Below are 916899 nucleotides of genomic sequence, written 5' to 3'. Positions count from 1 at the left end.
CGCAACATAACTTTTATCTGGCATTCGTCGCGTTTGCGGCGGCGTTCTCGCTCGCGGTGTTTCCTGCGTTGGGCGTCTATCAGTCGTGGCGCGGACGTTCAAAGCGCGTTCTGGTGGGGCAGGTGGCGCTCGGCTGGCTGGTCGTTCAGGCCTGCGCACTTGCATTGATGTTTTCGCTGCACCGCATCGACTTCGTATCGCGACTCTGGTTCGCCTACTGGACAGGGATCGCAGGCGGCGCGATGATCGCGGGCCGCATGGTGACTCACGTGCTGCTCGGGCGTGTGCGCAATGCGGGGCTCAACTTGCAGAAGGTCGCCATTGCAGCATGCGGCGACCATTGCGACGAGATCTTGCGCAAAATGGAGAAGCAGCCCGCAGCGGGCTTTCGCGCCAGCGCCGTCTACAACCTGCGCCCCGGCAAGAAGACCACCAGTGCCGTGCCGATGTTCGACCAGCGCGCGGCCTTTGCCAGGTACGTGCGCGAACAGCAGGTGGACGAAGTGTGGCTCGCGCTGCCCTTGTCGGAAGAGCGTGCGATTCTCGAGCTGGTCGACGAGTTTCGCAACGACCTGATCAATGTGCGCTTCATGCCGGATGTGCGAGCGCTCGCTCTCTTCGATGGAAGCGTGACCGAGCTGCTTGGTTTTCCCACCATCAATCTGGCTGCGTCGCCTTTGCCGCCCAATGCAATGGTGAAAAAGGAGCTGTTCGACCGCGTTTTTGCACTGGTTGCATTGATTGCCGTGTCGCCCATTCTTCTCGCGTGTGCGATTGCGGTGAAACTGAGTTCGCCCGGGCCTGTGTTCTTCAAGCAATGCCGGAAGGGTGCGGATGGACGCGTCTTCATGATTTACAAGTTCCGCAGCATGCGCCTGCACGAGCAGAAGCAGGGCGTGCTGGAACAGGCGACGCGCGGCGATCCACGCATCACGCCTGTCGGACGCTTCCTGCGGCGCACGAGCCTCGACGAATTGCCGCAGTTCTTCAACGTGCTGCGCGGCGATATGTCGGTGGTGGGTCCGCGACCGCACGCCCTCGAACATGACGACCTGTATCAGGGCATCGTGTCGGGCTATATTCACCGCTACCGGATCAAGCCCGGTATCACCGGCTGGGCGCAGATCAACGGTTTCCGCGGCGAGACCGATCGCATCGAGAAGATGGAAGGCCGTGTAGCCCACGATCTGTACTACCTGAGAAACTGGTCATTTGCGCTGGACGTCAAGATCATTTGCGCGACCATATTCAAGGGACTGCATCATCCCAACGCTTACTGATCCATTCGTCGGGTGGCGGCATGGATCATGCAGTACATGAGTGGCGTACGTGAATCGGCTCGCTGGGCGGACTATGAGACTAAACGACGTTGAAAGAGTAGTCAGGCGTTCAATGAAGAAGGTGGGGCGATACGCGTTCCACCAGGTTCATGGCGCGCAGGCGAAACAGGTTCTGCGCTTACTGCAGAAGAAATATGGACCGCCCGATCCGGCCAACCTCAAGCTCGCCGATACGTACGCGCGCGACGTATTCGGTGACGTCGTTTACGCGCCCTGGCTGCGCGTTTATGCCGCCTTTAGCGGGACCTTCAAGGAAGGCTGGATTCCCGACAACTATTACGGCGGCGTAGTCGTGCCCAGCATGAAAGGCGGCTACGGGCGCATCTCGAACCTGAAGCCGATGTCCCGCGTGATCTTCGGCGGTGACGCGTTTCCCGACATCGCTTACTTCGCGAATGGTCTTTTCTTTACGGATCGCAATGTGGTGGTGCCGGAGCAGGAGCTCGAGCATGTGGTCTTCCGCGAGAGCGACAAAGTCGTCTTCAAACTGGACGGCTCGGCGCAAGGTAAGGGCATTCATTTTTTCGACCGTCAATCGTTCGACTGCGGTCTGATCAAATCGCTCGGCAACGGTGTCATTCAGAAGTTCATCGTTCAGCATCCGCTTCTCAGCGCGTTTGCGCCCAACTCCGTTGCCACCCTGCGCTTGACGACGGCGGTGGACGATCTCGGTCGTACGTCGCTTCGCGCGGCATTTCTGAGGCTCGGCAGAGCGCGTCATACGCACATTAGCGTGGATGACGAGGTGTGCGTGCCCGTTGACCTCGTTACAGGAGAACTGGCGCAACAAGGCTTGCTGACGGACTGGGGCGCGACGCGGGAGCACCCCGATTCGAAGATCGGATTCGCCGGTCTCACGATGCCCGCATTCCGCGATTGCGTCGATACGGTGCTGCTGCTTCATCGGAAGGTGCCCTTTGCGCGCTGCATCGGGTGGGACGTGACGGTGGACAGTGATGGTAAGGTGCAGGTAATGGAATGGAACGGCGAGCACAACGATGTAAAGTTCAGTGAGGCAACTCAGGGCCCCTGCTTTTCTGACCTGAAGTGGGAACTGCTGAACGCCGGTCCCTTATGACAGAACCCGGCAAGGAACATCGCGTGAGCGAACAATTGTGGTGCGTCCATATTGAAGGACCCGACGATTTCATCGCGGCAGCTTCAAGAGAGGCGGCGGAGCGGGAAGCGGCGGCTATCAATGCCTATGTCGAGCGCTCCGGAGAAGGTCGTCGCGATGCGCCGGTGCGCGCGGTTGCCATGGAGTGGCCGTTCGCGCCGGAGGCTCATGCGCGCGCGTTGGAAACCGACTGGGACGATCTGCAGCGTATGCCGCATCGCAAGCAACAGGCCGCTTCGTCGCAGAACATATTGACCCATATTGCTCGACGCGTGAAAGAACTTATCGAAGTGGCGCGTGGCACCTGACGGAGCGGCCGTCGGCGACGCGCCGACTGGCCGCGCCGCCGTGGTCTAACCTAGTGCAGGTCGGTCCGCGGGCTTGACGAAACGACATTACCCGAACTGTCCACGATCACCACAGGTTCGCTCGGCGGGGCCGGCGGCTGTTCGATGGCAAGCGGGCTCGTGACGTTGCTGCGGCCATTTGATCCCATGCCTATTGACACCGCGCTATCCAGCAACGAAAAGAGTGTGGACAGGTAGCTTTGCAGGCTGTCCTGTACGACGCCCGCGAGTTCATTGTGCGTGTCGACGGCAATGTCCTCGACGTGTGCCCAGTAAGCACAGGCCTTTTTGATCGCCGCGGGAACTTGCTGGAACTGCAAATCGACTATCTGATCCATCGACTCCGATAACAGCGTCGCATCGACAAGCGCCCGTTGTTCGATCAATGAAGTCTTGACGGCCTGTACGTTCAATTCGACAACTTTTTCAAAGCCGGCAACGGCTTTAGCGGCGAACTCGTAAGCCGCAATTGCATTGCTTTCAGGGCGAACGTTGGGCTGATTCAGGACAATGGCATTCATGAAGGACTCCGTATTCATGCGAGTGGAAGGAAATGCGCGACAACAGGCAGTGTTTTAGCAACGGCTATTCCTCCCGCCAGGCAGATTGCATAAACGCGTGGAGTTAAGCTCGCACGGCGTGTGCGGCCGAAAAGCGCTACTGGCTCGCGCCGGCGGGTGCATCGCTTGCTGCTGTAGCCGGTGCCGATACCGCCGGCCCGCTTTGCGCGGCGCCGCTTACGGCGGTTGCCCCGCTCGTCTGATCCGACGACGCAGATCCAGAGCGGTTGCAGCCCGTCAGGGTGGTGGTGAGCAGAACCGCGCTAATCGCGGTGCAAAGGAATGGTTTCATAGTGGTGCAATGCGTCCATTTAAGCGGCACAGGGCGCGCCGTATCGCATGAACCGGGCAATGGTTATGCCGCCCGTAGCGCGCTCTTATTGCCGTATGGCGCGGCGGGGAATTCGCGGCTCTCCTTATTGAGCATGAACGGACCCATTGTCATGACTGAACTCGACCTCTCCAACATCTACCGAAGTTACATTGCCTGCCTGAACCACCAGGACTGGGACAAGTTGCCGCAATTTGTGCATGACGACGTCTACTATAACGACCGGCGAATCGGCTGTTCAGGATATCGCGCCATGCTGGAGAAGGATTTCCGCGAGATTCCTGATCTTCATTTCGACATCGAGCTCCTGATTGCCGATCCCGCGTATGTGGCGGCCCGCTTGCGTTTTAATTGCACCCCGAGGGGCATGTTTCTCGGCCTCGGTGTCAACGGCAGGAAAGTGACTTTCACTGAAAACGTTTTCTACGAATTTCGCGGCGAGAGAATCGGACAGGTATGGTCGGTTATCGATAAAGCGGCTATTGAAGCGCAATTGTAGGTACCGGGCAAAGCTCGCGCTCCGTCACGGAGTACTGTCGGCCCGGGTCTGTGTCATGCCGCTGCCGAGTGCCTGGAATAACGCAGCGGTGTCCGCAAAACGGTTCGCCTGCGCGCGAGTTCGATCGATAGAACTCTGCAGGCACTGACGTTCGGCATCCAGAAGAGCGAACTGACTGATGCCGCCTGCCGCATATTGATGGCTCGCGATGTCGAGGCTTGCCTGTGCTTCCTCCGCGGCGTCGGCGCGCGCCTGCAATTCCCGCGCGTCGTTTTGCAACGCGGTGAGCGCGTCGGCCACCTGTTGCAACGCCTGAAGTACGACGTGCCGATAGTTGTCGAATGCGCCTTCATAGGCCGCCTCTGCCGCGCGTTTTTTCGCATGCAATTCGCCGCCGTGAAGGAGGGGCTGTGTCAGGTTGAGGCCGATATTCCACACGTTCAGGCCATTCACAATGTCGCCGATTCGTGTGCGCTCCGAGCCCATTCCGGCCGACAATGTAAATTGCGGATAGAGGTTGGCGGTTGCGACGCCGACATTCGCGCTTGCCTGATGCAGCAACGCCTCAGCCGCCATGATGTCAGGCCTCGTCCGGGCTAATGTGGATGGTAACGTGACGGGAATCTCCAGGGGCAAGTGCAGCGCATCGAAAGTGAGTTCGTCGAAATCCGCTTGTGACGGCGCTCTGCCGAGCAGAATGGCCAACTCGTGATCCGCGGCTGCAAGCTGTGTAGCGAGCGGCGGCAGTGATGCGCGCGTCTGAGCAAACAGTGTGCGCTGGCCGCGCACGTCGAGTTGCGAAACGCCGCCAGCGGCGAGACGCGCTTCCATGATCGACAGTTGATGGGCCTGTGCATCCGCAAGGCGCCGCGTCAGGGCAATCTGCTGCTGCAACGATGCGCGCCGCACGACGGTGGCTACGATATTACCCGCTATGCTCAATCGCCCGGCCTCCAGCTCATACGACGCGTAAGCGGCCTGTGCCATGGCTGACTCGAGTGCACGACGATTGCCGCCGAAGATATCAAACACATACGACACGCTGACCGATGCGTTGAATAGCGAAAACGGCCCGGGAGTCTCCACATGCGGAATACCGAACGCGGCAGGATCCACCTTCTGCCTCGCGCCGGAAAACGGTGCGTCGATGTTCGGGAATTGCGTCGTTCCGGAAAGCGCGGTGTAGTTTTCGCGCGCCTCACGCAGCCTCGCGCGCGCCTCGCCGAGTGTCGGGTTGTGGCGCAAGCCTTCATCCACGAGACGGTTCAACGCGTCGGATCCGAACTCACGCCACCACATCGGTATGGGACGCAAAGCCGTCGCAAACCTTTGAGCGGCGCCCGCGGGGCCGTTGGACGTGGCCGTATGTTCGGGCAGGGCATCTTGTGTATAGCGTTGCGTGTCCGGCGCGGCCGGTGTATGAAAGTCCGGGCCTGCTGCGCAGCCGCTCAAGACGATCGCGCACACAACAAGGAACGTTTTCATACGTTTCTTCCTAGTCGAGTGTGCGCCGGTAAAAGCGCAGTGCAACCGCCATGACGATCGCAGTGAAAAGTGCCATGGGCCATACCGACGGCCATAGGTCCGTCCATCCGTCTCCCTTGAGCAGGATGCCGCGAATGAGACGATTGAAGTAGGTTAACGGCAACAGATTGCCGATGAATTGCGCCCATTGCGGCATGCCGGCGAACGGGAACATGAAACCGGATAGCAGGATATTCGGCAGAAAGTAAAACACAGTCAGTTGCATGGCCTGCAACTGGTTCTGTGCAAGCGAGGACAAGGTAATGCCCACGGTGAGATTGGCGGCAATGAAGAGCAGTGCGGCCAGGTAAATCGCCACTGTGCTCCCGACAAAGGGCACATGAAACACGAAGCGCGTCGCGAGCAGAATGATCGATGCCTGAATCAGGCCAATGGCCACATAAGGCACGATCTTGCCTGTCATGACCTCGATGGGCAGAACCGGCGTTGCGAGCAGATTTTCCATCGTGCCGCGTTCGCGTTCGCGTGTAACGGCGAGACCCGTCATCATGACGAGCGTCATGGTGAGAATAACGCCCATGAGGCCCGGAACCACGTTGTACTGCGTGATCCCTTCCGGGTTGTACAGGTTGTGAACCTGCACGCTGAAGGCGCTTTGCCCGCCATTCAGGTGCGCGAGCGGGCCGGTCATGTCCTTGTCGGCGACTGGCTGGACGAGATTGGTTAGAGCAGCAACGGCCGTGTGCGTTGCAGTGGGGTCGGTTGCATCGGCCTCGACAAGCAGCGCAGGGCGTTCGCCGCGCAGCAGTTTCCTTGAGAAATCGACAGGGACGTTCAGCACGAACTGCACGCGGCCTTGGGCGAGCGCACGGCGCCCCGCTTCTTCGTTGGGCAGCGTTTCGACAATGTCGAAATACGCCGAGTTCGTCATTGCCGCGATAAAGCTGCGCGAAAACTCGCTTTGATCGTGAACGATGACAGCCGTCGGCAGATGCTTCGGGTCGGTGTTGATGGCGAAACCGAATAGCGCGAGCTGAACGATGGGCACACCCACAATCATCGCGAAAGTGACGCGGTCGCGTCGAAGCTGAAGGAACTCCTTGAGTACTACGCTCCACCAGCGCGTCAACGAAAAGGCGGTGACTGCGCTCACGATCGCGCTCCGACATTGTCTCGCGAATGACTCATCAGATAGATGAACACGTCTTCGAGTCCTGTTTCTATTGGTTGCAGGCGCAGCTGCGTGCCGGCGGTGGCCTGCCTCAGCGCGCGCTCCAACGCTGCATGGTCGCGGCCGCTCGCATGCAGCGCGGAGCCGAACACGACGGTCTGATCGACACCCGGCATGGCGCGTAGTTTCTCCGACAATTCGCTGAGATGTTCACCCTGGATCGACCATGTGGCGAGGTCCTGCGAGTCGATCACTTCTTTCGACGTGCCTTGTGCGAGCAGTTTTCCGTATGCGATATAGGCGAGCTTGTGACAGCGTTCGGCTTCATCCATGTAATGCGTACTCACTAGTACGGAGATGCCGCGCGCCGCGAGGCGATGCAGTTCCTCCCAGAAATCGCGGCGCGCTGTCGGGTCGACGCCCGCGGTTGGTTCGTCGAGCAGCAGCAGTTTCGGTTCGTGCAGCATGCATGCAGCAAGCGCCAGACGCTGCTTCCAGCCTCCGGAGAGCGACCCCGTAAGCTGGCTGGCGCGGCTTTGCAGCCCGAGTGCTTCGAGCGATTTGTCGACGACCTCGCGACGGTTGCGCATCTGGTAAATGCGCGCGACGAAGTCGAGATTCTCCCGAATGGTCAGATCTTCCCAATACGAGAAGCGCTGCGTCATATAGCCGACATTGCGCTTGATCTCTGTACTCTCGCGGCGGATGTCGTAACCAAGGCATGTGCCCGTGCCGGAATCTGGCGTGAGCAGTCCGCACATGAGACGGATGGAGGTAGTCTTGCCGCTGCCGTTCGGGCCGAGAAAGCCGAAGATTTCGCCGCGCGCGACCTGCAACGACACGTCGTTGACGACATGCTTGTCGCCGAAATGCTTGTTCAGCCCGTGCACGTCGATCACATACTCGGGCGCAGTGGTATTCATTTGAGCACCACCGCAACCGGCTGGCCCGGATGTAGTTTCGTTGCGTCCGCAACGGAGGTATGCGCTTCGATCAGGTACACAAGCTTTGCTCGACTCTCGTTGCTATAGATGACCGGCGGCGTGTACTCGGCTTTATTCGACACGTAAGTGATTTTGGCGGGCAAATCCGCTGCGCATCCGTCGCAATGTATCGACACTGCGCGGCCCGGCGCGAGTGCGCCGACCAGCGTCTCCGGCACAAAGAAGCGCACCTTGATGTTCTGCGGCGGCAACATCTGCACGACAGGACTGCCGGCCGGCACCCATTCGCCGCTGCGATAGAGCGTGTCGTAGACGAGCCCGTCGGCGGGCGCGTTCACTCGTTTCTGATCCAGCTTCCACTGAGCCTGCGCGACGACGGCTTCGGCCGCGGCGGCCTGGGCCCGCTGCGCGCCGATCTGCTGCGAGCGTCCGGGCAAGCGCGCCACTTCCAACTGACTCGTGAGTTCGCGCACTTGCGCGGAGCGGGCGTCCGCGTTCGCGCGCGAATCGTCGAGCTGCGCTTTCGAAATGCCGCCCGCGCTGTACTGCGCCTCGTCGCGCGTGAGTTGCAGCGCCGCCTTGCGTGCGTTCGCCACAGCCTCCGCCAGTTGCGCGCGGTTGACGTTGACCTCCGGCACGCGCTTGCCGGTCTGCATGTCGGCCAATTGCGAACGCGCAGCCGCGAGTTGCTGCTGCGCCTCTTGCAATGCGGCGGTTTCGTCGACGGAATCGAGCGCGAAGAGTGGCGTGCCGGCATTGACGTTTTCGCCGCGAGCAACTTGCAACTGGGTGAGTTTGCCCGCGAGGGAAGACCCCAAATACACGTATTCGCCTTCCACATAGCCCTGGTATGCGTTCTCCTCGCGATGCGCGCATCCTGCGAGCAGCGCGCCGATGATCCACAGCCATACTGGCCGCCTTGCCCAGTTGATGGAGTACTTCATTGCTTGTCTTCCACCCGGATGAAGTACAATGAAATATATGTGAATTCAAATTCGAATTCAAACTATTTTTTGAGCGTGTATACCCCATGCCGACGAAACGCGCGAGCACCCCTGCAAGAATGACGGACCGGGCCAAGGAGGCAAAAGCCGCGAGAACATCCGCAGCGGCGGCGCGCACGGAACAGGCGAAGCCACACAAACAGGCGAAAGAGCGCCGGCAAACCGAAGCCCAGAGAGCTGTCAAGCGCGCGAGCCGGCCCGACGGCGCGGCAACTCGCCAGCATCTGCTCGACATCGCAGGCCAGGTATTCGCGGCGCGCGGTTTCGCCGACGCCACCAGCAAGGAAATCTGCGAGCGCGCGGGCACGCCAATGGCCTCGGTGAACTATCATTTCGGCAGTCGCGAGGCGCTGTACGAAGCGGCGCTCGTGGAAGCGCACCGTCAGGTCGTGAGCCTCGACGAATTGTCGGCGCTGACAGAAGCGCCGGGCGATCCACGGGACAAATTGCGGGCGGTCATCTCGCGATTCGTCGGGCTTTCGGCCGGCTCAGGCGCGCCGTGGGGATTCATGCTGATGCTGCGCGAAGTGCTGTCGCCGTCGCCGGCCATGCCTGCGCTCATCGAAAAGGCGGTGCGGCCAAAGGCCACTGTCTTGCTCGGCCTGATCGGGGAAGTACTGCAGTTGGATCCGCACGAGCCGGCCGTGCAGCGGGCGTTGATGTTCAGCGTGCTTCCCTGCATCGCGTTGATGATTGCGCCGCGGCAGGTGCAGGCAGCCTTGCTGCCTGCCGTTGGAAAAGACAAGAATGCGCTGGTGGAAGACTTTACGCGCTTCGTGATGGCAGGACTCGATGCACTTGCCGCCGCACATAGAGCACTTAAATAACTCTACTGCTCGAATGCGATTTTGCGCCTGCGTAGCTCGCGCATGCCGCTGTTCAGGTGCGCACGTGCGCTTTCCTTGTCGCCGGCGCGCATCTGTTCATAGGTACGTTGCGCGACTTCGTGCGGCACCGCCTTGAGTGGGCAATTGCTATTCATGGCCTTGAGCTGGACTTCCGCCGCGCGCTCCAGGTAGTACAGGTCGTCCCAGGCTTCGGCAATGCTCTCGCCTGCGACCAGCACGCCGTGATTCTTGAGGAAAACGATATCCGCGTCGCCGATTGTCTGCGCAATGCGGTCGCCTTCCGAGTCGTCCAGTGCGAGGCCGTTGTAGTTTTCGTCGACGGCTGTGCGGCCGTAGAACTTCAGCGCCGTTTGCCCAAGCCACAGCAGCGGCGGACCCTCGAGCAGGCACAACGCCGTCGCATTTGGCATGTGTGTGTGAAAAGCGGCTTTCACGCGGGGTTTCAGCCGATGCAAACGCGCGTGAATATAAAACGCCGTTGCTTCGGGCTTGCCCTCACCGGCCACGACATGTCCGTCGAAATCGCAAATCAGAAGTCGCGATGCCGTGATCTCCGAGAACGCATAACCATACGGATTCACGAAAAAAAGATTGTCGTGTCCGGGGACGACCGCGGAAAAGTGATTGCAGATTCCTTCTTCGAAACCGTATTGCGCCGCAAGTTGAAAGCAGGCGGCGAGTTCAACGCGCGCCTCGCTGACGGCGTCGGATTCGAGTCGCAAGGTCGACGATGATTTCGCCGAGCCAATGGAAGAAAGCGTGTGCGCCATAATGGATGTTCCTGAAAGTTACCAGCCGAGCGTAGCAAAAAGCAGAGGCACCTGATCGAGCGTAGAAAGCGTTGCATCCGGCGTGTAATCGGGCAACAGCGTGCGGCCCGTTCCCCGATCGATCCATATGCAGCGAAAGCCCACGTCGCGCGCGGCCGCATGATCGAGGTGCGGACTCGCGCAAATATGCACGACTTCATCGCGCGTCACACCCAGTTGCGCGTGTGCGTAATCGAATAACCTTCGGTCGGGTTTGTATGCGCCCGCCTGCTGCGCGGTAATCACGCGGTCGATCAAGCCGCCCAATTGTGCGACGTTGCCCGCAATGATGTCGTCGTCGGTATTCGACACGATGCACAGCCGATACTCATCTTGCTTGAGTCGGCGCAATGTGTCGACCACTTCCGGAAACGGCGGCATGGCTGAAACGCGATCCGTCAACGTGCGTACATCCTCTTGATTGCTCTCCAACCCGAGTTCGGCGAGCGCAAGACGCAGACCGGCGCCTGCCACTTCGCGAAACGACCGATGCGGCGCGGTCTGCTCCAGTGCATGTTCATGCCGGTCATAAACCTCGATGAGTTTCGCAGAATCGACGTGGTGACCGATCTTTGTCTGCAGAATCTCGCGTACCGCCGCCTGCAGACCCTCGTCCCACTGGATCAACGTGCCGTAGCAGTCGAACGTGAGCCAGCGTGGGCGTGCAGTGTTGTGCAATGACATTGAATGGACTCCTGGAGTGAAGTGTTCTGCGAATAGCGTCCAGATTAGGCGGATTGACAGTTATTGGAAAATTAAATTAACCTCTTAACGTCAGTTGCATCGCAAATAACGAAGCGAGCCTCTCATGCTTGATCTCGATCTCCTGAACACGCTGATTTGCGTTGTCGACGAGGGCAGCTTCACGCGTGCCGGCGAGCGCGTGCATCGCACGCAATCCACTGTGAGCCAGCAGGTGCGGCGGCTAGAGGAGCTGGTTGGCCGCACTTTGCTGATGCGTGATCGCACCGGCAATCAGGTGACGCCCACCGAGCACGGCGAACTGCTCGCGCAATACGCGCGACGTCTGCTTGCGCTCGCGCAGGAAGCGCAGGACGCGCTGACAAGCGACGTAGCAGTCACGCCGCTTCGCATAGGCGTGCCGGAAGATTTCGACGCGCGCCGCATGTCGGCAATGCTGTCGGGTTTCGTGAAAACCAGGCCTGGCGTGCGGCTCGAAACGGTGGCCGGCATGAGTGCAGACCTGCAGCGCAGGTTGTCCAGTGGTGAAATAGAAATTGCACTGATCAAGCGGGAGCCGGGCAGCGGCGAGTGCCTCGCATCGTGGCCCGAGTCGCTAGTCTGGGTGCAAGGGGCGAATGCAGCAGCGCCGGAGCCGTCTTCCGACGAACCCGTTCCTCTGGCGCTCTTTCCGCAAGGCTGCGTCTACCGGCAACGTGCGATTCGCGGGCTCGACAAGGCCCATCGGCGTTGGCGCGTCGCATTCGGAAGTCACAGCCTGACGGGTATCCAGGCGGCGGTTTCTTCGGGCCTCGGCATTTCCGTTCTGCCCACCACAGCAGTACTTCCCGAGCACCGCGTCTGCAGCGGCTTTCCGCCTTTGCCGCCGACAGAGCTCGCGCTCGTCAGCTCCGGCGGCGTGCTGAATGTACATCAACGCGCACTGGTCGATTTCCTTCTCGCGGAAATGAGTGCATAGAGCGGCCGGCAAAACGACGAGCCGGCCGCTATGCGTTGTCGCCTACGACAGGTGATGCACTTCCTGCAATCCGAATACCGGCGTCGGGATACCCTCCATGCGCGCCTTCAGTTGCAAAGACAGATACTGTGAGTAATGTCGCGACTGGTGCAGGTTGCCGCCATGAAACCACAGCGCCTCCTGTCGCGTGGGCTTCCACATGTTGCGCTGTTCGCCTTCCCACGGCCCCGGGTCTTTTGTCGTATTCGAGCCGAGGCCCCACACTTTGCCGACCTTGTCCGCCACCTCGCGCGAGATGAGGTCCGCCGCCCAGCCGTTCATCGATCCGTAACCCGTTGCGTACACAACGAGATCTGCTTCGAGTTCGCTGCCGTCGCTAAGCAGGACGGAATGCTCCTTCAGTTCGACCACGTCGACGCCGCTTTTCAGCTTGATCTTGCCGTCGGCGACGAGCTCTGACGCGCCCACGTCGATGTAATAGCCCGAGCCGCGGCGCAGATATTTCATGAAGAGGCCGGAGTCGTCATCGCCGAAATCGAGCATAAAGCCGCTTTTTTCAAGGCGCGCATAGAACTCGGCGTCGCGCTCGCGAATCGCATTGAAGACCGGAATCTGGAACTGATGAAGAATCGCATACGGAATGGATGCGAAGGTCAAATCCGCCCTGGCGGTTGTCATGCCCGCGGCCACCGCGCGCTCCGAATACAGGTCGCCGAGTGCGAGGTCCATGAGCGAGTCTGACTTCACAATGTGCGTGGACGAGCGCTGCACCATCGTCACGTCGACACCCGCTTCCCACAGCGCCGCGCAAATATCATGAGCCGAATTGTTCGCGCCGATCACGACGACCTTCTTGCCCTGATACGCGTCCGGCCCGGGGTGCTGCGACGAATGATGCTGCTCGCCCTTGAACACATCCATGCCCTTGAACGTCGGCATATTCGGTTTGCCGGACATGCCGGTCGCGAGCACGAGTTGCTTCGGCCGCAAGGTGATGGGCTGTCCGGCTCGCTCCACTTCGACGATCCATTCGCCGTTCGCTTCGTCGTAGCGCGCCGATTTGCACACGGTCGAGCCCCAGTAGTTCAGTTCCATGACCTTCGTGTACATCTCGAGCCAGTCGCCGATCTTGTCCTTCGGCGTGAAGACCGGCCAGTTGTCCGGGAAGGGCAGATAAGGCATATGGTCGTACCAGACCGGATCGTGCAGGCAAAGCGTCTTGTAGCGCTTGCGCCATGCATCGCCGGGCCTTTCGTTCTTATCCACGATGATGGTGGGCACGCCGAGCTGCCGCAACCGCGCACCGAGTCCAATGCCGCCCTGACCGCCGCCGACGATCAGGCAATACGGTTGCTCCGACACGCCGAGCGCGTCGAGCTCGGCCTCGCGCCGCTCTTTCCAGCTCGTGCGGTCGCGACGCGCACCGTGTTCGGCGCCCATCGGCCGGCGAAATCCTTTGGGCTCCTCATGACCCTTGAGCTCGGCCATTGTGGTGAGGAGTGTCCAGATCCGGCCTTCCTTCAGACGGATAAAGCCGTTGCCGCGCGCGACGCCCGTTTCGAACGTGATCCAGCCTTGCGTTACGCCGTCCGTTTCCGTCGCGGGTTCGCCATCGGCGAGCCGAAGCTTCGACGGTTTGATCGCGCCCAACTGCGCGTCCAGCATCGCGGCGATCTGCTCGCGACCTTCGAGCGTCTTGATGTTCCAGGTGAACGCGACGAGGTCGCGCCAATAGCACTCGGGTTGAAACAGGTCGACGGCAGCCTGCGTGTCGCCGCGTTTCAACGCGGCTTCGAGGCTTTCCAGCACATTGGATATGGCGTGATTTGCGGTGTTGGCAGACATGGTTGCTCCTCCATACGGAACGGATAGTTAAACTTCGGTGGGAATGCGGGTTCTGTGCCCGCTCAAGGAATCGCTACGGTGCCGCTAGCATTTGTGCGGCGGCAGGATGCGCAGCTTCGCGATGCGTCGGTACAAGGTCGCGCGCGATACGCCGAGCGCTTGCGCGGCCACGTCGGTACGCCACTTTGCATTGTTCATCGCGTCGACGATGCGGCTGCGCTCGAGCGCGTCGCTCTCTGACATGACCGGCGTATCGTGCGGCACGGTGTTGCCGCTCGTGGCGCTTCGCTCGTCCGGGGTGGCGCTGGTGCGTCTCGAGATGCGCGCGGCCGACGGTGGACGCACCCGCGCATAGAGCGGCGAGCCGGTTTCATTCACCCTCAGTGACACAAGACCGCGGCTCGACTTCGCCTCGAACAGGCGCTCGGGCTCCACGTCGAAAAGCTCCGACACGTGACGGGGCAACGCATGCAGGGCCGGCAGACATTCGCGCGCCCGCCGGTTCGCAGCAACCACATGACCGCATGCGTCTATGGCGATCAGAATTTCCGGCTGCGCTTCCACGTAATGCCGGTTGCGATGCGCGAGCAGTACCCAGCAATCGGCGGCGGCATTCAGGAAGTAAGCGTCTTCGATCAGCAGCGCACTTTGCCGCACGATGTGATTGACGAGCCGCTGGCTTTCGCGATCGTCGGGAGAGCGCACGGCGGACGCATCCAGCACGCCGAGCAGCTCGCCGTGCAAACCGAAAATAGGCGACGCGCTGCACGTGAGCGTGGTGAAGGCCGCGCGAAAATGATCGCTTCTATGCACGGTGATCGGCTGTCCGTCGAGCAGCACGGTCGCGACGCCGCAAGTTCCTTCCTCGCTTTCCGACCAGCACGAGCCGAGATACAGTCCCGCGCGCTTGAAGTCGTGGCGGCGATCCTTGTCGACGCGGTAGTCGATCGTCACGCCCTGTGCATCGGTCAGCATCACACAGTAGTCCGCTTCGCGCACCATCTCATGCAGGCGCGACAGACATTGCCCCGAGGCGCGCAGAAACGATTCCTCGCGATGCTGCACGTCGCGCAGTTCCGGCACCGTGAGGATGCGCGGGCCGGCGGTTGCGCTAGGATCGAGGTGATATTGCTCGAGCGAACGCCTATACGACGACGCGAGCCGCTTGCCGTCTGCGCCGGGACGCTGCGTCCGTCCTTCGATGACGTTGCATATACGATCGATATGTCTCGTGGACGGAACGTAGGGCATGATGAGCCTCCGGGCGAAACCCGCGCAAATTCAGCATGAATTCAGCGTGGATCAGGGTGTTGGAGACATTCTGCACTACGCTGCAGCGGGTGTCTCCGAAGCCTTGAACGCACGGTTCGTTTTTAGCATGCGCGAATCGGGAGATCACACTGCAGTGCACCATCGTTGCCGGTGAGAATTTTTTCTCAAGGGCGCGAGCGTGCTGCCTTGACGGGCATTGCCTGCGCGAAGAGGGTCCTTTTCCCTTGAAGGCCTTACTGCGCAGCACATGGGAGGGGCGCTTGACGAGGCGCGAGGCGATGGGCGCGCGCCACGGCGTCGAGCGCGCGGATGCCACCGGCAATATCCGCCGACATCTGTTGAAGCGCTTTCCGGTGCCCGGCCACGAGCGCGTCGTTGCCCGCGCCGACCGATTCGCTCACGACACTGCGGCAAGTCAGCGCCGCATCCCCGGACAATGCGCGCACGCTCCACACCGCGTCGATCAGCGCGTGCGAGCCCGGCCACGATTCGAAACGCTGCACGCTCACGTGGACGCGATATATCGGCACACCCGCGGGGCGCGGAGAACGCGAGACGTCGAGTGTATCGAGCCGCTCTGCGAGTTCCTGCGAGAGCGCCAGACGGATTTCGTCGGCGGGCAACGAAGCCCAGCGGGTCTGCTCCAGTACATTGACGCGATTCGCGTCGGCCTGCACGACAAACGCGGTTCGCGCGACTTGCGCGGGCACGTCGACGGCGGCGACGTCGATCATCAACATCGGCGGCGCAGTGCTGCGGGTATGACTGGGCGGCACACCGCCGACCAGCGTATAAAAGCCGCTCGGCGGCGACGAACATGCGCTGAGCAGGGCCAATCCGCTCAACCCGGCCCACGCCGCGAACACGGCGAGTGCAGCGAGCGAATTGCGCAACCGGGGCGTTTTCCCGTCATTTGCATGGGCGCTCATGGTTTGTCTCCTGTTTTGCCGCGCAGGAGCGATTCTGGATGACGCTCCAGATAATCGGCCAACGCATTGAGCGACTGGAGCGTGCGCGTCAGTTCCTGCAACGCCTGATGCATGTCGGACTGCATCGGCGAGTCCTGCCTGAGCGTCGCCTCAGCGGAACTGAAAGTCTGCTTTGCCGCTGCAAGCGTGTCGCGCGCCTGCGGCATCACTTCCGTGCTCAACTGTGCAAAGAGCTTGTCGGCGTTCTTGAGCGAATTGTTCAGGTTGTTGCCGAGCTGGTCGAACGGAATGCGATCCAGCTTCTTCGCGATGTCGGCAATCTGCGTTTGCAATGCGTCGAGCGAATTGTCAATGGTCGGCAGTTCGAGCGGATCGCGGGCGGGGTCGAAGCTGACGGGCGCGGCCTTCGGGAAAATGTCGAGCGCGACATACAACTGGCCCGTGAGCAGGTTGCCGGTGCGCAACTGCCCGCGCAGGCCGCGCTCCACGAGATGCCGCAGCAGTTGCTGGTTTTCGGCCGTCCCGCGTTCGGGAACCGGCGTGCCGTGAGCACGCCGCCTCAGGCGATCGGGATACAGTTCCAGCGTGACGGGCATCGTGAAGCTGTGCGTCCCCGGATCGTAGTCGACGCCGATATCCGTCACCTGGCCGAGCACAATGCCGCGAAAATCCACCGCGGCACCGACCGACAAGCCGCGCAGCGACTGATTGAAATTCATCACCGCACGCACGGGCGTGCCGTCCGGCGCGCGCATCGCATCGGCTTCGTCGGACGCGAGGCGGAAGCTCGTGTGGTCCGCTGCCTGCGGTCCCGGCGCCTGGCCAGGCGGCGCGCGGAACGAGAGACCGCCAATCAGGATCGACGTGACGGATTGCGTATTGACGACGAAGCCGTTGGAATCGAGCCGCACGTTCACGCCGCTTGCATGCCACCAGCGCGAATTGGTGCCGACGTACTGATCGTACGGCGCGGCCACGAACACCTGCATCGTGACGCCTTTACCGTCCTTGTCGAGAGAAAGTCCGTACACCTGACCAACCTGCATGCGTCGGTAAAAGATGGGGGAGCCGATGTCGATAGAGCCGAGCGACTCCCCATGCAGCGTGAAGCGACGGCCCTTCTGGTCGCCGGTGACGGGCGGGGGCGCTTCGAGACCGACAAACGCGTGCTGGGCGTCTTCCGAGCGGCCGGCGTCCACGCTGATATAAGCCCCCGAAAGCAGCGTGCCGATTCCGCTGACGCCGCTTGCGCCGATTCGCGGACGTACCACCCAGAAGCGCGTGTCCTTCACCGCGAAGTCGTCGGCCTGCTTGCTCAATTGCACCGCCACCTCCACGTGCGAATGATCTTTTGAGAGCGTGATCGCTTTGACCGAGCCGACCACGACGTCCTTGTACTTGACCTGGGTCTTGCCCGGTTCGAGGCCTTCGGCATTGTTGAAACTGATCGTAATCACCGGGCCGCGTTCGGTGATCGACTTGACGACAAGTGCAACGCCGATCAGCGCCGCGATCAGCGGCACGACCCAGACGAGGGAGGGGAGCCAGTTGCGGCGCGGCTCGACGTCTGGATCTGGGGCATCCGGCATGGGGGAGTCTTCTCGCTTATTCATGGGGTAGCTCGGTAGCGGGGCTGGACGTGGGCGGGCTTGCGCCTTCGACGTTGTCCCAGATCAGTCGCGGGTCGAATTGCATGGAAGCCAGCATAGTCAGGATGACTACACAACCGAAGGCGAGCGCTCCGGGGCCGGCGGTGATGACCGCAAGCGACTCGAAACGCACCACGGCGACGGTCAGCGTAATCACGAACACGTCGAGCATCGACCAGCGGCCGATGCGCTCGACCATCCGGTACAGCTTTACGCGCTCCATGGGACGCCATGTCGAACGACGCTGCGCGGTAACGGCCAATAACGCGAGGACGCTCAGCTTGAGCATCGGCACAAGAATGCTCGCGACGAATACGACAATGGCGAGCGGCCACGACCCGGAGGTCCAGAAATAGATGACGCCGCTGATGATCGTGTCGTCTTCCGAACCGACCAGCGACGACGTATGCATGACCGGCAGCAGATTGGCCGGTACATACAGAATGGCAGCCGAGATCAACAGGGCCCAGGTACGCGACAGACTGGCGGGATGGCGGGCGTGCAGGCGGGCGCCGCAACGCGTGCAGGACTGCGCGCCGCCGCCGGCCGCGCGCGGTGCGACGCGCGAGCAGGCGTGACAGACGAGCAGCCCGGCGTGGGAGGCGGTCAGTGTCTTCATTGCGCAGGACGCTGGTTGTGCCATGGACCGCGCGGCGCGACAGTCTGCCGCGAGCTGCTGCGGATGCCGCCAGGAGGTGCGGCGCGACGCGTGTGAATTTCATCGGCGAGGTCCCAGAGTGTGCGGGGATCGAACATCACGACGAGCACCAGAAACAGCGTGAGCGCACCGAATGCGAACAGCGCCACGCCGGGCACGACGTGCGCGAGGCTCACCATCTTCACGATGGTAACGAGCACGCCGAGCATGAACACTTCGATCATGCCCCACGGCCGCACGAACCGGATCGCGCGCAAGATGCGATTGAAGGCTGGTGGTACATAGCCCTGACGAACCGCGACCAGCACGTACAGCAGCGCCGCGAGTTCGGTCAGTGGAAACAGCACGGTCGAACAGAACACCATTGCGGCGACGAGTTGCATGTCCTGATTCCACAGCGTGACGAGCGCGCCCAGGAGGCTCGTACGCGAGGTGATGCCGCCGGTTTCCAGTTCGAGGAGAGGCGAGCCCAAGGCGATGACAAACGTGAACAATGATGCAAGCGTAAGGGCGCATATGCCGTCGAGCGGGCGCGCCATGCCGCGATACAGGACCGCGCCGCAGCGCCGGCAATACGCGCACGACTTGCCGCGCAGCCGCGGCTTGCGGAACAGCGCGTCGCACTCGTGGCAGGCAATCAGGTTGTCGTGATTCATAGGAACGTCGGCATCAGGTTCGGCGATGGCTGCGGCGCACTGCCTCCATCGCCGCGCGTTGCATCACTCGCGCTCATTCATGGTTCGACGGCCTGCCACGAACGATCCGGATCGAACGCTCTGAGTGCAGCGGCTCTTCGCGATGATTCGTAGCCGAGGTTCTTTTGATAAACCTGGCCGTCCTGATTAACGATGAAACTCATCACACCGGTCTTGCCGTATTCGGCGGGCCAGGCAACGAGGCCATAGCCTTTCGCCAGCTTGCCGTTTTCCAGGTAATCCAGCGGCCCGCCTTTCGCGTGCGGACCCTGTGCGGTCAGAATACGGAAGTGATAGCCGTGGTAGCCCTGTTTGCTGACTGAACCGATTTTGGGCATCGCGGCTGCGAGCGGGCCGAGCGGGCTTTGCGCTTCGCCGGACGCGGTGGGCCAGTAGAGTCCGTCGCGTTTGCCGGGCGTGCTGATGAGGCGCTGCGCGAAGTGGCCGGCCAACGCGCGATAGTCCCGTTGCGCATCGAGGTAAGCAAGCGAGGTCTGGATCGCCGCGTGCTCGTTGCGGCCGATTCGCCGTGTGAGAATTTCGTCGCTGCCTGCGGCGGGATCGAAGCGCCAGCCGTCTGCTGCCTGCACGAGCGGAATGGGCAGCGTCCAGCCGCTCGTGCCGACCGACAGATGCTTGCTCGGGCGGCCGTGCAGCGGCGCGGCGTCGTCGATGATCCGATGGCCGGCGGCCCATGCGCCCAGGAACTCGTAGATGTCTTCCTCGCCGACGTCCTTCGACGGAATGAAGCGGTTGTAGTACTTGCCGAGCACCTGTTGCATCGCCGCTTGGTCGTTGGTGGCGAGCGCGTCGACGAATGCGGCGACGGCGGCGTCCGGCGTCGGGTAGACGGCCTGAGCGTGCGCCGGTGCAGTGCAGGCAAGGAGTGCCGAAAGCGCAACCGTAGTGCGGGCGAGGTGACGCGACAAAGGCAAAGCAGTGACTTTCGCGACGCTAGCGCGAATCGATTGAATGCGGTTCATGAGCGGCTCCTGGATGTCGTTCAACGTTGGCGGCCCAGATGGCGCTGGCCGCCGCCGCTCGCGCCGAGGCCGCCATGTGGCTGTGCAGCGGCTGGGCCGAGCGCGTTGCGTGGCTGCGCGCCGCCCGTGTCGAGACCGCCGCGCTCCTGCGCCCCACTGGTGCCGAAACGCCCGCGCTCCTGAGCGCCGCCTGCGCCCGAGCTTCCGCGCTCCTGTCCGCCGCCTGCGCCGAAGCCATTGCGCGCGCTACCTTGCGCCTCGCGGCTCGCCTGCCCGCGCTGAATGTCCTGCCGCGCGGCTGCGCCGTTGCCGGCGCCGCGCAGGGCGTTGTCGCGATTCAGGTTTTGCGCGCTCGCCCGAACGTTTCCTCCGTTCGTACCGCCGTGCTGAATGCTTTGCAGGCGCTCGCTGGCGTTGCCGCCCAGATTCTGGCCGGTGCGGCTCTGCAACGCCTGCTGTGCCTGCGCACGAGAGGCCGAGACGTCACGCCCGCGGTACGTGTCGCGCTGCGCACTGCCCAGATTGGCGGACGCGTTGCGGTTGAACGTCGTGTCGCGGTTCCATCGTGCCGTGTTGCTGTTCACGTCGAGGCGCCGGTTCACGTTGATGTTGTTGTACCGGTTCACATTGATGTTGACGCTGTGGTTGTTCCAGTTGACGTCGCTCCACAGCGCGCTCGTGATGGCCACGCCCACGCCGAACGCGAGGCCGGCGGCGAGTCCGCTCGCGGCCGCATAGCCCGGAGGCGGCGGCACATAGACCGGCGGATAGGCGGGGTAGGGCCACGTTCCGTAGACCACCGTCGGGTTATACGTGGGCACATAGACGACCTGCGGGTTGGCCGGCACGATCTGGATGGTGCTCTCTTCGACGATGACCTTTTGTTGCTCGCTCGTCTTCAGATTGCCGGTTTGCTGCGCCTGTCTGCGCAAACGCTGGACCGAGTCCATCACGTCGTTCGGCTGCGCGAGAAACGCATTGCCGAGTTGCGCGACCCAGTCGGGCTTGGACGCCATGGTGGCGAGCACCTGCGGAAACGCCACCAGCGACTGCACGCTCGGGTCCCACGATTCGCCCGCGACCGCTCTCACCGCGTCGTCGCCTTTCGTGTTCGGGTGGGCGCGGGACCACGCCGCGGCGGCTGCGATGTCCTGCGGAAAGGTTGAGGCCATCAGCACCTGCGCGAGCAGCGCGTCGGGATAGAGCGCGATAGGCGCGCTTAACGAATCCAGCTGCTGATTGGAAATCCTGGCGGCGGTCTGTGCCTGAGCCGCGGGACTCGCGGCATCGAGCACGGCCGGCAAGCCGGCCAGCACGGCAAGCGCAATAAGCGTTGCCTTCTGGTTTGCGCCTGAGCGTTTCACGATGAAATCTCCGTGTGTCGAAGTTGCATGTCTCGTTGGGGGGAGGGCGAGCGCAAACCGTGGTTGCGCGCCCGCATGAGCGTGGTGCGTGGCCCGTGGGCCGCGGCATGATAAACATCGGACTACGAAATGATGCGTATCCGAACGGAATATCGGGAGGCGCTGCGTCGGGCTTTTATTGCGAACCTCTATCCCCTTCAATGGCGAGATTATTAGCTCTTTTTCATGCGGAATTGCAATGCCTGAATAGAACAAATTCGGGTTGAAGTCGGTGAAAAGATCACCTAAGACAACGTTCCAAAAAATGACTTTAGGGCGATCAAATAGTGTTTTGAAAAAACGTATGTATGCCTAATCATCGTCTTGCTTTTGGCCATGAGCTTTCCTATCTTCAATGCGAGAGGGGCTTGGTGACCCGCATCGTAGCGCAGGAATCGATGTCCGCGGTGTTAAGTAAAGCTGTTCGCGTTTAGCTGTATGGGGCTCCGTTGCGGCAGACCTGTTAAGTAAGATGCATGGCGTATCGGCTGCGCAGGCAGCGCTTGGGTGGCGCTTAGATAGCGCTTAGATAGCGCTTAGGCAGCAATATCCAAAAGATCAGCGTTACTGAATAAAGGCATCAAATGAAGCGATTCGCCGCAGTGGTCCTGGCAAGCGCGAGCGTGCTTGCTTACGCTCAAAAACCGGCAACCTATCCCGCGCATGGACAAAGCCAACAGCAGCAACTGTCGGATGACGGTGCGTGTTACGCCTGGGCGAAGCAGAGCACCGGCATCGATCCGGCTGTCGTCGCGCAGACGCCCGCGCCACCACCGGGCCCGACCGGCGCACGCGTCAGAGGCGCGGCGCGCGGGGCGGCGGCCGGCGCGATCGTCGGCGACGTGAGCGGCAATGACGCGGGTCACGGCGCCGCGGTGGGAGCGGCCGCGGGCGCGCTCGCCGGCGGGGCGCGCAGCCGTCAACAGCACGCGGCACAGGCGCAGGCTGCCGAGGCTTCGCAGCAATCGGCGATGAACACCTATTGGCGTGCGTACGGCGCTTGCATGCAAGGCAAGGGCTACACGGTCCAATAGCACGCGCTATGAAGGCAGTGACGCGGCAGAGGCCGCAAACGTCGAGCAGCGGCGAGGCGATCGGAGCCAGTCAGTCGGCGCGATGCTCGAGCAACGTGAGTCACTGTGCCACGGAGGCAAGCAGCGACACCGGCACGCCGTGACAGCTTTCTGTCGCGACCACGGTGACGCCTGAGTTGCCGCCGGGCTTCACGCCGGTCTCATACGAAGAGAATTGCCTGTCGACGCGCACGAGGTTCAGCGGCCACGAGGCCCGCGAGAGCCGTTCATGTGCGATCGAGCCGACCCACAGCGGCATGGCGGACGTGCCGTTGTCGACTGCATAGCCGCTCGGCCAGAAGCGCAGCACGTCGCGCTGGTTGCGCGTGCCGCCCGGCCGCATGAAAACGAGCGACGAAGGCACGCCGTTGTTCAGCTTAGGCAACACGGGCAATGCAGTAGCGGGCACATCCGGCGAGGCGAGCGAGAGCAGGCTATGCGCGGACAGATCGGTGCCCTCCAGCCATCCCTCGTCGCGCAGTTGGCGGCGCAGCGATTCGCCGTCAGAGACCCATTGCAGCGTGAGCGGCTCCTTGCGATCCCCGCCCATGTCCGAGCGATAGCAGGGCAGTTGCTTCCACACCGAATGGGTCCACTGTTGCTGCGTGACGTGCGCGAGCGGCAACGCAGCGGCGGCGCCGGGCGGAGCGGCCATCATCCCGAGACCGGATTGCACGCCCACGCTCGCGAGCACGACCCCCAGCATGATGGCCGGCATCCAGCGGCGCGCGGGCGGCGGCTCGGGGTGCCGCACGATTGCACTGAGCGCGACAATGGCGACCCACATATAGGCGAGCGCCGCGCCGCCGATCGCGTCCGACAGCCAGTAACCGCCGAAGTACACGCCCGCGAGCGCAACGAGGATCACGACGAGGGTCGTCGCCGTGACGACGAAGACCCCTTCGAGCATGCCGACCCGCCTCGCGAGCAGAAAGGCGAGGAAGCCGTACACGATGACGGCGGCCGCCACGTGATTGCTCGGAAACACGTAGGCCTGCGTCATCAGCCCGTTGGGCGCTGCGCGCTGCATCGCCAGTTGCAGGGCGAAGATCAGCATCTGCGAAAAGACCACGGCCGCGAGCCAGTAGCCGATGGTGCGCCAGCGCCGCTCCCACGTCATCCACAGCGTGACCGCGACGATCAGCGCGGCGAGCGTGCCGGTGCTGCCGAGCGTCGCGAGGCCGGCGAGCACGGCGTCGCCCCACGGCGTACGCACCGATTGCATGAAGCGATAGACGGACTGGTCGACGTGCGTGATGGGATCGCCCGTGATCACGTCTTCGAGAATCCCGAAAAAGAGTGCGCCGCACGCGAGCACGATCAGCGAGGCGACGAGGATGCTCGTCGCGTCCGGTGCTTCGGGGTCGAGCAGCCTGCGCGCGGCACGGCCAAGCGGCCCCGGGTGGCGGCACGCCCAGCTGCCGAGATGACGGCCGGCCGCATTCGACCACGCGTGGGCGTGCGAAAGCAGGAGTGCCGCTGCTCGATAGCTGAGCCAGATGCTCGCCACGAGCAACGCGAGAATCACAACGAGCCTGAACGACACCGCGCCGGCGAGCAGCACCGACGCGCCGAACACGACGCCCGGCAGGATATGGGCCGGCGCCCACAGCAGCGCGGACAGCACGTTCATCGCGTAAAAGCGCACGGGCGGCATGCCGAGCATGCCGGCGACGACCGGCACGATCGCGCGCAAGGGCCCGACGAAACGCGCGAGCACCACGCTCTTCGCGCCATGCTTGCGGAAAAACCGGTAACCGGCGTCGAGGACTTCGGGATGACGGGAGAACGGCCAGAGCCTGACGATCCGGCTCTTGTAGCGGCTGCCGAGCCAGAAGCTCAAGCCGTCGCCGGCGACGGCGCCCGCTATCGCCCACGCGAGCACCCAGCCGAGGCCGAGCGAGCCGGTGCCGGTGAGCGCGCCCGCGAGGAACATCGCGGTACTGCCGGGAATGAACGTGCCGATGACGGCAACCGCCTCGAGAAAGGCCGCGAGAAACACGACCGTGAGCATCCATTCCGGATGGCCGGCCAGTAGATGCAGGAGGTGGACGTACGCTTGCTCCATCGTGCGCGATCAGCCGTTTGGGCGCCGTTTTTGGCGTGACGACCGATCATAACGCGCACGCAGCAGTTCTATGGCTCGCTCAGTCTCATTTCTCGCGCGCCGGTGGTAGCCCGGTTCATACGCCGGTTCATACGCCGGGTCGCGCGAGAGCCGTCAAACGGTCAGGAAGCCGTGAGCGTGTCGCCCGAGACGTGCACGCGTTCGCCGATCTGCACGGGCGGCTGCGTCTGATAGTCGAAGTTGCGGTAGCTGCCGTCCTGCATGCGCACCTGAACCTGGTAGGTGGTCTGCTTGCGTACCGCGTGTTCGATGCCGTTGCCTGCCAGCCCGCCGCCCACCGCACCCGCGATGGTAGTCAGAATCTTGCCGCGTCCGCCGCCGATCTGGTTGCCGACCAGGCCGCCGGCAACCGCGCCGCCGAGCGCGCCGAGACCGGTTGTCGGCTCGGGCGACTGCACCGTGTTGATGGCGACCACTTCGCCGCTATACGGGTCCGCCGGGACCGGCCGCGCCGCGGCGGGTTCGTTGGCCGTCTGGTAGCCGTCATTGCCGGCATATCGCGGCGCTGCCGTGCCGCCGCTATGCGTGCGATGAACCGGCGGCCTGACAGGCGCTGCGTGCGGGACCGGCTGTTGTGCCGTTTGCGCGATGGCCGGCTGCGGCGCCTGCGTCGCACTGAGCGCCCCGCTTGCGGTTTGGGCGGCCACTGTCGACGGTGCGGGCGACGGTTCGGTCACCGCATGCGAACTGGGCAACAAGCCGGTCATGGCGGCGATCCCCGTCGCGCTTGCGAGGATGACGGCGACGGCCGCGCCGGCGATCAACGGATGGATACGGCTGCGCGGGGAAGTGCTGGTTGTGACGTTCGTGTTCATGGCGGACTCCGCGGGTAGATGCCTGCAATAACGCTCGCGGGAAGCGTCCGGTGCACGCTCCGCCCGCGCGCGTTTGTAAGCATTTGTACGACCTGCCACGGTGGCAAGCCGCGCGAGCGCCGAGGCGGACAGAACCTGTTACGAGCGTGAACGAAGCCCGCGCCGGCTCGTCATACCGGGTGAGCAGCGCGTTATCTGACGGAGTGGAGCAATGAATATCGCAACTGGCCGTTTTGCGGCGGCGGTCATGATCACGGCGTGTCTGTCCGGCGCGAGCGGACTGGCGTGCGCGCAGACAGGCGGCAACCGCGCGGGCAATGGCGGCTTGAGCGCGGCGCCTTCGAGTGGAAACGCGGCGGGCGGCGCGGGCGCGATCGGCTCGACGCTCAGCCCCACGCCGGGGCTTGCGACGCCTGGCGGCGCGCTGGGCAGCGGCCCGGCCGGCGGCACGGGCGCGGGCACGGGCCTCGGGCTCGGCGCAAGCCGCGTGCCCAACAGCATGCGCGCGAACGGCACGAGCCTGAACCAGAACCCCGACCCGCGAGTGCCCAACCTGAGCGGCAGATCCGCGGTGCCGCGCTAGGCAGACGTGCGTGCGCCGCGGGTCGGGTCGGGCCGGCCGCGGTCTGTCGCCTGAACCCGGCTCGGCGGCTTAAAATAGTTGTTCCATCCACCGGTTCATTCGACGACAGGAAGCGCGCATGGCATACGGCGAGCACAACTACAAGGTTTCCGTGCAGTGGACAGGCAATCGCGGCAGCGGCACCTCCGGCTATCGCGACTACGGCCGCGATCATGTGATCGCTTCGGGAAGCAAGCCGGCCATTCCCGGCTCGTCCGACGCCGCATTTCTCGGCGACGCGAGCCGGTGGAACCCGGAAGACCTGCTCGTCGCCTCGGCGTCGGCCTGTCACAAGCTGTGGTATCTGCACCTCTGCTCGGACGCGGGCATCGTCGTGGTGGATTATCGCGACGACGCCGAAGGAACCATGCTCGACAGCCCGCAGCAGGGCCGCTTCTCGCAGATCGTGCTGCGCCCGCGCGTGGTCCTTCAGGCCGGTGCCGACGTGGAATTGGCGCGGCAGCTGCATCACACGGCGCACGAGAAGTGCTACATCGCAAACTCGGTCAATTTTCCGATTCTGTGCGAGCCGGTGATCGAAACGCACGCCAGCTGAACGGCTGGCGGCAACGCGTGCGATAAGCGGGGCGCCGGCGCCGCCTTCAGCGATTGCCGTCGAGCAGCTCGCCCAGCAGTTCGTCGAACGCGGCCTGGGCGTCTTCGAGTTCCTGCAGCGCGGCGTCGAAGGTCTGCAGCGCGAATTGCGAGGGCTTGCCGCTGCCGGCCGGCGGGAACTGCGACTGCAACGACGCAAAGGCGCTTTTCACCCGCTGCGTCGCGGTCAGGACGCGCTCCATGGCGGCCGTTTCTTCTGCGCGCGCTTTTTCGTGATCGATGTTGTCCATGGGAACTCCGTGTTCGTCGATGCGGCTCGCGCCGCGTGAAATGGCGTGACTATGCCACGTTCGCGCTCACAACAGCGGCAAGCCGCCGTCGGCCTTCACTTCGCGCAACGATAACGCCGACTCCACCGACGTCACGCCCGGCAGGCTGCGCATCTGGTCGCGCATGAACGTGCCGTAGTCGTCGAGGTCGCGCGCCACCACTTGCAGGATATAGTCCGCGCTGCCCGACACGTTATGACACGCGATGATGCGCGGGATGGCCTGCACCTCGCGCTCGAAGCGGTTGGCGAGATCCTTGTCGTGCACGGCAAAGCGCACAAGCACGAAAGCGACCACGCCGAAGCCGAGCGCCGGGCGCGCGAGCACGGCGCGGTACTGGCCGATGTAGCCGTCGTTTTCGAGGCGCTTCAGGCGCCGCGCGCAAGGCGTTTCGCTCAGGCCGACGAGTTCGGCGAGCTTCGCATTGGACATGCGGCCGTCTTTCTGAAGCGCGGCGAGAATCGCGCGGTCGATCTTGTCGAGGTCGGTTGACATGGGCGGGCGCTTTGGGTGTCGTGGCGAAAATCGGTCGAAAACGCCGCGATATTAGCGCATTCCTCCATTGCTGATTTCATGAGATCCGAAATTCGCCAACAAACCCTCCGCCGACAATAGCAACATAGAGCCCTGAACACGGAGGCTCACATGATTTCCGCACACTTGCTCGCTGTCTATATTGCCGCGCTGCTGGTCGTCTACGCGATGCCCGGCCCGGACATGGCGCTGATCCTGCAAACGAGTATCGGGCGCGGCGTGCGCAGCGGCTTCGCGGCCGCGTGCGGGCTCGGCGTGGCGCGCGCGATCCACGTGACGCTGTCGGCTTGCGGCGCGGCCGCGCTGCTTCGCAACGCGCCCTGGCTCTACGACGTCGTGCGTTACGGCGGCGCGGTTTATCTCGCGTGGGTCGGCATTCAGATTTTCCGCTCGCCGGTGTTCGCGCTGCCCGACGCCGGCGCAAAGCGCGCTGGGTCGGCCGATGAAGCCGGCTCGACCGGGCACGCTTTCGGCGCGAGCGTGCGCCAGTTGCGGGCTGCGTTCGTCAAAGGCTTGTTGACCAATCTGCTGAACCCGAAGGCGCTGCTGTTCTGCTCCGTGCTGTTGCCGCAGTTCCTGCGGCCGGAGGCGGGACCGGTCTCGTTGCAGATGATCGAGCTCGGTTCGGTGCTGCTTGCCGTCGGCATGTGCTTCGACTTGGCCTATGCGGTCGGCGCCGCGCGCATCGCGCAATGGGTGCGCGCGCATCCGCTTGCGCAGACGCTGCAGCGCTGGACTTTCTCCGCGGCGCTGATCGGCTTTGCAGTGCGGCTGTCGCTCGATTGAGGGCGTGGCCGGGCTGGCCGTGCCGGTAGCATGGGGCGGCGCTATCGGTTCAGCTTGCGCTCGCGGCGCGAGCGGTCGTCGATAATTTTTTTGCGGTGCTTGTCTTTCATCTTCTTCCAGCTTTTGCATTCGTCGCGCGTGCGCAGGCAGCCGATGCAGTAGCCGGTTTCGCTGTCGAATTTGCAGATGTCGATGCAGGGCGATGCAGTGCTCATGTCGGGCTAAGAGGTCGTGAATGGGTGACACGTGCGGCGACTGTCGCACAGCCTCGACTCGTGCGCCAGGTGATTGTGTTAATAAAGGCGATAGCGCGCCGGCCTGCGCGCGCACCGTCGCGCGCGGCCACACCAGGAACACCCATGACTTATCGCTGATGAAAACTCTGCTGCTTTACGCGATTACCGCCGTTGCCGAAATTCTCGGCTGCTATTTGCCGTGGCGCTGGCTGAAGGAGGGCGGCCCGCTCTGGCTGCTACTGCCGGGCGCGCTCAGCCTCGCGCTCTTTGCCTGGCTGCTCACGCTGCACGGCACCGCCGCCGGCCGCGTGTATGCGGCGTACGGCGGCGTGTATGTGGCGGTGGCGATTGCGTGGCTGTGGTGCGTCGACAAGGTGCGCCCGACGCTCTGGGACGCAGCCGGCGTCGCGGTGACGCTGGCCGGCATGGCAATCATCGCCTTCCAGCCGCGCGTGTGACGGCTGCGCTTACTTGAGCCCGCCGAGATAGTCGAGCTTGCCGAGTTCCACCCCGTTATGGCGCAAGATGTCGTACGCCGTGGTCACGTGGAAGAAGAAGTTCGGCAGCACGAAACCGAGCAGATACGACTGGCCCGTGAACTCGATCGGGCCGGTGCGCATTTTCAGTGTGATCGCGCGTTCCTCGGATCCGTCGATCTGCTGCGGGCTGAATTCCTTCAGATAGTCGATCGTCTTTTGAAGGCGGGCATGCAACTCGTCGAAAGTCTGCTCGACGTCTTCGTATTTGGGCGCTTCCACGCCCGCCAGACGCGCGGCGCAGCCCTTGGCGGTATCGCTCGCGATATACACCTGGCGCACGAGCGGCAACATGTCCGGCGCGAGGCGGGCGTTCGTGAAGACCGACGGTTCGATCTGCTTCGCGGCGGCGTGCGCCTGAGCCTTCCCGAGGATGGCTTGCAGATTGGCGAGGCCGCGGATCAGCACGGGCAGTGATGCTTGATACATCGAAATTGACATGGGGTTCCTCGGATTCTTCGATCGTGCGCGCACGACGCGCGCGAGGCAATGTAACGGCGCAATGGCCGCTGCAGCATCATAGCGGAGCGCTGCGGACCGTGCATGAGACGGCCGCCGCGTTAGCCATCCGGCCGACTGCCGCGCATGCCGGAACTGTGGTCGAATGCATGGGTCCGAAGGTTTGCGCAGTCGTGCGCGCAGCACCTTGTAATAGCTGTCGTCGGTCAGCGAGTGGATGGGGCGCCCGCGCCGCTCCGCGTCGCAGCCGGCGCCGTCATGCCAGGAGGAGAACCGATACATGGCCACCAAGCACCCGCTGCCCGGAAGCGAGCGAACGGTAGAACAAGGTTCGAAACTGATCGGAGCCTGCGATCCCGCGGAGAAGATCGAGGTTTTCGTCATGCTGCGCCGCCAGCAGCAGGCGCAGTTCGACGCGCTCATGAGCCGCATCGAAGCCGGCGACCCCAACGTGCAACCGCTGTCGCGCGAGGCATTGGCCAAAGACTATGGCGCCGCCCCCGGCGACATCGCCAAAGTCAAGGCATTTGCCGCCGCGCATGGACTGACGGTGGTGCGTGAGGACGCAGCCGCGCGCTCGGTGCTGCTGTCCGGCACCGTCGCGCAATTCCAGAGCGCGTTCGAAGTCAGGCTCGACAAATATGAGCACCATACGGCCGGGGAATTCCGCGGCCGTACCGGCGCGGTCAACGTGCCGGACGATCTGCATGGTGTTGTCGAGGCGGTGCTCGGGCTCGACAACCGCCCTCAGGCGCGGCCGCACTTTCGCATCCGGCCGCCGTTTAGCGCCGCCAGAACGCACCAGGCTTCGTTCACGCCGCTGGAACTGGCCTCGCTCTACCAGTTTCCGCAAGGCGACGGCGACGGGCAGTGCGTCGGCATTATCGAGCTGGGCGGCGGCTACGATCCGGCGGATCTCAAATCCTATTTCGCGAGCCTCGGCGTGCCCGCGCCCATGGTGAAGTCCGTGAGCGTCGATCAGGCGCGCAACGAACCGACCGGCGATCCCAACGGGCCCGACGGCGAGGTCACGCTCGACATCGAGATTGTCGGCGCAATCGTGCCGGGCGCCACGATTGCGGTGTATTTCGCGCCGAACAGCGATGCCGGTTTTATCGACGCGGTCAGCCGCGCGGTGCACGATACGGTCAACAAACCGTCGGTGATTTCCATCAGTTGGGGCGGTCCGGAGTCGGTCTGGACGAGCCAGTCGCTGGCGGCGTTCAACAGCGTGCTGCAAAGCGCGGCGGCGCTCGGTGTGACGGTGTGCGCGGCGTCGGGCGACAGCGGGTCGAGCGACGGCGCCGGCGGCGGCAATCACGTGGATTTCCCGGCGTCGAGTCCCTATGTGCTCGCGTGCGGCGGCACGAGCCTGAGCGCGTCGGGCAGCGCGATCACGCATGAGGTGGTCTGGAACGACGGCCCGCAAGGCGGCGCGGGCGGCGGTGGCGTCAGCGCCGCGTTTGCACTGCCCGCGTGGCAGGATGGGCTCTCGGTGGTGTCGTCGGCGGGCGGCAAAAAGCCGCTCGCGAAACGCGGCGTGCCGGATGTCGCCGGCGACGCTTCGCCGCTCACGGGCTACACGGTGCTCGTTGCGGGCACGCAAACGGTGGTGGGCGGCACGAGCGCCGTCGCGCCGCTGTGGGCCGGGTTGATCGCCCGCATCAACGCGGCCCGAGGCGCGAGCGCGGGCTTCGTGAACCCGAAGCTGTACAAGGCGGCGGGCGCGTGCAACGACATCACGCAGGGCAACAACGGCAGTTTCGCGGCATCCGCGGGCTGGGATGCCTGCACGGGACTCGGCAGTCCCAATGGTCAGAAGGTGGCCGCCGCACTATAGTCGGCAGGAGGGTCGGCAAGGAGGTCGGCAACCAGCTCGGCAACCAGTTCGGCAACCCCTTGCAGTACCGGCACAAGACGTGAACGTACCCATGGAGCGATCATGACAGGCACAGAGCCAGCGTCCGTTAGTCCGCAGTCGCCGCACAATTCAGAAGCTTCCGCGAAACCCGCCACGCCTCACGGCAAGCGCAAGGCGGCCGATCAACCTTTCTTCGATCCGGTCGCCTACGGTAACGGGCCGGACGATTCCGTGACCGCGACCGACGAGAGCGCGGCGATCACGCATCACTCGGTCACGATAGGCGGCAAGAAGATCGATTACACCGCGACGGTCGGCCATCTGGTGATCGTCGACCCGAGCAGTTCTGAGCCGGCGGCGCGCATGTTCTACGTCGCCTTCACGCAGGACAACCAGAAAGAGGAAACCCGGCCGCTCACGTTCTTCTATAACGGCGGGCCGGGTTCTTCGGCGGTGTTCGTGCTGCTCGGCTCGTTCGGGCCGCGCCGCATCAAGACGTCGATGCCGAACTTCACGCCGCCCGCGCCCTACACGATCGAGGACAATCCGGACAGCCTGCTCGACCGGAGCGACCTGATTTTCATCAATCCGGTCGGCACCGGCTATTCGGCGGCGATCGCGCCGAAGAAGAACCGCGACTTCTGGGGCGTCGATCAGGACGCCGATTCCATTGCGCAGTTCATCAAGCGTTTTCTGACGAAGAACAACCGCTGGAATTCGCCCAAGTATCTGTTCGGCGAGTCGTACGGCACGGCGCGCAGCTGCGTCGTCGCATACCGGCTGCACGAAGGCGGCGTCGACCTGAACGGCATCACGCTGCAGTCGTCGATTCTCGACTATACGCAGGCTGGCAATCCCGTCGGCGCATTGCCCACGGCCGCCGCCGACGCGTGGTATCACAAGAAGCTCGGTGTCGCGCCCCGGCCGACGGATCTCGGCGCGTTCGTCGAAGAAGTCGCCCAGTTCGCGCGCACGGACTATCTTGCGGCGCTGCGCAAATTTCCAACCACGGATTCGGCGACGGTCGAAAAGCTCTCGGAATACACCGGCATCGACAAGACGACCTTGCTCGCGTGGAGCCTCGACATTGCGTCGTACGACAGCCGAGGCAACTCGCTCTTTCTGACCACGCTGCTGAAGTCGCAAGGTCTCGTGCTCGGCGCGTATGACGGCCGCGTCACCGCCATCGGCACCGGCATTGCCGGCAAGATCGACCCGAACTCGGGCGGCAACGATCCGACCATGACCGCGGTGTCGGGCGTCTACACGACCATGTGGAACGTCTACCTGAACGAGCAGTTGAAGTACACGTCGAACTCCGCCTTCACGGACCTCAACGATCAGGCGTTCCAGTTCTGGGACTTCAGCCACATCGACCCGACAGGCGCCCAGAAGGGCGTCGACGACAAGGGCAACGTGATCCTTTACACGGCCGGCGACCTGGCCGCGGTCATGGCGCTCAATCCCGATCTGAAGGTGCTGTCGGCAAACGGCTTTTACGATTTCGTCACGCCGTTCTATCAGACCGTGCTCGATTTGCAGCAGATGCCGCTGCTCAGTCAGCAGGTTCGGCAGAATCTGTCGGCGCGCTTTTATCCGTCGGGCCACATGGTTTATCTGGACGGCGCGTCGCGCACGGCGCTGAAGGCCGACCTTGCGAACATGTACGACTCGGCGGTGGCCAACACCGAAGCGCTTGGCCGGATTCGGGCGCTTCAGGCGCGGGTCGCGCATTAGCGGCGCATTAGCGGCGCATTAGCGGGCAGGGCAGGTGTCCACGGCGGCAGCGGGGCGCCGTGGAGTTCGTGGAAAGCCCGTTAAGACGCACGCCGAAGCTGCGCTTAACGGGCTTTTTTTACGCATGCCTCGTGGATATGTTTTAATTGTCTTGCGAATTGAACTACTGCGCGCCTCGAGAGGCGCGCCGACGAATGAACGCAGGCATTGCAGACAGGCGTCGCACCGGCTGTTCCGGCGACCACAGCGGCAGTATCTTTCGACCCTATTCACCGGCGGTGAGGCTGCGGCGCGCGCATGTTTCGCTTCTGCTGGGTTTGAGCGCGCTCGCGGCGTTGCACGTCGGCCCGGCGCACGCACAGCACGCGGGCATGCTCGACGAGCGCGTGACCCAGCAATCGATCCGCGAGACGATATGCCGGCCGGGCTATGCGAGCGCGGTGGCGCCGCCGTTCGATGAACTCATGGCGCATAAGGACCGGATGCTCGCGGAGCGCGGCATCGACGCCGACGACGGCGCGGACTTCGCGCTCGATCGGCGCGTGCCGGTGGTGCTTGGCGGTTCGCCGGATGCGCCGTCCAACCTCGGCCTTTTGCCTTGGGCGGGGCGCCAGGGCGAGCGGCGCAAGGCGCGCGCGGCGGTCATGCTCAAGCGCTGCGTCTGCGAAGGCAAGCTGAGTCTCGCTGAAGCGCAGGCGGCGATCGTCGGCGACTGGTCTGTGGTCTATTCAGGATTCAGCCAGGCGTCCTGCGACATCAGCCGGCTGGACGTCGCGACCGGTGCGGAGAACCGGCGTCGAACGGAGCGCAGTACGTCTCCGTAAGGTCGCGGCGCGGCTGTGAATGTGCTGTCCCGAGCCGTGAGCCGACTGGCTCCCGCGCTCCCGCGCTCTCGCGCTCCAGCAACGCGCGTCCGCGTTCAATTACCGACCCCACTCATTCCCCGGAGAATTACCATGTCCCAATCATCTCTTGCCGCCGCGACTCTGGCGGCGCTGACGTTGGCGGGCGCAGCCGGCAGCGTGCCCGTCTTCGCCGCCGAGTCCGCCCATTGCGGCACGGCCGACGCGCTGCGGATCCGCGGCGACGTGCCCGCCGCCATCAGCTTTGACGTGTATCGCCAGTTGCGTCCGCTCAATGCACAACGCATCGCGCTTTTCCAGTCCGCGGGCGAAGTGAAACACCTGCCGGACGGACTCGCGGTGTGCGAAGTCGCTGACGACGGGGTGGACGATCCCTCCGCGGTCCTGGTCGAATTGCCGCAGGGCAAGAACGCGTGGTGGGTCAGCGCGGCCAATGTGCAGAACGCCGACTGACGCTCGCCCGCTGTGTTCGGTTTTTCCATCGACGGCATGAGTGCAACGAACGGCGGCGCGCCGCGAGGCCCGCTTCTTGCGACCGGACTCCGCGTGTAACGAGTCGGCGGCGCCGCAGCGCTCAGGCAGCATCGGCCGGCAGGGAGCCTCGCTGACGAACGGACATCGCATGGTTCGGGTACAGTGCAGTGATCCTCGTCGAATGCATGTTTGCCCTTCTGACGCCGCGTCGCATCGCATGTACGATTGGCGGTGACTATCCTCGCGCAGGGCGCTGGCGGGCCCACCGAAATACGGAGATTCCGAATGATTGCTTTCTACCTGTCATTGGCCGCGCTCGGCGCGGCGGGCGCCGCATTCATCCGCGAACTGGCGGCCGCACGGGCTAAAGAGCGCGCGGCATTGCGCCCCGCGCGCGTGCGCGCCGACAGGCGCGGCAGCCGCCGAGGGTAGGCCGCATGAACCTGATCGTGCGCAACATCGCCCCGTCGTGCAGTGAGCAGGAAGTGCGCGAATTCCTTATGCGCGAGCTCGGGCATTACGCGCGCAACGTCGAAGTGATCGACGCCGGCAAGCCCGGCGCCTACGCCACTGTGGAACTGGACGCGCAAGTGCCGTATGTCGGCGAAGTCATCGCGCGGCAGATTCACGGCAAGCATCTGGGCGGCGTGGCGCTGGAGGCAAGCGCCGATCTGTTCACCGACGACCCGCCGCCGGCTCACTAGGCGCCGCTATCGGGGGGCCGAGGGCGGGGGCCCGGAGCTCAGCAGCCGAGGTCCGACGCCCAAACCCCAAGCCCAACGCCCAAGCCCAACGCGCCTCATTCCCCCGCTGCCGGCTGCGGCCAGTCGAACGGCGTGTACGGCAGCGCCCGTTTATGCCGCGTCGCATGGTAGAAACGCAAGATGATAGTGCGCGCCTCGTCGCTGACCGGCTTGCCTTCGAGAAAGTCGTCGATCGTCTCGTATGGAACGCCGTAGGCCTCTTCGTCCGGTCGTTGCGGACGCAACGCTTCGAGGTCCGCTGTCGGCACCTTGTGCGCGAGCGCGTCGGACGCGCCCAGCGCCTTCGCGACCGCGCGCACGCGGCGCTTGTTGAGTCCAGCGAGCGGCAGCACGTCGGCGCCGCCGTCGCCGAACTTTGTAAAAAAGCCCATCAGCGATTCGGCGGCGTGGTCCGTGCCGATCACGACGCCCGCGCGCGTGCTGGCCACGGCGTACTGCGCGATCATTCTTTGCCGCGCCTTGATATTGCCGTGCACGAAGTCTTCCTGCGCGTCGTCGGCGAACGGCAGGCCGCTTTGGTGCAGCGACGCGAGCATGGCGTCGGCGGCCGGCTTGATGTCGATGGTCAGCGTCTCGTCCGCGCGAATGAAGGCGAGCGCCTGCTGCGCGTCCGCCTCGTCTTTCTGCGCGCCGTGCGGCAGGCGTATCGCGATGAAGCGGGCATCGTAGCGTTCGCCGCGCAGACGCTCGACGGCCAGTTGGGCGAGCCGCCCGGCCGTCGTCGAATCCACCCCGCCGCTGATGCCGAGCACATAGCTCTTCAGGCCATTGCCACGCAGGTAGTTCGCGAGAAAAGACACTCGACGCTCGATCTCCGAGTGGGCGTCGAACCCGGTGGTGAGGTGCATTTCCGCTGCGATGTCTGCCTGAAGCGCGGTCGGATCGGTCTGCTTCATGGTGCTGTTGCTCCTTGCATCGTGGATGCAGTATCTGACAAGGTCTGCCCCCACCTGAGCACGTAGCGGACCCGCCTGAGCGCAATCGACAGATCGCCATGCGCTGCGTAACATCTCCGGTTCCGAGCGCCGCATCGACCTGCGAGCAGCCCATAATAATCACATCAGTGCGAACCCGCGATGAACGACTTCGAGCGGCCTCGCCCGCCTGTATTGAACCGCCCGGCTTTCACACGAGTCGCGCGGCGAATGAGCTTTCTCATGCAATGCGCATTGAGACGGCCGCGCCATCCTTGCACTGGCGTGGACGCGTTGCGCCTCCTCGCGCGCGAACCGGCTTCAGCGCTCGCGCGTTTCCTTTGCTTCGCTGCGCTCGTTGTGCCGGCTTGCGCGAGTCTCGCCCTCACTTCCCCCGCGGCGGCGAGCGGGGCGGCTTCTTCCGGCGCTGCGCCGTCCGTGGGGTTGTCCGGCAGGCTCCCGGTCGCCGCACCGGACGCGGCCGGCGTCGTGGACCCGCGCCGCGCGCTGGCGCTGCACGATGTGTTCGTGCGGCAGGTCACCCGCCGGCTCAACGTGCCGGCCGGCGAGCAGCGCGCGTACGCCGACCGTCTCCAGGCGGCGTTGCGCGAGCACGCGCTCGGCCAGCTGTCGGGTGAATACGTCGTAATGGTCGACCGCAACGCCAACGTGCAGGCGCTCTTCATCTACTTTCGCGCGACGCCCGCCGACGCGTGGCGGATGATCGGCGCGTCGCCCGTGTCCACCGGCCGGCCCGGCGAGTTCGATCATTTCGTGACGCCGCTCGGCGTCTTCGAACATACGCCCGCCAACATGGATTTCCGCTCCGAAGGCACGGAGAACGAAAACCATATCCGCGGCTACGGCAAGCGCGACATGCGCATCTTCGATCTCGGCTGGGCGCAGGCCGAGCGCGGCTGGGGCAAGGGCGGCGTGTCGCAGATGCGCTTCCAGATGCACGCCACCGATCCCGAGCGCCTCGAGCCGCTGCTCGGCGTGCGTCATTCGAAAGGCTGCGTACGGATTCCCGCGTCGCTGAACACGTTTCTGGATCACTACGGCATTCTCGACGCGGAATATGCGGCGCTCGTCGATTCAGGCAGATCGCTGTGGGTGTTGAAGAGCGATCGGGAAATCGTGCCGTGGGCAGGCCGCTACATCGTCGTGGTGGACTCGGCGCGCGGCACTCGCCCCGCGTGGGCGCCGGCGCCGGGTGCGAAGGCGCATGCGAAGGTGCCGGCGGGGACCGACACGGCGGACTGATCGACGGACTGCCTGGCGCACTGCGCGACGGACTGCACACGCCGCCGCATTGCGTCAGCCGGTCAGCGCATCAGCAACACCGTGCCCGCGCCGACCATTCCGCCGCAGAGCACGCATGCCCACAACAGCGCGCGCGTGCGTCGATATTCGCGGCCGAGTTCGGCAAGCAGTTGCGCGTTCTGCCCCGGCGTGCGCGCGCGATCGTGCTCGTGTTGCAAGTAGCGCACCGCCAGTTGCGGCACCCGCGGCAGCATGTGCGCAAGATGCGGCAGCTCGCGCGAAATGCGCTTGAACCAGCCGCGATGATCGATGTCGCGCCGCGCGATATCCGCGAGGACGCGCCGCGCAATATTCCATGTGTCGACACCCGGATGGAGCGCGCGCGCCAGCATCTCCGCCTGCTCGAAGGAGCGCTGCGCGGTGGCGAGGCTGCTCGCCACCGCGCCGTCGAAGGGGTGCACCGCGTACAGCAGATGGTGGAACAGCGAGCCCGCCGAGCGGTCTCGCGGGGCCGCCGCGAAGTGCGCTTCGGCACGCGTGCGCAATTCCGCTTCGAGCAGCTCGGCGCGGGTGTCGTGCGGCACGTGCCCGGCGTCTTTATGCAATTGCGCGAGGCGGCCGTAGTCCTGCTCGAACAGCGCGGTCGCGCCGTGCACGAAGAACTCGCGCTCGCCGGTCGACAGGCTCGACATGATGGAAAACTCGGCCAGCACGAGACGCCCGAGGGAATCCGGCTCGATGCTCACGCGTACGCGCCGCGCGTCGAGCGTGGCATGGAAGAAGCCGTGCTCGAAGGCCTGTTCGGTCACCACTTCGACGATATGCGCGGCGAGCGGCGCCAGTTTCACGTGATGTGCACGCAGGCCGCTCAGGTCGCTCGCCGGCAAGGTGGTGATGCGCTGCACGGTCAGCGCGTGGTTCGTGCACAGGTCCCAGATCACGTCCGGCACGACGAGGCGCGAGTCACCTTCGAAATGGTGGCCGGTCTGACTCAGGTTGGCCGCTTCGGCGCGCAGATCGAAGCGGCGCAGGAGGTCGTCGGTAAAGGTTTGGGCGAGCGAGCGCAGCCGCAGGCGGCGCGCCGTGCCCGACAGCTTTTCGAGCCAGCGCGCGACCCAGCGCAATAGCGCGAGTTCGTCGCCGATCTGCTGCAGCTGGCCGGCGCGCAGCAGCTTGATCGCCACCTCGCGATGACCGTTGATCGGCGCGATGAGCCGCGCAAAATGCGTCTGTTCGGCGAAACCGCTTTGCACAGGGACCGGGTCCACCGCGCTGAACAGCGTGGCGAGCGGGCGGCCGAACGCGCGCGCCAACGCTTCCTCGGACTCGCGCGGCGGCAGCGGCGCTTCGAGGTGATCGATTGCGTCGATGGCATCGTGCAACGTCGCGTTCGCCAGTTCCGGATGCTCGACGAGCGTGGTCGCGAAGCGGCCGGCCAGCGGTCCGAGCGCCGGCAGCAGGCCGTGCACGCTGCGCGCGCTGTCCGCCGACGCGTGCACGCGGCCGACCAGTTCGATCATCCAGTGGAGCTTGCGCTCGGGCGGCGCGGCGAGCCAGATCAGGCGCGCGCCGTAGCGTAGCGCATGGTAAAGCAGCAGTAAGCGGCGAAACAGTGGCGGCATCGTTTTTCGGTAGGCGGCAAAGCGGCGCGCGCGAGAGTGCCGCGCCGCGGGCCAGGATGCTCAGATTATCAGGGATGCGCGTCGGCCGCGGTGGTGTGGCTCGCGTCTTCATCGCCGTCATCGCGGGTGTGACCCGCTTTTCCGGGTCGGCGGAGATTGGCCAGCCTGCCGTCAGGAACGCGCGTTGCGCGACAACAGGCTTTGGAGAGACCAAATGGAAAACTACGCAGGCAAGTCCCACGACGAGCGCGTCGCCGCGCGTAAGGGCAAGCCCGTCGCCGCGCAGGAGCAACCAGGCGGCGAGATGGCCGTGCCGGGCACCATGCCCGATGAAAGCCATAGCTGCGGCGAATTGTCGGAGGCGGGAAAACGCGCGTGGAGGCAAGGCAATACGATTGGCGGCAAACCGGAAGAGTGAATGAGGCGGCTGCCGCAAGGGCGCCGGCCGGTGACGAATGCCCCGGCGGCTCTCGCGGCAAGCATGGGAATCTCGCGTGAATTATGCGAGGCGGTAGACCTTTGCAACCGTCCCGCGGAACAGTGCTTCGCGTTCTCCCGGGCTTGCTTGGGCGGTCAGGCGCTTGAATGCATTCCAGCCGTTGCTGAAAGGATAGGAGCCCTTATCGACAGGAAAGTTGCTTTCAAACATGCAGCGCTCGGCGCCGAAGGTTTCGATGCAAGTGTGCATCCAGGGTTTCCACGCTTGTGCCAACTGCTCCGATGACGGCGGCAAATCGCCCTTTTCGAAATGGAATCCGTTGATCCGCATGCCGAGGCCGCCGACCTTCACGTAGACATTCGGCAACTGCGCAAGCTCGCGCATGGACTGCGACCAGCTGTCGAACACCTCCTTGCGCCGGTCCTCGTAACTCGCAATCCGCACAATGCCGCCGCAATGGTTGATGATGACAGGCGTGTCGGGGTAAGCCTTGGCAAGATCGAACAGTTCGGGGAGCTGAGGAAAAAAGAGCCACGCATCGTAGGAAAGGCCTAGCGGCCCGAGCTGCGCGACGCCTGCGCGGTAGTTGCGATCCAGGAGCAGCCCGCGCGGCGCGGCCGAAAGCGGGTTGACGAGAGTCGGGTCCGCGTCCCACGTGACGAGATGCCGGACGCCGCGAAAGCGGCCGTCCGCGGCCTCGAGATGCGCTTCGAGCACCTCGCGCACTGCCGCGCCGCGACGCATGTCCGCGTAGCCGACAATGCCTTGCGCGACACGCGGCTTGCCCGTCTGCGACGAGGCCGTCGCGCGCGTGACATACGCAGTCTCACCCACGGGCCGCAACTCGTCGGGCCCCGACTGCCGGTAATGAGTGAGCGCCTGCATGTACACGGACGCCGTGATGTTATGCCCCGATTGTGCATCGGCGAGGTATTCGTCGAGCAAGTAGGTCCAGCCCGGGCGGTCGTAAAAGTGATGATGTGCGTCGATGATCGGCATCTGCGGTTCGAGAGCCGCTTCCGTGCCGGATGCGAGCCAGTCGGAGCGAATGGGCAGATAGTTGCTGGTCGGCTTCATGGCGCGCGTCTCTTCCTTTGCGAATGCCTGTGTAGCGGCGAGGGTCGGCATGGCGAGTGTTGCGGCCGCGGCGCGAACGATCCGTCTGCGCATCGGCGAGCGAAGCGGGGTGCTCATCGTTCACCTCGATTGAAAAAATACAGGGAAAGCGTAAGTAACGTGGTGATGCCGAGCACCACGGCAAGACCGAACATGCCGGCGGTGAAGGTGCCGAAGCTGTCCTTCAGGTAGCCGACGAGGTACGGTCCCGCAAATCCGCCCAGCGCGCCGATGGAGTTGATGACCGCGAGACCGCCGGCGGCCGCCTCGCCGGACAGGAAGCGGGCGGGCAGCGTGTAGAAGATGGTCCGCCCGGCGATGGTGCCGATCAGCGCGAGCGTGATGCCGACCATGGCCGGCAAGAGCTGATGGAAGTAGGTCGACACGGCGAGCGCGAGCGCGCCGATGAAAAGGCCCGCCGCGAGGTTCGCAATGTGGCCGCCGCGGCTGTCCACACGCTTGGCCCACCACAGCAACGCAATGGTCGCAAAGAAGTAGGGCACGGCGGAAATCCAGCCGGTCTGCGTGACGCTCATGCCGTGCGCCTTGAGCATCTGGGGAAGCCAGATGCCGATGCCGTACGAGCCCATCGTGAAGCCAAACGAAATCATGGCGAGCACGTAGACGCGGGCGTCTTTCAGCGCGGCGCGAAAGTCCTTCTTTTTCTGCGCCGATGAGCCTTCGCGGTCGAAGGCAGTTTGTAGTGCGAAGCGTTCGTCGGTGGACAGCCATTGCGCATCGGCGGGTTTATCCGCGAGGAGCTTCAACACCAGATAACCGAGCAGACATGCCGGAAGGCCTTCGACAATGAACATCCACTTCCAGCCGGCGAGCCCGAGTACGCCGTCCATGTGCAGCAGCCATGACGAGAGCGGACCGCCGACGAGCGACGAGAGCGGCGTGGAGACCGTGAACCACGCGAGCACCCGTGTCCGGTAACTCGGCGGAAACCATACCGCGAGAAAGAAGATCACGCCGGGAAAGAAGCCCGCCTCGCCGATCCCGAGCAGTAGCCGGATCGCGTAGAAGCTGGTCGGCCCCACGGCGAGCGCCGTAGCGGCGGCCATCAAACCCCACGTGATCATGATGCGGGCGAGCCAGCGGCGCGCGCCGAAGCGATACAGCGCGAGATTGCTCGGCACTTCGCACAGACAATACCCGGCGAACATGATTCCGGCGCCCCAGCCGAACTGCGTCGCGCTCAGGCCGAGATCGCGGTTCATGGTGAGCGCCGCAAAGCCGACGCTCGTGCGGTCCAGATAGTTGAAGAAGTACGCGAGGGCGAGAAGCGGAATGAAGCGCCACGCGGCTTTTCTGACTGCCTGCTGTTCGAGCGTGGCAGATATCTCTACCGTCATACCGGAAGAAGAGAGGGAGGTCATTGTCGTCTCCAGACAATTGGCTGGCGAGTCGGCCGCATGGCAGCCGCTCTGCCGCATTTTTTGAAGGCCGTTGCGCTCAGGCGCTGGCAAGCTCGTTGGCCGAGGGGCCCGACGGGTCGCCCACCGGCGGTGCCTGGCAGCGGACGACACCTGCATCGACGAGCTGTTTCGTTTCGTTCTCCGAATAGCCGAGTTGGCGCAGCAGCGAGTGCGTGTCCTGACCGAGTGCCGGCGGCGCGGCGCGCAGCCGCAGGCGCTCGCCGCCGAGCGTGAGCGGCAGCAGCGCCGTTCGTGTCTCCACGGCTTGACCGGCGCCGCTGGCGTCCGGCGGCAACGTGACGTTAGCGAGGCCGCCGGTAGCAAGCAGATGCGGATCGTCGAACAGCTCCTGCGGCTTCGTGATAGGCGCATACGGCAGTCCGATGCGCTCGAATACCGCGCTGATTTCCGCAGCGGTGAATGCTTCCATGTGCCGGCGCAAAATCGGCAGAAGCCATTCCCTTGCCTCGACACGCTGGTTGTTCGTCGCGATCCGCTCGTCGGACTTCAGTTCGGTGAGGCCGAATGCATCGCAGAAGAGCGCCCATTGCGTGTCGGAGACGACAGCCAGAAAAATCTGCTCGCCGTTCTTCACGGAGAACACGTCGTATACCGCCCAGGCGGAGACGCGGCTCGGCATCGGCGCGGCGGCCTGGCCCGTGACCGCGTATTGCATCATGTGCTGGGCCACGAGGAACACATTGTTCTCGAAGAGCGCGCTCTGCACCTCCTGCCCCTTGCCCGTGCGCTCGCGTTGCGCGAGCGCGGCCATCGCACCGATTGCGCCGAACATGCCGCCCATGATGTCGTTGACGCTCGTGCCTGCGCGCAGCGGCCGTCCCTCGGGGCCCGTCATGTAGGCGAGACCGCCCATCATCTGCACGACTTCGTCGAGCGCGGTCCGGTGATCGTAGGGACCCGGCAAAAAGCCTTTATGCGAGACGTAGATGAGCCGCGGGTTGAGCGTCGACAGTGCCGCGTAGCCGAGGCCGAGCTTCTCCATCGTGCCGCTCTTGAAGTTCTCGCTGAAGATGTCGGCGTGTCCGACGAGCTTGTGCACGATCTCGAGCCCGCGCGGATCTTTTACGTCGACGGCGATACTTTTCTTGTTGCGGTTGAAGGTGCCGAAAAAGCCCGCGCCCGAACCGCGCAGCGCGCGCGTGCTGTCGCCCGTCATCGGCTCGACCTTGATGACTTCCGCGCCGAGATCCGCCAGCACCATGCCGCAGGTCGGGCCCATCACCATGTGGGTCATCTCGATCACACGCACGCCGCTGTAGGGCAGTGGCTGATTGGCGTCGGTCCCGCTCATTGTGCGACTCCCAGCAGGCATCCTTCCGGCTGCGGCGCGCTCGGCGCGCGGCCGTCCGCATAGCGGAATCCCTTGGGCAGTCCTGCGTCCTGCACGTGGCCGTACAAGGCCTCGCCGGGTAGCGCTTCGGCGAGAATGGCCCGCGCGGCGACCAGCGCGTCGATGTCGATGCCGGTGTCGTAGCCCATTGATTCGAGCACGAACGTGAGGTCTTCCGTCACGATGTTGCCGGTTGCGCCCGGTGCATAGGGGCAGCCGCCGAGACCTGCCTGGCTCGCGTCGATTGTCGTGACGCCTGCATCCAGTGCGGCGACGACGTTCGCAAGACCCTGGCCGCGCGTATTGTGAAAGTGGGCGCCGCCTGCCTTGTCGCCGAGTTCGGCTCGCAGTCGCCTGAACAATGTGCGCACCTGAGCGGGATCCGCGTAGCCGCTGGTATCCGACAAGCCCACTTCGTCCACGCCGCATTCGGCCATCGCGGTGCACATGCGCAGGGTCTGATCGCCGCTGACTGCGCCGGCAATCGTGCAACCGAACGCAACCGATACGCCGGCCTCGATTTGCACGTAAGGAAAGCGCGCGTTGCGCAGCGCGACGATCTCGCGCACTTCGTCGATCATCTGCTCCGTTGTCTTGCGGATGTTGGCCATGGAGTGCTCGTTCGTCACCGAGACCGGCAGGGTTACCTTGTGCACGCCCGCTTCGAATGCGCTTTGCGATCCGCGCAGATTCGGCGCCAGCACCGCCACGTGCAGACCGGGAATGGCCAGTGCATGCGCGACGACTTCGCGAATGTCGGCCATTTGCGGCAGCAATCGGGCGGGCACGAAGGAGCCGACCTCGATTTCCCTCAGGCCGGCGGCCGCGAGCGCGGAAATCCAGCGAAGTTTGGCGTCCGTCGGCATGACGGTTTTGATGCTCTGCAGGCCGTCGCGCGGACCGACTTCGCTGACGAGAATCTGGGGTGCTGACATGAGTGGCGGCTCCAATGCATGTTCTACGTGGAAGAACATCGTTCTGTTAAACAGAACTATATGGCCAGGTAAGCCATGAGAAAACCGGGGTAAACCCGTTTTTGGTCGATGATTGTGTGCAACTTGCGTTCTGTACCGCAGAACGATAGAGTGTCTGCTTCAGGCGACGGACAGATAGAAGCGTGGCTCACGACATAGAGACATCGACGGGTACGGACCCGTCAACAGCGGACGAAGGCTCGAGCGGCGTTGCAGTGCTGGATCGCGCCTTCGCCATCCTCAATGCATTCGGACCCGGGGATAACCGGCTCTCGCTTGCAGAGCTTTCGCGCCGCACGAACTTGTACAAGAGCACGCTGTTGCGGCTCCTCGGCGCGCTGGAGCATGGCGGATTCATTCGCCGGCTGGACGACGGGCAATATGCCATCGGCCCGCAGCCGCTGCGCCTTGCGGCGCTTTATCAACGCTCGTTCGAAGTCGGGCCCGTGATCGAGCCGATTCTTCAGCGGCTGAGCCGCGAGCTTGGCGAGACGGCGTCGCTTTATGTGAGGCAGGGCGATCAGCGGCTCGTGCTGTTTCGGGTGGAACCGGCGCGGGCCGTGCGTGTGTCCATTCGCATCGGCGAGGAGTTTCCGATTAACAAGGGCGCGTCGGGCAAAGTGCTGCTCGCGTTCAGCGATGTCGACGACCCGCGCGGCCACACTATCCGCGAGCGGCTGTGGGCGGTGTCGCATGGCGAGCGCGATCCCGAGACGGCGTCTGTCTCGGTGCCTGTTTTCGGCGCGACGGGGCAGCTGATCGGCGCGCTCGCCTTGTCCGGACCGAAAGCGCGCTTCGACATGGCGTCGGCCTTTACCGCGGCGTTGACGGCGCTGCTCGACGCCGCGAAACAGGCAACCGTTGCGCTCGGCGGCGAAGGGGCGCGCTTTGACGCGAGTATTGCGATGATGAAGCGGGAGGGGTTTACAGATGCGCAGTAGCGGGGTGTAGCGCAAGGCGATCGGGAAAGACGCTGACTACTTCTGCCTTCGCGTGCGAACGCGCGAATTTCCGGCCCGGCGCAAGCCGGGCTTTTTCGTGTAACGGCGCGGCGCGTTGCAGCCGCGAGAGCCCTGCGCAAAGGTGCGCTAGCGCACAGACGACGGTATCCCTGCTTGTTGAAGTGAGATCGTTTCATTGCGCTCGCGCCGTCTCGCTTCTGGACTCGCGGGCAAGATCGGACGCGAACGCATTTCTCCACCCACCATCGGGGAGGTGCCGCATGAAGTCATTGACCGTTGCCGCTCTCGCGCTGGCGTTCGCCGGATGCGCCGCCGAGCAGGGGGCATCGAACAACGCGTCGTTGCCGGCCGGTTCCAGTTGCAAAGCGACCACGAACGAAGAGATCGCCGCATTGTTCGATAGATGGAATCAGTCCCTGCAAACCGGCGATCCTCACAAGGTCGTTGCCAATTATGCGGAGCGGTCCATTCTTCTTGCTACCGTCTCCAACCAGCCTCGCCTGACGGTGGCCGAGAAAGAGGACTACTTCCATCATTTCCTGCAAGATCGCCCGTCGGGAAAGATCGATTTCCGCTTTATCGAACTCGGATGCAACTCGGCCGTGGACGCCGGGCTTTACACCTTCACGTTCGCGAGAAGCGGGGCCGTGGTCAAGGCCCGCTATACGTACACTTATCGCTGGGATGGGAGACAGTGGCTGATTACGAGCCATCACTCATCGGCCATGCCTGAAAAAGAGTGACGCAGGCAGGCGCGCTCGCTCCATGACGTGTTCCCTTAGGGAGATGCAAATGGCGGCTTTGGCCAGATAGCCGGATGCCGCCTCCTGGAACGGGGCTTGCGCGACGATGGTCTGCGCTTCGCGGCGGCGCAACGCAGCGCCACGGGCCGCCTTGGCGCCCGTCGCAGTGCGCTGCATCGACCAGCGCGCGAGCCGGCTTCCCGCAGCCGGGTGGCATGCCGTTAGCTGCGCATGAGGCCGGTGCATGACGAGTCAGGAGCACGTCGCATGAAACTGTTCAACCGTTCGCCCAAGGCGCATTCCGTCACTAACGCAGGGTTCTATCTGTCGCCCTTCGAGCAGTTCCTCAATCAATACAAGGCAGCGCATCCGGACGTCGACAGGGAACAGATGGCGGGCAGGGCACTGCTGTGGGACAAGATTCCGATGACGACTCAGACGACCGACGAGCCGTACGGAAAGAACCGTCTCGCTCAGCCGGGTTACGTTTACTACAGCGACGTCGACTAGCCGCTGTTGCCATTTTTGCGCGTAAGAATCGCCATTCCCGGAGTGGCGCGTCGGAGAGCCGGCCGCAGGGCATGCCTCGGGGAGGCCGGACGGTCTTTCGTGCGCCCGCCAACTGACGCGCACGGGTGCCGCCGGCCTGACTGCGGGATGTGAGGCGTAAAATAGGCCCTCGAAGTGCATTTTTCCACCTCACACCGGAACAGCCTGATATGAGTCAGATGGACAACAGACAGGACGCGACGCGCGAAACCGAGGAGCAGTTCCGGATCCTCGTTCAGGGCGTGACTGACTACGCAATTTTCATGCTGTCGCCCGCAGGTGTCGTGACGAGCTGGAACGTCGGCGCGGAGCGGATCAAAGGGTATCGGCAGTCGGAGATCGTCGGCGAACATTTCTCGCGTTTTTATACCGATGAGGACAAGGCGGCCGGCGCACCGGCTTTGATACTTGCCACGGCGGCCAGAGAGGGCCGCGCCGAACGCGAAGGATGGCGGGTTCGCAAGGACGGTAGCCGCTTCTGGGCGCATGTCGTGGTGGATGCGATTCGCGACGAAGCCGGTGCCCTCGTCGGGTTCGCGAAGGTGACGCGCGACATCACCGAGCGCAAGGAAGCGGCGGCCGCCCTCGAAAAGGCCAACGCCGCGTTGTTCCAGGCGCAGAAAATGGAGGCGATCGGGCGCTTGACGGGCGGTGTCGCGCACGACTTCAACAACCTGCTGGCGGTGATCTCCAACGGTCTGGAGGTGCTTGCGATCCAGTCGCGCACGGCGATCGACAAGAAGATGATCGAAGGCATGCGGCGGGCTATCGACCGCGGCGCGTCGCTCACCCAGCAACTGCTTTCGTTCGCGCGTCAGCAGCCCTTGCAGGCGCAGGTGTACGAGCTCAATGCACTGATACGCGAATTTGCGCCGATGCTCTCGCGTGCAGGTAACCGCAGCACGCATGTCGAGCTGGCCCTGCAGCCCGGCGAGGCTTTCGCTCTCGTCGACGCGGCGCGTTTCGAGGCCGCGCTGCTCAATCTCGTTGTCAACGCAGTCGACGCCATGCCGACCGGCGGCGTTGTTACGATCGCCACCGAGACGGTCCAATCGGATCTGCACATGGCGCCGGCGCTGCCGGTTGGGCGCTACGTGCGCATCTCGGTGTCGGATACCGGTTCAGGCATGTCCAGCGAGGTGCTGGCGCAGGCGTTCGAGCCGTTTTTCACCACCAAGCAGCCGGGCAAGGGCACCGGGCTCGGGCTAAGCCAGGTGTATGGCTTCATTACCCAGTCGGGCGGCGACGTGCACCTCTCCAGCCAGCCTGGCAAGGGTACAAAGGTCGATCTATACCTGCCGCTTGCGCAACCCGCGGCCGCGGTCAGTGTGCCCCTTGTTGCAAGGCATGAGACGGTGCTGCTTGTCGATGACGAACCGGACGTGCTCGGCGTCGCGTCGGAACTGCTGATGAGCATCGGCTACGAGGTGGTGCCCGCGAGCAGTGCGTCGGAGGCGGCCGAGATTCTCAAGGAGCGCAGAGACATCGGCGTCGTCTTTACCGACATCACCATGGCGCACGGCATCAGCGGGCTCGAACTGGCGCGCCTCATTCGCTCGCAGTATCCGGCAATCAGGGTCGTGCTGACGTCGGGCTATTCGGCGGCTCCGTTGCGCGACGAAAAAAGCGGCCTCGGCGATCTGATCTTCGTGCAGAAGCCCTATCGACTCGCCGACCTTGCGAAGGCGCTGCGCGCCTGAGCCGCGGTCATGCACGCCGGCAGGCTGTCGGCGTGCATGGCCTCTTCACACATCGATTGACTCGTGCCCCAGCATTGCTTGTTCCCGGACGCGCGCTCAGCCGGTATTACGCAGTTTGCGTAATCCGCCGGCAAGCCGTGACTGTGCTGGCTTTCACACGCGCCGACGCGTTTTTGATGCACGCCAGGATTTGTACTCGCTGCAATTCGCGCGAGGGTTCCCTATAAATAGAACAACGACGAACTCCATGAAGTCGACCGCATGGCGACGCGCGAGCGCCTTGAGACGCTCGGCGCGACCACGTGCGCGAAAAAACTTTTCACAGTGCAAGGCATAAGGGAGGTGCGCTGTGTCCAAGCTCATTCAATCGACCCGCTCGAGGCGGTGTCGCGTCTGCTTTTATCTTGCGCTGACCATGGCAGGTCTGGCGGGTTCTTCTTTTGCCTACGCGGCTGCGATCGCCGCTGCGCCGACATCCGCTGCCGCGGGTCCGCCAGCCTCGGCGGTGCCGTCGGCGTCCGTCGTCGCACCGGCGAAAGCAAAGCGCGCTGCGGCGGCAAGCATGGCCGCGCCGCTCGACTTTCCGCAGATCGTCGAGCGCTATGGGCCGGCCGTCGTGAATATTCGTGCGACCGTGCCGGTGGACGCATCCGCGAACGCAGCGCCCGCGTCGGCTGTTGCCTCGGACGCGATCGGCGGCGACGATCCGATCGCAGCGTTCTTCAAGGACGCCGTGCCGCAATCGCAAGATAGAGAAGGCACGGGCTTGCGCGCGATGTCCGGCGTCGGATCGGGCTTTATCGTCAGCTCGAACGGTCTGATCGTGACCACCGCGCATGTCGTTGGTCAATCGGACGATGTGACGGTGCGGCTCACCGATCGGCGCGAGTTCAAGGCAAAAATACTTGCCGTCGATGCGCAAAGCGACATTGCGCTGCTGCAGATCGACGCGACGAAACTGCCCACCGTCAAGCTCGGCGATTCCACGCGCGTGCGCGTCGGCGAACAGGTGCTGACCATCGGTTCGCCGGACAACTACCAGAACACGGTCACGGCGGGTCTGGTCAGCGCGACGTCGCGAACCCTTGCTGATGGCAGCACGTTTCCGTTCTTCCAGACGGACGTGTCGCTGAACCCGGACAATTCCGGTGGCCCCGTGTTCAACCGCGCAGGCGAGGTGGTCGGCATCGACGTGCAGGTGTACGCCGACAGTGATCGCCTGCAGAGCCTGACGTTCGCCATCCCGATCAATTTGGCGGATAAGCTGCGTTCGCAGTTGCAGAGCGGGCAGGGCCAGCAGGCTCAGCAACAGCAACAGAACGCACAAGATCTCGCGCACAGCAATCTGGGCATCCGGGTGCAGGACGTCGATGCGAATCTGGCCGGCGCCTTCGGTTTGCCGCGCGTGGCGGGCGCGCTCGTCACCTCGGTGGATCCGGGCAGTCCGGCCGCGGCGAGCAATCTGAAAACGGGTGACGTGATCGTCCAGTTCGCGGATAAACCGGTCGACCGCGCAGCTGATCTGAGCGCGGCGGACGCGGCGTCGCAGAGCCGAAAGAGCGTGCCGCTCAAGCTGATTCGCGATCGCAAGCCGATGACGCTGATGGTGGCTGCCGGGCCGGATACGCAGCTGGTGAACGCAGGCACGGGCGGGGTTGCCGGCTCCCGCTCCGACGCCGGCTCGCGCCAGCGCCACGCGCTTGATCGTCTCGGTCTCGCCATGCATCCTTTGACCGATGAAGAGCGGCGCAGCATGGACCTGCCTCAAGGTCTGATGGTCGACGACGCGTCCGGCACAGCGGCCGCTGCCGGTATCAAGCCCGGCGACGTCGTGCTGTCGTTAAACGGCACGCTCGTCGCGTCGCAGGACGAACTCGCGTCGCTCGCGGCAAACGCGGGCAAGAAAGCGGCGTTGCTGGTGCAGCGCAATCACGCGCGAAGCTTCGTGACGGTCGATCTGAGGTGATCCGGCGGCCGGCCCGGTTGCTACGCTGCAGCCGCCGGTCCGCCTGCTAACGAGCGATGCGACGGGTAGCACAATTGCGCTGCGTGGCGCAGCAGTACGCGACCCGGTCTACATCGTCGGAATGACGCTCGGCAGCTCCAGGTGACTTTCCACGCGCTTGACGCCCGGCACGCTCTCCGCGGCGATACGGATCGCGCGCTGCTCTTCCTCCGACTCGATCACGCCCCACAGATGCGCCACGCCGTCCTTGACGAGCACGCTGTGCTTCGTCAATCCCCAGCGTTGCCCATGCATTTCGAGGACGATTGCATCGCGCAAGCTCGCGTCGTCGTGCGAAGCGGTATCCGCCATGGGCGGCACGCTGGCAAGCGCACGGATCAGGTTGGAGCGGCTCACGATTCCGACGAGCCTGCCGTCTTTCAGCACCGGCACGCGCTTGAGATGGCGGCGCTCCATGAGGTCCGCGATCTGGTCGAGCGGCATGTCGTCTGCAATCGTGATGACCTGAGTGCACATGACGTCGCCCACGTTATGCCCGTGCTCTTTCACATATCGTGCAGCCTGCTCGCGTGGCGACGAAAGCAGGAATTCGAGCCACCATCGGCGCTTGCCGTGGCGAGTGCCGTTTTCGACACGATGCAGGAGATCGCCCTGGCTCACGATGCCGACTACTTTACCGTTGGCGTCGACGACCGGCATGCCGCTGATATGGTTGTCCACGAATAGCCGTGCCGCGTCATAAATGGTCATGTCCGGTGTGGCGGTGACGACGGCCGTCGTCATGATGTCGAGTGCACGCATGGTCGGTCCTCCAGCAGATTCGCGACGGGTCCTCATCTGTTGCACCTGTCGCACCATTTCCGGCACACGCACCGGCTTTCAGGCGCTGGTGCTGAGGCGCATTGAGCTTCAAGTGGCCGATACCGCGGCTTGCATCTACCCATTCCACGCGATGCACGCGAAGCGGTATGTGTGTGGTCAACGCAAACAGTTCGCCAGTGATCTGGAATGCTAAGAATCGCACGGGGTTCGACATGCAACTCGAACACCGAACTGCCGCTATCGGTTACGGATACTATGTGCTGCCTGTGATGTAAGCAAATGCAACGCTGTTGGCAGCGCACGCGCCTAACAGTGACCTGTCGTCGTCGTGACCGCCGACAGCAGATCGTCGGCATGCACCATTAGCTCGCGAACCCGGCACAGCGTCGGATACTGGTTCAGCAGAGCCCGCCATTTGGGCGATTCCAGCAGTTGCTGCCAGACCGGCTCGAGGTCGCTGGAATCGGCGTGGTGCTCGGCGGCTAGCGCGTTGGCGAACACGAGACTGGCTTCTGCCGACAACAGTTGCATGCGGCCAGCGGCACTGAGCAGACGCGGCGTCGCTTCCGCGGGCGTGGCGCAGCAATAGAGGACGGTTCCCGCAAGACGCGCTTCGTCGGTTCGCAGGGCGCGCAGCGAAGCGCCGTGCAAACTCACCGTGCCTTGCTGCGTGCGAAACGGATAGACGGTGTCTGCTTCGGCGTGAGCGAGCAGTTCGAGGCCGCGCAAAAGACGCGGAAAGTCAGTTGAGGCCGCGTCCACGGAGGCTTTTGCCTCTACCAGCAGGCAGACGTCCCACGCGTTTTCTTTGGCCGTGTTGGCACGCCTGAGCAGCACCGCGTCCCACTCGGTTTTGGCGCGCTCGTGACTCGCAGGCAGCGCGGCGGGAACGCGCATCGAGTTGACGACACGATACGATGCAAGCGCGCCCTCGGCTTCATTCAGTCGCTGCGCGAGTCGCTCGAGCGCCTCGGCGGCTAACGCTTCGACGTCGGCGCCGCGCTGTTTCGATGCAACGCCGTGAGCGAGTGCCGCAGCGCTTTTGGGACGAGGACCATGCCGGTCCCACAGCGACTGATACTCGCGCACACGCGCATCGGACGCGAGCGTCTCGAGACGCAGCAAACGCGCCAGCTCCGGACTGTTGAGTAATTGCCTCACGGTGTGATCGAAGGGAAGGGGGCTCGTGGATTGCGCCACGGAAAGACGCTGCAGCACGGCATAAAAGTCGCACCACGCTTCTGAGGCCGCGCTCGCATGCAGTAGGGCCAACGCCTCACGTTGCGGCCCCGGCGGCATGCGTTGCTGTTTCGCCGGATGAGCGACGGCATTCACAGCGGCATGAATCGCCCGGCGGTCCCGCTGGGCATGTGCGGACAGCGACGCATACTCGCGCACCTCGGCCGCGCGATGGCGATACGCCATGGCCTGGAACACAGGGTCGCCTGATTCTTTGCGCATCGCTTCGCGGATCAGCTGCGCGAGCGCTGCAACGAACATTCCCTTTAGCGTCGGCTCGGGTGCTTCGCCGCGAGCCACCGCTTCGCGGGCCCGCTCGATGACGACCGCGAGCACTGTCGACGAACTGGCTCCGGGCGCCGGCGGAAATGCGCCGGCATCGGCTGGCAGGCGATAGCGCCGGGCGACGCGCTTCAGCGTTTCATCGAGCAGGGCGAGCACGCGTTGCCCTCATGCCTGCGGCGGTTGACCGTTGGAGGCGCTGAGGCCTCCGTCGACGGGAAGATTCACGCCGGTCACGAAACGCGCGTCCTCGCTCGCGAGAAACGCGATGACCGCTGCAATGTCGTCGGGCTCGGCTGCGCGGCCGAGCGGAATGCGCTCACGAAATTTGGCCATGAGTTTCTCGTCGCTCAACATGTCTTGCGTCAGGTCGGTCGCCGTGAGGCTCGGGCAGACCGCGTTGACACGCACGCCGTCGCGGCCGTGGTCCAGGGCCAGCGCGCGCGTGAAATTGGTGACCGCGCCCTTGGCCGCGTTGTAGAAGCTCATGCCCCAATCGCCGCCCAGTCCGGACACCGACGAAACATTCACAATAGAGCCGCGCGTCTGGATCAAATGGCGAATGGCCGCACGGCTGCAATAGAAAACGCCGTCGAGGTCGGTCGACATGATCGCACGCCAGTCGTCGAGCGAGGCTTCGTCGATGCGGCCCGTCGGCGCAATGCCGGCGTTATTCACGAGTACATCGAGATGGCCGAAACGCGCGAGCGTCGCGTCCATCAGTTGCCCGGCCGCCTCGTAACTGGAGACGTCGCAAGGATGGACGAGCGTGCGCTCGCCGTCCAGATCGCGCGCGACCCGCTCGAGCTTCTCGCGAGTGCGCCCAGCCAGCACGACAGACGCGCCTTCTGCCGCGAAGCGACGCGCCGTGCCTTCGCCGATACCGGAGCCGGCGCCTGTGACGACGACTACTTTCGAGTGAAACCGGTTGCTGAGATTGGAGTCTTTCATGATGAATAGCCGATAGTGATTTGAACCTGTCCGCGCCGCAAGTCCCGTTCCCGGCGAGTGCGTGGCGCGGCACGATCAGCGGCGCTATGATGAAACAGGCTTTGCGTCGACACAAGGATTCGCGGCGGGATTCACGGCAAAACTCATGGCAAGACTCACCCAGAACTTACGATGAGCAAGCGCATCGCAGATCTTTTCAGGCACCTGACGGCTGGCGTTTATGTGGTCGGCGTGGCGGACGGCGAGCGCCGTAATGCATTTACCGCCAGTTCGATCATGCAGGTTTCGTTCTCGCCGTTGCTCGTGGCGATCACGATCGGCCCGGAGCACGAGTCGTACAAGCTCCTGCGGAACGGTCGCGTGTTCGCCATCAATGTGTTGCGAGCGGACCAACAGCCGCTTGCGAAGCACTTCGGCACGCAGTCGGGGCGCAGCGTCGACAAACTCGCGACCGTACCGTGGCGAGCCGGCAGGACCGGGGCGCCATTACTGCTCGATGCGCTCGCTCATTTCGAATGCGAGGCGGTGAACGACTTCGAGGCGGGAGACCACCGCCTGGTGACTGGCCGGGTCGTGGATGGGGCGATAACGGACGCCCGAGGCGAGCCGCTGATCTACGCGCAAACCGGCAATCTCGACATGAGCGCCGAACTGTATCCGGGCAACTTCGGCTAGCTGAGCTTTTGCGCCGCGCGGGCTTGCGGCCCGGTCAGGTTTCACCTCGCGGGCTGGACGGGATCCAGTCCCGTCTTTTCGAGCACAGCCGACGCCGCCGGCGTTTTCAGGTAAGAAATGAGCGCCGCCGCACCTGCCGGTTCTTTTGCGTTGGCAGCCAGCGCGGCGGAAACGATGCTTGTCTTCTGCACTGCTTCGGGAAGCGGTCCGACGTACTCGATTCCATCAATGGCGCGCAGTTCGCTGATCTGCTGCAATCCGAGTTCGGCGTCGCCTCGCTTGAGCGCCGTGCCGACGAGTTCTTTCCCCTTGATCTGAACGCTTCGAGCTTTCATTTGATCGGCAATGCCAAGCTTTTCGAACAACGTTTCGGTGATATAGGTGCCGCTCGCGCCTTCGGAGAAGGCGACTGATCGGGCGGCGAGCAATGTATCGCGCAGTTTGTCGACGCTACTGACGTCCGGCTTGGGCATACCGGCCTGCACCGCGACGCCGATGCGGGAAGCAACAATGTCCACGCGTGTGTCCGGGACAAACTTTCCCTTCCTGATCTGCTCGTCCAGTGCAGGGCGGATCATGAGGCAGACGTCCATGGCTTCGCCGCTCCTGATGCGCATGGGCAACGCGTCGGGGGACGTGCCGTAGGAGGGGCCCCACGATATGATGAGGTGATTCCCCGTCTGTTGTTCATAAGCGGGTGCAAGTTCCCGGAACGCTGCCGATAGCGCCCCCGTTGCCAGCACATGAACGTCGGCGGCATACACTGCGCCTGACAGCGAGCTGATGAACGCGGTGCACAGCACTGCACGTCGGAAGTTTGCCTGGTTGATGATCATCGGAATACCCTTTGTTAGCAGTTCCAGCGTTTTTCACTGTCTATGGCGAACAAGAATCGACAAGCGGACCAACGGGCGGACCAACATGCGAATCACGAGCCCGAATCACGTGCTTCTTCGTCCAACCGGTCGCTTGCGCGCGGGCTGGAATTGCTGCGCGCCTTCGGTCCCGGTGCGACGCTGCTCGGCAACGGCGATCTCGCGGAACGCACCGGCCTGCCGAAGGCGACGGTGAGCCGTCTCGCGCAAACGCTCGTCAAGGCCGGTTATCTGGAGCATGACGCGGCGCGCAGGGCGTATCGGCTGGGGTTGCCGGTGCTCAGCCTCGCCCAGGCGCTGCGCAGCGGATCGACCATACTCAATGCGGCAGGGCCGCTGATACGCGATGCGGCTCAAACGAGGCACATCAATGTCGGCATTGCGGGCGCCGACCGCGAGGAAATGGTCTACCTGGAGTCGATTCGCTATAACCAGCGAGCCTCGTTACGCACGATTGTTTCGGGGCAACGCGTGCCGATGGAACTGACGTCGCTGGGTCGCGCGTATCTCGCGATGCAACCGGAGGCCGAGTTCGCCCGTCTCATGCATGCATTCAAGCGTCGCGGACGCAGCGGCTGGGAGCGCCTCGCAAAAGACATCGCCGAGGCCGCGAATGACGTGCATCGATACGGCTATTGCGTCGCTAGCTGGCAGCCCGAAGTGATCGCCCTCGCAACGCCGCTCGACATTCCCGGACACCGGCTGCTCGTCCTTAACTTCAGCGTCCGCACGGCGGCTCCGAAAGACAGCGTCGCGCGGGAACTGGCACCGGCCCTGTTGCAATTGCGCGATGAGATCAAAGCTGCCTGCGAGCGCCTCGAAGGATGAGGTCCTCGCGCGCCGGTTTCATTCGCGGCGTTCGCTGATTGCGCGAGCCGGAATGCCCAGCACCACCGCCAGACCGCCGAGAATGGAAACGACCGCAACCGCGTAGAGGCCCAAAGCGCTGCTGCCGAAATGGGTCGATGCATAGCCGATCACCGAGGGCGCGGAGATCCCGCCGAACTGGCCGAGGCTGCTGATGAGGCCGATGCCGCTTGCCGCGGCGGTGCTCGACAGATACGCGGGCGGAATCGTCCAGAACAGTGACAGCATGCCGAGGTAGCCCGCCGTCGCAACGCAAAGCAGCGCGACAAGGACGCCAGGATGATTCGCCGCGCTCGGCAGCAGCGCGACGCCGAGCGCGGCCATCAATGCGCTCGCCATGAAATGCCAGCGCCTCTCCAGCATGCGATCCGAATTGCGGCCAAGCAGATACATCGCGATGGCGCCGACCACATACGGGATGGCGGAAAGCAGCCCGATATACCAGTAGTTCGATACGCCGCTTTTCTGAATGACGCTCGGCGCCCAGATATGCACGACGATGCTCGCCCACGGCACGCTGAAATACGCAAACGTGAGGAAATAGAACCTGGGCTCCTTCAACGCGGCCCAGATCGAACCCTGCGCGCGGGCCGCCTTGGCTTGTGCGTCGCGGCTGAGTTCAGCAAGAAGCAGTGCCTTCTCGTCGCCCGTGAGCCAGGTGGCCTGCTCCGGGCGGTCCGTCAGATAGACATAGGCGAAGATACCGGCGATGACTGACGGAAGCCCTTCAATAATGAAGAGCCACTGCCAGCCGTTGTAGCCGAAGAGACCCGACATGCTGTTGAGAATCCATCCCGATACGGGGCCGCTCACGATGCCCGATACGCAGATGGCCGTCATGAAGATCGACGTGACGCGCGCGCGGCGCGCGGCAGGAAACCAGTAGGTGAAGTACAGAATCACGCCGGGGAAGAATCCCGCTTCCGCCGCACCGAGCAACACGCGAGCGATGTAGAACTGCGTCGGTGTCTGCACGAACGCGGTGCCGGCCGACACGATGCCCCACAGTGCCATGATCCGCATGAGGGTTTTTCGCACGCCGACCCGAGCGAGCCACAGGTTGCTCGGCACCTCGAACAGCATGTAACCGACGTAGAAGAGTCCCACGCCGAGACCAAACGCGGCGTCGGACAGACCGATGTCGCGCGAAAACTGCAGATGCGCGAAGCCGATGTTGGCGCGATCCAGATACGCGAAGACGTAACAGATAAAGAGGAAAGGCAGCAGCCGCGACGTGACTTTGCGGTAAACGGCCTCTGTCTGCGGCTGCGCGACGGTGCTGACGTCGACGGGAGTGGAGCGGGCTGCGTGCATCATGTCTCCGGACTGGTATGGGCCGCAGGATCGTCAATGGCAAGTGTCCTGCGTCGGAACTCATTATCGGCACTCGTCGCCCGATGACAATCTGGCAATTCCATTGTGTGGAACTGGCCGCCCGCTACCCGGGTTATCAACGCGTTCCACACAGTGGAATTGGAGAGGTGCCGTGCGCGGCCTGTGCCGCTAAGCTGCATGGGCAGATCGACGTTATCGGTCGAATCCAGTTCAATCATCGAGACACGCATGAGCACATCCACCATTCAAGTGACTATAGAGTCGCGGATCGCCACGATCGCGCTGAACCGCCCTGAAAAGCGTAACGCCATCACCAACGAAATGCGGGCCGAGCTGATCGTGGCGCTAGAGACCGTGTCGCGCGAGCGCGCCGTGCGCGCCGTCGTGCTGACCGGGAACGGCAAGGGCTTCTGCGCGGGCGGGGACATCAGCGGCATGGCGCAACGCATGGAGGCGCCGGCTGGCGAGGTGGCGTTCAACGGCTGGTCCCGCCAGCAGCTCGTGCATCACACCGTCAATCTGCTTTATTCGATGCCCAAACCGACCATCGCGGCCGTCAACGGTGCAGCGGCGGGTCTTGGCGCGGATATGGCGCTCTCGTGCGATTTTGTCCTCGCGTCGCAGGAAGCGAGCTTTACGTGGAGCTACATCAAACGCGGGCTGATTCCCGACGGCGGCGGCATGTACTTCCTGCCGCGACGCGTCGGTCTCGCGCGCGCGAAGGAATTGATTTTCAGCGGGCGCAAGGTCGAAGCAAAAGAGGCGCTGGAAATCGGTATCGCAGATCGCCTGAGCGAACCCGGTTCGTTGATTGCTGACGCCCAAGCCTGGGCCCGCGAATTGAGCCATGGTTCGGCCACTGCGCTCGCGCTCGGCAAGAGCATCCTTAATCAGAGCTACGAACTATCTGCGCACCAGGTGTTTGCGCAAGGCAGCCAGGCACAGGCCGTCTGCTATACCAGCAGCGAACATCGCGAGTCGGTGCTCGCGTTTTTGAACGCGACCCGCTGAGCGAAGGAGATCGACATGGACGCAATTTCAAAACTGATGCGGCCCGCGAGCGTAGCGGTAGTCGGCGCATCGGCGGACACCGCCAAGACTTCGGGCCGACCCGTCGCCTATCTGAGAAAGCACGGTTTCAAAGGCGACATCTATCCGGTCAATCCGCGTTATGACTCGATCGACGGCTTGCGCTGCTATCCCGATGTCGCATCGGTGCCGCGCGCGCCCGATGTCGGCATCGTGCTGCTCGGCGCAGAACGCGCGCACCTTGCGGTGCGGGAGCTGGCGAGCCGCGGGACGAGCGCGGCCATCGTGCTCGCGAGCGGTTACGCGGAAACGGGCGACGAGGGTGCGAAGCGTCAGGCGCGATTGCTCGAGGCCGCGGGTTCCATGCGTCTGCTCGGCCCGAATACGATCGGGCTCGTCAACCTCACCGATCGCATCACGCTGTCGGCAAGCGGGGCGTTGGAAACCGACACGTTCGCCGTCGGCGGGATCGGCGTGGTGTCGCAAAGCGGCGGGATTCTCGGTGCGCTGTTGTCGCGCGCGGCAGCACGCGGCATCGGCTTGTCGAAGCTCGTGTCGACGAGCAATGAAGCCGATCTCGACATGGCGGACTTTGTCGACTATCTGGTCGACGATGATTCCACCTCGGTTATCGCGCTCTACCTGGAAGGGCTGCGTCACCCGGAGCGATTCCGGCGCGCGACTTTGCGCGCGGCGGCAGCGGGTAAGCCGGTCGTCGTCTTCAAGATCGGGCGCTCGGAATCGGGCGCACGTTCGGCGGTCTCGCATACGGGCGCGCTGGCCGGCTCCGACCGCATGTATGACGCGCTGTTCAACCAGGTCGGCGTGATTCGCGCGCAGACGTTTTCCGATCTGCTCGATGTTCCGCAGGCGCTCGCGACGCGTCGCAGACTCGGCGGGCGACGGGTGGCGATTCTGACCTCGACCGGCGGCGCGGGCACGCTCGTCGCGGATAGCCTCGGCATGGCGAGCTTCGAGACGCCGCCGCCCGACGAAGCGACTGCTGCAAAGCTGCGCGCGTTGCAAACGGGCGACCACGCGGTGCTCGACCGCAATCCCATCGACGTGACGCTTGCGGGTCTGCAGCCCGCGCTGTTGCGCGGGGCAATCGCGACGCTGCTCGACAGCCCGTGTTACGACGCAGTTGCCGTCATCGTCGGTTCGTCGGGGCTCGCGATGCCGGACCTGATGGCCGGCGCGATCCGCGATTCGCTGCCCGGAAGCGACAAACCCGTGATGGCCTTTGTGAGCCCCCACGCGCCGCAGATCACACGCTTGCTGAACGAGCAGGGCGTGCCGGCGTTCCAGTCGCCCGAAAGCGTGACGAGCGCACTCGCTGCGATGAAGCAGCACGCCGCATTCAGGCAGCGTGGAGCGAGTTCGGCCAAACAGAACGCTGAAGCAGCCGTAGAGGTCAACGACATTCCTTCAGGATCGCTAAACGAAGCGCAGGCCAAGGCGCTCTTTGCGCGCTTCGGCGTGACCGGGGTACGCGAGCAAGTCGTCACCAATGCGGCCGAAGCCGAACGCGCCGCTCGCGAGCTGGGCGGCAAGGTCGTTCTCAAACTGCTGTCGAACACGATTACCCATAAGAGCGATGTCGGCGGCGTGGCCGTTGGACTGTCCGCTGAAAGCATTGGCGCGCGCCTGAATCGCATGCGCGACGACGTGGAGACCGTGACCGGCCTACCCGCGAATGCGTTCCTCGTTCAGGAAATGGTGGCCGGTGGTACCGAGCTGATTCTGGGGCTTCACCGGGACCCGTTGGGCACGGCGTTGCTGCTCGGCATGGGCGGCGTCGCGGCTGAACTGTTCAAGGACACGACGATGCGGCTGCTCTCAGCCGATGCGCCCTTGTCGCGCGACGACGCGCTCGAAATGACCCGTGAACTGAAGACGTGGCCGCTGCTGAAAGGGTATCGTGGGCGGCCGCGCGCGGATGTGGACGCGCTCGCCAACGCAATCGTCGCTTTTGCGCGAATGGCGACGCAGCTTGGCGAGCGTATTGTCGAAGCGGAAATCAATCCGATCTTCGTGCTCCCCGCGGGTCAGGGCGTACGGGCGGCTGATGGTGTGGCTGTGCTTGCATAGGAGCGTCAGCCGGAATGAGGCACATGCCCGCTCGCCTGTCTTGCTGATGGCCGGAGCGGGCATGAATGTCGCGCTAAACGATCCTCTCCAACGCCTTGGCCAGCCTCGCCACCGCGCCGTCGATGTCATGCAGTTTGTCGAGGCCGAAAAGGCCGATGCGGAAAGTTTTGAAGTCATCAGGTTCGTCGCATTCGAGCGGAACGCCAGGCGCAATCTGCAAGCCGGCATCGGCGAACTTCTTGCCGGTTCGTATGCCGTCGTCGTCCGTGTAGCTGACCACGACGCCGGGAGCCTGGAAACCTTCGGCCGCCACGCTTCTGAAGCCTTTTCCGGTCAACAGCGAGCGAACGCGCTCGCCGAGTTCGAGCTGCTCCAGTCTCACTTTGTCGAAGCCATATGCTTCGGTTTCCTTAATGACGTCGCGCAATGTCGCGAGGCTGTCCGTGGGCATCGTGGCGTGGTAGGCAAAGCCGCCGTTCTCGTAGGCTTCCACGATCTGCAGCCATTTGCGAAGGTCGCAGGCGAAACTGGTGCTGGTCGTTGCGTCGATTCTTTCACGGGCGAGCGGGCTCAGCATGACCAGCGCGCAGCAGGGCGACGCACTCCAACCCTTTTGCGGCGCACTGATCAGGACATCGACGCCGGTGGCCTGCATGTCGACCCACACCGTGCCGGAGGCGATGCAATCCAGCACGAACATGCCGCCGACGGCATGCACCGCGTCGGCTACCGCGCGCAAGTAGGCGTCGGGCAGCATCATCCCGGATGCCGTTTCGACATGCGGCGCAAAAACCAGATCCGGCTTGTTTTCCCTGATCGCGGCGACCACTTCTTCGATCGGCGCCGGTGCATACGCGGCCTGCCTTCCTGGTTCGACCGGGCGCGCCTTCAACACAATGGCTTCCGACGGAATGCCGCCCATGTCGAAAATCTGCGACCAGCGGAAGCTGAACCAGCCATTGCGGATCACGAGACACTTTCTGCCCGTCGCAAACTGACGGGCAACGGCTTCCATGCCGAAAGTGCCGCTGCCCGGCACGATAACGGCCGACTTCGCGTTGTAGACGGTTTTCAGTGCGCCGGAAATATCGCGTACGACTCCTTGAAAGAGTTGCGACATATGGTTGATCGAACGGTCGGTGTACACGACCGAATATTCGAGGAGTCCCTCGCGGTCGACATCAGGAAGTAAGCCTGGCACATCTGCCTCCGGAAATGGACGAATGTGGGAATCGAAAAGAGATTCTACCGAAAGGCGTCTGCCACCGCAGCGAATGCAGGGAGTTGTCCCGGCAGGCGCCGCCATGTCCGGTTCAGTGCTGAGCACTCCCAGGTTACATGTTGAAGCGCCGTCAGGCGCCGGGCGTTACGCGCGAGTTTGATGTGAGTTGGGGCGAGCGATAAAACCAGTCGACAGCCACAATGGTCCATGGCGGCGGTTTGACGCCGAACGTGAGCGGCTCACCCGGCCTCCGGGCGAACCGGCTCTCGCTCACGGACAGATCGAGCTGAGCGGTATGCGAGCAGCCGGTGAACCGGCTTCAGCGCCTCGCGATCGACGCTCCCAGCATCGCAGCAGGCGAGCGGGCGCGGCATGATAGGGCGGGTCTCCGTGCGGCGCTATCGGCTGACGGGGCGGGCGCTGCGCGGCGCCGACGCGAGGGCGTCGTCCAGTGCGTCGAGTCTCGCCATGAGGACGGCCGCACGGGCCGCGACCGGCGTCGCCGTGCCGGCCTGCGCCAACAGCGACTCCACGCGGCGTCGCCAGTATTCCGCGTGGAAAACGGCTTGCGAAGAGGGCGGGGACTCCCGCTCCAGCAATCGTTCGAGCTGTCCGATCATCGAGCTGATGTGGGCAAGCTCGTGCTCACTGCGGTTGACGGTGACCATGGGTGGGCTCGACGGATCCGATTCGAGGGTTGCAGGGCGGTCGTGCACGAGATCGGACAAAGTCCATTGGCGGATCGAATTGGCTGCGATCCCGCGACTCGGTCCGTTTGTGTAGTGCAGCATAGGCGCGGTCGCCGGCAAACGATTGATCACAGTCAAACGCGCGCGCAACGAATCTTCATAACCACACCGAGTGCAGGGTCTCGGCCGGAGGCTGGCGCTTGATATGCATCAACCATCATCGAGACGGCGCGCCCAGAATGCGCACATCGGCAGGCGTACGCCGATCGTCGTGCCGCGAGCCATTTTCACGAGGACAAAGCCATGAAGCCGGATAGCCAACTGAAGCAGGAAGTCGAGGACGAACTGACGAACAGTCCGGCTGTCGACGCAAACGGAATTGGCGTTGCAGTGGTCGACGGCATCGTCACGCTCACGGGGCATGTTCGAAACTACGCGGCGAAGGTCGCGGCCGAAAAGTGCGCGCTTCGAATCGAGGGTGTCGACGCGGTGGTGATCGGCATCGACGTCAAACTGCCGGCCACGGAACAGCGTACGGACGAAGACGTCGCCTTGAGCGTGCGCGCGGTGCTCGAATGGATCGCCGGGCTGGAAGACAGCGGCATCCGGATCAAGGTGGAGAAGGGCTGGGTGACACTGAGCGGCGAGGTCGAAGACGGCTACCGTAGTCGTATCGCCGAGAAAAACATCGTGCACATGCGCGGCGTGACGGGCGTGACCAACAACATCAGGATCCGGGGTTCGGCGTCCACAGTCGACATTGAATGCAATATCCGCAAGGCGATTCAGCGCCACACGGATCGCGAACTGAAACATGTCGGCGTGGAAGTGGAAGACGGCCGGGTGATTCTGTCGGGCAGGGTCAGTTCGCCCATCGAGCGTGCCATCGTGAAGGGCGCGGCGCGCTCCACCGCCGGCGTTAAAGCGGTGGTGGACCGCCTCGTGGTGCGCTGACAGCGGGCGCGGTTGACGGGCGGCGTGTGCAGGTGATTCACTTAATTAAATGAACGACGGCGCCTCCTCAGCCAAACGACAACGGCAAGTAAGAAAACTCCTACCGCTTCACCCTGCCGACTACAAGCGATTCAAGCGTCGCTGATTTAAATCGCAAGACGTGTCCTCAATAATGAATTCAACGAACGGCCGAAACACATTCGGGCGCCGTCAAAGACAGACCGAGGAGCACGAGATGAACGGCAACAGCATGTCCCTCAGAGCGCTTGTCGACAAATGGCTTGCGCCGACGCGGTCAATTCCGGCTCATGTCACGCAGACCGGACGCTTCGGCAGCAATGGCGTGCGCTATGTCTGTCTGGAAGGCCAGGTGTCGGCGCGGCCCTTGAGCATTGTCTTTTTCAGGCACGGCAGCGGCGCGTGGGACGTGTTCCCGCCGCTGCCGCCGTTGGCTGCCATGGGTACACGGCTCTTCGCAGCCTGATTTGGCGGCCTGACTTCGCGGCCTGACTTCGCGGCCTGATTCGCGCCGCTTACGCGCCGCTTACGCGTCGGCCATGCTGGTTGCGTCGCATTTACCGTTGACACAGGTCAAGCCGGCGAGCACACCCGCATTGAAGATATCGCGGAGGTGGGCAGGGTAGCGCCCGAGGCCTCGATCTGAATGAGCTCGCGTCGCGCACGCCGGGGTTCGTGGGCGCCGATCTGGCCAATGTCGTCAACGAGGCCGCGCTGCACGCAGCGGAGGCCGACAAGGCAGCGGCGTGGCGGCGTTCGGCTACACCCAGCAGGTGCCGCCGCTATGTGTTGCGGCATGGCGAACTGCTTGACCGGCTGGATGCGCTGCTCGGCGGCCGCGTGGCGGAAGAGCTCATATTCGGCGATGTATCGACGGGCGCGGAGAACGATCTCGAGCGCGCCATCGCCATGGCACGCCATAGGGTGACGCGTTATAGCAGGAGCGAGCGCGAAGTACTCGACCACGAGATGCTGCAGCAGGCAATAGAAGGAAAGGCACACCAATCCGCGCGGGAGACGGTAGCTGGCTGAGCAGCGGACTCACTGAAAGCCCGGTTGGCCCATTTGCTCCGGCTTCTGCGGGACCCGGCGTAGCAGGTCGGTGTGGAACCCCATCGCGGCGAGCCGGGCCAGCACGTCCCGGTAGGCGCCTTCGTCCATTTGAGGATCGCGCGCCAGCACCCAGACCATATTGCCATCGGCCATGCAGCGGACCGTGTAGCGATATTCCGGGTCAACGTAGGCAGTGATCACGACGATTTCGAAAGGCCAGATAAGTCCCACGCGCCACTTCGTGTTGCCGGTCCCGGGAATGACTTTCGCGACGAAGCGGCTTCCCGTGACGGGCTGACCGAAATCGTGCCGTCGGCCCAGATATCGGTCGTCGATCTTGCCGTCGGCCAGCAGCGTAAATTCGTCGTAATTGCCGACGTAGTCGTGCTCGCTCAGAAACGGTGTGTCCGCGATCACGTACCAGCGTCCCATGTAACGCGTGAGATCGAGCGGCGGACCGGCGGTGCATGCCGTTGGCGGCGGGATCGCGGGACTCTGCGCACAGCCCGCAACGCACAGGATGCAGGCGGCGATGCACGCTATCGACTTGTACATGGCGATGTCCGATTTGACGGTGTCGCATTCAGATCGGCGTGAGCCGTGCCCAGCGACGACGGGCACAGCCGACTGTGCTGCCGCGGCGTTTCCTGGCAGGCGAAACCATTGTAATGTGCCGCGCAGGTAAAGCAGCACTGCCAGCCGTTCGCCGTCTCTTATCGGCAGAGGAAATTGAAGCATGTATCGCGCGCCTTCACCGCTATTGACCTCGATCAAGCGCAGACCGCGGCGTGAATTCGACGACGTGCGGCTAGCCACTATTCTGACTGACAGACACACGTGTGGCGGACGCTGTACGAAGCATGCCGGCACGTGAGCCTGCGAGCTTTTCTGCTGTCATTCGATCAGGTGGACTTCATGAAGATTTATTTCCCCAATGAAAGCCCCGAGTATTGCGCGCGCGATCTCGTCGTTGCGTTTCCTGCTGAAGCAGACGGTGTGCCGGTGCAGTGCGCCATTACCGCGGAGGCGCTGGAGGACCACTTCGGCGCGGCCTCGCTGCGCGAGGAGGACTTGCTCGCCGCCTTTGAATCGAATCGGCGCCACATCCAGCAAGCGGCAACCAATCTGCTCGAGGAAATCGGGCCAAAGCCCGTGCTCATGCACAGCGGATACTTCCGCTTCTGCGACTAGCCGCTCGGAAAAAAGCCGTCAGCTGTCCTATGCGATGGCTGCGGGCGAGACCGGGCGGCGTTGACGAAGTCGAGCACAGGTGCCCAGAACGCCGGCGAGTCGAAGTGCGCGAGCGGCACGGCGGTGTCTAACACGAAGGTTCGCGACATTTCGTCGGCTGTGAGCGGGTCGGAATTCGCGAGCTGCAGCTGCAAGGTGGCGCTATCAGCGTCGGACGCATCGGCCGGGCCCCTTTGCGCGCATCGATCCGTTCTCGCAGCACCCGCTTTTCCGCGCGAAAATCGAGCAGTGCGGCAGGTACGCTAAGACGCCTCGCGAGCCCGAAAAATGCATCGCGATGACGACGCTCGAGAAAGGTGGCGTCGACAATCACGCTATAGCCGGTTTGAAGCACGTCCGACGCGAGGCCAAGAAGGCGCGCGTAGATCGCATGTCGCGCTTCCTGCGTGTAAGGTAGGGAGACGTTCCCGTCCAGGGCGCGGACAGTCCGTGGCGGGCGCTTGCGTTCGGTATCGCTCGACACGCGCACGGCGCCGCATAAATCCGCCAATGCGCGGCTCGCGACGGACTTGCCCGAACCCGAGTAGCCGTGGCAAAGCAGCAGGACGGGATCCGGCCTTTGCGCCACGGCCCGCGCAAAGTCGATGTACCGCGTGGCGCCGCGCGTGGCCGAGGCGCGTTCATCCTGCGGAGCGCTGTTTGCTTTGAGACACACGACCCAGGCGCGCACGAGTGCGCGATACACGCTATACAAGGGCATGAGCGAGAGCGCGTCGTAGTCCCCCGAGGTTTCGAGCCAGCGGTTCAGTAGCCGGCTGGCGAGGCGGTCTCCGCCGTGCGCCCGCAGGTCCATCGCGAGGAACGCAATGTCGTTGGCGACGTCGATCCAGCGCAAGGCGTCATCGAAGTCGATGCAGTCGAACATCGCTATCCTGCCGCGCCAGCGCACCAGATTGTCGAGGTGCAGATCGCCATGGCACGCGCGCACGAATCCTTCGGCACGGCGCCTGTCGATATCGGCCTCGTGCTTCGCGAGTTGCTGCGCGCACCAGGCCGACACTTCATGCAACGCAGGATGGCTGAAGTTTGCCAGCAGCGAGCCGGTCACGGCTTCAATCTGCTGACGGAGCAGCGCGGCGCTGCCGTATGCAGTCCTCGGCACACGCCGCGGCGCCTGCCCGTGGTAGCAGGCGAGCCGCCCGGCCGCGCGCTCGACGTCCCGAAACGAGAGCTTGCCTTGTTCAGCGAGCCTGGAAAAAAGCATTGCTTCGTTAAAGCGACGCATTCTCACGACGTGTTCGAACGGGGCACCCGGGCCTCCCAGCGCGACTTTCCTGCCAAGGCGCACGACAGGCAGCACGCCGAGGTACAGGCCTCGTGCCAGCGACCTGTTCAGGCGCACCTGCGCTTCGCAACACCGCAGACGAGTATTTGCTGCGGTGAAATCCGCGAATCCGGGCGCCACCGGTTTGATGACCTTGTACGCGAAGCGACCCGCGAGGTAGACCACCGATATGTGGGTTTCGATCCTGACGACTCTGCCTGCCGGATGTCGATAAGTGCAGGGTCTGCGCATGGCCTCGTCGAGTCCATGCAGTGATCGTTGCGCTGCACGCATACGGTTTGCGCGATGCTGGATGCCGTTGCCGGCCTGCTGCGCCTTTCGTATGCGCTTGCGCCTTGTCGACTGAATGGCCACGCCTGCTCCCGCGCTGTCGTCGTGCCTATTTGAACCAGTGGTTGCGGAGGTGGTCTCGACTTCCAGCCGGCTGTTGCGCTGTCGGCGACCTTGTAGCCCGCCGACGCTAATCGGCCAGTGAGTTCATTGTCGTTGCCAGCTCACCTACCGTCTGCGCGAGAATCGGCAATTCGTCCTCGTTCAGTCTGAGCGCATCGCTCAGCAGCCTGTGGTTGATCCAGCCCCGCACGACGCATCCGAGTCCGGCCGAAGCGCAGTACAACGACACATTTTGTGCCATTGCACCGGCTGCGACCGCGGAAAACGTGTCGCGCTGTGCCTTGGGCATGTCGAGCACGCGTGACGTGTTGACGACGTACACGAGGTCGAGCGGCGCGGCTCCGACAAAGTCCTGATATCCCGTCAGATTGCGCGCGTCGCTTGCGTGTTTGAGAACGAGCCGATGCTGGGATGCATCGTACCGATACACTCCGTTGGACAGCACCGCATAGACGTCGACTTCATTGAATGCATGCGCAGACGGGGCAGTACGGCCTCCTGTTGCGGGACGATTGACGCCGTCGGCGGCCCACAGCAATGCGCCGAGGGTCGCAGCCTTCAGCGGTGCGTCGGAGAACTCGCGCGTGCTGAGGCGTAGCGCCAGCGCTTTCATGAGCGGTAAGCCACTGGCCATATCCGGCCGGGGCAGTTCGATGACGGCAGGCGTCTCGCCTTGCGCCCTCGCGGGCGCGCGCTGCGGCGCGGGTTCGTAGGAGAGCAGCAATTGCACATCGGTCATGATCGACTCCATTCAACGAAACGGCCATACATGCACACGCGGATCGGCGCATCTGTTTTACGGTAGCAGCGCCGGGCCGGCGCTGCTTGACGCGCGTCAACCATGAAGATGCGGCGAGGATGCCGCGAGAGATTCGATCGCGCACTCCTTCGTAACGGGTACGCAAGTGACGCACGTTGCTTGCGTTTCACGCTGCCGGTGCCACCGCGCCACGGTGGCCCAGATCTCCGGGGCCGTTTCGCAGAAGCTGAAGAGCGCCATGTCTTCCGGGGCGATCATTCCTTCGCTGATCAGAAAATCGAAATCGATGGCCCGCCGCCAGAACGATTCGCCGACGAGAACAACGGGTAGCGGCCGGATCTTGCTGGTCTGCAGCAGCGTGAGCACCTCAAAGAGCTCGTCGCAGGTGCCAAAGCCGCCCGGAAAGAAGACAGCGGCTTGCGCACGCTCCAACAAGTGAAGTTTGCGGATGGCGAAGTAATGGAACCGGAAACAAAGTTCTGGTGTGAGATACGGATTGGGCTGCTGTTCGCGGGGCAACGCGATGTTCAGGCCAATACTGGGCGCCCCGACGCCATGCGCCCCGCGGTTTGCTGCTTCCATAATGCCGGGCCCACCCCCGGTGACAGTAGCGAGGGACGACAGCGCTGCGCTGCAGCGAGCGCGACCGACTATACGCCCCAGCTCGCGCGCGATGCTGTAATAGCGGCTTCTCGCGAGCACTTGCTTCGCTGACCGCAGGGCGCGTTGGTGCGCCGGATTCTCAGGTGCGCTTTCGCAGATGCGTTGTGCGTTGCGCATCAGTCGACGCGCCGCCGCAGGCGCAACAATCCGCGTGCTGCCGTACACGACGATCGTGTGCGCTATACCATGGCGTTGCAATGTCTGTTCGGTCTTCCAATAGTCCAGTTGCAGCCGAACGCCGCACATTTCCGGGCGCCGCAGAAAGTCGGGATCTTCGTCAGCCTGCAGATAGGTCGGACTCTCGATAAGGCGGCGCACGCGTTCGGCCCGTGCGCCGCACGCCCTGTCGGCATGCCATGTCGAGGCCGGCACCGGTTCGGGCAATAGGAGCGTTGCCTCGCGCGGTGACTGCGGTTCGTCCGGGGCATGACGGGCCGGCGCGTTTGCATTTGCATTTGCACTTGCATTCGCCGAAGTGCGACTGAGTTTGTCGATGAGTGTCATTGAAAGGCCTTCGGGTGGCGCGAGGATCGGATCGTCTGTCCATTTAAGCCATCGTGCAGGTTAACCGGCTTGATCTGCATCAACGCCGCCGTGGCGGGATGCAGAAGCCACCGTGACAGAAGGGCGCTTGGGCGACGAACTGCATGTGCTGCCGGCCGCTAATGCATCACGGCACACGCGGAAGTGGCTCGCGGGGGGGCGTCGCCTTCCGCAGAATGCAACCTGCTCAGCAGTCAAAAGTCCAATGAGAAAGTGAGGTTCGTCCGGAGGCAAGAATGAGCACACAATCGGCGCGGCGAACGATCGCAATCAGTTTGCTCGCCGCAATAGTTTTATCTCCACTAGCTGGGTGCGACGCCTTGAGCGGGCCGCCGGCGCCGGAATGGCCGGGCCCTCACGCGCCCTATCCTTTTCCCGACAGCGTTCCCCACCGAACGCAGTAGTTCCGCGCCCGCTTTGCGGCTTCGGCATCGAATTGCGCGGTCGGCGGGGGTTTTATGCGGCAGCTAGAGTGCAATGATTGCGTCCACGGTTGGGTTGGCGGTCTGCTCCCCCAGCATTTCCTTCAGATCGCGCTCGATAATGCTGCACAACGTTGAAATGGGAACGTCGTTTGCGCCGCCTTCAAACGGATTCTCCGTGCTTTCCCCAACCTGCTCGAGCGACGTGTACATCCACGACACCGCGACACTGCATGGCACTACTAGCCATATCATGTTGCCTTGCATGAAGCCCGTCATGCCATCGTTGAGCTTGTCAAATTCATGAAGCAGTCCGAATGGAAATAGCAGGCAGAAGAACTTCACAAATAACGAGCTGACCGTTGCGTATTGACGTGGATAGGGGAAATTCTTGAAACCTTCTGCTCTTGACTGCAGCGCTATGAAGTCGCCGAGCGCCTTTTGAAGCTCCATGTAGAAGTTGGAGTCCAGACACCCCGTAGTGTGAAGCATCCTGAGTGAAGTGCCTTACAGGTTCAATATATGTGTTGGGACTGAAGGGGACGAGATCGCTTGCGCTGCTTCCGAAGGGGGCAAGTAATCCGGCAGCAATTCATCAATTTCTCTTTCCCACTCCGGCACGCGGTAAAACCGCAGATATTCCGCGTTGAAACGCTTGCCGGCACCTTCCCAGATACGCGGTCGACGTAGCTCATTCCGCAGGGCGGTCAGCCACGCAAGATGCCGATACACCAGTTTTCGCGAGAGTTGTTTGTCTTCGACGAGATCGCGGGTGATTTGTCCCCATCGGCGACTTTTGCCCAGAATGTCAACCCATATGTCGAGGGCTTCTGTTGCCCTGTTGTACGTTTGGACATTTTTGAAGCCGACAATAAACGACGATGCAGCTCCAAGCAGAACAACGATAGTCAGGAGTACCGATAAACAGGTAAAAGCAAAGAGCTTGTACAGCACGACCGGTACACAACCCCAGATCAGAAGCCAGTAGATTTGCCGGCGAGTCCAAACCAGAAACTCCGTTACCTTATACGATTTTCCAAGATGCATATGTGTGTCTCAGGCAAACTCAGGTGAGTAACAAATGAGCGTGGACGTCTGGCGCGCGGTCCCAGCCGCTGGGACTAATGGCTGAGCGTGCGCAAACATCGCGTGCAGGACGGTGCCCGGATCGGCCGACAAGGCATTCGGCCTCGACAAGGCGAATCTCGCCTGAACCGGCCCGTTAGCCTTTCGTCTTCAACCTTCGTCCCGCACGTGCGGGGCGGGTCTTTTGGATGACACACCATGTTTCGACTGAAGAACACCGTCATGGCAATGTTCGTCGCTACGGGCGCGCTTATGGGCGCGGCCCGGGCGGTGGCGACGATCAGAGGCCAGCGGGTCAGGCAACGAAACGACACTGCGAAGCCGGTGTGCGCGTGTCCATGTTTCGGCCGCGGTTGAGGTGATCGTCGATTTCCGCGGCGCAGCCGAGCATGCGCGGATAGAGAAAGATCGTGAAAGCCGAGGTTTCGAGGTCCGCTTCGCTGAACTCCCCGCGTTTGAGCGGCTGCCACAGCATCTTCAGCAGCAACGTGGCGATCACGGCATCGACATTGACGCAGTAGACGGTACGCGACACGCCCGCGTCGAATAAGGCCTGCACCAGCGCGCGGTAGTACGCGTGAAACGCGTTGTATTCGCCGCGCGCCTCATAAAGCCCCGCGATGAAGACCTCGCGCGGATCGTGATTGACCGGCTTGTCCTTGAAGACCGGATGGTTCACGCCCGGCAACTTGGCAATGTCGAGGCTGCCCGCATGCTTCTGACGGGCCTTGTACTGTGCATAGCGTTCGACGGAGCGCCGCGCGAGCGCTTCGAGATCGACGCCGTGTTGCGCGTTGGCAGGATCGTCGAGGCCGCTGTCGCGAAACGCCTCGTTGAGAAACGCAATACCTTCATAGCCGTTGCCGCCGTGCGTATAGCCGGTGTGTGTGAGAAAGCCTGTCAGCGCCTTATTCAATTGCACGCGTTCGGGCGATTCGGGGCCGTCGGCGGACACCGCGCCCTTCGAGCCCTGCGCCGAGATCGCGCCGGGCCCGTTCGTGAGCAGCAAGCCGGTTAGCGTTCGGAACGCGAACAGGTCGTCATCGGATGGATTCACGCCGAGCAGCGCTGCGAATGCCACTTCCGTCAACGAGCGCTCGCCGAGCAGTGCCTCGTTGGAAAACGCGCAGAAGCTGTCGGGCTGGTGGCGCGACGCGTCCGCCGAGGCGCCGATCAGCGTGCCGAAGAGCTTCGTCCACCAGGGCAGGTTCTCCGCCGTCAGACGCGAGATGCGCTTGCGCATGAGCGGGCCCCAGGCAAGCGTTGTCGTAATCGCGGCGAGCACGGCGTCCGCGCGTGGATGTCCCGGGCCGTTCGCGAGCCATCGCACGAACGCTGAACTCACATTGCGTGCGGCCAGCCCCGCGAGCATGGCTTCGGCCGCCGGATCGGGATGGTCAGAGAAGAGCGCCGCGCTGCCCTCGGTGTCTATCGCGTCGACGTCGAAATCGCGATCGAACGCGTCCGCGAGTTTCGCTGCCGCGAAGCGGTCAATCATCAGCCTCGCTGCCTCGCGCGCCGCGCGCTGGCGGTTCGGTCCGACGATCGCCGCTGCGGCGGCGAGCACCGCGTTAGGTGCGTTACCCGCTTCTCGTGCGGCTTGCGCCGCTGCCAGTTCAGGTGTGCCGTACAGGTTTACTGCCGCGCCGACCGCGACATCGATCAGCTTTTCGTCGTTTGCGCCGCCGAACTCGTGTAACAGTGCGAGGCACACGTTCGCTTCGAACGAATGCGTCGCCGCTTCGAGCATCGATACGCCGTGCAGGCTGCTGACCTGCGTCTTTGCATCCATCTGCGAGGCACCCGAGGCGTCTTTCATCGGCTGCCGGGGCGGCATCGCCCCAATCTGGTCATTCACCCGCGCGACCTGTTCGTCATACGGGGCTACCGCTTTCACGACTGCAAGCGCGAGATCGGCGGGCAGATCGAGCCCCTGATCCGAGCCGAACCACGGCTTGAGCGCGAGGCTACCTTCAGGCTCGAAGTCAGGCATCGTTGCATTCGCGCGCATTACCGCCGTGAGGGCGGCAGGGATATGGGCGATGTTCGTCACCACCGCGCCCTTCGCCGAGCAGCATGGATCGTCGGGCGTGAAGAGCCGTTCAACGCCAAACTTCTCCTTGAACCAGCGTTCCTTCGCGAGCGCATCGTCGGCGCCACCCGCCATCGCGCCCGCATGTCCGACTGCGCGCGTGAGACGGCTTTTCCACCGGCCCACCACGCAGGCGACCACGGGCTTGTTGAAGTGCGCGTCGGCCTCGTAGTACCCGCCGGGCTCGCAGTACAGCACGGCGGCCTTGCTGCGCGCGTCGTTGGCAAGGGCAAACGCGAATTCTGGCGCGGCATAGTGGATGTAGACATCCTTCCCGCTGGAAATGACGGTCGATGTGCCCCAGCCACTCATGCGCAGGTACTGGGCGATCGTGGTGCTGAAGCCGCCGGAGTTGGAGAAGATCGCGATCGATCCTTGCCGCAGTGTGGCGCCCGGATCGTCACCGCCCAGCGCACCGCCGATCCGCACGCGCTGCCAGGAGTCCGCGACGCCCAGCCCGTTCGCGCCGAAGATGTCGATGCCCGCCTGCTGTCCCATCGCGCGGATCTCACGCGCGTCGTGCACGGCAATCTTCTCCGTAATGATGAAGATCTTGCGCAGATCCGGATTCACGCGGATCAGCTCGGCCACGCCGTCGCGCGCGGCCGAGGGCGGCAGATACACGACGCCGCAGTTGAACCGGTGACCGGCTTCCAGACCCTCTCGGACATTGTTGAAGACTGGAATGTCGCCTGCGGGCGTCGCGAGCACCTGTCCGCCTTTGCCGGGCGCCGTGCCGAACACCACATTCGCGCCCGAGAAGGCGTGACTCACCGGCGTCACATCGGATGACTCGCCGCCGAGGATATTGAGCACGCAGACGCGATCTTCGCGTGTGGCGATATCTGCCAGCGACTGGATCCCGACGAAGTATTTGAAGTGGCTGTTGCCTTGCTTGTTCATGTCGATCTCCTCAGGCCGATGCCATTTGCGATTGAGCGTCGCGCGCGCCAATGCGCGCCGCGACCTGCGAGCGTCCGCCTGCCTGCATCCATGCATCGGCCTTGCGTGCGTACTGGATGACTTCGCTGATGTCCGAATCGAAACCGAAGAGGCGGTAAGGCAGGCCGAGCGAATCGCAGGTGTCGCGCAGCGCGGACATGCCGCGCACAAGGTTCGGGCCGCCGCGTCCGAGCACGACGTAGAGCGGCGTCGGACCATGCGCGCTGAAGTGCTCGCGCAGCGCGTCGGCCATCGCGCGCAAGGTCTCGTAGATGTCGGTGTTGTTCGACTTGCCGCCGATGATGAAGAGTACGTTCGACTGCTTGAGCCAGTGCCGGAAGCAGATGCGTGCCACTTCCTTCATCTTCTCGTACGGCGGATTGCCGCCGAAGTCCGACGATATGATGGCCGCGTCGCCCAGCATTTCCGTGACGAGCGAGTTCGCGCCGCCGCCGAAGGTGGGCGCTAGGATGGTTCCCTTATCGTTGATCACGTACACATCGCTTTGTCCCTGGTGCGTGCGAAGCTGATTGATCTCCTGCTCGAAATCCGAGTAGTCAGCGGCGAAGAGATGGGGCGGGAGGCCGAGCCGCGAGAAACGCGGATCGTCGCGATCGAAACCGCACTTGAAGTCGCAGGCGACGGGCGTCAGACGCCCCTTTTTATCTTCGCGCATGCGGATCGGATTCAGTTCGAGCGTCGTCATGCCGAAGTCATGAAAGAGCTCCCAGAGCTTCGGTAATTGCTGCACGAGCGGCGAGATGATTTCGCGCGGCGCGCCGATCTCGCTCAGCGCATTCGCGACGACGAACGCCTTCAGTCCCGTCAGCGCATCGAACGGCACCATCGCGACGTACTTTGGATCGACCTCCTCGATGTCCATTCCACCCATATGCGACAGCGTCATGGTCGGAGCGCGAAAGCGCGTGGAATCGGTAATCGAAAAGTAGACTTCGTGCTTGGCGGGCACGCCTGCTTCGAACGTCACGCCGTTTGCCTTGGCCCTGATATGCCCCACGACGTGCTCGGCAAAGTAAAGCCGTTCCTTTTCGGCGAGCGCCGTCTTGAGATCCGTGGCGCGGCCCAGCAGACCCGCTTTGCCCTTTTTGCCGACACCGCCTTTGAACACCGGCTTGATGAATATCTGACCGTGTCGGTCGATGAGCGACTTGATCTCTTCCTCGCTGGCGCCCGGGCCCAGCACTTCGCTGGACGGAAAGCCGACAAATTGCAGCAGGCGTGCGCCGTGCAACATTCCGGTGATCTGCATGTGAAGTGTCTCCTGAATTTAAAAAGAAATGACGAATGAAGCAGGTGCCAGGTATTCGTTCAGCTTGCTGCGGCGGGCGTGAGTTGCTCCGCTGCCGTGGACGCGCTCGAAGCGGCGGCAGGATTCACATAGCGAGGTGGGTCAGGCGAGATGCGCGTCGGCGCGGTAGACGGCGGCCTTGATCGAGGCCTGCACCAGGATGCGGCGAAGCGCTGGTCCGCGCTTCGCGCCCGTCTCCGATGCGTTCTCAGTCGATGCGTGTTATGAACGTCTTGAGAATCGATATTTGCTCAAGAGGCCCGAAACGATAAGTGCAATTTTTCGAAGCATTGATGTCCAACCGTTAATAATGCCGGATCGAAGGGGCGCCACGCCGCGAACACATCGGCGCCGCGAGCGCTTGCGGCAGCGGACGCAGGAGTGACCTTCAGGTGAGCGATGCCGACCGCCTGGCTGTGCGGCCCCGGCGATACAGCGCGAGGGTCGCGCCAAGCCCGCATGCGGCGGCGAAACTCAGCCAGTAGCCAGGCGCGGCTTTGTCACCCGTAATCTGGATAAGATAGGTTGAAACGGCCGGCGTGAAGCCGCCAAAAACGGCGGTTGCGAGACTGAACGCGAGCGAGAATCCAGCCACGCGGACCTCGGCGGGCATGACTTCAGTGAGCGCTGCGACCATCGCGCCGTTGTACATGCCGAAGAAAAACGAGAGCCACAGCAGCACGACCAGCATGCGGCCGAAAACTCGGCGCCGATGGCAGCCAGGAGAGCGCCGGATACGAGGTGCAGATGGCGAGCACGGTGATGGCAATGAGAATCGGCTTGCGCCCGATGCGGTCCGGGAGCGCGCCTCCGATCGGTAACCAGACCAAGTTCGACAGGCCCACGAAGAAACTGCAGGCCAGCATTGCTCGGCGCGCGCCAGCGCCGCGGCGTGAAAGCGCTGGGGATCACCCGCGTTGAACGCAGCATCGTCCGGCAACTTTGGTTCCATGAAATTTGCTGGTCTAGGGATGGATGGTTTCGCCGCGACTCAACATGGCGATGAACTCCTCGATCTTGCGGATCCGTGTTGTCGGCTTTTTTGCATTCTGTATCCGAAACAGGATGGCGTAGCGGTTTCGCCCGTTCAGCGTCGCAAAGAAGGCGCTGGCCTTGGGATTGGCATCCAGTGCGGCCTGAAGGTCCTCCGGCACGACCGAATTGCTGGCCGACGCATACGCTGCCTCCCAGCGGCCATCCTTTTTCGCTTTCTCGATTTCCCGCATGCCCGGGGGAAGCATTCTGCCTGCTGCGATCAGCGCTTCGGCACGATCTTTGTTGAGCCTTGACCAGATGCTTTTTGCGGATCGTCGCGTGAAGCGTTGCAACCAGTATGCTTCACTTTCAGTCCGTTTTTGACCGTCGATCCAGCCATGACAGAGTGCGCTTTCCAGCGCCTGTTCGTAAGTCAACGTTGGCTGCACGGCGCCCTTCCTGGCCAGGCGCAGCCATATCCCGCGCGACGTACTTCCGTTTTCCGTCAACCACTTTTCCCATTCATTCTGATCAAGGAATGTCAGGCGAGGCTCAGTCATGAGCGGATCCGAATGGGTGCATCCAGGCAGCAAAGTTTTTTTGTTCACTGGATTCTCGCGGACTAGCGATTCGCGTGGACTTGAAGTATCAGACTCATCGACAACCTCTCGTGTATTCATCGGAGTCACCTGTCCGCAGGCGATCACCGAGTTATCGGTTGCCTCGATAACATAGAAGATCAGGCGTTGATACAGAGTCGTGCCGCCGGTAACGGGCAAGGACGACACGCCTGCATCTACCGGAGTAAGTCCTTCCGGAAGCCAGGCAAGCACGATACTCGTGATGCAGCTACCGTCATCCCCGGGTGGAGGTCACCCGGTGTGTCGCCGGATCAATTGGCGCAGCGACACCGCGTGCAACAGGATCGACGCTGGTACCACGAACGCGGGAGTCAGCACGTCCGGATAAGCGCTGGCACCGATGCTCGGCATGCTCGGAACCATCACCTGCAATGGTCCGGGTGAAGTGATTATCCCCAAAGTAATCGCGACGGCGAAGTCGGCGAGGCCGAACAGGTTCCAGACGATCGCTACCTTCCGCCCTTGAGCCGCACCGCTCGCCACGGCGATCGCCGCTGGCACGGCGAACACGCCGGTCAACACATCGCCGATTCCCGCCGGCAACGCGAACACGCCTGGCAGCAAGCCGTGCAGCCACGCAGCGAGCGCCCAACTGCCGAATACGCGGTAGAGCTGAAGAGCGACAAGCCAACTTGCCGGCATTGCATCCAGCATCGACCCGACACGCTTTGACAACAGCAGCAGCGGTGCGCCGATCATCACCGGCAGGAAGATCGCAAACGGCAAGATCGGCAATGGCGAAGCATCCGCACGGAAAGCGCCGTTGATCGCCGCGCTCCAGGCAACAGCGAACCAGAGCGTGTCTGGGACCATGATCGCCAGCCATGTCGTACGGCGTTGGCCGGGCGTCAAATCGATGCTTTCGAGGCCGAGCCACAAACCAACCGCGATCAACGCATGGGCCGTCAACTGGTGAGCCGTGGTCGGAACGCCGCTCGCCGGGATTGCCGGCTGCCAATAGATCAACGCGATCCACAGCGCCACGAACAGGATGACCCAAAGCAGACTGCGCCGTGCGTGACCACGGAGGACGATATCGACGGGGACGGTGGTCATCAGCGGTGCTCCAGGTGATTTGCAGCCTTCGGAGATGCGTTCTCGAACACCGCTGTCAATACGCCGAGCCGGCCTTCCATTAGATTTCGGCCCAGGTTCTTCGTGAGCTCGGCGAAGTCCGGCCCAATCACCACGCCGAGATGGGGCGAGGGCGGTGGCCCTGACGCACGCAACTGGGCGAACCAGGCCTTTGCGGTCTCGCTGTCGTCCTGCAATGACAGCGTGCGGAACCCGGCGTGTTCGATCGCCGCGCGCGTTGCCTCGACCGTGAGGAGAAAACTCGTCGTGGGCGTGCGCGCCCAGGGAACGGGATAGAGCGGTTCGCCGCCGTTTGCGACGACGTCGAACGTCGCGAACCTGCCGCCCGGCCTCAGCACGCGCTGGATCTCCCGGTAAAGCCGTGTGCGCTCGGCGATGTTCATCGCGACGTGCTGCATGAATACGGCGTCGAAATGGTCGTCGGCAAACGGAATATCGAGCGCGCTGGCAGCACGGAACGACACCTGTTCGCTCTGCCCGGTGCGCCGGGTAAGATAGCGTGCGGCATCCACGAACGGCTCGCTGATGTCGATACCCGTCACCCGGCAGCCATAGGTTGCAGCGAGAAAACGGGCCGGCCCGCCAACGCCTGACCCGACGTCCAGCACGGACATTGCAGAGGTGATGCCAGCCGATCCGGCAAGCTCGGCAGTCGCAGCAAGCCCACGGGTGTGAAACTGGTCGAGACCCGCGAGTTGCAACGGTGTGAGCGGCTGATCCTCCGGTCCGAACGCCGTGAGCGCACTCTTCAGCCGCTCGGTCAGTCCCGTCGCGCGATAGTGATCGCGCACGCCATCAAGTGCATCGTTCATTGCAAGATTCCTCCAGGGTTCTGGCAGATTGTCGAGAGCTTGTGAGCGGGCATTGCCACTACTTTCCGCTCACGGACATAGGTGTACCATCGTCTATCGCGAGCGACTATTCATCACAATGTTGACGGGTCATGAAGCAGATCTTCACAGTCAGGCAGGGCGCGCTCGATGGCGTCGAGGCGTTCCTGTGCGTTGCCCGGCATCGCAGTTTTCGCAGGGCGGCCGCGGAACTCGGCGTGACGCCGTCGGCGATCAGCCAGGCGGTGCGTGTGCTGGAAGAGCGCATCGGCGCGGCGCTATTCATACGGACCACGCGTAGCGTAGGCCTGACCGAAGCTGGCCAACAATTTCTTTCGCGCGCAAAGCCTGCCTTCGAGGAGCTCGTCGCCGCCAGCGACGCTGCACGCGATCTCGGCCAACGGCCCCGCGGACTGTTGCGTCTTTCAGTGCCGCGTGCGGTGGTGCCACTCCTGCTTGATCCCCTGATTGCATCGTTCCACGAGGCTTATCCCGAGGTCGAAGTGGAGATCGCCGCAAGCAACCAGCTTATCGATCTCGCGAGCGAAGGGTTCGACGCCGGTATCCGGCTGGGTCAGTTCGTCGAAGCGGACATGGTCGCGCTGCCGTTGACGTCACCGCTGCGTTTAGTCGTCGTTGGGAGTCCGGCTTACTTCAGGGGGCGCAGCCGACCGGAGCGCACGGACGATCTCCGGCAGCATGCCTGTTTGCGATGGCGCAAATCCAGCGGTGCGCTCGCGCCATGGTCCTTCAACAATGACGGCAACGCAGTCGAGATCGCCGTAAGCGGCCCTTTCATCGCCCACGATTTTCCCACCATGCTGGGTGCGGCAATGGAAGGTATAGGCCTTGCACAGTTACCCGAGCCGATGGTCGCCGAAGGGCTGCAAAGCGGAAAACTGATAGAAGTGCTAAAGCCGTTAGCGCCGGTGATACCGGGCGTGTTTCTGTACTATCCAAGCCGCCGGCAACTGATGCCGAAGCTGCGCGCGTTCATCGATCATGCGAAAAGCCGTGAGGCGGTTCACGGCAAAGTCCCGCATACCAAATGACGGTTGGAACCATCACGTGGCAGGGCAAACAGATAAGCCCGGGGCTCATCAACGTTCCATCATCTTCCTGCGCCACGGTGCGTGGCAAAAGTGAGGATTGAAACTGCGGGTTCCATGGGTGACACAGAGCATCTACTGCGCGGACCGGGGAAATTGCTCGAAGAAGCCCTCGCTGACGTAGGCGAAATATATGGTTGGAGAACTGGCGTTCGTTGTCATCCCTGGCTGATTAGATTGAGTCAGACCGGGATCGATACCGCTGGACGCCGCCCAGGCGGTAAGGTCATCTGCGAGATCGTCAGCTTCCTCGCGTGGCACACGCAATTTAATTGGCCGCATCATCCCTCGCACCACGGCATTTCTAGAATGTATCTGTCGCTCGCCGGAAATCAAAACATCCATAGAAACCGTCGCTCATGCCGGAGCGCCCGACTCGTGACTCGGGCGGGGTGCGCGCTGCCGACGACTGCCGAACCGCCTGAACGTCATCCGGGATGCGCACGATCGCGCTAGCCCAAGGTCGGGCCCTGTGCATAAATGAATCGATCGGTCGCGCGCGCCTGATGATCAGCAGCCGCTTATAAGGGAGACGTCGAGACTTGTGTGATAGACACCGGCGAGAAGGCGTCAGTCCCGACCGAGTCGTCGGTCGAACCGACGTTGAGCTGCGCGAAGGCCCCCGAGCGCACGGAATGCGCGATGCTCGTGGCAAGCCACCGACGAGCCACGCGATCTGCAGTTCAGACAGTACTACTCGCTGAACAGGTCGGTCCCGAAGTGCAGACGACTAGAAGCCGTTTTCCTCCTATCAAACCCGGAGTTCCAGTCGGCGCTGCACGAGCTTTTCCGCACGCCCAGCCAGCGGCACCCGATGGTCCGTCGCAGACGCACGGTTCGTGTTCCTGGTTTTTGCTTTTGGGATAGTCCACCATAAGCCATCCGGCTCTTTGGACAGTTCCTTGCCTTCCATCACCACGATTTCACCGCCGCGCAGCCAGTCCATAGGGACATAATCAGTAGGTCGCAGATCGTTGCCGGAAGCTTCGGTAACCACGGAATGAGCAGGGCGAGTTCCCCTTCACTAAGTACGCGTTTGAGGTTTTCTAACTTTCCACCGCGTTTTCGCCCAACACTCCTCAATTTGCCACGCATCACCTGGCGCCACCCATTTGGTGTGTCTTCTGGAATGCGGCCAGCGTCTAGAGCATAGTCCCATGCCGCGCCAAGCTCTGAGCGCAGAATTGCCGCGTTCCGAGGTGCGTGACGCTGACTATCGAGCAGGTCGAAGGCCTGTTTCCGGGTGATGGAAGCGGCTGGCATGCAGGCAATCGGAGCGACCTTGCTGATGATGCGCCGGCGCGACTGGGCCGCTCCGACAGAATCCCGATGCCGTTCGATGTGCCTGTGAGGAAATCTTCGCAGAGTTCCTTCACCGTGTATGATTCCGGCGTCAAAGCCACTACAGGGCGGTTTGATGCCCTTCGAGTGAGCGCAGGGTCTTCGCCAGAGTCACGGCGCGCTCGGATCTCTTGCCATTTTGCAATCGCAGATGCGTAGGACATTGCCGGCCATTCTCCTGGCTTCTGCTGACGCATCCGGCCATCGACGGGTGATTTGAATCGGTAAGTCCAGCTGCGCCGCGATGCGGTCGCTTCCAGACGAAGACCTAGGAAAGAATCGAAGCTCATGTGCGTGCCGGGCTTGAGCTGTTTGCAGTCTTGGCATCGAATCGCGTGTCGGCGTAGGTTTTTTTGGAATGAGAGAAAAGCCTGCGTCAGACTTCGAAGTTAGCAACTTGTAGACGAGTGTAGATGCGGCTCTTGGCGTCGGCCGTAAGCGCTGTCAGCGTTGGCAGACGGGCTTCCGATGCAGAAGTGCCCCGAGCGACGCGACTCTCGCGCAATGATGAAGGAAACGTCCCGAATGCTCGCAGAACAACGTCACCAATACATTCTGGCGCAGGTCGCCAAGACCGGCGCGCTCTCGGTCGCCGAACTGGTGCGCGAACTGAACGTGTCGCGCGAGACCATCCGCCGTGACCTGAACGCGCTGGCCGGACGCGGTCTGCTTGTCACGACGCACGGCGGCGCACTGTCGAGCGACCGTCGCGAACCCGACCTCGACACCCGCGAAGCGGCGAATGCCGGCGCGAAACGCGCGATCGGCGAACGCGCGGCCGAGTTCGTGCCGGACGGCGCGTCGCTGATCGTCGACTCCGGCAGCACCACGCAGGCCGTCGCGCGCGCCTTGCTGGATCGCCACCGCCTGTCCGTCTACACGAACGACTGGCGCATTGCGCTGCTGCTCGGCCGGCGCAACGACAACCGCGTCACGCTGCTGGGCGGCGAGCTGTCCGACATCGAGGACGCCACCTTCGGCCTCGACACGGTGCAGCAGCTCACGCAGTACCACGCGGACTTCGCGTTCATCGGCGCGGGCGGCATCTCGCCCGACGGCTACCTCACCGACTACAGCCGCATGGCCGCCGAGGTGCGCAGCCGCATGATCGCCGCCGCCGATACGGTCGTGATCGTGGCCGATCATTCCAAGTTCGGCCGCGTCACGCCGGTGCGCATCAACGGCATCGAGTCGGCGCGTTATCTCGTGACCGAACTCGCGCCCGAGCGCTCGCTCGCCAAGGCGATTACGGCGCACGGCCCCGAAATCGTCATCGCCTGAACCGGGCGCGTAAGCAGTGGAGCAGGCGGACCGGCGCCGCATTCACCGTGGCGCCGCGCCTGTCTGACGATCCGACGGTTCGACGATCCGACGATTTGACGGCTCCACGCGTGCGCAGACTCGCGCTCCATGCGCTCCCTTCGCGACTAGCCGCCAGGCGCCGACGGCAACGTCCGAATTCCCCTGCAAGTTCTTCTGGCGCTCGGCTGAGACTTGGCTATTATTGGCGAATTGTGTCGTTTTTTGGAATTCGACAGAATAGTCATGGCGTTGTCATCGAAACCTGAGATTCTTGCCCTGCCGCGACGGGCGGGGCTGGCGGCGAGAATATCGTAGGCAGCCGTAAGCCGCACGGGGCGCCACGCAGCCGGGTTGTCGGCAATCTGCAATCTGTAGCCGCGCCGGCGTCCGCTGCGGGCAATATGCAAGAAAGAAGTAGACAGCACACGCAACAGTACGCGAGAAACAGCAAGCAGCAGATCAAGCGCAAGCGGCGCGCAACCCACGCCGGTCAATCACAACAGGTATCGGGTTTTCCCGACCGTCTGGTTTTATTGCCTTTCGGAGAAGCGACATGACAAAGACAAATTCCCCTCAGGCCACGGGCCTCGCACGCAAGCTGTTGCCGGCGCTCGTCGCCGCCGCGGTATTCGGCGGCGCGGCCATACAGGCTCATGCGGCCGACGCCGTGGTGCTGTACACCGCCGACGGCCTCGAAAATCTCTACAAGGACGTGCTGCCGGCCTTCGAAAAGAAGGAAGGCGTCAAGGTCAACATCGTGACCGCGGGCAGTGGCGAAGTGGTGAACCGCGCCACCATCGAGAAAGATCAGCCCAAGGCCGACGTGATCGTGACGCTGCCGCCGTTCATCCAGCAAGCGGATCAGAGCGGCCTGCTGCAGGCTTATCAAAGCGCGAACTACAAGAACGTTCCCGCCATCGCCAAGGCGCCCAACGGCGCATGGGCGACCTTCGTGAACAACTATTTCTCGTTCGCGATCAACCCGGAAGTCACCAAGAACCAGCCGAAGACCTTTGCCGATCTGCTGCATCCGGATTACAGCGGCAAGATCGCCTACTCGAATCCGGCGACGGCCGGCGACGGCATGGCGGTGATCATTCTGACGTCGTCGCTGATGGGCGAGGACAAGGCGTTCGACTATCTGAAGAAGCTCGAGCAGAGCGCCAAGTTCCACACCAAGGGCACGGGCTACCTCGACGTGCTGCTCTCGCGCAACGAGATCGCCTTCGCAAACGGCGACTTGCAGATGGATCTCGACGACGCGGCGAACGGCGGCCTGTCGCTCAAGCCGGTGTTCCTCGCTGCGGCGCCGGGCGGCCAGCCGACTACGTTCCAGTTGCCCTACGCGATCGGCCTCATCAAGAACGGCCCGAATCAGGCGCAAGGCAAGAAGCTGATCGACTATCTGATGTCGACGGACGTGCAGTCGAAGGTGCCTGACATCTTCGGCATTCCGGGCCGCAGCGACGTACCGCTCGCCGGCAAGAACGGTGAGGCGGTCAAGCAGGCCATCTCCGGCGTGAAGCTGATCCCGGTGGACTGGAACCAGGTCATGGCGAAGAAAGCCGACTGGACCGCACGCTGGAAGAACGACGTGATCGGTTCGTCCGGCAAGCAGACTGAAGTCGTCAAGCCGAAGTAAGCCGCGCTTCGCGGTCCAGTGAAAACGCGCAGCGCCGTCGTGAGCCGTTCGGAACCGGCGGCGCTGCGCGAGCCTCAATTTTGTTGGAGGATGAATCCGGTGAATACGGCCAGTCTTGCTCATCCCGCTCCGCTCGGCGCCGCGCCTGACGCGCTCGACGCCGCGCGTGCCGGCGCACCCGGCGGCGTGCAGATCGACCACCTGACCGTGCGCTTCGGCTCGCGCACCGTGCTCGACGATCTCTCGTTGACGATCCAGCGCGGCGAGCTGCTCACCGTGCTCGGCCGCAGCGGCTGCGGCAAGACCACGCTGCTGCGCTTCATTGCCGGTTTCATCGAGGCCGACGGGCTGTCGGGCACGTTGACGGTCGCCGGCCACGATCTCACGCATGTGCCGCCGCATAAGCGCAATCTCGGCCTGCTGTTTCAGAGCTATGCGCTGTTTCCGCATCTGTCGGTGTTCGAAAACGTCGCGTTCGGCTTGCGCGCGCGGCGCATTCCGTCGAAAGACATTGCGCGGCGCGTCACCGACGCACTGAAGCTCGTGCAACTCGGCGACGCCGGGCACGTGATGCCCGCGCAGCTTTCGGGCGGCATGCAGCAGCGCGTCGCTCTCGCGCGCGCGCTCGTGATCGAGCCGGACGTGTTGCTGCTCGACGAGCCGCTCTCCGCGCTCGACGCCAACCTGCGCGCGTCAGTGCGTTCCGAACTCAAGGCGCTGCACGAACGGCTGCCGAACCTGACCATCGTCTGCGTGACGCACGATCAGGACGACGCGCTCGTGCTGTCGGACCGCACGCTGCTCATGCGCGACGGCCGCATCGCGCAGCTCGGCACGCCGCAACAGCTATACGACACGCCGAGCGACGCGTTTGTCGCGCGCTACCTCGGCGCGGCTAACCTGCTGCCGCCGCCGGTCGCCTTCAGCATGGACGACGCGCGCTATAACGAGCGCGAGCGCGTTGCGTGCCTGCGGCCCGAAGCGCTGCGCATCGTGCCGCTCGGAGAAGGGCAGTTGCATGGTGCGATTGCTTCGGTGGAATGGTATGGCGCCGTGTTGTCGGTGTCCGTCGTGCTGGACGCGATGCCGAACGAACCGGTGCTCGTCACCCTGCAGCGCGGCCAAGGCATGATGCCCGAGAAAGGCGCGCGCGTTTCCCTGCGTTACGAGGCTGACGATGTCGTCCTTATCCAGCCCTGAGGCGTCGGCGTCGCTGACCGCGTCCGCCGCCGCCGATGCGCGCCGCAGTGCGAGCGCCGCCTCGCATGAGGCCGCGGTGAAGCGCCGCCGGCGCGCAGCGCAGTGGCATCTGCTGTTCATCGCGGTGTTCGTGCTCGGGCCGCTTGTCATCTATCCGCTCGTGCGGCTCGTGGCGCTCAGTCTGAGCGGACCGCATGGCATCGGTCTGCAGGCTTATGCGGCGTTCTTCGGCAATCCGGAGACGCGCGGCGTGATCGGCACGACGCTGTGGATTCTGTTCGCGAGCGCGGGACTCGCGTCGCTGCTCGGCGTCGCCCTTGCCTCGTTGCTATTCTTCAAGCCGTTTCCCGGCGCGCGCATGGTCACGCGCTTTCTCGAGCTGTTCGTCGCGTTTCCCTCGTTTCTGGTCGCGTTTACGCTGATTTTTCTGTACGGCTCGCAAGGCTCGGTCAGCATCGGTTTGCAGCGGCTTTTTCATCTTCAGGCACCGCCGCTCGATTTCCTGTTCGGCGTAGGCGGCGTGATTCTCGCGGAAGTCGTGTTCTATGCGCCGTTCGTCGTGCGGCCGACGCTGGCGTCCTTTGCCACGCTCGACATGCGTCTGATCGAAGCCGCCCGCAGTCTCGGCGCAAGCGGCTCGATGGTCGCGTTCAAGGTGATCCTGCCGCTTGCCTGGCCGGGCATCGCCGCGGGCACGATCCTGTGCTTTCTGTTGACGCTGAACGAATTCGGCATTCTGCTCGTGCTCGGCAGCGCGCATCTGATCACGCTGCCGGTCGCCATCTACAGCTCGGCCACCGTGGACCTCGATTTGCCGACGGCCGCCGCCGGCGCGGTCGTCATGCTGATCATGTCGTTGTCGCTGTACGCGCTGTACCGCCAGGTCAACCGTCGCAAGGTGAAAGGAGCCGGCCATGGCCGATGAACTCAACCCGACCGTGCTGCCGGTCATGCACATGAAGGCGCGGCCGGTGCGCCGCAGTCTTGTCGTGCGGATGCTCGGCGGACTGTTTCTCGGCTTCGCCGCGCTGCTGTGCTTCTGGCTTTTCGTGTTGCCGGTGATCGTGGTCGCGCTGTCGAGCGTTGCGGCTCACTGGTCGGGCACGATCCTGCCCGACGGCTTCAGCACGCGCTGGTTCGAGCGGCTCGCGTCCAGCGACTTCGACGCGCTGACGACGAGCCTCGAAATCGGCATGGGCGTTGCGGTCCTCGGCACCGTGCTCGGGCTGTGGCTCGCGCTTGCGCTCGAAGGACGCGACCGGCGCGGCCTCGGCGCTTTCGTCGACACCATTGCGATGATGCCCAACGGCGTGCCGAGCGTCGTGCTCGGATTGGCGGTGCTGATCGCGTATCACAAGCGGCCGCTGGATCTGTCGAGTTCCGCGGCGATCGTCGTGTTCGTGCAGCTCGCGCTGGTGCTGCCGTTCTGCTACCGGTGCGCGGCCGCCGCGCTGCGCCCCGAGCTCACCGTGCTGCGCGAAGCGGCCGCGAGCCTCGGCGCGCCTCCGTCGATGGTCCTGCGCCGCGTCGTGCTGCCGCAACTCGTGCCCGCGATCCGCGCGAGTCTCGCGCTGGGTTTTGCGTTGTCGCTCGGTGAGCTGGGCGCGACGCTCACCGTTTATCCGCCCGGTTTTGCGACGGTGCCGATCGTCGTCGTCGGTCAGGTGGAGCGCGGCTACTACCTGCCTGCGTCCGCGCTTTCGCTGATTCTGCTGCTGGTTTCGCTTGCTGCGCTGCTCGTGATCGCGGCGCGCGTGCCGCGTCGCCGGACCGACTGAGCCTGCACCTCCGTTTTTCCCGCCCGCGCGCGCCGGCAACGAGGCGCCTCACCTAAACGTCTTTTTTGATGTGGCGAAAGTTGTCAAAATGACCGAATATATGCAAACTGCTTCTGTCGATCCGATCGACGTCGTGCGCAGGCATTCGCTGACGGCGCTGGTTCGCGACGAGATTGAAAGACACATCGTCGAAGGCGCGCTGGCGCCGGGCGACAAGCTGAACGAGGTGGAGTGGGCAGCGCGCCTGCATGTATCGCGCGGACCGGTGCGCGAAGCGTTTCGCGCGCTGGAACAGGCGGGGCTCGTGCGCACCGAGAAGAATCGCGGCGTGTTCGTGCGGACGGTGTCGCTCGCGGAAGCCGACGAGATTTACGCGGTGCGCGCGGTGCTGGAGGAGGCGGCGTGCCGGATGCTGGCCGGGCGCATCGACGCGCGCCAACTGGCGGTGCTGCGCGATTGGCTCGATGTGATGCGCGCGGCGTTCGATGCGCACGATCCCGACGCGTACGCGCGTGCCAACGTCGCGTTTCACGACGCGATCGTGGCGGCGGCCGGCAACCGGAAACTGTATGAGACGTATCGAAGGCTGGTGAGCGAACTGAGTCTCTTCCGGCGCGCGGCCCTCGTCGTGCATGCCGATGCGATGGAGCGCTCGCTTGCCGAGCATCGCGCCATTCTCACGGCGCTGGCCTCGCGCGACGCGGGCCACGCCGCGGCGCTGATGCAGGCGCACGTGCACGGCGGCCTGCAGCGCGCGCGGGCTGCGTGCAAGGAGGGAGAGCAGAAAGAACAGGGCGGGGCGGCGGAGCAGTGGAGTGCCGCGCCGAGCGCGCCGGCATCTGACGAATGAAGCGAAAACGTTGTCTTGATCGATTGACTCGAATGAGCGTGCGCGGCACGCAGGGACGGGAACGATGGCAAGCGCAGGGGGAAATCCAGGTGCGAATGAGATCGCGTCGGGACGCATGATCGAGGTCAACGGCCGCCGCTACAGGCTGCCCACGCAGCCGACAGTGGTGGTGTGCGTCGACGGCTGCGAGTTCGCTTACCTGGAAGCCGCGGTCGCGGCGGGCGTCGCGCCCTTCATCGGCAGCATGCTCAAGGGCGGGGCGGCCTTCAAGGGCGATTGCGTGATCCCCTCGTTCACCAATCCGAACAATCTGTCGATCGTGTGCGGCGTGCCGCCTTCGGTGCACGGCATCTGCGGCAATTACTTCTGGGATCCCGAGGCGAACGGCGGCGCGGGCGCGGAGGTGATGATGAACAATCCCGCCTATCTGCGCGCCGGCACCTTGCTGGCCGCCGCAAGCGAGGCGGGCGCCGCCGTGGCTGTCGTCACCGCGAAAGACAAGTTGCGCAGCCTGTTGGGCTGGCAGCTGAACGGCATCTGCTTTTCCGCGGAGAAAGCGGATAAGGCGACGCGCGAGGAAAACGGTATCGACGACGTGCTCGATCTGGTCGGCCTGCCGCTGCCCGACGTCTACAGCGCGGGGCTTTCCGAGTTCGTGTTCGCGGCGGGCGTGCGGCTCGCGCAAACGCGCAAGCTCGACCTGATGTATCTGTCCACCACCGATTACATCCAGCACAAATGGGCGCCGGGCACGGAAGGCGCGAACGCGTTCTACGCGATGATGGACGTCTATCTGGCGCAGCTCGACGCGCTCGGCTGGGTGATCGGCCTGACCGCCGATCACGGCATGAATGCGAAGCACGATCCGCAAACCGGCGAGCCGAACGTGATCTATCTGCAGGATGTGCTCGACGAATGGCTCGGCACCCGCGAGGCGCGCGTGATTCTGCCGATAACGGACCCGTATGTGGTGCATCACGGCGCGCTGGGTTCGTTCGCGACCGTCTATTTGCCGCGCGAGGTGAGTGCCGCGCAGGTGATCGAGCGGATTCGCGGCCTCGCCGGAGTCGAGCTCGCGCTCGATAACCGCGCTGCGTGCGAGCGCTTCGAGCTGCCGAACGACCGCGTCGGCGATATCGTCGTGATCAGCACCAAGCACGTGGTGCTCGGCACACGTCGCGACGAGCACGATCTGTCCGGCTTGACCGTGCCGTTGCGCTCGCATGGCGGCTTGTCGGAACAGGAGGTGCCGCTGCTTTTCAATCGGCGTGTCGAGGGCTTGCCAACCGCGGACAGCGGTAAACGGCTGCGCAACTTCGATATCTTCGACGTCGCCCTGAACCGCGTGTCGGCATCATGAACACGACGCTGCGTGACCATCCGGCCTTCCGGGCCGAAGCGCTGCGGCTCAAGGGCGAGCGCGCGGCGCGGGCGCGTTCGTTCGACGTCTTCGATCCGTACACGGGCACGCGTGTGGGCACGGCCGCGCTCGCAAGCGTCGACGATGTGCGCGCCGCGTTCGAGTACGCTGCGGCTTATCAGCCGAAGCTCACGCGCTATGAGCGCTCGCAGATTCTCGAGCGCGCGGCGGCTTTGCTGCGCGAGAGAGCCGAAGAGGCGTCGGATCTGATTTCCCTCGAATCGGGCTTGTCGAAGCAGGACTCGCGCTATGAAATAGGCCGCGTGGCCGACGTGTTGAAGTTCGCCGCGATTGAGGCGCTGCGTGACGACGGGCAGAGTTTCGCCTGCGATCTGACGCCGCACGGCAAGCGGCGGCGGGTGTTTTCTCAGCGCGAGCCGCTTGCCGGCGTGATCGTCGCGATCACGCCGTTCAACCATCCGATGAACCAGGTTGCGCATAAGGTGGCGCCTGCCATTGCGACAAATAATCGCGTGTTGGTGAAGCCGTCGGAAAAGGTGCCGCTGTCGGCGCTCTATCTCGCCGATATTCTGTACGAAGCCGGCTTGCCCGCGCCGATGCTCCAGGTGCTGACCGGCGACCCGCGCGAGATCGCCGATGAGCTGATCACGCATCCATTGGCCGAACTCGTCACGTTTACGGGCGGTGTCGCGATCGGCAAATACATCGCTGCGAAAGCGGCATACCGGCGCGTCGTGCTCGAGCTGGGCGGCAACGATCCGCTGATCGTGCTCGACGACGCCGACCTCGAGCGCGCGGCGACGCTCGCCGTGCAAGGGTCCTATAAGAACTCCGGGCAGCGCTGCACGGCCGTCAAGCGGATGCTCGTGCAGAAGCGCGTCGCGGCGGACTTCGCCGATCTGGTGGTGGAGAAAACGCGGGCCTGGCGCTTCGGCGATCCATTCGATGAAGCGAATCAGATGGGCACTGTCATCGATGTGGCGGCGGCGCAGCTCTTCGAATCACGTGTGAACGAGGCGATTGCGGGCGGCGCGCGTTTGCTGGCCGGCAACCGGCGTAATGGCGCGTTGTACTCGCCCACTGTGCTCGACCGCGTCGAGCCGTGCATGACCGTGGTGCGCGAGGAAACCTTTGGGCCGGTGTCGCCGATCATCAGCTTCGACACGCTCGACGACGCGATCCGGATCAGCAACGGTACGCAGTTCGGATTGTCGTCGGGGGTGTGCACGAACCGGCAGGATGCGATCACGCGCTTCATCAACGAACTGCGGGTGGGCACGGTCAACGTGTGGGAAGTGCCTGGCTACCGGATCGAGCTGACGCCGTTCGGCGGCATCAAGGACTCGGGGCTCGGCTATAAGGAAGGCGTGCAGGAAGCGATGAAGAGCTTCACCAACCTGAAGACTTTTTCATTACCGTGGGAGTAACAGCGTGGCATTGAGTGTGAGCGACATCCGTTCGCTGTTCGAGCAATTTGGGCACATCGCTTATAGCGGCGAACCGGTCACGCAGCTTCAGCATGCGTTGCAAAGCGGTGCGCTAGCGGAAGAAGCAGGTGCGGACGAGGCGCTCGTCGTCGCCGCGTTTTTGCATGACCTCGGACATCTGCTCAATCTGCAAGGCGAGACGCCGACCGAGCGGGGCATCGACGATCTGCATCAATACTTTGCCTTGCCGTTTTTGAGGCCCGTGCTGCCGGACGCGGTGCTGGAGCCGATTCGGCTGCACGTGGACGCGAAACGCTGCCTGTGCGCCATCGACGGGACGTATTTTGGCCAGCTTTCTGCCGACTCGGTACGGAGCCTCGAACTGCAAGGCGGGATCTTCAGCTGCGAGGAAGCGGACGCGTTTCTGCAGAAGCCGTACGCACAGGACGCGCTGCGTCTGCGTAAGTGGGACGACCGCGCAAAAGAAGAAAATCGCGCGACGCCGGATCTTGACCACTACCTTGGTGTGGTCGAGCGCGTCATGCGCAAGAGCGCGGCGGCCTGACTCGAACTGCTGCAGTTCCGGTTGCTCTGCCGGTTGTAATTTGCGCTATTTTCTGCGCGATTTCCCTATGTCGAAATAACGCTTGCAACCCGCCGCCGGGCTCGCTAGAATCTCGCTCTTTCGTGCTCCGGACGCCGGGGCACGGGAAGCGGGAAAGCCAGCAGTGGCAAGGCTTCCGGCGGTGGCAGCAGGTTCAGTCAGTAACAAAAACCTGTTGACGGCGCGACGGAAGTTCTTCATAATCTCGCTTCTCTGCTGCTGATGCAGCGACGCAGAACGAAGCAGTGCCGCGGTGGTAAAAATCAGGCGCTGCGAAGTGTGCGAACCGATCTTTAAAAACTAACAGCCGATAAGTGTGGGCGCTTGATGCGACGACGCTACGCCGGACTCTTCGGGGTCTGGCGGAAAAGCGAAAGTATCAAGTCTCACACAGTAATGAAAGGAAGGTTGCCTGACTCTTCTGTGGAGGAGTGAGGTTAATCATTCGTCAGTACGTTGAGTGAGCGACCGGGTTCGAGAGAGCCCGAAAACAGTAACAGGTTTGAACTGAAGAGTTTGATCCTGGCTCAGATTGAACGCTGGCGGCATGCCTTACACATGCAAGTCGGACGGCAGCGCGGGCTTCGGCCTGGCGGCGAGTGGCGAACGGGTGAGTAATACATCGGAACGTGTCCTGTAGTGGGGGATAGCCCGGCGAAAGCCGGATTAATACCGCATACGCTCTGCGGAGGAAAGCGGGGGATCCTTCGGGACCTCGCGCTACAGGGGCGGCCGATGGCAGATTAGCTAGTTGGTGGGGTAAAGGCCTACCAAGGCGACGATCTGTAGCTGGTCTGAGAGGACGACCAGCCACACTGGGACTGAGACACGGCCCAGACTCCTACGGGAGGCAGCAGTGGGGAATTTTGGACAATGGGGGCAACCCTGATCCAGCAATGCCGCGTGTGTGAAGAAGGCCTTCGGGTTGTAAAGCACTTTTGTCCGGAAAGAAAACGCCGTGGCTAATACCCGTGGCGGATGACGGTACCGGAAGAATAAGCACCGGCTAACTACGTGCCAGCAGCCGCGGTAATACGTAGGGTGCAAGCGTTAATCGGAATTACTGGGCGTAAAGCGTGCGCAGGCGGTTCGCTAAGACAGATGTGAAATCCCCGGGCTTAACCTGGGAACTGCATTTGTGACTGGCGGGCTAGAGTATGGCAGAGGGGGGTAGAATTCCACGTGTAGCAGTGAAATGCGTAGAGATGTGGAGGAATACCGATGGCGAAGGCAGCCCCTGGGCCAATACTGACGCTCATGCACGAAAGCGTGGGGAGCAAACAGGATTAGATACCCTGGTAGTCCACGCCCTAAACGATGTCAACTGGTTGTCGGGCCTTCATTGGCTTGGTAACGTAGCTAACGCGTGAAGTTGACCGCCTGGGGAGTACGGTCGCAAGATTAAAACTCAAAGGAATTGACGGGGACCCGCACAAGCGGTGGATGATGTGGATTAATTCGATGCAACGCGAAAAACCTTACCTACCCTTGACATGGATGGAATCCCGCTGAGAGGTGGGAGTGCCCGAAAGGGAGCCATCACACAGGTGCTGCATGGCTGTCGTCAGCTCGTGTCGTGAGATGTTGGGTTAAGTCCCGCAACGAGCGCAACCCTTGTCCCTAGTTGCTACGCAAGAGCACTCCAGGGAGACTGCCGGTGACAAACCGGAGGAAGGTGGGGATGACGTCAAGTCCTCATGGCCCTTATGGGTAGGGCTTCACACGTCATACAATGGTCGGAACAGAGGGTCGCCAAGCCGCGAGGTGGAGCCAATCCCAGAAAACCGATCGTAGTCCGGATCGCACTCTGCAACTCGAGTGCGTGAAGCTGGAATCGCTAGTAATCGCGGATCAGCATGCCGCGGTGAATACGTTCCCGGGTCTTGTACACACCGCCCGTCACACCATGGGAGTGGGTTTTACCAGAAGTGGCTAGTCTAACCGCAAGGAGGACGGTCACCACGGTAGGATTCATGACTGGGGTGAAGTCGTAACAAGGTAGCCGTATCGGAAGGTGCGGCTGGATCACCTCCTTTCCAGAGCTTGACGCGTCAGGGTGTTGAGCGCTCACGCTTATCGGCTGTAAGTAAAGAAACGCAGACAGACGCAGGGGTCTGTAGCTCAGTCGGTTAGAGCACCGTCTTGATAAGGCGGGGGTCGATGGTTCGAATCCATCCAGACCCACCAGCTGTCTTGTGTGGTGGCTGACCGGGGTGCTGCACCGAGGTGCGCACTGAAGTACTCACTGAAGTGCCCTGTATCTGTGTGACCCGCGGGGGATTAGCTCAGCTGGGAGAGCACCTGCTTTGCAAGCAGGGGGTCGTCGGTTCGATCCCGTCATCCTCCACCAATTCCCAATGCCTAGTGTTCAGTGCGAGCTGAGCGTTATGCATTGGCAATTGAGCCAGTCAGCGTGATGCACGATCCAGTCGTGATATCGGCTGAACGTTCTTTAACAATCAGGAAGAAGTAGTAAAGAGATTCACGAAAGGCACTTAGAGATGGGTGCGCGAGTAGGTGAATCAGGGTTGTGATTGTATCGATGTATTTTAAAGGTGATCGAAAGATCGCTTTGGAATACGGCGCAACACGAATACTCAACCTGTAGCGAGTGGGTCCTGTCGTGGCAGCACGATGAGACATACCCGTTATAGGGTCAAGCGAACAAGTGCATGTGGTGGATGCCTTGGCGATCACAGGCGATGAAGGACGCGGTAGCCTGCGAAAAGCTACGGGGAGCTGGCAAACGAGCTTTGATCCGTAGATGTCCGAATGGGGAAACCCACTCCGAATGGAGTATCCATGACTGAATCCATAGGTCATGTGAGGCGAACGCGGTGAACTGAAACATCTAAGTAACCGCAGGAAAAGAAATCAACCGAGATTCCCAAAGTAGTGGCGAGCGAAATGGGACCAGCCTGTACTCTTTATTCTCATTGTTAGCCGAACGCTCTGGAAAGTGCGGCCATAGCAGGTGATAGCCCTGTAGGCGAAAACAGCGAGGAAGAACTAGGTGTACGACAAGTAGGGCGGGACACGTGAAATCCTGTCTGAAGATGGGGGGACCATCCTCCAAGGCTAAATACTCGTGATCGACCGATAGTGAACCAGTACCGTGAGGGAAAGGCGAAAAGAACCCCGGGAGGGGAGTGAAACAGATCCTGAAACCGCATGCATACAAACAGTCGGAGCCTTCGCAAGGGGGTGACGGCGTACCTTTTGTATAATGGGTCAGCGACTTACATTCAGTGGCAAGCTTAACCGATTAGGGCAGGCGTAGCGAAAGCGAGTCCGAACAGGGCGTTCAGTCGCTGGGTGTAGACCCGAAACCAGGTGATCTATCCATGGCCAGGATGAAGGTGCGGTAACACGTACTGGAGGTCCGAACCCACTAACGTTGAAAAGTTAGGGGATGAGCTGTGGATAGGGGTGAAAGGCTAAACAAACCTGGAAATAGCTGGTTCTCTCCGAAAACTATTTAGGTAGTGCCTCGTGTATCACCTTCGGGGGTAGAGCACTGTCATGGTTGTGGGGTCCATTGCGGATTACTACGCCATAGCAAACTCCGAATACCGAAGAGTGCAATCACGGGAGACAGACATCGGGTGCTAACGTCCGGTGTCAAGAGGGAAACAACCCAGACCGCCAGCTAAGGTCCCCAAATATGGCTAAGTGGGAAACGAAGTGGGAAGGCTAAAACAGTCAGGAGGTTGGCTTAGAAGCAGCCATCCTTTAAAGAAAGCGTAATAGCTCACTGATCGAGTCGTCCTGCGCGGAAGATGTAACGGGGCTAAGCCATATACCGAAGCTGCGGATGCACATTTATGTGCATGGTAGGAGAGCGTTCCGTAAGCCTGCGAAGGTGCACTGGAAAGTGTGCTGGAGGTATCGGAAGTGCGAATGCTGACATGAGTAGCGATAAAGGGGGTGAAAGGCCCCCTCGCCGTAAGCCCAAGGTTTCCTACGCAACGTTCATCGGCGTAGGGTGAGTCGGCCCCTAAGGCGAGGCAGAAATGCGTAGCTGATGGGAAGCAGGTTAATATTCCTGCACCATTGTTGAATGCGATGGGGGGACGGATCGCGGAAGGTTGTCCGGGTGTTGGAAGTCCCGGTCCTTGCATTGGAGAAGGCGCTTTGGCAAATCCGGGCGCGGAATTCAAGGGTGCGAGGCCAGTGATCTAGGTCACGAAGCAATCGGAAGTGGTTCCAGGAAAAGCCTCTAAGCTTCAGTTCAACAAGACCGTACCGCAAACCGACACAGGTGGGCGAGATGAGTATTCTAAGGCGCTTGAGAGAACTCGGGAGAAGGAACTCGGCAAATTGGTACCGTAACTTCGGGATAAGGTACGCCCCTGTAGCTTGACTCGCCTGCGCGAGAAGGGTGAAGGGGTTGCAATAAACTGGTGGCTGCGACTGTTTAATAAAAACACAGCACTCTGCAAACACGAAAGTGGACGTATAGGGTGTGACGCCTGCCCGGTGCCGGAAGATTAAATGATGGGGTGCAAGCTCCTGATTGAAGTCCCGGTAAAACGGCGGCCGTAACTATAACGGTCCTAAGGTAGCGAAATTCCTTGTCGGGTAAGTTCCGACCTGCACGAATGGCGTAACGATGGCCACACTGTCTCCTCCCGAGACTCAGCGAAGTTGAAGTGTTTGTGATGATGCAATCTCCCCGCGGCTAGACGGAAAGACCCCATGAACCTTTACTGTAGCTTTGCATTGGACTTTGAACCGGTCTGTGTAGGATAGGTGGGAGGCTGTGAAGCGTGGACGCCAGTCTGCGTGGAGCCATCCTTGAAATACCACCCTGATCTGTTTGAGGTTCTAACCTTGGTCCGTAATCCGGATCGGGGACAGTGCATGGTAGGCAGTTTGACTGGGGCGGTCTCCTCCCAAAGTGTAACGGAGGAGTACGAAGGTACGCTAGGTACGGTCGGAAATCGTGCTGATAGTGCAATGGCATAAGCGTGCTTAACTGCGAGACCGACAAGTCGAGCAGGTGCGAAAGCAGGTCATAGTGATCCGGTGGTTCTGTATGGAAGGGCCATCGCTCAACGGATAAAAGGTACTCTGGGGATAACAGGCTGATACCGCCCAAGAGTTCATATCGACGGCGGTGTTTGGCACCTCGATGTCGGCTCATCTCATCCTGGGGCTGTAGCCGGTCCCAAGGGTATGGCTGTTCGCCATTTAAAGAGGTACGTGAGCTGGGTTTAAAACGTCGTGAGACAGTTTGGTCCCTATCTGCCGTGGGCGCTGGATATTTGAAGGGGGCTGCTCCTAGTACGAGAGGACCGGAGTGGACGAACCTCTGGTGTACCGGTTGTCACGCCAGTGGCATCGCCGGGTAGCTATGTTCGGAAGAGATAACCGCTGAAAGCATCTAAGCGGGAAACTCGCCTTAAGATGAGATATCCCCGGGGCTTCGAGCCCCTTGAAGGGTCGTTCAAGACCAGGACGTTGATAGGTCAGGTGTGTAAGCGCAGTAATGCGTTCAGCTAACTGATACTAATTGCCCGTAAGGCTTGATCCTATAACAGGTGTGTGTCGGCAGCCGTGAGTGCTTCAGCACTTATGGATGCCCCACCCTGCGCCACGCGCAGGGTCTTATGCAGACCACACACGGTTGAGATCCATGTTGTGCCCGATACAGCACAACCCCGCATCGCCTGGTGAGCATCACCAGAAACTACTTCTTCCAGATTGGCTGTATTGCCCCACCGGCAGTACGGCAACCCGTCAAAGCCTGATGACCATAGCGAGTCGGTCCCACCCCTTCCCATCCCGAACAGGACCGTGAAACGACTCCACGCCGATGATAGTGCGGATTACCCGTGTGAAAGTAGGTAATCGTCAGGCTCCCCACCACCGTCAGAAACCCCACCCCAAAAAGGTGGGGTTTCTGCGTTTACGGACCGCGGGTACAGCGGCACCGAAACGATTGGCCCCGTCGTGCTGACGGCAGCCGGATGGCGAACGTTCTTAAGTCACTACCGCTCAGTTCTTGCGGCCCATTGGCTAGTAGATCCGGGCAGCGCTTCGAGGCAGCACTTCATTTGGCGTATCGGTTCGGCCGGTCTTCGCGAACAATACCTGTCGCACGCGACCTCCCTTGGCAGACCCAGCCAGGAGTCTCCCATATCTTCGCCTCGAAAAATGCCCGCCAGGACACATCACACAGACGTTTATCGCAGCGCACGCCTTCTCGCATAGGTAGCTGGGTACACCGTATGTTGAGCGACGGGAGCGACGGTGCAAGAGAGACGCGGCCCGCGCTCCCTGGCAATAACGCGATTCCCGGCAGTATCTTGCCGCTGCCTTCAAGCACGCTCGCGGACGTACAACATGCGTCAGCACGACGTCGGCTCGAAGGCCGTGCGCAATACCGGAAGATCGCCAAATGTATGCAATGCTCTCGCGATTTGCGACGAGCGTCGACCAGGTGTGAGGAAGCAGGGCTGGGCCGATGTTTGGGCTTAAGCCTTACAATCAGCATTCCTAACTGAAGAGGTTGGAAAGAAAGGGCAACGTTCGTTCACATCGCGGTAACAGATTTTCCGCCGATCCCGCGCGGTTGCGCAGGATCGCATGCCACGTGGCGGCATAGCAAATCGATGCGCAAGTTAGTGACGCGTAAAGCGGGCATCAACGACATTGCCGCTGATGCCTGAGCACACTAGTGCGTGCTTAGCCACCGCGTCGGACCAGCCGGATAATAAACAGCAGGATGACCGCGCCAATGACCGCGGTGATGATCGAGCTGATCCAGCCGCTGCCTAACGAAATATGCAGCACGCGCGCGAGCCAGCCGCCAATGAACGCGCCGACAATACCGACAATGATGTCGACGATAAGGCCGAAACCGCCGCCCTTGACGAGCACCCCGGCCAGCCAGCCCGCGATGGCGCCAATGACAAGCCACGCAATGATGCCGTGTTCCATAATCGAAGCTCCATGGTTGAGTGTGAACAATGCACGGTGACAGAGCTTAGTCGAACGTCCGTCGTCAGTCCATATTCAGGATGCGGAATTAACATTGTCTGAATCTGCTGCAGGGCAGGTGTAGACACGCCCGTGTAAGGTTTAGAGAAAATTCGACGCGCAGCGTAGACCGATCGATGAAGTAATACGTACTCCAAATATTGACGGCGGCCATCACTAAAAAGACACTGGTTGCACTTTCCGGATCTGAGTGCGCAATGGCAATGGCTTTGTGCCACGGCGCACACAATCCCGGTTCGCATCACGGTGCCCGCTCAGGGCCGTCCACGTCAGGAAGGAATGTATGAAAGCAAAAGTTCTGGGCATGGTTGCCGGCGCGTTGGTCGCTGCCGCTCCGTTCTGGTCGTTCGCCGCGGGGCTTCCCGCGCCCTTTGAAGGAAGCAGCACGTTGCAGGCCGAAGGAGTCGTGAAGTCTGTGGACCGTGCCAAGCATTCGGTAACCGTGCGCGACGCGCAAGGCAGCGAAGCATCATTCGAGATGGCGGATACGCGAGATCTTGAGAGGATTACGCAAGGCGGAAAGGTCCATATCCGCATGATGCGCAATGCCGTGATCAGCGTTACCCGCGCAGCGGATGGGCAAGGCTCGAGTGCTGCCGTCGTTGCACCGATCGCGCAGACGAACCCTGAGCAGAACGTAAGCGCGCAAGTGCAGGCAATCGATCACGCTTCCGGTGTCATGGCATTGAAAGGGGCGAACGGCTCTGTGTTTCACATTCAAGGCCGCGATCCGGCGAAGCTCGCCAACGTGACGCCGGGGATGCAGGTTCTGGTGGCGTTTGCGCCGAAATTCAATGTTGCCGTGGCGCCCGCGCAATGACCCGCACATTTACGTCGCGGCTCGCGTGCAAGTGATTCTAGAGCACAAAAAACGCAGAGGTTCTCAAGCGCGATGGTTTGCGTCACCGGGTTTTCGGCTCAATCCGGCTCCCCGGGCACAAGACGCAATCGTGTGATTTCGGATGGTGCCCCAAGCCGTTTCGGTGGTCCCCAATAGCCGGTGCCGCGGCTCGTATAGACCCACAGTCCATTGAGACGCGCCAGGCCCGCAGTAAACGGTTGCTGAAACCGCACGAAGAAATTCCACGGGAAGAACTGACCGCCGTGTGTATGACCTGAGAGTTGCAGTGTGAAGCCGGCTTCAGCGGCGGCTTCGGCGGATCGTGGCTGGTGCGCGAGCAGCACCTTGATCAGCACATCGCCGGGTGCCCCCGCAATCGCGGCCATTGGGTCGCTGCTATGTAGCGGATCGTGATGACCGGCCGAATAGTCCGTCACGCCGGCAATCACGGCGCGCGCTCCGTCGTGCTGGACGACCACGTGCTCGTTTAGCAGCACATTGAGTCCGAGGCGGCGGAATTCGTCGATCCACGCATCGGCTCCCGCGTAGTACTCGTGGTTGCCTGTAACGAGAAACGCGCCGTGGCGCGCACAGAGCCGCGACAACGGTTGCGTGTGATGGGTCAGCTGTGGGACGCTGCCGTCTACCACATCGCCTGTTACGGCAATGAGGTCGGGCTTCAGCCGATTCACGGCGTCGACGATCGCGTCGACATAGCGACGCTTGATGGTAGGGCCCACGTGAATGTCGCTGATCTGAACGATCGTAAAGCCGTCGAGCGCGGCAGGCAAGTCGTCGATCGGCACCTCGATTGTCACGACTCGCGCGCGGCGGCGGGCGTTGAAGAGGCCGATGAGTGTCGACAGTGTTGCGAGCAGTGGCACGGCTGCGGCCGTGCCGGTCCGCCAATGCGTGAGAGCGATCATGCCGGGCGAGATCGCGTCGAGGGTCATCAGCGAAGCAAGCGCGAGGTCGCGCACAAAGGTCAGGACCAGCAGCGAGGAGAAGAAGCCCATCGCCAGCAAGCCGATCCACGCGAGCCGGTCGCCTAACGGCTGCCGTTTGATGGTGCGCGCGAGCATGCCGAGCGGGATGAGAAAGACGGATAGTACGAGCCACAATCCCGACAGCCAGCGCACGGTGACGCTAACCGGCATGTCGGGAATCAGGCGGAAGCCGACGTAGATGTGCAGCAGGATGCCGATAACAATCAGGCGTACGAGAAACGATGAGCGGCGCATAGGAAAAGTCAGGGCGGATGAAGGCCGGCATGATACGAGCGAAATGCGAGCGTAATGCGAGCGTAATGCCGGCGGCGGCCAGTCGCCGCAGCAATGCGGTTAACGGCCGGACCATTCTACCGGCATGCGCAGCGGCGTGCCGACGCTGCAGGAATCCCGGTCCGCAAGCGGCGCGGCCCGCACGTCGTGCTGCGTCACGGCGACGATGAGGCAAGCATGGCAATCAGTGTCAACTAACGTGCTCTGGAGCGTGCAATATCCAAAGCCTCCGGGCAACCCAATTAAATGGGCTTTGAATTACGGATATACGTGGACTATGCTGAAAGTGAGCTGACCGCACAAAGCGTCGCTGCAACGCCTACTGACGCGGCGGCGGATCAGCTCCAGTTGTCGTATTCGCCTGCAGTGGGCGAGGCAGGAGGCGATCATGAAGCTGCTCGGACCAGGTCATCGTTTTCACCACGGCGACTCTGCGCACCGCGCACATCACGTGGGGTACGAGGGTAGCCACGTGATGCTGCCTCTCGTCGGCATATCGCTGATGGCGCTTGGTCTGTATCTGGCCGTGCGCAATATCGATTTCTCAGAGCTTGGGAAAAGCGCGCTGTTCGACGTCGTCATGCTTTGCGTGGCGCTGGGGATAGCAGGGCTTTTCGGCGTCGTCGGCGCATGGCTTCGCTCAAACGGCGACGACACGCAAGAAAGCTTCTGCTTTGTCGGCGCAGTCATCGGCGTGGTGGTGTTCTACGTCGCAATCTTCAGTTGAAGCCCCGCTTTACTCTATCCGGGCGGCTTCGTCGAAGATGAGGCGCGGGCTGCGGGAATGTAGCTTGGACGCATCGCCATAGCCAAGATTGACCAGAAAGTTCGACCGGATAGTCGTGCCGGCAAAAAACGCCTGATCGACCTTGTCGGCGTCGAAGCCCGACATCGGGCCCGCGTCGAGGCCGAGGGCCCGAGCTGCGAGGATCAGATAGCCGCCTTGCAGCGTGGAGTTGCGAAACGCCGTGTCGGCAATCGCCTTGTCGTTACCGGCGAACCAGCTGCGGGCGTCGGCGTGCGGAAAGAGCTTCGGCAGGTACTCATAGAATGCCATATCCATCGCGACAATCACTGTCACGGGTGCCGCCATCGTTTTGTCGACATTGCCCGCTGACAACGCCGGCCGCAGCCGCTCCTTGGCGGCCGCGGTTTTCACAAAGACAAAACGTCCCGGACTTGAATTGGCCGAGGTGGGGCCGAGCAGCGTCAACTCGACAAGTTGCTCGAGCACCGCGGCATCGACGGGTTTCGGCTGCCAGGCACTGTGGGTGCGCGCATGACGAAACAGTTCGTCGAGTGCGCGGTCTGAAAGGGGCATGATAATTGTCCGGCCAAGTTTAAAAAGGGGACAGGGCGGTGGTGCTGATTTTCAGGGACATGAAACTCTCCAACGGACGCATTCCCCAAGCACTGACAAAGCGCAAATAAGTCCCCCACCTCGGGGAGCGCGAAGAAAGCCAACGAAAACCATAAGCCGCTTCAGCAACCCGCCGCCCGACCCCGCCATAATAGTCAACGTACCAGCCAGGCCCGCGCAGCGCTTCTCCCAAAGCAAACTTATGACCGATCTCTTCGATGACGTTCCGGCGCCCGACGTCGACTGGTATCCCGACTGGCTGCCGCCGGAAAAGGCCGATCAGCTGCTTGTCCGAGTCATCGGGGAAGTCGAATGGCGGCAGGACACCATGGGCACGCCCGGCGGCCGCGTCGCGCTGCCGCGGCTGACGGCATGGCAGGGCGATCCCGACGCAGTGTATGTCTATTCCGGCATCCGCAATTTGCCGCGCCCGTGGACGCCAGCCGTCCTCGAACTCAAGGCCGCTGCCGAGGCCGCATGCGATACGCGGTTCAACAGCGTCCTGCTCAATCGCTACCGTAGCGGCGCGGACAGCATGGGATGGCATGCCGACCGCGAGCCGGAGCTTGGGCCCGAACCGGTGATTGCGTCCGTGAGCCTCGGCGCAGCGCGCGTCTTTGACTTGCGGCACAACAGGACCGGCGCGCTCCAGTCCTTTTCGCTCAAAGGCGGCAGTCTGCTGGTGATGAAAGGCAAAACGCAGGCGGAGTGGCGGCACCGGGTGCCGAAAGAACCGCGCGTGAGCGGGGAGCGCATCAACCTTACGTTCCGCTTTGTCACGCCCCGGCAGCAGAGCGGCCGCGCATCGGGCCGATGACCGCCAACCGTCTCTGGCTTCGCCGGCTGCAGGCGCTTGTTGTAGTAAGCGCATAAAAACCCGCGTGAACCGGGTTTGCGACTCGGCCGCGCCTCCGAGGTCAACCGTAAACCGGCCGAAAGCACTCCCAGCACGTGGAAAGTTCACAACAACAGCGCCCATCCCGCGTCCTATATCAAAATTGATATTGGCGACGCGAATCATATGATTGGACTGTTAACGCCCCGCACACTACGCTACATCACGATCCATACATCGCGATGGCCGCAAGGCCGGCGTATCCGGTGGATCGCCTACACAACAACGATCAGGAGACAGTCATGGCGAAGACACGACGCGCCGCATGTCGTGCGTTGCGCGCGCTCGCGATGTGCGCGGGTTTCGGTGCGCTGACGCTGGCAACGCCCGGCGCACACGCAGAGGACAAACAGATCACGCTGGGCTTCGCGCAGGTCGGCGCGGAAAGCGCCTGGCGAACCGCCAACACAGAGTCGGTAAAGTCCGCTGCCGCCGACGCCAAGATCAAGCTCAAGTTCTCAGACGCGCAGCAAAAGCAGGAAAACCAGATCAAGGCGATCCGTTCTTATATCGCGCAAAAGGTCGATGTGATCGCCTTCTCGCCAGTCGTCGAATCCGGCTGGGAACCCGTGCTGCGCGAGGCGAAGGCCGCGAAGATTCCGGTGATCCTGACCGACCGCAATATCGACGTCAAAGATACCTCGCTCTACGTGACGATGATCGGCTCCGACTTCCTGGAGGAGGGCCGCCGCGGTGGCAAGTGGCTCGCCGACCACTACAAGGACGCTCAAGGCCCTATCAACATCGCCGAATTGCAGGGAACGGTCGGTTCCGCGCCTGCCAACGACCGGCACGCTGGCCTGATCGAAGTGATCAAGAGCGATCCGAAGTTCAAGATCATCGCGTCGCAAAGCGGCGACTTCACGTTGGCCGGCGGCAAGCAGGTCATGGAAGCGTTTATCAAGAGCTACGGCAACAAAATCAATGTGGTTTATGCGCATAACGACGACATGGCGCTCGGTGCGATCCAGGCCATGGAAGAGGCGGGCATGCATCCGGGCAAGGACGTCGTTGTCGTTTCGTTCGACGCCACCAAGGGCGGCTTCCAGGCGATGGCCGCGGGCAAGATGAACGTCGATGTGGAGTGCAGTCCGCTGCTCGGACCGCAACTCATGTCGGCAGTCAAAGACGTCGTGGCCGGCAAGCCGTTGCCGAAGCGCATCCTCACGGAAGAGACCGTGTTCCCGATGAGCGTCGCAGCACAGACATTGCCGACGCGTAAGTACTAAACACAGTTAATTAGTCATCCTTATAAGTTAATCTGCCTGCTGGATCGAATGGCGCAGCACGAGGCGCAAACAGGCGAAGCAGCGGGTGCAGTTTCTCCAGCGGTGCCTGACCGTCCGATTGCTTGGGCAGCGGACGGTCTCTTTTCACACGGATGCTGGAGCTTGCCGAACCCGGGCCTGTAGGCACCCCCGGCACGAAAGCACCACGACATCAACGCACCGCCGCTCGAGCGAGGTCTATGACGTATCCCGCTTCCGAATCCCATCCGCCGGCCGCGAACTCGATTGCATCCGCTGCCGCCGCCACTTCCGACGACGGCAACGCACGCGAGCCAATCCTCGCCACGACCGGCATCAGCAAGACATTTCCCGGCGTCAAGGCGCTGCAGGGTGTCGATTTCCGACTCTTTCCCGGCGAAGTTCATACCCTGATGGGCCAGAACGGCGCCGGCAAATCGACCCTGATCAATGTGCTTACGGGCGTGCTCGCGCCCGATTCCGGCACGATCCGCCTCGCGAGCGAGATCGTGGCGTTCGCATCGCCGCAGGAAGCCGAGGCGGCGGGCGTGCGCACGCTTTACCAGGAAGTGAACCTCTGTCCGAACCTCTCGGTCGCCGAAAACATCTTCGCGGGCCGGCAGCCGCGGCGCTTCGGCGCGATCGACTGGCCCGACATCAAACGCCGCGCGCAAGCCGCGCTCGCGCGCCTCGATATCGCGCTCGACGTCACGCGCTCGCTCGACGCGTATCCGATCGCAGTCCAGCAGATGGTGGCGATCGCACGAGCGCTTTCCGTCGATGCACGCGTGCTGATTCTCGACGAGCCCACGTCGAGCCTCGACGACAGCGAAGTCGCGCAACTCTTCAAAATACTTCGGCATCTTAAGCAATCGGGCATTGCGATTCTGTTCGTCACCCACTTTATCGAGCAGACGTATGCCATTTCTGACCGGATCACGGTCATGCGCAATGGCGAGCGCGAAGGCGAATACCTCGCGCGAGACCTGCCTGCCGATCTGCTGGTCTCGAAGATGGTCGGTCACGAGCGCATGAGCGAGCGGCTGCGCGAAGCCGCTCATGAAGCATCCGATGCCGGCGAAGAAGCGCAAAGCGAAAACACGGCGCCCGCGTTTATCGAACTGCGCGGTGTCGGCAAGCGCGGCACGCTGCAGCCAATCGATCTCGACGTGCAGCGCGGTCAGATACTTGGACTCGCGGGCCTCCTTGGCTCGGGGCGCACCGAAACCGCACGGCTGCTGTTCGGCGCCGACCGGGCGGACAGCGGCACGATGCTCGTCGACGGCAAGCCCGTGCGGCTGCGCTCGCCGCACGACGCGGTGCGCCACGGCATTGCCTACTGCGCCGAGGATCGCAAGAAAGAGGGCATCGTCGCCGATCTGTCGATTCGCGAGAACATCCTGCTGGCGCTGCAGGCAAGGCGTGGCTGGTGGCGCAAGATCAGCCGGCAGCGCGCGCGCGAACTGGCCGATGTGTGGATCGAGCGGCTCGGCATCAAGGCCTCCGATGCAGAGCAGCCTATTGGCCTGCTCTCAGGCGGCAATCAGCAAAAGGCGCTGCTCGCGCGCTGGCTGGCGACAGATCCCAAACTGCTGATTCTCGACGAGCCCACGCGCGGCATCGACGTCGCAGCGAAGTTCGACATCATGGATCGCCTGCTCGCGTTGTGCGCGAACGGGCTCAGCATTCTGTTCATTTCCTCGGAGATCAGCGAAGTGCTGCGCGTGAGTCATCGCGTGGCCGTGCTGCGCGACCGCCGCAAGATCGCTGAGGTCAAAGGCACGGCATCGAATGAAGACAATATCTATCGACTCATCGCGGGGAGCGGCGAATGAAGCTATCGAACTGGCTCGCGCGTGACGGCGTCGAGCGTCCGCTAATCTGGCCATGCGTGACGTTGGCCCTGCTGTGCGCGCTGAATCTGTGGGTCAATCCGCATTTCCTGTCGCTGCGCATGCTCGACGGCCATCTGTTCGGCGCGCCGATCGACGTGCTGAACCGTGCGGCGCCGCTCGTGCTCGTCGCCACGGGCATGACTCTCGTCATCGCGACGCGCGGCATCGACATTTCTGTCGGCGCAGTGGTTGCAATCGCCGGCGCGGCGGCGGCCACGATCCTCGCCACGCAGTCGGTGGCGAGCGGCAGCCTGATCGCAGAGGCGCTGCTGGCCGCGTTGATCGTCGGTGTGCTGAGCGGCATGTGGAACGGCCTGCTGGTCTCGTTTGTCGGCATGCAGCCGATCATTGCCACCCTGATTCTGATGGTCGCGGGCCGCGGCATCGCGCAACTGCTGACGGCAGGGCAAATCATTCCGATCGGCGCGCCCGGCTATCTGTTCGTCGGCGGCGGATACTGGCTCGGCGTACCGTGCTCGGTATGGATCGCGACGCTTGCGGTGCTGGCCACGGCCGCGCTCGTCGAAGGAACGGCGCTGGGGCTCTTCATTCGAGCCATCGGCGTCAATCCGGTTGCGACTCGCCTCGTCGGCTTGCGCTCGAAAGCACTGGTTTTTGCGGTGTACGGCTTCTCGGGACTGACCGCGGCGATGGCCGGCATTCTCATCAGCTCGAACGTGCGTAGCGCGGACGGCAACAACGCGGGCTTGTTATTGGAGCTCGACGCGATTCTCGCCGTGACGCTCGGCGGAACATCGCTCCTCGGCGGCCGCTTCAGTCTGGCAGGAACGGTGCTCGGCGCGCTCATCATCCAGACGCTCACCTATACGACGTATTCCATCGGCGTGCCGCCCGAAGCGACGCTGGTCGTGAAAGCAGCGGTGGTGCTGGCGGTCAGTGTCATCCAGTCGCCTGCGGCAAGAGCGCTGGCAGTTTCGTTCGGTATGCATATCATCAGGCAACGCGGGGTGGCGCGATGAGACGGCTTTTTTCCGCGTGCGCGCATATTGTCGACCCGCGCACGTTACCCATTGCTGTGACGATCCTGCTGTTCTGCGCGCTGTTCGGCTTTGGCTCCGTCATGTACACCGGCTTTTTCTCATGGCAGGTGCTGCTCGATCTGCTCGTCGACAATGCGTTCCTGCTGATTGTGGCAATCGGCATGACGTTCGTGATCGTGTCGGGCGGCATCGATCTGTCGGTGGGCTCTATCGTTGCACTCACAACCATCGTCGAAGCGGTGTTGTCCGAGCGCCTGCATATGCCGGTATGGATCATCCTGCCGATCGTTCTGCTGATGGGCACCGTGTTCGGCGCCGTGCAAGGCGCGCTGATCCACTTCTTCCGGCTGCAGGCATTCATCGTGACGCTCGCCGGCATGTTTTTCGCGCGCGGCCTGTGCTTCCTGATCACGACGCAATCCATCACCATCACCGATCCGACCTTTCGCGCCATCTCGGCATTCCGGCTCGATATCGGCGTCGGCTCCGTCACCGCGAATGTGCTGATCGCGTTCGTTGCGCTGGTGCTCGCCATTTACATCGCGCACTTCACGCGCTTTGGCCGCAATGTCTACGCGGTGGGCGGCAATGCCCGCTCGGCGTTGCTGATGGGTCTCCCGGTCGCGCATACGCGCATCGGTGTGTATGCACTGAGCGGCTTTTGCTCTGCGCTCGGCGGTGCCGTTTTCACCTTCTACGTGCTGTCCGGTTATGGTCTGCAAGGGCAGGGCATGGAGCTCGACGCCATTGCCGCGACGGTGATCGGCGGGACGCTCCTGACGGGCGGCGTCGGTTATGTGATCGGGTCGTTGTTCGGCGTCGGCATTCTCGGCACGATCCAGACGCTGATCACGTTCGACGGCACGCTGAGCTCGTGGTGGACCCGCATTGTGATCGGCGCGCTGCTGTGCGCTTTCTGTTTGCTGCAGCGGCTGATCGAACGGCATGCGAAGTCGGTGAGGCGTCCCGGCGGCACAGGCGCTGTGGTGACTTCGGGACGCGAGCGCGCGCATGGCGAGCCTTCAACAGCATCCGATTCGCACGTAATAGGCCGCGCCCCCGGACAAGCGTGACCAGCACTTCCCAACGGCGGCCCGAACGCACTGTGCGGGCCGCTTTCCCTGGCGGAGGGGGCTTTACTGATCGAGCGCCCGGCCTCGCGTCTCCGGCAGCGTAAGCGCCGCGAGAATCACGATCCCGTATGCCGCCGCCGCGAAGGCGCCGATCGCGTGGCCGAGCGTCATGGTTTGCGACACATAGCCGATGAGGAACGGAAACGTTGCGCCGATGGCCCGCCCGAAGTTGTAGCAGAAGCCCTGGCCCGATCCGCGGATACGCGTGGGAAACAGTTCGGTCAGAAACGCTCCCATGCCGGAAAATATGCCGGACGCGCAAAAGCCTAGCGGGAAACCGAGCACGAGCATCGACACGTTGTCCAACGGAAGCTGCGTGTAGACGGAGGCAATCGCGCATGAAGCCAGAGCGAACGCGATGAATGCGCGCTTGCGTCCAATACGGTCGCTCACATACGCGCCCGTCAGATAGCCGCAATACGATCCGACGATCACCACGCCCAGGTAGCTTCCGGTGCCGATCACGCTCAGGTGGCGTTCGGTCTTCAGATACGTCGGCAGCCAGGTGGTCACTGCGTAGTAGCCGCCTTGCACGCCGGTCGCGAGAATCGACGCGCGCAACGTGGTCCAGACGATGTCGCGGCGGAAAATATCGAATAGAGAAGGGCGCGTCTGCGCCGTCTCTTGCGCTTCTTTTTGCCGACGATGCACCTCGGGCTCGTCAACGAAACGTCGAATCCAGATCACGAACGGCGCAGGCGCGATGCCGATTGCAAACAGCACGCGCCACGCATAGTCGGCGGGGACGAGCGAAAACACGGCCATGAAGAGCAGCGTCGATACGCCCCAGCCGATCGCCCACCCGGCCTGCACGAGCCCGACCGCCTTGCCGCGGTCGCGGGCGCGAATCACTTCGCCGATAAGCACGGCCCCTGCCGTCCATTCGCCGCCGAAGCCGAGTCCCATCAAGCCGCGCGCCCACAGCAGTTGCGAGAAGTTCTGCGCGAGTGCGCAGGCGAGCGTGAATATTGCGAACCAGAGAATCGTGATCTGCAAGGTCTTCACCCGGCCGACGCGATCCGACAGCACGCCCGCCGCCCAGCCGCCCACCGCAGAACTCAATAGCGTAACCGTGCCGATCAGCCCCGCGTCGCCACGCGTGATGCCCCACGTCGCGATCAGCGTCGGAATCACGAAGCTCAGGAATTGCGTGTCCATTGCGTCGAGCACGTACCCGATCTTGCAACTCCAGAACGCGCGCTTCTCGGCAGCGGAGATCTGCCGATACCATGCGAAGGGGCCTTTCCCTGCGTCGGGTGTGCCGTAGCGTTCGGCGTCCGCGGTCAATTGCGCTTCGGTTTCCATGCTTGAGCTCCGGTCTTGTGATGAGGCGCGTCCTGGCGCGCGACCTGTATGAAATGGCGCCGCGTTAGATCACGGCGAGCGTGGTGTTCGGAATGTCGGTGACGAGCATGTGCCCCGGCTTGTGTGCAATCGCGAACGGCAGACGCGCGCTTTCTATCGCCGTTTGCGGTGTGACGCCGCACGCCCAGAACACGGGTAGTTCATCGCTGTGCACTGTCACCGCATCGCCGAAATCAGGCCGCGAGAGATCGCGAATGCCGATGAGCGCAGGATCGCCGATATGCACCGGTGCGCCGTGCACGGCGGGAAAGCGGCTCGTGATCTGAATTGCACGGATCGCGTCGGCAGCCTTCATCGGCCGCATCGAGACGACGCGGTTTCCGCCGAACACGCCGGCGCGCACGTTGGGCTCGCGCGTCCGGTACATCGGCACATTGAGCTGCTGTTCGATGTGACGCAGGCCGATGCCTTCGCGGCGCAGCATCTCCTCGAATGAAAATGAGCAGCCGATCGCGAACACCACGAGATCTTCACGCCACAGTTCGTTGAGGCTGCGCACTTCCTTCGTTCGTTCGCCATGGCGATACACGTAAAACGCCGGCACATCGTTGCGAATGTCGAGATCCGCGCCGAGCGAGGGCACGCGCCAGTCGCCCGGTTCACCAACGCCGAGCAGCGGGCAGGCCTTCGGGTTGAGCGTGCAGAAACGCAGGAAATCATCAGCATATTGCTGCGGAAGAATGGCGAGATTGGCTTGCGCATAATCGCCGCAATAGCCCGCGGTCGGGCCCGACAAGCGGCCGCTGCGGATCTGCTGACGGAACTCGGATGGCGTGTAGGACATGAACGACTCGATTGACGTTGACGGAGACCGAACGGTGATGCGTTTGCAGGTTAGTAACGTCAAAAATATCCATCCAGCGAGTTTTTCTTGCGTTTTGTTAAATTAAAATTAACGCGCAGGCAGTCCTTTTTCTGACGGCAATCCCGCGCCGTCCGCTCATTGCGAGACCTGATGCAATGAATACCCGCTTTGTAGAAACGTTTCTTACGCTGGCGAGACTCGGCAGTTTTCGCGCGACGGCGGCTGCGATGCACGCCACCCCCGCCGCGATCTCGCTGCGTATCAAGACCCTTGAATCGGAGCTAGGCGTCGAACTGATCGAGCGCGATGCGCCCGAATTCCGGCTCACAGCAAATGGCGAGCGGCTGCTCGCGCACGCGCGCACCGTCGTGCAAGCTACGCGCTCGCTGCAACTTGCCGCTCAGGACGAGACGCAACTCGCGACGCGGCTGCGCCTCGGCGTGATCGAAACGGTCGTGCATAGCTGGCTGCCCGACTACATTCGCATGCTGAACCTTGAGTACCACCGCATCGTGGTGGATCTGACTGTCGATTCGAGTGCGGTGCTCGGGCCGCGTTTGCGCGCGGGCGAACTCGACCTCGTGATTCAGGTGGAAGAAGCGGAGGAGCAGGAGACGTCGATGGTGTCGACGTTGCTCGCCAGTTATCCGGTGCGCTGGATCGCGCGCAGCGACCTCATTCCCGCCAGTCGCGCAAAACATGTCGGTGTGCTGCTGAGCAAACCCGTGCTCACGTTCGGACGCGGCACCGCGCCGCAACTCGCGGTCGAGGCCATCGTGCAGACGCTTGCGCGACGCGCTGGCGTGCCCCTCGCCGACACGCAGGTCACGTGCATGCCGTCAGTCGCCGTCATCGTCAAACTGTTGCGCGACGGTTATGGCATTGCTGCCGTGCCCGCGCTTTTTGTCGAGCCGTATCTGACGAGCGGGGAGTTGGGGCATTTGCAGGTGCGACCGCTGCCGCCTGCCATCAACGTGGCGATGTATTACCGCGACGACGCTGATGTCGGGGTGCTTGCGGCGGCGCGCGTCGCGCGCAACGCATGCGAGCAGTATGCGCGAGCGATGGGGCGACAGTTGATCGCGAAGCGCTAGAAAAGCCGGTACAGAAAGCGCGCCTCGGCTATTCGCTATGAAGGCGCCGCTGCACCGTCGCCGTGAGGCGTTCGAACGCGAGCGTGCTCGCGGCGAGCGCGACCATCTCCGGATAGTGCTCGCGGGCGATGTCGGTGAGCACCTGGCCTGGCGGCGCTTCGATCGCGACGCGCACGCCCATTTCCTGCATCACGGTGAGCGCGTCGAACCAACGCACGGTGTAGCGCATGTTGGTCGCGAGGTCGTCGCGAATCGCATCGGCGGTATACAGCGGCCGGCCGCCGCGATTGCCGATATACACGCCGCGTGGCGCACGAAACGGAATCGAGCGCGCGTAGACGGTGAGCTCATCGCTCGCGTGCGCGAGCAGTTCGCAATGCGAAGGAACGCTGACCGCGAGGCGCGTCGCCTTGCGTGCACCGGCGGCGAGTGCTCGGCCGATAAAACTGTCGAGCGCCGCGTCTGCGCCCGCTACCACGATCTGGCGCGGCGCGTTGACATTGCCGATATACACGGGCGGTTCGCCTTCCTCGATACGCCGCGCGGCCAGCGTGGCGACCTCGTGCTCCGTCAGGCCGGAGACCGCCGCAAGCCCGTAGCCCGATGGATACGCGCCCTCCATTAGTTCGGCGCGGCGGCGAACCATCTTCAGCGCATCGTCGAAGGCGAGGGCGCCGCAGCTTACCGCTGCCGGGTACGCGCCTACCGACAAACCGGCGCTCATGTCCGGCGCGAGTCCTTCCTCCGCCAGCGCACGGGCGATGGCTACGCCTGCAATCGTCAGACCGCATTGCACGGCAATCGTCGAGCGCAATGCATCGGCGGTGTCGAGTGCGAGCGCATCCGTGCCGAGCACTTGCGACGCCTCGTCCAACGTGGCCCGCACGGCGGAATGCGTCGGCAGGCTATGCAGAAAGCCTTCGGTTTGAGCGCCCTGGCCGGGAAAGAGCAACGCGAGCATCAGCTAGCCGTGCGATGAGCGGCGGACCAGGGGTCCGCAAGCAGTCGTGGGCCGCTTGCATGACGCGCCATCACGCGTGTCTTGCCTGACGCCCACTCGGCGAGCGCAACGCCGCCTGCCGGCGTTTCCAGCTGCGCGTCGATGCGAATGCCGGTCTCGCTGGCAAGCGCTTGTAGATGGTTCAGCAGGTCCACAGCGCAGTCACGCGATAACTGTTTGGGGGTCCGAATCAATAGATCGAGGTCACTCGATGGCGTCACGGCGGCTGTTCGCGTGGCCAGCTCGAACCCCGCGCTGCCGGTGGGGCCCCATACCACCGTGTTCAGTATGCTGCCTGCGTCGCGCTGCAACGCGGCGAGCGCAGCGAAGGCGGGCAACGCCGCGCGCCCGGCAGGCGGTGCGCGGCACACCAGCGCTTCCGGCGAAACGACTTCCGCAACATCCGTCGATGCCGCCCATGTGCCGTACCGTTGTGAGCGCCCCGTGCCGCGCACACCGATTGCGACGATGCCCTCGGCGACGAGCGCACGCCGAACGACGGCATAGGGCGCGCGCTCGAACGCATCGCGAACCCACGCCGGTTCGCCGTCGAATGCAGCGAGGCGCCGCAGCCGCAGCAAATCATGCGCGCGCCAGCGTTGTTCGCAGGACACGGCCAGCTCGCTTGCAAACGGCGGTGCGGCGCAAACCGGCATCACACGGCATCCCATTGTTCGGCGAGACGCCGCCGCACTTCGATGGACGCCGCGCGGTTCTTCTGCGCGGCCGCCGATTGGAGCCGGCGCGCGAGCTTGCGGCTGCCCTCACGCGCACTCGCGATCTGCTCGCACAACACTTGCTGCACGCGCGCGATTTGCGTCGCGTCCGGTGCGTCGGCGTCGATCCCTTCGATCAGTTGGTCGAGCAGCCCGAGCTTCGCAAACGAGGTCATCGAGTAAGACATGGGCACGATGGTCTCGCCGAGCGCGTCGAGCGCCTCGACCGTGCGGCGCGTGACGCGCGCGGCGGCTTCCTTGCCCATCGCGTGCACCATCGTGCCTGGCGCATCGAGCGCGACGATGCGGTTGGCCTGATAGCCGTGCGCGAGGAACGCACCGGACATCGCGGGGCCGACAATGAACGCGATGACCGGATGTCCCGCGTCGCGCGCCGACGCATAGGCGTCGACCGCCGCGGCGCACGCGAGATGAATGCCGAGCATTTCCTCGCGATAACCGTAGGCCTGGCTCTTCACATCGACAATGGCGACGATCGGACGACGTGTGGCGCTTCCCGCATCGTCGACAATCGCCTCGCGCACGGCACGCGCGAGCTGCCAGCCCTGCTCGAGCCCGACCACGTTGTCGGTCGCGCGCGGAAAGCGGTTGCCGGGATCGGGCACGACCGTGATGAAGCGTGCGCGCTCACCGCCGAGCGGCGCGTCGGCGCTCCAAACGGGGGCCGCGCTGCGGGATTCGCCCGCGAGCGCATGAAACCAGCGCGCGCCGCGGCTCAGTGGGATGTCGCTCATGCGTGCTCCTTACGCGGCTGAGAGTGGGCAGCTTGCGCCGAATAGACTTCGCGCATGCTCTCGGGCGTGACGTTTGCCGGATCGATCCGCGCGAGCCGCTGCAAAAACGTGTCGACCTGTTCGCTGCGATGCGCGGGCGGCACACCTTGCGCGAATGCGGCGTGCACGGCGGCGCGCACCGCTTCCGCGTCGTCGTCCACGAGCCGGTCCGCAAGCGAGCTCGCCACGCGCTGTTCGCCGCCGATCAGCTGCCATACGCGGCGCCGGTCGCTGGCGTCCAGTTCGTCGATGCCCGCTTCCTGCTCGATCACCTCCGGCCCGTTCATGCCGAGCCGGCCCTGCTTCGTCACAACAAGGTAGGAACAGAGCGCGGCCGCCAGCGACATGCCGCCGAAGCAGCCGACCATGCCTGCGATCACACCGACCACCGGCACGTGTCGACGCAGCGCGACGATGGCCGCCTGAATCTCCGCGATCACCGCGAGACCCAGGTTGGCTTCCTGGAGCCGCACGCCGCCGGTTTCGAACAGCACGACGGGGCGCACGATCTTGCCGCGCTCGCAATCGCGCAAGGCCATTTCCAGCGCGGCGGCGATCTTGCTGCCTGACACTTCGCCGATGCTGCCGCCCTGGAACGCCGATTCGATGGCCGCGACCACGGCGGGTTCTCCGGCGATCGTGCCGCGCGCGATCACACAGCCGTCGTCCGCCTGGCACACCACGCCTTGCAACGGAAGCCACGGCGACTCGATCCGGTCGAACGGTCCGAGCAATTCGCGGAAAGTGCCCGCGTCCAGCAGCGAGCGGGCGCGCTCGCGCGCCGGCAACTCGATGAAGCTCTCGCGCAGCAGCGGCGCGGCGTGCGGTGTGGCGAGCGTGCTCATGCGTCGTCTCCCTGCTCGGCGGCTTCGACTGCTTCGGCGAGCCGCAACGCGACGACGCCAGGCGTCGCGCCGAAGTCGTTGATCTCGATCTGTGCGGCGCCGTCGTAGCGCGTAAAAAAGCGGTCCAGCACGCTTTTCCAGATGTGGCTGTAGCCGTCCACGCTCGTGCGCACCACCACATGTGCCGTCAACGCGTTCGCACTGCCGGCGGGCGAAAGCAGCACTTCCAGATCGCCCGATCCCACCACGCCGACGTGCGCGCGGGTCGTGACGGCGCGTTGCGCCGGATAGTCGAAGGTCAGATGTTCCATGTGGCTGAACTCCCGCCGGCGCCGCGACGCGCCAGCATGTCGAGGAAAAGGGTGGCGGCGAGCAGATCGGCTGCGCCGCCGGGCGATGCGTTGAGTGACAACAGTTCGTGCTCGAGCGCGGCAAGCGCGGCTTGGCCCGCTCGAGACGAACTGCCGCCGGCCTGCAGCACGCGCCGCGCGCCGTGCTGACCGGCCTGCAAGCCGGCCAGACCCGCGCGATGCAGCAGGCAGGTGTCGTCGAGCGAGGTCATGATCGCGAGCAGGGCGTCGACGCGCGCGGCGTCTTCGGCAATGCCGCGCGCGCGCGCCGCGAGCAATGCGGGCAAGCCGGTTGCAATCACATGCGGGAAACCTTCTTGCGCTTCGCGGCGCGCACCGCCCACGTGATAGCGCTGCCGCACGCGTTCGCCGTGACTGTGGGTGACCGCGGCAAAGCGGTCCGGGAAGCAGGCAATGTGCGCGGCGCGCCGGCAGATCGACGCGGCGTCGAGTTGCAGCGCGGTCTCGGCCAAGGACGCACCCGCGACCAGCAGTCCGACGATCCAGATGGCGCCGCGGTGCGCGTTGCTGCCACCCGTCGCGCGCAGCATCTCCTGTTCGCCGGCGCGGCCGATCTGCGCGAGCTCGGTACGCAACAGCGCCGACGGTTCGCCGCGTCGGCGGGCCGTGCGCGCGAGGGTAGCGAAGGTCGGCTCGAGCGAACGCGCGGAACGCCGCATGATCGACAGATCCAGATCGCGATGCGCGCCGCTGCCGCGCTGGTCGACGAGCGCGGGCTTGGGCGTGAGCTCCGCTTCCTCGATCAGCGCGGTGATTGCGTAGCCGGCAAGCTCCGCGTCGGTCGGCAGAGGGTGCGGGCGGGGTGCGATGCAAGCGGGCGCGAACGCGGCTGGGTCGTCTGCCGCGCACGCCGCTTCATCGCGCTCCAGCAGGGCGGCGGCGTTCATCACCAGCTCCTGAAGCGCGCCGGCGGCGCATACAGACCGCCTGACCACGTGACCAGATCGTCGATGCTGCGTGCCGCGAGCAGCGAACGCTTCGCTTCGCCGCGTCGAATGCCGAGATCTTCCGGATACGCGACGATGCCGCGTCGGCGCAGCTCCGCCGTCTTCTCGGGCTTCGCGCGCAGCCCGATCGGCGTGACGCCGGCCACGGCCGCAATCGCCGCGCGCCGCTCGTCGACGCCCTCGGCCTTGTGCAGATGCGCGATGCCTTCCTCCGTCACGACGTGACTCACGTCGTCGCCGTAGATCATGACGGGCGCAACCGGCATCCCGCTTTTGGCGCCGACCGCGACCGCGTCGAGTTCGTCGACGAAAGTCGGCTCGCCGCCTTTCTTGTACGTCTCCGCCAGTTGCACGACCAGCTTCTGGCCGCGCGACACCGGCCCCTGGTCTTTCAGCAGCTTGAGCCACGCCTCGCTCGAATGACGCCGGCCGCGCGGATCGTGTCCCATGTTCGGCGCGCCGCCGAAGCCGGCGAGGCGGCCGCGCGTCACCGTCGACGAATTCGCGTCCGCGTCGATCTGCAGCGTCGAGCCGATGAAAAGATCGACGCCATATTGCCCGGCCAGTTGGCACAGCACGCGGTTCGAGCGCAGCGTGCCGTCGTTGCCGGTGAAGAACACGTCGGGGCGCGCCTCGATATACGCCTCCATGCCGACTTCGCTGCCGAAGCAATGGATGCTGTCGACCCAGCCGGATTCGATCGCCGGAATCATCGTGGGATGCGGATTGAGCGTCCAGTTCCGGCAGATCTTGCCTTTGAGACCGAGCGACTCGCCGTAGGTGGGCAGCAGCAATTCGATCGCCGCCGTGTCGAAGCCGATGCCGTGGTTCAGCGAGCTCACGCCATACGGCTCGTAAATGCCGCGTATCACCATCATCGCGGTCAGCACCTGCAGGTCGCCGATATGGCGCGGATCGCGTGTGAACAGCGGCTCGACGGCAAAGGGCCGGTCGGCCTGCACGACAACGTCGACCCACGAGCCGGGAATGTCGACGCGCGGCAATTCGTCGACGATTTCGTTGACCTGCACGATCACGATGCCATGACGGAACGCGGCCGCCTCGGCGATGGTCGGCGTGTCTTCGGTATTCGGACCGGTGTAGAGATTGCCGTGGCGGTCGGCTTTTTCCGCGCAGAGCAGCGCGACGTGCGGCGTCAGGTCCACGAACATGCGCGCGTACAGCTCGACATAGGTATAAATCGCGCCGATCTCCAGTAGCCCGTCTTCGAGCAGTTGCGCAACGCGCAGGCTCTGCGGCCCGGCAAACGCAAAGTCCACCTTGTGCGCGATGCCGCGCTCGAACAGCGTCAGATGTTCAGGACGACTGATGCTCGAGATGAGCAGATGCACGCCATGCAGCTTTTGCGGATCGGCCTTGGCGAGCGAGCGCGACAGGAAATCGGCCTGCTTCTGGTTGTCGCCTTCGAGCGCGACGCGGTCGCCGGGCCGGATCAGCGTTTCGAGCGCATCGACGATGCGCGCCGACGGCAGCACGCCGTCTTCGAGCCATGGAGCGATGGCTGCGAGGCGGCGTATTTTTTCGTCGCGGCGCGTGGTCCACGAACGTGCGGCGGATGTTTCGGCGGGTGCGTTCATCGGCTCAATCAACTCCCGGTGGTGGTGCGCGGGGGGCGGCCGCGCGGCTTGGGTCGGTTCGCGAGCGCAGCTTCCGCCTGCGCGCGTTCGGTCAGAAAACGGTGCAGCAGCTTGCCCGTGCCGAGCAGATGCCCGGCGACGAGCGACTGAGCGGCCGGCACGTCGCCGCGTCGCACGGCGTCGAGCAGTTCGGTGTGCTCATTATCGGACTCGCCCTTGTACGAAGGCAGGCCGAACTTCAGGCGCAGGTAACGTTCGCCGCGGCGATGCAACACGCGAATCAGGTCTTCGAGCTGGGGACGCGCGGCCGGTGCATACAGGCTCATGTGAAACGCGGCATTGCGCGCGACGTACAGCGACGGGTCGGGTTCGCGCTCGGCGGCCTCGCAGAGCACCGCGCATTCGCGCAGCGTGGCAGGCGTGTGTCTGGGAATGGCGAGGCCGATGGCAAGGCTCTCGAGCGCCGAACGAATCTCATAGATCTCGCGCGCTTCATCCGCCGATAAAGGCGCCACCGTCGCGCCCTTGTGCACGGCGACTTTTGCCCAGCCTTCGGTTTCCAGGAGGCGCAGCGCCTCGCGCACCGGAATCGCGCTGACCGAGAAATGGCGCGCGATCGCGTCCTGGCGCAGCGGCGCGCCGGGCGCGAGCGTGCCGTCGATGATCGCCTCGCGCAACGCCTCGGCGATGACGCGCGATGTGCTTTCTCGCGGCGCCGCAGCGGGCAGGAGCGGGGCGCACGAAGGCGTACCGACGGCGGACGGGTGGGACGTGGCATCGTTCATGGTTAGAATATTATATATGAAACGACGCGATTTATACGCGGGCAAACCCGAAAAGCGCGGGCACTTCGTGAAGGGGACAGTGCGCGACCGCGAGCTATCGCCCAGCCCAGCCCAGCCCAGCCCGCGCGCGGCTTACTCGGCGTGGCGTCGCGCGCGCCCGCGCGGCATCAGCAGCGAAAGAAGCGGCCAGCCGAGATTGACGCCGAGGCTCGCCGTCACGATCAGCGCCATACCGGCCAGTTGCGGCAGTGAAAGCGCGCGACCGTACACGATGGCATCCACGGCAATGGCGGTGAGCGGGTAGACGAACAGCAGCACCGCAATGACGGGCGTGGTCAGCTTCGGCAACGCCCCGTAGATGAGCACATACGAAAGCCCGGTGTGCAGCACGCCCATGCCGACAATCCAGAACCACTGCATCGGCTCGATATGCGCGGTGCTGAAGGGCGCAACCAGCGGCGCGATGAACGGCAGGCAGATCACGCCGACCGCGCATTGCATGAGCGTGAGCAGATGCGGGCGTAAATCGCCGAGTCCCTTGGCGATCAAAGTGACGCTCGCGTAGAGCACCGAGCCGGCGAGGGCTTCGCCGACGCCGATCAGATAGCTCGTGTGGCCCTGCAGATTGGCTGTAGCGGCCACGCCCGAGGCGAGCACGAGCCCGACGAAGGCCGTCGCAATCCAGCCGAGCCGGTCCGCGCCGAGCCGCTCGTTGAAAAGAGCTGCGCCCATCAGCACGACCCAGAACGGCTGCACATGAAATACCACGGTCGCCACCGCGATGCTCGTGCGGTGGATGGCATCGAAAAAACCAACCCATTGCGTGACCATCAGCACGCCGGAGACGAGCGCAAGCGCGAGCGTGCGTCGCGTGAAATGCGCCCGCGTGAAGAAGCCTTTCCATGCGCAATACGCAGCGAGCGACAGGAAGCCGAAAAGACAGCGGAAAAACACGAGCGTCAACGCGCCGAGCCGCGCTTCCTCGACGAACATGCCGAGCGTACCCATTAGCAGCCCGCCGGCCGCCAGTGTGATGGCGCCTTGTTGACGTTGCGTGAGGGACATGCCGGGCGTCTCCTTGAGTGAGTGGGCGAAGAACTGCACCCAGTATTGCGCCGGTTGCCGTGCGTGCACAAACGAATTAAATTTAGAAATTCCATAAGCGGAATTGATGAATCATGCACCCCGAATTCGACGTGGATTTGCTGCGCACTTTCGTTGCGGTCGTGGACACGGGCAGCTTCACGAAGGCATCGGCGACCGTGCATCGCTCGCAGGCGGCCGTCAGCATGCAGATCAAACGGCTCGAAAGCATGCTCGGCACCACGCTCTTCGCGCGCACTACGCGCAATCTCTCGCTGACGCGGCCGGGCAACACGCTGCTCGAATACGCGAGGCGCGTGCTCGCATTGCATGAAGAGGCGTGGTCGGCGATCGTGCGGCCCGAGGTCACGGGGCGAGTGGTGCTCGGCGCTCCGGACGACTATGTGTCGTCGCTCCTGTCACCGGTGTTGCGGCGCTTTTCGAATCTCTATCCTCACGTGGAAATCGAAATCGTCTGTGCGCAAAGCACGTCGCTCGCGCCCATGCTCGCGGACAACAAGATCGATCTCGCGTTTGTCACGCGCGACCGCAAGATGCGCGGCGAATTCGTGCGGAGCGAGCCGATGGTCTGGGTGGGCGCTTCTGTCGATACGCCGGTGCTCGCGGCGTCGCCGTTGCCGGTCGGCTTGTACGAGCCCGGTTGCGTGGCGCGTCAGCATACGCTCGCCGCGCTCGACGGCGCGCGCATTCGCTATCGCGCGGCGTTCAGCAGCGCGAGCCTGATGGGCCTCGTGGCCACGGTGGATGCCGGGTTGTCGGTGGTTGCGCTCACGCGTTGCAGCGTGCCGTCGCGGCTGGCCATTCTCGGCGAGGCGCAGGGTTTGCCGGCCATCGAGCCGCTCGAAATCGTGGTGGCGCGCAGCGCGAAGTCGGACCGGCCCACCTGCGATTACCTGGCTGCCCAGATGGTCCAGGACCTATCGGTGCGGGCCCAGCCGCGCGGATCCGTGGCGGCGGCTTCTTGACGGCTCGCGCCGCTCGCGCGTGCGGTGGCGGCGCGAGCGGCATCAGAACGCGATATTCGTTCTTAGGCCGACCACGAACGTGTTGCGCAGCGGCTTCGTCGGATCGTTGGGATTTTGGCCGGCGCCCGCATTGAACGTGTATTGCGCGTCGGCTTGCAGCATCCACCAGGGAGCGATCTGATACTGGTACGTCGCCTCGAGCGCCGTTTCACTGGTGCGAACGCCGTACGGGCCGCCGCTCATTGCCAGGTTGTCCTGATCGATTCCGCGCGTGTGGCTGCCGACCTTGATATAGCTCAGCGCAAGACCGGCGCTGTCATTGTCGCGGCCGGCGAACGGCGCTTTCAGCACGACGCCGAGGTTGGCCGCGAGGCTCACCAGGTTGCGGTCGCCGGGCGCGCCCATCACGCGCGCGAATACGCCGAGGCTGCGTGCCTCGCCGGGGTTCGGGCGCCAGATCATCTGGTCGGCCACCGCGTAGAAGCTGTAGTCGCCGCGATGGTTCGCCGCCACGCCCGTAGAAGCGGGGCTCGCGAGCGACACACCGTTCCCGTCGTAGCGCGGATCTGCGAAGCGGCCGTTGTTGTACCAGACGCCGATCTTGTACGTGCCCGGCAGGCCAACCCGGGCCGGCCCTTGCGTCGCGCCTTCACCGCTGTCGACAGGTTGATTGATTGCATACTGCAGCTCGCCGATGAAAAGCGTGCCGTTATGCAGATTGAAGTTGGTGCCGCTGCGGTTGTTCGGATTGTTGCCGAGCGGATCGCCGTCGAACACGCCCGCGAGTGCCGTCAACGAAGGCGTGATCTGTCCGCGCACGCGCACGCCGAGCGCCGACAGCGGATACGCGGGGCCGCCCGACGGCATGTCGTACGAAGGCAGCGCGGGCCAGCCGAACATCGTGTTGAGGAAAAGCGCGGAGTAGGTGCTGGAGATGAACTCCTGATCGATACTCTGCTGACCGATCTTCACGTCGATGCGTTTGTTCAGGAACGACTGCTGATACCACAGCTCCCAAAGACGCGTCGCGTCGTCCGCTTCGATCCCGCTTGCGGTGTTCAACGTGCCCAGTTTGTCGCTGCTGAGATTGCGCCCATGAATCTGCAGGGCGCTGACGTTGAATTGGCCGCCCGGCAAGCCGAATGCCTTGTCCGTATCCAGTTGCACCGTCGCGGTGGTCAGGCCGTCGTATGCGACGCCGCGCGCAAGGCCGCCGCGCAGGCTGCCAAGCAGCTCGCTCGTTTCGGTCAGCGCGAATGTCACGCCATACTGGCCGAGCCATGGACGCAAACCGCCCATGTCGCCGAACAGCTGCTCGCGGCCCCACAAGCCCGCTTCACTCGCCGATGTCTTGTTCGCATCGACTTCGTTCGCCGGCTTGCCGTCGGCCGCGGAATCGGCGCCGGTCTGCGCCATGGCTGCGCCGCACAGCGAAGCCCATGCGAGCGCGGTATATAGCGCCGCGCGGCGCAGCGACAGCAGGCGCGCGTGCCGGGCGGTCCTGCCGCTCAGCGACGTGAGGCCGCGACCGGCAGGCAACGGCGCGACGCGTCGAATGGATCGGACGAGCTTCATGAAAAGCCTTTCAAGTTGTTATCGACTGCCCGGGCATTTCGCGCCGCTAAATGGCTGTTTAACGGGCGGCCAAGCGGATAGGCGGGGATGGGTTCGCGAGGAACTGCGGAATGCGCGTGATCGTACCCACGCGGCTTGTGGGCGTCAACGGAAGTTGACCAAGACCGCGCCCATCGCGTTGCAAGCTCACAAATTCGCGTTTTTGCGCGAACGCCTGGCGATACGGCTTGTCGAAATCGCACGAGTTTTAGCAGCCCCTTACAAGGAGTCACATCATGAAAAAGCGCGCCCTCCTCATTTCGTTGCTGGCCAGTGCCGGCACTGTTGCAGGGCTTTTTGCAAGCGGCGCCGCGAACGCACAGCTGAATCTCAAGCAGTTCGGCATTGGCGGCGGCGATAGTGCGGCAGAGGCGAGCGGCGCGGCGTCGCCCGGCGGACTGTCGCAACTGCTGCAAACCTACGTGGGCGCAAATCAGCAGGTGCTGAGCGGACAGTCGACGCTTGCCTCGGCGATGGGTCTGAGCAGCGCCGCCGGCCAGGCGCAGCAGGCGGCCGGCCTGCTCGCCGGTGGCGGCACGCCTTCCGTGAGTCAGTTGACACAGGTAGGCAGCACGCAGCAGTCGCTGTCGCAAACGTTGACGCAGGCCTTTGCGAGCCGCGCGGGCGGCGCCGCGCAAACGCCGGTGAACAGGCAGGCGTTCAGCGAGGGCCTCTCGTCGCTCGCCAAGGGAGTGAGCCAGTATTCGAGCATGCAGTCGGGGCTCGGCAGTATCGGGCAGATGAATCCTTCGTCGCTGCTGCAGGCCGGCATGAATCCGCAGACCATGCAAAGCGCGTCGTATATCGCGCAGTCGGCGCCGGGGCAGTTGCAGTCGCTCATGTCCACACTCAGTTCCGCGGTACAGTTTGCATCGAGCCACGGTATCAGCGTGCCGTCTATTGCGAAGTCGGCACTGGGCGGCGCACAGTAACGCAGTACCGTAGTAACGTAGTAAGACGGCGAAATTCATAACAATGGACCATTCCGATGTCACATACGTTAAATCTGGACAACTACTTCAGGCGCATTGGCTACACGGGACCGCGCGCGCCGACGCTCGAGGTGCTGCAGACCATTCATCGCCTGCACCCACGCGCCATTCCGTTTGAAAACCTGAGCCCGCTCGCGCGCCGGGCCGTGAAGCTCGACCTCGAATCCGTCGAAACAAAACTCGTCGACGATCGTCGCGGCGGCTACTGCTTCGAGCACAACACGCTGCTCGCCCACGTGCTCATGGAACTGGGCTTCCAGGTCACGCCGCTGCTCGGCCGCGTGCTGTGGGGCCGCGATCATAGCGCCGTCACGCCCCGCACGCACCTGGCCTTGCGTATTGATCTGGATAACGAAGCATGGATCGCCGACGTGGGTTTCGGCAGCGTCACGCTGACCTCGCCGCTGCGCCTGTCTCCCGGTCTTGCGCAACGCACGGATCTCGGCACTTTCCGGCTCGCGGACGCCTCGCACAACGCGGTTTACCTGGAAGTGCAGGGACGCGATGAAAGGTGGTCGCCTGTCTATCGTCTCGACTTGCAGCCGGTCGAATGGATCGATAACGAAACCTCGAACTGGTACACGTCCACGTCGCCGGATGTGATTTTCGCCAGCAATCTGATCGTGTGCCGCGTGTTGGCCGAGGCGCGGCTCACACTGCTCAACGACCAGTTGAGCGAACGCGCGGCGAATGGCAGCCTGCTTCGCGAAGCGCGCCTCGCCAACGCGGAGGAGCTAGCGGCCTGTCTGCGCGATCGCTTCGGTCTGGATACCGGCGACATCGACGTTGCGGAGATATTCAACCGCGTGCGCAGTCAGGCGGATCCGGCCTGACCTGCAACGGCCATGGTCGCGCGCCTCGTCGTGCAAACGGTGCTGTGGCTCGCGAGCATGGGCGTGCTGCTGTTCGGCGCGGCCGGCACGCTCGCGTGGCCGGCCGCCTGGTGGTATCTCATCGAGCTCGGCGCGCTGAGCCTGTGGACCGGCCTGTGGCTCGCGCGGCGCGATCCCGGCTTGCTCGCCGAGCGTCTCGCGCCGTTCGTGCAGAAGCAGCAAAGCCGTTGGGACCGGTTCTTCATGGCGGCCGTGGCATGCGTGTGGTGCGGCTGGCTCGTCGTCATGGGGCTCGATGCGATGCGCTTTCGCGCTTCCGCACCGCTGCCGGTGGCCCTCGTAAGCCTCGGCTCGCTTTGCGTGCTGGTGTCTATCGTCATGTGCCGCTTCGTGTTTGCGGCTAATAGCTATGCGGCACCGGTCGTCAAGATTCAGGCGAGCCGCGGCCATAAGGTGATCGACAGCGGTCCTTACGCCTACGTGCGTCATCCGATGTATTCGGCGGCGCTGCTGTTCTTCGTCGGGACGCCTTTGCTGCTGGGTTCGCGGTGGGGCCTCGCGTTCGTTCCGGCCATGGCCCTCGGGCTCGGCTGGCGCGCGGTGCGCGAAGAGCGGCTGCTCGCCGAACAGCTCGACGGCTATACCGGTTACATGGCGCGTGTGCGCTATCGCTTCATTCCTCTCATCTGGTAGACGCGCCGGGACGCCTGCACCCGGGCGGCGCATGCGTGAACCTGTCTAGACAAAATGCACCGTGCCGAAGCATCGCGGCGGCGTACGCCGCGCTTCGCCAGCGTTCGGAAACCACCCTGAAAGCCTTGTCCCTCCGCGATCTCTAGGGGCTTACCCGATGATTGGCGCAATTTTGCACGAATCCGCTTGCGACGGCTTTTTGACTCATGCAGACTTGTCTATACAAATTAAGCGGCGGTTAAACATTCGGCTCGACGGTTTCCTCAATCAAGGAGTTTCGACGTGAAAGTGAAACGCACCACGGCAGCAAAAGCATTGATCGGCGCCATGCTGGGCGCGGCGGCAATCCTCGCAGCGCCGGCGCAAGCCAAGGAATGGAAGACGGTGACCATCGCGCTGGAAGGCGGCTATGCACCGTGGAACCTGACCGTGCCCGGCGGCAAGCTCGGCGGCTTTGAACCCGAACTGGTCGCGAATCTGTGCGAGCGCATCAAGCTGCAATGCAATCTGGTCGCGCAAGACTGGGACGGCATGATCCCGGGGCTGCAAGCCGGCAAGTTCGACGTGCTGATGGACGCCATCTCGATCACGCCGGAGCGCGAGAAGATCATCGCGTTCTCGAAGCCGTATGCCGCCACGCCGGCCACGTTTGCCGTCGCCGACGCGAAAGTGCTGCCGAAAGCCGCACCCGGCGCCGCCGTCGTCAAGCTCTCCGGCGACCCGAAAGCCGATCAGCCGACTGTCGACGCGCTGCGCAAGCAGCTGAAGGGCAAGACCATCGGCATTCAGTCCGGCACCGTCTATACGAAGTTCATCAACGACGGCTTCAAGGACATCGCCACCATCCGCGTCTACAAGACTTCGCCGGAGCGCGACCTCGATCTGGCGAACGGCCGCATCGACGCGTCGTTCGACGACGTGACGTACTACGCAGCGAACGTCGACAAGAAGGAAACCTCGTCGATCATCATGGCCGGTCCGAAGATCGGTGGCCCGATCTGGGGCCCGGGCGAAGGCCTCGCATTCCGCAAACAGGACGCCGATCTGAAGGCGAAATTCGACACCGCGATCAGCGCGGCGCTCGCCGACGGCACCGTCAAGAAGCTGTCCGCCAAGTGGTTCAAGACCGACGTCACGCCCTGATTTTCGCGGCGTTGGAGTCACGCTGCACGTGCGGACGCGAGCTTGCGCGTGCAGCTGTTTCATCGGCCGTCATGAATGAGAGGTAGGCAATGGCTCTGATACAGATGCTCGGCTTCGGGCCGGAAGGCTGGGGCGGCGTGTTGCTGCTCGCGGCGTTGATCACCGTCGCGCTCACGCTCGCCGCGCTCGCGGTCGGCGCGGTGTTCGGCGCGCTGGTCGCGGCGGCCAAACTGTCGCGCCTGCGCGCGTTGCGGGTGGTCGGCGACATCTACACGACGGTGTTTCGCGGCGTGCCCGAACTGCTCGTCATCTACCTGTTCTACTTCGGCGGCTCGACACTCGTCACCACGGTCGGCCAGTGGTTCGGCGCCGAGGGCTTTGTCGGTGTGCCGCCGTTCGTCATCGGGGCGCTCGCCGTGGGCATGATTTCCGGCGCGTATCAGGCCGAGGTGTATCGCTCGGCGGTGCTCGCGGTGTCGCGCGGCGAACTGGAAGCGGCCCGTTCCATCGGCATGCCGACCCTCACGATGGCGCGCCGCATCCTGATTCCGCAAGTGCTGCGCTTCGCGTTGCCGGGCATCGGCAATGTCTGGCAGCTGAGCCTGAAAGATTCCGCGCTGATCTCGGTCACGGGTCTGGCGGAGTTGCTGCGCACGAGCCAGGTGGCGGCGGGCTCCACGCATCAATACTTTACGTTCTTCGTGGTGGGCGGCGCGCTGTATCTGCTGATGACGAGCATCTCGAACCGGGTCTTCAACCACGCCGAGGCGCGCGTGGGCCGGTCTTTCAAGCGCAACTTCGCGCGCAACTGACGGCGACGGCATCATGAATTTCGACTTCGACTTTCTGCTCGACACGGTGAAGCAACTGCTCGCCGCCGTGCCGACCACGCTTGGGCTTTTCTTCTGCTCGCTGATTCTCGGCGGACTGTTGTCGCTCGTCATCGTCACGATGCGGGTGTCGCCGCACTGGCTGCCGAATCGCTTCGCACGCGCTTATATCCTCGTGTTTCGCGGCTCGCCGCTGCTGATCCAGATGTTCCTCGTGTACTACGGCATGGGCCAGTTCGGCGTGATTCGCGAGAGCTTCCTCTGGCCGGTGCTGCGCGAACCGTACCTGTGCGCGGTGTTGTCGCTTGCGCTGTGCACGGCCGGCTACACCGCGGAAATCATTCGCGGCGGTTTGATGGCCGTGCCTGTCGGGCAGATCGAGGCAGGCTATTCGATCGGCCTCTCGGGCTTCGCGCTGCTGCGCCGCGTGATCGGCCCCATTGCGCTGCGCCAGTGCTTGCCGGCGTATTCGACGGAAGCGGTGCTGCTCGTCAAATCCACCGCGCTCGCGAGTCTCGTCACCGTGTGGGAAGTGACCGGCGTCGCGCAGCAGATCATTCAGCAAACCTATCGCACGACGGAGGTGTTCATCTGCGCCGCGCTGATCTATCTGTTCCTGAACTTCGTGATCGTGCGCGCGCTCGGCCTGCTGGAGACGCGCCTGTCGCGGCATCTGCGCGCGGCGCCGCGGCCGGCCGCGCCAAGCCGCCCGGTGTCCGCCACCACTGAAGCACGCCGTGCCGCGCCCTGAGCGCCGGCCATTCCGGATGAACCTGGAGAATTCCATGAACGCTACGGCACCCGTTGCACTGTCGGTCAAGAACATTCACAAATCGTTCGGCGATCATCACGTGCTCAAAGGCATTTCGCTCGATGCGCATCAAGGCGACGTGATTTCGATTCTCGGCGCGAGCGGCTCGGGGAAGAGCACCTTTCTGCGCTGCCTGAATCTGCTCGAAACGCCCGACGACGGTTCCGTCGCGCTCGCCGGCGAAGAACTGAAAATGAAGCGCCGCAGCGACGGCAAGCTGCAACCGAGCGACCGCCGCCAGGTGGACCGCGTGCGCTCGCAACTCGGCATGGTGTTTCAGAACTTCAATCTCTGGTCGCATATGACCGTGCTCGAAAATCTGATCGAAGGGCCGATGCGCGTGCTCAAGCGTAGCCGCGCGGAGTCCGTGGAAGAAGCCGAGGCGCTGCTCGCCAAAGTCGGTCTCGCGGAAAAACGCGGCCACTATCCGGCGCATCTGTCGGGCGGCCAGCAGCAGCGCGTGGCGATTGCCCGTGCGCTCGCCATGCATCCCAAGGTCATGCTGTTCGACGAACCGACTTCCGCGCTCGATCCCGAACTGGTCGGCGAGGTCTTGCGCGTGATGCGCTCGCTTGCCGAGGAAGGCCGCACGATGCTGGTGGTGACGCATGAAATGGGTTTCGCGCGTCACGTATCGAATCGCGTGATGTTCCTGCATCAGGGGCAGGTGGAGGCGGACGGCTCGCCCGACGAGGTATTCGTCGAGTGCAAGTCGGAGCGCTTCCGGCAATTCGTGTCGAGTCATCACGACCGCACGACGAACTGAGCGGCGCCTTTTCCCGCACAGCGTTTAACACCCCTAATCGTGTAGAGCACCATCATGGCCGTGATCCGTTCCGATCGTCCTCTCGACTGGGCACAGGTGGCGGCGGTCGCCGCTGGCGAGCCGCTCGAGCTTTCCGCCGACGCCCGCGCGCGCATCGCGGCGGCGCGTGTGCTCGTCGAACAGATCGTCGAGCGCGGCATTCGCGCGTATGGCGTGAATACCGGCGTGGGCGCGTTGTGCGATGTGATCGTGTCGCCGGCCGAGCAGCGCACGCTTTCGCGCAACATTCTGATGAGTCACGCGGTCGGCGTGGGTGCGCCGCTCGGCGTCGCGGAGACGCGCGCGATCATGGCCGCGGCGGTCAACAATTTTGCGCATGGTCACTCGGGCGTTCGTCTCGACGTCGCGGATCAGCTCGTCGCCTTGCTCAATGCCGACTGTCTGCCGGAAGTGCCGGCGTTCGGTTCGGTCGGTTATCTGAGCCATATGGCGCATATCGCGCTCGTGTGCATCGGCGAGGGCTATGTGCGCTTTCGCGGCGAACGGCTGAAGGGCCGCGACGCCTTGCGACTGCTCGGCCGCGAGCCGCTCGTGCTGGAGGCGAAAGAGGGCTTGAGCCTCATCAACGGAACGCCGTGCGTGACGGGCCTCGCGGCGCTGGCGCTCGCGCGTGCGGTGCGCCTCTTCGACTGGACCGACGTGGTCGCGGCCATGAGCTTCGAGAATCTGCGCGGCCAGCTTGCCGCATTCGACGCGGACTCGCTTGCCTTGCGCGTTTCGCCGGGGCTCAACCTGGTGGGCGAGCGCATGCGCTCGGCGCTCGCCGACAGCGGCATTCTTGCCGCGGTGGTCGGCCAGCGCACGCAAGATCCGCTTTCCATGCGCACCATCCCTCATGTGCACGGCGCTGCGCGCGACGTGCTCGCCGCCACCGCCGACGTGGTCAATCGCGAGCTCGCATCGATTACCGACAATCCGATCGTCGCCGGCACGCCCGAGGAGCCGCGCGTGTATTCGCAGGCGCATGCGGTGGGCGCGTCCATTGCGCTGGCGATGGACAGCCTCGCCACCGCCATCGCGCAGGTCGCCGCGATGGCCGAGCGCAGGCTCGACCGTCTCGTCAATCCGCTGGTGAGCGGCTTGCCCGCGTTTCTCGCGGAACCGGGCGGCACCTGCTCCGGCTTCATGATCGCGCAATACACGGCGGCTTCGCTCGTTGCGCAGAACCGGCGTCTCGCATTGCCCGCGAGTCTCGACGGCGGCATCACGTCCGGCTTGCAGGAAGACCATTTGTGTCACGCGACGCCCGCCGCGCTCAAGGCGCTGGAGATCGTCGACAACGCGGGACGCATCGTGGCGATCGAGCTGCTGGCCGCGGCGCAAGCGTACGATCTGCAAGCCACCGATGCGCCGCGCGCGCCGCATACGCATGCCTTGTGGCAACGCGTCCGCCAGAAAGTGCCGACCTATCGCGACGACCGTCCTCTCGCCGAGGACATGAGTGTCGCGTTCGGCATGATCGCGGGCGAGGCGCCGCCGCCGCTGCCTACTACGGGTAAGATGGGGCCGCCTGACGTCATTCCCCATGCTGCTCCTGACGCCACGACGAACAGCGGCGCAGAGTTCGTTGCGGGCGCATCCATCGCCGGCGTGAGCGCTGCCGAGGCGTTCCCGGCAGCGGCGAACAGCGCAAATAGTACGATCAGCGCGGCGCACGCGGCTTGATTCGAATGGAGCCGGTGCGCGGACTATCCGTCGGCGAGCCGGGACTTCAGCGGGTGGACGAGCGGCACGACGGCTACGACACCCAACCCACCCACGAGGTCGGAGTGAACACAATTACAGAGACTCACGAAGAGGGGCACAACCCGGCGCAGCCAGATGGCGAGCACAGCGCGGGCGCGACTCGGCGCGCCGCCTGCAAGGAGGCGCCCGCGAAAGCCATGCCCGCGTACGAGCAGATCAAGCGCTACGTGATCCGCCGCATCAGCGAAGGCGACTGGAAGCCGGGCGGGCTGATTCCCTCTGAAGCCGAACTGGTGAAAGAATTTGGCGTCGCGCGCATGACGGTGTCGCGCGCGCTGCGCGAGCTGACTGCCGAACGCGTGCTCACGCGCGTGCAAGGTTCAGGAACATTCGTCGCGCCGCAGCGCTACGAATCGACGGTGCTGGAAATCCGCAATATCGCCGACGAAATTGCCGCGCGCGGCCATCGTCATTCGGCGCGCGTGTTGATGCTCGAACCGAGCGACGATCCGCGCGCACTCGAAGCGCTCGGCCTCCCGAGCGGCCCGGCGTTTCATTCGTGCATTGTCCACAGCGAGGAGGGCGAGCCGATCCAGTACGAGGATCGCTACGTCAATCCGAAGGTGTTTCCCGACTATCTACAACAGGACTTCACGGTCGAAACGCCGAATCACTACATGGTTCGCCTCGCGCCGATTCAGCGCGCGGAATTCCGCATCTATGCGCAAAAGCCGGACGCGTACGTGCGGCGTCATCTGTTGATGGAGATCGGCGAGCCGTGTCTGTTGCTCTGGCGTCGCACGTGGGTGGGCGCCGATGTCGCGACGTCGGTGCAGTTGTGGCATCCGGCGTCGCGTTTTCATCTGGCGGGCAATGTCTAGCGGGCCGGCGGGGCGGCGGTCTCGCTGTTCGCTACGCGGCGTCAGCCCTGCCGTTGCGACAGATCCGGCGAAAAGCGGCAACCTAGCCGGTAACGCGAACCGGGATGCACAAACCGCGCGAACGTCACCGCAATGCCGCTCGTCCACGTGCGGCGCACGAGCGTGAGGCACGGTTCGTCCGCGCGAATGTCGAGCAGCTCGGCTTCGGCCTGAGAGGGCAGGTGTGCGTCGACAATATGTTCGACGTCGTGCGCGGGCACTGTTTCATACAGATATTCCGACGGCCGGATCGCCGAGAAATCCTGCCGCAGGAACTCGGGCGCGACGGCCGGATTCACGTAGCGATCCTCCAGCTGCACCGGCAAGCCGTTTTCGCGGTGCACGCAAATCACATGAAAGACCGAGGCGCCGGGCGCAAGCCCTAACGCATTCGACACCACGGCGGACGCGGTCTCGCGCTGCAGCAGCACGGTGCGGTAGCTGTATTCGTGGCCGCGCGAACGGATTTCGTCGCCGATATGCGCGATCATCAGAAGCGTGGATTGCGGCCTTGCCTGCGCGACGAAGGTGCCGACGCCCGATACTCGCGTGACAAGCCCTTCGTGTGAGAGCTCGCGCAGCGCGCGGTTCACCGTCATGCGCGACACGCCGAGCGTGGCGACCAGATCGAGTTCGGAAGGCAGGCGATCGCCCGCCTGACGCGCGCCGGATTCGATGATGCCGCGAATGTGATCCTTGACCTGCTCGTAGCGCGCAGCCGGCGCCTGCGCCACGGCGCGCACGCTTTTAGCCGCGGCGGCTCGCGGCCTTTGGCCGGCAGGGTGGCTTTTGCTGCGAAGCATGGCGGACATCGGCGGCCCCTTTTCACGGTTCGTGCGGAGTGCGAAGCGTAAGGCGCGCTCAGGGCGCCTCGTCGTCGGGGCCGCGCGCCCAGAAAGCATTGCGGTCGAAGTAGTTCTGCAGGAACTGCCGCAAGCGCGGCTGCCCAGCGTCGTGAAAGACTTCGCGCGGTTTGCCTTGCACGGCAATGCGTCCTTCGTCGATGAATACGACCTTGTCGGCCACCTGCGCGGCAAAACCCATTTCGTGCGTGACGACGGCCATGGTCATGCCGTCGCGCGCGAGTTGCTTCATCACTTGCAGTACTTCGCCGACGAGCTCGGGATCGAGCGCGGACGTCGGTTCGTCGAACAACATGATGTGCGGCTCCATGGCGAGCGCGCGCGCAATCGCCACGCGCTGCTGCTGGCCGCCCGAGAGGTTCGCCGGATACGCGTCGCCCTTATGCGACAGGCCCACGGTTTCCAGCATCGCGTTGGCACGGCGGCGCGCTTCGTCGTGCGAAAGATGCCGCACGCGCAGCAGCGCTTCCATCACGTTGCCCAGCGCCGTCATGTGCGGCCACAGGTTGAATTGCTGAAACACCATGCCGACGTTGCGCCGCACCCGGTTGATGTCCGCCTGCGACGCCCGCACGCGGCGGCCGTTGCGCTCGCTGTAGCCGAGCAGTTCGCCTTCGATGCGCACGTCGCCGTGATCGTAGGTTTCGAGCGCGGCGAGGCAGCGCAGCAAGGTGCTCTTGCCCGAGCCCGAAGGGCCGATGATGCACACGACCTCGGAGCGCGCAATCTGCAGATCGACGCCGCGCAGCACCTCCACATCGCCGAAACGCTTGCGCAGATCGCGGACCTCGATCAACGGCGCGCCGCCCTCGCCGTCGGCAACGGTGGACGCGGAAGAGGGCATGTCGGCAATGGCATTCATGATGTGGTCCGATTCCTTTAAGCCATGAAACGGGCGATGCGCGCTTCGGCCCACATGCCCGCGCGCGAAGTGAGTTCGACGAGCGCGAGATAGCACACGCACAGCATCAGCAGCGTTTCGACGAAAGCGAAGGTCGCCGAGCCGATGCCGGTCAGCACGAAGGTCAGCTCAGGCACGGTGACGATCGAGAGCACCGCGGTCTCCTTGCTCAACACGATGATCAGATTCGTGAGCGCGGGCACGATCAGCACGAGCATTTGCGGCATCTGAATGCGCAGCACCGCTTGCATGCGCGTCAGGCCGAGGCACGACGCCGCTTCCAGATGACCGGGCGGCACCGACTGAAATCCCGAGCGAAAAGCTTCCGCGAAATAGGCGCTGCCATACAGGCCGAGTCCGAGCACGCCGGCTGTCATCGGCTCGAGTGTGAGGCCGACCGACGGACCGCCGTAGTAAAGCAGGAAGAGCTGCACGAGAAACGGCGTGCCGCGAAAGAGCTCGATATAGAAGCGCAACAGGCCGCGCACCCAGCGTCCGCAAAAAAGCTGCAGCACGGCAATGACGAAGCCGATCAGCATGCCGATGGCGACACCCGCGGCCCAGGTGCCGAGCGTTGTCGCGAGCCCGGCTGCAATCGGCTGAAGATTGTGCGTGATGACGGTGGGGTCGAACTGTTGCATCGCGGGGCTCCGGTCGATCAGGCGCGCTTCAGGCGTGCTTCAGGCGGTATTCGGCGGCATGCGCGATCAGCGCGAGCGCGCCGCAGATCACGAAGTAGATCAGGCCGGCGGCGAGATACGCTTCGAGCGGTCGATACGTGCTGGCTGCAATGTTCTGCGCAGTGCGCGTCAACTCCGCGACGCCCACCACCGAAATCAGCGACGAAGCCTTGATCAGCAACACCATTTCATTGACGAGCGACGGCAACGTCAGGCGAAACGCCTGCGGCACGAGAATGCGCCGCAGCGTGTCGAACGGCGAGAGGCCCAGCATGCGCGCGGCTTCGATATGACCCGGCGGAATGCTGAGAAAACCGCCGCGCAGAATTTCGGCGATATACGACGCGGAGCACAAGGACACCGCGCTGACCGCCGCGACAAGCGGAGAGACGTTGATGCCCGCAAACGGCAGCAGGTAGTACACGAGCAGCAGTTGCACGAGCATCGGCACGCCGCGAAAGAAGAACACATACGCGCCGCCGAACCGGCGCGCCGCGCGATTGCCCGACAGCCGTGCAGCACACACGCCTACCGCGACGAAGAAGCCGATAAAAAGGCCGGTCAGCGACACGCCGATCGTGGCGAGCGCCGCGTGCAACAGCAGCGGCATGCCCTGCAGGAAGACGGTCGTGCTGAACATGAGCGTCGCCCTCGCTGATGTGCTGTCAGAAGCGTCAATAAGGGCTCGACGTGGCGGTCGAGCGCGTCAATAGTTCGGCGTGGGCAGGGTGGTGGGCGCGTCCATCGCGACGCCGAACCATTTCTTCTGCAACGCGGCGAGGCGCCCGTCGTTGTGCATCTTCACGAGCGCCGCATTGAAGGCGTCGGCGAGCGGCTTGCTGTCCGCGTCCTTGCGCATGCAGTACGCGAAGTAGACCTTGGCGCCGAACGGCGGCTGCACCACAGCAAAGGTTTCGGGCCGCTGCTTGACCACATAGGCGATGTTGGTCATCGAGTTCGCAACGGCGGCGATGCGGCCGGCGGCGAGGTCGGCGTATGCCTGATTGTTGTCGACGTATTCGCGGATTTCAGGCGGCTTCGGCAAGGTGGCCACATACGCCTTCAGCTGGTCGAGCTGCGCGGAGCCCTTGCCTGCGCCCACGGTCTTGCCCGCAATGTCCGACGATTGCTTGAGCGACGAGTCGTTCGCGCGTTTAAGGAGCGCGTCTGTCGCGTCCGCGATGGGCAGCGTATACGTGTAGCGCTCCATGCGCGCCTTCGTGACGGTAAGCGGACCGCCCACCATATCGAACTTGCCTGCTTCGAGCCCCGGCAGCACGCTCGGCCACGGCAGGTCGATGAAGCGCACCTTCACGCCGAGTTCCTTGCCGACTTCGGCGAACAGATCCTTGTTGAAGCCCGCCTGCTGGCCGTTTTCAAGGAAGTCGAAAGGCGCGAACTGCATTTCCGTGCCGACCACCAGTTCGCCGGCCTTCTTCACTTTGGCGAGCTGGTCTTCCGCATGGGCGCCGACACTTGCGGCGCACAACGCCAGCATGACCAAACGACACTTCCAGCCTGCAAGGATGCTCATGAGATTCTCCAGTTGGCAAAGCGAGGTCGCACACGTGAAGCGCGGGCGGCAAAGCGGCGGCTCGGCGCGAGTCATGCGAGGCAGTATATACCGCAGATCTGCCGCGAAATAAATAAACGCACGAGTAGAGAAAAGCCCTTACATTCGTGCGTCGCATGTTCACTTGCGAGTGCGCTTTTGGCGGTATATACCACTGCAATGACCTGGCGCTCCCGCCCACCCGTCGGACTCTCTTACGGAGTATTGCGATGCCTGTGACCCGTATCCCGCTCATCGACTTTGCCGGCGTCCGCGCGGGCGATCCACAGGCGCTGCACGACGTGGCACGGCAGATTCGCGAGGCGTGCACGACCATCGGGTTTTTCTACATCGTCAATCATGGCGTGCCGCAGTCAATCCTCGACGCCGCCGCGCAAGCCGCGCGGACATTCTTCGCGTTTCCGGTGGAAACCAAGCGCCGCGCGGCGGTCAATCACCGGCATCGCGGTTTCAATGCACTTGGCGACGCCACCATGTATCAGGCCAAACGGCCCGATTACAAGGAGTTTTTCAGCATCGGACTCGAATTGCCGGAGGACGATCCGGACGTGCTCGCCGGGCAAGCGCTGCGCGGGCCGAATAACTGGCCGGATTTCATGCCGCAGCTGCGTCCCGCGTTGTACGGCTACTATGAAGCAGTGGGTGCATGCGGCGCCGATCTGCTGCGCGCGGTCGCGGTGAGTCTCGGGGTCGACGAGCATTTTTTCGCGTCGCGTTATACGAAGCGGATGCAGCGAACGCAAATGGTCTACTATCCGCCGCAACCGCCCCAGTCCCACGAGGATCAGTTCGGCGTCGCGCCGCATACCGATTACGGCTGCATCACGTTGCTGTGGCAGGATCAGATGGGCGGTTTGCAGGTGCGCGAAATCGCCAACGATACATGGGTCGATGCGCCGCCCGTGGAGGGCAGTTTCGTCGTGAACGTCGGCGACCTGCTCGCGCGCTGGACCAACGACCGCTTTCGCTCGACGCTGCATCGCGTGATCAATGCGTCAGGGCGCGAGCGCTATTCGATTGCGACGTTCTACGATCCGACCTATGGCGCCATGGTCGACCCGCGCGATCTCGGCGCGAGTGCTGACAGCGTGAAGTATGAGCCGGTGGCGGCCGGCGACTATATTCTTGGGCGCATCAACGATTCGATGGGTTATCGAAAGAAGCACACCGCGCAAACCACCTGAACCCAGCAAGGAAGATCGGATGACGCTCCACAACGACGCGACCGCACAACCCTGTACGGCGCCGCTATCGGCCACGCTCGACGCGCTGCGCGATGCTCTCGGCGACAATGCCGTGCGCGTCGGCGAGCAGATCGGCGAACGCGCGATGACCGACTGGACGCGCCACGCGCCCACGCGCCCCGCAGCCGTGCTGCTGCCGCGCACGACGGACGAAGTCGCGCGTGCGCTCGCCATTTGCCACGCGGCCTATCAGCCGGTGGTGCCGCAAGGCGGCATGACGGGACTCGCAGGCGGCGCGATTGCGCGCGCCACGGACATCGCGTTGTCACTGGAACGCTTGAGCGGTGTCGAGGAAATCGACTCCGCTTCGGCCACGCTCACGGTGCGCGCCGGCACCACGTTACAAACCGCGCAGGAAGCCGCTGCAGAAGCCGGCTTCGAACTCGCGCTCGACCTGGGCGCGCGCGGCTCGTGCCAGATCGGCGGCAATCTCGCGACCAATGCAGGCGGCAATCGGGTGATCCAGTCGGGCACCGCGCGCGACCAGGTGCTCGGGCTCGAAGTCGTGCTCGCCAATGGCGAGGTGCTGAGCTCGCTCGGCAAGATGGTGAAGAACAACACCGGCTACGACCTGAAGCACTGGTTCATCGGTTCGGAAGGCACGCTTGGCGTCATCACGCGCGCGGTGTTGCGGCTTCATCCGCAGCGCGCCGCGCGTCATACGGCGCTTGTCGCGCTCGACGGCTACGATGCCGCAGTGAGCCTGCTGCGGCGTTTGTCGACGCGCTTCGGCAACGACATCGGCGCATTCGAAATCATGTGGCCGGACTTCTACGATTTCGGCGTGAAGCTGACGGGTGCGCGCTCGCCGTTCGACGGCGCGCATTCGCTTTACGCGCTGATCGAACACGCGAGCTTCGATGCGAGCGACAGCGGCGAACGCTTTGCCGCGGCGCTCACCGACGCGCTCGACGAAGGCGCGATGCGCGACGCGGTGATCGCGCAATCGGTGGCGGACGCACGCGCGTTATGGGCGATCCGCGAATGCACGGCCGAGTTTCCGGTGCGACTGGATCCGATCAACTTCGACGTGAGTCTGCCGATTGGCGCGATCGGTGCTTTCGTCGAGCGTTGCCGCGCGGCGCTCGATGCGCGCTGGCCCGGCAACGAATCGTATTTCTTCGGTCATATCGGCGATTCGAATCTGCATGTCACCGTGGATGGCCACTCGATTCCCGGCGTCGATCATCATGCGGTGTACGCGTTCGTCTATGACATGCTCGGGCCGTTGCACGGGTCCGTGTCGGCGGAACATGGCATTGGTTTGCTCAAGCGCGAATTCCTGCCGATCTCGCGCTCGTCCGCCGAACTGGCCGCGATGGCCGCCATCAGGCATGCGCTCGATCCGCGCGGCATCCTCAACCCGGGCAAGCTCTTCTGAAGAGCGCGAGTTCAATGCGCGTTCAGATAGCGCGCGATAGTCGGATAGACATCGACCGCCGCATTCTTGCCGAAGATGCAGTCGATATGTCCATAACCGGGAATCAGATAGCGCTCGTAAGGTTGCTCGGGAAAGGCGTCGACGAGCATTTGATAGGTGAGCGCGGTGCTCTTCGGCACATAGGTTTCGTTGCGGTCGCCGTGAATGAAGCCAATGGGAATGCGCATGCCGGCAAGGCCTTTCATGCCGCGCGCTCCGCGCAGATAGACATCGTTTCCGTCGGCGTCGACGACGTTGCCCGCACGCACCATCGCGGCCAGATGCCTGAACACGCCGACGTCATGCACACCGAGCAGTTCCTGCAGGTTCGAATGCAGCGTTTCGCTCACCTGAGCATGCTCGTAGAGCAGCCCGTACATGAACGTCGCGCGATGACAGATCGGATTGCCGCAGCCCTCGTCGTGGTCGACAGGGTAGAGCCGCAGCGCCTCGTCGAAGAGATTGTGCGGCCACTTTTCGTCCTGCGTGTAAGCGTTGAGGTCGGTCACGCCGAGGTGCTGCATGATGTCGGGAATGTGCAGGCCCGCCTTGATCCGGCCGAGCGTGGGCGGCACCGGATGCACGGCGACCTGCGAGATCACCGCCGAGCGCACGCCTTCGAGTCCCGCCATCAACGACATGCTCAACGCGAGGCCGCCCATGCAATGGCCGAGCGCCTGGATAGCGGCGGCGCCGGTCACTTCGCGAATCTTCGCGACGGCCGCGGGAATGTCCTCGAGCGCGACTTTATCGACGTTGGTCGGTACCAGCACGCTAGGCATTTCGATGCTCACGCGCAGATCGACGAGCCAGACGTCATAGCCCGCGGCGCACAGATATTCGACAAGGTTGGTGTCGATCAGGTCGGTCGAATAGATGCGGCTCGACACGCCCGAGCCGTGAATCAGCAGCACGGGGCGTGCGTTCTTGCGCGCAGGATCGACATAGCGCGTAAGCCGCAAACGCGTGCCGTCGGGCGTGTCGAAGAAGAACACCTGCGGCGCCGGTGCACGCAAGGCTCGCTTCAGGCGCGGCTTGGCGTCGGGATCGTAGTACTGCAAAGGCGCGGCGATGCCGCCGTACTCGCTGAACAGCACGCCCGCAAAGAACTTGCCGAATTTGAGCGTCCATTCGAGACGCGTTGCCAGATCCGGCGCATTCGTGACTTCCAGCGTGCGCTGCTGCTTCAGGAAATTTTCCGGCGTGATGATCAGCGTCGCACTGCCGAGCGGCGCCGCGTCGGCGTGTGGCGTGTCGAAAACGCGCGCATAAAGCGTATTGGTTTGCTCCCACAGTTCGAGCGGCGACGTGCGCGTGATGATCTTCTGACCGCTCAGATAGTAGGTTTTCCCTTCCGCTGAGTTGAGCGTCATCCGGTAGTTCATGTTGCGCTCGTCGACATCCTGAGGGTCGGCCACGAACAGATTGAAGGTGCCGTCGGCGATCGTCATCGGCTGCGCGGAGAGGGCGGGGCAGGTGAGTGTGCCGGCAGTCCGCGCCAGATGGTTCGGATCACTGAGCATATCGGCGAGGTCGTCGGACTCGACGGTCAGCGTGAACGCCATCGGGCTTGCCGCGTCCTTGCTTGCGCCGGTCGGCGTGTAATGCCCGACCATTGTTTCGGTGAAGCGCAAGCCGATTTTTTGCGCGGGCGGCGCGGCGGCGGTGCCCTTCGAGTCGTAGTCGATCGTCCAGCCTCGCGACGCGGCGAGCAGCGCGCAATTGCGCTCGGCGAGGGCCGAGATCGTCCACAGCGGATTGACGCCGAGCGACATCGGCATGACCGCGCCGTCCATCACGTACAGGCCGTCGTGCACAGCCGTGCCGGCCATGCCGCTGAAAACGCGGCCCATATGATCAACCACGCCGTGTTCGGCGTCTTCGCCCATCGGGCAGCCGCCGAGCGGATGCACGGTCACGGTGCGGTTGCCGAAGATGTCGTTGGAAATGGGATCGCGCAGGTATTTGCCGCCGAGCGGCACCGTCGCATTCTTCAGCGTCTCTTCAACCGTTTCGTAGATCGGCTGCTTGCCGGCGTTCTCCCATGCGATGCGTGGCCGTCCTTTGTCGTTGACGCTGATCTGACCGCTTTCGTCGTCGTGCGCCATCACGAGGTAGCTTTGCGTGTGATTGAGCGCGCCGCGGTACGGACCGTGCAGGAAGCTTTCGACGACGCGGGCGTCGTAGGCGAGCTGCCGGTCCGCCGTGCGCGGTCCCGACACGTCCACGCCGGCGAGCGGCGCAGCGGCGCCCAGCATGCCCACGAGCGCGGCGCCGACCGGCCCGGCGAGCGACCCTTCTTCGATCACGAAGCCGTCTTTGACGTCGGCGGTATTGCGATGATCGATCAGCCCCGTGATGGTCGGCCCCACCGGCGGGATATCGCCCTCCACATGCGCGCCCCAGCCGACGCCGTTGATGGTGTCCTCGGTGTTGTACGCGAACGCGAGCACGTCGCCGTTGCCGGTGAAGCGCTGGCCGAGCATGCCCGACACGCTCAGGCCTTCATTGCGCGAACGCAGCAGCAAGGCGGTCGAGCCGATCGTCCCCGCGGATACGATCACGATGTCCGCGCTCACGAACAGGTCCGGCGCGTCGTAGCTCTCGCGGCCAAGGCGCACGAGCTGATAGCCGACTTGCCACGTTTGGGTAGCGGCATTGCGCGTCACCGAATGCACCGCGGCGCCCGTGAAAATCTGCGCGCCGTGCACAACGGCGTCGGGCAGATAGTTCATGTGCGTCGAATTCTTTGCGTCGTAGTTGCAGCCCGAGTTGCAGTCGCCGCATCCGGTGCAGGCTTTCTGCGCGACGCCGGCCGCGTTCGTGCGATCCTCGAAAGTGACGGTGATGGGCGGCGTGCTGAAGCGCTCCGCCATGCCGAGCGCCTCGGCGGATTGTGCGAGCGCGAGCAGCTTGGGCAATTCGCGGAATCGGGCCGGGACGGGCGAGGGTTGCAACATGTCCCATGCGCGCTGATAACCGGTGTCGCGTCCGGCCTCGTCCGCACGTAGCGCAGCGGGCCAGCGCGCGTCGTCCCACAGGCGCGGATCCAGCTTCAACGCGACGTTCGCGTTGATCAGCGAAGTGCCGCCGAGGCCGCAGCCGACCACCGCGTTGACGTCGTCGTTCACATGCACTTCGAGCAGCGCGAGCGGCGAGCCGATCTGCGCGGCGGGCGTGTTGTACTGGATCTGCTCGGCGCCCTGAAACGGGGTGCGCGGGTATTCGCCCGCCATGAACTCGCGCCCGCGCTCCAGCACGCAGACGCTGCGGCCCGCGCGGGCCATGCGGCTCGCCGCAATGGCGCCGCCATAACCGGAACCGATCACGACCACTTCATAGTGCGATTTCATCGCCGTCACGGCGCTCGATAAGCGGTTCATACGCGACCACCTCGTCAGGAATCGATGCAGGGAAGGGACCGGGCGTCGGAAGTAAGACGGCGCGCTGCCGCGGCTTTTTTATCCTAGCCGGTGGGCGGGAACAAAAAAAGGCGCGTCGACAGAATGCGCTGCCGCGTTGAGCGGCTTTTCGCGCTTTTATCGCTGGGCAGGGTCGTTTTGCGCGTTCTTACGCGGCCGCTTCATTCATTTCGCTATCGGTCGACTCGGCGGCGAGCAGATTCAGCGCGAGCAGAATGGCGCTGCGATTGTCGATGTCGATGTCGATGCCGAGCACGTCCGTGAGCCAGCGGCCGATCTTGGTATTGGAAAAATCCTCGGCGGTGGCCGTCTTTTTCATGGTGACGCCGAGTTTGACGGCGCGATAGTGATACGAGGGCACCCGATGCTGAGCCGCAACCGCCGACAGTCCGCCTTTGCCTTCCGAGCACCAGCCGAGACTGCCGGCCAGCACGATGCGTTCGGGCTCGTCGAGATTTTCGATAAATGCGCGCGCCGCGCGCCGCACCCGCTGTTCGTCGAGTCCGTATTGCAGCAGCACGCTTTGCACGGGGTCTTCCAATGCCTGGGCATGCAGATCGATTTCCTGCGCCATGCCGTCGGTTTCCATCGACACGTTGCGTTGATGCCCGGCGCTGCGCAGGCAGTCGATCAGATAACGGCGAAAGTACGCGCACAGTGCGTAGCCATTGGACGGCGCGCTGTCGGCGCATGCATGCGTTTCCGTGTGGCCGGGGGCGAGCCGCAGCACCTTGGAATAAATGAACTGCGCGACCAGTTCTTCCTTGTCTTCGCCGAGCGCCTGCAATTCGAGCGGATGGTAAGTGCGCAAGGCCCGTCTGACGAGTTCGACCATCGACACCATTTCGTCGGCCGACAGCTGCGTGCGGCGGCGCCACAGATCGGGCAGGATCGCGTCGTCGAGATTGCGGACGAACTCGTGGCTCGGAACTGCGCCCATGAAAGCCTCCATTCGGGTAAGGCGACGGTAGCGTGGGAAGCGCGGCGAGCCGGACTGCTGGCGAAGAGTGGAAGCTGAAGACGTGGTGGCCGCGCTGTTCGTGAAGGCAGTATGTTCGCGGGCGTGGGCTTCGCCTATATGGATTAAGTGTTAGCTGATGGGTAAACTGCCGGGTAAACCATCCGGCATAAGGCCTGTCATTCGTCTGATGAGAACGGCGGCTGCCGCGCGCGGCCGCATTGCAATAAAACCGTGCAAGCTCTTGCGCACTACGCCGGGCCGCGCTTTGCGCGAGCGCCCGGGTCCCGCGCCCCATCACCGAATTTGCCGTGCCCGACAAGGAGACCGCGCGATGCGGGCTGACCCGATCCAGCATGCAATCGACGAAGACCTGGTGCGCGTGCTGTACGCACAAGACCCGATCGCGTTCTTTTCGCACTGGTTTTCGATTGCGGTGCTGGTGGCCATTTACTGGCCCGCCATTCCGTCGCCGCCGCTCTTCATTGCCTGCTTCGGCTTCTATGCCGCCGCCAATTGCGCGGGTCTCGCGCTATGGATCTGCAACCGGCGCTATCCGCATCTGCTGTCGCCGCGCGGCTGGATCAATCTGCACGCGCTGCGCGGCGTGCTGCTGTACAGCGCGCCCGGCCTCGCGATCTGGTTTGCGTTCCAGAGCCCGCAAAGCGATTTGCCGCTGCTGCATACGGTGATGCTCGTCACGCTCGCAGCGGGCGTGTTCATGTCGAATGGCTTCGACCTCCTGAATTTCGCCACGGCGATTCCCTTTCTGCTGTTTCCGTCGATCGTGCTGCATTTCGGTGTACATACGTTCGACCGCACGATTCTTGCCATTGTGCTGGCATTCTTTTTCTGCGCGATCAACGTCTACGCGCTCAGCTACCGCAAGCTGTTCCAGCAGGTCGTGCAGGCGCGCGTCGATCAGCAGTACCTCGCGGAATCGCTCGCGGTCCAAAAGCATGTCGCGGAAGAGGCGAGTCTCGCGAAAACGCGCTTTTTTGCGGCGGCAAGCCATGATTTGCGCCAGCCGTTGCATGCGATCGGCCTCCTGGCCGCCTCGCTCAACGAGCCGGCCGCCACACCCGCGCAGCATGCGAAAACGGCCGAACACATCGTCTATAACGTCGAGGCGTTGAATCAGCTCTTCAACCAGGTGCTCGATCTCGCGCGGCTCGAAAGCGGCGTCACGCAGGTGATCCGTTTGGATTTCCGGCTCTCGGAGCTGTTCGAGCGCGTCGGCAGCCAGTATCGTCCGCAGGCGGCGGCGAAGGGGCTGGCGCTGCGCATCGCCCCGACGTCGATGGTGGTGCACGACGATCCCGTGCTGCTCGAGCGCGTGCTGAGCAATCTACTGTCGAACGCGGTGCGCTATACGGAGGAAGGCGCGATCTGGCTCGGCTTCCGGCGCGCCGGACGAAGCACGGGCGGCTATATCGAGGTGCGCGATTCGGGCATCGGCATACCGCCTGAGGAGCACGAGCGTATTTTCGAAGAGTTCTATCAGGTCGCGAACCCGCAGCGCGATGCGCGCCAGGGGCACGGCCTCGGCCTGCCGACGGTGAAGCGCCTCGTCGGCCTGCTCGGCGGCGAACTGCAGTTGCGCTCGGCGCCCGGGCGAGGCTCCGTGTTCCGCTTTCCGGTGCGGGCCGGCGAGGCGAGCGGCGTCGTCGCGAGCCTGAACGAAACGGTGGCGGGCGCTCCGGTGGCGCAAGGGCGGCGCGTGCTGTGCATCGACGACGAACCGTCGATTCTCGAAGGTCTGTCGAGCCTGCTCGGCCGCTGGGGCTGCACGGTGCGCGGCGCGCGCGACGAAACCGCCGCGCTGGCTGCGCTCGACGACGGTTTCCTGCCCGACGCCGTGCTCTGCGATTACCAGCTGGCCAATCACCGCACCGGCGCGCAGGCGCTGACGGCGGTGCGCAACAAGCTCGCGCGCTCCGGCCACGAGGGCGTCGTGACGCTGCTGATTACGGGCGATATGGCGTCGGCGGAACTGGCGGCGCTCGCGTTGCAAGGCATTCCGGTGCTGCACAAGCCGGTCACCGCGGCGCGCTTGCGGCGCACGCTCGACATGCTGTGGCAGCAGGCCGAGCGGGACAAGACACGGGTGGCTTCGGCGCCCGAAAGCTCCGTCGCCCAGATGGCGGACGCAGCCGGCGCAGCAGGCCGCATGGAAAAAGACGCTTCCCGCGACGTGGCCGGCGCGCCGTCTTTCGCGGCGCAACGGGAAGCGCGGCATGGCCAGGAAAGCGCGTCGCAACGGGAGGCGTAGGCGCGGGTGCGGGGTTAGGCGGTGGCCTTTCCGCCCAGGCAGCACCGCAGCCTGCGCAAGAGGCAGCGCAAGAGGCAGCGCAAGACGCAGCACCCCAGGCAGTCAACTGCACATTGCCCAGCCGCTAAAGCGTTTTACCTGCTTCGAGCCAGCCGTTGACTACCGCGATGGCCGTCGACCGGTTGTGCACGCCGAGCGCCCGAAAAATCACGGACAGATGCACCTTGACCGTGCCCTCGGCCACGCCGAGTTCGCGCGCGATCATTTTGTTGGTCCAGCCGCGATGCACGAGCCGCATGATGTCCTGCTGACGCGGCGACAGGTTTTCCAGCAGATGCTGCTGATGCGGCTGCAACGCCTGCAGCTGCGCGACGGGTTCGGCGAGCGTGACGGTGCCGGCGCCTGCGCTGCCTGTCGCGGCCTGCTGGGGCGAGCCGGCGCCGGTCTGCCCGGCGCCGGCGTCGGCGGATTGGGCCTCGCGCGAGCCCAGCAGGCTCAACGCTTCCATCGGCACATAGGCTCCGCCCGACAGCACGAGTTCGATCGCCTTCAGCATCACGCTGGCGGGCTGGCGCTTCGGCACGAAGCCGAGGGCGCCCGCCGCCAGCACCGCCCGCATCTCGTCCGGCGACTCCTCGGCGGACAGGACGACCACCGGCAGCGCGGGATTGGCCTTCAGCAGTATTTCCAGCGACGACGCGCCGCTCATGCCCGGCATATGCAGATCGACGATCGCGAGATCGTGATCGGCGTCGGGCCGCGCGGCCGCGGCCAGGGTTTCCCAGCTGTCGGCTTCGTCGAATTGGGCGTCGGCGTCGAGGCCGCGGAGCATGCCCTTGACGCCTTGCCGGATCAGTTCATGGTCGTCCGCCACAAGAAACTTCATGATGTCTCCACGAGTCGAGCTTGCGTGTTGTGGACTACCGCCGTTGCCAGGCCCCGTTGTGCTTCTATTGTCGTGAATCGCATCATTGCCGGCTACCCCGTGATCTTAAGCCGATCGGTTGGCGCGGCGGGCCTTGCGGCTGCCGCGCCGGTCATTCTCTGCTTGTGGCATCGCCGGCGCCACGTTTTTTGTCTGTCGTGTGAAGAGTGGTCTCTCTCGCGCATCGTTCCGGCTTGCTACGTAGACGAGCCGCGCGCGCCGTTTTTCAAGCGGGCGCGGGGCTGCCGCGAAAGGTTATGCCGGGCGGATCGAAACGCCCCTGATCTGTGCCTGCGCGTCCACGCGCTGGCCGCCGAGCCGCTATTTCACCGCAAAGAGCGTCGCATTCATCAGAAGCTTGAACGCGTAACCGAGCGACATCGCCGAGCCCACGCCGAAGCACCACAGCGCGACGAACCAGAGCCAGCCCGGCAGCTTGCGCGCGGACTTAGTGATAGTGATGTTGGTCGCCATGGCGCACCTTTCCGCGAAATACCCAGTAACCCATCGTCGTATAGGCGATGATAATCGGCAAAATCACCGCCGCGCCGACCAGCGTGAAGGTCTGGCTCGCGCGCGGCGCCGCTGCTTCCCACAGCGTGACGCTTGACGGAATCGCATACGGCCACAGGCTCACCAGCAAGCCGGCATATCCGAGCAGCACCAGCAGGAGCGCGAGCGCGAACGGCGTGTTGTGATGCCGCTCGCGCACCGCGCGGCGCATGAAGAACGCGCAGCCCGCCACGAGGAACGGCACGGGCAGCAGCCGGTAGAACAGGCCGTCGTCGAACCAGCGTTGCGCGATGTTCGCGTCCTGCAGCGGCGTCCACAGGCTCACCGTCGCGATGAAGCCGAGCAGCACGACCGTCAGCGGCCACACCACGCGATGCAGACGGCGCTGCAGGTCGCCTTCGGTCTTCGCCACGAGCCAGCAGCAGCCGAGCAATGCATAGGTCACCACCAGCCCGAGGCCCGAGAGCAGGCTGAACGGCGTGAGCCAGCCGAAGGCGTCGCCGGCATAGGCACCGTCGATCACCGGAATGCCTTGCAGAAAGGCGCCGAGCGCGACACCCTGGAAGAACGCGGCGCCCGCCGAGCCGCCGATGAACGCGAGGTCCCACAAGTGCTTGGTGCGATTGGCCTTCGCGCGAATCTCGAACGACACGCCGCGAAAGATCAGGCAGACCAGCATGAAAATGAGCGGCAGATAAAGCGCGGAGAGCACCGTCGAATACACCATCGGGAACACGGCGAAGAGCGCGGCGCCGCCCAGCACGAGCCAGGTTTCGTTGCCGTCCCAGACGGGCGCGACGGTGTTCATCATCAGGTCGCGTTCCTTCTCGTCCGGAAAAAACGGAAAGACGATGCCGATGCCGAGGTCGAAGCCGTCCAGCACGACATACATGAAAAGGCCTAGCGCGATGATCGCGGCCCAGACTACGGTGACGTCCATGGTGATACCTGGCTAAGAGAGAGGGCTGGGTTAGGCGGCGTCGATCATCTGATCGGCGGCGGAGAAGGGGCGGCGCGCGGTCTGATCCGGCGTAGGGGCCGGCGCGCCGTGCGGCGTCTGTCCGGGCAGCGCCGGACCCGAGCGCATCAGCTTGAGCATGTAATAGATGCCCGTGCCGAACACGAGGAAGTACACGACCACAAAGGCCATCAGCGAAATGCCGACCTGTTGCGCGGTGAGCGGCGACACGGCTTGCGACGTGCGCATCACGCCGTACACGACCCACGGCTGGCGGCCGGCTTCCGTGGTGACCCAGCCGGCCAGCAGCGAGACGAAGCCGCTCGGGCCCATGGCGAGGGCAAAGCGCTGGAACCCCTTCGATTCGAACAGGCGGCCGCGGCGGCGCAGCAGCCACGCGGCGACCGACATGGCGATCATCAGCACGCCGAGGCCGGCCATGATGCGAAAGCTCCAGAACACCACCGTGGAATTCGGCCGGTCTTGCGGCGGGAACTCCTTCAGGCCGCGAATCTCGCCGTCCCAGCTATGCGTGAGGATCAAGCTGCCCAGGTGCGGAATCGACACCGTGTAGCGCGTGGTTTCCGCCTGCATGTCGGGAATGCCGAAGAGGTTCAGCGCCGTGCCGCCTTTCTCGGTGTCCCACAGACCTTCGATGGCCGCGATCTTAGCCGGCTGATATTGGCGCGTGTTCAAACCATGCTGATCGCCGACGAACGCCTGGATCGGCGTGAGAATCAGCAGCAGCCAGAGCGCCATCGAGAACATTTTCTTGACGGCCGGATCGCGCCGTCCGCGCAGCAGATGCCACGCGCCCACCGCCGCCACGACGAGCGCCGCAACGATAAACGCCGCGAGCGCCATATGCGCGAGCCGGTACGGGAACGACGGGTTGAAGATGATCTTGAACCAGTCGAGCGGCACGACCTGGCCGTTCACGACTTCGAAGCCTTGCGGTGTCTGCATCCAGCTATTCGACGCGAGAATCCAGAAAGTGGAGATGAGCGTGCCGGTCGCGACCATCAGCGTCGCGCCGAAGTGCGCGCGCGGGCTCACGCGCTGCCAGCCGAACAGCATGATGCCGAGGAAGCCGGCCTCCAGAAAGAACGCGGTCATGACCTCGTACATCAGCAAAGGTCCGGTGACGGGCCCGGCGAAGCTCGAGAAGCCCGACCAGTTGGTGCCGAACTGATAGCTCATCACGACGCCGGAGACGACGCCCATGCCGAACGCGACGGCGAAAATCTTCGACCAGAACAGGCACAGGTCCTTGTAGTACGCCTTGCCGGTTTTGAGCCAGCGCCATTCGAGCACGGCGATGAAGCTCGCGAGGCCGATGCTCAGCGCGGGAAAAACAATGTGAAAGGAGACGGTGAACGCAAACTGGATGCGGGCGAGGTCGAATGCCGATATTGCGGAGTTCATGATCGTGAAGGCGTGATGCCGCTCGTTGCGGACTACGCGCGTCGACCGGTGTCGGTGCGCACTGCGTTTCGCAGATGGCCGAAGATTAGGGGAAGACGGACGTTTATGCTGCGCCGCGACGTGCGTCAAAAAACCGCGTTGTTTTGCGCTGATTCGGGATTTTTGCGCCGCAAATGGCTGATCTATATCAGCTTTTGCTTATTGCGTGAGATAGCGCGATGGCGGCCCGGAAGGCGGCAAGTGCGGCAATCGACCGCGTCGCAGCAAAGCTTGGGAGACGCTGGTCGAGGCGGGCGACCGGGCTTGTGCAGGGCGATTCGCGCAGTCGCTGCGAGCCGAGCGCCGCGCTGACTCGGGAGGCAGAGCTTGATGCTTGTAGTTATATGACATCGCATAAATATCGAGGCCATCAGCCGCAGGATTCAGGCAGAGGCCAGTTGAAACGCGGAACCCGACTCCGGGTAAATGCCTGGTTGAAATCCGTTTGCGCATAGTCGATAGTACGTTATCGTACAACTAACGCTTTATCGCGAACCTCTCGGTCTGCCGCGACAAGTGTCGACCTCGCCCGGAAGCCGGTGCAGTAAAGGAACCCCTATGAAAAAGATCGCCCTCAGTGGCGCCGGCGGCCAGCTCGGCTCGGTCGTGCGCGCCGCGTTCATTGCGCGCGGCACGCCGCTGCGCTCGGCGGCCGGCTCGAAGCCGCTCACGCCGCTCGTCGATGGCGAGGACGTCATGCACGGCGACCTGCGCGATCCGGCGGTCGTCGACCGGCTGCTCGACGGCGTCGACGTGCTGATCCACTTCGCCGGCACCAGCGTGGAGCGCCCGCTGCCCGAGATCATCGAAAACAATTTGCGCGGTCTCGTCGAGGTGTACGAGGGCGCGCGGCGGCACGGCGTCAAGCGCATCGTGTTCGCGAGTTCGAATCATGCCATCGGCATGTATCCGGTGACCGAGCGTCTGAGCCTCGACTGCGAACTGCGTCCGGACGGCTTTTACGGCCTCAGCAAGGTGTGGGGCGAAGCGCTCGCGCGCATGTACTGGGACAAGCACGGCATCGAGAGCGTGTGCGTGCGCATCGGCAGTTGCCTCGAACGTCCGACCGAACCGCGCCATCTGAGCACCTGGTTCGGCCATGCCGATCTGATGCATTTCCTCGACCGCTGCATCGAAGCCGAAGAGCTCGGTTTCATCACCGTGTGGGGCGTGTCGGCCAATACGCGCAGCTGGTGGGACAACAGCGGCGCCGCGCGCCTCGGCTATCAGCCGAAGCAGAACGCCGAAGACTACGCCGGGGAAATTCTGGCCCGCCCCAATCCGCTCGATGCGTTGGGCCAGCGCTTCCAGGGCGGCGGCTTTGTCGGCATCGACTATTCGCGTGAAGAAGGCGGCGTGCGCAGCGGCGTGGGCAGCGGCGCGGGCACGCAGCCGGTCTGAAGACAGTTCAAAGCATTACCAGGAGACGTAGCATGAAGATCAAGGGCATCCGCTGGTGGATGGTCAGTCTGGTTGCCGCCGGGCTCATCATCAATTATCTGGCGCGCAATACGCTGTCGGTGGCCGCACCGACGTTGATGAAGGACCTCCACATCACCACCGAGCAATACGCTCACGTGGTAGTCGCGTGGCAGCTCTGCTATGCATTCATGCAGCCGGTCGCGGGCTTTCTGCTCGATACGGTCGGCACCAAGATCGGTTTTGCCGCCTTCGCGCTGGCGTGGTCGCTCGCGTGCGCGGCCGCGGCCTGGTCGACGGGCTGGCGCAGCCTCGCGTTCTTTCGCGGCCTGCTCGGGATTGCCGAGGCGGCCGGCATTCCGGCCGGCGTGAAGGCGACGAGCGAGTGGTTTCCGGCCAAAGAACGTTCGGTCGCGATCGGCTGGTTCAACATCGGGTCGTCGATCGGCGCATTGCTCGCGCCGCCGCTCGTGGTGTGGGCGCTGTTGCACGGGCAGTGGCAGCTGGCTTTCGTGATCGTCGGGGTGGCGGGCATTGTGTGGAGCGTCGTGTGGATGGTGCTGTACAAGCATCCGCGCAACCAGAAAATGCTCGGCGATGCGGAACGCGACTACATTCTGAGCGGCCAGGAAGCGAAGCACAGCGACGACGGCGCGCCGAGGCGCAACTGGTTCGCCATGCTGAAGAGCCGCGACTTCTGGGCGATCGGCATTCCGCGCATTTTGTCGGAGCCGGCATGGCAGACCTTCAACGCGTGGATTCCGCTCTACATGATGACCGAGCGTCACATGAACCTGAAGGAAATCGCGCTCTATGCGTGGATGCCGTTTCTCGCCGCGGATATCGGCTGCGTGCTCGGCGGCTATCTGAGCCCGCTGTTCCACAAGTACGCGAAGGTGTCGCTCTTCACGTCGCGCAAGATGGTGTTCGTGGTCGGCGCGCTGTGCATGATCGGACCGGCGTGCGTGGGCCTCGTCGCGAGTCCCTACGTGGCGGTGGCGCTCTTGTGCGTGGGCGGTTTTGCGCACCAGACGCTGTCGGGCGCGCTGTACGCGATCACGTCGGACATGTTCGGCAAGAACGAAGTCGCGACCGCGACGGGGATGGGCGGCATGGCCGGTTATCTTGGCGCCGCGGCGTTCACTGCGCTCTTCGGCGTGCTCGTGACGCAGGTCGGCTACAGCCCGCTTTTCGTGCTGCTCGCGGTGTTCGACGTCATCGCGGCCGGCGTGGTGTGCCTGCTCGCGAAGAGCGCGGACAAGGCCGCACAGCCGCGCTGGTCGCAGGCCAATGGCACGGTCGCCGCGAAGTAGCAGAGGATCATAAGCGACGACGACCCTTGCATTGCGCCGACATGATCGGGCGCGATGGTCAGCGAAAGCGGCGCCTGCAGGCGCCGCTTTCGTCATGGATCGTTTTTCTGAGCGGGCAAGCGTCGACGTAACGCTACGCCCAGCCGCCCACGCCAAACCCGCATACCCTCATACGCTGTGGGATAATTGCGTGCTTTGCCCGCGGCGCGGCTCAAAAGGTTGTTCGCACGGGCGCTCGAGGGGCCGTCACTCCCTTGGCCCGCTTTTTTCAAGCGATATTCATTCAACAACCACGATGCCCGCATACCGTTCCAAAACCTCCACCGCCGGCCGCAACATGGCAGGGGCGCGCTCGCTGTGGCGCGCCACCGGCATGAAAGACGAAGATTTCTCGAAGCCGATCATCGCGGTGGTCAATTCGTTCACCCAGTTCGTGCCCGGCCACGTGCACCTGAAAGACCTCGGCCAGCTCGTCGCGCGCGAGATCGAGGCTGCCGGCGGCGTCGCCAAGGAATTCAACACCATTGCCGTCGACGACGGCATCGCCATGGGCCACGACGGCATGCTCTATTCGCTGCCGAGCCGCGACATCATCGCGGACTCCGTGGAATACATGGTCAACGCGCACTGTGCCGACGCGATGGTGTGCATCTCGAACTGCGACAAGATCACCCCCGGCATGCTGATGGCCGCAATGCGCCTGAACATCCCCGTGATCTTCGTGTCGGGCGGCCCGATGGAAGCAGGCAAGACGCGCCTCGCGAATCCGAAAACCGGCACCATCGAGTTCAAGAAGCTCGACCTGGTGGACGCCATGGTGATTGCCGCCGACAAGGCCTATTCCGACGCGGACGTTGCCGAAGTCGAGCGTTCCGCGTGCCCGACGTGCGGCTCGTGCTCGGGCATGTTCACGGCCAATTCGATGAACTGCCTCACCGAGGCGCTCGGCCTTTCGTTGCCGGGCAACGGCACGGTGGTCGCCACGCACGCGGACCGCGAGCAGCTTTTCAAGCGCGCCGGTCGCCGCATTGTCGAACTGGCCCGCGAGTACTACGAGCAGGAAAAAGCGAGCGTGCTGCCGCGCGCAGTCGGCTTCAAGGCGTTCGAAAACGCCATGACGCTCGACATCGCGATGGGCGGCTCCACCAACACGATTCTTCACTTGCTGGCCATCGCGCAGGAAGCCGGGATCGACTTCACGATGGCCGACATCGACCGGCTGTCGCGCGTCGTGCCGCAGCTGTGCAAGGTGGCGCCCAATACGAACAAGTATCACATCGAAGACGTGCATCGCGCGGGCGGCATCATGGCGATCCTCGGCGAGCTGGATCGCGCGGGCAAGCTGCACACCGACGTGCCGACGGTCCACGCGCCCACGCTGAAAGACGCGCTGGATCAGTGGGACATCGTCCGCACTGAGGACGAAGCCGTCCGCACCTTCTACATGGCGGGTCCCGCCGGCATTCCGACGCAGGTGGCGTTCAGCCAGAACACGCGCTGGCCGAGCCTCGACCTCGACCGTGCGGAAGGCTGCATCCGCTCGTACGAGCATGCGTTCTCCAAGGAAGGCGGCCTTGCAGTGCTGACGGGCAACATCGCGCTCGACGGCTGCGTGGTGAAAACCGCCGGTGTCGACGAGAGCATTCTGGTGTTCGAGGGCACGGCGCATGTGACCGAGTCGCAGGACGAAGCAGTCGAGAACATCCTTGCGGGCAAGGTGAAGGCGGGCGACGTCGTGATCGTGCGTTACGAAGGTCCGAAGGGCGGGCCGGGCATGCAGGAAATGCTTTACCCGACGAGCTACATCAAGTCACAGGGGCTCGGCAAAGCCTGCGCGCTGCTGACGGACGGCCGCTTCTCCGGCGGCACGTCGGGCCTGTCTATCGGCCACTGCTCGCCGGAAGCGGCGGCGGGCGGCGCGATCGGCCTCGTGCGCGACGGCGACAAGATTCGCATCGACATTCCGAACCGCACGATCAACGTGCTGGTGTCGGACGCCGAGCTTGCAAGCCGCCGCGAAGAGCAGAACGCGAAGGGCTGGAAGCCGGCCAAGCCGCGTCCGCGCCAGGTGTCGGCGGCGCTCAAGGCTTATGCGAAACTGGTGATGTCGGCCGACAAGGGCGCGGTGCGCGATCTGTCGTTGCTCGACGATTGATGCTTGCGCAGGGCTTCGTGCTCTGGTTGTCAAAAAAACCGCTCCCAGGAGCGGTTTTTTTGTCGCAGCGCTAGCCGCGACTGTCATCTGAAAACGCGGCGGGGCGCACCCCCGCCGCGTTTCACGTTTACCGCAGATCCACCACGTTCGTGTTGTATGTCGTCGAGCCGATCACCACGTTCTTCAACGTAATGCCGTTGACGTTGTACGCGTAGATCGGCCCGGGCGTGGCCGGTCCGGCGCACACCGCCGTGCCCAGATTGCAGTTCGAGATGGTGACGCCGGTGATGGGCGGAATCGTCGGCGCGGGCGTCGGCCCGTTGTAGTCGAATGCGACGGGGCCTTGCGCGACGATCGCCTGGAAGCACGACCCGGTGACGCCGTTGAGCGTCACGTTGCTCGCCTGCACGTTCGAGATGTTGACGTTCTGCACGACCGCGGGCCGCGTTCTGATCGCGTCGTTGGCCGGCTGGTAGTCGCAGTCGAACGTAATCAGGCCGCCCTGGGCCGCGGACGGATTGGCCGCCGCTGCGCTCACCACGCCCAGCGGCACGGTGCTGTTGATCGGGCTGCCGGCGAGCAGCGCGCTGCCGTAGCCGCCGCCCTTCAGCGCGACGCCGTTCGGCAGCGTGACCTTGTCGACGTAGAAGTTCTTCACGAAGCCGCCGCGATTCATGTTCGTCTTGATGCGGATCGCGATGTTCAGCGGATTGGTCGCCCAGTTCTGATTCAGCATCTGCAGATTGCGCGCGTAGATGTTCTGCACGCCGCCGCCCATTTCGCTGCCGAGCGTGATGCCGCCGTGGCCGCTGTTCATCGTGCAGTTCTGGATGACGTGGTTTTGCGCGGGGCCGTATTGCGTATCCAGGTCCTTGCCCGATTTGATTGCGATGCAGTCGTCGCCGGTGTTGAAGGTCACGCCGTCGCACAGCACGTTGTCGCACGCGTCGGGGTCGAAGCCGTCGTTATTCGGACCGATGCTGTTGGTCGTCACGCCGCGAATCACCACATTCTTGCAGTCGGTCGGATGGTGCTGCCAGAAAGGCGTGTTGTTCGTGCAGTAGTTTTCCATCAGCACATTCGTGCAGCCGATGAACTCGACCATGCATGGGCGCAGATAGTGCCCCATGCCGAAAACGCGCTTCGCGACCGGCACGCCGGCCTCGGAAAGCGCCGGCAAGTAGTTCTGATCCTCCTGCCAGGGTGTCGTCGGGCTCGTCAGCTGGGCGTAGAGCGCGTCGGAAATGCCCGGCGCGGCGGTCCGAAGATCCACGTTGTTCGGGTTCTTGTAGACCTGCGAGGGCGCCGACGAACTCACGCAACCGTAGGCGCCGTTGGATCCCTTGAAGGTCCACCAGCACGTCGCCGTATTGCCCGAGCCGGAGAAGGGCGTCATAGCCTGACCATTGAGCACCGACGTGGCGTCTTCGCCGGTCAGCGCAATGTTGCTCTGGTTGCGCGCGTAGACGGGCGAGCCGAAGTTCAGGCAATCGTTGGCCTGCCAGCGGGTATAGAACAGGTTGCCGTTCGCGCCGCAATTCACCGGGCCGTCTTTGGCGTAGTCAGCCGGATTGGGGCTGAAATAGATCGTGCAATTGGCGCTGAGGTGAAAGTTGACGTTGCTCAGGAGTACGATCGGACCCGCGCAATACCAGTTGCCCGATGGCACTACGACGCGGCCGCCGCCCGCCGCGTTGCAAGCCTGAATTGCCGCGAGAAACGCGGGCCGGGAGTCGAAGGAAGAGGCCGCATGAGTCTGATTCGAACCAGGACTCGCCGGGGACGAAGCGCCTGTATACGGATTCGTCGCCGCGACCACGGCGCACGGTTGCGCGCCGTATTGCGTGACCACGAAGTCGCGCGACGGGAACATGGACTGCGTGATGCCGGCGAGCGACGCGATGATCTGCGTCGCGGCGCCGTAGCTGCCCCAGATCGGATCTTCCGGCGTGAGGCCCGAACTGCCGGAGCCGCCGCAGCCGGACAAGCCGCCGAGCAGCGTCGCGCCGGCGGAGGTTCCGGCGAACACCATGAAGGCCCTGCGTCCGGGTGAATGAGGCTCGGCATGAGCCGCGTGGTTCGAAGCTGCCCGTTTGCTGCTGTTCTTATAGTGAGTTGCCACGAATGTCTCCTTGCCCTTCAGGGCGTTGTCAATAATCGTCGATGCAGGAAAGCGCCGTGTTCATTGCACTCGCTTTCATTTAATTCAGTCATCCTTAATAAGTGAAAGAAACGAAGGGCGTTTGTCGGCTCGCCCCCGCTATGTGTCTGGTATAGCGCCCATTAACGTATGACGCGCCGCTTTGCCCGTTCGTCGAAGCGAACAGGCGAAGCGGCGCGAGCCGGGCGCGTGGCGAATCAGGCCGTTTGCTGACCGATTTCGTGATTGGCCAGTACTTCGAGCGCACGCACCATCGCGGAGTGATCCCACGCCTTGCCGCCGTGCGCGACGCAGGCATTGAAAAGTGCCTGGCAGGTGGCCGTATTGGGCAGCGAAACCCCGAGCGCCTGCGCCGTCGAAAGCGCCAGATTCAAATCCTTCTGATGCAGCTCGATGCGAAAGCCCGGGTCGAACGTGCGCTTCGTCATGCGTTCGCCGTGCACTTCGAGGATGCGCGAGGACGCGAAGCCGCCCATCAGCGCTTCGCGCACGCGAGCGGGATCCACGCCCGCTTTCGATGCAAGCAGCAGCGCCTCGCCGACGGCCTCGATCGTGGCGGCCACGATCACCTGATTGGCGACCTTGCACACCTGTCCCGCGCCCACCGCGCCGATCAGCGTGACGTTTTTGCCCATCATGTCGAAGAGCGGCTTCACGCTGTCGAAGGTGGCCTGCTCGCCGCCGACCATGATGGTGAGCGACCCTGCCTTCGCGCCCACTTCGCCGCCCGACACCGGCGCATCCAGATAATCGGCGCCGGTCTCGCGCACGCGCGCCGCGAAATCGCGCGTGGCCATCGGCGAAATCGAGCTCATGTCGACGACGGTCTGGCCCGCATGCAACGCGCTGGCGAGTCCGTTTTCGCCGAACAGCACGCGTTCGACGTCCGGCGTATCCGGCACCATGATGAAGATCACGTCGGCCTCTGCGGCGACGGCCGCGGGGCTGTCGCAAGCCTGCGCGCCGGCCTGGGCGAGCTCAGCGGGGACGCCGCTGCGCGTGAACGCGGCCAGCTTCACGCCGTTCTTCAAAAGGTTCGCGGCCATGGGCTTGCCCATGATGCCGAGTCCGATAAAGCCTGCTTTTTGCATGGAATGCTCCGAAGATGTCATGGCGGCCCCGCTCGGGCCCGCGCGATGCGCGGGTCAGCTCCGATCCGCCGGTTTCTTGATGAAGTGTTGATGAACCGCCTGCGCCGCGTTCCGCAAAAGCCCGAGATCGGCGCATACGGCGATAACGCGACAGCCCATCGCGAGATAACGTTCGGCGTCGGCTTGCACCGGTGCAAGAATGCCGCTCGGCTTGCCTGCGGCCTGCGCACGTTCGAACACATGCGCGATGGCCTGCTGGACGTCCGGATGCGCGGCGTTGCCGAGATGCCCATAAGCCGCCGCGAGGTCGGACGGGCCGACGAAAACGGCATCGACGCCGTCGACGGCGAGAATCGCGTCGATCGACTCCACGGCTTGGCGGCTTTCTATCTGCACGATGACGCAGACGTTGTCGTTGGCCATGTCAAAATAGTCGGGTACCGTCGCGTAGCGATTGCCGCGGTGGCCCACCGACACGCCGCGGACGCCCTGCGGCGGATAGCGCGTGGCGGCGACCGCGCGCGCCGCGTCGTCGGCGTTATCGACGAAGGGCACGAGGAAATTTGCAAAGCCGCTGTCCAGCAGCCGTTTGATGACCACGCTGTCGTTGGCCGGCGGGCGCACCACCGGCGCGCTTCGGCTATCCTTGAGCGCCATCAGTTGCGGGATCAGTGTGAGGACGTCGTTGGGCGCATGCTCGGCGTCGAGCAGCATCCAGTCAAAGCCGATCACGCCGAGCAGTTCCGTGACGATCGGACTCGCGAGCGAGGCCCAGCAGCCGACCAGCGTTTCGCCGCTGCGTACCGCGTGGCGGAAGCTGTTGGGAAAAGACTGATAAGGCGGGCAGGGCGCGGCTGGCATGAACGTATTCCTCGAACGCGTGAGATCGGGTTGAGTTCCGACGAGGGCTGAACCGCATGTTATAGGTCGTCGTATATCTCAATGCAGAGTAGCATCCGATCAGCGAGTTGTAACGGTCACGTTAACCCGGATTCCCGGCGCCGGGGGCCGGCTTGCGGTTGCGCGAGCCCACCGCCGTGTTGTAGGATGACTTATATCTAGTACTTTTCAAACAAGGAAAGAGACATGTCCCATTCCAGCGAAGTCACCGGCCAGATCACCGGCGAAATGCTGATCGGCCGCAAGGCCGTACGCGGCGCCGAAGCAGCGCTGCACGCGTTCAATCCGACCACCGGTACGAATATCGCCGAGCCGGTGTTCGGCAGCGGCACGGCGAGCGACGTCAACGCGGCGTGTGAACTGGCGCACAAGGCTTTCGATCCCTACCGGCAACTGCCGCTCGCCGTGCGCGCCGAGTTCCTCGAGCGTATCGCCGACGGCATCACCGCGCTGGGCGACGCGCTGATCGAGCGCGCGCAGCAGGAATCCGGCTTGCCGAAGGCGCGCCTCGAAGGCGAGCGCGGCCGCACGACCGGCCAGCTCAAGCTGTTCGCGCAAGTGGTGCGTTCGGGCCAGTGGCTCGCCGCCACGCTGGATTCGCCGCTGCCGGAGCGTAAGCCACTGCCGCGTTCGGACCTGCGCATGCAGAAGATTCCGCTCGGCCCGGTCGCCGTGTTCGGCGCGAGCAACTTCCCGCTGGCGTTCTCGGTGGCGGGCGGCGACACGGCTGCGGCGCTCGCCGCCGGCTGCCCGGTGGTCGTGAAGGCGCACCGCGCGCACCTCGGCACGTCGGAGATGGTCGGTCGCGTGATCCAACGCGTCGCCGAGGAGATGGATCTGCCCGAGGGCGTGTTCTCGCTGATCGTCGGCGCGGGCAATTCGGTCGGCGAGGCGCTCGTCGCGCATCCGGCAATCAAGGCGGTCGGCTTCACCGGCTCGCGCGCGGGCGGTCTGTCGCTGATGCGCGTGGCGGCGGCGCGCCCTGAGCCGATTCCGGTTTACGCGGAAATGAGCAGCATCAATCCGGTGTTTCTGCTGTCGAACGCGCTGGCACAGCGCACGGAGAGCATTGCGCGCGGTTTCGTGGATTCGCTCGTGCTCGGCGCCGGCCAGTTCTGCACGAACCCGGGTCTCGCGATCGCCGTCGACAGCGACGCGCTCAAGAATTTCGTCGCGACGGCGTCCGAGGCGCTCGCGGCCAAGCCCGCGCAAACCATGCTGACCTCGGGCATCCACGCGGCGTACACGGAAGGCGAGGGCAAGCTGGCCGCGACCGCCGGCGTCGAAACGGTCGCGCGCGGCGCCGGGGCGACCGGTCCGAACCAGGCGTGCGCGGCATTGTTCGTCACCGACGCGCGCACCTTCCTCGCCACGCCGGCGCTGGAGGACGAGGTGTTCGGCCCGGCCTCCACCATCGTGCGTTGCAAGGACGAAGCCGAGTTGCTGCAGGTTGCCGAGCACTTCGCCGGTCAATTGACCGCGACCATCCAGATGGACAGCGCCGATCTGCCCGCCGCGCAAAAGCTCGTGCCGATTCTGGAGCGCAAGGCAGGGCGGCTGCTCGTCAACGGTTTCCCGACCGGCGTCGAAGTCTGCCACGCGATGGTTCACGGCGGCCCGTTCCCGGCAACGTCCGACAGCCGCGCGACCTCGGTCGGCACGACCGCAATCGAGCGCTTCCTGCGTCCGGTCTGCTATCAGGATTTCCCGGCGGATCTGCTGCCGCAGGCGCTGGCCGACGCGAATCCGCTGAACCTGTGGCGTCGTCGGGATGGTGAGATCACGCGCAGCTAAGTGCGTATGACGTTTCGCATGGAATGAAAATGGCCGGGGAGGTGAACTCCCCGGCCATTTTCTTTTGCCTGGTTCTTTTGCCGGTGCGCCTGCGAGCGCGCCGCTGAAAACCGGCGGATGGCTCAGCTATTCGCCTCGGACGTTTCGTTCGCGCGGCGCAGCCGCTCGCGGCTGTTCGACAGATGCATGCGCATGGCCGCGCGTGCGCCGTCGGCGTCGTGCCGGCTGATCGCTTCGAGAATGCTCTCGTGTTCGAGGTTGACGAGCGACAGATACGCGTCCGGCTCGGCACGCGCAATGCCGGCGGAATCCAGACGGTTGCGCGGAATCAGCGCGCTGCCCATTTGTGTGAGGATGTCGACGAAATAGCGGTTGCCCGTGGCGCGCGCCACCGAGATATGGAACTGCAGGTCCGCCTCGACGCTGTCGAGCCCGTTGTGACGCGTGGCTTCGATTCCGTCGAGCGCGGCGCGCATGCGCGCGAGGTCTTCCGGCTTGGCGCGCTGCGCGGCGAGACCCGCGCATTCGGTTTCGAGGCTGATGCGCAGTTCGAGGATGGACAGCACGTCGCGCAGCGTGGTGGCGGGCACCATGTCGATGCCGAGCTTTTCGCGCTGCGGTTCGAGCACGAAGCTGCCAATGCCGTGCCGCGTCTCGATGATCTTGCCTGCCTGCAGGCGCGAAATGGCCTCGCGGATCACCGTCCGGCTCACGCTCAGCGTGACCATGAGTTGCGATTCGGTCGGCAGCTTGTCGCCCGGCTTCAGCGCGTTGGACGCGATCTGCTCGGTGACGTAGTTGACGACGAGCTCGGCGAGATTACGAGCGCGTCGTGGCGGTGCCGCGGATGCCAGTGGTGTAGCCATCGAAAACGCCCCTGAATCAGATAGTTGCAGATGCTTCCTGCGGTCCATTATACCGTCGTCTGACGACTGATTATAGAAAGGCTGGATCATTTTGAGCGCAGGGCAGAGGCGCGCGGCGGCGGAGCGCCGGGCCGCGCTCGTCGTACGTGTCGGGGCAAGCCGCCATCACCGCCGCCATCGCCGCCGTCATCACCGCGGGCGCAGCTCCACGCGCCTGATGTCCTTCACGATCACGAGATAGCTGAACACCGTGAGCAGCGCATTGGCGCCGACGAACACCAGCGCGCCGTTGAACGAGCCGCTCTGCGCAACGAGATACCCGATCACGATCGGCGTGACGATGCCGGCCACGTTGCCGAACATGTTGAAGATGCCGCCGGACAGGCCCAAGGCTTCCTTCGGCGACGTGTCGGCGACCACCGCCCAGCCGAGCGCGCCGATACCCTTGCCGAAGAACGCGAGCGACATCAGCGCGACGACGATCCAGTCGGTGGACACATAGTTGCAGCCGATGATCGACACCGACAGCAGCATGCCGCCGACAATCGGTACCTTGCGCGCGACGGTCAGCGAATGGCCGCGCCGGATCAGCGCGTCCGACAGAATGCCGCCGAGCACGCCGCCCGAAAATCCGCAGATGGCGGGCAAGGACGCGACGAGGCCCGCCTGCAGGATCGTCATGTGGCGCGCCTGCACCAGGTAGATCGGAAACCACGTCAGGAAGAAGTAGGTGAGCACGTTGATGCAGTACTGCGCCAGATAGACGCCGACCAGCATCCGGTTGGTGAGCAGCTGACGCACGAGCGACCAGCCGCCGGCCTTTTCGACATCGACGGCAGCGGCTTTAGAATCGGCCTTCTGGTGACCGTTGACGACGCCGCCGCCCTGTTCGATGTACTCCAGTTCGGCCGCCGACACCCCCGGATGGTCCGCGGGGTGCTTCATCACCTTGAGCCAGGTGAGGGCGAGCAGCAGGCCGGCCACGCCCATCACGACATAGACCGTGTGCCAGCCGAACGCGTGGGTAAGCCAGGCCATCAGCGGCGTGAAGACGACAGCCGCGAAATACTGAGCGGAGTTGAAGATCGCGGACGCGGTGCCGCGCTCCCTGGTCGGAAACCAGCTCGCCACGACCTTCGCGTTCGCGGGAAACGCCGGCGATTCCGCCGCGCCCATCGCGAAACGCAACACGAACAGACCCGTCACCGCGGCGGCCGCGCTGCCCAACAGGCCAATGGAGCCTTGCAGCAACGTGAAAAGCGACCAGAAGAAGATGCTTGCCGCGTACACGCGCCGTGCGCCGAAACGGTCGAGCAGCCAGCCGGCCGGCAATTGCGAGAGCACGTAAGCCCAACTGAACGCGGAGAAGATGTAGCCCATGCGGATCGCGTCGAAGCCGAACTCCGTGCGCATGGCCGATCCGGTGACCGACAGCGTCGCGCGATCCGCGTAATTGAAGGTGGTGATCACAAAGATCAGTAGCAGGATCGCGTAGCGGACTTTGGTGCGCTTCGCGACATTCGCGGAACTCGCCGTGCGGCTCATTTCCATGGTTATCTCCTCAATGCTTATCCAGGGGAGCGGGCTCCCGGCCTTATGGGTCGGCCTCGGTCGCAGGTGCGAAAAACGCCCGGCGACGTTGTCGTCTCCGGGCGCTCCTTGCGCTGCCGTCCACCGGCGCTCATCCGGCGTTCATCCGGCGCTCATGGGCGGCGGTGGTTTGCCTCGCCGGCCGGCAGTCGCGCTGCCGGCGAGGCGCGCTGCGTTACTGCGGCCCGAGCGTCTTGATAAGCGCGTCGAGCTGCGCCATTTCGTCGTCGGTCAGATCGGTCAGCGGCGCGCGGACCGGGCCGGCGCTATGGCCGACCAGCTTCGCGCCCGCCTTGACGATGCTCACCGCGTAGCCGGCGCGGCGGTTGCGGATTTTCAGGTACGGCAGGAAAAATTCGTCGATCAGCTTGCCGACTGTCGCGTGGTCGTCCGCCGCGATCGCCCGGTAGAAGTCCATCGCGGTTTTCGGAATGAAGTTGAACACCGCCGACGAGTACACCGGCACGCCCAGCGCCTTGTAGGCCGCGGCGTAGACTTCCGCGGTGGGCAGGCCGCCGAGGTACGAGAAGCGGTCGCCGAGACGGCGGCGGATCGTCACCATGTTTTCGATCTCGCCCACGCCGTCCTTGAAACCGATCAGGTTCGGGCAGCGCTCGGCGAGGCCTTCCAGCATGTCGGCGTTCAACTTCGAATTCGCGCGGTTGTAAATGATGACGCCCATGTTCGGCACGGCCTTGCAGACTTCTTCGGCGTGCGCGGCGATGCCTTCCTGGCAGGCTTCCGTCAGATAATGCGGCATCAGCAGAATGCCGTTCGCGCCGTGGCGCTCGGCTTCTTTCGCATACTCGATGGCGACGCGCGTCGGGCCGCCCGCGCCGGCCAGAATCGGCACCTTGCCCTTGCAGACTTCGGTGGCGGTGCGCACGACGTTCGAATAGTCGTTGTGCGTGAGCGAGAAGAATTCGCCCGTGCCGCCGGCCACGAACAGCGCCGAAGCGCCGTACGGCGCGAGCCATTCGAGGCGCTCGGCGTAAGTGTCGGCGCGGAATTCGCCCCGTTCGTCGAAGTCGGTCACGGGGAAGGAGAGAAGGCCTTCCGAAACGATCTGCTTGAGTTCCTGCGGTGTCGTCATGGTGTATGTATCCGGGCGTCGGTAGGGTTGTATCAATAGAAATGAAGATTTCTTATACGTCATCGTACAACAACACTTTGGCTAACTCAACGAACATTTCGCGGCATAATGGAGCGATTAGGGTAAATACGGAACATCTGGGCCAACGTGCATGTTGTAGGATGACGTATGAATAGCTGGCGCAGAAGGCGTTAATCGCCATAAGGATCGATGCAATGGAACTTTCACCGCTCTACATTCGCGTGCACCCCCATGACAATGTCGCGATCGTCGTGAACGACGGCGGGCTGGGGGAGGGCGCGGTTTTCCCCGACGGACTCGTGCTGCGCGAGCGCGTGCCGCAGGGGCACAAGGTCGCGCTTGCCGATCTGGCCGAGGGCGACGAGGTCATCCGCTATAACGTGGTGATCGGCTATGCGCTGAAGGCGCTGCCCAAAGGAAGCTGGGTCAACGAGCACGTGATCCGCATGCCGAGCCCGCCGGGGCTCGAGGACCTGCCCATCGCGACCATCAAGGCGCCGGAGATGCCGCCGCTCGAAGGCTACACGTTCGAGGGCTACCGCAACGCGGACGGCTCGGTCGGCTCGCGCAACATTCTGGCGATCACCACCACGGTGCAGTGCGTGGCGGACGTGGTTCAGCACGCGGTCGCGCGCATCAAGTCCGAGCTTTTGCCGAAGTACCCGAATGTCGACGACGTGGTGAGCCTCGGCCACACCTACGGCTGCGGCGTCGCGATCGACGCGCCCGACGCAATGGTGCCGATTCGCACGGTGCGCAACATCGCGCTGAATCCGAACTTCGGCGGCGAGGTGATGATGGTGAGCCTTGGTTGCGAGAAGCTGCAGCCGGAGCGCCTGATGCCGCCCGGCACGATTCCGATCGCGGCCGCGCAGAACCCGAGCGAAATCGCAGACATCGGCGATCTCGGCGCCGACGAGAACGGCGACGTGGTCGTCCTGCAGGACGAGTCGCACGTCGGCTTCCAGTCGATGATCGAGTCGATCATGAGGACGGCTGAAGGTCACCTGAAGCGGCTCAACAACCGGCGCCGCGAGACGTGTTCGGCGGCGGATCTGGTGGTGGGTGTGCAGTGCGGCGGCAGCGACGCGTTCTCGGGCCTCACCGCGAATCCGGCGGTGGGTTTCGCGACCGATCTGCTCGTGCGCGCGGGCGCCACAGTGATGTTCTCCGAAGTCACCGAAGTGCGCGACGGCGTCGATCAGCTGACCGCGCGCGCGGCGAATGCGGACGTCGCGCAGGCGATCATCCGCGAGATGCAGTGGTACGACGATTATCTGAAGCGCGGCGGCGCGGACCGCAGCGCGAACACGACGCCGGGCAACAAGAAGGGCGGCTTGTCGAATATCGTCGAAAAGGCGATGGGCTCGATCATCAAGTCCGGCAACTCGCCGATTTCCGGCGTGCTGTCGCCGGGCGAGAAAGCGCGGCAAAAAGGTTTGATCTACGCGGCGACGCCGGCGAGCGACTTTATCTGCGGCACGCTGCAGCTTGCGGCGGGTATCAACCTGCACGTCTTCACGACCGGCCGCGGCACGCCGTACAGCCTCGCCGAAGTGCCGGTCATCAAGGTGGCCACGCGCTCGGACCTGGCGCGCCGCTGGCACGACCTGATGGATATCAACGCGGGCACCATTGCCACGGGCAACGCGACCATCGAGGACGTGGGCTGGGAACTGTTCCGCTATATGCTCGACGTCGCGAGCGGCCGCAAGAAGACCTGCGCGGAAAAGCTCAAGCTGCATAATGCGCTGGCGCTGTTCAACCCGGCGCCGGTGACCTGATTGCCGCACCTGCGAGCCGCGCATGTCGCGGCTCGTTTCACGTGATGGCTTCACGGTTGTATCGCCCCATACCGCTTCATAGAGCTGGCCATTCATAAACAGACACACATGACAGATACCAATCTGCACCGTACCTCCACCCCCAAACCCTTTCGACGCCTGCTGCTCACTGGAGCCGCCGGCAATCTGGGCAGGCAACTGCGCGGCCCGCTTGCCGCGTGGGCCGACGTCGTGCGTGTGACGGACATCGCGCCGCTCGGCGAGGTGGCCGCGCACGAAGAAGCGTCGATCGTCGATCTCGCGGACGAAGCCGCCGTGCTCGCGCTGCTCGAAGGCGTGGACGCGGTGATCCACCTGGGCGGCATTTCCGTCGAAGCGCCTTTCGCTGACCTGCTCGAGGCGAACATTCGCGGCCTGTACAACCTGTATTCGGCCGCGCAGAAGCAGGGTGTGAAGCGCGTCGTGTACGCGAGCTCGAATCACGCGGTGGGTTTTCATCCGGTGACGGAAGTGCTCGATACCGACGCGCCGCTGCGCCCCGACAGTCTCTACGGCGTGACGAAGTGTTTCGGCGAATCGCTGTCGCGCTATTACTTCGACCGCTTCGGGCTCGAGACGGTGTGTCTGCGGATCGGCTCGTCGTTCGAGCAGCCGAAGAACCCGCGCATGCTGGTCACGTATCTCAGCTATCGCGACTTCATCGAACTCGTGCGCTGTTCGCTGTTCACCAATCGGGTGGGCCATGCAATCGTGTACGGCGTGTCGGATAACCGCACGAAGTGGGTCGACAACACGAAGGCGGCGTTCCTCGGCTTTCGCCCGCAGGACAGTTCCGTCCAGTTCGAGCATCTCTTTCCCGTGAGCGCGCCGACCGCCGATCTCGACGATCCGACCCAGCGCTTCCAGGGCGGCCCGTTCGTGCTGGCTGGTCCGATGGAGCCGAAGCGGTGAGCGCCGCGGGCAATCCGCGCGTGGAGCGTGTCGAGCGCGTGCTGGCGGCGGGCGAGGCGCCGGCTGGCGTCGGCGAGAGTCCGGTCTGGCGGGTGGCGGAACAGGCACTTTACTGGGTCGACATTCCGGCGCACAAGATCGTGCGGCTACGGCTCGAGACGGGCGAGCGCTCCGAATGGCTGTTGCCCGAGAAAGTTGCGTGCATCGCGTTCGATCGTCACGGCACCGTGCTTGCCGGTTGCGAAAGCGGTCTCTTTGCAGTGACGCTCGGCGAAGATTCTGCCCACCTGTCGCCTCGGGCCGCGCAGCCCGGCGAGCCTGTCAAAGTCACCGGACGCAAGCTCGCGGCGCCGGTCTTTCCGTTTCCCGACATGCGTTTCAATGACGGCCGCTGCGACCGGCAAGGACGCTTCTGGGCCGGCACGATGGTGCAGGACATGGCCGCCGCGAACGCGGCCGGCGCGCTGTACCGGTTCGACGGGGACGGCGTGCTGTCGGCGCCGGTCGTCGACGGACTCATCACGCAGAATGGCCTCGGCTGGTCGCCAGACGGCACGACCATGTATCTGTCCGACTCGCACCCGCTGCGCAAGCAGATCTGGGCGTTCGACTACGACGTCGAAACCGGCGAGCCGCGCAACCGGCGTGTGTTCGCCGATCTGAACCACTATGTGGGCCGGCCCGACGGCGCGGCGGTGGATGCCGACGGCTGCTACTGGATTTGCGCGAACGACGCAGGCGCGCTGTTGCGCTTCACGCCGCAAGGCAAGCTCGACCGGCAGATTGCCGTGCCGGCCATCAAGCCGGCCATGTGCGCTTTCGGCGGACGCGATCTGGATACGCTCTTCGTCACGTCGATCCGGCCGGCGGCCGGCGCAAGCGAACATGACGGGCATGTCTTCGCGGTGCGTCCGGGCGTCACCGGCTTGCCGGAACCGGAGTTTGCCGGCCAGCTGTGAGCAGCCGACGGCTCGGAGTTGAGCGCCGGCGCGTGAAAACGCGACCGGCGCTGTTTATTTTCTCGCTCACTTCTCAAGTTCAATAATTCGTCACTCGTCATACAACAATGTGGCGCGCTTACCACGGTTTGGCATCCGTTGACGAAAAATCGGCGTTGCTACACCGGCGCTTCACAACTGTGCGCTATCTCCGTGCCGGCCCGGAGCCTCAAAGCGGGCGGGCGATTGCAGTCGTCCTCGCCGAGCACTTCTTTCCTCGGGTAAATACCGTCTGTACAACTCAAACTGCGTTTTATATGCTTCGTATGTCGTCGTACAACGTATAAGCGCAAACAGATTGCTTTCTGCTCATTGTCGAGAGTGCAAGGCAAGTTGGGATGGCAGCGCATTGTGTCGTACGGGGCCGCTTGGCGAATGCACCCGTGCGCGCCCGAGCTTGCCGACGCAGTAGAAGTAAAAGAAGTCGAGTTGTCTGACAGGAGTGCTGATCTTTGTGCCGGGGACGTTGCACGGACAGCACGGCAAAGCGTTCGCCCACCCTCAGGAGACCGCGAGCGCCGCGCCGGGAGACGCAGCAAAACCATGTCACATCTGAAGCCAGTCGTCCGCCAGCGGCCGTCCGTCACGGCAGCTCGCCGGCGGCTGCCTATGAGCGGCTGTTGCCAGCGGCTTTGCATTGATGGGATGTCTATTTTTAAGGAATGTCACGATGAACAAGAAGTTTGCCTCTTCCCGTGTTTCGTTGATCGTCGCCGCGTCCGTGCTGGCGTTCGGCGCCATGTCGGCGCAAGCGCGCGTGTTCCGCGTGTCCGACGTGCACGGCGACACGTACCCGACGAACATGGCCGTCAAGTACATGGGCGAGCAGATCAGCAAGGCAACCGGCGGCAAGGATTCGGTGAAGGTGTTCGGCAACAGCGCACTCGGTTCGGAGAACGACACGATCGATCAGGTGCGCATCGGCGCATTGGACATGGCGCGCGCTAACGGCGCCGCCTTCAACGAGATCGTTCCCGAATCGATGATCCCGTCGCTGCCGTTCCTGTTCCGTGACGTCGACCATTTCCGCAAGGTCATGTACGGTCCCGAAGGCCAGAAGATTCTCGACGCGTTCAAGGCGAAGGGCATGATCGCGCTGACTTTCTACGAAAGCGGTGCGCGTTCCATCTACACGAAAAAGCCGATCCGCACGCCGGCCGACATGAAAGGCCTGAAAGTGCGCGTGCAGCCGTCGGACCTGATGGTCGACGAAATCAAGGCGATGGGCGGCACGCCCACGCCGATGCCGTTCGCGGAAGTCTATACGGGCCTGAAGACGGGTCTGGTCGACGCGGCCGAAAACAATCTGCCGTCGTACGAAGAAACCAAGCACTTCGAAGTGGCGCCGGTTTATTCGGAGACCCAACATTCGATGACGCCGGAGGTGCTCGTCTTCTCGAAGAAGATCTGGGACACGCTCTCGCCGCAGGAGCAGGAGATCATCAAAAAGGCCGCGGCCGACTCCGTGCCTTACTACCAGAAGCTCTGGACCGCGCGCGAAAACGACGCCGGCAAGACCGTGACGAAGGGCGGTGCGCAGATCGTCGCCGCGGGGCAGATCGATCGCGCAGCGTTCGTGAAGGCGATGCAGCCGGTGTGGGCCAAGTATGAAAAGACGCCGCAAATGAAGCAGCTCGTCGACGAAATCCAGGCAATCAAGTAACGCTCATAGGGTGGTTCGCGCAGCGGGACGTCACGCAGCAGCGCTGCGGACGGTCCCGCTGCGTGCCGCTCGTCATCGCAGCGTTTGCGTCACATCAGTCGCTCGCGGCGGACCGTAGCACGACTAACTTATTGCAGCAGTCCGTCGCAGGCAAGAATGGGGTCAAGAGATTCATGAAACGCCCAAACGATTTTCTCTTTCGCGCGCTCGCCGTGATCGCGTCGATCAGCCTTGCGGCGCTGAGCGCGCTGGTGATCTACGGCGTCGTCATGCGCTATGTGTTTAGCGACGCTCCCGATTTCGTCGAGCCGATCGCACTTTTGCTCGTCATCGTGATCGCGATGTTCGGCGCCGCGCTCAAGGTTCGCGAAGGCGGCCATATCGGCCTCGATTCGCTCGTGAAGAACCTGCCGGAAAAGGGGCAACTGGTCGCGCACACCTTCCAGCATTTGTGCCTGATCGCGCTCGCCGTGGCGATTTTCTTCGGCTCTTTGCAAATGGCGGAGACCACCCAGCATGACCGGATTCCGATTCTCGGCTTGCCCGAGGCGCTTCGTTATCTGATCCCGGTCATTGCCAGCGTCTGCATTGCGTCGTTCTCAATCGAGAACCTGCTGGCGCTTTTCGCAAAGAAACACAAGTAGAACAATCATGGAACTTGCCCTCCTTTCTATTAGCTTCCTCGTTTTTCTGGTGCTCGGCGTTCCGGTTTCGTTCGCGCTGGGCCTTTCGTGCGTGCTCACGTACCTGTACGAAGGGCTGCCCGCTGCCACGGCGATGCAGTCGATGGTCTCGGGGATGAACGCGTTCTCGTTCCTCGCGGTGCCGTTCTTCATCTTCTCCGGCGAACTCATGCTTCACGGCGGTATTGCCGACCGGATTCTGCGTTTCGCGCAAGCCACTGTCGGCCATTTCCGCGGCGGGCTCGGCATGGCCAACGTGGTCGCGTGCACGTTGTTCGGCGGCGTCTCGGGTTCGCCCACGGCGGACACGTCGGCCATGGGCGGCGTCGTCATTCCGCTGATGAAGCGCGAGGGCTACAGCGCCGCCTACGCGGTCAACGTGACCACGCACTCGTCGCTCGCGGGCGCACTGATGCCCACGTCGACCAACATGATCATCTACGCGTTCGCCGCGCAAGGCATCACGGGCACGCTGAACGGTGTGCCGATGAGCGGCGTGTCGATCGGCGATCTGCTGTTCTCGGGGCTGTTGCCGGTGTTGTGGGTGATGGGCTTCGTGCTGATCGCGGCTTACTGGCAAGCGGTGCGCTACGGCTATCCGCGCCGTCCCGACGGTTCCACCGGACTGCAACGGTTCCCGGGCTGGATGGCGGTTGTCCGCACGTTCCTCGGCGCGTTGCCGGGTCTGATGGTCATCGCAATCATTCTGGTCTGCGTGGCCAAGGGTATTGCGACGGCGACGGAAGCCGCCGCTATCGCAGTCGCTTATTCGCTCGTGCTGACGGTCGTTGTGTATCGCTCCATGACGCTCAAGAAGCTCTCGTTCGCTTTGTCCAAGGCCGCGAAGACCACGGGCGTGGTGCTGCTGCTGATCGGCGTGTCGAACATGCTGCGCTTCCAGATGGCGTATCTGGAGATTCCGGATGCGATCGAGCACATGCTCGACGGCGCGACCAGCATCCCCTGGCTGATGCTGCTGTACATCAACGTGATCCAGATTTTCCTCGGCACCTTCGTCGACATGGCGGCGCACATCCTGATCACCACGCCGCTGTTCCTGCCGATGGCGATGCATAGCGGCGTCGGCCCCGTGCAGTTCGGCATCATGATCCTGCTGAACTGCGCGTTGGGCCTCGTGCATCCGCCGATCGGCTCGGTGCAATTCATCGGATGCGCAATTGGCAATGTGTCGATTGGGGAAACTACCAAGGTGGCGTGGCCGTACTACCTCGCTATCTTCAGCGCCATCAACATTGTGACGTACGTCCCGATGTTCTCCACGTGGTTGCCGAGCCTGATAAACGGACACCCGGTCTTCTGACCTGAACCCCGCGATTAACCGGTTACGAAGTGCAAATAAAGCCGGTAGTCAAGAACAATTTTTTTGAAGAGGAGCATCAATGAAAAAGGCACTAGCAACCTCGGCTCTCGGCCTCGTCGCCCTGAGCGCGCACGCTCAGAGCAACGTCACGCTGTACGGTATCGTCGATACGGGTATCGGCTACCAAAGCAGCTCGGCCGCGCTCGGCTCGAACTCGGGCGGCCGCTCGGTAGTGAAAATGAACAACGGCATCTGGGCGGGCAGCCGCTTCGGCCTGAAGGGCGGCGAGGATCTTGGCGGCGGTACGAAGGCCATTTTCCAGCTGGAACAGGGCTTTAACAGCGCCACGGGTGCTCAGGGCGTGAGCGGCCTCGCATTCAACCGCCAGGCATGGGTGGGCGTGACGAACCCCACGTACGGTACGCTGACGGCCGGCCGCCAGTACACGTCGTACTACACGCTGCTGTCGCCGTACAGCCCGACCACGTGGCTGACGGGCGCTTACGGTGCGCATCCGGGCGATATCGACTCGCTGGACACGCTGTATCGCGTCAACAACTCGCTGGTGTACACGTCGCCGAACATGCACGGCCTGACGGTGAGCGGTTCGTATGCGCTGGGCGGCGTGGCCGGCCGGCTCAACGCGGGCTCCACCTGGAGCGCGGCAGTCCAGTACCTGAACGGCCCGTTCGGTATCGCGGCCGGCTTCCAGCGCATCAACAACTCCACGCTGGGCGGCGGCGCCTGGGGCGCGGATTCCACGGCATCGAACAACGGTTCGGAGCCGGGCGTGTCGGGTATCAACAACGGCTACCGCACGGCGCAGGCGCAGCAGCGCGTGGCGGTCACGGGCGGCTATGCGTTCAGCTCGCAACTGGATGTGTCGTTCTCGTACTCGAACGTGCAATACATTCCGGGCGTGGGCTCGGCGTTCCGCCACGAAGCGATCTTCAACACGGCTGGCGCAGTGGTGCACTTCAAGCCGATCAGCGCGCTGGATCTGGCGGCTGGCTATAGCTACACGCGTGCCACGGAATCGAACGGCATTTCGAGTGCGGCTCGTTATCATCAGTTCAACCTGTCGCAGTACTACAGCCTCTCCAAGCGCACCGGTCTGTACGCGCTGGAAGCGTATCAGCGTGCAAGCGGCCAGACGATCGGCAACAACGGCGTGAGCATCATCAACGCAACGGCCGATATCGGCGACGGTCAGAACAGCGCACCGTCCTCGTCGCGTAGCCAGTTTGCTGCAGGCGTGGGCATCATCCACCGCTTCTGATCGGTCTGAGTAGGGGCGGCGTGTTGTTGCGCCGCCACAGTGACGCGTTTTTTAATGTGCCACTGGGCATGACCAGGCTGCGCGCGCAATGCGCGCAGCGTTTAATTCACTTCCCGCTGTCGGACCACAAGCGTCCTCCCGTTGCCCAATTTTCGCGCTTCACGTCGGTGAGAATGATGTCCACCGAATTCGGCTCCACGCCGAGCGACTCGCAGGTCGCTTTCGTGATGGCTTCCACAAATTGGCGTTTCTGCTCCAGCGAGCGGCCTTCAAACAGTTCGATATGAAACGTGGGCATGGTTGGGCTCCGTTTGAGAAAGTGAGCGGCGCGGCTTGCCGCGATCGTCCGGTCGACAGTCAGTTCCGGTAGCTGGGATCGAGCCGATCGAGCTTGCGCAGCAGCGCCGGCCATTCCAGGGCTCCTTCGAGTGCGCCGCCATCGTAGAGCTGCTCGGCCGTGCGCGCGGCGACCGCGTCGTCGGGCACGAGGAGCGGTGCGCCGCAGGCCTGCGCCTGCAATTGGATCTCGCATGCTTTCAGCAAGGTCGCCATCAGCACATAGGCTTCGGCAACCGTGCGGCCGACCGTCAGCGTGCCATGATTGCGCAGCAGCATGGCCGGCTTGTCCGCGAGATGCTCGACGAGGCGCGCGCTCTCGGCCGGCGTAAAAGCGAGGCCTTCATAGTCGTGGTAGGCGAGCTGGCGATAAAAACGCAGCGCGTGTTGCGACGCGGGCAGCAAGCCCTCAGGCTGCGCGGACACGGCCACGCCCGCCGAATTGTGCAGATGCATCACGCAGAAAGCGTCGGCGCGTGCCGCATGCACGGCCGCGTGGATCGCAAAACCGGTCACGTTGACCGCATGTTCGTTCGCGCCGACGCTGTTGCCGTCGATGTCGATCTTCACCAGATTCGACGCGCTGACTTCATCGAACGCGAGGCCGAACGGATTGATCAGAAAGTGGCCCGGCTCGTCCGGCACACTCGCGGAGATATGCGTGTAGATAAGATCGTCCCAGCCGTTGAGCGCGACGAGGCGATAGGCAGCGGCGAGATCGACGCGGGTCTGCTGTTCCGCCTCCGAGCGCGGGCCGGACTGCGCAACGTGGCCCTTGGGGATATGAGTGAACGACATACGGTTCTCCTGATGATGCGCAATGAGCGGTGCGTCAGCTCGTCATGCGCTGCCTCAGCCATTGCGCGCCCCACGTGGCGGCGACAAACGGTGCGCTCAGCGCGGGCAAGCCGAGGTAGGCCGCGCCCGCTTGCCCTATCGCCGACAGCGTCACGCCGCCGAGCATCCACGCCGCGCCGTAGTCGGCGAGCGCCAGCGCGGTCAGCGCGCCGTTGAATCCTAGCAGGCCTGCGTCAAACGAGCTTGCCGGCGCGCCCAGCAGCAGATGCTCGCCGCTCGTGAGGGCGGCGCCCGTCAGCGCGTAAAGCGCGTGACGGGGCGATGCCGCCGCAATGCCGATCAATACGAGCGCGCCCGCCGGGACGCCCGAGGCAAAGCCGGTTTGCGCGAGACCCGCAAGCGTGCCGCTGAGAAATTCTGCAACGCCGAATGTATGCGCCGCTGGCGCGCGTAGAGGCGCGTTTGCAATAGGCGCGTTTGCAATGAGCGGCAGCCACAGCCAGGTGACCAATAGACAGGGGCTCGAGAAATAGCTCAAGCCGCGTGCGCGCAACCATTGCGTCCACGGTGCGAGAAGCCATGCCGTGCCTGTTGCGGCGAGAATGGCGATGGCGGTGGCCGTCGCGGTATCGGCGATGAAGCTGAACGCGGCGAGTCCGGCCAGCGCGCCGTTAAAGCCATGCAGGCCCGCGCGCAGATCGTCGTCGGGATAGCCGGCCAGCACGGCGCTCACGTTGGCCGCCACCGCGCCGGTCAGCGCCGCGCACGCGAGACGCGGATCCCACAGCAGCCAGCCGGCGATGACGCATGCGCCCGTGAACGCGTTCGCTTGCAGCACGATTTGACCGACGCTGCGCAGCAGCGTGCGCAAGGCGGCAGAGTGTGCTTCGGTCGCGGCGGCGTGCATGAGTTCGAGAGAGAGGAGCGTGCGGCGACGCACAGACTTGAAACGCGAGCATAGGCCAATGCGGCCGCTGTGTGCATGCTGCGCTTTGATAGTGGCTATTTGTGATGACGGCGCGCGAACGCCGGCCTCCAATGCGGATATCCGAGCATCCACGAATGCCGCGGCTTCGCGCTACGATGTGAACGCGGCGCGTGCCGCGGCTTTCATCCTAAGGAGACGATCCGATGCGTGAACTACGGTGGGCATCGCAAGAAGGCGACGGTATCGAACATCTGGCGTTCGAAGCGCGCGAGGATGGCTTTCAGGTGGAGAGCGTCGTGGTCGGCCAGCGCTACGGCAGGTCCTACGGACTGCACTACGAAGTGCGCTGCGACACGCAATGGCGCACACGTTACGCGCGGCTGAAGATCGTCGGCGCAGGCGAGCTGGAGCTGCACGGCGACGGCGACGGTCATTGGCGCGATGGTCACGGCCTCATGCTGAGCGCTATCGAGGGATGCATCGACATCGATATTGCGGCCACGCCGTTCACCAACACGCTGCCGATTCGCCGGCTGCAGCTTGCGCAAGGCGAGCGCCGACCTTTGCAGGTTGCCTATATTTCGACGCCGGATCTGCAGGTCACGCGCGTCGAGCAGGCCTATTCCTGCGTCGAGCTTGGCCGGGAATATCGCTACGAAGGCATTTTCCGCAACTTCACGGCGAATATGAAAGTGGATGAAGATGGGCTCGTGATCGACTATCCAACCTTGTTTACCCGTCTGCCGCGCGAGCGTTGAGCGGCGGGGTGGCCGAGCCGATCGCGCGGGTGGAGCCGCCCGGTCCGTCCAGGTGCTGGGCCACAAAGCGCGCGACATGCGCGGCGATAAGTTCTGGTTCGCGCAGCACGGCCCAATGACCGGCGTCGATTTCGATGCGTTCATAGGGGCCGAGCCAGATTTCCTGTCCTAGCGACAACTCGGGGCCGACGTAGCGGTCGCGCAGCGGCACGATAAATTGCACCGGCGCGTGGGCGCGGCGCGCCTGTGGATGCAATAGCTTGTCGAGGAAATTGGCGCGGTAAAGATTGAGACCATTGAGCGCATTGCGCAGTTGCGCGGGGTCGCGCGGCGCCTGTACGTGCTCCGTTACGCGCAGCCAGTGCGGCCACAGTCGCGCACCGCCAACACGCCACGCCAGCTCCGGGAGCCACGGCAGATGGAAAAAGAAAATGTACCAGGACCTGAGCGTTTGACGAATCCGCGCTCCGCGCGGTTGTTTCGTCATCCTATCTTTGTTGGCGGCGCTGCCCGCGCGGCGTGAGCCCAGTGACGCGCGATCGAGAGCATGATCGAGACAAGGCCCCGAAATCGACGTATACGACGCAATCCGGCCTTTGAACTGCGGGTCGGTGACGGCCTGCCAGCTTTGAATCGAGCCCCAGTCGTGACCGACCAGATGAAAAGGCTTGCCGCCGCAGGTTGCATCCACAACGGCTGAAAGATCGGCGGCAAGTCGTTGAAGACGGTAGCCGCTGCGCGCCGCGGGCGCATCCGAGGCACCGGCGCCGCGCACGTCGTAGCTGATAACACGGTGGCCGCCGTCGAGTTGCGCGCGTAGCGGTTCCCATACGGCGGCCGAGTCGGGATAGCCGTGCACCAGCACGACCGGCGGCGCGTCGCGCGGACCGCTCACGTAGACGGCGAGCCGCACGTCGCCGGCATCGACCGATAACGTCTCGCGTATCACACCGCCGCCCGCACGCCGCGCCGTGCGGCCCGGCGTATGTCCGGCGCCCGGGCGTTGGCTGCGTCGACTGCCGCGACGAGACCGTCGATGCGCGCGAGTTGCGCGCGATTGTCGTGGTCCCACGGATGAAAGCCCGGCCGGAAAAAGCTCAGCCATTCACCGGCGATGCGCGGAAATACGCCATGACGGGGGCCATAAAGGTACTTGATCACGCGCCACATGCCGCGCAGATGACCGCCGCGTTTGCGATCCGCGATCATCAGACGCACGTGGTAGTCGAACACGATGAGCCAGAAGGTGAGGGTCGTGGCGAGCATGATGCCCGTGCGCAGCAGATAGCGTCCGAGGCCGGGCTGGAGCACGGTGTTCCAGACATCGTAGGACACGGCCTTGTGCTCGGTCTCTTCGAGCGCGTGCCATGTCCACATTTGCGCATAGCCTTCAACGGATCCTTCGATACGCGTGGCGTCTTCTAGCAACAGGCCGGCCAGCATCGCCGTGTAGTGTTCGAGACACACGGTGACGGCCAACTGCCAGGAATGCGGCAGCACCTTGCGGCCGAAATTGAGAATCGCCCACAGCCGCTTGTCGAGTTTATGCGCGGGCAAGCCGGCCTGTTGCAGGAGGTCGTTGTACTCGACGTGCTCGCGCGTATGCATGGCTTCCTGGCCGATAAAGCCGAGCACCTGATTCTTCAGCACGGGGTCGTCGATCCGGTCGCGATAGTTGCGCACGCTGTCCATGAAAAAGCGCTCGCCGGCCGGAAACAGCAGCGAAAGCGCGTTGAAGAAGTGTGTCACATGCGAGCCTTGCGCGTGCCAGTCGCAGACGCGCTGCTGTGGAAGATTGAAGCGTAAGTCGCGGCGAACGGGCATCATGGCCTGATTCCCTCCGGTTCGTGTGAAGTGCGGCGGGCCGTTATGGCTCCCGCCGGTTTTCGAGTGTTGCGTTTCATCATGCGCGTCTGTCCGCCAATTGCGCTGCGCGCTGCGCGCGTTTTTCCGCCATGCGCTTCATGCGCCGCGTTTGCAGCACGACGAGCGCCTGATAGGCGGCGGGCAGCGTACGCGCGAGCCAATCCGCAGCCCGCGCATCGCGGCCGATCAGCACGCGCCGCCTGTTGCGGCGCACGCCGTCGAGAATCACCCGCGCCGCTTCGTCGGCGGTGGTGATGAAGAACTTTTCGAAGTCGTCCTTGCCTTGCTGTTCGTTTTCCAGCATGAAACCGACCATGTTCGGCGCAATCCGGCTCGACTGCGCGATGCTCGTGCGGATGCCGCCGGGGTGCACGCAGGTTGCCGACACGCCGCACCGCATCAGGTCGAGCTCCTGACGCAACGCCTCGGTGAAGCCGCGCACCGCGAACTTCGTCGCGTTGTAGCCGCTCATGCCGGGCTGCGCAAAAAGACCGAAGACGCTCGACGTATTGACGATGTGACCTTCGCCCGACGCCTTCAAATAAGGCAGAAACGCCTTGGTGCCGTGCACGACGCCCCAGAAGTTGATGCCGACAATCCATTCGAGATCTGCGTAGTCCATGCCTTCGATGGTGCTCGACAGCGCCACGCCCGCGTTATTGAACACAAGGTTGACGCGCCGATGCTGCCTGACCGTTTCAGCCGCCCACGCAAACATCGCGTCACGGTCCGACACGTCGAACACGGCGGTGGTGATGAGAAGCGGCGCGCCCACGATATGCGGCGCGGCGGCCTCGGCGAGCCGGGCGGTCTCCTCGAGGCTCGTTGCATTGCGGTCTGCGAGTGCGAGGTGGCAACCTTCGCGCGCAAGCCGGATCGCGAGCGCGCGCCCCATGCCCGAGCCTGCGCCCGTGATTGCGGATACCTTGTCGGTGAAATGCTTCATTGGCTTGATCTCCTGTCCTCTCTGAAGGTGCCTTGTCGTTATGTTCGGTTTTAGCGGGCTTCCGCTTCCGCCGACGCCGCGTTCGCATGCGCGTGCGCGCTGGACGGCGCAGCGGCATGCGCGTTCACTGGCTGGGGCGCGGGCGAATAGGCGAAGTAATCGTCCATGCTGAATGTGCGGGTGGCCTGGCGAAACCTGTAGGCGAAGCCGGGCCATAGCGTGGTGTTCTTGCCGGTTCGCGGATCGAGATACCAGCTCTTGCAGCCGCCCGTGGACCAGATGGCGCGGGCGAGTTTCTGCTGGATCTGTTCGTTGTACGCACGCTCCACGTGCGGGCGAACTTCGATTGCCTCGGCGCGTTCGCTTTGCATCGTCTTGAGCGCGCGCAGAATGTATTCGACCTGCGACTCGATCATGAAGACCATCGAGTTGTGGCCAAGTCCCGTGTTCGGGCCAACGATCATGAAAAAGTTCGGATAACCAGGCAAGGTGGTGCCGAGGTACGCGTGCGCGCCGTCGCGCCAGGTATCGACAATGTCGACGCCGCCGCGCCCGCGCACCACGCCTCGCGCAAACGGATCCGCAACCTGAAAACCTGTGCCGAAGATCAGGCAGTCGGCAGGATGACGTACGCCGTCGCTCGTGATGACCGCGTCTTCTTCGATACGTTCGATTGCGCTCGTCGTCACCGACACATTGGCGCGCGACAACGCGGGAAAATAGTCGTTCGAGATCAGAACGCGCTTGCAGCCCATCGTGTAGTCCGGCGTCAGCTTCGCGCGCAATTGCGGGTCGCGCACCTGGCGGCGCAAGTGCCGCTCTGCGACCTTCTGCGCGGTCTTCATCAGCGAGGGGTGAATCGCAAAGCCGAAGGCACGCGATTCGAGCATGCAGTAGAGCGCCGAGCGCATGACTTTCTGCGTGAACGGGAGGTGTCTGAAGAGCCATTGTTCGACGGGCCGCACGGCGCGGTCGGCCTTCGGCATGATCCATGGCGGCGTGCGCTGGAATAGATCGAGATGCGCAACCCGCGGCGCAATTTGCGGCACGAACTGGATCGCGCTCGCGCCGGTGCCGATCACGGCCACACGCTTGCCTTCGAGCGGATACGCGTGGTCCCAGTGCTGTGAATGAAACGCCCGGCCCTTGAACGTGTCGATGCCGGGAATGTCCGGAAGCGCCGCGCGCGAGAGGCCGCCCATCGCCGAAATCAGCACGCGCGCCGACCACTGTTGCCCATTGGCGAAACTCAAGTGCCAGCGGTGACGCGTGTCGTCGTAGACGGCACTCGTGAGTTCATGACCGAACCGCAGATGACGCTCCACGCCGAAGCGCCGCGCGCAGTCCTCGAGGTAGGCCCGAATTTCCGGTTGGCGCGCGAACATGCGCGTCCAGCGTGGATTCGGCGCAAACGAAAACGAGTAGACGTGCGATTGCACGTCGCAGGCGCAGCCCGGATAGTGGTTGTCGCGCCACGTGCCGCCGACGGAGTGCGCTTTTTCCGCAACGACGAAGTCGGTCAGACCGGCTTGCCGCAAGCGAATCGCCATGCCAAGGCCGGCGAAACCCGTCCCGATAATGGCGATGTCGGTCGCGAAGGTTACGGGCGCGTGGTCCGCCGCGGCCTGGTCGGGGATGCGTGCGTTCATCTGGCGTCTCCTTTGTTACCTTCTTAACTGTTACATTGTCCGATGTAACAATAGGAGCTGCAAACGAGCGACGCAAGCGGGCGTCTAGACGTCCGACTCTAGGTTGCAGTCAGGCTGGATGGGCGTGGAATCGCGAAACAGCGCGCCGAAGGGCGCATGCGTTCACTGCTTCGGCGGTTTTTTTGGGCCGGCAGTGGGGTTGCCCGGCGGGTTTCCAGCGGATTCGCCGAGTTTTTTCGCCATGATTGCCGCGACGCGATCGCCGAGGTAATCGCCGGAGGCTTCCTCCAGCGCCCGGTTCATTTCGCTTTCGACGAGCACCATCGCGAGCGGACGCACGCGCCAGATTGCGTCGACGAGCGCGGGCACGTCGGCGGGCGGCGGAAGCGCGTCGGGGTCGTAGCGGTCCAGCTGACGCACCACCAGATCCACGAGCGCCTTGGCGACCGCGCTGAAATGCGGCCGCGCGGTGCCGACGGCGTCGAGCAGATCGGCGAGCGCAATGCCCTCGCGCGCAAGCGTGGCGCCCGCAGCGAGCGCGGTGGGACTGCCCGATACGAACGACAGACCGTCGCGCTCCAGCAAGCCGAGGTCGACCGCCTTGGCGAGCGCAGCCGGCGTTGCCTTGTCGCCGAACATCTGCAGCAGCTCGATGAGCGAATATTTCCGCGGATGCTCGCGCGACCAGCGTCCGCCGATCGCGGTTTCAAGGCCGAGAATCGAGCGAAGATCGTGTCCTTCGTCGACCGCCTTGATGAGGTCCTGAATGTTCGCGAGCGTGTAGCCGCGCGCGAGCAGATGATTGATCAGTTTCAGACGCGACACGTGCGTGTCGTCGTACACGCCGACACGGCCGCGTTTTTCGGGCGGCGCGAGAAGGCCGCGGTCCTGATACGCGCGCACGTTGCGCACGGTCGTGTCGCTCACGCGCGCGAGTTCGTCGACGGTGTATTCGTTGCGCGGCGCGACGCCCGTGGGCATGTCTGCGGACAGACGCGCGGCGTCGGGCGAGGGTGTGGGCGAGTCGGGAGGCGGCGTGTTAGGCATGCCCGCGATTTTACCGCGCGACTTCGGCGTGCGGCCAGCGCAGACAACCAGCAGGGCGCCGTTCATGCGCTCCGTTATGGTTCCTGGTGTTCCTGGTCCGGCGCCGTCGCAGCGCCCACGCCCAGCGTTCTTTGCATGAGGGTCGTGTCCAGCCAGCGGCCGTGTTTGAAACCGACCGCCTTCAGCGTGCCGGTAAGCTCGAAACCCAGCTGCGTATGCAGCGACAGCGAGCCGCCGCTGCCGCCGTCCGCGATGACGGCGACCATCTGGCGCCACGGCCCGGCTTCGCATCGTTCGATCAGCGCCTGCAGCAGCACGCGGCCGAGCCCTCGTCCACGGTAGGCGTCGCTCACGTAGATCGAATCTTCGATGGTATGGCGGTACGCGGCACGCGGGCGGTAGGGCGTCGCGTAGCAATAGCCCGCGACTTCGCCGTCGATCTCGGCGACCATGTACGGCAGTCCGTAGCTGCGCACCGATGCGAGCCGCGTGCGCAGATCGTCGACGGAAGGCGGCACCTCTTCGAATGACGCGACGCCCGTCAGCACATGGTGCGCGTAAATGGCCTGGATGGCGGGCAGATCGGCTTCGGTGGCGTCGCGGATCAGTGGGGCGCCCGTAGGGGCGGCGGGCGCGGCAGAGGCGGTGCGGGTTGTGCTCATAACGTAGTCCAGGAGCGGCGTCTTGCCGCTGTGATGTCGGTTCTTCTGACGATACGTTTTACTATGCCCGCGCCGCGCGCGAATTTGAAGCCGGTCAAAAACCTCGTGACGAAGTCGCCGCGCCTCTCAGGCAGCACGCCGGGCGGGTGCCGCTTTCGAGAAGCGCCGCGCGCCCGCGACGCACGCCACCACCGCGACGGTGACCGCAATCATCGAAGGCGGCACTTCTTCGTGCAGCAGCAGCCCCGCGAGCAGCAGTCCAAAAAACGGCTGCAGCAATTGCAGCTGGCCGACCCCTGCGATGCCGCCAAGCGCGAGTCCGCGATACCAGAACACGAAGCCGATCAGCATGCTGAACAGCGACACGTAGGCGAGGCCCCAGAACGCCGCATGGCTGATGCCATCGAACGAGGCGGGCCGGGTCCACCAGGCGAGCGGGAGCATGACCGGGAGCGACAGCACGAGCGCCCACGAAATCACCTGCCAGCCGCCGAGATGCCGCGAGAGGCGCGCGCCTTCCGCATAACCGAGCCCGCACGCGAGAATCGCCGCGAGCATCAGCGCGTCGCCTACGGGGGACGCGGCGATGCCGTGCCGCATCGCAAAGGCGACCACCGCGGCGCTGCCGAGCGCCGAGAACAGCCAGAACGCCGCTTGCGGCCGCTCGCCGCCGCGCAGCACGCCGAAGATGGCGGTCGCAAGCGGCAGCAGCCCGACGAAGACGATCGCGTGCGCCGAGCTGACGTGGCGCAGCGCAAGCGCCGTCAGCAGCGGAAAACCCACCACCACGCCGAGCGCCACCACGACGAGCGGAACGACGTCGCGGCGCGCGGGCCGCGCCTCGCGGAACACGAGCAGCAGCGCGAGACCGAGCGTGCCCGCGATGGTCGCGCGCGCGACGGTCAGGAACACGGGATCGAGCCCTTGCACCGCAATGCGGGTGGCCGGCAGCGATCCGCTGAAAATCAACACCCCGATGAGGCCGCTCAGCCAGCCGTTTGTCGTCTTGTCCATGGCGAAGTTCATGCGCATTGAAATGAAGCCTGTAGCATCCGCTGCCGCTCAAGAAAGGTTAAGCTACGGATCAGTACAATTCATGCAAACTGTACCGACGAAGGAGCAGTACAGATGGCCGACACTGCACAGAATCCGGCGATGGACAAACCACAAGGTACGCGAGTCGGCATCGTCATGGACAATCTGCGCGAGCGCATTGCCAGCCGCTCGCTAATGCCTGGCGCACGCGTACCGTCGATCCGCGTGATGACCGACGCGCTCGGCGTATCCAAGTCGACAGTGGTGGAAGCGTATGACCGGCTCGTTGCCGAAGGCGTGATCGTCGCGCGGCGCGGCTCGGGGTTTTTCGTGTCGGGCCATGCGCCGCCGCTCGCGCTTGCCGACCTCGGGCCGCGTCTCGATCGCGAGGTGGATCCGCTGTGGCTCACCCGCCAGTCGTTGCAGTCCGGCGCCAAGGTGCTGAAGCCGGGCTGCGGCTGGATGCCCGCGTCGTGGTTGCCCGAGGACGGCGTGCGCCGCGCGCTGCGAGCGGTCGCGCGCGATCCGCAGTCGCCGCTCGCCGATTACGCGAATCCGTACGGTTTGCCCGCGCTGCGTCAACAGTTGGCCTGGCGGCTCGCGCAGCACGGCGTGGACGCGCCGCCCGAGCAGATCGTGCTGACCGACGGCGGCACGCACGCGCTCGACCTCGTCTGCCGTTTTCTGCTCGAGCCGGGCGACACGGTGCTGATCGACGACCCGTGCTATTTCAACTTCCAGGCGCTGCTGCGGGCGCATCGCGCGCGCATCGTCGGCGTGCCTTATACGCCCTCCGGTCCGGACCTGGCGGCCTTCGAGCGAGCGCTCGTCACGCACCGGCCGCGGCTTTATGTGACCAATTCCGCGATCCACAACCCGACGGGCGCGATGCTTGCCCCCGCGGTCGCGCATCGGCTGCTCAAGCTGGCGGGCGAACACGACCTGATGGTCGTGGAGGACGACATCTTCGCCGATTTCGAAGACGAAGCCGCGCCACGCCTTGCCGCCTTCGACGGCCTCGCTCGCGTCGTGTCGATCGGCAGTTTTTCCAAAACGCTGTCGGCGGCCGCGCGTTGCGGCTATATCGCCGCGCGCGCCGAGTGGATCGAGCCGCTGATCGACCTCAAGCTCGCGACCTCGTTCGGCAACGGGCAACTCACGGCGAGCGTCGTGCATCGGTTGCTGGTGGACGGTACTTACCGGCGCCATCTGGAGTCGATGCGCGCGAAGCTCGCGGATGCGATGGGCGAAACCATGCGCCGCTTAGGCTACGCGGGCCTGGACGTCTGGACGAGGCCGCGTGCCGGGATGTTCGTGTGGGCGCGCCTGCCCGATTCGCTCGATGCCGCCGACATCGCTCGCCATGCGTTAGGTGCGAATGTGGTGTTCGCGCCGGGCAATGTATTCAGCGTGTCGCAGTCCGCCACCGGCTATTTGCGCTTCAATGTGTCGCAATGCAATCGGCCGAAAGTGTATGAGGCCCTGCAGCGGGCCATGGAAGCGCCGCCGCGCGCGGAGCGCGAGCGGGCGTAAGCGGGTGAGCGGGCATGAATTGGCGCCATCAGGCGTGACCGGGTGAACCGGACTTGCATGGCGCCGGGCCTGCGAACGGGAATGCGCCTCCGCCTGCGTCTCCGTTCTGCGTCTGCATTCACAAGAGGCGTCGCTGTCCCGATTCACTTGCACAGCAGAAGCAGGCGCTCCTGATTCGTGCAACTCGCGCGCGGTTTTTGCGCGACCTGCGCTGCGCCGTTGGCGCTCGCGCTCCGGTTCGCGAGGCACGCGCGTAAATGCTTCTCGACCGGCGGGTAATATTTCCAGCCGCGCACGAGTGTCGGCAGTTCCAGCTTCACCTGCTTCCACTTCGGATGCCCGTGTTCCTGCAGATTGTCGAAGTTCGCGCACAGCGAGTCGGCGAAATGATTCAGGTTGCCGACGGTATCGCGCAGACCGTAATCGTACGTGACGAGGAAGGCTTTCACCGTCAACGTGGGCACGTCTTCTTTCAGCCAGTTCGGGTAGCTCGTCGCGCGGATGGTCGCCGGAAAATAGGTTTGCTTCGCGCGCACGGTTTCCGGCGCGCTCGCATCGGCTCTCAGCAGGCGGAGCTGCTGCAGCAGTTCCGGGTTCATGTCGTTGAAGAGTTTGGCCGGTTGGCCCACGACGATGATCGCCACATCCACCTTCTTCACGATCAACGCTGCTAGCGCGTCCTCATTGCTCAGATGCTGGACGTTCTGCTCAGGAATCGGCTGGCCGAACATCAGTCGATAAAGCGTCGTTGCCGACTGCGCGGTGCCGCTGCCGAGCAGGCCCACGCTAATCGTTTTGTCCTTGATGTCGCCCAGCGTTTTCAGCGGCGAATCCGCGCGCACCACGACGTTTATCTCCTCGTCGTAGAGCGGCATGATGAGGCGCAGCGGACGAATCGCGGTGCCCGCATCAGGGTTGCCGGAGTTGGCCATGTCGATGTACGCCTGATAAACGTCGGACTGCACGAGCGCGAGCTTCACACCGGGCTCGTAGCGCATGCGCTGCACGTTTTCGGCGGAGCCCTTGGACGCCACCACGGCCAGATCGATGCCCGCCGGCTGCGCCACCCATTTCGACAGATCCTGGCCGATCTGGATATAGGTGCCCCGTTCCGGGCCGGTCACGATCTTGTAATGCGCGGGTTCGGCACTGAGCAGCGAAGACGCCAGAAGCAGCGTGGCTCCAAGCCATCCCGTCAAGAATTTCTTCAGCATGGTTTGCACCTGTTTAGTCAGGGTGGCGCGGTCCGGATTGATTCTATCGATTCGGTATCCGAACTATTGATGGGCAACCTGCCGGGTGGCTTTTGTGCTCGTCGTTGACTGCGGGTTGAGCGGTGCCCAGCCGGTCTCGCGAATCACGCGTTCGAGGATCGTTTTCGCCGGATCGCTGCCGGTGTCGAGCGCGAGCGCTTCGTCCGCGTGCTCGCGCGCGCATGGCCACGATTGCTGATCGGCGCACATTTGTGCAGCCAGCAACGCGGCGTCGCGGCGCGCGGCCACCGGCTTCAGTCTGGCGGCAAGCGTCTCTGCTTCATTGCTGTCCGGTTGCAGCGCTTGCGCGGCGGCAAGAGCGGCCTGCGCCGCGCTGAGGTCGTTGACGCCGAAGGCGGCGCGCGCCGCCTGCAAGGCTTGCGCGGCATCGCGGAACTGCGGCGTGGCGGGTCTGGCGGGCGCGACCGCTATCGGCACGGTCGCCGATATGGCCTGCGTCGTGTTTCGCACACTGCCGGCGCCGACGGATTTACCGGGCACGCCCGCTAGCTGCGAGTCGGCTGCCTGATCCGGCGAATATCGGGCGATGGTGCCCGTCGCCGTTCTAGCGTCTTGCGCGGTTTCGGCGGCCTGCTCGCCGTTGCCGTAGCGGACGTCGCGACTCTCGTTGAGTAGCGCATAACCGACATAGGCCAGGCCCGCGGCGACAACAGCCGCGCTTGCGATCAGCACGTGCCGCACGCGCAGACCGACACGATGAGCGAGTTCGTCCGTGTCGGTGAGAGGCAGCAGCGACGTGTCCTGCGCGACGAGCGGCGAAGGCGACGTCTGCAGCGCGCCTGCGGGAGCGAGATTCAATCCTGCATGCAGCGCGCCGCCGGGAAAGTCGGGCTCGCTGAAAGCCGGCGCGGTAAAGCTGTCGTGCAACGTCGACATGTTGAGCGTGCTCGCGCGGCTCTCGTGTAGCGCGGTGCGCGCGGGCGCTTCGTCGTCGAGCGGATGATAGGCGCCGCAATACGGGCAGTGTTCGAGTTGCCGGTACAACGCGCCGCCACATCGTTTGCACGGTGTCGGAAAATGATGACCAGCCAGGGTCTGAGTGGACATGCTATGGCTCCACCTGTGGAAAACAATGCCGTTACGGCATGCTCCCGATCGCGTTTGAAGCGGTGTGGGCATCCGCGGAAAGCACGATCTACATGCGCCAGAGAGTCCGGGCAGGCAAGCGAACCTTGCAAGCCGTCGTTTTCAATATGTGGCGTTTCGAGACGCGCGTCAATGGACGATCGACCCTATGTAATGTGCGCTACCGCACATTACCAGGTAGGACGAATCATCGTGCATGTGAGGAAGACGAACGCGTGCCGGTTTTTTTATGCTAGGGCGCGCCGCGCGAAGGTGGATTTGAGGCGCGTGCAATCGGTGTTTGCATGGAGCACCCGAAGACGAAGCACAACGCAATCAACGCGGGCTCAATGGATGATTCTCGAGAAACCACGAGAGTGCGAATGCAAGCAGCACGAGGCAAGCCGCGGACAGATACACCGGTTGCAACGCGCGCGCGAAGGCCGGCCCGTAATCGGCGCGCAATGCGTCGGGCAACTGGCTGATTGCTGCTCGTCCAAAGCATTGGTCCTAAGAAAGCGGAATCAAGCCTGATCAATGCCGGCATCTGCGCCGCGCTCCGACATCGCGTCGCGTCGATGCGCGGCACATAACGTGCTACCCATGGGGTGAATGCGAACGCCGCGCAACGGGGCCGCGGGCGTCGCGGAAAAAATCTGTGCGGACAAGACGCAAAGAAGCTGCGGCGACGAGCCACGTGCAAGGCATCGCGCGCGTCGCTGTGGCGAACCGGGTGTCGGCACCGGTTGCCGTGGAAGATGGCCACCGGAGCCGTTTTTTCATTGGCGTGCAATTTTGGCGCGTTATGGTGCGCGCGTTGCGGGCGCGGTTGTTTACAATCGTGCGCTTTCCTGCAACTCGGCACATGAAATCGAGTCGGAACCATGAACAGCAACATCGCGGCCGCGCAAACCGGCGGCAAGCAGCACCTACAGCAAAATCAACACAAGCAGCAGGGCGATACGTTGGCCGAACCTGACGGCCTAACCGGATTTTTAGAGCAACAACAGAAGATGAACGGAGCATTGAGGCTCGATCGGGCCACGATCGTGCTCGTAGAAGACGACCCGGACAGCCGGGAATCGCTGACCCTGTTGCTGGAAGCGGAAGGGGCAAACGTCGTTGCGGTGGCGGACGCCGAAGAGGGCGTCGAAGCGGCCGTCCGGCTGCTGCCCGACGCGGTGGTATGCGACCTCGAGCTGCCCGCCATGGACGGCTTTTACCTGATCCAGCGGCTGCGCGATCACGAGATTCGCGGCGATCACGCGCCTTCGGTGGCGGTAGCCCTGACGGGCCATACCGACGACGCTTACCGTCTACGAAGTATCGGCGAGGGTTTCCAGCATTTCATGACGAAACCGGCCCTGCCTGAAGATCTGGTGAATTTGCTGCACGACGCTATCGGCGCACGCGCGGCGCGATAAGCGCGCCGGCGTTAAGGGCGCCGCCGCCAGGGTTAAGGGCGCCGCCACGCGGTTGCAGCAAACCGCCGTTATTTAGCGGCGACGGGCGCCGTTGCTCCCGCTTTCGCCGCGACCGGCGCTGCTTCTGCGGCCTGACACGCGGAACACAATCCCTTCAGTTCGATTTCGTCGCTGGCGACGCGGTAGCCGGCGTCTTCGATCTGCGCGATCAGCGCCTGGCGCAATTTCGGCTGATGCAGTTCGGTCACGTTGCCGCATTGCTGGCAGACCACGAGGATGCCGTGCTGGCACTGCGTCAGGTCGTGGCAGACCGTGAACGCGTTGATCGACTCGATCCGATGCACGAGTCCCGCCGAGAGCAGAAAGTCCAGCGCGCGATAAACCGTGGGGGGCGCGGAGCCCGGGTGAATCTGGCGCATTTCGTCGAGCAGCGAATACGCTTTGGTGGCGCGCCCTGAATTCAGCAGCAATTCCAGCACCTTGCGGCGGATCGGCGTGAGTTTCTCGCCGCGTTCGCGGCAATATTCTTCCGCGAGGGCGAGCGCGGCTTGCGGCGACTCGCCATGCGTGTGCCCCGGCGCGTGGGCGTGGGCATGCGCGTGGGCGTCCACGGAGGCGGCGGCTCGGTCCGCTTTCGCGGAAATGGCGGAATGTGCGGCGTTCGCGGCGGGCTTGGCGTTCTTCATGGAGCGATTATAAAGGCCAACGCTCGGTTGCTGCCCGCGGCCACCAGCGGCCCGGATGGCAGCAGCGCACGCCCGGCCACCGCTCGTGCGCAGGCGGTGTGCGCGGGGTGGCGGGTTCCGGCGCCGTTTATCGCCGCGTGGACGGGGCAGTCCATGATCACGTCAACGGAAAGTCGAGGTACTTCTTGAAACCCGAACGCGTCGCGATGCGCGAATACCAGCGCTCCAGACTCGGCAACGGCGGACGCTCGATGCCGTCTACGCCGAACCAGCGTTTCGCGTACGCGCCGATCACGATGTCGGCCAGCGTGAACTTGTCGCTCTCGAGAAAAAAGCGCCCTTGCAAATGCGTGTCGAGCAGGCGCCACAGCGCGGTGACCGTGCGGACGTCTTCGGCGAGTCTGGCCGCGTCGCGCTGTTGCGGCGGCGTGCGCACGAGCGTCCAGAACACCGGCCGTTCCGCGGGCTGCAGCGTGGAGAGCGACCAGTCGAGCCAGCGGTCGACGCTCGCGCGCAGTTTCGGCTCGGCGGGATAGAGCGGGCTGCCCGCGCCGTACTGCAGCGCCAGATAGCGCAGGACCGAGTTCGATTCCCACAGCACGAAGTCGTCGTCGACCAGCGTCGGAATCTTGCCGGTCGGGTTCATCGCGAGATAGGCGGGTTCGTCGTTGCGGCCGAACTGCAGGCCCGCGTCGATGCGTTCGTAAGGCAGCACCAGTTCGTCGCAGCACCACAAGACTTTTTGCACGTTGACTGAGTTCGTGCGTCCCCAGATCGTAATCATCCGGTCAATCCTTTTTGTCGACAATTGGCAAGCCGCGCCCCGCGCGGCGTTCAACCAGTAACGATACACGATGCGCCTGCGTTTGCCTGCCCGCGGCGACCCGCGTTGCGTACAATGAGCGCACCGAAATACGACGAGGCACCGCATGGCCCGCATTGTCCCCGACGACTGGAAGAGCCTCGCCGCCACCGGCGCGGCGGCGCGCGAACGCGAGACCCTTGCGCTGCTCGAGAAGGCGCTTCCTGATAGCTACACCGTCTATCACGGCGTGCACTGGACACGGCTGAATCAGAACTTCTCCGTATTCGGCGAGGCCGACTTCGTGATTGTCAGCCCGGCCGGGCGGGTCATGATCGTCGAACAGAAAACAGGCTTTCTGCGCGAAACGCCAAAAGGCCTCGTGAAGGTCTATCTGCAGACCGAGCGCAACGTGGCGATCGCGCTCGCGCACACCATCGAGGGTCTGCACCGGCGGTTTACCGCGGCGTTCGGCGCAGGCACGTATTTCATCGAAGCATTGCTGTACTGCCCGGACCACATCGTGAAGGACGCGGCAATTGCCGGTGTGGACCCCGCGCGCATCGTCGACGCGACTCGGCGCGACCGGCTCGCCGCGGTGATTCGCGAAGCGTTGCCCGCCGACGAGCCGCGTCTTGCCTGCGCGTCGAAAATCCATCACTTTCTGGCCGATGAGCTCGCGCTCACGCCCGATGCGAGCGCGCTCGTCGGCCAGGCCGGCACGCTCGTCACGCGGCTCGCGGGGGGCCTCGCAACATGGGCGCGGCGGCTCGAATTTTCGCCGTTCCGCCTGCGCGTGATCGGCACGGCCGGCTCGGGTAAGACGCAGCTCGCCGTGCAGGTCATGAAAGACGCGGTCGCGCGCGGCGAGCGTCCGTTGTATGTGTGCTTCAACCGGCCGCTCGCCGATCACATCGCGCGTGTTGCGCCGCCCGAGGCGAAGGTCGCGAACTATCATCAGCTGTGCGACTGGATTGCGCGCGATGCGGGCCGTCAGCCCGATTTCCAGTCGGGCCAGGTGTTCGATCAGCTGGAGGCGATGTTCGCGCACACGCCGATCGACGCGCGCTGGCAATTCGACGTGCTGATCGTCGACGAAGGGCAGGACTTCCAGGAGCCGTGGGTCGCGGCGCTCGAACGCCTGCTGCGTCCCGGCGGCGCGTGGTGGTGGCTCGAGGATCCGCTGCAGAATCTGTATATGCGCGAGCCGGTTGCGCTGCCGGGCTGGACGACGCTGAAAGAAACCACCAACTACCGCAGCCCGCGCGACATTCTCGATTACGTGCGCGAGGTGGTCGGCGCTTCGGTGCCGAGCGCGGCGGCGCTCGCCTCCGGCAGTCCGTTCGACGGCTCGGACATATCGCTTTCCGTCTACAACGAAGCGAACGCCGCCGAGACCGCCACGGAGGCAACCAAACGCGCCATCACGCAGGCGCTTTCGCTCGGGTTTCGCAAGCAGGACATCGCGGTGCTGTCGTTTCGCGGCCGCGAGGGCTCCGCGATGACCGCGCAGGATCATCTCGGTCCGCACCGGCTGCGCAGCTTCACCGGCAAGTACGATTTATTTGGCAATCCGGAATATCGGGAAGGCGACGTGCTATTCGAATCCATCTACCGTTTCAAGGGTCAGGCGGCGCCGTGCGTGATTCTGACCGAGGTCGATTTCGACGCCTTCGACGAGCGTATTGCGCGCAAGCTGTTCGTCGGCGCGACGCGTGCGACGATGAAGCTGATCATCGTCGCCTCGCAACGCGCCGCGCGTCATCTGCATCTGCGCGACGCGAAGGACAGCCGGGAAACCGCCGAGGCGCGCGAAGCCTGACGCGAGCGGCAGGCGCGCACCTACCGTCACGCCCACGCGCGCGCGCCGACCAGCAGGCCCGTGCGCGTGCGGGCATCCCACCAGATCACGCGCAAGAGCGGTGCTTGCTGCGCGATCAGCAAAGCCTGCACCGGATCGCTTTCCACGAAGTGCGTGACACCGCCCGCGAGCGCCGCGGACGCCTTGTGCGCGGCGGCGCCGGCCGGACTTTCGTCGTGCGTGCCGGGCGCGCGCATCACCAGTTGCATATGGCCGAAGCCGTGCCGTTCGAGCCAGGTCTCGGTGCGCGCGCGGTCCAGTTCCGGCCGCCCGGTGATGATCGTGCGAACCCGCTGCAGATCGATGCCCGGCAGCACCTCGAAGGGCAGCAGCGCGTCGCGTTCGGCCAGCGCGGCGGCGAGATCTTCGTCGTAGCGCGCGAGCGGCACGTCGGGCAGCAGAATGCCGTCGAGATCGATCGCATACGTCGCGTAGTGGTGATCGTCCGCCATCGCCGGTGCTTCGCCGGCTTCCACGCGCGCCCAGTCGTCGCGGTAACGCTGTGTGTACGCCTGGCGCTCCCACGGAAAAAGCGCGAAGTAGCCGCGCGCGTCGATGGCGTAATCGGGCTGCGTGCGGCTCAGATCGTCGACGGCGCCGGTCAGCGTCTTCACGACAAGGCCGTGCTGCTGAAGAAACGCAATGCAATCGACGAGCGTGAAACCGCGCCCCGCAATGTCCTCGCAGAGCAGCACTTTGGAGCCGGCGGGCGGAATCGGCAGCGTCGAGTCCCAGGCCACCTTGCGGGCCGCGCGGTCGTAGCGCAGAAAGGCGACCGGCGCACCGGCCGAATGGGAAACCATCAGCGCGAGCGGCGCACCGCCGCGCAGAATGCCGATCGCCATCGCAAAATCTTCGGCGAGCAAGGCGGGTTGCAGCGATTCGATCCAGTGATCGAGCTGCTCATAGGTAAGGGGCAAAACCGGCTTGTTCATAACACTTGTTGAGTCGCGTAACGCGTGGGGAAGGCCGCCGTTCGGCGGCAAGACACGCCTGCGCACGCCGCGGCGGCAGACTGTCGTTTTTTCCTGCAAAGAATTTTGACGATATTATGCATGCCGTTCGGCAATCGCGCGTCGGGGTGATGCGCGTGACGGCAAGCCGAGGCGCTGGCTCGAAAAGGCAGCGGCGCCGCAAAAAAAACAGACCACGGAAAAAGACGCAATGAATAAAGTGACGGCAACAGTGCAACGCGGACCGGGCGCGCCTGCGAGCGCGCGCTGGTTAATCGGGCTCATCTTCGCGCTCGCCGCCTGGAGCGTGCACGCGCAGACGGATTCGACCGCGTTGTCGCTCGACCTGATGGGCAAGATCGGCAAGACCAACGACGCGGCGCACCGTGCCTACCGCTTCGACGAGGCGCAGTTGCTGGCGCTGCCCGCTCATTCGATCACCACCGCGACCACCTGGACACCGCGCTCGACCTTCACAGGACCGCTGCTCGCGGATATTCTGAAGACGGTCGGCGCGTATGGCACCCAGGTCGAGATCCATACGCTCGACGACTACACGTACACCATCCCCGTATCGGACTGCGACCGCTATGGCGTCGTGGTGGCGTACAGCATGAACGGCAGGCGTCTGAAGGTCAGCGACTTCGGCCCTCTGTTTCTTATCTATCCGCGCGATGCGTTCCCCGATGAACTCGCGGGCGCCTCGGGCGATTCGAAATTCGTATGGCAGATCAAGGCACTCATCGTCAAATAGCGCGCCGCCCGTGGCGCCGGTTTTTTTATGTGCTGATCTGGCTCACGGCGCTCGCCGCGCCCGCCGGCGCGATCGGTTATCTGCTCTACGCGAACCTGCTGAATCCGCAGACGACCGAGTCGCTGACGGGCTCGTACGACGGCTTCTACTGGGACGCGGCACAGCTGCAGATCGCCTACGCGCGGTTCGAGAACCAGTTGCTGCTCTATCAGGCGGGCGTCGACGACGATTACCAGCGGCTTACGTTGCGCTACCAGTTGCTGCAGTCGAAGCTGCACGTCATGGAAGGCTCGACACGCCGGCTCACCACGCAAGTCGCGCTCGTGCAACGGCAACTGGATGAAATTCACGCGCTCGACCGCATGCTGACCGCCCTCGCTCCGGACGTCGCGGCGCTGCCGCAAGACCGGGCCGGTGTGAACGGGATCGTCGCGCAATTGCGCCAGCACTGGAACGAAGTCAACGACCTCGCGCTCAGCCGCCGTTTCGCCGATGTCGCCGACCGCGAGGCGATGAACCGCGATTTCATCGACAAGCGCCGCATGCTGTTTGCCGGCGGCCTGGTCCTGCTGCTGCTGTCCGCGGCCGCGACGCTGCTGCTGGTGGTCAACGGCCGGCGCCGCACGCGTCTCATGCACCAGCAGCACGCGGCGCTCGAAGCCGAGCACCAGGCGAGCCGCGCGGCGCGCGAGGCGAGTCTTGCGAAGGATGCGTTCCTCGGCATGATCAGTCACGAGCTGCGCACGCCGTTGCATGCAATCGTCTCGTCGATCGAACTGCTGGGCTTCAACTATCACTCGGAAGCCGACCGCAAGGTGATCCAGCGGCTCGAAACCGCGGCGCGCCATCTGGAAGCCCAGATGAAGGATCTGACCGATTACGCGCGGCTCGGCGCCGGCAAGCTCGAACTGCGTCACGAGCACTTCGAGCCGCGCGAGCTGCTCGCGTCGATCGTCGACGAACATGCGATGTCCGCCGCCGCGCGCGGTCTGAAGCTGGAGAGCGAGGCGAGCGGCGTGAGCGGACTCGTTGACTCCGATCCGCATCGCATTCGCCAGATCGTGAATAACCTCGTCACCAACGCGATCCGCTATACGGAGACCGGCACGATTCGCGTGAAGCTGATGCAGCGGCCGGCGCTTCTGAGCTTCGTGGTGAGCGACACCGGGCCCGGCGTGCCGCAAGCGCAGATTCCGCTGATCTTCCAGGAGTTCACCCAGCTGGACGGCTCGCGGACGCGCCGCTTCGAGGGCGCGGGCATGGGCCTCACGATCGTGCAGGGGCTCGTGCGGCTCTTCGGCGGCACGGTGGAAGTGGCGAGCGTGGTGGGCGAGGGCACGACTTTCACGGTGACGATTCCCGTCACGCCGGTTGCGCCCGCCCCTTCGCGCGACGCTGAGGCGCAGGCCGAGCTGGGCGGCGAGCGGCCGAGCGTACTGATCGTCGACGATAACCGGCTGATTCGCGAGTCGCTCAGCGAAATGGTCGCGCACATGGGCTACGACGCGCACGCCGCCGCCAACGCCGACGACGCGCTCTCGTGGCTCGACGCACGCCGCTGCGATGTGGTGCTGCTGGATCTGCACATGCCGGAGCGCGACGGCTACGCGTTTCTCGCGGACCTCGCCGCGCGTGGCGAGCCGGTATCGGGCGTGCCGGTGATCGTGGTCAGCGCGTATGCGCCGGAAGCCGGCGCGAAGAAGGAAGGGGAGAGCCGCGACGGGGCGGCCGCGCAGCCGTTTTTCGATGCGTTATTAAAGCCGGTACATTACGGTGACCTGCGCAACGCGTTGCAGCGTGCGCTGGCTTCGCGGCGCGTCGTCTGAGACGGCGCCGGCAAGCCCAGCACGGATTCAGGACAGATTCAGGACAGATTCAGGGCCGATTCAGCCGCTTCGACAGATCGGCCACCAGAATCGCCATCCGCGCGGGCTTTTCATAGCAGGCGACGTCGTAATTGCGGATCACCTGGCTGATCTCCGACTCGCTCGCCTTGCCGGTCAGCAATTCGCCGGTCAAAACGAAAATCGGCGCGTCCGGATTTTCCGACGCGCGCACCGCGCGAATCGCAGCCGCCGAGGTTTGCGCGCCGAACAGCCAGTCGATCACGATGCCGTCGAACACCTGCGTTTGCAGTTGCTCGGCAAAGGCCGCGAGTCCGTAGATGGCGACGGCGGCAAAGCCGCTGCGCTCCAGATAGTCGCGCAGATTGTCGGCGCTCGCCTGATCGTCGTCCACCACAGCGATGGTCGGCTTGTCCGTTTCCGCGCGGCGCGGATAGATCTCGATCTTGTGGACTTCGTAGGCGCTCTGATAGAGCGCGCCGTCGTGCCGCGCGACGCGCCACTGGCCGAGCTTCGAGTAGGCGACGAATTCCGGGCGGCTGCCCGGTTCGAGCGCCGCGCCCACCCAGGCGGTGCACGGCAGCTCGATTGCGCCGATGCAGAACACGGCCTCCTGCGCGATTGCGCCGACCATGCCGGGATCCAGCGACTGCGCGCCGAAGAGCTGCGCGGCGGGCTCGCCGTACACCTCCGCGACCTTCTTGATTTGCGACAGGGTCCAGGGGCTGTTGCCCCGGAGCTTGCGGTGGCCCTGCGAAAAACTGAGGTCGAGGATGCGGCAAAGTTCTGTGGTTTGCTGTCGCTTGCCGATTCCATGCCGGCTCATCAACTCGCGCACGCGCTCGGCGACGGCGATGGAGTCCGGTGAGTGTGTTTCGTTGCTCATACTGCGTGAGAATCCGCCGTTCTTAAAGGGCTGTGGGGGCGATACGGCAGGCGTAACGCGGCCATGCATCATGGACACAGCGCGACGCAGGCACGCGGGGGACAGCAAATGTACCGTAAAAACGTCGCCATCAGGCGTTTTGTGCAGGTGCCGCTGCACGCGCTCAAGTCCACGTACTGTGATGCATCTGGCATAGCCCCATTTTACCGGCGAAAACGGGCCACATCCACCGAACGGCATGCCTGCGCGGCGCGACCGGGCCGCGGTGTCATGCGGGGCGGGCATTGCGGACAGCGGTCCCGCCTGCGAAGATGATGCACACACTTAAAACCTGTTCGCCCGATGACGACGACTTATCCGCTGCACGCCGGCTTCACTTCGCCCGACCAACCGTTTCCGCGATACGCCGACGTGGTGATCGCCGGCGCGGGCATCATGGGTTGCGCGGCGGCTTACTATCTGGCGCGGCGCGGGCTCACGGTGGTCGTGCTCGATAAATCGCGGATTGCGGGCCAGCAGTCGTCGCGCGCGTGGGGTTTCGTGCGCCAGCAGGGCCGCGAGTCGGCGGAAGTGCCGCTCATGATGGCGAGCATTCCGCTGTGGGCAACGCTTGAGCGCGAACTGGACTTCGATCTGGAATGGCGCCAGGGCGGTTGCCTTTACGTTGCGACCGGGGAGGAGGACTGGGCGTCGTTCCAGCAATGGATGGACGTGGCGCGCCAGCACGGGCTCGACACCCGAACGCTCGACCGCAAGCAGATCGATTCGGTGGTGATGGGCATGCAAGGCCCGGCGCTCGGCGGCCTCTACACGCCGAGCGACGGTCAGGCCGAGCCGCGCCGCGCGGCTGCCGCTTTTGCTGCCCGGGCGGCGCAAGCCGGCGCGCTTTTTTTCGAAGGCTGCGGGGTGCTCGGCGTGGAGCGGGCGGCGGGCGCCGTCGCCGGAGTGGTGACCGAGCGCGGCACGGTGCGCACGTCGCGTTTTATTTGCGCGGCGGGCGCAAGCAGCTGGCGCCTCCTGAAGACTTTGGGTCTCGAACTGCCGCAGCAGGCGGTGCGCGGCACATGCATGCGCACGAATCCGCTGCCGCCGGTGACCGCGTCCACCTTCTGGGGGCATGGGCTCGGCGTGCGGCAACGCGCGAACGGCGCGATCAATCTCGCCGACGACATGCAGGTCGACGTCGACATGACACTCGGGCATTTTCGTGCGCTCAAATGGTTCCTGCCCGAGCTCTGGAGTCAGCGCGAGAAGTTCAGCTTTCATCTGAACGGCGCCTGTCTGCGCGATGTGCGGGACCGTCTGCCGGGCGTCGTGCCGGCGGCCGAGCGGCTGCTGCATCCGCGCGACCCGCATCCGCAACCGAATCCGCGCCACGCGCCGCGCGCCCTCGCAAAACTGCGCGCGCTCTTTCCCGCGCTGAAGGACGCGCAGGTGGTGGAGTCCTGGGCCGGTCTGATCGACGTGCTGCCCGACGGCATTCCCGTCATCGACGCGCCGCCGCAGGTCGGCGGGCTCACTATCGCGACGGGCTTTTGCGGCCATGGTTTCGCGATGGGACCGATCGTCGGCAAGCTGCTGGCGGAGATCAACGACGGCGGCAAGCCCTCGCTCGATCTGTCCGCGTTCCGCTTGCAGCGTTTTTTCGACGGCACGATGCAGCGGCCTCGCAGCATGCTGTGAGCGCGGCCGCTCAGCTTCATTTTCCGCCTCTTCCTGGATCGCCTTTGCATGAATGAACCGACCTTGCGCCACGCCGGCGTTCCGTACTACACGCAGTGGGGCAGTCCCGAATGGGTTCGCCCGATTGTCGAGCGGGACGCCGACCCCTGCGACGATCCCGGCTGGCAAAGGAGCGGCTTCTCCGACCGCGAGCGCTACCGTTTCTGGGCCAAACGCCTGTGCGGGCTGACCTGCCTCGAGTCGGCGCTCGACTACTGGCGTATCGAACACCCGCCGCGCGCCGCGCTGCTGGACGAAGCGTTGCGGCACGGCGTGTACCGGCTGAGGGACGACGGCGGCGTCGACGGCCTGATCTATCGGCCGTTTGCACAATGGGTGCGGGAGGCGTTCGGCGTGCGCGTCGACGTGCTGCCGCAGGCGTCGCTGGAGGAAATGGCCGGGCGTCTCGATGCACGCACGCTTGCCATCGTTTCCGTCAGCCCGGAGATCCGCTATCCCGACGAGCCGAACCAGCGGCAGGGCGGACATCTCGTCCTGCTGCACGGGCGCGATGCCGGCGGCGTGTGGTTTCACAATCCGTCGGGCATCGAGCCGCACCAGGCCGACGTCTATCTGCCTTTCGCGACGATGACGCGTTTCTATGCCGGCCGCGGCATGACGCTCAGCCGCGTGGAGGGCTGAGCGTGGTTTGTGCCGCGCTGGACCGCCGCGCGTGAAGGCGGCGGCGCGGCAAGCCGGCAACGCGGCAACGCGGCCGGTGCGGCCAGTGCGGCCAGTGCGGGCGGCGTCTGATCGGGCGCGTTTTCTGCTGGGTCGTCCGTACCGACATCAGCGATACAGGACCCCGACATGAATAAGAAGCACGCCCTGCTCGCCGCGAGCCTTTTCGCGCTTACCGCTGTCACCGCGGCTCATGGGGCGACCCGTGACCAGCAGGCCAAGGCCTGCCGCGGCGACGCCATGCACTTTTGCGCTGCCGATATTCCCAACAAGGCGAAGATCACCGCCTGCATGAAGCAGCACGTCGACGAACTCAGTCCGCCATGCCGCGCGATGTTCAAGGGCGGCAAAACATCCGGGGACAGCGGCGCGAAGCAGGACGCCGCGCAGTGAGCGGGTCGATGGGAGGCGCGCCGGGCATCGGCGCGAGCATCGGCGGGCTGGTGAGACGCATGCGCGGCGGTGGAGGGAGGTAGAAGCGTCGTAGAATCGGCGGTTTCGACTGCGACCACACCGATTTGTCCATGACCCGTCCGATCACGCAGATTTTCGACGCCGACGCGACCGCGCGGCTCACACCCTACGCGGCGCTCGTCGACTCGCTCAAGCGCACGAGCCTCGACTACGCCCAGCGGCGCATCGCGAGTCCGGAGCGGCTCGGCGTGCCGCTGAACGCCGGCGGCATTCTGCTGTCGATGCCGGCGGCCGCGCCCGACCTCGCGATCCACAAGCTCGTCAACGTGTGCCCGGGCAACGGCGCGCGCGGTTTGCCGACGATCCACGGTCAGGTCATGGCGCTCGACGCCGACACCGGCGAGACGCTCTTCATCCTCGACGGCCCGACGGTGACGGGACGCCGAACCGCGGCCATGTCGATGCTCGGCGTAAGCACCTTTGGCGCCGCGGCGCCACGCGAGTTCCTGCTGATCGGCACCGGCACGCAGGCGCTCAATCATCTCGAAGCGATCGGCGAACTCTATCCGCAAGCACGCGTGTGGGTGAAGGGCAGTGCGCCGGCGCGCGCCGAGGCGTTTTGCGCCGCGCATCAGGACAAGGCGTTCGAGCTGCGGCCGCTTGCCGAGCCGCACGCAGCGCTGCCTGAATCGATCGAGGTTGTCATTGCGCTCACCACGAGCCGCCAGCCTGTCTACGACGAAGCGGCGCGCGCGGGGCGCCTCGTGATCGGCGTCGGTGCGTTCACGCCGGACATGGTGGAGATCGGCGCGCGGACGCTCGCGGGCAGCGCGCTTTTTGTCGACGACGAGGCCGGTGCCCGGCACGAAGCCGGCGATTTCATTCAGGCAGGCGTCGATTGGACCGGCGTGCGCGGCATCGCCTCGGTGCTCGACACCGCGGCGCCTGCGCCGCACACGCCGGTGGTATTCAAGAGCGTCGGCTGCGCGGCGTGGGATCTGGCGGCCTGCCGCGTCGCGCGCGAGGCGCTTGCGCGCAGTTGAGGCACAGCGCACTGGCAGCCCGCTTCTTGTGCCTCGCGACGGAAAAACGCCTTTAAAATAGCGGCTTGCCGGACGGTTTGGCATATTGCGCCAAGCTGCGGCACATGTTGCCGTGCAAACAATCCCAAAACGTTGCACCATAGGCGTTTGCCGGAAAAACCGCCGATGCCCGCCCTGAAGGCGGCGCCTGCGCTTTTTCCGCATTGGACCGGGGCCCACGGGCGGTCCCTGGCCGCAGGGCCCTTCGGCGCCTGACGACACCTTCCTTCTCACGACGCTGCGACCGCGCTATGACGACTCAACACGCTTCTGCGACTCCCGAGCTTCCGCTCGACATGATCATCTTCGGCGGCACCGGCGACCTGTCGTTTCGCAAGCTGCTTCCCGCGCTGTATATGGCGCATCTGCACTGCAACCTGCCGCCCGAAACACGCATTCTCACCATCGGGCGGAAGCCGTGGTCGCGCGAGGAATACATCGCCGAATTCATGGAGCAGAAGGCCAAGCCCTTCATCGAAAAGAAGGCGTTCGACGCGGCCGCGTGGGACAAATTTCTCGCGCTGTTCGAATATGTGCGCATGGACGTCGATTCGGCCGAAGACTATCAGCGGCTGAAGGAAGCCTCGCGGGACGGCGTGCGCCGCGCGTTCTATCTGGCGACGTCGCCGGATCTGTTCACGAACATTTGCGACAACCTCTCGGCGGCGGGGCTCGTGGACGAGCTGTCGCGCGTCGTGCTCGAAAAGCCGCTCGGCCATGACCTCGCGTCCGCCAAGGAGATCAACACGGCGGTCGGCAAGCATTTCAGCGAGGCGCAGATCTACCGGATCGACCACTATCTCGGCAAGGAAACTGTGCAGAACCTGATGGTGCTGCGCTTCGGCAATCCGATTTTCGGGCCGCTGTGGCAGGCGCCGTATATCAAGCGCGTGCAGATCACGGTCGCCGAAACGGTCGGCGTGGGCAGCCGTGCAGGCTTCTACGACAAGACCGGCGCGCTGCGCGACATGGTGCAGAACCACCTGCTGCAACTGCTGTGCATCGTCGCGATGGAGCCGCCGGTGTCGCTCGACCCCGACGCGGTCCGCGACGAAAAGCTCAAAGTGCTGCGCTCGTTGCGGCCCATGACGCCCGAGGACATCGCGCGCGACACGGTGCGCGGCCAGTACACGGCAGGCGCGGTGGACGGCGAGGCGGTGAAGGGCTATCTGGAGGAAGAGAATGTGCCGGCCGGCAGCCGTGCGGAGACGTTCGTCGCGTTGCGCGCGCATATCAACAACTGGCGCTGGGCCAACGTGCCGTTTTTCCTGCGCACCGGCAAGCGTATGCAGAAGAAGGTGTCGGAGATCGTCATCGAATTCTCCGATTTGCCGTTCTCCATCATTCCGAGCGGCGGGCGCAACTACGGCAACCGTCTCGTGATCCAGTTGCAGCCGGAAGAATCGATCCAGCTTCAGATGCTGGCGAAGGAGCCTGGCAGCGGCATGCACATGCTGCCGGTGAATCTGAACCTCGACTTGCAGCAGGCGTTCACCGAGCGTCGTGCGGAAGCGTATGAACGTTTGCTGATCGACGTGATTCGCGGACGCCTCACGCACTTCATGCGCCGCGACGAACTCGAGGCCGCGTGGGCCTGGGCCGAGCCGATCCTCGACGGCTGGGCGAAGTCGGGCGAGCGGCCGCGCAACTATACGGCGGGTACCTTCGGGCCGGCGGCGTCGACTGCGTTGATGGCGCGGGAAAATGCCGTGTGGGCAGAGGAGTCGCAATAAGCGGTGCTTGCCGGTGGTGTCCGCCGTCCAATGAAAAACGGCCCGCGTATTGAACGCGGGCCGTTTTTTTTTGCGGGCGGCGTCTCGCGCTAAGGCAGCGAGATCGTCAGCGTGGCCGATTGCGGCCCGAGCTTGACCACCTGCGAATAGGGCGCGAGCGTGCGCAGCGTCTGATCGCGCAGATACGTGTTCAAGCCGAGATAGGCGAGCAGGCCGACGAGCGCGAACACCGCGCCGATCGACCACAACGGCACTTCGCGCTTCAGACGGTGCGCGACCTGATCGGGCAGCGGCCAATGCGGCGCGAACGGTGCGCGCTTGCCCTTCATATGCGCGATTTCGTCGCCGATGCGCGCGGTCAGATACGCGAGCTTCTCCGGCCCTTCCAGCAGATACTTGCCCTGGAAGCCGAGCAGCAGGCACATATGAAACACCTCGAGCGATTGCAGGCGCGCGGCGCCTTGCGCGCGGCATTCCTCGAGATACTGGAAGAACTTCTCACCCGCGAGCTGCTCGCCGAACAGCACCAGTTGCAGCGGGCGGCGCTCCCACTCGGTGCGAATCCTGAAGCTGGAGGACAACACCGATTCGTCGATCGCCGCGCAAAACGCAAACTTGGACGCATACACGTCTTCCGCCGATGCGTTGAGCTTTTTCGCGCCGCGTTCGAAGTCGCCGAGAAACTGCTGGATGCGCTGACTGAATTCATGCGCATCGCCCGGTTCGCGGCCGTTCTTCAGCAAAAAGAGCATGAAGAAGCCGTCGTACAACAGGTCGAGCAGCGAGCGAACCTGATAGCTCGGTTCGGCCGCCGGCGCGGGTGTCGCGGCAGGCGTGCTGCCGCCGAAAAGTGAAGGCGCGTAGCTCATGAGGTGACCGCGATCAGTTCAAGTTGAAGATCGTTGATGCCCGAGGGCGCGTAGATCATGGCCGACTGCGCTTGCAGCATGCGCTCGTACAGCCCGCCGCGCGGCTCGCAGGAGAAATAACAGGCGCCGGGCCGCACCGGAATCGCGGGCGGCACTTGCGGCGTGTACACGAGCCGCACGCCCGGCATGGCCGAGAGCACGAGCTTGTCGACATCGTCCGGGGCGCCCACCTTGAAGCGCGCGGGCACGGCTTCCACGAGCTCGGCAGTGGGCATGTCCGCGGACACGGCAATGTAGAACAGGGTCTTGTCGTCGATCTTGCCCGAATCGAGCCGGCCTGCATGAAACGACGGGCGCACTTCTTCCAGCGCGATGGCAAAGTAGCGCGTGGAGATCACCGTTTCGAGCAGATCGCGCAGGATCGTGTCGAGGCGCGCGAAGCCGGGCCCCGGATCGTCGTGGCGATAAGCCGGCAGATCGGAGAGCGCATAGCCCTTCGAGAACGTCATCAACTGGCCGGCAAGGCGCAACAATTCCTGAAAGAGGCGCTCTGGATGCAGCGCCGAATGCTGATACAGATGCGCAAGCGAGGCGAACGCCGCGCTTGCCGTATGCAGCAGCCAGAACGACGCGATGTCGCCGGAACGGAACTCGATAATGTTCTTGGTCGGCTCGCGGTGAAAGCCGTACAGCGCGTTGACTTTCGCCTGCAATGCGTCGATCAGCTGGCGCAGCCGCTGATGCAGCACCGGCGATGCCTCGATCGCGAGACAGGGCGGCACGAAGCTGTCGTCGATTTCAAAGCCCGAGGTGGCCGTGCGGCGCACGCGCACGAGCGGCACCGAGAGCAGTTGATCGCGCGGCTCGCTGTGCGCGATCAGCTTGACGCTCGTCTTGAGAAAGGTGATGTCGGCTTCGGCGGCGTCCGTGAAATGGTCTGCCACCGGCGTCTCTTCGCTCACGTAACGCGCGACGAAGCCCGCGTTGCTGTCCTGCGAATAGTTGGCGCCAGTCTCGCGCAGCGGATGCAGCGCAAGATAAAACGTGAATTCGTTGATGCCGTCCGGCAGCGTGTCGAGCGCGATGGGCGGCGGCAGGTCGTCCGCCTGCGGCGCGGAGTAGAGCGCGCCGTCGGGAAACACCAGCGACAGTTCGCTCACGCGCAGCACGTTGCTGCCGAGCGCGTCGCGGTCGAAGCGCGCGGAGCGCACGCCCCAGTTGTACGGCTGGATGGCCTGAATCGACTCGAAGAGGCGCGCCTCATGGTAGGCGTCCTGACGCTGAAAATGCTGCGGCCGCAGAAACAGGCCTTCTCCCCAGAGCACTTTTGCGGAATAACTCATCTCAAACCTGTTATATGGGTTCAGCGTGCGGCGCGCCCGCAATAACCCGATTCGGGCGTCGCATAGTTAATTCTCTGAAAATGTTAAATCGCCTTGTCACTGTACTTTTTAACCGCAACTCACCGAAGAAAGCATATTGAGCGGCTGCGCGGGCAACCCCTGTTCCGGCGGGATCACCGTGCCGTTGGTCACGGTCATTGCACAGTTATGCAGGCCGACCATTATGCCGGATTTCTCCGACTTCGCCGGGTCGAAGGCGAATTTCCAACGCTGCATGGCCGGATCGCGGAATAGCGCGACGATACCGAATGCCTGCGCTTCTCGCGACACCTTTTCGGTAACAATGTAACGCTGGCCCGGAATTAGCGTCACTTCGCGCACGCCGAGCAGATCGCCGCCCAGTGTGATCTTTTCCTTTGTGGCGTCGGTAAATGCGTCGAATGGCGCCTGCTGGAAGGAGGTGGGGTCTTTCAGCACGTAAAGCCGCACGACCAGTGCCAATGGCCGTTTGTCATTCGCGGCATTCAGATTCGGCGCCGCATATAACGTGAGTGGGACATTGCGCGGCGGTTTCTGCGCGTCCGGCACATCGGGCTTGCCGAGGCCGCTTGCCTGCAAAGCCGCGTTGGCCGCGGCTCCGAGCACGGTCACGCCCGCGGCGCAACCGCCGAGAAGGGCGCATGCGGCGGCCTCTATAATCAATAACGATGCATGGCGAACAAGACGCGAATTCATATACCTCGACCGGCTGGCCGCCGTCCCCCGTCTAAACATCCATTAACAAAATGCTTCCGGACAGATTTTGGCAACGAATGCCGCGTTCTGCCGCTTTCTGCCATTCGCTGGCGCTTTATGCAACACGCATGTAATGCTGGTGTGAGCAGGCTTTCTGCGCAGCGAGTGGAAATTTTTTCCGGCGTCTCAGCCTGGACTATTGCGCCAGGAAACAATTTCTGCATGTCCAGTTTAAAGAACCATGCGGATTTTTTTCGTGCAATGCTTCTTCACATGAAAGTTGAATTATCGAAAATTGGCCTGTACTATACCCGCGCACTTGAAGCAAAGCAAAACTCCGGTTTCTCCCTCGAATTAAAAAATCGCACGTCGGTGAAAAACGATGAATGACCGTCTGTTAGTAAAACTATCTGGGGTAGTGTTGGCTTGCGGCGTGATCGCCGGTTGCGCGACACAGGGCAACAATGCGGCAACCACACCGGAGGCTTTTAATAAGCAACTCGCGGACGCCGATACGGTCGCTAAAGGCGGAGATCAGGACCGCGCCATCGCGCTTTATCAGCAGCTTTCAAAATCCGATCCGACGCGCGAAGAGCCGTGGTCGCGCATTGCGCAGATCCAGTTTGCGCAGGGCCACTACGGCCAGGCTATCGTCGCGGCGCAAGAAGCGCTGCAGCGCGATCAGACCGACCGTCAGGCAAAGAGCGTGCTGGCTGTTGCCGGTCTGCGCGTCGCCACCCAATCGCTCGGCGAGTTGCGCCAGGACGCGTCGCTCGCGGGCGACGCCAAATCGGACGCGCAGGCGCTGGCGAAGCAGTTGCGCGACACGCTCGGCGAGGCCACGCTGTTTCCGCCCGATCCCAACGACAAGCCGGCTCCGAAGAAGAAGCGCGTGATTCGCCGCGTCACGAAGAGCAAGGCCGGGGAAACGCCGGAGGCGAGCACGAGCGCCGCGGCGCCGGCCGCCACGCCGGCTGCTCCGGCGGCGCCCGCGCCCGCTGCGCCGGCAGCGCCCGCCAAGGCCGCGCAAAGCGGCGGCGCGTCCGATCCGTTCAGCGCGCTGCGCTGATCTTCACGCCTCACATCAGCATTCGGGAGCCGACGATGGCGAAGAAAGAAAGCATACAAAAACGCTTGCAGAAAGTGCGGCCGCCCCGCGTGCAGCTCACCTATGAGGTGGAGCGCGGCGATGCGATCGAAGTGAAGGAGTTGCCGTTCGTCGTCGGCGTGGTCGCCGATCTGGCGGGGCAGTCGGAAGTCGAACAGCCGAAGCTGCGCGATCGCAAGTTCGTCAACATCGACCGCGACAATTTCGACGACGTCATGAAGGCGATCGAGCCGCGCGCTGCTTTTCAGGTGGACAACCGTCTGAGCGAAGCCGGCGGCAAATTCGCAGTCGATCTGCGTTTCAAGTCGATGGCCGATTTCAATCCGGACGAAGTGGTCGAGCAAATCGAGCCGCTGCGGCGCCTGCTCGAAGCGCGCTCGAAGCTTGCCGACCTGCGCAACAAGCTGGCCGGCAACGACAAGCTCGAAGACCTGCTCTCCGAAGTGCTCAACAACACGCAGCAGCTGCAGACGCTGGCGAAAGACCACGGCGGCGCGCCGGATCACGACAAGCAAGGCGAATAAGTACGGGGTGTGAGATGAATCAGCAAACGGCAGCAGCTCAACTCGCCACTGCGCAAAGCGGCGCCGAATCCACGCTGCTCGACGAGATCGTCGAGAAAAGCCGCGTGGCGAAGTCGGATTCCGAACACGCGCGCGCGAAAGACCTGATCGGCGAACTCGTGCGCGAGGTGCTCGACGGCACGGTGGTCGTCTCCGACAATCTGTCGGCCACCATCGACGCGCGCGTTGCCGAACTCGACCGCCTCATTTCGGCGCAGTTGAGTGCGGTGATGCACGCGCCCGAGTTTCAGCGCATGGAAAGCACGTGGCGCGGGCTCGACTATCTGTGCAAGGAGAGCAACACCGGCGCCACGGTCAAGATCAAGGCGCTGCATGCGCCCAAGCGCGATCTGGTGCGCGACTTCAAGACCGCGATTGAATTCGACCAGAGCGCGCTCTTCAAGAAGATCTACGAAGAAGAGTTCGGCACGTTCGGCGGCTCGCCGTTCGGCGCGATCATCGGCGACTTCGAGGTCACGCGCCAGCCCGAAGACGTGTACTTCATCGAACAGATGTCGCACGTCGCAGCGGCCGCGCATGCGCCGTTTATCGCGTCGGCGTCGCCTGAATTGCTGGGCCTTGAAACGTTTGCCGATCTCGGCAAGCCGCGCGACCTCGGCAAAGTATTCGATACGGTTGAATACGCCAAGTGGAAGTCGTTTCGCGACTCGGAAGACTCGCGCTACGTCGGCCTCACGTTGCCGCGTTTTCTCGGCCGCCTGCCGTTCAATCCGAAAGACGGCGCCACGGCGGAAGGCTTCAACTTCGTCGAGGACGTGGACGGCACCGACCACAGCAAGTACCTGTGGTGTAACGCGGCATGGGCGTTCGCCGCGCGTCTCACGGCCGCATTCGACGACTTCGGCTGGTGCGCCGCGATTCGCGGCGTGGAAGGCGGCGGTCTGGTGGAAGATCTGCCCACCCACACGTTCAAGACCGACGACGGCGAAATCGCGCTGAAATGCCCGACCGAAATCGCGATTACGGACCGCCGCGAAAAAGAGTTGAGCGACCTCGGTTTCATTCCGCTCGTGCACTGCAAGAACTCCGACTACGCCGCGTTCTTCGCCGCGCAATCGGTGCAAAAGCCCAAGAAATACAGCACCGACAGCGCCAATGCCAACGCGGTTCTGTCCGCACAATTGCAGTACATCTTCTCGGTATCGCGCGTTGCGCATTACCTGAAGGCGATGATGCGCGACAAGATCGGCAGCTTCGCGTCGGCGCAAAACGTGGAAGTGTTCCTGAATCGCTGGATCTCGCAGTACGTGCTGCTGGACGACAACGCCACACAGGAACAGAAGGCGCAGTTCCCGCTGCGCGAAGCATCGATTCAGGTGTCGGAGATTCCTGGTAAGCCCGGCGCCTATCGTTCCGTCGCGTTTTTGCGCCCGCATTTCCAGCTCGACGAACTGTCCATCTCGTTGCGGCTCGTCGCCGATCTGCCGAAGCCGGCCAATTCATAAACCAGATTCAGAAAGCCCGGGCCGGCCGCCCGGGCTAGCTGCTAAAACCACCTCTTTGGGGAGTCGATGAGTTATGAAGGACATCTATTTAAAATTCGGCAATCCGGCGATCAAAGGCGAGTCCGCCGATAAGGATCACGCTGGCTGGATCGAAATCGATTCGTGGAGCCACGCGATCACGCAACCGCGTTCGGCGACGGCATCCACCGCGGGCGGCCACACGTCCGAGCGTTGCGAACACGCCGACATGGTGTTCACGAAAGACATCGACGTGGTGAGCCCGCTGATTTATCAGCACGCCTCGGGCGGCACGACGTTCGACGAAGTCACGATCGACTTCATGCGTTCGGACGGTGAAGGCAATCGCATCAAGTACCTGGAAGTGAAGCTCAAATACGTGATCATCTCGAGCGTCACGCCGAGCGTCGTGGGCGAAGGTTTGCCGAGCGAGCAATTCTCGCTGAAGTACGCTGCCGTGCAGTGGAAGTACACGCAGCAGAAGATCGGCGGCAATCAGGGCGGCAATGCGCAGGGCGCGTGGAGCCTGACGAAGAACGACAAGACCTACGCGGTGTAATGCAGGTGCGCACGCCGTGGCGCCATGCCTGAAAGGGCCACAGCGCGCGGCGCGCGTTGCATGAACCGCTTCTTCGGACGCTGATGAAACGCTTCGAACCCAGCTTTCTCGACAAGCTGTTCGACGACGAACCGCATTTGCCGGCTTCCCCGGCGATGCGGCAATTGTCGTTGGACGAATTGAAAAGCACGGTCGCGCGCGACGTCGAGGCAATATTGAATACGCGCATTGCGCTGACCGAGCACGAGCTGGCTGCTTTGCCCGAGTGTCAGCGCTCCGTGCTCACTTATGGTCTGAACGACTTCGCGGGTCTGAGTCTCGCGAGTCACTATGACCGCACGTTCATCTGTAAATCGATTCAGCAGGCCATTGCACGGCATGAGCCGCGCTTGCAGCAGGTATCGGTCACACTCGAACTGAACGAACAATCGACCAATGCGCTTTACTTCGCCATTCAGGCGCTGCTGGTCGTTCATCCGGCAGAAGAACCGGTGAGTTTCGACGCAATGTTGCAGCCTTCCACATTGCAATACTCGGTGACGCGCGCACGCGCGAAACTGTAAGTACTGTTTTTTGTTTAATACGCCCGGCTTCAATACCGCCTGACTGTTGCCGTGACGCGCAACGGCGCGAAGAAGTCGAGCGCTGAAGGTTCGGGTGCGGGGATAGATAGATGGAAGAATTGCTGCCGTATTACGAGCGCGAACTGTCGTTTCTACGGCGCTATTCGCGCGATTTCGCCGAGCGCTACCCGAAGATCGCGGCGCGTCTTGCCATGTCCGGCGAGCACTGCGAAGATCCGCACGTCGAGCGGATGATCGAGTCGTTCGCATTGCTCGGCGCGCGCATCAACAAGAAGCTCGACGACGACTACCCCGAATTCACAGAAGCGCTGCTGGAAGTGCTGTACCCGCACTATCTGCGGCCCTTTCCCTCCTGTTCTATCGCGCAGTTGGGCACTTCCGCGGCGCTGAGCCATCTGACGGAACCGGTTGTCATCGAGCGCGGCACCGAACTGAAGTCGCGGCCCATTCGCGGTGTGCAGTGCCGTTTCCGCACCGCGTACGACGTCACGCTCGCACCGATGCGCATTTCCGAGGCGAAGTACACGTCGGTGGCCATGGCGCCGAGCGCGACGGTATTGCCGGGCAATGCCACCGCAATCCTGTCCATCACCTTTGAATCGACCGCTGCGCAACTCGACCTGTCCGCATTGAAAGTCAGCACATTGCGCGCGCATCTGCATGGCGAGCAGTCGTTTATCGCAGCGCTGGCGGACTGCCTGTTCGTCAATGCAATGGCGACCTATGTGGAAGCGGACCGGCGCGGCGTGTGGACGCCATTGCGCACGCCGCCTCTCGCGCAAGCGGGTTTTGATGAACATGACGCACTGATCGACTATCCGGCGAAATCGCATCCGGCTTACCGGCTTCTCACCGAGTACTTTGCCTTCCCGGACAAATTCAATTTCGCCGACTTTGACCTCGCGGCCATGACGCGAACCGCGGGCCGCTGCCAGCGCCTCACGCTGCATGTGGTGCTGAAAGAAGTGCGCAGCGATTCGCATGTGGCGCGCCTTCTCGACGCGTTGTCCGCGCACCACTTCCGGCTCTTCTGCACGCCGGTCGTCAACCTGTTCGAGCAGCACGGCGAGCCCATTCGCGTGAACCATCAGGCCGTCTCTTACCCGGTGGTGGCCGAAGCGCGCCGCGCTTTCGCATACGAGGTTTATTCCATCGATTCGGTCAAGCTCGTGAGGCAACAGGCGCATCAGGAGTCCGTGACTGAGTTCCGGCCGTTCTATTCGCTGCATCATGGAGAAGCGGCGCGCGCCGGACACTACTGGTTCGCGCGGCGCAACGATTGGGTTGCGCAAAAAAGCCCCGGCTACGAGACGGAGATTTCGATTGTCGACATCGACTTCGAACCGGCCGCACCGCAAACCGATACGTTGAGCCTCGATCTCACCTGCACCAATCGCGATTTGCCCGCGGGGCTCGCGGTGGGTCTGGAAGGCGGCGATCTGTTTCTGGAAGGCGGATCGCTGACCGGCAGCATCGCCATGCTGCGCCGGCCGACGCCGAGCGTGCGTTTCGAACGGGGACGCGCGGCGCACTGGCGGCTCATTTCACATCTTGCGCTGAATCACGTGTCTCTGGCGAACAGCGGTCTTTCCGCGTTGAAGGAAATGCTGGTGCTCTACGATCTGCGGCGCACGGCGGTATCGGCGCGGCATATCGACGGGCTTGTCGGAATCGAGCAGCGTGCGGCCGTGCAATGGCTTCCCGGCAAACCGTTCGCGACTTTCGTGCGCGGCATAGAAATTCGCCTGACTATCGACGAAGAACATTTTGTCGGCACGAGTCTCGCGTCGTTCGTGCGAGTGATCGATACATTTTTCGGGCTGTACGTGCATCTGAACAGCTTTGTGCAACTGGTCGTCGTGTCGAAACGCACGGGCGAGGAGATCTTGCGATGCAAACCGCGCAGCGGCGAATCGATCCTGGCGTAGTCGAGCAGCTTCTCGACGAGCCGCATCGCTTTGAGTTTTTTCAGGCGGTGCGCGTGCTCGAGAAGTGGTTCGCACAGCAAGCGCCGTCGGCCACCGGCAGGTCCGGTGACATCGTCGCGCAGCGCATTGCCTTTCGGAATTCGCTGTCCATGTCGTTTCCGCCGAGCGAAATTCACGGCGCGCAATCTTTCGACGACAACGGCGCCGCGCTAAAGGAAAAGCCGCAGCGCACGGAGGCGCTCGAAAACGGCTCGCTCGACAGAGTGGACATTACGCCGGCGTTTTTCGGTTTGCTCGGCGGGCAGGGCGCGTTGCCGCTGCATTACACCGAGCAGATCATCGCGCGCGAACAGATCAAGCGCGACCGCGCCGCGCGCGAGTTCTTCGATGTCTTTTCGAATCGGGCCACTGCGCTCTTCTATGCGGCGTGGAAAAAGTACCGCTTGCCGTTCCACTACGAACTGGATCGCGACGAACGCTATTTGCCATTGCTGCTTGCGCTTGCCGGCGTATCCGACAGCGACACCCGCAGCAGCCTGCAAAGCGGAGACGGTGCGCTGTTCGACGAAGCGATTGCAGGCTATGCACTGCCCGCGAGACACCGGCCCGTTTCCGCGGCCTACTTGCAACGCACGCTGTCGGACTACTTCAAGGTACCGGTGCGCGTCGAGCAGTTCGTTGGCAAATGGTATGACGTACCGCGCGATCAATTGACCGTACTCGGCAGTGTCAACGCGATACTCGGCGCAACGGCGCTGGCGGGCGAGCGCGTGTGGCAGCGCGACATGCGGGCACGGCTCGTCGTCGGCCCGCTCGACAAGGCGGATTACGAGGCCTTTCTGCCGGGCGCCGATCGCGCCGTGGCACTCGAACGCATGCTGACCCTGCTGGCCGGCGTCACGCTCGAATATGAAGTCTTGCTAGTGCTGCGACGCGAGGCGGTGGGGCCGACGCTGCTGAGTCAAGGCGCGCGCCTTGGCTGGGACGCTTTCCTCTCGACGCGCGACGCCGAGCGCGACCGCGCCGATGCCCGCTACGAACTGCACGTGATTCACTGACCATAACGATAGAACCTGACCGGATCGCACGACATGAGCACGTCCCTCAACACCCTCATCGCCAAACTCAATCCGACCTGCCGTCAGGCAGCGTTGCTGGCGGCGAACAACTGTCTCGCGCGCGGTCACTACGAGGTCGACCTCGAGCATCTGCTGCTGGCGTTGCTCGACGAACCGGCAAGCGATGTTGCGCTCGCGCTACGTGCAAGCAGAATCGATTCCCATGCGCTGCGCGCAGATATAGAACGCGAATTGCAGCGCGTGAAAAGCGGCAATACGCGCACGCCGGTGTTCTCGAAACATCTGATCGACCTGCTCGAACAGGCGTGGCTGATTGCATCGCTCGATTCACAGATCGGGCGCATCCGTTCCGGCCATTTGCTGCTTGCATTGCTGAGCGCGCCAGATCTCGCGCAGCTCGCCGAGCGCATGTCGCCGCTTTTGCGCGATGTACGCGTGACCGATCTGAAGCACAAATTCGACGAGGTGACGGCGGGCTCGCGAGAGGCCGAGCGCGGTCATGACGTCCAACGCGCAGAAGAAGGCGCGGACAATCCGGAAGTGTCGGCTTCGGCGCCGGGCGCGCCGTCGCCCACCCCCGCGCTCGATACCTACACCAGCAACCTCACGCAGCGCGCGCGCGAAGGCAAGATCGATCCGGTGATCGGTCGCGAAGGCGAGATTCGGCAGACTATCGACATCCTGATGCGCCGCCGCCAGAACAATCCGATCATGACGGGCGAGGCCGGTGTCGGCAAGACGGCGGTGGTCGAAGGTCTCGCGCTGCGCATTGCGGCAGACGACGTGCCCGCGCCGCTCAAAGGTGTGGCACTGCACGTGCTCGACATGGGCCTCTTGCAAGCTGGCGCGAGTGTGAAGGGCGAGTTCGAGAATCGCCTGAAAAATGTGATCGACGAGGTGAAGAAGAGCCCGCATCCGATCATTCTGTTTATCGACGAAGCGCATACGATAATCGGCGCCGGCGGTCAGGCAGGGCAAAACGATGCGGCAAACCTGCTGAAGCCCGCGCTCGCACGCGGCGAACTGCGAACGATTGCGGCAACGACGTGGAGCGAGTACAAGAAGTACTTCGAAAAAGACGCCGCACTCGCGCGCCGTTTCCAGGTCGTGAAGATCGAAGAGCCGAGCGAGACGCTCGCGGCGGCCATGCTGCGCGGTATGACGTCGCTGATGGAAAAGCACTTCAATGTGCGCGTGCTCGACGACGCCATCACAGAAGCCGTGCGCTTGTCGCATCGCTACATTAGCGGCCGGCAACTGCCGGACAAGGCGATCAGCGTGCTCGACACCGCATGTGCAAAAGTGGCGCTCGCGCATAGTTCGACACCGGCGGCAATCGACGATACAAAAAAGCGCCTCGAGCGCATCGACGCGGAAATTGCCGCACTCGAGCGAGAAGCGGCGAGCGGCGCGCAACACGAGGAACGGCTCGCGCAATTGCGCGAACTGCGCGAAGAAGACCTGAAGCATCTTGCCGACGACGAGGCACGCTACGACAAGGAACGTGCGCTCGTCACGGAGATCGTGGCGCTGCGCGCCGACATCGACGCAGCGCGCGTGAGCAGCGCCGACGCCGACGAGGCGCACAAAGCACAGCAGGCGCGCGAAACCCTCGCGCTGCGCGTGGCGGAACTGCATGCGCTGCAGGGCGCAGAGCCCATGGTCCCGCTGCAGGTGGATGGGCACGTGGTGGCTGAAATTGTTGCGTCGTGGACGGGCATTCCGCTCGGCCGCATGGTCAAGGACGAAATTCAGACCGTGTTGAATCTGCAGCCGCTGCTTGCCGCGCGGGTGATCGGCCAGGACCATGCGCTCGAAGCTGTCGCGCAGCGGGTGCGTACGGCCAGTGCCAATCTGGAAGATCCGAATAAACCGCGCGGCGTGTTCATGTTCGTCGGACCTTCGGGCGTCGGCAAGACCGAAACGGCTCTCGCGCTCGCCGACGTGCTATACGGCGGCGAGCGCAAGATGGTCACCATCAACATGAGCGAGTACCAGGAAGCGCACAGCGTCTCGGGTCTCAAAGGTTCGCCGCCCGGCTACGTCGGCTATGGCGAGGGCGGAGTCTTGACCGAGGCAGTGCGCCGCAACCCGTACTCGGTGGTGCTGCTCGACGAAGTCGAAAAAGCGCATCCCGATGTACTCGAAATGTTTTTCCAGGTGTTCGACAAAGGCACGATGGACGACGCCGAAGGCCGTGAAATCGACTTTCGCAATACGCTCATCATTCTCACGTCGAATGTCGGTTCGCAAGCGGTCATGCAGGCTTGTCTGAACAAGAGCGCCGAGGAGTTGCCCGATGCCGACGCACTTGCCGAAACGTTGCGTCCGCAACTATACAAAGCGTTTAAACCGGCATTTCTCGGCCGCATGAAAGTGGTGCCGTACTACCCGATTTCCGACGACGTGCTCGCCGAGATCATCGAATTGAAGCTGCAGAGAATTCGCCGCCGTATCGAATCGAATCACAAGGCCGTGTTCGAGTGGGACGAGTCGCTCGTCGATGCGGTGCTGGCGCGGTGCACTGAAGTGGACTCCGGCGCGCGCAACGTCGACCATATTCTGAACGGTACGCTGTTGCCCGAAGTCGCGCAGCACGTGCTGGGACGGATCGCGAACGGCGCGGCAATCGAGCGCATTTCGGTGCGCGCGACCGAAGCCGGCGACTTCGACTATGCCGTTGTATAAGCGGTCTTATGAATGCAAATTGATAGCTCCATGCCATGCCGATCAACTTGAACACGCTGCTTGCTCCCATTACAGAAGCTGCGCCCTGCGGCGAAGATCTGCTCTTTTCCGCCGATTTCGATGCGATCCAGCACGCGCGGCGTTTTGAAGACCCGTCGCTGGATCAAGGCGAATGGGTCACCGACATCAAGGAAGCCGACTGGCCTTTCGTGGTGGAGCGCTCCAGTGCGTTGCTGCAGACGCAGACCAAAGACTTGCGCCTCGCGGTCTGGCTCACGGAAGCACTCGCCATCGAGGAGGGCATAACTGGCCTCACACAGGGATACGCGCTGCTGACCGGGTTGTGCGAAAAGTATTGGGATGCAGTCCATCCGCTGCCGGAGGGCGACGATACCGAGTACCGCCTTGGCAATGTGGCGTGGCTCGTGGGACGAACCGGCGATCTGCTGCGCGCGATGCCGCTGACGTCGTCGCAAGGAAACGTGTACAGCACAATTGACTGGGACGTCGCCGCGCACGTGGCGCAAGCCGTGAAGCGCGATCCGGATCATGCCGACGACATCGCTCGCGGCAAGCCTTCTATTGAGCAGATCGACGCGTCAAAGCGCGCCACGCCCCCCGCGTTTTATTCGACATTGCTGGCCGAGCTGAAGGCTTTCGAAGCGGCGATGCTCGCGCTGGAACAGGAGTTGGACCGCCGCGCTGCCGACTCCGCGCCGAGCTTCCGTCAAGCCAGGGACGCGTATGAAAGCGTGTTCCGTCTTGCCGAACGCTTTGCGCGCGAGCTGGGCGTGAATACCCAGGCGCAGCAGGCACCCGCCCATGGCGCGAGTGCCGCGACGTCCCATGAACACGAACGTGCGGAGCCCACGTTCAAGACCTCTCTTCAACGCGAGGAGCCTGTGTTGACCACTACGCCGACCACCGCTATCGCAGGAATCCAGAGTCGCGCGCACGCGGTCGCGCAGTTGCGTGCCGTGGCGCGGTTCTTTCGCAGCACAGAGCCCCACAATCCGGCTGCATACTTCGCCGACAAAGCTGCGGAGGCCGCCGACATGCCGCTGCACCAGTGGCTCTCGACGGTGGTGAAAGACGACGGGTCGCTCGCGCATATACGTGAGCTGCTGGGTGTGAAGCCCGAAGAAAACAGCTAGATGCCCGCGTTGAAATGGAAAAAAGCCTGGCTGCGGTCGATTGACCGAGTCAGGCTTTTTTCATGTGTGCCGAGCCCGCGAGCAGGCTGTCAATATAGTTAGGACCCCGCGCGAAACTCAATACGCCGGTTGCGCGCGCGTCCATCCGCCGTATCGTTCGACGCGATCGGCTGGTCGGGGCCGACGCCCGTCGTGCTCATCTGCTGCGGCGGAATGCCCTTGGCGACGAGGTAACCCTTCACGGCATCGGCGCGTGCCTGGCTCAGCGCGATATTCGACGCGCGGTTGCCCGAGTTGTCCGTGTGACCGATGATCGCGACGGTCTTTGTCGTCATCTTCTGCATGGCCGCCGCCATCTGGTCGAGAATCGCGCGGCCTTGCGGCGTGAGCGTCGCGCTGCCGGTTTCGAATTCAATCGTGCGATTGGCGAGCGTCTGGTCGAGCAGGCCCTGCTCAGAGGCACTCACGCGCAAGCCGTTCTTGATCGTATAAGTCGGATTCAGTGCATTCGCCATGTCGCTCGCGAGTTGCTGGCGTTGCGACTCGTTGCGCACTTCGCCCTTCACGTCGATCTGCGTGCCGTCTATTTTCAACTGACCCTTGCTGATCTGCTTGAGTTGCGGGCCGATCAGCTTTTGCACATTTGTGGACCAGTTCGGCGGCGTCGCGACGTCGGCGACCTCGATCTGATCGACCACGTTAGCGGCGCCATACGTGTCGCGCAAACGCGCGAGCACAGCGGCTTTGGTGGCTTCGTCGGGCACTTTGCCGCCGACCACCACCTGGCCCGGCGTCGCGTTAGCGGGCGGCGGCGACGCCGTCACCGCGCCGGTGCCGGCGCCCGTCGTGCCGCTCGCGAGGCCCGCGGTGTTGAGCGCAGGCGCACTGGACGAAGCGGAGGGCAGCGCCGTCGTGCGAATCGACATGCCGCTGTTGTCGACCGGCGTGACGCGAGCCGGTCCGTCGTTGTCGGCGCGAGCGAGCGGGCTGACCAGGCCCATAACGAGCGGGCCCACGAGCAGACTCACGAGCAGCGCGCCTGAACGAGTGCGTGATGTGATCATCGCGTTACGCTCCCGTGAAGGCTTCGCGGAACGTGTCGATGCTGACGCGCAAGGACAGTTGCGGTTGGTCGAGATAGCTGACGAGCTTGCTGATGCCATGATCGTTCTGTGCGTGTTCGTCGATCCACTCGGGGTCGTCGATGTCGATGTTGTGTGCTGCATAGGCTTGCGGATCGACCACGCTGTGCAGCGTTTTCGCCGATGCACCGTTAAAGCCGATGATGAGCCGCTCGCGCTCCGCGATCGTGCCGATGAAAATGGCCAGTTCGAAATCCGCCTGCGCGACGAACGGCGCAATCAGTTCGAGCCAGAAAGCCGCGACGAGGCTGCGATAGAACGGGTCGTTGGGCAGGGGGAGCGTGAGCCCGCGTTCGAGATGCGACGAGCCGCTCTGCATGACCGGACGCAGCAGCGAACCCAGCGCGAGCATCGCGCCGCGCAGGCGCACCGGATGCCCGCTTGCAAGCAGCATTTGTTCGAGCCCGGCGAGCGTCTGGTGTTCGACGAAATCGTTGAAGGTGCCGTCATGCGGATTGCCCGGCCCTCCGCCGATTTCGATCGGTACCTGCGTTTCGCCGAGCGCCTGCAAGGCACCGGCCGGCTCGCTCGTGCCGAGCAGGGGCTTCATTTGTGCCGACACACGCGACCACAAACGCGCGAACGCGAGGGGACTGTGCGCGAGAAACGTGAGCGGCTTCTCGACCTCGAGCGCGGTGGCGGCAAGAAACGGGAAGCGTCGCGACGACTGGTCGTGACTTGCAACCATATGGCCAGCAATCGCGAGCTTGCTGCGCGAGCCGAGAAACGCGAAGTGCATGGGTTTCGCGTTTTCGTAGACGATCTTCCAGCGTGGATCGTCGGTGAGCAGCTCCATTGCTTCGGCGATCCAGCGGTCGAGCGTGGCGAGCAGCTGCGGGTTATGCGGGCTCTTTACAAAGTCGCCGCGCGAGGGAATCTTGCCGAAGTACGCGATCTGCGCCTGCACGGTCTGCGTCATTGCGCACCTCCTGTGTTCGAAACCGCGGCCGCGGCCGGCCGCGCCGCCGGCGCCGCCGACGCGACGGGCGCCGCACTACTGGCTGTGTTCGTGGCAGCGACGGAATTGGCCGCCGCACTTACGTCTGCCACCGAAGAAGGCAGACGCAGCCCGCGCAGGCTTTGCTGCTGCGGCGCGTCGCTGCTGCCGCCCGAGGCTTGCGACGTGCTGATGATGCGCATGCTGACCGCCACCGTCACGTTGCCTTGCGTCCACGACAGATCGAAGGTGCCGTCCGGGCGACGCTTGCGCTGCGCCGAATTGATCAGCTTCTCGAGACCGTAGCGGCCCGGTTCGTTGACGAGTTGCAAGGTGCGTCCGTCGAAGGTCGTAGCCGACAGCGTGGCGCCGGGCGACCCCGACGGATTCGGCCACACGAAGTTGGTCCATTGCGGCGGCGTGTTGCGGTAACGCATCTGCTGGCCGTCGATGGCGAGCGTGTACTCGGTCGTGCCGCTGCTCGGCTGCGGCTGGATCTGGAACACGGTCTGCGGTTCCGCCGAGCTCTGGCCTGCCGACGCGCCCGCCGCACCGCCCGCAAGCGGCGCGACCCAGCGCGCGAACCCATTCGTGAAGTCCGGCGTGAGCGCGAGGCCCATGTCGCCCCATGTGCGCGCTGTCAGCGTGTCGCCGCGGCGCACCGCGAGCGGCCCGAGCGTGGTGCCGACGAACTTCGCAATCGAGCCGTCCGGGCCGAACACCTGTGCGATTTCACCGGCACCGGCTTCCACCTTCGCGTCGCCGGCAAACGGATATTTGCTGGCGAGCGAGTTCTGGAATGTTTGGTACACCTGTGCGTTCCACACCTTGTTGACTTCGACGCTGGCAGGCTGGATCACCACGGCATAAGCGGCCATCAAAGGGCGCACGAGCAGCGGACGCAGCGCTTTACGCTGCGAATCGGTGAGACCCGTCAACATCTGCTCATCGACATACTTGAGCGAATCCGCGAGTTCGGAGCCGCTGCCGTCGAGCGTCTGCTGCATGAGCTGACGCGCGCCCGGTCCCGGATCGCCCTGGTTCTTGATGACGTTAAAGCGCGTGCGGACCTTGGACAACGTGTCCATATAGCCCTTGAGCATCGAGCCGTTGTCGCCCGTCTGAACAATACGCCCCAGCGCGGAGAATTCCTGTCCGATGGGACCCATCGGCATTTCCACCGGATTGCCGTTGATGTCGATGTTTGCGTTCAGCTGGCCGGTCGGCGCGCGGGAGAACCATTGCTTGAACCAGCTCGTCACGCCGCTTTGCGCGCGTTTCAGGCTCGCGTTGAAGAGCGACGGGTTGTCCCACGAAGTCTGGTCATACGCGGTTTCGAGTACTTTGCGGATCGGCGAATCCTGCGGGTCGCCGAGACGGTTCATCGCGTCCACAGCCTGCCCGAAGCTGCCGAAGCTCTGCACCGCGATGCCTTGCATGAACTTCTGCCAGTGCATTGCATACTCGGTCTTGTACATCGTGACCAGTGCTTTCTGGATCTGCTCGGGGCTGCCTTCGAGCGTCAGGTCGTCATGCGCGGAGGTGTTGAGCACCCAGTCTTTCGCCTGCAATTCCTTCGTCGCCGCCTCGCGAATCGCGGGCTGCACATACTGGAACCACGCTTCCCGCGTAAATGTGCCGGGAATCGCGTAGCTGCCCGCCACGAGCGTCGTATTGTTCTCGCCGACGATGCGCGCGATGGTCATCGGCGCGAAGCGGGTGGAGGCGCGCGCCTTGATCTCCTCATAGACGCGCTGACGCGCCGGCATGCCGCGCACTACGCGACGCAGGTTCTCGCGAGTCTGATCGACGAGGCCGAGGTTCTGGTCGATCATCGGCCAGTCGTCGTCGGAGACGCGGGACAGGTAGAAGGTGATCATGCGCTCGGCGCTGCGGATCATTTCGTCGCGAGGCATGTTGCCGCGATTCGTTTCGAGCCAGCCGCGCCAGAAACGCGCCACCTGGTCGGTCAGGTGAGCCGTTTCCACGTGACGCTTGTCGCTGAGCATCAGGTACGTCTTGAGCGCGTTGTATGCGTCTTCCACATTGGTCGGCGACGCGTCGCTGTAGAGGCCGCCCTGGCCGTTCGCCGTCATGGCGCTATGCGTCGAGACGGGAATCGCGGCGGCGTCCGGTGTGCGATTGAGCGGCGCGAGCTGATCCGGATGCGCGTTGACGTCCTTGAGGAACGACGCGAGGTTCTGCGAAACCGGATCCAGCAGAATCTGGCGCACGCCGTTGTAGTACTCGGTCAGAAGACGCTGTTCGAGACGATCGCCCTGATACAGGCCGAGCGAAACAGCGAGCGGCTTGTCGCGGCGGAACTGTTCGAGCTGATCGATACGGTCTTCGAGCACGTCCATTGCCTGCAGTCGCGATTGCAGGTCGTTGCGGTTCTGCTGCAAACGCACCACGTTGTCGAGATCGGCCTTGACGTTCTCCGCGAGTTGCTGATTGTTGACGGTCGACCATGTCCAGCCGCCGAGCGCCAGCGCGAGCACGGCGACGAAGCCGAAAAACGTTGCGTAGCGCATGCGCGTCTTTGCGGGGCTCGCGAATTGCCTGACCGTTTGCCGGTCCGCGAAAATGACCTTGGAAAAGAGGTCGCGCAGGAAGAACCCGTTCTTTGAGAACGCGCTGTGCGGCTTCGGCATGCTTTCGGCGCTCAGGCCGAAGCGGTTCGCGATGCGCGTGGCCGCGGCGCTGCTGGTTTCGCCTTCCTGCAAGGCGCTCGTGAAATAGAAGCCGCGGAAGATCGGCTTGTACTGGAACGGGTTTGTTTCAAACAGCGTGGCGAGAAAGGCGCGAAGCGCGGGCTTGATCGTGGAGAATTCGAGCGGGAAGCTCAGTTGGCCCGGCGAGAGCTTGTTGCCGCGGTTGATCGACATCTGCGCGACGCTGATTTCTTTCAGGCCGTCATAGAGTTCTTCGAAGTGTTCGTCGAAAAGGCCGACCACGTCGCGCTTTTCATCCGGCTCGTAGGGCAGGGTGGCACCCCACACGCGGTCGTATTCGTGACGGTCGCTGCCGCTGAAGAATTCGGTGAAGCCTGTGATCAGGTCGGCCTTGGTGAACATCACGTAGACCGGCGCGAACACCTCCAGCTTTTCGGTCAATTCCTGCACGCGCTGGCGCAGGTTCTTCGCAAGATTGATCGCGAATTCAGGCTTGCTGCTGGTGAGCTCCGCAATGCTCGCGGTCACGATGATGCCGTTGATCGGCGCTTTGGGCCTGAACTTCTTGAGCAGGCCGAGAAAGCCGAGCCATTCGGTACGGTCTTCCTCATGCACGGAGTAGCGTCCTGCCGTGTCGAGCAGAATGCCCTCTGTCGTGAAGAACCAGTCGCAATTGCGCGTGCCGCCAATGCCGTGGATCACCGCGTTGTTCTTGTCGGCGAACGGGAATTGCAAACCCGAGTTCAGCACGGCGCTGCTTTTACCCGCCGCGGGATTGCCGATCACGATGTACCACGGCAGTTCATACAAGGCCGAGCCGCCCGACAGCTGGCCGATCTTTGAAGTCTTGATGGTTTTGACCGCGTCGACGAGGCGCGTGCGCAGCACGTCGAGTTCCGCCTGGCGCGCCGGCGTGGGCGCCGGGCCCGCGTCGGCACTCTGCTTTTCCGCCTGCTGCTCGAGCATTTCGCCGAGTTTATCGTTCGCGCGACGCGCGCGCAGGCGGCGCGCCACCCATACGAGCAGCCATAGCGCGACGAGCGCAGCGAGCGCGATGGCCGGCCACATCAGGTCGATCTGCAGTGTATCGGCGCCGACGAAGAGGACCGCAGCGAGCGCGAGCAGGCCGATGATCGAGAGCGTGCGTGGATGGGTCAACACGTTGAGAAAGCGTCGCATAAGCCGTTCAGATCTTGGTGATATATGTTGTGGCGCGTGCTGTGGCAAACGGCATCACGAGAGGGGCGGCGTTTGAAAATGGCGTGAAAGAAAACGAAAGCCGATTCATGCGGAGGACGAAAGCGGCTGAATTGTTAAATCCGCAATCGACGGCATCATGAATAGCGGCGGGGCGTATGCGACTGCGTATGCCGGATTGCGGTTCATATTGCCGCTTTTTGCCAGAAATATTGATTGAACGCCCCATTTTCCAACCTCTTGTGCCGCTTCGCCTTAATGACCCCGCCCGAGGACGAAGCCGGGTTTGTGATATTCAACGTGCCCGAGATCCATCATTTTCCAGCGGCCGCCCCATGTCAGACCGACTTGCTCGGCTGTTTGTCCATATAACTGATAGCCTCGCATGGCCCAGGGATCTTTTTCTGAAATGACGAGCTTGCCGTCGCGCAGAAACGCATTGTCCGCCGCAAGACCGTATTGGTGATAGCTTTGAAACGCAGCGGCATTGGTCACATTGCTCCCAATTTGCGCGAGCCGGTTTTGCCGCTCCGGACTGCGATAACCTTCCAGCAGGGCCATTTCGTAGCCGTACTGCTCATGCATGATTTTGTAGACGAGCAATAAACGCGTTCGGAAATCGGCGTCGAGCAAATTCCAGTCGCGGCTTGCGTCCTTCAGCGCCGGCCGGATCTGCTCCACCTCCCGCGTGGCGAACACCTCCGGCGGCAGCGGCGGCGGGGGCACGAGCTGTTCGCCGTTCAATAAAGCAGCGATTTTTTCGTCCGGTACCCGCGCGGTGTCGTCAAATTGAAATAACTGACGGCCGCGTAATCCCAATGCCACCAATGGCGGCGTCGCAAGAATACCTGTGGTGGTAAAAATCAGCAAGCGCCGACGCGCCAGTAATTTTTTCACGTCAACCACGGTGGATTGCGAAATTCTTGCCGAGCGGGCTAATTGGCTGCGGGCGCGAGATGCACTGCTCGATGCGCGGCGCATAACACGCTCGTGAATCGTCTGCGCGGCGCCTAATAAGGAAGCACGCACTGCCGGCAAAAGCAGCATTGCCGCGATGAGGACCGCGACGGCGAAATAGGCAAGAAGTACTACGGCAATCAATGGCTACCCCGGAAATTGGAAACAATTGTATTTTGTAATGCTTGCTCTTAGAATCAGGCCTGCTCGGAGAGGAGCCGGAGCGGTATTATCACGGCGAAATAATCCAGGATTCAATGAGACAGTGAATGAGTGCGCCGGAAAATTCAAATTCCAAAGCCCCGCCAAGCCTGTTATCCGATAAGGCTAAAGGCGCCGACGGCAATGGTTCGCGAATTCTTGCGAATCTGGAAGGCTGCGTCGCGCCGCCTGCCGAAAAAACACGCCGGTCCAGAACGCCGCTTGCGCTTGGCGCCTTGCTCGTGATTGCGGCGGGCGGTTGGGGCGCGTGGCATATGCAGCAGCGCGAGCAGAACGAAACGCTGGCTGCGGCGGCATCGGCGAGCGCCGTGAACATCGCGAAGGCGGCCGCGCCGGCATCGGCCGTGAGCGACGCGGTGCAGGTTGCCGCGAATGCGCGGGCAGCAGCGCCTGCCTCGTCACAAGCCGCGACCATCATCGCCGACGACAGCGACAGCAAAGCTGCCGCCACCTCCGCGTCGGCAGCGGCGGGCGCGACGGAAAGCCGCTTGTCGCGCGCGCTCGCTGCCGGCGCGGAGCCGACGAGTGCCTCCGCGCCGGTTGCTTCGATTGCTGCAGCCGCTTCAGCCGGCGCGTCGGGTTCAGCGGCGCAGCCGGCCACGTCAACGCCGAAGCACGACAACCGTTCGGCGATCGCGAGCACGAGCAGACACGAAGCTACGACGCGCGGCAAGAAGGAAAGCGCCACGGCCAGTGCAGGCGCTCATCGGTCCACCACGACGACTGCCGTCGCTCAATCGAAGAAGTCGAAGCCAGACACGTCGTCGAAAGATGATTCGGACGCCGATCTATTGGCCGCGCTCGTTGCACGCACCAAACCGGCCGATACGAAAACGGGCGGCAGCAATGCCACGACTAAGGTGGCGAGCGCCGCGCCCGGCAACGCGAAGCTCGCCGAGCGCGTGAAAGAGTGCGGCCAGCGAGGCTTTTTCGAGGACCAGTTGTGCCGCTGGCGCGTGTGCGACGGCCATTGGGGCAAAGACCCGGCTTGCCCGGGCTCCACGCCGCAAGCGCGTCAACCCTGATTGATTCGCCGCATAGGCGGCGTACCGGACTGAAGGACTGCGAAGCTCGTGTCGTTTGCGAGCTTCATTGACCCTTCGGTTTGATTTCGCTGCCTTTCCGTCTATGATGAACCTCCCGAGTCGCACACCGATGCGATAGAACAGGAGACATCAATGAAGCGGTTTCTCGTGGCATTGAAGTATGTAGCAAGCGTCGTGACTGCTCTCGCGATTGCGGCGTGCGGCGGCAGCAATCTGAATCCTCCCAATCCCCCGAAAGTCATTATCGACAGCGACTACAACACGCTGAGCGACGACGGTCAGCTCGGCGTCATGGCGGCGCAATTGCAGGCGCAAGGATCGTTGAAGGTACTCGGCATTACCGTGGTATCCGGCAATCAGTGGTTGAAACAGGGCGTGGCGGATGCGTTGAAATCCGTGGAGCGGCTCGGCGTCGAGAAGCAGATCGGCATCTATGCAGGCGCCAACTATGCACTGTCGCACGATTTCGCCACCATTCAGGCGGAAATGGCGCAATTCCCCGGCGGCGACGGTTATCTCGGCGCGTGGGGAAGGCCCGAGCCAAAGTCGGACAGCGACCTCGTCGCGCCGCCCGACGGCTTCGCGACTCACACCAAAGTGCAGAGCAAAAGCGCGGTGGATTTCATCGTCGATTCAGTGAAGCAGAATCCCGGCGAAGTCACGATTCTTGCTATCGGACCATTGACCAACATCGCGCTCGCCACACGCCAGCATCCTGAGATCGTGCCGTTGATCAAGCAGATCATTTATATGGGCGGCGCGATCGACGTGCCGGGCAATACCACGCCGACGGCGGAATTCAACTGGTGGTTCGATCCTGAAGCGGCGAAAGAGGTGTTGCGCCTGCCGATCAAACAGGTGGTCGTTCCGCTCGATGTCACCGACACCGTGAAGATGGATAAGGCGCTTTACGATCGTGTCGCGCACGACCCGACCAAACAGACCATCATTACCCAGTTGTTCAAGACGCTGAACGGTTATGGCTTCGACGGCAAGAACGGCTTCGAGACGAACCCGAACTACACGACGAACATCTGGGACACATTGACGCTCGGCTATCTCATGCACCCTTCATTTGCGACGCAGACAGTGGACGAGTGGGTGGACGTGGACACGAGCTTCGGCGCCAATGATGGGAAAGCTACCGGCTATCCGAGTTCTCCGCCGGCCGGTGTGCAGAAGATGACGATCATCAAGCGCTTCGACAACCAGAGCTTCTTCAATTTCTATGTGGACTTGCTGACGCGACCGGTGCCGCTGCCAGGCTGACGCGTCGATACTGCTGCGAGCCTGCATTGCACGCGCTTCATGCGGGATGCAGGCCTCGCAACAACTGGCGCACGCGCGACAGGTCCTGATCGACGTGCTCGGCCTTTTCGAACAACTCCGCGAGCCAGTCGACAAGGGCACGCACGCGCGGTGACACGTGCCGATTCTTCAGATACGCGACGGAGACCGGCATCGGCACCGGCTTCCATTGCGGCAATACTTCGCGCAATTCTCCCGAGTCCAGGTACGGCTGCGCGGCAATCCGCGCCGGTTGAATCAGCCCGTGGCCCCGCAGACCGCAGGTGAGATAAGCCTGCTCGTCGCTGACCTTGATGAACCCATTCACCTTGACGCTTCGCGCCTCGCCGTCCACTTCGAAATCGAAAGCGACCTCGCGGCCGTTGTGCGGCGACATGCAATTGACGGCGACATGTCCGCGCAAATCGTCGAGACTCGTGGGCGTGCCGTAGCGCGCGAGGTAAGCGGGGCTCGCGCAGGTCACGTGTTCGAGCGTGCCGAGGTGCCGCGCCACCAGATTCGAGTCGGGCAGTTCCCCGAGCTGAATGCTGCAGTCGATGGCTTCTGAAATCAGATCGACGGTGCGATTGCTGACGCCGATGGCGAGGTCGAGGTTCGGGTAGCGCGTATGGAAATCGTCGAGGGCGGGCAGGACGATTGCGCTTGCCACCGCGCCGGGCATTTCGATGCGCAGGCGGCCCGTGAGGTTGTCGGTGGCGTGACGGATGCTCGCTTCCATCTCGTCGATGTCGGCGAGGATCTGCGCGCACCGTTCATAGTAGGCCGCGCCTTCCGGCGTGACGCTGATACGCCGGGTGGTGCGGGCGAGGAGCTGCGTGCCGAGCAGGGCTTCCAGGTTCTGGACGATAGTGGTCGCCGTCGCACGCGGAATATTCAGGGATTCCGCCGCGCGGGTGAAGCTGTTGGTGTCCACTATTCGGAGAAAGATGCGCATTGCTGTTATTCGGTCTAGCATTTGGGCTTCTCTTTTCTGTTGTGGTTTTTTTGTCTGTGGTTTGGGTTTTTTTAAACCCCTTGGCCTTTCCTTGTGTTCGTGTCGGTTTATTGGTGTTGCCCCTGTGCGGGGCGGCACCTACTTTCTTTGCATGCCGCAAAGAAAGTAGGCAAAGAAAGCGGCTCACACCGCCAGCTCATAAGTGGGTCCCCTGGCTTGGAGGGGGCAGTGGTGCATCTGGAATCGGTGTTCCCGCACATTCTGCGTTGGTGACAAGGCAGTCATTCCTCCCGCCTCGCACTGCGTGCTCGCCGGAACGGTTCACTTAAACCCACCCGCTCTCTGTGAAACCCACCCGCTCTCTGTGCGCGCGGAGTGCTCCGGAAACCCAATGGAAGAGAGACGGTTTCACCGGAGGGCGGCGTTGAGAACGACCGCCACGGCGCGCGCAGCGCCGCCGGAGGAATGACTGCCTTGTCACGAGCGCGCAATGTGCGAGGGAATAGATTCCAGATGCACCACTGCCCCCTCCAAGCGAGGGACCCACTTATGAGCTGGCGGTGTGAGCCGCTTTCTTTGCTTACTTTCTTTGCGGCGGCAAAGAAAGTAGGTGCCGCCCCGCACAGGGGCAACACCAATAGACCGACACGAACACAAGGAAAGGCCAAGGGGGTTCAAAAAGAACCCCTAGCCGAAGCCGAAAAAAACCTGATTCACTTCCGCAAGGAATCCATATCAACCACAAACCGATACTTCACATCGCTCCTCAACATCCGTTCATACGCCTCATTGATCTTCTGCATCGGAATGATTTCGATGTCCGAAGTAATGCCATGCTCGCCGCAGAAATCCAGCATCTCCTGCGTCTCGGCAATACCGCCGATCAGCGAACCGGCCAGCCGGCGGCGCTTGAAAATCAGGCTGAACACTTGCGGCGACGGATGATCGTGCTCCGGCGCGCCCACCAGCGTCATCGTTCCATCGCGCTTCAGCAGGTTTATGAACGGGTTCAGGTCGTGCTGCGCAGCCACCGTATTCAAAATCAGATCGAAGCTGTTGGCGTGGGCTTCCATCTCTTCGGGATGCTTCGAAATGACCACTTCGTGTGCGCCGAGGCGCTTCGCATCCTCGATCTTCGACGCCGACGTCGTGAACAGCACCACATGCGCGCCCATTGCGCGCGCCAGCTTCACGCCCATGTGGCCGAGGCCGCCGAGGCCGACAATGCCGACCTTCTTGCCTGGACCCGCGCCCCACGTGCGCAGCGGCGAATACGTCGTGATGCCGGCGCACAGCAACGGCGCGACGCCGGCCGGATCGAGGTTCTGCGGCACGCGCAGCGTGAATTCTTCGTCGACCACGAGCTGCGTCGAATAACCGCCGTAGGTAATTTGTCCGTCTACGCGGTCCACGCCGTTATAGGTGCCGACAAAGCCGTTCTCGCAGTACTGTTCGAGGCCTTCCGCGCAGCTCGCACAGGTGCGGCACGAATCGACGAGGCAGCCCACGCCGACGAGGTCGCCTACCTTGTACTTCGATACTTGCGGACCGACCGCGGTCACGCGGCCGACAATCTCGTGACCCGGCACCACCGGATAGACCGTGTTCTTCCATTCGTTGCGGGCCTGATGCAGGTCCGAGTGGCAGACGCCGCAAAACAGCACTTCCATCTGCACATCATGCGCGCGCAATTCGCGGCGCTGGATTTCGAACGGGGCGAGCGGCGCGCTCGCGTCGGTCGCAGCATAGGCATACGTCGTGCTCATGGGGGGCTCCAGCAAAGAAGGTGATGTTGAAAGAGGCCGGCGACGGGCAACGCGCGTCGCGCGTGCGGCCAGATTGCCGTTGCAAGGGATCGCAGCGCCGGGCCGCCGCGCCGGATCAAAGCGCAAGGCGCACGGCGCAACGCCGGCCACAACGGCGAACTCATCGAAGATGAACTGCCGACCCGCAGCCACGAAGCGCGGCGAAGGTCATGCGGCAGGGTTCCCATGGTAGAAGCCCGCGGCGAACCCGTGAATACCTGAATGTCTTGAAGATTTGCCTAAAACTCCTGGCACACAGCGCGGCAGGCAGTTTGGTGCTAAATTTCGAGCATTATTCTCTTAGCCGTCACTATATCGTCATGTCACCGCATTCGCCTCAATCTTCCTCGTTTTCTGCTCCGAGTGCGGACGCACACGCCGCGCAGCAGCGCCTGATCGAAGTCTTCGACATGCTCGCGCCCAAACAGGGCATGACGCGTTCGAGCCTGGAAGGTGTCAATCTGATGCGCGCGAACACGCCGATGCCGCGCATGCCGGTCATGTACGAACCGAGCATTGTGATCGTGTGTCAGGGGCGCAAGCGCGGCTATCTCGGCGACCAGGTCTTCCAGTACGACGCTCAGCAGTACCTGGTGTTGTCCGTGCCGCTGCCGTTCGAGTGCGAGACCGAGGCGAGTCCGGGAGAGCCGTTTCTCGGCATCTCCATTCGAGTGGATCTGACCATGGTCGCCGAACTGCTCATGGCGCTCAACGAAACACAGGGCACCGCGCGCAACGAACCGCTCGGCATTTACTCCACGCCGCTCGATCCGGCTTTGAGCAGCGCCGTGCAGCGCCTGCTGGATGCCCTCATGTCGCCGCTCGACGCGCGCATTCTCGCGCCCGGCATCGTGCGCGAAATCTGCTATCGCGTGCTGACGGGCGAGCAGGGTGACGCGATTCGCGCGGCGCTCACGCATCAGAATCATTTCGGGCGCATTGCGAAGGCGCTGCGCCGCATTCATGCCGATTATCACGGTGCGCTCGACGTCGATACGCTCGCCGCGGAAGCCGGCATGAGCCTCGCGGTTTTTCACGCGCAATTCAAGGCCGTGACCGCGACTTCGCCGATGCAATACGTGAAGACCACGCGTTTGCATCACGCGCGTTTGCTGATGGTGCAGGACGGCTTGAACGCGGGCGCGGCAGCGGCGCGAGTGGGGTATGAAAGCGCGTCGCAGTTCAGCCGCGAATTCAAGCGTCTTTTCGGCCTGAGTCCCGTGGATGAAGTCAAGCGCATGCGCGCCATCTACGACTCGCCGCCGCCGCGCGTCGTGAAGCCTGCCGCGCGCTACGTGACGGCGGTATAGCACAAGGCGCGGCGCGCAAGTTCGCGCCGCGCCCTGAGCTCGCTAATTGCCGCTCGCTTTCGCGTCCGCCTGATGGGCGTAGTGCGAGCGCTTTTCCTCGTACATCAGCAGATCCGCGCGCTGCACGCCCGCTTCGAGACGGTCGCCGCGTTGACAGGTCGCCATGCCCATCGAAAAGCTGAGCGGCGAGCCGGGATAGAACTGATTGTTCATGTCGACGAGTTGGCAGATCGCATCGATCATCGCTGCGCCGCCGCGCTCGTCGGTGTTCGGCATGAGAATCGCGAATTCGTCGCCGCCGATGCGCGCGGCCTGAAACGGCGGCTCCATGGCTTTCGCGAGCACTTCGCCGGCGCGGCGCAGCAGTGCGTCGCCGGCCGCATGGCCGAGTTGATCGTTCACGCGTTTCAGGCCGTTCAGATCGGCCATGATGATCGTGACGGGCCACGGTCCTTTGCGCTCGAGCCGGTTGAGTTCGTCGACATAGAACGAGCGGTTGCGCAATTTCGTCAGCACGTCATGCTTGCCGAGGAATTCGAGGTACGCCTCGGCCTTCTTGCGCGCGGTGATGTCGGTGAGCGCGACCAGCACCAGGTCCCAGTTCGCTTCATGCCCCGGCAGCACGGAAAACTGCAGATGCACGTGCACCTCGTCGCCGTCGAGCGAATAGTTCAGTACTTCGCGTTGCTGGAACAGCTTGCCGTCCCATAGATCGAGCAACTGCTCACGAAAGTGCGGACGCATGTCGTCGCGGAACACCTCCGGCAGACGCGCGAGCAAGGTCTTTTTGTCCGGAGCGGCGAACATCTCGATCGTGTGCTGGTTCACGTCGAGCACATGAATCTCCTGCATGCAGCGCTCGACGAACTCCGGATGCACGTCGGTGAACACGCGAAAATCGCTGATGCCCGCCGCGCGCGCCTGATCCAGCAGTTGCTTGACCGCGCTGAAATCTTCCACCCACAGCGAGACCGGGGAATGTTCGAAAAGACCGCGCGCGTATTGCTCCGCGAGCGTCACGCGATGCCGCGCGCCCTCCAGTTCGGTGATGTCCTCCACCGACACGAGCACACGGTCCCAGCGTTCTTCATGACCGGGCAGCACCGAGCCCTTCAGCAGCACGTCGAGTCGCCGTCCGCCGAGCGTGTAGTTCACTGTCTGGCTCGTGAAGTGCAATTGCCCGGCCCACAGCTGACAGAGTTCCTCGAGATGAGTCTTCAGCATATCGTCGCGGAATACGGCCGCGAGGTTGCCGTTGAGCGTGTCGAAATCGGCGGCCTCGAATTGCGTCAGCGTCTTCTGATTGACCTTGACGACGCGAATGCTATGCGCGCATTGCGCGACCCGTTCGGGCACCGCCTTGAAATACGCGCGCAGGTCGGTCACGCCCTCGGTTCGCCATGCCTCGAACAGATCGCGCACGCCGCTGAAATCTTCCACCCACAGCGAGACGGGCGCGAGATCGAACATTTTCGAATCGTCGGTGGCGGGTTTCGGTGCGCCAGGCAGAATATCCAGCATGAGATTCTCGTCGCGAAAAGTCCGGCTATTCTACGACCGCTTCGCGTCGATCTAAAAACAGGCGTTGATGTGCGATGCTCGCACCGGATCTCGCCGGGCGCGCGTTTTTCTGGCTTGCTACACTCGGTTTCGCTCGTCGCGCCCCAGAGCTGCCCTGTGCGTTACTGACAAATGACCGACATGAAGCCTTCGTTACTGATCCTGATTCCCCTCGACGACATGAGCCGCGCTCGCATCGAGGCCGAGTTCGATGTCGTCTACGCACCGGATCCGGCGCAACAGGCCGCGGCCATCGCCACGCACGGTCAGGCGATCCGCGCGGTGCTGACGAACGGTACACGAGGGCTCGCGGCGGCGGAGATCGACGGCCTGCCGCAGCTCGAATTGGTCAGTGCGCTCGGCGCGGGCTATGAAAACCTCGCCGTCGACCACGCGCGCTCGCGCGGCATCGCCCTCGCCAACGGAGCGGGCACCAACGACCACTGCGTCGCCGATCACGCGTTCGCGCTGTTGCTGTCCATCGTGCGCGACGTCCCGCAGCTTGACCTCGCGACGCGCGCGGGCGTGTGGCGCGACGCGTTGCCGATGCGCCCGGGCGTCTGCGGCAAGCGGCTTGGCATTGTGGGACTCGGCAACATCGGCGAGAAGATCGCGCGACGCGGCGCGGGCTTCGACATGGAGATCGGCTACCACAACCGTCAGCCGCGAGCGGGCGCGACGTCGCGCTATTTCGACAGCGCGCTCGCGCTCGCGCAGTGGAGCGACTTCCTCGTGATCGCAACGCCAGGCGGTGCGGGCACCTATCACCTGATCGATGCGCAGGTGCTGCAGGCGCTCGGCCCGGCCGGTTTCGTCGTCAATGTTTCCCGCGGCAGCGTGGTCGATACCGCCGCGCTTGCCGCGGCGCTCATGGCGGGCACCATTGCGGGCGCTGCACTCGACGTCTACGAAGGCGAGCCGCAGCCGCCCGCGGCGCTGCTGGACCTGACGAACGTCGTGTTGACGCCGCACGTCGGCGGCAGATCGCCGGAAGCGATCGCGGCGTCGGTCGAGAACTTCTTGCGCAACGCAAAATGCCATTTCGCCGGTGAACCCCTGCTCACGCCGGTCTGACCGACGCGAGCCGTCCGTTCCCGTTCTCCCCCAGGTCTCTGGCGCGTCCGCTTGGTCAGCACTTGCGAGAAGTGCAATAGCATGGCGATAGATCGATAATGATTGCCCCGCGCCACAGCCAAACCAAATAGTAAGATGAAACGGAGAGATGCGCTCATTGCATACTCGCTAGGCGCTTTGCTGGGCCCGACTCGCCTCGCTCGCGCAGCGGCACGCAGCCCTCGCGTGGTTTTCCTCAATCCCGGCGAGGCCGTCGAGCACGGCACCGGCCAGCATTGGCAACTGGTGTCGCAGTTCATGGGCATTGCCGCGCGGTCTTTCGACATGCAACTGGAGGTGCTGTATGCGGAGCGCGATCATCTGCTGATGCAGCGCCAGGCGGAGGAGGTCGCGCGCCGCGCCGACGCGCCGGATTACGTCGTCATCGTCAACGAAAAAATGGCCGCGCAGCCGATGCTTATGGCGCTCGCGCGCTCGTCGGCGAAGGTCATGGTGATTCATAACGACGTGACGGCGCGGCAGCGCCGCGAGATCGGCGACGAGCGGCAGCGCATCCCGAACTGGATCGGCACCGTCACCGCCAACGCCACGCGCGGCGGCTATCGGTTGATGAGCTATTTGTGCCAGCGGCTCGCCGGCGCGCCGCCGCGCGTCATCGGCATTACCGGCGATCCGAACACGCCGGTTTCGCAAGAGCGCGCCTCGGGCGTCGAGGCCTACCTGGCGGGCGCGCGCGGTGCGCGCACCTATCAGCTGGTTTTCAGCGACTGGAGTTACGCGGACAGCGAGCAGAAGGCGCGCGTGCTGCTGGCTCGCTACCCGGACACCAATCTCGTGTGGGCGGCAAACGACTCGATGGCACTCGGCGCGCTGAACGCCGTCAAGGCGCGTGGCGCGCCGGTGCTGGTGGGCGGCATGGGCGCGTTGCGCGGTGCGCTGCGCAGCGTCGCCGAGGGCGGCCTTGCCGCCATGGTCGGCGGCGACTACTTCATCGGCGCCTGGGCAATGGTGCTGCTCTACGACTACCATCGCGGCATGGATTTCGCCGCGTCGGGAGGCGCCCGCCAGACGCTGGACTTTCTGAGCGTGGTTCATCAGGGCAACGTCGATCGCTTTAGCCAGGCCGTGTTCGATCACGGCGACAGGCTCGATTTCACGGTCTTCTCGAAGGCGTTGCATCCCGAGCCGGGCCGCTACGACTTCAGTCTCGCGCGGCTTGTCGGCCCATTCGCCGGAGCCGTGTGATGCGTCCATTTGCACTTCCGCGTGTGCGCTCGCTGAATCTGCACGCGAAGCTCATGCTTGCGCTCGCGGTGCTCGTCGCGGTGGTCGCCGGCACGTCCGCCTACTTTCTGATCGAGCATCAACGCGAGCAGAAATTCTCCGAGCTCGAAGAGCGCGCCGCGCGCATCTCCGATCTGTTCAGCCGCTCGCTTGCCTTGCCGCTGTGGAATGTGGACCGCGGCGCGATCAGTGCCCAGCTTGCCGCGCTTGCGCCGAATCCCGAAGTCGTGCGGTTCACGGTCACTGCAGTCGGCTATGGGGTCGTGGCCGAGGTCAAGGGCGCGCGTCGTGCCGATCCGGCCCACGACGTGGTGCGCGTGCGCGCCATCGAGTATCAGCCGCCCGGCGATGCGCCGCGCGAAAAGCTCGGCGAGGTGCGCGTCGAGCTTTCAACGGCATTGGCCACACAGGCCATGCGCGACGCACGCGGCGCGATTCTCGCGACGATCGCCGCCGTGGTCGCCACGCTCTACGCAGCGACGCTGGTGCTGCTGAACGGCATGGTGCGCAGCCCGATCAACCGGCTGGAGGAAATGGTCGACCGCATCGCGGCCGGCAATCTGGACGTGCGCTGCGCCGTCGAATCCGACGACGAGCTCGGCCGGCTCGCCGCGCGCGTGAATGCAATGGCGGACCGCCTGCGCGAATCGACGGCGCGCCTTTATGAAAGCGAGCAGAAGTATCGCAGCATCGTCGAAAACGCCCTGGAAGGTATCTTCCGCCTGCATCGCAACGGCTGGCTCGAAGAGGCCAATCCGGCGATGGCGCGCCTGCTCGGCTACGACAGCGCGCGGACGCTGGTGGCCGCGGGAACGCGCGAGCCCGACAAGCGGCCGTTTACGCGGCAGCAGGTGGAGGGGCTCTTCGAGCGTCTGGACGGCAGCGGCGAAATCGCCGAACTCGAGCTTCCGCTCGCGCGCGCCGACGGCACGGTGATCTGGGTGCAGTTGAGCGCGCGCGGCGTCGCGGATTCGAGGGGCGCGATCGTTCGGCTCGACGGCTTCTTCGCCGACGTCACGGCGCGCAGGCAGGCGCTCGACCATTTGCGCCGTCATCGCGACGAACTGCAGGCGGAAGTGGCCGAGCGCAAGCGCACCGAGCAGGAACTGCGCGCGTCGCGCGAGGAACTGCGGGAACTGTCGTGGCACCTCGAAGTGATTCGGGAGGAGGAGAGAAAGCGCATCGCGCTCGAGGTGCACGATGAACTCGGCCAGCTTCTGACCGCGCTCAAGATCGATATCTCCTTGCTGCAGATGAGGCTCGCCGGCAATCCGGAGGCCCAGGGCAAGACCGACGCGATGCGCGAACTCATCGAAAGGACCATGTGGATGGTGCGCAACGTCGCCAATCATCTGCGCCCGGCTGCGTTGAATTTCGGCCTTGTTTCCGCGCTCGAATGGCTCGCGCAGGACTTCAACGCGCGCTACTACATTCAGTGCACGGTCGTGACGCACGGCGACGAGCCGGTGCTCGAGGACGCGCGCGCCACCGCCATTTTCCGTATCGCGCAGGAGTCGCTCACCAATGTGGCGCGGCACGCGCGGGCGTCGCATGTCGTGTTGACGCTGCGTTCGGGCGAAGGCTTCATTGATCTGGAGATCCGCGACGACGGCTGCGGCTTCGACCGGGACGCGGTGTCCGCGCGGCAACGCGGCTCGTACGGCCTGCTCGGCATGGCCGAGCGCGCCCGCCTGATCGGCGGAGCGCTCACCATTACGAGCAGTACGAGCACCGGCACGGTGGTCGCACTGCGGATTCCCCTGCCGGACGACGTGCAGGCCCCGGTCGGCTAACTCAGCCGCATGCGCCGACTTCGCCGCACGCGGTGCAGAAGTCGCAGCCGTCCTTGCGAATCACGGCGTTGGCGCCGCACGACCCGCATTTGCGCCCGAGCATCGTATGCAGCCCCGGCATCATGCCGGGCTGGGTCAATTCGGGCGTATCGGCGCCGGCGGGATGCGGGCGCATGCCGAAGTCCGCGGACAGCGCCGTTTCGCCTTTCATCTGGCCGCGCGGCAGGCGGGCGAGCAGACGCGACGGAACCTGATTGCCCTCGGCGTCGAGAAAGCCGCGGCGATGCAAGATCTGCTGGATGGCAAAGGCGAGCGCGGCCACTTCGGAGTCGTGCCAGCGCGGCGTGCGGTGACCGTCCAGACGCTGCACTTCGCCGAGCCGCACCTGCCCGCGGTCCCACGACACCTTGCGCATGTCCTGCAGATTACGCGCGACAAAACCGCCGCGCGCGGCGAGCGACAGCGAGCGCATGGTCGCCGTGATCCATTGCTGCGATTCGTCGCGCTGACCGGTCGGAATGAAGAACTCGATAGGCCGCTCGATTGTCACGTCCTCACCGCCGAGGCGTCCGGTCACCTCGATGAACGACACCGCCACATAGAGCGACTTCTTGCCGGCCTGCGTCAGGTACTCGACCTTTTCGATGATCGCCGGCAACTCGCCTTTGGGCCGATGGTCGATTGCGATTCGCAGCGGATCGAGGTCGCTTTCGGCGAGCGTGTCGTCGGCTTGCGCCGCGCTCACGCTCAGCACAGCGCCGAGAGTTTCGTTCGGGCGATAGGTGGCGAGACCCTTGAGGCCGCTTTTCCACGCATCGAAATAGAGGCTTTCGAAGGCTTCGAACGGATAGTCGGCGGGCACATTGACGGTCTTCGAGATCGACGTGTCCACGTAAGGCTGCACCGCGGCCATCATGTCCAGATGATCGCGCGCGGACATCTCGAGCGCGCTGACGAAATAGTCCGGCAGCCGGCGCACGTCGCCGCCCAGCTCGCGATACAGCCGGTACGCGTAGTCTTCCACGTCGAACGATTCGCGGCCGCCGTCGGCCATCACCTTCATGCGCGTGTAGGTCCACGAGAAGGCCGGCTCGATGCCGTTCGACGCATTGTCCGCAAACGCGAGGCTCACGGTGCCGGTCGGCGCGATAGACAGCAGATGGCTGTTGCGGATGCCGTCGCGGCGAATCGCCTCCTTGATGTCCTCGGGCAGGCGCGACGCGAACGTGCCGGCTTCGAGGTAGCGCGCGGCATCGAATAGCGGAAACGCGCCGCGTTCCTTCGCCAGTTCCACCGACGCGCGATACGCCTCGTCGCGCATCAGCCGCGCAATCCGCACGGCGAAGTCGCGGCCTTCCTGCGAGTTGTAGCGCAGGCCGAGCATGACGAGCGTGTCGCCAAGGCCCGTAAAGCCCACGCCGATGCGGCGCTTGGCGCGCGATTCGTCGTATTGCTGCGGCAGCGGCCACAGCGTGACGTCGAGCACGTTGTCGAGAAAACGCACCTGCGTGCGCGTGCGTTGGGCGAGGCCGTCCCAATCGAATGACGGCTTGCCGCCTTTCATTTGCGCGAACGGGTCGAGCACGAAACGCGTCAGGTTGAGCGGCCCGAGATTGCAGCAGCCGTAGGCGGGCAACGGCTGTTCGCCGCAGGGATTGGTTGCGCGAATGGTTTCGACGGCGCGCAGGTTGTTGTCCTCGTTCATCCGCGAGATGAAGACGATGCCCGGCTCAGCCACGTCGTAAGTCGAGCGCATGATGCGCTCCCAGATCTCGCGCGCGGGCCGCTCGCTGTAGACCCACATGCCGTCCTCGCGCTGCCTCACGTCGCCGGCCGCGCGCAGCGCCGGCGACGGCTCGGCGCGGTGCACGAGTTGCCACGGCTCGTCTTCCTCGACGGCGCGCATGAACTCGTCGGTCACGCCCACCGACACGTTGAAGTTATTCCAGCGTCCCTTCGAATGCTTGGCCTCGATGAACTCGAGCAGATCCGGATGATTGCAGTCGAGCACGGCCATCTGCGCGCCGCGCCGCGAGCCAGCGCTTTCCACCGTGCGGCAGGAGGCATCGAACACATCCATATAACTGCACGGCCCGGACGCCGACGAACTGGTGGTACGAACGCGCGCGCCCTTCGGCCGGATCGCCGAAAAGTTGTAGCCGACGCCGCCGCCGCGCCGCATGGTTTCCGCCGCTTGCAGAAGCGCGACGTAGATGCCGGGCAGGCCTTGTTCGTCGACGCCCTGAATGGCGTCGCCGACCGGCTGTACGAAACAGTTGATGAGCGTGGCCGCGATGCCGGTGCCCGCAGCGCTCATGATGCGGCCCGCGCCCAGTGCGCCGTGCCGCAGATTGTCGACGAAGAGCGCTTCCACCGACTCGCGCAGCGCCGCCGGTTCCGCCTCGGCGACGCCGCGCGCGACGCGCCGGAAGACGTCGTCCGCGGATTGCTCGTCGCCTTTCGCGTATTTCTCGAGCAGGACGTCGGTGGAAAACTGTTGGGGAGCGACTAGCGGAGCGGGGGGTGCGCTGGCCGCGCGAGTGTCCGGCCGGGCCGACGGATGCGGCGTGTCTTCTGCCATGGTGTGCCCTCAAACGGCGCCGTGCCGTGCACGGCGCGATGGGTGGAGATGCGCGTCACTTTACGGCCCGGCGTCGGGCCGGCACGATGACGTGACGCAAGCAGGTCCACCTTAGCGCACGTGGCGAAGGGCCGCAATCGGGGCAGGTTGGTGCGGCTACGGCCTTGGGAACGGTGTCATCAGGGCAAACACAAGCAGGCGTGAGCATGCGTAGCGGCGCAGACCTCAGACTTCCGCAGGCAGCGCGCCGAGGATTTCCGCGCAGATCATCGCCGACGCATTGGCGGGCGCCGGCCGCTCGGCCGGCTTGAACACGGCGTCCCCGCGGCGGATCTTGCGCCGCGACACCGCGCAGGTTCCCGACGTGTGCGCCGATCTGCGCCGCCACCGCTGTTCGCCGTAATGACATCGTCCGGGCTCGACCCAGCGGATCACCAGCGTCGTGTCGGAGCGCTCGAGAATCTCGATGCGTACGCCGTTGGTACCGTCAAGGGGGATGGACTCCAGGGTCATCATCGTCGGCTCCGTATTTGTGGGTGTGCCGAATTTAGTCCCGCGCGCGCTGGAGAGCCATTGTGCGCACGTTGAAACACTGTTCCCCAATTAGCAACAATCAGACTTGACTTTCGACTGCGCTTGAACTGGCGGGCCTCGCCGAAGGGCACGCCGCGCGAAAATGAGATAAGAGCGCTTTTTGCAACGCAGTGTTGTAGCGGGTGAGACAGCCAAAAGCCGCCGACAGGGCCCTAGCCGCGCTTCCTTTAAGATGTGAGGGTCATCATGATGCGAGCGCGTCCAGTTTAGCGGGTTTGCTTTTTGCGAGTTGGCTCGCGCACATACCGGCATCCCAACACGAGTACACATGAATTCACGTCCGCCCGCTGCCCAGCCCGAATCGACGCGTCAGCCGCATTCCTCGCATCCTACGCAGTCCCTCCTGACGCCGGAGCGCGTCAAGAAGCAGAAGGCCGCTTCGCTGGCGCTTTACATCGGGCTCGTGCTGCTCGCGCTGTGGGTCGTGCGCGACTTTCTGCCGGTGGTCGGCTGGGCCGGCGTGCTGGCGATTGCGCTCTGGCCGCTCCTGCGCAGGGTGGAAGGCAGCCGCTGGCTGACCGGGCGCACCACGCTGATTGCCGTCGTGCTGACCCTTGCCATCGCGTTGCTGGTCGTGCTGCCGGTGGGGATTGGCATTGCCCAGGCGTTGCGCGAAGCCCATGACCTCTCGGACTGGTTCAAAGCCGCGCAGGAGACCGGCATTGCGATGCCGGACTTCATCCACCGTTTGCCGTTCGGCGCGCACGAGGCCGAGGCGTGGTGGCAGGCGTATCTCGCTGCGCCCTTGCGCGATTCGGCGGCGATGAAGGGCTTGCACAGCACCACGGTCGTCACGCTGGGCCGGCACTTCGGCGCGCGCGCCGTGCATGCCGTGACGGTGTTCGCGTTCATGCTCGTCACGCTGTTCGTGATCTTTCAGGCCGGGCCGCGGCTGTCGGGCGCGCTGGCCCGAGGTTTGCAGCGCGGCTTCGGAGAAGACGGCGCGCAACTCGTCGAGCGGATGGCGATCGCCGTGCGCGGCACAGTGTCGGGACTCGTGGTGGTCGGACTTGGCGAGGGCGCGCTGCTCGGCGTCGCCTATTTCGTCACCGGCTTGCCGCACGTCGCGCTGCTCGCGCTCATCACCGCCATTGCCGCGATGCTGCCGTTTTGCGCGCCGATTACCTTTGGCCTCGCCGCGCTCTGGCTGTTTTCGCAAGGCTCGGTGGCCGGCGCGATCGGTCTGCTGGTGTTCGGTTCGGTCGTGGTGTTCGTCGCCGAGCATTTCGTGCGGCCCGTGCTGATCGGCAGTTCCACGCGGCTGCCTTTTCTGCTGGTGCTGTTCGGCATTCTGGGCGGCGCGGAGACTTTCGGGCTGCTCGGCCTTTTTATCGGCCCCGCGCTGATGACGGTCTTGATGGTGCTGTGGACCGACCTCGTCCAATAGCTGCATGCGCGCAGTGCTGAGCTCGCGCGCCGCTTAAGGCCGCTGATTCGACGGATGGTCCTGCGCCGGCAGCCGCGCGCAGCCGAGCGTGTATTTCAGCGCGCCCGGCAGCAGCGCGCTCCAGACATCCCACGTGTGGCCGCCGTCGATAATGCGCAGCGCCGCGGGATTGCCCGCCATCCGCAATTGCGTGTAAAGCAGTGACGCGTCGGCCTGGATCGCGAGGTCGTCGTCGCCGGCCGCGATGAAGATGGGCACGCGATACGGCCGGCTCATATAGCGCTCCCACTGCGCCGGGTAGTTCAGCTCGTGCCAGATGCGCGGATCGAACTGACGCTCGCCGAACACGCCCACGCGGCGCGCGGCCGAACCGCGCGGCGGCTCGTTTACGTAGATGGCCGGGCTCAGCAGCAGCGCGCCGCAAAAGCGCTCCGGCTGCGTCATCACATAACGCAATGCGCCGAAGCCGCCCATCGACACGCCGCCGATCATGCGCCCGGCGCGCTGCGTCGACACCGCGTAGTGGGTTTCGATCTCGGGCAGCAGGTCGTCGAAAAACGCCGTTTCCATCTTTTCCTTGCGGTCGACGTACCAGTCGGTGCCGCCTTGGGGCATCACGACCGCGAGCGGCGGAATGTCGCGATGTTCGATCAGCGCGTCGACGGTGCTTTGCAGATGGCCGTGGCTGATCCAGTCGTTCGCGTCGCCGTTGTTGCCGTGCAGGAGATAGAGCACGGGAATGCGCGCGGCGTCAGGACGATAGCCCGTCGGCAGATAAACCGTGTAGGACCAATCGCGCCCGAGCGCGGGCGAATGGAAGCTGCGACTCGTCACCGTGCTGGCGAACGACGAAGCGCCGCAAGCCGCCGACAGAACAGCCAGCGTGAAGTGTAGGAATAGACGCATGTGAAGTAAGGAGCAGCCACGCCGGAGGACGCGCGGCCGTCATGCTATCAGCATCCCAAGTGGGTTTGACCACGGCGGAGCGCAAAGGCTCACGGCCACGTCCGAAGCCGCGCGCCCACCATGCGCGTGACGAGGCGCTTTGCCGGCTCCTGCGCACGCGCGACGGCGAGGAGCGCCGTGACTGCGCAGGCGTCGGCGAGCAAACCGAGCGGATAGTTCAGATAGCCGTCGGTGGCGGCATACAGCAGCGAGTCCACGACGAGCGAGATCACCGCGCCGGCGATAAAGCACAGCAAGCCCTTGCGCCCGATCAGACCGATGAGCGGCAGGGACTGCGCGAGCTTGCGTGCCCAGCCGAGCTCGATCAGATTGGCGACGAGCCACGCAATGGCGAGGAAATTGACCGCGCGCAAGTAGGAGAGATTCTGTTTGAAGCTCGGATCGAGCGGCTCGCGTTCGATAAAGAGCTTGTAGTAAGCCGCCACGGCCACCACGGCGCATGCCGCAAGCGTCGCGAGCCAGCCGAAGCGGTGTTCGCTCACGCGCTGATACGCAGGCTGGCAGCGCGCGAGCGCGCCGAGCACGAACAGCAGTTGCCACGCGAACGGGTTGAAGTCCCAGTGCATGTCCGGCGCGGCCGGCAGATACGCGTTGATGGCCGGCGCGCCGGCCCACAGCGCGACGCTGCCCGCGAGCAGCAGCCAGGGTTTGCTGCGCGCGAGCGGCAGGATCATCGGCACCAGCAGCGCGAAGAATGCATACATCGGCAGCACGGAGGCGAGATAAGGCTGGCGGCGCAGCAGCAGGATGTCGCGCAGTGCGGCGACCGGCGCGTCCATCAGGTCGTCGAGGTCGGTGATGGCGAGATTCGGCGCCTCGATGCTGAATGCATTGAGGACCGCGCTCACGAGCAGCATCAGACCGGCGGTCACGAGGAATGCGCGATAGATTTCCAGCGAGCGCCGCAGGAAGCGGTTGCGCGCGATGGTTTCGCTGCGCCGCTCCGCGAGCGCCGCGTAGGCCGTGGCGGTGGCGAAGCCGCCGAGGAACACGAACACCTCCGCCGCGTCGCACAGCGCGTACGCGTGCAGCGTGACGCGCGACAGGATGCTTCCGCCGATGTGGTCCACCACGATGATCAGCAGAACGAGGCCACGAAAAAAGTCGAGCTCGATTAAACGCGATTGCGACGGTTGCATTGTTTTTATGCCAAAAGCAAGCCCCGTGCGACGGCGCGCTCTTTCAGCGCGTCGGGCGTCTCACAAGGCTTTGGAATAGTGGATGGATGCTGCGGCTGCGGCCCGCATTGGGCGCTGGCATGCCGCTTTCACCGGCTCGGGCAGGAAGGCTTGCCCGGTGCAGTAAAAATGACTCCGGCGGCACGGCGGAGTTCCGCTTCTCATGCCGCGAAAGTCAGCGATTATATTTCTTTCTGTGACAAGTCTGTTTTCAGTCGCACACTCGCAGACGCCGCCCCGTGGGAACACAAGCGGAATAGGCGTTTAAGGACAGTGGAGATTTCGCAACGTTTTGACATATCCACGCGGTCCCCAATGGACGGACGCGTTGCGGCGTGTGAGGATTTCCGTCAAGCGCGTCGGGTTTTCAGAAGCGCGCTGTCGTAGAGTCAAGAAGAAGGCGTCAGATCGAGTTAGGCCCATTGCTCGAGTGCAGGGGGATCGTCATGAACAAGCAAGTGTTCGCGCTGGCTGTTTCTGTCGCTGTGTTCGCCGTCTCCGGCGCCCCGGCCTCGGCGCAGACGAGCGTCACGCTGTACGGCGTGCTCGACGAAGGCATCAACTACACCAATAACGCGGGCCGCGGACATGTCTACGAGCTGGCGAGCGGTGACGCGCAAGGCAGCCGCTGGGGACTCAAGGGCGCCGAGGAACTGGGCGGCGGCCTGAAGGCAATTTTCCAGCTCGAAAACGGTTTCGACGTGAGTTCGGGGCGTCTCAATCAGGGCGGCCGGATGTTCGGGCGTCAGGCGTTTGTCGGCTTGAGCGCGGAGCGCTACGGCGTATTGACCTTCGGGCGGCAATACGATTCAGTGGTCGATTATCTCGCGCAAAGCACGGCGAATGGGAATTGGGCCGGTGCGCTGTTCTCCCATCCGTATGACAACGACAATACGGATAATTCGTTTCGGCTCGATAACACCGTTAAATACACGAGCCCCTCGATTAGCGGATTTCAATTCGGCGGGACATACAGTTTTAGCAACGACACGAATTTCGGCAATAACCGCGCCTATAGCGTAGGCGGGCAGTATGCGTATGGCGGCCTGCTCGTCAGTGCCGCCTATTTGCAGGCGAATAATCCGGGTAATGGCGCAAACGGCGCGATTACAGCTAACGACGCGAGCTTTGTCGCGGCCCGTATGCGCGTATTCGGCGGCGGCATTACCTATAGTTTCGGGCCGGCCACGGCGGGCTTCGTGTACAGCAACTCGAACTATCTGAATCCGACCGGCAACGGTTATCTCGGCACCACGCCGCTCGTGCCGCCCGGCGTGTTGTTGAACTCGTTGAAATATCAGAACTTCGAGCTGAACGGCAAGTATCAGATTTCGCCGATGCTGTTCGTCGGCGCGCAATATGTGTACACCATCGAAAATTACGATGCGTCGGGCGGCGGCGTCAAACCGAAGATTCACTCGTTCGGATTGATGGCGGATTACAACCTGTCCAAACGGACCGACGTCTACATCCAGGGCGAATATCAGCAGGTGACAGGCGACTCGACGTATTCGATACTCGATGAAGCGTTTATACCCGGCACGCAGTCGCCGTCATCGACATCGAAGCAGGTGGTGGTGCGCGCCGCGATCCGGCATAAGTTCTGACGCGGCGCGCCGTTGGCCGCATGAATAAAGCCAGGCTGAAGGTCAAGCGGTCAGAAGGTTTTGAACCAGAATACCGACCATCACGCCAGCGGGAATGCCGAACGTCCTGCCGCGTAGCGTGGCGCTCAGGTCTTCGTCCAGAACGAAGCTGCTGCGGCGCTCGCGCCAGACCGTTTTATATAGAAGCGGCCTCGCGTCGGCGATAAAGAGCGAAATGACCACCGTCGCAAAAACCTGCTGGAGCGCGTGCAGCTTCGCCATGACGGGCAAGAATTCGCCGCTGACGCAAAACAGCACCATGATCGCGGTGGCGACCACGGCGCCAAAGAAAAAACCGCCCATGAAGCGGTTGGCTGATGTAAGAGAATCCACGTGAGCCTCGACTTCTTCATCGCCCGGATGCGGGTTGATGAAGCAAAACATGCTGAAGAGAAAGTGTTCCGTTGAGCTGCCCGGCGGGGCCGCGCCGGGTCGGACGTGGCGCGCGGCCGGTCAATCTCGGCAGAGGCCCAAGAATATTTTCTTTGCGTGCTTCGACCTATCGTCCGTTTCCTAAAGAGGCTTCGGAAAAATCCTAAAGCGTGAGGGCGGCGCCTTGCGCCTGCACTGAACTCCCGAGGAAGCAGCGGCTCAAACCGGTCGCTCAGCACTTTCCACGCTGGGCGTTCCCATCGCCGTACATGAGCCTGGCTTCTTTCACGGAGATTTCATGAGTAATCGCGCGACGCAGATCCTTCCTCATCATCGCTATGTCCATTCGCTCGGTGCGCCGCTTGCGTGCGTGCAAGGCACGATCACCAAGGTGTTCGCGAGCCCGGACAACCACCACGGCGCAAACCATCAGCACCTGATCGTCCGGATCGACAAGGTTTTGAAGCTGGAAGGCGGCACGCAAAACCTCGTCGGCACGGACGTATTCGTTGCCGTCCGATTCGGCGACAACGAAGGACTCGCCGAGGAGATTCCGGGCCTGCAAGCCGGCCAGCCGATCGAGGTGCAGGGCGAATACATTCCCGAAGCGAGCGCCTATCCCACCAGCGATAACGCCAACCCCGTCCTGCCGGTGCTGCACTTTACCCATCATCCCGTGGGCTATGTGCGATATGCCGGGCAGTACTACAGCTAGCGCTCGCTAGCCCGGCGCGCCGCATCGCGTTTTTCGAACCGCCGGTTCAAGCGTTGGTTCAAGCGCCGGTTCAAGTTTTGGCGTCGGCGTGCCGTTAAGCAGATGGCGCTGATGGCCCGGCCCGTGGGGCCGGTGCTTTGGCACAGGGTTGTGCGCGCAACCGGCGAGCAAGGCTGTGCGTAAAGTTTGTATCAGACTGTGTGGCGCGCCGCGTTTTTTGTGAAACCCACTTTACAATCCGGCTGGAAATTTAAGCGCAATCGGGCCGCGTCGGCGGAAAAAACGGCTGCCTCAGGCGCCTGAATCCGCCGCCACGCGAACCGCGCTCGCCGCTTCGCTCACGCGAAGAAGGCGAGCGCGTCGGCGAATTCGCATGGCGAAGCGGCCAGGCAGCAGGCAGCATGGCGGCGTCCGGGCCGCCTATAGGACAAGCAGGAGTCGAACATGATGGGAAAGCGTTTCGACAGGGCAATGGCGATGAGCGTCGCCGGCGCCTGGCTCGCGCTTGCGATGAGCGGTTGCGCCAACGTCGCGCAACAGGGGGAGCAGACCGGCGCGGCTGCAGCGTCGGGCGCAACAGTGGCGGGCGCCGGCGGCCTGCAAGCCACGGGCGCAATGTCCGCGTCGGCGAATCAGCCGAACCCCGGCGGCGCGGTTCAGGCTGTGCCGGTAAGGAAAGCCCCGCCGCTCGTCTATCGCGTGAAGCGCGGCGACACGCTCGCGCGCATCGCGCAGCATCATCATTGCAGCGTCAAGCAGTTGCAGGCGTGGAACGGCCTGAAAGCGTCCTCGCGTTTGAGGAACGGCCAGGTGTTGCGCGTCGCATCGCCGGAAACCGTGCAGGCGGTCAATGCGGCAGCGGCTGCCGCCAAAGCGGCCGCTGCGGCGTCGGGCGCGCCGGGCTCGCAGGGGGTGGCGGCCCCGGCTTCGACCGCGCCCAGTTCTGCCGAAGCGCGCGAGGTCGCGCAACAAACGCTGCGCCGTGCAAACGGTCTGTCGCTCGCCTGGCCCGCGGGCGGCCGGGTCGTCGAAGCATTCCAGCCGGGCGAGACGCGCGGCATCGAGATCGGCGGCAAGCCGGGCGACCCGGTTCGTGCGGCCGCCGACGGCAAGGTCATGTACGCCGGCACGGGCTTGAACAGCTACGGCAGTCTCATCATCGTGCAGCACAACAAGGACTTTCTGACCGCGTATTCGCATAACCGCAAGCTGCTCGTCAAAACCGGCGAAATCGTCCGGCAAGGGCAGCAGATTGCGGAGATGGGCGACGAAAACAACTCGCGCGTGTCGGTCGGCTTCGAGTTGCGCCGCGACGGCAAACCGGTCGACCCGATGCCGTATCTGCCGCAAGGACGCGGCTAGGAGCATGCGGCCGGGGCGGTTTCAGTCGAGCCACCTCAGCGCCGCCGCGACAATCGCCTCGGGCGCGTCTTCCTGCATCAGATGACCCGCGCGCGGCACAGCCTGAAAACGCGCCTCCGGAATCAGCCGGGCGAGACGCGTGCCGCGCTCGAGCGGAATCCACTGATCCTCTTCGCCCCACAGAATCTGCGTGGGACAGCGCAGCTGCGCATAGCGCGGTTCGACCTCGTCGGTATAACGTTGGTCCATTTGCGCGATCTGCCGGTAAAACGCGGCCTGTCCCGTTGCGCCGAGCCATGGCGTGACGTAGGGCGCGAGTTCCCCGGCGGTGATGTCGCGCGCAATGGCACCGCGCACATAGGCCTTCACCACGGCCTCGTGGATGTAAGGCGGCAAGCCCGCAAATGCATCGCCGTGGCGGCGCACATGCTGCACGAACGGCGAGCCCCAAGGCGCCAGCGCGACCGGGTCGATCAGCGTGAGACTACGATAGTCGCAACCGTCGATAAGATGCGCGCGCAACGACGTCGCGCCGCCGAAGTCATGCGCGATGACATCCGGGCTCTTCAATTGCCAATGCTCAAGCAGCTCGGCAAGCAGGACGTTCTGCACGCCGAGCGACACGTCCTGGCCGTCGCCCATCTGCGACTGGCCATAGCCGAGCAGATCGTAGTCATGCACCGTGCGAATCTGCGCGAGATGCGGCGCAATGCGATGCCACACATAGGACGAGAACGGCGTGCCATGCACGAGGACGAGCGGCGGTCCGGTTCCCGTCACATTGAAGCGCACGGTTTGATCGCGGAACGTGTAGGTTTCGGGAAGCGGCCAGTCGGTCATGGCAATGAGCGGCGGTGACGAGGTCCCTTTACCTTAGCAGGGCTTGCGCGCGCCTGCATGACGGTTTCGCGTGGTGCGTCCGGGCCGTCGCGCGCGCAATGAAAGGCGATGGCGGCATGCGACGGCGCGCGTCCCGCAAAAGCTCACCTTTGATTTGCTCAGCAAAACCAGGCAATTCGCGCGATCGGACGATTCGGCGCGCGCAGTGCGCTGGGCTCGCGCACCTGTTGCACCGATCATCTTTACAAATCCAGCATGAATCGCCGTCAAACACGGCGATTTCGGAACAGCATGGTCGGAAAAGCCTGGTAATCCTCTGTAAATCGATACAGACCGCGACTTACTCAGCGTGCTCCTTAACGGTGAGGAAATCCGGGAGCCGCGGCCTGCGTCGGCTTACCTGGTCTGTACGCCGCGCAGCACCTGCGATACCTGTCCATGCAGATGCAGAATGCCCGGATCGGCCTGCAACAGCGGCAGATAACGAGGCAGAAAGCTGTTGTTCGGCTGATCGGCGGAAAAGAGGCCGGTGACCGCTTCCGCTGCGGCAAGCCGATCGGCGGCATCGGCTTCCTTGTCGTCGAGTATTTCGTCGACGTTTGCGATGACCGTCGACAGCGGCGTGAGCCAGCGAAACCCCGAACCGTTGATCAGCACCTGCAGAAACGCCGCGGGCGTAACCGGGCCGAATTCTTTTTCATACGCCGCGCGCTCGTGATCGAGGATCGCCTTATGCAGCGCGAGCAGCGGCTTGCGGATGTCCGAGAGGAACTGGGTGCATTGCGGGTCGTTCATGATGCGTCTCCTTCGGATGTCGGTGCGGGATGTCAGTGCGGTCGGGTCCATGCTAGCAAAAATGCTCGCCGTGAGCCGCCCTGGGTGCCTCTCGCAACAGGGTGTGCACGCTGCAGGCGAATTTTTCGATGCACGGCTACAATCGCCGGACCCCACAGCACAGTCGCGCAATGCCTGAGGCGCACGAGGGCGGCGGCATTTTTGCCGAGCCGCGCATCGGCATCGCGTATTAGTCCGGACACTTGAATAAACGCGGCACGTCCTTGCGTTTTGCTCGGTGAGCCGGTCTAAACAGGCTGATAAAGATAACCCCACAAGGAACCGCTCATGACAACGTTCAACATCAACGGCGAGAACCACACTGTCGACGCACCGCCTGACATGCCTCTGTTGTGGGTCTTGCGCGATCTCGTCGGCTTGACGGGAACGAAGTTCGGTTGCGGTATTGCGCAATGCGGCGCATGCACGGTGCATCTGGACGGCGTCGCGGTACGTTCGTGCGTGCTGCCGGCGGCCGCTGTCGGCGACAAGAAGATCACCACGATCGAAGCAGTCGCCAACACGCCGGCCGGCCAGAAAGTGCAGCAGGCATGGCGTCAACTGGACGTCGTGCAATGCGGCTACTGCCAGTCGGGCCAGGTGATGTCGGCGGCCTCGCTGATTGCAAGCAACCCCAATCCCAGCGACGCGGACATCGACGCCGCCATGGCCGGCAACATCTGCCGCTGCGGCACCTACAACCGCATCCGCGCGGCGATCAAACACGCGGCAAAGGGAGTCTGACATGTCGCAAGGATTGCTCGATGCACACAAGGGCGCGAAGCGCCCGCAAGCCGATGCAAACGAAACGCGCGGCCTGTCGCGTCGCACGTTTCTCAAGTTCGGCGTGAGCGTGGGCGCCGCGGCGGGCGGCGGCCTGCTGCTCGGCTTCAGCTTGCCCGCGATCAGCCAGGATCAGAAAGCCGGCAAGTCGGTGATCGGCGGCGACGCGAACGAGGCGCCTCAGAATGGCGTCTTCGCGCCGAACGCATTCATCCAGATCGACACGGCGGGCAAGGTCACGCTCGTCGTTCCGAAGGTCGAAATGGGGCAGGGCGTCTATACGTCGATTCCGATGCTGATTGCAGAAGAACTCGAGGTACCGCTCGACACCGTCACGCTCGACCACGCGCCGCCGGACGAAAAGCTCTTCACCGACCCGCTGCTCGGCGGCCAGCTCACCGGCGGTTCGACGTCGATCCGCTATGCATGGGAACCGATGCGCCGCGCCGGCGCGACGGCGCGCACGCTGCTCGTGGCCGCAGCCGCGCAGCAGTGGCAGGTGGATGCCGCGAGTTGCCATGCGCAAAACGGCCAGGTCATTCATGCGGCGAGCAATCGCAGCATCGGCTATGGGCAGCTGGTGGAGGCGGCCGCGAAGCTGCCCGCGCCGCAGAACGTGCCGCTCAAGGACCCGAAAGATTTCAGGATCGTCGGCACGGCAGTCAAGCGCCTCGATTCGCCGGAGAAAGTGGACGGCACGGCCCAGTTCGGGCTCGACGTGCGCGTGCCCGACATGGTCTATGCGGCCATCGCGAACTGCCCGGTTTTCGGCGGCACGCTCGCGAGCGTCGACGATACGCACGCGAAGAAGATTCCCGGCGTGCGTCAGGTTGTGAAGATCGACAACGCGGTCGCGGTAATCGGCGACCACACGTGGGCCGCCAAACGCGGGCTGCAGGCGCTCGAGATCAAGTGGAACGAAGGGGCCGGCGCGAAGCTCTCGATGAAGCAGATCGTCGACGACCTCGCCCACGCGTCCGAGCGCAACGGCGCGGTCGCGCGCAAGGACGGCGACGTGGTGCAAGGCTTTGCCAACGCCAAAACGCGCGTCGATGCGATTTATCAGCAGCCGTTTCTCGCGCACGCCACGATGGAGCCGATCAACTGCACCGTGCACGTGCGCGCGGACAGCTGCGAAGTCTGGCTCGGCACGCAGGTGCCCACGCGCGTGCGCGACGCCGCAATGGCCGTGACCGGCTTGCCCGCCGACAAGATCGTCGTGCATAACCATCTGATCGGCGGCGGCTTTGGGCGGCGGCTCGAATTCGACATGGTCACGCAGGCGGTCAAGATCGGCAAGCAGGTGTCGACGCCCGTCAAAGTGCTGTGGACGCGCGAAGAAGACATCCAGCACGACATGTACCGCCCTTACTATTACGACAAAATCTCCGCCGGGCTCGACGCGAACGGCAAGCCGCTCGCGTGGCAGCACCGCATTGTGGGCTCGTCGATCCTCGCGCGTTTCGCGCCGCCCGCATTCAAGAACGGGCTCGATCCCGACGCGGTCGAGGTCGCCTCCGACCTGCCATACGACCTGCCGAACCAGCTGGTCGACTACGTGCGCCAGGAACCGCATGCGATTCCCACCGCGTTCTGGCGCGGTGTCGGCCCCACGCGCAGCACCTTCGTGGTGGAGAGTTTTATCGACGAACTCGCGGCCGAGGCCAAGGTCGATCCGGTCAAGTACCGGCGCGATCTGCTCGGCAAGACGCCGCGCGCGCTGAACGTGCTCAACACGGCGGCGCAGGCCGCCAATTGGGGCAGCGCCGTGCCGAAGGGCCAGGGGCGCGGCGTGTCGGTCATGCATGCGTTCGGCAGCTACTTTGCGATCATCGTCGACGTGGCGGTGGATCAGGGCGAGGTGGCGGTCAAGCGCGTGGTGTGTGCGGTCGATTGCGGGATGGTCGTGAATCCGAACACGGTCGAGGCGCAGGTGCAGGGCGGCATCATTTTCGGCATCACAGGCGCGCTCTACAGCGAGATCACGATCAAGGACGGCCGCGTGCAGCAGAACAATTTCACCGACTACCGGATGCTGCGCATCGACCAGACGCCGCCTATCGACGTGCATATCGTGAAGAGCAGCGAGGCGCCGGGCGGCATCGGCGAACCGGGCACGGCGGCGCTCGCGCCGGCGCTGACCAACGCGATCTTCGCGGCCACCGGCAAGCGGCTGCGGCACTTGCCGGTCGGCAGCCAGTTGCAAACCGCTTAACGGGAGCCCGCCATGAAAAGCACACTGAAGGGTCTCGGCGCGGCGCTGGGCATCGCGTTGCCTTTGCTGCTGCAGGCAACGGCGGCGGTCGCGGCGGCATCCGCGGCCGATCCGGCGCTCGTGCAGCGCGGCGCCTACCTCGCGAAAGCGGGCGACTGCGCGGCCTGTCACACGGCGCCTCAAGGCAAGCCGTTTGCGGGCGGCCTGCCGATGACCACGCCGATGGGTCGGATCTACACGACCAACATCACGCCGGACGCGCAGACCGGCATCGGCGCCTACACGGAGGCGGACTTTGCGCGCGCCATGCGCGAAGGCGTCGCGAAAGACGGGCACAACCTGTATCCGGCCATGCCGTATCCGTCGTATGCGAAGGTCAACGACGACGACATGAAAGCGCTCTACGCGTTCTTCATGAGCGGCGTGGCGCCCGTGCAGCAGGCCAACCGGGAGTCCGACATCAAATGGCCGCTCAATATGCGCTGGCCGTTGAAGTTCTGGAACATGGTGTTCCTCGAGAAGGGCGTGTATCAGAACAAGCCGGGCAAAGACGTCGCGTGGAACCGCGGCGCCTATCTGATCCAGGGGCTCGGCCACTGCGGCTCGTGTCATACGCCGCGCGGCGTTGCGTTTGAGGAGAAAGCACTCGACGAGAGCGGCAGCGCGTTTCTCACCGGCAGCCTGCTCGACGGCTGGTTCGCGACGAACCTGACCGGCGAGCATAACGTCGGCTTGGGACGCTGGAACGATCAGGACGTGCAGGCGTTCCTGAAGACGGGCGCGAATCGTCACGCGTCCGCGTTCGGCTCGATGACGAGCGTGATCAACAACAGCACCCAGGCGCTCACCGATGCCGACATCGCGGCCATGACGACGTATCTGAAATCGCTGCCGCCGGCGGGCGGCAATGGCGCGCCGCCATACAACTACGATCCGCAGGCGACGAAGGTGTCGCTCAACCGTCCCGCGAACGATGCGGGCGCGCGCGTCTACACGGCGTATTGCATGCATTGCCACGGCGTGGACGGACGCGGCTTCGCGCCGATGCTCGCGCCGTTGGCCGGCAATCCGAACGTGCTGGAGAAGGACGCGTCGTCGCTCATCAACGTGACGCTGAACGGCACCGAGGACCTCGTGATCGGCGGCATTCCCGCGCCGTATCCGATGCCGAAGTACGCGCCGGTATTGAACGACCAGCAGATCGCCGATGTGCTGACCTTCGTGCGCGCCGGCTGGAACAACGGTGCGCCGGCGGTCACCGCAGCCGATGTCGCGAAGCTGCGCAAGTCGACCGAGGCGGCCCGCTAGCAGTCGCTGACCGCGCCGCAACGGCGCAATGCCGTAAAAAAAGCGTCAACCGTCTTTCGGCGGTTGACGCTTTTTCATTCCGTGCGGCGCGAGCGCAGGTTCATGCCGATGCCGATGCCGCTAGCGATGCTGGCCCACCTTGTTGCGCTTTTCCAGCACGCGCGCATACCACGTCAGCGGGAAGCACATCGCGAAGTAGATCATCGCGACCATGCCGTAGATCGGAAACGGGCGGAACGCCGCGTTGGTGATCATGGTGCCGGTCTTGGTCAACTCCGTGAAGCCGATGATCGACGCGAGCGCCGTGCTCTTGACCACCTGCACGAGGAAGCCGACTGTCGGCGCGACGGCGATTTTCAGCGCCTGCGGCCAGACGATGTAGCGCAACTGCTGACTGAACGTCATGCCGAGACTCGCGCCCGCCGCCCATTGACCGCGCGGCACCGCTTCCACGCAGCCGCGCCAGATGTCGACCAGATAGGCGCTCGTGTAGAGCGTCAGCGTGACCGTTGCGGCGACCCACGGCGACACGTCCACGCCCACCAGCGGCAAACCGAAAAACGCCAGAAAGAGTTGCATCAGGAGCGGCGTGCCCTGAAACACTTCCACATACAGCACGACGATGCGGCGCAGCCACGCGACGGGCGATACGCGCATGGCGAGCAGGAGCAGGCCCACCACGCCGCCGCCGACGAAGGCGATCAGCGACAGCAGCACCGTCCAGCGCGCGGCCAGCAGCAGATTGCGAGCGATGTCCCACAGGGTGAATTCGACCATGATCAACGCTCCGTCGGCAGGGCGCCGGCGCCGCGCCACATGAGGCGGGCGCGCCAGCCGCGCGGCGCGCTGTCGGTGCCGCGCGCGGCGCGGCCCGCGAACAGGCCGCGTCCGAAGCGGTTGAGGATTTGCCGCAGCGCGATGGAGAGCAGCAGATACGTCGCGGTGATGATCACGTAACTCTCGAACGAGCGGAAGTTGCGCGACTGGATGAAGTTGGCCGCATACGTGAGATCCGGCACCGAGATTTGCGATACGACCGCCGAGCCGAGCATCACGATCAGCACCTGGCTCAGAAGCGCGGGAAACACGTTGGCAAGCGCCTGCGGCAGCACGATGTAGCGAAATACCTGCCGCCCGTGCAGGCCGAGCGCCTGCGCGGCCTGAACCTGGCCGCGCGAAATCGAGTCGATGCCGGCGCGCACGATTTCGATCGCGTAGGCGCCGAGATTGACCGTCATCGCCAGAATCGCGGCCTGTATTTCGTCGATATGAATGCCGAGGCTCGGCAGGCCGAAGAACACGAAAAAGAGCTGCACGATGAACGGCGTATTGCGGATCAGTTCCACATAGCTCGCCACAACCCAGCGTGCCCACTTGGGTCCGGCCACCGCGACGCTCGCGCCGGCAATACCGACGAGACCGCCGAGCAGGGTCGAGACGGCAGTGAGCGCCAGTGTGACGGCGACGCCGCGCGCGAGCATGCCCGCATAGAGGCCGAAGCCGCTGAAATCGAACGCATAGGTCATGACGTGGCGCTCATCGTGAGTTCAAACTCCGTACTGAAAATTCAGAGATCGGCCGGCAGCGGCGCGCGCAGCCATTTCTGCGAGATCGCGTTCATGGTGCCGTCGCTGCGTGCGCGGGCGATGGTTTCGTCGATTTTTTGCTTCAGACGCGGCTCGTTCTTGTTCAAACCGACGTGATCCGGCGAGCTGAAGAGCGAAAACTTCTGCTCGGGATCGTTTGCGGGATGACGCGCGAGAATCGTGGCGCCGACGTCGTTGCCGACTACCATCAACTGTACCTGACCAGAAATAAATGCCGAAATTGCGCCGTTCGGATCGTCGAAACGTTTGATGTTGGCGGTGGGCGGCGCGATTTTGCTCACGCTCAGGTCTTCCAGCGTGCCGCGCGCGACCGAAATCGACTTGCCGGCGAGGTCGGCGGCGTTTTTCACGGTGAGCGCTTTCGGGCCGAATACGGCGAGGTAGTAGGGCGCGTAGGGCTGCGAGAAGTCGATCACCTTCTCCCGTTCCGGCGTCTGGCCGACCGACAGGAGCATGTCCGCCTTGTGATCGGCGAGGTAGGCCATGCGATTGTCGCCCGTCACCTGCACGAGTTCGACCTTCGCGTTGAGCGCCTTGCCGATCAGGTTGGCGACGTCGATGTCATAGCCCATCGGCTTCATGTCCGGACCGATGGAACCGAACGGCGGATAGTCCATGAACACGCCGATGCGCACCGTGCCGGTTTTGGCGATGTTATCCAGCGCGTCGGCATGGGCGGCGGGCGAGAACGCGCTAAGCGCGCCGGCGGCGGTGAAGGCGAGCGCCGCGGCGAGCGTGGCGAACGCGCGGCGCGCGGTCGATTGAACGGGCTTCTTCTGGTTCATGGTGGGTCCTCTGTCGAAAGTGTTGAAACGTGTGGTGTTGGCGTTGGAATGAGTGGGCGTCATTGCAGTGTGCGCGCCGCGATCAGCTTGCACGCGTGCGGCGGCAATTCCGCGAAAACCGGCATGCCGAGCGTGAGGCCCGGCGTTTCGCGCGGCGTGGTCGCGGCCGTCAGGGTAAAGCCCTCGCAGTCGATCGTCGCTTCCAGCGAGGCGCCCACGTCGCGGATGAATGTCACCATGCCGGCCACGCGGTTGGGACCGGCCGCGTCGGGGGCCGCTTTGACGCAGACGTCCTCCGGGCGGATCAGCAGACGGATGTCGCCCGGCGATGGCGGCACGCGCGCCGCCTGCGAGACTGCAATGCGCGCGCCGCCCGGCAGGCTCACGGCGCCCGCGCCGTCGTAAGTGACCGGCAGGATATTGCCGAGCCCGATGAAGTCGGCGACGAACTCGCTCACCGGATCGCGATAGATGTCGAGCGGCTTGCCGACTTGCGCGATGCGGCCTTTTTCCATCACGACGATTTCATCGGCCATTGTCATCGCCTCGCGCTGGTCGTGCGTGACCATGATCGTGGTGATGCCGAGCCGCTGTTGCAGCAGGCGGATTTCCACCTGCATCGCCTCGCGCAGCTTGGCGTCGAGCGCCGAGAGCGGTTCGTCGAGCAGCAGCAATCTGGGTTGCGACGCAATCGCGCGCGCAATCGCCACGCGTTGCCGCTGGCCGCCGGAGAGCTGCGTGACCGGGCGGCTCGCCATATGCGGCAACTGGATCATCTCCAGCAGTTCGGCGATGCGGCGCGCCTGTTCCCGCTGCGGCGTCTTGCGCAACTTCAACGGATAGGCGACGTTTTGCGCGACTGTCATATGCGGAAACAGCGCGAGCGACTGGAACACCATGCCGAAGTCGCGCCGATTGGCCGGCACGCGCGTGATGTCGCGGCCCGCGAACTCGATACGCCCGGACGTGGGCGTCTCGAGGCCGGCGATCATCCGCAGCAAGGTGGTCTTGCCGCAGCCGGACGGGCCGAGAAAGCACACGAGCTTGCCGTCGGGCGCGCTCAGATCGACGCTGTCGACGGCATGCGCCGCGCCGAAGCGCCGCGTCACGGCGTGCAAGGTCAAATGGGTCATGAGAGGCTCCTGCGGAAAGCTTCGGTTGGCGCTGCGGTCAAAGGGCGACACCTTCGTCGCCGATCAGCTTTTCGAGCAGCCAGATCAGCGCGAAATCGATCGCGACGATAAACACCGCGAAGCAGAACACGGTCGGGTCGAGCGACGACACCGTGCGGCTGTAGAGCCAGACCGGCAACGTCATCGTGTCGATGCTGTAGAGGAAGAACGTCACCGTGAATTCGTTGAACGACACGATGAACGCGAACAGCATGCCGGCGAGAATGCCCGGCCGCATGAGCGGCAGAATCACGTCGACGAGCGCGCGGCCGGGACTCGCGCCCATCACGCAGGCCGCCTCCTCGAACTCCGGGCCGATTGACGCGACCGACGCCGCGCAGTTCTTTACCGTGAAGGGCAAGGCCAGGATCACATGCGCGATGACGAGGCGGAACACGCCCAGATCGACGGGCAGCACGTTGAACACCAGCAGCAGCGACAGGCCGAGCATCACGAGCGGATAGACGAGCGGCAAGGCGACCAGCTGCTCGACCGCGGGCTTGCCGCGAAAACGGTAGCGGCTGAGCGCGTAGGCCGCGGGCACGGAGACGAGCGTCGCGATCAGCATGGTCGAAAGCGCGACGACGAGGCTCGTGGAGAGTGCGGCGCCCATCGAAAGCGACTGCGTCGCATCCGGCGAAACGAAGCTTTGCCATGCCGCGCGATACCAGTGCAGGCTGTACGCGTGCGGTGGAAATTCCAGTGTGTCGGCCGCGCTGAACGACATCACGATCATCGTGAGAATCGGCAGGGCGGCGAGCAACAGCACGATCCCGGCGACGAGCGCAGTGAGCTTGCCGAGCTGCCCGGGCATGACATGCGGCAGACGCGCGGGACGCGGCGAGCCGGGGGAGCGCGGCGCGGGCTCGAGGCGCGCGGTGTGAAGCGGCGTGCTCATGCGTGGGGCTCCTCGGCAAGACGCTGGGTGCGGCGCACGAGTCGTTGCGAAAGCGCCATCACGGTGAGCGTCGCGATCATCAGCACGACGCCGGAGGCCGACGCCGCCGGCCAGTTCAGCAAAGGCGCGACCTGATCGTGGACCAGCACGGCGAGCATCGGCACGCGGCGTCCGCCGAGCAGCAGCGGGACGGCGAACGCACTCGCGTTGTAGGCGAACACGAGCAGCGCGCCGGACACGAGACCCGGCAGCGCGAGCGGCAGCAGGATATGACGCAACGTCTGCCAGCGCGTCGCACCGAGCGTCGCGGCGGCTTCTTCATACGACGTGGAGACGGCGCGCATCGCGCTTGCGAGCGGCAGCACCGCGAGCGGAAATGCGGTCTGGATCAGCCCGAGCAGCACGCCGTTTTCGCGATACAGCCACATCAACGGACGATGCAGCAGGCCGCTCGCGAAGAGCGCGTGATTGAGCAGGCCGGCCGGTCCCAGGATGATCAGCCAGCCATAGCCTTGCAGCAGCAGATTGACGAGGAGCGGCAGCAGCACGCCCGCGAGCAGGAGCCGCCGCGCGAGACGCGAGCGCGTGCGCGCCATGGCGAGCGCGACCGGAATGGCCAGCACCAGCGCGCAGAGCATGCTCTGGAAGGCGAGCTTCAGCGTGAGCCAGAGCGACTTCATGAAGTAGCCGTCGAGCAGGTCGGCATAGTTGCGCAGCGTGAAGCCGTGCCATTCGCTGCCTTGCGTGCCGAAGCTCATGCGCAGCACGACGAGCGCCGCCGCGCCGAGCACCGCGAGAAACAGCAGGATCGGCGCGAGCAGCAGCCAGGGACGCAGCGTCTGCGCAAGGCTCGCGGCGGGGATGTCGGCGGCGGCCTCGGAGCGCGGGTGCAGCGCGGGGTCCGTGGCCCGGTCCGCGGCCGGGCCCGCCGAGGCCCGCCGCGAGAAGCGCGCGAGCATCATCGTCATGCCGAGAAGATTTCGGTGTAGCGCTTGATCCACGCCGGCTGCACCGCGGCGAGCGCCTTGTCGTCATGCAGCACGGCTTTTTCCGCAATTTGCTGCGGGCTCGGCACAAATGCACGGCTTTCGGCCGGGATCATTGCTTTCGAGTTGACTGGACCGTTGAGCACGTCGGCGGCCATGCGGCCCTGCACGCCGGCATCGAGCGAATGGTTGATGAACGCGTGAATCAGATCGAGGTCGCCGGGATGCGACTTCGGAATCACCGTGAACATCAGCTGGGTGGCGAAGCCTTCTTTCATGCCGTAGGTCACGGCCATCTTGTACTCGGGCTTGCGGATCTGCTCGGGGAAGAATGCCGGCGAATAGATGCCGCCGATGTCGAGCGAGCCGGTACGGAAGAGGTCGGCCACCTGGTTCGGATTTTCGCCGAGCGTCATGACGTGCTCTTTCAGCTGCATCAGCTTTTTGAAGCCCGGCTCGATGTTCTGCTGCGAGCCGCCGTTCATCTTTGCGGCGATGATCGCGAGATCGACGGCTTCGGCCCATTCGGGCGGCGGCAGGAACACGCGGCCGGAATATTTCGGATCCCACAGCGCTTCGTAGGAGGCGGGCGCGCTCTTGACCGTCGACGTGTTGTAGACGAGCCCGTCCGACCACAGCAGATAGCCGATGCCGAAGCCGTTCGCGCCGGTGCGGTACTGCGGCGCGACTTCCTTCAGATTCGGCAGCTTGTCGAGGTCCGGTTTCAGCAGCAGGCCGGCGTCGCCGAGGCCGGCTGCGCCGACGCCCGCGAGCGTGATGACATCGTAGGTAGGACGATCGCCCGCGGCCTTGACTTTTGCGACCATGCCGGACGTGCCGTCGGCGCGATCCGCGATCACCTTGGCGCCGGTCTTCGCGGTGAAGGTGGCGGCGATGTTGCGCAGGGCCGCGGCGCCGGTGTCGTCGGACCATGTCAGAAGACGCAAGGTCTTGCCGCTGAAATTCTGCTGCTGCGCGCGCAGATTGACGAACGGCATGGGCAACGTGGAAGCGGCGAGCGCGGCGCCGATCGTCTTGATGGCTTGCCTTCTGCCCCGTTTGATTGCTTGCATGGCGGACTCCCGTGTTGAACGCCTGTTGCCGGTGGATGAGCGCGCGCGACGGCCCCGGCGCATTCCAGTGAGACGCTGAGGGAATGCGGACGATGCGGGTCATGCGTCGCGTGTGATGCACTCTAGGTTTGCCAAAATCCCTCAACAAACGAAATATGCGCATGGGCGGCATGACGTAAGCTCATGCGCGGTCCGCCCGGCGATGCTGTCCGGCCGCGCGTGCACGCGCGCAGAAGGCCGCTGTGCTGGCGCATTCGGGTTAACGTCCATATTCCGCGCGGCGGCGGATTGGCGCGGAGGCATGAGTAAAGCTCGGTTCCGGTGCACCTTGCGAAGAATGCGCCCCCTGATGGTGCGCGGCGCGGGCCGCCGGCCAATCGCGGCGTGGATTGCATGAGCGGCGCACATGCGGCGAGGGTTCGCCGCGACTGGCTCCGCCCTGTGTGGATCGCGTATCCTGTGGGCAGACAGGCGCTGCAGGCGCAAAGCGCCGGTCAGCTGCTCCCATGAATTTTTCTTATCCGGACACTTCAATGCGACGTCTTCCGCCGCTCAACGCTTTGCAGATTTTCGAAACAGTCGCGCGCCATCGCAGCTTCACGCGCGCCGCCGACCATCTGTGCCTCACGCAAGGCGCGGTGAGCCGGCAGATCATCGCGCTCGAGGATTACTACAAGTTCCCGCTCTTCAAGCGGCACGCGAAAGGGCTCACGCTGACTGCCGAGGGCGAGATGCTGCTGCCCGCGGTGAAGGAAAGCTTCGCGCGCATCGAGGACATTTCGCTGCGGCTCACGCGGCAGCGCACGGACCTCGCGTTGAAGGTGCCGACCTGCGTGATGCGCTGGATGCTGCCGAAGATCATGCGCTTTCAGACCGAGTATCCCGATCTGCATGTGCAGATCACTACGACATGGCAGCACGACGTCGATTTCCAGCTCGAACCGTTCGACGCGGCCATCATTTACGGCTCGTCGCCGGGCGCGGACGTGCAGTCGGTGCCGCTTTTCGAGGAGCGTCTCACGCCCGTGTGCGCGCCTGATCTGTTGAAGGACAAGCCGCTCGCCGGGCTCGGCGATCTCGCGCGTCATACGCTGCTGCATCCGACGCGCGATCATCGCGACTGGAAAATGTGGCTCGCCAAGGTGGCCGAATCAGACCCGGCCCATGCGCGCGCGATCGACGCCGAACACGGCCCGAGCTTCGACACGCTCGACATGGCGACCAACGCGGCGTTGCAGGGCTTCGGCGTGGCCATCAGCGATCTCGCCTTGATCGATGAAGACGTGGCCGCGCGGCGTCTCGTGCGGCCTTTCGATACGGTGCTGAAGACCGGCTGGCGCTACTACTTCGTCTATCCGGACTCGGTTGCCCATCAGCAGAAACTCAACCTGTTTCGCGACTGGATCGCCGCGCATTGGGAAGAGTAGGCGCGCAAAAGCGCGCGACGCGTGCAATCCGTCAGGGCGCGAACGACAGGAACAGGTAGGCGGCGAACAACGACAGGTGCACGGCGCCCTGGAGGATGGTCGTGCGTCCGGTGCTGAGCGTCAGCGTGCCGACCAGCAGCGTGAGCAACAGGAGGACCGTTTCCTTGCCGTCGATGCCGAGCACGAGTGGCTGGCCCGTCGACAGAAACACGGCCGCGACGGTCGGAATGGTCAGGCCGATGCTGGCGAGCGCCGAGCCGAGCGCGAGGTTCAGGCTGTTCTGCAAGCGGTCCGCGCGCGCTGCGCGGACCGCGGCGAGGCCTTCCGGCAGCAGCACCAGCGCGGCGATCACGATGCCGACCACCGCGGGCGGCGCGCCCGCGTTTTCAACCGCTGTCTCGACGACCGGCGACAACAGCTTGGCGAGCAGCACCACGGCGACGAGACACATCAGCAGGAGGCCGCCGCTCGCGAGCGCGAGCCCGGCGCGAGGCGGCGCGGCATGCACGTCTTCGTCGGGCACGCCGGCGAGAAAGTAGTCGCGATGTCTGACCGTCTGCACGAACACGAACACGCCGTACAGCACCAGCGACGACACGCCCGCGAACGCGAGTTGCGACGGCGCGAGCATGGGGCCGGCGCTCGTCGTCGTGTAGTTCGGCATGACGAGCGTCAGCACCGAGAGGGACGCCAGCACGGCGAGCGCCGCCGCTGCGCCGCGGATCTGAAAATCCTGCTCGCGATGGCGGATGCCGCCCACCAGCAGGCACAGTCCCACGATCCCATTGCAGACGATTATGACGGCGGCGAACACCGTGTCGCGCGCGAGGCCGGCTTTCTCAGGACCGGAAGTCAGCATGACCGAAACGATCAACGCCACTTCGATGACGGTGACCGCGATCGCGAGCACCAGCGTGCCGAACGGTTCGCCGACGCGGTGCGCGACGACTTCGGCGTGATGCACGGCCGCGAACACCGCCGAGCACAGCGCGACGCCCACCAGTGCGAGCAGCAGGCCGTTGCCCGGCAACGCGTAGGCTGCGCCGAGCACGATCCACGCGATAAACGGCACGGCCAGAGTCCAGCGGGGCAAGACGGTCGCGCGCGTGGTCATCGGCTTCCTTGGTTTTTGCTTGTTCTTGATGGGGTGAAGAGGGGCGGGTTGGGGCTTGCGGCCTTGCGGTTGCCGTTTGCGCTGAGGCTCGCGGCTCGTGACTGACGGCTCACGCTCACCGCTCAAAAAACGACAACCGTCTTATCCAACGCTCTTTACGTCTCGCGGATGCCGGCGCCCGCCGACCGAACGCTGTGCCTCCGCTTCCCGTCGGGCCGGCGCGCTCGTCACTGCCCGTTATTGCCCGACCGGACGAACCGTCAACGCATTCTTGACCGACGTCACGCCTGCTACGCCTTGTGCCGCTTGCGTCGCCAGGTCGATTTGCGACTGATCGGGCACCGTGCCTGCCAGCGTTACCGCGCCGCCGCGTGCGCGCACGCTGATGTTGGCGACGGAGACGCCCTTGGTCTTGGCGAGCGCGCTGCGGACCTTGCGGCCCAGCGCACGGTTGGCCGCCTTGGCCTGCTTGCCGGTCGCCGCGGACGATGCCGCCGCTGCCGGTGCGGCCGCCGCGTCGCTGCTTTGCGCGGATGCGTTGAGCGAAGCCAGGACGATCAGCGCGCCGCCGACCATCTTCATTGCCGTGGATGCTTTCATGCTTGTTTCTCCTTGTCGTGAATAGGCTTGTCCCCTGGCGGGGACCGTCTGCTTGCACTGCGGGTACAGCGGAAAGGAATGCGAAGGACTGTGCTGCGGATCTTGCGAATGCTTCAGACTGACAGGCTCAGCGAGGCTGCTGGCGCGGGCCGAAGCCCACGCGCCCGGCCAGGGCTTCCTGCGGGCCGGAAGGACACGATACTCCTGTTGGTTCCAGAATGAGGTCGCCGGTGCCAGGAAATGAGGCGTCGGTACAACGGTCGCCCATCGCGCTCGATGTCCTGGCGCAGCGCCCGGCGCCCCCGAAATCGCGGAAGGGCGTGGCGTTTGCTGATAATGCATGCACCGAGGCATCACTCCGGGCACAGCGGACACGGACTGGGGTCAAACCGAAGCACAACCGAAGCACAAACCGACACATCGACAAAGGCTCAACGCATGCGCAAACCGCTGCTTCCCATCATCCCGCTGTCGCGTGACGATTTGCCCGTCGGCGCGACGGAGCTCGCGCGTTTCATGATCGGCAAATACCTCGTTCACGATGCACCGGAGGGGCGCATGAGCGGCCGGATCGTCGAGACGGAGGCCTATCCGATCGGCGATTCGACGAGCCACGCGTTCATTGGACGCCGCCATTACAACGGCTCGCTGTTTCTTGCGCCGGGCCATGCATACGTGAGGCTGACCTACGGAGTTTCGTACATGCTCAATATGTCGGCGGAAGAAGCGGATGTGGGCGCCGGTGTGCTGATTCGCGCGGTGGAGCCGCTCGAAGGCCTGCCGCTCATGGAGGCGCGGCGCCCCGGCGTGCCGCTGCGCGACCTGGCGCGCGGGCCCGGTCGCCTGACTACGGCGCTCGGCATCGGTCCTTCGTTCGACGGCTGGGATCTGTGCGCGGGCCGCGATCTGTGGGTCGGCGTGATAGAGAAGGGCGAGGGGCCGATCGGCGTTACCACGCGCATCGGCTTGTCACGCGAGATGCATCGACCGTTGCGCTTTTTCGAGCCCGGCAGCGCGTTCGTGAGCGGACCGCGCAAGCTGCTTATCGCGCCTCACGCCGACTTGGGCGAGGGCGCGCCGATCTGACCGCCGCGCCGTCCGGCGGCGACAGGATCGGCAAATATGAGCGGCCATTTCATGAGTTCGCCCAGCGCCCGGCTGTCTTTCTGCCCAACTATTACGTTTGCCATGCCCCTTGCATCGGCGCGCCGGCAATTTCGTCGCACTTTTTCAGTTGGGGCAATTATGTATCTCACAAATAGGGGTTTTCCCTTGGTGGGCCGGTGACTAGACTGGAATCACTCGCTTCCACATGGTGTGGCAAGCGCGGCAAATAAAACCAAGTCTGGAGGTAATAATCATGAAATCGCTTATCAAGGCAGTCGCTATTGCAGCCGTTCTCGCCGCTCCGGTCGCGTCTTTCGCGCAATCGAGCCAGCAGCCTGTCACGCGCGCCGAAGTGCGCAACGAGCTGATCCAGTTGGAACGAGCCGGCTATAACCCCGCCGTGAGCAACGACCCGTACTATCCGGCCGACATTCAGGCCGCCGAACGTCGCGTGCAGGCGGAGAACCCGGCCGTCGCGCAAACGCAGCAGCCGGTTGCCGATACGAGTGGCTACGGCGGCGCGACGAGCGGTTCGTCGCAATCGGGCGCCGTGCGTGAGCCGATGACCGGTCCGAAGTCGGTGTACTTCGGCAACTAAGCAGCAGATAAGCCGCAGATAGGCGGCAAATATGCGGCAAATAAGGGCGGGCGAGCCGAATCGTGAGCCAGCGCGCCGTGCATGAGCGGCGCGCGGCTACATGGAGAGAGTGCGGCGGACTTCAGCGTCGCCGCATCTCGTGCGCGGTCGCACGTTCGCCCTTGCGCGAGCAAGTGTCAGAGAGCAGATCCCGGCAGGCCCGGCATTCCGAGAGCCCACTGCAACAAGGGGCCGTCCAGAATTCGAGGAACCTCCGCTGCCGCAAGGTAGCTTGGCCCAACCGCTCAGCGATTGGGCTTTTTTTGCGGCCGATGCCGCCACGACACGCGTCAAGAGACGCACCGGGACGCGCGCGCGGACGAGCGAGCGGGACCGGTCAGGGACGCTCGCCGTGAATGTAGAACTCGAGTTGCTGAATGGTGAATTGCTGTTCGGCGATGATGTTCTTCACCAGGTCGCCAATCGACACCATGCCGACGAGCCTGTCGTTCTCGATCACCGGCAAGTGGCGCATGCGCCGCTCCGTCATGAGCGCCATGCAGTCGTCGGTGGTCTGGTCGGGGCGCACGAAGCGCACCGCTTTGCTCATGATCTCGCGCACCGGTGTGGCCTTCGACGAGCGGTCCATCAGCACGACCTTGCGCGCATAGTCGCGCTCCGTGACGATTCCCGCGATGGTGTCGCCATCCGTTACCACGAGGGCGCCGATGCCCTTGTCGGCCATCAGCTTGATTGCTTCGTACACGGAGTCGTCGGCTCCGATGGTGAAAACGGTGGTGTGGTTCGGTTTCGTTTTAAGAAGCTGTGCAACGGTTGTCATGGAGCGGCTCCGTTTCGCAGTGCAGCGCGCCGGCGCGGCGGGCTGTCAGGGACAGGCGATTCCAGTATAGGCGCGACGCGCCAGCGAGTGTGTCCGGGAATACCTGGAGCGCGCAAAGCCCGCAATTCATGTAGCGCAGCGCATGTATTGCGACGTTTGCGTCGACCTCTTTCGCGCTTTCGTGGTGCATGATCCGTGCGCCATGCATGGGCATCCGGGTGCGGTACGCCGATTAGCGGTAAACTCCTGTCCGTACCTAATCCCCGGTTTCATCGGGTTCATGTCCAGCACCACTGTCTAACGCCATGCTCACGTCTCACGATCCGTCGCCTGCGGCAGACGGCGCAATCACAGGCGAATGCGTCGTTCTCGACGCCACCGCCACGCTTCCCACGCGCTACGGCACGTTCACCTCTTACGTGTTTCGCGTGGTCGAAAGCGGCGCCGAACACCTTGCCCTGGTAATGGGCGACGTCGCCGACAAGTCCTCGGTGTTGACACGTTTGCACTCCGAATGCCTGACGGGCGACGTGCTCGGCTCTTACCGCTGCGACTGCGGCGAACAGCTCGACCTCGCGCTGCGCTACATCGCCGCGGAAGGCTGTGGCGTGCTGCTCTATCTGCGCGGGCACGAAGGCCGCGGCATCGGTCTGTCGAACAAGATCCGCGCGTATGCGCTGCAGGAGCAGGGGCGCGATACGGTGGAGGCCAACCTCGACCTCGGTCTACCGGACGACTCGCGCGAGTACGACTCGGCCGCGGGCATTTTGCGCACGCTGAAAGTCACGTCGGTCCGATTGATGAGCAACAATCCCGACAAGTTCGACACGCTCTCGAAGCACGGCATTCCGGTGTGCGAGCGGGTGGCGCTCGCCATTCCGATGCGCGAGGAAAACGAGCGGTATATCCGCACCAAGCAGGTTAAGTTTGGGCATTACTTTGATGAGAATGAATAGCACGGATATGGCATTTCTCCGCTGACTTCCAGAACGAGCCAAAACAGTCCGCAAAAGCCCCGGAAAATCCGGAATTATGCGAATCAGATAATCCGTAAGGAGTTGACGACCTTCCACTGCCGCGTCGATGTTGTAATGAAAAAGTAAGTAAAAAATATTCAAAAACTTACTAAAGTTTTCTCACGTTGGGCCGACATTCGTAATGCGGGCGCATGGGTCAATAGAACCCACTCCGCACAAGAATCAACAAGAACCAAACGAGAGAGTCTGTCCGACGGGGTTGCATGGAAGGCCGGTATTATTTACGGCTCCCGATATATGGGAGCCGGCGCGCGATGGTTCGCGCTACGCATTTCCTTTTCCTACTGTTTGCTGCTGCACCGCTGATGGCGAGTGCGGCAGGTATTGTCGTCGACGGCGGAACTGCGACGACGGTTTCGACTGCCACAAATGGCCACCAAACCGTTAATATCGCTCCGGCATTTGCGGGCGTTTCCAGCAATACCTACACGAGTTTCAGTGTCGATGCAGCCGGCGCTTCGCTGAACAACGTCGGTATTAATGCCCGAACGATTGTCAATCAGGTCACCAGCACCAATCCCAGCATTATCAGTGGGCGTATCGACGTACTCGGATCTCGCGCCAATGTGATATTGGCCAATCCCAACGGCATTACGGTGAATGGCGGTTCATTCATCAATACGGGCCGCGTGGCGCTGACCACCGGACATGTCAGTTTCAAGGACACGGTGCCGGTGGCCGGACTTCCCGAACGCGACATCGTGCTGGATACGAGCACGGGCACTATCGTCGTCGGTCCGCAGGGCTTGTCGGGTGCATTGATCGGCCTCGACCTGATCGCGAAGAATCTGCAGATCAACGGGCCGCTTGCCAACACCTTCACGTCGCAAACGGCCGCGATACGGGCGGTCGCGGGCAACAGCCATGTCACGCTGAATACAGCCGTCTCGCCGACCGACAACGGCAACGACTGGCTCACGCTGAGCGCCCCGACGACGCCCGCCACCGCGAACTCCTTCGCCATCGACATCACGGCAGCCGGCAGCCTGACGAGCGGCCGCGTCCAGCTGATCGTTACCGACAAAGGCCCGGGCGTACGCAGCGCCGGACCGATGAATGCGACGCTGGGCGACTTCACGCTGTCCTCTAACGGTTCGGTGCAGTTTTCGAATACCACGCTTACCGCGCAGAACAATCTCGATCTGCAGGTTCAGGACGGCATTGCGCTGACCGACACGAAGCTCAAGACGAACAACGGTTCGGCCACACTTGCCGCGAGCGGCGCCGTGTCGCTGACGGGCAGCAGTCTGCTTGCCGCGACGGGTATCAATATCAGTGGTGCGGGGATCGCCCTGACGCAGGACGCCGCGGCGCAGTCCGTCGTGGCGTCGACCAACAGCGGCGTCGTGCTCACGAGCACCGGCGACATCACGAACTTCGGCTCGCTCATCCAGGGCCAGCAGACCAACACGCTCGACAGCGCATCGCTCGGCGCCGTGACGTTGAACGCGACGGGCAACATCTGGAACCACTCGACCGCGGACAGCAAGCTCGCGGTGCTGTTCGGCGCGGCCGGGGACGTGTCGGTCACGGCGGGCGGCTCCGTGACCAACCAGAACGCCCGCATCCTCTCCAATAAGGCCCTGACGATCACCGCCGGCGGCGACGTCAACAATATCGTCGATCATTCCAGCGGTACGAACGGTGGCGCGCCGGTCGGCTACTCGGACCGTAGCTGGCGGCTGTTGTTCGTCGAGCATCGCGAAAGCGGCTTCGACGTCGATTACGGCGCAATTGCCGATCCCCTGAAGCTTTCCTACATCACGGCCGACGACGGCAAGCTTGCCATTTCAGGCGCGAACGTGACGAACCTGGGCGGCTCGAAGGGTTCCGTTGCGGCGGCGGATGCCGTGACGGCGACGGCGCGCAACGACGTGTCGGTCGTATCGACCGGAAAGATCGCGAGCGGTACGACGGTTGACCGCGGGCAACGGTTTCTATAACGCGAGTCAGGTGCTTTCGGGCGGCGCACTCTATGTGTCGGCGCCGAACGTGACGAACGCGGCGAGTGGGCCGGCCCCCGCGAAAACCGGACACGAGGTAACGCTTAAACTTTGAGGTAGTCTTACGCCTATGTTTAAGCCCAGCTCTAACGTGGAACCGATTGAAGTTCTGACCCAGCCCGAACAGCGCCGCCGGCGCTCTGTCGAGGAGAAGCTCGCGATAGTGCGCGAGACCTTCGAGCCCGGAGCAAGCGTTTCCGGAGTTGCCCGTCGTCATCAGGTGAATGCAAACCAGGTGTTCGCCTGGCGCAAGCTCTATCAGGACGGAAGCCTGTCAGCAGTCAGTGCCGGCGAGCAGGTGGTGCCGGCGTCCGACCTGGCCGAAGCGATGAAGCAGATTCGTGAACTCCAGCGACTGCTGGGCAAGAAGACGATGGAAGTGGAAATCCTCCGCGAAGCAGTGGAGTACGGCCGGGCAAAAAAATTGATTGCGCGCTCACCATTGCTGCCGGGGGACGACCGATGAAGACGGTCTGCGAAGTCCTGGGTGTGTCGCGCTCGAATCTCGCGGTGAAATCAAAGCGCGACGCTGAATGGGTCGACAGGCGCAAGACGCCCGCCCGTGACGACATGCCGCTCGTCGCGGAGCTCCAGGAGTTGGTCGCTGATTTGCCAACTTACGGCTACCGGCGCACCTGGGCCCTGCTACGGCGAAACCGGGACGCACAGGGGCAGCCTCGCGTTAATGCAAAACGGGTTTATCGGGTCATGCATACCCACGGTCTGCTGCTCGAACGCCGCCCGCGCCATGCCCAGTCAACGCGCCGACACGACGGCAGGGTCGCGGTGGACCGGAGCAATGCGCGCTGGTGCTCGGACGGCTTCGAATTCCGTTGTGATGACGGCTCGCCGCTGCGCGTCATCTTTGCACTCGACTGCTGCGACCGGGAAGCCATGAGCTGGGCTGCGACCACTGGAGGCTATACCGGAGACATGGTGCGTGATGTGATGCTTCAGGCTGTAGAAAACCGTTTCGATGGTGCGCTGAAAGCCGACAACGAAATCGAATGGCTCAGCGACAACGGTTCCTGCTACATTGCCGAGGACACGCTGACGTTCTCGAAAAAAGTGGGCCTGAAACCCATCACGACGCCGGTCAGAAGTCCGCAGAGCAACGGCATGGCCGAGAGCTTCGTCAAAACGATGAAGAGAGACTACGTCTCGTGGATGCCCAAGCCGGACGCGAGAACCGCGTTGCAGAACCTGGCCATCGCGTTTGACCACTACAACGAGTCGCATCCGCACAGCGCCCTGAAATACTGCTCACCGCGCGAGTTTCGCCAGCGACCAAATTCACCAACCTAAGCGCGACCGCATGTCCGGTCATGCGGGGGCAAGTCCAGCGAGTGCGTCACTGGCTTCAACGACTACCACGACGATCAACGCCACGAACTTCACCAACGCGGGTCTGGTGAACGGCTCGACAACCAATGTCACGGTGGCGGGCGGGCTGAACAACAGCGGCGGATCGTTGATGGCGGTGAACAGCCTGAACATCAACACCGGATCGCTGAACAATCAGAACGGAATTATTTTTGCGGGCAATCCCAATGCGCCCGGTGGACCGACGACCGGCGACGTCTCACTGACGATCAACGGCGGCAACGGCTCCTTTTATAACCCGGGCGGCCAGTTGCTCGCACAGCGCAACATGGGCATTAGCGCGATGAACATGGCGTTTGATCCGTCGCAGGGGACAATCAGCCAGGGCGGGCAGCTTTCTATTACCGCCGCGTCGATCAGTAACACCGGTACCTGGAACTATGGTGGGCAGGGCGTGACGCTGACGGGCGTCTACGGCATCAATAACTACGGGACGATGACGGGGACCGCGCCGCTGACGCTGTCGACTAACGGTACGTTCACGAATTTTGGGCAGGTGACGGGCGGCGACGTGACGTTCAACGGGACGCTCAATAACGTTGCTGGGGCGGTGATGCATGCGGCAGACTCGCTGACGCTCAACGGCAACGTAACCAACCGGGGAACAGTCGAGAGCGCAGGTAACCTGGCGTTCAACGGAGGCGGCAACTACGACAATCAGTACGGGTTGACGCAGGCCAATGGCAGCATCGCGCTGAACACCGGTGGCACCGTGTACAACACGGTTGGCAAGATCACAGCAGGCGGCAACATCAGCATCACGGCCGGTGCTGTGATCAACGATGCACTTCAGGGTCCGACTCAAACCTACACAGAGCAGGTCAGCGCTTCAGCTGACCCTAATCTTTTGAACGGCATTGTCGTGGGCACGGTGACTGGCTGGGGCTGCACGCTCAGCCAGGGCGACTGCTATCTGGGCTCGTCCACGGCAACGGCGACAATCGCTACCCTCAAGCCAGATCTCACGAATGGGTATGTCGACGTGCGGAGCGGCGGCAGCACGTGCTATGGAGATGCAAGCGCCTGCCAATACGTTGAGGTCGGGAACACACTCAGTGGAGAACATCAGTATGTGTCCTTGCCGGGTATCGACCGGACCGTCACTGCGCCGGGGGCGGTATCTCCCGGCGTGATCGCGGCGGGTGGAACCGTCAACATCGTTGCAGGCACGTTGTCGAACGCGGGCAGCACAATCTCCGCGGGGCTGGACGTTAATCTTAACTTGCAATCGCTTAATAATGCGCCTATCGGCAACGCGACAGCAACCATTGTCGATACCGTCAATAAGGCCCAGCTGGATGCCTTTATGGCGCAAATGTATGCGATCGGGCTCGTCGGCATTTACGGTACGGTTCATGTTGCCATATCCGGCACGGTGGTGCCGGAGTCGACAGTGACGTTCGATTCTACGGCGAGCGTGCCTCCGAGTTCAATCAGTACGAACACCTCGTTCGGGTCACAAGGTCAGATTGTTGCCGGCCGGAACATGACTTTGTCGGGTGGGAATCTGGTTAACGGCGGCTTGCTTTATGCAGGCAATAACTTCAACGCCAGCGCCGCGCAGTCCTTCACGAATCAGGGGCAATACAACTCAGTCTCGACGACGCAGCCTGGCAATGCGATGCGCGGAGGCAATCCGGACTCGACGACATTCTCCTATGCTCAGCAAAGCGCAACAGTTTTTGCGGGCAATGACCTCGTTATCGCCGCAGGGCAGATTAGCAACACCTACGGTAGCCTGCTCGCGGGCCATAACATCGTCATAGGTGGCGTGGGAACCACAGCGACTTCGACAACGCCGGCGCAAACCCTGAATAACACGTCGGGCAACATTGTCGCGGGCAACGATATTGCGCTCAATGTTTCGGGCGCTATTACCAATACTCTACCGCCGCCCGTAACCCTTCACCAGAACTACGGTGCAACGGAGCAGTACAACGGCTGCATGACAGCCGGTGGATATAAGGAAAGCTACTGCGAAGGTTATGTCGACCAGCAATCGGGCAACTCGTCTGTGATCAGTGCTGGCAACAACTTGCAGATCAATGCGGGTAGCTTGACGAATATCGGCAGTCTGATTGCTGCAGGCACCACCGCTACGATCAACGTCGCTGGCCCGGTCGTAAACGAGGCTCAGACGCTGAACGCCTACTGGCATTCGCACTGGGTTCAGGAGACAGGTGATTTCAGCCCCGATAAGCGTCACGACGTGTGGGCCTGCGGTTCAGTGGCCCAATGTACGGCGCTTTACGGGAATGCCTACACGAGCGCTGGCGGCACGATCGATCCGCCGACCCCAGTGGGCAACATCGCCGCGACGATCCAGGCGCCGAATCTGTCGATCACCTCGACTGGAGAAATTCGGAACGTTGGCAATGTGATCGGTACGTATGTCTCTTTGACAGGGCAGAAGCTCATTAACGGCATCACTACGGCAAATACCTATACGCCGCGGGTCAATGCCCCGTCGCAAGTCATATCGTTGAGCCTAGTAAATTTGCCTGGGCTGCATCTGTCGACGCCGCGGTCCGTCGGTGGAGCGCTACCCACGCCCGTAGCAGGCAAGGCGTCATACGTTACCGGTACGCTGGATGGCTCGGCGCTCGGGGTAGTGGGTCCGCAAGCGCTGCTAAAAAACCTGCCGTCGAGCCTGCAGCCATCCTCGACGTTGTTCTACTACGACCCGCAGGCAGAAGACCTCATGCTCCAGCAGGCGGCGCTGCAGCAGACGGGGCAGGCCAGCTTTGTCAACGGGCTCTCTTACGACAGCATACGTAACCTGTCGGTTACTGACCAGGAAAAGGCGATCCTCTATCAGAACGCCATCGACTACGCGAAGCAGAACGATCTTCAACTCGGCAATGCGTTGTCGCAAGCGCAGATCAATGCGCTTTCCGAACCAATGTTGTGGTATGTCCAGCAGTCTGTGCCCGATCCAAGTTGCCTCTCGACCGGCGTAGTCGCTTGCCCGACTATTAGCGCGCTCATGCCGCAGGTCTACCTGCCGCCGAACTGGAGTGCGATGTCTGCCGGCGGCAACATCACCGGCCAAAACGTTTCACTTGATTTCAACGAGGGCGGGCAGGGAAGCATTCTTAACACAGGAAACATTGCCGCTTCGAATACGCTGACTGTCAATACCGGCACGCTGACCAACCAGGCGAATCAGGTAAACGTAGGAGATGTCTGGCAGTACATCGCGGCTACCGGCTACCTCAAGACGAGTGGCACGGAGGTTCAACCGGGCGGGTTCATGAGCGCGGCTGACATGAATCTGAACGTGCAGACGCTCAACCAGATTGGTGGAGCGTTGCAACTGCTGGGTAGCGACACAACGGTCAATGAGACGGGTACGGAGCAGTTGCTAGCCAGTTTGCAGCAACAACTCGGGACCAATTTCACGCAGACGACGGTTACCGACCACCTCGATACGAGCTTCACCGCGATGGGCGGGTTTGGGGCGGCGGAGATCGTCGGAATGGCCTTCGCTGTCGTCGTGTCGATCATGACGGCCGGCGCAGCGAGTGCGGCCATCGGGGCGACCCTTGGCACGACGGCCGGTAGCACGTTTGCGGCGGGAACTGCGACTGCCACTGCCGGACTCGGCAATATCGCGGTGTCAGCTGCGCTTGCGGGGTTCACGTCGAGCGTCGCTTCGCAACTGACGATGACCGGTAGCCTCAATTGGGGCAGTGCATTTGAGGCTGCCGCCGTGGCAGGCGTTACGGCGGGTTTGACGAATGGCATTACGTACAGTTCGGACAATGGAATTGGCTTTACGACCGGACCGCTTACGATCGGGGGCGCGACGAACTCGCTTGCCAGCCTCGCGGGGGTTAATCCATTGGCCGGAACCGGTGTGAGCCAGGCGAGCGCCTCAACGGCGACGACGCTCGGAACGCGTGCTCTTGCGATGCTGGGGGAGGCCGGGATTTCCGCTGGCGTGAGTGCAGCGATAGAGGGGGGCAGCCTGCTTGGCGCATTCCAGAACTCGCTGATTCAGGAGATGGCAGCGTCGGGCGCCTATGCTATCGGCGATGGCACGAGCCCTCTTTCAATCGAGAACATACTGGAACATGCGGTGCTGGGGTGTGCTGCCAGTTCGCTAAGTGGCACCGGATGTACGGGTGGCGCCATTGGAGCGGCGACTAGTGCAATGTTGTCGCCGCTTGCGATCATCGCTATGAGTCCGACAGGGGCGCCACTCACCGATGGCCAGGCGGCGGTCGTGACCGCACTGTCCATACTGACGGGCGGTGTTGCCGCTGGTCTCGCAGGCGGCGATGCGCAAGCGGGAGCGACGTGGGCCGAAAACGAAGCGACTAATAATTCCGAAAAACATACGGCTGACATCCTCAAGGCTTGTCTGCAGAGTTCGTTCTGCAGCGCAATGTTGCCCGCGCCGGCGAAGATCGCTGCAATCGGCTATGTCGCTAGTGCAACGGGCAGTTCGAAGGACGATTCCGGGAGCAACCTTCCGCAGCTACCGGATAGCCCAGGCAACAACGATGATGACCTAAGCGGCGGCTCGCAGGGACAACACGTCAGCGGCTTTGCCTTGGCCGGGATGCCTATTCCGGTCTGCGTACCCTACGCTGGTTGTACGTTTGTAATGGTGCCGGTACCGACGTCGGGTTCCTTGCCGAACATTGGTGCCATCTTTTCTACCGGTAATGGAAGCGATAGTGGGACCAGCGGCGATTCAACCAATAGTGCGAATAATGACGCGACGAAAGGAGGTGTGAACAGCGCCCCAAGCAACGTAAGCGGAGCGGATAGCGCCGCGAATGCGGCTAACAGTGTTCGGTTGAACAACCAACTGGCTGCAGAGGAGATCGCGAACGGTCATGCATTCGACAAGCACGTAATCGACCAGAATGAGTTTGGTGGCTCGATCACGACGCAACAGCAGTTCGCTAACCAGATTGAAAATATACTGAACAACCCTTCGGCGACGAAGCAGCTGAGCAACGGACGTTCTGCATATTGGGACGACGCTTCCGGTATGGTTGTCATCCGGAACCCCAACGCGGCTGACGGTGGAACGGCGTTTAAGCCGACGAATGGGAAGTCCTATTTCAATAACTTGAGGTAACTATGAAGCTCAACAGGATCGCCGATGACGCCGAGATAGAGGTTAGTCACGAGGAGTTGCTGGTGCTCAACGCGGCTCTTAACGAGGTTTGCAATGGCATTGATATGTTCGAGTTCGAAACACGGATCGGTGCTCCGCGAGCCAAAGCGGAGCGTTTGATGGCGGAGATCCAAGCGGCGCTTGATCAGTTCGAGAAGAGATAGAGGGGACGGATAGCCTGCTAGGAGGCCCGAGGACGAAGCCTGCTTCGGTTTCTTGATCGAGGCAAAAATTGGTCCGGAAAACGCGAAGGGTGCCGACCTGTTCCAGATCATGGTATGCATCCCTGACTGGATCAAGGCCAACTACGCGGATAAGAAGGCTGTATGGAGACGCCATATGCTAATCGTGTTTGAGTACGACTTGGCGGAGATCAAGTCGGCTATAAACGGATATGTGGAGAAATGCACGGCCGACGATTGGCATGGTTTGGCGTTGAAGCTCAGTCGAATTGGAGGCTGGGAGTTTGAGGACTATCAGCCTTGAACTGGCAGCTTCGATTTTGATGCACAAACCCGGCCGCGCGGCGGGTTTGTGCTTGGTGGCGTCGGCGAGCACGACGGCGCTGCTACCGATTTGCTCGATTCGTCGGCAGTCGCGTGCCCGACGAGCGGCCGCTAGAAAAGTTTCTTCGCAACTTCGCGAACTACGTCCTCATCGAGGTGCATTTGGCGGATTCTGGCGATCGCGCGCCGCAGCCACGCAACGAGCCGGCGCCGGGCGCCGATAAATCGCCCGAAGTCCATACGGAATGCGGCCTTGCCACGCGTTACAGAATGTACCGTGTAGTGTGCAGCGCCGGTCACGGGGCAGCGATCATGAAATCGACGTGCTCGGCGTCATACGGGAGCTCGATTGCGCCGTCGGCGTTGCGGTCGAGCACACCCACATGGAGCACGCGTGCACGTCGTGCTGTACGGTTGTGTCATCGCGGCTGAGCCGCAGTGCGATCTGACGGATGGACAGCGTGTCTGCGCCCGTCATGGTCCTGATGATGTTTCAGCGCGCTGGCGTGAGAATCGGGAACAGCCGCTCCAGCGAATCAAATCTGATGTGTTCGCCCTGCGCTTCGCGTTCATCGCGACGACAATGTGTGCGTTCAAGCGTCGCGGGAGCCGAGGCGGAGGGTGACGATCTTCATGATGTTGCTCCGTCGGGCGTGGGGCACGTGTCAACTGTCATTCAACCATGGTTCAACCGGGTTCGTCGCGATTCAACCCTGTCCGACTCGCCGAAAAGATCATCCAGAGAAACGGACAGGGCGCGGGCGATTGCAGGCAGGAGCGAAACCGGCAGGCGTGGCGACGGACGCATACGACTGGCAGGTCTGTCGCGTGAATTCGACGGTGCTCCCGAGGGCCGCCAAGGTAGTGGAATCGGCTTCGAAACGACGCGTCATGTCGGTTTTAAAATCCTGCTCGTTGCTCTTGGGATCCAGTGGCGGTTTGTTCCCCCCAGGTGACGCAAGAACGATCCGATCGGCGCCCAAACGGTCCCCAAGTAATCGAGCCCCGCCGTCAGAAGACATAACGACAGGCAGAATTTCAAGCGATATGCCTCGCTGCCGTCGAAGGACTTTCGCCTGAGTACACCGGCTCCGCGGCCGAGCCGAAAGACACGTCGACTCGATGGCAGCTCTACCTCCCGACCAGCTGCTGCCGGCGCACGGACTCCAACCGCGGTTCACAGTCGATTCGGTGCTTTCGCGGTTGGACCGGACTCGTGAATGTTTATTCGATGTCTGCCATCGCCCGCAGGAAGATGCATGCTGCGCGCATGTCGGCAGACGTCGAACAAGCCCGATGAAGCACACCGCGCACTCCGTTCGCCGACCATCAGGCAACTGCCTGACATCATGAAGCACCCACCAACCCGACCCCGCTTCATGGCATCGCGCCTGATCCGCGTCACCGCCTTACCTGATCGGCAAAACGCTGGGAGCGATACGGGTCCAACAGGTTCACCGTCACGCCGTCAAGCAGTTCGGTTGTGATGAACTGCGACAGTCCGGCTGCAAGGCTGATGCCTGCGTTCGTTGTAACGGAAAGCACGCCGGGCAGTTCTTCTGAGCGGCTCACGACAGGCAGTCCGTCAGCGGGAATCACGCGACGCGTTTCGGTGACTTTCTCGACAACGGCGTCCTTCAAGCCCGGCAGCACTCGCGCGGCGACACGTACAAGCTCCTCCGGGTCGGGCGTGCTTGGGTCGCCAACGGGCGAACCGGAGAAGTGCTTGGCGATGACTACACGACCGTCGACGCGCTGGATCGCGTGAACATGGGCGCCAAGAATCACCGAGTCGAAGATCCGCGGCAACGGTGCCAGATGGACGACGCTCCCCGTGCTGTGGATGAGCGGTGCCTTAAGCCCCGTGCCTTCGACGAGTTCCGGGTTCGCGATGCCGCCCGCGAAGATGAGAAAATCGGCCGCGCGCGAGCCACTTCTGCTCTTGATCTCGTAACCGCCCGCCGTCTTCACGAAGCCTTGGTACGCATCGTGTGCCGAGTACTGCGCCCCGTGGGCGACCGCCGCGTCGAGCATCATTGACGTCAGTTGCACGGGCGACATCATCCCTTCATCGGGCGTGTAGAAAATGTCCGTCTCCGCTCCCGGTTCAAACCCCGGCTCGATCTCGCGCGCCTCGGCCGCGGTGACGCGGTACGTCGGGCTGCCCCAGCGCAGGCGCCGGTCCAGTTCCGCCGCGAGTTCCCGTGCCTCCTCGGTGCCGGGCTCGGCGCTTTGTAAGCAGCCTGACCAGCGAATCGGCAGACCGTCGATTTCGCTTTGCAGGTAACGCCAGCGCAGGTGCGACAGCCGATGCAGATTGAAGTAATGCTGCGCGCCAGCTTCACCGAGCGAGTCCGCATTGCGGAACTTCGTCTGGTTGGTTATCCACGCGAATGACCCAGACGTGGCGCCTTTCGCGACTTCGTTCTTGTCGAGCACGGTGACGCGCGCGCCGCGCTTCGCAAAATCATAAGCGAGCGTAGTGCCGATGATGCCTGCGCCGATGATGACGACTTGAGGTGCCGAATTCATAGAGTGCCTTTTTGCATGGATGCAGGAAGTGTTGCCAAGGTGAAATTATGGAGTCCGAATTGATTCGGCTGACCGGTGTCGGCGATGGCTCCGCCGTCCTTGCCGCTCAGCTGCGAGCTTCTCTTTGCTGTAGAGTGTGTTCGCCCGCGCTCGCATCCAGGCTGGGAGCGTTCGCCGCGCCGAGCGACACGTTACGGGTCTCGGGAGCCATGCGAACGGATACGAGCAGGCCAATCAGGCTGATGCTACCTGCGATCAGCAGACCCGTCGCACTTCCAAAATGGACGAGTACGGTAGGAAGGAGGAACGTTCCTGCCGCGGCGCCAATGCGGCTTGCAGACATCGCGAGTCCCATACCGGTTGCACGGAGATCAGTTGGGAAAATCTCATTCGGGTAGATGAATTGCAGCCCGGAACCGGCAGCTTCGGCCACCGTGAAGAGAATGAACAAACCGATCGCAACCATGGCAATGCCCGACATCGGCGTCGCGAGAAGAAAGAGCGCGAGGGTTGCCAGAACGAAAGAGGCCAGACAAAGCGTGCGCCGACCGACGCGGTTGACGACGACCATGCCGATCGCAGTTCCGACGATCGCAAACGAAATGATCACGAGCGAGCCGGCGAGTGGCTGAGTGACGCCGAGCGACTTCAGCAGCATCGGTTGAAACGTCTTGATTGCGAACGAAGGTGCAATCTGACACATCCAGAAGATCGAGCAGAACACCAGCATGCGCCCATAGCCTCGCGAAAGAAGTTCGCGGATCTTGGACAACCCGAGGCCACGCCCGGAGGTGCTGACGCGGGTTTCGGCAACGAGCGCATCAAAGTCAACCTGCGGCCCAAGATGCTGCGCCACGATGTCACGAGCCGCCTCTACACGTCCTGCGGAAATCAGCCAGCGCGGCGACTCGGGAATGTTAAGGCGCAGCAACAGGAAAATTGCCGAAGGGATGGCGGCGCTCGCAAGAATGTAGCGCCATACACCGCTTTCGCTACCGCTCACGATCAAACCCGTTGCAAGGCTCAAGGTGTATCCGACCCAGAGCAAAAGCACGAGGCTCGCGAGCACCGGCCCGCGAAGCTTCCGAGGCAGGAATTCAGCGGCGAGCGCGGTCGCGATGGGATAGTCCGCGCCCAGCGCAACCCCCATGACGAAACGAAGGATAAAGAGCGTCGCCACGTCGTGCACGAACAGGTGCGCGATCGAGCAGATAACGAATACAGCGAGATTAAGCACATACATCTTCTGGCGGCCGAAGCGGTCTGTCATCGGTCCGAAAACGAGGCCGCCGACGAACATGCCGATGAGGCTCGACGCGCCGACGAGACCGATCTGGAGCGCGCTCAGTGCGAGGTCCCTGGCAATGAACGGCAATGCCACAACGATGATCCCGAGCAGGTAGCCGTCGCAGAACGGCCCGCCTGCCGCTACGACGGCAATCCGCTTATGAAAGCGGCTCGTAGGTAAATCTTCGATGCCGACGAGTGCCTTTGCCATATGTGCCTCCAGATGTTACCGAATCAGATGACGGGATTTGTTTTTCTATTCGACTAGGCTAAGGTTGGGCACAATATCGGTCAATGTCGGATTTTATTCACCAAATATCGAAGGAATCGATATGTTGTTCAGCGAGGAGATCAACACGTTCCTGGCGGTGGTTCGCTCCGGAAGTTTGCTGCAGGCGGCCGAGATCGTCTCCACGACGCAATCGACCGTCTCGTACCGGATCCAGTCCCTCGAGCGCCGCATAGGACATCCGCTGTTGCGGCGCTCGAGGGGAGCGCGCGGCATCTCGCTGACCGCTGAAGGTGAGCGTTTTCTCGACATTGCCGAGCGCTGGAAAATGCTCGAAATCGAGGCCGAGCAACTTCAGGCCAATCAGGTGCGGCACCTTGCTGTCGGTGCGGTGGACGCCGTTGCGATCAACGTTCTTCCGCCGTTTGTCTCCGCGCTCTGCGACGAGACACCGCCCGTCCGGTTACACATGGAAAGCTCGCGCTATTTCCAGCTCGCCAACCGCGTGGCTTCCGGTCATCTGGACGTCGCCTTCACACTGACGCCATCCGAACACGTCGATCTTGTTTCAAGAAAGATCCGGGACTACGCGATGCTCGTGGTCTATGCCGGCTCGGATACGGCCCCGTTGCCCGAAGCGCTCGACATGACGGATCTCGATCCATCCAGAGAAATTCATCTGCCGTGGTCGCCGCAGTTTGATTTATGGCGCGGTCGGCGTGGGTTTTCGCGACATGTAAATTGGGTCGAGAAAGCACACATGCTGGCGCCGATGCTGAGAAACGGGGCCTGGGCCATTGTTCCCGCTTTTTTAACGATGCCGTTGGCGAGGGACACCGGATGCACGATCCATCGGATCGCTTTAAATCCGCCCGATCCGCTTTCTCTTTTTATGATTTTGCGCAAACAGAGCAGCGATGCCACCGAACGACAGCAGCAACTCATCGAGATGGCTCTCGCCGCCCTCAAATGAAGTGAGCAGGGTTAATTCGATTCTGTCAGAGCGGCGTGCGTATAGAGCGGCCGGCGGAATTTCGCGAGGTCCGGCGTGCGTGTCGCGCGCACCGTGGCGGGCCGGTCGCGCAGCAGCAACGGCATAAGGCGGCGGTTCGCCGTCCGCGCCGCCCACTCGCAGTATGCGGGGCTCCCGAGCACCCAGCCGTTGAACCTCGATTCCAGCAGACTGTCGATGTCGCGATCGGCGGCAATTCGCTCGCCGAGATCGCGATAAGCCTGATGGCGCTCGGGCGGCGTGTCGCCAAGCGCCCGGTAAAGCGGATGGTCCTTGATAAAGCTGTCCGCGCGCTGGCCCGTGTGATGCCCATAGCTCGACCACGCGTAGTTCTTCGCGTCGGTCACGAGACCGCTGCGCGCCGGCGCCTGTTCGATCCCAACGCTCGCCAGCAGCAGGTAACGCTCGGGCTCGATCACCGTTGCGCGGTAGCCGCCGCGCCATACTGTGCCGCGTCGTCCGTGGCGGCGGTTGAAGGTCTCGGCATAGCGTCGGCAAACCGCCTGCATCGCCATCGACACGCTTGATTCGTACGACGGCGTGACAAGCAACTGCACCGCGCCGGGCATGAGAGCCCAGGCGTGGACCGCCAGATCGGCGACGCGCGCGGCGTCTGCGAGGCAGGCGAGAAAATACCGGTAGTCCCCTTCGTCGAGGAATGCGGGCTCGACGAGCCCCTGCAAGATTATGTGTTGCGGTTGGTCAGGGACGTAGTGCCGTGCAAGCCGTGTCATTCTGTGTTTGACCGGAAATTCGATTGGAGAAAGCAGTTCGACAGATACCGACCGCGTGCCGGTACGTGACTGGTATGGAGGAATTCTATGAGTCGCGGCGTTGGGCGCGCGCGGCGAACAGCGCTTGTGTTTGGCCTCTTTTCGCAGGTTTGCGTCCGGTCCTGCAGCCTTGGGGCGGCAATGTCGGCTTGGCCGAGTCGACGTCATTCGTCGTTGCACGCCGGCTAGCTATTGTCAGACGTATGTCAGTGAACATTCGCCAGATCCTTTGCTCGGTGCTATGTGAGGCGCTGGCGACAGCCCATTGTAATGCTAGCGACTCTGAAGCTTCATCGCCCGCTTTTAAGGTCTTACCGTCGTAACCAACGGTAAGGAGACGGGTAATGGCCGCTTTTCGCTTTTCACATTTATGTAATAAGGAATGCTTACGTATTTCCACTGCGGCTGTCGCAGCAGCGGCTGCGCTGGCATTGTCCAGCTGGCCCGCTGGCGTGATCGCTGCGGGCGACGATCACAATGGCGAAACGCGAACGCCGATCAGGCATGTCATCGTGATAGTGGGCGAGAATCGAACCTTCGATCACGTTTTCGGCACATACCAGCCGGCGCACGGTCAGTCGGTGTGGAACCTGCTTTCGCAGGGCATCGTCAATGCAGATGGCTCACCGGGTCCGAACTTCAAGAAAGCGCAACAGTACGAGGCGCAGTTGACTGGACCTGGAAGGTTCTCGATGGCGCCGTCGAACAAGGCCCCGTATGGGACGCTGCCGGCTCCGAACACCGGTGGATCGCCTACCGCCGCCAGCGACGCAAGTCCACCGCCATTCGCGAGTCACGATGCGGCTGTTCAGGTCGAGGGCGGCGCGCTCGAAGCATCCGATATCGACCAGCTGTTGAGCGGCGCATCCGGCCTGCCGAAAGATGTAAAGGACTCGCGCGTGGCAAACTACAACGCCTTGCTGAACGGCCCGTTTTTGCTTCAACCACCGCTTTACGACGCGTACATGGGCGGCCCTGTGCATCGCTTCTATCAGGCATGGCAGCAGTCGGACTGCGATGTCGGACATGCGAGCCGGGAAAATCCGAGCGGCTGTCTGGGCGACCTGTTCGCGTGGGTTGAAACCACCATCGGCGCCGGCAGCAACGGCAAGCCGCAGCCCACGCCGTTCAACGACCAGACGACCGGTGAGGGTTCCAATGCGCTCGGATTTTATAACGTGAACAACGGAGACATGCCGTACTTCGCGCAGTTGGCGCGGCAATACTCGATGAGCGACAACTACCATCAACCGGTCATGGGCGGCACAGGCGCGAACAGCATCATGATCGGCGCCGCCGATGCCTATTTCTACACGGACGGTAACGGCCACGCGGCAACGCCGCCATCGGATCAGATCGAAAACCCCAATCCGTTGCCCGGCACGAACAACTGGTACACGCAGGACGGGTATTCAGGCGGCAGTTACAGCGATTGCTCCGATGCGAGCCAGCCTGGCGTCGGTCCTATCCGTCGTTACCTCCAGTCACTCTCCTATCACCCGAAGCCGAACTGCGCGCCAAAACACTACTACCTGCTGAACAACTATAACCCCGGCTACAACGGCGACGGTACGGTGCTCGACAGGGCGAAATCTCCTTACACGATTCCTCCGTCGCCCGTGCGGACAATCGGCGACAGCCTTCTCGAGCGCAACATCCCCTGGAAATATTACGGCGAAGGATGGCGCAGTTTCATCAAGGATCCGTCGACAAGCGTCTATTGCAACATCTGCAATCCATTCCTTTACGAGACGTCGATCATGACGAATCAACAGGTCCGCGATACGCATCTCGCGGATCTGCCTGATCTCTATTCGGACATGCAGGCCGGGACCCTGCCGGCGGTATCTTTCGTGAAGCCCGGCGGGCTGCTCGATGGACATCCGACGTCGTCGAAGTTCGGGCTCTATGAGGCGTTCGTGAAGAAGATCGTGGATGCGGTCAAGAGCGATCCCAAGTTGTGGGCCACGACAGCGATCCTCATCACCACCGACGAAGGCGGTGGCTACTACGATTCAGGCTACATCCAGCCCGTCGACTTTTTCGGCGACGGTTCACGCATCCCGATGATCGCCGTTTCGAAGTATTCCGTTGGAGGACGCGTTTCACACGGCTACGCCGACCACGCGTCGGTGGTCAAATTCATCGAACGGAACTGGGGACTGCCGCCGATTACGGAACGCAGTCGCGACAATCTGCCAAACCCTGTCCAGCGCAGCGATAACCCGTATGTGCCGGTCAACTCGCCCGCCATAGGCGATCTGTTCGATCTTTTCGACTTCCACCGCGATTCCGACGATCACGCTCATTCCGACGGACATCACGGCGGAGAGGAAAGCAGCGGCAACGGCGGCAAGGGTTGGTGGCCGTTCTGACCGAAGCTTGCGTGCCCGCTCGTAAGCTGTGACGACGATAGGCACGGCCGCGCATGCCGGCGGCCGTCGTCCATCCTTGACCCGCTAACGGCAGATCGCTAACGGCAGATCATGGTGCGCGGTAGCCCGGCACCGCTCAAGCGTCGTTGACGATCGCATCGAATCGCTCGCGAAACGCCGGCTGCCGGCTCGCCAGAGGACCGGCCTCAACCCACAGGCGAAAATCTTCGTCGCTTCTTAGATAATGATTCAGTACTCCAATGACGGCGCGCAGGTTATAAGGCAGGCCGATTCGATGCCGACGCAACGATTCGATCAGCAAGTCGGTCTTGTCGGTGAAGTTCGAATAGAACGCGCCGCGTGCATAGCCTGCCGCTTCGGCAATCTCTTCGAGGCCTGTCGTAACGTACCCCCGCGCGACGAACAGCTCGTGTGCGGCCTCGAGCAGCCGTTCACGCGTCTGGAGCCGTCGCTCTTCATGGGTGAGCCGTTTGCATTTCATTGGATCAAGCGGTTTCCGTCTGTCGGCTGTGCATGAAACATGTCGAGCCCGATTGCGTGGCCGGAGCGAAGTGCCGACTCGGTGCGTAGTCATGTCTGAGGCGGCGTTCAGGGCTGACGACTTTGTCGAGCCCGACGTTTGAATCTATACTGGCGTTCTGATCCAGATTGGAATCGCCATGCCGAAGACTACAAATCGCCCGGCGCCGAAGCGCGCCGCTCCGCAGGCGAGCGCCGCTCCGGAGGCGCCAGCCGAGGCGCGCGAGCCGCGCGGTGCCCGCCGCAAGAGGGAGACGCGCGCCCGCCTGCTGGACGCAGCACTCAAACTCATGGCTGAAAAAGGCATGGAAGGCGTCGCGATCAATGAAATCACGGAGGCGGCCGATGTCGGGTTCGGCTCGTTCTACAACCATTTCGAATCTAAAGAAGCGATCTACGCCACGCTCGTCGAGTCCGTGTTCGAGGAATTTGCCGACTGGCTCGACCGCCTCACCCTCGGTTTGTCGGACCCGGCCGAAGTCATTGCCGTCTCCGTGCGTTATACGTTGATGCGAGCACATCGCGAGCCGCTCTGGGGCCAATTCCTGGTGAGAGAAGGGTTCTCCTCGCGCATGCTCGATCGAGGTCTCGGCAAACGTTTGTTGCGCGATGTGCAAAAAGGCATCGTTGCGAAGCGTTTCGCCGTGGCCGATCCATTCGTCGCATTCCTCTCCGTGGGCGGCACCGTGCTTGCGTCCGTCACAGCCCAGCTCGGACTCGCCTCGCCGGATGCGCCGAACGCCGACGCGTTGACGGAGCTCGGTTTCAGCGGTGAACACCTCGCCGAGCGCGTCGCGGCCGCTCTTTTGCAAAGCTTGGGTCTCAAACGAGCGGAAGCCGAAAAAGTTGCGGCACGTCCGTTGCCGCTCGTGGAACCTGCCGTCGAAGCCGACTGACCGTCTTGACGGCGTACCGCTTCGCCGACCGTTGGCAACGCGGGTCAGTAAGCCTGCTTCTCTCATTGCATTTGTCCCATTCGCCACCTCGTCGCGAATTTCTCAGGCCGCGCAGACGCGGCGGCTTGCGAAAAAGCGCGTCGCATTCGTGACAGGCGATCAATTCTCGATATTCCATCGTCACTCCCGCGATGCCGATTTGGCTGGCTCTTGCGGCAATTCGCCCATCGCCTGGAAGAGCGCGGCCGTATCGCCGAGCCGCTGGCTCTGTGCGCGAACCGCGTCGAGCCGTGCGGTCAGAAACTGCTGCTCGCTGGCTTGAGCCGCCGATATCGGCAGGGACCCGAGCCGGTAGCGCGACGTCGTTTCGTCGAACAGTTGCTGCGCGGCGCGAGCCTCGCTTTCGGTCGAGGCGAGTGTCTGAGCGTCGTTGTCGAGCGCGGCGAGCGAGTCGGCGACGTTCCCGAACGCGGACAGCACCGTCGATTTGTAATGCAGCACTGCTGCCTCATAAGCCTCCTTCGTGGCGCGTCGATGCGCGAGCAGGGCGCCGCCATGGAAGATCGGTTGCGAAACGCTCGCGCCGATCGCCCAGATACCGCCGGCGCCGGAGAGCAGGGCCGGCCAGCCGAAACCGGCGCGGCCCATCGAGGCCGTCAGCGACAGGTTAGGGAAAAGCTGCGCCGTGGCCTCGCCGACATCGGCGGCGGCCGCTTGCACCGCGGCTTCGGCGGCCTGAATATCCGGGCGCGAGCGAAGCAGCTGCGCCGGCACGGCGACAGGTACATGCTCGGGCAGCGAAAGGCTGTCGAGATCGGGGACGGCGGGCGTTGCGTCGGGCGTTCGCCCCAACAGCACGGCCAGCGCGTGCACGGTGCTGGCGCGCTGCTGACGCAATGGCGGAAGCAGCGCGGCGAGCGCGGCAGCCTGCCGTGCCGATCCGAGTGCCTGGGCATGCGAGACCGAGCCGAGCGCTTGACGCTGCGCGTCGTCGCGCGCCGTATCGCCTGCGAGCGTCACGAGGTGTTCGGTGAGCGCGATCTGACGATCGAGCGCCGCGGCACGGATGGCGGTGCCGACGATGTTCGCGGCCAGCGCGCGGCGCGCCGCTTCGAGCTCATACGCCTGTACGTCGACGCGCGCGGCGCTGGCCTTGTTGCCGTAGCGAACGGCGCCGAACAGATCGAAGTTGTACTGCGCCTGCAACTGACCGGCGAAGACGTTATAGCGCTCAGTGTTTGGACCGATGCCGGGGACGACGGGCGAGCGCGTTCGCTCCGCCTCGGCGCCGGCATCGACAGACGGCAGGGTGGACGCGCCGATCTGCGCCCGGAGTTCCTGCTGGGCGGCATTGAGCGACCTTTGCGTGGCGGCGAGCGTCGGATTGTTGCGCAAGCCTTCTTCGACGAGGGCATCGAGCGCATCGGAGCGGTAAAGCGTCCACCATTGCGGCGCGGCCGTTGCGCCGGCATCGAAATGTTGCGCGGTTCCTCCAGCCGCAACGGTCTGCAGCGATTGAGGCTGCGCCCCGTAATGCGCGGGCGACGGCATCGCGGGCGGCGCGCCGCTCGGGCCCAACGTACAGGCGCTGGTTGCGAGTGCCGCGAATACGGCGATAACGGATGTCTTAACGGCAAATTGCATGATCAGATCTCCGCGTGCTCGACGATGGTGTGTTGCGCACCGCGCTCGTCGCGCCGAACACGGAAGGAAGTCGCATAAAGGGCTGGCAGGAAGAACAGCGTGAGCACCGTGGCGATCGTGATGCCGCCCATGAGCGAGCTCGCCATCGGGCCGAAAAAGCCCGAGCGAAGCAACGGAATCAAGGCCAGCACGGCGGCTGCGGCCGTGAGCATGATCGGACGGAAGCGTCTGACGGTCGCGCCGACGATCGCATCGAAACGGGGCTGACCGGATGCGATGTCCTGCTCGATCTGATCGACGAGGATCACCGAGTTGCGCATGATGATGCCGAACATCGCGATGACACCGAGCATGGCGACGAAACCGAACGGTTCGCCGAGCAGCAGCAGCGCCGCGACGACGCCGATCAAACCGAGCGGCACGGTCAGCACGACGATGAACGTGCGCGAAAAGCTTTGTAGCTGGATCATCAGCAGGGTGAGCACCGCGATGATGAGGATCGGCATTTGCGCATTGATCGAAGTCTGGCCCTTCATGCTTTCCTCGACGGAGCCGCCCACTACGATGCGATAGCCGATCGGCAATTGCGCGCGAAGCTGGCTCAATTCGCGGTCCACGTCGCGCGTGACGTCGATGCCTTGTGCGTTGCCTCGCACGTCGGCCTGTACGGTGATGGTGGGTTGACGATCGCGTTCCCAGATCACACCGTAGTCGAGCGCCGTGCGCACGTTGCCAAGCGTGCCGAGCGGCACGGGGCCTTGGGGCGTCGGCACGGCCAGGCTCGTGAGCTGCGAGGGATCGACACGCTCGCTTTTCGGCGCGCGCAGATCGACGTTGACCAGTTTGTCGTGCTCGCGATACTGCGTCACCGTATAGCCGGAGAGCGTCATGGCGAGAAAGTTCGACACGTCCTGCGAGGTCACGCCGAGTTGGCGCGCGCGGTTCTGGTCGATCTGGAACGACAGGGAGCGCTCCTCGGGCTCGTCCCAGTCGAACTGCACGTTGCGCGTGCGCGCATCGGCACGTACCTTGTCGGCCACCTTTCGTGCGATCTCATGCACGGTCGCGAGGTTGTCGCCGCTCACGCGGAACTGAATCGGATAGCCGACCGGAGGCCCGTTTTCGAGTCGTGCCACACGGGTTCGCACACCGGGGAATTGCTTTTCGAGCGATGCGTCGAGCCATTTGAGGAGCTTTTCGCGTTCTTCGACGTCTTTGGCCGTCACGACGAACTGCGCGAAGTTCGGCTGCTGCAACTGCTGGTCGAGCGGCAGATAGAAGCGGGGCGCGCCGGTGCCAACAAAGTCGACCACGCGCTCGATCTCGGGGCGTCCGCGAAGTGTCTGTTCGAGGCGTTGCGCTTCACGCAACGTCGCTGCGAACGATGCGCCTTCCGGCAAACGCATATCGACAAGCAACTCGGGGCGCTCGGAGTTCGGGAAGAACTGCTTGGGCACGCGAGTGAAGGCCGCCATTGCGACGGCGAACGCGATAGCCGTCACGCCCAGCACCAACCAGCGGTGCTCGATACACCAGGAGACCCAACCGGCCATGCGGCGATAGAAGCCCGTGTTGTAAATATCCTCGTCGTGACCGTGGGCTCCCTGAGCGCCGTGCTCGCCTGCCTTGCGCTCGGGGAGCATGTGGTAGCCGAGCAGCGGAACCAGCACCACGGCGGCGAACCACGAAACGATGAGCGCGATCGCGGACACCTCGAAGATCGAGCGCGTGTACTCGCCGGTGCTCGACTTCGCCAGTGCGATCGGCAGGAAGCCCGCTACGGTGACGAGCGTACCCGTGAGCATCGGGAAGGCCGTGCTCGTATAGGCGAACGCTGCCGAGCGCATGCGGCTCCAGCCTTGCTCGAGTTTCACGGCCATCATCTCAACCGCGATGATGGCGTCGTCCACGAGCAGGCCCAACGCGAGCACGAGCGTGCCGAGCGAGACCTTGTTCAGGCCGATACCGAACAGATACATGCACAGCGACGTGACGGCGAGCACGATCGGGATGGTGATCACGACGACCATGCCCGTGCGCAGGCCGAGCGAGACGAGACTGACCACGAGCACGATGGCGACGGCCTCGGCCACTGCCTCGACGAAATCGTCGACCGAGTGCTTGACGGTATCGGGCATGCTCGAGATCTGGACAAGCTTGAGCCCTGCGGGCAGGCGCGCCTGCAGTTCGGCGCGTTCGCTGTCGAGCGCCTTGCCGAGCCGGATCACGTCGCCGCCGGTTTGCATCGTGATGCCGATTCCGAGCACCGCGTGTCCGTTAGTACGCATCTGCGTGACGGGCGGATCGTCATAGCCGCGGCGGATCTTCGCGATGTCGCCGAGCCGGAACGTGCGGCGGTTGACCGATATCAGCATGTCTTCGAACGCCCGCACGTCCTTGAACGCGCCGCTCGTACGCACGAACACACGGTCATCAGGCGTGTTGAATGTGCCGACCGGCGCCACGGCGTTCTGCGCGTCGATGGCATGCGCCAGTTCAGCGGGCGTGATCGCGAGCTTCGTCAACTGCGTGTTCGAAATCTCGATGAAGATGTGCTGATCGGGATCGCCGAAGTAGTCGACCTTCGCCACGCCGGGCACGCGCAGCAGCACGGTGCGCAACTGGTCGGCGTAGTCGTGCAGTTGCGCGGGCGAAAACCCGTCGCCTTCAAGGGCGTAGATGTTTGTATAAACGTCGCCGAACTCATCGTTGAAAAAGGGGCCCACGATGCCTTGCGGCAGCGTTGCGCGGATGTCGCCCACTTTCTTGCGGACCTGATACCAGGTTTCGGGCACGTCCTTGACGGGCGCCGAGTCCTTCATCGCGAAGAAGATCATCGACTCGCCGGGCCGCGAATAGCTCTTGATGTTGTCCACATACGGTGCGGCCTGAAGCTGGCGCGCGATGCGGTCCGTGACTTGCTCCTGCACTTCACGCGCGTTCGCGCCCGGCCAGTTGGTCCGAATAACCATGGTTCGGAACGTGAACGGCGGATCTTCGGATTGAGACAGATGCGTATACGCGATGACGCCGAAGAGCGTCATCAGGCCGATCAGGTAAATGACGAGCTGCTGATGACGCAGCGCCCACTCTGAGAGATTGAAGCCGCTTTTGCCTTGGCTTTCGGCGTTCTGAGCGGTGGCGAGCGTGACGTCGCCGGATTTTTCGTGGTCGACGATGCTCATGATGCAAAGTCCTCGGGATGCAGCGGGGCGATCGCTTGCACGTGCTCGCCGGCGCTCACGGTATGGACGCCTTGCACGACGACGCGTTCGCCGTCGTGCAGGCCCGCAACGACGTCAATGGTTCGCTCGCCGTAGTTCGTGACGGAAACGGGGCGCAGAACGAGCTTGTCGGTGCCGGGCTGCACGACCCAAACGGCGGGCTTGCCGCCATCGTGAAAGAGCGCCGTGGCCGGCAGCTGGAACGGGATGAAGCCGTCGTTCGCACGCGCAATATCGAACTGCACCTGAGCCGTCATGCCGAGGCGCACCTCGAGGCTCGGCGCAACGAGCGTCAGCTTCACGCGCCAGGTGCGGCTTAGCGGATCGGCGCTCGGGGCGACCTCGCGCACGCGCGCTTCGAATGTCTTGCCGGGCAGAGCCGGCAGCGTGACCTTTGCGATCTGGCCGACGCCCAGCGAATTCAGTGCGCTCTCGGGGGCGTCGCACGCGACATCGACATCGCCGCTCCAGTCGAGGTGATAGACCGCCTGCCCTTGTTCGACGTTCTGACCCGTATCGGCATCTTCCGACTTGACCACGCCGTCGTGGTCCGCCACCAGGGTGGTATAGCGCAAGTGGTCTTCGGCCAGCGCCATTTGAGCGAGCGCCGAATCGCGCTGGGCAAGCGCCGTTGCATAGGCGTTCTGCGTTTGCTCCCACTGCGCGGGCGCAATCAGGTTGGCCTGCGCCTGCGCTTGGTCCCGAACGAGCTGCTGCTTCTGGTACGCGAGCTGATGCTCGGCGGCATCGAGTTGTGCGCGTGCGTTCACTGCGTTGTTCCGCAGATCGGCGGGATCGAGCAGGGCGAGCACTTGCCCGGCTTTGACCGTATCGCCCAGATGGACGCGCCGCTCGGCGATTTTGCCGCCGACGCGGAATGAAAGCGCTGTCGAGTAACGCGCTTCGACCTGGGCCGGCAGCGACGTGGCGTTCGCCGTGTTGTCGGCGTGCACCGCCAGCGCCACCACGGGCTTGGCTTCCGGGGCGGCGGGTTCGTGCGTATGACATGCCGCGAGCAGGACGGCGCCGCAAACGGCGAGACAAAGGCCTGCCCGACGGGGCAGCGCGGAGGAAGAGGACGGGCGCGAGGACGACCGCGTGTCAGGACCGGGGAGTTTCACGATGTTTCCAAACGAGAGCTGGGCAAGATGAAAGGAAGACCGTTCGCAGGTCAGGGTTTTCACTGACGAGCATCGATCGTTGGTGACATTAGAGTCGAAAATGATAAGATTGTCGATTATGACTAACGAATCTCAATCGATGAAAGATGGAAAAGAGGCAGGGGTGCAGGTGACGCCCGGCAGCGCCGCGTCGGAACGGTCTTCTCAAGCGGCCGCCACGACCGGGGTCGCGGCGGCGGCCGTGGCCGTCATGGGCGACGGGCGCGGGGGCGAGCCCAAACCGCGGGAGCCACGCGGTGCTCGGCGTAAGCGCGAGACTCGCACCCGCCTGCTCGAGGCGGCGCTCGCTCTCGTGGCGACGAAAGGCGTCGAGCACGTGACCATCAACGAAATCACGGAAGCCGCCGACGTCGGGTTCGGTTCGTTCTACAACCACTTCGATTCGAAGGAGGCTTTGCATGCCGCGCTTTTCGACTGGGTGTTCGAGGACTTCGGCGAACAGCTCGATGCGCTGGTGCGCGGGCTATCGGACCCGGCGGAGGTGGTGGCAGTGGGCGTGCGGCATACGCTGATGCGCGCTCGGCGTGAGCCGGTATGGGGCTACTTTTTGATTCGGGAGGGTTTTTCGGAGCGCGCGCTGCAAGATGGCATGGGTCGACGGTTGAAGCGCGACAGCGAGGCCGGGATAGCGGCCGGGAGATTTGCCGTGACCGATCCCTTCATATGTCATGTGTCGGTAAGCGGTATCGTCCTTGCGGCGATCGCCGCGGAATTGAGCCATGCCGTCAATGGTCACGTGGAAGTGGAACGGCATGGCGCGCCGGAGCCCGGGGACGATGGTTTCGCCGAGCGCGCCGCGGTGGTCGTATTGCAGGTGCTGGGCCTGAATCGCGAAGAGGCGGAATGTGTGGCTCGCGGGCCGCTGCCGGCTGCGGCGCGTGGGGCGGATTAGCGGGGCTCGCTGACGGTATCCCCCACCTGGTTCGTGGCTCCTGCTACAGGCCGGGCGGGCGGCGCGGTGATGCGTCGTCCTGCCGGTCCGCATAAAGCGCGCTGGCCAGATAGCGTCGACGCACCTCGCGCAACGCGGTCACGAGAATCGCGCTGACTGGAAGCGCGAGCAATACCCCAAAGAAGCCAAACATCTCGCCGAACGCCAGCAACGCAAAGATCACCGCGAGCGGATGCAGACCGATGCGTTCCCCGATGAGCCTAGGCGTAAGAAACGCCGTCTCGAGCACTTGCCCGACCGCATAGATCAACGCCACCACACCGAACCCATACCAGTCGCCGAATTGGAGCAACGCGGCGAGCATCGCGAGTACGAGCCCCGTGGCGAAGCCGACGTAAGGGATGAAGACCGCAAGCCCGGTAAACAGACCGACGGGCAACGCAACGCCCAACCCGGCGAGGCCCAGCGCGATCGGATAGAAGGTTGCGAGCACAACCATGACGAGCAACTGGCCACGCAGATATTGCGACAGCATCTGGTCCATCTCAGTCACGAGTGCACGCGTTTTGCCAAGCCACGGCCGCGGCACGAGACTTTCGATCCGCGCGAAGACCTTGCGCCTGTCGTAGAGCAGGTAGTACAGCACGAGCGGTACCACGACGACATTGCCCACCGCGGTGACCAATGCACTGCCGCCCGTGCGCACATAGCGCCAGGCTGCGACTTCGATCGATTGCCCGCCGCCTGCGAGCCGGCTCGTCAGTACGTTACGCAAGCTCGTCAAATCGAAGGACCTATCGAGGCCGACCAGCCCGAGCTTCGGCTGCAGCCAGGTATTGATCCTTGCCGTGAATCCAGGAATTTGCGAAGCAAGCGCCGGCAGCTCCTTTTGAATCACCGCGAACACGAGCAGGCCAAGCGACACAATGACCGACGCAAACAACAGCATCATGGCGAGCGCCGCAAGCGTGCGCGGAATCCGCCGACGGACCAGCCATTCAACGCCGGGCTGGAGCATGTACGCGATCAGGCCGCCCAGCAGGAACGGCGTGAGCACAGGACGCAGGATCCACATCAGAAGGCCGGCCCCGACTGCAAGGGCGCCCCAGAGCATTGCCTGCCGCGGATAGGGGTTGAGTCGTGCACGCTCATGCTGCGGCCCGCGCACTGCGGGGGAATTCGTCGACATCTTCGGGCTCGTGCTGGGCTGCCGGGACTGTTGCTTCGGATAAGTGCGCGGCGACCGTCCGGCTCCGCGTCGACGCAAGAGGCGATATATAACACATAAATGATTATGCAATCAAATATGAGCATTCCGTCGAATTGAACGTATGCACGCATCCGCGGACCGAGCCGACTCCAGTGGATGCCGCCGCGCGTGTGCGAGCACGATTTCACTAGTTGACAAAAATATCAGCAATGACTTTAATATCATCAACAAGCCGAACGATAGATCGGACAAGCCACCATACAGACGAAAGGAGCCAAGCGTGGAGACAAGCGCGCATGTGGGCATTGCCGGGTTGAGTACGACTCAACCCGCACGTCATTCGAACCCCACGACGAAAGCGTCGGCGTTGTCGTATCTGATCTTCGACCGGCCCGACCTCGAACAAGCCGAGCGATTTCTCAATGACTTCGGATTGCAGACGGTGTTGCGAAACGAAGCCAGGTTGTTTTTGCGCGGTACCGGCCCGGCGCCGTTCTGTTATGTCGTCTGCCACGCGCCGAAGGCGCAATTCGCCGGCTTCGGATTGCAGGTCGACGGCGAATCGGACCTGCATGCACTGACGCGGCTGCCCGGCGCCACGGAGGTGGAGCGGTCGGACTGGCCGGGCGGCGGATATCGTGTGACGTTGACCGACCCGTCGGGCTTTCGCGTCGATGCGGTCTGGGGCGCACGCGACGTCGAACCGCTGCCGCACCGGAACGCGCTGCCGTTCAATTCCGTGGACGCCGTGGTCCGCATTAACGACACGCAGCGCCCGCCGGCGAACCCACCCGATGTCATCAAGCTAGGGCATGTCGTGCTCGAGTTGGCCGACTTCCAGAAGACGTGCGCGTGGTACACGCAGCACTTCGGCTTTATCCCGAGCGATGTGCAGACGCTACCCGACGGCTCACCGGCCGTCGCCTTCATGCGATTGGACCTGGGCGGGCGGCCGGCCGACCATCACACGCTCGCGTTGGCGCAAGGTTTCGTTCCAAAGTACAGCCATAGCGCTTTCGAATTGATCGATGCGGATGCGGTCGGCATGGGGCAACGCGTCCTGCGCGAGAAAGGTTGGACGCACGCATGGGGAATCGGACGCCATATTCTCGGCAGCCAGATATTCGACTACTGGCAAGACCCCTGGGGCGACAAGCACGAACACTACTGCGACGGCGATCTCTTTACGTCGGACGTCCCCACGGGCGTGCATGCGGTCAGCCGTGAAGCGATGGCGCAATGGGGACCGGCCATGCCGCGCAGCTTCACCAAGCCCGAGCTCTCGCCGTCGAGCCTGGCCGCTCTCATTCGCAACCTCCGACGCAGTCCGGATCTGACGGTGAGCAAGCTGCTGACGCTCGCCAAAATCTTCGCGTGATATCTCCGCATTTCCAAACGATAGAGACTAAGCCATGTCACTGCATGTTTTGCATTACCGCCATGAAGGTCACGCGCGTTGGGGCGTGGTACGAAACGGCGCTATCACGCCGATTCCCGGCGAATTCGCCACGACGGCGGAATTTATCGCTGCGAATCCGGTGGAGCGTCTGATTGAACTCGACGGCCCGACAATTCCCGAGTCGGCCGTGCAATGGCTCCCGCCGGTCTCGGCAAACCAGCAGTTCATCTGCCAGGGTGCGAACTATCGCCAGCACATGATCGAATCCGGCATGGACCCGGATGCGAAGAAATTCAACATGCTCTTCACGAAGGCGACGAGTTGCATCGTTCCCGCCGATTCGCCCCTTGTGAAGCCCTCGAACGTGAGGTTCCTCGATTACGAAATCGAACTCGGTCTCGTGCTCAAGAAGAACATTACGTCGCGCCGTACGATCGCCGAAGGCGATCTCAGCGAGTACATCGCGGGTGCCGTCATCGTCAACGATTACTCTGCGCGCGATATTCAGATTCCGCAGATGCAGTTTTACAAGGGCAAGAGCTTTCGCACATTCGGTCCTGTTGGGCCCTACCTGTGCCTGCTCGAACGGAGCGACATGGCCAAGCTTGGTCAGCTCGAACTGACGCTCACCGTCAACGGGGCTATCCGGCAGCAGGATTCGACCGCGAATCTCGTCTACGGTCCCGCCGAAACGCTGACGGAGATCTCCGGCGTCCATGACCTTTTCGTCGGGGACCTGCTTTCCACCGGCACGCCCTCGGGCTGTGCGCTGTCGGTGCCTTCGCCGATGAAGCAGCGCCTCGCGGCGGCCCTGTCCGAGGAAGCCAAATGGAAAATGTTCATGGATATCCAGGCAGCGAGGCCGCAGTATCTGCGCGCCGGCGACGTGGTCGAATCGCGCATCGCGAGCCGCGACGGATCCATCGATCTTGGCGTTCAACGCAACGAAGTGGTGGATGAAGCGTCATGATCGCCCAAGGGATCGTGAGCCGAGAGGACGTCCTTGCGCTAGAGGCGCAAGGGGTGCCGGAGGATCTGCCTGTCAGCACCTACGAAATGATCTGCCGTGGTGCTGCGATCGATCCGTCCGCGCCAGCGCTTTCGTTTTTTATGACCGCCGACGTTTATCGCAACGCCGAATGTTGGACCTATGGCGAACTGGTTCGTGACATCACCCGAACGGCGAACGCCTTCACCCGGCTCGGCGTCACGTCGCAATCCGTGATCGCGTACGTGTTGCCCAACTTGCCGGAGACGCATTTCGTCATCTGGGGTGGACAGGCAGCGGGCATTACGTGCGCAATCAATCCACTGCTCGAAGGCGAGGCAATAGCCGATCTGCTCAATGCAGCCGGGGCCGAAGTGCTCGTCACACTGGCGCCGTTTCCGCAAACGGATATCTGGCAGAAAGTTCACGCGATCCTTGATCGGCTGCCGGCGCTCAAGCATCTCGTATTGGTCAATCTGGCCGACCGGATGCCCGGTCCAATGAGGTCCGCCGCACGCATGCTCGCCCGCAGCGAAGTGAGCCGATTGCACGGCGAGGTCGGCCTGCGCGCGGCGGTCCCCGCCGGAATCGAATTGCACGATTTCACGAGGGCGATGGAACGGGAATCCGGTACGAGCCTGCTCGGCAACCGGCGCTTCCAGCGGGACGATCTATCGTCGTTTTTCAGTACGGGCGGGACGACAGGGCGCCCAAAGATCGCGATGCGCCGGCATGGAAATGAAGTCGCCAATGCATGGAGTACCTCGCGATTCTTCGGCGAAAGTATGGGACCGGGCAAAACGATCTTTTGCGGCCTGCCGCTGTTTCATGTCAATGCGGTCATGGCGACCGGGCTCCTGCCGTTTTCCCAAGGCGCGCATGTCGTGCTCGGAACGCCGCAGGGCTATCGTGGCGAGGGCGTCGTCAAGCGCTTCTGGCAAATCATCGAGCGACACCGCATCAACTTTTTCAGCGGTGTCCCGACGCTTTACGCTTCGCTGCTCGACGTTCCCATCGACGGGTGCGATATCAGCTCGCTCGAATATGGCCTGTGCGGCGCTGCGCCCATGCCTGTCGAAGTCTTCCGCCGATTTCAGGAGCGCACGGGCATCCGCATTCTCGAAGCGTACGGGCTGACCGAGGGAACATGCGTGAGCAGCGTGAACCCTCCGCTTGGCGAGCGCCGCGTCGGATCGATCGGCCTTCGGATTCCGGGGCAAGCGATGAAGGCCGTGATGCTGGATGCGCAGGGCCGATATTCGCGCGACTGCGAGACTGATGAGACGGGCTTGCTGGTCATTTCAGGTCCCAACGTCTTCGCGGGATACGCAGAGCCGGAGCACAACGAAGGCATCTGGGTCGAACTCGGCGACGGCGAGCGCTGGTTCAACACCGGCGACCTGGGGCGGCGCGACGCTGACGGCTATTTCTGGCTTACCGGCCGCAAGAAGGACTTGATCATACGGGGCGGCCACAATATCGATCCCGCCACGATCGAGGAGCCGTTGCATCGCCACCCGGCGGTACAGGTTGCCGCGGCAATCGGCCGTCCAGATGCCCGCGCGGGGGAGTTGCCGATCGCCTACGTGCAACTCAAACCCGGCGCGACGGCAACCGAAAGCGATCTGGCGGAATTCATGCGCTGCGAGATCGGCGAACGGGCGGCACTGCCGAAGGGCATCCGGATCATCGAGACGATGCCGCTGACCGGAGTCGGCAAGATCTTCAAGCCTGAGTTAAAGCGCCGGGAGACGGTGGACGCACTGCTTTCGGCGCTTGCCGAAGCCGGAATTGAAGGGGCGCTCGTGCATGCCGTCCAGGATCCGGCGCGTGGGACGGTTTTGCACGTCGAGCTTCGCAGCCGCGAAATGGAGGCGCAGGCGGCATCTGTGCTCGGCCGGTTTCCCTTCATGTTCTCGATTCTGGTGGAACAGGCAGTTGCGGAAGAGGCGTCGCAAGACCGTAAAGGGATGGGTTCCTCAATGCTTCCGCAGGCGTCTTCCCGCGTGAACGGAAGCAGTTGATGGCGGACGTCGCTCGATGCGCGTCGGGCGGGCCGTTTGCGAAGACGAGCGAATAGCGGACATCGTACGGCAGTTTCATATCGCGAGTCATCCGCTTTGCGACGCAGTGAATCAATTAGGATGACTTAAAAAAATAGAATCGATTCGACGACTATTTGAAGTATCGAAAAGGAGGAGACATGACGTATCACAAGTTGGGCCGCCGCACGCTCGGCATCGCCTTTTGCATGGGATCGGCTGCCTTGAGCCAATACGCAATGGCCCAGTCTGCCGGCAGCATGACCGTCTCGGCAGGTTGGCTGCATGTCGCGCCGCAAGGCAACGCAACGCCCTTGACCGTGGAAAGCGTAGGCGGAGTGCCGGTCAACCGGGAAGTGGCCGGCAGCGGTGCACACGCGACGTCGACCGATACGGTGGGATTTACCACGGAGTACTACATTACTGACAACGTCGGAGCGGCCATGCTTTTTGGCCTGCCGCTGAAGGTGGATCTGGTCGGCGACGGGTCACTGGGGAAGTATGGCAACCTGGGATCGACCAGACCGATGCCGCCCGCTCTGGTTTTTCGATATCACTTGTTTTCTGGCGCGACGAAGTTCCGCCCGTTCGTCGGATTAGGGGTGAATTACACGTGGTTCACTCAGGTCCGGCCGACCAACAGCCAGTTCATTACCGATAGCTTCGGTCCGGGCGGTTCGGTGCGCGCGACGCTCAGCTCGTCATGGAACCCCGTGTTCGAGGTCGGAGCGAGCTATTCCATCAGCGAGCACTGGTCGATAGGCGCTACGCTCGATTACATCCCGGTGAAGGCCAGGCTCACGTTGTACGGACAGACTGCCGCGGGAACGCAGATTGTTTCAAAGTCGACCCTGCGACTCCATCCGCTTAGCGCGTTCCTGAACGTTGCCTACACGTTTTAATGCATGATGGATCGAACGATGAAACGTCAGGCTCTCAAGACCATTTTGTTCGCGTTGCCCAAGGTCCTTGACCTGACGGCACGCCGTTTCCCGATGTATCGCGCTCGTCTCAAGGAGAGAAATCTCATTGCATGGATTGGATTGATGGACGAAAGCATCGGCCGGGTCATCGAGTTCAGGAATGGCCGTATCCGATCGCACGCTGCGAGGCGCGCACGTTCCGACGTGCGCATGGCCTTCAAGGATGTCGCCACGGCCTTGAAATTTCTCTCACCCAACCCCGACCAGGGAGAAATCATCCACGCCGCCAAGAATTTCAAGGTGGTCACCGAGGGCGAGGATGAGCTTCTCGTCTGGCTCATGCAAACACTGGCCATGATGCAGACCGTCGGCCTGCCGATGGGCACGCCCATGCCAGACGGTACTCGCCGGTACACGACCTGCACCAACGGCGGGCCGCTGTACGTGTACGTCAAAAACGGCCGTATCGTTCGCGTCACTCCCATCGAATTTGATGATCGCGATGCGGCTAGCTGGGTGATCGAGGCACGCGGCCGGCGCTTTTCGCCACCGCGACGCGCCTTGGTGGCCCCCCATGCGTTGACGCTCAAGTCGCTCGTCTACTCCGACAAGCGCATTCTCCATCCGATGAAGCGGGTCGATTTCGACCCAGACGGTGAACGCAATCCTCAGAACCGCGGCAAGTCGGGCTATGTGCGTATCAGCTGGGACGAGGCGCTCGATATCGTCGCCAAGGAGATCAATCGACAAAAGCGCGTTCACGGTCCGGGCTCTATTACGTTCCCGATGTCGTCGCACCATCAGTGGGGCAACGTAGGCTACTACTTGAGCGCATTGACGCGATTTGCGAACCTGATCGGCTTTACCCGCGTGGCCGCCAATCCGGACAGCTGGGAGGGATGGTATTGGGGCGCCATGCATCACTTCGGCAACTCCATGCGCATTGGCGTGCCAGCCGGCTATGGCGGCGTGGAGGACGCCCTCAAGGAAGCGGAGATGATCGTCTTCTGGTCGTGTGATCCGGAGAGCACCAATGGTGCCTACGCGGGCTTCGAGGGCACGCCGCGCCGCTTGTGGGCCAAGGAGCTTGGGCTGCAATTCGTGCATATCGATCCGCACTGCAATCCCACGGCCCAGTTGCTCGGTGGCCGCTGGATTCCGATCCGCCCGCAAACGGACGCGGCGTTGGCCACAGCGGTCATGTACGTGTGGGCCGTGGAGGGCCTGTACGACGCCGAGTATGTCGCTACCCGAACGACCGGCTTCGAGCAGTGGCGCGCGTATTTGCTGGGCGAAACAGACGGCATTCCCAAAACGCCGGAATGGCAGGAAGCGGAAACAGGCGTGCCCGCCAAGGACGCTCGCGCTTTGGCTCGCCTGTGGGGGAACAGAAAGGTCCATCTGGCCGTCGGGATGACGGGCGCGGGATTTGGCGGCGCCGGCCGGGGCGCCACCGGCGCGCAATGGGCGCGCTGCATGGTCATGATGATGGCCATGCAGGGCTGGGGCAAACCGGGCGTCAACTTCGGCTGCCTTGAAGTAGGTGCGCCTCACGATCTGCATTTCTACTTTCCAGGCTACGCGGACGGCGGCATTTCAGGCGACCTCGCGTGGACGGGCAACGCGGTGAACAACTATCAACGCATGCCCCACATCTTGACCTTGAACCCGGTCAAGCAAATGGTGCCGCGGCAGCAGTTGCCGGACGCCATCATCGACGGCCATGCCACGGGTTATCTGTGGGATGGGATGTCGCAGGAAGCGCAGTTTGCGCCGTTCAGCTATCCCATGCCCGGTTATTCGCCGATCCATATGATTTATCGCTACGGCGGGTCGGCGCTGAGCACCGTGACAAATTCCGGCCGCTGGACGGAGGCTTACCGGCACCCGAGCATCGAATTCGTCGTCAATCAGTCCATCTGGATGGAAGGCGAGGCGCAGTTCGCCGACGTGATCTTGCCGGCATGTACGGCATTGGAGCGCTGGGACATCGGCGAGTGGTCGAATTCCGGCGGCTACGCGCACCACGGTTTCGGCACCGTCAACCATCGCGTACTGACGATGCAGCATAAGTGCATCGAGCCTTTAGGCGAATCGCGTTCCGACTACGATATTTTCACTGCGATCCTGACGCGGCTAGGTTTGGGCGGCGTATTCACAGAAGGATGTAGCGAACTGAATTGGGTCAAGCGGGTGTTCGACTCGTCCGATCTGTCAGATCACGTGTCGTGGCGCGAGTTTTGCCGAAAGGGCTATTACGTCGTGCCGCCCGAGAAGCCCGAACTTCGTCATCCCGTGGACATGCGTTGGTTCGCGCAGGGCCGCCGAAAGGACTTGCACGAACCCCATCCGTTGCCGTCCCAGTTCGCCGAAAAGTTTGGTGAGGGCTTACAGACGCCAAGCGGAAAATTCGAGTTCGTGCCGGAGTTGCTCGAGCGGCACACCGCGAACAACCCGGAAAGGCCGCCGCTCAATCGATACATTCCGTCCTGGGAGGGTTTGCGTTCCGAGCTCGCGCAACGCTACCCGTTGCAGTTAATCGCGACGCACAGCCGCTACAGTTTCCATACCCACTGCGACGGCAAGCATTCGGCGGTCAATAGTATTGACGACCATCGCGCGCTGATCGGCGGCCACCGCTTCTGGTTGTTGAGGCTGAGCCCGGCAGACGCCGCCGCTCGCGGCATTGCCCATCGGGACCTCGTCAAGGTGCATAACGATCGCGGCGCCGTGATCTGCGCCGCCGACGTTTCGCCGCTGGTGCGCGCAGGAGTGGTCAAGTCCTACGAGGCGAGCGCTGAATTCGAGCTTGTCGAGATTGATGGCGAGCAGGTTGAAATCGGCGGTTGCATGAACATGCTCACACCTGATCGGCCGCAGACCGCCGGCACGAGCAGCATGAGCCCGAATTCCTGCCTCGTGCAGGTGGAAAAGTGGCGCAGCGCCGACGCGTTTTTGCTCGGTCGCGCAGCGTGAGGACTCCAGAATGAAAAAGTGGAACCTGATTGTCCGTGTTGGACGTTGCGAAAACTGTCAGAACTGCGTTATTGCGTCCCGCGACGAGCATGTAGGCAACGACTTCCCAGGTTACGCCGCACCGGCAACCATCGGCGCCGAGAGCCCGATCCGAATCCTGCGGCGCGTGCAGGGCGGCTCGCATATGATCGAGACCACCTACCTTCCGGTGATGTGCAATCACTGCGACGACGCACCGTGCATGAAAGTGGGCGGTAGCGCCATTCGCAAGCGCGCCGACGGCATTGTCATCATCGATCCGGATAAAGCGCGGGGTCGAAAGGATATCGTGAAGGCTTGCCCGTATAACGCGATCGTCTGGAACGACGAACTGCAATTGCCGCAGATCTGGATATTCGATGCTCATCTGCTCGATCAGGGTTGGCGGCACCCGCGTTGTCAACAGTCGTGCCCGACGGAGGTATTCGAAGCAGTGCAGCTCGATGACGAATCGATGAGCGAAAGGGCGCGAAGCGAGGGGCTCAGGGTGCTGCGGCCCAACCTGGGTACGAAACCACGCGTGTGGTACAGCAGGCTCGAGCTTTGGGATACCTGTTTTATTGGAGGAAGCGTGAGTGCGCAGGTGGGCGATGTAGTCGAATGCGTCCCAGGTGCGAAAGCGGCACTGTATGCAGGCGATCGCATAGTGGCCGAAACTGTCTCCGACGTGTTCGGCGATTTCCGCTTCAGCGGCCTGGAAAAGAACAGCGGGGTCTACCGAGTCGAAGTCCGTCATGCATACGGAGAGGCATCGCGCCAGTGTGAGCTCGGGGAGAGCGTGCATCTTGGCGAGCTTGTGGTGGCGGCTCCGGATTTGGCGAGCGTGTGCTCGTGAGTTCGTCGGGCCTGGCAGCGCTCGCTTTGCGGCCGGCCCGCTTCTGCAACCAATGGGTGGGCGCTCACCCACACCTTCAGTGTACGGTGAGCGGTTTGCGCGCAAGCTCCTCGGGACGACTGGCGGGCCATTGCGAGCGGATTCTCGCCACCACCACGTCAGGCAGCCGGACGTAGTCCAGCGCGTCGACTGTTTGTCCGCCATGCGCAAATGCCCATTCGAAGAATTTCAGTGTGGCTTCGTTGCGGCCCGCCGCGTCACGCGCGGCATGAATGAGCACGTAGGTCGCGCCCATGACGGGCCACGCATCCTGACCTCGCGGGTGGGTGAGCGACTGATAGAGCGAACCGGACCAGTCGGCACTGCTTGCCGCAGCCTTGAATGTCGCGACGCCCGGTTGTATCGGGGAACCCTCTGCATTGGCGATGGCCGCATACGTCAAGCGATTCTGCTTCGTAAAATCCCATGCGACGTAACCTATAGCGCCCGGCAGGTAGCCGACGTATGTTGCGACGCCTTCATTGCCCTTTCCACCGATTCCCAGAGGCCAGCGGACCGTGGTGCCCTCACCGATCCTCCGGTTCCATTCGGGACTCACCTGTGCCAGATAGTGCGTCCAGATCAGCGTCGTGCCTGAGCCGTCCTGACGGCGCACGACGGCAATGGGCGTGTCGGGCATCCTGATGTTCGGATTCAGCCGCGCGATTGCAGGATCGTCCCAGTAGCGAATCTTGCCGAGAAAGATCTCCGCGAGCACCTGTCCTGAAAGCGTGAGCTTGCCGGCCGCAATGCCCGGAAGATTGACGACGGGAACCACGCCGCCGATCGCTGTTGGAAACTGCCTCAATCCGTTAGCCGAGAGCTGCTCGTCGGTCAGCGGCGCGTCGGAGCCTGCGAAATCGACCTCGTTGGCAAGCATCTGCCTCATGCCATCCGTAGAGCCTGTAGCGTGATAGACCACTTTGCTTCCGCCCGACGCCCGATAGTCGGTGGCCCATCGGATATAGAGGGGCGCGGCGAACGTGCTGCCGGCCCCGGTAATGTCGGCGGAGTACGCGGCTGTTGCACATGAAACGCAAAGCACGTCAGCCATGAGGGTGCGCCATGCTCTCACGAGGGCCTCCGGTGGGGTCTGATTATCGGACAGCAGTGGGCAAACGTCGGCAGTGCCAATCGTTTTGGCGAATGCAAATCGTCACCGCGATTGCGGCAGCAGTTGAATCTCTACGCGCGGGTCTGCCGTTTGCTCCGCCATGCCGCATGACGCCAATTACACGACGCTCGCACGGCGAATTCCAATTGAATCGTGCTATCAATGCGCGGAATTCGCGAACCGCGAAGCGACAGGCAGCGACTGTAAACTTCGCCGCGCATCGACCGCAACACCGTGCATATCAAGCGACCGATGCAATGCGGTGCGCCCGTCAGGTCTTGTTTGCGAGGCAACTCAGGACTTCGCGGGGCGGCCTGTTTTTACCTGCTCGACGGCCGAGACTGCGGCCAGCAACCGCTTCTGCGCTGCCGACTCCAGCATCAGCAGGCCCGCGCGCAGCAACTCGCTTTTTTTGACAGAGACACCTGCTGCCAGGCACTTCTGTTTGAGCGCCGCGATTTTCTCGTAGTCCGACTTGGGCATCGTGAAGCTGTCGCGTACAACTTTTTCCTTTTTCGGGCGTCTGGATTTCGCACTTTCCGCAGCCTTGATGGGCTCTGCCTCAACTTTGACCCGTGCCGCTTTGGTCCCGGCCGCAGCCTTCAACGCCTTGTTTGCCGCCACTTTTTCCTTGGGCGAATCCGCGTTCGGTCCTGCGAGCTGCGGTTCGTCTGCGGTGCCGTGCGCGCGTTCATCCGCCTTGGGAAAATGAAATGCCTTGCTGTCTGCTTTTTTTGTGGTTGCCCGGGACATTGCCGATCTCGTTGTTGTATACGGTATAAACAGTATATACCGTTTTTTGCGAACGCAGATGGCGGACGCCTGCGGGATCTGCGGCACGCTCCTTCCGACGGCAGCTCAATGCAAAAAACTCCGGGCGCATCCGGCTTGCATGAGTAGTTTGAAAAGCGCTCCACGGCATCCTTCACGAAGCGCTTTGCATTTCATGCCCGCAAAGGCCTTAACCCCGCGCGCACTTCATGCGCGAAGATCATCGGTTGTTCCCACGCAGCGAAGTGCCCGCCCGTTTCGGGCTTGTTGAAGTAGATGAGATCGTGATAGGCCTTTTCCGTCCAGCTCCTCGGCGCCTGGTAATTTTCCCCCGGAAACGCGCTGACAGCCGCAGGCACATTCACGTCGGCCGCGAGAAAGAAGTTCGCGTGCGATTCCCAGTAGAAGCGAGCGGCCGAGATACCTGTATTGGTGAGCCAATAGAGCGTAATGTCGTCGAGTACGTCGTCGCGCGTTAGCGCGCCTGAGGAATGACCGTTGACGGGATGGCCGAGCACGGCCGCGCTCAACGCCGCAGCGGGCTGGCCATAGCCGTCTCCGTGATCGAGCAGCCAGGACGCCAGCGCAACCGGCGAGTCAGCGAGTCCATACAGCGTCTGGGGGCGTGTGCCCATTTCGGTAGCGTAGCCGCGCTTCTTCTTGAAGTTGGCGCTCAACTGTTCATAGGCGTGTCGCTCCTCGTCCGATAATCCGGCAGGCATCGCGTTGCCAGCGGTCAGCGACTTCAGGATTTCTGCGGGAACGGAGGCCGGGAAGTTCACGTGGATGCCCATCAGTTCCGGCGGCGCCTGCCTGGCCATGATGTTCGTCACGATGCCGCCAAGGTCGCCGCCCTGCGATGCAAAGCGCTCATAGCCCAGCCGTTTCATCAACGTGACCCACGCGCGCGCAGTGCGCTCCGGACCCCAGCCGGTTGTAGCGGGCCTTGCGGAAAAACCATACCCAGGCAGTGACGGAATCACGAGGTGAAAGGCATCCGAAGCCGTCGCGCCATACGCGACAGGATTGACGAGCGGATCGATGATCTTGAACTGTTCGATCACCGAGCCCGGCCAGCCGTGCGTCACGATCAACGGCATCGCGTTGTCATGCCTGGAACGGACATGGATGAAATGGATATCGAGTCCGTCGATCTCCGTAACGAACTGTGGATACGAATTCAGCCGCGCCTCGACTTTGCGCCAGTCGTAGCCCGTCGCCCAGTGTTGCGCGAGTCCCTGAAGGGTGGCGAGCTGAATGCCCTGCGATTCGTCGGGCACCGTCTCACGATCGGGCCAGCGCGTCGCCTTGATGCGGCGCCGCATCTCCGTGAGCTGCGACTCGGGAACATGAACGCGAAACGGCCGAAGCGCGGTCTTGTCCCCCGTCGCGGGGCCAGTGACGATGCCGGTCGCCGGACTTGTGTCTGCGAAGGCGAGGCGGCTTAGCGAGCCTGCGGCGAGCGCCGCGGCGGCCGCGCCGACGAAGTGCCGGCGCGAAGAGGATTCGGGCGTGTCGTTTAACATGGAATCAGTCCTGCCTTGATCAGCGTGTTGCGTTGCGTGGTAACTCGGCGGCGTGCGGGGCACGATAAGTCCGCTTTTGTGCGGCGCAGCCTTTCTGCCTGCGATGGAGGCATTTCAGCGGATAAACGTATCGCGCTTATGTCCGAAAGCAGCTTGCGCGTAAGCATGCGTATCCGTGTCTGTTGCAGATACGTTGCGATACAAAAGTAGGGTAAAGGCGGGAACGAGCAAGGAGGAGGGCAGCGAGGAGGACGTGGCGCAATCTGGCACGGCTCAGCCGCGGTGACTGCCTGCGTCGCCTTGCGCATCGGGTACTACGGCGCGCGAAAATCGCATTTGATATTCACTGGGGGACAGTCCGGTCTTGCGCTTGAACAATTGCCGGAATGTGCTGATGTCGCCATAACCGACACGTTGGCTGACCGCCTCGAGCGCAATCGGCCGCGTTTCCAGTAAGCGTTTCGCGACTTCGATGCGCAGATTCTGCAGATACGTCAACGGTGCTAGCCCGACTGCTTCCTTGAAACGGCGGTTGAGCGTGCGTTCGCTGACAGCGAGCGAGGCCGCCAGATCGCCCAGTCGGAATCCCTGCTGCAACGTAGCCTCCATCTGCTGCTGGGCTCGCGCGACGAGCGTATCGGTATGGCCATGTTCGCCGAGAAGCGTTGCGAAGGAAGCCTGCGAAGTCCGGTTCATGTCGATCAATAGCGCCTTCGCGGTCAACGTGGCAAGTTCTCCGCCGGCGAATGTTTCGACGAGCTGCACCGCGAGATTCAGATACGACGTCACGGACCCCCCGGAGATGATGCCTTCCTGTGCGAGCAGCAGTTCCTGTGCACGGACTTCAACCCGCGGATAGCGCCGCGCGAAGTCCGCCGCGCGCGCCCAGTGCGTGGTTGCGGCGCGGCCATCCAGCAGCCCCGCCTCGGCGAGCAGGTAATTGGCCGTGCAGTACGCTGCCAGCACGGCGCCAGATTTCCGTTGACGCCTCAGTGCTGAAGACAGTTCATCGAGCTGCTCCCGGCGCCCGATGAACTCGTCGATGTTCGAGAAGAACGGTGCCGTCAGGAGAACGGCATCTGCGCGTTTGCGCGGGTCGATCTTGCCGTCGACTTCAATGATCTGCCCTGCCGCAGCTTTGACGGGATGCCCGTCGAGGGACTCCACACGCCATACGAATAACGGTGTCGAGTTGGCGCCCGGCGGCGCCTTCCGCGCGTGGAACTGATTGGCCGCGCTAAACACGTCGACAGGTCCGGCGACCCCGGAGGCGAGGATTCCGTCGTACACCCAGATTCGGACGATGGCTATTGTGTGTCTGAAATTCCACCAATAATGGCGATCCTGCCACTTTAATCCGCGCAAGTAAACCCCGATCATGAGCGCATCCCATCAACCGGAAGCAGGAGCAGCACGATGCCGACGATTGATGCCCTGTCGCGTGAAGCGCCTTGGAAGTCCATGGCCGAAGCATGCTTCATGGAGAACCTGACTGCCATCCTCAGTGATGGCATAACCGGAGCGCACACAATGAAGTTCAACGACACACACCCTGTGATGACACCCGCCGATAGTCCGCCGCTGTGGCTGGCGAGTCTGAGTGAAACCGCGACGCTCGAGGCCACCGTTCTTAAGCGTCCGATCGAGGGACGAGCCGATATTCTTTCCGTGATCAAACACGCAGTCTCGCTGTACGAATTCCAGCAGCACAGCTACAAGGGCATGATTGGCGACGGTTTGTATATGGAGTCGTATCGCTCGCAGATCGAAGGCGTGCCGATCGAGACGGTTGTTCTCGCGCATAGGGATGAGCGGGGCGCGACCGATTCCGTGGTCATTAATCACCGCCCGCTGAACGCGGTGCTGCTGTTTTCAAAACTGATGTGGGAGCGAGTCGACGAGCGCTTTCGCGATTGTTATCTGACGGGACCGGAAATAGCGGCGCTGGACAAGGTTCAGCCCGTGTCCCCGACCAAATGATGAAACACTTCCTTAATCTGGCTACGGCCTCTGTGCTGGCTGCTTCATCAGGAACCGCCATGGCGAATACAACTGCGATGCCAACTACGCCAACCACGAAGATATTGGCGATTGGCACTTTTCCACCGGGCACCGACATGCAGCTTGTGCAACGCATTCTTCCGTCGGAAGTTCGCGAAACGGCGCAGCTATACCTGGAGGGCAAGATCGATCAGTGGTACTCACTGCAAGACAGGGCGGGCGTAGCGTTTATCGTGAACGTTCCCGACGTGAATCAGGCGCATGAAATGCTTGAAGCACTTCCTTTGGGTCAAGCGCACCTGATGACGTTTTCGCTGTTCCCACTCGGCCCGCTGAAGCCCTTGAGCAAGCTTTTGAGTCCGTCCGACGGTCAATAAATGGCGGCCGGTAGAAAAGCCGCGCCAGGCGGAATCAGGCACTAGCGCACCGCTTTTGCCGCTTCGTGTGATCCAGAAACAGGTGCAACCCAATTAACGCAATTTCGTGTCCAGCGAGAGTTACCATCATGTTCCGACTTTTGACGAAAGCTTCAGTCTTTCCCCCGCTTGCTGTAGGCATGTCCGCATGCAGCATTATGCCGACGTCATCCGCGTCCGCGCCCAAGGTTGAAGTGGGCGAGGTGCGGGTCAATCCTGACATCAAACTGCGCCGTATGGTTTATCGGCCTTCGGATCCAAAGGGTGCGGTACTGTTCCTGCACGGCTTCCCGGAGACGATCTATGCGTGGAAGCCGATTGCCGAAGCCCTGTCCAGCGATTACGAAGTGCATGCGTTCGACTGGCCGGGTTACGGACAGTCCTCACGTCCAGGCACCGACCGCTTCGCCTACGCGCCGAAGGATTATGCACACGTGCTGGAAGACTATATCCGCACATCTCACCTCGACAGCTCGAACCTGGTGATCTATGCGACCGATATCGGTGCCTTACCGGCGCTGCTGGCAGCATTGAAGCAACCCAGTATTGCGAGGGAGATCGTTGTTGGCGACTTTGCTCCTTTCAATCGTCCTCAGTACATGTACGAAAGTCTCCAGGGGCTGAAGTCGAAACCTTCATCTGATGCAGTACGCGCCGCGATGAATAGCAACCGTGACGAAATTCTGGCGAACACGTTTTTCCGCGGGATGCCGGTGGGGGAGCACTATGAGTTGTCTCAGGAGTTCAGGGACGATATGGCGAAAGGGTGGGACGGTGAGATCACTTCGGCAGACGCGTTCTTCCACTACTACTCCCACTTCACTCGCGATCAGGACTACTTCGAAACCAATATGGAGAAACTGAAGGTCCCCGTGAAGGTGGTGTGGGGCGAACGTGATATTTATATCCAGAAGGAAATGGGCGTTGAATACGCGAACCGGACCGGCGCGAAGCTGTCGATTCTCCCCAAACTCGGGCATTTTCCGCACCTGCAGGCGCCCGAACAGACGGTGGACGAAGTTCGGAACGCGTTTGGCGCGGGCGGTAAGCGTATGAGTGAATAGGGCTAGTGCGCCGTGCAAACGGCGGTTTCGGCGGAAGCATGGTGGACAGGCCCGTCGTGCTACGGTCCGAGCGGATCATGAAACTCGCTCGGTTAAACTCAAGGAACGCGTGCCGCAGCGCGACGAGGTGAGCGGTCAATCGCCTGTTTAGCCGTGCAGCTCGAACACGCTGTCGATCTCCACCGGAATGCCCATGGGCAGCGTATGCACGCCGATCGCGCTGCGGGCCGGCAACAGGTCCGCGCCGAACAGATCCAGCAGTACGTCGCTCGCGCCGTTTGCAACCTTCGGGTGCTGAGTGAATGAGGCCGCAGCTCGCACGTAAACGGTCAACCGTGCACAGCGCCTGATGCGGTCGAGCCCGCACCGTTCGTGCAGGCAAGCCAGGATCATGAGCATGGTCAGCCTTGCGCAATGCTGAGCGCGCTCGATGCTCATCTCTTCGCCCACAATGCCTGTCACAGGCACGCCGTTTTCGAAAGGTCCTAGCCCGGAGACATGCGCCTCGTTGCCTATGATCGATACGGTGCGATACGAACCGAGCGGCGCGATGGGTGGGGGCAGAACCAGTCCGAGTGTCGCGAGACGGACGCTGGTCGTTTCGATCATGGAGCCTCCGTAGAAAAAGCAGCGTTGATAAGGCAAGCATGCCGTGCTTTACCGGCGCAGGGGCGCATGTCCTCTGGCCCGAGCAAGGTACCAGCAAAATGCAGGCTGTGCGTGGCTATTGCGACCGGGTCTCGCGCAGCAGCCCGAGGCGCACGAGGCTTTGAGCCGTCGCAACAATGGCCTCCTCGCGGGGGCGCGGCGACCAGCCGAGCAGGCTCATGGCTTTCTGGCCGGTGGCGTTGAGATTGCGGCCGAGCAGCGGCAGCGACCCCCGCAGCGCGGGATCCCTGAGTGCGCCGAGGCGCACGAGCCAGTTCGGCAGCACCCGCGTGGAGACACGGCGCCCGGCAGGCCCCATGCGCGCCTTGAGAAGCAGGGCGACATCGGCCAGCCACATGCTTTCGCCTGCAATGGCAATAAAGCGCTCGCCGCTGGCGGCTTCGTGGGTCATGGCTCGTACATGCAGATCGGCGAGATCGCGTACGTCGACGAAACCCGAATTGATCCGCGGATTGCCCAACTGGCCGTCCAGCATGCCCCGGATCAGGCGGATGGAGTGCGAATAGTCGGCGCCGAGGACAGGCCCGACAACCGTCACCGGGTTGATGACAGACAGTTGCAAGCCGCGTCCTTCTCGCGCGACGAAGTCCCAGGCCGCACGCTCCGACAAGGTCTTCGACTTCTGATATGGCCAGACATTCTGGCTTGTCAGGTCACTCCAGTCCGTCTCGTTGAAGGGCCGCTTCATGGGTGCGTGTCCGGCGCAGATCGCACCGAAAGCGGAGGTGAGCACCACGCGCTGCACGCGCGCGTCGCGTGCGGCGCGCAGCACGCGCAGATTGCCTTGCACGGCGGGCCTGATCCAGTCGTCTTCGCTCGTCTGCTGTCCCGTGGGCGTCGGCGACGCGCCATGCATGACGTATGCGCAGCCGGCAGTCGCTTCGTGCCAGCCTTCGTCGGAGCCGAGATCGGCCGCGACGAATGACAAGCGATCTCCGGGCTCGGCACCGCCTGTCTTCAGTTGTGCACGCACTTGCGCCTCGCGCGTGAGCGAGCGGACGGTGGTTCGTACCCGATAGCCGAGATTCAGCAGGGCGAGAATACAGTGCTGAGCGATGAATCCCGTGCCTCCGGTAACAAGAACGGTTATGTCTTTGCTAGTGCGGTTCATATCTGGATGTCCGAAACGAAGAACCGCAAGGTTAAGACCCGACCTGCGGGTTGTTAATGCTCTATAGTGCGAGTTACTTGCGTGACAGTACGATCATGAGTGGCGATCCCTTCTCCGACATCCTCAGATTCACAAAAGCCAGATCATTGGCGACAGGCGGTTTTTCAGCCGGCGGCAACTGGGCCATTCGTTTTCCAGCACCGGACAAGATCAAATTCTTTGCCGTAGTGAAAGGCGCCTGCTGGGTTGTGATCGACGGCGAAGACCCGATCCGTTTTGCAAACGGGGACGTCGGTCTGCTGACAGCAAAACGGTCTTTTGTGCTCGCAAGCGATCCACGTGTTGTGCCCGTCGACGCCATGGCGTTGTTCTCGGGCGCTGGCCGCAGCGCGGTCACAGTGGGCAACGGCGAAGACTTCGCGCAGATTGGAGGGCACGTTCTGCTGGATCCGGCAAGCGGCGGCCTGCTCTCAGACGTCCTGCCGCCATGGATCCACGTACCGGCTGCATCGCCGCACGCGGAAAACTTCCGCTGGCTGTTGCAGCAACTGGTGGAAGAGCGCGCGGCCGATCTGCCTGGCGCGCAACTCGCGTCGGCCCAACTCGCGCAGCTACTCTTCATTCAGATACTGCGCGCTCACCTGAAAACGTCCACGCCCATGACGGGATGGCTGCGTGCGTTAGGCAACCCACGCATTGCGCCCGCGCTGCGCCTCATGCACGGCGATCCCGCACGCTCATGGCATCTGGACGAGCTTGCCGCCGCGTGCGCGATGTCACGGACCACGTTCGCTTCTCACTTCAGGGCGAGCGTCGGTGTCGCGCCGTTGACCTATCTGGGACAGTGGCGCATGCGTCTTGCACAGCGCAGGTTGCGCGACGAGAACATCGCGGTCGCCGTGCTTGCCGAGTCGCTCGGGTACTCGTCTGAAAGCGCATTCAGTCACGCATTCAAGCGCATGTCGGGGCATGCGCCCACGGCATATCGTTTTATCGCGCGGGCCGCTTCAGAAGAAGGCGACAGCGAATCCCGCGGCGTTCGCACGAACGAAGCGGCTACCGGTTAGAGCCTGCTGCCGTATCCACCGGAACCTCGGTGAAATGTTCGAGCGACTCGGCATTCGCGTAGAGGCGCTCCAGCAGATCGCGCAGAAAGTCGATTTCCACCTGACTGAAGCAGTTAAGTGCTGTGACTTCGAAATGCTTCGCGAGCGGCACGATTTTGCGCGTCAGCTTCGCGCCTTCGGCGGTGAGCGATAGCTGCACGGCGCGTCCATCCGACGAACTTTTCTCGCGCAACACCAGACCCTGCGCAATGAGACGATCCACGATCCGCGACAACGCCGACATGTCGACGCAGGCACGCTCGACGAGCTCCGACAGGCGCTGATGCGGGCGGTGTCCAAGCGACGCGCATACGCGCCATTCGCTGAGCGACAGGCCATAGTCGCGCAGCACCTTTGAAAACGAACCGCCCATGCGACTGCCCGCACGCGCAACCAGGTACGGAATAGCGCGTTCCAGATCGTGCTCGATGAGCGGCGCATTCGGCTTCTTCATGTTCGTGCCATGACGTAATAGTTGAAGTGGCAAGTATATACGATCGTCCTTACGCCGGTTAGCGCTAAAACATGGCCAGTTTTCACGCCGAAAACGCATAGTAAGGCAAGAGACTCCGCGGGTAATCCCTTATTCATAGTTGAAAAATCAAATATATACTGAGCTGCAATTTAGATGATTTTTCAAGTAAATTTAATCGGGACCATGCTATGAAAGACAAGATCGCGCTGGAAGAACACTTCGCCATCGACCAGACCATCGGCGATTCACAGGTCTATGCTCGTGCGGAGGTGTGGACCACGCTGCGCGCGAATCTGCTCGATTTCGAACAGCAGCGCCTCGAGCAGATGGAGGAGTGGGGCACCGCGTACTCGATCCTGTCGCTGAATTCCCCCGCGGTGCAGGCCATTCCAGAGGCTGGCCGCGCCAACGATGTCGCACGCCGCGCCAACGACGTGCTCGCGGAACAGATCAATCGTCATCCGAAGCGCTTCGGCGGCTTCGCCGCATTGCCGATGCAGGACCCCGAGCTCGCCGCACGCGAACTGGAGCGCTGTGTGAACGAACTGGGCTTCCACGGCTTTCTGGTCAATGGTTTTTCGCAGGTTGGCGACGCGGACACCGTCGTCTATTACGACGATCCGCGCTTTGAAGAATTCTGGGCGCGCGCCGCTGCATTGAACAAGCCGTTCTACATGCATCCGCGCGATCCTTTGCTGACGCACGCGAAGGTGTTCGACGGCGCACACTGGCTGACCGGCCCCACCTGGGCGTTCGCGGCGGAAACCAGCATGCACGCGCTGCGCCTGCTGTCGAGCGGGCTCTTCGACCGTCATCCGGAGCTGCAGATGATCCTCGGCCATTTCGGCGAGGGCATTCCGTTCAACGTCTGGCGCATCGACCACATCCTGCGCAAAGGACGCCGCGGTATGCCGTGCGAACGTGACATCGGCGATTATCTGCGCGAGAACGTGTACATCACGACAAGCGGCAACTTCCGCACGCCGACCCTGCTTTCGACGATGCTCGAAGTCGGCAGCGACCGCATCATGTACTCGGTCGACTATCCGTTCGAAAAGCACGAGGACGCGGCGCGCTGGTTCGATCGCTGCGAGATCAGCGAGAACGACCGGCGCAAGATCGGCCGGGACAACGCGCGCCGTCTGTTCGGTCTTGCATGAGCACGCGCGCGCACAAGCCGGACGTGATCGACGTCGCGGCCACCATCGACGCGCAGCCGGTCGGTGCGTTCCAGAAGCGGCTCATGGTGCTGATCGCGCTGTGCGTGGTGATCGACGGATTCGACGTGCAGTCGATGGGCTTCGTCGCGCCCGCGTTGATTTCGTCGTGGCACGTGTCGCGCGCAGCAATGGGGCCCGTGTTCGGCGCGAGTCTCGTCGGCATGCTGATCGGCGCGCTGACGATGGGGCCGCTCGCCGATCGCGTCGGCCGCCGGCCGGTGCTGCTCGGCTGCACGGCATTCGTCGGTGCGATGATGATCGCCACTGCCTTCGCGGGGGCGCTCGCGCATCTGCTCGCGCTGCGTTTCGTCACCGGTTGCGGTCTCGGCGGCATCATGGGCAACGCCGTTGCGCTCGTGAGCGAGTACAGCCCGGCGCGCAAGCGCGCCACGCTGACCATGTGGGTGTCGTGCGGCTTTACGCTCGGCGCGGCGTTCGGCGGCGTCGTGTCGGCCTTATTGATTCCGCTTGCCGGCTGGCGCGCGGTGTTTGCACTGGGCGGGGTCGTGCCGCTGCTGATCGCCGCGGCCATGGCGGTCGCGCTGCCCGAGTCGATGCAGTTCCTGATTGCCCGTGGCGCGCAGGCCGAGCGTATCGGCGCGCTGTTGCAACGCGTCGCGCCTGCCGCACGCGTCGCGCTGCACACGCGCTTTGTCGCGCCCATGCGCACACATGAGGGCAGCTCCGTTGCCGCGTTATTCGCCGAGGGTCGCGCCCGCGTCACGCTGCTCGCGTGGGGCGTGAATTTCATGAACCTGCTGAACCTGTTTTTTCTTGCGAACTGGCTGCCGACTATCGCGACCGATTTCGGCTACGGCGTTGCCGATGCGGCCATCATCGGCACGACGCTGCAGGTCGGCGGCATGATCGGCACGCTGGCCATGGGGCCGCTGATCGACCGTTGGGGCTTTTTTCGCGTGCTCGTACCGGCTTATCTGATCGCGACCGTCGCTATCCTGTCCATCAGTCACGTCGCCGCCGTCTCGCTCGCGATGCTGCTGGCGATCGTCGCCGCAAGCGGTTTCGCGATCGTCGGCGGACAGCCCGCGAACAACGCGCTTTCGGCGGCGCTCTATCCGGTGACGCTGCGCGCAACCGGGGTCGGCTGGAGTCTCGGCATCGGCCGTGCCGGGTCGATTGTCGGACCGATCGTGGCGGGCGCGCTGATGCAACTGCACTGGAGCGCGCAGCAGCTGTTCTGCGCGGCGGCCATTCCAGCGCTCCTGTCTGCCCTGATGTTGTACGCCATGTCGCGCGAGCGCTGCTTCACGCCGACGCGCAAGCCTTCGACGGAAGCAGCCTGAGCGCGGATCCACCGCTCGTCTCGCCGTCGTGTTTCTTTCCTTCCCCTGGAGTATTCCGATGACGATTTCGCTGCTGGTCAACCGGCAACGGCACAGCGTGCCCGCGTCGCCTGACACGCCGCTGCTTTATGTGCTGCGCAACGACCTCGCGCTGAACGGCGCAAAGTTCGGCTGCGGACAGGCGCAATGCGGCGCGTGCACGGTGATGCTCGGCAAGACGCCGGTCCGCTCATGCGTATTTCCAGTCGGCGCGTTACACGGCCAGCCGGTCACGACCGTCGAAGGGCTCGGCTCGCCCGAGCATGTGCACCCGTTGCAGCAGGCCTTTATCGACGAGCAGGCGGCGCAGTGCGGCTACTGTTCGAGCGGCATGCTGATGGCTGCGAAGGCGTTGCTCGACGCGAACCCGCACGCAGACGAGGCGGCCGTGCGCAGCGCGCTGGCGGGCCAGAAGTGTCGTTGCGGCGCACACAACCGGATCGTGCGCGCCGTGCTGCGTGCCGCGGAGGCGATGCGTTCATGAAAACCAAGGCAATGCGATTCCCGGGCTTTTCGGCGTCGCGCCGCCGCTTCGGTCAGCAGGCGGGCGCGTTGGTGGCGCTGTTCTCGCTCGCGCCGTTTGCTTCGCGTGCGCAAACGCCTCTGCCGAGCGTGCAGAAGGTGCCCCAGCCGGTCAGCTTTCGCGAGAACCCGCGGCTCGACGGCTGGATTCGCGTAGACGAACGAGGGCACGTGACCGTCTTCACGGGCAAGGCCGAACTCGGACAGGGCATTCTGACCGCGCTGACGCAAATCGCCGCAGAACATATGGACGTCGACTTGTCGAGCGTATCGATCGTTTCCGCCGACACGTCGCGAGGCCCGAACGAGGGCTACACCTACGGCAGTCAGTCTGTCGAACAAAGCGGCGCCGCGTTGCAGGCAGCGAGCGCGCAGGCGCGCGCGGTGCTCGTCGGCACTGCCGCGCGGCAACTGGGCGTTCCCGCGGAGGGGCTCACCGTGCGCGCCGGGGTGATCTACGCGCCCGATGGCCGCACCGTACGCTACGGCGATCTCGTGCGCGGCGAAAGATCGCTGCTCGCGCGCGCCGTGACAGCCGATGCGCCCGTCAAGCGTCCCGCCGACTACCGGTTGATCGGCCATTCCATTGCGCGCATCGATCTGCCGGCAAAGTTCACAGGCGGGGCGGCGTTCGTGCAGGACATGCGCTTGCCCGGCATGCTGTTCGGCCGCGTGGTGCGGCCGCCTCGCGCGGGAGCGAATCTGATCGATGTCGATCTCGAGCGCGCGCGGTCCATGCCGGGCGTCGTCGCAGTGGTCCGCGACGGCGATTTTCTCGCGCTCGCCGCCGAGCGGGAAGAGCAGGCCATTGCCGCGCGAGCGGTGCTCGCGAACGCCGCCCGCTGGAGCGACGCGCACGCCGATCTTCCCGATGTCGACGCATTGCCGGCCGCGTTGCGCAGCTGGCGCAGCGAAGACACCGTTGCAGCGGCAACCGGTCAGGACGTGCCCGTGCCCCCGGATGTTCGCTGGATAGAGGCGGATTATTCGCGGCCTTATCTGTCGCAGGCGTCGATCGGCCCTTCGTGTGCGCTCGCCTGGCTCAACGGCGCGCACATGACCGTGTGGTCGCATACGCAGGGCGCGTACCCGCTGCGCGGCGATCTTGCGGCGGTGCTCGGCATGGCTGTCGACGCTGTCGATGTGGTACATGTGCCCGGTTCAGGTTGCTATGGCCACAACGGCGCAGACGACGTGGCACTGGACGCGGCGTTGCTCGCCCGTGCGGTTGCGGGCCGGCCCGTCAAGCTGCAGTGGATGCGCGACGACGAATTCGCGTGGGCGCCGATCAGCCCGGCCATGTCCATGCGCGTCCGGGCCGCGCTGACGCCCGAGGGCCGCATCGCCGACTGGCAGTACGACGTCTGGAGCAACACGCACGCGGCGCGTCCGGGGCAGCCCGGCGGCATCAATCTGCTCGCGGCATGGCATCTGCGAAAGCCGTTCACGCCGTCGCCGTTCCTGCGCATTCCGCAACCGTACGGTAACGGCGATCGCAACGCGGTGTCGGTCTATGCATTGCCGCGGCAGCACGTGGTCAACCATCTGCTGCTCGATTCGCCTATCCGCACGAGTTCGCTGCGCACGCTCGGCGCGTTCGGCAACATCTTCGCGATCGAATCGTTCATGGACGAACTTGCAAAGGCCGCGAACGCCGACCCGGCCGCGTTCCGCCGAGCGCATCTGAGCGATCCGCGGGCGCTCGCCGTGCTCGATGCGGCGCTTGCAAAGGCGAACTGGCGCGCGGACGAAAAGTTGCCGCCGGGGCGTGGAAGGGGTCTCGCGTATTCGCGCTACAAAAGCGTTCAGGCCTATGCGGCGGTAGTCGTTGACGTGGACGTGGAGCGCGAGAGCGGCACGGTGAAGATCACGCGTGTCACGATTGCGGCGGACCTCGGTCGCGTGATCAACCCCGACGGCGCGAAAAACCAGATTGAGGGTGGTGCGCTTCAGGCGCTCAGCTGGTCGCTCAAGGAGCGCGTGAGTTTCGACCGGCGTGAGATCACGACACGCGGCTGGGCCGACTATCCGATCTTTACGTTCGAGGACGTGCCGCCCGTCGACATTGTGTTGATCGACAGGCCGGAGATGCCCTCGCTAGGTGCGGGCGAGTTCTCGGTGGGCCCGGCCGCCGCGGCGCTCGCCAATGCGGTCGCGGCGGCGACAGGCGGCCGCGTGCGCGATCTGCCGATGACGCCGCAGCGCGTCAAGGCGGCGTTCATTGCGGCCTGAATGCGACAGCCTCGCACGAAGGCGCGGCTCATCGCCGATGGCCACGGTGCGTTTGATCGTGATTCGCCGGGTTTAAAAGCGAAGAGCCCGCTGCCGGATCAACCGGCAGCGGGCTCGGCAATCCATCAGATCGAGCGCGACACGAGGCGGCACGCGCGCATGGGTTCGATCACTCGCGCGCCTGCTTGCGCGAGCGCGGCTCGATCAGCAGCAGAAAACCGCCGACCATTGCAATGTTCTTGAAGAAGTTGTTCAGTTGCGGATTGAACTGCGTGGGATCGGCGTCCCAGAAACGATGCGCGACGAACGCGGTCATCAACGTATAAATCGCGAGGATCGCCGCGATCTCGCGCAAGCGCCAGCCGACGATGAGCGCCAGCGACCCGCCGATTTCGAGCAATATCACGGCCGGCACAATCGCTTCGGCCATCGGCAGGCCCAGTTTCGCGAAATAGCCGACCGTTGCCGGCCAGGTGAGCAGCTTGCGGATGCCGGAAATCAGGAACAGCGCCGCCATCAGCGTGCAGGCAATGCGCAGTCTGGCGGGTTGCGCAGCAAGTGGAGTCATCGTGTAGGTATCCTTATTGATGAGAAGTAAAGTGTCAGGAAAGCGCGGGCGGCGCACCGTCGAACGCACGTTGCAGCAGCGCGCGAATGGGCGCACGTTCGATCGCGCGCGGATTCCAGTACGCGTTCTGGCAAGCGAGATCGGCCGCACGGTCGAGATCGGCTTCGCGCATGCCGAGCGCAGCAAGCGACACCGGCGCGCCGAGTTCGCGCGCGAGCGCGTGGATGCCGGCGGGCGCGTCGTCGCAGCTGAGCGCGTCGGCGATACGCGTCATCGCATGCGGCGCGGCGCTCGCGTTGTATGCCAGTGCGTGTGCGAGCATGACGGTGTGCGTGGGCGCATGCGGCAGATCAAAACTGCCGCCGAGCGTATGGCAGAGCTTGTGATGCAGCGCCATGCCGACCGAGCCCAGCACCGCCCCGCACAGCCATGCGCCGTACAACGCAGCGCCGCGCGCCTCGGGGTTCGAGGGCTCACGTGCGATCGTCGGCAGACCGCGGGCAAGCGCGGCGATGCCTTCGTGCGCGAAGAGGCTCGTCACCGGATTCGCGTCGCGTGCATACAGCCCTTCGGCGGCATGCGCGATGGCGTTGATGCCGCTCGTGACGGACAGGGCAGCAGGCAGCGTCAGTGTCAGCTCGGGGTCGTAGATAACGGTTCTGGGCAGCACGCGCATGTCGGTGCCAGTGCGCTTGACGCCGTCTTCAGTGAGTCCGTAAATGGGCGTCATTTCGCTGCCCGCGTAAGTGGTCGGCACTGCGATTACCGGCAGCCCGCTCGTCAGCGCAATGGCTTTCGCAAGGCCGATTGCGGAGCCGCCGCCCGCCGCAATCAGGCAATCGGCGCGCAGTTGCGCGGCAAGCTCCTGCGCCTCGCGGGCGAGCGCGGCGGGCACGTGCATCGCGGCGCGATCGAAGAGACCCGCGCTCGTGTCCCCGAGCGCGGTGGCGAGCGATTCGCCCAGCGCGCGCTGCTCCGCGCCGCAGATGACGAGCGCCCGCCCGGCGCCGAGCAAACGCACTTCGTCGCCGATGGCCGCGCGCTTGCCCGCGCCGAATACGACACGCGCGGCGCGGCCCGTGTAGACGAATTCACTGGTGTACATGACGGGAGTCCTCGATTGCGTAGTCGACCTGGTAACGTGCGACGCGAATGTCGCCGAGCGCCGCCTTCATGCGCAGATGCGCGGGGTGCGTCGCGTAGCCCTCCAGCGCGCTCTGCGATGCGAAATCGGCCACGAGCACCGCATCGCACGCGTACTCGACGCCGCTCGTATCGAGGCCGAGCTCGATGGACAGCATGCCGGGAATCTCGCCGCGCATGGCTTCTACCGACGTCTTGACGAGCCGGCGTGCGGCGTCGCGCTCGGCGGGCGAGTCGCCGCGCAGCTTCCACATCACGACGTGGCGGATCATGCGGCGTCTCCGCGCGGGTTCAGCACGAAGCGGTACGCGAGCGTATAGAACGGTTCGTCCATGCGCGTGCCGTCGGGCGCCACACCGGCTTCGTGCCGGTCCCAGTCGACGACCAGCGACGAGCGCACGCCGAACACCGCGTCGGAGTCGAGGTAGCGATCGCCGTTGCGGAACACATGGGTGATCAGCGGTTCGTAGCCGTCGGCCTGGATCCAGAAGTGCAGATGCGCGGGCCGCCACGGATGCCGCCCGAGCGCCTCGAGCATTCTGCCCACGGGGCCGTCGTGCGGGATCGGATAGGCCTCGGCGAGGATCGAGCGGAAATGGAACGTGCCGTCGGCTGCAGTGTGCAGACGGCCGCGCGCCTGGGGCTCGATGCGGCCTTCCGTGTCTGCCTCGTGCTGGACGTCGTAAAAGCCGTCTTCATCGGACTGCCACACGTCGAGTTGCGCGCCGCCCACCGCCTCGCCGTTCATGCCGACCACGCAGCCGCTGACGAAGCAGGGCGCGCCGGCCGCGCCGTTCGCAATGTCGTCGCCGAGCGCGTATTCGGGAGCGTCGGGCACGAAGAACGGGCCGAGGACGGTGGCTTCGGTGCACGCAGCCGGCTTGCGGTGATTCTGGGTCGTCACGAGCATGGACAGCCCCAGCGTGTCGGACAGCAGCACGAATTCCTGCCGGCGATCGTCGGTGATATGACCGACCTCGGTGAGGAAACGGACTGCGCGGAACCACTCGTCCTCGGTGAGCTTCACGTCGCGCGCGAATGCATGCAGGTGCTGCACGAGGCTCGTCATGACGGTGCGCAGGCGCTCGTCGCTGCAGTGCGACATGGACGCAAGCACGGCCTGGGTGATGGTGTCTTCGTTGATGTTGCGCATCGGTCTCCTCCGCAAATGTCCCGGTACTGTAATCGTGCCGCGCGTGGAAAAATATGATCGTCGCGGAAAACATTCTTCCGCCTGGTGGAAGAAACGGCGGTCGAATTCGAGGGTCAATCATGGATCGCTTTACACAAATGGAATTCTTCGTGTTGACGGCCGACCTCGGCAGCCTCACGCGCGCGGCCGAGCGCCTCGGCCTTTCCAACGCGGCGGCGAGCCGCATGCTGAGCGCGCTCGAAGACCGGCTCGGCGTGCGGCTCGTGGAGCGCACCACGCGGCGGCTGTGGCTCACGGATGCCGGCCGCGAGTATCACCGCCGGTGCAGCGCGCTGATTGCCGAGGCAGCCGAGGCCGATGCCGCCGCTGGCGAACTGAGCGCCCGGCCACGCGGCGTGTTGCGGGTTACGTGCTCGGTGTCGTTTGCATTGCTGCATATCGCGCCGTGGCTGCCGCGGTTTCGCGAGCGCAATCCGGAATTGCGCGTGCATATCGAAGCGGCCAACCGCTATCCGAACTTTATCGAGGCGGGCATCGACGTCGCGGTGCGCACGCGCGAGCACGAAAGCGATTCGGGAATCATGGTGCAGAAGCTTGCGCAGACGCGCCGCGTGTTCGCGGCGTCGCCTGCGTATCTGGCGCGTCGCGGTTGGCCCGACACGCCCGAAGCGCTGGCGTCGCACGATCTTCTCGTCTACGCACTCGCGGCCGATCCGTATCTGCTGCACCTGCGCAAGGGTGACGAAGTGCGCGAGGTACGCATCGCGCCGGTGCTCGAATCGAACGAAGGGCAGGTGATTTGCGCGGCGGCTCGCGCAGGCATGGGTATTCTGATCCAGCCGCTTTATATCGTCCGCGACGACATCGTGGCAGGGCGGCTCGTGCCGGTGCTCGAGGACTGGCAGTTGCCGCCGCTCATCATCAACCTCGCGTATCAGAGCCGGCGGCATCAGCCGGCCAAGATACGCGTATTCGCCGAGGCGCTGCGCGAACATATGAAGTCCTCCGACCTGCAGACTTCATGGAACGTGCGCGGCGGCTAAGGGCCACGTTCTCGCGTGGCGGATGACGCTTCGTCACTCGCGGCTCGGATGTTGGTGCACGAAAGCGAGCAAGGTCTGGCGAAAGTGCGAAGCCGCCGGGTTCTCCAGGTCATGGCGGGTGACGAGGTGCAGCGGTGCGTGAAAGGCACGGTCGCCCGCCACGCGGCAGTAGCGCACGCTTTCCTGGTGGTAGCGATGCATCGACGCGGGAACGAGCGAGATGCCGCCGCCCGCTGCCACGAGATTGATGGCCGTGACCATGCGCGGCACTTCCTCCACCACATGCGGCTCGAACCCCTTTGACCGGCAGGCGCGAATAAAGTCCGCATACATGCCGGGCGCGCCGGGCCGGCGCACGAAGATGAACGACTCGTCGGCAAGTTTTTCGAGCGCGACTGCGCGGCTGCTGATAAGCCGATGTCCGACGGGCAGTACCAGCAACATCCTTTCTTCCGCGAGTAACTCGAACCGCAGACCCTCGGGCGCATGAACGGGTTTTCGCAGGATCGCCGCGTCAGCACGGTCCTCCACCATCATTTCGATGATGTCGGCGGCGTTGACCTCCGTCATCTCGATCGCCACCTCCGGGTATAACTCGCGGAAATTGCGGATCGCGGTCGGCGTGAGAGGATGAAATGCAGCGGAACTCGTGAGCGCCACGCGCACGGTGCCGATGTGCCCTTGCGCCACGCGGCGCGCCTGAATGACCGCATTGTCCAGTTCGAACAGCACTGAGCGGGCGCGCGCCGCGAACGTTTCACCCGGCGCGGTCAATACGACGCCGCGCGGTTGCCGCACGAACAGCGCGAAGCCGAGTTCCTGTTCGAGCTCCTGAATCTGCTGCGAGAGCGGCGGTTGCTGAATGTGCAGCCGGCTGGCGGCGCGGGTGAACTGGCCTTCTTCGGCGACTGCCAGGAAGTAGCGCAAATGTCTCAGTTCCATGGGTAGCCTGCTATATGTGCTGGATATGGCAACCGCGCCTCACATGTATTTTACATTGGTGAGTTCCCGCACGTACTCTCTGTTCGCAGGCAGCCGAAAACAAGGAGACACATGCAAACCGTTCTGCAAGCCGTCACACCCGCGGTCGGCGCGCCGGCGCTAAGCCGATCACAGATGCGCCGCGCGGTGCTTGCTTCAGTGATCGGCAATGGCCTCGAGTGGTTCGACTTTCTGATCTACGGGTATTTCGCCAAGGTCATCGCGCAGGTGTTCTTTCCCGTGGGCAACAGCTTCGTGTCGATCACGCTGACGCTCGCCACCTTTGCCATCGGCTTTCTCGTGCGGCCGCTCGGCGGCGTGGTGATCGGCGCGTGCGCGGACCGTTACGGGCGGCGCAAGACCCTGTCGCTGCTGATTCTTTTGATGGCGCTGAGCACGCTGATGATGGGCCTGACACCCGGCTATGCCACGATCGGGGTTGCGGCGCCGCTCATCGTGATTGTCGGGCGCATTCTGCAAGGGCTCTCGGTGGGCGGAGAATTTGCGACCGCCGCGGCGATGCTGACGGAGTATGCGCCGCCTCGGCGCAAGATGTTCTTCGGCAGTTTTCAGATGACCTCGCAGGCCGTCGCGCTCCTGCTCTCGTCGCTCTGCTCGTTTGTCCTTACCACGCGGCTCACGCACGAATCGCTCGTGTCGTGGGGCTGGCGCGTGCCGTTCCTGCTCGGCGCGCTCGTCGGCCCGGTGGGTTTCTACATCCGGCACAAAGTCGGCGAATCGCCCGAGTTTCTTCAGTTGCGCGAGCGGCTCGGCCATGCACCGCGCCAGTCGCTTCGCACCTTCGTCCGTGAACGCGGCGATGCGGCGCTCTGCGCGATGGGCGTCATCATCGTTGGGGCCGCAACGAACTACCTGTGGCATTCGTACATGCCGCTTTATGTCGAGCACCAGCTGCATTTGCCGCTGAAAAATGCGCTGTTCGGCACAGCCATATCCGGCCTGATCGGTATTGTCGGCTATCCGCTGGCGGGACGCCTCGCCGACCGTTTCGGCGCATATCGACTGTTTTTTCCCGTCACGATAGGGTGGATAGGTGCCGCTTACCCACTCTTTGCCTGGGTGCTCGCGGCACCGTCCGCGGAACGTGTGTTTGCTGCGCAGATGGTCGCGACTGTCGTGCTGAGCCTGATGTCCGGCGCGCATCCCGGCATGCTCACCCAACTCTTTCCCACCGCGACGCGCTCGACGGGCGTTGCGCTGTCGTACAACGTGGCGGTGACGCTGTTCGGCGGTCTTGCACCGCTCACGGTTTCGACGCTGATCGACGTCACCGGCTCGCGGTTGGTCCCGGCGTGGTATCTGATCTGTGCAGGCGTGGTTTCGCTGCTGCTGGTTGGACTGACGGCCTCGGGGCGGCGCCTCTACCGCAAGCCCGATCTCTGGCTGGCCGACGGTCAATGAGCGCCGCAATGAATCTCGTGACGGATAGCGACGCACGGCCGCGCAACGAAGTGCCCGTGCAGGTGGTCGCCGGGGAACGGTTGGTCGTAAGCAAGGCGGGCGGCGAGGCGGCCGTGCCGCTTTTCAGGGGCGGCAGCGCGCGGCCTGCCGAAGCGACGCAAGTGGTGGTGATGCTGCACGGCAGACTCCGCGATGCCGATGCCTATCTTCGATCCACGGAGCGTGCGCTGGCGTCGTCGAGTGTGGATGCGGACAGCGTGATCCTCGCCGTACCGCAGTTTCTCGCGACGGCCGACGTCGAGCACCATGCGTTGCCGGGCGGCTATCTGCACTGGGAGTGGACCTCCTGGATGGGTGGCCTCGATGCCCTGGGTCCGTTGCCGCTTAGCTCGTTCGACGTACTGGATGCACTGATCGAACATTTCGTGCGCGACGGCGGTTACCCGAACGTGCGGGAGATCGTCATTGCGGGGCATTCCGGCGGCGCGCAGGTCGCGCATCGGCACGCAATACTGAGCGACGTCGCCGTGCGTTGCAGGGCGGCCGGTGTGAACGTGCGTTATGTCATTGCGAATCCGTCGTCGTATGTGTACTTCGACGCGTGGCGACCGTACTGTGCAAATGGATCGAGCGCAGACGCTCGCGCTGCCTGCGCCGGCTTCAACGCATGGAAGTACGGCACGCAAGGGCTGCCGCGCTATGCAGAGGTTCTCGATGCGCAACGGCTCGAACACCGTTATGTGGATCGCGATGTGACCTATCTGCTCGGCACGCACGACAACGATCCCGCGCATCCGGCTCTCGACCGCTCATGCGAGGCGATGCTGCAGGGCCCGCATCGACTCGCAAGAGGCCGCGCCTATTACGCCTATTTGCGTAGGCGGCATCCGCAACTGCGTCATCAACTCTACGAAGTAGCGGGCGCGGCGCACAGCGGTGACGCGATGTTCGTGTCGCAGCCAGGTGTCGAGGCGTTGTTCGGCACGGCCGCGCGGCTGGTCGATACCGGCGTCGTGCACGAGGGCCGCGCGCTCGAATAGCAGCACGGCCGCTTGCAAACAGCAGCAACACAGCAGCAACACAGCAGCAACACAGCAGCAACACAACAGCAACACAACAGCAACACAACAGCAACACAACAGCCAACGGTATTCGGGAGACGACGATGATCAGAAGATCGCTCGGGTGGGCGCTCGCCTTCACCTTATGCACCAGCGGATGCGGCGGCAATGGGCCGCACAGCGACAGTCCAGCCGTCTCGACGCCCGCGCCCACGGCGGCTGCCCAGTGCGCAGCGTTGCGCGGGCTGTCGATCCCAGCGTCTTCGATTGCCGAACCGACCAGCGGCGCCACCATTACGAGCGCGACGCTTGTCGAAGCGAGCGGCGAATACTGCCAGGTGAACGGCGCCATCGCACCGGTCGACCCCGCTGCGCCATCCATCAAGTTCCAGGTCAACCTGGCGACTCAATGGAATCACAAGGCGCTGCATTATGGCGGCGGCGGTTTCGACGGCACGCTGATCACCGGTGTCGAGCCGCTCGACATGGCGCCGACCGGCACGCCCACGCCGCTCGCACAAGGCTATGCGAGCTTCGGCGACGACTCGGGGCATCAAAGCTCGAGCATTACGGATGGCAAATTCGCCGCGAACGACGAGTCGCTTGCCAACTACGGCGGGTTGAGCCTCAAGAAGACGCACGATGTCGCCATGGCGCTCATCAAAATGCGCTATGGGAGTCCGCCCGACAAGGTCTATTTCTTCGGCAGTTCGACGGGCGGACGCGATGGTCTCAGCGAAGCACAGCGCTGGCCGCAGGACTACGACGGCATTGTGGTGAACCGTCCCGCGCTCAACTATACGGGGCTACGTCTGAGCAATGTCGTGCTGGGCCGGGCGCTGTATCTGAATGGCGGTGCCGGGTGGCTGGACGTGGCGAAAACGGTGTTGCTGCAAAACGCGGTCATGACCGCGTGCGATCCGCTCGACGGGGTCGCAGACGGGGTGATCTCAAACGTGGCTGCGTGCAAGGCGCAATCGGCCGCAGTGCTTGCCTCGGTGCGTTGCGCGAGCGGCGCGGACTCCGGCGATACCTGCCTGTCGGACGCGCAGATCGCCACGGTGCAGACTATTGCGGCGCCGCTGCAATTGCCGTATCCGCTTGCGAACGGCGTGACGCGTTACGCCGGCTACAACATTCTGGCCGGTTCTGTTTTTGCAGGGCCTGATACGACCCGCGATCTCGGCCAGTCTGCCGTGCCTGCCAATCCGGCGGGCAAGAAGGACGCGAACCAATGGGTGACGGGTGATCAATGGGTGAAGTACTTTGTCACGCGCGTGCCGGCCTTTGATTCGTTGACCTTCGACCCGCTGAATCCCGGGGCGTATCAGTCGCGGCTGCAAGCTGTGTCCGCGCTCACCGACGCGACGAACACGGACCTGAGCGCCTATATCGCGAAAGGCGGCAAGCTCATCATGACGCACGGGCTTGCAGACGAGATCGTCAGCACGGATTCGAGCACGGACTACTACAACGGCCTCGTGGGGCGCTTCGGACAGAGCACGGTGGACGGATTTGTGCGCTTCTATCTGATGCCAGGCGTCGGCCATGGCACGGGCCCGTTTCATCCGGCCGTCGATTCGCTTTCGGCGCTGGATCAATGGGTGGAGACCGGCAAGGCGCCCGAGACCCTGCGGATGAGCGATCTGAATGCCGCAACGCTCGGCAGAACGCGTCCGCTGTGCCGTTATCCGCTATGGCCGAAGCACATCGGCGGAGATGTCAACGCGGCCGCGAGCTTTCAGTGTGCCGGCTCCTAGTGCCGCAACTCCCTCATGCCGTGCTTCAGTGCGCGCGCAACGCATCGACGATATTCATGCGGGCCGCGCGCATTGCAGGCAGAAAGCCGCCGACGAGACCCATCATCATCGAAAATGCGAGCGCCTTTGCGCCGATAGCCGGCGTGAGGATAAAGCGGAAGGACAGGTCCGCGAAGGTCTGGAAGTTGGTGGTCGAAAACGACGCGAACTGCATGAACGCCGCGCAGCCCAGCCCCGCCAGTCCGCCGACGAACCCGAGCAGCATCGCTTCGACGAGAAACGCAGCGAGCACATTGGCGCGGCTGAAACCGAGCGCACGCAACGTGCCGATCTCCGCGACCCGGTTGGCCACGGACGCGTACATCGTGATCATCGCGCCGATCATCGCCGCGATCGAAAAGATGATCGACAGCGTGAAGCCGAGAATGTTGATGAACGTCGAGAGCGCCTTCGACTGGTCGCTATAGAACGTCTGTTCGCGCTTGGCTTCGTCAGCGAGGCGCGGATCGACGTCGAGGTCGGACCTGAAGCCGTTGAACTGGTCCGATTGCGCGAGCCGCACCACCATCGATGAATAACTCGTGCGGCGAAACGACTGCATCAACTGGTCGACATCGCCCCAGATTTCCGAATCGAAGCCGCTGCCGCCCGCATCGAAAGTGCCGACCACGGTCCAGTCGCGCTGCGCGAAGCGCAAGTGCTCGCCTGGCTGCGTGCCGCTGAAGCCCTTGGCGATACTGCTGCCGACGACAATTTCGGACGCCCCTGGATTGAACATCCGCCCCGACGCGAGCCTGACTTGCGGCCGCAAGCTCATGCCCGCGGGCGAGACCCCGCGAATCACCACATTCGACGGCTTGCCCGAGGAGCGCTTCGTGAGCGAGATCAGCACGACGGATTCCTTTGACGTCATGCGCCGCCCGTCGTCGCCGATCGCCACGTCCGGGTGCATTTCGATCACGTTCGCCTGGTTGCGATCAATCGCACTTTGCACCTCCGTTTCCGCACCCTTGCGGATCACCACGACGTTGTCCTCTTCCCCGGTGGACACGAGCGTTTTCTTGAGGCCCGCATCGAGCATCAGCACGGTCGCGAACACGAACACGACGAGCGCGAGGCCGCCGGCCGTGAGCGCGGTGGTCAGCCGGCGCGTCCACAGGTTACGCGCGATGTAGGAGAGCGGGATCGCCATGTCAGCCCCTAGCCGATAGCCCGCAGGCCTTCGACGATCTTCACGCGCGCTGCCTGTAGCGCCGGAATGATCGCGGCCGCGAGCCCGACGACGAGTGCGCATGCCGCCTGCAACAGCATCGTTTCACGCGACACATGGAACACGGGGAACACGCCGCCTGTCGCCTGCTTGAAGAAGCTGGCCGCGGGCGGCGTGGCGAGTATGCCGAGACCGCCGCCCACCACGCAGATGGTCAACGACTCGCCGAACATCAGCAGCGCGAGAAATGCCGGGCCGAAACCGAGTGCCTTGAGCGTCGCGTATTCAACGGTGCGCTCGCGTGCGCTCATGGCCATTGCATTGGCCATCACCGCCATGATGATGACGATGACCACATACGACACCAGCTGGATCGCCGCGATGATCTGATTCGACATCGCCACGAAGCCGAGCTGGAACGCCTGCTCGGTTTCGGTGAGCGTCTCGGCGAGCGAGTTCCTGAATACGTTGTCGACGTTGCGCGAGATCGCGGCGGCTTCGTCCGGGCTCGCGATGCCCAGCACATAGACCCCGACCTGATCCGCTTTGCGGCCGGGCGTCTTGCGTAGTGTTTCGTTCAGGTAATCCCAATGGAAAATCAGTTGGCGCGTAATGGTCGATTCGTCGCGACCGTCGAGAAAGCCGCGCACGACGAACTCCCACGTGCCCGGATAGATCGTGCCCTTGATCGGAATGACGTCGCCGATCTTGAAGCCGAACTGGCTCGCGAGCTGCCTGCCGATCAGACAGCCCTTGCGGTCGCGCTCGTAGTCGTTGCGCTGCTGCGCGGGCAAGATGAATTCCGGGTACAGGTCGAGGTAATTGTCCGACACCGCAAACTGCGCGAAAAAGTTCTTCGGCTCGCGATACACGCCGCCGAACCAGTTGGAGCGTGCGACGATCGTCACGCCTTCCACGCCGCGTATGCGGTTCTCATAGCTCAAGGGCAGCGGAAAGACGAGTGAGATCGCATTGCGCGTGACGAGCCGCGCGTTCGATGCGGCAGCGGCGCCCGCGTACCATGCGTCGACCACGGTATGCAGCAGGCCGTACGCGAGTACTGCGATCAGGAGTCCGAACACAGTCAGCAGCGTGCGCAGTTTGTGCCGCAGCGCGTTCCGGGTGATCAGCTTGAGCAGGTACATACGGATCGGCCCTGGCGTGCCTCAGCGAGCGGTTCCATCGATCAGTTCCCCCTTTTCCAGATGCACAATGGCGTTTGCCGCCCGCGCCGCATGCGCGTCGTGGGTCACCATGACGATGGTCTTGCCGAGTTCGCGGTTAAGCCGCTGCATCATGGCCAGCACCTCCTCGGCGGACGTGCGGTCGAGGTCGCCCGTCGGTTCGTCGGCGACGATCAGCGTCGGGTCGCTGATCAGCGCGCGAGCGATTGCGACGCGTTGCTGCTGTCCGCCGGAAAGCTCGGACGGGTAATGTTGTGCCCGATCCGACAGATTGACCATGTCGAGCACGAGGCTCACGCGCTCGCGCCGCTCCTTGCGCGACAGGCGCGTGAGAATCAACGGCAATTCGATGTTCTCGAATGCGCTCAGCACGGGCATCAGGTTGTAGAACTGGAAGATAAAGCCGACGTGGGCCGCGCGCCATTGCGCGAGCGCCGACTCCGGCAGCCGCGTGATGTCGAGTCCGCCGACGCGCAGTTGCCCGCCGTCCGGCCGGTCGATGCCCGCGATCAGATTGAGCAGCGTGCTCTTGCCGGACCCCGACGGCCCCATCAGCGCGATGAAGTCGCCTTCGCTGATCGAAAGCGTGATGTCGGAAAGAACGGGCACCGTCTGAGCGCCGCGCCGGTAAGATTTGACGAGGTGCCGGATTTCGACGAGCGGCGCGGTATCGCTCACGCGCTTCACATTGTCCACGGTGTTCACACTATTTCTTCACCACGGTGACTTTGATGCCGTCCTTGATGTGCTCGTTCGGCGCGCGTACGAGCACATCGCCGGGACGCACGCCGCTGACGGCCACCAGGTCGCCGAGCGCCACGCCGGCTGTGACGGGCACTTCGCGCACGGTATCGTCCTTGATCAGGAAGGCGACCTTGCGGCCGTCGCGCTCGGCGATCGCCGCCGGTTGCACCGCGACCACCGGCTGCCTGTCTTTAGGCGAAACGGGTTTCGTCAGAAACGCAATCTTCGCGCTCATGTCGGGCAGCACGCGATTATCGCGATCGACAAAGCGCACCTTGACGAGCACGGTGGCTTTCGAACGGTCCACGGTCGGCACAATGCGCGACACGCGGCCGGCCAGTCTGAGCTCGGGCAGCGCGTCGAGCTGCAATTCGCAAGGCTCGTCCACGGTGATCTTGCCGATGTTCGATTCCGCAACATCGGCTTCGACTTCGAGCGTTTCCATGTCGGCAATCGTCACGACGGCGCCCTTGCTGTCGGATGCCTGCGAGAACGGCGTGATGTTGTCGCCGACGTTCGCATGCTTCTCGATCACCACGCCGTCGAACGGCGCGCGAATCACGGTTTGATCGACGGCCACCTGAGCCGCCTGCGCATTGGCCTCTGCCGACACGATAGCCGCCCGGCTGTTGTCGATGGACGCCCGCGCTTTGTCGTAGCGGGCGAGATCGGCGTCGTACTGGGCGGCGGGCACGGCGCCGCTCGGCGCGAGTATGGCGGAGCGGCGCAGGCTGATTTGCGCGTTCTTCAATTCGGCCCTTTGCAGCGCGAGATTGGCCTGCGCCACCTTGATTTGCGCCTTCGCCTGCGCGAGCTGGGCCTTCACGTCGGCGCTTTCGAGTCGGGCAATCACTTCGTCTTTCTTCACGTGCGTGCCCTCCAGCACGCCGAGCCACTCGAGGCGTCCTTGCGCTTTCGACGCCACCGCGGCCTTGCGCTGCGGCACGACGTAGCCGGTCGCGTTTAGCAGCGTATAGGTTTGAGACGGGTAAGCGGACACCACAGTGGTGGTTTCGACGGCTTGCGGACCGGCCAGCTTGAGGGCCGCAGCCGCCACGCCGACGATAAGCAGCGCGACGATCCCGTAAGCGACCCAGTTTCGCCCACGTCTTGCAGCCATGGCCGGCCGGTCGATTTTCAGCCTCTTCAGATCATGATCAGCCAATTTATTATGTCTCCGCCCGTCGGCGTTTGGGGTTTGCGGACGCCGCGCAAAAAAGGATCACGATCTCGCGACGCCAGCGGGTTGTCCTGTAGACGGGCCACAGTATAGCGCCGCGCCTGGCCGCCGCCGGCCTCGAGCGGACCGGCCGCCTGCGCCCGCGCAGACGGCGTGTTTCCGGGGTTGATCCATTGATGCTCTACCGCCGTGCTGGCACAAGAGGAGCGTAGACTGGACGAGGACGTTGACGGCTCATTGGCACTGGCAGTTCTCTCGACTGCCCGGGGAGACGTGTATGAAAAGCACCCAGTACCTGGACCAGAACGCGATAACCTGGCGCCAGCTCATATCGGCGAGTCTTGTCATTCTTGGCTGTGCCGCCTGCAGCGGCGGTTCGGGCGGCACCTCATCGAGCAGCAATGCCAGCGGCGGCGCCGGCAGCAGTTCCGGTAATGGCAATACGGGCGGCACCACGGCGCCGGCTGGAACTGGCTCCGGCGCACCGTCCACTGTCGGCGATGTCCTGACTTATCACAACGATCCCGCGCGCACCGGACAGTACCTGGCGGAAACAACGCTGACTCCCGCCAACGTCAACCCGACGGAATTTGGCAAGGTCGCCTTTCTCGCGGCAGATGGCAAAGTCGACGCGCAGCCGCTTTACGCCGGCAACGTGCCGGTGAGCGGCGCCGCACACAACGTCGTCTATGTGGTTACCGAGCACGCGAGCGTTTATGCATTCGACGCGGATACCCACGTGCAACTGTGGCACCGCTCGCTGCTGGGCTCAGGCGAGACAACGAGCGACGATCGTCATTGCGGTCAAATCACCCCGGAAATCGGCATCACGTCCACGCCGGTGATCGACCGCACACGGGGCACTGCGGGCATCTTGTACGCTGTCGCCATGAGCAAGGACGCGGGCGGTGGCATTCACCAGCGCCTGCATGCGTTAGATCTCAGTACAGGGGCAGAGATGCTCGGCGGCCCGACAGAGATTGCCGCGACGTATCCGGGCACAGGCGCGAACAGCAGTAACGGGGTCACGGTGTTCGACCCGCAACAATATGCGGAGCGTGAGGCGCTGACGCTCGTGAACGGCAACGTGTACCTCGCATGGACGTCGCACTGCGACCAGGGCACGTACGGCGGTTGGGTGATGGCCTATAGCGCGGATACGCTTTCGCAGACCGGCGCGTTGAATCTCACGCCCAACGGGACCGAGGGGTCGGTCTGGATGAGCGGCGCGGGCATGGCGTCCGATGGTGCGTTCCTCTACCTGCTCGACGCCAACGGCACGTTCGACACAACGCTGACCGCGCAGGGTTTTCCGGCGGGCGGCGACTATGGAAACGCGTTCCTCAAACTGTCGACGTCACCCACGCTCGCCGTGGCCGACTATTTCGCGACTTTCGACACGGTCGCGCAGTCGTCGGCGGACGCCGATCTCGGGTCCGGAGGCGCGTTGGTCCTGCCGGATCTCGTCGATGCGAACGGCACCGCCCGGCATCTTGCCGTGGGTGCCGGCAAGGATTCGAAGATCTACGTCGTGAATCGCGATGCGATGGGCAAGTTCAACCCGAGCGCGAATCTGATCTGGCAGGAGATTGATGGACAACTGTCAGGCGGCGTTTTCGGCATGCCTGCGTACTACAACAAGGTCGTGTATTTCGGTTCCGTCGGCGACAATCTGAAGGCGTTCCCGGAGACCTCGGCGCTGCTGGCAACGACGCCCACGTCACACAGCGCCGGCACGTTTCCGTACCCGGGCACGACGCCGAGCATTTCAGCCAACGGCGCCGCCAATGCGATCGTATGGGCCGCCGAGAACGGTGCCGTTGGTGCTTTGCACGCGTTCAACGCGAGCGATCTCGGGCAGGAACTCTATAACAGCAATCAGTCCGGTACGAGGGACACCTTCGGCGCGGGAAACAAGTTCATTACACCGATGATCGCGCACGGGCATGTGTACGTGGGTACGACCAACGGCGTGGCGGTGTTCGGATTGTTGAAGTAAGGCCGCCGCCATTGTCCGGCGGGGTGCACCATGCTGTTCCAGAAGTGTTTCCTCGATGACATGCGTGAGAACATGACGGAATCGATGGCGGTTCTCTGATCGGTATCGGCCACGCGACCCACTCCCCGCTAAAACAGACCAAAATCGTCATTGCTGTCCGGAATCGCGCCAACCAGATCGCGAAGCGCGCGCCACCCCAGCAGTCCCGCCACGGCCAGCGCGGCCGCGAGCAAGCGGCTCAGGTTCGCGCGCCTCTGCCTTGCTTCGTAGCGCAGCACACAGGTCGACATCGTCATTCTCCCTTTCTTCACGCGCTGACCGTTGCGCCGCCGCCCGGCACGATTGCCGCTAGTGCCTGCGCGAGCGTCGTCGGACCCGTGCGTCGCTCGCTGACGCCGGCCTGCACGTCGATGCGGCCGGCGTTATGTGCGTCGTAAAGATCGACGATGAGCCGCGCATGTCCTTCGCCGAGACCGGCCGCTTCGAGCATTGCGGGCCACTGTTCGCGCGGCACGGCGTGCGCCGTGATCTCCTGACCCACGAGTTCGCCGATAGTACGCGCGACGTCGATCACGCTCACCCGTGCCTCGCTTTCGATGCTGACCACACGCGGCGAGCGCTGCGGCGGCTTGTCGTCCAGCAGCAATTGCACGGCGAGCGCGCCGACGTCTGGAGCGGCCACGGTAGGGAAGCGCTTCTGAAGCGGATGATGCAGGCTCGGCAGCACGCCTTTGGCCAACGCGACGGGCAGCACGCGCGCCCAGTTGTGCATATGCTCGGCGGCACGCAGGAACGTGAGCCGCGTGTCGAGGGTAGTGAGCCGCGTCTCCAGATAGTGGAATAGCGTGGTGATGCCGGTGCCGCTCGCATGCTCGGCGCCGTAATCGGACAGCGCGAGCACATGGGGCGGCGGATTCGCGCGCAACGCGTCGACGCTCGCGTCGATCATGCGGCGCATCGTCGTCGCGGGGTCGTCGTCATGGCGCGGCACGGGGCACAGCATCTGCACCGCGGAGGCGCCCTCGAGTGCGCGCGCCACCGCCGCGCGATCATGCAGATCGGCGATCGCCACCTCGCAGCCAATCTGCGCGAGCGGCGCGGCCTGGGCGGCGCTGCGAACCACGGCACGCACGTCGCGGCCGGCGCGCCGCAAGGCGGATGCGCTGACGCGGCCGACATTGCCGCCTGCTCCAAAAATCACGAACACGTGAGACTCCTGATTGGATCGTCGTGGTCCGATCATAAGGACACGTGCCGGGGAAAGCGCGCACAAGAAGATGTCGACGAGCAGATTCGGATGATGGCTTCTCCGTTGGGACCGCTATCCGGACGACGTCGAGGCGCGACGTGGGTGCCGGCGGGGCCGCGCCGAGCAGAACCCCGCAAAACGCGGCACAATGCGCGCAGACCGACCGCCATCCGCGAGGCCAACGATGAACGCCGCCATACCTGCCGTCACCCCGATCCGTACGCAGACGCCCCCCGCGCACAGCGGCTCGCGCATCGCGCTGCGCTCCAGCAAAACGCTCGGCTGGCACGGTTTCGGCGCGGAGCTGGTCAATGTGTCGGCGGGATTGCACCGGATACCCGCGTTCACGCATCACCGCGTAGGCGTGCATGTGGGCCGCCCCGTCAGAGCGCGCTGTTTTTGCAACGAGAAGCCGCATTCGCGCATTCAGGCGCACGGCGACGCGGATGTGATCCCCGCAGGACTCGACGGCCAATGGAGCGACGAATCCGCGTGCACGATTTTCACCGTATGGATCGGCGAGGAGTTCGCGCGCACGACGGTGGAGCAGCTGGCATTAAAGACCGCCGATGCCCAGATCCGCCCGCAATTCCAGATGCGCGATCCGCGCTTCCAGCACCTTGCATGGGCATTGCGTGCCGAGCTGGAGGCGGACGACGCATCCGATCCGCTGTACGCCGAAAGCCTGTGCACGGCCATGGTGGTGCGTCTGATCGGCGGCGCGCCGTCGCTCGACGACAAGCGGCGCACGCTCGCTCCGCGAACCGCGGCACGCGTGACCGAGTTTATCGAGGCGCATCTGGACCGGAGGCTCACGCTGAGCGAACTCGCCGCGCTTGCCGACCTGAGCGTGCCGCATTTCAAGGTGCTGTTTCGCGCGACGCTCGGCGTGCCGGTGCATCAGTACGTGGTGCAGCGGCGCGTCGAACGGGCGCGCGCCCTGTTGCTGCAAGGCCGGCTTTCCGCAAGCCAGGTCGCGCTCGAAGCCGGCTTCGCGCATCAGAGCCACATGGCGCACTGGATGGGGCGGCTCCTCGGCGTAACGCCGCGCGAACTCGTAAAGTCGGGCGCGCGCTGACGTCGCGGTTTGTCGTCGCGGCTTCACCGTCGCGGCTTCACCGTCGATTGAGTCAGCCCGGCGGCGCGGCGCCCGTCAATTGCGAGTACACGTCATGCGAGAGCTGCAATAACTGCTTGCGGTCGATACCGCCTGACACCGCATAGCCGAAATCGCCGTCGACCCAGTAGAACACGTTGACGGGTCCGTCCTCATACAGCTTGAACGCAGTGGTATTCGCACTCACCTGGCGACGCGAGATGCACAGTGTCACCCGCTCGCCGCTCGGTCCGCGATACATGAATTGCGCTGTCTGGCCATCCGGACCGGGCAGCAGGCGTCCGCCGGAGAGCATGAAGCCGTCCTTTGCCAGCATTGGTGGATGCACGTTGGTGCCGAGGCGGTTGGCGAGCCACTGTACGAAATCGTGCTCGTGGTCGGCGCTCATGTCGGTGGGCCGGTCGACGGTCGGCATGTACACCACATGCGCGACGGCAGCCTGACGCGCGAAGAGCTCGGAGCTGTCCGCGCTGACCGGCCGCGTGCCCGACGAACCCGTCGCCGGCGCCAACGCGTCCTGGCCCATATGCGTGCCGAAACCGATGCCGATGCCCATCACCAGCGCCGCCGCCATGCCCGCGAATTGCGGCCAGTTGGCGGCAATGCGTGAACGGCGCGGCGCGGCGGGCTGCAGCCGCTTCGGCACCGGTTCGTTCAGTACGCGGTCGTAGCGCTCATGGAACATGCTGTTCAGCGAAAAATAATCGCTGATACGGGAAGCCAGCTCGGGATTCTGTTCGAGCGCGCGCTCCACGTCGGCGCGCCGTTCGTCGGACAGCGTGCCGTCCACGTAAGCGTGCAGCTCTTCTTCAGTGATCGGCGTATGTTGGTCGCTCATCGCACCACCTGTAATTTCGCACCGGGCTGGCTGCCCGCCATCAATGCCCGAAGCCGCTCGCGCCCGCGGGAGAGGCGCGACATGACGGTGCCGATGGGCACGTTCAGCGCGAGCGCGACGTCCGCGTAGCTCATTTCCTCGAGGCCGACGAGCAGCACCACTTCGCGCTGTTCGAGGGGCAGACGCTGCAGCGCGTAGTCGAGGTCGCGCATTTCCAGCGAGCGCGCCTGTTGCGGCGCCACGGCGAACTCGCTTTCGTGGACGCTTTCGTCGTCGACGGCCACGTGGATCGCGCGGGAGGACGCCTTGCGCGCCTGATTGGCGAAGACGTTGTGCATGATCGTGAACAGCCACGCACGCAGATCGGTGCCGGGCTCGAACATGCCGGTGCGGCCGAGCGCACGCTCGAGCGTGTCCTGCACCAGATCGTCCGCGAGGTCGCGATTGTTGATCAGCGCCCGCGCGTAGCGCCGCAAACGCGGCACATGTTCCATTAACTCGTCACGAACATCCATTCTTCATCCCGGTCATGGGGCCTCTCGTGAGCAGGGAACGGCTGCGCCGCGTCGGGGCGTCGCCTGTTCTGATAGGGCTAACACGCTTGCGCGGAATCTATTCCGGCGAATGCGGCGGGTCACCGCATTCGCGCAGGATCGCGTGAGCGTCATTGCATCGTCATGACGTCGGCGGCGCGCATCAGGCCGTGGGTGCGCGCATTGCCGGCGACCACGAAGCGCTGCCGCTGTGCGGTCCAGGTCAGAAGACGCACGTCGCCGATGCGCCGCGCGGACCATTGCGGCTGCGCAGGCGCGAGGAGGGCGAGCGTCGACAGCACGACCACCGGCTGGTTGTCGCCGTTCAGGTAGATGAATTCAGTGGCGCGCTGCAAGACGCCGAGCGACAGCACGCGCTCGTCGACGAGCCGCAGTCCGATCGCCTCCAGATCAGGCGCGGACGGCGCGCTGCGGGTCGGCGACGAAGCGGGAAACGGCGCGGCGGCGGTTTCGGCCAGCACCATCACGGCGGCATTGTTGAGCGCCTGCTGCGTGACCTGGGTGGCCGCGAGCCAGCCGCCCGCCGCCATACACGCGATGACGACCGCAAGCAGCGCCCCGGCTGTCTTGCGCAAGCGCGGCCTCGCGAGAGCCGTGCGGCCGCGGCTGCCAACCTCGCGCCGGCCCTTGAAAGCCTTCGGTGCCGGTTCGCCGGCGCTCGGGAAGGAGCGCTGGATCTGCTCGTTCAGCTTGCCGTAAAAGGCCACGCGACGGGCTTCCGCCGGATCGCGGAGCAGGTAGTCGCGCAGGAACGCGGCGCGCGCGGGCGACAAGCTGCCGTCGGCGTAGGCCTGGATGTCGGCTTCGGAAAGCGGCGCGTCGGCGGGGGCGTCGGTCGGTTTCATGATGAAAAGTCTCCGGCTGGAATCCGGCTGTTCAGGTGCAAACACGCTTGCGCGCCAGTTTATTCCACTCGCGCGCGCGGTCGTTGGGAGGTTTTTGATTGTGCGATCGATGCGTTGCGAAAGGCGAGCAAGCCGCGCGGCAAGGCGCTTTATTCCGCGGCGCAGAAATGTTTTTGATGAGCGGCTTGCACAGGAATAAAAGCCGGTGACGCGCGGTTCTCCCTGATGCAAACCCGCACACAACTCGCTGGAGTTCATCATGAAGAAGATCGTTTTTGCTGCCTTGTCCGTCGTCGTTCTGGCCGCGTCGTCGAGTGTCTTTGCGCAAGGAAAAACTCGCGCTCAGGTCTACCAGGAATTGATCGAGGCCCAGCAGAACGGGCTCGATTACGTGACCGACGCATCGTATCCGGATGTCAGCCCGGTGTTCGCGCATCAGGTGGAGCAGCACAAGGAGGCGCTCGCCGCCGAAGCGGCCGCGCACCGCATGGCGAGCGAAAGCGCGCGGACCGGCACGATGAATTGACGCTGTTTGAAGTCTGGCCGACCTGCGTGCCGCGCGCGCGGCCGGCGCGGCGAGCGAACGGCCCGCGCGGGAGGCGCTGCGTCAGGCGGTGCATCAGGCGCTGTGTCACACGCTCTATCAGGCACGCACGCGCTCCGAGCGCGGGTCGTACGGTGCCTTCAGGTGAAGCGTAGCCGGCAGCCGTTCGCCGGCTACGTCGATCGCATAGGCGCCGCTCGTCAGATAGGCGGCGTCCGCTGGGCCATCCGGATTGTTCACGTAGCCCATTGCGACCGGACAGCCGAGCGTGTGGCCGAATGCCGCCGAACTGACGAAGCCAACCGGTTTGCCGTCGCGCAGAATCGCCTCGCCGCCCCAGAGCATGTGGCGCGCTGCGCCGTCCGCGGTCAGCACGACCATGCGGCGGCGCAGCGGCTCATCGCGTCGTTTCAGCAGCGCCTCGCGGCCGCGAAACGGAATGTTCCTGTCGAGCTTGCACGCGAACGCGAGGCCTGCTTCGAACGGATTCGTGTCGGGCGTGAGCTCGCGTCCCCATGCGCGGTAGCCTTTTTCGATGCGCAGAGAGTCGATCGCGTAGTAGCCGGCATTGACGAGACCGAACGCTTTTCCTGCCTCGCGCAAGGTTTCGTAGACGCCGATCGCGAATTCGACGGGCACGTACAGCTCCCAGCCGAGTTCGCCGACGTAGGTGAGCCGCGTGGCGCGCACCGTCGCGTAGCCGATGTCGACCTCGCGGCTCTGGCCGAACGCGAACGCCTCGTTGCGCCAGTCGGCTTTCGACACGCTTTGCAGCAGTTCGCGCGAGCGCGGGCCCATCACGGCGAGCACCGCATATTGGCTCGTCACGTCGATGAGCACGCAGTGTTTGTCGCGCGGAATCGCTTTCTCGATCATGTCGAAGTCGCGCGTGGTTTGCGCCGTACCCGTGACGAGCAGGTATTGGTCCGCGGCAATGCGCGTCAGCGTGAAATCCGATTCGTAATTGCCGCGTTCGTTGAGCATGCCCGTATAGACGGCGGTGCCGGGCGGCACGTCGACGTCGTTCGCCACGAGCCCTTGCAGCACGGCTTGCGCGTCCCGGCCTTTGACGAGCAATTTGGAGAACGACGTCATGTCGAAAAGCGCCACGCCTTCGCGGCACGCCCGGTGTTCTGCGCCGCTGGCCGGCAGCCAGGCGGGCTGGCCGAACGTGTAGTCGAGGCGTGCTTCGTCGCGCGTCGGCGCAAAAAAGTTGGCGCGTTCCCAGCCCATTTTGCTGCCGAAGCACGCGCCGTCCTCGTGCAGCAACGCGTACAGCGGAGAGCGGCGCAACGGCCGGGCGCTGTCGAGTTCCCGATTGGGCCATGGCATCGCGTAGTGCAAACCGAGTGTCTCCTTCACGCGATCGTGCAGCCACGCGTCGTTGCCGTTAAAGCGCGCAAAACGGCGAATGTCGACCGGCCAGAGATCCATGGTCGGTTCGCCCGCGACGATCCACTCGGCGAGCGCCATGCCGGCGCCGCCGGCGGACGCGATACCCATCGAGTTGAAACCCGCGCCGACGAAAAAGCGCCTTAATTCAGGCGCTTCGCCGAGTATGAAGTTGTTGTCGGGCGTGAACGATTCAGGCCCGTTGTAGAACTGCCGGACTTGCGCCGTCTCCAGCGCGGGCACGCGTTGCAGCGCGTGGGTCATGAGGATTTCGAACTGATCCCAGTCGTCGGGCAGCAGCTGAAACTCGAAGTTCGCGGGAATGCCGGTCATGCCCCACGGTTTCGCGTCCGGCTCGAAACCGCCCATGACGAGTCCGCCCACTTCTTCCTTGAAATAGATGAAGCCGTCCGGGTCGCGCATGACCGGCAAGTCGGGATGCACGCCGGCAATGCGTTCGGTGACGATGTAGTAATGCTCGGCCGAGTGCAGCGGCACCGTCACGCCGCACAGACGGCCCACCGCTTTGGCCCATTGTCCGGCGCAATTCACGACGATCTCCGCGCAAACGGAGCCTTCCTCGCCGTTCTTGTTGCGCCACGCGACGCCGCTTGCTTCACGCGAGCCGTGGGCGTCGCGCGTATGGACCGCCGTCACGCGCGTGTTGTCGACGATCCGCGCGCCGCGCATGCGGGCGCCTCGAGCGAGCGCTTGCGTGAGATCGGTAGGATTGGCCTTGCCGTCGCCCGGCAGCCAGACGGCGCCGAGCAGGTCGTCGGTGCGCATGACGGGCCACAATTCGCCCGCTTCGCGTGCGCCGATCACGTCGCAGGCCACGCCGTACGCCCGCGCGACGGCGGCGGTGCGTCTGAGTTGCGTCATGCGTGCCGGGGTGCGGGCAACCGAGAGCGAGCCGCATGGCTTCCAGCCGGTGGCGAGTCCCGTTTCCGCTTCGAGTTCGGCGTAGAGCGCCGTCGAATAGCGGATCAGCTTCGTCATGCTTTCCTGCGCGCGCAATTGGCCGACGAGGCCGGCCGCGTGCCACGTCGTTCCGCACGATAACCGGCCTTGTTCGAGCAGGAGCACGTCGGTCCAGCCGAGCTTGGTCAGATGATAGGCGACGGAGCAGCCGATAATGCCGCCGCCGATGATCACAACGCGGGCATGCGAAGGAAATGGTGTGGACATGTGTGGAATGCATGGCGTTAATACAGGAACAATGCCTCAATTTCCCACGAAACACAACAAGAAGCTTGGACGCATGTGGGCGAAAACGTGGAATTGTGTGGAAATTCACTGCGCCGGTGCGGTGTTTTGCTAGACTCAGCGCATTCTTCCTATCAGCCGATTCCATGTTCTCGACTCAACGCCAGGCCGAAATTCTGCGGCTCGTCCGCGAGCAGCGCACCTGCACGATCACCGGCCTTGCCGCGCGCTTCGAGGTGTCCGACGAAACTATCCGTCGCACGATCAAGCCGTTGATCGAACAGGGCCACCTGCTCAAGGTCCACGGCGGCATCATGCTGCCCGAACGCCTCGACGAGCCGCCGTTCGAGCGGCGCATGGCCGCGGGCCTCGCGGGCAAGCGCGCAATCGGCGCGCGCCTCGCCGAGGTGGTGAGCGACGGCGATTCGCTGATTCTCGACGGCGGCAGCACCTGTGTGCATATCGCGCGGGCGCTCGCCGCGCGCTCGCGGCTCACCGTCGTGACCAACTCGCTCGAAGTGGCCCGCCTGCTGGCGCCGCGCAACGGCAACCGCGTGTTCATTGCGGGCGGCGAGGTCCGTGCCGACGACGCCGCCGCAGTCGGCGACAGCGTGCAGGCCTTTTTGCGCCAGTTCCATGTGCGCCACGCGATTGTTTCCGTGACGGCCGTCGACATGCACGGCCATTTCATGGATGCGCTTCCCGCCGACGTCGCGTTTTCGCTGGCGGCGTTCGCGCAAGCCGAGCGCCGCGTGGTCGCCGCGGACCACGCGAAATTCGGGCATAGCGCGCTCTTGCACGCGTTCGGCGCGGACGGCGTCGATTTGCTTGTGACCGACGAAGCCCCGGCGCCCGCACTCTCGCAGGTGTTGGCGGCTGCGGGCGTCGAGGTGCTGGTGGGGGCGCCTCGGCAACCGGCTTGACGCCCGGCTGCGCACCGACCGGCGACCGCGCGGCGGGCAAGCGTTGCCGGACCACCGGACCGCCGGACCGCGCGGCGGCCAAACCGCCGGTAACAACCCCCCGCAACACCAACCACCCCCAACACCAACCACCGCCCCAACTCACCCGCCACCGCGCGAGCGCCACCCCGCACAGCCTATTCCCGCCAACGCGTAAAATGGCCGGTTATCACTGGCAAGCGCGGCTTCGGCCACACGTTGCGGTGGACAGTGCGCCGTCCACCGGCCGATCTGATCGTCGCTTGTCTTCACCGGCCTGAAGAGGGATGCACGCGGATGTCGTCAGTTTTCTTTGATCGGGAACGGATTGCCGACTGGCTCGGGGACCACACCGTGGCCAAGGCGCGCGCGGTCGGCCCGGTCAGCAACGTGCAGTGGCAGGGCGCCACACTGACAGGCGACGTCCAGGGCAGCCAGCCGCAGCCGTACAGGACGCGCGTGCGCTTTCGGACGGACGGCGGCGCCCCTTGGGCGCAGAGCGACTGCAGCTGTCCTGTCGGTCGCAATTGCAAGCATGTGGCCGCGCTGCTGCTCGCCGAACTCGAATATCACGACGAGATGGACCACATCATCCGCGTGGACGAAAGCGAGCGCGACGATACCGCGTCCATGGCGGCCAACGAGGCCGTGACGGACAGCTTTGGCCGGCAGCAGGGCGTGCGTCCCGAGCTCGTCAGCTGGCTGGAGCGCTTTCGTGCCCGCGCCGAAGCCGCAGACGCCGCCGCCCGCAAGCCAGACGGCGCGCGCACCGAAACCCTCGTTTACCGGCTCAACTGGTCGGAATTCCACATGCGGCATGAGGTTGTGCTGTACCGCGCGCGCTGCGACACGGAGGGCAGAATCGTCGAAGTCGGCGAGACGTGGGGCAATGTGGAGTCGGCGCTGCTCAAGCAGCCCAGGTTCGTATCCGACGAAGATCTGTCCATTCTGCGCGGCCTGTGGCTTGGGCGTTCGCGCGAAGACTTCGGGCAATTCATTTTGCGCGGGACGAGCGGCGCCGAGACGCTGCAAAAGCTGATCGCCACCGGGCGCCTGTTCTTCGACTTCAGGATCGCGCCCGGTCATGACGCACCCACGCCGCTCGCACGCGCGGCCGACCGGCCCGGGCGCATCGAATGGGAACCGCTCGCGGACGAGCGGCTGCGTCCCGTTTTGTGCACCGAGCCGCGCGCGAGCATGGTGCTGCCCACGGAGCCGGTCTGGTATGTGGACGGAGCAGCCCGGGAGGCGGGCGTCGTGCGCTCCTCGCTGCCGTTCCAGCAATTGCCCGATTACCTCGCCATGCCGCCTATCTCGCTCGCCGAAGCGCCGCTTGTCGCGTCGGTGCTGCGCGAGGTCGCGCCGGAGCTGCCCTTGCCGCCCACCCACGACGCGTCCGCGATTCGCGTGATCGACGTGGAACCCGTGCCGGTGCTCACGCTGAACAGCCACGCGCTGCCCTCGGCCGGGAACGCCGCCAGGGCCAGCAAGGGCCACGCAGTGGAACTGGCCGGCGTGAGCTTCGACTACGACGGCGTCAGCATCAACGTGGACAGCAGTGTGACGCTCGTGCCGATGCCAGGCGGCGACGTGATGCATATCCGCCGCCGCTACGAAGTCGAGAAAAAGCGCCTGCTCGAATTGCGCAAGACCGGCTTGCAGAAAGTGCCCACGAGCCGCGTGTTCGCGTCGCGTCTGCTGCCGGAAACCATGCTCGGCTTGCCGGATGCCGACGCGTGGTCCGCGTTCGTCAACGAGGCCGTGCCGGAGCTCGTCGCGAAAGGCTGGCGTGTGACGATGGCGCCGGAGTTCCGCTACAACATCATCGAGATCGATGCGATCGACGGCACCGCGCATCAGGCGGGCGACGGCTGGTTCGATCTGGAAATGGGCATCCGCATCGGCGAGCGCACGGTGCGGCTCGAACCGCTGCTCGCCGATCTGTTTCGCCGCGACCGGCGCTGGCTGGGCGGCGCGCTCGAAGCGATTTCCGACGACGAGCCCATCGAGCTGAAAACCGATGAAAACAAGCGCCTGAGGCTGCGCGCGGACCGCCTGAAGCCCGTGGTGCGCGTGCTGGTCGACCTGTTCGACTCGCTCGGCGGGACGCTCGCCGACGGCACGCCGCTGCGTGTGCCGTCCGTCGACGCAGGGCGGCTACAGGCGCTGAACGACACGGGGCGCTGGCAATTTCGCGGCGACGATTCGATTCGCCGGCTTGCCGAGCGCCTGCAAGCCGGTCCAGGCTTGCGCGAGGTGCCGGTGCCGTCCGCGCTGCGCGCGCAATTGCGCGCTTATCAGCAGCAGGGCCTGAACTGGATGCAGTATTTGCGCGAGCAGGGTCTTGCCGGCGTGCTCGCCGACGACATGGGCCTCGGCAAGACCGTGCAGACGCTCGCGCACATTCTTGCCGAGAAGGAAGCGGGGCGGCTCGACCAACCCGCGCTGATCGTCGTGCCCACCACGCTCGTGCACAACTGGCGCGAAGAAGCGCGGCGTTTTGCGCCCGAATTGAAAGTGCTGGTGCTGAACGGCCCGCAGCGCAAGGATCGTTTCGAGCAGATCGGCGAACACGAACTGATTCTGACCACGTACGCCTTGCTATGGCGCGATCAGAAGGTGCTCGCCGAGCACCAATACCACCTGCTGATTCTCGACGAAGCGCAATACGTCAAGAACGCCACGACGAAGGCCGCGCAGGCAATTCGCGGTTTGGCCGCACGCCACCGTTTGTGTCTGACCGGCACGCCGCTCGAAAATCACCTCGGCGAACTCTGGTCGCAATTCGATTTCCTGCTGCCGGGCTTTCTCGGCAGTCAGAAGGACTTCACGCGCCGTTGGCGCAATCCGATCGAAAAGAACAACGACGGCGTGCGCCGCTCGCTGCTCGCGCGCCGCATCCGGCCGTTCATGCTGCGGCGTCGCAAGGACGAGGTCGCGAAGGAGCTGCCGGCGAAGACGACGATTGTGTGCTCCGTCGATCTGGAAGGCGCGCAGCGCGATCTGTATGAAACCGTGCGCACGGCGATGCAGGAGAAAGTGCGTGCGGCGGTGAGCGCGCAGGGCCTCGCGCGCAGTCACATCATCGTGCTCGATGCGCTGCTGAAGTTGCGGCAAGTGTGTTGTGATCCGCGTCTCGTGCGGAAGCTGCATGGAGCCGAACACAGCGCCGCAGACAGCGCCGGCGAGGGCGCGGATGTGAGCGCCGGAGAGACCGCGAAAACGCACGAAAACTCGAGCGATGCGCCTCTGCGATCCTCCGATAAAGCGGAGAGGGGCGCGCGAACCACGCGTTCGGCCAAGCTCGATCTGCTGCTCTCGATGCTGCCCGAACTGATAGAAGAAGGGCGCCGCGTGCTGCTCTTTTCGCAGTTCACCGGCATGTTGGCGCTGATCGCAGAAGCGCTCGATGAAGCCGCGATTCCGTACGTCATTCTGACCGGCGACACGGCGGACCGCATCACGCCGGTCGAGCGCTTCCAGCAGGGCAAGGTGCCCCTGTTCCTGATCAGCCTGAAAGCAGGCGGCGTGGGCCTGAATCTGACCGCGGCCGATACCGTGATTCATTACGACCCGTGGTGGAATCCCGCCGCCGAAAATCAGGCTACCGACCGCGCGCATCGGCTCGGCCAGGACAAGCCCGTATTCGTCTACAAGCTGATCGCGGCGGGCAGCATCGAGGAAAAGATCGTGGAATTGCAGGAGCAGAAGGCCGGCCTTGCCGACAGCATTCTTTCCGAAGACGCCGCCGGCGCCGCCAAATTTTCCGACGACGACATCGACGCACTATTTGCGCCGATGCCCGAGCTCGAAGGCGGAAAGTGACGCGCGCCGGCCTCGCGAACACGCATGGCGATGGCAAAGCGCGCGTCTTCACGGTACTCAAATCTCACCACATCTGACTTGCCATTGTTCAAAGGCGTCACAAATCGTCAAGGATTGCTGAGTTTCGCTTGATGCCGTCAACGGTTTCTTTGCGCACTCGTTGAACACGCGACCATTAACCGGTCGTTCAACGCATACGTTAAGGAAATTACCGTCATGAAGAAGCAAGTTCTCGCCGCCGCCGTCGCCGGCCTGTTTTCGATCGCCGCGTTCGCGCAGGCCTCCGCGCCCGTAGTTGCCTCCGCTTCGCAAGCCATCGCGATCCACGCCGCTCCGGTTGCCGTTGCCGCCAGCTCGGCTGCAGCGAACGAGGCCAAGCCGGCGGCCACGCACCATCACGCGAAAAAGCAGCACAAGCACGCGCGTAAGCATGCGCACAAGCATGCAGCGGCCGCTCATGGCGAAGAGGGCGCTGCGCCCGTCGCCGACGAGGCAGCACCCGCCAAGCCGTAAATTCCGCGCTCGCGTCGCGAGCCAGCGAAGAGGCGGGTCGATGCAAAACATCGACCCGCTTGCGCCATACCGGTCCGCGCCCGCGTGATAGCGGCGCGCGGCGGACCGCACCCGCCCATGGAAAAAAGCACGAGCGCCGCATGTTGCTCGTCGAGATAAAAATTTATCCAGAGTCCTAATGAAAATCTGTTTGTCCCGATGCGCCGGGCGGCTCTTCCCGATGCTGCTCGCGTTGTCGTTGGCTCCGCTGTGCGCCTGCTCGCTGTTGGCGCAGAGCGCGCCATTGCGTGACGCCCCGGCCAGCACGGCGCCGGATCCTATCGCAGCCTGGGCGGCCGGGCGTGCGCTGTCAGCACAGGGCGAAGCTCCAGTGGCCGCGGGGTTCTATCGCGTGAATCCGGGCGACACGCTGACGGCGATTGCGCGGGAGTTCGGCCACGAGGCTTCCGCGATTGCGCAGTGGAACCGTCTTTCCGCCGATGGCGCGTTGCGCGCCGGACAGATCGTGCGCGTCGGGCCGCCCCCGGCCAGTTCGGGCGACCAGGCTGAGGCGAATGCGCACACGGCTTCAGGTTCGGATAAACGCGCAGGCAAAAGTGCGGACAAAAGCGCAGAGAGAAGCGCGGATGCGGCGTCAGCGAACACTGCCGATGCCAAAGCCCGGTTGATGTGGCCGGTCGGCGGCACGGTGAAACAGGCCTTCGTGGCCGGCAAGACCAAAGGCATCACGCTCGCCGCGCAGCCCGGCGAGCAGGTGAAAGCAGCGGCGAGCGGCAGAGTCGTCTATGCAGGCGGCGGCATCACGGCTTATGGCCGGCTCGTCGTCATCAAGCACGACGCGCACTTGCTGAGCGCTTATGGCAACAACCGCACGCTGCTCGTCAAGGAAGGCATGCCCGTCAAAAAAGGGCAGGCGATTGCCGAAGCTCCCGCGGACGCCGCCGGCGATGCCTTCATACGCTTCGAAGTGCGCGAGGACGGCAAGGCCGTCGATCCGCTCATCTATCTTCCCAGGCGCCATTAAGACGGCGCCTCGCTCCCCGAACTGAAACCGACGCGATGCGCTGTGCTGCCCGTGCAGCCCGGCGCGCGCGATGACGCTTATGAATTTTCATTTTTGCCGCGTTTCAAGCAGCCATCTTTCAGCGACGCTTGCGTCGGTAGGTATGGCGCTCGCGCTTGCCGGCTGCGCACAATCCGGTGTCGATGCAGCCTTGCCAGGCGCCGGGCCCACAGCGGTGCAGATGCGACGAGGCGCGCCACTCTCCGCCTCGCAGTACGGCGACGGCGCGAACGCAGACGCCGTGGCGGCGCCGCTTGCATCGGCCGCCGAGCCGCGCAATGACATACCGTCCGCGATCGATGATGCAACAGTCGCTGCGGCTTGTGCCTGCGGGAAGGGTTTTCAGCAAACCGGCTTCGCTTCGTGGTATGGCAGGATGTTCCAGGGACGCCGCACCGCGAGCGGCGAACGCTACGACATGCATGCATTGACGGCAGCGCACCGCACCTTGCCGTTAGGCGCCTGTGTGCGTGTGACGTCGCTGGTCCGCACACGTTCTGTCGTCGTGCGTATCAACGACAGAGGGCCATTCGTGCGCGGACGGATCATCGACCTCTCGTACGCCGCCGCGGAGGCACTCGGCGTTCGCCGGGCCGGCAGCGCGCAGGTCAGGCTGGAGCACGTCGCGCCCGTGCGCGGCGCGGATGGCGTGCGCCGCTGTATGGATCTGCCGACCTGACATTGCGCTTTAACAGCCAATGCGCGGCGGTTTCACCCGGCTTACGCGCGAATAACGAGCGCCTGCGGTTTTCACCGCGTGCTGCGGCGGGACTGTAACAAATCGTCGCGTGTGTAAAGGGCGCCGCTTTTGAAGCCTTTAGTCATAACTTTTTCGCGCCTCACGGAGCGCTGCTCCGGAGTGGCCGGGCGCTAAGGGCTGCGTAATAACTACCGCCCGAGCGACCGCCCGCGTCGTTACAAAAGCAGTTCTTTCATCTTGAGGAAGATTTTCGTAGCAGTTATTTTTTCTCCACTCGTGTGGGCAGCCCCCGCGAGCGTGTGGTGTTTTTTGAAGCGGCGTCGTCCCACGCGGGCACGACGCCGTTCTTTTATGTGGGAACGCGAGGAGCGCGGGCACGCTGCTCAGGCCGCCCCGGTTCGGCGGCTGGCCCCAGCGTGCGGCGCCGTGCCCGGCTGCTCGATTCGCCGATACGCGGCCTCGGAGAGGCCCCACGCAAACCCGATCAGCGCCGCGGCCACGACGCTCAGATAGCGCCCGCCAATGGACTGCAGCACCGCGCCGCCGAGCAGCCCCGAGCACGCGAGCCCGATATACGTGGCCGTATTGTTGAGCGCGAGCAGCAACGGCGCGACGTGCGGCGACAATTGCACGAGTCGGTGCTGCTGCGGAACGATGAGGCCCCAGCCGCAGATTCCCCAAACCGTCAGTGCAAGCGCGGCGCTCAACGTCTGCCCGGAAGTCCACGGCAGCGCGCAGAAGTTGACGGCGGCCACGCACAGCATCGCGTTGATGATGTGGCGACTGCGGAACTTGTCGACGAGCCGTCCGGCCCACAGGTTGCCTCCCGTCGCCGCCACGCCCCACAACAGGAACATGCCGGCCAGAATGCGCTCGTCGCCGTGCGTCACATGATTCAACACGACGCCTGCATACGTGTAGACCATCAGAAAGCCGCCGAAGGCGAACAGCGAGGTGAGCAGCGTGAGCGCAATGCGCATGTCGCGTACCGGCGCAAGCCGCTCCCGCAAGCGGATCGATTGCGGTTGCGCGACCGACGGCAGCATCGTCCACACACCGATCATTGCCACCAGTCCGAGCAGCGTGACGAACCAGAGCGTCGTTCTCCAACTGCCGAATCCACCGATAAACGTGCCGATGGGCGAACCGAGCGCCGTGGCGCCCGTCAGGCCGGCCGTCACCGTGGCCAGCGCGCGGCCGCGTCGCTCGGGTGTCGCGAGCGCCGAGGCGACACCCAATGCCGTGGGCGAAAAGAGGGCCGCGCCAAAGCCCGCGAGCGCCCGGGCGAAGAGAACCCAGTGGAGGCCGGTTGCCATCGCGCTGATCGCATTGCCGATCACGAAAATGCTCAGCGCGGCGACGAGCAACAGCTTGCGCGGCCATGTGCCGGCGACGGCCGCCATGACCGGCGCGGCCACCGCGTAGGTCAACGCATAAAACGTCACCATGAGGCCGGCCGCGCTGACGGAAGTGTGCAGCGAAGCCGCCACGCCCGGCAGAATGCCGGCGACCACGAAATTGTCGGTGCCCATGGCAAACATGCCCAGCGCGAGTATCAGTAATCGACGGTCCATGAGGTTGTCTACCCAGCGAATTGACTCCAATGCAAGGCGGCAGCCGTGCGCAAGCCGCCTCGCTCCTGCCGGCGCCGGCTTGCCGACGCGACTCATGGCCAAGCATAGCGTTCGTTGACTGCGTCTCAAATGTCGTATATACCTGCAATTCAGGACATGGCTGGAGTCGCGCATGCACAGCATTGGTTTTGTCGTCTTTCCCCATTTCTATTTGATGGGCTTCGCGGCAGTCACCGCCTTCGAGATGGCCAACGGCGTGCTGGAGGAGCCGGCGTACGAAGTGACGATCCTCTCGGAGAACGGCGGGCTGGTGATGTCGTCGGCGGGCATTCGCGTTGAGACGCAACCGTTCGGCGACGCCATTTTCGATACGGTGATGTTCGGCTCGGGCGTCGACATCGACCTGCGCTCGCCGGCATTGACGGACTTCGTCAGGCGCTCGCTCGACACCTCGCGGCGGATCGCGGCGCCTTGCACGGGCGCGTTCGTGCTCGCCGAAGCGGGCGCGCTCGACGGCCGGCGCGCCACGACGCATTGGCGCTTCGCCAACGATCTGCAGCGCCGTTTCCCGAAGATCGCCGTCGAGGAAGACCAGATTTTTATCGTCGACGGGCCGATCTGGACGTCCGCGGGCATGACGGCCACCATCGACATGGCGCTGGCGATGATCGAGAAAGACCACGGCCAGGACGTGTCGCGCACGGTGGCGCGCAAGCTCGTGGTTTATCACCGGCGCGCGGGCGGGCAGTCGCAGTTTTCGACCTTGCTCGACCTCGACCCGAAGTCCGACCGGATCCAGAAAGCGATCGACCACGCGAACGCCAATCTGCGCAACGCGTTGACCGTGGAGGAACTCGCCGACGTCGCCGGCTTGAGCCCGCGTCAGTTCAGCCGGGCGTTCAGCGCCGAGACGGGGCAGTCCCCCGCGAAAGCCGTCGAGCACCTGCGCGTCGAAGCGGCGAGGCTGATGCTGGAGCAAGGGCGTCTGTCGCTGGATGTGATTGCAGACCAGGTGGGGTTGAACGATCGCGAGCGGATGAGACGCGCGTTCCTGCGCACCATCGGGCAGCCGCCCCAGGCAGTGCGGCGCTTGAGTCGCGAAACGCGCGGCGCGCTGGGGCAACCGTCCGGCCTAGTCGCGGACGACGGCAATCCCGTATGCCCGGCGCGAGGACGGGCCGGCGAGCGGCGTCTGCGATAGGGAAAATATCCGTATTGCAGCTAATTTGATTTTAGCCGTATAGCAGCTAAAATGAAGATAGCCGAATAACGGATATTTCTATGACTTCCGCTCCCTTCAGTCAGCCGCTGTTCACCGCAACGCAGCTCAGTCAGTTGCTGGTTGCGTCGCGCAAGCGGCGCAAGCTCACCCAGGCGGAGCTCGCGCAGCGCGTCGGCTTGAGTCAGAACCGCATATCCTATCTGGAAAGAAATCCCGAGGATCTCAGCTTCCGGCAATTGCTCAGCTGGTGCGCGGCCATCGGCCTCGAGCTGCGTCTCGGCGAGCGGGGCGGCGTCGAATCCACCAGCGTTTCGGAGTGGTGAGCGTGGGCCGCCGCTCGCATAGCCAGACGCTTTCCCTTTGGGCCAACGGCGATTTCGTCGGGCGTTGGACCATCCATGCCAATGGCGAATCCGAGCTGCAGTACGACAGCGCCTGGTGTCGATCGCCACGTGGGCGGCCGATCTCGCTGTCGCTGCCGTTCAATCTGCACAACGAGCCGCTCAGGGGAGATCGCGTCTCTCACTACTTCGACGGCCTTCTGCCGGACAATGAGGCAATTCGAAGGCGAGTGGCGGCGCGGTTCAAGACCGGCTCCATCGAAGCGTTCGATCTGCTTTCCGCCATCGGCCGCGACTGCGTGGGCGCGCTTCAACTGTTGCCGGACGACGCGGTACCGCAGGGCATCGACAAGGTGGAGGGTGTGGTTGTCGACGAAGAGGCCATTGAGCGGCACCTGCTCGAAGTGGTCAGTCCCGAGCGCTTTGCCGCGGCGAGAGACCCCGACGACGACTTCCGCATCTCGCTGGCGGGCGCCCAGGAAAAGGACGCATTCCTGTGGTGGGATGGCCAGTGGATGAAGCCGCGCGGCGCGACACCCACCACGCACATCTTCAAGCTGCCTATCGGCATGGTGGGCGGCCGCAAGGCCGACTTCACGACCTCCGTCGACAACGAATGGCTGTGCATGCGGCTTCTGAAGGCCTACGGGCTGCCCACGGCCGACGTGCGCATCGCGACGTTCGGCTCGCAGCGAGTGCTTGTCGTCGAGCGTTTCGACCGGGTCCTCTCACGCAGTGGAAAGCACCTGTTCCGGCTCATCCAGGAGGATTTCTGTCAGGCAACCGGCACCTCGCCCCTCGTCAAGTACGAGAACGAGGGCGGCCCCGGCCTTGCGACGCTGTTCACGCTGTTGCAGCAGTCGCAGCAGGCGGACGAGGACATGCGCACGCTCATGGCCTCGCAGATCATTTTCTGGATGATGCGAGCGCCGGACGGTCACGCAAAAAACTTCAGTCTCCAGTTGCTGGCCGGCGACGGCGGACGCTTCAGGCTGACGCCCATCTATGACGTGATGTCGGCCTACCCGGTGATCGGCGGCGGGCCGAGCCAGTGGGCGGAGCAGGAAATCAAACTGGCGATGGCCCTGCTCGGCAAGAACAGGCACTATCAGATGCACAAGATCGAGCGGCGCCATTTCAACAGCACGGCGAGGAAGGTCGGCTATGGCGAGAACGCCGAGCCGCTGCTTCAGGAGATTATTGCCCGCACGCCCGGGGTCGTCGAACAGGTTAGCGCCGAACTTCCGCAGGGCTTCTCGGAGCAGGTGGCCGACAAAGTGCTGGGCGGGATGCTCGAGGCGGCGCGCGCGCTGGAACGCATGCCCGCAACCTGACAGGTCGAACAAGCGATAATATGGCATTCCATCGGCCGGCGCTGCTCCCTCGGGCGCCGGCCGGAGTCGAGCCCATCTCCTCTTTGCCGCCTATGTCAGACCTTCGCATCGACCGCAACGCCAAAACGCTGCGTGAGCTCACGCTTGAAAAACTGCGCGGCGCCATCGTGCAAGGGTACTTTCGACCCGGCGCGCGGCTTGTCGAGCGTACGCTGTGCGACGAACTGGGCGTGAGCCGCACGGTGGTGCGCGAGGTGCTGCGGCATCTGGAAACGGAAGGGCTGGTCGAGATCGTCGCCCGGCAAGGCCCGATCGTCGCGCGGCTCGATCCCGACCAGGTGGCGGAAACCTATGAATTGCGCGGCCTGCTCGAAGCCAATGCCGCGCGGGCTTGCGCGGACCAGTCGTCGCCGGAACTCGTCGCGCGGCTGCGCGGGCTGCGCAAGGTCATCGAAGACGCGTTCGAGAAAAATGACCTGCCGCGCGTGCTCGAATACACCGAGCTTTTCTACGATGCCATGTTCGAGGGCGCGCACAAGCACGTCTCGCTCAGCGTCGTCAAAACGTTGAATGCGCGCATCAATCGGCTGCGCGCGCTGACCATCGCGACGCCGGGGCGCGGCGACGAGTCGAATCAGGAGATGAACGCGCTGCTCGACGCGATCGAGCGGCGCGACGGCGACGCCGCCGCGGCGGCATCGGCTGCGCACATCAAGCGGGCCGGCGAGCTTGCAATGAGCGCGCTCACACAGCAAGCGGAGCCGGCCGTGGGCGAGTGACGCGAAGTTAAAGCGAATGAAGTGAAGGCCGCCGGTCTCCCGGCGGCCTTTTTTATTTGACCGCCTGCCGCATACCGCATACCGCAACCTCACCCAAGGCTGCAGCCGACGCCGTCGCCCGCCTCCCGCGAGTGCTTGCCGGGATCGTGCCTGAACGCCCATGCTTCATCTCATGGTATTCCATAATACTGATTAGCTTGGTGTCGGCCATAAGATGGCATACCATAATCTCAACGATCCGCATCACACAGGACATCCCGGGCTGCGGCCCCCCGTCAGGAGAACGATATGAAGCTGGAAGTGCGCAAGCTGGTCACCTATGTCGAAGACACTTTCATCGAGGGCGGCCGCGCGGCTGTGCGACCGCTCAAGCTGTTCGGGGCGGCGGCGGTGCTGCGCAATCCGTGGGCAGGGCGCGGTTTCGTCGAGGACCTGAAGCCGGAAATTCACGGGCTCGCACCGCAACTGGGCGAAATGTTGACGGCGGAAATGCTCCGCGTCGCGGGTTCCGGCGAGGCGATTGAAGGCTACGGCAAGGCTGCGATTGTCGGCACCTCCGGCGAGATCGAGCACGCGTCGGCGCTGATCCATACGCTGCGCTTCGGCAATCACTACCGCAAGGCCGTCGGCGCAAAGAGCTACCTGAGCTTCACGAATCTGCGCGGCGGTCCGAACTGCCCGATCTCCATTCCGCTGATGCACAAGCACGACGAAGGCATGCGCTCGCACTATCTGACGGTGCAGTTTTCGATCGTCGATGCACCGGCGCCGGACGAGCTCGTCATCGCGCTCGGTGCTTCGATCGGCGGCCGTCCGCATCATCGGATCGGCGACCGCTATCAGGACCTCAAGGAGCTCGAGTCCAATGAAGCCTGAGTTCGCGCCCGAGCGAGCCGCGTCGCGCGGCGCGGCCGGCGGCACCAGCTACAGCGTGTACGCGCCGCGCTCGCCGGATGCGCTCGCCACGGTCGTGCTGATCCACGGGGTGGGCATGAACCGGAGCGTGTGGGCGCCGCAGATCGACGCGCTGGCGGCAAGCTACCAGGTTCTCGTCTACGACATGCTCGGGCACGGCGAGAGCGCGCTGCCGAGCGCCACGCCGACGCTCGCGGAATACGCCGCGCAGCTAAAGGCGCTGCTCGATGCCATGGGAATCGGGCGCGCGCATGTGGTCGGGCATTCCATGGGCGCACTCGTCGCACTCGAATTCGCGCTGGCGCATCCACAACGCACGCTGAGCGTCGCGGCGCTCAACGCGGTTTATGACCGCACGCCCGCACAACGTGAAGCGGTGATGTCCCGCGCGGCCTCGCTCGGCGAAACGCCACCGGAAGCGGGCGTGGACGCCACGCTCTCGCGCTGGTTCGGCGACCCGGTTCCCGGGCACCTGACGCAGGCGGCGCAAGCGGTGCGCGCGCTGCTGCTTTCCGTCGATCCGCTCGGCTACGCGCGCACGTACCGCCTGTTCGCCACTTCGGACGATGCGCATGTCGGCCGGCTTGCCAATCTGGCCGTGCCCGCGCTCTTCCTGACAGGCGAGTGCGATCCGAATTCGAGCCCGGCGATGTCGCGCGCGATGGCCACGGCGGCGCCCCACGGCCGCGCGGAAATTCTCCCGAACGCGCGCCATATGATGAACCTGACTGACCCCGCGCGCGTGAACGAACGGCTGCTCGCGTTCCTCGCCGAAGCAAACGCCGCACGCCATGCCCACGCATCGATCATTGGAGCAAGCCATGAATGAGCCGGCCACCCACCAGGCTTTCGACGCCGCCGAATTCCGCCGCGCGCTGGGCGCATTCGTGACGGGCGTGACCGTCGTCACGACGATTCAGGCCGACGGCTCGCCACGCGGCTTTACCGCCAACTCGTTCACCTCGGTATCGCTCGATCCGCCGCTGATTCTGGTGTGCATTGCCAGGACCGCGTCGAGCTATGCCGTGTTCTCCGGGACGAGCCACTTCGCCGTCAGCGTGCTGGCGGAAGATCAGCAAGCCGTGTCGGGCGTGTTCGCCTCCAAAGCCGCCGACAAGTTCGCGCAGGTCGCCTGGGAAACGCGCAACACGGGCGCGCCGGTGATGAAGGGCGCCGCGGCGAGCTTCGACTGCGCGACGCACGAGGTGGTCGACGCGGGCGACCACATCATTCTGATCGGACGCGTGCTCGATTTCGTTCACACGAGCGCGTCGCCGCTCGGCTACTGCCGCGGCGCCTACGTGAACTTCAGCCTTTCGCAGGATGCGCTCGCCGCAGCGGGTTCGCGCGCGCAAGTCGGCGCGATCCTCGAACATCGCGACGGACTCGTGCTGCTCGAAACGCCGCAGGGGCTGAAGCTGCCGACGGGCATCAAGCTCGAGCCCGCGAGCGACGCCGCGAGCCTGCGCGGCCTGCTCACGAAGCTCGGTCTCGACGTGCATCTGGACTTCATTTTTGCCGTGTTCGAATCGGGCAATGCGCAGGCAAGCGGCCAGCTCGCGAGCGTGCAGATCTACTACCGCGGCCGCGTCATCGACAACGGTTCGGCGTGGATGGACAGCGCGATCCGCATCGTGCCGCTTGCGCAAATTCCGTGGGATCAACTGCACGACGAAGCCGTGCGTTCGATGCTGCAACGTTACGTACGCGAACGCAGTGAAGACGCGTTCGGCATTTATGTCGGCGATACGGAAGCCGGCAAGGTCCAGACGCTCGCGCTCGCGCACTGACATCGCCGCTCACGAGCATGGTCCGCTTCGCCAACGAATCCGCTGCCCGCGATTGCACGCCTACGCGCCGCCCGCAGCACCCACGGTAAAGGAATCATCATGAAGTTCTCGTTGTTCCTGCATATGGAGCGCTACGACGACACCACGTCGCATCGCGAACTCTTCGACCAGATGACCGAACTCGTGCAGCTCGCCGAGCGCGGCGGTTTCGAAACCGCGTGGATTGGCGAACATCACGCGATGGAATTCACGATTGCGCCAAATCCGTTCGTCAATCTCGCGTATCTCGCGGCGAAGACGGAGCGCATCCGTCTCGGCACCGGAACGGTGATAGCCCCGTTCTGGCATCCGATCGCATTGGCCGGCGAAGCGGGCATGGTCGACGTCGCGAGCAACGGCCGGCTCGATCTGGGCATTGCGCGCGGCGCCTATTCGTTCGAATACGAGCGGCTTGTGCCTGGACTCGACGCGATGACAGCCGGCGCGCGGATGCGCGAACTCGTCCCCGCGTTGCGCCAGCTTTTCAAGGGCGACTACGCGCATCAGGGGGAATTCTGGTCCTGGCCGACAAGCACGCCGGTGCCGCGTCCGGTTCAGCAGCCGCATCCGCCGCTGTGGCTTGCTGCTCGCGATCCGAATTCGCACGCGTTCGCCATTGCGAACGGCTGCAACGTGCAGGTGACGTCGCTCGCGCAGGGCGACGCCGAAGTGGTGAGCCTCATGGAGCGCTTTAATGCCGCCTGCGCCGCCAATCCGGACGTGCCGCGCCCGCAGGTGATGATGCTGATGCACACGTTCGTCGGCGCGAACGCCGCCGAAGTGGACGCGGCCGTCGAAGACCTCGCGCAGTTTTACCGCTACTTCAGCAAGTGGTTCAAGAACGAGCGCCCGATCGAGCAAGGCTTTATCGAACCGATTACGGATGCCGACATCGACATGTTCCCGCAGTATTCGTCCGAAGCCATCCGTAAGAACCTCGTGATCGGCGAACCGAGGCAGGTGATCGCGCGCCTGAAGGGTTATGAGGAACTCGGCTACGACCAGTACAGCTTCTGGCTCGACAGCCATATGAGCTTCGAGCGCAAGCGCAAGTCGCTGGAACTCTTTATCTCCGACGTGATGCCCGCATTCGGCGCGCACTGACACCGACGCCGATACCTGTTCAATATCCCGGAGTGGCTGACATGGTTGAGCGGTTCCAGCAATACATCGACGGTGCGTTCGAAGATGCGCGCGAGTCTTTCGACAGCGTCGATCCATCGACGGGCGAGGTGTGGGCGCGCATGCCTGCTGCGAGCGAGCATGACGTCGACCGAGCGGTTCAGGCCGCGCATCGCGCGCTCACCGACCCGGCGTGGGCGAATCTCACGGCGAGCGCGCGCGGCAAGCTGCTTTACACACTCGCGGATCTCGTCGCGCAGCATGCGCCGCGTCTGGCCGAACTCGAAACGCGGGATACCGGCAAGATCATTCGCGAGACGAAGAGCCAAATCGGCTATGTCGCCGAGTACTACCGCTACTACGCGGGCGTCGCCGACAAGATTCAGGGCGCGTGGCTGCCGGTCGACAAGCCCGACATGGAAGTGACGCTGCGGCGGGAACCGGTTGGTGTCGTCGCCGGGATCGTGCCGTGGAATTCGCAGCTTTTTCTGTCGGCCGTGAAGATTGGCCCGGCGCTCGCCGCGGGTTGCACGATCGTGCTGAAGGCTTCCGAAGACGGCCCCGCGCCGTTGCTCGAATTCGCGCGGCTGGTGCACGAGGCGGGCTTTCCCAGAGGCGTCGTGAATATCGTCACGGGCTTCGGCAACGACTGCGGGCGCACGCTGACGAGTCATCCGCTCGTGTCGCGGATTGCCTTTACGGGCGGTCCCGAAACCGCGCGCCACGTGGTGCGCAATTCGGCGGCGAATCTCGCGGCCATGTCGCTCGAGCTGGGCGGCAAATCGCCGGTACTTGTCTTCGAGGACGCTGATCTGGAAAGCGCGTGCAATGCCGTGATCGCCGGCATTTTCGCGGCGACCGGGCAGAGTTGCGTCGCCGGTTCGCGGCTCGTCGTCCAGCGCGGCATTCATGACGCGCTGATTGAGCGGCTCGTCGCGAAAGCGCAGGCGATCCGCATCGGCAATCCGCAGGATGCGGCCACCGAAATGGGGCCGCTCGCGACGCGCCGGCAACTGGAGCACATCGAAAACGTGCTGCGTGCGAGCGTCGCAGCCGGCGGCCGGATAGTGACGGGCGGCAGGCGGGCCGACGGTTTTGCGCGTGGCAACTACTTCCTGCCGACTATCGTCGATTGTCCGGACTCGCGGGTGCCAAGCGTGTCGGAAGAGCTGTTCGGTCCAGTGCTGAGCGTCGTCACGTTCGATACCGAAGCCGACGCCATTGCGCTTGCGAACGATACGCGCTATGGCCTCGCCTCCGGCGTGTTCACCCGCGATCTCACGCGCGCGCACCGTCTCACGCGCGCGTTGCGGGCCGGCATCGTGTGGATCAACACCTATCGCGCTGTGTCACCCATTGTGCCGTTCGGCGGCTACGGTCTGTCCGGGCTCGGCCGCGAAGGCGGCCTCGAAGCGGTGCTGGAGTACACGCGCACCAAATCCGTGTGGATCCGCACATCGGACGAACCGATCGCCGATCCGTTTGTGATGCGCTGAGCGCCGGCATCCGCCCAAACCGACACCTGGAGCCCGCATGTACTACGAAATCCGCACCTACCGCATCAAGACCGGCGCCGTGCCGAGCTATCTGAAGCTCGTGGAGGAAGAGGGCATCGAACTGCAGAAGCGCTATCTCGGCGAACTGGTCGGCTATTTCTTTTCGGACATCGGCCCGTTGAACCAGATCGTGCATATCTGGGCTTATCCGAGCCTCGACGAGCGCGAGCGACGCCGCGCGGCGCTCGCGGAAGACCGCGCGTGGCAGGCGTTCGCGCCGAAGATCCAGGCGCTGATGGAAGAAATGGAAAACAAGATCATGAAGCCGGCGCGCTTTTCGCCGCTTGCCTGACGCATCAGAAGCTCAAAGCCGGCATTCGACCGGCCGCCGTATGCGTTCCCCGATACGCACCCTATCCATGGAGACAGACATGAAGACCCGAAGCACCCTTATCGCGTCGCTGCTCGCATTGTGCACGGCGGCGCCCGCGCTTGCCGCGGACCCGATCGTGTTCACGAGCTGGGGCGGCACGACGCAGTCGTCGCAGCAGAAGAACTGGGCACAGCCTTTCACGCAGGCCACCGGCATCAACGTGCTGATGGACGGCCCGACCGACTACGGCAAGCTGAAGGCGATGGTCGACAGCGGCAATGTGAACTGGGACGTCGTCGACGTGGAAGGCGACTTCGCGTATGCCGCGCAGCAGGCCGGTCTCATCGAGCCGATCGATTATTCGGTCGTGAAGAAGGACGAGCTCGACCCGCGCTTTGCGACGCCGGCGGCGGTGGGCAGCTTTTACTACTCGTTCGTGCTCGGCTACAACAAGGCGAAGTACGTGGGCGCGCAGCCGCAAAGCTGGGCCGATCTGTTCGATACCAGGAAATTCCCCGGCAAGCGCACGCTCTATAAATGGTCCGCGCCCGGCGTGCTGGAAATCGCGCTGCTCGCCGACGGCGTGCAGCCGAACAAGCTGTATCCGCTGGATCTCGACCGTGCGTTCAAGAAGCTCGACACGATCAAAGGCGACATAGTCTGGTGGAGCGGCGGGGCGCAATCGCAGCAACTGCTCGCGTCGGGCGAAGCGCCTATCGGCATGTTCTGGAACGGCCGTCTGCATGCGCTCGAACAGACCGGCGTGCCGGTCGGCATTTCATGGAACCAGAATCTGACCGCCGCCGACATGCTGGTCATTCCGAAGGGCGCGAAGCATAAGGCCGAGGCGATGAAGTATCTGGCTGCCGCGACGAGCGCCCAGGCGCAGGCGAAGTTCGCCACGGACACGGGCTACGCGCCCGTCAACCTGAAGTCCGCCGCGCTGATGTCGCCCGCGGTCGCAAAGACGCTGCCCGATCAGTACAAGTCCTCGCAGATCAATCTCGACATGAAGTACTGGGCCGAGAACCGCGACGCCATCGCGAAGCGCTGGTACGCGTGGCAGTCGAAGTAAGCGTGCGGCGCGCCGCACCGTCACTGGAGTGGATGGGGAAACACCATGCCTGATGTTCTGAGTACCGTCGTGCATCCGTCTGCCGCAGTTCCGCGCCGGCGGCGCGACTGGCGCAGCATGCGCCTCCTGATGCCGGCGCTCCTGCTGCTCGTCGTGTTCTTCCTGCTGCCGGTGCTGTCGCTGCTGCTGCGCAGCGTGCTGGAGCCGACGCCGGGCCTCCAGAACTACACGCAGCTGCTCGGCTCGACCACGTATTTGCGCGTGTTCGGCAATACGTTTCTGGTGGCGTCGGTAGTGACGGTCGCGACCTTGCTGATCGGCTTTCCGACCGCCTGGCTGCTGGCCATCGCGCCGCGCAAGCTGAGCACCGTGCTGTTCGCGATCCTGCTGCTGTCGATGTGGACCAATCTGCTCGCACGCACCTTCGCCTGGATGGTGCTGCTGCAGCAGACCGGGCCGATCAACCGTCTGCTGATGGCGCTCGGCGTGATCAGCGAGCCGCTCACGCTCGTCAACAATCTGATCGGCGTGACGATCGGCATGACCTACATCATGCTGCCGTTCCTCGTGATGCCGCTGCATGCGACTTTGCGCGGCATCGATCCGTCGACGCTGCGTGCCGCCGCCGTCTGCGGCGCGAGCCGCTGGCAGGCGTTCTGGCGCATTCTCGTGCCGCTCGCCATGCCGGGCATCGCGGCCGGCGGGCTGATGGTGTTCGTGATGGCGCTCGGTTATTTCGTCACGCCCGCGCTGCTGGGCGGCGCTTCATACATGATGCTCGCGGAACTCATCGCGCAGCTCGTCCAGCAATTGCTCAATTGGGGCCTGGCGGGGGCCGCGGCGTTCGTGCTGCTGGTCGTCACGCTCGCGTTGTATGCATTGCAATTGCGGTTTGCGGGCGGAGCGCGCGCGACCGCGGGAGGGAAATCATGAAACAGCCACCGTACCCCCTACGTTCGCTGCTCCTCAAAGGGGCGTCAGTCCCCCTTGGGGCGGCCCGACGGGAGATTTGACATGCTCCTCGACTTCGATCGCCTCGGCGCCATGCGCTGGGTGTTGCTTGCCGTCGGCGCTGCCGTCGCGCTGTTCCTGCTTCTGCCGATTCTGTTCATCGTCGCGCTGTCGTTCGGCGATTCGCAGTGGCTGATCTTTCCGCCGCCGGGCTGGACGCTGGAGTGGTACCGCCAGCTTTTCACCGACGCCGGCTGGATCGACTCGCTGCTGACGAGCGCGAAGCTCGGCGCAATCGTCACCGTGCTGTCGGTGCTGATCGGCTTTCTCGCGTCGCTCGCGCTCGTGCGCGGCAGGTTCCGCGGACGCGAGGCGGCGCGCGCATTCTTCATCACGCCGATGGTGCTGCCGGTCGTGGTGCTCGCGGTCGCGCTGTATGCGTTCTTTCTGCGCATCGGTCTGAACGGCACCATGACGGGCTTCGTGATCGGCCATCTGATCATTGCGTTGCCGTTCTCGATCATCTCGATCAGCAATTCGCTCGCGAGCTTCGACACGGCGCTCGAGGATGCGGCGCTCGTCTGCGGTGCGTCGCCGCTTCAGGTGAAGCTGCGCGTGACCTTGCCGGCAATCCGGCTCGGCCTGTTCGCGGCGGCGATCTTCTCGTTCCTCGCATCGTGGGACGAGGTCGTCGTGTCGATCTTCATGGCGAGCCCGACGCTGCAGACTCTGCCCGTGCGCATCTGGGCGACCTTGCGGCAGGACCTGACGCCCGTGGTCGCGGCAGCGTCCTCGCTGCTCGTCGGCCTGACCACCGTATTGATGCTCGCGGGCGCCGTGCTGCGCCGCGCGCGCTAACACACGCTATTCGAGGTAACGAGCCATGACTTCCGCATTCCTGCAAATCCAGCGCCTGCGCAAGACTTACGACGACGTCGTCGCCATCGATCATGTATCGCTCGACGTCCGCAAGGGCGAGTTCATGACCTTCCTCGGGCCGTCCGGTTCGGGCAAGAGCACGACGCTTTATATCGTCGCGGGCTTTCAGGAGCCGAGCGAAGGGCGCGTGCTGCTCGACGGCAAGCCGCTGCTTGCCGTTGCTCCGAACAAACGCAACATCGGCATGGTGTTCCAGCGCTACACACTGTTTCCGCATTTGACGGTCGGCGAAAACGTGGCGTTTCCGTTGCGCGTGCGGCGCCGTCCGGAAGCCGAGGTGAAGGCCAAGGTCGAACAGATGCTCAAGCTCGTGCATCTGTCCGAATGCCGCGATCGGATGCCCGCGCAGCTATCGGGCGGGCAGCAGCAGCGCGTCGCGATTGCGCGTGCGCTCGCCTACGATCCGCCGGTGCTGCTGATGGACGAGCCGTTGTCGGCACTCGACAAGAAACTGCGCGAAGAGATCCAGCTCGAATTGCGCCGCATCCATCAGGAGACGGGCGTCACGATTCTCTATGTGACGCACGACCAGGAAGAGGCGCTGCGTCTGTCGGACCGCATCGCCGTGTTCAACAACGGGCGAATCGAACAGGTCGGCACGGGCGAGCAGCTCTATGCGAATCCCGCGTCGCGCTTCGTGGCGAGCTTCATCGGCAATTCGAACTTCTTGCCGGTGCGCGTGACGGCGCACAGCAACGGCCGCATGAACGGCGTGTTCCCGAACGGCCACGAGGTGGCGACGGGCACTTTCCATCCGGCGCTGAGCGCGGGCGACGACGGCACGCTGATGATCCGTCCGGAGCAGATGCGCATCCACGCGCTGCGCGATGCACGCCACGCGGCCGGGCTGCCCGTGACGGTGCGCGACATCACCTATCTCGGCGACGCCATGCACTACGCGGTCGCGACGCCCTGGCAACAGGAGATTTCGATTCGCATGCCGGCGGGGCATCGTCATGACAGCGGGCTCGCGGTCGGCACCGAGGCGCTCGTCGATTGGGACGCGCGCGACGTGCGGCTCTTCGCTCAGGCCTAAGCCCGCAATGAACGACGCGCTGCCCTCGCTGAAGGTCGAACGCCGCACTACGACGTTGCGGGAACTCGTGCTCGAAAAAATGCGCACGGCGATTCTGGATGCGCATTTTCGCCCGGGCGAGCGGCTTGTCGAGCGATCGCTCTGCGAGGAACTGGGCGTGAGCCGTACCGTCGTGCGCGAAGTGCTGCGGCATCTGGAGACCGAGGGGCTCGTCGACTCGATACCGAACCAGGGACCGATTGTCGCGACACTCGACGCAGCCACCGCGGCCGAGATATACGAAATTCGCGCGCTGCTCGAAGGCGAGGCCGCGATGGCTTGCGCGCAATACGCCGATGAGAACACAGTCGCCGATCTGACTGAGTGCCTGCGCAAGATAGAAGACGCGTTCGATGCGGAAAATCATCAGGCCGTGCGGGAGTCGACCACTGCGTTCTACGAACGGATGTTCGGCGCGGGGAAAAAGCGCGTGGCGTGGGAAATAGTGCAGTCGTTGACTGCGCGGATCAATCGTCTGCGGGCCTTGACGATTGCTTCCGACGACCGGGGCCGGCAAGCGGTCCACGAGATGAACCAGATACTCGGCGCGATCCGCGCGGGCGATCGGTGCGGCGCGCGGGACGCAGCGATCGCGCACGTCGCACGCGTCGCGGAAATTGCGCGCGACCTGCTCGACGCGGGGCGCGAGAGCGCGGGTGCGCGCGAGCCCAGCCTGGCACTCACGGGCGGCATCGCGAAGCGTTAAGACTGCCGACGGGAAACCGGTGACGCCTGCCCGGTGGCTTGCGCGCAGATGCTGCCGCGAACGACAAAAACCACACGCCGCCGCGCGCAACGCTATGGCTGGCGCCTCGCATACCTCCATGCGTTTCGCACAACGGCTGCACAGCGCCCAGTCCAACCCCTTGTTTTTCAATCCATTTCGACGCCATGAACGTGGCACGTCGGCGCGCGCCATGCCGCGCCAGACCGATTTGACAAAGCTTAAACGATTTATTTTGAGACAGTTCCTATACTGACTCACGAAATGTCAAATCGCTGTTTCCGAATGCCGGCCGCGGTTTGGAAAACAACGGCGGCGGGGCCAGCACACCGCGCGAGAGAGACCCTCTCATTCAATAACGAGCCCGAATGGGCAGACATACCAGGCGGCAGAACCTGGAAGACGTGCGAATACCGACCGATGGGCAAAGCCGCAAGGCGCGCAAGGGCAGGGGAGCCGGTATAAGCGGAATGCAGGCGGCATGAAAGCGGCAGACAAAGAATCGCAAAGAATCCCAAAGTCATCGCCGGGCCGCCTGCGAGCCGTTTAATGGCGTGGAGAAAAAAACAGCCGTTTTTTCGATTATGATGACCGGCGGTTTGATAATCGCCGCTCCTGAATCAAAAAATGCGCGCAAATTTTGAGATGGAGTGGTCACGGGGTTATACGGGGCGCGAGGCGAAAGACCATTAGTCGAAAGAAGTCGAAGAAAACTTCGAACTGAAGATGAGTGGAAGGCCGGATGCCGGTGCCAGCGAGCACCGGCATCCCGGCCAGTCCGCCGGATGGCTGGCAGCGGATCACGGCTGCGGGGCGCCGGTCCGCCGGTTAGAAACGATAAGTCGCGTTGCGGGGTTTTATGAGAATTGCTGTCCTGGATGACGATTCGGCGCAGGCCGATCTTGTTTGCCAAACGCTGTCGGCGGCCGGCCATGTCTGTCACGCATACGGAGAAGGCCGCGAACTGGTGCGGCAATTGCGGCGCCAGACCTTCGATCTGCTGGTGCTCGACTGGAACGTGCCCGATATGTCGGGCGAAGAAGTCCTGCGCTGGGTACGAGAAAGTCTGTCAGAACGCTTGCCCGTGTTGTTCATGACGAGCCGCGGCCATGAAAGCGACATCACGTCGATTCTGAATACCGGCGCCGACGACTACGTCGTCAAACCGGTTTCCGCAGCGGTGCTGCTGGCGCGCGTCGGTTCGCTGCTGCGGCGCGCCTATCATCTGAAGCCGCCGGCGGCGCGGGAAGTCTTCGGCGAGTTCGAATTCGATCTGCATGCGAAGCATGTGGTGGTGCGCGGCACGAAAGTGGCGCTCACGCAGAAAGAGTTCGAGCTCGCGCTGCTGCTGTTCCAGCATCTGAGCCGGCCGTTGTCGCGCGCGCATATTCTCGACGTCATCTGGAAGCAGGCGACCGACATCCCGTCGCGCACCATGGACACGCACGTCTCCATGCTGCGCAGCAAGCTCGGCCTGCGTCCCGAGCACGGCTACCGTCTGACGCCGATTTACGGCTACGGCTACCGGCTGGAGCGCCTCGAGCGGCTCGAATCCGCCAGCGAGGCGCCGGCCGTGGCGGGGCGTCCCGAAGCGGGGCAGGCGTGACGTTTTCCGTCGCTGGCGCTTCGGCAGAGCAGGGCAGGAGAGGTTCGGCGAGCCGCCGCGCGGGCGCATCGCTGACGGTAGCCGGCCTGCTCGCCATCGCCTGCTTCGCGCCGGGCTCCGCCCACGCGCAGTCTTCGCCTGTGCCGAAGCCGCGCGTGAAAGCCGCGCCGCCCGCCTACGTGACCTATGTGACGCGTGAAGGCGACACGCTCTACGAGGTTGCGAGCCGCTATCTGAGCGACAGCCGCGACTGGGCCGCGCTGAGCCGCCTGAACCGCGTGCCCGCGCCGCGCCGCATGCATGCCGGCGTGGCGCTGCGTCTGCCGGCCGACAAACTCAGGCAGGACCCGGAGACGGCACGCGTGATCGCAACGAGCGGCCCGGCCGACCATGCGTTCGGCAAGAGCCCTTATGTGCCGCTTGCGGCCGGCGCGATGCTCGGCGAAGGCGATCGCCTTCGCACCGGAGCCAACGGCTTCCTCACGCTGGAGCTGTCCGACGGCTCGCATGTGACGCTGACCGAAGACAGCATGCTCGACATCGGCAGGCTGCGGCGTACCACGCTGACGGGCGCGGGCGACCGGCAACTCGAATTGCAGCGCGGCCGGGTCGAAAGCGAAGTCACGCATGCGACGAAGCCGGACGACCGCTTCCAGATCCGCTCGCCGTCGGTGGTGGCGGGCGTGCGCGGCACGCATTTTCGCGTCGGTTACGACGGCGACGCGCAAACCACGGCGGTCGAGGTGCTGGACGGCGCAGTCGGCGTCGATCCCGCCGCCGCGCTTTCGCGCGCCCCCGCGCCCGGTGCGCCGCTGCAGGCGTCGGCGCAATTGCTGGCGGCGCGCTTTGGCAGCATCACGCGAGCCGGCAGCGCGCCGGGCGATGCCGTCGAACTGCTCGCCGCCCCCGCGCTCGCACAGCCGGCCCGCGTGCAGGACGGCAAGACGGTCGTCTTCGATGTGATCCCCGCCGAGGCGGGCGGCGGCGCCGGGACGCGAGCGAGGCCAGCAGGCTATCGCGTGCAGATTTCGCGCGACGCCGACCAGCTCGACCTGATCCGCGACCTGCGCGTGAGCGCGCCGCACGCCGATTTCGGCGATCTTCGCGACGGCACGTATTTCGTGCGCATCGCGGCCATCGACGCAAACGGGCTCGAAGGCTTGCCGCAGGTGTATGGCTTCGAGCGCCGTCAGTTCGGTCTCGCGGCATCGGCGGCGCCGCGTGCCGGCAGCCACGACTACGAGTTCCGCTGGTTCGTGAGCCGCGCGCCGGCGTCGGGGGAAACGCGCTTTCGCTTCGTCATGGCGACGACGGCCGATCTGCGTCATCCGCTCGTGGACCGCGCGGACCTGACGGGCGGTCAGCTGGTGGTGAGCGATCTGCCGCCGGGCGTCTATTACTGGACCATCGTCGCCGAGCAGTTCGACAACGGCCGTTTGTACGAAACGAGCAGCGCCGTCCGCTCCTTTACGCTCGCGCGCTGACGCTGATAGATTCACGGGGCCGCATCCAGTCCGCTGTCGAACGCTTACGCCCACACGCCCCACCGACCCTACGCGCACGCCTTGTCGAACCCATCTACGCGCCTGAGCCTTGACCCGCGCGCCCGTCTTGGACGGCGCGCCGGCCGGCGTTTCCTGATCGAATGGGTGGCCATTGGGTGCCTCGGTGTCATCGTCATCCTGCTCGGCTCGCTCGGGCGAATGAGCGCGAGCGTCGATCATCTCGTGTATGACCACTTGCTGGGCTGGCGTGCGCAGCCGGTGCTGCCTGACATCGTCGTGCTCGAAATCGACAATGAAAGCATCGCGCAGCTGGGCCGCTGGCCCTGGCCGCGCAGCGTCCACGCGAGTCTGCTCGAGCAGCTCGCGAAGGCGAAGCCGGCCGCCGTCGTCTACGACGTGCTGTTTACAGAACCCAATGCCGACGATGCCGGACTGGCGCACGCCATCGCCCTGAGCCCGACGTATCTGCCCGTGCTGCTCACCAGCGCCGGGCGCGGCGCGCGGCATGCCGTCGTGGAGCCGGTCGCGCCGCTCGCGCACGCGGCGGCGGGTCTCGGCCATATCAATCTCGAAGTGGACAGCGACGGTATCGTGCGCAGCGTCGCGCAATTCGAGGGCGACGCCGACGCGCGCTGGCCGCAACTGATGGTCACGGTCGCGCGTGCGGCGCAGCGGGGCGTGCTTGCCCTGAACCCGCCGCTGACGAGCCGCGCGGGCGCGGCGAGCGGCGACAGCGCCGCCGCCCGCAACGATGCGGGCAACGAGGCGGGCAACGACGCGGAGAGCGACGGCCGTTTCCTGATTCCATTCAGCCGCAACGCGCAGAGCTATACGAAGCTCAGCTTTGCGAGCGTGCTGGCAGGCGAAGTCCCGCTGGAGAAGCTGCGCGGGCGCATCGTCGTGATCGGCGTGACGGCGTCCGGTCTCTACGACCGGTTTGCGACGCCGGTGTCCGGCGAGTTGGGACCGCTGCCGGGCGTCTATATTCACGCGAACGTGCTCGATACGCTGCTGACCGGCCGTCAGGTCCTGCCGGCTGCGCGAGGGTTGCTGTTCGCCGTCTCGATGGTGCCGCTTGCGGCGCTGCTGGCCGGCTTCCTCGTGCTGTCGCCGCGCCGCTCGTTGCTGCTGACGGGCGCGCTCTGCGCCATTGCCATGGCCGGCAGCGCGCTCTTGCTGTACGGCGCGCGGCTGTGGCTGTCGCCGGTGCCGGCGATCCTCGGCGTAGTCGTCGTCTATCCGATCTGGAACTGGCGCCGGCTCGAAATGACGATGGCCTATCTGCGCAAGGAGCTGCAGCGGCTCGCCAACGAACCGCATTTGCTGCCGCAGACGCCGCAGCGCCGCCGCGAATTCGGCGGCGACGTGCTGGAGCAGCACATGGCGCTGATGGCGCAGGCCGCGCAACGCGTGCAGGACATGAAACGCTTCGTGTGGGACAGCCTGAACAGCGTGCCGGAGCCGATTCTCGTGAGCGATGTGCGCGGCGTCGTGCTGATCGCGAATCATGCCGCGAAGGCGCACTTCACGCGGCTTGGCGCGCCCATGCCCGAAGGACGTCCGATGCAGGCGGTGCTCGGCGGCCTCACGCTAGTGAAGGCGATCGACAGCGGCGCGGCCTCCGACGCGGACAACACGCTGTTCGCGCGCGCTCACTGGCCGGCGCTGCTCGATCCGACACGCCGCGAATTCGCCGCGCTGATGGCGCAGGGCGTCGAAGTGCGCGACGCCAACGAGCGCGATCATCTGCTGCGGTACGCCAACTGCACGAACGCGCAGGGCGAAACGACCGGCTGGATCGCCGGTCTCGTCGACGTGTCCGCGCTGCATGCGGCCGAGCGGCAGCGCGAAGACGCGCTGCGGCTGCTGTCGCACGACATGCGCTCGCCGCAAGCGTCGATTCTCGCGCTGGTCGAGATGGAACGTGCCCGCGACACGCCCGCGCTCGCGCACGGCGTGCTCGAGCGCATCGAACGTTATGCGCAACGCGCGCTGACGCTCGCCGACGACTTCGTGCAGCTTGCGCGCGCCGAATCGCAAACCTATCTGCTCGAGCCCGTGAATCTCGCCGAGTTGATGATCGACGCAAGCGACGAAGTCTGGCCGCAGGCGCATGCGAAGCGCATCGCGCTGGACACCGCAACGGACAGCCGCGACGGCGGTGACGACGAAGGCGGCGACGGTCACTGGATCTGCGCGGACCGCTCGCTGATGACGCGCGCGCTCGTCAACATTCTGAACAACGCGGTCAAGTACAGCCCGCCGGATACGCGCATCGCCTGCGAGCTGTCGTTGGTTACGCCCATAGGCGCCGCCGCGGCGCGCGGGGCAGCAAGACGCATAGCGTGCACGATTCGCGACGAAGGCTATGGCATTCCGCAAGAGCAGCAGGCGGACCTCTTCGAGCGCTTCAGGCGATTTCACGAAACCGAGCGGCCCGAAGTGGGCGGAGCCGGCCTCGGCATGGCCTTCGTGAAGACCGTCGTGACCCGCCATGGCGGCGAAGTGGAAGTGGTCAGCGCACCGGGCCGCGGCACGGCGGTCACGATCTACCTGCCGGTACTCGACGAGGAAGCGTCGGGCCAGCCCGCGAGCCCTCTTCATGACGCATGAGCACGCAATCTATCGAAGCGAGGAATGAACAGTGAAAGCGGTCAGAGAGGTTAAATCGGTGAAGGCGATTCTGATCTGTGCGGCGCTTGCGGCGGCGACTCTCACTGGCTGCACGGGTCTTCACGCCGACGTGCATACCGCCACGCCCGCGACCGCGTTGCCGGGCGAGCGGACGTATGCCTTCGCGCGCATGCCGACGCAAGGCGCGAGCAGCGACCATGCGCAATTCGAAACCGCACTGCGCGACGAACTGGCGAAACAGGGCTTCGCGGATACGGCCGGCCGTCCCGCGCATTACGTGCTCTCGGTCGGATACGAAACGCGCCTCGCGAAGATCGGCGTGGGGCGCAGCGACTGCGCGGCAGGCGATTGCGGCCGGCAGAGCGGTGCGCCGTTCTCGCCGTTCGGCGCACGCGCCTATCGGCATACGCTGACGCTGCGTTTTTTCGAGCGCGCGAGCGGACGCGAAGTCTACCAGGTCAGCGCGGCGAGCACGGACCGCGATCCCGATCCACTGCAGGCGGCGCCCGCGCTCATCAAAAGCGCGCTGGCGCAGTTTCCCTTCCAGGTGCCCGCCGACTGGCGCGTCAAGCTGCGTATGGACGAAGCGCGCGGCGTCCCTGACGTGGTCTCAGTCCAGCCGCTCGACAGATAGCGCCGCTGCGGCGCTCAGGTGTCCTGCGGCCAGCGGTTCTCGAACACGCAATCGGCGAGCGGCATGCGCTCGGCCCAGCGTTCGGTTTGCAGCATCGGCTCGCTATAGAACTCGTCGACATGGCCAAGGCACAATATGGCCACGGGCCGCGCGCCTTCCGGCATATGCAGGAGCCGGCGTACCGCATCCACGTCGAAGAGCGACACCCAGCCCATGCCGAGGCCTTCGGCGCGCGCCGCGAGCCACATGTTCTGGATCGCGCAGGCCACTGACGCGAGGTCCATCTCCGGCAACGTGCGGCGGCCGAAAATGTGCCGCTCGCGGCCGTCCATCAGCGCCATCACGAGCAGCTCGCCGCATTCCCGCATGCCTTCGACCTTCAGCTTCATGAACGCTTCGCGGCGTTGGCCGAGCGCGTCGGCGGTGGCAAGCCGTTCGCTTTCGACAGTGGCATGCAGCGCCGCGCGCAACGCGGGATCGGTGATGCGCGCAATCCGCCATGGCTGCATGAAGCCGACACTCGGCGCGTGATGCGCGGCATTCAGAAGCCGCTGCAAGACGGCGGCATCGACGGGGTCGCGCACGAAGTGGCGCATGTCGCGGCGTTCGTAGATGGCGCGATAGACCGCGTCGCGGTCCGCGTCGTTAAAAGGCTTCGCCATTGAAGAGGGCGGCCGCGAAGGCCGGGTTGGAGGGCCAGTAAGCATGCATGTAGGTCGCGACAATCGGACCGACGCGGTAGAGCGCCTCGCCGGGTGCCGTATCTTCAGGCCGCGTGGCCGAGCGTAGCGGCGCGAGATCGGTGCTGACCTTCGAGTAATGAAACGTATGGCCGGTCATGACGCCATGCAGTCCGTCGATCTGCTGCATGCCGAGCGCGGTGAAGCGCGTTTGCATTGTCGCGTGGCCGGGCAGCAGGCCGAGCATCGGCGTGCTGACGCCTTGTGTGTCGGTGAGCCGGTCGAGCAGATACAGCATGCCGCCGCATTCGGCGACGAGCGGTTTGCCGGCCGCCGCATGCGCGCGAACGGCCGCCGCGCTGTTGGCGTTTGCGGCAAGCGCCGCGGCGTGCAGTTCGGGGTAGCCGCCGGGCAGGTAGAGCGCGTCGACGTCGGCTGGCAATGCCTCGTCGGCGAGCGGCGAGAAGTAGTGCACGCGTGCGCCGAGCGCTTCGAGCAGCGCGATGTTGGCGGGATAGATAAACGAAAACGCGGCGTCGCGCGCAATGGCGATGCATTTGCCCTGCAGAAGGCGAGGCAGCGCCGGCGGCGTGGGCGCGCCGAATTCGACGGCGGGCGGCAAATCGGCCAGCGCAGTGTTGGCGAGGGCATCGGCGGCGCGCTCCAGACGCGCATCCAGATCGTCGATTTCCTCAGCCTGATGCAGGCCAAGGTGGCGGTCGGGCAACTCGATCTCGCTCGCGGCGGCAATGTATCCGCACCAGCGCATGCCGGGCGGCAACGCTTCTTCCAGCATCTGCGCATGACGGGCCGAGCCAACCCGGTTGGCGAGCACGCCATGAAACGGCACCTGCGGTCTGAAGCGCGCGAGCCCAAAAGCCACGGCGCCGAAAGTCTGCGCCATCGCCTTTGCGGAAATCACGGCGAGTACCGGCACGCCGAAGGCGCTTGCGAGATCCGCGCTGCTCGGCGTGCCGTCGAACAGACCCATGACGCCTTCGATCAGGATCAGGTCGGCATCCGCCGCCGCTTCCGCGAGTAGCTGGCGGCAGGCGTCGTGGCCGACCATCCACAGATCGAGCGACAGCACGGGCGCGCCGCTCGCCCGCGCGAGAATCATCGGATCGAGGAAGTCCGGTCCGGTCTTGAAGACCCGCACCCGCCGCCCGAGCCGCCGATGGTAGCGCGCAAGCCCCGCCGTGATCGTCGTCTTGCCTTGGCCGGACGCGGGCGCGCTGATGAAAAGCGCGGGGCAGGCGGCCACGTTCAGAACTCCACGCCGCGCTGCGCCTTCACGCCTTGCTCGCGATACGGGTGCTTGACGATGCGCATTTCGGTGACGAGGTCAGCCGCTTCGACGAGCGCGTCGGGCGCGTGACGGCCTGTAACGACCACATGCAGCATCGGCGGACGTGCGTTAATGACAGAGAGCACCTCGTCGAGCGGCAGATACTCGTACTTGAGGACAGTGTTCAGCTCGTCGAGGATCACCATCTGATAGTCGCCGCTCTCGATCATCCGTCGCGCTTCGTTCCAGCCCTTGCGCGCGGTCGCCATGTCGGCCTCGCGGTTCTGCGTGTTCCAGGTGTAGCCGTCGCCCATCGTCACGAAGTCACAATTGGCGATCGCGCCGAGAAAGTCGCGCTCCGACGTATGCAGCGCACCTTTGATGAACTGCACCACGCCAAGGCGCATGCCGTGGCCGAGCACGCGCACGGCCATGCCGAAGGCGGCGGTCGTCTTGCCCTTGCCCGTGCCGGTGTTGACGATCAGGAGACCCTTTTCGACGGTGGCCGCGGCCTGCTTCTTTTCGTGGCCTTCGCGCCGGCGTTCGGTCATGCGCTGATGCGATTCGGGATCGGTTTTCATGGAAGGTCCTGTTGAGTAGAGGTCGCGCTGTCTGCTGGCGCGGGTTCGGTCGATGCGATCGCCACGGTCACACCCGCGTGAACGCATTTGCGAGCGACGAGGCGGGGAATGCCGGCGGCGCAACGGGCCTTGGCGTGAAGCGACGCGCCAAGCAACGCACACGGTTCGCAGACGCCGTCTACGCCGAGATGCTCGCGGCTCGCCGCCGAGGGCTCGGCCAGATGCACCGCGGCAATCTGCTCGCGCGTAAACAGTTTCAGCGGCAAGGCGTGGCGCGCGCAGAAGGCGAGCAAGCCGGATTCTTGCGCTTTGGTTTCGATCGACGCGACGGTCGCAATATGTTCGAATGCCTGCGAGCCGAGCGCCGCGCGCACAGCCGCTTCGATTTCTTCCGCCGATGTATGCCGGCGGCAGCCGATGCCTACGCTCAGCGTTTTCATTTCGCGTCCGGCGAGGCGGCGGTTTCCGGCGCATCGGGTGCATCGGGCGCATCCGGTGCATCCGGTGCATCCGCCGCGGCGGCACGCGCAAGCGCGAGCGACGCCACGCCGCCGATCACCACGATGGCGGGCGAGCCGAGTCCCGCGCGCGCGACCGCAGCGGCGAATTCACCGAGGGTGGCAAGCGCATGCCGTTGCTCAGGCCGCGTCGCCGATTCGATCGCCGCGCACGGCGTGGCGGCAGACATGCCTGCCGCCAGCAACGCGCCGACGATGGCATTGAGCCGCCGCATGCCCATATAGATCACGAGTGTCATGCGTGTCGCGACGAGCGCGGCCCAATCCGGCTCGCTCGTGCCCGCGCCGTGGCCGGTCACGAACACCACGCCTTGCGCATGATCGCGGTGCGTAACCGGAATGCCGATTGCCGCAGGCGCCGCGATTCCCGCTGTAATGCCGCTGACAATTTCCACTTCGATGCCCGCCGCATGCAGCGCCTGCTGCTCCTCGCCGCCCCTGCCAAACACGAACGGATCGCCGCCCTTCAGGCGCGCGACGCTGCGCCCGGCATTCAGGTGCGCGAGCATCTGCGCGACGATGCCTTCCTGCGGCGTGGACGGGTGACCGCCGCGCTTGCCGACATGCACGATGCAGGCATCGGCGCGCGCGAATTGCAGTACGTCGGGGTTCACCAGGTCGTCGACGAGAATCACGTCGGCTTGCGCAAGGGCGCGCGTTGCCTTCAGCGTCATCAGCTCGACGTCGCCGGGGCCCGCGCCGATCAACCATGCGCGCTTCATCGCGGCTTGTGAACCGTGCGCTGCAGCGAGGGCTGAAAGGGCACGCGTGCGACCGACGCGCACGCCATTGTGCGGCGTAAAAACCGGCGCCATTCAGTGGAAGTGGAGATCGAAGTCATTGAAAGCTGTGCATTCGTGCACGAAGGCAAACGCCGGTTGCGAGCCGTTCGCGAGATCGTGCTTGAGCGCCTTCACATCCGTCCCTCGCGGATTCCGGCGGCCGGCGGCGTGACGTCGAAAACGCACGGCCGCCTCCGCGTCTGGCCGGTATCCGGGCTGGCGGCCGCACGCGTTTTGCCTTCCCGCCCGCATTCGTGTGAATGTCGCGGACAGTGGCAGTGAAAACGCATGCGCGGCGCAAAAAACGCCGCAGGCCGCTTACCGTTGCGGGGACAGCACAGATTGAGCGCGCGACGCGCTGCCTGTTTCCCGTTTAACTGCACATGCGAACGCATGTGCGGGCACCAAACGCGCGCATACGATAGCACACGGCACATGCTTCGGATAAGGGCGCCGGGCTTGCGTTTCCTTGACTGCGTGAGGCGCCGGGCCTACACTCGCACGCACTTCTGGTGCTCGTGTGCGCGCTCGTGCGTACACAGTTAAACGGGAAACAGGGCGCCCGCCTCGCATGGATCGGGTCAACCTGTGCTGCCCCCGCAACGGTAAGCGAAATGCGTCGCCATGCTGGTTTGCATGGCGCGCGGAGCCGGCTTCGATGTCCCCGCGCAAGGCCGCGTGGGCATATCACCACTGGGCGAGAAATCACTCGTCCGGGAAGGGGAAGCGGCGCTTTCGCCAGCCCGGATACCGGCCGGAACACGAAGGGCGAACGTCGCGGGGATGCGGCGCTGCGCTCAGCCCTCATACCCGTTTTCTGCGTTTTTCCTGTTATAGCGAAGGCCGCCGTTCGTCCCCGCGCCTGGCAATGCCGTGTTGTGTGCGGCAGTGAGCGAACACGCCGGCCCGCAGCTGCAACTCTCCAGGATGGATCTCACGATGCAAACCCAGATGCGCAAGATTCCTGTCACCATCGTCACGGGCTTTCTCGGCAGCGGCAAGACCACGCTGCTGCGGCACATTCTTCAGCACGCGGGCGGCAAGCGGATCGCGGTGATCGTCAACGAATTCGGCGAACTCGGCATCGACGGTGAGATCCTGAAGGGCTGCGGGATCGGCTGCGACGAAAATGGCGTCGAGACTGAAGGTCAATTGTATGAACTGGCGAACGGGTGCCTGTGCTGCACGGTGCAGGAAGAGTTCTTTCCGGTGATGGAAAAGCTCGTCGAGCGTCGCGAGCAGATCGACCATGTGCTGATCGAAACGTCGGGCCTCGCGTTGCCGAAGCCTCTTGTGCAGGCGTTCAACTGGCCGCAGATCAAAAGCAGCTTCACCGTGGACGCGGTGATTACGGTCGTGGACGGCCCGGCTGCCGCAAGCGGTCAGTTCGCCGACAATCCGCTCGCCGTGGACGCGCAACGCAAGGCCGATCCTAACCTCGACCATGAGTCGCCGCTGCACGAATTGTTCGAGGATCAGTTGTCCGCAGCGGATCTCGTGATTCTCAACAAAACCGATCTGCTCGATGAAACACGTCAAAACGCAGTCGAAGCGCTGATCCGCGAGGACATTCCGCCGCAAGTGAAAATCGTGCGCGCGCACATGGGGCAACTCGATCTGCACACGCTGTTCGGACTCGAGGCGGCATCGGAAGAAACGATCCACTTGCGCCACGATCATCACGGCTCGGCGGAGGACGCCGATCATCACCACGACGAATTCGATTCAGTCATCGTGCGGGCGAGCGCGCCGTCGCGCGAGGCGGTGATAGCGGCGTTGCAAGGGCTCGTCGAAAACAACACGATTTATCGCGTCAAGGGATTCGCCGCATTGCCGGGCGCGCCCATGCGCCTCGTCATTCAAGGCGTGGGGCGCCGCTTCGACAGCTATTTCGACCGACGCTGGCAGGCAGGCGAGGGCGGCGAGAGCCGCTTCGTGCTGATAGGCGAGGATCTCGATCAGGCCGCGCTGCAACGCGCATTCGATGCCGCGCTCGGCGCGAGCGTGGCCGGCCTCGCTGTGCAACAGGCGTAGACGTCCATGCATCTGCTGCGCACCACGCCGGGCGGTTTCGTCGACGATACGCAAGGCGTGATCCGGATCGACCAGCGGCCCGCGGACATCGTCGTGCTGAGTTCGGCGGATACCACGCTGTCGCTGCTCGCGAGCGTGTTTCCCCGTCTCGGCGAGGGGTTTCCGAGCGTGCGCCTCGCGAATGTCACGTATCTGCGGCAACCGGCGTCGGTGGACTTCTATGTCGAGGACGTGTTGCAGCATGCACGGGTGGTCGTGGTCGATCACCTCGGCGGCGAGGCGTATTGGCCCTACGGCATTGAGCAGGTGGTCGCGCTGGCGGAGCGCAAACAGCAGACACTGGCGATGTTCTCGGGCGATCTGCAGGAAGATCCGAACCTGCTTGCGCGCAGTACCGCGGACACGGATCTCTGCCACCAGTTGTGGCGCTATCTGCGTGAAGGCGGTCCGCACAATGCAGAGGCGTTTCTGCGCTGCATCGCGTATCGGACGCTCGGCTGGGGGCGTGAACCTGCGCCGCCGCGCGCGCTGCCGGCCGCATCGCTTTATCATCCGGCATGCGATACGCCTACTATCGCCGACTGGCAGGTGCGCTGGCGGCACGACGCGCCCGTCGCTGCAATTCTGTTTTACAAGGCGCACTTGCAGGCGGCCAACACGGCCGTGTTCGACGCGCTGATCGAGGCGCTCGAGTCCGAAGGTGTGAATCCGTTGCCGCTTGCCATCACGTCGCTGAAAGATGCGATGAGCCGCGAAGTCGTGCAATCGTTGTGCGCGCAACATAACGCGGCGCTGGTGCTCAATACGACTGCATTCGCGGCCTCGGCAATCGACGACCCGGAGCCGCCCGCGCTCGCAGGCGATGCGCCTGTGCTCCAGGTGATTCTGAGCGGCGGTAATCGCGATGACTGGCAGAAGGATAACCAGGGCCTCAATTCGCGCGATATCGCCATGCATATCGCACTGCCGGAAGTGGACGGCCGCATCATCACGCGGGCCATCAGTTTCAAGGGACTCGCCTATCGCTGTCCACATACGGAAGTCGACGTGGTGCGCTATCAGCCGGATTTCGAGCGCGTGCGTTTTCTCGCTGAATTGAGCCGCCGCTGGTGCCGGCTGCGCTCGCTCGATAACGCGGACAAGAAACTTGCGCTGATTCTCGCGAACTATCCGATGAGCGAGGGGCGCATCGGCAATGGTGTGGGGCTCGACACGCCGGCGTCAGTGGTCGGCATTCTGTCGATGCTACGCGACGAGGGGTATCGCGTCGCGCAAGTGCCGGACAGCGGCGACGCGTTGCTGAAAAAACTGACCGAAGGCGTGACAAACGACCCTGTTGTGCGCGATCTGCGGCCCGCATTGCAAAGTCTCGCGCTTCATGACTACCTCGCGTATTTCAACGCGCTGCCAGCGCCGGTGCGTGACGCGCTGAATGCGCGGTGGGGCGCGCCGGAAAGGGACCCGGCCGTGCGGCGCGGCCGTTTCATGATTGCGGGTTGGCGCTGCGGCCACGTGTTCGTCGGGATTCAGCCGTCGCGTTCGCGCGAGCAGGGTGATTACGCGAGCTATCACGATGCCGAGCTGGTGCCACCGCATGCGTACCTGGCGTTCTATTTCTGGCTGCGGCACCAGTTCGGCATCGACGCGCTCGTGCATGTCGGCAAGCATGGCAACCTGGAATGGCTACCGGGCAAGAGCGTCGCGTTGAGCGAGTCGTGCTGGCCCGATCTGATTCTCGGGCCGATGCCGCATCTCTATCCGTTCATCGTCAACGATCCGGGCGAAGGTAGCCAGGCCAAGCGCCGCGCGCAGGCGGTCATCGTCGATCACCTGATGCCGCCGCTCACGCGCGCGGAAAGTTATGGACCGTTGCAGGATCTCGAACGCCAGGTCGACGAATACTATGAAGCGCTGATGGTTGACCCGCGCCGCTCGAAGCTCTTGCGGCGTACCATTCTCGCGACGATCGTCGAACATCGGCTGCACGAAGAATTGAGTCTCTCCGAGCCGAAGGGCGAGGACGATGAAGATAGGCTGCTCACGCGCGTCGATGCCTGGCTGTGCGAATTGAAAGAGGCGCAGATCCGCGACGGTCTGCACACGTTCGGCCAATCGCCGCAAGGCGTGCAACGCCGCGATACCTTGCTCGCGCTAGGGCGCTTTCCCGTCGGCCACGGGCAAGGCGGCAACGCGGGCCTGATCGATGCATTGGCGCGCGATCTGCAGATCGATCATTTCTTCGATCCGTTGTCGGTCGATTGGTCCGCCGCATGGACGGGCCCGCGTCCCGAGATTCTGCAACGCGTGAGCGATGCGCCCTGGCGCCATGGCGGCGATACGCGCGAGCGTCTGGAGCTGCTAGCCGCGCAGTTGCTGTCTGCCGTGTGCGGCGAGCCGGACGACACTTCAAATGCCTGCGCGCAGGATAGGCTGCCGCAAGCCGAACGCGTGATCGAGCGCCTGCGTGAGGACGTGTTGCCCCGGCTCGACGCGTGCGGCACGCAGGAAATGATGCAGCTCAGGCGCGGCCTCGAAGGCCGTTTCGTGCCACCCGGGCCGAGCGGTTCGCCGTCGCGCGGCCGGCCCGACGTGTTGCCGACGGGCCGCAATTTTTATTCGGTCGACACGCGCGCGATTCCGACACAAGCGGCATGGTCGCTCGGTTTGAAGTCGGCTCAGCAATTGATCGAACGGCATGTGCAGGAACACGGCGATTATCCGCGCGCCATCGGTCTTTCCGTGTGGGGCACCGCGACCATGCGCACGGGCGGCGACGATATCGCGCAGGCGCTCGCGTTGCTTGGGGTGCGGCCAAAGTGGGCACCGGGCAGCCATCGCGTGACGGACTTCGAGATCATGCCGATCGAGGCATTCGATCGTCCGCGCATCGACGTCACGTTGCGCGTGTCCGGCTTCTTTCGCGACGCGTTTGCGAACGTCATGCATCTATTCGACGCCGCAGTGCAAGCCGTCGCCGAACTCGATGAACCTGCAGAGGTCAATCCGATCCGCGCGCGTGTCATGCGCGAACGCGACGCGTTGATCGCGCGCGGTATGGATGCCGCCGAGGCCCGCAAGCGCGCCGGATGGCGCGTCTTCAGCGCGCGGCCAGGCGCATACGGCGCCGGCTTGCAGGACATGATCGACTCGCAGCATTGGCAGACGGACGCGGATCTCGCGAATGCCTATCAGGCGTGGGGCGGTTATGCCTACACGCAAAAAAGCGCGGGCGAAGAGGCGCGTCAGGCGTTCGGCGCGCGTCTCGCCGCCATGGACGTCGTCTTGCAGAATCAGGACAACCGCGAGCACGATCTGCTCGATTCCAACGACTACTACCAGTTTCAGGGCGGGATGGTCGCGGCCGTGCGGCATCTCGCGGGCAACCAGCCGAGTGTCTATCACGCGGATCACAGCAACCCCACCGCGCCGCGGGTTCGTACGCTTCACGAGGAAATCGCGCGCGTAGTGCGCTCGCGCGTAGTGAACCCCAAATGGATCGACGGGGTGAAGCGGCATGGTTACAAAGGCGCCGCTGAAATCGCGGCCACCGTCGATTATCTTTACGGCTATGACGCAACTGCACGCGTGGTCGCCGATCATCAATATGCGCTCGTCGCCGATGCTTATGTGAACGATCCGCACACGCGCGAATTCCTGCAGCAGCATAACCCCCATGCGCTGCATTCCATTTGCGAGCGGCTGCTGGAGGCGATGCAGCGCGGGTTGTGGCAGTCGCCAGGCGACTATCGCACGCAGGTCGAGCAGCATCTGCTCGCGAGCGAACAGCAGATTGAAGGGATGCAACCATGAATGCCGTCACGGAAAGTGCTCATCAAGGCTCGGCGCAAAAACCCGCTTTTCCGTTTGCCGCGTTGATCGGACAAAGCGCGTTGCAGCAGGCGTTGCTGCTCGCGGCGATCGATCCGGGAATCGGCGGCGTGCTGGTGAGCGGGCCGCGCGGAACGGCGAAATCAACGGCGGCGCGTGCGCTTGCCGAGTTGCTTCCGCACGGGCAGCTCGTGAACCTGCCGCTTGGCGCAAGCGAGGATCGCCTGATCGGCACGCTCGATATCGAAACCGTGCTGCGCGACGGCTCCGTGCGCTTCTCGCCCGGGCTGCTTGCGAAAGCGCATCGCGGCGTGCTGTATGTGGACGAAGTCAACCTGCTGCCCGATGCGCTCGTCGATGCCTTGCTCGATGCGGCGGCGAGCGGTGTGAACACCGTTGAGCGCGATGGCGTATCGCATACTCACGAGGCGAGCTTCGTGCTGATCGGTACGATGAATCCGGAAGAGGGCGAGTTGCGGCCGCAATTGATCGACCGTTTCGGCTTGATGGTGGAGTTGCAGAACTGCTTCGAACCGCGCGTGCGCGAGCAGATCGTGAAAGCGCGGCTCGCATTCGAGCTCGATCCTGCCGGCTTTCGCGCTGGTTATGCGCAGCAACAGGCGCAGTACCTCGAGCGGATTCGTGCGGCCCGTGAGGCGCTGCCGCGACTTTCCTTCGACGACGCACTGCACGCGCACGTGAGCGCGTTGTGTATCGACGCCGCCGTGGACGGCTTGCGCGCCGACCTCGTGATGCTTCGCGCGGCACGTGCTCTGGCCGCGTGGGATCTTGCGGACGCGGTCACGACGCAGCATGTCGATAGCGTTGTGGAGGCGGTGCTTGTGCACAGGCGGCGCGCGCGGGGCGCGACCCCTGGCAGCAGCGAGGCGGGGCAACGCGTTTCGTCGGCGGATTCCGCTGAGCCCGGACCATTGCAGCAAGATAGCGAGGGCGGTGACAGCGATTGGGGTTATTTGCCTGCGCAGCCGGTTGGGACCACACACGTCAAAGGCGTCGTACCGCTTCCACTAAAAAAACGCTGAGCCATCGGAAGGGCGCCGCCGCTGACTCGCTTAGCGGTTTTCGATGGCGGCAACGGGCGGATGCGTCCTCGCGCTCGCGCGGCGATGCACGAGCGCCGATGCATGGCGATGTCGGCCGACGGATTGCATGGCCGCAGACGCTCATCGCCATGGGCCGACAAAGGCGGGCCGCGTTGAGTGCAAACGATCTGCGTTTCGTGCGCGAGATGCCACGCAAAGGCGTGCTGCATTGCTTCGTGCTGGACTGTTCCGGCTCCATGCTGGGCGGAGCGCGGCTCGCACTCGCCAAGGGGTTGTTGATTGCGCTGTTCGACCGTGTGAGCGCGATGCGTGCGGACGCAGCACTGATCTGTTTCGGCGGAGCGGGAGCGGACGTGCGTTTCGGGCCCGCGGTACCGCGCTGGTGGAATGAGCGATGGCTCGATCCGATTGGTGGCGGCGGCGGTACGCCGTTTGCAGCCGGCGTTCGATGCGCGACGCAATTGCTCGAGCGCAACGCACGGCGCAGGCCCGCGCAGCAGCGCTGGCTGTGGATATTGACCGACGGCCGCACGGCGGATGAGGCGGCGCGCCCCGTCCACGCGGATGAAGTCGTATTCGTCGACTTTGAAGAGGGCACGATACGGCTTGGCCGCTGCGAGAGAATGGCTCACGCCTGGAGCGCGCGCCGCTTCACGCCAGAAGAACTGATCGGTTGACCGGCGTCCGCTTCTCTACTCGCCGGTTTCGCGACTATCTGAAATCGTGCGACCACTGGGAGACGGGAGAACTTGAATTGCGTCTGTCGTGGACAAAGGTCTTCAATGCGCGCCGACAATCGGGTATCTGAATTAAATCGGATGACCAACTAATTTACCGGCGATTGCAGGGTGACTGGTGGCCGGGTCTTTTCCCCGTCTTCTCCCTTTTTCGAAAATAATTGCAGAGAAGGGGTTGACGCAGGGCAGGGGGCATCGCATAATTCGCCTCCCGTTTGACGACGGACGCGAAGAAAGCAGAGCTTCTTGGCGAATGATCTTTAAAAACTAACAGCCGATAAGTGTGGGCGCTTGATGCGACGACGCTACGCCGGACTCTTCTGGGTCTGGCGGAAAAGCGAAAGTATCAAGTCTCACACAGTAATGAAAGGAAGGTTGCCTGACTCTTCTGTGGAGGAGTGAGGTTAATCATTCGTCAGTACGTTGAGTGAGCGACCGGGTTCGAGAGAGCCCGAAAACAGTAACAGGTTTGAACTGAAGAGTTTGATCCTGGCTCAGATTGAACGCTGGCGGCATGCCTTACACATGCAAGTCGGACGGCAGCGCGGGCTTCGGCCTGGCGGCGAGTGGCGAACGGGTGAGTAATACATCGGAACGTGTCCTGTAGTGGGAGATAGCCCGGCGAAAGCCGGATTAATACCGCATACGCTCTGCGGAGGAAAGCGGGGGATCCTTCGGGACCTCGCGCTACAGGGGCGGCCGATGGCAGATTAGCTAGTTGGTGGGGTAAAGGCCTACCAAGGCGACGATCTGTAGCTGGTCTGAGAGGACGACCAGCCACACTGGGACTGAGACACGGCCCAGACTCCTACGGGAGGCAGCAGTGGGGAATTTTGGACAATGGGGGCAACCCTGATCCAGCAATGCCGCGTGTGTGAAGAAGGCCTTCGGGTTGTAAAGCACTTTTGTCCGGAAAGAAAACGCCGTGGCTAATACCCGTGGCGGATGACGGTACCGGAAGAATAAGCACCGGCTAACTACGTGCCAGCAGCCGCGGTAATACGTAGGGTGCAAGCGTTAATCGGAATTACTGGGCGTAAAGCGTGCGCAGGCGGTTCGCTAAGACAGATGTGAAATCCCCGGGCTTAACCTGGGAACTGCATTTGTGACTGGCGGGCTAGAGTATGGCAGAGGGGGGTAGAATTCCACGTGTAGCAGTGAAATGCGTAGAGATGTGGAGGAATACCGATGGCGAAGGCAGCCCCTGGGCCAATACTGACGCTCATGCACGAAAGCGTGGGGAGCAAACAGGATTAGATACCCTGGTAGTCCACGCCCTAAACGATGTCAACTGGTTGTCGGGCCTTCATTGGCTTGGTAACGTAGCTAACGCGTGAAGTTGACCGCCTGGGGAGTACGGTCGCAAGATTAAAACTCAAAGGAATTGACGGGGACCCGCACAAGCGGTGGATGATGTGGATTAATTCGATGCAACGCGAAAAACCTTACCTACCCTTGACATGGATGGAATCCCGCTGAGAGGTGGGAGTGCCCGAAAGGGAGCCATCACACAGGTGCTGCATGGCTGTCGTCAGCTCGTGTCGTGAGATGTTGGGTTAAGTCCCGCAACGAGCGCAACCCTTGTCCCTAGTTGCTACGCAAGAGCACTCCAGGGAGACTGCCGGTGACAAACCGGAGGAAGGTGGGGATGACGTCAAGTCCTCATGGCCCTTATGGGTAGGGCTTCACACGTCATACAATGGTCGGAACAGAGGGTCGCCAAGCCGCGAGGTGGAGCCAATCCCAGAAAACCGATCGTAGTCCGGATCGCACTCTGCAACTCGAGTGCGTGAAGCTGGAATCGCTAGTAATCGCGGATCAGCATGCCGCGGTGAATACGTTCCCGGGTCTTGTACACACCGCCCGTCACACCATGGGAGTGGGTTTTACCAGAAGTGGCTAGTCTAACCGCAAGGAGGACGGTCACCACGGTAGGATTCATGACTGGGGTGAAGTCGTAACAAGGTAGCCGTATCGGAAGGTGCGGCTGGATCACCTCCTTTCCAGAGCTTGACGCGTCAGGGTGTTGAGCGCTCACGCTTATCGGCTGTAAGTAAAGAAACGCAGACAGACGCAGGGGTCTGTAGCTCAGTCGGTTAGAGCACCGTCTTGATAAGGCGGGGGTCGATGGTTCGAATCCATCCAGACCCACCAGCTGTCTTGTGTGGTGGCTGACCGGGGTGCTTACTGAGGTCCCCTGTATCTGTGTGACCCGCGGGGGGATTAGCTCAGCTGGGAGAGCACCTGCTTTGCAAGCAGGGGGTCGTCGGTTCGATCCCGTCATCCTCCACCAATTCCCAATGCCTAGTGTTCAGTGCGAGCTGAGCGTTATGCATTGGCAATTGAGCCAGTCAGCGTGATGCACGATCCAGTCGTGATATCGGCTGAACGTTCTTTAACAATCAGGAAGAAGTAGTAAAGAGATTCACGAAAGGCACTTAGAGATGGGTGCGCGAGTAGGTGAATCAGGGTTGTGATTGTATCGATGTATTTTAAAGGTGATCGAAAGATCGCTTTGGAATACGGCGCAACACGAATACTCAACCTGTAGCGAGTGGGTCCTGTCGTGTCCAGCACGATGAGACATACCCGTTATAGGGTCAAGCGAACAAGTGCATGTGGTGGATGCCTTGGCGATCACAGGCGATGAAGGACGCGGTAGCCTGCGAAAAGCTACGGGGAGCTGGCAAACGAGCTTTGATCCGTAGATGTCCGAATGGGGAAACCCACTCCGAATGGAGTATCCATGACTGAATCCATAGGTCATGTGAGGCGAACGCGGTGAACTGAAACATCTAAGTAACCGCAGGAAAAGAAATCAACCGAGATTCCCAGAGTAGTGGCGAGCGAAATGGGAGCAGCCTGCATTCTTTATCTGAACTGTTAGCTGAACGCTCTGGAAAGTGCGGCCATAGCGGGTGATAGCCCCGTAAGCGAAAACAGATTGGAAGAACTAGGTATGCGAGAAGTAGGGCGGGACACGTGAAATCCTGTCTGAAGATGGGGGGACCATCCTCCAAGGCTAAATACTCGTGATCGACCGATAGTGAACCAGTACCGTGAGGGAAAGGCGAAAAGAACCCCGGGAGGGAGTGAAACAGATCCTGAAACCGCATGCATACAAACAGTCGGAGCCTTCGCAAGGGGGTGACGGCGTACCTTTTGTATAATGGGTCAGCGACTTACATTCAGTGGCAAGCTTAACCGATTAGGGCAGGCGTAGCGAAAGCGAGTCCGAACAGGGCGTTCAGTCGCTGGGTGTAGACCCGAAACCAGGTGATCTATCCATGGCCAGGATGAAGGTGCGGTAACACGTACTGGAGGTCCGAACCCACTAACGTTGAAAAGTTAGGGGATGAGCTGTGGATAGGGGTGAAAGGCTAAACAAACCTGGAAATAGCTGGTTCTCTCCGAAAACTATTTAGGTAGTGCCTCGTGTATCACCTTCGGGGGTAGAGCACTGTCATGGTTGTGGGGTCCATTGCGGATTACTACGCCATAGCAAACTCCGAATACCGAAGAGTGCAATCACGGGAGACAGACATCGGGTGCTAACGTCCGGTGTCAAGAGGGAAACAACCCAGACCGCCAGCTAAGGTCCCCAAATATGGCTAAGTGGGAAACGAAGTGGGAAGGCTAAAACAGTCAGGAGGTTGGCTTAGAAGCAGCCATCCTTTAAAGAAAGCGTAATAGCTCACTGATCGAGTCGTCCTGCGCGGAAGATGTAACGGGGCTAAGCCATATACCGAAGCTGCGGATGCATATTTATATGCATGGTAGGAGAGCGTTCCGTAAGCCTGCGAAGGTGCACTGGAAAGTGTGCTGGAGGTATCGGAAGTGCGAATGCTGACATGAGTAGCGATAAAGGGGGTGAAAGGCCCCCTCGCCGTAAGCCCAAGGTTTCCTACGCAACGTTCATCGGCGTAGGGTGAGTCGGCCCCTAAGGCGAGGCAGAAATGCGTAGCTGATGGGAAGCAGGTTAATATTCCTGCACCATTGTTGAATGCGATGGGGGGACGGATCGCGGAAGGTTGTCCGGGTGTTGGAAGTCCCGGTCCTTGCATTGGAGAAGGCGCTTTGGCAAATCCGGGCGCGGAATTCAAGGGTGCGAGGCCAGTGATCTAGGTCACGAAGCAATCGGAAGTGGTTCCGGGAAAAGCCTCTAAGCTTCAGTTCAACAAGACCGTACCGCAAACCGACACAGGTGGGCGAGATGAGTATTCTAAGGCGCTTGAGAGAACTCGGGAGAAGGAACTCGGCAAATTGGTACCGTAACTTCGGGATAAGGTACGCCCCTGTAGCTTGACTCGCCTGCGCGAGAAGGGTGAAGGGGTTGCAATAAACTGGTGGCTGCGACTGTTTAATAAAAACACAGCACTCTGCAAACACGAAAGTGGACGTATAGGGTGTGACGCCTGCCCGGTGCCGGAAGATTAAATGATGGGGTGCAAGCTCCTGATTGAAGTCCCGGTAAACGGCGGCCGTAACTATAACGGTCCTAAGGTAGCGAAATTCCTTGTCGGGTAAGTTCCGACCTGCACGAATGGCGTAACGATGGCCACACTGTCTCCTCCCGAGACTCAGCGAAGTTGAAGTGTTTGTGATGATGCAATCTCCCCGCGGCTAGACGGAAAGACCCCATGAACCTTTACTGTAGCTTTGCATTGGACTTTGAACCGGTCTGTGTAGGATAGGTGGGAGGCTGTGAAGCGTGGACGCCAGTCTGCGTGGAGCCATCCTTGAAATACCACCCTGATCTGTTTGAGGTTCTAACCTTGGTCCGTAATCCGGATCGGGGACAGTGCATGGTAGGCAGTTTGACTGGGGCGGTCTCCTCCCAAAGTGTAACGGAGGAGTACGAAGGTACGCTAGGTACGGTCGGAAATCGTGCTGATAGTGCAATGGCATAAGCGTGCTTAACTGCGAGACCGACAAGTCGAGCAGGTGCGAAAGCAGGTCATAGTGATCCGGTGGTTCTGTATGGAAGGGCCATCGCTCAACGGATAAAAGGTACTCTGGGGATAACAGGCTGATACCGCCCAAGAGTTCATATCGACGGCGGTGTTTGGCACCTCGATGTCGGCTCATCTCATCCTGGGGCTGTAGCCGGTCCCAAGGGTATGGCTGTTCGCCATTTAAAGAGGTACGTGAGCTGGGTTTAAAACGTCGTGAGACAGTTTGGTCCCTATCTCGCCGTGGGCGCTGGATATTTGAAGGGGGCTGCTCCTAGTACGAGAGGACCGGAGTGGACGAACCTCTGGTGTACCGGTTGTCACGCCAGTGGCATCGCCGGGTAGCTATGTTCGGAAGAGATAACCGCTGAAAGCATCTAAGCGGGAAACTCGCCTTAAGATGAGATATCCCCGGGGCTTCGAGCCCCTTGAAGGGTCGTTCAAGACCAGGACGTTGATAGGTCAGGTGTGTAAGCGCAGTAATGCGTTCAGCTAACTGATACTAATTGCCCGTAAGGCTTGATCCTATAACAGGTGTGTGTCGGCAGCCGTGAGTGCTTCAGCACTTATGGATGCCCCACCCTGCGCCACGCGCAGGGTCTTATGCAGACCACACACGGTTGAGATCCATGTTGTGCCCGATACAGCACAACCCCGCATCGCCTGGTGAGCATCACCAGAAACTACTTCTTCCAGATTGGCTGTATTGCCCCACCGGCAGTACGGCAACCCGTCAAAGCCTGATGACCATAGCGAGTCGGTCCCACCCCTTCCCATCCCGAACAGGACCGTGAAACGACTCCACGCCGATGATAGTGCGGATTACCCGTGTGAAAGTAGGTAATCGTCAGGCTCCCCACCACCGTCAGAAACCCCACCCCGCAAAGGTGGGGTTTCTGCGTTTACGGACCGCGGGTACAGCGGCACCGAAACGGCTGGCGCCCGAAGCGTCGGGCGCTGCACGCCCGATCGCCACATCGCTCATCCCGCTCAGCGTTCACCGCTCACCGCTCACCGCCAGTACGCAGCGCGCGCATACCCCGTCAGTTCCAGATACGCGCGCCCGACCTCGGCGCCCGCGCGGCTCACCCGTGCCGCGCCTTCCCAGTACACCGCCCCCGTCGACTGACGCGAGTCGAGCTCCTGATCGTCCATGAGCGGATCGAGCTGCCAGGTCAGCGGGCCGGCCCTGACCGTCATCGCGACGGGATACGCGGTGTTCGTGCGCGGTGAGCGCCACGTGCGCCGCGGTGTGAACTCGACGTCACTCGGCCCGAAGGCGGTGACGCGTCCGTTAGGATCCCGCAATGCTGCGTGCGCCCACATTGCACGGCCGTCGCGGCTACGCACCTTGAAGGCCATTAAAGCCGAACCGTCGAACAGATTAGCGCCCAGCCAGTCCCATCCCACAGCGTCCGCGTCGAGCAAGGTACTCGACCATTCATGATCCAGCCACGCACTGCCCGTCACTGCAGTGATGCGTTGCGATGTTCCGCTTCCCTCAGCGGGCCGTACCACGCTACCCGATACGCGTAGTTGCGGCTCGCTGTAGTAGTAGCTCGCCTGTTCCGGCCGAGGGCCTTTGCGGGAGTAACCGCGCTCGCCCTGAATAAACGGCGCTTGCGTGGGCGCCAGCGTGAGATGCAAGGCAAAATCGCCGGCATCGACGGTGACGTCGTAGCGGCCATCGGCGGCACGGACCATTTTCCATGCGTCCAGTTTCACATCGGTGTTAGCCGGCTTCGCGTAGGCAAGTCCGAACCCTTCCCGGCTAATCCGCTGATCGTGTATGAGATGACCGATTGCAGGATCGCTCAGCGCGGCATGCGCAATGATCAATTGCGAAGGCGCGAAAGCACTTGGATCCGCGGCATCGTGGCCCGTTGCAGAGCGAAAAAACGTGATCTGGAAACCGAGCGGCCGACCGTCCGGCGTCGCGAGCCAGCCAGTCGCGTACCACCATTCGGTGCGAAAGCGGGCATGAGCGCCGGTATCCAGCGGCAACACAATCGGATGGTCTTTCGTCACTGCGGAAAAATCCCGCGGTGTACCCGCCGCAGGTGAGATGGCAAGCGCAGTAGCCAACAGCCCAGCAGAAATCCGCAGACATACGCGGTGAAACCGCGCAATGACGACGGCAATGCGAACCGCCACGCGTCGCATTGGCACGAGAACACATGTCGACAAGCGCAACCCCGCTCGCATCACCAGTCCTCCTTGACCGCGCGCACAGCATCGACGGAAACGGCGCCACGCCCGGCGACCACGGCCGTCGTGCAGGACGACGCCAGCATCACCGCCGCAACGGTACTGAGAATAGCCCACGGAACGTGCAGCGACATGGTCCAATGAAACGACTGAGGATTAACGACGAATACAAGAATCAGACTGATTGCGAACCCGAGGACGAAGCCCACCGTAATGCCGCACGCTGTGAGCATGCCGCCTTCGAGTGCGCGAATCGCGAGGATTTGCGAGCGCGTCACACCGACGTGCCGCAGCATCCCGAACTCGCGAGCCCGTGCGAGCGTCTGCGCGGAAAATGTCGCCGCCACGCCGAACAAGCCGATAACAATCGCGACCGCTTCCAGAAGATAAGTCACCGCGAAGCTCCGGTCGAAGATCACGAGCGTGCGCGCGCGAATGTCGCCCGGCTGCGAAATCTCCAGTGCCGCGCTAAAGGGCAGTGCACGGAGCCCCGCAATCACGCGTTCCACGCTCACGTCTCGGGCGACGCTCACAGCGACATCGGTCGCGCTCATGTCGGCGGTGAGGCGGCGATAGTCGGCGAGCCGCATCTGGACCGCACCGCTTTGCCGCACATAGTCACGCCATACGCCGGCGACGACGAACACTTGCCCGCGTACGCCAAGCGGCAGTCGCACCCGCTGTCCGAGCGCATAGCCGTATAAATCGACCATTGCTTCGGACACCCAAACAGCCACCTCGCCGTCATGCAATTCCCGAGGGGGCAGCAACGGCCCGGTCATTTGCAGATTCGCACCAGGATCGGCCGCATCGATCTCGCGGGCAAGTAGCGCGATGTCGGGACGCGCCGGGTCGAGCGTGATGTGCGAGATGCGCGCGAATGCCGCCTTTGCGATGCCCGGCACGGCGGCAAGCCGGCGCTGCTGATCGAGGCTCAGGCCGCCGGTGTCGCCGTTTTGCGCGACGCGCACATACACATCGGCCGATAGCAGATGAACCAGCCAGTCCTCGACAGAGACACGGAAGCTCGCCACCATGATCGCCATCGCCACGATCAGCGCGAAACTCGACAGCACGCCGCCCATTGCAATCGACGCGTGACCCGGGGCATTCGCGAGACGCGCGAGCGCGAGCGTAGCCACCGCGCCGCTGCGCACTCGCGCTGCACGGGCACGGCTTGCAACACCGAATACGACTGCGGTGATGCGCGGCATCAGCGCAATTCCGCCGATCAGCAGCAGTGCAACGGCGGCGTAACCGGCAATGGGCGCGTCGAACAATGGCGGTGCTTGCGTCAGGACTGCGCCGCTCACAAGGCATAGCAACGCAGGCCACGGCGTTGCGAGCCGCGCGAGCGCGCCTTCTGCGGCGCCCGCCTTGAGCGCCGCCGCCGGTCGCGCGCGCGCCGCTTCGAGCGCTGGCGCGAGGCTGCCGAGCACAGCCACGGCGACGCCGAGCGCGAGAAACACGGCGCTTGCGAGCGGCTCAAAGTGGACTTGAGGTTGCACGCCCGGAAAATAGCCACCGCCGAGATCGCTGCCGAAGAAGTGCAAGGCGCCTGCTGCGAGCGCGTAACCCAACGCGAGACCGCCAAGCGAACCGAGTAAGCCGAGCAGCGCGCCCTCCAGCAGAATCTGTCGCAACAGCCGGCCGCGTGTGAGTCCCAGCACGCGCAGCATCGCGAATTGCGCGCGGCGCCGCACCACGCTCAGCGCCTGCGTCGAAAATACGAGGAACGCCCCGGTGAAAAGCGCCACCAGCGCGAGCACGTCCATATTGATTCGATAGGCACGCGAGAGCCTGTCAGTGCGGCTGTCGACATCGCGCGCTTCGGCGATCACCCATTGATCGCCCAGTTGATTCTGCAAATCGCGCCTGAAGCGCTCACGGTCGACGCCGCGTTGAAGTTGCAGGTCCACGCGCGAAAGCTTGCCCGCCATGCCGAACTTCCATTGAACAGCGGCGATATCCATGATCCCGAGTCGTTGACCCGGCCGCGTTCTCGCGATGCCGCCGGCCACGCGCAGCTGCACGACAGACGTGCCGTTGCGCAGCGTGAGCTCATCGCCCGCTTTGGCGCCTAGCCATTGCTGTGCGGCGGTGGAAAGAAAAATCGTGTCGGACGCGAGCGCGTCGAAGGGCCGCTCGGGTGACGGCACGCCGGTCAGGTCTGGCGCAATGCGGCTCGCCCGGAATACGTCGATGCCGAGCACCGGCAAAGTGGCGTTATGGTCAGTCACGCTGACGTCCAGCGCGAGAACCGGACTCGCAATCGCGACGCCTGCGGTTGTGGCGAGGCGAGGGTAAACCGACTCGTCGACGAAAGCTCGAACGCCGCGTACTTGCAGATCCGCCTGGCCGGAGAGGCTGCGCGCGGCGGCGGAAAATTCGTTGAAGGCCGCGCTGTTGATCAGTTGCACCGCATAGCCGAGCGCCACGCCTAGCGCGATCGTTGCGAGCGCAACGATCGCGCGGCCGCGTTGACTGCGCCATTCGGCGCCAAGCAGCCAGCGCGTCAGCGTCCGATGCCCGTGCGTGCGCGCTGGACGGCGCCGGTCAGCGGGCGTCATCGGTTGATCGGGTAGGCGGCTGTATGCGGTCTTGCGCGCGTGAAAACACCGGCGTTTTCAATGTGGGCGCAGGATGCAAGCCGCCTCCGCTGAGAATGAGCACGCGGTCGGCAACGGCCGCAGCGGCCTCGGAGTGGGTGACCATCATCGTGGCCGCACCGGTCGCCTTGCTTTGGGCGCGAAACAGCGTGAGCACGCCATGCGCGGTATCGGGGTCGAGGTTGCCCGTCGGTTCGTCGGCGAGAATCAAGGCGGGGCGATGCACGAGGGCACGCGCGATGGCAACGCGTTGCAGTTCGCCGCCCGACAGTTGCCGCGGGAAATCGTCGCCGCGGCCTTCGAGTCCCACGGACGCGAGCATCTCGCGCGCGGCGGCAACCGGCAATTCATTGAGGAGCAAAGGCAACGCGACATTCTGCGCAAGCGTCAGATGAGGCAGCACGTGAAAGGCCTGAAACACGAAGCCGAGCTTATGCCGGCGCAAACGCGTTGCGGCATTGTCGTCCAGACGCGAGACCGCAGCGCCGCCAATCATCACTTCTCCGCTGTCCGCACGGTCGAGACCGGCAATCAGATTGAGCAGCGTCGATTTGCCGACGCCGGAGTCGCCCATGATCGCCACGAATTCTCCGGGCGCGAGCGCGAAGTCGAGATCCGCCAGCACGATGCGGCCGGCGCCGTATGCCTTGCTGAGTCCGCGGCACTCGAGCGCGGGAACGACACCTTCGTCAAGAAACGGCATGCAGGGTCCGCAAGATGTGGCCGAAGGACCGCGTTTCACTTCTCTGAAGCGCGCCGCTTTCGGCCCGTTGAGCGCTGAGTATATTCGGCTTCTGTAAGGTGCGTGGGGGCACCGGCCCGCTGCGCGAGCGGCCGCTCCCGGCGCGCGGTTGCTGGGAGCGGGACCGACAATGGGCTCTTCGCCGCCGGCAAAAATATTTCTGACCGATTCAGGGAAAGGGCGCCGGCGGCCGCGCAACAAGACCCCACAAAGCCGTATCCGCGACCCAGCCGCATGCCGAGCATGCGAATGCGGGACAAACCCGGACAGATCTTCTCCCGAATCATGGGCAAAAGACGGCTTTTTGCTGCAATTGCACGGTACCGCAGCGGGCGGTTCACTCATTGTGCGGATGCACATTTTTATTTATCCCGCAAGGGGCAGAGTTCGCCAACGCGCATTGACCAGCCCTTTCGCGCAATGCTGCGATGCAAAATTATTCTTATCTTGGTACTCTCCCACCCTTGCCGTTCGACTGCGGGTAAACGTGAACTCCGGCAATCGCACGTTCACCTTCCCGCCCCATTTAAAGCCTACATGTTCGTTTCAATGCTTTCTAAATAGAAAGCATTGAAGCGGCGTTTTGTACCTCAAAGCTCCCGACAGCGCCTATGCCATTGCCTCTTCTCAGTCTTCTCATCTGGATCCCAATCGTCGCCGGCCTCGTGGTATTGCGCGCCGGCTCGGACACCTCACGCGGTCGGACGCGATGGCTCGCCTTGATCGGCGCGATCGCGGGCTTCGTGCCGGTCGTTCCGCTCGTGGCGAATTTCCGCAACGACGTGACGTCGATGCAGTTCGTCGAAAACATCAGGTGGTCGCCGACGTTCGACATTGCGTGGCACGTGGGCGTCGACGGCATTTCGCTCTGGCTTGTCGCGCTGACCGCGCTGACGACGATCATCATCGTGATCGCTTCGTGGGAGTCGATCACCGGGCGAACCGCGCAGTACTTTGGCGCGTTTCTAATGTTGTCGGGTTTCATGCAAGGCGTCTTCACTTCGCTCGACGGCATGCTGTTCTTCGTCTCGTTCGAGGCCACGTTGATTCCGCTTTACCTGCTGATAGGCACATGGGGGCAATCCAACCGTTCCTACGCCGCGGTGAAGTTCTTCTTCGTATCGTTTCTCGGCTCGCTGATGATGCTGATGTCGATGCTGTATCTCTACAGCCAGACGCATAGCTTCGACCTTGCGTTGTGGCGCGAAACGCGACTCGGCACCATGCCGCAAGTTTTGATCTTTCTCGGCTTTCTCGCGGCATTTGGCGTGAAAGTGCCGATGTGGCCGCTGCATACGTGGTTGCCCGACGTACACCTCGACGGCCCCACTGGTGCGGCAGTGATGATCGGCATGCTGAAGCTCGGCGGCTACGGCCTGCTGCGCTTCGCATTGCCGATCGCACCGCAGGCAAGCCACTTTTTTGCACCGATGATGATCACGCTCTCGCTCGTCGCCGTCGTCTACGCGAGCCTGCTCGCGCTCGTGCAGACCGACATGCGCCGCCTGCTTGCCTACTCGACGGTGGCGCACATGGGGCTCGTCACGCTGGGGCTTTTCGTTTTCAACCGTATCGGCCAGGCCGGAGCGGTTGTGCAGATGCTGTCGTATGGTGTCGTGTCGGGCGCCATGCTGTTGTGCACGGGCATGCTCTACGATCGCACGAAGACCGCAGCTATTGACGGGTACGGTGGCGTGGCGAACACCATGCCGCGTTTCGCCGCATTCGTGATGTTGTTCTCGATGGCCAATATCGGTCTGCCCGGCACCTCGGGTTTTGTCGGCGAGTTCATGGTGTTGATGGGCACGGTCCGCTTCAACTTCTGGATCGGCGCGATAGCGGCCTCGACGCTGATTCTGAGCGCAGCCTATACGTTGTGGATGTATAAGCGCGTGGTTTTCGGCGCGATCGCAAATGCGCGAGTCGCCGCATTGAAGGACCTCGGCAAGCGCGAGCTCGTGCTGCTGGGCGCGATGGCGTTGCTCGTGCTCGCAATCGGAGTCGATCCCAAGCCTTTTACCGATGCGATCGATCCGTCCGTGGGTACGCTGCTCGCGCAATCGGAGCGTTCCACCCGTCCTGCGGAGTCGGCGCCCGTCGAGGGCAGTCAGCATCTGCAAGCGGCGGCGCCCGCAGCGGCTACTGCGACTGCGCACACGCCGGGGTGAGGGCGGTCTGCCAACGTGATGCTGCTTCGCGCCCGGTGAAAGCGCGCGCATAATGGCCGCGCATGCCCAACGCCGCGCGAAGCGCGCTTTTCAAGCAGTCACGCAAAGGAGAGCCTATGAGTCAGCAAAAGCCTGTCGAGTACGCTGCAGCGTCGCAGGAAGTGAAAGCAGTCTACGACGACATCAAGGAGACGCGCCAGGTCGACGACGTCAACAACTTCTGGAAGTACATCGCGCAGCATCCGCCGACTCTCGCCCGCACGTGGGACAGCCTGAAGGAAGTCATGGCGCCGGGCGCACTCGATCCGCTGGTGAAAGAGTTGCTGTACGTTGCCGTGAGTGTGACGAACAACTGCGGCTATTGCGTCGCGAGCCACACGGCCGCCGCTCGCCGTGCAGGCATGACCGACGACATGTTCGGCGAGCTGCTTGCCATAGTTGGCATGGCTAACGAAACCAACCGCCTCGCGGTAGGCTATCGGGTCCCGATCGACGCAGCGTTCGAATAGCCCGGTCTCAAGCCGCGCGCCGCCAGGCGGACAACACACGGGGCAGGTCCTCCATGTCCCTGAACACCTGAACCACGCCGACCGCACGCAATGCGTCGGCGCTGCTGTGCCCCAGTTCGTTCGGACAATAGCCGAACACCGTCGCGCCCGCGGCGACCCCGGCCTTCGCGCCCGTCACCGTGTCTTCCACAACGGCACAGCGAGCCGGTTCGACTTTCAGCGCCGCTGCCGCCGCCAGATACACATCCGGAAACGGCTTGCTGTGCGGCATTTCGTGGCCGCTAAAGATGCGCCCTTCGAAGCACTCCAGAATGCCCGCCTTGTTCAGCTGCAATTCCACCTTGATGCGGTCTGCGCCGGATGCGACAGCAATGCGCCCATTCAAGCCGTCGTGAAGCGAGCGTACCGCGGTAGCGGCACCCGGAATGGCGGTCAATTCTTTGTCGAGCGCAGCATTGCGGCGCTCACGGAATTGCATCAACCAGTCGGCCGTAATCGCAACGCCCGTGCGTGCTTCGATCAACGGTGCTTCGTCTCTCACCGCCTTGCCGACGAAAATCCGCATGGTTTCCTCAACGCTCAATTGCCAGCCCAGCTCGCCGAGCATCTCGGTGAGCACGCGGTTGGTAATCGGTTCTGAGTCGACGAGTACGCCGTCGCAGTCGAAGAGTACGGCGTCGAAGGGAAAATCGGCCATCGGGCAGGGTACGGAAAGAGTCGCGGAACCGGCAAGGATACCTCAAGGGACCGCGGCAGTCCCGGCAAGCTGCGCCCATCGACGCATTCGGCGATCAAGAATTAAGGGCACGCATATGACGACCGCTGCCGATTGGCGATCCAATCGCGTAACCGTTTCAGACGCTGCGGTGGCGGCGCCCCCGCGGGGGATAGCTCGCACAGGCCGCGCGGCACGACGAATGCTGCTTCAGGCGAACGTACTTCGCAGAGCGCGCGGCCTTGAGGCCGGCGCGCCGCGACCCGTCACCTATCGAGGACTTTGCCATGACAGTGAAGCTCAAACCGATCGCCCAGCAGGTCGTCGTCATTACCGGTGCAACGAGCGGCATTGGTCTTGCGACCGCACGCCTCGCTGCGAGCAGAGGCGCGCGCCTGATGCTGATTGCGCGCGACGAGGAGGCGCTCGCAACACTCGCCACGCAACTGCGGGACCAGGGCGCGCTCGTCGAATATGCCGTCGCCGACGTGGGCAATGCCGCGCAGCTGCAGGCGGCGGCGGATCAGGCCATCGCACGTTTCGGCGGATTCGACACGTGGGTCAACAACGCGGGCACGTCGATCTTCGGACGTTGCCCGGATGTGCCCATCGACGAGCAGAAGGCGTTGTTCGAGACGAACTTCTGGGGTGTCGTGCAAGGGTCGATGATTGCGCTTGCGCATCTCAAGCAGCAGGGCGGTGCGCTCATCAATCTCGGCAGCGAGTTGTCCGATATCGCCTTGCCGTTGCAGGCCGCTTACGTCGCGTCGAAGCATGCCGTGAAGGGTTATACCGACGCGTTGCGCATGGAATTGATCGAAGAGCGCGCGCCGGTCTCAGTCACCTTGATCAAACCGTCGGGCATTCATACGCAGTTCGTCGAGCACGCGCGCAATCACCTCGACGTGCAGCCCAAGCTGCCGCCGCCGGTCTATGCACCGGACATTGTCGCGAAGGCGATCCTGCATGCGGCGAGCACGCCAGTTCGCGATCTCTATGTGGGCGGTGCATCGGCAGCCATGGTGACGTTCGCGCGTCGGGCGCCGAGTCTTTATGACCGCGTGATGAGCCGCTTCGGCATATCTTCGCAACGCACGAATGAACCGCCGCGCACCCCATCCGGCAATCATGGCGCCGATGGCGCATTGCGCGAGCGTTCGGTGCAGAAGCGCCGTGTGCTGGAGTCCAGTCTCTACACGCAGGCGTCGATGCATCCGCGGCAGACTGCGTTGCTCGCTGCCGGCGCCGCGGCGGTGTGGATGCTCGCGCGCTACGTGAAGTCGTCGCATGCGGGGCGCGTGTGAGCGGCGTGCCGCGTTCTGCGGTTCATATAGCGGGAAAAGGGTGCCCCGCGCATGCACAAAAGCAGTGCTGACACACCGCTGATGCAGCCGCGGCGCAACCCTTCGTGGTCCGATGCAATCCGGCAGCAGGTCCGCTAACCTGGCGAGCTGCTTAGCCTCCTCCGCCGTTGGGCGTTGCCACGGTCAGCTTGTTGGATACCGATTTCACGCCGGCTACGCTCTTCGCCGCGTCCTCGGCCTGAGGAATCTGCGCGGCGTCAGGCACTGTTCCTGTCAACGTGACTGCGCCGCCGCGAGCCCGAACATATACGTTCGACACGTCGAAGCCTTGAGTCTTCGAGAGCGCTTTACGCACGTCGAGACCGAGCTTGCGGTCCGCTTTTTTCACCGTTTTTGTGCGCGAAGTCGTGGACGCGGTCGTGCCGGAGTCTGTCGCGTCGCTCGATTGCGCATAAGCACTCGACACCGTCGCGAGACACAATGCAATGCCGAGCGCCTTCAAAAGATTGACTGTTTTCACGTTTCTCCATCCTTGAAAAGTTAATGTCGTTCGTTGCATGCAAGAAACCTCACGCCTGCCCGGCGCGCTTAAACAATAGTCCAGCACGCGCGCTCATGCTGGAAAAACTGGCTCTCGCGAGCACTCATCCGCTTGAGCGCAAGCCGATCCGTTCAGGCCTGCTAATTGCACCGGCCGGGTCGCCGTGCATGAGCGTCAATCGGTCTGCATAAACGGTCTTTGCGGGCATGCAGCCGTACGCGATTCGCGGTTTGGCATTAAGCTCTGAGCGCGAGCCGTGCGTGGCATCGCGCGGTATCCGCTGCAGTGAACGATGCGTTGCGAACAACCTGAATGCGATTGCCAACTTAAGAGGAGTCAGCCATGAAGCGCATTGCCATGAAACAGATCATGCTCGGCCTTGTAGCAGCGGCGCTGCTAGCGGGAGGCGTGCCACTAGCAGCCGCACAAACCACGACCGACACTGACGCGCAAACTGCTCAACCCGGCGCGACGGGCACCGCCAAGCCGACCAAAGCCGAACGCAAAGCGGCACGCAAGCAGGCTCGGGCGAAAAAGAACGCGGAGTTGAAGAAGCTCGAAGATGCCGGCTATCAGCCCTCGCGCAACGACCCTAACTATCCGAACGACCTTCAGAAGGCGCAGAAGAAGGCTGGCATCGGCACGGGCGCGAGCCAGTAGGATTAACCCGTAATCGTCGGAGCCGTGCCGCGCGAGAGTCGTGCTGCACGGCGCAAACTGATCCCCGCATACAAGCGCCGCTATGATCCGTTCACGCGCGGTGGATGGCGCCGCCGTTTTGTCCGAGTTATGGCGCAGCCCAATAACCACGTGGCTTTGCACACCGTGCGCAACCGGACAGATGCCGGTCGCGGCAACCGGACAGCCGACTTGCCGATGCGTTGTTGCAGCGCGGAACGCCACCCCTCATATTCCCACGCCCTTTTTGCGGCGTGAAACCCTTCATTTGCCTTGGAACGACATCGCCGTAAGCCGCACGCCATATCGCCGAAACCCTTGCCCAGCAAGGATCCGAGCGGGACGCAACAGTGCGCGTGCGACATGGGTGTCGTATTTCCACATGTGGTTGTCGCAAATAGTCGGCTAGGCGTACTTTTTTCTGGCAACTATGTATGCACAGCGCGGACGGCGTCCGCCACGCAGCTTTGCATAAGATCGGAGCAGGTGCTTTGCTCGAACTCAGGTCGACAGCGTTGCATGGGACCGGAGTAAGTGCTTCGCACTAACTCCGGTCGACAAAGGAGAGCATTTCAATGAATTCCCCCAAGGTCGTGGTTGAAGGGCTGTGCAAGGTGTTCGGCACTAACCCGAAACAGGCGCTCGGCATGCTCGCAGGAGGCGCTACGAAAGAAGAGGTATTCGCGCGCACCGGCCAGATCGTCGGCGTTCACAACGTTTCCTTCGAAGTCAAGGAAGGCGAGATCTTCGTGCTGATGGGCCTCTCCGGCTCGGGCAAGTCGACACTGATTCGCCTCATCAACCGGCTGGTGGAACCGTCGGCAGGCAAGGTGCTGATCGACGGGCGCGACGTGGCCAGCGTGCCGCGCTCCGAATTGACGGCGCTGCGTCGCAAGGACATGAGCATGGTGTTCCAGTCCTTCGCGCTGATGCCGCAACGCACGGTGCTGTCCAACGCGGCCTTCGGGCTCGAGGTGGCGGGCGTGGGCCGCAAGGAGCGCGAGGCGCGCGCGATGACCGTGCTCGAGCAGGTCGGCCTCGCGCCCTTCGCGCAAAAGCTTCCCGCGCAGCTGTCGGGCGGCATGCAGCAGCGCGTGGGCCTCGCACGGGCGCTGGCGGTCAACCCCTCGCTGATGATCATGGACGAAGCGTTTTCCGCGCTCGATCCGCTCAAGCGCAAGGAAATGCAGAACGTGTTGCTGGATCTGCAACGCGAGCAGCAGCGCACCATCCTGTTCGTGTCTCACGATCTCGAAGAGGCCATGCGCATCGGTACACGCATCGCGATCATGGAAGGCGGCAAGGTGGTGCAGATCGGCACCCCGCAGGAGATCATCACCAACCCCGCCGACGATTACGTCCGCGCGTTCTTCGAAGGCATCGATACAAGCCGCTATCTGACGGCGGGCGATCTGATGCAGACCGATGCGGTGCCGCTCATGCATTCGCACTCGCCGCAGATCGACGCCTCCAGCGTGGCGGCGACGCTGAACGGCAGCGCCGAATACGCGTTCGTGCTCGACGGCGAGCGCAAGTTTCGCGGCTTCGTGTGCCGCGACGAAGCAGGCAATGCGTCGCCGAAACTGAATTACGTCGAGTGCATCCGACGTACCACGCCGCTAGACGATGTGGTCCAACGCGTGGTCGCGAGCCGCGCTCCCTTGCCGGTCGTCGAAGCGGACGGCTCCTACTGTGGTTCGGTCAACAAGACGAACGTGCTGCACGTTCTCACGCGCCATCGAGGTTCCCATGTCTGAAATCATTCCACTTGGCGCCTGGGTCGATCACGGCGTTCACTATCTTCTGGACCACGACGCAAAGACTTTCGATTCCATCGGCAAGATGATCGAGAGTTTCGCGGCTGTCGTCGAGCACAGTCTGCAAGCGGTGCCGATGTGGGCGCTGATGGCATTTTTCGTCGGCATCGGCTTGTGGCGGGTGGGTTGGCGGTTCGCGCTTTTCACCTTGCTCGCCATGTTGCTCATCTACGGCACAGGCTTCTGGGATCAGATGGTGATCACGCTCGGCCTCACGCTCTCGTCCACCTTCATCAGCCTCGTGCTCGGCGTGCCGCTCGGCATCTGGACCGCGAAGAGCCGCACCGTCGAAATGATGGTGCGCCCGGTGCTCGATCTGATGCAGACCATGCCTGCATTCGTCTATCTGATTCCGGCCGCCATGTTGTTCGGTCTTGGCCGCGTGCCCGGCATTCTGTCCACTGTGATCTTCGCGATGCCCCCTGCTGTGCGTCTCACGTCGCTCGGCATCAAGCATGTGAACCGCGAAATTGTCGAAGCAGGGCAGGCGTTCGGCTGCACGCCGTGGCAACTACTGTACAAGGTGCAGTTTCCGAACGCACTGCCGTCGATCATGACCGGTGTCAACCAGACCATCATGATGGCCTTGTCGATGGTGATCATCGCGTCGATGGTGGGCGCAGGCGGTCTCGGCAACGACGTGCTCGCCAGCATTCAGCGCCTCGACATCGGGCTCGGCTTCGAGAGCGGATTGTCGGTGGTGATGCTCGCGATCATTCTGGACCGCATCACCGAGAGTTTTGGCCGCTCGCCGGGCATGGCACGTGCGCCGCTGTTCTCGGGGTTGCGCAATCTCATGAAGGTGCGCCGCGCGCCGGCGGCGCAGCACAGCTGAGCCGCCCATGAAGCGCGACGCGATCACCCAGCTCGAGGCGCCATCCGATTCGCCGCTTTCACGGCTCGCGCACGTCGGCTTCCTGACGTTGCCGAACTTTTCGATGATCGCGTTCACGAGCGCGGTCGAGGTGCTGCGCATGGCCAACTACGTGGGCCGCGCGGAGCACTACACGTGGTCCGTCATCACGCCTGACGGCGAGCCGGCGCGAGCGAGCAACGGCATCACGGTGAAGCCCACCGTGACGCTCGCGCAAGCCGGCATGCCGGACGTGCTGATCGTCTGCGCCGGCTGGCACGTGCGCGATTACGTGGACGACACGGTGATCGCACTGCTGCGCGAAGTCGCGGCTCAGGGCATACCGCTTGGCGGCATCTGCACCGGACCCTACGCGCTCCTCGCCGCAGGCTTGCTCGACGGCTATCGCTGCACGGTGCATTGGGAAGACATGTCGCCGCTGCACAAGAGCTATCCGCATGTGCGTTTCGCCGACGAACTCTTTGTGATCGACCGCGATCGCATGACCTGCACGGGCGGCACCGCGCCGCTCGATCTGATGCTGAATCTGGTCGGTATGCGTCTCGGCCATGCGGTGGCCGCGCAGGTGTCCGAGCAGTTCATCGTGGAGAGGATTCGCGGTTCGACGGACTACCAGCACATTCCCGTCGATGCACGCGTCGGCTTCACACGCGCCGAGCTGATCGAAGTCGTGCGGCTGATGGAGGCGAACATCGAAGAGCCGCTCTCGCTCGACGAACTCGCGCGGCTCGTGCATCTCTCTCAGCGGCATTTGCAGCGTATGTTCAAGATGTTCCTGAGCGTGTCGCCGACGCACTATTACCTGACGCTGCGTCTGCGGCGCGCACGTGAACTGCTGCGCAACACCGATGCCTCGATTGCACGCGTCACGGCGGTCTGCGGATTTCATTCGCCGTGCCATTTCAGCAAGGCATATCGCGCGCAGTTCGGTCATGCGCCGAGCGTCGAGCGGCGGCTGTCGGCATAACAATACCCGTCACGTATCAACCACCCTGAGACCCTGAGGAACCGCCATGAAACGTTTGTGGGCTGCGTCGTTGTGCGCGCTGTCTGTATCGTCCGTCACTTCCGTTGTAGCCGCCGAACCCGCGGCCTGCCGCGACGTCCGCTTTGCCGACGTCGGCTGGTCCGACATTGCAGCCACGACCGGGCTTGCGTCGACGGTGCTCGAGGGACTTGGCTACAAGCCGACCAAGACGATTGCATCGGTGCCGATCACCTTCGCCGGTGTGAAGAGCAAGCAGATCGACGTATTCCTCGGCTACTGGTCGCCGACCATGGACCCGATGATCGACCCGTTCAAAAAGGCGGGCCAGGTGAGTGTGCTGCCGACACCGAACCTGACGGGCGCGAAATACACGCTGGCGGTGCCCGATTACGCGTACCAGGCAGGCATCAAGTCGTTCGCCGACATCGCGAAGAACTACGACAAGCTTGGCGGCAAGATCTATGGCATCGAGCCGGGTAACGACGGCAATGCGCTCATCAAGAAGATGATCGACACGAACCAGTATGGACTGGGCAAGTTCAAGCTCGTGGAGTCGAGCGAGGCCGGCATGCTGGTCGAGGTGAACCGCGCGATCCGCGACAAGAAACCGATCGTGTTCCTCGGCTGGGAGCCGCATCCGATGAACGTGCAGATGAAGATCGACTACCTGTCCGGCGGCGACGACGTCTTCGGTCCGAACTACGGCGAAGCAAAAGTGATGACGGTTACGCCGACCGATTATTCGACGCGCTGCCCGAACGTCGCGAAACTGGTGTCGAATCTGCACTTCACGACGGATATCGAGAACCACGTGATGCTGCCGATCATGAACAAGGTCGATCCGAACAAGGCCGCGCGCGAGTGGCTGAAGGCGAACCCCGCGGTACTCGACCAGTGGCTCGCGGGCGTCAAGACGTTCGACGGCAAGGATGGTTTGCCGGCTGTGAAGGCGTATGTGGCAGGAAAGTGATGGATGAGTTTTCGCGCCGCGCGCTGCGGCGCGAAGCTCCTGCAGCGGAATGCAATTCACGGGTCAACTGCAGATTCGACCCATGAATAAAGGGCTCAAATCAAAGGCCGCGATTAAAGCCCTTGGATCAGGGCATCAAATCGCCTGAGCCCGCCCCGGAAACGTCTCGTCATAATCCGCACCGGATTCTGCTTCAGCTGCCGTGCCGCGCTGCTCGCGGTACATCATCGGCGGCAGGCCGAATTGTTTGCGAAATTCGCGGCCCAGATGCGACGCATCGGAAAAGCCGCAGCTCGACGCAATATCGGCCACGGTCTTGTCCGAACTCGTCAGCAACCACGCGGCGGTGCGCAAGCGCACCTGCTTCGCGTAAGCCTGCGGCGCCTTGCCGGTTTCAGCCTTGAAAAGCCGCTCCAGCTGACGCGGCGACAGATCGAGCTTGCGCGCCAGTTCCTCGAGCGAGAGGGAACGTCCCACGTGCTGTTCCATCAGCAGGATCGCGCGCTTGACCTTGGGATGCGTGGCGGGTGCGAGCCCTGGCGGATGAGGCTGCGGCGCGTTGCCTTTCTGCATGTCGTCGACGAGCAGAATGCGCAGCGCTTTCTGCACGGTCGCGGTTTCGAAGTGGCGCAGCAGGATGGCCGCGGCCACGTCGATCGACGCCCGGCCGCCGGAACACGTAATGCGCCGCCGGTCGATTACGAAGAGCCGGTCGGCTACCAGCGACTCTTCATTCACCGCCGGAAAACGCTCGATGAAATCCCAGTAGTGAAACCAGCTCACGCAGATGCGATAACCGTCCAGCACGCCCGCGCGCATGAGCGAAAAGACGCCCGTGCACATGCCGACGAGTGTCGCATCCGTCGCCGCAGCGCGCCGGATAAACGCGAGCGTCGCGTCGCTCGCAGCCGGTCCCGAATGCAGCAACCCGCCCACTACGACCACGTAATCGAACGGCTCGGCGGTGTCGAAGGTTTCCCAAGGCGTGATCTGAATGCCGCAGCTCGCGCGCACCGGAGCAAGGGTTTCCCCTATGACGCTCCATGAGCAGCGCACCGGTTTGCTGAAATCGCCTTCGTCCGCGGACAGACGCAGCAGGTCGACGAAACCTGAGAACGCCGTCAGCGTGAAGTTCGGCAGAAGAATGATGCCGAAGCGGATGCGCTGCTTGGGCGCACCGTCGATGGATTGAAGGGGAAGCGATTCAGCGGAGTTCATGCAATGCAGCCGGAGCGAGAAAGGGGTTAAGCCAAGCATAGCACCGGGTCCCGGCGCGGCATGCATCGTAATGCCCGCGGCCCGGCCCGGCAACCGGAACTGCCGCCGCCAACGCAGTACCTGTCGAAAATACGTCAGAAGCTTTCGCAAATGCGCCGCCGCGCTTGGCGCGCCCGGCGTCTGGCGCCACTATCCCACTGCCATGCCGTTTTTATTCTATCGATTCAATTTGACGTGCGGTGCAATAGGGCCTGTTCCAAGGTAAATCCCGCCACCCCAAGTATTGCAACGCACAAGGCACGCCATGAACGTCAGCGTCTTCGATCTCTTCAAGATCGGTATCGGTCCTTCAAGCTCGCACACGGTCGGGCCGATGATCGCTGCTTGCCGTTTTGCGTCGCATATCGAAGATGCCAATCTGCTCGCCTTCGTGCGCCGCGTGAAGGTCGAACTGTTCGGCTCGCTGGGCGCGACCGGCAAGGGCCACGGCACCGACAAGGCGGTATTGCTCGGACTCGAAGGCAATCTGCCCGAACTGATCGACCCCGACGTGATCGAGCCGCGCCTTGCCGCGATTCGCGAGACGAAGCAGCTTGCGCTCCTCGGTAAGCACACGGTCAAATTCGACGAGCGCGAGCACCTCGGCTTCTTCCGCAAGCTGATGCCGGGCGCGCCGGGCTCGAGCATCGTGCATCCGAACGGCATGCGCTTTCAGGCTTTCGACGAAAACGGGCAACTGCTCGTCGAAAAAGAGTATTACTCGATTGGTGGCGGCTTCGTGGTGAATCGCGAGGGCGACCGCGTGAACGGCGTGCGCGCCGGCGCCGAAGTGCCGTACCCGTTTCGCACCGGCGACGATCTGATGCGCGTGTGCCGGGAGAGCGGCCTGTCCATCGCACAGGTCACGCTGGAAAACGAATGCGCCGCGCGGCCCGAAAGCGAAGTGCGAGAAGGACTGCTCGCCATCTGGCGCACGATGGCGGCTTGCGTCGAACGCGGCTGCAAGGTGCGCGGCGAACTGCCCGGCCCGATGCATGTGAAGCGCCGCGCCGCCGACCTCTCTGCGCAGTTGCGTTCGCGCTCGGAAGAGTCGCTGCGCGATCCGCTTTCCATGCTCGACTGGGTCAATCTCTACGCGATGGCGGTCAACGAGGAAAACGCTGCAGGCGGCCGCGTCGTCACCGCACCCACCAACGGCGCGGCCGGCGTGATTCCCGCCGTGCTGCACTACTACGTGAAGTTCATGCACGCGTCGAACGACGAAGGCATTGTCAACTTCCTGCTGACGGCGGCGGCGATCGGCATCATCTATAAAGAAACCGCCTCGATTTCAGGCGCCGAAGTCGGCTGCCAGGGCGAAGTCGGCGTGGCCTGCTCGATGGCTGCCGCAGCGCTCGCGGCCGTCATGGGCGGCACGCCCACGCAGGTTGAAAACGCCGCTGAAATCGGCATGGAGCACAACCTCGGCATGACCTGCGATCCCGTTGGCGGACTCGTGCAGATTCCCTGCATCGAGCGCAATGCAATGGGCGCGATCAAGGCGATCAACGCAGCCCGTATGGCGATGAAGGGCGACGGCCAGCACTACGTGTCGCTCGATAACGTCATCAAGACGATGCGCGAAACCGGCGCGGACATGAAGACGAAATATAAGGAAACGTCGCGCGGCGGACTCGCCGTGAACGTCATCGAATGTTGAACCCCGCTTTGCATATTTCATGAAGCACCTGGCAGCAAGCACCGACAGTACCCACAAGGATCAATGATGAGCCGCTATTCGATATTCAGCCTGTTGCGCAACGGGATGTCGTATCACGAGAACTGGGAGCGACAGTGGAAGAGTCCCGAGCCCAAACGCGAGTACGACGTGGTGATCGTGGGCGGCGGCGGGCACGGTCTCGCCACGGCCTATTACCTCGCGAAGGAACACGGCGTGCGCAATGTCGCCGTGCTCGAGAAGGGCTGGATCGGCGGCGGCAATACGGCGCGCAATACGACCATCGTGCGCTCGAATTATCTGTGGGACGAATCGGCTGCACTCTATGAAAAGGCCATGAAGTTGTGGGAAGGCCTCTCGCAGGACCTGAACTATAACGTGATGTTCAGCCAGCGCGGCGTGATGAATCTCGCGCACACGCTGCAGGACGTGCGCGACACGGAGCGCCGTGTGAATGCGAACCGGCTCAACGGCGTCGATGCGGAGTTCCTCACGCCGGCACAGATCAAGGAACTCGAGCCGACCATCAATCTGAACAGCCGCTATCCGGTGCTCGGTGCATCGATCCAGCGGCGCGGGGGCGTCGCGCGTCACGACGCGGTGGCGTGGGGCTTCGCGCGCGGCGCGGACCAGGCCGGCGTCGACATTGTGCAGAACTGCCAGGTAACGGGCATTCGCCGCAACGGCAGCCAGGTGACGGGCGTCGATACGACGAAGGGTTTCATCAAGGCGAAGAAGGTCGCCATCGTCGCGGCGGGCAACACGTCCACGCTCGCCGATATGGCCGGCGTGCGCCTGCCGTTGGAAAGCCACCCGCTGCAGGCACTCGTGTCTGAGCCGATCAAGCCGGTGGTCAATACCGTCGTGATGTCGAACGCGGTGCATGCGTATATCAGCCAGTCCGACAAGGGCGATCTGGTGATCGGCGCGGGCGTCGACCAGTACACGGGTTTCGGTCAGCGCGGCAGCTTCCAGATTATCGAAGGCACCCTCGAAGCCATTGTCGAAATGTTCCCGGTGTTCTCGCGCGTGCGCATGAACCGTCAGTGGGGCGGCATTGTCGACGTGTCGCCGGACGCCTGCCCGATCATCAGCAAAACCGATGTGAAGGGCCTCTACTTCAATTGCGGCTGGGGCACGGGCGGTTTCAAGGCGACGCCGGGTTCGGGTTGGGCCTACGCGTACACCATCGCCAGGGACGAGCCGCACGAACTGAATGCACCGTTCTCGCTGGACCGCTTTTATACCGGCCATCTCATCGACGAACACGGCGCTGCCGCCGTCGCCCACTAACGCACTAGAGCCAGAGAGACCTAATCATGCTGCTGATCGAATGCCCCTGGTGCGGGCCACGCGCCGAAACCGAATTTTCCTGCGGCGGCGAAGCGGACATCATGCGCCCGCTCGACTCCGAAAAACTCACCGACAAGGAATGGGGCGACTACCTGTTCATGCGCAAGAATCCGCGCGGCGTGCATCGTGAGCAATGGATGCATACGCAAGGTTGCCGCCGCTGGTTCAAGGCGCAGCGCGACACGGTGAGCTACGAGATCCAGGGTTACGAGACGTTCGACCGTCCGCTGCTCAAGATGGATAGCAACGAGGGCAAGGCACAAGAGGGCAAGACGCAATGAGCCAGAAAGACCGACTCCCGAATGGCGGGCGCATCAACCGCGCATTGCCGCTCACGTTTACATTCAACGGCCGCCAGTATCAGGGCTATCAGGGCGACACGCTCGCCTCCGCGCTGCTCGCGAACGGGCTGCGTTTCGTCGCGCGCAGCTGGAAATATCACCGGCCGCGCGGCATCGTGACCGCAGGCGTGGAAGAGCCGAATGCCGTTGTGCAGCTCGAAACGGGCGCGTATACCGTGCCGAACGCGCGCGCCACCGAAGTCGAGCTGTATCAGGGGCTTGTGGCGAACAGCGTGAATGCGAAGCCGAGCATCGAGAAGGATCGCATGGCGGTCAATCAGAAGATTGCGCGCTTCATTCCCGCGGGCTTCTACTACAAGACGTTCATGTGGCCGCGCAAGTTCTGGCCGAAATACGAGGAAGTCATCCGCGACGCGGCGGGCCTCGGCAAGGCGCCCGAACAACTCGACGCCGATCGCTACGACAAGTGCTTCGCGCATTGCGACGTGCTGGTGGTCGGCGGCGGACCGACGGGTCTCGCGGCCGCGCATGCGGCGGCGCTCTCCGGCGCGCGCGTCACGCTCGTCGACGATCAGCCCGAACTGGGCGGCTCGCTGCTGTCGTGCCGCGCCGAGATCGACGGCAAGCCGGCTTTGCAATGGGTACACAAGATCGAAGACGAACTGCGGCAAATGCCCGACGTGAAGATCCTGTCGCGCAGCACTGCGTTCGGCTATCAGGATCACAACCTCGTCACGGTGACGCAGCGTCTCACCGACCATCTGCCTGTGTCGCAACGCAAGGGCACGCGCGAACTGATGTGGAAAATCCGCGCCAAACGCGTGATTCTCGCGACCGGTGCGCATGAGCGGCCGATCGTCTTCGGCAACAACGATCTGCCCGGCGTGATGCTCGCGTCGGCCGTGTCGACGTATCTGCATCGCTATGCGGTGCTGCCGGGCCGCGACGCCGTCGTCTTCACGAATAACGACGACGGTTACCAATGTGCGCTCGACCTGAAGGCGGCCGGGGCGCAAGTGACGGTGATCGACCCGCGCGCGGGCGAATCGAAGGGCACGCTGCCCGCGCTCGCACGCCGCTATGGCGTCAAGGTGATCAGCGGGGCGGTCATCACCGCGGCGCACGGTAAATTGCGCGTGGCATCCGTGGATGTGGCGTCGTATGCGAATGGTCAGGTGGGCGCCAGGCAAAGCGAATTGACCTGCGACCTCGTCGCGATGTCCGGCGGCTGGAGCCCCGTGCTGCATCTGTTCGCGCAATCGGGCGGCAAGGCGCACTGGCATGATCAGAAGGCCTGTTTCGTGCCGGGCAAGGCGATGCAGGCAGAGACGAGCGTGGGCGCCTGCAACGGCGATTTCACGCTGGGGCAGGGCATCCGCTTCGCGGTCGATGCAGGCGTCGAAGCGGCGCGTGCCGCGGGTTACATCGTCAAGCGGCCGAATGCGGTGCAGGTGGCCGAGATCAGCGAAGCGAAGATGCAGCCGCTGTGGCTCGTCGGCGGCCGCGAACTCGCCACGCGCGGGGCGAAGCAGTTCGTGGACTTCCAGAACGACGTCTCCGCCGCGGACATTTTCCTTGCCGCGCGCGAAGGTTTCGAGTCGGTGGAACACGTGAAGCGTTATACCGCGATGGGCTTCGGCACCGATCAGGGCAAGCTCGGCAACATCAACGGCATGGCGATTCTCGCGCAGGCGCTCGGCAAGACGATTCCCGAAACCGGCACGACGACGTTCCGCCCGAACTACACGCCTGTGACCTTCGGCACGTTCGCAGGACGCGAGCTTGGCGAGTTTCTCGATCCGGTGCGCAAGACCGCGGTGCACGAATGGCACGTGGAAAACGGCGCGGAATTCGAGGACGTCGGCAACTGGAAGCGTCCGTGGTACTTCCCGAAGAAAGGCGAAGACCTGCATGCGGCCGTCGCGCGCGAATCGCTCGCAGTGCGTACGAGCGTCGGCATTCTGGACGCCTCGACACTCGGCAAGATCGACATTCAGGGGCCCGATTCGGCGAAGCTGCTCAACTGGGTCTATACGAATCCGTGGAGCAAGCTCGAAGTCGGCAAGTGCCGCTACGGCCTGATGCTCGACGAAAACGGCATGATCTTCGACGACGGCGTGACGGTGCGCCTCGGCGAACAGCACTACATGATGACGACCACCACCGGCGGCGCCGCGCGCGTGCTGACGTGGCTCGAGCGCTGGCTGCAGACGGAGTGGCCGGACATGCGGGTGCGTCTCGCATCGGTCACGGACCACTGGGCGACGTTCGCCGTGGTCGGCCCGAACAGCCGCAAGGTGCTGCAGAAAGTCTGTCATGACATCGACTTCGCAAACGCGGCGTTTCCGTTCATGAGCTACCGCGAAGGCACGGTAGCGGGCGCGGCCTCGCGTGTGATGCGTATCAGCTTCTCGGGCGAACTCGCCTATGAAGTGAACGTGCCGGCGAACGTCGGACGCGCGGTGTGGGAAGCGTTGATGGCCGCGGGCGCGGAATACGACATCACGCCCTACGGCACCGAAACGATGCACGTGTTGCGGGCGGAGAAGGGCTATATCATCGTCGGCCAGGATACCGACGGTTCCATGACGCCTTACGACCTCGGCATGGGCGGGCTCGTCGCGAAGTCGAAAGACTTCCTCGGCAAGCGTTCGCTCACGCGCTCGGACACCGCAAAGGCAGGTCGCAAGCAACTGGTCGGACTGCTCGCGGACGACCCGACCTTCGTGATACCGGAAGGCTCGCAAATCGTTGCGGGTCCGTTCCAGGGCGACACCGCGCCGATGCTCGGCCACGTCACGTCGAGCTACTTCAGCCCGATCCTGAAGCGCTCCATCGCGATGGCGGTCGTGAAGGGCGGACTCGACAAGATCGGCGAAACGGTCACGATCCCGCTTTCCAGCGGCAAACAGATAGCAGCGAAGATCACCAGCTCGGTGTTCTACGACAGCGAAGGAGCGCGTCAACATGTGGAATGAAACCAAAGCGGCGGCCTCGGTCGTGGATCGCGCCGTCGGCAAGCAAACCGGCGTATGGCAGGAGTCACCGCTCGTCGGTGCGGATGCGCTGCTGAAGAAGCATCAGGCGGCGGCAACCTCCGCGTTCAGGTTGGGCGAGCGGCCTTTCCTCGAACTCGTCAATGTGCGCGGCGATACGCGCGACGCCGCGTTCGTGCAGGCAGTGCAGCAGGTGCTCGGCTGCAAGCCGCCGGAAAAGCCCAACACCGTCGCGCGCGGCAACGGCTACGACATGCTGTGGCTCGGTCCCGACGAGTGGCTCGTTCGCTCGGCAACGGCGCACGATGCGGCTCGCACGGCGCCGTTGCAAGCCGCACTCGGCGCTGCGTTTGCAGGGGTTTTCGCTTCGGCGGTGGATATCGGCAGCGGCTATACGGTGCTCGAAGTCAGCGGCTCGCGCACGCGTGAAGTGCTGTCGCGCGGCTGCCCGCTCGACCTTCATCCGAAGCTGTTCGGCGAAGGGCAGTGCGCGCAGAGCCACTATTTCAAGGCATCCATCACGCTCGTGCCCACGGGCGCCGACAGTTTCGACATCGTCGTGCGCCGCAGCTTCGCGGACTACTTCGTGAAGATCATGCTCGATGCAGCCGAGCCGCTGATGTCGTGAGACAGCGAGCGGTGTTCCCCTGCACCGCTCGCGGCTTTTGCGCCGCGCGACCCTCATGACGTCCACCCGTGTCGTTACCGCGCGCCTCACCGAGCGCGCGTGTCAGCAGCGCGACGCCGATGCCGCGCTCGCGCTGCTCGATCAGAGCATGCTGCTGCGGCACCGGCGCATCGCGCTGATCCGCTATCTGCACGCGCAGCAGCTCGGCGCGCCGTTGCAGGAGCGGCATCATCAATATGTGCAGAAGATTGCCGCGCGCTTGAGTGCGGAGGCGCTCGCGCGCATTGCGGGCGCCGCGCGGGCGCGCTTGCGTCGATAGCCCGTGCCCTTCACGCCGGCACGAACGACGCGCTCGTTCCATCCGGATGGCGTATTCCTTCTATGTGGCAGCTTTATGTCGGCGTCTACTTAATGAGCCGATCGGCATATCACTTGCGGCCACCGCCGCATCTTTCAGGGGATGCCATGCCTACCGCTTCTCAGCCTCGCGCCAGTGCAGCCGCGCGACTCGAGCGTCTGCCGTTCTCGGGTTATCACCGGACCATCTTCATCATCATTGCCATTGCGTTTTTCTTCGATTCCGTCGATCTCGGCACGATGACCTTCGTGCTGGGCTCGATCAAGACCGAGTTCGGTCTTTCCACTGCAACAGCCGGGCTTGTCGCGAGTGCGAGCTTCTTCGGCATGGTGGGGGGCGCAGCGGTAGCGGGCCTGCTGGCGGATCGGTTCGGACGTCGCCCGGTTTTTCAGTGGAGCATGGTGCTGTGGGGCGTCGCGTCGTATCTATGCTCGACCGCGCACAGCGTGGAAGCGCTGATTTTCTATCGCGTGCTGCTGGGCTTCGGCATGGGCATGGAGTTTCCGATTGCGCAGACACTGCTGTCGGAATTCGTTCCCGCCTCTTCACGCGGGCGTCTGATCGCACTGATGGACGGCTTCTGGCCGCTCGGTTTCATTACGGCGGGCGTAGTGTCGTACTTCGTACTGCCGAGCTTCGGCTGGCGCACCGAGTTCGCGTTGCTCGCCATTCCGGCCGTATTCGTGCTGATCGTGCGGCGCGTCGTGCCGGAATCGCCGCGTTGGCTCGAACATCGCGGACGCCTCGGTGAGGTCGACACCATTCTCGCCGAAGTTGAAGCGAAGGTGATGAAGGCCGCGCGGCTGACTCACTTGCGCGCGCCTGTCATGCTCGCCGAACCGGTCGCGGCCAAGGGCGCCGGCGCGTTTCGCGAGATCTGGAGCGCGGCGTACCGTCGCCGCACGATCATGGTGTGGACGCTGTGGTTCTTCGCGCTGCTCGGGTTTTACGGACTGACTTCGTGGCTCGGCGCATTGATGCAGCAGGCGGGCTTTGCGGTGACGAAATCGGTGCTGTATACGGTGCTGATTTCTCTCGGCGGTATTCCGGGCTTTATCTGCGCAGCGTGGCTGGTCGAACGCTGGGGACGTAAGCCGACCTGCGTGGCGTCGCTGGCGGGCAGCGCTGTGATGGTCTATGTGTACGGACAAACCGCGCTGCATGCGCAAACGCCCACGTTGCTGATCTGCGCAGGGCTCGCGATGCAGTTCTTCCTGTTTGCGATGTGGGCGGTGCTATACACCTACACGCCCGAACTGTACGGAACGGGTGCGCGCGCAACGGGTTCCGGCTTTGCGTCGGCGATCGGACGCGTGGGTTCGCTGATCGGACCGTATGTGGTAGGCGTCGTGTTGCCGATGTTCGGACAAGGCGGCGTATTTTCGCTCGGCGCCATGTGCTTCGTGATTGCGGCTGCGGCTGTCTGGATTCTCGGCATCGAAACGCGCGGGCTCGCTCTCGAGACGCTCGTATCCGAGGCGGTCGAGAGCGACGCACAAGGCGCGCTGCGCCCGGCGCGCGAATGACGATTCCGAGGCGTGCGGCAGCGTTCCGTTCGGCGCTGTTGCGCGCAATGCGAATCCGCTACGAGGAGCTACTGCCGCTACTGACCGCCGGCAACGAGAGCCGACATGATGCGGTACGCTGCGCTCACGCGGTCCTCAATCGGCAAGTTCTTGTTGGCAAGCAGTACGACGCCCACACGTTTGCCAGGAATAAAGGCCACATAGGCGCCGAAGGCGTTCGTCGAGCCAGTCTTGTTGATCCATACGTTCTGCTGCGGCGGCAGCGGCGGCTCGATTGCCGTGGCAGGTGTCGGCGTGATAGCCATGGAGGGTGCATTGCCCTCGTGCAAGGTGCTCAATGTCACGGGGTACGGGTACTGCTCCCAGATGAGGTCTTGCGTCAGCGCGCCGGCCTTGTAATAGCCCGTGTGCGTGGCCGTGATGGCATGCTGAAGCTGGCTGTCCACGCCGATCAGGTTCATGTTCGCCTGAACGAAGCGGACCATGTCGGCCGCGGTGGTTCTCACGCCATAGGCTTCGTCGGCGAGAACGCCACCTTTCATGCGGATCGGCGCGCCGTCTTTCGTATAGCCTTGCGCGTAGTCGGACATGTTTGCCGCGGGAACGTGGATGTAGCTGCTCGTCATGCCGAGCGCCGGAAACATGCGCTGCTCGATCAACGATGCAAAGTCCTGGCCCATGCTCTTGGCCGTAATCAAACCGAGTGTGCCGATGCCGGGGTTCGCATACGTGCGATAAGTGCCGGGCGCATACGTAGGCTTCCATGCCAGGAAGTACTGCAGCAGCTGGCCGTTGTCGTGAATGCTGTCCGGTACCTGGAGCGGAAGACCGCCGGGCGTGTGCGTGCCGAGGCTCAGCAGGCTCACCTTGCCGAACGCGCTGCCTCGCAACGAGGGCAGATAGTGTTGCGTGTTATCGCTGAGATTCAACTGGCCATTCAACTGGGCATAAGCGGCGAGCGTGGCCGTGAAGGTCTTGCTGATCGAGCCGATTTCGAACAGCGTGCGCTGCGTGACCGGCTTGCGCGTTTCCGCAGACGCGACGCCATAGTCGAACACATACGTCTTGCCGTTGGCGATCACACCGACCGCCATGCCAGGCACGTGGTGTCTTTCCATGAGCGGCTCTATTGCCGGGTCCACCACGGATTTCATGGCGGCTGTCGCATCGTTCGCGGCGTCGTCTGCCGCCCGGCTTACGGGCGCGATCACACTGAGCGCAACGACGGCACTCGCCATCAGGCTCATCGCTTTTAGCTTCATTCGAGCGTTTTCCTTCCGCGGTTATCGACGGATATGCTGACGCAGCACTATCCGCGCTTCGAGCAGCGCTGACAATCGAGGATAACTTTCGGGAAGGACAAGAAAAATTGATGGGCGGGGAGAATTCCCCGCCCGATCGGAAGCCCAGGCGCAAGCCCGGGCGCGAGGTTTAAACAGTCGCCCGTTCCCGCTTCCTTGAAGGCGCGCCATGCGCCACGAAATAAGGCGTTTCGACACGCGCCAGCGGCGCGCGTTGGCGAATCCGGTCGGCGATTTTTTCGGCCAGCATGATGGTCGGCGCGTTCAGGTTGCCGGTGGTGATACGCGGCATGATGGACGCGTCGACCACGCGCAGTCCCTGCATGCCGTGCACGCGCCCTTCGTTGTCGACCACGGCCATGTCGTCGTAGCCCATCTTGCACGAGCACGAGGGATGAAACGCCGTCTCCGCGCGCGCCCGTACGAAAGTGTCGAGTTGTGCATCGGTGGTCAGTTCGGCGCCAGGATTGAGCTCGCGTCCACGGTAACGGTCGAGCGCCGGCTGCCGCATGATCTCGCGCGTGATGCGAATGCCGTCGCGGAACTCGCGCCAGTCGAGCGGATCGGCCATGTAGTTAAAAAGGATGCTCGGATGCGCCGCCGGATCGCGCGACGTGAGCTTCACGCGGCCGCGGCTCGGCGAGCGCATGGAACCGACATGCGCCTGGAAGCCATGCATTTTGATTGCATTGGAACCGTTGTAGTTGATCGCGACCGGCAGAAAGTGGTACTGGATGTTGGGCCACAAATCGTCGTCGCGTGTGCGAATAAAGCCGCCCGCCTCGAACTGATTGCTTGCGCCGATGCCCGTGCCGTTCAGCATCCATTCGAGTCCGATGGCCGGCTGATTCCACCACTGCAGTGCAGGGTAGAGGGAGACAGGCTCCTTGCATTCGTACTGGATGTACATCTCGAGGTGATCCTGCAGGTTTTCGCCGACGCCCGGCAGATCGTGCACCAGCGGAATGTCCAGCTCGCGCAACCATGTCGAGCGGCCCACGCCCGAGCGTTGTAGCAATTGCGGCGAGGCAATTGCGCCGCTGCACACCAGCACTTCGCGGCGCGCATGGGCGTTGACGGTGGCGCCGCCATGCAGATACGCGACGCCCACCGCGCGTTTGCCCGAGAACAGCACGCGATCGCTCAGCGCATGTGTGACGATGGTGAGGTTCGCACGCCCCTTGGCGCGATCCAGATAGCCCCGCGCGGTGCTGGCGCGCCGGCCGTTGGCCGTCACCGTGCGATCCATCGGGCCGAAGCCTTCCTGCTGATAGCCGTTCAGGTCGTCGGTGCGTGGAAAGCCGGCCTGCACGCCGGCCTCGACCATCGCGGCGAATAGGGGATTATTGCCGGGTTTGCTCGTGGTCACGTGCACGGGACCATCGCCGCCGTGATAGGCGTTGGGGCCCACGTCGCGCGTTTCGGCCTTGCGGAAGTACGGCAGGCAGTCCAGATAGGTCCAGTTTTCGAGGCCTTGGCGCTCGGCCCAGCCGTCGTAATCGAGCGCATTGCCGCGGATATAGCACATGCCGTTGATCAGTGACGAGCCGCCCAGCCCCTTGCCACGGCCGCATTCCATGCGGCGGTTGTTCATATGCGGCTCGGGGTCTGTCTCATAGGCCCAGTTGTAGCGGCGCCCTTGCAACGGGTAGGCGAGCGCCGCAGGCATCTGCGTGCGGAAATCGAAGCGGTAATCGGGGCCGCCCGCTTCGAGCAGCAGCACGGTGACGTCGGCATCTTCAGTGAGACGCGATGCCAGCACGTTGCCCGCCGAACCGGCGCCGACGATGATGTAGTCGTATTCGTTCGAACTCATGGCAGCGCTCCTCAGAATACCGGTTGATAGGCACCGAGCTCGACCTGCACGGACTTGATGCGTGTGTAGTGCTCGAGGGTGGTGATGCCGTTTTCGCGACCCACACCGGATTGCTTGTACCCGCCCACCGGCATTTCCGCGGGCGACTCGCCCCATGTGTTGATCCAGCAAATGCCTGCTTCGAGCCTGTGAATCACGCGATGCGCGCGCGACAGATTCTCGGTGACGACGCCTGCAGCAAGGCCATATGCCGTGCGATTCGCGCGCGCAATGACTTCCTCTTCATCGTCGAATACGAGGATGCTCATGACCGGCCCGAAGATCTCCTCGCGCACGATGCGCATGTCGTCGCGGCAGCCGGTGAACACGGTGGGCTCGACATATTGACCGCGCGCGAAGTGGCCTTCGCTCATACGCTTGCCGCCAGCGATCAGACGCGCGCCTTCCTGCATGCCGCTTTCGATGTAGCCGAGCACCTTTTGCAATTGCGCGGCGCTCACGAGCGGGCCGAAGTTGGTCGCGGCGTCGCTCGGCGCGCCCACGCGAATGCGCTTCACGCGTTCCAGCACCAATGCCTCGAAACGCTCGAGCACACTGCGCTGCACGAACACGCGCGTGCCGTTCGTGCAGACCTGACCCGAGCTGAAGAAGTTGGCGCTCATCGCGATGTCGGCGGCACGTTCGAGACTCGCGTCGTCGAACACGACGAGCGGCGACTTGCCGCCCAGTTCCATCGTCACTTCTTTGAGGGACGACGCGCCCGCCATGGACATCACCTTCTTGCCCGTTTCCACGCCGCCCGTGAACGAAATCTTTTCGATGTCCGGATGTCCGGCCAGCAGCGCGCCAACGCGCCCGTCACCTTGCACGACGTTGAAGACGCCAGCCGGCACGCCGGCTTGGCTATAGATCTCCGCGAGTTTTAACGCAGTGAGCGGCGTGACTTCGCTCGGCTTGAAGATCATCGCGTTGCCCGCGGCCAGCGCGGGCGCCGACTTCCAGCACGCGATCTGAATCGGATAATTCCACGCGCCGATGCCCGCGCATACGCCGAGCGGTTCGCGCCGCGTGTACACGAACGACGACGGCCGCAGCGGAATCTGCTGGCCTTCTATCGCGGTGGCGAGTCCTGCGTAATACTCGATCACGTCCGCGCCAGTGACGATGTCCACCGCCAGCGTTTCGGCAATCGGCTTGCCGGTGTCGCGCGTTTCGAGCGCGGCGAGTTCGTCGTTGCGCTCGCGCAGAATCTCGACCGCGCGGCGCAGGATTCGCGAGCGTTGCATCGCCGTCAGCGCGGCCCATTCGCGCTGACCGTCGCGCGCGGATTGCACCGCGCGATCGACGTCCGCGGCACTGGCCTGCTGCACGGCGGCGAGGGTTTCGCCGGTCGCGGGGTCGACGGTGTCGAAGGTTTCACCGCTGGTCGCGTCGACATAAGCGCCGCCGATATAGAGACGTTGCGTTGCGAAAACGGCCATCACTTGCTCCTTGGTAAAAATATCGCCCCGCGTTGCGTGTTGTCTCGTCAGCACGTTGCCCGCTCAGTCGCGCGCCGCCAGGACCAGGTCGATGTATTCGTTTGCCACGCGTAGCGCCGCTCTCGTGTCGAACGGCTCGCCCGATAGCGCACCGCGCAGCCACAGTCCGTCGATCAACGCCGCGAGACCGCTGGCCGCGCGCCGGGCGGCCGCGCGCGGCAGCGCTTTCGAAAAGTCCGCGCACAGATTGGAGTTCAGACGGCGCGTGTTGACGTACTGCAGCCGCCGCAGCTGCGGTTTGTGCATGCTCTCCGACCAGAACGCGAGCCACGTCTTCATGACGGCCGCGCTCGTTTGTTCCGCATCGAAATTGGCCGCGACCACCGCGCGCAGTTTCGAACGCGGGTCAGGTTTGGCTGCGCGCCGCCGGCGCGAGGTGGCCTGCCACAAGTCGCGCAACACGTGTCGCATGGTGGCTTCGAGCAGGCCGTCCTTGTCGCCGAAATAGTGGCTGACAATGCCGGTGGAAATGCTGGCGCGCTGCGCCACCGACGCGAGCGTAGCCCCGGCGAGGCCGGTCTGGTCAATGGTGAGCAGCGTTGCGTCGATCAGCTGCGCGCGGCGGATTTCGCGCATTCCGAGCTTGGGCATGGTGTTGATGTGAAGATTGGACGACTCGCTTCGATCGATGCATGGTAGTTTTTTTATATTGAACGGTCAATCAATAAAAAACGTCGAAGAACGGACATGTCGGTTCCAGCCAAACCCGTGTCGCGTTCGGTGCAGGTGATTCGCCGCCCTGGGCGCTACGCTCGTTGAACGGCGTGCGGCGCACAGGCCGCGCACCGCTCACAAGACATGGAGACATTCAATGAGCAGCAATCGCGGCGTCGTCTATCTGGGGCAGGGCAAAGTGGAAGTGCAATCGATCGACTATCCGAAGATGGTCGACCCACGTGGCCGCGCAATCGGCCACGGTGTGATTCTGAAAGTAGTGAGCACGAATATTTGCGGCTCGGACCAGCACATGGTGCGCGGTCGCACGACCGCCGAGGTCGGCCTCGTGCTCGGCCACGAAATCACCGGCGAAGTGATCGAGGTAGGCCGCGACGTGGAGACGCTCAGCATCGGCGACCTTGTCTCGGTGCCGTTCAACGTGGCGTGCGGACGCTGCCCGACCTGCAAGTCGCAGCACACGGGCGTATGCCTGAACGTGAACCCGTCGCGCGCGGGCGGCGCTTATGGCTACGTGGACATGGGCGGCTGGATCGGCGGCCAGGCCGAGTATGTGATGGTGCCGTATGCCGACTTCAATCTGCTGAAGTTTCCCGACCGCGAGCAGGCGATGGCGAAAATTCGCGATCTCACGTGTTTGTCCGACATTCTGCCGACCGGTTATCACGGCGCGGTAATGGCGGGCGTCAAGCCGGGTTCGACGGTGTACATCGCGGGTGCGGGACCGGTCGGCATGGCCGCGGCGGCGTCGGCGCGCCTGTTGGGTGCGGCGTGCACGATCGTCGGCGACATGAACGAGGCACGCCTCGCGCATGCTCGCAAGATGGGCTTCGAGACCGTCGATCTTTCGAAAGATGCGACGCTGGGTGAGCAGATCGAGCAGATTCTCGGCAAGCCGGAGGTGGATTGCGCGGTGGACTGCGTGGGCTTCGAGGCGCACGGCCACGGCAGCAGCGGCTCGCATGAGGAAGCGCCGGCAACGGTGCTCAACTCGCTGATGGAAATCACGCGTGCTGCGGGCGCGATCGGCATCCCCGGCCTCTATGTGACCGACGATCCGGGCGCCGTGGACGCCGCCGCGCGCAAGGGCAGCCTGAGCATCCGCTTCGGTCTCGGCTGGGCAAAGTCGCACTCGTTCCATACGGGCCAGACGCCGGTCATGAAGTACAACCACAACCTGATGCAGGCAATCTTGTGGGACCGTTTGCCGATTGCGGACATCGTGAACGTGACGGTGGTGTCGCTCGATCAGGCGCCGGACGGCTATCGCCAGTTCGACGGCGGCGCGCCGCGCAAATTCGTCATCGATCCGCACGGTCTGCTGAAGGCGGCGTGAGCCCGGCGGCGAGTTGCCGAATCCAATGAGAAACGCGTTGAACGGACGCCCGTTCAACGCGTTTTTATTTGCTGGCGGCGAAAACGCTTTCGGCGCTGCGTGCTTTTGGGGCCGGCGCTTTCAGGCCGCCATCACCGGCGCTGAAGACAGCGAGGGCGCCTGCTTGCGGCGTTCGCGTGTGGGCGCGGTGCCGAATGCATCGCGATAGCTCTTTGAAAAGTGGCAGGCCGACTGGAAGCCGCACGCCATCGTGATGTTCATGATCGACATGTCGGTCTGCAGCAGCAGTTCGCGCGCGCGCCGCAAACGCAGCGTCAGATAGTAGTGCGTCGGCGTCATGCCGAGATGCTCGCGAAAGAGGCGTTGCAACTGCCGTTGCGACATGCCGGCAAGCCGCGCCAGTTCCTCGCGCGACAGTGGTTCTTCGATGTTGTTCTCCATCAGCGAAATCACTTCGAAGAGCGACTTGTTGGCCGAGCCGAGTCGCGCGACGAGCGGCATCTTCTGCTGCGCGCTGGTGTCGCGCACATGCTCGACGATGAACTGCTCGGCGATCTGTGTGACGCGTGCGGTGCCGACTCGCGGTGCGATCAGATTCAGCATCATGTCGAGCGGTGCGACGCCGCCCGTGCACGTCACACGGTCACGGTCGATCACGAACAGCTCTTTCAGAAAACGCGTGTCGGGGAACTCTTCCTTGAGCGCCGACATGTTTTCCCAGTGGATCGCGCACGCATAGCCCGCGAGCAGACCGGCACGCGCGAGCGCATAGGTGCCGGTGCAGAGGCTGCCGAGCATGCAACCCATGCGCGCGAAGCGGCGCAATGCCGACAGATGCGCGGGTGTGGTGGCGCGCTGCACGTCGATGCCGCCGATCACGAAGACGATGTCGGGCTGACCGACGCATTCGACTGGACCCGTGTCGACCGATAGTCCATTGCTTGCGGTGACCGGCCCACCCTCGGGGCTCACGATCGACCAGCGGTAAAGCGTTTGTCCCGTCAGGTAGTTCGCCATGCGCAGCACTTCGATAGCGTTGGTGAACGCGATCATTGTGAAGTTCGGAACGGGCATGAAGGCGAAATGCGACAGTGACGCCGTGCGATCGGTGGACATGGTGAGGGGTGATTCCTTCGAATCTATAGTGTCGCGCCGCTGTGGGGCGCAGCGGCTAATGTAATTTTGAGGACTAGGGCAACTACCGTGCCATCAGGCTAAACCCTCGGTTGCCGGCGGCTTCCGTGTTATGCCTCGGAGAAACGGCACCAGAAGGGCGCCGCTGCCGCGGATAGCCGCACCGCAAGCGCGCATTGCGTTCAGTTGCAGTGCAGCATGCGGCGGCATGCAGCGGCATGGGCGGCCGGAGCGAACGATCGTGCGACGCCGCCGCTATCGCCCACCAGCGGTACGAATCAACACCTTGAACGAAATGCCACCCGCCTGCTGCCCGCCGCTCGCGAGCAACTCCCAGAGCCGACTTGTCGAAAAAGGTCGCCTATGGCGGAAAAGGTAAAGAACGCGTCTGAATTCATAAATTGACGCGCGATGCAAGCGTCAAGAATAGACGTACGCAATCCGGCGGCGGCAGGGCAGAAACAAAGGCCCAGCAACGCTTCCGGCGCCTAACGTCAACGACTCCACGGACCTTCCATGTCGAACCCGAATCCTTTCTTCGAAGAATCGCTGACCGCGCGGGATGCGGCGGTGCGCGGCGCAATTTTGAAAGAGCTCGAGCGCCAGCAGTCGCAAGTCGAGCTGATCGCGTCGGAAAACATCGTCTCGCGCGCGGTGCTCGAAGCGCAAGGCTCGGTTCTGACCAACAAGTATGCGGAAGGCTATCCGGGCAAGCGCTACTACGGCGGTTGCGAATATGTCGACGAAATCGAAACGCTCGCGCTCGATCGTATCAAGCAACTGTTCAACGCAAAGTTCGCCAACGTGCAGCCGCATTCCGGCGCGCAGGCAAACGGCGCGGTGATGCTCGCCCTCTTGAAGCCGGGCGACACGGTACTCGGCATGTCGCTCGACGCGGGCGGCCACCTCACGCACGGCGCGAAGCCGGCGCTCTCGGGCAAGTGGTTCAACGCGGTGCAGTACGGTGTGAATCGCGACACGATGCTGATCGACTACGAGCAGATCGAGGAACTCGCGCAGCAGCACAAACCCGCGTTGCTGATCGCCGGCTTTTCCGCGTATCCGCGCGCGCTGGATTTCAAGCGTCTGCGTGCGATTGCCGACAGCGTCGGCGCGAAGCTGATGGTGGACATGGCTCACATCGCCGGCGTGATCGCGGCGGGACGTCACGCGAATCCGGTCGAGCATGCGCACGTGGTCACCTCGACCACGCACAAGACCTTGCGCGGTCCGCGCGGCGGCTTTGTGCTGACGAACGACGAAGAGATCGCCAAGAAGATCAACTCCGCGGTGTTCCCCGGCCTGCAAGGCGGCCCGCTGATGCATGTCATCGCGGGCAAGGCGGTTGCGTTCGGCGAGGCGCTGCAACCGTCGTTCAAGACCTATATCGACAGCGTGCTTGCGAACGCGCAGGCCCTCGGCGAGGTGCTGAAGGCAGGCGGCGTCGATCTGGTGACGGGCGGCACCGACAACCATCTGTTGCTGGTCGATCTGCGGCCGAAGGGTCTCAAGGGCAATCAGGTCGAGCAGGCGCTGGAGCGCGCGGGCATCACCTGCAACAAGAACGGCATTCCGTTCGACACCGAAAAGCCGACGGTCACCTCGGGCGTGCGCCTCGGCACGCCGGCGGGCACGACGCGCGGCTTCGGCGTGAACGAATTCCGCGACGTGGGCCGTCTGATCGTGGACGTGCTCGATGCGCTGCGCGATCACCCCGAAGGCCATGCGGCCACCGAACAACGCGTGCGCCGCGAAATCTTCGCGCTGTGCGAGCGCTTCCCTATCTACTGAGAACGCCTGGAGCAAACGATGAGCAATCTGCACGACAACAGCATCATCATCGACGGTTTGAACATTTCGAAGTTCGAGCGCTCGGTGTTCGAAGACATGCGCAAGGGCGGCGTGACCGCGGTGAACTGCACGGTGTCGGTCTGGGAGAGCTTCCAGAAGACGGTCGACAATATTGCCGAGATGAAGCAGCAGATCCGCGAATATGGCGAGATCCTCACGCTCGTGCGCACGACCGACGACATCTACCGCGCGAAGAAAGAGAACAAGACGGGCATTATTTTCGGCTTCCAGAATGCGCATGCATTCGAAGACAACCTCGGCTATATCGAGGCGTTCAAGGATCTCGGCGTGAACGTGGTGCAGCTTTGCTACAACACGCAGAACCTCGTCGGCACCGGTTGCTATGAGCGCGACGGCGGCCTGTCGGGTTATGGCCGCGAAGTGATTCAGGAAATGAACCGCGTCGGCATCATGGTCGATCTTTCGCATGTGGGCGGCAAGACGTCGTCCGAAGCAATTGCGGCTTCCAAAAAACCGGTGTGCTATTCGCACTGCTGCCCGTCGGGTCTGAAAGAGCATCCGCGCAACAAGAGCGATGAGCAACTGAAAGAGATTGCCGATGCAGGCGGTTTTGTCGGCGTGACGATGTTTGCGCCGTTTCTTAAGCGCGGCGCGGACGCGACGGTCGAAGACTATATCGAGGCCATCGAATATGTGGTCGATCTGATCGGTGAAGATCAGGTCGGCATTGGCACCGACTTCACGCAAGGCTACAGCACCGAGTTCTTCGACTGGATCACGCACGACAAGGGCCGTTATCGCCAGTTGACGAATTTCGGCAAGGTCGTGAATCCGGAAGGCATTCGCACCATCGGCGAGTTTCCGAACCTGACCGCCGCGATGGAGCGCGCCGGCTGGAGCGAGACGCGCATCAAAAAGATCATGGGCGAGAACTGGGTGCGGGTATTCGGCGAAGTGTGGAAGGTCTGACCGTCACCGTCATTCAGCAAACGACATCACCCTATAAAAAGCGGAGTTTCCACATGCAACCTCAACTGCCTATCGACGTCGATCCGAACACCGGCGTCTGGACGACCGACGCGCTGCCCATGCTCTACGTGCCGCGTCATTTCTTCACCAACAACCACACCGCGGTCGAGGAAGCCCTCGGCATCGACGCGTATGCCGAGATTCTCTACAAGGCAGGCTACAAGTCCGCGTATTTCTGGTGCGACAAGGAAGCGAAGCAGCACGGCATTGCCGGCATGGCCGTATTCGAGCATTACCTGAAGCGCCTGTCGCAGCGCGGCTGGGGCATCTTTACGATCAGCGAAGCCGATCCGTCCGCGTCGCATGCGCGTATCGAACTGCATCATTCGTCGTTCGTGCTCGCGCAACCGGGCAAGGTCGGCAAGCTCTGCTACATGTTCGCAGGCTGGTTCGCGGGCGCAATGGATTGGGTCAACGACACGGCGCCCGATGCTTCGCGCAAGGGGCCGCCGTCGAAATCGCGGGAAGCGCGCTGCGCGGCCGAAGGCCACGAGCATTGCGTGTTCGAAGTGTCGCCGCTCGCCGCATGACGCGCTGACCAGCACGCGTTATCACGCTCACGGCACAGCACTACCAGTCATATCATTCCGAGGTCGCAATGCGTTACCCGAACCTTTTCAAGCCTCTCACGCTGAACAAGCTGACCTTGCGCAACCGCATCGTCAGTACCGCGCATGCGGAGGTGTATGCGGAGCCGGGCGGCCTGCCTGGCGACCGTTATATCCGCTACTACGAAGAAAAGGCCAAGGGCGGTGTCGGCCTCGCGGTCTGCGGCGGTTCGAGCCCGGTGTCGATCGACAGTCCGCAAGGCTGGTGGAAGTCGGTGAATCTGTCGACTGACAAAATCATCGACCCGTTGTCCCGGCTCGCCGAAGCGATGCACGCGCACGGCGCGAAGATCATGATCCAGGCCACTCACATGGGCCGTCGCTCGGCGTTCCATGGGGAGCACTGGCCGCATCTGATGTCGCCCTCCGGCGTGCGGGAACCCGTGCATCGCGGCAATGCAAAGATCATCGAGGTGGAAGAGATCCGCCGCATCATCACGGACTTCGCGGCAGCCGCGAAACGCGTGAAGGACGCCGGCATGGACGGCGTGGAGATTTCGGCGGCGCACCAGCATCTGATCGATCAGTTCTGGAGCCCGCGCACCAACTTCCGTACCGACGAATGGGGCGGCTCGCTCGAAAACCGCCTGCGTTTCGGCGTGGAAGTACTAAAAGCGGTGCGCGAAGCGGTGGGACCCGACTTCTGCGTGGGCCTGCGCATGTGCGGCGACGAGTTCCATGAAGACGGTCTCGACCATGAACAGCTGAAGGAAATCGCGCAGGCAATGAGCGAGAGCGGCCTGATCGATTATCTGGGCGTGATCGGTTCGGGCGCGGACACGCACAACACGCTCGCCAACTGCATGCCGCCGATGGCGCTGCCACCCGAGCCTTTCGTGCATCTCGCAGCCGGCATCAAATCGGTCGTGAAGATTCCGGTCATGCATGCGCAAAGTATTCGCGATGCAGGCCAGGCCGAGCGTCTGCTCGCGAGCGGCATGGTCGATCTGGTCGGCATGACGCGCGCGCAGATTGCCGATCCGCATATGGTCATCAAGATTCGCGATGGCCGCGAAGACGAAATCAAGCAATGCGTGGGCGCGAATTATTGCATCGACCGCCAGTACAACGGGCTCGACGTGCTGTGTGTGCAGAATGCCGCGACGTCGCGCGAAGCGACCATGCCGCATGTCATCACGCGCACGAGCGGGCCGAAGCGCAAGGTCGTCGTGGTCGGCGCCGGCCCTGCGGGTCTCGAGGCCGCTCGTGTCGCGAAGTCGCGCGGTCATGACGTAGTGCTGTTCGAGAAGAACGACTACGTGGGCGGCCAGATTATGCTCGCGGCCAAAGCGCCGCAACGCGAGCAGATGGCGGGCATTGTCCGCTGGTTCGACATGGAGACGAAACGCCTTGGCGTGGACCGCCGTCTCGGTGTCGCCGCCGATGAGAAAACCATCATGGCGGAAAAGCCCGACATCATCGTGCTGGCTACGGGCGGCTCGTCGTTCACGTCGCAAGTCGCGGCGTGGGGCGTCGACGAAGGCCTTGCGGTGAGCTCGTGGGACGTGCTCTCGGGCAAGGTCGAACCGGGCAAGAACGTGCTCGTCTATGACGGCGTCAGCACGCATGCGGGCGCGGGCGTCGCGGATTTCATCTCCAGCCGCGGCTCGAATGTGGAAATCGTCACGCCCGACGTCAAGGTGGCCGACGACGTAGGCGGCACCACGTTCCCGATTTTCTACCGCCGTCTCTATGCGCAAGGCGTCATTCACACGCCGAACTACTGGCTCGACCGCGTGTACGAAGAAGACGGCAAGAAGATCGCCGTGATTCGCAACGAGTACACTGAGGAGCAGGAAGAGCGTGCGGTCGATCAGGTGGTGATCGAAAACGGCAGCACGCCGAACGACGAGCTGTACTGGAAGCTCAAGCCCGAGTCGGTGAATCGCGGTCAGGTGGACGTGCATAAGCTCTTTGCTTCGGAGCCGCAGCCGTCGCTGTCCGAGCCGCTCGGCAATGGCCGGTTCCTGCTGTTTCGCGTCGGCGATTGCATTTCCATGCACAACATTCACGGCGCGATCTACGACGCGCTGCGCCTTTGCAAGGACTTCTGACGATGAGCCCCGTGTCTGTCATCACCGTGTTGTTGTGGCTGTCGATGGCGGGTCTGGCGTTCGCGCTCGCGAAGCGCGCCGCGTACTGGCGCGAAGGTCGTGCGACGGCGGCAGGCGCATACGGCTGGACCAATCTGCTGTCCATTCCGAAGCGCTATTTCGTGGACCTGCACCACGTGGTTGCGCGCGACCCATACATTGCAAAAACTCACGTCGCGACAGCGGGCGGTGCGATCCTCGCGATGGCGCTCGTGGTCGTCAACTACGGTCTCGCCATCTACTCGCCGTGGCTCGACAAGCTGATCTTTCTCGCCGCGCTCGTCATGCTGGTCGGCGTGGTGTTCGTATGGCGCCGCCGGCATGGCGCGAAAGCGGTCCCAGCGCGGCTTTCGCGCGGGCCGTGGGATCATTTGCCGTTGCTGCTCGGCTCGTTCGCGCTCGGCCTCCTGCTGTTCGTCGCGCTGCCGGCGTCGGCAATGTCGGGTGCGCTCGCGATCATCGTCGCGCTGCTGATCGCAGCGGGCGCGTTCACGATGACGTTCGGCGCCGCGCGCGGCGGTCCGATGAAGCATGCGCTCGCGGGTCTTCTGCATCTCGCGTTTCATCCGCGTCAGGAGCGCTTTGCCGAGCGTAACGACAAGGACGTGGTGCCGCCGACTGCGCTCAAGGTGCCGCTTCTCGATGCGAAAGAATACGGCGTGGGCAAGCCGGTGGAATTTCGCTGGAACCAGTTGCTCAGTTTCGACGCATGCGTGCAATGCGGCAAATGCGAAGCGGCATGTCCCGCATTCGCAGCGGGCCAGCCGCTCAATCCGAAGAAGCTGATTCAGGATCTGGTGACGGGCATGGTGGGCGGCACGGATGCCGAATACGCGGGCAGCCCCACGCCGGGCATTCCGGTGGGCAAGCATGGCGGTGCGCCGCAAAAGCCCCTGATTTCCAGCCTGATCGAAGCAGAGACACTGTGGTCGTGCACGACGTGCCGCGCGTGCGTGCAGGAGTGCCCGATGCTGATCGAACATGTCGACGCAATCGTGGACATGCGCCGCAATCAGACGCTCGTGGAAGGCACGGTGCCCGGTAAGGGGCCGATCACGCTCGCGAATCTGCGCGAGACCGGCAGCTCGAATGGCTATGACATCGGCGCGCGTTACGACTGGGCCGTCGATCTGCAGGTGCAGGTGGCGCAGCCGGGCCGTCGGGTGGAGGTGCTGCTGATTGCGGGCGAAGGCGCGTTCGACATGCGCTATCAACGCACGCTGCGTGCGCTCGTCAAGGTGCTGAATCGCGCGGGTGTCGACTATGCCGTGCTGGGTGGTGTGGAAACGGATACCGGCGACACCGCCCGCCGCCTCGGCGACGAAGCCACCTTCCAGCAGCTTGCCCGCAAGTTGATCGGCACGCTTTCGCAGTACTCGTTCGGCAAGATCGTGACCGCGGATCCGCACGTGCTGCACAGTCTGCGCAACGAATACCGTGCGCTCGGCGGTTTTTACGAAGTGCAGCATCACACTGCGTTGATCGATGAACTCGTTGCGAGCGGCAAGCTGTCGCCGCGTGCGAGCGCGGCATACGCGGATCGCAAGATCACGTATCACGATCCATGCTATCTCGGCCGCTACAACGGCGAAACGGAGGCGCCGCGCCGCGTGCTGAAGAGTATCGGCATCAAGGTCGTCGAAATGGAGCGCAACGGCATGCGCGGACGTTGCTGCGGTGGTGGCGGCGGCGCACCGTTGACCGACATTCCGGGCAAGCGGCGCATTCCCGACATTCGTATCGACGACGCGCGCGGCATCGGTGCGGAGATCGTCGCCGTGGGTTGTCCGAATTGCACGGCGATGCTCGAAGGCGTGGTCGGTCCGCGTCCTGAAGTACTGGACGTCGCCGAACTGGTTGCAGCGGCGCTGGAGTAACGCGATGAACACCATTAAACGAATCGATCCGCGCCGGCCCTTTACGATTACGGCGGATGGCCTGAGACGCATCACGTTGGGCGTCGCCGGCGTGGCGGGTGCAATGGATTTTGCAGCGGCTGGCATGGCGCACCGTGAACAACCGAAGCCGCGCCGCACGATCGCGGCCTCGCAGCATGTGATGCTCGTGGCGGCCCACGCGGACCGCGGCGCGCTCGACGAGCATGCGCGCCAGACGCTCGCCGCGGCCGCATTGATTGCGGACGCAACGACCGAAGTCGTGCTGCTCGTGTTCGGTGAATTCACCGGCGACGCTGCCGCACTCGGCGCAGACAAGCTGATCGAGCTGCCCATGTTCGACCGGCGCAGATTCGCGCCGGTCGACGAACTCAATGCGCTGGCCGCGTGCGTCGCGGCGTACGCCCCGGTGCACGTATTCCTGCCGGACAACGCGACGGGCGACGGCGATCTGGGCCGCCGCTATGCCGCCGCGGCGAATGCGAGCGTCGCAACGCACGTGGTCGAGATCGACGCGTCGCACGTTGCGGCTTACGTGCGCGCCAACACCGCATTCGCTTCGCGCGCGCTGCCTGAAGTGATTTTGCTCGCGCCCAACGCGGTCGATCCGAAGTTGCCGTTCGTCGGCTCGGGCGAGCGCGTGGCGTGGCGCTTCGACGGCGAGTCCGCCCCCGCGGGCAAGGTGAGCCACGTGCGCGATCTAGGCATCGAGGAAATGGACGCGGCGCAACTCGCACTCGAAGAAGCGGATTTCATCGTCTCGGCCGGCAACGGCGTGAGCGACGTGCCCGCGTTCGAGCGTCTTGCGGCCACGCTGGGCGCGGCGATCGGCGCCAGCCGCGTGGCGGTGGACGACGGCAAATTCACGCGCGACAAGCAGATCGGCGCAACCGGCAAGACAGTCGAGGCGAGCGTGTATATCGCGTTCGGCATTTCCGGCGCAGTGCAGCATTTGCAGGGCATCAAGGATTGCCGTCATGTGATTGCGGTGAATCTGGACGCCAGCGCGCCGATTGCGAAGCGCGCGAACCTGACTGTGATCGCGGATGCACAGGAAACCATCGCGGCGCTGAACGACGCTGCTGCTGCGGCGCGTTCGGCGCGCGGCACGGGCGCCGCGTTACTCAACTCGAAGGCCGCTGCGGAAGGAGCGCTCGCATGAAAATCGCCGTACTCGTTTCCGTGGGGCGACATCCCGTGAGCGGAGTGGCGCGCTACAGCCGCAACGACGCCGCCGCGCTGACGCTGGCGCTCTCGCTCGCGAAGCAGCACAACGCGACGCTCGACGTGCTGCATGCCGGCGACCCGTCGAACCCCGCGTTGCAGGAATATCTCGCGCTTGGGGCGCGCTCGGTGGAAGTGCTCGCGCTGCCCGATGCCGGCGACGGGCAAGCGGACGCCTCGGCGCCGCTCGCCGCGCGTTTGCAGGGGTATGACCTCGTATTGACCGGCACACGCGCAGAAGGCGCGTTCGACAGCGGCATGCTGCCGTATCGCGTCGCGAATGCGCTGAACATTCCGCTTGTCGGCGCGGCCGTCGACGTCGCGTTGGAAAGCGGCAGTGCGCAGGTTCGGCAATTCATGCCGAAGGGTCTGCGCAGGCGCGTCGAGGTTCAATTGCCGGCGCTCGTCGCTGTTCACCCCATGGCCAATGCGACGCCGACCTATGCCTATGCACGGCTGCGCGAGGGCACGATCCGGCCGGTGACGATCAGCGCTAAAGGCGCGAACAGCGATGCTGCGGCACCTGCCTGGACGATTCGCCCGGCAAGCGCCAAACCGGTGCGACTCGCCGCCGCTGAAAAGCGCTCCGGCCATGCTCGCATGCTTTCGGCGACCACGACGGAAAGCCGCGGCGGCAGCGTCGTAATTGAAGGGAGTTCCGTCGAAAAAGCACAAGTGATTCTTGCCTATTTGCGCGAGCATCAACTCGTGGATTACTGATTCCCGGTTCAGGCGAACATGGCGCCAGGAGGGCCTGGCGCGGCGCCAGACGTGACACGCAACGGAGCACACAATGAAAGTTTCGGCAGACGTTCGCGCAATGATCGAACGCCGCAAAAAGGATTACACGCTGGAAGCGCCGTTCTATACGAGCGAGGAAATCTTCGCGCTCGACCTGGACGCCATCTTCCGCCGGCACTGGATTCAGGTCGCGGTGGAGCCGGACGTGCCGGAACCGGGCGACTACATTACGGTGGAAATCGGTCAGGATTCCATTCTGATCGTTCGCGACGACGACATGCAGGTGAGGGCCTTCCACAACGTGTGCCGCCATCGCGGCGCGCGTCTGTGCAATACGGACAAGGGCTCGCTCGGCAATATCGTCTGCCCGTATCACAGCTGGACGTATAACCTGAACGGCGACCTGATGTTCGCGGAGCATATGGGCGACCAGTTCGACCGTTGCAAGCACAGCCTGAAGAAGGTGCATGTGGAGAACCTGGCAGGCCTGATCTTCATTTGCCTCGCGGACAATCCGCCGGCGGACTTCCCCGTAATGCGCGCCGCGATGGAGCCGTATCTGCTGCCGCATGAACTGGCCAACTGCAAGATCGCGGCCTCGATCGACATTATTGAGGAAGGCAACTGGAAGCTGACGATGGAGAACAATCGCGAGTGCTATCACTGCGTCGCGAACCATCCTGAACTGACCATTTCGTTGTATGAATACGGCTTTGGTTATCAGCGCACGCCGGCCAACGAAGAGGGCATGGCGGCTTTCGAAGAGACCGTCGCGCGGCGCACTGCGCAATGGGAAGCGATGAAGCTGCCGTCGGCGGAAATCGAACGGCTCGCGGATCTCGTCACCGGTTTTCGGACCCAGCGTCTGCCGCTCGACCGCGATGGCGAGTCGCAAACGCTCGACGCAAAAGTCGCGTCGAAGAAACTGCTCGGCGGCTTCGAGCAGGCCGATCTCGGCGGCCTTTCGTTCTGGACGCAGCCGAACTCGTGGCATCACTTCATGAGCGATCACATTGTGAGCTTCTCGGTGATTCCGCTTTCGGCAGGCAAGACGCTCGTGCGTACGAAATGGCTCGTGCACAAGGACGCGCGCGAAGGCATCGACTACGACGTGAACAATCTCACGGCTGTCTGGCGCGCCACCAACGATCAGGACCGCGCGCTCGTCGAATACTCGCAGCGCGGCGCATCGAGCAGCGCGTATGAACCGGGCCCGTATTCGCCGTTCACGGAAGGTCTCGTCGAGAAGTTCTGCGAGTGGTATATCGGTCGCATCGCGGAGTACAGCAATGCACCGCAGACGCACGACGCCACGCCGGCCACACACGGCGAGAAAGTCGTGTCGTTCGTGCGCTGAGCGCAACAGCGCAATCAGGAGCGGGAGAAAACAATGATGCGCGATCAGGCGACGTTCCAGCCAGGCGGCGAGCCGGCTTCGAACCCTGCAACAAGCCGTGTGACGCAGCCGCACTTCTGGGACGCGCTGCCGGCGCGCTGGAACAGCGATACGGACGAGACGCTGGTGTGCTGCCACGTCCGTCAGGAAACGCACGACGTGAAGAGCTTTTTCTTTCGCGCGCCGAACGAACGGGCGTTCGTGTTCGAGCCGGGACAGTTCATCACGCTTGAACTCGATATCGACGGCGAGTCCATCAACCGCTGCTATACGATTTCGTCTCCGCCCACGCGGCCGCACACGATCTCCATCACGGTGAAGCGCGTGCCCGGCGGCAAGGTGTCGAACTGGCTGCACGACAATCTGCAAGTGGGCGGCGAGGTTCGCGTGCTCGGGCCGGCCGGCGAGTTCACGTGCGCTCGCCATCCCGCGCGCAAGTTTCTGTTTTTGTCGGCGGGTTCCGGCATTACGCCGCTCATGTCGATGAGCCGCGCGCACCATGAACTCGGCGAGGACAGCGACATTGTGTTCGTGCACAGCGCTCGCACGCCCGACGACATCATCTTTGCACGCGAGCTCGATCTGATCGCATCGAATCAGGCGCATTTCCGCACGGCGTTTGTGTGCGAGCGCCTCGGTACGCGCACAAACTGGCATGGCGTCACCGGTTTTCTGACCTTGCCCTTGCTGAAGCTCATTGCGCCGGACTTTCTCGAGCGTGAAATCTTTACCTGCGGCCCCGCGCCGTACATGCAGGCGGTGCGCAATCTGCTCGACGAAGGGGGTTTCGACCGTCGCCACTATCACGAGGAAAGCTTCTCGTTCGAGACGGTGAGCGAGGTCGCTGCGCAACTCACCACTGCTCACGTCGCGGAAGTCCTGCAGGCGGCGCCCGAACCGGTGCTCGAGGAAAGCTTCGTGCAGGCGCGGGAACAGGCGCCGGCTTTCGAGCCCGCTCCCGCGGCGCCAGAAACCGAAACGCGCTACAAGGTGAGCTTTACGAAGAGCAATCGGGAGATCGAGTGCGGCAGCGGCCAGCACGTCCTGGATGCGGCGAAGAAAGCGGGGGTACGTCTGCCCGCATCGTGCACTCAGGGGATGTGCGGAACCTGCAAAGTGAAGCTCGTATCCGGCGAAGTGGCGATGAAACACGCAGGCGGCATTCGTCAGCGGGAAATCGATCAGGGCATGGTGCTGCTTTGCTGCAGCAAACCGCTCTCCGATCTCGTCGTTGAAAAATGATCGGTGCAGGTCGCGCAAACACGGGTTGCAGCCAGTGCATGAGCCAGGTCGCGTGTGGACAATTGCATGTCGCAAAACAACGTTACCGGGCAATTCTGGCTGGCGATTCTAAATGCTCATTGGGTTGTTTGTGGAAGTGAACGGGAGAACGGCGATGAGACTGGTCAGAAAGATATTGGTGTTGAGCACCTTGAGTGCGGCACTGGCGGCAAGCAGCGTGAGCGTTTCAGCAGATACCAAGCCGACCATCAAGATCGGCTATGTGGAAGGCTGGGATGACAGCGTCGCGACGTCCAACGTTGCTGCGCGCGTAATCGAAAAGCGTCTTGGCTACCAGGTCCAACTGGTGCCGGTCGCGGCCGGCGTGATGTGGCAAGGTGTGGCCCGCGGCGACCTCGACGCGACGCTGTCCGCGTGGCTGCCGGTCACACACGGCGCGTACTGGAACAACTTCAAGGACAAGGTAGTCGACCTCGGCGCAAACTTTAACGACGCGAAGATCGGTCTGATCGTGCCGGACAATCTCGACGTGAAGACGGTCGGCGACCTGGAAGCGAAAAAGGCGGAATTCGGCTCGCGCATCGTCGGTATCGACGCCGGTGCAGGCGTCATGCAGAAGACCAGCGAAGCGATCAAGGCTTACGGCCTCGACTATAAGCTGATGCCGAGCTCGGGCAGCGCGATGACCGCGGAACTCGCGCGTTCGGAAGCGGCAAACAAGCCGATCATCGTGACCGGCTGGAAACCGCACTGGATGTTCGCCAAGTACAAGCTCAAGTTCCTCGATGACCCGAAGAAGGTGTTCGGCGAAGCTGAGCACGTCGACACGGTCGTGAATCCGGAACTGGAAAAGAAGGCGCCTCCGGTGGTTGCGTTCCTGAAGAAATTCCAGTGGAAGCCGGGCGAGATCGACAGCGTGATGCTCGCGACGCAAAACGGCGAAAAGCCGACCGCCGCGGCCGATGCGTGGATCGGTGCGCATAGCGATCGTGTGGATAGCTGGGTGAAGTAACCGGCCTCAGCCTGTACCGCAGCTGACGTGACGAAAACGCCGCTTTTTAAAGCGGCGTTTTTCTTTGTGGCCCTCGTCACACGCTGCGGTTATTGCAGCACAACGGTCCTGTCGCCGTTGATAAACACGCGCCGTTCGATAAACGCTTTCACCGCGCGAGCGAGCGTAATGCACTCGACGTCGCGGCCCGTCGCGAGCAGCCGCTCGGGGCTGTACGAATGATCGACGCGTTCGACCACCTGCTCGATGATCGGACCTTCGTCGAGATCGTCCGTCACGAAGTGTGCCGTGGCGCCGATCAACTTGACGCCGCGCGCATGGGCCTGGTGATAGGGTTTCGCGCCCTTGAAGCCGGGCAGGAACGAATGATGGATGTTGATGGCGCGCCCGGCGAGCGCGCGGCTCGTTTCACCGGAAAGAATCTGCATATAGCGCGCGAGAATCATCAACTCGGCGCCGGAAGTCTCGAACAGGTTGAGTAACCGCGCTTCCTGTTGCGGCTTGGTGTCGGCCGTAATGGGCAGATGATGGAACGGCAACCCATGCTGCTGAGCCAGCGGTTCGAGATCTCGATGATTCGAGCCAATGCCGACAATGTCCATTTTGAGCTCGCCCATGCGCCAGCGAAACAGCAAGTCGGCCAGACAGTGCTCCAGCTTCGACACCATGATCAGGACTTTGGGGCGCGTGCCCACGTCGTGCATCGCCCATGTCATACGAAAACGCTCGGCAATGGGCTCGAACTCGCGTTTGAGCGCCGCGACATGCAGCGTTTCCTTGCTGTCCACGCCATGAAAAACGCAGCGCACGAAAAAGCGTTCGCTCAGGTCGTCGTCGAAAACGGTGAGTTCGTCGATATAACAATGATGCCGGTCGAGAAAGCCGACAACGGCAGCGACCTGGCCCGCGGCGCTCGGACACGCAACGGTGAGAACCAGTTGATCAGGACGGGAATCGGCGGACATGCGCTCTCCACATAGACGATAGGCCCATGCCGCAGGGGCGCGGCATGCATCGTCGCAGTAGAGCAAATTGGCGCACCGCGCGGATAGAAGCGAATCGCCGTGGCAATGGAACGGGAGCGTCAGCGGGTCATTCCGCATCCAGCCCGCATTCGCCCAGCAGCCATTGACGAAAAGCCTCCACCGCCGGCGTGGCCGCGCGTTGGGTGACGAGCATATAGCCGCGCCCGGTCACGACGGGCGCATCGAACAGCTCGACAAGTTGCCCTGTGGCCAGCAATTCGTCGACGAGCGGCGCCCAGCCGAGCGCCACGCCCTGGCCCATGATCGCCGCATGTGCGACGAGCGTGAAGCTGTTGAACGTGATGCCGCGATGCGCGGCGGTCGCGACGAGGCCGTGCGCGGCGAACCAGTCGGCCCATGACAGCCAGCGTGCCGGTTGCGTCGGCTCCAGATGGAGTAGCGGCAGCGCGAGGAGTTCGGACGGTGACGTGAGGGGCGGATGCGCGGCAAAAAACGCGGGGCTGCATACCGGCGTCACATGTTCGGGAAAGAGCTTGATCACACTGCGGGCGTTCCAGTCGGCATGTTCGTCGCCGAATGCAATCGCCACGTCCGCCTGCTCGTGCGACGGATCGAACACGCTTTGTGACGTGATGATCCTGACGTCGACATCGGGCATCAGCGCCTTGAATTGCGAAAGGCGAGGCATGAGCCAATAAGTCGCGAAGCCGAAGTCGGTGGACAGCGTGAGCGTTTGCGGCGTGCGGCGCGCGCGGATGCCGGCAGTGGCGCTGCGGATGGTGTCGAGCGCATGACGTACCGCTTCGAAGAGCCGCTCGCCGTCTTCCGTGAGTGTCACGCCGCGATGACCTCGCTCGAACAGCGGCGCGCCGAGGGTTTCTTCCAGTTGCACAATGCGCTGGCTCACCGCGGGTTGCGTCGAGCCGAGTTCGCGTGCGGCCGCCGTGAAGCTCGCCAGACGCGCAGCGGATTCGAACATCGTCAAGGCCTGCATTGGCGGCAAACGGTCCTGCCTCGACATAACGCCCCCTTATAGACACATAACGAATTGCCGTCTTCACAGCGCCGAATTGACCGGCAATAGTGATGTTCATGCCGGTCTCACTACACCGGCACGAGTACTTGCACAGACATTCATGATTTTATTCGAGGCGCGCTCCAATGCTTGACAGCAAAAAGAATATTCTCATTCTGATGGCCGACCAGATGACGCCGTTTGCGCTCGCCGCGTACGGACACCCGCTCACGAGAACGCCGAACCTCGACCGGTTCGCGAAGCAGGGCGTCGTGTTCGATTCCGCCTATTGTGCGAGCCCGCTCTGTGCACCCTCGCGCTTTTCGTTTCTCTCGGGCAAGCTGCCTTCCGCAATAGGCGCCTATGACAATGCAGCGGAATTTCCGTCGCAGACGCTGACGTTCGCGCATTACCTGCGCGCGGAAGGATACCGCACGATCCTCTCAGGCAAGATGCATTTCTGCGGCGCCGATCAGTTGCACGGTTTCGAAGAACGCCTCACCACCGACATCTACCCCGCCGATTTCGGCTGGACGCCGGACTGGGACGATTTCGAAACGCGGCCCACGTGGTACCACAACATGAGCTCCGTCATCGATGCGGGCCCGTGCGTGCGCACCAACCAGCTCGATTTCGACGATGAAGTCACCTTCACCACGCGTCAGAAGCTTTTCGACATTGCACGTGAACGCCATGTCGGCAAAGACGCGCGGCCGTTCTGCCTCGTCGCCTCGTTGACGCATCCGCACGACCCGTACGCCATTCCGCAGAAGTACTGGGATATGTACCGGGACGAAGATATCGACATGCCCGCGCATCGCGATTCATTCGACGAAGCCGATCCCCATTCGAAGCGTTTGCGCCATGTTTGCGAAACCGATCGCACGCCGCCCACCGAGCAGCAGATCCGCAATGCACGCCGCGCCTATTACGGCGCCATTTCCTATGTCGACGATCAGTTCGGTGCGATTCTTCAGGCGCTCGAAGAGGCAGGGTTGGCGAAAGATACGATTATCGTGGTCACTTCCGATCACGGTGAAATGCTGGGCGAGCGAGGGCTCTGGTACAAGATGACCTTCTTCGAAGGCGGTTGCCGCGTGCCGCTGATCGTGCATGCGCCGCAGCAATTCGACGCGCACCGCGTGCAGGCTTCCGTATCGCATCTCGACGTGCTGCCCACGCTGGTTGAACTGGCGCGCGGCGATCAGCCGGCGGCGTGGCCCGACTCGCTGGACGGGCACAGCCTTCTGCCGCATCTCCAGGGGGCACGGGGAGGTCATGACGAAGCGATCGGCGAGTACCTCGCTGAAGGTGCTATTGCACCGATCGTGATGCTGCGGCGCGGGCGTTTCAAGTTCATTCATACCCCGGCCGATCCCGACCAACTGTACGACGTGAAAGCCGATCCCCTCGAGCGCGTGAACCTCGCATTCAAAACCGAATACGCGGCCGAAGCGGAGGCCTTTCGCAAAGAGATCGCCGCCCGCTGGGATCTCGCCGCACTGCAAAACGAAGTACTCCGAAGCCAGCGCCGCCGCCGCTTCCATTTTGCGGCGACCACGCAAGGTACGGTTGCTTCATGGGACTGGCAGCCGCTCGTCGATGCAAGTCAGCGTTATATGCGCAATCACATCGACCTCGATACGCTCGAGGCCATGGCGCGCTTTCCCGCTGTACCCCACTGAATGCTCCTTGCAGCACGACGCCCTCTACACGCTAACGATTCACCCACCCACAGGAAGCCGCGATGATGAACAAGCTATTCAAACAGGCCCTATCCGGCGTTGCGCTGCTTTGCGCGGCGGCGAGCTTTGCGTCGGCCGCCGAGCCGCAATCGTGCATGCAGGTCAATATGGCCGGGCCGGGCTGGACAGACATCGACGCAACCAATGCGATGACCGGCGTCGTGCTCAAGGCGCTCGGCTATAAGCAGAAGGTCGCGAACCTGTCGGTGCCCATTACGTATCAGGGCCTGAAAAAAGGGCAAATCGATGTGTTTCTCGGCAACTGGATGCCCGCGCAGGCGCCGCTCGTCAAACCCTTCGAAGAAGAAAAGTCGATCGTAGTGGTGCATCCGAACCTCAGTAACGCGAAGTTCACGCTCGCAGTGCCCGACTATGTCGCGGCTGCAGGCGTCCACTCGTTCGCCGACCTCGCGAAGAATGCGGACAAGTTCGACAGCAAGATTTACGGCATCGAGCCGGGCGCGCCGGCCAACCAGAACATCAAGAAGATGGTGGACGACAAGGCGTTCGGGCTCGACAGCTGGAAGGTCGTGGAATCGAGCGAGACAGGCATGCTGACCCAGGTGGAGCGTGCGGTGCGCGAGAAGAAGTGGATCGTGTTCCTTGCGTGGGAACCGCATGTGATGAACACGAAATTCAAACTGACGTATCTGGACGGCGGTGACAAGTACTTCGGTCCCAACTATGGCGGCGCCACGGTCAACACGGTCGCGCGCACCGGCTATGCGGAGCAGTGCCCGAACGTGGATCGCCTTTTCCGGCAGCTGACGTTCAACGTCGACCTGGAAAATGGCGTAATTACCGAAGTACTCGAGAAGAAGACGAATGTCGACGTAGCAGCCACCGAAGCGCTCAGGCGGCGTCCGGATCTGCTCAAATCGTGGCTTGACGGCGTGAGCACCGCGAACGGCGGCAACGGCTTGCAAGCCGTTCAGACCGCGCTCGGCATGAAATAACAGAGGCAATGGCAAGGGCGAGGTCGCGAGGCGACAGATTCATGTCGCATCCAATCGATTCGCCGTAAATCTGGACTCGTATTCTTGACTCGTCGATGCCGGCCTGGCGGAATTTCATGCTGAACAAATAGCAGCCGGGCCACATCGACCGGTCTCAGCCGGTTTCGAACTGCCCATCACGCGAGAAATGCTGCGCACCTCGAAGCGCACAGCAGGGATCGCTTTATCCAACGAATTGCGCAGGCATAGAGCAGGGGAGAATTAGATGAAGAAGAGAAATGCCGTCAGTCTTTCGGGACTCGCTATTGCAGCAAGCGCCGCATGCGCGCCCACGGCTGTCCACGCACAAAGCAGCGTCACGCTGTATGGCATTCTGGACGCCGGCATTACGTACGTGAACAACGCCGGCGGGTCCCATCAGGTCAAGTTCGACGACGGCATTTCATACGGCAACCGCATCGGCTTCAAGGGCACCGAGGACCTCGGCGGCGGCTTGCAGGCGGTATTCGTGCTGGAATCGGGCTTTCATGTGGGCAATGGTCAACTCGGGTTCGGCGGTGCGGAGTTCGGGCGCCAGGCATATGTCGGATTGAAGAACAGCTGGGGTACGCTGTCGTTCGGTAATCAGCTCGACATGACGGAAGAATTCGCCTACCTGTACAACATTTCTGCGTGGGCGAGCGGCTACGCGATCCACCAGGGCGACTTCGACCGGATGAACGGCGACCGCCTGCCCAATTCCATCAAGTTCCTCTCCAACGACATCTCCGGCTTTTCTTTCGGCGGCATGTACTCGTTCGGCAATACGGCGGGCGACTTCCATCAGAAGAGCGCGTGGAGCGTGGGGGCGCGCTACGAGCACGGCCCCTTCAACATGGGCGCCGCCTATACGCAGTTGAACAACCCGTTCGGCATTTACGCATTCGATCCGTATGCGATGATCGGCACGCGTACATTCCTCGGCAGGCCAACTGTTTCCGTCGATCCTGCAACCGGGGCGGTTACCGATCTGTACAGCTCCGCTTCGTTCCCTGTCGACAAGCAAGGTGCGTTTGCTGTCGGCGCCGCCTACACGATCGGCAACGTGATGCTGAGCGGCAACTTCACTTACACGACGATCAAGGGCCTCGGCCAAACCTCGCATATGCAGGTATACGAAGGTGGTGCTTCGTACACCTTCACTCCGGCGTTGATGCTCTACGGCGGTTATCAGCACACGCGATTTGAAGGCAACCACTGGAATCAGGGCTCGCTCGGGCTCCACTACCTGCTGTCCAAACGCACCGACGTGTATATTTCCGGCGATTATCTGCGCGCTTCGGATGGCGTGAATGCGGTGATCGGCTATAGCTTTACGCCGTCGTCGACCAGCACGCAAGCCGACGTGCGCATCGGCATGCGTCACTCCTTCTGACGCGGCACAGGCGGATTTCCAAACAGCGGGAATCCGCCTGCGTGAGGAGTCTGCGCGGTGCGTCCGCGCTCTCCGAATAGGTCGCTTCCTCTTTACCTCCGCTTTACACTCCCTCCTGCACATGAGTTGCGCCTGCCTGCGATGCGCCGTCGTCGCAGGTTCGAGCGCCGTATTCCGTGTCTTTTTCCATAGCGCCGGCAACTGTCGGTTGCAACAGATAGTTGACCTTGATCAAGCGAAGGCCCGGGCGTGCGTTTGTTCAGTCACAACGAGCCGCTATTCTGACTGTCAGGCGCATGGGCTGCACGCCCCGCATGGATCGTGCCGGCTCGTAAGCTGTGTGCCGTTCCCGCGCCATTCGACCAGGTGGACGTCATGAACATTCGCTTTCCTGATCAGCGCCCGGCGCATTGCGGGCCTGACCTCGCCGTCGCGTTTGCGGCGGAGGCGGGCAGCATACGCGTCTTTCGCCCATGAACGCCTGTCAGGAAACCGCCGAACCGGCCGCACACGCGTTACCCGGCCTCGTGCAGGGACCGCACGGCGAGCCGTCCGCGCTGCTGCGGCTCGCGCTCGGGCGTGGGCCGGTGCGCACGGCCGTGGTTCATCCCTGCGACAGTCCGAGCCTCGCCGCGGTGAGTGCGGCTTTCCGGGGCGGCCTGATCGATCCGGTCATCGTCGCGCCGCGCGACAGGCTGCGCCCGCTTGCGTCGGCGGCGGGCATCCAGTTGAATGGCATTGAAATCGTCGATGTGCCGCATAGTCATGCCGCCGCCGCACGCGCCGTGGAACTCGCGGCCCACGGCGAAGTGCAGGTGTTGATGAAAGGCAGCCTGCATACGGACGAACTGATGGCCGCCGTCGTACCGCCGGAGTCGGGTTTGCGAACGGGCAAACGCATATCGCACTGTTTTCTGATGCAACTGCCCTCGTATGCGCGTCCGTTCATCATAACGGATGCCGCGATCAACGTTGCACCCGATCTCGAACAGAAGTGTGGGATCGTGCAGAACGCGATCGACCTCGGGCACGCGCTCGGTCTCGCGCTTCCGCGCGTGGCGATTCTCGGCGCGGTCGAAACCGTCAATCCGCACATGCGTTCGACGCTCGATGCCGCCGCGCTCTCGAAGATGGCCGACCGCGGGCAGTTGATCGGCGCGCTCGTCGATGGCCCGCTTGCGTTTGACAACGCCATTTCCGTGAGGGCCGCGCGGCTCAAAGGCATCGCATCGCCCGTCGCCGGACGGGCCGACATTCTGGTCGTGCCCGATCTGGAGGCCGGCAATATGCTCGTCAAGCAGCTTGAATTCCTGAGCGGCGCGGCGAGTGCCGGCATCGTGATGGGTGCGAGGGTGCCGATCGTGTTGACGAGCCGTGCTGACAGCGTGTCTGCACGCATCGCTTCATGCGCGCTGGCCGCGGTGCTGGCGATCAGACCCGTCGGCAGTGGTCATACTAAGGAAAACGTATGAGCTTGACGATGGTGGTCATGGGTGACAGCATCGTTTGACGCTTATCCGCCGCGATATTGCTGCTCCCGCCAATTCGGTATGAGGTTCAAATCGCCTGCCAACCAGCATTCACAAGGGGAAGATCATGGCCGCTAAACGCGTTGCTTTTGTTACCGGCGGGATGGGCGGTCTTGGTGCCGCCATCAGCCGGCGCCTTCACGATGCAGGCATGGTCGTGGCGATGTCGCATTCCGAACGCAACGATCATGTCGCCACCTGGCTGACGAGAGAGCGCGAGGCAGGGCGTCATTTCCTCGCCTTCGAAGCCGACGTATCCAGCTTCGATTCGTGTGCCCACTGCGCGGAGCGCCTGCTTGCCGAATTCGGCGCGGTGGATGTTCTCATCAACAATGCGGGCATTACGCGCGATGCGAGCTTCGCGAAGATGACCAAGGAGGACTGGGACACGGTGCTGCGCACCGATCTCGATTCCATGTTCAACATGACGAAGCCGCTCTTGCCCGCAATGGTGAAGCAGCGTTTCGGACGCATCGTCAATGTGAGTTCGGTGAATGGGGCGCGCGGCGCCTTCGGGCAGACCAATTACGCCGCGGCTAAGGCGGGTATTCACGGTTTTACGATGTCGCTTGCGCTGGAGACAGCGCGACATGGCGTGACGGTCAACACGGTCTCGCCTGGCTACCTCGCCACGGCAATGACGGCAGCCGTGCCACAGGAGGTGATGGAGACAAAGATTCTCCCCCAGATTCCCGTTGGGCGTCTCGGTGAACCGGACGAGGTCGCGGCTCTCGTGGCTTTCCTCTGTTCGGACGACGCGGGATTTGTCACCGGCGCCGACTTCGCCATTAACGGCGGCATGCATATGCGGTGAGCACGCATGAGAAGAAAGTCGCGATCTGCCGCAATCCGAGGACAATATATAATAAAGTGAAATGTTAAGTCCGAACGGCAGGACGCTGGATGAAGAAAAAGACCATTTCATTCGACCTTGCGGCGATGCAAGCGTCGGCGGACAGGGCGTGTGCACTGCTGAAGGTGCTGGCAAATCCCGACCGGCTCATGCTGATGTGCCAGTTGTCGCACGGCGAACACTCCGTCAGTGACCTGGAGAATGAGTTGAGCATTCGCCAGCCCACCCTGTCGCAGCAGCTCGGCGTACTGCGCGACAACGAGCTCGTCAAAACGCGGCGCGAAGGAAAGAGCATTTTCTATTCGCTCGCGAGTCACGAGGCAATGGCCGTCATGGCGGTTCTGTACGACCAATTTTGCAGATGACGCCTGACGGACGGGCGCGACTTCCAAAACTTCCCCAACTGGGCTTCCCAACTGACTTGCATGTTAGACATGACGTCGTGGATCGAGCAGGGCAGCCAGTTCAAAAAGCTGGGCCAGCGCGGGAACGCGTAGCAACAGCAGCAGCGCTATCGCAGTGGTCCCGAGCACGATCCAAAGATAGCGATTGCGCAGCGGTGTACGGGTGCGCCGCCGTGGCATGGCTAACATGCGGATCACGAAAATCAGCGCAACGTTGCCCACGACGAGCGCCACGAAGGCGAGCGTTCGGGCAAACAGATGCTGATGACCATGAGTTAGCAAACCTATATAAAGGCCGAGTACCAGCACGCCAAAGAGCGCGCCCGCTGCCGCGCCGTTGGCGAGGGCACGATTCGACAGCAGACGCGCGCCGGCGCGGCGCGGCGGAACCTGCATCAGATCCTTGCGTTCCGGTTCGTTCTCGAACACGACTGAACAGACCGGATCAATGATCAGCTGCAGAAACACGATGTGGACCGGCGCAAGCATCGGCGGCAAGCCGGCTACGACGGGAACCAGCGTCGCCGCGATCATGGGAATATGCACGGCCACGGTATAGCTGATTGCCTGCACGAGGTTGGCGTAGATGCGCCTTCCCATCCGGATCGCCAACACGATAGGCGCGAAGTCGTCGCGCAACAGCACGAGGGACGCGACCTCACGCGCCACTTCCGCGCCGCGCAGCCCCATTGCAATGCCGATATGCGCGGCTTTCAGTGCAGGCGCGTCATTTACGCCGTCGCCGGTCATCGCAACAACGTGGCCGCTGTCACGCAGCGCCTGCACGAGCCGAAGCTTCTGTTCGGGTCTGACGCGGGCGAACACGTCGACGCTCTGCACGGCCTCATGGAGTTGCTCGTCGTTCATCGCCGCGAGGTCGTGACCGGCCATGATATGCCCGTCGCCGATGCCGACTTCGGCTGCAATAGCGCATGCCGTGGACGGATAGTCGCCGGTAATCATGACCACGCGGATGCCGGCCGCCTTGCATTGCGCGACCGCGCCGGCGACTTCCGGCCGGACCGGATCGAGAAGACCGACCAGCCCCACGAACGAAAACTCGAAGTCGTGCTGCTTTTCCGGCCAGTCAGCATGCGAGTGGCGCGCCTTCGCGACGCCCAGTACGCGCAGCCCACTGGATGCCATTTCGGCAGCCTGATCGAGGATGCGTCGCGTTTGCTGCCCGCTCAGATGACACAAGCTGCAAACCGCCTCGGGCGCACCTTTGCATGCCACGGCGTGATGGTCGAGTTCCGGCGTGCGCCACGCGTGGGACATGGCCGGCAGTTCGGGCGTCAGCGCGTATTCATGAACGAGAGACCAGTCCGTGTGAAGACGCCCGGTGCCGGCCAGGCCGACCCGGCCAGCTTCGTGAAACGCGAGTTCCATCGGATCTACCGGCTCGATTTCGCTCGCGAGCACGAGATATTCGATGAGTTCGTGATACGTCTCGTCGATGCTCTGCGTAGCAGGGTCGACGGTCTGCAGCTTTCCGCGGGCAAACAGCACGCGAACCGACATGCGGTTCTGCGTCAGCGTGCCTGTCTTATCGACACATAACACCGAGGTCTGCCCAAGGGTCTCGATCGCGCTCATGCGTCGCGTCAACACCCCTTCATCGGCGATGCGGCGTGCGCCCAACGCCATGAACACGGTCAGGATGACAGGGATTTCTTCGGGAAGAATGCCCATGGCCAGCGTGATGCCGGCAAGCACGCCCGGAATCCATTCTCCGGACCGCCAACGATAAGCCGCCACAAGAAACAGGCATAACGCGATTGCGGCTAATGCGAATCGATTGATGAAGCGCCTTGTTTCCAGTTGCAATGGCGAGCGCGCCTCGGATATGCCGCTCAGCGACTTGCCTATGCGGCCGAGCGTCGTATCGGAGCCTGTCGCGGTCACCACCATGCGCCCCTGGCCCTGAACCACCATCGAGCCGAAGAACAGCATGGAGCGTGGGACATCCGCGTCTTCGAGGCCGTCTCGTGCGGCGGCTTTGCTCACCGCTACCGATTCGCCGGTGAGCAAAGACTCGTCTACGCTGAGCTCATGCGCTTCGGTCACGGCGCCGTCAGCGGGCACCCGTGCACCTTCGTCGACGAAAACCACGTCGCCCGGTACCAGCTCCGCTGCGCAGACGAGCTGCTGTCGTCCGTCTCGAAGCACCTGCGCGCGCGGTGCGGAAAGTTCGCGAAGCGAGTCGAGGACCCGCGCGGTGCGATGACTTTGCACTACCGTAAGTAGAACGATGGCCATGACGAACGCGAGCAATGTCAGCGCTTGCGTCGCGTCGCCGATCAGAAAGTAGACGGCGCTCGCCGCAAGCAGCAAAAGAAACATCGGTTCGGCGAGCACCTCGCGCAGCGTGCACCACCACGTGCGCCTTGGCGTCGAGTCGACGATGTTTCGACCGAAGCGCGCCCGCAGCGTTTCTACTTCTGTATTCGTCAGACCAGACGGAGACCGACTGCTTGCCTGTAGCGCAGGGGAAGTCGGCTCAGCGTTGTGCTGCACGGGCTCAACAAAGAGGGCCACTGGTTGGGTTGGCATGGAGTTGCTACCTGATCTCATCGCGCCTGAGCTCACTCAGCGCACCGACCTGCGCGCCGGCAAATACGCGCAAGACGAACACGAGTGCGACGCGGAGTGTGCTGAACATGAGGAGCCTCCTATCGAACGATCGGCGATTCGCGCGAGCAAAGCACATGCGCTGACGATTTTCAGAATGACGCGCGGACGGCATGCGGGCGTTGATTTGTATCAAGCGGCTCACTTTCCAGTGGCATAGCCTGAAGTCAGCTTGAGGTCAACGAGGCATCGTGGCGCTGCGTCCGCAGGAAGCGGCGATCGACAATCAGGAGGCGGACAATGAAACAACGGCTTCGGCGACGACTGAGCATTGCGGCGGCGCTATTGATCTTTTCGTCGTCCGCTGCGTTGGCTGGTGACCTGACGTCGATCGAGACGCACAGCCAGCGTTACGGGAACCATATCGCCATTTCCGCATTCGACGATCCTCTCGTGAAAGGCGTGACCTGCTATGTCACGGAGTCGCATTCGGATCGCGCTTTTGGCAGCGGAAGAATACCGCACGCGGCGGATTTCACGGCGTCGTGTCATCAGACAGGTAATCTCGAAGTCGCGGCCGCGGTTCCGGCACAGGCAAAAGTGTTTACGGTCCAGCAGAACGCGATTTTCGATTCGCTTCATATATTCCGCGTGATTGACGCTGAGCGGCATGCGCTCGTGTACTTTACCTACTCAGAAGACGAGACCGCGGGCGACTTGCCCGGCCGGCTCGATGTGATCCGCTTACCGGCGAGCCTGCGGATGCCGACACGATAGCGCTTGGGAGGCACGTCACTGTACCGGCAAATAGGTCGAATAAGCGGACCACCCGGCAATCGCGGCGAAAAATCGTACCACAATCAATATATAATTAAATATAATGTTAGAGTGCACGCGACAGATTGCGCGCTGCGAAGTAACCAGCCGGTTTGACAGCCAATAAACACGCTGCATGACCCGTTCAGTGGCCTAAACATAGGGCGAAAGCATGTCGATCGATCTCGCGCACTTCACACCTGGGCTGTCTTTAGCGGGCGGCCTGCTGATCGGCGCCGCGGCCGCGACACTCGTGTTTTTCAACGGACGCATCGCGGGTATCAGCGGCATTCTGGGCGGATTGCTTGGGAGTACGCAGAAAGACGCGGCGTGGCGCGTCGCATTTCTTGCGGGTCTCGTGGGAGCGCCTGCATTGGCGGCCCTGCTGGGCGAGCCGATTGCGCCCGACATTCAGACAGGGTGGGGCGGCGTACTCGTCGCCGGTTTTCTGGTCGGCATCGGCACGCGTTATGCGAGCGGTTGCACGAGCGGCCACGGGGTGTGCGGCATTTCGCGTGGCTCGGTTCGTTCGCTGGTTGCGACGGCAACTTTTATGGGGAGCGGCTTTCTGACCGTGTTCGTCGCGAGGCACCTGCTGGGAGGCTGAGGTGGCTTTACTGACTGCGTTGCTTTCCGGGCTTTTGTTTGGCGTGGGCCTGATGGTCTCCGGCATGGCTAATCCGGCGAAGGTGCTCGGATTTCTTGACCTCGCGGGGCGCTGGGATCCCTCTCTTGCATTCGTGATGATCGGTGCGATAGCAGTGGGTTCCATCGCGTTCCTGTTTGCAAGGCGCCGCAAGCAATCGCTGCTCGGTCTTGCCATGCGGATTCCGGCTCATACAGGTGTGACATTGAGACTCGTGCTGGGTAGCGCGGTGTTCGGTGTGGGCTGGGGCCTTGCTGGATTCTGCCCGGGCCCCGCGCTGGTCGCGTTGGGCGCCGGCGTTCCGAAAGCATGGGTCTTCGTCGCAGCGATGTTGGCCGGCATGGCCGTGTTCGAACTGCTGGAGCGCGCGAAATTCGGTCGGCAGCGGGCCTGAGTTGGCCGGTGCGCGGCGGAAGAGGGGGCGTCGCACCAGTTGAGTCTCGCCTGCCAAGGGGCTTCTGGTTGCCGTGAGCGGCGCCTGATCGACGCTTATTGCGCCTGTTGCTTGTTGCGCCCCTCAAACTTCATTGCGATGCGCAACATCGAGCGCCGCATCCGGCTCAGTCCGCATCGCGCTTATGTGTTCGACAGAATCCCAGAACTCGCACAATAGAGGACAAACGGCGCTGCGCCACCGAAGTCCTGTGAAAAGATCGTAATGGTCGCATTGGTTTACCGTCACCTGCCGCTGCTGCGGCGCGTCAGCGGCATGGCACAGCGCGTGCGCGCAATGGGTCTGTCCGGCGCCCGTGATATGGTCGCGATCGCCTTCGATCGTGCAAAGCGGAACATGCTTCAACGCAGCTGTATCGACATGCCGTCCGCCAATCGACCACACCCCGCGTGCCAGCAGGTGATGCTTGAAGACTACGCGAAGCATGTCCAGAAAGTAGCACTCGCTCATGTCGAGGACAGCGGCGTATTCATTCAGCGAACGCAGCGCCGCTTGTGCGCCGCACGAATCGCCGGCAAGCCAGTTAGACCAGTAACGCGCCTCTAATTCCAACTGGCGCGAGGGATGTGCGGCCAATAGCGCGGCTTGCTGGAGATAGCCAGGATAAACGCGGCGCCCCATGCCACGATAAGGCGGGGGCACTTTGTCGATAGTCGTGTCGCTAAACCAGCGCAGCGTATGCGAATGTGCGAAGCGATCCATGGAAGTGGCATGCCGGCGCGTGTCGATCGGGCCGCCGAGCAGCGCGATGCTTGCGAGGCAGCCACCTTTGCTGGCGGCGAGCAGACTGGCGGCGGCAAGCGCGGGTATGCAGCCCTGACACACGGCCACGACATGCGCCGGCATCCCGGCAGCCGCGACCTGCAGAATAAAACGCTCAACCGCATTGACGTAATCCGCCAATGCAAGCGGGCCCGCTTCCAGCGGCACATCGCGCGCGTCGGCCCAATCCGTAATGTAGACGGCAGGGCGAGTTTCGAGCAGCGCCTCGACGGTTTCCCGCAGCATGACCGCATGGTGACCGGCAAGCGGCGCACACAGCAAAACCGGTGCGCTACGCGCTTTCGCGCGGCGCGCGCTGGTCCTCGTGAATCGGCGGAGTGTGCCGACGGGCGTTTCGTCGACGACGTCTTCTTCAACGGGAATCCGCCGGCCATTGCATTGCACCGCAGCGATGGCAAATGGTGGAGCCGTTGCGAACGCACAGGTTGAACGGCTCAGCCAGTCGCGAGCGGCATGAGGGAGAGAAGGCACCCATGCCGGCCCCGCCCACCCGCAGACATTCAGCGCATTATCGGCAAATGCGTTGGCAAGCCGCCGCTGTGTATCCAGAAGGCTGTACCACATGAGCGTCTCTTCAGATCTGTGCGCGAACGTTGACGTTCGCGGATGTGCGATGTGCCGACGCGGCAGGCCGCGCCATGCGTCGAGGATTGCAACGGGCGGACAGCGCTGCATTAGCTCCGCTGCGCATTCAAGTGTAGTCAATGCGGCAGTGGAGGGCCTGAGTAAATGCCCTCGCCAGCATGGCCGACTTGATGCGCGTTAACCGTGCACAGGTCACTCGAATGCCGGAAAGCAGGGCCTTACAGGCAGCATTTTCTAGTGGCGATATGCAGTGAAGTTGACGAAAGTCAGTCGACCGAGCCATTCAGGCGATATCTTTTGGACTGTTGATTAATGAGGGCAGGAGACGGATATGCGACCGCGGCGGGAAGCGGGCTCTGGCTGCGTCACGCGCCTTCACGGCTATCTGCTTGGGGTTATCGTCTGGACTGTCACGCTACTCTTTGTCGCGAGTTTGCCGGGTGGCTGCTCCGCATATAGCGCGCCGCCGGACGATGCCGAAGTCGACGCGGCACTGCGCAATGTACTCGACCAGTACGAGACGCGTGGCAAACTCGTGCGCGAACTGATTGCGCTGGCGCAACCGCTCGCAGGTGACAACGGCACGTTTGTCGGCGCCGTGACGGTCGCGCAGGCCGACCTCGCCTGTATCCGGCTGGATCCGCGAGCGCTGGCGGAGCAGGTGCCATTCGAGCGGTTCGAGGTGGCGGAGCGGCAGCTTGGCGATGCGATATCGCGGCTGTTGATTGAGCTCGGCAATGATCGGCGGATTGGGCAAGACGCACGTTTCGACGCGCTGCGCACGCAACTGGGCGCGGTCGAAAGGCGTGCCGCGATAACGCGGGAGGCGTACGACAAGACCGTCGATCGTTATAACGCGAGCCTCGACGCGCTGCCGGATGCAACGACGCATAGGCCGGCGCTGCGTCCACGACCGACGTTTCGCGTGGTCGCGGAAACGGCGAATCGGCAGGTGTGAACGGCATGTGACTGCGGGACGATTGCAGACCAATTGCGGACATTTGCTGCATTAATAAACGAAACGCGGCAACGGTTGCGAGGAACGACTTATGTATCAAAAGATCGTCGTGGCGCTCGACGGCAGCGAGTCGTCCAGAAACGCGCTGCATGAGGCGCTCGAACTCGCGCAACTCACGAAAGGGCGGATTCACGCGATTTATATCGTGGATCCGTGGAGTATGTCCCCTTATTCAGGCTATGTGGATCCCGAGCAGCTTCGCGCCGTGCTGCGCGAAGACGGGCGCATGGCTCTCGAAGGGGCACGAGAGGCGATGGCGAATCGCGGTGTGTCTGGCGACTCCGAGATGGAGGAGACGCAGGACCCGGCAGACGATGTACCTCGCTGCCTTGCCCGTTGCGTGCACCGCCAGAGTGCGGACCTCGTCGTCATGGGGACGCAAGGCCGGCGCGGTATCGGACGATGGCTGCTGGGCAGCGTGGCAGAAACGTTCGTGCGCGGCGCGGAGGTGCCGGTCCTTCTGGTGAGGTGTGTGCGTGAAGTGGAGCAACGGCCTCGCCAGGCTCGATTCAAGGCTGATTCGTTATCCTGACAGTAGCGGGGCGCACGCGTTCAACGCTTTGCCGTATGGCGGCGAGTGTCGGGCGGCTGATCGTTCACGGTGCGGCGGCAGGTCAGCTTTCGATGCTCGATCAGCATTTTCCAGTCGAGCTTCATCAGAAGGTACACGACACACAGAAGCGCGAGCTGTGAGACGATGAAGTAGCCGCTGAGATACCCGCCTTCAAGCGGGGGTTCGAGATCCAGATAAGATGAAGCGAAGCGCCCAAGGTGAGCCCAAAGTGAATAGCTGATCGTTCGACCGGCGAAGAACGCGGTGCCGATGACACCAAGCGGGAGCCCGGATAATCCATAAGCGATAAAAAGGTAGTTCGACGGAAACGGACTCAACGCGTAAACAAAGAACGCACCCGCTGTCAGCTTTTTGCGCTTCTTCAGCCATGCTTCAACGACTTCGATATTCTGGCGGTCGGAAGCGCGCATGAGACGACCTCGTACGAGCGAGCGGGCAAACGTCGCGAGTATCAGCCGTCCGATGGTGGCCGCGCTGGCGGCAACGACGGCAAAAACGAATGGATTGCCTTCGGGAATATTGAAGCCGACCCACGACATGGCCATCCAGGTAGGCGGCGCAAATGCGGGTATGACATTGAGTAGCAGCACGACAACGAACAGTGTGGCCAGCGTTGACATCGCTTATTTCCAGATTCGCTTTCACGTCAACGAAGCTTGCGCCCCAACGAGGTGCGCAGATTGACTCAGGTCAACTGGCAGGAGCCATCACCGTGCGGTTGCCGCTCGTCGAGCTGCGCTGCCCGGTTTTGTGATTTGACATAAGATAAATTATCAACCGATTGTATGTAGTAGCTTTATAGAAATGTCGTGTTCCAGCCATTTAGAAATGTCGTGTTCTGGTCTCGGTATGCTTGCCGGTTCCCTGCGGGACTATGGAGCCGGCCATGCATGCAGCTGCACTGGTGACATTGAACATGCGCGAACTCGACCGTCTGAAGGTCATCCAGGCCGTTGTTGACATGGGCCTCAAGCCTGGTCGCGCGGCCGAACGCCTGGGCTTGACCGTACGTCAGGTTGAGCGCCTTGTGATCCGCTACCAGCAATCCGGTGCAGCGGGACTGGCCTCGCGCAGACGTGGCCGTTCCGGCAACCGGAAGCTGGACGAAGGACTGGCCCAGCAGGCGCTGGCGATCATTCGCGAGCGCTACGCCGATTTTGGGCCGACACTGGCCTGCGAGAAGCTTCGGGAATGCCACGGCATCCGGATAGCCAAGGAAACGGCCAGGCGGCTGATGACGGACGCCGGTCTGTGGATACCACGCCGGCAGCGCCCGCCGAAGATCTACCAGCCGCGGGCGCGTCGTGCGTGTCTGGGCGAACTGATCCAGATTGATGGCAGCGATCACCGGTGGTTCGAGGAACGGGCGCCAGCCTGCACACTGCTGGTGTACGTCGACGATGCGACCAGCCGGCTGATGCATCTGCACTTCACGGCGAGCGAATCGACCTTTAGCTATTTCGAGGCGACGCGGGCGTACATCGAATGCCACGGCAAGCCTGGCGCGTTTTACAGCGACAAGGCGAGCGTGTTTCGCAGTGGCAAGGCCCATGAAACGGGCAGCAGCGTGACACATTTCGGCCGGGCGATGTTCGAGCTGAACATTGACACGTTCTGCGCGAACAGCAGCTCAGCGAAGGGTCGCGTCGAGCGCGCCCACCTGACGCTGCAGGACCGGCTGGTGAAGGAATTGCGACTGCGCGGAATCAGCACGATCGTCGAGGCCAATGCGTATGCGCCCTCCTTCATGGCGGCCTACAACGCACGCTTCGCGAAGCCGCCGAAGAGCGATTTCGACGCGCATCGACCGCTGCGGGGTGACGAGAATCTTGACCTGCTGATGACGTGGCGCGAGACGCGACGTGTGACGAAATCACTGACCATTCAGTACGACCGCGTGATGTACCTGCTGGATGACACGCCGGAGAACCGGAAACTGATCCACCGCTACATCGACGTGTGGGAGTACCCGGACGGGCGCATCGAGATCCGCGCAGATGGCCGGGTGCTGTCGAACCGGCAATACGACCGGCTGGCCGAAATCGACCAGGGCGCGATCGTTGAACATAAACGCCTGAGTCACGTGCTGCAGGTCGCGCAGGCGATCCAGGCGCAACGCGACAACCGGCGCATCTCCGGCTCTCCCGCGCGCACGAATCAGGGACAACCGGTTCGGGCAACGGAACGCGCGCAGGGCACGAAGAAGCAGCGTGAATTCACCCAGGCCGACATCAACGGCGTGATCACGGAACTGGCACAACGAAGGCAGCCGAACCAGACACGCAAACCTGGCCGTCGGTCTGCAGGATCTGTCTGAACGGACTGACACGCCCTGCCCGTTCACGCGCAGTCCTTCAACGCTACGTGAGATTCAAACCGGTAAAGAAAGAGTCAAACTCAACGTCAAAACCCGACATTTCTAAATAGCTGCCACCACGACATCTTGAAATGGCCATGACATTGTATGTGGGAGCAAAGTAGTAGTGTCGTACCTGAGCAAAGTACAGATGTCGTATCCCAAGTATCTGTAGCGCATGCTGGTGCGGTTTTCCCGCCTGAGTCGGCAACCATGCCGCGTTTTATTGCTGCGCGCCCCAGCGGCGCACGGTGACTCGCTCGAGCGTATCGAACACGAGATGCTCGATAAGCAGCCCGATAACGATGACAGCGGCCAATCCCGCAAAGACGTGATCGGTATATAGCTCGTTGCGATTCTGGAAAATGTACCATCCGAGCCCGCCACTGCCCGAACTGGCGCCGAACACGAGTTCGGCCGCAATCAGCGTGCGCCACGCAAACGCCCAGCCGACCCTCAAGCCGGCCAGAATAGACGGCAATGCGGCGGGCACGAGGATCAGCAATACATGGCGCATGCCCGTCAATCCATAATTGCGGCCCGTCATGCGCAGCGTCGCCGGCACCGATTGAAAGCCCGAGTACGTGTTGAGAGCAAGCGGCCACAACACCGAGTGCACAAGCACGAATAACAGACTCCCTGTGCCGAGGCCAAACCACAGCAACGCGATCGGCAGGAGCGCGATTGAAGGCAGCGGGTTGAACATCGCAGTCAGCATCGAGAGCAGATCGCGACCCACGCGAGTCGATACAGCAAGCGAGGTCAGCACGAACGCGAGCGCCGCACCGAGCAGATAACCGCGCAGCAACACGGACATCGACACCGCCGTCTTCTGCAGTAGTTCTCCAGTCCACACGCCTTGCACAAATGCGCTAAACGTCGCGCCGAATGTGGGCAGCAGAAGATCGTTATTGACGACGCGCGCGGCAATTTCCCACGCGGCGATCAACAGGAGCGCGATAAGCGTCTTGCGTAACCAGCTCCGAGCGAAGATCCGCTTGACCGTGGGCAACGGTGCTTCATAGGTCAGTTCGCCGGGCGGCGCGAGCGGACGTTCATACTCCTCGCGAATCGGTGGCAATAGCGTGGCGGGCGAACTCATCGAGCGGTCTCCCTCTCTTCAAACAATAGCTGATGGATGCGTGCGACACTGCGTTGGAAGTCGTTGCGCCCGAAACTATCGTGCGAATATTGATGACTGTTGAGTTCGGCGCGCACACGTCCCGGATGCGGCGACAGCAGCAGAATGCGGTTGCCGACCACCAGGGCTTCTTCAATCGAATGAGTGACGAACAGCAGCGTGAACTTCACTTCTTCCCAAAGGCGTAGTAGTTCTTCCTGCATCTTGCGGCGTGTGAGCGCATCGAGTGCCGCGAACGGTTCATCCATCAGCAACACACGCGGCTGCATGGCAAGCGCGCGAGCTATCGCCACACGCTGCTTCATTCCGCCGGACAACGTGTGCGGATAAGCATTCGCAAATGAGGTCAACCCGACTTTCTCCAGATAATGCAGCGCGCGTTCATTCGCCTCTGCGCGCCCCAGCTTCTTTGCGACGCGAAGTGGAAAAGCCACGTTTTGCAGCACCGTTTTCCACGGCGGCAGTTGATCGAACTCCTGGAACACGACGATACGATCCGCGCCCGGACCGCGCACCGCCTGACCGTCGAGCGAAATGCTGCCAGACACCGGTTCGATGAATCCGCCCACCGCTTTCAGCAACGTCGACTTACCGCAGCCCGAGGGGCCGAGCAGCACAAAGCGGTCGCCGCCGTAGACGTCGAAACTCACATCGTGCGTTGCCCGAACAATGCGCTCGCGCGTTCGATATTCGAGGCTGACGTTTTCAACAGCCAGCAGCTTTTCACTCACGTCGCGGTTGCTGAGCTCACTGCGCTCGGGAAAGACAAGCGTTGGGTTAGCCACCATCGGATCGCTCCGTAAGAAGAAACGTCGAGTCGCGAACGTCCCGTTGAGAAGTTACATAGATGTTGGACGAGGAGCCAGGCGTCATCGCTCAACTGCCTGCGGCCGTGGCTGGATCGTCGAAGAAATAGTCTTTCCACGACTTCGGTTCGTTCTTGATCGCGCCCACGCGATACATGAATTGCGCGAGACCGAAAGTGTTCTGCGGCGCGACCTTGAAATCGACCTGCGGATTCTTGATGACTTTCAGCAACAGCGTACGGTCGATCTTCGACTTGTTCGTGCGAATGTAGATGTCGGCAGCCGCATCGGGATTGGCCGCGATAAAGCGCGATGCGTCGGCCAGTGCGTCCACGAAAGCACGATAGGTCTTCGGGTTCTCATCGCGGAATTTCTGCGTTGCGTACAGCACGGTGGCCGAACTCGGGCCGCCGAGGACGTCGTAGGAATTCAACACGATGTGCGCTTTGGGATTGCCCGCCAGCTCCTGATCCTGAAACGGCGGATTGCCGAAGTGGCCGGTGATTTCAGTGCCGCCCGCGATGATCGCGGCCGTCGCGTCGGGATGCGGTAACGCCTGCGTGTACTTGTCGAGGCGGTTGTATTCCTTGTCGCCCCAGCGCTTGGCCGCGGCGTATTGCAATACGCGCGACTGCACGGACACATTCACCGCCGGCACTGCAATGCGGTCCTTCGCAGTGAAGTCCGCGATCGATTTCACATCCGGATTATTGCTGACGAGGTAGTACGGCAGGTTGCCGAGCGAGGCCACGCCCTTCACATTCTGCTTGCCGTGCGTGCGATCCCAGATGGTCAACAGCGGACCGACGCCCGCGCCTGCGATATCGACTGCGCCGGAAAGCAAAGCGTCATTGACGGCCGCGCCGCCGGAAAGCTGCACCCAATCCACCTTGATACTCAGGCCTTGCTTGCGCCCTTCCTTTTCGATGAATTGCTGATCGCGGGCAACATTCAACAGCAGATAGACCACGCCGAACTGCTCGGCAATACGGATCTGTCCTTCGGCATGCGCGGGCAGCGCGGCGCCTAGTCCCGCTGTAGCCAGCGAAACGCTCAGCAGCGTTGCAGCCAGGCGGCGGGCAAGCGAGGGCCGCTCAGTGGGAGAATGAAACTTGTCGAACATCGGAACTCCGGTCAGCGAGTGGTATGCGTTTATTTACGTTGTCGTGAGTGACGTCTGCGTCGAAGCGCCGCGCGATCAGAACGGCACGTCGCCCTCAATGGTCGTGCGATAGAGCTTGCGGCGCAGGTGATCGGGCGTCCCGGCCGCGAGGTGCATCAGCGAGCGGTTGTCCCAAAACACCATGTCGTGTTCGCTCCACTTGTGCCGGTAGACATGTTCCGGACGCACGCTGTGCGCGAAGATTTCGGCGAGCAATTGCGCGCTCTCGTCTTCCGGCATATCGATGATGCGCGTCGTGAAATGCTCACTCACGAACAGAGCCTTGCGACCGGTCTCGGGATGCGTACGAACGACCGGATGCACCACGGGCTTCACCTGTGCAATCTGTTCAGGCGAGAGATTGGGCCGCCACGGGCTGCGTTTTTGCAGTTCGGCGTATTTGGCGAGATAAGTATGTTCTGCGGAACGTCCCTCGACTGCGCTGCGCAAATGCCCGGGCAACGTCTCCCACGCGAGATGCATGTTCGCGAACAGCGTGTCGCCACCTTCGGCGGGAAGCTCCTGAGCGTGCAGCAGCGAGCCGAGGCTCGGTTTTTCCTTGTACGAAAGGTCGGAATGCCAGTAGTGCCCGGCGTCGCCAAGTCCAATAGGCTGACCGTTTTCGACGATGTTCGATACCACCAGCACTTCCGGGTGCCCCGGCAACTGGAATTGATGCAACACGTGAATTTGCAGCGGCCCGAAGCGGCGGCTGAACGCGATCTGCTCGTCCGGTGTAATGCGTTGATCGCGGAAGACCAGCACGTGATGATCGAGGTGCGCGCGGTGAATGCGCGTAAAGTCCTGCTGGCTCAATGGCCGGCTAAGATCGAGACCAAGCACTTCGGCGCCGACGGGCCCGTCGAAAGCGCGAATTTCGATCTGCTGATCTTGCTGATTGTGCTGACCCTTGCTAACGGCAAGGGCGTCGCTCGCAGGCCGAGCGGCAGTGGAGGCAAAGGCATTCGTCACGGCAAACTCTTCGTTGTATCGGATCGCGGAACGCCGTTGGGGCGCAGTCAGATGAATGTACCGGCGGCCGGGCGCGAGGACAACGAAGCAAATGCGATACGGTTATCTGCTGGAGTGATAAACCCGATGCTGTAACGTGCGACGCCCCAATCGCCGCCCTTCGCCGCCCTTTCGCGCACCGTTCAAAGCCGCCCGGGCCGCGGATCGGGCACGAAGCCGTCGCGATTCGGCATGACCACGCGTGGCAGCGTGGCTGCGTCGAGCCGCGTATCGGCGGGCACGATGCCGTTCTGATTCAACAGGAACGCGCTGAGCGAGTACACCTCGTCGGCGGAAAGCGATTGCGGCGCGTTGTACGGCATGGCGCGGCGAATGTAGTCGAAAAGTGTGGTTGCATAAGGCCAGTAGCTGCCGACGGTGCGCTTTGGCTTCGCGCTCGACAGCGTGCCCTGTCCGCCTACCAGCGGATCGCCGAGACCGCCCTGCCCTTGTGCGCCGTGACACGCCGCGCACTTCACGGCGAAAATCTGGGCGCCCGTCGCGACGTCGCCACTGCCGGCAGGCAGGCCGCGACCGTCCGGCGCGACGTCGATATTCCACGCTGCGACGGCCTGCTCGTTCAACGGAGCACCAATGCCGTGCGCAGTGCTCGCATTGCTCGCATCGCGCGGATTGTGTGCATCCGCTGCATCGGGTGCGATGACCGAACAGGCGGTCAACGCCACGACCAGCACGGAAGCGGCCAGCGCGATTCGGGACCACGCTCGCAAAGAACCGGGGTTACGCATTGCGCACCTCGCCGTTGGCCTCCACACGCCATTGCTGAATCGCGTTGTAGTGATATTGCGAATTCAGCCCGCGGGCGGCCACGAGCGCGGCGCGCGTGGGCTGCACGTAGCCGGTCGAATCGGTGGCGCGAGACAGTAGCGCCGATGGCGCGCCGTCCCAGCGCCAATCCGCTTCGAAGCGCGTCAGAGCGCGGTCCTGCGCCACGCTGTTCAGACGCGCGAGCCGCCAGGACATGCCGCCATCGGTCGAAACTTCCACTTGTCGGAGCGTCCCGCGACCCGACCAGGCGATGCCGCTAATCGGGTAATAACCTTGCGTGGTGAGCTTATGTCCTGGCGAGGGTCGCGTAATCACCGACTTCGCGTCCATTTCAAAGGCGAACTGGCGCGCGGTGCCGTTTGGCAGCAGGCTCGTGTATTTCGAGGTTTCCTCGCGCGTTTGCAGCGGTGCGTCGACCACCTTGAGCCGGCGCAACCACTTGACGTTCGTATTGCCCTCGAAGCCGGGCACGATCAGCCGTAGCGGAAAGCCATTTTCAGGCCGCAGGCGCTCGCCGTTCTGCGCATAGACCACGAGCGCGCTCTCCAGAATGCGGTCGAGCGGCAAGCTGCGCGTCATCGCGGCGGCGTCCGCGCCTTCCGCCAGCAACCAGGCGCTACTGCCCGCGCCACGCGATACCGACACGCCTCCCACTTCCTCGAGCAACGTCGACAGGCGCACGCCTGTCCATTCGCAGCAGGACAGCAGACCATGGGTGAGCTGCACGGGCAAACCGCTCGGGCCGCTCCATTCGCTGCCGGTGTTGCCTGAACATTCGAGAAAATGGATGCGCGATTCGGCGGGAAGACGCAGCAAATCGTTCATCGTGAAGAGCTTTGGCGTTCTCACGAGGCCGTGGATCGCCAGGCGATGCTGGTCGGGATCGATGTCCGGCAGACGAGGATGCCGAGTTGAGCGCCCGATCCCACTCGGGTAGCCACGATTTTCAACGTAGGATCCCCGACTGCCGCCGCCAGCACCGGCAGATCGCCCGCAGGTGCCAGATCGACGGCGCCCGCGCGCTGTGCTTCGAACAGGGGCGCGGCGCCCTGGAAATTGGCCCAGCGGTAAGCGTAAGGCGCGCCGTCAAGTACCTTCGCCGCCTCGATCAGCGCCCGCGTCCCGCCGGCCTGATCGCCGAGGACGAGGGTAAGGCGGTTGCCGGCCGCGCTCGCATTGGCATTGGAAGAAGCCGTGCCTTGCGCGTTGACCGCAGCGCCCGCCATCGCAAGCGGCGCGGCACCGAGCACGCGCAATGCGCGCCGTCGCGCGAAAAAAGACGTCGAAGCGGAAACGGTCATAGGTCCTCGCTGAAGGTGATCGACACAGCGTAGCGACGAAGGACCGGCGTGAGAATTATTCTATTTCGATATGTTTATAACGATTCGACTTTTATCTTTTGCGTGTCCTGGCGGCGACCGAAAGCCCGAGCGCCAATTCACTATGCGATCGGCGATGTGAACGGGAAATGACTTAATTACCTTTGCATATTGCTCACGCAGGGGCATGAGGCTGCCGGCTAATGCACCCAGTTGCAGGCTGATCGGCTGCGACGCTGTCATACAGCGGGCAGCGTCGCTGAAGGCGGCAAAGCGATGTGGGCAATGTCGCGCCGCCGGTTCAGGCGGTGCGACCCTCAGAAGAACAGCAGCGTGCGCAGCTCGATACTGCGGCGCGGCGGCGCATCGACGGGTGTGGTGGGGTCGTCGAATGCGGTGTGTGCGGTCACACGTGCGACACCGTCGCCGGCCGAATCGAAAATCTTGATGAGCAGGAATTCGTCGGGCGTCATGTCAGGGTAGTAATACCAACGGTGACGCGGATTGAACACGAGCGCGTAGGTTTCGCCCACCTTGTCCGGGTAGACGAGATCCGACGCGACCAGATCGTTCAGCGCGATACTTCTCGCATCGCACAACGCGAGCGGCGACGATCGCACCGGTCCGGCTATCGGCCGCCAGAGATTGACGATCGCCACTCGCCCTTTCAGCAGTTCTTCGGCTTCGGCCGGCGGCAGATGGTCGCGCACGCGCCGCGGCCCGGAAACGAAAGTCTGATCGTTGTGAATGTATCTGACGGGTTCGCGGATGCCGGCCGCGCGTCCCGCGTCGCCGTCGCGCAATGTGTGATCGAAGATGACGACACGGCGCGCGCCGGTGGCTTTTTTGAGCAGATCCTCACTCTCGGGGTAATAAGCAGTGCGGATCTTTTCAGGGTCGCTGAAATCGGTCAGCGCACTGGCGTGGCGATGCAGTTCGAACCCGTTGCGGTCGATCCACGGCGCACCGGGCGGCGGCGCTACGCGTGCGTTCGCGATCTCGACGCGATATGGACGGTACATGCCGCTGCGCTTCGGCACGCCTGGCGGCGGGTCGTCCTGGTACGAGACCGGCCGCTCGCCGGTGAACTCCAGATAGTTCAACTCCGCCTGAACCGATGCCGCAGTAGCCGGCCTGTCCATAACGAGCTCGCTCATGATCGCGTCCTCAAGATGTGAAATCAAAAGATGCACGCGCCTATTGCGTTGCACTGCTTAGCGTGGGGGAATTTCAAATGGTGCGAAGAACATTCCCGGCAGATATTCGACATGGAAGTAGCCGCAGCGCGCGTAGGCAGCGATGCGTTCAAGTCGCTGGGCGTCAGGCTCATTGGTGACCGAGGGCGGGGCTCCGCCCGCCGCTGCTTGCGCTTCAGCCCCCCGGCAGTTTTCGCACGTCGCCATTCGCGAGCGCGTGCGCGAACTCGAGATCGGCAGGAAGTTGCGGATATTCAGCCTGAACAGCGCCCGGGCAAGCATTTTCATATGGCCTCCGTCAGCCAGTGTCATTCACTGAATCTAGCGGCCGCTTTCGTGAACTGCAAAGAAGGTTTCGTGGATTGGTTTTCACGCTTTCGATATTCGCGGCGAACAAGCGGTCCGCGATTCGGTCTTCGCGCAGTTCCGCCCCAGAAAAACTAACCGCCGACACGAGGGATAACCGTCCTGGACGAACTGCAGGAAAGTGCCACACAGGAGTGTCAACGACTCGCCGTGCCTTTCAGCACATCCAGCGCGCGATGGTCTGGACCCACGCCGTCCATCAGGATGACGTCGCCGCGCGAGTTGCGCGTACGCAGCGCAACGATGCGTTGATAGGCCGGCGACCCATACCACGCGCGAGCATGCGCGAGGTCCGGGAAGGCGATCACGATCAGGTCTTCGCTCCACTCTCCTTCGAGCACAATGCGTGGGCCGCCGTGAATGATGAATTGCCCGCCAAAAGGCGTCAGCGTGTCGTCGATCTGCGCGAGATACGATTCGATTTCGGCTCCCACCGTCACATTCCACAGACGTCCGATTGCATACGCGGTCATTTGCTCACCCCTTGTCACACGTTTCAAGGCCGAGTGTGACGGTGGGGCCGGCTCGCCGCAATTACCTCTGAAGTAATGGCAGCGGTGCACGCGGCGCATGAAAGCGGGAAGATGGCGATGCGATAATTGTCGCGCTTCGCGAAAGCGACGCTTGAAGCGATAATCCTCCCGCCCTGCGTCATGCTTCAGCTATTCAACATGTCGAGCCGCTCGAGATCGGCAATCAGGCCGGGCCCGGTCGGATTCCAGCCCAGTGTCTTGCGGGTCTTTTCGCTCGATGCCACGAGGTCGTGGCTAGCGAACATTGCCAGCCAACCCAAATGCGCCGGAGCTTCTTCCGCGGATAGGGATTTTGTCGGCACGTTCAGGCCGCGACCGATGGCTTCGGCAATATCCAGCATGCGCACGCCTTCTTCAGCCACCGCGTGATATTTCGCGCCCGCCTCGTTTTTTTCCAACGCCATCCGGTAAAGACGCGCCACATCCGAGATGTGGGCCGCTGCCCAGCGGTTGTGCCCGTCCCCAACATAGGCGGACACGCCCTTCTCCCGCGCCACAGCAACAGCGTACGTCAGAAGCCCTTGGCGCGTCGTGTCGTGAACCTGGGGCAACCGTACCACTGAGGCGCGCACGCCCTTCAGTGATAGTGCCGTCTGCTCCGACACGCGTGGTAACGGGAAATCTGGCGGCACATCATCGTCCTCGGTTGCAACCCGGCCCGGCCCAGCTAATCCCGCCGTCCCCGCCGTGGCGATGAGAAGCCGATCCGAGCCAGCGAGGACTGAACCCAGCGCTTCAATGGCGCGGCGATCGATCTCGCAAGACTGCGCAAAGTTGGCCCAGTCGTGAACAAAGCCGAGATGAATAACGGCATCGGCCGCCGCTGCGCCCGTCCGCAGGCTTTCAAGGTCTTCGAGCGAACCTCGATGTACATCCGCTCCGATAGCGGCTAGCGATTGTTCTCCTTCGTCCGAACGGGCCATGCCGAGAACCGTATGTCCGGCAGCGATTAGTTCCTTAACGGTGGGAATGCCGATAAATCCGGTGGCGCCGGTGATGAAAACGCGCATGAACTGATCTCCTGGTTTCGTTGGAGACGAGTCTCGGCTTAAATACTATTGCGGTAAAGTAGTGGCGTTATCATGGTAAAACAGCTAACAGCATGAAAGTGCAGCAGCCGAACGAAACCCTCCTCGGGACTTATCTGCGGGATCGGCGCATGAAGCTCGATCCCGCAGCACTCGGTTTTCCCGCGGAGCGCCGGCGCACGCCAGGCCTGCGCCGTGAGGAAGTGGCGCAGCGCGCCAACATCAGCCCCACCTGGTACACGTGGCTCGAACAGGGGCGCGGCGGTGCCCCCTCGGCCGATGTGCTCGACCGGATCTCGCGGGCCCTGATGCTGACAGATGTCGAGCGCGAGCACCTCTTTCTGGTCGGCCTCGGGCGACCGCCCCAGGCTCGCTACCACGAGAAGGAAGGTGTCACGCCTCGGTTGCAGCGCGTTCTCGACGCGTTGGATCCCAGCCCTGCGCTGATTCGCACGGCAACCTGGAACGTGCTTGCCTGGAATCGGGCGGCCACTGTCATGTTGGGCGACTATGGCTCTCTGCCGCCGGACCAACGCAATGTACTGCGCATCATCTTCCTCGATCCGCGTGCCCGCGCCGTGCAGTATGACTGGGAGAGCGTGGCGCGCCACGTCATCGGTGCATTCCGGGTGGATGCCGCGCGTGCTGGCGCTGCAACGGAGGTGGAACCTCTCGTCGAGGAGCTCTGCCGGCTCAGTCCCGAGTTCAGGATGATGTGGCGCGACAACGAGATTCGCGACGTCAAAGGCGAGGCTATCAAGCGCATTCGCCATCCGGTGCTCGGCCCGCTCGCCTTCGAATATTCAACGTTCTCTGTCGACGGCCGGACGGATCTCAGCATGTGTGTCTACAATCCGGCGACGCCGGCGGATGTGCAGAAGATCGCATCGCAGATCGGCTCGGTGCCAAGCCGACTGCCGTCGGCCGACATGCGAGAGCCTTAGGGCGCCTTTCACTCGCTGCTCGATGGTCGGACCTTCGTCATCAATTTCGCTTTACTCATTTCGGCCTTTGGGGAAGGCGCGCGAGCGCGCGCGGGCTCCGGAGCGACCTTGGTTCGCGCCCGTCCGCTCTTTCCCACATTCCATGTAGCGGCGTTCCGCTTAACGCGCGACACTTTGCGCGGGGTGGCAACTTATTATTCCGCGAACCACGATGACGAATTTTTTCGCGCTTACACTTCGGGGGCTTCGAGAGTTTGTCGCTATACCTCAGACGAATTGACGAGCAGAAGCGAACTCGCGACGAGGTTTGCTCGCGCCCAGCGTTGTGACGCAGGTACAAAAGAACATTTTTTGACGGCACGCCGTGCGCAAACGATTGCCGTCGACGATGAACCTATATCATTCGTGTACCGTTCAGATAATAAGGAACGCTACCCGATTCAGTATGAAATGATTGTCCTGATGAAATGCCGCCCATTGGTGATCTGGCGCAACGGCGCCACGCCAACGGACACCCCTGCGTGCGCCGTGCCGCTCGTGCACGTCCCCGATGTCGCCCCGCTCGGTCGTCCAGACGCGGCCATCCAAACGACGTAATTCGTCCTGTTCAGCGCGGGCATCTTCGAACCCCTGGTCAGCGCGCGTCCCGGCAACTGCGGGCTCGGTCCTGATCTGTTCGCAAGATCGTATCGTCGCACGGCGGCAATGCCTGTCGCGCCGCTACTTCCACTACTTGCTTTGTCATCGATATTCCATGGCAACTATCCTGCTGATCGACGACGACGATGCCTTCTGCGAAGGATTGTCCGAAACGCTGACCGATCTGGGTCACGAAACCCTATGCGCCCGCATGGGCGAGCACGCGATTGCCTTCGTCGAACAAGGCCTGCAACCTGCCTGCATATTCCTCGACATCAGGTTGCCCGACATGGACGGAATAGCCCTGCTCGAGGAACTGCGGCGCGTCCATCGCCTCGCGACGGTACCCGTCGTGGTACTGACCGCCTATGCCCGTAGCGACAACACGATCGGTGCGATGCGCCTCGGCGCCTTCGACCATCTGACGAAGCCGGTGGGTCGCGGCGATATCGCGCGCCTGCTTGAGCGCGTCTTCGCGGCCCATCCTTTGTCCGACGCCGGTTCCACAGCAGATCCGAAAGTCGACGCATTCGATGAGCCTGTCGGTTCGGAAGCGCGCTTGCTCGGCATCAGCGCGGCGATGCGCGAAGTACAAAAGTGTATCGGCCGCGCCGCAGCGTCGGACGCGACCGTTCTCATCACCGGTGAAACCGGAACCGGCAAGGAAGTCGCGGCCAAGGTGCTGCACGGTGCGTCATCGCGCAGTGCAGGTCCGTTCGTTGCCGTCAATTGCGCCGCGATTCCGCATGAGCTTCTCGAAAGCGAACTCTTCGGCCATTGCAAAGGCGCTTTCACGGGCGCTATGGCTGCACGGACGGGCCGAATCGTCGAAGCCCACGGCGGCACGCTTTTCCTTGACGAGGTCGGCGACATGGCGACCTCCATGCAGGCCAAGCTGCTGCGCGTGCTGCAGGAGCAGCAAGTCACACCGCTCGGCGTCAACCGGTCCATTTCGGTGAACACCCGTGTGATTGCGGCCACACACCGAGACCTGCGGACCATGGTCGGGAACGGAGCATTTCGCGAAGATCTGCTTTATCGGCTGAACGTCATACCCATTCATCTGCCGCCGCTGCGTGAGCGGCTGGCCGATATCCTGCCGCTTGCGGTCCATTTCCTCGACACCACGTCGAACTCGAGTGCAACGAAGCGGCTGTCCGTGCAGGCGGAGCGGCGCCTGATTGCGTATGCGTGGCCCGGCAACGTACGCGAGCTCCGCAATGCGATCGCGCGCGTGAATGCACTCGCGCCCGGGACCGTCGTCACCGAACGCGATCTCGCGTTCCTCGACGAGCCGGGCGTGCCCTCACGCGATGCGCTGCTGCCGGTGGCGATGCTCAATCGTCCGCTGTCGGAAGCACTCGCCGCCGTCGAGCGCGAGATGATCCTGCGCACGCTGGAACTCACCGGCGACAACCGCGCGGAAGCAGCGAAGCGGCTCGGCATCAGCCGTCAGTCGCTGTACACGCGCATGGCGAACCTCAACATCGGCTAGCGTCGGATTTCCGGACACGCGTGTTCGGGCGCATTGACACACTCTCTGTCGCATCGTCGGCAAAGCCTTGTCTGATGACACCCTTTATATGGCACACCGCTTGCATAGAGTGTCCGGAACGATCTCGCAGATCGCACCGGGCAGGCGCCTCTCATCCTTCGCGAACGGCACGCAAAGAAATTGAAGCACGGCACCGGTAGCTGCGTGGTCGCGATTCCAACGACGGGGCGCGGATTGAGCCTGGACGCATGTCGACGCCGTCCGACCCGCCGTTCATAACAAGCTCAACGACAACCGCTCAGCGAGAGCGAACGACAGGGGAAGACCAAACATGAGCTTCGCGCAATTGACGGTGCGAGTGAAACTCGCCTTGACCTTCGGCGTGATGGCCGCGCTGGTGGGTCTGGTTTCGGTGCTCGCACTGGGTGCGCTCGGCGACGCGAACGACAGCTTCGCCAGCTACGTCGACGGTGCGCGTGCGCGCGCGGCGTTGACGGAGAAAGTCCGTGCGGCCGCACTTCAGCGTGCGGTCGCCGTGCGTAATCTCGTGCTCGTGACGAAGCCCGGCGATATCGAAGCAGAACGCGTTGCGGTGAACCAGGCGCACGACGAAGTACAGGCACGGCTTCGTCAGCTGAACGAAGCAATCGCCATCAATCCCGATGTGACGGCGAAAGCCCGTGCGCTGGTGGCCGAGATCAACGGCATCGAGTCACGATATGGTCCGGTGGCCGTCGCAATCCGCGACGCTGCGTTGCATGGCCGCAGAGACCAGGCGATCGCGATGATCGACGATCAATGCCGGCCGCTACTGAACGAACTCATTGCAGCAACCGGCACCTATATCGATTTCGCGAGCAATCGGGCGGCTGAAAGCAAGCAGGCGTCCGTGCAACGGTACAACGGACACCGCGCTTTGCTGATCGGCATCTGTCTCGCTGCACTCGCGGTCGCCGTCGTTGCGGCGTTCCTGATCACGCGCAGCATTACACGTGCACTGGGCGCGGAACCCGGCGAGCTGAGCAACATCACGCGCCGCGTCGCGGCGGGCGACCTTGGCACCGTCCGCGGCGCGGCTTCCGCGCCGCGGGGCAGCGTGCTCGCGTCGATGGGAGAGATGCAGGCGAGCCTCGTCCGGCTGATCGGGCAAGTTCGTACCGCCGCGGACGGCATCGCGACAGGATCCAGTCAGATTGCGTCGGGCAATCAGGACCTGTCGTCCCGCACCGAGCAACAGGCGGCGTCGCTGCAGGAGACCGCATCGAGCATGGAACAGCTCACCGCGACCGTGCGTCAGAACGCGGAGAGCGCGCAACATGCGAGCGCCCTGGCCGGCGGTGCGTCGGACGTCGCCCGCAAAGGCAGCGCGGTGGTAAGCCAGGTCGTGGAAACCATGACCGACATCAGCCACAGCTCTTGGAAGATAGCCGAGATTACCGGCATCATCGAAGGCATCGCGTTCCAGACCAATATTCTCGCGCTGAACGCCGCTGTGGAAGCTGCCCGCGCAGGCGCACAGGGTCGCGGCTTCGCCGTTGTGGCAAGCGAGGTGAGAAGCCTCGCGCAGCGTTCATCGAGTGCCGCCAAGGAAATCAAGGCGCTGATCGGCGCATCCGTACAGAAGATTCAGGACGGCTCGCGTTTTGCGGACGATGCGGGCCATACGATGACTGAAGTAACGAATGCGGTGGCGCGCGTGACGGACATCATGGGCGAAATCGCTGCGGCGTCCACCGAGCAAAGCCGCGGAATCGAACAGGTCAATATTGCCATCACGCAGATGGACGAAGTCACACAACAGAACGCAGCACTCGTGGAGGAAGCGGCAGCTGCATCGAAGTCGCTCGAAGATCAGGGCCATCGATTGACCGAGGCGGTCGCGTTCTTCCGCGTCGGTTCCGCGGATAGCCACGCACACCGGCAGCCGGCGGCTCACCAGCGTGCTCCCATGCCCCGTGCCGCGGTGAACGCTGCAGGTGATTGGACCGACTGTTGATTCGGTACGAACCACCCTATTCTTTGGAGCATGACATGACGGAAGCAGTCGAAATCGGGTGCAACGCGCCCGCATGCGATGGCGCCCGCAAGGCGACCACGCAGCTATTCGTCACTTTTACGCTCGGCAACGAGGAATACGGAATCGACATCCTGAGTGTCCGCGAGATTCGCCCCTATAGGGAACCGACGCCCGCCACCGATGCGCCGCCGTTCGTTAAGGGCACGGTCAATCTGCGCGGCCTCGTCATACCGATCGTCGACCTGCGCATGAAGTTCTCGCTGTGCCCGATCGCGGACGCCGTACCGACCGCCATCATCGTGCTCAACGGTGGAGAACAGGCGACCGGTCTGATCGTCGACTCGGTGAGCGGCATCGTCGATGTGGCTCTCGCCGCTCGCCGCGCTGCGGCGGAGTCCGGGACCGCGATGCAAACGGAGTTCATCACAGGTCTCGCCGTCCACGAAGAAGACGACGGCGAACACATACTGCTCCTGCTCGACGTCGAGCGATTCATGGAAGCGATCGATATCGGCGCGCACTGGAACCCTTCACCCCCCGCTCAAGAGTAAACCACGCGTCGACATCGCGATTGCGTGAAGGCGCGAAATCGCGGAGGTTGATAGGTCGCTGGCAGGCGTTCGCCCGAACCCCACTTACCCCGCACGCAGCGAAATATCGAAAGAGTCCCATGCCGCATGGTTTTCACACAGGTGCCAAGAATGAACACGCAACCGACCGAGAGTACGCTGCCCGTTTTGACGGACGCGGCCACACTGCAATTTTCCGCGTATGGATTTGGTTGGGGATATCGCTCGTTTTCATTGTTGCGCGAGACGGTCCGCACGCAGCTGGGCGCCCGGGATACGAGCGAACAGCAGATTCGGCTGGCCTTCGAGCTGAACAGGCACCGGATACTTCGTGCCGTCGGGCAGTGCGTGGAAATTCCGTACCAGGGCGAGACAATCCCCGTTCCAGTCGAGAATCTGTAGGGGCGTCGCCCGGGACATCGATATAACCGGCCTTCTTTCACTGCACATCCTGCAACAAACTGCTTCGATCTACGAATTGATTGTCACGCGAGCGGCTCAGCGCCCGCTCGCGTCGACTTCCGGTTAAGCACCGAGGTGCGAGTCCATCAGTGCTCGTGAACGCGTCCGATCCTGAAGACCCCGACCACCTCGCGCAACGTGGTTGCTTGCTGCGCCATCGCCTGCGCGGCTGCCGATGCCTGCTCCACGAGTGCCGCGTTCTGCTGCGTGACCGAGTCCATCTGACCCACGGCGACATTGACCTGCTCGATACCCGTTCCCTGCTCGTCCGAGGCCGATGCAATTTCACTCATGATGTCAGTCACTCGTCGCACGGACTGCACGATATCGGACATGGTCGTGCCCGCGCGTTCGACCTGCTGAGACCCCTGCGCCACGCTCTCCACCGAACCCGTGATGAGGTCTTTGACTTCCTTGGCCGCGTTCGCGCTGCGTTGCGCCAACGTACGCACTTCGCCGGCCACCACCGCAAATCCGCGCCCCTGCTCGCCTGCACGCGCGGCCTCGACTGCTGCGTTCAGCGCCAGAATGTTCGTCTGGAACGCAATCCCTTCGATCACGCTAATGATTTCGGCAACTTTGCCCGAACTGCTCGAGATGGCTCGCATGGATTCGACCACTTGGTTCACCACTTCGCCGCCGCGCATCGCGACATCGCACGCGCTGCCCGCAAGCGCATTCGCCTGCCTGGCGTTTTCCGTATTCTGACGCACCGTCGCAGTCAACTGCTCCATGCTGGCCGCCGTTTCCTGGAGTGAAGCCGCTTGCTCTTCCGTCCGTTGCGAGAGATCCAGGTTACCCTGCGCGATTTCGCCGGCCGAGGTCGTGATCGATTCCGCCGTCGACTGAATTTCCGACACGATACCGCTCAGTTGTCGGCGCATCGATTCGAGCGACGCCATCAGGCTGCCGCGATCGTTCGGAGCGACCGGCACGGGTGCTTCGAGATTGCCTTCGGCAATACGCCCGGCCACTACCGCGGCGTCGGCGGGTTCTCCCCCCAGCGAGCGCATGATGCCGCGGGTGATGATGGTCCCAAGCACGATCGAGAGGACCACGGTGATGACGCCTGCTGCCGCGAGTGTCAACTTGGTCAGCGCAGTCATGTTAGCCACGTCCGCTGCACGCAGATCGAGCAGCGACTGCTCCGCCTCGTTCAGTTCGGCCGCCACGGCTCGATAGCGATCCATGAACTGCTTGTCGTTGCCCTGTTTGAAGTAGTCGGTCAGCACGTTGGCAGGCTGCGTACCGGCATTGACGTCACGCCGCATGGCGATCAGCTTGTCGTCGATCTCCGCCACTTTCTGATGCATGTCGCGCAGCGTCTCGAGACGACGCTGTTGCGTAGCATTGTCAGAAGTGAGGTTGCGCACGAGATCGAGCGATGCGGCGAACTGCTTGAGGCCTGCCTTATAGGGATCGAGAAACCGGTCGTCCCCCGAGGCTACGTAGCCGCGCACGCCCGTCTCCATGTTGACCATGCTGGTCAACATGTCGTCGTTTGCCCGCAGAACCTGATAACTATGAACGTTCCAGCCGTTCGCCTGATTCAGTCTCAGAAAATTGACCACCGAGATCGCGCTGCCGATCAACGATACAAGCACGACGATACCAAATGCCGCGCTCAGCTTCCTGCCGACTGTCATAGAACCCATGCTCTTTTTCCTCCGTGTGTTGTTATTCGTTATGTCGGCACGCCAGCAAACTAACTGTAATCCATGCATCCCTCGCCTAAAGATACATTTATCAAGATGGTCGGACATATCGGTCAACTCATCCCGGTGCGCGGTCGCCTCAGGTGGCTATCCGTCCTCGCAAACGATCACGGGCGTATGATCTTTTTTCCGGTTGCGGCGCAAGACATTACAGCGACGATAGTTAAAATGCCGCGAGCTTCTGACAAATCCGGAGCCGGGCAGAGTTTTTTCATAAAGGTGATCGCTGCAATGTTCAGGACTGCAGTAGATGAATCGTTCATCGCCTCGTGAGAATCGATGCGACACAGGAACGCGATCTTTCTGACTTTCATACACTGGTGTCACGAATTGTTGACACATGCGTTTCAGCACTGCCCGCAAACCCTTGTCGGAGCGAGCGAAGCAAGTGGCATGGCGATTGCGTATATGGCGTCGCGCCGGCGTGGCGACCGATCCAGTTTTCTAGCTTCGTGCATTAGTTCGACGCTCAACTGAAAGGGTAGTCGCGCGCGACATGGCTAAGTGCCGGACGGGCGAATTGACCGGCAAGCTCACGCTTCAAAATGGGATGCTTAGGATCTTTAAATAAGCTCAGGCAGCCCTGCAATAACGCTGCAAACGCTTCGCGACTTCGTCGATCACCTTGACCGGAGCGACTTCCAGCTGCGAATCGTGTGTTGTCAGCACCTTGGCAAACAGACGGAATGCGTCGCCGTCGAGGTGGAAATGCCCTTGCTGCCCGGAGGAAAACGCGTGGTTCGCGATCCTTTCCAGGTCCTTATACGAGATGCCCTCGACATCCCCGTACCCGAATTCGCACAGAATTCCTGTGGCGATCGCGGTCCTCATCAGGACCTGGAGCGCGATCAGAGACCCCACGCCTGCATGCAGCGCTTCGAGCTGCAGGTGATACTCCAATGACAGCGCATCGCGTATCGGCCTCGGCAAGGGCAGCAGTTCCGTTTTCGCTTCACGTAACCTGCGGTTGGACTGGCTGAGACGATGTGCCCACTTATTCACTGTCTGTTCCACCGGTAATACACCGCCTCGACACCCATGATTACGCGGTGCCTCCGACGATCATTTCATCCACTCTCACGGTGGGCTGCCCGACGCCCACGGGGATCGACTGCCCGGCCTTCCTGCATGTCGCCCTGCCGGGATCGCACGCGAGATCGTTGCCGACCATGCTGATTTTTCGTATGGTGTCGGGGCCGTGGCCCGTGATCGTCGCGCCCTTGATCGGTGCAGTGATTCTGCCGTTTTCGATCAAATAGGCCTCAGATGCCTCGAAAACGAACTGGCCGCTCGTGATGTCGACCTGACCGCCCTCGAGGCCCGAGACGTAGATGCCGTTGCGCACCGACTCGACGATTTCCCCAGGTTCGTGATCGCCATTCAGCATGAACGTGTTCGTCATGCGCGGCATGGGTGGCGAGGCGTAACCCTCGCGGCGGCCGTTTCCCGTCGGTTCCACTCCCATCAAGCGTGCGCTCAGCGCATCCTGCATATACGCGCGCAGCACGCCATTTTCGATCAAGGTCGTACGTCGCGTCGCGCACCCTTCGTCGTCGATATTCAAGGAGCCGCGGGCACCCTCGAGTGTTCCGTCATCGACGATGGTCACATTGCCAGAGGCAACCTTTTCGCCGAGGCGTCCCGCAAACGCGGACGTCCCGCGGCGCGCACCGTCGGCTTCCAGTCCATGGCCTACCGCTTCGTGCAGCAGGACGCCATTCCAGCCGGGGCCGACCACCACTGTCATTTTTCCGGCCGGCGCCGGCCGCGCCTGCAGCTTCGTGAGGGCGGCCGCCACACGGTCCCGCACGAAGGTACGGAGCTCGTCGTCGGTCCACTCCTGTATGCCATGGCGCCCGCCGATCCCCCCGCTCGCGCTCTCCATGCGTGCATCCGACCTGACGCGCACGTTGATCCACAACGCCAGCAGCGGGCGTACGTCGCCAGAACTGAGTCCGTCGCATCGCGCGATCCAGATCGTCTCGTGCACGGCGCTCAGCACGGCATGCACTTCGATCACGCGCGAGTCGGCTGCGCGCGCGATCTCGTCGAGCCTCTTCAGGAGTGCGATCTTGTCCGTGCCGGTCATCGTCCGCAGGGGATGAGCCGGGTCGTAGAACGATCGTGCCGATGCCGCCGGCCTGTACTGCGTCGTTGCGACGCCGTCGTGCGCATTGCCGCTTCCGGTTTCGCGAAGTTGCAAGGCAACATGTCGCAGCGCCGCCGTGTCGATTCTTTGCGAACTCGCGAGCGTCGCTTGTTCCCCCTTCAATACGCGCAGTCCGAAGCCGGTATCGCAGCGATACGAACTCGCGTGCACGGCGCCGCCTTCCAGCGACCATGATTCCGCGGTCGTTTCCTTGAGAAAGATGTCGGCATGATCCCATCGCTGGCCGAGAGCGATGCCCATCGCGGAAAAAAGCGCCGCCTCGTCGACGCCATGCCGGTCCAGCAGGGTGTGCCGCGCCTGGGTACGGATCTGCTCGCGGTCGGGCCGCAATGCCTGCGTCTGCTTCATGTCATTCATGCTTCAAGCTCCCCCAATCTTCATTGCATCGATCAGCCATGATCCAGAGGTCGCGCCTCCCCTCGTGATTGCGTCGTTGCCGATCGCCTGTAGCCCGCCGAACATCTGCCTTAGATTCGACGCTATCGTGATGCCGCTCACCGGGAACCGGATCTCGCCGTTTTCCACCCAGAAGCCCTTGGCGCCGCGGGAGAAGTCCCCCGTCAAACGGTTCAGGCCTCCGCCCACCATCTCCGTGACCAGAAGTCCGAGATGCAGCTTCCTTAGCATCGCGGCGAAGTCGTCGTGGGGCCCGGTTCGCGTACTGCTCATTTTCAGGTTGTGAGCTCCGTAGCCGTTCCCGGTGGGCGTCAGGTCCAAACGGCGCGCCGCATAGAGCCCGAGGAAAAACCCGCGGAGGCAGCCGTCTTCCACCACCTTGCGGCGCAATCCCGCAATGCCGTCGCTGTCGAAGCAGCGGCTGGCCATGCCGCGTTTGACGAACGGATCCTCGTCGAGCTGAACGTGCGGCGGAAAGAGGGGCGAGTCGATGCCATCCTTCAAAAACGATCCGCTCCGGTAGAGCGCATCCCCCGAGGCCAAGGACACCAGTTCGGAAAGCAGCTCCAGCGACGCGGAGGGCTCGAAAAGAACCGGGCATTGCTGCGTGGGAACCTGCGTTGCGCCGAGACCGTCCAGCGCCCGCCTGGCGGCGAGCGCCCCGACGTCCTCCGGCTTCGCGAGATCGTCGAACGCGCGAGTTGCATCGCCCCAGAAGCCGATCTGCCTTTCGCCGGTTCCGAACGCGACCGGGGCACATGCGATCGAGTGAATAGACCACGGCGCCGTCGCAAGGAACCCCGCGGATGTTGCCAGCAAGGACACGCCCGACACCGTCCGCACCGTGACGCCCTTGGACGCCTTGATCGACGTATCATGCGCGAGCGCCGCATCCTCGGCGCGTTGCGCATGGGCGCCAAGCTCGTCGATCGACCAATCCAGCGGATGATGGAGATCGAGATCGGGAAAATCCCTGGCCAACTCGCCGGGATCGGCGAAGCCGGCCGCAGGATCCGATTCGGTTGCCGCAGTACTGTCGATGGCCCCGCGAACGATCTTGCTCAGCCCCTCGTCCGACAGGTCGGACGATTTCGCGAAAGCACGTTTCCCCTCGCGAAAAACCGTTACCGTCATTTCGAGGGTGCCGCGGAAACTACGCTCCGTCGGCACCCGGTTTGTCACGGCCACGGCGCGCGACTCGGCGGCCTCGATCTCCACGCGCGTTCCGTCAGCGCCCGCCCGCCGCGCGAATTCGATCACGCGCTCGGCCGAGCTTTCCAGTTCGTCGGCGACGGTTTGCAACTGCGTACTGCTCGACTGCATCAGCCTGCCTCCTCCGCTACGCGGCATAGTGTCGTTGAGTGGGTCAGGCGATGTGCCCGGTGAGCTGGATCAGCATGTCGCCGATCGCACGGCCGCGCTCGCCCAGGGCACGGTGACCCTTTTCGTAATGAGACAGGAAGCGCTCCACCAGCTGGGGATCGATCTCCGCCACCTGCTTCGACATCGCACTGCCTCTCGGCGGCTCGACGCTGGTTTCGAGTGCGTGCTTGTAAATCCCGTCCGCGAGTTTCATGAAGCGGGAGTCGTCGGCCAGGCTCCAGTTGCACTTGGCCTGCAGGCTCTTCCAGACAAAGCCGGTAACGGCAAATACCAGGTCCTTGAACATGTCAGGATTCCTGGCCAGGGAAGACGAGGCCACCTCCAGCACGGCGGCTGCCCTGGCGGCATTGCCTTCGCCGAGTTCGCCCGCCACGTCCTTGGACGCCTGCTTCAGGTCCGCCCATGTCGCCTCTGTCACCGGGGCGCCGTCTGTTTCCGCCGCGTGCAGGGAAACTAGCTCGTCGCGAATCGCCAGCAGCCTCGATTCCCCGTTCAGCATGTCCGAGACGAGCTGGCTCGACAGAATCAACGTCAGCAGCCGGCCCGGCAATCTGGAGAGGTTCGCCCCGACCGGCACGCTTTCGAGCCAATCGGCCACGAACAAGGCGCCATTGAAATGCGTGCCTCGATAGCTCGACAGCACATTCACCGCCTCGAGCACATCGGTCGGGATGCCCAGCGCGCTCGCGCATTCGTCCGGATCCGCCGATCCGACCACAAAGGCGAGCGCGCCGCTGACCTTTTCCGGCCACATGGGCGTGTCCGGCGAAGCCTGCTTTTGCTCCAGGTATTCACGCAAATGCGCGATCCGGGCCGCCTTCGCCTGCGCATCGCCACCGAACGCGCATAGCGTGAGTTCGGGCTTCGCCAGTTGCGTGGCGGTTCCCAGATGCGCATCGAGATAACTGGCCAGCTGAGTGGCTGACCGGGGCCCCACGATACGGCCCAGCTCCTGGCTGCCGTTCATGAGTACAAGGGCGGGAATGCCACGCACGCCGAAGCGCTCACGGAAGGCGGGATGTTCGTCGACGTTGATCTTGACGACGTCGACCTTCCCTTCGAAATTCCGCGCGACTTTCTCGAGCGTCGGCGCCAGCGCCTTGCACGGCCCGCACCACTCGGCCCAGAAGTCGATCAGCACCGGACGGCTGTTCAGCGTCACATCGGCCTCGAAGCTCGCGTCGGTCACACTCTTCAAATCGCTCATTTCACGTTCCTGTTCATAAGTTCGGTTTCATCGCACGCCGGCGGCCAGCAAGGCGCGCCATGGCGACGGCATCCCGGCGTCATGCCGGGCAAGCTGACGGCGCCGGGTCGGCCGGGCTGGCTGGAGCCGCGAATGCCGGCTCCGGTGAGAAGTCGATGGTTTGCGGGTGAAAGGCCTGCAGTTCCTTTCGATGCGCGACGCTCACCACCGTGGCATGCGGCAAGCGGTCGATCAGCAACTGGTAGAGATGTCGTTCGCTTTCCGGGTCGAGCGCGGAGGTGCACTCGTCGAGGAAGATCGTCGAGGGGCAAGCCAGCAACACGCGCGCAAACGCCACCCGCTGCTGCTCTCCGCCGGAAAGCCGGTCGCTCCAGCGATCGGCGTCCAGCATCGATGCGGCATGCGCACCGAGGCCGCAGGCGTGCAGGACTTCCGCGCAACGGCTGTCGGTGTACGTCGACTCGTCCCGCGGATACGCGATCGCCGCCTTCAATGTGCCCGCCGGGATATAGCTGCGCTGCGGAACGAACACCGCCCTTTCGGCACCGCGAGTGATCGCGCCTTCGCCGTAAGGCCAGAGGCCCGCCAGCGCCCTGAGCAGCGTGCTTTTCCCGCTGCCGGAGCGTCCGCGGATCAGACAGCGCGCACCCGGCGCGAGCGAGAAGTCCGGCACGCGGGCAAGCTCCGCGCCGCCTGCATCGCGCAGCACCAGCCCCCTAGCGGCAACCGCGCCTTCGTTGCCGGCGCTCACCACTATGCCGCCCTGCGGATCGAGCGAATTGACATGAAGAAATTCGCGAAGCCGGTTCGCTTCCGCGCGCCAGGCGGTGAACCCCAAATAGGCTTGAGGGAAAAACGCCAGGGAACCGGAGACGGAACTGAATGCGCTATTCGATCGCATCAGGCCACCCAGCGTCAGCCCTCCCGTCATCAGTTGCGGCAGCACCAGCAGGGTAGGCACCACGGAACTGACCTGCCCGACGATATTGGTGAACAGGGCGACCCGCGTGTTGACCCAAAGCAGCGCATAGAGATTCGATACGACGTGGCGAAAAGCCCCGTTCAATCGCACGTTTTCCGCGCCGCTCCCGTCGAAGAAGGCAATCTGCTCGGCGAACTCGCGCACCCGCACCATCAGCACGCGGAAGTCGCCCTCGACGCGATTCTGCTTGGCGTTGAGGGTGATCAGCCGTCGGCCCAGCAGGTGCGTGGCCCAGAAAAACAGGCCTTGATAGAGAAAGACGGCATACACCAGGTACCCATGGATGCGGTACGTGTGCCCACCGATATCGAGATCCAGGGAATGGCCGATCGACCACAGGACCACGCTGAAGCTCACGATGCTCACCGGTACCTGAAGCACGCCCATCGACAGCAGCAGGGTGTCCTTGACGAACTGCTTCGCATCCTCCGCGATACGCTGATCGATGTTCTCGAGTGAGCGGTCACGCTCTATCCGGTAGTAGGTATGGCGAGCCAGCCATTGATCGGCCAGCCAGGTCGTCAGCCATCGCCGCCAGCGAATCTCGACGATCGACTGCAGCACCACCGTGGACATCGTCAGCGCGGCCGCGGCCATCGACATCAGCAGGAACTGCAACAGCAGGTTCGGCAGCGCCTGGAACCTGCTGGATCCCACGGCGTCGTAAAACGTGCCGGTCCAGCGATTGAGCCAGATAGCGAGATAGGTGTGGCTCCAGCCCGCACCGAGCACGCAGGCGAGCATCAACGCCGACAGCAGGCCCTCCCGGGTGCGCCAGTACGGCTTGATCAGCTTCAAGACGGTGGGAAAGTGACGCCTGGCCTCCCGATCCTCGGCGCGATCCGTCGGGAATGCCCGATTCCTGATCATTGCTGCCCCTTGTCCGGCTGCATCACGAAATTGATCTTGTTCAGCCCTCCGCCCTGCAGCGCAGCGAGTACCCCGGCAACCTTGCCGTACTCGACGTGTTGATCGGCGTTGATGTTGACGGCCGGCGGATCGCCCTGTTTCGCGGCCGTCGCGACACGCAGCTTCAGCGCCGCGTCGTCGACCGCCTCCTTGTTCCACAGCACCGTCTTGTCGGCCGTGATCGACAGGTCGATGTCCTGCGTTTTCGATTCGGCGGGCTGGGCCGCGGCCTTGGGGAGATCGACCTTCACCGCCTTGTTGATGACCGGCAGCGTCACGATAAAAATGATCAGCAGTACCAACATGACGTCGATCAGCGGCGTCATGTTGATGTCGTTCATCACGCCTTCGTCGTTGTTGCCATCCATGAGAATCGACACGATGGGCTCCCGATCAGGCGGCGGCGCCGACGCGCTTGGTCGCCACCGGCGCCGCGGGCGCCTGGCGAACGTCGCCGTGGGCCTTGGCGCCCGTGATGAAGTACACGTGCAGTTCATGCACGAACCGGTTCAGGCGATGGCTGACCCGCTTGTTGCCGCGATTGACGTAGTTGAATCCGAGCACGGCGGGAATCGCCACGAACAGCCCGATCGCCGTCATGATCAGCGACTCGCCCACCGGGCCCGCGACGTGATCGAGGCTGGCCTGGCCCGATGCGCCGATCGCCATCAGAGCGTGGTAGATGCCCCACACGGTGCCGAACAAGCCGACGAAGGGCGCGGTGCTGCCGATCGACCCGAGCACGGCCAGGCCGTTTTGCAAGCGGGCGACCTCGTCGTCCAGCGCATTGCGCAGGCCGCGCGCCACCCATTCGCTGGCGCTCAGGTTGCCTTGCAGGGAAGCCCCGCCGCCCGCCTGCTGCTCGCTCGCCTCGCGGCCCGCCAGCGCCATGGCGCGATAGGGATTGTCGGCGCCCTCCCCCAGCACCTTGATACCCTCGTCGAAGGACGGGGTGGACCAGAAGCGAGTCTGCGCACGCTTGCCCATGCTCTCGAGGCGCCGATTCGACAGTCCCTTCGTCACGATGACGAACCAGGACACGACCGACATACCGAGGAGAAAGACAAAGATGAAGCGGGTGATGAAGTCGCCCTGCTGCCAGACGTAGGCGATGCCGTACTGTTCCATTTTTTGCTCCGTTGATTCCAGGTCAATCATTCAGGTTAAAGGCGATCGGTTGCTCGGCCTCGACAGCACGGGGGATACCGGCGGTCGTATAGGGCTGGCAACGCCCGGCTTCGATCGACGCCAGCGCTGCCGCGTCCAGCAGCGCATAGCCGCTGCTTCGTGCGACTCGCGCCATCTTGACCGCGCCGTCCGCGCCGATGGTCAGGCTCACCACCACCGTGCCTTCCTGCGCGAGCCGCCTGGCCTTCGGGGGATAGTCGGGCCTCGGGATCCGGCAACCGAGTTGCTTGAGTTCCGCGCTACTGATCTGCTTCGGGGTATCGAGCAGAGCGGGCCCGGGTGCGGGTGCAGGTGGCGTCGGAGCGGGGGCCGGGGCCGCGCTGGGCGTCGGCACCGGCGGCGGGGGTGCCGGCTCGACCGGTTTGACGGGCTCGGTCTTCGGGGCCGCGACGGTCCGGGCAGCCGGCGCCTCCGAGGACAGCAAGGGCGTCGTCTTTCGAACCACCGGTTTCTCGATCGGCCGGAGCTTGGGTTCCGGCGGCCGCTCGGGCTCGGGCTTCGCCACCGGTTGCGGCTGCGGCGCGGCGACCAGCCTGACCTGCACCGAGGCACCGGAGGCCCGGTCGGCCTCCAGCCTGATCAGATGCACGCTGTGATGCACGATCAGATACAGCCCCAGTCCGTGCACCAGCAAGACGGCAAGCGCAACCGCCGCACGCGGGTACCGCGATCGAACAGCCGCGACGTACCGGGTGCCGGACACGCCGCCGCGCCAGGGCCGAGTTTCGAGGGAATCAGAAATCATAGGTACCGGTGAGCATGACGGTCCGCTCCGGTCCCATCGGGATGAAGGAAGACGTCGTGCTGCTGTAGTAGAGCTTGCGATTGAATACGTTCTTGACCGAGAGATTCAGGCCATAGCCCTTCTTCCGGTAGAACACCCCGAGATCCGTCTCCACCTGGCTGGGAATGCGATATGCCGAACCCGAGCCGATGTACTGCCCGCTGGCGAAGAACAGCCCCGCGCCGACACCGAAACCCTGGAGTTTTTCCGAGCGGAAGTTGTAAGTCGCCCACAGGCTGGCGCTGTTCTTGGGCAGGTTCACAGCCAGCTTGGTGTTCGAGGGCTGCACGAAGTCGTTGTACGTATAGCTGCCCACCACGTTGACGCCGGGCAGCGGCTGCCCGGTAATCTCCGCTTCGAATCCGCGGCTCACGGCGCCGCCGGCGGGAAGATAAAAGCCGCGATGGACCGGGTCGGCGACGTTGTAATTGCTGAACGACGTGCGGTAGGCCGAGGTCGTAATGGCCAGCTTGTCGTCGAGCAGGTTGAACTTCATGCCCACTTCGACCTGCTGACTGATTTGCGGGGCAAGCAAACCACCGCCGAATTTCATCGCCGTGCCCGGCTGGAAGCCGCGGTTGTAGCTGGCGTAGGCGGCAACCTCGGACGTCAGTTCATAGAGGAGCCCGAGGCTCGGGCTATAGGCGTTCTGATGGGCTCCCGCTCCCGTGCTACCTAAGGTGCTGGTCGCATGCGTCAGATAAGTATCACGGCGCACGGACGCGAGCGCATGGAAATTCCGGTAGGAAAACTGATCTTGAAGATACAACCCGGTTTGGGTGTAGAAGCTCACGGCATCTGACGCCACGTTTGCGACGTCGGACGACGGGAACACAAAGGATCCGAATACATTCGGAACGGAAATAAATTTCGTGGTTGTGGCGTCAGCCTGATACTGGCTGTAACGGAGAACATCCCAACCCGCTATCACGGTGTTTTTCACTTCGCCGATATTGAATTTGCCACGCAGGTAGTTCTGGAAACTCCAACTGTAGTAATCCGAAAGTGAATCGAAACTCATGAACGTCGCGCCATTGGTCGCCGAAAGCGTCGAGACTGGCGTCCAGACCATCTGCGTCTGCTGGCTTCGTGTGTAGGACGCCTTGCTCACGAAGGTCAGAGATTCGCCGAGCTTCTGCTCGAGATGAAAGAAGACATTGTCGGTTTGCGCGCCGAAGTGGTCGGACGGCGAGCCCAGTGGCTTGTCGATATAGTTTCGATAGATGTCGCCCTTGGCGTAGCCGACCGTGAACTGGGGGACCGGCTCGCGATCGACCGTGCGCTCATAGCCGACAGTCACATCCGTGGTCGAGTCCTTCCATTGCAGGGTCGGTGCGAAGTAGAAATTTCTCTTGCCGTCATATCCCATCGAATTCTGGCCGACCCGTTCACCCGAGATGATGAAGCGATATCGAAGCTTCTTGTCGGCGGTGATGGCGCCCGTGCTGTCAAGCGCGATCTGCTCGCTGCCGTAGGAACCGTAGCCCACCTGGATTTCGTGGAATGGATCGGCCTGAGGCGTCTTCTTGACGATATTGATGACGCCCCCCGGCGGGCTGTTGCCGTTCACGATCGCCGACGGGCCCTTGACCACTTCGACGCTCGAGATGGCGATCGTCGGCGTGACGTTGGGCGCCGAGCCCACCGTCGCGAGCCCGTCCGAGGTCAGGTTCTGCGCCGTGAACCCGCGAATCGTGTAACTCGGCACGCCCTCCGGCCCCGGCCGCGTGACGACACCGGAAGCATTTCTCAGCACATCGGACAGCGACTGGTCGGCCTGGCTCTGGATCACCGCCGCATTGATGACGCTCACCGATTTCGGCGTCTGGCTCAGCGGCACGTCCGAGCGCGCATAGGTGGACGACGATTCCGCGACGAAGCCGGTGCCGCCTGAATCGCGGCTGGCCGCCACGCTGATCAACGGCAAGGTGGTGTCGACCTGTGCCACCGTTGCAGAGGGCACCGACGAAACCCCCTTTGCGTCCGCCTTCACGTGAGCCAGCGTGTAGCCGCCGTTCGCCGTCGGAACCAGGTCCAGGCCCGTGCCCTGCAAAGCCTTGCGGATCGCAGCCTCGGGCGAGTATGTGCCGTCCACCGGCGCCGATCTGAGCGATTGCACCAGTGACGCGTCATAGCTCAACGGCAGTTGCGTGATCTTCGCGATCTCCACCAGCGTGCGGTCCAATGGCCCGCTCGGTATGTGGTAGGCGTGCAACTCCGATTGCTGCGCACACGCTGCCGATGCGATGAAAGTCTGAGCCACCGCCATTGCGATCGCCATTGCTGCAACATTGCCAGCCATACCTTTGCTGCTGAACTTGATCCCCATGATGGCACCCATTCCCTTTGTCAGTTGTCTTTCGGCGAAACATCCGGCCGCACGCGAAAGTGAAAAGATCCCGCATGCTTGCCCAGAGGTCGCTCGTATTGATGACGTCGTCCCGAGCATCGCGGCATACCTTGCTGGCTTTCCGCTCCTGGCATCGCTCGAAGCCGGTAGTTCAAGGACGTTTGTTTGCCCCTCGCCCACAAGGAAAAGTCTAGCGATCCCGCCCGGAATGCTTTTTTGAAACAATTCGTCTTTCGCACCATTTCCGGAATTCCATTCCCGTCGGAACGCACCGCCTTGAAATTTCAGTCCGGCATTCAAGATGCACTACCCCGGAAATCAGAAAACGTAATCGAGCGGCAACCGCGTCGTGTGCTTGATGGTCTCCATGGAAAAACTCGAACTCACATCGAAGATTTCCAGCTCGCCTATCAGGCGCTTATAGACACCGTCGTAAGCGGCGATGTGCGGGACAACAACCTTGAGCAGGTAGTCGATATGGCCGCTCATGCGGTACACCTCGATGACTTCAGGGATCCCGGCGACCACTTCGCAAAAGCGCTTGAGCCACGCCGCCGTGTGCTGTGCCGTTCTGATCTCGACGAGTACGGTCACGCCGAGATTGAGCTTTTCGGCGTTGAGCAGGGCTACGCGGCGGGCGATGATGCCGTCCTGTTCAAGCTTCTGTATGCGACGCCAGCAGGGTGTGGTGGAGAGGTGCACGCGATCGGCGAGTTCCGCAACCGAAAGCGTGCTGTCCTCTTGCAGGACTGTCAGGATGGCCTTATCGATGTGGTCGATCACAATTCCTCCCTTCCGGGACAAGGTAAGCCTCAAGGGCGTTTGAACGTCTTCATTTACCTTGTGCAACGAGGGGGAAAAAGTGACACCGGGAAACCAAAAAAATCGCACGCCCGATCTGCCCGTGGACGCAGCGTCAGGCCTCCGAGACGACGGCCAGGGTCAAGGCGTGCGACCGGGCCGCGTTTCAATGCGAAGATGTCGGCGGCCGTCTCGGCCATGCGTGCAATCTGCGCGACGACTGCAACGAGAGCGAGCCATCGTCACCGCGAATATTTCCCCGCGCGGCGTCGCAACGTGCGCATTCACTATTTGTACCGTCACCGCGGTGACTTATTGCGAAATAGGGTTCGCCTCGACAGTGCGGCTTTGCCCTACGACGCGTCGGAAGCACGTGATCGCCGAACCGATATCTTCCTCGGTCGTGTATCGTCCAAGGCTCAATCGCACTGTCCGGCCGGCGGCCGCCTCGGTTAGCCCGATTGCGCTTAATACATGCGACGGTGTGCCGGCTGCGGAGTTGCAGGCGGAAGTTGAAGAGACCGCCAGTTCGCCGGTAAGCATGAACGGAAAAAAATTGGGTAAATCAACTGTCAGACTCAACGTATGAGGGATCCGGCGCGCGCTACTGGCATTCTGAGAAACACCTTCCAGACACAGAACTTCGGAGAGCAGCCTCTCGCTGAGACGCGCGATTCGCTCGTTGTCGGAGCTCATCTCCATCGCTGCCAATTCACATGCAGCACCCATTCCTACTATCTGATGCGTTGCCAGCGTGCCCGAACGGAGACCCCGCTCATGCCCTCCTCCGTGCATTTGCGGCGCAATCCGATCCGACGCTTCGCGACTGACATACAACGCTCCGATTCCTTTTGGACCATATACCTTGTGCGCCGACATCGACATGATATCGATGCCGAGCGCCTTCACGTCGATCGATGTTTTCCCAAGTGCCTGGGCCGCATCGACATGCAACAGCGCTCCAGCACGATGGACAACCCGCGACACTGCCGCGATATCGGTTAGCGTCCCGATCTCGTTGTTAACCAACATCAGGGAGACGAGGCCCGTGTCCGCACGCACCGCACCGGCAACCGCTTCCGCGGTAATTTCCCCACTCGGTGTGGGAGTCAGGTAAGTTACCGGGCGCCCTCGCTTTTCGAGGCTATCCATCGTATCGAGGATGGCTTTGTGCTCTATCCGGCTCGTGACCATGTGCTGTCGGGTCAATGCCTTATCTGCGTAACCTTTTAGCGCAAGATTGTTCGACTCCGTTGCGCCCGAAGTCCAGACGAGCTCATCCCCGGCTGCACCGATAAGAGACGCGACCTGCTCTCGGGCCCGCTCCACCAATCGTCGTGCCCGTAGCCCCGTAGCATGAGAACTGGACGCGGGATTGCCGAACGCGCCACCTACACCCATGCACCCAAACATCGATTCAATGACTCGTGGATCCACCGGTGTAGTGGCGGCGTAGTCAAAGTAACGTAGATTATCCGCCTCGCCCATCGTGCTAGTCTCGACTTTCCGGAATAACCGATCCTACGCTTCGCAACCTAAAAAATGCTTCCAAAATAAAGCGGCTCAAGGGAGCCTCGTTAGCATCGATTTTCTGGCGCAGCACACCAGGCGGAATAGTTTTCCAACGACCAGACAAGGTCGACGTTTCTCCATTGTCTCCGCCGGGGAAGCCACGTGCGATACGCACGAATCGGCAGAGTTCGGAAGAGTGACGCAAGAGGTTCAGAAAAATTGCCGCTGCAGATCGGCTTCGGCAGCCAGTCAGACTTCCGAGGCGACAGCCAAAGCTTTTCCGTAAAACGTTAGGGAAAGCCCTAGCCCGCCCGCCAGCTGTCGTAGCGCGGCCTTGGGATCGTCAAGCGGAAAAACGCCGCTCACCCGGCGGGACATGGCGCTGTCCGGGAAGCGGACGAAACCGTCGTAATAACGCCCGACAGCCTCGACCACATCTGGCACGGCACGATCCATAACAACCAAGGTGCCCGCGGTCCACGAGAAGATGTCTGCAGACGTCTCCGGCATTCGGGCGATGCGACTGTGCGACAGGGACCACGCCGAGCCATCCGATGCGCGAACCTGATTGCCGCCATGCACCGAAAGAATTGCGTCGCCCCCCTGCACAGCGACCACAGTGTGTCGTCGCAAGGCATCAACGCTCAGCCGCGCGCTATCCGTCCGCACCAGTCCATGACTAGTTTTCACGGTCAGCGGCTGCTTAATGCTCGCGCGGCCATCGGTTGCAATCTGGCCCGACGCGAGGTAGAGGTTTCCTTGTGGCCGTTCTGGCGCCGCGTACACGCGCGCTCCAGCGCCAAGCGTAAGCGGCACTCCAACGTTTAGCGTCACTGTTTTCGGAGCGAAGTCTCCGTTGTGGTAATCGGCGTCAAGCGAATACATCTTGACTAGCTGTCGCGTGCCAACACCAGCCAGTACGGCAGCTGCGACGCCGGCGCCAGCCTTCAGCATGCGTCGCCGCGTAGGCGATGGCTCCTGTAGCGCGCGTCGAACGGCTTCCCCGGGCGCACCTTGCAACGCGCGGAACCGCCCCAGCCGCTCCTGGAGACGCGCCCATGCATGGTCATGAGAAGGATCCGCACGCAGCCACGCATCGAACTGTTTCAGCTCAACCTGCGAGACTTCCTCTGCGCGCAATCTGACCTCCCATTCAACCGCCGCCTGCATGGCGGGGGCGAGCGTGTCGGGAGCGTTCGAGGGGGTCAACTTATCAAGTAGCATCGAGTCAGCGCCTGGGCAATATACTTACGGACCATGCTGGTCGACACGCCGAGCCGTTCTGCGATCTCGGCGTATGTGAGACCGTCGATCTGGCTATAGATGAACGCGCTTCTAGCCTTGAGGGGGAGACCGTTCAGCGCTTGATCCACCAAAAAAAGCGCTTGCAATACTTCCGCGATAGATTCCGATGAGGGGGCCGCGGCTGCCTCAGAAACGAGCAGAGACTCCAGATAGGCACGTTCAAGGTCGCGACGCCGCCACATCTCAAACGTGAGGCGCTGGGCGATTACAGTCAAGAACGCCCTCGGTTCGCGCACTGCGGCGAGGTCCTTGATGCCCGCAAGCTCCGCGAACGAAGACGCAGCAAGATCTTCTGCGTCCGCGTGCGAACCAACCCGTCTTTGCAGCTTCGATTTCAGCCATCCAAAGCTGGAACGAAACTCATTGGTGAGCCATATCGACCGCGAGTGGACAGGCTTTACGCCGTTGTCTGCTTCCGCTGACGGCTCCGGGACCGTGGAATTCATTATTCATCCGACGCTATTTCAAAACCACAACATGCAGGTCAATCGTGCAGGTCAACCCATTTCCGGCCTTCTTCCCTCAGCACAACGTTCGAACTACATTGCGTCAAAATCTTAGTATGCCATTTCAAAATCCTCAGGTACGGCCGTCATCTAAAATCCAACATAGGGACATCCCGGACGGACCCCGCAGCGAACCGCTGACGGGTTGGATCGACTGATTGTCGAGTGAACGCCTGAGTGTCTTGCACGCGCCCCTCTGCCACGCAACCGGTCTCGCGGTGATATTGTTCCCGAATCGTCGTCGGTGTATTCCCTCAACCAAAGGATCTGCGATGAAATACCTCGGCTTGGCCTACTTCACCCCCGAACAATTCGCCGCGATGGCGCCAGAAGACGTCAAGGCGTTGGTGAGCCAATGTCCCGCATTGGACGAGAAGATGCGGGCTACAGGCAAGGTCCTGATTTCCGCGTCGCTTGGCGATGTCGAAAGCTGGAGGACGCTGCGCCCGCGCAACGGCAAGACGCATGTCACCGATGGGCCCTATACCGAGTCGAAAGAGGTCGTGGGCGGCCTGTTCGTGATCGAGGCGGATACGCGTGACGAGGCGTTGCGCATCGCCTCCATGCACCCGGCAGCGACGCTCGGAGAAGAAGGCGGATGGGCCATCGAGCTTATTCCCCTCGACTTTTACCTGAGCCGTTGAGGGCCTCGACGCAGTCTCACGGATGCGTCCGCGCTCCTGTCTGCACAAGCAGACAGGGATCACGAATCCGGAAAAGATATAAGGTGACGCAATGGCAGGCAGCGAGAGTTTCAGTGGCCGCGAGAACGACGAAATCAACAGCGCGTCCGGGCAGCGCATGCATTCGCAGATTCCCCCCATCGCGCCGAAGCACACCGCGCTTATCGTCATGCATTATCAGACCGACATTCTCGAACTCTTTCCATCGGTCGCGCCGACCTTGCTCGCCAATACGCGCAAATTATGCGACGCTGCGCGGGCCAAGGGCGTCGGGGTCTATTTTGCCAATCTCCGCTTCAGTCCAGGCTATCCGGAAGTCAGCCCACTGAACAAGAATGGCCAGGGAATCAAGCAACTAGGTCTCTTCGTCGACGACCAGCCCTCGCCGGAGTTAGGCCGGCAGGCCAATGAACCGCTCGTCATTGCGCATCGCGCCAGCGTGTTCTTTGGCACTGATCTCGAGGCGCGACTCTGCGCACACGGTGTCGATTCGCTGATTCTGGTCGGCATTGCGTCGACCGGCGTCGTACTGTCGTCGGTCGCCTATGCGAGCGACGCGGACTTTCGCCTCTACACGGTCAAGGACTGCTGTTACGACCCGGACCAGGTCGTGCATGACCACCTGTTCTCCACTGCGTTCGAATCGCGCACAACGGTGCTGTCGCTCGCCGATGCCTTGCGACTGCTCGCCTAGACAGATCGCTACATTCCCCATCTGAGCGATGGCGTATGCACACGGCTGTCCCAATGCCGCTTCATTTCGTCGTCCAGCACGCACAAGGTGATCGACGCGCCCGCCATCTCCAGCGACGTCGTGAGCGATCCGACCTGCACGCGTGCAATGGCGAGCCCGCGCTGCTGCAGCCACGAGCGTGTGGAATTGAACAACAGATACAGTTCCCCGAGCGGCGTGCCGCCCAGCCCATTGATCAGGATCAGCAGCTCCGAGCCGTCCGCTGGTTTCAGATCGGCGACGATCGCCGTCAGCAGCTCGGCCGCGATCGCGTCGGCGGCAGCAAAGCGCGTTCGCCGCCGCCCTGGCTCGCCATGAATGCCGACGCCGACCTCCATTTCATCGTCGCCGATCTTGAACGTCAGCGTGCCTGCAGCGGGCACCGTGCAACTTGAAAACGCCACGCCCATCGACGCCGTATGCTTGTTGATCCGGTCGCCGAATGCCTTGCATTGTTCGAGATCGGCGCCGCTCTCGGCAAGACTGCCCACCAGTTTCTCGACGATCACCGCTCCCGCCACGCCGCGGCGGCCCGTCGTGTAGCTGGAATTTTCGACCGCCACGTCGTCGTTGATCAACACCATCGCGTTCGGCAGCTCCGACATCTCGGACGCCATTTCGAAATTCATCAGGTCACCAGAATAATTCTTCACGATGAAGAGCGTGCCCGCGCCCGTGTCGACGGCCTTGGCGGCCGCCATCATCTGGTCGGGCGTCGGCGAGGTGAACACCTGGCCCGGGCACGCGGCATCCAGCATGCCGTAGCCGACGAAGCCGCTATGCAAAGGCTCGTGTCCCGAGCCGCCACCCGAAATGAGCGCGACCTTGCCGGCCTTCAGCGCCTTGCGCCGCACGAACACCGGCTCCTGGTTGAGCACGACGAGATCGCCGTGCGCGGCGGCGAATCCGGCAAGGCTCTCGGTCAGAAAGTCGTCGACGTGGTTGATGAACTTTTTCATGGCCTGCGCTCCTTTCACTCTCTGTCTTGCGCGAGCCGCGCGCATACCGCACCGATCATCAACTGGCTCGACCGTGCGCCGGGATCGATGTGGCCGCGCGCACGCTCGCCGAGAAACGACGCACGCCCCTTGGTTGCGAGCATGTCGCGCGTCGCCAGCATGCCCTCTTCCGCGATCAGCGGCAGCGCATCGAGCACGGTTTCGGGTGCCGCCTTGCTGTCGGCCAGTTCCACGAAGCGTGACGCGACGGGAATCAGCACGTCCATCATCGTTTTGCTGCCGATGCCGGCCTTGCCGCGCTGCGTGACGGCATCCACTCCGGCGGCGAACATCTGCGCGGCGCCCTCCACGCTCATCGTCTCTGCGTCCCCGGCGGCCTTCGCCATGCCGTGCAGCAGCGAGAAGAACAGCGGCCCCGACGAGCCGCCAACCGTCGACAGCAGTTTGGACGCGGCCAGATCCAGCGCGGGTCCGATCAGCGCCGCTTCGATATCGGCGCGCATGGCGAAGAGCGCATCGACGCCGCGCAACAGGTTGAAGATATGATCGCCGTCGCCGATCTGCTGATCGAGCGCGGCGATTTCGTCCGTGTGTTCCTTCAGCGTCGAATGCGCGGCTTCGATGCACGCCATGACCGTTTTCCCGTTCATGCCGGAATCCTCCTGCCGTCGGAGCGGAAATAAAGAAGGCTGCGTGGAGGCAGCGACACGCCGACTGTTTGCCCCGGCGTGAAATTGCGCTCGGTCATCGTCGTCGCCACGATGGGGGTGCCGTCGCGCTCCATGATCAGCAGGTGCCGCAGCGGTGAATATTCGAGCACACGAAGGTTGAGCACGTCGCGCGTATCGGGCGCGTGCAGCACGATGTCCTCCGGCCGGATTGCAACCGTCGAGGTGCCCGCCGGCATCGCCGAAGAATCAAACAACGCGCGCGGCAGCAGGTTGATAGGCGGCGAGCCGAGCCGTTGCGCCGCGCCGAGCGAAGCCGGGTTGCCATACACCTCGCGCGGCGCGCCCATCTGCACGATACGGCCCTGTTCGAGTATGCCGATGCGGTCCGCAAGCGTGGTCGCCTCGACCTGATCGTGCGTCACGTAGATGATCGTCGCGCCGATCGAGCGATGCAGCCGCTTCAGTTCGATTCGCAGTTCCTCGCGCAACTTCGCGTCGAGCGACGACAGCGGCTCGTCCATCAAAAACACCTTGGGCTGACGCACGAGTGCCCGTCCGATAGCCACGCGCTGCATCTCGCCGCCCGACAGACGCGTCGCCAGATTGCCGAGTTTCGACTCGAGATGCAGCATCTGCGCGACCGCCTGCACGCGCGTGGCGACTTCCGCCTCGCTCACGCGCCGCCGCGGGGAGCGCAACGGAAACGCCAGGTTGCCGAACACGGTCAGATGCGGATACAGCGAGTACTGCTGAAAGATGAACGCGACGTCGCGGTCCGCGGGATGCATCTGCGTCGCGGCCGCGCCGTCGATGAATATCTCGCCCTCGTCGGGCCGTTCCAGACCGGCAATGAGCCGCAACGTGGTGGTCTTGCCCGCGCCGCTCGGCCCGAGCAACACGACGAACTCGCCCTCCTTCACGTCGATCGACACGTCATCCACCGCGACGATATCGCCGAAACGCTTCGTCACCGCCTCCAGGCGAATCTCAGACATACGCGCCTCCATTGCCGTTGCCGCTGCCGTTACCGTTGAAGGCCATCTGCCGCGCAGCGCCGGGCAGCAGCTTGCCGCTCGTCGCGTCGTACAGGAGCGTGCGAGCCTCCCGAAACGACAGCCCGACCTGCAATCCCGTCGCCCGTCCTTCGTCCTTGCCGACGCGCACGCGCACCACGCCGAGCGCCGTTTCGACGACCAGAATCTGATGCGAACCGAGATACTCGTCGGCGATCACGCGGCCACGCAACGCACTGCGCTCGTCGATCACGACATGCTCGGGGCGCACGCCGAGCAGCGCTTTCGCGGTGCCCGCACCGGTGCGCGGCACGGCTACGGTCACGCCGCCCAGCGCGACGGATTCAGCGCCCGCTTCGACGCCGCTGTCCACCGCGAGGAAATTCATCGGCGGACTGCCGATAAAGCCGCCGACGAAGACACTCGCAGGAAAGTGATAGACCTCATGCGGCGACGCCGACTGCAGCACTTCACCCCCGTTCATCACGACGATGTCGTCGGCCATTGCCATCGCTTCGCGTTGATCGTGCGTGACGTAGACCGTCGTTGCGTTGAGCGCGTTATGCAGCTTGCGCAGCTCGAGACACATCAGTTCGCGGAAGTCCGCGTCGAGTGTGCCGAGCGGCTCGTCCATCAGAAACGCCTTCGGATGCCGCACGATCGCGCGCCCAAGGGCGACACGTTGACGGTCGCCGCCCGACAGCCCGCCCGTCTTCCGGTCCAGCAAACCTTCGATGCGAAGCATATGCGCGGCCGCGTCGACACGAGCCGCAATCTCGCGGCGCGTGATGCCCTCGTTCTTTAGCGGAAATGCGATGTTGTTACGCACCGTCATATGCGGATACAGCGCGAACATCTGGAACACGAAGGCAATGTCGCGTTGACGCGCCCGCAGTCCCGTCACGTCTTCGCCGTCGATCAGAATCTGGCCCGAGGTCGGCAGTTCGAGCCCGGCGATCATGCGCAACGTCGTCGTCTTGCCGCAGCCGGAAGGTCCCAGCAGGACCACGAAGCGACCGTTGCCCACAGTGAGATTCGTATCGCGCACGGCGGTGAAATCGCCGAAGCGTTTGTGAAGGTTGGAGAGAACGATCGTCGACATGACTCACTCCGGAAAGTGGCTGGTCACGACGAAAGCCAGCGCACCCACCAGAATCACGGGGAACGACCAGGTGTACAGATCGACCGTGAATGGCTGGACGAGCATCGCAATGCCGAGGCCGATCAGCACCGTCGACGCGCCCTCACCGTAGCGCCTGCGGAACAGGCGGCGACGCGGCATGGCAGGTTGGACTTTCATTTGCGCACCGCCCCAAAGGTGATGCCGCGCAACAGGTGCTTGCGCAGCACGACGGTAAAGATCAGGATGGGCAGCACGAACAGGGTCGTGGCTGCCGCGACGGCTGGCCAGTCCTGCCCGCCCTCGCCGATGATGAACGGAATGAACGGCGGCATGGTTTGCGCGTCGCCGCTCGTCAGCAGCAAGGCGAACGCGTATTCGTTCCATGCAAAGATCAGGCAGAAAATCGCCGTCGCCGCAATGCCGGTGATCGCCTGCGGCAGCACGACCTTGACGAACGCCTGCAGCCGCGTGTAGCCGTCGACGAGCGCCGCTTCCTCGTATTCACGCGGAATTTCGTCGATGAAGCCCTTGAGCAGCCACACCGCCAGCGACACGTTCACTGCGGTGTACAGCACGATCATGCCCAGGTAGCTGTCGGCGAGCCCTAGCGCCCGGTACATCAGATAGATGGGAATGGCCACGGCGATGGGCGGCATCATCCGCGTGGACAGAATGAAGAACAGCAGATCGTCGGCGAGCGGAACCTTGAAGCGCGAGAACGCATAGGCGGCGAGCGTGCCGAAAAACACTGCGAGAAAGGTCGAACCAAAACCGATCACGAGCGAATTGACAAAACGCGGCAGGACTTTCGACGGCCCCGCGATCACCATATTGCGCTTTCGCACATCGCGGTCGTACCAGGTCTCTGCGGGCGGCAAACTGGCGATGAACTCCGGCGTCTGCCGCGAGCGGATCGTGAAGAGGTTCACATAGCCTTCCATCGACGGATGAAACACGACGACGGGCGGATACGCAATCGCGTCTTCCTGTGTCTTGAAGCTCGTCATAATGATCCAGACGATCGGCAGCGTCGCAATCAGCGCATAGGCGATCACGACGACAGCGGCCAATCTCCTGCTGCGCGGCGATGCAGCGACCACCGACTGTTGAAGTGCAAGGTCTGTCATCGCTGTTTCACCCGGTTGAGCGCCTTCACATAGATATTCGCCGCACCGAACACGACGACGAACAGAATGATCGCCAGCGCGGACGAGTAACCCGTCTGCCACTTCTCGAAGGCCGCGCGCTTGAGCGTGATCGACACCGTTTCCGTCACCGAGCCCGGCCCGCCGGACGTCAGCAGATTCACCATGTCGAACATCTTGAAGTTCTCGATACCGCGAAACAGAATCGCGAGCATCAGGAACGGCAGCGTCATCGGCAGCGTGATCGACCAGAACTGCCGCCACGGCGACGCGCGATCGACTTCGGCCGCTTCGTAGATGTAGTCCGGAATCGAACGCAATCCCGCAAGGCAGATCAGCATCACATAGGGCGTCCACATCCACGTATCGACCATCACGATCGTCCACGGCGCGAGCGGCACGTCGCCGATCATCTGGAACGAGTTGGGTGCAATGCCCGTGAAAAAGCTGACGATGTCGTTGAAAAGGCCCGTTTGCGGCTGCAGCAGAAAGGTCCAGAAGTTGCCGACAACAGCGGGCGACAGCATCATCGGCAGCAGAATCAGCGTGGTCCAGAAACTATGGCCGCGAAACTGACGGTTGATCAGCAGCGCGAGCCCGAAGCCGAGCAGCACCTCGAGCCCGACCGACCAGAACACGAAGCGCGCCGTCACCTGCATCGCGTACCAGATGTCTTCGTCGGTGAGTATGTCCGTGTAATTGCTGATGCCGACGTTGCGCGCGGGCACACTCGGCATGTTCGACTTGAAGTTCGTGAACGACAGCCGTAATGCCCAGATCAACGGAAAAATGTTGATGGCGAGCAGCAGCACGATGGTCGGAAGAATGAACAGCCACGCGATGGTGCGGTCAGACAGTCCATGCAGGCGCGCGCCCGCGCGCGTCCGCGCTTTTGTCTGCAACCCTTCCGCAGGAAAAGGCTTGTTTGCCAACATGCCCAGCTCCTTGTGTTCGCGGACCGCCAGGATAAACCGGCTTAGCGGTCCGCGCGTTCATGTGCGTTCATGTGCGTTCATTTGCGTTTATGTGCGTTGAGGCTAGTTCTTCCCTTCCGCCTTGAAGACCTTGTTCCAGTCCTTGACGAGCAGATCGAGCGCTTCTTTTGAAGTCCCCTTGTCGGCCACTACATAGTCGTGCACGCGCTTTTGCATGTCGAGCAGCAACTCGGCATACGCAGGCTCGGCCCAGAAGTCCTTGACGATCGACATCGACTTCAGGAAGGCCGGCGCAAAGGGCGCGCTCTTCGGAAAGTCCGGCGCGTCCACCACCGACTTCGCCGCCGAGTATCCGCCGAGTTGCCACCACTTCTTCTGCACGTCGGCTTGCGCAAACCACTTGATGTATTCGAGCGCGTCAGCCCTGTGATCCGAGTAGGACACGACCGAAATGCCCTGCCCGCCAAGCTGCGTGAACTGCTTCGTTTCCTTTGGATTGACGAAGAAGCCGATCTTGTCGCCGCCGACATTCGGGTCCTTGTACAGGCCGGGGAAGAAGGCGAACCAGTTCATCTGCATCGCGACCTGCCCCGACTTGAACGCATCGAGTCCTTCCTGCATGTAGGCGTTCGTCATGCCGGGCGCGGTGCAGCACTTATAAAGCGCCTTATAGAATTCGAGCCCCTTGACGGCACCCGGCGAATTCACGAAGCCGTCGAGGTGATACGGCTTCTTGGGGTCCTGGTATTCGAAACCGTAGTTGTAGAGCATGTTGGTCACGCCCATCGTGATCCCTTCCGAGCCGCGCTCCGTAAAGATATACACGCCATATACGGTCTTGCCGTCGATCTTGCGCCCCTGGAAGAACTCGGCGGTCTGCTTGAGTTCGTCCATTGTGGTGGGCGGTTCGAGTTCACGCTTGTACTTCTGCTTGAACTCCGCGCGCAGCTCGGGCCTGGCAAACCAGTCCTTGCGGTAGGTCCAGCCTACTGCGTCCGCCATCGCAGGCAGCGCCCAATAATTCGGCGTGTCCTTCGGCCATTCCGCGTAGCCGACGACGGTCGCCGGCACGAAGTCGTTCATCGATATCCTGTTCTTGTCGAAGAAGTCATTCAGCTTCACGTAGTGCCCATTGACCGCGGCACCGCCGATCCACTGACTATCTCCAATGATGAGATCGCACAGCTTGCCGTGCGAATTCAGTTCATTGAGGAAGCGATCTGCGTAACTCGTCCACGGCACGAATTCGAACTTCATCGCAATACCGGTTTTCGCAGTAAAGTCTTTCGATAATTCGACGAGCGCATTAGCGGGGTCCCACGCGGCCCAACATAGCGTTAACTGCTTGCCCTGCGCGTGCGCCGCCGATCCGAAGCTCAGTCCCAGCGACGCGAGGAGCGCCGCGATTATCCTTGCTGACGTAAGACGTAACATGTGTCTTCTCCTTGTCTCTGTCGGGTCTCCAACCTGATGACAGCAGCGCCCATGCGCCGGACGCTGTATTTCAGCTCTGGCGGACTCAGCGAGCCGTCCGCGTGTCGCGAGCTTCAGGCATGCGCATTCTCACGAAGATAAATACGGGTTTCGAGCGTCGGAATGGCGAGCACGCCGCGCACGTCGTTCAGAAAATTGATGGCGGCAAGCCCGGCCCAATGGACAATGCCGCGCACATCCTGATCGAGGATGACGTCGATCGCCCGCTCCGACAGTTGCCTGCGCGTGTCGGCCGTGCACTCGTGGCCGATCAATACGACGCGCGTCTTGTCGCCCGATTCCTGCAACGTCGAAGCGATGCCGGAAATGCCGCCACCCGTCACATACACGCCGACGAGATCGGGGTGCCCCGCCATCAGCCCTTGCACAGCCAGACCGGCGCTTTCGTCGTCTTCGGCGAAATCGGGCTCGGTCAGCCAGCGCAGGTTGCGGAAGTCTTCCTCGAGCACCTGGGAGAAACCCGTGCGACGCTCGAGTTGATCGTAGAGACGCGAGGACGCCGACAGCACGGCGACCGTGCCGATGCGCGAGCCCACGAAGCGTCCCATCAGCAGTGCCGCCGTTCTTCCGGCCATCCGGTTATCGACGCCAACATATGCAGCCCGCGCGCTCGACGGCAAATCCGAAAAGACCGTGACGACGGGCACGTTCCCATCGGTCATGTCCTGAATCATCCGCTCGACCCATGGGTAATCGAGCGGCACGAGTACGAGCGCGTCGTAGTCGATCAGTTGCTGCGCGAGTGCGGTTGCGTCGCGCTGGCTGGAAAGGTCGCAACGGTAAAACGAGGGGACGAGGCGATGCTCGCGAAAAAAGCTGGCCGACAGCGCGATATCGCGCTCGACCTGATCGAGAAAGCGGGAGTTGATTTGCGGCAGGACGAACGCGACCCGAAACGATGTGGTTTTCGCAGGCCGGCCGCGGCTAGCGCGTTCGTCACGCAGCGTGGCCAGCGCGAGATGTACGCGCTCGGCCGTTTCCGGGCGAACCCCCTGGTCGTCGCGCAGCACGCGATCGACCGTGGCCACGCTCACGCCGGCACGACGCGCAATCATCATACGTGTGGCCGGCATGGGTCTCCTCCGCTGCCAGACAAAGAATCGTTTTGTTAACTCAAGATAGTTTTCCCCACGCGAAATGCAAGCTTTTTTCACGCGTTAAATGCGTCATTTTCGCGAGCATGCGGGGAGTCGATTCTCTGTATGTACTTAATGTCGGCCTGGCTTGCCGGCGTCAGAATCGTTGTCCACGAGGCACAAGAATTGATATTTTGTTAGTCATACTTATTTCATTCGTTGCGTAGAAGTGCACCGGTGGCCTATGGGCGGCGTGGCGCTTGTCGGCTTCGCCAACTGTTCGACAAGAAAATCGACGAAAGCCCGCACGCGCGAAGTCAGATAACGCGCGTGTGGATAGAGCAGGATGAACGGCCGCGTGCGTCCGCCTGCTTTGCGCAAGACCTCCACGAGCCTGCCTTCGCGCAAGTCGTCTTGCACGACGAAACGATACGTTTGAAAGAGACCCGCGCCGGCACGCGCGAGCGTCACACCGGCGAGCGCATCGCCAGACGTTGCATAGCTTCCGCTCGTGAGCACATCGCCGTCGTCGAGCGGGTCCGGCAGGGTCCAGGCAAGACGACGGCCGCTGCTCGGAAGGTCAAACTGGATGCACTCGTGCGTCTCCAGGTCCGCAACCGTTTCAGGCACTCCCGCGCGCTTCAGATAGCCCGGCGCGGCCACTACGACCATTTCCGCATCTTCCAGCTTGCGTGCCACGAGACTCGAATCGGCCGGCGCACGTCCGCGTATTGCCAGATCGAAACCTTCGTCCGCAAAGTCGATATTACGGTTGCTAAGGTGAGTCTCGACGTGCACGTGCGGATAGCGCTCGCGAAACGCCGGCAGCAACGGCAACACACGGTAGTGCCCATATGGCGTCGGCATGCTGATGCGCAGCACGCCGGCGGGCGTGGTCTGCTCGCCCGTGACTTCGCGCTCGGCATCGGCGAGCTGCGACAGCGCCTCGCGGCACTGCTCGAAGTAGCGTCGTCCCGCGTCGGTCAGGCGGATCTGGCGCGTGGTACGCACGAAGAGCCGCGCGCCCAGCCGCTCCTCCAGCCGCGCCACGGACCGGCTTACCGCCGCTGGCGTGACGCTCGCGGCATTGGCCGCAAGCGTGAAGCTTCCGAGCTCCGCCGCAAAACAGAAAAGCTCGATGCTGCCGAGCAGCAGATCGTCGAATTTGCGTTGCATGCCTGTCCGCCTTTATCTTTTTCACCAGCAAACCGCCGAATTCAGCCGCACTCGATCGAACGGGTGGGCACGGCACCGATGCCAAGGTTGAGAGAACATCAAGTCGCGCGTCGCGGGCGCGTGCCGATGCTGTCGAGCGGTGCGAGGCGAGCAGACCGGACTGCTCGGCGCCGCACCGCTTGCAGCCGCTGGATACCTCCCGCGTTTCCCGCTCCCGTTGCGCCATCAGTTCGGCCGCGGGCAACCAGTGCGCGAGCGGCGCGGCCTGCCCCTGCCCATTGTGCGCCGAATTCCAAGTCACCCTTCGCTTTGGCGGCTGAGTGAATAGAGCACCACCAGGCTTAGCTACCGAAGAAGATATTGCAGAAGCTGTTAGGACCGACACAAGCGTTCGCGTCCGCCGCCGGCCTCGTGGTACGACGAAGCGGCATGCGCTCGTGCGTCGCGCGAGGCGTATCCGCTTGAGCCGTTTGTTGAACATCGGTTTGCGGAGCGGCAACGGATTGCGCGCGTGCGGCGAAGCTAGCCGACAAGGAAAGGGCAAGAACAACAGCAGAAAGCAGTTTCATTTTCGATCTCTCTATCAAGTATTGGAGGCTTCGCCTCCCGGAACCAGCTTCCCTAGATTACCTGCGAGAACTCGGCACGATAATCCCGCAGGCGCGGGAATGATCTTTCCAATATTCGGGAACATCGGCGGGACACCGATTGCACAGATATGCGCGATGCCCCCGCGAACGCTTAGGATAACAAACGATTAAATTGGCACTGGTGGAAGACGCGGCGCAGTCGCCTATCCAGAATGGAGGCCGAAGTACTGACATTGCGCGTCGATCACAGACGAAAAGCGACTCCTAGAACATATCGGAAGCTGCCTGATGCCCCGCATGCCCGTCGCCCGTATTGCGTTCGCTGCGTGACGGGATAAAAGGCCCGGTAATCATCTCAGCGTAGCTCTGACCGGGTCCGACCATCGGAAACACATCGGCGTTCTGATCGATCATCACTTCGAGAAAAGCCGGTCCTTCGAAATCGATAAAATCCCTGAGCTTCTGATCGAGTTCGGCGAGCGATGCGACGCGCTGCGCGAATTCGAACCCATCTGCCTGCGCCGCCATCACAAAGTCCTTCCGATGCAGCGACTTGTCGCTCACGCATAGGCGGCCGTCATAGAAAAGACGCTGCCACTGCCGGATCATTCCGTCGCCCCTATTGTTCAGCAGCAGCACTTTAACCGGCACGCCATACGTCGTGGCGGTCTCCAGGTCTCCGATGTTCATGCGCAGGCTGCCGTCGCCATCGATATCGATCACGAGCGCGTCCGGGCGCCCCAGTTGCGCGCCGATCGCGGCAGGTAGCCCGAAGCCCATCGTCCCCATGCTGCCGGACGTCAGAAAACTGCGCGGCGCGACGAAGTCGAAGAACTGCGCGGCCCACATCTGGTGCTGGCCCACGCCGGTGGTGACGATTGCCCGGCCGCCTGTCATCTCGCTCAGCTTCTCGACCACCCGCTGCGGCTGGATCAACGCACTGTTGCGGTCGTAGTTCATCCCGAAGCGCTGCTTCAGTTGCCTGACGTGATCGAGCCATGCTGGCGGAGCCTGGACATCCGTGTCGTGATTCATCAAGGATAGCAAGGCATCCCTGGCATCGCCCACGTGAGTCCAGTGCGCATGTTTCACCTTGTTGATTTCCGCCTCGTCGATGTCGATGTGCGCGACATGGCGAGCCCGCGGCGCGAATGCGTGCGGCCGGCCACCCGCGACACGATCATCGAACCGCGCGCCCACCGCGATAAGAAAGTCGCAATCTTCCACCGCGTAGTTCGCGCAGGCCGAGCCGTGCATGCCAAGCATGCCGAGGCCGAGCTCGTGTTTCGCGGATATCGAGCCGAGCCCCATCAACGTACTCACCACCGGTATGCGATAGCGCTCGGCGAACTGGCGCAACTCGGCGGCCGCACCGGCCGCAATGACGCCGCCACCGGCATACAGCAGCGGCCGCCTGCTTTCTCGAAGCAGATTGAAGAATCCGGCGCGCTTGCTGTCTTCGAAACGCGCGCCTTTGGCGACCTTGCGAAGACGATCCGAATACCCGCGAAATTCCAGCGTGCCGTGGCCCTGCCAGGTGCCGGTCCAGTTCTGGATATCTTTGGGCACGTCCACGACGACGGGACCAGGGCGGCCAGTGCGTGCGATTTCGAACGCGCTGCGTAGCGTCTGTTCGAGCTTGTCAGGATGAGTGACCAGAAACACCTGCTTCGCGCACGCCGACATGATGTTGAACACCGGCGCTTCCTGAAACGCATCGCTGCCGATCGCCGCGCGCGGCACCTGCCCACAGATCAGCACCACCGGCACCGAATCGCCATTGCAATCGGCAATCGGCGTCACGGCATTGGTCGCGCCGGGACCCGAGGTGACCATGAAAACACCGACTTTTCCGCTCGCACGCGCATAGCCTGCCGCCATGAATCCCGCGGCCTGTTCATTGGCGGGGACCACGAGGTTGATCTGGCGTTCCGGCGTGTCAGCATGCTGCTCGTTGAAGCGGAACACCGCGTCGTAAGTCGGCAGTATCGCGCCGCCGCTGTAGCCGAACACCGTATCGACGCCCTGTTCGCTGAGTACACGCAAGATGATGTCGGCACCCGACATCGATTCGCCGACCGTTCCTGAAGGCTGAATTTTCTGAGGAGCGAGATTGGGGTTTTGGGTCATACCGGACCTGCATTGAAGTGGACAAAAGAAGACGATTTCCCTTCCGACTCAAGAACAGCGTATTCCCCCTGCCAGTTGCGCGGCGTGCTTTCGACGGGGTTGCCGTATGAAGCGCAGCCCACTTCGCACTCTTTTGATGTGCGTCCCGGATAAACAGTAAGAAGTGGCTCGGTTCTATCGGATTCTGACGACAATCGACGCGGCTCACGCCAGCAAATCAACTGGCTGCGGGCCAGGTTTGGGCACATCCGGGCCACGGCCGCACCGCGCGGCGCGCCGCAACCGCGCTGCCTTGCGCATCTCACCATTCGGTAATCGCCACGTCGAGGTCTTCATCGGTGAAGGCGACGATAAACTCCTCGGGCATCAGCCACGAGTCGACGCTCACGGTTTGCTTATCGACGTCGACGTCGACTTTCGCGTCGGCATCGACCGACTTCAGCGCATGCTCGATCATCGAATGGTCATCCGCGCGGATTTGAGATTTCATCGAGAATTTCACTTTCACTTCTCCATTGAACAAGCTTCGATTCGGACCACTATGAGTCCCAACGACAACGAGAAAAACCAGGCAGGCCTGAATTCACTTTTTTCATCTCCAGCCGCCCGGCTTCCTCGGTTCATCTAATCCGGGTTTGCCTGCACCTCGTTCGCCGCTGCACGCGGTGCACCGAACCAGTGGATCGCCGAAGCGAGAACACCGAGCACGATGCCGAAGACAACAATGCCGTTCCAGCCAAAGCGCGTCAGCAACCAGCCGCTGACCGTCGCACCCACTGCACCGCCAAAAAACGTCGCCGTCATATAGAGGCTATTGATGCGGCCCTGGGCCTTCGGATCCACCGCGAACGCGCGGGTCTGGTTGGACACCAGACCGGACTGCACGCCGACATCGAGCACGATCACGCCGACGATCAACAAAGTCGGCGAGGTCGCCGCGCCGGAGAGCAGCACGTACGAAAGCGTGACGATGCCGATGCTCGCGCCGATCACCTTGCGAAAGCCGATTCGGTCCGTCGCATTGCCGCCGAGCGAAGCCGCGAGCGCACCGGCCGCGCCGATGATGCCGAAGGCGCCCGCCCACGCGCTGCCGAGATGCCACGGTCCGTTCGCGAGCAGCGCGGCGAGATTGACCCAGAACGCGTTGAAACAGGCCCACAGCAATGCCTGAATGATCATCGACTCGCGGATGGGCCGATTGTCCCGAGCAAGCGGCCATAGCGACGCGAGCAGGCGACCGTAGGACAGATTCGTCGACGGCACGCCACGCGGCAACAGTGAAGCCGCGGCAATCCCGACCGGCACCATGAACGCCGCTTCAAAGCCGTACACCGCACGCCAGCCGTACGCCGCGCCGATTGCGCCGGCGACCGTGCGGCCGGCGAGGATGCCGATCATGATCCCGCTCACGACGGTCCCGACGTTGCGCCCACGCTGGCTAGGCAACGACATGGCCGCCGCGAACGGCACCAGTTGCTGCGGCACGCAGCTCACGGCGCCAAGCCCGAACGCCGCCGCGACAAGCGCCCAGATGCCGGGCGCGACGGCTGCTGCAATGCCGAATACGATCGCGAGCGCGATCTGCACCAACACCAGCTTGCGGCGATCGAAGCGGTCGCCGAGCGGCAACAGCAACGCAAGGCCGCCGGAGAAACCCAGCAGGCCGGCGGCGGCGACGAGATCGACCGTCGTAGCGTCTACTCCGAGGTCCGTCGCGATCAGCGGCAGGATCGGCTGCGTGCAATACAGGTTGGTGATCACCGCGCCGGCGACGATCGCCATCATCATGATCTTGCCGCGCGAAGCGAGCGGCGGCGGTGCAGGACTATCGATTACGGTGGTTGATCCGGGCACGGCCATCTCCTTGTTGTTCGTATGCTCCGGCCTTTGCAGCAACATGCCGCGGTCCGGGATTCAACTCCAAGGCTACGCACTTGCATTCGCAAAGAGAATCCATCAGGATCGAGATTCATCCTTCCACCAGTTGATAGGATCATGAATCGTCTCGAAGCCATGTCGATCCTCGTCGCGGTTGTCGATGCAGGCAGTCTGTCGGCGGCCGCGCGCCACCTGGACATGCCGCTCGCCACCGTCAGCCGCAAAGTGGGAGAACTGGAAGCGCACCTGAAAACGCGCCTGCTGCATCGCACGACGCGCAAGCTGTCGTTGACCGAAGCCGGCAGCTCGTACGTGGCCGCGTGCCGGCGCATTCTCGAAGAGATCGGCGAGGCCGAGCGCGCCGCGACCGGCGAATATGCGGCACCGAGGGGCGAACTCGTCGTCACGGCGCCGATCGCGTTTGGCCGCCTGCACGTCACGCCGGTGATCGCGGATTTTCTGGCGCAGTACCCGGAGATCGACATCAACCTCATGCTGACCGACCGCGTCGTGCATCTGATGGACGAGCATGCGGACGTCGCAATCCGGATCGGCCAGTTGCCGGATAGCACGCTCGTCGCAAAGCAGGTGGGCACCGTGCGGCGGGTCATCTGCGGCAGTCCCGCGTACCTCGATGCGCATGGGGTGCCGGAACGGCCGGCGGCCCTCGACACACATCGCTGCATCACTTTTGAAGCACTGGAGTCGATGCGGGCGTGGAGCTTCGGGTCCGGCAAGTCCGAAGTGTCGGTACCGGTTCAATCGCGCTTCGCGGTCAACACGGCGGACGCGGCGATCGCGGCCGCGATCCTCGGCGTGGGACTGATTCGTGTGCTGTCCTACCAGGTCGCCGATGCGGTCCGCGCGAACGAGCTGCGCGTCGTGCTCGAAGCATTCGAAGCGGCGCCGCTACCGGTCAGCCTCGTGCACGCCGGACAAACGCCGCTGCCGCTGAAGCTGCGCGCGTTCCTCGACTTCGCGACGCCGCGGCTTCGCGCGCGCATTTCGGGCGAACGCGCCGGCGCTTGCACTACTTGACCGGTCGTCAGCCGCGCGTCTACGCTGCGTCGCATAGCACCCTAGTCTGGAGACTGCGATGAAACAGGCGACGATACGCGAAGCACTGAACGCGCACTGGCAAGCATCGGCACAGGGCGATCTCGACGCCGAACATGCCATTTACGCTGAAGACGTGATCTGCGACTACCCGCAATCGGGTGAACGCATCGTCGGGCGAGTCGACTTGCAGGCGCTTCGCGGCCACCATCCGGGCAAGCCATCGGGATTCGAAGTCAGGCGCATCGTGGGCGCGGGCGATCTATGGATCACCGAATACACCATTTCCTACACGGGGCGAACGGCTTACACCGTCAGCATCATGGAGTTCCGCGACGGCAAGGTGGCCCACGAAACCCAGTACTTTGCCGACGCCTTCGAAGCGCCGGACTGGCGCAACCAATGGGTGCGGAAGATTCCTTGACACAAGGTCTGAGATCGACGCGAGGCAACTCACGGCTTCGGCAAAATGGGTTGCGCCGCGCCGCGCCGCGCCGCGCCGTGCGAGCAGCAGCCTCCCCGCCTTACCCGCCGTAAGTCGACTCCCACCCTCCCCCCAGCGCTTTGCAAAGCGTGATGAGATTCGTTGCCGCAGCAGCTTTGCTTTTCTGCAGATTGCTCTGCGCGTCGAGCAACTGCCTCTGCACATTCAGGACGTCGAGATAATCGAGCGCCCCAGCCTTGTAACGGTCGCGTGCCACCGCGAGCGCACGTTCATTCATGCTGACTGCAAGGCTAAGCCGATCGCGGCGACGTTGCTCGGCATCGTAAGTGACGAGGGCATCGTCCACTTCCCTCCACGCGTTCAACACCGTCTGCTTGTAGACGATCGCGGCCTCCTGCTGTTGCGCCTCGCGTAGTTGAAGCATGCCCTTCAGACGCCTGCCTTCGAATATCGGCAGCGTGATCGACGGCCCCGCGACGAATTGCCCGGATGCCCAACTGCCCAGGCTCGACAATTGCAGACTCTGCAACCCCGCGCTGCCGTTCAGCGTGATGCGGGGATAAAAATCGGCCTTGGCGACGCCGATCTTCGCGGTGGCCGCATGCAGTTCCGCCTCCGCCCTGCGGATGTCGGGCCGGCGCTGCACCAGTTCGGATGGAAAGCCAATCGGCACCTGCACGGGCAGCGCGGGCACTTCACGCGGCTCCGCAAGCGTCTGCCGCAGCGCGCCGGGCTCCTGCGCGAGCAGCAAGCCGATCGCGTTGATCGTCGTTTCGCTTTGCGATTCGAGCGTCGGAATCAGACTTTCAATGTTCTCGACCTGCGCCGCTGCGTTCGACACGTCGAGATCGGTCGTCACGCCCTCACGTGCGCGATCGCGCGTCAGCTTCAGCGCACCGTTGGCGATGGCGAGATTTTCCTTCGCGATCTGCAGCAGATCCTGCGTGTCGCGCAACTCGATATAGTCGCGCGCGAGCTCGGCGCGTGCGCTCAGCAGTATCGCGTTGCGGTCCTCGTACGATGCCTGGGACTGCGCAGTGACCGCTTCGACGCTGCGGCGGACGCGGCCCCACAGGTCGAGTTCCCATGACGCGTCAAAGCCCGCCTGATATACGTTATAGGCCGGCGACCCTTTCGAGCCCGGCATCGCGGCTACGCCAAGCGGCGCACTGCCAGAAGCCGATAGCGGCTGACTTTGCGACGGCGTCACGCCGAGCAACGACAGAATGCCGTTTTCGCTGCCGCGTTCGCGGTTGTACGACGCGGCGCCGCCGAGCGTCGGATATTCGGCGGCACCGACCACGCGGCGTTCGGCACGGCTTTGCAGTAAACGCGCGGAGGCTGCGGCCACGCTCAGGTTCTGGTCGGCGAGCCGCTTTTCCAGGTCGTTCAGGATCGGATCGTTGAAGAGCGTCCACCAGTCCGGACCGAATTGTGCCTCGACAGCCTTGCTCGGCGACTGCGCGGCTTGCGTCCGGTCGAAGACATCCGGCGTGGCCGATTGCGGACGTTCGAAGTTCGGACCCACCGTGCAGCCCGCCATCGCGACGCAAGCCAGAATCGCCGCGATCATCGGGCGGAGAGCGTATGTGTTGCCGTTCATTTTCTTTCCGCTCCCTCAGCCGTCGCTTGTCCGTTGCGGCCCACCGCGACCTCGGCTTCGACCGACAGCCCCACGCTCAACGCGGATGCCGCCAACTGTCCATGATCGATCGTGATCTTCACAGGCACACGCTGCACGACTTTCGTGAAGTTGCCGGTCGCGTTGTCCGGCGCGATCGGCGCAAAGCTCACGCCTGTCGCCGGCGCCAGGCTATCGACGCGGCCGCGGATGACGACGCCAGGAAGACTATCCACCGTCACGCGCACCGCCTCCCCGGGTCGCATGTTGGTAATCTGGCTCTCCTGGAAATTGGCAATCACATACGCGTTCGACAGCGGCACGATGGCGAGAACCGCCGCCCCCGGCGTGAGAAATGCGCCGACCCGTGCCGAGCGGCGCCCCACCTTGCCGTCGACGGGCGCGCGGATCTCCGTATAGGAGAGGTTCAGCCGGGCCTGTTCCTGTACCGCCTCGGCGTGTTGCAGTGCGCTGGCCGCCTTGTCGCGTTGCGTACGCAGCACGTCGAGATTCTGCTGGGTGGCGAGCAACGCAGCCTGATCGCGCGCCTGCTGTGCAAGCTGCTGTGCGAGTGTGCTCGACGACAGTTGCTGCTCCTGTGCGGTGCCCGCGCCGGTTGCCGACAGATTCTGGTAGCGCGCTGCATTGGCGCGTGCAAATCCGATCGACGCCTCATCGGCGCGCAAGGTCGCGCGTGCCTGATCGACGAGCGACGGCTGCCGCGCGATCTCGGCATCGAAGTTCGCGACCGACGCTTTCGCCGCAGCGACCTCAGCCGTTGCGCTCATCAACGCGGCGCGATAGTCGCGGTCGTCGATACGCACGAGCAGCTGGCCCGCTTTCACATCCTCATTATCGTTGACGAAGACGTCCGTGACCTGTCCCGGGACACGCGGCGCGACGAGCGTAAAGTCGGCGGTCACATACGCATCGTTTGTGGATTCCGTACTCGCGCTGGAAAAGAGCCGGACGCAAGCCCATACAACGAGGCCGATCACGATGATGGCTGCGGCGATACGGGAAATCTTCAAGGGGGATGGAGTGGTCGATGACATGGAAATCGTTCCTCAATGCGAAGAGGGCGGCGTAGTACTCCACGGCGGATAGATACGAACCGGCAGCACGGGAACCAGAAAAAGAAGCACAACGGCGACGCACGCCATCACGCGATAAAGATCGGCGGAGGTGAGAACGACTGCCTGCTCGTGAATGCGGTGCGCGATCTGGCCGAGACCATAGGCCGCGTCGACGCCCTGGTTCGCGATCAGTGCGCGATTGCCGAACTGGTCCACCAGCACGCTCGAATGGAAATGCTCGCGCGCGGTGCCCACCGCTTCGATGAGCCCGCTTGCCACGGCTGCCGAGAACGTCTTGACGGTATTGAACATCGCCGAGGCGAACGGACCTTCGGCAGGCGGCAGGCCCGTCGTGACACCCATCAGGATCGACATGATCGTCAGCGGCTGTGCGACGATCTGTAGCACCTGAAGCATATAGAAATTGTCGCGGATCCACGCGGACGTCATGAAAGTGCCCAGCGCGCAAGTCGTCAACATCAGCGTGATACCTATCGCGATCACCCAGCGGTGGTCGACGCGGCGCCTATTCAAGAGAGCGGCTGTCAGCGGTAGTGTGATGAGCAAAGGGCCGGCCAGAAGCAACGACAGCGGCGCCGTTTGCAGCGGCCTGTACAGGTGAATTTTCGCCAGAAACTGGCCGGGAATGGCCGCGACGCCCACCAGCAGAATCACGGTCCCGACCAGCGTCGACAGCCCGTGCGTAAAGTTTCTGCGTGCCAGCAATTGAAGCTTGAAAAACGGCACTGGCTGATACCACTCGTTGACGAGGAACGCGACCATCAGCAGCCCGCCCGCGCCGAACATCACACGAATGAACTCCGAGCCGAGCCAGTCGAGCCGGTCGCCCTGCAAAATGCCTGTCACAAGCATCGCAACAGCGGGAAATCCCGTCAGGAAACCGAACCAGTTGAATGCGCGAAACCGTTCGAGCTTCACCGGATCCGCGGGCAGTCCCTGCTGAATCGCAACGCAGCACAGCGCGCCAAGCGGGATGATCTGCCAGAACGCCATGCGCCAATCGACGAACTCGGTCCACAGCGCGGCGAGCGGTGCGCCGAGCGCCGGTCCGAAAGTTGCCGTCAGTGCATAGCCGGCGAGACCGTACAGCTTCAGATCGGGCGGCAAATAGCGCAGTGCGACGATGATCAGCATCGGCGGCAGACATCCGCCTGCGATTCCCTGCAATATCCGCAACGAGTAAAGTGCCGGCAAGTTCGGTGCGAATGGGCACAGCAAACCAAAGAACATCGTTGCGATGACTGCGCCGATCGTGAACCTCTTGAGCGTGAACGTAGTGCCGAACCATGGCGCAAACACCATCGTCGCCACGTTCGCTGCTTCGAACAGCGCGGTAAGCCAGGTGCCGTCGTCGTGTCCGACGAGGAACGCGCCCTGTATATCGGCCATCGCGGCCGCCGTCACCTGTTCGTTGAGGATCGCCAGCAACGACGCGAACAGCATGCCGATCAGCCCGAGCGCGATACGCCCGGAGAGGCCCGCTTGCGGCACCGTTGCCCCGGCAGGCTCGGCAACCGGCGCAGGAACCGACGCTAGTCGCATGGGGCCAGGTTCGCGAGCTTGCGGGACCGTGGCCGCTTCCGTAGCAGTCGTCGTGGGATTCGCATTCATGGGGAATCAGCTACTCCTGTTGAGCGAGGCATTGCTCGCGAGAGACATCTCCAACTCTCATTTCGTTAGCTCTACTTGCTGATGTGAGTAATCAACCGTCGGCTCAGCGCGGTTCGTTGCTGTGCACCTACTGCTTTATTGTCGGAGACAATGCCCATTTCATGAAGCGCGGGCTTGAGGGGTTTTGGGTCGTCCAATACCAGAATCTTGCCAGGCCGCTGCGAAAGCGAGCCGCGCGCATCAGGCCAAGGGGTACGGGCGGATTGCGTCGCGGCGGACCATCCAGGCGTTCAGTCGATGGCTGAGGCCTGAGCAGCAATCCGCAACTCACGATAGGCGCTCACCAGCGCATCGAGGCTGAACGAACGGTTAAGGCCGCTCGGGTTCGGTAGCACCCATGTGCGTGCGCCGCCGAAGTCGGTCGCCTGCAATCCCCATTCGATATTGCGCTGACCAGACATTTCGGCCAGTGCGAGCTTGCCCAGGAACGCGATGAATCTCGGCGCGAAATGCCGGACTTTCAGTTCGAACTGCGCGGCGGCGGCTCGAATCTCCGCTCGCTGCAACTGATCCGCCCGCACGGTAGCGCGCGGGACGGCGGCAGTCAGTCCGCAGCCGCACGTCAATAAGTGCCTGTCGTTCTCGGGACGAAACTCCTCGCTCGTGAAGCCCGCACGATGGAGCACTTTCCAGAATCGATTGCCTCTGCCGGCAAAGTGGTGCCCTGACGAGGCCGCGCTCAAACCCGGATTGATCCCGCAGAACAGTATGGATAAGCCCGGCTCGATGATATCCGGAAGGGCCTGCACCGAACCGGCACAGGTATCGGATGACAGGGACGACGCGCCCGCTGCCGCCACAATCGGATCATTGCCGCGCATTCGCCTCTTCCCCTCTGAAGCGCATCCGATACTGCTTCGGCGTCACATTGAGCCGCCGCGAGAAAGTCGCGCGCATATGGGTGGCGTTGTGAAAGCCGCAATGGAATGCGACCGTCTTCAGCGGCGCATCGGTGTCCTCGAGCAGCTTTCTCGCGGTGTCGACGCGAACCTGCTCCACGAATACGGAAGGGGTCACCTTCGCGTGCTTCGCGAAGAGCCGCGACAATGTGCGGCGGCTCACCGACGCGGCGTTCGCGAGTTCCTCTATCGACAGGACATCGGTCAAGTGCTCGCTCACATACCGATAGACCTTGCCGATGATGGGGTCTTCGTCCTTGCCGGCACCGATATACGGGCTGTATTGCGACTGCCCGCCTTCGCGCTGGATATACACGACGAGACGCTTTGCGACCCGCACCGCCAGCTCGTGCCCAAAGTCCTCCGCGACGAGCGACAAACACAGATCGATCCCGGCAGTCACACCGGCCGACGTGAAGAGCCGCCCGTCGCGCACGAAAATCCTGTCCGGCTGCACGTTAGCCTGCGGAAACTCACGGGACAGCCGGCTTGCGTCCGACCAGTGCGTCGTTACCTCCTTGCCATCAAGCAGACCCGCATGCGCGAGCACGAAAGCGCCGTTGCACACGGAGCCGAAGCGGCCTGCGTTGTGCGCCTGGTTCCGCAGCCAGGCGAGGAACTCGTTCGACAGCGGCTCATCGGGCAACTGCGGGCCGCCCGCTACCAGCAGCAGGTCCCATTCAATGTCACGGTCGGCATAGCCGGACGACACGGCCAGCTGCATGCCGTTCGAGCACGAAACGGTGCCCGCCTCGCGTCCGAGAAGCGTCACTTCATATCGCTGATGCTCGGAAAGGAAAGTATTCGCCTCGGCGAACACATCGAGTGGGCCTGCCACATCCAGCGCCTGCACACCATCGAATGCAACAATGGCGACTTTCATGCCGTGACCTTCATGGTGATAACTGTGTTTTCGTTGATACCTCAACGAAGTCGTGGCGCAGCTTACCGCATCGTCAGGTACGCGTGCCGTCAGCCTTTGGAAAAAGTATTGTGTCGTGGCGTAACAAATCGACAATTGACGCGCAGATGCACGGCGTGGCCCGAAAACTCCACAACCTGGCAGACGAGCGCACTATCCATGCATGTCGGCCGAGGCATCGATTAACTAGACTGTGTACACGATTGCGACGAGGCACACTACCCGGACGCACCGGGAAGTCTCCCGCCCAGGGCAATGCTTGTGACGCGCATCGATGCCTGGAGATACCGTGGGCGACCGCAAGCAGCGATAGGCGTCACTTCATGTGTTGCGCTAGACGTTCGACGCTCGGGCGCGCGCCGATCAAGGGCAGATTCATCATGCTGAAGGAACGCCAGAGTTCTTTCCTGTTCGGGGGCAATGCCTCTTACGTCGAAGAGCAATATGAACTGTATCTCGCTGAAGGGCTTTACGGGTTCCGTCGAGACCGACGACGGCCGCGTCGATGTAATGCTCGCGTTCAATCCTTCGCATCTGGAGTGCGTGAACCCGGTCGTGCAAGGCATGTCGCGCGCGAAGGCCGAACTGGCTCGCGCTGCCGATACCGACCACGGCGACGACGTGCTGCCGGTCGAAATTCACGGTGACGCCGCGATGAGCGGACAAGGCGCGGTGATGGAAACGCTGAGCCTCTCCTATACGCGCGGCCACGGCACGGGCGGCACCGTTCACATGGGCATCAACAATCAGATTGGCTTCACGACTTCCGATCCGCGCGACACGCGTTCGTCGTTCTTCACGACCGACGTCGCGAAGATGATCGAGGCGTCCGTCCTGGCCGTCAATGGCGACGATCCCGAAGCCGTCGCGCTGGCGGTGCGGCTGGCCGTCGACTATCGCACCACGTTCAGGCGCAGCGTCGTCATCGATCTCGTGTGCTTTCGCAAGTATGGGCACCAGGAACAGGACACGCCGGCGATCACGCAGCCGCTCATGTATCGCGCGATCGCCAATCACCCCGGCGTGCGGATCCTCTACGCGCGCAAGCTGATCCAGCAGCGCGTGATCACGCACGATGAAGCAGAACGCTACGTCAGCGAGCGCCGCGAACTGCTCGAACGCGCGATCGTGGCCACCGGCAAGGTGTCGGACCGGACGCCTCTGCATCGACCGCACCGGGATATCACTCGGCGCACGTGGCGCGGCAGGCCGCACTCGTTACGCAAGCGCTCACCGGGTAACCGCGCATGCGTGTCGCGATGATGCTCTACACGGGTTTTCAGTTGCTCGAAGTGAGCGGTCCGATGGATGTGTTTCATCGGGCCAACCGTCTCTTCGGCGGGGTGCTTTATGAACAGCATCTGATCGGCCCGGCGCCGGGGACGGTGTTGTCCTCGAACGGCACGGCCGTGCGCGCGACGGGATGCCTGCTCGACACGCGCACGTCTTTCGACATTATCGTGGTGCCGGGGGCGCAGGCCGTGGGCTCGGCGCGCGAGCATGGGGAACTCGTCGACTGGTTGAGCGATGCGGGACCGAAAACCCGCCGGCTCGCGTCCATTTCGAACGGTGCATTTCTGCTCGCCCGCGCGGGTCTCGCCGACCGCCGCTGGCTGACCACGCATTGGCGCGACGCGCACCGGCTCGCCACCGAATATCCACTCGTGCATGTGATGTCGAATCCGGGTTGCCTGAAGGATGGCAACCTGTACTCGTCCGGTGGCGCGAGTGCAGGCATTCATCTGGCGTTATCGTTCGTGCGGGAGGACCTGGGCGAAAACGCCGTGGAAACGATCGCGCGAGCACTCCTGGCGCCGCCGTATCGAGGCAGCGGCGATATGCGGGAAATTCAATGATAGACACCGATCTGATTCACAAGGCGCTCGCGAATCCGCTGCGGCGCGACATCCTCGCCTGGTTGAAAGTCCCCGCCGAGGCCTTTCCAGGCCGCTTTGTCGACCTGGGCCGCGGCGTCCCTGTGCACGCGATTCAGGCACGCAGCGGTCTTTCCCAATCGACGGTATCGGTGCATGTCGCCCTCCTCGTCGAAGCGCGGCTTCTCGTATCGACGCGCGTCGGGCAGTGGATCTTTCTTGCACGCAATGAAGAAGTGATACGGTCCTTCGCTGAACAGCTAAGCCTGCACTTATAGATGGACATGCTCCACACAATGCGGACGTTCGCGCGCATCGCGCGGAGGAAAAAAGTACGGGCAACGGGGATTAAGGTGTCGGATATGAATGGGTTCGGCGATACGCGCGTGGGGCGCTCGAAAAGCGCTTAACTCGCACCTGCATCGACCGACGATGCTCGCTTTGCAACGCCAAGCCGGACAGTCAGGAGACTTAACAATGTCATCGTGAAGGCTAGCATCACGGCCACATGCAGTCCTGATGCGACATCGCTGGACTCGGGGCGCACGAGCGAACCGAATACGCCAACGCCCACGACACCGCCGACTTGTCGCGCGGTATTCAACACGCCCGAAGCAATACCGATTGACGCTGAGTCGACATGCGCGAGCACAGCGGTATTGATGGACGGCACCGCGAGCGCGACGCCGGTGCCCACAGCCAATAGGGGCAACGCAATGGCGAGCGCGCTGCTGTCCGCGCGGAGGAACGCCAACAAGGCATAGCCGAGTGCCGCCAGCGACTGGCCGACGACCAGGGGCAGGCGATAACCGAAGCGTGCGGTAAGACGGCCCGATACTACGTTGGCCACTGTCACGACTGCGGTCATCGGCAGAAACGCGATGCCGGTCTCGAGCGGCGTGTAGTGGCATGCATTCTGAAAGAAAAGGCTCATCGCGAACATCAATCCGTAATAGCCAAAATTCAGCGTGAGGCCGGTGATTGAACAGACATTCAGCACGGCGTTCCGAAAGAGCGCGAGCGGCAATAGCGGCTGCACGCGGCGCCCTTCGATGACGACGAACGCCGCTGCCGCCACCACCGCCGCCACCAGGCCCGTCATGACCGGGGCGCTGGTCCAGCCGCGTCGGCCGCTTTCAACAACGGCGTACGTCAACACGGATAGCGCCACGACCGCGAGCAGTTGTCCGGCAAGGTCGATGCAGCGCGCCTCATGGCGTACGGTATCAGGCGCATGCGCGAGCGTAAGCCAGATCCCGACAATGCCGATCGGCACGTTGATAAGGAAGATGGACGACCAACCAAAGCGTTCGACCAACACGCCGCCGACCAGAGGGCCGGCGCCGAGCGCGAGCGCTGCGGTGCCGGCCCAGATGCTCACGGCTTTGGCGCGCGCGTGCGCATCCGGGAATGCGGCGCCGAGCAGCGCCAGCGACGATGGTACGCACAAGGCGGCGCCCACTCCCTGCAGCCCCCGTGATGTGACAAGCACCGTCGCGTCGGCCGAGAGACCGCAACCGATCGACGCGCCGGTGAAGACGGCGAAGCCGCAGACGAAGATCAGACGCGCGCCGAAACGGTCGGCGAGCGAGCCTGCCGTGAGCAACAGGCTGGCGAATGCGAGCGTGTACGCGTTGACGACCCATTCGAGCTCTGTCGAGCCGATTGCGAGGCTCGCGCGGATGCGGGCGAGCGCGACATTCACGACCGTTACGTCGAGACAGATGAGCACAAAACCGAGGCTCGTCGCCAGCAACGCGAGTCGCGATGATTGCCGCCGCGTGGAGAGTGAAATGTACATGTGTCCGTGCCAGAAAGAACGCGACTGGAAATTGCCTCAAAGGCCGTCGCGTAGCCGAACTCTATTCCCCAAGCAGGGTTTGATAAATGCAGTCCGATCGGGCACAGAACCCGGTATTATTGAGTAATGGACCTTCTCAAGGCAATGACCGTGTTCGTGCGCGTGGTGGAAACAGGTAGCCTCACGGCAGCGGCGGTAGCGTGCGACCTGTCGCCGACCATGATCGGTAGTCACCTGCAGGCGCTCGAAGCGCGGCTAGGCACACGGCTTATACATCGGACCACGCGTAAGCAGCGGGTGAGCGCGTTCGGCCAGACCTACTACGAGCGCTGTGTCGAGATACTCGGCCTGATCGACGATTCAGAACGGCTAGCGCACGATCATCTCGCAACGCCGCGCGGCCGCTTGCGCGTAACGGCGCCTGTCATGTTCAGCAACGAGTGCCTCATTCCGGCCATTGCTGAATACTGCGATCGCTATCCGGAGGTAAAACTGGATATCGTCGCGACCGACGCTGTCTCGGATCTTCTCAACGATGGGTTTGAGGCGGCGATTCGCATCGGTGCGCTGGGCAATCCAGATCTGGTCGCGCGTCCGCTCATGCCGTATCGGCTCGTTTTATGTGCTTCGCGCGCCTACCTGAGGGCGCAGGGCGTCCCTGCGACGCCCGATGCGCTGCGCACACACCAATGTCTCACTTACGCGTATCCACCGCGGTCCGAGTGGTACGCGGCCCATTCCGAGTGGGTGCTGAACGGACCAGAAGGGCGCGTGGCGGTACATGTGGACGGGCGCCTGAAGATCGACAATTCCGAAGCGTTGAGGCGAGCCGCATTGCGCGGTCTGGGCATCGCACTGCTTCCGGCAATCCTCGTGAACGACGATCTTCGCTCAAAGCGGCTCGTGGAAGTGCTGCCGGACTACGCCGCGCCGGAGCGGCAACTGAACCTGCTATACCTACCCGATCGGCACATTTCACCAAAACTGCGCAGTTTTATTGATTTCGTGGTGGAACGCTTCGGTGCGGAAACCACGACGCATCGCGGATAAACAGCGAGTGGCCTAAAGCCCACCATTATCGCGCTTATATCGACCAAGCCCGGCGCAACAGCCTTCACGCGGATGTCCGCAGCAAGTGAGAGCGCAAGCCGACGGATGCCGGTGTTATTGATCGGAAACCGAGGTTGCGGGCCAACGCGAGCCCCGTGTCGAATATCCCAAAGTTGCCGTTCCCATACCTACGAGCCCACACGAAACCGGTCGACGTCCGCGCTTGCGGCAATCCACTTGGGGCGCCGGCCGCGGCCACTCCAGGTGTCGCCAGTCTCGGGATTCCGGTAGCGCACCGGGACGGTCTCCTTCCCTTTCGCCGCGGCATGGCGCGGCTTTGTGAGTTCTCCGCGCAGTTCGTCGAGCGTGATGTTGTAGGCCGCCATCTTCAGCCGGATCGCCGCGATCACCTGTACTTTCTCGGCAACCTGATGAACGCGGATGGTGTTGTCGATGTCCACAAGCTGTGCCTGAAGAATTTCTCGCTGGGCCTTGAGTGTTTCGAGGTCTTCCATGGTGATTGCCCCTTCTGAATTGTTGTTCTACTGCGCGCCCGCCGAACCTGAACTTCCGCTGAAATAGTTGAACGCACCACTAAAGTCGGTCTGGGTGATGGCGACCTCACCCGTTTTCTGCAGCACGACCGCATTGTTTCTAACGATTTCGAAGTGCGGCCGCCCCGGCGCCGACGGCATACTGACCTCGTTCACACCCTCCACAAGCTCGAAGACGGCTCGATTTGCGCCACATGTCACCGTCAGCGTAGCGCGCCGCGTCATCAACGCCGTGACGTGAATTCGCGCCGTGAGCGGCGCGAGAGATCTGGGTGGGACGGCCGACGGATCAACCAACGCCCTCGCCATGTCCGTTCTCAAATCAACCGGGTGCAAGCGATAGAAATAATAGAGCGCGTCACTTTCAATAACGGGCCGCACGCCTGTTTTAAACCAGGCGATGTAATAGCGGCTCGCATCAAGATACGCCGTGTGATTCAGTAGTTCTCCGAATCGGCTGTTGTAGACATGCGCTTTCGATGTCGAACCTATCGGCGCGACATAAGTCGACTCCGCCCAATCGTTCCACGTCACGATTTGCATCCAGTTCGCACCGGATTCGATCGCCGCTTGCCATTCCTTTGCCATTCCGCTGAAGCCGTCCGTCTCGAACGCACGATAATTGGTGCCGTTCGAAAGACCACGGTAGTACGGTGTAACGCTCGTCATGAAAGTCTTGCCGACGCGCCTGAACGTGGATGACAGAAGCATAGTCGAGCGAGCGAGCGCATCGGGCGGCGCGCCGGCGCCGAAGAAAAAATAGCCGTCCGCGGAGGTGCACCTCCCGGCGATTTCGGCGGCCTGTTCCTCGCCAATCGTCGCCTCGCCGCTACTCGGGGAAAAATGCGGGATGAACCACGCACCGAGCCTGTTCGCCTCCCGCATCAAGGACTCGCAGCGCGCGGCATCTCTGCCGCCCAGTCCATAAGCGGACAGAACCGGCTTGCCGCCCTGCTTCAACTGCGCGTTGAGTCCGCTCGTTGTGCGTACGATATCGGGCAGTTCGTTCTGCGCGTTGCCGTCCGCGGACACGAAAAGCTTGAAAGCGCCACCCAGGCGCTCGGCCGCCTCGTACATCTGCAGTACGCGCGCTTTGTACATCGGCTCGCTAGCGCTCCAGCCTCCGCAGTTGAGCGCGAAACCGTCGATGCCGCGAGCCATCGCCTCGCGGAATTCGGCGAGATAGTCCTCGACGCCCGCATCGGGGCCGCCTCGAGGCCATGCCACCATGTAGTGCGCGAACACGTAGCGCGTCGATGCCGGCTGGGCACGCGCGGGGGCAATCCCGCAGGGCACCATCGCGGAAAGCGCCAACCCTTTCAGCAAACTCCGACGTTTCATACGTTCGTCACCGTGGTGGACACACCTTCATTTATATGGAAACCGGTGCTGCCTTCGCCCGGATTCGGCTCGACAACGCAAGCACGATCCCGCCGGCGAGCGCAATGCCCATCGTCGCGCCGATGAGCCCAAATGCATACGACAGCAGCGATACGAGGAGCAGCGACGCCCCCACTTCCAGCGACGATATCTTGACGAACCAGCGCCTGTCCACAGAAAACACATGAAGCGAAAATATCCTGCACATAAAGATCACGCCTGCCCCCAGGAAGGCGGCGAATAGAAAGCCAAACTGCAACGCGGGCGCACCGAGCAGACCCGTTGGAAAGAGATGGACGCGCAGCGCGATCCAACTGGTCAGCATTAACAACCCCATGGTGCCGGCGACTCCCGCGAGCACCGCTGCGGCGCGCATGCGAAGCAATGGCGCGATGGCGCGGCCGAGCTTGCTGCTTACGACGAGTGCAAATGCCTGTCCGCTATTGAACGCAAGATTGTGCACGCTCTTGACGCCGCGATAGAGCGCGGCAGCAGACGGCCCCAGAATAAATGTCACGATCATGATGTCCGCATGTTTCGCGCCCGAGAAGATCGCGTTCGAATACCAACTGCCCAGAATCTCTTTCCGGTGTTCGCTCAGGAACTCGCGATAGCGAAATGTCCACGGGTTAAATCGCTCTGCGTCAGGATACGACGCGAAGTCGGCAGGACGCGCATTGCCGCCGCGCGCCGTACCCAGATACGCCACGAGCATCATCGCGCCATATGCAGCTTCGACGAGCAGCAGCAGGTCCGGCAACATGGGTTGCAAAGCCTGCTTCGCGATGACAAGCCATACAACGGCGATGCGGCTCACCGCAGAAATCGTCGAAATCGCGCAGACGAGGCCGCTACGGCCATATAGTCTCAGGACACCGAGCGAAAAGTGCGAAAGCCCATAACACGCGGGTGCAGCGAGCAACGTCCAGAAATAATGCGGCTGTGCAAATAGCCCGGTTCGCGCGAGCGATACGGTAAGCGACGCGAATACGATAGTCGATCCGGTTGCACTCGCGAAGTCGAGAAAGATCAACGTGGACACGCGCGAGCGAATCCGCTCGATAGTGAAGATGCGGGGCGACCCGAAGTTGAAAAGGTCGATGGCTACGTAGAATAGCGCGAGCAGCGCGTACGATTTGCCGAGCCAGTCCGGATCGAGATGGCGCAATGCCACCGCTACGGCAATGAAGTTGCCAAGCGCCGGCAGCGCGGAGGCAAGCACCACGTAGAGAAAATCCTTTTTCATCGCGAGGAAGCCGCCTTGAGCTCATCGCAATAGAGGTGATATTGCTCCTGCAAGGTTGAGAATTGAAAGTTCCTCGCAATGGCTCGATGACTGGCTGCCTCCCGGCGCCTGAATGACGCGTCCGTCGCCCGTTGTTGAATTCGTGCACAAAGTGCGCCAAGGTCGCCAGGCTCGACAAGACTCTGTTCTTCGAGAACCTCGCCGATTCCGCCCACGCGCGTCGCCACTACGGGAATGCCCAGCGCCATCGCCTCGAGCATCGCTCGCGGCATGCCTTCCTGAAATGAGGGCAGCACGAAAAGCGCATGCTGCGCGACGCGTCGACGCACTTCGTCGCCGTCCATTGCGCCGGCAAAATGGACGACGTCCGCCACGCCCTCTGCTGCCGCGATACGCTGAAAATGCTCGCGCAAAACGCCGTCGCCTATCAAGGTAAGACGAACATCGAGCTTGTCGGTGCGCAGTCGGGCAATGGCGCGTATCAGCAGGTCATGCCCCTTGCTCTCGTTGTGCATCATCGCGACATTGACGATGCGAAAACCGCCCTGGCCGCCATCTTCGTCATGCGAAGTGTGCTCGAACATTTCATCTGGGAGATACACATCGCTGAATCCGAATGCGCGATCCAACCTGCTTGGCGGATAACGCTGTTGCAACGAATGTGCCGTTACATAGCGGACAGTTTTCGCACGATGAACAGCATGTTGCGTCGCCCAGCAATGCACGCTGCGCGCAATGCGCCGTAGCGGATGGCGCGACGCGGCGTCGCTGAAATAATCGGCCGGGTCCGCGACGACTTCGGCGGAAAACGGCTTGCGCGTCAGCTTGCATATCAACATGGCAAGCATCGCGATGTTGCCTGGAAAGCGAATCAGCAACACATCGGCGTGGTTAACGACGTCGTACACGCGGTGCATCAGGCGCGGAATGCCCAGAACCAGCGCGCGTACGCCCCGGTTCGCACCGAGGTCGAGAAACGAGGTACGCGCGCCGGTCACCTTTTTTCCGAGAGCCTTCGACGTCGGAAAGGAGCGCGCGGCAATCCTGACCTCGTCGAAACTCTGGGTGAAACGCACCGCGAACTGCTCATAGCCCATATGCGGACTATAGATTTCCGCTCCGACGCGCGAGAAGTTTCCGTCCATCAGTAGCGTGATCGAAGAGCTGTACTTCATTTTTGATGTACTCCACCAGTTCGTCGTAACGGTTCGCCGAAGCTTTATCGAGGCTATTCCAGAACGGCGTTGGATCGTTTCTCAGTCGCTCCACGGTGTCCGCCACCTTCACCGGGTCGAAGTCTCCCGCATGAAACACGTAGTCGTCGATGCCGAGGTCGCTATAGGCAGCGTGCCCCTTGCGTTCGTACGATAGATGCACGCTCGGTACGCCGGCGAGCACGCTTTCCAGACTGCCATGCAGACGCACCGACACGATGATGGCATCACGCCGGAGCACAATGTCGCGAAGCAAGGCATTGCACCGCACACCGAAGGTGCGCTGGTAGAACACGTCGTCGCTATTGCCGCGGCCTGAACTTTGCAGAGCGAAGCCGGCGTCCGGAATCAGTTCGACGAGACGCCTGATGTTCTTCAGGTACACCTCGGAATACGGCTTGCCGCTCAGGTCGCGAAAGACGAAGAAGACCTTCCGTCGCTCCTGCGTCGTCAAGGCAGTCGCGGGAATTTGCAGATGCTTGCCGATCTCCAGTACGACCAGATCGCCGGTTCGCACGCCTCGCCGGTGTTGCAACTCATCGCGGCTCTTGTCGTCGCGAAGAAAAATCGTGTCGACATGCCGGCGAATCAGCGCTTTGAGAATGACCCCGGAGATGCCTTTGAAGGGCCCGACGCTTTGCGGCAGATAAACCGTCCTGCTGCGGCGGCCACCGAGCGCTGTGCCGGCAATCTGCGTACCGTGCGCGATCAGCGCCTTCCACCCCTCGCTCAACGTGCCCGACCTCAGATAGCCGCCCCCTACCCCAAAGAAGATCGCGGCGCGCGTGGACCCGATACGTCGCACGATTCTCACCGCGAACTGTGCAAGGGAAATCAGCTCCACGTTCCTGTCGTCGAGATAACCGGCAAATGCAGCCTTGTCCAGACACACGACGGTAACGGGACCCACTATCCCCGCCGAGCAAATGGCGCGCAGGCTTAACTTCACCAGCAAGCCATCTCCGCTATTGCGCGGGCTGTACGCATGCAGCAGGAAGACCTCAGGCGTTTTCATAGCAGCTCATGAGTGATTTGAAGAAACGATCGGCGCGGAAGGCGTGATCGAACACATGGCGGGCATTGGCACCCATGCGGCGGCATTCCTCTATCGACAATGCATTGAGCTGGTCGGCGAGGCATGTGCCGCTCAACTCCCGCAACATGAGACCGTTGTAGCCATGAATCACCTGCTCGGGCAAAGAGCCCTCGCTGGATACGACGAGCACCTTGCCAGCCCGCATCGCCTCGATAGGAACAAGCGCGAGGCCCTCCCATCTGGAGGGCACGACGATCACATCCATGTCGAGCATCGCGCGGCGCGTCTCGTCCGGCCCAACCCAGCCGTGATAGGTGACCCGTGGATCGTCGGATTGCACGTTCACACCACCGCGCACCGCAGCACCGAACACGTGTACGTGCAGTCCCTCCCTCAGCAGCGGAATGGCGTTGAGAAGAATGTCGAATCCCTTCTGATAGTCGAGCCTTCCAAAATAGCCGATATGGATTGTCGTCACAGGGTTCAGTGTCAACGCAGCGGTCTCGATCAAACGTTCGCTTGCGCTGTCGGGCGCGATGCCTGTGTAGACGAGGTCGATGTTGTCGAGTCCGATACCGTGCCGCTTGGCCGCCCGTACCTCGTCGAACGACATGCACAGAATCCGGGTGCAGCGGTTGGCCATCGCCCGTTCGACAAATGCGAACGCATGACGCGTGACGGGCGCGATGTCCCGTTTCATGAACGACCACGCATGCGGCGTGTAGAGGATCTTCTCGTCACGAAAGCGATTTAACCGCACATACAGGCCAGGAAAAGTACTGTGGCAATGAATGACGTCGGCCTGCAAACCAACGAGTACTCTTTTCAGCCTGTGAGCAATCGCCGGGATGAGAAGCGGATTCCGGCTCGAGCGGTAATGAACAACCGAGATCCCTGTTACGCCGATATCGGCGAGCTTCAGGTTTCTCGGATCGCACAAGAGCACGATTTCGTGCCCCATGTTACGTTGCTCGACCATCAGCGCGCGGACGTAGTTGGCCACACCACCTATCCATGTCTCAACCACATGTACGATCTTCATGTCGAACTCACCGAAGCAGAAAGGGAAGTACGGACGTTTTCGCCACCAGGTAGCGAAACAGCTGTTCAGGCGTTTGAAACAGAGGCTGCATCCACGTTATTTCGTCAACTTGCGGTCATACCGATAGGCGACGTAGCGATATGAGCCGTATTTCGAGCGATAACCGAATGCGCGTGCATCCACCGCATTGAAGATCACGCCCTTCAACGTTGCGTTAGCCCGCTGCAAATGCCGCGCGCTTTCGGTAAGTTCGCCGATCACCGTTCGCTGGAAACGTGCAATCAGAAACGTAGTGCCCGCACCGCTAGCGACAATGCCGGCGTCGGCCACAGCGAGTACCGGAGGCGCGTCGATCACAACCAGGTCGTAGCGTTCGCTGAGGCGTTGCATCAGCCGACTCATGCTTTCGCTCATCAACAGTTCCGCTGCGTTGGGCGGAATGCCGCCGGTCGTGATCAGATCGAGGCCTTCGGAAACGTCGTGCCGGATCACTTCGTCGAGCGTGGCCTCTCCGGACAATACGTTCGACAGCCCCTTCCCACGCGAAACGCCGAAGTACTGGTTGAGGTAGCCGCGCCGCATGTCGGCGTCGACAAGAATCACGCGTTTGTCGGTGCTGGCCATGATCGCGGCGAGATTCGACGCCACGAACGACTTGCCCACACCGGGGCCCGGTCCCGTCAACAGCAGACGATTGTTGGGCGCGTCGAGCATCGCAAAACGCAGGGCTGTGCGCAGGCTGCGCAAGCTTTCAATAGACGGCTCATCGGGGCGAGCCGCCGCGAGCAGCGCGAGGCCCGAGCGGCGCGTCCGGATCGCTTCGTCGAGTGTGCGCTGTTCCGTCGAGTAGGGAATCGCGCCATATACGTTCAGGCCGGCATAGCGTTCAATGTCCTGGACATCCGTGATACCGCCATAGAAGTGCTCCCGTGCGAAAGCCGTCCCGACGCCGATCATCAGGCCGGCAATCAACGCCAGACCCATCACGAGCGGCTTTTTCGGCTGAACCGGCTCTTCCGGAATGCGCGCGGTATCCACTTGCCGAACATTGCCGACCTTGCCGGCCGACACCAGTTTCAACTGCTGCAAATTGTTCAGCGCGCCGAGATAGACGTCGGTATTGACCTGCACGTCGCGCATCAGCGCCACCGTCCCCTGTTCCAGATTCGGCAGCGATTTCATCCGGCCATCTACCGCCTGGAGCCGTGCCTTCATTGCAGCGATCTGCTGTTCCACTGCTCGCACCGAGGGATGATCGGACGAGTAGCCGCTCGCCAGTTCGGCGCGCTTTTGCTGCAAGGTCAACAGATTGGTTTGCCACGCGACCGTCTCCTGCAAGAGCGTCTGTGCTTCGAGACCGAGGTCGTATGTGCCCTTCGAATTCCGGTAAGCGTTGTAGCGTTGTTCTGCCTGTTCCACGTCGTGTTTCAGGCTCGGCAGCAGTCCCTCGAGAAATGCCGCCGACTTGTCAGCCTCGGCTGCTTTGCGCTTGATGTTTTGTGCCACGTAGGCATTGCCGAGCGAATTGAGAATGGCCGTGATCTGCTCCGGGTCCCGTCCTCGCAGCGACGCGGTAATGATGTCGCTCTGCTTGCCTTTCTGCTCGACGGTCAGCTTTTTCTGCAGCGCTTCGAGCGTCAGGAGTTTCGAATAACGTGTGAGAGAAAATGTGGCGCCCGGCTTGCCGCTTATTTGCTTAACGAGCAGTCGGAACTGGCCGATGCTTTGATTCGACACGATCGGTTCTCCCACCACCCCTTCGATCGGCGAATCGAGGTCCGACTGTGTGACGCGAAACCGGTTATTGCCGAGCAGCGTGAGCTTGAAGCGCTTGCCGATGAGGCCGGACGGCACGTCGAATTGCTCGACCGCGATCGATTCGCTTCCCCAGCAGAACCCACCCATACCCAACAGTCCCGGATTGGACAGGGCGTTATTGTTATCGGCTATCAGCCAGCCGATGAGTGGAAAACGGCGCGGCGCAGCGTCGATATAAAGGCGAAGATCGTTCACCGCCTGATCGACCACCGCCCGCGACTGCAGGATTTCGACTTCACCTTCCGCCTGCGTTTTGACGTCGAAGAGAGACGATACGTCGCCGAGTAACGACGTCGCGCTAGTCGGGTTGTCCTCCTCGACCTGGATCATGATGTTGGCTTCGTAGTTCGGACGCGCCAGAAACGCATACGCGGTGCCGAGCAGCACGACTACGGCGCAAATTGCTGCAATCAACCAACGGCTTCCGACCAGCACATCCACATAGCGAATGAGATCGGCATCCTCGTCGACTGGATCACCCACGGTCATGTCAATTTTATTGTTCATCGTCTCTACGTCTCTTTAAGCGAGTGCCTTAATGCGCGATGTCCAGGATTCGGTGCCACGAGCGATCAACTCGTACACCTCGTAAAAATGCGAGAGCGCCTTGCGATAAGGATCGGGCACATCGAAATCTTCCACGTCGCCGAGACGGAACACCTTGCCTCGCGCCGAGGGATGCCTGCGCATGATTTCCTGGCTGTGTACACGCTCCATCGTCAGGATCAGATCGGTCGCGCTGACCAATGCCGCATTCAACGGGCGCGCGCGATGCTTCGAAATGTCCAGTCCGTTCTCGGCACAGACCTGGATAGCAGCGGGATCCGCGGCATATCCGGTTAATGCGTCGAGTCCAGCCGACTCCACCACGATTCCCTCGAGTTCACGACGCAGCAGGTATTCAGCCATCGGGCTTCGGCAGATATTGCCGACGCAAACCACCAACATGCTTCTGATCATTTCCCGGCGATCGCTCCGTAAAGTGCCGCATTCACGGCGGGCAGAAGGAGATTCAGCACACGGCTGAAACGAACGAGACCGTTTCCGTCCACGTACACAATGTCGTGCGGCTCCAGCGCAAACTGATTGGCGAGCACCATCGACACCGGCGATTTGGCGTCCAGGTGATACACCTGCGGGCTCGCGCTCAACGAGTCACGGATCACATAAACTTCCGACGCATCCGCGGAATTGCTGTTGATGCTGCCGGCCTGCGAAATGGCCTCGCTCAGCGACAAGGTGCCGTCACGCATGGGGAGCGCGGTCGACGGCCTGGAAACTTCGCCCATCACGTACACGCCGCTGTCGTCGCGCGCGCGCACGCGGAGCAGGTCGCCGTCGCGCAGAATGATCCGGGCGGGATTGAAGCCGCCTTCGAACATCGAGGTCATGTCGAGCGGATACGAGCGGCCGTCGCGAACGAGGACAAGCCGGCTCTGATCCGCCGTCGTCGCGAACCCGCCCGCTCGGCTCACCGCGTCGTACAGCGTCATCGGAATGTCGTTCAGCGGCTGGGCACCGGGCGTGTGCACTTCACCGTCGACAAAAATCTGTCGCGCGCGAAACGACGCCATGCGCACCGTGACCTGCGGGTTAAGGAACGCTTTAGTCAGTCGGAGCGCGAGCGCCTGCTGAATCTGGTCGGTCGTCATGCCCGCGGCGTGCAAGGTTCCTGCATACGGAAATTGCAGATTGCCGCGCTGGTCCACGACGAATCCCGGCACCGGGTCAGAGTTGCGCGTTGCCGCCTGGCCGGGCGCTCCCTGTGCAACCGCGAGTTCCGGATGGTCCCAGACCGTAATCTGCAAGACGTCCCCTGCTCCCACCACATACGGTGAAGGTTTCGCAGAGAGCTCGCGCACCGCCTCATCGAGATCTTTAGTGCGAGTTGCACGCAGCCTATGAATGAGCGTTGCGTCGATGTTCATGATCGGCACGGGCGCCGCCTCTGCACGCGCCTCGGTATCGTGAGAGACCGCAATGGTTGCAGGCTTGACCATCTTCATGCCAGGCGCTGCTGCGCATCCCGCCAACGCGATGGGAAGCGCCAACGCTACCGCGTTAAAAATCGCACCCCTCATCGCACCCCGCATCGCAGCCTTTGACTTGCGACTACCCCAAGCGCGTGCAATCTGTTTGTCCCGCTTTCGCATACATCCCCTTTACAACACGTTTGATAACGATTCCGCGAACCCAGCGCGTCACGCAAAGTTCAGAGAATTCAGTACGCCTGAGTGCCGACAAACCCGCGCAGGATCGTGGCAAAGACTATCCGCAGATCGAGTGCGAATGACCAATGACGCAGGTAGTAAAGATCGTGTTCGACGCGCGCGGCCATCTTCTCCACTCGCTCGGTTTCTCCGCGATGCCCGTTCACCTGCGCCCATCCGGTGATGCCCGGCTTGACGCGGTAACGGTCCATGTACCCGCTAATCTGCTTGCGGTAGAGTTCGTCGTGCTCGATGGCGTGCGGACGAGGTCCGACCACCGACATTTCGCCGCGAAGTACATTGATGAACTGCGGTAGTTCGTCGAGGCTCGTGCGGCGCAAAAAGCGGCCGACCGGTGTGATGCGCGGATCATCGCGAGTGGCCTGCCTCACCACACCCTGTTCCGGGGCATGAATACGCATGGACCTGAACTTGTAGATAGAGAACGGTCTTCCATTCAGCCCCTTGCGGCGCTGCCGGAAAAACACCGGACCGGGCGACGAACATTTGACGCATACCGCAATGCCCAGCATCAGCGGTGACAAAGCGAGCAAGGCGAGCGCCGCGAACACGCGATCGAATACTTCCTTACCGGTGATCCCCTCGCACGGCAGCGCGACGGGCGACAAGCTGATTGCGGGCCGGCCGATGTAGGCGAGTGCCCGCCCGTGCTCCTCGACGCCGAGCGCCTCGACGTCCGGTAACAGGCGCAGATCGATCAGCGTGTCGCGCAGTGCATCCACGCAGCGTTGCAGCGATGCCTGTGCTGTGGCGGGAAGTGCCAGCCACACTTCGCGGATGGCATTCGCTTCTATCGAGTCGTGGACCCGTTTCAATGCAGAGAGATCACGGTCTATCGTCGATTGATCTGCTTCTGCGCCCACGGCGCCCAGTTCGACGATATCGACAATCCTGAAGCCAGATGCAGCGTTCCCCTCCGTGTCCCGCGAAACGCGATCGAAATAGCGTCCGTAGCCAATGATCGAAACATGCCGCAAGTCGTGACCAGCGTGACGGTATCGACGCAGCAGCGAATACACAAAGGTTCGTGTGGCAAGCAGCAAAGCGGCAGTCAGCATCGTCCACGCGAGCAGCCAGCGGGCAGACAGCATGTGCATGCCGCCGAGCAGAAGCACCAGTGCGCTCGCCATCGTCTGAACTGAGACCCACGCTGCGATGAGACGCAAAAAGAGCGGATGCAACGGCCTGCCGCGCCACGAGAGATAAATTGAAAACCCCGGGAAAACGACTGCAACCATGGCCGCCACCATTGCAGCGAAGAGACAATGCAGCAGCGGGTGCGGCACCGTTTCGCCAAAGCAGAGCCGTGCTGCAATAACGGCCCCCAGCAAGGTCATCGCGATATCGCACAGTCGAGCAAGAACGATCTTCATCGGGTCTCTCCAGATGGGCGGTAAGCATGTCAACGACTAGAGCCACACCGAACGGCTAGTCGCCCGTGAGTACGACACGAAGGCACGGCGGGAAGCGATTTCCCGACGGCGTCAATGACGCGCAACTCGCTTTATCGTCTGCGCGTGCATGAGTTACGAGTGGAATTCAATTGCGCTTGATATGCGCTTCACCATCAATTGAAATGCAATTGCATTCGGTGAAACGGATCATATTCGCGGCAATGGCGGCCCATTAATCCACGTCCGATACGAACACAGTGTTGGCGGAAACGAGCACATCCACGATTTTTCGGCAGATCGCGCGAAATGAGCGTGCTCGGCATCGGCGTTGCCGAAGCCGCACAAGGCTGAGGGAGTGAAACGGATAGAAGAGTTCGCGAGCGTCCGCGCGCCATCAGGATAGCGGCAATGCAAACCTTATTGCAGATGAAATATCAACCTTATTGGCGTCTTAATTGCCGCTACATCGAGGACTATTTCCTGAAGTGCGTTTGCCGCCTCGAACCGCTTTTCGAAGCGGTGACGCCGTGGCGTCACGACCGCTCACTGGCAGCAAGGCGTTCCATGCGGCCCGGAATGCGCGGCAAGACTTTGCCGCGCGGCCAGTTCAACGCAAAGCCCATCGGCACACCGAATAGCAGCACCCAGCGCACGACGTAATACACCAGCACATTCGAATCGAACAGGAAAAAGAGAAACGGCAAAGGCCACATCACCGCTCGCAGGGCCGTCCATCGTGACGAACGCCGCCCCACCCTGTTAAGCGCGATGAGAAGCCATACAGGAATCGCGAACGACAGCACGAATCCCATCAAGCCGAAATTGACGAGGAACTCGCCCGGCATGCCGAAGAGCAATGTCGTTTTATCCATTGTGCCGCGCTCCAGTGCTCGCACGATCTCGCTCTTCTCCTGCGCGAACGTATCGGGCTTGTCATGCCACAGTGCGGTTGGAACAATCGACGCCAGTGCGCCGACAAAACTGCGGCCCATTGCGAGTTCGTACGCGGGCTTTGCTACTTCATTAATGGCGACGGCCTGGACGTCGAAACGCGACAGATCTCGAAACAGAAACGCACTCAACGGTCCCATGCTCACTTCGAGATCCCGCTGCTCCGCGAAGCGTTGCGGCAGTTTCGCGAGGTCCGAATAACCTAACCCCAGCTTCAACGGTATCAGCACAATGCCCGTGAGCGCGACGCCCAAGCCGAAGGTGCGCGCCTTTTTCGCGCTAATAGGTTTGACGAAGCCGTGATAGAGAAAAAGCGCGAACACGAGCACAAACACGATGCCCTGACGGCTGCCGGCCACGCCGGCGGAAAGCCACCCCAACACACCCAACTGCGCGAATGCAATAGTCGTGAACAATACGTTTCGGCGTCTCCTTATGGTGAGACAAACGAATACCCAGAGCGGGGAGGTGTTGGCAAAAGCCTGAATCACGCCGAGGCCGCGAAACGGATCGTAGTCGGTACCGTTACTTTCCACGCGAGTGTCATAAAGTTGCACGACGTGCGAATAGCCGCCGAGCTTCGCGTACATGAACGCGAGCGCGCACAGCGAGAGTGCTGCAAACAGATAGGCGAGGCCCCCTGCTCTCGCCGTTCTATCCGTGCGCGCAGTCCAATGCGTCAGCATCTTTCCGTTTATATCGAGCGCGATCCTGGTCAGCGCCACGCCCGCCATACTCAATAAGTACCAGAGAACGACCGGTGCACTGTCTTGGGGAAACAGCTTCAGATAGATCTCGTCTCCCACCAGCAACTGCCAGAGCGGAAAGATCCCAAAGAAAAACAGAAGGAAAAACCGGAACCAGCGGACCGTCGGATTGCGCGGTTTGATCGACAGGATCATCGCGATCAGCAGACCGTTAAGAATAATGGTCAGTGCATGCGCGCGTGCAGTGTAGAGAACGACAAGTGTGATTGCGCACGCCATGCCGGCTACGAGCGTGAGCCACAATGCTTTGAGATTGCTGGAGGGCGCGGGCATGCGTCCACTGGATTTGATTGCGATCATGGCTGTCATGTTTATGTGGTTTTTCTCCGCTCCGCCGCCTCATGGACCACGCCGGATAGCCGTTCGGTACGCTTGCGCAACGTGCTTTTTATCCATCGATTGAGGCTCACTTCGATAATCGAAAAGCAGGCGTAGCCCGCTACCAATGCACTGGACACGAGAATCGCGATCGAGGCGAACGGATGGTGTTGAATACCGTATCGTTTGACAATCAACGCCGCGGCGGCCAGCGCGAATGGATGAGCGAGGTACAGCGAATAGGACGCTGCGCCAATGGCCGTCGCAATTCTGCCGGGAATCGACTCGCACGCCGCGCGAACCAGCCACTCCATACTGACCATCCCCGCAAAGATCATCATGAAGGGCAACCCATACGTAATCACTCGCCCATTGGCCGCGTCATTGGCGGGCATGACAACGAGCGCGAGAAGCCCACCTACGACCAGCGCGAGGCTCAACAGCAGCGGCCGCGAGTCGTCGCGTATGTAGAGATAGGCCGCGATGCCCATGACAAACTCAAGCAGCAACGGCGAAGTCAGGAACCTCAGCGTAGGATCTGACGGCGTCAGGATCATCCCGCCAGCAACGAAAAAAATCAGGACTGCGCAAGTAAACGGTAGACGCGTGCGCATTGGAAAGCTGAACGACGCGGCGAATACAAGATAGAACAGGAACTCGTAGCTCAGCGTCCACCCTGTCTGTATCAGGAACTTGTCTCCCGTTGGAATCAAGGTGAACGAATTGATCACGGTCGTCGTGCCGCCGCTGCTGTTCACGACTGCGGGGTTCACCAGGTAGACCGCCAGCGCAACGAGCGACAACGTCCAGTAAAGCGGCACGATCCTGAGGACGCGTGCCTTGAGAAAGTCGCGTGCGCCGATCTCCCGGTCCATCGTTACATAGCACATGATGAAGCCGGAAATGATGAAGAAAAGATCGACGCCCGATCCGCCGAACTCCCACGTTGCGCCAGTGCCCGACATCTGTCCTTGCTTGTGAATGGCGTGGCAGACAACCACAAGAACCGCCGCCACGGCTCGCAAAAGCTGAACGGAGTACAACATGTGAGCTCCCGACTGCCAGATGACGTTGATCGATGACCGCGCGCAACCCGCGCTACGAATAGCGATTGGAGCGGTCGATGTTAGCATCGGCCGTAAATCAAATCCGTCATAACGTTTGGTGAAATCCGCCACATTGTTCGGCGCTCCAATCGTCAGCCGCGTCGTTGCGCTTCTCTCGGAAGCGCGCCATTTACCACCGCGTGCCAAGATGTTGGCAAAATCCGCCAGCCCTCCATTAGCGGTAAAAAGCGTCGGTAGCATACGTTCGAACGATTGAAGACGGCTTTGCAATAGCCACACAAGTCAAACATTTCGGGGAACGTACGACGATGGGCCCTCGCATCATTGCATCTCACGAGAACGCACTTGAAGCGACCACTTCGTCCCAGCAGGGCAATGCGAAGCACATTGGCGTTGCGCTCTTCAACGGATTTGCCCTGCCTGACGTTGCGTCCCTCATCGAGGTCTTTCAGTCGGCGAATGCGCTCAGCGACCCAGACCAATCCGGCCGCCCGCACTACGAGGTGTCGCTTCTATCCGCGTCGGGTGGACGGATTGCGAGTTCATCTTCGGTATTTATCTGGACCGATGGCGTGGGTTCGCTGCGCCGGGACGATCACTTCCACGCGCTATTCATTGCGGGTGGGATCGGCGCGACAACGGCGTTCCGCGACGACCGTCTGATTGTCTGGCTTCGACGCGTGTTTGCCGGCACTACGCTGGTTCATGCCATCGCCGAGGGAAGATTGCTGCTGGACGCGGCGGGCCTCACGGGTGCGAAGAGCACGCGAACAGACGAGCGTCACTACACGGATGCCAGAGGCGCCGGTGGCGCGATAGACCATTCGCTAAGCCCGCTGCAAATCGCTTTGCGGCTTGTTGAGCAAGACATCGGCTCGGATATCGCACGCCAGGTCGCGCAATGGGTCGCGCCGCGGCAGAAGCTCGAGCCGGAGACGACCATTCGTGCAAGGCCCGCGCCGCATGTCAGCGAACAGATTCAGGCGTCCGCGAGATGGCTGGAAGCCAACGGGACGCGCCCCGTCTCCATCGAAGCGGTAGCGCAGATCGCGGCAATGAGCGAGCGCAATTTCCTGCGACGCTTCAAGAACGAGATGGGCGTGACGCCTTCAGACTATCTTCTGCACGTACGGCTCGAAATGAGTTGCAAGTTGCTCACGAGTACGAGCTTGCCGGTCGACAAGATTGCGCGCCGCTGCGGAATTGGCAGCGGTGGACGCCTCGCCAAACTCTTCCGCAAGCATCTTTCGACGACACCGACCGAATACCGCATGACAAGGCAAGGCCTCAGCAAACCCTCATGAGCCGCCAGGCCGCTTCATGAACGACTGTCGATCATCACGATGACGGCCCAGAATAAGAATATATGTAGAAAGAAAAAGCAGTCGCCGCAATTGCATCGAATTGACGAATAAGATCGACTACTCGATTATTTTCCGCAAATCGGTCGATTTCACGCCGCTCTGCGCGCCTGCCAACGGCTTAATCCAGCATCGCCAATAGTTCTGCGACGCTCACATTGGGCAACTTCCGGGCGATCATATCCCAGAAAATAAGTTCGTGCATAGCGCGAGCCTCCGCGTCGGTATTCCACTGGCGGGCACCGACGATGGTGTCGGCGGTCTCGCAGGCCGCATCGACGATTGCCTGAATGTATTGTTTACGCATATCCGCGTTAACGACCGGCGTTCGGACTTATTTAGCCTCGCTCGCAATCGTTTGCGAAAATATTCCGTGCCTTGCGATTCGGCGGGAAGCGCGTCCGCCCTAACCGGACGGGGCTGGACGGCGATTTCACTCTACCGTATGCATTATTCAGGTGCAAAATCCGCCCCGCGGCTGAAAAATAGCGGTTCCGGCGTTCCGTTCCTTTACACGTGCCGAAGCACACGAACGCTGCGTCGTAACATGCCGACACAATGGAAAATTCCTTCCCGTATATTCAGGTGTGGTGCGCATAGCCACAAACAATGATATATAGACGCGCTTTGTCTTCAGAAAAACTCACCAAAAAAAATTAACCAGACTCTTCGGCAGACGTGTAAGGATGTCAATTGGATAAATACGCTTTTTTGGTGCATCTTTTGTATGACCCTGATGTCGCGAACTGCCAATTTGTTGGCCGATTCAGCCATGTAATAATGGACTGCAAGCTAATCGTATAGGATTGGCTCACAACAAGAAAAGACAGAGCTAGAAGGCTTTGCAGGCCAATACATTCCGGGGAAAAAAGATGGAGCTAATAGAGACTCTGCCGCGCTGCACACCGCACAATGTCGAAGCGACGCGAAAGACTGAGGTAACGCATGTCGACATTGCATTGTTCAATGGTTTCGCCTTGCCGAAAGTCGCGGCGATCATCGAAGTCTTTCACAAGGCCAATGCGCTAACCGCGTCGCAGCGCTCGGGTCGCGTCTATTACGACGTTTCATTACTGTCGGCCGCAGGCGGCCGGATTGCGAGTTCTTCGTCGGTCTTCGTCTGGACGGAAAGCGTCGAAACGCATAGAGGCACCAATGACCGCCATTTGCTGTTTATTGCGGGCGGTGCGGGCGTTGAGCACGCATGCCGCGATGAGCGCCTGAGCGCCTGGCTGCGGCGCCGCCATCCTTTCAGCGAGATCGTTCATCCCATTGCGGAGGGCCGGCAGCTTCTGGAGGTAACCGGACTGCCGAGCCGCTATTGTCCTCTCATGTACGGCGAGCAGGACGCGCACGAGCCGTATTCGAAACGCTCGCTCACCGAGGCACCTACAGCCGTCAGGACGGCATTACGACTTGTGGAAGAACATCTGGGCCCTGACCTCGCGAAGCAGATCGCGGAGTCTATCGCGCCGGAGCATAGAACGCCGTTCAGCAACGCAGCGACGCATAGCGCGGCGCATCACGTCAGCGAGAAGATCATGGCCTCCGTTCGCTGGCTGGAGGCGAACGTCGACCGCCCCATTTCCATCGACGCAGCAGCCCAGGTCGCCGCCATGAGCGAGCGCAACTTCCTGCGGCGCTTCAAGAGCGAAATCGGCATGACACCTTCGGACTATCTGCTTCGAGCCCGCTTGAACATGAGTTGCCGGATGCTGATCGAGTCGCGTTTGCCGGTCGACAAGATCGCGCGGCGCTGTGGGATCGGCAGTGGTGGTCAGTTGGCCAAACTATTCAGAAAGTATCTGTCCACCACGCCCTCCGACTATCGGATGAGCAACAGCGCACCGTTGAGCAGTCCGTCCTGATCGGGCGCATCGCCTTCCTGTTCGTTTCTTTCGCGCCGCTTTTCTCAGACTGCTTTTCTCAGACTTTGTCGGGCCGTTCCTGTCGCGCAGCACCGGCTGCGCCGCCTGCTTGCATTCTGCAGCTACCGCCGGCTACACGCTCATCCACTCCGTCATTCGCACCATGATCCAGGCAACTGCGCGCCGCTCCTCCTTTCATGCCCAGGGCGCTCGCGCCTTCTACCGCGGCAACCCCGTGTACACGCAGGCGGCACCGCTTCGAATCGGTCTGCGTCTATGGGGTATCGACGAATATGAGGTGCTGTGTTGGGGCGAGCGGCTGCCCACGCTGGGCGAGCGCATCGTGTGGGACATCGTGCACGATCCCGATAGCGATGACGCCGGCATGGTGATCCACCTTGTGCGGTCGTCCGCGGCAACACTCGGTTCGTTCTGCTGGAACTGCGTCGGTGCAAACCGGGCGATGTACCGCGCAACGCGCTCCTCCTCGCTCAACGTGGCGGTATTTTCGGGCGACCCGCGACGTTTGCCGACACCGCGCCACGGGTTATGGGCGATGGCCGGTAGACGCTCCGAAGCAGAGACGGTCCACGAAGTCGTCCGGACACTCGTGTTCCCACACATGATGGATACACGTTGACACCGGTGCGTCACGTGTCCCGCCGCTGACAACCTGCTCATCCCTGTTCGTTTCTCCGTTACGCGATTCGCTTCCTTGCTGGCGAACGGCGCGCGCGATAGTAACTTTCCTAGCGGTATCAACGTTCGCGCAGCAACGCCGCCGGCGCCGCTGCATGCGGTGCCACTGACCGGCTGCCTGAGTTCAGTGCTAATCAGCCTGCATTCCGTAGCTAACGGCGGCTCGTCGGCGGCGTATCCGGCCGACGGGCAAAGCCTGCGCCGGACACCTCATGCAATGCCAGCCGCGCGCCCTTCATCGGTTATGCGTCGCCGGCGGCCTGTGCCGGGACGCTCAGTCGCGGCACAGGCTCATGCCGTCACGACGTCGAGACAATTCAACAGGGAAAGACACCATGCCTCATATCGAACCAGGTTCGTCCGCATCCGGTAACAACTCGCCTCTGCCGCCGCCCGGCGGCATTCCTGCCGAGCCCGCCCGGCCCGCCGCCACCCCGCAGCCGCTCGTGCCCGGCATGCCGCCCGCGAGAGCACGGGGCACGGAAAGCTCGGGCGTGCAGCCCGGGCCGGCGGCGCGTTCACGAAACGCCCCGCCGGCTTCGCCGGCCGACGCGCCGACGCCGCCCGCGCGCAGCGCATGGCCAACAGGCAAGGCATTCATGGGCGAATATCTGAGGGCCAATGGCTGCGGCGCACTTAGCCGCAATGGTGAGCTTTCGACGGTGGGACGCGCGTTGCCGCCGCTGACTCCGCAATCGGTGGGCCGCTATTTCAAGGAGCCGGCGGGCGATTGGCCGCGTGACCGCAACAAGCTCGGGCCCGCGGTCAACAAAAACCTGGAGCGGCTCGCCGGCATGGAAGCAGGACCGCAGCGCGAACAACTGCAACTCGAAACGACGCTGCAATGGCACGCGCTCTGTGAAGCCGAGCAAGGCGACGTGCTTGAAACGCTCGGCACGCAGCAGGCCGGACTTCTCGGCGATACCACGCGTCAGGCTTCGCACGATCTGCCGCGCACGCCGGTTCGCGACTGGCTCGAGCACACGGCCGTCTTCATGAAGCCGGAAGTCGCCGGGCGGCTACTCAGTTCGTGCACACCAGAGGCGCGCCAGACTCTGGAGATGCCGATGAAGGCCGCGGGCGACGACGCGGAACTCAAGGCCTTGCTGAAGGACCGCTTCGCCGGTCTGCGCATGACCATGCCGCTCGACCACATGTACGACTACACGGGCTTCTGGTGGGACAACAACCGCCAGATCGGCACGCTGCCCGAAGGCGTCGCGGAGAACATCAAGGTCTGCGTGGTCGGTGCCGGTCCCGCCGGCATCATGGCAGCGGATGCGTTGAACCGCATTGGCGTGAAGCCCGTGGTGCTCGAACAGGCGGACCACATCGGCGGACGGATTGCGTCCGGACGTTGGGAGGGAGACCCGACGCCCTATCATCCTGGCGGCATGCGTTTTCATACGACGCGCGGCAACTTCTACTGGAGCATTGCCGAACACTACGGTCTGGAGCATGTGCCGTTTCCGAATTCGAGCTCGGTGCCGACCTCGTACATCATCGGCGGCAAGGTTTATGAGGCGCAGCCGGGTGAGCCACCGGAAAACGCGACCATGCGCAAGGTCGCCGAGGACGTCATGCGTTCAATGACGGAGCCGCTCCTCGCGCCCATCCGCGAGGCACGCGACGCGGGCGATACCGCGCGTTTTCGCGAGCTTTGCGACGAGGCGAAGCAGAAGTTCGACAGCCACACGTTCCAGTCCGGCCTCAAGGCGCTCCTGAAGGAAAACGGCATCACCTGGAACAAGGACGAATGGCGCACGTTCGGCGCGACAGGCATCGGCGTGGGAGGCTATTCGGGCTACTTCAGCACAGGCTTCCTGGAGGAATTCCGCTTTCTCGTCGATGAGCGTCTCGAGGATCACGTCGCGCTCGTGGACGGCGCCGACGCGCCGCTCTACAAGATGATCGAGGATAGCGAGGATCTGCCGGAAGGCACGGTATCGCTTGCCGAGCAGAACGCGATTCAACTGAACGCCGAAGTACAGAGCATAAAAAAGGTGGACGGCAAATACCATGTCACGTGGCTCGACAAGTCCAGCAACGAAACAAAAACTGCGCAGTACGACGAACTATTCTTCGCGGGCGGACCACGTGAAGCGGTACGTCTTGGCCTGACCGGACCACAGGCCGGTTCCGAGCCGCTGTTGCCGGACGATTTCGCCGCCGCCATCAAGGACGCTCGGGTGGTGGGCGCCACCAAGATGGCTGTCAAGATCGCCGCAGACCTGCTGGAAGACCGCGAACTGCCGGGTAATGTTCAGGCAGACGAACTGTTCCAGCAATCTTACGTAGTGCCGGCCCGCGACGGCGGCGCCGTGGTCTACCCGAGCTATACGCTCGGCGACAATTCGACCAAGGTCGCCGGCATGGAAGGCCGCGAGCAGATGGACCTCTTTATCCGGACGCTTCGCGACGTGGCTTCGCGCGATCCGGACAATTCCGCCCATCAGAAGCTCGCGAATCTCGCCGACGTCGTCGAGCAAAGCCGCGACGGCATCGCATATACGCACTGGGGACTCGAGCGTCACCAGTGGGGCGCGTTCAAGATGGACGGGCCCGATCAGCTCGACAACACGCGCACGCTGTACGCCGCGCTGTTGCGGATGAGCGATGGCGCCATCGCAATCGGCGAGGAACTGACGTTCGAGGGCGGCTTCGCGAGCGGAGCGCTCGCATCGGCAACGCACGGCGTTCAGCAGTTCGTGCGGCGCCAGGGCGGCAAACTGCCGCCGAATTCGCCGTACTACCAGGAGTTGCTGTAAAGCGGCGCGGCGCGCCGCAAAACAAGTGCTTTCCCTATAAGTTGCCTTATTGCTTGACATGGACAATTTGATTTCATAAATTCGTTTCCATTCTGTCGCCATGCAGTTCGTGGCGGCACACGGCAACGTTGCCGTGCTACACATGGAAGGCTATGCAGCCCCCTAACTTGCGTTTCCAACGCTGGTCAGGGGGCTTTTTGTTTTGGGAGACGAAAACAGCAATGTCGCACTACGACCTGGCAAAGCCCGGCTCAGAGGAACTCGTCATCGCGTGCGTGCAGATGGAGCCGCACATCGGCGCCAAACGCGCCAACGTGGCGCGCCTGATCCGGCATGTGGAAACCGCCGCGAGCCAAGGCGCATCGCTCGTCGTGTTGCCCGAACTGGCCACGACCGGCTATGTGTTCGCGGATCGCGAGGAGGCATTCTCGCTGGCCGAAGGACTGCCCGATGGGGAGACGTCGGAGCTTTTCGCCGATACCGCGCAGCGGCTCGGCGTTCATATCGTGACGGGAATCGCAGAACGTGCCGGCAAGCGGCTCTATAACTCGGCGCTCTTCACCGGCCCTTCCGGTCATATCGGCATCTATCGCAAGCTGCATCTGTGGAATAACGAAAACCGCTTCTTCGAACCGGGCGATCGCGGCGTGCCGGTGTTCGGCACCCCGCTCGGGCGCATTGCGATTGCCATCTGCTATGACGGCTGGTTTCCCGAGACCTACCGGCTCGCGGCGATGCAAGGCGCGGACATTGTCTGCGTGCCGACCAACTGGGTGCCGATGCCCTCGCAGCCCGAGGACCGCTCCGCGATGGCAGCCACACTCACGATGGCCGCCGCGCACAGCAACGGCATGGCAATCGCCTGCGCGAACCGCATCGGCACCGAGCGCGGGCAGCGCTTCATCGGTCAAAGCCTGATTGTGGGCGGCGATGGCTGGCCGCTCGCCGGTCCCGCGAGCATCGACCGCGAAGAGGTGCTGTACGCAACGATCGACGTAAAGCGCACGCGCGCCGGGCGCACGCTCAACGCTTTCAATCACGTGCTGCGCGATCGCCGGGCCGACGTGTACGACCCCATGCTCGGCGCGCGCTGGCCTTCCTTTCAGACCTGAACGTCGCCATATGTTTAGTACTCCACCCTACTCACAACCACTGCGAAGGACATCATGAGACCGTACGCTAAACTCTTCCTCGTTGCCGCCGTCGCGGCACTCGCCGGTGCCGGCACCTGCGCCAGCGTGTTCGCCGCCGAGCCGATCCGGATCGGCGTTGCAGTCGGGCTCTCGGGCGCGAACAGCGTGGTGGCACCCGCGGTGGTGCAGGCTTCGCAACTGGCCGTCGACGAAATCAACGCGTCCGGCGGCATTCTCGGCCGCCAGGTCCAGCTGGAGATCACCGACGACGCATCCGGTGCAGTCGGCGCGCAAAAGGCGTACGACACGCTCGTGTTCCAGAAGAACGTCGACGCAATCATCTCGATGGAAACGAGCGCCGCGCGCAATGCCGCGCTGCCCATCGTCGCGCGCGGCAAGAAGCCGTTTATCTACACGTCGTTCTACGAAGGACGCTCGTGCAATCCGTGGATGTACGTGAACGGCTGGGTGCCGGAGCAGCAGGTCGCGCCGGTGGTCGATTACTTCGCGAAGGCAAAGGGCGCGAAGACCTTCTATCTGGTCGGCAACGATTACGCGTTCGGCCGCGGCATGCTGCAGTTCACGCGCAAGTACATCGAGGCGCACGGCGGCAAGGTGGTCGGCGAAGAATACCTGCCGACCGACGGCACCGACTGGACGCCGATCCTCTCGAAGATCCGCGCGGCGCACCCCGACGCGTTGATCAGCGCCACGGCGGGCGGCGCGCCCAACGTCGCACTCGCGAAGCAGTTGAAAGGCTCGGGCCTGACGCTGCCCTACGGCAATCTCGCCATCGACGAAGGGACGGCGAAGAGCATGGGCGACGTCGCGACCGGCATTTATATGTCGGGCTCCTATCTAACGAGTATCGATACCTCCGCGAACAAGAAGTTTCTCGCGGCGATGGACAAGCGCTTCGGCAACGACGTGAAGACGCCGAACGAACTGTCCGAGCCGCAGTACGAAGCGTTTTTCCTCTACAAGGCCGCCGTCGAAAAAGCGGGCTCGACCGATCCCGGCAAGGTCATCAAGGCGCTCGATCAGGTATCGTTCAATGGTCCGCGCGGTCAGATCGAGATGGTCAAAAGCCGGCATACGCCGCTCGCCATGCGTCTCGGCCAGATCCAGTCGGACGGCTCGGTGAAGATTCTGCAGACTTTCCCGGACGTCGATCCGGGCGCGCAGTGCCCGAACATCAAGTAGGCGCTACCGGCAATACGGCATCCGCCCGAGCGCGAGCCTCGCCGCGCGTTGCCCTGCGTTTTCGCGGATGCGACTGGAGACAACCATGGTTCTCGCATTAGACATTCTGACCACCACGGCCGTGCTGTTCATCGTCACAGCGGGCCTGATGGTGATTTTCGGCGTCATGAAGATCGTCAATTTCGCCCACGGCGCATTGCTGACGATGGGCGCGTACGCGAGCTTCGTCGTCACGCAATTGAAGCTCAACCCGTGGTTCGGTCTGCCGCTCGCAATCGGGGTTGGCACCGTGGTCGGCATGGTGGTCGAGCTGATCATCGTCCGGCCGCTGTATAAACGCCCGCTCGACGCGATTCTCGCCACATGGGGACTCGGCATCGTGATCGGACAACTCATCGTCATGACGTTCGGCCGCGAAGTGCAGTTCGTCGAGACGCCGTTAAAGGGTGTGGTGTCGATTGCAGGCACCGACTACTCCGCTTACCGCCTGTTGCTGATCCCGGTTGCGCTCGGCCTTTGCGCCATCATGACTGCGCTCTTGACCGGCACCCGCTTCGGCGTCAAGACGCGCGCGGTCATCATGAACGAGGACCTTGCGCGCGGACTCGGCATTCATTCGGGACGTATCCGCTTCATCACCTTCAGCCTCGGTGCGGCCTTCGGTTCGCTCGCCGGCGTGCTGATCACGCCGCTCTCGAGCGTTGACCCGGACATGGGCCTGCCATGGCTCGTCAGCGCCTTCATGCTGGTGATGGTGTCCGGCCATTCGATGCTGAGCCTGCTCGTCACCTGCTTCGTCTTCGGCGCGTGCCAGGTGCTCGTCAGCACCTTCGTGAGCCCGGTGCTCGGCGGTCTGACCATTGCCGTGCTGGCCGCGCTCACATTGCGTATCCGTCCGCGGGGGTTTTCTCATGGCTAAAGTCAATGCGTCGCTGGACCATGCCGGGCGCGATCCGTCGGCGGCCGGCGAGCATCCCGGCCGCGCGCAAAAGCCATTGCGCGCTCTCGCTGCGATCGGCGTGCTGGGCGTTCTGTTGATCGCAGCAGGCCCCTTCGTCTTCGGCACCTACCTGCTGAACGTGCTGATCCAGGCGTTCTTTTTCTCGATCGTCGCGGTGACGGTCGATATCCTCTGGGGTTACACCGGCTATCTGACGTTCGGCCAATCTGCCTTCTTCGGACTCGGCGCCTATGCAGCCGGCCTTGTCTTCACGCACGGCGGCTTCTCGACGGCATATGTGCTGCTGGCGTTCGTGGCCACGCTCGCCGTGACGACAGGCGTCGCCGCCCTGCTCGGCTGGCTGTCGTTCTATCGCGGCGCTTCGCCGTTCTTCGCGACCGTGATGTCGCTCGTGCTGCCCATTGTGCTCAGCCAGTTGCTGCTCTCGGGCGGAGAATGGACAGGGTCGAGTTCAGGACTCACCGGCTATCAGACCTTCGATCTTTCGCTCGAGGCGTGGTACTGGATAGCAGGCGCCGCGCTCGCCGTCGTCGTGGGACTCGCCTGGATCTTCGTGCGCAGCGACGGCGGCCGCGTGCTCGCGGCGATTCGCGACAACGAATCGCGCTGTCTGTATCTCGGCATCAACACCTCGCTCGTGAAGATCGTGCTGCTCGTCGCCACCGCGGCGGTGGCGGGACTCGCCGGTTTTGGGTACGGCTCGTTCAGCGGCGTGGTCGCACCGGAATTGACCGGCTTCGTGCTCGGCACACAATTGATCATCTGGGTGGCGCTCGGCGGACGCGGCACGTTGTGGGGCCCGGTGATCGGCGCATTGCTGATCAACGTGGGCACCTCGTATTTGAGCGGCATCATGCCCTTCGCCTGGCAGCTGATTCTCGGTGCCGCGTTCGTGGCGGTGATCGTGCTGTTGCCGCAGGGGCTCGTGCCGCTGCTGCTCAAGCCGCTGCGCCATCTTGCGGCCGAGACGGGCGAACCGGCACTCGTCGAGCGGCCGGTGCGCGACGATGATGAGCAGAGTGCGTCCGCGCCCGCACTGCAGATGAGCGGCGTGGCGCGTCATTTCGGCAGTCTGAAGGTGTTGCAAGGCATCGATCTCGATGCGCAGGCGGGCGAGCTCGTCGGTCTCATCGGCCCGAACGGCGCAGGCAAGACGACGCTGATGCGCTGCATGAGCGACGGCGCGGAGCGCTCGGCCGGCACGGTCATGCTGTGCGGCAACGACATCCGGCAACTGCCGCCGGACCGTTGCGTGCGCTTTGGTCTCGGCCGCAAGTTCCAGAACGCCAACATCTTCGAGACGCTGACGGTTGCGCAATGCCTGCGCATTGCGAGTACGCTGATCGAGCGGCCCTCGCTCGTGCGGCGCTCACGCACCCTCGCGTTGCCGCCGTATGCGCTGGAGGTGATTCGCGCAACCCACCTGGAACGCAAGCTCGGCGCCGTGGCGAAAGATCTCTCGCATGGCGAACAACAGGCTCTGGAACTTGCCATGGTGCTCGCGCTCGAACCGCGCATCGTGCTGCTCGACGAGCCGACCGCAGGTCTCACGAAAACCGAGCGCACGCAGATCGGCGACGTGCTTGCGGCGCTGGCTCACCGGTATAAGCTGTGCTGTCTGCTGGTCGAGCACGACCTCGACTTCGTCGCGGGCATCGCCACGCGCATTGTCGTGCTGCATCAGGGGCGCATTGTGATGCAAGGGAATTTCGACGAGGTGGTCAACTCGGAACTCGTCAGAACCATTTATGCCGGCACCGCGCAAAACGATGCGGCCGTCGGCACGGCGACACAACGGGAGGCTTCGTGAGCCAGATCGCGTTGAACCTGAAGGACGTGACAAGCGGATACAAGGCGTCCGTCGTGCTCCGCAAGCTCTCGTTTAGCATCACGAACGGCGAAGCCGTCGCATTGCTCGGCAAGAACGGCATGGGCAAGACCACGCTGCTGAAAACGATCATGGGTTATCTGCCCAAGCAGAGCGGCGCGGTTTATGTGCTCGGGCAGGACATGACACGCCTGCCGCCGCATCGCATTGCGCGGGCCGGCATTGCTTATGCGCCGCAGGAGCACGCGTTGTTTCAGGACCTCAGTATCCGCGACAATCTGCGGCTCGGGCTCGCAAACGTTTCGGTGTTCGACGAGCGCTTTGCCGAGATCGAGCCGATTTTCCCCGTGTTCGCCACGCGTCTGCGCCAGTACGCCGGCACGCTGTCGGGCGGCGAGCAGAAGATGCTGCTGGTCGCGCGCGCGCTGATGATGCGCCCGTCCATCATTCTGCTCGACGAAATCACCGAGGGCTTGCAACCGTCCGTGATCGACCGGCTGGCGGAGGCCCTGTTGTGGGAACGCAGCCGTCACGGCACCACGCTCCTGCTGATCGAGCAGAACGTGCCGTTCGCGCTGAAGGTTGCCGACCGGTACGCGGTGCTCAAGCAAGGCGAAATCATCGACGAAGGCGACGCGAAAGAAGAAGCGGCGGCCGAATCGATCTACGAACATCTGCGCGTCTGACTTTTGCGGGCCCTCATGCCATGACCTTTGCACCATCGTTCTACCGACCGCTTTCCGCGCACGCGCTGCTGGAACGCACGGCGCGCGAGCCGCAGCAACGCGGCCGCCTCGTGCTCGAAGCGCTCGCGCGCATCGACGAAATCGACACCGAAGTCCGCGCGATGACCGCCGTGGCCTCCCGCGAAACGGCGCTCGCCAACGCGCTCGCGGCCACGGGCCCGCTTGCGGGCCTGCCGGTCGCCGTCAAGGACATCTTCGACACCAGCGAACTGGTGACGTCGTACGGTTCGCCGATCTACGAAGGCCATCAGCCGAAATCCGATGCGGCCATCGTGACTTTGCTGAAACGCAGCGGCGCGGTCGTCGTCGGCAAAACGGTGACGAGCGAATTCGCCTACATGGCGCCGACCGTCACGCGCAATCCATGCGATCCGGGCCGCACGGCGGGCGGCTCGTCGTCCGGCTCGGCCGCCGCGGTCGCGGCCGGCATGGCGCCGTTTGCGGTCGGCTCGCAGACCGGCGGCTCGACGATCCGCCCTGCTTCGTTCTGCGGCGTCGCGGGTTTCAAGCCGACCATCGGCATGCTGCCGACCGTCGGCATGAAGTGCTTCTCGTGGTCGTTCGACACGGTTGGCCTCTTTGCCGCAGGCGTGCGCGATGTGGCTTATCTCGCGCAGGTTCTGAGCGGACGTCCGCTGGCGGTCAAAGGCAACGCCGAGCCGCCCGTGTTCGGCGTGCCGGAGCATTACCCGTGGACCGAGCCGTCGGCGAACGCGAGCCATGTGCTGGAGACGGCGATACGCGCCGTGGAGCGCGCGGGCGGCCGCGTGCGGCCCGTTCGCTTCGACTCGTGGATGACCGACCTGATCGCCGCCCACGACACGATTCAGAGCTATGAAGCATGGCAGGCGCTCGGCTTCGAGTACGATCGTCATCGCGTGCAACTGTCGCCGATGCTGTTTGCGTTTCTCGCGCGCGCATCGAACGTGGATGTTGCCGCGTATACGAGCGCGTGTGCGACGATGGCTCGCGCGAAAGGCAGGCTCGGCGAGCTCTTCGACGGCATCACCGCGCTCCTCACGCCGAGCGCGCCTGACGAAGCCCCCGACGGACTTGCCTCGACCGGCGACCCCGCGTTCAATCGCAACTGGACGTTGCTCGGCTGCCCCTGCGTAAATGTGCCGGGCCTGAGCGGCGCCCGCGGTGCGCCGATCGGCGTCCAGGTGATCGGCCGGCCGTGGGACGACGCACGCTGCCTCGACGCCGCCGCGTTTGTGGAGCAGGCGATCGCGGCAATCGTGCCTGGCCAACCGCTGGCCGCATCATAAAGCGCAGCGAGGAGAACACCGAATGGAGACGAACTCACAACAGCCCGCGAAACCGCTGCCCGCCGATTCGGGTTGGCGCGTCGGCGTGCTGTTCTCGCGCACGGGCGTCACCGCCGCCACCGAGTCCGAACATTTTTTCGGCACCGTGCTAGCCATCGAGGAGATCAACGCGGCAGGCGGCGTCGACGGCCGGCTGCTGGACCCGGTCGTATACGATCCGAAAAGCGATCCCGACGAATACCGCAGGCTCGCCTCGCGCATGCTGCAGGAAGACGAGGTCACGGTCATTTTCGGCTGCTCCACGTCGTCGAGCCGCAAGGCCGTGCTGCCCGTCATTGAACGTTATAACGCGCTGCTCTGGTATTGCTCGATCTACGAAGGATTCGAGTACTCGCCGAACGTGATCTACACGGGCGCAGTGCCGAATCAGAACAGCATGCAGCTCGCTGCTTACCTGCTGCGCAATCACGGCCGGCGTTTTTTTCTGGTTGGCGCCGACTACATTTATCCGCGAGAATCGAACCGGATCATGCGCGATATGGTCGAGCAGCACGGCGGCGAAATCGTCGAAGAAGTCTATCTGCCGAGCGACGCGGAGCCCGCCGCACTGCAGGAAGTCGTCGAGCAGATCCGCGCCGTCGAGCCCGACGTGGTATTTTCCACGTTGATCGGCCGGGGCGCGCGGGCGTTCTACAAGCTCTATCGCGAGCACGGCATCGATCCTGCACGCATCCCGATTGCAAGCTTGACGATGACCGAGGGCGAAACGCGGATGATCGGTCCTGAACTCTGCGGCAACCACATCATTTCTGCGAGCTACGTGAATACGCTGAAGCTGCCTGGCAACCAGCGCTTTCTGAAGTCATGGCGCGCGCGCTTTGGCGAACAGCCCGCGAGCATGTGGTCCGAGATGGCCTACAACCAGGTGCATCTGTTCGCGCTCGCGCTGGCGCGCACGCGCAGCCTCGACACCGCGAAACTCGTCGACGCGGTCTACGAGGTCGAATTCGACTCGCCCGAAGGCCTGCTGAAAATCGACCGCGCGAACAATCACGCCATTCTCACGCCGCGCATTGCGGTGTGCCGGCCGGACGGCGCGTTCGACATCGTCTGGGAAGGCCGTCATCCGGTCAAACCGGATCCTTATCTGACCTCATACGGATTCGCCGAATTCTGGCTCGACGGAGAGCCGGTATGAACGCGGGGGCCCGCCGCATTTTCGACGATCTGCGCACGCTGCGCGTCGTCGTGATTCATCCGCCCGGCGACGACCGCAGCGTGCTCGAAGAGCAGTTGCGGCGCATAGGCTGCCCGGTTCGCGCGGTATGGCCGCTGCCTGCGCATCTGCCGACGGATGCGGACGTGATCTTTTTCCTCGTGGGCCCCGAAATCCGCAACGCGGGCAACTGGAGCGCCGCCGACACGCAAGCCACCCTGATCGCGCTATCGGACTACGAGAATCCCACTGCATTGAAAATGCTGCTGGATACGCAGGCGCATGGCGTCATCACGAAGCCGTATCGCTCCACCGGCGTGCTCAGCACGCTCGTGCTCGCGCGCGCGTCGTCCGGCTATCAGCAGCGGCTGCATGCGAAAATCGGCAAGCTCGAAGAAGCCATCAAGGCGCGCCGTCACATCGAGCGCGCCATGCGCATTCTGATCGACGCGCATCGGCTGAGCGAGAACGAAGCATACGAACACATGCGTTCTCGCGCGACCGAGTTGCGTGTGACAGTCGGCGAGATCGCGACAATCGTGATCGACGCTCACGAAGGCATGGAAAAGCTCGGGCTCGGCAAACGCTCGAGGCCCTAGCGGGTCAACGCGGCATAAGCCCCCTGCACGCGGTGCACAGGTGCACACGGTGCACGCCTTGCCGCGCGCCGCGGCGGCCCGCCGCTTCGCTCCGGCGGCGTCAACTTCCGAACTGCGCAGTACGCGCGCAATGCCCGCTGCTACAGTGGGTTCGATTTCGCCTCTTCAACCGATCTCGTCCTTTACCGCCCGAGCGAGACCACCATGATCGATGCCGCCGAACTCAAACGTCTGGACCAGCTCATTCATCAACTCGGCAGCGGCGGTGCCGGCGCGGGCAGCGCCAACGACGAGAACATCGCGCGCGAGATCGAGCAGATTCTCGCCGACCTCTTCAGCGAAGGCGGTTCGTCGGGTTCCGGCATGCCGACGATGCCTTCCCTGCCCTCCATGCCTTCGTCAGCGGGCCGCGCCGCGCCCGCCGGCTACAGGAGCACGTCGCAAACGGGCGGCGTGCCGGCCGGCGACGGCTCAGGGCAAGTCAGCTCCGCGAGCGCACCTGAAGCCAGAAAGACCGCGCAGTACTTCATGACGAACCTGCAACGTGACTTCGGCCTGACCCGAAACCAGGCCGCGGGCATCGTCGCGAACCTGTGGCACGAAAGCGGCGGCATGAACCCGGGCATCAACCAGGGCGGCGCGATCGGCGCGCCGAACTCGAACATGCAATCCGGCTACGGCATCGCGCAATGGACCGGCTCACGCAAGCAGGACTACCTCGACTATTGCTCGGCGAACCGTCTCGATCCGTCGAGCGAGCAGGCCAATTACGGCTTCCTCAAACACGAATTGCAGACGACGCAGGCAGGCGCCATCGACGCCGTCAGGAACACGCAGTCGGCGCAGGACGCCACGGTCGTGTTCTGCAACACGTTCGAGCGCCCGGGCGACCCGCAGATGTCGAGCCGCCTCGCCGATCTGCAATACATACTGACCGCGTGACCCGTCGCGGCACGCGAGTCGCCGCGGCCCAACCCAGCCGCGGCTGAAGCTGAGGCGCAGCGTGCTCAGCGCTCGAGCGTCTCTGAAGGCGCCTCGTGAAACTGCTTGCGATAGCCGCTCACGAGCGTCGAACGATTCTGCACGCCCCACTTGTTGGCTGTGAACAGCACCGAGCGCTCGCCGTTAAAGGAATCGTCGAGCAGGTCCGCGCGAATGCGCTCCATACGCAGCCGGCGGATCAGCTCGGTCGGCGAGAGGCCCAGCGAATGCTTGAACGCGCTTTGCAACGCGCGCTCCGTCACACCGACTTCAGCGGCCACTTCGCGCACGGAAAGATCACGCCTGTCGAGGTTTTCCTGCAGATAGCGATACGCGCGCCGGTAGCGCGCGGGCAGGCGCGCGGTCACATCGTCGAGTTGCGGTGCCTGGCGCGCGGCCTTGCCCGTGTACGACACCAGCACTTGCGAATCGTCGCGCAGACACTGTGTGGCAATCAGTGCGTAGCGGCCGAAAAACAGCATGCCTTCGCGGCTACGCCCGAGCGCCTGATGCGTTTTGGCCACCGCGTACAGGTATTCGAGCTGCCGATGCCCGGTCGACGCCGCATGGTCGATCCGATGCAGCGGCTCGAGCAGCATCTCGGCCAACTGCGGCGCATCGGACGCGAGCGCGGCCAGCACGACTTCAAGGCGCGTGCTGCGCAGGTAGTCGCCGAAGCCGCGCTGCTGCGCCCAGTTCAGATGCGCGGTGATGCCCTCAAGCGCCGCGCGTTCGCCGCGCGCCAGCGCGCGCAGCTGCCGCAGGTAGTCGACGCGCTGGCGCAGCAGCGGCGTGCAGACGTTCAGCGCCTCCACTTCGTGCAGATCGGCTTCATCGCTTGCCGACGCCATCGGGCGGAATCCGCCGGCTGCGCCCACGCCGCGCAGCGCGTGATCGCCGAGACCCGACTGCCAGTACGCGTGATCGCTCAGCAGCGTGGCGCTGCGCAATTCGCGCTGCACAGCAACGTCGAAACGCAAGGTGGCGACGAGTTCGCGCCAGTGACCCAGCGACGGCTCCGTAGCCGCGGCGGCCAGTTCGTCGAGCGCATCGCTCGAATCGCGCGAGCGGCCCAGTTCGTGCAACGTGCCCACGATGCCGAGGCGGGCCTCGATCTGCTGCGCCGCCTCGATCTCCGGCTCCTCGACGAGCCGCGCGAAGCACGACAGCGCCGTGGCGAGCCGGTGACGAAACAGCGCCTGCCAGCCGGCGTTGCGGCACGATGCCGCGCGGATCGCCTGGCGCGGCGAACGGATCGCCTTCTGTGCGCGGCGGTACTGTTCTTCGGCCTCGTCGCAGATGCCGAGCGTCATCTGCATGTCGGCATGCAGGCGCAGCAGTTCGGGCGAGCCTGCGGCCCCGCGCGCGATATCCGACCAGCGGCTCGCCTGGGCGCCCGCCGGTTGCAGGTCGCCGTCGCGTATCTTGTTGAGAAAACCGTCCGGCAAATCGTGCACGGACAACGACGCCGCCAGCGGAAAGTAAAGCGTCAGAAACATGGTGCGACTCCTCGTTGATGCGCGCGCGGCTCGGCCACCGGCACGCACGCCTGCTGCAAACCGATCGTTGCGTATGCCACCATCGTTCGCATTCCCTAATCTAGGCAGATATGCGGCGCACATTTTCAACAAATCTGAGCGTTCCGGCCGATTTGAGAACTGTTGAGATTCGCGATGCACGGCATACGTCGACGCGCGCCGCAAGTGCTCTTTCGCGTAGCGCGGGAACGGACGGCCGTGCGCTAGCCCCTATTGCCGAACCATGCAACTCGCAATAAGCTGACGAATCCATTTGATCCGCCCCACGCGGTACCGCCCAGACGAAGTGGGCTTGCCGAATCCGCTGGAGATCCAGGATGCCGTCATTACGACCGAACGAAACAGTCATGGCGTTCAGTCGCTACACGCTGTCCCAGGAGCCGCCCCGGCTCGTCGCCGACGGCCTCGAGGTCGAACTGGGCGCGCGGGCGCTCGAGCTGCTCATCGCGCTCGTCGAGGCGCGCGGCAGGCCGGTTGCGCAAGCCGAGCTGGGCCGCCGCGGCTGGCCTGAGCTGAACGTGGACGTCAATACGGTCCAGGCGCAGATCTCGGCGCTCAGACGCGCGCTCGGCGACGAACGCGATCTCATCGTCACCGTGCCGGGCTTCGGTTATCGCTTCGCCGCCGAGGTCGAGACGAATGGCCTCGCGCAGCCGGCTCCGGCGGCGGCATCCGCTGCGCAAATATCGAGCGCGCCGCCCGTCGCGACGGCGCCGCCACCCGCCTTTGCGGTGAGCGCTTCGCGCATGCCCCAGCAACTCACACCGTTCATCGGCCGGCATGCCGAGCTTTCCGAAGTGCTCGGCCTGATCTCGATCACGCGGCTCATCACGCTCGTCGGTGCAACCGGCACCGGCAAGGCGCGGCTCGCGCACGAAGCGGCACGGCGCCTCGCCGCGCGGTTTCGCGACGGCGTGCTGCCGGTCGCACTATCCGCGCTGACGCCCGGCGACGCTTTCGCCGATGCCTTCGCGCTCGCATTGAAGCTGCCGGCGGATCCGGCACGCAGTCCGCTCGACCGTTTGCTGGACGGCGTGCGCACGCGCGACGTGCTGCTCGTGATCGATTGCAACGAGTGCAACAGCGGCGCGCTGGCGGCGCAGACCATCGGCGCATTGCTCGCGGCCGGACCGAACGTACGCGCCATCGTGACCGCCGGCGCGCCGCTCGGCTTGCGCAATGAAGAAGTGGTGACGCTCGGTCCGCTGCGCACGCCCGAACAGACCCACGTGAACGCCATCCTCGCACCGGAGTACGACGCGTTGCGGCTGCTGTTCGCACGGCTCGCCACGCTGTCTGCGCGCCGCGACCGACAGCGTCTGCCGTCCGCTGCGTCGTCGCGCACACCGACCGGCAGTGCGATCCTCGCCGCGCTGGACAGCGGCGCGATGCCGCAAGCCGCCATCGACGCCGCCGTGCTCATCACGCAACTGCTCGCCGGCGTGCCGCTCGCGCTCGAACTCGCTGCCGCGACGATCGACCACAACTTGCGTAGCGGCGAGCCGCTCGACGCCGCCATGGCCCGCTATGCGCATAGTCTGGAAAGTATCATCGGACCGCGCATCGAGACGTCGGGCGTCCCCCACTCGCGCTCGGCGCCCATCACGCTCGCCTTCGACCTGCATTTCGCACGGCTTGATCGGCGCGCACGACTGCATCTGCTGCGGCTCGCCATGTTCGCAGGCGAATTCCCGCGCTGCGCCGCCATCGGCTTGCTCACCGCATGCGAGCCGCCCGCAGCGGCCAGTGCCGTGAGGTCGGGCCAAACGCCTCACGAAACCCTTCACGACACCCCCAATGCAATGCGCGATGCGATTCACGGCGACGCGCTCGCCGACGCCTCGCTCGACGCGTTGACCGACGCCGGTCTCGTCGAGGAAGTGGACAGCAGCGGGCAGTGGATGCTGCAGATCAGGCGCCCGGTCCGCCATCTCGCGCGCGACATGTTGCGCGACGCCGGCGAATACGACCGTACCGCGCTCGCGCTTGCGTCCGGGCTGCCCGTGCGCCTGAACGCGCATCGCAAGCGCGGCGAACGCGCGCATATCGACGCGCTCGACGTGAGCGATCTCGACGACCTGCGGGCGGCGCTCGAATGGAGCACCCAATGCGAGCGGTTCGAAACGGCGATTTCGCTGCTCGAATGCTCGGCGTGGCTGTGGACGCGCCTTTCGCTCGAACGTGAATATCTGCAGCGCAGCCGCGACGTGCTCGCCGGCGTGCAGGCCACCGCCACGCCACGACGCCGCGACGAGATGCGGCTTCACGCCGTTCTGGCAAGCGCGCTGCCGCTCGCGCACGCGCCTGTCGCGCAAGCCATTGCCGCGTGGGAGACGGTCTACGAACTGGCCAACGCCTGTGCGGACAGCGCCTTCCGCGAGCGAGCGCTGGCCGCTCTGATCGTGTGCTGCGGCGAGGCGGGCGATACGCGTCGCGCGGCGGAACTGCAGGCTCGCTACAACCGCATTGCACGAACCGGCAATGCGCGCAACGGCGGCGCGCCCAGCTGACGGCGCGTGGGTCTCGGGCTGCCTGGCGCGGCGCAGGGGCAGCGAATGGGTTGCGCGCCGCGTCACGTGTATTCGCTGCCCAACGCTTCGGCGATGCGCGCGGCGATGGAATCCCCGCCGATGCCGAGAAACTTCGCGACGATCGCGAGCGCCGTGGGGTCGCCGCCATGCAGTACCGCAGCCGCGCAACGCCGCCAGTCGCGATCCGCGAGCATGTACAGACACCAGCTCTGCAATGCCGTGACGACGGGCGAGCCATAGCCCTGCTCGTCGATCTGCCGCAACAGACGCAGCGCGTCGATCCAGCGCCGCGAATTGACCAGCAGCCTGACCTCGCAGATGTCGACGACCGCAGGGTTCGGATGAAGCCTGCGCAGGACGAGCAGCAGTTCCTCCAGATCGGCGTGCGCGCCGAGCCGCAATCCCACGGAAAAAATCGTCAGCAGCACACCCAGCACCGCGAAACTGCATTGATCGTTTTTCATTGCACGTACCAGGGCGAACGAATGGCCGAAGGCGACCTCCTGCATTCTCGGACGCGCGGCGCTTTGACATCGCATGCATACGAAGCACGGAGCGCGATCGCGAAGCATGCGCTTCACCGGCAGTTCGCCCCCCCTGCGCGATCGTTCCTGCGCTGGCGCCGGCGACTATGTCCGCACGCTGCGGATTTCGCGCGCGCACACCGCGCTTCGCATCCGCTCGCGCACGCCGATGTGCTTCCCATAGTCTGTGTGTGTTGAAGTCGGCGCGATCTGGCGACCTCATCAGTCTTCGTTTTCTGCATGAACCCACCTTGTGAGAGGAACCATGACCACGAATAACGTGAATTCCGCGTACTTCCAGAGCCCGACGTTCCAGTACCCCGGCACACAGTCGTCCGGCGGCGCGAGTCAGGCACAGATCGACGCCGATATCCAGCAGTTGCTGAACGACCTCGGCCTGTCCGGCGGACAGTATCCGGGCGGCAGCCAGAATACGGGCGGCGGGCAGTTCCCGGGCTCGACGGGTCAGTATCCCGGCATGCCCTCGAACGGCAATCCGCCGCTGCGCTCGATCAAGCTGTCCACCCGCTCCGGCGGCGAGGTGAGCCTGCTGGAGGATCCGTCGGGCAACCTGTACGACAAGACCGGCAAATCGGTCGGCACCGTGGGCGCGGACGGCAGCGTGAGCTTTACCGCCGACGGCAAGAAGGAAGTCAACGAACTCATGACGAACGGCCGCTCGCCTTTCGACCTGATCATGAGCGGCAACCTCGTCGAAGGCGAGAAGCAGAGCGACGGCACCTACAAGTTCGCGGCCGATCAGGTCAACATCGGCGCGGGCGATCTGAACCTCGGCACCCCGTCGAACGGCCATGTCCAACCGCTGACGGTCGAGCAACCGGTGCAGTTGCCGGGCAACTTCGGTCTTACCGTCTGACGAGCCCGCCGACCGGTGCCCGCTGATGTCACCATGAACCGCGAGATGCCGGAGCCGGAGTCCTTCAGCGTGCTGCCGTCCATCATCGGCACGGGTTCGGCCGACCCCTACCCGCTCTATGAATGGTTGCGCACGCACCGGCCGCTGTGCCGCGACGCGAGCGGTGTGTGGCTCGCGTCGTCGCATGCGCTCGTCACACGCATACTCGACGACGCCCGTTTTTCGGCGCGGCCGCCGCCCGGCGCCGTGCCGCTCGACGATCCGCTCGGCTACACGAACATGGTCGTGTTTCAGACCGGCGAAGCGCACGAACGGCTGCGGCGCTTTCTCGCGCCGCTCTTTTCGCGCAAGGCGCTATTGTCGCTGCAAGCGTTTATCGACGATGAAGTCGCGCGTCTCATCGATCAATGCGAAGGACTGCCGCGCTTCGATCTCGTCGCTCACATCGCGAGCGTGTTGCCGGTGCACACCATCTGCCGTCTGCTCGGGTTTCCCGACGAGCATGGCGCGAGTTATCTGCAGGCGTCGGCGGGCGCGTGGCAGCTGATCAGCGGCGCGCCGATGTCCGCACAGGAACGCGCGCTCGCGGCCGTGCAAACCGAAACGTTCATCGCGCAGGTCGAATCGTTCATGCTTGCCATCGAGCCGGACGTCGTGCCCGATCATGCGGCCGCGCGCTTTCTGCGGCTCGAACAGGAAGGCGGCATGGGCCGGCGCGAAATGCTCGTCAACGTTTTGTTCCTGTTCATCGCGGGATACGGCACCACGTTGCTGTCGATCGGCAACAGCATCGCGGCACTGCTGCGCGCGCCGCGCGCCTGGCAGGCATTGAAGGACAACGTCTCGCTCGTACCGCAAGCCGTGCGCGAGTTGTACCGCTACGACCCCGCCGTGCAGTCCGTATTCCGCTATGCATGGGACGACGTCGAGATCGACGGCTACCGGATTCGTCGCGGCGAGCGCGTGATGCCGCTCATCGGAGCTGCGAATCGCGACCCGGCGGCGTTCGCTGCGGCCGATGAAATCCGCTTCGAGCGCGAAGCCGGACGTTCACTGACCTTCGGCGCGGGTCCGCACAGCTGCATGGGTCTCGCGCTCGCGCGGATGCAACTGGAGTCGCTGTTGAGCGCGCTCATGCGGCGCATGCCCGGGCTGCGGCTTGCGCCTCGCGAGCAGCCGCGCCAGCAGCACGGCTCGTTTCATGGCTACGACCGGCTGATGGTCGAGCATTAGGCGGGTTGCGGGTTGCTCGCCCGTCATTCGGACAGGAACGTCACATCGCTCCGGTTGCCGGTATAGGTGTCGTACGACACCACCTGCGGGCCGCTGCCGCCTTGCGTATTGTTCGAACCGATCAGCGTGATGCGGCCGTTTTCATTGCTCGCGACGATCTCGACGTGCTCATCGTCGCCGACAATGCAGATATCGCCCGGCTTGGCCTCGCCGCGGCTCACGGTGCGCCAGCCGTCGCCCTTCAGTTCGCTGTGCAGCGTCGAAACGAGATTCGTGTGCTGCGACTCCGAAATCTTTCCCGACTTCACGAGACACGCGGACGCGAAGTTCGCGCAGCACACCGTCGTGTCGACGCCCTTGTCCATCGGCACGCCCTGGTCCGCCATGATGCTGGCCGCGGACTTGTGCAACTGCGTCTGCGCGACGCCCGCCGCATTGCCCGAGCCCACCGGCCGCACGTTCGGGTCGCCCCGCTCCACGGCGCCGCCGGAATCGGCGGAGCCCGCGCCCGACGAACGGCGGTAACTGGCCTGCGTGACGCCGCCGCTGCCGGGAAGCGACGGCATGGACGGCATCGGCATGCCTGACGATTCCTGCGACGGACTGGTGATGCTCAGCAGGAACTGCAAAAACAGTTCTTCGAGCGCGTTGTCCCCCATGCCGCCCGGCGAATTCCAGTTCGCACCCGCGCCGCCGCCGAAGTTGCCGCCCGAGCTTGCCCACGCGTTCGGCTGCGCGATGATCGATCGCGTGAAAAGCGACGAAGGATCGGCCGCGCCCGTATATCCGCCGGCCGGATAGGACAGCGTGGAGAATGCGCTATACGTCATGACGACTCCTTGTTAGCGAGGCAACGCCGCCCGCGCCGGACCGCGCGATCATCGCAGCGCGGCGGCGGGCAGGTTTGAATGTAAAAGGAGCACGGCGCCATCATTGCATGCAGTGCGCAGCGATGGGCGAAAAAGCGAAGCTTGGGTCGACACCCGCCGGGCAAGTCAGCGGCGCACACTGCGCGCCCATCGCCCATCGCCCATCGCCATGCGACGATTTCGCGTGAGCCGGGTCGTCTGCGAGACGTCGTAACGCGGCGATTCTGCGCAAATCCGTCCGCCGCTTCGCAGCGCGAGGGCGCGCAGGTCGCGCTTCATGTCTACTGGCGCCATTGCGTTGCGCCGAGACCGCCGTGCCGAAACCTTCATTTGCCGCCCTCTGTTCCGTGGTCCCCGTCATGGCTCCTGCTGCCGCGGCGCGCGCAGCGGTCGCGCTTGCGCTCGCGAGCCTCGTCGCCGCCTGCGCCGACCCTTCGCCGGGTGCGATGCAACTGAAAGTCGCACAACAGCAGAAGCTCGTTCCGCCGGCCAACGAGACCTTGCCGCTGTCGCTGCGCGCCGGCTCGCAGGAAGTCCTGCAGGACGTGCTGAGCGCAGTCGGCGACGAAGTGTGGAACTGCCGCAGAAACGGCAGCGCGCTTCTATGGGTCTCGACGGGCGCGGAAGCCACGCTCGTCGACCAGGCTCGCCAGAGCGTCGGCACGGTCATGCCGAACCGCATGTTCAGCGGGTACGACGGCAGCTATGTGATCGGACGCGTCACCGCCGACGAAACGGTCACACCGGGCGCGCTGCCGTGGCAACGCGTGACCGCGCGCTTCAACGCGGGCGAGCGTGCGGGCGAAGGCCGCTTCGCGCGAACCACATCGGTGCAGCGCGTGCTGACCTCGGGCGGCGTGCCGCCTGACCTGGCTTGCGACCAGGAAGGCGTGTCGCTGTTCGTGCCGTATTCGGCGACCTATCTGTTCTATCGCGCGAGCGACCCGGCGGCGGTCGTGCCCGCGCCCGAGCCGCCGTTGAACGCGGCATCGGCCGCGCAATAGCGTCGCTGCCCGGCCCGCACGGTGCGCAACCGGCAGGTCCGCTGCGGGTGAGACGGCCTTCTGCCTGCCGCGCGCCACGCCGCCGTATGCTTCGGAGAACCCGATGAACTTCCGTCTTACTGCGCTCACGTGGTTTTTGCCGGGACGCGATAGCACCGCCACCGCCGCGAGTCCACCGCATACCGGCGAGGCGCCGCAGCCGGAACCGGCGCCCGTCGCCCATCAGGAAACACCGCTTGGCGGCCTCGCCCGTCTGTCGGACCGTGTGCGGCACAACCCCATCACGCGGATCTTTCGCGCGTCGAACACCACAGTCACTGTGCTCGAATCGACGCTGAGCGCGGCAGGCAGCGTCGCGAATCCGGCCGGCGATCCGCGCTTTCCGCGCCCACTGCAGCGCAGGCCGCCGCCGCCGCAACAGGCGCCGCTCCGAAGCGAGGACGCGGCGATCGGCGCACAGGGCGCGAAGCTCGCCCACGCCTCGATCGAACGCACCACCGCCTTCGTCGCCGAGGGCAGCACCGCGCGCGGATCGCTGCCCATGCCGAAGTTCATGAATCCCCGCGCGATTCGCGACACGCTGCGGCGCCTGCGGAACCGCGAAGCGAACGCCGCCGCCCGCGAATGGGGACAAACGCTCGACGACCACTTCATGCAGCCCGTGATCGCGGTGAACCGGCTCTTTCCGATTCCAGCCGACGCAAGCCGCGAGGCGGCGGACGCGCGGCAGGCTGCCATCAATCGCCTGCTCGACGGTCTCACGCTGCGCCGCCCGCGGCCCGCGCGCGCCGACGCGTCGTTGCCGCCGGCCGTCGAGCGCCTGCCGCAGGCATGCGTGGTGCCGCTCGCGCAGGCCCTCGCCGAGGCGAGCGACGGCGATCCGATACTGGCCGCGCGGATTCTCGACCGATTGCAGCAGCCGCTCGACATCACCGGCGACGCGGCGCATGCCGCGCCGGACGAGCTCGAACGCCGCGCGTGGCGTTGCGCGCAAGACCTCGCGCATGCGCGTTGCGCCGCGCTCGAAGGCTTGCTGTGTCTGCAGTTCGGCGACGGCGCGCGGCATGCCGAGCGTGGCAATGGTGCTGCAGCACGGCTCGTCGTCTATCTGCAGGCCGGCCACAAACTACGCTCCATCGACGCCGACCTCGGCGCCACACCCGCGGATCTGAACCACGAGTCGACCTATCGCCTCTTTGCCGACGATCCGTATGGCCGGCACGCGATGCTCGCGCTCGATGCCGCGCGGCGTCTGCCGCCCGACGCCGCCGACGCGCACGACACCGGCGCGTGCGAGATCGAGGCGATTACCGCTTACCGCTTGTGGCAGTTGGGCTTCGACGAAAGCGGCCCGGGCTCGGATCTCGCCCGCGCGTCGCAATTGCTGTTCGACGGCGGCACCACGTGGGTGGCGCGAGGCGCCGAACGGCAGGCGCGCAAGGACCGGGCGCTGGGTCCGATCGACGGTGCGCCGCCGGCCCAGCGCTTCGCGCATGCAAGAGCGCGCATCGGACTGGCCATGCACGACGTGCCGCGAGCGTTCGGCAAGAACCGCTCGCCGATCGGCGTTTCCAGTCTGCTCGGCGCCGACACGCCGTTCTTCGACACCACGCGTGGACGGTACGACACGGCGCTGATCGCAGCGCGCGACGCGCTGCTCGACTACAGCCACGCGCAGTTGCCCGCCGCCGCGACGCCCGGCCGGATGCTCACGCATGCGTTGAACGCGGAGCGCCTGCAGGCGTGGAGCGCAGCGCGCCCCAATGTCCCCTCCGACGCGCCGCTGCGCGAGCTGCAAAAGCGCCGGCCCGAATCGTTCGAAATCGGCCGGCGCGACGCGCGGCGCATGTGGGATGCGGCACGCGCACGCGTCGCCGCTTTGCGCGGGCAAGGCGATGAACGGATGGAGCGCAATGTCGGACGCACGCTGCGGATGTTCGACGACCGCGAGCGCCGCCGTCGTTTCATCGACGACATGACCGACGGTGGTTTCACGCTCGCGGCGCTCGAGAGCTGGTTCAATGCAAGCGGAATGGCCGCCGCCGACGCCGCCCGCGCAGAGCCGACCGCGCGCCATCTGCAGGCGGCGCACGATCTGCTCGCGAACCCGGGCATCGCGCCGCTCGACAGGATCACGACGCACAACCTGCGCGAACAGCACCTTGCGCTGATGGCGCGGAACGTGCCGGGCACGGGTTTTACGTCGTACGACGGCAACGCGCTCGGTATCGATGCAAGCGCGTGGGCCAATCTGCCGGCGAAGCTGCTGGTGTCGGCGGGACCGATCGTCACCGTGCTGGGCGGCCGCGATTCGCTGTATTCGATCGGCACGGCTTACGAGGGCGGCCAGATGATCTTCGGCACACGCAGCCGCGTGAACGGCGCGCTGGGCGCGCAAGGCTTCGTCGGCGCGGCGTTGGACGTGGGCGGCGTCGCGGGGATGGCCGGCGGTTGGGCGTCGTCGAGCGTGGGAGGCTATCTGGCGCGCGAGCAGTCGGTCGTGCTGCGCGCACGGCGGCTCGCGCCTACGCCGGCCACCGCCGCGCTCGAAGCCGAGCTGTGGCACAAGGACAGCCGGCAAATGGTCAACGCCTATTGGGACGCCGCCGAGCAGGCGCAAACGCCCGAAGAATTCATGCAGATTCTCGCGGCGGGCATTGCGGACAACGAACGCATTTCGCTGTCGTCGCAAAACAATAACGCGACCACCATCACGGCGACGCCGCTGACCGTCGGCGGCGTTGCGCGCGCGAACGTGCCCGGCGCGAGTTCGCCCGAGCGCGTCGGGGGGTATGCGGGCGTCAGCTCCGGCGTGACGCTTTACTCCGCCGCGGATCTCAAGGAGAGCGGCGCGCTCGCCAGCACGATCGGCGCGACGGCCGTGCAGGGCTCGTTGACGGCGAGCGTGGGCGCGCAGTTCGCACCGCGTGCCTTTGCGCTCGGCGACGGCACGGGCGAGATCGGATCGGTAAGTCCCGGCGCGAAAACGCTCGGCGGCGCAGCGGTGGAGCTCACTCCGTTCGGCCGTTCGTCATTCGTCTTCGCGATGCGCGACAACCGCGGCTTCGTCGCCGAATACACAATGCAGGACCGCATGTTCGGCAACGCCGACGACTGGGCCCGCTCGGTCCGCGCGAATCCCGCGTGGGCACACGGCATCGGTGCCGAGCGGCTGCAACAGGTGATCGAGCAGACGCAGCGGGAATCGTCCGGCGAGTTTTCGTTCGGCGAACGCTGGGTGATCCGCGAAGAACGCGTGCCGCGTCTGAACCAGTATCTGACGCTCTCCAATCAGCTAAGAGCGCGTCTCGCGGATGCCTCGGCGCACTCACTGAGCCGCGCCGAGCGCGCGCTGATCGAAGCAAAGCTGCGCACGCTCGAACGGAAAATGCAGGCCGCGTTCGAAGATCCGTCAGCCTGGCGGCCGCTCGGTCTCTTCGGTCTGCGTGAGGTTTCGCGCAGCAGCTCGCAAGGCTGGAAGTACGGCGTGCGCGCTTCGCACGAGCAAAGCCGGACCGGCAAAAGCCTGACGTTCTGGACGCCGGTGTCCGCGCCGGATGCCGAATCGTCCGCGGAAGGCGACGCAGGCGCCGGCGGTATGCCGGCTTCGGCTGCCGGTCCAGCAGCGCATCTTGCGAGCGCCGGCGAGCCCGCCAGCGCCGTGGCGCCTGCCGCGCCCGGCGGCGGAGTGTGAGCGCGGGCCGCTGCCTGCGTCGGCGGCTTTCTGATGCGGCCGCCATGACCCGCAGACGCGAGCTATGAGGCGTGCTCGGCCGTTGACACGCGCTCCGTGCCGCCTTGCGCTTCGTGCGTAATGAGCCGCTCCATGATGCGGCGCGCGTGGACCGCGCCTGCGTCGATCGGCAGCATCACCGGTCGCAACGACCAGAAATCACGCTCGCCCATCATGCGTTGCTGCGCTTCGAGCATGGGAATGTCTTCATCGCGAAACGGCGCGAGAAGACTCTGCGCTGTGCGGCTGACGAGTTCCGCACCGTGCTCCCCCATGGCGCGCGGCAAACCGAACGCAAAGAAATAATGCGAGCTCACCGCCGTTTCGGGCGTGAGCCAATGCGCCGACTTCGCTTCGCGTGCTGTCTCGGGCAAGCCGCTTTCGCTAATGCGCACGACGATGGTCAGAAGGCCCGGCGGCATCCAGTGCACGTCGAGCTCGCGGTCGGCGCGTTCGCCGTACAGCAGGTTGAAGCTCTGGGTGAGCATGGGCCGCAGATATTCGCCCTTCATCTCGCGACGCACCGACACGCTGTCGCCCGCAACCGTCGCGCGTACCACGCCGCTCGCCATTTGCTCGCTGCCGAGCGTCTCGGGGTGCAGGTATTGAAAGTGGCTCAGATCGAGAAGATTGTCGGCGCTTAGCTGGTAATTCGCGCGCGTGTGCAGATAGCGCTCGGTCGTGAAGTTCTCGTGTGGCTCGAGATAGTCGAACGCGGGCAGCGGCGTGTGCGCCGCACGCTCGGGATCGCCCGGCCAGAACCAGACCGCGCCGTAACGTTCGCGCACCGGGTAATGGCGCGCCTGGGCCCGCGCGGGCGGGCTGGCCGTGCCGTTGCCGTTGCCGTTGCCGTTTGTGTTTCCGTGCGGATTGAAGACACAACGGCCATCGGCGCCAAACCTCAGACCGTGATAGGGACATTCGAGCGCGCCGTCGACAAGACGCCCGCGCGACAGCGGCGCAAAGCGATGCGGGCAGCGGTCCGCGAGCGCGACGGCCTGTCCGCCGGCCGTGCGGTAAAGCACGACTGGCTCGTCAAGCAAGGTGCGGGCAAGCGGCGCATTCGCTGTGACCTCACTGGATAGCGCGGCGACATACCAGGTATTGAGCAGATACGGCACGGCGACACTCCAGTCAGAAAGCGGTGATTCACCGGCGGCGTGGCCATATTAGGCAATATTCAATTCAATACGCTCAACAATTCTCACAGCGGTAAATAGCGGCAACCTGGCAATTTCATTGACATCGATTCGGAAATAAATGCGTCTCCTGACTGCGCCACGCTTGCATGCGGCGATTTAAAGATTTCGCCCGCGGTTAAAAGCACGAGCCAACCTTACACGTAAATTACATTGCCGTAAGATTTTCGGGAAAAAGTCCGTCAATACGGGACCTGAGCCGCTTCGCACGGCTTCGCGTCTGTAAGATTTCACGGCTGAAAGGCCGGCTCGACGTTTAATCCGTTGCGTAAAAAACGCACGGCGGACGTAGCAAACTACGAGAAACAGGTGGATAAAAAACGCTGTTCTGCTGATCCGCTTTTCAATCAGCCGATTGAATCGATGCCGGGAAACAAAACGTTACATCCTTGATGGACGGCTGCCTCTACTGTCGAGTCATTCGAATTGCGTAATCGCATCAACGCGCCGACGCATCGACTTGCCCGTTCCAGCCATAACGTCCGCCCTCGCCCGCCAATTTCACGGGTGAGTGGTATCGCACGGAGGAAAAATGAAACTTGCAGTGATGACCAGAAGCGCAACACTGTTCGGGTTGATCTGCCGCTGTTTCGAAGCCGACGGCGCCGTCTGCCACCGGTTCGCCGATGACGTCGCCTTCGCGCGCGCAATCTATCGCGACGAATACAGCGCGATCCTGATCGACGCCGATACCGGTCTCAACCCGCTGCGTCCCGTGCTCGCCCGGCGCGCCTGTTATGCGGATCGTCGCGCGCCGTTGATCGTGGTCGGCGCAGGTCACGACCGGGAGGCGATTGCCCGCCTGTTCGACGCGGGCGCCGACGACGTGGTGCTCTCCCCTGTCGATGCCCGCGAGGTCATGCTGCGGGTTCACCTCGCACTGTTGCGCGTGCAACTACAAAGCGCCGACTCGAGCGATACGCTGGAATGCGGCGCGTACCGGCTCGATCGCCGGACCTGCACCGTGCACGTCGATAGCCAGGCGGTGCGCCTCACGCCGCGCGAGTTCGCGATTGCGTGGCTGCTGTTTTCGCGGCGCGGCGAATATGTGAGCCGCCGCCAGATTGCTGGAGCGGTATGGAGCCGGTCCGAGGACATCATTGGACGCACGCTCGAACAGCACATCTACAAGCTGCGCAAAAAGCTCGAACTGACGGGCCCGTGGGGCGTGCATCTGCGCACGCTGTACGCTCACGGCTACCGCATCGAAATGGCCGACACGGCGGACGCCACGCTGGACGAGACCGCTGAAACCATGGGCGGAGTGAAAAGCGGCAGCGCTGCGTTCGGCGCGCCGCACGAAGATGCCGACGCCAGCACGGTCCTCGCGGTGGCGTGCATGGAGCCCATGCCGCGCGCCTCTGCGCCCGTCTCGCCGCCCCGCGCGGAAGTGCACGCCGCGGACAGCGCCGTCGCCCGCAACGCGCCTTCATGGAGCGACTCGCAAGCAGGCTTCGCGGCATCGCCGGGCGGCGTGCCGAAAGCGCCGTACGCACTGGTGAGCGCCGCCGCTCTCGCCGCGCGCACGCGCGGCAACGGTTAGGCGTGCAAACGGAACGGCGCGGCGTCGACGACGTCCGCGCCGCGTTCGCTCCCTCACTAACCGATGAAGCTCCGCCTGCAAGCACACGCTTAGAACTCGATGATGCGAGGCGACAGCAAAAAGAGCCGTTCCATATGACTGCGCTGATCGTCGCGATAGCGGAACAGCGCGCCGATGAGCGGGATCTTCGAAAGACCCGGCACGCCGGTTTCGCCGTTTGTCGACGTATCGACGCGATAGCCCGCAATCAGCAGACTCTCGCCCTGCCCGACGAACGATTCCGTGTTGATCGTGCTCGTCGTAATCACCGGAATGTTGTCGACCTGCTGCGACGTAATCGCACCGTCTTCAATATGAACGTTCAGCTTGATATCCGTCCTGCCGTTCTCCTCCACGACGAGCGGCAGCACGCGCAGCGACACGCCGGTCGACACGCTGTACAGATCCGCCGATGTATAGCCCGACACGCGCACGAAGAAGCGCGTCTTTTGATCCATCACCGCCTCGACGTTATTGAGCGTGGCGACTTTCGGGCTCGCGTCGATTTTGGCGAGATTGCTCTGCTGCAGCGCGTTCACGCGCGCGAGCAGGTAGCGCCCGGCGTTGCCGAGCACGGCCGTGAGCGACCCGCCCACCGGCGTCGTGTTGATAATCGTGGTGCCGTCGGACAGCGTCTGCGTGCCGAAAATCGGATCGATGTTGCCGTTGTAGCCGTTCTGCTGCGTCGTGCCGTTGCCGGTCTGAATGTCGATGTGGCTGTTGTGGGCGCGCCAGTCCACGCCGATCTGCTTGAGCGCGTTGTCGTCGATCTCGATGATGTGTGCCTCGATCTCGATCAGGCGCGGCCGCACGTCGAGCTTGTCGATGAGGCTCTGGTACTGGGCGAGGCGCTGCGGCACGTCGCGGATCAGGACCGAGTTGGTGCGCGGATCGGCTTCGATCACGGGCAGCGTCTGGCTGCCGCTTACCGACGTATCGCCGCCGTTGTCGCCGTCGCCGCTATCGGTCGAGCCGACGGACTGCATGCCGGGTCCGCCGCCCGCGGCCATGCCGTTCAGCAATCCGCCGATACCGGGCGCGACGCCGCCGTTCGCGGCAATGCCGGCCGGCAGCGGCGGATTCACGCCGCTTCCGTAGCCGCCGCCGTCGGTACTGCCGGTGACGTCGCGCATCGGCTGCAGGCGGCGCATTGTCGGTTCGCGCGCGGCGCGGTTCGCGGCCTGCTCGTAACTGTCCGCGCCGTTGCGGCCGCGCTGCTCGCGCGGATGGTACATGGCCGACAGCACATTCGCGACGCCGGAAACCGTCACTGTCTTGCCGTCGATCTCGACGTTATGGTCCGCCGCCCATGCATGATGCAGCTGGAACACGCGGATCATCGAGCCCGTGCGCTGCGCGGCATTGTCGTCCAGACGCCGCGCCACTTCGGCGACGAGCTGCACGTACGCCTGCGGGCCGCTCACGAGCGCCGTCGCCTGATTCTCGTCGTAAGTGATCGGAAAGCGCGAGTTCTCGATGCGCAGTTGTGCAAGCGCCGCGCGCAGATCGGCGGCACTCGCATGATCGAGCTTGATCACGCGCCGCGTGACGGTGTTCACGTCGCTGATAGACAGCACGCTGCCGTCGTAAAACCACACAAAGCCGAAGCTGGACGCGAGCGTGTCGAGAAAACGCTGCGGCGGCATGTCGAAGCGGCCGCTCACGGTGCCGTGCACGTCGCCGGAGATGGTTGCGGGCACACCTTGTCCGGCAGTGAAATCGCGCAGCACGTCTTTCACGTCCTGCCCTTCGGCGCTGACGTGGACCACGGCACTGCGCCAGTGGATAGCCGCGGCTTGCGCGGGCGCCGCGAGCAAGGCGGGCAACGCGAAGGCAAGAGACGCTGCCAGCCGGGCAGCAAGCATGAGCCGTTTGTTGTTCATGGGTTCCACGATGTCCACGATGGTCGAGGGATGGGCCGCGCATCGTGCAACGCGAGGCGGCGATGCCCAATGTATCGAAGCGTGTGAAGCACATCCTCAACAAATCTGACGGTTCGCGCGCATTTGAGGAGTGTTGAGGATTCGCGTGGCGGGTACGCGGCCTGGAGGGCTGAATCGGCCTAATGGGCCGAATGGGCCTAGTGGCGAACCGCGCCGGCGATCGCGCGCAACTGCTCGCCAAGACCTGACAGCACCAGCTGATCGCGGACCTGGTCGACGAAAATGCCGACGAAGAGCGCGAGCATCATCACCGTGAGCGCGCCCTTCACCGGCTGACTGAGCGTCATCAGTTCGAGTTTTTGCGCCGACTTCGCCGCGAAGCCGAACGCGAAATCGACGAGCAGCAGCATCAGCATCATCGGCGCGGCGAGCTTGGCGGTGGTTTGCATCAGCGAATCGGTCTGCTGCAGCACGAAGCTTTCCAGCACGTTCGCGGGCACCGGCGTCGCGGCGGTCAGCGGCCACCAGTGATACGACTCATAAAGCGCGCCGAGCAGGAAGGTCATGCCGCCGAAGGTCCAGAACGCAACGCTCGCCACCTGTGCGAGCAGCGTGCTCGTGGGCGTGGACTGTTCCTCGCGCAGCGGGTTGGTGATCTGCACGTTGTTGTAACCGGCCAGATCGTCGACGTAAATGCCGGCGCCTTCTGCCACCCAGAACACCGTGGAGGCCGCGAACCCCAGCAGCAGTCCGATGGCCGCCTCGCGTAAGCCGATGACGACGAGCGCGGTGCCGGTCAGCGACGTATAAAGCGAAACCGGCTGACCGTAAGCGATAAACGAGCTGAACAGAAGCACGATGCCGTTGCGCACCACGCCTTGCAGGATGCCGTCCGCGGTGGGCGGAAACAGGTAGAGCATCACGAAGAGCCGCACGGAACACACGCCGAGCACCGTCAGCGAGCGAATCAGCGTGGCGCCGAACTGCGGCAGCGTGGTGAGCGTGTCATACATTATGGATGGCTAATCAAGTTGAAATGCGGAGCGGCAATCTCATGGCGTCGCGCCATGCACTCGCGTACAGCAATGCAAACGCGCCAGCGCCGCTTCTTCCGCTTCCTCGTCGCCCGCGTCGGCCGCATGGCGCTCAAGGGAGACGCGCAGCCCGGCAATGCGCTCGCTGCATAGATCGAGACGGCTGCGGTTGAGCGCCAGCGCGCGCGTGGCGGCGGCAAGCTCGTCGGCCTTGCCGCGCAATACCGTTTCGAGCGTGGCCAGTTCCGCTTCCATCTGCTGCACACGCACGGCGACGACATCGGCATAGCGCATCGTCGCGTTCAGATCGGCTAACTGGAACGTGCTGCCGCCCGTCATCATGCGCGCGATCCTCGCGTGAAAACCGCGCAGCTGCTCGCGTTCCGCCTCTGTCCGTGCGAGTTGTGCGTCGCGCTCGGCAAGCGCGCCGGCATGCGCTTCGCGCGCGGCAATCAGGCCGGCCTGCAGACGGCGCTCGAGCCGCTCGCGGCGAGCGAGCGTCAACTGCAGCGCGCTCACGCGCCGGCGTGTCGTCTCGGGGCTGGGCGTCGCGCTCATCGGGTCAGCCGTTGGCCAACTGGAAAAGCCGCGCCTCGGTGTCCTGCGGCGCGGCCAGTTCATGCGTCGCCTGATTGAAGAACGCGCGGATCGCGTCGATCTTGCGAATCGCCTCGTCGGCGAGCGGGTTGCCGCCCGGCTGATATTCGCCGATCTGCAACAGCATCTCCACCTCGCGATGCTTCGCGAGCAGTTCGCGCAGGCGGGCCGCGGCGCGCACGTAATCCGGCGTCATCACCTGCGGCATGACGCGCGACAGGCTCGCCAGCACGTCGATCGCCGGATACTGGTTTTTGGCGGCGATTTCGCGCGACAGGATCATGTGTCCGTCGACGATCCCGCGCACTTCCTCGGCAATCGGATCGTTACCCGATTCGTCCTCGGCGAGCACCGTGTAGAGCGCTGTGATCGAACCGTGCTCGCCCATGCCGGCGCGCTCCAGAAGCCGCGGCAATTCGGCGAAGATCGACGGCGGGAAGCCGCGCCGCGCGGGCGGCTCGCCGGCGGCGAGGCCGATCTCGCGCTGCGCGCGCGCAAAGCGCGTGAGCGAATCCATCATCAGCAGCACGCGCTGCCCGCGGTCGCGGAAGTGCTCGGCAATCGCGGTCGCGACATAGGCCGCCTTCGCGCGCTCGATCGACGAACGGTCCGACGTCGCACACACCACGACGGATCGCGCCATGCCTTCAGCCCCGAGAATCAGCTCGACGAACTCGCGCACTTCGCGGCCCCGCTCGCCGATGAGCGCGATCACCGTCACGTCGCATTGCGCACCGCGCGCGAACATGCCGAGCAGCGTGCTCTTGCCGACGCCCGCGGGCGCGAAGATGCCCATGCGCTGTCCCTCCGCGAGCGTCATCATGCCGTCGACGACGCGTACGCCGGTGGCGAGCGGCGTGTCGATCATGCGCCGGCTCATCGGCGAAGGCGGGTTCGCGAACACCGGGCGTTGTTCGGTGGCGCCCAGTGGTCCGAGTCCGTCGATCGGCTCGCCGAGGCTGTCGATCACGCGGCCGAGCAAGCTGTCGCCGACCGGCACCGTCAGCGAACGGCCGAGGCCCACCACACGCGTCGAGCGCGAAATGTCGGCGAGCCGCGAAAACGGCGACAGCAACGCGACATCGCGCGTAAAGCCGATTACTTCGGCATGCTGAAGTAATTTGCCGTTCGCCGCGCGCAGTTCGCACAGCTCGCCGAGCGTCACATCGAGCCCGGCCACCTTGACGAGCGTGCCGATGACTTCGAGCACCTTGCCGCTTCGCGCGATGCTCGCGGTCGAGAGGATCTCGTGTTCGATCGCATCGGCGAGGCGCTCGGCATCGAAAAGCGGCAGCAGCCCGTCGTCCGCGTCCCCGGCGTCGTGCATGCGGGGCTCGCGGTGCATCCGGGACAGATGGGCCGCGCCGGGCGGGGTCATTGCCAGCCCTCGTCGGCCCAGCCGTCGCCTGCCTCGGCGAGTTCGGCGGTGTCGTTGCCAGCCATCGCGGCATGCGGCGCAACGGATGGCGCACCTTCGTCCAGTTCGCCCGCCGACTGCTTGAGCGCCCGCGAAACCGCGAGCCGCATCGCCCGCATTTGGGTCGCGAGACTGGCGTCGATTGCGCCGAAATCCGACTCGCACAGGCAACTGCCCGCCGCGAGCCGCTTGTCCGCGATGACCGACAACGGGAATGGCCTGCCCAGATCGCGCCAGCGCGCGCCAAGCCGTTCAAAGGCCACACAGGCCTTGTCGTAGTCGACGGGGCTCACGGCGACGCGCAGCCACGTCGCGCCCTCGACGATGCGGTCCACCGCCGACAGCGCCCGCTCGAACAGCTGATCGGCCTGTTGCACCTGCACGATCTGCTCGACGGCCACGGTCACGATGCTCGCGATCCGCTCGCGCATTTTCAGTTGTGCTTTGCGTTGTTCGGCGCCGGCCTGCGCGAGCCGCTCGACCCAGTCGGCAAGCGCGCGCTCTTCGCCGTCGCGGTAACCGCTTGTCGCTGCCTGCTCGTACTCGCTGCGCGCGGCCTCGCGAATCGTCCCGGCTTCCGCACGAGCGGCGGCCACGATCGCCGCGGCTTCGTCGCGCGCGGCGGCGAGCGTGCTGTCGCGATCGGCGGCGAGTTGCGCGTAGGCGGCGTCGATCTCCATCAACGCCCCGAAGGCGGCACGCGGCACCACGTCCGCGTGCGCGCCGACATGCCCTCCGCCGCGCCCATCGCCGTGGATGCCACCGGCGGCGTGCAGCAGCCGGTCCGATCTCAGCCAAATAGCCATGCCCACTCCGGAAGCAGTTCGGGAAGTTGCGCAAAGAGCAGCGCGGTGCCGCCCGCGTCGAGTTCGCGCGCGCTGACGGCCGGCCACAGCGGCGGCAGGTCGCGCGGCAGCGCGAGCCGCAGCAGCGGACACGGGCAAGGCGCGCGGGGCCGGTGGCGCGGCTCGTCGTGTTCCTCGTGTTCCTCGTGTTCCTCGTGTTCCTCGTGTTCCTCGTGTTCCTCGTGCTCGCCGTGACCCGCTGCCTCGCGCGGCTTTTCGTGTTCTCCCTGACGCCTGGCTTCGCCTGATGCTTGCGTGGACATCGCGGACTGCGTCGCCTCCTGCCTATCGCGCGCAATCAGCGCATAGCCTTCGCAGGCGAGCCGCTCGCCGTCGATTTCCTCGAGCGGAGGCAACTGTCCTCGCGCGACGAGGCGCGTCGCATCAGACACGTGAGCCGGAACAGGCGCCGCCGCCTTCGCCAGTCTCCTGGCCGGCGCCGCGGCGCCCTGCGCCGGCGCGGCCCCGATCCGCTCCAGCGGCACACCGACCCATTGCGCGAGGCGGCGCCGACTCGGTTTGTCGATCAACCGCCGCACCTCCGCGCGGCGCAATAGCAGTGCGCGCATGCGCAGCACCCGCAGGCCGTCGTGCACCGGCAAAGCGTCGAGCACGACGGGATCCGGCGCGCGCAGGCTCTCGAAGCCCGGCATCGGCACCTGCGCCGCGCGCAACAGTGCCTGCGAACAGGCCGCCAGCGCGCCGGCTTGCGCGCCCGCCAGCGCGTCGAAGAGAGCGTCGAAGGAGGCAGACATGGTCTCAGGCGCGACGTCGAGTGCCGGTGCCCACCACGACGGATGCGCCCAGCGCGCGGCCTCGCGCGCGTTGCGCTGCCACGCGGCGAGCGCGGCGGCGGTGCGCGAAAACGGAAACGCCGCGGGGGGCACTGCCTGACCTCCCGTACCGACCGCTTCCGCAACAGCAGACAAGGAAACCGTGGACACCGTCATCACGCAGCCGAAGAAGGTTTCGCGCGGCGCCACTTGCCGGCGAGCGCATTGATTCGCGCGTGAATCCGCACATGGAGCGGAGCGGCCGGGCCTTGCGCCGGCATGCCGCGCCGCAGCCACAGAAACAGGCTCGCGGCGCCGGCGAGCAATACCAGCGCCGCTGCGATCAACGTGGGCAGCGGCGAACTCTGCACCGGCGTGGGCTTCGGCAGGTCGACGGGGTCGGCGGCCACGGCGGTCACGCTGACCGCGTCGTAGGTCAGGCCTTCCACGCTGTGCATCACCAGCGTCTTGATCTGCGGGACGAGCGCGCTCGCATCGGAATCGGGACGGTACTTGATGAACACCGAGGCCGACGACGGCTTCATCTGTTGCGCAAGCGGGTCGTTGTTGGGCAGCACGATCTGCACGCGCGCGACGATCACGCCGTCGATCTTCGAAAGGGTCGCCGAGAGTTCCTGCGACAGGCCGTAAATGAAGCGCACACGCTCCTCGGTCGGCGTGGAGACGAGGCCGTCCTTCCTGAAGAGGCTGCCCAGATCGTCGTAGCGGTTGTGCGGCAAACCGCGCTCGCGCAGCACCTGCATGGCCCGAACCAGCTGCTTGTCGTCGACCTCCAGCGTCCAGGTCTTGCCGTTGTCGACCGTGCTCTTCGACGCGTCGACGCCCTGCTCAAGCAGCGCCACCACCATCTCGTTCGCATCCTGTTCGGTCAGGTTGCGATACAGCTCCTTCTGGCAGCCGGCCAGCACCATGCAGCCGGCCAGCGCCAGCCCGAGCGCGCCCGTCCGCACCGCGCGAGCGAAGGGTCGCGCCGCAGCATGCGTCTTGTGCGTGAGTTCCCGCATCGCCTATTGATTCTTCATCAACGTTTCGACGGACGACTTCGACGAGTTGACCACGCCCATCTTGGCCTCCATGTCGAGTTGCGTGCTGGCGAGTTCGAGCGTCGCCTTCATCGCGGCGGCGGTCATTTCCTGCACCGACATGCGGTTCGCGTCGCCTGACAGCGCGAGCACGTCGTTCACGGACTTCTGGATCTCCGCGTCCTGCGACGCCGCCATCTTCGCGATCACATTGGTGCTCATGTCGTCGCCGTGATTGGGCGGCGCCATCCGCGGGTTGTGCATCAATGCCTTGAAGCGGTCGCCGGCCTGTTGCAGCGATGCGTCGCCGCCGGCCGCGTGCGCCGCGGGCGCAGCCGCTTGCAACGCGGCCGCGATCTGCTGGTTCGTGACGGACAATGCCATGCTCAGCCTCTTTGAATGAGGGGTTTCCGACGACGCCGCTGCGCCGCCCGCCGGATTCAGATACGCAAATAGCCCTGCTGCGCGAGCGCCTCGTTGTGAGCGGCGGTGGGCGGTGGCCCAGCGACGACGGGCGGCTCCTGCGGCAGCTCGTCGTTGAGCGCGGTGATCGACAGCGGCACTTCGAAGGTCCCGCCGTTGCGATAGACGCGAATCGCCTCGCGGAGGTCGTCGCGGGCTTCGAGCGCGCGCACGAGCTGCCGCGTGTCGCGATCCGGATTCTGCGCGAGCGCGGCGCTCGCCCATTGCCGCCAGCCGGTATCGCCCTTCACGGAGAGGCAAAACGCGAGCAGCGCCTTCGCATACGAGAAATGCGGGGCGCCTTCGATCACGCGCGAAAACACGCGGATGGCGTCGTCCCAGTGGCCGCGCTGCATGTAGAGCACGGCTTCCATCGTATCCAGTTCGGCCATGCGCGGACGCAACAAACGCAGAGCGTCCAGTGTCAGTTCGATGTCGTACGGATCCGCTTCGAGGGTCGGAAAATTGTTGAGCAGCGCGCAGGACAGCGTGTCGATCAGACCGCCCACGATGGCCTGACTGCAGTTGAGGTAATCCGGCGTGGCGGTACTCATGGCGAGAACTCCTGCTGATGGACTTGTCGACGAAGCACTGCGGCGCGCGGCCGAACAAGGCATCGGCAGTGCGGCGCGCAGCGATGCACCAGGATACCGTCCGCGGTAATCCGGCACATGCGCGATACGAAGCGAGCGTGATCCACGCGAAGCGCGCGAACAGGTTGGATGCGCGTCGCGAGGCGGCGGCTCGCATGAGATTGCGTCGAACGCACGCCGGGACACGCCGGCTCGCCGGGAGCGTCGCTTCGTTTGCCGCATGCGGGCTTCGCATCCGCGTCGCCCGGTGGCGAACGGCCCGTTACCGTCGGGCTACGAAGGAGCGTCGCGCGTCGGGCATCGCATGCGGCGAGGCAGAACAGGACGACGCGCAGCCGGTGACCCGAGCAGGATCTCATGAGCGAAGAAAAGACCGAGCAGCCCACCGACAAACGGCTGCGCGACACGCGCAAGGACGGCGAGACGTCGAAGAGCACCGACCTCGTCGATGCCGCGACGATGGCCGCCGTCGTGGGCGTGCTCGCGTTCGCGGCCGCGAGCTTCGGCGGTGCGCTGCGCTCGATTGTGAGCACGGCGCTCGAATTCGCGTCGGGCCGCCATGACGAGCCGCTCATCTTCGGCAAGCTCTTCGATCTCGGCAAAGAGGCGCTGATCGTCATCGTGCCCTGCGTCGGGGCCGCGGCGTTGGCGGCGGTGGCCGCGCTGATGCCGCAAGTGGGCTTTCAGATCGCGACCAGGCCGGTTGTGCCCGATCTCAAGCACGTGAGCCCCGTCGACGGCGTCAAGCGGATTTTCTCGTGGCGCACGGTCATCGACCTCGTGAAGATGGTGATCAAGGCGGCCGTCATCGGCGCGGTGATGTGGTTCACCATCAAGTGGATTCTGCCGTTGATCGTCGGTTCGCTCTATCAGCCGCTGCCGGAATTGTCGAAGCTCTTCTGGTCGCTCGTGATCAAAGTGTTTGCTGTGGCCGTGGCGGTCTTCATCGTAATCGGTGTGGTCGACGTCAAGCTGCAGCGCGTGCTGTTCCTGCGCAAGCTGAAGATGTCCAAGGACGAAGTCAAGCGGGAGCGCAAGCAGATGGACGGCGACCCGAAGATCAAGGCGGAGCGCAAGAAGCTCGCGCGCGAGTTCGCGACCTCGGCCGCGCCCGCGCAGCGCGTCGGCTTCGCGAATGCGCTCATCGTCAACCCGACGCACTACGCGGTCGCGATCCGCTATGCGCCGGCCGAGCATCCGCTGCCGCTCGTGATCGCGCGCGGCATGGACGAAAGCGCGGCGCAATTGCGGCGCTTCGCGCGTGACGCGAACGTGCCGATCATCGGCAATCCGCCGGTTGCGCGGGCGCTCTACAAGGTCGGCCTCGACGAGCCGATTCCCGAGGAACTGTTCGAGACCGTCGCCGCGATCCTGCGCTGGGTCGACGCGATCGGTGCACGCCACATGGAAGACCGGGGCGGCACGCCCACGCGCGACCCGCGCGACAACCTGGAAAGCCGCAATGTTCAAGACACTTAAGCTGCCCGCCGGCGGCGAAATCGGCATTGCGATGCTGGTGGTCGCAATCATCTCGCTGATGATTCTGCCGCTGCCGCCGTTTCTCATCGACATCCTGCTCGCCATCAACATCACGATCAGCGTGACCTTGTTGATGGTGACCATGTACGTGCCGAACGTGGTGTCGCTTTCCGTGTTTCCGTCGCTGCTGCTGTTCACCACGTTGTACCGTCTCTCGCTCAACATTGCATCGACCAAGTCGATCCTGCTGCACGCGGATGCGGGCAATATCATCGAAAGTTTCGGCGAGCTGGTGGTGGGCGGCAACCTCGTGGTCGGCATGGTCGTGTTCGTCATCATCACGACCGTGCAGTTCATTGTGATCGCGAAGGGCTCGGAGCGCGTGGCCGAAGTCGGCGCGCGCTTCACGCTCGACGCGTTGCCCGGCAAGCAGATGAGCATCGACGCCGATTTGCGCGCGAATCTGCTCACGCCCGAAGAGGCACGCCGCAAGCGCGCCACGCTCGCGGTCGAAAGCCAGCTGCACGGCGGCATGGACGGCGCGATGAAGTTCGTCAAGGGCGATGCGGTGGCCGGGCTCATCATCACGCTGATCAACATCATTGCGGGCATTGCCGTGGGCGTCGCGTATCACGACATGTCGGCGAGCGAGGCTGCGAACCGCTTTTCGATTCTCTCCGTCGGCGACGCGATGGTCTCGCAGATTCCCTCGCTGCTGCTCTCGGTGGCCGCGGGCGTGATGATCACGCGTGTCTCGGACGAACGCGACGCGCGACCGCTGTCGCTCGGCGACGAAATCGGCCGGCAGCTTTCGGCGAGCGCCCGCGCGCTCTACTTCGCGAGCCTGCTGCTGCTCGGCTTCGCCGCCGTGCCCGGCTTCCCGAGTTCCCTGTTCCTGCTGCTCGCGGCGATCCTCGCGTTTTGCGGCCACCGGCTCGGCAAGCGCAAGCCCGCGGCCACGACGCATGCCGGCGAGGCCGTCAACGCGATGCAGCGCGCCGGCTCGAAAGCGGAGACGCCCGCCATCCTCACGCGCGCGCCGCAATTCACCTGTCCGCTCGGCGTGCGTATTTCGCCCGACCTGGTCGCGCGCCTGTCGACCGCCGCGCTCGACCGCTCGTTCGAAACGGAACGCGCACGTCTGCAGGAGTACCTCGGCTTGCCGTTTCCCGGCATCACGATGTGGACGAGCGACGCATTGCCCGCATCGAGCTGCGAACTGCTGATGCACGACGTGCCCTATTGCGCGATCGAATTGCCGCCCGGCAAGGTGATGCTGCCGGACCCGGCGCTTACCGGCACGCGCGAGCCGCTTTCCGCCGACGCCGAAACGCTCGCTGCCGCCGATGCGCGGGCTGAAAAGCGCCGCGGACTCGACGGCGGTCCGGGGCCCACGTGGTGGATCGACGAAAAGAGCTTGCCGCCGAAGCAACCGGCGTGGCGCGCCGAGCAGGTGATCGCGCATGCCTCCGTGGCGATGTTGCGCAAGCACGCGTCGCTCTTTCTCGGCATTCAGGAAGTGCAGTGGATACTCGATCAGCAGAACGCCGACTATCCCGGTCTCGTCGCGGAAGTGCAGAAAGTGCTGCCGCCGCAGCGCATTGCCGATGTGCTGCGGCGGCTGCTGGAAGAGCAGATTCCGATCCGCAACGTCCGCAATATTCTGGAGAGTCTCGTCGTGTGGGGCGCGAAGGAAAAGGACATGCTGATGCTGACCGAATATGTGCGCGGCGACCTCGCGCGCTTTCTCGCGCATCGCGCGGCGGGCGCGGGGCGGCAATTGCCCGCGGTGCTGTTCGATCTGCCGGTGGAACAGCATATCCGCCAGGCCATCAAGCAGACGCCGACGGGCAACTTCCTCGCGCTGCCGCCCGACGAAGTGGGTTTCCTCATCGACCGGATCCAGTCTTTTGTCGGCGATACGCCGCGTGACGGCGTCGCGCTCGTCACCTCGATGGACATTCGCCGCTACGCGCGCCGCATGATCGAGGCGCGGCTCGGCTGGCTCGCCGTGTACTCGTATCAGGAACTCGGCGAGCACGTCGAACTGCAGCCGCTCGGCCGCGTGACGATCTAGCCGCGCCGGCGTCATCCCCGTTCACGCTCATGACCCTTATCGAACCGCGGCCGCTGCGCATCATTACCTCGGACACCGGAGAGCGCCCCGCCGCCGATGCCGACGCCGCGCGCGCGCGGCGCTTCGATTACGCGGCCCTCGTACGCCGCACGCGCGCGCAGCGCGCTCCCGTGTCGTTCGAGGAAGCGGCGACGGCAACGCAAGCGGACTGTGCGGGCGAAGAAAGCGGACACGCCCGGAACAGCGCGCACGCGCTGCGCGCGCGGGATGGCCACGCCCATCATTCGAGCGCCGGCCCCGAGGCCGATGCGCCAGACGACGGCGCGTTGGCATCGGCAGCCGCCATGGCTGCGCACGACGCGCTGCTGCAGCGTTTGCCGGCGGCGACCATGCCCGCCGTCGACGCCCTCTTTCGCACGCAAGGCCATTTTCTCGAACTGGCGCGCTCGCTCGCGCGAGAGGTCGCGGCTTTCTGCGCCGACCCGGCCATCGGCGACGCCGGCAACTGGGAAGTGCGTATTGCACTCGACGAGCGCATTCTGCCGGACACGACGCTGTATCTCTCCCTTTCGCGTTTCTGGTTGTCGCTTCGGTTCGACACGCGCGGCATCGAAACGCGGCAGTTACTCTTCGACCACAGTGCGATGCTCGAACGCGAGCTCGCTGCGCTGCTGAACGCGTGGGGCACGCCGCGCGACATCGAGCTGACGGTGTGGTGAGCGCGCCGCCATCGTTGATCCCGGCCGACGCAGGCCGCATCCTTGAACCGACGCCGCATGGGTTATTCGATTGCCGAAATGCCAGGGCTGGATGTTGCCGCTGAAGACCCAGCCTCGCATGCCGCGCTGGACCCCCGCTTGCATGTCTCCGCACATACGGCACCCATCGACCCTCTGCCGCTGCCCGCCGTGCCGCCGCTCGCGGCGCGCCTTGCGCGGCTCGTCTGCCATGCGGGCAGCGCGCAGTGTCTCGAGCGCGACGCGGCTGTCGTCGAATGGCAAGCGAGCGTGGAAGGCGAGGCCCATGACACGCGCGCATCTTTCGAACAGCCGGGCGTACTCGATCTCGCCCATCCGGCCGGGGCGATCCGCGTGCTGTTCGATCTCGCCGCGTTCCCCGCGCTCGCCATTGCCGCGCTGCCCGACGGCTCGCGCGCACCGGTGCCCGGCGACACCGCGCGTGCGTTGCGGACCGCGGTCGCCGGCGTGCTGCTCGCGCCGCTCCTCACGCGCCTCGCTGCGCTCGGCCTTGGCGCCATGCACGTCGCGCGGCTTGCGCACAGCGGGTCGCACGCGCTCAAGGAAGCCGACGCCGGGAATAGTGCGGCATTCGACGCCACTTTCTTGCTTGACGGAACACGGCACCGCGCGCGCGTGCGGGTCGCGGCGGCCGTCGTCGACGCGCTCGAAGCCTTGCACGCCGCCCGGGCGGCCACGTGGACGGCGAATGCTGTTGCCGCGCAGGGTTCGTCGCGAAGAGATGCCAGTGCATCGGGGTTGGGCGGCTGCATGATGCCGGGACGTCTGATACTCGGCTCGCGGCGCCTGCCCGTCGACACGTTGCGCGCACTCGAACCGGGCGACGTCCTGCTGCGTTCGCTGCCGGGCCATTTGCGCGCGCTGCTGCCGGAGAGCGGCGCCGGTCATGTCGACAAAGCCGACGCAGCCCACGCAGCAGAGGCAGCCGACGGCCACGCCGCGCCAATCGCGCGGCCTGCCAGCGCGACCGTGGCCTGGGGCTCGCCCGGCCTCATGCGCGTTCACGCGCAAGTCAACCTGGAAGGCCGCAGGCTTTCACTCACGAAGGAGCCCATCATGACCGATGAGCTGGATCCCGTTCGCCCGGACGATCTGCTCGCGCCGGATCAGCAATCGAATCCGATCGACATCGGCGAACTCGATCTGCCCGTCCAGTTCGAAGTCGACACCGTCGCGCTGCCGCTCTCGCAACTGTACGCGCTGCGCCCCGGCTATGTGCTCGAACTGCCGACGCCGGTCGCCGAAGCGCAGCTCAAGCTGGTTACGCATGGCCAGACCATCGGCTACGGCGAACTCGTCACCGTGGGCGACCATCTCGGCATCCGCATTCTGCGCATGGCGCACGGCGATGGTCCAGTTCAGTGACATCACAGGGCTGCTGATCGTCATCGTTGCGATCAGCCTTGTGCCTTTCGTCGCGATGGTCGTCACCTCGTACGCGAAGATCGTCGTCGTGCTCGGCCTGCTGCGCAATGCGCTCGGCGTGCAGCAGGTGCCGCCCAACATGGTGCTCAACGGCGTCGCGATTCTCGTGTCGCTCTACGTGATGGCGCCGGTCGGCATGCAGGCCATGCAGTCCATGCAGGGGCAGGCCATTGCCGGCCAGCCCACTCAGGCGTTGATCCAGGTGTTCAGCGCCGCCCGCGAACCGTTCCGCACGTTCTTGCAGAAGCACACGAACGAACGCGAGAAACGCTTCTTCATCCGCTCGGCGAACGTGGTGTGGCCGAAAGACGCCGCCTCCAGCCTCCACGAGAACGACCTCATCGTGCTCGCGCCCGCCTTCACGCTGACCGAGTTGACCGACGCGTTCAAGATCGGCTTTCTGCTCTACATTGCCTTTATCGTCATCGACCTGATCATTGCGAATGTGCTGCTCGCCATGGGTCTGAACCAGGTGACGCCGACGAACGTGGCCATTCCGTTCAAGCTGCTGCTGTTCGTCGTGATGGACGGCTGGTCGACGCTGATTCACGGCCTCGTGATGACCTATCGCTAGCGCGGCCCTGCTGGCCGGCCAACCGGAGAGATCGCCAGATGGATATCGACACGCTCGTACGCTTCACGACGCAGGGCATGCTGCTGTGCATGTACATCTCGTTGCCGATTGTGATCGTGGCCGCGCTGGTGGGACTCGGCGTGTCGTTCCTGCAGGCCATCACGTCGATGCAGGATCAGACGCTCTCGCACGGCGTGAAGCTGATTGCGGTCACGATAGCGATTGTGATCGCGGCGCCGTTTTCGGCGGCGGCGCTCCTGCATTTCGCGAACGAGATCATGCACACGGCGGTGCCCCAATGACGCGTGTCGGCACACCCGTCGCTACGGCCTCGCCAACGGCGCACGCGGATGCCGCTCGCCCACTTTCGCAGCAACCGGCCGTGCCCCGCTTCGCGGTGTTGTATCGCGGCACGACGACCTTCAGCTATGGCCGCACGCAGCAAGCGGCATTGCGCGGTTCGCTGCTCGCACGCAAGCTCGCGGCGCTCAACGCGCGCAAGCGCCAGGCAGCGCGCCCTGCGGGCGTGCGGCGGCCCTTCGTCGCGACCGGCAACGCTGCGAGCGAGCATGCGTCAGAGGGCGGCGACGCGGTCCGTATCACGCGCGACGCAGGCGGCGGGCGCGGCAGCGGCGGTCAATCGCATGACGGGCGCGATGGCGCAGAAGGCGACGATCACGCACCGCGCCCGCAGTTTCGCGTGTGCGGCGGACACACGGCGATCGCGCGTGCAGCGCCTCACGCACTGCAGACATTCGTCGCGGCGCGAGCGCCTTCAACGGATCTGCGCGACACGCTGCCGCGCCTCTGGTGCGACACGCTGCTCGCCTTGCGCGACGAGGCCGCCGCGCGTCCGCACGCGCCGCTCGACGCGTTGCTGCACGAACGCTTCATCGACCTGCTTGGCGTGCAGTTGCACACCGGTGCACCCGGCGATGCGAGCCTCGCCGCGTGGCGGCAGCGTCTCATCGACGCGTCGCGAACGCGAGGCCCGGGCTCTCGCCATGCGCCCGTGGAAGGCCGCGCATCCACGGAACGAATTGGCCGCGCCGGCAGGCTGAATCTGCTGTTGCCGCTGCTGCTGCTCGCGTACGGCAGGCCTTCGACCTTGCCCATGCGCGAGCGCGCGATGAACGTGCGCATCGTGCAGCGCGGCGCCGCGCTCATGGCGGCCGGGCGCAGCTGATGCAGCGCGCCTGGGTCGCCTGTGTGCGCAGTTTCGCTTTCCATGTATCCGCTTCGCATTGTGTGCTGGAACGTCATCGGCGGCGGCTAGAGTGAGTGTCGAAAGGCGTGCCGCCGCGCGCCGCCTCATTCCTTCAACGGGCTTTCCATGACGAAGCTGCTGCGTATCCTGACTGGCGTGCATGCCGGCGCGGAACTGCGTCTTGGCGCCGGCGCGCACCGGATCGGCGCGGACGACGATGCCGACATCCGCATCTCCGACTGGCGCGGCGACGAAGTGTCGCTTGTCGTCGATGCAGGCGGCGTGGTGAGCGCGCGCCGCTTGAGGCCGGTCATGGCCGCGTCAGAGGGCGAAGTCGAGTCCGAGTTCGCCGCTAACGAAAGCATCCGGCACGACAGCAACGCGGCGAAAACCGACGACATGCGTGCATCGGAAGGCGATGACGAGCCGGGCACGGTTATCCTGCTCGAGTTCGTGCCGATGCAGTTCGGCGATACGGTCATCTGCATCGGCTCCGACGACATCGCGTGGCCGAGCGATCTCGATCTGCTCTCCACGTTGCTTGTGAAGCCGGACGAAACGCGCCGCGCCGCCGAGCGCTCGCGCCGCCGCAGAATGACCGGCATCGTGTCCGCCTGCGCCATGCTCGGCGCACTGCTCGTGATCGGTTCGGTGATGCTGACCACGGCGGTCAGCCGCGCCGCGTTGCCGCGCGACGCCGGCGACCTCGCACAGCGGGTGAATCTCGAGCTGGCCGCCGCGCATCTGAAGGAGCTGCACGCGCAGGCGCGCGGCTCCACGGTGACCGTGAGCGGCATGGTCGCGACCGCTGATGAAGACACGCAAGTGCGCAAGATGCTCATGCGGATGTCGCCGAACCGCATCGCGCGGCATTACGACATCGCGCAGAACGACGTGCGCAATATCGCGGATTCGCTCGCCATGGAGGGGCTCAAGGTCGCGTACACCGGGCGCGGCACCTTCGAAATCAGCGGCAAGGCTGCGAATCCGCACGACGTGGAAGCGGCCGTTGCGCGAATGCGCCACGATCTCAGCGACAACGTGAAGGACGTGCGCGTGCGCGTCGCCCAAGCGGAAGACACGATGCCCTCGGCGCCTTCGTTCTCCTTCCTGATGTCCTCCGACGACGTGCGATATGGACAAACGCCCGACGGCGTCAAGCATATCTATACGCTGCCCGAAGATCCGGCTGCGTCGGCGGCCGCTGCTGCTGCGAACACTCCCGCCGATACGCACGGCAACGCCGAGGCCGCCGCGAAAAGCAGCGCCGAGCAAACGGCCGGCGCCGGGCTTGCCAATGAGACGCTTGCCGCCGGCTCGCAGATTGTCACGAGCGGCGCCGCGCGTGGCGTGATGCAGCCGGTCGAGGACATTCCCGCGACGCCGCCCTCGCCCGCCGCGCGCGCGGCGAACACGACCGCCTATTTGCCGCTACCGAAGTGAGGTTCCCATGACCGCGACATCGAACATCTACGCACCGCTCGAAGCGTGCGCCGCCGACTTCAACGATCTGCAAAAGACGCTCGCCGACCCCGCAGGCGGTCCGCGGCTTGCCGCGATCCGCGAGGCGCTGGAGGCGACCGCGAAAAACGTGGGCGAAACGCACGGCGCAACGGAGCTCGACCGCAACGATCTGGCGAAACTCTATCGCGGTCTGCTTGCCGCGGGACGCATCGTCGGTCAGCTCGCGGACAAACGCGGCGCGGCCTGAAGGGCGCGCCACCGGCGCAAGCGCCGGGCACGAGGCTCGCGCTGTGCGGCGGCGGCTGGCTGTCACACAGGGCAGCATGTCTTCTTAACCCGAAAACGAGGAGGTCTTATGTCTATCGGTCCAGCAATGGGTGCGATCACCGGCATGGCGGCGCAAGGCAGCACGGCTGCCATCGGCGCGGCTCAGGCCACGTTGCAGATGTCGCTGGCAGGTGCGGTGGCCAACACCATGAAAACCGCGGGTCAGACGATCCAGGGCGGCACTGGCCACTGAACCGTCGACCGCGCGGCGAGCGGGCACGGCCAGGCCGGCGCGAGCCGGCATGGACCGGCTCAAAGGTTTGCTGTGCGCCGCCGGTTGCCGCAATCGCGGTATTTCAACGGCCGGCTCGCGGTTCGCCGCGTGCCGGCTCTTTGCGTCGTCGGCAGAATGTGACTGAGTTGCGCGGGCCTTCCACGTGGACACCAACGATCGTTCCGAGCGCTATGCGGCATTGGTGCGCGACCTGTGCGCGACAGTCGGTCTCGCGGATGCCGAGCACGTGTTGCAGACGCGCTCCATCGAGGTGGAAGGTTTCGACGTGCGGCTCGAACACTTCGAGAACGACCTGGACGCGCTGTACGCCAATTTTCATTACGGCACGGTGACGGCCGGCCGCACGCTGGTCGTGTTCCGGCTGATGCTGGAAGCCAACCTGCTGATCTATGCGCAGGACCAGGCCCAGCTCGGACTCGACACGGATACGGGAGGCATGGTGCTCGTGCTGCGCGTGCCGATGACCTACGACGTCGACGGCGCCGCGCTCGCCGATCTGCTCGCGCATTACGCGGAACATGGCCGCTATTGGCGCAAGAGCATTATCGAATCGACGGATGAGATGTTCGAAGGGATTGTCGCGGGCGAGTTCACGTGGCTGCGCGCGTGAAGCGACGCGGGCGCGCAGCCGCTCGGCCGCCGCGTCATCACGTTGCGCCGTGAATGATCTCGCCGACGTGCTTGGTGAATTCCGCCAGCACCGCTATGTTGGCGAGCATTTCTCTCGCGGCGGCTGCGTCGAATGCGCTCTCTTCGACCGAAGGCGCTTCGGAAAATTGCGTTTGCACCGGGCGAACGGGCAGCGTGCGGGTCCACGAAGACGCGACATCGTCGCCCATGCGCGCCGTGCCCGGCTGGATCACCACGACGCTCGGCTTGCGCAGTACCGGCAGATTGTCGCCGCCCTTGCGCGACAGGCTGAACCTGGCGGTTCCGGGCGGCTCGCCCGGCCCTTGCGGCGGGGCAAGGTCGCGCAGCAGCGCGAGTTCGCCGACGAGCTTGACGCGCGTCGGCACGAGCGCGGCGCCCCTGGCGGTTTTTTCGTGCGTCGCGCCGTCGTGCACGCGCTCTATGCCGCCGACGCTTGCCGCCGGCAATGCGGCAATGGCTTTGCTGCTCACGGTTGGAGTCTCCCAGGTTCGGCGCGGCAAACCGACGTGTGCCGCCATGAGGGCACCTTAGCCTGCGCCGGCGCGACAGGTTCCCGTCGCGCGAAATGACGGCAGGCGATGCGAAGCGCGGCGAAGGGTGTGTGTCGGCGCATGGCTGGAGTTTGCGTTGGCGGGTTCCGGTCCGCGATTTGCCCCGCGCGCTTGCCCTTGTGCACCTTCGCATTCCCGCGCGCGTCTTCGCAGCCCCTGCGACCTGTTGTGCAGATTCGCATCGACAATGGCTTCAAACTCGGGTCCAACCCGCATCGAACCCGCATGAAATCCACATCGAATCCGCATCAAATCCGCATCAAGCGCCGCGTGGAGATCGCCGATGTCCCCTTTCCGCTTTCCCGCCCTGATCGAATCCGCCGATTTGCTGATGCGGCCGCCCGAGCCGCGCGACGCTAAAGCGCTCTTCGACGAAATGCTCGGCGACGTCGCCACGACACGCCACCTCAGTTTCAGACGTCACACGCAGATCGACGAGACGCTCGCCTTCATCGAGGATTCCGCTCAAGGCTGGCGGAGCGGCGAGTTGATCCGCTGGGTGCTCGAGGACCGTGCGAGCGGCCGGCTTACCGGCATGATCGAACTGCGGCCGCACCCGCCGCGCGTCGAAGTGGGCGTGATGATCAGCCGGCGCGGCGGTGCGCGCCGCCGCCGCGCCGGCCTGCATGCGCTGCGCAAGCTGCTGGCGTGGATGCTCGCGCAGCCGCCGATTCTGCGCATTTACGCGTATTGCGCCGTGGACGGCGATGCGCACAGCAGCATGGAAAAGCTCGGCTTTACGCTCGAAGCGAAGCTGACCCATTACGAATGCCGCCCCAATCTCGGCCTGCTGGCAGGCGACAGCTACCTCTATGCAATGACGCGGCCGCTGCAGGCGCCCGAGGAGACGCCCGCCACACGCTGGCTCAGCGAATACGCGGCGCTGAACGCGGGCCTCGAAGCCGGCGCCGCCGACGACACAGCGAACACACCGCCGCATGCGCAGGAGCTGCACATCGCCGCTTCGTGATTCGACGCCGCGCTTCGCATTGCGCGGCGCTGCACAAACTGGGCTGTCACATTGCGAGGACATAGTGCAACGCGGTCTCCTTCTGCCGCGTCGACATGTTCCGCTATCGCCCGCTCGATGTTTCGTCCGCCGACAGTCTGATTGAAAACGCGCCTGCCGCAGCGCAAGCGCAGGAACCTACCGCCTCCGTGAAACCGGCGCAGCGGCACCTGCCCGGCTGGATTCGCGGTGCGCTCGCCCGGCCGGCCCGGATGATCGGCGCGCGCCGCGTCGAACTGAGCACCGCGCTGTTCCAGCACAGCACGCATGGCAGCGCGTCCGGACCCGAGCATCACGCGCCGGGCGATCGCCGCTTCCCGCCGTCCGACACCGCACGACACGCACTGTGTGGCACGAATCCGCTCGCGGATACCGGGCTGCTGGCCGCGCGCGCCGCCTATGCCGGCAGCGCGCGGGAGTTCGTGCCCGACGCGGTGCAATCGCCTTCGGGCACGCGCGCAACAGCCGAAGCGGGAGCGACCGCGTCGTCGCAGTGCTTGACCATGGACACCATCACGACGCGCGCCGATCTCACCGCCTACGTGCAACAGCGATTCAGCGCCGGCCCCGCGCACGCAGACGACGCCGCGACGCTCGCCGGCCGTCTGCATCGACTATGTGCGACTGCGGGAGACACCGGCGCTGCTGCGCCGCTCCACACCGCCCCCGCCGATTCCGACGACTTACAGGCAACCCTGCGCGGCGCGCTGCTTGCCGACGCGCTCGCGCAGGCGGGCGCGGCCGATTGCCGGTCGGCCCATGTGATGATCGAGCGGATCGGCATGCTCGACTTCGCCGCCGCGCATCTGCGCCGTTCGGAGAGCAGCGCCGAGCGCGACGCATGGCGCGCGGCGCGTGTGCTCGCGCGCTCCGGCGAGGGCCGCACGATTCTCGCGGCATTGCGCACAGCGACGCTCAACCCCTACGACGACGATCTGCACCGCTTTAGCATCGAAGCGCTGCTGACGAGCGCCAATGCACTCGAGCCGCTCGGCACGGACGAGCTGGTTCATGCCGACGATCTCGCACCGGGCGCGCTGGCGGCGCGCGCCAACCGGCTTCGGGAGAGCCCGGCGCCACCCGCGCGGGGCTCCCAGGCCGCGAGCGTCGCGCCGCTTGCCGCGCGCGCATTCGACGCCGCATCGGCCTTGCTCGCGCACGGACGCGACGCGTTGACGCCCGATCAACACGGCGTGCTGTTCGCTTGGCGCCAGGCGTTCGGAGAAGACGGGCGCCACAGCGAGCTGTCGCAGACGAGGCAACGCCTCGCCCGCTTCGCCGCAAACACGATTCCGCGCGTCGGCGAAAAACGCTGGAAAACCTTGCTGCCGCGCATGTTCCGCGGCCGGCACGGCTCGCCGCTGTCGGCGCTGCGCCTCGGCACGCAAGGCGTGCCGCGCAAGACGATCGCCGCGGAACAGGCAAAGGTGCGCAAGCACCTGCAAGCGGCCTTGCCGCACCTCATGCAAAGCCCGGCGATGAGTCCGCGCGCGGCGCTCGCTCATGCGCGGCCGGAGGCCTCGCTTGCGGAACTCGCGGCGCTCGGTGTCTGGCTCGAACGCGGCGGCTTTCCACCGGGCCGTCTCGACGACGACGTCCTGCGGGCCATCGCGCAGCGCGCTCACGTGCTGTGCGGGGAAGCGACGCAGCCGCGGCCTGCCGGGGCCGACGCTGCGGGATCGGCGGTGCACATCAAGGTGCCGCGCCGGGTACGGGCGAGCGCGCGCGAGGCCACCGCCAGCTGGCTCGCCATGACGCCGCAGCAGCTCGCGCGAAGCAAACCGTTCCGCACGCTTGCGAAGCGACCGTTCACCGTCGAGCGGCTCGCCGTGTGGGGCAAGGTCGCGGGCGTGCCTCACGGCTCGCCGTTCTGGCACACGGTAAACGAGCTGCGCGCGGCCCTGCGGCACGAGCCGGATGCGCGCGCCGCCAACACGGTCGACGATGTGCGCGAAACGCTGCTCGACGTGGCGGCGAACCTGCAATCGGGGCAGCGTCTGCGGCTCACGGATGGCGGCAGGCAAGGCGTCAGCACGCGCGGCCTGAACATCACCATCGAGACCGTGTTGCGCGGACACGGCATGCCTGTGTCGCCGCGCCTCGACCTGCGCGCGTCGCGCACGCGCGAGGCCGTGGTCGACATCAGCCGCTCGACGCACGGCGCGACGCTTTTCATCGGCACGGCGAAATCGAGCATGCATCACGTCGGCGCGGGGCTGCTCGTCGGCTACGACATGACGACGGCATTGACCGCGCTGCGCGCGGGGCTCGTCGCGAACGCCACACTGCATGCCCAGGAGCTCAGCGAGCCGCGCGGCGTGACGCTGCGCGTGGCGCGCCGGCCGTTGCCCGACGGCAGCGGCTACGACGACGCGACGCTGCGCGCGAAGCTGGCCGGCATCGTCGAGCATCTGTTCGACGAGTCGGGCGAAGCGCACGGCGACGGGCCCGCGGGTGTCTGGAACCGCCTCGCATCGCGTTACTGGGACGACCCCGACGTGTCGGTCAGCTGGACCGACGGTTACACGCTCAACCGGCGACGCGGCGTCACGCTCGACGCCAACGCGACGCTGAAGGTGGCGAGCTTCGGCGGCGAAACGGTGGTCGATCCGGCAAGCGGCAAGCGCACCCATCCGCTGTCGGTGCGGACCGGGCCCTCGGCGGGCGGCGGCTGGCAGCGCTCGCGCCAGAGCGCGGAGGCGCGCGAGCGCAGCGGCCGCGTCCAGGTCGAGGAACACCGCGTCGGCATCGGCAGCCATTGGCAGTTGCGCGGCGGCATCGCGCCGGGCTTTTCTCATCCGCTCGACGCCGAAGGCCGGCGCACCGTGGGCCTTTTTTCGATCGACGCCCCGGCCGCGACGATGGCGCTGCGCGAGCGCAACCGCCTGGCGAAGCTGCTGCTGGTGCGCGAGGACGGCCGGCTCAATCACCGCGGCTCGATTCTCGACATCGAGTATCAGGATGCCCGCACCTACACACGCGCTGTGGACGCCGCGCGCGGCGAACTGGTCGCGCTGTTTGCCGCCGAGGCTCGCGCGCGTCGCGAGCGCAACGCGGCGCTGGGCACGGCGCTTTATGCCGAGGGCGCGGCCGGTGCGGGCGAGGCGCGCCACGAACCGTCGGCGGAGGCGCAGGCGGCTGAGCGCATCGACGAACACCTCGCCAACGTGCGGCGAAACCAGCGGCCCAATCTGACCTACGTGCAGCGCTACCGGTTGCGCCGGCACGCCGCCTTGCGGCTCGACGCCAATGAGGCGGCACTGGCGCAGGCGGGCGGCGAGCCGCGGCTTGAGGCGCACATGGCGGCGGCCAACGCGAGCATTCTCGACGACCCCGCTTCGTGGATGGCCGTCGAGCTGAAGGTGAAGGAGCGCAATGCGAGCGCGCGCAGCTTTGGACCGAACGTGATGCTGCAACTGACGACGCGCACGGGCGCCGTCGGCGATCGCGAGATCGTGACCGAGGGCGTGCCGTTCAGTGTGCTGGAAGCATTGGACCGGTGAGTTCGGTTGCCGCTTCGTGCGGGTGGCGGGGCGTTCGCGTCGTCGGGCGCGGCTTGATCGCAGGCGGACGACAATCGGCGGAAACAGGCAGATTGAGCCGTTCCACGGCACAGGAGGAATCATGTCGACGCCGGTTGGCGGTAGTTCGCCGTTTCGCGATCCTCGCATCGGCTATGGACAAAATGGTGCGCAGGGCCCCGACGACGCCAACCCGCAGCCGGGTGCAGAGCGCTGGGGCGGCGGTCAGTCGCAGGCGGGCTCGAACCCGACGATCGACGGCCTGCCGGGCGCCGCAAGCGGTCCGGCTGCGGGCGGCGCGCAGCGCGTGCGATGGGGCGCGGGTGGCGGCGGTGTTGGGCAGGGGACACCCGGCGCCGCCAGGGGGCCCCATGCCGGCGCCTCGGGACCACAGGCTTACGCCGCGGCAGGCCAGCCGCACGCGGCTTATCCGCCACGTCCCCCTCATCCACCCTATCCATCCCATCCACCTTACCCACCCTATCCGCCGGGCACGCCGAACTATCAAGGCCCCGCGCAAGGCTTCGTCCAGCAGCAGCAAGGCAACGGCGCCGGGAAGCGTTGGGCGCTGGTGGCCGGCCTGATGGCGTTACCGTCGGTGCTATCGCTCGGCATGATGGGCGGCGGTATGTCGTTCGGTGCGATGAGCGCGCTGTTCGGCCTCAGTTCGATTGCCGAAATGGGCCTCGTGGGCATGTTGCTGTTTCGCGGCAGCCGCGGCGCGGGCCAGTTCGCCTCCCGTTGGGCGCAGTATGGGCAGCAACCCGGCCCGTTTGCCCAGCCGTGGCAAGGCGGACCGCAGGCGCCCTATTCCGGCATGCCCGGCCGGCCGCCGTTTCATGGGCCGGCCTACTACGGCCCGCCCGGTTGGCAAGCCGGTGCGGCGCCGCACGGCTCGCCGGCTTCCGACGCGCAGCCTTATTCGTGGCAAGCGCCGCATGCGGCATCACCGCAATCGGGAGGGGGGCCGGCGTTCGCCGCGCAAGCCGGAGGTTATCCCGCTGCGCCTGCGCAACCCCCCGCGGGCGCGGGATGGGCGCAGCAGCAGCCTGCGAATTGGGCGCAGCCCGTTGTGCGCCCGCCGGCGCCGCCCCGGCCGGCTTTGCCGCCGGCGGGATGGCAGGTCGTCAGCGAGGACAACGGCGCGGGCCCGCGCCGCCCGCGCGCCTTGCCGCCCGCAGCCGATGCAAACGGACAATGACGCTTCGCGATGAGCATGCTGTTGGCCGCGAACGCGGGCGCTCGTTGAGTGTTCTCCGGGGCAGGGGCGCAGGGATCCGTTGCCTGCGTCCAACGCCTGCTCTTCGCAGCGCCGCCACTCGCTTCGCGGCTGCAAGCTTCCTGCATGGACCGATTTTTACGCTGGAGCGGAAGTCAACCCCATCGGAGGACGCCATGTCGCTTGCCCCTAGCGTGCAGCAGTTTCTCGCGCGACGCGCCGGCGCGGGCGCCCAGACACTCGATGCGATCGATCTGCACCACGCGCGGCAACGCTTCGACTACTACACACCGCTTGGCGACGTGCCGCCGCGCGCGCTCGCAGCCGTCGAAGACCTGACGATCGACACGCGCGACCACGCCCAGTTGCACGCGCGCCTCTACTATCCCGCGCCGCCGTGCTGGGCGGACCCGCAACCCGCGCTGCTCTTCTTTCACTCGGGCGGCTATGTGGTCGGCAGCGTCGCGACCGCCGACGCGCTATGCCGCACGCTCGCCGATGAAGCCGGTTGCGCGGTCGTTTCGGTGGGCTATCGGCTTGCCCCGGAATATCGCTTCCCGCATGCAGTTCACGACGCACTCGACGCCCTCCACTGGCTGCATCGCAACGCGGCGTCGCTGGCCATCGACGGCAGCCGCCTCGCCGTGGGCGGCGAAAGCTCGGGCGCGACGCTCGCCGCCGTCTGTGCGGTGCACGCGCGCGACAGCGGGATCGGCCTCGCGCTGCAACTGCTCGTCTATCCGGCGCTGTCGGCGGCCATGGACACCGAAGCGCATCGCCGCTATGGCGACGGCTATTTTCTGTCGCTCGATATCATCCGCTGGATCCAGCGGCATTACCTCGCCACCGCGGACGACCGCCGCGACTGGCGCTTTGCGCCGCTCGACGGCGAGCGCGACGCGCCGCGCGACTGGAGCCGGCTCGCGCCCGCGTGGATTGTCTCGGCACAATACGATCCGCTCCAGGACGAGCACGCCCGCTATGTCGACAAGCTGCGCAGCTTCGGCAACGAGGCCAGCGTCGTCTTCTATCCGGGCATGATTCACGGCTTCTTCTCGATGGGCGGCATGATTCCCGAAGCCGCGCTCGCGCACCGCGACGCCGCGCGCACGCTGCGCTCAGCGTTGCGCATTCCTTGAAGCGGACACCCGCTCGATGCCCGCCGCGGTGTTCCGCCCGTCGGGCAGCACGTTCCAGGCGCGCAGGATCGCTGCGATCTGCCGCGTGTAGCGGTCGCGCAACGCGGGCGTCGCCGAATGGTAGGCGCCCACCGCCGCCCAGGTGTTGCCGTACTTCACGATCTGCCGACGCAACTGCCACGCGGCGATGTAGATGTTCTTGCACGGCGCCATCAGTTCATCGCGCGTAATGCCGTAGCGCGACAGCGCGCCGAGATGAATCGAGTTGATCTGCATGACACCGTAATCGGTCGAGCCGTTCGCGTTGAGATGCGTCGCGCCCGGCTGGTTGCGCGATTCCTGCCAGGCGATCGCACGCAGAATCAGCGGATTGACGTGCTGATAGGCGGCGGCATCGTCGAAACAGTTCGCCTGCGCGGGGGCCGGGGCGCTCGCTGCGAAAGCCACGGCGAGCGCCACGCTCGACGCATGCACACGCGCCGTCGCGCGCGGATCGACGCCTCGCCGGCCGCCCCGGCGACCCAGGCGGAGGGTGGAAAGAAACGGCTTTGCCATGAGAACGCGTGTTGCGAATCGGGGCTCCTATCATGCACGCGGGGCCCTACGCGAGGCACGATGCGCGCGAACCGTAGCGCTGCCGTGCGAAGCGGGCGTGGGTCTTGGGGGGTATTGCTCCGGTCCTGCTCCGGTCTTGGGCGGGTCTTGCGCAGCTCTTGCCCGGCGCTTGCGCGTGACTTGCGCGGCCCTCCTGTGTCTATTCCACCCACCGCGATTTGCTTACGGCGAAACATCGGTTCGTTCAGCGCGCACCCGCAGGTACGATGGCTCGGACGACGCATCTCCAACCTTTGGCCCGCCATGTCCACGACAAAAACACCGAACCCCCGCCGCTCATTCATCAAACGCTCAGTGGGCGCCGCTGCGGCCGCCGCATCCGTCGCCGTGTCGCCGCTCGTTTCGCCGCTCGCATTTGCGCAAGCGCCCTCGCAAGGCACGCCACGATCGCTGCGCATCGGCAATCAGAAGGGCTGTCTGAATCTGCTGAAAGGGCGCGGCACGCTCGAAAAGCGCCTCGCGCCGCTCAATGTATCGGTCAGCTGGACGGAGTTCGCCGCCGGTCCGGTGCAGTTGGAGGCGCTCAATGTCGGTTCGATCGATTTCGGCGATGTCGGCGAAGCGCCGCCCATCTTCGCGCAGGCTGCCGGCGCGCCGCTTGCCTATGTCGCAGCGACGGTTCCGCGTCCGCAATCCGAAGCCGTGCTCGTGCCGCCGGGCTCGCCGATCCGCTCGGTCGCGGACCTGAAAGGCAGGAAGATCGCGCTCAACCGCGGCAGCAACGTCCACTACTTCCTTGTCAAGCTGCTGCGGCAGCACGGCCTGCAATACGCGGACGTGAACGTGGCCTTCCTCGCGCCCGCCGACGCGCGCGCGGCGTTCGAGCGTGCCTCCATCGACGCATGGGTGATCTGGGACCCGTTCTTTGCCGCCGCGCAAAAATCGCTCGGCGCGCGCGTGCTGGCGGATGCGAGCGGCGTGGTGGGCAATCGCGGGTACTACTTCTCGTCGCAGAGCTATCTGGCGAAGAATCCCGACGTGATCCGCATCGTGGTCGAGGAAATCGAAAAAATCGACCAATGGGGCAGCCGCAACAAGGACCAGCTGGCGAGCGAGCTCGCGCAACTGTGGGGCCTGCCCAAGCCGGTGGTGGACGCCGTCGTGGCGCGCCAGCAGTTCGGCACCGAGCGCATCACGCGCGCCATTCTCGGCGAGCAGCAGCAGATCGCGGATGCGTTCCTCGACCTCGGTCTGATTCCGAAACACGTCGACGTGCTGAGAGCCGGACCGCCGAACCTCGCCTGAGCAGCAGACGGCAGGCGATAACCGCACCGCAACCACTCCGCGACCCCACCACAACCGCGTGCCACCCGGTTCAACGGATAACCCGGCAAAAGTCAGGGTTGCTCTCCCGGGAACCGTGGACTACATCTAAAGCCGGGGCGCGCCGAGCGCATTCAACGCGTGCAACGCGTTGTTCAACGCGCGAAGCCGCCCCGGCCGCGCCCCGAGCCAGACAGAAGGAGACACCGTCATGGGTATGCGCCCCGATCCGACCTTCCACGCGTCGCCCCGGCTTGCGATGGACGCGCCCGCGGAAGACTACGGGTACACGCTGCTGCTGAGCCCCGACTTCGCGCAACCGGACGCGCTCGCCGTCATCGACGTGAAACCCGGCTCGCCGACCTATAGCCAGGTGGTCCACACCTTGCCGGTGCCGAACACGGGCGACGAGTTCCATCATTTCGGCTGGAACGCCTGCTCGTCGGCGCTCTCGCCGCTCACCGGGCACGCCTTTCTCGAACGGCGCTATCTGATCATTCCGGGCATGCGCTCGTCGCGCATCTACATTGTCGACACGAAGCCGCATCCGACCCAGGCGAAGATTCACAAGATCATCGAGCCCGAGGAAATCTTCCGCAAAACCGGCTATTCGCGTCCGCATACCGTGCATTGCGGGCCGGAGGGCATTTACGTGAGCACGCTCGGTGGCGCCGGGCCGGACGGCACCGACGGGCCGCCCGGCATTTTCATCATGGACTGCGAAACGTTCGAGGTGCTCGGCCGCTGGGAAATCGACCGCGGTCTGCAGCAGAAGCACTATGACTTCTGGTGGAACCTGCCGCGCGACTACATGGTGTCGAGCGAATGGGCGCTGCCGCCGCAGTTCGAAAACGGCATCGTGCCCGAGGATCTGCTCGCGAACCGCTACGGGCACGCCGTGCACTTCTGGGATCTGCGCGCCCGCCGCAACGTGCAGACCATCGATCTCGGCGCGAATCATCAGATGGCGCTCGAAGTGCGGCCCGCGCACGACCCGAGCCGCGAGTACGGCTTTATCGGCGTGGTGGTGGACACGACCAACCTCGAAGGCTCGATCTGGACGTGGTGGCGCGAAGGCGGTCAGTTCCATATCGAGAAGACGGCGACCATTCCGCCCGAGCCCGCGGACCCTGCCGCGCTGCCGCCGCTTCTGCAAGGCTTCGGCGCGGTGCCGCCGCTCGTCACGGACATCGATCTGTCCATCGACGACCGCTTCCTCTACGTCGCCTGCTGGGGCACCGGCGAAATGCGTCAATACGACGTGACGGAACCGCGCAAGCCGAAGCTCACGGGCTCGGTGCATCTTGGCGGCATCGTGCGGCGCACGCCGCATCCGAACGGCGAAACCTTCGCGGGCGGCCCGCAGATGGTCGAGATCAGCCGCGACGGCAAGCGGGTCTACTGGACCAACTCGCTCTACTCGACGTGGGACAACCAGTTCTACCCGAACGGCGTGCCCGCCGCCCAGGTCATGGCGCATGCCGATCCGGCAGGCGGTCTCGCGCTCGCGGACGATTTCTGGGTGAAATTTCCCGAGGGCTACCGCGCGCACCAGATCCGTCTGGAGGGCGGCGACTGCTCGACGGACTCGTTCTGCTACCCGTCGGTGGGCGTTTGAGCACAGGCTGGGCGCAGGGCGGCCTGTGGCTCGCGGTGGCCGCGAGCGGTTGTTACCACGGCGTCAATCCGGCGATGGGATGGCCGCTCGCCGTCTCTAACGCGCTGATGCAAAGGAAGGCGTCCGCCCTTTTCAGCGCGCTATTCTGGCTCGCCGCCGGTCATGTGCTGGCCATCTTCCTGATGATGCTGCCGTTTGCGATGCTCGGCGCGCTGCTCGCCTGGCAACACGCGCTTCAGACGGGCGCGAGCGTGCTCGTGATCGGCTTCGGCGTCGTGCTGCTGGTCGCGCGGCGCCATCCGCGCGTGCTCGCGCGCATTGCGCCGTCGCGGCTCGCGCTGTGGTCGTTCGCGATCGCGCTCGCCCACGGCGCGGGTCTGATGCTCGTGCCGATCTACCTCGGCCTGTGCCGTGCAGGCGATCTGGACCGTGCGCACGAGGCCGCGCAGACGCTCATACAGTCGCGGCTCGGCATGGCGCTCGTCGTCTCCGGCGTGCATGCCGTCGCGATGGTACTCGCAGGTGGAGTCATCGCGTGGCTCGTCTACCGGTACCTGGGCCTGCGGTTCGTGTCGCGCAGCTGGTTCAACCTGGACGCCGTGTGGGCGCTGAGTTTCATTCTCGTCGGCACGGTCGCGCTACTGCTCAACGCCGGCGATGTGCCGCTCTCGTGAGGGAACCGGACGCCCCGCGGCATAGCGCGAACCGCGTCCGGGAAGGCTCGATGTCGGGTAGGAAAAGTATGTTTGCACGCGTGGCGCATCGTCGCCACAGCGACGCCCGCGTTATTCGACGTTCGACGCCTCGCGAACCACCGCCGACACGCTGTCGAAATTGCGGTCGCCCATGCGTTTGAGCACCGCGAGCACTTCGCCGTCCGCGCCGCGGCGTTGCGCGAATTCGACCAGCTTGTCGCGCGTGGTCGGGAACTGGGCGCCTTCGAGCGCGCGTGCGATGTCCTCCAGACGCGGTTCGTCGGGATGCCGGTGGTTCTGCGAGCGGGCGGGATGCTGGGCCATATTCGTCTCCTTGCCGGTTGGAAAAGCTGCATGCGTGGCATTTCGCATAACCTGTGCCGCGTTCGTCTCACGCCTTGAGGTCACTGCCGCCCGCCGCCTGCGTTCTGAAGCGCCACTCAGTCACTTCCTGGAACCAAAACCTCTGACGATAGAGGCCATACGTCTGCGAAAAATTTCAACGGCTGTAGAGCAAATACACATGGCTCCCCGCTTTCCGATGCGAGAACCGCGGCGGTTCGCAGGCGGCTACGCTCGGCGCGCCCGCCTTGGAATGCCACTTGCATGCCCATTGCCATTGACTGCCGAACGAATCGCCATGAATGACCCTGTGCCGATGCAATCCGAATTGCTCGATCCGCCGTCGCGCGACACCGCCGACGCGCCGCCCGCCGTCCCCAACGGCGAGGTGCTGGACACCCGCTCCACCTGCGAATGGATCCTGAAAGCGCACCGGGCCAGCGTGCTGATCGACGCCGCCGCGTATTACGCAGTACTGCGCAAGATGATTCCGCGCGCGCGGCATTCCATCTTCATCCTGGGCTGGGACATCGACAGCCGCATCGAACTCGTTCCCGGCGGCGTCGACGACGGCTATCCGCCGAAACTTTCCGAATTCCTGTGCGCGGTGCTGGACGACAATCCGCAGTTGCGCATCTACCTGCTCGGCTGGGATTTCGCCATGCTGTACGCGTTCGAGCGCGAATGGCTGCCTTCGTACAAGCCGGCATGGCACGCGCACCGGCGGCTGTGGTTCCGGCTCGACGGACGGCATCCGCTCGGGGCGTCGCATCACCAGAAAATCGTCGTGATCGACGACAGTCTCGCGTTCACCGGCGGCATCGACCTGACGGGTTCGCGCTGGGACACGCCCGAGCATCGGCCCGACGATCCGCTGCGCAAAAATCTCGGCAAAACCAGCTATCAGCCGATGCACGACGCCCAGTTGATGTTCGACGGTCCGGCCGCCGCCGCCCTCGCGCACCTGGCTCGCGAGCGCTGGCGCCGCTCGCGGCGCAGCGGCAAGGCCGGCCGGCCGTTCAACGGCAAGCCGCCGCCGCGCACGGACTTGTGGCCGTCCGATATCGAGCCGGATTTCAGCGATGTGGATCTCGGCGTTTCGCTCACCGAGCCCGCCTACGACGGCCGGCCGGCCATCCAGCAGGTCAAGGCGCTGCATCTGGCCGCCGTGGCCGCCGCGCGCCGCAACATCTACATCGAGAACCAGTACTTCACCGCGAATTCGGTGGGCTCGGCACTGCAAAAGCGCATCGCGGAACAGGACGGCCCCGACCTCGCCGTGGTCTGCCCGTACCGGCAGAGCGGCTGGCTGCAGGAGGCGACAATGGGCGTGCTGCGCGCCCGTCTGCACAAGCTGCTGAAAGCGGCGGACGGCAACGGCCGTTACGCGATGTACGCGCCGGCCCTCGATGCGTCGAAGGGCCGCTTCATCAACGTGCACAGCAAGATCATGATCGTCGACGAGCGCCTGCTCGTGATCGGCAGCGCGAACCTCAACAATCGTTCGATGGTGCTCGACTCGGAATGCTGCATGACGATCGACGCGCGCGGCGATCCGCAGCGCGAGGCGGCGATTGCCCGCATCCGCAACCGCCTGCTCGCGGAACATCTCGATTCGAGCGAAGCGGCAGTCGCAGACGCGCTGGCGCAACATGGCCGGCTCAACGCGGCAATCGCCAGCATCAAGACCGCCAAAGGCGAGACGGCACGCACGCTCGAACCCCTGACGCCGGAGGTGCCGCCCGAACTGCGCGACATTGCCGACCGGGTTCATGTGCTTGATCCCGAAGCGCCGATTGCCGCCAACGAACTGCTCGCGCAGTTCCTGCCGGAGCCGACGCATCGGCCGGTCGTCGCCAAATTGCTCGTGCTCGGCGCGCTCGCGCTCGGCGTCGTCGCGCTGACCATTGCGTGGCGCTTCACGCCGTTCGGCCACGAACTGAGCTTCGCGAAGCTGACCACGGAGACGCAACGGCTCGCCGCCACGCATTTCGGCCCGCTCGCCGTGGTCGCGATGTACGCGCTCGCCGCCCTGCTCTCGGTGCCGGTGACCTTGCTGATCGCGGTGACGGGCCTCGTGTTCGGCGCCATAGCCGGCGCGGCCTACGCGCTTGCCGGCACGCTGATCGCGGCCGCGGCGGGCTGGGCGGCGGGCGCCTGGCTCGGCCGCGACGCCGTGCGCGAACTGGCCGGCGCGCGTCTGAACCAGTTGAGCGAACGGCTGCGCAGCAAAGGGCTCGTCGCGGTGATTCTGTTGCGGCTCGTGCCGGTCGCGCCGTTTTCGATCGTCAATCTGGCGGCGGGCGCCTCGCATATCCGCTTCTGGGACTTCATGGCGGGCACGGCCATCGGCATGGCGCCGGGCGTCGTGCTCGCGACCTCGTTCGCGCGCCAGTTGGTGACGGCGGTCAGACATCCGACGCCGCTTTCGTTGCTGCTGGTGGCCGCAATCGGCGTGGCGCTCGTCTCCATGTCGCTCGTGTTGCGGCGCATGCTGATGAGGCGGCAATGAGCGGACGCGCCAACGAAACCCCGACCCTCGAAGAAGCGCAACCCGCGCCGCGCGTGCACACGCGCCCGGCGCACGCGAGCCATACGGGCGAGCCGTTGCGCATCGTCACCTACAACATTCACGGCGCGGTCGGCACGGACGGGCGGCGCTCGGCGGCACGCATTGCAGAGGTCATCACGGCATTGAATGCGGATGTCGTCGCGCTGCAGGAGGTGCCGCTCGGCGGCGCCGCGAGCATCGACGTGCTGCGCGAATTGCAGGATCTGACCGGCATGCACGCGGTGCCCGGCCCGACGCTCGACGGCCCGGACCGGCGCTTCGGCAACGCGGTGCTGACCAATCTGCCGGTGCGCGCGGTGCGCACGCTGGACCTGTCGTTCGGCAGCCGCGAGGCGCGCGGCGCGCTCGACGTGGATATCGACACCGGCAACGGGCTCATGCGGATCGTCGCGACGCACCTCGGACTGTCGGCACGCGAACGCCGCGCCCAGGTGCGGCTGCTGCTCGAAGCGTTCGATACGCCGGATCTGCCGGTGATCCTGCTCGGCGATCTGAACGAGTGGTTCGTCTGGGGATGGCCGCTGCGGGCGCTGCTTACGCGCTTTGGCCGGGTGGCTGCGCCGCGCACGTTTCCGTCGCGCTTTCCGGCGTTCGCGCTGGACCGCGTGTGGGTGCATCCGGCCGCGCGGCTCGTGGATATTCAGGTGGACAGAAGCGGGCCGGCGCGCATTGCGTCGGATCATCTGCCGCTGGTGGCGCGCGTGTGGCGGTGAAGGCGGGATCTGGAAACCGGGCGTTGCGGCTCGTCAGGCTCGATGGAACGGCGCGTGCTGCGCTCGCGATAGACATTGCATGCAGATGCCGTTTGCAATCGACCTCAGCCAGGAGATGACCCATGACCGCGCAGCAAGACCCTACTTCCACCAACGAGCCTGCTGCACCGCCCTCGCCGTCCACGCCCTCGAAAGAAGGTCTGTCGGGGCCCGGGCCGGCTCAACCGCAGCCGATTCCTTCGCCTGCGCCCGGCACGCCGCGCACGCCGGGCGGCAATCAGCTCGACGCCACCGACGAAGCCGACGCCGACAAGGTCGTGCCGAAGGACCCCAAAGAGACGCAATTGCGCGACACCATCTCGCCGCCGGGCGCGGGCAGTCATAGCGTCGACGACGCGGGCTCGCCGCCCAAACCGTTATAGCCGCGCGGGGGCGTCCGCCCCGCACGCGCTCAAGCCTCGATTTTCGACATCACCGCGGTGGCCGGATCGTAGCGGTAGCCCTTCTGCTCGAGACGTTCCGCGAGCGTCGCGCTGATGAGCTTCTGCTGCGCGTCGCGCGAAACGAGATCGTGGTCGGGCTTGAGCCGCTCCAGTTCCGACGAGAGCCTGCGCAGCAGCGCGACCTCGGCCGCGCTGCGGGCGTCGAGGAAGGTCACTTTCTGATGGGTCGCGCCAAGCCGCTGCTTGAGTTCCTTCGCATGCGCGATCCACTGCTCGGCCAGCGTGCGCAGCTCGCCGTAGGCCTTCTCGTGCGCCTTGGCCTGGCTCGCCAGCTGGCGGCGCAGCGAATCGATTTCCTCGGCCATCACCGCTTCCTTCGACTCGTGATCCGGCGAGGGCGTATCCGTCGACGCGCTCTGCTGCTGAGCCTGCGCGTGGGCCGCTTCCAGCTCGGCGAGCCGCTGCTCGAGCGCCGCGGCGCGCTGTTCGGCCGCCTCCGCACGGCTTGCCGCAGCCGACGCGTCCTGCGCGAGCCGGGCCGTCTCGGCGGTCGCCGCCGTGTTGGCTTCGCTCATGGCTGCAAGCTGTTCGCGCGCGGCGGCAAGCTCCTGCTGCACGCGCTCCACTTCGGCGCGCTGCGCCGCGGCTTCGTCGCCGCGAGCGGCATGCGCCTCACGCTGCGCCGACAGCTCCGCGTGTGCATGGTCGAGCTGTGTCTGCAAGGCGGCGAGCTGTGCGAGGCTTTCGCTCGCCTGCAGCGCGGCGTCTTCTGCACGCGACGACGCCGCACTCGATTCCTCCGCCCAGCGTTGCACTTCGCGGGCGTGCGCTTCGCCGGCTTCGCCGAGGGTGGCGGCCTTTTGGTGCGCGGCGTCGCGTTCCTCGGTGAGGCGGGCGATCTCTTCGTCGCGGGCCATGGCCGCAGTGCTCAAGGCCTCGCGTGCCTGACGTTCTTCGACGAGGGACGTTTCAGCCGCTTGCAGACGGGCTTCGGCAGCCGATGCCCGTTGCTCGGCCTCCGCCACGCGCGCTTCGGCAGTCGTAGCGCGCTCGTCGGCGTGGGCAAGGCGCGCCTCGGCGTCTGCGGCCCGCTCGTCCGCTTGCGCGAGGCGCGCCTCTGCCGCGGAAGCCCGCTCCTCTGCCTCACGGATGCGCCGCTCGGCGTCCGCGGCCTGTTCGCCGGCTTGCGCGAGGCGCGCCTCGGCGGCCACGGCGCGCTCCTCGGCCTGTGCAATGCGCGCCTCGGCGGCGGCTTCGCGTTCCTCGGTTTGCACGACACGCGCCTCGGCTGCCGCGGCGCGACTCTCGATATCGGCCTCGCGGCTTTCGAGCTCGGCGACGCGGTCTTCGGCGGCCTTGGCCCGCTCACGCAGGCCCGACAGTTCGGTCGCGAGGCGATTCACGGCGTCTTCCGAAATACTGAGCGCGTTGGTGAGGGTCGCGACACGCTCGCGGGCCAGCTCCGCTTCGGCGAGCGTGTTCTGATACTCGGCAAGCGCCTCGTCGCGCTCGGCGGCGATCGCCTCCGCGTGGCCGCCCGCCAGCGCAAGACGCTGGTTGACGACGCGCTCGGCTTCCTCGCGCGCGCTCGCCCACAGCGTGCCGGCGGCGCTCAGCATGGTTTGCGCGACGTCGTCCGGCAAGCTCGTCATGACCGGCGCCAGCGCTTGCCCCGACGCGGGCTGCCGCGCCTGCCGCCAGCGCTCCACGGCCGCGGACACGGCGACAATCGAACCGCTGCGGACTTCTGCCCAGATCGCCAGCGCGGAAACCTTCTTGCCTTCGCCGGTCATGCGGTCCGCTATTTGAGCCACCCGTTCGTCGGTGACGGTGTCTGTTTCCATGGACATGAACGCCTCGTGATTCAAAGTGAGCTGGCGGGGAGCGAGCTTTGCCCGCCGTGGGTCGTGGCGGGTATTTTACCTGGCAATTCGGCGCGGCCACGCCAGCGCGAGCTCACGTGAGCCGCAACGCGCAGCGATCGCGTCGTCACGGGCAGGTATAGACGACTTTCCAGACGACGTTGCCCACGTCGTCGGCGACATACAGCGCGCCCGCCTTGTCGAGCGCGACGCCGACGGGCCGCCCGAGCGCGTGGCCATCCGCACTCAGGAAGCCGCTCAGAAAAGTCTCCGGCAGCTTCTCGGGCAGCCCGTTCGAGAACGGCACGAAAATGACCTTGTAGCCACTCAGTTCCTTGCGGTTCCACGAGCCGTGCTGACCCACAAACGCGCCGCCCCAGTAATGCTGCGGAAAACTCCTGCCGGTGTAGAACGCGAGTCCGAGCGACGCGGTGTGATTACCGAGCGCGTAGTCCGGCGTGAGCGCGCTGGCCACCTTGTCGGGCTGCTGCGGCTTCACGCGGGTATCCACATGCTGGCCGTAGTAGCTGAAGGGGAAGCCGTAGAAGCCGCCGTCTTTCACCGCCGTCATGTAGTCGGGCACGAGGTTATCGCCCAGTTCGTCGCGCTCGTTGACCGCCGCCCACAACGCGCCGCTGTCGGGCTGCCAGTCCATGCCGTTCGGATTGCGCAGGCCCGAGGCGAACACGCGCGAGCGGCCTGTCGCGAGCGTGAATTCGAGAATCAGCGCGCGGCCTTCTTCGGCCTCGACGCCGTTTTCCCCGGCGTTGCTGTTCGAGCCGACCGTCACATAGAGCCGCTCTCCGTCGCGGCTCGCCAGGACATTCTTGGTCCAGTGATGATTGATCGGTCCCGCGGGCAGATCGGCGACCTTCTCGCCGGGCGCCGCGATCTGCGTGTCGCCGGGATGATACGGAAAGCGCAGGAGCGCGTCGGTATCCGCGACGTAGAGCGAGTCGCCGACCGCCGCCATGCCGAACGGCGAGTGAAGCCCAGAGATGAACACGCTGCGGCTTTGCGCCGTGCCGCCCGCGCCGCGCAGCAGCACGATCCGGTCGGGGCTCGGCACGCCGGCGCCCGCTCGCTTCATGACGAATTTCATCACCTGCTTGCGAACCCAGCCGACAATGCCGCCGTGCTCGTCGTGCGGCTCGGGCGCATTGCTCTCGGCGACCAGCAGATCGCCGTTCGGCAACGCATATAGCCAGCGCGGATGCTCGAGCCCGCTCGCGAACGCGCTCACGGTAAAACCTTGCGGCGCGCTCGGCGTGGCCGGGTTCGCGCGCGTCTGCACGGGCGCAATATGGATGGTGGGCAGCAGCGACGTGTGCGGTGCCGGCAATTCGGGGTGCGGGCCCAAACCGGTGTCGCCGATATCCTCGGGCGTCGACGCGCATGCCGCAAGGCTCAGCAAGAGCAACGGAAGGAGCGCGGTCATGGCGCCGCGACGCGCCTTGGCGGATACGGTGTGAAGCTCATTCATCGCCTGGGTCTCGCATCGTGTGGCTCCGTGAACGTGTCTAAATCTCGCTGCGTCTGAGCAGATAATCGAGCCCGCCCACCCGATACCAGCGGTAGCCGTAAGGCTCGAGCACGACTGCATGGCGGCCGTCGTCGCTCTCCTCGCTGTGATCGTCGGAGAGCAGGTTGATGAGCCGGTTCTGGCCCGGCTCCGTGCAGCCCGAGCGGAATTTCACGGTGCAGGCCTCGGCGCCGAAGTTATGCAGGCAGAGCACCGAGTTGTTGCGCCAGTCATAACGAAGCGCGAGCACGTCGTCGCGCGAGGCGCGCAGCACGTGGAAGTCGCCCCAGCTGATTTCCGGCACCTCGCGGCGCATGCGGATCATCCGCTCCATCCAGTTCAGCAAGGAGTTCGGATCGCGCCGCTGCCCCGCCACATTGATGCGCTCGAAACCATAAGCGCCGCCCGTTATCACGCGGCACGGCGGCTTGGGGTGCTTGGTGAAGCCGCCCTGCGGTTCGGCGGACCATTGCATCGGCGTGCGCGCGCATTCGCGCTCGGGCAGGCGCAGGTCGTCGCCCATGCCGATTTCATCGCCGTAACGGAACACCGGCGTGCCGGGCAAGGTCAGCATCAGGCTGTAGGCCAGCTCCAGACGGCGGCGGTCGCCCGCGAGCATCGGCGCGAGCCGGCGGCGGATGCCGCGCTCGTAGAGCTGCATGTCTGGATCGGGCGCGAACGCGGCGAACACGGCCGCGCGTTGTTCCGGCGTCAGGCGGCCGAGGTCGAGCTCGTCGTGATTGCGCAGAAAGACGCCCCACTGCGCGGTCGGCGGACGCGGCCGCGTGGCCGTCAGCGCCTTCTTCAACGGCGCGGTGTCGCCGGTTGCGAGCGTGTAGAACGTGTTCTGGTTGAGCTGGAAATTGAACATCATCTGCAGACGCTCGCCTTCGTCGCCGAAATATTCGAGGTCCGTATTCGGCAGCACGTTGGCCTCGGCGAGGATGATCGCGTCGCCCTGGCGCCACTGCAGGAACTCGCGAAACGCGCGCAGCATGTCGTATTGCTCGACGGGTTTGCGCACCTGCGGGCCTTTCGTCGCGATCACGAAGGGCACGGCGTCCATGCGGAATCCCGACACGCCGAGCTGGATCCAGAAGCCCATGATCTTCAGCAGTTCGGCTTGCACATACGGATTCGCGGTGTTCAGATCGGGCTGGAATTCGTAGAAGCGATGGAAATACCAGCGCTTCGCTTCCTTGTCGAACGTCCATGTCGACTTCTGCACGCCGGGAAACACCACGCCGTCTTTCGCATTCGGCGGCTGCCTGTCGGACCACACATACCAGTCGCGATACGGCGAGTCAGGATCGCTGCGTGCTTCCCTGAACCACGGGTGCTGATCGGACGTGTGATTGACCACGAGGTCGATCATCACGCGCAGGCCGCGCTCGCGGCATGCATGCGTGAATTCGGAGAAGTCGCCGAGCGTGCCGTATTTCGGATCGACGTTGTAATAGTCGGAGATGTCGTAGCCATTGTCGCGGCTGGGCGAGGGCTGGAACGGCATCAGCCAGATCGTCGTCACGCCGAGCCCTTGCAGATAGTCGAGGCGGCGCAGCAGGCCCTTGAAGTCGCCCACGCCGTCGCCGTTCGCGTCCATGAACGTGCCTACCGAAAGGCAATAGACAATGGCGTTCTTGTACCAGAGATCATTGAGCATGCGATCCGCGCTTCGCGCCATAACAATCGATCGTTGAGAGGACTTGCAATGTCGGAACTGGCATGGTGGCAACGCGGCGTGATCTACCAGATCTATCCGCGCTCGTTTCAGGACAGCAACGGCGACGGCATCGGCGATCTCGCGGGCATGACCTCGCGTCTTTCGTATCTCGCCGATCTGGGCGTCGACGCAGTGTGGGTTTCCCCGATCTACCCGTCGCCCATGGCCGACTTCGGCTACGACGTTGCCGATTACTGCAACATCGACCCGATGTTCGGCAGCCTCGCCGAGTTCAAGCAATTCGTGGACCGGGCCCACGAACTGAGGCTCAAGGTGCTGCTCGACTTCGTGCCGAACCATTCGTCGGACAGGCATCCGTGGTTCGTGGAAAGCCGCTCGTCGCGCGACAATCCGAAGCGCGACTGGTACCTGTGGCGCGATCCGGCGCCCGGCGGCGGGCCGCCCAACAACTGGCTGAGCCGCATGGGCGGGTCCGCGTGGGAATGGGACGCGCATACCGGCCAGTACTACTACCACGCGTTTTTGCGCGAACAGCCGGATCTGAACTGGCGCAACCCGCACGTGCGCCGCGCAATGGACGACGTGCTGCGCTTCTGGCTCGAACGAGGCGTAGACGGCTTTCGGGTCGACGTGCTGTGGCTGCTCATCAAGGACGCGCAGTTCCGCGACAACCCGCCCAACCCGGCCTATCAGCCAGGCGAGCCCGATCATCACCGGCAATTGCAGACCTATACCGAGGACCAGCCCGAAGTGCACGACATCGTGCGCTCGATGCGCGCGACGCTCGACGAATACGGCGAGCGCGTGCTGATCGGCGAAATCTATCTGCCGGTCGCGCAACTCGTCCGGTACTACGGCGTCAACGGCGACGGCGCGGACATGCCGTTCAATTTCCAGTTGCTGAACGCGCCGTGGAATGCCGGGGAAATCGCGCGCATGATCCGCGATTACGACAGCGCGCTGCCCGCCCACGCGTGGCCGAACTGGGTGCTCGGCAATCACGACAATCGGCGCGTCGCCTCGCGCGTGGGCGCCGCGCAGGCGCGGGTGGCCGCCGTGCTGTTGCTGACGCTGCGCGGCACACCCACGCTCTATTACGGCGACGAGATCGGTATGACGGATGGCGTGATTCCGCCCGGCGAGGTGCAGGACCCGGCGGAACTGCGCCAGCCCGGCATCGGCCAGGGGCGCGATCCGGAGCGCACGCCGATGCAATGGGACGCGTCGCTGCCCAATGCCGGTTTTACAACCGGCAGGTCATGGTTACCGACGGCGACCCACACGAGCGTGCAGGCGCAGGACGGCGACGCGTCGAGCATGCTGTCGCTGTATCGGCGGCTCCTCACGTTGCGGCGCAACAATGCGGCCCTCGTGCAAGGTTCGATCGAACATGTCGCCGCTTCTGGCGACGTGCTGACTTACGAGCGCCACTGCCGTAATCAGCGCTTTTTCATTGCGCTGAACATGGGTCGAGCGGATGCCGAGGTGCAGTCGCCTGCGGGCACTGTGCTGTTGTCGACGGTGCCTGGCCGCGACGGCCAGCCGCTCGTGGAAGGCGCGAACCGTCTCGCGGGCTGCGAGGCGCTGATCGCGTCCATCTGAGCGCTATGCGCCGCTTGCCGCGAGCGCCTCTTCGGCGCCCTTCGGCAGCACGACTCTGAAAGTCGAGCCCTGGCCGACTTCCGAGCGCACCTCGATGCGCCCGCCCTGCTTCCTGACGATGCCATACGAGATCGACAGGCCGAGCCCGGTGCCCGTGCCGACCGGCTTCGTCGTGAAGAACGGATCGAAGATGCGGTCGCGATGTTCCGGCCTGATGCCCTGCCCGGTGTCCTCCACCTCGACCCACACGCTGGTGTCGTCGTGGCCGGTGCGCACGGTGATATGGCCGTGCCCCTCGATGGATTGCGCGGCGTTCATCAGCAGATTCATGAAGACCTGATTGAGCTGCGACGGAATGCATTCGAGCTCGGGAATCGCGCCGAACTCGCGCTTGAGCTCCGCCTTGTATTTCAACTCGTTCCAGACGATGTTGATCGTCGTATCCAGATTGCTCTCCAGATTGGCCCACTGCTTCTCCGCCTTGTCGACATGCGAGAAGTCCTTCAGGCCCTGGACGATGCGCTTGACCCGCTGCAGGCCTTCCACGGATTCGGAGAGCAGCGCCGGTATGTCGGTGCGCAGATAATCGATGTCGATCTCGCGCTTCAATGCGGCCAACGTCGCCCGCGATTCCGCAATCAGCTCGGCCTCCGTGCGCTCGTAGGCGGCAAGCGCGGTCAACAGATCCGCGACATAGCGTTGCAGCGTGCCGAGGTTGGCATTCACGAAGCCCACGGGATTATTGATTTCATGCGCGACGCCCGCCGCGAGCTGACCAATCGAGGCGAGCTTCTCCGACTGCAGCAACTGGCTGTGCGCCTGCGCGAGTTCGTTGATGAGCGCCTCCTGACGCGCCTTTTCTTCACGCAGCGCGGCATAGGCGCGGGCGAGTTCGCGCCGGTCGGCCTGGAACTGCTCGACGGCGCGCGCCATTTCGCCGATCTCGTCGCGGCCCTGCGCGACACGCGACGCGTCCTGTCCGCGCACCGCATCGCCGCTGCGCAGATTGCTGCTGACCACTTCGAGCCGCGCGAGCACATGTTTGCCGAGAAACGCATGCGCGACGAGCCACGCGAACAGCAGGCTCACGGCAACGAGGCCCGTAATCCAGCGCTCGTTGCGCGCGGAGGTATCGGCGAGCCGTTGCACGGCCTGTTGAAATTCCTCGGTGCATCGGTCCGATTGAAGCTGCGCCGACGCCACCATCGCGCTTGCCTGCTGACGCAAGCCTTCGCTGAAGGTCTCGCGCGACGCGCGGCTAGCCGGATCGCCTTGCGCGGCCGCGGCGCTCGCGCTTGCCGGGTTCGACGCGTGAGCAAGGGCTGCACGCAGATCGCTCTCGCGCAACTGCGCGACGATGTTCACCGTGTTGCGAAACAACTGGCTTGCCTGAGGAAGGTCGAGCACGCTCACGTCGTCGTTGGCGGCGGCGAGTCTGTCCGACAGACGGTCGAAGATTTCCAGCTGCCGCACGATGTCGGCATAGCTCGCGCGCATCGCATCGAGCGAATCGGCGCCCGCGAGCCGTGCCGATTCGCGCTCGATCAGCAAGGTGTGCTGCACCAAAGTATCAGCGGCCTGCATGCGCGTGAGTTCGCCGGTGGCCAGCACGCGCGTCTCGTGCGTCGCCACGCGCAGCGTGTAGACGGCGGTCAGGCCGCCCGTCGCGATCAGCAAGGCGAGCACGACCGTGGCCAGCGTGAACTGCCAGCGCAACGAGCGCGGCAACAGCTTCAGGCGTGTCGCGGCGAGGCGCATGCGCGGGCTCCCGGTGAATTCGTCGGCGCGGTTAGATGGGTCATGGGGGTCATGGCGGTCATCGCTTCCAGATGCCGCGGTAGACGTTGCGATAGCCGTTGCCGGGATCGAACTGCCCCTGCAATCCGCCGTCGAACCGGATGTTCGCCGCCGTCACCAGATGAACCGGCGACACATAGCCCGTTACCGGCTGATGCGCGAGCAGGCGGTTCAGTTCGTCGACCAGTTGCCAGCCCTGCAAATTGAGCGGCTCCGCGACGGTGCCGGTCTGGAAAGTGCCTGCCTGAATGCGCAGAAAAGCCGCTGCGCTTCCGTCACCGGCGGACAGCATGCTCACGCTGTGGTTCTGGCCGCCGGCGCGCGTGAGCGCGGGCGCGGCGTAGTCGAAGTAGATGTCGTTGATGGCAAGCGCGTAGTTCCAGCGTTTGCCGTACTGCGCGGCAAGTTCGTCGGTGAGCGCGGGCATCTGCTCGGCGCTCTTCGATATCGCGACGTCGCGCACCGCGAGCAGGCGGCAATCGCGGCACGCGCGAATCACGTCGAGCATCGCCTCGGTCTTGGCTCTCGCGATCTGAAAGTTTCCGTCGGTCAACACGACGACGCCCGCGCGCCCGCCGGACTGGATCACGGCGGCCATGGCCGTGATCCGCGCGACGTCGAGCGGATTCGTCGACACGTTCATCGCCACTGGACCGTTCGCCATCGCGCCCGCCACGGGGCCGACATGCCAGCCGACGAGCGGAATGCGGCGCGCGGCGAACGGCAGCAAGTCAGTTTGCATCTCTGCGGCGTCCACGCCGACCAGAATCGCGCCGTCCGGCTGCAAGGCGAGCGCTGCGGCAACGGCCTTGCTGCGGCCCGCCGCGGTGCCGTGTGCGTCGTATACGCGCGTGTTCCAGCCCATCGCGTTGGCGGCTTCCTTGATGCCTTTGGCGACGCCCAGCACGCCGCCGTTGCGCAAGTCCTCGCTGATGATGGCAATCGTCGCGCCGGGCACCGCCGCCGGCCCGGACCGGGGGCCGTTCCAGCGCGACGCGGGTTCGCTCGCGCCATCCACGGCGCGCTGCATTGCGGCGAGATCGAGCGGCGCGTTGGCCGCCGCGCGGTTGGCGGATTGCGGTGCGATCTGCCCGCACACCGGGCGGATGCCCAGGCCGCAGAGCACGAGCAGCGCGGCCGCGAGCCCAAGGCGTGTCTGCATGAATCCTCCCGATAGGCCGAACAATGTGCCTCGCGTGCGGCCGGACGATTGGCGCTCCGGCAATCCGGCGCTCCAACACTTCCGCGCGACGCGAGATGTTCCTCTTCCTCGTGTTTACGGCGGATTCGCGTGCCGCTTGATACACGGCGCATTACGGGAAACCCTCGGATTGGGCGAAGCCGCGCTCGCACACCGGCTCGCCGTATGCGTTTTGAGCCAGGGTAAATACCGCTCCGCGCCGGCGCCTTGCGCTCCGTTAATTCACTCATGGCAGCGACGCCGGACCGGACGCACGAGCGCTCACGGACCCGGCGACGAGAGCGCTGCCTGCTTTGTCATTTCACGGGCCCCTTCGGTGAAAACCAATCTGTCGGAAGCTATTGTCGAGCGGGTGAATTGCGGTGTCTTCACCGTGGATCGCGAGCTGCGCATTCTGACGTGGAACCGCTTCATGCATTCGCATAGCGGACGTTCCGCCGAATCCGTGGTCGGCCAGCTTCTGCTCGACGCTTTTCCCGAGTTGCCGCGGCAGTGGCTGAGCCGCAAGATCGAGGGCGTGTTCGTGCTCGGCACGCCGGCTTACTCGTCGTGGGAGCATCGCCCGTATCTGTTTCGCTTCGAGCATTCGCGCCCGATCACCGGCACGATCGACGCGATGCGCCAGAATTGCAGCTTCATCCCCATCGAAGACGACCACGGCGAGGTCGTCGCGGTGGGCGTCGCGATTGTCGACACGACCGACGTCTGCATCGCCTACGGCGAGCTTCAGGACCGCGAGAAGGCGGTCACCAGCGCGCTCGCCGAATTAACCGTGCGCAACGAGCAGTTGACGTCGCTCAACGAAGCGCTCGCGCATGCGCATCAGCAATTGCTGCAATCGGAGAAGCTCGCCGCGATCGGTCAGCTCGCGGCGGGCGTCGCGCATGAGATCAACAATCCGGTCGGCTTCGTGCTGTCGAATCTCAACACGCTCGACGGCTACGTGAAGACGCTGATCCGCTATGCCGCCGATGTCGAGCGCATGGTGAGCGAAGCCGCGCCGGCGTTGCAGAAGAACATGCAGGCACTCGCGCAACAGGCCGATCTGGAGTACCTGCTCGGCGACGCGCCGACGCTCGTGCACGAATCGAAGGAAGGACTCGCGCGCGTGCGCACCATCGTGGTCGATCTGCGCGACTTTTCGCGCGTGGACAGCACCCATGTGTGGGAGCTCGCAGACATTCATCGCTGCATCGAGTCGACGCTCAACATCGTCCATAACGAGGTGAAGTACTGCGCCCACCTCGTGCGCGAATATGCGGAGATACCGTTCGTGCGCTGCATTCCGTCGCAGATCAGCCAGGTGGTGCTCAATCTCGTCGTCAACGCGGCGCAGGCGTACGGCAATCATCACGACCAGCACGGCGCGCCGCGCGGCACGATCACGGTGCGCACCGGCATGGACGCGGCCGCTCCGTCGAACGTGTGGTTCGAAGTTGCCGATGCGGGCTGCGGCATCCCGCCTGAACATCTGAAACGTATTTTCGACCCGTTCTTTACGACGAAGCCGGTTGGCCAGGGCACCGGCCTCGGTCTGTCGGTGACCTATGGGATCGTGAACGCGCACCGCGGCACGATCTCCGTCGTCAGCACCGTCGGCGAGGGCACGACGTTCCGCGTGACGCTGCCTGTCGACGGAACCCTGCTTGAAGAAACCAGCCAACCCGAAGCGCTTGCGCAAAACGGTTCTCTGGATGCAATCGCGTTGCCGGCACAATCGCCGGCGGCCACATGAGGTAAAGCCATGCCATTGCCCGTACTTGTTGTCGACGACTCGACACTCGCCCGAAAACTTTTGATCCGCTCGCTGCCCGAGGAATGGGACGTCGAGATCACCCAGGCCTCGGATGGCGCCGCCGCGCTGGAGCTGTATCGCGCCGGCAAGGGCGCCGTGATTTTTCTCGACCTGACGATGCCCGTCATGAACGGCTTTCAGGTGCTCGAAGCGATCCAGCACGAAGGCCTCGACACGTTTGTGATCGTCGTGTCGGCGGACGTGCAGTGCGGCGCCGTCGAACGCGCGAAGGCATTGGGCGCGATCGGCTTCATTTCCAAGCCCGTTTCCCCCGAAGCGATCCTGCCGATTCTCGCGGAGTACGGTCTCCATGAATGAACAGTCTCTCAACGAAGACCAGCGCGACGCCCTGCAGGAAATCTGCAACGTTGGCATGGGCAAGGCCGCCGCGGCGCTCGCCAGACTGCTGGGTGCATTCGTCACGCTTTCGGTGCCCGACATCCGGCTCGTCGGCGTCGAACAGCTGCGCGTCGCGCTGGGCGCGCAGGACGACAGCGAATTGCGGCCCGTGCGCCAGGCGTTTCAGTCCGACATTTCCGGCGAGGCAATCGTGCTCGTCGGCAAGGACGGTCAGCGCGAATTGCAACAACTGATGGGGCACGACGTCGGCGAACCGGATACGGAAGTGGAAGTGTTGTGCGACATCACCAATCTGCTGGTGGGCGCCTGCGTGCAGAGCGTGTTCGAGCAGCTCGGGCGGCACATCTGCTTCTCGCAGCCCACGCTTTTGCCGCTCGCGGGCAAGACGCACGACGCCTTGCTGCCCGGCGGCCGGTGGGACCTCGCGCTGTTGCTGGAGATCCATTTCACGCTCGAGCAAGGCGGCTTCGGCGCACGCATGGTGCTGCTGTTGCCCGATGCGGCGATCCGCGGCATGAAGGAAGCGCTCGATCATTTTCTCGAAGCACTGTGATGCGGGCCGACGCGCTGCGACCGTCACGCGACATCAATCACGAGGTTAATCATGTCTGAGCTTCAGGCAACCGGCATTCCGACCGAACTCGCTGCAACGGCACCGGCCGCCTCCCTGGACGCCGCCGATGCAGCGCCCGCCGCCGTCCCGACGCTGCTGCTGGTGGACGACGAGCCGGGCGTCATCTCGTCGCTCAAACGCCTGCTGCGCCCGATGAAGTACGACGTGCTGAGCGCGAACAGCGGCGCCGAGGCGCTGGCGCTGCTCGAATCGGCGAGTGTCGACGTGATCATTTCCGACATGCGCATGCCCAACATGGACGGTGCGGAGTTTCTCTCGCGCTCGCGCACCGTGACGCCCGACGCGATCCGCATTCTGCTCACGGGCTATTCGGAAGTGGATGCGGTCGTGCGCGCGGTCAACGAAGGCCACGTCTATCACTATCTGCACAAACCGTGGGACGACCAGGACCTGCTGCTGACGATCCAGCGCGCGCTCGAACAGCTCGCGCTGCAACGCAAGGCGGAACGGCTCACCGCGCTGTTGCAGGAGCAGAACGAAAAGCTCTCGTCGTTCAACATGGAGCTCGAACGCGAGGTCCATGCGCGCACCGAGGAAATCCGTCAAACGGTGATGTTTCTCGAAGGCGCGCAGCAGGACCTGAAAAACAACTTTCTCACGATGGTGAAGGTCTGCGCGAACATGGTCGAAATGCGCTGCGGGCTGCCGGGCCATTCCGCGCGTATCGGCGAGACGGCCAGACAACTCGGCGCCGCGCTCGGTCTGAGCGACTACGCATGCAATGAACTGCTGATGGCCGGCCTGCTGCACGGCATCGGCAAACTCTTTTTGCCCGATGCGTTGCTGAAGACGCCCGTTGCGAAGCTGCAGCCGCAGGAAGCGAAGCTCTATCAGCTTCATCCGCTGCATGGGCAGATGGCGCTCACGCCGGTGTCGCAATTGAGCGGCGTGCAGACCATGATCCGCCACCAGTATGAGCGATACGACGGGCGCGGCACGCCCGATGGACTCATCGGCGGATTGATTCCGCTCGGCGCGCGCGTGCTGGCTCTCGCGCGGGACGCGGAAGACCTGCGCATCGGCGTCATCGCGCCGCAAAAGATGAACGACGCGCAGATCATCTCGACCGTGCGCGCGCAAAGTGGAATTCGCTACGATCCCGCGATCGCGGAGAAGTACATCGAACTCCTGATGAAACACGCGGAACTCACACCCGAAGGCGTGCCGGACCGCGTCGACGCGTCGCATCTGAAGGAAGGCATGAAACTCGCCGACGACCTGCGCACGTCGCGCGGCACGCTGCTCATGACGAAGGGCAAAGTGCTTTCCGCCGATCAGGTCGCGCAGATTCGCCGCTATGAGATCCACGAGGGTGAGCCGTTCGTGATTCTGGTCGAGCGCGCGGCGGATGCGCGCAAGGCGGAAGCGGCCTGATCTGCCCCGATCAGGCGGCTCAGGCGGCCCACGCGCAGGGCGTTCTCATCAACCTCAATTGCGACTTGCGCGGCACAGCGCGGCTGCCGCAAAGCCGGCTGCGAGCGCGCTGTACACGTAGAACATCGAGCGCTTCGACAGGTGTGCTTCGAAGCCGGGCGTGAGGCGGCTCGGCACCGCGTGATAGTCGACGGTATAGGCCACGGCTGCGGTCGTCGCCGCGCTCGCGACGATTTCCGCCACGCCCGCACGGCGTCTTACACGACACTGCCAGCGGTCCAGCAGTCCTTCGAACAGCACGCCCCAAAAAACCGCCGCCGCCTGATTGATCGCGAGGCCCGTCAGCGTAAAGCGCGCGCTTGGGCAGGTCTCGCTGAATGCGCGGCGCGGCCACAGGCAATGAGTGACCGCGTTCAGCGGCGCATACGGCGTGCTGCCGTCGGCGCGCGCCCGCGCGGCTGCCATGGCGGCCGCGGCGCTGCCTGCCGCTGTGCCCGAGATCGTCGCGCGGCATAAGAGGTTGACGATGCGGTTCATCAGCTTGCTCCCGTTCCGTGCGCCGAGTCGTCCAGGCCGTGACCGGCTTTTTTCTCGACCAGATAGCAGCCCCGCTCCACGCCGTCGCGCAACGCCTCCGCGTGTGTCGCCCATTCCGGCGTGACTGGTTCCACGTCCGGCAGCGCGAACGGTTTGCCGTCGACAGACGCGTCGATCCGTGCGACCCAGGCGCCGCGGTCGTTCTGCTTCGCACTCACGACAATGTCCACGCCGCGATGCGTGACGCGCATCGTGCCGTCGCTTTGCGTCTCCAGGTCCGTGCTGCGTAAATCCGTGCCTGCCATGCGTGCCTCCCGTGTTTCGCCATGTGTTGCGCGACATCCGCTTGTCGCCGGATGCCGTGTCGACGCGTCGGTATGTCGCTATGTCGGTACGTCGATTGCAGCAACGCTTGTGCCCTGAGATGGCACAGGCATTGCTCGTCGCCAGACTCAGACACGGACTCCGATTCTTCGAGCATTGACGTGAAAAGCACAGGTGACATTCTCATCGGCATCTCAGGATGGCGCTATAAAGGATGGCGCGGAACCTTCTATCCGGAAGGCCTGAAGCAGGCCACCGAACTGCGCTACGCAGCGGGCCTCATGCAGACGATCGAAATCAACGGCACGCACTACAGCCTGCAATCGCTCGACAGCTGGCACCACTGGTACGACGAGACGCCGCCCGGTTTCGTGTTCAGCGTGAAAGGCGCGCGTTACCTCACGCATCTCTTGCGCTTTCGCGACGAGACGGCCACCGTTGCGTGCGCGAATTTTTTCGCGCAGGGACTTCTGGCGCTGAAAGAAAAGCTCGGGCCGATACTGTGGCAATTCCCGCCTTCGCTGCGTTTCGACCCGGCGCACATGGAGCGTTTCCTGAGCCTGTTGCCGCGCGACACCGAAGCGGCGCTCGCACTCGCCGAACAGCACGACCGGCGCGTGAAGACGCCCTACCTCCAGATCGACCGCAAGCGCAAGTTGCGTCACGCGGTGGAGGTGCGTCATGAGAGTTTCGTCGATCCCGCGTTTGTGAAACTGCTGCGCCGTCACAAGGTCGCGCTCGTCGTGTCGGATTCGACCGAAGCATGGCCGCAATTCGAGGATCTGAGCGCGGGCTTCGTCTACATGCGGCTGCACGGCACGGAAACCAAATATTCGGGCGAATACTCCGATGCCTCCTTGGAACGATGGGCGCGCAGAATCGAGGCATGGAGCCGAGGCTCGCAGCCCGCCGATGCGCGGCTCGCAGCGCCCGACCTGCAACCCCCTCGCGCGCAAACACGCGACGTGTACTGCTATTTCGACAACGACGCCAAAACCAACGCGCCGTTCGACGCACAAAGATTGATGGAACGCCTCGGACTGCGCGCCCACGAGGCGGCCGCCTGATAGACGTTCACCTGCGTCCTACTTGCGCCGCTGCGCCAGTTTCTTCGCGTCCTGCAGCGCGGCGACGATCGCCGCATACGCGCGGTGGCGCGTCTCGGGATCGGGTGCGCGCAAAGCAAACGACGGGTGGTACGTTGCAACCACCAGACGGTCGCCGTGTTCGATGACCTTGCCGATCGCATCCTGCAAGCGCGATTTCGGATCTTCCAGCACCGCCTTCAGCGCAGTCGCCCCCAGGGCGACGATCACCTGTGCGCCCACGCTTTCAAGCTCCTGATCGAGCCAGTAGCGGCAGGCATCCACCTCGCGCTGCGCCGGGGTTTTATGCATGCGGCGCTTACCGCGCGGCGTCCATTTGAAATGCTTCACGGCGTTGGTCACGTACACATCCTTGCGGCCGACGCCTGCTTCGACGAGCGCATCGTCGAGCAAAGCGCCCGCCGGCCCCACGAAAGGCAGACCTTGCAGGTCCTCCTTGTCGCCGGGCTGTTCGCCGAGCATCATGATCGGCGCGCGACGCGGACCGGCGCCGGGCACGCCCTGCGTCGCGTTGGCCCAGAGCGGACAGCGGCGGCAATCGTCGAGCGTCGCGGGTTGCTGGTCGGGGTCGACCTCGGGCTGCGCCGGGGTCTCGCCTTCTGTCTGCGATGTGGGCTTCGAAGTGCCCTTCGACGCGCGCTTCGATGTGTGCTTCGTGGTGGCCATGGTTCGTCGCGTTGCGCTTTGCCTTGCGTTGCGGTGCGGCATACGGTAGTGATCTAGCCACAGCAAGCCGCGTTCCGTTGCAACGGCGACAGCGACATCGCGACCAGGCGCGCAATGTGCTTAAGCACTAGTCCGCTGATCGTCTCGCGATCAGGGCGCCATGCACGCGCCTTTGTCCCGTCGAGCCGCTATCGGCAGTCCATCGGGGCGCACGGTAAATTTTTCACGGCGGGTGACCGGCGCCAGAGCCGAAATCGCAAGGAGAAACAAGGAGAAAAACGATGACCCTGCTTATCTATCTCGTCGGATGGATTATTTTTATCGGCGGCGTGGCTTGGGGATTGACGGCGCTGCACGTCGCACAGCACATCATCGCGATAGTCGCGGTCATTCTGTTCGGTATCGCCGTTATCACCGGTGCGACGCGAGCGCGGAATCGGGACCGGTCGTAGCGCGATGCGCCCGCCTTCGCGCGAGCGACGCGAGCACGCGGGCGAGCCGCCGTGTGTGGATGGCAAGCAGTCCCCACTTTGAGTTGACGATCTGCGTGGTCCATGCGGTCGTCGCCTCGCCGCGCGCCCAATACGACTTGAAGCGCTCCGCGCCCACGCCGAAGTCGAGATCGAAGCCGTTCTCGAACGCCCACTTCACGCATTGCTCGACCGCGATGAGGCCCGGACAGCAGCGGCCATAGTACGGATCGTAGCCCGCGAAAATCGCGCTTGCCCACGGATTCCCCACACTGACGATGATGCCCGCGACCGGCGCGTCGTCGAGCGTGACGACAATCAGCCGCGCCATCGACGGCACGTCGCGCGAATGGATCAGCTTGCCGAGAAACCGCTCGAACTCCGGCGAATCGAGCCATACACTGCGTTTGCCGACCCGGTCGCTCCAGCTGCGCTTGCAGTTGAACATCCATTCGATCAGGGACGCGGTCTCCCGCTCTTCGGCTGGATCGACCACACGCACGGCAACCGTGCCTTCCTTCGCGAGCCGTTTGACAAAAGTGCCGGGGCGTTTGCCGAACAGCGTGCCAAGCGAACGGCAATACTCGTCCCATGTGCCCTGCCCGCGTAATCGCGCGGCCGACGCCTGATGCGCTTCTGCAAACAGCACGTGCCGTTCGCGCGAAACCAGCGTGTAAAGGTGAAGCGTCTCGCGAACATAAGGCATGTGAATGAAGTCCGCGCCGCAGCGCCGGCGTGCCGTGTGCCATGCGCCCTCGATCAACGCGGCGGCCGACGCATCGTCCGCGACGAGCACGCTCGTGTAGTCGCCGCCTTCGGGCCCGAGCGGCACGAGGTAAGTCCATAGCGCGCGCTTGACGGCTTCGAGCGGCCAGATCATCACGAGTTGCCCGTCATCGCGGCAGACAATGCATCTGAGCAGACGTCCGTGAGGCTTCGACACGTGGTCCCAGGCGAGCCATCCATAACTGAACGACTGATAGTAGTGACCTTGCGCGCGCGTCCACAATGCGTCCCATTCGGGCTGCAGCGCGCGAAACTGCGCTTCGTCGGTGATGACGTCATAGCGCCGGGCGCGATGTGTTGTCTTGTTCATACCATCTCACAGGGTGCCGATCCGCTTGCCGCTTGCTGGCGTCCGTTGCCGGGTCGCCGGGTCGCCGTCATATCGGTAGATGTCCGACGCAGGCGTAACGGATCCCCCGGCTTCGCGCAGGTGTGACGAGCATGCACCGGGCGCATCGCGGTGTGTGTGCGCGGCCGCACGCTTGACGGCGCATGCGGGCGGCGTGACCGACGCGGCGGCTCACGCCATTTCTGTCTTCCTGCTAAGAATCGGCTAAATGCTTGGTTGCTCCGCGCGCGTGCCATGCCGTACCGTTGCCGGATTGCGCCCTGCGCGTTTGAATTCGGAGAACCCATGTCCGCATCTTTACCGCACGACCATCCGCCGCACGCAGCGAGCCTTGCCGACGCCGCGCAGCTTTTCGACGACAGTGCGCTGACGCGCCGTTTCGCGCCCGTCTTCGCGCGCATCGCGCAAGGCGCGGTGCATCGCGAGCGGCATCGGGAGCTTGCCTACGATCCCGTCGAATGGCTGCGCGAAGCCGGCTATACGAAGCTGCGCGTGCCCACCGAATACGGCGGCGAAGGCGTCGCGCTCAGCGAGTTTCTCGCGCTCGTCACGCGTCTGGGCGAAGCGGACTCGAACCTGCCGCAGATCTTGCGCGTGCATGGCGGCTTCATTGAATCGCTGCTGGAAAATGGCGACGACGCCCTGCGCGACCGATGGCTCACGCGCATCGCGCAAGGACAGATCATCGGCGGCGCGGTGGCCGAGCGCACTGCGGGCACGAACAACAGCGTGCGTCTTGTCGAAGCGGACGGCGCATGGCACCTGCACGGAGAGAAGTACTACACCACCGGCACACTCTACGCGGACTGGGTCGACGTGACCGCGCACGACGGACAGAGCGACGTGCGCGTGCTCGTCAGGACGGATGCGCCGGGGCTTGCACGTATCGACGACTGGGACGGCTTCGGCCAGCGCCTGACAGGCAGCGGCACCGCGCGTTTCAATGGCGTGCCGGTGGCGCGCGAGAACGTGTACCGCCGCTACGACGCATCGGCGCCGCGCCGCAACAGCGTGCTCACGTCGTATTACCAGGCGCTGCACGTCGCGAATCTCGCGGGCATCAGCCGTGCGGCGCTGCGCGATGCCGTGGCCTTCACGCAGGCGAAGACAAGAACGTTCGGTGTACCAGGAGAATCCCGTCCGCGCGACAACCCGCTCGTGCAACGCGTGATCGGCCGGCTTGCGAGCCTCGCTTATTCGACGCAAAGCATCAGCGCATCGCTCGCGCGTGCGATAGACGAGGTACTAGTTGCGCGTCAGCACGGCCGCACGACCGAAGAAACCTATTTTCGCCTCGACATCCAGACCTTTCAGGCGCAGCAGATCGTCATCGAGCAGACGCTCGAGGCCGCCACGCTGCTGTTCGAGGTGGGCGGCGCTTCGACAACCAGCGAATCGCGGCGCTTCGACCGCTACTGGCGCAATGCGCGCGTCCTCGCGTCGCACAATCCGGCCATCATTCGCGAGGCCGCCATCGGCGACTTCTATCTGAACGGCACGCCGCACAACGAGCGTTTCGGCATCGCGCAGCCGGCGGTCGCGGCAGCCTGAGACGCGCGCCGCCAGGCGGCGCCTTCATGTGGCACAGTAGCGTCAGTGCACGCGCATGGCGCGCGGCATACCACTGCCCGGACGAGCCCCATGAAGAATCTGCCCGCCTACGAGCCGCCCGTCGACGAACAGCAGCTTCTGCTGAAATGGATCCGGCGCGCGCGCGAATCCCAGATGAGCCATTACGACATGGCCGACCTGCTGTCCGCGCGCGACCGCCAGATGGGCTGGCTCGTCACGGTGCTGGCCGCGTTCGTGGGGACGGCTGTGTTCGCGTCGCTGAACTCGAGCGCCGTGTCGTTTGAAATCAGGATTGTCGTCGGGCTCGTGAGCGTGGTCGCCGCGGTCTCGTCGGCGCTGCAAACGTATCTGCGGTATGCCGAGCGCGCCGAAAAACATCGCGCCGCAGGCGCGCGTTACGGCGCGGTGCGGCGGCGGCTCGAATCGGTTTTCGCGGGCGACCCGGATGCGCGCGACGGCCATTATCTGACCGCCATTCGCGACGAACTGGACCGGCTCGCGCAAGACTCGCCGAATGTGCCGCCGCGCAACTTTTATCGCACGCAGCGCGCGTTATCGACCGATCCCCGCCGCGGCAGCGACGCGTGAGCAACGTATCGGCGCTATCTCTCAAGCATCCAGATCGGTCGCATCGACGCCCAGTTCGGCGGCCATGCGCCGCACCACCGCCTGCAGCCGGCCGACTTCGTCCGCGAGTCTTTTTTGCTCGGCTTTCAAGGCCTCGAAGGTGGAAAGCGGCACGGTTTCGTCCGCGCCGCCGCCTGACTGCGCGAACTCGCTCATGTTCACTTCGCCGCACAGCAAATGCATCCAGCGATGTTCGCGCTCGCCAGGCGTGCGAGGCAGTTTGACCACCCGCGGCGGATCGTTGGCGGCGAGTTCGTCGAGAAACGCCTCGACCGACGAGATGTCGGCAAAACCATGCAGCCGTGCGCTGTTCAGACGCAACTCCGCCGCCGTCTGCGGGCCGCGCAGCAGCAAGGTGGTCAGCAACGCGGCAGACTGACTCGGCAGACCCAGCACACGATTCATGTTGTGCTCGAAACGCGGCACGCGGCTGCTGCTGCCTTCCATGACGAGGCTTAAGCGTTTGAGACCATCGAGCGCGGTGAGCACTTCGGCTTCCGTCGCGTTCATGACCGGCGAGCGGCCCGTCTTCTGATTGCAGCCCAACGTCAGTGCGTTCAGCGAAAGCGGATAACTGTCGGGCACGGTGTGCTGTTTTTCGACGAGCACGCCGAGCACGCGGCCCTCGAGCAAGGTCAACGCGCGGATCGAGGGGCGGGAGGGAACATCGGGAGTCGAATTCATGGAATGGCGCGGATGAGCCGCTGTGATCGTCAATGAAACGCCTGACCATCGCTCAGCGAGGCGGCACTTTTCTGGTTGTGGGCACTATGATAAACGGGCGTCGCGCTCGCGGCAGCATCAATCGCTGCGGCGCATGCGGCCTGTGAGACGGCACGGCTGCCGCCAGAAAACACTTGCCCGAACGATTTTTGCCCGGTATCGTCGTGGCGTTCTGCAACGCAGCGCGGGAGAGATCGCCGGAGTCACGGCGACGCCGACGGAGCAACCGCCCCGGAAACTCTCAGGCAAAAGGACCGCGCAGCCGGAACATCTGGAGAGCGGCGTCGTGCGCGCCCACCGAAGGGGATTCCCACATGCGGCAAGAGCCTTTGCTCACAGCGCCGGGAAGAAACTCTCAGGTACAGGGACAGATGGGGCATCGGCACCGGTTTCGAAAGAAATCGAACCCGGTGATGCTCAACCCACTCTGGACCATGTCATGTCACGAATCGCCATTATCGGCGCCGGCATTACCGGCGTCACGACCGCTCACGCCCTCGCGCAGCGCGGCCACCACGTCACCGTGTTCGAACGCCACCGCTACGCGGCCATGGAAACCTCGTTTGCCAACGGCGGCCAGCTTTCCGCGAGCAACGCGGAAGTCTGGAACAGCGCGGCCACCGTGCTGAAAGGCCTGCGCTGGATGCTCACGCGCGACGCCCCGCTGCTCGTCAACCCGGTGCCGAGCTGGCACAAGTACTCGTGGATGGGCGAGTTCCTGCGGCAGATTCCGCACTATCGTGCGAATACGGTCGAGACCGTGCGGCTTGCCATTGCCGCGCGCGAGCATCTTTTTTCGATTGCCGAGCGCGAAGGTATCGACTTCGATCTGGAGCGGCGCGGCATTCTGCACGTGTACAAAACGCGCAGGGAGTTCGACGCGGCGGCGAAAGTCAATTCGCTGCTGCGCGAAGGCGGGTTGGACCGCAGTGCGGTGACGTCGAGTGAATTGCAGCGGCTCGAGCCCACGTTGCACGGTGAGTTTTACGGCGGTTTCTTCACGCCGTCGGATTCGACGGGCGACATCCACAAGTTCACACGCGGTCTCGCGGATGCCTGCGTGCGCCACGGCGTGCAGTTCCATTACGACGCGGAGATCGCGTCGATCGAGCAGTCCTGCAAAGAACGCTTCTCGCTGACCGTCAATCTGGAGGACGACACGCAGCGTTTCGCCTTCGAAAGGATCGTGGTGTGCGCGGGCGTGAAAAGCCGCGATTTTGCGGCGATGCTCGGCGACCACGTGAACGTCTATCCGGTCAAAGGCTACTCGATCACCGTCTGTCTCGACGATGAAACCAGCCAGGCGCGTGCGCCGTGGGTCAGCCTGCTCGACGACAGCGCGAAGATCGTGACGAGCCGGCTCGGCGCGGACCGCTTTCGCGTGGCGGGCACCGCGGAGATCAACGGCTTTAACCGCGACATCCGCTCCGACCGGATTACACCGCTCGTCGACTGGACGCGCCGCCATTTTCCGGAGGTGTCGACCGCGCGCGTGATTCCGTGGGCGGGCTTGCGTCCCATGCTGCCGAGCATGCTGCCGAAGGTGGGGCGCGGCAAGCGGCGCGGCGTGTTCTATAACACCGGACATGGCCATCTGGGCTGGACCCTCTCCGCGGCGACCGCGCAGGCTGTGGCGGGTGCGATCCAGTAGCCGGCCGCTGCGAGGAAAGACGCGGCGTCTGCTAATGTAGTGTCGTGTGCGGTCGCCTGCGGTTGTGTTACCGTCGGACCCGCGTCTTCCTGAACTCGACAACGTCATGGCTCATTCGCGCTTTGCCGCGCCGCAGGGCGAGGCCCCAGGCTACGCCCACGGCGCGCGTCTTTCCGACGCGCACATCGCCGCCGAGGCAATGCGGCGTCTCGCATGGGACGCCGCCGTTCCCGCGCGCACGATCGCGGTCGACGTGCATGACGGCCGCATCACGCTTCACGGCGAACTGGCGCGGCCTGCGCAAAGGCTCGCCGCGCTCGAAGACGTGACGCGGCTCTTCGGCGTAACGGGCGTGTGCGATCGGCTGGTGGTGAAGGTCGTCTGAGCGCTCGCCTGCACAACGCACGGGCCCACGGGTGGGACAACGCCCGGGCAATCACCGTGCTTCACCCACGCAGCAAAGCACCACGCAGCAAAGCGCGGCAATGCCGCGCGATCTGTTTCTCCTCTTGCGTGTGGAGCGCCCTCACCTTGCCCGACGCGTCGCCTTCGCGAAGGCCCAGAAAATCCAGACCTTCGCAGATGCGCTTGCGAATCTCCGCGCTGTGCTCGCCGATGCCGCCGGTAAACATCAGCAGATCGATGCCGCCGAGCAAAGCCGCATAGCCGCCGATGGTCTTGCGCACCGCGGTCGCAAAGGCGTCCAGTGCCAGCGAAGCGTGCTCGTCGCCCGCCGCCGCGCGTTGTTCGAGCGCCTGCATGTCGCTTTCGCCGTCGGCGTAACCGGCGAGGCCGCTCTGCCGGTTCAGCAGCGTTTCGAGCGCGTCTGCATCGAGCTTCTCCACGCGCAGCAGGTACAGCAGCACGCCCGGATCGAGGTCGCCGCAGCGCGTTCCCATGGGCACGCCGCCCGTCGGCGTCATGCCCATCGACGTATCGACCGATCGGCCGTCGCGCAATGCGCACACGCTCGAACCGTTGCCGAGATGAGCGAACACGGCACGCGGCGGCAGCGCCGCCCCTAATTGCGTGACGAGCGATTCGTACGACAGCCCGTGAAACCCGTAGCGGATCACGCCGGCATCCGCGTAGCGTCGCGGCAACGCAAGCTGCGCCGCGCGCGGCGGCAGCGTGGCATGAAACGCCGTGTCGAAACAGGCAAAGTGCGCGGCGTCCGCGAAGATCGACTGCGCTTCATCGATCAGCGCAAGCGCCGGCGGAATGTGCAGCGGCGCGAAATGCACGGCATCCTGGAGGCGCTGGCGGACCTCGGGCGTGAGGCGCTGATGCGTTCGCAGATGCGGCCCGCCATGCACCACGCGGTGGCCGACCGCCGCCGGTTGCGCATGATGCTGCGCGCCAAGCACGGCCGAGAGCTCCTGCAACGCATCGGTTTGCGACTCGAGCACGTGCTGCTCGTTCACCAGCACGCGGCCGTCCGGCGCCTTGATGCGCAGGCTGCCGTCGCCGCGGCCAATGCCTTCAGCGCTGCCCTCCAGCAACAGCGACTCGTCGTCACCGGCAGGCGCAAAGAGCCCGAACTTCAAAGACGACGATCCGCTGTTGAGCACCAGAATGGTTGGCGGCGAAGCGCCGTGCTGCATGTTCATGACGGACCTCGCTCAGTCTTGCCACGTCCAGTTGCGGATTTCTTCCTTGTCGATGCCTTCGGCATGCGCATAGGCGAGATGCTCGATGATCTGCCCGCGCAGCCACTCCTTCGTGTGATCGCCGACGCCACGCAGCCTCGGCACGCGATCGATCACGTCGATGGCGAGCGAAAAGCGGTCCACCTGATTGATGATCGCGAGCTCCAGCGGTGTGTTGATGTTGCCCTTCTCGTGATAGCCGTGCACGTGCAGATTGTCGTGATTGGTCCGACTGTAGGTCAGTTTGTGAACCAGCGACGCGTAAGAGTGAAAATTGAAAATCACCGGTTTGCTGGTCGTGAAGAGCGAATCGAAGTCGCGGCCCGACAGACCATGCGGATGCGCGTGCTCGGGCATCAGCCGGAAGAGATCGACCACATTCACGAAACGGATCTTCAGGTCCGGGAAGCGCGCCTTGAGGATCTGCACGGCGGCGAGCGCCTCCATTGTCGCGATGTCGCCGGCGCACGCCATCACCACGTCAGGCTCGGCGCCCTGATCGGTCGACGCCCAGTCCCAGATCCCGATGCCCTTCGTGCAATGCGTGACGGCGGCCTCCATGTCCAGATACTGCAGATGCGGCTGTTTGTCCGACACGATCACGTTCACGTAATCGCGCGAACGCAGACAGTGATCGGCTACGCTCAGCAGACAGTTGGTGTCGGGCGGCAGATAAATGCGCACCACGTCCGGGCTCTTGTTGGTCACCACATCCAGAAAGCCGGGATCCTGATGCGTGAAGCCATTGTGATCCTGCCGCCAGACGAGCGACGTGATAAGCAGATTGATGGACGGCACCGGCTGACGCCAGCGCAGTTCGCGCTTCGCTTTTTCGAGCCACTTGGCGTGCTGGTTGAACATCGAATCGATCACGTGCACGAACGCTTCGTAAGTCGCGAAGAGGCCGTGGCGGCCCGTCAGCACATAGCCTTCGAACCAGCCTTCCAGCGTGTGTTCGCTGAGCATTTCCATCACGCGTCCGTCGGCCGACAGCGCGCCGCCGTCGGCGTCGTTGGGCTGGGCGTCGGCGAGCCAGGTCTTGCCCGATACCTCGTAAATCGCCGTCAGCTTGTTGCTGGCGGTCTCGTCGGGGCCGAACACGCGGAAGTTGCTCATGTTCCTGCGCATCACGTCGCGCAAAAACTTGCCGAGTACCTGAGTGGGCGACGAATACGCGGACGCATGCTGCTTCACCTCGACTGCGTAGTCGCGGAACGCCGGCATGTCGAGCATCTTGCACAGCACGCCGCCGTTCGCGTGCGGATTCGCGCTGATGCGGCGTTCGCCCAGTGGCGCAAGTTCGCGCAACGCCTCGACGAGCCGGCCATTTTCGTCGAACAGCGACTCGGGCTCGTAACTGCGCAGCCACGCCTCGACCAGTTTCAGGCTCTCGCGGTTGGTCGCCGGATCGGCAATCGGCACCTGATGCGCTCGCCATGAGCCTTCCACCTTGTGACCGTCCACTTCCTTCGGGCCGGTCCAGCCTTTTGGCGAACGCAGCACGATCATCGGCCAGCGCGGCCGCGTGGCGTCGTGGTTGGCGCGCGCGTGCTGCTGGATCGTGCGGATTTCGCCGATGCACTGTTCGAGCGTCGCCGCCATCTGCTGATGCATGGTGGCCGGATCGTCGCCTTCGACGAAATACGGTTTGTGGCCGTAACCGGTGAGCAGCGCTTCGAGTTCCTCGCGCGGAATGCGCGCGAGCAGCGTCGGATTGGCGATCTTGTAACCGTTCAGATGCAGCACCGGCAGTACCGCGCCGTCGCGCACCGGGTTCAGGAACTTGTTCGAATGCCACGAGGTGGCGAGCGGCCCGGTTTCGGCCTCGCCGTCGCCGATCATCACCGCGACGATCAGATCCGGGTTGTCGAACGCCGCGCCATAGCCGTGCGACAGGCTGTAGCCGAGTTCGCCGCCTTCATGAATCGAGCCCGGCGTTTCCGGCGTGCAATGCGAGCCGATGCCGCCGGGAAACGAAAATTGCCGGAAAAAGCGCCGCATGCCGGCCTCGTCTTCGCTGCGGTCGGGATAGATTTCCGAGTAATGTCCTTCCAGATAGCAGTTGGCCAGCGTGGCAGGCGCGCCGTGCCCTGGTCCCGAAATGTAAATCACGTTCAGGTCCAGCTTCTTGATGAGGCGGTTCAGGTGCACGAGCAGAAAGCTTTGGCCGGGGTCCGAGCCCCAGTGCCCGAGGAGACGGTTCTTGATGTGTTCGGGCTTCAGCGGTTCGCGCAGCAGCGGGTTGTCGCGCAGATAGATCATGCCGGCCGACAGGTAGTTGCACGCGCGCCAGTACCGATCCATTCTCTGCAGCGTGTCGGGGTCTAAAGTGTGCGGCGGGGCGGGACGGGAGATTGCTTCAGCCATGGCGTCGCTCCTCGTAAGGACTATCAGGCAGGTTGGCGGGCGTTGCGAAGCGTGCGCCGGTGAGCGTCATGCGCACGGCATGAGAGAGATGCAGCGAAAGGCGCTGTGCGGATGCTTCACGTGCCGGGTTCGGCAACGGGCATTGAGCGCCGGTCGTCAGCCATGTGACCGGATGCACGCATCATGGTTCGGAACCGCGCTGGAAAGTTTGATCTCGCTCAGGCATTGCCGGCGTCGCGCGCGCTGGAGCAAGTCCTACGCCAGGCGCGCTGCACAGATGCGGCGAAACGCTTAAGCTTTGCAGAATTCCTGCGCGTGCGTCGTTACCTGACTCGTTGCGCCGCTTGTGCCCTACTGGTTGCCCTGCTGGTTGCGCTGTTCGTGGCCCTACTCGTCCTTAACCCTACACATTGATCATGTCCACATCCAACCGTCTGAAAGCGCCACTCGTTCTGCTTCTCACGCTCGTGCTGCTGTGTGCCGGCGTGGCCGTGCTGGTCGGCGTGTTCGGGCTGCTCGTGAAGCTGTTCGGCCACGCCTGAGGGGGCGCGCCGCGCGCGTGCGCGCGTCGCCGGTACAAACTGTGTATGCTGCCGGCGTTCATGCGCCGAGCTGCGCCGCATCCTCGCAAGGAGATTGCATTGACGAATTCCGCCGACTCTTCCCCGCCTTCGGGGCAAGCCATCGACCCGCAACTGCTCGAACTCGCGCAGCAGGTATTCGATCTGGCGCGCCGCGGCGATGCCGCGATGCTCGCCGCCGTGATCGAAAAAGGCGTGCCGCCGAATCTGCGCAACGAGAACGGCGACAGCCTTCTGATGCTCGCCAGCTACCACGGTCACGTGGATGCCGTGCGCACGCTGCTGGAACGCGGCGCCGACCCCGACCTGCGCAACAACAACGGCCAGACGCCGATTGCAGGCGCGGCGTTCAAAGGCTTTGAGGGCGTGGTCGACACGCTGCTCGCGCATGGCGCGGATGTGGAAGGCGCGTCGCCCGACGGGCGCACCGCGCTGATGGTGGCCGCCATGTTCAACCGCACCGCCATCATGGACCTGCTGATTGCGCACGGCGCGAAGCCGGACGCGCGCGACGCCGCGGGCGCGAGCGCACTCGACGCGGCCGGCCGGATGGGCGCGGCCGACGCGCAGGCAAAGCTGCGCGACGCCTAGGGCTTGCCGGACAGCAGCGCTTTCACGTCGAACTGCGCGAGGTCGCCGATCCGCTCGATGCTCACGTCCGCGGGGGGATTGCTCAAGATCTCCTTCGGATCGAGCGCGTAATGGCCCTGACGCGGGAATACCGTGGTCAGCCTGCCGCCCCAGGCTTTCTTCATGGCCGTGAGAATCCGCAGCTTGTCGTCGACCATCACATAGTGGCGCGCCGGGTAGCATTCCATCACCTGGTCGAGCATCAGCTCCTTGTGAATGTAGATCAGCACCCGGCCCCCGACTTCTTCCCACAAGCCCGAACGCGCGACCTTACGCGGCTGGAACACCACGTCGCCGTCGGACAGGATCACCGTGGGTCCGTACTGGCCGACGTGGCGCAATGCGTCGAGCGCGCCGGGATAAAGCCGGTTCGCAAACGGATAGTCGATCAGAAACGACGACATCAATAACAGGCGCGTGTCCCGCGGATGCTCGGTGCGATAGCGCTGCAACGCGCCGAGATAGTCTGCATAGCCGAGCTCGCTGCGCAACTGCTCGAAAATTTCCCAGTAGCGCGTGCTGTTGTCGGTGCCGAACTCGCGCATCATATGCGCGCGCAGGTCCGACAGCACATGATCGTTGTCGAGCAAGGTGTTGTCGCAATCGAACAGGAAGACGACGTCGTGCGGCGTGGTTCCGTTGGCTTCTGCGGCTGGCATGTCCGGCTCCCTGAATGGGCTGTACTGTGCTTTGGGGCGAGGCGAAGGGACGCCGGGCGATCGGCGCGATCAGCTTGCGACCGATCAGCCCTGCGGGTTTTAGGGCGATTCGGCCGGCTTCTCGGCATGGCCGCCGAAGTCGTGGCGCATGGCCGACAGCACGCGGTTCGCGAAGTCCGCTTCGCCGCGCGAACTGAAACGCCCGAACAGCGCCGCGCTCAGCACCGGCGCGGGCACGCCTTCGTCGATGGCCGCGGCCATGGTCCAGCGCCCTTCGCCCGAGTCGGATACGCGGCCTGCGTAGCTCCTAAGATCTGCGTCGCCCGCGAGCGTGCCCGCGATCAGGTCCAGGAGCCACGAGCCGATCACGCTGCCGCGCCGCCAGACTTCGGCGATATCGGCCAGATTGAGATCGTATTGATAGAACTCGGGACGGCGCAGCGGCGAAGTCTCGGCGTCCGCGTCGCGCGCGTGCCTGCCGGCGTCGGCGTGACGCAGAATGTTGAGACCCTCGGCATACGCGGCCATCAAGCCGTACTCGATGCCGTTATGGACCATCTTGACGAAGTGCCCGGCGCCGAGCGGCCCGCAATGCAGAAAACCCTGCTCCGCGGTGCTGGCGCCCGCCGTGCGTCCTGGCGTGGCGGGCGCGGCGGCTGCGCCCGGCGCGAGCGTCGAAAAAATCGGCTCGAGCCGTTGCACCACGTCGGCCTCGCCGCCGATCATCAGGCAATAGCCGCGCTCGCGTCCCGCGACGCCGCCGCTCGTGCCGACATCCACGTAATGCAGCTTGCGTTCGGCCAGCTCGGCGCCGCGGCGAATGTCGTCGTGATAATAGGAATTGCCGCCGTCGATCACGATGTCACCCGGTTCGAGCAGCGGCACGAGTTTTTCCAGCGTGCCGTCGACCACCGCGGCGGGTACCATCAGCCAGACCGCGCGCGGCTTGTCGAGTTTGGCGACGAGGTCTTCCAGCGACGAGGCGCCCGCCACGCCCTCCTGCGCGAGCCGCTCCACGGCGGCGGGCTGCACGTCGTAGACAATGCACTGCTGAGCGCCCTTCGTCAGGCGCCGGACCATGTCGGCACCCATGCGTCCCAATCCAATCATGCCTAGCTGCATTTCACCGCTCCCGAAAGTGCCACGTGATGCTGGCTGGTTTCATTCAGATGCCGATACCGCGTTCACTACCGACCGCCGGGCGACGCGAGCGCGCCATGCGCCACGCGCCGTGTGCCGTGTGCACAGGCGCAGGAAGCGCGCTCTGATAACCGTCTGACGACGGCTCCGACAACCGCGCTGGCAACCGCTTGGGTAACCGCGCTGAGAACCGCTTTGGCAACCGCGCTGAGAACCGCTTTGGCAACCGCGCTGACAACAATACGCCTCTCTGGAGAGGTTGTACGCGAGCTAAAGTTCCGCACGCCGGATCCGTTCAGCTCGCTGCAAGCCTGCGCCAGTCGCAGATCATGCGCTGCGGCTGGATCAAAGCTCACGCCCTCCACGCAGCGCGCGCCGCGCCTGAAGCCTGCCATATTGCGTACTCGCAAAGCGCCGCACGGCTCGCCACATGAGCGGATAGCGGTAGCCCGGCACGGCAAACAGGACGAGCGCAGCCAGCGCGAGCAGGCCGCAGAATAGAAACGTGCCGCGATAGCTGAACGCCTGCACCAGCAATCCCGACAACACGCCCGACAGAATGGAGCCGACCCGCGCCGCATTGAAGAACAGCGCCGTGGCCCGCCCGGGCGCGTGCGGCATGAGGTCCTGCACATACGTCATGCCGAGGCACGAGGTCACGGCGACCACGAACGCGTTGAGCATCTGCATGGGAATCAGCACATGCACATTGCCCGCGAGCGACATGCCCACGAAATACGCGGCGTGAACCGCGGCGCAGGCCGCAAGCCAGTTCGGCTTATGCAGCTTCGACGATTTCGCGCCGAGCGCGAGCATCATCGGAATCTCGGACAAGGCGCCGAGCCCGAGCATGACGGAAACGTCGAGATGCGTGCCGTCAAGACCGTGCACGATGTAGAGCGGCAGCACGATCATCGTGGCGTTCGCGGCGAGCCCGAGCAAGGTCAGCGCCGCGACCGCGCGGCCGATATCGTTCGCCGAAGCCACGCCGGGCAGATCCTCATGCGCATCGGGACCGGGCTCCCTGAGCGGCGGCACGGTGATCGACGCCGACGGCTCGGACGCGGTGTCCTCCACCGTATGGTCGCCGAGATGGCCTTGCGGCTCGCGCATGCGCCAGACAATGGCGGCGCACGCCGCGAAGCTCGCGGCCGCGAACAGGAAAAGCCCGGTGAAGCTGGTCGCCGCGAGCACGAGCGCGCCCACCGACGGCCCGAACACCCACGCCGCCGAGAGAATGGTGCGCAGCGTCGCGCTGGCAAATACACGCTCGGCCGCGTCCGGCACGGGCAGCGCGGCGCGGCTGAACGAAAACACCATCGAAATGGCCGAGCCGCCCGCACCGATAAACACAATGCCGACGACGAGCAGCAGCCGGTAATCGCGCACCACGCATAACCCGAGGTAGCCAAGCGCGGCGAGCACGAGCGCGACGAGCAAGAGCGGCCGGTGCCGGCCGCTTGCATCGCTCCAGCGGCCGGCGAAGGTGCTCGCGAGCACACCGCTCGCGGCGATCAACGTCATGAAGACACCGAGCCGGAACGGCGTCATGCCGGCGCGTTCGACGCCGAAGAGCGACAGATACGGAGCAGTGAACGACATGGCCACACCGAGCATCAGCGTGGCGGCGGCAAGCGGCTTGAAGCCGGGAATGTGCAGCAGACCAAAAAAACGTGAGTTTTTCAACACGGGCGGCTGTGGGCTCAGGAGAAGCGAGGCTGCGCGGCGCGGCGCGCGGGGCAAGCTTCGTGGCGGGATTGAACGGGGCATTATCGACCGGGTGTGCGGCCGCGTAAAGGCGGGGGGGTGTATCCCAAATTTATGGCCTTTTTTACAGCGACGGGGATTGCAAATGACAGGCGCGCAAGGGCCGCACCAAAGATCACTGCTCGCATGCGCCGCACCCGCCCCTCGAACCAATAGCTGGTACTCTTATCAAACTAACGTGCAGCGCGCCTTTGCGGCCGCGCACGCACGAATTCACAAACACTCGGTGCCCAACCCGATCCGTAGCGGAGCATGCATGGCAACCCGGACAGCCTATTCCACCCACGCCCCGTCACGAGCCGAAGTCGACGCGTTGCCCGGCGCAACCGTCCTCGAGTTCGGCACGGACTGGTGCGGCTACTGCCAGGGCGCGCAGCCGTCCATCGCGAAAGCGTTCGAGGCCCATGCGGGCATACGGCATCTGAAAATCGAGGACGGCCCCGGCCGGCCGCTTGGCCGCTCGTTCAGGGTCAAACTCTGGCCCACGCTGGTTTTCATGCGCGACGGCGCGGAAGTGGCGCGCGTGGTGCGCCCCACCAGCGTCGAGCAGATCACGGACGCGTTCGCGTCGCTCTGACCGCACCGAGCGCTTCCATCATGAAGCAAGCCATCCATCACCTGAGCGTCAAGGCCCGCGCGCGTGGCCTCGTCGAATTCACCGACGAAGCCCGCCGTTTCGTCGCAGCGCAGCACATCGAAACCGGCTTGCTGACGCTGTTTTGCCGTCACACGTCGGCATCGTTGCTGATTCAGGAAAACGCGGCCCCGTCGGTCCAGCGCGACCTGGAGCGCTACTTTGCAACGCTTGCACCCGAAGACGAGCAACGCTACGAGCACAACGCCGAAGGTCCCGACGACATGCCCGCGCATCTGCGCACCGCGTTGACCCAGGTGCAATTGAGCGTGCCCGTCGAACATGGGCAGATGGTGCTCGGCACATGGCAGGGTCTGTATCTGTTCGAGCATCGGCGTCATACGCAGCATCGCGACATCGTGTTGCATCTGATCGGCGAATAGGCCGAACCCGCAGCGTCGGAGCGCGCGTCGCGAGCGCAGGTTTTCTTCCGCAACCGGAACAAAGGGAGTGCATCTCATGGACACCCGCAGCGAACTGCAAGCCACCGTCGACGCCATGGTTCAACCCGGCAAGGGTCTCCTCGCCGCCGACGAAAGCGGCCCCACCATCGCGAAACGCTTCAAGAGCATCGGCATCGAGTCGACAGAAGAGAATCGCCGCGCCTATCGCAACCTGCTGCTCACCACCCCCGGTCTCGGCGAATTCGTGAGCGGCGTCATTCTCTATCAGGAAACGCTCGGCCAGAAAGCCGACGACGGTACGCCGTTTCCCGAACTCGCCGCGAAAAACGGCATCGTGCCCGGCATCAAGGTCGACCTCGGCAAGATTCCGCTCGCTCATGCTCCCGGCGATGAAATCACAGAAGGCCTGGACGGCCTTGCGCGCCGCTTCGTCGATTACAAGCAGCAAGGCGCGCGCTTCGCGAAGTGGCGCGCGGTATACAACATCGCGGCCAATCTGCCGAGCCGTCTCGCGATTGAAGCCAACGCCGACTCGCTCGCCCGCTATGCGGCGATCTCGCAGGAAGCCGGCATCGTGCCGATTGTCGAACCCGAAGTGCTGATGGATGGCGATCACACCATCGAGCGCAGTGCCGAAGTCACCGAAGCGGTCCTGCATGAGGTGTTTCATGCGTTGCACCGGCATCGCGTGGTGCTCGAACACATCCTGCTCAAACCGAGCATGGTGCTCGCCGGTTCGGAAAACGCGCGGCAATCGTCGACCGCGGATATCGCCGCCTACACGCTGCGGATTCTGAAACGCACCGTGCCCTCGGCGGTGCCCGGCCTCGTCTTTCTATCTGGCGGGCAATCGCCTGAAGAAGCGACCGCCAATCTCGACGCGATGAATCGCCTCGGACCGCTGCCCTGGAACCTGAGCTTCTCGTATGGTCGCGCGCTGCAGGAGCCGCCGTTGCAAGCGTGGCGAGGCGCGGCCGGCAACGTCAAGGAAGCGCAGCAGGCCCTGCTCAAACGCGCGCGCCTGAACAGCGCCGCGGCGCTCGGCAATTACGACGCAGCGCAGGAAAACAGCTAGCGTCAACGTAGAAAACGCAAAAACGAAAACACCAGCTGCGGTGTTCGTGAGGCGCCCACCGCGCCTCACTCCCACACCGTTCGCCGCAAATGTGGGCAAACGACAGGCGCCTTACTGGCCCTTCGTGTCGCTGCTCGCGTCGGCGCCGGGCATATTGGTCGTGTCGGTTGCGGGCTTCATTTTCTTCGACTTCGACGAATGCTTCTTCATCTTCGAATGCGACATCGAGCTGGAACCCTGCATGTCGCCGCCCTCGCGCGTCGATGCATTGGCGTTCGTACTCGGGTCGTTGCCGGCCGGGCCGCCGCCGCCACCGCCCGTGCCTTGGGCCATCGCAAGCGAGGACGCCGCGAGCAGTGTGGATACGAGCAATGCCTTCTTGATCTTCATGACTGTTCTCCTGTCGGGATGAAAGCGGAATAGAAGCGGATCGAGCGCGCAGGCGAACCTGCGTGCGCATGCCTCGTCAGGAGTCCAGCAAGGGGTGTGCCGCGCCATTGAAAATCGGTGTCATTGCAGAGATGCGTTGCGCGTGCGCATTGCTCATGCTCGTTGCTCACGCGCATTGCTCAAGATTCACAGGCAACGAGTGCATGCAGTTCGGCGATATTGAACGGCTTGGCCAATATCGCCACGCCGAGACGCCGGGCGCGTTCGAGTTCATCGGCGTAACCGGTCATCAAGGCGATTTTCTGCGAAGGCCAGGTACTGCGTACCTTTTCCGCGAGGTCGATGCCGTTCAGCTTGCCCGGCATCTGGATGTCCGACAGCACGAGTTCGAAACGCTCGCCGCCGGTGAGGACGTCGAACGCCTGATCGGCGGTGGGCTCGTGCCGCACCTCGCAACCGAAGGTCTGCAGCACCGCTGCGACGCCGGCCGCGACATCTTCGTTGTCTTCCACCAGCAGCACCATGCCGGTGTGCCGCAGCGCCGACTGCTCGGCCACCTCTTCTGCCGCGGCCTCCTTCTGCCGGCGTTCGCGATAACGCGGCAGATAGAGGCGCACCGTCGTGCCGCTGCCCTGCACGCTGTCGATTTTCGCCGTACCGCCCGCCTGTTCGCACATCGAGAGCACCTGCGCCAGCCCGAGACCCGCGCCGGATCCGCTCAGTTTGGTGGTAAAAAGCGGCTCGAACGCGCGCCGCGCGACCGATTCGGGCATGCCCTCGCCATCGTCGGAACAGGCGATCAGCACGTATTCGCCGTCGGGCAGCAGCGTGTCGCTGCCCACCAGCCGGTTGTTCTGGCAGCGGATTACAAAGCGTCCGCCGCGCGGCATGGCATCGCGTGCATTAACCGCGAGGTTCATGATCGCGAGTTCGAGGTCGGTTGGATCGGCAAGCACTGGCCAGACATCGTCGACGATACTCAGCGCGAGCTCGATATGATCGCCAAGCGCCGCTTCGATGAGCGGCGCGGCGCCGGGCATCCATTTCCTGAGGTCGATCGGCTCCTGTTTGAGCGGCTGTTTCTTCGCGACACTCAAAAGACGCCGCGTCAGCGACTCCGCCGTCGCAGTGGCGCGCTGCACCGCGGTCATTTCCTTTTCGAGGTTGTTAAAGCGCTTAAGACGCGCCAACTCGATGTTCGCGGATACGACCATTAACAGGTTATTGAAATCGTGCGCGACGTTGGCAACCAGATTGCCGAGCGCACCCATGCGCTGCAATTGCCGGCTCGAAGCTTCCGCCGAGAGCCGCATCGCGACCTCGCCCTGCCAGCGTTCCCACGCAACCCGTTCGCCGTCCAGTTGACGCAGCGAATACAGCACCAGTATCCAGATTGCGATGCAGGGCACCGCCGTCAATGCGGCAATCACGATGAAATGCCGCCGCCACGCGTCGACGATCGCGCCGGTTGCATAGGCGCTCGACACGTACAGCGGGTAATCGCCGACGCGCCTGAACGCGACGAGCCGCTCCACACCGTCTACCGGCGATTTGACGCGCACATGCCCCGACCACTGCTTGTCGCGCAAAGCCGCGGCGAAAGCGTTCGCCGCGGGCGCCTTCACGCCTCCGGGCCACGGCGGATAGCGCACCAGCAGATTGCCGTCCGCCCGATAAAGCGCGAGCGCAAGCGACGTGTCGCCGTTCGTCAACTCGCGGTAAAAGCGTGAGAAGTACTCGCTGCGCAACGCGACCGACACGACGCCGAGGAACGTGCCACCCTCGCCGATTCGTCCTATGGCGGTGTTGAACACATTGGTCTGCGAAAGCGTGCCGAGCATCGGCAGCGAGAAGTACGGATGCGGGCGCATGGCACGCGCGGCGAGAAAGTCCTCGCGTTCGCTCATGGAGATGGCCGGCGCGGGATAAGCGCGGCTCGACACCAGCAGGTCGCCGTTCGCGCCGATCAGGTAGATGGACGCCACTTGCGGAAAGTCTCCGCCAATCTCGCGCAACTGCCGGTTCAACTCCGACGCATGCGCGCGAATCTGCGCGTCATCCTCCGTGCCGATCAATTCGACGATGCGCGACGCCATCTGCTGATTAAGGTCGAGCACCTTGACTGCCTGCTCTTCGGTCACGCGCACGAGCCGATCGATGACATCATTCGAATCGGCAATTCGCCGCTGGTAATCGAAGTAGCCATAACCGGCGAGACAGGCGAGCGGGAAAAGAATCGACACGGCGAGCACGACAAGAAGCATCCGCCGCGTCGCCGAAAAGTTGCGCGACGGCATGGGGAAATCGACTGCGACTCTCTCCGCACGCTGCACGGCCTACGTCTCCACTCAAAGTTCATACAAGTCAGTGAACTGGTCGCACGTATCGTGCCCTGCTGGTCGTGCGCTAATTCCTTACCCGGAATCTACCGCACTTTTCCGCCATGCACATAGCGACGCGCGAACCCACCACAATCTTCCGCGCAGCTGCGTTTCGCCAACGCTCGGGCACACGAATTGCTGCTCCAGAAGAACTCCCGCGCGCATCGCCGCATTGCATCGCCCCGCGGCTTCAGTACGTCGAGCGCTCTTGATCACTCCGGGAAATGCGCATGCCCCTCACTACCCGACGCGTCGCCCAGCTTTCGCAATTGCGCGAAGACCGTGCCGAGCGCGTCATCGTGGACGACCACAAGATTCTCCTGATCCGCGACGGCGATACCGTGCGTGCCTATTCCGCCGACTGCCCGCACGCCGGCGGGCCACTCGAAGAAGGCGCGCTCTGCCGCGGCCGCATCATTTGCCCCTGGCACAAAGGCACCTTCGACGCCGCCACCGGAAAAGTGCTGGAGCCGCCGCCGCTTGTGCCGCTCGAACGCTACACGGTGATCGTCGACGGCGACGACATCATGGTCAGCTCTGAGAAGCTGCCCGGCGAAACCGAGCCTGCGCGCACGCCGGAACCGCACTTCGCCGTGATCGGCGCAGGGGCCGCCGGCGCAGCGGCGTGCGCCGCGCTGCGCGAATACGGCTTCACGGGCCGCGTGACGCTGATCGGCGATGAACCGCACGCGCCCTACGACCGCACTTCGCTGAGCAAATTCGTCCCTTCCGCCGAGATGCCTGCCGACGACGTACCGCCCCTCCTCACGCCCGACTGGTACGAGCGCCACGGCGTGGAGCGGATCGTCGCGAAGGTCGCGCGGCTTGACGTGCCGGCACGAACGATCCACTTCGACACCGGCGGCGAGCTCACTTACAACACGGCATTGCTCGCCACCGGCAGCGCGCCGCGTGTGCCGCGTATTCCCGGCTGCGAGCTGAGCGGCGTGCACGTGTTGCGCAACCTCGACGACGCCGCGGCCATCGTCGAGGCCCTCGGCGACGGCTCGGCCGACGGCCTCATGCAAGGCGCCGCGTCGACGCAAGTGGCCATTCTCGGCAGCAGTTTCATCGGACTGGAGACGGCGGCCGCGCTGCGCAAACGCGGCGTGCAGGTCAGTATGATTTCGCCGGATAAGGTGCCTTTCGAAAAGCAGTTCGGCGAGCGTGTCGGCAGCATGTTTCGCGAGCTGCACGAGCGCAATGGCGTCAGGTTTCATCTGCAAGCCAGGGTCGCCTCGCTCGAAGGCGAAGAAGGCAACGTGCATGAGGTGATGCTGGAAAGCGGCGAGCATATTGCCGCCGACCTCGTACTGTTAGGCACAGGCGTTGCGCCCGCGACGGGTTTTGTCGAAGGTTTGCCGCTGCAGCAGGACGGCGGCGTGATCGTGAACGCAGGCATGCAGGCCGCGCCGGGGCTTTACGCGGCGGGAGACATTGCGGTGTTTCCGCTGCGCGAAAACGAGGAGCCCGTGCGGATCGAACATTGGCGCGTCGCGCAGCAACAGGCGCGCATCGCGGCTCAAAACATGTGCGGCGCGCGTAACCGCTACAACGCCGTGCCGTTTTTCTGGACCTATCACTTCGGCAAGAACTTCGAGTACCTCGGCCATGCGAGCGAGTGGGACGAGCTAGTCCTCGACGGCGATTTCGAGCAGCACGATTTTGCTGCGCTCTATATGAAGGACGACAGGGTCGCTGCCGTGCTCGCGTGCAATCGCGACGCTCAAACCGCGCATCTGGTCGATGCAATGCGACGCGAGCCGCTCACGCGGGCGCAGGCATTGCGGATTGTCGGGCGCGACTCGTGCGACGGCGCTGATTGGAATCCACCATGAAGGACACCGCCATCGTTCAACTCTACACGTCGATGTAAAAAGCACCCCATGTGGACCGCGCGAATCGCGAGCCGCTTTGCGCATCACATCTGTTAGTGAAAGGAGAAGCCTCATGCCAGAATCGAAGGAACAACATCCGAATGCCGACAAGACCGAGAAGCAGATCGACAAGCAGGTTGAAGACACGTTTCCGGCCAGCGACCCGCCTTCCACCGGCGGCACCACGAAAATCGTGACCGACGACGAAGACAGTGCATCCGAAGGCGAGGCCACTGGCAAATAGCCGCCGCCGCTCACTCGCAAAACGCCCGGACCGCGCACGCGCCGGGCGTTTTGCCGTGCACTTGTTGCTAGCGTTAAGCGCTTGCCGCGGCCAACGGCTCGGCACTCGTTCCCGTGCAGCACAGATGGCACGCGGCGAGCATTTCCTGCAACGAGGTCACGTAGCACTCGGCGCCCATGGCGTTTTGCAGATCGACGCTCCACTTCTCCAGATCTTCCGGGGCCCACAGTCCGACGATAATCGACACTTTCGGCAAGCGCGCGTGAATACGCCGGACCATATAGCGCAAATGCGAAGGAATGCCGTCTATTTGCAAGTAGACGAGGCAGACAAGCGCGACATCGTCGGCGTCCATCTGATCGATTGATGCACGCGAGGCTGCTTCGTGCGGCACTGCGCGCGCCGTGAAGCCATGTTTGCCGAGCAACTGCAGCACAATGGTCGTGGCGAGCGGATCCAGTGGGCCGCGGCCCGGTATGCACAGCACGCGTTGATTCGCAGCGCGCGGCATCGGCCGAGATATGTCCAGCGCGCGCACGGCGGCGGGCTCGGACGCAGGCTCCGGCGCTTCGTCATCGGCTTTGTGCGCGCTATTTTCCGCTCGCTCGTCGGCGTCGCCGCGTGGAAGCTGGCTGGCGAACACCATGTGCGCGAGCGGCGCCGCAGGCGGTGTATTGCGCCAGGGCGCGAGCGGCCCGACGTCCGCGTTGGTGTCTTCCGCAGACGGCAGCGGCGGCTCGTCCGCATAACTGTCGAGGCCATCGACGAGATCGTTCGTGGTGGACTCGATGCGCGCAAGCTGCGCCGCCGTGACGCTGCCGCGCACCACGTCATTGGCGGCCAGTTGCAGGCCCTTGATCGTCACCTCGTCGTAGTAAGCGGCTAACGAGCGTTCGCGCAGCAGCGCTTCGGCCTGCGCGATCGCTTCGTCGGGGTCGCCCGCGAGAGCGCGTTGATAAAAGTTCTCCACCGGCGTGAGCGCGGGCTGATCGCCCAGCATGACGTCAAGAAATTCCAGACGCCTGATATGCCGGCCGAGCACGAGCAGACAGAGCGTCAACGGCGTCGACAGAATCAGGCCGATCGGCCCCCAGATCCAGCTCCAGAAAATCGCGGCGACCACGACCGAGAACGGCGAAAGCCCGGTGCTGCGGCCGTACAGCAAAGGCTCGACCACCTGTCCCACCAGCAGTTCGACTGTCACGAAGAGCGCAATGGACCAGACCGCCATGTCCCAGCCGGGACTGACCGCGGCGGCCAGCGCCGTGGCGAGCGCGCCTGCGATCCAGATACCGACATACGGCACGAGGCGCAGCAAGGCCGCGAGTATGCCCCATAGAATCGGGCTCGGCACGCCGATAAAAAACAGCCCTGCGCCGATCGCGACCCCGAGCCCCGCATTCAGGCCCAGTTGCGAGACGAAGTAGCGGCTCAGGCGCCGCGCGGCCTCGTCCATCACCATGGTCGTGCGGTGCAGATCGCGCGAGCCGAAGAGACGGATTGCGCGGTCGCGCAGATCGTCGCGCTGCAGCAGGATCACCACCATCACGACGAAGACGATGAACGCGGTCTCGAGCGGACTGATGGCCGGCGACAACACCCGGCGTGCGACTTCGAGCGGCGTCGGCACGGGCTCGCGCACTTCGACGGGCACGGCCGCGGGCGCACGGCCATCCGCCGAAGATGCATCGTGCCGCGGCTCCGGCTGCGACGGTTCGACCGTGGCACGCTGCAGTGCCTGACCCGCGGCTTTCGCAAAGCGGTCCAGTTTGCCGACAGTCAGCGTATGCGCCGCTTCCATCTTGCGCTCGATCGTCGCCTGATAACGCGGCATGCCCGCGGCGAGCTCGGTCAACTGCATCGTGATCACCGCGCCGAGCACGCCGATTACCGAGACTGACATCACCACTGCCGCGAACACTGACGCAACGTGGCCGAGCTTCAGCCGGCCCAGCGATTTCACGAGCGGCGCGACGAGAAAGCTCAGCAGAATCGCGAGCGTCATCGGAATCAGCACAGCACGCGCGAAATACAGGCACGCGACAAAGCCGGCACCGACAGCCAGCGCAATCAGCGCGTCGAGACCGAACGCGGCAGGCGGTGCGTCGATGCGGGTAGGCGGCGTGGCGCGCGGCGAGTCCTTCATGGCGCTATGTGCAGCGCGTCGTTATTTATTGTGGCGCTCCCTGTCATGCTCTCTATTTTTTGGGTTCCTCTGCAATCGGCCCGCTTTCCACGGGCGGCGCTTCCTTTTCGATTTCACTGCGGGCCTGCTCCCAGTACTCATCGGGTGTGCCCTTGGGCTCGGGCGCGTGCTCCCACAGGTAGTAAGCCCGCGTGCGAATCTGGTCTTCCTGGGAGGTCTGCTCCTGTTCCATTTGATCACCTACGCTTAAAGGTCTCGCGGATGCCGGCATGGCGAAGCCGCGCGCATCGTGATGAATGCGCGTGGCCATTGTCAGGAAAGCAAGCGATATTCCCGCTCAGGGGACAGGCGGTGCGTCGCTTTCCTCGGAGGTGAGCTGTTCTTCGAGCTTTTCGAACACGCGTTGAGTCGCGCGGCTCGGCGCTTCGAGCGCGAACAGCAGCAGCGAACGTGCGGTGACCTGATACTCGTCGCCGGCGCTGAACTGCGGCAGCTCCGCGCGCACTGGCATGTTGGTGTCGAGCAGGCAGGTCCAGCGCTCGCCCTCGGGCACGTCGGGCAATCTGAAGTTGACGACGTCGTGATGCGCGTTCAGCACGAGGAGCAGCGTCGCGTCGGACGCCGGACGGCGGATCCCGCTTGCCTGCGCGCGACCGTCGATCACGAGCCCGAAGCAGCGCATCAGCGGATCGGCCCATTGCTCGGGCGTGAGGTCGGTGCCGTCGGGCGAGAGCCAGCGCGCGTCGGTCACATCGAGCGCTTCGTTGTACTCGCCCGTAAGAAAGCGGCTGCGGCGCAGTACCGGCAAGCGGTGGCGCAGCGTCGTCAGCTTCCTGACGAACTCGGCGAGCGCGCGGCCGTCGTCGTCGATACCGTCCCAATCCACCCAGCTGATCTCGTTGTCCTGGCAATAGGCATTGTTGTTGCCCTTCTGCGTGCGGCCGAATTCGTCGCCCGCGAGGATCATCGGCGTGCCTTGCGACAGCAGCAAGGTCGCGAGGAGATTGCGTTTCTGACGCTCGCGTTGCTGCCGGATCTCGGGGTCGTCCGTTGGACCTTCGACACCCATATTCCACGATCTGTTGTCCGAGTGGCCGTCGTTGTTGTCCTCGCCGTTCGCTTCGTTGTGCTTGTCGTTATACGAAACCAGATCGTTCAGCGTGAAGCCGTCGTGCGCGGCGATAAAGTTCACGCTCGCCCACGGACGCCGTCCGCGATGGTTGAACTTGTCGCCCGATCCGGTCAGGCGCGTCGCGAGGTCCGCGACCATGCCTTCGTCGCCCTTCCAGTATGCGCGCACGGTGTCGCGAAAGCGGTCGTTCCATTCGGCCCAGCCCGGCGGAAAGCCGCCCACCTGATAGCCGCCCGGTCCGCAATCCCAAGGCTCCGCGACGAGCCGCACGCTGGAGAGCACCGGGTCCTGCCGGCAACTGTCGAGAAAACCGCCGCCCTCGTCAAAGCCATGCGGCTCGCGGCCGAGAATGGTCGCGAGGTCGAAGCGGAAACCGTCCACCTTCATTTCCGTCACCCAGTAGCGCAAGCTGTCGGTCACCATCTGCAGCACGCGTGGATGAGAGAGATTGAGCGTATTGCCCGTACCCGTATCGTTGATGTAATAGCGCGGCTCGTCGGGCATCAGCCGATAGTACGACGCATTGTCGATGCCCTTGAACGAGAGCGTCGGGCCGCGCTCGTTTCCCTCGGCGGTATGGTTGTACACCACGTCCAGAATGACTTCGAGATTCGAGTTGTGAAAGGCGTCCACCATGCCCTTGAATTCGCCGACGGATTCCGTCGACGAAGCAAAGAAGCGCGGGTCGGCCGCAAAAAAGCCAATGGTGTTGTAGCCCCAGTAGTTAGTGAGGCCCTTATCGAGCAGATAGCTGTCGTTCACGAACGTCTGGATCGGCATCAACTCGACGGAAGTCACGCCGAGGCTTTTGATGTATTCGATCACCGCTTTCTGTCCGAGCCCCGCGAAAGTGCCGCGCAGCTTCTCCGGTACTTGCGGATGGCGCTTCGTAAAGCCGCGCACATGCGTCTCGTAGAAAATCACGCGATCCCACGGCAGCGGATTGCGCTCGGGGTGACTCCATGAAAAGGTCGCGTCGACGACCTTGCACTTCGGTACGAAGGGCGCGCTGTCTCGCTCGTCGAACGAGAGGTCCGCGTCTTCCGAATCGAGCGTATAGCCGAAAATTTCCGGCGCCCATTTCAGTTCGCCGATATGCGCCTTGGCGTAGGGATCGAGCAGCAGCTTGTTCGGATTGAAGCGATGGCCGTTCTCCGGCTCGTACGGGCCATGCACGCGATATCCATATACCGCGCCGGGTTTCAGGTTCGGCACGAACACGTGCCAGACCTCGTCGGTATATTCCGGCAGTTCGATGCGCTCGATTTCATTTTGCCCCGTCTCGTCGAAGAGACAAAGCTCGACTTTCGTTGCGTGCGCCGAGAACAGCGCGAAGTTCACGCCGCTTCCGTTCCATGTCGCGCCGAGCGGAAAAGGCGTACCTTCCGCGATGCGCGACGAGTAGTGGGTCGGAGATGACATAGAGGTCCCTGTGAGGAGGATGAGCGCTCGCGCGCCTTTTTAGTGTAGGCGATATGAATATCAGGCTCGCTCGTGTAGCAATGTGCGGGCCTGGTCTCCGCCAGGCGACCCTTGGCGCGGCATGAAATTTGCGGCGACGCGTTTGAAAGCTGGCTCCAAGCGCCGCGACCGGCGCCACACATAACAAGGAGAAACATCATGCGTAGCATGCAACTTCGAACGCTGCTTGCAGCGGCGCTCGTCGCGGGTAGCCTTGCGCCGTACGGCAGCGCCTCTGCGCAAGGCGCCCCGCAGTCCATCACGGAAAAGCGCACGGACGTCGTGCAGCTCGCGAGCGGTTATCGCGCGTCGAAGCTCACGGGCGCCGACGTGTTCAACAAGAGCAAGGACACCATCGGGACGGTCGACGATCTGATCGTATCGCCAGGCAGCGACCGCAGTACATACGCGATTCTCTCGGTGGGGGGATTTCTCGGCATGGGCAAACATCTGGTTGCGGTGCCCTTCAACGATCTGCAGATCACCAACCGTCGCGTCGTGTTGCCGGAGGCGACCAAAAAGTCATTGGAAGCGCTGCCGGAATTCAAGTACGCCGATTGAGGGCGTTCTAGCCGGATGAGCGGCGCGCGAGCGCAATGCTTCGCGCGCCGCGAAACAGCTTGAGCGCAACGGGGCGCGCGCGGCTTAGGCAAACAGCTTGTCGAGCGTGATCGGCAAATCGCGCACCCGCTTGCCTGTGGCATGCCAGATCGCGTTGCTCACGGCTGCCGCGACACCCACCACGCCGATTTCACCCACGCCCTTGGCGCCGAGCGGATTGACGATATCGTCGTGCTCCTCCACGAACACCACGTCGATATCGTGAATATCCGCGTTGACGGGCATGTGGTATTCGGCGAGGTTGTGGTTCATCTGACGGCCCAGATCGTGGTCGAACTGGCCTTCCTCGTGCAGCGCCATGCTGATGCCCCACACCACACCGCCCGCCACCTGGCTCGCCGCCGTCCTGGGATTGACGATGTGCCCCGCGGCCACCGCGCTCACCACGCGTGTCACACGCACCGTGCCGAGCGCCTCGTCCACGCGCGCTTCGACGAAAATGGCCGAATGCGTGCCCATGGAGTAAGCCTGCTGTTTCTCGTGCGGCTTCACGGTCGCCTGCTCCTCGAGCTGGTCGAGGCCGGCGCGTTCCAGCAACGTGTCGACGTCGATGGCGTCCTGTGCGCCGGACCCGCACACGAGCCGTTTTCCCATGCGGCGGATGTCTTCGTGCGCAGCGCCCGCGAAACGCGCGCCGCCATATTGCCGCGCCAGTTCGACAAGGCGATTGGAAAGGCGCTTGCAAGCGGCATCGACCGCACTGCCGACTGACGACACCGTCCACGATCCGCCTTCTATCGGCGCCTTCGGCAAGCGCGTATCGCCGAGTTCGAAGACGACGTCCTGAAGCGACACGCCGAGCGCATCCGCCGCGATCTGGGTCATCGCGGTGTAGGTGCCGGTGCCGATATCCGCGGTCGAACTCGATACGGTCACGCGTCCGTCCCGCGTGAGTACCGCTCGCGCCGATGCTTCGTTCTGCATGGCATCCCACGCACCCGTCGCCATGCCCCAGCCGATCAGTTCGTTGCCCTCGCGCCGGGCGCGCGGCGCGAGCGGCCGCTTGTGCCAGCCGAAGCGTTGCGCGCCTTCGCGATAGCAGTCTCGCAAGGCCTTGCTCGAGAACGGCAGGTTCCTGTTCGCATCCCGCTCGGCGTAGTTGATGAGGCGCAGTTGCAGCGGGTCCATCCGCAAGGCTTCCGCCAGTTCGTCCATCGCGACTTCGAGCGGGAAAAGACCTTGTGCCGCGCCCGGCGCGCGCATGTCGGCGGGCGTGGGCACGTCGAGCCTCACGACCTTGTAGCCGAGCGTCACGTTCTCGCATCGGTACAGCTGGCCGGCCCAGTTCACCACCACGTCGCAGTAATCCTCGTATTGCGAGGTCTCCGACACCGCTTCGTGAATCACCGCCTGCAGGCGGCCGTCGGCGGCGGCGCCGAGCGCGACCCGCTGGATGGACTGCGGCCGATGCGCGAATGTGAACATCTGCTGGCGCGTGAGGGTCACGCGCACAGGTCGCTTCAATTCGAGCGCCGCCATGACGGCGAGCGCAAGGTGATACTGCGGTCGCAGACCCGAGCCGAACGCGCCGCCGACGAACGGCGAGACCACCTGCACCTCGTCGTCCGTCAGGCCGAACACGGCCGTCAGATACGACTTCGTATTCACCACGCCCTGGGTCTTTTCATAAACGGTCAGACGTCCCTGTTCGTCCGGCACGACCGTGCAACCATGCATTTCCATCGGATTGTGATATTCAGCCGGCGTACTGTAGAACGCATCGACGCGCGCCGCGGCGCCCGCCAACGCGCTATCGGCGTCGCCGCGCGGTTCGGGCGGCGGATCGAAGCCGCCTTTTTCCGTGGACGGCGGCTCGGCATGCATCAGCGCCTCGCCCATATCCGTCTGATGCGGGGCCGATTCATAGCGCACGTCGACAAGCGATGCCGCATGACGCGCGAGTTCAAGCGACTCCGCGAGCACGAGCGCGACCGGCTGGCCGCTGTACCACACACGGTCGTCCCAGAGGGGCCTCAGTGGGCTTCCGCCGGGCGCGACCTTGTCCTTGTAGGGCTTGTCCTCGCGAGGCAGCTGTGGGCGGTTCTGATAGGTCAGCACATGCAGCACACCGGGCAACGCGAGGGCCGCGGATGAGTCGATCGACACGATGCGTCCCGCCGCGATCGTGCTCGATACCACGAAGCCATACGTGAGTCCGCTGGCGGGGAAATCGGCGGCGTATTGCGCGGCGCCGGTCACTTTCAGTCTGCCGTCGACACGCTTGTGCGGCACGCCGCGCGCCCGCAAAGCCGGCAATGTCTCAGTGCGGTTCATCGCGCCGGCTCCTTCAGTGAACGTTGCGCTGCCATGGCGAAGGCACGCTCGATGGCGCGCGCGGTCAATTCGATCTTGAATGCGTTGCCGCGGCGGCCACGCGCTTCGCGCAGCAGGTCAGTGGCAAAATCGCGTACCGTGTCGACGGTGAGCGGCTTGCCGCGCAGCGACGCCTCAGCGTCGGCGTTGCGCCACGGTTTGTGCGCGACGCCGCCAAGCGCGCAATGCGCATTGACGATCGTGTCGCCGTCGAGTTCGAGCCCAAGCGCGACCGATACGAGAGCGAAGGCATACGACGCCCTGTCGCGCACTTTCACGTAAGCGTGATGTTCCGCAAAGCCCTGCTTCGGCAATTCGACCGCAGTAATCAGTTCGTCTTCGCGCACGTTCGTGTCGAGGTGCGGCGTGTCGCCCGGCAAGCGGTGAAATTCGGCGAACGGCAGCACGCGCGAGCCCTCAGGACCGCACAGATGAACCGTTGCATCGAGCGCCGCTAATGCGACGCACATGTCGGATGGATGCACGGCGATGCAGTGTTCGCTTGCGCCGAGAATCGCGTGCATGCGATTCACGCCTTCCATTGCCGGACAGCCGGTGCCGGGCTCGCGCTTGTTGCAGCGCGTGCCGGCATCGTAGAAATAAAGGCAGCGTGTGCGTTGCAGTAGATTGCCGCCGACGCTCGCCACGTTGCGAATCTGCGGCGACGCACCGGCGAGGATCGCTTTCGCCAGCAACGGGTAACGCGCGCCGATGGTGGCATCGTAGGCGGCGGCGCTGTTCGTCACGAGCGCGCCGATTTTCAGGCCGCCTGTCGCCGTCGGCTCGATCTGCCTGAGCGGCAAACCGTTGATGTCGATGACAAGCTGCGGATGCGCAACATTTTCGCGCCACAGGTCCACGAGATTGGTGCCGCCCGCGATAAATGCAGCCGCACCATTCGAGCGATGCTGCTGAATGGCCTGCGACACATCGCTCGCGCGCGCATAGGAAAAGCGGTTCATGGCAGCGCCTTTGTGTCCGCGATACCGGCCGCGTCGAGAATTGCAGCAACGATGCCGGCATACGCGCCGCAGCGGCACAGGTTGCCGCTCATCAGCTCGCGCACGTCGGCGGCGGTTTTCGCGCGGCCTTCCTGCAGCATGGCGACGGCGGAGCAGATCTGCCCAGGCGTGCAGTAGCCGCATTGAAACGCGTCGTGATCGATGAAAGCCTGTTGAACCGGATGCAATTGCTCGCCGTTCGCGAGTCCTTCGATCGTGGTGATCGAAGCGCCGTCGTGGACGGCCGCGAGCGCGAGGCAGGTGTTGATCCGCTGACCGTTCACGATCGCCGTGCATGCGCCGCATTGCCCGTGATCGCAGCCCTTCTTGGTGCCGGTCAAATGGCAGTGCTCGCGCAGCAGGTCGAGCAGTGAAGTCCAGGCTTCCACTTCGAAGCTGTGCTTCCTGCCGTTAATGTCGAAGCTCACCGGCAGGCGCTGAACGTCGCTCGGTACGACGTCGAGCGGCCTTTGCACAGTGGGAGTGTTCATGAGGATTTCTCCTGACGATGAGTCACGCACAGGAAGCGCACGGGACGAACTATCCACGCACGCAATCGCTGTGCCCGGCAGGATGACGAAAAATGCGGATGCGCGCAAAGCTCCCGCCAGCGCGGTCTGTCCGGGCTCGCAGACCGCACGGCAGGGAACTTTTAATCAAGATACCTAAATAATCGGCGAGCCGCCTGTGACGGCGATCGTAGCGCCCGAGATGTAACTCGCTTCATCGGATGCCAGCATAACGTAAGCCGGCGCAAGTTCGGCAGGCTGCCCCGGCCGCTTCATCGGCACTTGCTGGCCGAATTTTTCGACTTTTTCCGGCGGCATCGTCGACGGAATCAACGGTGTCCAGATCGGCCCGGGCGCCACGCAATTCACGCGTATGCCCTTCTCGGCAAGCAGTTGCGCGAGGCCGCCCGTGAAATTCTGGATTGCGCCTTTGGTCGTCGCATAGGCGAGTAAGCCGGGGTTCGGATGATCGGCGTTGATCGACGTCGTGTTGACGATCGCCCCGCCGGGCTTCATGTGCTTGACCGCGGCGCGCGTGATTCGGAACATCGCGCCGATGTTGGTATCGAAAGTCTTGTCCCACTCGTCGTCGGTGATCGCATCGAGCGACGGGTAGGTCATCTGGTACGCTGCGTTGTTGACCACCACGTCGAGCCGGCCGAACGCCTCCACGGCCTTGTCCACGATCGCCTTGCAATGCGCGCGGTCCGTGATGTCGCCTGGCACCAGTACCGCCTTACGCCCCGCCTCTTCGACCCAGCGCGCGGTTTCGCGCGCATCGTCGTGCTCGTTCAGATAAGCGATGAGCACGTCCGCGCCTTCGCGTGCAAAGGCAATGGCCACTGCGCGGCCAATGCCGCTGTCGCCGCCCGTGATGATCGCCGCCTTGCCGGCAAGGCGGCCCGAGCCCTTATACGACTTCTCGCCGTGATCGGGCTGAGGTTGCATCTGCGCGGTGCGTCCGGGCGTCTGGTCCTGCTGCTGTCCTTCGAACGGCGGCGTGGGACGTTGGGTGTCGCTCATTACGGTCCTCCAGAATGCTGATGAACATATGCGGCGTGCGAAACGCACGGCGTCGCAACAGTTTTAGCAACCGGCGGGCCCGCACACAGGCGGTAGGAGGGGGATTCGTGCTGCGGCGATATGCATGGGAATAAAACGCAAGACGACGGCGACGGAGGGCAACGGCATGCGAGCGCCTGGGTGACGCGCGGCACATGCAAGGATACCGGCCAACCAGATCGGCACCTGAATTGTGCAACCGAGCCGACAACTGAATCGACAACCGGGTTCGCCAGCCCGACATCTGCACTCGGGGAACCGCAGTTTTTTCAAACCCCGCGCAGGCTTTACGGCGGTCCCACCGCATGCAAGGCCGCCGCCGATTCCAGCACGCGCAACAAACGCTCGGGCGTCAACGGCTTCGCGCAATGAGCGTCGAAACCGACGGCACGCGCCCGTGCGCGGTCGTCACGCGAAGCAAACGCGGTGCATGCCACCAGCAGCATATGGGCCGTCGACGGATGCGCGCGCAAACGGCGCGCAAGCTCGAAGCCGTCGAGTCCCGGCATTTTGATGTCGAGCACCACGGCGAACGGTTGCCACTCCGACGCCATGTCGCACACCGCGTGCGGGTCTTCGAGCGCGCGACATTCGAATCCGTCCGCGTTCAACAGCATCTGCAGCGCGTCCGCCGCCTCGCGATAGTCGTCCACCACCAGCACCCGACGGTGTGAAGCCATCGCATACTGTATTGGCCGCCATACGACCACGTCTTCACTGTCGTCGAGCTGGTTATCGAACGTCACCGTCTTCTCCTTGTATCTTGCGGATGCCGCTTTGCAGCACCCGGCGCAGGCTCGCAAGATTCGCTCCCGCGCCGCACTGCGCTATCGATTACATGCTTGCTGATTACATGCTTTCTGACTACATGCTTTATGAATGACTGCGACGTTCAGGCCGCACGTTCGTCGATAAAGCCTTTCAGCATCGCGAGCGTATCGGCGTCGTCGATATGCTTGTCCGTGCGCCAGCGCAGCATGCGCGGGAAGCGCACCGCCACGCCGGACTTGTGACGCGTGCTCGCCTGAATGCCTTCAAAGCCGATTTCGAAGACGAGTGTCGGCGTGACGCTACGCACCGGTCCGAATTTCTCGATCGTAGTCTTGCGCACAATGGCGTCAACCTGGCGCATTTCCTCATCGGTAAGACCCGAATACGCCTTCGCGAAAGGGACGAGCGTGCGCACGCCGTTCGCTTCGTCCCACACTGCGAACGTGAAATCCGTGTACAGGCTCGCGCGGCGCCCGTGTCCGCGCTGCGCGTAAACCAGTACGGCATCGACCGCGTAAGGGTCGATCTTCCATTTCCACCACGTGCCCGAGGCCTTTGTGCGGCCCACGCCGTATAGCGACTCGCGCTCCTTGAGCATCAGGCCTTCCACGCCGCGCGCGCGGCTCTCTTCGCGCAGCGCCGCCAGGGCCTGCCAATCGGTTCCGCAGACGAGCGGCGATACCCGCAGCAGATCGCCCGCGAGCGAATCGCCGAGCGATGCAACAAGCGTGTCCAGACGTGCACGCCGGTCTGCAAGCGGCGTCATGCGCAGATCTTCGCCGTGGACTTCGAGCAGGTCGTAAGCGAGCAATGCAGCGGGCGAATCAGCGAGAATTTTTTTGCTCAGCGTCTTGCGTGCGATGCGCGGTTGCAGACGCGCGAACGGCAGCGGCATGGCACCGCCCGGCTCCCACGCGAGTATCTCGCCATCAATGACGAAGCCGTCCGGCAGCGCCTCGCCAAGTGCGACGACTTCGGGAAAACGATCAGTGATGAGATCCTCGCCGCGCGACCACAGCCACACGCGTCCCGCGCGCTTGACGAGTTGCGCGCGTATGCCGTCCCACTTCCATTCGATCAGCCAGCGCGACGGATCGCCGAGCGTTTGCGGATCCGCCTGCAGTGGATGCGCGAGAAAGAACGGATACGGCAAACCGAGATCGCTGTCGTGACGCTCGCCTGCAGGCTGAGCGTGGGGGCCGTCCGCGCCGTCTGTGCCGTCCCGCGCCGCCGCCCCGGACACGTCAGGCGCGATGAGGCGCAGATAGCGCGCGGCATCCGGCTTCTGTCGCGAATCGGTCCATCCGACCATGCGTTGTGCGATCCGCTTGTGGTCGACACCCGCCACCTCGGCGAGCGCTCGCACCACCAGTTGCCGCGCAACGCCGACGCGAAAACCGCCGCCTATCAGCTTCGTGAGCAGAAAACGGCCGCTCCAGTCGAGTTCGTCCCAATAGCTGAAGAGCCGCGTGCGCAATGCTTCGGGCTCGAGCCCGCGCAACGTGAGCACACGCTGCTCGATCCATTGCGTGAGTCCCAGTTCGGAAGTGCGCTGCGCGGGTGGCAGAATATGCGCGATGGTCTCCGCGAGATCGCCGACCGCGTGATACGACTCGTCGAAAAGCCACGCGGGCAGGCCCGCGCGTTCGCGCGCAAACTCGGTGAGCAGACGCGTGGGCACCGACTGCCGCGGCTTGCCGCCTGCGAGGAAGTAGGATGCCCATGCAGCATCTTCTGGATCGGCTACCGAAAAATAGCTGGTCAGCACTTCGAGCTTGTCATGCGTGGACGTGGTTGCGTCAAGCGCGGTGTAGAGAGCAGCGAAGCGTTTCATGAACGGCTCTCAGTGTCGTCGAGCGCACGGGCGCCGGGTTCAAGGCTCGCTTCGACGGCGGCTTGTTCGACGGCACTTTCGGAAACGGTTTCGACGCCGCCGAGCGCATCGGCTTCGACTGCATCGTCGCCGTATTGCGTCGCGAATGCGCCGGCCTCGAGCCCTTGCTCGCGCAGCCATCGCACCATCGGCTCGACCGAGCCATGCGTGACAATGACGCGTTCTGCGCCGGTTGCCTCAATCGCCGTTTGCAGCGCGGGCCAGTCGGCGTGATCGGAGAGGACGAAGCCCCGGTCGACGCCGCGTCTGCGGCGCGCGCCGCGCAAGCGCATCCAGCCCGACGCAAACGCGTCGCTATAGTCGCCAAAGCGTCGGAGCCAAGCGCTGCCTTGCGCCGACGGCGGCGCCACGATCAACGCCTCTTTGAAAACGCCCTTTTCTTTCGGCGGGATTTCGCTGACGAGCCGCACTGGCGGCAACCGCACGCCGGCCTCGCGATAGGCGCGATTGAGCGGCTCGACCGCGCCATGGCAAAAGATCGGCCCGATGCCCGCGTCCACACTCGCGAGCACGCGCTGCGCCTTGCCAAACGAATAGCAGAACAGAACAGAAGCGCGTCCTTCGGACGCGTTATGACGCCACCATGAATCGACGCCGTCAAACACGGCTTGGGGCGGGTCCCATCGGTAGATCGGCAGGCCGAACGTGGATTCGGTGATGAATGTGTCGCAACGCACGGGCTCAAATGCGTCGCAGGTCGGATCGGGGTCGAGCTTGTAATCGCCGGATGCGACCCACACGCAGCCCCGATACTCGATGCGCAACTGCGCGGAACCCAGCACATGTCCCGCCGGATGCAGTGAAACGGTCACGCCGTTGATGTCGAGCCGCTCGCCATACGCGAGCGTTTGCAGCGAAATGTCAGGCAGGCGGGACAGCAGCACATTTGCCCCGGCGCGCGACGCGAGGTAATGCCGATGCCCGAAGCGCGCGTGATCGGAATGTGCGTGCGTGATCACGGCGCGCCCGACGGGCTGCCAGGGATCGATATAAAAATCGCCCGGCGGACAATACAAGCCCTCGGGCCGTGCAATGACGAGATCCCCGGGGCCGGCATGCTCCGCTGCGATGTTCGAGGTGGGTTCGGATGCCATGTCAGGAAGGTAAAGCAAAGCCTATTCCCGGCACCATTTTTGCGCCGGAGACGCACATGGCTGTTTTCTTGCTTACCGTTCCGTTCAGGCGCATCCGTATGCGCCGCCGTCGGCGGCTCGAGATGCGCGCGTGGCGAGGGCCCATGCAATTCATCATCGATCGGCGCACGCTTTACGTTGCCCAACATCCGGGCCGGTTCACGCTCGAAACGCTGAAGGCTTTTCGAGCCAACCAGGGCCTCCTGCTCGCGGGCGCAGTAGCGTATTACGCGCTGCTTTCCATCGTCCCGCTAATGATACTCATCGTCATCGCGCTGTCGCGCGTCGTGCCGCAGCACGTGCTGCTGCCCGCGCTCGGCCATCTGTTGCGATGGCTCGTGCCGGGCCAGTCGCGCGCGCTCGTGCATGAGCTTGCCAATTTTCTCGCTCATCGCGCGGTGATCGGCTGGGTGCTGTTCGTCACCATGCTGTTTTTCAGTTCGCTCGCCTTCACCGTGCTGGAAAACGCGATGTCGTTGATTTTCGTGCATCGCGTCGTGATCCGGCGGCGCCATTTTCTATTGTCTGCGCTGCTGCCTTATTGCTACATCCTGTTCCTCGGCATCGGCGCGCTGATCGTGACCGTCGTGTCGACCGGTCTCGAAGCCGTGGGTGCTGAAGGCTTTGACCTGTTCGGCACGTATGTTTCACTGCAAGGCCCTTCGCGCGTACTGCTTTACCTGCTCGGTCTCGCCGGCGAGATTTTCGTGTTGACGTCGATCTATATGGTGATGCCGGTCGGGCGGCCATCGCTGAAACATGCGCTGTTTGGCGGCATTGTCGCGGCCGTGTTGTGGGAAATCACCCGGCACGTGCTGGTGTGGTACTTCGCGACGCTCTCACAGGTCAGCGTGGTGTACGGCTCGCTCACCATGGCCATTGTCATTCTGTTCAGTCTGGAATGGCTTGCCACGTTGCTGCTGTTTGGCGCGCAGGTGATCGCGCAGTACGAACGCTTCGGCCTCGAACCAGAAGGTGCGCCGAAGGAGCCGATCAAGACGGGCTGAAAGCGGGCCGGCAGCGCGGGGACACGGCGCGTTACAGGCTCAGGTAACATGGCGCGCATCGCCGCTTTCTGCGCGGCAAGCCTGAAGGACCCGACAATGAGCGTTGCTCAGCGCAACAACCTGAATCGCTGCCTGCACAAGAGCGCGCCCCATGCTAGATGAAGCGCTGATCGCAGCGCGCCTGGCCGCGCACGGCATCGTCCCCGATGCGAAGCAACGCGACGCCATCGCGGCGCTCGCCGCGTTGCTCGGCCCGGCAACAGGCCCGAATCAATCGCGATATCAAGGTGTCTATTGCCACGGACTGCCCGGACGCGGGAAAAGCCTTGTCGTCGATACGGTGTTCGAACTGGCGGACTGCCGCAAGCGGCGGCTGCATTTTCACGAGTTTCTGCGCGAGATGAACCAGCGCCTCGTGAACGAGCCGCGTGGCGACGACCGGCTCGGTTCGGTGTCCACGCAATGGCTCGACGGCATCGAACTCTTGTGCTTTGACGAATTCCACGTGCACGATATCGCCGACGCGTTCCTCATGGGCCGGTTTCTCGACACGGCGATCAGGCTCGGCACGCGCATCATGCTGACATCGAACTATGCGCCTGAGGGTCTGCTCTCCGACCCGGAGTTTCACGAGCGTTTTGTTCCGACCATCGAGCAGATCAAGCGACACTTTCGCGTCATTCATTTCGACGGCGCACGCGACTACCGTTTCGGCAGCGAAGCGCACCCCTCGCCGCGTTTCTTTTCCCCGCTCGATGCGGCGACTAGCCGCGCGCTGCAGGACCTTTTTCTGCGCTATGAAAGCAGCGGCGCACTGCAAGCGACGAAAGTGAACGCCGCAGGCCGCTCGCTGACAGCGCGTGCGGTAGGCGCGGCGCTGCTGTGGGCAGACTTCGAAACACTGTGCGTAGAAAGCCGCTCGCATCTCGACTATCTCGACCTGGCCGAGCGTTGGCAAGGAATCATCGTCGATCATGTGCACACAGAATGGCTGACGAAACCGCAGACGCTGCAGCGGCTCGTGTGGCTCGTCGACATTCTTTACGATCGTAAGCGTGCGCTGTTCATCGCGTCGGACCAGCCGATTCATGCCGCGTTGCGCGGCCTCGGAGGCGCACATGATCTATCGAGAACGCTGAGCCGGCTTGCGCAAATGCAATCGCGCGCCTATCGCAATACGTTGGACGACGCGATAGACCGGCCAACGTCAACAGAGAGCGAGCCGCAGCGCCACGCATAACGCAGCCGCCGCGCCGCTGGGAACGTTCCGTGCTACCGCCGTTCAGACGACTCATTCTTCAGCGGATAAACACGCTGCTCCTTCCCGGTCATGATCAGAACCGCTTCGGTTGCCGCCGTACTCTGCGCGGCCTGCCTGACTTCTGCCTGCGTGCATATCGGACCTTCGCGCCTGAAAGCCGACCAGGTCGACTATGCGCGCGCACTCGGCGACGCGAAAAAGCGCGAGATTCTTGCGGCCGTGGTCGGCTTGCGCTATGGCGATGCGCCCGCGTTTCTGACCGTCAGCAGCATCATCGCGGCGTATACGTTCGATGCGAGCGGCGGCGCCACAGCCAATGCAGGCTCGGGCAGCCAACCGAACTACGCGCTCGCCACCGGCAGCGTGTCCTACTCGAATCACCCGACCTTCACCTTCACGCCGACGACTGGCGAGGCATTCGCCTCCGCATACATTCGCCCGCTAGCGCCCGCGCTCGTGCTGCCGCTCGCCGAAGGCGGCATTCCGATCGATCTGCTGTTGCGCATTACCGCGCAATCGGTAGGAGGCCTGCAGAACGGCAATGCGCTCGGCGGCGAAAACAGCGCCGGCGCGCCGGGTTTTTTCGAGTTGCTGCGCGCGCTGCGGCGGCTGCAACTCGCGGGCGAGCTGAACGTCGAATCGCGTAAAGTGGGCGACAGGAGCGATCAGATGAGCGTCTTTCTCGTGATGGGCGCAACGACGAGCGGCGACTCGCCGCAAATCACCGCAGATGTCGCCCGGGTGCGCAAGCTGCTGCATCTTTCGTCGAATACGCGCAGCTACGAAATCGTGTACGGCCCTTCGTCGGCGTGGCAGAAGGCTGACAAGATTCCGATGGTCACGCGCTCGGTGTTAGGCATCCTGACGGATCTCGGCGCGCAGGTTCAGGTGCCTGCAGAGCGCATTAACGACGGTTCGACAAAGCCGACCGTGGGTCTGATCGGCGGCGAAACGAGGCCGACCATCATTGTCCACTCCGGCAAGACGGCGCCCGATAATGCCTACGTCATGATTCCGTATGGCGGATCGTCCTACTGGGTGGATCGCAACGACTTCGACTCGAAATACGCGTTCACCGTCGTGCAGAATCTGATGGCGCTCGCCGAAGCCGACACGAGCAGCAAGGCACCTGTCGTGACGATTCCGGCGAACTGAACTTTGGGCCCGGGCGGGTGCTAACCGCCCTTTCGCTGGCCTTGCACTCGCGCAATCTGCTGCTTCGCGGCTTCATAGACGTGCTCGGGCGTGAAGCCGAACTTCTTCTTCAGATCCGCCAGCGGCGCGGACGCGCCGAACGTATGCATCACCACTTGCGCGCCGAGCCTGCCGACGTAGCGGTCCCAGCCAAGCGTCGCCGCCTGCTCGACGGCCACGCGCGCATCCACATCCGGTGGCAAGACCGCGTCGCGATACGCCTCATCCTGCCGCTCGAACAGGTCCCATGAAGGCATCGAGACGACACGCGCCGCAATGCCCTCGGCTTTCAGCTTCTCGTAGACATCGGCACAAATGGACAGCTCGCTGCCGGTGGCGAGCAGAATGACTTGCGGCTTCTGGCCGTCCGGTGCGTCGGCGAGCACATAGGCGCCCTTCTCCACGCCCTCGGCGGACGCATAGCGGCTTCGGTCGAGCGTCGGCAGAGGCTGACGCGACACGACGATGCACGCGGGACGACGCTTTTGCGTCAGCGCCACGCGCCACGCTTGTGCCACCTCGTTTGCATCGCCCGGACGCAGCACCGTGAGGCCCGGCACGCCGCGCAGCGACGCGAGCTGCTCGATCGGCTGATGCGTCGGGCCGTCTTCGCCGACGCCGATGGAGTCGTGCGTGAAGACGTAGATGGCCTCCACTTCCATGATCGCGGAGAGGCGAATCGGCGGCTTCATGTAGTCGCTGAAAATCAGGAACGTGGAGCCATACGGGCGCAAATTCGACAACGCGAGACCGTTGACCACCGCGCCCATGCCGTGCTCGCGAATGCCGAAATGCAGATTGCGGCCGCCGTAGTTGTCGTATTCGAAGCTGCCCGCACCCTCGAATTTAAGGTTCGTTTTCGTGGACGGCGAAAGGTCGGCCGCGCCGCCGATGATCCACGGCACACGCGCCGCAATCGCATTCAGCACTTTGCCGGACGACTCGCGCGAAGCCATGCCCTTCGGGTCCGCGTCGAATGCCGGGATGTCGTTGTCCCAGCCGACCGGCAATTCATGCGCCTCGATCAGCGCGAATTCGCGCGACAGCTCCGGGTATTGCTTGCTGTAAGCGTCGTATTTTGCCTGCCATTCCTCGCGCGCCGCCTTGCCGCGCGCACCGATGCCCTCGGCAAAGCGCTCGTGCACGCCATCGGGCACGTAGAAGAATTTGTCTTCTGGCCAGCCGTAAAACTTCTTGGTGAGCGCGACCTCCTGCACGCCGAGCGCTTCGCCGTGCGCGGCGGCGCTGTCCTGCTTGTTCGGCGAGCCCCAGCCGATAATGCTGTTGACTACGATCAGCGTCGGCCTGTCGGTCACGCTTTTGGCCTCGACGAGCGCTGCTTCGAGCGCCGCCGCGTCGTTTGCATCGTCGACGTGCAGCGTATGCCAGTGGTAACCGCGAAAGCGGCTTTCGACGTCGTCGCTATAGGCGAGATCGGTGTGCCCTTCGATCGTCACGCGATTGCTGTCGTAGATCCAGATCAGATTAGAGAGCTTCAGATGCCCCGCGAGCGAGGCCGCTTCGTGCGAGATGCCTTCCATCATGTCGCCGTCGCCGCACAGCGCGTAGACGCGGTAATCGAAGAGCGGCGCGTCCGGTTTGTTGAAACGGTTCTCGTACCAGCGCGCTGCCATCGCCATACCGACACTGTTGCCGAGGCCCTGGCCGAGCGGACCCGTGGTCGTTTCGACGCCGGTCGTCATCCGGTACTCCGGGTGACCGGGGGTTTTGCTGTCGATCTGCCGGAAACGCTCAATGTCCTCGAGCGACACTGCCGGTTGCCCGGTCGGCTTGCCGTCTTCGTCGACGGCCTTCACGTTCGCGAGATGCAGCAGCGAATACAGCAGCATCGACGCATGTCCGACCGACAGCACGAAGCGGTCGCGATTGGGCCACAGCGGCTCGTCCGGGTCATAGCGCAAATGGTTTTGCCACAGATGGTAGGCGACCGGCGCCAGCGCCATGGGCGTGCCGGGGTGGCCGGAATTGGCCTTCTGAACAGCGTCCATCGACAGCGTGCGGATCGTATTGATGCACAACTGATCGAGGGCGGGATCGTTTTGCATGGGACACTCCTTGTTCGGCCGTTGGGACATTGCCCGCGCGCTCATGCGGCGTCGCAGGCAAACGATGGTCAGGCGCTATTCAAACGGTATTCATGGGACGCGACGCGCGAAGAACCCGGCAAGCCTTGACGATGATGCGCCGATGCGCGCAAATCTGCACGCAGCGTGACATCGCCCGGTGCTGAAAGGATTGTCTCGAGGCCCGCGCAAGCAAAGACGCCCCACACGAGGGCAAGCGACGGACCCTACGCCGCATCCAGCCAGTGCTCGCAAAGCGGACCGTGTTTGCCGTCGACGGGATCGAGCGGCGGAAACGGCAATGCGTGCATCGCGGCGAGTTCCTGCGGCGTGAGCGCTTCGCGGCGAATGTCCCACTGCTGACCGGCCGGGTAGCCGGCCACCACGCGAAAGTGTCCCTGAAACGATTGCAGACAATGACCGGTGCCGGCGGGCAGCAGCAGCACATCGCCGGCGGAAATGCTCACGACCTTGCCACCCGGGCCGCCGACGATCACTTCCGCGGATCCTTCGCTTACGCCGAGCACTTCGTGCGCGGTGGAGTGGAAATGGTGGTAGTCGAAAATGCCGTCGCGCCACTGCGGCGGCCATTCGTTGCGCGCGAACAGCACTTCGAACGCGGCCGCGACATCGCCGATTGCGGGATCGATCGCCTGCCGGTAAACCAGGACCGGCAACTTGCGGTTATTCGGTACCCAATCGTGCGGTTCGAGCATGAAGGCTTCGTACTCGGTTTGCGCGGCGTCGAATGCGTGCTTCGAATCTTCCTGCATATCTGGCTCCTGTGCGTAGCGATGCACGCCCGATGCACGCACATCGGCAACGGGCGAGTTTGCATCGACGCATAAAGTGCGCCTGCCCCGCCCCTGCGCTATGCATGCGATGCGCGCCCACGCATCACGCATGTCGCCGCAGCCCACATTCCGGCATCACCCTCCGCCTATGCCTTGCAGCACTTTTCCGGTGCCGCCGCATACCGTGCATTGCGCTCCTTCCACTTTGCCGGTTCCGTGGCAGGCGCGGCAGATGTCTTCGCCGACGCCGGGTGCGTCGGGCGGCGCTTCGTCGCCGGGATTCAGCGGTTCGTTGTCCTGTTGCATGTGCCTCTCCATTCGTTTGACACGCTCAGTTCTGAAGCGATGCGCGGCCGCCGCCGCCCGCAGGCTCGCCATGCGTGCCCGTGCCGAGCGGAACCTCGGCGGTCTGCTCGGGATGCTGATTCGAGCGAGGCGGGTTGGTTGCCTTATCGACGCCCGTCTGCACGACCGGCTCGATGCCGAGCGGGCTCGGCTCGACGTAATGCGTGCCGCTCGGCTTGTTGCGCTCTTTCACTTCGGGCGCGAGTTCGGCTTCGGCGGGATTGCGGCGAGCTGGGTCGGTCTGCTCCGCAGGCTGCGCGGGCTGCGGGTCGGGCTGCATGTCGGGTTCCATGTTGCGCTCCTTTGTTCGGCTACTTCTCACGCCGCAGCAACATATGGGCCTTAAATGCGCGGGCGTCAATGCGGGGCTCAGTGCCCGTTTTTCGCGGACGCATTGGGCACGTCCATTGCGTCGCACCCGCTGAAGCTTCGCATAGGTCTTTGTAAAAAGGAGCGCCTTATGCCGGTCACCACCATTCGCGTATCGGACACGGAAGTCCAGGTCGAACGCACGCTTTACACGTTCGCGCAAAAGAGCGACGCAGACGCCTTCGCGCAGTGCGTAGCGAACGATTCGATCGACACCTGCTATCGCAATCATCCGCCGCTGTCCGCGCGGCCCACGGTGCCGGACGAACATCCCGACGATCCGAATCGCGGCAGCACGATCTCGCCCTCGCTCGGCGGCATGCCTTGACGCATGCGCAGGCCGCCGTCACTTTTCCGGCGAAGCGCGGTCGGCCGCGACGATCTGTTTGCCGTACTCGATGGCGGCGCGGCGCGCTTCGTCGGCCGTGTCGTAGGGTCCGATCTCCGGCGCGCCGTCGAACGGAAACAGAATCCTCCTGTCCGCTTTGCGCAGGACCTTCAGTCCACCTACGTAACGGCCGTCGCCTGTGCCGTGATAGCTGGCGAAAATCTCGAACTCGTCGTCAGCAACGTCGGCCTTGTGTCGCGCCATTTCCGTGTCCTTGTCCCTTGTCTTCGCGGTGCTCGAGGTTCGATGTCCGGCGAGGCACTCACGCCGTGCCGCGCGATGCCGTGTGCAGGGCGCGTGACCGAACGGAGCAACGCCCGTTCCACGTGCGAAAGCCACTACGCAGAAGGCGATGGAGGGAACGGATGAGACCGCGCATTGCGCAAGAGGCAAGAAACAAAGAGGAGGTAACGATGACCGTGCCGAACCCGCATGACGCAGTAACCTCGGTCATGCACACGCCGACGCCGCCCGAGATCGATCCGGAAGCGCCGCCGCCCCCGAGCATCGACCCCGACCCGCCGCCCGCGCCCGACGACGATCCGGGCGGCCCGCCACGCGCGCCCGAAGGCGACCCGCCCGCCCGGCCGCCGCCGGTGCATGCGCGCGCACCGCACGCCGCGTACCGGCAGTCGGCTTGTGCCTGGAGACAGGATAGCCGCGCTCGCCGGCGCGTGCGCCGAGGCCCTCGGTTGACGAATCAGAACTGGTGCAGCATGCCCACGTAAGCACCCGTCTGCGATTCGCCGACGAGCGGGCTCGTGTTGCTCGCGGAGTCGCGCGGCGACGCCTGCAGCGAAAAGTTCGCGTTGCTGCTGTTGCGCACATAGCCCACGGTGCCGTAGACGAAGGTGCGCTTCGAGAGGTTATAGGTGGTGCCGAGCACGTACATCATCGCGTGACCGGACGGATCGTGCGCGGCGTCGCCCGTGCCGTCGCCGACCTTGACGTAGTAGCCACCCGCGGTCACGGCCCAGCGCGGCTGGAAGTTGTAGGTGGCGCCGAGCCAGTAGTGATCGGCGGTATCGGCCACGCCTGCCGGCGAATCCGGCGCCGAATAATGCGTGTAGGCGCCCTGGATCTTCACCGCGTCGAAATGCACGTTGGCCCCGACGAAGTATTCGCGCGAGCTCTGGAAGATGTTCGAGAACCGTCCATTGCTGTCGCGCAGTTCGTCGTAAATGCCGCGCACGTCGAAGAGTGGGGAATGATAGGTCAGCATGATGCCGTCCGAGCGGCCAAACTCGCCGTTCGCGCCGCTGTTGAACGCGCCCGGCTGATTGCCGAATGCATACTGCGCCTGGACGTCGAAGCCCCAGAAAACCGGGCTGTGATATTCGACGTTATTACTGGTTTGTCGCCAGTTGCGCCCGCGCACGAGCGAAGCCGACGAAAACGCCTGCTGCACGAAGGGATCGAATTCCCACACACCGTCGCTGTCGATGAACAGATTGCGTCCCGCCTGCAGCGTGCCCCATTGCTGGCTGCTCAGCCCGGCAAACGCGCGCCGGGACCAGAGGCGTCCGCCGCTCGTGGTGCCGTCCATCACCTGCAGGCCCGTTTCCAGATTGAAGATAGCCTGGAGCCCGCCGCCGAGCTCTTCGCTGCCCTTCAGGCCGAGCATGCTGGTGCCCCAGTCGCCGCCCTCCCCGCGCCAGCGGCTCGAATTTCCGCCCGAACCGTTGTTGATGTGATTCATGTATTCGATGCCCGCGTCGAGCCGGCCATAGAGCGTCACGCTCGTTTGACCGTAGGCGAGCGGGCTGACTACCGCGAGTGCGGCCACCAGTTTCGTATGTCGTCTCATTGTCCCGCCATGATTTCTTGTGATGTTTTCTTGACCTGTTCTGGCGACGCCGGGCCAGCAACGCACAGACCACGCACTCCGCAGACCGAACGCCACGCATTGCCGCCGAACTATAGGTGATGCGGGCTTCAGCCTCTATCTGTTTTACGCAATAGACTCTTGCGACGCACGCACGCCGCTTTTTCCCGCCGTGGCGCAAACCGGCGAATCGAAAGCCGGCCAAGTTAAGATAGCCGCTCAATCAGCATGAGCCGCGCGGGTCATCCTGCCGGCCCCCTGACGTGCCACCTTTCGTGCCACCTTTCGTGCCACCTTTCGTGCCATTTTTCCTGCCGGATTCCGATGAACGCGCCTGATCTGATCGAAGAACAACACCTTGGCCTCTATCGACGCACGACAGAAAGCGCCGTGGAGTGGTGGCGCGTGAGCGTCGCGGACCGGCCGCAGACCTACCGGCTCGAACACGGCGTCGATCACGGCGAGCGGCACGGCGCCGTCGATCTCGATCTGGTTGTCGATGCCGAGAACCTGCGCGCCAAGCTGAAGAAATGGCGCCGCGAAGGTTTCGCGCTGCAAACCGCCGACGACACGGACCTCGCTCCCGGGTCCGAGCGCGACGAATTCATGCCGCAATTGCGGCGCGCCGCGGCGCACGCGCGCGCGGCAAGGCGGGATGAGACGCCGCGCGAAGCGACGACCGTGCGCATCGGCGGTATTGACGTGCCTTGCGGCGCCGGCCACCCGCTCGTGCCGCGCGTGAACCCGGCGTACCTGTTTTCCGCGCGCTTTGACAACATTCTCGAAGACATCGCCGAAAACAGGCGCGTCATGCTGATCGGGCACACGGGTGCCGGCAAGACAAGCCTGATCGAGCAGGTCGCCGCGCGCTCGCAGCACGGCGTGTTGCGCTCCAACATGAACGGCCAGACCACCGTCGGCGACTTCGTCGGCTTCTGGACGGTCAAGGGCGGCGAAACGCTGTGGGTCGACGGCGTGCTGCCCACGGCGATGCGCGAAGGTCTGTGGCTGATCGTCGACGAAATCGACTTTGCCGAGCCGTCGATCCTCGCCGCGCTGACCGCGGTGCTCGAGCCGCACGGCCGTCTCGTGCTGAAGGAGAAAGGCAACGAGATCGTCGCGCCCCATCCGTCGTTCCGGCTCTTCGCAACCGCCAACGCGGTGGGCGCCATGAGCCAGTTCCGCCATCTGTATCAAGGCGCGAATCTGATGAACGAGGCGTTTCTCGACCGCTGGCGCGTGTATCTGCTCGACTATCTGTCGCCCGCCGAAGAGACCGACGTGCTGGTGCGCACGCTCGGGCCGCACATGACGCGCCCGCTGGCCGTCACGCTCGCCGCCATTGCCGCCGACTGCCGCGCGGCCTTCGCGCGCGAGGATCTGTCGAGCGCGTTCTCCACGCGGCGTCTCATCGACTGGGCGGAACTGATGCTACGCACCGGCGACCCCGAGCGCGCGGCCGGCCCTGCGATCTACGCGAAGGTGAGCCCCGAAGATGCCGCGCTGATTCGCGGCATCATCCGCCATCACATCGCGCCGGCAGGCTGACGCCCGCATGAACGCCCGCCATGCACTGCGCGACGCACGCGGCTTCGCGTTCGAATCGACGCTCGGCAAGATTGCGCGCGTGCTGACCGGGCAGTACGGCGTCGCGGTCGTATTCAGTCCCGACGGCCCGCGTGTCGAACCCGGCCGCATTGTGATACCCGACTACGCGCTGGAAGGCGGCGTCGAGCGCGACGTGCTGATCGGCTACCTCGATCTGCTGGTCGCGCGGGCAAAACATGCGTCGCCCGGCGAACTCGACGCATTGCCGCGAGGCGTCACGGCCAATCTGGCACAGGTGATCGACGATCGCCGGGTGTGCGCGCAACTGCTCGACGAATATCCGGGCGCGCGCTGGTTCATCGGCACATTGCGCGTCCATGCCGCCGAGCGCGCGCGTCTGCGCTGGCCGAAACTGCATTGGCGCGACCGGCTCGTGTGGCTTGTCGAGCGCGCCTTGTGGGACGAACAACCCACCGCCGCCGAGGCGAGGCACTCGCTGCTCGCCGCCCTGCATGCGGCCGGCGACATCCTCACGCAGGCGCGCGCGAGCGGCTCGACCGCAGACAGCATCGACGCGGCGCACGCACTGGTCGCGCGGGTGCGCGCCTTGTCGGCGGGCGACGTCAACACAATGACCTTTACGGCCGGCCCGGTCGAGGATATCGACACGGACACGGCGCCCTCGTCCGCGCCATTCGACGATTCGCCGCTGCCGGACGCCGACCTCGCCGATCACGCGGACGAGGCGGACAACGTCGCGACCTCGCCGCCTGCGGACAAAAGCCGCGGCGCGCAGTCGGAGCACGCCGTCGGCATGGCGCAGACGCTGGCCGGCGCACAGCAGCCATCCCGTGACTCGCACGACGCGACAGGCGGCCCGCGAGGTTTCGCGCGGCCGCAGCTGTCGCTGCCGCTCGCGACCGAGTTCGATGAAATCACCGACCTTACCGGCCAGGGCGACAGTGGCGCATGGCGTGAATTGCGGGCGCGCGCGCGCGCGGACACCGCACCGCTGAAGGACAAGCTGGAGCGCGCGCTCAGCGCCGACGAGCGCATCCGCTGGCGCCGCGAGCAGGAGCGCGGCGAGCTCGACCGCACGGCGCTCGCGAGGCTCGCGACTTCGCCGGGCTACCGCACGCCGTTTCGCACGCAGCGGCCGTCCAAAGGCCGCGACGTGGCGGTGACGCTGCTGATCGATCGCAGCGGTTCGATGGCGGGCCGCAAGATCGAACTCGCGCGGCTCTGCGCCAGTGCCTTATGCGATGCGCTCACGCAGCTATCGTTCGATTGCGAGGTGCTCGGCTACTGCTCGCTCGAATCGGCGCCGATGCGGCAACTCTACGAGCGGCAACGCGCGGCCGGCGCGGATTTGCGGCGCTACAACCGCTTCGTCGAACGCCTCGATCTGAAGGTCTACAAGCGCTTCGGCGCGACCGATATGAGCGGCATTGCCGCGCTCGACTGTGGTCACGAGAATCCGGACGGCGAGGCGCTGGCCTGGGCGGCCGCGCGGCTCGCGGACCATCCCGCCGGGCGTCGCATCCTGATGGTGTTCTCGGACGGCTATCCGTCAACCGGCGACGGCGACCCGCAGGTGCTGCGCAGCGATCTGCGCGAACGCGTGGCGGCAATCGGCCAGCGCGGCATCGAGCTCGTCGGCATCGGCGTGTTGACCGATGCCGTCGAGGACTTCTATCCGCACAACGTGGTGGTGAGCCGTCTCGCGCAATTGCCGTCGACGGTGTTCTCGGTGCTGAGCTCCATGCTGCTCGTGCGCTGACGCGACGCGAACCTGTTGGCGGGTTTCATGCTCAACGGCTCACCGCCGGTGGCATCGTCGCAATGGGAATCAGGAATTCGGAGAAGCCGGTCAGCATGATCTGCACGCCGATGCACAGCAACAGAAACGAAGAAACGCGCATGGCCACCTTGGTGCCTTCGGCGCCGAGATACCGGGCGAACACCACCGAGCGGCTGTAGACCAGATACACGGTCAGCGCAACCGCGAGTGTTATCACGACCGACGCAATGCCCGACAGCACGAACTCGGAAAGCTTGTGCGTGCGGTTGGCGGTCAGCGCGATGGCCGTGGCGATGGAGCCGGGCCCGGTGGTCAGCGGAATCGTCAGCGGGAAGAACGCCCGCGCCTTTGCATTTTCGGCGTCCACGCGCTTCACGCCCGGCTGCTCGGCGGGCTGCGTGTCGGGCGCATTCAGCATCTGCCAGCCGCCCACCGCGACCGCGAGGCCGCCGCCGATGCGCAGCGCCTCCATCGAAATGCCGAAGAAATGCAGGATCGGCGTACCGATGAAAAACGCCACCAGCAGCACGCAAACGACATTGATCGCGATCTTTCTCGCGAGCGCCGTGCGTTCTTCGGTCGTCAGCGAAGCGGTGCGGTCAAGAAAGACAAAGGCCACGCCGATCGGGTTGATGATGCTGATGAGCCCCGTGAAGCCAAACAGAATGTCCGAGATCAGACTTTCGACCATATGCGATCCGTATCGAGCGGCCGCCCGGGCATTGCGACTGCTGCGGGGCGTGCCGCGCCGTGTAGTTGAACCGGAGGCGCGAAACCTCCAGAGCCTGCGTACGCTGCGTGGCCAGCATCATATCGCGGCGCGATATAAATTCATGGAAAAGGCGTGCCGCTCGGGCATGCACCGCGAGTGCCCGATCGCGGCGCTCGCGCATTGCAACGCAGCAACAGGTCGCGGGCGCCGCGCCGATCGATGCGCACGCAACTTTCAGACAGCCTACATTTTTTTGAACTACTTTACGTGACGGAAGCATCCGGCATACAGTCGCGAGCGAAGCTGCACTTTCAACGAGACGTACTCACAGTTCGAGGAGTTGCCCCATGTTGCTTCGTGTACTCGCCGCGCTGCCGTTCATCGGCATTCTGCTCGGTGTTCCGTTTGTGAACCGCGTCGAGCCGCTCCTGCTCGGCATGCCGTTCGTGCTGGGCTGGATCGTCGCGTGGGTAGTGTTGAGTTCGATCATCATGGCGATCGTCTATCGTCTGGACCCGTCGAATCGGCAGATTGCGGCCGATAGCGAGGAGGTCCGCCCATGAGCGCACTCGTCATCATTGCAGCCATCACGCTGTTTGCGCTCTTTCTCGGCGTGCGCGCGAAGCATGGCCACGACATGAGCCTCGAACAGTGGACCGTGGGCGGCCGCAGCTTCGGCACCGCCTTCGTGTTCCTGCTCATGGCCGGCGAGATCTACACGACGTTTACGTTCCTCGGCGGCAGCGGCTTTGCGTACGGCAAAGGCGCGGCCGTCTATTACATTCTCGCGTACGGCACGCTTGCGTACATTCTGTCGTACTGGATGCTGCCGCCCATCTGGCGTTTTGCGAAACAGCAGCGTCTCGTGTCGCAGCCGCATTTCTTTACCCGCAAATACGACAGCCCGGCGCTCGGCACGCTCGTCGCGCTGGTCGGCGTGGCCGCGCTGATTCCTTACCTCGTGCTGCAGTTGAAGGGCCTCGGCATTATTGTCGCGACGGCTTCGTATGGCGCGATCTCGTCGACGGCCGCCATCTGGATCGGCGCCGCGGTCGTGACCGCGTATGTGATCGTCTCCGGCGTGCGCGGCTCCGCATGGAACTCGGTCGTCAAAGACCTGCTGATTCTGGCGATCGTTCTCTTTCTCGGGATCTATCTGCCGCTGCACTACTACGGCGGCCTCGGCGAGATGTTCCATGCCATCGACACGGCCCGTCCCGGCTTCCTGACGTTCCCGGCGAAAGGCTCGAGCGTGACTTGGTTCCAGTCCACGGTGCTGCTCACGGCACTCGGCTTTTTCATGTGGCCGCATACGTTCGGCTCGATCTTCACCGCGAAAGACGAGCGCATCTTCCGCCGCAACGCGATGGTGCTGCCGCTCTACCAGCTGATTCTGCTGTTCGTGTTCTTCGTCGGCTTCGCGGCCACGCTGAAAGTGCCGGGGCTGAAAGGCGGCGACATCGACCTGTCGCTGTTCCGTCTTTCCTTGCAGACCTTCGACCCGTGGTTCGTCGGTGTAATCGGCGCGGCAGGCATTCTGACCGCGCTGGTGCCGGGCTCGATGATCCTCACGTCGGCATCCACGCTGCTCGCAAACGACGTGTATCGCGGCATGGTGAACCGCAATGCGTCCGACGCCGCGGTCGCGAATCTCGCGCGCATTCTCGTGCCTGTCGTCGCGCTGGTGGCGGTCGCCTTTACGCTGCACGGCGGCGAAACCATCGTGGCCTTGCTGCTGATGGGCTACAGCTTCGTCACACAGCTCTTTCCGGCCGTCGTCTGCAGCCTCTTTCCGCGCAATCGGGCCACGAAGCAAGGGGCGTTCTGCGGAATCGTGGCGGGCGTCGCGGTGGTGGCGATCACCACGACGATGCATCTGACGATCGGCCAGTTGATGCCGTTCCTGCCCGACGCACTCAAGGACGTGAACATCGGCTTTGTCGCGCTCGCGGTCAATATCATCGTCTTCATTATCGTCAGTGCTATGACGCAAAGCGGGCGCGTCGGACACACGCACGCATCGGCGCATTGACCGCGCCCTGCGCCAGCCCTGCCGTTGCTCTCAGCAAGAAGCCGTCGCCCCGAGCGGCGGCTTTTTTTTCGCGCGCACAAGGCGCAACGTCAAAACTACACGCACGTGAAAAAACGCCCACCCCGCGGAAGGCGAACGCAGCTTTTGTAACTGACCGTAAGCCGCGTAACACATTAGCGTGAAGGCGCCCCAAGCCTGCGCGTGGCGGGCACAGCGCTTGCTGTTTTATGGCCCTGTGTTTCCGCCGCACTGCACAAGTGCAAAAAACGCGTCCTTTGGGGGCCACCTTGCCGCTTAACGTTCTTCTTGTCGCTTCCGAAGCCCTTCCTCTCGCCAAAACCGGCGGACTCGGCGACATGGTCAGCGCCTATGCCGCAGCCTTGCAGGATACCGGCGTCGACGTCTCGATCCTGATGCCCGCGTACCCGGCGGCGCTCGCGCGCGCCGTCGACGTCACGCCGGTGGCGCGCATGACCGGCCTGCCGGGCGGCGATGCGCGTCTGTTGCGCGCGCGCATGCCGGATAGCGGCGTGACGGTGCTGCTGCTGCAAATGGACCACCTGTTTGCGCGCGAAGGCTTGTACCGCGACCCGCAAGGACGCGACTACCTCGACAACCTGACGCGCTTCGCCTCGCTAGCGGCAGCCGCCACCCGGGTGGCGCGAGGCGTTCGCAATCTGAAACGCCCCGACATCGTGCACGCGCACGATTGGCATGCGGGTCTCACGCCGCTCTATATGCGTCTCGCAGGCGTGGCAGCAAAAAGCGTCTTCACGATTCACAACCTGGCCTTCCAGGGCAATCATCCACTCGCGATGGGCGGCTGGATCGGCGTGCCGCCGGAGTTGCTCGTGCCCGCACTGACCGACGAACGCAGCATCGAATATTACGGATCCCTTAGCATGATGAAGGCGGGTATCGTGCACGCGGACCGCGTCACGACCGTCAGCCAGCGCTATGCGCGCGAAATTCTCACGCCCCGCTTCGGTCACGGAATGGAAGGCGTGCTGCAGGCGCAGGCGGCCAAGCTTTCGGGAATCGTCAATGGAATCGACACGTCCATGTGGAATCCGGCTGCGGACGCGTACATCGCCCGCCCGTATTCGCTCGACGACACGGCCGGCAAGCAGGCCTGCAAGCGCGACTTGCAACAGGCGTTCGGTTTGACGCGCGACCCGTTCGCGCCGCTCGTCGCGATCGGCAGCCGGCTCACGCAACAGAAACTCGCGGACGTGGTGGCGCGCGCGCTGCCCGCGCTGCTGGAGCAGCATCCGCGTTTGCAGTTCGCGATTCTCGGCGAGGGCGAGCGTGCGCTCGAAGAGGCGCTGCAGGAGTTGGCCGCGGCGTGGCCGGGCCGCGTGGGCGTGCAGATCGGTTACGACGAGCGGCGCGCGCACATGCTGCATGCCGGTGCCGATATTCTGCTGCACGGCAGCCGCTTCGAGCCTTGCGGACTCACGCAACTCTATGCCATGCGTTACGGCACGGTTCCGGTGGCGTCGCGCGTGGGCGGCCTCGCGGATACGATTGTCGATTACGCGCCGGATCAGGCGCGCGACGAAGACTGTGCGACCGGCTTCCTGTTCGACGGAGAAGACGTGCATGACGTCGTGCATGCGGTGGGCCGCGCGCTGGCCGCGTTCGTGCGGCCGTCGTCGTGGCATGCGTTGCAGCGCAATGCGATGAGCCGCGATTCGAGCTGGGAAGTGTCGACGTCGAACTACCTTGCACTCTACGCGGATCTCGTCGATGCACGTCCCGCACTGCGCGACACGCGGGTTCGCAAGACGCCTGGCCGTTCGCGAACCGCAGCGGCCGGCGCGCGCCAGGCTCGGCGCGATGAGGCATTCAACGCGGGCGTCAGCGAGATGGTGCTGAGCGCGTAGCCGCAGCGCGGCGCTACGCGGGGCTCGCGCGCGCTCGGGCCTCAGGATGCGCGGGAGACAAACGCGTAGCCGTCCTTACCGCTGCGCTTGACCTGGTACATGGCCGCGTCGGCGGCAGCCACGAGGCGGCGATAGTCGTCGACGAGATCCGGATAGGTGGCGATGCCGATGCTTGCGCGAACCATGCCCATGCCCATCTGCTCGTCCGTGCGCACCACGCAGCCAATCAGACGTTGCGCGATGTGACGCAGTTCTTCCTGCGCGGAGAACCGGCGAACGAGCACCGCGAATTCATCGCCGCCTATTCGCGCGACGACGTCGTCTCTGCGCACCGATTCGCGAAAGCGCTTTGAAACCTCGATGAGAAACTCGTCGCCGACGCGATGGCCGAGCGAATCGTTGACCTGTTTGAAGCCGTCGAGGTCCATATACAGCACGGCGATCTTCGCTGCGCCCGCGTCGCTCGACGCCTGCATGGCGGCCTCCTCCAGCGCGGCCACGAGCTTGCGCCGATTGGCGAGGCCCGTCATCGGATCGTGCAGCGCGGCGTGCTCGAATTCGTGCGACTGGCCGGCCAGTTGCCGGTTGCGCTTCGCGTACATGCCGAGCGCCGTGATCAGCATGCAGAACAACAGTGCCGCAATCGCGATGAGCATGCGCGAGACGAGCGTGATCCGCTTGCGCATGTCGGCGCTGTGCGCATCGCGCTGCGCGTGCCAGTACGACGACGCGTTGCCGAGCAACGCGTCCATTTGCGCGAGCGTGGCATCGGGCAACAACACGGACGACGGAATACGCGGCGCGCCGGCGGGACTGGCATTCACCAGCGCGGCGAGCGAGGCGAGGCGCCGCGTCAGTTCGGCGCGCGCCTCGCGGTAGCCGTTCGCCGCGGTGTCGTGCGCGCCCGGCACTTCGTCCCATACGCCGACCCGCGTGCGCGCCGTCTGCGCGTGCTCGACGGCCTCGAGCACGAGGCTCGCGTATTCCTGTTTGACCTGATCGGAAAACACGGTTCTGATCTGCGTGGCCAGATACAACAGGCCGATCAGCAGGCACAGCAGCGACGCGACGGCGACGGTGGCTGGGCCGGGTGTGAGCCGCCAGCCGCCTGCGCGCAGGCGGCCCGGGCGCCAGGCGAAGAGCGGCTCAGGGATGCGAGTAGAGGTCTTGCTGGCTTCCGCTGCCATGTTGTCGATAGCTCACGCGTCGAAAGAACGAACCCATTCGTGCAAAGAGATTGCTTTTCCGCCGCGGGCTCGACGCCGACGCGCGTCGTTCCTGCTGGGCGTATCTCGCTTCACGCGCGGGGCGCGCGGAGGCGAGCTGCGGCGCCGCAGCTTCGGGAGCGCGTGCGACAGTCGGCACGGCGCGAGGCGAGAGGGCCGCTGCCGCCGCTGTGGTCGGCGGTGCATCGGAGGAGTTGTCCGCCAGCACTTCTTCTTCCTCGTCGGGACGGGAGATCTGCCCGGTCCATGTCGACGGCTTGCGACTCTCGTCAACGGAAGATGCCGACGGCTGCGCCGGAATCGCGGGCAAGTCGAGCAACGCGATGGTGTCCGCGGGCGTGGTGGGCGCAACGCCGGGATTCCGCGTCGGTGCACCGAGCGCGGAGGTCACGAGCGGTGGGGTCGGCGGCGCTGCCGGCACCGTCGCGGCGGGCGGCGCGACGTCGACGTTCATGGCAAGCGGACTGCCGGGTCCCTCCGACGATTTCGCCAGCACGGCCGCCGCGTTACCCGGAGCAGGCATACGCAGCGCCTGGCGCGCGCGGGCGATGGCCTCCGCGTAGGTCTGCTGATCGCTGTTGAACCAGACGCCGTAAGCCACGGTGCCCACGACGCCGAACGCAAGCGCGCTCGCCGCCGCCACGCACAGGGCGAGGCGTCCGAAGCGCGGCGTCACGCCGGTTGTTTCAGCCGTTCCGTTATCAAAGTCCACATCGTCGTTGTCCGCGCGAACATGAGGCAAGTCAGGATCGTTGTACATCGTAATACTCCGCAATTCTTCCGTCTGACGCTCCATCAGGCCTGATCACACAACTCGCACGGTCGATGCAAACGCTGCTGGAAGAATGTAACTCTCTCGTCCGATAGCGACAACACGACTCGGTCTGCTTCAAACGTCTGTTCGGCAGATCGCATTAGAGCCTGGAAAAGCAGGTAAAACGTTCAACGCCGCATGCATATGCGACAAACCTCAGCGCGTTGACCCGACCGTTCCCGCTGCGAAGGCCCGCTGCGCGCAGCATTGAAGCCGGCAGCGGGTGCGGGGCCCGTTAACATGCAATAAGCAGGCCTGTTTTGGCGGGTTTTAACTGCTGGGCGGCAGGCGCGCTTCAAACATGCGCGCAACGCACGCATGAAAATGGTTGCGCGATCCACTAAATGGAGTGCTTTTCTCGCAGCCCTGTGGGCGGCAAAAAGCAGGACATTCTGCTCGCGCGCGCCGCCGTGCGCAGTCGCCCCGCCTTCTGCCCTGAGCGGAAAAATGGCGCGTTTTGCCGAGATTTCGGCACAAAACCGCTATGGCGAAATCGAAACACCCGGCGGCTCGCGCGCGGCGTGCTCCCACTTACTGGACGGTGATCGTCTCTTTCATGTTCGGATGAATGCCGCAAAACACGTTGTACACGCCCGGCTTGTCAAACTTGAACTGGTAAGTATCGTTCTGATCGAGCGCTGCCGAGCGGAACATGCCCGCATCGTTGACGACCGTATGCGGCTCGCCGTCGAGGTTTTTCCACGTCACGGTCGTTCCGGCCTTGATCGTGAGCGCCATCGGCGAAAACATAAAGTTTTTGATGACCACCTGGCCGGGCGTTTCGGCCCACGCGGACAGCACCCCGGCGCCCGCGACGAGCGCGGCGCCGGCAATGAGTCCCATCCATCCACGGCGAAGGAAATTGTTTCGCATGACTGATCTCCATGAAGTGGGTCTGGCCGCTACGACACCAGCGTCGCGTCGGCAAGCGTTGCTCCGAGCGGATGACGTGCGATCGTGACGCTCGTCACGCCGAGCATCTTCGGAAGCTGAGCGCTTGCAACCGTCATCGGGCCGGGACCCGGACCCTGCCCTGCGGCCGGTTGCGGATAGGCCGTGGAACGGGCGGTGTGAAAGGTGATGTTGCCCTCCACTTTCGAAACGATCTGATGGATATGGCCGTTCAACACCGTGACCGAGCCGAAGCGTTTCAGATAGCTCATCGCCTCGCCTGCGTCGCCGGTGCCCCAGCCCCACGGCTCATAGATCGTCCACATCGGCATATGGGCGAAAACCACGATCGGCGTGCTCGATGAGCGTGCCTTGAGGTCGTTCTCGAGCCATTTCAATTGTTCGTCGCCTAAACTGCCGAGCCCGTTCGGCTTGAAGTGCATCACATTGACGAGACCGACGAAGTGCACACCGTCATGGTCGAAGCTGTAATAGCCCTTGTTATCCGACGCTTGACCAAAGCGGCTGAAGTACTCGGTGCCGGGGCCGTCGGTCACGTCGTGCTCGCCGGGGACGGTATGCAGTTCCGTGACCGGCAGTCCGGACAGCAATTGCGCGGCAAGATCGAACTCGGCGGCCTTCGAAAGATGCGTGATGTCGCCGGTATGAATGGCGAGCGCGGGCTTGACCGGCATGGCGTTGACGAACTCGATGGTCTGCTTCAGCGTGCCGGCAACGTCGGGGTTGGCTTCCTTGTTGAAGCCGATATGCGTGTCGCTGATCTGAAGAAAGAGCGGCACGCCGGCCGTCGCGGCGGGTTTGCCGTCGGCGGCGAGCGCGAGCTGCATCGGCGTGAGAACGCCGCCCGCGAGAACGAAGAGCGTACCCGCGCCGCCGAACGCGAGGCATTTCAGTGCGCCGCGGCGCGACGGATCGAAGGAATGTGACGACATGTTGGCCTCACGATAACGGGCCACCGACAGAGCGCCGGCTTATCCAGCGTTCTTCGGGCCCGGTTCGTCAGGCATGACTGCGGCCGCGCGGAATTTATTCCCGGCGGCCGCAAAAAGATCGTTCGCTGTGAGGCCAACCTGCCTGGCTGGCATCGGCCAAACGATGCGAGCCAGGCTGTCGGATCGCTTACTGCGCCTGTGCCTTCTGCCGCAGCGCGCCTTGATAACGGATCGTCGGACGCAGCGACTGCGTGCTCGGCGCCGGCGCCTTCAGCAACTGACGGGCAACCACTGCGTTCGCCGAACTGAGCGAGCCGATGCCCGTCTCACGCGACGGGTCCGCGAGACCGTGCGCAACGAGCAGTTTCGCTTCGAGTTGCAAGCTCGTGAGCAGCACCGGATCTTTCAGGGCGCTGCTTTGCGCCAGCAACTGGCTCCATGCGTTGTTGCTGTAGTTCGTCACGTAATAGTCGAGGCCGCTCGGATCGGCGAGCACCGCGGAACAGCCGTTCAGCCGCACCTGCGTTTGCAGGTCCTTCATCGCGACCGTCTTGCGCGAAGTCAGTCCGTCGCCATAAGCGAGCGTCAGCGGAATGGTCCACTGCGTGCCCGGATATTGATTCTGATTCGGGAACGGCTGCTGTTTCAGCGTCACGATGGTCTGATTCGTCGTCAGGTCACATTGGGTGTCGAGCGAAATGAGCGGTACGCCGGTTTGCCGCACGAAGCTGTCGCCGATCGCGACCATCGGCTCGCCACTCGCCTTGCCGAGCTCGTCCCACAGACGCTTGGGCGTCACGTTGCCAAGCGCATAGTCGGCCAGATACTGCTGCAGCCCCTTGCGCATCGTGTCCTCGCCGAGATAGTTCTCGAGCATCTTCAGCACGTGGCCGCCCTTGTCATACGTGAAGGCACTCGCGCTCAGCACGAAGTCGTTGGACGCCCAGCCGTTGAAGTTCGGCTGCACGGGGAACGAGGTGGACTTCAGATCCGCGTTGATGACCGCGTACTTGTTCTTCACCTGGTCGACCCAGCTGAAGCGGTCCGGGAAAAAGCGCACCTTCGTCTTGTTCTCGAAGAACGTCGCAAACGATTCGTTCAGCCAAACGTCGTCCCACCAGTCGAGCGTGACGAGATCGCCGAACCATTGATGCGCCGCCTCATGCGTGAGCACGGTCACGCCATAGTCGGACATGCTCGTGCCCGGCGCCGGCAGGATGTCGTCGGCGAATTCGAGAATCGCGCCCCAGTTCTCCATGCCGCCGAAGTTCAGGTCCTTCTGCTCCTTGAACGCGTCGTTGGCGGCGACCGTGTCGAACTTGGTAAGCGGCAACGGGATGCCGGTGTAGCGATAGTAGTAGTCGAGCGCCTGCTTGGTCTGCTGCATCGCGGGCCTCGCCCAGTCGCGCATGCCGGGCGGCGTGAAGATACGCAGGTGCAAGCCTTTGCCGTCGGGCAGCGGACTCGTGAAGTCGTCTTCGAGAATATCGAACTGACCGCCGCCGAAGAACAGCAGATACGAAGGCATGGGCGGGGTCTTTTCGAACGACACCAGCTTGTAGCCGCTATCCACGTTCACAGCGGGCTTTTCTGCCGCGTTCGACACGACCTTCCAGTTCTGCGGCACTTCCGCGCTCACCTCATAGGTGGGGCGGAACGCCGGCTCGTCCCAGCCGGGGAACCATTGCCGCGCGAGGTTCGACTCGCCTTGCGTGAGGATCGCGCCGCTCGTCGTACCGTCGGTCGCCTTCAGATCGACGCGGAACACGCCTTCGGCAGCGGAGCAACCCGGATACGGATCGTTGCCGCAACTGCCGCCCGTTTTCGTCGCCGGGTCGTCATAGCTCTTGAAGTTGATGATGCCGGTCCACTCCATGTGCAGCGAGTAGTTGCCCGCGGCGATCTGCCCGCTGACGGGCCGCAACTGATAAAAGTCGCCGTCGTCCTGCGGCGTTGCGATCAGCGCGATGTTGCCGGGCTGGAGCGTGATGGTGCCGTTGGTGAACTTGATGCGATGCCCTGCGATGGTGATCGCGTTGACCGCCTTCTGCACCTTGATCTGGACGTCGGCGCGGCCGTCGAAGGACGACAGCGCGGGATTCGGCCTGAACCACAGCCTGTAGTTGATCGGCGTGACGGTGTTCGGCAGTTCGACCGGCTGCACGGTCTTGTCGATCGACGTGTCCGCGAGCGCGGCGCTCGCGGGCGGCACCAATGCCACCTCGGAAGCGCTGGCTGGAGCTTGCGCGGATTTGCTCGTCAACGAAGCGGAGCCGTCTCCTCCACCGCAGCCCGCCAGGGCCATTATTCCGGCTAGCGCCAGACACTGAATCTGCAATCGGAAATTTATACGCATTGTTAATCCTCAACTGACAATATCGGTATAAAGAAAAGTGCGTTGAGTCACTTCAGCCGTGATTCTCTTTTTTCAGCAAAAAGGTCTCCCGCACTAGCACCGGATTGCTAGCGAGAATAATGGGACGTGTTATGTCCTCAGCACTGAGCGCTGATTTTTAGAAAATCGAAACTTCTGTATTACAAAACTTTCAATATGTCGGCGAGACACATCATTGCCGTCCCATGGATCGACGTCCAGCCAAGGCCGGCGCGCTTCCTCAGGTAACCCGATAAACCGTGATTAGTTTGGACGACAGTGCGTAGCCTAGTTTGGCAAACGTTATCGTGTCAACTTCCTTTCACAAACTTTCCTGATTTCGCATTCAATCCATGCAATGCGAATATCCCAGTAATTAACCTGAGTTAATACTCTAAATATCGGTTTTTTCCGGCCGCACTACGAAAAAATTTTTATTTTTTGAGTGCGTGGTGTGATAAGGCGAAAAACGGCAAGCCGACGGAATATCGGCGCCGTTTGTGTACTAGCTGTTGAGTCGAGCGAGAAATCGAAAAAGGTCCGCCTGCGCGGTCAGGTGCGCAGCGGTCTGAAGAAGCTGCGGATCTCGGCCGCGAGCAGATCTGGCTTCTCCATGGCGGCAAAGTGGCCGCCGCCCGGCATGTCGTTCCACTGCACGACGTTGAAGGTTCGTTCGAGCCAACTGCGCGGCGGACGACTGATCTCTTTGGGAAAGCGCGCAAAACCGACGGGCGTCGACACGCGCGAGCCGTGCGCAAAACGCATCGGCTGAAGACGGTTCTCCCAGTACATCTGCATGGCGGGTGCAATGCTCTGCGTGTACCAGTAGAGCGAAATGTTGGTGAGCAACTCGTCCTTCGAAAACACGCGCTCGACATCGCCTTCGCAATCGCTCCACGCGCGGAATTTTTCGGCGATCCAGGCGGCAAGTCCCACAGGCGAATCGTTCAGCGAAGCCGCGAGTGTCAGCGGCTTTGTGGCGTGCATGTGGGCGTAGCCACCTTCCTGCGCAACCCATTCGTTTCTGTCACGCAGGAAGGCTTCTTCTTCAGGCGTCAACGCATGCTGCGCGGCGCCGGTTGCCGGCTCGTAGCTGCCCGGCAGGAAGTTCAGGTGAATGCCGTCTACCACCTGCGGATGCCGTGCCGCAAGCGCAATCGATACGCCTGCGCCGAGGTCGCCGCCTTGCGCGCCGAAGCGCGGGTACCCGAGGCCGTTCATCAGCCACACCCACTGGTCGGCGACCTGGAACGCGGACATGCCGGGCCGCGCGGGCGCTTGCGAGAACGCGAAACCGGGCAGCGAAGGCACGACCACATCGAACGAATCCGCAGGATCGCCGCCGAACGCCGCGGGATCGCACAGCCGCTCGAGCAGCGCCTCGAACTCGACAAACGAACCCGGCCAGCCATGGGTGACGACGAGCGGATAAGGCGCGGGGCCGACGCCGCGCCGATGCACGACATGCACGCGCTGCCCCTCGACATCGGCGATGAACTGCGGCAGCCGGTTCAAGCGCTGCTCCGCCGCACGCCAGTCGAAGCGGTTCGCCCAATAGTCGGCAAGCTCGCGCAGCCATGCCGCGTCCACACCTTGCTGCCACGCCGGCGAAGGCGTCGCGGGCGCCCAGCGCGTGGCGCGAATACGTCGGCGCAAATCGTCGATGTCCTCTTGCGGCACGGCGATATGAAACGGCTCGATATGCATGGGGGTTATCCGGGGCGCAATAGTCGATCGAGAAAATTTTGTGGCCGCAAGACGCGCGGCACCTGGCGGGCATGAACCACGAAACTATCGGCATGGTACACAATGGCCGCATTTCCGTTTCGCGCGCTGGAGATCGACATGCTGGGAGCGCTTGCCGCCCTGCTTACGTTTCAATGCCTTGGAGAAGGCGTGTCTTATGTGTTCCATCTGCCCGTTCCCGGCCCGGTGATCGGCATGTTGCTGCTGTTCGGCTTCGTCATGATGCGCCCGCAAACCGCGGATGCGATCGAGCCCACCGCGCTCGAATTGCTGCGGCATCTGTCGCTGCTGTTCGTGCCGGCGGGCGTCGGCATCATGGTCTCGGCAAGCCGTATTCGCGGGGATGCGGTGGCGGTGATCGTTTCGATTGCAGTCAGCACGACGCTAGCGATTGCGGTGGCGGCGCTCGTCACGCGCGCGTTGATGCGCCGGCAGCAGCGCCGGCAACCGCACGATCGCGCCGACACGGAGGCCGCACAATGACCGCCTTGCCGAAGCTCGGCGCGATCTGGGTCTATCTTGCCGCGAGCCCGTTGCTCGGGCTCACCATCACGTTGATCGCGTATCTGATTGCGCAGACGTTGTATGCAAAGACGCGCTTCAATCCGCTCGCCAATCCGGTGCTGATCGCGGTGGCGCTGCTGGTGGCGGTGCTCGAAATCACGGGCACGCCGTACGCCACCTATTTCGAGGGCGCGCAGTTCGTGCACTTCCTGCTCGGTCCGGCCACGGTCGCGCTTGCGTTGCCGCTCTATCGTCAGTGGCCGAAGTTGCGCCGCTATGCGTTGCCGCTCTTCGGCGGACTCGTGGCCGGCTCGTTGACGGCAATTGTCTCGGCGATTGGCGTGGCGGCGCTGTTCGGCGCCTCGCATCAGACGCTCGCGTCGCTCGCGCCGAAATCCGCGACCACGCCGATAGCGATGGCCGTCGCGTCGGAGATCGGCGGAATACCGTCGCTGACCGCGGTGCTCGTGATATCGACGGGCGTGTTCGGCGCCGTGTTCGCGCGCGCCATTCTCAACGGGTTGAAAATCGCTGAACCGGAAGTGCGCGGTTTTGCGCTCGGCATTGCGTCGCACGGCATCGGCACGGCGCGCGCCTTTCAGGTCAGCGAGCAGATGGGCGCATTCGCCGGGCTCGGCATGGGACTCAACGGCGTGTTTACCGCGTTTGTGGTGCCGGTGTTGATGCCGGTTATTGTGCGGTGGCTCGGGGGGTAAAGGTTAGGTGTACACAACGCAAGCAGCCATTCACCTCGCATAGTTTGAAGGACGTGCGCTTTTATGCGATGCTAGCCACGCCCCAGCGCAGGTCACGTCACTGCAGGTCACCACAAGAGGGTGTGAGAGGCAGACCAATCCTGTTGTCCATTCCCTTTGGAGGAGACATGATTGTGTCATCGCTAGCGCGCAGCATTCGCTGTGCCGGCCGCGCGCCCGGCTTTTCATCGCAGCCCTTCTTTTGCGCCGCCCGCCTGAAGCCGCTGCATCGCGCGGCCGCCGTGTCGAGCGTTGCCCTTCTCATTGGTCTGTCATCCGTCTGTCATGCCGACACGCAGGTCGGCGGCACATTGCCGCCCGCGCCGGACAAACTCTATGGCGACCTCTTCGTAGCCGTGCAAACGGCGCAGATCTATCCGGACCAGAAGACCTTCGTCGACGCCACGCCGAACGCAGACCCCGCCGCGATCGTGCAGCTGTATCAGCAACAGAAGAACAATCCCGGCTTTTCGCTTGCCAGCTTCGTGAACCAGTACTTCACGCCGCCGAGCGAGCCGGTCATCACGCCGCCCGCGAACCAGACGCTGCGTGAGCACATCAACTGGCTATGGCCCGCCCTCACCCGCACGACCACGAGCGCGCCGCCCAACAGCTCGCTGATTCCGTTGCCGAAGCCCTATGTCGTGCCCGGTGGCCGCTTTCGCGAAGGCTACTATTGGGACACCTACTTTACGATGCTGGGCCTTCAGGAAGCGGGCCGCGAAGACCTCGTCGACAACATGCTCGACAACTTCGCGTACATGATCGACACGTTCGGTCATATTCCCAACGGCAATCGCACGTATTATCTCGACCGCTCGCAGCCGCCCTTCTTCTCGCACATGGTGGAGCTCGCGGCCAAAGTGGAAGGACACGGCGTCTATCAGAAGTACCTGCCCGCGCTGCGCAAGGAGTACGGCTACTGGATGCAGGGCGAAAGCTCGACGCCGGCCGGGTCGGCGACGCGCAACGTGGTCGTGATGCCCGACCGCTCCGTGCTGAACCGGTACTGGGACGAACTCGACACGCCTCGCGACGAATCCTACCTGGAGGACATTCAGACCGCGCAAAAGGCCACCGGCCGCAATCCGAACGACGTCTACCGCGAACTGCGCGCGACCGCGGAAAGCGGCTGGGATTTCAGTTCGCGCTGGTTCGGCGACAACATGACGCTCGCGACCGTGCGCACCACGTCGATCATCCCGGTCGATCTGAACAGCCTCATGTTCCATCTGGAAATCACCATCGCGAAAGGCTGCGGCGAGACGCGCGATTTCCGCTGCGTCGGCGAATTCGCGGGACGCGCGGCGAAGCGCGCGCTTGCCATCAACCGCTACTTGTGGAACCCGAACGGCTACTACGGCGACTATGACTGGCAGCTCGCCAAACCGCGCGACAACAAGACGGCGGCCATGGTGTTCCCGCTCTTTGTCGGCGCGGCATGGCCGGATCGCGCGAAAAAAACCGCTGAGCAGGTGCAGTCCACATTGCTGCAGCCTGGCGGCCTCGTCACGACGACCTACAACACCGCACAACAGTGGGACGCGCCGAACGGCTGGGCGCCGCTGCACTGGGTCGCGATCCAGGGTCTCAAGCGCTACGGCCAGGACGCGCTCGCGCAGCAGATCGGCACGCGCTTTCTTGCCGACGTGAAGGGCGTCTATGCGTCGGACAGGAAACTGGTCGAAAAATACGTGGTGGAAGGCGCCGGCACGGGCGGCGGTGGCGGCGGCGAATATCCGCTGCAGGACGGCTTCGGCTGGACCAATGGCGTCACGCTGAAACTGCTCGATCTGTACAGCCCGGGCGAGTGAAGCCGTCACACGCGCGGCGCGGCGCGCCGGCCGGCACGAGGAGACCCGACGGAGACCCGACACCGCCGGCCAAGAATGATCGGACGCACAAATACTGTATAAAAACACAGTATAATAGCCGGCATGAACCAGTCATTTTCCGGCGGGCCGAATCCCGCCGGGCGTTCGATCATGGCATTCCAGCAAGGCTTGTTTGCGCCTGAGCCGGTCACGCTCTTTTGCGACAAGGAAGGCGGCATCCGTTATCTGCCCGAATCCGTTCCGCTTGCGCGCGCGCAACAGTGGTTCGGCGAGGCGCTCGGCAATATCGGCTGGAGCAGCCATCAGCGCATCATGTACGAGCGCGAGGTGGCCGTACCGCGGCTGATCGCCACTTTCATGCGCGACGCACAAGATCTGCCGGCGCCGCTTGCCGAAGCCTTCGAGGCGGTGCGGGCGCTCGTCGGCGCCCCGTTCAACCGGGTGGGTCTCAACCTGTATCGCGACGAACACGACAGCGTCGCGCCACACAATGATAAAACCGCGAACCTCGTGCGCGGCGAACCGATCGCGATCGTATCGCTCGGCGCGACGCGCCGCATGACCATTCGCCCGAAAAAAGGGCCCGGCCGCGCGGTGCACGTCGACCTGGAGGCCGGCAGTTGCCTCGTCATGAGCTACGCGTCGCAGTTCACGCACGACCACGGCATTCCGAAGCTCGTTGAAAGCGTCGGGCCGCGCATCAGCCTCGCGTTTCGCTGCTACGAAGGCCCGTAGGAATAACCGATAAGCGCGCAGACGCCCGACTACACCGCAAAAATGTCCGGATTCTCGAGCAGCGGCACAAATCGACCGGTGCGGCCGTCGAGTGCGAGCATCACCCCGCTCTCGATGTCGAAAATCCAGCCGTGCAGCTGCAGCTTTTTGTTCGCAAGCCCGACGGCCACCGAAGGATGCGTGCGGATATTCGCGAGCTGCGCGACCACGTTGTCCTTGACGAGCGCGTCGAGGCGTTCGGCGGGCGACTGATAGGTGCGCGACGCGTGAATCGCCTTGGCGGCATCCGCGTGACGCAGCCAGCCCGCGACGGCCGGCAGGTGTTCCAGGTTGGTGTTGGTCGTGATGGCCGTCATCGCGCCGCAGTTCGAGTGGCCGCAAATCACGATGTCGCGCACGCCCAGCACCGCGACCGCGTACTCGACCGTCGCCGAGACGCCGCCCGGCTCCGGACCATACGACGGCACGATATTGCCCGCGTTGCGAATCACGAACAGCGCGCCAGGCTCCGCCTGCGTGAGCAGCTCGGGCACCACCCGGCTGTCCGAGCAGGTCACGAACAGCGTGCTCGGACTTTGCGCGGCCGACAGCCGCTTGAACAGGGCGCTTTGCTGCGGAAACACGTCGCGTTGAAAGCGGATCAAGCCCTCGATGATTTCCTGCACGAATTTCTCCAGATAGTCAAAGGGCGCGCGGCGCACGGCACGGCCGCGAAGAATTCGCGCGACTACACCGCGTTGCCGTGCCCAGAGCCCGCGCCGCACGCCCGTGCAGCAACGGCTTGTGGGTCAAGCCCGCTCCCTGCGGGACGCCCGCGACGCCGTGGTCACGGGCCGGTCTTGTCGAAGTCGCGCGTTTCCAGTTCCACCGACTGCCCGCCGTTCTTTTCGAGCACGCGCTGCGCGGCCTTTTCGATCTGCGCGCGGTTGGCCTCGAACGTGCCCACCAGATCGTGCGCCGACGGGCCGCCGTTGCCGAAATGGTCGTTCAGTGCATCGAGCGAGACGCTGCACCAGACGTCCTTTCCATCGACATTGGCTTCGAAGGCGACGCGCGCGGCCGCCACCACTTCACGGCGTCCGGTGAATTCGATCCTCATAATGACCCTCCATGTGTCGAAAGAATCTCGTCGGTCGCAATCCCTATGCCACCCCTGTGCCACGCCGGCCGGCGCGGGCCGCCCGACAGCGCGAATTGCGCACAAGGTGCATACTCGATGTCCGCTGCCGTCGCACGGCCGTCCTGCTGCGCCCGCCCTGCCGGCGGCGCGTCGCGCGGGCGCGGTGCAGGCGTCGCCCGGCAGGCGCACCCACTATTCTGATACCAACTTCGTCCCATGTCCCGCAATCCGCAATCGTCGCGTCCCCTCGTCATTGCTTCCGTGATGGCTTCCATGGCCATGGTCGCCATCGAGGCCACCATCGTTTCCACTGCCATGCCGCAGATCGTCGCCCAACTCGGCGATCTGCATCTGTACAGCTGGGTCTTCTCGTCGTTCCTGCTGGCGCAAACGGCCATCACCGTCGTGTTCGGCAAGCTCGCCGATCTCTACGGCCGCAAGCCGGTCATGCTGGCCGGCATTGCCATCTTTCTCGTCGGCTCCGTGCTCGCGGGCTTCGCATGGTCGATGCCGGCCATGATCGCGTTCCGTCTGATTCAGGGCGTCGGCGCAGGCGCGATCCAGCCGGTCACGCTGACCATCGTCGCGGATCTGTATCCGGCGCGCGAACGCGGCAAGGTGCAAGGCTATCTCGCGAGCGTGTGGGCGATTGCCGCCGTGGTCGGGCCAATGGTCGGCGGCTTCATCATCCGCAACATGTCGTGGGCGTGGATCTTCTGGATGAATGTGCCGATCGGCCTTGCATCGGCAGCCGGCTTTATTGCGTTCCTGCGCGAATCGGAGCGGCACGCGCGCCCTTCCATCGACTTCGCGGGCGCAGCGCTCTTCATGGCGGCCATCGCCGCACTGATGACCGGGCTCACCTACGCGGGCGACGACGACCTCGCGCACGCATCCATGGCCGGCGGCGCATTCGTCGTGTGTCTCGTGCTGTTCGTGCTGCAGGAGCGCCGGGCCAAGGAGCCGATGATCTCGTTCGCATTGTGGAGCCGCCGCCCCATTGCCGCGTGCAACGGCGCGACCGTGCTGTCCGGCATGATCCTGATGGGCTCCACCACGTTCCTGCCAATGTACGTGCAAGGCGTGCTGAACCGCTCGCCGGTGATAGCGGGCCTCGCACTCACGATGATGATGGTCGGCTGGCCGGCCGGCGCGACGCTCGCCGCCAAGTCGTTTCACCGTATCGGGTTGCGGCGCATGCTGATAGGCGGCAGTACGTTCATTCCCGTCGGCGCGGTGCTGTTGCTGTTTCTTGCGCCGGGCGGCTCGCCGGTCGTCGCCGGGCTGGGCTCACTGGTGATGGGCTTCGGCATGGGCATTTCCAGCGTCAGTTGCCTCATGCTGATTCAGGAAATCGTCAAGATGGACGAGCGCGGCAGCGCGACGGCGTCAAACCTGTTTTCTCGCAACCTCGGCAGCACACTCGGCGCCACGCTGTTCGGCGCGGTGCTCAATTTCGGTCTGAGTCATTCGCGAGGCAGCGCGGTGGTCACATCCGATCAACTGAAAAGCCTGCTGCAAAACCAGGCTGCGAGCCTCGGCGGCGGCAACGCTATCCGCATGGTGCTGCATCAATCGCTGCACCTCACCTTCCTGTCGATCTTTGCGATAGCGATTTTCGTGGTCGTGCTGCTGACGCTCGTGCCGGCGATCACCATCGGCGCGGAAAAGAAGATGCCGCTGGAGGCGCTCTCGCCGCTCGAAGACTGACGCGCTGAGATCGCTGAACCATTGAACCATTCGAGGCGGCCCGTGGCAAGCACGCCGCTGCGCTCGCGCAGCGCGTGCCCGGCGCTGCCGCGCGGTCAGCCTTTCGCGTACAGCGTCGAGTTGGCGAAACCTTCCGCGGCGAGCACCTCGCCGACGAGGATCAACGCCGTGCGCTCGATGTGCGTCGACTGGACCTTGCCGAGAATATCGTCGAGCGTGCCGGTGATCTTTTCCTCGTCCGGCCAGCTTGCGCGATAGATCACCGCGATCGGACACGCGCCGCCGTAATGCGGCCGCAATTCGTCAACGATACGCGCAAGGTGCCGCACGCCCAGATGAATCGCCATCGTCGCGCGATGCCGTGCGAGATCGGCGAGCTGTTCGCCCTGGGGCATCGCTGTCTTTGTCGCGTAACGCGTCAGGATCAGCGTCTGCGAAATGCCGGGCAAGGTCAGCTCGCAGCCGAGCGCCGCCGCGCACGCAGCGGTCGCCGTCACCCCCGGCACGATCTCGTACGGAATGGCGAGTTCGCACAGCCGGCGAATCTGTTCGCCAATGGCGCCATACAACGAAGGATCGCCCGAATGCACGCGCGCCACGTCCTGGCCGTTATCGTGTGCGTTTTTCAGCAAGGCCACGATTTCATCGAGATCGAGCTCGGCGGTATTGACCACCTGTGTCGCCGAATGTCCGTCCAGCACCGCGGCCGGCACGAGCGACCCTGCATACAGAATCACCGGACAGCTACGCACGAGCCGCTGCCCCTTCACCGTGATCAGTTCGGGGTCCCCAGGACCCGCGCCGATAAAAAACACCGTCATTCAGTACTCCGTGATTGATGCGGGCGATTCAGTTCGACAGGCGCAGCGTGGCGAGCAGATCCGCGGTGCTTGCAAATTCGCGGTCCGCTGCGGGCAACGGCGGGCGGCGCAGCATCACGACAGGCAGACCACGCTCGCGGGCGACTTGGAGCTTCGCTTCCGTCGCACCGCCGCCGCTGTTCTTGCTGACCAGTACGTCGAACGCTTGCAGCGCGAAGAGCGCCCGTTCGCCTTCCAGCGTGAAGGGCCCGCGCGCGGCGAGGATGGGAGCGCGTGCGGTATCCGCGTGCGCGTCGAGGCAACGCACGAACCAGAATTGATGCGCGGGAATCTCGTCAAGATGCGTGAGCGGCTCGCGGCCGAGTGTGAAGAGCGGCCGCCTGAACGGCGCAAGCGCCGCCGTGAGTTCGTTCCAGTCATCGACCATGCGCCAGTCGTCGCCCGCTTGCGGCTGCCATGCGGGCCGGCGCAGCGCCCAGCACGCGACACCCGCGGAGCGCGCCGCCTGCACCGCGTTCGCGCTGATCCGCGCCGCGTAGGGATGCGTCGCGTCGATCACAAGGCCGATGGCTTTTTCTTCGATATAGCGCTGCAGGCCTTCGCTGCCGCCAAAACCGCCCACGCGCACCGCGCACGGCAGGTCGTCGGGCACCTTGCCGAGGCCGGCGAGACTGTACACGTCGCGAGGGGTCAGGTGCCGCGCGATCCGCAATGCGTCGCCGGTGCCGCCGAGGAGCAAAATCCGCGTCATCGCGCGGCCCCGATCAGATTGCCTTGCCGGTCGATTGCGAACATCTCGACATTCACCTGCGGCGGCACGATCTCGCGCGCCACGCGCAGCGCGTGGCCACAGACCATGTCGGCGAGCGGCACGTGCTGCGCATGCGCCAGCGCGACGGCCTGCTGGCTCGTGTTGGCCGCGCGAATCGCGGCTTGCAACGCGTCGTCGGCGCCGTGCGCGGCGGCCCAGCCGGCAAGCCGTTCGAGGTCGATACTCGAATTGCGGCTATGCAGGTCGAGATGGCCGGCGGCGAGCTTGCTCAGCTTGCCGAATCCGCCGCAAATACTCAGACGTTCGACCGGTGCGCGCTTCATATGCTTCAGCACCGCGCCAACGAAGTCGCCCATTTCGATCAGCGCGATGTCGGGCAAGCCGTAATGCGCGCGCATGGCGTCTTCGCTCGCGTTGCCGGTGCAGGCGGCCAGATGCGTGTAGCCGTTCGCGCGCGCGACGTCGATGCCCTGATGAATCGACGCGATATACGCCGAGCACGAAAACGGCCGCACGATGCCGGTCGTGCCCAATATCGACAAGCCGCCGAGAATCCCAAGCCGCGGATTCATGGTCTTCTGCGCGAGCGCTTCGCCGCCCTCCACGCCGATCGTCACCTCGAAGCCGCCGCGGTACGCATGCTCGGCCGCGAGTTCGGCGAGATGCGCGGTCATCATCTGGCGCGGCACGGGGTTGATCGCCGGCTCGCCCACTGCAAGCGTCAGTCCGGCGCGCGTGACGGTGCCGACGCCCGGCCCCGCGCGGAATACCACGCCCGGCTCCGCGAGCAGGCGCACGCGCGCGAACACCACGGCGCCGTGCGTGACGTCGGGGTCGTCGCCGGCATCCTTGATCGTGCCGGCCTCGGCGCCCTCGTCCGTCAGACGGCAGAAGACGAGCGGCATCGGCACATGCTGGCCCTTGGGCAGCACGATCTCGGCAACCTCGCTCGCGACTCCCGCGAGCAGCAGACGCGCCGCCGCCAGCGACGTCGCGGTGGCGCAACTGCCGGTCGTGTAGCCGCTGCGCAGCGGCGCGGGTTGTTCGGGTGTTTCGTCGCGCATGGCGGTCAGGCGGGTTCAGCAGGTTCAGCGGAAGCGGCGCGATTTCTGTCACGCGCAGCGTCATTGCCGCCGGAGACCTTCACCGCCTCGTACAGTGTGATCGGCAGCGCCTGACGCCACGTGTCGAATCCGCCGAGCGGCTGTGCGTCGGCAAGCGCGATCCGCGTGAGCGTGCCGCCCTGGCGTTCGCGCCACGCCGCGAGCACCGCCTCGCCCTGCAGTGTGACCGCGTTGGCGACCAGCCGGCCGCCGTCGCGCAGACTGGCCCAGCACGCTTCGAGCACGCCGGGCACCGTCACGCCGCCGCCGATAAATACGGCGTCCGGCGCGGGCAGTCCTTCGAGGGCTTGCGGTGCGCGGCCCGCGACGAGTTGCAGCCCCGGCACGCCCAACGCGTCGCGATTGTGTCCGATGAAAACTTGACGCTCCGCGTGCGCTTCAATGGCAATCGCCCGGCAAGCCGGATGCGCGCGCATCCATTCAATGCCGATCGAGCCGCTGCCCGCGCCCACGTCCCACAGCAATTGGCCGGGCGTCGGCGCGAGGCGCGCCAGCGTGATGGCGCGCACGTCGCGCTTGGTCAACTGGCCGTCGTGTCGGAACGCGTCGTCAGGCAAGCCGCAGGTGAGCGGCAGACGCGGCGCGCCTGCGGTGGCGCGGCATTCGAGCGCGATCAGATTGAGCGCGGCGACTTCGCCCGTGGACCATTGGTCCGCGCGGCCGTCGATGCGCCGCTCGGCCTCACCGCCAAGATGTTCGAGCACGCTCATGCGCGTCGCGCCGAAGCCGCGCGCATTCAGCAAGGCCGCGAGCGCCGCGGGCGTGCCGCCGTCGGCGCTCAGCACGAACACACGCGCGCCGTCGTGCAGATACGCGTTGACGCTCGCTAAAGGCCGGCCCACCAGCGACACGGTCACCACCTCCTGCAACGGCCAGCCGAGCCGCGCGGCCGCGAGCGAGACCGACGAAGGCGCGGGCAGCACGCGCAAGGCGTCAGCCGGCAATTGCCTTGCGAGCGTCGCGCCCACGCCGAACAGCATCGGATCGCCGCTCGCGAGCACGCACACCGGCCGGCTTCGCTCGGCGAGGAGCGGCGCGAGATCGAACGGCCGCGGCCACGCGACGCGGCGCGCGGCGAGCCTCGCCGGCAGCATCGACAGATGACGCTCGCCGCCGTAAATCACCGACGCCTCCAGCAACGCGCGCCGCGCGGGCCGTCCCAAACCCGCGAAGCCGTCGTCGCCAATGCCTACTACCGTCAGCCACGCCGGCATGCATCCTTCCTCATCTGGTATCTCAAACAATGCGCTGCGCTACGCCGGTCAAAGCGTCCAGCCTCGTTGTGCTATCCGAAAAAAGGCATAATACAGCCGCCGGTGCCCTTCGGGGCCTAACAGGGAACACAGCGCCGAGCAGTTTGCCGCTGTGGCTGCCCCCGCAACTGTATGCAGCGAGTCCGCCTGCGCTGAGCGCCACTGGTTTTACCGGGAAGGCCGCGACGGACGACGACCTGCGAGCCAGGAGACCTGCCGGCGAGACTGTTCGTGCCAGCCAACATCGGGCGGGGTGTACCGATGCCGCAGCCAAGCCGCAGCATCGCTTGCTCGGGCCGTCGCGCGACGCTAACCGCGGTGTCCGTCTTGAATCGAGCTTCGTCCTCCACTGTTCTGCCCGACGCGGCTTGCGCGCTGCGGCCCTCGGCGTGTCCGGGGCTCGCGCGCATCGTCGCGGCGCGCGACGGCGGCATCTGCCGGATCAAGCTGCCGGGCGGCGAACTGAGCGCGGCGCAAGCAGACGCGATCGCGCAGGTCAGCGCGCGGCATGCGGCGGGCGTGATCGAGCTGACCAATCGTGCGAATCTGCAGCTGCGCGGCGTGCGCGGCGGCGAAGAGGCGGCGCTGAGTGCCGCGCTGGTCGACGCGAGGCTCGGGCCTTTGCCCGAGGCCGAGGGCGAGGCCCGGCTCGATGCCCTGGCCGCCGACGACATCCGCAATGTGATGATCAGTCCCACGGCCGGCCGCGATCCGTGCGCGCTATTCGACACCCGGCCGTTGTGCGCCGCGCTGCTCGCGCTGCTGCAAGGCGACACGCGTTTCGCGGCGCTATCGCCGAAATTCGCGCTGCTCGTGGATGGCGGCGAGCGCCTTGCGCGGCTCGATCATCCGCATGACCTGTGGCTCGCGGCAGCGCAGGACGGCTCGGGCGAGATCCGTTTTGTGTTCGGCCTTGCGGGGTGCCCGCCTGCGGGTGCGACGGAGTCGGCAGCTCGGGCGGCAACTCAGGCGGCAGTGAGCGCAGCGACAGGTGCCGCAACAGGCGGACTAGCGAACGCGCCAGCAAGCTCACGAGCGCAAGCACGAGCAAACGCACCAGCACGCTCGACGACAAGCGCGGCAGGAGACGCCGCAGCAAACGCGGCAGTAAATGCGGCAGTAAATGCGGCAACAAACGCCCCGACCAACGCCCCACCAAACGCCCCGCCGGCAAATCCCCAAGGCGCATTGGCCGCGGTGCTGCCGTCGCAAGTCCCGGCGCTCGTGCGCGCGCTGCTGTATACGTTTCTCGACCTCGCCGCCGCCGACGCCACCCGCATGCGCCACCTGCTCGCCGCCCATCCGGTCGATGCGATATTGCAGCACGCACAAACCTATGTCGATTTCCCGCTGACGCGCGACGCCGCGCTCGCCGACTGGCGGCGCAGCATGCCCGCCGATGCAGGGCTGCGCGTCGGCGCGCACGGCGAGCGGATTGCGGGAACATGGCACGTCGGCGGGCAGCCGCTGCTCGGCCGCATCGATGCGCACATCCTGCACGCCCTCGCCTCGCTGGCGCGGCAGCATGGCAACGGCACGCTACGCATCACGCCATGGCAAAGCGTCCTGCTGCCCGCCATCGGGACGCAGGCGGTACCCGCCGTGCTTGCTGCGCTCAAGAAGCTCGGCCTCGCATGCGACCCCCATGACCCCGCTACGCGCCTCATCGCCTGTGCCGGTTCGAGCGGCTGCGCGAAGAGCCTCGCGGACACCAAGGCCGATGCGCGCGCGCTCGCGAAGCACCTGCCCGCCGGCCTCGACGTACACCTGAGCGGCTGCCCGCGCTCCTGCGCTGCCGCGCATTGCGCGCCGTTCACGTTGCTCGCCGCGGCGCCGGGCGTCTACGACCTTTATCGACGCGACGCGCGGCCGGGCTTCGGCGAATGCGTCGCGCGCCAACTGACAATTGGGCAAGCCGCGGCGACGCTCGCGCGGCTCGCCCGAAGTGAACCGATGCATGACCCAGATGAGTGACACCGATGCTTGATTACATTCGCGACGGTCAGGAGATCTATCGCCAATCCTTTGCGACGATCCGCGCCGAAGCCGATCTGTCGCGCCTCCCCGCCGACCTCGAGAAGCTGGCGGTGCGCGTGATCCACGCGTGCGGAATGGTCGACGTGATCGACGATCTCGCGTTCTCGCCCGACGCAGGCACAGCGGGCCGCACGGCGCTCGCGCAAGGCGCGCCGATTCTCTGCGATGCCGGCATGGTCGCGCAAGGCATCACGCGCGCGCGGCTGCCGGCGAACAACGAGGTGATCTGCACACTCGCGCACGAGCAGGTGCCCGCGCTCGCGCGCGCGCTCGGCAATACGCGCTCGGCCGCGGCGCTCGAATTGTGGCGTCCGCGCCTCGCGGGCAGCGTCGTCGTGATCGGCAATGCGCCGACCGCGCTCTTTCATCTGCTCGACATGCTCGATGCCGGCGCGCCGAAGCCTGCGCTGATTCTCGGCTTTCCGGTGGGATTCGTCGGCGCGGCGGAATCCAAAGCCATGCTCGCGGAAAACAGCCGCGGCGTGCCGTATGTGGTCGTGCACGGTCGTCGCGGCGGCAGCGCAATGGCCGCCGCCGCCGTCAACGCCCTCGCGACGGAGGTCGAATGACGGCCGCGCAGCCACCCAGAGGACGTCTTTTCGGACTCGGCGTCGGGCCGGGCGATCCTGAACTCATCACGGTAAAGGCGCTGCGTCTGCTGAAAGCCGCGCCGGTGGTCGCGTACTTCGTCGCGAAAGGCAAGAAGGGCAACGCGTTCAGCATTATCGAGGCGCATCTGCACGACGCGCAGCAGCACCTGCCGCTCGTCTACCCCGTCACAACGGAGGCGCTCCCGCCGCCGCTCTCGTATGAGGCGATCATCGCCGACTTCTACGATACGGCGGCGCAGATTGTCGGCGCTCATCTGGATGCAGGCCGCGACGTGGCCGTGATCTGCGAAGGCGACCCGTTTTTCTACGGCTCGTATATGTATCTGCACGACCGGCTCGCGGCGCGCTACGAGAGCGAGGTCGTGCCCGGCGTGTGCTCGATGCTCGGCGGCGCCGCCGTGCTGGGCGCGCCGCTCGTCTATCGCAACCAGAGCCTGTCGGTACTCTCGGGCGTGCTGCCGGAAGAGGAACTGCGGCGCCGTCTCGCGGACGCCGACGCCGCCGTCGTCATGAAGCTCGGCCGCAATTTCGACAAGGTGCGGCGCGTGCTCGGCGAACTCGGCCTCGCGCAGCGCGCGTTATACGTCGAGCGCGCGACGATGGGCAATCAGCGCATCGTGCCGCTCGCCGAAGTCGATCCGATGGCGTCGCCGTACTTTTCGCTGCTGGTGGTGCCGGGGGAAAAATGGCAAGGATGATGCCGCCCGCCATCGTCATTCTGGGCGCGGGCGCACTCGCTGCCGCGCGCAACATTCAGGCGCTGTATCCGGACTCGCGGGTGCACGCGCTGCAAGGTCGCGTGGAAGCCGACGTCGCCTACAGCGAGCTGGGCGCGCACCTGCGCGACCTGTACGCGTGCGGCACGCCGATCGTCGCGTTGTGCGCGGCCGGCATTGTGATTCGCTGCGTCGCGCCGCTGCTGTCGAACAAGGGCGCCGAGCCGCCGGTGCTGGCTGTTGCCGAAGACGGCAGCGCGGTCGTGCCTCTGCTCGGCGGCCTTGCCGGCGTCAACGTGATGGCGCGCGAGATCGCCGCCGCGCTTTGCGTATCGCCTGCCATTACGACGAGCGGAGAACTCCGCTTCGGCACCTGCGTGCTGAATCCGCCGGAGGGTTACACACTCGCCGATCTCGGCCAGGGCAAGCGCTTCGTGTCGGATCTGCTCGCGGGCGAAAGCACGCGAGTGGAAGGCGAGGCACCGTGGCTCGACGACGCGCAACTGCCGCGCTCGGCCTCGGCGCGACTGGCGATTCGCGTGACGCCGCGTGCGTGGGACGGACGCGTGGATGAGCTCGTGATTCATCCGCGCAGCGTGGTGGCTGCGGTGACGCTGGGCGATCTGCGGGAAAGCGCTGGGGCTCGCGTGATGAGCCAATTGCCGGCACAGGCTGGGGCGGCTGTCGGCAAAGGCGCGAACGCACATGCACGCGCTGAAGAAGCGGACATCGAAGCCGCCGCGAGCATCGAGGCGCGCGTTCGCGCTTGCCTCGACGCGCACGGCCTCGCGGTGCTTTCGCTCGCGGCCTTGCTGGCATCGACGGAAGACATGACGAACGCGGCGCTCGCCCAGGCCGCCGCGCGGCTGAACGTGCCGCTGCGATTCGCACCCATGCCTGCCGACGACAACGACAACGGCGCTTCACCGGCGCATCTGTTGCAGACCGCGTTGCGCGTGCCTTACGAAACGCTGCATGACGATCGCGATGAAGCCGTCGCGCTCGCACTGGCGCCGCTCGCCATCGACCCCGGCACCATAGGCCGCGCGCGCGGGCGCCTGACGGTGATCGGCCTCGGCCCCGGCAGCGCCGAGCTGATGGTGCCCGCCGCGCGCAAGGCGCTCGACGAAGCCACCGACATTCTCGGCTACGACACCTACGTGAAAATGGCCGGCCCGCTGCGCGCCGACCAGCGCGTGCACGGCACCGACAACCGCGAGGAAATGCAGCGGGCGCACCACGCGTTCGAACTCGCGAGCGCGGGACGCTCGGTGGTGATGGTGTCCTCCGGCGATCCCGGCGTATTCGCAATGGCGGCCGCCGTGCTGGAAGCGCTCGACACGTCCGGGAACAGCGCCTGGGCGGCAGTGGAACTGCGCATCGTGCCCGGCGTCTCGGCGGCCATGGCGACGGCGGCGCAGGCCGGCGCGCCGCTCGGCCACGACTTCTGCATGCTGTCGCTGTCGGACAATCTGAAGCCGTGGAGCATCATCGAAACGCGTTTGCGGCATGCCGCGCAAGCCGACCTCGTGATGGCGTTCTACAACCCGGTTTCGCGCGCGCGGCCCTGGCAACTCGACAAGGCGCTCGACATCGTGCGCGAGTACCGCGCGGCGAATACGCCGGTCGTACTCGGTCGCGACATCGGCAGACCCGGCGGCACACTGCGCACGGTGACGCTCGGCGAGCTGCGCTCCGCCGATGTCGACATGCGCACCATGGTGATCGTAGGCTCGTCGACCACGCGGCAGTTCACCCAAGGCGCGCAGTGGGTGCAATGGGTGTATACGCCGCGCTGGTATCGATGAGCGCGGCGTAATACACGCGGCGGGCGCTGCGGACGCATCGAGGTTCAGGCCGCGGCCCGGATATCGTCGATGGCGCGCTGTCTCACGCCCAGGTCGTCCCATAGTTCCGGATGACACGTGAACACGAGTATCTGATGCCGCGCAGCCGCGTCGATCAAGGCGCGCTTGATCGCGTCGCGCCGGCCGGCGTCGGTGTGCACGGCAGCGTCGTCGAGCATCAGCAGCGTGGGCCGGCCCGACGCCTTCAGCAGATCCGCGTACGCGAGCCGCGTGAGAATGCCGAGCTGCTCGCGCGTGCCGAAGCTCAACGCGTCGAGCGTATCGGCGCGGCCATAGCGGTCGAGCGTCGCCGGGCTTAGATCGTCGCCTAGCGCGATGGTGGATTGCGGAAAAATTCGCTTCAGATAATGGCCGAGGCGCTCGGTCAACGGCGCACGCAATTGCGCGACCGCAGCATCGCGTTCGGCGACGAGCACCTCGTCGAGCAGGCTCAACGCACCCGCCCGCAAGCTCAGTTCCTCCTTGCGGCGCGTAGCCTGCTCGATCTTCGCGTCGAGCGCGGCGAGCCGCTCGCCGAGCCCCGACGCGCCCACGGTCTCGAGCTGGCTGCGCAAATGCGCAATGCGCACCTGCCGCTCGTGCTGCTCGGCACGCGCCAGTTCCGCCGAGGCGCGATAGCGCTTCGCCTCCGCCGCCGGATCGTCCAGACGCGCGGCTTCCAGTTCGCGCTCGCGCCCTTCACGCTGCTTCGCGAGCGCCTCGACCTGTACGCGCTGTTCGACGATCTTCGCCTGCCATTGCGCGCGACGGCTGCGAAACGCCGCGTCGCTCAACTGCGCTTCCTTGCGCTGCAGCTGAAGCGCGAGCGATTCGGCTGTCGCCATGCCGGTGGAGCGCTTTTCCGCGGCGTCGTTCAACAGCGTGCGGGCACTGTCCAACGTAGCGCGCGCGAGGTCGGCATTACGCCGGGCTTCGTCGAGCGGCAGCGCGGCGGACACGTCGGGCAAGCCGGCCAGGCGTTCGTTGGCCGCCTGCAGGCGCGCGCTCGCCGAGGCGGACGCGGCGCGCAGCGCGTCGATACCTTGTGGCGCATGCGCCTCCAGCACCTTCGCGTGGCTTTTCTGCTGCGCGATGAGCGCCTTCCACTGTTCGCGCCGGTGTTCCGCTTCAGCGAGCGAGGCCACGCCAAGTGCCTGCAACGACTGCGCGTGCTGGGCTTCGAGCGCGGCGAGTTCGGACAGTCGCGCGGGCAAATCTGACACGCCCGGAATCACGCGCAATTCGCCGAGTTCGCCAAGTCCGATGCGCTTCTCCTCATCCAGACGCAACACGCCCTCGCCGCTCACCGGCGCATCGCCCACGGTGATCGCGCCGTTCAGCCGATATTCGATGCGCGTCATCGCCGCTTCCGTGCGCGCGCGCAGCACGGTCAACGACGCGTCGAGCGCGGCGAGCCGCGCCAGCTTCGCCTCGTCGATTTCCAGCGCGGCCGCCGCGCGGGTCGCTTCGACAAGCGCTTGATGCGCTTCGCCCGCGGCGCCGATTGCCGCTTCGAGCCGTTCGACTTCCGCACGATGCAGACCGGTCTGGCTGCGCAGATCCGCGGCGCTCACGGCGGCATTCGCCAGTTCCAGCGCGCGGTTGGCATCGGTCGAGGCCTGCTCCAGTTGCGCGACGCGGCTCGCCGCTTGAGCGTATTCGGTCTCGGCCGCAGACACCCTGGCGCGCGCCGCATCGAGTTGCTGACGCTCGCGCGCGACGGCCGTCTCCAGTTCCGCGGCGTTCTGCTCGTGCTGCAACGAAAGCGCCAGCTCCGCCTCGCTCACTTTCAACGCCTGCACAAGCCCCTGCACGCTGCGTTCCAGTTCGGCCGCTGCATCGGCACGCTGTTGCGCCAGCACGGCCTTCTGCTCGTGAAGTTCCCAGGGCCGCTTGCGTTGCGCGTCGTCGAAAGCTTCCTGCTGTGCGGCGAGACGCGCAATGTTGTCCTCGAACTGCTCGCGCTGCCGCGCGAGGTCGTCGCGCTCGGCGCTCAACGCGGCCAGCGCCGCTTCCGCTTCGGCGAGCGGTCCGGTGGACTTCTGCGTGCGCGCGGTCAGCAGTTGCCGCAACTCGCGCTGCACGACGGCGATCAACGCGTCTTCGCCCGCCGCTTCACGGCTGCCCGACAGCTGCGACAGCGCATCGCGCAGATACTGCGCCGCGTGCCCAGTGGAATCGCGCATGTCCTGGGTGCCGCCCTGCTGTACCCACAAGAGGCCCGGCACGCCGGCGTTTTCGGCCTTCAGCGGCCCGCGCGCGGCGCGCGAAAAACCGAGCAATGCCGCGAGCTTGTCTTCCGCTTCGTCCTCGCCGAAGACGCTCTGGCCGATCTTCAATTCACAGCGCTGGCGCGTGACAAACTGCTTCGACAGGCGGCAGGCCACGCCGTCGAGATCGAAGCTCACTTCAATCGAAGGCTGGCCGGTCGCCTTGCCCCACGGCAGCAGATCTTTCAGATGCGAAGCCTTATAGCGTTCGAGGAACACCGCGCGCACGGCCTCGGCAATCGTGCTCTTGCCCGCTTCGTTCGGCCCGACGAAAAGATTGAGCCCGGGCTGCAGGTCGTCGATAAATAGCCGCCCGGTGAACTGCTTGAATTCCTGTATCGCGATGCTTTGAAGCTTCATGCGGACCTCGCCTCACGCGGCAATTCACGTTGAAAACGCGCCAGCAGCAATAACGCCTCGGCCGCGCGCCTGACTTGCTGCGGATCGGATTGCGGGTCCTCCTGCATGCCGCGCAGACGCGCGACCACTTTCGCCAGATAGCCGCTTTGCGCGCCGAGCTCGGCGAGATCTTCGGTGGTGGGCAGCACCCGCAGTCCGCTCAGGTCGACGCGCAAGGCGCGCACGCGCGCGCGGGCTTCCTCGACGGCGACGTGGAGCGCTTCTGCATCGGCCAACGCGGCGGTGCCGCTTGCCGTGATGCGCAGCACGTCGCGGCTGCCCAACGTGGCGAGCCGCGCCTTCAGTGCGTCGACGTCGGTCGGCACGGCGATCGTTTCGTCCCAGCGGTGCCATTGATACTGCCCGATCCGCACCGGCTCCACGACCGGCTGCGCGCCGGGCTCGCTCACGCTGACTTCGAGCATGAAGCCCGGATCGTTCGCGCGAAAGCGGTCCTGCTCGTGCGTGCCGGCATACCAGGTGCGATCGTCGACGCGCAGATGGCCATGCCAGTCGCCGAGCGCCAGGTAGTCGAGACGCGCGCTGGCCGCGCGGGTCGGCGCAATCGGATTGGACGAGTCGATGCCTTCCTGCAGAATGCCGCTCACGCTGCCATGCGCGAGCCCGACGCGGTGATAGCCCGGCGGCGTCTCAGCGGTATCGAAGAAACCGGTGGTGTCGTCGTAAGTGATGCGCTGCGTGAGCGGCGCGCACAACAGCGCACAGCGGCACGCGTCGAGCAGGACGACGCCCGGCTCGAGCACCACGCGCACGTTCGGCGGCACGCAATTCAGGCGCTGCGCGCGAGTCCATACGCTTTCGACGAGCGCCGCGTCGTGATTGCCGGGCAGCATGATCCACGGACCCGCGAACGCCTGCAGCGCGGCGAAGAGGCGCCGGATCACCGTGTCGGAGACCGTTTGCAGATCGAATACGTCGCCGGCCACGAGCACGGCGTCGACGTTGCGCGCGGTGGCTTGTTCGGCGATGCGGCGCACGGTGTCGAAGCGCGCCTGCGCGAGATGCGCCGCCTCGTCCGGCTCGAACTGGCCGAACTGCGTGCCGATCTGCCAGTCCGCGGTGTGCAGAAACCTGATCACTGTGCCTCCATTGCATTGAATTGCTTGCCGCATGACGTGCGCCGGAAAGACCGGCAATCGCCGCGGCGGCTCAACCGTGCATGTTACCGCGCCGACGCGGCAAAGCGAGCCGTCACCGCCTGCGCATCACGCGAAACGCGGATCCGCGGCGCGATGTAGCGCAGCGCACGGCTATGCGCGGGCGTGCCCCGCCTGCACAGCCCGCGGCACACGGCGCTAAACTCGCGTTTCCAGACCCGGGCTCTCTCGCCGATGAACAAAGCACTCGAACTGAGGAAAGCCAAACGCACGCCGTTGCTGCTGCTCGCGCTCGCGGCCTGCGTTTTCGTCGCGACCGCGCTGATGCCGCGCGGCGTGTGGATCGACGGTATCAAGGCGGTGGCCGAGGCCGCGATGGTCGGCGCGCTCGCCGACTGGTTCGCCGTCGCCGCGCTCTTCAGACGCGTGCCGATTCCACTCGTGTCCGCGCATACGGCGATCATTCCGCGCAACAAGCACAAGATCGCCGACAACCTCGCCGTCTTCGTGCAGGACAAGTTTCTCGACGTGCCGTCGCTCGTCGGTCTGATCCGGAAGCACGATCCGGCGCAAAGCATCACGCGCTGGCTGGCCGAGCCGGCCTACAGCGCGCGCCTCGGCGATTACGTCGTGAAGCTGACGAGCGGCATGCTGGACCTGACCGACGACGCGCGCATCCAGGTGTTCATCAAGGACGCGCTGCGGGACGTGCTCGGCAAGGTCGATCTTTCGCAGTCGATGGGCTCGATTCTCGACACGCTCACAAAAGACGGCCGCCACCAGGAACTGCTCGACGCCGGCATCGACCAGGTGCTCACGCTGCTGCGGCAGGCCGAGGCGCGCGCGTTTATCGCGGAACGTATCGTCGATTGGGTGAGGAGCGAGTATCCGAAGATGGAGAAGATTCTGCCGTCGGCATGGCTCGGCGAAAAAGGCGCCGACGCGATTGCGAGCGCGGTGAACCGGATGCTGGAACAGATCAGCGAGAATCCGACGCATCAGTTGCGTCAGACATTCGACGACGCCGCGCACAAGCTCATCGTCAAGCTCAAGAGCGATCCAGCATTCCTGCAAAAAGGCGAGGAACTCAAGCGCTATCTGGTGGAAGGCGAAGCGCTCGCCGCCTATGTGAAGGACATGTGGGGCGAACTGCGCGCGTGGCTCAAACGCGATCTGCACAGCAGCGACTCGGCGCTGCATGCGCGAGTCGTCGCGGCCGGTCAATGGGTGAGCCGCGAGCTGGCCAACGATCCGGCGCTGCGCCAGTCGCTCAACGACCACCTCGAAGAGGCCGCGCGTGCGATGGCGCCCGAATTCGCGCGATTTCTCACGCGGCATATCAGCGATACCGTGAAGAACTGGAACGCCGAGGAGATGTCGCGGCAGATCGAATTGAACATTGGCCGGGATCTGCAATATATCCGCATCAACGGAACGGTGGTGGGCGGTTTTATCGGCTTGCTGCTTTATGTGAGCTCGCAACTGTTCGAATTGCTGCGGCTGCACCTGAGTTGAGCGCCTCATCTCGCAGCAGGCTTCACAAAACGCCTACAATCCGGGCATAGGGTTTGCTCCGTCGCTTGGGTCCCATCGGGCCCCATGGCCCACGCCGCCGCGTTCGTCGCGCGCGGGACCCAAGCGACCGCGCCGCTCAATCGGACAGTGTGCTCATGAAAATATCATTACCGCCGCATGGGCGGCCAAACCGCGTTTATCCGCCGGGCACGCCGGGCCTGCATGGCCTCGCCTCGGTGATCACCGGCGTCGTGGTGGTGTCGGCGCTTTACTTCGGACGCGCGGTGCTGATTCCCATCACGCTCTCCGTGCTGCTCAGCTTTCTGCTCGCGCCGCTCGTGCAGACTTTGCGGCGCCTGCACATGGGCCAGTTGCCGTCCATTTTCATCGCCGTGCTGTTCGCGCTCGCCGCGCTGCTTGCGATCGGCGCGCTGATCGGCGCGCAGCTCGTGCAGCTGGCGAGCGACCTGCCGCAATATCAGTTTGCGATCGAACAGAAGATCGAAACCGTGCAGGAGAAAACCATCGGCCGCGCCGATTCGCTGATGAGCCGTGCGGCGGCCACGCTGCAACGCGTCGCGCCCTCGAAACCTCCGCCGCCGCGTCCCACCGGCCGTGCGGCGCGCAATGCGCCCGCGGTGCCCACGCCGGTGGAAGTCCACGAGCCGTCGCCCACGCCGCTGCAGCTCGCGCGGCGGGCGTTGTCGCCGGCCATTGCGCCGATCGAAACGACGTTTATCGTGCTGGTGGTCACGATCTTCATCCTGCTGCAAAGGGAGGACTTGCGCGACCGCCTGATCAGTCTTTTCGGCTCGCGCGACCTGCATCGCACGACGACCGCGATCAACGACGCGGCCGTGCGGCTGAGCCGCTATTTCGTCGCGCAACTCGGCGTGAATCTGAGCGCGGGCGGCGTGATCGCCATCGGGCTCGCGATTATCGGCGTGCCGGGCGCGCTGCTCTTCGGCGTGATCGCGGCGCTGCTGCGCTTCGTCCCGTACATCGGTATCTGGATCGCGGCGATTCTCGCGTTCATCCTCGCCGCCGCGATCCAGCCGCAATGGACGATGGCGGTGTACACGCTGATTCTGTTCATCGTCGTGGATGTGGTGGCCGGGCAGATTGCCGAGCCGCTGCTGTACGGGCACCGCTCCGGGCTGTCGCCGCTCGCCGTCGTGGTGGCGGCCATCTTCTGGAGCTGGCTGTGGGGGCCGATCGGCCTCGTGCTGTCGACGCCGCTGACGCTGTGCGTGGTGACGCTCGGGCGTTACGCCGACCGCCTCAACTTCCTCACGGTGCTGCTCGGCGACCAGCCGGCGCTCACGCCCGCTCAGAACTTCTATCAGCGGCTGCTGGCGGACGATCCGCATGAGGCCATCGTGCAGGCGGAGCGCCTGCTGCGCGAGATGTCGCTGATCGACTACTACGACAAAGTCGCGCTCGAAGGGCTCAAGCTCGCGCGCAACGACGCCATGCGCGGCGTGCTGATGCCCGAGCAACTGGCGCGGGTGAATGAAGCGCTGGTGGACATCGTCGAGAACCTGGAAATCGCCGAGGGCCTGCCGGACCGCCTCGTACGTCCCGAACCGGGCGACGCGCTTGCGCTGCACGCTGCTTCCACGGCGGATCTGTCGGAGCAGCACGGCACTTCCGCGCGCGCTCATTCGCCGGCGCAAACCGACGGCGAGAAGACGGCGGTGCTCTGCGTGCCCGGGCGCGGCGCATTCGACGAGGTCACGACTGCCATTGCGGTGCAATTGCTTGGGCGCCTCGGCTTCGCCCCGATCATGGCGACGCACTCCGGCTACCGCAGCGCTCGCGCCGACGAACCGAGCTACAGGAATGCGTCCATTATCTGCATCGTCACGCTCGACGCGCCGGACTCGCCGCCGTATCTGCGCAATATGCTGCGACGCACGCGCGAATGGCGGCAGAGAGCGACGGTTGTGGTCGGCGTGGGCGGCACCGCGGAAAACGGGCACGACACGGCACCGCATGCGACGGCCGCTTCTCACTCCGCGCCGACTTTCCGGGCGATGATCGAGGAATGCCAGGTGGCTGCGTCGGCGTTGCATGCGCGCCAGCACTCGCCTGTCACAGGCGGCGGCGAGTAGCCGGTGCGCCGGCTGCGTGCTTCGCATCCGAGCCAAACCTTTGAATCGATCGCCATGCGCCTGTACCCAAATTGAGGACAGGCGCGAGTCGACGCTCCTTCATACTTCGCTCATCGCTATTCAATTCGCCTGCCTGTCGAAAGAAAAACTACGCCGCGGCGGGCGCGAGTTGCAGCGAAGATCGAGGAGACGCGCATGCCCCCCAGCTTCAAACCCTATCCGTTCACGCCGCGCCATTACGAAGGCGTAGTGCCGCCGCTCGTCGACGGGCGCGATCCCGTGCGACGGCCCGTGGCGATTGTCGGCGGCGGCCCGGTCGGCATGACGCTCGCGCTGGCGCTCGCCCGGCAAGGCGTGCGCTCGGTGCTGATCGAAGCCGACGACAGCGTCTGCACGGGCAGCCGCGCCATCTGCATCTCGCGGCGCAGTCTGGAAATTCTCAAGCGCCTCGGCGCCGTGCAAGGCTTTCTCGACAAAGGCCTGCCGTGGACCGGCGGGCGCAGCTTCTATCGGGACACCGAAGTATTCCGCTTTTCGATGCATCAGGACGACGAGCAATCCCTTCCGCCGATGATCAACATCGCGCAGTACCAGATCGAGCAGTTCCTGCTGGACGAACTGGAGCGGCATGCGGAGCTGATCGAGATTCGCTGGCAAACGCGCGTTACCGGCATCGAACAGTCCGCCGCCTCCAACGCGGGGGGCGGTGCAACACTCGATCTGCAGACCGGCGACACTGCATGGCACATGGAAGCCGACTGGGTCGTCGCGTGCGACGGCGGGCGCAGCACGATACGCGAGGCGCTCGGCCTGAAGCTCACCGGCACGACATATGAAGGCCGCTATGTGATCGTCGATATCGAACTCGACAGCGATCGCGCGACCGAGCGGCTCGCCTATTTCGATCCGCCGTCGAACCCGGGCTCGACGGTTCTCGTCCACAGGCAGCCCGACAACGTATGGCGGATCGACTACCAGCTACGCGACGACGAAGACCCGCAGACCGCCGTCGAACCGGAGAACGTCATGCCGCGCGTGCAGAGCGTGCTGGATTCGATCGGCGAAACGGGGGCATGGTCGCCGATCTGGATCACCGTCTACAAGGCCAACGCGCTGACGCTCGAGCGTTATCGCCACGGCGCGGTGCTATTCGCGGGCGATGCCGCGCATCTCGTGCCGATCTTCGGCGTGCGCGGCGCCAACTCGGGGATCGACGACGCCGACAATCTCGGCTGGAAACTGGGCTGTGTGGTGAACGATATCGCGTCGCCCGATCTGCTCGACACTTATAGCGACGAACGCGTGTTCGCCGCGCGCGAAAATCTGAGCTACGGCATGAAGAGCACCGAATTCATGGCGCCGCCCACTTTTGCATTCGAGCTGATGAGAAGCGCCGTGCTGGGACTCGCCGAACATCACCCTGGCGTGCGGCCGCTGATCAATCCGAGGCAAACGCATCCCATTGCATATGCGGACTCGCCGCTCAATCGTGTTGCGGCTAAGCCAACCGGAAGCTCGACTGCGCCCGACGCAGTCGACCCTTTCACCAGAGGCCCCGCGCCGGGCAGCGTCCTGCCTGAATGCCGGCTCGAGCGCCTGTGCGATGGCAGCGAGGAGGCCATTCACCTCACCGATCTGATTGCGCCCTGCTTCACCGCGCTGCGCTTTGGCGTGGATGCCTCGCAAGACACGGCATGGCAGCGGATGTGGGACGACCTCGCCAGCCGCGCGATTCCGTTCAGAGTGGTCACCGTGGTTGCAACTCGCACCGAGGCGCGTGCAGACAGCGCCATCGCGATCGATCACACCGGTCGCCTGCATGAGGCGCTCGGTGCCACTCGCGGCACCGTCTATCTGATCCGCCCCGATGGTCATGTGCTCGCGCGCTGGCGTAAGGGCAGCGCGGCGGCGGTGCAGCGCGCGCTGACAGCGACATTGACGATGCAACACACGGAGACTCTGTCATGACCGATAGCGATCTCGACCGCGTTTATACCGCGCTATGCCAAACCCTCACCACCGAAGGCGAAGCGCAGGCGCCCCTCTATCTGGCTCGCCTCGCGCTGCTCTTCATCACCGAACTCGACGATGCGCAACGGGCGTTGTCTTTGATCGAAGCAGCACGCTTGCCCGCGTCTGTGGCGCCTCCAATCGCGGCGTAGTCGTCACGAAGCTTTGATAAAGGCAAAAAAGCCGTCGCGCACCACGCGCGGCGGCTTTCGGTTGTCATGCAAACACCGCGTTCAATACAAACCCAGCGTACTCGCATGCAGACGCGCGAGCCCGAGCAGCGCATCCGTATAAGGCGTTTTCACACCGGTCAACTGCCCGAGTTCGCGGACGGCGCTCACAAGCGCATCCAGTTCCACCGCCTTGCCCGCCTGCACGTCTTGCAGCATCGACGTTTTCATCGCGCCGAGTTTGAGCGTGACGGCGTGGCGGTCCTCCGGGTCCTGATCGATCGGAATGCCGAAACGCGCGCCGATTTCCTTCGCCTCGAGCATGATGCTCGTGACGAAGCCGCGCGCCAGTTCATCGCCGAGAATGCGGTCGGTGGTGGCGCCGGTGATGGCGCTGATGGGGTTCATCGTCATATTGCCCCACAGCTTGTACCAGACGTCGCGCTGGATCTGCTCCGACATCGACGCATTGAAACCCGCCGCAATCAGCATGTCGGTCAGCGCCTTTACGCGTTCGCTCGCCTGTCCTGCAGCTTCGCCGATGATCAGTCCATTGCCCTGGTGATGCCGGATCACGCCAGGCGCCTCGACGAGGCAGCTCGCATGCACCACGCAGCCCACTGTCTGCGCAGAGGGAATGGCGGCGGCAATGGCGCCGTCCGGGTCGATGGACTTGAGCCGCGTGCCCGCAAAATCGCCGCGCAGACCGTCGCAGAACCACCACGGCACACCGTTCATGGCGGTCAGCACCGTGGTTTGCGCGCCGAGCAGCGGTGCGATGTGCGCGGCCACCGAGGCCATCGCCGGGCCCTTGACCGCGACCACCACGAGATCCTGCGTGCCGAGTTCCGCCGGATTCTCCGCGGCCCGGACATTCACCGCGTGCGTGGTGCCGCCTTCGATCAGCCGCAAGCCCTGCTCACGCAAGGCGGCAAGAGTCGCGCCGCGCGCCACCACGCCGACCTCGTGGCCCGCCTGCGCGAGCCTCACGCCGATCCATCCGCCGATGGCGCCCGCACCGTAAATCGCTGCTTTCATGGATTCATTCCTTGTAACTCGCGTCGATGCGCTCGACTCGCCTCACGAGTGCATCGAACACGTCCTGTCCCGCGCCGTGACGCGGATCGAATTGCAGCGCGTCGCGCGAGCAGCGCATGGCCACCTCTTCAGGAACCGGCCGCGCCTTACCCATTGAAAACGTCGCCATCTGGATTTCGCACGCGCGATTGAGCGTCCACAGAACCGCGAACGTCTGCGGCAGCGTGCGTCCCCATGCCAGCAGTCCATGATTGCGCAGAATCACCGCCTGCCTGTCGCCGATATGTTCGACGAGCCGCGGCCCTTCCTCCGCATGCACGGTGATGCCCTCGAAGTCGTGATACGCAATGCGCTCGTGCAATTGCGCGCTGTAGAAGTTGGTTTGCTGCAGCCCTTCTTCGAGACACGCGACCGCGACGCCCGCCGTGGTATGCGTGTGCATCACGCAATGCGCACCCGGCACGCCTTCATGAATCGCCGCATGCACGACGAAACCGGCCGGATTCACGGGATAGCGCGAGCCGTCGAGCACGCGCCCCTGTGCGTCGATCTTCACCAGGTTGCTCGCCGTGACCTCGGTGTAGTGCAAGCCGAACGGATTGATGAGGAACTGCCGCTCGCCGCCGCTCACGCTCTCCGGCACGCGTAGCGTGATGTGGTTGTAGATCATCTCGGTCCAGCCGAGCATGTCGAAGATGCGGTAGCAGGCGGCCAGTTGAACGCGGGTCTGCCATTCGTCGGGATGCATGTCGGTTTTGTTCGGCACACTCGCCGGTGGCATATCAAGTGTCGTCATCGACGTCTCCATGGTGATCTGTTGGCTGTGCCCGCTTTGCCGCCGTGCCTGCGCTGACACTGCGCCGGCGCGTCCGCCGGCCAGTGTCTCGCCGCGCTATGCGCCCGACACGACCGCCGCAATCGACGACGCGACGTAGTCCGCGTTGCGCGCATTCAGGCCCGCCACGCACATACGCCCGGAGCGCAACACGTACACCGCATGTTCGCTGCGCAAGCGCTCGACTTGCTTCCCGGTCAGCCCCGTATAGGTAAACATGCCGCGCTGCGCAACGTAACGCGCGCGCATCACTTCATCGACACGGCCCGCGAGTCCCGCGTGAATCGTGCCGCGCATCGCGAGAATGCGCTCGCGCATGGTGGCCAGTTCCGCCTCCCACGACGCGCGCAACGACGCATCGGACAGCACGTTGGCCACAAGGCGCGCGCCATGCGTGGGCGGATTGCTGTAGTTCGCGCGCACCGTGGACATCAACTGGCCCAGCACCCGGCCCGCTTCATCCGCGTTCTTGCAGACCACGCTCAGCGCGCCCACGCGCTCGCCGTACAGCGAGAAATTCTTCGAAAACGAATTGGCTGCCATGAGCGGTATATCCGCGGCGGCCAGCATGCGCACGCAAGCGGCGTCTTCCTCGAGGCCCGCGCCGAAGCCCTGGTAAGCCATATCGACAAACGCGATCAGCTTGCGACGCTGTAATACCGGCATGAGCTCCGCCCATTGCGCGGCGCTCAGATCGACGCCGGTCGGGTTGTGGCAGCACGCATGCAGGAGCACGATGCTGCGCTCGGGCAACCGGCCGATCGTGTCGATCATATCGGCGAAACGCAGGCCGCCCGTCGCTTCGTCGTAATACGGATAGGTGTTGACCGTTAGACCCGCGCCTTCGAACACGACGCGATGATTTTCCCAGCTGGGGTCGCTGATCCAGATTTGCGAAGCGGGAAAATAGCGCCGCAGAAAATCGGCGCCGACCTTCAGTGCGCCCGAGCCTCCAATGGTTTGCAATGTCGCGATGCGCCCCGCCGCGCGCGCCTCGCTGTTTGCGCCGAACACGAGCGCCTGGGCGGTGTCGCGATAGAGCGGCAGGCCCGCCATCGGCAGATAGGAGCGCGGACCGATGGCATCGAGCAATGCGGTTTCGGCGCGGCGCACGGCGTCCATGACCGGCAGCTTGCCCGCGTCGTCGAAATAGATGCCGATGCTCAGATTGACTTTGTTCGGGCGCGGATCGAGCTGGAAGTCTTCGTTCAGGCTGAGAATCGGGTCGCCGGGATAGGCGGGAATATGTTCGAACATGGCATTTCCTTGATTGGAGCCCTGCGGTAGCGCTGGTTTTTGCGCAGACATTGCGCTCACGTGGCGTTCGCAGCCGGGCGAGACCGAAAGTCTAAGCGCCTTTCTGTGCTTCCGTCGATTGGGGCAAGTGTCGATGAACGCGCGGCAATCGACAATCAACGGATTTTTCACGATTCGTAAGTTTTTCTTTAGAATCGCACCATGGCACTTACTCGCGTCACCATTCGTCAATTCGAGGCGTTTCTCGCCATTGTCGACCTGCAGAGCATCGGCGCGGCTGCCGGGCGGCTCGGGCTCACCTCGTCGGCGGTGAGCCAGTTGCTCGCCGAGCTCGAAGCGGAGCTCGGCTTTCGCCTGTTCGACAGGACCACGCGGCGCGTGAATCTGTCGAGCGCGGGGCAGGATTTCCTCGCCTCGGCGGAATCGGTGCTGCGCCACGTGCGCGCCGCCGCCCAATCCGCCGACGATATCCGCAATCGCGCGGCCGGCATTGTGCGGATCGGCGCCCCGCTCGTGCTCGCATCCACCGCCCTGCCCGCCGCGATCGCGGACTATGCGCGCGACAAGCCCAAGGTGGTCGTGCGCATTTGCGATACGGTGGTGGAGCAGCTGGTCGAGCGCGTGGAAAGCGCGGACGTCGATCTCGCGATCGGCCCGGACCGGCCAAGCGGTGCGCGCGTGAGCCGTGACACCGCGTTCGCGAGCCCGTGGGTCATGTGGTGTGCGCCGTCGCATGCGCTCGGCGCGCGCAGGCGCGTGCAGTGGCAGCAGTTGCGGGATGTCCCTATCGTCGCGACGGGGCGCGATCACGAACGCGCGGTCGACCAGATGCTCGCGGATTTGCCCGTTGAGGCGCGCATCGTTCCGGCGGACGTGGTGGACAACGTGACCACGGCGTTCGGCATCGCTGCGCGCGGGCTCGCCGTCACGCTCGCGCCGGCTTATGTGGCGCCGCTCGCGCGCACCTTCGGCCTCGTGATGAAGCGGATTGTCGAGCCGGAAACCATCCGCGAAGTCTGTCTGTATCGCTCGACGGAACGCGCGTTATCGCCGCCCGCTGCCGGTTTCGCGGATTTCCTGCTGCCCTGGCTCAGACGCTGGGATCGCGAAACGCAGGCCGATACGCGGGTAAAACGCGCCTGATAGTCCATTCAAGGCGCGGCCAAACGGCGAGTGGCGAGTATCAGCTTCGTGGCGGCGCCACGCACAGCGCAAACAGTTGCCGCTGACTTGAAATGCCGAGCCGCGCGTAAGCGCGCTTCTGATAGGTGACGACACTCGCAGGCTTTACGCCCATCCGTTCGCCGATTTCAACTGCGGTAGCGCCTTCGAACGTGCCGCGCAGCACGTCGAGTTCGCGCGGCGTGAGCGCGGGGCACATTCGTCTCACGCGCGCGAGCATGGTCGCGGCGGGGCTTTCATGGTGCTGACCATGAAGTGCGTAATGCGCTTTTGCCGCGTGCGCGAAGAGATGCGCAAGACTTTCGACTCGCTCCATCTCGCCTGCCTCGAAGACGCCATATGCACGGTCGCGATACAGATTGATGGACAGCCACACGCTGTGAACAGGTTGCACGAGCAACGAGACGCGGTCCGACACATTGGGCTGCTCGTAACAGGCCGTGCGATACGCTTCGTTCTCGATCTCCTCGCTTTGCTGCTGATGCAGCACCAGCGCGCCGCGCGAGCGCGAGCCGTCGATGATCGCCCGGTTGCCGTCGAGCGCATAAAAATGCGCCGCGTAACGATGGGCCACGTCGCGCAGAAAACGGCCGCCGCGGTGATCCGCCGCCGACATGGTGCGCGGGCGCGCGCCGGATTCATACGCGAACACGGTGCACTGCGAGACCGGCATGATGTCGCCGGCCGTTTTGAGCATGCTGGCCGCGAGTGCGTCCGCGTCCTCGTGCGAAATGGACATGACGAGCTCGGCCGCACGCGCGGTGCTGATCTGTTCATTTCGACGAGGCGGGGAAATGCGCCAGGAACGCATGATGGCTTCGGGCTTGCGCGGCGTGTATGAGGTAGCGCCAAGCGTAGCACACCATGCATGCGTTCGTGTGCGCATGGGCGGCAAGGGTATTCACGGCATTTCCGCGGAAAACCCGCCTACTTTTCCGCCGCCATTATTTGCCGGAAAACGAGCCGCGTTCCAGCGTCACCATCCGCGGCAGCTCGATGGTGAACACCGTTCCGTCGCTTTCGTCGGACTTCACGTCGACACGTCCGCCGTGCATACGCGCGATTTCGTGCACGATATGCAGGCCTAAGCCGAGCCCTTCGCGCGAACGGGAGCCGCCGTTATTCGGCCCGAATGCCTTGAAGAGATGCGGGACAACCTCAGGCGGAATCACGCCGCGGTTGGCCACCGTGAGGCGCACGGAATCCTCCGCCTCGCCGTCGACGTGCACGCTCACATCGCCGGCCGCGCCGTGGTGCAGCGCATTGCTCACAAGATTCGACACCGCCTGCCAGACGAGATCGGTATCCCACGCGCCCGCTGTATTGCCGCGGCTCGCGAACACGATGCGCTTGCCGTTCTCGCGCGAAGCGAATTCGTCGATCACGGAACGGCATAGCGTCGCGAGTTCGATCGACCGGGGCTGCAGCGGCAGGCGTCCGCCTTGCAGACGCGCGAGATTGAGCAGTTGATCGACCATCCGCGCCATGCGCAGCGAACTGTTTTTCACGCGCGCCGCGACGGCTGCGGACTGCTGATCAGCGGCGGTGCGCATCAGGTATTCCGCGGAGGCGAGGACCGCACCGAGCGGCGTGCGCAGATCGTGACTCAGCACCGCCATCAGCATCTCGTTGGCTTCGAGCATCTGACGCGTGGTAACGAGCTGTGCGGCGAGCTGGCGCTTCTGCTGTTCGAGTTGAACGAAGACATCCACCTTCGATTGCAGAATGCGCGGATCGAACGGCTTGTAGAGAAAGTCCACCGCCCCGGCTTCATAGCCGCGAAACGTGCGCGACGCATCCTGCGCGGTGGCGGTCAAAAAAATGATCGGCACATGCGAGGTTCGCGGACTGCCGCGCATTAACGCCGCCAGTTCGAAACCGTTCATGCCCGGCATATTGACGTCGAGAATCGCGAGCGCCACCTCGTGCTTGAGCAGCAGATCGAGCGCGGCTGTGCCCGAATCGGCCACCAGCACGGCAACGTCGGGGCGCGTCAACAAGGCCTTGAGCGCGGTGATGTTGTGAGCGATGTCGTCGACGATAAGAATGTTCACGGGTGGATTCGACATGGCATCGGATCAAAGAGAGGCCGGCCATGCTGCGAGCCGCCGGGCCATGGTTTCGGGAGAATAGATGTAATCGGCCGCGCCGCGCTCGATCGCGGTGCGCGGCATGTCGGGCGAGGTCGCGGTGCCGGGATCCTGCACCCACGTGAGCCCGCCCCACGCGCGCACATGCTGCAAACCTTGCGCGCCGTCGTCGTTTGCGCCGGACAGCAGGAGCGCGAGCAGCTGCTCGCGATACACCGCTGCCGCGGACTCGAACAAGACGTCGATGGAAGGCCTCGAGAAGCGCACGGCGGGATCCGTTGAAAGCGCAACCGTTTTGTCCACCTCGACCAGCATGTGATAGCCAGGCGGCGCGACATGCACGCGGCCCGGCATGATCTCGTCGCCGGCGTCCGGCTCAATCACCGGCAACACGCACCGGTGGGCCAGCGCGTGCACGAGATAGCTGGGCGGGTCGGGCGGCAGATGCATGACGATCATCACGGCCGGTGCAAAACTCGCCGGCAACGCGGCCAGCAGCAGATGGATCACCTCCATGCCGCCCGCCGAGCCCCCGATCACGACGAGTTCGCACGCGCGCGCGCGATGCGCGCCCCGCTGGGCGTCGACGTCAGGCCGAATGCTTGGGCACGGGTTCACGTTGGTCTCAGCGCTTCTGGTAAATACGTTCGCCCGGACGGAATTCGTCGAAGGCATCGTAATGACGGGAAAACCGCAGGGTCTCCTTGCTGCCGAGTCCGAGAAAACCGCGCCGTACCAGCGCGTTTTCGAACAGACCCAGCGCGCGGTCCTGCAAACCGCGATCGAAATAGATCAGCACGTTGCGGCACGATACGAGGTGCGCTTCGAGAAACACTTCGTCGGTGGAGAGACTGTGGTCGGCGAACACGACACGGCCTTTGAGCGAGCCCGCAAAACGCGCGCCGCTATAGGCCGCGTGATAGTAGTCCGACAGCGAGCGCGTACCGCCGGCCGCGAGGTAATTCTGAGTAAAGCCCTGAATGCGGTCCAGCGCATAAATGCCGGCTTCGGCGCGCGCGAGCGCGTCGGGGTTGATGTCGGTCGCATAGAACAGCGTGCGCTCGGTCAGACCTTCTTCGTCGAAAAGAATTTTTAGCGACCACAGCTCTTCGCCGGTGCTGCAGCCTGCGACCCACACCTTGATCGACGGATAGGTGCGCAGACGCGGCAAGACGTGCTCGCGCAGTGCGAGAAAATAGGCAGGATCGCGAAACATGTCGCTGACCTGCACGGTGAGGTACTGAAACAGCCGCGAAAACTGATCTCCGTCGCGCAGGATACGGTCCTGCAATTGCGACAGTGTGCCGAGGCCGAACTCATCGAGTGCCTGCGCGAGGCGGCGGCGCAGCGACGACATCGCATAGTGGCGGAAATCGTGCTGATATTTGAGGTAGATAGCCTCCAGCAGCAATTTCAACTCGATGTCGAAATCGCTCATGCGTTGCCGTGCGTCCAACTCGGATTGGCTCATTGCGATCTCCGTCTTGCCGGCTCGCACCCGTGCGTTGGATTCGTGGCGTTTATCGTCGCCGTTCATGGCTGCGGTTCCACCTCTAACGTTGGCGCAACCAGACACGGCACAGCGCGACCAGCTTGTCCACGTCGATCGGCTTCGAGACATAATCGTCCGCGCCTGCTTCGAGGCACCGCAGACGGTCGTTCGCCATGGCCTTCGCCGTCAACGCAATGATCGGCAGATGCGCAAAACGCGGATTGCGCCGAATCTCGCCCATCGCGGTCAAACCGTCCATCTCGGGCATCATGATGTCCATCAGAATCAGGTCCACTTCAGGGCCGTTTTGCAGTGCGTCCAATGCTTCGCGGCCATTGCGCGCGATCTGCAGCGTCGCGCCGAGCGGTTCGATCACATGCGAAAGCGCGAAGATGTTGCGGACGTCGTCTTCGGCGAGCAGGATCGTGCGGCCTTCGAAGGCATTGTCGCGCTGGCGTACCGTGCGCAGCATGCGCTGCTGCTCGGGTGCCAGCGACGACTCCACGCTGTGCAGAAACAGCGTCACCTCGTCGAGCAGACGTTCCGGCGACTTCGCGCCCTTGATAATGATCGACTTCGAATAGCGGCGCAGGCGGTGCTCTTCTTCGTCCGACAGCATGCGCCCCGTGTAGACGATCACCGGCAGTGCCGCATGTTCCGTATTGGCCGCGAGGCGCTCCAGCAAATCGTAGCCGGTGCCGTCGGGCAGCGCGAGGTCGGTCACCACGCAATCGAACGACAGTTTCTCGAGATGCTGCAACGCCTCGGACAACGTTGCGACCGCAACTATCTCGGTGTTGTCGCTTTGCAGCAGCGCGCGGATGCTTTCGCGCATCGGCGCGTCGTCCTCGATCACGAGGACCCGCTTCAGACGCTGTTGCAGGCGCGCTTCGAGGCGGCGGATCGCGGCTTCCATCGTGGAGCGCGCGGTCGGCTTGAGCGTATAGCCGATCGCGCCGAGGTGCAGCGCCTTGTCCGCATGATCCGTCGCGGACACGATGTGAATCGGGATATGGCGTGTGAGCGGATCGTTCTTCAGCCATTCGAGCACGGTAAGTCCCGAACGGTCCGGCAGGCCCACATCGAGCAGCACGGCAGCCGGGCGCATGTCGCGCACGAGCGCGAGCCCGCTTGCCGCGTTGCTCGCATGCACGAAGTCGAAATCCAGTTCATGCACGAGATCGCGCAGAATTTCCGCAAACGCGAGATCGTCTTCCACGGCGATGATGAGACGGCCCGCGCGCGTGCGATTGTCGCGGTCGTCGGCAATGGCCGCGCTGCCGGCTTCAGGTGCGCCGGCTGGTTGAGCGGCGCTGCCCGCGACCGCCAGGCGAGCAGGGGTTGTCGTCATCACGCCGTTAGCGGGCGTGATGACCGCCGGCGCCGCGTCGCCCCACGATGCGCGAGCGAGCAATGCGTTGTCCGTATCGCCGTCCGTGGCTACCGCATGTGCAGACGTCTCATGCGAAACCGCGACCGCATTTTCGCCGCCCGCCGCAAGCGCCGCGCGCGCGTCGAGCGGCAACCATAGCGTGAACACGCTGCCCTTGCCCACCTCGCTCGCCACCGTGATGCGCCCGCCCAGCAAACGCGCGAATTCGCGTGAAATGGAGAGGCCGAGACCGCTGCCGCCGTACTGGCGACTTGTCGATCCGTCGGCCTGCTGGAATGCTTCGAAAATCATTTCCAACTTGTCGGACGCAATGCCGATGCCGGAATCGCGCACGTCGATTCGCAGCATGTCGTCGTCCGCCGGGGCGACCGACAGTGCAACCTCGCCGCGTTCGGTGAACTTAACCGCGTTCGACAGCAGGTTCCGCAGAATTTGCGTGACACGCTGACCGTCGCTGACGATGCTGTCCGGCGCACCCGGCAAACGGTCGAACACGAGGTTCAGGTGCTTCGCGCCCGCCATGGGCCTGAACAGTTCCTCGAGCGATTGCAGCGTCGCGTCGAGCGAGACGGTCTCCAGTTCGACGCTCACCTGCCCCGCCTCGACCTTGGACAGATCGAGGATGTCGTTAATCAGCACCAGCAGGTCGCTATTCGACGCGTGAATGGTTTCCGCATAACGCACCTGCTCTTCGGTCAGATTGCCGGTTCTGTTCTGCTGGAGCAGCTTGGCGAGAATCAGCGAGCTGTTCAACGGCGTACGCAGTTCGTGCGACATGTTCGCGAGAAACTCCGACTTGTAGCGGCTCGATTGCTCGAGACGCTCCGCGTTCGCGGCCAGATCGTCCTGCGCGCGCAGCAGATCGGCCTTTTGCCGCTCGAGCCGATGCGCATATTCCTCGAGCTGCACATTGGTCTGTTCGAGTTCCGCCTGTTGCGCCTGCAGGCGCGTTTGCGATTCGAGCAGCGCGCGTCCGCGTTCCTCCAGGCCTTCGTTGGAGACACGCAGTTCTTCCTGCTGCACCTGCAACTCTTCATTCAACTGCTGCGTCTCGACCAGCGCATCCTGCAAGCGTTCGCGGTAGAGCGCCGCCTCGATGAAGTCGCCCATGCTGTTGCTGACAAGCTCGATGAACTCCGGGTCACGCGGCGCGAGTGTGCGCATGAAACCCAGTTCGAGCACACCATTCACCTCGCCCTCGCTCGCGACCGGCATGATGATCAGGTGCTTCGGCGCGCTGTTGCCCGTTGCGGAAACGACCTGTATGTAGTTCTCCGGCACATCGCGCATCACCACCATGCGGCGCGACGCGGCGGCCTGGCCGACGAGCGTGTCGGCATCCGCGAGATCGCGCGCCGTGGCCTGCTCGCTTTCGCGGCTGAAGCCGTATGTCGCGACGCGGCGCAGCGTGCCGTGCCGCTTGTCGCGCACGTAGAGCGCGCCGACTGCCGCATCCATGTACTGCGCGAGGCAATCCAGCATGGCGCGGCCGACGAGTTGCGGAGTGGTCTGTCCGACCACCCGCTCGGCGAGCATGCGCTGCCCCGAGCGCAACCACACCTGTCTTTCCAGTACTTCCGTCTGTTCCGCCTGCTGACGCAAGGCCTTGTCGTACGCGCCGGCGAGATTGAGCAATTCGCGGCGGCCCATCCATGCCAGCAGACTGTTCACGCTGATGCTAAAGAGCAGGAACACGCTCACCAGGATGACGGTGACGCGCCGCGAGGCTTCTGTGCGTTCCTGACGCAGACGCAATTCGACGGTGAGAAAGTCGTCGAACTGTTTGCGCGTTTCGTCGAATTCCATCTTGCCGCGACCGCTCGCGACGACGCTCGCCACGTCCTGCATTCTGCGGCGCGCGTCGATCATGTCTTCGGCAAAGCGGTTCCAGCGCTCCTGAATGGCAGCAATCTGCTTGAGCTTTTCGAGCTGCATCGGATTGTCCGCGACAAGCCCCTGCAGTTCGTCCATTTGCGCCTTGAAGAGCGGTCCGCCGTTTTCGTATTGGGCGAGAAAACTCTCGTCTCCCGTGAGGAGAAAACCGCGCATCGACGACTCGCGGTCCACTGCAAGACGCAGCATCTGATTGGCCTTGCCGATGACGCGCTCGGAATGCTCGGCAAGACTCGTAGTGGAAACCAGATAGGCAATGAGCCCGACAAACACGCCGATGGTGATCAGGCCGACAAACAAGGGCAACGCGATGTTGCGGCGAATGATGCCGCGAAAGTAGTGTTCGTCGACGGCTTGCGATGCGGTCATTTTTTCTATATTCAGCAAGACGGATCGTCGTGATCCGGAATATTTTTCAGGATTCCCGCGCGGTACGGTGCGTGCTTACGCAAACGCTTAATCATACAGGAGGGGTCCCGTTTTTTGCGTGCACGAGCGCGCTCTGCATGGCTGCATAAAGGCAGAACACCAAGGCAAAAGACGCACGCAACTTTGGCCCAGCCCATGCGGTCAATGATGCGAACAGTGCACGCTCGCGTACTCACCCTCCTCCTTTCTTTAGTTCAGCCGATGACCGATTACGCCTTCGCTTCCGCCCACCTTCGCTTGCGCAGCGCACTCCTTGCCGCGTTCATGCTGTGCGTGTCCTGCGCGGCCACATGCTTCGCCGCCGACGTCTCTCAGGCGAGCGGCGGCATAACGGAAGGAATAAAGAGCGCGGACGGAACAAAGAGCGGCATCGTGCATATTGCTGTGCATGTGGAACCGCCCGCGCAGGCGTCGCCGGTGGTGCCGGTTCCGCCGTCGGAGCAGTACGCCGATCTGTATCGCGACGTGCAGCTCGCTCATCTCTTTCCGGACAGCAAGACCTTCGCCGATATGGTGCCGCTCGAACCGCCGTCGCAGATCGCGCTCGACTACGCTAGCGCGAAGCAGCAGCCGGGTTTTAGTCTGGGCGACTTCGTGAAGCGCAATTTCACGCTGCCCGCGCGAGCGTCGAAGAGCTATGTGTCCGATCCGAACGAGGACGTCGTGAGCCATATCGACACGCTCTGGAGCGTACTCAAGCGCGAGCCGGACTCGACTGCAAGCCCGTGGACGTCGCTGCTGCCGCTGCCCGATGCCTACATCGTGCCGGGCGACCGCTTCGACGAAATCTACTACTGGGACTCCTACTTCATCATGCTCGGCCTCGAGGCCAGCGGACGCCACGCTCTCGTGCTCGACGAACTGAAAAACTTCGCAACCCTGATCGATCGTTACGGCCATATTCCGAACGGCAACCGCACGTATTACCTGAGCCGCTCGCAGCCGCCGTTCTTTGCGCAGATGGTGCGGCTCGTCGCCGACAAGGACGGCGACGCCGTGTACGCTCAATACCTGCCTGAGCTGCAACGCGAATACGCGTACTGGATGGACGGCAGCGAGGGCCTCGCCGCGGGCCACGCGAATCGCCACGTCGTGCGTCTCGCGGACGGGTCGCTGCTCAACCGCTACTGGGACGAGCGGGCGGCACCGCGCGACGAGTCCTACCGCGAAGACGTCGTGACCGCGCAACAAACGCCTGAGCGCAATCCCGGGGACCTCTGGCGCAATCTGCGCGCGGGCGGCGAAACCGGCTGGGATTTCAGCTCGCGCTGGTTTGCCGACGGCAAGACGCTCGCCACCGTCGACGTCACGTCGCTCGCGCCCGTCGATCTGAATTGCCTGCTCGTCGATCTCGAACGCGCGCTTGCCAAGGCGTACCGCATGCGCGGCGACGTCACGCATGCGGAGAACCTGGCGCAGCGCGCCGCGACTCGCGCCGACACGATTCGGCGCGTGCTGTGGGATCCGCCATTGCAGGCATTCGGCGACTACGACTTCGTGCGTCGCACGCTCACGCACAAACTGACCGCCGCCACGGTTTATCCGCTTTATACGGGCGTTGCCAGCCGGCAGCAGGCGAAGGCCGTCGCGGCGACCCTGCAGCGCCAGTTGCTGCGCCCGGGCGGCCTCGCCACCACACTGGTTGCGAGCGGCCAGCAATGGGACGCGCCAAACGGCTGGGCGCCGCTGCAATATCTCGCTGTCATCGGCTTGCGCCGATATAGCGAACCCGCGCTCGCGCAAACCATCGCAACACGCTGGATCAGCACCAACGTCTCTTACTATCAGCACACCGGCAAGCTCGTCGAAAAATACGATGTGAATGCCGCCTCACCGGGCGTGGCCGCGGGAGGCGGCGAATATCCGCTGCAAGACGGATTCGGCTGGACCAACGGCGTGTTGCGCACCCTCCTCGCGCTTTATCCGCAGGCTATTCACACCTCGCGGCCGAGCGATATTGCCGCAGGACCCGCGGGCGTGTCGGCCGCGGCGGCGTCTGCCGCTGCGGCGCCGAAAAACACGCACCGGCTCCAGGGCCCGCGCGTGAGCCCGTAATCGCGGCGGTTACACAATCACCGGGATCACGCTTCACGCCGTGCTTCGTTCAGAACCGGTAATTGATCGATACGTCGGCGACGCCGTTCGCCTTGCGGTGCGTGATCGGACTATTCCCCGCGCTGCCGACGAGTTGCTGGAACGCGCCGTCCGCCGTGGCGAACCAGTGCTTGTCGAACAGCCACACGGCGCTGATGCCGAAGCCCACCGACTTGAAGCCGGCGCTCGCGTGATATTGCGGATACTGCGAATGCGCGGCCTGATTCTGATTTACGCCGAACCAGCTGTTCATATAGGTGGAGTCGGCCAGCGTCACGCTCGGGCCGGCGAACCAGAAGAATTTCTTCGAGCTGCCCGGCATCGGCATATAAGCGCCGAAATCGCCGATCCATCCATTGGAGCCGCCAAAATAGCGGCGCACGTCCGCGCGCAATACCAGCGGAAAGTCTTTCGATACGACGTACTCACTCGAGAGCTTCAGGCCCGGCGCGGGATTGATGTTGCCCAGCCCGTTCAGTTCCTGCGGATCGTCATGTCCGCGGCGACCCAGGTCGTAGACCGCCGCGAGGCTCGCGCGCCAGTTCTCGCCCTGTGCGAAGTTGACCCCAAGTCCCTCGCCGCTTGAGAAAAAGAACAGGTCCTTGTAGCGCACGTCGAGGCTCGGCCCCGCCATCACGTGATACCGGTCCGAGCCTTCATAGCGCGGCTGGAACGACGTTGCGGCACCCACGCGCAATTGCCAGTCGGGGATGGTCGGCTGCCACATCTTTTGCAGGGGCACACCCGCCGAGTATTGCCATTCGCCGAGCGGCGAAGGGGTTTGCGCGAGCGCCGTCCCCGGACCGGCGGCCATGCCGCCAATGGCGAGCACCGCAAAAGAGCTTGCCGCGATGCCTGTTTGTTTATTGCGGATCTTGCCGATCCGCTTTCTACGGCTGTTCAACACCAATGCCTCCAATCTCGCGTATCGCGAAGAGGGTTACGTTTGAGGCCCGGCGCTCCCCGCCACGCGCAGCGAACCCCGGACGAGCGCCGCGTGGCGGCGCGCGGCATGTAAGTTTTTCAGCAACGACACGCATTGCACGGCAAAAAGGCGAACACGCCAGCTCTGCCTGCCGCCACGCACATGCTTTGTGCAATGGTATTCGTCGGATGAGACAAGACGAACGTTTTGCCGACGGAGCAGCTAGTGCAAGATGCGGGCCTACCGCGTGGAGGCCAACCTCGGCGACATGAAGTTGCCGGCTCCCATGCGCAGCGTTATCGCGCGACCTGAACAAGCACCGGCTTGTCGCGATACAAGCTGGGAAAGAGCCGCTTGAGGCTAGCCACCTTCGGCATATCGTTGAGCGCGATATACGCCGAGTTCGGATGCTCGGTCAGGTAGTTCTGGTGATAGAACTCGGCCGGATAGAAGCCCTTGAAGGGTTCGAGCTTCGTCACGATCGGCGCCGGAAAAGTATGTGCTTTGTCGAGTTGCGCGATATAGCTCTGTGCGACGCGCCGCTGCGTATCGTTTAGGGGAAACACCGCGGACCGGTATTGCGGACCGCTGTCGGGACCTTGACGATCGAGCTGTGTCGGGTCGTGGATGACCGAGAAGTAAACCTGGAGCAACTGCCCATAGGTGACTTGCGCGGGGTCGAACGTGACCTGCACCGACTCGGCGTGGCCCGTGGCTCCGCCGCTGACTGTTTCGTAATGCGCGGTGTCGCGCTGGCCGCCCGAATAGCCCGAGACGGCCTGCTTCACGCCACGCACATGCTGGAACACGCCCTGCACGCCCCAGAAACAGCCACCCGCAAACACCGCGGTTTCTTCATGCGCCGATGCTGCCGGGACGGGCTCGTCCAGCGCGGGCGGCGCGATCGGCACGGCGTTCTCCGATGAAAACGCCACGCGTTGCGCAAGCAGCAGCGCGAGTAGACCGAAGCCGAAGCCGACGCGGACGTCGAGCCAGAGCCGCGCCGCGCGGGAGTGGGCGCGCTTGCCGTCGATACAATTGTCGATATTCATGATGTGTGTCCTGATTGCGACTACAGCGTGTGCCATACCGCTCGCCTCGCGCCTACCCGCTTGAGTCTGCGGGAAGCGAACGGCCCCACAAGTTAGTCGCGCGAAGGCCGCGTGAATGACAGCATGCGCGCGTTTCCCACTTTGCGCAGGGCAGCGCATGCCGTTGGCAAAGCACTCACAGCGGAAAGCGCGTGGTCGAGAGGATCTCCTTGAGCACCATGAACGAGCGGATTTGCCGTACACCCGGCAAATACAGCAATTGTTCGGCGTGCAGGCGATTGAAGCTGTCGCTGTCGCGCGTGCGGATCGTCATGAAGTAATCGAATTCGCCCGTGACGACGTGGCACTCCATGCAGCCCGGCACTGTCTGCGCCGCTTTCTCGAAGTCGGCAAACGACTCGGGCGTGGACCGATCGAGCACCACGCCGATGATCACCAGCATGCCCGCCCCCGCCGATTTCGGGTCGATCAACGCGACCACGCCGCGAATCAGGCCTGACTCCTTCAGACGCTCGACGCGCCGCAGGCAGGCCGGCGCGCTCAGCTTCACCTTGGCCGCCAGCGCGACGTTCGAAATCGACGCGTCCGTTTGCAACTGGCGCAGGATCGCCCGGTCGATGCGGTCCAGCGACTGAAGCGACTCGGCTGCGGGCGTCGAGGCGGCCTGGCGTGCTGGGGGCCGGCAAACTTTTATTTTGTTCATGGGTTTGTTCAGGAAACGAAGTTGAGCTTTTTATTTCTCGCTGTTATTTAAATTACGCCGACAGGGTTTTCTTCGCAAGCTCATTTTCCGCGGTTTTTCCTACCATGTGTTGAACGCGGCGGCCCGCTGCCCGCGCCCACACCCTCAACCCCGGAGATGCCATGAACCTGCAACGCTTTCCCCGCTACCCGCTCACTTTCGGCCCCACGCCGATCCAGCCGCTCAAGCGCCTCAGCGATCATCTGGGGGGCAAAGTGCATCTGTATGCAAAGCGCGAGGATTGCAACAGCGGCTTCGCGTTCGGCGGCAACAAGACGCGCAAGCTGGAGTACCTGATTCCCGAAGCGCTCGCGCAAGGCTGCGACACGCTGGTTTCCATCGGCGGGATTCAGTCGAATCAAACCCGCCAGGTCGCGGCGGTCGCCGCGCATCTCGGCATGAAGTGCGTGCTCGTGCAGGAAAACTGGGTCAACTATTCGGATGCGGTGTACGACCGCGTGGGCAACATTCAGATGTCGCGCATACTCGGCGCCGACGTGCGCCTCGTGCCGGACGGTTTCGACATCGGCTTTCGCAAGAGCTGGGAAGACGCGCTGGAAAGCGTCCGCGCCGCCGGCGGCAAGCCGTATGCGATTCCTGCCGGCTGCTCGGACCATCCGCTCGGCGGCCTCGGCTTCGTCGGCTTTGCGGAGGAAGTCCGCCAGCAGGAAGCCGAACTCGGCTTCAAGTTCGACTACATCGTGGTGTGCTCGGTGACGGGCAGCACGCAGGCCGGCATGGTGGTGGGCTTTGCCGCCGACGGCCGCGCGGATCGCGTCATCGGTATCGACGCGTCGGCGAAACCCGCGCAGACGCGCGAACAGATCACGCGAATCGCCAGTCGGACCGCGGAGAAAGTCGGCCTCGGGCGCGACATCACCGCGCAGGATGTGGTGCTCGACGAGCGCTTCGGCGGCCCGGAATACGGTCTGCCGAATGACGGCACGCTCGAGGCGATCCGCCTGTGCGCGCGCCTGGAAGGCGTGCTGACCGATCCCGTCTACGAGGGCAAGTCGATGCACGGCATGATCGACATGGTGCGCAACGGCGAGTTTCCCGAAGGCTCGCGCGTGCTGTATGCGCATCTCGGCGGCGTGCCCGCACTCAATGGCTACAGCTTTATTTTCCGCGACGGCTAACGGCAGCGTGGCGTGCGACGGTCCAGGGTTGAATACGACCTGTGGGCCGTTGCGTATTCGCGCTCATGCGGCAAGGCGCTTTTTCAGATGCTTGCGCAGGAAGTCGACGAACGCACGAATGGTCAGCGAGCTCTGCCGATGTTGGGGATAGACCGCGTAGACTCCGGTGGGGCTCGGCAAAAATTCGTCGAGCACGGTGACGAGCCGGCCGCTTCGCAGTGCGTCGGCGACGATAAAATCAGGAAGCCGAACTATTCCGAGGCCGGCTACGGCCGCATCGCGAATCAGTTCGCCATTGTTGGCGCGCAGCGGCCCGAGCACTTCGAAGCTTTTCACCGCGCCGTCCACTGCGAACTCCCACGTCACCACACCGCCGTGTCCATAAAGCAGGCATGAGTGACGCGCCAGGTCGGCGGGCGCGGCGGGCCTGCCGCGGCGGCGCAGATACGCCGGACTGCAACACGCGACCAGATTCACATCCACCAGCTTTTGCGCGATCAGCGTGGAGTCCGGCAACACGCCGATTCGCACGGCCATGTCGAAGCCCTCGCCGACCACGTCGACGGTACGGTCGCTCAACTCCATGTCGAAACGCACGTCGCGATGCTCGCGCAAGAAATCCGCGACGAGCGGCGACAGATGCAGCATGCCGAAGGACATCGGCGCACTCACCTTGAGGAGGCCGCGTGGCCCCGCCCGCCGCAACAACATGGCCTGCTCGGCGTCCTCGACCTCGCCCAGAATGCGTTTGGCCCGCTCGTAGAACTCCTGGCCGAGGTCGGTCACGGCAAGCTTGCGGGTATTGCGCACGAGAAGCGGCACGCCGAGCGCTTCTTCCAGCGCCATGACCCGGCGGCTCACGAACTGCTTGGACAGCGCAAGACGCTTCGCCGCGGCGGTGAAGTTATGGGCGTCGACGGTCGCGACGAAGATACGCATGTCGTCCAGTTGCATGGCGATTGTCCACTATGATGAGACGGTCCTTCCATTTATACGCGAATTATAGCCGCTCAAGTTGACCTACACTTCTGGTCATGGATCGCGGACAACCAACCAGTCCGGATCGCCCGCAACGAAAGTTGCATGAACGACGAGTCGGACGCTGGCGCGCTCCACTCGACAGGAGAAAAAGATGCTTGAAATCAGACATGCCAATCAACGCGGCCGTGCAGAGCACGGCTGGCTTAGCTCGCGTCACACCTTTTCGTTCGCGCATTACCACGATCCGAAGCAGAACGGCTTCTCCGATCTGCTCGTGATCAACGACGACCGCGTCGCGCCGGCCCAAGGCTTCGGCAAGCACCCGCACCGCGACATGGAGATCTTCTCGTATGTGCTGGAGGGCGCTCTCGAGCACAAGGACACGATGGGCACCGGCTCGGTGATCGTGCCGGGCGACATCCAGTTGATGAGCGCGGGAACCGGCGTTGCGCACAGCGAATACAACCATTCGAAGAGCGAGCCCGTGCACTTCCTGCAGATCTGGATTGCACCGGCGCAAATGGGTACCGCGCCGCGCTATCAGCAGCAGCATTTCAGCGCGGAGGACAAGCGCGGCGTGCTGCGCCTCGTTCTGTCCCCGAACGGAGCCAACGGTTCGCTGACGCTGCAACAGGACGCACGCGTGTATGCCGGCCTGTTCGACGGCGATGAAACCGCGCGGCTCGAACTTGCAAGCGACCGCTATGCGTATGTGCACGTGGCGCGCGGCAGCGTGACGGTGAACGGCGTGCAGCTCGGCGAAGGCGACGGTGCACGCGTGCGCGGCGAAGAAGCGCTGAGCTTCACGCAAGGGCACGATGCCGAAGTGCTGGTGTTCGACTTGCGCAACAACGAGGTGTCGGAACTGTGGGCGTAAGCGGCGTGCCGCCTCTAACACACTCATGCTCATGAAAGCCGCCCGGTTCGCGCCGGGCGGTTTTTTTTGCGCAGCGCTTTCCGGTTGCAGCCGCTGCGGCATCGGCGTGATGAAAACAGAAACGGCGGCCCGCGGGCCGCCGTTATTCGCTACGCGTGAAGTCCGATTATCACACTGCCGCTTCGGCTTCCACCTCGTTCGCCGCTTCGGTTTCCTCACTATTGCGAATCAGATGATCGAATGCGCTAAGCGATGCCTTCGCGCCTTCGCCGACCGCAATCACGATCTGCTTGAACGGCACGGTGGTCACGTCGCCGGCCGCGAACACGCCCGGCACCGACGTCGCGCCGCGTGCATCGACCACGATCTCGCCGTGCTTCGACAGTTCCACCGTGCCCTTCAGCCACTCGGTGTTCGGCACGAGGCCGATCTGCACGAACACGCCTTCCAGTTCGATCTGCTTCACTTCACCCGAACGCAAGTCCTTGTAGACGAGGCCATTGACCTTCTTGCCGTCGCCGGTAATTTCGGTGGTCTGCGCCTGCGTAACAATGGTCACGTTGGGCAGGCTGCGCAGCTTGCGTTGCAGCACTTCGTCGGCACGCAAAGTCGCGCCGAACTCGAGCAGCGTGACTTCGCGCACGATACCCGCGAGGTCGATTGCCGCCTCCACACCCGAGTTGCCGCCGCCGATCACCGCGACGCGCTTGCCCTTGAAGAGCGGACCGTCGCAGTGCGGGCAGTACGCCACGCCGTGATTGCGGTACTCGCGCTCGCCCGGCACGTTGATTTCGCGCCAACGCGCACCCGTCGCGAGAATAATGGTTCGGGCCTTCAGCACCGCGCCGTTTGCGAGGCGCACTTCGTTGATGCGTCCCGGAATCAGCGCTTCGGCACGCTGCACGTCCATGATGTCGACTTCATACGTTTTCACGTGCTGTTCGAGCGCGGTGGCGAATTTCGGCCCTTCGGTTTCGGTGACGGACACGAAGTTTTCGATAGCGAGCGTGTCGAGCACCTGACCGCCGAAGCGTTCCGCGACCACGCCTGTGACGATGCCCTTGCGTGCCGAATAGATCGCCGCCGCCGCGCCCGCGGGCCCGCCGCCGACGATCAGCGTGTCGAACACCGGCTTCTTTTCCAGTTCCTTCGCCGCATGGGCGCCCGCGTTCGTATCGAGCTTTGCGAGGATTTCCTTCACGCCGCTGCGGCCCTGGCCGAACACTTCGCCGTTCAGGAACATGGTCGGCACCGCCATGATCTGGCGTGCTTCGACTTCGTTCTGGAACAGCGCGCCGTCAATCGCCACGTGGCGAATGCGCGGGTTGATCAACGCCATCACGTTCAGCGCCTGCACCACTTCCGGGCAGTTCTGGCACGAGAGCGAGAAATACGTTTCGAATTGATAGTCGCCGTCGAGACTGCGGATCTGTTCGATCACGGCGTCGTCGAGTTTGACCGGATGGCCGCCGACCTGCAGCAATGCAAGCACGAGCGACGTGAATTCATGCCCCATCGGAATGCCCGCGAAGCGGATGCCGATGTCCTTACCCGGCTCGCCGATCGAAAACGACGGCTTGCGCTCGTTGTCGTCGCGACGCTCCACGACGCTCACGCGCTCCGACAACGTCGCGATATCGTTCAGCAATGCCAGCAGCTCTTGCGATTTTGCGCTGTCGTCGAGCGACGCGACGATCTCGATAGGCCTGCTAACCTTTTCGAGGTACGTTTTCAACTGAGTCTTGAGATTGGCATCAAGCATGGCTATTCGATTCCGTGACGATGGGGTGTTGGGTTCCCGGCTCCGCGCGCATCCGATAGAACACGTGCGGCCCGGGGACGCGCGAACCGCTGCATGAAGCGGTCCGCACGGTGATGCGCCGCGAGGGGCGCGACTGCCTGAAGCTTTGAAGCTGACTCAGCTTCGGCTAAAGCCTGGTTAAAGGCCGACCAAAGCTGATTTAAACCCGTGAACCTGCGAGAGCTTAGATCTTGCCGATCAGGTCGAGCGACGGGGTCAGCGTTTCTGCGCCCGGCGTCCACTTGGCGGGGCACACTTCACCCGGGTGAGCGGCGATGTATTGCGCTGCCTGCACCTTGCGCAGCAGTTCGCCGGCGTCGCGGCCAATGCCGTTGTCGTGGATTTCGCACAGCTTGATCTCGCCTTCCGGGTTGATCACGAACGTGCCGCGCAGCGCCAGACCTTCTTCTTCGATCAGCACGTCGAAGTTGCGCGAAATGGCCAGCGTCGGGTCGGCCAGCATCGGGTACTTGATCTTCTGGATCGTGTCCGACGTGTCGTGCCATGCCTTGTGCGTGAAGTGCGTGTCGGTCGACACGCTGTAAATTTCAACGCCGAGCTTCTGGAAATCGGCGTAGCGATCGGCCAGGTCACCCAGTTCGGTCGGGCAAACAAACGTGAAGTCGGCCGGATAGAAAACGAAAACCGACCACTTGCCCTTCAGGCTTTCTTCAGTGACGGTCACGAACTCGCCGTTGTGATAAGCCTGTGCCTTGAACGGTTTGACTTGACTGTTGATGATCGGCATTTGCTGAGTCCTCTTTCTGAGTGGTTGGAAAGTGGAGTCAGTATCTCAGACCGCGCTTAATAGGTAAAGTGGATTGTTTTAATTCTATTGATAGATTCAATCTATCTATTTCCAGACCTGCGCCTATCGCGTTTCGTCGGCCTTCAGAAGCCGCCACAGCGTGGTCCGGCCAATGCCGAGCGCCCGGCTTGCCGCGGCGCGGTTCCCGCCGCACTGTTCGAGCGCCCTCACGACCTCGTCGCGGCTCGGCGTGAGACGTGGCGCGGCCAACGTGGCAGCAGCGGCAGCCGTCGACGGCGCGCCGTGCCCGTCTTCCCGCTCCATCCGCTCGAATTCGGGAAACAGCGCCAGCAGATCCGGGCCGATGTCGCCGTCAGATTCGCCCGCCGTGGCGCCCAGATAAATGGCCGCGCGCGCCAGCAGATTGTCGAGTTCGCGCACATTCCCGGGCCACGCATAGCCCTCGAACCAAGGCGCCAGAAACTTCAGCACGCGCCCGATCGCCGCCTCGGACAATCCATATTGGAGCGCAATGCGGTTTAACAAGTGCCGAGCCAGCGGAAGCACATCGGCGCGTCGCTCGCGCAGCGGCGGCAATTCTATCTGAAGCAGATTCAGACGAAAATACAGGTCCGCGCGAAACGCGCCCTCGCCGACGAGCGCAGGCAGGTCGCGATGCGTGGCGGCGATCACGCGCACGTCGACGGGCGTGGCCCGGCCCGAACCCAGCTTCATGACCTCGCGCTCCTGCAGCACGCGCAGCAGCCGGCTTTGCAGCGCGGCGGGCATCTCGCCGATCTCGTCGAGAAAAATGGTCCCCGTGTGGGCGATCTCGAAAAGTCCCGGCTTGCCGCCCCGCCGCGCCCCGGTGAACGCGCCTTCTTCATGGCCGAACAGCTCGCTTTCGATCAACCCCTCCGGCAGCGCCGCGCAATTGAAGGCGACAAACGGATTGCCGCGCCGTCGGCTCGCATTGTGAATGCCCTGAGCGACCAGTTCCTTGCCCGTGCCGCTCTCGCCGCTCAAGAGGACAGTCGCGTCGTGCGCCGCGCCCGCGTGCGCGAGTCGCCGCACGCGTTCGAGCGCCGCCGATGCGCCGACCAGATCTTCCAGCCGATGCCGGGCGACCAGATGCTTCGGCCGCTGGCTCGTGCGCAGCGACCGGTCGATCCGCTGCGCGACGAGCGCGTCCTGCACCGTGACGACCGCGCCCGAGCGCGCGCCCTGCTCCACAATTGGCACGCAATTGACAATGAGCGAGCGTTGGCCGATCTGCTCGATGCGCTCGTCGACGGCACCGCCGCGTTCGAGCGCGTCGCGCAGCCACGGGCCGACCCGTCGCGCGAGCTGGGCCGGCATGTCGCGCCCGCCTTCGAGGCCGAGCAGCTCGAGCATCGCGGGATTGACGGCTTCGAGCTGGCCGGCATCGTCGAAAGCGGCCACGCCGTCGCGCAGATGCGCGACGATAGTGTTCAGACGCACGCGCTTGGACTCCTTCTGCCGGCTCACGCGCGCGAGTTCGACCGAACGCTCGAAGGCTTCCTCCACCGCGCCGAGCGAGTACAGGAACACGCTCGCGAGCCCCGCCTGCTGCGCGAGGTCGCAGGCCATGCCCGGTCCGATAATGACCCGGCAACCTTCGGCGGCGAGATTGTTGACGGCGGTCTTGACCTCGTCGACGGAGCGGTAGGCGCGCTGCGTGAGGCGCACGGTCAGCAAGCCGCCCAGATCGGCGAGTTCGTGCGAGATCGTTTCGTGCAGCACGAGGCCGATGGACGCGCCAGGCCATGTGGTGGTGGCGTGGGTGATCGCGCTCAACACGTCGAAGCCGTTCACCTTGACCATGACCACCGGCACGCTCAGGTTGTCGCGCAAATAGGCGCCGTTCGAGCCGGCTGCGAGCACGACGTCGACGGAACCGGCATCCACGTAGCTTTGCAGCGTGGTCACCGCTGCGCCGTAGCCTTCGCGGATCGAGAAAAATCTCGCGCGCTCGGCGTAGCGCGGCGCAATCGTCTCGCAAAGCGACTGCAGGCGGCTGATACTGACAAGTGCGACGCCCGGCCGGCCCGAGTCGGTACTAACGAACGGCGGCGTAAAAGTGGACATGCAAGGCTCCCGGCTGCGGCAAGCAAGGTCAACAATGAAACGTTCCATGAAACGTTTCATGGAACAACCCGGCCATTGTGCCATGAAACGGCGCAGCGTCCGGTCTGGCTGCAAATAATTGATTTTTAAAGTAAAGCCTTTCGCCTCACCACCAGTGGCATAGTTTCTGCGCTTAAGCGCGTCGTCAGCCACTCTCAACCTTTCCGGAGACACACTGTCATGACCACTTCCGCCACGCGCCGCGCCGCCTTCCGCGCCAAAGTCAACCAACGCCACGGCCTGCTCGTGCCGGGCGCCTTCAACGCGATGAGCGCGCGCGTCATCGAGGATGCGGGCTTCGAGGCCATATACATCACCGGCGCGGGCGTCACGAACATGTCGCTCGGCTTGCCGGACCTCGGTTTCATTGGACTTGCCGAAGTCGCCGAGCACACCGCGCGGATTCGCGACGCGGTGGCGCTGCCGCTCATCGTCGACGCCGACACGGGCTTCGGCAACGCGTTGAACGTGCGCCAGACCGTGCGGGTGCTGGAGCGCAGCGGCGCCGACGTGATCCAGTTCGAAGACCAGATCATGCCGAAGAAGTGCGGCCACTTCTCCGGCAAGGAAGTGATCAGCGCAAGCGAAATGGCCGGCAAGATCCGCGCAGCCGTCGATGCCCGCGAGGACGGCAATCTGCAGATCATGGCCCGCACCGATGCCGCGGCCGTGCACGGTATCGAAGACGCCATCGAGCGCGGTCACCGCTTTATCGAGGCGGGGGCGGACATTCTCTTCATCGAGGCCACCGAATCGCTCGCGGACATCGAGCGCCTGCCGTCGCTCTTCGAGACGCCGCAGTTGATCAACATCGTGATCGGCGGCAAGACGCCGGTGCAGTCGCGCGAGGCGCTTGCGAAGCTCGGCTATGGCATCGTGCTCTACGCGAACGCGGCGCTGCAAGGCGCGGTGCTCGGCATGCAGCGCGCGCTCGGCAGCCTTCAGGCGAACGGCCGCCTCGACGAAGACGCGACGCTCGTCGCGCCGTTCAGCGAGCGCCAGCGGCTTGTGAACAAGCCGGTCTACGACCGGCTCGACCGCGAATACGCCGCGAAAGACTGAGCGGCGCGCCTCTTCGGAACGTGTTGGCTCGCGCGCGGAACGGCACGCGCCGTGCTTCGCACAGACACTGTGCGCAAGGTCGCGGTCAGCGTGCTGGGCGCGCCGATGTGCGAGGCGGGATTGCGCTAGGATTCAAGGCCGGCCGGAAAAGGTCGCTATCCGGCGGCGTCCGGACTCGACGTAGCGGCTCGTTGAACGGCGCACACACGTATTCGAAAGGTAGTCAAACAATGAAGCCCATCACATCGCGAGTCAGCTGCACTGCGCGCGGCGTTGCCGCCTGCGTTATTCACGGACGATCCGACGACGCTGTCACGCGCAAGCTGCCGGGGGCCGGGCGATGAGCGCGGCGAGCGCGCGTGACAAGCATGTCGGCTGGCTGCCCTACATCGTCGCGGCCACGTTTTTCATGGAGTATCTCGACACCACGGTGATCGCGACCGCGTTGCCGCAGATGGCGCACTCGTTCGGCGTCGGGCCGAACAGCGTCAGTCTCGGCATGACGGCCTACATGCTGGCGCTGGCTATCTTTATTCCGGCAAGCGGCTGGATCGCCGACCGCTGCGGCTCGCGCACCGTCTTCTTCACGGCGATCGGCGTGTTCACGGCCGCCTCGGTGCTGTGCGGCCTCTCGCAGAACGTCGCCGAATTCACCGCCGCGCGCCTGCTGCAAGGCATCGGCGGTGCCATGATGGTGCCGGTGGGCCGGCTGATCGTCGTCCGCAGCACCGAAAAGAGCCGCATGATGCAGGCCATTTCCACCATCACGTGGCCGGCCATTGCGGCGCCGGTGGTCGGCCCGCCAATCGGCGGCTTCATCACGACTTACGCGTCGTGGCGCTGGATTTTCCTGCTCAACGTGCCGTTCGGCCTCGCCGCAATGGCCGTTGCGCTCGCCATGGTGCCGAACCTGCGCGGCAGCGAGCGCAAGCCGCTCGACGTGGTGGGCCTGCTGCTGAGCGGCACGGCGCTCACCGCGATCCTGTACGGCGCGGAACTGGCGAGCCAGCCTGCCGAAAACCCGTGGATCGCCGGCGCGATTATCGCCGCGGGCCTGGTCGTCGGGGTCGTCGCGTTCCAGCATGCGAAGCGCCATCCGCATCCACTCATCGACGTCTCCACGCTCAAGATTCCGACGTTTTCGGTCACCGTCGTGACCGGCTCGTTCACGCGTATCGGCATCGGCGCCGTGCCTTATCTGATGCCGCTGCTGTTCCAGGTCGGCTTCGGCTTGTCGGCGTTCAAGTCGGGGCTGCTGCTGCTCGCGAGCGCGCTCGGCAATCTCGGCATGAAGGCGCTCACCACGCGCATCCTGCAGCGCTTCGGCTTTCGCATGGTGTCGATCGTGGACGTGACGGTGGCTGGCATCTTCATCATCGCGTGCGGCTTGCTGACACCCGAGGTGCCGCTCGCGCTCGTGCTGATCGTGGTGTTCGTCTACGGCGTCGCGCGCTCCATGCAGTTTTCGACGCTCGCGACGCTCGCCTATGCCGACGTCGCGCAGCCGCAAATGAGCGCGGCCAGCACCCTCTGGAGTGCCGCGGCGCAAATGACGATCGGCCTCGGCATTGCATTCGGCGCGGTGTCGCTGCGCGCCGCCGCATTCTTCAACGGCCAGACGCCCGGCCACGTCTTCACGCTCGACGATTTCCGCCTCGCGTTTCTGCTGGCGGGCGTGCTGACGCTTCTGTCGGTGATCGGCTACATGGGCCTTGCGCGCGACGCCGGCCAGAGCATCGGCGGCGGCTCGCGCGGCGCGGAAGATCCCGCGAAGGGCTGAGATCCAACGGCAATCAGGAGACCACGTGACGACTCTCAACGAGCTGCGAATTTCGAGCAATAAAGACGAACTCGACATCGACATGGTGCATGCGTTTCTCTCGCAGGAAACGCCGTGGGCGAAGGGCATGCCGCGCGAGACGCTCGAACGCGCGATTGCCGGCTCGCTGTGCGTGGGCGGCTATGTCGGCGGCAGGCAGGTGGCGTTCGCGCGCGTCGTCACGGACCATGCGACGTTTGCCTATTTATGCGATGTCTTCGTGCTGCCGTCGTATCGCGGCAAAGGCTATGCACATGCGTTGCTCGCGCAGCTCTTTGCGAGCGAGTCGCTGCAGGGCCTGAGAAGAATCATGCTGGCGACGACGGACGCGCACCATGTGTATCGGCCGCACGGGTTCAAGGCTTTGTCGAACCCCGGGCTTTTCATGGAAGTGCATAACCCGGACGTTTACCGAGGCGCGTGACGAGCCCGGCGCAGTCACCGGCAAACGAACCGGCAAGCGAACCGGCCAACGAACCGGCGCCGGCCACGGCGCGCGGCGCGGCTGCCATCAGACGTATGCGCGCTCGCGCATCCATTTGGTCATGATCCACTTGTCGCCGGCACGCACCGGCGCGCCGCCGTGCAAGGTCAGCGGATCGAGCTGGCGCTGGCCGTTCATATAGCGGAAGTACACCGCGCCGCCCTGCTTCGCGGCCACGGACAAACCCGCTTCCGGAAAGATCGTTTCGCCGCCGTCGGCCACGTCGTTCAGATAGACGACGAGCGTCGCGACGCGTTGCCCGCCACGCGCGGTGTGTACCGCGCTACCGGGCTGATCGGGCGGAAAATAGTCGAAATGCGGCCGGTATTCGCCGGTCGGGCCGTAGTGGAGAATCTGCAAGCCCTCGCCGTTCTCGACCGGCCAGTTCATCAGGCTCGCGATACGCTGGTCCAGCCGCTCGATAAACGCGTCTTCTCCGCGTTGATACCAGATGCCCTCGCTGGTGCGATTGCGGATCACGCCTTCCTGGCCGGTCGCCGGATCGACGATAGTCGAACGTTTCAGCCGATGCCGCGAACGCTCGATCACCTCGTTGCATTCCTCCGGCGAGAGCACGTCCGCGAACACGATCACCTGCGGGCGGTCGCAGCGCATCAACACCTGCACGTCGCGGTCGAAGGCGCGAATCGTATTGCCTGGCGCGACGGGGCCCGCGTCGTATTGATAGGCTGAGCGCGCCTGCTGCGCAGCCTGCGGCAGCGCGGCTTCCGTTCCGCCCGCGGAGGCCGCGGAGCTCGCCGCCGCCGACGTGGCGGACGCGCTCAGGCCGAACGCGCCGCGCACCGCTTCGCTCGCGGCGTCCACGGCAAAGCCGGCCTGCACCATGGCCTCGATCATCGAATCCATGGTGCAGCCGCGCGCCGCGTTGGTACGCAGCCATTCCTGCCATGCGGCATCCACTACCGGCATACCTGTCCCCGCTGTTGGATAAAACAAGAATAGTGCATCGGCCGAGGCCCGCACTCAGACGTTATGTTCCTGGCGCCGGTAAATCTCGAGCCCCTTCCTCGCCCGCGCGCGGATCGTGCGCTGCACGAGCGGCGACCAGCCGAGCAATGCGCCGCGCGCGCCCAACGCCTGACGCATCCATGCCCATAAATCGAAACTGTCGCGATGCTCGACGATGAGCCCATCGCGAAACGCAAAGCGCGCCTCGACATGATTGACCACCGGGCGGCCCGTCTGACTGAACACATAGCCCGCGGTCCAATGCGCGCGACCGCTGTGCTCGTCGGCTTCCACGCTGTCGAAGGTCAGCGAAAAATCCTGCGCGCGCGTGACGAGCATGCGCCACATGTCGCGCACCTCGTCGCCACGCAATTCGCCGAACGCGGGGTCGCTGAAGACGACGTCGTCCGCGTAGCAGGCAATCATGGTCCTGGCATCGCGCCGCTGGAACGCCGTGTAAAAGCGTTCGATCACTTGAGTGTTGGGATGGCTCATTTGTTCTGGTAATGGGTTGCCGGCTGCTTCGAAGCGCTGCTTCGAAGCGTTGCTTTGCTGCGTGCCTGGTGTCTGCCTGGTGTCTGCTTAAGGCCTGCTTGCGGCCTGCTTCAGGCTGCCCGAGGCCTGCTTGTGACCGACTTCAAGCCGCTTTTTAAGCCGCTGTGGAAGTCCTCTTCCTGAACACCTGCGGAATCGGGATTGTATCCAATGAGACGCGCACGCCCGTGGACGGACAACGGCTAGCCCTCGTGCGCATGAGCGCGAGCGCGGATCGCGGAGAGCGAATCGTCGACCAGCAGTTTGCCCGAATCGAACACCGTGACCATCGCGTCCCGCCAATCCGCCGCAGCAGCGCCGGCGTTCTCCTGCGGCGCGAGCGGCAGCGTGGCGGTGCGGTACTCGCCCGTTCGACGATTGACGAGCAGCGTCAGCCGCCCTTTCATGGAGCGCTTGGTGCTGTCCGTGACCGGGTTTTTCGACACGTCGTGCCAGGCGTCGCCGAGCCGGATGGCGGAACATTTCATCGCAAAGCGCTGCGTATCGCGATTGATCTGCTGCAACAGCGCGCCGCCCATGCCGAACACGATGTTGTCCGCCGCAAAACCCGCGTGGTCCATCGCGGCGAGAATGGCCTCGAGCGAGTCCGGATTCACGCCGTCGCCCTGAATCACGCGCACGTTGTTCAACACGCGCCGCCCCTTGCTGTTCACCGTGGATCCGAACGACGCCTCCAGCGCACGCAAGGTTTGCAGCACGATGCTGCGCGGATCGCCGGAGTCAGGGCGGATCACCAGCGTGCCGCCGGAATCGAGCACCGCCTGCTTCAGCTCCGTGCCCCACACTTTCAGTGCCGCGAACAGATCGTAGGAGTCCGACACCACGGAAACGATTGCACCCGGCCTCGCGAACTTCGCGATCATGTTCCGGTACGCCTCCGTCTCGCGCTCGCGCCCCCACGACGTGATCGTGCTGTGTTCGGCGGCCGGCACCGAAAACGCGGCCATAGTCTCGTTGTAGTAGTGATTCGCGGCCACCACGCCGAGCACCGTATCCGATCCCATGAAACTCACAAGGTGCGCCGCGCCGCCTATCGCCGCCGATTCCGCGCTCGACACGCCGCGCGCCCCGAAGTCGTGCAGCTTGAACGGCAGTTGGGTGAGATCGTCGCTGGTCTTCAGCAGATAGTCGCGGATCGTCTTGCGCAGATGCCAGCTTTGCGTTGCGACCGTGATCGGATACCACACCCGCAAGAGCAGGGTCTCGAGATAGGACGCGAGCCAGAACACCTCGCGGTCGTCGCATTCCACGGTGACGAGCACGTTATGCGTGGGCACCACCGAACCTTCGGGCACCGCGCGAATGCGCACCGGCAGATAACCGCCGTGACGCTCCACGACGTAGCGCCAGCCCGCTTCGTTGAACGGCTCGCCGTGCGCACCGAAGAACGCCTTCGCTTCGTCGATCATCGGCGCGGTAATCGGCCGGCACAGATACGCCTTGATGAGCATCTGCAGGCCGAAAAAGAGCGTACGGTCGTAGCGCCCGCCGCGCGATTCGATGTAGGAAAACATCGCCGACGCTTCCGGCGGATACTGCAAATAATGCGACGCCTTGTATGAATCCGTGTTGAGAATCGGATTCGAGAGAATCGCAGACACGCCGCTAGGACCGCTGAACTCGTTGGTCATGGAGGACCCCGCACTCGGCTCGCTGACAGAAACTGGCTTTACACGATGCCACGAGCGTGCAGCAGGCGGCGTGCGGTTGCCGCGCCGACTCCGAGGTCCGGTTCGACACTTATGCGGAACGCATGCGACGCCCGCCGTGCGCAACGGTCCAAAGCGCTCGTCAGTCCGGGTCGCCGTCTTCCCACGCGGGGCTCTCCGCATCGCACCCGGCGTTCCTCTCCTGCGCCACCGGCAGTTCGTAGGCGTCGCGCAGCGCGGGGCGCTGAATCTCCGCCTGCGCGCGCCGTTTGATCGCATCGGCAATCACGAGCGTCATCAGATCGACGGGCGGCGCGGCGAACCATGCGCGCCGCGCGCCCACATAGGCCCGATAACGAAGACGCGCGACCGGCGCCGCAGAGCGAGTGGCTGATGTGGCTGATGTGGCTGCCGTGGCTGCCGTGGCTGATGTGGCTGCCGTGGCTGAAGTTGCTGACTGGGCGTGGCGCGGCGCGCGGGCCGGCCCGTAAATTGGCGTTTTCATGACATCCCCCGTACGAATGACACGCTGATACGCTGACGGCTGCGCTGCAGCCTTCCAGGTCCGCCGTGCCCACGCGACAGCGCGAACACGGCGCCCGGTCCACCTCGCATTTGCGCCTCTCTGATGGAGGCTTTGGCCTTCTCCCCGCTTCGTCGCGCCGGTTGGTCCAGACCGTACGCTGCCCCTTCCCTGTTATGCACGTCGCTCGCGCAAACGTTTCGCGCGAGGTACCTGTCGTTATTTAGCCAGCACCTGCCCCTTCACAGACGAAAAAACCGGCGAGGTCAGAGCTTTGCGTCGTCGGGTGCCGAACAACCGCTTCGCATCGGTTGTTCGCCCCTCTTATTTGACGTCCGTCTGTCAGTGGCCCCGCCGCAGCCTCGTCAGACGCATTGGCATTCCCCGGCCGCGTCCACGAAGTCGTTCTGTTGCTGCCGGTCGTTTCGGCTTTCCCCTCGCTTCGGCCTCATCTTCCTCGGCTGACGGGCAGCAACACATTCGCTGTGACTCCCTTAATGCAATGGCTATGCCATGTGCGCCCAGGTCCTGTCGTACGGGGCATCATCCACGATGCGCCGCTATCCACCGATAGTGTGGCCCGCTCGAAGCACGCCCAGTGATTCGTATTCGAGACGCTTTGCGGCCTGAGATCGACGTAAAAGAGACGTATTGCGCACATGGAATGCGCGCTTCATTTGAGTGCCGTATTCCTTGCCCCCGCGCGCATTCGCGGTTTGCGTGGAACCCCGGACAAATAGGCGGACATCGAGGCGCATCAAAACGGTGCCGATTTGGTGGAAACGCATAATGCCGATTCTGTTGCAGACATGAAACATCGGAAATGGCGGCGTGTGCATGCGCGTGACGCGTTCGTTCACGCACTGTGTACCCCAGCGCGCATAACCGGGCTTGACGTATTGGAATGGGAGCGGCAGTCGATTAAGCACGCAGTGCCCGGAATTTCCGGCGACTACCGAATAAGCGCCAGTCAAATCAACAAACTTTTCCGCTACTGATTTGTTTGTATAGCATTCCAAAGCGCTTTCGCTTATGTTTAAGTCACGCGCCGCCAAGAGCGCGATCCAATAGGCGAAAGAATTCACAAGCGGTACAAGTGATTCGCGGATGAACTACCCCGGCGGTTGCGACGTAGTTCATCCCGCTTGCCGGTCCTTGCCTGCCGGTCTTTGCCTGCCGGTCCTTAACAACGTCGAACAGCAGTTTTGAGAGCAGCACGGAATCGGGGGTAATGGACATGACTTTCGCATCTGCGGACACGGAACGCACGGTTCTCTACGTATCGAACTCGCCCGATCAGAAACTCGCGGACTTTCTCGCCCAATCCGGCTGGCATGCCGTGCACGCGAAAAACACCGCGAGCGCGGAGCGCGTGATCGACCGCGACAACATCAAGGTCGGTCTTGTCGAACTGCCGGAAGACTGCACGTCGCAGCAACTCTCCGCGCTTGCCTCGTGCATGCGCCGCCCCGAAACCAACTGGGTCGCGCAAATCGCGCCGGGCCAGGCGGATAACGAACTGGTCAGCCGTTTTATCCTCGATTACTGCTTTGATTTCGTCACGCGGCCGTGGCTGAACGAGCGGCTCGTGTTCGCGCTCGGCCACGCGCACGGGCTGTCGTCGCTGCGGCACGTTCATGTCGCGCCGGAACCGTCGCTCGGGCGGCACGGCATGGTCGGCCAATGCGAGGCCATGCAGCAGCTGTACCGGCGCATCGACAAATGCGGCGCGACGGAAGCGCCGGTGTTCATCGCGGGCGAGTCGGGCACGGGCAAGGAGTTGACCGCACGCGCCATCCATGAGCGCTCGCCGCGTGCGGGCCGTCAGTTCGTCGCCATCAACTGCGCGGCGATTCCCCCGAGCCTGCTGCAGGCGGAACTCTTCGGTCACGAACGCGGCGCGTTCACCGGCGCGCTCCAGCGCAAGATCGGCCGGATTGAAAGCGCGCATGAAGGCACGCTCTTTCTGGATGAAATCGGCGATATGCCGCACGAATGCCAGGCCGTGCTGCTGCGCTTCCTGCAGGAAGGCACGATCGAGCGCCTCGGCGGTAATGGCCCGATTCACGTTGACGTTCGCGTTATTTCGGCGACCCACGTCGATCTCGACAAGGCCGTCGAGGAAGGCCGCTTCCGCGCCGACCTGTATCACCGGCTGTGCGTGCTGCGCCTCGTCGAACCGCCGTTGCGCGAACGTGGCGGCGACATCAAGCTGCTCGCGAACTATGCACTCAGCATGTACAAGCAGGACGGCGCGCGCAAACTGCGCGGGCTGTCGAGCGACGCCATCGTCGCCATGTCGAACTACGCGTGGCCGGGCAATGTGCGCGAACTGATCAACTGCGTGCGGCGCGCCGTCGTAATGAGCGAGGGCCGTTTCATCACCGCGAACGATCTCGGCTTGCCCGCCACGGACAACGGCCCGGCCGTCACGCTCGCGGAAATTCGCAGCAAGGCCGAAAAAGACGCGATCGAACATGCATTGCAGAGGCATGGTTATAAATTGTCGGAGGCGGCGGCTGAACTCGGCATCTCGCGCGCCACGCTGTACCGGCTGATGCACGCCGACCGGCTGCATCCGGAGCCGTCGGGCGGCCATGGGTCGAACGGCGGCACGGATGCCGACGGGGACGGCGAAGCCGAGAGGCGCGCACCTTCGCTGATGTCGGCGGCTTCGGCGTAGTTTCTTGCAGTGGGCGGCCGCGCCGCCCCTGTGCGCCCCCTTCCTCCTGACTGGCGAGCGAGCGTCTCGCCAGCGCGACTCACACCCTCCGTCCCTTGCACTGCTTGTACTGCTGCTACTGCTTTTGCTCCTGGTACTGCCTGTGCCCCGTTGCTCCTGACGATCCTAGCGCCCGCCTGGACCCGCGTGCCACGCACAGGCAAGCAATTTGCTACCGCTTTTTGCCGGCATTGCCGGCGTTGCCTCTTGCCGAATAGGGCCGCCCCAAGGCCTCGCGAACTCCGCCGCAGGAACTTGTGCCACGAAAGCCGTGTCGGTCAAGACCAGGCCACCATCGCCAGCGCGGCCGATGCGCCCCGCAAGCCGTCCGCACTCCGCAGCCCGTCTCATACCTTATGCGCAAACTACTACACGCCTCTTTCGTCGCTTTGTTTCTTTTCGGCGCCCCGCCCGTGTTCGCCGCCGTGACGCCGGCCACGCCAGCCTCGGCGGCGTCAGGCACCGCCGTCACGCTGACACCGGACGAGGCGCGCCAGGCGCTCGCCGTGCTCAACGACCCAAAGCGCCGCGCGCAGGTCGCCGATACCTTGCAGGCCATCGCCGCCGCCGGCGCGCTCAGCGCACCGGCTTCCGCCGCGACCGCCGCCTCCGCGCCCGCGGCTGCGAGCGGCGCCGCCGCGCTCGTGCCTGCCGCATTCAAATCCAATGGACTCGCCTCACAACTCGCGCGTCAGGGCGCGCACTGGGCCGTCCATCTGGGCACGTCGCTGCGCAACTCGGTGACGGCGCTGCTCGATGTCGCCTCGGTGCGCGCATGGTGGAACTGGCAGTCGACGAGTCCGCAAGCCCGCTCCATCCTCGCGCACGTCGCATGGTCGCTGCTCGCCGCATTGTTGCCGGCGCTCGTGCTCGAATGGCTAGCGCGGCGTCTGCTGCGCCGCGCGTATCGCGCGCTGGCGGCGCGGCGCGAACACGCCGATCCCGCCGACGCCCCGTTCCACGACGCGCGCACCGATTTGCCGATCGACGTCGAGCCACGACCCGCCGACGCGGCCCACGCCGCGCCGCCCTTGCCCGCTGCCCCGCCAGCCGAGGCGCGCGCCGAAGCGGAGTCCAAAGCGGCGGCCAAAGCAGAACACGCCGCCGTGGGCGCGGCCACTACGCCCGCCACCGGTCAACCTTCGGTCGGGCCGACCGCCACACCGTCCGCAGCCGCCGGCAAGGCAGCCGAAGTGCGTGGCAAGCAGAACGCCACGCATCACTGGACGCTCCTGCAGCGCCTGCCGCGCGCGCTGCTCGTCACGGTGCTGCGGCTCGTGCCGCTGGCGGTGTTCGTCGGCGCGGCGAGCGCCCTCATGTCGATCTTCACCGACGACGGCACGCCGCAAGACCGCGCCCTCGATTCGCTCGTCGATATTTATGTGCTGTGCCGCCTCGCCGTGATCGTCAGCGGCTTCTTCCTGCAGCCGGCCGCGCCGCGCCTGCGTCTGTTGCGCATGAGCGACGCGTGGGCAGCGTTCGTGCACCGCTGGGTGATCCGCATTGTCAGCGTGGTGGGCGTGGGTTCAGCGTTGGCGGAAATCGCGCATTCGCTCGGCCTGAACGACGCCGCGCACCTCGCGTTGATGAAAGTCGTCGCGCTCGCCGGCCATGTGATGCTTTCCATCCTGATCCTGCAATGCGCGAAGCCGGTCGGCGAACTGATCCGGCAGCGCGCCGCGGCCCGCAAATCGCTCGAGATGGCGGCCAATGCGCTCGCCGATGCATGGGCGTGGCTCGCGGTGTTCGTCGTGATGGCTCTGTGGTTCATCTGGGCGCTCGACGTGCAGAACGGCTATCACGCGTTGCTGCACCTCGGCGGCATGTCGATCGCGGTGCTGGTGGGTGCGCGCGTGCTCGCCATCGTGATCTTCGGCGGGCTCGCGCGGCTCTTCAACGGACGAGAAGACACCGGCAAGTCGCTCGTGCATCAGCACGCATACCGCTACTACCCGCTGCTGCGGCGCGTGGTCTCGTGGATCATCGGCATCGCGACGGCGCTCGCGTTGCTGGCGGTGTGGGGCGTCGACATCGGCGAGCTGTTCCGCAACGGCAGCGTGGGCCATCGGCTCGCGTCGGCCATCGTCACGATCGGCGTGGCGGCCGTGATTGCGCTGGTCGTCTGGGAAAGCGTGAATGTGTCCGTCGAACGGCGGCTCGACAGATGGACGACGAGCGGCGACCTCGTGCGCGCCGCGCGTTTGCGCACGCTGCTGCCGATGCTGCGCACCGGCCTTTTCGTCGTCATCGCGCTCGTCGTGGTGCTGACCGGACTGAGCGAGCTGGGCGTCAACATCGGGCCGCTGCTCGCGGGCGCCAGCATCTTCGGCGTGGCGCTCGGCTTCGGTTCGCAGAAGCTCGTGCAGGACTTCATCACCGGCATTTTCCTGCTCATGGAAAACGCGATGCAGGTCGGCGACTGGGTCACGCTCGCGGGCGTGTCCGGCACCGTCGAATATCTGTCGATCCGCACGGTGCGGCTGCGCGGCGGCGACGGCTCGCTCTACACCGTGCCGTTCAGTTCGGTCTCGACGGTCAACAACACCAATCGCGGCATCGGCAATGCCGGGGTGCGCGTGAACATCGTGTTCGGTCAGGATGTGGATCTCGCCATCAATACGCTGAAGGAAATCGGCGCCGCGCTACGTGAGGACGAAAAGTTCAAGGACGGCATTCTGTCCGACTTCAGCTTCTGGGGCGTCGACGCCGTGGACGGCTCGGCGGTCACGCTCGCCGGTCAGATACAGTGCCGCGACTCGGCGCGCTGGGGCGTGCAGCGCGAATTCAACCGGCGCATTCTCGACCGCTTCCGCGAGCGCGGCATCGAAATCGCGAACCCGCAGCGCAACCTGCTGACGTGGGACCCGGACAGCGTGGCGCCGCGCATGGATGCCGGCGAGCCGCCGCAACATAAGCCACCGCGGGAAGAGCAGCCAGCGCCTTCGAGCCCGTCGTCCGCCGACGGCGCTTCGTCCGATGTCTCATCTAAAGGCGCTAAAGGCGACGCGCCGGTCGAAGACCAGATACCTGTCGATTCCAAGCCCGCCGGCGGACCCGGCACGCCCGCGAATCCGGGACCGACCTCCCCGCACGAATGAAGTCCTACTGAACCTGCCACCAGCGGGGCAACAGGCGGCGCACCTCGGGCCGCCTGTAACGGTCGTCGATCAGATGCACGACGCCCTCGTCGTGCTCCGTGCGGATCACGCGCCCCGCCGCCTGCACCACCTTCTGCAAACCGGGGTACAGGTACATGTATTCGTAGCCATTGCCGAAACGCGCCTCCATCGTGCGGCGCATCTGTTCGTTCACTTCGTTCATTTGCGGCAAGCCGAGCGTCGCGATGAAGGCGCCGATCAACTGCTGCCCGACGAGATCGACGCCTTCGGAAAACGCGCCGCCCAGCACGGCAAAGCCGACGCCCTGACTCGTTGTGCGAAAGCGTGCAAGAAAAGCGTCGCGGGCCGCTTCGTCCATGCCCGGCTCCTGCGCCCAGACGGGCACGCCGGGATGCCGCTCGCGCATCAGCGCGACGATCTGCTGCAAGTACTCGAAACTGCTCAGGAAACCCAGGTAATTGCCGGGCTGCACCGCATACTGCCTCGCAATCAGATCGACGATGGGCTCGAGCGAACGCTCGCGATCGCGCCAGCGCGTCGACACGTTGCCCGCCACCTTCACCTGCAACTGTTCTGCGCGAAACGGACCTTCGACATCGAGCCATGGCGTGTCTTTGGCGAGGCCGAGCGTATCGCGGTAGAAATGATGCGGCGTGAGCGTGCCGGAGAACATCACCGTCGTGCGCGCCGCCGCATAACGTGACGCGAGAAACGGCGCGGGAATCACATTGCGTACGCAGATCACGCAACTGGTTTTGTCGCGCGGCGTGTGACGGTCTGTCGTGAGCGTGATGTCGACAATCGAATGCTCGCCGAACTGCTCGGCGAGCGCGACAAAATGCATGGCGTCGAAAAAGAACCGCAGCCCTGCCTCGTCGATGGAAAGCGGCGCTTCGGCAAGCTGATCCGTGACCGCGCCGATCAGATTCTGCGCGGCGGACAGCAGCTTGCCCGGCACCTCGGCGTACACCTGATACGAAGCGGTTTGCGCGCGCTTTACCGCATTCCATTCGCGCTGCAAACGCTCGAGCGGCTTTCGCAACGTTGGCGGCGCGGTCTTGCGCGCGAGCCGCAACGCGGCCTGATCGAGCGACGCCGTATACATGCGACGCGCGCGGTCGAGCAGATTGTGCGCCTCGTCGACCAGCACGCCCACGCGCCACGCGTTGATCTGCGTAAGCGCGTACAGCATCGCACTGCTGTCGTAGTAGTAGTTGTAGTCGCCCACCACGACGTCGGCCCAGCGCGCGAGTTCCTGCGCGAGGTAATAGGGACACACGTCATGGGCGAGCGCTGCTTCGCGCACTGCCGCACGATCGAGACGCGCGCCAGCGAGCGCCGCGCTGCGCGCCGCGTCGAGCCGGTCATAAAAGCCGCGCGCAAGCGGACACGACTCGCCGTTGCAGGCTTTGTCGGAATGTTCGCAGGCTTTGTCGCGCGCCACGAGTTCAAGCGTTCTCAACGGCAACGGCGCCGCGCTCCGACGCAGCGTTTCTATGGCGTCGAGCGCCAGCGCGCGGCCCGGCGTTTTCGCAGTCAGAAAAAACACGCGGTCGATGTGCTCTGCCGCGCACGCCTTCAGCAACGGAAAGATCGTGGCGAGCGTCTTGCCGATGCCGGTGGGCGCCTGCGCCATCAGCGGTTTGCCGTCGCGCGCGGCACGATAGACGGACACCGCGAGCTCCCGCTGTCCGCTGCGAAACTGCGAATGCGGGAACTGCAGTGCACTCAGCGCGGCATTGCGCGCGGCACGATGCGCTTCTTCCTGCACGGCCCAGTCGAGAAACCGTTCGCACTGTTCGACGAAGAAAATTTCAAGCTCGCGTGCGCTATGCGTTTGCGTGAGCAACGTTTCTTTCTGACTGCCCACATCGAAATAAACCAGCGCGACCGTCAAGCCGCCCAGCCCACGCGCGCGGCACAGCAAATGTCCGTACACCAGTGCCTGCGCCCAGTGCAGCGCGCGGTGATTCGCGGGCATGCGCTCGAGATCGCCGCGATGGGTCTTGATCTCTTCTAGACGGTTCTGCGCAGGGTCGTAGCCGTCAGCGCGGCCCCGAACCGTCAGGTTGCGATGCGTGGCCGTCAGCGTGATTTCGCTTTCGTAGCCGCTCGCACGGCGCCCGGCGACGGTCACATGGCCCGCCATGCCTTCCAGCGAAGTGGGCGCCGGCGTAAACCGCAGATCGAGGTCGCCGCGTCTTGCGGTGAACTCGCACATCGCTCGTACGGCGACGACGTAGGTCATGCGGTGCGCTCCGCTGCGAACGCGGCGGGCGCGCCTGCGTCGACGGCCAGATTCTCCAGCGCATCGCTCTGCGCTTCGTCGGCCCAACGCACGTCGAGCACGCGCACCGGCATGCCGTGCTGCACGCAGTACGCGAGCCAGCGGATCTGGTTGTCCTGCAAGCGGTCGCCGGGGCCCTTCACTTCGATCAGCTCATAACGGCGCTCGGCGGGCCAGAAGCGGATGAGGTCGGGCAGACCCGAACGATTGCCGCGCACGTCGCGCAGCAGGCGTTCGAACCACAGCTTCAGATGCGCGGCAGGCAGGCAGTCGAGCGCCGTCGCGACGAGTTCGGGCGTGAGCAGTCCCCAGAACACGAACGGAGACTGCACACCGTCTTTCTCGCGCAGATGCCGCAGAATCGTCTCGCGATACACGCCGGTGTCGAGCTGAGCGAGACACGCGGCGAACCGCGCGGCGCGCCGCGTGTGAAAGTCCGGCGCATGGAGGTCAGCGGGGCCGCGTTGAAACGGATGAAAAAACGCGCCAGGCAGCGCGGCGAACACGGGTTCCCAGCAGAGCAAGCCGAACAGCGAATTGATCAGCGCGTTCTCGACGTAATGCACCGGCGCAGTTTCACACGTCAGGTGGTCGCGCACGACGTATTCGACCGCCTGCGGCGCCAAAGGCCTCGGCAACGTCAGCATGCTGCGTTCGGCCGCACGCGCAGCGGGCACACGAGCCGCGGGTTTGCCGAGCTTGCGCTGCAAACGCGGCAGCATGCGCGCGACGCGCTGCGCCTCCTCCTCGCTTTCGGGCGAGACGGCAGCCTGCGACGCCAGCGCGAGCGCGGCGGCGAAACGCTCGCTGCGCTCCAGCACACGCATGCGCCGGTGACGCGCGCCGGGCCATGCGCAGATCCCGTACACGGCCACTGCCGTGGACCATAGTTGCCGCCGTTCGCCATGCTGACCGACGCGAAAGAGCAGCTTCGCGCGACGCAGGTCCAGCCATGAGTTAGACGTTTGCACGGCGCGAACGCGCGCGACGAGTTCATCGAGCGCGGTCTGTTCTTCATCCGCATTTATCAGCAATCCGAATGACGCTAGCCGCGCCAGCTCCTCGCGGCACGCGTGCAACGCGAGATAGACGTCGACGTCCGCGCGCTGCTGGAAGGCACGCGACGACGGCCCGAACGCGACCTTCTCATACTGGAACACGCCGAGATCGGCGAGCACGAACTCGGACCAGTCCTGTTGCAGATTGCCGAAAAACATTAGCCGCAGACGCTCGCACAGCGGCGCAATGTCGACGCGAAACACGCAATCGTTGGAATGACGGTGCCATGCGGAGAGCGGACGCGCGGGCGTACTGGCGCTTTCGTCCTCATCGCCCTCCTCGCCCTCCTCGCCCGACGCATGAAACGGGCGCAACGCGTCCAGCAACGCGGGCTTGCGCAGGCTGCGCGCGCCTGGAATCAACTGCAACGCGTCGGCGAAAATGTCCAGCAGTTCGGCCCGCGTAGTGAGCGCGAACAGATCGTCGAGGGTCAAATGGGGCGCCGGGTCCAGCCACCCCAGCGCGCTGAGGGGCGCCGCGGCTTGCAGCGGGCAGCCTATCTCGTCGTAAGCGAGGCGGCTCGCACGAAACAGCGTGCCCTTGCGCATCAGCATGCGAACCAGCAGCGCGCGCGAAGGCTGCGGCAACAGCGCGAAGGCGTCGAGAAAAGCGCGCTCGCCTGCGTCGAGCAGGTCGTCGTAACGTTGCGCGAGCCATGTCAGCGCGCGCTCGAAATTCTGCAGATAGTAGGGAGCGCCGGCAGGGGAAGCCGGCGGAGCATCGGTTGCCACGGAGTTTGCAAGACCTGTATGTTTATACAGTGATGATAGCAAACTCCGCGAGCGCTACAGGTTGTCCGCCAGCCACACCACCGTCAGCGAACGCACACCTTGCGCGCCGCGAATCAGCACGCCTTCTATGTCCGCGGTCGCGGAAGGCCCGGTGACGAGCGCCGCGTAACGCGCGTCGCGGAAGTCATCGCGCCGGTAGACGTCCTGCAAACCGTTCAGCAGTTGCGCCGGATCGAGCAGCACCACCAGATGCTGCACGATATAGCCGAGCGCGTTGACGACGTATTCGCGTTCGCTGAACCACACCGAGCCCGTCTCCGCGACGCCGAAACGCGCGCGTACCACGCCGACGTCGACGTCCTGCAGCGACGCGGGTTCGGTGCTCGCCGTCAGCTCGCGAGTTCCGGGCACTTCCGCCGTCGCCGATGCAACGGACACCGCTGCGCCAAAGCGTTCGCGGATCAGGCTCGCGACCTCGGACGCCGCCTGCACTTCGACGCATGTGCCGCCCATGACTTGCAATGCAGCCGTGAAGCGCGCGCGTAAATCACCGCCCGCGCCGCCCGTCGCGGCAAAGAGCGGCACGGCGGGCCGCGGCCGCGCGGCCGGTTGCGCCTGCCGCACCTTCGCGAGAAAGGCCTCACGCGTTGCCATTGCCACCTCCGCGATTTTTCTTGTACCAGGCGTGGAAGGTCTGCTTCGGCGCCTCGGGCAACTCACGCTGCCTGCCCCAGATATTCAGCGGGTTATACAACACGAAATTCGGCAGGCGCCGCAATGCGCCGCCCATCGACGCGACGGTCGCGCGGTAAAGCGTCGGGCTCGCCAGCAGGCGCCCCGCCATCTTCAACACTTCCTGCTTCACGAACGGCACCTCATGCCGCTCGGCGATCACCGTGCGCCATTTGTAGATCTGCTCGTGAATGTTGATCTTCACCGGGCACACATTCGTGCAACTGCCGTTGAGCGTCGACGCAAACGGCAACGCGCTGTAGCGCTTCAGATCAAACGTCGGGTTGATGATCGCACCGATCGGCCCCGAGTACGTACCGCCATACGACAAGCCGCCGCTGCGCCGATAGACCGGGCACGTATTCATGCACGCGCCGCAGCGGATGCATTTGAGCGAGTACCAGAAGTCCTCCATCGCGAGCCGTTCGGAGCGACCGTGATCGACCAGGATGAAGTGCATCTCCGTGCCCGGACGCGGCGCGCGAAAGTGCGACGTGTATTGCGTGATCGGCGAGCCGAGCGCGCTGCGCGACAACATGCGGATGAACACGCCGAGATCCGCGACCTTCGGAATGATCTTCTCGATACCGATCGACGCGATATGCAACGGCGGCACGTTCGCCGACAGATCGGCGTTGCCTTCGTTCGTGCACACGACGACCGTGCCCGTTTCAGCCACCGCGAAATTGCAGCCCGTCATGCCCGCCGTTTTCTCGCGCACGAAATAAGGCCGCGTATTCATGCGCTGGCTTTCCGCGAGGTAGTGAATATCGCTGTTTTGCGGATCCGTGCCGATGGTCCGGCCGAACAGCTGCGCGACATCGGCGCGCAGCTTGTGCACTGCGGGCACGACCATATGGCTCGGGTCCTGATGATCGAGCTGCTGGATGCGCTCGCCGAGATCCGTTTCCATGACCGTGATGCCGCGCGGTTCGAGGTATTCGCGCATCCGGCATTCGTCAGTCAGCATCGACTTGCTTTTGACGAGCGTGGTCATGCCTCGCTCGGACATGATCTGGTGCACGAGCGCGTTATGTTCTTCCGCTGTCGACGCCCAATGCACCACCACGCCGTTCGCCTCGGCCGCCGCGGCGAACTGTTCGAGGTAGACGGACAAATGCGACAGCGTATGTTCCTTGATACCGGAGGCCAGTTCGCGCAGCGTCTCCCATTCGGCAATGCCGTGCGTCTGCGCATCGCGCTTCTGGCGTAAATCCCACAGGCGTCTGTCGTGAAACGCGACGTGCTCCGTCTTCCTGATGAATTCGCCGGCTGCCTTCGCGTGGTCGATGCGGCTCATGCGCGCGCTCCGTTCAGCACTTGCGCAATGTGAATGAAGCGCGCGTCCGCCTTCATGCGTTCCGCGCAGCCCTGCTGATGCATCAGGCACGACATGTCGCCCGAAACGATGTATTGCGCGCCTGCATTCAGATGATCGCGCACCTTGTCCTGCCCCATGCGCACGGAGACCGGCTCTTCCGTCACCGAGAAAGTCCCGCCGAAGCCGCAGCATTCGTCCGGCCGCGAGGGCGTGACGAACTCGATGCCCTTTACGCCCGCGAGCAACGTACGCGGTTTGGAAAACGGCTGGCCCGCGACTTCCGATATCGACGCTTCCTTCAGGTGCCGCAACGCGCTGCAACTGTTGTGCAGGCCGACGCGATACGGAAACTCGGCCCATGGAAACTCGCGCGCGCCCACCACGTCGTGCAGAAATTCAACCAGTTCATATGCGCTTGCGCGCACCTTCCGGACTTCGTCCGTCTGCTCGATGGCGGTGAGATGTTCGCGCACGTGGTGAATGCAGCTTGCCGACGGTCCGACGATGTAGTCGTAGCCGGCGAAGTTGCGCGCAAAGACGCGCTCGGCGCCGGCCGCCTCCGCATGCGCGCCGCTGTTTGCCATCGGCTGGCCGCAACAGGTCTGCTCCTGCGGGTAGTCGACCTCGATGCCGAAGCGTTCGAGCAATTCGAGGGTGGCGATGCCGACCTCGGGATAGAACGCGTCGATAAAACACGGAATAAAGAGGGCGACTTTCATGAGTTCACTGGAAGAGCGCGGCGGGACGGAATCCCAGCCATGCGTTTTGGCCATGCTGGTCAGCTTGGTCTGACCAAAAATATAAAGAAGTCGCCGGTGCATGTCAATCGGCACTGGAAACCGGCGTGTAGCGGCCGGGCGACCTACGCCGCCCATCGCGTTGCCTATGAGGAGTCAAGCCGGAGCGGAAGCCGCCCGCGAGAAGCCTACAGCTTCGCCGCGTCTTCCTGGTAGATCTCTCGCACGAAGGCGAGGTGCCGCTCTGCCGACTTGCGCGCCTTTTGCGCGTCGCGCGCCATGACGGCGTCGTAGATGGCCTGGTGCTGGCCCATCAGCTGCTTTTCCATCGCTTCGTCGTAATCGATCAGCCGATGATACTGGCGCATGCCCTCGCGAATCAGCGTATGGATGCCGTGCATTACATGCGCGAGCGCGATGTTATGCGTGGAGTCGGCAATAGCAAGGTGAAACGCCGCATCCAGCTCCGCGAGATTCATGCGGTCCTGCGCCTGCGAGGCCGCCTTCAACGCCTCGAACGCCGCCTTGATCTTGCGAAGATCGGCGGCGGTGGCACGCTCGGCGGCATACACGGTGGAAATGGCTTCGAGGCCCTGGCGCAACTCAAGAATATCCGCACTGGTACGCGGATTCTGCAAAAGCAGTTCGGCGAGCGGCCGCGAAATGATCGGCGCCGTGAGGTCGACCACCGTAAAGCCGCCGCGCCCCGACGTGGCGATATACCCATCCGACTCGAGCCGGATCAGCGCCTCGCGCAACGAAGGCCGCGACACCGCCAGCTGCGTGGCCAGATCGCGTTCAGCCGGCAGGCGGTCGCCGGGCATGAGCGTGCCGTCCGAGATCAACTGCTTGATCTGATCGGCGACGACGTCGGAGAGCCGTTTGCGCGTGAAGGACTGGATCGGGCGAAAGTGCATAGGCTGCGGCTGACAAAGCCGGATGGTTCAGGGCGGTGGCGCGGTGGATCGGCGAGCGCGGAGCGCTTGCGCATCGCGCATGAATTATACCGTCGCGACAAACGCGGCGATCCGCCTGCAAGCGTCGGCAAGACGCGCTTCGTCGACCACGAAGCCGAGGCGCACGAAGCCGTTCGCGGTCTCGCCAAAAGCGCTCGCATCGAGCACCGACACGCCTTGCGCGCGAAACAGCCGCCATGTGAAGTCCACGGTATCGAGGCCGGTGCCGCTCACGTCGACCATCATGAACATGCCGGCCTCGGGAAGCAGACAGCGCAAGCGCGGAATTCGGCTCAGGTGTTCTAACACGACGTCTCGGCGGCGCCGGTAAATTTCGCGCATGTCAGCGACGATGCGCGCCTTGTCCGCGAGCGCCGTCAGCGCGGCCTGCTGGATGAAACCCGGCAAGCCGTAGAGCATGGCGAGCGCGAGGCGGCCCATGTGCTCGATCAGCTGCGTCGGGCCGATTGCCCAGCCCACGCGCCACCCGGCCATGGCGTGCGATTTCGACAGACTGCCGAGCGTGACCGTACGCTCGGCCATGCCGGGCAGCGACATGATGCTCACATGTTCGCGCTCGAACGTGAGGTCGGCATAGACTTCGTCGGAGAGCACCCACAGATCGTGCTGGCACGCGAGCCGCGCGATCCGCTCCAGGTCAGCGCGCGGCATCACGACGCCTGTCGGGTTGCACGGCGTGGCGAAGAAAATGGCCTTCGTGCGCGGCGTGACGGCTTGTTCCAGCGCATCGCAATCCAGGTGGAAGGCGCGCGCGGGGTCGACCGGTACCGGCACGAGCGTCGCGCCTGCCGCGCGCACGCAGGCTTCGTAGGTCAGGTACATCGGCTCGGGAACGATGACTTCATCGCCTGCTTCGAGCAGACACAGCGAGGTGGCAAACACGCCGTTTTGCGCGCCCGCCGTGAGGATCACGTTTGCCGCCGTGACCGCGCAACCGCTCATGCGCGCGTGTTCGGCGGCAATCGCCGCGCGCAACGGGTCGCGGCCGGACACCGCGCTGTAGTGCGTGTCGCCGCCGCGCAGCGCCTCGATGGCGCGCTCGACAATCGGCGCGGGCGTTGCGAAGTCGGGATCGCCTACGCTCAGCACGATCACGTCCTCGCCCGCGGCGGCGGCCTGCTGCGCAACGCGATGGATCTCCCACGCCGACGTGCGCCTGCCCTGCAGGCCGTCGACCCGACTCGAATACTTCATCGCGCTCACCCCGCTCACTCATTGCAATGGAACCCGCCAATGTAATGGGCCGTGCGCGAAACGTCCAGATACGAAAAAGCGCCACGCGGGCGGACATCCTCACGTGGCGCTTCAACTTCATTCGAGCCCTGCGTCGCGGGCCCGGCAGGTTCACACCTGGCGGCGCAACTCGGCCGGCGGCACCTTCATCAGATGACGGTACTTCGCGACCGTGCGGCGCGCGACGAGCACGCCCTGATCGGCAAGCATTTTCGCGAGCGTCACGTCGGAAAGCGGATCGCGCGTGTTTTCCGCGGCGATCATTTCCTTGAGCAGCGCGCGGACGGCCGCGGCGGAACAGGTGCCGCCGCTTTCCGTGCCGAGTTCGCGCGGGAAGAAGTGCTTGAACTCGAAAATGCCGCGAGGCGTCGCCATGTACTTGTTGCCCGTGGCGCGCGAAATCGTCGATTCGTGCAGGCCGAGTTCATCGGCGACATCGCGCAGCACCATCGGCTTCAACGCGATTTCCCCATACTGGAAGAACGCCTTCTGATGCGCGACGATGCACTCGGCCACACGCTGGATCGTATCGAAGCGTTGCTGCGCATTCCTGATTAACCAGCGTGCTTCCTGAAGCTGCTGGGCCAGCGGCGAACGGCTCGCACCCGCGGACTGCGCAAACAGCTCGGCATACATGCGGTGAATGCGCGCGCGCGGCTGCACGGCCGGGTTGATCGTGACCACCCACTTGTTGCGCACCTGACGCACGATCACGTCCGGCACCACATAGTTGTCTTCCGTGCGTCCATAGCAGTTGCCCGGCTTCGGATCGAGCTTGCGCACGAGCGCACAGGCCACGCGCAACTCTTCCGCGCTGCAGCCGATCTGCTTCTGCAATTCGGCCTGCTCGCGACGCGCGAGCCGCTCCAGATGGTGCTCGACGATCTGCCGCGCGACGTCGCGCCCGGGCGTCTCGGCGGGCAACGCATTGACCTGCAGCAGCAGGCATTCCGACAGCGAACGCGCGCCGAGACCGGGACGGTCGAGCGACTGCACGAGACGCAGCGCGACGAGCAGCTCTTCTTCCGTCAACTCGGGGTCGAGATCGACGCTATCCGCAAGATCGGCGAGGTTCTGGCGCAGATAACCGTCGTCGTCGAGCGCCTCGATGATGAAGCGCGCCACGGCGCGATCGCGGTCGTCAAGCCGGTAGAGACGCAGTGCGTCGTGCAACTGCTCTCGCAAAGTGGGCTGCGAACGCGCCCATTCGGCGGGATCGCTGCCGTCGGAGTCGCCGTTCTGCCGCGCGGAACTGCGGCTGCTGTAGTCGCCGGAAAAGTCGCCGGGCATGTCGTCCGGGCCGCCGCTGTCGAGCATTTCGCTCGTCACCGCCTCGGCGGGCAGCGCATCGGGTTCGGCTGCGGCGACTGCATCGGTGGCCGGCAGCGCGCCGGCCTCGTCGCCCGGCGTGGGGGTTGCGAGCGCGACGTCTTCCGTGTCCGACGAGTCGTATTCGAGGAACGGATTGGTGTCGAGCGCGGTTCGCAATTCCTGCTGGAACTCCAGAGACGATAGCTGCAACAGACGCACCGACTGCTGCAGACGCGGCGTAAGTGCAAGAGACTGCCTTGTGCGAAGTTCAATTGAAGGCATCGTGTTGAGGTCCATTAAAAGCTGAGGTAGAAAGCACACTCATCAGAGCAACTGCCGTACCAGCTCTCGCAACACGCTGTTTTTTCTAGCCTTTGTTTTTTTGGGCTCGCGAATTGCGGGCAATTTGCGGCCTTTTCTGGCCTTTTCGGGCCTTTCGCGGCGCCATTTTTACAAGGAGGCGGCAAATTGCGGGCTCGCTTCTGCCAGGCTTTGCGCCGCTTGCCCCCGCTTGCGCCTCATGCGTGACGCGCGGCTCGCTCATTCATCAGTCGAAAAGAAGGGTTGCCGCGCGGGCCGACGCGCAGCCGCATTCAATCAGGCAGCGGGGCAGGCACGCACTTTGCGACTCGCGAGTTTGTGGACGGACGCGTGTCCTCGCATCCCGCGCAAACCGCGCAAAGACGGCGAAGACCCGGCCGGTGTCGATAACGGGCCCTGACGGAACCGTAGCGGCAACGATCCCACGCGAGTCATCGGCGGCTTTCGCCGCGATCGACCGCAGGCAACAAGACCGCAATTTTCATCAACACCCGAAGGAGAAACCATGAAGACCATCCAGTTGTTGAAGACCGCAGGCAGCATCGCCTGTCTTGCATTCGCACTGAACGCGACTGCGCAAACCGCCGCCTCGGCGCCGCCGGCTGCGTCGGAAAGCCTCGGCCAGCACCTCGACGACGGCACCATCACCACGAAAGTCAAGGCAGAACTGCTCGGCGCGAAGAACGTGAAGTCCACGCATATCCACGTGAAGACCCGCAAGGGCGTCGTGTGGCTCACGGGCACGGTGCCTTCCGCCGACGACAAAGCCGCCGCCCAGGAAGTCGTGCGCGGCGTGAAGGGCGTAGCGAGCGTGAAGAACCGCCTGAAAATCGCCGCGGAATAAGTCATCTCGCCGCCAGCAAAAAAAAGCCGTCCTCGCGGACGGCTTTTTTGCATTCACACCGCCGCGAGTCGGGCGTCAGCTCTTCGCAGCATATTGGTCGCGCAGATCGCGCACGCGGTCGTGGTTCTGCAGCACGCCCTGATACTGGCGCTCGACGATCGCGCGCACGTCGGCAGGCAGTTCCTTGTCCAGCGCATCGCGATAGTTCTTCTTTGCGACGTCCTCGCCCTTCTCCACCTCGACGAGGATCTGATGGTCGGAGCGGTCGGTCACCGCCGACTTCACATCGACCCAGCCGCGATGCAGCGCACCGCTCACGCTGCCGCCCGATTCCGGCTTGCCGCCGAGTCGCTGAACGATGTCCTGCAGTTCGCGTGCGCCGCGCGCGCAGTCATCGGCGCGTGTGAGGAAGAGCGTTTTCAACTGGGCGTCGTGCGCGTCTTCGGCTGCCTTGCGAAAGCCCTTCTCTCCATCCTTCGACGTTTCGACGAGATCGTTCAGCACGGAAACAACGTTCGTAGCCATTCAATACCTCCAGGGTTTCGTTAATCGCGGAATCCGTCGCCGGCCTGTGCGCATCGTGCGATGCGCGTGCCGTCTGCTGTGTGATGAACTGCATGAGCAACGGGGTTCGCCCCACTCACGCATGGCGCGTGCCTGGAGCGTGGCGTCGGAGGCGCGCCTGCGGGCCGCTGACCACGCCTGCGCATTGTTGCGAGCCAACGTAAATGTTGCGCGGCGCGACGCGCCGGGAGCCGCGCGCACGCCCGCCGGACAAGGCGACGCAGGGTGGCATAACCGTTGCTCCTTACGCTTGCCCCGCGCGACGTCACGCAGCGCATCACGCGAAAACCGCACGACGTACCGACGAATTGAAAAGAACGGGCAGCAACAACGACAGGGAGAACACCATCATGAACACCACTGGCGCAGAGTTTCTGGTCGCCGTCGCGATAGTCACGTCGGCGGCCGTCGTGCAGATTCGCGAGCACGTGCAACCCGATCACGGCATCGCGACGAGCACGCCGCGCGGCGTCGACGCGGCGCCTTCGTCATGCGAGCCGTCTGGCAACGGCATCGTTCCGGCAGCGTGCGAAGCGGCGCGCGACCAGCATCCTGCAGAGCACTCGCCGCTGCCATTGCCCAAACGCGGCGCTGCACAAATGTGGGTGTAAGCGCAAGGTATCCAGACAGCGAGCCGCACGGCCGCTTCCACGTTTCCCGCGTGCAAAAAAGAAGGGCCCGACAAACGCCGGGCCCTTGTTGCTTTCAGACTCGCAGCTCGCGAATCAGGCGCGCTTTTCGCTGTATTCGTTCAGCGGCACCGGCTGTTTCAGCGGATCGAAGTCGGCCCAGCGGCCCTGCTGCCAGCGGCCGGTCGCCCGTTCAATGGACACGCCGCCCGCCTCCCGCAGCACACGCGCCGCCTCCAGTTGATTGTCCGGAGAGACGTGCACCGCGACCAGCACGCCGGAATCGCGCGTCTCTTCGTGAAACGGCGTGCGATGACCCGCCTCTGGGCTCTCGCGCGTGCGCCACATTGCGCCCGCGAGCGATCCGATATAGGCGCCGACGCCCGCCGCAATCACCGAGACGAGCAGCGGCGCCGAGAACGCCGCGAAGATGCCCACGCCGACGATCGCGCCCACCACCGCGCCGATCGTCACGCCGAGGCCCGCGCCTTTCGGGGCGCCTTTCGAGCCGGCGTCGGTGCTGGTGTCGCCGCCGATCGGAAACCGCGCATGCTGGCCGCGCGGATTGACGAAGAAAAGCGTGACGTCTTCTTCGACGAAGCCTGCGTTAAAGAGCTTTTGTGCCGCTTCCTCGGCGGCGGGGAAAGTCGTAAAGCGTGCTGCGACGATGAGTGACATAAGGCCTCCTTGCATCGTGATAGCGTTTTTACAGACGACGCTCGCGAACTGCGGTGCGCCTCGTGGCGAGGAGCGGCGGCGCTAGGCGGCAGTGCCGCGATCGGGTTCCATGCCTTCCACTCTGAACAGTCCGCTATGCAAGATTACGCCCTCGCCGTTGTTCTGGTCGAGCGCCTCGGCGCATACCGAGCGGATCCGGTTGCGGCCTTTGTCGAAGGCCTCCATCAACGCGCTTTCGAGCGGTGATTCGGCGCCGAAGTGATCTTCGAGCGCCTCGACGGTAATCGCGCAGACAACCGGTTCGCCGTCCACGCGCGCCATGAAGCGAACCGTCAGGTTCGCGCCGTCGAAGGTCGGCTTGTCGTCGGGAAAAGTGATCTGCATAAGAGAATCCTCATAGGCAGGCCGCGGCAGGATTGCGTTCATGATGAAGAGCCCTTCATGGTGCCGGCGAGCTGCTTCGCCATCTCGAGATGATGCTGGATGATCGGCAGCGCACGCGCCGCAGCGGCCTTCAGTTGCGGATCGGTGCCGCTCTGGCTCTGCTGCTGGAACAGATCCACCGCCCGCTGATGCGCCTCGACGCCGACCTGCTCGACGTACGCCTCGTCGAACTGCTGGCCCTTCAGCGTCTGCAGCTTGCCCACGAGCGCCGAATCGGCAGCCGGCGCCGCCGGCACACGCTTCTTCGCCGTGAGCGCGGCCATGCTGCGCGAGAGCTTCGTGTGGTCGGCGATCATCTGTTGTGCGAACTTTTTCACACGGGGATCGCGCGAGTTCTTCAGCGCGATCTTGCTCGCTGCGATTTCGGTGGCGTCGGATTGCGAGGCGTCCTGAATGAACTGCTGGTCCGCGGGCGAGAGTTGCGTGCCCCCTGCGGGCGCATCGCTCGCCGGGGCGTCGCTTGCCTGCGCATGGACCGCGCCGGCCGACGCCAGGCCAAGACCCAGCCCGACAGTCATCACTTGTAGGGAATACCGTAGTTTCATGCGTTTTCTCCCTTGCTTACCGAGCCACCGGCGCTTCTCGTGCGGGTGCCTTCGCGCTTGCGTCCAAACGCGCGGCGCCCGTCATGCCGCCTTGCGTTTCGACAGTTGCCCGATCAGCGCCTTGTTGAATGCGGGAATGTCGTCGGGCTTGCGGCTCGAAATCAGGTTGTTGTCTTCGACCACTTCCCGGTCGACCCACGTGCCGCCCGCATTGCGGATGTCGTCCTGCAGACTCGGCCAGCTCGTCAGCGTGCGTCCCTTGATGATCCCCGCGGACACGGGCAGCCACCCGCCGTGGCAGATCACCGCGATCGGCTTTTTCGCGTTGTCGGCTGCCTTGACGAACGCCTGCGCCTGCGGCAGCAGACGGATCGCGTCGCCATTGACCACGCCGCCCGGCAAGACGACCGCGTCATAGTCGTCGGCGGTGGCCTTGTCGAACGTCACATCCACGTCGACCGTGTCGCCTTTGTCCACATGTTTGAAGCCCTGGATCTTGCCGGGCTTCTCCGAAATCACATGCACCGTCGCGCCGGCTTCGGCGAGCGCGCGTTTCGGCTCGACCAGTTCTGCCTGTTCGAAACCATCCACTGCCAGTACCGCTACTTTCAGACCGTCGAGGCTGTTTGCCATGCGTTCTCTCCTTCGTTTGAATGCGAGGCTGCCCGCCACAAACGCGGCAGTTCCTCGTCATCAGCAACTGTTGACCATGCGGCAGCAAGGCACGTGCCTGCGCTTGTGCATGCCTGCGCGCAACCTTCCGATGCGGCTGCACGGCCCGTCGGACGGGGCGTACAGCGCCGCAGCCGTCTGTCATGCGTGTGTCATCCATGCGTGACGCGGTCGCATCACAGGCCGCTCGGGTCCTCGTCGAGGCCCTCGGCATCGTCCGCGCCCGGCGGCGTCACGATGCGATCCGGCTCGATGTCGCGATCCGGGTCGAGCGTCGAATCGCCGTCGGCCGACGCGCGCTCGCCGGTCCCCGCGCGATCGGTGTCGCTGCCGAGTTCCAGCTCACCCGTTTCGAGCGCGTGATTGTCGAGCTCCGTGTCCACGTCGAACTCATGCCGCTTTTCGCCGGCGACATCGCTGCCGCTATCGGACGAATCGCTCGGTCCCAACGTGCCCGTCGTGCCGGAGGTTTGCTTCACGACCTGTTGCGGCTCTTCATCGGGATTCAGCGTACTGCTCATGGCGCTCTCCTTTGTTGGGTTGTGGATTGATACGTATGACGTTCGTCGCAAGGACCGTTCCGCCCGCGGCATGCCGACCCCGCGGCCAGGCACCGGGCTTGCTCCGCGCCATCACTGGCGCCATGCGCTTCACGCTTGAAAGTTCTACCTGGAAAGATGGCTACAACGAAAAGCACCACTCAGAACGGCCCCGCATCGCCCGACGACAGCGCGAAGCAGGCCGCGCCCGCCGCCATGCCGCCCGGTTTGCGCCATGCCGACGACAGCAAGCCCGGCTACACGCGCAAGCGCGAGAAAGACGGCTTCGCCTATTTCGATGTCGAAGGCAAACGCATTGAAGACGAGGCGGAAATCCAGCGCATCAATTCGCTCGCGATTCCGCCCGCTTATGAAGACGTCTGGATCTGCCCTGACCCGCGCGGCCATATCCAGGCCACCGGCCGCGATATGCGCGGGCGCAAGCAGTACCGTTATCACCCGCGCTGGCGCGAAACGCGCGACGCCGACAAGTACGAACGAATGGCCGAATTCGGCCGCGCGTTGCCGCGGATTCGCGCTCGCGTGGCGCGCGACCTCGAATTGCCCGGCATGCCGTGCGACAAGGTGATCGCCGCCGTCGTGCGGCTGCTCGACACGACGCTCGTGCGCATCGGCAGCGTCGAGTACGCGCGCGAAAATCAGTCATACGGCTTGACGACGCTGCGCAAGAAGCATGTGAAGGTGGAAGCTGGGCAGCTGCGCTTCAAGTTTCGCGGCAAGAGCGGCATCGAGCACGACGTCACTGTCGACGACGCCCGCGTGAAGCGCATCGTGCGGCGCTGCGCGGAACTGCCGGGGCATGACCTGTTCCAGTATCTCGACGACGACGGCACCCGCCGAACCGTCGGATCCGCCGACATCAACGACTATCTGCGCCGCGCGAGCGGCGCCGATTTCACCGCAAAGGACTACCGCACGTGGGCCGGCAGCGTCTATGCACTCGCGACGCTGCGCCGCCTCGTGTGCGAAAGCGCCGCGGAGGCGCGCCGCCATATCGTCGCGACCGTCAAGGAAGTGGCGAGCCTGCTGCGCAATACGCCCGCCGTGTGCCGGCGCTGCTATATCCACCCCGCCGTCATCAGCGCGTTCGAAGCCGACGAATTGCAGAGCCTGCCCCCGGGGCAATCCAGACGCGGGCTCAAGGTCGACGAAGTGGCGTTTGCCGCCCTGCTCGCGCATGCGGAAAAGCGCGCGGCGAAGCTTGCGCGTCAGGCGGGCGCAAAGGGCCGCAAGCTGCGCGAGGCGCAGGCTGCGGACAGCATCAACGGCTCGATTTCGACGCTGCTGCAGAAGTCGCGTGCCATTCGCAAGCAGGCGAACAAGGCAGCTGTGGAAGCCACAGGCGAGAAAGCCGGCCGCGGAGCCCGCGCGAAAGTCGCTGGAAAAACCCGCGCGCGGACCGTGCGGCGCGCCGCCAGCGAGCACGCCGGCGCTACGCCGCGCGCGGAGAAGCCAGCCGTCAATTGACCGTTTTGACAGCGCTGCCGCAATAATTCGGCCTACGAATCAAGCTTCTTCCTCGAACGCGGCCATGACAAGCCATACGTCGCGCTCGCCGTCGCGGATTTAGGCGGCGAGCGCGTACGGGTCGCCCGGCTCGCAAACGCGCGCGAGGGCATCGTGCGCAATCTCGCCGTTTGCGAACACGTCTTCCGTCAACGGCCTCACTTCCCGTTTGCCCTCGAACATCCGCTGATCTCTGCGATACACGAGTGTCTGCGATTTCCAGTCACGAAAGCATTCGAGCACGTGCGCGAAATCGCCGCCGCAGATGTTCGACTGATAGTGAATTCTGTTGCTCATGATGATGTCTCCCGCAGTGCGTCGATTCATGGTGCTCACCCTTGATTGAGCATTCCCCATGCCGAGGACGCGTGCCGCGAAACCCGCGCGCGTTAGCAGCGGCGCAGGATTTTCAACCGCGCACGCATCATTTACGTGCGGGTTGGCGCGCGGGCAGCCCACCGCGGACGAAGCCGCCGCCGGATACCGCCATCGCGCCCCGCGAAGACTCGCCCGACGCGGCGAGGAACGCGCGTTGCTGCACCGTTCGTCACCCTTAACCTGCGAAGGAGGCAGATCATGGTCATGCAAAGTCGGACGCAAGGCATGGAAGGCGCGCGCATCGTCGGTAAAGGCAGCGCCACGGCGGAAGGCCCCGGCCCGGACGTCATGGCGGCAGACACGCTCGACGACAACCGGGTCCTCAGCAGCGACGGCGAGGATATCGGCAAGATCAAGGACATCATGCTGGACGTGCGCTCCGGCCGCGTTGCCTATGCCGTGCTGTCGAGCGGTGGTTTTCTCGGCATCGGCGACAAACTGCTCGCCATTCCGTGGCAGGCGCTCACCCTCGACACCGAGCAGAAGTGCTTCGTGCTGAACATGACGGCCGAGCGCGTGAAAAACGCGCCGGGATTCGACAAGGACCATTGGCCGTCGATGGCCGACACGACCTGGGCCACCTCGGTCCACCAGTACTACGGCAGCGAGCCGTACTGGAGCCGCGACCGCTTCGAGATGCGCGACGACGCCAGCATCGGCGACATTCCGGCGGGATCGTCGGACGCGCCTGAAACGGGCGGCGTCAAGCTCTAACCTTCGAGTCTGCGGCGAGGGCGTGAAGCGGTGCACGCTTCACGCCGCATGCCGGCGACGTGCCGGCATGCCGTGCTCGCGGCGAGCGCTGCGGCGTCCGGCGCACGGACCTGCACGGACTCTCGCGCGAATCGCATGACGCGAGCGCAGACACAACCTGACAAGGAGGCGCGTTTCATGGCTGCCCGCAAAGCCACCGGCAAGGCCGCCCGCAAGACGACCCGCAGCGGCGCCAGTAAAGCGGCGCGCCCGCAGGCGCGCGGCAAGGCGGGACGGCCGCCACGCCAACGCCATGCGCACGCGCATGCCGCGCAACGCAGGAAGGCGTCGCGCGCGCGTGTCAGCAAAAACAACGGCAAAAGCAGCGGCAAGAGCGGGCGCAAGTGGTCCCATCATGTGATGGAAACGAGCGATGCGATGGATCTCCAGCCGGACATCTTCAAGACCGGCAATGCAGAAGAGATTGCGCAATCGCTGAAGCAGTCGTCGACCCGAAGCCGACGCCGCAAAGGCACACCGTTCCAATCGGCGATGTCGATGCTCAATTTCTACATTAACCGCGCGGGCCGCAACCTGCCGAAAACTCGCCGCGCCACGCTGGAGCAAGCCAAGCGCAAGCTGCGCGAAGCGTTTGGACGCGCGCCCTGAAGCCGCATTCGTCCGCATCCATTCGCCGTTGTCCGCGTTCGTACGCGCCCTGACGCATCGCATGCGCGCGCGTGCGTTCACGCGATGCGTCAGGGCGCGCGTCCATCTACCCGGCCCGCAATGCGCCGTTCGCGTGCCGCCCTAATCGGATGCCCATGCACGAAACTCTGTGGTTCCTCATTGTCGGCGCGGTGCTCGTTTTCATGGGCCTCGCCGCGACGACCCTGCGCCGGCTGCCCGTCAGCGCGGCGATGGTCTATCTCGCGATCGGTTACGCGCTCGGGCCGCCGGGCCTCGGCCTGCTGCACCTCGACATGAGCGCCGACGCGCACCTGCTGCGCACCCTCACCGAAATCGCGCTGCTCGTGTCGCTGTTCGCGATCGGACTGCGCCTGCGCGTGGGCGTGCTCGACAAGCTGTGGACCGTGCCGCTGCGCCTCGGCTTTCTCGCGATGCTCGCAACCGTGCCGCTCCTCGCCCTCTTCTGCGTGTACGTGCTGCATCTCGGCTGGGGGCCCGCCATTCTGCTCGCCGCGATCCTCGCGCCGACGGACCCGGTGCTCGCTCACGACGTCCAGGTGCATAACCCGGGCGACCACGATCTGCTGCGCTTTGCGCTTTCCGGCGAAGGCGGCCTGAACGACGGCATCGCGTTGCCTTTCGCGATGGTCGGCCTCGCCTTTTGCGCGATGCACGGGGCCAGCGCGGGCGACGTGCTCAACCTGAAGCTCGTCGGCGCCGCCGCGTGGGGCGTGCTGGGGGCGATTGCCATCGGCGGTCTGCTCGGCTGGGCCACGACGCACGCGGTCGCCTGGCTGCGCATGCGCTATGCGCATGCACTCGGCCTCGAGGGTTTTTTCGCGCTCGGGCTGATCGGCCTGTCGTTCGGCGCGGCGCAACTCGCGCAGACCTACGGCTTTCTCGCGGTGTTCGCGGCGGGCGTGTCCATGCGCCGCGTCGAACATCGCGCGAGCGGCGGCAGCTCGCCGCGCGAGGCGATCGGCACGGTCGATTCCGCCGATGTCGAGGCGACCGCGTCCGATCCCGACAAGGCGCACGCGTTCATGACCGAATCGGTGCTCGGCTTTACGATCGAGCTTGAGCGCATCGCCGAAGTCATCATCATGGCGATGGTCGGCAATGTGCTCGCCACGTTGAGCGCGCCGCTCTTCACCTGGCACGCGTTTGCGCTCATCGTGGCGCTGTTCTTTTTCGTGCGGCCTGCTTCGGTGGAGTTGTCGCTGCTGGGCTCGGCCGCTTCGCCGACGCAACGGCGCCTGATGAGCTGGTTCGGCATTCGCGGCGTGGGCTCGTTCTACTACCTCGCGTATGCGCTCGAACACGGGCCCGCCGCCGACATCCAACCGTTGATGCCGCTCGCGCTCGCGGTGGTGACGGCTTCCGTGGTGATCCACGGCGTATCGGCGACGCCGCTGATGAACCACTACCGCCGGCTGCGTCGTCGCGAAAGCTAGAATACGGACGCCTTCGCCGCTTCCGCCTGCCTCCCACTTTTCCCGCCGATGACGCCCTCCGACCCTCCAGCCCGAACCCGACGCGCGAGCGCCGGCGAGTCGCTGTTCGCCTTTTTGAAATCGCTGCCGTTCGCCGAGCGGCTCGCCGAAGGGGGGCTAATGGCGTTCCAGGCGGTGGCGGGCGCGAGCCTCGCGTTTGGCATCGGCGAGGCGCTGCATACGGAGCAGGCGTTCTGGGCTGCGATTACCGCCATCGCAGTCAGCCAGCACAGCTATATCGACACGCGCAAGCTGTCGCGCGACCAGTTCATCGGCGCGATGGTCGGCGGTCTGTGCGGGCTCGCGGGCGCGACGCTCGGCCACGGGTATTTCGCGGCTTACGGCGCGACGGTGGCGGCGGCCATCGTGATCTGCTGGCTCGTCAACGTGGGCAGCGCCGCGAGACTCGGCGGCATTACCGCGACCATCATGCTGCTGGTGCCGGGCATCGGGCCCGCGTGGGACAAAGCGTTGCTGCGCCTCGGCGAGGTCACGCTCGGCACGGTGTGCGCGCTGGTGATCGCGTGGCTCATGTCGGTGGTGGAGAAGCGTTGGTTCGGTGCGCGAGGGGATGGGCGGTGAGCGGCGCATAGCTGGACGCCGGAGGCGGCGCCGTGCGCCGAGCGGCCGACGCTGCCTTATTGAGCGTGAGCGTCGGCCAGCTTGCCGTCGTGCGGCAGCCGCCGGTAGCGCCCCGGCGTCACGCCGACGTTTTGCTGGAACGCCTTGCCGAACGCCGCTTCCGATTGATAGCCGACCGCCTCGCCGATTTCCGCCGCGCTGCGCTGGGTCCGGCGCAGCAGATCGCAAGCGATCGTCATGCGGATCTGCGTGAGGAAGTCCATCACCGTCATGCCGGCGCGTTCGTTAAAACGCCGCGCGTAAGTGGCGCGCGACATCGCGGCCAGCTCGCCGAGTTCGGCGATGGTCCACGCCCGCTCCGGCGCGCCGAGCATGCCCTGCACCGACGACGCCAGACGCGGATCGGCGAGCAGCGCCAGCATGCCGGGCGCCGCCCCGGCCGCCTCGCCGTGCACGCGTAGCGCCATCGTGAAGAGCGCATGGCTCAATGCGGTGACGATGGCAAGCGCGCCGGGCCGGCGTTGACCGGCTTCGTCGCGCATGAGCCCGATGAGCGCCTGCAAGGAGCCGAGCGCGTGCGTGCCGCCGAGCGGCACATGGAACGGATCCGGCAGCGCGTTCAGCAACAAGGCCGACGAACCCGGCGTGTAGACGAAGCGGCCGCAGAGCAGGTCGAGGTCGGATTCGATCGTCGTGCTGCTCGCGAGTTCGTCGCTCCCGCCTGGCTGGTTGTGTTTGATGGGCAGCAGCCCGTCGTGAGTGATCGCGAGCGGCGCGGCGGCCGCGCGGCGCTGTGTATCTCTCACGCGATGCGCCGCGCCGCGTGGAAACATCATGAAATCGCCGGTGTGGAGCGGCACCTGGGCACCGTCCGCCGTCTCCACGACACATTGCCCGCCGAGCACCAGATGAAACGGTGCGATGCCCGGCTCCATCGGCGCATGGTCGACGTCGAATGCGCCGGCGAGCAGGCAGCGCAGATCGAGGCTGGCCTGCGGCCGGGCGAGGTCGAGCAATCGGCTGAGCGTGTCCATGAGACGTCCGCGCTAAAAGTTGAGCCCACCGAGTATTCAGGATATCGCCGCAGGGCGCAATACTGTGTCCCACGACGCCGGCAACCGCCGGCGCGCAACAGACGAAGGAGCAGTACCATGCTGAACTGGATCGAATACCGGAAGGAACTGTTTGGACGCATCGGCGAGATCGGCAAGCTGTCGCCGGACACGGTGAAGGGTTATCAGGCGCTGTCGGGAGCGGGCCAGAAAAACGATCTGCTGGGCGCGAAGACGCGCGAACTGATTGCGCTCGCGGTGGCGGTCAGTTTGCGCTGCGACGGCTGTATCACCGTGCACACGGCTGAAGCGCTGAAGCATGGCGCCACCCGCGAGGAAATCGCGGAAGCCCTCGGCGTGGCGGTCGCGATCAATGCCGGCGCGGCGATGGTTTACTCGGCGCGGACAATGGATGCGGTGGCGGCGTATTCGGCGGGGGTGGCGGGTTAAGCCTTCCCCTCACCCCACCCGCCGCGCCTCCTCCAGCTGTTTGCGGCGCGCCTCGCCCTGGCGCGCCAGCATCCAGCCCGGATACTCCGGAGGCAAGGCGCTGACTCCATCGAGCTTCGCCAGCTCATCGGCGGTGAGCGTAACGCCCGTGGCCGCGATGTTGTCGTCCAGTTGCTCGACCTTCTTTGCGCCTACGATCACCGAGCTCACCACCCGCTGGTGCAGCAGCCAGGCGAGCGCGATCTGCGCGACCGACGCGCCTTTGGCCTCGGCGATCTCGCGCATCGCGTCGATACAGCCGTACGCGCGTTCCCGGTCGACCGGCGGGAAGTCGAACGTCGTGCGCCGGCTGCCCGCCTCGCCCTGCTGCTCGCGTCCGTACTTGCCACTCAGCAGCCCGCCCGCGAGCGGACTCCACACCATCAGCCCGAGCCCTTCGCTTTGCAGCATCGGCACGAGTTCGCGCTCCAGGTCGCGGCCCGCGACCGTGTAATAAGCCTGCAGCGTCTCGAAACGCGCGAGCCCCAGTCGCTCGGCAATGCCAAGCGCCTTCACGATCTGCCACGCCGCCCAGTTCGAGACGCCGACATAGCGCACGTGGCCGTGCTGCACGAGCGTATCGAGCGCACGCACGGTTTCCTCGATCGGCGTGGCCGGGTCGAAACCGTGAATCTGGTACAGGTCCACATGGTCGAGCTGCAGGCGCTTCAGGCTCGCCTTTATTCCGTCGATGATGTGATACCGCGACGCGCCGCGCGCATTCGCAAACTCGCCGGTCGGACCGAACACCTTGGTGGCGACCACCACCTTGTCGCGCGGCACCTTCAGGTTTTTCAGCGCCTGGCCGGTGATCTGCTCGGAAAGGCCTTCGGCGTAGACGTCGGCGGTATCGATGAAATTGATGCCCGCGTCGAGCGCCCGGCCGACGAGCCGCTCGGCGTCCGCCTGCTGCAAGTCGCCGATCTGCTTCCACATGCCTTCGCCGCCGCCGAAGGTCATCGTGCCCAGACACAGCTCTGAAACAAAAATCCCGGTACGCCCAAGCTGGTTGTATCGCATTGTCGAAACTCCATCGTGGATGAGTGGACAGGTGAGCCGTACAGAGTACTGCAATCGGCCGGCTTCAGCAGGCGAGCGGCCCGCGCGCCGAAAAGCGCACGCGGCGCGGCGGCGCCTCCCCGGCGTTTGGCAAATCCCGCGAAAACCTGCGAGACTGACTTCGGATCCTGCGGCCCTCACGCAAACACACGGACCCGGTGTGGTCTGGATATCGGGCCTCGCGCCCCCATCTGATCGCGTATGAATTCAGCCACCAACACGACGGCCGCGACGGCCGCCACCGCCACCGCCACCGCCACCGCCGACCCGCCGCGCGAGCTCGCGGTCGCGCCGTCGCCTGACCGCAGCCCAGCGCATGGCGCCCTGGCCGGCTTTCATCCCGCCGTGGCCGGCTGGTTCCTGAAGACTTTCCCCGCGCCGACCGACGCGCAAGCCGCCGCGTGGCCGCCCATCCGCCAAGGCCGCTCGACGCTCGTCGCCGCGCCGACGGGCTCCGGCAAAACCCTCACCGCGTTCCTGTCCGCCCTCGACGATCTGGTCCAGCAAGGCCTCGCGGGCAACGGCGCGCTGCCCGACGAAACGCTCGTGGTCTACGTGTCGCCGCTCAAGGCGCTCTCCAACGACATCCGTCTCAATCTGCAGATGCCGCTGCAAGGCATCGCCGCGGAACTCCACGCGCGCGGGCTGCCGCCGCTCGACATCCGCACCGCCGTGCGCACCGGCGACACCACGCAGCAGGAGCGCAACGCGCTGAAAAAGCGCGCGCCGCACATTCTCGTCACCACGCCCGAATCGCTCTATGTGCTGCTCGGCTCGGATTCGGGCCGCCGCATGTTGTCGACGGTGCGCACGGTAATCGTCGACGAAATTCATGCGCTGGCCGGCAGCAAGCGCGGCAGCCATCTCGCGCTTAGCCTCGAACGGCTGGATGCGCTGTGCGGACGGCGTCTGCCGCGCATCGGCCTCTCCGCGACGCAAAAGCCGGTGAGCGCGGTTGCACGATTTCTCGTAGGAGGCGCGAGTGTCGACAGCGAGATGCCGGCCGATTGCGCGATCGTCGATGTCGGCCATATCCGCGAGCGCGATCTGGCGCTGGAGATTCCGCCCGTGCCGCTCGAAGCCGTCATGCCGAACGAAGTGTGGGAGCGCGTCTACGACCGCCTCGCGGAACTCGTCGCGCTGCATCGCACGACGCTGATCTTCGTCAACACGCGCCGCATGGCCGAGCGCGCGGCGCGTCACCTCACCGAGCGGCTCGGCAAGGACGCCGTCGCCGCGCACCACGGCAGCCTCGCCAAAGAGCATCGTTTCGACGCCGAGCAGCGGCTCAAGCGCGGCGACTTGCGTGTGCTGATCGCCACGGCTTCGCTGGAACTCGGCATCGATATCGGCGACGTCGACCTGGTCTGTCAAATGGGTTCGCCGCGCGCCATTGCGCCGTTCCTGCAACGCGTGGGGCGCTCGGGCCATCATGTGGGCGGCATGCCGAAAGGACGGCTCTTCCCGACTTCGCGCGACGACCTGATCGAATGCGCGGCGTTGCTGGATTGCGTGCGGCGCGGCGAGCTCGACGCGCTGCGCATTCCGCGCGCGCCGCTCGACGTGCTTGCGCAGCAGATCGTCGCGGAGGTCGCGAGCGCCGAATGGAGCGAAGACGCCCTGTTCGAACTGATGCGCCGCGCCGCGCCCTATGCGAACCTCACGCGCGAGCAGTACGACGCGGTGCTGCGCATGCTCGCCGAAGGCTACACGAGCCGCCATGGGCCGCGCGCCGCCTATATTCACCGCGACGTGGTGAGCGGCACCTTGCGCGGCCGGCGCGGCGGCAAACTCGTCGCGGTCACGTCGGGCGGCACGATTCCCGAAAACGCGGACTATGCGGTCGTGCTGGAGCCGCAGGCGATCCCTATCGGCACGGTCAATGAAGACTTCGCGGTCGAAAGCCTCGCGGGCGACGTGTTCCAGCTCGGCAACGCGTCGTACCGGATTCTGCGGATCGAAAGCGGCCGGGTGCGAGTCGAGGATGCGCAAGGCCAGCCGCCCAACATCCCGTTCTGGCTCGGCGAGGCGCCCGGCCGCAGCGACGAGCTGTCGTTCGGCGTCGCGCGGCTGCGCGAGCAGATCGGGCGCCTGCTGGCAGCGGAACCCGCCGACGCACGCCCCGCCGCGGCCGCCACCGCCAACGCGGCCGGCGAATCCGCCGACGCGCCCAACCCCATGCCCACGCGTCTCGAACGCGCGATCGACTGGCTCGTCGCCGAACTCCGCCTCGATGAAGCCGCCGCGCGCCAGATCGTCGACTACCTTGCCCGAGCTCGCGCCGCGCTAGGCGTCTTGCCGACGCAGGACACGCTCGTGATGGAGCGTTTCTTCGACGAATCCGGCGGCACGCAGCTCGTGATTCACGCGCCGTTCGGCAGCCGCGTGAACCGCGCGTGGGGCCTTGCGCTGCGCAAGCGCTTTTGCCGCCAGTTCAACTTCGAACTGCAAGCCGCGGCGACCGAGGACGCGATCGTGCTGTCGCTGACCGGCAGCCACTCGTTCGTGCTCGACGAAGTGTGGCGCTATCTGCATTCGAACAGCGCCGAGCATCTGCTGATTCAGGCGCTGCTCGACGCGCCGCTTTTCGGCGTGCGCTGGCGCTGGAACGCGACCACCGCGCTCGGCCTGCCGCGCTACACCGGTGGACGCAAAACCGCGCCGCAATTGCAGCGCATGCGCAGCGAGGATCTGCTGACGAGCGTCTTCCCCGAGCAGGCCGCGTGTCTGGAGAACGTGGTGGGCGAGCGCGAATTGCCGCGTCATCCGCTCGTCGACCAGACCGTCGACGACTGCCTGCACGACGCGATGGACAGCGAGCGCTGGATCGCGTTGCTGCGGCGCATAGAAAGCGGCGACGTGCGGCTCGTCGCGCGCGATCTCCCGGCGCCCTCGCCGCTCGCCGCCGAAATCCTCAATGCGAAGCCCTACGCGTATCTCGACGACGCGCCGATCGAGGAACGCCGCACGCAGGCTGTGCTGAACCGCCGCTGGACCGATCCGTCGAGCGCCGACGACCTGGGTGCGCTCGACGCCGACGCCATTGCCAGCGTGCGCGAAGAGGCGTGGCCGCAAGCACAGAGCGTCGACGAAATGCACGAGGCGCTCACGGGTCTCGCGTGCATCACCGAAGCCGAGGCGCGCGGCAACGAAGGCTGGCCGGAATGGCTCGCAGCGCTTGCGCAAGCCGGCCGCGCGACGCGTCTGCCCATCGCCGCCGACGCCGCCCTGTGGCTGCCCGCCGAACGGCTGACCTGTTTCGCCGCGCTTTATCCCGACACGAACGGCCCGCGCTTCACGCCGCCGCTTAACGCACCAAAGGGTTTCACCGACGCGTGGAGCGCCGACGACGCCCTGCTCGACGTGCTGCGCGCGCGGCTCACCGGTTTCGGCCCGCTGCCCGCGAGCGCGATTGCAGACGCGCTGCGGCTGCCAGAGACCTCGGTCGAACAGGCACTCGGACGACTCGAAGCCGAAGGCTATGTGATGCGCGGCCGCTTCACCCGCCAGGCGACCGCCGACGAATGGTGCGAGCGGCACCTGCTCGCGCGCATTCACCGCTACACCGTCAAGCGTTTGCGCCGCGAGATCGAGCCGGTGGAGCGGCACGATTTCATGCGCTTTCTGTTCGAATGGCAGCATCTGACGCCGGATACGCGCAGCGAGGGCCGCGACGCGCTGGCGGCCGTGCTGGATCAGCTGGAAGGCTTCGAGGCCGCCGCCGGCGCGTGGGAGGAAGACATCCTGCCGGCGCGCGTGAAGGCGTACGCCAATACTTCGCTCGACGAACTATGTCGTGCGGGCAAGATCGTCTGGACGCGGCTCACCGAGCGCTCGCGCAGCGCCGCCGGTCCGGTGCGCAGCACGCCTGTCGTGCTGCTGCCGCGCGCGCAGGTGCGCGCCTGGAGCGCGCTGATCGATCCGGCGCGCCAACCGGAACTGTCGGCGCGGGCGCAAGCGGTTCACGACCTGCTCTCGGCACATGGCGCGATGTTCTTCGACGAACTGCTGCACGAGCTTCGCGTCTTGCGTATCGAGCTGGAAAGCGCACTCGGCGAGCTGGTGGCGGCCGGTCTCGTGAATTCGGACAGTTTCGCGGGTCTGCGCGCGCTGCTGAAACCGGCCGCGAAACGCAATGCGTATGCAGGCAGCCGGCGCGCGCGCTCGACGGCTTTGATCGGAGGAATGGACGACGCGGGACGCTGGGCGCTCGTCAACCGGCGCACTTCGCTGGCCGCCGGCGCGTCGGCCAGCGATGCCAAAGCGGACGCGCCGGCGCAATCACCGCTACAACGGCGTTCATTACCGCCGGAAATTCTCGAACACGTTGCGATGACGTTGCTGCGGCGCTACGGCGTCGTTTTCTGGCGTCTTCTCGCGCGCGAAGCCGACTGGCTGCCGCCGTGGCGCGACCTGCTGCGTGTGTATCAGCGGCTGGAGGCGCGCGGCGTGATCCGCGGCGGACGTTTCGTCAATGGACTCGCCGGCGAGCAATTCGCGTTGCCGGAAGCGATTCCCTTGTTGCGCGAAGTACGCAGGCATGCGAACGATGGTGCTTTTGTCTGCGTCGGCGGCACCGATCCGTTGAATCTGGCGGGCACGCTGCTGGTCGGCGAACGCGTGCCGGCTGTGGCAGGCAACCGCATTCTGTTTCGCGACGGCATTGTGGTAGCCACGCTCGTGGCAGGCGCTTTCTGGTTCGAGGCGTCGGTGGAGGCGAACCCGGCGGAACGCGAGCAGGCGCGCAGCTGGCTCACGCGGCGGTTCTAAACGTCGGTTCCAGGCGCCGGTTCGAAGCGCCGCTTCCGGCGCCCCGCCGCATGCGTCGCGCGTAAAAATCCCCGCCCCGCATTTTTCGAAGCGCTGCTTTTACCGATTCACACGCGCGACAGACGAACTCGCGCCATAGATGTTTTATGGCCCGAATTCCAGTGGCTTCGCTACAATGGGCTCGTCTTTAAGTATGATGAAGATGTCTGCCGCTATCCGCCATCAGGCCGAAACGGCACACCGCCCGGGGATCCCATGAATGACGACCAACACGAGCAGGTGCTTTATGCGCAGTTCGGCACAAGCAGCCCTTGCTGGCGTCTGTCGAGCGACAGCAACGCGCTCGAGCTGACGCCAGTCACCGGCGACGTGCCGGCCAACGTGGCCATTCCGCTGAATCCCCAGCAGGCTGCGCAAATCCGCTGCCTCACGGGCATTACTTCTCATGTGGTTCTCGACGTGCGCCTGTTCGGCGAGCCGCTGCGCCTGCACCTCGTCGGCAGAAAAATCAACAGCAGCAACTGGGCGGGCACCGCCTCCGCTTATGACGACACCGAATCGGTCGCACGCGATCTGATGCATGGCCTGTCGTTCGCCGAGCAGGTCGTGTCGGAAGTCAATTCGGTTGTCGTGATCGTCGACCGGCACGGGCGCATCCAGCGCTTTAACCGCCTTGCCGAAGAACTGACGGGCGTGAAGGAAGAGAACATTGTCGGGCGCAACGTGTGGGCGCTTTTCATGTCCTCGGAAGACGGCGCCGCATCGAGCCAGAACATTGCGGGCTTCTTCAATCGCGGCGTGTCGTATGAGGTCGAGCGGCGCGTGAAAACGCTAAACGGCGAGCGGCTCTTCCTGTTTCGCAACAAGTTCGTGCAAAGCGGCAGCGGCATCGACGAGCAGTATCTGATCTGCTCGGGCACCGACATCACCGAGGAACGTCTTGCGCAGGAGCGGCTCACGCAGCTCGCGAACACGGATTCGCTCACGGGGCTCGCCAATCGCAACGCGATCCAGGACAAGATCCGCACCGCCATCGAAGACGCCGCGCCCGGCGAATCGGTGGGGGTGCTGTTTCTCGATCTCGACAACTTCAAGAAGGTCAACGATCACTACGGCCATGTATTCGGCGACCGCCTGATCCGCGATGTATCGGCGGCCATCGGCACCTGTCTGAACGAAGGCGACACGCTCGCGCGCCTCGGCGGCGACGAGTTCATCGTGCTCGCGGCAAAAGGCACCGCGCACGAACTGGAAGCGACCGCGCAGCGCATCCTCGAGCGCATGCGCACGCCATTCAGCCTCGGTCTCGTCGAAGTCTATACGGGCTGCTCGATCGGCATCGCGCGCTATCCGGAGCACGGCGACAACCTGGAGTCGCTGATCCGCTCGGCCGACACCGCAATGTACGTGGCGAAAGACGAAGGCAAGCGCACGCACCGTGTGTTTTCGCCGGAGATGAACCGCAAGGTCGCGGAATACATGTGGCTCGACACGAACCTGCGGCGCGGGCTCGAAGAAGGCCAACTGACGTTGCACTACCAGCCGAAGCTTGTCCTCTCAACCGGTGTCGTGCAGGGCGTGGAAGCGCTCGTGCGCTGGAATTCGCCGGAACGCGGCCAAATCATGCCGGCCGAGTTCATTCGTTATGCAGAGGAATCGGGGCTGATCGGCGTGCTCGGCCGCTGGGTCATGCAAACGGCCGCCAAACAGGCCGCGAAGTGGAAAGCGGACGGCCACAACCTGCGCGTTGCCATCAACGTGTCGGCACGGCAACTGGTGGACACGGCCGTGGTCCGGCATTTCACCGAGGCGCTTGCGGAAGCGCATCTGGACCCCTGCCTTGTCGACGTCGAGCTCACCGAGAGCTGTCTGATCGAAGACGAAGCCGCAGCCATCGACCTCATCAAGTCGTTCCGGCAGCTCGGCGCTCAGGTGCATCTGGACGACTTCGGCACCGGCTATTCGTCGCTGTCGCAACTGGGGCGTATTCCGCTCGACGTGATCAAGCTCGACCGCAGCTTCGTGCGCTCGATCAACGCCGATACCAAGGCGCAAGCGCTCGTGCGCTCGATGGTCGTGGTCGCGCAGGAACTCGGTTTCAAGGTCGTCGCCGAAGGAATCGAGACCGAGTCGGAAGAGGCATTCATGAAAGGGCTGGGCGTCGAATACGTGCAGGGCTACCTGTACGCGCAGCCCATGCCCGCCGCGGAGTTCGAGCGCTGGTTGAAAGACCGGCAAAAGCTCAGGCTCATCGCCTGAGCCTCCGAACCGCGGCGCGCCCCTCGCGCCGCGCCGGGATTGAGTCAGCCGAAGTTGGCCGCGCTCGCCGCCGTCTGCCGCAGATTGGACGTACGGCGGTTTTGCAGCATCACGAGCCGCTCCATGAACGCGAGGTCCTTCTCTTCGATCATGAACGCGGCGTCGACCCAATCCTCGGTGATTTCCATCAGCTCGGCGCGCGACAGTTGCAGCACGCGCTGGCGCGCCCGCAGCATCGCGCGAATGCCGTTCATTTTCGGCTTGAGCGTGTCGATGAACGTGCGGGTCGCCATATAGGCGTCGCCGGGCTCGAACAGCTGATCGACGAGGCCCTTATCGCGGTGCCACTCCGCGGTATGCGGTTCGCCCCCGCCGATCAGTTCCTCGGCGAGCCGCATGCCGGCCTTGCGCGCGACGAGCGAATAGCCGCCCATGCCCGGAAACAGATTGAACGCGATCTCGGGAAAGCCCATGCGCGCGTCCGACTGCGCCAGCAGAAAATGATGCGCAAGCGCTGCCTCGAAGCCGCCGCCGAGCGCCGTGCCCTCCACCATCGCAATCGAGATCGCGCCGGTGTCGAAACCGCGCGCCGCCGCGTGCACGCAATCCACGCAGGCGCGCGCGTAGGCCATCAGCGCCTGGCGCTTGCCCGAGCGGATCGCCTCGGCGAAGAAGTCGAGGTCGCCGCCCACGTTATAGATGTTCGGGATCAGCGAACCGGTGACCCAGAAGTCGATCGGCAAACCCGATTCGCGCGCCGCCTGGGCGAGGCCGAGAATGTCGTGGACCAGATCGAGATTGAAACAGGGACGCGGCTGTGCGCGCAGCATCATCCACATGACATTGCGCCCTTCTTCGTAGTAAGCGGAGATTTGCGACAGATTGCCGGCTTCGAGGAACGGGCGGCAGGCGTGGTGGTTTTGTAGATTCATTTGAACGGTCCTTTAAGGTTAAACACTGATAGTGCAATGCGAGCCTAAAACAGACCGGAATCCGATGGGAGCGGGATAACCAACAGATCAATGCAAGGAAATGTCAAAGCCTTGTCGAGCGGACGTCGCGGCGATGCTTTCCGTCGCGAACGCGTGCGCTGCCGCGCAAACGCTTGCGCGCCGGAGTTGCGCGAGGTAGGGGGACATTGCGCGCAACGGGCGACGAGTGCGGCCGCGCACAAGAGGTGCAATACGTCTTGCGAATCGGAAAGAAAAAGGCCATTACGCCCGATTAGACGAGCCAGTCGAAATTGCTGCTTGCGAATAAGCTGTAATTCGTGGGCTAACAGACAGAATATCTATTGCGCATGAATGGCAAACCGCCTCATGCGGACGGGCAGGCTATTGGAGCGATGCCGACCAGCGCGCGATCTCATCCGCGCTCATGCCGACGGCGAGAGCCGCCGCGCAGATCTGCGTCCACGTGGCGGGATCGACGGGAATGCCGTTGGCTTCGCGCTCCGCGCGCGTGACGCGCTCCGGCTCGCCCGGTTCATAGATGCGCCCGGCGCCCACCGCGAGCGGCGAGGCCTTCACCCATGCGATGAAGGCGTCGGCTTCCTCCTCTGCATTCGGGGCGTCGAATGCGGCCGGGTCGATGATGACCGACAGCATGCAATTGATGATCGCGTTCGTCGTGCCAAGGGTGTCCGCATGCGTGGTGAAGCCGCCCGTGAGCGCGCCGCTGAAAATCTCGCACATGGCGGCGAGCCCGAAGCCCTTGTGGCCGCCGAACGGCGTCAGCGAACCGAACGGCGGCTCGTGCATCACCTTCGGATCGACGGTCGGCACGCCCTCATGGTCGATCAGCGAGCCCGCGGGCACCGCTTTGCCCTGGTTGTACGCCACGCGAGTCTTGCCGTACGCCACGGTGCTCGTTGCGAAGTCCAGCACGAGCGGAGGTTTGCCCGGCCGCGGATAGGCCGCGCAAAACGGATTCGTGCCGATGCGGCGGTCCGCCCCGCCGAACGGCGCGACGAGCGGATCGCCGGCCACATTGACGAAGTGAAACGACACGAGGCCGGCCCGCGCGCACTGTTCCGCCCAATGACCGATGCGGCCGATGTGATGCGCGCCGCGCAAGCCCACCGCGCACAGGCCGAGCCGCTGCGCCCGCGCGATGCCCGCGTCCATCGCCTCGAAGGCGACGACCTGGCCGAAGCCCTTGCGGCCTTCCACGGTGAGTACGGCGCCCGCGTCCTTCACGACCTCCGCGTGCAGGTTCAGACGCAGTTGCCCATCGGCAAGCGAAGCCGCATAGCGCGGAATCATGCCGACGCCGTGCGAATCGTGGCCGGTCAGGTTCGCCGCCACCAGATGATCGGCGACGAGTTCGGCCTCGCGCGGCGTGCTGCCCGCGCACTCCCAGATCGCCCTCACATAGGCATGAAGTTGCCCGGCCGCGATGCGGGGCGTGCTGGATGGCGCGAGGTCGTTATCGGTCATGCAAAGTCGGGCACGAGTTAAGGGTAAGGGGAATCCGTGAGGACGACCTTAAGGACAGCACCTTCACGGCAACACCTTATCGGCAGCACTTCAACGGTGCCCGCCTCGAAAGCAGCACCTTGAACGCCGCACATTCACGGCGCCGCAGCGATCACCTGGGCGACCGCTGCCGTCAGCTTCTTGCCGTACGGCACGTGCAGGAACTCATTGGGCCCGTGCGCGTTCGACTTCGGCCCCAGCACGCCGCACACCATGAACTGCGACTTGGGGAAACCTGCCTTCAGCACGTTCATCAGCGGGATCGTGCCGCCCTGCCCGATGTAGGCGACGTCGGCGCCGTAATGCGCGCGCGACGCATCGTTGAGCGCAGTGGTGAGCCACGGTGCGAGTTCGGGCGCGCTCCAGCCGCTCGCCGCGCCGGCGTCCGGCTTGAAGGTCACCTTCGCGTTGTACGGCGGATCGAATTCGAGCAGCGCCTTCAGTTCCGCGACGGCCTTGTCCGCCTCGATGAGCGGCGGCAGACGCAGCGACAGCTTGAACGCCGTGCGCGGGCGCAGCACGTTGCCGGCATCCGCGAGCGCGGGCAAGCCCGCCGCGCCCGTCACCGAGAGCGACGGACGCCATGTCGAATTGAGCAAGGCCTCTTTCGGATCGGTCGTGGTGGGCAGCACCTGACGGCCGTCCTGACCGCAAGCCCACGGCAGCTTTTTCCACACGTCGTCGCCGAGAATGTGCGCCGTGGCCTCTGCTTCCCGCAGACGCTCGGCCGGAATCGGGCAGTGAAAGCCCTTCGGCAGCAGCGTGCCGTTGGCGGCGTCTTCGAGCCGGTCGAACAGTTGCCGCATGATGCGAAAGCTCGACGGCGCGATGCCGCCGTAGCCGCCCGAATGAATGCCTTCGTCGAGCACCTGCACTTCCAGATCGCCGGCGACGAGTCCGCGCAGCGACGTGGTGAGCCACAGTTGATCGTAATTGCCCGCGCCCGAGTCGAGGCAGACGACGAGGCCGACATTGCCGAGCCGTTCGCGCAGCGCGTCGACATAGGGCAGCAGATCGTAGCTGCCCGACTCCTCGCAGGTTTCGATCAGGCCGACGCAGCGCGGCCGCTCGACGCCCTGGGCGTCCAGCGCGGCAAGCGCGGTGATGCTGGCGTAGATTGCGTAGCCGTCGTCGGCGCCGCCGCGGCCATACAGCTTGTCGTTCTCCAGCTTCGGCGTCCACGGGCCGAGGTCGCTGCGCCAGCCGTCGAATTCAGGCTGCTTGTCGAGGTGGCCGTACAGCACGATGGTTTCGTCGCTGCCCGAGCGCGTGGCCGGCGTCTCGAAGAAAATCACCGGCGTGCGGCCCGGCAGGCGCACGATCTCAAGCTTCAGGCCGCGCACGGGCTGCTGCTCGACCCATTGCGCAGCGTCGGTAATCACGCGTTCCAGGTAGCCGTGCTTCACCCATTCGGGATCGAACGCGGGGCTTTTGGCGGGCACCGCGATGTAGTCCGTCAGCGCAGGCACGATCTCGTCGTTCCATTTGCGGTCCACGAACTCGCGGAGCGTGTCGGGGTTGAGGCGCTGCGCCTCGCGGGTCGTATCGTCGGAGATCATGATGGCAGTCCGTAACGGTTCCGTTCACTCGAAACGAACATGATAGACCCGATGCCGCGTGCACTGAAGTGCCCGGCACCTGGCGGCGTGCCTGCGGGTAGAGGGTCATGCGGGGCGGCGCCCCTTGCCGCGCCCTCTGCAGCGCCCTTTGCAGCGCGGCGGCGGCGCGGCGGCGCGGCGGCGGCCGGCAGCGGCCGACAGCGGCGCCGCCGCCGGCCGGGCAGTGCTCACGCCCACCGGCATGGCAAGCTTTCATTGAAGCTGCACGCGGCAAACAATCGCGCGACAATCGCCATAATGGCCGCACGCGCCGCATGCGTGCATGGGTTAGCCCGGTTCGCAGGCCGATGGTCTGACTAGCCGGCGTACAGCGGGTCGCGTTTCGGGAGGCGGCACATGGATGAGCGCGTTGCCGTTCAGATCGTCACCGTGGTGATCGCGCTGGCGCTGTATTTTCTGCCGGCGATTCTGGCCGACCGACGCAAGCGCGTCGACGTGCTGACGCTCGCGCTCTTCAACGCGTGTCTGGGCTGGACGGTGCTGGGATGGCTGCTCGCGCTCTACTGGTCGCTGCAGCCGAATCCGCCGAAAAATCTCGCGGGCGAAGTGGTGGAAAAACGCAAGCTCGTGCGGATGCGCGCGTTTTCGTCCGCGCTGCTGCTACGCGTGCAGCGTCGCGAGGCGACGCGCGAGCACCCGGAGAAATAAATACACGCAGTCATGCCTTATGCCGCGCGGCTCATGCGGTTCCATTGCACGGAGCCGGCCGGAATGCAGCGCGGCTCGGCGCGCACGCTGGAAGGCGCGAACATTTCGCGGCGCAATTCGCCGCGCTCGTCGAACCATTCGCAGATCAGCCAGTCGCCGGGATTGAGCGCCACTGGGCCGGCATAAGTGACCGTCATGCGCGGGCCGCCGTCTTTCAACGTGACGACGTCGCCGGTGGAGAAGCGGGCGGGAGGCGGTGTGAGTGCGTCAATGGTAGCGGTCAGCATTTTCAATCCTCTACGGAACCGTTTGCAGTATTTAAGTCATTGCGCCGTCTGTCGATTCGGACTCGACTCAGCCTCGACCACGAACGACTGAGAGAGACCTCTAAAACGCGTTCAGATTAACAACCGAAATTAAATACGGCAAGCGCTTTTTATTGATAGGGTTTTCATTAACATGAGAAAGACATTTTGCCGCACTGCAATTGGGGGTTACTCCGGAGGCGCCTCGCATAAGGCCCGGGGGCGCCTTGGTGCGCGAGCGCACAGACCGCAAGAATTACTGCCACGGGCGTCCCGCGGGTAGAAAATGCATGGACAAAAATGCTTCAAAACTGAAACACGTTTGATCCTGATCAGGGTTGTTACTATTTGCCGCGCATTCGAATTACCTATGAATGAGCCGATCATCCGTAAATGGCGCGTCAATTAAAAATGAAATCCGTGTGAAACGCGTTAATAATTTTTCTGCTGCTACAGCGATGAAAACGATTACCGCCGCGCGGTTTTAAAGCGCGCGTGCCGCGCGGCTCCGTGCGAGTTGCTGGTGCCGCACGAGCAGGACCGAGATGCCGATGCAGACGAACATCAGCGCGGCGTTGATCGCGAGGCTCAGCTGGAACGGGTGGGCGTACGCGGCAGGCGTCGCGCGGGCGGCGGCTCCGGCCGCTCCGCTAGGGACAGCCGCCCCTAGCGCGCTGAAAAATGCGCCGCTGATCGCGGCTGTGCCGAACGCCGAGCCGATCTGCAACGTCGACGAAATCACGCCCGACGCGAGCCCCGCTTTTTCAGGCGCCACTTCCTGCAACGTAATGCGCATGATGGACGGCAGCAGCAAGCCATTGCCGACGCCCGCGCAGACGAGCCCCGCGTAGAACGCCAGGTCGGGCGCCGCCGCCTCGCCCGCGGCCCAGCCGGTCACGGCGAAGCCGAGCGTCATCATCGAAAAGCCGAGCGTAAGCACATGGCTGCCGATGCGCTTGACGACGGCCGGCGAAGCGAGCGGCCCGATCACGAAGCCGATCGCGAACGGCATGATGGCCATGCCCGAGGCGAGCGGCGTCCAGTGCAAGCCGGTCTGCAGAAAGATGCCGTAGGTCAGAAAAAAGGCGCTGTTGCAATAGAACAGGAACGCCAGCACGAGGCCGAGCGCGAACGCGCGGTTGCGAAACAGCTGCAGATCGACGAGCGGGTGGCCGCCGCCCCGCTCCACCCGCTTTTCCGTGACGACAAAGAGCGCGAATGCGGGCACCGCGAGCGCGAACATCGCAAAGGTCCAGGCCGGCCAGCCGGCCTCGCGGCCGTGCGTCATCGGGTAAATGACGAGCAGCAGCACAGCGGAAAGCAGCGCCACGCCCTTGATGTCGAGGCTGGTGCGCGTGGCCGGCTGGTTTTCCGGCACGAACTTCCACGTGCCGAGAAACGCGGCAATGCCGATCGGAATATTGATCAGGAAGATGATGCGCCAGTCGAGCCCGAACGGGTGATAGGTAATCAGCGCGCCGCCGCCGAGCTGCCCGACAATCGACGAGAGTCCAAAGACGAAGCCGTAAAAGCTCATCACCCGCGTCTGCTGATGCAGCGGCACGACCGCGCGGATCGTCGCCAGCACCTGCGGCGCCATCACGGCCGCCGCCATGCCCTGCACGATGCGCGAGATCACGAGCATGTGGCCGCTCGTCGCGAAGCCGCACAGCGCGGACGCGATCACGAACGCAGCCATGCCGGTCATGAACATGCGGCGCCGGCCGAACAGATCGCCGAGCCGGCCGCCGGTAATGAGCAGGACCGCGTACACCGAGGCGTAGGCCGACACGACGAGCTGCAGCTGCGCGTCGGTCGCGTAGAGGCCGGTGCGAATGGACGGCAGCGCGAGATTCACGATGAAGTAATCGAGCGGCGCGAGGAAAGCGCCGACGAACAGCACGGCGAGCGCGAGCCCCTGGCGCTGGAAGCGCATGGGGGGGCGGTCGGCGGCGCGCAGGGTGGCGCCGTGGTTGCGGGTCGCGGTTGCGGCTTCGGTTGCGACTTCGCTGGGAAAAACCGAAGGTGACGATTGAATCGGGTCTGATTTCATGACTGATCGTTCAATAAATCGGCAAAAAAATTAGACGAGGGCCCGCATCGCGACATCGACGATACCGACTAGCGCGTCTTCCTTGTGGGCGACCCGGCCGAGCACGCGCAAGCCTTGCATCACGCACAACAGAAAATCGCCGACGGCTTTTTCGTCGAGCGTGGCGTTGAACGCGCCGCTTGCCTGCCCGCGGATGACCGACGCCGCCAGCAAAGTCGCCATGCGGCGCTGGATGGCGGCGACGCGCTCGCGCAACGCCTCGTCGCCAGGCTGCATTTCGAGCGTGGTGTTGGTGATGAAGCAGCTGCGCTCGCCGGACAGCGCGCAGGCGACCCGCGCGTAATGCAGCAGTGCGTTGCGCAATGCCTGTTCCGGCGGCACCGGTGCATTCAGCCGCTCGGCGAGGCGGGCGACCGAGCCCTCGGCGTAATGGTCCAGCGCGGCCAGCATGATGCCGTGCTTGTCGCCGAATACGCCGTACAGGCTGCCGCGCAACAGGCCGGTCGCCTTGCACAGGTCGTCGATGGAGGTGGCGTGATAGCCGTGGTTCCAGAACACCTGGCTCGCGCTGGCCAGCACGGCGTCTGTATCGAACTCGCGCGGACGGCCGCGCGGGCCGATCCGCCCCGCCTTTTTCCGCGACGAATTGGGCTGGGAGGGCGGCTGAAAGCCGGGTTGCAAGCGGCGTTGACCGGAGGGTTTCATCCCACGCATATTATGACCAACCGTTCAACAAATCAACCCGAAATATCGTAGGCCACCCGGGCGGCGTTTGTCAGCGCGGCGTCGGCCACTTGCGCTCGGCGGTCGCGAAGAACTCGTTCAGTTCGTTGCCGCTCGCCGCGTCCTTCGTGTAAGTGAAGGTGCCCTGATCGCGAATTTCGTGCGCGGCGCGCAAAAAAGCGCCGAGCGCCGCGCGCGCGAGCGAACCGCCGACGCTCACGCGCCGCACGCCCATCGCGCGCAGTTCGTCAAAGCTGAGCAGCACGCCCTGCAAGCCCATCAGCACGTTGACAGGCCGCTCGAGCGCGCCGACCACGGCGGCGATTTCCTCGCGCGTCTTGAGCCCCGGTGCATACAGCACGTCGGCGCCGGCTTGCTGATACGCCTGCAGCCGGCGGATCGTGTCGTCCAGATCGGCACGGCCCGCCAGATAGTTCTCGGCCCGCGCCGTGAGCGTGAACGGAAACGGCTGCGCGCGAGCCGCTTCGACCGCGGCGCGCACCCGCTCGACCGCGGCCTCGAACGGGTAGATGGGCTCGTCGGCTCGGCCGGTCGCGTCTTCTATCGAGCCGCCGACCACGCCCGCCTGCGCCGCCTGGCGGATCGTCTCGGCACAGTCTTCGGGCGCGTCGCCGAAGCCGTTTTCCAGATCGGCGCTGACGGGCAGATCCGTCGCGCCGGCAATCTCGGCGAGATGGACCATCATCTGCGCGCGGCCCACCGCGTTATCCGGCAAACCACGCGAAAACGCATAGCCGGCGCTGCTCGTGGCGAGCGCCTTGAAGCCGGCCAGCGCAAGCAGCCGCGCCGAACCGATGTCCCACGGATTAGGAATGACGAAAGCGTCTTGCGCTTTGTGCAACGCCTCGAATTGCGCTGCTTTTTCGGCTTGAGTAGTCATCGCGATGTCATCGAGAAGCGCCGCGCCGGCGCTAGAGGCCGGCACTGCGGTGTGAGTTGCCCGGAGTTGTCCATGAACGGCGAGGCGATAGAGAGGCGATAGACCCACGCTTCGCCCGCGCCGAGGTTGTGCTGTGTTTCGACTCAGGTCTCGAGCCGGGCATCCATCGTGATGGTGGCGTTCAGCACTTTCGAAACCGGACAGCCGGCCTTCGCGTCCGCAGTGGCCTTGTCGAACGCGGCCTTGTCGCCGCCGGGAATTTTCACGGCCACGTCCAGATGCACGGCGGTGATCGTGAAGCCGCCGCCGTCTTTATCGAGCGTGACGGTCGCGGTCGTGCCGATCCGCTCCGGCGTGATGCCCGCCTTGCCCAATTCCGCGGACAGCGCCATCGAAAAGCAGCCCGCGTGCGCGGCCGCGATCAGCTCTTCCGGATTCGTGCCGATGCCGTCCGCGAAGCGCGTGGAAAACGAATACTGAGTCTCCTTGAGGACGCCGCTGTCGGTGGAAATGGAGCCCTTGCCGTCTTGCAGACCGCCTTGCCAGACTGCTGATGCCTTGCGCTTCATCGTTCTCTCCTGTTTCTGCCCTGCTTCGCGCGCTGCGTAATGATCGTGATGCCCGCCGCAACGGTCCAGCCCGGAGGTTCCGCGGCGCCTGCATCGGTCGCGAGTGCGGCGCTGCCTGAAGGGCGCGGACGTGGACCGACCTTCATGATAGGCCCTTCCGTGTGCCAACGCCGTGACGGCGGCACACGCGCGGTATCGGTGCCGCGGCCATCAAGCGACCAAGCGGCCAATCGACCAGACGGGCTTACTCGGCGAACGGCAAGCTGTCCTGGCCGATGGCGCGCATGTCGAACACGTTCAGCGTCATCGCGACGAGCGCGTAGTAGCCGAGCAGCCCCACGAGGTTGATGACCACCGGATGCCCGAAACGCCCGAGCGCCTTCTGATACGTCGCGTCGGACACGCGCCTGGTGTCGTACAGCTCGCTCGCGAAATCGTGGATGAGCGCGTCGTCGGCATCCGCGAACGCAGGCCGCCGGCCCGCGCGGATCGCCTCGGCGTCGGCCTCGCGCACGCCGGCTTCGAGTGCAATCGGATAGTGGATGTACCACTCCGCCTGCGCCTGCCAGCGCGCCGCCGTCACGAGAATGGCGAGTTCTGAGAGCCGCAGCGGCAAGCCTGTGCGGTAGCGACAGAAGGCGCCGAGGCGCTGCGCGTGCTGCGCGAGTTCCGGGCTATGAATCCAGCCGAGAAAGGGTCCGTTCAGGTTACCGCGCGGACCGGACACAATCTCGTCGAGAACAGCCTTTTGTTCCGGCGACGCGTCGGACATCTGGAAGGCGGGCAAGCGCTCGGTCATCGTGGCCTCGCAAGTCGAAAATGGATGAAATCAGGTATGTTTTCAGCGCGGCTTGGCCGTCGCGCGCTCAGGCTGAGGCGAGTGCGCCGTCGATCGCATCGGCGAGACGGCTCACCATCTCGTCGATATCGCGCGCGGTGCAGATGAACGGCGGCGCGAGCAGCACATGATCGCCGATCTTGCCGTCAACCGTGCCGCCCATCGGGTACACCATCAAGCCGCGCGCGAATGCTTCCCGGCGAATCGCCGCATGCAGCTTGATCTGTGCGTCGAAAGGCGCCTTGGTCTCGCGGTCCTTCACCAGTTCGACGCCGACAAACAGTCCGCGCCCGCGCACATCGCCGATATGCGGATGCTGCGCGTAGTGCTCGCGCAAGAGCCCGCGCAGCTGCTCGCCGCGCGCGAGCACATTGGGCAACAGTTTCTCGTCGGCGATCACGCGCTGTACTTCGAGCGCGGCGGCGCATGCGGTGGCGTGGCCGATATAGGTGTGCCCATGCTGAAAAAAGCCCGAGCCGCCGACGATGGTCTGATAGATGCGATCGCTCACGAGTGTTGCGCCGATCGGCTGATAACCCGCGCCGAGCCCTTTCGCAATGGTGAGGAGGTCGGGCGCGACGCCGTCTTCCTCGCACGCGTACAGATAACCGGTGCGTCCCATGCCTGACATGATCTCGTCGAGAATCAGCAGCACGCCGTAGCGATCGCACACCGCGCGGATCTTGCGGAAATATTCGCGCACCGGCGGCACCGCGCCCGCCGTCGCGCCGACCACCGTTTCCGCGACGAAGGCCGCCACCGTATCCGCGCCCAGTTCGAGGATGGTCTGCTCCAGTTCATCGGCAAGACGTTGCGCGAATTCGCTCTCCGTTTCGCCCGCGCGCTGCTCGCGATATGCATAGCAGGGACTCACGTGATGCGCCTCGATCAACATCGGCAGGAACGGCTCGCGCCGCCATGCGTTGCCGCCAATGGCAAGCGCGCCGAGCGTATTGCCGTGATAACTCTGCCGCCGCGCAATGAAATGACGCCGCGCGCTTTCGCCCTTCTCCACGAAATATTGCCGCGCGAGCTTGAGCGCGGCCTCGATCGCCTCGGAGCCGCCCGACACGAAATACACGTGCGCGAGACCCGGCGGCGCACTGGCGACGAGCCGGTCCGCGAGTTCCTCGGCCGGCTGCGTGGTGAAGAACGAGGTGTGCGCGTACGGCAGCTGCTGCGCCTGCCGCTTGATCGCGTCGATCACGCGCTGATTGCTGTGACCGAGGCACGAGACGGCGGCGCCGCCCGACGCGTCGATATAGCGCTTGCCGGTGGAGTCGATGATCTCGATGCCGTCGCCGGCAACGGCAATGGGCAGCGATTGTCTGGGTGATCGATGGAATACGGTGGACATGGCTTTCGCTTCTCGTCGCGATAGATGGGCAAACCGAAGGCGCGCAATCGTGCAGCACGATGAATTGCATGGCCCCGGACTCAACATGCGGTGCACATTTATACGCTAAAACAACATTTGTTGTCAAACACGGCGCACCGACACCAGTCCGTGAATCCTGTGAGGGCAATCAGGGCACGTAGGCACCCTTGGCGTGCAGCGATTGCTCGGCGATGCCCAACTGTTCGACGGCGTCCGCGCCCTCGAGGGCGAGCAGATGCGCGACGAGCGACTCGGCAATGGCGGTGGCTGCCACGAGCGACGGAAAGAACGACGGGCTCTCATGCGAGAAGATCAGCACCTTGTCGGCATTCAACGCGACGGGCGAGACGGCGCTGTCGGTAATCGCAATCAGCTTGCTGCCCTTTTCCAGCGCGGCTTCCGCGACGCGCGCGGCCTCGACGGAATACGGCGCGAAACTGATCACGATAGTGGCGCTGTCGCGCTCGACGGTGCGCAATTGCATCTCCAGCGTGCCGGCTTCGCCGTTGAGCAGCGACACGGACGAACGAAACAGCCGGTAGCCGTATACGAGCCCGAAGGCGACCGGGTAGCAGGAGCGGAAACCGGCGACATGGACGTGCGGCGCACGCCGCAGCAGGCGCGCCGCCTCCACGATCACACGGCTGTTGTGCGCGGCCGTGACTTCGAGATTGTGCTGCTGGGCGACGAGGAGGTCGTTGGCCAGCGCGTCCTTCGACTTGACGAGCGAGCGCGCGCGGCTCGTCAGCGGCTCGGGCCGCGTGCGCACCCGCGCAACGAACAGGTTGCGCAGTTCGTTCCAGCCGGGAAAGCCGAGTTGCTGCGAAAGACGCACGAGCGAGGCCGGTTGTACCTGTGCGCGCTCGGCGACCTTGCGCATCGACGAGACCGCGACTTCGTCCGGATGGTCGAGCAGGAAACCCGCCCCCATCTGGAATTGCGGACTCAGTTCGGAGAAGCGCGCCCGGATCAGGGCGGCGAGCTGGTCGAAACTGTCTGGCATGCGAAGGTCCGGCCGAGGGTTAAGAGATGACAACAAATGTTACCACCGGGCGTGAGGCCGAAACGCGGCGCGGCAGGTGCTCCGGGCAACTCCCCATAAAGAACCGCTGCGCCCCGCCGTTAAGACAGGCACCCTAGCTCCGCCCCGCACCGATCCGAGCGGCACCATGGCAGTCAATCTTTCCGTTTCCGAGTCGATCCTTACGACTCCGTCCGGCCTCGGCGCGGCCGTCTCGCCCGCTATCCGGGCCCGCCTGTTGTCCGCGCTGTTCGACAACCGGTGGCCGCTCGTCATGTCGATCGTCGCCAGTGCCTTCGTCGCGGTGGCTGCTTATATGCGCCTGCATCAGCCGTGGGCGATCGTGTGGCTGTTCGCGGACGTGTGGCTATTGCTAGGACGCCTGAGCATCATCCACGCCTATCTCACGCATGGCCGCAAGGGCGCGAGCAATCCGGGGCCGTGGGCGGCGGCCTATGCGCCGCTGTGCGTCGCCACGAGCCTCATGCTCGGACTCGGGACGATGGGCTGCGTCAGCACCGCCGACACCACGCTGGCCGCGCTCGCCATCATGGTGGCGTCGGGCATACTCGGCGGCATCGCCTCGCGCAACGCCGCCGTCCCGCGTCTCGCGATCGCCCAGATATGCGTGGTGTCGATACCTATCGGAATCGGCGCGCTGCTCTCGCCCACCGACGGCTCCTGGATCCTGATGCCGCCTCTCGCGCTGTATATCGGCGCGATGACGTCCATCGTGCGACGCCATTACCGGGGCCTCGTGGCGCTGATGATCGCCGAGCAGAACCACGCCGAACTCGCGGCGCGCTTCGATGCCGCGCTGACTCATATGCCGCACGGGCTTTGCACGCTCGACCGGGCCGGCAAAGTGGTGATCGCCAATAGCCGTACTGCGCAGCTCTTCGGCGCGAACGTCGAGATGCTCCAGCTCAACTTGCCGCTGCCTGAGTTCATCGCCCATGCGGGTTTCGCGCAATTCGACGACGCGCTGCGGCAGCAGTTCATCGAGCGATGCAGCGCCTGGCTGCACGAAAAGCGGCGGCCTCTCGCGCTGGAACTGCGCAACGGCCGTCAGCTGGAATTGCGGCGCAATCCGGTTCCCGACGGCAGCGCTGTCGTGATCATCGAGGATGTGACCGAGCGCAGGCAAAGCGAAGCCAAGGTGCTGTACCTGGCTCGCCACGACTCGCTGACGGGACTCGCGAACCGGCGCGAATTGCGCGAACGTCTGGAGAGAATCCTGTTGAAGGCGCGTGCCGTCAGCGGAATGCGCACCGCTGTGCTGTACCTCGATCTGGACGGCTTCAAGCAGGCCAACGACCGGCACGGCCATACCGCGGGCGACGAAGTGCTGGAGACCGTCGCGGCGCGCCTGCGGCAGACGCTTCGTCACGGCGAATTCGCCGCGCGTCTTGGCGGTGACGAGTTTGCCGTGATCGTCGAACAGGCGACGCTGCACTCGATTGTCGCGATCGCACAACACGTGATTCGCGAAATCGCGAAGCCGTATGTGCTCGCGACGGGCGGCACCATCAGCATCGGCACGAGTATCGGCATTGCATTGGCCGAGGCGCATGAACCCGTCGACGATCTGATCCGGCGCGCCGACGAGGCCATGTACAGCGCGAAAAATGCCGGCAAGGGCACCTATCGCATTTCCCGCGAGGAAAGCCGCCTGCAGCCCGATGCGGACTACGACGCAAACGTCGGCGCGGCGTAGCGCTTCGCGCCTCTTTGCCATTGCACGCCGATTGTCCCATTTGCGCGCGATGCGTTAGCGCGGGCTTTCGCTTTCGCGTTGGCATTGGAAAGCGTTGGCATTGGAAAAATTGGAAAGCGCAATCCGCGTGCCGCTTCAGGAGACCGAACGCGGCCCGCGCCCGCCAGGCGGCCACTCCCGGCCAGTCATCAAAACGAAGTATTTCCCCCTGATTGACCCGCTTTCCGGCGTGCGCTAAGAATCCGGTATGCATACCGGCACGGCTTATCCGGCCGTGCGCGTTCACGACGCCGCGCGAGTGCCGAAGTCAGTGGAGGACGCCATCATGCAGACGAGACTCGTGGCGATTGCGGCATGGGCCGTGGTTCAGACAGCAACGGTCTACGCGCAAGGGACCGGGGCGGCCGCGGGGACGAGCCACCCGCGTGGGGACGCGGGAACCTCAGGCGGCGCGAAGTCCCAGGTTCCGCCCTCGCCTCCAGCTCCCGCGCCGACGACCGCTTCGCCTAACGCCGGCACGCCGCTTCTGCCCGGCGCGGGCATCGTCGTGGCGCCCGAAGATGCAGGCCGGCCGCCGCGTCCCGAAGCGTCGCCGGGCACGCCTGCCAACCCGAGCGGCTTGAAGAAGCCCGATTGAGCACGGCACGACTCACAGGCACCAAACAACGGCCTCGCGGCTCCCCGGTTCGCCGGCCATAGACCCCGCCGTCACAGCAGTGCGACCACCCGCACGTCGCCCTGTTCCGCCGACGCCACCACCTTCTCGCCGATGCGCCTGAAGGTGATCGACACGGAAGCGTCGCCGACGCGCAGATCGCCCACTTCCAGCCAGTCGATGCCTTCCGGCAGCATCGGCTGCTCGATCACAACCTCGCGGCGCTCGGCGTCGATCGTGATCCCCAGACATGCTTCGAGCATCATGAACGGCGAGCCCGCCGCCCACGCCTGCGGCAGGCAGGCAACCGGATAGGCGGTGGGCGGCTCGCCGCGCCGGCGCGGGAAGCCGCAGAAGAGTTCCGGCAGACGCATGTCGAAATTGACCGCCGCCTGGAACAGCGCCTGCAGGAGCCGCACCGCCGCCGCCTTGCCGCCGTATCGCGACAGGCCGCGCGCGCAGATCGCGTTGTCGTGCGGCCACACTGAGCCGTTGTGATACGCCATCGGGTTGAAACGCGACTGGCTCGCCGCCAGCGTACGCACGCCCCAGCCGGTGTGGAACAGCGTGGAATCGAGCGCGCGCACGACCGATTCGCCGCGCTCGCGTGAAGGCAAGCCGAAGGCCAGCAGGTGCCCGGCATTCGACGCCATGACGCGGCACAGTTCGCCGTGACCGTCGAGCGCGATGCCGTAAAAGCCCGACTCTTCCATCCAGTATTTTTCTTCGACGCATTCGCGCAGCTTTTTAGCCCGTGCCTTGTATTGCCCCGCTGCGTCGTGCATGCCGCGCAGCTTCGCGTAATGGGCCATGGTGTCGAAAGCGGCGCTGGCATAGGCCTGCACTTCGACGAGCGCGATCGGGCCGTCGGGGAAGCGGCCGTCGGCATGAAACACGGAGTCGTGACTGTCTTTCCAGCCCTGGTTGGCGAGGCCGCCGTCCGACTCGCGCTGATAGTCGAGCAGACCGAAGCGGTTCTTGTCGCACACGCCCGCGACCCAGGCGGCCGCGCGCTCGAGCGCGGGCCAGAGTTCGTCGATCAGGCCGACATCGCCCGTGCGAGCCGCATAGGCGCCGGCGAGCACGATGAAGAGCGGCGTAGTGTCGACGCCGCCGTAATACAGCGCGAACGGCACTTCGCCGGTGGCGGCCATTTCGCCCTTGCGCATCTCATGCATGATCTTGCCGGGCGCGGCATCGCGAAACGGCGAGTTCTCGTGCGCCTGATGCTCGGCGAGAAAACGCAGCACGCCGGCCGCGAGTTGCGGCTGCAACCACAGCGTCTGCAGCGAGGTGATCACGGCGTCGCGGCCGAACGGCGTGGAAAACCACGGAATGCCTGCATACGGATACGGGCCTGTCGCGAGGTCGGTGGTGAGGAGGCCCAGGTCCGCGAGCGAGCGGTCGATCCATGCATTGAAGAGCGGATTGCTCGAACGCACGCGCGCGGTCACGCGGCGCCGCTCGCGCATCACGAGGTGCGCATCGACCAGCGCCGCGCGCACCGCCGCCCGGCCGACGCGCGGCCGCTCAGTGTCGATCTGCGACATATGCGCTTCGCTCAGCGGATGAGTCGGCGACGACACGCCGGCACTCGGCGCGTCCGGCTTCTTCGCGACCACCTGCACGGCGACCGAGAGATAGATCGACACGCAGGCCTGCGCCGGCAGCTTGACCGTGTAGTCCGCGCGATTGGCAAAGAGCTTGTCGGGCTGCGGCGCGAAGGCGATCTGCACATTGCGCGCCACGTCGTCGAGGCCGACGTAGCCGAGCAGCACCTCGTCGTTCTCGACGCGCGCCGGCTCGATACTTCCTTGCTGCGCGCGCTTCAGGCCGCGCACTTCGAACATGTCGCGGAAGTCGCTCGCAAACGAAATGGACAGCGGCACGACGGCGTCGCTCGTGCCGTAGTTGGTGAGTTCGATTGCTTCGTTCAGCACCGTGCCCGACAGCACGCGCACGCGCTCGACGTGGATCACGCCTTCGGGCGTGCTGTCGCCGCCGAGCGGCGGCAACGGGCGGTTGGTCAGATGCGCGGTAAAGGACGTGTTGTCGCTGCTGACGCTGCCCGAGAGCAGCGACGGCGCGCGGCCGCCGAAGGTCAGGCGCAGTTGCGAGAGGACGCGGGTGTCGTTGACAAAGAGGCCGTCGTCGTGGCCCGTGATATCGCCGAGCGGGTCGTTGACGATAAAGGTATCGCCCGACTTCAGCACATGCTGCGTGGCGCTCGCAACGTTGAGGTTTTCCGTCGGGATGAATACGCCGTCCGGCTCGGATTCGCGATGGTCGATTCCGCCCGAGTGGGACAGGCCGCCGAGGGCTTCAGGCTGCTGCATCAGGGTCGCTCCTATGGTTCGCTGCTGCGTATGCTTCACTTGCGGTCGTCGCCGGCGCGTGGCCGGCCGCTTCCGATTGTAGAAGCTCTCGTCTCGTCAGACGAACTTATCACGGGCGAGTTTCGGTTTTTTTTCGATGGCACGCGACCTGCAGGCATGCGCATGAGCGCGCTCGCAGCAACAATGTTTTGCTCCGGCGGCACTGAGTGCGCGAGAGGCCTTCTGCGATACTCCGTTCGTGTTCCGCTAGCCCGGCGGAACACATCGCTGTGTTTGGCCCGCCGTCGAGGCGGGTCTTTTTGATCAGCCAGCAGAACAGGAAGAACCCGAATGAACGCCTCGCTTGAAACGCTTTTTCCGGATCATGTGCATGCCGCAGACAGCGCCGTCAGCGCGCTGAACCATCAGGACATCGTGGTCGCTTTGTCGGCGGCCTTGAAGAAGCAGGACGTAGCGGTGCTCCACATGCTGTATCCGCGCACCGACGCGCGCACGCATCGCAGTCTCGATACGCTCGTCGACGTGCTGCATGGACATGGCCTGCACGAAGTCGCCGACCTCATCGCGCAGGAAGCGCACTATCTGTTGATCAAGGAGCCGGCGAAGGCGTGGAAAGTCTTCCACGAAATTCGCAACGACTCGCTCGCGATCGGCGTGCATCTCTACTATCACGGTCTCGTCGGCGAAGCGGCGGAACGCGCGCTCGACAAGGACGCGCATCGCAAGGCATGAGCTCGCCGCTGACCTCGCCGCGCGGGTGATTGCGTCGATGCCACGATGGAAGGCCGGCGCGATGCCCGGCGCAGGTTGATCGAATCGCGCGGGCGAAAGGCTACCGCAGCGTCATTCGCAGGCGAATTCGTCGAGCAGGCCCGTGGCGGCCGCCGCACCCGCGCCGCGCACCGCACAGGTGAGCGGCTCGTCCGCGACGCGCACTTCAAGGCCGATTTCATGGGTGAGGCGCCGCTCCAGATTGCCGAGCAGCGCGCCGCCGCCCGTCAGCACGATGCCGTTGTGCGCGATATCGGTGACGAGTTCGGCCGGCGCCATTTCAAGCCCGCGCTTGACCGCGCCGATCACCTGACGCAGCGGCCCTTCGATGGCGTCGGCGATATCGTGGTTGCTCAACTGGACCGTGCGCGGCAGCCCGTCGTCGACACTGCGGCCGGTCGCGTTCATGTGCTCCGCGGGCACGTCGCGCACGGCGGTGCCGATGTTCTTCTTCACGTGTTCGGCCGTCTGCTCGCCGAGCAGCACGCCATACAGATTGCGCACATAACTGACGATAGCCATGTCGAAGGCGTCCCCGCCCACGCGGATCGAGCCGCTGTAGGCGGTGCCGCCGAGCGTCAGCACGCCCACTTCCGTCGTGCCGCCGCCGATGTCGACGACCATCGAACCCGTCGCCTCGGCGACCGGCAAGCCCGCGCCGACCGCCGATGCCAGCGATTCGCCGATCAGGCTCACCTTCCACGCGCCCGCCGACACCGCCGCTTCCTTGATCGCGCGGCGCTCCACCTGAGTCGCACCGGCCGGCACGCACAGCGTGAAAGCGGCACGGCGGCTGAAGATCTGCCGCGGACGGGCCATGTCGACGAATTGCCGGATCATGTGCTCGGCGGCGGAAAAGTTGGCGATCACGCCGTGGCGCATGGGCCGCACGGCTTCGAGATTGCGCGGTGCGCGGCCGAGCAGCTGGCGCGCCTCGGTGCCCACCGCCGCCACGCGTTTCGGGCCGCTTGCGTGGTCCTTCTCGAAACAGACGACCGACGGCTGGTTCAGCACGATGCCGCCGTCGTCGGTATAGATGAGAGTGTTGGCGGTGCCGAGGTCCACGGTCACAGCCTGGCGGAACAGTCGATCGAAAAGCGGGTGATGCGGCGTCGGTCTGGCCATAAGAAGGCTCTGTTGTGTCGCTCAGTAGCGTCGCTCGGCTGCCAGGCCAGCTCATGCGCGACAGTGTGGAAAATGCGCCCCCGGTCACCCAGGCCGCGGGCATTGCGCAGTCCCGCGACGGGCGTGATTTTCGTGCTATGAGCAGTTAACGGCAAGCCGATCAATAACTTTAGGGCCGCTTTTCGCGCCGACCGTATCAATCGCGCGACAGCGCGCCCAGCGTGCGTTCCAGCGCCGCCTCGCCGAGCGCGACGCCGTCCGCGCTGATCGTATGGCCGACGCCCGGCAACGCGTAGGCATCCACGGTATAGCCCGCCGCGCTGAAGGCGTCCGCGGCGTATTCGAGTTCCTGAACCGGAATCACCTCGTCTTCCTCGCCGTGAATCAGCGTGAGCGGCGTCCCGTTGCGGGCGACGACCGGCGACGCGAGCCGCCCGGAATAGGCGACGACGCAGGCGGCGCCTTCCGCGCTCGTCGCCACGTGATGCAGCGCCATGATGGAACCTTGCGAAAAGCCGACTAGCGCAAGGCGTCCGAAAGCAAGCTGCCCATGCGCGAGCTCGGCTTCGAGCATGCGGCGCAGGGCCGCGTAAGCCGCCACCGCGCGCGCCTCGCGGTTGCCTTCGCTGATGTCGCGCAGACTGAACCACTGCCGGCCGCCGAAACCGCCGTCGAACGGATCGGTGCCGTCGAGCGAGGTGAAGGCCACGTCCGGCAGACGCTCGCTCCAGATGTCCGCGAGCGGCATCAGATCGCGCGCGTTGCTGCCCACGCCGTGCATCAATACCACCAGCGCTTTGGCGGGCGTTTGCAACGGCGCGCGCCGCCAGCCATGTTCGAATTGCTCCCAGGCCATATTGCTTTTCCTTCGCTTTCATTGAATTGCGGTTGATGGCGGCCACGCGCACACCGGGCGATGCGGCGCTATGCGCGCTGGTTCGGTCCTAGCCGCGAGCATACGCTGTCGGCTCGGCTTGCGGTGCTGGCGGTGCCTGGCGCGGCTCGTGCAGCCAGCCTCGGCTGGCCGTGCCGGCGACGTCGAAAGATGAATGCAGGTATGCTTTTGCGAGCATTTGGCGGACCCGCGGCGCGGCTTGAACGCGGCGCCCATGCACACGCACTTGCATGTGCAGCCAGCGTTGCGCCACGGCAAACCGCGCGAGGTCCGCCGCATATCGATCCGGGAGAACGTCTTGAGCCAACCTTCGTCCGCGGCGTCGCCGACGCCCGCCTCCGCTCCGCCCGCTCCTCCGCCGCCGCTACAAGGCGGTCAGCTGGTGCTCGCGACCATCGCCGTCGCGCTCGCCACGTTCATGAACGTGCTGGACACGTCCATTGCGAACGTCGCCATCCCCACCATTTCCGGCAACCTGGGCGTTTCCGTCGACGAAGGCACGTGGGTCATCACCGTATTTGCCGCGGCCAATGCCGTGTCGATTCCGCTCACCGGCTGGCTCACGCAGCGTATCGGCCAGGTCAAGCTGTTCGTCGGCGCGATTCTGAGCTTCGTGCTCGCGTCGTGGCTGTGCGGCATTGCGCCGACGCTGCCGGTGCTGCTCCTCGCGCGGGTGTTCCAGGGCGCGGTGGCCGGGCCGCTGATCCCGCTGTCGCAGGCCATTCTGCTCGGCTCCTATCCCAAGGAAAAAGCCTCGACCGCCCTCTCGCTCTGGGCAATGACCGCCACCGTCGGTCCGATTGCCGGCCCCGCGCTCGGCGGCTGGATCACGGACAGCTACAGCTGGTCATGGATCTTCTACATCAACATTCCGGTGGGCATCTTCGCTGCGGGCGTCACATGGATGATCTATCGCACTCGCGAGTCGCCCACCCGCAAGCCGCCTATCGACGTGGTCGGGCTCGGCCTGCTGATCACGTGGGTCGCGTCGCTGCAGATCATGCTCGACAAAGGCAAGGACCTCGACTGGTTCGCCTCGCCGGTTATCGTGATTCTCGGGCTGACGGCGCTGATCAGCTTTGCGTTCTTCCTCGTGTGGGAGTTGACGGAAGAGAACCCCATTGTCGATTTGCGGCTCTTTCGCGAGCGCAACTTTCTGGGCGGCACGGTAGCGATTTCCGTCGCGTACGGCGTGTTTTTCGGCAACCTCGTGCTGTTGCCGCAATGGATGCAGGAGTACCTGAATTACCGTTCCGTCGACGCCGGTCTCGTCACCGCGCCGCTCGGCGTGTTCGCCGTGATTCTGGCGCCGGTGATGGGCCGCGTGCTGCCGCGCTCGGACGCCCGCATCATTTCGACCATGGCGTTTGTCGGTTTCGCGATCGTCTTCTATATGCGCTCGAAGTACGTGATCGAAATCGACACCTGGCATCTCGTGATACCCACGCTGCTGCAGGGCATTCCCATGGCGCTCTTCTTCGTGCCGCTCACCGCCATCATCCTGTCGGGACAGCCGCCGCACAAGATTCCGGCGGCGGCCGGCCTGTCGAATTTCGTGCGCGTCTTTTGCGGCGCGGTGGGCACCTCGGTTGCCGGCAACGCGTGGAATAACCGTACCGTGCTGCATCATGAGCGGCTGACCGAACGCGCTTCGGTCAACAACCCGTTGTTCAATCAACAGATCGATTCGACGCAGTCGCTGCTGCATATGAATACGCAGTCGGCGCACGCGCTGTTCGATTTCACCGTCAATACGCAGGCCGCGATGATGGGGCTGAACGACATCTTCTTCGTGTCGGCGGTGATTTTTATTCTGATCATTCCGCTGATCTGGATCACGCGGCCTGCCAAGGGCGGTGGCGGGGGCGCAGCGGGCGCGCATTGAGCGGCCCAGTGAGTTGCACATTGCGCGGGCGTCCTATGCCCAATCCGGTGGAAGTTGCCAGTAGAATCGCGGCTCCACCGGGTTGAGCCTTATGAACTACGCATCCATTCTCGAACAGATTCATCGCGACTTGCGGCCTTATCTAGGCACCGGCAAGGTCGCGGATTACATTCCGCAACTGGCAAAAGTCCCCGCCGACAGCTTCGGCATGGCGATCGTCACGGCATCGGGCGAGGTATTCCGGATCGGCGAAGCCGACACGCGTTTTTCGATTCAGAGTATTTCCAAGCTATTCGCCTGCACCATGGCGTTCCGCCTGCTCGGCGACGCGCTGTGGCAACGTGTCGGCCGCGAGCCGTCGGGCAATGCTTTCAATTCGCTGGTGCAGCTCGAGGCGGAGCATGGCAAGCCGCGTAATCCGTTCATCAATGCAGGGGCACTGATCGTCACCGATGTGCTGTGCCGGCGTTTCGTCCAAGCCGAAACCGCACTTGTCGAATTCATGCGACGCTTAACAGGCGAGACCAGCATCGACTACGACTCGCGCGTCGCTCAATCGGAATTGCAGCACGCGCATCGCAATCGCGCGATGGCGCATTTCATGGCAAGCTTCGGCAACGTGGAAATGCCGCCAGAAGTCGTGGTCGACGCGTATTGCCGGCAATGCGCCATCTCCATGAGCTGCGTCGAGCTGGCCAAAGCCGCACTCTTTCTCACGAATCACGGGGTGGTGCCCGCCACTGGCGAGCGAATTCTCGATACGAGTTCCGCGAAGCGCCTCTCGGCACTCATGCTGACCTGCGGCACGTACGACGCCGCCGGCGACTTCGTTTACCGCGTCGGCTTGCCCGCGAAGAGCGGCGTGGGCGGCGGCATCGTTGCGGTGCTGCCCGGAGAAATGGCAGTGTGCGTCTGGTCACCTGGGCTCGACGCCAATGGCAATTCACTAGCCGGCGTGCTCGCACTCGAATGGCTGACGACTTATACGGGAAAGTCAATTTTCTGATTGCTAACGAGCGCAGGCGCACAGACATTCGCGGCGAATCAGCGATAGACACCGTCATTTCACGAGAGCATCAATGTCATTTCTCCAATGACTAGACGGCATGCGCATGTTTCATGGCTGTTGCATGCGAAACCAACTTGCTCAATTACCGGACAACCGTTCAACGTTTCGCGCCGCGTGCGAGCGCGAGGGCCTCTTCGTGTCTATGCTTGGTTGCAATGCAACAGAATGAATAGTTCTGCCCTGCCTGTCCGAATCGCAGCGAAATCAGGAGACCTTCCATGTGCGGAATCGTAGGAGCAGTGGATCGCCGCGATGTCACTTCCCTGTTGACCGAGGGCTTGCGGCGCCTCGAGTACCGCGGCTACGACTCGTGTGGAATCGCTGTCCTGCAGCAGGGTGCACTGCGGCGCGTGCGCAGTGTGGCGCGAGTCGCGAATCTCGCCGCGGAAGTTGCCGCGGCTAACCTGTCCGGAATGATCGGTATCGCACATACAAGATGGGCGACGCATGGTGCGCCTGTCGCGAAGAATGCGCATCCCATCTTTTCCAGCGGCGAAATCGCCATTGTTCATAACGGCATCATTGAAAATCACGAATCGCTGCGAGAGGAACTGCAAGCGCACGGTTATGTTTTCGAATCCGATACGGACACCGAAGTTGTTGCGCACCTGATTCATCGGATGTGGACGGAGCAAGCGGCGCAAGGCGCAAAAGACCTGCTTTGCGCAGTGCGTCATGCTCTCGAGCGGCTTCATGGTGCTTACGCCATTGCGGTGTTCGCGAGGAATGACCCGGGCCGCGTGATCGGCGCACGCGCGGGCTCCCCGCTCGTCGTCGGACTGGGCGAGCAAGGCAACTATCTGGCCTCCGACGTCATGGCGCTCGCGGGCGCGGTCGAGAACTTCATTTATCTGGAAGAAGGCGACATAGCGGAATTGACGCTTGACGGCGTGCGGCTCGTCGATCGCAGCGGCCATGCCGTTCAGCGCGACATCAAGGTACATCGTGCGAGCACGCACTCCGTGGAGCTGGGGCCGTATCGGCACTACATGCACAAGGAGATCTTCGAGCAGCCGAATGTCATTGCCGACGCAATCGAAAGAGTCGACACCATTTCCGCAGACTTATTCGGCCAGGGCGCACGCCACGCGTTTCGCGAAATCGATTCCGTATTGATCGTTGCGTGCGGAACGAGCTATTACGCCGGCATGACAGCCAAATACTGGCTCGAATCGCTTGCTAAAGTAGCCACGCAGGTAGAGGTTGCAAGCGAATACCGTTATCGCAGCAGCGTGGCGAATCCAAATACGCTGGTCGTGGTGGTGTCGCAGTCGGGCGAGACGGCCGACACGCTCGCTGCGCTCAAGCATGCTCAAACTCAAGGCCATCGGCACACACTGACTGTCTGCAACGTTGCCAGCAGCACCATGATGCGGCAAGCCGAATTCCAGCATCTGACGAGCGCCGGGCCGGAAATCGGCGTTGCGTCGACAAAAGCCTTTACCACCCAGCTCGTTGCGCTGTTCCTGCTGGCATTGACGCTCAGCAAGCAGCGCGGACGCCTTCCCGCCGCGCAGGAGGCAACGTTCCTGGATCAATTGCACCGTTTGCCGGGCAAACTGAACAGCGTGCTGGCGCTCGAAGCGCAGATCATCGCGTGGGCCGAAACATTCGCGCGGACCGACCATGCTCTTTTTCTCGGCCGCGGGCTGCATTATCCAATCGCGCTGGAAGGTGCATTAAAGCTGAAGGAAATCTCGTATGTCCACGCCGAGGCCTACCCTGCCGGCGAATTGAAGCACGGACCGCTTGCACTGGTGACAAGCCAGATGCCGGTCGTGGCAGTGGCACCGAACGACGCACTGCTCGACAAACTGAAGTCGAACCTGCAGGAAGTCAGGGCTCGCAGCGGCCAATTGTATGTATTCGCCGATGCCGATTCGCGAATTGCGAGCGGCGATGGGCTCCACGTGATTCGCATGCCTGAACATTACGGCAGCCTGTCGCCGATTCTGCACGTGGTGCCGCTACAGTTGCTGGCGTATCACACCGCGTGCGCGCGCGGCACCGATGTCGACAAACCCCGGAATCTGGCGAAGTCCGTTACGGTCGAATGAGGTGTAGCGCACAGACGCGCGGGGCGCATGTGTGTACAAGCAAACGGTTGCGCAAGCTGAATTGCGCGCCGCAATGCAATCGGAACTCATTAGCGGGCCCATGCCCGGCTATTCGCAAGGAAAGCGAACATGCAGATCTATCCGATTCATCCGAGCTTTACTGCGGGAGCGAGCTTCGACCTCGCGGTGGAGCCGAACAGGCGCTTTAGCATCGCCATTTATCAGCAACAGAACGACGACTCGCTCACGAGCCTGTGTGGCGTGGTCGTGGCAGGCAAAAGCGGCGTGAGCGCCAATCTGGTGGATGGCAAGTACGTCTTCGAGTCGACCGGCAATAGCGCGCCGATGCGCTTTAACGAGGACTGGAATTGGCCGACCATCACCCTCCGCCCGAACGTGTCGGGCTTGCACAGCGGCGCGTATGTGGCGATTGCCTACGAAGTGGACGGCGCGGGCCAGCCGGTTCATGAACTCGGGCGCGCCTGCGCCGCGCATCGCCCGGTCTTTGCGGCGCGGCCGGAAAGCGACAGCATGGCGCTCGTCATCGCCCGCCCGCGTGCGCCCACGGCTGCGCTCGCGTACATCATTCCGACGGCAACGTACCACGCGTACAACTCGACGGGCGGCGGCAGTTTCTACGACGACCGCGTCCATCGTTATCGCGCGGCGAACACCGTGAGCTTGCGACGCCCCGGCGGCGGTCTCGGTGCGCGGCTCGGCGAACCGGTCGATCCTTACGACACCCGCTCGACACGCCAGCAATTCGCTCATTGGGACGGCAAGTTCATACGCTGGCTGCGCAAGGAAGGCATTGCCTGCGATTTCTACACGGATCTCGATCTGCACAGCGCGACCGCACTCGATCTCACGCGCTACCGCTGCATGCTGAGCGTCGGGCATCACGAGTATTGGAGCGAGGAAATGCGGGCCCATGTCGCGTATTTCGTCACGCAAGGCGGAAACGTCGCGGTTTTCAGCGGCAATACGTGTTACCGGCCGGTCAGGTTTATCGGCTCGGAACCCGGCCAGCCGACTGAGATGCGCAAACTCGCGGAGAACTGGGATGTGCTGAAGGAACAGATCGACCTCGACCCGCGTGTAAGCGGCAATGAAAGCCATCTGATAGGACTGACGTATAAGCACGGCGGCGGCCACTGGGGTACGTGGTCACGCTGGCGCAGACGCTGGGTCAAATGCGAGCGCGAGCCGATCGGCTTTACGGTCAAGCGACCGGAACACTGGGCCTTCGCGGGTACTCATCTGCAGAAAGACGCCACATTCGGCGCAGAAGACCGCCTTGTCGGCTACGAGGCCGACGGCGTCCCTCCGGATTGGCCCGAGGACGCCTTCGAAACGCTCGCAGTCACGACTCGGCTCACGGGATGGGAAATGGGCGGTGCAGGCGCGATCGGCATATTCCGTCCACTGCTTCGAGACGGACGCCGCAGTAGAGGCGAAGTGTTCAACGTGGGCACGACCGACTGGGCTCGCGCGTTGGTCGACGTCACGGCAAAGAGCCATCTCGTCGTGCAGCAGATCACTCGCAACGTAATCCGCCAATACACGGGTACTGAAGAGACAAACGCATTGCAACACGACTCTGCGCTGCACGAAACAGCCGATGCCGGCGGCGAGATCGCATTACACACGGATGCAGGCTGATCGGACCGCTGCCGTGCCATAAACGCTGACCGTTGCCGACACAATGCTGTCCGGCCACGGCGTGATCGAGGGGAATTTTTATAGTGTGAATAAACGATTTTTGCGTTAATTCGTATTCCTATGTATATCTTTCCATGTACTGCACATGACGGTCCTTTATTGCCGTATTTCCTCTCGCTTTAACCGCCCTTTTTCACACTACACAAACAGGGTTTTGCTCGCCTCGCACTTGCGCCCGTCCCTTGATCGGCACGCGATAGCGATCGTCTGCGTTGTCAGCCAAGGTTGGCCGGTGAAGGCTGAATTTAGGTGAGCACGCAACGAGCCTTACAGCGTATCCTTTCATTCAAATCCAACGAAGAAGATTGCGTAAGCACCGTCCTCGGCGACGTCTCTTCGCTTCGCCCGACATAAAGCACTGTCATACCTGACCGGCATTCGACCAATAACGCGCAACGCTCTGAGCACCAGGAGACAGCATGAATAAACTCGCCCCCGCTAGTTGCCTCCCACCGACGGATAACGCGGCACAAGTACTTCGTCTGATTAATACGAATGCCCGTATTGATATCGTGTCGAGCTATGAGTTCGAACGTCGTGACGAAGGCCGAATGAGTGGAGAAAGACTTGCTGCCGATAGCGCCGCGTCGATGCGCCGCGCTCGCGAAGGCGCCGACAAACTGCAGATGCTGATTGCACCCGAAACCGATGCCACGCTTGCTTCCATCGTACGGTCCCGCCTGGATTGTCAAGACCTGATTGCGCTGGTATGGATCCTGGACCACACAGATCGCGGCAATGTGATGGCGCGGCCGGCTGAAATACGTATCACCTTCCTTCGGCAACCCGATCACGCAAGCTCCGCAACGTCCGTTCAGCCGAAAAAGGAAGACGACAAGATTCGCGCTTGCGCGCAATGGCTCACCGAAAACTGCGAGCACGAGATTTCGATTGCCGATGTCGCTCAAACCGCGGCGATGAGCGAGCGGACTTTTCTGCGCCGGTTCCGTCAGCAGATCGGCACGACTCCGTCCGAGTATCTGCTGCAAGCACGGCTGGAACGGTCTCGCAGGCTGCTCGGCGAATCGGATCTTCCGGTTGACAAGATTGCCCGACGCAGCGGCATGGGCAACGGATCGCAGCTCGCCAAGCTGTTTCGCAAGCGGTTCGGAGTCTCGCCCACGGAGTTCCGGCGCCGCGCCCGCACAGGTCCTGCCTGAGCGAGCGCGACCATGGAAGAAGGCCGGCCGCATGGTCATTGGCGAGACCTGCCCCTGGCGTCGCGTGCCGAAAGGTTCGCGTTCACGTCGATATTGATTGGTTTTGGAACTGTGTATGTTTTTGCCGTAATCGTTGTTTTTCTTCTGGTGGCGATTGCAATGATTCCAGTGCGGATTTTCTCTGCGATTGCCGGCGTTATCAGGGCCGCAAAGCGGCGCGGATAACAGTGTTTCAGGCGAGCCGCGCACTGGCGATGCGCGACAAGCAATTGGCGGTTGTGCCGCCGATTAGCCGGGATTTGCAGAATCCGCCGCCACTACAATCCAGCTGTCGCCGTGTTTTCAAGTGCATTTCATAACTATATTGGGAGCCCAAATCGTGATGGATCTCGTTGAACTCTCCAGGCCGATCGTCAATGAGAAGCGCGACTGCCCGGAAAGGTCAAGGCACATTGGCCTTCTCGTGTCGCAGAACTTCTTTACGGCAAGCGCCGGCGCGATAGGCGACGCTTTCCGCCTCGCCAACCGGGCGGAATTGCACCGCAGCGAAGACATGCCGTACCGGCTCACGGTATTGTCAGAAGAAGGCGGGCTCGTCACCAGCTCGTGCGGTATTTCAATCGTCACCGAGCAATTGAACCGCTACAGCGTCGGTGACTTTCACGCGTTCTTTGTGGCATGCCGCGACGCGACGGCTACCGCCGAGCCGAACGACCGCCTTCACTCGTGGATCACGCGCCATGGCGCCGTTGCATCGCTGCGCATTACGCAGGGCTCGAGGCTTGCGGTGGTCTACAAGAATGCTTCGCGGCTCGCAGTCCCCATCTTTCTATTCGACGACAATCCCGTGACGTCCCGCCTGAGCGGCACGACGCCTGCCGAGCTGGCACTCTCGCAGATCGAGCGCGACCTGGGTCCGCTCATTGCCAGAAAGGTCGCCCTCGAACTGCAGACCAATGCTGCGAAGCACACGCGGCCGCGCGAAGGCGACGCGAAATCGCTGACTACGGCGACTAAGGTTCGCGAGTCGGCCCGCTGGATACAGGAGAACTACAGCAAGCCGATTTCAGTTGCACAGGCAGCGGAATCCGCGGCAATGAGCAAACGCAATTTCCGGCGCCGCTTCAAACAGGAGTTCGGCATGACGCCGCTGGAGTATCTGCTGCGCACGCGTTTTGACGTTGTCTGCACAATGCTGAGTTCTACCAACATACCGGTGGGGAAAATTGCGCGACGATGCGGAATGGGCGACGGCAACCGCCTCGGCCGTCTTTTCAAGGAAAGGTATGGCATGTCGCCTACTGAATTCCGCGCCCAGCGGCATGTGAGCCTGTGAGCGGCTTACTCATGAAGAAAGGCCCCCTCGCACCAGGCGCATTGTTATGACGACTCCGATCCGCAAGACGCTGTTGTATCTGATCCTGATCCAGGGCGGCAATTACATCGTACCGCTGCTGATGTTGCCGTACCTGGGTCATGTGCTCGGTGCGAGAGAGTTCGGGGTGCTGGCCTATTGTCAGGCTGTCGCGCAGTACATGGTGTTGCTGACCGACTACGGTTTCAACTTCACGGCCACGCGCCTCGTGTCCGTGAAACGCGACCATCCGGAGGGGCTCGCCGAGGTTTATACGAGCACATTCGCTGCACGGCTCGTGCTGGTTGCCGCGGCGCTTCTTCTGATAGTTGCAGGCATCGCGTACGTGCCGGATCTGCGAGACCATGCGGACGTGCTTGCCGCGCTGTTCGTCGGCATCGTTGCGAACGCCGTTACGCCCATCTGGCTTTTTCAGGGCCTCGAACGTATGCGTGCATTGGTGTTGCCGACCTTTGTTTCGCGATTTCTCGGTCTCGTGTTTCTCTATCTGGCCGTCAAGGGACCTGGCGATGCGGCGCTGGCTGCACTGGGCGTCAGTCTCGGCAATGTTCTGCTCGCGGTTTGCGCGCTGTGGATTCTGCATCGCAACCGACTGGTGAAACTCGTCGGCATCTCCGTGACAAAGATTGCCGAGGCGCTGAAGGACGGCTTTCCGTTATTTTTCTCGTTTGTATTGATCAGCTTCTATGTGAACTTCAATTCGATCCTGCTGAATTACTTCCACGGACCGGAAGTGGTGGGTCAGTTCGCGATGGCAGACAAGATTCGTGTGGCCGCACAGGCTATGTTCATGGTGATCAGTCAGGCGTTCTATCCGCGCATCAGCCAATACCACGCAACCGATCGGCAAGCCGCACAGCGCCTCATGCGCATGGCGATGCTCGCCGTGTTCTCCACGTCGATCAGCCTCTTTATCGGCATCGAGTTGCTTGCTGCATGGGGGATCGAAACTTGGGTCGGCCCGCAGTTCGATGCGTCGATCCCCCTCTTGCGACTCGAAGCGGTGCTACCGCCGATCATCAGCGTAGCCGTCGTATTCGGCGACCTCGGACTGCTCGCTCAAGGCCGGGCGCGTTCGCTGACCAATGTGTTTCTCGGCGCGACGGTTCTGCATCTTCTCTATGTCGTTCCACTCACGCGCTATGGCGGCGCAAAAGGAACGATCGCCGCGGTGATCCTGACCGAAGTGGTCGGCGCGGCGGCCTTCGTGTGGCTGTATTTTCGCGGCGCCGCGCCTCGCACACGAAGCGCGTCGCGGATGTCCGTTGCGTCGCCGGCGAGCCAGGAAGCACGCGGCGCGGATGCCGGTTGAATTGCAGTACTGCTTACCTAATTATCGAGGTGCCTTATGCCAGTTTTTTCGATCATCGTGCCGGCCTACAACGTGGAGCACTATCTCGACGAAGCGCTCGCCAGCGTTGCAGGACAGTCCTTCACGGACTTCGAGGCGATCATCGTGGATGACGGCTCCACGGACGGCACCGCCGCGATTGCGCGACGCTACTGCGAAAGCGATTCGCGATTCCGGTATGTGTATCAGCCGAACAGCGGGCAATCCGCGGCGCGCAATCTCGGCACCTCGCTGACGACGGGCTCCTACGTCTACTACATGGACAGCGACGACCTGATCGACACCGACACGTTGAGCGTATGCCATCGGGAATTCAGCCATTCCGACATCGACGCCGTCATGTTCGAAGCGGCGGTATTCCCGAACGACGCGCCCATGTACAAGCAGGAGGTCAACGGCTACCGGCGTCCGCTCGGCACCGCGAGATTGTGGTCGGAAGAGTTCGTCGTCGAGTCGTTGCGGCAAGGGCGCTATTTCGTGTCGCCGTGCTGCTTCATCGCGCGGCGCTCGGCCATCGGCAATCTGCGCTTCATCGAAGGCATCGTGTACGAGGACAATCACTTCTTCGCGGCCTTGCTGCTGCAGCAAAGGATCAAGCTCGCAGTGCTGAATCAGGCGCTGTTCAAAAGACGCCTGCGAATGGACTCGACGATGTTCACGACTAAAACGCTGCACCATTACAACAGCATGTACCGGCTGCTTCACGAGATGTCGGAGCTGTCTTTCATTGCGCTCGACCCTCCGGCGCGCGCGCGGATCAAGCAGGAGATCATCGGCAAGACGCTCGGCGACCTGCACTTTGCGAGCGCACTGGTCGGCCCTGATTTCAAGCTGCGCAGCATGAACGTAGCCGCAACCTGGTACGTCGCCACGCATATTTCCCCGCGGCTTTTTTCGGCGAAACGTCTATTGCTCGCGCTCGTGCCGGAACTCTACCGGCTGAAGCCCGAAATCTGACTGCGGTGCGCGCCCTTCTCTCGTTCAATTATCGCGCGGGAGTCGAGGTAAGAACGCAAGTCGCGCCGGACGCCAACCAGGCGTGGCTTGCGTTCGCGGCGGGCACAGGACGTCGACGTGACGATTTCATGGGAGAAACTCACCGGACCGACGTCATGAAAGACGGCGCACGGTACTATCTTCGTCGCCCCGTCCCGTATATCCCTGTCCCATGGAACTGAAGCAGATCCAGTACTTCATCGCGCTTTTCGAAGAAGGCACCGTCACGCGCGCCGCCAGGCGGCTCAACATTGCGCAACCGGCGCTCAGCATGCAGATCGCCAAGCTCGAAACGGAGATCCGGCAGAAGCTCTTCGAGCGCGGGCCGCACGGCATGGCGCCGACCGAAGCCGCACGGCTGATGTACCGCCTTTACACGCCGATCATGCGCGACATCGATCACGCACGCGAGCACCTGAGCCGTCGCGATGTCATCGTGACAGGCCGCGTGTCGCTGGGGATGGTGTCGTCGGAGGCGCAGAGCGTGTTGCCCGAATCGCTCGCCCGATTCGATGCGCTTTTCCCGCAAGTGGAAGTCTCCGTCGCCGATGGCTTCAGCGCGCAACTGATCGATGCCGTCGAATCCGGCCGGCTCGATGCCGCCATCATCAACAAGCCGCGCGGACGGCTGACGCTCCACGTGGAGCCTTTGCTCGTCGAAGAAATGGTGCTGGTGACAAGCGTCGCGCACGGCCCAACGCTGCCCGACGAAATCGATCTCACACAACAGTCCGGCATCGAATTGGTGCTGCCCACGCGCCGCAACGGCCTGCGAGGCGCGCTCGATGCCGCGCTGATGGCGGCTGACGTCGTCGTCAAGCCGAAGTTCGAGATCGATCTGCTCAGCACCATCGTTCAGTTCGTTGAGCAGAGCCATGTCGCAACAATCCTGCCGCGCGTCGTCGTGCAGGCGAAAGTGGACGAAGGACGCTTGCGCGCACGCACGATCGCGTCGCCGCCGATCGTGCGTCACATCATTCAGGTCACGCATCCGAAGCGGCCGATCGGGCCGGCCGCCCAGGCGTTGATCGCCATCATCACCGAGGAGATCCGGCGCGTGACGGCAGGATCGCTCGAATGAGTCGATCAGGAAGGAGTGCGCGCCGAGCCGTTGTCGAGCTTGCCGAGCGTCTCCGGCACCACGAACGCGCCGATGAGAAAGATCACGCTGATTGCACCGACGAAGATCGAGAGCGTCGACGGCAACTGGCCCGCATCCTTCGCGACGAGCGAGACGAATGTCGGCATCATTCCGCCGATCGCGAAGCCGATATTCCACGAAAGACCCGTACCCGTCGCGCGGATCGCGGTCGGGAAGCGCTCGTTCAGGAAGATCAGCACGGGCGCATAACCCGCGCTGCCGAGCGCGGAAAGCAGCACCGCGTAGACGCCGACCATCGTGATGCTTTGCGCCGTCGGCAGCAGCAGGAACAGGCCGGGCAGCGCCACGAGCCGGATGATGCCGATCCAGATGAACGCGCCCTTGCGGCCGATGAACGTGCTGATGTGCCCCGCCGCGACCGACGCGATCACCACGGCCACGCTGCAGATCATCAGGATCGCGGCGGCCGCGCCGTTCGGCGCATGACTCACGACTTTGAGGAAGGTCGGCAGATAGCCCGACGTGAGGTAGTAGCCGCTGCCGCCGCCGATAGTCAGCAGCAGATTGACGAACAGCACGCTGCGATAGTCACGCGAGAACAGCGTGCGGATCGGCGAGCGCGCCACTTCGACGGCCGCGCTTTTCATTTGCGCGGCGGCCTTCGCGGCCTTCTCGGCGGCAAGCTTCTTCCAGAGCGGCGATTCTTCCAGACTGTTGAACACGAAGAAGCCGAGCAGCGAACTCACGATACCCGTGAAGAACATGCAGCGCCAGCCCCACACGTCGAATGCATTGCCGGGAAACAGCGAGGACATCGCCAGATAGGTAACCGACGCGAGCAGCGCGCCGAGTCCCGCGCCGCCGCCGCCGATCAGCCCCGACACCGCGCCGCGATACTTCGGTGCGACGGACTCGGTACCGATGGTATGCGTGGATGCGACCACGCCGCCGACGAACACGCCCTGCACGAGACGCAGCAGCAGAAACAACACCGGTGCGACGATGCCCGCCTGCGCGACCGTCGGCAGCGCGCCGAAGGCCGCCGTCGACACGCCGACGCCGACGACCGCGACGATCATCGCGCCCTTGCGGCCGTGACGGTCCGCATAAGAGCCGAAGAGCGCGGAGCCGAGCGGCCGCATCAATAGCGTCACCGCAAACGACGCGTAAACCGCGGCGAGCGAAAGCATCGCGTGCTCGGACGGGAAGAACAGACGCCCGACGATCGGCGCGACGTACAACAACACGAACAGGTCGAACAGATCGAGCGCCCAGCCCATGCACGACGCCATCACCGCGCCCATGATCTGCCGCTGATTAACCGGAAGCACAGTGGCCCCGTCTTGCGCTGCTACAGACATTTGCATCTCCTTGTGTGTCACAGGCACGCTTTGTTGGGTGCGCGCTCCAGTCGAGGTTGAAAAATCGTCAGCGGGCCGCGGCGAACGGCATTGCCACGCCCGCCCGTCGCTCGGCAACCATCGCATCGGCGATTTTCTCGGCGATCATGATGGTCGGTATGTTCGTATTCGCCGATGGCAGCCGCGGCATCAGCGAGGCATCCACGACGCGCAGCCCTCGTGTGCCTCGCACACGGCCTTGCGTGTCGGTCACGGCGTCGCGCTCCTGTGCGCCGCCCATGCGGCAGGTGCCGCTCGCATGCCACACGCCGAACACGTTCGCACGGATGAAATCGGCGAGCGCGTGGTCGTCGTGGATCAGCGAAGTCATCTTCAGGCCGCGCGTGAAGAAGCGTTCGACCAGCAGACGCCGCAGCGGCGGCGGTGTGTCGAGCAACGCGCCGAGGATCGAAGTCACAAGCGCATTGCCTTCGCCGACCTTGCTCAGCGCCTTCACGCGCGGCGAGAAAGCGGCCGGGAAGAAGTCGCGCGAATCGCGTCCCAGACCCGACGCATCGACGATGCGCGCCAGCATCCGCACGCCGGCGGCGAGCCGTTGCAGATCGCGTTCGTCGTCGAGCAGATTCAGATCGACGCGCGGCGCAACGGTCGCATCGGGCGACGCCAGTTGCACGCGGCCCCGTGAATAGGGCCGGTTGCACCACAGGAAAAAGAGGCCGAGCCGGTTGCCGAGCGCATGCCACGCTGCGCGCGTCGCGCTCGACAAATACAGATCCGACTCGTCGCAGCCCGCGACGCCCGAACTCATGCGCGCGGCCATCATGCTCGCGCGGCGTCGCGCAAGCGGCATCCGAAAGCGCGGCTCGAGAAAATGACAGAACGTGAGCGACGGATGATCCTGCAGATTGCGTCCGACGCCCGGCAAATCCACCGTACACGGAATACCCATCGCCGCGAGTGGGCGCGCATCACCGATCCCGGCGCGCATCAGCATGGCGGGCGACTGCAATGCGCCCGCGCTCAACACCACTTCGCCCGCACCGAAAGCCACGCGCTCGCCGTTCGCCGCAATCGCGACGACACCGCGCGCCGTCGCGCCTTCCATCACGATGCGCTCCACGCGCAGATTGGAATAGATGTTCAGATTCGGGCGCTTGCGCGTGGCTTCGTCGAGATAGGCGATGGCCGTCGACACGCGCTTGTCGTCGATGTTCGAGAACGCGCCCGGAAAGAACCCGTCGCCGAATTCGCCGTTCTGGTCCTGAAGTTCGGCGAAGCCGTTCGCGCGCAAACCCTTCGCGAATGCATGACAGAACGCTGGCCAGTCGCTCGGCATGATCCGGCGGATCGGCACCGGACCGTCGCTGCCGTGCAATGGGCCGCCTGGAAAGTTCACATCGCGTTCGAGCTTGCGAAAGTACGGCAGCACGTCGCGCCACGACCAGCCTTCGGCGCCGTTCGCGGCCCATTCGTCGTAGTCGCGCGGCAGGCCGCGATTGGCCGACTGCACGTTGATGCTCGAGCCGCCGCCCATCACGCGGCCCTGCTCGTAGACGCGCGGCGCGGCCTGCTGCGTGGCCCTCGCCTTCAGATCGGGCCAGATGTACGTGTCGCCGCAGAAGACGGGCATCGGATAGCTGTCGAGAATCGCCGCGGGCACCGCGCCCGGCGGCGTGTCGGCGCCCGCCTCGATCAGCGCGACGCGCACCGACGGCTCTGCCGACAGCCGATGCGCAAGCACGCATCCTGCCGAGCCGCCGCCTACGATCACGTAGTCGAAGCGATCCATCGCGTTGTCTCCTCTTGTCCCGTTCGCCGCGCGGCGTGTCAGGTATCAGCTCAGCTGCCGCGAAACACCGGCTTGCGCTTGCCATGAAACGCTTCGACGCCTTCGCGGAAATCGTCCGACGCGCGCAGACGGCTATAGCAGTGTCCTTCGAGCTCGATCGCGATCGACAAAGGCGCGTCTTCCGAATCGTTCAGAAGCTTCTTCGCGGTACGTTGCGCGAGCGGCGAGAATGCACGCAGTTCGTCGACGAGCGCATCCGTTGCCGATTCGAGTTCGGCGTCAGCGACGCAATCGACCGCGATGCCCCACTCGTACGCCTGTTTGCCCGGAATGCGGCGCGAGCGCATCACGATGTCCTTCGTGCGGCCGATGCCGACCATCGACTGCAAACGCGCCGAGCCGCCCGAGCCGGGAATCTGCCCGAGCTTCTGCTCCGGCAGCGCATAGAAGGTCGTATCGGTGACGATGCGGAAATCGCACGCCAGCGACAACTCGAAGCCCACGCCGAAGCAGAAGCCGCGATTGGCCGCGATCACCGGTTTGGAGCACCGCGCGGGCGCCGCGATGTTCCAGGCGAGCTTCGATACGTGCTCCGGCGAGGCTTCCAGAAAGCCCTTGATGTCACCGCCGCTCGAAAAGTGCTCGCCTTTCGCGCGCACGACGATCACGCGCACGCGCTCGTCTTCGTCGAGGGCTTCGAAGACGGCGCGCAACTGCTCGCGTGCGTGCATCGAAATGACGTTAAACGGCGGCCGATGCAGGATGATGTCGGCGCGCTCGCGCTGCGCGTCGATGTCGACCGAGAAACCGTCGAGGTCTTGCAGCAGGGTCTGGCCGCGATGGTTGAGATCACTCATTGTGTTACTCCTTGGTGGTTTCTGAAGGCTGCGCGGCCCGCCCGTTTGAATCGGGCGTGTACTCGCCCGCTTGCAGCTTGCGGCGCAGAATCTTGCCGACCGGCGATTTCGGAATGTCGTCGACGAACACGTAGTCGCGCGGGCGCTTGAAGTTGACGAGGTTCGAGTGGCGGCACCATGCATCGAGCGCAGCGGAATCGACGTGCTCGCGGCGCTTGATGAATGCAACGACGCGCTGGCCCCAGCGCTCATCCTTGACACCCGCGACCGCGACTTCATCGACGGCGGGATGCAGCGACAACACGGATTCGATATCCACCGGCGAGATGTTTTCTCCACCGCTGATGATCATGTCGTCGACGCGGCCCGTCACGTACAGATCGCCGTCGCGGTCGAGATAGCCTGTGTCCCCGGTGAAGTACCAGCCCTCGCGCAGGCACTTCGCATCCGCGTCCGGGCGATTCCAGTAGCCTTCGAAGGCTTCGTCGCCGAGCAGGTCCACGATGATCTGCCCTTCTTCGCCGACTCCGGCGATTTCATGGGGCGATAGCGCATCGAGCCTGACGACGCGCAGCCGCGTATTGATGCCCGCGCGGCCCGCGCTGCCGGGCTTCTTTGTCGCGTCCTGATCGAGGCTGAACGTGTAGACCTCGGACGAGCCGTAGTGATTGACGAAGAGCTCCGGCTCGAACGCGGCCGAGAGGCGCTTGAGCAGGCCGTCGTTCATCGGTGCGCCCGCGAAGCCGAGCTTTCTGACCGACGACGTGTCCGTGTTCGCGAACGCGCTGTCGGCGAGCAGATCGTGATAGAGCGTCGGCACGAGGTAGAGACAGGTAAGCGCGTACTTCGAGATGCATTCGAGCGCGAGCTTCGCGTTCCAGCGCCGCACGCAGACGAAAAGACCATCGACGAGCGCCATGGCGAGCAGCGAGCGTACCCCCATCGTGTGATAAAGCGGCATCACGCCGAGCGTCCGTTCGCCGCGCCTGTACAGGTTCTGCGCGACGTGCGCGAGCGCCCCCGCGCGTTCATGCCGATGCCGGCGCGGCACGCCCTTGCCTTTGCCCGTCGTGCCGGACGTGTAGAGGATCAGCGAGATGTCGTCGGCGCTGGCGTGCGCCGCGTCGCTCACGTGGCCCACGTCGCCGCTACGCGTTCGTTCGACGATGAGCGCATCGAAGCGGGTGGTGCGGCCGGGCGCGTCGTCGAGTCCGACGCGCGGCACGTTTTGCGCGGCGGCGCTCTGCGTGACGGAATCGGCGCTGACGGGTTCGTAGACGATCGCCTTCGCCCCCGCGTCGGTCACGCAGTAGTCGACTTCTTCGGGCTTTGCGCGCCAGTTGAGCGGCACGATCACGATGCCCGCAAACTGCCCGGCCCAATGCAGCGTCGCCATTTCCCAGCGGTTTTGCAGCACGACGAGCAGCCGGTCGCCGCGTTGCAGGCCGAGCCTGCGCAGGCCATCGGCGATATTCAGGATGATGCGATGCCACTGCGCGTACGTCAGTTGCACATCGCCATCCACGAGCGCGAGCGCGTTCGGACTGCGCTCGACGCTTTGCAAAAACGTGCGGCCGAGATCAAGCATGTTCGACCTCTTGCGTGCTTGCCTCGGCCCGGCGGCGCGCCGCCACATCGAGCACGGCGGCTACGATCGGCGTGTAGCCCGTGCAGCGGCAGATGTGGCCCGACAGCATTTCGCGCACTTGCGCCTCGGTCGGATCGGGCACGCGTTGCAGATAATCCGCGCAGGACATGAGGATGCCCGCCGTGCAGAAGCCGCACTGCAGCGCGTGATGCCGCTGGAACGCCTGCTGCAGGTCGCCGAGCGTCTGATCGGGCGCAAGGCCTTCGACGGTATCGATATGCCGCCCATCGGCCTGAACCGCGAGCATCAGGCACGAACGCGCCGCGACGCCGTCGACCTGCACGGTACAGGCGCCGCACACGCCATGTTCGCAGCCGACGTGCGTGCCCGTCGCGCCCAGTTCGTGCCGGATGAAGTCCGACAGCAGTTCGCGCGGCTCGCAGTAGCCGCTTCGTTCGCGGCCGTTCAGCGTCAGCGCGATGCGCTGCGCTTTGCCGTGCCGCATGAGGGTGTCCGACATCTTGCTCACTTTGCCTCCTCGATCACGCGCCATCCGAGTTGCCGGACCAGATTCCGGCGATATTTCGCGCTAATGTGCGCATCGTCCTGCGCATTCAGTTTCCAGCTCAAATCGTTCAATGCGCCGCGCAGGTCGTCGCCCTGCAGACGCGGCCATAGCTCCGTCACCGGCCGGTCCGCGACGCCGCCGACTGCAATACGGATCGACTCGTCGGTGACCACGGCCGCGCACGCGACGATCGCAAAGTCGCCGTGTCGCGCAGAAAACTCTGCGAACGCGTAGCGCTCGCCTGCCTTGCGCAGCGGGAAGCGCACCGCTTCGACGAGTTCGTCGGGCTCGCGCGCGGTCATCAGCATTCCCTGAAAGAAGTCCTGCGCGGCGAGCGTGCGGCGCCTCTTTCGCGAGCGCAGCATCACGTCGCCGCCGAGCGCCGCAAGCACGAGCGGCAACTCCGCGCTCGGGTCCGCATGCGCGATCGATCCGCACACGGTTCCGCGATTGCGGATCTGAAAGTGCGAGATATGCGGGAAGGCCATCGCGAGCAGCGGCGTTTCGTCGGCGAGCGTGCTGCGCCATTCGACGCTGCCTTGCGTCGCCGCGGCGCTCACGACGAGCTGCCCCGCCTGCCTGTCCGCGCGCACGGCATCGAGTTCGGCGGTGCGCGAGATATCGACGAGCACCTTCGGCTGCGCGAGCCGCATGTTGAGCACGGCCATCAGCGACTGGCCGCCCGCCAGCACGCGTGCGTCTTCGCCGTATTGCGCGAGCGCGTCGAGCGCGTCTTGCGCGGTCATCGCGCGCAGGTAATCGAACGGTGCGGGCTTCATGCGTGCCTCCTGAAACGTGCAAGGAGTCTTGCGATCCACGATCCATGCGCTTGCACGGGCTTGCCCGCCGCCTGTCGTCCGAGCGATTCGAACAACTGCTTCAGCACGACCTTCGCCGCGCCTTCGAGCATGCGGCCGCCGACCGCCGCGACCTTGCCCGACACCTGCGCTTCGTAGTCGTACGTGAGTCGCGTGCCGCTGCCTTGCGGCGTCAGTTCGACGAGACCGCTGCCACGCGCGCTGCCGAGCGGGGACATCCCCGCGCCAGCGAGTCGCAGCCGGCGCGGCGCATCGATCTCCGACAAACCGATACGCGCCTCGAAACGCGCCTTGATCATGCCGACGCCGACGGTCACGTCCGCGCGATACTGGTTCGGCGCCGTCTCTTCGAGCGCGTGACAGCAGGGAATGACCTTCGCGAGCGCCTTCGGATCGAGCAGCACGGCGAACACAGCTTCGGGTGTCGCGGGCAGGTCGACCGTGCCCTGCGCCGTCAGTGCGCGTCCGCCGCCCGGCGTCGCGGGCTTCGTCGCGGGCGCTTCGCGATATTGCGGCCGCGACGGTTCGGGATCGTCCATGCCGATCATCGCCATCACGCTGGGCGGCGTAAGCGGCAGGCGAATGTCTTCGACGCCGAGCGCGTCCGCCACGGCATTCGCGATGCACGGCGGCGTGCTCATGTTGTTGCCTTCGCCGAGCCCCTTCGCGCCAAGCGGCGTGAAAGGCGAAGGCGTCTCCAGATGCACGATCAGCGGATCCGGCACTTCGCAGGTCGTCGGCATCAGATAGTCGGCGAGCGTGCCGGACTGGAAGCTGCCGTCCGCGCCGTAGCGGAACTCTTCCATCAGCGCCGCGCCCACGCCTTGCGCGAACGCGCCGCGAATCTGGCCATCGGCGAGTGCGGGATTGAGGAGCGTGCCGGCGTCGTGCACGGTCACATATCGGTCGATACGCACGCGTCCCGTTATCCGATCCACTTCGACACCGCACATGTCGAACGCGAAGCCATACGCCGCCGATGTATTGATGTGGTCCTGTTCGTCGGGCGCATCCATGTGCGGCGGCGACCAGAACACCGTTTCGCGCAGACCCGGCTCTTCGCCCTCGGGCAGGAGCGCGGGCGCCCAGTGCGGCGCATTGCTCGCGGCGCGCGCGAACGGCAGCGCGCGGTCCGCGGCGTCGCGCGGAAAAACGCGTGCACCTTCGAAGCACACGTCGCCGGGCGCGCAACTGAACTGCTTCGCGAGCACGCGCGCGAGCTTGTCGCGCACGCGCGTCGCGGCGAGATGCACCGTGCCCGCCACCGCGCCCGCGAAGCGGCTGGAATAATTGCCCGCCGCGACGGACCAGGCGTCCTTGTGCGTATCGAATTCGACGTTGACGACGATGTCCTTCGGATCGAGTCCCAGCACATCGGCGACGACTTGCGCGCACACGGTCATGTGGCCCTGGCCCGCGGGCGTCGATGCGATCGTGACGACCACGCCACCGAGCAGATCGACGCTGACCGTCGCGCTCGCGATCGCGCCGTTCTTCGGCCCGGCTTTTTTGCGTGCGTCGGCGGGCATCACGGTCGTGATGTAGCCCATGTTCGAGACCGACGGCTCGATGATCGCCGCGAAACCGATGCCATACAGCCGCCCTTCGTTGCGCGCGGCGTCGCGGCGCGCAACCAGTTCCCGGTATCCGCCTTCGTCGAGCGAACGGCGCAGCGCTTCCTGATAATTGCCGGAATCGAGCAGCGCGCCCGCCGCCGCACGATACGGAAACGCATCGGCGGGAACGAAGTTGCGGCGATACACGTCGAGCACATCGAGCTTCAGTTCGATCGCGATGCGCTGGATCAGCCGCTCCAGCGCGAAGTACACCTGCGGCCCGCCGAAGCCGCGCACGAGCCCCGTCGGCGTCCTGTTCGTCAGCACGACGCGATTGCGCACGAGCAGATTCGGGATCGCGTAAGCGCCCGTCAGACAGCCGTGCATCCGGTAGAACGTCGCGGGCTCGGGCGCGCGTACGTAGCCGCCGACGTCTTCCAGCTGATCGTAAGACAGCGCGACGATGCGGCCATCCGCTTCGACGGCCGCTTCTATCGTCGAAACACGCGCCGTCGCCGATGTCGCCGCGCTCAGGTGTTCGAGCCGATCCTCGACCCACTTCACCGGCGCGCCCGCCTTGCGCGACGCGAGGCACATCAGCACGACATACGGAAACACGGCCTGCTTCACGCCGAAGCTGCCGCCGGAATCGCGCGGGGCCTTATGACGCAGGCGATTGGCGGGCACGTTCAACGCCATCGACATGACGGCGTGCAGCGAGAACGGCCCCATGAAATTCGACGTGACGTCGTAGCCTTCGTCGCCCGAAAGATATTCGGCGATGACCACGCCGCACTCGATCGGCGCGCACGTGTTGCGCGGATAATGCGCGACGAGCTTCACGCGATGCGGCGCGCGCTCGAAGGCCGCTTCCGGCTCGCCGTAGCGGAAATGCCGGTCGCTGATCACGTTGCTGCCGACGCGTTCGTGCAGCACCGGCGCGTCGTCCCTTGCGGCTTGTTCAATCGACGTCACGGGATCGAGCGTCGCGTAGTCGACCTTGATCAGATCGAGCGCGTCTTCCGCGAGCGCACGCGACTCGGCCATCACGACCGCGACGGGCTCGCCGACGTAGCGCACGCGGTCCATCGCGAGCGCCCACTGTTCCATCGGCGATTTCACGCCGACGACGAACGGTCGCGACCACGGGCGCAAATCGTCGCGTGTGAGCACCGCGCGCACGCCGGCGAGTTTCGACGCGGCTTGCGTATCGATCGACAGGATGTCCGCGTGCGCGTGCGGCGAACGCAGAATAGCCGCGTGCAGCGTGCCCGGCTTGAGAGCGATGTCGTCGCCATAGCGGCCACGGCCCGTCAGGATCGCCGGGTCTTCGAGGCGCTCCATGGAGCGTCCGACGTGACGCTGCGGTGCAGTCGTCTCGCGCATCTCTTTGCCGGCGACGCGCGCGTCCATGTCGGCAAATGCGGTTTCGCGCTGATTCATGACGTTACTCCTCACGTGCGGCGCGGCCGCCGAACTCATCGGCGAGACCACTCCAGCGGCGCGCAATCTCGTCGTGCTCGATGCCGAACAGATCGAGAATGCGCCCGACCGTGTGGCCGACCACGTCCTCGATAGTCTGCGGATGCGCGTAGAACGCGGGCACCGGCGGCATCACGATTGCGCCCATCTCCGTGGCGAGCGTCATGTTGCGCAGATGCGCGAGATTGAGCGGCGTTTCGCGCGCGACCAGCACGAGGCGGCGGCGCTCCTTGAGCATCACATCGGCGGCACGCGTAAGCAGGTTGTCCGCGAAGCCGTTTGCGACGCCCGCGAGCGTTTTCATCGAACATGGCGCGATCACCATGCCTTCGCAGAGAAACGATCCGCTCGCCACGGCCGCGCCAATATCGCGCACGTTGTGCACGACATCGGCAGCGGCTTCAAGATCGCCGCGCGCGAAGCCGAGTTCCTGTGCCGCGGTCACCGCGCCCGATGACGACACGACGAGATGCGTCTCGTGCGTGCCGAGCCGGCGCAACGCGGCGAGCAGCCGCACGCCGATCACCGCGCCGCTTGCGCCCGACATGCCGACGACGATGCGCTTCTTTCGCTCAGCCATGATCGCGCGACAAATAGGCGTCGAACGCGCTGTTGTCAGCGGCGACGAGGGCTTGCAGGTCGACCGTGTCCTCACCCGGTATGTGCACGCGCGTGAACACATGCGCGGGATACACGACCGGGCGCGTCGCATCGAGGCCCATCTTCGCGCTGACGCCTTGCAGATGCGACGGCGCATCGTCGGGCTGACCGACCGTCGTCGATGGATCGAGCGGCGAGCCCTGCGCGCCGGCTATCACAACGAGATCGCGATCTGCCTGGAAGCGCGTCGCGATCGCCCATTCGATTTCCGCGGGATCGTGCACGTTCACATCGGTATCGACGACGACGACCTGCTTGATGTCGTAATGCGCGCCGAACGCACAGAGGATGACGTTCTTCGCTTCACCTTCGCGCTTCTTGTCGAATTGCACCCACAGGTGATAGCGGCACACGCCGCCCACCGACAGATGCACGTCTTTCACGCCGGGATGGCTGCGCCGAAGATGCGCGAGCAACGTGGCTTCGCGCGGAATCGCACCGAGCAGCAGATGTTCCATTTCGGCGGGCACAATCGTATGAAAGATCGGATCGCGCCGATGCGTGACAGCCGCCACTTCGATGACTTCGCGTGCTTCCTTCGCGCTGTAGTACTTCGGAAATTCGCCGAACGGGCCTTCCGGCTCGCGCACGTTCGGCAGAATGCGCCCTTCTATGACGATCTCCGCGAACGCCGGCACGTGCACGCCGTTCGTCACGCATCGCGCGACTGGCAGCGGCGCACCGTGCAGCGCGCCCGCGATTTCGAGTTCGTCGTGATCGATCGGCGTGATCGCTTGCGACGCGAGCATTGTGAGGGGATCGACGCCAATCACGATCGCGACGTCGAGCGCGTCGCCGGCGGCTTCCGCGTCGCGCTGGAATGCATGGAGATGACGCGGCAGCAGCAGAATCGCCATGCGATCGGGGCCGTGCACCTGAATGCGGTTGATCGAGACGTTCTGCACGCCGGTGCGCGGATTGCGCGCGATCACGAGACCGGCGGTAATGTACGGGCCGCTGTCGTGTTCGCTGTGCGTGGGAATGGGCAGCAGCGCGTGAAGATCGATGCCGCTCGTATGCACCACTTGCTGACAGGACGCGTCCTCACGTTGAATCAGTTTCGATGCGAGCGGGCCAGCCGCCGCAGCGGAAAAACGTGCGAGCAATGCGGATTCGTCGACGCCCATTGCTTCCGCGATCCACGCGCGCTTCGACATGAAGCCGCTCACGACGGGCACCGTATGGCCGTGTGGTCGCGTGAAAAAAGCGGCCTGTTCGCCGTCTAGCCGCTTCGCGACGGCGGCGAGTTCATGCTCGAGCGCAACGGGCGTATCGATCGTCGCGACACGGCCGGTTTTCGCGAGATGCACGAGCCAGTCGCGCAGCGACAGCGAGCCGGTGTCGGCGTGATCGCGTGCCGAGGCAAATGAGGGAATACCGTGCGTTGCGGCCTCGCGTGTGTTCATCATCGTCTCCATCTATGCACGCCTGCTATGGCAAGCGCATGGGATGAAGCGTAGCGAGATCGCGCCATAACATCTAATACTGTTTACTGATGCGATGGATCATTCGTTCTTATATCCGTGTTAGCCCGGATGACAGCGTTCTTACAGTTACGTATCAATGGAACGCTCCCCGCGCCTGTACGGAAGGGCCCATCACGATACGGCACCCTGCACCGTCGACGAGCGCAGGGTGATAATGTCACCCGCCCCATTAGCATCGCTGATGCCCCCAGGGAACATGGACCTCAAGCAAATCCAGTACTTCATCGCGCTGTTCGAAGACGGCTCGGTCACGCGCGCCGCGAAGCGGCTGCACATCGTGCAACCGGCCTTGAGCATGCAGATCGCGAAGCTCGAGGACGAACTGCATCAGCAGTTGTTCGAGCGCGGCGCAGACGGCATGGCGCCGACCGCCGCGGGACGGCTGATGTATCGCCTGTTTTTACCGATCATGCGCGACCTTGCTCACGCGCGGCAGCAACTCGTGCAGCGCGACGAAGTGGTGACGGGGCATGTCGGCATTGGCCTCATCGCATCGGTGACGGAAAGCGTGCTCGCGGATTCGCTGTCGCGCTTTCACGCGCGTTACCCCCACGTCGAAGTCACCATCGCCGACGGCTACAGCGCGACTTTCATCGATTGGGTGGCGGGCGGTCAGCTCGATGCGGCCATCATCAACAAGCCGCGAGCGCGCCTTTCGCTCGACTCGCGCCCCATGCTCGACGAAGAAATGGTGCTGGCGACCAGCGCCGCGCATGGCCCCGACTTGCCGCGTGCCATCGAACTCGCGCAATTGCCCGAACTCGAACTGGTGCTGCCAACGAAGCGCCACGGCCTGCGCGGCGTGCTCGACAGCGCCGCGCAACACGAGGACGTGCTGCTCGCGCCGCGCTTCGAGATCGACGTGCTCTCGACGATTCTCAAGCTCGTCGAGCACACGCGCTTCGCGACGATCCTGCCGCGCATCGTCGTGGAGCGTGCCGCACGGCACGGCACCTTGCGCGCGTGCCCGATTCTCGCGCCGCGCATCGTCCGGCACATTCTCTGCGTGAGCCATCCGCGCCGGCCATTGAGCGCGGCGGCGGAGGCGTTGATCGCGACCATCGGCGACGAGTTGCATCGGGCGTCGGCCATTACGGGCGACGAGTCCTCAAAGGACACGAAGGAACCCCACCGGCACTAACACGCCATGTCCGATTGGCGAGCTTCAGGTGGAGAGGTGATCGGCCAAGCGAAGCAACATGGCGTCGCACTCGCGCAATTGCTCGACGGTGACGTACTCGTCGGGCTTGTGTCCCTGATCCATGCTGCCGGGTCCGCATACGACGGCCGGAATGCCTGCCTGTTCGAACAGACCGCCTTCCGTACCGAAGGCCACCGTGCCGAATTCCGTCGATCCCGAAAGCAATGCGAGCAAACGTGCCGCTTCACTGTCGGGAGGCGTCGCCAAACCCGGATACGACGACAGCGGCGTCAAACTGATGCCGGTATCCGCTTTCACGGCACGCATCTTCGGCAGCAGTGTGGCCTGTGCATATGTCTGCAAGCGGTCCGCGACCTCCGTGGCATCGAAGCCCGGCAACGCACGCACTTCGAAATCGAACTCGCACTCCGCGGGCACGATATTGAGCGCGCGGCCGCCTTGGATGACGCCAGTTTGCACCGTGGTATACGGCGGATCGAAACGTTCGTCGCGATGTCCGGCCTGTGCGAGTTCTTCGCCGATCTCATCAAGATGGTTGATGAGACGCGCGGCATATTGAATGGCGTTGACGCCATAAGGCGCGTAGGCCGAGTGACACGGCGCGCCCTTCACACAGCAACGCATTGCAAGCTTGCCTTTATGACCGAGCACCGGCTTGAGTTCGGTCGGCTCGCCGACCAGACAGAGCACGGGTTTATGCTCGCGACGCGCGAGTTGTTCGAGCATTGGACGAACGCCGAGGCAACCGACTTCTTCGTCGTATGAGAATGCGAGATGCACAGGCATCTTCAAGTCGCGCTTGACGAAGATCGGCACTGCGGCAAGAACCGAAGCAAGAAAGCCCTTCATGTCCGCCGTCCCGCGGCCGTACAGACGCCCGTCTTTCTCGACAAGCCTGAACGGATCGACGGTCCATGCCTGACCATCGACGGGCACCACATCCGTATGACCCGACAGCGCAACGCCGCCGCGGTGGCGCGGCCCGATCGTCGCAAAGAGATTGGCCTTGGTGCGCTCGTCGTTATAGAACACCTCACATTCGACGTCATGCGCCACGAGATAATCTCGAATGAATTCGATAAGAGCCAGATTGGAGTCGCGGCTAACTGTCGCGAAACCGATCAGCGCCTCGAGCAGCGCACGGCTCGACATCTCATTCATCGCCCGGTACGCCGTAGCTCGGCGCCGCGGCCGGATTCAATGCGCGCGTCACATAGTCGTTCATCTGCGGTTCGTAGGCGGTCCACAATTCGCCGAGCTTGCCGATGGGATCTTCGTCGGCCCAATCGACGCGCAGGTCAACAAGCGGCCACGTCAGGTCACTCACTATTTTCAGCGCCGCCGAATGCACCGGCCCCGCTTCGCCGCCTGCCGCGATTGCAGCATTCATTGCTGCGAGCAACCTGTCGGCAAGATGGCCTTCGGCGTTTGCAAACGCGGCCGGCATCGCTTCAATGACGTGCTTTCCAGACAGCATGTTCCCCGCCGCGACACACTGGTTGCCCGCGACGGCATGATACGTGCCCAACGCTTCCTTGCCGCTGAAGAATGCGGTGCGGCCTTTTGCATCGACCACGGTCACCTGGCGAAACTCACTCCATTCGTTTGCATCGAGTGCCTGTTTCAAGGCCTCTGCTGGAGCGAGCTGCTTGCCGGCGAGAAGATCGAGAATCTGCGGCCCGAGCGCGGGCAACGTGACGTTTTGCGTTGCGACCGCGCCCACCCCCGCGCGAAGCCACGGGCAGCGTGCGCCCACGGCAATGCTCGACGAACTGATCGCAATACCGAGTTGGCCTGTCTTTTCGCAACGACCGACGATAGAGAAAGTCATGCGTACTCCTTATGCCTTGGGCGGCGGCGTCCATCCATCCGGAATGACGGCGATCACATCGATTTCCATTAGCCATTCCGGCTGTCCCAACGCGACCACGGTAAGCCCTGTCGAAATGGGAAAAACACCCTTGAGCCACTTGCCGACTTCGCGATACACCGGTTCACGAAACCGCACGTCAGTCAGGTAGGTGGTCGTCTTGACGATGTGGGAAAGGTCACTGCCCGCTTCTTCGAGCAACTGCTTGACGTTCTTCATCGCCTGCTCGGCTTGCGCGCGCGGATCGCCGAGACCGACGAGGTTGCCCGCGAAGTCCGTGCCGATCTGTCCACGCACATACACGGTATTGCCGGCGCGCACGGCCTGGCAAAGATCGTTGTCGAGCGTCTGGTTCGGGTACGTATCCTTCGTGTTGAACATGCGGATACGGGTATGCGTAGGTTGGCTCATCGATTTGCCTTCAATGTTTTAATTGACTTGAACGCTCTCTTCACGCTGCGGTTTCTGGCTGTGGCTTTGCGCAGTGTCGTAATACGCCTCATATTTGCGCTGCGTGACGATGTGATCGGCGATGTGCTTCGCGTCATGCCACACACCCCAGATAAATGCCGAGCCGCGTCGCGACAACCAGGGAAGGCCGAGGAAGTACACGCCTCGCTCACTCGATACACCGCGTTGGTGTTTGGGCTTGCCTTTCTCGTCGAACGTATCGACTTGCAGCCACTTGAAGTCGGTCGCGTAGCCCGTTGCCCAGATGATTGATGTGACGCCTGCCTGTTCCAGATCGAGATCCGTCAGCGGGTGGGTCAGACAGTCGGGGTCGGACGGAATCAGCCGTGCTTCCGGTTCAGCAGGAAGGTCGAGGCCGTTGCGGACTGCGTAACTGTCGGCTGCATCGAGCAGCGACAGATAGTTTTCATCTCCACGCGCAATGTTTTCCGCGAGGTCGGCGTTGAAGTGCACGACATTGCCGTCAAACGATTTCGTCAGACCGACGAGCGTAATGCCCTGATGCCCGAGTCGGCGGAAGTCCACGGTTTGCCCTCCACGCGCACCGCTCACCGCGATAGTCACATGCTCGCGGCCGGGCTTCATCACTTCGGCATCCCACTCGCCGAGAACGCCCAGCCACCAGCAGAAGTCGCGTCCGCGATACGCGCGCGGCGGACGGTCATGCGCACCAACAGACAGATACACGTTGCGGCCCGCGCGCTGCAGTTCATCGGCAATCTGCACGCCCGATGAACCGGCGCCCACCACCAGTACGCCACCAGCGGGCAGCTGCTGCGGGTTGCGATAATCCGCCGAATGGATCTGCGTGAGCGATGCATTGTGCGGCGCGATCGGCGGAATCACGGGCTTCTGGAATGGACCTGTCGCCACGACGACGCGCCTCGCCTCCAGCACGCCATCCGACGTCTCGACGGTAAAACCTTCGCGCCCCGCGTTGCGTACCACCTTCGTCACCTCGACGCCGGTGCGGATCGGTGCTTCGAACTTCCTCGCGTAGGCGACGAAGTAATCTGCGACTTCTTCTTTGGGCGCAAAGGCATCCGGCCGGGTCTCGGCGAATTCAAGGCCCGGAAAGCGATCGTGCCAGGCGGGGCCGTTCGCGACAAGCGAATCCCACCGTCCCGTACGCCAGCGCTCCGCAATGCGTGCGCGTTCCAGCACCAGATGCGGCACGCCGTGGCGGCTCAAATGTTCGCTCATGGCGACGCCGGCCTGGCCCGCGCCTACTACGAGCGTATCGATTGGCGTTGTTCCCACAGTCATGGCTATGTCCTTCCGAGAGGCGGTATGTCGTCGTGGGAATCTACGCGCCGAAGCAGGATCGATAAAATATTTTCAAAAAATGCAAAGCATTGGAAAAAGCTATGCGCAGTTTTTTGTCCGCTCCACAATGCGATGCATCCTTCTCTCTTGAACGACGCCAATGGAAAGCCACCCGCTACGCTATTCGTTGCGCCAGTTGCGCTATTTCGTGGTCACCGCCGAGGCACTTTCCTTTACCGCAGCGGCGAGGAAACTGCACATTTCGCAGCCGTCCATCTCCACGGCGTTAGCCGATCTGGAAGTGTCTTTCGGCGTGCAGCTCTTCATTCGCCACCACGCCAGCGGTCTCTCGCTGACGCAGGCCGGGCGCGATTTATTGGGCCAGGCCCGCAATCTTCTGAAGATCGCAGAAGAATTGCAGATGGCCGCTAAAGAGATGGATGGCGGAATGACGGGCTCCATCGCCCTGGGCTGCCTCGTGTCGCTCGCGCCGCCGCTTATGCCGGGACTGATTGCGCGCTTCACCGAAGATCACGCAGGCATTTCCTTTCGCACCGTCGAGGCACACCAGGATGCGCTGCTTCGCGGCTTGCACGACGGCTCGCTCGATATCGCGCTGACGTACAGCCTGGATCTCACCGAGGACATTGCCTTCACGCCGCTGCTGTCTTTGCCGCCTTACGCCATTCTTCCGCGCACGCACCGGCTGGCGCGCGCCCGCAAGATTTCGCTGGCGGATTTATTGCCCGAGCCCTATGTGATGCTCGATCTGCCGCACAGCCGCGAATACTTCGCCGCGCTCTTCGACGCGGTGGGCAGCCGCCCCGTCCCCGCGTTTCGCTCGTCCCAGCCGGAAGTGGTGCGCGGCATGGTGGCAAATGGACTCGGCTACAGCCTGCTCAACTTTCCGCTCAAGTCCAATCGCACCGTGGATGGCGAAGAGTTCGTGATTAAACGCTTTAAAGACAGTGCCAATCCAACGATGCTCGGCATCGCACAGTCTCGCACCATGAAACCCCGTCAGGTGGTGCATCGCTTCGCTTCGTTTTGCGAGAACTACATACGGCGCTTGCACATCGACGCTTGAACAGCGCTGCATAGCCAAAAGCTTTGCGTTGTATCCGAAAACTATATTTTGACTGGGATATTGGCTTGATAGATTGAGTCCATGCCGAGCGCGTTGCGCCGGGCGCTCCTGCTTAACGCACGCAAGGGACGAAGTCATGGACAACGCCGGACTGACCGAGTTGATCGACGCATTGCGCACCGGCTGCGATCGGCCGTTCAGCGACGCTCGCGCCATGCCGCCCGGCGTCTACACGTCAACGGAATTTCTGACGCGCGAAGAGCGCGACATCTTCCAGCGCGAATGGCAATGCGTCGGCCGCGCAAGCGCGCTCAAAGCGGTCGGCGATTATCTGACCGCACGCATCGGCGCACAACCGGTCGTCGTTTTGCGCGACGAACAAATGCAACTGCGCGCGATGTCCAATGTGTGCCTGCACCGCATGTCGATGTTGCTCGAAGGACGCGGCAATGTACGGCGCATCGTATGTCCTTATCACGCGTGGAATTACTCGCTCGACGGCGCACTGAAGGGCGCGCCTCTCATGGACCGTCAGGAAGGCTTCTGCAAAGAGAGCTACAAGCTTCCCGCCGTGCGCTGCGAGGAATGGCAAGGCTGGATCTATGTCACGCTCGATCAGGATGCCCAACCGGTCCACCAGCAGCTTGCGGAACTGAGTCCGCTGATCGACGCGTACGGTATGACCGACTACATCGAAACTTTCTATGAAGAGCACGTGTGGGACACCAACTGGAAGATTCTCGCCGAGAACTTCATGGAGAGTTATCACCTGCCGATGCTTCATCGCGCGACGGTAGGTCCGCACTCGCGTCTTGAAGAGATGGAGTGCCCGCCGGGACATGCGGCATTCAACTATCACTGGATCACCAAGGAAGCGTCTCTGCCTATCGGCAACGCGCATCCCGACAACACGCGCCTGACCGGCCACTGGCGCAAGACCACCGCTTTGCTCGCCATCTATCCGACCCATCTGATCACGCTCACGCCCGGTTATTTCTGGTACCTCGTGCTGCAACCGCAAGGCGTCGGGCGCGTGCATATACGGTTTGGCGGCGGCCTGTCGCCGGAATTCATCGCCGATCCGAAAGCGAATGCGCATATGGCCACGCTCAAGAAATTGCTCGACGAAGTGAATGCCGAAGACAGGCGCGGCGTCGAAGCGGTCTTTCGCGGCGTGCATGCGCCGCTTGCCAAACCGGGGCACCTGAGCCATCTCGAACGGCCGAACTACGACTTCGCGCGTTATGTGGCGAGCAAGCTGAATTCGCGTTAAGAACGACAGGACGCAACTACGATGTCTAATCCCTCCTTCATTTCGTTCTCGGGCGTGAGCAAATCGTATGACGGCGCGAATTATGTCGTCGACGATCTGAACCTCGATGTACGCAAGGGAGAATTCCTGTCGCTGCTCGGACCTTCCGGCTCAGGCAAGACGACCACGCTGATGATGCTGGCGGGATTCGAATCGCCGACACAAGGCGAGATCCGGCTCGACGGCAAGCGGCTCGACGACAAGCCGCCGCATCAGCGCGACATCGGCATGGTGTTCCAGAACTATGCGTTGTTTCCGCATCTGACCATTGCGGAGAATGTCGCGTTTCCGCTGTCGGTCAGACGCGTGAGCCGCGCCGAACAGAAGACGCGCGTGAAGCGTGCGCTCGACATGATCGAGTTGCCGCATCTGGCGAATCGCCGGCCTGCGCAACTCTCGGGCGGACAACAGCAACGCGTTGCGCTTGCGCGGGCACTCGTGTTCGAACCGAGTGTCGTCCTGATGGACGAACCGCTCGGCGCACTTGACAAGCGTCTGCGTGAAACGATGCAATACGAGATCATGCGGTTGCATCGCGAGTTGTCCTTAACGATTGTGTATGTGACGCACGATCAAGCCGAAGCATTGACCATGTCGGATCGCGTCGCCGTATTTTCCGACGGACGCATCCAGCAGGCCGCCACGCCGAGCGAGCTTTACGAGAACGCTCAGAACGCATTCGTCGCGAACTTCGTCGGCGAAAACAATGGACTGACCGGACGCGTAGTGAGTTGCGATGACCGCTGGGCGACGTTCGCGTTGTCCGACGGCAGCCTCATTCGAGGCCGATGCGAGGAAGGCTTGCGCATCGGCGACGACGCCATGCTCGCGCTGCGCCCCGAACGCGCGCACATTCCGAGCGCGGAAGGTCTGCAAGTCGGCGAACACGATAACGTCGTGCAGGCGCGCGTGGAAGAGCTTGTCTATTGCGGCGATCACCACCGTGTGCATCTGACGCTCGGCTCGCGCGATTCAATCGTCGTCAAAGTGCCCAATACGCAACGTCATGCGCTGCCCTCGGCGGGCGACACGATCCAGGTCGCCTGGCGTCACGACGACTGCAAGATTCTCGCGATGGCCGCGGCGCCCCGCCCGCACCCGATCGATACCTTCGCCACGCCCTCACCTTCTCTCATCACGACCGCACCCGCAGGAGCCAACTGACATGCGCACTCGACTCAAAGCACAATGCGCCGCACTCGCCCTACTCGCTATTGCCGGCGTAACCACTCAGGCAGCCGAAACGCTGAACGTGGTGACGTTTGGCGGCGCGCTCGAAGCTGCGGCCAAGAAGGCCTGGATGGACCCGTTCACGCAGTCGAACGGCACGCAGTTCTCGCTCGAATCGTATGACGGCGGACTCGCGAAGCTTTCGGCAATGGAACAGGCCAAGAACACCACATGGGACCTGATCGACCTCGAAACCAACGATGCGATCACCGCCTGCGACGAAGGTCTGCTCAGGAAGTTCGACAAAAGGTCGCTCGGCAAAACCAGTGACTTCATTCCCGGTTCGATCAGCGATTGCGCGGTGGCCAGCATGGTCTGGTCGACGGTCTACGCTTACGATTCGAGCAAGCTGAAAAATGCACCGACCACCGTCAACGATTTCTTCGACGTGCAGAAATTCCCCGGCAAGCGCGGCCTGCGCAAATCGCCGAAGGTCGCGATGGAATGGGCGCTGATCGCCGACGGTGTCGATCCCAAGGACGTTTATAAAGTGCTCGGCACGCCGGCAGGCGTCGACCGCGCCTTCAAAAAGCTCGATACGATCAAGAAGAACATTGTGTGGTGGGAGTCGGGCGCGCAAGCGCCGCAGCTGCTCGCCGACGGCGCCGTGGTGATGGTGCAGGCGTATAACGGCCGCATCGACGATGCAGTGAAGAAAGACCACAAGCCCTTCAAGGCCGTGTGGGATGCACAGGTCTACGATTTCGAATGGTGGGGCATTCCGAGCGGCGCGAAGCATGCCGATCTGGCGTCGAAGTTCATTGTGTCGCAAGCGCAGCCGAAGGCATCGTCGGATCTGGCGAAGTACATCGCTTATGCGCCGCCGCGCAAGGACGCGGTCGCGCTCGTCGATAAACAGCGTCTTGCCGACATGCCGACCGCGCCGGACAACTTCAAACGCGCCGTGCAGATCAACGCGAACTTCTGGGCCGACAACGCCGATGCGATCAACAAGCGCTTCCAGGTGTGGCTCACGCAATAAGTCAATTCAAGCAGACGGGAAGACGAACATGCCTGCATCGGTCCACGCAAACACTACCGGTCTTCCTCGGGAAACGGCTGGCCGCGCGTCCTATAACAAGGCGCAACGGCGCGCATCGGTGCAGGCGCTTCTGCTCGCATTACCGCTCATCGTATTTCTGCTCTCGACGTTCATCGCGCCCATCGCCATGCTGCTCGCACGCAGCGTGCAAAATCACGAAGTGGCAGGCAGCATGCCCGCGCTCACGCAGGCCTTGAATGCATGGGACGGCCGGGACATCCCGGGCGAGCCTACTTTCGCGTTGCTCGCGTCGGGCCTGAAACAGGCGCAGGAAAGCGGCCAGCTGGGAGCGGTCGCACGCCGTCTCAACTTCGCGCAGCCGGAGTTTCGCAGTCTGCTGATGCGCACTGCGCGCAACATTCGCGGCGACGTACCGAAAGCGTGGAAGCCTGCGTTGATCGGTATCGATGAACGTTGGAACTCGCCCGAAGTGTGGCGTCTGCTGAAACGCGCGGCCGAGTCGCCCACGCCCGACTATCTGCTTGCCGCCATGGATGCGCAAGTCACGCCGCAAGGGGCCATCGCTTCGATGCCCGCGAATGCGTCGGTCTATCGCGAAGCATTCGTTCGGACCATATCGATCAGCGCGACCGTTACGCTGCTTTGCCTCGTTCTGGGTTATCCCGTTGCATGGCTGCTCGCGAATCTGCCCGCGAAAACCGGCAACCGTCTGATGCTGTTCGTGATCGTGCCGTTCTGGACGTCGCTGCTCGTGCGCACGACCGCGTGGTACGTTCTGCTGCAACCGGGCGGTGTCATCAACAGCGTGTTGTCCGGGCTGGGTCTCGCCACGCATCCTGTACCGCTGATTTTCAATCGCACCGGCGTGTTGATCGGCATGACGCATGTGCTCTTGCCCTACATGATTCTGGCGATCTATTCGGTCATGAAGAGTGTTTCGCCCGTCTATGTGCGCGCGGCAAAATCGCTCGGCGCGCATCCGTTCACGGCGTTCGTGCGGATCTATGTGCCGCAGACGCTGCCGGGCATCGGTGCCGGATGCTTCCTCGTGTTCGTGCTGGCGCTCGGCTACTACATCACGCCTGCACTGCTCGGCGGCGCAGGCGACGAGATGATCAGCCAGCTCATCGCCATGCAAACCAACACCCAGCTCAACTGGGGGCTCGCGGGCGCGCTGTCGGCGTACCTCGTGATCTTTACGGCGATCTTCTACTTCCTGTTCAACCGCATCGTCGGCATCGACCGGCTGCGCTTCGGTTGACTTATCGGCATCGAAGGACACGCTCATGCAAGACAAACGCAACACGGTGCTGACGGAACGCGTCGCTGCGCGCTGGGTTCGTGTGCACACCGCGCTCGTGCTGTTCTTCCTGATCGCGCCCATCCTCGCGATCATTCCGCTGTCGTTCAATTCGGGCTCGTATTTCTCGTATCCGATGCAGGGCTTTTCCTTTCGATGGTACGAGCAGGCACTCACAAGCGCGGACTGGCAGCGCGCCTTACTGAACAGCGTGGGCATCGGCGCAGCATCGACCTTGATCGCAACCTGTCTCGGCACGCTTGCCGCACTGGGGTTGTCGCGTTCACAGTTTCCGTTGCGCTCGGTCATCATGCCGATCATCATTTCACCGATGATCGTGCCCATTGTCGTCGTAGCGGCCGGCTTCTACCTCATCTTCGCGCCCCTCGGACTGGTGAACTCGTACGCCGGCGTCGTGCTTGCACATGCGGCGCTCGGCACGCCGTTTGTCGTCATCACGGTGACCGCATCGTTGTTGTCATTCGATCAGAGCCTGTTGCGCGCCGCGTCGGGTCTCGGGGCCCGTCCCTGGACTGCGTTCCGCCGTGTCACCCTGCCGCTCATCACACCCGCTGTCGCAACGGGCAGCGTGTTTGCGTTCGCGACATCGTTCGATGAAGTCATCGTGATCCTGTTCATCGGCGGGCCCGACCAGAAGACCGTACCGCGCCAGATGTGGAGCGGTATCCGCGACTCCATCGATCCGTCCATTCTTGCGGTCGCGACCATGCTGATCGTGTTTGCGGTGTTGCTCTTTGCGAGCATCAACTGGTTAAGAGCGCGGGCGTCTGCGGCGAGCCAGGCGTTGACCTGATTGCGCGGCACGAAAGTGGCGCAGGCTAAGTGACAGACGTGCCGGTTGGGTGGATTGGCGACGTCGAACGAGTGCTTCGCGACGAATTCACGATTCGTCCTGCAGTTGCGCGATCAACTGCAGGACGAACTCTTTCAATGCGGCCGACAACACGCGCCCCGACAAGGTCTGAATCTGTACGCTGCGCAGCGTCATGCCGGGATGGTCAATCGGGATCGCCACGAGACCGTCCTGCTCCAGCCGCGCCCGCACCGTAAACCGGCTCGTCAGTGAGACTGCGCCTGACACCTGCGTGAAAACGCACAACGTGCTCGAGTTATTACAGGTTAAGACTGGCTCGAACAGCAGGCCCTCAAGACTGGATGTCACGTCGAACATTTGCCGGATCGTCGTGCTCCGATCGAGCAGTGCAATCGGAAAGGGCTGCAGGTCGGCCAGCGACACCTTGCTGCGAGCGGCCAGCTCATGGCTACGCTTCATCAACGCATAGATCGGCGCGCTACGCGCGTACTCGACGCGAATCTCCGGGTCACGCGCAACACTAAAGGTCAGACCGATATCCGCGTCGCCGTTACGCACGCGCAGTGTCACGTCCTGAGGCGCAGCCACCGTCAGCTCGAAGCGCGTACCCGGCGACTTTTCCAGAAAGCCGGCGATGACGTGCGGCAGCATGTCCCGCGCAAATGCTTCCGATGAGGCGATACGAATCGTGCTTCGATCGAATGAAGCAAGCGCCTTGATTTCATCGAGTACCTGCTCACCCTCCAGCAGGGTTCTGCGCACATGAGCGGCCAGAAGTTCACCGGCCTTGGAGAGCGCCATGCCGCGCGGTTGCCGCTCGAATAGCGGATACCCCACTTCCTCTTCCAGCTTGGCAATCTGCCGGCTGATTGCCGAGATCGTCACGTGCAATTGCTCAGACGCTTCGCTTAGCGAGCCGGTGTTCGCAACCGCCAGAAAGTAACGAAGAGCGACGCTGTGCATGCAGGACGCGCTGGTTTGCGCTTTTGGAAAGGAGAGTCTGCAAATAAGTCAATTGTGGTGCGGCTTTTGACTTCGTACGCTTGGTCGATCGAAGCAATCACTCGCAGCATACACGCCTACTGGTGAGGAGCATGATGACACGCGATGAAGCGATCGACAATGCCATTTCATATTTCGATTCGGGCGCTTTCTTGCGGGATCTGCAGCGCAGGGTCCGGATGGAGACCGAAAGTCAGGAAGCTTCGGGTATGCCTGTACTTTGGGATTATCTGAGCGGCGAGTTGGTCCCTTCGGTCCAACGACTCGGCTTCGAGACCCGCATCGTGGCGAACCCGGTCGAAGGTTACGGCCCGTTCCTGCTCGCGGCGCGCATCGAAGATCCCGCCCTGCCCACCGTCCTTATCTATGGACACGGCGACGTCGTGCGCGGATACGCGGGCCAATGGAAGAATCAGATGTGCCCGTGGAATATCACCATAGACGAAGACCGCTGGTACGGCCGGGGCACCGCAGACAACAAGGGCCAACATACGATCAATCTGGCTGCGCTCGAACAGGTCATGGCCGCAAGAAACCAGCGCTTGAACTTCAACGTAAAGCTGCTCATCGAAATGGGTGAAGAAGCGGGGTCACCCGGGCTTCAGGCGCTTTGTGAACAGCACAAGGAAACCCTCGCGGCCGATCTTCTGGTCGCTTCCGACGGCCCCCGTGCCAGCGCAGACACCCCTTGCGTTTTTCTCGGCTCACGCGGGCTTGTCAACTTCACCCTCTCGCTTAACCTGCGCGACGGCGCCCATCACTCAGGCAATTGGGGCGGCCTGCTGCGCAACCCCGGTACTGTGCTCGCTAACGCGATTGCGTCCATCGTCGATGCGCGTGGCCGGATCCTGGTAGAGCAGTTATGCCCCCGAGACATTCCTGAGGCCATACGTCATGCATTAAAAGACGTCGCCGTAGGCGGCGGCCCCCACGATCCGGCGATCGATCCCGACTGGGGCGAACCGTTCCTGACCGCCCAGGAACGCGTCTACAGCTGGAACGCGCTGGAGGTGCTGGCGTTCACGACCGGAAACCCGGCCAATCCGGTCGGCGCCATTCCCCCCACCGCTCGGGCGCATTGCCAGCTCCGATATGTGGTCGGCACTGCCGCCGGCAACATCGCCGCGCTCCTGCGAAGCCACCTGGACCGGCTTGGCTTCAGCATGGTCGAGGTCGAGATCGGCGAACAGATGGACGCGACACGCCTGCCGCCCGATGACCCATGGGTCGAATGGGCACTTGACTCGCTGCGGCAGACAACCGGAAAGAAACCGGACCTGCTGCCGAATCTCGGCGGATCAATACCCAATCACGTCTTCATGGATATCCTGGGCATGCCGACGATCTGGATTCCCCACTCGTATAGCGGCTGCTCCCAGCACGCGCCGAATGAGCATCTGCTCGCAAGCGTGGCGCGCGAAGCGCTGCAGATCATGGCTGGCCTCTTCTGGGATCTCGGTGAAAACGGCGCGACGGTTCGAAGTCGACGCCAACGCGCAGGACATCATCAACTGGCATAGGTCCCTTTTTCTCGAGCGAATACTCCTTCCATCTCCAGGACTATCACATGCACACCGCCGCGACTGTGACTGATACCGCTTCAATTGAAACCAGGCGTTCCAGCTTTCACCGGATCATCCTGGCCGCCTCGATCGGCAACGCACTGGAATGGTTCGATATCCTGATCTATGGATTTTTCGCCACCATCATCGCCAAGACATTCTTCCCGGCCTCGAACTCCACCGTGTCGCTTCTGATAACGCTTGGAACGTTTGGTATTTCCTACCTCGTCAGACCGCTCGGCGCACTCGTGCTCGGCTCCTATGCGGACCGGCGCGGCCGCAAGGCATCCATGATGGTGTCGATTGTCATGATGATGCTAGGCACCGCCCTGATAGCCCTGATGCCGGGCTACGCGACGATAGGCATCGCGGCGCCGATTGCGGTCGTGTGCGCGCGCATGGTCCAGGGGTTTTCCGCGGGGGGCGAATTCGGCAGCACCACCGCCTTCATGGTCGAACAGGCACCTGAGCGAAAAGGCTTTATCGCCAGCTTCCAGTTCGCAAGCCAGGGCCTGAGTTACCTGCTCCCGCAGGGTTCGGGGTCATACTGACGAATACGCTCGAAACGGCTGCGCTCGACTCCTGGGGTTGGCGCTTGCCGTTTCTGTTCGGCATCCTGATCGGACCCGTAGGCCTTTATTTGCGCAAGCACGTTCATGAAGGACAAAGTTTCCAGGAAGCGAGATCGGAAGAGCATCCGGTCAGCACGGTGTTTGCCCGTCAGAAGGGCCGCATGCTCCTCGCCATCGGCACGCTGGTGGTGTCGACCGGAACGAGTTACGTCATCCTTTACATTCCAACCTACGCGGTCCGCCAGCTTCATCTTCCCGAAAGTTTCGGTTTCATGGCGGCGATGCTCACCGGTGCCATTCTCACGTTTGTTACACCGTTTGTTGGCCATCTCTCCGACCGTGTCGGACGCGTGCGCTTGATGATGTGGGCCGGCATCGTCTTCACGTTGACCATTTACCCGGTTTTTAAGGTTCTCGGCGAGCACGCCGGCCTTGGCGCACTGATGGCGACGATGGCGTGGGTGGGGCTGCTTAAGGCCGTCTATTTCGGAGCCCTGCCCGCTTTGATGGCGGAGACCTTCCCGATCGAAACGCGGGCTACCGGCATGGCGATCAGCTACAACATTGGGGTGACTATTTTCGGCGGCTTCGCCCCGTTGATTGTGGCGTCGCTGATTCAGGCGACCGGCAGCAAGCTGGCCCCGGCCTATTATCTGATGCTGCTCGGCGTGATCAGCCTGATTGCGTTGTGGCGATGCCGCAAGACGCTGGATCTGCGGTGATGGGTGGTGGTGATGAGTGGGGGCGATGAGCGGCGGCCTTGACCGCATCCTTGAAGGCGTTGCCGGCAGTGAATTTGTCCGTCCTGGCCGCAGCAAACAGCGTGCGGCTGGTTGGCTGCGCCGCTTCGCATGACGGAGCCCGGCACGTCTAGTGTGCGTAGGTTGCCAACACCGCTCTGATCGCCGGGTCATGTATGTTGTTCGGCGTCACGGTTACCACATCGACGAACACCGTTGAGAGAACGGGATGGCCGTGCAAGGCACCGACTAATGCCTCCACGGCGAGATAACCCATGCGGTAAGGGTCCTGCACCACATCGGCATAAATAACGCCGCGTTTGAGTCCAGTCATGAATTCCGGGCGCCAGTCGAATACGACGAGGCGCGGCCGGTCGCCGATCGCCTTGGCTTCCACCACTCGCAAGGCGCCATAGGCAATCGGCTCAGCCGGCGCGAAGACAGCGTCAAGATGACCCGTGTAGCTGTTCAGGGCATTGGCGATCAATCCCTCCGCATCACGCGGCCGGTATCCCACGTAAGAATCGACAACGACATCCCATTGCTCTTTGCGTGCGACGCTAAGGAACCCGTTTTCGCGCTCGCTCGTGGAACGGATGTTCGGGGCGAGCCGCAGCACGGCCACCTTGGCACCCTTTCGCAGGACGGGCAAGAGGCTCTGCGCGGCTATTCTGCCTGCCTCGAAATTGTCGGTAGAAACGGTTGAGAGGGACTTGTAATCGGCGCTTGCCCGGTCGACCAGAACGATTGGGACCGAGATAGAAGCAGTAGAGGCACCCTGCAGCGGCTCCGGTGCCAGGACAATGCCGGCCACGCCTTGCTGCACGAGGTAGTCGATGATATGCCGCTGGAGATTGGGTGTCTCGAGCGACGCCCCGTCAGAAGGGTTCCGCATGAGAAGCTGAACGTGCTGGTCGCTCGCCGCACGTTCAATTCCCCTGATCATTGTCTGATAGAAAACGAGCGACGACCCGGGTAAAACGACACCGATGGTCGTCGACCAGGCGGCCGCAACCGTGCCGACCCACACGCAGAGAACCCCGCAAAACAATAGAATCATGCGCATATTTAACTGACCATCGCTATTGGCTCAGCCGAAAAGGGCTCCGCGCGATCCGAGTCCTTTCTTAACGATACTCTATGAGGCGGTCGTACGATTTATTGTAAGCGTTGTTGTCACGGCTCGATAAATGCGCACTGTCCGGATTTGGTGGAGGCGTCAATGTCCACCGCGGCGTGGCAGATGCTTCGTGATGACGCATCTGCGCGAACAGCAAGCGAATCCGGTTATGCGTTTTTGTCCCACATCGGATTCATGTTGCCAGAGGAGCATCGTCATCCAGTTGGCGGCGAAGGCCGCAAGCCTGTTTGAGCGTGGTGCCGAAGAACAGCCACAGCGCCAGCGATCCGGTAGAGACAGCGCCCAGCACGAGGAACGCGCTCGCGTATCCGAAGTGCTGGGCGAGTACACCGCCCAGCGCCGGACTCAGTGCCGCGCCGACTCCCTGCACCGTCATGACCACGCCTTGTCCGACGTTGACCCGTCCCGTGCCTTGCAACAGCCGCACCACCAGCGCGGGCACTGCGACGCTCTGCAAGCCCGCGCCGACGCCGTCGAGGGCCTGAACCGGCCATACGCCCCACGCGGTGATCAACATGGCGGCCACCAGGCCACGCAGCGGCAGCGCAAGGAAAGTGATCAGAATCACGCCCCAGTACCCAATTCGCTCAATGAGGCGGTTCGCAAAACAGGCGGCGACGACCATCACAAACTGAGCGACCACGACAGTCTGGGCAGTGAAGGCATTAGGATCGCCTTGATGCGCCGCGACGACCGCAAGCCCATAAAGCGGCAGCATCGCCGCATTGCCCAGATGAAAAATCGCGAGCGATGCGGCGAAGAGGAGCAAGGGCCGGCACGTTAACAAGACGCGAAAAGCGCTCGCATGCTCATGCTCGGGGTTCGACTCCCCCGATGTCGGGCCCCCGAGACCGCGCGCGCGGTCGTGATCGATTGCGTCGCGACGGATCAGCAGCGTCGCGATGACAGTCAGGAAGCCGAACACGCCGGCCAGCACGAACACCGCGCTGAATCCGTAGCGCCATCCCAGCCAGCCCGAGAGCGCGGCACCGGCCACGTTGCCCGCGTGATTGGCCACCTGATTGCGGCCGAACTGCCGGTCGAAACCTTTCTCGCGCACGATTCCCAGCGTCACGCCGGCCACCGCCGGACCGAGCGCCGCCCCCGTCACGGCAGTGAAGATCTGTGACGCCGCCACCATCCAGTAACTGTGGGATATCCACAGCGCGAGCGACGCGAGCGTCGTCATTACCCCCGCGACGACGATGATGCCGCGCTTGTGATGCGTGGCGTCCACCAACGCACCTGCCGGAGCAGTCGCAAGCACGCCCGCGATACCACCCAGCGTCATGACCGTGCCGATTGCGTCCGGATGCCAGCCATGCGCCTGAAGAAAGACGCCGAGAAATGGCCCGATACCGGCCTGCACATCGGCCATGAAGAAATTGAGTCCTTCGAGCGCGTACTGAGGGTTCATGGCTCACTCATGGCGTCCGTTCTTGTTGGGTCGAGGCTGCGTGCCGACGATGCCGTGCTCCTGCGAGGCTTCGACGGCATAGGCGTCGGTGCCTGGCGGCGGGTGACGTTAGAGCAATGTGTCTGCATGGCGCGCCACGACTTACGCGCCATGCACGAGGCGCAGCCTTGTCAGGGCGCCTCGGGCGCATCGACGAGTTCGGCGATTTCGTCGACCTCGATCGTGCGCCCGTGCCTCGTCCTGAGGCCGTGCCCCCAGGCGTGAACGTGCACGCCCGGCGTCAGATAATCGGCCAGTTCGGCGGCAGCGTGAGGCGGCATGCGCAATGACGTGCCGTCGTCCAGCAGTGCGCCGCGCAATTCGCCTTTCGGGCCGAAGAGCGAAAGCACCACTTCGCCCGATGCGTCCATCGGTTTGCGTTTTACATCCGGCTTGTGATGCTTCTCGCCTTTGAGATGGGGACCTTCGTCGAGAATCACGACGCCGCTTGCGGTCGTCAGCGAAACGGCGGCGATCATGTCGGCATCGCGTGGCCTGATGCCGCGCACGCGTACGACATCGCCGGGCGTGACGTGACGCACGATCTGTTTCGACAGATGCGGGGGAAAGTGAACCTGACGCGAGCCGACGATGAGGCCGTCGACTTCACCGTGCGGATTCAACAGAAAACGTGTGACTTTGCCGCGCGTTTCCGGAAGGCTCGTAGGGTCGATCCAATGCATGTTCGTTGTCCTTAAAGTTGTGATGGCGCTGCCTCAATGCATCTGCGGCATGGGCGGCATGGGCGCGTTCCGCTCGTAGAGCGGAGTCAGATTGCCCGGCGAGCCGAAGGCGGTCGCCTGAAGCGCGGTGCCGTATTGATTGCGCGTGCCGTAGCCTTGCGCCGATACGGTCGCCCCCGTCCGCACCAGGGCCGCAAACTGTTGAGCCACGGGCGGGGTGAGTTTGATCACCGTGCCGTCGGAGAGGATCACGCCATCGGGTTCGCCGCGCGGTGCGGTCGTAATGTGCGCGACCTGTCCTTGCGCGCTCAGGCGCGAGAGTCCTCCTTCGCGCGCGGCGCGCGGCATCGGCTGTACGCCGCGCATCGGCGGCTCGTCGATCACCTGCCGGCCCGTCTGTGTGTCGGTGATGCGTCGAGCCGCCAGGCCGCCACCTTCCTCACGTCTGCCGCTCACTTCTACGAGGTCACCGCGACGAACTGCCGAAGTCAGTTGCGCGCTCATATGCGGAGGAAAGCGCACGAGGGTACCGTCGTCGGTGATGAAGCCATCGACGTCGCCATCCGGATTCGTGAGGAAACGCACGACGGTGCCGCGCGTGATCGCGACCGAAGCCGCGTCGGCAAGCGCACGCGGCTCTGCGCCTTGCGGCGGCGCAGGCAGCGGCGTTGCGGAGAGGGAAGGCAGCGGAGGATCTGTGCCGACGGCCGGCGGTGTCGGCGTTGCAGCGGATTGTGCTGCGCAGACGGCGTTCGCTGTAAGCAAGGCCGCGAGCACGGCGATTCGCAAGCTGGCATATCGGGTCGATTGCATGATTCACTCCTTTTGCGTAGCGAGGAATTATCTGCAAGGCGTATGCCAATCTGGAAACGCCGGCGGCTCGACGCATTGCGCGACCACGCCGTGTGGAAGTGTCAAAGTACCGGACGGCACATGTCCAATTCCGGACGGTGCGCGCTTCAGACGGAGGCGTCGGACATGCCCAGCGACGCCATGCGCGTGTAGAGCGACTGGCGGCTGATGCCGAGCCGCCGCGCCGCCTCGGCGCGATTGCCGCCCGATGCCGACAGCGCATGAACAATCAGCGCGCGCTCCAGTTGCGCCACCGCTTGCGGCAGCGGAAGCTCGAGCAGCGCCGGGGGAATCGGGTCATCCGCGCTGTCGCGCGTCGCGGACAGAAACGCGAAATCGTCACGCGTGAGCACCTGGGCCGGCGCAAGCGCGCTCGCCCGCTCGATCGCATTGGCCAACTCCCGGACGTTGCCGGGCCAGGCGAAGGTGGCGAGCAGGCGCTGCGCATCGGCTGAAAGATGTTTGCGCGCGGGATCGACCGATGCACTCGCAAGGAAGTGCTCGGCGAGCGGCAGGATATCGGCCACGCGCTCGCGCAGCGGCGGCATATGCAGCGGAATGACGTTGAGACGAAACAGCAGGTCTTGCCGGAACGTCCCGGCCGCGACCATCGAAGCGAGATCGCGATGCGTGGCGGCGACGACACGCACATCGACCGTTACGATCCGGTTCGTGCCGAGCGGAGTGACTTGCCGCTCCTGAAGCACGCGCAGGAGCTTCGCTTGCATGGGAAGCGACATATCGCCGACTTCATCCAGAAAGAGCGTGCCGCCATGCGCTTCCTCGACGCGCCCTCGCCTGTCGCCCTGTGCGCCCGTGAATGCGCCTTTGCCGTGTCCGAAGAGTTCGCTCTCGAGCAGGTCGTCGGGAATGGCGGCGCAGTTCACCGCGACGAAGGGACCGCTCGCGCGCGCCGACGCACGATGCAGCACCCGCGCCGCAATTTCCTTACCGGTCCCCGTTTCACCGGTGATCAGCACGGTCGAACCCCCACCCGCCGCGCGGCCGAGGCGCTTCTGCACCTCACGCATGGTCTCGCTCACGCCGAGCAGCTGCGGCTCATCGGCTCGTGCCTCGTCGGGGAACACGCGTGCGGCGGGCGCGTCGGCCTGGGCCGACAGAATGCGCTTGAGCAGCGCGGCGATCTCGTCCCGTCCGACCGGCTTGGTGAGGTGCTCGAAAGCGCCGAGCCGCATTGCCCCGATGGTGTTGTCGCTTGTCGCGTGCGCGGTGAGCATCACGACCGGTACGCTCTGTAGCCCCGGCGTTTTGCGCAGCGTTTCCAGCACGGCGAGGCCGTCAGCGCCCGGCAAGCGGAAGTCGAGAAAGATGCAGTCGGGCGCGGCACGCCCGCGCAACTGCTCGAACGCGTCATCGCCGGACCGGGCTTCGGACGGCGAGTAGCCGAGGTCCTGCACGGTTTCCGCAAGGCCTTCGCGGAACGCGTCGTCGTCATCGATGATCAGGATGGTCGCCATGGCAAGTCGATCACAAAGCGTGTCACGTTCGAATCTTCCGCAAGGTAGGCGCGCCCACCATGCGCCGACGCAATCTCGCGGACGACGGCAAGACCGAGACCCGATCCCTCGGGACGGCCCGTCACGAAGGGCTCGAAGATCCGCTCGCGCTCGGCCGGCCCCACGCCGGCACCATTATCGATGACTTCGAGCCTGAGCCGTTCACCTCCCTGCGCGACGGCGCAATACGCGCGGACCGTCACGTTCCCGCCTGACGGCGCGTGCCTGAGCGCGTTCACAAGAAGGTTGTCGAGCGCACGTGCCATCTGCGCGGGATCGAAAACGGGCCGCGTCGGATTCTGCGCAACTTCCGCGCCGAGCGTGACATGTCTACTTTCAGCGCGCGATTCGTGCGTATGAACGATATCGTCGAGCCACGCGCGCAGATCGACCTCGCATGGGCGGACCGTCACCGATTGTGTCAGCGCCAGCAGGCTCGTCACTTGCAGCTCGATGCGCGCCACCTGCTCGATGATGGTCCTCAACGCGGCTTCGCGGCGTGCGCCGTCACCCGCCAGCGCGTTCTCGGCCTTGAGCCGCATCGCGCCCGCCGGATTGCGAATCTCATGCGCGATTTGCGCCGCCATCTTCCCCAACGTGCTGAACCGCTCGGCCTCTGCGAGTTGCCGGTTCAGCGCGTTGGCATCGTGCTTGAGTCGCTCCGCACGCTCTCCGTAGCGGTTAAGCGCATCGACGATCTGGTCGAGATCGCGTTCGCCGAAGCGCTCAAGCCGCTTGCCGCGCTCGAATCCACCGTCAGGTGCGAGCGCATGTTCGAGCCGCGCGAGGCTCTGTCGCCATCGCTTGAGCGTCAGCGCCAGAAACAGCGCCATCATGACGATGACGGCGAGCACACCGGCCAGGATGGCGGCGGCGCGCTCGCCGTAGGGTCCAAGCGGCGGTCGGGCGCGCGTCAACGTCCAGGCGAGCAGGTCCGCGTGATGCGGGACCGGACAGGCGACCGCGAGCACGGCGTCCGTCCCGCTCAGCACTGTCTCTGACTGCAACTGCCGGGTACTGAAAGCGCTCTTCAGTGCACGGAGAATAAGTGGCGTCTCGGCTTCAGGAACATCGCGTTTAACGCCGCTGCCTCCATAGGTAGGAAATGCGTACGCAACAAAGCCGCTCGACGCATTCGAAGGCGGTTGACTGGTCCAGAAGCCGCCTTCTACACCGTCGGTCTGGAGCAGCACAAGATCGAGCACCGCGTGCATCAGATCGACGTTGGTTTCGCCGGAGCGCCGCATCGACAGGTCGTAGCGCGATGCAACCGCGGTGCAAGCGGCCGCCGCTTGCTGCCTGGCGGTGACGACGCGCTCGCTCAGCGCCGACGACAACATGAGCCACACGGCAACACTCAGCAAACCGCACAGCACGGCGATGAGAATCCAGAGCGTGAGAAGCTGAGTGGAAAACGAGGGTCTCGGCATTGAAGATCATGAACGAACGGAGACGGCGGAGTGTAAAGCAAGTCTCCTGCCAGGCACACGGCGCATTGGAGTGGAGAGTATGTCACCTGGCGATGACGGGACCGCGTCCTGAGATGACTCCGTGTGCCGCGCTTCATCGTGCGGCAATGTGCTTCGGAAAGCTCATCGCGACGACGAACCCACCGTCGGCAGCGTTGGAAAGCTGCAGCGCGCCGCCGTGATGGCGGACGAGGCGGCGCACGATGGCGAGACCCAGCCCGCTGTGCATGGTGCCACCGCGCGCGGAATCGAGCCGGACGAACGGACGCAGCACCCGGTCGAGGTCCGGCTCGGACACGCCAGGTCCGTGGTCGCGCACGACGAGTTCGTAATACCCGTCATGCGCTCGCGTGACGAGCTCCACGGGCGGCTCGCCGTAGGTCAGCGCGTTCTCGACGAGGTTCGACAGAATGCGGTCTATATCCACGATGGGCAGCATGAAATCCCCCCCGGCGCGCAGATCGAGCGTCACGAGCGCGTCGGTGTCCGCTGCGCCGCTGGGACTCAGTGCGTCGGTGTAATCGCGGCGACAGTAAGCGTCCACGCTCGTCATGGGCGAGCTTTCCGGACTCTCGCGTGCAAAGTCCAGAAACTGCGTGATGACGCGCGACATGGAGTCCGTGTCGCGCAGAAAGCCGTCGCGATCTTCGGGATCGGTCAGCAGGTCTGCGCGCACCTGCATGCGCGTGAGCGGTGTACGCAGGTCGTGCGCGATGCTGGCGAGCATCACGGCGCGCTCCCGCTCGGCGTCGGCCAGTTCGCGGGTCATGTCGTTGAAGTCGCCGATCAGCTCGCGCACCTCACGCGGTCCCCGCTTGCGCACGATGCTTGCGTGGTGCCCGGTTCGGTGCTCGCGCGCGGCGGCGGCGAGGTCGCGCACCGTCCCGTTGAATCGCCATGCAAGTACGACGGCGACTACTATGGCAAACGCCAGTGTCAAGGCAAGGGCTCCCGTGAAGCGGCTCAGCGGCACCTCTGCCTGCGGCAGCACGATACCGCGCATGCTGTCCGCGGGAAGCACCCGCAGCGTCCCCTGGTCGTCCATCGCCACGTGGGTGCCGGGCGGCAGCACGTGCCGCAGTTGCCATTCGATGGGCCCGCCCGTGTCGCCGCGGAAGCGCTGGGCCTCGGCCGCCGGCAGTTGCTTCAGGTCCACGAACGAAATACCGAGGATGTTCGCCACGGACCGCGCGCCTGCGCTGTCCTGCTGGACCATGCTGGCGCCCGCCTCCACGACGCGCGCAATATGGAAGGCGGCGAGGCTCGCGCGGGTTTGCTCAATCAACAGCAGCGACGTGAGGTGAACCAGCACGAGCAGGCTTACCGTGGCGACGACGAGCCGGCCAAACATCGAATCAAGCGGATTCTTCATCGGCCGCGCCGTCCGGAATGAACATATAGCCGACGCCGCGCATGGTTTGCAGCCGTCGGGGATTGGACGGGTCGTCCTCGATCAGGCGGCGCAGGCGCCATACCGGCACGTCGATGCCGCGCTCGGTGACTTCGGCATCCGGGCCGTGCAGCAGCTCAATCAGCCGCGTGCGCGAAAGCGTCTCTCTGGAGTGCAAGGCCAGCACCTCGAGCAGCGCATACTCCCCGCCCGTGAGCTTCACGGGGGTGCCTTCGCATCGCAGCGTGCGGGTTGAAAAATCCAGTTCGAAACGACCGAACCGGCAAGGGGCGCGCTTCTTCTGTACCACCGTGGTTTGCTGCGGACCGTGGCGGCGCAGCACCGCGCGAATCCGCGCGAGCAGCTCCTGCGGCATGAACGGCTTGCCGAGATAGTCGTCCGCCCCGAGTTCCAGCCCCAGCACGCGCTCCACGCCTTCGGCCCGCGCGGTCAGCATGATGACCGGAATCGTGTCGCCGCTCGCGCGCAGCTGCTTGAGCGCGGTGAGGCCGTCTACGCCCGGCATCATGAGGTCCAGCACGATGACGGACGGCCGCTCGCGCTGCAGCCGCCGCGCGAGATTCACAGCGTCGTGCAGAACGGAGAACGCGATGCCGCGCTGCTGGAAAAACTTGCGCAACAGGTCGCGCAGTTCGGCGTCGTCATCGACGAGCAGGACTTGCAGGGCGGCGTCGGACAGGGCGGGTGCTTGCACTTCCATCGTTCGAAGAGAGGTGAGGACGCGGTAATCGTAGCCCAAGGAGAACCCGATTGGCTTTCTGAATATTACTGGGAGTTGCGCTCGCTAACGAAAGCGGCACAACGCTCCGGCCACGGGGATGTTGGGTGCGCCGAAAGCCCGATTCTCTTTCTTCTCTTTCGCCTGTCTTGGCGCGTAACTGGACAGTAAGTTTCCGTAAGCACGAAAACCTCCGCCCTCGGTAGCGTTACGCCTTGCCCAGCACCGGTTCCGCTCTGCTGCTACTGAAGCGTCCGGTGCCGTCCCGTTCTCGCATCGCGCCGTCGCGATGTCCAAACAGGTCAAAGATGAAGACGCCCATCCTTCAGAACCACCCGCACCACCCTATGACGTGCAGGCCGCGCCAGCTGTTTGCTGCACTCTCGATACTCGCCATAGTCGGCATCGCCGGCTGTAACCGGCAAACAGGCGGACCGCCGGGCGGACTGGCCGCGCAAACGGCCCAGGTGGGCGTGCTCACGCTCGCGCCGCAGCACATCGTCGAGACCACCGAACTCTCCGGTCGCCTCTCATCACAGAAGGTCTCGGACGTTCGCCCGCAGGTGAGCGGCATCGTCCTCAAGCGCCTGTTCGTGGAAGGCAGCGACGTCACCGCGGGCCAGGTGCTCTATCAGATCGACCCGGCCACCTATCAGGCCGCCTACAACCAGGCGCGCGGCACGCTCGAAAACGCCCGCGCCACGCTGGCTTCGGCGAAGACGAAGGCGGACCGCTACACGGAACTCGTGAAGATCAACGCCGTGAGCAAGCAGGACTACGACGATGCCGTCGCCGCCGTTCGCGAAAACGCGGCCAGTGTCACGGCCGACGAGGCATCGCTCGAATCGTCGCGCGTGAACCTCGAATACACACGCGTGCGGGCGCCGATTTCAGGGCGCATCGGCGCATCCACTGTGACCGAAGGTGCGCTCGTGACCTCCGATCAGACCACCGCGCTCGCCACCATCCAGGCGTTCGACCGGATGTACCTCGACGTCACACGGCCCAGCAGCGAATGGCTGAAGCTGCGCAAGGCCTTCGCTTCCGGGCGCCTGAAGAAGACGGGCAGCGACAGCGCCGCCGTCACGCTCGTGATGGAAGACGGCACCGAATACGCCCACCCCGGCGCGCTGCAGTTCTCCGGCGTCACGGTGGACGCCACCACGGGTTCGGTCACGCTGCGCAGCACGTTTCCCAACCCCGAACGGGAATTGCTGCCCGGCATGTTCGTGCGCGCCCGCCTCGTAGAAGGCAAGAACGACAACGCGATACTCGTGCCGCAGATGGCGGTCACGCGCGCGTCCGACGGCAAGGCGAGCGTCTACGTGGTGGATGCGGCCGGCAACGCGCAGCAGGTGCAGGTAACAGCCGACAACGCGTTCCGGGACCAATGGATCGTGACCTCGGGTCTGCACGCCGGGGACCGCGTGATCGTGAGCGGTCTGCAGAGCGTGCATGCAGGCGCGCCGGTCAAGGTGGCCGCCGATACGTCGCAGAGGCAGGTGGATGCGGCATCGGGGACATCCGCGACAGACACGGCCTCGACCGTGTCGGCACAACGCTAGGCGGAGAACGGCATGGCAGAGTTCTTCATCAGGCGTCCGATCCTCGCGTGGGTCATGGCCATCGTCATCATGCTGGTGGGTGCGGCGGCGGTCACGAGCCTTCCCGTAGAGCAGTACCCCACCATCGCGCCGCCCTCGGTGCAGATCACGGCCACCTACCCCGGCGCCTCGGCCGATACCATCGCGGCCACCGTCACCCAGGTGATCGAGCAGAAGCTGAGCGGCATCGACAACGTGCTGTACATGTCGTCCACGAGCAGTTCCGCAGGGCAGGCCACCATCACCTTGACGTTCAACCCCGGCACGAATCCCGACATCGCGCAGGTGCAGGTTCAGAACAAAGTGTCGCAGGCCACGCCCACGCTGCCCCAAACGGTGCAGGAGCAAGGCGTTCAGGTGGCGAAGGCGTCGACGAACTTCCTCATGATCGTCGCGCTCTCGTCGCCGGCCGGCACCTGGAACTCGGTGGATCTCGGCAACATCATCGCGAGCCAGATCGAGGACCCGCTCTCGCAGCTCAACGGCGTGGGCGACGTGACGCTGTTCGGCGCGCAGCACGCCATGCGCGTCTGGCTGAATCCGGTGAAGCTGCGCAGCGTCGGCCTCACGGCTTCGGACGTGACCACGGCCATTACGAACCAGAATGTCGAGCTCTCCACGGGCCAGGTGGGCGGCGCGCCTGCCACGGATTCGCAGGCCATCAACGCCACCATCCGCTCGTCCAGCCTGCTCACCACGGCTGATCAGTTCGCCAACATCCTGCTACGCGTGAACAGCGACGGCTCGGGTGTGCTGCTCAAGGACGTGGCGCGCGTCGAGGTGGGCGGCGACAGCTACGAAACCTCGTCTCGCCTCAACGGCAAACCCGCCGCGGCGCTCGCCGTCAAGCTTGCGACCGGCGCGAACGCGCTCGAAGCGGCCAAAGCGGTGCGTGCGAAGCTCGCCGAACTCCAGCCGCAACTGCCGAAGGACGTCGCGATCAGTTATCCGTACGACACCACGCCATTCGTGCGCATTTCGATCGAAGAGGTCGTGAAGACGCTGTTCGAAGCGGTCGTGCTGGTGTTTCTCGTGATGTATCTGTTCCTGCAGAACGTGCGCGCCACGCTGATTCCCACCATCGTGGTGCCGGTCGCGCTGCTGGGCACATTCGGCGTGATGTCGATGATCGGTTTCTCGATCAACGTGCTTTCCATGTTCGCCATGGTGCTCGCCATCGGCCTGCTCGTGGACGATGCGATCGTGGTGGTGGAGAACGTCGAGCGCATCATGAGCGAGGAGAAGCTCGAACCGAAGGAAGCCACGCGCAAGGCGATGGGCCAGATCACGGGCGCGCTGATCGGCGTGACCACGGTGCTCACCGCCGTGTTCATTCCAATGGCGTTCTTCTCGGGCTCGACCGGCGCGATCTACCGGCAGTTCTCCATCACGATCGTGTCCGCGATGCTGCTGTCGGTCGTGCTCGCGCTCACGCTCACGCCGGCCCTGTGCGCCACGCTCCTCAAGCGCGCCGACGTGGAGCACCACGAGAAGCGTGGCTTCTTCGGCTGGTTCAATCGCTGGTTTGCGAAAGGCAACGCGGGCTACAGTTCGTCGCTCGCCCGCGTGGTGGCCCGGCCTGCGCGGTACATGCTGGTCTACGGCGTGATCGCCGGCATCGTGGCGTTGCTCTACGTCACGCTGCCCTCCTCGTTCCTGCCCGACGAGGACCAGGGCTACTTCATCGTATCGATCAGCACGCCAGCGGGCACGCCGGCATCGCGCACGCTGAAGACGGTGCAGGCCGTGGAGCAGTACGTGCTGAAGGACGAGCCGGGCGTGAAGCAGGTAATCGCCATCAACGGCTTCAGCTTCAACGGGCAAGGGCAGAACAACGCCATCGCGTTCGTGAGCCTCAAGGACTGGAGCCAGCGCAGCGCGCGTGACAGCGCGCAGGCCATCATCGCGCGCGCCAACCAGCATTTCGCGGGGAATCGCGATGCGCGCATCTTCGTGCTGAATCCGCCCGCCATTCAGGAACTCGGCACGCAAAGCGGTCTCGACTTCGAGATCGAAGACCGCGGCGGCGCGGGTCACGACAAGCTGCTCGCCGCGCGCAACCAGTTTCTCGGCATGGCGTCGAAGGAACCGACGCTCGCGATGGTCCGCCCTTCCGGCCTTGAAGACACGCCGCAGCTGCAGGTGGACATCGACCGCAAAAAGGCCAATGCGCTGGGGCTGTCCGTGTCCGACGTCAACGACACGCTGCAGACCGCGTTCGGCTCGTCCTACGTGAACAACTACATCGACACGGGACGCGTACAGAAGGTCTATGTGCAGTCCGACGCGCCGTATCGCATGATGCCCACCGACCTGGGCGACTGGTATGTGAAAGCGACCAGCAGTTCGTCGTCCTCATCGTCTACGAGCACGAGCACGAGCACCACAGGCTACGACTCCACGATGGTGCCCTTCTCGTCGTTCGCAAAAAGCCACTGGACGTTCGGGCCGCCGCAGATCGAGCGTTACAACCGGCGGTTGGCCATGGGCATTTCGGCCTCCACGCGGCCCGGTGTGAGCACCGGCGAGGCCATGAACGCGGTCGAGCAGCTCACGCACAAACTGCCGCCCGGCTTCGCTCTGGAATGGACAGGACAATCGTACCAGGAGAAGCAGGCGGGCTCTCAGGCCACGACGCTCTATGCGATCTCGCTCATCGTCGTTTTCCTGTGCCTCGCGGGTCTCTACGAAAGCTGGTCGATTCCGCTCGCGGTGCTGCTCGTCGTGCCGCTCGGCGTGCTCGGTGCGGTGCTTGCCGCGCATGGGCGCGGACTTTCGAACGACATCTACTTCAAGGTGGGACTGCTGGCCACCATCGGGCTTTCCACGAAGAACGCCATTCTGATCGTCGAGTTCGCGAAGGATCTGCAGGCGCAGGGGTACAGCCTCGTGGACGCCGTACTTGAAGCCGCCCACATGCGGCTGCGGCCCATTCTCATGACCTCGCTCGCGTTTGTGTTCGGCGTGCTGCCGCTCGTCATCAGCACGGGTGCCGGCGCCGGTGCACGCCACGCCATCGGCACGGGTGTGACAGGCGGCATGATCGCGGCCACGGTGCTCGCCATCTTCTTCGTACCGGTCTTCTTCGTCGTGGTGCGCAGACTGTTCAAGGAACACGGTCACGCCACGCACTCTGCCAACATCAACGAGGGCAACGCATGAAACGCACACTGATCGCCCTTCTATGTGCGGCCGCACTGGCAGGCTGCACGCTCGACCCGACGTACCAGCGCCCGGCCGCGCCGGTCGACAGCACCTGGTCCGCCGCGCCGGCGCAGCCGAAGGCGGCGCAGACCACCGCGGCGGCGCCGCTGGCTGCCGACCTCGGCTGGCGCGACTTTTTCAAGGACCCGCGCCTGCAAAAACTGATCGAACTCGCGCTTGCGAACAACCGCGACATGCGCGTGGCCGCGCTCAATGTGGCGGAGTACGAAGCGCAGTACCGCATTGCGCGCGCCAACATCGGACCGACCATCAGCGCATCGGGCTCGGTCACGCGCGAACGCGTGGAAGGCTCCACGAGCGCATACAGCTCAAGCAGCGCGAGCGTAGGCCTCACGTCGTGGGAGATCGATTTTTTCGGCCGCCTGCGCAGCCTGAAGCGTCAGGCACTGGAGCAATACCTGGCGACGGACGCGGCGCGCACGAGCACGCAGATCAGCCTGATCGCGACGGTCGCCACCGACTATCTGCAACTGCTCTCCGACGAAGCTTCGTTGCAGATCGCGCAAAACACCGTGGATGCGGACCGGCACACCTACGAGCTCACGGTGAGCATGATGAAGATGGGCAGCGCGTCGCTGCAGGACGTGCGCCAGGCCGAAAGCTCGCTGGCGAGCGCGCGCTCGAGCCTCGCCTCGTACACGCGTGCGGTGGCGCAGGACCGCAACAACCTGGTGGCCGAAATCGGCGCGCCGCTGCCCGACGATCTGCCCCAGTACCCTTCGCTGATGGAAAGCGAAAACACGTTCGCGGACATCGGCGAAGGCGTGCCGTCGGATCTGCTCACGCGCCGACCCGACATCGTCGAAGCCGAGCACACGCTGAAGGCCGCCAACGCCAACATCGGCGCGGCGCGCGCCGCGTTCCTTCCGAAGATCGAACTGACGGCTTCTGCGGGCACCACAAGCGGCAGCCTCTCGAACCTCTTCAAGGCGGGCACCGGCGCGTGGACGTTTGCGCCGTCCATCTCTGTTCCTATCTTCGACTTCGGCTACAACCGCGCCACGCTGGACGTGGCGAAAGTCGAAAAGGACATCGACATCGCCAACTACGAAAAGGCCATCCAGACGGCGTTCAAGGAAGTGTCGAATGCGCTCGCGGGACGCACGACGTACGTCACGCAGGTGATCGCAGACCGTGATTATGTGAACTCCGCGCAGCAGTACTACGACCTCGCGCAGGCACGCTACCACAGCGGCACCGACAGCTTCCTCGCCCTGCTGGACGCGCAACGCACGCTCTACACCGCGCAACAGCAACTGGTCACGGACATGCTCGCCAAACAGTCCAACCTGATCACGCTGTACAAGGTGCTGGGCGGCGGCTGGAGCGAAACCGGCGCGGTGGCGCAGCGGTAGTCAGGCGTGTCACCTGGGGGTCGTTTTTCCGCTGGAAACGGCCCCTCTCGTTCTGTCCACATTTGTCGCCCTTCGCTTTTTCAGAACGACGCGGCGATCTGTGCCTGAAGGATGAGGCTGTTGCGCGTGCGGTTACGTACAGCGGTTTCCGTATATGCGTTAAGCCACCGTGCGCGGGTTCGAGTCATCTGCCAGAAGAGTCCCGGACCGACGCCGAGCACCTGCTCACGGCTGGCCACGGACGTACCGTTGATGCGGTTGTCCGCAAAAAACAGTTTGACAAACTATCTTTAGATATATATCTTACGACACATCTTAAGACACACATGGAGGGACGCATCATGCGTCATCACCACCGCTTTGCCGGGCGGCACGCCGCAGATCGCCCGTTTGACTCCCCCTTCGAGCGCCCCTCGCTCCACGCGCTCTGGCATGTGTTGACCCGTCACCATTCAGCTCGCGACGAAGGCGCGGAAAGCGTCCACCGCTTCTCCGCGCATGCGCTCTGGCACGCAATCGGCCGCCATCATGAGCATCGCGGCGGGCGCGGTCCTTTCGGCGGCGGGCCGGGCGGTTTCGGCGGCGACGGCGACGGCTTTCCCCGCGGCCGCAAATTCAGCTCCGATGACCTGCAACTGCTGCTGCTCTCGCTGATCGACGCGCAACCGAGCCACGGCTACGAGCTCATCAAGGCGCTGCAAACGCGCTCGAACGGCTTCTACAGCCCGAGCCCCGGCATGGTGTACCCGGCGCTGACCTATCTGGAAGAGCTCGGCTACGTCACCGTGCAGCTCGAAGGCAACCGCAAGCGCTATGAACTCGCACAGGCGGGTCGCGAATATCTCGCGGCCAATCGCGAGCGCGTCGAGTTGATGCTGGCGAGGCTCAGCCACATCGCGCGCAAGATGGATTCGGTGCGCCGCGCATTTGCCGGCGAAGAGCCGGCCGACATCAGCGAGGGCGGCTGGCTGCCCGAGCTGAACCAGGCGCGCCGCGCGCTGAAAAATGCGCTGCTGCGCCGTGACAACGCGTCGGCTGAAGAGCAGCGCCGCATCGCCGCGATCCTCATGCGAGCCGCACAGGAAATCGAAGGCGAACAGAATCCAGGCGGTCCTAACGATAAAGAGGCCGCCACCTGAACTGGCCGCTGCCGGCGCTTTGCGCGCCTCACACCAAATCCATACGGCCAACGAACCGACAGGAGTAGCGTCTTCATGCCGACTCAGGAAAATCGACTCGACCTCGCCGTGCAACGCGTGCGGCATCCGCCGAAATTCCGCCTGCTGCAAGTGAGAAAAGTGCAGCCGCTCACACCGCATCTGATCCGCGTGACCTTGACCGGCGAGGACCTGCACGACTTCGTGTCCGCCTCATTCGACGACCACATCAAGGTGTTCTTCCCGGAGCCCGGCGCCGACAAGCCGGTCCTGCCGCAAGCGGGCCCCGAGGGTCCCGTGTTTCCCGAAGGACGCCGACCGGTCGCGCGCGATTTCACGCCGCGCCGCTTCGACCGCGAGGCGCGCGAGCTCGACATCGAATTCGCCATGCACGATGCCGGCCCCGCGGCGACGTGGGCCGCGCAGGCGCAAACCGGCCAGTATCTCGGCATAGGCGGGCCGCGCGGTTCGCTCGTGATCCCCACCGCTTTCGACTGGCACTTGCTGATCGGCGACGACACCGCGTTGCCCGCCATCGCGCGCCGCCTCGAGGAGCTGCCGGCCGGCAAGCGCGTAGCGGCTGTGATCGAGGTAGCCGATCCGTCGGCGCGCATCGAGTTCAAGACGCAGGCGGAGCTGCATCTCGTGTGGAGTTACCGCAGCGAAGGCGGCACGCGCGGCGAGGCCTTGCTGCAAGCGGTCCGCGCAACCTGCCTGCCGCAAGACGGCGAAGGCTATGTGTGGGCCGCGGGCGAATCCGCGACGATTCGCGCCGTTCGCTATCACCTGTGCACGGAACGCGGCGTCGACAAATCGCGCATTCGCGCGGCGAGCTACTGGAAACAGGGCGCCGTGGCCGTGCATGAAACGCTCGACGACTGAGCGCCACGCCCAAAACAACAACAAGGAATCTGCCGATGTATTCACTCGACGCAAACCATGAGCGCCGTCTGCTCTGGCTGCTTGCGCTAACCCAGTTCACCATCATCATGGACTTCATGGTGATGATGCCGCTCGGTCCTCAGATCATGCATTCGTTCGGCATTACGCCTGCCGAGTTTGCAACGGCCGTGTCGGCGTATTCGTGGTGCTCGGGCTTGTCGGGCCTGTTCGCGGCCACCTATATCGACCGCTTCGACAGGCGCCGTCTTCTGCTCGCCATGTATGCGCTCTTCGCGTTGTCGAACCTCGCGTGCGCGCTCGCAAACAGCTTCCACCTGCTGCTCGCCGCGCGCGCGTTCGCGGGCATCACGGGCGGCGTGCTGGCCTCGGTCATCATGGCCATCGTGGCGGACGTGATTCCGGTGCAACGGCGAGGGGCCGCCACCGGCACCATCATGACCGCCTTCTCGCTTGCCGCGATCGCGGGCGTGCCGGCCGGCGTCATGTTGGGCGCGCATTTCGGCTGGGCCGCGCCATTTCTGCTGCTCGTCGCACTGTCGGGCGCGATCTGGCTGGCCGGCTGGCGACTCGTGCCGTCGCTCGCCGGGCATCTGAGCCGGCGTCAGCCGCCGCTCGTGGAAGTGCTGCCGGACTTGATGCGGCTTCTCTGCGACCCACGGCATCTGGCCGCCTTTGCGCTGACTTTCGTGATGATGGTCGCGCACATGCTCGTCATTCCGTTTATCTCGCCAGTACTGGTAGCCAACCACGGCGTCGCGCCCGAGCAGTTGTCGTGGCTGTACATGGCCGGCGGCGCGGCAACGTTCTTCACTTCGCGCCGCGTCGGCAAGCTCGCGGACCGCTTCGGCCCGCGGCGCGTGTTCCGGATCACGGCGCTGCTTGCCTGCCTGCCGGTACTGTTCGTGACGCACTTGCCGGATCTGCCGTTTTACGCGCTGCTGCTGTTCTTTCCCGTCTTCATGGTCCTCATGTCCGCACGGATGGTGCCGATGCAGGCCCTGCTGACCACCGTGCCGCAGCCCGATCGGCGAGGTGCGTTCCTCAGCGCAAACAGCGCGCTGCAGGCATTGGGCACAGGCTGCGGCGCGTGGTTCGGCGGCCTGATGCTCGGTAATGCTTCTGACGGCCGGATTCTCGGATATGGAACCGTCGGCTGGGTCTCGGTGGCGGTCGCGCTTGCCGGCGTTCTATGGATCTCGCGCGTGCGAAGCGCGCAGGCACCGCAAAACCAAGCGCCTGCGCCGGCTATCGTGCACGGCGATGCGGTGGCCGGGGAAGGCTGACCGGGAATGCAATGAGCGGGCGCGGGTTTCGCCCGCCCCTCCCGCCCCGCTTTACTTCCGTTACTTCACTTACTTCACTTCCGCGCCCAGATCCGCCAGCGGATGCGCCTCCCGCTTCCACGGCGAAGTCAGAAAATGCCTGACGCGCTCGGGCCGCACTTCCGCCAGCGTGGCCGGCGCCCAGCGTCCCTTGCGGTCCTTGTCGATCAATTGCGCCCGCACGCCTTCGCAGAAATCGCCCTCTTCGATCGCCCGTTTGACGATGCCCAGTTCCATCCTGAAGCACTCGGCGAGTGTCATCTGGCGGCCGCGCAAGAGCGCCTCGCGCGTCACGTAAAGCATGGTGGGCGAATGGGCCGCGAGTGCATCGCACGTGGACTGCAGCCACTGCCTCGCTTCGCGCGGCGGGTCGCGTTCGAGATCCTGCCGCAACGTCGCCATGATTCTGTCGACGCCGGAACGCCGGTCGAAATGCCGCAACACCCGTTGCGTCAACGGCGCCAACGCGGCGTGCGGCACGATGTTGCACGGCGGCTCGAACACGCCGCGCAATGCGCTCATAAGATCGCCGTCGTGCGACATGCGCCGCAAGCGCTCTTCCGAAGACGCAAGCCAGTCGGCCGGCACGCACAGATCGGCGAGCTGCAGGCGCAACGCGTCGGCGCCCGACAATGTTGCGCCCGTCAGACCGACATACAACTCGAACTCCACGGGCATGACCGAAAGAAAGCGGGTCGCGCCGACGTCCGGCAGGAAGCCGATGCGCGTCTCCGGCATCGCGATCCTGCTGCGCTCGGTCACGATGCGCAGCCGCGCCGCCTGCCCGAGTCCCATGCCGCCGCCCATCGCGATGCCGTCGAGCACCGCGACCACCGGCTTCGGAAAAGTGTGCAGCGCGTAATCCAGCCGGTATTCGTCGACGAAAAACGCGAGCCAGCGGTTATCGCCGTTCGTCGCGAGGCGATGCACCTCGCGCACATCGCCGCCCGCACAAAAGCCCTTGTTTCCAGCACCTTTCAGCACGAGCGCGACAATGCCGTCGTCATGTCGGCAATGCTCGAGCAGTACCGCGAGCTCGCGAATCATCGCGTGGGACAGCGCATTGAGCGCAGCCGGCCGGTTCAGCGTGATGATCGCGACGCGGTTGACCACGCGAAACAGGATCTCGCGTTCTGCTTCGACCGGCGCTTCGGGCATAAACTCGGGCAAGACGCTTTGTAAAGCGCTCATCGTTCGGTCTCCTCATGTTCGGCCCGCGGGGCGCTCGTGGTGTTCTGAGCGTTCGCGGCCTCGCCGTCCTGCATAACCTGCCAGCGCGGCGCGCGTTTTTCGAGGAACGCATTGACGCCTTCGCGCTGATCGGCCCCGTCGAACAGATCGACGAAACGCTCGCGTTCCAGTGCAAGCGCGGCCGAGCGCGGCACGCCGTGACGCGCCTGATGTATCAACGTCTTGCTGAAGCCCACGGCCTGCGGACTCAGCGTCGCGACGCGCGCCGCCATGGCGAGCGCGGCTTCGCGCGCGGCGCCCTTTTCCACCACCTCCTCGACGAGACCGATACGCAGCGCGGTGGCCGCATCTACCCGTTCGCCCGTGAGAATCATGCGTTTCGCCCAGCCTTCGCCGACGAGCCACGGCAGCGTCTGCGTGCCGCAACCGCAGGGCAGGAGGCCGACCGCGGTCTCGGGCAGCGCCATCACCGCGTGCTGTTCGGCAATCCGGATATCACATGCCAGTGCGCATTCGAGCCCGCCGCCCATCGCATAGCCGTTGATCGCGGCGATCACCACGGGCCGCGCGTTCTGCAACGCTTCGAAGGCCGCGCCGAAGCGCGCTGCCGCGACACGTGCGACTTCGCGGTTGCCGTCGGCGAAAGTATTCAGGTCCGCGCCTGCGCTGAAGAACTTCGGACCCTCGCCGGTGACGACGATGGCGCGAACCCGCGCCTCGCCGTTCAGGCGCGAAACCGTCTGCTGCAAGTGCAGCAAGCCTTCCGGCGTAAAGGCATTGGCGGGCGGGCGGCTCAGTGTGAGTTGCGCCACTGCTCCGCCGTGCGCGTAGTCGAGTTCGATCATCGCGCGTCTCCGTTGCCGCTGCCCTGCCCGCGGTCGTCACGATAGAGCTTGATGACTGCGGAAAAGTCCAGACGTCCTGCGCCTTTTGCGCTCATCGTCTGATAGAGCTGCTGGGCGAGCGCTCCGAGGTACACGGGCTGACGCGCGAGCTTCGCGGCGTCCGTGGCGAGTCCCAGATCCTTCAGCATGAGGTCCGTGCCGAAGCCGCCCGTATAACCGCGCGACGCCGGCGCGCCGTCTATCACGCCCGGCATCGGGTTATAGGTGTCCGAGCTCCAGCAGCGCCCCGTCGACGTATTGATGATGCCGCCGAGCACCTTCACGTCGATGCCGAGCGCTTCGCCGAGCGACATGGCTTCGGCCACGCCCGCCATCGTGATGCCGAGCACAAGGTTGTTGCAGATCTTCGCGACCTGGCCCGTGCCCGTGTCGCCGCAATGCACGATGTTCTTCCCCATCGCCGACAGCACCGGCTTCACCTGCTCATATGTGCTCGCGCTGCCGCCCACCATGAAGGTCAGCGTGCCCGCTGCGGCGCCGCCCGTGCCGCCGGACACGGGCGCATCGACAAACGTATTGCCGCGCTGCGAGGCGAGTGCGGCGAACGCTTTGACGCTGGCCGGATCGATCGTGCTCGAATCCACGATGACGACGCCTTTGGGAATGCCGGCCAGCACGCCGTCTTCTGCGGTCAGAACGCTGTGCACATGCGCCGCCGCGGGTAGCATCGTGATCACGCATTCGACATCGCTCGCCGCCGCTTTCGGCGACGCAGCGGCCTTCGCGCCCGCCTCGACGAGCGTCTGCACGGCGTGGGTATTCAGGTCGAAAACGTTGACCGCATGGCCCGCTTTCAGCAGGTTGTGCGCCATCGGCGCGCCCATGTTGCCGAGTCCGATAAAGCCAATCTTCATGATGCCGCCTCCATGGTTGCGGGCTCGTTCAGCGCAGGCTGATGGTCGTGTTCACACCGTCGTTGACTGTGTCGTCGTCGAACCAGCGTGCGGTGACCGTCTTGGTTTGCGTGTAGAACTGCACGACCTGCTTGCCGTACGGGCCCAGGTCGCCGAGCTTCGAACCGCGCGAACCCGTGAAGCTGAAAAACGGCACGGGCACCGGAATCGGAATGTTGATGCCGACCTGGCCGACGTCGATCTCGCTCTGGAATTTGCGCGCCGCCGCGCCGCTTTGCGTGAAGAGCCCGACGCCGTTGCCGAACGGATTGCGATTGACGAGCGCGATCGCGTCGTCGAGCGTCGCGGCATTGAGCACGAGCAGCACCGGCCCGAAAATCTCGGTGCGATAGATCTCCATCTCCGTGCTGACGTCCGTGAAAATCGTCGGACCGATGAAATTGCCTTCCTCGTAGCCCGGCACCTTCACGTCGCGGCCGTCCAGTGCGAGCGTGGCGCCTTCTTTCACGCCCGCTTCGATCAGCCCCAGAATGCGCGCTTTCGCGGCGCGCGAGACAACCGGGCCGATATCCGTGTTCGGCTCGTGGCCCGCGTTGACCTTGAGCGTGCGCGCCTTCGCGACCAGATCGGGCAGCCACTGCTGCGCCGCGCCCACCAGCACGACCACCGACGTCGCCATGCAACGCTGCCCCGCCGCGCCGAAACCGGCGCCCGCGAGCGCATTCAAGGTCTGCTCGCGATTCGCATCGGGCAGCACGACGGCGTGATTCTTCGCGCCCATCATCGACTGCACGCGCTTGCCGTGCTCACTGCCTAAGCGGTATACGTGCGTGCCGACCGCCGTGGAGCCGACGAACGAGATCGCCTTCACCAGTTCATGCGTGCACAGCGCGTCGACCACGTCCTTGCCGCCGTGCACCACGTTCAGCACGCCCTTGGGCACGCCCGCCTCGAGTGCCAGCTCGACCAGTTGCATGGTCGACATCGGGTCCTGCTCGGAAGGCTTCAGCACGAAGGTATTGCCGCAAACAATCGCCATCGGAAACATCCACAGCGGGATCATGGCGGGGAAGTTGAACGGCGTGATGCCCGCGCATACGCCAAGCGGCTGACGCAGCGTGTAGGTATCCACACCGCCCGCGACGTTTTCGGTGAATTCGCCTTGCTGCAAGGTGCCGATCGAGCACGCATGCTCGACCACTTCGAGTCCACGAAACACGTCGCCTTCGGCATCCGCGATCGTCTTGCCCTGCTCGGCGCTCAGCGTCTTCGCAATGCGCGGCATGTGCTCGCGAACCAGCGCCTGGTACTTGAGCATGATGCGCATGCGCGCGCCGATGGGCGTGTCTTTCCACGTGCTGAACGCGGCATGCGCCGAGCGGATCGCTTCGTTGACTTCGTCGGCGGTTGCAAAGGGCACACGCGCCAGCACCTGTTGCGTCGCCGGATTGATAATGTCGCGCCATTCGGTGGTTTTCGATTCGACGAACTCGCCGTTGATCAGCAGCTTCACGGTGTTCGAGGCCATTGCGTTCATGCGGTGAACTCCTGTTGTACCTGAAATGGATCTGTACCGGGCCTCGGCCCGGACAGCGATTCTGGACAAAAATGCACGAGGCGACGCGCGCTAGCGCAGGTCGGGGAAATCTTCTTCCCAGTACTCGTCCGGCAAACGCGCGGGTTCCGCCTGCCGCTCCATTTCGCGTCGCCGCAACTCCACGCGGCGGATCTTGCCCGAGATGGTTTTCGGCAGTTCGCTGAATTGCAGACGGCGAATCCGCTTATACGGTGCGAGTTTTTCGCGCGAGAAGGCGAACACGGCCCGCGCGAGTTCCGGTCCCGCTTCGTAGCCCTGGCGCACGGTGACAAACGCTTTGGGTACCGAAAGGCGCAGCGCGTCGGCGCTCGGCACAACCGCCGCTTCGCCTATGGCCTCGTGCTCGATCAGCACGCTTTCCAGTTCGAAGGGACTCAGCCGGTAGTCCGACGATTTGAAAACGTCGTCGGCGCGGCCCACGTACACGTAATAGCCGTCATCGCGACGCAGGGCGACATCCGAAGTCCGGTAAAAGCCGTTGCGCATGGCCTGCGCGGTTGCCTTCTCGTTGTTCGCATAGCCCGTCATCAGGCCGAGCGGGCGCTCGGTCCCGCCGGGTCCGAGCGGCAACGCGATCTCGCCTTCGGTCACGGGCTGATCGTCGGCGTCGAGCAATTCGATCCGATAGCCCGGCAACGGACGCCCCATCGAACCCGCCACGACCGGCTGCCCCGGCGAGTTGCCGATCTGGCAGGTGGTCTCCGTCTGCCCGAAACCGTCGCGAATCGTGATGCCCCACGCGTGCTTCACGCGCTCGATAATCTCCGGATTCAGCGGCTCGCCCGCGCCGACAATCTCGCGCAGCTTCACCGGATACTCTGCGAGAGGCTCCTGCACGAGCATGCGCCACACGGTGGGCGGTGCGCACAGCGTGGTCACGTTGAAACGCACCAGCACATTCAGCGTGTCCTTGGGCACGAAGCGCGCGAAGTTGAACACGAACACGCAGGCCTGCGCATTCCACGGCGCGAAGAAACAGCTCCACGCGTGCTTCGCCCAGCCCGGCGAGCTGATATTCCAATGGATGTCGTTCGGCTGCAGGCCGATCCAGTACAGCGTCGACAGGTGGCCGACCGGATAGCTTTGATGCGTGTGCTCGACGAGCTTCGGCTTCGAGGTCGTGCCGGAGGTGAAATACAGCAGCAGCGGATCGGTGGCGCGCGTGACGCCCTCGGGCGTGAATTGCGGCGATGCGTCATACGCCGCGGCCACATCGATCCAGCCGTCGCGCGGCGCGCCCACGGAAAGACGCGTCAACGGCACGGCGAGCGAATCGAATTTGGGGAGCTCTGCGCTATCCACCACCGCAAAGTTCGCGCCGCCAATCTGCACGCGGTCGCGCACGTCGTCCGCGGAAAGCTGGGTAGTGGCGGGCAGCACGATGGCGCCGAGCTTCATCGCAGCGAGCATGACGTCCCACAGTTCGACGCGGTTCGGCAGCATCAGCAGCACGCGGTCGCCGCGCTTCACGCCCACGCCGCGCAGAAAGTTGGCCATGCGCGCGGAGCGTTCCGACATCTGCGCGTACGACAGGCGCAAGCCCTCTCCGGCCGGATCGTCGACGATCCACAGCGCCGGGTTGTCGTTGCCGCGCGCGATCGCGTCGAAATAGTCGAGCGCCCAGTTGAACTCGTCCAGCACCGGCCAGGCGAACTCGCGGTACGCGCGGTCATAGTCGGTTCGATGACGCAGCAACAGGTCGCGGGCGTCGAAGAAGGCTTTCGCTGCAGTCATGGTCGTCTCCTGATTGGGCGCGGTGGGATCCGCTCTGGCTCGGGTTGGCTTCGCTTTGCTCTGTCGGCAAGCTATTTTGCGCTCAATCTCGGCTTGCGCAGCGTTCAGACATGACGCGCGATCACCATGCGCTGCACTTCGCTGGTTCCTTCGTAAATCTGCGTAATGCGGGCGTCGCGATAATGGCGCTCCACTGCGTAGTCTTCGAGGTAGCCGTAGCCGCCGTGAATCTGGATCGCGTTGGAGCAGATCTGCTCGGCCGTTTCCGAGGCGAAGAGCTTGGCCTGCGACGCCTCCGACAAACACGGCTCGCCCGCCGAGCGCAGCCGCGCCGCGTGGTGCACCAGCAGGCGCGCGGCGTTCAGGCGCGTGGCCATGTCCGCAAGCATGTTGGCGATGGTCTGGTGGTCTTTTAGCGCCTTGCCGAACTGCATGCGCTCGCTCGCATAGACGCGTGCGGCGTCGAACGCGGCCCGCGCGATGCCGACGGCCTGCGCCGCGATGCCGATGCGCCCGCCTTCCAGATTTGACAGCGCGATGCGCAAGCCCTCGCCCGGTTCGCCGAGCAGGTTGGCTTCGGGGACCGTGCAGTCGTCGAGCGAAATCGGACAGGTGTCCGACGCGCGAATGCCGAGCTTGTGCTCCGGCTTGCCGACGTTGAAGCCCGGCGTATCGGTCGGCACGATAAACGCGGAGAGACCGCGCTTGCCGCGATCCGGATCCGTGACGGCGAACACGATCGCGATGTCGGCACGCGCCCCGTTCGTCACGAACTGCTTGTTGCCGTTCAATATCCACTTGCCGTCGCGCAGCACCGCACGCGTGCGCAGGTTGTTCGCTTCCGAGCCCGCTTGCGGCTCGGTCAGGCAGAATGCGCCGATGCGCCGGCCGGTGGCAAGGTCCTGCAAATAGCGGTCTTTTTGCGCGTCGCTGCCGAAGTTGAGAATCGGTCCGCAGCCGACGGAGTTGTGCACGCTCATCAGGGTCGCGCACGCGGCGCAGCCGGCCGCGATTTCTTCGAGCGCGAGCGCATAGGCCACATAGTCGGTGTACGAACCGCCCCATTGCGTCGGCACGATCATGCCGAGAAAGCCGAGCTCGCCCATTTGCCTCACGACGTCCGCGGGCAGTTGCGCGTCGCGGTCCCACTGCGCGGCGTTAGGCGCGAGGCGCTCGGTCGCGAAATCGCGCGCCGCGTCGCGAATCATGCGTTGTTCTTCGGTGTAGAAGCTGTCCATGAGCGTGCGTCCTGTGCTTGCGTTGGCAGCAAGTGTAGGCAAGCTTCATGGCCGCTTCGATGCTCAGTCCGATCATTGTGCGTGAGCGCGTTTGCCATAGCGCGTGTTCGCACGCCCACCATCAGGACGGACGGTGCTCAGAAGTTGTGGCGGATACCGGCCGTTACGCCCGTCGTCGTGCCTTGCAGACCATTGATCGCGTAGCCCATCAGGAGGCCGCTGTTCATGGCGCCGCAATTGTTGACCGCGGCAAACTGCGTGTAGAGCGCCGTTCGGGTGGACAGCGAGTACACCACGCCTATCGCACCGAGAATCGACGAATTGGCCGAACCGTTGCGATCTGTAGGGTAATACGCGCCGCCGTTGACGTTCAACGCAGGCGTCGCATTCCAGTCGAGGCCAAAGCCGTAGATGTTCGAATTGAACGAGTGCGCAACCTTGAAGTTCACGAACCGCGCTTTGGCGGTAACGTTGGCGAACCGGTAGAGGGCCCCTACCATGCGCCCCGAAAAATCCAGTGTGCTCGGAATCGGCGTGGAAACGGTGCCGCCGCCATTGCCGGAATACAGTGCGGCGTTGATCACGAAGTTGCCAAGCTGGTACCTCAGACTGCCGGAATATTGCCGGCCCGCCTGAAAGTCGCCGGCTTTTCCACCGAACGCAAGCAGTGCGCTGCCTTGAAAGCCCGCAAAAGCTGGGCTCGTGTTGGACATGCCGTTCGAGTTGAAGGCCCCGGTACCCGCCACGTTGTTCGCGTAGTTGAGGAGACCGCTGCCGATCTGCGAAAAGCCGCGCGGATCGGTTTCATATAGCGACAGAAAAAAGGGCGAGTACTGCAGGCCGAGCTTCACCTCACCCCGCTTGCCGGCCAGAGAAATAAAGGCCTGACGCCCGAAGAAATTGCCGTTGGAATTGTTGATCCCGCCACACACCGCTTTCGAGCGTGAAGCGCACTTTCGCACCTCCGCCCAGGTCTTCCACGCCCCTCAGCCCGAATACCGTGGGCGAACTGCCGCCGTCGACCGCCGCCAATTGATGACCGTCGTTGAGAGCCGTCTTCGCATTGAGCGTGCGACTCATGTACAGCAGGCGGGCCGACGCGGCGATCAGGGTGCCGACAATCACATGACCGCTCGTGCCGAGGCGAAAGTCGTTCACTTCGTCGGTCATGTAGCGGAACTCGGCCATCAACGACTTGACGCGCCGCCCAAGCAGCACGCCCAGGTCGGTCGGCATGACCCCGCGGTTCGAGCGCGAAAAAAGCGGCCCGTCGAAATACGATTCGAGCTCCTGAATCGCCCTCATCGCGGCCGGTTGCCTGAGGTTGAGCTCATTGGCCGCGCGTATTCACCAAGCGCGTTTCGAGCACGCGCTCGAAGATCATCAGCTGGTTCAGCTTCAGACGGCGAATCAATGAGTTCTCGCTGATCGGATTGTGCATGACGATGATGGACTGCCTTTTGAAGTTGCACAAGGTACCATGCGATGCCGGGCACGACTCTTTTTTCGTGCATCAGACGACCCACCATGAGGACAACGTTGAGCGCCATTGCCATCACGAGCACGCCGTTAAACGGACGCGATCCGGAGCACCGATGAAAGCGGAAAAAGGCACCATCTCCGTGAGTCTCGTCAACGAAACGTTGGCGCTTGCGAGCGCCCGCGGGCTGGATGCATTGCAGTTCGCCGAAGCCGCGGGCATCGCTGCGCCGATGCTCGCGTCGCCGAAGAGCCGTGTGTCGGCGGCGCAATACGGCGCGCTGTGGGTCGGCATCGCACGCGCGCTCGACGATGAGTTCTTCGGCCAGGACTCGCATCGCATGAAATGCGGCAGCTTCATTGCGATGACGCAGACCGCGCTCACGGCGCGCAACGGCGCCCAGGCGCTCGCGCGGGCGGTCGGTTTCATGCGTCTCGTGCTGGACGACCTTAACGTTCGGATCGAGACGAAGGCGGAGCGCGTGCGTCTTTACTTCGAGGAACGCGAGGGCGCGAAGCCGCCCGCCATGTTTGCGTACGCGACGTATTTCATCGTGGTCTATGGACTGTTGTGCTGGCTGGTCGGGCGCCGCATTCCGCTCCTCGCGGCGCGTTTTCGCTGCGCCGAGCCGCCCGCCGCGCACGAGTACCAGTTGATGTTCTGCGACGACATGGCGTTTAACCAGGCCGAGTCGTATGTGGATCTTGCGCCCGCGTTTCTGGAGTTGCCGGTGATTCAGACCGCCCGCTCGGCGCAGGCCTTTTTGCGCGATGCGCCGGCAAGCTTCATCGTCAAGTTCCGCAATCCCGGCTCGTTTGCCGCGCGCGTGCGCAAGACGCTGCGCGCGGTGCCGATGGCGAGCTGGCCCGCCGCCGACCAGATGGCCGCGCGGCTCAACGTCGCCGAGGCGACCATGCGGCGGCGCCTGAAGCAGGAAGGCCACACTTATCAGTCGATCAAGGACGAGCTGCGGCGCGACATCGCAATCGGCGAGTTGCAGAAGTCGCGCCGCACGATCGCGGATATCGCGGCTTCCGTGGGTTTCGCGGAGCCGAGCGCGTTTCATCGCGCGTTTCGCAAATGGACCGGCATGCGGCCCACCGACTATCGCCCGGCGCGTGCAGATTTCCCGCGGCGAGCGGAATCGGACTAAGCTGTAAGCAGCAGGCCAGTCTTCCTGGAGTGTCGGCCCGCGCCGCCCGGTTTCCGTCGACGGCGCGCGGCGCCCGTTAGCGATGAGCACGTATCCACGTCGCCCGTTCCGGCAGTCTGGCGCGCGCCGGCCGTTGATCCACGGCGGTGCCGCGCGCCGGTTCCTGCGCGGCATGACCGCGTGCGGGATGCTTTTCGCGTTTGCGCTGCTGTTGGCCTCGCAGTGTGCGCCTCGGTTTGCCGCCCGGTTCGCGTCGGGCGAATCTGGTGTGGCTCGGCCGGTTCAACTGGTTCAGGCGGTTCAGGCGGTTCAGGCGGTTCAGGCGGTTCAGGCGGTTCAGGCCGCGACCCTCCCCGCTCCGGCTGCCGGCGGCCAGGCGCCCAACAGCGTCGTGGTGATTCCGGTCAGCGGCGCGATCGGTCCGGCGAGCGCCGACTTCATCGTGCGCAGCCTGCAGCGCGCCGCCGACAGCCACGCGCAGCTCGCGGTCCTGCAATTGGACACACCCGGCGGGCTCGATACGTCGATGCGGCAGATCATCAAGGCGATTCTCGCGTCGCCGGTTCCCGTCGCAACCTTCATCGCCCCGAGCGGCGCGCGGGCGGCAAGCGCCGGCACCTACATCGTTTATGCCAGCCACATAGCGGCGATGGCGCCCGGCACCAATCTCGGCGCAGCCACGCCGATCCAGATGGGCATCGGCGGCGCGGAACCGCCGGGAGGCGGCACGCCGGGGTTGCCGGGCACGGGCACGGGCACTGGCACAGGCAACCGCGCGCCGCAGGCACCGGCGCCGGGCTCCGCCAGCGCCGCGGCGGGTGCCGCGAGCAGCGCCGCCACCGGCGCCAGTGCCAGCCCGGCCACGAGCGCCCCCGCCGCGCTGCCGCTCGACACGCAGTCGACCGAAATGCGCAAGCAGGTTCACGACGCCGCCGCCTACATTCGCGGCCTCGCGCAAATGCGCGGGCGCAACGCCGACTGGGCCGAGCGCGCGGTGCGCGAAGCGGTGAGCCTGACAGCCGCCGACGCGCTCGCGCAGCACGTCGTCGATCTGAATGCGCGCGACGTACCCGACCTGTTGCGCCAGCTCGACGGCCGCACGGTCGCAACGAGCGCGGGCAACGTCAGGCTGGCCACGGCCCATGCGCCCGTCGTGACCCTCGAGGCCGACTGGCGCAGCCGCTTTCTCGCGGTCATCACCGACCCGAACGTCGCGCTGATGCTGCTGATGCTCGGCATGTACGGCCTCTTCTTCGAATTTGCCAACCCGGGCTTCGTGCTGCCGGGCGTGGTCGGCGCGATCAGCCTGCTGATGGGGCTTTTCGCCATGCAGATGCTGCCTGTCAACTATGTCGGCCTCGGCCTGATCTTTCTCGGCATCGCGTTTCTGATCGGCGAGGCGTTTCTGCCGACTTTCGGCTCGCTCGGCTTCGGCGGCATTGTCGCGTTCGTGATCGGCGCGTTGATGCTGATCGACACCGACGTGCCGGGCTACGGCATTCCGCTGCCGATGATCGCCGCCGTGGTCGTGTTCAGCGTGCTGTTCGTGCTCGGCGTGTCGAGGCTCGCGCTGCGCGCGCGGCGCCGGCCGGTGGTGACCGGTTCCGAGGGGCTGATCGGCAGTGTCGGCGTGGTGCTCGACAACGGTCTGGTGGCCGCGGCAGCCGGTCCGGCGACCAGCGGGCCGGCCGGCTGGGCGCAGATCAACGGCGAGCGCTGGCAGGTGTCGAGCGGCGTTCCGGTCGCCGCGGGCGAGCCGGTGCGCGTGATCGCGCGGCAGGGGCTCACGCTGACGGTGGAGCCCGTCGCCGCCGCCGGGGCGCGGCGGCAGCAACCCTCTCTGGGAGGAAAGTCCTCATGATTGGTTTCACATTCGGGTTCAGCAGCCTTCTCATTCTGCTGGTGGCGGCGCTGATCGCTTCGTCGATACGGATTTTTCGCGAGTACGAACGCGGCGTCGTGTTCATGCTGGGGCGCTTCTGGAAGGTGAAGGGCCCCGGGCTCGTGCTGATTATTCCGGTCGTGCAGCAGGTGGTGCGCATCGATTTGCGCACCGTCGTGTTCGACGTACCGCCGCAGGACGTGATCACGCGCGACAACGTGTCGGTCAAGGTCAACGCCGTCGTGTATTTCCGGGTGGTCGACCCGGAAAAGGCGGTGATCCAGGTGGCGCGCTACTTCGAGGCGACCAGCCAGCTCTCGCAGACCACGTTGCGCGCGGTCCTCGGCAAGCACGAGCTGGACGAACTGCTCGCCGACCGCGAGCAGCTGAACGCCGACATCCAGAAAGTGCTCGACGCGCAGACCGATGCGTGGGGCATCAAGGTGGCCATCGTCGAGATCAAGCATGTGGACATCAACGAAACCATGATCCGCGCGATTGCCCGCCAGGCCGAAGCGGAACGCGAACGGCGCGCCAAGGTGATTCACGCCGAAGGCGAGCTGCAGGCGTCGCAGCAACTGCTGCAGGCGGCGCAGACGCTCGCGCGCGAACCGCAGGCCATGCAGTTGCGCTATCTGCAAACCTTGACGACGATCGCCGCCGACAAGAATTCCACCATTGTGTTTCCGCTGCCGGTCGATCTGCTGAATGCCGTGGTGGATCGGCTCGCCAAACCGCCGGTGTCTTGAAGCGGGCGCGCACGACATCGTAAATTCGCTTGCGGCTGCGCGCGAGGCGCTGGCAAGGTATCATCTCGCCCCTACGACGAGAGACCCCGCCATATGGATTCCCTGCAACGCTATTTCGGACTCGACGCGGCCGGCACCACTCTGCGTACGGAAGTGCTCGCCGGCCTGACCACCTTTCTGACGATGGCCTACATCATCTTCGTGAACCCGGCGATTCTGGGCGACGCGGGGATGCCGAAAGACGCGGTGTTCGTCGCCACCTGCCTCGTGGCGGCGCTGGCCTCGCTGATCATGGGCCTCTACGCGAATTACCCGATCGCGCTCGCGCCCGGCATGGGACTGAACGCGTATTTCGCGTACACCGTGGTCAAGGGCATGGGGTTCACCTGGCAGGCTGCGCTCGGCGCGGTATTCATCTCCGGTTGCCTCTTTCTCGTCGTCACGCTGTTCCGGGTGCGCGAGGTGATCGTCAAGGGCATTCCGCACTCCATCCGCATTGCCATTACCGGCGGCATCGGCCTCTTTCTCGCGATCATTTCGCTGAAGACGGCGGGCGTCGTGGTCGGTAATCCGGCCACGCTCGTCACGCTCGGCGACCTGCACAACCCGCATGTGGTGCTCGCGATCATCGGCTTTTTCGCCATCGTGACGCTCGACTATCTGCGCGTGCGGGGCGCGATCCTGATCGGTATCGTAGGCGTGACGGTGCTGAGCTTCTTCTTCGGCGGCAATCAGTTCCACGGCGTCGTCTCCGCGCCGCCGTCCATCGCGCCGACGCTGCTCCAGCTCGACATTCGCGGCGCGCTGTCCACCGGCGTGCTGAATGTGATCCTGGTGTTCTTCCTCGTCGAACTGTTCGATGCAACGGGCACGCTGATGGGCGTCGCCAATCGCGCGGGCCTGCTCGTGGAAGGCAAGATGCATCGGCTGAACCGCGCGCTGCTCGCGGACAGCACCGCGATTCTGGCGGGGTCGATGCTCGGCACGTCGTCGACGACTGCCTATATCGAGAGCGCGTCGGGCGTCCAGGCAGGCGGGCGCACCGGCGTGACGGCGATCACGGTGGCCGTGCTGTTCCTCGCCGCGTTGTTCTTCGCGCCGCTCGCAGGCGTCGTGCCGGGCTACGCGACGGCGCCGGCGCTGCTCTACGTGTCGTGCCTGATGCTGCGCGAAATGCTGGACCTGCCGTGGGACGACGCAACCGAAGTCGTGCCGGCCGCGCTGACCGCCCTGCTGATGCCGTTCACCTACTCCATCGCCAATGGCGTGGCGTTCGGCTTCATCTCGTATGCAGGACTCAAGCTGCTGACGGGCCGCGCGCGCCAGGTGAAGCTCGTCGTGTGGATCATCGCGGCGGTTTTCCTGTTCCGCTATTTCTATCTCGGCAGCGAATAATCCTGCACCGGGCGGGCGTGCCGATGTGCTCAGGCATCAGGCGCGCCAGTTCGCCTCGTAAAACCGCACATAGCCGCTGCGCAGCATCACGCACTGCGCGCTCGTCTCCGAGAGGAGGCGCCGCGTGGCGGCTTCAATGCGCTCGCGGTGCGTGTGGAATGCGCCGACCATGTCTTCGAGGCGCGGCGAGGCGGCGCCGAAGTGATCTTCGAGTGCTTCCGCGGTGATCATGCACTCCACCCTCTGCCCATCGACCAGCGCCGGAAACGCCAGGGTGAGTTCGCGACCTGAATATTCAGGGCTTTCATTCGGGAAAAGGATCTGCATGGGAGTCACCTGGAAGTTAGGCACTGCGCACGATTCGCATGGGTAATGCGCACGCCGGTTACATCTGATCGCGCCTCCAGCCTCTTCCTCCTTGTCCTATGCGGGCGACGCGGGCTCGTCATCCACGGCGCGCGAGCGTGGTTCGCGCCTCGCGAGGATGATTTGATTCACTTTAGACGAGTTCAGGCGCGGCGCAAGTTTTCCTTTTTATGAGCCTCACGCCGGTGCGGGTTAGGAGTGGATGCCAGAAAATCGTGCATCTGCTTGCTCGTGCGTCCGCCGGGTGCGCATTCGCGCATGGCGCCTGACGCAAGCCGGCACGACCTGTGCGGCGTGCGTCCGCACGCCGCGGTGTTTTCCGTGCCGCGCGCGGGGCCTTAGCTCCTGTAATATCGGTGTTCGGCCGCACGCGCGCATGCTGCACTGCGGCATGAAACGGCGGGCAACGTACCCGCCGCCTCGCTCATCCGGAGACATGCCTTGAGCCATCGCCTCGCCACGCCGCCTCACATCGGTCGGACCCATGTCATCGCGCAAGCCCACGCGCGTTCGCTCGAACTCGGGCTGCGCGCGTCCGAAGTGCCGGACTTTAATCCGCTGCGACGGCCTGCGCTGCGCGAGCTCGTGGACCGCAATCAGTCGCTTTACACGCACGCGCTGCCGGTCATGGAAACGCTGCATGCGCAGATCGTCGACACGCAAAGCATGGTGCTGCTCACCGACAGTCAGGGCGTGATCCTGCATAGTCTCGGCGACAGCGACTTCGTCGAGAAGGCGAACCGCGTCGCGCTGTGCCCGGGCGTGTCGTGGGCCGAGGCCGATCGCGGCACCAATGCCATCGGCACGGCGCTTGTCGACGGGCAGCCGACCGTGGTCCACGCCGACGAACACTTCCTGCACGCGAACCGCATTCTCACGTGCTCGTGCGCGCCGATTGCGGATCCGTTCGGGCGCACCATCGGCGCGCTCGACGTGAGCGGCGACACCCGCGGCTTTCACAAGCACACGCTCGCGCTCGTGCGGATGTCGGCGCAAATGATCGAAAATCATCTGTTCTCCAATCAATTCGCCGATGCCGTCCGCGTGCATTTTCACGCCCGCGCGGAGTTCATCGGCACGCTGTTCGAGGGGCTCGCCGCGTTCGCCGCCGACGGCACGTTCCTGTCGGCGAATCGCAGCGCGTTGTTCCAGTTCGGACAGCCGCTGGCGGCGCTGGAGGCGCAGCCGTTCGAGGCGCTCTTCGGCGTCGCGTTCGCCCATGTCTTGCAGCGGATCACGCGCGCGCCCGGCGAAAACGTCGTGCTGACCTTGCCAAGCGGCGTGCGGGTGGTCGCGCGCGGCGAATATTCGGCGCAGCGTTATGTGGGGCCGGCAGCGGAGGTTGCAGATGTCGCGACGGCGCGCATGCCCGCCTCGAACGCCGTGCGTCAGGCGCCGCGTATTGGCGGCGAGGAGCCGCTTGCCACCCTGCAAACGCTCGACACCGGCGACGCCCAGGTCGCCGCGATTCTGCGGCGCGTCGCCAAGGTGCGCGGCCGCGACATTCCGATCCTGATACTCGGCAAAACGGGCACCGGCAAGGAATGGCTCGCGCGCGCCATCCATCATGATTCGCCGCGGCGCGCGGCGCCTTTCGTCGCGTTGAATTGCGCGTCGCTGCCGGACACGCTGATCGAGGCCGAGTTGTTCGGTTACGAAGACGGCGCGTTCACCGGCGCCAAAAAACGCGGCAGCGTCGGCAAGATCGTGCAGGCCGACGGCGGCACGCTGTTCCTCGACGAAATCGGCGACATGCCGCTCGCGCAGCAGGTGCGGCTCATGCGGGTGCTGCAGGAGCGCACGGTGGTGCCGCTCGGCGGCACGCGTGCGATTCCGGTGGATCTGCGGATCGTCTGCGCGACGCACCGCAACCTGCGCGCGATGATCGACGAGGGCACCTTCCGCGAAGACCTGTATTACCGCATCAACGGGTTGGTGGTGACGTTGCCGGCGCTGCGCGAGCGCACGGATCTCGCCGCGCTGGTCACGCGCATGCTGGAAATTCAACGCGAGGGCGAAGGCTTGCCGCGCCGCGTGTCGCCGCAAGTGCTGGAGCGCTTCATGCAATCGCGCTGGCCGGGCAATCTGCGGCAACTGGCCAACGTGCTGCGCACCGCGAGCATCATGGCCGAGGGCGCGGATCAGATCGAGCTCGACGATCTGCCGGAAGATTTCCTGCACGATTGCGCCGATGCCGCAGTGAACGGGAGCGCGTCCGTCACGCTCGCCGGCGGAGAAGACCAGAAAGGCGCTGCGTTGGACCCGCAGGCGCCCACGCCGTCGCGCATGGAAGACTGGCAGGCGACGTTGATCGCGCAGACGCTCGCGCGGCTCGACGGCAATGTGTCGGCGGCGGCACGCGAACTGGGACTCGCGCGCAACACGGTGTACCGTTATTTGCGACGCGGCGGCACGACTCACTGACGCATGCACCGCGCAATCGCCGGTACCAGGCGGCGCGAGGCGACGCGAGCGTGTAAAGTGCGACGAGCCCCGTCACGCATTCACACGATGTCCGATTCAGACCGTCCGCCTCTTGTTCGCATCGAGCCGCTTGGCCGCAGCTTCGAGGCCCCCGACTCGCTCACCCTTCTCGAAGCCGCCGGTTTCGCCGATCTGCGTTTGCCGCGCTCGTGCCGCAACGGCACGTGCCGCACGTGCATCTGCAAAATGACGGCGGGACAGGTGCGCTACACCATCGAGTGGCCGGGCCTGAGCCGCGAGGAAAAGCAGGAAGGCTATATCCTGCCGTGCGTGGCCATTGCGCAAACCGACGTGGTGATCGAAGCGCCCGACGCCATCGCACTGCCGGTGCGCGAAACCGGCTGAGCGCCTCGAACCGATTTCAGTCCATCTGCGCAAAGCGCGGCATTGTCACGCCTTCATGCTCGATCGGCTCGAAAAACACCGAGGCCGGGCGCGTCCAGATGGTGCCGTTGCTCGCCTTGTAGACGATCATCGTGACAGACGGGTCGGACTCGAGCGTCGCCTCGCAGATCAGTTCGTAAATGCCGCCTTTGTAGTGGCGATAGCGCGTGATGGTCGTCATCGAATTCTCCCGGCGCGGGCGGTACCGCCGCTCACGCGCCTTCCTTCATCTGTTTGAGGATCTTGTAGACGGTGGCGCGGCCCATGGTCAGCACAGCGGCCACGTAGTTCGCCGAGCTGCGGCCGCGAAACGCGCCTTGCGCATGCAGCGCCTCGACGATTTCGCGCTTGTGCTCGCGCGTGAGCGCGTTGATGCCGATTTGCCGCTCGCGCAGCCACGTGTGCAGATACGTGTTGATGCGGTCCTGCCAGTCATCGCGGAACAGGTCTTCGGCCGGCGCATCGGTCAGATTGCCGCCTTTAATGAAGAGATCGAGCGTGGCGCGCACGTCTTCGAAGACCGCGATATTGAAGTTGATGCACAGCATGCCGGCCGGCTTGCCGGTGTCGTCGAACAGAATGTTGCTCACGCAACGCATGCGGCGGCCGTCCCAATTGAGCTTCTCGTAGGGACCGATGGTGCGCCCGCGCGCCGCGTAGTGCACCTCGTCGAGCACCGAGGGGCCGCCCACTTCGAGCTTCGACAGATTGTTCACGAGATACGCGATGGTCTGGTCGCGCAGATCGTGAATCACGACTTCGGCGCACGGATAGAAAAGCGCCGCAATGCCGTCGGCGACGGGAGCGTAGCGTTCGAGCAGCAGGTCTTTCACGGGGGACGCGGTTGTCTGGCGCATGGAAGAATGACGGACGGTGTTCGGGGCGCGTTTTAAGGGCGATGCCCGGCTTGAGGACCGGCAGCGCATTCCTGCGTTGCCTCGCGCGGCAACTCGCCATTGTAGCCACCCGGCCGGGCGATCTGGGCGCCCGGGGAACTTTTTGCTATCCAATCAGCCCTATTTAGTGCATCATATTGGAATAGTCGTATTCCGCATTGGCAGCACTGGCAGTCTCTACCGGCATCTCCGCAGCATCCCCGACTGTTCGACCGCCGCCCGTCGGCGATCCCGTCACTCCGGCAATGCGCCGCCTGCATTAGCCGTCGCGAGTTGTGTAGCTGAGCTGTTCAGCTGAGTTTCAGCTTTCACGCGCCCGGTGTCCACGCGACATCAGCGTGTTTCTTCTCCATCGAATCCGCGACTTTGCGCGGCGCGCTCAAGCCCTTTCCCTCGGGCCTGTGCCAACTTTTTCCATGGCGGCGCGCCTTGTGGTGCTGCGCTGCCCGGCCTGCCGTGCCGCGCATGACACGCGTGACACGCCGGCCACGTCATACAGGACATGTGCTTATGAATTCAGCAGTCAAGACCTACAAGGGTTACGAGATTCACCCGCTCGTTTATCCGCGCCGTCCCACGAACGGCCAAACAAGCCGCAATGCGGACGCCGGCTACGACGCGTCGGTGCGTATCTGCCGCGTGGGCGCGAATCCGGCGGCCGACGGCCGCGTGTTCCGCCTGCAGTATCTGTTTCCGTTCGACGGCACGGGCAAGGCGCGCATCGCGTGCATGGCTCACGCCGAGCAATTGATCGACGGCCGCGTGGACGGCCAGTCGGTCGCCGATCTCTGAGCGGCGCTCACGGCGTCTGAGCCGTTGCCGCACACGGCGGGCGTGACCAGCGCCTGCCGCCCGCAACCGTATCTGCTGCCGCGCCGCCTGCCAGGCGTCGCGCACCCCCTATCCCATCGACCAGGAGTTATGCATGGCGAAAGAAGAACTGCTTGAACTTGACGGTATCGTCGACGAAGTCCTTCCGGACAGCCGTTACCGCGTGACGCTCGACAACGGCGTCGTGGTTGGCGCTTACGCGTCCGGACGCATGCGCAAGAACCACATTCGTATTCTCGCGGGCGACCGCGTGACGCTGGAACTGTCGGTCTACGACCTGACCAAAGGCCGGATCAACTTCCGTCACAAGGACGAACGCGCAGGCGGCGGCGCCGCTCGCCCCGGTTCGCAGATGCGCCGCCGTTAAGGCGCGATTGCCCGCGGGCCGCGCGGGCTGTTCGCGCGCGGGCTTCCTCGTGGATTCTCCGCGTGGCGTTTGCCGCGGCCCTGCAGTCATGTCGTACGCGAAGCCCTGAGCGCGCCTTCTGCGCCTGGGTTCCGACCGAACCCAAAAGGCGCGCTTCGGCTCGGCTTCGTTTGAGCCGCCGCGACAACATCGTTACGACGATTGTGGCGGTGCCTCACCATACCGTCTCTCCTACCGCTCCGGGCGCTGATCCGCGCTCTCAGCTGCGCCTCACGCGCCCTTCTGCTTCTCTCCCTGGCACCGCCCGGCATGCGCCGCTTCGGTGCATGGCCCGCGCATGCCCTTTTGCGGTGCGCCGCCTTTCGCCGACAATCCGGCGCAAGCGCCCGGTTTCCTTGCTCACAGGGCCTCGGCGGCCGTTGGCACTGGAGTTGCTTTAACGGTGTTCAGCCGTCGATTCCCACTTGCCCATGCTGCGTGTTCTCCTCGTCACCGACACCGATAAGCCGATAGGCGACCTGCGTGACGCGCTCGCCCGCCTCGGTTACGAGATGCTGGCGAGCACCGCGACGCCGCACGCGCTGCACAGCACCGTTCAGAGCGAGCGGCCGGACGTCATTATCATCGATACGGATTCGCCCTCGCGCGATACGCTGGAGCAGCTCGCGGTGATGAACGCCACCGCGCCGCGGCCCGTCCTGATGTTCAGCCACGACGCCAATCAGCAACTGATCCGCGACGCCGTCGGCGCGGGCGTGACCGCCTATCTCGTCGAAGGACTCGAAACCGGACGGCTCGCGCCGATTCTCGAAGTCGCGCTCGCCCGCTTCGCGCAGGAATCGCAGCTGCGCGAGCGCCTCGCACAGGTCGAGAACGAACTCGCCGAGCGCAAGCTGATCGACCGCGCCAAACGCCTGCTGATGGATCAGCAGAAACTCACCGAGCACGCCGCCTACGCCATGCTGCGCAAACGCGCGATGAACCAGGGCGTCAAGCTCGCCGAGGTCGCGCGCGCGGTCGTCGCGGCGGCTGAACAGCCCAAGTGAAGCCTGTCCATGAACTCTGCCAGCCACCCCGCTTCCTCGTCCGCTTCGCTTGCATCCGGGCCGCTCGAGAAAACGCATCTGCGGCTCGGCTTCGTCGCGCTCACCGACGCCGCGCCGCTCGTCGCCGCCAAGCTGCTCGAATTCGGCCACGCGCACGGACTCACGCTCGAACTGTCGCGCCAGCCTTCCTGGGCCGCCGTGCGCGACAAGCTGATTTCCGGCGATCTCGACGCGGCGCATACGCTGTACGGCCTCGTCTACGGCGTGCAATTGGGCCTCGGCGGTCCGCAAACGGACATGGCCGTGCTGATGGTGCTCAACCGCAACGGCCAGGCGGTCACGCTGTCCAACCGTCTCGCGGACGCCCTCGCCGAACACGGCACGTTGCGGCAAGCACTCGCCGCGCTCGGCCGCAAGCCGGTGTTCGCGCAGACTTTTCCGACCGGCACGCACGCGATGTGGCTGTACTACTGGCTCGCCGCGCAAGCCGTGCACCCGTTGCGCGATATCGAAAGCGTGGTGATTCCGCCGCCGCAGATGGTCGCGGCGCTCGCCGAAGACCGGCTCGACGGCCTTTGCGTCGGCGAACCGTGGAATGCGATGGCCGAGGCGAAGGGCGTCGGCCGAACGGTCGCGTATACGAGCGAAGTGTGGCCCGATCATCCGGAGAAAGTGCTTGCGTGCCGCCGCGACTTTGTGAGCGCGCATCCGAATACCGCGCGGGCGCTCGTGCAGACGATGCTCGAAGCATGCCGCTGGCTCGACGGCGCCGGCCACCGCAATGAAATCGCGCGCTGGCTCGCGCGGCCCGAGTACATCGGCATAGACGAAGCGCTGATCGCAGCGCGCTTTGGCGACGCGATTCCCGCAACGGTGCCGTGCGGTTTGCCCGTGCGTTTCTTCGACGACGGCGCTGTGAACTACCCGTGCCCATTCGAGGGCGCCTGGTTCCTGACGCAATTCGAGCGCTGGGGCATGATCGACGCGCGCGGCGATTACGCGCAGATCGCCGGACAGATCAATCAGACGCGGCTCTATCGCGAGGCGGCCGCCCACGTGAAGGTCGCCGTGCCGGCGGACGAACCCGCACAAACGTTCATGGACGGCACGAGATGGCCGAGCGCCATGTCCGCGGCCGATTTCGCGCAACACTTTTCGATTCGCAAATAAAGACCCGACGCGCGGCCTGCGTCACAGCGCTGCTTGCGGGGGCGCGGGCGTGGGAAAGCGCACGCTCACCACGAGGCCGCCGCCGACGGCATCGCCCAGTTCGACGCGCGCCGCGTGAACCCGCGCAATCTCGCGCACGATCGACAAGCCGAGGCCGCTGCCTTCCACGGCCTGTGTCGCTTCGCTGCGATAGAAGCGCTCGAACACCGCGTCGCGTTCGCTCGCGGCAATGCCCGGCCCATTGTCGATCACCTGAAGCAAGGGCTCGCCGTCCTCGCACGCCACGCGCACGGTGATGACCGCGCCGTCGCCGGAATAGCGGATCGCGTTGTCGATCAGATTGCCCACCAGTTCCGCGAGCAGATCGGACTGCCCCGTTACGTCCACGCGCGCGTCCTGCTCGAAGCCGAGGTCGATGCCGCGCGAGCGCGCTACCGGCGACCAGTCGAGCGTCACGCTGCGCGCAACCTTGTGCAAGGGCACGGCGGCATGCTTCACGGTGTAACCGCTGTCCGCATCGAGCCGCGACAGCGACAGCAACTGCTGCACGATCCGCACGGCCTGCTGCACCGCGCGGTTCAGGCGCCGCAAATGAACGCCCTGGCGCCGGGGTGCCGTGCCGTTCTCGTCGACGCCGTCCAGATCGCGCAGGGCCAGTTCGGACTCGGCCTGAATCACCGCAAGCGGCGTTTTCAACTGATGCGCGGCGTCGTTGAAGAAGCGCCGCCGCGATAGCTGCATTTTCCGCGTACGGCCAATGTACTGGTTGATCGAATCGACGAGCGGCGCCACCTCGCTCGGCAAGCCGACGGTATCGAGCGGCGTCGGGTCGTCTTCGGCGCGCGCGGCGACTTTCGCCGACAGGCGATTGAGCGGCCGCAAGCCGCGTGCGACGCCGAGCCACACAATGCCGAGCGCGAGCAGCACGAGCAGGCCTTCCTGTTGCAGCGATCCGGTGAGAATCTCGCGCGCGAGCGCCTGGCGCGGCTCGATCGTCTCGCCCACGCGCACCAGCACCACGCGGGTTTGCGCCGTGGGCACGTCGTGCACCGGCAGCCTCAACATCGCAATGCGCAGCGGACGGCCGCGAAACACGTCGTCATAAAACTGCACGCTGTAGGGCTCGGCCGGCGCCTTCTTCGTTTCGGGCAGATCGGGATAACCGGTCACCACGCGGCCGTATTCCTCGCGAATCTGATAGTAGATGTTGCCGCCGCCGTTCGACTCGAACATTTCCAGCGCGAGGTAAGGCAGGTCGACCTCGATGCGCCCGTCGCGCAAACGCACGCCGTCGCGGATCGAGCGCAATGAAAATTCGAGTGTGCGGTCGAATGCCGCGTGCGCCGCGTTCATCGCGCGTTGATAGGTGAGCCAGGCATCGAGCGCGAGCAGCAACAGAAGCGGCAGCAGCAGCCACAGCGCGACCCGCACGCGCAGATTCGAGCGCGTCATGGCGTGCGGGCTTCGAGCAGATAGCCGAGCCCGCGCAGCGTGACAATGCCGACCGAGCTGCGCTCGAGTTTCTTGCGCAGACGGTGCACGTAAATTTCGATGGCGTCCGCATTCACCGATTCGTCGAGCCCGAAGATTTTCTCCGACAGCGTCTCCTTGTTGATCGCGCGGCCGTTGCGCAGCATCAGCACTTCGAGCACCGAACGCTCGCGCGGCGTGAGCGCGAGCGGCTCGCCGTCGAGCGTGAAGCCGCGATCCACGCTGTCGTAAATCAGCGTGCCGCATTGGGCAAGCGACGCCTCCTGCCCGTGTCCGCGGCGCAGCAGCGCGCGCGCCCGCGCCTCCAGCTCAGTGAGCGCGAAGGGCTTGGCGAGATAGTCGTCGGCGCCGAGATCGAGGCCGCGCACGCGTTCTTCCACCGAGCCGTGCGCGGTCAGCATCAGCACGGGCACCGCGTTGCGGCGCGCGCGCAGGCGGCGCAGCACCTCCAGCCCGTCGAGCTTCGGCAAGCCGATGTCGAGAATCACGAGCGCGTAGTCCTGCGTGCGCAGCACGTGGTCGGCAGATTCGCCGTCATGCATGCAATCGACGGTGAGTTTTGCACTTGTCAGCGCGTCGGTCAGCGAGCGGGAAAGAATCGGATTGTCTTCGACGAGCAGCACACGCATGAACAGAATCCCAGGGAAATCCATGAGGCGAATTCGTCCATTGTGACGCATTTCCCTAGCAAATTGAAAGCATTCAGAAAGCGCGCCTCTCTTACTATTCGCCTTCACAAAACCAACATGATGTTTTCTGGAGGAAGACGTGCACATCTCTCTGAAGCTTCTCGCCGGCACTGTCGCGCTCGCCGCAAATGCAGCATGGGCGGCCTTTCCGGCCGGTTATCCGGGCGACTACCAGGCCACCGTCGACGGGGCGAAAAAGGAAGGCAAGCTGATCGTCTACTCGGTCACGGACACCGCCCTCGTGCGCCCGCTCATCAAGGACTTTGAAAGCCTGTACGGCATCAAGGTCGAGTACAACGACATGAACAGCACCGAGCTGTACAACCGCTATATCAGCGAAAACGCAGCGAGCAGCACGAGCGCCGATGTGTTGTGGAGCTCGGCTATGGACCTGCAGGTGAAGCTCGTCAACGACGGCCTGATGGCGAGCTACGAGTCGCCGGAGGCCAAACAGTTGCCGCAGTGGGCGCAGTACCAGAAGCAGGCCTACGGCACGACCTATGAACCGCTCGCGATCGTCTACAACAAGCGTCTCGTGCCCGCGGGCGAAGTGCCGCAAACGCGCGCCGACCTCATCAAGCTGCTGCAGGCCAAACCGGATCAGTTCAAAGGCAAGGTCACGACTTACGACATCGAGAAGTCCGGCGTCGGCTTCAACTATCTGACGCAGGACGCGCGCGTGAACCCGCAGGTCACGTGGGATCTCGTCAAGGCGATGGGCGCGACCGGCCCGAAACTGCAGTCGAGCACCGGCGCGATGATGGAGCGCATTTCGTCGGGCGAGAACCTGATCGGCTACAACATTCTCGGCTCCTACGCGCTCACCAAGGCGAGGAAAGATCCGTCCATCGGTTATGTCTATCCTAAGGACTACACACTGGTAGTGAGCCGCCTCGTCACCATTTCGAAGAAGGCAAAGAGCCCGAACGCCGCGAAGCTGTGGGTCGACTACCTGCTGTCACAGCGCGGCCAGACCTTGCTCGCGAATCAGGCGAGCCTTTTCTCGATCCGCTCGGACGTGGAAGGCGAAACGTCCATGGCCGGTCTCACGAAGCAGCTCGGCGATTCGTTGAAGCCCATTCCAATCGGCTCGGGCCTGCTGGTTTATCTCGACCAGTCAAAGCGCCTCGAATTCCTCAAGCAATGGCAACAGTCGATCAAGCGCTAGACGCGTCTCGTCCGAGATAGAGGCTCACGCCTGATTCGCGCGTTCGCGCCGCCCGCGCGCGAACGTCTCCGCTTTCCGTTGAACACACCTGTCGATATGCGGCTTTCAGCGCCGCAGGGGGACACTCATGCTTTTCACTAGCGCAACCGGGCCTCGCGACGCCGCGCCGCTCGCGGCAGACAGCGGCTCCATCGGCACGTTGCCGCACGGCCGTCTGCAACCGCTGGCGGGGCTGCTGCGCTGGCTCGTCGTCGCGGTGCTGACCGTGGCGGTGGCGCTGCCGCTCGGCTTCATCCTGTTCCAGAGCGTGCTCAATGCGCCGTTCTTCGACGCCAACCGCACGCTCGGCCTCGCCGGCTTCGAATTCATTTTCAGCGACCCGGACTTCTGGTCCGCGCTGAAGAACTCATTCGTGATCGCGGGCGGCATGCTGTTCATTTCCATTCCGCTCGGCGGCATTCTCGCGTTCCTGATGGTGCGCACCGACCTGCCCGGCCGCCGCTGGCTGGAGCCGCTGCTGCTCACGCCCGTGTTCGTTTCGCCGATGGTGCTCGCATTCGGCTACGTCGTCGCGGCCGGCCCGGTCGGCTTCTATTCGGTCTGGTGGAAGGCGCTGTTCGGCAGCGCCGACGCGCCGTGGACCGTGTACTCGATTCTCGCGATCACGGTGATCGTCGGCCTCACGCATGTGCCGCACGTGTATCTGTATTCGTCGGCGGCGCTGCGCAATCTCGGCTCCGATGTCGAGGAAGCCGCGCGCGTCGCGGGCGCGCGCCCGTTTCGCGTGGCATTCGACGTGAGCCTGCCGATGACTCTGCCCGCGCTGCTTTTCGCAGGCGTGCTGGTGTTCTTCCTCGGCTTCGAGGTGTTCGGTCTGCCGCTCGTACTCGGCGACCCCGAAGGGCACCTCGTGCTCGCCACCTATCTGTACAAGCTCACCAACAAGCTCGGCGTGCCGTCGTATCACCTGATGGCCGCGGTCGCCGTGTGCATCGTCGCGATTACGTTTCCGCTCGTGCTGCTGCAGCGCCGGCTGCTCAAGCGCGCAAACCGCTTCGTCACCGTCAAGGGCAAGGCGGGACGTCAGACCGTGCTGCCGCTCGGCGCATGGCGCTGGGTCGCGCTCGCGATCGTCGCCGTGTGGCTGCTGTTGACTGTGTTCGTGCCGCTTTCCGGCATCACGCTGCGCGCGTTCGTCACCAACTGGGGCGAAGGCGTGCGTCTTGCCGACGTGCTCACACTCGCCAACTTCACCGAACTGTTCGAGCAGGACAACCTCGTGCGCGCGATGCTCAACACGCTCGGCATCGGCGTGATCGGCGGCGCGCTCGCGGTGGGCTTCTATTCGCTCGTGGCGTTCGCCGGTCATCGCCGCAACGACTGGGCGACGCGTCTGCTCGACTACCTCGTGCTGCTGCCGCGCGCGGTGCCGGGCCTGCTCGCGGGTCTCGCGTTCCTGTGGATCTTTCTCTTCGTGCCGGGCGTGAAGGAACTCAAGAACTCGATGTGGAGCATCTGTATCGCCTACACCGTCGTGTGGCTCGCCTACGGCATGCGTCTGATTCAAAGCGCGCTGCTGCAAGTCGGCCCCGAACTCGAAGAAGCCGGGCGCAGCGTGGGCGGCACGCGGGCGCGCGTGAGTCTCGACGTGACGCTGCCGCTCGTGCGCTTCGGACTGCTTGCGGCGTGGCTGCTGATCTTCATGATCTTCGAGCGCGAATATTCGACCGCCGTTTATCTGCTCTCGCCCGGCACTGAGGTGATCGGCGCGCTGCTCGTCTCGCTGTGGGCGACGGGCGCGGTCGATCAGGTCGCGGCGCTTTCTGTCATCAACATCGCGATGGTCGGCGCCGGACTCGGCGTGGCCCTGCGCTTCGGAGTGAAACTGCATGGATAAGCTCTCGGTCGACAACCTCTTTCTGAGCTATGGCGACAACCCGATTCTCAAGGGCGTGTCGTTCGAACTGAACCCCGGCGAGGTGGTGTGCCTGCTCGGCGCGTCGGGCAGCGGCAAGACGACGCTGCTGCGCGCGGTGGCCGGTCTCGAACAGCCTTCGTCGGGCCGCATCGAACTGGACGGCAAGGCATTCTTCGACGGCGCGGCGCACGTCGATCTGCCGGTCGAGCAGCGCTCGCTCGGGCTCGTGTTCCAGTCATACGCGCTGTGGCCGCATCGCACTGTGGCGGATAACGTCGGCTATGGGTTGAAGCTGCGGCGCGTGTCGGCGGCGGAGCAGAAAAAGCGTGTGCAAAGCGCGCTCGATCAGTTGGGACTCGGCCACCTGGCCGCGCGCTATCCGTATCAACTTTCGGGCGGCCAGCAGCAACGTGTGGCGATTGCACGCGCGCTCGTCTACAACCCGCCGGTGATTCTGCTCGACGAACCGCTTTCGAATCTCGACGCCAAGCTACGCGAGGAAGCGCGCGCGTGGCTGCGCGAGCTGATCGTGTCGCTCGGGCTGTCGGCGCTTTGCGTGACGCATGACCAGACCGAGGCGATGGCGATGTCCGACCGCATTCTGCTGCTGCGCAACGGCCGCATCGAACAGGAAGGCACGCCCGCGGAACTGTACGGCGCGCCGCGCTCGCTCTACACCGCCGAGTTCATGGGCAGCAATAACCGCATCGACGCACGGGTGGCCGCCGTCGCCGGCGAGCGCGTGACGCTCGCCGGCGACGGCTGGCAACTGCAGGCGCAAGCGCGCGAGGGGCTCACGGCCGGCCAACAGGCGCAAGCCGTGATCCGCCTCGAGCGCGTGCAGGTCGCCGATGGTCCGGGCGCGAACCGCCTGGAAGCGGACTTGATTACGTCGATGTATCTCGGCGACCGCTGGGAGTACCTGTTTCATTGCGGCGAGCTGCGTCTGCGCGCATTCGGCAATGTGCCGCGCGCAGCCGGGCGCCACTGGATCGAGTTTCCGGCGAACGATTGCTGGGCGTTCGCTCAGGCGAGCTGACACGTCCCGCACTGCGCAGCTCCGCCGCGGCCCTTTGCCCTCTCACCCACCGAAGTAAAAAAAGCACCTACAGGAGACTGTTGATGAAGTTGAGCATCAAGAAAACGACCCTCGGCGTGACCTGCGCCGGCCTCGCCGGTTTCGCCGGTCTCACGACAGGCGCGCATGCGCAGTCGAGCGTGACCTTGTACGGCATCGTCGATGCGGGCGTCGAATATGTGAACCATGCAGGCGCGGGCGGCAGCGCCACGCGTCTCGTGTCCGGCGGCAAGAACACGTCGCGTTGGGGTCTGCGCGGCGTCGAGGATCTGGGCGGCGGATTGAAGGCCGTGTTCCAGCTGGAAAGCGGCATCAATATCGCAAACGGCCAGTTCGACGACGGCCCTGGTGCGATCTTCGACCGGCGCGCAACCCTCGGCCTGAAAAACCGCTTCGGGCAAATCACGCTGGGCCGCAATTTCACCACCACCTACGACTACATGCTGCCGTTCGACCCGATGGGTTACGCACCGAACTACTCGTGGGCGACCTCGTCCACCGCGACGGGCAGCCGCAAGGACGGACTGTTTTCGCGTTCCGCCAATGCCGTGCGCTACGACGGTACCTTCTCCGGCTTTAAATTCGGCGCGATGTACGGCTTCGGCAACGTGCCCGGCAGCATGAAATCCAGCTCGAAGTACGACTTCGGCCTCGGCTACGAAGCCGGCCCGTTCGCCGCCGTGGTGACCTTCGACCGGCAGAACGGCGCGAACGACAGCGTCACGCCCGCCGACACGACCAACTACATCCAGGGCATTCATGCGGGCCTCAGCTACGACTTCGGCGCGGTGAAGGCGATGGCCGGTTACCGCAACTACCGGCGCTCCTTCCACGCCGCCACGCCGACGCTGCGCAGCGACATGTACTGGATCGGCGGCCAATACGACGTGACGCCGTTCATCTCGCTGTTCGGCGCCGTCTATCACCAGGACATCAAGGACGCGAGCGACGCCGACCCGACGCTCATTTCGCTGCGCGGCCAGTACGCGCTCTCCAAGCGCACCGTGCTGTACCTGGCGGGCGGCTATGCAATGGCGAAGCACGGCAATGCCGTCAGCCTGTCGCGCGATCTGACCGGCGCGGCCGACACGCAAACGGGCGTGACCGCCGGCATTCAGCACCGCTTCTGAACAGGCTTCGTGTGTGCCTCGTGAAGGCCGTCACGTAGGCAAAAAAGCGCGAGGCGCGCGGGCGGTGCATGGCCCAGCGCGCCTCGCGTGCTCTTTCGTCGGCGCCGCGCGTGAATGCGCGGCGCCCGGTGGCAATCAGAAGTTGAAGTTGTCGATGTTGCTGGCGTCGAAGGTGGTCGGCGGTCCGAGAATGATCTCGCCTTGCGCGCCGATGGTGCGCTTGCCGAGCTTGCCCGCATCGAACGATTCGCCCTCCTTACCGCTGATCGTGCCCGACGCGAGCGCCGCCGCCGCGTAGCCGGCGAGATAGCCCAACTGATTCGGATCCCACAGCTGGAATGCCTTCACCGTGCCGTTCTTGACGAATGCGCGCATCTGGTTCGGCGTGCCAAGACCGGTCACGGCCACCTTGCCCTTGCTCGACGACGTCGAGATATAACGCGCCGCCGCCGCAATGCCGACCGTGGTCGGCGCGACGATCGCCTTCAGGTTCGGATACGCCTGCAACAAGCCCTGCGTCTCGACGAACGATTTCTGGTCGTCGTCGTTGCCGTAGGCGATCTTGACGAGCTTGATTTTCGAATACTCGGGCTTCTTCAATTCCTCCTGCATCCATTTGATCCAGGTGTTCTGGTTGGTCGCGTTCGGCGTGGCGGACAGCACCGCGAATTCGCCTTCGCCGCCCATCAGCTTCGAAACCAGCTGAATCTGGCCGCGGCCGATGCCCTCCGCGTTCGCCTGATTGACGAATAGCTGCCGGCCCTCGGGCGCCGTGTCCGAATCGAACGTGACGACCTTGATGCCTTGCGACATCGCTTTCTTCAGATACGGGACGACCGCATTCGCGTCGTTGGCCGCGATCACGATGGCGTCCTGCCGCTGCGTAATCAGCGTGTTGATGTATTGCACCTGCGACGACGCACCCGCGTCCGACGGACCCACCACTTTGCCCGTGCCGCCGAATTCCTTGATTGCGGCAAGGCCGCCGTCGTCGGCGATCACTTCATACGGATTGTTGATCTGCTTGGGCACGAACGCGATCTTCAGGCCGTTTTTCAGGCCCGCAGCGGGCGCCGCGTAACTGATCGCGAGCAGCGCAATGCAAAGTGCCGCCGCGCCGGTGTGACGTAGGGGTTTGAACATGAAGTGTCTCCTGCTTGTTGTTGGACGGATGAGGTCCGGGTTTGTGGTCACGCTAAATCACGTCATGAAGATGCAGCCGACTTCGCGATGAAACGCCGGTCGCGCGCCGCCCGCCAACGGGCAACCAGGTTCGGTATCAGCACGGATGCAAGCAGCAGCACGCCGGTGACGATGGTGAGCGTTTCGCTCGATACGTCGTCGAGCGTCAAGGCGTTTTTCAGCACGCCGATAATCAGCAGCGACAGCAGCACGCCGATCATCGAGCCGCGTCCGCCGAAAATGCTCACGCCGCCGAACAGCACCGCCGCAATCACCGACAACTCGAAACCCTCGCCGTTATCGCCGCGCGCGCTCGTGAAGCGTAGCGTGTAGATGACGCCGGCCAGCGCGCTCATCAAACCGGACAGCACGAAAAGACGCAGCCTGATCTTCGCGACCTCGATGCCGGAAAACGCGGCGGCGGTCGGATTCGCGCCGATCGCGTAGAGGCTGCGGCCAAACGCGGTGGATTGCAGCAGCACGGTGAACAGCACCGCGCCGGCTATGACGATCGCGAAAGGCAGCGGAATAAAGGTCGCGCCGAGCGTGTCCATGCCGAATGCGGTGTACGCGGGCGGAAAATCGGCGACGGCCTGATCGCCGAGCAGCACATAAGCGAGGCCGCGAAACAGCGCGAGCGTGCCGATCGTAACCGCGAGCGACGGCAGATTCAGCTTGACGATCACGAGACCGTTGAGAAGCCCCGCCGCCGCGCCCGCGATCAGCACGAGCGCGATCACGACCGGCATCGGCAAGCCCAAATGCCACAGCACGCCCATCAACGCACTGGATGCGCCGAGCACCGAAGCCACCGACAAGTCGATCTCGGCCGCGACGATGACGAGCGTCATCGGCAAGGCCATCAAGGCGATCTCAGTGAGATCGGCCAACACGTTGCTCAGATTCGCGCCCGTGAGAAACACCGGCGAGAGCACGCGGCCGAGTGCAAGCGAGAGGAACAGCACGACTACCAGCAGCGCTTCCCACTGCAGCGGTGTTTCGCGTTTGCGCGTGAGCAGCGCGGAATCGGGTTTAGCCATGATCGCGTTTCCTCATCATGCGTTTGGCGACGGAGCGGGCGAGCAAAGTGTCGGCGGTAATGGCGGCGACGATCAACGCGCCCTCGATCGCCTGCTCCCAGAACGGTGAAACGTGCAGCACGACGAGCGCAATGCTGATCACGCCGAGCACCAGTGCGCCGAGCGTGGCGCCGAGTATCGTGCCCACGCCACCCGTGATCGCGACGCTGCCCACCACGGCCGCCGCCACGACCTGCAATTCGATGCCCTTCGCCGTGCTCGCGTCCACGGTGCCGAAGCGCGCGAGCCACAATGCGCCCGCAAAGCCGGCAATCGCGCCGGACAGCAGAAAGCCCGCCATCACGCGCCGCTCGACATTCACGCCTGCCAGACGCGCGGCCTCGGGATTCGAGCCGATCGCATAGTGCTCGCGACCGCCGCGAAACTGCTTCAGATAGATGGCGAGCGCGAGCAGCACGACGACGGCGATCAGCGCGAGTGTCGGGATGCCGAAGAATGTGCCGGTGGCAAGGCGCGAAAATGCATCGGGCAAACTGGTTGCGTTGATCTGTCCGCCGTGCACCCACGCGTAATCCGCACCGCGGAAAATGTAGAGGGTCGAAAGTGTCGCGACCAGCGAGGGCACGCGGCCCACCGCCACCAGCAGTGCGTTGATGCCGCCCGCCACGAGACCGATAGCGAGCCCCGCTGCCAGCGCGACGATCACCGGCATCTGGGGAAACGCGACGTACAGGCTGCCTACCGCGTAGGCGCTGATGCCGACCGTGGAGCCGATCGACAGGTCGATATGACGCATCAGGATCACCACGGTCATGCCTGCGGTGAGCAGACTGATGATCGATACATTCAGCAGCACGTCGCGCAGATTCTGCAGATTCAGGAACTGCGGCCTCGCGAGCGCGGTGCCTGCAATCAGCAGAATCAGCACGATGAAAAGCGTCGTCTCGCGGCTCTTCGCGAGAGTCGCGGCGAAGCCGGCCGGCGAACTCGCAGCGCGCTTTGCCGGCGGCGGCGCCTGCACGGGCGCGGGGTGGGTCGAAGAATGACGCATCATGCTGCACATCCCAACGGTGGAATGGGTTGTCCGAGCGCAGCGGCCATGATGCGTTCCTCGTCCGCCTCGGCGCGCGCAATGTCGGCACTGATACGGCCTTCGTGCATCACGAGCACGCGGTCGGCCATGCCGAGCACTTCGGGCAATTCGCTCGATATCATCAGCACCGCCATGCCCTCGCGCACCAGTTCGGCGAGCGCGCTGTACACCTCGGCTTTGGCGCCGACGTCGATGCCGCGCGTGGGTTCGTCGATGATCAGCACTTTGGGGCCTGTCGCCAGCCATTTGCCCAGCACGACCTTCTGCTGATTGCCGCCGGAGAGTGTGCCCACCGGCGCATTCGGGTCGCCTGCTTTCAGACGCAGGCGCGTGCCCCACCTGTTCGCGAGCGCGGTCTCGCTGCGCGCGGTGATGAGGCCATGTTTGACGAGCCGGCCGAGCACCGTCATCGATGCATTGCGCGCGATGCTGAGCTCCAGCGCGAGTCCCTGCTGGCGCCTGTCTTCCGGCACGAGCGCGAGTCCCGCGCGTACCGCGGCGGCGGGACTGCCTGCGGACAGACGCTGGCCGCCGATCATGATTTCGCCGGCATCGAGCGGGTCGATACCGAAGATCGCACGCGCCACTTCGCTGCGGCCCGCGCCCACGAGACCCGCGAGCGCGACGATTTCGCCCGCGCGGACATCGAACGAAATGTCCTTGAACACGCCTACACGCGTCAGGCCGCGAACCGAGAGCCGCACTTCGCCGGGCGGCCGCTCCGCTTTCGGATAGAACGTCTCCAGATCGCGGCCGACCATTTTTGCCACGATGGCCTCCGTGGTCAGATCGGCGGTCAGGCCGTCGAACACTTTCGCGCCGTCGCGCATGATCGTGACGCGCTGCGTCAGCGCAAAGACTTCGTCGAGCCGGTGCGTGATGAAGAGAATCGCCACGTCGCGCTCGCGCAGCTTGCGCACGATCGCAAAGAGCCGCTCGACTTCGGGCAGCGACAACGCGGCGGTCGGTTCGTCCATGATCAGCACGTTCGCATTCAGCGAGAGCGCCTTCGCGATTTCGATCACCTGCTGATCCGCAATCGACAAACCGCGCACCAGTTGATCCGCGCGCAGATCCACGCCGAGCGAGGCGAGCAGGCCGTCCACCTCGCGGCGCATCGCGTCGTATTGAATGCGGCCGATGCGGTCCACGGGCTGCCTGCCCATGAAGATGTTCTCCGCAATCGAGAGGTCGAAGAACAGCGTCGGTTCCTGGTAGATGACCGCGAGCCCGGCATCGCGCGCTTCGGCAGGCGTCGCAAAGCGGCGCGCCACGCCGTCGACGACGAGTTCGCCGCTATCCGGCTGATGCACGCCCGCGAGAATCTTCACGAGCGTGGATTTTCCCGCGCCGTTCTCGCCGAGCAGCGCATGCACTTCGCCGGGCCACAGCGCGAGATCGCCGTCGGACAGTGCGCGCACGCGCCCGAACGATTTGCTCGCATGCCGCAATTCAAGCCTCGGCTGAGCGGTTGAGGGTGGCTGCACTGCGTGTCTCCTTCTCATGCGTGGTGGGCGTCTGCGTTTTTTCGGCTTGCCTGGTGCTCACGGTCTGCGTCAGATGCGATAGAAGCGCTCCGCGTTGCGGCAAAAGAGCGCCTCTTTTTCCGCAACGCTCGCGCCTTCGATAATCGCCGCATACGCATGCCACAAATCCGCGTAGGAGCCGAACAAACGGTCCACGGGAAAGTTCGAGGCAAACATCGCGCGCTCGACACCGAACGCATCGATCGTTTCGAGCACATAGGGCCGCAAGCTCTCCACCGTCCAGTGATGATCGAACATCGCAAGTCCGCTGATCTTCACGTAGACGTTCCTGCAAGCGGCGAGCATGCGCAGCCCGTCGCGCCATGCGCGATAACCGGCCACGCTGTCGCGGTCCACGAACATGCCCGCATGATTGAGTGCGAAGAGCGTGTCCGCATGCGCGCGTGCAAGCGCCGCCGCTTCTTCCATTTGCGACGGATAGATCTGCAGATCGAACGACAGGTCGTGACGGCGCAGCAATGCAAAATTTTCGCGCCACTGCGGCTCGCGCATGTAGTGGCGGCCCACGTAATCGAACAGCTTGTTCTCGTGCACATTGAGAATCTGGCGGATGCCACGTGTGTTCGGAAACGCCGCATGCGCTTCGAGCCATGCAGGCGCGGTCGACGCAGACAGATCGACCGCGGCGACAATGGCGTTCGGCATGCCGCGCGATTCGGCGCGATCCACAATGGACTGCAGCCAGCGCGTTTCCTCGACGGGGTCCGCGGGATCGTGATTCGCCTCCACGTGCACGAGTTTCTTCACGTCGATGCCGCCCGCTTCGCCGAGCAGGTCATCGAGCAGATAGTCGTGCTTGAGATCGCGCGCGTCGCCGACGAACGACACGCCCGGGTTGTCGAGCCACGGATAGCGATGCGTTTTCAGATCCCACAAGTGGATATGCGAATCGACAACCTGCATGCAGTGCCTCCGTCGTTTCAAGCGTGCGAAGCGTGACAATCGGTTAGTTGAGCGAACTCAGCCGGAACACCTGTTCGAGCGGTTGTTGAAGCGGCGTGTGATCCGCGGCGGTGTGCATGATGTCGGCCATGTAATCCCACCATTTGCGCATGACGTCGAGTTCAGGGAGCGCGGCCATCGTGTGATGTGTAGTGCGCGTGAGCACGGCGAACAGGTGGTCGGTGCCGGGATCGAAGAAGATGCGGTACTCGCGCACGCCCGCGTTGTGCAACGCATCAACCAGTTCCGGCCAGATTTGCGCATGACGGCGCTCGTATTCCTCGCGCATGCCGGGGTTGAGCACCATCCGGAAAACGATTGTCTCCATTGCGGCTGTCTCGTCGTTATGGCGCTTTCGCGGCGAAGCGCCTGCAAAGACTATAATTCCTGCGTCGATAGCATCTCAATCCGTGTTTGGGATTGGGCGATCCACAAACCGAATCGCACCGGCACCATGAGCCCACTCTCAGCAACCGTCGCACTCGTCAATCGGCTCAAGTTCAAACACCTCGCGCTGCTCGTCGCGCTCGACGACGCACGCAATCTCCATCAGGCCGCCGAAGCCGTCAACGTGGCGCAGCCGAGCGCGAGCCGCATGCTTGGCGACATCGAGGAAGCGTTCGGCTTTCTGCTGTTCGAGCGCAACGCGCGCGGCATGACGCCCACGCCGCTTGGCGTCGTCACGCTGGCCTATGCACGACGAGCACTCGCCGAACTCACGCGTTTCGCCGAAGACCTGGAGGTCAAGCGCCGCGGCGGTCACGGTCAATTGACGGTCGGCGCGATCATGGGCGCCGCGCCCGATCTGCTGGCCATGGCCGTCGCGGCGCTGAAGACGGATAGTCCGCTGCTGAACGTGCGCATACTCGGCGAAACCAGCGACCAGGTGGTGCAATTGCTGCATCGCCGCGAAGTCGATCTCGCGCTTGGGCGCCTGACCAGTCCCTTGCAGCATAACGATTTCAGTTTCGAGCCGCTTGCGCGCGAGACCTTGCTGCTCGTGGTGCGCTCGGTGCATCCGCTCGCGAGCCGCGCGCGCATCACGTTGCGCGAACTGATCGACTGGCCATGGGTGGCGCAGCCCGTGACCAGCCCGGCGCGTGTGCTGTTCGAGGAAGAGCTCGCGCGCGCGGGGCTCGCTACGCCGGTGAATCTCACCGAATGCGCGTCGATCTTCGCGACGCTGCAGTTGCTCGAGAACTACGACGCGGTGGCGATGCTGCCGGAGTCGGTGGTGCGCGATCACGTGCGCGGCAAGCTGCTCGTCGCCCTGCCGCTCGAAATCGGCAAGAGCCTTGCGGGTTTCGGCATTCTCACGCGCAAGGAAGAACCCCTCGGGGAGCCGGCGCTGCGCTTCATCGAACTGCTGCGCGGTTTCTCGCGGCGTCTCGCGCGCGACGACGCCGCGTCCCGCGAAGCCGCGAACACTTCCGCGCCGGTTAGCTGAAGTCGGCATCGCGCGTCATTGCAGATTGACGAACAGGCCACCGTCCACGAGCAACGCGGCGCCCGTCACATATCGCGCACGGTCGGACGCGAGAAACACCACGCATTCGGCCACATCTTCGGGGCGGCCGAGGCGCCCGAGCGGAATGCGCTTTTCGAAGTAGGCTTTCTTCGCTTCGTCGGCGAGATCTTCGGCGTTCAGGTCCGTCGCGATCGTGCCCGGCATGACCGAATTGCAGCGGATGCCGTACGGCCCCAATGCGACCGCGCACGACTGCATCAGCGAATGAACGCCCGCTTTGGTCGGCGTGTAGTGCGTCTGCATGCCGCCGCCCACCAAAGCGCTGATCGAACTCGTCGCGACAATGGCGCCGCCCGTGCCTTGCGCTTTCATTTGCTGCGCAGCGGCTTGCGTGACGTAGAACGCGCCGTTCAGATTCACTGCGACGGTCGATTCGAGCACGTCCGCAGGCATGTCGAGAAACGCGTGGAACGGACAGATGCCGGCGTTGCTTGCCAGCACGTCGACCTTGCCGAATGCTTCAACGGTCTGCCGCACCAGTTGCTGCCCGGTTTCGCGCGCGGCCACGTTGCCTTCTATCGCAATGACGCGCCGCCCGAGTGCCTCGATCTCTTCGACCACTTCGGCGACGGCGGAACGGCGCCCATACGATGCGTCGTTGTCGCCCCAGTAGTTGATTGCGACGTCGGCGCCTTCCGTTGCGCACGCAACGGCTATGGCGCGCCCGATGCCGCGCGAGCCGCCGGTGACGATCACCACCTTGTCCTTGAGCAGCACGAAACTCTCCTTTCAGTAGACCCGCAACACAGCCGCATGCGCGGCATGGGTCAACGCGGATAAGGCCGCACCAGCGCGCATTCCGGATTGAGCCGCACGCCGAAGCCCGGCGTGTCCGGCACCTTCATGCGTCCATTCACAGGTACCGGTTCGTCGAGCAGCAGCGGCGTGAACATCGGCACGACCTCGTCGGCTTTGGGCGCCATCATGAGGAACTCGGAGAACGGCGAGTTATGACGCGTAACGACGAAGTGATAGCTGTACACCGACGAGCCGTGCGGCACGACCATCACGTTATGCGCATCCGCGAGCGCCGAAATCTTGATGAGCTCCGTGATGCCGCCGCACCAGCCCACGTCCGGTTGAATCAGATCGCAGCACTGCATCTCGAGCAGCATGCGAAAACCCCAACGCGTCGCCTCATGTTCGCCCGTGGACACCATCATGCCGCGCGGCACGTTGCGGCGCAGTTCGGCGTAACCCCAGTAGTCGTCGGGCGGCAGGCACTCTTCGATCCATTTGAGCCCATATTCGTGCGCGGCTTGCGCGAGGCGCGTCGCATACGGCACGTCGAGACTCATCCAGCAGTCGTACATCAGCCAGAAATCGTCGCCGACGCGGTTGCGCATGTCGGCCAGTTTCTCGAGGTTGAGCTTGAGTCCCGCTTCGCCTTCTGCCGGGCCATGCTGCAAAGGCAGTTTTCCGCCGATAAAGCCCATCTCCTTCGCGAGATCCGGGCGCGCGCCGGTCGCGTAGAACACCAGTTCGTCGCGCACGGGGCCGCCCAATAGCTGATACACCGGCTCCTTGCGCACCTTCGCGAGCAGATCCCACAAAGCGAGGTCGACGCCCGAAATCGTATTGAGCACCACGCCCTTGCGCCCGTAGTAAAGCGTGGAGCAGTACATCTGATCCCACATCTTCTCGATGTCGGTCACGAGCTGGCCTTCGAGAAAACGCGCGAGATGTTTTTCGACGATGAACGCACCGATCTCGCCGCCCGTCGTCACCGCGAAGCCGACGGTGCCGTCGCTCGCCTCGATTTCGACGACGAGCGTGCCCAGCACATTGATGCCGAACGACTGCCGGCTCTGCCGATACTCGGGGTAACGCGCCATCGGCGTCGAGATGTGATCGTCGATCCAGTGTCCGCCGGGTTGGTCGTGATAGTCCGCTCCGCCGCCGCGGACAATGAAGGCACGCACGTGCCGGATAGTGGGCATGGCCATGAAAGAGAGGCTCCGTGATGGACGTCGAACGGGTCGCCGGCAATGCGCCTAGCGGGCGCGATGCAGCAAGTCGTGAATTGAGCCGGGGGCTTTCGCGCCGGCGCCGCGCAACAGCGTGCCGATCAACAGCGCGGCGAGCAGACTGGACGCGCCGAGCACGACCAGTCCCGCCGATGTCGAAGAAAACGCGCGCTCCGCAGCAGTGCGCAAACTCGGCGCGATGAAACCGCCCAGACTGCCGAGCGAATTGATCAGCGCGATGCCGCCCGCAGCGGCCGCACCGGTCAGCAAACGCGTCGGAAAGGTCCAGAAAAGCGGCTGTGCAGCAATGAAACCGCTTGCGGCGCAACACAGCGCGATGAGCCCAATGGCCGGACTGTGCGCGAGTCCCGACACACCAATGCCAAGCCCCGCGACGACCAGCAGCGCGGACGCCCAGCGGCGGTGCGCGCCCGTTCGGTCGGCGCGGCGCGGCACATACCAGGTCACGGCGAGCGCGCAGATCCACGGCAAGGCGGCGACGAGCCCGACGTGAAAGCCCACCGTCGTACCAAGCAAGGCGGCGACCTGTTGCGGCAGATAGAAGATCACGCCATACACGCTCATCTGGATCAGCAGATAGATCAACGAGAGCAACAGCACGCGCCGGTCCACCAGCGCGGCGAGAATGCGATGCGGTCCATGCGCCGAGGCGGCGCGCGCGTCGTCGTCGAGTGCGGCGCGCAGCGTCGTGCGTTCCTGCGCCGCGAGCCAGCGCGCGTCTTCGGGACGATTGTCGAGATACCAGAACGCCCACACGCCGACGAGCGAGGCGAGCACGCCTTCGACAAGAAAGAGCCACTGCCAGCCGGCCAATCCCAGCGCACCATTCAACTCAAGGAGCGAGCCCGACAGCGGACTGCCGAAAATGAACGCCAGCGGCGCGCCGAAATAGAACATGCCGACGGCGCGGGCACGCGCACGCTGAGGGAACCAGTGCGTGAGGTAATAGATGACGCCGGGAAAAAATCCGGCTTCGGCGACACCGAGCAAAAAGCGCAGCGTGTAGAACGTCGTTGCGGTGTGCGCGAGACTCATCGCCGCCGACACGAGCCCCCACGTCACCATGATGCGGCACATCCACGCTCGCGCGCCGACGCGATGCAACAGCAAATTGCTTGGCACTTCGAACAATGCATAGCCGACGAAGAACACGCCCGCGCCGAAAGCAAATGCCGCGTTCGAGAGACCCGTGTCGTGCTGCAGCGCTTTCTGCGCGAAGCCGATGTTCGCGCGGTCGAGAAATGCCAGCACATACATTAAAAGCAGGAATGGCAACAGCCGGCGCATTACCTTGCTGTTGATCGCTTCGAGCGAAGCACTCGCATGCGGGTCCATGTCGTCTCCTTCGCGCAGTCCGCTGCGGCGGCTTCGCGGTTCTCGTGTGAAGTGCGGCTTGCAGGCTTCGCGTAGCGGCGTGCCGTATCACGCCGCTACGCGTCTTGACTCGCGCGCGGCCTGGCTCAATAAGTGGCGCGGCCGCCCGACAGGTCGAATACCGAACCAGTACTGAATGCGCAATCCTCGGAGGCGAGCCAGAGAATCAGCGAGGCCGCTTCTTCAGGCAGCAGGAAGCGGTTCATCGGAATCTTCGAGAGCATGTAGTCGATGTGCTGCTGCGACATCGAATCGAAGATTTCCGTTTTGGCGGCAGCGGGCGTGACCGCGTTGACGAGAATGTTCTTCGTCGCGAGTTCCTTGCCTAGCGATTTCGTGAGGCCGATGAGCCCGGCCTTCGACGCGCTGTAGTGCGAGGCGTTCGGATTGCCCTCCTTGCCGGCCACCGACGCGATATTGACGATGCGCCCATAGCCCTGCTTCAGCATCTGCGGGACGACCGCGCGGCACGTGAGATACGGGCCGATCAGATTGACGTCGATGACGCGGCGCCAGACCTCCGGCTCCAGCTCCCATGTGGTGCCGTTGCCGCCGGTGATGCCCGCGGAGTTGATCAGCACGTCGATTGCACCGTGGTCGAGCACAGTCTGCGACACGGCATGGGCGACGGCCGCTTCCTGCGTGAGTTCGACGGTGACCGCCGTCACTTTGCCGAGTTCGGCAAGCTCGCGCTGACTGCGGGCGAGGCGCTCCGCGTCGATGTCCCAGAGCGCGACGGACGCGCCCGAGCCGAGCGCCCGCTGAGCGACTGCGTAGCCGATGCCGCGCGCGCCGCCGGTAATGGCGACCACGCGTCCTTCCAGGTCGATTCGGTTCATTCGTGTCTCCAGCGTCGGTGTTGTCATATTTGGGCTTCACGCCAATATACGGGCCGCGCGATGCCGCAACAATCCGAGAATCGGAAAGGTCGATAACAAAAGCGGATCGCGCGACGTGGGGCGCGGGGAGACATCGGATGGCAGGAAAACGGAGGGATTGCCGCTCGCGGCAAGGGTGTGACTCACCAGCCGTGATGCAGGGCGAGGCCGGACGCGGACGCGCTTGCGCGACGCGAGCTCAAAGCGCGTCCTGACACAGAGCCTTCATGCGCTGAACCATTGTGCTGGCCTCGTTCAGCTCCATTTCGCTCGTAAAGAGCGCCTGCACGTTCGACAGGCGAACAGCCACGCCCGCATTCATCAGATCCTGGCTGGCGATCTTCAACGCAAGTTGACCGATTTGCACGCGTTCCAGCCAATACATGCGCATGCTGTTTCTGGCGAGCCACTGGCGGCAGCACTGAACGACGTGATCCACACGCCACTCCGCGCTGAGCGCATAGGAGGCCGCCGCGATGGCCACGAGAAAGCACAGCAGCTCGGCGCGCGCGGCTGAGGGCAGTTTTGGGTCGGTTTTTTTCATTTGCTTGTAGGTTGACGGGGGTTTTCACGGGCGCCGACGGATGGCCGCGCTTCAGGCAGTTTACTCGGCAACTGCCGCGCGCAGCATCCACACGGGCCCGTTCCGTCCGACAAACAGCCTGCCTCGGAGTTCAACGAGTCGCCCAGCTCACGGCCTCTGGAACGCCCCGACGTGATCGCGCCCGGGCCGCGAAGCATCGTCTCACCGCGAAACACCGAATAGCTGAAAGACGACGCCACGCAACCAGCGATTGCCCGCCTCATGGTGATACCGCGCATGCCAGTGTTGCCGGACGGCAAAGCCATCCACGGGGACAGGACACGGGTGAACGGCCAGATCGTTGGCCTGCGCGAGCGTCTCGCCGATATGGCGCGGCAGCGTGGCGAGCAGATCGGTAGTCTGCACGATCGTGCCGAGCCCGAGAAAGCCCGGCAGCTGCAGCACGACGTCCCGCTCGATCCGCTCGCGCGCCAGTGCCTGTTCGAGCAGTTGCGCCCCGGTGCCCGATTCGATGCTGACATGTCCCTCCGCGCGGTACCGCTTCAACGCGAGCCGCCCTCGAATGCGAGGATGATGCCGGTTGCTGAGGCACACCCAGTCCTGCTGATAAAGCTGCTGCTGGTAGATTCCGCCGCTTAACCACGGCACATAGCCGATGGCGAGATCCGCTTCGCCCGATTCCAGCGCGCGCTCCGTATTGCCGTCGATCCTCGCCGCCTCGAGCCGGATGCCCGGCGCCTGGGCGCGCACATGCGCGAGCAGTCTCGGCAGCAGTGTGATGTGACTCGCGTCGGTCATGCAGATGCGAAAGCGCCGCTGTGCGGTGGCGGGATCGAAGGCGATCTCCCATGCGAGGAACCGCCTGAGCGATTCGAGTATCTCGCGGCAGGGACCGATAAGCGCGTCGGCTTGCGGCGTCGGCGCCATGCCGCCGGGCGTGCGGATGAATAGCGGGTCTTGCAAAGACTCGCGCAACCGCCCGAGCCAGATGCTGATAGTCGGCTGGCTCTGCCCCAGTTGCTCCGCCACGCGCGTGACGCTGCGCGTGTCGTAAAGCAGGTCGAAGAGCTGCAGCAGTTTGATATCGGGGAAATCGGGCGGGATCATGGGGCACCGCATTATTGTGTTTCGCAATGATGTCATTGTAGTCATTGCATTGCCGTTATGGGTGACAACTCCTATCGTGTATCCACACGTCAAGGAGAAGCTCAGTGAAGATTGCGATTCTCGGGGCCGGCGCACTAGGCTGTGCGATCGGCGCCACCCTCACGGAAGGCGGCCACGAAACCTGGCTGATCGATCGTTCGCCCCTCCATGTGGACACGATGCGCCGCGACGGCCTGCTGGTCGACGACGATAAAGGTGCGCGGCGCATCGCGGTTCGCGCGGCGACCCAAGCGAGCGAAGTCGGCGCCGCCGACCTCGTCGTCGTGCTGGTGAAGTCCTTTCACACCGACTCGGCGATGCGCGGCGCGCTCGCGCTGATCGGTCCTGACACGCTGGTGCTTTCGCTCCAGAACGGCCTGGGGCATGAAGACGTGCTCGCCGACATTGTGGGCCGCGAGCGCGTGCTCGCGGGCAAGACGTATGTGGGCGGCGTGCTGCGCGGGCCGGGCCATATCGAGGCGGGGGTCACCGGCAAAGCCACTTATATCGGCGAGCTGGATGGCCGGCTCACGCCACGGGTGCGAGCCATCGCCGAGGCATTCAACACCGCCGGGCTGCTGACTACCGTCAGCGACAACATCGTCGGCACCATGTGGGACAAATTGCTCATCAACGTCGCCACCGGCGCGATTACGGGCATCACGCGTCTTACCTACGGCCAGCTCTACACGGAGCCACTCCTGAAGGCAACGGCGCTCGCGGCCATCAGCGAAGCCATGGCGGCTGCGCGGGCAGCGGGCATCGCGTTGTCGATCAACGAGCCCGACGAGGCATGGACATTAGCGGCCGAAGGCCTCTCTCCCACGTTCAAGACATCGATGCTGCAAAGCCTCGAAAAGGGCTCGGTCACGGAGATCGATTTCATCAACGGCGCGGTGGTGCGCTGGGGGCAACGGCTCGGCGTGCCGACGCCGGTCAACGCAACGCTGGTGGCATGCATCAAGGGCATTGAACGCGCGCTGGCCGATGAGCGGGACGATGCGAAGCACGCTGACCTGCACGATAAGAACCCCAAGGAGAAGACGGCATGAGCGGCTCAAAGGCTTATCTCGAGCACGTGGCGATCTGGGTGAAGGACATTCAGTGGCACATCCGCTTTTTCGCGGACGTGCTCGGCATGACCATGCGCGAAGTCGACGGCACTGCCGACGCACCGCGCCAGTACTGGACACTCGGCGGCCTGCAGTTCATTCATGCGCCGCATTACGACGGCCCCGAAGGGCGCCTTGCCCACCTGGGCGTCATGTGCGAAGACCTGGAAGCGGCGTTGGTGGCTGCTCAGGCCTATGGCGTGAGCGACATGCCGCAAGGGCGCAACTGGCTGCGTTTGCCCGACGGCCTCGCTGTCGAACTGATTCAGGCGAGACCCGCGTCCTGTGTCGCAGAGGCGCTGAGCATCAACCCGCGTGCGGAGACTTGAGCATGACAATCATCGAGAAATACTGGGACGACGCCCGGGAAGGCGACGAGTGCGTGAGCCCGAACTACACCGTGACCAAGGAGCGCATCCTCGCCTACGCCGATCTCACGGGCGACCACACGCCTGTGCACGTGGATGAGGCCTATGCCAACGCGAGCCACTTCGGCTGCCTCGTCGCGCATGGGTTGTTCGGACTCTCGGTTGCGGACGGCCTCAAGACCCAGAGCGACTATCGTTTCCTGCCGGGCATGTCGCTCGGATGGACGTGGGACTTCGTGCTGCCCATCAAGGTCAACGACGTGCTGCACGTGAAGTTTCGCGTCGGCGCCATGCGGCCGAGCAGGAGCCGGCCAGGCTGGGGCATCGTCGTTCTTCCATCAGAACTGATCAATCAGGATGGCGAAACAGTTCAGCGCGGCGAACATCGTCTGATGGTGCCGCGCCGGCCGGGAGCACTGTGATGCAGGCACGTCCCCTCGAAGGTATACGCGTTGTCGACTATAGCCACTTTCTCGCCGGTCCCTATGTGGGCCGCTGCCTTGCGGCGCTCGGCGCCGAAGTCATCAAGGTCGAACGTCCCGGCAGCGGCGATGCGGGACGCCAGCACGCCACCGTGCTGGACGATCAGCAAAGCGGCTACTTTTTGCAACTTAACATGGGCAAGCGCGGCGTCAGCGTCAATATGAAAGACGCACGCGGCAAGGAGTTCATGCGCCGCCTGTGCGACTCGGCGGATGTATTCGTCGAGAACTATCGTCCCGGCGCGCTCGACAAGCTGGGGCTCGGCTATGCCGAGTTGTCCGCGCGCAATCCGGGCCTCGTCTACTGTTCGATCTCGGCATACGGCCATACCGGCCCCGATGCCCACCGCGCCGGTTTCGGCCTGATCGCCGAGGCAAAAAGCGGCATCATGCAGATGGTCGGCACGCCTGGCGAGCCGCCCCCGCTGCTGCGCATTTCCCTCGGCGACATGTACACCGGCATTCACGCGGTGGCCGCCATCAACGCGGCGCTGCTGGGTCGCGTGAAGAGCGGACGGGGCCAGCATATCGACATGGCGCTGTACGACACGCTTGTCTCCATGCATGAGTACGCGGTGCAGTGCTATACGCTGCAAGGCGTGCTGCCGGAACAGACGGGCCACGACATGCCGACCTCGACGCTGTACGGCGTGTTTCGCGCCGCCGACGGCGATCTCGTGATCGCCGCACAAGTGGACGACGCATGGAAGCGCTTCGCCGCCTTGATCGAAACGCACGGCGGGCCCGCCGGATTCGGCAGCGATGCGCGCTTTCACGATAGCGCGGGCCGCAACACGCATCGCCAGGCGATCCTCTCGGTCGTCCAGCCCTGGGTCGCCGCGCGGCCGGTCGCGCAGGTCCTCGAACTATTGGACGGTATCGACGTGCCTTGCGCAAAGGTGCAGCGCATCGACGAGGTGCTCGACGATCCGCAAATCCAGGCGCGCGGCATGGTGCTCGAGCAGCAGCATCCGCGTTACGGGACGGTGCGCCTGCCGAACCTGCCGTTCCGCTTCTCCGATTGCGACACGACCATCCGCGAAGTCGCGCCGGACCTTGGGCAGCACAACGCGGACGTCGCGCAATCGCTCGGTTTCTCAGCCGCCGAAATCGACATCATGCAAACGGAAGGCGTGCTTTACGCCAGGTGAGGGAGAGATGACTGACCAGTATGCTGTGATCGGTAATCCGATCGGACACACCAAGTCTCCGTTGATTCACGGGCTGTTCGCCGAGGCGACACAGCAGGCCATGTCGTATGTCGCGATGGAGGGTCCGCTGGTTCCCGACGATGGTTTCGAGCGGATGGTGCGCGCCTTTGCGGCCGAAGGCGGCAAGGGCATCAACATCACCGCGCCCTTCAAGCTCAAGGCTTTTGCTCTCGCCGATGAACGCAGCGAACGGGCGGCGCTGGCGGGCGCCGCCAATGCGCTCAAGTTCGAGAACGGCCGGATCATCGCAGAGAATTTCGACGGCATCGGACTCGCGCGCGATATCGAGGTCAATCTCGGCGTTCCGCTTGCCGGCAAGCGCGTGCTGATGCTCGGTGCCGGGGGCGCGGCACGCGGCGCGCTGCTGCCGTTTCTCGCCGCGGGTCCCGCCGAACTCGTCATTGCGAATCGCGACGTGGCGAAGGGCGAAGCACTCGTGGCCGAGGTCGGCTCAGGCGGCGCTTCGGTCCGTGCTCGCGGCTATGGCGATCTGCCGGCGCTGGGCCGCTTCGATCTCGTGGTGAACGCGACCTCGGCAAGCCTCACTGGCGACCTGCCGCCCGTCCCGCCGGGCGTATTCAGTCCGACCGGCACCGCTTACGAACTGGTGTACGGCAAGCGGCTCACGCCGTTTCTGCGGCTCGCGCGCAACGCCGGCGTGCGCGGCATTGCCGACGGCGTCGGCATGCTGGTCGAGCAGGCCGCCGAGGCGTTCGCCTGGTGGCGCGGCGTGCGCCCGGAGACGTCTGCAGTCATCGATCGTCTGACGGTGCCGCTCGACTGATTTGATTGCGGCGGCCAGGCCAAAAAGCGCTGCGTGCACATGCGCAGAGGCACGGCTCCGCCGCATTGCGCATATGTGTGACCTTTCAGGCGATATCGCCGGAATTTCATTGGCGTCTGCTGACGAAAGCGCCGGGCACGGGGTTTGCTGAATGCGCCAACAGCATCCAGTGGACTCCTCGCCTAATGAAAGGACATTGAATATGGTTAGCACCCGCCCCTGCACCGCGACCTGCGTTATCGACGGCATGCCGGTCACTCTCACCTTCTATCCGGACAACGGTGTACTGCGAATCGCCGATCCGTCCGGTACGTGCATCAAGGAAACGCACTGGCACGCGTCGTGGCGCTCGCTGCTGGACGAGTTCCGCCGCTTCGGCGAACGCGCGGCCATGCAGGGGCCGGGGGTCGAGGCCATGGTGAGCCGCATCGTCGAAAATACCGAGGACCCGGCCACCCAGACCGCGCTGGCATGAAAAACACGAGGCAGTGAGTCCGCGACGCACCGCCCCGGCGAACCCGCGGCATCACTGACCGAAGTAAACCATGCATTGCGGCCTTGCGGAACAAGGCATATTTTGCCGGGCGCCGGCCTCCGACCGCCCTGTCGCCACACCTCCATAAGAGACGTTCTGAACGGACTGCGAGCCGCTTGTCGCGGGTTCGCTCAACGACATGTCCGTGGTGGCCTGTGCCGACTCGTTGGCATGCTGCATCAGCCTGTGACTGGCCGAACTGCCGGCGGGTGTGCCGGTGGATAGCTCGGCCCCGGGCTGCGTCGTCGTGTCGTCGGCGCTGGCCGCGCGTGGCGCGAGAAAAAGAACGGCGCTCACGACCGCCATCAATAAACGTAGTTTCATGTCCAGACTCCTTGAATCCGGCGCAGCAGTGTCGTCCCTCCCGAGAATCGATCCGTGTAAAAGGCCGGCCGCCTGATCGGCGCCGTCGGAAAAAGCCATGTCACGCGGGCCTGCTGCATGGACTCGTGAAATGCAACGGACAACGAGCCGCCCGCGCCATGCCGGCGCCGCCTGCGTTCACTACCATTGCGAAACGGCACCTCAGGCTGGAAAACACGGATTGTCCTCTCCGCTATTTCTTTTATAGTTCGGGCACTGCGGAATTCAAATGGCGGCTCGGAACTGGTGAAAGATACTAGGGGCGGAGCGGACAGTCTCCAGAGCGCGTTCAAATCCCCCGAAAATCAGTTGAAACGGTGCGTGCATTGCGCGCGCAGTGCGTTATGATGGCGACATAACCACAAGATAGGGCCCCGCGCAAACGCCGTTGCGAGACGGAGCGTGGACGTGAGACCAGCCGCCCAAAATCAGTGCATCGTCACCATCGTTTTTCCAATTTCGATTAATAACCTCACCGCGGACCGGCGCCATTTAAATGGACTCGAAGCTCTCGCGGGTTTTCCTCGCAATCTGCATTTGACAGAACGCTGGACGCTTTAGAAGGACGAATATCTTATGGACGAAAGGAAGCGAGATAGCATGATTGCGTATCTCCGCCATCGCATGGAAGAGTTTGGCATCAAACCGGAAGACCTTGCCGCCGTGCTGGCATCCGAACCGGCCGCGCAAAAGAACGCGCGCTACCGCAGCGCGACGGGGGACAGCTGGGACGGCCAGGGTGAAATGCCGCAATGGCTCAAGCAGGCCATCAGCGCCGGCCAATCAATCGACCACTTCGAATTATCGGCGCCGCCCGCCCCCGCGCCGCAGCCTAAAAAGCACGTCGACTGGAAAAACGACCCGTTTGCAGGCAGCCGCCTCGCGCGCTCGACCGACCGCTAAGCGGTAAGGCGCCGTGCTATCGCGGCACATCGCAGGTCGGCAAGCCGGCCAGTGCACGACTGGTTGCGCCGCGCACCGGTGTCCGCCGCGGCGGCCGCGCGTATTTCGGCGCCTCGATAAAGCCGCTCAATTGACGCACGATTTGCCAGAACACCTTTTCGAATAGACGAATCCGTTCCGGCTCGGACAGGAAGTCCGCGAGCGGATCGGCGAAATTCCACACGCTGAACGCGGGTTCGCCGGGAAAGACAGGCGCGTGCGGAGCGGCGACGCTTTCGTCCAGCGCGACCACGAGGTCCATGCGCGGCGCCCATTCGCCGGTGAATTCCAGCCAGCTTTTCGGGCTAAGCACGCCCAGGTCGGAAACGCCCGGCCGCAGTTGCGCCACCGTCAACGGATGGATCCGCAAGGCCGGCTCCGGCCCCGCGCTGAAAGCGTCGAACCGGTGTCCGGCCAACTCCCGCAGCAAAGCTTCGGCCATGATGCTGCGCGCTGAATTCTCCCGGCAGAGAAACAGCACTTTATATTTCTCGGTCACGCTTACCCCGTACGTGTTTTTGTCTCTTGTATGCGCGATTGTGCTCGCAGAGTCTTGCGCCCCCGTGACACTACGATGTCTTTATTCCGCGCGCTACGGGAATTTGCCCCTGGAACGGCCGGATTCAAGCAGCACCGGAACCGGATGCTCAGAACCGCAGGCCGTTGAGAAACTGGAACCAGAGCGTGGAAAAACCTCCGGCGGGCTGCGCCTCGCTGTCGTTTTGTTCGCGCCGGTCGCGCTCCGCGTGCGTGGCGCGGGTGCCACGGGCGGCGGTCTGGTGAGCGCCGGAGCCCGTTTTGACGGCTTCGGGCGACGACGCGTCGGCGCCCCCGTCAGAAGCAATGTCTGCCGCCTCTTCCGTAGAAGCGCGGCTGGCCGCGGCCTCGCGCCGTGCCGCCTGCAATGCCGCCACGCTGTCCGCGATCTGCGCGGCACGCGCCGGCTCGCACTGGCGCCCGAGCAGCACGCCAAACAGCACGTCCCGGTTGTGGCCTTCGTCGGCGAAACGCATGGCGAGCGACACCATCTCCGCGTAGGCGGCCTCGTCCGCCGCGCGCGCCGCTGCCTCGCGCTCCGCCTGCGCCTTCTGATGGCGCGCGCGCTGCGCTTCCCATTGCTGCATCTGCTCGGCGTAGACGGCGTCGTACACCTTGCGCTGCGCGGCGTCCGAGAGAATCGCGTAGGCGTCCCTGATCTCCTGGAACGCGGCGCGCGCCACGTCCTCGGAACCCGCGTTGCGGTCCGGGTGCCACTTCATCGCCGCCTTGCGATAGGCGCGCTTGATTTCTTCGTCGGTGGCGTGCATGGGCACGCCGAGCGTGTCATAGAGAGTTGCCATTTGCCTCGTCGAGCTTGCCGGGTATCGTGTCGCGGACCATCGTAGCACGCGATAAACGGCGCAATCGTGAAGCGAGCTGTCCGCGCGCCGCCGGGAAGCGGCAGGAAACCGGCCGCGGACCGGCGAAAAAAAAGCCCCGCCAGCAAACTGGCGAGGCCGAGTCCCATGTCAAGGAGTGTCATGGAGGAGACGGCTCGATCATAACGGCGCCCGCCCTCGCGCCCAAACAATTGTTCGCCATATGCTTATCGGCAGCGTAGCGCGTGCAATTGAAGCGGATGCCGCCATGGTTCCCGGTTATATGGTTAGAACAAAAAGTCGCTTCGTGTCGCGTGCCGCGCTCATTAAGATGGTGCTTCAAAGTCCGGTTCGCCCCCGTTCGCTTCCGCGCAAATCCGCGCACGAGCGCCGTGAGCCGCTACCGAAGGAGCATTTCGTTGACCAGTTTCCATCATCACCGCCGGCCGCTCGTCGTCGGCATTGGCGGCACGACGCGCGCGGCCTCGTCGACCGAGCGCGCGCTCGGCTTCGCATTGCGAGGCGCCGAAGCGGCGGGTGCGAAAACCCGGCTGTTCGGCGGCACGTTCCTGCATAGTCTGCCGCACTACGCGCCCGAAAACAGCGTTCGCACCGACGAACAGCTCGAACTGATCGAAGCCGTGCGTCATGCAGACGCGCTGATCATTGCGACGCCCGGTTATCACGGCGGCGTGTCGGGCCTTGTAAAAAATGCGCTCGACACGCTCGAGGAACTGCGCGCCGACGAACGCCCGTATCTCGACGGCCGGGCGGTCGGCTGCATCGTCACGGCTTACGGCTGGCAGGCGGCGGGTTCCGTGCTGACTTCGCTCCGTTCTATCGTTCATGCATTGCGCGGGTGGCCGACGCCGTTCGGCGCCGGCATCAATACGCTCGAAACGCGCTTTGACAGCGTGGACACCTGTTCCGACGCAAAGGTGGTCGACCAGCTCGCCACGGTCGGCCAGCAAGCCGCACAATTTGCGTTGGCGTTCACCGCGCAGGCTGCGCGAGGCCCGAACGCCGCACGCGATCCGCTTCAGCCCGCCCAGCCCGCGCGACTTCTGCACGCGGTGTAAAGGCCCCGCTACGCCTCGGATCAGTCCTTCAGTTCAGCCCTCAAGTTGAGACTGTGTTCGGCTTCCCGCCAGCGCCCTCGCCTCGCATTTACATTTGCATTCGCGGATGGGAGCGCTCGCGCTCATGCGCACCGTGCGGCACATAACAGACTCATTGGGCGACGCGCGCGATAGTGTCTGCGAACCCGCCAAACACGCCGTTATCCGGCCTTCTGAAGAGCGTTCCGGATCCCCGCTGATTTGCTTGCGAAGAATGATTGGTTCACGGGCCCTTCAGTGCGGCCTACGCTTGAGCCTGCCCGCCGACTCATCCGCCGCCTGATGCCGACGCAAACGCGAACGCGAACGCGAGGCGTCATGTGTACCGGCTCTTTGCAAAATATGCGGGCACATTCACCGCCACGACCATGAATTCACATATCCGCTACAAGGGCTACGAAGTCGCGCCAGCCGCGCAACGTTTGCCCAATGGGCTGTTCGCCGCGAACCTGACCATCGAAAAAGCGAGCTCGAGCCGCCGCCAGTCTTATTGCTTTGACGCGCTCGACTATTTCTTCGACGAAGAGCACGCGCTCGCCTATGCGTTCCGCTGGGCACGTATGTGGGTCGACAATCACCAGTGACGCGAAATGGAAAATGACGCGTGCCGGCGACAGGCAGCGCCGGCACCGTATGTCGGGGCATTGTGACAGAATAGGCGACACCTCGAGTCGCTCTCTGTACGCCTGCCATGCCCCCTACATTGACAGATGTTGCGAAACACCACAGCCTGCGCCACTGCACCTTCACGCCGCGCCTCGTCAGCCGTTCGCGCGCACCGGACACTGAACCATCCGGAGCACGGCGATGACATGGACCGTCGATGAACAGCTCGCGTTGAGCGCAACGCAAGCCGTCGCCGCGATCCAGTCGGGGCGGCTTCAAGCAACGGATTATGTCGCGACATTGCTCGCGCGCGCAGCCGCATTAGAGACGCTCAACGCGCTGACCGTGATCGACCTCGACGGCGCCCTTGCCGCCGCACGCCGCATCGATGCGCTATCCGCCGAAGCGAAGGCGCAACTGCCGCTTGCCGGCTTGCCGATCGTCGTCAAGGACAACATCAATACCGTGGGGCTGCCCACCTCCGCAGGCACGCCCGCTCTCGAAGGCTTCGTGCCGGACGCCAATGCGCCGTCGGTGCAACGCCTGCTCGACGCGGGCGCGATTATCCTCGGCAAGGCCAATATGCATGAGCTCGCGTTCGGCATCACGAGCACGAACCTGGCCGCGCACGCGGGCCCCGTGCGCAATCCGTACGATCCCACGCTGATTCCTGGCGGCTCCTCGGGCGGCACGGCCGCGGCCATTGCAGCGCGCATTGCGCCCGCGGGGCTCGGTACCGACACCGGCGGCTCCACGCGCATTCCCGCCGCGTTGACGGGCACCGCGGGCTTTCGTCCGTCGGTCGGCAATGGCGGCAGCGAGCGGCGCTATCACGACCCCGACGCCGTCGTGCCGATCAGCCACACGCGCGATACCGTCGGTCCCATGGCCCGCAGCGCTGCCGACATCGCGCTGCTCGACGGCGTGATAAGCGGCGCCGGTCCACTGCCGGCCGTCGCGCTGAACGGCTTGCGCATCGGCTTGCCGGCGCCGCTGTGGGCCGGCCTTGCGCAACAGGTCGAAGACGTCGCGCGTGCCGCGCTCAAAAAGCTCGAGGCCGCGGGTGTCGTTTTTGTGCCTGTTCAAATGAGCGAACTGGAAGATCTGAACGGCATGGTCGGCGGTCCGATTGCAATTCATGAAGCGCGCGTCGATGTAAAAGCGTGGCTCGTTGCCAACCATGCGCCGGTGCAGACCGTCGCGGAGCTGGCCGCGCGCATTGCGAGTCCCGACGTGCGGGAGATCTATGACGCGGTGCTCGCGGGCGCGCTCGACTCGCGCTATGAGGCCGCGCTCAATCACTGGCGACCGCTTTTGCAGGCCTATATGGCTGCAACCTTTGCCGACGAACGGCTCGATGCGCTCCTCTTTCCGACCACGCGGCTCGCCGCTGTGCCCATGGACGAGATCAACGGTTCGTCGACGGTTTCGATCGACGGCGCGCCGCCTGTCGACACCATGGAAGCCTTTCTGCGCAATACCGACCCCGCCAGCACCTCCGGTATTCCCGGTTTGTCCCTGCCGGCGGGAATCAGCGCGCAGGGCTTGCCGGTCGGCCTCGAACTGGACGGACCGCTCGGCAGCGACAGGCACCTGCTCGCCATCGGCGTGGCGTTGGAACAGCTGCTCGGCGAAGTCCCGCCGCCCGTGCTTTGAAACCGATAAACGATGCTGCCACAGACAACCCACGCTCACGCGCCGACACCGCCGACACCTGCTAGCGAGCTTCCTGTGTCCCCATCCCCAGAGCGCCGCATGATGCATCGCGGCGCGCAACACGTCAGGCGAATGGCGGCCGTGCTCGCCATGGTCCTGGCCGTTGCGGGCTGCGCCCGCCTCGCAGCCGTCGATCCCGACGCATTGTGGAAAATCGTCGATATCCGCTGCGTGCCCTCGCAACAGGCCAGCGGCACGCCCGGTCAATGCACGCTGGTCGATCTCGAGAAACGCTATGCAATCCTGAAGGATATCGTGGGACGTTCGCAATATCTGCTGATTCCGACGGACCGCGTCACCGGTATCGAAAGCCCGCTCGTGCTCGCGCCGCGTGCGCCAGCCTATTGGGCCGACGCATGGGCCGCACGGGGTTATGTGAATCGCTCGGTCAAGCGCACGCTGCCGGACAATCAGTTAGGGATCGAAATCAATTCGCAATTCCGCCGCACGCAGAACCAGTTGCATATTCATATCGACTGCATGCGCGACGACATCAGCCACGCGCTCGCACGACATTCGAAAGACGCGCCCGGCAACTGGCAGTGGGACACGCTGGACGGCAGCCGCTACCGGATCATGCGCGTGACTGCGCTGACCGGTGCGAGCGATCCGTTCCGCGTCGTTGCGCGCGACAACCCGAATGCCGATGCGATGGCGATGCAAACCATCCTCGTGACGGGCGCGGGGCCCTCGGCAGAGAAAGACGGCTGGCTGCTGGTGAGCAGCGGTCTGGATGCGAACAACGGCAGCGGTTCAGCCGAGGGCCTGCTCGATCACGCGTGCCATGTCGCCGACGCGCCTTGAGCAGCGGGCGCGAGTTTGCCGGCGGCGACGAGGATGCAATCGGGATGTGGCTCGCCCATGCGGACAATCAATGGTACGTGGTCGTGGACGACTGCAGCCTGGTCAACACGCCGCGCTGGAAGCGGAACCAGCCTTGTGAGCCTTGCATCACCACCTCGTCGCGTTGCCAGAACACGCGCCTGACTGTCATACGCGCGCCGATATGCTGCACAAGCGGTGGACGGCGCCGCAAGTCGTACAGTACGGGCCCCGCATCCGTTTGCACGAGTGTGCGCGCAACGGTGTCGTCCGCGCTATTCAACTCGTCGAAATGGGTCAGCGCATTGGCACCGAACCGATCGAAGGCGTCGTTTTGAAGCAATGCAACAAAGCCGTGGCCGTCGCGTGCGAATTGCAGTTTGCCCGTGGGGGTATCGAGCGGACCTGTGTCGTGGGTTTGCGCGTGAAGGGAACTCGCGAGACAGGTGGCGGCTAGTGCAGCGATAAGCAGTCGTTTCATTTAGGTTGGGCCCGATTCGCAGACGATCAGCACAGGATGAGCACGCATGTGGCTCGCGTACATCATGATTATCGCTGAAACGGGGCTCTTCTAACGGTGCAGTTCAGGAACGGCTTATCCGAACACGCGAGCCCAAACGGCCCGAATTCTCCGCCCGCGATCTTCAAGCAGATAGGAAGCGGCCAGCGCGATCAAACCCGACATCACGCCGGTCAGCAGATGCTCGACAATGGGAATGCGATAGTGACTGCGGTGCGAGTAGGCATCGCCCAAAGCTGTGAGGCAGCCTACGATAAGTGCATTGCCGTACCGATGTGCGTAGAGCTTTCTCGCAGGAGTGAACGTCAGAAGGACCGCCAGAATGCCGGTGAATAGCCCTGTCTGAAGCGCGATGGCCCAGTGACCCACGCTCAGAACATTGGTCCAGCTGCCCGGCATGCAGGTCATGCACGCGCTGGTCGGTTGCCAGAAGCGCTGCACGAACAGCCTGACGCGGACTTTCCAGTCGCCCCACATGATCTCGTCTCCGCGGTGTGCCGTCGTGCGTGCAATCGCGGTGTCTTGCGGACGCATTCATCAGACGTATTGCACGTGTCGCGCGCCACCTTTGACGGCACAGGGGCACAATGACCCGCTCGTACAATCGCCTGCACTCGAAATCACACAGTAGCGAAAATGCGCCCGAATGACTACGCCCCATCCATTTGCCGCGGACGGGGCCAGTGGGCGGCACGTCCGTTGCTGCAGTCTGCGCTGCAGCAACGGACGCGCCCATCAAACCAAAGAGAAAATACCGCGCCTAGAAGTGCTCGCGTTCCAGGCCGGGTAGCGCCCGCGTTCCTTCGCGTGCAACAGAATGCAGCAACTCAGGAGCAAGACCGAGCATGCGCAGGATCGTGGGGGCCACCTGCGTCGTCACTACACGCTCGTCGACGATCTGCCCCGCGTGATGCGCGCGCGGCGTATAGACCACGAGGCCGAGATGGCTGTCGTCCGGCGCATTGCCGCCGTGCTCTTCGTCCTTTGACGTGCTCGACGTGTAAATGACGCCCGGATTGGGCTGTACTACGATGTCGGGTGTGCGTCCGCGAGCCGGATCGCCGAACTTTGCCGCCAGTTGCGGTCCGTAAAGGATGTATGCGTTCGGTCCATCCGCGCAAATACCCGGTGCATTGCAGCCCAGGTTGTCCTTCAGCGTTTTCACCACAGCGGACAGCTGGCGCTGGTCGCGCAACCAGATGAGGCCCACATCGTCGGTTTGCACCATGCCGGTATCGACGAGGCCCGTCCCGTCATTGAGGTTGCCGCTCTTCGTATTGGCCTGCCCGAAGTTACCGTTCGCATCAAGATAGTTATTCGCTTCAAGCAACTTCGTGAGCGTGTCGCCGTTCTTGACGAGCTTCGAGCGATCGGTCGGGGACTGTCCATGCTTGGCCGTCACGATGATCGCCGTCGACGAATAAAGGTTCTGCTGTTTCAGTTCGGACACGATCCGGCCCAATGCGCCATCCAGATAGGCAATCGCGGCGCTCACCTGCGGCCCGGGCGTGAAGCTCGCATCCAGGTAGCCGCCGCCCTTCGCGACCGGCGCTTTTTGCGCCACGCTCAGCGTCTGGAAGTTGGCGCCGAACACCGTGGGCACACTTGCGCTCGACTGACCTGTCGAATCCTTTCCGTCGATCTCGTCGATAAGCGACTGCACGTGCAGATTGTCGAAGCTTTCCGTGTGCGTGTAGCGGTCGGTGTAGTCGGTGTTGGTGGCCGGATCAATCGAGTTGATCTCCGTGCGCGAGAGGTCGTCGACCCCTGCGCCCGATGGCCCATTCAACCAGTCGTAGCCCCACGCGTGCTTATCCGCCCATGCCGTACGAGCGCCGGTCAGGTTCTGCTTGACCACTTCGAAGATCGTGTTGGTCTGCACATAGTTGTGGGGATAGACGGACTGGCATACGCCGTTGACAAGCGCATGGGGAATCGCCTGCGGATTGAATGCGCCCCCGCCGTTCAGGTGCGTCAGTGCACCGCCGTTCTCCGCGTCGATGCCGGTCGTCTCGTCGAACACGACATTCCAACCCTGCTTGCCTGTACAGCTGGTATCGGAAGGAGCGTAGAGCGTGCGGTCGTACGACACATCGTAGAAAAGACCCGCCGTTTTGGGCGAGCCGCCGGTCACCAACGCCGCGAGCCCCGGAAACGAGTCCGAAAGACCCGGCGTATAGGCATTCGTATAGGTCGTCCCGGCTTTGGCCAGCAACGCGAGATTAGGGCAGGCGTTCGAGTTGATGCAACGCGCCACATCCTGCTCATGCAAACCGTCGAAACTGATCAGCAATACGTGCTTCACCGCATCATGCGGATGCCCGTCGTCCTGACCGTTGTGCGCAGCGGCGCCTTGCGAATAGAGGCCACCTAGCACAACTCCGGCGCCAATTGCTGCATGCACCCGCATCCATCTCCTGATCGTCTTCATGTCTGTCCTTTTGGCATGGTCGCGAAAGAATCGGTAATACGGACGCAAATGTGCAGTGACTTTAAGTCCTCCAGATGAATCGGTGCTTTCGGTTTTATAACGCCGTTGCGGTGCCGGTCGCACACTGGCAATTGGCGTGAATTGCGCGCGCCCTTAAGGTTTCCATAACCTTTTGGTGGTAGGAGAACAAAGCGGCGAACCCACGGTTCGCCGCTTTAAAGGAAATGCGAGGAATGCGCTCATCGCCGGCCCGCCGGCGCGTGAGTGCTGAACGATCAGAAGCGCGTGCGAACACCCGTCGTCAATTCGAGCTGGTTCGTCGCACCGAATGTGCTGCCAACTGTATAGCCGCCGTGCAGCCTCATGTAGTCGCCGGCCAGATACACCTCAGTACGCTTGGACAGGTGATAGAACCCGGACCAGTAGAGCGTTTCCTTGTAGCCGTTGTGCAGGCCCGAGGTCGGATCGAATGCGCCGATGTTCGCGTTGGGAATGTTGCCGTCCGCGTTATACGCCGCGTTCTTCACGCGCATCTGCTGATAGCCGAGTTCATAATCGAACGGGCCCTTGGGCGACAGCTTGAGCGACACAGTCCACGCGTTGTCCTGACGTTGACCGAGTGCGCCCTGGTTGCCCAGATACCGGAAATAGCCCGCGTTGGCGCGCAGAATGCCGAACGTGTAGTTGCCACCCACCGAATACGACTGGTTGGTGATGCCGGCGCGATTCACGTGGCTATAGAAGGCCGACACGTTGAAGGGGCCGCCGTTGTAACCCAGCGCTGCCTGATAGTTGGAGTTGGAACCGAAGCTGGTCGAGTTACCGAATGCGTAACCCGCGCTGGCGAAAATACCGTTATTGAAGAGCTTCTTCCACGCCACGCCGTTGGTGTACCGGGTGCCGGTCGCGCTGGCCGCGTAAAAGATCATCTGCTTGAAGTTGTTGGAGTTGGTCCAGCCGCCCTCTTCCGTCGTCAGGCGCGCGCTGCCGTAAGGGTCGCCGTAAATCGCCGCGGCGTCGCGGGCAATGGTGTTCTGAAACCCTGCCGTAATCTTGCCGAAGGCATCGTTCTCGATACCCACCCACGCGTCGCGGTCGAAGATCTGACCGGGATCTTCCATTTCGCCGTTAGCCACGACGTATTCGCTTTCGAGCCTGAAGATGATCTTCGATCCGCCGCCGATATCTTCTGCGCCCCTCAAGCCCCACCGGCTGCCGCTGAACCACGGCTCGCCATCAATACCCATACCGATGACGTGATCTCCCTTGGCATTCGCATGCGACTGATAAGTCGGCACGCTCAGGTCCATCAGCCCGTACAGCTGCACGCTCGATTGCGCATGCGCGCCCGTTGCCCCGCAAACACCGGCTGCGACAGCCAGCGTCAGGTATCTTTTCTTCAAGTTCGTCTCCTCAAGTTGCTGCGTTGAAAATCTGCCTTCTCTGCTCGCGCGTGCGCGGCTTTTCTGATCGTTTAGCGCCATACGGCACCTAATGGACGAATCGTAGCGATCCGAATCCTTCACCCTCCTTTCCTGTACCTTTTGTACAACTAAGTGGATTTACCGATTCATCCGATAACTCTGCTCCTCGTCCAGGCTATTCGAACTCTTTCGGCCGGAGAATGTAGCCGAGGCCGCGCAGCGTGGTGATTTGCGCGCTGGAATTGGAGAGATGTTTGCGCAGCCGGTGGATATAGATGTCGATGGCGTCGGCACTCGGCTCGTCATCCAGGCTGAACACGCTCTCCATCAGCACGGCTTTCGATACCGTCTTGCCCTTTCGCAACATCAAAGTTTCCAGCACCGTATGCTCGCGGCGCCGCAGCGCGAGTCGTGCGTCGTTGTGAAAGAACTCCCGCGTATCGGATAGGTATTGCAGGTCACCACACGTGAGGCACGACGACATGCCGCCCGATTGCCGGCGAATCAGCGCCTTGATACGCGCGACCAGTTCGCGGGCGTCAAACGGCTTGACGACATAGTCGTCCGCACCCGTGCTGAAACAATCAACCTTGTCGTCGGTCGAACCGTGCGCCGTCAGCATGATGACCGGCACGTTGTCGCCGCGGCGGCGCAAACGCGCGAGTACCTCGCGACCATCCATTCGCGGCAGCCGAAGATCGAGCACGACGACGTCGTAGCGTTGTGTCGTAAGCACTACATCGGCACACTCGCCATCCGGAACACTGTCCACTGCGAAGTTCTCGAGGCGCAGCAGGTTAGCGATCCAATGCGCAAGCTCCGTGTTGTCTTCAACCAGTAGTAGCTTCATCGCACTTTTCTCAATCGCGCCACTTCGGCACTCGAACCGTCACGACGAGACCGGTACGCCCGGCCACCGGTTCCAATTCGACGGTTCCACCATGCGAGTGCGCAACTTCGCGCACAATCGATAAACCCAGTCCCGTTCCTTCTGCATCGGTCGTCCCACGATAGAAGCGCTCGAAGACATGGGCGCGCGCCTCGGCCGGAATGCCGGGCCCGTTGTCGATAACCTGCACTACGACCTCGCCGCCCTCTGTCCGGCATGTTGCGGTGACCCGTCCGCCCTTCTGCGTATAGCGAATGGCGTTATCGACAAGGTTTGAAACGAGAGCAGTCAACAGCATCGAACTGCCCGCAATGTACGCCTCGCCGTCCAACTCCGCGCCGATATCGATCCCGCGCCGCTGTGCGGCGTCAACGAGATCCTCCAGCACGCATGAGACGACAGCGGCGACGTCGACTTTGGCAGGGGTGCTGTCACGCGGCGACGACTCGGCCTGCGCCAGCATCAGCAACTGATTCGTCATCCCGGTCATCTTCGCGGTGCTGCGGCGGATGCCCGCCAGCGCATCGGTCAGCAGCGGGCCGCAACGTCCGCACGGGCGGGCGCACTGAACCTGCGTTCCAAGCAGTGCGAGCGGCGTACGCAGCTGATGCGCGGCGTCGGCAATAAACTTGCGCTGCGTCGTTGCATGCAGTTTCAGACGCGCGATACATTGATTGATCGCGTCGGCCACAGGACGCAACTCAGAAGGCAGGCGCTCGATATTGACCGGTTGCAGTTGCAGCGCGTCGCGATCGGCGACGTCGTCCTTCAGCTTCACGAGCGGCCGCAATTCGAACGTCAGCCCAAGCAGTACAAACGCAATCACGAGCGCGAGCATGAATCCCTCGCGCAGCAACTGCGGACGCCAGAGGTTTTCCAGCATCGCTCGATACGATGCCTGGGTCTTGCCCACGACAACCGTCACCGGCTCGGTTGCGCCCGAGTCGTACAACTCGCGCTCGTATGCGACCGCGCGAACGCGGTGGCCGTCGAGCATCGTGTCGTAAAACACGGGCCCCTGGCTTGCATGCGCAGGCAGCGCAAGATCCGGATTGCCTCCGAGCAGGCGCGCTCGCCCCTTCACCACTCGGTAGAACACCTGGTCCTGGTACGGCGACTCGAACATCTCAAGTGCGGCCGGCGGGATCCTTGCGATCAGTTCCCCCTCTTCCCAATTGACGTCTTCTCCGATGATTCGCGCTGACGCAAATAAGGCGTTGTCCTGCAGAAGGCTGGCAGTCTCGCGAGCCGCGTCATACGACATAAGCCCAGTGACGAACATAAACGCGGCAACCGGCACCAGTAGCCACGCAAGCAGCCGCGCGCGCAGGCTTCGCATCATGATTCACTTTTCCTCGCGTCGTTCGCGCGCCTGCCACGCTTTCAATTGGCTTCTCATATCGCCACGACAAGCTGAATGCAAGCTGATATGAAAGCAAAATGTTGTGATGTGTGAGGCGAATCGACAGTTTCGCTGATGCCTCAGGAGGGTCGATGCCCCTCTCATCGCTTACGTTCACCATGTATTCACGGCGCGATTATGAGAGGACAAATCCTTCTCTCCGCTTTCATCGCACCCCGGTTTTCTTAGGGGAATTCCATGAGACGGGCTCCAGGACCGCGAAATGGGACCAAGCACCTCCACTCTGTGAAGCTTCAAATCGGGTTACACGTATAGCGTCCCCCCAATGCAGACCATAAATAACTTTTACTTTCCGATTGCCCTTCAGACGCCCATTGTGTGAAGCGTATTGACAGACCCCATCTACCATTTCTTAAGATTCCTTAAGGAATGAGTATCTGGGCTAATAATGGAAAGGAGACGAGTATGGAAAAGCGCCTGATCGCCCTGATGCTGGTCGGTGTGGCTGCGTTGGCCGGCTGCGGAGGAGGAGACAACGTGAGCAGCCCCACGCCGCCGAAGCTTGTGACGAATATCGTGGTTCCGAATGCTTCGAGCCCATCATTCAGTTTCGATATCGGCTATGTGGAGGCCGGCAACTACTTTCTGGCGGACCGCAATAACAAGGCAGTCGATGTCGTCGATACGAAATCCAACACGCTGGTCGCGCAAATTCCTGGACCGTTCGCCGGCATAGGTGCAACGACAGATGCGTCTGGTCCTGACGGAATCGTCGGCATTACCGGCACCCACACCATTTACGTGGGCGACGTCGGCTCGGTGAAGGTCATCGACACGTCTGCGAGAAAAACCATCAATACCATTGCCATCAGCAGTTCGGGATCACGCGTGGATGAAGGTTGTTACGACCCGGACGATCATCTCGTGATGTTTGCGAGTCCGGGAGAATCGCCGCCATTTGTCACCTTCATTTCGACGCAGACCCAACAGGTCGTCGTCAAACTGCCTTTCAACGGTTCATCGGGACTCGAGGCCTGCACGTACGACTCCCGCTCGAGGAATTTCCTCATCAACAACGACGGAACCGCGGCCAATCCCGACGGAGAGCTCGATGTGATTAGCGCGAGTTCCGCGGCGGCCGGCAATCCTTCAGTGAGCAAATCGTTTCCGCTCGGCAAATGCGCGCCGACGGGCATCGTACTCGGGCCGAATAACGACGTACTGGTTGGATGCGACCCATCGCCGGGCGATCCGCTGATCACGCTGATTCTTGACCGCACGAGCGGGGCAATCCGGGCCACGGTGCCATTCGGCGGCGTAGATCAGGTCGACTACGACCCGGTTTCCAACCGCTATTTCCTGCCGGCGCGGCATTACGTGACAAGCGGCACGGCGGCTTCCTCGGGATTCAGTCCGCAGATGGGCGTAATAGACGGTGCATCGCGACAATTGCTCTTTAAGGTTCCGGTCGGCACAGGCGCGCACTCCGTCGCTGTCGACAGTACGCTGGGGCAAGTGTACGTTCCCTTCCAGGGCGGTGCGGCTGGTTTTCCGAACGGCGGGATATCGGTATTCTCCACGCACTAGCAGGAGTCATGTGCGCTTGCGGGCCACTCACGCTTTCAGGCGGGTCGCTGCAACACCCAAGGCGACCCGCCTGTGTCGGGCTAGATCGTTCATGACGATCGCGCGATAGTGAAATGGAACATATCTCGCAAGCATCATGGAAGCATGCGGTAAAGCCGATGCTCCGGTAGGGTCGCGACAAGCTGCCAGCCGGCCAGCGTTTCGGAAAGGCGTCGGCGCGGATCGAAGACGGCGAGATAGACTTCCGTGAACCGGCTGTGAAGATCCGGAAATCTGTTCTGCAACTCCGCCGCCCATGCGCGCAACATGCGATCGTCTGCGCGGAAAGCATTGTCGCCGTTCTCGATATCGTCCTGGAACTTCCTTAACGCCGCATTTTCGCTGCGATAAAGCACGGGCTGCTGGCCGGCTTTCAAATAGAGGTCCGGCACCAGAATACCGTCGAGCGTCGCGAGTGCGACGACTTTGTCCAGATACGGATTCCAGCGGTCAGGCGCGGTTCTCGGCGACGGGTATGTCGTATCCTGTTTGTACTGGAGGAGCACCGATCCCGACTTCAACGACGCAAACGTGTCCCTGTATGCCTGAATGCCGGGCTTGGCCGCACGCCAGTCGGAGGTCACCGTCGCAATGCGGAACACGAACACAATGGCAAGCGCCACAGCGCCGATACGTTGCAGCCGCGGTGCAGACGCGCGCACATCGACCAGCGCAGTGAGCAGAAATGCAAAGCTCAATGCGCATCGCTCGACAACACCGTACGAGGCAAATGCCGAAAACGGCGCAAATAACGCGACCACTGGCAGCGCGATGAGCGTTATCCGGCACTCGGGCCTGCACGTCCACCATCTCAGCAGAAAGCCGGCGACTAAGGTCACGACGAGCGCTACCAGAATCGCGACATCGGCCCGCGGATTACCCACCGCGAATACATCGAGCCAACGGCTCACCTTGGCAAAGATATGAACGAAGCCAAAGTCAATCGACCCGCGAAGACCGCCGGTACTGCTGTGTGCGAGCAGTACAAACGGCACGATCAACGGAACGAGGCTTGCGCTCGCATGCCTCGCGAGCGAACTGCCGCGCAGCCTGCCCTCCTGCAGCAGACAGCCTAGCTCCCAGGTTCCTGTCACGAGCGCGAAAACCGCGAGTGGAAACAGATGGCAGAAATAGATCAGAAGCGCGCTGCATGACGAGACGGCGATCCGCACGAGCGTTGCCTGGCGCAGCGCCACGTGCAGAGCAATCGCCCACAAGCAAAGACCCACACCGAAGAGGAAGTTGTCGTAACCGCGTATCAGGATCCAGTTGTAAAGCAGCAGGAAACTTGTCAGCGGGAACCACGTCCAGCGGCCATTGACCGCACGGCTCAACACGAGGCAACCCGACGTGAGCAACGCGAGCTCGACAACAATAAACCACCACGCCGCCCATTCCACCGGCATGAGCCGTGCAATCCATGGGAGCGTCAAGTCCATCGCGAGATCGGGCAAGGCGTCCCAGTGAACGACGAAGTTGCCTGCGTAGACGTCCGGACGCGACAGAATGTCTATTCTGACGATGTTATAAAAGTGCTGACCCAACGGCGGAATCGAAGTGACGAAGAGCGGTGAAGAAGCTACGAGAGTGGCTACGAACCACACGCCCCACAGATGCAATGGCTTGGCGCCCTGAGCGATTCGTTGCCGATCAATCATCGAGGTTCCTCTCAGGCTATTGGAAGCGTTCAGTCCGTGCGCGCCGGCACACCTTTCACCGCGCGCTATTCGCTGGTCATTTCGTTATGCTTACGGACAACAGACAAATCAAACGACTTTAAACACCGATGTCGCGAAGGTTCTGATTTCGTCGAACTGAGTAACCAGCTCCAGACACAGCACAAAACCGAGCATCGCTGACAGTCCGGGGTAGCGCTCGATCCAACGCAGTGCATGCGGCGCATAGCGGCTTCTTACCGCGTCGCGCGTCATGATGTAAGTGATGACGATGCCAATGGCCGCACCGGCCAACAGGTCAGTTGGATAATGAAAGCCGAGGTAGGCGCGCGGCAGGCAGATGAAGAGGATGACGTAGAGCAGCGCCAGCGTCCCGACCCGGCGCGAAATAATAAAAATGCCGACCGCAATCGACATCCACAGCATGGCATGGTCGCTCGGAAACGAACTCCACGCGGACAGCATGCTCTCCTGTTGCGGGACAAATGGAAAATGAAGGTGTAGTTCGGGAGTAAACGCGGGGCGCGTCCTGAACGGCAGGAAATGCGCGAGGAGCCTTCCCACGAGAAGAGCGAGAAGCCCGCTTACGGCTGTCGCAATGACGACTTCCCGCCGCCATTCGCGGCGCTCCGACGACTGAAACCATATCCACCACAGCACCGGGATCAGGACGAGGCCCTTGAAGGTGTACATATCCGCGATGGCTTGCACCGCATGGTTGCACAGTGCGCAGGCATTGAATCCGCTCAAGAAAGTCTCGATGCTGGTATCGAAGCTGTTCATATTTTGCGTCAACAATAGGTATGTGCCGGGACAGGAAGGTATTAACCACCTCACGAAATTCGTTCGAACAACGAGTCGTCTGGGCGGGCTGCAGTACACCCAGATTATGTGAATTGCCACCGTGACACGCCCGGCATCGATTCCCAAATGCGCGTTTGCGCACGCTGCGCTTCAAAAAATTCGCCGTTTTGGCCGATACTGTGGAGTGCCGCCTGTTCGCTTGCGCGGCTGGCGATGCAGGCAAGAAACGGGCGCGCGCTCATGACGCGGCCCAATGACCGCAACACATAATGCATAGGAAAAGGCGAGCGCTGTCGCGACCTTCGTTGTGGAGGTTCGACCGACCGCATCCACACTGAGCGTCGTGGGGCTGAGCGGGATCGGCAAATCTACGGCACTGAAATCCATTCTCCGGCTCTATCCGCAGGCTATTCGTCGCCAGCAGTACAGGGGCCACGAGCTTGTTCAAAACTGTCCGAAGCGGGAATTACGATCAAATGGGATGGTCCCCCTGCGTGGCGAGGTCAGGCTATCGGGGCCGGGCATATCGACGTCGGAAGTGAGGCGGATCGAGAGTCATCAAGCTCGGCAGTCGGTGCTAACACCGCTCACTGAAAATGCGTGCACGGTACGCCCTTCCACTCGTTCGCGCAGCCTTCTATCACTCAATCGCATCTCAATAAATGGGATGCATCGAATTTGACCTTGCTTAACATAAACGTGGATTGATTCCGACGTCTCTGTCCAATTCGATTGACGTTTTTCTGGTGCAACCCCTAAATTTCAGTGCCGATAGCTGCGAATGCAACGATTTCACCCCGCGCCTTTCAACCGGAATGGGATGTGTGTATGAATGCAGTGACCAGAAGTTTCGCCGATGCGCTGCGCCACCCGAGTGCGCGTCTCAGTCAGCGTCTGCGGGTTTGGGTCGGGATATCCGAACACGATTTCGACGTCGTCAAGTTCAGGGTGCGCGGGGGATTCTGCAAGGACTATACGGCTGATGTTACCGTGACTTCGTCGCAGCTCGATCTCGACGGCAAGCAGTACGTCGGACGGCGCGCGGGGCTGCAGATCGACGAGCGCGTGGCCGTGCCCTCGGTCAGCTATGTCAAACCTGTCGATCATGAAGCTGCCACCTTCAACGGCGTGATCACGCGCATCGAGCGTATCGGCGTGAGCCGCGACGAAGCCACCTACCGGCTGCGCATCGAGCCGCGCTTTGCCGCTCTCTGCAAGCGGATCGTCAAGTCAGACACCTTCAAGGACGTGACGCTGCAGGAGATGATCAGACAGGCGCTGGTTGATCGCAAGAACTTCGACGCCGTCGACGTGGAGTTCCAGATCGAAGGGCTGCTGGAGAAGATGGAAGAAGTGGTGATGTACGAAGAGTCCTTATGGAACTTCATCACTCGGCACTGCCGCCGTAAGGGCGTTTTCTGGTTCTACAAGCAGGGCCGAGGCAAGAGCGGCCAGCTCGATACGATCGTCTTTGCCAATAATCCGCGCGCTTATATCCGTTCTATCGATGTCCCGCTCATCCCGGATTCGGGCCTCTCGGCTGGGTGCCACGAGGCGGTGCTGTCGCTCAATGACGCACGTACCCTCGTGCCCGCCACGATCGAACTGTACGAGCGCAACTACCGCACGCCGGACGATCCGTTACGGGCGACGGCGAACGTCTCCAGTGAAGCCGACGACCGATCGGTGTTCGGACAGGTCAGCCGCAGCGCGGAGTTCCACCTGACGCAGCAGCAGGGCGAGGCACTCTCGGAGACGCGGCGTGACGAACAGATCGCGCGCCAGGTGACGCTCTCCGGCACGACGAACGCCCTTGGGATTGCGCCGGGCGTCGTCATGAAAACGACCAATGTGAAGGTGCCACGCGCCGAATACGGGTTCGTGATCACGTCGATGGTTATGAAAGGCAGTCGAACGAAACCGGCACACACCCGCTTCAAGGCGATGCCTGCGCATCTGACGTACTGTCCGCGTTTTGACTACGAGCGAGACTGGCGTTTTCTGAAAGGTCCCATCGTAGGCGTCGTCACAACCTTTGATTCGACGCCTTACGGGTGTATGGACGAGTACGGCCGTTATCCCGTCCTGCCGAAGTTCCTGCAGGGTGCGGGCAACACCGACCGGCAACTGCTGAAACTGCGCCTGGTGCGTGTCTCGTCATCGGACCAAGGCGGTTTGCACTCGCCGCTGCTACCGGGAACCGAGGTGCTGCTGGAGGGGGCGCACGCGGACGTGGACCGCATGCATATCACCGGCGCCCTGCATGACTATGCGCACCGCGATCCCGTTCGGGACACGGATGCGTTGTATAGCTATGCCATCTGGCGCTCTCCATTGCTCGGTGCTGAGGTCGTTTTCAACGATCTGAAGGACAAAGAAAGCGCACGGCTTGCGACCGTGTACAGCCAGTCGGCGGTGAACCTCGGTTATTTGCTCAATAGCAAAAAGCTCCCGCGCGGGACGGGCTACGAGGCGACGACCCAGGCGTGGGCGACCATGCGCGCAGCGAAGGGGCTGTTTTTTTCGGCGGACGCAGCAGCCGGGGCCGACACGCCGCACCTGGACATGCCCGCTGCCATCGCGCAGCTCAAGGCGGCCCTGCAACGTGTGACGGATCTGGCATCGGCGACCACGCAGGCTGGGGCCGATCCTGCCGATCGTGCCGCACAGTCCGCGCTGCTCGACGGCCTGAACCAGCTGCGCGACGCGGGGTTGCTCGCGAGCGCCCCCGGCGGCATGGCGTTCGTGACGCCGAAATCGATGCAGCACTCGGCGGGACAAAACGCGATCGTGACGGCAGGCCAGGACATGGACGTGAGTGTCGTCCAGCGCCTGCGCATGGCGGTGGGCGGGATGATCTCGCTGTGCGCGCACAAGCTCGGCATCAACCTCACCGCTGCGAAGGGCAAGTTCACGGCCTCGGCGCTCACTGACGGCATGGACCTGTTCGCGAAGCAGCAGGTACGGATGGCCAGCGAAAGTGCCGACGTGCAGGTGTCGGCGAAGTCGAAGATCGCGCTTAACAGCGGTGGGGCGTCGCTTGAGATCGAGGGCGGCAACATGACGTTCTACTGTCCCGGCTCATTCACCATCAAGGCAGCCTCGTTCACGTTCGTTGGCCCCGACAACGTGCCGACCCGGTTGCCGTCCCTGCCGAAAAGCAGCCTGAAGATTTCCGACACGTATTCGTCATCCCACTGAAGCCATGATCATCAGCCCTCCCTTTCTTCCGGCGTCGGGCCTGACGGCCAACGACGTTTCGAAACCGGACCCCATGATGGACCTCATCGACCAGTTCGAGATCGGCCATCACGGGGCCTGGCCGGTTACCTTCGACCGGCGTTCTCATTGCGCCATCCATCTGAATCCTCGCGCGCAGGGCGCGGGCCAGGCAGAGCCGGTGCGTGCAATCGCCGATGGGGATGTTGTCGCGTATCGGGTCTCCAGGGACGCCGTCTCGGATGGCACGGTGGACCCTCAAACCGGCCAGCCTTTGCTGAACTCGAACGCCGGCTTCGTTTTGCTGCGGCACAAGACCGACGCGGGCGACGGACGCACGATCACGTATTACTCGCTCTACATGCACCTGCTGGACATGACCAGCCAGGAGCACACCGTCCCCCAACCTAACGATCCGCCAGAGACAGGCTCGGCGAACGCGTTACCCAGGTGGCTGCTCGATACGGCGGGGGGCAAGGACGGCGTCGTCCAGATGGGCGGCACGAAGAAGGTATACCGCAAGGACATGCTTGGCTACGTCGGCCAGCATCAGGGCGTGGCGCATCTGCACTTCGAAATCTTCATGGCGGACGGCGATTTCACGGCCTGGTTCGACAAGGTACAGATCGGGGTGAAGAAACCGGCTCAGCTGACGACGAGCGATTACTGGGGGCACAGCTATTTCGTTATTTCCGGGCCGCAGGAGTTCTATCCGCAACCAGCAAACGTGGACGAGAAGTGGTTTCCCCGCGTGCCCGGCGGCTCGCTTGGCGCGGGCGATACGCTCTATGTCGAGGCATGGTTTAACAAGGGGCAGCGCTTTACGCGCGCGTGGATCGATAAGGCGGGCAGTGGCAATGTGACGCTGCTCACGCCCGACCCGATTGCGGACCCGTATGACAGCGCCCAAAAACGCTACGAATACGACCTGTACGACCGCGCGATGGCGCTTTATCCGGCGTGTCCGAGTGATGGCTATGAAATGCTGCGGTTTGGGCGCATTCTGTCGGACCATCCAACGCTGACGGGGGCGGCTTGCGCCACCTGGATCGCAGTGCCGTTCGACGAGAGCGGCACGCTGGGCTATGTCAACATCGCGCCGGATGCAATCAAGAAGCTGTCTGACGCAGATTTTCCGTTCTTCACGGGGTGGCAAAAGATCGATGGCGACAACACGCCGTTCAACGACGCCGGGCGCTGTGATTACGCCACGCTTTGCGGGTTGACCGGCATTCAGGATTCGCTGCCGTCGGCGCAGCCGCTCGAAGCCGATCCGAACAATAACAACGAGGTCAACCTGCAGCTTGCCAGCTATGTGCAGAACACGGATGGCGTGAATGAGAAGCTCCGGGGGATGGTGTTCAAGGCGCGTAGCGAGTGGGATCCGTCCAACAACGAGGAGCGGTACAAGGACCTGAACGATCCGTATGGTTTCTTTGGCAAGCAGAAAGACACCAACCCTGATGGGTACACCAAGTTCACCGATTTCCTGGCCAAGTTCCAGTTTCTGGACAAGACGCCGCTTGCCGGGAAGGAACTCTGGTTCTTCCATCCGCTGGCGTTTATTCGCCACTTCAGAAAGTGTGGATGGCTAAGTCGCCTAGAACTTCAGCATCTGCTTCCCAAAAATGTCGTGCAAAAAGCCACGCCGTGGAAGTGGCAACCGGTACGCCTTAGTTGGGCTGCTTCCATGTTGGCAGCAGACAATTCGAGTTCCATTCAGAGACGTTTGGAACTCAACAAGGCGATCCGCAAATACGGGATTCAATCGCCCGTGCGTATGGCCTCCTTCTTCGGAAATGCAACAGAGGAGACGCAATGGTTCCAAAAATACCATGAGGGATCACCATTTTGGTACGCGCCATGGGATGGGCGAGGAATGCTTCAGCTTACGCACGCCACAAATTATATTAGGTATTGGAAATTTAAAGGGATTGCAGTAAGTGCAACCGTAGAGGACACCCTGAAGCAGCATACTCAAATGGCAGACCAAAGCAGAACATTGCCCAACGGCCATAAGGGGATGTACGATTTGCATCATTACCTTAGCGATTCATCTACGCACATTCCGGCCGATCTTATTGCAAAAAGAGAGGCGATGGCCAACCCATTTGAAGCAGCGGATAGCGCAGGCTGCTATTGGGCTTGGTCGGGCGCAGCCGGTTGCGCAGACGGGTACTGGACTAATCAATCCAGTCAATACAGTCCGCTCTCGACCGATCACGGAATAAAATATTTCTACATAAATGGAGCGTTTGGTAAGGTCGCGGCCACAATAAACACTGGCAAGCCAAGTAGTAACTATAACTCAGTGTGGGACATACAGTCTCGTTTTTTGGCGTTCGCGAACGCACAGGTAATCCTGTTTGATGTAACTAGCTTCCCGCAGCCGGACGGGAGCACATCTATTTTCCCCGTTGGTTTCGGGCGCGTGGAGGAATCGTGAAGCATTACATAGCAATTGCTGTCGCTGCTTGGCTCGCTGTTGCATGCTTTTCTTGTGATGCATTAGCCGCCGGTGCCGTGAAGTTGGGAGTGGGCACCAGCGTCGTCACGGCAGATGGACCAACATCGGTACAAGTAAGAATGGGCGACTGTGAGTTTTCGATGACTCTGGAAAAGGGCGAGCATATTAAATACAACGATCCGGACCTAATATTATATCGCGCGGACGTTGCGCTGCCTGATCGGAAACTCCCATTCCTTCAGCAAGCGCAAACGTATTTTGGGTATGACTGGTGGTTTGAGCAGCGCGCGTCTGCGCACATGCCGTGGATTGGCTTTATGTGCGAAAACACCTCAGATTTTATGTGGTCGCCAGACAATGCGCAAACCGATATTTCTCAAGAAATGCACGATATCATGGACGCGAATTCGTTGAGGTGTCCAGCAGATTTCGACGGAAAAAAATGGACTCCACTTCGGAAGAGCGGGTTGGCGAACTTTGAAAATATCGATGTGCCCGGTGCAAATGGGTTTGTGGTCGACATTAATTCAAAAAATGGAATTCAAGGTTCGAGATTTTGTTTCGTTCATGGCAAGAACGTTTTGATTGGTATGTCCGGAGGTGGCGCGAATATTCAAGACGAGAGAAGTTCGAAGGAAGGCTTTCTTCCCCCTCTCTTGCGAAGTATTGAATTTAAATCCGACGCCATACCAGCGCAGTAACAGGATTCTCGACCAATTTTTTTACTCACATATGCAATCTTCGATCCGCAAAGGCGACAAACTCGAACACGGCGGCGAAGTCACAGGCGGCTCACCGTGGTTCGAGGTGATGGGCCGCCCCCTCGCCCGCAAGGGCGACGAGGCGATCTGCGAGCAGCACGGTCCGACCACGATTGATGAAGGCTACGCCAAATTTCCTGATCGCGACGGCAAGGAGGTTGCCTTCCACCATTACCGCTGCACGTGCGGCTGCCGTCTGCTCTCGTCGCTCATGAATTTCAACATCGAGTAATGCCGGTCGATCTTTCTCCCTCCGGACGCCCCAGCGTGTATTCGCCCATCGTCATCCCACTGAAGCCATGATCATCAGCCCTCCCTTTCTTCCGGCGTCGGGCCTGACGGCCAACGACGTTTCGAAACCGGACCCCATGATGGACTTCATCGACCAGTTCGAGGTCGGCCATCACGGGGCCTGGCCGGTCACCTTCGACCGGCGTTCTCATTGCGCCATCCATCTGAATCCTCGCGCGCAGGGCGCGGGCCAGGCAGAGCCGGTGCGTGCAATCGCCGATGGGGATGTTGTCGCGTATCGGGTCTCCAGGGACGCCGTCTCGGATGGCACGGTGGACCCTCAAACCGGCCAGCCTTTGCTGAACTCGAACGCCGGCTTCGTTTTGCTGCGGCACAAGACCGACGCGGGCGACGGACGCACGATCACGTATTACTCGCTCTACATGCACCTGCTGGACATGACCAGCCAGGAGCACACCGTCCCCCAACCTAACGATCCGCCAGAGACAGGCTCGGCGAACGCGTTACCCAGGTGGCTGCTCGATACGGCGGGGGGCAAGGACGGCGTCGTCCAGATGGGCGGCACGAAGAAGGTATACCGCAAGGACATGCTTGGCTACGTCGGCCAGCATCAGGGCGTGGCGCATCTGCACTTCGAAATCTTCATGGCGGACGGCGATTTCACGGCCTGGTTCGACAAGGTACAGATCGGGGTGAAGAAACCGGCTCAGCTGACGACGAGCGATTACTGGGGGCACAGCTATTTCGTTATTTCCGGGCCGCAGGAGTTCTATCCGCAACCAGCAAACGTGGACGAGAAGTGGTTTCCCCGCGTGCCCGGCGGCTCGCTTGGCGCGGGCGATACGCTCTATGTCGAGGCATGGTTTAACAAGGGGCAGCGCTTTACGCGCGCGTGGATCGATAAGGCGGGCAGTGGCAATGTGACGCTGCTCACGCCCGACCCGATTGCGGACCCGTATGACAGCGCCCAAAAACGCTACGAATACGACCTGTACGACCGCGCGATGGCGCTTTATCCGGCGTGTCCGAGTGATGGCTATGAAATGCTGCGGTTTGGGCGCATTCTGTCGGACCATCCAACGCTGACGGGGGCGGCTTGCGCCACCTGGATCGCAGTGCCGTTCGACGAGAGCGGCACGCTGGGCTATGTCAACATCGCGCCGGATGCAATCAAGAAGCTGTCTGACGCAGATTTTCCGTTCTTCACGGGGTGGCAAAAGATCGATGGCGACAACACGCCGTTCAACGACGCCGGGCGCTGTGATTACGCCACGCTTTGCGGGTTGACCGGCATTCAGGATTCGCTGCCGTCGGCGCAGCCGCTCGAAGCCGATCCGAACAATAACAACGAGGTCAACCTGCAGCTTGCCAGCTATGTGCAGAACACGGATGGCGTGAATGAGAAGCTCCGGGGGATGGTGTTCAAGGCGCGTAGCGAGTGGGATCCGTCCAACAACGAGGAGCGGTACAAGGACCTGAACGATCCATATGGTTTCTTTGGCAAGCAGAAAGACACCAACCCTGATGGGTACACCAAGTTCACCGATTTCCTGGCCAAGTTCCAGTTTCTGGACAAGACGCCGCTTGCCGGGAAGGAACTCTGGTTCTTCCATCCGCTGGCGTTTATTCGCCACTTCAGAAAGTGCGAGTGGTTCGCCGCCGAGGAAATTGCGCAATGCGTCCCGCGGCGAGTGCTTTCGCTTCACGGAACGCAATTTGTAGCGACAACACGCCCTTGGAATGATGCATTGGCGCAAGGCAACGCCTGGAAGTCGGAGTTGAACTTGGCACTGCGCAAGTACCGTATCAGCTCGACAAAGGAAAGGGCGACCCATTTTCTTGCTCAATTGATGGAGGAATCCGGGTGGCTGAAGGCCGTGCGTGAGTACCACGGCGAGGACAAGTCCTATAGCCCCTACTATGGGCGAGGCTTGATTCAGCTGACGCACATGCCGAATTACTCAAAGTACGGTGAATTCAGAAAGTTTCCGGTTGATCCATCTGCTCCTGCAAAATATTCAAATATCAAGTGGAATCCCGATGTGTTGCTGGCCGATACGAATACGGCGTTCAACCGGCACAACTGTGCCGATAGTGCCGCCTTGTATTGGACCTGCAGGAAAATGACCGCCACGGGAACGAACACCATCAAGACAACCGATGCCGGTGGCCTGCAGATCGATACGGCAGTGCAAGCGTCCAAGTCCACCAATGGCAATGTGCCTAATCAAAACGTGAATGGCCTTGACCATCGGTTGCAGTCGTTTGTCTACATCAAATACATCCTGCTGGATTTGATTGAAGGTGGATCCTCGGAACAGCTATCTTTTGTCTGGCGGAGAAATTCGGCGACGGAGACTGTGTTGGACGCGAACGGCCAGCCCGTCCTGGACCCCGTTACTCACCATCCGAAAAAAAGATACATTCCAACCACGCATACGATTCAAGTCTCGCTGGAGAAGCAACGGCCATGAAAAATATTCTCATCCTGATTGTCCTGCTCTACTTCTCAGGGCTGGCGTGTGCCTGCGGGACTGATGCGCAACGCGAGAAGATGGCTGAAAAGCTGTACGCTGACGCGGAAATGCAGAAATTCGTCTGTGGCGCTAGCGATTCGTGTTCTATGGAGGGTTTCCAGGCCGGGTTGCAATTTCAGAAATACGAAGAGCCCTTCCACGGACAGGTCTTTTCGGTGTGTCTGGTTGAGCCGACCTTGACGGCGACGAACTCCTACACCGGGGTCTTCGTGAAAAAAAATGGCGAGTACGCATTTCAATTTATCTCTTATGGAACCGGCGTCAAGGTCCAGGTCAACAAGGCCGGAATCCCGATGATTCTTGAGTACAGCGTCAGCAATCCAGATAACCCGGACTATTCGCTGAATCAATATTTGTGGAATGGCCAAGCGTTCATTTTCTCTCGCACCGTGTCGATACATAACTGAAACCGACAACCGGCCTGACTAATCTATGCAATCTCCCATCCGCAAAGGCGACAAACTCGAACACGGCGGTGAAGTCACAGGCGGCTCACCGTGGTTCGAGGTGATGGGCCGCCCCCTCGCCCGCAAGGGCGACGAGGCGATCTGCGAGCAGCACGGGCCGACCACGATTGAAGAGGGCTACGCCAAATTTCCCGATCGCGACGGCAAGGAAATTGCCTTCCATCATTACCGCTGCGCGTGCGGCTGCCGTCTGCTCTCGTCGCTCATGAATTTCAACATCGAGTAATGCCGGTCAATCTTTCTCCCGCCGGACGCCCCAGCGTGTATTCGCCCATCGTCATCCCACTGAAGCCATGATCATCAGCCCTCCCTTTCTTCCGGCGTCGGGCCTGACGGCCAGCGACGCGTCGAAGCCGGACCCCATGATGGACTTCATCGACCAGTTCGAGGTCGGCCATCACGGGGCCTGGCCGGTCACCTTCGACCGGCGTTCCCATTGCGCCATCCATCTGAATCCGGGCGAACAGACAGAACCTGTCCGCGCGATCGCTGATGGGGAAGTTGTTGCGTATCGTGTATGCAAGAACGCAATCTCGGACGGCACGACCGATTCGACGACCGGGCAGCCTTTGCTGAACTCGAACGCCGGCTTCGTTTTGCTGCGGCATAAGACTGACACGGGCGACGGACGCACGATCACGTATTACTCGCTTTACATGCACCTGCTGGACATGACCAGCCAGGAGCACATCGTCCCCCAACTTAACGATCCGCCAGAGACAGGCTCGGCGAACGCGTTACCCAGGTGGCTGCTCGATACGGCGGGGGGCAAGGACGGCGTCGTCCAGATGGGCGGCACGAAGAAGGTATACCGCAAGGACATGCTTGGCTACGTCGGCCAGCATCAGGGCGTGGCGCATCTGCACTTCGAAATCTTCATGGCGGACGGCGATTTCACGGCCTGGTTCGACAAGGTACAGATCGGGGTGAAGAAACCGGCTCAGCTGACGACGAGCGATTACTGGGGGCACAGCTATTTCGTTATTTCCGGGCCGCAGGAGTTCTATCCGCAACCAGCAAACGTGGACGAGAAGTGGTTTCCCCGCGTGCCCGGCGGCTCGCTTGGCGCGGGCGATACGCTCTATGTCGAGGCATGGTTTAACAAGGGGCAGCGCTTTACGCGCGCGTGGATCGATAAGGCGGGCAGTGGCAATGTGACGCTGCTCACGCCCGACCCGATTGCGGACCCGTATGACAGCGCCCAAAAACGCTACGAATACGACCTGTACGACCGCGCGATGGCGCTTTATCCGGCGTGTCCGAGTGATGGCTATGAAATGC

At 63.8% G+C, this 916899-nt stretch carries 786 protein-coding genes, 4 tRNA genes, 6 rRNA genes, 13 pseudogenes and 4 riboswitches (2 of these 813 cut by a window edge); of the genes and pseudogenes, 399 read left to right on the top strand and 410 right to left on the bottom strand.

Annotated features, from left to right (window positions below):
- The 3 genes from ACEN8U_RS10395 to ACEN8U_RS10385 form a co-directional block, all read left to right on the top strand.
- Positions 1-1280 carry the 3' portion of an undecaprenyl-phosphate glucose phosphotransferase gene (locus tag ACEN8U_RS10395; RefSeq protein WP_013591914.1) on the top strand. The gene continues 97 nt to the left of window position 1, outside the view, so only the last 1280 of its 1377 coding nucleotides appear in the window; the start codon falls outside the window, past its left edge; it ends in the stop codon at positions 1278-1280.
- 112 nt (positions 1281-1392) lie between these two features.
- Positions 1393-2418: a sugar-transfer associated ATP-grasp domain-containing protein gene (locus tag ACEN8U_RS10390; protein WP_310108963.1), complete on the top strand. Its 1026-nt coding sequence runs from the start codon at positions 1393-1395 to the stop codon at positions 2416-2418.
- Positions 2415-2765 carry a hypothetical protein gene (locus ACEN8U_RS10385; protein WP_310109632.1) on the top strand — a complete coding sequence of 117 codons (351 nt, stop codon included), beginning with the start codon at positions 2415-2417 and terminating at the stop codon, positions 2763-2765. Before ACEN8U_RS10390 ends, ACEN8U_RS10385 begins: the two co-directional genes overlap by 4 nt.
- 50 nt (positions 2766-2815) lie before the next feature.
- Here the strand turns inward: ACEN8U_RS10385 and ACEN8U_RS10380 are convergent, their stop codons facing one another.
- On the bottom strand, positions 2816-3325 hold the full coding sequence (locus ACEN8U_RS10380; RefSeq protein ID WP_310108962.1) for a phasin family protein: 510 nt from the start codon (positions 3323-3325) through the stop codon (positions 2816-2818).
- 482 nt (positions 3326-3807) lie between these two features.
- On the opposite strand from ACEN8U_RS10380, the gene ACEN8U_RS10375 reads away from it, so the two are divergent.
- Positions 3808-4194, top strand: a complete 387-nt coding sequence (locus ACEN8U_RS10375; protein ID WP_310108959.1) for an ester cyclase — start codon at positions 3808-3810, stop codon at positions 4192-4194.
- Positions 4195-4218: 24 nt separating this feature from the next.
- Here the strand turns inward: ACEN8U_RS10375 and ACEN8U_RS10370 are convergent, their stop codons facing one another.
- Genes ACEN8U_RS10370 through ACEN8U_RS10355 form a run of 4 tightly spaced genes read right to left on the bottom strand, consistent with a single transcriptional unit; the run spans position 4219 to position 8738 of the window.
- Positions 4219-5679, bottom strand: coding sequence for an efflux transporter outer membrane subunit (locus ACEN8U_RS10370; RefSeq protein WP_310108957.1), 1461 nt, complete (start codon positions 5677-5679; stop codon positions 4219-4221).
- A 10-nt stretch (positions 5680-5689) separates the two neighbouring features.
- Entirely contained in the window at positions 5690-6832 is a 1143-nt protein-coding gene (locus ACEN8U_RS10365) for an ABC transporter permease (protein ID WP_413657011.1), read from the bottom strand.
- The gene (locus tag ACEN8U_RS10360; RefSeq protein WP_310108951.1) at positions 6829-7773 is read right to left on the bottom strand and encodes an ABC transporter ATP-binding protein; all 945 of its coding nucleotides are present in this window, start codon (positions 7771-7773) and stop codon (positions 6829-6831) included. Before ACEN8U_RS10360 ends, ACEN8U_RS10365 begins: the two co-directional genes overlap by 4 nt.
- On the bottom strand, positions 7770-8738 hold the full coding sequence (locus ACEN8U_RS10355) for an HlyD family secretion protein (protein ID WP_310108947.1): 969 nt from the start codon (positions 8736-8738) through the stop codon (positions 7770-7772). The genes ACEN8U_RS10360 and ACEN8U_RS10355 overlap by 4 nt, the downstream gene beginning before the upstream one ends.
- 86 nt (positions 8739-8824) lie before the next feature.
- Between ACEN8U_RS10355 and ACEN8U_RS10350 the strand changes: the two genes are divergently transcribed.
- Positions 8825-9625 (top strand): TetR/AcrR family transcriptional regulator, encoded by an 801-nt coding sequence (locus tag ACEN8U_RS10350; protein WP_310108945.1) that lies wholly within the window; start codon positions 8825-8827, stop codon positions 9623-9625.
- Positions 9626-9627: 2 nt separating this feature from the next.
- On the opposite strand, the gene ACEN8U_RS10345 is transcribed toward ACEN8U_RS10350, so the two are convergent.
- Positions 9628-10416: an aldolase gene (locus tag ACEN8U_RS10345; protein ID WP_310108943.1), complete on the bottom strand. Its 789-nt coding sequence runs from the start codon at positions 10414-10416 to the stop codon at positions 9628-9630.
- A gap of 18 nt (positions 10417-10434) precedes the next feature.
- Positions 10435-11139, bottom strand: a complete 705-nt coding sequence (locus tag ACEN8U_RS10340; RefSeq protein ID WP_310108940.1) for a haloacid dehalogenase type II — start codon at positions 11137-11139, stop codon at positions 10435-10437.
- 124 nt (positions 11140-11263) lie between these two features.
- Here ACEN8U_RS10340 and ACEN8U_RS10335 point away from each other — a divergent pair, with 124 nt between their 5' ends.
- Positions 11264-12115 (top strand): LysR substrate-binding domain-containing protein, encoded by an 852-nt coding sequence (locus tag ACEN8U_RS10335; protein WP_310108937.1) that lies wholly within the window; start codon positions 11264-11266, stop codon positions 12113-12115.
- Between the two features lie 42 nt (positions 12116-12157).
- On the opposite strand, the gene ACEN8U_RS10330 is transcribed toward ACEN8U_RS10335, so the two are convergent.
- The 8 genes from ACEN8U_RS10330 to ACEN8U_RS10295 form a co-directional block, all read right to left on the bottom strand.
- On the bottom strand, positions 12158-13960 hold the full coding sequence (locus ACEN8U_RS10330; RefSeq protein ID WP_310108934.1) for an NAD(P)/FAD-dependent oxidoreductase: 1803 nt from the start codon (positions 13958-13960) through the stop codon (positions 12158-12160).
- A gap of 84 nt (positions 13961-14044) precedes the next feature.
- Entirely contained in the window at positions 14045-15211 is a 1167-nt protein-coding gene (locus ACEN8U_RS10325) for a sigma-54-dependent Fis family transcriptional regulator (protein ID WP_310108932.1), read from the bottom strand.
- 254 nt (positions 15212-15465) lie between these two features.
- Positions 15466-16161, bottom strand: coding sequence for a PqiC family protein (locus tag ACEN8U_RS10320; RefSeq protein WP_310108928.1), 696 nt, complete (start codon positions 16159-16161; stop codon positions 15466-15468).
- The gene (locus tag ACEN8U_RS10315) at positions 16158-17774 is read right to left on the bottom strand and encodes an intermembrane transport protein PqiB (protein WP_310108925.1); all 1617 of its coding nucleotides are present in this window, start codon (positions 17772-17774) and stop codon (positions 16158-16160) included. The genes ACEN8U_RS10320 and ACEN8U_RS10315 overlap by 4 nt, the downstream gene beginning before the upstream one ends.
- On the bottom strand, positions 17767-18429 hold the full coding sequence (locus ACEN8U_RS10310; protein ID WP_310108922.1) for a paraquat-inducible protein A: 663 nt from the start codon (positions 18427-18429) through the stop codon (positions 17767-17769). The genes ACEN8U_RS10315 and ACEN8U_RS10310 overlap by 8 nt, the downstream gene beginning before the upstream one ends.
- Entirely contained in the window at positions 18426-19124 is a 699-nt protein-coding gene (locus ACEN8U_RS10305; RefSeq protein WP_310108919.1) for a paraquat-inducible protein A, read from the bottom strand. Before ACEN8U_RS10305 ends, ACEN8U_RS10310 begins: the two co-directional genes overlap by 4 nt.
- Positions 19125-19201: 77 nt before the next feature.
- Positions 19202-20146 (bottom strand): DUF2950 domain-containing protein, encoded by a 945-nt coding sequence (locus tag ACEN8U_RS10300; protein WP_310108918.1) that lies wholly within the window; start codon positions 20144-20146, stop codon positions 19202-19204.
- A 20-nt stretch (positions 20147-20166) separates the two neighbouring features.
- On the bottom strand, positions 20167-21510 hold the full coding sequence (locus ACEN8U_RS10295; RefSeq protein WP_310108916.1) for a DUF3300 domain-containing protein: 1344 nt from the start codon (positions 21508-21510) through the stop codon (positions 20167-20169).
- A gap of 623 nt (positions 21511-22133) precedes the next feature.
- On the opposite strand from ACEN8U_RS10295, the gene ACEN8U_RS10290 reads away from it, so the two are divergent.
- A complete protein-coding gene (locus ACEN8U_RS10290) occupies positions 22134-22583 on the top strand; it encodes a YMGG-like glycine zipper-containing protein (protein WP_013591935.1) in 450 nt (149 codons plus the stop codon).
- Positions 22584-22683: 100 nt separating this feature from the next.
- On the opposite strand, the gene ACEN8U_RS10285 is transcribed toward ACEN8U_RS10290, so the two are convergent.
- The gene (locus ACEN8U_RS10285; protein ID WP_310108914.1) at positions 22684-24690 is read right to left on the bottom strand and encodes a bifunctional DedA family/phosphatase PAP2 family protein; all 2007 of its coding nucleotides are present in this window, start codon (positions 24688-24690) and stop codon (positions 22684-22686) included.
- A gap of 161 nt (positions 24691-24851) precedes the next feature.
- Complete coding sequence (locus ACEN8U_RS10280) at positions 24852-25565, bottom strand: glycine zipper 2TM domain-containing protein (RefSeq protein WP_310108912.1); 714 nt, start codon at positions 25563-25565, stop codon at positions 24852-24854.
- A gap of 211 nt (positions 25566-25776) precedes the next feature.
- Here ACEN8U_RS10280 and ACEN8U_RS10275 point away from each other — a divergent pair, with 211 nt between their 5' ends.
- Together ACEN8U_RS10275 and ACEN8U_RS10270 are read left to right on the top strand one after the other, a co-directional pair.
- On the top strand, positions 25777-26148 hold the full coding sequence (locus tag ACEN8U_RS10275) for a hypothetical protein (RefSeq protein WP_310108910.1): 372 nt from the start codon (positions 25777-25779) through the stop codon (positions 26146-26148).
- A gap of 118 nt (positions 26149-26266) precedes the next feature.
- A complete protein-coding gene (locus tag ACEN8U_RS10270; RefSeq protein ID WP_310108907.1) occupies positions 26267-26743 on the top strand; it encodes an OsmC family protein in 477 nt (158 codons plus the stop codon).
- A gap of 46 nt (positions 26744-26789) precedes the next feature.
- On the opposite strand, the gene ACEN8U_RS10265 is transcribed toward ACEN8U_RS10270, so the two are convergent.
- On the bottom strand, positions 26790-27023 hold the full coding sequence (locus tag ACEN8U_RS10265; RefSeq protein WP_028360116.1) for a hypothetical protein: 234 nt from the start codon (positions 27021-27023) through the stop codon (positions 26790-26792).
- A gap of 75 nt (positions 27024-27098) precedes the next feature.
- On the bottom strand, positions 27099-27566 hold the full coding sequence (locus ACEN8U_RS10260; RefSeq protein WP_013591941.1) for an Lrp/AsnC family transcriptional regulator: 468 nt from the start codon (positions 27564-27566) through the stop codon (positions 27099-27101).
- A 150-nt stretch (positions 27567-27716) separates the two neighbouring features.
- On the opposite strand from ACEN8U_RS10260, the gene ACEN8U_RS10255 reads away from it, so the two are divergent.
- A complete protein-coding gene (locus ACEN8U_RS10255; protein WP_310108903.1) occupies positions 27717-28391 on the top strand; it encodes a LysE family translocator in 675 nt (224 codons plus the stop codon).
- Between the two features lie 41 nt (positions 28392-28432).
- Here ACEN8U_RS10255 and ACEN8U_RS10250 read toward each other — a convergent pair whose 3' ends face one another.
- Positions 28433-28606 carry a DUF1289 domain-containing protein gene (locus ACEN8U_RS10250; protein WP_013341401.1) on the bottom strand — a complete coding sequence of 58 codons (174 nt, stop codon included), beginning with the start codon at positions 28604-28606 and terminating at the stop codon, positions 28433-28435.
- Between the two features lie 158 nt (positions 28607-28764).
- Between ACEN8U_RS10250 and ACEN8U_RS10245 the strand changes: the two genes are divergently transcribed.
- The gene (locus ACEN8U_RS10245; protein WP_013591943.1) at positions 28765-29085 is read left to right on the top strand and encodes a YnfA family protein; all 321 of its coding nucleotides are present in this window, start codon (positions 28765-28767) and stop codon (positions 29083-29085) included.
- A gap of 9 nt (positions 29086-29094) precedes the next feature.
- On the opposite strand, the gene ACEN8U_RS10240 is transcribed toward ACEN8U_RS10245, so the two are convergent.
- Entirely contained in the window at positions 29095-29604 is a 510-nt protein-coding gene (locus ACEN8U_RS10240) for a DUF1993 family protein (protein ID WP_013591944.1), read from the bottom strand.
- A gap of 298 nt (positions 29605-29902) precedes the next feature.
- On the opposite strand from ACEN8U_RS10240, the gene ACEN8U_RS10235 reads away from it, so the two are divergent.
- From ACEN8U_RS10235 to ACEN8U_RS10210, 6 genes are all read left to right on the top strand, one after another.
- Entirely contained in the window at positions 29903-31462 is a 1560-nt protein-coding gene (locus ACEN8U_RS10235) for a S53 family peptidase (protein ID WP_310108902.1), read from the top strand.
- Between the two features lie 102 nt (positions 31463-31564).
- Positions 31565-33220, top strand: a complete 1656-nt coding sequence (locus tag ACEN8U_RS10230) for a S10 family serine carboxypeptidase-like protein (protein WP_310108900.1) — start codon at positions 31565-31567, stop codon at positions 33218-33220.
- Between the two features lie 194 nt (positions 33221-33414).
- Positions 33415-34044, top strand: a complete 630-nt coding sequence (locus ACEN8U_RS10225) for a hypothetical protein (protein WP_310108899.1) — start codon at positions 33415-33417, stop codon at positions 34042-34044.
- Between the two features lie 132 nt (positions 34045-34176).
- Positions 34177-34536: a hypothetical protein gene (locus tag ACEN8U_RS10220; protein WP_310108897.1), complete on the top strand. Its 360-nt coding sequence runs from the start codon at positions 34177-34179 to the stop codon at positions 34534-34536.
- 306 nt (positions 34537-34842) lie between these two features.
- A complete protein-coding gene (locus ACEN8U_RS10215; protein ID WP_310108896.1) occupies positions 34843-34989 on the top strand; it encodes a hypothetical protein in 147 nt (48 codons plus the stop codon).
- 5 nt (positions 34990-34994) lie between these two features.
- A complete protein-coding gene (locus ACEN8U_RS10210) occupies positions 34995-35261 on the top strand; it encodes an RNA-binding protein (protein ID WP_013591950.1) in 267 nt (88 codons plus the stop codon).
- 95 nt (positions 35262-35356) lie between these two features.
- Here ACEN8U_RS10210 and nadE read toward each other — a convergent pair whose 3' ends face one another.
- Positions 35357-36217 (bottom strand): ammonia-dependent NAD(+) synthetase, encoded by an 861-nt coding sequence (gene nadE / locus ACEN8U_RS10205; RefSeq protein WP_310108894.1) that lies wholly within the window; start codon positions 36215-36217, stop codon positions 35357-35359.
- Between the two features lie 249 nt (positions 36218-36466).
- Between nadE and ACEN8U_RS10200 the strand changes: the two genes are divergently transcribed.
- Entirely contained in the window at positions 36467-37498 is a 1032-nt protein-coding gene (locus ACEN8U_RS10200; RefSeq protein WP_310108891.1) for a L,D-transpeptidase, read from the top strand.
- Positions 37499-37560: 62 nt separating this feature from the next.
- On the opposite strand, the gene ACEN8U_RS10195 is transcribed toward ACEN8U_RS10200, so the two are convergent.
- Positions 37561-39120 carry an ABC1 kinase family protein gene (locus ACEN8U_RS10195; RefSeq protein WP_310108889.1) on the bottom strand — a complete coding sequence of 520 codons (1560 nt, stop codon included), beginning with the start codon at positions 39118-39120 and terminating at the stop codon, positions 37561-37563.
- A gap of 214 nt (positions 39121-39334) precedes the next feature.
- Here ACEN8U_RS10195 and ACEN8U_RS10190 point away from each other — a divergent pair, with 214 nt between their 5' ends.
- Entirely contained in the window at positions 39335-39538 is a 204-nt protein-coding gene (locus ACEN8U_RS10190) for a hypothetical protein (RefSeq protein ID WP_014973191.1), read from the top strand.
- 81 nt (positions 39539-39619) lie between these two features.
- Here ACEN8U_RS10190 and ACEN8U_RS10185 read toward each other — a convergent pair whose 3' ends face one another.
- The 4 genes from ACEN8U_RS10185 to ACEN8U_RS10170 all read right to left on the bottom strand — a co-directional run bounded on the left by ACEN8U_RS10185 (position 39620) and on the right by ACEN8U_RS10170 (position 44382).
- Complete coding sequence (locus ACEN8U_RS10185) at positions 39620-40753, bottom strand: amidohydrolase family protein (RefSeq protein ID WP_310108887.1); 1134 nt, start codon at positions 40751-40753, stop codon at positions 39620-39622.
- Positions 40750-42057, bottom strand: a complete 1308-nt coding sequence (locus ACEN8U_RS10180) for an MFS transporter (protein WP_310108884.1) — start codon at positions 42055-42057, stop codon at positions 40750-40752. Before ACEN8U_RS10180 ends, ACEN8U_RS10185 begins: the two co-directional genes overlap by 4 nt.
- 76 nt (positions 42058-42133) lie before the next feature.
- A complete protein-coding gene (locus tag ACEN8U_RS10175; RefSeq protein WP_310108882.1) occupies positions 42134-43408 on the bottom strand; it encodes a CaiB/BaiF CoA-transferase family protein in 1275 nt (424 codons plus the stop codon).
- Complete coding sequence (locus ACEN8U_RS10170) at positions 43405-44382, bottom strand: hydroxymethylglutaryl-CoA lyase (protein WP_310108879.1); 978 nt, start codon at positions 44380-44382, stop codon at positions 43405-43407. Before ACEN8U_RS10170 ends, ACEN8U_RS10175 begins: the two co-directional genes overlap by 4 nt.
- Before the next feature lie 182 nt (positions 44383-44564).
- On the opposite strand from ACEN8U_RS10170, the gene ACEN8U_RS10165 reads away from it, so the two are divergent.
- From ACEN8U_RS10165 to ACEN8U_RS10145, 5 genes are all read left to right on the top strand, one after another.
- Positions 44565-45362 carry an IclR family transcriptional regulator gene (locus tag ACEN8U_RS10165; protein ID WP_310108877.1) on the top strand — a complete coding sequence of 266 codons (798 nt, stop codon included), beginning with the start codon at positions 44565-44567 and terminating at the stop codon, positions 45360-45362.
- Between the two features lie 281 nt (positions 45363-45643).
- On the top strand, positions 45644-46126 hold the full coding sequence (locus ACEN8U_RS10160; protein ID WP_310108875.1) for an SgcJ/EcaC family oxidoreductase: 483 nt from the start codon (positions 45644-45646) through the stop codon (positions 46124-46126).
- A 267-nt stretch (positions 46127-46393) separates the two neighbouring features.
- Positions 46394-46636: a DUF3460 family protein gene (locus ACEN8U_RS10155; protein WP_310108873.1), complete on the top strand. Its 243-nt coding sequence runs from the start codon at positions 46394-46396 to the stop codon at positions 46634-46636.
- A gap of 209 nt (positions 46637-46845) precedes the next feature.
- Entirely contained in the window at positions 46846-48375 is a 1530-nt protein-coding gene (locus ACEN8U_RS10150) for a PAS domain-containing sensor histidine kinase (protein ID WP_310108871.1), read from the top strand.
- A 415-nt stretch (positions 48376-48790) separates the two neighbouring features.
- A complete protein-coding gene (locus tag ACEN8U_RS10145; RefSeq protein ID WP_368609995.1) occupies positions 48791-50341 on the top strand; it encodes a trypsin-like peptidase domain-containing protein in 1551 nt (516 codons plus the stop codon).
- Between the two features lie 108 nt (positions 50342-50449).
- On the opposite strand, the gene ACEN8U_RS10140 is transcribed toward ACEN8U_RS10145, so the two are convergent.
- The 3 genes from ACEN8U_RS10140 to ACEN8U_RS10130 all read right to left on the bottom strand — a co-directional run bounded on the left by ACEN8U_RS10140 (position 50450) and on the right by ACEN8U_RS10130 (position 53635).
- Positions 50450-51142 (bottom strand): CBS domain-containing protein, encoded by a 693-nt coding sequence (locus ACEN8U_RS10140; RefSeq protein WP_310108869.1) that lies wholly within the window; start codon positions 51140-51142, stop codon positions 50450-50452.
- A gap of 327 nt (positions 51143-51469) precedes the next feature.
- The gene (locus ACEN8U_RS10135; RefSeq protein ID WP_310108867.1) at positions 51470-52843 is read right to left on the bottom strand and encodes a 3-deoxy-D-arabino-heptulosonate 7-phosphate synthase; all 1374 of its coding nucleotides are present in this window, start codon (positions 52841-52843) and stop codon (positions 51470-51472) included.
- Positions 52844-52852: 9 nt separating this feature from the next.
- Positions 52853-53635 carry an SDR family NAD(P)-dependent oxidoreductase gene (locus tag ACEN8U_RS10130; protein ID WP_310108864.1) on the bottom strand — a complete coding sequence of 261 codons (783 nt, stop codon included), beginning with the start codon at positions 53633-53635 and terminating at the stop codon, positions 52853-52855.
- A 171-nt stretch (positions 53636-53806) separates the two neighbouring features.
- On the opposite strand from ACEN8U_RS10130, the gene ACEN8U_RS10125 reads away from it, so the two are divergent.
- The gene (locus ACEN8U_RS10125) at positions 53807-54310 is read left to right on the top strand and encodes a flavin reductase family protein (protein ID WP_310108861.1); all 504 of its coding nucleotides are present in this window, start codon (positions 53807-53809) and stop codon (positions 54308-54310) included.
- Between the two features lie 41 nt (positions 54311-54351).
- Here the strand turns inward: ACEN8U_RS10125 and ACEN8U_RS10120 are convergent, their stop codons facing one another.
- Complete coding sequence (locus ACEN8U_RS10120) at positions 54352-55146, bottom strand: substrate-binding domain-containing protein (protein WP_310108859.1); 795 nt, start codon at positions 55144-55146, stop codon at positions 54352-54354.
- Between the two features lie 42 nt (positions 55147-55188).
- Here ACEN8U_RS10120 and ACEN8U_RS10115 point away from each other — a divergent pair, with 42 nt between their 5' ends.
- On the top strand, positions 55189-56013 hold the full coding sequence (locus ACEN8U_RS10115) for an IclR family transcriptional regulator (protein WP_310108857.1): 825 nt from the start codon (positions 55189-55191) through the stop codon (positions 56011-56013).
- Positions 56014-56031: 18 nt separating this feature from the next.
- On the opposite strand, the gene ACEN8U_RS10110 is transcribed toward ACEN8U_RS10115, so the two are convergent.
- Positions 56032-57369, bottom strand: a complete 1338-nt coding sequence (locus ACEN8U_RS10110) for an MFS transporter (protein ID WP_374725922.1) — start codon at positions 57367-57369, stop codon at positions 56032-56034.
- Between the two features lie 246 nt (positions 57370-57615).
- Here ACEN8U_RS10110 and ACEN8U_RS10105 point away from each other — a divergent pair, with 246 nt between their 5' ends.
- Together ACEN8U_RS10105 and ACEN8U_RS10100 are read left to right on the top strand one after the other, a co-directional pair.
- Complete coding sequence (locus ACEN8U_RS10105; RefSeq protein WP_310108855.1) at positions 57616-58398, top strand: enoyl-CoA hydratase/isomerase family protein; 783 nt, start codon at positions 57616-57618, stop codon at positions 58396-58398.
- A 15-nt stretch (positions 58399-58413) separates the two neighbouring features.
- Positions 58414-60507, top strand: a complete 2094-nt coding sequence (locus ACEN8U_RS10100) for an acetate--CoA ligase family protein (RefSeq protein WP_310108853.1) — start codon at positions 58414-58416, stop codon at positions 60505-60507.
- Between the two features lie 73 nt (positions 60508-60580).
- On the opposite strand, the gene ACEN8U_RS10095 is transcribed toward ACEN8U_RS10100, so the two are convergent.
- Both ACEN8U_RS10095 and ACEN8U_RS10090 read right to left on the bottom strand, forming a co-directional pair.
- Positions 60581-61708: an aminotransferase class V-fold PLP-dependent enzyme gene (locus ACEN8U_RS10095; RefSeq protein WP_310108851.1), complete on the bottom strand. Its 1128-nt coding sequence runs from the start codon at positions 61706-61708 to the stop codon at positions 60581-60583.
- Positions 61709-62127: 419 nt separating this feature from the next.
- Positions 62128-62397, bottom strand: coding sequence for a hypothetical protein (locus tag ACEN8U_RS10090; protein WP_368608406.1), 270 nt, complete (start codon positions 62395-62397; stop codon positions 62128-62130).
- 324 nt (positions 62398-62721) lie between these two features.
- Between ACEN8U_RS10090 and ACEN8U_RS10085 the strand changes: the two genes are divergently transcribed.
- The 3 genes from ACEN8U_RS10085 to ACEN8U_RS10075 all read left to right on the top strand — a co-directional run bounded on the left by ACEN8U_RS10085 (position 62722) and on the right by ACEN8U_RS10075 (position 64422).
- Positions 62722-63372, top strand: coding sequence for a BON domain-containing protein (locus ACEN8U_RS10085; protein WP_310108846.1), 651 nt, complete (start codon positions 62722-62724; stop codon positions 63370-63372).
- 235 nt (positions 63373-63607) lie between these two features.
- Positions 63608-63856 carry a hypothetical protein gene (locus ACEN8U_RS10080; RefSeq protein WP_310108843.1) on the top strand — a complete coding sequence of 83 codons (249 nt, stop codon included), beginning with the start codon at positions 63608-63610 and terminating at the stop codon, positions 63854-63856.
- A gap of 176 nt (positions 63857-64032) precedes the next feature.
- Positions 64033-64422 (top strand): hypothetical protein, encoded by a 390-nt coding sequence (locus ACEN8U_RS10075; RefSeq protein ID WP_310109628.1) that lies wholly within the window; start codon positions 64033-64035, stop codon positions 64420-64422.
- 9 nt (positions 64423-64431) lie between these two features.
- On the opposite strand, the gene ACEN8U_RS10070 is transcribed toward ACEN8U_RS10075, so the two are convergent.
- Positions 64432-64998 (bottom strand): lipocalin family protein, encoded by a 567-nt coding sequence (locus ACEN8U_RS10070; protein ID WP_310109626.1) that lies wholly within the window; start codon positions 64996-64998, stop codon positions 64432-64434.
- A 360-nt stretch (positions 64999-65358) separates the two neighbouring features.
- On the opposite strand from ACEN8U_RS10070, the gene ACEN8U_RS10065 reads away from it, so the two are divergent.
- Positions 65359-65634: a DUF1488 domain-containing protein gene (locus ACEN8U_RS10065; protein ID WP_035477276.1), complete on the top strand. Its 276-nt coding sequence runs from the start codon at positions 65359-65361 to the stop codon at positions 65632-65634.
- A 127-nt stretch (positions 65635-65761) separates the two neighbouring features.
- Here ACEN8U_RS10065 and ACEN8U_RS10060 read toward each other — a convergent pair whose 3' ends face one another.
- From ACEN8U_RS10060 to ACEN8U_RS10045, 4 genes and pseudogenes are all read right to left on the bottom strand, one after another.
- Positions 65762-66898 (bottom strand): bifunctional aminoglycoside phosphotransferase/ATP-binding protein, encoded by a 1137-nt coding sequence (locus ACEN8U_RS10060; protein WP_310108841.1) that lies wholly within the window; start codon positions 66896-66898, stop codon positions 65762-65764.
- Between the two features lie 541 nt (positions 66899-67439).
- Complete coding sequence (locus tag ACEN8U_RS10055; protein WP_310108838.1) at positions 67440-68111, bottom strand: SagB/ThcOx family dehydrogenase; 672 nt, start codon at positions 68109-68111, stop codon at positions 67440-67442.
- 96 nt (positions 68112-68207) lie between these two features.
- Complete coding sequence (locus tag ACEN8U_RS10050; protein WP_310108836.1) at positions 68208-69299, bottom strand: LOG family protein; 1092 nt, start codon at positions 69297-69299, stop codon at positions 68208-68210.
- Between the two features lie 506 nt (positions 69300-69805).
- Positions 69806-70807, bottom strand: a pseudogene (locus ACEN8U_RS10045) (bestrophin family protein).
- A gap of 91 nt (positions 70808-70898) precedes the next feature.
- On the opposite strand from ACEN8U_RS10045, the pseudogene ACEN8U_RS10040 reads away from it, so the two are divergent.
- Positions 70899-70973, top strand: a pseudogene (locus ACEN8U_RS10040) (carboxymuconolactone decarboxylase family protein); the annotation flags it as partial.
- A gap of 168 nt (positions 70974-71141) precedes the next feature.
- Here the strand turns inward: ACEN8U_RS10040 and ACEN8U_RS10035 are convergent.
- From ACEN8U_RS10035 to ACEN8U_RS10010, 6 genes and pseudogenes are all read right to left on the bottom strand, one after another.
- Entirely contained in the window at positions 71142-73841 is a 2700-nt protein-coding gene (locus ACEN8U_RS10035) for a CoA-binding protein (protein ID WP_310108833.1), read from the bottom strand.
- A 10-nt stretch (positions 73842-73851) separates the two neighbouring features.
- Positions 73852-75150: an ATP citrate lyase citrate-binding domain-containing protein gene (locus ACEN8U_RS10030; protein WP_310108830.1), complete on the bottom strand. Its 1299-nt coding sequence runs from the start codon at positions 75148-75150 to the stop codon at positions 73852-73854.
- A gap of 427 nt (positions 75151-75577) precedes the next feature.
- A pseudogene (locus ACEN8U_RS10025) lies at positions 75578-76034 on the bottom strand (citrate-proton symporter); the annotation flags it as partial.
- Between the two features lie 120 nt (positions 76035-76154).
- Entirely contained in the window at positions 76155-76724 is a 570-nt protein-coding gene (locus tag ACEN8U_RS10020; RefSeq protein ID WP_310109625.1) for a YdeI/OmpD-associated family protein, read from the bottom strand.
- A 312-nt stretch (positions 76725-77036) separates the two neighbouring features.
- Positions 77037-77861, bottom strand: coding sequence for an MFS transporter (locus ACEN8U_RS10015; protein ID WP_310108829.1), 825 nt, complete (start codon positions 77859-77861; stop codon positions 77037-77039).
- Positions 77861-78712: a class I SAM-dependent methyltransferase gene (locus ACEN8U_RS10010; RefSeq protein WP_310108827.1), complete on the bottom strand. Its 852-nt coding sequence runs from the start codon at positions 78710-78712 to the stop codon at positions 77861-77863. The genes ACEN8U_RS10015 and ACEN8U_RS10010 overlap by 1 nt, the downstream gene beginning before the upstream one ends.
- A gap of 131 nt (positions 78713-78843) precedes the next feature.
- Here ACEN8U_RS10010 and ACEN8U_RS10005 point away from each other — a divergent pair, with 131 nt between their 5' ends.
- A complete protein-coding gene (locus tag ACEN8U_RS10005; RefSeq protein WP_310108825.1) occupies positions 78844-79782 on the top strand; it encodes a LysR family transcriptional regulator in 939 nt (312 codons plus the stop codon).
- An 808-nt stretch (positions 79783-80590) separates the two neighbouring features.
- Here ACEN8U_RS10005 and ACEN8U_RS10000 read toward each other — a convergent pair.
- Together ACEN8U_RS10000 and ACEN8U_RS09995 are read right to left on the bottom strand one after the other, a co-directional pair.
- The gene (locus ACEN8U_RS10000) at positions 80591-80785 is read right to left on the bottom strand and encodes a hypothetical protein (protein ID WP_310108823.1); all 195 of its coding nucleotides are present in this window, start codon (positions 80783-80785) and stop codon (positions 80591-80593) included.
- A gap of 196 nt (positions 80786-80981) precedes the next feature.
- Positions 80982-81470 carry an Arm DNA-binding domain-containing protein gene (locus tag ACEN8U_RS09995; protein ID WP_368608407.1) on the bottom strand — a complete coding sequence of 163 codons (489 nt, stop codon included), beginning with the start codon at positions 81468-81470 and terminating at the stop codon, positions 80982-80984.
- A 235-nt stretch (positions 81471-81705) separates the two neighbouring features.
- Between ACEN8U_RS09995 and ACEN8U_RS09990 the strand changes: the two genes are divergently transcribed.
- The 14 genes from ACEN8U_RS09990 (at position 81706) to rrf (ACEN8U_RS09925) (ending at position 97226) form a co-directional block, all read left to right on the top strand.
- Positions 81706-82461, top strand: a complete 756-nt coding sequence (locus ACEN8U_RS09990) for a DeoR/GlpR family DNA-binding transcription regulator (protein WP_013591990.1) — start codon at positions 81706-81708, stop codon at positions 82459-82461.
- Between the two features lie 574 nt (positions 82462-83035).
- A complete protein-coding gene (gene phnS / locus ACEN8U_RS09985) occupies positions 83036-84124 on the top strand; it encodes a 2-aminoethylphosphonate ABC transporter substrate-binding protein (RefSeq protein WP_013591991.1) in 1089 nt (362 codons plus the stop codon).
- A 99-nt stretch (positions 84125-84223) separates the two neighbouring features.
- The gene (phnT, locus tag ACEN8U_RS09980; RefSeq protein WP_310108821.1) at positions 84224-85324 is read left to right on the top strand and encodes a 2-aminoethylphosphonate ABC transport system ATP-binding subunit PhnT; all 1101 of its coding nucleotides are present in this window, start codon (positions 84224-84226) and stop codon (positions 85322-85324) included.
- On the top strand, positions 85302-86249 hold the full coding sequence (gene phnU / locus ACEN8U_RS09975) for a 2-aminoethylphosphonate ABC transporter permease subunit (protein WP_310108818.1): 948 nt from the start codon (positions 85302-85304) through the stop codon (positions 86247-86249). The genes phnT and phnU overlap by 23 nt, the downstream gene beginning before the upstream one ends.
- Complete coding sequence (gene phnV, locus ACEN8U_RS09970; protein ID WP_310108817.1) at positions 86239-87102, top strand: 2-aminoethylphosphonate ABC transport system, membrane component PhnV; 864 nt, start codon at positions 86239-86241, stop codon at positions 87100-87102. The genes phnU and phnV overlap by 11 nt, the downstream gene beginning before the upstream one ends.
- A gap of 88 nt (positions 87103-87190) precedes the next feature.
- Positions 87191-87952, top strand: coding sequence for a phosphonate utilization associated transcriptional regulator (locus tag ACEN8U_RS09965; RefSeq protein WP_310108815.1), 762 nt, complete (start codon positions 87191-87193; stop codon positions 87950-87952).
- Between the two features lie 64 nt (positions 87953-88016).
- On the top strand, positions 88017-89312 hold the full coding sequence (phnA, locus tag ACEN8U_RS09960; protein ID WP_310108814.1) for a phosphonoacetate hydrolase: 1296 nt from the start codon (positions 88017-88019) through the stop codon (positions 89310-89312).
- Complete coding sequence (phnY, locus tag ACEN8U_RS09955; RefSeq protein WP_310108812.1) at positions 89309-90760, top strand: phosphonoacetaldehyde dehydrogenase; 1452 nt, start codon at positions 89309-89311, stop codon at positions 90758-90760. The genes phnA and phnY overlap by 4 nt, the downstream gene beginning before the upstream one ends.
- Before the next feature lie 4 nt (positions 90761-90764).
- Complete coding sequence (locus ACEN8U_RS09950) at positions 90765-91325, top strand: phosphonate degradation HD-domain oxygenase (protein ID WP_310108810.1); 561 nt, start codon at positions 90765-90767, stop codon at positions 91323-91325.
- Positions 91326-91868: 543 nt separating this feature from the next.
- Positions 91869-93400: ribosomal RNA gene (locus ACEN8U_RS09945) — 16S ribosomal RNA — on the top strand.
- 74 nt (positions 93401-93474) lie between these two features.
- Positions 93475-93551, top strand: a tRNA-Ile gene (locus tag ACEN8U_RS09940).
- An 87-nt stretch (positions 93552-93638) separates the two neighbouring features.
- Positions 93639-93714: transfer RNA gene (locus ACEN8U_RS09935), tRNA-Ala, on the top strand.
- 304 nt (positions 93715-94018) lie between these two features.
- A 23S ribosomal RNA gene (locus ACEN8U_RS09930) occupies positions 94019-96900 on the top strand.
- Positions 96901-97112: 212 nt separating this feature from the next.
- Positions 97113-97226: ribosomal RNA gene (rrf, locus tag ACEN8U_RS09925) — 5S ribosomal RNA — on the top strand.
- Together the 16S, 23S and 5S rRNA genes with 2 tRNA genes alongside form the textbook arrangement of a ribosomal RNA operon.
- Positions 97227-98054: 828 nt before the next feature.
- On the opposite strand, the gene ACEN8U_RS09920 is transcribed toward rrf (ACEN8U_RS09925), so the two are convergent.
- Complete coding sequence (locus ACEN8U_RS09920; protein ID WP_310110892.1) at positions 98055-98309, bottom strand: GlsB/YeaQ/YmgE family stress response membrane protein; 255 nt, start codon at positions 98307-98309, stop codon at positions 98055-98057.
- Between the two features lie 343 nt (positions 98310-98652).
- On the opposite strand from ACEN8U_RS09920, the gene ACEN8U_RS09915 reads away from it, so the two are divergent.
- Complete coding sequence (locus tag ACEN8U_RS09915) at positions 98653-99189, top strand: hypothetical protein (RefSeq protein WP_310111159.1); 537 nt, start codon at positions 98653-98655, stop codon at positions 99187-99189.
- 98 nt (positions 99190-99287) lie between these two features.
- On the opposite strand, the gene ACEN8U_RS09910 is transcribed toward ACEN8U_RS09915, so the two are convergent.
- Positions 99288-100451, bottom strand: a complete 1164-nt coding sequence (locus tag ACEN8U_RS09910) for a metallophosphoesterase (protein ID WP_310110895.1) — start codon at positions 100449-100451, stop codon at positions 99288-99290.
- Between the two features lie 427 nt (positions 100452-100878).
- Here ACEN8U_RS09910 and ACEN8U_RS09905 point away from each other — a divergent pair, with 427 nt between their 5' ends.
- Complete coding sequence (locus ACEN8U_RS09905) at positions 100879-101217, top strand: hypothetical protein (protein ID WP_013592002.1); 339 nt, start codon at positions 100879-100881, stop codon at positions 101215-101217.
- Between the two features lie 9 nt (positions 101218-101226).
- Here ACEN8U_RS09905 and ACEN8U_RS09900 read toward each other — a convergent pair whose 3' ends face one another.
- Entirely contained in the window at positions 101227-101811 is a 585-nt protein-coding gene (locus ACEN8U_RS09900) for a malonic semialdehyde reductase (RefSeq protein ID WP_310110897.1), read from the bottom strand.
- 241 nt (positions 101812-102052) lie between these two features.
- Between ACEN8U_RS09900 and ACEN8U_RS09895 the strand changes: the two genes are divergently transcribed.
- The 5 genes from ACEN8U_RS09895 (at position 102053) to yjfF (ending at position 107961) form a co-directional block, all read left to right on the top strand.
- Positions 102053-102667 (top strand): alpha-ketoglutarate-dependent dioxygenase AlkB, encoded by a 615-nt coding sequence (locus ACEN8U_RS09895; protein WP_310110899.1) that lies wholly within the window; start codon positions 102053-102055, stop codon positions 102665-102667.
- Positions 102668-102987: 320 nt separating this feature from the next.
- A complete protein-coding gene (locus ACEN8U_RS09890; RefSeq protein WP_374725944.1) occupies positions 102988-103974 on the top strand; it encodes an ABC transporter substrate-binding protein in 987 nt (328 codons plus the stop codon).
- A gap of 239 nt (positions 103975-104213) precedes the next feature.
- The gene (locus tag ACEN8U_RS09885) at positions 104214-105827 is read left to right on the top strand and encodes a sugar ABC transporter ATP-binding protein (RefSeq protein ID WP_310110901.1); all 1614 of its coding nucleotides are present in this window, start codon (positions 104214-104216) and stop codon (positions 105825-105827) included.
- Positions 105824-106867 carry an ABC transporter permease gene (locus ACEN8U_RS09880; RefSeq protein ID WP_014973232.1) on the top strand — a complete coding sequence of 348 codons (1044 nt, stop codon included), beginning with the start codon at positions 105824-105826 and terminating at the stop codon, positions 106865-106867. The genes ACEN8U_RS09885 and ACEN8U_RS09880 overlap by 4 nt, the downstream gene beginning before the upstream one ends.
- Complete coding sequence (yjfF, locus tag ACEN8U_RS09875; RefSeq protein ID WP_310110904.1) at positions 106864-107961, top strand: galactofuranose ABC transporter, permease protein YjfF; 1098 nt, start codon at positions 106864-106866, stop codon at positions 107959-107961. Before ACEN8U_RS09880 ends, yjfF begins: the two co-directional genes overlap by 4 nt.
- Before the next feature lie 63 nt (positions 107962-108024).
- Here yjfF and ACEN8U_RS09870 read toward each other — a convergent pair whose 3' ends face one another.
- Positions 108025-109326: an MFS transporter gene (locus tag ACEN8U_RS09870; protein WP_310110905.1), complete on the bottom strand. Its 1302-nt coding sequence runs from the start codon at positions 109324-109326 to the stop codon at positions 108025-108027.
- Between the two features lie 64 nt (positions 109327-109390).
- Entirely contained in the window at positions 109391-110170 is a 780-nt protein-coding gene (locus ACEN8U_RS09865; protein ID WP_310110907.1) for a putative hydro-lyase, read from the bottom strand.
- A gap of 176 nt (positions 110171-110346) precedes the next feature.
- Between ACEN8U_RS09865 and ACEN8U_RS09860 the strand changes: the two genes are divergently transcribed.
- Positions 110347-111285, top strand: coding sequence for a LysR family transcriptional regulator (locus tag ACEN8U_RS09860; RefSeq protein ID WP_310110910.1), 939 nt, complete (start codon positions 110347-110349; stop codon positions 111283-111285).
- A 28-nt stretch (positions 111286-111313) separates the two neighbouring features.
- On the opposite strand, the gene mdcH is transcribed toward ACEN8U_RS09860, so the two are convergent.
- From mdcH to ACEN8U_RS09815, 9 genes are all read right to left on the bottom strand, one after another.
- The gene (mdcH, locus tag ACEN8U_RS09855; protein WP_310110911.1) at positions 111314-112246 is read right to left on the bottom strand and encodes a malonate decarboxylase subunit epsilon; all 933 of its coding nucleotides are present in this window, start codon (positions 112244-112246) and stop codon (positions 111314-111316) included.
- Positions 112246-112941 (bottom strand): malonate decarboxylase holo-ACP synthase, encoded by a 696-nt coding sequence (locus tag ACEN8U_RS09850; RefSeq protein ID WP_310111164.1) that lies wholly within the window; start codon positions 112939-112941, stop codon positions 112246-112248. The genes mdcH and ACEN8U_RS09850 overlap by 1 nt, the downstream gene beginning before the upstream one ends.
- Positions 112941-113756 (bottom strand): biotin-independent malonate decarboxylase subunit gamma, encoded by an 816-nt coding sequence (gene mdcE, locus ACEN8U_RS09845; protein ID WP_310110914.1) that lies wholly within the window; start codon positions 113754-113756, stop codon positions 112941-112943. Before mdcE ends, ACEN8U_RS09850 begins: the two co-directional genes overlap by 1 nt.
- A complete protein-coding gene (locus ACEN8U_RS09840; RefSeq protein WP_310110917.1) occupies positions 113753-114640 on the bottom strand; it encodes a biotin-independent malonate decarboxylase subunit beta in 888 nt (295 codons plus the stop codon). Before ACEN8U_RS09840 ends, mdcE begins: the two co-directional genes overlap by 4 nt.
- Entirely contained in the window at positions 114637-114951 is a 315-nt protein-coding gene (locus ACEN8U_RS09835; protein ID WP_310110920.1) for a malonate decarboxylase subunit delta, read from the bottom strand. Before ACEN8U_RS09835 ends, ACEN8U_RS09840 begins: the two co-directional genes overlap by 4 nt.
- The gene (locus ACEN8U_RS09830) at positions 114939-115898 is read right to left on the bottom strand and encodes a triphosphoribosyl-dephospho-CoA synthase (RefSeq protein WP_310110923.1); all 960 of its coding nucleotides are present in this window, start codon (positions 115896-115898) and stop codon (positions 114939-114941) included. The genes ACEN8U_RS09835 and ACEN8U_RS09830 overlap by 13 nt, the downstream gene beginning before the upstream one ends.
- On the bottom strand, positions 115898-117556 hold the full coding sequence (gene mdcA, locus ACEN8U_RS09825) for a malonate decarboxylase subunit alpha (protein ID WP_310110924.1): 1659 nt from the start codon (positions 117554-117556) through the stop codon (positions 115898-115900). Before mdcA ends, ACEN8U_RS09830 begins: the two co-directional genes overlap by 1 nt.
- 8 nt (positions 117557-117564) lie before the next feature.
- Positions 117565-118341, bottom strand: a complete 777-nt coding sequence (locus ACEN8U_RS09820) for a GntR family transcriptional regulator (protein ID WP_310110928.1) — start codon at positions 118339-118341, stop codon at positions 117565-117567.
- 132 nt (positions 118342-118473) lie between these two features.
- Complete coding sequence (locus tag ACEN8U_RS09815; protein ID WP_309586065.1) at positions 118474-119406, bottom strand: DMT family transporter; 933 nt, start codon at positions 119404-119406, stop codon at positions 118474-118476.
- Between the two features lie 113 nt (positions 119407-119519).
- Here ACEN8U_RS09815 and ACEN8U_RS09810 point away from each other — a divergent pair, with 113 nt between their 5' ends.
- A complete protein-coding gene (locus ACEN8U_RS09810) occupies positions 119520-120410 on the top strand; it encodes a LysR family transcriptional regulator (RefSeq protein WP_310110931.1) in 891 nt (296 codons plus the stop codon).
- 42 nt (positions 120411-120452) lie between these two features.
- On the opposite strand, the gene ACEN8U_RS09805 is transcribed toward ACEN8U_RS09810, so the two are convergent.
- Positions 120453-121985 carry a carbohydrate porin gene (locus ACEN8U_RS09805; RefSeq protein ID WP_310110933.1) on the bottom strand — a complete coding sequence of 511 codons (1533 nt, stop codon included), beginning with the start codon at positions 121983-121985 and terminating at the stop codon, positions 120453-120455.
- A gap of 275 nt (positions 121986-122260) precedes the next feature.
- Between ACEN8U_RS09805 and ACEN8U_RS09800 the strand changes: the two genes are divergently transcribed.
- The 9 genes from ACEN8U_RS09800 to hutC (ACEN8U_RS09760) all read left to right on the top strand — a co-directional run bounded on the left by ACEN8U_RS09800 (position 122261) and on the right by hutC (ACEN8U_RS09760) (position 130719).
- Positions 122261-122956 (top strand): hypothetical protein, encoded by a 696-nt coding sequence (locus ACEN8U_RS09800; RefSeq protein ID WP_310110935.1) that lies wholly within the window; start codon positions 122261-122263, stop codon positions 122954-122956.
- Between the two features lie 56 nt (positions 122957-123012).
- The gene (locus tag ACEN8U_RS09795) at positions 123013-123849 is read left to right on the top strand and encodes an arylamine N-acetyltransferase (RefSeq protein WP_310110937.1); all 837 of its coding nucleotides are present in this window, start codon (positions 123013-123015) and stop codon (positions 123847-123849) included.
- A 12-nt stretch (positions 123850-123861) separates the two neighbouring features.
- Positions 123862-124542 carry an isoprenylcysteine carboxylmethyltransferase family protein gene (locus tag ACEN8U_RS09790; RefSeq protein ID WP_310110938.1) on the top strand — a complete coding sequence of 227 codons (681 nt, stop codon included), beginning with the start codon at positions 123862-123864 and terminating at the stop codon, positions 124540-124542.
- 282 nt (positions 124543-124824) lie between these two features.
- Entirely contained in the window at positions 124825-125685 is an 861-nt protein-coding gene (locus tag ACEN8U_RS09785; protein WP_310110940.1) for a transporter substrate-binding domain-containing protein, read from the top strand.
- Between the two features lie 89 nt (positions 125686-125774).
- Positions 125775-126497, top strand: coding sequence for an ABC transporter permease subunit (locus tag ACEN8U_RS09780; RefSeq protein WP_310110942.1), 723 nt, complete (start codon positions 125775-125777; stop codon positions 126495-126497).
- Between the two features lie 13 nt (positions 126498-126510).
- Positions 126511-127266 carry an ABC transporter permease subunit gene (locus tag ACEN8U_RS09775; RefSeq protein WP_310110943.1) on the top strand — a complete coding sequence of 252 codons (756 nt, stop codon included), beginning with the start codon at positions 126511-126513 and terminating at the stop codon, positions 127264-127266.
- Positions 127267-127300: 34 nt separating this feature from the next.
- Entirely contained in the window at positions 127301-128092 is a 792-nt protein-coding gene (locus tag ACEN8U_RS09770; RefSeq protein WP_013592029.1) for an ABC transporter ATP-binding protein, read from the top strand.
- Between the two features lie 54 nt (positions 128093-128146).
- On the top strand, positions 128147-129817 hold the full coding sequence (locus tag ACEN8U_RS09765; protein WP_310110944.1) for a histidine ammonia-lyase: 1671 nt from the start codon (positions 128147-128149) through the stop codon (positions 129815-129817).
- Positions 129818-130035: 218 nt separating this feature from the next.
- On the top strand, positions 130036-130719 hold the full coding sequence (gene hutC, locus ACEN8U_RS09760; RefSeq protein WP_310111167.1) for a histidine utilization repressor: 684 nt from the start codon (positions 130036-130038) through the stop codon (positions 130717-130719).
- Positions 130720-130760: 41 nt separating this feature from the next.
- Here the strand turns inward: hutC (ACEN8U_RS09760) and hutC (ACEN8U_RS09755) are convergent, their stop codons facing one another.
- The 5 genes from hutC (ACEN8U_RS09755) to ACEN8U_RS09735 all read right to left on the bottom strand — a co-directional run bounded on the left by hutC (ACEN8U_RS09755) (position 130761) and on the right by ACEN8U_RS09735 (position 134736).
- A complete protein-coding gene (gene hutC, locus ACEN8U_RS09755) occupies positions 130761-131570 on the bottom strand; it encodes a histidine utilization repressor (protein ID WP_310110945.1) in 810 nt (269 codons plus the stop codon).
- Positions 131571-131619: 49 nt separating this feature from the next.
- Positions 131620-132483 (bottom strand): amino acid ABC transporter ATP-binding protein, encoded by an 864-nt coding sequence (locus ACEN8U_RS09750; protein ID WP_310110948.1) that lies wholly within the window; start codon positions 132481-132483, stop codon positions 131620-131622.
- A 17-nt stretch (positions 132484-132500) separates the two neighbouring features.
- Positions 132501-133163 carry an amino acid ABC transporter permease gene (locus ACEN8U_RS09745; RefSeq protein ID WP_310110951.1) on the bottom strand — a complete coding sequence of 221 codons (663 nt, stop codon included), beginning with the start codon at positions 133161-133163 and terminating at the stop codon, positions 132501-132503.
- A 28-nt stretch (positions 133164-133191) separates the two neighbouring features.
- The gene (locus ACEN8U_RS09740; protein ID WP_013592035.1) at positions 133192-133842 is read right to left on the bottom strand and encodes an amino acid ABC transporter permease; all 651 of its coding nucleotides are present in this window, start codon (positions 133840-133842) and stop codon (positions 133192-133194) included.
- Positions 133843-133908: 66 nt separating this feature from the next.
- Positions 133909-134736 carry a transporter substrate-binding domain-containing protein gene (locus ACEN8U_RS09735; RefSeq protein ID WP_310110954.1) on the bottom strand — a complete coding sequence of 276 codons (828 nt, stop codon included), beginning with the start codon at positions 134734-134736 and terminating at the stop codon, positions 133909-133911.
- Between the two features lie 248 nt (positions 134737-134984).
- On the opposite strand from ACEN8U_RS09735, the gene ACEN8U_RS09730 reads away from it, so the two are divergent.
- Positions 134985-135959 carry an isopenicillin N synthase family dioxygenase gene (locus ACEN8U_RS09730; RefSeq protein WP_310110955.1) on the top strand — a complete coding sequence of 325 codons (975 nt, stop codon included), beginning with the start codon at positions 134985-134987 and terminating at the stop codon, positions 135957-135959.
- Positions 135960-135978: 19 nt separating this feature from the next.
- Entirely contained in the window at positions 135979-137400 is a 1422-nt protein-coding gene (locus ACEN8U_RS09725; RefSeq protein WP_310110957.1) for an FAD-binding oxidoreductase, read from the top strand.
- Between the two features lie 11 nt (positions 137401-137411).
- Here ACEN8U_RS09725 and ACEN8U_RS09720 read toward each other — a convergent pair whose 3' ends face one another.
- Together ACEN8U_RS09720 and ACEN8U_RS09715 are read right to left on the bottom strand one after the other, a co-directional pair.
- A complete protein-coding gene (locus ACEN8U_RS09720) occupies positions 137412-140822 on the bottom strand; it encodes an alpha/beta fold hydrolase (protein ID WP_310110959.1) in 3411 nt (1136 codons plus the stop codon).
- A 187-nt stretch (positions 140823-141009) separates the two neighbouring features.
- Positions 141010-141801 (bottom strand): hypothetical protein, encoded by a 792-nt coding sequence (locus ACEN8U_RS09715; RefSeq protein ID WP_310110964.1) that lies wholly within the window; start codon positions 141799-141801, stop codon positions 141010-141012.
- A gap of 352 nt (positions 141802-142153) precedes the next feature.
- Between ACEN8U_RS09715 and ACEN8U_RS09710 the strand changes: the two genes are divergently transcribed.
- The gene (locus ACEN8U_RS09710) at positions 142154-144091 is read left to right on the top strand and encodes a hybrid sensor histidine kinase/response regulator (protein WP_310110966.1); all 1938 of its coding nucleotides are present in this window, start codon (positions 142154-142156) and stop codon (positions 144089-144091) included.
- 124 nt (positions 144092-144215) lie between these two features.
- Here ACEN8U_RS09710 and ACEN8U_RS09705 read toward each other — a convergent pair whose 3' ends face one another.
- From ACEN8U_RS09705 to ACEN8U_RS09690, 4 genes are all read right to left on the bottom strand, one after another.
- Positions 144216-144977, bottom strand: a complete 762-nt coding sequence (locus ACEN8U_RS09705; protein ID WP_310110968.1) for a response regulator transcription factor — start codon at positions 144975-144977, stop codon at positions 144216-144218.
- A 360-nt stretch (positions 144978-145337) separates the two neighbouring features.
- Positions 145338-145490, bottom strand: a complete 153-nt coding sequence (locus tag ACEN8U_RS09700; RefSeq protein ID WP_013592043.1) for a hypothetical protein — start codon at positions 145488-145490, stop codon at positions 145338-145340.
- On the bottom strand, positions 145465-146469 hold the full coding sequence (gene cydB, locus ACEN8U_RS09695; RefSeq protein ID WP_013592044.1) for a cytochrome d ubiquinol oxidase subunit II: 1005 nt from the start codon (positions 146467-146469) through the stop codon (positions 145465-145467). Before cydB ends, ACEN8U_RS09700 begins: the two co-directional genes overlap by 26 nt.
- A gap of 30 nt (positions 146470-146499) precedes the next feature.
- A complete protein-coding gene (locus tag ACEN8U_RS09690) occupies positions 146500-147912 on the bottom strand; it encodes a cytochrome ubiquinol oxidase subunit I (RefSeq protein WP_310110970.1) in 1413 nt (470 codons plus the stop codon).
- Positions 147913-148509: 597 nt separating this feature from the next.
- On the opposite strand from ACEN8U_RS09690, the gene ACEN8U_RS09685 reads away from it, so the two are divergent.
- From ACEN8U_RS09685 to ilvD, 3 genes are all read left to right on the top strand, one after another.
- The gene (locus ACEN8U_RS09685) at positions 148510-149352 is read left to right on the top strand and encodes an NAD(P)-dependent oxidoreductase (RefSeq protein WP_310110973.1); all 843 of its coding nucleotides are present in this window, start codon (positions 148510-148512) and stop codon (positions 149350-149352) included.
- A 32-nt stretch (positions 149353-149384) separates the two neighbouring features.
- Positions 149385-150683: an MFS transporter gene (locus ACEN8U_RS09680; RefSeq protein WP_310110975.1), complete on the top strand. Its 1299-nt coding sequence runs from the start codon at positions 149385-149387 to the stop codon at positions 150681-150683.
- 295 nt (positions 150684-150978) lie between these two features.
- Positions 150979-152838: a dihydroxy-acid dehydratase gene (gene ilvD, locus ACEN8U_RS09675; RefSeq protein ID WP_310110977.1), complete on the top strand. Its 1860-nt coding sequence runs from the start codon at positions 150979-150981 to the stop codon at positions 152836-152838.
- Between the two features lie 127 nt (positions 152839-152965).
- Here the strand turns inward: ilvD and ACEN8U_RS09670 are convergent, their stop codons facing one another.
- From ACEN8U_RS09670 to garL, 3 genes are all read right to left on the bottom strand, one after another.
- The gene (locus tag ACEN8U_RS09670) at positions 152966-154870 is read right to left on the bottom strand and encodes a glycoside hydrolase family 28 protein (protein WP_310110979.1); all 1905 of its coding nucleotides are present in this window, start codon (positions 154868-154870) and stop codon (positions 152966-152968) included.
- Between the two features lie 326 nt (positions 154871-155196).
- Positions 155197-156090 (bottom strand): 2-hydroxy-3-oxopropionate reductase, encoded by an 894-nt coding sequence (locus tag ACEN8U_RS09665; RefSeq protein WP_028361344.1) that lies wholly within the window; start codon positions 156088-156090, stop codon positions 155197-155199.
- 54 nt (positions 156091-156144) lie between these two features.
- Positions 156145-156951 (bottom strand): 2-dehydro-3-deoxyglucarate aldolase, encoded by an 807-nt coding sequence (gene garL / locus ACEN8U_RS09660; protein ID WP_310110981.1) that lies wholly within the window; start codon positions 156949-156951, stop codon positions 156145-156147.
- A 225-nt stretch (positions 156952-157176) separates the two neighbouring features.
- On the opposite strand from garL, the gene ACEN8U_RS09655 reads away from it, so the two are divergent.
- Positions 157177-158784 (top strand): aldehyde dehydrogenase (NADP(+)), encoded by a 1608-nt coding sequence (locus tag ACEN8U_RS09655; RefSeq protein WP_310110983.1) that lies wholly within the window; start codon positions 157177-157179, stop codon positions 158782-158784.
- Positions 158785-158906: 122 nt separating this feature from the next.
- Here ACEN8U_RS09655 and ACEN8U_RS09650 read toward each other — a convergent pair whose 3' ends face one another.
- The 3 genes from ACEN8U_RS09650 to kdgD form a co-directional block, all read right to left on the bottom strand.
- Positions 158907-159650: a FadR/GntR family transcriptional regulator gene (locus ACEN8U_RS09650; RefSeq protein WP_035478486.1), complete on the bottom strand. Its 744-nt coding sequence runs from the start codon at positions 159648-159650 to the stop codon at positions 158907-158909.
- A gap of 189 nt (positions 159651-159839) precedes the next feature.
- Positions 159840-161201, bottom strand: a complete 1362-nt coding sequence (locus tag ACEN8U_RS09645; protein ID WP_310110984.1) for an MFS transporter — start codon at positions 161199-161201, stop codon at positions 159840-159842.
- A gap of 214 nt (positions 161202-161415) precedes the next feature.
- Entirely contained in the window at positions 161416-162333 is a 918-nt protein-coding gene (gene kdgD / locus ACEN8U_RS09640) for a 5-dehydro-4-deoxyglucarate dehydratase (protein WP_310110985.1), read from the bottom strand.
- 215 nt (positions 162334-162548) lie between these two features.
- Here kdgD and garD point away from each other — a divergent pair, with 215 nt between their 5' ends.
- The 7 genes from garD to ACEN8U_RS09605 all read left to right on the top strand — a co-directional run bounded on the left by garD (position 162549) and on the right by ACEN8U_RS09605 (position 171033).
- Positions 162549-164138 (top strand): galactarate dehydratase, encoded by a 1590-nt coding sequence (garD, locus tag ACEN8U_RS09635; RefSeq protein WP_310110986.1) that lies wholly within the window; start codon positions 162549-162551, stop codon positions 164136-164138.
- Between the two features lie 108 nt (positions 164139-164246).
- The gene (locus ACEN8U_RS09630; RefSeq protein WP_310110987.1) at positions 164247-165089 is read left to right on the top strand and encodes an NAD(P)-dependent oxidoreductase; all 843 of its coding nucleotides are present in this window, start codon (positions 164247-164249) and stop codon (positions 165087-165089) included.
- Positions 165086-166048 carry an SMP-30/gluconolactonase/LRE family protein gene (locus ACEN8U_RS09625; RefSeq protein ID WP_310110989.1) on the top strand — a complete coding sequence of 321 codons (963 nt, stop codon included), beginning with the start codon at positions 165086-165088 and terminating at the stop codon, positions 166046-166048. Before ACEN8U_RS09630 ends, ACEN8U_RS09625 begins: the two co-directional genes overlap by 4 nt.
- Before the next feature lie 709 nt (positions 166049-166757).
- Positions 166758-167750 (top strand): TRAP transporter substrate-binding protein, encoded by a 993-nt coding sequence (locus ACEN8U_RS09620; RefSeq protein WP_013592059.1) that lies wholly within the window; start codon positions 166758-166760, stop codon positions 167748-167750.
- Positions 167751-167923: 173 nt separating this feature from the next.
- Positions 167924-168394 (top strand): TRAP transporter small permease, encoded by a 471-nt coding sequence (locus tag ACEN8U_RS09615; protein ID WP_035478558.1) that lies wholly within the window; start codon positions 167924-167926, stop codon positions 168392-168394.
- A gap of 7 nt (positions 168395-168401) precedes the next feature.
- On the top strand, positions 168402-169754 hold the full coding sequence (locus ACEN8U_RS09610) for a TRAP transporter large permease (RefSeq protein ID WP_013592061.1): 1353 nt from the start codon (positions 168402-168404) through the stop codon (positions 169752-169754).
- Between the two features lie 79 nt (positions 169755-169833).
- A complete protein-coding gene (locus ACEN8U_RS09605; protein ID WP_013592062.1) occupies positions 169834-171033 on the top strand; it encodes a porin in 1200 nt (399 codons plus the stop codon).
- Positions 171034-171139: 106 nt separating this feature from the next.
- Here ACEN8U_RS09605 and ACEN8U_RS09600 read toward each other — a convergent pair whose 3' ends face one another.
- The 3 genes from ACEN8U_RS09600 to ACEN8U_RS09590 are packed head-to-tail and all read right to left on the bottom strand — an operon-like array spanning position 171140 to position 173074.
- A complete protein-coding gene (locus tag ACEN8U_RS09600) occupies positions 171140-171331 on the bottom strand; it encodes a 4-oxalocrotonate tautomerase (RefSeq protein ID WP_013592063.1) in 192 nt (63 codons plus the stop codon).
- A gap of 59 nt (positions 171332-171390) precedes the next feature.
- Positions 171391-172167, bottom strand: coding sequence for a class II aldolase/adducin family protein (locus tag ACEN8U_RS09595; RefSeq protein ID WP_310110993.1), 777 nt, complete (start codon positions 172165-172167; stop codon positions 171391-171393).
- A gap of 34 nt (positions 172168-172201) precedes the next feature.
- Positions 172202-173074, bottom strand: coding sequence for an urea transporter (locus ACEN8U_RS09590; RefSeq protein ID WP_310110995.1), 873 nt, complete (start codon positions 173072-173074; stop codon positions 172202-172204).
- A gap of 224 nt (positions 173075-173298) precedes the next feature.
- On the opposite strand from ACEN8U_RS09590, the gene ACEN8U_RS09585 reads away from it, so the two are divergent.
- Positions 173299-173853, top strand: a complete 555-nt coding sequence (locus tag ACEN8U_RS09585) for a putative glycolipid-binding domain-containing protein (protein WP_310110997.1) — start codon at positions 173299-173301, stop codon at positions 173851-173853.
- Here ACEN8U_RS09585 and ACEN8U_RS09580 read toward each other — a convergent pair.
- The 7 genes from ACEN8U_RS09580 to ACEN8U_RS09550 all read right to left on the bottom strand — a co-directional run bounded on the left by ACEN8U_RS09580 (position 173828) and on the right by ACEN8U_RS09550 (position 181037).
- A complete protein-coding gene (locus tag ACEN8U_RS09580; RefSeq protein WP_310110999.1) occupies positions 173828-174802 on the bottom strand; it encodes an alpha/beta fold hydrolase in 975 nt (324 codons plus the stop codon). The genes ACEN8U_RS09585 and ACEN8U_RS09580 overlap by 26 nt on opposite strands.
- Positions 174799-175680, bottom strand: coding sequence for a metal-dependent hydrolase (locus ACEN8U_RS09575; RefSeq protein ID WP_310111001.1), 882 nt, complete (start codon positions 175678-175680; stop codon positions 174799-174801). The genes ACEN8U_RS09580 and ACEN8U_RS09575 overlap by 4 nt, the downstream gene beginning before the upstream one ends.
- 76 nt (positions 175681-175756) lie before the next feature.
- Positions 175757-176665, bottom strand: coding sequence for an SDR family NAD(P)-dependent oxidoreductase (locus tag ACEN8U_RS09570; RefSeq protein ID WP_310111004.1), 909 nt, complete (start codon positions 176663-176665; stop codon positions 175757-175759).
- 50 nt (positions 176666-176715) lie between these two features.
- Positions 176716-178314, bottom strand: coding sequence for an NAD(P)/FAD-dependent oxidoreductase (locus ACEN8U_RS09565; RefSeq protein ID WP_310111007.1), 1599 nt, complete (start codon positions 178312-178314; stop codon positions 176716-176718).
- 162 nt (positions 178315-178476) lie between these two features.
- Entirely contained in the window at positions 178477-179361 is an 885-nt protein-coding gene (locus ACEN8U_RS09560; RefSeq protein ID WP_310111169.1) for a MerR family transcriptional regulator, read from the bottom strand.
- A gap of 74 nt (positions 179362-179435) precedes the next feature.
- On the bottom strand, positions 179436-180023 hold the full coding sequence (locus ACEN8U_RS09555; RefSeq protein ID WP_310111009.1) for an N-acetyltransferase family protein: 588 nt from the start codon (positions 180021-180023) through the stop codon (positions 179436-179438).
- 126 nt (positions 180024-180149) lie between these two features.
- The gene (locus tag ACEN8U_RS09550; RefSeq protein ID WP_310111012.1) at positions 180150-181037 is read right to left on the bottom strand and encodes a DMT family transporter; all 888 of its coding nucleotides are present in this window, start codon (positions 181035-181037) and stop codon (positions 180150-180152) included.
- 114 nt (positions 181038-181151) lie between these two features.
- On the opposite strand from ACEN8U_RS09550, the gene ACEN8U_RS09545 reads away from it, so the two are divergent.
- The gene (locus ACEN8U_RS09545; protein ID WP_310111014.1) at positions 181152-182591 is read left to right on the top strand and encodes a PLP-dependent aminotransferase family protein; all 1440 of its coding nucleotides are present in this window, start codon (positions 181152-181154) and stop codon (positions 182589-182591) included.
- A gap of 143 nt (positions 182592-182734) precedes the next feature.
- Here the strand turns inward: ACEN8U_RS09545 and ACEN8U_RS09540 are convergent, their stop codons facing one another.
- The 3 genes from ACEN8U_RS09540 to ACEN8U_RS09530 all read right to left on the bottom strand — a co-directional run bounded on the left by ACEN8U_RS09540 (position 182735) and on the right by ACEN8U_RS09530 (position 185407).
- Positions 182735-183805 (bottom strand): TAXI family TRAP transporter solute-binding subunit, encoded by a 1071-nt coding sequence (locus ACEN8U_RS09540; RefSeq protein WP_013592075.1) that lies wholly within the window; start codon positions 183803-183805, stop codon positions 182735-182737.
- Positions 183806-183868: 63 nt separating this feature from the next.
- Complete coding sequence (locus ACEN8U_RS09535; protein WP_310111017.1) at positions 183869-184912, bottom strand: hypothetical protein; 1044 nt, start codon at positions 184910-184912, stop codon at positions 183869-183871.
- A gap of 354 nt (positions 184913-185266) precedes the next feature.
- On the bottom strand, positions 185267-185407 hold the full coding sequence (locus ACEN8U_RS09530) for a hypothetical protein (RefSeq protein ID WP_374725946.1): 141 nt from the start codon (positions 185405-185407) through the stop codon (positions 185267-185269).
- Positions 185408-185814: 407 nt separating this feature from the next.
- Between ACEN8U_RS09530 and ACEN8U_RS09525 the strand changes: the two genes are divergently transcribed.
- On the top strand, positions 185815-186354 hold the full coding sequence (locus tag ACEN8U_RS09525) for a response regulator (RefSeq protein WP_310111019.1): 540 nt from the start codon (positions 185815-185817) through the stop codon (positions 186352-186354).
- A gap of 68 nt (positions 186355-186422) precedes the next feature.
- Here ACEN8U_RS09525 and ACEN8U_RS09520 read toward each other — a convergent pair whose 3' ends face one another.
- Together ACEN8U_RS09520 and ACEN8U_RS09515 are read right to left on the bottom strand one after the other, a co-directional pair.
- Positions 186423-187040, bottom strand: a complete 618-nt coding sequence (locus ACEN8U_RS09520; RefSeq protein ID WP_310111021.1) for a Fur family transcriptional regulator — start codon at positions 187038-187040, stop codon at positions 186423-186425.
- 157 nt (positions 187041-187197) lie between these two features.
- Entirely contained in the window at positions 187198-187824 is a 627-nt protein-coding gene (locus ACEN8U_RS09515; RefSeq protein WP_310111024.1) for a glutathione S-transferase, read from the bottom strand.
- Positions 187825-187969: 145 nt separating this feature from the next.
- Here ACEN8U_RS09515 and ACEN8U_RS09510 point away from each other — a divergent pair, with 145 nt between their 5' ends.
- On the top strand, positions 187970-189664 hold the full coding sequence (locus tag ACEN8U_RS09510) for an ATP-binding domain-containing protein (protein ID WP_310111028.1): 1695 nt from the start codon (positions 187970-187972) through the stop codon (positions 189662-189664).
- A gap of 26 nt (positions 189665-189690) precedes the next feature.
- Here the strand turns inward: ACEN8U_RS09510 and ACEN8U_RS09505 are convergent, their stop codons facing one another.
- Positions 189691-190638, bottom strand: coding sequence for a phosphoribosyltransferase (locus tag ACEN8U_RS09505; protein WP_310111031.1), 948 nt, complete (start codon positions 190636-190638; stop codon positions 189691-189693).
- 229 nt (positions 190639-190867) lie between these two features.
- On the opposite strand from ACEN8U_RS09505, the gene ACEN8U_RS09500 reads away from it, so the two are divergent.
- Together ACEN8U_RS09500 and ACEN8U_RS09495 are read left to right on the top strand one after the other, a co-directional pair.
- A complete protein-coding gene (locus ACEN8U_RS09500; protein ID WP_310111034.1) occupies positions 190868-191410 on the top strand; it encodes a molybdopterin-dependent oxidoreductase in 543 nt (180 codons plus the stop codon).
- Positions 191380-193236 (top strand): ATP-binding protein, encoded by a 1857-nt coding sequence (locus tag ACEN8U_RS09495; RefSeq protein WP_310111037.1) that lies wholly within the window; start codon positions 191380-191382, stop codon positions 193234-193236. The genes ACEN8U_RS09500 and ACEN8U_RS09495 overlap by 31 nt, the downstream gene beginning before the upstream one ends.
- 49 nt (positions 193237-193285) lie before the next feature.
- Here ACEN8U_RS09495 and ACEN8U_RS09490 read toward each other — a convergent pair whose 3' ends face one another.
- Entirely contained in the window at positions 193286-194140 is an 855-nt protein-coding gene (locus ACEN8U_RS09490) for a helix-turn-helix domain-containing protein (RefSeq protein ID WP_013592084.1), read from the bottom strand.
- 342 nt (positions 194141-194482) lie between these two features.
- Here ACEN8U_RS09490 and ACEN8U_RS09485 point away from each other — a divergent pair, with 342 nt between their 5' ends.
- The 5 genes from ACEN8U_RS09485 to zwf all read left to right on the top strand — a co-directional run bounded on the left by ACEN8U_RS09485 (position 194483) and on the right by zwf (position 199772).
- On the top strand, positions 194483-195823 hold the full coding sequence (locus ACEN8U_RS09485; RefSeq protein ID WP_014973286.1) for an NAD(P)/FAD-dependent oxidoreductase: 1341 nt from the start codon (positions 194483-194485) through the stop codon (positions 195821-195823).
- Positions 195824-195871: 48 nt separating this feature from the next.
- Complete coding sequence (locus ACEN8U_RS09480) at positions 195872-196504, top strand: C39 family peptidase (RefSeq protein WP_310111040.1); 633 nt, start codon at positions 195872-195874, stop codon at positions 196502-196504.
- A 168-nt stretch (positions 196505-196672) separates the two neighbouring features.
- Positions 196673-196936: a hypothetical protein gene (locus ACEN8U_RS09475; protein WP_310111043.1), complete on the top strand. Its 264-nt coding sequence runs from the start codon at positions 196673-196675 to the stop codon at positions 196934-196936.
- 131 nt (positions 196937-197067) lie between these two features.
- Complete coding sequence (gene lhpI / locus ACEN8U_RS09470; protein WP_310111046.1) at positions 197068-198000, top strand: bifunctional Delta(1)-pyrroline-2-carboxylate/Delta(1)-piperideine-2-carboxylate reductase; 933 nt, start codon at positions 197068-197070, stop codon at positions 197998-198000.
- 290 nt (positions 198001-198290) lie between these two features.
- Positions 198291-199772, top strand: a complete 1482-nt coding sequence (gene zwf, locus ACEN8U_RS09465; RefSeq protein WP_014973288.1) for a glucose-6-phosphate dehydrogenase — start codon at positions 198291-198293, stop codon at positions 199770-199772.
- Between the two features lie 89 nt (positions 199773-199861).
- Here zwf and icmH read toward each other — a convergent pair whose 3' ends face one another.
- The 3 genes from icmH to tssJ all read right to left on the bottom strand — a co-directional run bounded on the left by icmH (position 199862) and on the right by tssJ (position 202719).
- Positions 199862-200641 (bottom strand): type IVB secretion system protein IcmH/DotU, encoded by a 780-nt coding sequence (gene icmH / locus ACEN8U_RS09460; protein ID WP_014973289.1) that lies wholly within the window; start codon positions 200639-200641, stop codon positions 199862-199864.
- Positions 200638-201984, bottom strand: coding sequence for a type VI secretion system baseplate subunit TssK (gene tssK, locus ACEN8U_RS09455; protein ID WP_014973290.1), 1347 nt, complete (start codon positions 201982-201984; stop codon positions 200638-200640). Before tssK ends, icmH begins: the two co-directional genes overlap by 4 nt.
- A gap of 108 nt (positions 201985-202092) precedes the next feature.
- On the bottom strand, positions 202093-202719 hold the full coding sequence (gene tssJ / locus ACEN8U_RS09450) for a type VI secretion system lipoprotein TssJ (RefSeq protein WP_310111049.1): 627 nt from the start codon (positions 202717-202719) through the stop codon (positions 202093-202095).
- Between tssJ and ACEN8U_RS09445 the strand changes: the two genes are divergently transcribed.
- From ACEN8U_RS09445 to tssA, 10 genes are all read left to right on the top strand, one after another.
- Entirely contained in the window at positions 202696-203109 is a 414-nt protein-coding gene (locus tag ACEN8U_RS09445) for a hypothetical protein (protein ID WP_310111052.1), read from the top strand. The two genes, tssJ and ACEN8U_RS09445, sit on opposite strands and share 24 nt — an antisense overlap.
- The gene (locus ACEN8U_RS09440; protein ID WP_013592093.1) at positions 203102-203788 is read left to right on the top strand and encodes a tetratricopeptide repeat protein; all 687 of its coding nucleotides are present in this window, start codon (positions 203102-203104) and stop codon (positions 203786-203788) included. The genes ACEN8U_RS09445 and ACEN8U_RS09440 overlap by 8 nt, the downstream gene beginning before the upstream one ends.
- A 35-nt stretch (positions 203789-203823) precedes the next feature.
- A complete protein-coding gene (gene tssB, locus ACEN8U_RS09435) occupies positions 203824-204351 on the top strand; it encodes a type VI secretion system contractile sheath small subunit (RefSeq protein ID WP_310111055.1) in 528 nt (175 codons plus the stop codon).
- Positions 204352-204365: 14 nt separating this feature from the next.
- Positions 204366-205856, top strand: coding sequence for a type VI secretion system contractile sheath large subunit (gene tssC, locus ACEN8U_RS09430; protein WP_014973292.1), 1491 nt, complete (start codon positions 204366-204368; stop codon positions 205854-205856).
- 73 nt (positions 205857-205929) lie between these two features.
- Complete coding sequence (locus ACEN8U_RS09425; protein WP_013592096.1) at positions 205930-206433, top strand: Hcp family type VI secretion system effector; 504 nt, start codon at positions 205930-205932, stop codon at positions 206431-206433.
- 83 nt (positions 206434-206516) lie between these two features.
- On the top strand, positions 206517-206996 hold the full coding sequence (tssE, locus tag ACEN8U_RS09420) for a type VI secretion system baseplate subunit TssE (RefSeq protein WP_013343176.1): 480 nt from the start codon (positions 206517-206519) through the stop codon (positions 206994-206996).
- 110 nt (positions 206997-207106) lie between these two features.
- Positions 207107-208945, top strand: coding sequence for a type VI secretion system baseplate subunit TssF (tssF, locus tag ACEN8U_RS09415; RefSeq protein ID WP_310111058.1), 1839 nt, complete (start codon positions 207107-207109; stop codon positions 208943-208945).
- Positions 208909-210003, top strand: coding sequence for a type VI secretion system baseplate subunit TssG (gene tssG, locus ACEN8U_RS09410; protein ID WP_310111061.1), 1095 nt, complete (start codon positions 208909-208911; stop codon positions 210001-210003). Before tssF ends, tssG begins: the two co-directional genes overlap by 37 nt.
- Positions 210004-210036: 33 nt before the next feature.
- Entirely contained in the window at positions 210037-212712 is a 2676-nt protein-coding gene (gene tssH, locus ACEN8U_RS09405) for a type VI secretion system ATPase TssH (RefSeq protein WP_310111064.1), read from the top strand.
- 35 nt (positions 212713-212747) lie between these two features.
- Positions 212748-213866: a type VI secretion system protein TssA gene (gene tssA / locus ACEN8U_RS09400; RefSeq protein WP_310111066.1), complete on the top strand. Its 1119-nt coding sequence runs from the start codon at positions 212748-212750 to the stop codon at positions 213864-213866.
- Positions 213867-213964: 98 nt separating this feature from the next.
- Here tssA and ACEN8U_RS09395 read toward each other — a convergent pair whose 3' ends face one another.
- Genes ACEN8U_RS09395 through ACEN8U_RS09375 form a run of 5 tightly spaced genes read right to left on the bottom strand, consistent with a single transcriptional unit; the run spans position 213965 to position 220918 of the window.
- A complete protein-coding gene (locus ACEN8U_RS09395; RefSeq protein WP_310111068.1) occupies positions 213965-214930 on the bottom strand; it encodes an OmpA family protein in 966 nt (321 codons plus the stop codon).
- Between the two features lie 4 nt (positions 214931-214934).
- Complete coding sequence (gene tagF / locus ACEN8U_RS09390) at positions 214935-215927, bottom strand: type VI secretion system-associated protein TagF (protein WP_310111070.1); 993 nt, start codon at positions 215925-215927, stop codon at positions 214935-214937.
- A complete protein-coding gene (gene tssM, locus ACEN8U_RS09385; RefSeq protein WP_310111072.1) occupies positions 215924-219799 on the bottom strand; it encodes a type VI secretion system membrane subunit TssM in 3876 nt (1291 codons plus the stop codon). Before tssM ends, tagF begins: the two co-directional genes overlap by 4 nt.
- Before the next feature lie 7 nt (positions 219800-219806).
- On the bottom strand, positions 219807-220046 hold the full coding sequence (locus ACEN8U_RS09380; RefSeq protein ID WP_368608466.1) for a hypothetical protein: 240 nt from the start codon (positions 220044-220046) through the stop codon (positions 219807-219809).
- A gap of 26 nt (positions 220047-220072) precedes the next feature.
- Positions 220073-220918: a M15 family metallopeptidase gene (locus tag ACEN8U_RS09375; RefSeq protein WP_310111074.1), complete on the bottom strand. Its 846-nt coding sequence runs from the start codon at positions 220916-220918 to the stop codon at positions 220073-220075.
- A 125-nt stretch (positions 220919-221043) separates the two neighbouring features.
- Here ACEN8U_RS09375 and ACEN8U_RS09370 point away from each other — a divergent pair, with 125 nt between their 5' ends.
- Both ACEN8U_RS09370 and ACEN8U_RS09365 read left to right on the top strand, forming a co-directional pair.
- Positions 221044-222021, top strand: a complete 978-nt coding sequence (locus ACEN8U_RS09370; protein WP_310111077.1) for a hypothetical protein — start codon at positions 221044-221046, stop codon at positions 222019-222021.
- Between the two features lie 153 nt (positions 222022-222174).
- Positions 222175-223311 (top strand): nucleoside hydrolase, encoded by a 1137-nt coding sequence (locus ACEN8U_RS09365; protein ID WP_310111080.1) that lies wholly within the window; start codon positions 222175-222177, stop codon positions 223309-223311.
- A 37-nt stretch (positions 223312-223348) separates the two neighbouring features.
- Here ACEN8U_RS09365 and ACEN8U_RS09360 read toward each other — a convergent pair whose 3' ends face one another.
- Together ACEN8U_RS09360 and ACEN8U_RS09355 are read right to left on the bottom strand one after the other, a co-directional pair.
- Entirely contained in the window at positions 223349-224305 is a 957-nt protein-coding gene (locus ACEN8U_RS09360) for a LysR family transcriptional regulator (RefSeq protein WP_310111084.1), read from the bottom strand.
- A 692-nt stretch (positions 224306-224997) separates the two neighbouring features.
- A complete protein-coding gene (locus ACEN8U_RS09355; RefSeq protein WP_310111087.1) occupies positions 224998-226050 on the bottom strand; it encodes an NAD(P)-dependent alcohol dehydrogenase in 1053 nt (350 codons plus the stop codon).
- Positions 226051-226409: 359 nt separating this feature from the next.
- On the opposite strand from ACEN8U_RS09355, the gene ACEN8U_RS09350 reads away from it, so the two are divergent.
- Positions 226410-227399: an AraC family transcriptional regulator gene (locus tag ACEN8U_RS09350; RefSeq protein WP_310111090.1), complete on the top strand. Its 990-nt coding sequence runs from the start codon at positions 226410-226412 to the stop codon at positions 227397-227399.
- A gap of 42 nt (positions 227400-227441) precedes the next feature.
- Here ACEN8U_RS09350 and ACEN8U_RS09345 read toward each other — a convergent pair whose 3' ends face one another.
- Positions 227442-228920, bottom strand: a complete 1479-nt coding sequence (locus ACEN8U_RS09345) for a sensor domain-containing diguanylate cyclase (RefSeq protein WP_310111092.1) — start codon at positions 228918-228920, stop codon at positions 227442-227444.
- 180 nt (positions 228921-229100) lie between these two features.
- Here ACEN8U_RS09345 and ACEN8U_RS09340 point away from each other — a divergent pair, with 180 nt between their 5' ends.
- From ACEN8U_RS09340 to ACEN8U_RS09330, 3 genes are all read left to right on the top strand, one after another.
- The gene (locus ACEN8U_RS09340) at positions 229101-230033 is read left to right on the top strand and encodes a 2-hydroxyacid dehydrogenase (RefSeq protein ID WP_310111094.1); all 933 of its coding nucleotides are present in this window, start codon (positions 229101-229103) and stop codon (positions 230031-230033) included.
- Positions 230034-230258: 225 nt separating this feature from the next.
- Positions 230259-231278: an ABC transporter substrate-binding protein gene (locus ACEN8U_RS09335; RefSeq protein WP_310111097.1), complete on the top strand. Its 1020-nt coding sequence runs from the start codon at positions 230259-230261 to the stop codon at positions 231276-231278.
- Positions 231278-233110: a HAMP domain-containing protein gene (locus ACEN8U_RS09330; RefSeq protein ID WP_310111100.1), complete on the top strand. Its 1833-nt coding sequence runs from the start codon at positions 231278-231280 to the stop codon at positions 233108-233110. The genes ACEN8U_RS09335 and ACEN8U_RS09330 overlap by 1 nt, the downstream gene beginning before the upstream one ends.
- Position 233111: 1 nt before the next feature.
- On the opposite strand, the gene ACEN8U_RS09325 is transcribed toward ACEN8U_RS09330, so the two are convergent.
- Positions 233112-235691, bottom strand: coding sequence for an adenosylcobalamin-dependent ribonucleoside-diphosphate reductase (locus ACEN8U_RS09325; protein WP_310111102.1), 2580 nt, complete (start codon positions 235689-235691; stop codon positions 233112-233114).
- A gap of 225 nt (positions 235692-235916) precedes the next feature.
- Positions 235917-236204, bottom strand: a complete 288-nt coding sequence (locus tag ACEN8U_RS09320; protein ID WP_013592116.1) for a DUF3331 domain-containing protein — start codon at positions 236202-236204, stop codon at positions 235917-235919.
- A 349-nt stretch (positions 236205-236553) separates the two neighbouring features.
- On the opposite strand from ACEN8U_RS09320, the gene ACEN8U_RS09315 reads away from it, so the two are divergent.
- On the top strand, positions 236554-237672 hold the full coding sequence (locus ACEN8U_RS09315; RefSeq protein WP_310111104.1) for an AI-2E family transporter: 1119 nt from the start codon (positions 236554-236556) through the stop codon (positions 237670-237672).
- 33 nt (positions 237673-237705) lie between these two features.
- Here ACEN8U_RS09315 and ACEN8U_RS09310 read toward each other — a convergent pair whose 3' ends face one another.
- Entirely contained in the window at positions 237706-238578 is an 873-nt protein-coding gene (locus ACEN8U_RS09310) for an alpha/beta hydrolase (protein WP_035478536.1), read from the bottom strand.
- An 89-nt stretch (positions 238579-238667) separates the two neighbouring features.
- Complete coding sequence (locus ACEN8U_RS09305) at positions 238668-239777, bottom strand: OpgC domain-containing protein (RefSeq protein WP_310111113.1); 1110 nt, start codon at positions 239775-239777, stop codon at positions 238668-238670.
- Between the two features lie 485 nt (positions 239778-240262).
- Between ACEN8U_RS09305 and ACEN8U_RS09300 the strand changes: the two genes are divergently transcribed.
- Positions 240263-241423, top strand: coding sequence for a porin (locus ACEN8U_RS09300; RefSeq protein ID WP_310111115.1), 1161 nt, complete (start codon positions 240263-240265; stop codon positions 241421-241423).
- 42 nt (positions 241424-241465) lie between these two features.
- On the opposite strand, the gene ACEN8U_RS09295 is transcribed toward ACEN8U_RS09300, so the two are convergent.
- Positions 241466-241795: a hypothetical protein gene (locus tag ACEN8U_RS09295; RefSeq protein ID WP_310111116.1), complete on the bottom strand. Its 330-nt coding sequence runs from the start codon at positions 241793-241795 to the stop codon at positions 241466-241468.
- 337 nt (positions 241796-242132) lie between these two features.
- On the opposite strand from ACEN8U_RS09295, the gene ACEN8U_RS09290 reads away from it, so the two are divergent.
- Together ACEN8U_RS09290 and ACEN8U_RS09285 are read left to right on the top strand one after the other, a co-directional pair.
- Entirely contained in the window at positions 242133-242549 is a 417-nt protein-coding gene (locus ACEN8U_RS09290; protein ID WP_310111117.1) for a hypothetical protein, read from the top strand.
- A 444-nt stretch (positions 242550-242993) separates the two neighbouring features.
- Entirely contained in the window at positions 242994-243911 is a 918-nt protein-coding gene (locus ACEN8U_RS09285; RefSeq protein ID WP_310111120.1) for a peptidoglycan DD-metalloendopeptidase family protein, read from the top strand.
- Positions 243912-243932: 21 nt separating this feature from the next.
- On the opposite strand, the gene ACEN8U_RS09280 is transcribed toward ACEN8U_RS09285, so the two are convergent.
- Positions 243933-244751 carry an alpha/beta hydrolase gene (locus ACEN8U_RS09280; protein ID WP_310111122.1) on the bottom strand — a complete coding sequence of 273 codons (819 nt, stop codon included), beginning with the start codon at positions 244749-244751 and terminating at the stop codon, positions 243933-243935.
- A 396-nt stretch (positions 244752-245147) separates the two neighbouring features.
- On the bottom strand, positions 245148-245546 hold the full coding sequence (locus ACEN8U_RS09275) for a hypothetical protein (protein ID WP_013592125.1): 399 nt from the start codon (positions 245544-245546) through the stop codon (positions 245148-245150).
- Between the two features lie 327 nt (positions 245547-245873).
- Here ACEN8U_RS09275 and ACEN8U_RS09270 point away from each other — a divergent pair, with 327 nt between their 5' ends.
- From ACEN8U_RS09270 to ACEN8U_RS09260, 3 genes are read left to right on the top strand one after another with little or no spacing between them, the layout of a single operon-like run.
- Entirely contained in the window at positions 245874-246329 is a 456-nt protein-coding gene (locus ACEN8U_RS09270) for a (2Fe-2S)-binding protein (RefSeq protein WP_310111124.1), read from the top strand.
- Position 246330: 1 nt separating this feature from the next.
- Positions 246331-248583 carry a xanthine dehydrogenase family protein molybdopterin-binding subunit gene (locus ACEN8U_RS09265; protein WP_310111126.1) on the top strand — a complete coding sequence of 751 codons (2253 nt, stop codon included), beginning with the start codon at positions 246331-246333 and terminating at the stop codon, positions 248581-248583.
- Between the two features lie 12 nt (positions 248584-248595).
- Positions 248596-249891 (top strand): cytochrome c, encoded by a 1296-nt coding sequence (locus tag ACEN8U_RS09260; protein ID WP_310111131.1) that lies wholly within the window; start codon positions 248596-248598, stop codon positions 249889-249891.
- A 120-nt stretch (positions 249892-250011) separates the two neighbouring features.
- Here the strand turns inward: ACEN8U_RS09260 and ACEN8U_RS09255 are convergent, their stop codons facing one another.
- Genes ACEN8U_RS09255 through ACEN8U_RS09225 form a run of 7 tightly spaced genes read right to left on the bottom strand, consistent with a single transcriptional unit; the run spans position 250012 to position 256412 of the window.
- On the bottom strand, positions 250012-250668 hold the full coding sequence (locus tag ACEN8U_RS09255) for an amino acid ABC transporter permease (protein ID WP_013592129.1): 657 nt from the start codon (positions 250666-250668) through the stop codon (positions 250012-250014).
- Between the two features lie 2 nt (positions 250669-250670).
- Positions 250671-251417, bottom strand: coding sequence for an amino acid ABC transporter permease (locus tag ACEN8U_RS09250; protein WP_310111133.1), 747 nt, complete (start codon positions 251415-251417; stop codon positions 250671-250673).
- A gap of 41 nt (positions 251418-251458) precedes the next feature.
- Complete coding sequence (locus ACEN8U_RS09245) at positions 251459-252283, bottom strand: transporter substrate-binding domain-containing protein (protein ID WP_310111136.1); 825 nt, start codon at positions 252281-252283, stop codon at positions 251459-251461.
- A gap of 59 nt (positions 252284-252342) precedes the next feature.
- On the bottom strand, positions 252343-253416 hold the full coding sequence (locus ACEN8U_RS09240) for an ABC transporter ATP-binding protein (protein WP_310111138.1): 1074 nt from the start codon (positions 253414-253416) through the stop codon (positions 252343-252345).
- A 37-nt stretch (positions 253417-253453) separates the two neighbouring features.
- Positions 253454-254353 (bottom strand): ABC transporter permease, encoded by a 900-nt coding sequence (locus ACEN8U_RS09235; protein WP_013592133.1) that lies wholly within the window; start codon positions 254351-254353, stop codon positions 253454-253456.
- Positions 254350-255321, bottom strand: coding sequence for an ABC transporter permease (locus ACEN8U_RS09230; RefSeq protein ID WP_310111140.1), 972 nt, complete (start codon positions 255319-255321; stop codon positions 254350-254352). Before ACEN8U_RS09230 ends, ACEN8U_RS09235 begins: the two co-directional genes overlap by 4 nt.
- Complete coding sequence (locus tag ACEN8U_RS09225) at positions 255318-256412, bottom strand: ABC transporter substrate-binding protein (RefSeq protein WP_310111143.1); 1095 nt, start codon at positions 256410-256412, stop codon at positions 255318-255320. The genes ACEN8U_RS09230 and ACEN8U_RS09225 overlap by 4 nt, the downstream gene beginning before the upstream one ends.
- Before the next feature lie 533 nt (positions 256413-256945).
- Here ACEN8U_RS09225 and ACEN8U_RS09220 point away from each other — a divergent pair.
- Positions 256946-257839 (top strand): LysR substrate-binding domain-containing protein, encoded by an 894-nt coding sequence (locus ACEN8U_RS09220; RefSeq protein ID WP_310111145.1) that lies wholly within the window; start codon positions 256946-256948, stop codon positions 257837-257839.
- Positions 257840-257870: 31 nt separating this feature from the next.
- On the opposite strand, the gene ACEN8U_RS09215 is transcribed toward ACEN8U_RS09220, so the two are convergent.
- The gene (locus tag ACEN8U_RS09215; RefSeq protein ID WP_310111148.1) at positions 257871-258953 is read right to left on the bottom strand and encodes an ionic transporter y4hA; all 1083 of its coding nucleotides are present in this window, start codon (positions 258951-258953) and stop codon (positions 257871-257873) included.
- Between the two features lie 237 nt (positions 258954-259190).
- Complete coding sequence (locus tag ACEN8U_RS09210; protein ID WP_310111151.1) at positions 259191-259553, bottom strand: BON domain-containing protein; 363 nt, start codon at positions 259551-259553, stop codon at positions 259191-259193.
- Positions 259554-259991: 438 nt separating this feature from the next.
- Between ACEN8U_RS09210 and ACEN8U_RS09205 the strand changes: the two genes are divergently transcribed.
- The gene (locus ACEN8U_RS09205) at positions 259992-260639 is read left to right on the top strand and encodes a DNA-3-methyladenine glycosylase (protein WP_310111153.1); all 648 of its coding nucleotides are present in this window, start codon (positions 259992-259994) and stop codon (positions 260637-260639) included.
- A 274-nt stretch (positions 260640-260913) separates the two neighbouring features.
- On the top strand, positions 260914-261258 hold the full coding sequence (locus ACEN8U_RS09200; RefSeq protein ID WP_310111155.1) for a DUF4148 domain-containing protein: 345 nt from the start codon (positions 260914-260916) through the stop codon (positions 261256-261258).
- A gap of 376 nt (positions 261259-261634) precedes the next feature.
- Here ACEN8U_RS09200 and ACEN8U_RS09195 read toward each other — a convergent pair whose 3' ends face one another.
- Entirely contained in the window at positions 261635-262078 is a 444-nt protein-coding gene (locus tag ACEN8U_RS09195) for a CBS domain-containing protein (RefSeq protein ID WP_013592141.1), read from the bottom strand.
- Between the two features lie 305 nt (positions 262079-262383).
- On the opposite strand from ACEN8U_RS09195, the gene ribA reads away from it, so the two are divergent.
- The 6 genes and pseudogenes from ribA to ACEN8U_RS09165 all read left to right on the top strand — a co-directional run.
- Positions 262384-263034, top strand: a complete 651-nt coding sequence (ribA, locus tag ACEN8U_RS09190) for a GTP cyclohydrolase II (protein WP_013592143.1) — start codon at positions 262384-262386, stop codon at positions 263032-263034.
- 335 nt (positions 263035-263369) lie between these two features.
- Positions 263370-264992: pseudogene (locus ACEN8U_RS09185) on the top strand (filamentous hemagglutinin N-terminal domain-containing protein); the annotation flags it as partial.
- Between the two features lie 226 nt (positions 264993-265218).
- Positions 265219-266423 (top strand): IS3 family transposase gene (locus tag ACEN8U_RS09180; RefSeq protein WP_413657471.1). Its coding sequence is split into 2 segments (ribosomal slippage): positions 265219-265543 and positions 265543-266423, totalling 1206 coding nucleotides; the frame shifts between segments, so codons are not numbered across the junction.
- A 37-nt stretch (positions 266424-266460) separates the two neighbouring features.
- Positions 266461-271596, top strand: a pseudogene (locus ACEN8U_RS09175) (beta strand repeat-containing protein); the annotation flags it as partial.
- A gap of 2 nt (positions 271597-271598) precedes the next feature.
- Entirely contained in the window at positions 271599-271799 is a 201-nt protein-coding gene (locus ACEN8U_RS09170; RefSeq protein WP_310111157.1) for a hypothetical protein, read from the top strand.
- A gap of 34 nt (positions 271800-271833) precedes the next feature.
- A pseudogene (locus ACEN8U_RS09165) lies at positions 271834-272121 on the top strand (immunity 8 family protein); the annotation flags it as partial.
- Positions 272122-273542: 1421 nt separating this feature from the next.
- Here ACEN8U_RS09165 and ACEN8U_RS09160 read toward each other — a convergent pair.
- Both ACEN8U_RS09160 and ACEN8U_RS09155 read right to left on the bottom strand, forming a co-directional pair.
- The gene (locus ACEN8U_RS09160; RefSeq protein WP_310112045.1) at positions 273543-274673 is read right to left on the bottom strand and encodes an FAD-dependent oxidoreductase; all 1131 of its coding nucleotides are present in this window, start codon (positions 274671-274673) and stop codon (positions 273543-273545) included.
- Between the two features lie 106 nt (positions 274674-274779).
- A complete protein-coding gene (locus ACEN8U_RS09155; protein WP_310112042.1) occupies positions 274780-276171 on the bottom strand; it encodes an MFS transporter in 1392 nt (463 codons plus the stop codon).
- A gap of 121 nt (positions 276172-276292) precedes the next feature.
- Between ACEN8U_RS09155 and ACEN8U_RS09150 the strand changes: the two genes are divergently transcribed.
- Entirely contained in the window at positions 276293-277162 is an 870-nt protein-coding gene (locus ACEN8U_RS09150) for a LysR family transcriptional regulator (RefSeq protein ID WP_310112039.1), read from the top strand.
- An 11-nt stretch (positions 277163-277173) separates the two neighbouring features.
- Here the strand turns inward: ACEN8U_RS09150 and ACEN8U_RS09145 are convergent, their stop codons facing one another.
- Entirely contained in the window at positions 277174-277935 is a 762-nt protein-coding gene (locus ACEN8U_RS09145; protein WP_310112036.1) for a transposase, read from the bottom strand.
- A gap of 470 nt (positions 277936-278405) precedes the next feature.
- On the opposite strand from ACEN8U_RS09145, the gene ACEN8U_RS09140 reads away from it, so the two are divergent.
- Positions 278406-280349 carry an alkaline phosphatase family protein gene (locus ACEN8U_RS09140; RefSeq protein ID WP_310112033.1) on the top strand — a complete coding sequence of 648 codons (1944 nt, stop codon included), beginning with the start codon at positions 278406-278408 and terminating at the stop codon, positions 280347-280349.
- 136 nt (positions 280350-280485) lie between these two features.
- Here the strand turns inward: ACEN8U_RS09140 and ACEN8U_RS09135 are convergent, their stop codons facing one another.
- Positions 280486-280851 carry a helix-turn-helix domain-containing protein gene (locus tag ACEN8U_RS09135; RefSeq protein ID WP_310112030.1) on the bottom strand — a complete coding sequence of 122 codons (366 nt, stop codon included), beginning with the start codon at positions 280849-280851 and terminating at the stop codon, positions 280486-280488.
- A gap of 178 nt (positions 280852-281029) precedes the next feature.
- Between ACEN8U_RS09135 and ACEN8U_RS09130 the strand changes: the two genes are divergently transcribed.
- A complete protein-coding gene (locus tag ACEN8U_RS09130; protein WP_310112027.1) occupies positions 281030-281785 on the top strand; it encodes a TetR/AcrR family transcriptional regulator in 756 nt (251 codons plus the stop codon).
- 180 nt (positions 281786-281965) lie between these two features.
- On the opposite strand, the gene ACEN8U_RS09125 is transcribed toward ACEN8U_RS09130, so the two are convergent.
- The 3 genes from ACEN8U_RS09125 to ACEN8U_RS09115 are packed head-to-tail and all read right to left on the bottom strand — an operon-like array spanning position 281966 to position 287774.
- Positions 281966-283429, bottom strand: a complete 1464-nt coding sequence (locus ACEN8U_RS09125; protein WP_310112024.1) for an efflux transporter outer membrane subunit — start codon at positions 283427-283429, stop codon at positions 281966-281968.
- A 2-nt stretch (positions 283430-283431) separates the two neighbouring features.
- Positions 283432-286614, bottom strand: coding sequence for an efflux RND transporter permease subunit (locus ACEN8U_RS09120; protein WP_310112023.1), 3183 nt, complete (start codon positions 286612-286614; stop codon positions 283432-283434).
- Positions 286611-287774, bottom strand: coding sequence for an efflux RND transporter periplasmic adaptor subunit (locus ACEN8U_RS09115; protein ID WP_310112022.1), 1164 nt, complete (start codon positions 287772-287774; stop codon positions 286611-286613). Before ACEN8U_RS09115 ends, ACEN8U_RS09120 begins: the two co-directional genes overlap by 4 nt.
- A gap of 139 nt (positions 287775-287913) precedes the next feature.
- Between ACEN8U_RS09115 and ACEN8U_RS09110 the strand changes: the two genes are divergently transcribed.
- Positions 287914-288726: a TetR/AcrR family transcriptional regulator gene (locus tag ACEN8U_RS09110; protein ID WP_310112057.1), complete on the top strand. Its 813-nt coding sequence runs from the start codon at positions 287914-287916 to the stop codon at positions 288724-288726.
- Between the two features lie 43 nt (positions 288727-288769).
- Here the strand turns inward: ACEN8U_RS09110 and ACEN8U_RS09105 are convergent, their stop codons facing one another.
- Positions 288770-289915: an AI-2E family transporter gene (locus tag ACEN8U_RS09105; protein WP_368608523.1), complete on the bottom strand. Its 1146-nt coding sequence runs from the start codon at positions 289913-289915 to the stop codon at positions 288770-288772.
- A gap of 301 nt (positions 289916-290216) precedes the next feature.
- Here ACEN8U_RS09105 and ACEN8U_RS09100 point away from each other — a divergent pair, with 301 nt between their 5' ends.
- From ACEN8U_RS09100 to ACEN8U_RS09075, 6 genes are all read left to right on the top strand, one after another.
- Positions 290217-291314, top strand: a complete 1098-nt coding sequence (locus ACEN8U_RS09100) for a VOC family protein (protein ID WP_310112020.1) — start codon at positions 290217-290219, stop codon at positions 291312-291314.
- Between the two features lie 34 nt (positions 291315-291348).
- The gene (locus ACEN8U_RS09095; protein ID WP_310112017.1) at positions 291349-292305 is read left to right on the top strand and encodes a fumarylacetoacetate hydrolase family protein; all 957 of its coding nucleotides are present in this window, start codon (positions 291349-291351) and stop codon (positions 292303-292305) included.
- Positions 292302-294347, top strand: a complete 2046-nt coding sequence (locus ACEN8U_RS09090; RefSeq protein ID WP_310112014.1) for an acyl-CoA synthetase — start codon at positions 292302-292304, stop codon at positions 294345-294347. The genes ACEN8U_RS09095 and ACEN8U_RS09090 overlap by 4 nt, the downstream gene beginning before the upstream one ends.
- 179 nt (positions 294348-294526) lie before the next feature.
- Complete coding sequence (locus ACEN8U_RS09085) at positions 294527-295267, top strand: OmpW/AlkL family protein (RefSeq protein ID WP_310112011.1); 741 nt, start codon at positions 294527-294529, stop codon at positions 295265-295267.
- Between the two features lie 18 nt (positions 295268-295285).
- Complete coding sequence (locus ACEN8U_RS09080) at positions 295286-298264, top strand: molybdopterin-dependent oxidoreductase (RefSeq protein ID WP_310112008.1); 2979 nt, start codon at positions 295286-295288, stop codon at positions 298262-298264.
- A 10-nt stretch (positions 298265-298274) separates the two neighbouring features.
- On the top strand, positions 298275-299138 hold the full coding sequence (locus ACEN8U_RS09075) for a 4Fe-4S dicluster domain-containing protein (protein WP_310112005.1): 864 nt from the start codon (positions 298275-298277) through the stop codon (positions 299136-299138).
- A gap of 76 nt (positions 299139-299214) precedes the next feature.
- Here ACEN8U_RS09075 and pstS read toward each other — a convergent pair whose 3' ends face one another.
- The 4 genes from pstS to ACEN8U_RS09055 form a co-directional block, all read right to left on the bottom strand.
- On the bottom strand, positions 299215-300231 hold the full coding sequence (gene pstS / locus ACEN8U_RS09070; RefSeq protein ID WP_310112003.1) for a phosphate ABC transporter substrate-binding protein PstS: 1017 nt from the start codon (positions 300229-300231) through the stop codon (positions 299215-299217).
- A gap of 354 nt (positions 300232-300585) precedes the next feature.
- Positions 300586-301044, bottom strand: a complete 459-nt coding sequence (locus ACEN8U_RS09065) for a hypothetical protein (RefSeq protein ID WP_310112001.1) — start codon at positions 301042-301044, stop codon at positions 300586-300588.
- Between the two features lie 191 nt (positions 301045-301235).
- Positions 301236-302588, bottom strand: a complete 1353-nt coding sequence (locus ACEN8U_RS09060) for an epoxide hydrolase (protein ID WP_310111997.1) — start codon at positions 302586-302588, stop codon at positions 301236-301238.
- 273 nt (positions 302589-302861) lie between these two features.
- Entirely contained in the window at positions 302862-303878 is a 1017-nt protein-coding gene (locus ACEN8U_RS09055; protein WP_374725955.1) for a GlxA family transcriptional regulator, read from the bottom strand.
- A 126-nt stretch (positions 303879-304004) separates the two neighbouring features.
- Here ACEN8U_RS09055 and ACEN8U_RS09050 point away from each other — a divergent pair, with 126 nt between their 5' ends.
- From ACEN8U_RS09050 to ACEN8U_RS09040, 3 genes are all read left to right on the top strand, one after another.
- Complete coding sequence (locus ACEN8U_RS09050; protein WP_310111994.1) at positions 304005-304568, top strand: hypothetical protein; 564 nt, start codon at positions 304005-304007, stop codon at positions 304566-304568.
- Between the two features lie 59 nt (positions 304569-304627).
- Entirely contained in the window at positions 304628-304966 is a 339-nt protein-coding gene (locus ACEN8U_RS09045; RefSeq protein ID WP_310111992.1) for a muconolactone Delta-isomerase family protein, read from the top strand.
- 197 nt (positions 304967-305163) lie between these two features.
- Entirely contained in the window at positions 305164-306069 is a 906-nt protein-coding gene (locus ACEN8U_RS09040; protein ID WP_413656940.1) for an alpha/beta fold hydrolase, read from the top strand.
- A gap of 147 nt (positions 306070-306216) precedes the next feature.
- Here the strand turns inward: ACEN8U_RS09040 and ACEN8U_RS09035 are convergent, their stop codons facing one another.
- Both ACEN8U_RS09035 and ACEN8U_RS09030 read right to left on the bottom strand, forming a co-directional pair.
- Positions 306217-306678 (bottom strand): RidA family protein, encoded by a 462-nt coding sequence (locus tag ACEN8U_RS09035; protein WP_310111987.1) that lies wholly within the window; start codon positions 306676-306678, stop codon positions 306217-306219.
- 115 nt (positions 306679-306793) lie between these two features.
- A complete protein-coding gene (locus tag ACEN8U_RS09030) occupies positions 306794-307849 on the bottom strand; it encodes an aldehyde reductase (protein ID WP_310111984.1) in 1056 nt (351 codons plus the stop codon).
- Between the two features lie 56 nt (positions 307850-307905).
- Here ACEN8U_RS09030 and ACEN8U_RS09025 point away from each other — a divergent pair, with 56 nt between their 5' ends.
- Positions 307906-308916, top strand: a complete 1011-nt coding sequence (locus tag ACEN8U_RS09025) for an AraC family transcriptional regulator (RefSeq protein ID WP_310111982.1) — start codon at positions 307906-307908, stop codon at positions 308914-308916.
- Here the strand turns inward: ACEN8U_RS09025 and ACEN8U_RS09020 are convergent.
- Positions 308906-309409, bottom strand: coding sequence for a MarR family transcriptional regulator (locus ACEN8U_RS09020; RefSeq protein WP_310111979.1), 504 nt, complete (start codon positions 309407-309409; stop codon positions 308906-308908). The two genes, ACEN8U_RS09025 and ACEN8U_RS09020, sit on opposite strands and share 11 nt — an antisense overlap.
- A 209-nt stretch (positions 309410-309618) precedes the next feature.
- Between ACEN8U_RS09020 and ACEN8U_RS09015 the strand changes: the two genes are divergently transcribed.
- From ACEN8U_RS09015 to ACEN8U_RS09000, 4 genes are read left to right on the top strand one after another with little or no spacing between them, the layout of a single operon-like run.
- Positions 309619-310590 (top strand): amidohydrolase family protein, encoded by a 972-nt coding sequence (locus tag ACEN8U_RS09015; protein ID WP_310111975.1) that lies wholly within the window; start codon positions 309619-309621, stop codon positions 310588-310590.
- Positions 310587-311954 carry an MFS transporter gene (locus tag ACEN8U_RS09010; protein WP_310111972.1) on the top strand — a complete coding sequence of 456 codons (1368 nt, stop codon included), beginning with the start codon at positions 310587-310589 and terminating at the stop codon, positions 311952-311954. Before ACEN8U_RS09015 ends, ACEN8U_RS09010 begins: the two co-directional genes overlap by 4 nt.
- 58 nt (positions 311955-312012) lie before the next feature.
- Entirely contained in the window at positions 312013-312477 is a 465-nt protein-coding gene (locus ACEN8U_RS09005; protein ID WP_310111969.1) for a (2Fe-2S)-binding protein, read from the top strand.
- Positions 312474-314747, top strand: a complete 2274-nt coding sequence (locus ACEN8U_RS09000) for a molybdopterin cofactor-binding domain-containing protein (RefSeq protein WP_310111967.1) — start codon at positions 312474-312476, stop codon at positions 314745-314747. Before ACEN8U_RS09005 ends, ACEN8U_RS09000 begins: the two co-directional genes overlap by 4 nt.
- Positions 314748-314916: 169 nt before the next feature.
- Here ACEN8U_RS09000 and ACEN8U_RS08995 read toward each other — a convergent pair whose 3' ends face one another.
- Genes ACEN8U_RS08995 through ACEN8U_RS08980 form a run of 4 tightly spaced genes read right to left on the bottom strand, consistent with a single transcriptional unit; the run spans position 314917 to position 317611 of the window.
- A complete protein-coding gene (locus tag ACEN8U_RS08995; RefSeq protein ID WP_310111964.1) occupies positions 314917-315315 on the bottom strand; it encodes a DoxX family protein in 399 nt (132 codons plus the stop codon).
- 34 nt (positions 315316-315349) lie between these two features.
- Positions 315350-316420, bottom strand: coding sequence for a maleylacetate reductase (locus ACEN8U_RS08990; protein WP_310111961.1), 1071 nt, complete (start codon positions 316418-316420; stop codon positions 315350-315352).
- Positions 316407-316730: a Dabb family protein gene (locus ACEN8U_RS08985; RefSeq protein ID WP_310111958.1), complete on the bottom strand. Its 324-nt coding sequence runs from the start codon at positions 316728-316730 to the stop codon at positions 316407-316409. The genes ACEN8U_RS08990 and ACEN8U_RS08985 overlap by 14 nt, the downstream gene beginning before the upstream one ends.
- A complete protein-coding gene (locus ACEN8U_RS08980) occupies positions 316727-317611 on the bottom strand; it encodes an intradiol ring-cleavage dioxygenase (RefSeq protein ID WP_310111955.1) in 885 nt (294 codons plus the stop codon). Before ACEN8U_RS08980 ends, ACEN8U_RS08985 begins: the two co-directional genes overlap by 4 nt.
- A 119-nt stretch (positions 317612-317730) precedes the next feature.
- Between ACEN8U_RS08980 and ACEN8U_RS08975 the strand changes: the two genes are divergently transcribed.
- Positions 317731-318654, top strand: coding sequence for a LysR family transcriptional regulator (locus tag ACEN8U_RS08975; protein ID WP_310111952.1), 924 nt, complete (start codon positions 317731-317733; stop codon positions 318652-318654).
- 33 nt (positions 318655-318687) lie between these two features.
- Here ACEN8U_RS08975 and ACEN8U_RS08970 read toward each other — a convergent pair whose 3' ends face one another.
- Positions 318688-319596 carry a LysR family transcriptional regulator gene (locus ACEN8U_RS08970; RefSeq protein ID WP_310111949.1) on the bottom strand — a complete coding sequence of 303 codons (909 nt, stop codon included), beginning with the start codon at positions 319594-319596 and terminating at the stop codon, positions 318688-318690.
- 111 nt (positions 319597-319707) lie between these two features.
- Here ACEN8U_RS08970 and ACEN8U_RS08965 point away from each other — a divergent pair, with 111 nt between their 5' ends.
- From ACEN8U_RS08965 to ACEN8U_RS08955, 3 genes are all read left to right on the top strand, one after another.
- The gene (locus ACEN8U_RS08965) at positions 319708-321057 is read left to right on the top strand and encodes an MFS transporter (RefSeq protein ID WP_310111946.1); all 1350 of its coding nucleotides are present in this window, start codon (positions 319708-319710) and stop codon (positions 321055-321057) included.
- Positions 321054-322097 carry a hypothetical protein gene (locus tag ACEN8U_RS08960; protein WP_310111944.1) on the top strand — a complete coding sequence of 348 codons (1044 nt, stop codon included), beginning with the start codon at positions 321054-321056 and terminating at the stop codon, positions 322095-322097. The genes ACEN8U_RS08965 and ACEN8U_RS08960 overlap by 4 nt, the downstream gene beginning before the upstream one ends.
- A gap of 125 nt (positions 322098-322222) precedes the next feature.
- A complete protein-coding gene (locus ACEN8U_RS08955; protein ID WP_310111941.1) occupies positions 322223-323878 on the top strand; it encodes a tannase/feruloyl esterase family alpha/beta hydrolase in 1656 nt (551 codons plus the stop codon).
- A gap of 25 nt (positions 323879-323903) precedes the next feature.
- On the opposite strand, the gene ACEN8U_RS08950 is transcribed toward ACEN8U_RS08955, so the two are convergent.
- The 4 genes from ACEN8U_RS08950 to ACEN8U_RS08935 are packed head-to-tail and all read right to left on the bottom strand — an operon-like array spanning position 323904 to position 328181.
- Complete coding sequence (locus ACEN8U_RS08950; protein ID WP_310111938.1) at positions 323904-325070, bottom strand: ABC transporter permease; 1167 nt, start codon at positions 325068-325070, stop codon at positions 323904-323906.
- Positions 325071-325078: 8 nt separating this feature from the next.
- Positions 325079-326233 carry an ABC transporter permease gene (locus ACEN8U_RS08945; RefSeq protein ID WP_310111935.1) on the bottom strand — a complete coding sequence of 385 codons (1155 nt, stop codon included), beginning with the start codon at positions 326231-326233 and terminating at the stop codon, positions 325079-325081.
- A gap of 21 nt (positions 326234-326254) precedes the next feature.
- On the bottom strand, positions 326255-326977 hold the full coding sequence (locus ACEN8U_RS08940) for an ABC transporter ATP-binding protein (RefSeq protein ID WP_310111932.1): 723 nt from the start codon (positions 326975-326977) through the stop codon (positions 326255-326257).
- Between the two features lies 1 nt (position 326978).
- The gene (locus ACEN8U_RS08935; RefSeq protein WP_374725954.1) at positions 326979-328181 is read right to left on the bottom strand and encodes an efflux RND transporter periplasmic adaptor subunit; all 1203 of its coding nucleotides are present in this window, start codon (positions 328179-328181) and stop codon (positions 326979-326981) included.
- A 292-nt stretch (positions 328182-328473) separates the two neighbouring features.
- On the opposite strand from ACEN8U_RS08935, the gene ACEN8U_RS08930 reads away from it, so the two are divergent.
- Positions 328474-330195, top strand: coding sequence for a pyrrolo-quinoline quinone (locus ACEN8U_RS08930; RefSeq protein WP_310111927.1), 1722 nt, complete (start codon positions 328474-328476; stop codon positions 330193-330195).
- Positions 330196-330323: 128 nt separating this feature from the next.
- Here the strand turns inward: ACEN8U_RS08930 and ACEN8U_RS08925 are convergent, their stop codons facing one another.
- Positions 330324-330491, bottom strand: a complete 168-nt coding sequence (locus ACEN8U_RS08925; RefSeq protein ID WP_310111924.1) for a hypothetical protein — start codon at positions 330489-330491, stop codon at positions 330324-330326.
- An 11-nt stretch (positions 330492-330502) separates the two neighbouring features.
- A complete protein-coding gene (locus ACEN8U_RS08920; RefSeq protein ID WP_310111922.1) occupies positions 330503-331402 on the bottom strand; it encodes an NAD(P)H-binding protein in 900 nt (299 codons plus the stop codon).
- Positions 331403-331628: 226 nt separating this feature from the next.
- Here ACEN8U_RS08920 and ACEN8U_RS08915 point away from each other — a divergent pair, with 226 nt between their 5' ends.
- Positions 331629-332522, top strand: a complete 894-nt coding sequence (locus ACEN8U_RS08915; protein ID WP_310111919.1) for an AraC family transcriptional regulator — start codon at positions 331629-331631, stop codon at positions 332520-332522.
- 52 nt (positions 332523-332574) lie between these two features.
- Here ACEN8U_RS08915 and ACEN8U_RS08910 read toward each other — a convergent pair whose 3' ends face one another.
- The 3 genes from ACEN8U_RS08910 to ACEN8U_RS08900 all read right to left on the bottom strand — a co-directional run bounded on the left by ACEN8U_RS08910 (position 332575) and on the right by ACEN8U_RS08900 (position 334798).
- Positions 332575-333399 (bottom strand): anti-sigma factor, encoded by an 825-nt coding sequence (locus ACEN8U_RS08910; RefSeq protein ID WP_310111916.1) that lies wholly within the window; start codon positions 333397-333399, stop codon positions 332575-332577.
- Positions 333396-333914: a sigma-70 family RNA polymerase sigma factor gene (locus ACEN8U_RS08905; protein WP_013592222.1), complete on the bottom strand. Its 519-nt coding sequence runs from the start codon at positions 333912-333914 to the stop codon at positions 333396-333398. The genes ACEN8U_RS08910 and ACEN8U_RS08905 overlap by 4 nt, the downstream gene beginning before the upstream one ends.
- Before the next feature lie 149 nt (positions 333915-334063).
- Positions 334064-334798, bottom strand: a complete 735-nt coding sequence (locus ACEN8U_RS08900) for a transcriptional regulator (protein WP_310111914.1) — start codon at positions 334796-334798, stop codon at positions 334064-334066.
- 259 nt (positions 334799-335057) lie between these two features.
- Between ACEN8U_RS08900 and ACEN8U_RS08895 the strand changes: the two genes are divergently transcribed.
- Positions 335058-335324 (top strand): DUF4148 domain-containing protein, encoded by a 267-nt coding sequence (locus ACEN8U_RS08895; RefSeq protein WP_310111912.1) that lies wholly within the window; start codon positions 335058-335060, stop codon positions 335322-335324.
- Positions 335325-335441: 117 nt separating this feature from the next.
- Here the strand turns inward: ACEN8U_RS08895 and ACEN8U_RS08890 are convergent, their stop codons facing one another.
- Positions 335442-337922 carry an FAD-dependent oxidoreductase gene (locus ACEN8U_RS08890; RefSeq protein WP_310111909.1) on the bottom strand — a complete coding sequence of 827 codons (2481 nt, stop codon included), beginning with the start codon at positions 337920-337922 and terminating at the stop codon, positions 335442-335444.
- 164 nt (positions 337923-338086) lie between these two features.
- Between ACEN8U_RS08890 and ACEN8U_RS08885 the strand changes: the two genes are divergently transcribed.
- The 5 genes from ACEN8U_RS08885 to ACEN8U_RS08865 all read left to right on the top strand — a co-directional run bounded on the left by ACEN8U_RS08885 (position 338087) and on the right by ACEN8U_RS08865 (position 344961).
- The gene (locus tag ACEN8U_RS08885) at positions 338087-338863 is read left to right on the top strand and encodes a DeoR/GlpR family DNA-binding transcription regulator (protein WP_013592226.1); all 777 of its coding nucleotides are present in this window, start codon (positions 338087-338089) and stop codon (positions 338861-338863) included.
- 315 nt (positions 338864-339178) lie between these two features.
- Positions 339179-342706 (top strand): DEAD/DEAH box helicase, encoded by a 3528-nt coding sequence (locus ACEN8U_RS08880; protein ID WP_310111906.1) that lies wholly within the window; start codon positions 339179-339181, stop codon positions 342704-342706.
- 216 nt (positions 342707-342922) lie between these two features.
- Positions 342923-343219 carry a hypothetical protein gene (locus ACEN8U_RS08875; RefSeq protein ID WP_310111904.1) on the top strand — a complete coding sequence of 99 codons (297 nt, stop codon included), beginning with the start codon at positions 342923-342925 and terminating at the stop codon, positions 343217-343219.
- A gap of 178 nt (positions 343220-343397) precedes the next feature.
- On the top strand, positions 343398-344243 hold the full coding sequence (locus ACEN8U_RS08870; protein WP_310111902.1) for a peptidoglycan DD-metalloendopeptidase family protein: 846 nt from the start codon (positions 343398-343400) through the stop codon (positions 344241-344243).
- A gap of 79 nt (positions 344244-344322) precedes the next feature.
- Positions 344323-344961 carry a septal ring lytic transglycosylase RlpA family protein gene (locus tag ACEN8U_RS08865; RefSeq protein WP_310111899.1) on the top strand — a complete coding sequence of 213 codons (639 nt, stop codon included), beginning with the start codon at positions 344323-344325 and terminating at the stop codon, positions 344959-344961.
- A gap of 404 nt (positions 344962-345365) precedes the next feature.
- Here the strand turns inward: ACEN8U_RS08865 and ACEN8U_RS08860 are convergent, their stop codons facing one another.
- The gene (locus tag ACEN8U_RS08860; protein WP_310111897.1) at positions 345366-346556 is read right to left on the bottom strand and encodes an MFS transporter; all 1191 of its coding nucleotides are present in this window, start codon (positions 346554-346556) and stop codon (positions 345366-345368) included.
- 172 nt (positions 346557-346728) lie between these two features.
- Here ACEN8U_RS08860 and ACEN8U_RS08855 point away from each other — a divergent pair, with 172 nt between their 5' ends.
- The 19 genes from ACEN8U_RS08855 to ACEN8U_RS08765 all read left to right on the top strand — a co-directional run bounded on the left by ACEN8U_RS08855 (position 346729) and on the right by ACEN8U_RS08765 (position 367110).
- A complete protein-coding gene (locus ACEN8U_RS08855) occupies positions 346729-347757 on the top strand; it encodes a GlxA family transcriptional regulator (protein ID WP_310111896.1) in 1029 nt (342 codons plus the stop codon).
- 80 nt (positions 347758-347837) lie between these two features.
- Entirely contained in the window at positions 347838-348101 is a 264-nt protein-coding gene (locus ACEN8U_RS08850; protein ID WP_309585823.1) for a helix-turn-helix domain-containing protein, read from the top strand.
- A 2-nt stretch (positions 348102-348103) separates the two neighbouring features.
- Positions 348104-349453: a type II toxin-antitoxin system HipA family toxin gene (locus ACEN8U_RS08845; protein ID WP_310111892.1), complete on the top strand. Its 1350-nt coding sequence runs from the start codon at positions 348104-348106 to the stop codon at positions 349451-349453.
- Between the two features lie 92 nt (positions 349454-349545).
- A complete protein-coding gene (locus tag ACEN8U_RS08840; protein WP_310111891.1) occupies positions 349546-350232 on the top strand; it encodes a GntR family transcriptional regulator in 687 nt (228 codons plus the stop codon).
- A 288-nt stretch (positions 350233-350520) separates the two neighbouring features.
- Positions 350521-351108, top strand: coding sequence for an amino acid synthesis family protein (locus tag ACEN8U_RS08835; RefSeq protein WP_014973382.1), 588 nt, complete (start codon positions 350521-350523; stop codon positions 351106-351108).
- Entirely contained in the window at positions 351098-351976 is an 879-nt protein-coding gene (locus ACEN8U_RS08830) for an alpha/beta fold hydrolase (protein WP_310111889.1), read from the top strand. The genes ACEN8U_RS08835 and ACEN8U_RS08830 overlap by 11 nt, the downstream gene beginning before the upstream one ends.
- The gene (locus ACEN8U_RS08825) at positions 351969-352937 is read left to right on the top strand and encodes a flavin reductase family protein (RefSeq protein WP_310111888.1); all 969 of its coding nucleotides are present in this window, start codon (positions 351969-351971) and stop codon (positions 352935-352937) included. The genes ACEN8U_RS08830 and ACEN8U_RS08825 overlap by 8 nt, the downstream gene beginning before the upstream one ends.
- A 99-nt stretch (positions 352938-353036) precedes the next feature.
- On the top strand, positions 353037-354080 hold the full coding sequence (locus ACEN8U_RS08820; RefSeq protein ID WP_310111886.1) for an LLM class flavin-dependent oxidoreductase: 1044 nt from the start codon (positions 353037-353039) through the stop codon (positions 354078-354080).
- A gap of 41 nt (positions 354081-354121) precedes the next feature.
- Positions 354122-355594 (top strand): aldehyde dehydrogenase, encoded by a 1473-nt coding sequence (locus ACEN8U_RS08815; protein WP_310111883.1) that lies wholly within the window; start codon positions 354122-354124, stop codon positions 355592-355594.
- A 37-nt stretch (positions 355595-355631) separates the two neighbouring features.
- Positions 355632-355946, top strand: coding sequence for an NIPSNAP family protein (locus tag ACEN8U_RS08810; protein WP_013592239.1), 315 nt, complete (start codon positions 355632-355634; stop codon positions 355944-355946).
- A 79-nt stretch (positions 355947-356025) separates the two neighbouring features.
- Positions 356026-357042 (top strand): ABC transporter substrate-binding protein, encoded by a 1017-nt coding sequence (locus ACEN8U_RS08805; RefSeq protein ID WP_310111880.1) that lies wholly within the window; start codon positions 356026-356028, stop codon positions 357040-357042.
- 45 nt (positions 357043-357087) lie between these two features.
- Positions 357088-357975: an ABC transporter permease gene (locus ACEN8U_RS08800; protein ID WP_310111877.1), complete on the top strand. Its 888-nt coding sequence runs from the start codon at positions 357088-357090 to the stop codon at positions 357973-357975.
- 81 nt (positions 357976-358056) lie between these two features.
- On the top strand, positions 358057-358851 hold the full coding sequence (locus tag ACEN8U_RS08795; protein ID WP_013592242.1) for an ABC transporter permease: 795 nt from the start codon (positions 358057-358059) through the stop codon (positions 358849-358851).
- A 25-nt stretch (positions 358852-358876) separates the two neighbouring features.
- The gene (locus ACEN8U_RS08790; RefSeq protein ID WP_310111873.1) at positions 358877-359968 is read left to right on the top strand and encodes an ABC transporter ATP-binding protein; all 1092 of its coding nucleotides are present in this window, start codon (positions 358877-358879) and stop codon (positions 359966-359968) included.
- Positions 359969-359975: 7 nt separating this feature from the next.
- Positions 359976-360713 carry a GntR family transcriptional regulator gene (locus ACEN8U_RS08785; protein ID WP_310111870.1) on the top strand — a complete coding sequence of 246 codons (738 nt, stop codon included), beginning with the start codon at positions 359976-359978 and terminating at the stop codon, positions 360711-360713.
- A gap of 877 nt (positions 360714-361590) precedes the next feature.
- On the top strand, positions 361591-362337 hold the full coding sequence (locus tag ACEN8U_RS08780) for a response regulator transcription factor (RefSeq protein ID WP_013592245.1): 747 nt from the start codon (positions 361591-361593) through the stop codon (positions 362335-362337).
- Positions 362334-363821 (top strand): FecR domain-containing protein, encoded by a 1488-nt coding sequence (locus tag ACEN8U_RS08775; protein WP_310111867.1) that lies wholly within the window; start codon positions 362334-362336, stop codon positions 363819-363821. Before ACEN8U_RS08780 ends, ACEN8U_RS08775 begins: the two co-directional genes overlap by 4 nt.
- Positions 363822-363902: 81 nt before the next feature.
- The gene (locus tag ACEN8U_RS08770) at positions 363903-366455 is read left to right on the top strand and encodes a CHASE2 domain-containing protein (RefSeq protein WP_310111865.1); all 2553 of its coding nucleotides are present in this window, start codon (positions 363903-363905) and stop codon (positions 366453-366455) included.
- Between the two features lie 31 nt (positions 366456-366486).
- Complete coding sequence (locus tag ACEN8U_RS08765) at positions 366487-367110, top strand: DUF4136 domain-containing protein (protein ID WP_310111863.1); 624 nt, start codon at positions 366487-366489, stop codon at positions 367108-367110.
- Positions 367111-367124: 14 nt separating this feature from the next.
- Here the strand turns inward: ACEN8U_RS08765 and bluB are convergent, their stop codons facing one another.
- Genes bluB through cobA form a run of 5 tightly spaced genes read right to left on the bottom strand, consistent with a single transcriptional unit; the run spans position 367125 to position 370899 of the window.
- On the bottom strand, positions 367125-367772 hold the full coding sequence (gene bluB, locus ACEN8U_RS08760) for a 5,6-dimethylbenzimidazole synthase (RefSeq protein WP_310111861.1): 648 nt from the start codon (positions 367770-367772) through the stop codon (positions 367125-367127).
- On the bottom strand, positions 367756-369054 hold the full coding sequence (locus ACEN8U_RS08755; protein ID WP_310111858.1) for a cobyrinate a,c-diamide synthase: 1299 nt from the start codon (positions 369052-369054) through the stop codon (positions 367756-367758). Before ACEN8U_RS08755 ends, bluB begins: the two co-directional genes overlap by 17 nt.
- Positions 369055-369056: 2 nt before the next feature.
- Complete coding sequence (gene cobO / locus ACEN8U_RS08750) at positions 369057-369659, bottom strand: cob(I)yrinic acid a,c-diamide adenosyltransferase (RefSeq protein WP_310111856.1); 603 nt, start codon at positions 369657-369659, stop codon at positions 369057-369059.
- Entirely contained in the window at positions 369656-370099 is a 444-nt protein-coding gene (locus tag ACEN8U_RS08745; protein ID WP_310111854.1) for a cobalamin biosynthesis protein, read from the bottom strand. The genes cobO and ACEN8U_RS08745 overlap by 4 nt, the downstream gene beginning before the upstream one ends.
- Complete coding sequence (cobA, locus tag ACEN8U_RS08740) at positions 370096-370899, bottom strand: uroporphyrinogen-III C-methyltransferase (protein ID WP_310111852.1); 804 nt, start codon at positions 370897-370899, stop codon at positions 370096-370098. The genes ACEN8U_RS08745 and cobA overlap by 4 nt, the downstream gene beginning before the upstream one ends.
- A 244-nt stretch (positions 370900-371143) precedes the next feature.
- Positions 371144-371383: riboswitch (cobalamin riboswitch) on the bottom strand.
- 69 nt (positions 371384-371452) lie between these two features.
- Positions 371453-371733: riboswitch (cobalamin riboswitch) on the top strand.
- Between the two features lie 165 nt (positions 371734-371898).
- Here cobA and cobW point away from each other — a divergent pair.
- The 9 genes from cobW (at position 371899) to rrf (ACEN8U_RS08695) (ending at position 384427) form a co-directional block, all read left to right on the top strand.
- Positions 371899-372993: a cobalamin biosynthesis protein CobW gene (cobW, locus tag ACEN8U_RS08735; RefSeq protein ID WP_310111850.1), complete on the top strand. Its 1095-nt coding sequence runs from the start codon at positions 371899-371901 to the stop codon at positions 372991-372993.
- 6 nt (positions 372994-372999) lie between these two features.
- Positions 373000-376803 (top strand): cobaltochelatase subunit CobN, encoded by a 3804-nt coding sequence (gene cobN, locus ACEN8U_RS08730; RefSeq protein WP_310111849.1) that lies wholly within the window; start codon positions 373000-373002, stop codon positions 376801-376803.
- Positions 376800-377864, top strand: a complete 1065-nt coding sequence (locus tag ACEN8U_RS08725; protein WP_310111848.1) for an ATP-binding protein — start codon at positions 376800-376802, stop codon at positions 377862-377864. The genes cobN and ACEN8U_RS08725 overlap by 4 nt, the downstream gene beginning before the upstream one ends.
- 98 nt (positions 377865-377962) lie before the next feature.
- Positions 377963-378562: a vWA domain-containing protein gene (locus ACEN8U_RS08720; protein ID WP_310111847.1), complete on the top strand. Its 600-nt coding sequence runs from the start codon at positions 377963-377965 to the stop codon at positions 378560-378562.
- Positions 378563-379093: 531 nt separating this feature from the next.
- Positions 379094-380625, top strand: a 16S ribosomal RNA gene (locus tag ACEN8U_RS08715).
- Between the two features lie 74 nt (positions 380626-380699).
- Positions 380700-380776, top strand: a tRNA-Ile gene (locus ACEN8U_RS08710).
- Positions 380777-380839: 63 nt separating this feature from the next.
- Positions 380840-380915 (top strand) — tRNA-Ala (locus tag ACEN8U_RS08705).
- Between the two features lie 305 nt (positions 380916-381220).
- Positions 381221-384101: ribosomal RNA gene (locus ACEN8U_RS08700) — 23S ribosomal RNA — on the top strand.
- A 212-nt stretch (positions 384102-384313) separates the two neighbouring features.
- Positions 384314-384427 (top strand): 5S ribosomal RNA (gene rrf / locus ACEN8U_RS08695).
- 158 nt (positions 384428-384585) lie between these two features.
- Here the strand turns inward: rrf (ACEN8U_RS08695) and ACEN8U_RS08690 are convergent.
- Genes ACEN8U_RS08690 through ACEN8U_RS08680 form a run of 3 tightly spaced genes read right to left on the bottom strand, consistent with a single transcriptional unit; the run spans position 384586 to position 389094 of the window.
- A complete protein-coding gene (locus ACEN8U_RS08690; protein WP_413657498.1) occupies positions 384586-385737 on the bottom strand; it encodes a lipocalin-like domain-containing protein in 1152 nt (383 codons plus the stop codon).
- A 41-nt stretch (positions 385738-385778) separates the two neighbouring features.
- Complete coding sequence (locus ACEN8U_RS08685; protein ID WP_310108048.1) at positions 385779-388352, bottom strand: ABC transporter permease; 2574 nt, start codon at positions 388350-388352, stop codon at positions 385779-385781.
- Positions 388339-389094, bottom strand: coding sequence for an ABC transporter ATP-binding protein (locus tag ACEN8U_RS08680; protein WP_310108046.1), 756 nt, complete (start codon positions 389092-389094; stop codon positions 388339-388341). The genes ACEN8U_RS08685 and ACEN8U_RS08680 overlap by 14 nt, the downstream gene beginning before the upstream one ends.
- 650 nt (positions 389095-389744) lie before the next feature.
- Between ACEN8U_RS08680 and ACEN8U_RS08675 the strand changes: the two genes are divergently transcribed.
- Positions 389745-391301: an NADH-quinone oxidoreductase subunit M gene (locus ACEN8U_RS08675; protein ID WP_310108044.1), complete on the top strand. Its 1557-nt coding sequence runs from the start codon at positions 389745-389747 to the stop codon at positions 391299-391301.
- 116 nt (positions 391302-391417) lie between these two features.
- Positions 391418-391810: a carboxymuconolactone decarboxylase family protein gene (locus ACEN8U_RS08670; RefSeq protein ID WP_013592262.1), complete on the top strand. Its 393-nt coding sequence runs from the start codon at positions 391418-391420 to the stop codon at positions 391808-391810.
- 7 nt (positions 391811-391817) lie between these two features.
- Here the strand turns inward: ACEN8U_RS08670 and ACEN8U_RS08665 are convergent, their stop codons facing one another.
- Entirely contained in the window at positions 391818-392507 is a 690-nt protein-coding gene (locus ACEN8U_RS08665; RefSeq protein WP_310108042.1) for an HAD family phosphatase, read from the bottom strand.
- A gap of 305 nt (positions 392508-392812) precedes the next feature.
- Here ACEN8U_RS08665 and ACEN8U_RS08660 point away from each other — a divergent pair, with 305 nt between their 5' ends.
- The gene (locus tag ACEN8U_RS08660) at positions 392813-393829 is read left to right on the top strand and encodes an SDR family oxidoreductase (RefSeq protein WP_310108041.1); all 1017 of its coding nucleotides are present in this window, start codon (positions 392813-392815) and stop codon (positions 393827-393829) included.
- Between the two features lie 151 nt (positions 393830-393980).
- Here ACEN8U_RS08660 and ACEN8U_RS08655 read toward each other — a convergent pair whose 3' ends face one another.
- Entirely contained in the window at positions 393981-394349 is a 369-nt protein-coding gene (locus ACEN8U_RS08655) for a BON domain-containing protein (RefSeq protein ID WP_014973409.1), read from the bottom strand.
- A 363-nt stretch (positions 394350-394712) separates the two neighbouring features.
- Between ACEN8U_RS08655 and ACEN8U_RS08650 the strand changes: the two genes are divergently transcribed.
- The 5 genes from ACEN8U_RS08650 (at position 394713) to ACEN8U_RS08630 (ending at position 399697) form a co-directional block, all read left to right on the top strand.
- Positions 394713-395030: a DUF4148 domain-containing protein gene (locus tag ACEN8U_RS08650; RefSeq protein WP_310108040.1), complete on the top strand. Its 318-nt coding sequence runs from the start codon at positions 394713-394715 to the stop codon at positions 395028-395030.
- Between the two features lie 593 nt (positions 395031-395623).
- Positions 395624-396805 (top strand): quaternary amine ABC transporter ATP-binding protein, encoded by a 1182-nt coding sequence (locus tag ACEN8U_RS08645; RefSeq protein ID WP_013592267.1) that lies wholly within the window; start codon positions 395624-395626, stop codon positions 396803-396805.
- On the top strand, positions 396798-397700 hold the full coding sequence (choW, locus tag ACEN8U_RS08640) for a choline ABC transporter permease subunit (protein WP_013592268.1): 903 nt from the start codon (positions 396798-396800) through the stop codon (positions 397698-397700). Before ACEN8U_RS08645 ends, choW begins: the two co-directional genes overlap by 8 nt.
- A 7-nt stretch (positions 397701-397707) precedes the next feature.
- Positions 397708-398706, top strand: coding sequence for a GlxA family transcriptional regulator (locus ACEN8U_RS08635; protein WP_013592269.1), 999 nt, complete (start codon positions 397708-397710; stop codon positions 398704-398706).
- 46 nt (positions 398707-398752) lie between these two features.
- Entirely contained in the window at positions 398753-399697 is a 945-nt protein-coding gene (locus ACEN8U_RS08630; RefSeq protein WP_013592270.1) for a choline ABC transporter substrate-binding protein, read from the top strand.
- A 135-nt stretch (positions 399698-399832) separates the two neighbouring features.
- Here the strand turns inward: ACEN8U_RS08630 and ACEN8U_RS08625 are convergent, their stop codons facing one another.
- Positions 399833-400915, bottom strand: coding sequence for a GlxA family transcriptional regulator (locus tag ACEN8U_RS08625; RefSeq protein WP_013592271.1), 1083 nt, complete (start codon positions 400913-400915; stop codon positions 399833-399835).
- A 304-nt stretch (positions 400916-401219) separates the two neighbouring features.
- Between ACEN8U_RS08625 and ACEN8U_RS08620 the strand changes: the two genes are divergently transcribed.
- The 7 genes from ACEN8U_RS08620 to ACEN8U_RS08590 all read left to right on the top strand — a co-directional run bounded on the left by ACEN8U_RS08620 (position 401220) and on the right by ACEN8U_RS08590 (position 409795).
- Positions 401220-402614, top strand: coding sequence for an L-serine ammonia-lyase (locus ACEN8U_RS08620; protein ID WP_310108039.1), 1395 nt, complete (start codon positions 401220-401222; stop codon positions 402612-402614).
- 66 nt (positions 402615-402680) lie between these two features.
- Entirely contained in the window at positions 402681-403925 is a 1245-nt protein-coding gene (locus ACEN8U_RS08615) for a sarcosine oxidase subunit beta family protein (protein WP_310108038.1), read from the top strand.
- 26 nt (positions 403926-403951) lie between these two features.
- Positions 403952-404266, top strand: coding sequence for a sarcosine oxidase subunit delta (locus tag ACEN8U_RS08610; RefSeq protein WP_013592274.1), 315 nt, complete (start codon positions 403952-403954; stop codon positions 404264-404266).
- Positions 404263-407265: a sarcosine oxidase subunit alpha family protein gene (locus ACEN8U_RS08605; RefSeq protein WP_310108037.1), complete on the top strand. Its 3003-nt coding sequence runs from the start codon at positions 404263-404265 to the stop codon at positions 407263-407265. The genes ACEN8U_RS08610 and ACEN8U_RS08605 overlap by 4 nt, the downstream gene beginning before the upstream one ends.
- On the top strand, positions 407255-407911 hold the full coding sequence (locus tag ACEN8U_RS08600) for a sarcosine oxidase subunit gamma (protein WP_310108036.1): 657 nt from the start codon (positions 407255-407257) through the stop codon (positions 407909-407911). The genes ACEN8U_RS08605 and ACEN8U_RS08600 overlap by 11 nt, the downstream gene beginning before the upstream one ends.
- 55 nt (positions 407912-407966) lie before the next feature.
- Complete coding sequence (locus tag ACEN8U_RS08595) at positions 407967-408230, top strand: hypothetical protein (protein WP_310108034.1); 264 nt, start codon at positions 407967-407969, stop codon at positions 408228-408230.
- 146 nt (positions 408231-408376) lie between these two features.
- Positions 408377-409795, top strand: coding sequence for an MFS transporter (locus ACEN8U_RS08590; RefSeq protein WP_310108032.1), 1419 nt, complete (start codon positions 408377-408379; stop codon positions 409793-409795).
- Positions 409796-409872: 77 nt separating this feature from the next.
- Here ACEN8U_RS08590 and ampC read toward each other — a convergent pair whose 3' ends face one another.
- The 4 genes from ampC to betI form a co-directional block, all read right to left on the bottom strand.
- Positions 409873-411057: a class C beta-lactamase gene (gene ampC / locus ACEN8U_RS08585; protein ID WP_310108030.1), complete on the bottom strand. Its 1185-nt coding sequence runs from the start codon at positions 411055-411057 to the stop codon at positions 409873-409875.
- Positions 411058-411226: 169 nt separating this feature from the next.
- On the bottom strand, positions 411227-412912 hold the full coding sequence (betA, locus tag ACEN8U_RS08580; protein ID WP_310108028.1) for a choline dehydrogenase: 1686 nt from the start codon (positions 412910-412912) through the stop codon (positions 411227-411229).
- An 11-nt stretch (positions 412913-412923) separates the two neighbouring features.
- Positions 412924-414393 (bottom strand): betaine-aldehyde dehydrogenase, encoded by a 1470-nt coding sequence (betB, locus tag ACEN8U_RS08575; RefSeq protein ID WP_310108026.1) that lies wholly within the window; start codon positions 414391-414393, stop codon positions 412924-412926.
- A gap of 63 nt (positions 414394-414456) precedes the next feature.
- Positions 414457-415044 carry a transcriptional regulator BetI gene (gene betI, locus ACEN8U_RS08570; protein ID WP_013592282.1) on the bottom strand — a complete coding sequence of 196 codons (588 nt, stop codon included), beginning with the start codon at positions 415042-415044 and terminating at the stop codon, positions 414457-414459.
- A 220-nt stretch (positions 415045-415264) separates the two neighbouring features.
- Here betI and fdhA point away from each other — a divergent pair, with 220 nt between their 5' ends.
- Positions 415265-416464, top strand: a complete 1200-nt coding sequence (gene fdhA, locus ACEN8U_RS08565; RefSeq protein ID WP_013592283.1) for a formaldehyde dehydrogenase, glutathione-independent — start codon at positions 415265-415267, stop codon at positions 416462-416464.
- A gap of 120 nt (positions 416465-416584) precedes the next feature.
- Here fdhA and ACEN8U_RS08560 read toward each other — a convergent pair whose 3' ends face one another.
- A complete protein-coding gene (locus ACEN8U_RS08560) occupies positions 416585-417580 on the bottom strand; it encodes a GlxA family transcriptional regulator (protein WP_013592284.1) in 996 nt (331 codons plus the stop codon).
- Between the two features lie 534 nt (positions 417581-418114).
- Here ACEN8U_RS08560 and ACEN8U_RS08555 point away from each other — a divergent pair.
- The 10 genes from ACEN8U_RS08555 (at position 418115) to ACEN8U_RS08510 (ending at position 430650) form a co-directional block, all read left to right on the top strand.
- Positions 418115-419389 carry a serine hydroxymethyltransferase gene (locus ACEN8U_RS08555; protein ID WP_310108023.1) on the top strand — a complete coding sequence of 425 codons (1275 nt, stop codon included), beginning with the start codon at positions 418115-418117 and terminating at the stop codon, positions 419387-419389.
- An 18-nt stretch (positions 419390-419407) separates the two neighbouring features.
- Complete coding sequence (locus ACEN8U_RS08550; protein ID WP_310108021.1) at positions 419408-420379, top strand: dipeptidase; 972 nt, start codon at positions 419408-419410, stop codon at positions 420377-420379.
- Between the two features lie 53 nt (positions 420380-420432).
- Positions 420433-420969, top strand: coding sequence for a DUF5943 domain-containing protein (locus ACEN8U_RS08545; RefSeq protein WP_310108020.1), 537 nt, complete (start codon positions 420433-420435; stop codon positions 420967-420969).
- 68 nt (positions 420970-421037) lie between these two features.
- Positions 421038-423101: an NADH:flavin oxidoreductase gene (locus ACEN8U_RS08540; protein ID WP_014973421.1), complete on the top strand. Its 2064-nt coding sequence runs from the start codon at positions 421038-421040 to the stop codon at positions 423099-423101.
- A 2-nt stretch (positions 423102-423103) separates the two neighbouring features.
- Positions 423104-425017 (top strand): (Fe-S)-binding protein, encoded by a 1914-nt coding sequence (locus ACEN8U_RS08535; RefSeq protein WP_310108018.1) that lies wholly within the window; start codon positions 423104-423106, stop codon positions 425015-425017.
- A 4-nt stretch (positions 425018-425021) separates the two neighbouring features.
- The gene (locus ACEN8U_RS08530) at positions 425022-426197 is read left to right on the top strand and encodes an electron transfer flavoprotein subunit alpha/FixB family protein (protein ID WP_310108016.1); all 1176 of its coding nucleotides are present in this window, start codon (positions 425022-425024) and stop codon (positions 426195-426197) included.
- The gene (locus ACEN8U_RS08525) at positions 426194-426979 is read left to right on the top strand and encodes an electron transfer flavoprotein subunit beta/FixA family protein (protein WP_310108014.1); all 786 of its coding nucleotides are present in this window, start codon (positions 426194-426196) and stop codon (positions 426977-426979) included. The genes ACEN8U_RS08530 and ACEN8U_RS08525 overlap by 4 nt, the downstream gene beginning before the upstream one ends.
- Positions 426980-427052: 73 nt before the next feature.
- Positions 427053-428357, top strand: coding sequence for an aromatic ring-hydroxylating dioxygenase subunit alpha (locus tag ACEN8U_RS08520; protein WP_310108012.1), 1305 nt, complete (start codon positions 427053-427055; stop codon positions 428355-428357).
- Between the two features lie 33 nt (positions 428358-428390).
- Positions 428391-429638: an FAD-binding oxidoreductase gene (locus ACEN8U_RS08515; protein WP_368607994.1), complete on the top strand. Its 1248-nt coding sequence runs from the start codon at positions 428391-428393 to the stop codon at positions 429636-429638.
- Positions 429639-429792: 154 nt separating this feature from the next.
- Positions 429793-430650 carry a glycine betaine ABC transporter substrate-binding protein gene (locus tag ACEN8U_RS08510; RefSeq protein ID WP_310108010.1) on the top strand — a complete coding sequence of 286 codons (858 nt, stop codon included), beginning with the start codon at positions 429793-429795 and terminating at the stop codon, positions 430648-430650.
- 89 nt (positions 430651-430739) lie between these two features.
- On the opposite strand, the gene purU is transcribed toward ACEN8U_RS08510, so the two are convergent.
- Together purU and ACEN8U_RS08500 are read right to left on the bottom strand one after the other, a co-directional pair.
- On the bottom strand, positions 430740-431615 hold the full coding sequence (gene purU, locus ACEN8U_RS08505) for a formyltetrahydrofolate deformylase (RefSeq protein ID WP_310108008.1): 876 nt from the start codon (positions 431613-431615) through the stop codon (positions 430740-430742).
- 127 nt (positions 431616-431742) lie between these two features.
- The gene (locus ACEN8U_RS08500; protein ID WP_310108006.1) at positions 431743-432657 is read right to left on the bottom strand and encodes a choline sulfate utilization transcriptional regulator; all 915 of its coding nucleotides are present in this window, start codon (positions 432655-432657) and stop codon (positions 431743-431745) included.
- A 140-nt stretch (positions 432658-432797) separates the two neighbouring features.
- Here ACEN8U_RS08500 and betC point away from each other — a divergent pair, with 140 nt between their 5' ends.
- The 6 genes from betC to ACEN8U_RS08470 all read left to right on the top strand — a co-directional run bounded on the left by betC (position 432798) and on the right by ACEN8U_RS08470 (position 439513).
- Positions 432798-434336, top strand: a complete 1539-nt coding sequence (betC, locus tag ACEN8U_RS08495) for a choline-sulfatase (protein ID WP_310108004.1) — start codon at positions 432798-432800, stop codon at positions 434334-434336.
- Positions 434337-434398: 62 nt separating this feature from the next.
- A complete protein-coding gene (locus tag ACEN8U_RS08490; protein WP_310108002.1) occupies positions 434399-435352 on the top strand; it encodes a choline ABC transporter substrate-binding protein in 954 nt (317 codons plus the stop codon).
- 265 nt (positions 435353-435617) lie between these two features.
- Positions 435618-436766: a porin gene (locus tag ACEN8U_RS08485; protein WP_310108000.1), complete on the top strand. Its 1149-nt coding sequence runs from the start codon at positions 435618-435620 to the stop codon at positions 436764-436766.
- Between the two features lie 473 nt (positions 436767-437239).
- On the top strand, positions 437240-438238 hold the full coding sequence (locus tag ACEN8U_RS08480; protein WP_310107998.1) for a bifunctional enoyl-CoA hydratase/phosphate acetyltransferase: 999 nt from the start codon (positions 437240-437242) through the stop codon (positions 438236-438238).
- Between the two features lie 124 nt (positions 438239-438362).
- Positions 438363-439109, top strand: coding sequence for a beta-ketoacyl-ACP reductase (locus tag ACEN8U_RS08475; RefSeq protein WP_310107997.1), 747 nt, complete (start codon positions 438363-438365; stop codon positions 439107-439109).
- A gap of 89 nt (positions 439110-439198) precedes the next feature.
- Positions 439199-439513, top strand: coding sequence for a metalloregulator ArsR/SmtB family transcription factor (locus ACEN8U_RS08470; RefSeq protein ID WP_310107995.1), 315 nt, complete (start codon positions 439199-439201; stop codon positions 439511-439513).
- A 63-nt stretch (positions 439514-439576) separates the two neighbouring features.
- On the opposite strand, the gene ACEN8U_RS08465 is transcribed toward ACEN8U_RS08470, so the two are convergent.
- Positions 439577-442105 (bottom strand): cation-translocating P-type ATPase, encoded by a 2529-nt coding sequence (locus ACEN8U_RS08465; protein WP_310107993.1) that lies wholly within the window; start codon positions 442103-442105, stop codon positions 439577-439579.
- A gap of 318 nt (positions 442106-442423) precedes the next feature.
- Here ACEN8U_RS08465 and ACEN8U_RS08460 point away from each other — a divergent pair, with 318 nt between their 5' ends.
- From ACEN8U_RS08460 to ACEN8U_RS08450, 3 genes are all read left to right on the top strand, one after another.
- Positions 442424-442900, top strand: coding sequence for a CreA family protein (locus ACEN8U_RS08460; RefSeq protein WP_310107991.1), 477 nt, complete (start codon positions 442424-442426; stop codon positions 442898-442900).
- Between the two features lie 211 nt (positions 442901-443111).
- Positions 443112-443546, top strand: a complete 435-nt coding sequence (locus tag ACEN8U_RS08455) for a YeeE/YedE family protein (protein WP_310107989.1) — start codon at positions 443112-443114, stop codon at positions 443544-443546.
- A gap of 1 nt (position 443547) precedes the next feature.
- Positions 443548-443979 carry a DUF6691 family protein gene (locus tag ACEN8U_RS08450; protein ID WP_310107987.1) on the top strand — a complete coding sequence of 144 codons (432 nt, stop codon included), beginning with the start codon at positions 443548-443550 and terminating at the stop codon, positions 443977-443979.
- Between the two features lie 123 nt (positions 443980-444102).
- Here the strand turns inward: ACEN8U_RS08450 and phaZ are convergent, their stop codons facing one another.
- Entirely contained in the window at positions 444103-445386 is a 1284-nt protein-coding gene (phaZ, locus tag ACEN8U_RS08445; protein ID WP_310107986.1) for a polyhydroxyalkanoate depolymerase, read from the bottom strand.
- 352 nt (positions 445387-445738) lie between these two features.
- Between phaZ and ACEN8U_RS08440 the strand changes: the two genes are divergently transcribed.
- Both ACEN8U_RS08440 and ACEN8U_RS08435 read left to right on the top strand, forming a co-directional pair.
- Positions 445739-446365: a LemA family protein gene (locus ACEN8U_RS08440; protein ID WP_310107984.1), complete on the top strand. Its 627-nt coding sequence runs from the start codon at positions 445739-445741 to the stop codon at positions 446363-446365.
- A gap of 91 nt (positions 446366-446456) precedes the next feature.
- A complete protein-coding gene (locus ACEN8U_RS08435; protein ID WP_310107982.1) occupies positions 446457-446957 on the top strand; it encodes a universal stress protein in 501 nt (166 codons plus the stop codon).
- 20 nt (positions 446958-446977) lie between these two features.
- Here the strand turns inward: ACEN8U_RS08435 and ACEN8U_RS08430 are convergent, their stop codons facing one another.
- Complete coding sequence (locus ACEN8U_RS08430; protein WP_310107980.1) at positions 446978-447619, bottom strand: hypothetical protein; 642 nt, start codon at positions 447617-447619, stop codon at positions 446978-446980.
- Positions 447620-447885: 266 nt separating this feature from the next.
- On the opposite strand from ACEN8U_RS08430, the gene ACEN8U_RS08425 reads away from it, so the two are divergent.
- A complete protein-coding gene (locus tag ACEN8U_RS08425; protein WP_413656908.1) occupies positions 447886-449316 on the top strand; it encodes an ISNCY family transposase in 1431 nt (476 codons plus the stop codon).
- Between the two features lie 262 nt (positions 449317-449578).
- Here ACEN8U_RS08425 and ACEN8U_RS08420 read toward each other — a convergent pair whose 3' ends face one another.
- The 4 genes from ACEN8U_RS08420 to ACEN8U_RS08405 form a co-directional block, all read right to left on the bottom strand.
- Positions 449579-450457 (bottom strand): ABC transporter permease, encoded by an 879-nt coding sequence (locus ACEN8U_RS08420; RefSeq protein ID WP_310107978.1) that lies wholly within the window; start codon positions 450455-450457, stop codon positions 449579-449581.
- Positions 450454-451284, bottom strand: a complete 831-nt coding sequence (locus ACEN8U_RS08415; RefSeq protein ID WP_310107976.1) for an ABC transporter ATP-binding protein — start codon at positions 451282-451284, stop codon at positions 450454-450456. The genes ACEN8U_RS08420 and ACEN8U_RS08415 overlap by 4 nt, the downstream gene beginning before the upstream one ends.
- Positions 451285-451372: 88 nt before the next feature.
- Positions 451373-452425: an ABC transporter substrate-binding protein gene (locus ACEN8U_RS08410; RefSeq protein WP_310107974.1), complete on the bottom strand. Its 1053-nt coding sequence runs from the start codon at positions 452423-452425 to the stop codon at positions 451373-451375.
- Between the two features lie 75 nt (positions 452426-452500).
- Positions 452501-453346: a TauD/TfdA family dioxygenase gene (locus ACEN8U_RS08405; RefSeq protein ID WP_310108079.1), complete on the bottom strand. Its 846-nt coding sequence runs from the start codon at positions 453344-453346 to the stop codon at positions 452501-452503.
- Between ACEN8U_RS08405 and ACEN8U_RS08400 the strand changes: the two genes are divergently transcribed.
- Positions 453230-453571: a hypothetical protein gene (locus ACEN8U_RS08400; RefSeq protein ID WP_368608183.1), complete on the top strand. Its 342-nt coding sequence runs from the start codon at positions 453230-453232 to the stop codon at positions 453569-453571. The genes ACEN8U_RS08405 and ACEN8U_RS08400 overlap by 117 nt on opposite strands.
- Before the next feature lie 47 nt (positions 453572-453618).
- On the opposite strand, the gene ACEN8U_RS08395 is transcribed toward ACEN8U_RS08400, so the two are convergent.
- The 7 genes and pseudogenes from ACEN8U_RS08395 to ACEN8U_RS08365 form a co-directional block, all read right to left on the bottom strand.
- Entirely contained in the window at positions 453619-454224 is a 606-nt protein-coding gene (locus tag ACEN8U_RS08395) for a c-type cytochrome (protein ID WP_310107973.1), read from the bottom strand.
- A pseudogene (gene soxC, locus ACEN8U_RS08390) lies at positions 454217-455164 on the bottom strand (sulfite dehydrogenase); the annotation flags it as partial. The pseudogene soxC and the gene ACEN8U_RS08395, both read right to left, overlap by 8 nt.
- Positions 455131-455565: pseudogene (locus ACEN8U_RS08385) on the bottom strand (ABC transporter substrate-binding protein); the annotation flags it as partial. The pseudogenes ACEN8U_RS08385 and soxC, both read right to left, overlap by 34 nt.
- A gap of 335 nt (positions 455566-455900) precedes the next feature.
- Positions 455901-456740: a CmcJ/NvfI family oxidoreductase gene (locus tag ACEN8U_RS08380; protein WP_310107971.1), complete on the bottom strand. Its 840-nt coding sequence runs from the start codon at positions 456738-456740 to the stop codon at positions 455901-455903.
- A gap of 57 nt (positions 456741-456797) precedes the next feature.
- Positions 456798-457067, bottom strand: coding sequence for a hypothetical protein (locus ACEN8U_RS08375; RefSeq protein ID WP_310107970.1), 270 nt, complete (start codon positions 457065-457067; stop codon positions 456798-456800).
- A gap of 215 nt (positions 457068-457282) precedes the next feature.
- Positions 457283-457618: a DUF1330 domain-containing protein gene (locus ACEN8U_RS08370; RefSeq protein ID WP_309588864.1), complete on the bottom strand. Its 336-nt coding sequence runs from the start codon at positions 457616-457618 to the stop codon at positions 457283-457285.
- 185 nt (positions 457619-457803) lie between these two features.
- On the bottom strand, positions 457804-458688 hold the full coding sequence (locus tag ACEN8U_RS08365; protein ID WP_310107968.1) for an SDR family oxidoreductase: 885 nt from the start codon (positions 458686-458688) through the stop codon (positions 457804-457806).
- Positions 458689-458786: 98 nt separating this feature from the next.
- Between ACEN8U_RS08365 and ACEN8U_RS08360 the strand changes: the two genes are divergently transcribed.
- The 6 genes from ACEN8U_RS08360 (at position 458787) to ACEN8U_RS08335 (ending at position 464772) form a co-directional block, all read left to right on the top strand.
- Entirely contained in the window at positions 458787-459650 is an 864-nt protein-coding gene (locus tag ACEN8U_RS08360; RefSeq protein ID WP_310108077.1) for a helix-turn-helix transcriptional regulator, read from the top strand.
- 108 nt (positions 459651-459758) lie between these two features.
- On the top strand, positions 459759-460247 hold the full coding sequence (locus ACEN8U_RS08355) for a hypothetical protein (RefSeq protein WP_310107966.1): 489 nt from the start codon (positions 459759-459761) through the stop codon (positions 460245-460247).
- A gap of 157 nt (positions 460248-460404) precedes the next feature.
- The gene (locus tag ACEN8U_RS08350) at positions 460405-461784 is read left to right on the top strand and encodes a sigma-54 dependent transcriptional regulator (protein ID WP_310107964.1); all 1380 of its coding nucleotides are present in this window, start codon (positions 460405-460407) and stop codon (positions 461782-461784) included.
- A gap of 331 nt (positions 461785-462115) precedes the next feature.
- Positions 462116-463780: a methyl-accepting chemotaxis protein gene (locus tag ACEN8U_RS08345; RefSeq protein ID WP_310107963.1), complete on the top strand. Its 1665-nt coding sequence runs from the start codon at positions 462116-462118 to the stop codon at positions 463778-463780.
- A 35-nt stretch (positions 463781-463815) separates the two neighbouring features.
- Positions 463816-464352: a chemotaxis protein CheW gene (locus tag ACEN8U_RS08340; RefSeq protein ID WP_310107962.1), complete on the top strand. Its 537-nt coding sequence runs from the start codon at positions 463816-463818 to the stop codon at positions 464350-464352.
- Positions 464353-464502: 150 nt separating this feature from the next.
- A complete protein-coding gene (locus tag ACEN8U_RS08335; protein WP_310107960.1) occupies positions 464503-464772 on the top strand; it encodes a hypothetical protein in 270 nt (89 codons plus the stop codon).
- Between the two features lie 146 nt (positions 464773-464918).
- Here the strand turns inward: ACEN8U_RS08335 and ACEN8U_RS08330 are convergent, their stop codons facing one another.
- The 15 genes and pseudogenes from ACEN8U_RS08330 to ACEN8U_RS08260 form a co-directional block, all read right to left on the bottom strand.
- Complete coding sequence (locus ACEN8U_RS08330) at positions 464919-466487, bottom strand: methyl-accepting chemotaxis protein (RefSeq protein WP_310107959.1); 1569 nt, start codon at positions 466485-466487, stop codon at positions 464919-464921.
- A gap of 167 nt (positions 466488-466654) precedes the next feature.
- Entirely contained in the window at positions 466655-466861 is a 207-nt protein-coding gene (locus ACEN8U_RS08325) for a hypothetical protein (RefSeq protein ID WP_310107957.1), read from the bottom strand.
- Between the two features lie 259 nt (positions 466862-467120).
- Complete coding sequence (locus ACEN8U_RS08320; protein WP_310107955.1) at positions 467121-467561, bottom strand: Fis family transcriptional regulator; 441 nt, start codon at positions 467559-467561, stop codon at positions 467121-467123.
- Positions 467562-467589: 28 nt separating this feature from the next.
- Positions 467590-469065, bottom strand: coding sequence for a metalloprotease TldD (tldD, locus tag ACEN8U_RS08315; RefSeq protein WP_310108075.1), 1476 nt, complete (start codon positions 469063-469065; stop codon positions 467590-467592).
- A gap of 12 nt (positions 469066-469077) precedes the next feature.
- Positions 469078-470436 (bottom strand): metallopeptidase TldD-related protein, encoded by a 1359-nt coding sequence (locus tag ACEN8U_RS08310; protein ID WP_310107953.1) that lies wholly within the window; start codon positions 470434-470436, stop codon positions 469078-469080.
- A gap of 946 nt (positions 470437-471382) precedes the next feature.
- Positions 471383-471703: pseudogene (gene trxA, locus ACEN8U_RS08305) on the bottom strand (thioredoxin); the annotation flags it as partial.
- 79 nt (positions 471704-471782) lie between these two features.
- A complete protein-coding gene (locus ACEN8U_RS08300; RefSeq protein WP_310107952.1) occupies positions 471783-473555 on the bottom strand; it encodes an ABC transporter ATP-binding protein/permease in 1773 nt (590 codons plus the stop codon).
- Positions 473552-473974 carry a biopolymer transporter ExbD gene (locus tag ACEN8U_RS08295; protein ID WP_309588840.1) on the bottom strand — a complete coding sequence of 141 codons (423 nt, stop codon included), beginning with the start codon at positions 473972-473974 and terminating at the stop codon, positions 473552-473554. The genes ACEN8U_RS08300 and ACEN8U_RS08295 overlap by 4 nt, the downstream gene beginning before the upstream one ends.
- A 13-nt stretch (positions 473975-473987) precedes the next feature.
- Positions 473988-474722: a MotA/TolQ/ExbB proton channel family protein gene (locus ACEN8U_RS08290; protein ID WP_310107950.1), complete on the bottom strand. Its 735-nt coding sequence runs from the start codon at positions 474720-474722 to the stop codon at positions 473988-473990.
- 22 nt (positions 474723-474744) lie between these two features.
- The gene (locus tag ACEN8U_RS08285) at positions 474745-475527 is read right to left on the bottom strand and encodes a TonB family protein (RefSeq protein WP_310107948.1); all 783 of its coding nucleotides are present in this window, start codon (positions 475525-475527) and stop codon (positions 474745-474747) included.
- Positions 475517-477907, bottom strand: a complete 2391-nt coding sequence (locus ACEN8U_RS08280) for a TonB-dependent receptor (protein WP_310107946.1) — start codon at positions 477905-477907, stop codon at positions 475517-475519. Before ACEN8U_RS08280 ends, ACEN8U_RS08285 begins: the two co-directional genes overlap by 11 nt.
- Positions 477908-478234: 327 nt before the next feature.
- On the bottom strand, positions 478235-478699 hold the full coding sequence (locus ACEN8U_RS08275) for an Lrp/AsnC family transcriptional regulator (RefSeq protein ID WP_310107945.1): 465 nt from the start codon (positions 478697-478699) through the stop codon (positions 478235-478237).
- A gap of 348 nt (positions 478700-479047) precedes the next feature.
- Positions 479048-480205: pseudogene (locus ACEN8U_RS08270) on the bottom strand (cysteine desulfurase family protein); the annotation flags it as partial.
- Between the two features lie 273 nt (positions 480206-480478).
- Positions 480479-481453: a DUF4880 domain-containing protein gene (locus tag ACEN8U_RS08265; RefSeq protein WP_310107943.1), complete on the bottom strand. Its 975-nt coding sequence runs from the start codon at positions 481451-481453 to the stop codon at positions 480479-480481.
- Entirely contained in the window at positions 481435-481980 is a 546-nt protein-coding gene (locus ACEN8U_RS08260) for a sigma-70 family RNA polymerase sigma factor (protein ID WP_310107942.1), read from the bottom strand. Before ACEN8U_RS08260 ends, ACEN8U_RS08265 begins: the two co-directional genes overlap by 19 nt.
- Positions 481981-482312: 332 nt before the next feature.
- On the opposite strand from ACEN8U_RS08260, the gene ACEN8U_RS08255 reads away from it, so the two are divergent.
- Entirely contained in the window at positions 482313-482684 is a 372-nt protein-coding gene (locus tag ACEN8U_RS08255; protein WP_310107940.1) for a YciI family protein, read from the top strand.
- A gap of 91 nt (positions 482685-482775) precedes the next feature.
- Positions 482776-483417: an isochorismatase family cysteine hydrolase gene (locus tag ACEN8U_RS08250; RefSeq protein WP_310107938.1), complete on the top strand. Its 642-nt coding sequence runs from the start codon at positions 482776-482778 to the stop codon at positions 483415-483417.
- A gap of 8 nt (positions 483418-483425) precedes the next feature.
- Here ACEN8U_RS08250 and dhaK read toward each other — a convergent pair whose 3' ends face one another.
- The 14 genes from dhaK to ACEN8U_RS08180 all read right to left on the bottom strand — a co-directional run bounded on the left by dhaK (position 483426) and on the right by ACEN8U_RS08180 (position 497667).
- Positions 483426-484415 carry a dihydroxyacetone kinase subunit DhaK gene (gene dhaK / locus ACEN8U_RS08245; protein WP_310107936.1) on the bottom strand — a complete coding sequence of 330 codons (990 nt, stop codon included), beginning with the start codon at positions 484413-484415 and terminating at the stop codon, positions 483426-483428.
- 14 nt (positions 484416-484429) lie between these two features.
- Entirely contained in the window at positions 484430-485065 is a 636-nt protein-coding gene (dhaL, locus tag ACEN8U_RS08240) for a dihydroxyacetone kinase subunit DhaL (RefSeq protein WP_014973465.1), read from the bottom strand.
- Positions 485062-486081, bottom strand: coding sequence for an ABC transporter ATP-binding protein (locus ACEN8U_RS08235; protein WP_310107934.1), 1020 nt, complete (start codon positions 486079-486081; stop codon positions 485062-485064). The genes dhaL and ACEN8U_RS08235 overlap by 4 nt, the downstream gene beginning before the upstream one ends.
- Positions 486074-487201, bottom strand: a complete 1128-nt coding sequence (locus tag ACEN8U_RS08230) for an ABC transporter ATP-binding protein (protein ID WP_310107932.1) — start codon at positions 487199-487201, stop codon at positions 486074-486076. The genes ACEN8U_RS08235 and ACEN8U_RS08230 overlap by 8 nt, the downstream gene beginning before the upstream one ends.
- Before the next feature lie 3 nt (positions 487202-487204).
- Positions 487205-487399, bottom strand: coding sequence for a hypothetical protein (locus ACEN8U_RS08225; RefSeq protein ID WP_041746744.1), 195 nt, complete (start codon positions 487397-487399; stop codon positions 487205-487207).
- Entirely contained in the window at positions 487396-488349 is a 954-nt protein-coding gene (locus tag ACEN8U_RS08220; RefSeq protein ID WP_013592432.1) for a carbohydrate ABC transporter permease, read from the bottom strand. Before ACEN8U_RS08220 ends, ACEN8U_RS08225 begins: the two co-directional genes overlap by 4 nt.
- Positions 488346-489302, bottom strand: a complete 957-nt coding sequence (locus ACEN8U_RS08215; RefSeq protein ID WP_013592433.1) for a carbohydrate ABC transporter permease — start codon at positions 489300-489302, stop codon at positions 488346-488348. The genes ACEN8U_RS08220 and ACEN8U_RS08215 overlap by 4 nt, the downstream gene beginning before the upstream one ends.
- A gap of 102 nt (positions 489303-489404) precedes the next feature.
- Entirely contained in the window at positions 489405-490736 is a 1332-nt protein-coding gene (locus ACEN8U_RS08210; protein ID WP_028360014.1) for an ABC transporter substrate-binding protein, read from the bottom strand.
- Between the two features lie 113 nt (positions 490737-490849).
- Entirely contained in the window at positions 490850-491869 is a 1020-nt protein-coding gene (locus ACEN8U_RS08205; RefSeq protein ID WP_013592435.1) for a LacI family DNA-binding transcriptional regulator, read from the bottom strand.
- Between the two features lie 210 nt (positions 491870-492079).
- Entirely contained in the window at positions 492080-493048 is a 969-nt protein-coding gene (locus ACEN8U_RS08200) for a LysR family transcriptional regulator (protein ID WP_310107928.1), read from the bottom strand.
- A gap of 341 nt (positions 493049-493389) precedes the next feature.
- Positions 493390-493617, bottom strand: coding sequence for a hypothetical protein (locus ACEN8U_RS08195; RefSeq protein WP_310107925.1), 228 nt, complete (start codon positions 493615-493617; stop codon positions 493390-493392).
- A 285-nt stretch (positions 493618-493902) separates the two neighbouring features.
- The gene (gene ilvB / locus ACEN8U_RS08190) at positions 493903-495768 is read right to left on the bottom strand and encodes a biosynthetic-type acetolactate synthase large subunit (RefSeq protein WP_310107923.1); all 1866 of its coding nucleotides are present in this window, start codon (positions 495766-495768) and stop codon (positions 493903-493905) included.
- A 301-nt stretch (positions 495769-496069) separates the two neighbouring features.
- A complete protein-coding gene (locus ACEN8U_RS08185) occupies positions 496070-496270 on the bottom strand; it encodes a hypothetical protein (protein ID WP_374725914.1) in 201 nt (66 codons plus the stop codon).
- 122 nt (positions 496271-496392) lie between these two features.
- Positions 496393-497667: an MFS transporter gene (locus ACEN8U_RS08180; protein WP_310107919.1), complete on the bottom strand. Its 1275-nt coding sequence runs from the start codon at positions 497665-497667 to the stop codon at positions 496393-496395.
- A 96-nt stretch (positions 497668-497763) separates the two neighbouring features.
- On the opposite strand from ACEN8U_RS08180, the gene ACEN8U_RS08175 reads away from it, so the two are divergent.
- A complete protein-coding gene (locus tag ACEN8U_RS08175) occupies positions 497764-498684 on the top strand; it encodes a LysR family transcriptional regulator (protein WP_310107917.1) in 921 nt (306 codons plus the stop codon).
- 58 nt (positions 498685-498742) lie between these two features.
- Positions 498743-499126 (top strand): nuclear transport factor 2 family protein, encoded by a 384-nt coding sequence (locus ACEN8U_RS08170; protein ID WP_310107915.1) that lies wholly within the window; start codon positions 498743-498745, stop codon positions 499124-499126.
- A gap of 100 nt (positions 499127-499226) precedes the next feature.
- Here ACEN8U_RS08170 and ACEN8U_RS08165 read toward each other — a convergent pair whose 3' ends face one another.
- The 5 genes from ACEN8U_RS08165 to ACEN8U_RS08145 all read right to left on the bottom strand — a co-directional run bounded on the left by ACEN8U_RS08165 (position 499227) and on the right by ACEN8U_RS08145 (position 505318).
- A complete protein-coding gene (locus ACEN8U_RS08165; RefSeq protein WP_310107913.1) occupies positions 499227-500750 on the bottom strand; it encodes an efflux transporter outer membrane subunit in 1524 nt (507 codons plus the stop codon).
- Positions 500747-501823: an HlyD family secretion protein gene (locus ACEN8U_RS08160; protein ID WP_310107911.1), complete on the bottom strand. Its 1077-nt coding sequence runs from the start codon at positions 501821-501823 to the stop codon at positions 500747-500749. Before ACEN8U_RS08160 ends, ACEN8U_RS08165 begins: the two co-directional genes overlap by 4 nt.
- Positions 501824-501835: 12 nt before the next feature.
- Positions 501836-503476 carry an MFS transporter gene (locus tag ACEN8U_RS08155; protein ID WP_310107909.1) on the bottom strand — a complete coding sequence of 547 codons (1641 nt, stop codon included), beginning with the start codon at positions 503474-503476 and terminating at the stop codon, positions 501836-501838.
- Positions 503477-503766: 290 nt separating this feature from the next.
- Positions 503767-504357, bottom strand: a complete 591-nt coding sequence (mug, locus tag ACEN8U_RS08150) for a G/U mismatch-specific DNA glycosylase (protein WP_310107907.1) — start codon at positions 504355-504357, stop codon at positions 503767-503769.
- A complete protein-coding gene (locus tag ACEN8U_RS08145) occupies positions 504344-505318 on the bottom strand; it encodes a GlxA family transcriptional regulator (protein WP_310107905.1) in 975 nt (324 codons plus the stop codon). The genes mug and ACEN8U_RS08145 overlap by 14 nt, the downstream gene beginning before the upstream one ends.
- Before the next feature lie 501 nt (positions 505319-505819).
- Here ACEN8U_RS08145 and ACEN8U_RS08140 point away from each other — a divergent pair.
- The 3 genes and pseudogenes from ACEN8U_RS08140 to ACEN8U_RS08130 all read left to right on the top strand — a co-directional run.
- Positions 505820-506476, top strand: a pseudogene (locus tag ACEN8U_RS08140) (thiamine pyrophosphate-dependent enzyme); the annotation flags it as partial.
- A gap of 140 nt (positions 506477-506616) precedes the next feature.
- The gene (locus ACEN8U_RS08135; RefSeq protein ID WP_310107903.1) at positions 506617-507213 is read left to right on the top strand and encodes an AraC family transcriptional regulator; all 597 of its coding nucleotides are present in this window, start codon (positions 506617-506619) and stop codon (positions 507211-507213) included.
- A complete protein-coding gene (locus ACEN8U_RS08130) occupies positions 507210-507509 on the top strand; it encodes a helix-turn-helix domain-containing protein (protein WP_310107901.1) in 300 nt (99 codons plus the stop codon). The genes ACEN8U_RS08135 and ACEN8U_RS08130 overlap by 4 nt, the downstream gene beginning before the upstream one ends.
- Before the next feature lie 128 nt (positions 507510-507637).
- On the opposite strand, the gene ACEN8U_RS08125 is transcribed toward ACEN8U_RS08130, so the two are convergent.
- Complete coding sequence (locus tag ACEN8U_RS08125) at positions 507638-509032, bottom strand: MFS transporter (RefSeq protein ID WP_310107900.1); 1395 nt, start codon at positions 509030-509032, stop codon at positions 507638-507640.
- Between the two features lie 126 nt (positions 509033-509158).
- On the opposite strand from ACEN8U_RS08125, the gene ACEN8U_RS08120 reads away from it, so the two are divergent.
- Positions 509159-510082, top strand: coding sequence for a LysR family transcriptional regulator (locus tag ACEN8U_RS08120; RefSeq protein WP_310107899.1), 924 nt, complete (start codon positions 509159-509161; stop codon positions 510080-510082).
- Between the two features lie 188 nt (positions 510083-510270).
- Here the strand turns inward: ACEN8U_RS08120 and ACEN8U_RS08115 are convergent, their stop codons facing one another.
- From ACEN8U_RS08115 to ACEN8U_RS08060, 12 genes are all read right to left on the bottom strand, one after another.
- The gene (locus ACEN8U_RS08115; protein WP_310107897.1) at positions 510271-510597 is read right to left on the bottom strand and encodes an H-NS histone family protein; all 327 of its coding nucleotides are present in this window, start codon (positions 510595-510597) and stop codon (positions 510271-510273) included.
- 27 nt (positions 510598-510624) lie between these two features.
- Entirely contained in the window at positions 510625-511950 is a 1326-nt protein-coding gene (locus ACEN8U_RS08110; protein ID WP_368607995.1) for a glycoside hydrolase family 71 protein, read from the bottom strand.
- Between the two features lie 58 nt (positions 511951-512008).
- The gene (locus tag ACEN8U_RS08105) at positions 512009-513262 is read right to left on the bottom strand and encodes a hypothetical protein (RefSeq protein WP_310107895.1); all 1254 of its coding nucleotides are present in this window, start codon (positions 513260-513262) and stop codon (positions 512009-512011) included.
- Complete coding sequence (locus ACEN8U_RS08100; RefSeq protein WP_310107893.1) at positions 513259-514437, bottom strand: glycosyltransferase; 1179 nt, start codon at positions 514435-514437, stop codon at positions 513259-513261. Before ACEN8U_RS08100 ends, ACEN8U_RS08105 begins: the two co-directional genes overlap by 4 nt.
- A complete protein-coding gene (locus ACEN8U_RS08095; protein WP_310107892.1) occupies positions 514367-515491 on the bottom strand; it encodes a polysaccharide pyruvyl transferase family protein in 1125 nt (374 codons plus the stop codon). Before ACEN8U_RS08095 ends, ACEN8U_RS08100 begins: the two co-directional genes overlap by 71 nt.
- Positions 515478-516554, bottom strand: coding sequence for a glycosyltransferase (locus ACEN8U_RS08090; protein WP_310107890.1), 1077 nt, complete (start codon positions 516552-516554; stop codon positions 515478-515480). The genes ACEN8U_RS08095 and ACEN8U_RS08090 overlap by 14 nt, the downstream gene beginning before the upstream one ends.
- A 96-nt stretch (positions 516555-516650) precedes the next feature.
- Positions 516651-518879, bottom strand: a complete 2229-nt coding sequence (locus tag ACEN8U_RS08085; protein ID WP_310107888.1) for a polysaccharide biosynthesis tyrosine autokinase — start codon at positions 518877-518879, stop codon at positions 516651-516653.
- Positions 518880-518894: 15 nt separating this feature from the next.
- A complete protein-coding gene (locus ACEN8U_RS08080) occupies positions 518895-519332 on the bottom strand; it encodes a low molecular weight protein-tyrosine-phosphatase (RefSeq protein ID WP_310107886.1) in 438 nt (145 codons plus the stop codon).
- Positions 519329-520465, bottom strand: a complete 1137-nt coding sequence (locus ACEN8U_RS08075; protein WP_081588265.1) for a polysaccharide biosynthesis/export family protein — start codon at positions 520463-520465, stop codon at positions 519329-519331. Before ACEN8U_RS08075 ends, ACEN8U_RS08080 begins: the two co-directional genes overlap by 4 nt.
- 128 nt (positions 520466-520593) lie before the next feature.
- Complete coding sequence (locus tag ACEN8U_RS08070) at positions 520594-521976, bottom strand: undecaprenyl-phosphate glucose phosphotransferase (protein ID WP_310107884.1); 1383 nt, start codon at positions 521974-521976, stop codon at positions 520594-520596.
- A 554-nt stretch (positions 521977-522530) separates the two neighbouring features.
- A complete protein-coding gene (locus tag ACEN8U_RS08065) occupies positions 522531-524024 on the bottom strand; it encodes a hypothetical protein (protein WP_310107882.1) in 1494 nt (497 codons plus the stop codon).
- Between the two features lie 2 nt (positions 524025-524026).
- Positions 524027-525340, bottom strand: coding sequence for an acyltransferase (locus tag ACEN8U_RS08060; RefSeq protein WP_310107880.1), 1314 nt, complete (start codon positions 525338-525340; stop codon positions 524027-524029).
- Between the two features lie 68 nt (positions 525341-525408).
- Between ACEN8U_RS08060 and ACEN8U_RS08055 the strand changes: the two genes are divergently transcribed.
- Entirely contained in the window at positions 525409-526404 is a 996-nt protein-coding gene (locus tag ACEN8U_RS08055) for a GlxA family transcriptional regulator (RefSeq protein WP_310107879.1), read from the top strand.
- 178 nt (positions 526405-526582) lie between these two features.
- On the opposite strand, the gene ACEN8U_RS08050 is transcribed toward ACEN8U_RS08055, so the two are convergent.
- Complete coding sequence (locus ACEN8U_RS08050) at positions 526583-526768, bottom strand: hypothetical protein (protein ID WP_310107877.1); 186 nt, start codon at positions 526766-526768, stop codon at positions 526583-526585.
- Positions 526769-527333: 565 nt separating this feature from the next.
- Between ACEN8U_RS08050 and ACEN8U_RS08045 the strand changes: the two genes are divergently transcribed.
- The 12 genes from ACEN8U_RS08045 (at position 527334) to ACEN8U_RS07990 (ending at position 541692) form a co-directional block, all read left to right on the top strand.
- Positions 527334-528329, top strand: coding sequence for a GlxA family transcriptional regulator (locus tag ACEN8U_RS08045; protein ID WP_310107875.1), 996 nt, complete (start codon positions 527334-527336; stop codon positions 528327-528329).
- 163 nt (positions 528330-528492) lie between these two features.
- The gene (locus tag ACEN8U_RS08040; protein ID WP_310107873.1) at positions 528493-528969 is read left to right on the top strand and encodes a hypothetical protein; all 477 of its coding nucleotides are present in this window, start codon (positions 528493-528495) and stop codon (positions 528967-528969) included.
- A gap of 394 nt (positions 528970-529363) precedes the next feature.
- Positions 529364-531796, top strand: coding sequence for an FAD-dependent oxidoreductase (locus ACEN8U_RS08035; RefSeq protein ID WP_310107871.1), 2433 nt, complete (start codon positions 529364-529366; stop codon positions 531794-531796).
- Between the two features lie 221 nt (positions 531797-532017).
- Positions 532018-532908, top strand: coding sequence for a nitrilase family protein (locus tag ACEN8U_RS08030; protein ID WP_014973496.1), 891 nt, complete (start codon positions 532018-532020; stop codon positions 532906-532908).
- Between the two features lie 54 nt (positions 532909-532962).
- A complete protein-coding gene (locus tag ACEN8U_RS08025) occupies positions 532963-534132 on the top strand; it encodes a substrate-binding protein (RefSeq protein ID WP_310107869.1) in 1170 nt (389 codons plus the stop codon).
- 85 nt (positions 534133-534217) lie between these two features.
- Entirely contained in the window at positions 534218-535051 is an 834-nt protein-coding gene (locus ACEN8U_RS08020; RefSeq protein ID WP_310107867.1) for a branched-chain amino acid ABC transporter permease, read from the top strand.
- Positions 535044-536903, top strand: a complete 1860-nt coding sequence (locus tag ACEN8U_RS08015; RefSeq protein ID WP_310107866.1) for a branched-chain amino acid ABC transporter ATP-binding protein/permease — start codon at positions 535044-535046, stop codon at positions 536901-536903. The genes ACEN8U_RS08020 and ACEN8U_RS08015 overlap by 8 nt, the downstream gene beginning before the upstream one ends.
- Positions 536900-537607, top strand: a complete 708-nt coding sequence (locus tag ACEN8U_RS08010) for an ABC transporter ATP-binding protein (RefSeq protein ID WP_310107864.1) — start codon at positions 536900-536902, stop codon at positions 537605-537607. The genes ACEN8U_RS08015 and ACEN8U_RS08010 overlap by 4 nt, the downstream gene beginning before the upstream one ends.
- Positions 537608-537627: 20 nt before the next feature.
- Entirely contained in the window at positions 537628-538935 is a 1308-nt protein-coding gene (locus tag ACEN8U_RS08005; protein ID WP_310107862.1) for an amidase, read from the top strand.
- Between the two features lie 22 nt (positions 538936-538957).
- Complete coding sequence (locus ACEN8U_RS08000; RefSeq protein ID WP_310107860.1) at positions 538958-540133, top strand: transporter substrate-binding domain-containing protein; 1176 nt, start codon at positions 538958-538960, stop codon at positions 540131-540133.
- Entirely contained in the window at positions 540130-540750 is a 621-nt protein-coding gene (locus tag ACEN8U_RS07995; RefSeq protein ID WP_310107859.1) for an ANTAR domain-containing response regulator, read from the top strand. The genes ACEN8U_RS08000 and ACEN8U_RS07995 overlap by 4 nt, the downstream gene beginning before the upstream one ends.
- Before the next feature lie 204 nt (positions 540751-540954).
- The gene (locus ACEN8U_RS07990) at positions 540955-541692 is read left to right on the top strand and encodes a phage tail tip lysozyme (RefSeq protein WP_310107857.1); all 738 of its coding nucleotides are present in this window, start codon (positions 540955-540957) and stop codon (positions 541690-541692) included.
- 65 nt (positions 541693-541757) lie between these two features.
- On the opposite strand, the gene ACEN8U_RS07985 is transcribed toward ACEN8U_RS07990, so the two are convergent.
- Positions 541758-543230, bottom strand: coding sequence for a helix-turn-helix transcriptional regulator (locus tag ACEN8U_RS07985; RefSeq protein WP_310107855.1), 1473 nt, complete (start codon positions 543228-543230; stop codon positions 541758-541760).
- 386 nt (positions 543231-543616) lie between these two features.
- Here ACEN8U_RS07985 and ACEN8U_RS07980 point away from each other — a divergent pair, with 386 nt between their 5' ends.
- On the top strand, positions 543617-545779 hold the full coding sequence (locus ACEN8U_RS07980) for a winged helix-turn-helix domain-containing protein (RefSeq protein WP_310107853.1): 2163 nt from the start codon (positions 543617-543619) through the stop codon (positions 545777-545779).
- Between the two features lie 62 nt (positions 545780-545841).
- Here the strand turns inward: ACEN8U_RS07980 and ACEN8U_RS07975 are convergent, their stop codons facing one another.
- On the bottom strand, positions 545842-546264 hold the full coding sequence (locus ACEN8U_RS07975; RefSeq protein ID WP_310107851.1) for an HrpB1 family type III secretion system apparatus protein: 423 nt from the start codon (positions 546262-546264) through the stop codon (positions 545842-545844).
- 325 nt (positions 546265-546589) lie between these two features.
- Between ACEN8U_RS07975 and ACEN8U_RS07970 the strand changes: the two genes are divergently transcribed.
- Together ACEN8U_RS07970 and ACEN8U_RS07965 are read left to right on the top strand one after the other, a co-directional pair.
- On the top strand, positions 546590-547201 hold the full coding sequence (locus tag ACEN8U_RS07970) for a hypothetical protein (protein WP_310107849.1): 612 nt from the start codon (positions 546590-546592) through the stop codon (positions 547199-547201).
- Between the two features lie 33 nt (positions 547202-547234).
- Positions 547235-548434 (top strand): cytochrome P450, encoded by a 1200-nt coding sequence (locus tag ACEN8U_RS07965; protein ID WP_310107847.1) that lies wholly within the window; start codon positions 547235-547237, stop codon positions 548432-548434.
- Positions 548435-548457: 23 nt separating this feature from the next.
- Here the strand turns inward: ACEN8U_RS07965 and ACEN8U_RS07960 are convergent, their stop codons facing one another.
- Positions 548458-549264, bottom strand: a complete 807-nt coding sequence (locus ACEN8U_RS07960) for a hypothetical protein (protein ID WP_310107845.1) — start codon at positions 549262-549264, stop codon at positions 548458-548460.
- A gap of 165 nt (positions 549265-549429) precedes the next feature.
- Entirely contained in the window at positions 549430-549582 is a 153-nt protein-coding gene (locus ACEN8U_RS07955; protein ID WP_310107843.1) for a hypothetical protein, read from the bottom strand.
- Between the two features lie 80 nt (positions 549583-549662).
- Here ACEN8U_RS07955 and ACEN8U_RS07950 point away from each other — a divergent pair, with 80 nt between their 5' ends.
- Positions 549663-550307, top strand: a complete 645-nt coding sequence (locus ACEN8U_RS07950; protein WP_310107841.1) for a DUF3455 domain-containing protein — start codon at positions 549663-549665, stop codon at positions 550305-550307.
- Between the two features lie 103 nt (positions 550308-550410).
- Positions 550411-554001 (top strand): hypothetical protein, encoded by a 3591-nt coding sequence (locus tag ACEN8U_RS07945; RefSeq protein WP_310107839.1) that lies wholly within the window; start codon positions 550411-550413, stop codon positions 553999-554001.
- Positions 554002-554063: 62 nt separating this feature from the next.
- Here the strand turns inward: ACEN8U_RS07945 and ACEN8U_RS07940 are convergent, their stop codons facing one another.
- On the bottom strand, positions 554064-555161 hold the full coding sequence (locus ACEN8U_RS07940; RefSeq protein ID WP_310107838.1) for an aromatic ring-hydroxylating dioxygenase subunit alpha: 1098 nt from the start codon (positions 555159-555161) through the stop codon (positions 554064-554066).
- A 610-nt stretch (positions 555162-555771) separates the two neighbouring features.
- Here ACEN8U_RS07940 and ACEN8U_RS07935 point away from each other — a divergent pair.
- Complete coding sequence (locus tag ACEN8U_RS07935; protein ID WP_310107836.1) at positions 555772-556782, top strand: response regulator transcription factor; 1011 nt, start codon at positions 555772-555774, stop codon at positions 556780-556782.
- A gap of 89 nt (positions 556783-556871) precedes the next feature.
- Here ACEN8U_RS07935 and sctC read toward each other — a convergent pair whose 3' ends face one another.
- The 9 genes from sctC to ACEN8U_RS07890 all read right to left on the bottom strand — a co-directional run bounded on the left by sctC (position 556872) and on the right by ACEN8U_RS07890 (position 565429).
- Positions 556872-558704 (bottom strand): type III secretion system outer membrane ring subunit SctC, encoded by a 1833-nt coding sequence (sctC, locus tag ACEN8U_RS07930; RefSeq protein WP_310107835.1) that lies wholly within the window; start codon positions 558702-558704, stop codon positions 556872-556874.
- A 197-nt stretch (positions 558705-558901) separates the two neighbouring features.
- Positions 558902-559717 carry a type III secretion system export apparatus subunit SctT gene (gene sctT, locus ACEN8U_RS07925; protein ID WP_310107832.1) on the bottom strand — a complete coding sequence of 272 codons (816 nt, stop codon included), beginning with the start codon at positions 559715-559717 and terminating at the stop codon, positions 558902-558904.
- A 39-nt stretch (positions 559718-559756) separates the two neighbouring features.
- Positions 559757-560296 carry a type III secretion protein gene (locus ACEN8U_RS07920; RefSeq protein ID WP_310107830.1) on the bottom strand — a complete coding sequence of 180 codons (540 nt, stop codon included), beginning with the start codon at positions 560294-560296 and terminating at the stop codon, positions 559757-559759.
- A 4-nt stretch (positions 560297-560300) separates the two neighbouring features.
- Positions 560301-561662, bottom strand: a complete 1362-nt coding sequence (sctN, locus tag ACEN8U_RS07915) for a type III secretion system ATPase SctN (protein ID WP_310107828.1) — start codon at positions 561660-561662, stop codon at positions 560301-560303.
- A 47-nt stretch (positions 561663-561709) separates the two neighbouring features.
- Positions 561710-562558: a type III secretion system stator protein SctL gene (sctL, locus tag ACEN8U_RS07910; protein WP_310107826.1), complete on the bottom strand. Its 849-nt coding sequence runs from the start codon at positions 562556-562558 to the stop codon at positions 561710-561712.
- Positions 562543-563547 (bottom strand): type III secretion protein HrpB4, encoded by a 1005-nt coding sequence (locus tag ACEN8U_RS07905; protein WP_310108073.1) that lies wholly within the window; start codon positions 563545-563547, stop codon positions 562543-562545. Before ACEN8U_RS07905 ends, sctL begins: the two co-directional genes overlap by 16 nt.
- Positions 563547-564302, bottom strand: coding sequence for a type III secretion system inner membrane ring lipoprotein SctJ (gene sctJ, locus ACEN8U_RS07900; protein ID WP_310108071.1), 756 nt, complete (start codon positions 564300-564302; stop codon positions 563547-563549). The genes ACEN8U_RS07905 and sctJ overlap by 1 nt, the downstream gene beginning before the upstream one ends.
- 96 nt (positions 564303-564398) lie before the next feature.
- The gene (locus ACEN8U_RS07895; protein WP_013592494.1) at positions 564399-564797 is read right to left on the bottom strand and encodes a type III secretion protein HrpB2; all 399 of its coding nucleotides are present in this window, start codon (positions 564795-564797) and stop codon (positions 564399-564401) included.
- Positions 564798-564853: 56 nt separating this feature from the next.
- Entirely contained in the window at positions 564854-565429 is a 576-nt protein-coding gene (locus ACEN8U_RS07890) for an HrpB1 family type III secretion system apparatus protein (RefSeq protein WP_310107824.1), read from the bottom strand.
- A gap of 396 nt (positions 565430-565825) precedes the next feature.
- Between ACEN8U_RS07890 and sctU the strand changes: the two genes are divergently transcribed.
- The 11 genes from sctU (at position 565826) to ACEN8U_RS07835 (ending at position 575624) form a co-directional block, all read left to right on the top strand.
- Positions 565826-566947, top strand: a complete 1122-nt coding sequence (gene sctU, locus ACEN8U_RS07885; protein WP_310107822.1) for a type III secretion system export apparatus subunit SctU — start codon at positions 565826-565828, stop codon at positions 566945-566947.
- Complete coding sequence (gene sctV, locus ACEN8U_RS07880; RefSeq protein ID WP_413656879.1) at positions 566931-569024, top strand: type III secretion system export apparatus subunit SctV; 2094 nt, start codon at positions 566931-566933, stop codon at positions 569022-569024. Before sctU ends, sctV begins: the two co-directional genes overlap by 17 nt.
- Before the next feature lie 29 nt (positions 569025-569053).
- Positions 569054-569743: a type III secretion system protein SctP gene (gene sctP / locus ACEN8U_RS07875; RefSeq protein WP_310107819.1), complete on the top strand. Its 690-nt coding sequence runs from the start codon at positions 569054-569056 to the stop codon at positions 569741-569743.
- 57 nt (positions 569744-569800) lie between these two features.
- Positions 569801-571147, top strand: a complete 1347-nt coding sequence (gene sctQ, locus ACEN8U_RS07870) for a type III secretion system cytoplasmic ring protein SctQ (protein WP_310107818.1) — start codon at positions 569801-569803, stop codon at positions 571145-571147.
- Positions 571131-571781, top strand: a complete 651-nt coding sequence (gene sctR / locus ACEN8U_RS07865) for a type III secretion system export apparatus subunit SctR (RefSeq protein WP_310107816.1) — start codon at positions 571131-571133, stop codon at positions 571779-571781. The genes sctQ and sctR overlap by 17 nt, the downstream gene beginning before the upstream one ends.
- 38 nt (positions 571782-571819) lie before the next feature.
- Positions 571820-572083, top strand: a complete 264-nt coding sequence (gene sctS / locus ACEN8U_RS07860) for a type III secretion system export apparatus subunit SctS (protein ID WP_013341121.1) — start codon at positions 571820-571822, stop codon at positions 572081-572083.
- Positions 572084-572163: 80 nt separating this feature from the next.
- Positions 572164-572967, top strand: a complete 804-nt coding sequence (locus ACEN8U_RS07855; protein WP_310107814.1) for a hypothetical protein — start codon at positions 572164-572166, stop codon at positions 572965-572967.
- Between the two features lie 147 nt (positions 572968-573114).
- The gene (locus ACEN8U_RS07850; protein ID WP_310107812.1) at positions 573115-574431 is read left to right on the top strand and encodes a secretion protein; all 1317 of its coding nucleotides are present in this window, start codon (positions 573115-573117) and stop codon (positions 574429-574431) included.
- 7 nt (positions 574432-574438) lie between these two features.
- Complete coding sequence (locus ACEN8U_RS07845) at positions 574439-574699, top strand: type III secretion protein (RefSeq protein ID WP_310107811.1); 261 nt, start codon at positions 574439-574441, stop codon at positions 574697-574699.
- Positions 574700-574807: 108 nt separating this feature from the next.
- Positions 574808-574972 carry a hypothetical protein gene (locus tag ACEN8U_RS07840; protein WP_006047110.1) on the top strand — a complete coding sequence of 55 codons (165 nt, stop codon included), beginning with the start codon at positions 574808-574810 and terminating at the stop codon, positions 574970-574972.
- A 184-nt stretch (positions 574973-575156) separates the two neighbouring features.
- A complete protein-coding gene (locus ACEN8U_RS07835) occupies positions 575157-575624 on the top strand; it encodes a CesT family type III secretion system chaperone (RefSeq protein ID WP_310107809.1) in 468 nt (155 codons plus the stop codon).
- A 37-nt stretch (positions 575625-575661) separates the two neighbouring features.
- On the opposite strand, the gene ACEN8U_RS07830 is transcribed toward ACEN8U_RS07835, so the two are convergent.
- Complete coding sequence (locus ACEN8U_RS07830; protein ID WP_310107807.1) at positions 575662-576135, bottom strand: hypothetical protein; 474 nt, start codon at positions 576133-576135, stop codon at positions 575662-575664.
- 364 nt (positions 576136-576499) lie between these two features.
- Between ACEN8U_RS07830 and ACEN8U_RS07825 the strand changes: the two genes are divergently transcribed.
- The 4 genes from ACEN8U_RS07825 to ACEN8U_RS07810 all read left to right on the top strand — a co-directional run bounded on the left by ACEN8U_RS07825 (position 576500) and on the right by ACEN8U_RS07810 (position 583104).
- Entirely contained in the window at positions 576500-577186 is a 687-nt protein-coding gene (locus ACEN8U_RS07825) for a GNAT family protein (protein WP_310107805.1), read from the top strand.
- 95 nt (positions 577187-577281) lie between these two features.
- A complete protein-coding gene (locus tag ACEN8U_RS07820) occupies positions 577282-580728 on the top strand; it encodes an autotransporter (protein WP_310107803.1) in 3447 nt (1148 codons plus the stop codon).
- Positions 580729-580849: 121 nt separating this feature from the next.
- Positions 580850-581947, top strand: coding sequence for a hypothetical protein (locus ACEN8U_RS07815; RefSeq protein ID WP_310107801.1), 1098 nt, complete (start codon positions 580850-580852; stop codon positions 581945-581947).
- A gap of 194 nt (positions 581948-582141) precedes the next feature.
- A complete protein-coding gene (locus tag ACEN8U_RS07810; RefSeq protein WP_310107799.1) occupies positions 582142-583104 on the top strand; it encodes an alpha/beta hydrolase in 963 nt (320 codons plus the stop codon).
- On the opposite strand, the gene ACEN8U_RS07805 is transcribed toward ACEN8U_RS07810, so the two are convergent.
- Positions 583084-583659 (bottom strand): lytic transglycosylase domain-containing protein, encoded by a 576-nt coding sequence (locus ACEN8U_RS07805; protein ID WP_310107797.1) that lies wholly within the window; start codon positions 583657-583659, stop codon positions 583084-583086. The two genes, ACEN8U_RS07810 and ACEN8U_RS07805, sit on opposite strands and share 21 nt — an antisense overlap.
- Before the next feature lie 303 nt (positions 583660-583962).
- Here ACEN8U_RS07805 and ACEN8U_RS07800 point away from each other — a divergent pair, with 303 nt between their 5' ends.
- From ACEN8U_RS07800 to ACEN8U_RS07790, 3 genes are all read left to right on the top strand, one after another.
- Positions 583963-584964: a sulfonate ABC transporter substrate-binding protein gene (locus tag ACEN8U_RS07800; protein ID WP_310107795.1), complete on the top strand. Its 1002-nt coding sequence runs from the start codon at positions 583963-583965 to the stop codon at positions 584962-584964.
- A 229-nt stretch (positions 584965-585193) separates the two neighbouring features.
- On the top strand, positions 585194-586600 hold the full coding sequence (locus tag ACEN8U_RS07795) for a selenium-binding protein SBP56-related protein (protein WP_310107793.1): 1407 nt from the start codon (positions 585194-585196) through the stop codon (positions 586598-586600).
- Entirely contained in the window at positions 586597-587274 is a 678-nt protein-coding gene (locus tag ACEN8U_RS07790) for a hypothetical protein (protein ID WP_310107791.1), read from the top strand. Before ACEN8U_RS07795 ends, ACEN8U_RS07790 begins: the two co-directional genes overlap by 4 nt.
- A 111-nt stretch (positions 587275-587385) precedes the next feature.
- On the opposite strand, the gene ACEN8U_RS07785 is transcribed toward ACEN8U_RS07790, so the two are convergent.
- A complete protein-coding gene (locus ACEN8U_RS07785) occupies positions 587386-587619 on the bottom strand; it encodes a DUF2795 domain-containing protein (protein WP_013592514.1) in 234 nt (77 codons plus the stop codon).
- Positions 587620-587935: 316 nt separating this feature from the next.
- On the opposite strand from ACEN8U_RS07785, the gene ACEN8U_RS07780 reads away from it, so the two are divergent.
- The 3 genes from ACEN8U_RS07780 to ACEN8U_RS07770 all read left to right on the top strand — a co-directional run bounded on the left by ACEN8U_RS07780 (position 587936) and on the right by ACEN8U_RS07770 (position 591344).
- The gene (locus ACEN8U_RS07780; protein WP_310107789.1) at positions 587936-590149 is read left to right on the top strand and encodes a VTT domain-containing protein; all 2214 of its coding nucleotides are present in this window, start codon (positions 587936-587938) and stop codon (positions 590147-590149) included.
- Entirely contained in the window at positions 590146-590922 is a 777-nt protein-coding gene (locus tag ACEN8U_RS07775; protein WP_310107787.1) for an endonuclease/exonuclease/phosphatase family protein, read from the top strand. Before ACEN8U_RS07780 ends, ACEN8U_RS07775 begins: the two co-directional genes overlap by 4 nt.
- 122 nt (positions 590923-591044) lie before the next feature.
- Positions 591045-591344 carry a hypothetical protein gene (locus tag ACEN8U_RS07770; RefSeq protein WP_310107785.1) on the top strand — a complete coding sequence of 100 codons (300 nt, stop codon included), beginning with the start codon at positions 591045-591047 and terminating at the stop codon, positions 591342-591344.
- 29 nt (positions 591345-591373) lie between these two features.
- Here ACEN8U_RS07770 and ACEN8U_RS07765 read toward each other — a convergent pair whose 3' ends face one another.
- From ACEN8U_RS07765 to ACEN8U_RS07755, 3 genes are all read right to left on the bottom strand, one after another.
- Positions 591374-593215 (bottom strand): DNA-binding protein, encoded by a 1842-nt coding sequence (locus ACEN8U_RS07765; RefSeq protein ID WP_310107783.1) that lies wholly within the window; start codon positions 593213-593215, stop codon positions 591374-591376.
- Positions 593216-593354: 139 nt separating this feature from the next.
- Positions 593355-594710 carry a sorbosone dehydrogenase family protein gene (locus ACEN8U_RS07760; protein WP_310107781.1) on the bottom strand — a complete coding sequence of 452 codons (1356 nt, stop codon included), beginning with the start codon at positions 594708-594710 and terminating at the stop codon, positions 593355-593357.
- A gap of 37 nt (positions 594711-594747) precedes the next feature.
- On the bottom strand, positions 594748-596412 hold the full coding sequence (locus tag ACEN8U_RS07755; RefSeq protein ID WP_310107779.1) for an alpha-amylase family protein: 1665 nt from the start codon (positions 596410-596412) through the stop codon (positions 594748-594750).
- A gap of 48 nt (positions 596413-596460) precedes the next feature.
- On the opposite strand from ACEN8U_RS07755, the gene ACEN8U_RS07750 reads away from it, so the two are divergent.
- On the top strand, positions 596461-598035 hold the full coding sequence (locus tag ACEN8U_RS07750; RefSeq protein WP_310107777.1) for an alpha-amylase family glycosyl hydrolase: 1575 nt from the start codon (positions 596461-596463) through the stop codon (positions 598033-598035).
- Positions 598036-598038: 3 nt separating this feature from the next.
- On the opposite strand, the gene ACEN8U_RS07745 is transcribed toward ACEN8U_RS07750, so the two are convergent.
- Both ACEN8U_RS07745 and ACEN8U_RS07740 read right to left on the bottom strand, forming a co-directional pair.
- Positions 598039-599793, bottom strand: a complete 1755-nt coding sequence (locus ACEN8U_RS07745; RefSeq protein ID WP_310107775.1) for an ATP-binding protein — start codon at positions 599791-599793, stop codon at positions 598039-598041.
- A 58-nt stretch (positions 599794-599851) separates the two neighbouring features.
- Complete coding sequence (locus tag ACEN8U_RS07740; protein ID WP_310107773.1) at positions 599852-600994, bottom strand: substrate-binding domain-containing protein; 1143 nt, start codon at positions 600992-600994, stop codon at positions 599852-599854.
- A 355-nt stretch (positions 600995-601349) separates the two neighbouring features.
- On the opposite strand from ACEN8U_RS07740, the gene ACEN8U_RS07735 reads away from it, so the two are divergent.
- The 4 genes from ACEN8U_RS07735 to ACEN8U_RS07720 are packed head-to-tail and all read left to right on the top strand — an operon-like array spanning position 601350 to position 605196.
- Positions 601350-602768: an ATP-binding protein gene (locus ACEN8U_RS07735; RefSeq protein ID WP_310107770.1), complete on the top strand. Its 1419-nt coding sequence runs from the start codon at positions 601350-601352 to the stop codon at positions 602766-602768.
- 9 nt (positions 602769-602777) lie between these two features.
- Positions 602778-603146 carry a response regulator gene (locus ACEN8U_RS07730; protein ID WP_013590136.1) on the top strand — a complete coding sequence of 123 codons (369 nt, stop codon included), beginning with the start codon at positions 602778-602780 and terminating at the stop codon, positions 603144-603146.
- Complete coding sequence (locus ACEN8U_RS07725) at positions 603139-603741, top strand: chemotaxis protein CheC (RefSeq protein ID WP_013590137.1); 603 nt, start codon at positions 603139-603141, stop codon at positions 603739-603741. Before ACEN8U_RS07730 ends, ACEN8U_RS07725 begins: the two co-directional genes overlap by 8 nt.
- Positions 603742-603792: 51 nt before the next feature.
- The gene (locus ACEN8U_RS07720; protein WP_310107768.1) at positions 603793-605196 is read left to right on the top strand and encodes an HD domain-containing phosphohydrolase; all 1404 of its coding nucleotides are present in this window, start codon (positions 603793-603795) and stop codon (positions 605194-605196) included.
- A 54-nt stretch (positions 605197-605250) separates the two neighbouring features.
- Here ACEN8U_RS07720 and ACEN8U_RS07715 read toward each other — a convergent pair whose 3' ends face one another.
- Together ACEN8U_RS07715 and ACEN8U_RS07710 are read right to left on the bottom strand one after the other, a co-directional pair.
- Positions 605251-605733 (bottom strand): hypothetical protein, encoded by a 483-nt coding sequence (locus ACEN8U_RS07715; RefSeq protein WP_310107766.1) that lies wholly within the window; start codon positions 605731-605733, stop codon positions 605251-605253.
- A complete protein-coding gene (locus ACEN8U_RS07710) occupies positions 605733-606038 on the bottom strand; it encodes a DUF6566 family protein (protein ID WP_310107764.1) in 306 nt (101 codons plus the stop codon). Before ACEN8U_RS07710 ends, ACEN8U_RS07715 begins: the two co-directional genes overlap by 1 nt.
- A gap of 180 nt (positions 606039-606218) precedes the next feature.
- Here ACEN8U_RS07710 and ACEN8U_RS07705 point away from each other — a divergent pair, with 180 nt between their 5' ends.
- The gene (locus ACEN8U_RS07705; protein WP_310107762.1) at positions 606219-607124 is read left to right on the top strand and encodes a DUF72 domain-containing protein; all 906 of its coding nucleotides are present in this window, start codon (positions 606219-606221) and stop codon (positions 607122-607124) included.
- Between the two features lie 18 nt (positions 607125-607142).
- Here the strand turns inward: ACEN8U_RS07705 and ACEN8U_RS07700 are convergent, their stop codons facing one another.
- Entirely contained in the window at positions 607143-607829 is a 687-nt protein-coding gene (locus tag ACEN8U_RS07700) for a UdgX family uracil-DNA binding protein (RefSeq protein ID WP_310107760.1), read from the bottom strand.
- Positions 607830-608110: 281 nt separating this feature from the next.
- Between ACEN8U_RS07700 and ACEN8U_RS07695 the strand changes: the two genes are divergently transcribed.
- On the top strand, positions 608111-608281 hold the full coding sequence (locus ACEN8U_RS07695) for a hypothetical protein (protein ID WP_006047080.1): 171 nt from the start codon (positions 608111-608113) through the stop codon (positions 608279-608281).
- On the opposite strand, the gene ACEN8U_RS07690 is transcribed toward ACEN8U_RS07695, so the two are convergent.
- Complete coding sequence (locus tag ACEN8U_RS07690) at positions 608241-609395, bottom strand: GNAT family N-acetyltransferase (protein WP_310107758.1); 1155 nt, start codon at positions 609393-609395, stop codon at positions 608241-608243. The genes ACEN8U_RS07695 and ACEN8U_RS07690 overlap by 41 nt on opposite strands.
- Before the next feature lie 324 nt (positions 609396-609719).
- Between ACEN8U_RS07690 and ACEN8U_RS07685 the strand changes: the two genes are divergently transcribed.
- A complete protein-coding gene (locus ACEN8U_RS07685) occupies positions 609720-610985 on the top strand; it encodes an acyl-CoA dehydrogenase family protein (RefSeq protein ID WP_310107756.1) in 1266 nt (421 codons plus the stop codon).
- Positions 610986-611075: 90 nt separating this feature from the next.
- Positions 611076-611594 (top strand): SLATT domain-containing protein, encoded by a 519-nt coding sequence (locus ACEN8U_RS07680; protein WP_013590145.1) that lies wholly within the window; start codon positions 611076-611078, stop codon positions 611592-611594.
- Between the two features lie 21 nt (positions 611595-611615).
- Here the strand turns inward: ACEN8U_RS07680 and ACEN8U_RS07675 are convergent, their stop codons facing one another.
- On the bottom strand, positions 611616-612317 hold the full coding sequence (locus ACEN8U_RS07675; RefSeq protein ID WP_310107754.1) for a YceH family protein: 702 nt from the start codon (positions 612315-612317) through the stop codon (positions 611616-611618).
- Between the two features lie 214 nt (positions 612318-612531).
- Positions 612532-612623, top strand: a riboswitch (glycine riboswitch).
- Between the two features lie 172 nt (positions 612624-612795).
- Here ACEN8U_RS07675 and ACEN8U_RS07670 point away from each other — a divergent pair.
- Both ACEN8U_RS07670 and ACEN8U_RS07665 read left to right on the top strand, forming a co-directional pair.
- On the top strand, positions 612796-614007 hold the full coding sequence (locus ACEN8U_RS07670) for a D-amino acid dehydrogenase (protein ID WP_310107753.1): 1212 nt from the start codon (positions 612796-612798) through the stop codon (positions 614005-614007).
- Between the two features lie 106 nt (positions 614008-614113).
- Positions 614114-614392 (top strand): BON domain-containing protein, encoded by a 279-nt coding sequence (locus tag ACEN8U_RS07665; RefSeq protein WP_310107751.1) that lies wholly within the window; start codon positions 614114-614116, stop codon positions 614390-614392.
- A gap of 61 nt (positions 614393-614453) precedes the next feature.
- Here the strand turns inward: ACEN8U_RS07665 and ACEN8U_RS07660 are convergent, their stop codons facing one another.
- On the bottom strand, positions 614454-615617 hold the full coding sequence (locus ACEN8U_RS07660) for an acetate/propionate family kinase (RefSeq protein WP_310107749.1): 1164 nt from the start codon (positions 615615-615617) through the stop codon (positions 614454-614456).
- Between the two features lie 12 nt (positions 615618-615629).
- The gene (locus ACEN8U_RS07655) at positions 615630-618023 is read right to left on the bottom strand and encodes a phosphoketolase family protein (RefSeq protein ID WP_310107747.1); all 2394 of its coding nucleotides are present in this window, start codon (positions 618021-618023) and stop codon (positions 615630-615632) included.
- A gap of 416 nt (positions 618024-618439) precedes the next feature.
- Here ACEN8U_RS07655 and ACEN8U_RS07650 point away from each other — a divergent pair, with 416 nt between their 5' ends.
- A complete protein-coding gene (locus ACEN8U_RS07650; protein ID WP_013590151.1) occupies positions 618440-618565 on the top strand; it encodes a hypothetical protein in 126 nt (41 codons plus the stop codon).
- Positions 618566-618664: 99 nt separating this feature from the next.
- Positions 618665-619195 carry an ankyrin repeat domain-containing protein gene (locus tag ACEN8U_RS07645; protein WP_310107745.1) on the top strand — a complete coding sequence of 177 codons (531 nt, stop codon included), beginning with the start codon at positions 618665-618667 and terminating at the stop codon, positions 619193-619195.
- Here the strand turns inward: ACEN8U_RS07645 and ACEN8U_RS07640 are convergent.
- The 3 genes from ACEN8U_RS07640 to ACEN8U_RS07630 form a co-directional block, all read right to left on the bottom strand.
- Positions 619192-619893: an HAD family hydrolase gene (locus ACEN8U_RS07640; RefSeq protein WP_310107743.1), complete on the bottom strand. Its 702-nt coding sequence runs from the start codon at positions 619891-619893 to the stop codon at positions 619192-619194. The two genes, ACEN8U_RS07645 and ACEN8U_RS07640, sit on opposite strands and share 4 nt — an antisense overlap.
- A 99-nt stretch (positions 619894-619992) precedes the next feature.
- On the bottom strand, positions 619993-621015 hold the full coding sequence (gene gnd, locus ACEN8U_RS07635) for a phosphogluconate dehydrogenase (NAD(+)-dependent, decarboxylating) (protein WP_310107741.1): 1023 nt from the start codon (positions 621013-621015) through the stop codon (positions 619993-619995).
- 363 nt (positions 621016-621378) lie between these two features.
- Positions 621379-622722, bottom strand: coding sequence for a sugar efflux transporter (locus tag ACEN8U_RS07630; RefSeq protein ID WP_310107740.1), 1344 nt, complete (start codon positions 622720-622722; stop codon positions 621379-621381).
- A gap of 334 nt (positions 622723-623056) precedes the next feature.
- Between ACEN8U_RS07630 and ACEN8U_RS07625 the strand changes: the two genes are divergently transcribed.
- From ACEN8U_RS07625 to ACEN8U_RS07615, 3 genes are all read left to right on the top strand, one after another.
- Positions 623057-623377: a thioredoxin family protein gene (locus ACEN8U_RS07625; RefSeq protein ID WP_310107738.1), complete on the top strand. Its 321-nt coding sequence runs from the start codon at positions 623057-623059 to the stop codon at positions 623375-623377.
- 20 nt (positions 623378-623397) lie between these two features.
- Positions 623398-623817 (top strand): secondary thiamine-phosphate synthase enzyme YjbQ, encoded by a 420-nt coding sequence (locus ACEN8U_RS07620; RefSeq protein WP_310107736.1) that lies wholly within the window; start codon positions 623398-623400, stop codon positions 623815-623817.
- 76 nt (positions 623818-623893) lie between these two features.
- Positions 623894-624913 carry a class I fructose-bisphosphate aldolase gene (locus tag ACEN8U_RS07615; protein WP_310107734.1) on the top strand — a complete coding sequence of 340 codons (1020 nt, stop codon included), beginning with the start codon at positions 623894-623896 and terminating at the stop codon, positions 624911-624913.
- 111 nt (positions 624914-625024) lie between these two features.
- Here the strand turns inward: ACEN8U_RS07615 and ACEN8U_RS07610 are convergent, their stop codons facing one another.
- Both ACEN8U_RS07610 and ACEN8U_RS07605 read right to left on the bottom strand, forming a co-directional pair.
- Positions 625025-625303 (bottom strand): hypothetical protein, encoded by a 279-nt coding sequence (locus tag ACEN8U_RS07610; RefSeq protein WP_310107731.1) that lies wholly within the window; start codon positions 625301-625303, stop codon positions 625025-625027.
- A 179-nt stretch (positions 625304-625482) separates the two neighbouring features.
- On the bottom strand, positions 625483-627636 hold the full coding sequence (locus ACEN8U_RS07605; RefSeq protein WP_310107729.1) for an ATP-binding protein: 2154 nt from the start codon (positions 627634-627636) through the stop codon (positions 625483-625485).
- Positions 627637-627914: 278 nt separating this feature from the next.
- Here ACEN8U_RS07605 and ACEN8U_RS07600 point away from each other — a divergent pair, with 278 nt between their 5' ends.
- Positions 627915-629522 carry an FAD-dependent oxidoreductase gene (locus ACEN8U_RS07600; protein ID WP_310107728.1) on the top strand — a complete coding sequence of 536 codons (1608 nt, stop codon included), beginning with the start codon at positions 627915-627917 and terminating at the stop codon, positions 629520-629522.
- Between the two features lie 112 nt (positions 629523-629634).
- Positions 629635-629805: a hypothetical protein gene (locus ACEN8U_RS07595; protein WP_310107726.1), complete on the top strand. Its 171-nt coding sequence runs from the start codon at positions 629635-629637 to the stop codon at positions 629803-629805.
- Positions 629806-629878: 73 nt separating this feature from the next.
- Here ACEN8U_RS07595 and ACEN8U_RS07590 read toward each other — a convergent pair whose 3' ends face one another.
- From ACEN8U_RS07590 to glgX, 3 genes are all read right to left on the bottom strand, one after another.
- Entirely contained in the window at positions 629879-631951 is a 2073-nt protein-coding gene (locus ACEN8U_RS07590; protein ID WP_310107724.1) for an AI-2E family transporter, read from the bottom strand.
- A 52-nt stretch (positions 631952-632003) separates the two neighbouring features.
- Positions 632004-632183 (bottom strand): DUF2934 domain-containing protein, encoded by a 180-nt coding sequence (locus tag ACEN8U_RS07585; RefSeq protein ID WP_006047061.1) that lies wholly within the window; start codon positions 632181-632183, stop codon positions 632004-632006.
- A 105-nt stretch (positions 632184-632288) separates the two neighbouring features.
- Positions 632289-634505 carry a glycogen debranching protein GlgX gene (gene glgX / locus ACEN8U_RS07580; RefSeq protein WP_310107722.1) on the bottom strand — a complete coding sequence of 739 codons (2217 nt, stop codon included), beginning with the start codon at positions 634503-634505 and terminating at the stop codon, positions 632289-632291.
- 198 nt (positions 634506-634703) lie between these two features.
- Between glgX and ACEN8U_RS07575 the strand changes: the two genes are divergently transcribed.
- Positions 634704-635105, top strand: a complete 402-nt coding sequence (locus tag ACEN8U_RS07575) for a PRC-barrel domain-containing protein (protein WP_310107720.1) — start codon at positions 634704-634706, stop codon at positions 635103-635105.
- A gap of 84 nt (positions 635106-635189) precedes the next feature.
- Here ACEN8U_RS07575 and ACEN8U_RS07570 read toward each other — a convergent pair whose 3' ends face one another.
- The 7 genes from ACEN8U_RS07570 to ACEN8U_RS07540 form a co-directional block, all read right to left on the bottom strand.
- Positions 635190-637439: a xanthine dehydrogenase family protein molybdopterin-binding subunit gene (locus ACEN8U_RS07570; RefSeq protein ID WP_310107718.1), complete on the bottom strand. Its 2250-nt coding sequence runs from the start codon at positions 637437-637439 to the stop codon at positions 635190-635192.
- Positions 637436-638440: a xanthine dehydrogenase family protein subunit M gene (locus tag ACEN8U_RS07565; protein ID WP_310107715.1), complete on the bottom strand. Its 1005-nt coding sequence runs from the start codon at positions 638438-638440 to the stop codon at positions 637436-637438. Before ACEN8U_RS07565 ends, ACEN8U_RS07570 begins: the two co-directional genes overlap by 4 nt.
- Entirely contained in the window at positions 638437-638970 is a 534-nt protein-coding gene (locus tag ACEN8U_RS07560; protein ID WP_310107713.1) for a (2Fe-2S)-binding protein, read from the bottom strand. The genes ACEN8U_RS07565 and ACEN8U_RS07560 overlap by 4 nt, the downstream gene beginning before the upstream one ends.
- 174 nt (positions 638971-639144) lie before the next feature.
- On the bottom strand, positions 639145-640011 hold the full coding sequence (locus tag ACEN8U_RS07555) for an SDR family oxidoreductase (RefSeq protein WP_310107711.1): 867 nt from the start codon (positions 640009-640011) through the stop codon (positions 639145-639147).
- A gap of 326 nt (positions 640012-640337) precedes the next feature.
- Entirely contained in the window at positions 640338-640796 is a 459-nt protein-coding gene (locus ACEN8U_RS07550; protein WP_013590170.1) for a response regulator, read from the bottom strand.
- Positions 640797-640942: 146 nt separating this feature from the next.
- Positions 640943-642655 (bottom strand): ATP-dependent DNA ligase, encoded by a 1713-nt coding sequence (locus ACEN8U_RS07545; protein WP_310107709.1) that lies wholly within the window; start codon positions 642653-642655, stop codon positions 640943-640945.
- Positions 642652-643809 carry a ligase-associated DNA damage response exonuclease gene (locus ACEN8U_RS07540; protein ID WP_310107707.1) on the bottom strand — a complete coding sequence of 386 codons (1158 nt, stop codon included), beginning with the start codon at positions 643807-643809 and terminating at the stop codon, positions 642652-642654. Before ACEN8U_RS07540 ends, ACEN8U_RS07545 begins: the two co-directional genes overlap by 4 nt.
- 143 nt (positions 643810-643952) lie before the next feature.
- Here ACEN8U_RS07540 and ACEN8U_RS07535 point away from each other — a divergent pair, with 143 nt between their 5' ends.
- The 3 genes from ACEN8U_RS07535 (at position 643953) to ACEN8U_RS07525 (ending at position 647271) form a co-directional block, all read left to right on the top strand.
- Positions 643953-644855 (top strand): YihY/virulence factor BrkB family protein, encoded by a 903-nt coding sequence (locus ACEN8U_RS07535; protein ID WP_310107705.1) that lies wholly within the window; start codon positions 643953-643955, stop codon positions 644853-644855.
- 151 nt (positions 644856-645006) lie between these two features.
- Positions 645007-646095 carry a cell division protein ZapE gene (gene zapE, locus ACEN8U_RS07530; protein ID WP_310107704.1) on the top strand — a complete coding sequence of 363 codons (1089 nt, stop codon included), beginning with the start codon at positions 645007-645009 and terminating at the stop codon, positions 646093-646095.
- Between the two features lie 90 nt (positions 646096-646185).
- Positions 646186-647271 (top strand): hypothetical protein, encoded by a 1086-nt coding sequence (locus tag ACEN8U_RS07525; RefSeq protein WP_310107702.1) that lies wholly within the window; start codon positions 646186-646188, stop codon positions 647269-647271.
- Positions 647272-647291: 20 nt separating this feature from the next.
- Here the strand turns inward: ACEN8U_RS07525 and tkt are convergent, their stop codons facing one another.
- From tkt to ACEN8U_RS07505, 4 genes are all read right to left on the bottom strand, one after another.
- The gene (gene tkt / locus ACEN8U_RS07520; RefSeq protein ID WP_310107700.1) at positions 647292-649376 is read right to left on the bottom strand and encodes a transketolase; all 2085 of its coding nucleotides are present in this window, start codon (positions 649374-649376) and stop codon (positions 647292-647294) included.
- Between the two features lie 245 nt (positions 649377-649621).
- The gene (locus tag ACEN8U_RS07515; protein ID WP_310107698.1) at positions 649622-650167 is read right to left on the bottom strand and encodes a cupin domain-containing protein; all 546 of its coding nucleotides are present in this window, start codon (positions 650165-650167) and stop codon (positions 649622-649624) included.
- A 156-nt stretch (positions 650168-650323) separates the two neighbouring features.
- Positions 650324-650494, bottom strand: coding sequence for a hypothetical protein (locus ACEN8U_RS07510; RefSeq protein ID WP_013590178.1), 171 nt, complete (start codon positions 650492-650494; stop codon positions 650324-650326).
- Between the two features lie 25 nt (positions 650495-650519).
- Complete coding sequence (locus tag ACEN8U_RS07505; RefSeq protein WP_310107696.1) at positions 650520-650825, bottom strand: hypothetical protein; 306 nt, start codon at positions 650823-650825, stop codon at positions 650520-650522.
- A 168-nt stretch (positions 650826-650993) separates the two neighbouring features.
- On the opposite strand from ACEN8U_RS07505, the gene ACEN8U_RS07500 reads away from it, so the two are divergent.
- Complete coding sequence (locus ACEN8U_RS07500; protein ID WP_310107695.1) at positions 650994-651230, top strand: hypothetical protein; 237 nt, start codon at positions 650994-650996, stop codon at positions 651228-651230.
- Positions 651231-651248: 18 nt separating this feature from the next.
- Here ACEN8U_RS07500 and ACEN8U_RS07495 read toward each other — a convergent pair whose 3' ends face one another.
- Both ACEN8U_RS07495 and ACEN8U_RS07490 read right to left on the bottom strand, forming a co-directional pair.
- Complete coding sequence (locus ACEN8U_RS07495) at positions 651249-651494, bottom strand: DUF6723 family protein (protein WP_013590181.1); 246 nt, start codon at positions 651492-651494, stop codon at positions 651249-651251.
- A gap of 496 nt (positions 651495-651990) precedes the next feature.
- Positions 651991-653097, bottom strand: coding sequence for a porin (locus tag ACEN8U_RS07490; protein ID WP_310107693.1), 1107 nt, complete (start codon positions 653095-653097; stop codon positions 651991-651993).
- Between the two features lie 342 nt (positions 653098-653439).
- On the opposite strand from ACEN8U_RS07490, the gene ACEN8U_RS07485 reads away from it, so the two are divergent.
- Entirely contained in the window at positions 653440-654663 is a 1224-nt protein-coding gene (locus tag ACEN8U_RS07485) for an AAA family ATPase (protein WP_310107690.1), read from the top strand.
- Between the two features lie 7 nt (positions 654664-654670).
- Complete coding sequence (locus ACEN8U_RS07480) at positions 654671-656443, top strand: cobaltochelatase CobT-related protein (protein ID WP_310107689.1); 1773 nt, start codon at positions 654671-654673, stop codon at positions 656441-656443.
- Between the two features lie 31 nt (positions 656444-656474).
- Here the strand turns inward: ACEN8U_RS07480 and ACEN8U_RS07475 are convergent, their stop codons facing one another.
- Positions 656475-657155, bottom strand: coding sequence for a MarC family protein (locus ACEN8U_RS07475; RefSeq protein WP_014971794.1), 681 nt, complete (start codon positions 657153-657155; stop codon positions 656475-656477).
- Here ACEN8U_RS07475 and ACEN8U_RS07470 point away from each other — a divergent pair.
- The 4 genes from ACEN8U_RS07470 (at position 657130) to glgA (ending at position 661094) form a co-directional block, all read left to right on the top strand.
- Positions 657130-657447: a hypothetical protein gene (locus tag ACEN8U_RS07470; protein ID WP_310107687.1), complete on the top strand. Its 318-nt coding sequence runs from the start codon at positions 657130-657132 to the stop codon at positions 657445-657447. The genes ACEN8U_RS07475 and ACEN8U_RS07470 overlap by 26 nt on opposite strands.
- A 76-nt stretch (positions 657448-657523) precedes the next feature.
- Positions 657524-657739, top strand: coding sequence for a DUF3311 domain-containing protein (locus ACEN8U_RS07465; RefSeq protein WP_013590187.1), 216 nt, complete (start codon positions 657524-657526; stop codon positions 657737-657739).
- Positions 657736-659208, top strand: coding sequence for a sodium:solute symporter family protein (locus tag ACEN8U_RS07460; protein WP_013590188.1), 1473 nt, complete (start codon positions 657736-657738; stop codon positions 659206-659208). Before ACEN8U_RS07465 ends, ACEN8U_RS07460 begins: the two co-directional genes overlap by 4 nt.
- Positions 659209-659495: 287 nt before the next feature.
- Complete coding sequence (gene glgA, locus ACEN8U_RS07455; RefSeq protein ID WP_310107685.1) at positions 659496-661094, top strand: glycogen synthase GlgA; 1599 nt, start codon at positions 659496-659498, stop codon at positions 661092-661094.
- 41 nt (positions 661095-661135) lie between these two features.
- On the opposite strand, the gene ACEN8U_RS07450 is transcribed toward glgA, so the two are convergent.
- The 6 genes from ACEN8U_RS07450 to ACEN8U_RS07425 all read right to left on the bottom strand — a co-directional run bounded on the left by ACEN8U_RS07450 (position 661136) and on the right by ACEN8U_RS07425 (position 669059).
- Positions 661136-662281, bottom strand: a complete 1146-nt coding sequence (locus ACEN8U_RS07450; RefSeq protein WP_310107683.1) for a GGDEF domain-containing protein — start codon at positions 662279-662281, stop codon at positions 661136-661138.
- Positions 662241-663080 (bottom strand): hypothetical protein, encoded by an 840-nt coding sequence (locus ACEN8U_RS07445; protein WP_310107682.1) that lies wholly within the window; start codon positions 663078-663080, stop codon positions 662241-662243. The genes ACEN8U_RS07450 and ACEN8U_RS07445 overlap by 41 nt, the downstream gene beginning before the upstream one ends.
- A 585-nt stretch (positions 663081-663665) precedes the next feature.
- Complete coding sequence (locus tag ACEN8U_RS07440) at positions 663666-664007, bottom strand: cupredoxin family copper-binding protein (protein WP_013590192.1); 342 nt, start codon at positions 664005-664007, stop codon at positions 663666-663668.
- 29 nt (positions 664008-664036) lie between these two features.
- On the bottom strand, positions 664037-664978 hold the full coding sequence (locus tag ACEN8U_RS07435) for a metallophosphoesterase family protein (RefSeq protein ID WP_013590193.1): 942 nt from the start codon (positions 664976-664978) through the stop codon (positions 664037-664039).
- Positions 664979-665165: 187 nt separating this feature from the next.
- Positions 665166-667334, bottom strand: a complete 2169-nt coding sequence (locus ACEN8U_RS07430; protein WP_310107680.1) for a M1 family metallopeptidase — start codon at positions 667332-667334, stop codon at positions 665166-665168.
- A 570-nt stretch (positions 667335-667904) separates the two neighbouring features.
- Entirely contained in the window at positions 667905-669059 is a 1155-nt protein-coding gene (locus ACEN8U_RS07425; protein WP_310107678.1) for an epoxide hydrolase family protein, read from the bottom strand.
- A gap of 138 nt (positions 669060-669197) precedes the next feature.
- Between ACEN8U_RS07425 and ACEN8U_RS07420 the strand changes: the two genes are divergently transcribed.
- From ACEN8U_RS07420 to ACEN8U_RS07405, 4 genes are all read left to right on the top strand, one after another.
- Positions 669198-669581: a CidA/LrgA family protein gene (locus tag ACEN8U_RS07420; RefSeq protein ID WP_013590196.1), complete on the top strand. Its 384-nt coding sequence runs from the start codon at positions 669198-669200 to the stop codon at positions 669579-669581.
- The gene (locus tag ACEN8U_RS07415; RefSeq protein ID WP_310107676.1) at positions 669578-670318 is read left to right on the top strand and encodes an LrgB family protein; all 741 of its coding nucleotides are present in this window, start codon (positions 669578-669580) and stop codon (positions 670316-670318) included. Before ACEN8U_RS07420 ends, ACEN8U_RS07415 begins: the two co-directional genes overlap by 4 nt.
- A 167-nt stretch (positions 670319-670485) precedes the next feature.
- Positions 670486-672171 carry an alpha,alpha-trehalase TreA gene (treA, locus tag ACEN8U_RS07410; protein ID WP_310107674.1) on the top strand — a complete coding sequence of 562 codons (1686 nt, stop codon included), beginning with the start codon at positions 670486-670488 and terminating at the stop codon, positions 672169-672171.
- Positions 672172-672294: 123 nt separating this feature from the next.
- Positions 672295-672927 carry an alpha-ketoglutarate-dependent dioxygenase AlkB gene (locus ACEN8U_RS07405; protein WP_310107673.1) on the top strand — a complete coding sequence of 211 codons (633 nt, stop codon included), beginning with the start codon at positions 672295-672297 and terminating at the stop codon, positions 672925-672927.
- Positions 672928-672956: 29 nt separating this feature from the next.
- On the opposite strand, the gene ACEN8U_RS07400 is transcribed toward ACEN8U_RS07405, so the two are convergent.
- Both ACEN8U_RS07400 and ACEN8U_RS07395 read right to left on the bottom strand, forming a co-directional pair.
- Positions 672957-673592: a carbonic anhydrase gene (locus ACEN8U_RS07400; RefSeq protein WP_310107671.1), complete on the bottom strand. Its 636-nt coding sequence runs from the start codon at positions 673590-673592 to the stop codon at positions 672957-672959.
- 161 nt (positions 673593-673753) lie between these two features.
- A complete protein-coding gene (locus ACEN8U_RS07395; RefSeq protein WP_013590206.1) occupies positions 673754-674026 on the bottom strand; it encodes a DUF1488 domain-containing protein in 273 nt (90 codons plus the stop codon).
- Positions 674027-674263: 237 nt separating this feature from the next.
- Between ACEN8U_RS07395 and ACEN8U_RS07390 the strand changes: the two genes are divergently transcribed.
- Positions 674264-675757 carry an MDR family MFS transporter gene (locus ACEN8U_RS07390; RefSeq protein WP_310107669.1) on the top strand — a complete coding sequence of 498 codons (1494 nt, stop codon included), beginning with the start codon at positions 674264-674266 and terminating at the stop codon, positions 675755-675757.
- 95 nt (positions 675758-675852) lie between these two features.
- Here ACEN8U_RS07390 and cobM read toward each other — a convergent pair whose 3' ends face one another.
- The 4 genes from cobM to cbiE are packed head-to-tail and all read right to left on the bottom strand — an operon-like array spanning position 675853 to position 679688.
- Positions 675853-676578: a precorrin-4 C(11)-methyltransferase gene (gene cobM, locus ACEN8U_RS07385; RefSeq protein WP_310107667.1), complete on the bottom strand. Its 726-nt coding sequence runs from the start codon at positions 676576-676578 to the stop codon at positions 675853-675855.
- Positions 676579-676606: 28 nt separating this feature from the next.
- The gene (locus ACEN8U_RS07380) at positions 676607-677329 is read right to left on the bottom strand and encodes a cobalt-precorrin-6A reductase (RefSeq protein ID WP_310107665.1); all 723 of its coding nucleotides are present in this window, start codon (positions 677327-677329) and stop codon (positions 676607-676609) included.
- A complete protein-coding gene (locus ACEN8U_RS07375; RefSeq protein WP_310107662.1) occupies positions 677326-678414 on the bottom strand; it encodes a cobalt-precorrin-5B (C(1))-methyltransferase in 1089 nt (362 codons plus the stop codon). The genes ACEN8U_RS07380 and ACEN8U_RS07375 overlap by 4 nt, the downstream gene beginning before the upstream one ends.
- A 5-nt stretch (positions 678415-678419) precedes the next feature.
- Positions 678420-679688 carry a precorrin-6y C5,15-methyltransferase (decarboxylating) subunit CbiE gene (cbiE, locus tag ACEN8U_RS07370; protein WP_310107661.1) on the bottom strand — a complete coding sequence of 423 codons (1269 nt, stop codon included), beginning with the start codon at positions 679686-679688 and terminating at the stop codon, positions 678420-678422.
- 83 nt (positions 679689-679771) lie between these two features.
- Positions 679772-679963: riboswitch (cobalamin riboswitch) on the top strand.
- A gap of 82 nt (positions 679964-680045) precedes the next feature.
- Between cbiE and ACEN8U_RS07365 the strand changes: the two genes are divergently transcribed.
- The 4 genes from ACEN8U_RS07365 to cobJ are packed head-to-tail and all read left to right on the top strand — an operon-like array spanning position 680046 to position 684899.
- A complete protein-coding gene (locus ACEN8U_RS07365) occupies positions 680046-681701 on the top strand; it encodes an oxidoreductase (protein WP_310107659.1) in 1656 nt (551 codons plus the stop codon).
- A 5-nt stretch (positions 681702-681706) separates the two neighbouring features.
- The gene (locus ACEN8U_RS07360; RefSeq protein WP_310107657.1) at positions 681707-682333 is read left to right on the top strand and encodes a precorrin-8X methylmutase; all 627 of its coding nucleotides are present in this window, start codon (positions 681707-681709) and stop codon (positions 682331-682333) included.
- Positions 682330-683073 (top strand): precorrin-2 C(20)-methyltransferase, encoded by a 744-nt coding sequence (locus ACEN8U_RS07355; RefSeq protein ID WP_310107655.1) that lies wholly within the window; start codon positions 682330-682332, stop codon positions 683071-683073. Before ACEN8U_RS07360 ends, ACEN8U_RS07355 begins: the two co-directional genes overlap by 4 nt.
- Positions 683070-684899 carry a precorrin-3B C(17)-methyltransferase gene (gene cobJ / locus ACEN8U_RS07350; protein WP_310108069.1) on the top strand — a complete coding sequence of 610 codons (1830 nt, stop codon included), beginning with the start codon at positions 683070-683072 and terminating at the stop codon, positions 684897-684899. The genes ACEN8U_RS07355 and cobJ overlap by 4 nt, the downstream gene beginning before the upstream one ends.
- A 44-nt stretch (positions 684900-684943) precedes the next feature.
- Here cobJ and ACEN8U_RS07345 read toward each other — a convergent pair whose 3' ends face one another.
- Positions 684944-687568 (bottom strand): AAA family ATPase, encoded by a 2625-nt coding sequence (locus tag ACEN8U_RS07345; RefSeq protein WP_310107654.1) that lies wholly within the window; start codon positions 687566-687568, stop codon positions 684944-684946.
- On the bottom strand, positions 687565-688707 hold the full coding sequence (locus tag ACEN8U_RS07340) for a DNA repair exonuclease (RefSeq protein WP_310107653.1): 1143 nt from the start codon (positions 688705-688707) through the stop codon (positions 687565-687567). The genes ACEN8U_RS07345 and ACEN8U_RS07340 overlap by 4 nt, the downstream gene beginning before the upstream one ends.
- 252 nt (positions 688708-688959) lie before the next feature.
- On the opposite strand from ACEN8U_RS07340, the gene ACEN8U_RS07335 reads away from it, so the two are divergent.
- The 4 genes from ACEN8U_RS07335 to ACEN8U_RS07320 all read left to right on the top strand — a co-directional run bounded on the left by ACEN8U_RS07335 (position 688960) and on the right by ACEN8U_RS07320 (position 694516).
- Entirely contained in the window at positions 688960-690240 is a 1281-nt protein-coding gene (locus tag ACEN8U_RS07335; protein ID WP_310107651.1) for a DUF445 domain-containing protein, read from the top strand.
- Between the two features lie 155 nt (positions 690241-690395).
- Positions 690396-692354 carry an AI-2E family transporter gene (locus tag ACEN8U_RS07330; RefSeq protein WP_310107649.1) on the top strand — a complete coding sequence of 653 codons (1959 nt, stop codon included), beginning with the start codon at positions 690396-690398 and terminating at the stop codon, positions 692352-692354.
- Positions 692355-692549: 195 nt separating this feature from the next.
- The gene (locus tag ACEN8U_RS07325) at positions 692550-694322 is read left to right on the top strand and encodes an FAD-dependent oxidoreductase (RefSeq protein ID WP_310107647.1); all 1773 of its coding nucleotides are present in this window, start codon (positions 692550-692552) and stop codon (positions 694320-694322) included.
- On the top strand, positions 694319-694516 hold the full coding sequence (locus tag ACEN8U_RS07320) for a hypothetical protein (RefSeq protein WP_310107645.1): 198 nt from the start codon (positions 694319-694321) through the stop codon (positions 694514-694516). Before ACEN8U_RS07325 ends, ACEN8U_RS07320 begins: the two co-directional genes overlap by 4 nt.
- A gap of 81 nt (positions 694517-694597) precedes the next feature.
- On the opposite strand, the gene ACEN8U_RS07315 is transcribed toward ACEN8U_RS07320, so the two are convergent.
- From ACEN8U_RS07315 to ACEN8U_RS07305, 3 genes are all read right to left on the bottom strand, one after another.
- Positions 694598-695572 carry a 2-dehydropantoate 2-reductase gene (locus tag ACEN8U_RS07315; protein ID WP_310107644.1) on the bottom strand — a complete coding sequence of 325 codons (975 nt, stop codon included), beginning with the start codon at positions 695570-695572 and terminating at the stop codon, positions 694598-694600.
- Between the two features lie 4 nt (positions 695573-695576).
- Entirely contained in the window at positions 695577-696368 is a 792-nt protein-coding gene (locus ACEN8U_RS07310) for a class II aldolase/adducin family protein (protein WP_310107642.1), read from the bottom strand.
- A gap of 96 nt (positions 696369-696464) precedes the next feature.
- Entirely contained in the window at positions 696465-697664 is a 1200-nt protein-coding gene (locus ACEN8U_RS07305; RefSeq protein ID WP_310107639.1) for an amino acid aminotransferase, read from the bottom strand.
- A gap of 201 nt (positions 697665-697865) precedes the next feature.
- Here ACEN8U_RS07305 and ACEN8U_RS07300 point away from each other — a divergent pair, with 201 nt between their 5' ends.
- Entirely contained in the window at positions 697866-698807 is a 942-nt protein-coding gene (locus tag ACEN8U_RS07300; RefSeq protein ID WP_310107637.1) for a LysR family transcriptional regulator, read from the top strand.
- A gap of 40 nt (positions 698808-698847) precedes the next feature.
- Here ACEN8U_RS07300 and ACEN8U_RS07295 read toward each other — a convergent pair whose 3' ends face one another.
- From ACEN8U_RS07295 to ACEN8U_RS07275, 5 genes are all read right to left on the bottom strand, one after another.
- Complete coding sequence (locus tag ACEN8U_RS07295; RefSeq protein ID WP_310107635.1) at positions 698848-699657, bottom strand: helix-turn-helix transcriptional regulator; 810 nt, start codon at positions 699655-699657, stop codon at positions 698848-698850.
- A gap of 133 nt (positions 699658-699790) precedes the next feature.
- Positions 699791-700915 carry a hybrid sensor histidine kinase/response regulator gene (locus ACEN8U_RS07290; protein ID WP_310107633.1) on the bottom strand — a complete coding sequence of 375 codons (1125 nt, stop codon included), beginning with the start codon at positions 700913-700915 and terminating at the stop codon, positions 699791-699793.
- Positions 700916-700924: 9 nt separating this feature from the next.
- Positions 700925-701554, bottom strand: a complete 630-nt coding sequence (locus tag ACEN8U_RS07285) for a chemotaxis protein CheB (protein WP_310107631.1) — start codon at positions 701552-701554, stop codon at positions 700925-700927.
- A 7-nt stretch (positions 701555-701561) separates the two neighbouring features.
- Positions 701562-702407 carry a CheR family methyltransferase gene (locus ACEN8U_RS07280; protein WP_310107629.1) on the bottom strand — a complete coding sequence of 282 codons (846 nt, stop codon included), beginning with the start codon at positions 702405-702407 and terminating at the stop codon, positions 701562-701564.
- 82 nt (positions 702408-702489) lie between these two features.
- On the bottom strand, positions 702490-706083 hold the full coding sequence (locus ACEN8U_RS07275; protein ID WP_310107627.1) for a response regulator: 3594 nt from the start codon (positions 706081-706083) through the stop codon (positions 702490-702492).
- A gap of 261 nt (positions 706084-706344) precedes the next feature.
- Here ACEN8U_RS07275 and treF point away from each other — a divergent pair, with 261 nt between their 5' ends.
- Positions 706345-708198 (top strand): alpha,alpha-trehalase TreF, encoded by a 1854-nt coding sequence (gene treF, locus ACEN8U_RS07270; protein WP_310107626.1) that lies wholly within the window; start codon positions 706345-706347, stop codon positions 708196-708198.
- 49 nt (positions 708199-708247) lie between these two features.
- Here the strand turns inward: treF and ACEN8U_RS07265 are convergent, their stop codons facing one another.
- The 3 genes from ACEN8U_RS07265 to ACEN8U_RS07255 all read right to left on the bottom strand — a co-directional run bounded on the left by ACEN8U_RS07265 (position 708248) and on the right by ACEN8U_RS07255 (position 710917).
- The gene (locus tag ACEN8U_RS07265) at positions 708248-709144 is read right to left on the bottom strand and encodes a MipA/OmpV family protein (protein ID WP_310107625.1); all 897 of its coding nucleotides are present in this window, start codon (positions 709142-709144) and stop codon (positions 708248-708250) included.
- Between the two features lie 314 nt (positions 709145-709458).
- On the bottom strand, positions 709459-710214 hold the full coding sequence (msrA, locus tag ACEN8U_RS07260) for a peptide-methionine (S)-S-oxide reductase MsrA (protein WP_310107623.1): 756 nt from the start codon (positions 710212-710214) through the stop codon (positions 709459-709461).
- A 175-nt stretch (positions 710215-710389) separates the two neighbouring features.
- Positions 710390-710917, bottom strand: a complete 528-nt coding sequence (locus tag ACEN8U_RS07255) for an Lrp/AsnC family transcriptional regulator (protein ID WP_310107621.1) — start codon at positions 710915-710917, stop codon at positions 710390-710392.
- Positions 710918-711078: 161 nt separating this feature from the next.
- Here ACEN8U_RS07255 and ACEN8U_RS07250 point away from each other — a divergent pair, with 161 nt between their 5' ends.
- Positions 711079-712095, top strand: a complete 1017-nt coding sequence (locus ACEN8U_RS07250) for a 1-aminocyclopropane-1-carboxylate deaminase (protein ID WP_014971831.1) — start codon at positions 711079-711081, stop codon at positions 712093-712095.
- A 63-nt stretch (positions 712096-712158) separates the two neighbouring features.
- On the opposite strand, the gene ACEN8U_RS07245 is transcribed toward ACEN8U_RS07250, so the two are convergent.
- Complete coding sequence (locus tag ACEN8U_RS07245; protein ID WP_310107619.1) at positions 712159-713049, bottom strand: LysR family transcriptional regulator; 891 nt, start codon at positions 713047-713049, stop codon at positions 712159-712161.
- Between the two features lie 178 nt (positions 713050-713227).
- Between ACEN8U_RS07245 and ACEN8U_RS07240 the strand changes: the two genes are divergently transcribed.
- Positions 713228-713953, top strand: coding sequence for a pirin family protein (locus ACEN8U_RS07240; protein ID WP_310107617.1), 726 nt, complete (start codon positions 713228-713230; stop codon positions 713951-713953).
- A gap of 169 nt (positions 713954-714122) precedes the next feature.
- Here the strand turns inward: ACEN8U_RS07240 and ahpF are convergent, their stop codons facing one another.
- The 3 genes from ahpF to prpR all read right to left on the bottom strand — a co-directional run bounded on the left by ahpF (position 714123) and on the right by prpR (position 718611).
- Positions 714123-715715, bottom strand: coding sequence for an alkyl hydroperoxide reductase subunit F (ahpF, locus tag ACEN8U_RS07235; protein ID WP_310107615.1), 1593 nt, complete (start codon positions 715713-715715; stop codon positions 714123-714125).
- A 223-nt stretch (positions 715716-715938) separates the two neighbouring features.
- Positions 715939-716502 (bottom strand): alkyl hydroperoxide reductase subunit C, encoded by a 564-nt coding sequence (gene ahpC, locus ACEN8U_RS07230; protein ID WP_013590239.1) that lies wholly within the window; start codon positions 716500-716502, stop codon positions 715939-715941.
- 123 nt (positions 716503-716625) lie between these two features.
- Complete coding sequence (gene prpR, locus ACEN8U_RS07225) at positions 716626-718611, bottom strand: propionate catabolism operon regulatory protein PrpR (RefSeq protein WP_310107613.1); 1986 nt, start codon at positions 718609-718611, stop codon at positions 716626-716628.
- 219 nt (positions 718612-718830) lie between these two features.
- On the opposite strand from prpR, the gene ACEN8U_RS07220 reads away from it, so the two are divergent.
- The 3 genes from ACEN8U_RS07220 to ACEN8U_RS07210 all read left to right on the top strand — a co-directional run bounded on the left by ACEN8U_RS07220 (position 718831) and on the right by ACEN8U_RS07210 (position 721955).
- Positions 718831-719712: an oxaloacetate decarboxylase gene (locus tag ACEN8U_RS07220; RefSeq protein WP_310107611.1), complete on the top strand. Its 882-nt coding sequence runs from the start codon at positions 718831-718833 to the stop codon at positions 719710-719712.
- 340 nt (positions 719713-720052) lie between these two features.
- A complete protein-coding gene (locus tag ACEN8U_RS07215) occupies positions 720053-721492 on the top strand; it encodes an MFS transporter (RefSeq protein ID WP_014971837.1) in 1440 nt (479 codons plus the stop codon).
- Positions 721493-721517: 25 nt separating this feature from the next.
- The gene (locus ACEN8U_RS07210; protein WP_309588581.1) at positions 721518-721955 is read left to right on the top strand and encodes a GNAT family N-acetyltransferase; all 438 of its coding nucleotides are present in this window, start codon (positions 721518-721520) and stop codon (positions 721953-721955) included.
- An 87-nt stretch (positions 721956-722042) separates the two neighbouring features.
- Here the strand turns inward: ACEN8U_RS07210 and ACEN8U_RS07205 are convergent, their stop codons facing one another.
- The 5 genes from ACEN8U_RS07205 to ACEN8U_RS07185 form a co-directional block, all read right to left on the bottom strand.
- A complete protein-coding gene (locus tag ACEN8U_RS07205; RefSeq protein ID WP_310107609.1) occupies positions 722043-722945 on the bottom strand; it encodes a 2OG-Fe(II) oxygenase in 903 nt (300 codons plus the stop codon).
- Positions 722946-722999: 54 nt separating this feature from the next.
- Positions 723000-723479 (bottom strand): nuclear transport factor 2 family protein, encoded by a 480-nt coding sequence (locus ACEN8U_RS07200; protein ID WP_310107606.1) that lies wholly within the window; start codon positions 723477-723479, stop codon positions 723000-723002.
- Between the two features lie 242 nt (positions 723480-723721).
- Positions 723722-725170: a nicotinate phosphoribosyltransferase gene (locus tag ACEN8U_RS07195; RefSeq protein ID WP_310107604.1), complete on the bottom strand. Its 1449-nt coding sequence runs from the start codon at positions 725168-725170 to the stop codon at positions 723722-723724.
- Between the two features lie 160 nt (positions 725171-725330).
- Complete coding sequence (locus ACEN8U_RS07190; RefSeq protein WP_368579287.1) at positions 725331-725486, bottom strand: hypothetical protein; 156 nt, start codon at positions 725484-725486, stop codon at positions 725331-725333.
- A gap of 785 nt (positions 725487-726271) precedes the next feature.
- Positions 726272-726796, bottom strand: coding sequence for a hypothetical protein (locus ACEN8U_RS07185; RefSeq protein ID WP_310107598.1), 525 nt, complete (start codon positions 726794-726796; stop codon positions 726272-726274).
- A 146-nt stretch (positions 726797-726942) separates the two neighbouring features.
- Between ACEN8U_RS07185 and ACEN8U_RS07180 the strand changes: the two genes are divergently transcribed.
- Positions 726943-728394, top strand: a complete 1452-nt coding sequence (locus ACEN8U_RS07180) for a sigma-54-dependent transcriptional regulator (protein ID WP_013590248.1) — start codon at positions 726943-726945, stop codon at positions 728392-728394.
- 395 nt (positions 728395-728789) lie between these two features.
- A complete protein-coding gene (locus ACEN8U_RS07175) occupies positions 728790-731531 on the top strand; it encodes a mechanosensitive ion channel domain-containing protein (RefSeq protein ID WP_310107595.1) in 2742 nt (913 codons plus the stop codon).
- 4 nt (positions 731532-731535) lie between these two features.
- Here the strand turns inward: ACEN8U_RS07175 and ACEN8U_RS07170 are convergent, their stop codons facing one another.
- The 8 genes from ACEN8U_RS07170 to ACEN8U_RS07135 all read right to left on the bottom strand — a co-directional run bounded on the left by ACEN8U_RS07170 (position 731536) and on the right by ACEN8U_RS07135 (position 742222).
- Entirely contained in the window at positions 731536-733800 is a 2265-nt protein-coding gene (locus ACEN8U_RS07170; protein WP_310107593.1) for an ATP-dependent DNA helicase, read from the bottom strand.
- The gene (locus ACEN8U_RS07165; RefSeq protein ID WP_310107591.1) at positions 733797-735629 is read right to left on the bottom strand and encodes a VRR-NUC domain-containing protein; all 1833 of its coding nucleotides are present in this window, start codon (positions 735627-735629) and stop codon (positions 733797-733799) included. Before ACEN8U_RS07165 ends, ACEN8U_RS07170 begins: the two co-directional genes overlap by 4 nt.
- A 54-nt stretch (positions 735630-735683) precedes the next feature.
- Positions 735684-736283: a LutC/YkgG family protein gene (locus tag ACEN8U_RS07160; protein ID WP_310107589.1), complete on the bottom strand. Its 600-nt coding sequence runs from the start codon at positions 736281-736283 to the stop codon at positions 735684-735686.
- The gene (locus ACEN8U_RS07155; protein ID WP_310107587.1) at positions 736270-737661 is read right to left on the bottom strand and encodes a lactate utilization protein B; all 1392 of its coding nucleotides are present in this window, start codon (positions 737659-737661) and stop codon (positions 736270-736272) included. Before ACEN8U_RS07155 ends, ACEN8U_RS07160 begins: the two co-directional genes overlap by 14 nt.
- A complete protein-coding gene (locus tag ACEN8U_RS07150) occupies positions 737658-738401 on the bottom strand; it encodes a (Fe-S)-binding protein (protein WP_310107585.1) in 744 nt (247 codons plus the stop codon). Before ACEN8U_RS07150 ends, ACEN8U_RS07155 begins: the two co-directional genes overlap by 4 nt.
- A 206-nt stretch (positions 738402-738607) precedes the next feature.
- Complete coding sequence (locus ACEN8U_RS07145; protein WP_310107583.1) at positions 738608-739336, bottom strand: FadR/GntR family transcriptional regulator; 729 nt, start codon at positions 739334-739336, stop codon at positions 738608-738610.
- Positions 739337-739420: 84 nt separating this feature from the next.
- On the bottom strand, positions 739421-740590 hold the full coding sequence (locus tag ACEN8U_RS07140; RefSeq protein WP_310108067.1) for a pyridoxal phosphate-dependent aminotransferase: 1170 nt from the start codon (positions 740588-740590) through the stop codon (positions 739421-739423).
- A 150-nt stretch (positions 740591-740740) separates the two neighbouring features.
- Positions 740741-742222: an RNA polymerase factor sigma-54 gene (locus ACEN8U_RS07135; RefSeq protein ID WP_310107582.1), complete on the bottom strand. Its 1482-nt coding sequence runs from the start codon at positions 742220-742222 to the stop codon at positions 740741-740743.
- Positions 742223-742766: 544 nt separating this feature from the next.
- Between ACEN8U_RS07135 and ACEN8U_RS07130 the strand changes: the two genes are divergently transcribed.
- On the top strand, positions 742767-743105 hold the full coding sequence (locus ACEN8U_RS07130; protein WP_013590258.1) for a BON domain-containing protein: 339 nt from the start codon (positions 742767-742769) through the stop codon (positions 743103-743105).
- Positions 743106-743180: 75 nt separating this feature from the next.
- On the opposite strand, the gene ACEN8U_RS07125 is transcribed toward ACEN8U_RS07130, so the two are convergent.
- Positions 743181-743630 (bottom strand): PA2169 family four-helix-bundle protein, encoded by a 450-nt coding sequence (locus ACEN8U_RS07125; RefSeq protein ID WP_013590259.1) that lies wholly within the window; start codon positions 743628-743630, stop codon positions 743181-743183.
- Between the two features lie 389 nt (positions 743631-744019).
- Between ACEN8U_RS07125 and ACEN8U_RS07120 the strand changes: the two genes are divergently transcribed.
- Positions 744020-744280, top strand: coding sequence for a hypothetical protein (locus ACEN8U_RS07120; RefSeq protein ID WP_310107580.1), 261 nt, complete (start codon positions 744020-744022; stop codon positions 744278-744280).
- 114 nt (positions 744281-744394) lie between these two features.
- On the opposite strand, the gene ACEN8U_RS07115 is transcribed toward ACEN8U_RS07120, so the two are convergent.
- The 5 genes from ACEN8U_RS07115 to ACEN8U_RS07095 all read right to left on the bottom strand — a co-directional run bounded on the left by ACEN8U_RS07115 (position 744395) and on the right by ACEN8U_RS07095 (position 747158).
- On the bottom strand, positions 744395-744976 hold the full coding sequence (locus tag ACEN8U_RS07115; RefSeq protein ID WP_013590261.1) for a membrane protein: 582 nt from the start codon (positions 744974-744976) through the stop codon (positions 744395-744397).
- An 81-nt stretch (positions 744977-745057) separates the two neighbouring features.
- Entirely contained in the window at positions 745058-745402 is a 345-nt protein-coding gene (locus tag ACEN8U_RS07110; RefSeq protein ID WP_310107578.1) for a DUF1488 domain-containing protein, read from the bottom strand.
- Complete coding sequence (locus tag ACEN8U_RS07105) at positions 745399-745965, bottom strand: DUF4142 domain-containing protein (protein ID WP_310107576.1); 567 nt, start codon at positions 745963-745965, stop codon at positions 745399-745401. Before ACEN8U_RS07105 ends, ACEN8U_RS07110 begins: the two co-directional genes overlap by 4 nt.
- Before the next feature lie 81 nt (positions 745966-746046).
- Positions 746047-746598, bottom strand: coding sequence for a type 1 glutamine amidotransferase domain-containing protein (locus tag ACEN8U_RS07100; protein WP_310107574.1), 552 nt, complete (start codon positions 746596-746598; stop codon positions 746047-746049).
- A 215-nt stretch (positions 746599-746813) separates the two neighbouring features.
- Complete coding sequence (locus tag ACEN8U_RS07095; RefSeq protein ID WP_014971853.1) at positions 746814-747158, bottom strand: hypothetical protein; 345 nt, start codon at positions 747156-747158, stop codon at positions 746814-746816.
- Between the two features lie 156 nt (positions 747159-747314).
- Between ACEN8U_RS07095 and ACEN8U_RS07090 the strand changes: the two genes are divergently transcribed.
- A complete protein-coding gene (locus tag ACEN8U_RS07090) occupies positions 747315-748664 on the top strand; it encodes a DNA topoisomerase IB (RefSeq protein WP_310107572.1) in 1350 nt (449 codons plus the stop codon).
- 99 nt (positions 748665-748763) lie between these two features.
- On the opposite strand, the gene ACEN8U_RS07085 is transcribed toward ACEN8U_RS07090, so the two are convergent.
- Positions 748764-749000, bottom strand: coding sequence for a hypothetical protein (locus ACEN8U_RS07085; protein WP_413656834.1), 237 nt, complete (start codon positions 748998-749000; stop codon positions 748764-748766).
- A 279-nt stretch (positions 749001-749279) separates the two neighbouring features.
- On the opposite strand from ACEN8U_RS07085, the gene ACEN8U_RS07080 reads away from it, so the two are divergent.
- The 4 genes from ACEN8U_RS07080 to ACEN8U_RS07065 all read left to right on the top strand — a co-directional run bounded on the left by ACEN8U_RS07080 (position 749280) and on the right by ACEN8U_RS07065 (position 752539).
- Positions 749280-749795 (top strand): PRC-barrel domain-containing protein, encoded by a 516-nt coding sequence (locus ACEN8U_RS07080; protein ID WP_310107569.1) that lies wholly within the window; start codon positions 749280-749282, stop codon positions 749793-749795.
- Positions 749796-749972: 177 nt separating this feature from the next.
- Positions 749973-750443 carry a DUF3175 domain-containing protein gene (locus tag ACEN8U_RS07075; RefSeq protein ID WP_310107567.1) on the top strand — a complete coding sequence of 157 codons (471 nt, stop codon included), beginning with the start codon at positions 749973-749975 and terminating at the stop codon, positions 750441-750443.
- Between the two features lie 155 nt (positions 750444-750598).
- A complete protein-coding gene (locus ACEN8U_RS07070) occupies positions 750599-751918 on the top strand; it encodes a cation:proton antiporter (RefSeq protein ID WP_310107565.1) in 1320 nt (439 codons plus the stop codon).
- Between the two features lie 48 nt (positions 751919-751966).
- The gene (locus tag ACEN8U_RS07065; RefSeq protein ID WP_310107563.1) at positions 751967-752539 is read left to right on the top strand and encodes an FUSC family protein; all 573 of its coding nucleotides are present in this window, start codon (positions 751967-751969) and stop codon (positions 752537-752539) included.
- A gap of 56 nt (positions 752540-752595) precedes the next feature.
- Here ACEN8U_RS07065 and ACEN8U_RS07060 read toward each other — a convergent pair whose 3' ends face one another.
- Positions 752596-753573 (bottom strand): AraC family transcriptional regulator, encoded by a 978-nt coding sequence (locus tag ACEN8U_RS07060; protein ID WP_310107561.1) that lies wholly within the window; start codon positions 753571-753573, stop codon positions 752596-752598.
- 117 nt (positions 753574-753690) lie between these two features.
- On the opposite strand from ACEN8U_RS07060, the gene ACEN8U_RS07055 reads away from it, so the two are divergent.
- Positions 753691-754041, top strand: coding sequence for a carboxymuconolactone decarboxylase family protein (locus ACEN8U_RS07055; protein ID WP_310107559.1), 351 nt, complete (start codon positions 753691-753693; stop codon positions 754039-754041).
- A gap of 9 nt (positions 754042-754050) precedes the next feature.
- Here ACEN8U_RS07055 and ACEN8U_RS07050 read toward each other — a convergent pair whose 3' ends face one another.
- Positions 754051-755100 (bottom strand): aldo/keto reductase, encoded by a 1050-nt coding sequence (locus ACEN8U_RS07050; RefSeq protein WP_310107557.1) that lies wholly within the window; start codon positions 755098-755100, stop codon positions 754051-754053.
- A gap of 240 nt (positions 755101-755340) precedes the next feature.
- On the opposite strand from ACEN8U_RS07050, the gene ACEN8U_RS07045 reads away from it, so the two are divergent.
- Together ACEN8U_RS07045 and pdeR are read left to right on the top strand one after the other, a co-directional pair.
- Positions 755341-759909, top strand: coding sequence for a DEAD/DEAH box helicase (locus ACEN8U_RS07045; protein WP_310107556.1), 4569 nt, complete (start codon positions 755341-755343; stop codon positions 759907-759909).
- Between the two features lie 255 nt (positions 759910-760164).
- A complete protein-coding gene (pdeR, locus tag ACEN8U_RS07040) occupies positions 760165-762168 on the top strand; it encodes a cyclic di-GMP phosphodiesterase (RefSeq protein ID WP_310107554.1) in 2004 nt (667 codons plus the stop codon).
- Between the two features lie 44 nt (positions 762169-762212).
- On the opposite strand, the gene ACEN8U_RS07035 is transcribed toward pdeR, so the two are convergent.
- From ACEN8U_RS07035 to ACEN8U_RS07025, 3 genes are all read right to left on the bottom strand, one after another.
- Positions 762213-763100, bottom strand: coding sequence for a crotonase/enoyl-CoA hydratase family protein (locus ACEN8U_RS07035; protein ID WP_013590277.1), 888 nt, complete (start codon positions 763098-763100; stop codon positions 762213-762215).
- Positions 763101-763502: 402 nt separating this feature from the next.
- On the bottom strand, positions 763503-764606 hold the full coding sequence (locus tag ACEN8U_RS07030; protein ID WP_310107552.1) for a malate/lactate/ureidoglycolate dehydrogenase: 1104 nt from the start codon (positions 764604-764606) through the stop codon (positions 763503-763505).
- Between the two features lie 134 nt (positions 764607-764740).
- Positions 764741-766204 (bottom strand): M20 family metallopeptidase, encoded by a 1464-nt coding sequence (locus ACEN8U_RS07025; RefSeq protein ID WP_310107550.1) that lies wholly within the window; start codon positions 766202-766204, stop codon positions 764741-764743.
- Positions 766205-766600: 396 nt separating this feature from the next.
- Here ACEN8U_RS07025 and ACEN8U_RS07020 point away from each other — a divergent pair, with 396 nt between their 5' ends.
- Complete coding sequence (locus ACEN8U_RS07020; RefSeq protein WP_013590280.1) at positions 766601-766912, top strand: superinfection immunity protein; 312 nt, start codon at positions 766601-766603, stop codon at positions 766910-766912.
- Between the two features lie 17 nt (positions 766913-766929).
- Here the strand turns inward: ACEN8U_RS07020 and ACEN8U_RS07015 are convergent, their stop codons facing one another.
- From ACEN8U_RS07015 to ACEN8U_RS06980, 8 genes are all read right to left on the bottom strand, one after another.
- Complete coding sequence (locus ACEN8U_RS07015; RefSeq protein WP_013590281.1) at positions 766930-767199, bottom strand: YodC family protein; 270 nt, start codon at positions 767197-767199, stop codon at positions 766930-766932.
- 502 nt (positions 767200-767701) lie between these two features.
- On the bottom strand, positions 767702-769270 hold the full coding sequence (locus ACEN8U_RS07010) for an MFS transporter (RefSeq protein WP_310107548.1): 1569 nt from the start codon (positions 769268-769270) through the stop codon (positions 767702-767704).
- 30 nt (positions 769271-769300) lie between these two features.
- A complete protein-coding gene (locus ACEN8U_RS07005; RefSeq protein WP_310108064.1) occupies positions 769301-769891 on the bottom strand; it encodes a TetR/AcrR family transcriptional regulator in 591 nt (196 codons plus the stop codon).
- A 154-nt stretch (positions 769892-770045) separates the two neighbouring features.
- On the bottom strand, positions 770046-770894 hold the full coding sequence (locus ACEN8U_RS07000; RefSeq protein WP_310107546.1) for an isocitrate lyase/phosphoenolpyruvate mutase family protein: 849 nt from the start codon (positions 770892-770894) through the stop codon (positions 770046-770048).
- Positions 770895-771037: 143 nt separating this feature from the next.
- Positions 771038-771463, bottom strand: a complete 426-nt coding sequence (locus ACEN8U_RS06995; RefSeq protein ID WP_013590285.1) for an OsmC family protein — start codon at positions 771461-771463, stop codon at positions 771038-771040.
- A gap of 244 nt (positions 771464-771707) precedes the next feature.
- Positions 771708-772262 (bottom strand): carboxymuconolactone decarboxylase family protein, encoded by a 555-nt coding sequence (locus ACEN8U_RS06990; RefSeq protein WP_310107544.1) that lies wholly within the window; start codon positions 772260-772262, stop codon positions 771708-771710.
- 67 nt (positions 772263-772329) lie between these two features.
- A complete protein-coding gene (locus ACEN8U_RS06985; protein WP_310107542.1) occupies positions 772330-773658 on the bottom strand; it encodes an aspartate aminotransferase family protein in 1329 nt (442 codons plus the stop codon).
- A gap of 169 nt (positions 773659-773827) precedes the next feature.
- Positions 773828-774682, bottom strand: a complete 855-nt coding sequence (locus tag ACEN8U_RS06980; protein ID WP_013590289.1) for a MurR/RpiR family transcriptional regulator — start codon at positions 774680-774682, stop codon at positions 773828-773830.
- A 166-nt stretch (positions 774683-774848) separates the two neighbouring features.
- On the opposite strand from ACEN8U_RS06980, the gene ACEN8U_RS06975 reads away from it, so the two are divergent.
- Positions 774849-776417 (top strand): diguanylate cyclase domain-containing protein, encoded by a 1569-nt coding sequence (locus ACEN8U_RS06975; protein ID WP_310107540.1) that lies wholly within the window; start codon positions 774849-774851, stop codon positions 776415-776417.
- 325 nt (positions 776418-776742) lie between these two features.
- Positions 776743-777054 (top strand): hypothetical protein, encoded by a 312-nt coding sequence (locus ACEN8U_RS06970; protein ID WP_310107538.1) that lies wholly within the window; start codon positions 776743-776745, stop codon positions 777052-777054.
- Between the two features lie 71 nt (positions 777055-777125).
- Here the strand turns inward: ACEN8U_RS06970 and ACEN8U_RS06965 are convergent, their stop codons facing one another.
- Complete coding sequence (locus ACEN8U_RS06965; protein ID WP_013590292.1) at positions 777126-779408, bottom strand: amylo-alpha-1,6-glucosidase; 2283 nt, start codon at positions 779406-779408, stop codon at positions 777126-777128.
- A gap of 330 nt (positions 779409-779738) precedes the next feature.
- Here ACEN8U_RS06965 and ACEN8U_RS06960 point away from each other — a divergent pair, with 330 nt between their 5' ends.
- A complete protein-coding gene (locus tag ACEN8U_RS06960; RefSeq protein ID WP_013590293.1) occupies positions 779739-780140 on the top strand; it encodes a hypothetical protein in 402 nt (133 codons plus the stop codon).
- Between the two features lie 111 nt (positions 780141-780251).
- Here ACEN8U_RS06960 and ACEN8U_RS06955 read toward each other — a convergent pair whose 3' ends face one another.
- Positions 780252-781304, bottom strand: a complete 1053-nt coding sequence (locus ACEN8U_RS06955; protein ID WP_310107536.1) for a rod shape-determining protein — start codon at positions 781302-781304, stop codon at positions 780252-780254.
- A 196-nt stretch (positions 781305-781500) separates the two neighbouring features.
- Positions 781501-782160: an alpha/beta hydrolase gene (locus ACEN8U_RS06950; RefSeq protein WP_310107534.1), complete on the bottom strand. Its 660-nt coding sequence runs from the start codon at positions 782158-782160 to the stop codon at positions 781501-781503.
- A 337-nt stretch (positions 782161-782497) separates the two neighbouring features.
- Between ACEN8U_RS06950 and ACEN8U_RS06945 the strand changes: the two genes are divergently transcribed.
- The 10 genes from ACEN8U_RS06945 to ACEN8U_RS06900 all read left to right on the top strand — a co-directional run bounded on the left by ACEN8U_RS06945 (position 782498) and on the right by ACEN8U_RS06900 (position 794895).
- A complete protein-coding gene (locus ACEN8U_RS06945; RefSeq protein ID WP_310107532.1) occupies positions 782498-784084 on the top strand; it encodes a DHA2 family efflux MFS transporter permease subunit in 1587 nt (528 codons plus the stop codon).
- A 91-nt stretch (positions 784085-784175) separates the two neighbouring features.
- Positions 784176-785090 carry a glutaminase gene (locus ACEN8U_RS06940; protein ID WP_310107530.1) on the top strand — a complete coding sequence of 305 codons (915 nt, stop codon included), beginning with the start codon at positions 784176-784178 and terminating at the stop codon, positions 785088-785090.
- Between the two features lie 281 nt (positions 785091-785371).
- On the top strand, positions 785372-787210 hold the full coding sequence (glmS, locus tag ACEN8U_RS06935; RefSeq protein ID WP_310107528.1) for a glutamine--fructose-6-phosphate transaminase (isomerizing): 1839 nt from the start codon (positions 785372-785374) through the stop codon (positions 787208-787210).
- Positions 787211-787339: 129 nt separating this feature from the next.
- A complete protein-coding gene (locus ACEN8U_RS06930) occupies positions 787340-788872 on the top strand; it encodes a N,N-dimethylformamidase beta subunit family domain-containing protein (protein ID WP_310107526.1) in 1533 nt (510 codons plus the stop codon).
- A 479-nt stretch (positions 788873-789351) separates the two neighbouring features.
- Positions 789352-790092, top strand: a complete 741-nt coding sequence (locus ACEN8U_RS06925; protein ID WP_310107525.1) for a helix-turn-helix domain-containing protein — start codon at positions 789352-789354, stop codon at positions 790090-790092.
- A 12-nt stretch (positions 790093-790104) separates the two neighbouring features.
- Positions 790105-790317 carry a hypothetical protein gene (locus tag ACEN8U_RS06920; RefSeq protein WP_309588521.1) on the top strand — a complete coding sequence of 71 codons (213 nt, stop codon included), beginning with the start codon at positions 790105-790107 and terminating at the stop codon, positions 790315-790317.
- A gap of 157 nt (positions 790318-790474) precedes the next feature.
- Positions 790475-791428, top strand: coding sequence for a GlxA family transcriptional regulator (locus tag ACEN8U_RS06915; protein WP_310108062.1), 954 nt, complete (start codon positions 790475-790477; stop codon positions 791426-791428).
- Positions 791429-791474: 46 nt separating this feature from the next.
- Positions 791475-792779 (top strand): flippase, encoded by a 1305-nt coding sequence (locus tag ACEN8U_RS06910; RefSeq protein ID WP_310107523.1) that lies wholly within the window; start codon positions 791475-791477, stop codon positions 792777-792779.
- Between the two features lie 36 nt (positions 792780-792815).
- A complete protein-coding gene (locus ACEN8U_RS06905) occupies positions 792816-793775 on the top strand; it encodes a glycosyltransferase family 2 protein (RefSeq protein WP_014971884.1) in 960 nt (319 codons plus the stop codon).
- Between the two features lie 211 nt (positions 793776-793986).
- Positions 793987-794895 carry a LysR family transcriptional regulator gene (locus ACEN8U_RS06900; RefSeq protein ID WP_310107521.1) on the top strand — a complete coding sequence of 303 codons (909 nt, stop codon included), beginning with the start codon at positions 793987-793989 and terminating at the stop codon, positions 794893-794895.
- Between the two features lie 5 nt (positions 794896-794900).
- On the opposite strand, the gene ACEN8U_RS06895 is transcribed toward ACEN8U_RS06900, so the two are convergent.
- The 9 genes from ACEN8U_RS06895 to ACEN8U_RS06855 form a co-directional block, all read right to left on the bottom strand.
- Entirely contained in the window at positions 794901-796277 is a 1377-nt protein-coding gene (locus ACEN8U_RS06895) for an MFS transporter (protein WP_310107519.1), read from the bottom strand.
- Positions 796278-796344: 67 nt separating this feature from the next.
- Positions 796345-798066: a GMC family oxidoreductase gene (locus ACEN8U_RS06890; RefSeq protein WP_310107517.1), complete on the bottom strand. Its 1722-nt coding sequence runs from the start codon at positions 798064-798066 to the stop codon at positions 796345-796347.
- Positions 798067-798116: 50 nt separating this feature from the next.
- Positions 798117-798923, bottom strand: coding sequence for an enoyl-CoA hydratase/isomerase family protein (locus ACEN8U_RS06885; protein ID WP_310107516.1), 807 nt, complete (start codon positions 798921-798923; stop codon positions 798117-798119).
- Between the two features lie 4 nt (positions 798924-798927).
- On the bottom strand, positions 798928-800511 hold the full coding sequence (locus tag ACEN8U_RS06880; protein ID WP_310107514.1) for an AMP-binding protein: 1584 nt from the start codon (positions 800509-800511) through the stop codon (positions 798928-798930).
- Complete coding sequence (locus ACEN8U_RS06875) at positions 800504-801040, bottom strand: (2Fe-2S)-binding protein (RefSeq protein ID WP_014971889.1); 537 nt, start codon at positions 801038-801040, stop codon at positions 800504-800506. Before ACEN8U_RS06875 ends, ACEN8U_RS06880 begins: the two co-directional genes overlap by 8 nt.
- Positions 801037-801858, bottom strand: coding sequence for an FAD binding domain-containing protein (locus ACEN8U_RS06870; protein WP_310107512.1), 822 nt, complete (start codon positions 801856-801858; stop codon positions 801037-801039). The genes ACEN8U_RS06875 and ACEN8U_RS06870 overlap by 4 nt, the downstream gene beginning before the upstream one ends.
- A complete protein-coding gene (locus ACEN8U_RS06865; protein ID WP_310107510.1) occupies positions 801855-804896 on the bottom strand; it encodes a xanthine dehydrogenase family protein molybdopterin-binding subunit in 3042 nt (1013 codons plus the stop codon). The genes ACEN8U_RS06870 and ACEN8U_RS06865 overlap by 4 nt, the downstream gene beginning before the upstream one ends.
- Before the next feature lie 4 nt (positions 804897-804900).
- Positions 804901-805515 (bottom strand): UbiX family flavin prenyltransferase, encoded by a 615-nt coding sequence (locus tag ACEN8U_RS06860; RefSeq protein WP_310107508.1) that lies wholly within the window; start codon positions 805513-805515, stop codon positions 804901-804903.
- Positions 805508-807001, bottom strand: coding sequence for a UbiD family decarboxylase (locus ACEN8U_RS06855; RefSeq protein WP_310107507.1), 1494 nt, complete (start codon positions 806999-807001; stop codon positions 805508-805510). Before ACEN8U_RS06855 ends, ACEN8U_RS06860 begins: the two co-directional genes overlap by 8 nt.
- Before the next feature lie 277 nt (positions 807002-807278).
- Here ACEN8U_RS06855 and ACEN8U_RS06850 point away from each other — a divergent pair, with 277 nt between their 5' ends.
- The gene (locus ACEN8U_RS06850) at positions 807279-808223 is read left to right on the top strand and encodes a LysR family transcriptional regulator (protein ID WP_310107506.1); all 945 of its coding nucleotides are present in this window, start codon (positions 807279-807281) and stop codon (positions 808221-808223) included.
- 24 nt (positions 808224-808247) lie between these two features.
- Here ACEN8U_RS06850 and argE read toward each other — a convergent pair whose 3' ends face one another.
- From argE to ACEN8U_RS06830, 4 genes are read right to left on the bottom strand one after another with little or no spacing between them, the layout of a single operon-like run.
- Positions 808248-809405 carry an acetylornithine deacetylase gene (gene argE, locus ACEN8U_RS06845; RefSeq protein ID WP_310107504.1) on the bottom strand — a complete coding sequence of 386 codons (1158 nt, stop codon included), beginning with the start codon at positions 809403-809405 and terminating at the stop codon, positions 808248-808250.
- Positions 809398-810075, bottom strand: a complete 678-nt coding sequence (locus ACEN8U_RS06840; RefSeq protein WP_310107502.1) for a DUF1028 domain-containing protein — start codon at positions 810073-810075, stop codon at positions 809398-809400. Before ACEN8U_RS06840 ends, argE begins: the two co-directional genes overlap by 8 nt.
- 9 nt (positions 810076-810084) lie before the next feature.
- A complete protein-coding gene (locus ACEN8U_RS06835; RefSeq protein ID WP_035479090.1) occupies positions 810085-810525 on the bottom strand; it encodes a RidA family protein in 441 nt (146 codons plus the stop codon).
- Positions 810526-810543: 18 nt separating this feature from the next.
- Positions 810544-811851 carry an NAD(P)/FAD-dependent oxidoreductase gene (locus tag ACEN8U_RS06830; RefSeq protein ID WP_310107500.1) on the bottom strand — a complete coding sequence of 436 codons (1308 nt, stop codon included), beginning with the start codon at positions 811849-811851 and terminating at the stop codon, positions 810544-810546.
- 160 nt (positions 811852-812011) lie between these two features.
- On the opposite strand from ACEN8U_RS06830, the gene ACEN8U_RS06825 reads away from it, so the two are divergent.
- The 6 genes from ACEN8U_RS06825 (at position 812012) to ACEN8U_RS06800 (ending at position 818597) form a co-directional block, all read left to right on the top strand.
- Positions 812012-812938, top strand: a complete 927-nt coding sequence (locus ACEN8U_RS06825) for a LysR family transcriptional regulator (protein ID WP_310107498.1) — start codon at positions 812012-812014, stop codon at positions 812936-812938.
- A 136-nt stretch (positions 812939-813074) separates the two neighbouring features.
- Positions 813075-814211, top strand: a complete 1137-nt coding sequence (locus ACEN8U_RS06820; protein WP_310107496.1) for an SRPBCC family protein — start codon at positions 813075-813077, stop codon at positions 814209-814211.
- 21 nt (positions 814212-814232) lie between these two features.
- Positions 814233-815414 carry an ABC transporter ATP-binding protein gene (locus ACEN8U_RS06815; protein WP_310107493.1) on the top strand — a complete coding sequence of 394 codons (1182 nt, stop codon included), beginning with the start codon at positions 814233-814235 and terminating at the stop codon, positions 815412-815414.
- A gap of 1 nt (position 815415) precedes the next feature.
- Positions 815416-816462: an ABC transporter substrate-binding protein gene (locus tag ACEN8U_RS06810; RefSeq protein ID WP_310107491.1), complete on the top strand. Its 1047-nt coding sequence runs from the start codon at positions 815416-815418 to the stop codon at positions 816460-816462.
- A 28-nt stretch (positions 816463-816490) separates the two neighbouring features.
- Positions 816491-817744: an ABC transporter permease gene (locus ACEN8U_RS06805; protein ID WP_310107489.1), complete on the top strand. Its 1254-nt coding sequence runs from the start codon at positions 816491-816493 to the stop codon at positions 817742-817744.
- A 25-nt stretch (positions 817745-817769) separates the two neighbouring features.
- Positions 817770-818597, top strand: coding sequence for an ABC transporter permease (locus ACEN8U_RS06800; RefSeq protein ID WP_310107487.1), 828 nt, complete (start codon positions 817770-817772; stop codon positions 818595-818597).
- Positions 818598-818684: 87 nt separating this feature from the next.
- Here ACEN8U_RS06800 and ACEN8U_RS06795 read toward each other — a convergent pair whose 3' ends face one another.
- Positions 818685-819581: a LysR family transcriptional regulator gene (locus ACEN8U_RS06795; RefSeq protein WP_309588486.1), complete on the bottom strand. Its 897-nt coding sequence runs from the start codon at positions 819579-819581 to the stop codon at positions 818685-818687.
- Between the two features lie 134 nt (positions 819582-819715).
- On the opposite strand from ACEN8U_RS06795, the gene ACEN8U_RS06790 reads away from it, so the two are divergent.
- The gene (locus ACEN8U_RS06790; RefSeq protein WP_310108060.1) at positions 819716-821140 is read left to right on the top strand and encodes a M20 family metallopeptidase; all 1425 of its coding nucleotides are present in this window, start codon (positions 819716-819718) and stop codon (positions 821138-821140) included.
- 47 nt (positions 821141-821187) lie between these two features.
- Positions 821188-822476, top strand: a pseudogene (locus ACEN8U_RS06785) (MFS transporter).
- Positions 822477-822624: 148 nt separating this feature from the next.
- Here the strand turns inward: ACEN8U_RS06785 and ACEN8U_RS06780 are convergent.
- The 8 genes from ACEN8U_RS06780 to ACEN8U_RS06745 form a co-directional block, all read right to left on the bottom strand.
- The gene (locus ACEN8U_RS06780; RefSeq protein WP_368609971.1) at positions 822625-823554 is read right to left on the bottom strand and encodes a substrate-binding domain-containing protein; all 930 of its coding nucleotides are present in this window, start codon (positions 823552-823554) and stop codon (positions 822625-822627) included.
- Between the two features lie 253 nt (positions 823555-823807).
- The gene (locus ACEN8U_RS06775) at positions 823808-825052 is read right to left on the bottom strand and encodes an MFS transporter (protein ID WP_310107483.1); all 1245 of its coding nucleotides are present in this window, start codon (positions 825050-825052) and stop codon (positions 823808-823810) included.
- A 170-nt stretch (positions 825053-825222) separates the two neighbouring features.
- A complete protein-coding gene (locus tag ACEN8U_RS06770; protein WP_310107481.1) occupies positions 825223-825774 on the bottom strand; it encodes a hypothetical protein in 552 nt (183 codons plus the stop codon).
- 33 nt (positions 825775-825807) lie between these two features.
- A complete protein-coding gene (locus ACEN8U_RS06765; protein WP_310107479.1) occupies positions 825808-826587 on the bottom strand; it encodes a hypothetical protein in 780 nt (259 codons plus the stop codon).
- Positions 826588-826733: 146 nt separating this feature from the next.
- Positions 826734-828104 carry a sigma-54 dependent transcriptional regulator gene (locus ACEN8U_RS06760; RefSeq protein WP_310107477.1) on the bottom strand — a complete coding sequence of 457 codons (1371 nt, stop codon included), beginning with the start codon at positions 828102-828104 and terminating at the stop codon, positions 826734-826736.
- The gene (locus ACEN8U_RS06755) at positions 828089-829573 is read right to left on the bottom strand and encodes a HAMP domain-containing sensor histidine kinase (RefSeq protein ID WP_310107475.1); all 1485 of its coding nucleotides are present in this window, start codon (positions 829571-829573) and stop codon (positions 828089-828091) included. Before ACEN8U_RS06755 ends, ACEN8U_RS06760 begins: the two co-directional genes overlap by 16 nt.
- A 133-nt stretch (positions 829574-829706) precedes the next feature.
- Positions 829707-830984: an ATP-binding protein gene (locus tag ACEN8U_RS06750; RefSeq protein ID WP_310107473.1), complete on the bottom strand. Its 1278-nt coding sequence runs from the start codon at positions 830982-830984 to the stop codon at positions 829707-829709.
- Positions 830968-831723 carry a response regulator gene (locus tag ACEN8U_RS06745; protein ID WP_310108059.1) on the bottom strand — a complete coding sequence of 252 codons (756 nt, stop codon included), beginning with the start codon at positions 831721-831723 and terminating at the stop codon, positions 830968-830970. The genes ACEN8U_RS06750 and ACEN8U_RS06745 overlap by 17 nt, the downstream gene beginning before the upstream one ends.
- A 326-nt stretch (positions 831724-832049) precedes the next feature.
- Between ACEN8U_RS06745 and ACEN8U_RS06740 the strand changes: the two genes are divergently transcribed.
- Genes ACEN8U_RS06740 through ACEN8U_RS06730 form a run of 3 tightly spaced genes read left to right on the top strand, consistent with a single transcriptional unit; the run spans position 832050 to position 837925 of the window.
- Positions 832050-833306 (top strand): efflux RND transporter periplasmic adaptor subunit, encoded by a 1257-nt coding sequence (locus tag ACEN8U_RS06740; protein ID WP_310107471.1) that lies wholly within the window; start codon positions 832050-832052, stop codon positions 833304-833306.
- A gap of 12 nt (positions 833307-833318) precedes the next feature.
- Complete coding sequence (locus tag ACEN8U_RS06735) at positions 833319-836507, top strand: efflux RND transporter permease subunit (protein WP_310107470.1); 3189 nt, start codon at positions 833319-833321, stop codon at positions 836505-836507.
- Positions 836504-837925, top strand: a complete 1422-nt coding sequence (locus ACEN8U_RS06730; protein WP_310107469.1) for an efflux transporter outer membrane subunit — start codon at positions 836504-836506, stop codon at positions 837923-837925. Before ACEN8U_RS06735 ends, ACEN8U_RS06730 begins: the two co-directional genes overlap by 4 nt.
- A gap of 80 nt (positions 837926-838005) precedes the next feature.
- Here the strand turns inward: ACEN8U_RS06730 and ACEN8U_RS06725 are convergent, their stop codons facing one another.
- Positions 838006-838146, bottom strand: coding sequence for a hypothetical protein (locus ACEN8U_RS06725; RefSeq protein ID WP_310108057.1), 141 nt, complete (start codon positions 838144-838146; stop codon positions 838006-838008).
- A 120-nt stretch (positions 838147-838266) separates the two neighbouring features.
- Here ACEN8U_RS06725 and ACEN8U_RS06720 point away from each other — a divergent pair, with 120 nt between their 5' ends.
- The 3 genes from ACEN8U_RS06720 (at position 838267) to ACEN8U_RS06710 (ending at position 841268) form a co-directional block, all read left to right on the top strand.
- The gene (locus ACEN8U_RS06720; RefSeq protein WP_310107466.1) at positions 838267-839064 is read left to right on the top strand and encodes a PadR family transcriptional regulator; all 798 of its coding nucleotides are present in this window, start codon (positions 838267-838269) and stop codon (positions 839062-839064) included.
- 75 nt (positions 839065-839139) lie between these two features.
- A complete protein-coding gene (locus ACEN8U_RS06715) occupies positions 839140-839964 on the top strand; it encodes a siderophore-interacting protein (protein ID WP_310107464.1) in 825 nt (274 codons plus the stop codon).
- 35 nt (positions 839965-839999) lie between these two features.
- Positions 840000-841268: an MFS transporter gene (locus ACEN8U_RS06710; RefSeq protein WP_310107462.1), complete on the top strand. Its 1269-nt coding sequence runs from the start codon at positions 840000-840002 to the stop codon at positions 841266-841268.
- 69 nt (positions 841269-841337) lie between these two features.
- Here the strand turns inward: ACEN8U_RS06710 and ACEN8U_RS06705 are convergent, their stop codons facing one another.
- From ACEN8U_RS06705 to ACEN8U_RS06670, 8 genes and pseudogenes are all read right to left on the bottom strand, one after another.
- Entirely contained in the window at positions 841338-842498 is a 1161-nt protein-coding gene (locus ACEN8U_RS06705) for an enoyl-CoA hydratase/isomerase family protein (RefSeq protein WP_310107460.1), read from the bottom strand.
- Positions 842495-843343, bottom strand: coding sequence for an enoyl-CoA hydratase (locus tag ACEN8U_RS06700; protein ID WP_310107458.1), 849 nt, complete (start codon positions 843341-843343; stop codon positions 842495-842497). Before ACEN8U_RS06700 ends, ACEN8U_RS06705 begins: the two co-directional genes overlap by 4 nt.
- On the bottom strand, positions 843340-844257 hold the full coding sequence (gene mmsB / locus ACEN8U_RS06695; protein ID WP_310107457.1) for a 3-hydroxyisobutyrate dehydrogenase: 918 nt from the start codon (positions 844255-844257) through the stop codon (positions 843340-843342). The genes ACEN8U_RS06700 and mmsB overlap by 4 nt, the downstream gene beginning before the upstream one ends.
- 28 nt (positions 844258-844285) lie before the next feature.
- Entirely contained in the window at positions 844286-845794 is a 1509-nt protein-coding gene (locus ACEN8U_RS06690) for a CoA-acylating methylmalonate-semialdehyde dehydrogenase (RefSeq protein ID WP_310107454.1), read from the bottom strand.
- A 90-nt stretch (positions 845795-845884) separates the two neighbouring features.
- Entirely contained in the window at positions 845885-847588 is a 1704-nt protein-coding gene (locus tag ACEN8U_RS06685) for an AMP-binding protein (protein ID WP_310107451.1), read from the bottom strand.
- 104 nt (positions 847589-847692) lie between these two features.
- Positions 847693-848826 (bottom strand): acyl-CoA dehydrogenase, encoded by a 1134-nt coding sequence (locus tag ACEN8U_RS06680; RefSeq protein ID WP_310107448.1) that lies wholly within the window; start codon positions 848824-848826, stop codon positions 847693-847695.
- 137 nt (positions 848827-848963) lie between these two features.
- Positions 848964-849758, bottom strand: coding sequence for a porin (locus ACEN8U_RS06675; RefSeq protein ID WP_310107445.1), 795 nt, complete (start codon positions 849756-849758; stop codon positions 848964-848966).
- Positions 849759-849909: 151 nt separating this feature from the next.
- Positions 849910-850267: pseudogene (locus ACEN8U_RS06670) on the bottom strand (LysR family transcriptional regulator); the annotation flags it as partial.
- A gap of 154 nt (positions 850268-850421) precedes the next feature.
- Between ACEN8U_RS06670 and ACEN8U_RS06665 the strand changes: the two are divergent.
- From ACEN8U_RS06665 to ACEN8U_RS06650, 4 genes are all read left to right on the top strand, one after another.
- Positions 850422-851459, top strand: a complete 1038-nt coding sequence (locus ACEN8U_RS06665) for an AraC family transcriptional regulator (protein WP_310107441.1) — start codon at positions 850422-850424, stop codon at positions 851457-851459.
- A gap of 82 nt (positions 851460-851541) precedes the next feature.
- The gene (locus ACEN8U_RS06660) at positions 851542-853320 is read left to right on the top strand and encodes an NfeD family protein (RefSeq protein ID WP_413656811.1); all 1779 of its coding nucleotides are present in this window, start codon (positions 851542-851544) and stop codon (positions 853318-853320) included.
- Positions 853317-854090, top strand: coding sequence for a slipin family protein (locus tag ACEN8U_RS06655; protein WP_013590359.1), 774 nt, complete (start codon positions 853317-853319; stop codon positions 854088-854090). The genes ACEN8U_RS06660 and ACEN8U_RS06655 overlap by 4 nt, the downstream gene beginning before the upstream one ends.
- A gap of 93 nt (positions 854091-854183) precedes the next feature.
- Positions 854184-855485: an NCS2 family permease gene (locus ACEN8U_RS06650; RefSeq protein WP_013590361.1), complete on the top strand. Its 1302-nt coding sequence runs from the start codon at positions 854184-854186 to the stop codon at positions 855483-855485.
- A 36-nt stretch (positions 855486-855521) separates the two neighbouring features.
- On the opposite strand, the gene ACEN8U_RS06645 is transcribed toward ACEN8U_RS06650, so the two are convergent.
- Positions 855522-855812 (bottom strand): DUF1488 domain-containing protein, encoded by a 291-nt coding sequence (locus tag ACEN8U_RS06645; protein WP_013590362.1) that lies wholly within the window; start codon positions 855810-855812, stop codon positions 855522-855524.
- A 480-nt stretch (positions 855813-856292) separates the two neighbouring features.
- Between ACEN8U_RS06645 and ACEN8U_RS06640 the strand changes: the two genes are divergently transcribed.
- Together ACEN8U_RS06640 and ACEN8U_RS06635 are read left to right on the top strand one after the other, a co-directional pair.
- The gene (locus ACEN8U_RS06640; RefSeq protein WP_310107434.1) at positions 856293-858275 is read left to right on the top strand and encodes a sigma-54-dependent Fis family transcriptional regulator; all 1983 of its coding nucleotides are present in this window, start codon (positions 856293-856295) and stop codon (positions 858273-858275) included.
- 87 nt (positions 858276-858362) lie between these two features.
- Positions 858363-858680: a 2Fe-2S iron-sulfur cluster-binding protein gene (locus tag ACEN8U_RS06635; protein WP_310107431.1), complete on the top strand. Its 318-nt coding sequence runs from the start codon at positions 858363-858365 to the stop codon at positions 858678-858680.
- A 16-nt stretch (positions 858681-858696) separates the two neighbouring features.
- Here the strand turns inward: ACEN8U_RS06635 and ACEN8U_RS06630 are convergent, their stop codons facing one another.
- Both ACEN8U_RS06630 and ACEN8U_RS06625 read right to left on the bottom strand, forming a co-directional pair.
- On the bottom strand, positions 858697-858900 hold the full coding sequence (locus ACEN8U_RS06630) for a DUF1653 domain-containing protein (RefSeq protein ID WP_310107428.1): 204 nt from the start codon (positions 858898-858900) through the stop codon (positions 858697-858699).
- 31 nt (positions 858901-858931) lie between these two features.
- Positions 858932-859576, bottom strand: coding sequence for a transcriptional regulator (locus ACEN8U_RS06625; RefSeq protein ID WP_013590366.1), 645 nt, complete (start codon positions 859574-859576; stop codon positions 858932-858934).
- 549 nt (positions 859577-860125) lie between these two features.
- Here ACEN8U_RS06625 and ACEN8U_RS06620 point away from each other — a divergent pair.
- The 4 genes from ACEN8U_RS06620 (at position 860126) to ACEN8U_RS06605 (ending at position 863029) form a co-directional block, all read left to right on the top strand.
- A complete protein-coding gene (locus ACEN8U_RS06620) occupies positions 860126-860407 on the top strand; it encodes a hypothetical protein (RefSeq protein ID WP_013590367.1) in 282 nt (93 codons plus the stop codon).
- A gap of 133 nt (positions 860408-860540) precedes the next feature.
- Complete coding sequence (infA, locus tag ACEN8U_RS06615; protein ID WP_013590368.1) at positions 860541-860813, top strand: translation initiation factor IF-1; 273 nt, start codon at positions 860541-860543, stop codon at positions 860811-860813.
- A 470-nt stretch (positions 860814-861283) separates the two neighbouring features.
- On the top strand, positions 861284-861859 hold the full coding sequence (locus ACEN8U_RS06610) for an ANTAR domain-containing response regulator (RefSeq protein WP_013590369.1): 576 nt from the start codon (positions 861284-861286) through the stop codon (positions 861857-861859).
- Positions 861860-861868: 9 nt separating this feature from the next.
- A complete protein-coding gene (locus ACEN8U_RS06605; protein WP_310107425.1) occupies positions 861869-863029 on the top strand; it encodes a CmpA/NrtA family ABC transporter substrate-binding protein in 1161 nt (386 codons plus the stop codon).
- A 21-nt stretch (positions 863030-863050) separates the two neighbouring features.
- On the opposite strand, the gene ACEN8U_RS06600 is transcribed toward ACEN8U_RS06605, so the two are convergent.
- Both ACEN8U_RS06600 and ACEN8U_RS06595 read right to left on the bottom strand, forming a co-directional pair.
- Positions 863051-864481, bottom strand: a complete 1431-nt coding sequence (locus ACEN8U_RS06600) for a sensor histidine kinase (RefSeq protein ID WP_310107422.1) — start codon at positions 864479-864481, stop codon at positions 863051-863053.
- Positions 864478-865173 carry a response regulator gene (locus ACEN8U_RS06595; RefSeq protein ID WP_014971941.1) on the bottom strand — a complete coding sequence of 232 codons (696 nt, stop codon included), beginning with the start codon at positions 865171-865173 and terminating at the stop codon, positions 864478-864480. Before ACEN8U_RS06595 ends, ACEN8U_RS06600 begins: the two co-directional genes overlap by 4 nt.
- A gap of 115 nt (positions 865174-865288) precedes the next feature.
- On the opposite strand from ACEN8U_RS06595, the gene ACEN8U_RS06590 reads away from it, so the two are divergent.
- The 4 genes from ACEN8U_RS06590 to ACEN8U_RS06575 all read left to right on the top strand — a co-directional run bounded on the left by ACEN8U_RS06590 (position 865289) and on the right by ACEN8U_RS06575 (position 870503).
- Positions 865289-866377 (top strand): ABC transporter substrate-binding protein, encoded by a 1089-nt coding sequence (locus tag ACEN8U_RS06590; protein WP_310107419.1) that lies wholly within the window; start codon positions 865289-865291, stop codon positions 866375-866377.
- Positions 866378-866504: 127 nt separating this feature from the next.
- Positions 866505-868274, top strand: coding sequence for an iron ABC transporter permease (locus ACEN8U_RS06585; RefSeq protein ID WP_310107417.1), 1770 nt, complete (start codon positions 866505-866507; stop codon positions 868272-868274).
- Positions 868267-869334: an ABC transporter ATP-binding protein gene (locus ACEN8U_RS06580; RefSeq protein ID WP_310107414.1), complete on the top strand. Its 1068-nt coding sequence runs from the start codon at positions 868267-868269 to the stop codon at positions 869332-869334. The genes ACEN8U_RS06585 and ACEN8U_RS06580 overlap by 8 nt, the downstream gene beginning before the upstream one ends.
- A gap of 83 nt (positions 869335-869417) precedes the next feature.
- The gene (locus ACEN8U_RS06575) at positions 869418-870503 is read left to right on the top strand and encodes a porin (RefSeq protein WP_310107413.1); all 1086 of its coding nucleotides are present in this window, start codon (positions 869418-869420) and stop codon (positions 870501-870503) included.
- A 135-nt stretch (positions 870504-870638) separates the two neighbouring features.
- Here the strand turns inward: ACEN8U_RS06575 and rhaS are convergent, their stop codons facing one another.
- From rhaS to ACEN8U_RS06545, 6 genes are all read right to left on the bottom strand, one after another.
- Positions 870639-871646: a rhamnose ABC transporter substrate-binding protein gene (rhaS, locus tag ACEN8U_RS06570; RefSeq protein WP_310107409.1), complete on the bottom strand. Its 1008-nt coding sequence runs from the start codon at positions 871644-871646 to the stop codon at positions 870639-870641.
- Positions 871647-871708: 62 nt separating this feature from the next.
- Positions 871709-872725, bottom strand: a complete 1017-nt coding sequence (locus tag ACEN8U_RS06565) for an ABC transporter permease (protein ID WP_310107406.1) — start codon at positions 872723-872725, stop codon at positions 871709-871711.
- Positions 872718-873779 (bottom strand): ABC transporter permease, encoded by a 1062-nt coding sequence (locus ACEN8U_RS06560; protein ID WP_310107403.1) that lies wholly within the window; start codon positions 873777-873779, stop codon positions 872718-872720. The genes ACEN8U_RS06565 and ACEN8U_RS06560 overlap by 8 nt, the downstream gene beginning before the upstream one ends.
- Entirely contained in the window at positions 873776-875305 is a 1530-nt protein-coding gene (locus ACEN8U_RS06555; RefSeq protein WP_310107400.1) for a sugar ABC transporter ATP-binding protein, read from the bottom strand. The genes ACEN8U_RS06560 and ACEN8U_RS06555 overlap by 4 nt, the downstream gene beginning before the upstream one ends.
- A gap of 69 nt (positions 875306-875374) precedes the next feature.
- Positions 875375-876268 (bottom strand): amidohydrolase family protein, encoded by an 894-nt coding sequence (locus ACEN8U_RS06550; protein WP_310107398.1) that lies wholly within the window; start codon positions 876266-876268, stop codon positions 875375-875377.
- A 43-nt stretch (positions 876269-876311) separates the two neighbouring features.
- Complete coding sequence (locus tag ACEN8U_RS06545; RefSeq protein WP_310107396.1) at positions 876312-876635, bottom strand: L-rhamnose mutarotase; 324 nt, start codon at positions 876633-876635, stop codon at positions 876312-876314.
- Between the two features lie 126 nt (positions 876636-876761).
- On the opposite strand from ACEN8U_RS06545, the gene ACEN8U_RS06540 reads away from it, so the two are divergent.
- A complete protein-coding gene (locus tag ACEN8U_RS06540; RefSeq protein WP_013590383.1) occupies positions 876762-877754 on the top strand; it encodes a LysR family transcriptional regulator in 993 nt (330 codons plus the stop codon).
- Positions 877755-877769: 15 nt separating this feature from the next.
- On the opposite strand, the gene ACEN8U_RS06535 is transcribed toward ACEN8U_RS06540, so the two are convergent.
- The 6 genes from ACEN8U_RS06535 to ACEN8U_RS06510 form a co-directional block, all read right to left on the bottom strand.
- A complete protein-coding gene (locus tag ACEN8U_RS06535) occupies positions 877770-878552 on the bottom strand; it encodes an SDR family NAD(P)-dependent oxidoreductase (RefSeq protein ID WP_310107392.1) in 783 nt (260 codons plus the stop codon).
- A 50-nt stretch (positions 878553-878602) separates the two neighbouring features.
- Positions 878603-879781 (bottom strand): L-rhamnonate dehydratase, encoded by a 1179-nt coding sequence (gene rhmD, locus ACEN8U_RS06530; protein ID WP_310107389.1) that lies wholly within the window; start codon positions 879779-879781, stop codon positions 878603-878605.
- Positions 879782-879829: 48 nt separating this feature from the next.
- Positions 879830-881158 carry an MFS transporter gene (locus ACEN8U_RS06525; protein WP_310107388.1) on the bottom strand — a complete coding sequence of 443 codons (1329 nt, stop codon included), beginning with the start codon at positions 881156-881158 and terminating at the stop codon, positions 879830-879832.
- Positions 881159-881283: 125 nt separating this feature from the next.
- On the bottom strand, positions 881284-882036 hold the full coding sequence (locus tag ACEN8U_RS06520) for an SDR family NAD(P)-dependent oxidoreductase (RefSeq protein ID WP_310107386.1): 753 nt from the start codon (positions 882034-882036) through the stop codon (positions 881284-881286).
- 238 nt (positions 882037-882274) lie between these two features.
- Positions 882275-882619: a hypothetical protein gene (locus ACEN8U_RS06515; protein ID WP_310107385.1), complete on the bottom strand. Its 345-nt coding sequence runs from the start codon at positions 882617-882619 to the stop codon at positions 882275-882277.
- A gap of 201 nt (positions 882620-882820) precedes the next feature.
- A complete protein-coding gene (locus tag ACEN8U_RS06510; protein WP_310107383.1) occupies positions 882821-883726 on the bottom strand; it encodes a LysR family transcriptional regulator in 906 nt (301 codons plus the stop codon).
- 104 nt (positions 883727-883830) lie between these two features.
- On the opposite strand from ACEN8U_RS06510, the gene ACEN8U_RS06505 reads away from it, so the two are divergent.
- The 6 genes from ACEN8U_RS06505 (at position 883831) to ACEN8U_RS06480 (ending at position 888197) form a co-directional block, all read left to right on the top strand.
- On the top strand, positions 883831-884817 hold the full coding sequence (locus tag ACEN8U_RS06505) for a ketopantoate reductase family protein (protein WP_310107382.1): 987 nt from the start codon (positions 883831-883833) through the stop codon (positions 884815-884817).
- Complete coding sequence (locus ACEN8U_RS06500; RefSeq protein WP_310107381.1) at positions 884814-885206, top strand: VOC family protein; 393 nt, start codon at positions 884814-884816, stop codon at positions 885204-885206. The genes ACEN8U_RS06505 and ACEN8U_RS06500 overlap by 4 nt, the downstream gene beginning before the upstream one ends.
- A 2-nt stretch (positions 885207-885208) precedes the next feature.
- A complete protein-coding gene (locus ACEN8U_RS06495) occupies positions 885209-885667 on the top strand; it encodes a MaoC family dehydratase (protein WP_310107377.1) in 459 nt (152 codons plus the stop codon).
- Positions 885667-886878 carry a CoA transferase gene (locus ACEN8U_RS06490; protein WP_310107375.1) on the top strand — a complete coding sequence of 404 codons (1212 nt, stop codon included), beginning with the start codon at positions 885667-885669 and terminating at the stop codon, positions 886876-886878. Before ACEN8U_RS06495 ends, ACEN8U_RS06490 begins: the two co-directional genes overlap by 1 nt.
- A 7-nt stretch (positions 886879-886885) precedes the next feature.
- Entirely contained in the window at positions 886886-887722 is an 837-nt protein-coding gene (gene aroE, locus ACEN8U_RS06485) for a shikimate dehydrogenase (protein WP_310107373.1), read from the top strand.
- 202 nt (positions 887723-887924) lie between these two features.
- On the top strand, positions 887925-888197 hold the full coding sequence (locus tag ACEN8U_RS06480; RefSeq protein ID WP_310107372.1) for a hypothetical protein: 273 nt from the start codon (positions 887925-887927) through the stop codon (positions 888195-888197).
- A gap of 51 nt (positions 888198-888248) precedes the next feature.
- Here ACEN8U_RS06480 and ACEN8U_RS06475 read toward each other — a convergent pair whose 3' ends face one another.
- Positions 888249-888581 carry a hypothetical protein gene (locus ACEN8U_RS06475; RefSeq protein ID WP_310108055.1) on the bottom strand — a complete coding sequence of 111 codons (333 nt, stop codon included), beginning with the start codon at positions 888579-888581 and terminating at the stop codon, positions 888249-888251.
- A 615-nt stretch (positions 888582-889196) separates the two neighbouring features.
- Here ACEN8U_RS06475 and ACEN8U_RS06470 point away from each other — a divergent pair.
- Positions 889197-889523 (top strand): H-NS family nucleoid-associated regulatory protein, encoded by a 327-nt coding sequence (locus ACEN8U_RS06470; protein WP_310107369.1) that lies wholly within the window; start codon positions 889197-889199, stop codon positions 889521-889523.
- A 16-nt stretch (positions 889524-889539) separates the two neighbouring features.
- Here the strand turns inward: ACEN8U_RS06470 and ACEN8U_RS06465 are convergent, their stop codons facing one another.
- Together ACEN8U_RS06465 and ACEN8U_RS06460 are read right to left on the bottom strand one after the other, a co-directional pair.
- Positions 889540-890004: a low molecular weight phosphatase family protein gene (locus ACEN8U_RS06465; RefSeq protein WP_310107366.1), complete on the bottom strand. Its 465-nt coding sequence runs from the start codon at positions 890002-890004 to the stop codon at positions 889540-889542.
- Positions 890005-890209: 205 nt separating this feature from the next.
- Entirely contained in the window at positions 890210-890902 is a 693-nt protein-coding gene (locus ACEN8U_RS06460; RefSeq protein WP_310107363.1) for a J domain-containing protein, read from the bottom strand.
- A gap of 437 nt (positions 890903-891339) precedes the next feature.
- Between ACEN8U_RS06460 and ACEN8U_RS06455 the strand changes: the two genes are divergently transcribed.
- The 4 genes from ACEN8U_RS06455 (at position 891340) to ACEN8U_RS06440 (ending at position 895164) form a co-directional block, all read left to right on the top strand.
- Complete coding sequence (locus tag ACEN8U_RS06455; protein WP_310107360.1) at positions 891340-891999, top strand: NAD(P)H-dependent oxidoreductase; 660 nt, start codon at positions 891340-891342, stop codon at positions 891997-891999.
- A 407-nt stretch (positions 892000-892406) separates the two neighbouring features.
- The gene (locus ACEN8U_RS06450; RefSeq protein ID WP_013590401.1) at positions 892407-892622 is read left to right on the top strand and encodes a hypothetical protein; all 216 of its coding nucleotides are present in this window, start codon (positions 892407-892409) and stop codon (positions 892620-892622) included.
- A gap of 223 nt (positions 892623-892845) precedes the next feature.
- Complete coding sequence (gene iaaH / locus ACEN8U_RS06445) at positions 892846-894300, top strand: indoleacetamide hydrolase (RefSeq protein WP_310107357.1); 1455 nt, start codon at positions 892846-892848, stop codon at positions 894298-894300.
- A gap of 99 nt (positions 894301-894399) precedes the next feature.
- Complete coding sequence (locus tag ACEN8U_RS06440) at positions 894400-895164, top strand: CDP-diacylglycerol diphosphatase (protein WP_310108052.1); 765 nt, start codon at positions 894400-894402, stop codon at positions 895162-895164.
- A gap of 67 nt (positions 895165-895231) precedes the next feature.
- Here ACEN8U_RS06440 and ACEN8U_RS06435 read toward each other — a convergent pair whose 3' ends face one another.
- The 6 genes from ACEN8U_RS06435 to ACEN8U_RS06410 all read right to left on the bottom strand — a co-directional run bounded on the left by ACEN8U_RS06435 (position 895232) and on the right by ACEN8U_RS06410 (position 901788).
- Positions 895232-895663 (bottom strand): hypothetical protein, encoded by a 432-nt coding sequence (locus ACEN8U_RS06435; RefSeq protein ID WP_310107355.1) that lies wholly within the window; start codon positions 895661-895663, stop codon positions 895232-895234.
- A gap of 114 nt (positions 895664-895777) precedes the next feature.
- Positions 895778-896179, bottom strand: a complete 402-nt coding sequence (locus tag ACEN8U_RS06430) for a hypothetical protein (protein ID WP_013590405.1) — start codon at positions 896177-896179, stop codon at positions 895778-895780.
- 283 nt (positions 896180-896462) lie between these two features.
- Positions 896463-898133 carry an alkaline phosphatase family protein gene (locus tag ACEN8U_RS06425; RefSeq protein ID WP_310107353.1) on the bottom strand — a complete coding sequence of 557 codons (1671 nt, stop codon included), beginning with the start codon at positions 898131-898133 and terminating at the stop codon, positions 896463-896465.
- Positions 898134-898408: 275 nt separating this feature from the next.
- Complete coding sequence (locus ACEN8U_RS06420) at positions 898409-899536, bottom strand: porin (protein ID WP_013590407.1); 1128 nt, start codon at positions 899534-899536, stop codon at positions 898409-898411.
- Between the two features lie 196 nt (positions 899537-899732).
- On the bottom strand, positions 899733-900407 hold the full coding sequence (locus ACEN8U_RS06415) for a response regulator (protein ID WP_013590408.1): 675 nt from the start codon (positions 900405-900407) through the stop codon (positions 899733-899735).
- 10 nt (positions 900408-900417) lie between these two features.
- On the bottom strand, positions 900418-901788 hold the full coding sequence (locus tag ACEN8U_RS06410) for a sensor histidine kinase (protein ID WP_310107351.1): 1371 nt from the start codon (positions 901786-901788) through the stop codon (positions 900418-900420).
- A gap of 486 nt (positions 901789-902274) precedes the next feature.
- Between ACEN8U_RS06410 and ACEN8U_RS06405 the strand changes: the two genes are divergently transcribed.
- Positions 902275-903396 (top strand): hypothetical protein, encoded by a 1122-nt coding sequence (locus tag ACEN8U_RS06405; RefSeq protein ID WP_310107350.1) that lies wholly within the window; start codon positions 902275-902277, stop codon positions 903394-903396.
- A gap of 134 nt (positions 903397-903530) precedes the next feature.
- Here ACEN8U_RS06405 and ACEN8U_RS06400 read toward each other — a convergent pair whose 3' ends face one another.
- Together ACEN8U_RS06400 and ACEN8U_RS06395 are read right to left on the bottom strand one after the other, a co-directional pair.
- Entirely contained in the window at positions 903531-905093 is a 1563-nt protein-coding gene (locus tag ACEN8U_RS06400) for a hypothetical protein (protein ID WP_310107347.1), read from the bottom strand.
- 108 nt (positions 905094-905201) lie between these two features.
- Positions 905202-905894, bottom strand: coding sequence for a phosphatase PAP2 family protein (locus ACEN8U_RS06395; protein WP_013590412.1), 693 nt, complete (start codon positions 905892-905894; stop codon positions 905202-905204).
- An 849-nt stretch (positions 905895-906743) separates the two neighbouring features.
- Here ACEN8U_RS06395 and ACEN8U_RS06390 point away from each other — a divergent pair.
- The 8 genes from ACEN8U_RS06390 to ACEN8U_RS06355 form a co-directional block, all read left to right on the top strand.
- Complete coding sequence (locus tag ACEN8U_RS06390; protein WP_413656794.1) at positions 906744-909116, top strand: type VI secretion system Vgr family protein; 2373 nt, start codon at positions 906744-906746, stop codon at positions 909114-909116.
- 4 nt (positions 909117-909120) lie between these two features.
- Positions 909121-911580: a hypothetical protein gene (locus ACEN8U_RS06385; RefSeq protein WP_413656792.1), complete on the top strand. Its 2460-nt coding sequence runs from the start codon at positions 909121-909123 to the stop codon at positions 911578-911580.
- A complete protein-coding gene (locus ACEN8U_RS06380; RefSeq protein WP_310112403.1) occupies positions 911577-912302 on the top strand; it encodes a hypothetical protein in 726 nt (241 codons plus the stop codon). The genes ACEN8U_RS06385 and ACEN8U_RS06380 overlap by 4 nt, the downstream gene beginning before the upstream one ends.
- Positions 912303-912333: 31 nt before the next feature.
- Entirely contained in the window at positions 912334-912594 is a 261-nt protein-coding gene (locus ACEN8U_RS06375; RefSeq protein ID WP_310112401.1) for a PAAR domain-containing protein, read from the top strand.
- Between the two features lie 67 nt (positions 912595-912661).
- Positions 912662-915088 carry a hypothetical protein gene (locus ACEN8U_RS06370; RefSeq protein ID WP_413656790.1) on the top strand — a complete coding sequence of 809 codons (2427 nt, stop codon included), beginning with the start codon at positions 912662-912664 and terminating at the stop codon, positions 915086-915088.
- Positions 915085-915558 (top strand): hypothetical protein, encoded by a 474-nt coding sequence (locus ACEN8U_RS06365; protein ID WP_310112406.1) that lies wholly within the window; start codon positions 915085-915087, stop codon positions 915556-915558. The genes ACEN8U_RS06370 and ACEN8U_RS06365 overlap by 4 nt, the downstream gene beginning before the upstream one ends.
- Positions 915559-915583: 25 nt before the next feature.
- Positions 915584-915844, top strand: a complete 261-nt coding sequence (locus ACEN8U_RS06360; RefSeq protein ID WP_310112409.1) for a PAAR domain-containing protein — start codon at positions 915584-915586, stop codon at positions 915842-915844.
- Positions 915845-915911: 67 nt separating this feature from the next.
- Positions 915912-916899 carry the 5' end (the start) of a hypothetical protein gene (locus tag ACEN8U_RS06355; protein WP_413656787.1) on the top strand. Its footprint extends 1358 nt past the window's final position, so 988 of the gene's 2346 nt are visible here — the first part of the coding sequence; it begins with the start codon at positions 915912-915914; its stop codon lies off the right edge, out of view.

The organism is Paraburkholderia phenoliruptrix, assembly GCF_047325075.1.
GTDB classification, from domain to species: domain Bacteria; phylum Pseudomonadota; class Gammaproteobacteria; order Burkholderiales; family Burkholderiaceae; genus Paraburkholderia; species Paraburkholderia phenoliruptrix.
Note: the sequence above shows the minus strand (reverse complement) of the source record. Positions and strands in the feature narration are given on the sequence as shown.

What these genes read in the sequence shown, in the direction of transcription:
- ACEN8U_RS10390 (WP_310108963.1), top strand. Translation starts at nt 1,393, where the DNA reads ATGAAGAAGGTGGGGCGATACGCGTTCCACCAGGTTCATGGCGCGCAG.
- ACEN8U_RS10385 (WP_310109632.1), top strand. Translation starts at nt 2,415, where the DNA reads ATGACAGAACCCGGCAAGGAACATCGCGTGAGCGAACAATTGTGGTGC.
- ACEN8U_RS10380 (WP_310108962.1), bottom strand. Translation starts at nt 3,325, where the DNA reads ATGAATGCCATTGTCCTGAATCAGCCCAACGTTCGCCCTGAAAGCAAT.
- ACEN8U_RS10375 (WP_310108959.1), top strand. Translation starts at nt 3,808, where the DNA reads ATGACTGAACTCGACCTCTCCAACATCTACCGAAGTTACATTGCCTGC.
- ACEN8U_RS10370 (WP_310108957.1), bottom strand. Translation starts at nt 5,679, where the DNA reads ATGAAAACGTTCCTTGTTGTGTGCGCGATCGTCTTGAGCGGCTGCGCA.
- ACEN8U_RS10360 (WP_310108951.1), bottom strand. Translation starts at nt 7,773, where the DNA reads ATGAATACCACTGCGCCCGAGTATGTGATCGACGTGCACGGGCTGAAC.
- ACEN8U_RS10355 (WP_310108947.1), bottom strand. Translation starts at nt 8,738, where the DNA reads ATGAAGTACTCCATCAACTGGGCAAGGCGGCCAGTATGGCTGTGGATC.
- ACEN8U_RS10350 (WP_310108945.1), top strand. Translation starts at nt 8,825, where the DNA reads ATGCCGACGAAACGCGCGAGCACCCCTGCAAGAATGACGGACCGGGCC.
- ACEN8U_RS10345 (WP_310108943.1), bottom strand. Translation starts at nt 10,416, where the DNA reads ATGGCGCACACGCTTTCTTCCATTGGCTCGGCGAAATCATCGTCGACC.
- ACEN8U_RS10340 (WP_310108940.1), bottom strand. Translation starts at nt 11,139, where the DNA reads ATGTCATTGCACAACACTGCACGCCCACGCTGGCTCACGTTCGACTGC.
- ACEN8U_RS10335 (WP_310108937.1), top strand. Translation starts at nt 11,264, where the DNA reads ATGCTTGATCTCGATCTCCTGAACACGCTGATTTGCGTTGTCGACGAG.
- ACEN8U_RS10330 (WP_310108934.1), bottom strand. Translation starts at nt 13,960, where the DNA reads ATGTCTGCCAACACCGCAAATCACGCCATATCCAATGTGCTGGAAAGC.
- ACEN8U_RS10325 (WP_310108932.1), bottom strand. Translation starts at nt 15,211, where the DNA reads ATGCCCTACGTTCCGTCCACGAGACATATCGATCGTATATGCAACGTC.
- ACEN8U_RS10320 (WP_310108928.1), bottom strand. Translation starts at nt 16,161, where the DNA reads ATGAGCGCCCATGCAAATGACGGGAAAACGCCCCGGTTGCGCAATTCG.
- ACEN8U_RS10315 (WP_310108925.1), bottom strand. Translation starts at nt 17,774, where the DNA reads ATGAATAAGCGAGAAGACTCCCCCATGCCGGATGCCCCAGATCCAGAC.
- ACEN8U_RS10310 (WP_310108922.1), bottom strand. Translation starts at nt 18,429, where the DNA reads ATGAAGACACTGACCGCCTCCCACGCCGGGCTGCTCGTCTGTCACGCC.
- ACEN8U_RS10305 (WP_310108919.1), bottom strand. Translation starts at nt 19,124, where the DNA reads ATGAATCACGACAACCTGATTGCCTGCCACGAGTGCGACGCGCTGTTC.
- ACEN8U_RS10300 (WP_310108918.1), bottom strand. Translation starts at nt 20,146, where the DNA reads ATGAACCGCATTCAATCGATTCGCGCTAGCGTCGCGAAAGTCACTGCT.
- ACEN8U_RS10290 (WP_013591935.1), top strand. Translation starts at nt 22,134, where the DNA reads ATGAAGCGATTCGCCGCAGTGGTCCTGGCAAGCGCGAGCGTGCTTGCT.
- ACEN8U_RS10285 (WP_310108914.1), bottom strand. Translation starts at nt 24,690, where the DNA reads ATGGAGCAAGCGTACGTCCACCTCCTGCATCTACTGGCCGGCCATCCG.
- ACEN8U_RS10280 (WP_310108912.1), bottom strand. Translation starts at nt 25,565, where the DNA reads ATGAACACGAACGTCACAACCAGCACTTCCCCGCGCAGCCGTATCCAT.
- ACEN8U_RS10275 (WP_310108910.1), top strand. Translation starts at nt 25,777, where the DNA reads ATGAATATCGCAACTGGCCGTTTTGCGGCGGCGGTCATGATCACGGCG.
- ACEN8U_RS10270 (WP_310108907.1), top strand. Translation starts at nt 26,267, where the DNA reads ATGGCATACGGCGAGCACAACTACAAGGTTTCCGTGCAGTGGACAGGC.
- ACEN8U_RS10260 (WP_013591941.1), bottom strand. Translation starts at nt 27,566, where the DNA reads ATGTCAACCGACCTCGACAAGATCGACCGCGCGATTCTCGCCGCGCTT.
- ACEN8U_RS10255 (WP_310108903.1), top strand. Translation starts at nt 27,717, where the DNA reads ATGATTTCCGCACACTTGCTCGCTGTCTATATTGCCGCGCTGCTGGTC.
- ACEN8U_RS10250 (WP_013341401.1), bottom strand. Translation starts at nt 28,606, where the DNA reads ATGAGCACTGCATCGCCCTGCATCGACATCTGCAAATTCGACAGCGAA.
- ACEN8U_RS10245 (WP_013591943.1), top strand. Translation starts at nt 28,765, where the DNA reads ATGAAAACTCTGCTGCTTTACGCGATTACCGCCGTTGCCGAAATTCTC.
- ACEN8U_RS10240 (WP_013591944.1), bottom strand. Translation starts at nt 29,604, where the DNA reads ATGTCAATTTCGATGTATCAAGCATCACTGCCCGTGCTGATCCGCGGC.
- ACEN8U_RS10235 (WP_310108902.1), top strand. Translation starts at nt 29,903, where the DNA reads ATGGCCACCAAGCACCCGCTGCCCGGAAGCGAGCGAACGGTAGAACAA.
- ACEN8U_RS10230 (WP_310108900.1), top strand. Translation starts at nt 31,565, where the DNA reads ATGACAGGCACAGAGCCAGCGTCCGTTAGTCCGCAGTCGCCGCACAAT.
- ACEN8U_RS10225 (WP_310108899.1), top strand. Translation starts at nt 33,415, where the DNA reads ATGAACGCAGGCATTGCAGACAGGCGTCGCACCGGCTGTTCCGGCGAC.
- ACEN8U_RS10220 (WP_310108897.1), top strand. Translation starts at nt 34,177, where the DNA reads ATGTCCCAATCATCTCTTGCCGCCGCGACTCTGGCGGCGCTGACGTTG.
- ACEN8U_RS10215 (WP_310108896.1), top strand. Translation starts at nt 34,843, where the DNA reads ATGATTGCTTTCTACCTGTCATTGGCCGCGCTCGGCGCGGCGGGCGCC.
- ACEN8U_RS10210 (WP_013591950.1), top strand. Translation starts at nt 34,995, where the DNA reads ATGAACCTGATCGTGCGCAACATCGCCCCGTCGTGCAGTGAGCAGGAA.
- nadE (WP_310108894.1), bottom strand. Translation starts at nt 36,217, where the DNA reads ATGAAGCAGACCGATCCGACCGCGCTTCAGGCAGACATCGCAGCGGAA.
- ACEN8U_RS10200 (WP_310108891.1), top strand. Translation starts at nt 36,467, where the DNA reads ATGAGCTTTCTCATGCAATGCGCATTGAGACGGCCGCGCCATCCTTGC.
- ACEN8U_RS10195 (WP_310108889.1), bottom strand. Translation starts at nt 39,120, where the DNA reads ATGCCGCCACTGTTTCGCCGCTTACTGCTGCTTTACCATGCGCTACGC.
- ACEN8U_RS10190 (WP_014973191.1), top strand. Translation starts at nt 39,335, where the DNA reads ATGGAAAACTACGCAGGCAAGTCCCACGACGAGCGCGTCGCCGCGCGT.
- ACEN8U_RS10185 (WP_310108887.1), bottom strand. Translation starts at nt 40,753, where the DNA reads ATGAGCACCCCGCTTCGCTCGCCGATGCGCAGACGGATCGTTCGCGCC.
- ACEN8U_RS10180 (WP_310108884.1), bottom strand. Translation starts at nt 42,057, where the DNA reads ATGACCTCCCTCTCTTCTTCCGGTATGACGGTAGAGATATCTGCCACG.
- ACEN8U_RS10175 (WP_310108882.1), bottom strand. Translation starts at nt 43,408, where the DNA reads ATGAGCGGGACCGACGCCAATCAGCCACTGCCCTACAGCGGCGTGCGT.
- ACEN8U_RS10170 (WP_310108879.1), bottom strand. Translation starts at nt 44,382, where the DNA reads ATGTCAGCACCCCAGATTCTCGTCAGCGAAGTCGGTCCGCGCGACGGC.
- ACEN8U_RS10160 (WP_310108875.1), top strand. Translation starts at nt 45,644, where the DNA reads ATGAAGTCATTGACCGTTGCCGCTCTCGCGCTGGCGTTCGCCGGATGC.
- ACEN8U_RS10155 (WP_310108873.1), top strand. Translation starts at nt 46,394, where the DNA reads ATGAAACTGTTCAACCGTTCGCCCAAGGCGCATTCCGTCACTAACGCA.
- ACEN8U_RS10150 (WP_310108871.1), top strand. Translation starts at nt 46,846, where the DNA reads ATGAGTCAGATGGACAACAGACAGGACGCGACGCGCGAAACCGAGGAG.
- ACEN8U_RS10145 (WP_368609995.1), top strand. Translation starts at nt 48,791, where the DNA reads ATGGCAGGTCTGGCGGGTTCTTCTTTTGCCTACGCGGCTGCGATCGCC.
- ACEN8U_RS10140 (WP_310108869.1), bottom strand. Translation starts at nt 51,142, where the DNA reads ATGCGTGCACTCGACATCATGACGACGGCCGTCGTCACCGCCACACCG.
- ACEN8U_RS10130 (WP_310108864.1), bottom strand. Translation starts at nt 53,635, where the DNA reads ATGAAAGACTCCAATCTCAGCAACCGGTTTCACTCGAAAGTAGTCGTC.
- ACEN8U_RS10125 (WP_310108861.1), top strand. Translation starts at nt 53,807, where the DNA reads ATGAGCAAGCGCATCGCAGATCTTTTCAGGCACCTGACGGCTGGCGTT.
- ACEN8U_RS10120 (WP_310108859.1), bottom strand. Translation starts at nt 55,146, where the DNA reads ATGATCATCAACCAGGCAAACTTCCGACGTGCAGTGCTGTGCACCGCG.
- ACEN8U_RS10115 (WP_310108857.1), top strand. Translation starts at nt 55,189, where the DNA reads ATGGCGAACAAGAATCGACAAGCGGACCAACGGGCGGACCAACATGCG.
- ACEN8U_RS10110 (WP_374725922.1), bottom strand. Translation starts at nt 57,369, where the DNA reads ATGATGCACGCAGCCCGCTCCACTCCCGTCGACGTCAGCACCGTCGCG.
- ACEN8U_RS10105 (WP_310108855.1), top strand. Translation starts at nt 57,616, where the DNA reads ATGAGCACATCCACCATTCAAGTGACTATAGAGTCGCGGATCGCCACG.
- ACEN8U_RS10100 (WP_310108853.1), top strand. Translation starts at nt 58,414, where the DNA reads ATGGACGCAATTTCAAAACTGATGCGGCCCGCGAGCGTAGCGGTAGTC.
- ACEN8U_RS10090 (WP_368608406.1), bottom strand. Translation starts at nt 62,397, where the DNA reads ATGGTCACCGTCAACCGCAGTGAGCACGAGCTTGCCCACATCAGCTCG.
- ACEN8U_RS10085 (WP_310108846.1), top strand. Translation starts at nt 62,722, where the DNA reads ATGAAGCCGGATAGCCAACTGAAGCAGGAAGTCGAGGACGAACTGACG.
- ACEN8U_RS10080 (WP_310108843.1), top strand. Translation starts at nt 63,608, where the DNA reads ATGAACGGCAACAGCATGTCCCTCAGAGCGCTTGTCGACAAATGGCTT.
- ACEN8U_RS10070 (WP_310109626.1), bottom strand. Translation starts at nt 64,998, where the DNA reads ATGTACAAGTCGATAGCGTGCATCGCCGCCTGCATCCTGTGCGTTGCG.
- ACEN8U_RS10065 (WP_035477276.1), top strand. Translation starts at nt 65,359, where the DNA reads ATGAAGATTTATTTCCCCAATGAAAGCCCCGAGTATTGCGCGCGCGAT.
- ACEN8U_RS10060 (WP_310108841.1), bottom strand. Translation starts at nt 66,898, where the DNA reads ATGCTTTTTTCCAGGCTCGCTGAACAAGGCAAGCTCTCGTTTCGGGAC.
- ACEN8U_RS10055 (WP_310108838.1), bottom strand. Translation starts at nt 68,111, where the DNA reads ATGACCGATGTGCAATTGCTGCTCTCCTACGAACCCGCGCCGCAGCGC.
- ACEN8U_RS10050 (WP_310108836.1), bottom strand. Translation starts at nt 69,299, where the DNA reads ATGACACTCATCGACAAACTCAGTCGCACTTCGGCGAATGCAAGTGCA.
- ACEN8U_RS10035 (WP_310108833.1), bottom strand. Translation starts at nt 73,841, where the DNA reads ATGAACAAGCAAGGCAACAGCCACTTCAAATACTTCGTCGGGATCCAG.
- ACEN8U_RS10030 (WP_310108830.1), bottom strand. Translation starts at nt 75,150, where the DNA reads ATGCAGATCACCGGAATGTTGCACGGCGCACGCCTGCTGCAATTTGTC.
- ACEN8U_RS10020 (WP_310109625.1), bottom strand. Translation starts at nt 76,724, where the DNA reads ATGACTGAGCCTCGCCTGACATTCCTTGATCAGAATGAATGGGAAAAG.
- ACEN8U_RS10015 (WP_310108829.1), bottom strand. Translation starts at nt 77,861, where the DNA reads ATGACCACCGTCCCCGTCGATATCGTCCTCCGTGGTCACGCACGGCGC.
- ACEN8U_RS10010 (WP_310108827.1), bottom strand. Translation starts at nt 78,712, where the DNA reads ATGAACGATGCACTTGATGGCGTGCGCGATCACTATCGCGCGACGGGA.
- ACEN8U_RS10005 (WP_310108825.1), top strand. Translation starts at nt 78,844, where the DNA reads ATGAAGCAGATCTTCACAGTCAGGCAGGGCGCGCTCGATGGCGTCGAG.
- ACEN8U_RS10000 (WP_310108823.1), bottom strand. Translation starts at nt 80,785, where the DNA reads ATGGACTGGCTGCGCGGCGGTGAAATCGTGGTGATGGAAGGCAAGGAA.
- ACEN8U_RS09995 (WP_368608407.1), bottom strand. Translation starts at nt 81,470, where the DNA reads ATGAGCTTCGATTCTTTCCTAGGTCTTCGTCTGGAAGCGACCGCATCG.
- ACEN8U_RS09990 (WP_013591990.1), top strand. Translation starts at nt 81,706, where the DNA reads ATGCTCGCAGAACAACGTCACCAATACATTCTGGCGCAGGTCGCCAAG.
- phnS (WP_013591991.1), top strand. Translation starts at nt 83,036, where the DNA reads ATGACAAAGACAAATTCCCCTCAGGCCACGGGCCTCGCACGCAAGCTG.
- phnU (WP_310108818.1), top strand. Translation starts at nt 85,302, where the DNA reads ATGTCGTCCTTATCCAGCCCTGAGGCGTCGGCGTCGCTGACCGCGTCC.
- phnV (WP_310108817.1), top strand. Translation starts at nt 86,239, where the DNA reads ATGGCCGATGAACTCAACCCGACCGTGCTGCCGGTCATGCACATGAAG.
- ACEN8U_RS09965 (WP_310108815.1), top strand. Translation starts at nt 87,191, where the DNA reads ATGACCGAATATATGCAAACTGCTTCTGTCGATCCGATCGACGTCGTG.
- phnA (WP_310108814.1), top strand. Translation starts at nt 88,017, where the DNA reads ATGGCAAGCGCAGGGGGAAATCCAGGTGCGAATGAGATCGCGTCGGGA.
- phnY (WP_310108812.1), top strand. Translation starts at nt 89,309, where the DNA reads ATGAACACGACGCTGCGTGACCATCCGGCCTTCCGGGCCGAAGCGCTG.
- ACEN8U_RS09920 (WP_310110892.1), bottom strand. Translation starts at nt 98,309, where the DNA reads ATGGAACACGGCATCATTGCGTGGCTTGTCATTGGCGCCATCGCGGGC.
- ACEN8U_RS09915 (WP_310111159.1), top strand. Translation starts at nt 98,653, where the DNA reads ATGAAAGCAAAAGTTCTGGGCATGGTTGCCGGCGCGTTGGTCGCTGCC.
- ACEN8U_RS09910 (WP_310110895.1), bottom strand. Translation starts at nt 100,451, where the DNA reads ATGCGCCGCTCATCGTTTCTCGTACGCCTGATTGTTATCGGCATCCTG.
- ACEN8U_RS09905 (WP_013592002.1), top strand. Translation starts at nt 100,879, where the DNA reads ATGAAGCTGCTCGGACCAGGTCATCGTTTTCACCACGGCGACTCTGCG.
- ACEN8U_RS09900 (WP_310110897.1), bottom strand. Translation starts at nt 101,811, where the DNA reads ATGCCCCTTTCAGACCGCGCACTCGACGAACTGTTTCGTCATGCGCGC.
- ACEN8U_RS09895 (WP_310110899.1), top strand. Translation starts at nt 102,053, where the DNA reads ATGACCGATCTCTTCGATGACGTTCCGGCGCCCGACGTCGACTGGTAT.
- ACEN8U_RS09890 (WP_374725944.1), top strand. Translation starts at nt 102,988, where the DNA reads ATGGCGAAGACACGACGCGCCGCATGTCGTGCGTTGCGCGCGCTCGCG.
- ACEN8U_RS09885 (WP_310110901.1), top strand. Translation starts at nt 104,214, where the DNA reads ATGACGTATCCCGCTTCCGAATCCCATCCGCCGGCCGCGAACTCGATT.
- ACEN8U_RS09880 (WP_014973232.1), top strand. Translation starts at nt 105,824, where the DNA reads ATGAAGCTATCGAACTGGCTCGCGCGTGACGGCGTCGAGCGTCCGCTA.
- yjfF (WP_310110904.1), top strand. Translation starts at nt 106,864, where the DNA reads ATGAGACGGCTTTTTTCCGCGTGCGCGCATATTGTCGACCCGCGCACG.
- ACEN8U_RS09870 (WP_310110905.1), bottom strand. Translation starts at nt 109,326, where the DNA reads ATGGAAACCGAAGCGCAATTGACCGCGGACGCCGAACGCTACGGCACA.
- ACEN8U_RS09865 (WP_310110907.1), bottom strand. Translation starts at nt 110,170, where the DNA reads ATGTCCTACACGCCATCCGAGTTCCGTCAGCAGATCCGCAGCGGCCGC.
- ACEN8U_RS09860 (WP_310110910.1), top strand. Translation starts at nt 110,347, where the DNA reads ATGAATACCCGCTTTGTAGAAACGTTTCTTACGCTGGCGAGACTCGGC.
- mdcH (WP_310110911.1), bottom strand. Translation starts at nt 112,246, where the DNA reads ATGCTCGCGTTGCTCTTTCCCGGCCAGGGCGCTCAAACCGAAGGCTTT.
- ACEN8U_RS09850 (WP_310111164.1), bottom strand. Translation starts at nt 112,941, where the DNA reads ATGCCGGTTTGCGCCGCACCGCCGTTTGCAAGCGAGCTGGCCGTGTCC.
- mdcE (WP_310110914.1), bottom strand. Translation starts at nt 113,756, where the DNA reads ATGAGCGACATCCCACTGAGCCGCGGCGCGCGCTGGTTTCATGCGCTC.
- ACEN8U_RS09840 (WP_310110917.1), bottom strand. Translation starts at nt 114,640, where the DNA reads ATGAGCACGCTCGCCACACCGCACGCCGCGCCGCTGCTGCGCGAGAGC.
- ACEN8U_RS09835 (WP_310110920.1), bottom strand. Translation starts at nt 114,951, where the DNA reads ATGGAACATCTGACCTTCGACTATCCGGCGCAACGCGCCGTCACGACC.
- ACEN8U_RS09830 (WP_310110923.1), bottom strand. Translation starts at nt 115,898, where the DNA reads ATGAACGCCGCCGCCCTGCTGGAGCGCGATGAAGCGGCGTGCGCGGCA.
- mdcA (WP_310110924.1), bottom strand. Translation starts at nt 117,556, where the DNA reads ATGAACGCACCCGCCGAAACATCCGCCGCACGTTCGTGGACCACGCGC.
- ACEN8U_RS09820 (WP_310110928.1), bottom strand. Translation starts at nt 118,341, where the DNA reads ATGAACGATGCCACGTCCCACCCGTCCGCCGTCGGTACGCCTTCGTGC.
- ACEN8U_RS09815 (WP_309586065.1), bottom strand. Translation starts at nt 119,406, where the DNA reads ATGTCCCTCACGCAACGTCAACAAGGCGCCATCACACTGGCGGCCGGC.
- ACEN8U_RS09810 (WP_310110931.1), top strand. Translation starts at nt 119,520, where the DNA reads ATGCACCCCGAATTCGACGTGGATTTGCTGCGCACTTTCGTTGCGGTC.
- ACEN8U_RS09805 (WP_310110933.1), bottom strand. Translation starts at nt 121,985, where the DNA reads ATGAAGCTCGTCCGATCCATTCGACGCGTCGCGCCGTTGCCTGCCGGT.
- ACEN8U_RS09800 (WP_310110935.1), top strand. Translation starts at nt 122,261, where the DNA reads ATGAAAAAGCGCGCCCTCCTCATTTCGTTGCTGGCCAGTGCCGGCACT.
- ACEN8U_RS09795 (WP_310110937.1), top strand. Translation starts at nt 123,013, where the DNA reads ATGTCACATACGTTAAATCTGGACAACTACTTCAGGCGCATTGGCTAC.
- ACEN8U_RS09790 (WP_310110938.1), top strand. Translation starts at nt 123,862, where the DNA reads ATGGTCGCGCGCCTCGTCGTGCAAACGGTGCTGTGGCTCGCGAGCATG.
- ACEN8U_RS09780 (WP_310110942.1), top strand. Translation starts at nt 125,775, where the DNA reads ATGGCTCTGATACAGATGCTCGGCTTCGGGCCGGAAGGCTGGGGCGGC.
- ACEN8U_RS09775 (WP_310110943.1), top strand. Translation starts at nt 126,511, where the DNA reads ATGAATTTCGACTTCGACTTTCTGCTCGACACGGTGAAGCAACTGCTC.
- ACEN8U_RS09770 (WP_013592029.1), top strand. Translation starts at nt 127,301, where the DNA reads ATGAACGCTACGGCACCCGTTGCACTGTCGGTCAAGAACATTCACAAA.
- ACEN8U_RS09765 (WP_310110944.1), top strand. Translation starts at nt 128,147, where the DNA reads ATGGCCGTGATCCGTTCCGATCGTCCTCTCGACTGGGCACAGGTGGCG.
- hutC (WP_310111167.1), top strand. Translation starts at nt 130,036, where the DNA reads ATGCCCGCGTACGAGCAGATCAAGCGCTACGTGATCCGCCGCATCAGC.
- hutC (WP_310110945.1), bottom strand. Translation starts at nt 131,570, where the DNA reads ATGTCCGCCATGCTTCGCAGCAAAAGCCACCCTGCCGGCCAAAGGCCG.
- ACEN8U_RS09750 (WP_310110948.1), bottom strand. Translation starts at nt 132,483, where the DNA reads ATGAATGCCATTGCCGACATGCCCTCTTCCGCGTCCACCGTTGCCGAC.
- ACEN8U_RS09745 (WP_310110951.1), bottom strand. Translation starts at nt 133,163, where the DNA reads ATGCAACAGTTCGACCCCACCGTCATCACGCACAATCTTCAGCCGATT.
- ACEN8U_RS09740 (WP_013592035.1), bottom strand. Translation starts at nt 133,842, where the DNA reads ATGTTCAGCACGACCGTCTTCCTGCAGGGCATGCCGCTGCTGTTGCAC.
- ACEN8U_RS09735 (WP_310110954.1), bottom strand. Translation starts at nt 134,736, where the DNA reads ATGAGCATCCTTGCAGGCTGGAAGTGTCGTTTGGTCATGCTGGCGTTG.
- ACEN8U_RS09730 (WP_310110955.1), top strand. Translation starts at nt 134,985, where the DNA reads ATGCCTGTGACCCGTATCCCGCTCATCGACTTTGCCGGCGTCCGCGCG.
- ACEN8U_RS09725 (WP_310110957.1), top strand. Translation starts at nt 135,979, where the DNA reads ATGACGCTCCACAACGACGCGACCGCACAACCCTGTACGGCGCCGCTA.
- ACEN8U_RS09720 (WP_310110959.1), bottom strand. Translation starts at nt 140,822, where the DNA reads ATGAACCGCTTATCGAGCGCCGTGACGGCGATGAAATCGCACTATGAA.
- ACEN8U_RS09715 (WP_310110964.1), bottom strand. Translation starts at nt 141,801, where the DNA reads ATGGGCGCAGTTCCGAGCCACGAGTTCGTCCGCAATCTCGACGACGCG.
- ACEN8U_RS09710 (WP_310110966.1), top strand. Translation starts at nt 142,154, where the DNA reads ATGCGGGCTGACCCGATCCAGCATGCAATCGACGAAGACCTGGTGCGC.
- ACEN8U_RS09705 (WP_310110968.1), bottom strand. Translation starts at nt 144,977, where the DNA reads ATGAAGTTTCTTGTGGCGGACGACCATGAACTGATCCGGCAAGGCGTC.
- ACEN8U_RS09700 (WP_013592043.1), bottom strand. Translation starts at nt 145,490, where the DNA reads ATGGCGACCAACATCACTATCACTAAGTCCGCGCGCAAGCTGCCGGGC.
- cydB (WP_013592044.1), bottom strand. Translation starts at nt 146,469, where the DNA reads ATGGACGTCACCGTAGTCTGGGCCGCGATCATCGCGCTAGGCCTTTTC.
- ACEN8U_RS09690 (WP_310110970.1), bottom strand. Translation starts at nt 147,912, where the DNA reads ATGAACTCCGCAATATCGGCATTCGACCTCGCCCGCATCCAGTTTGCG.
- ACEN8U_RS09685 (WP_310110973.1), top strand. Translation starts at nt 148,510, where the DNA reads ATGAAAAAGATCGCCCTCAGTGGCGCCGGCGGCCAGCTCGGCTCGGTC.
- ACEN8U_RS09680 (WP_310110975.1), top strand. Translation starts at nt 149,385, where the DNA reads ATGAAGATCAAGGGCATCCGCTGGTGGATGGTCAGTCTGGTTGCCGCC.
- ilvD (WP_310110977.1), top strand. Translation starts at nt 150,979, where the DNA reads ATGCCCGCATACCGTTCCAAAACCTCCACCGCCGGCCGCAACATGGCA.
- ACEN8U_RS09670 (WP_310110979.1), bottom strand. Translation starts at nt 154,870, where the DNA reads ATGGTGTTCGCCGGAACCTCCGCCGGCGCGACGCTGCTCGGCGGCTTG.
- ACEN8U_RS09665 (WP_028361344.1), bottom strand. Translation starts at nt 156,090, where the DNA reads ATGCAAAAAGCAGGCTTTATCGGACTCGGCATCATGGGCAAGCCCATG.
- garL (WP_310110981.1), bottom strand. Translation starts at nt 156,951, where the DNA reads ATGCCAGCCGCGCCCTGCCCGCCTTATCAGTCTTTTCCCAACAGCTTC.
- ACEN8U_RS09655 (WP_310110983.1), top strand. Translation starts at nt 157,177, where the DNA reads ATGTCCCATTCCAGCGAAGTCACCGGCCAGATCACCGGCGAAATGCTG.
- ACEN8U_RS09650 (WP_035478486.1), bottom strand. Translation starts at nt 159,650, where the DNA reads ATGGCTACACCACTGGCATCCGCGGCACCGCCACGACGCGCTCGTAAT.
- ACEN8U_RS09645 (WP_310110984.1), bottom strand. Translation starts at nt 161,201, where the DNA reads ATGGAAATGAGCCGCACGGCGAGTTCCGCGAATGTCGCGAAGCGCACC.
- kdgD (WP_310110985.1), bottom strand. Translation starts at nt 162,333, where the DNA reads ATGACGACACCGCAGGAACTCAAGCAGATCGTTTCGGAAGGCCTTCTC.
- garD (WP_310110986.1), top strand. Translation starts at nt 162,549, where the DNA reads ATGGAACTTTCACCGCTCTACATTCGCGTGCACCCCCATGACAATGTC.
- ACEN8U_RS09630 (WP_310110987.1), top strand. Translation starts at nt 164,247, where the DNA reads ATGACAGATACCAATCTGCACCGTACCTCCACCCCCAAACCCTTTCGA.
- ACEN8U_RS09620 (WP_013592059.1), top strand. Translation starts at nt 166,758, where the DNA reads ATGAACAAGAAGTTTGCCTCTTCCCGTGTTTCGTTGATCGTCGCCGCG.
- ACEN8U_RS09615 (WP_035478558.1), top strand. Translation starts at nt 167,924, where the DNA reads ATGAAACGCCCAAACGATTTTCTCTTTCGCGCGCTCGCCGTGATCGCG.
- ACEN8U_RS09610 (WP_013592061.1), top strand. Translation starts at nt 168,402, where the DNA reads ATGGAACTTGCCCTCCTTTCTATTAGCTTCCTCGTTTTTCTGGTGCTC.
- ACEN8U_RS09605 (WP_013592062.1), top strand. Translation starts at nt 169,834, where the DNA reads ATGAAAAAGGCACTAGCAACCTCGGCTCTCGGCCTCGTCGCCCTGAGC.
- ACEN8U_RS09600 (WP_013592063.1), bottom strand. Translation starts at nt 171,331, where the DNA reads ATGCCCACGTTTCATATCGAACTGTTTGAAGGCCGCTCGCTGGAGCAG.
- ACEN8U_RS09595 (WP_310110993.1), bottom strand. Translation starts at nt 172,167, where the DNA reads ATGTCGTTCACTCATATCCCCAAGGGCCACGTTGCGCAGTCCGGCCCG.
- ACEN8U_RS09590 (WP_310110995.1), bottom strand. Translation starts at nt 173,074, where the DNA reads ATGCACGCCGCCGCGACCGAAGCACACTCTGCCGCCTTGCGCACGCTG.
- ACEN8U_RS09585 (WP_310110997.1), top strand. Translation starts at nt 173,299, where the DNA reads ATGCGTGAACTACGGTGGGCATCGCAAGAAGGCGACGGTATCGAACAT.
- ACEN8U_RS09575 (WP_310111001.1), bottom strand. Translation starts at nt 175,680, where the DNA reads ATGATGCCCGTTCGCCGCGACTTACGCTTCAATCTTCCACAGCAGCGC.
- ACEN8U_RS09570 (WP_310111004.1), bottom strand. Translation starts at nt 176,665, where the DNA reads ATGAAGCATTTCACCGACAAGGTATCCGCAATCACGGGCGCAGGCTCG.
- ACEN8U_RS09565 (WP_310111007.1), bottom strand. Translation starts at nt 178,314, where the DNA reads ATGAACGCACGCATCCCCGACCAGGCCGCGGCGGACCACGCGCCCGTA.
- ACEN8U_RS09560 (WP_310111169.1), bottom strand. Translation starts at nt 179,361, where the DNA reads ATGCCTAACACGCCGCCTCCCGACTCGCCCACACCCTCGCCCGACGCC.
- ACEN8U_RS09555 (WP_310111009.1), bottom strand. Translation starts at nt 180,023, where the DNA reads ATGAGCACAACCCGCACCGCCTCTGCCGCGCCCGCCGCCCCTACGGGC.
- ACEN8U_RS09550 (WP_310111012.1), bottom strand. Translation starts at nt 181,037, where the DNA reads ATGGACAAGACGACAAACGGCTGGCTGAGCGGCCTCATCGGGGTGTTG.
- ACEN8U_RS09545 (WP_310111014.1), top strand. Translation starts at nt 181,152, where the DNA reads ATGGCCGACACTGCACAGAATCCGGCGATGGACAAACCACAAGGTACG.
- ACEN8U_RS09540 (WP_013592075.1), bottom strand. Translation starts at nt 183,805, where the DNA reads ATGCTGAAGAAATTCTTGACGGGATGGCTTGGAGCCACGCTGCTTCTG.
- ACEN8U_RS09535 (WP_310111017.1), bottom strand. Translation starts at nt 184,912, where the DNA reads ATGTCCACTCAGACCCTGGCTGGTCATCATTTTCCGACACCGTGCAAA.
- ACEN8U_RS09525 (WP_310111019.1), top strand. Translation starts at nt 185,815, where the DNA reads ATGAACAGCAACATCGCGGCCGCGCAAACCGGCGGCAAGCAGCACCTA.
- ACEN8U_RS09520 (WP_310111021.1), bottom strand. Translation starts at nt 187,040, where the DNA reads ATGAAGAACGCCAAGCCCGCCGCGAACGCCGCACATTCCGCCATTTCC.
- ACEN8U_RS09515 (WP_310111024.1), bottom strand. Translation starts at nt 187,824, where the DNA reads ATGATTACGATCTGGGGACGCACGAACTCAGTCAACGTGCAAAAAGTC.
- ACEN8U_RS09510 (WP_310111028.1), top strand. Translation starts at nt 187,970, where the DNA reads ATGGCCCGCATTGTCCCCGACGACTGGAAGAGCCTCGCCGCCACCGGC.
- ACEN8U_RS09505 (WP_310111031.1), bottom strand. Translation starts at nt 190,638, where the DNA reads ATGAACAAGCCGGTTTTGCCCCTTACCTATGAGCAGCTCGATCACTGG.
- ACEN8U_RS09500 (WP_310111034.1), top strand. Translation starts at nt 190,868, where the DNA reads ATGAATAAAGTGACGGCAACAGTGCAACGCGGACCGGGCGCGCCTGCG.
- ACEN8U_RS09495 (WP_310111037.1), top strand. Translation starts at nt 191,380, where the DNA reads ATGGCAGATCAAGGCACTCATCGTCAAATAGCGCGCCGCCCGTGGCGC.
- ACEN8U_RS09490 (WP_013592084.1), bottom strand. Translation starts at nt 194,140, where the DNA reads ATGAGCAACGAAACACACTCACCGGACTCCATCGCCGTCGCCGAGCGC.
- ACEN8U_RS09485 (WP_014973286.1), top strand. Translation starts at nt 194,483, where the DNA reads ATGACGACGACTTATCCGCTGCACGCCGGCTTCACTTCGCCCGACCAA.
- ACEN8U_RS09480 (WP_310111040.1), top strand. Translation starts at nt 195,872, where the DNA reads ATGAATGAACCGACCTTGCGCCACGCCGGCGTTCCGTACTACACGCAG.
- ACEN8U_RS09475 (WP_310111043.1), top strand. Translation starts at nt 196,673, where the DNA reads ATGAATAAGAAGCACGCCCTGCTCGCCGCGAGCCTTTTCGCGCTTACC.
- lhpI (WP_310111046.1), top strand. Translation starts at nt 197,068, where the DNA reads ATGACCCGTCCGATCACGCAGATTTTCGACGCCGACGCGACCGCGCGG.
- zwf (WP_014973288.1), top strand. Translation starts at nt 198,291, where the DNA reads ATGACGACTCAACACGCTTCTGCGACTCCCGAGCTTCCGCTCGACATG.
- icmH (WP_014973289.1), bottom strand. Translation starts at nt 200,641, where the DNA reads ATGAGCTACGCGCCTTCACTTTTCGGCGGCAGCACGCCTGCCGCGACA.
- tssK (WP_014973290.1), bottom strand. Translation starts at nt 201,984, where the DNA reads ATGAGTTATTCCGCAAAAGTGCTCTGGGGAGAAGGCCTGTTTCTGCGG.
- ACEN8U_RS09445 (WP_310111052.1), top strand. Translation starts at nt 202,696, where the DNA reads ATGGCGAACAAGACGCGAATTCATATACCTCGACCGGCTGGCCGCCGT.
- tssJ (WP_310111049.1), bottom strand. Translation starts at nt 202,719, where the DNA reads ATGAATTCGCGTCTTGTTCGCCATGCATCGTTATTGATTATAGAGGCC.
- ACEN8U_RS09440 (WP_013592093.1), top strand. Translation starts at nt 203,102, where the DNA reads ATGAATGACCGTCTGTTAGTAAAACTATCTGGGGTAGTGTTGGCTTGC.
- tssB (WP_310111055.1), top strand. Translation starts at nt 203,824, where the DNA reads ATGGCGAAGAAAGAAAGCATACAAAAACGCTTGCAGAAAGTGCGGCCG.
- tssC (WP_014973292.1), top strand. Translation starts at nt 204,366, where the DNA reads ATGAATCAGCAAACGGCAGCAGCTCAACTCGCCACTGCGCAAAGCGGC.
- ACEN8U_RS09425 (WP_013592096.1), top strand. Translation starts at nt 205,930, where the DNA reads ATGAAGGACATCTATTTAAAATTCGGCAATCCGGCGATCAAAGGCGAG.
- tssE (WP_013343176.1), top strand. Translation starts at nt 206,517, where the DNA reads ATGAAACGCTTCGAACCCAGCTTTCTCGACAAGCTGTTCGACGACGAA.
- tssF (WP_310111058.1), top strand. Translation starts at nt 207,107, where the DNA reads ATGGAAGAATTGCTGCCGTATTACGAGCGCGAACTGTCGTTTCTACGG.
- tssG (WP_310111061.1), top strand. Translation starts at nt 208,909, where the DNA reads ATGCAAACCGCGCAGCGGCGAATCGATCCTGGCGTAGTCGAGCAGCTT.
- tssH (WP_310111064.1), top strand. Translation starts at nt 210,037, where the DNA reads ATGAGCACGTCCCTCAACACCCTCATCGCCAAACTCAATCCGACCTGC.
- tssA (WP_310111066.1), top strand. Translation starts at nt 212,748, where the DNA reads ATGCCGATCAACTTGAACACGCTGCTTGCTCCCATTACAGAAGCTGCG.
- ACEN8U_RS09395 (WP_310111068.1), bottom strand. Translation starts at nt 214,930, where the DNA reads ATGATCACATCACGCACTCGTTCAGGCGCGCTGCTCGTGAGTCTGCTC.
- tagF (WP_310111070.1), bottom strand. Translation starts at nt 215,927, where the DNA reads ATGACGCAGACCGTGCAGGCGCAGATCGCGTACTTCGGCAAGATTCCC.
- tssM (WP_310111072.1), bottom strand. Translation starts at nt 219,799, where the DNA reads ATGCGACGCTTTCTCAACGTGTTGACCCATCCACGCACGCTCTCGATC.
- ACEN8U_RS09380 (WP_368608466.1), bottom strand. Translation starts at nt 220,046, where the DNA reads ATGGGGCGTTCAATCAATATTTCTGGCAAAAAGCGGCAATATGAACCG.
- ACEN8U_RS09370 (WP_310111077.1), top strand. Translation starts at nt 221,044, where the DNA reads ATGAGTGCGCCGGAAAATTCAAATTCCAAAGCCCCGCCAAGCCTGTTA.
- ACEN8U_RS09365 (WP_310111080.1), top strand. Translation starts at nt 222,175, where the DNA reads ATGAAGCGGTTTCTCGTGGCATTGAAGTATGTAGCAAGCGTCGTGACT.
- ACEN8U_RS09360 (WP_310111084.1), bottom strand. Translation starts at nt 224,305, where the DNA reads ATGCTAGACCGAATAACAGCAATGCGCATCTTTCTCCGAATAGTGGAC.
- ACEN8U_RS09355 (WP_310111087.1), bottom strand. Translation starts at nt 226,050, where the DNA reads ATGAGCACGACGTATGCCTATGCTGCGACCGACGCGAGCGCGCCGCTC.
- ACEN8U_RS09350 (WP_310111090.1), top strand. Translation starts at nt 226,410, where the DNA reads ATGTCACCGCATTCGCCTCAATCTTCCTCGTTTTCTGCTCCGAGTGCG.
- ACEN8U_RS09345 (WP_310111092.1), bottom strand. Translation starts at nt 228,920, where the DNA reads ATGCTGGATATTCTGCCTGGCGCACCGAAACCCGCCACCGACGATTCG.
- ACEN8U_RS09340 (WP_310111094.1), top strand. Translation starts at nt 229,101, where the DNA reads ATGAAGCCTTCGTTACTGATCCTGATTCCCCTCGACGACATGAGCCGC.
- ACEN8U_RS09330 (WP_310111100.1), top strand. Translation starts at nt 231,278, where the DNA reads ATGCGTCCATTTGCACTTCCGCGTGTGCGCTCGCTGAATCTGCACGCG.
- ACEN8U_RS09325 (WP_310111102.1), bottom strand. Translation starts at nt 235,691, where the DNA reads ATGGCAGAAGACACGCCGCATCCGTCGGCCCGGCCGGACACTCGCGCG.
- ACEN8U_RS09320 (WP_013592116.1), bottom strand. Translation starts at nt 236,204, where the DNA reads ATGACCCTGGAGTCCATCCCCCTTGACGGTACCAACGGCGTACGCATC.
- ACEN8U_RS09315 (WP_310111104.1), top strand. Translation starts at nt 236,554, where the DNA reads ATGAATTCACGTCCGCCCGCTGCCCAGCCCGAATCGACGCGTCAGCCG.
- ACEN8U_RS09310 (WP_035478536.1), bottom strand. Translation starts at nt 238,578, where the DNA reads ATGCGTCTATTCCTACACTTCACGCTGGCTGTTCTGTCGGCGGCTTGC.
- ACEN8U_RS09305 (WP_310111113.1), bottom strand. Translation starts at nt 239,777, where the DNA reads ATGCAACCGTCGCAATCGCGTTTAATCGAGCTCGACTTTTTTCGTGGC.
- ACEN8U_RS09300 (WP_310111115.1), top strand. Translation starts at nt 240,263, where the DNA reads ATGAACAAGCAAGTGTTCGCGCTGGCTGTTTCTGTCGCTGTGTTCGCC.
- ACEN8U_RS09290 (WP_310111117.1), top strand. Translation starts at nt 242,133, where the DNA reads ATGAGTAATCGCGCGACGCAGATCCTTCCTCATCATCGCTATGTCCAT.
- ACEN8U_RS09285 (WP_310111120.1), top strand. Translation starts at nt 242,994, where the DNA reads ATGATGGGAAAGCGTTTCGACAGGGCAATGGCGATGAGCGTCGCCGGC.
- ACEN8U_RS09280 (WP_310111122.1), bottom strand. Translation starts at nt 244,751, where the DNA reads ATGACCGACTGGCCGCTTCCCGAAACCTACACGTTCCGCGATCAAACC.
- ACEN8U_RS09275 (WP_013592125.1), bottom strand. Translation starts at nt 245,546, where the DNA reads ATGAACGACCCGCAATGCACCCAGTTCCTCTCGGACATCCGCAAGCCG.
- ACEN8U_RS09270 (WP_310111124.1), top strand. Translation starts at nt 245,874, where the DNA reads ATGACAACGTTCAACATCAACGGCGAGAACCACACTGTCGACGCACCG.
- ACEN8U_RS09265 (WP_310111126.1), top strand. Translation starts at nt 246,331, where the DNA reads ATGTCGCAAGGATTGCTCGATGCACACAAGGGCGCGAAGCGCCCGCAA.
- ACEN8U_RS09260 (WP_310111131.1), top strand. Translation starts at nt 248,596, where the DNA reads ATGAAAAGCACACTGAAGGGTCTCGGCGCGGCGCTGGGCATCGCGTTG.
- ACEN8U_RS09255 (WP_013592129.1), bottom strand. Translation starts at nt 250,668, where the DNA reads ATGGTCGAATTCACCCTGTGGGACATCGCTCGCAATCTGCTGCTGGCC.
- ACEN8U_RS09250 (WP_310111133.1), bottom strand. Translation starts at nt 251,417, where the DNA reads ATGACCTATGCGTTCGATTTCAGCGGCTTCGGCCTCTATGCGGGCATG.
- ACEN8U_RS09245 (WP_310111136.1), bottom strand. Translation starts at nt 252,283, where the DNA reads ATGAACCAGAAGAAGCCCGTTCAATCGACCGCGCGCCGCGCGTTCGCC.
- ACEN8U_RS09240 (WP_310111138.1), bottom strand. Translation starts at nt 253,416, where the DNA reads ATGACCCATTTGACCTTGCACGCCGTGACGCGGCGCTTCGGCGCGGCG.
- ACEN8U_RS09235 (WP_013592133.1), bottom strand. Translation starts at nt 254,353, where the DNA reads ATGAGCACGCCGCTTCACACCGCGCGCCTCGAGCCCGCGCCGCGCTCC.
- ACEN8U_RS09230 (WP_310111140.1), bottom strand. Translation starts at nt 255,321, where the DNA reads ATGACGATGATGCTCGCGCGCTTCTCGCGGCGGGCCTCGGCGGGCCCG.
- ACEN8U_RS09225 (WP_310111143.1), bottom strand. Translation starts at nt 256,412, where the DNA reads ATGCAAGCAATCAAACGGGGCAGAAGGCAAGCCATCAAGACGATCGGC.
- ACEN8U_RS09220 (WP_310111145.1), top strand. Translation starts at nt 256,946, where the DNA reads ATGCGACGTCTTCCGCCGCTCAACGCTTTGCAGATTTTCGAAACAGTC.
- ACEN8U_RS09215 (WP_310111148.1), bottom strand. Translation starts at nt 258,953, where the DNA reads ATGACCACGCGCGCGACCGTCTTGCCCCGCTGGACTCTGGCCGTGCCG.
- ACEN8U_RS09210 (WP_310111151.1), bottom strand. Translation starts at nt 259,553, where the DNA reads ATGAAAGCATCCACGGCAATGAAGATGGTCGGCGGCGCGCTGATCGTC.
- ACEN8U_RS09205 (WP_310111153.1), top strand. Translation starts at nt 259,992, where the DNA reads ATGCGCAAACCGCTGCTTCCCATCATCCCGCTGTCGCGTGACGATTTG.
- ACEN8U_RS09200 (WP_310111155.1), top strand. Translation starts at nt 260,914, where the DNA reads ATGAAATCGCTTATCAAGGCAGTCGCTATTGCAGCCGTTCTCGCCGCT.
- ACEN8U_RS09195 (WP_013592141.1), bottom strand. Translation starts at nt 262,078, where the DNA reads ATGACAACCGTTGCACAGCTTCTTAAAACGAAACCGAACCACACCACC.
- ribA (WP_013592143.1), top strand. Translation starts at nt 262,384, where the DNA reads ATGCTCACGTCTCACGATCCGTCGCCTGCGGCAGACGGCGCAATCACA.
- ACEN8U_RS09170 (WP_310111157.1), top strand. Translation starts at nt 271,599, where the DNA reads ATGAAGCTCAACAGGATCGCCGATGACGCCGAGATAGAGGTTAGTCAC.
- ACEN8U_RS09160 (WP_310112045.1), bottom strand. Translation starts at nt 274,673, where the DNA reads ATGAATTCGGCACCTCAAGTCGTCATCATCGGCGCAGGCATCATCGGC.
- ACEN8U_RS09155 (WP_310112042.1), bottom strand. Translation starts at nt 276,171, where the DNA reads ATGGCAAAGGCACTCGTCGGCATCGAAGATTTACCTACGAGCCGCTTT.
- ACEN8U_RS09150 (WP_310112039.1), top strand. Translation starts at nt 276,293, where the DNA reads ATGTTGTTCAGCGAGGAGATCAACACGTTCCTGGCGGTGGTTCGCTCC.
- ACEN8U_RS09145 (WP_310112036.1), bottom strand. Translation starts at nt 277,935, where the DNA reads ATGACACGGCTTGCACGGCACTACGTCCCTGACCAACCGCAACACATA.
- ACEN8U_RS09135 (WP_310112030.1), bottom strand. Translation starts at nt 280,851, where the DNA reads ATGAAATGCAAACGGCTCACCCATGAAGAGCGACGGCTCCAGACGCGT.
- ACEN8U_RS09130 (WP_310112027.1), top strand. Translation starts at nt 281,030, where the DNA reads ATGCCGAAGACTACAAATCGCCCGGCGCCGAAGCGCGCCGCTCCGCAG.
- ACEN8U_RS09125 (WP_310112024.1), bottom strand. Translation starts at nt 283,429, where the DNA reads ATGCAATTTGCCGTTAAGACATCCGTTATCGCCGTATTCGCGGCACTC.
- ACEN8U_RS09120 (WP_310112023.1), bottom strand. Translation starts at nt 286,614, where the DNA reads ATGAGCATCGTCGACCACGAAAAATCCGGCGACGTCACGCTCGCCACC.
- ACEN8U_RS09110 (WP_310112057.1), top strand. Translation starts at nt 287,914, where the DNA reads ATGAAAGATGGAAAAGAGGCAGGGGTGCAGGTGACGCCCGGCAGCGCC.
- ACEN8U_RS09105 (WP_368608523.1), bottom strand. Translation starts at nt 289,915, where the DNA reads ATGTCGACGAATTCCCCCGCAGTGCGCGGGCCGCAGCATGAGCGTGCA.
- ACEN8U_RS09095 (WP_310112017.1), top strand. Translation starts at nt 291,349, where the DNA reads ATGTCACTGCATGTTTTGCATTACCGCCATGAAGGTCACGCGCGTTGG.
- ACEN8U_RS09090 (WP_310112014.1), top strand. Translation starts at nt 292,302, where the DNA reads ATGATCGCCCAAGGGATCGTGAGCCGAGAGGACGTCCTTGCGCTAGAG.
- ACEN8U_RS09085 (WP_310112011.1), top strand. Translation starts at nt 294,527, where the DNA reads ATGACGTATCACAAGTTGGGCCGCCGCACGCTCGGCATCGCCTTTTGC.
- ACEN8U_RS09080 (WP_310112008.1), top strand. Translation starts at nt 295,286, where the DNA reads ATGAAACGTCAGGCTCTCAAGACCATTTTGTTCGCGTTGCCCAAGGTC.
- ACEN8U_RS09075 (WP_310112005.1), top strand. Translation starts at nt 298,275, where the DNA reads ATGAAAAAGTGGAACCTGATTGTCCGTGTTGGACGTTGCGAAAACTGT.
- pstS (WP_310112003.1), bottom strand. Translation starts at nt 300,231, where the DNA reads ATGGCTGACGTGCTTTGCGTTTCATGTGCAACAGCCGCGTACTCCGCC.
- ACEN8U_RS09065 (WP_310112001.1), bottom strand. Translation starts at nt 301,044, where the DNA reads ATGTCCCGGGCAACCACAAAAAAAGCAGACAGCAAGGCATTTCATTTT.
- ACEN8U_RS09060 (WP_310111997.1), bottom strand. Translation starts at nt 302,588, where the DNA reads ATGTTAAACGACACGCCCGAATCCTCTTCGCGCCGGCACTTCGTCGGC.
- ACEN8U_RS09050 (WP_310111994.1), top strand. Translation starts at nt 304,005, where the DNA reads ATGCCGACGATTGATGCCCTGTCGCGTGAAGCGCCTTGGAAGTCCATG.
- ACEN8U_RS09045 (WP_310111992.1), top strand. Translation starts at nt 304,628, where the DNA reads ATGGCGAATACAACTGCGATGCCAACTACGCCAACCACGAAGATATTG.
- ACEN8U_RS09040 (WP_413656940.1), top strand. Translation starts at nt 305,164, where the DNA reads ATGCCGACGTCATCCGCGTCCGCGCCCAAGGTTGAAGTGGGCGAGGTG.
- ACEN8U_RS09035 (WP_310111987.1), bottom strand. Translation starts at nt 306,678, where the DNA reads ATGATCGAAACGACCAGCGTCCGTCTCGCGACACTCGGACTGGTTCTG.
- ACEN8U_RS09030 (WP_310111984.1), bottom strand. Translation starts at nt 307,849, where the DNA reads ATGAACCGCACTAGCAAAGACATAACCGTTCTTGTTACCGGAGGCACG.
- ACEN8U_RS09025 (WP_310111982.1), top strand. Translation starts at nt 307,906, where the DNA reads ATGCTCTATAGTGCGAGTTACTTGCGTGACAGTACGATCATGAGTGGC.
- ACEN8U_RS09020 (WP_310111979.1), bottom strand. Translation starts at nt 309,409, where the DNA reads ATGAAGAAGCCGAATGCGCCGCTCATCGAGCACGATCTGGAACGCGCT.
- ACEN8U_RS09015 (WP_310111975.1), top strand. Translation starts at nt 309,619, where the DNA reads ATGAAAGACAAGATCGCGCTGGAAGAACACTTCGCCATCGACCAGACC.
- ACEN8U_RS09010 (WP_310111972.1), top strand. Translation starts at nt 310,587, where the DNA reads ATGAGCACGCGCGCGCACAAGCCGGACGTGATCGACGTCGCGGCCACC.
- ACEN8U_RS09005 (WP_310111969.1), top strand. Translation starts at nt 312,013, where the DNA reads ATGACGATTTCGCTGCTGGTCAACCGGCAACGGCACAGCGTGCCCGCG.
- ACEN8U_RS09000 (WP_310111967.1), top strand. Translation starts at nt 312,474, where the DNA reads ATGAAAACCAAGGCAATGCGATTCCCGGGCTTTTCGGCGTCGCGCCGC.
- ACEN8U_RS08995 (WP_310111964.1), bottom strand. Translation starts at nt 315,315, where the DNA reads ATGACTCCACTTGCTGCGCAACCCGCCAGACTGCGCATTGCCTGCACG.
- ACEN8U_RS08990 (WP_310111961.1), bottom strand. Translation starts at nt 316,420, where the DNA reads ATGTACACCAGTGAATTCGTCTACACGGGCCGCGCCGCGCGTGTCGTA.
- ACEN8U_RS08985 (WP_310111958.1), bottom strand. Translation starts at nt 316,730, where the DNA reads ATGATCCGCCACGTCGTGATGTGGAAGCTGCGCGGCGACTCGCCCGCC.
- ACEN8U_RS08980 (WP_310111955.1), bottom strand. Translation starts at nt 317,611, where the DNA reads ATGCGCAACATCAACGAAGACACCATCACCCAGGCCGTGCTTGCGTCC.
- ACEN8U_RS08975 (WP_310111952.1), top strand. Translation starts at nt 317,731, where the DNA reads ATGGATCGCTTTACACAAATGGAATTCTTCGTGTTGACGGCCGACCTC.
- ACEN8U_RS08970 (WP_310111949.1), bottom strand. Translation starts at nt 319,596, where the DNA reads ATGGAACTGAGACATTTGCGCTACTTCCTGGCAGTCGCCGAAGAAGGC.
- ACEN8U_RS08965 (WP_310111946.1), top strand. Translation starts at nt 319,708, where the DNA reads ATGCAAACCGTTCTGCAAGCCGTCACACCCGCGGTCGGCGCGCCGGCG.
- ACEN8U_RS08960 (WP_310111944.1), top strand. Translation starts at nt 321,054, where the DNA reads ATGAGCGCCGCAATGAATCTCGTGACGGATAGCGACGCACGGCCGCGC.
- ACEN8U_RS08955 (WP_310111941.1), top strand. Translation starts at nt 322,223, where the DNA reads ATGATCAGAAGATCGCTCGGGTGGGCGCTCGCCTTCACCTTATGCACC.
- ACEN8U_RS08950 (WP_310111938.1), bottom strand. Translation starts at nt 325,070, where the DNA reads ATGGCGATCCCGCTCTCCTACATCGCGCGTAACCTGTGGACGCGCCGG.
- ACEN8U_RS08945 (WP_310111935.1), bottom strand. Translation starts at nt 326,233, where the DNA reads ATGTACCTGCTCAAGCTGATCACCCGGAACGCGCTGCGGCACAAACTG.
- ACEN8U_RS08930 (WP_310111927.1), top strand. Translation starts at nt 328,474, where the DNA reads ATGAAAAGCACCCAGTACCTGGACCAGAACGCGATAACCTGGCGCCAG.
- ACEN8U_RS08925 (WP_310111924.1), bottom strand. Translation starts at nt 330,491, where the DNA reads ATGACGATGTCGACCTGTGTGCTGCGCTACGAAGCAAGGCAGAGGCGC.
- ACEN8U_RS08915 (WP_310111919.1), top strand. Translation starts at nt 331,629, where the DNA reads ATGAACGCCGCCATACCTGCCGTCACCCCGATCCGTACGCAGACGCCC.
- ACEN8U_RS08910 (WP_310111916.1), bottom strand. Translation starts at nt 333,399, where the DNA reads ATGAGCGACCAACATACGCCGATCACTGAAGAAGAGCTGCACGCTTAC.
- ACEN8U_RS08905 (WP_013592222.1), bottom strand. Translation starts at nt 333,914, where the DNA reads ATGGATGTTCGTGACGAGTTAATGGAACATGTGCCGCGTTTGCGGCGC.
- ACEN8U_RS08900 (WP_310111914.1), bottom strand. Translation starts at nt 334,798, where the DNA reads ATGAAACCGACCGACGCCCCCGCCGACGCGCCGCTTTCCGAAGCCGAC.
- ACEN8U_RS08895 (WP_310111912.1), top strand. Translation starts at nt 335,058, where the DNA reads ATGAAGAAGATCGTTTTTGCTGCCTTGTCCGTCGTCGTTCTGGCCGCG.
- ACEN8U_RS08890 (WP_310111909.1), bottom strand. Translation starts at nt 337,922, where the DNA reads ATGTCCACACCATTTCCTTCGCATGCCCGCGTTGTGATCATCGGCGGC.
- ACEN8U_RS08885 (WP_013592226.1), top strand. Translation starts at nt 338,087, where the DNA reads ATGTTCTCGACTCAACGCCAGGCCGAAATTCTGCGGCTCGTCCGCGAG.
- ACEN8U_RS08880 (WP_310111906.1), top strand. Translation starts at nt 339,179, where the DNA reads ATGTCGTCAGTTTTCTTTGATCGGGAACGGATTGCCGACTGGCTCGGG.
- ACEN8U_RS08875 (WP_310111904.1), top strand. Translation starts at nt 342,923, where the DNA reads ATGAAGAAGCAAGTTCTCGCCGCCGCCGTCGCCGGCCTGTTTTCGATC.
- ACEN8U_RS08870 (WP_310111902.1), top strand. Translation starts at nt 343,398, where the DNA reads ATGAAAATCTGTTTGTCCCGATGCGCCGGGCGGCTCTTCCCGATGCTG.
- ACEN8U_RS08865 (WP_310111899.1), top strand. Translation starts at nt 344,323, where the DNA reads ATGAATTTTCATTTTTGCCGCGTTTCAAGCAGCCATCTTTCAGCGACG.
- ACEN8U_RS08860 (WP_310111897.1), bottom strand. Translation starts at nt 346,556, where the DNA reads ATGGACCGTCGATTACTGATACTCGCGCTGGGCATGTTTGCCATGGGC.
- ACEN8U_RS08855 (WP_310111896.1), top strand. Translation starts at nt 346,729, where the DNA reads ATGCACAGCATTGGTTTTGTCGTCTTTCCCCATTTCTATTTGATGGGC.
- ACEN8U_RS08850 (WP_309585823.1), top strand. Translation starts at nt 347,838, where the DNA reads ATGACTTCCGCTCCCTTCAGTCAGCCGCTGTTCACCGCAACGCAGCTC.
- ACEN8U_RS08840 (WP_310111891.1), top strand. Translation starts at nt 349,546, where the DNA reads ATGTCAGACCTTCGCATCGACCGCAACGCCAAAACGCTGCGTGAGCTC.
- ACEN8U_RS08835 (WP_014973382.1), top strand. Translation starts at nt 350,521, where the DNA reads ATGAAGCTGGAAGTGCGCAAGCTGGTCACCTATGTCGAAGACACTTTC.
- ACEN8U_RS08830 (WP_310111889.1), top strand. Translation starts at nt 351,098, where the DNA reads ATGAAGCCTGAGTTCGCGCCCGAGCGAGCCGCGTCGCGCGGCGCGGCC.
- ACEN8U_RS08825 (WP_310111888.1), top strand. Translation starts at nt 351,969, where the DNA reads ATGAATGAGCCGGCCACCCACCAGGCTTTCGACGCCGCCGAATTCCGC.
- ACEN8U_RS08820 (WP_310111886.1), top strand. Translation starts at nt 353,037, where the DNA reads ATGAAGTTCTCGTTGTTCCTGCATATGGAGCGCTACGACGACACCACG.
- ACEN8U_RS08815 (WP_310111883.1), top strand. Translation starts at nt 354,122, where the DNA reads ATGGTTGAGCGGTTCCAGCAATACATCGACGGTGCGTTCGAAGATGCG.
- ACEN8U_RS08810 (WP_013592239.1), top strand. Translation starts at nt 355,632, where the DNA reads ATGTACTACGAAATCCGCACCTACCGCATCAAGACCGGCGCCGTGCCG.
- ACEN8U_RS08805 (WP_310111880.1), top strand. Translation starts at nt 356,026, where the DNA reads ATGAAGACCCGAAGCACCCTTATCGCGTCGCTGCTCGCATTGTGCACG.
- ACEN8U_RS08800 (WP_310111877.1), top strand. Translation starts at nt 357,088, where the DNA reads ATGCCTGATGTTCTGAGTACCGTCGTGCATCCGTCTGCCGCAGTTCCG.
- ACEN8U_RS08795 (WP_013592242.1), top strand. Translation starts at nt 358,057, where the DNA reads ATGCTCCTCGACTTCGATCGCCTCGGCGCCATGCGCTGGGTGTTGCTT.
- ACEN8U_RS08790 (WP_310111873.1), top strand. Translation starts at nt 358,877, where the DNA reads ATGACTTCCGCATTCCTGCAAATCCAGCGCCTGCGCAAGACTTACGAC.
- ACEN8U_RS08785 (WP_310111870.1), top strand. Translation starts at nt 359,976, where the DNA reads ATGAACGACGCGCTGCCCTCGCTGAAGGTCGAACGCCGCACTACGACG.
- ACEN8U_RS08780 (WP_013592245.1), top strand. Translation starts at nt 361,591, where the DNA reads ATGAGAATTGCTGTCCTGGATGACGATTCGGCGCAGGCCGATCTTGTT.
- bluB (WP_310111861.1), bottom strand. Translation starts at nt 367,772, where the DNA reads ATGGCGAAGCCTTTTAACGACGCGGACCGCGACGCGGTCTATCGCGCC.
- cobO (WP_310111856.1), bottom strand. Translation starts at nt 369,659, where the DNA reads ATGAAAACCGATCCCGAATCGCATCAGCGCATGACCGAACGCCGGCGC.
- ACEN8U_RS08745 (WP_310111854.1), bottom strand. Translation starts at nt 370,099, where the DNA reads ATGAAAACGCTGAGCGTAGGCATCGGCTGCCGCCGGCATACATCGGCG.
- cobA (WP_310111852.1), bottom strand. Translation starts at nt 370,899, where the DNA reads ATGAAGCGCGCATGGTTGATCGGCGCGGGCCCCGGCGACGTCGAGCTG.
- cobW (WP_310111850.1), top strand. Translation starts at nt 371,899, where the DNA reads ATGCAAACCCAGATGCGCAAGATTCCTGTCACCATCGTCACGGGCTTT.
- cobN (WP_310111849.1), top strand. Translation starts at nt 373,000, where the DNA reads ATGCATCTGCTGCGCACCACGCCGGGCGGTTTCGTCGACGATACGCAA.
- ACEN8U_RS08725 (WP_310111848.1), top strand. Translation starts at nt 376,800, where the DNA reads ATGAATGCCGTCACGGAAAGTGCTCATCAAGGCTCGGCGCAAAAACCC.
- ACEN8U_RS08720 (WP_310111847.1), top strand. Translation starts at nt 377,963, where the DNA reads ATGCATGGCGATGTCGGCCGACGGATTGCATGGCCGCAGACGCTCATC.
- ACEN8U_RS08690 (WP_413657498.1), bottom strand. Translation starts at nt 385,737, where the DNA reads ATGCGACGCGTGGCGGTTCGCATTGCCGTCGTCATTGCGCGGTTTCAC.
- ACEN8U_RS08685 (WP_310108048.1), bottom strand. Translation starts at nt 388,352, where the DNA reads ATGACGCCCGCTGACCGGCGCCGTCCAGCGCGCACGCACGGGCATCGG.
- ACEN8U_RS08680 (WP_310108046.1), bottom strand. Translation starts at nt 389,094, where the DNA reads ATGCCGTTTCTTGACGAAGGTGTCGTTCCCGCGCTCGAGTGCCGCGGA.
- ACEN8U_RS08675 (WP_310108044.1), top strand. Translation starts at nt 389,745, where the DNA reads ATGCCATTGCCTCTTCTCAGTCTTCTCATCTGGATCCCAATCGTCGCC.
- ACEN8U_RS08670 (WP_013592262.1), top strand. Translation starts at nt 391,418, where the DNA reads ATGAGTCAGCAAAAGCCTGTCGAGTACGCTGCAGCGTCGCAGGAAGTG.
- ACEN8U_RS08665 (WP_310108042.1), bottom strand. Translation starts at nt 392,507, where the DNA reads ATGGCCGATTTTCCCTTCGACGCCGTACTCTTCGACTGCGACGGCGTA.
- ACEN8U_RS08660 (WP_310108041.1), top strand. Translation starts at nt 392,813, where the DNA reads ATGACAGTGAAGCTCAAACCGATCGCCCAGCAGGTCGTCGTCATTACC.
- ACEN8U_RS08650 (WP_310108040.1), top strand. Translation starts at nt 394,713, where the DNA reads ATGAAGCGCATTGCCATGAAACAGATCATGCTCGGCCTTGTAGCAGCG.
- ACEN8U_RS08645 (WP_013592267.1), top strand. Translation starts at nt 395,624, where the DNA reads ATGAATTCCCCCAAGGTCGTGGTTGAAGGGCTGTGCAAGGTGTTCGGC.
- choW (WP_013592268.1), top strand. Translation starts at nt 396,798, where the DNA reads ATGTCTGAAATCATTCCACTTGGCGCCTGGGTCGATCACGGCGTTCAC.
- ACEN8U_RS08635 (WP_013592269.1), top strand. Translation starts at nt 397,708, where the DNA reads ATGAAGCGCGACGCGATCACCCAGCTCGAGGCGCCATCCGATTCGCCG.
- ACEN8U_RS08630 (WP_013592270.1), top strand. Translation starts at nt 398,753, where the DNA reads ATGAAACGTTTGTGGGCTGCGTCGTTGTGCGCGCTGTCTGTATCGTCC.
- ACEN8U_RS08625 (WP_013592271.1), bottom strand. Translation starts at nt 400,915, where the DNA reads ATGAACTCCGCTGAATCGCTTCCCCTTCAATCCATCGACGGTGCGCCC.
- ACEN8U_RS08620 (WP_310108039.1), top strand. Translation starts at nt 401,220, where the DNA reads ATGAACGTCAGCGTCTTCGATCTCTTCAAGATCGGTATCGGTCCTTCA.
- ACEN8U_RS08615 (WP_310108038.1), top strand. Translation starts at nt 402,681, where the DNA reads ATGAGCCGCTATTCGATATTCAGCCTGTTGCGCAACGGGATGTCGTAT.
- ACEN8U_RS08610 (WP_013592274.1), top strand. Translation starts at nt 403,952, where the DNA reads ATGCTGCTGATCGAATGCCCCTGGTGCGGGCCACGCGCCGAAACCGAA.
- ACEN8U_RS08605 (WP_310108037.1), top strand. Translation starts at nt 404,263, where the DNA reads ATGAGCCAGAAAGACCGACTCCCGAATGGCGGGCGCATCAACCGCGCA.
- ACEN8U_RS08600 (WP_310108036.1), top strand. Translation starts at nt 407,255, where the DNA reads ATGTGGAATGAAACCAAAGCGGCGGCCTCGGTCGTGGATCGCGCCGTC.
- ACEN8U_RS08595 (WP_310108034.1), top strand. Translation starts at nt 407,967, where the DNA reads ATGACGTCCACCCGTGTCGTTACCGCGCGCCTCACCGAGCGCGCGTGT.
- ACEN8U_RS08590 (WP_310108032.1), top strand. Translation starts at nt 408,377, where the DNA reads ATGCCTACCGCTTCTCAGCCTCGCGCCAGTGCAGCCGCGCGACTCGAG.
- ampC (WP_310108030.1), bottom strand. Translation starts at nt 411,057, where the DNA reads ATGAAGCTAAAAGCGATGAGCCTGATGGCGAGTGCCGTCGTTGCGCTC.
- betA (WP_310108028.1), bottom strand. Translation starts at nt 412,912, where the DNA reads ATGAGTTCGAACGAATACGACTACATCATCGTCGGCGCCGGTTCGGCG.
- betB (WP_310108026.1), bottom strand. Translation starts at nt 414,393, where the DNA reads ATGGCCGTTTTCGCAACGCAACGTCTCTATATCGGCGGCGCTTATGTC.
- betI (WP_013592282.1), bottom strand. Translation starts at nt 415,044, where the DNA reads ATGCCCAAGCTCGGAATGCGCGAAATCCGCCGCGCGCAGCTGATCGAC.
- fdhA (WP_013592283.1), top strand. Translation starts at nt 415,265, where the DNA reads ATGAGCAGCAATCGCGGCGTCGTCTATCTGGGGCAGGGCAAAGTGGAA.
- ACEN8U_RS08560 (WP_013592284.1), bottom strand. Translation starts at nt 417,580, where the DNA reads ATGTCCACCGATCGCACGGCGTCACTGTCGCATTTCGCCTTCATGCCC.
- ACEN8U_RS08555 (WP_310108023.1), top strand. Translation starts at nt 418,115, where the DNA reads ATGTCGAACCCGAATCCTTTCTTCGAAGAATCGCTGACCGCGCGGGAT.
- ACEN8U_RS08550 (WP_310108021.1), top strand. Translation starts at nt 419,408, where the DNA reads ATGAGCAATCTGCACGACAACAGCATCATCATCGACGGTTTGAACATT.
- ACEN8U_RS08545 (WP_310108020.1), top strand. Translation starts at nt 420,433, where the DNA reads ATGCAACCTCAACTGCCTATCGACGTCGATCCGAACACCGGCGTCTGG.
- ACEN8U_RS08540 (WP_014973421.1), top strand. Translation starts at nt 421,038, where the DNA reads ATGCGTTACCCGAACCTTTTCAAGCCTCTCACGCTGAACAAGCTGACC.
- ACEN8U_RS08535 (WP_310108018.1), top strand. Translation starts at nt 423,104, where the DNA reads ATGAGCCCCGTGTCTGTCATCACCGTGTTGTTGTGGCTGTCGATGGCG.
- ACEN8U_RS08530 (WP_310108016.1), top strand. Translation starts at nt 425,022, where the DNA reads ATGAACACCATTAAACGAATCGATCCGCGCCGGCCCTTTACGATTACG.
- ACEN8U_RS08525 (WP_310108014.1), top strand. Translation starts at nt 426,194, where the DNA reads ATGAAAATCGCCGTACTCGTTTCCGTGGGGCGACATCCCGTGAGCGGA.
- ACEN8U_RS08520 (WP_310108012.1), top strand. Translation starts at nt 427,053, where the DNA reads ATGAAAGTTTCGGCAGACGTTCGCGCAATGATCGAACGCCGCAAAAAG.
- ACEN8U_RS08515 (WP_368607994.1), top strand. Translation starts at nt 428,391, where the DNA reads ATGATGCGCGATCAGGCGACGTTCCAGCCAGGCGGCGAGCCGGCTTCG.
- ACEN8U_RS08510 (WP_310108010.1), top strand. Translation starts at nt 429,793, where the DNA reads ATGAGACTGGTCAGAAAGATATTGGTGTTGAGCACCTTGAGTGCGGCA.
- purU (WP_310108008.1), bottom strand. Translation starts at nt 431,615, where the DNA reads ATGTCCGCCGATTCCCGTCCTGATCAACTGGTTCTCACCGTTGCGTGT.
- ACEN8U_RS08500 (WP_310108006.1), bottom strand. Translation starts at nt 432,657, where the DNA reads ATGTCGAGGCAGGACCGTTTGCCGCCAATGCAGGCCTTGACGATGTTC.
- betC (WP_310108004.1), top strand. Translation starts at nt 432,798, where the DNA reads ATGCTTGACAGCAAAAAGAATATTCTCATTCTGATGGCCGACCAGATG.
- ACEN8U_RS08490 (WP_310108002.1), top strand. Translation starts at nt 434,399, where the DNA reads ATGATGAACAAGCTATTCAAACAGGCCCTATCCGGCGTTGCGCTGCTT.
- ACEN8U_RS08485 (WP_310108000.1), top strand. Translation starts at nt 435,618, where the DNA reads ATGAAGAAGAGAAATGCCGTCAGTCTTTCGGGACTCGCTATTGCAGCA.
- ACEN8U_RS08480 (WP_310107998.1), top strand. Translation starts at nt 437,240, where the DNA reads ATGAACGCCTGTCAGGAAACCGCCGAACCGGCCGCACACGCGTTACCC.
- ACEN8U_RS08475 (WP_310107997.1), top strand. Translation starts at nt 438,363, where the DNA reads ATGGCCGCTAAACGCGTTGCTTTTGTTACCGGCGGGATGGGCGGTCTT.
- ACEN8U_RS08470 (WP_310107995.1), top strand. Translation starts at nt 439,199, where the DNA reads ATGAAGAAAAAGACCATTTCATTCGACCTTGCGGCGATGCAAGCGTCG.
- ACEN8U_RS08465 (WP_310107993.1), bottom strand. Translation starts at nt 442,105, where the DNA reads ATGCCAACCCAACCAGTGGCCCTCTTTGTTGAGCCCGTGCAGCACAAC.
- ACEN8U_RS08460 (WP_310107991.1), top strand. Translation starts at nt 442,424, where the DNA reads ATGAAACAACGGCTTCGGCGACGACTGAGCATTGCGGCGGCGCTATTG.
- ACEN8U_RS08455 (WP_310107989.1), top strand. Translation starts at nt 443,112, where the DNA reads ATGTCGATCGATCTCGCGCACTTCACACCTGGGCTGTCTTTAGCGGGC.
- phaZ (WP_310107986.1), bottom strand. Translation starts at nt 445,386, where the DNA reads ATGTGGTACAGCCTTCTGGATACACAGCGGCGGCTTGCCAACGCATTT.
- ACEN8U_RS08440 (WP_310107984.1), top strand. Translation starts at nt 445,739, where the DNA reads ATGCGACCGCGGCGGGAAGCGGGCTCTGGCTGCGTCACGCGCCTTCAC.
- ACEN8U_RS08435 (WP_310107982.1), top strand. Translation starts at nt 446,457, where the DNA reads ATGTATCAAAAGATCGTCGTGGCGCTCGACGGCAGCGAGTCGTCCAGA.
- ACEN8U_RS08430 (WP_310107980.1), bottom strand. Translation starts at nt 447,619, where the DNA reads ATGTCAACGCTGGCCACACTGTTCGTTGTCGTGCTGCTACTCAATGTC.
- ACEN8U_RS08425 (WP_413656908.1), top strand. Translation starts at nt 447,886, where the DNA reads ATGCATGCAGCTGCACTGGTGACATTGAACATGCGCGAACTCGACCGT.
- ACEN8U_RS08420 (WP_310107978.1), bottom strand. Translation starts at nt 450,457, where the DNA reads ATGAGTTCGCCCGCCACGCTATTGCCACCGATTCGCGAGGAGTATGAA.
- ACEN8U_RS08415 (WP_310107976.1), bottom strand. Translation starts at nt 451,284, where the DNA reads ATGGTGGCTAACCCAACGCTTGTCTTTCCCGAGCGCAGTGAGCTCAGC.
- ACEN8U_RS08410 (WP_310107974.1), bottom strand. Translation starts at nt 452,425, where the DNA reads ATGTTCGACAAGTTTCATTCTCCCACTGAGCGGCCCTCGCTTGCCCGC.
- ACEN8U_RS08395 (WP_310107973.1), bottom strand. Translation starts at nt 454,224, where the DNA reads ATGCGTAACCCCGGTTCTTTGCGAGCGTGGTCCCGAATCGCGCTGGCC.
- ACEN8U_RS08380 (WP_310107971.1), bottom strand. Translation starts at nt 456,740, where the DNA reads ATGAGCGAGCTCGTTATGGACAGGCCGGCTACTGCGGCATCGGTTCAG.
- ACEN8U_RS08375 (WP_310107970.1), bottom strand. Translation starts at nt 457,067, where the DNA reads ATGAAAATGCTTGCCCGGGCGCTGTTCAGGCTGAATATCCGCAACTTC.
- ACEN8U_RS08370 (WP_309588864.1), bottom strand. Translation starts at nt 457,618, where the DNA reads ATGACCGCGTATGCAATCGGACGTCTGTGGAATGTGACGGTGGGAGCC.
- ACEN8U_RS08365 (WP_310107968.1), bottom strand. Translation starts at nt 458,688, where the DNA reads ATGCGCGTTTTCATCACCGGCGCCACCGGATTTATCGGCATTCCCACC.
- ACEN8U_RS08350 (WP_310107964.1), top strand. Translation starts at nt 460,405, where the DNA reads ATGGCAACTATCCTGCTGATCGACGACGACGATGCCTTCTGCGAAGGA.
- ACEN8U_RS08345 (WP_310107963.1), top strand. Translation starts at nt 462,116, where the DNA reads ATGAGCTTCGCGCAATTGACGGTGCGAGTGAAACTCGCCTTGACCTTC.
- ACEN8U_RS08340 (WP_310107962.1), top strand. Translation starts at nt 463,816, where the DNA reads ATGACGGAAGCAGTCGAAATCGGGTGCAACGCGCCCGCATGCGATGGC.
- ACEN8U_RS08335 (WP_310107960.1), top strand. Translation starts at nt 464,503, where the DNA reads ATGAACACGCAACCGACCGAGAGTACGCTGCCCGTTTTGACGGACGCG.
- ACEN8U_RS08330 (WP_310107959.1), bottom strand. Translation starts at nt 466,487, where the DNA reads ATGGGTTCTATGACAGTCGGCAGGAAGCTGAGCGCGGCATTTGGTATC.
- ACEN8U_RS08325 (WP_310107957.1), bottom strand. Translation starts at nt 466,861, where the DNA reads ATGAAAGTCAGAAAGATCGCGTTCCTGTGTCGCATCGATTCTCACGAG.
- tldD (WP_310108075.1), bottom strand. Translation starts at nt 469,065, where the DNA reads ATGAAGCAGACGCAGGCATTGCGGCCCGACCGCGAGCAGATCCGTACC.
- ACEN8U_RS08310 (WP_310107953.1), bottom strand. Translation starts at nt 470,436, where the DNA reads ATGCAGTCGAGCAGTACGCAGTTGCAAACCGTCGCCGACGAACTGGAA.
- ACEN8U_RS08300 (WP_310107952.1), bottom strand. Translation starts at nt 473,555, where the DNA reads ATGATCAGGAATCGGGCATTCCCGACGGATCGCGCCGAGGATCGGGAG.
- ACEN8U_RS08290 (WP_310107950.1), bottom strand. Translation starts at nt 474,722, where the DNA reads ATGGAACAGTACGGCATCGCCTACGTCTGGCAGCAGGGCGACTTCATC.
- ACEN8U_RS08285 (WP_310107948.1), bottom strand. Translation starts at nt 475,527, where the DNA reads ATGATTTCTGATTCCCTCGAAACTCGGCCCTGGCGCGGCGGCGTGTCC.
- ACEN8U_RS08280 (WP_310107946.1), bottom strand. Translation starts at nt 477,907, where the DNA reads ATGGGTGCCATCATGGGGATCAAGTTCAGCAGCAAAGGTATGGCTGGC.
- ACEN8U_RS08265 (WP_310107943.1), bottom strand. Translation starts at nt 481,453, where the DNA reads ATGCTACTTGATAAGTTGACCCCCTCGAACGCTCCCGACACGCTCGCC.
- ACEN8U_RS08260 (WP_310107942.1), bottom strand. Translation starts at nt 481,980, where the DNA reads ATGAATTCCACGGTCCCGGAGCCGTCAGCGGAAGCAGACAACGGCGTA.
- ACEN8U_RS08255 (WP_310107940.1), top strand. Translation starts at nt 482,313, where the DNA reads ATGAAATACCTCGGCTTGGCCTACTTCACCCCCGAACAATTCGCCGCG.
- ACEN8U_RS08250 (WP_310107938.1), top strand. Translation starts at nt 482,776, where the DNA reads ATGGCAGGCAGCGAGAGTTTCAGTGGCCGCGAGAACGACGAAATCAAC.
- dhaK (WP_310107936.1), bottom strand. Translation starts at nt 484,415, where the DNA reads ATGAAAAAGTTCATCAACCACGTCGACGACTTTCTGACCGAGAGCCTT.
- dhaL (WP_014973465.1), bottom strand. Translation starts at nt 485,065, where the DNA reads ATGAACGGGAAAACGGTCATGGCGTGCATCGAAGCCGCGCATTCGACG.
- ACEN8U_RS08235 (WP_310107934.1), bottom strand. Translation starts at nt 486,081, where the DNA reads ATGTCTGAGATTCGCCTGGAGGCGGTGACGAAGCGTTTCGGCGATATC.
- ACEN8U_RS08230 (WP_310107932.1), bottom strand. Translation starts at nt 487,201, where the DNA reads ATGTCGACGATCGTTCTCTCCAACCTTCACAAACGCTTCGGCGATTTC.
- ACEN8U_RS08225 (WP_041746744.1), bottom strand. Translation starts at nt 487,399, where the DNA reads ATGAAAGTCCAACCTGCCATGCCGCGTCGCCGCCTGTTCCGCAGGCGC.
- ACEN8U_RS08220 (WP_013592432.1), bottom strand. Translation starts at nt 488,349, where the DNA reads ATGACAGACCTTGCACTTCAACAGTCGGTGGTCGCTGCATCGCCGCGC.
- ACEN8U_RS08215 (WP_013592433.1), bottom strand. Translation starts at nt 489,302, where the DNA reads ATGTTGGCAAACAAGCCTTTTCCTGCGGAAGGGTTGCAGACAAAAGCG.
- ACEN8U_RS08210 (WP_028360014.1), bottom strand. Translation starts at nt 490,736, where the DNA reads ATGTTACGTCTTACGTCAGCAAGGATAATCGCGGCGCTCCTCGCGTCG.
- ACEN8U_RS08205 (WP_013592435.1), bottom strand. Translation starts at nt 491,869, where the DNA reads ATGCCGGCCACACGTATGATGATTGCGCGTCGTGCCGGCGTGAGCGTG.
- ACEN8U_RS08200 (WP_310107928.1), bottom strand. Translation starts at nt 493,048, where the DNA reads ATGCAACGCAAATTCGACGATCTGCTGCTCGGCAGCATCGAGCTTTTC.
- ACEN8U_RS08195 (WP_310107925.1), bottom strand. Translation starts at nt 493,617, where the DNA reads ATGAAACTGCTTTCTGCTGTTGTTCTTGCCCTTTCCTTGTCGGCTAGC.
- ilvB (WP_310107923.1), bottom strand. Translation starts at nt 495,768, where the DNA reads ATGACCCAAAACCCCAATCTCGCTCCTCAGAAAATTCAGCCTTCAGGA.
- ACEN8U_RS08180 (WP_310107919.1), bottom strand. Translation starts at nt 497,667, where the DNA reads ATGTTGCTGCAAAGGCCGGAGCATACGAACAACAAGGAGATGGCCGTG.
- ACEN8U_RS08175 (WP_310107917.1), top strand. Translation starts at nt 497,764, where the DNA reads ATGAATCGTCTCGAAGCCATGTCGATCCTCGTCGCGGTTGTCGATGCA.
- ACEN8U_RS08170 (WP_310107915.1), top strand. Translation starts at nt 498,743, where the DNA reads ATGAAACAGGCGACGATACGCGAAGCACTGAACGCGCACTGGCAAGCA.
- ACEN8U_RS08165 (WP_310107913.1), bottom strand. Translation starts at nt 500,750, where the DNA reads ATGAACGGCAACACATACGCTCTCCGCCCGATGATCGCGGCGATTCTG.
- ACEN8U_RS08160 (WP_310107911.1), bottom strand. Translation starts at nt 501,823, where the DNA reads ATGTCATCGACCACTCCATCCCCCTTGAAGATTTCCCGTATCGCCGCA.
- ACEN8U_RS08155 (WP_310107909.1), bottom strand. Translation starts at nt 503,476, where the DNA reads ATGAATGCGAATCCCACGACGACTGCTACGGAAGCGGCCACGGTCCCG.
- mug (WP_310107907.1), bottom strand. Translation starts at nt 504,357, where the DNA reads ATGCGCGGCAATGATCCGATTGTGGCGGCAGCGGGCGCGTCGTCCCTG.
- ACEN8U_RS08145 (WP_310107905.1), bottom strand. Translation starts at nt 505,318, where the DNA reads ATGAAAGTCGCCATTGTTGCATTCGATGGTGTGCAGGCGCTGGATGTG.
- ACEN8U_RS08135 (WP_310107903.1), top strand. Translation starts at nt 506,617, where the DNA reads ATGATGCTCTACACGGGTTTTCAGTTGCTCGAAGTGAGCGGTCCGATG.
- ACEN8U_RS08130 (WP_310107901.1), top strand. Translation starts at nt 507,210, where the DNA reads ATGATAGACACCGATCTGATTCACAAGGCGCTCGCGAATCCGCTGCGG.
- ACEN8U_RS08125 (WP_310107900.1), bottom strand. Translation starts at nt 509,032, where the DNA reads ATGTACATTTCACTCTCCACGCGGCGGCAATCATCGCGACTCGCGTTG.
- ACEN8U_RS08120 (WP_310107899.1), top strand. Translation starts at nt 509,159, where the DNA reads ATGGACCTTCTCAAGGCAATGACCGTGTTCGTGCGCGTGGTGGAAACA.
- ACEN8U_RS08115 (WP_310107897.1), bottom strand. Translation starts at nt 510,597, where the DNA reads ATGGAAGACCTCGAAACACTCAAGGCCCAGCGAGAAATTCTTCAGGCA.
- ACEN8U_RS08105 (WP_310107895.1), bottom strand. Translation starts at nt 513,262, where the DNA reads ATGAAAAAGGATTTTCTCTACGTGGTGCTTGCCTCCGCGCTGCCGGCG.
- ACEN8U_RS08100 (WP_310107893.1), bottom strand. Translation starts at nt 514,437, where the DNA reads ATGAAGTACAGCTCTTCGATCACGCTACTGATGGACGGAAACTTCTCG.
- ACEN8U_RS08095 (WP_310107892.1), bottom strand. Translation starts at nt 515,491, where the DNA reads ATGAAAACGCCTGAGGTCTTCCTGCTGCATGCGTACAGCCCGCGCAAT.
- ACEN8U_RS08090 (WP_310107890.1), bottom strand. Translation starts at nt 516,554, where the DNA reads ATGAAGATCGTACATGTGGTTGAGACATGGATAGGTGGTGTGGCCAAC.
- ACEN8U_RS08085 (WP_310107888.1), bottom strand. Translation starts at nt 518,879, where the DNA reads ATGAACAATAAAATTGACATGACCGTGGGTGATCCAGTCGACGAGGAT.
- ACEN8U_RS08080 (WP_310107886.1), bottom strand. Translation starts at nt 519,332, where the DNA reads ATGATCAGAAGCATGTTGGTGGTTTGCGTCGGCAATATCTGCCGAAGC.
- ACEN8U_RS08075 (WP_081588265.1), bottom strand. Translation starts at nt 520,465, where the DNA reads ATGCGGGGTGCGATGAGGGGTGCGATTTTTAACGCGGTAGCGTTGGCG.
- ACEN8U_RS08070 (WP_310107884.1), bottom strand. Translation starts at nt 521,976, where the DNA reads ATGAAGATCGTTCTTGCTCGACTGTGCGATATCGCGATGACCTTGCTG.
- ACEN8U_RS08065 (WP_310107882.1), bottom strand. Translation starts at nt 524,024, where the DNA reads ATGACAGCCATGATCGCAATCAAATCCAGTGGACGCATGCCCGCGCCC.
- ACEN8U_RS08060 (WP_310107880.1), bottom strand. Translation starts at nt 525,340, where the DNA reads ATGCTACCGACGCTTTTTACCGCTAATGGAGGGCTGGCGGATTTTGCC.
- ACEN8U_RS08055 (WP_310107879.1), top strand. Translation starts at nt 525,409, where the DNA reads ATGGGCCCTCGCATCATTGCATCTCACGAGAACGCACTTGAAGCGACC.
- ACEN8U_RS08050 (WP_310107877.1), bottom strand. Translation starts at nt 526,768, where the DNA reads ATGCGTAAACAATACATTCAGGCAATCGTCGATGCGGCCTGCGAGACC.
- ACEN8U_RS08045 (WP_310107875.1), top strand. Translation starts at nt 527,334, where the DNA reads ATGGAGCTAATAGAGACTCTGCCGCGCTGCACACCGCACAATGTCGAA.
- ACEN8U_RS08040 (WP_310107873.1), top strand. Translation starts at nt 528,493, where the DNA reads ATGATCCAGGCAACTGCGCGCCGCTCCTCCTTTCATGCCCAGGGCGCT.
- ACEN8U_RS08035 (WP_310107871.1), top strand. Translation starts at nt 529,364, where the DNA reads ATGCCTCATATCGAACCAGGTTCGTCCGCATCCGGTAACAACTCGCCT.
- ACEN8U_RS08030 (WP_014973496.1), top strand. Translation starts at nt 532,018, where the DNA reads ATGTCGCACTACGACCTGGCAAAGCCCGGCTCAGAGGAACTCGTCATC.
- ACEN8U_RS08025 (WP_310107869.1), top strand. Translation starts at nt 532,963, where the DNA reads ATGAGACCGTACGCTAAACTCTTCCTCGTTGCCGCCGTCGCGGCACTC.
- ACEN8U_RS08020 (WP_310107867.1), top strand. Translation starts at nt 534,218, where the DNA reads ATGGTTCTCGCATTAGACATTCTGACCACCACGGCCGTGCTGTTCATC.
- ACEN8U_RS08015 (WP_310107866.1), top strand. Translation starts at nt 535,044, where the DNA reads ATGGCTAAAGTCAATGCGTCGCTGGACCATGCCGGGCGCGATCCGTCG.
- ACEN8U_RS08005 (WP_310107862.1), top strand. Translation starts at nt 537,628, where the DNA reads ATGACCTTTGCACCATCGTTCTACCGACCGCTTTCCGCGCACGCGCTG.
- ACEN8U_RS08000 (WP_310107860.1), top strand. Translation starts at nt 538,958, where the DNA reads ATGGAGACGAACTCACAACAGCCCGCGAAACCGCTGCCCGCCGATTCG.
- ACEN8U_RS07995 (WP_310107859.1), top strand. Translation starts at nt 540,130, where the DNA reads ATGAACGCGGGGGCCCGCCGCATTTTCGACGATCTGCGCACGCTGCGC.
- ACEN8U_RS07990 (WP_310107857.1), top strand. Translation starts at nt 540,955, where the DNA reads ATGATCGATGCCGCCGAACTCAAACGTCTGGACCAGCTCATTCATCAA.
- ACEN8U_RS07985 (WP_310107855.1), bottom strand. Translation starts at nt 543,230, where the DNA reads ATGTTTCTGACGCTTTACTTTCCGCTGGCGGCGTCGTTGTCCGTGCAC.
- ACEN8U_RS07980 (WP_310107853.1), top strand. Translation starts at nt 543,617, where the DNA reads ATGGCGTTCAGTCGCTACACGCTGTCCCAGGAGCCGCCCCGGCTCGTC.
- ACEN8U_RS07975 (WP_310107851.1), bottom strand. Translation starts at nt 546,264, where the DNA reads ATGAAAAACGATCAATGCAGTTTCGCGGTGCTGGGTGTGCTGCTGACG.
- ACEN8U_RS07970 (WP_310107849.1), top strand. Translation starts at nt 546,590, where the DNA reads ATGACCACGAATAACGTGAATTCCGCGTACTTCCAGAGCCCGACGTTC.
- ACEN8U_RS07965 (WP_310107847.1), top strand. Translation starts at nt 547,235, where the DNA reads ATGAACCGCGAGATGCCGGAGCCGGAGTCCTTCAGCGTGCTGCCGTCC.
- ACEN8U_RS07960 (WP_310107845.1), bottom strand. Translation starts at nt 549,264, where the DNA reads ATGACGTATAGCGCATTCTCCACGCTGTCCTATCCGGCCGGCGGATAT.
- ACEN8U_RS07955 (WP_310107843.1), bottom strand. Translation starts at nt 549,582, where the DNA reads ATGAAGCGCGACCTGCGCGCCCTCGCGCTGCGAAGCGGCGGACGGATT.
- ACEN8U_RS07950 (WP_310107841.1), top strand. Translation starts at nt 549,663, where the DNA reads ATGGCTCCTGCTGCCGCGGCGCGCGCAGCGGTCGCGCTTGCGCTCGCG.
- ACEN8U_RS07945 (WP_310107839.1), top strand. Translation starts at nt 550,411, where the DNA reads ATGAACTTCCGTCTTACTGCGCTCACGTGGTTTTTGCCGGGACGCGAT.
- ACEN8U_RS07935 (WP_310107836.1), top strand. Translation starts at nt 555,772, where the DNA reads ATGAAACTTGCAGTGATGACCAGAAGCGCAACACTGTTCGGGTTGATC.
- sctC (WP_310107835.1), bottom strand. Translation starts at nt 558,704, where the DNA reads ATGAACAACAAACGGCTCATGCTTGCTGCCCGGCTGGCAGCGTCTCTT.
- sctT (WP_310107832.1), bottom strand. Translation starts at nt 559,717, where the DNA reads ATGTATGACACGCTCACCACGCTGCCGCAGTTCGGCGCCACGCTGATT.
- ACEN8U_RS07920 (WP_310107830.1), bottom strand. Translation starts at nt 560,296, where the DNA reads ATGAGCGCGACGCCCAGCCCCGAGACGACACGCCGGCGCGTGAGCGCG.
- sctN (WP_310107828.1), bottom strand. Translation starts at nt 561,662, where the DNA reads ATGCACGACGCCGGGGACGCGGACGACGGGCTGCTGCCGCTTTTCGAT.
- sctL (WP_310107826.1), bottom strand. Translation starts at nt 562,558, where the DNA reads ATGGCTATTTGGCTGAGATCGGACCGGCTGCTGCACGCCGCCGGTGGC.
- ACEN8U_RS07905 (WP_310108073.1), bottom strand. Translation starts at nt 563,547, where the DNA reads ATGACGGTGTCCACGGTTTCCTTGTCTGCTGTTGCGGAAGCGGTCGGT.
- sctJ (WP_310108071.1), bottom strand. Translation starts at nt 564,302, where the DNA reads ATGGTGCTGGCCGGCTGCCAGAAGGAGCTGTATCGCAACCTGACCGAA.
- ACEN8U_RS07895 (WP_013592494.1), bottom strand. Translation starts at nt 564,797, where the DNA reads ATGGCATTGTCCGTCACGAACCAGCAGATCGCGGCCGCGTTGCAAGCG.
- ACEN8U_RS07890 (WP_310107824.1), bottom strand. Translation starts at nt 565,429, where the DNA reads ATGAGTACCGCCACGCCGGATTACCTCAACTGCAGTCAGGCCATCGTG.
- sctU (WP_310107822.1), top strand. Translation starts at nt 565,826, where the DNA reads ATGAGCGAAGAAAAGACCGAGCAGCCCACCGACAAACGGCTGCGCGAC.
- sctV (WP_413656879.1), top strand. Translation starts at nt 566,931, where the DNA reads ATGTTCAAGACACTTAAGCTGCCCGCCGGCGGCGAAATCGGCATTGCG.
- sctP (WP_310107819.1), top strand. Translation starts at nt 569,054, where the DNA reads ATGACCCTTATCGAACCGCGGCCGCTGCGCATCATTACCTCGGACACC.
- sctQ (WP_310107818.1), top strand. Translation starts at nt 569,801, where the DNA reads ATGGGTTATTCGATTGCCGAAATGCCAGGGCTGGATGTTGCCGCTGAA.
- sctR (WP_310107816.1), top strand. Translation starts at nt 571,131, where the DNA reads ATGGTCCAGTTCAGTGACATCACAGGGCTGCTGATCGTCATCGTTGCG.
- sctS (WP_013341121.1), top strand. Translation starts at nt 571,820, where the DNA reads ATGGATATCGACACGCTCGTACGCTTCACGACGCAGGGCATGCTGCTG.
- ACEN8U_RS07850 (WP_310107812.1), top strand. Translation starts at nt 573,115, where the DNA reads ATGACGAAGCTGCTGCGTATCCTGACTGGCGTGCATGCCGGCGCGGAA.
- ACEN8U_RS07845 (WP_310107811.1), top strand. Translation starts at nt 574,439, where the DNA reads ATGACCGCGACATCGAACATCTACGCACCGCTCGAAGCGTGCGCCGCC.
- ACEN8U_RS07840 (WP_006047110.1), top strand. Translation starts at nt 574,808, where the DNA reads ATGTCTATCGGTCCAGCAATGGGTGCGATCACCGGCATGGCGGCGCAA.
- ACEN8U_RS07825 (WP_310107805.1), top strand. Translation starts at nt 576,500, where the DNA reads ATGTCCCCTTTCCGCTTTCCCGCCCTGATCGAATCCGCCGATTTGCTG.
- ACEN8U_RS07820 (WP_310107803.1), top strand. Translation starts at nt 577,282, where the DNA reads ATGTTCCGCTATCGCCCGCTCGATGTTTCGTCCGCCGACAGTCTGATT.
- ACEN8U_RS07815 (WP_310107801.1), top strand. Translation starts at nt 580,850, where the DNA reads ATGTCGACGCCGGTTGGCGGTAGTTCGCCGTTTCGCGATCCTCGCATC.
- ACEN8U_RS07810 (WP_310107799.1), top strand. Translation starts at nt 582,142, where the DNA reads ATGTCGCTTGCCCCTAGCGTGCAGCAGTTTCTCGCGCGACGCGCCGGC.
- ACEN8U_RS07805 (WP_310107797.1), bottom strand. Translation starts at nt 583,659, where the DNA reads ATGGCAAAGCCGTTTCTTTCCACCCTCCGCCTGGGTCGCCGGGGCGGC.
- ACEN8U_RS07800 (WP_310107795.1), top strand. Translation starts at nt 583,963, where the DNA reads ATGTCCACGACAAAAACACCGAACCCCCGCCGCTCATTCATCAAACGC.
- ACEN8U_RS07795 (WP_310107793.1), top strand. Translation starts at nt 585,194, where the DNA reads ATGGGTATGCGCCCCGATCCGACCTTCCACGCGTCGCCCCGGCTTGCG.
- ACEN8U_RS07785 (WP_013592514.1), bottom strand. Translation starts at nt 587,619, where the DNA reads ATGGCCCAGCATCCCGCCCGCTCGCAGAACCACCGGCATCCCGACGAA.
- ACEN8U_RS07780 (WP_310107789.1), top strand. Translation starts at nt 587,936, where the DNA reads ATGAATGACCCTGTGCCGATGCAATCCGAATTGCTCGATCCGCCGTCG.
- ACEN8U_RS07775 (WP_310107787.1), top strand. Translation starts at nt 590,146, where the DNA reads ATGAGCGGACGCGCCAACGAAACCCCGACCCTCGAAGAAGCGCAACCC.
- ACEN8U_RS07770 (WP_310107785.1), top strand. Translation starts at nt 591,045, where the DNA reads ATGACCGCGCAGCAAGACCCTACTTCCACCAACGAGCCTGCTGCACCG.
- ACEN8U_RS07765 (WP_310107783.1), bottom strand. Translation starts at nt 593,215, where the DNA reads ATGTCCATGGAAACAGACACCGTCACCGACGAACGGGTGGCTCAAATA.
- ACEN8U_RS07760 (WP_310107781.1), bottom strand. Translation starts at nt 594,710, where the DNA reads ATGAATGAGCTTCACACCGTATCCGCCAAGGCGCGTCGCGGCGCCATG.
- ACEN8U_RS07755 (WP_310107779.1), bottom strand. Translation starts at nt 596,412, where the DNA reads ATGCTCAATGATCTCTGGTACAAGAACGCCATTGTCTATTGCCTTTCG.
- ACEN8U_RS07750 (WP_310107777.1), top strand. Translation starts at nt 596,461, where the DNA reads ATGTCGGAACTGGCATGGTGGCAACGCGGCGTGATCTACCAGATCTAT.
- ACEN8U_RS07745 (WP_310107775.1), bottom strand. Translation starts at nt 599,793, where the DNA reads ATGCGCCTCGCCGCGACACGCCTGAAGCTGTTGCCGCGCTCGTTGCGC.
- ACEN8U_RS07740 (WP_310107773.1), bottom strand. Translation starts at nt 600,994, where the DNA reads ATGCAGACACGCCTTGGGCTCGCGGCCGCGCTGCTCGTGCTCTGCGGC.
- ACEN8U_RS07730 (WP_013590136.1), top strand. Translation starts at nt 602,778, where the DNA reads ATGCCATTGCCCGTACTTGTTGTCGACGACTCGACACTCGCCCGAAAA.
- ACEN8U_RS07725 (WP_013590137.1), top strand. Translation starts at nt 603,139, where the DNA reads ATGAATGAACAGTCTCTCAACGAAGACCAGCGCGACGCCCTGCAGGAA.
- ACEN8U_RS07720 (WP_310107768.1), top strand. Translation starts at nt 603,793, where the DNA reads ATGTCTGAGCTTCAGGCAACCGGCATTCCGACCGAACTCGCTGCAACG.
- ACEN8U_RS07715 (WP_310107766.1), bottom strand. Translation starts at nt 605,733, where the DNA reads ATGAACCGCATCGTCAACCTCTTATGCCGCGCGACGATCTCGGGCACA.
- ACEN8U_RS07710 (WP_310107764.1), bottom strand. Translation starts at nt 606,038, where the DNA reads ATGGCAGGCACGGATTTACGCAGCACGGACCTGGAGACGCAAAGCGAC.
- ACEN8U_RS07700 (WP_310107760.1), bottom strand. Translation starts at nt 607,829, where the DNA reads ATGGCCACCACGAAGCACACATCGAAGCGCGCGTCGAAGGGCACTTCG.
- ACEN8U_RS07695 (WP_006047080.1), top strand. Translation starts at nt 608,111, where the DNA reads ATGACCCTGCTTATCTATCTCGTCGGATGGATTATTTTTATCGGCGGC.
- ACEN8U_RS07690 (WP_310107758.1), bottom strand. Translation starts at nt 609,395, where the DNA reads ATGAACAAGACAACACATCGCGCCCGGCGCTATGACGTCATCACCGAC.
- ACEN8U_RS07685 (WP_310107756.1), top strand. Translation starts at nt 609,720, where the DNA reads ATGTCCGCATCTTTACCGCACGACCATCCGCCGCACGCAGCGAGCCTT.
- ACEN8U_RS07680 (WP_013590145.1), top strand. Translation starts at nt 611,076, where the DNA reads ATGAAGAATCTGCCCGCCTACGAGCCGCCCGTCGACGAACAGCAGCTT.
- ACEN8U_RS07675 (WP_310107754.1), bottom strand. Translation starts at nt 612,317, where the DNA reads ATGAATTCGACTCCCGATGTTCCCTCCCGCCCCTCGATCCGCGCGTTG.
- ACEN8U_RS07670 (WP_310107753.1), top strand. Translation starts at nt 612,796, where the DNA reads ATGTCACGAATCGCCATTATCGGCGCCGGCATTACCGGCGTCACGACC.
- ACEN8U_RS07665 (WP_310107751.1), top strand. Translation starts at nt 614,114, where the DNA reads ATGGCTCATTCGCGCTTTGCCGCGCCGCAGGGCGAGGCCCCAGGCTAC.
- ACEN8U_RS07660 (WP_310107749.1), bottom strand. Translation starts at nt 615,617, where the DNA reads ATGAACATGCAGCACGGCGCTTCGCCGCCAACCATTCTGGTGCTCAAC.
- ACEN8U_RS07655 (WP_310107747.1), bottom strand. Translation starts at nt 618,023, where the DNA reads ATGGCTGAAGCAATCTCCCGTCCCGCCCCGCCGCACACTTTAGACCCC.
- ACEN8U_RS07650 (WP_013590151.1), top strand. Translation starts at nt 618,440, where the DNA reads ATGTCCACATCCAACCGTCTGAAAGCGCCACTCGTTCTGCTTCTCACG.
- ACEN8U_RS07640 (WP_310107743.1), bottom strand. Translation starts at nt 619,893, where the DNA reads ATGCCAGCCGCAGAAGCCAACGGAACCACGCCGCACGACGTCGTCTTC.
- gnd (WP_310107741.1), bottom strand. Translation starts at nt 621,015, where the DNA reads ATGCAGCTAGGCATGATTGGATTGGGACGCATGGGTGCCGACATGGTC.
- ACEN8U_RS07625 (WP_310107738.1), top strand. Translation starts at nt 623,057, where the DNA reads ATGGCAACCCGGACAGCCTATTCCACCCACGCCCCGTCACGAGCCGAA.
- ACEN8U_RS07620 (WP_310107736.1), top strand. Translation starts at nt 623,398, where the DNA reads ATGAAGCAAGCCATCCATCACCTGAGCGTCAAGGCCCGCGCGCGTGGC.
- ACEN8U_RS07615 (WP_310107734.1), top strand. Translation starts at nt 623,894, where the DNA reads ATGGACACCCGCAGCGAACTGCAAGCCACCGTCGACGCCATGGTTCAA.
- ACEN8U_RS07610 (WP_310107731.1), bottom strand. Translation starts at nt 625,303, where the DNA reads ATGAAGATCAAGAAGGCATTGCTCGTATCCACACTGCTCGCGGCGTCC.
- ACEN8U_RS07600 (WP_310107728.1), top strand. Translation starts at nt 627,915, where the DNA reads ATGCCCCTCACTACCCGACGCGTCGCCCAGCTTTCGCAATTGCGCGAA.
- ACEN8U_RS07595 (WP_310107726.1), top strand. Translation starts at nt 629,635, where the DNA reads ATGCCAGAATCGAAGGAACAACATCCGAATGCCGACAAGACCGAGAAG.
- ACEN8U_RS07590 (WP_310107724.1), bottom strand. Translation starts at nt 631,951, where the DNA reads ATGAAGGACTCGCCGCGCGCCACGCCGCCTACCCGCATCGACGCACCG.
- ACEN8U_RS07585 (WP_006047061.1), bottom strand. Translation starts at nt 632,183, where the DNA reads ATGGAACAGGAGCAGACCTCCCAGGAAGACCAGATTCGCACGCGGGCT.
- glgX (WP_310107722.1), bottom strand. Translation starts at nt 634,505, where the DNA reads ATGTCATCTCCGACCCACTACTCGTCGCGCATCGCGGAAGGTACGCCT.
- ACEN8U_RS07575 (WP_310107720.1), top strand. Translation starts at nt 634,704, where the DNA reads ATGCGTAGCATGCAACTTCGAACGCTGCTTGCAGCGGCGCTCGTCGCG.
- ACEN8U_RS07570 (WP_310107718.1), bottom strand. Translation starts at nt 637,439, where the DNA reads ATGAACCGCACTGAGACATTGCCGGCTTTGCGGGCGCGCGGCGTGCCG.
- ACEN8U_RS07565 (WP_310107715.1), bottom strand. Translation starts at nt 638,440, where the DNA reads ATGAACCGCTTTTCCTATGCGCGCGCGAGCGATGTGTCGCAGGCCATT.
- ACEN8U_RS07560 (WP_310107713.1), bottom strand. Translation starts at nt 638,970, where the DNA reads ATGAACACTCCCACTGTGCAAAGGCCGCTCGACGTCGTACCGAGCGAC.
- ACEN8U_RS07555 (WP_310107711.1), bottom strand. Translation starts at nt 640,011, where the DNA reads ATGAGCGACACCCAACGTCCCACGCCGCCGTTCGAAGGACAGCAGCAG.
- ACEN8U_RS07545 (WP_310107709.1), bottom strand. Translation starts at nt 642,655, where the DNA reads ATGAAACGCTTCGCTGCTCTCTACACCGCGCTTGACGCAACCACGTCC.
- ACEN8U_RS07540 (WP_310107707.1), bottom strand. Translation starts at nt 643,809, where the DNA reads ATGGCATCCGAACCCACCTCGAACATCGCAGCGGAGCATGCCGGCCCC.
- ACEN8U_RS07535 (WP_310107705.1), top strand. Translation starts at nt 643,953, where the DNA reads ATGCAATTCATCATCGATCGGCGCACGCTTTACGTTGCCCAACATCCG.
- zapE (WP_310107704.1), top strand. Translation starts at nt 645,007, where the DNA reads ATGCTAGATGAAGCGCTGATCGCAGCGCGCCTGGCCGCGCACGGCATC.
- ACEN8U_RS07525 (WP_310107702.1), top strand. Translation starts at nt 646,186, where the DNA reads ATGATCAGAACCGCTTCGGTTGCCGCCGTACTCTGCGCGGCCTGCCTG.
- tkt (WP_310107700.1), bottom strand. Translation starts at nt 649,376, where the DNA reads ATGCAAAACGATCCCGCCCTCGATCAGTTGTGCATCAATACGATCCGC.
- ACEN8U_RS07515 (WP_310107698.1), bottom strand. Translation starts at nt 650,167, where the DNA reads ATGCAGGAAGATTCGAAGCACGCATTCGACGCCGCGCAAACCGAGTAC.
- ACEN8U_RS07510 (WP_013590178.1), bottom strand. Translation starts at nt 650,494, where the DNA reads ATGCAACAGGACAACGAACCGCTGAATCCCGGCGACGAAGCGCCGCCC.
- ACEN8U_RS07505 (WP_310107696.1), bottom strand. Translation starts at nt 650,825, where the DNA reads ATGGAACCCGACATGCAGCCCGACCCGCAGCCCGCGCAGCCTGCGGAG.
- ACEN8U_RS07500 (WP_310107695.1), top strand. Translation starts at nt 650,994, where the DNA reads ATGCCGGTCACCACCATTCGCGTATCGGACACGGAAGTCCAGGTCGAA.
- ACEN8U_RS07495 (WP_013590181.1), bottom strand. Translation starts at nt 651,494, where the DNA reads ATGGCGCGACACAAGGCCGACGTTGCTGACGACGAGTTCGAGATTTTC.
- ACEN8U_RS07490 (WP_310107693.1), bottom strand. Translation starts at nt 653,097, where the DNA reads ATGAGACGACATACGAAACTGGTGGCCGCACTCGCGGTAGTCAGCCCG.
- ACEN8U_RS07485 (WP_310107690.1), top strand. Translation starts at nt 653,440, where the DNA reads ATGAACGCGCCTGATCTGATCGAAGAACAACACCTTGGCCTCTATCGA.
- ACEN8U_RS07480 (WP_310107689.1), top strand. Translation starts at nt 654,671, where the DNA reads ATGAACGCCCGCCATGCACTGCGCGACGCACGCGGCTTCGCGTTCGAA.
- ACEN8U_RS07470 (WP_310107687.1), top strand. Translation starts at nt 657,130, where the DNA reads ATGTCCGAGATCAGACTTTCGACCATATGCGATCCGTATCGAGCGGCC.
- ACEN8U_RS07475 (WP_014971794.1), bottom strand. Translation starts at nt 657,155, where the DNA reads ATGGTCGAAAGTCTGATCTCGGACATTCTGTTTGGCTTCACGGGGCTC.
- ACEN8U_RS07465 (WP_013590187.1), top strand. Translation starts at nt 657,524, where the DNA reads ATGTTGCTTCGTGTACTCGCCGCGCTGCCGTTCATCGGCATTCTGCTC.
- ACEN8U_RS07460 (WP_013590188.1), top strand. Translation starts at nt 657,736, where the DNA reads ATGAGCGCACTCGTCATCATTGCAGCCATCACGCTGTTTGCGCTCTTT.
- ACEN8U_RS07450 (WP_310107683.1), bottom strand. Translation starts at nt 662,281, where the DNA reads ATGGCAGCGGAAGCCAGCAAGACCTCTACTCGCATCCCTGAGCCGCTC.
- ACEN8U_RS07445 (WP_310107682.1), bottom strand. Translation starts at nt 663,080, where the DNA reads ATGTACAACGATCCTGACTTGCCTCATGTTCGCGCGGACAACGACGAT.
- ACEN8U_RS07440 (WP_013590192.1), bottom strand. Translation starts at nt 664,007, where the DNA reads ATGCGAAACAATTTCCTTCGCCGTGGATGGATGGGACTCATTGCCGGC.
- ACEN8U_RS07435 (WP_013590193.1), bottom strand. Translation starts at nt 664,978, where the DNA reads ATGTCGTCACATTCCTTCGATCCGTCGCGCCGCGGCGCACTGAAATGC.
- ACEN8U_RS07430 (WP_310107680.1), bottom strand. Translation starts at nt 667,334, where the DNA reads ATGCGTATAAATTTCCGATTGCAGATTCAGTGTCTGGCGCTAGCCGGA.
- ACEN8U_RS07425 (WP_310107678.1), bottom strand. Translation starts at nt 669,059, where the DNA reads ATGCATATCGAGCCGTTTCATATCGCCGTGCCGCAAGAGGACATCGAC.
- ACEN8U_RS07420 (WP_013590196.1), top strand. Translation starts at nt 669,198, where the DNA reads ATGCTGGGAGCGCTTGCCGCCCTGCTTACGTTTCAATGCCTTGGAGAA.
- ACEN8U_RS07415 (WP_310107676.1), top strand. Translation starts at nt 669,578, where the DNA reads ATGACCGCCTTGCCGAAGCTCGGCGCGATCTGGGTCTATCTTGCCGCG.
- treA (WP_310107674.1), top strand. Translation starts at nt 670,486, where the DNA reads ATGATTGTGTCATCGCTAGCGCGCAGCATTCGCTGTGCCGGCCGCGCG.
- ACEN8U_RS07405 (WP_310107673.1), top strand. Translation starts at nt 672,295, where the DNA reads ATGAACCAGTCATTTTCCGGCGGGCCGAATCCCGCCGGGCGTTCGATC.
- ACEN8U_RS07395 (WP_013590206.1), bottom strand. Translation starts at nt 674,026, where the DNA reads ATGAGGATCGAATTCACCGGACGCCGTGAAGTGGTGGCGGCCGCGCGC.
- ACEN8U_RS07390 (WP_310107669.1), top strand. Translation starts at nt 674,264, where the DNA reads ATGTCCCGCAATCCGCAATCGTCGCGTCCCCTCGTCATTGCTTCCGTG.
- cobM (WP_310107667.1), bottom strand. Translation starts at nt 676,578, where the DNA reads ATGACGGTGTTTTTTATCGGCGCGGGTCCTGGGGACCCCGAACTGATC.
- ACEN8U_RS07380 (WP_310107665.1), bottom strand. Translation starts at nt 677,329, where the DNA reads ATGACGCGGATTTTGCTCCTCGGCGGCACCGGCGACGCATTGCGGATC.
- ACEN8U_RS07375 (WP_310107662.1), bottom strand. Translation starts at nt 678,414, where the DNA reads ATGCGCGACGAAACACCCGAACAACCCGCGCCGCTGCGCAGCGGCTAC.
- cbiE (WP_310107661.1), bottom strand. Translation starts at nt 679,688, where the DNA reads ATGCCGGCGTGGCTGACGGTAGTAGGCATTGGCGACGACGGCTTCGCG.
- ACEN8U_RS07360 (WP_310107657.1), top strand. Translation starts at nt 681,707, where the DNA reads ATGCTTGATTACATTCGCGACGGTCAGGAGATCTATCGCCAATCCTTT.
- ACEN8U_RS07355 (WP_310107655.1), top strand. Translation starts at nt 682,330, where the DNA reads ATGACGGCCGCGCAGCCACCCAGAGGACGTCTTTTCGGACTCGGCGTC.
- cobJ (WP_310108069.1), top strand. Translation starts at nt 683,070, where the DNA reads ATGATGCCGCCCGCCATCGTCATTCTGGGCGCGGGCGCACTCGCTGCC.
- ACEN8U_RS07345 (WP_310107654.1), bottom strand. Translation starts at nt 687,568, where the DNA reads ATGAAGCTTCAAAGCATCGCGATACAGGAATTCAAGCAGTTCACCGGG.
- ACEN8U_RS07335 (WP_310107651.1), top strand. Translation starts at nt 688,960, where the DNA reads ATGAACAAAGCACTCGAACTGAGGAAAGCCAAACGCACGCCGTTGCTG.
- ACEN8U_RS07330 (WP_310107649.1), top strand. Translation starts at nt 690,396, where the DNA reads ATGAAAATATCATTACCGCCGCATGGGCGGCCAAACCGCGTTTATCCG.
- ACEN8U_RS07325 (WP_310107647.1), top strand. Translation starts at nt 692,550, where the DNA reads ATGCCCCCCAGCTTCAAACCCTATCCGTTCACGCCGCGCCATTACGAA.
- ACEN8U_RS07320 (WP_310107645.1), top strand. Translation starts at nt 694,319, where the DNA reads ATGACCGATAGCGATCTCGACCGCGTTTATACCGCGCTATGCCAAACC.
- ACEN8U_RS07315 (WP_310107644.1), bottom strand. Translation starts at nt 695,572, where the DNA reads ATGAAAGCAGCGATTTACGGTGCGGGCGCCATCGGCGGATGGATCGGC.
- ACEN8U_RS07310 (WP_310107642.1), bottom strand. Translation starts at nt 696,368, where the DNA reads ATGACGACACTTGATATGCCACCGGCGAGTGTGCCGAACAAAACCGAC.
- ACEN8U_RS07305 (WP_310107639.1), bottom strand. Translation starts at nt 697,664, where the DNA reads ATGTTCGAACATATTCCCGCCTATCCCGGCGACCCGATTCTCAGCCTG.
- ACEN8U_RS07300 (WP_310107637.1), top strand. Translation starts at nt 697,866, where the DNA reads ATGGCACTTACTCGCGTCACCATTCGTCAATTCGAGGCGTTTCTCGCC.
- ACEN8U_RS07295 (WP_310107635.1), bottom strand. Translation starts at nt 699,657, where the DNA reads ATGCGTTCCTGGCGCATTTCCCCGCCTCGTCGAAATGAACAGATCAGC.
- ACEN8U_RS07290 (WP_310107633.1), bottom strand. Translation starts at nt 700,915, where the DNA reads ATGTCGAATCCACCCGTGAACATTCTTATCGTCGACGACATCGCTCAC.
- ACEN8U_RS07280 (WP_310107629.1), bottom strand. Translation starts at nt 702,407, where the DNA reads ATGAGCCAATCCGAGTTGGACGCACGGCAACGCATGAGCGATTTCGAC.
- ACEN8U_RS07275 (WP_310107627.1), bottom strand. Translation starts at nt 706,083, where the DNA reads ATGACCGCATCGCAAGCCGTCGACGAACACTACTTTCGCGGCATCATT.
- treF (WP_310107626.1), top strand. Translation starts at nt 706,345, where the DNA reads ATGACCGATTACGCCTTCGCTTCCGCCCACCTTCGCTTGCGCAGCGCA.
- msrA (WP_310107623.1), bottom strand. Translation starts at nt 710,214, where the DNA reads ATGAATATCGACAATTGTATCGACGGCAAGCGCGCCCACTCCCGCGCG.
- ACEN8U_RS07255 (WP_310107621.1), bottom strand. Translation starts at nt 710,917, where the DNA reads ATGAACAAAATAAAAGTTTGCCGGCCCCCAGCACGCCAGGCCGCCTCG.
- ACEN8U_RS07250 (WP_014971831.1), top strand. Translation starts at nt 711,079, where the DNA reads ATGAACCTGCAACGCTTTCCCCGCTACCCGCTCACTTTCGGCCCCACG.
- ACEN8U_RS07245 (WP_310107619.1), bottom strand. Translation starts at nt 713,049, where the DNA reads ATGCAACTGGACGACATGCGTATCTTCGTCGCGACCGTCGACGCCCAT.
- ACEN8U_RS07240 (WP_310107617.1), top strand. Translation starts at nt 713,228, where the DNA reads ATGCTTGAAATCAGACATGCCAATCAACGCGGCCGTGCAGAGCACGGC.
- ahpF (WP_310107615.1), bottom strand. Translation starts at nt 715,715, where the DNA reads ATGCTTGATGCCAATCTCAAGACTCAGTTGAAAACGTACCTCGAAAAG.
- ahpC (WP_013590239.1), bottom strand. Translation starts at nt 716,502, where the DNA reads ATGCCGATCATCAACAGTCAAGTCAAACCGTTCAAGGCACAGGCTTAT.
- prpR (WP_310107613.1), bottom strand. Translation starts at nt 718,611, where the DNA reads ATGTCCACTTTTACGCCGCCGTTCGTTAGTACCGACTCGGGCCGGCCG.
- ACEN8U_RS07220 (WP_310107611.1), top strand. Translation starts at nt 718,831, where the DNA reads ATGACCACTTCCGCCACGCGCCGCGCCGCCTTCCGCGCCAAAGTCAAC.
- ACEN8U_RS07215 (WP_014971837.1), top strand. Translation starts at nt 720,053, where the DNA reads ATGAGCGCGGCGAGCGCGCGTGACAAGCATGTCGGCTGGCTGCCCTAC.
- ACEN8U_RS07205 (WP_310107609.1), bottom strand. Translation starts at nt 722,945, where the DNA reads ATGCCGGTAGTGGATGCCGCATGGCAGGAATGGCTGCGTACCAACGCG.
- ACEN8U_RS07200 (WP_310107606.1), bottom strand. Translation starts at nt 723,479, where the DNA reads ATGAGCCATCCCAACACTCAAGTGATCGAACGCTTTTACACGGCGTTC.
- ACEN8U_RS07195 (WP_310107604.1), bottom strand. Translation starts at nt 725,170, where the DNA reads ATGACCAACGAGTTCAGCGGTCCTAGCGGCGTGTCTGCGATTCTCTCG.
- ACEN8U_RS07190 (WP_368579287.1), bottom strand. Translation starts at nt 725,486, where the DNA reads ATGACGCTCGTGATTGCCGATGCGATCAAACGGCGCGCGCAGGCGGAG.
- ACEN8U_RS07180 (WP_013590248.1), top strand. Translation starts at nt 726,943, where the DNA reads ATGGACATGACTTTCGCATCTGCGGACACGGAACGCACGGTTCTCTAC.
- ACEN8U_RS07175 (WP_310107595.1), top strand. Translation starts at nt 728,790, where the DNA reads ATGCGCAAACTACTACACGCCTCTTTCGTCGCTTTGTTTCTTTTCGGC.
- ACEN8U_RS07170 (WP_310107593.1), bottom strand. Translation starts at nt 733,800, where the DNA reads ATGACCTACGTCGTCGCCGTACGAGCGATGTGCGAGTTCACCGCAAGA.
- ACEN8U_RS07160 (WP_310107589.1), bottom strand. Translation starts at nt 736,283, where the DNA reads ATGGCAACGCGTGAGGCCTTTCTCGCGAAGGTGCGGCAGGCGCAACCG.
- ACEN8U_RS07155 (WP_310107587.1), bottom strand. Translation starts at nt 737,661, where the DNA reads ATGAGCCGCATCGACCACGCGAAGGCAGCCGGCGAATTCATCAGGAAG.
- ACEN8U_RS07150 (WP_310107585.1), bottom strand. Translation starts at nt 738,401, where the DNA reads ATGAAAGTCGCCCTCTTTATTCCGTGTTTTATCGACGCGTTCTATCCC.
- ACEN8U_RS07145 (WP_310107583.1), bottom strand. Translation starts at nt 739,336, where the DNA reads ATGCACTTTCGCCCGATCCAGTCCTTCACGCGCAAACGGCTCTCCGAC.
- ACEN8U_RS07140 (WP_310108067.1), bottom strand. Translation starts at nt 740,590, where the DNA reads ATGAAGTATTCGAGTCGGGTCGACGGCCTGCAGGGCAGGCGCACGTCG.
- ACEN8U_RS07135 (WP_310107582.1), bottom strand. Translation starts at nt 742,222, where the DNA reads ATGCCTTCAATTGAACTTCGCACAAGGCAGTCTCTTGCACTTACGCCG.
- ACEN8U_RS07130 (WP_013590258.1), top strand. Translation starts at nt 742,767, where the DNA reads ATGAAGACCATCCAGTTGTTGAAGACCGCAGGCAGCATCGCCTGTCTT.
- ACEN8U_RS07125 (WP_013590259.1), bottom strand. Translation starts at nt 743,630, where the DNA reads ATGGCTACGAACGTTGTTTCCGTGCTGAACGATCTCGTCGAAACGTCG.
- ACEN8U_RS07120 (WP_310107580.1), top strand. Translation starts at nt 744,020, where the DNA reads ATGAACACCACTGGCGCAGAGTTTCTGGTCGCCGTCGCGATAGTCACG.
- ACEN8U_RS07115 (WP_013590261.1), bottom strand. Translation starts at nt 744,976, where the DNA reads ATGTCACTCATCGTCGCAGCACGCTTTACGACTTTCCCCGCCGCCGAG.
- ACEN8U_RS07110 (WP_310107578.1), bottom strand. Translation starts at nt 745,402, where the DNA reads ATGAACGCAATCCTGCCGCGGCCTGCCTATGAGGATTCTCTTATGCAG.
- ACEN8U_RS07105 (WP_310107576.1), bottom strand. Translation starts at nt 745,965, where the DNA reads ATGAAACTACGGTATTCCCTACAAGTGATGACTGTCGGGCTGGGTCTT.
- ACEN8U_RS07100 (WP_310107574.1), bottom strand. Translation starts at nt 746,598, where the DNA reads ATGGCAAACAGCCTCGACGGTCTGAAAGTAGCGGTACTGGCAGTGGAT.
- ACEN8U_RS07095 (WP_014971853.1), bottom strand. Translation starts at nt 747,158, where the DNA reads ATGAGCAGTACGCTGAATCCCGATGAAGAGCCGCAACAGGTCGTGAAG.
- ACEN8U_RS07090 (WP_310107572.1), top strand. Translation starts at nt 747,315, where the DNA reads ATGGCTACAACGAAAAGCACCACTCAGAACGGCCCCGCATCGCCCGAC.
- ACEN8U_RS07085 (WP_413656834.1), bottom strand. Translation starts at nt 749,000, where the DNA reads ATGAGCAACAGAATTCACTATCAGTCGAACATCTGCGGCGGCGATTTC.
- ACEN8U_RS07080 (WP_310107569.1), top strand. Translation starts at nt 749,280, where the DNA reads ATGGTCATGCAAAGTCGGACGCAAGGCATGGAAGGCGCGCGCATCGTC.
- ACEN8U_RS07075 (WP_310107567.1), top strand. Translation starts at nt 749,973, where the DNA reads ATGGCTGCCCGCAAAGCCACCGGCAAGGCCGCCCGCAAGACGACCCGC.
- ACEN8U_RS07070 (WP_310107565.1), top strand. Translation starts at nt 750,599, where the DNA reads ATGCACGAAACTCTGTGGTTCCTCATTGTCGGCGCGGTGCTCGTTTTC.
- ACEN8U_RS07065 (WP_310107563.1), top strand. Translation starts at nt 751,967, where the DNA reads ATGACGCCCTCCGACCCTCCAGCCCGAACCCGACGCGCGAGCGCCGGC.
- ACEN8U_RS07060 (WP_310107561.1), bottom strand. Translation starts at nt 753,573, where the DNA reads ATGGACACGCTCAGCCGATTGCTCGACCTCGCCCGGCCGCAGGCCAGC.
- ACEN8U_RS07055 (WP_310107559.1), top strand. Translation starts at nt 753,691, where the DNA reads ATGCTGAACTGGATCGAATACCGGAAGGAACTGTTTGGACGCATCGGC.
- ACEN8U_RS07050 (WP_310107557.1), bottom strand. Translation starts at nt 755,100, where the DNA reads ATGCGATACAACCAGCTTGGGCGTACCGGGATTTTTGTTTCAGAGCTG.
- ACEN8U_RS07045 (WP_310107556.1), top strand. Translation starts at nt 755,341, where the DNA reads ATGAATTCAGCCACCAACACGACGGCCGCGACGGCCGCCACCGCCACC.
- pdeR (WP_310107554.1), top strand. Translation starts at nt 760,165, where the DNA reads ATGAATGACGACCAACACGAGCAGGTGCTTTATGCGCAGTTCGGCACA.
- ACEN8U_RS07035 (WP_013590277.1), bottom strand. Translation starts at nt 763,100, where the DNA reads ATGAATCTACAAAACCACCACGCCTGCCGCCCGTTCCTCGAAGCCGGC.
- ACEN8U_RS07030 (WP_310107552.1), bottom strand. Translation starts at nt 764,606, where the DNA reads ATGACCGATAACGACCTCGCGCCATCCAGCACGCCCCGCATCGCGGCC.
- ACEN8U_RS07025 (WP_310107550.1), bottom strand. Translation starts at nt 766,204, where the DNA reads ATGATCTCCGACGATACGACCCGCGAGGCGCAGCGCCTCAACCCCGAC.
- ACEN8U_RS07020 (WP_013590280.1), top strand. Translation starts at nt 766,601, where the DNA reads ATGGATGAGCGCGTTGCCGTTCAGATCGTCACCGTGGTGATCGCGCTG.
- ACEN8U_RS07015 (WP_013590281.1), bottom strand. Translation starts at nt 767,199, where the DNA reads ATGCTGACCGCTACCATTGACGCACTCACACCGCCTCCCGCCCGCTTC.
- ACEN8U_RS07010 (WP_310107548.1), bottom strand. Translation starts at nt 769,270, where the DNA reads ATGAAATCAGACCCGATTCAATCGTCACCTTCGGTTTTTCCCAGCGAA.
- ACEN8U_RS07000 (WP_310107546.1), bottom strand. Translation starts at nt 770,894, where the DNA reads ATGACTACTCAAGCCGAAAAAGCAGCGCAATTCGAGGCGTTGCACAAA.
- ACEN8U_RS06995 (WP_013590285.1), bottom strand. Translation starts at nt 771,463, where the DNA reads ATGAAGCGCAAGGCATCAGCAGTCTGGCAAGGCGGTCTGCAAGACGGC.
- ACEN8U_RS06990 (WP_310107544.1), bottom strand. Translation starts at nt 772,262, where the DNA reads ATGACCGAGCGCTTGCCCGCCTTCCAGATGTCCGACGCGTCGCCGGAA.
- ACEN8U_RS06985 (WP_310107542.1), bottom strand. Translation starts at nt 773,658, where the DNA reads ATGTCCACCGTATTCCATCGATCACCCAGACAATCGCTGCCCATTGCC.
- ACEN8U_RS06980 (WP_013590289.1), bottom strand. Translation starts at nt 774,682, where the DNA reads ATGCCAGACAGTTTCGACCAGCTCGCCGCCCTGATCCGGGCGCGCTTC.
- ACEN8U_RS06975 (WP_310107540.1), top strand. Translation starts at nt 774,849, where the DNA reads ATGGCAGTCAATCTTTCCGTTTCCGAGTCGATCCTTACGACTCCGTCC.
- ACEN8U_RS06970 (WP_310107538.1), top strand. Translation starts at nt 776,743, where the DNA reads ATGCAGACGAGACTCGTGGCGATTGCGGCATGGGCCGTGGTTCAGACA.
- ACEN8U_RS06965 (WP_013590292.1), bottom strand. Translation starts at nt 779,408, where the DNA reads ATGCAGCAGCCTGAAGCCCTCGGCGGCCTGTCCCACTCGGGCGGAATC.
- ACEN8U_RS06960 (WP_013590293.1), top strand. Translation starts at nt 779,739, where the DNA reads ATGAACGCCTCGCTTGAAACGCTTTTTCCGGATCATGTGCATGCCGCA.
- ACEN8U_RS06955 (WP_310107536.1), bottom strand. Translation starts at nt 781,304, where the DNA reads ATGGCCAGACCGACGCCGCATCACCCGCTTTTCGATCGACTGTTCCGC.
- ACEN8U_RS06950 (WP_310107534.1), bottom strand. Translation starts at nt 782,160, where the DNA reads ATGGCCTGGGAGCAATTCGAACATGGCTGGCGGCGCGCGCCGTTGCAA.
- ACEN8U_RS06940 (WP_310107530.1), top strand. Translation starts at nt 784,176, where the DNA reads ATGAACTACGCATCCATTCTCGAACAGATTCATCGCGACTTGCGGCCT.
- glmS (WP_310107528.1), top strand. Translation starts at nt 785,372, where the DNA reads ATGTGCGGAATCGTAGGAGCAGTGGATCGCCGCGATGTCACTTCCCTG.
- ACEN8U_RS06930 (WP_310107526.1), top strand. Translation starts at nt 787,340, where the DNA reads ATGCAGATCTATCCGATTCATCCGAGCTTTACTGCGGGAGCGAGCTTC.
- ACEN8U_RS06925 (WP_310107525.1), top strand. Translation starts at nt 789,352, where the DNA reads ATGAATAAACTCGCCCCCGCTAGTTGCCTCCCACCGACGGATAACGCG.
- ACEN8U_RS06920 (WP_309588521.1), top strand. Translation starts at nt 790,105, where the DNA reads ATGGAAGAAGGCCGGCCGCATGGTCATTGGCGAGACCTGCCCCTGGCG.
- ACEN8U_RS06915 (WP_310108062.1), top strand. Translation starts at nt 790,475, where the DNA reads ATGGATCTCGTTGAACTCTCCAGGCCGATCGTCAATGAGAAGCGCGAC.
- ACEN8U_RS06910 (WP_310107523.1), top strand. Translation starts at nt 791,475, where the DNA reads ATGACGACTCCGATCCGCAAGACGCTGTTGTATCTGATCCTGATCCAG.
- ACEN8U_RS06905 (WP_014971884.1), top strand. Translation starts at nt 792,816, where the DNA reads ATGCCAGTTTTTTCGATCATCGTGCCGGCCTACAACGTGGAGCACTAT.
- ACEN8U_RS06900 (WP_310107521.1), top strand. Translation starts at nt 793,987, where the DNA reads ATGGAACTGAAGCAGATCCAGTACTTCATCGCGCTTTTCGAAGAAGGC.
- ACEN8U_RS06895 (WP_310107519.1), bottom strand. Translation starts at nt 796,277, where the DNA reads ATGTCTGTAGCAGCGCAAGACGGGGCCACTGTGCTTCCGGTTAATCAG.
- ACEN8U_RS06890 (WP_310107517.1), bottom strand. Translation starts at nt 798,066, where the DNA reads ATGGATCGCTTCGACTACGTGATCGTAGGCGGCGGCTCGGCAGGATGC.
- ACEN8U_RS06885 (WP_310107516.1), bottom strand. Translation starts at nt 798,923, where the DNA reads ATGAGTGATCTCAACCATCGCGGCCAGACCCTGCTGCAAGACCTCGAC.
- ACEN8U_RS06880 (WP_310107514.1), bottom strand. Translation starts at nt 800,511, where the DNA reads ATGCTTGATCTCGGCCGCACGTTTTTGCAAAGCGTCGAGCGCAGTCCG.
- ACEN8U_RS06870 (WP_310107512.1), bottom strand. Translation starts at nt 801,858, where the DNA reads ATGAAGCCCGCACCGTTCGATTACCTGCGCGCGATGACCGCGCAAGAC.
- ACEN8U_RS06865 (WP_310107510.1), bottom strand. Translation starts at nt 804,896, where the DNA reads ATGAATCAGCGCGAAACCGCATTTGCCGACATGGACGCGCGCGTCGCC.
- ACEN8U_RS06860 (WP_310107508.1), bottom strand. Translation starts at nt 805,515, where the DNA reads ATGGCTGAGCGAAAGAAGCGCATCGTCGTCGGCATGTCGGGCGCAAGC.
- ACEN8U_RS06855 (WP_310107507.1), bottom strand. Translation starts at nt 807,001, where the DNA reads ATGAACACACGCGAGGCCGCAACGCACGGTATTCCCTCATTTGCCTCG.
- ACEN8U_RS06850 (WP_310107506.1), top strand. Translation starts at nt 807,279, where the DNA reads ATGGACCTCAAGCAAATCCAGTACTTCATCGCGCTGTTCGAAGACGGC.
- argE (WP_310107504.1), bottom strand. Translation starts at nt 809,405, where the DNA reads ATGAATGAGATGTCGAGCCGTGCGCTGCTCGAGGCGCTGATCGGTTTC.
- ACEN8U_RS06840 (WP_310107502.1), bottom strand. Translation starts at nt 810,075, where the DNA reads ATGACTTTCTCTATCGTCGGTCGTTGCGAAAAGACAGGCCAACTCGGT.
- ACEN8U_RS06835 (WP_035479090.1), bottom strand. Translation starts at nt 810,525, where the DNA reads ATGAGCCAACCTACGCATACCCGTATCCGCATGTTCAACACGAAGGAT.
- ACEN8U_RS06830 (WP_310107500.1), bottom strand. Translation starts at nt 811,851, where the DNA reads ATGACTGTGGGAACAACGCCAATCGATACGCTCGTAGTAGGCGCGGGC.
- ACEN8U_RS06825 (WP_310107498.1), top strand. Translation starts at nt 812,012, where the DNA reads ATGGAAAGCCACCCGCTACGCTATTCGTTGCGCCAGTTGCGCTATTTC.
- ACEN8U_RS06820 (WP_310107496.1), top strand. Translation starts at nt 813,075, where the DNA reads ATGGACAACGCCGGACTGACCGAGTTGATCGACGCATTGCGCACCGGC.
- ACEN8U_RS06815 (WP_310107493.1), top strand. Translation starts at nt 814,233, where the DNA reads ATGTCTAATCCCTCCTTCATTTCGTTCTCGGGCGTGAGCAAATCGTAT.
- ACEN8U_RS06810 (WP_310107491.1), top strand. Translation starts at nt 815,416, where the DNA reads ATGCGCACTCGACTCAAAGCACAATGCGCCGCACTCGCCCTACTCGCT.
- ACEN8U_RS06805 (WP_310107489.1), top strand. Translation starts at nt 816,491, where the DNA reads ATGCCTGCATCGGTCCACGCAAACACTACCGGTCTTCCTCGGGAAACG.
- ACEN8U_RS06800 (WP_310107487.1), top strand. Translation starts at nt 817,770, where the DNA reads ATGCAAGACAAACGCAACACGGTGCTGACGGAACGCGTCGCTGCGCGC.
- ACEN8U_RS06795 (WP_309588486.1), bottom strand. Translation starts at nt 819,581, where the DNA reads ATGCACAGCGTCGCTCTTCGTTACTTTCTGGCGGTTGCGAACACCGGC.
- ACEN8U_RS06790 (WP_310108060.1), top strand. Translation starts at nt 819,716, where the DNA reads ATGACACGCGATGAAGCGATCGACAATGCCATTTCATATTTCGATTCG.
- ACEN8U_RS06780 (WP_368609971.1), bottom strand. Translation starts at nt 823,554, where the DNA reads ATGATTCTATTGTTTTGCGGGGTTCTCTGCGTGTGGGTCGGCACGGTT.
- ACEN8U_RS06775 (WP_310107483.1), bottom strand. Translation starts at nt 825,052, where the DNA reads ATGAACCCTCAGTACGCGCTCGAAGGACTCAATTTCTTCATGGCCGAT.
- ACEN8U_RS06770 (WP_310107481.1), bottom strand. Translation starts at nt 825,774, where the DNA reads ATGCATTGGATCGACCCTACGAGCCTTCCGGAAACGCGCGGCAAAGTC.
- ACEN8U_RS06765 (WP_310107479.1), bottom strand. Translation starts at nt 826,587, where the DNA reads ATGCAATCGACCCGATATGCCAGCTTGCGAATCGCCGTGCTCGCGGCC.
- ACEN8U_RS06760 (WP_310107477.1), bottom strand. Translation starts at nt 828,104, where the DNA reads ATGGCGACCATCCTGATCATCGATGACGACGACGCGTTCCGCGAAGGC.
- ACEN8U_RS06755 (WP_310107475.1), bottom strand. Translation starts at nt 829,573, where the DNA reads ATGCCGAGACCCTCGTTTTCCACTCAGCTTCTCACGCTCTGGATTCTC.
- ACEN8U_RS06750 (WP_310107473.1), bottom strand. Translation starts at nt 830,984, where the DNA reads ATGAAGAATCCGCTTGATTCGATGTTTGGCCGGCTCGTCGTCGCCACG.
- ACEN8U_RS06745 (WP_310108059.1), bottom strand. Translation starts at nt 831,723, where the DNA reads ATGGAAGTGCAAGCACCCGCCCTGTCCGACGCCGCCCTGCAAGTCCTG.
- ACEN8U_RS06740 (WP_310107471.1), top strand. Translation starts at nt 832,050, where the DNA reads ATGAAGACGCCCATCCTTCAGAACCACCCGCACCACCCTATGACGTGC.
- ACEN8U_RS06735 (WP_310107470.1), top strand. Translation starts at nt 833,319, where the DNA reads ATGGCAGAGTTCTTCATCAGGCGTCCGATCCTCGCGTGGGTCATGGCC.
- ACEN8U_RS06730 (WP_310107469.1), top strand. Translation starts at nt 836,504, where the DNA reads ATGAAACGCACACTGATCGCCCTTCTATGTGCGGCCGCACTGGCAGGC.
- ACEN8U_RS06720 (WP_310107466.1), top strand. Translation starts at nt 838,267, where the DNA reads ATGCGTCATCACCACCGCTTTGCCGGGCGGCACGCCGCAGATCGCCCG.
- ACEN8U_RS06715 (WP_310107464.1), top strand. Translation starts at nt 839,140, where the DNA reads ATGCCGACTCAGGAAAATCGACTCGACCTCGCCGTGCAACGCGTGCGG.
- ACEN8U_RS06710 (WP_310107462.1), top strand. Translation starts at nt 840,000, where the DNA reads ATGTATTCACTCGACGCAAACCATGAGCGCCGTCTGCTCTGGCTGCTT.
- ACEN8U_RS06705 (WP_310107460.1), bottom strand. Translation starts at nt 842,498, where the DNA reads ATGAGCGCTTTACAAAGCGTCTTGCCCGAGTTTATGCCCGAAGCGCCG.
- ACEN8U_RS06700 (WP_310107458.1), bottom strand. Translation starts at nt 843,343, where the DNA reads ATGATCGAACTCGACTACGCGCACGGCGGAGCAGTGGCGCAACTCACA.
- mmsB (WP_310107457.1), bottom strand. Translation starts at nt 844,257, where the DNA reads ATGAAGATTGGCTTTATCGGACTCGGCAACATGGGCGCGCCGATGGCG.
- ACEN8U_RS06690 (WP_310107454.1), bottom strand. Translation starts at nt 845,794, where the DNA reads ATGAACGCAATGGCCTCGAACACCGTGAAGCTGCTGATCAACGGCGAG.
- ACEN8U_RS06685 (WP_310107451.1), bottom strand. Translation starts at nt 847,588, where the DNA reads ATGACTGCAGCGAAAGCCTTCTTCGACGCCCGCGACCTGTTGCTGCGT.
- ACEN8U_RS06680 (WP_310107448.1), bottom strand. Translation starts at nt 848,826, where the DNA reads ATGGACAGCTTCTACACCGAAGAACAACGCATGATTCGCGACGCGGCG.
- ACEN8U_RS06665 (WP_310107441.1), top strand. Translation starts at nt 850,422, where the DNA reads ATGAAAGCGGAAAAAGGCACCATCTCCGTGAGTCTCGTCAACGAAACG.
- ACEN8U_RS06660 (WP_413656811.1), top strand. Translation starts at nt 851,542, where the DNA reads ATGAGCACGTATCCACGTCGCCCGTTCCGGCAGTCTGGCGCGCGCCGG.
- ACEN8U_RS06655 (WP_013590359.1), top strand. Translation starts at nt 853,317, where the DNA reads ATGATTGGTTTCACATTCGGGTTCAGCAGCCTTCTCATTCTGCTGGTG.
- ACEN8U_RS06650 (WP_013590361.1), top strand. Translation starts at nt 854,184, where the DNA reads ATGGATTCCCTGCAACGCTATTTCGGACTCGACGCGGCCGGCACCACT.
- ACEN8U_RS06645 (WP_013590362.1), bottom strand. Translation starts at nt 855,812, where the DNA reads ATGCAGATCCTTTTCCCGAATGAAAGCCCTGAATATTCAGGTCGCGAA.
- ACEN8U_RS06635 (WP_310107431.1), top strand. Translation starts at nt 858,363, where the DNA reads ATGTCCGATTCAGACCGTCCGCCTCTTGTTCGCATCGAGCCGCTTGGC.
- ACEN8U_RS06630 (WP_310107428.1), bottom strand. Translation starts at nt 858,900, where the DNA reads ATGACGACCATCACGCGCTATCGCCACTACAAAGGCGGCATTTACGAA.
- ACEN8U_RS06625 (WP_013590366.1), bottom strand. Translation starts at nt 859,576, where the DNA reads ATGCGCCAGACAACCGCGTCCCCCGTGAAAGACCTGCTGCTCGAACGC.
- ACEN8U_RS06620 (WP_013590367.1), top strand. Translation starts at nt 860,126, where the DNA reads ATGAATTCAGCAGTCAAGACCTACAAGGGTTACGAGATTCACCCGCTC.
- infA (WP_013590368.1), top strand. Translation starts at nt 860,541, where the DNA reads ATGGCGAAAGAAGAACTGCTTGAACTTGACGGTATCGTCGACGAAGTC.
- ACEN8U_RS06610 (WP_013590369.1), top strand. Translation starts at nt 861,284, where the DNA reads ATGCTGCGTGTTCTCCTCGTCACCGACACCGATAAGCCGATAGGCGAC.
- ACEN8U_RS06605 (WP_310107425.1), top strand. Translation starts at nt 861,869, where the DNA reads ATGAACTCTGCCAGCCACCCCGCTTCCTCGTCCGCTTCGCTTGCATCC.
- ACEN8U_RS06600 (WP_310107422.1), bottom strand. Translation starts at nt 864,481, where the DNA reads ATGACGCGCTCGAATCTGCGCGTGCGGGTCGCGCTGTGGCTGCTGCTG.
- ACEN8U_RS06595 (WP_014971941.1), bottom strand. Translation starts at nt 865,173, where the DNA reads ATGGATTTCCCTGGGATTCTGTTCATGCGTGTGCTGCTCGTCGAAGAC.
- ACEN8U_RS06585 (WP_310107417.1), top strand. Translation starts at nt 866,505, where the DNA reads ATGCTTTTCACTAGCGCAACCGGGCCTCGCGACGCCGCGCCGCTCGCG.
- ACEN8U_RS06580 (WP_310107414.1), top strand. Translation starts at nt 868,267, where the DNA reads ATGGATAAGCTCTCGGTCGACAACCTCTTTCTGAGCTATGGCGACAAC.
- ACEN8U_RS06575 (WP_310107413.1), top strand. Translation starts at nt 869,418, where the DNA reads ATGAAGTTGAGCATCAAGAAAACGACCCTCGGCGTGACCTGCGCCGGC.
- rhaS (WP_310107409.1), bottom strand. Translation starts at nt 871,646, where the DNA reads ATGTTCAAACCCCTACGTCACACCGGCGCGGCGGCACTTTGCATTGCG.
- ACEN8U_RS06565 (WP_310107406.1), bottom strand. Translation starts at nt 872,725, where the DNA reads ATGGCTAAACCCGATTCCGCGCTGCTCACGCGCAAACGCGAAACACCG.
- ACEN8U_RS06560 (WP_310107403.1), bottom strand. Translation starts at nt 873,779, where the DNA reads ATGATGCGTCATTCTTCGACCCACCCCGCGCCCGTGCAGGCGCCGCCG.
- ACEN8U_RS06550 (WP_310107398.1), bottom strand. Translation starts at nt 876,268, where the DNA reads ATGCAGGTTGTCGATTCGCATATCCACTTGTGGGATCTGAAAACGCAT.
- ACEN8U_RS06545 (WP_310107396.1), bottom strand. Translation starts at nt 876,635, where the DNA reads ATGGAGACAATCGTTTTCCGGATGGTGCTCAACCCCGGCATGCGCGAG.
- ACEN8U_RS06540 (WP_013590383.1), top strand. Translation starts at nt 876,762, where the DNA reads ATGAGCCCACTCTCAGCAACCGTCGCACTCGTCAATCGGCTCAAGTTC.
- rhmD (WP_310107389.1), bottom strand. Translation starts at nt 879,781, where the DNA reads ATGGCCATGCCCACTATCCGGCACGTGCGTGCCTTCATTGTCCGCGGC.
- ACEN8U_RS06525 (WP_310107388.1), bottom strand. Translation starts at nt 881,158, where the DNA reads ATGGACCCGCATGCGAGTGCTTCGCTCGAAGCGATCAACAGCAAGGTA.
- ACEN8U_RS06520 (WP_310107386.1), bottom strand. Translation starts at nt 882,036, where the DNA reads ATGAACCGAATCGACCTGGAAGGACGCGTGGTCGCCATTACCGGCGGC.
- ACEN8U_RS06515 (WP_310107385.1), bottom strand. Translation starts at nt 882,619, where the DNA reads ATGAAAAAAACCGACCCAAAACTGCCCTCAGCCGCGCGCGCCGAGCTG.
- ACEN8U_RS06510 (WP_310107383.1), bottom strand. Translation starts at nt 883,726, where the DNA reads ATGATCCCGCCCGATTTCCCCGATATCAAACTGCTGCAGCTCTTCGAC.
- ACEN8U_RS06500 (WP_310107381.1), top strand. Translation starts at nt 884,814, where the DNA reads ATGAGCGGCTCAAAGGCTTATCTCGAGCACGTGGCGATCTGGGTGAAG.
- ACEN8U_RS06495 (WP_310107377.1), top strand. Translation starts at nt 885,209, where the DNA reads ATGACAATCATCGAGAAATACTGGGACGACGCCCGGGAAGGCGACGAG.
- ACEN8U_RS06490 (WP_310107375.1), top strand. Translation starts at nt 885,667, where the DNA reads ATGCAGGCACGTCCCCTCGAAGGTATACGCGTTGTCGACTATAGCCAC.
- aroE (WP_310107373.1), top strand. Translation starts at nt 886,886, where the DNA reads ATGACTGACCAGTATGCTGTGATCGGTAATCCGATCGGACACACCAAG.
- ACEN8U_RS06480 (WP_310107372.1), top strand. Translation starts at nt 887,925, where the DNA reads ATGGTTAGCACCCGCCCCTGCACCGCGACCTGCGTTATCGACGGCATG.
- ACEN8U_RS06475 (WP_310108055.1), bottom strand. Translation starts at nt 888,581, where the DNA reads ATGAAACTACGTTTATTGATGGCGGTCGTGAGCGCCGTTCTTTTTCTC.
- ACEN8U_RS06470 (WP_310107369.1), top strand. Translation starts at nt 889,197, where the DNA reads ATGGACGAAAGGAAGCGAGATAGCATGATTGCGTATCTCCGCCATCGC.
- ACEN8U_RS06465 (WP_310107366.1), bottom strand. Translation starts at nt 890,004, where the DNA reads ATGGCCGAAGCTTTGCTGCGGGAGTTGGCCGGACACCGGTTCGACGCT.
- ACEN8U_RS06460 (WP_310107363.1), bottom strand. Translation starts at nt 890,902, where the DNA reads ATGGCAACTCTCTATGACACGCTCGGCGTGCCCATGCACGCCACCGAC.
- ACEN8U_RS06450 (WP_013590401.1), top strand. Translation starts at nt 892,407, where the DNA reads ATGAATTCACATATCCGCTACAAGGGCTACGAAGTCGCGCCAGCCGCG.
- iaaH (WP_310107357.1), top strand. Translation starts at nt 892,846, where the DNA reads ATGACATGGACCGTCGATGAACAGCTCGCGTTGAGCGCAACGCAAGCC.
- ACEN8U_RS06440 (WP_310108052.1), top strand. Translation starts at nt 894,400, where the DNA reads ATGATGCATCGCGGCGCGCAACACGTCAGGCGAATGGCGGCCGTGCTC.
- ACEN8U_RS06435 (WP_310107355.1), bottom strand. Translation starts at nt 895,663, where the DNA reads ATGAAACGACTGCTTATCGCTGCACTAGCCGCCACCTGTCTCGCGAGT.
- ACEN8U_RS06430 (WP_013590405.1), bottom strand. Translation starts at nt 896,179, where the DNA reads ATGTGGGGCGACTGGAAAGTCCGCGTCAGGCTGTTCGTGCAGCGCTTC.
- ACEN8U_RS06425 (WP_310107353.1), bottom strand. Translation starts at nt 898,133, where the DNA reads ATGAAGACGATCAGGAGATGGATGCGGGTGCATGCAGCAATTGGCGCC.
- ACEN8U_RS06415 (WP_013590408.1), bottom strand. Translation starts at nt 900,407, where the DNA reads ATGAAGCTACTACTGGTTGAAGACAACACGGAGCTTGCGCATTGGATC.
- ACEN8U_RS06410 (WP_310107351.1), bottom strand. Translation starts at nt 901,788, where the DNA reads ATGATGCGAAGCCTGCGCGCGCGGCTGCTTGCGTGGCTACTGGTGCCG.
- ACEN8U_RS06405 (WP_310107350.1), top strand. Translation starts at nt 902,275, where the DNA reads ATGGAAAAGCGCCTGATCGCCCTGATGCTGGTCGGTGTGGCTGCGTTG.
- ACEN8U_RS06400 (WP_310107347.1), bottom strand. Translation starts at nt 905,093, where the DNA reads ATGATTGATCGGCAACGAATCGCTCAGGGCGCCAAGCCATTGCATCTG.
- ACEN8U_RS06395 (WP_013590412.1), bottom strand. Translation starts at nt 905,894, where the DNA reads ATGAACAGCTTCGATACCAGCATCGAGACTTTCTTGAGCGGATTCAAT.
- ACEN8U_RS06390 (WP_413656794.1), top strand. Translation starts at nt 906,744, where the DNA reads ATGAATGCAGTGACCAGAAGTTTCGCCGATGCGCTGCGCCACCCGAGT.
- ACEN8U_RS06385 (WP_413656792.1), top strand. Translation starts at nt 909,121, where the DNA reads ATGATCATCAGCCCTCCCTTTCTTCCGGCGTCGGGCCTGACGGCCAAC.
- ACEN8U_RS06375 (WP_310112401.1), top strand. Translation starts at nt 912,334, where the DNA reads ATGCAATCTTCGATCCGCAAAGGCGACAAACTCGAACACGGCGGCGAA.
- ACEN8U_RS06370 (WP_413656790.1), top strand. Translation starts at nt 912,662, where the DNA reads ATGATCATCAGCCCTCCCTTTCTTCCGGCGTCGGGCCTGACGGCCAAC.
- ACEN8U_RS06365 (WP_310112406.1), top strand. Translation starts at nt 915,085, where the DNA reads ATGAAAAATATTCTCATCCTGATTGTCCTGCTCTACTTCTCAGGGCTG.
- ACEN8U_RS06360 (WP_310112409.1), top strand. Translation starts at nt 915,584, where the DNA reads ATGCAATCTCCCATCCGCAAAGGCGACAAACTCGAACACGGCGGTGAA.